The organism is Hyphomicrobium sp. DMF-1 (assembly GCF_027886585.1).
GTDB lineage: Bacteria > Pseudomonadota > Alphaproteobacteria > Rhizobiales > Hyphomicrobiaceae > Hyphomicrobium_C > Hyphomicrobium_C zavarzinii.
Map to the genome: position 1 here is coordinate 2,505,320 of NZ_CP115706.1, position 912,434 is coordinate 3,417,753.

The window sequence follows — 912,434 nt, forward strand, 5'->3', positions numbered from 1 at the left end:
TCGCCTTTCAGGATGTGAACGTCGGTTCCGCAGATCGTGGTGGTGGTGATGCGGATCAGGGCGTCGGTTGGGCCGATGTCCGGCACCGGCTTCTCGTCGAGCACGATGCGTCCCTTTTCGACGAAGATTGCGGCCTTCATCTTCTTGGTCATGTCTCGATACTCCTGTCTGGAACGGGGAACGCCTCCCGGGTGTGGAGCGAGAGCCGCTCGTGGTGCGGTGGTGCTCCGACGCTCCGGTGTTGCGGTCCGCTTATGCGGCCGACCCTTGTTTATTCGCTCGTCGCGCTTGGATCTCTGTTTTGGATCAATGGTCTGGCGTCGCCCTGTCACGGATTTGCGGGTGCGTTCCGGCAAGCCGGGCGGTTTTGTTGTTGCGGTGCGAGGGCCGTGCTAGGCAGGAGAGCGGCTTGGCTGGGGTCTCGGGGGCCCCCTCTTGATCTTCAATGGGCATGTTCACACGCGGCGTGGCGTTTCTCATCGTTTGCTTTCTCGCGTGGGCAGAAGCTGCGGCTGGTGCCGGCGATGCGGGGAAGGGTGCGCCACCCCCGGCGGCTGCTGAAGCGACAGTCGCGACGGACCCCAAGGCTGGCGCGGCTTCAGGGCAGGGCGGCGAGGTGGGCGCAGCGTCCGGCGTTCCTGATGTCTACAAGCTCAACCTTTTGATCCGCACCACGATCATCGCCCTCAACCAGGCGAACGCCACGGGCAACTACTCGGTGCTTCGCGATCTCGCGGCGCCCGGCTTCCAGGAGGCCAACAATCCGGCGCGTCTCGCGGAGATCTTTGCGCAGGTCCGAGGGCGGAACCTGGACCTCTCGCCCATTCTGTTCTTCGAGCCCAAACTCGTGCGCCATCCGGCCATACAGGCGAATGGCCATCTGAGGCTCTCGGGGTATTTCGAAACGCTTCCCGAGCGGGTGAGCTTCGACCTGGCCTTCGAGCGGAGCGAGAAAGACTGGAAGCTCTTCGGGATCGCGATCGAGGTTGCGGCGCCTCCGCCTTCGCAGAGCGCGACCGCAACGGGCGAGACCCCCGGTCAGAAGGTGTCCCCGCTCGCTTCGTCCCCAAAGGACGCGAAGTCGAACGCGGAGCCGAAAGCCCCTTCGTCCAAGGCGGAGTCCCCCAAGGCGCAGAAGAAACAGCCCTGACGCCTCTGCCCTGCACTCAGCGGGGCCCCGCGTTTCCTTTCTCAATCGGTCCAGAGGCTTGGGGTGCGCGCCTGGAGCGCAACCCGCATTTCGTTTCGAAACTTGATCGTGGTTTTCTTGCAACGCGCGGCCCGCAAGATGATCAGCCTCCGTGCTTTTGTGTTGAAAAGAGGCGGGCGAGTAGCTCCTTTATGAATCGTCTGTGGACAACCTGTGTGCAAGCCTTGCTTGTCGTGTCGGGTTGAAGCAGGCGCCGACCGGCGCGTTGCGGGGAATATCCGAAGCGCCGGTGTCCCCCAGAGGGCCCGGCTTGCACGGGTGGGGCTGCGCAGTCCGGAGAGCGTTTTGCTCTCCCAAAAGCGAGACAGGGCGCGGGGGCGCGTTCTGCAAACGCCGTGTTTGTCGGCGTCTCGCAATTCGTTTCCAGACCAAAGCGCGGGGTGCGCGGGTTTTTCGGTATGGCGCAAAAGCCGTAGCCGGCAGCGTGTGGCTGCCCGGACGGAGGCGTGCGCCCTGATCGAAAGCTCTGGTGGGCAACGTAGTGCGTTCGGGGAGTGGCGTTACATGTCGCGTCGCGTACAGGTTTCAGGTTCTCGCGGTCTTGCCGTTTCGATGCGGCCGCTTCTCTCAACCGTCAGTGCAATCGCGCTCGTCGCGGCTGTGAGCGTCGCGACCGCGGATGGAGCGAGAGCCGAGGAGTGCATAACGGATGTCGCAGCGACCACCGGAAACGCGGCAGGGCCCGGCTCCCACAATCACAGCATTTCTTCTGGCACGGACGGCGCGTCCTCGATAGGCGCGGGCTCCTTTGCGTGCGGACCCGGAGCGCAAGCTGTCGGACAAGGTACGACGGCAATAGGCGACAACGCGCAGGCGGGTTTGGATGGAATTATCGTCGACGTCAACAGCCCATTCACGACCGTCGTCGGCAACAACGCGACGGCAATAGGCATTACGAATGGGACCGTCGTCGGTCAGGATGCCAATATCACAGCGGTCGTTGGCAGCGCGAACAATGGAACCGTCATCGGGCAGGGTGCGAACATCAATGCGCTCGGAGGCAACGCCAACAATGGCACGGTGACGGGGCAGGGTGCGAGCATCAACGCCGTCGTGGGGGGCGATGCCAACAATGGCAGCGTGTTCGGTCACGGAGCGAGCATTACGGCCGTAGCTGGCCTTCATGCAAACAACGGCAGCGTTTTCGGCGACTCCGCCAGCATTCTGAGCAGCGGCGACGCCAGCGTGTTCGGTCAGGGCTCGTCAATCACGCTGAGTAACAACGCCAGTCTTTTTGGTCAGGGCTCATCCATCAGCGGAAGCCCGAATGCCAGCCTCTTTGGATCCGATTCCACGATCGCGCTCAGCCCGAACGGTACGGTCGTTGGCAATGGCGCGTCGTTGGTGGGCGGTCCCAACGGCACCGTGATCGGCCAAGGCGCAAGCGCGAACACATCGGGCAATGCAACTGTCGTCGGTCAAGGTGCGAGCGCGAACAACAGCCTCAACTCGAGCGTTTTCGGTCAGGACGCGCATTCGGATACGAGCTTCTTTTCGACTGCAATTGGCGCCGGTGCGGATACGAGCAACAGCACCGGCTCTGTCGCGCTTGGTGCGGGTGCAGACGCAAGCGGAACGCTCGGTTCCATCGCGATCGGCTCGGCCGCGCTTGCCAACGGTGACGGAACGACTGCTATCGGCACGGGCTCTGGTCAGGGATCGAGTGGGGACGGCAACACGTTTACCGGTGCTTTCTCCGGCCTCAACGTTGTCGGCAACTTGAACACGGCCAATGGTTTCGGTTCAGGTGTCAACGTCATCGGCAATAACAACAGCGCAACAGGCGCTCTCTCGGGCATCGGCGTGACTGGTGATTTCAATGCGGCCAGCGGATCAGGCTCAGGCAACGACGTAACCGGAAGCGGTAACAGCGCAACGGGCGCTCTTGCGGGCAATGGCGTGGAGGGAAGCGGGAATACCTCCAACGGTTTCGTTTCCGGCAATGCGGTTACAGGCGATCTCAATACCGCTGGCGGGGCACTCTCGGGCAACTTCGTGGATGGCTTCGGAAACACATCTTACGGCGCGTTGACCGGGAATGCGATCGGCGGCGACCGCAACAATGCGAGCGGCTTTGCGTCCGGCAATTTCATCTCGGGCGACGACAACCAGGCCGCTGGCACGCTCAGCGGCAACGGTGTGAGCGGCGACCGGAACAACGCGTTCGGGTTCTTTGCAGGAAATGGCGTGAGCGGGAGCGACAACTCCGCCAACGGCACCGGAAGTGGCAATCTCGTGAGCGGTGATTTCAATACTGCGCTCGGGGCTTTCACGGGCAATGGCGTGACGGGAGATCGCAACACCGCCGCTGGCTTCCTGAGCGGTAACTTGGTTGGCGGTTCGGACAACAGCGCGACGGGTACTGCGACGGGCAATATCGTCACCGGCTCGCGGAACGTGGCTGCTGGTGTCGGGTCGGGCAATGCGGTGAGCGGCGACGACAACAATACGACCGGCACAGGGACCGGCAACGTCGTGACCGGCTCGCGCAATGCTGCGAACGGCGTGCTCTCGGGTAACGTTGTGACGGGCGACGACAACCAGGGTTCCGGCACGGGCACAGGTAACATCGTCACCGGCTCGCGGAACGTCGCGGCTGGTGTTGGCTCCGGCAATGTGGTGAGCGGCGACGACAACAATACGACCGGCACGGGGACGGGCAATGTTGTCACCGGTTCGCGCAATGCTGCGAACGGCGTGCTCTCGGGTAACGTTGTGACGGGTGACGACAACCAGGGTTCCGGCACGGGCACAGGTAACATCGTGACCGGCTCGCGGAACGTCGCGGCTGGTGTTGGCTCCGGCAATGTGGTGAGCGGCGACGACAACAATACGACCGGCACGGGGACGGGCAATGTTGTCACCGGTTCGCGCAATGCTGCGAACGGCGTGCTCTCGGGTAACGTTGTGACGGGCGACGACAACCAGGGTTCCGGCACGGGGACTGGCAATATCGTCACCGGCTCGCGGAACGTCGCGGCTGGTGTTGGCTCCGGCAATGTGGTCACCGGCTCTGACAACAACACGACTGGGACCGGGACGGGTAACGTCGTGACCGGTTCGCGCAATGCTGCGAACGGCGTGCTGTCGGGCAACGTGGTGACGGGTGACGACAACCAGGGTTCCGGCACGGGCACAGGTAACATCGTGACCGGCTCGCGGAACGTGGCTTCTGGTGTCGGCTCCGGCAATGCGGTGAGCGGGGATGACAACAATACGACGGGGACGGGCACGGGCAATATCGTGACTGGCTCGCGCAATGCTGCGAACGGCGTGCTGTCGGGCAACGTGGTGACGGGCGACGACAACCAGGGTTCCGGCACGGGGACTGGCAATATCGTCACCGGCTCGCGGAACGTGGCAGCGGGTGTCGGGTCGGGCAATGTGGTCACGGGCTCTGACAACAACACGACGGGGACGGGAACGGGCAACGTCGTGACCGGCTCGCGCAATGCTGCGAACGGCGTGCTCTCGGGTAACGTTGTGACGGGCGACGACAACCAGGGTTCCGGCACGGGCACAGGTAACATCGTGACCGGCTCGCGGAACGTGGCTGCTGGTGTTGGCTCCGGCAATGCGGTGAGCGGGGATGACAACAATACGACGGGGACGGGCACGGGCAATATCGTGACTGGCTCGCGCAATGCTGCGAACGGCGTGCTGTCGGGCAACGTGGTGACGGGTGACGACAACCAGGGTTCCGGCACGGGGACTGGCAATATCGTCACCGGCTCGCGGAACGTGGCAGCGGGTGTCGGGTCGGGCAATGTGGTCACGGGCTCTGACAACAACACGACGGGGACCGGGACGGGTAACGCTGTCGGCGGCAGCCGGAACTCGGCGAAGGGCGTGGGCACCGGTAACGTCGTGCTGGGCGATGACAACAACGCCGAAGGCACAGCATCCGGCAACGTCGTGACCGGTGACGGCAACCAAGCGAGCGGCGTGGGCTCGGGCAACGTGGTGAGCGGCGACAACAACGGCGCGGAAGGCCTCGGCGTTGGCAACTTCGTCGGAGGCTTCAGCAACTACGCGCAAGGCGCATTCTCCGGTAATTTCGTCGCGGGCATCGGCAACCAGGCGAGCGGCATCGGCTCCGGCAACCTCGTCGTCGGCGTAGGCAATCAGGCCAGCGGTCTCGGCGTGGGCAACGGCGTGGCCGGTTTCAATAACCAGGCCAGCGGCGCGCTTTCCGGCAACGGCGTCGGCGGCAACAACAATCAGGCCAGCGGCTTCGCGTCGGGCAACCTCGTCGGAGGAAATCGGAACAGCGCTTCCGGCGTTGCAACGGGCAACGTGGTGACGGGCGACGACAACCAGGCTTCGGGCACCGGCACAGGCAACGCCGTCAGCGGCAGCCGCAACGTCGCGTCCGGTGTGGGCTCCGGCAATGGATTGAGCGGCAGCGACAACGTTTCGGTCGGCACAGGCGCTGGGAACGGACATGTTGCCTCTCGCACGATCTCGGTCGGCAACAACGCGCTGGCATCGGAAGACGACGCGATTGCTGTCGGTACGGACGCGGCAGCGTCCGGCGTGGCGGCGATCGCCATCGGCCAGGGTGCTGTTGCGACCGGGTCCGTCGCGATCGGCCGGGTCGCGCGTGCCTCGAACGGCGGTGCGGCGTTCGGCGACAACAGCACGGCCACCGGCGCGAATGCCACGGCGGTCGGTCCGGGCGCGACGGCGACGCATTCCAACTCGTCCGCCTTTGGAACGGGCGCGCAGACGACGACCTTCAACGAGATCGTCATCGGCCGCGGCACGGAGACTTACACGACGCCGGGCATCACGTCGGCGCTCAGCAAGTCGCGCCAGACGGGTCCGCTCGAAGTGGTGACGTCGGACAAGGCCGGGCATCTCGCGACGGACGGCGGCTCCATCTTCGAGCGCCTCGACGAATCCGAATCCGGCATCGCGCTCGCAATCTCCATGGAGAATCCGGATCTGATCGCGGGGGAGAAGTTCGGCATCGCCTTCAACGCGGGCTTCTATGAAGGTGCGCAGGCGCTCAGCTTCAGCGCACAAGGCGTGATGGGCTACAACGTGTTCACCGATGGCGACCGCGTGACGTTCTCGGGCGGCATCGGTGTGGGGCTGGAAAACGGACGGGGCAGCGACGTGGTCGGCGGGCGTGTGGGCGGCCAGATCACCTGGCGGTAAGCGCCGGTTCGAGGCAGACGTGTGCGGGGCTTGTAATCGGCGAGGGCCGGTTGCAGGCCCCGTCTCGTCAGGGCGTGCTGCTGCTCTTCGCCGGGAGCCTTCGGCGCAGGAGGCCGGTTCGGGGGGCTAGCAGGAAAGCGGCGACGAAGGCGGCTGCCTGGATCAGCACGATGCAGGGACCGGTGGCGCCGTCGATGTGGAAGCTCACGAGCGTGCCGATCACGCTCGATCCGATGGCGACGGCGGCGGATATGGCGAGCATGCGCTCGAAGCGGTCGGTGAGCAGGTAGGCCGTGGCGCCCGGCGTTATGAGCATGGCGACGACGAGAATGACGCCGACCGCCTTCAGCGCTGCGACGATGGTGAGCGACAGCAGCACGAGCAGGCCGTAGTGGATGAGCCGGACAGGAAGGCCGATGGCGCGGGCGTGCTGGGGATCGAAGCAATAGAGGAGGAGGTCGCGCCGCTTCGCCAGCACGATGAGCAGGGTCACGCCGGCGATCAGTCCGGTTTCCATGACGTCGCGCCAGGTGACGCCCAGCATGTTGCCGAACAGGATGTGGTTCAGGTGCTGGTCTGTCTCGACCTTGGTCATGAGCACGAGCCCAAAGCCGAACATGCCGGAGAAGACGATGCCCATGACAGTATCTTCTTTCACGCGGCTGTTTTCCTTGAGATAGCCCGTGAGCAGCGCGCAGGAGAGGCCGGCGGCGAAGGCGCCGACAGCCAGGGGAAGGCCGGTGACGAAGGCGAGCACGATGCCCGGAAGAACGGCATGGGAAATGGCGTCGCCCATCAGCGACCATCCGCGCAGGACGAGATAGCACGAGAGAACCGAGCACACCGCCCCGATGAGAACGGCCGCAATGAGCGCGCGCTGCATGAACTCATAGGCGAGGGGCGCGGTGAAGAAGTCGAGGATGGCGGTCATTGCGCGGCTTTTCCCGTGGCGTCGCCGGACGTCGCGGCCTGCCTGCGGGCGGCCAGCATCCCGTGCTTGGGGGCGAGGAAGAACGCGGCAAGGAAGAGCAGGGTTTGCAAGGTGACGATCACGCCGCCTGTCGCGCCGTCGATGAAGAAGCTGAGATAGGCGCCGAGGATGCTCGTGCCCGCGCCGATCGCCACGCTGAGGGCGAGGAGCTTGCCGAAGCGGTCGGTCAACAGATAGGCGGTGGCGCCCGGTGTTACCACCATGGCGATGACCAGACACGCGCCGACGGTTTGCAGCGCGGCCACCGTGCAGGCGCTGAGCAGCGTGAAGAACAGGATCTTGAGCAGCGCCGGGTTGAGACCGACCGAGCGCGCATGGGCCTCGTCGAAAAAGGCGACCATCAGGTCCTTCCACTTGAGCAGAAGGACGGAAAGCGAGATCGCGGAGATGACGACGACCTGGAAGGCGTCTTCGTCAGAGATGCCGAGGATGTTCCCGAGCACGATCGACTGCACGTTGACGGCAGTTGGATTTATGGAGACCAGCAGGAGACCCGCTGCGAAGAAAGCGGTGAACACGATGCCGATGACAGCATCCTCCCGCAGTTTGCTCTGCTGGCGCACGAACCACATGCCGACTGCGGCGAGCAGGCCGGCGAAGAAGGCGCCGGCGGCGAAGGGAATCTGGAGGAGATAGGCCCCGGCGACGCCCGGCACGATGGAGTGAGCGAGCGCGTCGCCCATCAACGACCAGCCTTTGAGCATCAGGTAAGCGGAGAGGAAGGCGCAGGTGGCGCCGACGAGACCGCTCACCCACATGGCCTTGACCATGTAGTTGTATTCGAAGGGGACCAGGAGCTCACCCATGGTCAGGGGCCTTTCTTGGACTCTTCCGTGCCGCGGCGCGGATCGTTGCGGTCGCCGTAGAAGACCACTGGACGTTCGTCGTCGGTGAGCACGGTGACGGCACGGCGGTCGTCGTCCGCATGGAGATCGGAGCCGCCGAGCTTGAAATGACGCAGCACGCCGCCGAACGCCTTCTCCAGGTTGGATTGGGTGAAGGTGGTGGCAGTGGGCCCGGCCGCGAGCAGCTTGCGGTTGATCAGCACCACCTGATCGCAGAAGTCCGGCACGCTGCCGAGGTTGTGCGTCGAGACCAGCATCAGATGGTTGCGCGCGCGGAGATCCCGCAGGAGCTCGATGATGGCGCTTTCGGTCTTGACGTCCACGCCGGTGAAAGGCTCGTCGAGCAGGATGATGGGGCTCTGCTGGGCGAGCGCGCGGGCGAGAAAGACGCGCTTCTTCTGGCCGCCGGACAGCTCGCCGATCTGGCGCTTGCGGAAGCTCGTCATGGAGACGCGTTCGAGGGCTTCGTCCACGCGGCGGCGGTCTTCCTTGGAGGCAATGCGCAGAAAGCCCATGTGGCCGTAGCGGCCCATCATCACCACGTCCTCGACGAGCACGGGGAAGTTCCAGTCCACGTCCTCGCTTTGGGGGACATAGGCGACGAGGTTGGCCTTCAAGGCGGCGTCGACGGGAAGGCCCGCAATGCGGATTTCTCCGCGGGTCGGGCGCACGAAGCCCATGATGGACTTGAAGAGGGTGGATTTGCCGCTGCCGTTCACGCCGACGAGGCCGCAAATGGTGCCCGCAGACAGCGAAAAGGACACGTCGTCGAGGGCGACGTGTCCATTGCTGTAGACGACGGTGACGTTGCGGACGCCGATGGAGGGGGCTCGGCCCGGCGGAACTCCTGTTGCAGGGCTTTTTCGATGCGCGCCGGCCGTTTCGAGGCTTTCGGTCAAGATGTGAAACCTTCGACGATCGTTTCCACGGTGACTTTCAGGAGGTCGATGTAGGTCGGAACGGGGCCGTTCGCGGCGCTCAGGCTGTCCACGTAGAGCACGCCACCGTAGCGGGCGCCTGTCTCCTTGGCCACTTGCTTCGCGGCCTTGTCGGAGATTGTGCTTTCGCTGAATACGACAGGGATCTTGTTGGCACGGACGAGGTCGATCACCTTGCGGACCTGCTTGGGCGTGCCCTGCTCGTCGGCGTTGATGGGCCAGAGAAACGCTTCGCGCATGTCGTAGTCGCGGGCCAGATAGCTGAAGGCGCCTTCGCTCGAGACCAGCCAGCGCTGGGCTTCCGGGATGGCACCGATGCGGGCGCGGAGCGGGGCGTCCAGCTCCTTGATCTTTGCTGCGTAGGCGGCCGCGTTGGCATTGTAGGCTTCGGCATGATCCGGATCATGCTGCACCAGGGCCTTGCGAATGTTCTCGATGTAGACGAGCGCGTTGGAGGGCGACATCCAGGCGTGCGGATTGGGCTTGCCCGTATAGGGGCCGTCGGTGATGCCCATGGGCTCGATGCCGTCACTCACGACGGCGCTGGGCACGTCCTTCACGTTCTCGAAGAACTTCTCGAACCAGCGTTCGAGGTTCATGCCGTTCCACAGCACGAGGTCGGCGGACTGGGCTTTGACGATGTCGAGCGGGGTCGGCTGGTAGTCGTGGATTTCGGCGCCGGGCTTGGTGATGGATTCGACGACGGCCGACGTTCCGGCGACGTTCTGGGCGATGTCCTGGATCACGGTGAAGGTCGTGACGACGCGGAAGGGCTTGGCCTTCTTTTCGTCTGCGGCGCGGGAAGGGGCCAGCAGGGCCGCCAGGGCGAGCAAAATGAAGCCCGCGATCGCTCCCATCAGAATGGAGCGGCGGATTTCTCCCGTTGCGGCAGGCTGCATGCAGGACTCCTGGATTGCATCGCTCCTTTATGCATATGCGAATGATTTGCAACTGTCAATGGGCGCCCTTCGGCGGAGCCTCGCACGGCGCGGCGCTTGCGCGCCGGAATTGCGGGCGCGGGACAGGTTTTCTCCCCATGGTTCCGGCCTTCGCTTGACCGGCCAGCGTTTTTTCGAGACGGTCTCCGCCGTTACGATCGAGACTTCCCACGCTGAAAGTGCTCCCCGCTTGAACCTGCCCTTTTCGATCTCATTTCGAGCGCCGCTTCTGGTCGCGACCTTTGACGCGCCTCAGGCGATGCTGAGCTGGTCGCTCACGAAGCCCGGGTTTCAAGACGCGCAGCGCGTGGCGTGGCTCGAAGTCCGGAACGTGGATCTCCCCGCCTCGGAGGATCCCCTCGTGAGCATCGAGCGGCTGATGCGGGATCATCATATCGAGGACGCCGTCACGCTGATCACCTCGCGCAACGTCGCGCGCCATCATCTCTTTCAGGCGACTGTGGAGGGGGAGACGGCGACGTGCCTCGCGACCGTCGGGCTCTCGAACGGGGAGCGTGTGGGGGAGCGGTGTGCCGAGCCGGTGTGGCTGCCGGGGACGGTCAATACGCTCGTCCATGTCTCCTCGCCGCTGACGCCGGGCGCATTGGTCGAGACGGTCTCGATCGTGGCTCAGGCGCGGACGGCCGCCATCCTCGACACGGACGTGCGCCGGGCGGGCGCGGCCATCACGGGGACCGGTACGGATTGCATTGTCGTGGCGGCGCCCAGGGGGGCGGACGGCGCGCGGTTCGCCGGGCTTCACACGGCGATCGGAGAGGCCGTCGGAAAGGCGGTCTATCGGGCCGTCGCCGAAGGTGCAGAGACGTGGCGGCGCGATTTCACGGCGCTGGTGGGAGATTCGGCCGCAGCCCGCCTGGCGGATGGGGCAGGCCGTCCGGACGCCTGATTCCGGGCATTGCGGGTGGCCTTGCCTTAACGACGGCTGCTTCTGACACTGCCACTCATGACGGGTGGCGTTGCGCTGGGGGCGGCCGGCGTGCCATGAGCAGAAAAGCAGAGGACGATTGAGAGGCAGGCGATGGCCGAGCGTGTGGTGCTTGTAACCGGGTCGCTGGCGGAGCCGCGCGTGAAGCGCGTGGCTGAGCAGGTGGCGAGCGATAAGCTCGATCCCGTCGTCGCCAACGTCGGCGTCAAAGTCGCCGCGTTGATGACCACGGACATCGTGGAGCGGCGCCTGACATTGCCGGAAGGGGCCGACCGGGTGGTGATGCCCGGCCGCTTCCGTGGCGATCTGGACCGCCTCTCGGATCACTTCGGCACGCGTTTCGAGCGCGGGCCGGACGAGGTGGCCGATCTGCCGGAATATCTCGGGCATGCGCGCGAGAAGGTCGATCTCTCCCAGCAGAACGTCACGATCTTTGCGGAGATCGTGGATGCAACTTTGATGACCCCGGCGGAGATCGTCGAGCGTTCAAGGAAGCTGCGGGCGGACGGCGCGGACGTGATCGATCTCGGCTGCCTGCCAGATAGCCCGTTTCCTCATCTCGAGGAGGCGATTGCGGCGCTGCAGGCGGATGGCGTGCGGGTGAGCGTCGATTCCTTCAATGCCGAGGAGCTGTCGCGCGCCACCAAGGCTGGAGCGGACTTCCTGCTCAGCCTTTCCGAGAAGACGATCGGCATCGCGGACGAAGGACCCGCCGTACCGATCCTGGTCTCGGCGGGCGCGGCGGATGCCGCTTCGCTCGATCGCGCCATCGACATGATGATTGCGAAGGGGAAGCCTTTTTATGCGGATCCCATTCTCGATCCTATCCACTACGGGTTCGCGGCTTCGGTGGCGCGCTATGTGGACCTGCGCAAGCGGCGGCCGGACGTGCCGATCCTGATGGGCATCGGTAACGTCACCGAGCTCACAGACGCGGACACGACCGGCATCAATGCGCTGCTGATGGGACTGTGCTCGGAGCTCGACATCACGGCGGTGCTGGCCGTGCAGGTGAGCCCGCATTGCCGCACGGCGATCCGCGAGTTCGATCGCGCGCGGCGCGAATATTTCGCGGCCAAGAAGGCCAACTCGCTGCCGCAGGGTTTCGGCATGGGGCTGATGGCGCTTCGGGATCGGCGCGGCTTTGCCTCCACGCCGGAGGAGATCCGCACGCTTGCGACCCAGATCCGCGACGTGAACTATCGCATCGAGGTCGCGGAGGACGGCATCCACATCTACAACAAGAACGGACATCACGTGTCCGACGATCCGTTCCAGCTCTACCCGCATCTCGAGACGCGATCGGACGCGGGCCACGCCTTCTATCTCGGAGTCGAGACCGCGCGCGCGGAGATCGCCTACCGTCTCGGCAAACGCTATGCGCAGGACGAGCCGTTGCCGTTCGGCGTCGTCGGCGAGACGCGCGGCTCTGCGGAGGATGCGCACCTGATGAAGTTCAAGGAAGCGGGCTCGACCTTCAAGAAGGACGAGAAGTCCGGGAAAGGCTGAGGCTCTGCGCGCCGGTGGCTGTTCGGGCTAGAGGTAGTACAGCCCCACGCGGTGGCCATCGACTTCGTGGATGGCGATGTCTATGCCGAAGATCTCGCGCAGAACGTCGGTTCTCACGATCTCCGCAGGCGAGCCCTGGCGCACGACGACGCCATCTCGCATGGCCACGATGCGGTCCGAATAGATGGATGCGAAATTTATGTCGTGGATGACGATGACGAAGGTCTTTTTCAGGTCATCGGCGATGCGCCGCAACAGCTTCATCATGCCGACCGCGTGCTTCATGTCGAGATTGTTCAAGGGTTCGTCGAGCAGCACGTAGTCGGTGTTCTGGCAGAGAACCATGGCCACGAAGGCCCGCTGGCGCTGGCCGCCGGAGATCTCGTCCAGAAAGCGGTCCGCGATGTCGTCGAGCGCCAAATAGCTGATGGCTTCCGAGACCATCCTCTGGTCCTCGGCGGTCATGCGGCCTTTGGAATGGGGGTAACGCCCGAAGGCCACGAGATCGCGAATGGTGAGGCGGGCGGCGATGTGGTTGTCCTGCCGCAGGATCGAGAGGCGGCGCGCGAGCACGTCCCCGGCGGTAGTTGCAACATCGAGGCCGTCGACCGTGACCGAACCGGCTGTCGGCGTCAGCAGGCGGCTGATGAGCGCGAGCAGCGTTGATTTGCCCGCTCCGTTCGCGCCGATGATGGACGTGATGCCGCCGCGCGGGAGGCTGAGCGAGACGTTGTCGACGACAACGGCGCTGCCGTAGCTCTTCGTCAGGGCCTTTGTCTCGATCATCGTTGTGCACTTCTAAGGGTGAGAATGATGAAGGCGATGCCGCCAGCGAACTCGATAATGATGCTGAGGGCGGTTTCGAAGGCGAACACCCGCTCGAGGACGATCTGGCCTCCGACGAGGGTGAGGATGGCGAGCAGGATGGCCACCGGCAGAACATGGATATGTTTGGATGAGCCGGTGATCTGATAAGCGAGGCTCGCGATGAGCAAGCCAAAGAAGGTAACCGGGCCGACGAGGGCGGTCGAGACCGAGACGAGGACGGACACGATCACGAGGATCAGTGTCACGGTCGCCTTGTAGTCCACGCCGAGGCTGATGGCGGCGTCGCGTCCGAGCGCCAGCACGTCGAAGGTGCGAAGGTGGCGCCATCCGAGCAACGTGGCGGCGACGAGAGCGACGGCTGAGATGAGCAGCACGTCGCTGTGCACGGTGTTGAAGTTGGCGAAGAGGCGGTCCTGCAGCACCACGAACTCGTTCGGCGCCATGATGCGCTGCATAAGGTTCGAGAGGCTGCGAAAGAGAACGCCGAGCACGAGCCCCACCAGAAGAACCAGATGCAGGCTCTGCATGCGGCCCGAGAACAGCGTGCGGTATAGCATCCAGGAGAAGGCGATCATGGCGGCGCATTGGGTGAGAAACAGCGCCTGCGGGCCGAGTGTCGTGACGCGGGAGCTGCCGACCGCGAAGACGAGGGTCGTCTGGATCAGGATGTAGAGGGAGTCCAATCCCATGATCGATGGGGTGAGGATGCGGTTGGCGGTCACCGTCTGGAACAGGACGGTTGAGACGGCGATGGCGTAGGCCACGAGCGCCATGGCCGCGAGCTTGGTGCCGCGGAAGGGAAGCACGAAATCCCATTGACCTTTGGCGCCGACCGTCATGAACGCGACGGCGGCGAGCAGGGTGGCGACGGCGAGCGCCGCGATGACCTGCAGCGGGCGGCGGTGGGCGGGATCAAGCCAGGCGAGCATGTTTGCGCAACAGGAGATGGAGGAAGAGGGCGCTGCCCACGACGCCGAGCATGGTCCCGATGGGGATCTCGTAAGGCGCGTTGATCAGGCGTCCGGCGATGTCGCAGGCGAGCACGAGCCCCGCGCCGAGGAGCGCCACCCATGGCACGGTGCGCCGGACGTTGTCGCCCAGGGTGAGGCTTACGAGGTTCGGCACCACGAGCCCGAGGAAGGGGATCATGCCGACGGTTACGACGACGACGGCCGTCACCACCGAGACGATTATCAAGCCCATCGAGACGACCGAGCGATAGTCGAGCCCGAGATTGACGGTGAAATCCTGCCCCATGCCGGCGACGGTGAAACGATCGGACATGAGATAGGCGATCACGGTCAAGGCGAACGCGAGCCAGAGCAACTCGTAGCGGCCGCTCAGGATCATCGAGAAGTCGCCCGTGCTCCAGGATTCGAGCGACTGGATCAGCTCGAACCGGTAGGCGATGAAGGTTGCGACCGCGTTGATGACGCCGCCGAGAAGGATGCCGATGAGCGGCACGATGAGGGTCGAGTGCAGGGGGAGCCGCTGGAGGATGCGAAGAAAGATCGCGGTTCCGGCGAGGGCGAAGAGGGATGCTACGATCAGCTTTACGAAGATGGGCGCGCCGGGAGCTGCGATGAGCACGGCAAGAAAGCCGAGCTTCGCGGCTTCGACGGTGCCGACGGTCGACGGCTCGGCAAAGCGATTGCGGGCTAGCATCTGCATGAGGGTGCCTGAAACCGCCATCGCGGTACCTGCGAGAATAAGCGCAAGCGTTCGCGGAAGCCGGCTGATGAGAAGGACCTGCATGGGGCCGTCCTGCCATCCGGATTCGAGCAACGTGGAAAGGGTCACGTCGCTTGCGCCGATGAACAGGCTCGTGAGCGCGAGGCTCACGACGATGGCGATGCCCAGGGCGATGGGGAGCATGGCGGTGTTCGCTCGATAGTTTGGCGGACGGGGCGGCGGGTGCTATTTCCGTTCGATCGCCTGGGCGATCTGCTCGACGCAGTTCTGAAGCGACGGCAAGCCGCCGCCCACGAGATACCAGCGCACGGGATCGAGATAGACGACCTGCTTCTTCTGCCAGGCCGTGGTGCGGGCGATGAGGGGATTTTCGAGCAACTGGGCTGCGGGTTGTCCGGTGCGTCCCACGGCGAGGTCTCTGTCGATCACGAACAGCCAGTCGGGGTTCGCTTTGAGGATCAGCTCGAAAGAGATGCCTTGTCCGTGCACCGCCTTATCGAGGCTCTCGACAGCCGGCGCGAAGCCGAAATCGCGATGCACGGCGCCGAAGCGCGAGACGGGGCCGTAGGCGCTCATCTTTCCGCCGGTGGTCAGAACGATGAGGCCTTTGCCGGCGGTTGCAGATTTCGTGCGCAAGGCCGCAATCGAGGCTTCGAGCTTGCCGATCAGGGCCTCGACCTCGGTTTCCTTGCCGAAGATGCGTCCGAGGGTGCGCGCGTTGGCAAGCGCGCTCGCCACATAGTTGGCTTCGTCGACCGTTAGATCGATGGTCGGCGCGATCTTGGCGAGCTCGGGAAGCTTCGGCCCGGAGCGGGCGGCGACGATGATCAGGTCCGGCTTGATGGCGTTAATGGCCTCGTAGTCTGGCTCGAACAGGGTCCCGGCCTTGACGTAGGCTGCGTCCTTGTACTTCGCGAGGTGATCGGGCAGCAGCGTTCCGATCACTCCGGTGACGGGCACGCCGAGCGCGTCGAGCGTCTCCAGTGAGGTGAAGTCGAGCGTGACGACGCGCTGGGGCCTTGCCGGCAGCGTGATCTCGCCTTGCACGTGTTTGACGACGACTGGCTCGGCCCGGGCGGGCGCAGCGAGACCGATCAGGGCGAGGCAGGCTGCCGCGAGGGCGCTCACGCGGATCTTGTGCCAGCGCACGCAGATGAGACCGATCACGAGGTTTCCTTTCGGTTGGATGAGAGGCAGGGCCGCGCTCTGCTAGCGCTTGATCGCCTTGGGCAGGATGCCGAAGGCGCGGCGAAATGCAGTGGTGAAGTTGGCCGGGTTCGAATAACCGGCGAGGAAGGCGGCTTCTCCGATGCTGAGGCCGTCGCGTTCGAGTGCGTCGCGCGCCTTGTCGAGCTTTCGTGCACGCAGGAAATCGACAACCGTGGTTCCGTATGCCGCCTTGAAGCGGCGCTGCAGCGAGGTGGGGCTCACGCCGATCTCGCGCGCGATCTCCGGGAGGCTCAGCACCTTGTCGAGATTGGCCTCGATGTAGTCGCGCGCCGCCCGCGCCTTGCGGGCATCGCGTGTCGCGAGCCCGGTGGTGATCGCGGGCGCGTCCTCGCCGCCGAGGGTCGAGACGGCTTCGGCGATCATCTCGATGCTGCGGCTTTCGATGTACATGTCCCTGAGAACGGTGCAGTGGTCGGGTGGATTGAGGATCTGCTCGGCCAGCGCGAGCAGGCGCGGGGAGGCCCGCCAGGTGGCGTGCGAGAGATGCGACGTCGTGAACTGGCGCAGACGCTGTCCGTTGCTGCCGTCGGCCATCTCCGCGAGCCAGTCTCCATCGACGGAGACGGTGACCTTGCGGGTGCGGTCGCCCTTATGAGCGCGGCGTGTCATGACGGCGTGTTCCGTCAGCATCAGCGCGCTGCAGTCGGCATTCCGCAGGGCGTTGCGGCGGTCCGCAGCGAGAAACTGGCGGTTGTCGACGGAGAAGTCGACGAGGCCATCCAGCACGACGAAGAAGGTGAGGTCTGGCCCGGCGACGAGCTGCGTCGTCATCTCGTGCAGATCCCTGATCTCGGTCGCGTGGAGCACGATGCCGGACTTGAGGCGGCAGAGCAGGAAGCGGCCCTCGATCGCGTTGTCGCTGGGTTCGAGATCCGGCCGGATGAACGTGTGGTCTGTGCCGGCGTGGTGCATCTGGCGCGAGATCTCCGCACAGCTCACCTGCGGGCGCTCGCATCCCCTCGATACGTCTGTGGTGATGGCCATCTACTTTCCCCCGAACGTGTCGGTCCGGCGCTCGTCCGTTCCGCCCCCCGGCTTTGATACCGGCATCCGTGTTCGTTTCTAACGGACGACCGGAAAACCGCTGTTTCGTCAAAAACCTTTGGCGATCGCGCAAAGGCATCGCCGCTGGGCATGCTAGGCCCCAACTTATAAACTTGAAAGTAACAGTCAAGGTTATGCAGAGTGACTGGGGTATTTGGGGGACTGGAATGACTAAAGTTGGATGCGGAGTGCGCTCAGCCGGCCGGGGGGCCGCTGGAGGGTACGGATTATCGCTGGTTGCCTTGATGTTGGCTGCGCCCGGCGCCGCACAGGCTCAGAGCGCGGCTGACAAAAGTCAGCCGCTGCCGCCGATCACGGTCGAAGCTGCCAAGCCTGCCAAGAGCAAGGCAAAGAAGAAAGCGCCCGCTCCCGCGCCTCTCGAAGCTGTGGCCGAGCCGGAATCGTCCGCCGAGCTACCAGTCGATCAGGTGACCGTCAAAGGTCCGCTGGGCAAGGGGGCTGATGTCACGATCACGCAAGGGGAGCTGGCGCGGACGCAGCCGCAGAACATCCAGGATCTCTATTCCCGCGAGACGGCGGTCACGGCGGGCGGTACCACGCAATCGAGCACCAAGGTCTACGTGCATGGCATCGAGGAGACGATGCTCAATGTGCAGATCGACGGCGCGCGGCAGGCGCAGCGCAACGGCTTCCACCACAACGGGAACAACGTCATCGATCCCTCAATGCTGAAGGGCGTTGCCGTCGATGCGGGTGTCTCGAGCGCAGACGCTGGCCCCAACGCGCTGGGCGGCGCCATCCGTTACACGACGAAAGACGTCTCCGACCTTCTGAAAGAGGGCCAAAAGCTCGGCGGCTTTGCCGAGCTCAGCTACGATACCAATGCGAACGTGTTCAAGAAGAGTGGCGCCGCCTACGGAAAGAGCAATGGCTTCGAGATCCTCGGCTATGCGTCGGGATCGGACGGGGATGCTTACGAGGACGGCCGCGGCAACATCGTGGCCGCGACGGATGTCGATCTCGTGAACTACCTTGGCAAGCTGGCCTATGAGTCGGTCGATGGGCATCGCTTCTCGGCGTCAGCGGAACACATCAGCGACGAGGGCCTTCGCCCATTCCGCACCAACCTCAGCGTGCTGCATCCGGGCTTTGGTCCCGCGTTCGCGATCTCCGAGCGCGATACCTACACGTTCCAGTACAGCACGACCCGGCCGACGGCCTGGTACGATCCCGAGGTTTCTTTCTATTACAACGACAGCCAGCTCGAGCGGCGCCGTCCGGCCGGGGTGTGCGGCGTGGCGGCGGCCAGCTTCGGATGCACCGCTTACGGCACTGTCGATATCGAGAGCATCGGCGGAAAGGTGCAGAACACCTTCGTGGTCGGCCCCGGAAAGCTCACGGCGGGCGTGGACTTCTATCGTGACGAGACGACGACCGTGCATCCCTCTAACATGCACGTGAATTTTGCGGGCCGCTTCGGTGAGACGCTCACCAACTTCGGCGCTTATGTGCAGTACCGCTTCGAGCCGATCGAGCATCTGCGCGTCTCGACCGGTCTGCGTGCGGACGCCAACAGGCTCGAAGCCGCGGATGGGAGCGATCTCGACACGAGCGGGGTGAGCCCCAACATCGCGCTCGAGTACGACCTCACGCGTCAGATCACGGCGAAGGCATCCTACGGCTACAGCTTCGGCGGCATTCCGCTCTACGAGGCGATGCTGCTGCGGCCTAACAATCCCTCGGCGTACGCCCCGGGACTAGATCCGCAGAACTCGGAAAGCTACAAGGCCGGTCTGCAGTTCTCGGAGAGCGGCCTCCTGATCGAGGCCAGCTACTTCAACACGCGCATCCAGGATCCGGTCTGCCCCAGCTGCGCGGTGGTCGTGAACGACGACGACATCGAAACCCGCGGCGTGGACGTCTCGGCGCGCTATTCGTGGCGCTCCGGCACGATCGGCGCCAACTACATCCATGCGGTCACCGAGTACGGAGACGGGCCGTTGACGACCACGAGCTGGTACTATGGCACGCCCATCGGCGACCAGCTCAAGATATACGGCCATTACGAGTTCGCGAACACGGGGCTGGCGGTCGGCTTCCTGTCGCAGATCGTGTTCGACTACGACGACCTGGAGTTCGTGCCGGGTCCCGGAGGCCCGTATGGGGTTCTCGAGGGCTATGACGTTCACAACATCTACGCCCAGTGGGTCCCGAACTTCGCTCAGAGCCTGACGCTTCGTGCCGATGTGCTGAACCTGTTCGACACCTACTACATCGACCGGGCGAACGCGTTCGGCGGAACGCTGGTGCCGATCGCCAACCAGGGCCGGACGTTCCTGCTCTCGGGCAAGGTCGAGTTCTGACCGGCATAGGGCTGCCGCCGGGCGAGATCAACGAGCTGCCCAGCCGCTGCACTTAAAGGAACGGCCAGCTCGACCGGCTGGCCGTTTCACCTATTCAGCTAGCACTGCCATGAGCGGGGAGGCTCGGGACATGTACATTGCAGAAGCGCGGGTGACGTCCGAAAAGGCGAGCCGCTATCTTATTCAGCTCTGCAAGCATTTCGCGCACAAGACGCCGGCCGTATACGACGACAAGCAAGGCCGCGTCGATTTCCGCCCGGGTCTGTGCCTGATGACAGCGGCGGGCGACGAGCTGGTGGTGCGCTGCGAGGCGGGCACGGAGCCTGAGCTTACCCGCGTGAAGCTGATCGTAGAGGACCATCTGGTGCGGTTCGGATGGCGGGAGAAGATTGGCGTGAGCTGGGCCGAGCCAGATGCCGCCAACGGTACTGGCTGAGGCTCGGGCGGCCGCTCGCCGAGCCCGCTAGCTCTCTCGCGCGAGACATGCGAGGTTCCGCGAAGGGGCCGCGCAGAGGGGGCAAATCAGATGGATCTAGACGAGGCGCCGGTGCCGGAGCGCTCGCTCGTGCACAAACTCCTGCGGCGTGCCGTGGATGTCGAACGGTCCGAGGTGGTCGCGGCGCTGGGATCGTTCGTGACGTTCGCGCTGGTGCTCGGCGGATACTACCTCATCCGCCCGGTGCGCGAGAACATCAGCGCGGAAGCGACCGCGGATCAGCGCCAGCTCTGGTTCCTGCTGGTGTTTCTCGCGATGCTCGCCGCCGTTCCCGTGTTCGGCTGGGTTGTGGCGCGGGTGCCGCGCAAGGCGGTGCTGCCCGGCGTGTATGCCTTCTTCGTCGGGCTCATGCTGTTCTTCTGGGCGGCGCTACGCGCGGACGGGACCGGCGCGCTCGGTGGCGCCTTCTTCGTGTTCGGCAGCGTCTTCAACCTGTTCGTCGTCTCGCTGTTCTGGATCCTGATGTCGGACATCTACGACAGCGCGCAGGCAAAGCGCCTCTATGGCTTCATCGCGGCGGGTGGCACGACGGGGGCGGTTCTCGGCCCGTTCGCCGCGAACGGCTTGGTCCGGATCGTCGGGCAGGAGAACCTTCTGCTGATTGCGGCTCTGATTTTCGTTGTGGCGGCTGCGCTTTCGGTTTGGCTGCGCGGGGTGGCGATTCGCTCTGCGCCGGAGAGTGCTGCGCTCGACGAGCCGCCCACGCTGCGCACGCTTCTCTCGGGCGCGGAGCGCGTCGTGCGCGACAGCTACCTTCTGCGCATTGCGGGGTATGTGCTGATCGCCAACCTGCTTTCGACCTTCTTCTATCTCGAGCAGTCACGGCTCGCGGGCGAGACGATTGCGGATGCGACGGCCCGTGTCCAGTTCTTTGCCGAGCGGGACCTGATCACAAGCATCCTCACGGTGCTGGTGCAGGTGTTTCTCGCCGGGCGGGTGATGTCTTGGCTTGGCGTCAGCGCGGCGGCCTCGGTGCTGCCCGCGCTGACCGTGCTCGGGCTCGCGATCTACGCCGCATGGCCCGAGCTTCATGTGGTAGCGGCGATTATGGTGGCGGAGCGGGTGGCCGCATTCGCGCTCTCCAATCCTGCAACCAAGGTTCTCTACACGGCCGTCGACGCGGATGAGCGCTACAAGGCGCAGAACTTCATCGACACCGTGGTCTATCGCGGAGGAGATGCGCTGTCGGGGGCGGTGTTCAACGGGCTCACGAAGGCGATGGGGCTGCCGCTCGCGGCCGTCGCGCTCGCTTCGATCCCGGTTGCGGGGCTGTGGCTCTTCATGTCGTCGCGGTTCGACGCGGCGCTCAAGGCGCGTCTGGCAGAGGGCGTGAGATGAAGGGGCGTTGAAGCCGGCGCGCTGATCTCGGTGATGAACTTGCGCCGGAAGGAGCGGCCGAAGTCCTCGTATCCGTCAGCGGGCGAGATGAAGCTTCCCGGCCCGCCGACGACGTGGGCGTTGTACCATGCGTCGAGCGTGGTGCTATCGCGGTCGAGCCCCAGGTCTTCGAATGCGAAGCCAGGCCTGCGGAAGGTTCCCGCGCCCACGACGTCGTTCTCGCCCGCCACGATGATCGGCAATCCGTTGAGCGTTGCGCCGCCTTTCACGAGCGTGTCGCGTGCCGTGTTGGAAGCGGCGGAGACCTCGCAATTGTCGATGCCGTCGCCGGAGACGTCGATGACAACGCGGTCCGCGCGGGCGGGAAGAGCCGGCATCGTTTCGGATTCGACGCTCCGCAGCATGCGGGCGAGGCAGGTGTATTGGCCGGAGTGATGGGGGAGGCTGCGAACGCGCCGTGCCACTTCGAATGCGTCGGACTGATTTCGGATCAACTGCCAGGGCATCGCGAGTTTCGCGTCGTCCGCCCAGGCGACGAGCGAGAGCATGATGGCGCCTTTCGCTCCGCCGGTGATGGCGTCGACCACGGCGGGGTCCTCGATGGCGCGGGCGATGCCTTCCATCTGAAGCCTGTAACGGGCCTCGTCCACAGAGTCTGAAACGTCGACGGCAAGGACCAGAGCCGTATCGATCTCGGCCGGTGCCTGGGCCGTTGCCGACGAGACGGCCCATAGTGCAATCAAGGCCGGGGCGGCGAACGCCAGTGCGTAGCGCACCGAGATGCGTGATCTCGCGGAGAGAGCGGCGGGCGGTGGCATGCTCATGACGGCTGCGGGCGACGGATGGGATGCGCCATGATGGCGTGAAGCTCCTCGAAAAGAAAAGGGGGCAGGACGCCAGAAGCGGCCCGCCCCGGAGGAGAGGAGGAAGAGACGTCGTTATTTGGCTTCGGCCAGCTTCTTAGGAAGCTTGAACGTCCAGAGCATGCCGCCCTGATTCAGGTTGGCGACGGTCTTGGCGACCTCGCCACCCCAAAGAGGCACTGCACCACCCCAGCCCGAGAGAACGGAGACGTACTGCTCGCCGTCCTGCTCCCAGGTGATCGGAGGAGCGACGATCCCCGAGCCGGTGTTGAAGCTCCAAAGCTGCTTGCCGTCCGTGGCATCGAGGGCCTTGAGTTCGCCTTCGGGCGTGCCGAAGAACACAAGGTTCGAGCCGGTCGTCAGCACGCCGCCCCACAGCGGCGCCCTGTTCTTGTAAGTCCACACGATCTTGCCCGTGGCCGGATCGACGGCCTTCAGCGCGCCGATGTGGTCCTCGAATATCGGCTTGATGGTGAAGCCAGCGCCGAGGTAGGCCGCGCCCTTCTTGTAGGTGACGGGCTCGTTGTGGAGATCCATGCCCCACTCGTTGGCGGGCACATAGAAGAGCTTGGTGTCGGGGCTGTAGGCCATCGGCTGCTGATTCTTGCCGCCGAGGAAGCTCGGCACGGCGAAGATCGACGAGCCCTTCTTGCCGTCAGCGGCCTTCTTCGGATCGCCCGGGCGGTTCGCGGGATCGAACACCGGACGGCCGTCCTTGCCGATCTCCTTGGCCCAGGAAATCTGCTCGACGAACGGCGTCGCGGAGATGAATTTTCCGTCCTCGCGGCCGAGCACGTAGAAGAAGCCGTTGCGGTCGGCCGTGGCCACGGCCTTGGTGCCGTTGAGGTCGAAAGAGACCACCTCGTTCACGCCGTCATAGTCCCAGCCGTCGTTCGGCGTGGTCTGATAGCCCCACTTGATGTTGCCGGTCTCGGGATCGATCGCGATGCGCGAGCACGACCACTTGTTGTCGCCCGGGCGCATGTGGCTGTTCCAGGGAGCCGGGTTGCCCGCGCCCACGAAGATCAGGTTGGTCTCGGGATCGTAGGTGCCGCCGAGCCAGGTGGCGCCGCCGCCCGTCTTCCAAAGATCGCCCGGCCAGGTCTCGCCCTGCTTGCCGGTCATCGTCGAGGGCTTGCCGTTGAGCGTGCCGACGTGGCCTTCGATGGTCGGGCGCGACCAGACCAGCTCGCCGTCATCGACCTTTCGCGCTTCGACGCGGCCGACGATGCCGAACTCGCCGCCCGAGACGCCGGTCACCACGATGGGTCCGTGTGCCTTGGAAGGAACGATGAGGGGGGCTGCGGTGTAGGAGTAACCGCCCTTGTAGTCGTCGATCTCCTTGGTCCAGACGACCTTGCCGGTCTTCTGGTTGAGGGCGACGAGCTTGGCATCGAGCGTGCCGAAGATCACCTTGTCGTTGATGAGGGCTGCACCGCGATTGACGACGTCGCAGCACGGCAGAATGCCTTCGGGCAGGCGATGATCGTACTGCCAGAGCTCGCGGCCGGTCTTCACGTCTACGGCCCACATGCGGCTGTAGGAACCGGTAACGTAGAGCACGCCGTCCTTGACGAGAGCCTGCGCCTGCTGGCCGCGCATCTTCTCGCCGCCGAGCGACATGGCCCAGGCGGGCACGAGCTGCGCGACGTTGTCGGCGTTGATGGTCTTCAACGGGCTGTAACGCTGGCCCTGCGTTCCAAGGCCAGAGGTGACCACGTCGTTCGTCGTGGTCGCGTCGTTCACAATGTCTTCGATTGAAACGTCGGCGAGTGCAGGTGCAGCCAAACCTGCGAGCATCGCGCACACACTTGGCGCGATCAAAACTTTCCAGGACTTCATTGGGATCCCCTTCTTGTTGCGTTTCCCACCTGCTTCCGGATTATTTCCCGCTACGAAATGGGAAGAATGCAGGTCGAAGAGGACGTTATTCGAGCTTGAAGTCGGGAATAATTGGCAATTGGTCTATTCGCCTAAAGTCGCAGCTTTGTGAAATGTCAATTGCGTCAGGATTTCTGATCCACGCGCGGAAGTTTTTCGGCTTCGAGCTTCGGATAAAGATGCATCACGCTGCGCTCGTACTCGTAACGAGAAACCGCAATATTCTCGGCCCATTTCGGCAGTGGCAGCGCCATGGCCTCGTTCATGTCGAGGCCGCGGTCGAAGGCATCCCTGATCATGGCTTCGATGCCTTCGAGCCATTCGCGCGTCTGGCGGATTCCGCGATCGCCGGGCTCGGCTGGTCCGTGGCCGGGGATGAGACGATTGTGTGGAATTCCTCCCAGGTTCGCGAGGCTGATGCGCCAGCGCTCAAAATCGGCGTGCGGCGTGGTCGGCGCGCGGTCGAGGAACACGAGGTCGCCTGAGATCAAGACGCCCGAGACCTCGTCGAACAGGACGAGATCGGATGCGGTGTGACCGCGCATCGGCAGAGCCCGGATGCGGCGATCACCGAAATCCTCGACCGGAGCGGAGAGGATGACCTTAGGCAGAACGACCTCGGTACCGCGCATCCAGTCGCCGACAGTTTGATACATGGAATCGGAAAATCCTTCGCCGAGGGCCTTCATGCCGTCGACAACACCCTGCGTGGTGGCGATGAGGGCCGGATCGAAGGCTTGGTTTCCGAAGCAATGATCGGGATGGAAATGCGTGAGGTACACACGCGCCACGCTTTTGCCGGTCAGCTCCTGGGCGAGCTTGAGGAGCGCCTCGCCGTAGCGGAGCGACGGACCGGTATCGACGACGATGGCGCCGGCGGACGAGTCGAGAATGGTGATGTTGGCGATGGCCCCGCCGTTCTTCTGCGTGATGGCCTGCTGTGCACCGGGCACCATCCAGATGCCCTGCTCTAGCTTTTCGGGACGCAGCTCGTAGGTGAGGGGCGCGGCGTGCGCTTTGCTCGGAAGCAGGGGAAGGCTCGCTGCTCCGGCAACGAGTTTCAGCGCGTTGCGGCGGGTCAGCATCGTGCGGGTCCCTGCTCGAGAAGCTGCTTCGTAGGTGCGAGGATGCTCTGCCGCCAGGGAGCCGGAACGGAGGAGCGATAGATGGCGCCGTTGTTGTCGCGTCCCTGCACGTCGAGCGCGGTGTCGCCCGCGGGCAGGCGAACCAGCAGCGTGAGCGTGGGATCCTGGCTCACGGGCTCATACATCTCGAGCAAGGCAAGCGGCTCGCCCTTGTTTCCCTTGAACTCCATGCGCTCGATGTAATAGGCGGGCGTGTTGTCCTTCGCGAGGCCGGTGTCCATCGGATGGCGAATGCGGAAGCGCAGGCGCGAGAAGCCGTCCGCTTCGCGCCAGAGGCGTCCGCTTGCCTGGCCGAGCGTTTCCGACCAGGAGGCTTCGCCGCGCCCGACCGCGGGAGCGGAGCATCCGCCGCCCGCTGCGTTGAGGAAGATGCCGCCCACGTGCCAGACCCCGTCACTCGTCAGCGCGGCCGCGCGGATCGGCGTTGCCTGCTCGATCTTCATGCGGAACGAGATGAAGGGAGCGGCTTGGCCGGGCGTTAGCGTGAGCGCGTGCTGGATCGGGTTGAGATCGGCGAACACGATCATCTTCACGACGTTCGGAAGTGCGCGCGCGTCGGCGGTGACAGGTACCTGAGCCTGATTTTCAACGGTCGACGGCACGCTGATCTTCACGCGCTCGTCGAACTCGATGGCGTGTCCCGAGAGAAGCCGCTCGGCCATATCCTGCCAGTTCGGAGATTGCAGAGGATCCTGCGGCGGTGCCGCCGATGCAATGCCGAAGCTGGTTGCGAGAAAGAGCAGGAAGAAAGCCGTGCGCATCATGTGCGTGTCCTAGGGCGGTGGAGGTGGCGGCACGTAGGTGACGCCGTGGGCTTCGAACATGCGGGATAGTTCGCCGGTTTCGCGCAAGCGCTTCAAGGCGGCCTCGATCGCGTATCCGAGATCGCGGCTGTTCTCCTTCCACGCCATGCCGACGAGCCAGTCGGTTCGAACGATGCCGGGCATCGGCGGTTCCACCAGCGTGGGCTTCATGCCGTCGCGATGAAGGAGGGATTCGATTTTCGAACGAACCCCCATCAATGCGGCCGTATCCTTCGAAATGAACTCGCGTGCTCCCAACTCCGGTTTCACATGATGCGAAACGTTGGAGATGAGCGCTCCATCTTCGTAGGTCATTAGAAAGTAGTCGGCAACCGTCGCGAGCTGCACGCCGATCTTCTTCGTCTTGAAAACATCGAAGTTGGGATTTGTTCCGGTCAGCTCGGGATGAATGGCCACGGCGACGCGTTCCTGAAAATACGCGTTGCCGAGAACCGCTTCGCGATTGCGGAGCGCGAACTCGCGATCGATGGGCACGTGCATCATCACGTCGCCGGTTCCGCCGCCGGTCAGCGGGCCGCGCCAGACGTTGGCGCGCAAGTCGTCATCGGCTTTCTCGCCCTGCATCCTGAGGACAACCTCGGCTTTGACGCCGAGCTCGCGGGCGATGGCGTGCGCGAGATCGACATCTATTCCGCGCGGCACGCCGTTCTCCTCCTCGGAGAACGGAGCGTTGTCGAGGTAGGCGATGACGCGCAAGGTACCCTCGGCGATGACCTCGTCGAGAGGGCGCGCCGTTACGCTGCTCGAGATCAGGACAGCCCCCAGCAGCACCGTAGAGAAGCGATGAAGGAGCGAGTGGGTCACACTCACGGCCCTCCTTGGGTTCGGCGCTTACTGCTCGCTGAATTTCGACTCGACGTAGGCACGGATGGCCCACATGGCCTCCTGGCTGAAGGTGCCCTCGAAGGCCGGCATGATGGTGGTGCCGTCGGTCTTCTTCGCGCCGTGGCGGATGCGCTCCATGAACCATTCGTCGCCGACCGGACCCTTGTCGAGATGACGAAGGTCAGGCGCGAGGCCGCCCGAAATCACTTCGAGGCCGTGGCAACGCGCACAATTCTGCGTGTAGCCGGACTCGCCGATCTCGATGGCCTTTGCGTTGTCCCGGTAGGGATTTTCTTTGCGCCATTCCTCGCCGAGCGGCTCGAGGCCGGCCGTATCGATCGGCTGGGGCGTCACGTCGCCGTGGGCGAGCACGCGCGTGTTGTCAGTCGCAATCAATAGAATTGCCGCGGCGAGGGCCGCCACGAAAGGACGTACAAACATTCAAAAGCGCTCCGGTTTCCTGCCCGCATCGTTTCTTTGTTGGTTCGCGGAGGCGCAATTTATGTCGGTCGCGGAGCGAACCGATATTGCCCATTGGTGCAAATTTCCCGATTGGATCAGAAAAGTCCCTTCTTTGTCGGGCATTGTACCATGGTCGAATATCTCTGGGATTTTGCGTTTGTCATGCTCGTTTCTTAAGCGGGCTGCCAAAACTCGTGTGCGCCGCGCCCTGCATTCCCGTGTTTGCCAAGGGTTCCGATATGCGCCACATCAGCCTTGCCTGCGCCGTTGCCTCGCTGCTCGCTTGTCCCTACGCGGCGGCGCACGAGGTCTACATCTCGAACGAGAAGGACAACACCGTCTCCGTCATCGAGACGAAGTCGCTTCAGGTCGTGCGAACATTCAAGGTGGGCAAGCGTCCGCGCGGGGTCACGTTCGCGCGTGACTTCAAGACATTCTACGTGTGCGCGAGCGACGACAACGCGGTGCAGGTCTATGATGCGGCGGGCGAGACGCTGCTTCACAATCTTCCGTCGGGCGCTGACCCGGAACAGTTCGCGGTCTCGCACGACGGGCGCCGTCTCTACATCGCCAACGAGGACGATGCGGTGACCACCATCGTCGACATTCCATCGCGGAAGGTGGTGGCGCAGGTGGATGTGGGCGTGGAGCCCGAGGGTATGGCAGTGTCGCCGGACGATAGCATCGCGGTCACGACCTCCGAGACCACCAACATGGCGCACATGATCGACACCCGGACCAACGAGGTTGTCGCGAACGTGCTCGTGGACCAGCGTCCCCGTCATGCCGAGTTCTCGCCGGATGGCTCGAAGCTCTGGGTGTCTTCCGAAATCGGCGGCACGGTGAGCATCATCGATATGGCGAAGAGGGAAGTGGAAACGCGGCTCACCTTCGAAATTCCGGGTGTTGCCCGCGATTCCGTGCAGCCGGTCGGCATCCGGATCACGCGTGACGGCGGCACCGCGTTCATTGCGCTCGGGCCGGCGAACCGCGTGGCGATCGTGGATACGCGCACGCTCAAGGTGATCGACTACGTGCTGGTGGGGCAGCGCGTCTGGCATCTCGCTTTGACGCCCGAGGAGAACATGCTCTTCACCACCAACGGGGTGTCGAACGACGTGACGGTGATTGATACCGGCACGCGCAAGCCCATCAAATCCATCAAGGTCGGCCGCTATCCTTGGGGCGCGGCGGTCCGCCCCATGCCGACGCACACGTCCGGAACCCATGAGACCGAGACACGCTGAGCGCGGGACGCGGTTATCGAGCCGGTGCTGGCTGCTGGTTGCCGCCATGCTCGCGGCGCCGGGGCTTGCGCATGCGGCGGACAATTTCGATCCAGCGACCGGCTATCGGATTTCGCGCTATCGCGCGCCTGTGCCGGAGGGCGTTCCGGGCGGCGCGCGCGTCGACTCCGAAGCGGTGAAGCGTCTCGTCTCGGAGAAGAGCGCTCTTCTGATCGATGTCATGCCGTCCAACGGAGCCGGGCTCGACACGGCGTCGGGGCGGTGGCGCATGCTCCGGCAGCATGAGCACATTCCGGGCTCCACGTGGCTTCCGGACGTCGGGGCTGGCGCGCTTACGCCGCTGATGGAGTCCTACTTCAGGGACGAACTCGCCCGGCTGACGCAGGGAGACCGGGCGCGCGCGCTCGTGTTCTATTGCCAGGCGGATTGCTGGATGAGCTGGAACGCGACCAAGCGCGCTTCGGAGTACGGGTATACAACTCTCTATTGGTTCCCCGAGGGGACGGACGGCTGGCGCGACTGGGAAGGGCCGCTGGTGCCTGCAACTCCGGTACCCGTGGCCGGAGCCGCGCTCGATCGCGGCTAATCTTTTTCAGTCTCGCTCGGCCTTCATTTCGATCCATCCTTTTTCACACTCTATATATGCGTGCGCGTCGGGCTCGCATTGTTTGGCCTTTTTCTCCCGGAGATCCGTGTTTCTCTCGATTTTTTCGTATTCCCCCGTGGGCGATGTGAGGGCGGGGCGTTGCCCTAGCCCGTTCCGCCCCGCGCGGTCCGATGAAAGAAAATTTCCGACTGCTATAAGTTTAAGCGTTTTTCCATCAAATGTCTGCAAATGTATGTTTTATCAGCTTCTTCTTGGGTCACTGTCATGCATATGCATTCGCTTCCCGTGAAAATCGCGCTCGTCGCTGCTGCAACGATCGCAACTGTTTTTGGTATCGGAACGTATTTTCTCGCTTCGAATGCGGGGCACGTTCTGGATCAGCAGAACGCCGAAATTCAGACCGGAATCGGTCAAGTGGAGGCTTTGAATACCAGCCGCAAACTGGATGTCGCCGCCCGGGTGGCCCAGAATATCGCGTCCGTTTCCGTTGCCATGAAAATAAAGGGCATTGTGGATCGTGATGGTCTCGACCAGACGCTCAAGCAGCTTCTCGAGACGAACCCTGAGTTGCTCGGTACCTGGACGGGTTGGGAGCCTGACGCTCTCGACGGGAAGGACAAGGAGTTCGCGGGCGCCACCGCCCACGATGCGACCGGCCGTTTCGTCCCCTACTGGAACCGCGCCGACGGCAAGATCGCGCGTGACGTTCTGGTCGATTACACCAAGGAAGGCCCTGGCGATTACTACCAGCAGCCCTACAAGCAGAACCGTGCGGTGGCCATCGAGCCCTACCTTTATCCGATCAACGGCCGTGACGTGCTGATCGCTTCGTTCGGCGTGCCGATCGTGGTCGACGGCAAGACTGTGGGCGTCGGCGGCGTCGATATCAATCTCGAGAGCCTCAACGTCGAGATGCAGAAGATCAAGCCGTTCGGCACGGGCTTCGTGACCGTGGTCTCGTCTGCCGGCCGCGCCGTGACGCATCCGAACACGGCTGCCGTCGGCAAGGCGCTCTCCGAATTCGACGCCCCCTCGGCGAACGCCGCGAAGCAGGCGATCGAGAGCAAGACATCGGTCTCGATGGATGGCATCGGTCCCGATGGCGAAGGCTGGCATTTCCTTGCCGTTCCGGTTTCGGCTGGCGGCACGAGCGATATGTGGGCGGTCGTGGTCGGCGTGCCGGTTGCGACGCTCCAGGCGACGGTTACCACCACGCAGCGTTCGATGTTCGCGCTGTCGGCGGCCTGCATCGTGCTGATCGCCGGTCTCATGTTCTTCGTGCTCCGCAGCTTCGTCGGCAAGCCTCTGGCTGCGCTCTCCACGTCGTTCGACCGCATGGCGGCCGGCGATCTCGATACGCCCATCCCGGGCGCCGAGCGTCTGGACGAGGTCGGGCAGATCGGCAAGGCTGTGATGCGTGTCCGCGACAGCCTGCAGGAGAAGGCCCGTATCGAGGCCGAAGAGAAGGTGGCTCGTGATGCAGCCCTCGCGGCTCAGCGCAAGTCGGAGATGAACCGTCTCGCCGAGGAGTTCCAGCGTGCCGTTGGCGGCATCGTACAGACCGTGTCGTCGACTGCGACCCAGCTCGAAGGCGCTGCGCTGTCTCTCACCAAGACTGCCGAAACCACGCAGACGCTCTCGACCAGCGCGGCTGCGGCCTCCGAGCAGACCTCGGCGAACGTGGAAGGGGTTGCTGCGGCTTCCGAGCAGCTCGCTTCGACGGTGACCGAGATCAGCCGTCAGGTTCAGGAGAGCAGCACTATCGCCGGCCAGGCCGTGAGCCAAGCGGCAAAGACCAACGAGCAGGTGAATGCGCTGTCGCAGTCCGCTGACCGGATCGGTGACATCGTGAGCCTGATCAACACCATCGCAGGTCAGACGAACCTGCTGGCGCTCAACGCCACCATCGAGGCTGCACGTGCCGGCGATGCGGGCAAGGGCTTCGCGGTGGTTGCCCAGGAGGTCAAGGCGCTTGCCGCTCAGACGTCCAAGGCCACCAACGAGATCGCTTCGCAGGTTTCGGGCATGCAGTCCGCGACGCGTGAAGCCGTCGATGCCATCAAGGAGATCACGAACACGATCAACATGATCTCCGAGATCTCGGTTGCCATCGCGGCCGCCGTCGAGGAGCAGGATGCCACGACGAAGGAGATCAGCCGCAACGTGATGGAAGCCGCGCGCGGTACGTCGGAAGTTGCAAGCAGCATCACCGACGTGACCAACGGCGCTTCCCACACCGGCTCGGCCTCCTCGCAGGTGCTCGCCTCCGCGCGGCAGCTTGCAAGCGAGAGCGGCAACCTTCACTCGCAGGTGGAAAACTTCCTTTCCACGGTGCGTGCGGCCTAACGCACGGGCCGCTTCGAAAGCGGCGCGTCACACAGGACACATCACGGACGGCGCGGTCATCCCGCGCCGTCTTTTTTGTTGCGCAGGTGCGATGAGGCTAGGCGCCGTCTCTCGCTTCCGCGAGCCGCTGCTCGAGATAGGGAACGAGCATCTCGATGGCTTCGCGGCGGACGCCCGTGTAGAGCCCGTTTTCCCGATCGCGATTGAAGAAGATCGAGGAGCTTCCTTCCAGCACGGTTCCGAGCACATAGAGGGAATCGCGCAGGCGCCGCGCTTTTTCCGCCTGCACCGAGACGCCGAGCGACTTCATGCAGACCTCGACGGCGTTGTCGTAAAGCTGGGCCAAGCCTGCCGCTACCTGCGGATTGTGCGTGGCCATGGCCCAGAGCTCGAGAAAGACAGGGGCCGTTTCCGGTGATACCGCATCGTCGACGAGCCAGGTGACGAGCGCGCGGATCGGGCTTTCCTGCTGGGCTTCAATGGAGGCCACAAGCTCGTCGAAGCGGGCCCGATAGCGCTCGAGGATGCCGTCGAGCATGGCCTCTACGAGTTTGTCACGGGTGGCATAGTGGTGGGTGACGTTCCCGTAGAACACGCCCGCGCGATCGGCGACGGCCTGCAGCGTGAAGCCGGAGAAGCCCTTCTCGGCCAGCACGGCGATGGCCGCATCGATGATCTTCGTGCGGGTGGCCGCCCCCATGCGGTTCGGCTTGCCCGGCGGTTGGGAGGTCGCAGTCATGACGCGATGTATTCACGAGATTGCCTTGGGCGGCAAGCGATTGCAGGCACTTAAGGGAGCTTGAGGGGCGCCGTAGCCTGTTCGCACGCGAGACTATGAAGTTTGGTGCAACTACCAAACTTCGATTGACTGGTGTCAGGACCAATCTTAGGTGTGTTTAGCAGTCTATGCGTGAGTCGGTCTTTTTGGGGCCTTTATCGGCCCGACTTGTGCGGGGGCATGACCGGCTATCCCGAGCGTAGAAGGGAAGCGAACTCCAACATTCAGTCGACGCAGATCCGCGAACCAGCGTTCGCGGAAGCGGGTGTGGTTTGTCTGCGGTCTGTGCAGCTCGCGCAGTCGCAAGCGATGCCGGGGGGCACATGATCGCGCGGGGATTGAAGATCGCATTGGCGATGATGCTGGCGGCGATGGCCGTGGCGCACGCTCCGCGGCAGGCCTTTGCAGCGCCATCGGCCGATTGTGATGCGATCAACACCATCTACGGCGGCGGCATGACGATCGCGAAGCCCGCCGGCAGCAATATTTTCGACTCCAGAAGCTCTTTCACCCCCGGAGAAGTCATCCGCTACAGCGTGACAAGCGTTTCTGGCACGATGAAGCTGTCGCTGAGCGCTCTCACCGAAAGCATTGCCGCGGTGACAAGTGGCGACTTACTCGTCACTTCGGGCAACTTTCGTGTGCAAACCGTGGGCACCTCCGGCAGCATTTCATTCAGTATCACTTGCGAGACGGGGCCTCCGAATGCCGATCTATCGAACCTCGTCATCTCCAGCGGAATGAGCCCGGCCTTTTCGTCGGCAATCACGAGCTACACGCTGTCGCTTCCTTACTCGGCGTCGACGACAAAGGTGAGGCCGACGGTTTTTCTGCCTAACTCGACGGTGACAGTGAACGGAGTTTCCGTCACCTCCGGAACCCTTTCTGGTGCGATTCCACTGGATGTCGGTCCCAATACGATCAATACAGTCGTGACGGCCGCAGATGGCACGACGACCAAGACCTATTCCGTCGTGGTGACGCGGGCTCCTGATCCGACCAACGCCAATCTCTCGGCGCTTGCGCTGACGTCCGGGACACTCGATCCCGTATTTTCAAGCGGGACGACGAGCTATACGGCGACCGTTTCCAATTCAGTCTCGTCCCTCCAGGTCTCGCCAACCAGCAGTGCAGCGGCTGCGACCATCAAGGTGCAGGGTACGGTGGTTTCCTCCGGAGACACTTCAAGCGCGATCGCGCTCGATGTGGGTTCGAACGTGATCAGCATCGAGGTGACGGCCGCGAACGGCACGACGAAGAAGACCTACTCGGTCACCGTGACCCGTGAGGGTTCGAACAATGCCGATCTCGCGAACCTTTCACTGAGCGCGGGATCACTGTCGCCCGCGTTTTCCAGCGGCCAGGCCTCTTACGTCGCGACGGTCGCTTCGAGCGTTTCGAGCATCGCGCTGACGCCCACAACCGATGACGCCAATGCGACGGTGACGGTGGACAATGTGGCGGTAACGTCCGGCGTGGCCACGGCGCCCATCGCGCTCAACTTTGGCTCCAACACGATCGCGGTGCGCGTCACAGCCGAGGATGGGACGACCAGCAACACGTATACGGTCGAGGTCACCCGGGAGGCTTCCACCGATGCAAATCTTTCCGGCCTGAGCATCAGCAGCGGAACGCTCGATCCGGCGTTCGCGAGCGGGACAACGAGCTATACGGTCGAGGTTCCCAACTCCGCCGCCCTGGTCGCGATCACGCCGACCGTTGCCGATGCGAACTCAACCGTCGAGGTTGGGGGGAACGCGGTTACCTCCGGCACGGCTTCGCCGATGCTCTCGATGTCGGTGGGATCCAATCCGGTGGCCGTCCTGGTCCGGGCGCAAGACGGCACGACGACGAAGACCTATACCGTCGACGTCGTGCGCGCACCTTCGAGCACCGCTGTGCTCAGCGCACTCAGTCTCAGCCAGGGGACGCTCTCTCCTTCCTTCTCCGGCAGTACGTACAGCTATTCCGCCACGGTTCCGAATCCGGTCTCGTCGGTGACGGTCACGGCGGGGATCGGCCACTATGCCGCCTCGGCGACGGTCAACGGGTCGATGGTCACGCACGGCACGCCCTCGACGCCGGTCGCGCTCTCCGTGGGTGCCAATACGATCACCGTCGCGGTCACGGCGGAGGACGGCGCAACGACGCAAAACTACACGATCACGCTGACGCGCGCGGCGCCGGGCGTCATAGCCTTCACGCCCGCGAGTGGCGCGCTGCCGGACGGCATGGCGGGTGAAACCTACGCGGCGGGCATCACCACAAACGCCAACGCAGCGAATACGCCGATATTCTCGATCTCCGCGGGCGCGCTGCCTCCGGGCCTGATCCTCAACGTTTCGACGGGCGAGGTCAGCGGCACCCTCGCTGAAAACGCCCTGGGCGACTACAGCTTCACCATCTCGGCCGAGGACAACGCGTACTTCCAGGGCTCGGCCTCGTACACGCTGAAGGCCGTCGAGAGATCGATCACGGTCTCCGACAAGAGCGTGGATGTGCAGCCGGGCAGCACGCCGCCAAACGTCTATCTCAACAACGGTGCGACTGGCGGGCCGTTCACCTCGGGCGAGGTGGTGACGGTGGAGCCGGCGAACGCGGGCACGGCCCGGATCATTCAGGGCGAGCTGGCGCAGGCGGGACCAACCGGCCCGTTCGGGTTCTACCTGAAGTTCACACCCAACCATGGGTATTCGGGCGCGGCGAAAGTCGGCTTCAAGCTGATCAGCGCGCTGGGCACGTCCAACATGGGCGTCGTGACCTACAACGTTTCCTTCGATCCCACGGCCGTTGCAGCGGAGATCGACGGTCACGTGCACAGTTTCGTTCAGGCGCGGCAGAACCTGGTTGCGTCCAACGTAAAGGTTCCCGGACTCATCGAGCGGCGCCGCATGGGCAAGGCGCGCGATGCGGTGACGACGCTCGCCTCGCCGAATGGCAACGGCATGATGCTCGGCATGTCCACGAGCCTTGCCGAGATGCGCGCAGCCCAGAGTGGTGGCCTGTCCGCTCAGCAAGCGTTCAACGTCTGGGTGGATGGCACGCTGATGGCCCACAAGCGTGACGAGACCGATGGCGATTGGGGCACGTTCGGTATGCTTTCGGTGGGCGCGGACTATCTGCTGTCGCCGCGTGCGCTCGTTGGTGTGTCGCTGCACGTCGACCGGATGACGGATCCGACCGACGAGGATGCCGAGCTCAAGGGTACGGGCTGGCTTGCGGGTCCTTATGCGTCGCTCGAGATCGGCTCAGGTGTGTTCTTCGACACCAGCCTTCTCTATGGCGGCTCCTCGAACGACATCGACACGACGTTCTTCGACGGCTCGTTCGATACAACGCGGTGGATGTGGTCGGCGAAGATCTCAGGAGAGTGGAGCCTCGACGAGGTGACGACGCTCACGCCACGTCTTCGCACCGTCTATCTCAGGGAGGAGGTCGAGGACTACGGAGTGGGCAACGCGACCGGCGACAGGCTGCTGCTGCCTGGTTTCACCATGGAGCAGTTCCGCGTCAGCGTAGGCGCGGATTTCGAGCGGCGCTATCTGCTCGAGGACGGGCTGCTGCTGACGCCGAGGATCGGTGCCACGGCGGGTATTGCCTCGCTGGACAACAGTGGCGTGTTCGGCTCGGTCACGGCGGGGCTTGCCCTGTCCGACGGTTTCAACTGGGATCTCGACGCGTCTGTTCTCTTCGGTTTCGAGAACGACGGAGAACTCGGGATCGGCGGAAAGCTTGGCGGCAGCCTCCGGTTCTGAACCGGAGCGTCAAGCCAGCGCCCGGCCATCCTAGCCGAGGGGTGGCCGGGGGCTTTTTTTGAAACGGCAGCCGGGAAGACCCTCCGCGCTCCTTCGTCTGTCAGGGAGAGGCGCGTGCGCTGGGTGCGATCACAATCGGTTCAGGTCCGCAGCGCGGTGACGGTGTGGCTCCGGAAAAAGGACGGCGACACGCGCTTGTCGGTCGCCTCCCAGGCCACTGCTTTGACGCGGTCCTCGCAGAATGCGAACGAGGATCCGTGCTCGGGATCGCCCCCAGGCGCAGCCCGGGCAATGGAAACCGTCGGGTTGATTGGCCTTGAGCGTGGCGGCTGCGCCTGAGAGAGGGGGGCCGCCCGCTAGGAGTCTCTTTCCACAGCTCTTGAGCGCGTCCCAGGCGCCTCCGGGTTTACCCACCGCCCGCATCCCACGATCCGGAAGATCATTGTGCATCTGCGAACTGGGGTTTTTCCGCAGTTTGGGCTCCGCTTATGGCTGACATGCCCAAACGGCAGATCCAGATCAGGCGAGGGCTCAGCCGTTCCGTTTGTGTTACTTTTGCGTCAACATTTCACTCAATCCCCGTGCTATTCTTGCACTCAAGAGTGCCATGGGTTAACAGCAGCGACCAACTTTTCGGCTGCTTGACCCAAGGACGCCAAATGGCGATCAAACAAGGCGCATTGGCGAACCTGTTCGGCCCTTCGAACAACGAGAGGTTTGCAGCACTTCTCCAAGATCTGTCCGATACCGTCGTCAAATGCTCGCAGCATTTCCTGGAGACGCAGGCGCGCGATCTGCCCGGCATCGTGGACTTCGAGCACAAGGCGGATGCGCTCGTCGAAGAGATTCACGAGCTCCTCGATAACTCGTTCATCCTGCGGTTCGACATTCCGGATTCGATGAGGCTGACCGACGACCTTGACAACGTCATCGACGGAATGCGCAAGGTCGCGATTCATCTCGACATCTACAGGATGCATGTCCTCGAATTGCGGCCGGAAGCCATCGAGCTCATGCAGCTCAGCGATCACATGGTCTCGCGTCTGCATGCGCTCGTCGCCATGCTGGGAGAGCCGAGGTTGAAGCTCGCGAAAGTCCGCGAGATCGCGCGCACCATCGATGAGGCCGAAGCGCAGGCAGACCGGCTGGTCTCGCGGGTCGAGCACATGCTCGTGGCGGAGTACAGCCAACCGGGCGCCAATGCCATCGGCTTCATCGCTTGGCACCAGCTCTTTCACCTTCTCGAAGAAATGACCGACGACGCCAATCATGTCGCCCGACAGATCCTCTCCCTTGCCCGCAAGGAGGCTTGAATGGATGCGTTGACGACGGGCGTCGTCATCGCTCTCCTTGCGGTTCTCGTCGCAGAATTCGTCAATGGATGGACGGATGCGCCGAACGCCATCGCAACGGTGGTCTCCACCGGCGTGATGACGCCGCGCTCCGCTATTCTGATGGCGGTCGTGCTCAACACGCTCGGCGCCATGTCCGGTACGGCCGTCGCCACGACGGTGGGGCAGGGCATCGTCACGCCGTCCGCCATGACGATCCCGGCCATCACCTCGACCATGGTCGCGATCATCGCGTGGGGGACCCTGGCGGCCAAGCTCGGTATTCCCGTCAGCAAGTCGCACGCCCTTCTGGCGGGGCTCGCCGGAGCGGGCTTCGCAGGCGGCGGGTTCGACGCGCTGCAATGGCACGGGTGGCAGAAGGTCGGCATCGGCCTCGTTTGCTCGATCCTCATCGGGTTCATCATTGCGGTCTTGCTCGTTCGCATCATCATCCGGATCGCAGCGAACGCGTCTCCGCACAGGGCCAAGCGCACGTTCGATTACCTGCAGATGGGATCGGCGGCCTTCATGGCCTTCAATCACGGCCTCAACGACGGGCAGAAGTTCATGGGCGTTTTTGCCCTCACGCTGCTCGCGGGCGGGGTGACGGACGAGTTCTCGATCCCCTGGTGGGTGATACTGATCTGCGCCGTGACCATGGGCATCGGCACGAGCGCGGGCGGCTGGCGCATCATCGAGACCATCGGCAACAAGATGGCGCGTCTCACGTCCTGGCAGGGCTTTGCGGCAACGGCCTCCGCGTCGAGCACCATCTTCGTGGCCTCGCTCTACGGTGTTCCTCTCTCGACGACCCACACGATCACGAGCGCGATTGTCGGCGTCGGCGCGGGTAAGCGTGTTTCGGACGTACGCTGGGGCGTGCTGCGCAGGGTCGTCATGGCTTGGGTGCTGACGTTCCCGTCCTGTGCCCTCATCGCCTACGTCGCGGCACTGATCGCGAACCGCCTCTGGGCGTGAGGTCTAGTCCAGGCGCGCGATCACGGCGCCTGGCCGTTGACCCTGGCCAGAAGGGTGGCGACGTTTCGCCGTTCGATCCAGCCGATGAAGTCGTCCGGCGTCTCCAGTGCGACTGATGCATCGAGCAGCCAGAGGTCCCACTCCCGGTCTACGACGTAGACGAGAGCGAGCCCTTGATCGTCCGGGCCGGGCTGCAACTCCGATATCGGGCGCAGAGCAAGAGCGCCGCATTCCATTGATCGTCTCCGTTCGAACCATAGCCACATCAATCCATAGCGCAGATGCTCCGCGCGTGGCGAAGGGACTGCGACGTTAGAGGCTTTTGGGGGATGCGGGTTTTGATCGCGCGCAGGGAGGCAGATGATGTCTAGCAGTCGAGAAAGCCAAATTCTTCCGATGCTCTTGGCATCCCGCGCTCCGCGAGGTGCACCAGGCGTGTTACCCGTCCGCGTTCGATGCCTGCATTGCTGGTGTTCGATGCAGTACCGGCACGCCTTATTGCTTGATCGTCTTGATCACGGCGAACTGCATATTCGGGATCGCCCTGCTTCGCAGATCGCTTCCACATCTGCCTACGTATGCCGGCGGCATGAGCCGAGCCTGATTGCCAAGTGTCGCTATCGTTCGAGCCCAATGCTGCGCTGTTACGCAGGGCTCGATGCCGACGACCACGTGACGTGACGAGTAAGTTACCCGCATAAACGGACTATCGACTCGCAGCATTCCAACCATTGCGGACATTCAGGCCAACGAGAGTTTCTAGCACGACCGACGCGAAAATTTTACCGGTCAAACAAACCTATAGTTTTCTTTTTTGACCTCTCGTGGTAATAGCCAATGATAGTCGTTTATTACGTAGTGCATGTACGGGGGGCTCAATTTTGGAGCCCACATGCGAAAAACATCCGTCCGCGCGACCATCGACTGCTCTGAGCGACACGCTCATTCCGTAGAATGGCGATCCGCAAGCCGAGGCGGCGGTCGGATCATCCAATTGAGCAAGCTTCGGACGAAAGCACGCTCAGCCGAGGTGGGGCTGTGTGCAAACAGGTATGCACAAAATGCCTGCCGCACTCCCGAGAACCCGCGCGGTCCCAAACGCGAGGCGAGCTTCGACCCCTGCCAGTCCCACATCAGGATTCCGCGTGAGGTACTGAAGGGTGTCTCACACCTGCGCGTGCCCAACCATTGCCGGCGTTATCGCCCTGCGGTGTGCCACCGTGAGCCTGTCGACAGGTCCACCGGCCACGTGGGGTTCAGATGCATCGTTCGTGCGGGGAGGGATGCTTGATGGCGAGAGCCGGCGAAGATCGCGAGCACAGTACACTCGCCTTGATCGTGGCTCTCATTGTGTTGGGGTTGGTTCTGCTAGGCATCGTCTGGTACGGCGTGTCGAGTGAGGTTCTACAGCGCCAATGGCAGGATCTGACCGGCCGACCGGGCGGTTCGATGTCTTTTCGATTCATCCTCCAGCCGGCAATGGCGGTGATCGCCGCTGTTCATGACGGCGTCAGGGACGCTCAGCTCGGCCGGTCGCCCTACTTCTGGACCATCGTCAGCGATCCTGCGAAGCGCGCAGGTCGCCTGCGTGAAGGGCTCGTCTCGACCGCCCGCATCATGTTGCTCGGCATCGGCATGGACGTGATCTATCAGCTCAAACAGCTCGGCACACTTTTTCCGGGCGAGGCGGTCATCATCGCGCTCGCCCTTGCCTTTTTGCCCTATCTGCTGCTTCGGGGCCCCGTCCAACGCATCGCCCATTGGTGGCTCAATCGGCCGCCGCAAGGAGAGACCGGATGAGCGACAGCCCACACGTCTCACGTACGTCACCTTCGGATGACATTTCGGTCGAGCTATCGTCGCGGCGCACCGGAATGAGTTTCCAGCGCACGCGCATGAGCGCGGACCGTACATTGATGTCCGTCATCCGCACATCGCTATCGCTGATCGGATTCGGATTCACGATCTTCCAGTTTTTTGAGAAGCTGCGCGAGGCTGGAACGGTCACGCATGCGGGTTCGGCGCGCAACTTCGGCGTGGCCCTGGTCTTGCTCGGCATCTTGATGCTGATTGGCGGCATCATCTATCACGTCCAATTCATGGTGCATCTGCGCGAGCAGCGCACAGCCATGATGGGCGACGGGCTCGTGCACGGCGAAAGCCAGTTCCCTGTTTCGCTGACGCTCGTTACGGCTTGCATCCTGCTGTTGATCGGCATCTTCGCCATCATCAGCATGGTGTTCCACGCGGGCCCATTTGGGTGAGGGAGAGGAGGCAGGCATGTAGACGAGGTGACACTTTGACTTTCACGGTCACGGGGTAACCAACGTCAACGGGGGAGGAGAAGCAAACAGCCGGGAGTAACGCGTAATGGCTAAGGATCCGAAAGGCGCAAGCGGCAAGAAGCCAAATTTCTTGATCTTGTGGGGCGACGACATCGGCCAGTCGAACCTCAGCATTTATACCAGAGGCTTGATGGGCTATCGGACCCCGAATATCGACCGCATTGGCGAAGAGGGCGCACTCTTCACCGACTACTACGGCGAGCAGAGTTGCACGGCTGGCCGCGCCTCCTTCATCACCGGTCAGTGCGGCTTGCGAACCGGACTCACCAAGGTGGGCATGCCGGGCGCTGAACTAGGTATGCGCGCCGAGGATCCGAACATTCCGGAACTCCTGAAGCCGCTGGGATATGTCACGGGGCAGTTCGGCAAAAATCATTTCGGCGACAAAGACGAGCATCTGCCAACCGTGCACGGTTTCGACGAGTTTTTCGGCAATCTTTATCACTTGAACGCCGAGGAAGAGCCAGAGAACCCGGACTATCCTAACGAAAAAGACTTCCCCAACTTCAAGAAGAAGTTCGGCCCGCGCGGAGTGCTGCATTCATGGGCCGACGGCAAGGGCGGACAGAAGATCGAGAACACCGGCCCGCTCACTATAAAGCGGATGGAGTCGGTCGACACAGAATTCCTCGCAGCCGCGAAGGATTTCATCAAGAAGGCCGTCAAGGACGACAAGCCGTTCTTCGTCTGGTTCAACACCACGCACATGCACTTTCGCACACATATCGAGGACCGAATCCGCGGGCAGTCCGGGCGCTGGCAGTCGGAGTATCACGACTGTATGATCGAACATGACAAGCATATCGGACAGATGCTTGATCTGCTCGACGAACTCGGTGTCACAGACAATACCATGGTCATGTACTCGACCGACAACGGTCCGCACATGAACTCGTGGCCAGATGCCGGCATGACGCCGTTCCGGAGCGAAAAGAACTCAAACTGGGAAGGTGCCTACCGTGTGCCGTGCCTCGTGCGCTGGCCCGGCGTCATAAAGCCCGGCACGGTGGTCAACGACATCGTCGCTCACCTCGACTGGCTGCCCACCATTGTCGATGCGGCCGGAGATCCGGACATCAAACAGAAGCTGCTGAAAGGCGGCGTTGAAGCCAACGGCAAGAAGTTCAAGTCTCATCTGGACGGCTTCAGCCTGATGCCATTCTTCACCGGCAAGGCGAAGAAGCCAGAACGCGAGGGTTTCCTGTATTTTACCGATGACGGCGATCTCGCCGGCCTTCGCTTTGACAATTGGAAAGTGGTGTTCGCCGAGCAGCGTGCGCCGGGCACGCTGCGAATTTGGGCGGAACCTTTCGTGCCGCTCCGTGTCCCCAAACTTTTCAATCTGCGGATGGATCCCTACGAACGCGCGGATATCACGTCCAATTCCTATTATGACTGGCTGCTGAGCCGCGCATTCATCTTGGTCCCCGCGCAGGCGGGCGTGGCGGAATTCCTGAAGAGCTTCAAAGAATTTCCGCCTCTACAGAAAGCGGCGAGCTTCAGCATTGACCAAGTGATGGACAAGATGAAGGAAGCCGTCGGGGGTGGGATGCACTAGCCGCCACGCACGGACGGGCGGCTGGAGCGACCCCGCCGCCCGTTTATTCCTGAGGCACGCAATGACGTGCGATCTAGAACCTGCGCAACGACAGCATGTCGAGGGCGTGTGCGATCGACGCGAACGGTTTGCTGCACCGCTCGTGATACTCGCCGCTAAGCCCGTCGAAGCCATACGGATCGGTGTCAAAGTGGAGGCGAACGCTGCGCTCATCCTTCAAGATCGGCGCCTTGCAGTGCGCGCACCAAGGCCCGTGCGGCTCCTCGCCGCCAAAGGCTCCGTCAAGAGGCATAAGATTTTCCCCGATATTCCAGTGTTTCCTATAGGTTGGCATAGCGGTGCGCTTCATCCAAGGTCGATTTGGTCACAGGCACACCGAAAAATTGAGGACGTGAAAATGGAGTGACCAACTGAAGTCACCGCCTTATCCACTTGCACGGATTTACGCCTCCGCTTTTCCGCCACGTCCTTTTACCCCTGATCTGCCGCTGCTTTCTCGCCGTCCGAAGTGTGTCGTCGCAGTGTCCGCAAAAAAGCCAGCCTCCCGGACAGGAGGCTGGCTCGAATTTGCGACGCAGGCGATGCGCGGCTGCCTATTTAAGGGGTGCGGCTTCCGCCCGGTGGTGGCCGAAGAGATCGAACTGGAGGATCGCGCGTGCACCGGCGTCTTCTGAATCACCGCTTCCACTGTAGAATCCGCTTACGCCAAGCATGGCGCTGTCGCCGATGAGCACGTTGAGGCCCGCTTCGACCTTTCCGAATGTCTCATCCTGGAAGACGTTGAATGTCTGGCCTGCGGCGACCGAGTCGATCGTGCCCTTGTAATCCACGAGTTGGTCGATGGAGACCTTCACAAAGGGGTTGTAAACCACGCCATCGCGCGGCAGCAGTGCAAAGAGGCGGAGGCTTGCGCCGAGGCTCCAGTAGCTCTGCTCTTCCTCTCCGTATGCAAAGCCGCCGCTGTCGACGTAGGCGTCTGCGCTGCTGTCGATTCGCGCGATGCGCACTGCCGGGTCGAGGTAGACAGAGCTGGTGGTGACTGTCTGCGGAGTCTTGGATGTGTAGCCTTCTCCGCTCAGCGTGAACACACGGCCGATCTCGGTGGCGGCAAAGAAGCCGTCAGTATCGAAGCTGCCGCTGTCGCCGACGATGTCGGTCAGGCGGGCCTCGCCCCACTTATAGCCGACGACGCCAGTGGCGTGCCAGGCGCCGTTCACGTAGCCGAAGTTCACGCCCAGGCTATTCTCGTCGGTATCCTGGCGCGCGACGACGAACGGCGCGGCGCCGGGGAAGTGGAGGATGTGGTCGGTGTCGGACCACGAGCGCGTGTATTGCACGCCAACTACGAGTTGCTCATTGGCGCTGAGGCCGAAATACTTGCTCACGTCCTGAGCAGCCCAGGTCATGGCTGTAATCGTATCCGTCTCCTGGGCCGCTGGAGCGAAGCCGGCGTTGATATTGGAGCGCCAGGGATCATGCGACGAGGAATGGTAGGTGACCTGCGGATCGAGCAGCAGGAACATCAGCAGCAGCGACTCGAAGGGATCGGCCACGCCGGGCATTCTGAAGAAAGACGGCAAAAATGCCGCCGAGGGCGTCGCCATCAAGGAGAGCGCGCACGCCGCACCCAGAAATGAGGACGCAATTTTCCGCTTCGGCCGGCCCCCTGCGGAGTTCAACACTCCAATCTCGCAATCTGACGTCATCCCAGTATCCCTTGAGCAAGTAAATATTAACGGCTGCAAGAGGGCTACGATTCGGAGTGTGGTGCGAAGGCGTGATAATACTCTGTTCGGTGATTTTCTGTTCAGAGTTACGAGATCACCACAATTTGTTTGTTGACTGACTATGTGGTGGAATGGGCTGAGCGCAGCGAAGGAGGCCAGCGGCTCGGCGCGCGGCAGCCCGGCTGGCGTACCATGCCGGAGGGCGGGCGCTTAGTGCGTGCGCGGGTGCAGCTTCGCCCTCCTGCATCACTCGCCGCGAGTGGCGCTGCGTTTCTTACCCTTCTCCTGCATCCCGCGCGTAACCACACCCTGCACCTCCATCTCCGCAATCGTCGGCGCGGCATCGGGTCCAATTTCTTGGGCTTGGCCACACAACGTTTTGCGGGGTAAATGGGGCTCTGCCAGAGACTTGGCCCGAGGCTCTTTTGAACGACCGATCTCACAGGTTCTGCATCGCTCCGATGATGGATTGGACGGACCGGCATTGCCGGTTTTTCCATCGCATTCTGTCGCGGGAGGCGCGGCTCTATACGGAGATGGTTACGGCGGATGCCGTGATCCATGGCGACCGGGAGCGGCTGCTCGGGTTCGGGGCGGAAGAGCATCCGATCGCGCTGCAGCTCGGGGGCTCCGATCCGGCAAAGCTCGCCGAGGCCGCGGCCATCGGGGAAGCGTTCGGCTACGACGAAATCAATCTCAACGTCGGGTGTCCTTCGAGCCGCGTGCAGGACGGGCGTTTCGGGGCGTGTCTGATGGCGGAGCCGGCGCTCGTTGCCGCGTGCGCTGCCGCGATGCAGGCGCGTGTCTCGATCCCCGTCACGGTCAAGTGCCGGATCGGGATCGACGAGCAGGATGGGGAAGCGGATTTCACGCGCTTCGTCGAGACCGTGTCCGCTGCGGGCGTTCGCATCTTCATCGTGCACGCGCGGAAGGCGTGGCTGCAAGGGCTCTCTCCGAAAGAGAACCGGGAAATTCCGCCGCTCGACTATGGGCGCGTCTATCGGCTCAAAGCGGCGCGGCCGGATCTCACCATCGTCGTCAATGGCGGAATTGAAACGCTCGACGCATCGGCCGGGCATCTCCAGCACGTGGATGGCGTGATGCTCGGGCGCGCGGCTTATCAGACGCCCTATCTGCTGGCGGAGGTGGATCGCGCTCTGTTCGGCTCGCCGGAGCCCGCCGTGTCTCGCGGCGCGGCGCTTGAGCGTCTTCTGCCTTACGTGCAGGCGCATCTTGCGGACGGCGGGCGGCTCAATTCCGTCACGCGGCACATTCTCGGGCTCTATCACGGCCAGCCGCGCGCGCGGCTGTTCCGCCGCCATCTCTCCGAGCACGGCGTCGGCGAGGGGCCGGGGCTCGACGTGCTTGTCGAGGCGATCGCGCTGGCGGAAGGGACGTCTTCCGCGCGCAAACGCGATGCCGTCGCGGCAGAATAGGGGCGCTCTCCCTCATGGACATGGATCTTGCGTTGGCGCACGGCGAACTCGCCTGGCTCGTGGTCGCGCTGCTCGCGGCCGGATTGATCACGGGCTTTCTCGCGGGCCTGCTCGGGATAGGCGGGGGCGGCGTGCTGGTGCCGATCCTCTACGAGACGTTCACGTTCCTGCATGTGCCGGACGACATCCGGATGCACATGGTGCTTGGCACCTCCTTCGCGGTGATCGTGCCGACGGCGATCCAGTCCTTCCGCGCCCATCGCGCCAAGGGGGCCGTGGACGAGGGCGTTCTCAAGCGGCTCGCGCCTTATGTGATCGGCGGTGTGCTCGCCGGGATCGCCCTTGTTTCCAGCGTGAGCGGTGTGGCGCTCAAGTGGGTCTGGATCGTCTGCGCGGGGTTCCTCTCCCTCAAGATGGCGCTGGGGCGCGAGGACTGGCGGCTCGCCAACGATGTGCCGGACAATTGGCTCGTGCGGTTCGCCGCGTTCGCGATCGGACTCGTCTCGACGCTGATGAGCATCGGCGGGGGTATGTTCCTTGTGACGATGTTCACGCTCTGCGGCTGGTCGATCCTGAAGGCAGTCGCTACGTCCAGCGGATTTGGGCCGCTGATCGCCATCCCGGGACTGCTCGGCTATGTGTGGGCGGGCTGGGGCAATCCGGAGCTGCCGCCGGTCTCGCTCGGCTTCGTGAGCGTGCTCGGTGCGGCGATCATCATCCCGATGAGCGTGCTCACCGCACCGCTCGGCGTGCGCGTGGCGCACGGCATCTCGCGGCGCAAGCTCGAACTCGCGTTCGCGGCGTTTCTCTTCACGGTCGCGATGCGGCTTCTGATCTCGGTGGTTGACGCGCAACCCGTGCGCTCGAAGTGCCTGACCGGATTGGCTCGACAGATAGGTCAGGCGCTCTGATCGCGTACGACCGCGGCGTAGTAGAGGACGAAGACGAGCGCTGAGACGAGCGAGGTGGCGATGAGCAGGAAAGGCTGGTCGCGTCCGTTCGCTGCCAGAGCGGTTACGCCGAGGACAAAGGCGCCGATGACATAGGTGAAGGCGAGCGCGGCAATCCGCGGCGCGCGCCAGTTCACGTCTCCGGTGATCCCCCACTGCATGGGCCATGAACCTTCGGCCGGTGTCGCGCCGTACGCCCAAAGACCGCCGCCAGCAATGGCGAAGGCGCACACCGCAGCCGTAATATTAGCGATCAGCATCGTTGCAAAGCTCCGCGGTTGGGCGAGTAATGTCGCCTCACGAACGGGGCCGTGCAAGGGCTCAGATTTTTTGATTGTACTCGCCCACCTCGGGAAACTTCGCGAGGCGCGCTTCGATATCGCGGAAGATGGCGATCTTGTTTTCCTCGGACACCGGGCTCTCGACGACGATCACGAGCTCCGGCTTGTTGGAGGAGGCGCGGACGAGGCCCCAGGTGCCGTCCTCCAGCGTGACGCGCACGCCGTTGACGGTGACGAGGTCGCGGATCTTCTGGCCTGCCACGGTGCCGCCCGCCTTGGCGAGGGCCTCGTAGTCGGCCACGACGCGCTCGACGATGCCGTACTTCTTCTCGTCGTCGCAGTGGGGCGACATGGTGGGGGACTGGTAGGTCTTCGGCAGCGCGCGGCGGAGATCGGCGATGGTCTGGCCCTGGGCGCGATCGAGCATGTCGCAGACGGCGAGGGCGGCGACGAGGCCGTCGTCATAGCCGCGGCCGAGCGGGGGCTGGAAGAAGAAGTGACCGCTCTTCTCGAAGCCGACGAGAGCCTTCTGCTCGAAGGTGTAGCGCTTCATGTAGGAGTGGCCAGTCTTCCAGTAGAGCGTTTTCGCACCGGCGGCCTGGAGCACGGGATCGGTCATGAAGAGACCCGTGGATTTCACGTCGGCCACGAACACCGCGTTCGGATGACGGGCGGAGATGTCGCGCGCCAGCATCACGCCCACCGTGTCGGCGAAGATCTCGTGGCCTTCGTTGTCCACCACGCCGCAGCGGTCGCCGTCACCGTCGAAGCCGAGGCCGACGTCGGCCTTGTGCTTCACCACTGCCTCGGCGATGGCGTGCAGCATCTTCATGTCTTCGGGGTTCGGATTGTAGCGCGGGAAGCTGTGGTCCAGCTCGGCGTCGAGCGGGATCACCTCGCAGCCGATGGCTTCCAGCACCTTGGGCGCGAACGCGCCGGCCGTGCCATTGCCGCAGGCTGCCACCACCTTGAGGCGGTTCTTAAGACGCGGACGATCGGCGAGGGCGGCCATGTAGCGCTCTGCGAGATCGGGCACGAAAATATAGCGGCCGCCATCCTGCGGCTCGAGGTTGCCGGAGAGAACGATCTCCTTCAGGCGGCCCATCTCGTCGGGGCCGAAGGTGAGGGGGCGGGAGAGCCCCATCTTCACGCCCGTCCAGCCGTTGTCGTTGTGGGAGGCCGTCACCATGGCGACGCCTTCCACATCGAGCGCGAACTGGGCGTAGTAGGCCATGGGGGACAACGCGAGGCCGATGTCGTGCACCTCGAAGCCGCCAGCGAGAAGCCCGGTGATCAGCGCCTGCTTGACGGAGGCGGAGTACCAGCGGAAATCATGGCCGACGACGATGCGCTTTTTCACACCGCGCTCCTCGAAGAGCTTCGCCATGCCGAGGCCCACCGCGTTGAGGCCCATCAGGTTGATCTCTTGCGGGAACAGCCAGCGCGCGTCGTACTCGCGGAAGCCGGTTGGCTTCACCAGCGGCAGGCGTTCGAAATCGGCTGTGTTGGGGACGAGATCGGCGCGGGGTTTCGGAAACATCGAGTGACCTTTGTTGGGATCGGCGGAGCTTCGCGGCGGTGAGGCAGGTACAGTGTCTATCGGGGGCATTGCCGGCGTGTGTCTTCATTGCCAGTGCGTGTCTGGCCGGCGAGGGTCTTGGGACCGGAATACGGCGAAAACGCGTGCAGTCTGACAGGCGTCCGTATACGGCGCCGTTTATGCACCACAAGCCCAGGGCATTGCCAGCGCACGGCGCGGCTTCAATGCGTGAAGCTTAAAATCGTTTCCTGACGAGGCGCGGCTATTCGACCAGGACGAGACGGCCCTGGCGGATGTCCACGCGCTCAAGCTCAGACAGAAAGCTCATGCCGAGCAGGGTCTTATTCAGGCGTCCGCGCTCGCAGACGGCGGCGCGCACGTTGCGTACGGTCACCCGGCCGATGCTGACGCGATCGAGCGTCACGGGTGCCACGGCGGCGACCCCGTTGGCGGTGCTGACGCGGTTGGTGAAATCGGAGGGCTTGAGGCGGATGCCGGCGCGTTCGGCGTCCTCGTATGTCAATGCAACCATGGAGGCGCCGGTGTCGACCATGACGTCCAGGGCGCGTCCGTTGATCTCGGCGGTAGCGTAGTAGTGGCCGTCGGGGCCTGCTTTCAGCTCCTCCGTTCCGTTGCGGGCGGGGAGGGGCTCTGCGGACGCCTCCGTTTCCGGGGTGCTCCCGTCGGAGGCCGGGATGCCGAGAGCGCCGTTCATCACGGTGCGCAAGGTATCGTAGTGGGTGACGCCGGCGATCAGGATGAAAGCCGCAGCGCCCCAGCTTGCCAGTTCGCCGAGTAGGGACCGTGTGCCGGACGACAGGGCCATGGATTGCGCTCCGGTGCGAAGCGCCAATCCGGCGCCTCAAGGACCGGCCACGTCAGCCCCGGAGGGTGAGGAAATCGCCGGAAAACTCATAGGATCGCAAACGCTTTAAGAAACTCATACCGAGCAGGTTCTCGGACAGCGCGCCGGGCTGGGCGACGAGGGCCTCGACGTCACGGATCTCGAGGGGGCCGACGGAGACGGCCTTGAGGCGCACGGGGGCGGCGTAGGTGGTCCCGTTCGCGGTGGAGACAGGCGCGGTGAAGGACAGGGACTTGGTGTCCACGCCTGCCCGCTCGGCGTCGGCCGGTCTCAACACCACCGTGGAGGCGCCGGTGTCGACCAGAAGCGAGAGGCTCACGCCGTTGACAGCGCCGCGGGCGACGAAGTGGCCGTTGTCGTGACGGCGCAGGCGCACGGCCTGCTCGCCGGTCGGCGCGTTTTCCACGAGCAGCGAGTGGCCGGGGGGCAGAACCTCGCCCGCCACGCGGTAGGCGACCGTCTTCAGCTCCTCGCGGTAGGTGTAGGCCACGATGAGGCCAAGCGCGATTACGATCCAGGTCGCGGCGTGGCGGACAGCCTCGCGCCGCTTGCCCTGGTAGTCGCCGCTCATCGTCGAGAGATAGAGCGCGGCCAGCGCCAGCCCGGCCACGATGTAGGCAGCATTGTCGCTGGCCGCGGCGGCAAAGGAATCGGTGTCGCCGCTCAAAGCCCAGTAGAGCGCGACGAGGCCCGCAAGGATGGCGATGAGAATGGCGAGCATGTCAGGTTGTTTCCCTGGCTTGGCGGTGCCTGATCCTGCGCCTCATCCGGTGTGCTAACCGTTGACGTTCGCGCGGCGCTGCTTCAGCGCCTGCATGATCGTGCGGCGCTCCGCGTCCGAATAGGACGACCAGCGGGCGATCTCGTGGCGCGACCTCAAGCAGCCGTCGCAGAGGCCGTCCTTCGGGTTGATGACGCAGACCTTGATGCAGGGAGAATCCATGAACGCCTCGTCGGCGGCTCCGTAATTTTTCGGCTTCCGGTCAGCAATTTAAGCAGTCCCGGCGGCGGCCTCAATGGCAGGCGGGCGCGGCAAACGCGCCTTTTTGCGGCCGTGTGCCGGATTTCAGGCGACGCGGGGTGGGCGCGGGGTCGGTGTCGTGGTTTTGGGCGGCATGCGAAGGCGTGGCTGGCGGCTCGACGGCGGCGGGGCCACCTGGCGGTGGCGCTCGGCGCCGAGAGGCTGAAGCGGGGCCACGGTCGCAAGCACGCGCTTCGGCGGCAGCGCCACGCAGACGTCGGTTCCCTTGCGCAGCTCCGAGCGCAGATCGAACGTGCCGTCGTGCAGCTCGATCAGGCTCTTGACGATCGGAAGGCCCAATCCCGTGCCGCCTTCCGCGGTCTCGTGAGCCAGCGAGCCCTGGCCGAATGCCTGGAGCACTTTCGGGATCTCGTCCTCCGGGATGCCGGGGCCGGTGTCGCGCACGGAAAGGAACTGGCCGCCTTCTGGTGTCGGCGCGACGGTGATCGTGACCGTTCCGCCCTTCGGTGTGAACTTGATCGCGTTGGACAAGAGGTTGAGGCAGATCTGGCGCATGGCGCGAACGTCGACCCAGACCTGGGAGAGGTCCGGTGCGATGTTGAGGTTCACTTGCAGGCCCTTGCCGCTTGCCCGGAGCGCGAGAAGGCGCTGGCAATCCTCGGCGATGTCGCCGAGGTGGGCGCGCTCCTCGGCCAGCTCGTAACGCCCGGCCTCGATGCGCGAAAGATCCAGGATCTCATTGATGAGCTGCAGGAGGTGGCGTCCGCTGTCGTAGATGTCGCGCGAGTAGTCGCGGTAGACGGGCGTCGTATGCTCGCCGAACAGCTCGTCCTTCATCACCTCGGAGAATCCCATGATGGCGTTGAGGGGCGTTCTCAGCTCATGGCTCATGGTGGCGAGGAAGCGGGACTTCGCCTTGCTTCCCGCCTCAGCGCGCTTGCGTGCCTCGTCGCTTACGAGCTTCTCCTCGTCGAGCTCCGCGATGAGGATGTCCTTCTGGGCGCGGAAGGCGAGCATCTGAAGGGTGGTCTGCTGGAGACCCTTGGCGAGGAACACGAAGTAGATGTGCACGCCGACGGCCATGGTGGCGAGCGCGTAGTAGAACGGCTCGTCCAGCATGAGGAGGCGGGCGGAGACGGCGAGCGTCATCGGGATGGTGCCCACGTAGAGCAGGCTCATCATCGTCGAGGTGAAGGTCATGCGCACCGCGAGCAGCACGATCAGCGATGCGAAAATGAAGACGTGAGAGGAGAAGACGGCGGATTGCGCGGCGGGCGCTGCGCCCTGTCCCTCCATGCCGACGAGCGCGAAGCCGGCCCACACGAGGCCGCAGAACAGCTCCGCGAGGATGAAACGGCGCCGCCAGACGCGCAGGTCGCTGTCGGGGCGGGCCTGAGCGACGAAGCGGCGGCAGAGCTCGAGCAGGGCCACCTTGGAGGTGATGACCAGGATCAGCCACAGGCAGCCTTGCTTCCAGGGCGCCCAGAACATGGAGGCGAGGGAGAAGATGGCGGCGAGCGCCCAGATGGTGACGGCCGCGCTCAGCTCGTTGCGCGCGAACATGCTCATCAGCTCGAACTCGAACTCGGGCTTGATGTCGGTGCCGCGGGTCAGGCGGTCGCGCGCGGCCTTCACGTCCTCGTCCGTGCGCTTACGGGCGGCGTGGCGCTGTCTCAGCTCAGCAAGAATTTCTGTTCTTGTCTCTTTGTCCATGCTTCCGCCGTGCAGGGTTTCACGACGGCCAAATGCCCGCAATGCCGCCCGAATTTTCGGGACCTTGTCGCGAGACTGCCGAGGGTATAGGTCGTGGGTCTGCCCACCGCTACTGTCCCCAGAATTCGCTAACGATGGGTTTATCCCCGCGGCATTCTAGGCCGCTCCGTCTGTTCCCAAGGGAACAGGCGAGCAGGGCGCGGCGCGGTTAGATGGGAGATTGAACTGCCAATGCGCGTGCTGGAGCGGGCATGAAGCTTACAATCATCGGATCGAGCGACGCCTTCGGATCGGGAGGGCGTCTGCAAACCTGCTTTCACGTGTCGTCTGGCGCCGGGGAGTTCCTGATCGACTGCGGGGCCACCTCGCTGACCGGAATTTTTAGGCAAGATATTGATACGAATAATATTTCTACGATATTTATCACGCATCTGCACGGCGATCATTTCGGTGGTCTGGTCTGGTGGCTGATCCATGCGCTGCATGTTGCGGGGCGAACGCGTCCTTTGACCGTGGCCGGGCCCAAGGGGCTCGAGGAGCGCTTCAAGGTTGCGGCGGAGGCGCTGTTTCCTGGGTGTACGGCCACCCCCCGGCGGTTCGAGCTTACTTTTGTCAGCTATGAGGATTTTACGCCCCTTACGGTCGGCGGGGTGCGGGTCACGCCGTTCGTCGTCAGCCATCCCTCGGGGGCCACCCCCTATGCGCTGAGGTTCGAGGTCGACGGCAAGGTGCTGACGTTCTCCGGCGATACGGAATGGGTGGAGACGCTCATTCCGGCGGCGAACGGGGCCGATCTCTTCATCTGCGAATGCTTCGCTTTCGAGGCTCCCGCCCGCTATCATCTCAACTGGCGGATCATCGAAGCCAATCTGGACCGGCTGGGTGCCAAGTCCGTGATGCTCACTCATCTCGGGCCTGAGGCGCTGGCCAACAGAGAGGCTATCCGCCATCCCAAGGTCAGCATCGCGGAGGATGGTCTCCAGCGCGAGATCTGATCCGGCACAACAGTCTCAAGCAGGAAGGCAATCGCTTGAAGCCAGCGCTCGGCCGGCTGGTGGGTGAAATCCGTCGCTGCCGCCAGTGTATCGAAGCTCCGCTCGGCGCGCCGCTTCCGCACGCGCCGCGCCCGGTGCTGCGTGTCAGCCAGACGGCGCGCTTGGCGGTGGTGGGGCAGGCGCCGGGGACTCGCGTGCACGCTTCTGGCGTTCCTTTCAGTGATCCCTCCGGCCGGCGTCTCCGCGACTGGATGGGTGTCACCGATGCCGAGTTCTATGACGAGGCGCGCATCGCCATCATCCCCATGGGCTTTTGCTTTCCGGGACAGGACGCGGCGGGCGGAGACCTGCCGCCCCGGCGTGAGTGCGCGCCGCTCTGGAGGCCCCGGCTTTTCAAGCTGTTGCCACAACTCGAGCTGGTGCTGCTGATCGGGATCTATGCCCAACGCTGGCATCTGGGTCCGGAGGCCGGGCCCAGCCTCGGCGAGACGGTGCGGGATTACCGCCGTCATCTCGGGCGGCCAGGCCTGCCCCGCTTCCTCCCGCTTCCCCATCCGTCCTGGCGCAACAACGCCTGGCTCAAGCGCAATCCGTGGTTCGAGCAGGACCTGGTGCCGGAGCTCAGGCGGGAGGTCGATGCCTTGATCCATGGGAGTAGTAAAATTACTCGGATTAATTCGCTTGACCATGGCGAGGGAACAAACTGATCTTGCGGAAAGTCTTTATTCGGAAAATCCATTCCAGCCGATTGGTCTCCCCATGCTCGACGACATGGACGTCAAAATTCTTTCGATCCTGCAGGAAGACTGCACGAGGCCGGTTGCGGAGATCGGAAAAGAGGTCGGGCTTTCGACGACACCCTGCTGGCGGCGCATCCAGAAGCTCGAGGAGCTGGGTGTCATCAAGCGGCGGGTTGCGGTGCTCGATCCCGTCAAGGTCAATGCTGGCGTGACGGTGTTCATCTCGATCAAGACGGACAAGCACAGCTTGGCTTGGCTCGAGCGGTTTCACGCGGCGGTTGCGGACTTTCCGGAGGTCGTCGAGTTCTATCGCATGTCCGGCGAGGTGGATTACCTGCTGCGGGTGGCGGTGCCAGATATCGCGGCCTACGACGTGTTTTACAAGAAGCTCATCTCGCACGTAGAGATCGCCAAGGTGTCCTCCGCGTTCGCGATGGAGGAGATCAAGCACACGACCGCGCTGCCGCTGACCTTTGCCCGGCCGCCGATGGAGAAGAAGCGCAGCGGTTGAGGCGCGGCGCTCCTACACAACCAGATTGATGCCGGCCAGCACGAAGCAGGTGAGCGCCGCGAGGCCGATGGTTATCAGCGTCAGCCACATGCCCATGACGCGAAGCTTCAGCACGTGAGGCGTCTGCGAGAGCGCGTAGGCGTGAATGTAGCGCCCCGCCACGAACGCGGCGCCGAGCGCATGGAGCGCGATGGACGGCGCTTTGAGGCTTTCCGCGAAGGCGAGCAGCAAGAGCCCGATGGGCACATACTCGGCGAAGTTCGCATGAACGCGCGCGCGGCGCAGCAGCTCCGGGCTTTCTCCGTGGCCGATCTCGACGCGGGCCTCCCGGCGCTGGGCGATCACCCGCGCGGTGAGGAGAAGGAACAGAAACGCCAGTAGCGAAGCGTAGAAGGCCGTGATCGGCATCGCGTCACCCTATCGGAGGTTGCCCGGGAGCCGTTGCGAACGGCCCGCTCACACCAATCCGGAACTAAGGCGATTTGAGGCCCCAGGAGCGTGCGGCCGGGTTCCCTCGGATCACACGCTCCAGTTTTTTGAGTGGTGTCGTTTTTCAGGTGCCGGGCCGCGTGGAGGGCAGGCGCGCGATAAGGCTCGACGTGTCCCAGCGGCCGCCCCCTTTGTCCTGGACTTCGGCGTAGTAGCGGTCCACCAGCTCCGTGACTGCGAGCGTCGAGCCGTTCCGCTTCGCTTCGGCGAGGCAGATGCCGAGATCCTTGCGCATCCAATCCACGGCGAAGCCGAAATCGAAGCGGCGCTCGTGCATGGTTTTCGAGCGGTTTTCCATCTGCCAGGACTGGGCTGCGCCTTTCGAGATGGTGTCGATCACCGACCCCACGTCGAGGCCGGCGTTCTCGGCGAATGCGATCGCCTCCGAGAGGCCCTGCAGCAGTCCGGCGATGGCGATCTGGTTCACCATCTTGGCGAGCTGGCCGGAGCCTGCCGGTCCCATCAGACGAACCGCCTTCGCGAACGCGCGGATGACGGGATCGGCTGCCCGGAATGCCGCCGCGTCGCCCCCGCACATCACGGTGAGCTGCCCGTTCTCCGCACCGGCCTGTCCTCCAGACACCGGCGCGTCGATGAAGGAAATGCCCTGCTTCTGGGCCGCCTCGTGGAGCTCGCGGGCGACGTCAGCGGACGCCGTGGTGTGATCGACGAAGATGCTGCCGGGGCGCATGGCCCCGAACGCGCCATCGGGGCCAGTTGTGACCGCGCGCAGGTCGTCGTCATTGCCCACGCAGGAGAAGACGAAGTCTGCGCCTTCCGCGGCGGCGGCGGGCGTGGCATGGCGGGTTCCGGCGCCATAGGCCGCGACCCAGGCTTCCGAGCGGGCTCCGTTCCTGTTGTAGACCCGAAGCTCGTGGCCGCCCTTCGTGAGGAGATGCCCTGCCATGGGGTAGCCCATGACGCCCAAGCCGATCCATGCCACTTTGGCCATTCGCTTCGATCCTTGTCTCGTTCCAGGCAGCCGTTGTATCGAATTCCGCACCGGCCTCAAACCCTATCGGGCGGCCGCGTTTCTCAAGGCAAGGACCTCATGGCCGATACCCCGGATACTGAACTTCCCGTCACCCTCGAGGACGTACGGCGGGCGGCCAAGATTATCGATGGCGCCGTCGTGCGCACGCCTTGCGACAGAAGCCGGACGCTGGGTCACGATCTCGGCGCGGATCTATGGCTCAAGTTCGAGAACCTGCAGTTCACCGCATCCTACAAGGAGCGTGGCGCGCTCGTCCGTCTCTCGGCTCTCTCGCCCGAGGAGCGCAAGCGGGGCGTCATCGCCATGTCGGCCGGAAACCACGCGCAGGGCGTTTCCTATCATGCGGGGCGGCTCGGCATTCCCGCGACGATCGTGATGCCGGAAGGCACGCCCGCGGTGAAGGCGGAGAACACCAAGCGCTGGGGCGCCCATGTCATCCTCGAAGGCAAGACGCTGGAAGAGGCCGCGCGTTTCGCCCGCGCCTACGGCGAGGAGCACGGGCTCGTGTTCGTGCATCCCTACAACGATCGCCTCGTCATCTCGGGGCAGGGGACGGTCGCGCTGGAAATGCTCGACGCGGTGCCTGATCTCGAAGTCCTGATCGTGCCGGTCGGTGGCGGCGGGCTCATCTCCGGCATGGCGGTCGCCGCGAAGGCGATCAAGCCCAGCATCGAGGTGATCGGTGTCGAGGCCGCGCTCTACCCGTCGATGTACAACAAGATCAAGGGCACGCACCTTCCGACGCGGGGCGATACGCTGGCCGAGGGCATTGCCGTGGCAGACCCCGGTCTCATTCCTGCGAGCATCATCAGCAAGCTGGTGGACGATATCGTGCTCGTCAGCGAGACCGATCTCGAGCGCGCGACGTTCGCGCTGCTGATGATCGAGAAAACTGTTGTCGAAGGAGCGGGTGCCGCCGGGCTCGCCGCCATGATGGCCGACAAGCAGCGCTGGAAAGGCCGCAAGGTCGGGCTGGTGCTGACAGGGGGCAACATCGACCCGCGTCTGCTCGCAAGCGTGCTGACGCGCGAGCTTGCGCGCGAGGGGCGGCTTTCGCGGCTGACGATCGATATTCCGGACCGGCCCGGCGAGCTGTCACGCGTTGCGGGAGTCGTCGGGCAGGCAGGCGCCAACATCGTCGAGGTCTATCACCAGCGCGTGTTCACGGATCTGCCCGCGCGGGGAACGGAATTGAACCTCGTCATCGAGACGCGGGACCGTTCGAACCTCGAAGGCGTGCTCGCGCGGCTCGAAGCATCGGGCTATCGCGTGGTGGTGAAGAGCAGCCAGGCGACGTCTTAGGAGGTCACCTTTCTCCGGCGCGGAGGCAAGGGTCTTCTCCAGCAGGGCCAAGGCTTCCGAGAGCGGGCGGGCTTGCGGTTTCAACGTTGCGCCAGCACGCAAGTCTACACTCGCTCCGCTCGACGATGCCTCGTGCGATCGCGCTGCGCGGGCTAGCGGCCCTCGCGCCACCAGGCCATAGCCATCAGGGCGAGCAGGGCAGCGAGTGCGAGGAAGCCGGTGAACATCGGCGTCAGCTTCACGCCTTTGGTCACGTAGGCTTCGCGGTCGCGCAGACCCATCCAACCAGAGCCGGCGAGCACGCGTGCACCCGACATCATGGCGACGCGGGGGACGGTGACGTCTGAGCCCGCCGTCGTGCTGTCGGTCCGCGTCCAGTAGATGCCGCCGCCGGTGCCTTCGATCAGCGGCTTCAGCTTGTGGTCGGTGGCGACGACCTCGCTCATCTCGCGCGGGTCCTCGACGCCGGCGTGCGCGACGGCCGTCAGCGTGCCCGACGGGCCTTCGCTCTCGGCTTTGTAGAGGCCGGGCAGCTTCACATCGAGCGTCGATTTCCATACGCCGGGACGCTCGCGCTCGAGCGTGACCTCGGTGCGCTCGCCGCCGGGTGCAGAGAGGGTAACCGGGGCGACCTTGTCCTCCAGCGTGCGCCGCTCGATGGTGAGCTTGAGGCCGCGCGCGGAGGCGATCAGGCGCTCCTCCTCGAGGTCCGGCTCCTTCATCAGCCAGTGCGAGAGGCGGCGCAAGAGATCGGTGTGGGGACCACCGCCTTCATAGCCGCGCGCCCAGAGCCAGGCGTGATCGGACGTGAGGAGCGCGACGCGGCCCTTGCCCTTGCGGTCGAGCACGAGCAGCGGGCGGTCTTCAGCGCCCTCCATGACGACGCGCCCGCGATCGGGGCGAACCTCGGCCTGGCGGAACCAGTGGCCCCAAGTGGCGGGGCGGTCCGGTCCGATGGAGTTCGCGCCGAGAAGGCCCTGGGTGACCGGGTGACGGAATCCCTCCTCGGTAATCTTGGCGCGGAACGGCTCCTCCAGCACGCGCCCCGTGGGGGCAGCCGGCAGGATCGGCGACAGCGGCGTGCGGTAGAGGCTCGTCATGCCGGCATAGTCGTCGCCTGCGGCCACGAGCACGGCGCCGCCGTGGCCTTCCACGTAGCGGGCGATGTTGTCGTAGTAGATGAGCTGCAGGATGCCGCGATGCTCGTAGCGATCGAAGATGATCAGATCGAAATCCTTGATCTTGTCCGAGAACAGCTCCTTCGTCGGGAAGGCGATGAGCGAGAGCTGGTTGATCGGCGTGCCGTCCTGCTTCTCCGGCGGACGCAGAATGGTGAAGTGGACGAGATCGACGGCAGCATCCGACTTGAGAAGGTTGCGCCACGTGCGCTCGCCCGCGTGCGGCTCTCCCGATACGAGGAGCACGCGCAGGTTCTCGCGCACGCCTTCGGCGACAATCACGACGCGATTGTTGGCGGGGGTCAGCTCGCCGGGCGCGGTTTCGAGCTCAACCTCGAGAATGTTGGTGCCCGCGTGCGGGAACGGCATGTCGATGGTGACGGGCTGGTTGATGGCGGCGGTGCGCACCTCGTCGGGGCGTCCTTCGCGGCGCACCTTCAGCGTGACGGGGCCGCCCGCCTGCGGTGATTTTCCGGATTCCCGCACTGCGATCTCGATGTCACGTGACTGGCCGACGAGGCCATAGCGCGGCGCCTTCAGCGTCTCGATACGCCGGTCGAACTCGTTCGGCGTTCCTGTCAGCAGGGCGTGAACCGGCGCATCAAAGCCGAGCGCCGTCGTCTGCTTCGGGACGTCGTGCACCTGTCCATCGGTGATGAAGATCACGCCCGCGATGCGATCCGGCGGGGTGCTCGTGAGGGCCTGGTTCAGGGCCGCGAAAAGCTGCGTGCCCTGGCCGGTGGTTGTGTCCTCCTTGGCGGCGGACACCCATTTCACCTCGAGGTTCTTGATCTTGCCGAGGCGCTGCTCCAGGTCGGTCCGGATGGCGGCGCGCTGCTCGGGGCGTTTGTCGAGAGCCTGACTGGTGCTTTCGTCGACGACGACGAGGGCGATGTTGGCGAGGCTCTCCCGCTCCTCCTCGCGCAGCGTCGGGTTGAGAAGGGCTGCGATCAGGGCCGCGAGCGCGAGGCCGCGCCAGAGGGCGCCGCGGCTCTTGCGGAAGAGCAGGATGGCGACCAGCAGCACGGCTGCGACGGCGGCCGCCCAGATGAGCGGAACCGGCACCAGCGGCGCAAACTCGATCGACCAACTCATGACGTGCTCCTCACGTGCGGCTTGCCTTTCTCTTTGCTCTCGACTGTGTGCGTTGCGAACTCACTGCCCCAGACGCTCGAGCAGAGCGGGGACGTGGACCTGGTCGGCCTTGTAGTTGCCGGTCAGCGCATGCATGACGATGTTGATGCCGGTGCGCAGCGACATCTCGCGCTGGCTCTCGCCGCCGGGAACGACCGGGTAGAGCGGACGCCCGGAGCTGTCGAGCGCCCAGGCAGAGGCGAAATCGTTCGAGGTGATCATGATGGAGGTGACGCCGTCGGCGCGGCGCGCCTTGCGGCTTTCACCGTCGCCCTCATCGCTCGCTTCGACCCAGAGCTGGCCGCCTTCCCAGCGTCCGGGAAACGAGCGCAGCAGGTAGAACGACTTGGTCAGCACGTGATCCTCGGGAACGGGTTCGAGGCGCGGGACGTCGAGGGCGCCAACGAGGCGCTTCAGCGCCATTCCGTTGCGGCCCTCCATCGTCGATCCCGAGGGCATGCCGGTGCCGAAATCGCGTGTGTCGAAAATGATCATGCCGCCTTGCTTCATGTAGGCGTCGATCTTGGCGAGTGTCGGCTGGGGAAGGGGTTTGGCGCCTTCGATGACGGGCCAATAGAGCACGGGGAAAAACGCGATCTCGTCCTTCACGATGTCGACGGCGATTGGCTCGCCGGGCTCAACGGCGGTGCGGACTGCCAGGATGCGTGAGAGACCGGAGAGACCGGCCTTGCTCGTCGCGTCCGCGCCGGGGTCTCCGGTCAGCACGTAGCCGAGGGTGACGTTCTCCGTTGCCTTCTGGGCCGTCGTGCCGCCCGGCATATCGGCGATGTTCTCGGGGCGCGTGGATGGCGAGCCCGCGGGCGTTTGAGCCTTCGCAATGTTAGGCGTGAGGAGCGCGCCCGAAACGAGGGCGACGAGCAGGGCGCCTGCGGCCGTCCGCGCTCGCGGCTTCAGCCAGCTCGCGATCCAGCCGAGCGCGCCGAGAAGGGCGAGCACTGCGATGATGTCCGCGAAAATCAGCGCCAGCGAGCCCGTGAGCAGCGCGGGGGCGAGCGGCGTCGACGGCTGGCTTTCGTAGAGCATGCGCGAGGCTCCGGTCGGGCGGGCAGGAAGCGGAGCGAGCGTCGCCTTGGGACCCAGAACGTTGAGCGCGCGCGGACTTCCTTGTGCCCCATAGTAACCGGGCGGGTGAACAAGACTAGCCTCGACGGTTGCCAGTTTTTCAGCCGGAATGCCTTCGGCGGTGGGCGGCGGCGGGCGCAGGATGCCGAAGCCGTCCAGGGTCTGCACGGGAGCAAAGGCGTCGGGAGAGGCCGCGGCCGTTTCGCTGGTGGCGGCCTTGTCGGCGGCGGTGTCCTCGTTGGCGCCGACCGGAGCCAGGCTGCCGAGGGCTGTGATCCGCCGCAACATGTCGACGAAGAGGCCCGAGATCGGCAGGTTCGACCAGTCGGAATTGGCAGTCACGTGGAAGAGCACGACCTGGCCTGCGCCGAGGGTCGTCGCGGTGACGAGCGGCGTGCCGTCCGCCAGGCGGGCCCAGACCTTGACGGATGGTGTCAACTGAGCCGGGTCGGCGAGCACCTGCCGGCTGACGGTGACGTCCTTCGGAACCGGGATGCCGGTGAACAGGCTCGTGTTGTCGAAGTCGGCGAGGGGCTGCGGGCTCGACCAGGAGAGCGCGCCGCCGAGCGTGCGGCCTCCGACGCGAAGCGCGACCGGCAAGAGATCGTCGCCGCCGCTTTCGAGGCGGGGGCCTGCAAAGCGCACGAGCACGCCGCCTTTCTCGACCCAGGATTTCACACGCTCCTTCACGTCGCCCGACAGCGTTCCGATGTCGGCGAGCATCAGCACGCTCGCCTTCTGTTTCAGCACCGTATCGATGCCCTGGGCGAGGTTGTGATCCTTTGGCCGGATGATCTCGGCGTAGGGCTGCACGGCCTTTTCGAGATAGTAGAGGGGCGCGAGGAGGGGCTGCGACTGCTCCTGGCTTTCGCCCGAGATCATGCCGACGCGCTGCCATTGCGAGCGTCCGTCGAGCAGGCTCACGGCGCCTGCCGAATGCTCGGAGGCGATTTCGAGGCGCGTCACCTGATTGCGCAATTCAAGGGGCAGATCGAACGTCACTTCGGCGGCCGTTGCTCCTGCAGAGAGCGTGAAAGGCGTCTCGCCAAGGCGCTGGCCACGGGCCGAGAACGCATCAATGCGGCCAGCGCGCGAAGATCCGCCGGTCCTCAAAACGGTCGCGATCAGCTTGCCATCCGGTCCGACGCCTGCCGTCAGCCCCAAGGGCTCCTCGCCGCTCGATTCCTCGACCACGGCAAATGTTCCGCCGGAGGCCGCAGTTTCGAGGCCGCTCGCGAAGGCCGCGGCCTCTTCCTTGTGATCGATGCCGTCGGTCAGCCAGAGAATGCTCGGGCCAGCGGCTTTCGTGGTGGCGAGCGTCTCGGTGAGAGCGGCAAGCGTTGCCTTGCGGTCTGGCGCGTAGGGGCGCGGCTGGAGCGCCGCGAGGGTGGCGCGCGCGTCGCTCGGTGCTTCGAGCTTCAGCGTTCTCGACTTCGTCTCGGGGGCTGTCTCGGCCACGATGACGGGCCGGTTCTGGCGCTGGGCGTCGGCGATGACCTGCTCGGCGAGCCCCGTGCGGCGCGTCCAGCCCGAGGCCGCGGCCCAGCCGTTGTCGATGACGAGCACGACGGGGCCGGTGCCGGTCAGGGCGCGGTCGCGCGTGGGGTTCAGCACGGGCTCGGCGAGGGCGAGAATGACAAGGGCGGCTGCGAGGAGGCGGATCAGCAGCAGCCACCAGGGCGTCTTGGCGGGCGTCTTCTCCTCGTTTTCGAGGCCGACGAGAATGCGCGTCGCCGGAAACTCCACCTGCTTCGGGCGGGGCGGAACGGTCTTCAGCAGCCAATAGATCAGCGGCAGCGTGGCGAGGCCCGCCAGCAGCCACGGATTGAGGAATGCCAGGGCGCCGAAGCTCATGGGGCTCCTTCAGTGCCGGGCGCGCCGTGCTCGGCGGCCCCCGGCGTCGGTATCTGCCAGCGGTATCCGGAATCGCGCCCTTCGAGGCGCATGATCAGGGTGAGCAACGGCTCGGTCGCCGGGCGGTCGGTATGATGGACGAGGAACGACCAGCCGAGACGCACGGCAAGCGCCTGCAACTCGTCGCGGTGCGCCTTGAGGCGGGCCTGGTAGCGGGTGCGAAGGCTTTCGGCGCGGTCCGCAATCCAGCTCTCTCCGCCTTCGAGGCCGAGGAACTCGGTGCGTCCTTCGTAAGGCAGGGTCTCCTCGGCGGGATCGAGCACCTGGATCATGTGACCCGTCGCGCCGTTCGCGGCCAGTACCTCGACGCTTTCGCGGATGGTCTCGATTGGATCAAGGAAATCGCTCGCGAGAATGAGCCCCGAGAAGCGGCTCACGCGCGCGTTCGACGGTTTGCCGGAGGCGAGTTGCGGTGCGTCCGAATTCGAGGCGATGGCTTCCGCGATGCGGGTCGCGGCGCGCCGGCTCGAAGTCGGCTGTGTGAGGCCCAGAAGGCCCACGCGTTCGCCACTTCTGACCAGCAGCTCGGCGGCTGCGAGTGTGAGCACGAGGGCGCGATCGCGCTTCGTAACGGATGCGAGATGGCTACGGAAATTCATGGACGGAGACAGGTCCGGCCAGAGCCACAGCGTGTGCGCGGCCTCCCATTCCCGCTCGCGGACATAGAGATGATCGGAGCTGGCGGAGCGGCGCCAGTCGATCAGTTGCGCGGCGTCCTGAGGCTCGTAGGTGCGGAACTGCCAGAAGGTCTCGCCGGGACCGGCGCGGCGGCGGCCGTGGACGCCATGGGCCACGGTCTGCGCGATGCGGTCGGCTTCAAGCAGCAGGTCGGGCAGCCGGTCGGCCACGCCATGGGCGTCGCGCTCCAGGCTGAAAACCTGCGCGTCGTGCTGTTCGGATGACTTTCCGGGGATGCCCCCACGGGGCGCCGCCATCAGCTTTACTCCACCGCCTGGGCCAGGCGTGCGATGAGAGGACCAAGCTCCTCGCCCTCGGCTCGCGCCGCGAACGAGAGCGCCATGCGATGCTTGAGAACCGGCTCGGCCAGCTCGATCACGTCGTCGATCGAGGGGGCCAAGCGTCCGTCGATGAGCGCCTTGGCGCGCACGGCGAGCATCAAGGCCTGGCTGGCGCGGGGGCCGGGTCCCCATGCCACGAAGCGATCCGTGTCGGCATTGGCGCCGGTGCCCGGGCGCGCAGAGCGCACGAGTTTGAGGATCGCCTCCACGACCTTGTCGGGCACGGGGATCTGCCGCACGAGGCGTTGAATGCTCATCAGCTCGCCGGCGTTCAGCACGCTTTCGACGACGCGCTCGTCAGTACCTGTGGTCGCATACAACATACGCCGCTCGGCTGCGAGATCCGGGTAGGTGACGTCGATCTCGAGCAGGAAGCGGTCGAGCTGGGCTTCCGGCAGCGGGTAGGTGCCTTCCTGCTCCAGCGGGTTCTGGGTCGCGAGCACGTGGAACGGCTGGGGCACGTCATGGCGGGTGCCCGCCACCGTTACGTGATGCTCCTGCATGGCCTGTAGAAGGGCCGACTGTGTCTTGGGCGAGGCTCGGTTGATCTCGTCCGCCATCAGAAGCTGGGTGAAGATCGGTCCCTTGATGAAGCGGAACGAGCGGCGCTGGCCAGGGCTCTCCTCCAGCACCTCTGAGCCGATGATGTCGGACGGCATGAGGTCAGGCGTGAACTGGATGCGCTTCGCGTCGAGGCCGAGCACGCGGCCGAGCGTCTCGACGAGAAGGGTCTTGGCGAGACCGGGAACGCCGATGAGAAGCGCGTGTCCGCCAGAGAGGATGGTGATCAGCGTCCGCTCGATCACCACGTCCTGGCCGAAAATCACCGAGCCGGCCGCCTTGTGGGCGCGCTTGATGCGCTCGGCCGCCGCTTCGAGCTTTGGCACAATCGCTTCTTCAGTCTGGATGACGGTGCTCATGGATGGAAAGGGCCCAGCTCTCGTGTTTAAAGGGGCGCCGCCGGGACAAGCCTGACGCGCATCTTAGGGATGTGACCGGCTCGCGGGGCTCCAGGTCAAGTTAATACTCGGTAAGACGCCTCGGGATACTACCTTACCCATTGAAATGCGCGTGAAGCGGATGGCAAACGAAGGGCTGAGGCGGGGTGCGATCGCGGCTTCCCCCATCTTCCTGTTTTGCGGCAGGCGAGCATTTGACTAATGGTCTGACCGAGCCATGATTTTCACGAGTTGAGCGCGAGACGCGGACACGATGGACAGGCTCCAGGATCTTCTCAAGAACGCTGACCAGAACGGCGCCGCGCCGGTCGAGCGCTGGAACCCGCCCTATTGCGGCGACATCGGTCTTGCCATCGCCCGTGACGGGAGCTGGCACTACCAGGGCAGCCGCATTCCCCGCCCGGCGCTGGTGAAGCTCTTTGCACGCGTCCTGCGGCGCGACGAGGATGGGCGCTACTTCCTGGTGACCCCGGTCGAGAAGGTCGACGTGGCGGTGGCAGACGTCCCGTTCATCGCCGTCGAGATGGAGGCCAGCGGGGCGGGGCGCGGGCAGTCTCTGCTGTTCCGCACCAATGTGGATGACGTCGTCAGATGCGGAGCTGACCATCCGCTCCGGTTCGTGGCGGAGGGGCGGGACGGAGGGCTCAAGCCCTATGTCCACGTGCGAGGCCGCCTGGACGCGCTGGTGACGCGGGCGCTGGTGTACGATCTCGTCGATCTCGCGTGCGAAGGTCCCGATGGATCCGGCCTCGGGATCTGGAGCGAGGGGGTCTTCTTTCCGTTGCCGGACGTGTGAGCCTGCTAGGGGGCGGAGGCCGTGGCCCGCTCCTTCGGCGGCGGCGCGGTGGCCGGGTTGGCCTCGTTCGGCGCGTCCTTTTTGGCTTCGGCCTTGGCGGAAGCGGGCGTGGACGCAGCATCGGCTTTCACCGGCGCGGGCTTCTCCGCCTTCGTGGCGGCCTTCGCAGCCTCCGTTTTGGCGGCCGGGGTTTTCACCGCGGGCGCCGCGACCTTGGTCTTGCTGTCCTTCCCATCCTTCTTGTCCGCCGTTTCCGGTTTCGCGTCGGGCCCATAGCGCTTGGCGCACTGGGAGTGCATGAACTTGTTGATCGACTTGATCATCGGGCGGTGGAAGATGCCGATCGAATCCTCGAGCTTGGCGGCGGTCCAGATGGTCGACTTGACGTCGGCCGGGCCGTCGATGCTTTCGAGGTTGATCCAGACCTTGTCGGCCTTTCCACCCTTGAACACCAGCTTCGGCGCGACCTTGGCGGTCAGCGGCTTGACCTGGCCTTCACGCTCGATGACGCAGTTGACCTCGTGGGCGGGGATGAAAACGGTGTGCTTCGGCTTGGTGAGCGCCGCGACGATGTCGGCGCGGCCGAGCTTCAGGTTCACCGAGCAGCGCGCATCGCCGAATCCCCAGGAAACACCCTTGCTTTCGCCGCCCTCTAGGGAGGATTTCGCCCAGGTCTTCTGAACGTCACACTTGAGGTCGTCGCCCTTGGCGCTCTTGTCGAGAATCATCGTGCAGAGACGCTTTTCGCAGGCCTTGAGCGCGGGCATCTCGCCGGGTGGCTCTTCGAGCGCGAAGGCCGGCAGAGCCAGTGCCGCGAGCGCGGCCAGGGCGGCAGCGAGTCGACCAAATCGGGTGTATGTTCCGTCGAAAAACGGTCCGGCGGTCAGACGTTTGGGCATCAGAGGCTCCTGCAGCCCACTCCGTCTTTGGTCGACGTTTGGAGGGGCTTGCCGGTACTGACACCTGATTTGGCCCAGATTTAGGCCCTTCCCGCGGCAGTTCCGGGGTTTGATCTTCCGCACGTAGAACGCGCGGCGGGCTTGATGCGCGGGGTGGCTTGGGTTACCAAGCGAATATAACCAATGCACATCCCGGGAGGTTTTTATGGGGGTCAATACAGCGGGCGGTCATCCGGCAATGGACTACGCTGAGCACAACCGCACGTATGCAAACTTCATCGGCTGGACCAAGTTCGCGATCGTGTTCCTTGTCCTGCTGCTTGCCGGCATGGCGTTCTTCCTCGTCTAATCCAAGACTTCACGAGCGTGTCCGGGTGTCGGATGGCGCGCTGACTGGCGATTTTTCGCACGGCTCGCTGTTGTGGACGCCTGGCACGCTGTGCTTGCCGGGGATGGCCCCGGGGCCGGCATGGCCGGTCTCATCGACGTGTCTACGGATGGTCCGATGGTTACGATTGCTGTGACGGCCGAAGGGCCGGATGAGCCGCGCGTCGCGGTCTCGCCCGAGACGGTGAAAAAGCTCGCGGCGCTTGGCGCAAAGGTTCGCGTCCAGAGCGGCGCGGGGCTTCGCTCCCGTTTCTCCGACGAGGTGCTCAAGGCGCAAGGCGCGGAGATCGCCGGCACGGCTGCGGAGACGCTGGCCGGGGCCGACATCCTGCTCAAGGTGCGCCGTCCCTCGGTGGACGAGGTCAAGCAGCTCAAGCCGGGTGCCATCGTGGCGGCGATCCTGGACCCCTACGACAAGGCCGGTATCGAGCCGCTGGCGGGGACGGGCGCGAGCCTCTTCTCCATGGAGTTCATGCCGCGCATCAGCCGTGCCCAGTCGATGGACGTGCTGTCAAGCCAGGCCAACCTTGCCGGCTACAAGGCGGTGGTGGATGCCGCTTCGCAGTTCGGACAGGCACTGCCGATGATGATGACCGCTGCCGGCACCGTTCCGGCGGCCAAGGCCTTCATCATGGGCGTCGGCGTCGCGGGTCTGCAGGCAATCGCGACGGCGCGACGTCTCGGCGCGGTGGTGTCGGCGACGGACGTGCGCCCAGCCACGAAGGAGCAGGTGCAGTCGCTCGGCGCGAAGTTCATCGCGGTCGAGGATGACGAGTTCAAGCAGGCGCAGACGGCTGCCGGTTACGCCAAGCCGATGTCGCCGGAGTATCAAGCCAAGCAGGCCGAGCTGGTGGCCAGCCACATCAAGACCCAGGACATCGTCATCACGACCGCGCTCATTCCCGGCCGTCCGGCGCCGCGTCTCATCACGCGCGCCATGGTCGAGAGCATGAAGCCCGGCTCGGTGATCGTGGATCTCGCCGCCGAGCGCGGCGGCAACTGCGAGGCGACGGTGCCGGGGCAGACGGTGGAAGTCTCGGGCGTGAAGATCGTCGGGCCCATCAATCTCGCGGGCACGGTGCCGGTCAACGCGTCGAACCTCTACGCGAAGAACCTCTATACGTTCCTCGAGCTCTTCTTCGACAAGAAGGAGAAGGTGCTCAAGGTCAACTGGGACGACGAGATCCTGAAGGGGACGCTGGTCGCCAAGGACGGCAAGATCGTGCATCCCAGCCTCGCTCCGCAACCGGCCGCCTGAGGGTCCTGCTCATGAAAAAGGCATCGCTTTTCCTTTCTCCGCTCGCCGCGGGATTGGGCGCGGCTCTCGCGCTCGCTCTCTCCGGTCAGGCGGCTTTCGCGTCCGGTGACGGCATCGGCGGCGCGGTCGATCCCTCGATCTATCGCCTCATGGTGTTCGTGATGGCGATCTTCGTCGGCTATTACGTGGTGTGGAGCGTCACGCCCGCGCTGCACACGCCGCTGATGAGCGTCACCAATGCGATCAGCTCCGTAATCGTGGTCGGCGCACTGCTCGCGGTCGGCGTCGAGCTCGTCGCTGAAGGCACGACGCTCGCTCGCATCTTCGGGTTCCTCGCCCTGGTGATGGCCTCGATCAACATCTTCGGCGGCTTCCTTGTCACCAGCCGCATGCTCGCGATGTACAAGAAGAAGGACAGCGCCGGCGGCAAGGGTGGACGTCACTGATGCTCCGTCGCCTGGGAGAAACGCTTCGGCTTCCGGCCGTGCCGGCTCGGCGCTTCTTGCGCCGTCCGGGAGCGTTGACACTTGCGTTTCTCCTGCTCGCCGGATCGTACGGCATCGCCGCCGCCCGCAGCCTCAGCGGCGACGAAGTCGGCTCGCTGAAGGCGACGGTTCAACGGTTCGATGCTGCCATGCGCGGGAGCGACTATGGCGTGGTGGTGGACACCATTCCGCCCCGCGTTCTCTCGCACATCGCGGAGCAGGCGGGCCTCGAGAGAGACAAGCTTCGCACGCTCGTTATCGGGATGACGAAGCAGGCGCTCGAGACCGTGAAGCTCGTCTCGTTCGGCATGGATACGTCCAAGCTGGAGGAGAAGCAGCTTGCCGACGGAACGCCGTTTGCGTTGATCCCGACTATCACCGTGATGGATGCCGGAAACGGCAATATCTCGGTGAACTCCCACACGCTGGCGCTGATGGACGGGGGAGCCTGGTATCTGCTCCGGGTCAGCGAAGTGCAGCAGATCGAAATTCTGAGGAAGGTCTATCCCGAGTTCGCCGGAGTGGTGTTTCCCACCGGCTCGGTTGAAGCCATGAAGGACTAATTCGTCATGACCGCCAATGCCGCTGCGTTCCTCTACCTCGTCGCCGGTGTGCTGTTCATCCTGGCGCTACGCGGCCTTTCTCATCCGGAGACGAGCCGCAAAGGCAATCTCTACGGCATGATCGGCATGACGATCGCCGTGCTGACGACGCTCGCGGTGTCGAGCCCGCAGAACGTGCTGACGTGGCTGCTGATCTTCGCTGGCCTCGGCCTCGGCGCGGGGATCGGTGCCGTCATCGCCAAGAAAATCCCGATGACCCAGATGCCGGAGCTGGTGGCCGCGTTCCACTCGCTCGTCGGTCTCGCGGCGGTGTTCGTCGCGGCGGCGGCGCTCTATGCACCCGAGGCTTTCGGCATCGGCCATCCGGGCTCCATCGCGCCCGCAAGCCTCGTTGAAATGGGACTCGGCCTCGCTATCGGCGCCATCACGTTCACGGGTTCGGTGATCGCGTTCGCGAAGCTCTCGGGCCGCATGTCGGGCGCGCCGATCATCCTGCCCATGCGCCATGTGGTGAACCTCGGCCTGTTCCTTGCGCTCGCCGTGCTCATCTACAAGTTCTGCATTTCGGGTGGCGATGCGACGCTGTTCTGGGCGATCACTGCCATCGCGCTGGTGTTCGGCGTGCTGATCATCATCCCGATCGGCGGCGCGGACATGCCGGTCGTGGTGTCGATGCTCAACTCCTACTCGGGCTGGGCGGCTGCCGGTATCGGCTTCACGCTGGGCAACATCGCCCTCATCATCACGGGCGCGCTGGTCGGCTCGTCGGGTGCCATCCTTTCCTACATCATGTGCAAGGGCATGAACCGCAGCTTCATCTCGGTGATCGCGGGCGGTTTCGGCGGCGAGACGGCGGCGGCCGGCGGCGGCGGCGAGCAGAAGCCGGTGAAGCTCGGATCTGCCGAGGACGCGGCCTACATCCTCAAGAACGCCTCCAAGGTCATCATCGTGCCCGGCTACGGCATGGCCGTCGCCCAAGCTCAGCACGCGCTGCGCGAAATGGCCGACAATCTGAAGAAGGCCGGCGTCGAGGTGAAGTACGCGATCCATCCCGTGGCTGGCCGTATGCCGGGACACATGAACGTGCTGCTCGCGGAAGCGAACGTGCCTTATGACGAGGTGTTCGAGCTCGAGGACATCAATTCCGAGTTCTCGCAGGCCGATGCGGTCTACGTCATCGGCGCCAACGACGTCGTGAACCCCGCGGCCGAGGACGACAAGTCCTCGCCAATCTACGGCATGCCCGTGCTGCAGGTGTGGAAGGCTGCGACCGTGTTCTTCAATAAGCGCTCGCTCGCGTCGGGCTATGCCGGCATCGACAATCCCGTATTCTATCGCGACAACACCGTGATGGTGCTCGGCGACGCGAAGAAGATGACGGAAGAGATTGCCAAGGCCCTTGGCCACTAATCCGATGATCGCGGCCGCGCGCTCGTGCGGCCGCCGCTGGTGATCTACGCATGAAGGTCGGCTACCGACAGCTCCTCGACGCGGCGAACGCCGAGATCACGACGCTCGGTGCCGCCGAGGTGCGTGACCTCGCCGATCGGGGCGAGATCCAGCTCGTCGACTTGCGGGACCGCCGCGAGCTCGAGCGCGAGGGGCGTATTCCCGGTGCGTTCCATTGCCCGCGTGGAATGCTGGAATTCTGGATCGATCCCGAGAGCCCGTATCACAAGCCGGTCTTCGCGGAGCCGCGCCGTTTCGTATTCTACTGCGCGAGCGGATGGCGCTCGGCCCTCGCGACCAAGGCCGCGCAGGACATGGGGCTCGATCCCGTGGCGCATCTCGGCGGCGGGTTCACCGCATGGCGCGAGGCCGGGTTTCCGGTCGAGCCGGTTTCGAAATAGCAAGCGCCACGCCGAGAACGGCGACGCGATTCTCAGGGCCTCACACCCCTACAGCCATCGCACACGCGCCATCGCACGGGCCTCCGCCGGCTGATGATCTGGTGCGTTCTTTCGATTTGACCTTGACCGCCAGCGGCTTGAGGTGCGGCTGCGCACAGTGCCCGCCGGTGCGTCAAACTTATCCCCTTGCGGGAGAGATCGGGAAGACTCTAGCCTTCGTTCAACAGTCGAGCACTGTACGCATCCTAGGGGTCGCGGAATGAGGGTATCGGCACTCTTGCTCGTTCTTGCACTGCTGGCCATCGGCGGCCGCCCTGCGGTTGCCGAAGGGCTGGAGGTTCAGCCCATCATCGGCGGCAACCCGATGCGCTGCTATGACTATCGGGGCGCCCTCGTCCGCACGCTGCAGACGACGCAACTGGGCGACGTGGGCCGCGCCTCCATCATCCAGCGTATGCCGATCATCTCGCTCGATACGGAGCGGATGGCGAAGCTGCCTGCCAAATTGCAGATCTTCTTCTTCATGCACGAATGCGCCCATCACGTGCTGGGGCATGTCATCCAGCCGACTTTGCAGAGCGAGCGCGATGCGGATTGCTGGGCCTCCAACTATGGGCGTTGGGCGGGGCTCTTCACGCGCAAGGACGTGGAGGACTTCGCGCCCTTCTTCGCGAAGAGCAACGGTTCGAAGTTCGGCCATCTGGCCGGACCGGAGCGGCAGGCGTACATCCTGATGTGTTTCGATACGCCTGCGAGCGAGCCCGCGATTTACGCCCATAGCCGGTAGCGCCAACCTCAGCGGTAGCGCGTGGGGATCACGAGGCGCTGGCCGATGGCGATGCGTTCGCTGGGCAGCCGGTTGGCGGCCACGAGATCTCCGACCGGTACATTGTAGCGGCGCGAGAGACCGTAAAGCGTATCGCCCTCGCGCACCTCGACGATGTTCGGGCTATGCGTCGGCTGCTGCGGGGGAACCGGAGCCGAGGCTTGGGGTTGAGGTTGCGTCCATTGGGTGCGTGGCGTCTGCTGCCAGCGAAGGCCGGGGTCGCCGGAAGGACCAAGGCTTCCCGTCTGGACGGGGGACGAAGCGTAACCGGGCTGGCCGCCGTAGTAAGGGGCCGCAGCCACCTGACGCGGCGTGGGCTGGCCGGGATCGACGTATTGGCGCGGAGCTTGGGCGTAGGGGCGGCCGTAGGTGCCGTTCGAGTAGGCGCTGCCGTTGCCGTAGTTTGAATAGGAGCCGGGCGACGATCCGTCCGGATAGGAGCGCGGCTGCTCGCGCACCATGCCTTGCTCGGGGCGCTGAGAGAGGCTTGCGGAGGTGAAGGATTCCTGGGTGCCGCCGGAGCTGCAACCGGCGAGAGTGGCCGACAGGCCGGAGAGAACCAGCGCGCTGGCGCCGATTGAGCGGGGACGGGAACGCATGACCAATTACTCCGCAAACGCATACAACCTCAAGAAGCGCAGCTTTTGGTTAATGGAGCCTTAAGGATCGCGGCGCCGGCCGTGATATGGTCGCGTCGAAGGTAAGCGTTGCGGAGATCTGAGATTGAGGGTGATCCTCGGGGCAGCAGCGGGAGTGGTGATGGCGATGGGTTTGTTGGCGGCGATCGTTCCCACGCTTCAGCGCAAGCTCATGTACTTTCCGGATACGACGTACTTCACGCCGGAGCGCGCAGGGCTCAAGGGCGTATCCGAGGAGGTGCTGAAAACGCCGGACGGGGCACGCGTGCTCGCGTGGTACGGACCGGCGAAGCCCGGACAGCCTACGCTTCTCTATTTCCACGGCAACGCTGGCTCACTCGAGACGCGCACCGAACGGATTCGCAAGTACACGGCTCGTGGCGTCGGCATCTTCATGATGACGTACCGCGGTTTCGGCGGCAGCACGGGGCATCCGTCCGAAGCCGCGAACGTGGCGGATGCGATGCTTGCTTATGACCGTCTCGTCGCGAAGGGCGTCGCGGCGCGTGACATCATCGTCTACGGGGAATCGCTTGGCACGAGCGTGGCAGTGCAGGTGGCCGCGGTGAAGCCCGTCGCGGGCATCGTGCTCGATGCGCCCTACACATCGATGGTGGATCTCGCCGCGCTCCATCATCCTTTCATCCCGGGCCGCTGGTTCATGACGGACCGCTACGAGACCTACCGGCACATCGCGAGCGTGACGGCGCCGCTGCTGATCATCCATGGCGAGGCCGACGACATCGTGCCGGTGGAAATGGGCCGCAAGATCTACGCGCTCGCGCCGGGCGAGAAGACGCTCAAGACGTTTCGCGGCGCGGGTCACGCGGACCACTACCTCTTCGGCTCCTACGAGGCCATCCACGCCTGGATCGACGCCTTGCGAAGCAACGAGGCCCTGCGCCGCAGTAAATCGGGGTAGGCCGGAACCGCCGCCGTCACGGTGTGGCGCTGGCGAACGTCACGAGCCCGATCACGGCGAGGATTGCGTAGACCAGCAGCGGCACGATTATCCCCGCGAGGTAGGGGTATGCCTTGAGCCGTCCCGCCGTCGTGTTCAGCTCGCTCAGGATGACGTAACCGCCCATGCTGCGGCGGAACCATCCCGTTGCTTCGCCCTTGGCCCCGATATGCGGCTTCACGCGCTTCCAGCCGGTCCACAGATCGCCGAGCGGCCCCCAGAGCGAGCGGAAATCGACGCTCGTGCGGCCCGTGCGATCGGCGAATATGGTGTCCTCTCCGATCACGGAGCCTGCGTTGGCGCGGCCGATGACCTCTCCTTCGAGACGCACCGGGCGGCCCACGATGGGTGAGGCGGCCACGTCCCCCATCAGCTCGACAACGGTCTGGTTCGCCGGTGCCGAGAATGGATAGGTGATGGGGATGAGCAATGCCCATGCGAGGATGGCGGCGGGAACCGCCAGCACGGCGATCATCGGGATGCCGGTCGCAAGGCCCGCTCCGACGCCGACGACGAGTGTCGCGAGGGGAAGCAGCGGCAGCATCAGCTCGCGCAGGAATTTCCGCCACAAGGCGGGCTTGTCGACATTGGCGCGCCGCGCGGCTCCTTCGATGTCGATCTCCTGGAAACTCTGCTGCTTGGCCTTGGCGATGGCTGCAAGCGCGTTGATGCGCTTTCCCGTGAGCGGGTGCGTGGAGCTCAGCTCGATGAGCTTCGCCCAGGGATTGTAGATGTCGAACAGCATCGCATTGGCCGTGGCCTCGGGATGCAGCTTGGAGGCTTCCACGACGAGGCCCAGATGGCTCGCGCCCTTGAAGTCCACGACGCCCATGTGGCGCGTGGAAGCGAGAAGCTCGCGGGTCTGGTCGGTGTCGGCCGCTTCCGCGATTCCGTATGCGATTTTTACGAGAGCGTTGGCGAGGTGGCGGGCTTCCACGCGATCGGCGGCGAAGCTGTCGGCGAGGTATTCGCGCGTGCGGCTGAGGTAGAGCAGGATGTAGGTGCCGAGCACGTACATCACGTAGGCGGCGAAGCCGACGATGGCGAGATTGTTCTTGCTCTTGGAGCTTCCGGACGACCGGGTCTGGCGCGTGAGGCTCGAGTAGATGACGTAGAGCATCTGCACGAGCGTGCCGGCGACTGTCATGACGAGGAAGTCGCGGTTGACGATGTGGCCCAGCTCGTGGGCGACGACGGCGCGCGTTTCCTCCTCGTTCAGGAACTCGAAGATGCCGTCGGTCAGCACGATGCGCGCGCCGGGCCGGAACAGGCCGTAGGTGAAGGCCGTGGGGTTGCGATCGGGGATGATGCCGACGGACGGCGCTTTGAAGCGGTACTCTCGCGCAACGTCATGAATGATGCCGTGGACGTGCGGGTAGCGCGATTTCAGCGTGGCGTCGTCGATGAACTCGACCTTGTTCACCCACCGCAGCATCCAGTCCGTGATCCAGGGGCTGATGAAGAAGATGACGGCGTTGATGATGAGAACCAGGACAAGGGCAAAGCCCACGTCCAGACTGCCGGCTGCGACGAGGGCGGCGATCACCACGCCTGCCACCATCGCGGTGAGGAGTGAAAGGGTCACGAGGGAAGCGAAATAAAGCTTGGCCATCTGTGCGCGCTCACTCCTGCTGGAATAGCGTTTCAACGAGAAGCGATGCTCGCGCTGTCGCCCTCATCTCGTGCGTAGAACCTGTTCTGACGATAGTCTGGCTCCGTATACGGAGCCAGAGTGATTACCCCGCAAAAGCTCCGGCGCGGATCGGCGATCCACCAAAAAAACAACCGCCGGCAGACCTGCCAGCGGTTGCGAAATTCCAATCGAGTGGGCTCGGAGGCCGCTCGGATCAGCGAGCGCCGAAACCGCCGCCGCCGCCAGCACCAGCGCCGCCGCCAAAGCCGCTGCCGCCACCGGGGCCACGACCGCCGCCGGGGCCACCACGGCCAGCGCCCTTGGCGCCAGGGCCGCCGCGCGTTGCTGCGGGCTTGCCGGGGAGGAGACCTTCGCGCTGCAGCTTCTTACGAGCCAGCTTGCGGGCGCGGCGGACGGCCTCAGCCTTCTCGCGGGCCTTCTTCTCGGAGGGCTTCTCGAAATAGTTCCGGAGCTTCATCTCGCGGAAAATACCCTCGCGCTGCATCTTCTTCTTGAGCGCCTTAAGGGCCTGATCGACATTGTTGTCGCGAACGAGAACCTGCAAAGGTGACCTCTGTGATTGAATCTTCTCAGAAAATAACACAACTCAAAGCCCCGGCGGGCGGCCCCCGGCGCTTCGAGCGGAATTGGTTTGGCTGGCTTCTATCAAACGCCGTAGCGCTTGTCCACGGGCTCTTCTTAACGTTTTCGTCCTTTTTCGCTGATTATGACCGGGGCTTCACCCGGTTAACATGGCCCATTTTGCGGCCTGGACGCGCTTCGGGCTTCCCGTAGAGGTGGAGGGCGGCGCCGGGCTCGGCCGCAAGGGCCTGCCAGGCGTGCACGTCCTCGCCGATCAGATTCGTCATCGTGACGTCCGAATGCCGGCCGGTTGGGCCGAGCGGCCAGCCTGCAACGGCCCGGATGTGGTTCTCGAACTGGCTGACCAGGCAGGCGTCCATGGTCCAGTGCCCGGAATTGTGAACGCGGGGCGCGATCTCGTTGACCACGAGCGGCTCGGCCGCGTCGGGGCCTAGGTAAAACATTTCGACGCCGAGAACGCCCACGTAGCCGAGGGCGGTCGCGATGGCGGCGGCCATCTCTTTGGCGCGGGCGGCGTGGGTCTCGGAGATCGGGGAGGGCACCGTCGAGGTATCGAGGATGCCGTTCTTGTGGGTGTTGAGCGGCAAGTCGTAGAAGCGCACCTCGCCCGAGATGCTGCGGACGACGAGCACCGAGACCTCGTAGGCGAACGGCACGAGCCCTTCGAGCACGCACGGGGCCCGCTTCAGGCTTTCGAAGGCAGGCTTAAGCTCGGACGCGCTCTTGATGCGGACCTGGCCCTTGCCGTCGTAGCCGAGGCGGCAGGTTTTCAGGATGCCGGTCTCGCCGATGGCGTGAATGGCGGCTTCGAGCGACGCGTCGCTGTCGACCGGCGCGAAGGGGGCCACGGGAATGCCGACGCCGCGGATGAAGGTCTTTTCCTCAAGACGATCCTGGGCAACGGCCAGTGCCTTGGGGCCGGGACGAACAGGCGTCACCGCCTCGGCGGCCGCTGCTGCTTCGAGCGGCACGTTCTCGAACTCGTAGGTGACGACATCGACGCTTTCCGCAAAGGCGCGGATTTTCGCGGTGTTCTCGTAGGCGCCGACGGTCGAAGCCGCGGCGACGTCGAACGCGGGGCCCGGCACATCCGAATAGATGTGGCACTTGAGGCCGAGGGGTGCGGCGGCGAGGGACAGCATGCGGCCGAGCTGGCCGCCGCCGAGAATGCCGATGGTGGATCCGGGAGGGAGGGCCGTCGTCATGCGTTCCGTCTTCGTCATTCGTTTTTGGGGTCTTCGGAGACGCTCGCGGTCTGGCGTGCGCGGTATTCGGCGATGCGAGCGGCGAGCTCCTTGTCGGAGAGCGCCAGGATCTGCGCCGCGAGGAGCCCGGCGTTGGTGGCTCCGGCTTCCCCGATGGCGAGCGTGCCGACGGGAATGCCGCCCGGCATCTGAACGATCGAGTAGAGGCTGTCGAGACCGGAGAGCGCCTTGCTCTGGATCGGAACGCCGAGGACGGGAAGGGCGGTCATTGAAGCGGTCATGCCGGGCAGATGGGCGGCACCCCCGGCGCCGGCGATGATGACCTTGAGACCGCGCTCGGCGGCGGATTTGGCGTAGGAGACCAGGCGATCCGGCGTGCGGTGGGCAGAGACGATCTTGGCCTCGTAGGCGACGCCCAGCTCGTCCAGGACGGCGGCGGCCTTCTTCATGGTCGGCCAGTCGGACTGGCTGCCCATGATGATCCCCACATCGGCGCGGTGTTTGGTCATTGGCCCGTCACTTCCGAATCGAGGCACTTCCGAATCGAGGCCCGGCGGCGGATGCCCTTCGGGAAAACGGGCCATTTAGAGGACCCCGCGTCCGGTTGCAAGGCGGAAGCGGCGGTATGGTGGGTAAAACCGGGGCGTCTTGGGTTAACGGCAGTGGGCAAGGGGCGACCCTGACGGAGCGGCGCTTTTCTCGGGCAGGCTCGAATCGCCTACTGTTCCGCCGCCTGCGCTTTCGGCTCAGGCGGCGTGCCGCGTCGGCTTTTGGGCCCTTCCCTCATGACAACGAGCGCACCTTCCTGGACCGCCGGCTATGTGTCCGAGCTGGACTATACGCACGGATACTACCGCGAGATGAGCCCGCTCAATCTCGAGCTGGCCATGCTTTCGCGGCTGCAGGCGCACAGCGTGAAGCGGCCGCTGCGCTATCTGGAGCTGGGCTTCGGGCAGGGGCTTTCGCTCAACATCCACGCGGCCGCCTGCGAGGGCGAGTTCTGGGGCACAGACTTCAACCCTACCCAGGCCGCGAACGCGCGGGAGCTCGCGGCGGCTTCGGGCGCCGATCTCAAGGTATTCGATCTCTCCTTTGCCGAGCTTCGCGACCGCGCGGATCTGCCGGAGTTCGACATCATCGTGCTGCACGGCATCTGGAGCTGGATCTCGGACGAGAACCGGCGGGTGATCGTCGATCTTGCGCGCAACCGGCTCGCGGTCGGCGGGCTATTTTACATGAGCTACAACACGACGCCCGGCTGGTCTCCGGCGATGCCGTTGCGCCATCTCATGTCGCTGCATCTCAATCTGGCGACGGGTGAAGCGACGGGTCTCGGCTCGCGCATCGACGCGGCCGTCGATTTCGCCGAGCAGGTCGTGGATTCGAACGCGCTCTATTTCCGCGCCAATCCGGCCGTTGCGGAACGGCTCAAGGGCATCAAGGGGCATAACCGTAACTATCTCGCGCACGAGTTCTTCAACGCGGATTGGCATCCGATGCCGTTCTCGGAGGCTGCGGACCTGCTCGCGCAGGCCAAGCTCTCGTTCGCGGCCTCGTCCAATCTCGTTTCTCACATCGACACGTTGCATCTCACGCCCCAGCAGCAACAGCTTCTTGCGTCGATCGCGCATCCGGTGCTGCGCGAGTCCGTGCGCGACTATTGCGAGAACCAGCAGTTCCGCCGTGACGTGTTCGTCAAAGGTCCGCGCGGGCTTTCGCCACAGCGTCAGCTCGAGATCCTCCAGAGCCATCGCTTCGTGCTGCAGGTGAGCGAAGGGGACGTCGCGCTCAAGCTGAATGGCCCTGCCGGGGAGGCGCACCTCCAGGCCGAGGTCTACCGGCCCATGCTGGCCGTGCTCGCGGAGCGCGGTCATGCGCCGAAGAGCGCTGCGGAGATGCTCGCTCATCCGCTGATGAAGAAGGTGACGCCCGCTCAGCTCGCCCAGGCCCTGTTCGTGCTCACCGGGCTCGGCAACGTGAGCGCCGCGCAGGACGAGGTTCAGGTGGCAGCCGTGCGCACACGAACGCAGGCGCTGAACCGCCACTTGGTCGACAAGGCTGTATTCTCGAATGAAATCGGCTTCCTGGCGAGCCCGGTGACTGGCGCGGGCGTTCCGGTCGGGCGCATTCAGCAGCTTTTCCTGCGCGCGATCCGGAGGGGGCGGACCACGCCGCAGGAGTGGGCGCTCGATATCTGGCCGCTGATGGAAGCGCAGAACCAGCGGCTGATGCGGGATGGGAAGCCGATCGCGTCGGCGGCGGAGAATATCGCCGAGCTCGCCAGCATGGGTCAGGATTTCGCCCAGAAGCGGTTGCCTATTCTCGATGCGCTTGGCGTCATCGAGAGGGCAGGCTCCGCCTCCACGGTTTCGCCGGATCTGAGCATTGCGGCGGCGTGAGCACACCCGGCGGGTAACCGGCGGCGGCAAAAGCCTCCGGCCGTGACGCCGGGGACGATGACGATCTAGGTTTTGCAGGAACACATCGGAGACGCGTGATGGGCCGCTTGATTCTTTTGGCGATTGCCTCGCTCCTGATGGCCGGGGCCTCGAGTGCGGCGCTGGCCGAGACCGCATCGCCTGCTGCCACAGCGGCCACTTCCGCGCCAGCCGCGCGGGCGCTGTCACCCGAGGCGGACGCCGCCTCTCAAGAGGCGGCCGGCGCAACCGACGAGGGGGGCGCCGCAGCGGCGGATGCGAAACCCGAGACGGCCGCGGCGCCGGAAGCCAAGCCTGCTGCAGCGGAGCCCACGACCCCTGCGGCCGTTGCGCTCAAGGCACGGCTCGACGCCATTCCCGGCGATGGAGCCGACGAGGAGAACAAGGAGCGCGCGGCGCTGATCGCCTTCTACGGCGCGCGCGCCTTTGCGCCGCTGTGGGTGAACGCCCAGGGCTTCAACAGCGACGCCAACGGCGTCATCGAGGCGTTCTCGACGGCCGGGTCATGGGGGCTCGCGCCGGAGGATTTTCCGGCGCCGAAGATCGCGGGCGGTGAACTGTCTCCCGAGGCCCAGGCCGCCGCCGAGGCTGAGCTTTCGCTCACGGTTCTCAAGTATGCGCGCTATGCGCGCGGCGGGCGGATCATGCGTCCTGCCGAGCAGCTCAACTCGAATCTAGACCGCAAGCCGCAGCTTCTCGACCCGGCGAAGGTGCTCGACGGGCTCGCGGCGGCTTCCGACAAGGCGGCTTATCTCGTCGGTACGCATCCGCAGCACGCGCAGTTCCAGCGCTTGCGCGAGAAGTATGTCGAGGCGCTCGCCAAGAACGGGGGCAAGCCGAATGCGGGTGCCAAGAAGATCCTCGCCAACATGGAGATGTGGCGCTGGATGCACGACGATCTCGGCGATCTCTATCTTCTGGCGAACGTGCCGACCTACATGATCAGCGTCGTCAAGGACGGTGCTGTCGTGCACACGGAGCGGATCGTCGTCGGTGAGATCGGCAAGCAGACATCAATCTTCACCCGGCCGTTGAAGAGCGTGACGTTCCGGCCCATGTGGCGCGTGCCGGAGAGCATCAAGGTCAACGAGCTGTGGCCGAGCCTGCTGCGCGGCGGCGGGCTGATGCGCCAGTACGGTCTCGAAGTCGAGACCAAGGACGGACGGCGCCTCGATTATCGCACCATGGATTGGCGCACGCTCGATATTCGCGACTATGAGGTGGTACAGCCCGCGGGGCGCAAGAGCGTGATGGGTGTCATCAAGTTCTCGTTCCCGAGCCAGCACACGATCTTCATGCACGACACGCCCGACAAGTGGATGTTCAATTCGCAACAGCGCACGTTGAGCCACGGCTGCCTCCGGCTGCGCAATCCGCTCTCCGTCGCCGAGATCCTCCTCAAGGAGGACAAGGGCTGGGACGCCGACAAGGTGCAAGACCTCGCCCGGAACGGGCCGATGAACAACGAGGTGGCGATGGACAAGCGTGTCCGTATGCACATTGCCTATTTCACGGCCTGGGTGGACGAGGACGGCAAGCTCAAGACCTATTCGGACATCTACGGCCACGAGAAGCGCGTGACGCAGGCACTCGACGGCAAGTGGCAGCAGATCGCCAAGGGCCGCGATCATCTCGCGCCCGTCGTGCCGGACAAGGCGCATCTGGAGGACAAGCCGCAGAAGCAGGCGGCGAGCGGAGGGAAGTCAGCGAACGACGACTTCCTGGGCTCGTTCTTCGGCGGGTTCTAAGACCGCGCAGAGCGGTGCACGACACCGCTCTGCCGCTTCTCACGTTTCGGCACGCGCCACCCTAGGCGGCGCGAACCGTGCTCAGGAAGCGGGCGACCTCGGCCTTCAGCACGCTGCTCTCGCTCGAGAGCGTCACGGCCGAGGACAGCAAGGCGGCCGACGCCGTTCCGGTCTCGCTGGCGCTGCTGTTGACCTCGACGATGTTGGCGGTCACTTCGGACGTGCCCTTGGCCGCCTCCATGACGTTGTTGCTGATGTCCTGCGTGGCGGTCGCCTGCTCGGCGACGGCGGCGGAGATGGCGTTCGAGATGTCCGAGATCTTGCCGATCGTCTCCACCACGCCGCCGATGGCGTTGACGGCTTCCTGCGTCGCGCCCTGCATGCCCTGGATCTGGACGGCGATATCGTTCGTCGCCTTGGCGGTCTGGGTGGCGAGCGCCTTCACCTCCTGCGCGACGACGGCAAATCCCTTGCCGGCTTCGCCTGCGCGTGCCGCCTCGATGGTGGCGTTCAGCGCGAGCAGGTTCGTCTGCGAGGCGATGGTGCTGATGAGACCCACGACGTCGCCGATGCGATGGGCGGATTGCAGGAGCGCCGTGACGCATGTGTTCGTGGAGTGGGCCTTCTCGACGGCCTGATGGGCGGCGGCGGCGCTTTGCGAGATCTGTCGCTCGATCTCGCCCACTGCGGTGGAAAGCTGCTCGGTGGCCGTTGCGACGCTGCCGACGTTGCCGGACGTGATCTCGGAAGCTGTGCCCACCATGGTCGAGAGCTGGCGGGTGGCATCCGCCGAGCGGGTGAGCGTCTTGGCGGTCCCTTCGAGGGAATTGGCCGCGATGCTGACTTTCTCGATGATGGCGCCGACGGAGCTTTCGAACTCTTGCGCCAGGCGCTGCATGGTGAGCCGGCGGGCTTCCGCGGCGCGCTGCTCTGCCTCCACGCGCTCCTTGCGCATGCGCTCGTTCTCCTCGATGCCGTGTGCAAACACGCCGAGGGTGCGTGCCATGTTGCCGATCTCGTCGGCGCGTTCCGTGCTGGGAATCACGGTGTCGAGCTTCCCATCCGACATGCGGACCATCGCCTGCTCAAGGCCGGCGAGCGGTCGCACGATGCCGCGCATCATGAAGACGAGCGTCATCAGGACGCCGGCGATGGAGAGCACGACGGCGGTGTTGGTGATCCACGATGTCATCTCGGCGAAGGCCGCGGCCTCCGCGCCCAGGGTCTTGGCATCCTGCTCGATCTTTTCACCGACGGCTTCGAGCGACTGCTCCAGCTCCTCGAAACGGGCGTTGAAGGCGGGCATCGCGGCGAGGGCGCGGGGCCGATCGCCGAAGGCTGCGGTCACGGTGGATTTGGCTTCTTCGAGGTACCTGGCGAGCGGGGCATCGACGCGGGACAGCTCGGCCTTGATGGTGCCGGAAAGAGGCAGCGCCTTGTTCGCGTTCACCAGCTCCACGAAATGGGTGCTCATCTCGTCCAGCTCCGCCCGGATCTCCTTTTCGGAGGTTCCGAGCTCTCCCGAGGTGAGGGCGGCCAGCACGATGGCGCGGAGGCCGTCGTGGTACATGTCGAGCGTGGTGTGGTTACGAACTGCGGTAGTCAGGACCACGGAGTTGTCGAGACTCTCGATCAGCCGGTTGCGTACGAGGACGCTGGTTGTGGCTGCGATGAGCGTGGCCACGAGGCAGGCGCCGCATACAACAGTTGCGCGGCCGGACAGTGATTTCGGGATGAAAGGCGGCGACAACATTGCGGCGGTCCTGCGCTGAAATATTCATGCGAATGCGCAGGATCATATGTCTGATGATTTAATTTTGAATTTCAGTTTGTTCATCTAACAGTAGCTATTTGCTAATTTTTCCTAAATCTTCCGGCGTGTCGAGCTGCGGTCAATTGGCGCCGGAAATTTGATCTGTCCGGGGTGTTTCCATGAGGTTGCGGGCGGCTTCGATGGTATCGGCTTCACGGGCAGGCTTGTCCCACCGGATGCGATGAATGCGCGGAAAGCGCATGGCGAGGCCCGATTTGTGACGGGGCGAACGGAAGATCGCGTCGAAGGCGACCTCGAGCACGAGCCTCGGCTCCACGGCGCGAACAGGGCCGAACTGCTCGGTGGTGTGGTTGCGCACGAAACGATCGATCTCGGTGAGCTCCGCGTCGGTGAAGCCCGAGTACGCCTTGCCGACCGGAACGAGCTCGTGCCCCGGATACACGTCTCCACGCGGGCTCGTCTCCGATTGCGGCTCCTCGATGCTGCGCCAGACGCCGAAGGTGTAGTCCGAGTAGTAGGACGAGCGCTTGCCGGACCCGCGCTGGGCATACATCAGAACGCAGTCGAGTGTGAGCGCCGCGCGCTTCCATTTGAACCAGTGACCACGCGGGCGGCCCGAGAGATAGGGGCTCGTCCAGCGCTTGAGCATCAGCCCTTCGATGCCGGTGTCGCGCGCGTCGGCCCACAATGTGTCCAGCTCCTCGCGCGTGGCGAAGGGCACGAGCGGGCTGATGTCGGAGAGGGGAGGGCGCTTCCTTTCGTACCAATCCTCGAGACGCACTCTGCGCTCTCTGAAGCTCAAGGGTCGCAGATCCTCGCTCCCGTCGATGAGAAGATCGTAGAGGCGCACGTGGGCGGGATGATCCTTCAGCATTCGGCCCGTGACGGCCTTGCGGTTGAGGCGCTGCTGCAGATCGTTGAACGGCGCGACGATACCGCGTCTCGCCACCAGCAGCTCGCCGTCGAGTAGCACGTCGAGCCCTTCGAAGGCGGAGACGATCTCCGGAAATGAGCGCGAGATGTCGTCGCCCGTGCGGGAGAACATGCGCGCGTGCCCGCCGTGCGCCGCGATTTGGACGCGGATGCCATCCCACTTCCATTCGGCGGCAAACTCGCCGGGCTCGAACGTCGTCCAATCCTGCTCTTCTATGGCGTGGGCAAGCATGAGGGGGCGGAAGACCGGTTTCCCTCCGGCATCGGGACGCGGGCCTTCGCCTTCGAGCCAGCGGAACAGATCCGTATAGGGCGGGGCGATGGCGTGCCAGATCTCCTCGATGTCGGAGACGTCGTGGTCGCTCATCTCGGCGAGTGCCGTTTTGGCGAGGCGTGCCGAGACGCCGACGCGCGGTGCGCCGCCGATGAGCTTCAGAAGCGCCCAGCGGCCGCGCACATCGAGGCGATCCAGGAAGTCGCCGAGAATGGCGGGCACCTCGTTCGGTTGCGCTTTTGCGAAGGCAGCGACGACCTCTCTCAAGCGGGGCGGCTCGCCGCGGAGCTTCGGCTCGGGCCACATGAGCGCGACCGTTTCGGCCGTGTCGCCCACATAGTCGCGCGAGAGCGCGTAGAGCACCGGATCGACGCGCGTCTCGAGCAGCACTGCGAGGCTGCGCCGGAGGGGAAGGCGCGGAAACAGCCCGTCGGTCAGCGCGGCGAGGGCGAAGCCCCGATCGGGATCGGGGCTCGCGCGAAAGTAATCGACGAGGAGCGACAGCTTGCCTTTTCGCGACGGGGTCGTGGTGAGGGTGTCGAGGAGAAGCGCGAAGGGCTGCATACCGGACTAGTCTCCCTCGTCCTCGAAGCCCACGAGCGCGAGCGCGCGGGCGTTGAGGCCGCGGCGGCCGAGCTCGTAGACGAGGGCGTCCTCGCGGCCGTGCGTCACCCAGACATCCTCGGCCCCGGTTTCGAGCACGGTTTCGATCAGCTCCGGCCAGTCCGCATGATCGGAGATGACGAGCGGAAGCTCCACGCCGCTCTGGCGCACGCGACCCTTGATCCGCATCCATCCCGACGCGAACGCCGTCACGGGATCTGGAAAGCGGCGCGACCAGCGATCGGCGAGAGCGGAGGGCGGGCAGAGCACGAGGGCGCCCGCGAGATCGGCGGGGCGTGTGTCCGCGACCGCACGGATTTCGCCGAGCGGAATGCCGAGCCGCTGGTACAGCTCGGTCGTGCCCATGAGCGCGCCATGAAGATAGATCGGCGCGTCGTAGCCTGCGTCGCGTGCGAGGCGGATCACACGCTGGCACTTGCCGAGGCCGTAGGCGCCGACCAGATGCGTGCGGTCTGGATTGCGGCGGAGAGAGGCGAGCAGGCGGCCGACTTCTGAGATGGCGGGCTCATGGTGAAAGACCGGCAGCGCGAACGTCGCCTCGGTCACGAACACGTCACAGGCAATCGGTTCGAACGGCGGGCAGGTTGGATCGGCGCTGCGCTTGTAGTCGCCCGAGATCACCGCCCGCTGTCCATTCCATTCGAGCACGATCTGCGCGGAGCCCAGGATGTGCCCCGCGGGAACGAACCGAACCGATACGCCCGCGAGCGATTGCGTGGCGCCGAGAGGGGTCGCCTCGAAGCGTCCGGCCGCCTCGGCGCCGAGGCGCACCTTCATGACTTCGATAGTTTCGGCGGTGGCGAGGACTGCTCCGTGTCCGGGACGGGCGTGATCGCTGTGCCCGTGCGTGATGAGTGCGCGGGGCACGGGGCTCGCGGGATCGATGTAGGCGTCGGCGGGCTCGCAATAGAGACCGCGGTCAGTTGGGTAAAGCCATCGGTCTATTCCGGCAGAACGCATGGCACTCACGCCGCAGCTCTCCTCACCTCTGGCCCCGCATATATCTACGACAGGCTCAGGAATGCGGATCGGCCGTCATCGGTTTCCAGGCAGGCCCGTTCTTAGGCTCGCGCAATCCCGGGCGCGCGTCCGCAGCGCTCAGGCGATGATGTCCGGAAGCAGCTGGTCCTCGATCTTGGTGATCTGATCCTTGAGGGCGAGCTTCTTCTTCTTCAGGCGCCGTATGGTCAGCTGATCGGCCGCCCCACCCGTTTCGAGAGCGAGGATCTCGTCGTCCAGCAAGCGGTGCTCGGAGCGGAGCTTAACAAGCTCTTCTCGAAGCTCCCTGTCGTTCTGCCGCTGCATGTCGATGCTCGTTCGAAAGCCGGATCTGCGTGGTGCTCAAAGAAAACGCAGGGCGCAGGTCCGGCGGGACTATCGTCTCATTTGCTGCGTTCTGCAAGCAAGTCGGTATGCGTTTGAGATAAAACACATGGATAAACCGATGCTTAGCGACGCGTTAACGGGCGCGCGCCGTTTAATGTCCTATTTGCGACGACCGCTCTTCCAATAGACAATTCGTGGCATATCTGTAACAATGCTTCGGTCTTCAAACTCTGAAAAGGAGGTCAGGATGGCGCTTTCGGCTCATCTTCAGGAACTCTCAGAGAAGCACCGGCAACTCGAGCGTCGGATTGAAGAGGAGACGGCAAGACCTGCTTCGGACGACGTAACGATCCGCCGGCTTAAGCAGGAGAAACTAAAACTCAAAGACGAGATCGTAAGGCTTGGGGCCGAGACACGCCACTAAGGCGCGCTCGGTGATCCTCCGCGGAGCTGCGGTGGAGCTGGCTCCCAGCTGCTATCGCATCTCCCGGCATCGCCTCGTTTCATAATTTCCCACATTGCTGCGCCTCACAAGCGGCGTCACGGCCAAAGGTCTCGTGTGTCGTCTGCCGGGTCGCGCTTATGTGCGAAACAGGCTCTCGCGATGTGCTCGCGAAAGAGCTTGGCGGTGGCTTTGTGGCTTGGAGCGAAACGGGCTCGGAGCAAGCGCGGGCTGCCGTCAGGCGTCCTTCGCGAGCTCGCGCAGCCTGAACTTCTGCACCTTGCCGGTCGATGTCTTCGGCACGTCGATGAAGACGATACGCCGGGGCGCCTTGAAGTGCGCGAGGCGCTCGCGGCACCACGCGATCAATTCCTCCTCGGTGGCGCTCGTTCCGGGCTTCAATTCCACGAAGGCGCAGGGTGTTTCGCCCCATTTCTCGTCGGGCTTCGCGACCACCGCGCAGACCGCGACGGCGGGGTGCTTGTAGAGAACGTCTTCGACCTCGATCGACGAGATGTTCTCGCCTCCCGAGATGATGATGTCCTTGGAGCGGTCCTTGAGCTGGATGTAGCCGTCCGGATGGAGCACGCCGAGGTCGCCGGAATGAAACCATCCGCCTTCGAAGGCTTCGGCGGTGGCTTCCGGGTTCTTCAGGTAGCCCTTCATCACGATGTTGCCGCGGAACATGACCTCGCCGATGGTTTCGCCGTCGGCGGGAACGCGCGTCATCGTCACCGGATCCATGACGGTGAGGGCTTCGAGGGCAGGATAGCGCACGCCCTGGCGCGAGCGGCGCGCGTCCTTGGCGGGCTTGGGCAGGTCGTCCCAGGCGCTATGCCATTCGTTGAGCGTCGCGGGGCCATAGGTTTCGGTGAGGCCGTAGAGATGCGTCAGCGCGAACCCGGCTTCGTTCATGCGCGCCATCACGCTCTCGGGCGGAGGGGCTGCGGCGTGGTTGAACGCCACGCGATGGGTGATCTCGCGGCGCTCTTCGTCCTTGGCGTTGAGCAGCGTCGCCATGACGATCGGCGCGCCGGAGAGATGCGTGACTTTGTGGTCGACGATGGCGTCGTACATCGCTTTGGCTCGCACCCAGCGCAGGCAGACGTGGGTGCCTGCGACGACGGAGAGCGACCAGGGAAAGCACCAGCCGTTGCAATGGAACATCGGCAGCGTCCACAGATAGACGGGATGCTTGCCCATGCCGGTGGCGATGGTGTTGGCGTAGCACATCAGCGCCGCGCCGCGGTGGCTGTAGACGACGCCTTTGGGATTGCCTGTGGTGCCTGACGTGTAGTTGAGGCTGATGGCGTCCCATTCGTCCGGCGGGGTGCGCCAGGTGAAGGCCGGATCGCCGCTGGCGAGGACGGCCTCGTAATCGAGATCGGAGAGCGCGGGGCCTGCCGCGTCCGGGTATTCGGTGTCGTAGTAGTCGATGATGAGCGGTTTCGCTTTCGCGAGCGCGAGCGACTCTTTCATCAATCCCGAGAACTCGCGGTCGGAGATCAGGATCTTCGAGTTCGCGTGATCGAGCTGAAAGGCGATGATCGGCGCGTCGAGCCGGGTATTGAGGCAATGAAGCACGGCGCCCGTCATCGGCACGGCATAGTGCGCTTCGAGCATGGCCGGCGTATTTGAGAGCATCACGGTGACCGTGTCGCCGGGGCCGATGCCGCGGCTCACCAAGGCGGACGCGAGGCGGCGGGCGCGCGCGTAGAACTCCGAGTAGGACACCCGCTTCGAGCCGTGGATGATGGCGGTGTGCTCCGGATAGACGGCGGCGGCCCGTTCCAGGAGGCCGATCGGAGTCAGCGGCTGATAGTTGGCGGGGTTCTTGTCGAGACCGATGGAGTAGGGGTTTTCGCTCATCAGGGGCCGTCGGTTCTTGGTTTGGTTGTGGTGCGGTCAACGCTAGCGAAGGACACCCGCGGCGGCAATGTCGATCCGCGCACGGGCTTGTCGTTGCCTGACGGCACGCCAGCGTCTGCCGACATATTGGGCAACTTCACTGTGAAGCTTTGCGGTTTGTGCCTTGAAACTCGGGCGCGGGTCTATAGCATCTTCGGGTGTGTCGTCAGTCCCTCTTTGCAAGGGAGGCGGAAATGACGGAGCCCAAGCTAGAAAACGTGGCGTTATGGGTGGTCGCGGTGCTCGTTTTGATGGTGCCGTGGGCGCTTCTGTGAGTCGCGCGGCCTCGGCGGTCTGCCGAGGAGCCGGGCTGGCATAAGCCCGGATCTCAGAAAAGGTTTCGGCGCGGTAAGGTTTCCCCCTTTTCCCGCGCCGTTCCCCCGTTTTGTCCTGTCAACTTCTGAGCAGCCGTCTCGTGCGGCCATGGGGAGATATTGGCACGGCAAATTGGAGATCCGATTAAAGAAACTGCTTAGCAACGCATGAAAATTTGATCCATTCGCCGGTTTTTGCCGGAAAAGGGGCGAATTGGGCGCCGCGCTACTTCAACAGGTGCGAAAAGGTCGCGGCCCTGCAGGCGCTGCCGCAGCCTTGAACCCTTTTGGGGGATGGGGCAGGAAAAGAAGTTGCACTCAATTGTCGATCTAGAGGATCCAGAATGACCGTCCAGCTCGAAACCGCTCCCAAGCAGCTCCTTCACCTCGTTTTCGGCGGTGAGCTGCAGGACCTCGAAGGGATCGAGTTCCGGGACCTCAAGAGCCTGGATATCGTTGGCATTTTTCCGAATTATGCGGAGGCTCTCGTTGCCTGGAGGGCGGCCTCCCAGAAGTCGGTCGACAATGCTGCGATGCGTTACTTCATCGTGCATATGCATCGCCTTCTTGAGCCCCTGGCGAAGGCGGGGCAGGCGCCGGCCTGACGGGACGTTCCGCGCGGCCCCGAAAAGGGCCACATGGGCGCCAAATCATACACTTATTACCAGCTCTCCACCGGAGGTCGGTCGGCTGCGGTGCTGACTTCCGCTAAGCTCGAAGATAAAATCGGGCGTTTTTCGCGTGCCCGAGCCGTGCGTAGCCCAGAGGCGGACTGCCGTCGTTTTCTTTAGGAGCCCTTCACAGTCGATGGCGACCGCACGCACACCACGGCATGGGCAAACCGCGCGCCCGAAGAAGGCTGCCCTCGACGCCCATTCGCGCAAGCTTCTCTCTCGCTTCCTGGCGGACTGGGTGAAGCCGCGCTGGCGCGAGCTGCTCGTCGCGCTTGCGCTGACGGCGGCCCTGGCGGCGGCGACCGGCGCCTATCCGATGGTCATCAAGTTCTCGTTCGACAATCTGCTCGCGGGTGACGTTTCGTGGCTGCCGTGGGTGCTCGCCGCGATCATCTTCATCACGCTCGCGCGAAGCACGTTCCTTTACCTGCAGACGGTTGCTACGCAGCGGATCGTTCTCCGGTTGATGGCGGACATGCAGAGCGTCACGTTCCGCCATTTGATCAACGCGGACTATGCGCGCCTCACCCGCGATACGCCCGGGCGGCTGATGTCCAAACTTACGAACGACGTGCAGTTCATCCAGCAGGCTTCCCTCGCCTCGATGAACTCGATCATGCGGGACACGCTCTCGATCGTCGCGCTCGTGGGATCGATGTTCTATCTGGACTGGCTCATTTCGCTGGTCGTTCTCGGCGTCTATCCGTTCGCGGCCGTGCCAATCGCGAGCATCGCGCGTCGGGTGCGCCACAATTCGACGCGCACGCAGGCCGAGCTCGGCGGCATGACCTCGCTGCTGGTCGAAAAGCTTGGCGCGACGCGGCTCATCAAGACCTATCGTCTCGAGGACTACGCGGCCTCCCGCGTGAACCGGAGCTTCGAGGAGGTCTTCCGGTTGAGGCTCAAAGGCGTCGCTGTGAAGGCGCGGCTGGAAGCGTTGCTGGAAGCGCTCGGCGGCGCGGCCGTGGCTGGCGTCATCTGGGTCGCCTACTGGCGCATTTCGAGCGGAGCCTCGACGGTCGGCGATTTCATGGGATTGACCGCCGCTCTTCTGATGGCGGCACAGCCTCTCAAGGCGGTTGGCGGTTTGATGGCGCGTCTCCAGGAGGGCCTCGCGGCCGTGGAGAGCATCTACGAGATCCTGGACGAGAAGCCGAAGAACAAGGATCTGCCGGGGGCGAAGCCGCTGCACATCACAGAGGGCGCGGTCAGCTTCGATCACGTGTCGTTCCACTACGGCGACGAGTCGATTCCGGCGATCATCGATTTCAATCTCGACGCCAAGGGCGGGCAGACGGTCGCGCTGGTGGGCCGGTCGGGAGCCGGAAAATCCACGATCGTCAATCTCGTGCCCCGGCTCTTCGACGTGACGGGCGGTAGCATCCGCATCGACGGGCAGGACATCCGGGAGGTGACGCTGGCGTCGCTGCGCTCCTCGATCGCCCTCGTCAGCCAGGATGTCACGCTGTTCGACGATACGATCCGCGCGAACATCGCGCTCGGCAGGCTCGGCGCGAGCGACGAGGAGATCGTGGCGGCGGCCAAGGCGGCGGCGGCGCACGAGTTCATCCTCAGCCAGCCGCAGGGCTACGAGACGCTGATCGGCGATCGCGGCGTGCGGCTTTCGGGCGGGCAGCGCCAACGCCTCGCGCTGGCGGCGGCCATTCTCAAGGACGCGCCCCTCCTCCTGCTCGACGAGGCCACGAGCGCGCTCGATACCCAGTCGGAACGGCTCGTCCAGCAGGCGCTGGCCGATTTCACGCGCGGGCGCACGTCGATCGTGATCGCGCACCGCCTCTCGACGGTGCAGAACGCGGATCTCATCTGTGTGATGGACGGCGGGACCATCGTCGAATCCGGCTCGCATAGCGAGTTGATCGCCCGGGGAGGGGCCTATGCCCGCCTCGTGCGCGCGCAACTGCTGTCGGATTCCGATGCGGACAGCCCGCCGCCGGGATTGCCTTTGAACTGAAGCGCGACAGCTCGCCCGGCTGCAGGGCACGGCCTGCGGGCCGTTATTCGCGGCGGAAAATCTTGTCGACGACGCGGTTAGCCCAGCTCTGGGAGTGAAGGCGGGCCTCTACGTCCTTCGGATCGTAGACCGTCTCCACCCATTCGTAGAACGAGATGGGTGTTTTCTCCGCATAGGCGAGATAGGCTTCGAGGAAGTGATCGAGGATGCCGGTGTCGGCCTGGCGGATGTGGCCGTATCTCAGGGATAGCTGGTTGCGCGCATCTGCGATCGGGATCTGGTGGCGCGTATGCAAGTAGAGCGCGCTCATCAGGCCGACGCGGTCCGCACCCGATTTGCAGTGCATGAGAATGGGATATTCGACGGTCTTGAACAGCTCGCGGGCGCCGAGCACCTCGTCACGCGTCGGAGCCGCGCGCGAGCGGACCCGGTAGTCGACCAGATTGATTCCAGCCTCCCGGCATGCCGCCTGCTCGTAGGCGTAGGTGGAGGTATCGAGCTGACCCCGCAGGTTCACCACCGTGCGCACGCCGCGCCGCGCGACGTCTCGGATCTGGTGGGGCAGGGGCTGGGCGGCACGCCAAGCTTGATCGGACAGGCGGTGCCGGTTGGGGAAAAACAGGCGGATGATAAGATGGTCAAGCAGCAGCATGTCGAGATAGCGGGCATACGGCTCCGCACGCCGGCGCCAAGACACCGGCAGCGCCGACGTCACAAGTCTCAGCCCCGCCCAACCCGAGCGGCGTAGAACGCGCCGTGCCCGTTTTGTGAGGGATGCCATGTGCTCTTTGATTTCCCGCGTAAATTGCCGCGTCTGGAGAGGAGCGTTCCACGGCGGCCTCTCAAAGCGGTCCAGTCTATGGGCTCCCTAGCATTATCCTGCCGGATCTGTCGATGATTCAGCGTCCACAGGCGTCGCCACAACATCCACATCGGCTACGTCCTTGTTCTGGCGTGCTTCTTATGTGGGAAACCGCTTCACACTTTTCCGGAAGCGCTCTATAGGGAAATGTCCGGAAAACGGCGTCAGGATTATTGCGGCTCGAGCAGGGAGAGGCGAGAGAGGCCGATCGATGGCACAATCGCCAAAGCCAGAGTCGAGAATTGGCAGATTCGCCGGTCTGCTTGCGGCGCGCTACACGCGCTTCGTCCGAAATACGTCCACCGTCGTCTACGAGCCGTCCGACGCAGTTGCGCGCGCGGGTGAAATACACCCGTTCATCCTGGCAATGTGGCACGGCCAGTTCGTGTTGATGCCGACGCTGCACCAGGGCGCCTTTCCGGTGTCGGCAATCGCGGCCCGCCATTCCGATGCGGCGGTGGTGCGCACCATGCTCGGCGAGTTCGACATCGAGGTCGTGCAGGGAGCAGGCGCGGGCGAGCGCAAGCGGGATCGCGGAGGTGCGACGGCGCTCCGGATCGCGACGCGGCTGCTCAAGGGCGGCAGCACCTTTTCCATGACGGCCGACATTCCGCCGGGGCCTGCGCGCAAGGCCGGCACCGGCATTACCATGCTGGCCCGCTATTCGGGCCGTCCCATCGTTCCGTTCGCGGTCGCCACGTCGCGCTTTCTCGTGCTGCCGACGTGGAGCCGAATGACCATCAACCTGCCGTTCTCGAAGCTGGCCTACGTCATCGGCGATCCGATCTGGGTGCCGCCCGACGCGGGGGAGGATGTGCTCGAAGAACGCCGGCGCGCGGTGGAAGCAGGCCTCAACCGCGTGACGGCGCGTGCCTATGAGATCGTGGGCGGAAATCTGGCGCGCGTGACGCCGCCTGCTCCGCCCGAGGCGTTGACTGCTCCGGCGGCCGAGGGGCTGACGCTCAAGCTCTACCGGGGCGGAACCCGCCTGTTCGGGCTCGTCGCGCCGCTGCTGCTCGCAGTTCGCGGCCGGCAAGGCAAGGAAGATCCCGAGCGACGCGGGGAGCGCTACGGCAAGGCGAGCCTGCCGCGTCCGGACGGTCCGCTCGTGTGGGTGCACGCGGCGAGCGTGGGCGAGACCAATGCGGTGCTGCCAGTGATCGAGCGGCTGCTCGCGGAGCGGGAGGATCTGTCCGTTCTGCTCACGACCGGCACGGTGACGTCGGCGGCGCTTGCCAAACGGCGGCTTGGGCCGCGCGCGTTCCACCAGTTCATCGTGCTCGACGTGCCGGAGTACGTGCGCGCGTTCCTCTCGCACTGGAAGCCGGATCTCGCGGTGTTCGCGGAGAGCGAGATCTGGCCCAACCTCGTGATGGAATCCTCGGCACGCTCCATTCCGATCGCGCTCGTCAATGCGCGCATGTCGGCGCGCAGCTCCAAGCGCTGGAAACGGCTCAAGGGCATCTCGCTGCCGCTGTTCTCGCGTTTCGATCTGGTGCTCGCGCAGAACGATCAGCTCGCGCGCGCCTTCAAGGGATTGGGCGCGCGGCGCGTGCAGGGTATCGGCAATTTGAAGATCGACGCGCCGCCTCCCGTCGTGGACGTGATGGAGCTCGAGCGGCTGCGCCAGGCGCTCGACGGACGGCCTATCCTGGTCGCTGCCAGCACGCACGATCCCGAGGAGGAGATCGTGGGCCGTGCACACGCTCTCATCGCGCGCAAGCTTCCGCGCTTCTGCACGATCATCGCCCCGCGTCATCCGGCGCGCGGCAAGGCGATCGCCGAGATGCTCCGGGGCAAGGGGTTCCGCGTAGCGCTGCGCTCTGAGGGCAAGCTGCCGGATGCGGATACCGACATCTACGTCGCCGACACCATCGGCGAGCTCGGCACGCTCTATTCGCTTACCGACATTGCGTTCGTCGGCGGATCACTGATCCGGCATGGCGGGCAGAACCCGGTGGAGGCCGTCGGCCATGGCGCCGTGGTGCTTACCGGGCCGCACTGGACGAACTTCCGCGATTTCTACACTGCGCTTCTGCGCCGCAAGGGTGCGCGCGAAGTGAGCTCGGCCGAGGAGCTTGCGGCGGCGGTCGAGCAGATCCTCACGCAGGAGGGTGAGCTCGAGCGCATGAGAGGCGGCGCCAAGACGGCGCTGGCTTCGCTCGCCGGCGCGCTCGACCGGACGGTCGAGGCGCTGATCGAGATGCTGCCCGAAGGCTCGCGCGTGCGCCGTGCCTCTTGAGGAGCCCTCGTGGTGGTATGGGGCAGCCGGTGGCTCGCACCTCGCCGAACGCCTGCTCAGTCCAATAAGCGATCTCTACGGCCGTGTGGTCGAGCGCCGCTTCAAGGCCGTGCAGCCCTTCCGGTGCGGCCTGCCGGTGATCTGTGTCGGCAACTTCACGGCAGGCGGCACGGGCAAGACGCCGCTCACACGCTTTCTGGTTTCGATGCTCGCAGGCGATGGCGTCACGCCGGTCTGTCTTACGCGGGGTTACGGCGGCTCGCTTGCCGGTCCCGTCTGGGTCGCGCCCGAGCGTCACAGCGCAGGTGAGGTCGGCGATGAGCCGCTGCTCATTGCGCGGACGGCGCGGGTGATGATCTCGCGCGATCGCAAGGCGGGCCTAGCGGCGATCGCGGCGAGCGAGGGTGTCGAGATCGTCATCATGGACGACGGATTGCAGAATCCGAGCCTCGCGAAAGACCTCTCCATCGCGGTCGTGGATGCGGGCCGCGGATTCGGTAACGGCCGTGTCATTCCCTCGGGTCCGTTGCGGGCACGCCTCGATTTCCAGCTCGGTCTCGTTGACTGCATCGTGGTGATGGGTGCCGATCCACCGGAGGGGCCGTCGCCGATTTTCGAGGAGTTGAAGAAGCGGTTTCCCGGCCCGGTGCTGAGAGGGGCGGTGGCGCCGACGGGGGACTGCGGCTGGATCGCGGGAAAGTCGCTGCTTGCATATGCCGGCATCGCGAACCCGGAGCGCTTCTTCCGTCTGCTGGAAAGCTTCGGGCCGGACAGACTAGTGCGCCGCGCGTTTCCCGATCATCACGCGTTCACGGAGGGCGAAGCCGCGGGGCTGATCGCCGAAGCAAAGGCGCTGGGCGCGGATCTGGTCACGACCGAGAAGGATCTGGCACGTCTCGCGGGGGGCTCGGGTGCGCCTGGAGAGCTTGCGTCGCTCTCGCGCACGCTGCCTATCGAGGTACAGTTCGACGACCGCGATCTTGTGCGGCTGCGCTCTCTGGTGGACGGAGTTCTGAAAGGGGCTGCGCGCGGCTGAGGCGGAGGGCGGTCAGCCGGCTGCCTTGCGATTGCGGACGGATTCGAGATAGCGCTGGAGCGAAATCTCGGAGGAGGCATAGGGCTCCTGCAACTCCACGCTCCAGTAGCGCAGATCCGCCAGATCGATCTTCTGCCCCGTCACGGCGCAGCGCACGAAATCGCCCGGCGAGACCACCTGGAACTCGCCGTCGAGGTAGCGCACCTGGGCTTCGCCCCGAATGCCAAACAGCTTGTCGAAGCGGTTCATGTTACCTCTGTCCTGCAAATACGTGCCGGCCGGAACGCTCGAAATGCGTGCTCGTGAGCCTGTCGCACCGTTCAAATCGCCAATTGGGGGGGCGGCGTCAAGGGACGGACTTCGAATTTTGTTATCAGAAGAGCGAGCCTTGCTCCCCCGGGCCCCGCTTCTGGGCTGTCGTTGCAGGCTTTTCGGGCGCTTTGCGGCCCGGCTCTGCGCGCGGCGAGGGTGTCGCGGGGGGCGTTCCGGGGCTCACGCCCTTGACGTCGGTCTGGACGCGTCCGTCGCCGAACTCGATTTCCAGGCTTTGCCCGACGGTTACGGCCGCGGCCGAGCGGACCATGGCGCCATCGGCGTCGCGGACGAGGGCGAAACCGCGCGCCAGGACGCTGTGATAGCCGAGCGAACCCAGGAGCTTGGCCTGGCCTTCGAGGGTGTGACGGCGCTGCGCGAGGCTGCCCGTGAAGGCGCGATCGAGGCGGCGGGCGAGGGTTTCGAGGCGCTCGCCGCACCGTTCCACGCGATGGCGGATGGGAGCCGGCTGAAGCCGCCCGGAGGAGCGCTCTAGCCGAGCCCGGCGCACGGCGGCTGTGCGCGCAAGGCCGTCGCGCGCGCGGCGTGCGAGACCGTCGAGCCTGTCGGCTGAGCGCTGGAAGCGAATTTCGAGGAGACGGGGATCGAGCCGCGACGTGATGCGCACATGGCGTGTGTGATGGGCTTGCGTGTTGGCGGAGAGGGCGCGCGAGAGGCGCAGCCCCGTCGTATCCATGCGCTGGCGGTGATGGATGACGAGGGTGCGCGGGCTCGGCAGACGTCCGGCCACCTGAGCGAAGCGCGTGTGGCTGCGCTGAACGCGGGTTCTGAGCGCTGCGTCGAGCCGCATGGCGACATTGTCGAGCCGCTGGCGGGGAAGGGCTGCGAGGTCCTCCGCACGCGGCAGTCCACGCTCTGCGGATTTGAGGTCGCGGCGCAACGTCTCCAGAAGACGGCGGATGGCGACGGAGAGGCGAAGCGTGAGCTTGCCGGTCTCCTGCAGGAGATCCGAGTGCTTGGGCACGGCCCATTCCGCCGCCTTGGTGGGGGTGGGTGCGCGGGCATCGGCGACGAGGTCGATCAGCGTCCAGTCGGTCTCGTGGCCGACCGCAGAGATGACGGGGATGGTGCTCGCGGCGACGGCGCGCACGACGGCTTCATCGTTGAAGCCCCAGAGGTCTTCCAGGCTGCCGCCGCCACGCGCGACAATCAGCACGTCGGGACGGGGAATTGCGCCTTCCGGTGAAAGCGCGTTGAAGCCACGGATGGCGGCTGCGACCTCGGCCGCGCTCCCTTCGCCCTGCACGCGCACCGGCCAGACGACGACGCGCGTCGGGAAGCGCTCGCGGAAACCGTGCAGCATGTCGCGGATGACGGCGCCGGTGGGGCTCGTCACGATGCCGACGACCTTGGGCAGGAAGGGAAGGGGCCGCTTGCGCTCCTCGGCGAAAAGGCCCTCGGCGGCGAAGCGGCGCTTCCTCTCCTCGAGTTGCGCCATCAGCGCGCCGAGGCCAGCGGGCTCCAGGCTCTCGATGACGATCTGATATTTGGATGAGCCGGGGAAGGAGGAGATCTTGCCGGTGGCGATGACCTCCATGCCCTCCTCAGGCTTGAAGCGCAGCTTGCTCCAGTTGCCGCGCCAGACGACGGCGTCGATCTTGGCCTTGTCGTCCTTCAACGAGAAGTAGCAATGGCCGGAGGCATGCGGGCCGCGGTAGCCTGAGATCTCGCCGCGCAGGCGCACGTGGCCAAATCCGTCCTCGAGCGCCCGTTTCACCGCGTTCGAGAGCTCGGAAACGGTGAATTCGGCGACGTTGTTGCCCTGGCTTGAGGCTGGGGAGGGAGTGGAAACCACGAATCGGTCCTTGCTTGTTCGGCGAGCCATCCATGATACACGATGGGCAAAACCCCATCCAAGATCGCCAGGATCTTCTTACCTATGAATGTTCTCCTGATCGGCGGCGGCGGGCGCGAGCATGCGCTGGCCTGGGCCCTGAGCGCCAGCCCGCTGCTTACGAAACTCTATGCCGCGCCCGGAAACGCTGGGATCGCGGAGCTTGCCGAGTGCGTCAAGCTCGACGTGGCCGATCACGCGGCGGTGCTGCGCTTCATTGCCGAGACCGGCATCGGCTTCGTCGTGATCGGGCCGGAGGCGCCGCTGGTCGGCGGGCTCGGAGATGCGCTCTCGGCGGCGGGCATCAAGCATTTCGGTCCCTCTCAGGCGGCGAGCCAGCTCGAAGGCTCGAAGGGCTACACCAAGGATCTCTGCCGCGAGGCGGGCATTCCGACCGGCGCTTATGGCCGTTTCAAGGATGCTGCCTCGGCGCACGCCTATCTCGCGCGCCAGCCCGTGCCAATCGTGGTCAAGGCCGACGGGCTCGCGGCCGGCAAGGGCGTCGTCGTCGCGACGACGCGGGCCGAAGCCGAAGCCGCCATCGATGCGTGCTTCTCGGGCGCATTCGGTGCGGCGGGTGCGGAGGTGGTGATCGAGGAGTTCCTCGACGGCGAGGAGGCGAGCTTCTTCGCGCTCTGCGACGGCAAGACGGCGCTCGCGCTCGCGACCGCGCAGGACCACAAGCGCGTGGGTGACGGCGACACCGGGCCAAACACGGGCGGCATGGGTGCCTATTCGCCCGCGCCCGTGATGACGCCGGAGCTGGTCGAGCGGACGATGGCCGAGATCATCCGGCCGACTGTCAAAGCCATGGCGGCCCGCGGCACGCCTTTCAAGGGGGTGCTGTTCGCAGGCCTCATGATCACCAAGGAAGGGCCTAAGCTCATCGAGTACAACGTGCGCTTCGGCGATCCCGAAACGCAGGTGCTGATGATGCGGCTCACCTCCGATTTGCTGACGGCGATGCTGGCGACGGCGGACGGCGTGCTCGATGCCTGCGATCTGCGCTGGCGCGAGGACGTGGCGCTCACGGTGGTGCTCGCGGCCAAGGGCTATCCCGGCACGCCGGAAAAGGGCACAGAGATTCGTGGCCTCGAAATCGCGGGGCAGGTGCCGGGCGTGCAGATCTTCCACGCGGGGACGCGGCGAGACGGGGGGCGCCTTCTCGCGGACGGCGGGCGCGTGCTCAACGTGACCGCGCTCGGCGCCACTGTCGGCGAAGCGCAGGAGCGCGCCTATACGGCGATCGCCAAGATCGATTGGCCGGGCGGCTTCTGCCGGACCGACATCGGGTGGCGCGCAGTCGTGCGGGAGAAGGCGGGAGAGACGTGATGGGGCGGTTCGCAAGCCTCTTGCCGCGCATGGTCTTGGCGTGGACGCTTGCCGTCTCCGCCGCCGTTGCCGCAGATAAGCTTGCAACGGATGACGCTGTTCGCCGCGAAATGAAGGCCATTCGCGACCTGACGCTCAATGTGCACACGCTGGTGACGCACCGGCGTATGCCGCCCGCCGATGCCCGCACCTATCACGCCCGCGTCAAGGCGGCCGTAGAACGTCTCCGGACCGAGACGACGCTGGACGGCGGCGAGCGCGACGAGATCGAAAATCTCACGCAGGATATTCTCGCCGGCGCCGAGGCCATCGGACGCTCACCGTCTTCGACGGAAGCCATCGACGGGATCGTGGCCATCGACGAGGCGCTGGCGCGCTACGCGAAGCAGTTCGATCATCCAGGCTGGCAGCCGCTGCGATAGCAGCCTGGCGCGTGCGAAAATATCAGGCGCGTCTCCGGGAAGGATGTCCCTCACGCAAGGGACGATTTGAAGCTTGCGTACGCTGCGTCTGCGCGCACATGCTCGCGCTCGAGTGTGAGATGCCTGCATGGCACCCGCGGGGATGAGGCACAATGCTGCGCATAGTCACTTTGATCGTTGGCGTCGTGGTCCTGGCAGTTTCCGCCCATGCCGAGGTTTGGATGGTCAAATCCTCGGGCGTCGTCGGATGCCGGGATCGCGAGACGCTCGCCAAGCTCGATCCATCGCAGGCTTCGCACGACGGGGCCGCGCCTGACGGCTGCGTGCTTCTCTATCCGGGCGAGAGATTGCTGGACCAGCCTGAGGTAGGCGTGGGCTTCAACGAGTTCATCCGGGTGCAACGCCACGACAGCAGCACGGTGTTCGTCACGCGATCGGCGATCGTCGCCGATCCGGGGATCGGAAGCGCCACGGACGACCGTCCCGAATGACGACGACTTAGCCGTGCGGACGGGTCACGCGCGGACGGTGGCGGCCCAGTCGAGCCAGAGGCGGACGCGGGCTTCGGGATGGGGTGCCGTCATGAAATCGGTGATGACGGCGATGCTGTCGGCACCGGCCGCACGCACGGGGCCTGCGCGCTCGGGCGTTATGCCGCCGATGGCCACGAGCGGCAACGTGCCGATGCGCTTGCGCCAGATGCCGATGCGCTCCAGACCCTGCGGGGCCCATTTCATGACCTTGAGCTTGGTCTCGTAGATGGGACCGAGCGCGACATAAGCCGGATCAGCCTCTAGTGCGATCTCCAACTCGTGCTCGCTGTGGGTCGAGACGCCGAGCGCGATGCCCGCACGGTGGATGGCCTTGAGATCGGCGCGGGCCAGGTCCTCCTGGCCGAGATGGATCTCGGTGGCGCCGAGGTCGATGGCCTCCTCCCAGTAGTCGTTCACGATCAGGCGGCAGCCCGCGGCCTTCGCGACAGGGATCGACGCGCGGATCTCCTCGCGCACCTCGCCGGGCTCCAGGTCCTTCACGCGGAGCTGCACGGTGCGCACGCCGAGCGGTGCGATGCGCTCGAGCCAAGCGGCGCTGGGAACGATCGGGTAGAAGACATCGGGGGCAGGATGGGCGGTCATGGGAGGCTCATCGGCGGGTGCCGCCGGAGTGTGGCGGCTCGAAATCGAAAAACGGCGTGCCGGCGACCGGGGTCGAGGGCTGCGCGCGGTCGCTGGGCTCGATCAGGCCGGATTCGAACGCCGCGCGGCCGGCGTCTATGGCATTCGCGAAGGCGGCGGCCATGGTGACCGGGTCCTGCGCCTTGGCGACGGCCGTGTTCAAGAGCACGGCGTCGTAGCCCATTTCCATGGCAGCGGCGGCATGGGAGGGCGCGCCGATGCCCGCGTCGATGACGAGGGGCAGGTCTGGGAAGTAGGCGCGCATGGTCTTGAGCGCCAAGGGGTTGGACAGCCCGCGGCCGGTGCCGATGGGCGAGCCCCAGGGCATCAGTACGCGGCATCCGGCGGCCACGAGGCGCTCTGCGGCGGAGAGGTCCTCCGTGGTGTAGGGGAACACCTTGAAGCCGCGCTTCACGAGCTCGGTGGCGGCTTCGACGAGGCCGAACAGATCGGGCTGGAGCGTGTCGTCGTTCGCGATCACCTCGAGCTTGACCCAATCGGTCTCCAGAAGCTCGCGCGCCATCTCGGCGGTGGTGATGGCCTCCTTCGGCGTACGGCAGCCCGCCGTGTTCGGAAGCAGATGCACGGGGAGCGCGCGGATGAGATCCAGGAAGCGCTCGCCGCTGCGCCCGCGTGCCTGCTCGCGGCGCAGCGACACCGTGACGATGCCGGCGCGGGCGGCGCGAACCGCCTCGCTCATGACCTGCGGCGAGGGATAGAGCGCGGTGCCGAGCAGAAGGCGGGAGGACACCTGCACGCCATAGAAGGAAAGGGGCGTTGAGGTGGCGCCCGCCATGGCGCGGCGCAGAGGTTCTGTCTGGTTCATGGCTCAGCCGCCTTGACGGACCGAGAGGATCTCGATGCGATCGCCGTTGCGAAGGGGGGCGCTCTCGCGCAGCCGCGCGGCGACGAAATCTCCGTTTACGGCGGTGGCGACCTTGACGTCGCCGAAGCCCTGCTCCGCCACGAGGTCGGCCAGCGTCTCGGCGGCGGTGGAGAGCGGGCGGCCGTTGAGCGTGACCTCGCGCAGCCGGTCCGCGGCCGCGATAGCTCCTCGATCGTCTGGTTTATGGGCGTTCAAATCTTGTCTTTCAGGTTCGTAAATAACATCCGGGCCGCTAGCATCGGCCCCCGGCGCGGGCCTGTCAATTAACGTGACTTTATCAGTGATTTGACAGGCTTGCGGGGTTTCCCAAGCGTATTTCAGTGACGTCGGCGCCCGAGAGGCCATGCAACTGGTCTTAAACCGTTTTTCAGGTTCGCCATAAAGGGCCGTGGTTTGACCATGATCAGGCCCCTAGTGGATGTTCGGATCGCGGCGTCACGGCCTTGGTGCTCATTCGTTTTCACGTCCCCCGGCTCGACGGCCCACCCGTGACTGATCGAGCCGGACGTGCTCTAGGTTCGGCCTCATTCGTTTCTCGAACGGCCTTTACGGCCGTTTACAGGATCTCTCCCCATGTTCACTGCGCTGATTACAAGCCGCCGCTTCGCACCGCTGTTCTGGTGTCAGTTCCTGTCGGCGCTCAACGACAACTTCGTCAAGAACGCGCTGGTGATCCTGATCCTGTTCCAGCTCGGTTCGCAATCGGGCGGTGCGTTGGTGGCGCTGGCGGGTGCAGTGCTGGTCGCGCCGTTCTTCATTCTGTCAGGGATCGGCGGCGAGCTCGCGGACCGCTATGACAAGGCTGTCGTCGCCGAGAAGCTCAAGCGCGCGGAAATTCCGGTCGCGATCATCGCGGCCGTCGGCTTTGTCACGCACTCGGTTCCTGTGCTGTTCGTCGCACTTGGTCTTTATGGCGTGATCGCTGCGCTGTTCGGTCCCATCAAGTACGGCATTCTTCCGGCTCTGCTCGAGCCCCGCGAATTGCCCGCCGGCAACGCGTTCGTTGAAAGCGCCACCTTCGCCGCCATCCTGATCGGCACCATCGGCGGCGGCCTCGCGGCATCCGATGCCAACGGCGTGTGGGTGCTCGCGGGGCTGGTCGTCGGTCTCGCCGCGCTGTGCTGGTTCTCCGCTTCGCTCATTCCGAAGACAGGAGCCGCCGCACCGGGGCTCGCCATCGATTTCAATCCCTGGACCTCGACCATGACGCTCATCCGCCATCTGCGCGGGGACCGTCGTCTGTGGGTCGGCGGCTTGATCACGGCCTGGTTCTGGCTCGTGGGCACGGTGGTGCTGTCGCTGCTACCGGTGCTGATCAAGGACGCGCTTGGTGGCGGGGAAAGCGTCACTATCCTGGCGCTCGTGATCTTCACAATCGGCATCGCGGTCGGCTCGGGTCTTGCGGCGCGGGCCAGCAAGACACGCCCCAATCTCGCGCTGGTGCCGATCGGCGCCTTGTTGATGGGCGCGTTCTCGCTCGATCTCGCGCTGACGGTCTCGGGGCTCGTGAAATCGCCGGAAGTGCTGACGGTCGGCACGTTGCTCAAGAGCGTGTCCGGCTGGCGCGTTCTCGTCGATCTCGCCGGTCTCGCGGTCGCGGGCGGCCTCTTCATCGTTCCCTCGTTCGCCGCGGTGCAGCTCTGGGCGCCCGTCGCGGAGCGCGCGCGCACCATCGGCGCGTGCAACGTGATGTCGGCGCTGTTCATGACCGCCGGCAGCCTCGGTGTCGCGCTCTTGCAGTGGCAGGGGGCGAGCCTCGGTCTGCTGCTCGTGCTGCTCGGCGCCGGCAATCTCGTGGCCATGGCGCTCATCCTGCGTGCGTGGGGCAAGCAGGGCGTGCAGGACGTAGGCGCGTTCCTGTTCAAGACGTTCATGGGGCTCGAGGTGAAGGGCTATGAAAACCTCCCGCCAGAGGGCACGCGCACCATCATCGCGCCGAACCACGTGAGCCTGCTCGACGCGCCGATCATGCACTCGATCCTGCCTTCGCACGCGGCTTTCGCCATCGATACGGGCATGGCGCAGAAGAGCTGGATCAAGCCGTTCCTCAAGCTCGTCAAGGCGCACGCCATCGATCCCACCAAGCCGCTCGGCACGCGCCATCTCATCCAGGCCGTGAAGGCGGGCGAGACGCTCGTCATTTTTCCCGAAGGGCGCCTGACCGTGACTGGCGGCCTGATGAAGGTCTATGACGGCACGGCGATGATCGCCGACAAAGCGGACGCGGTGATCGTGCCGGTGCGCATCGACGGGCCGGAGCGCTCCTATTTCGGCTATCTCAACCGCTTCCAGGCGCGCAAGTCGCTGTTCCCGAAGACGACGGTCACCATCCTTCCGCCCGTGAAGCTCGCGGTGCCCGAAGGCCTCAAGGGCAAGGCGCGGCGGCAGGCCGCCGGCATGGCGCTGCAGGATCTGATGGTGGATACGGCCGTGCGGACCGCCAATCTCGATCAGACGCTGTTCTCCGCGCTCGTCGAAGCGAAGGCGACGCGCGACACGGGCAAGCCCGCGATCGAGGATCCGCTCGGGACGCAGCTCAGCTATGGCAAGCTTATCCTCGGCGCGCAGGTGCTCGGCGCCAAGCTCGCGCCGCTCGCGCCGGAAGGTGCGGCGGTCGGCGTGATGCTGCCGAACTCGGCAGGCGTCGCCGTCACGTTCTTCGCGCTTCAGACCATCGGCCGCGTTCCCGCCATGCTGAACTTCACGGCGGGCCCGAACAACATCGAGGCGGCGTGCACGGCCGCCAAGGTCGACGTCGTGCTAACGTCGCGCACGTTCGTCGAGAAGGCGCATCTCGAAGCGGTGGTGGCGAAGCTCTCGGAGCAGCGCAAGATCGTCTACCTGGAGGACGTGAAGGCCAGCATCTCGTTCTCAGACAAGATGCGCGGTCTTCTCCTAGGCTCGCGTCCGCAGGTCGTGCGCAAGGCCAACGATCCGGCCGCTATCCTGTTCACGTCCGGCTCGGAAGGACTGCCGAAGGGCGTGGTTCTCTCGCACCGGAACATGCTGGCGAACGCCATGCAAAGCCTCACGCGTGTTGCCGTGAACGGGCAGGACAAGGTGTTCAACGTGCTGCCGGTGTTCCATTCGTTCGGCCTCACGGCCGGGCTCGTGATGCCGCTAGTGGGCGGTGTGCCGGTCTATCTCTATCCGACGCCGCTGCACTATCGCATCGTGCCGGAGCTGGTGTACGGCTCCAACGCCACCATCCTGTTCGGCACGGACACGTTCCTCAACGGGTACGCGCGCTCTGCGCATCCGTACGATTTCGCACGCGTGCGGTTGATCCTTGCTGGTGCGGAAGCCGTGAAGGAGCGCACGCGGCAGATCTACATGGAGAAGTTCGGCGTTCGCATTCTCGAGGGCTATGGCGTGACGGAGACGGCGCCGGTGCTCGCGATCAACACGCCGCTTGCGAACAAGTCCGGCACCGTCGGCCGCCTTTCGCCGCTGATGGAAGCCCGCCTGGAGGCGGTTCCCGGCATCGAAGGCGCGGGGCGCCTCTACGTGCGCGGCCCCAACGTCATGCTCGGCTACATGCGGGCCGAGAACCCGGGCGTGCTGGAGCCGCCGGCGGACGGCTGGCACGACACGGGCGATATCGTCGCTATCGATGAGCACGGCTTCATCTCGATCAAGGGCCGCGCGAAGCGTTTCGCCAAGATCGCGGGCGAGATGGTCTCGCTGTCGGCGGTGGAAGCCTTGGCGACCGAGCTTTGGCCCGCCGTAACGAGCGTGGTGGTTGCGCTGCCGGATGCGCGCAAAGGCGAGCGCCTGGTGTTGATGACCACCGACACTTCAGCCACGCGCGATGCTTTCGGCCGCTACGCGCGCCAGAAAGGCGCCAACGAGCTGATGGTGCCTGCGGACATTCTGGTGGTGCCGGGCATTCCGCTTCTCGGCAGCGGCAAGCCGGACTACGTGGCCGCGCTTCAGCTCGCCAAGGAGAAAATGGCGAGCGCGCCGCGCAGGGCGGAAGCGCTGGTGCCGGAACCACAGCTCGGGCCGGGCGGTCCGATGCCTGCAGTGTAGCCGGCTTTTTCTAGCCGTTACGTATCCGGACACCGACCTTTGGCGGTGTGACGTCTCGGGAGACGGTGTGTTCGCCCAAGTATGACGTCACCCCGACAGTGGTCGGGGTCCAGATGAATGGAAAATCGTGTTCGACTACCGGCGCTCCTTGTCGCGCTGCCAGTAGAGGAAGAAGGTGGTCACCAGCGCGGTGAGGATGATGGTGCCGATGATGTCGCTGCGCTTGATGAAGGCGAGCCAGACGTCGACGCCGGCCAGCGTGCCGCCGCGGCCAACCAGGAAGCCGTTGATCATCATCACGAACAGAACCACGCCTGCGGTGAGAAGCGCAGCCGAGGCCACCTGAAGCGATCTCTTCATAACGCGGGGCATCGCCACCTTATGGCGGCCGACGGCGAACTGAGTACGGTCAGACATGGCGGGCTCCCTGCTGTCAAATCTGCGATCGTGCCGATCGGGCTGCTGCGACATGCGGTCGAAACTCGAAGCGAATCAATCCTGTGACCAAGATAATCCGCGAAGGCCGGGACGCAACGCTCCCGGTGAGCATAAGACGGCCTACTTGCGCAGCCTGACGCCGACGCGAACCTCGTCGGTGTCATAGTCACTGTTCACCTGATTTGAGGCATAGCTGAGGTGCTGATAGCGCGCGAATAGCACCAATTCGGGGCTCGCATAGTATTCGGCGCCCAGGAACGAGGTGAGCGCGCTCTCTTTTATGGGGGAAGCGTCGTAGTCGTAGTGCGTGTAGCTGAGGCCAGCGGACGCGATGAGATAACGGCGCATGGCATGGCGCGCTTCGAGGCCCACGGTTTGTGAGACGACGCCGCCCGAGTCCGGCGTGGTCGTGTCGTAGATATCGCTGCGGGCGGTGAGCAGGAACGAGGTGATCTCCGTGGGACGCCACGCGAGATTGGCGTCGAACAGGAAAGCATCCACCGCGTCAAGGCGGTGGTCGTTCGGCGTCTGCCGTCCATAGCCGACACTCACCTCGCCGCGCAGGATCGCGCCGGTCGAGCCGAAGTCGAGACCGACGCGGGTACGCGTTCCGTCCGAGTCGCGCGGGATGCCGTCGCTCGGCGCGGCTTTCTTGTCGCGCTGGTTCAGCTCCTGCTCCGCAAACACGGAGAATGTGGGCTTGAACTGCCAGCTTCCGCGCACGGCCTGCTGGGTTTCGAGGGTATCGCGGTCCGCGTTGCTCTGGCCGTCGGTCTCGGAGTAGGTCGTGTCTGCGACCGATCCCCTGAGCTGGACCGACAGGCGGTTGAAGCGGTGGTTCAGCGAGAGCTGGGCCTGATCCGTCGTCACGTTGGCGCGGTTGCCGATCTGGTTGGCGTCGATCGCCGAGCGAGACTCCTGGCTCCGGTTGTGAGCGGCCAAAGCCTGGATGTTGGTTCGGCGCGTGATGTCGAGGCGTCCGCGCGCTTCGACGCCCCAGGCGCGATCGTCCTCGCTCGGGAAATCGTCGTGGAAGCTCGTGAGGCTCGTGCCCTTCAGCTCGAGGGCGTGTGTCGACCAGTTCGAGACGAGGCGCGAGGTGCTCTGGATCACGGCTGCGATGTCGGATCGCGCGTCAGGCGAGCTCAGCACGTTGTTGGTCGAGAGCCCTGCGATCTCGGTTTCGGGAAAGAACACGAAGCTCCCGACGCGGATGCCGATCGGATCATAAGGCTCGAAGCGTGCGAGCCGCGCGGGACGGCGGTCCGTCTCGATGGGATCAGTGTCCTCGATCTGGAACAAGAGCGGATCGTGGCCGGCAGGCGGGTTCTCGAAGACCTCGATGTCCTCCGGAGGGCGCGTGTCGCGGGTGGGATCTGCGCCATCCTCGAAGGGCTGCGGCTCGCTGAGATCGACAATGCCATCGGCGGTCGCGGCGCCGTCGGCAGGTATCACGCCGTCCCCGTTGGCAACGCCATCCGAGGGCGCCTGCTCGCCTCCGTCCTGGTCGTTAGACGAATCCACCTCGCGTGCCTCGTCGCTCTGCTCGGAGGCTTCGCCGTCCGCGAAGCTATCGGGCACCGCACCGCGCAAGCGCTTGGGCGGCGTTTCGTAAGCCGTCGCGGGGTCGCTCGCGGCGGGCTTCTGCGTGCGCGTTGCGCCTTGCGCCGCGCCGTCACGTGAGGAGGTGGAAAGGGTGGGGCGTTGTGCGCCCGTCTCAGCCGATTGCGCGCGGGCGCCGGGGGCATGAAAGACCGCAGCCGCGAGCGTTGCCGCCGCGAAGCCGAAAAGCATCAAGCCAAGCCGCCAGACCACTGCCACAGTGGCGCCCTCATGAGGAAAGAACCGCACGCGAACGCACACTGATGACCGGCGGCATCCGAGAAATCGGATGCCGTTCAAATCGACAGTAGGGAGGGGTGGTTAAGGAGCGTTTAAGGATTGCACCGGCTCCCTCCCGAAGCGGGAGGGGAGCGGCAACTCAGGCGGGCTCGACGATGAAGACCGTGCCGTGAGAGCCGGTGATGCGCACGCGCGCACCCTTCTCCGCGTCGGCGCCGGAGGCGGGCCAGAGCGTATCGCCGACGCGGACGCGTCCGCGCCCGCTAGTGATCGCATCCTCCACCACCACAATGCGGCCCACATACTGGGCACCGCGATCGTTGAGATCCTTCTCGTCGCTTTCGACGTTCTGGGCGTTCGCGAAGCGGCGCACCCAGAACACGGTTGCGACGGAAATCACGGCGAACAGCACGAGCTGCCAAGGCAGGCTCAGCGCCTCACCGAGCCCCGATGCCGTGAGCGCGAACACAAGAATGCCGACGACGACGGCTGCGAGGCCGAACCATAGGAAATGCACGCCGGGGACCAGCGTCTCGAGCGCCATCAGCAGAACGCCGGCGATGAACCAGTTCCAGGGACCGAGGCCGGTGACGAGATCGACGATCATGAGCGAAACCCCGAGGTTGCTGCGTGCGGCCGATCTCTTTCAGGCGGCCGCACTCCAATGGCATTGCAATCATGCCACAGAAGCGGAGCCGATTGAATCGGCTCCGCGGTCGTCCTTAGCGGGACGAGGGGACACTGGTTCCGCCGCGAGGCGCAGGGGCCGGAGCGGCGCCGGAGGATGCGCCCTGGCCTCCGAAGGCTTCGCCCGTGATTTGGGCGAGACCCGCCAGCGAGCCGATGACCGACGAGGCTTCGAGCGGCATCAGGATCACCTTCTGGTTCGGTGCCTTGGCGAGGGATTCAAGGGCCTTCACGTAGTTGTTGGCGACGAAGTAGTTGATGGCCTGCACGTTGCCGGATGCGATGGCGCTCGACACGAGCTCCGTCGCCTTGGCTTCGGCTTCGGCGGCGCGCTCGCGGGCCTCGGCGTCCTTGAAGGCGGCTTCGCGGCGGCCTTCGGCTTCGAGCACGACGGCCTGCTTCTCGCCCTCGGCCTTCAGAATGGCGGCGGCGCGGAGGCCCTCGCTTTCGAGAATCTGCGCGCGCTTCTCGCGTTCGGCCTTCATCTGGCGGGCCATGGCATCGATCAGGTCACGCGGGGGCGCGATGTCCTTGATCTCGATGCGCGTGACCTTCACGCCCCAGGCTTCCGTCGCGGCGTCGACCACGTGCAGCAGCTTGGCGTTGATCTGGTCGCGGTTGGAGAGCAGCTCGTCCAGGTCCATGGAGCCCATGACGGTGCGGATGTTCGTCATCGTGAGGTTGACGATGGCGTTCTCGAGGTTGTCCACCTCGTAGGCCGACTTGGCGGCATTCAGCACCTGGAAGAACGCGACGCCATCCACGCGCACCATGGCGTTGTCGCGGGTGATGACGTCCTGGCTCGGAATGTCGATCACCTGCTCCTTGACGTTCACGTGGTGGCCGACACGCTCGACGACGGGCACGAGGAAGTGCAGGCCAGGGTGAAGCGTGCGCGTAAAGCGGCCGAAGCTCTCGACCGTATAGTGGAAGCCCTGCGGCACCACCTTGACGGTCGACCACAGCACTGCCGCCGCCAATACGATGAGAAGGAGGCCAAAGACCTCGAATCCGCCGCCATACATCTCAAGTGTCCTTTCCCGCGATCAATCTGTCTGCTGAGACATACCGCCCTGATATTACCAATCTATGGGCGTTTCAGGGCGGCGTCTGCCGACGGGTAAATTGATCCTTACTGCTCCCGGCTTCTGTCTCGCCGGGAACAGGCGGGCACGGACGATCAGAGCCAGCCGGACAGCTCGCGCCGCACGACGGCCTCGATCACGTCGATGCCTTCCTCGCTGTCGTTGAGGGCGGGGAGATAGGCGAACTTCTCGCCGCCGCCGCCCTCGAAGATGTGGCGGTTCTCGCCATCGAGCTCTTCCAGCGTCTCGAGGCAATCGGCGGAGAAGCCGGGCGCGACGAGGGCCAGACGCTTGATGCCTTCACTTGCGAGGCGCTCGACGGTCTTGTCGGTGTAGGGCTGCAGCCACGGATCGTTGCCGAAGCGCGACTGGAAGGTCGTGAGCCAGCGGTCTTTCGGCCAGCCCAGCGCCTCGCGCAGAAGACGCGACGTCTTCTGGCACTGGCAGTGATAGGGATCGCCCTGGGCGAAGTATTTTTCCGGCATGCCGTGGAAGGTGGCGATGATGCGCTCGGGCTCGAAGTCGAGCTTGGCGAGGCTTGCCTTCATCGAGCGGGCGAGGCTCGCGATGTACACCGGATCGTCGTGATAGGCGGGCGCCAGGCGAACGGCCGGCTGGTTGCGCAGCTTCATCAGCGCGCGAAACGCCTGGTCGGCCGCCGTCGCCGTGGTCGCGGCGGCGTACTGCGGATAGAGGGGCACGAGAAGGATGCGGTCGCAGCCCGCCTCGACGAGAGCGTTGATGCGGCTCTCCGTGGTGGGGTTGGCGTAGCGCATGGCCCAGTCGACGATGACGCGGGGATTGGCGAGGCGCTGGTTGAGCTTCTCGGCCTGGCCGCGCGTGATCGTCTTCAGCGGGCCTTCATCCCGCTCATTGTTCCAGATGGTCGCATAGTCCTTGCCCTTTCGGCCGGGGCGGACCGTGAGGATGATGAGATTGAGGATCGGCCACCACTTCCACCTCGGCTCCTCGATCACGCGCTCGTCGGAGAGGAACTCCTTGAGGTAGCGGCGCATGGACCAGTAGTCCGTGCCGTCCGGCGTGCCGAGGTTGAGGAGAAGAACGCCGATACGGCCGTGCTGGACATTTGGATGGTCCTTGGGCCAGTGGCTGCGGTCGGGCTCGAACGTGCTTTGCGATTGTGGCGGCATCCCCGCGTGGTGCTCCCGCTTCGGTGTCTAACGGGTCTGTTTTACGCGGTTCTCAGGGAATTGGATGCGTCTTTTTGCTCCGGGATGGCACGGCGCCGGCGGCGTCTCGTCAGGCGCGGGCAGACGAGGCCGCGGGCAGGAGCTCGGCGGCCTCGCCTTTGGCGGCGAGGGCGGCATCCTGACGGCTTTTTGCGGTGGCAGCGTCCCATACGGACGTGATCCAGCGCCCATGGGCTTTGGCGCTCGCCGCAAAAATGAGCTGGGTGCGAGGCTTGGCGGCCAGGCGTAGCGCCTGCTGGCGCTCGGCGATGAGGGCTTCGGCCTCGCGTGCATCGTCGTCGGCAAGCGCGTTGCCGGACAAGCTCGCGACCTTGAGCTTCAGGATGGCGAGATCATGGTCGTCTCCCAGGATTTGGGAAAGCTCGCGGGCGGCCGCGATGCGGGCCTCGAAAAGGGCCGGCCACGCGCGGGAGAGAAGCGCCATGTGCCGCCAGTGCGCCTGCACGCATTTGCGCAACTCGTGGAAGGCTTCGTCGCTGCCGTCGGCGTAGGCGGTTTCGAGCCATTTGAGGCCGCGCTTGTAGCTGCGCGTCAGCCCCTTCACCAAGGTCGCGAAGTCGTCGGGCGCGATGCGGAGATTGCGAAAGCGCTTTGCGGCGCGCTCGAGTGCGGCGCTCGCCTCGTTCATGCTCTCGCGGCTTGCGTTCGTGTCCGCTGCAAGGCTGGGATCGAGCACTGCTGCTCTGAGGCGTGCGAGCGCGGGGGCGGCATGTTCCGGTGTTTCGGTTTCGAGCTTCAGGATCGTTTGCAGCACCACGTGCTGGTCGCGGGCGGGTGCCATCAGCGCGGCGATGGACCGGAAGCGTGCGTTCTCCGCGCGGAACGTCCGGTCGCCCAGGCCCTCGCGGCCGAGCCTCAGCAAGGCGCGGATGCGCTTGATGCATTTGCGCGCTTCATGGACCTCCGTCGCCGCGTCGGCGTTCGCGGCCAACTGCGTGCGGGCGCGCTGGATCTGCTCCAGCCCTATGCGGCGAAAATCCTTCTCGATGGGCTCGTCCAGCTTGAAACGGAAGGCCATGTGCGCGCGCAGATTGCTGCCGGGAAAAATTGGCTATTCCCGAATAATAGCCGGTCTTGTTGACAATTTTCTACTGATGGCGCGCAACTCGGTAAGCGCGCTTCAACCACCGATGCGGACGATGGAGATGCAACCGGTGGCGGGCTCCGGTTGCCTGGTGGAGTCCGCGGCCGGGAGGGCCTGCTGCGGGAGATCGGATTCGATCCGGTGGGATGGGCACGCGGATTTCGGCCCAGTATCGGCCGCGGCTGGGCCAATTAACCTTCCTCCGACGAGCGTTGCCTCGCCCGCTCCGCGTTTTGCTTCGCGCCAGGCTTCGAGCTCCTGCCGGGCGGGGCAGGGAGCCGTGGCGTCGGTAGTGCAAGAGGCGGGCAGGGCGACGGAGGCGAGCCACAGCGTGCGCCCGCGATCGACAAGACGAACGGCGGTTGCCGTGGCGGTCTGCTCGCTCGTCCGGGATTGATCGAGGGCCGCTGGATCGTCCAGGCGGAGCGCGTGGGCGCGGGCGGTGACGCGCAGCGTCTGCTTCGCCTTCACCGCGATGGCTGTCGCGGCGGGAAGATCGATGCGCTCGGTCTCGGTCGCTTCTGGGTCGCCGGGCGAGATGATGCTGCGCGAGACGATGAGCCGCCAGGTGCGTGGCGGGAAGAGGCGCCGCAAGGGGGCTGCTGCCTTCACGCCCTGAATGAGGACCGCGTCGCTTTCGGCGAGGGCCGCGAACGGCGTATAGGCGGTCACGGGTTTGACCTCGGGCTCATTCTGCCGCTCGGAGCCGAACGATGTGCGCCAGGCGGCACGCGAGGATTCGGGTGCTTTGACAGGGGCGAGGTCGGAGGCGTCCGCCAGATCGAGGATGGCGATGGTGAGGGGGCCGGGGTTGCCCCGGCGCGAGACCTCGGCCGCGTGGCCCGGCCGGGCGGCAAGCAGCGCGGCGACGATGAGGCTCGCGAGGACGGTACACGCGGCCGCGAAAGCGTGGCCGTGGCGCTTTTTCGAGAGCAGGCGTCTCAATGGCCGTGGCACGCGGCATCCCCTGTCGAAGCCGACCGGTCATCGGTCGAGAGCGGTGCTACATTTCGTCTGATTCTGTAGCTATCCTCCGACGAGTCCTCCAAACAGGCAAGGTTGCTCGAACCCCATGCTCGCCGTTCCCGAGAGAGAGCCGTCCGCAAGCCGTTGGGCAAGCCGCGCTGCGTTGTTCTCGTTCGGCCTGATCGTCACGACCGCTTTTCTCCATCGCGTGTTCGGCATGGCGACGCCCGTGGCCTTCAACCTGGTCATGGTCGCGCTCGGCATTGCCGTGTTCTCGATCGCGTCGGCGTTGGCCGCGGCTTTCATGATCTGGCAGACGGGGCGGCCGGGCACCGCGCGCGTGCTGTTCGCAGTCTGCTTCAGCCTCGCCATTCTGACGGCGCCGCTTCTGTTCGTCGTCTGGGTGCGCGACTATCCGCAGATTTTCGACGTCACCACGGATTTCGATCGTCCGCCGGAATTTACGGCCGTTACGCAACTCAGAACGCCCGGCAGCAACTCCGTCGCCTACGACCGGCGCCATTCGGCCGAAACGCAGGCGCACGCCTATCCCGATATCAAGCCGATGACGATCGGCCGTTCGAGTGAGGAGGTCTATGCGCTCGTGGTCGATGCCGTGAAGCGCCTCAAGATGGAACTCGTGCGCGAGGATGCACCCGACCTCGATGCGGGCACTCCCGGGATGGTGGAAGCGGTGGATCGCACGCTGATCATGGGCTTCTATGACGACGTCGCGATCCGGGTTTCCGGCGACGGCGAGACTTCACGCGTGGACATCCGCTCCGCCTCCCGTTTCGGGTCCGGCGACATGGGCCGCAACGCGGAGCGCGTGCGGGAGCTGATCAAGGAGATCCAGGCGCGCGTGGATGCCACGATGCCCTCCGCGCAGGAAGGGCGCGAACAGGCCAAGCAGCGCAAGGGCGCTAAGCCGGAGAGAGATGGCGGTCCCAAGTCGGAGACCCGTCGCAAGTCACGAGCCCGCGAGCAATGAGGTGCTCCACGTGGGCCTGCACGGAAAGTGCGGCGGCGCGGGTGAGCTTCTGGTCGATGGTGGGGTAGACGACTGGCACGATGCTCTCGATGGTGCCTGCGCCTTCGCGGATCGCTTCCAGGATCGACTCCTCGCGCCAGCGGCGATGCAGCAGGTAGGCTTTGACGACGCGTTGCGGCTCGTCCAGCTTGCCGCCGTGAGCCGGCAGATAGAGGCTTTCCGGACGCTCGAGCAGCCGCTGCAGAGATTTGACGTAGTCGCTCATGGAGCCTTCCGGCGGCGCGACGAGTGTGGTGTTCCAGGCCATCACGTGGTCGCCCGAGAAGATGATGCCGCGGCCGTGAAGCGCGAAGCAGAGGTGATCGGGAGCGTGGCCAGGCGTGTGGATGGCTTCGATCCGCCATTCCTTCTCGTTGATCATGTCGCCGTGGGCGAGCTTCACGTCGGGCGTGAAAACATAGTCGATGAACTCGGCGCCCTGCGGATTGACGGAGGGACCTTCGGCGGCGATCAGATCGCGTCCCAGCCCCATGATCGGCGCGCCGGTCGCGGCCTGCAGGGCGGCCGCGCCGTCCACGTGATCGCGATGGGCGTGCGTAACCAGGATCTGGCGGATGGGACGGCCGGCCGCCGCTTTCAGAATGGCAGCCAGATGAGTGTCGTCGAGCGGACCCGGGTCGATGATCGCGAGCTCGGTCATGCCGACCAGATAGGTGTTCGTGCCCTTGAAGGTTAACGGGCTCGGATTGTTGGCGACGACACGCACGATCCCAGGGCTCACCGGCGCGGGCTCGCCATACGCGAAATTCATGGTCGTCTTGAATGACAGCTCGTGCGACATCGGCGTCCGGAGGTTGCTCAAGCGGCCGACGTTAGTCGATCCCGGGCGTGCCGCAAAGGCGGCGCCCGGTCGCTTGCTTATTTCCGGGCGCCGTTTCGCAGATCAGGGATTGAGCTGGTATGTGTGCGCCAGCCAGCTGTACGCCGTGTTTCCGCGCCGCTCGATGTAGCCGACGGAGGGGAACGGCATATGATAGCCGATGACGGGAATGCGCTCCGTCGCGAGCATGTCGTAGACGCGCTTGCGGGTCTTTGCGGCCTGTTCTTTGTCGCCGTCGAAAACACAGTGCCAGCCGGGCTCGGCCAGTGACGCCACCTGATGGTGGGCGCAATCGCCCCAGAAATAGATGGCCTGTCCTTCGCTCTCGATGTGGAAGTTCAGGTGGCCGGGCGTATGGCCGTAGGCTTCGACGGCGCGGATACCCGACACGACGTCGTCACCGGGCTTCAGGAACGTGAATTTGCCGGCGATCGCCTTGGTGTTCGTGCGGAACACGGCTGCGAATTTTTCGAGATCGCCCGTGTGCTTTCCTTCCGGGGCCCAGAAGTCGTACTCGACCTGGCCGATGACATACCGCGCATTCGGAAAAAGCGGCTTGCCGCCTTCGATGAGGCCGCCAACGTGATCGGGGTGGCCGTGGCTCAACACCACCACGTCGATGTCCTCGGGCTTGAAGCCCGCGGGCGCGAGGCCGGCTGCGAGCCAGCCGCCGTTGGGGCGAGGCACGAAGCCGTTCTCGCCGTTTCCGGTGTCGAACAGCACGACCTCGCGGCCGGTATTGATGAGGGTGGGCGTAAAGCCGGGCTGATAGCGCCCTTCGGGCAGCAGGTTCTCCCGCATCAGCTTGCGGACGTCGGCTTCGTTGGCGTTGGCGCCGATGATGGGATAAGGGCCGTCGATGAAGACCTCGCTGTCCGCGATCACGGTCATCTCGAAACCGCCCACTTTGTAGCGCCAGTGCCTCGGCTGCCACGGACCGAGCTTGCCGGCCTTTGCACCGGCGGGCGAGAGCACGGCGTCGAGCCCCAAGGGCGCGGCGGCGAGGAGAGCCGCGGAGCCCAGCATTTGCCTGCGGCTCGGGCGGAAATCTGCGATGGACATTGAGGTCGTCTCTCCGAATTGCTATGCGCGATCGGGAGAGGCTAGCGATCGGGGACCCCAGGCGCTTGTACGAACGTGCTGTGACAGCTTCCGGTGCTTTCCTTCCGATCTGGCATCTGGATCGGGGCCGCGGGCTGTTCGTGGGACCGCTCACCTACAATGCGCCGCATGCCCATAGCGTGCCGGTCTATCTCGCCGGTCTCTACGAAGCGTTCGGACTGCGGGTCGCTGGCGGCGCATGGATACGCTGCCGGACGGCAGTCGTGCCGGCGGGGGTCTCCTACGAGCTCGATGTGGGCGGCTCGCCCATCGCGGTGCTCTATCTCGAACCGAACGAGGCGGGAGCTCATGCGCTCGCTCCGCTGGTGCGTGGGGCCTGCGACGAGCGGGGCGCGCTGATCGGTGATGATGGCGAGATCGCACTCCTCCGCGATCTCTACGAAACATCGTCGGGGGCGGGAGCCGTCGGCGACGCGCTCGACAGTCTCATCGCGTTCTCGAAGCCGCGCGCCAAGCGCCCGCTCGATGGACGCGTCGCGCGTGCCGTCGTGCTGCTGTCCGAGCGCGCACAGGACGCGATGCCCGCCGCCGACGTGGCGCGCAGCGTCGGGCTCTCGTCCTCCCGGTTCCAGCATCTCTTCGCCGAGGAGGTTGGTGTGCCGTTCCGGCGTTTCCGTGTGTGGCAGAGGCTGCGTGCGGCGATCGGCGAGATCGTGGCTGGCAGCACCTTCACGGAAGCCGCCCATGCGGCGGGTTTCGCGGATCAAGCGCACTTTGCGCGGCAATTCCGCCTGACGTTCGGCGCGCCGGCGTCTCCGAGCTTGCGGAAGGTGCGCCGCGCGTCCTAGCCGCGTGCGGCGCTGGCCTTCTCCAGAACGGCTGCGATGCGCAGGCAATGGTGCTCATGCCACGGCTTGGCGATCACCTGAATGCCGTAGGGAAGCTCATCGCTCTCGCGCACGGGAACGGCTGCCACGGGCAGGCCTACGAACGAGATCGGCTGCGTGTAGATCCCCATGTTGGCGCGCAGCGGCACCTCGCGGCCTCCGAGCACGATGGTCTTCTGGCCGAGCTTCGGCGCGCGGCATGGCGCGGAGGGGGCGAGGATGATGTCGTAGCGTTCGAACAGCTCCGCCATCGTGCTCTCGAAAATGCGGCGGAAGCGCTGGGCCGAGACGTACCAGGAGGCCGGAATCAGAGCGCCCGCGATGAAGCGGTCGCGGGTGTCGGGATCGAAATCCGCGGGACGCTTGCGGAGGCGCTCGAGGTGCAGGGCGCTTCCTTCCGCATTGGTGATGAGGAATGCGGCGGCGCGCGCCTCGGCCACCTGGGGGATGTCGATCTCGTCGACCGCGCCGACGGTTTTCGCCGCCCAATCGAGCGCGGCCAGCGCACCGGGCTCGGCATCGTTACGGAAATAGCCGCCCGCAACGGCGATGCGCAAGCCGTCTCCGCCCTTCGCGATCTCGGGCGACGTCTTCTGCACCGGGCGGCGTGCACACACCGGATCGGACGCATCGTGACCCTGCAGCGCATCGTAGGTGAGTGCGAGATCCTCGACCGATCGCGCGAACGGTCCCAGATGATCGAGGCTGTCGCAGAAAGGGAAGGTTCCGGTGCGCGGCAGGCGGCCGTAGGTGGGTTTCAACCCATAGAGGCCGCAGAAGGCGGCTGGCACGCGGATGGAGCCGTTGGTGTCGGAGCCGAGAGACACGGGCACGAAGCCCGCCGCGACCGCCGCCGCCGAGCCGCCTGACGATCCTCCGGTCATGCGGGTGGGATCGAGCGGATTGCGGGAGGGGCCATAGTGGGCGTTCTCGCCCGTGAAGTCGTAGGCGTACTCGCCCATGTTGAGGGCGCCGAGAAGCACGGCGCCTGCGGCTTTCATGCGCGAAACGAGCAGCGCGTCTGCATGTGCCGGCGGATCGGCGGCGTTGATCTTCGATCCTGCGCGGGTGGCAAGTCCGGTCACGCCGTAGAGGTTCTTGACGGCATAGGGGACGCCGGCGAGCGGTCCCAGCGCCGCGCCCGCAGCGCGAGCGCGGTCCACCGCCTTCGCTTCCTCGAGAGCGCGCTCGGCGGTGATGTCGGTGAAGGCGCCGATCGCTCCATCCTGCTCCGCCACGCGATCGAGCGCGGCGCGGGTGATCTCCTCTGCCGAGGTTTCTCCGCGCAAGACGGCGTTCGCGATCGTGCGGGCTGAGGCAAAGCTGTGCAAAGTGCTCATTCCGATGATCTTGGCGTGAAGACGGGGGCGGCTTCGGCGGCCGTGACCGCGTTCGTGCTCTCGATCATGCGGGCCATGCCGCGTGCAACCTCAAAGAACATTTGCACGTTGGGCTTCCATTCGGGCGCGATGGTGAGCCCCAGATTGGCTGCGGCCTTGTCGATCAAGTCCGCGGTATCGTCGGTTGCCATGGGGTGTCTTGTGATCCTCGGGCAGAAATCCTTATCTTTCATGCACGGTAATGGTGTGTGGATAGTCTGGCAAAGGCGAAGTTGGGTCACGGGACTGTGGGAGAACGCCCCTATGGTCCCAATCGCCGCTTGCCCCTCGGGCGAAGGAGAACGCAATGAGCTGGCAGCCTTGTGACGATCCGAAGCCTGGCGACGCGGCTTCTTGCGATGCGATCGAGCATATCGTGGTGCCGCGGGTGCGCGATCTCGGCGGCTTCGAGGTGCGTCGCGCGCTTCCCGCCGCCGCAAAGCAGATGGTGGGGCCGTTCATCTTCTTCGACCAGATGGGCCCGGCCGAGTTTCTGATCGGGACCGGCATCGACGTTCGTCCGCATCCTCATATCGGTCTCGCCACAGTGACCTATCTGTTCGACGGCGAGATCATGCATCGTGACAGCCTCGGCACGGAGTTGCCGATCCGCCCAGGCGAGCTCAATCTGATGTCGGCGGGGCGCGGCATCGTGCATTCGGAGCGTGCGAGCCCTGAAGAGCGGGCCAAGGGGCCGCGGCTGTTCGGCATCCAGGCGTGGGCCGCGCTGCCGAAATCGCACGAGGAAGGCGAGCCGACGTTCGCGCACTACGACGCGCCGTCCCTGCCGCGCATCTCGGGCGAGGGCAAGACAGTGCGGCTCATCATGGGCTCGCTCTATGGCGCGCAGTCGCCTGCCGAGTTTCCCCAGCCCTGCTTCTACGCGGAAGCGACACTGGCGCCGGGCGCGGTGCTCCCGCTCGATGCCGACTACGACGAGCGTGCGGTCTACGTGGTTTCGGGCGAGATCGACGTGGCGGGGCAGCAGTTCGGGGCGGGACGGCTCCTGGTGTTCCGGCCGGGCGACCGGATCTCGATCCTCGCGACCTCGATGGCGCGCCTGATGCTGGTCGGCGGCGAGCCGATGGATGGGCCGCGCCATATCTGGTGGAATTTCGTCTCCTCCTCCAAAGACCGGATCGATGCGGCAAAAGCAGACTGGAAAGCTCGGCGTTTCGCCCCGGTTCCGACGGACGGACAAGAGTTTATCCCGCTGCCGGAGTAATTTGAGTGCTGGCTTTTCATGCAAGGAGTCACAAGAAGCCAGTATGCGTGAAGCGCGATAGGCGCTACCAATACAGTCACCCCCAAGTTCAGCAATAAAGCCGGAGAAGCTCATGTCACAAAACCCGTTCGAAATCCCTCAACAGATGCGCGATCTGGCTGAGAAGAACGTCGACCAGGCCCGGGCGGCCTATGGTCAGTTCATGGATGCCATGACCCAGGCGATGAGCTTCTGGACGAAATCGCTGCCGGCCAACGACGTTTCCAGTGGTTTCCGCGTCGTGCAGGACCGCGCGACGAAGTTCGCCAAGCAGAACGCCGAAGCCGCTTTCGCGCTCGCGAGCGACCTCGCCAGCGCCAAGGACATTCAGGAGGTGCTCGCGCACCAGAGCCGTTTCGCCCAGGCGCAGATGCAGGCTTACGCACTGCAGGCGCAGGAACTCGGCCGTCTGGTCGGCGAGGCCATGCAGGGTCTGCAGAAGAAGTAGTCGGCTTCCCGCGTTACGTTCGGCCGGGTGGCGTCAGGCCGCCCGGCTTTTTCGTTACGGCTCGTCTGTGAGAAGTGGGTGCCCGTGAAGGGCGCGTCGCCGGATTCGTCCCGTGCGACTAGGGACACTGGTCGGAGCGGGGAGATTCGAACTCCCGACCCCTTGCTCCCGAAGCAAGTGCGCTACCAGGCTGCGCTACGCTCCGCCCGACCGTGTGTCCTAGACCGATGCGCGCCAACCCTGGGGGTTCGCGGTGCGTCTGCCTAAACTCATGAAGTAGAGCGTGTTTCGTGGCTTTGATTGGTGCAATCAAAACCCAACGTGCTCTAGACGTCGCATGAGGGTTGCGCCTCGTCAGCCCGGGTGGGTGGCGAAGCGCGAGGCGGCTTTATAGCGACACGTCCCCCGGAGGGCAAGCTGATCCCGCATGTGATTTTCCACTCTCCGAGGATTGCCGTCGCGCGGCGGTGTCACTATGGTGCGGCGCCCAGCTCCCGGCCTATGATGCCGAAGGCTGCCGGATAATGGGACGTAGCCAAGTGGTAAGGCAGCGGATTTTGATTCCGCCATTCGGAGGTTCGAACCCTCCCGTCCCAGCCATCTCCAAATGCCCAGGTTGAAGCCGATTTCACGCTGTTTTCTGGCGGATTCGGCACGTGGATCGCGTTTCTAAGGATTGTGCTCGGGATAGAGCGGATCGATGAGGCCGATGTTCTCCATGTCGGCCACGATCATCAGGAATCGGCTCCGCGTCAGCGGCCCGAGTTCCGTCCAGGGGCGATAGCGATCGTTGCCGTAGAGGGCACGCATTTCTTCGTAGACCTGCTCAGCGAGTTCCTTGCGCGGCACAGCTTTCATCCGGCTATCGGCCTTGTGTGTCTGCAACTTCGGCGTATGTGCCATTGGAGGCACCTGTTTTGGTGAAACTCCGACCCTATAGCGAGGGGGGCAGACGGGGGCTTTGACCGTGCGCAAAGGTCGCGCTTCACACCCGGCGAGGGCGGCGAAAATGGCGCAATTCCTGATTTGGAAAATCAGATTTATGGAGCCCGCTTACCAGACGCCGCGGGTGAGGCCGGTGGCGAGGTATCCCCAGAGCGTCGGCGGAAACCACTTCTGGCTCGGCAGATCGACCCGCCGGGGGGTGAGGCGCCCGGCAAGGGCATCCTCGATGGCGCGGACGAAAAGGGGCAGGGCGGTCGCGGCCTGGACGTACTGGTAGGTGGCGATGGTATCGCCGGGATCGAAAGTGACCTGCGCCTGATAGAGCACGGCGCCGGTGTCCACCCCTTCGTCGACGAGATGGATGGTCACGCCCGCATTTCCGGCGTCTCCCGTGGCGAGTGCCCAGTAGCCGGGATCCTGGCCGCGGTACTTCGGGGTGATGCCCGCGTGGTAGTTGATGAACGGGGCATCGACGGCCTGGAGTGTCGCCCGCTTCAGCAGGCGGGTTCCGTAGACGGCGACCACGGCGGGGGCGAGTTTCGTCAATAGATCGCGGCACGCGTCGGAGTTGACGGAAGGCACGCTATGCAGCGTCACCGCGGGATTGTCGGGGCTCGCGTCGAGGCGATGGGTCTCGAGAACGTGCTGGTATCGGGCCTTGCGCTTCGGATCGAGGCGAAGGGCGAAGCTCAGGGCGACCTGGCCCGCCGCGCGGACGGGGCCGAGCAGGCGGATGCGTCTGCGGAGGATCTCGCCTTTGCTTTCCGGCTGCTCGGAAATCACGGTCAGGGGGCCGAGGCGGGCTGCGAGTCCGTTGACGACGATCCGGCTCAGCGCGCCTTGGGCGGTGAGCACCACGATGCGAGGCGGCTTGGAATCGGGCTCGGCGTGGCTGACCATGTGTGACGCGGGGTGTTCCCTGTTTCCACTCCGGCTGGGGAGCGCTCGGCACAGCATGGCGGGAGCGGCCTAACTTTCAGTGAACTCAGGGCCTCTTGCAGGGCTGACGGCCATGCTAAGGCAGCGCGAACGCTCGCTCGGAGCGGGGAGGGATGCATGACGACGGTGCTCATTCACGGGGTTCCAGACACGGCGCGGGTGTGGAACCGTCTTTTGCCGCTGCTCCCGGACGAGCACGTCGTTGCCCTCGATCTTCCCGGCTTCGGGTGTGGCTGGCCTGCTGGGTTCGAGCCGACCAAGGAGCGCTATCTTGCCTGGATCATCGACGCGCTCGAGGCAATTCCAGGTCCGCTCGACGTGGTTGCGCACGACTGGGGCTCCATCCTGATGTTGCGTGTGCTGACGCTGCGGCCGGATCTGATCCGAAGCTGGGCCGGGGGCGGGGCGCCCTTTTCCGCGGATTACGCGTGGCATCCGACTGCGCGGCTCTGGCAGACGCCGGGCGCGGGAGAAAAAGCGATGGACCGGCTTACGCCCGATATCGCCGTGGACATGCTGCGCCGGGCGGGCCTTCCGGAAACCGACGCGCGGGTGACGGCGGCCAACATCGACCCGCGCATGAAAGAGTCGATCCTCGGTCTCTACCGGTCGGGCCGGGACGTGTTCGCGACGTGGGGGCCAGAGCTTGCCGGCCTCCGGGATCGCGTGCCAGGTCTCGTACTGTGGGGCGAGACGGATCCCTACGCGGAGCCTCGGTTTGCCGAGCGCATCGGCGAGGCAACGGGCGCGCGTGTCGCGTGCTTTGAGGGGTGCGGGCACTGGTGGCAGGTGGAGCGGCCGGAGGAGACTGCGGCGGCAATCGTTTCGTTCCGGCAGGCGGCCGGATTGTCATAGACGGGGGCGTGGTTAACGGCGCCGTGGCCGCTTGGGCTTCATGATCGCCCGCGTCAGCCGCTCCGGCACCGGCTCATCCAGTATCCCGTTGAACGCCTTCGAAAGAAGGACGCGGGTGACGCGGTAGATCTCGTACTTGTGCCGCACGGCATCGTCCTGCCGGATCGCCTCGCGCACATGCTCCTCGACGGAGGGCTCCAATTCGCCGTCCGCCAAGGCCATGATCAACTCGTCTCTTACCGATACGATCATAACTGCTCCCGTCACCGGAGCACGCCTCCGGCGTGCCGGATGCGCTGCGCCTTCGCGCCGCTCTCCGTATTCCAACGGAGCAAGCCCGGGCGTTCCGTCGCCTTCTTTTCGAGGCGCCAGCAAGCATGAGAGGGGGTGGCTCTCGTTTGATCGCGGAAAACGTGCGAAGCTGAAACTTCGGGCGTTTCATCGAGGTATGAGTTCCATGGCTAAGAAGTCTGGCAAAGGCCGTAAGCTCGGAAAGAACGAGAAGCTCGATCTCATTCTGGCGGAGATCGGGAATCTCAAGGCCGAAATCAGGTCGCTCGGCAAACAGCAGGCCGCACCACAGTCCGGCCGCGCCGGAAAGCCTGCGGCCGCAAAGGCGAGCAGCAAGCCTGCCAAGGGCAAGCCTCCTGCCGCGAAGGCACCGGCCCGCAAGCCGCAGGCCGCACCTAAGCGTCCGGTGCTCGTGGCCGCCGCCGAGACAAACCCGGCCGCCCCTCGCGCAGCCGCGCAATCCTGAGGCGGGTTCGCCGAGGAGATACGATCAGGCCGCGAGGCCAACCGTCTTGCGCCGTTCGCTTCTCGCGATGCGCCGCCACGTCATGAAGGGGCGTATTTCCGTCGGCTGACCGTCTGCGAGCCGCACCAGGGGCCACGTGCCCGGCTCGCACGCGATCACCTGCGCACTGATCCACCGCTCCACCACATCTTCGCCCGCACCGGTGGCACGCCACAGGCGGTATTTGATTTCGAGGACGTCGCCTGTTTCGAGATCTTCGAAGGTGGCTGACATTTTGCCGCTCCCGGTTTGTGATTCCGTCGGTCGGGGCGGAGCATAGTGGCGTATCTTCTCAGTTTTTTGGCGTCTTCGGGACAGCGTCGCAGCGTGCATCAAGCCCGCCGTTGCTGGAGTTCGGGGTTATGCTCCCGGTTCTCGCAAGGCTTTTGTGGTGCTAATAAGCGAGGACGTTGCCGCAATTGTGGGAGTGGGGTCATCATGCGTACCGGCAATTCCGAGACGGAAGCAGGAGCACTTGACGACGTTCCCTCCGAAATCGAATCCGTGGCCGTCGCACGCGTGATCGTCGAGACCAGCGAAGCCGAGCGGATCGAGTTGCTGCACAGGCTGCGCAGGTCGTTCAAGCTTTCGCGCACGGTGCGTGGTCTCAATCGTCTTCTCGATCGTCCCGCACATCGTCCTCTCGGCCGTGAGGCGCTGCGCCGGCTCGGCCTCGAGTTCGCCGGCTGAGCCCGCGCGATCCGCCTTCGCGGAAGGCAAGTCTGCCTGCTGTCATCCGCCCGTCATTCAAGTGACGGACAAGGGCCCTCCATCGCGACTTGGAGGGGACATGGCCACTTATTTTGCCCGCATGCTGGACGGCGAGACGAACGGTGAGGGCTCGTATGCCTTCGAAGGTCCGGACAACCTGATGGGCCAGACGGCCGACGAGATCGTCAGCGTCTTTTTCGAGCATGTCGAGCGCGAGGTGCTCAAGACGCACGCGGATTGGGAAGTCAACGGCGTGATGAAGAACAAGGAGCGGGGCATCGTGACGGCCATCGGCTCCCTCATCCCCGAGAAGGATGACCGGCCGCTGCCGTTCCTTCTCCTGATCAGCGATCACAGCACTGCGCACGCCTGAGGGTTGGGTTCTCTGCGCATCCGGTGAAGCCAGCATTGCTTATCAGCAAATCGGCGCTTGCAGGCTGCGGACTGTCGGCATGCTGAGAGCGCTCTCTATTATTTCGGATATATGACAGGCGTGCGCGGCGAAATGGCGCCGCAGATGAAGGGCATAGATCGTTGACGGCCTCGCGTCCGGCACGGTTAGATCGCTCAGTCCTTTGATTGTCACTCGACGCTCTGGACACACTTCTCCCACGAACTTGAACAAGGGGGCGCTGCTGGCGTCCCCTTTTTTTGCGCGCTCGCACGCGAGCGTGTCGTTGCCCTGTCATCGGCCTGTAACGTGAATCCCCGAAAGCACGCGATGGAATGTCGGCGGTGACGAGGAGCTTGCGGGACCGTGATCGAATGGGCTGCCCTTGTGTTCTGCACGCTGGCGACGCTCGTCCATATCGCTTCGGCGGCGATGTCGCTCTGGCGCGTGAGACAACATGCTGCTCCCGCCCAACCGCCGCGCTCGCTTCCGCCGGTCTCGATCATTCGACCGGTTTGCGGGCTCGATCCTTATGACGAGCTGACGCTGCGCTCGACGTTCGAGCTCGCGCATCCCGATCTCGATCTCGTGTTCTGCTCGGCGCGGGAGCGCGATGCGGCCGTTCCGCTGGTGCGCCAGCTCATGGCCGAATACCCGCACGTCTCGGCCCGTCTGCTCATCGGCGACGACAAGAGCACGCCGAACCCGAAGCTCAACAACATCATCAAGGGCTGGGTCGCGACGCGCCATCGCTGGATCGTCATCGCGGACAGCAACGTGCTGATGCCGGCGGACTATGTGCATCAGCTCATGGCTGGGATGCGCTCAGATACGGGGCTCGTCTGCTCGCCGCCGATCGGCAGCCGTCCGTCCGGGTTCTGGTCTGAGGTCGAATGCGCGTTCCTCAACACGTATCAGGCGCGCTGGCAACTCGCGGCCGACACGGCCGGTTTCGGGTTCGCGCAAGGCAAATCGATGCTGTGGCGGAAGGACCTGCTGGACGCGGCGGGCGGCATCCGCGCGCTCGGCGTCGAGATCGCGGAGGATGCGGCGGCGACGAAAGTGGTGCGAGCGGAAGGACTCAGGGTCCGCCTCGTGGACGCGCCTTTCGAGCAGCCGCTCGGCCCGCGCAGCAAACAGCAGGTGCTCGACCGGCAGATCCGCTGGGCGAGGCTGCGCCGCGCGACGTTTCCGCTCTGCTACATGCCCGAGCTTCTGACAGGGAGCGTGCTGCCGGTGATATCGGCGGCGCTCGCTGCGCCGGTTCTGGAGATCGACAGCATCTCGGCGGCGGCGCTCATGGCCGCCCTTTGGTTCGGTGTGGAAGCACTGCTCGCGCGCGGAGCGGGCTGGCATGTGAGCGCCGTCTCTCCGGTCGCCTGGCTGGTGCGCGATCTCGTGCTGCCGCTGGTGTGGCTCAAGGGCTGGACTGGTGACGGCTTCACCTGGCGCGGCAACGACATGACGGTTGCCGAGCCGGAGCAGACACGCGCTTGAGGCTCGCTTCTCGGCCCCGGCAGAGGCAGGTGCTCAGCCGCGTCCGCGATAGGGCGCGACGCCCTGGTCTGGAAGCCAGACGTCCTTCGGCAGCTCGCCCGTCTGCCAGAACACGTCGATCGGAATGCCGCCGCGCGGATACCAGTATCCGCCGATACGCAAGAAGCGCGGCTCGAGCAGCGCGGCGAGGCGCTTGCCGATGGCGACCGTGCAATCCTCGTGGAAGGCGCCGTGGTTGCGGAACGAGGCGAGGTAGAGCTTGAGCGACTTGCTCTCCACGAGCCAGGCGCCGGGCACGTAGTCGATCACCAGATGGGCGAAGTCCGGCTGGCCGGTCACGGGGCAGAGCGAGGTAAACTCAGGCGCCGTGAAGCGCGCGACGTAGGCGGTGTCGGAATGCGGATTGGCGACACGCTCCAGCAGCGCCTTGTCGGGGCTTTCCGGAATGGCGGACGATCCGCCCAGAAGTGTGATGCCCGTCGTCTCGGCGGTCATGTGCGCGCTCTCTGCGTTTTCTATTCGGCGGCGAGGGCGGCCGGGCGCGAGGCGGGCGTGCCCGTATAGATGCAGCCTTCGTTGCAGCTATCGCGCGAAACGTGAATTTCCGCGAGGCCGGGAACGCGGTTCTGGAGCCTGTTCCAGAGCCAGATCGAAATGCGCTCGAGGGTCGGAAACTCGAGCCCCTCCACCTCGTTCAGCAGACGATGATCGAGCGCATCGTGTGCTTCGGCGATGGCGGCGGCAAGATCGTCGAAATGGAAAACGAGGCCGGTTTCCGGATTGGGCTCGCCGTCGATGACGACGCGCGCGCGGAACGAGTGGCCATGAATCCGGGAGTTCGGATGGCCTAGGGGTGCCGACGGCAGGTAATGCGCTGCCTCGAACAGGAATTCCTTATAGATGCGCATGTCGGTGACATAGGGGATTTTGGCGTTAAACGCCAGCAGGCGCGGCAATCGGTGTCGAGCCCAAAGCGTCGGATGGCGGGTGGCGCATGTTCGGCAATTGGCCGGGAACAGCCCGCTAGGGAATTCCGATCCGCTTGTGGGTCTGGACCGAGAGTCGCCAGGCGGGGTTGGCTTTGACGTAGGTCACGGCAGCGGCCGTGTTCTCCGCGAGGCGAGGGCCGTCCATAGGGCTCAGGAAGCGCCGGGGAAAATCGAGGCCGAGCAGGCTTTCCGGCGCAAGCCCGGGCTGAGGGTAAACGAGCTTCAGCTCGTCGCCGGAGGTCTGGCGGATCTCGGTGCCGGACTTGGGGCTGACGCAGATCCAGTCGATCCCTTCGGGCAGGGGCAGGGAGCCGTTGGTCTCGATGGCGATGGTAAATCCGTGGAGATGCAACGCATTGAGAAGCGGAGCATCGACCTGGAGCGCGGGCTCGCCCCCAGTGAGGACCACGAAACGCTCGGCGGGGCCGCCTTGCCAAGCGGCGAGGATGGCGGCTGCGAGGTGCTGAGCGTCGCGAAACTTGCCGCCGCCTTCGCCGTCCGTGCCCACAAAATCCGTGTCGCAGAAGGTACAGGCGGCCGCCGCGCGGTCCGCTTCCCGTCCCGACCAGAGATTACAGCCGGTGAACCGGCAGAACACAGCGGCGCGGCCGGCGTTCGTCCCCTCGCCCTGCAGCGTGTAGAAGATCTCTTTGACGGAATACATGGGCCTGATCCGTAAAACGTCGCAAGCCGGTGTCAAGCGGCACATCGTAGCCCGGCCGGGCGAAGCGGCGGGCAGGACCCGTATCCCGCTTCAGGCGTTTCCGGTAAATCTGGAGCCTCTTCGGGTCTCATGAAGACGCAGTCGCTCCGGGTTTTTCACCGGGACCGAGGCGCGTCCGGCCTTTGGGCCGCACCTACTCCGGTCTCGCGGAGCGAAGAAAGGACCAGCATGCAGTGCCCTGTCTGCGGAGCGGAAGCGGAGGATCTCTCCTCCGGCGAATTCGATGGTCTCATCGTGGGCTGCAAGAGGTGCGGCCATTTCGCGGTGAGCGATGCAGCGCTGAATGATTTTCTGAGATTGGATTTCGATCAGCGCGTGGCGACGCTCGATAGGGCAAGAAAGGCCACCGAGCCCGGATCACCGCCCCTGGTTACGGTCGCCGCGCTCGACTGAGGGCGCGCGGGGGCGCGCAGTCGGGGGAGGGAGCATGAGCGCTGCGACGCGGCGATCCTATCGCTATTACGATCTGGTGATGGCGGCGTTCGTCACCGTTCTCATCTGCTCGAACCTGATCGGCCCGGCCAAGATCGCGCAGGTCGAGGTGCCCGGAGTGGGTCCTTACGTTTTTGGCGCGGGCGTTCTGTTCTTTCCAGTCTCCTACATCTTCGGCGACGTGCTCACCGAGGTCTACGGCTACGCGCGGGCACGTAAGGCGATCTGGACCGGCTTTGCGGCGCTCGCCTTCGCATCGTTCATGGCGACCGTGGTGGTGGCGTTGCCTCCCGCGCCGTTCTGGCCGCATCAGACTGCCTACGAGATCGCGTTCGGCAATGCGTGGCGCGTGGTGGCGGCCTCGATGGTCGCCTATTTCTGCGGCGAGTTCGTCAACTCGTTCGTGCTCGCGAAGATGAAGGTCGCGCAGGGCGGACGGCATTTGTGGATGCGCACCATCGGCTCGACGATCGCAGGCGAGGCGATCGACAGCGCGCTGTTCTATCCACTCGCGTTCTACGGGACGGGCATCATTCCGAACGAGGCGCTGCCGCTGGTGATGCTCACGCAGTTCGTGACCAAAATGCTGGTGGAGATCGCCTTCACGCCCGTGACCTACAAGGTCGTGGCGTTCCTCAAGGAGGCGGAGCAGGAGGACTATTACGACCGCACGACGGACTTCAATCCGTTCAAGCTGGAGGCTTGAGGAGAGGCAGCAGCCAACTGGCAGCCGACAGCAGCAGATGCGCGAGCTGCCTGCTGCCCCGTTGCCTACCACCTAATCTTCAGTGACCCTCGACCGAAGGGCGGCTCGCTTCGAACAGGAACCAGTGACGGCGCTCGGTCTCGTCGATCCAGACGTCGAGGAGGCTCGAGGTCGCGAAGTCGCGATGCTCGTCGGTCAGCTCGTGGACGGAGCGCATGCGCGCCACGAGATCCTTGTTGTCGTCACGCAGCTCGGCCAGCATGTCGAGCGCGTCCACGTAATCGGCATCGTTGTCCTTCACGTGCTGCAGGCGGGCGATGTGTCCGATGGAGCGAAGGGTCGTGCCTCCCAGCTTGCGCACGCGCTCGGCGATGGGGTCCGTCATAGCGAAGATCTGGTCGCCGTGCTCGTCGAGCAGCAGATGGTAGTCGCGGAAGTGCGGGCCGCTCACGTGCCAGTGAAAATTCTTGGTCTTGAGGTAGAGCGCGAAGACGTCGGCCAGGAGCTCGTTGAGAGCGCCGGTGAGGTCGCGCACGGCGTTGTCGCCGAGGTCGGTCGGGGTGGCGAGCGGGGCTTTACGGCGCTCTGCTGCTTTCTTGAGGTCGGCTTTGGATTCGGCCATGGGGGAGGCTCCGTCGGGTTCATTGGTGGGGGTGCCTCTAAGGTAGGAGCGCATCTGGGGGAAGGGAAGGACCCCCTGCGTACAGGATCATCGCGCCGTTAACCGACCGGTGGCCTTGGCGCGCATGCGGGCGGAGCGGTCTCGGTCAGCGCGAAGGGTGTGCCTTGGCGGCGTTCCAGATTTCCCATCCTCTCGCGCGCAGCTCGCACGCGGGGCAGGTGCCGCAGCCCCAGCCCCAATCGTGACGGTGCGTGCGGTCGCCGAGATAGCACGTGTGGGTTTTTTCACGGACGAGGTCGACCAGGGCCGCGCCGCCGAGCGTCTCGGCCATCGCCCAGGTTCCCGCCTTGTCGACGTACATCAGGGGCGTCTCGATCCGGAATGGCTTGTCGAGGCCGAGCGCGATGGCCTGCTCCTGCGCGCGGATGGTGTCGTTGCGGCAATCGGGATATCCGGAATAGTCGGTCTCGCACATGCCTGCGACGAGGGTCGTGAGGCCGCGCCTGTAGGCGAGGGCTGCCGCGTAAACGAGGAACAGAAGATTGCGGCCGGGAACGAACGTCGACGGCAGGCCGGCCTTCGTCATCTCGATTTCGGTCTCGCGCGTCAGCGCGGTCTCACTGATGCGTCCGAGTTCGGGAAGCGCGATCTCGTGATCGGGGCCCAGGCGCGGAGCCCAGGACGGGAAGCTCTCGCGAAGCGCGTCCCGCACGACATGGCGCTGGGTGAGCTCCACGGCGTGGCGCTGCCCATAGGCGAAGCCGAGCGTTTCGACATGCGGATAGCGGTCGAGCGCCCAGGCCAGGCAGACCGTGCTGTCCTGTCCGCCGGAAAAGAGAACCAGTGCACCGCCAGCGGACATCAGAAGCTCTTTCCGTCGACGCGTTTGATGGTGAGGGTATCGGGATCGATCTCGTCGATGCAGCGCACGTTGAGCGCCACCATCGGCGTGCCGTCCGGCATCACGCCGCGGGCGAAGCTCGTGACGCCGCAGGTGCGGCAGAAGAGATGATGAATCATCTGTCTGTTGAACTGGTAGTCGGCGAGTGCGCTCTCGCCCGTTTCAAGTGTGAAATCGGCCGCCGGGATGAACGCGAGGAGGGTGCCCTTGCGGCGGCACATCGAGCAGTTGCAGCTCATGGCCTGCGTAATGGGGTCGCTTTTGGCCTCGTAGCGCACGGCGCCGCAGTGGCAGGAGCCATGGTAGGTCTGTTGGTCCGGCATCGGTTTTCAGCTCCTATGTCGTCAAAGTATCGCGGGAGCGGGGTAGGTCCGCCTACCCATTGGGGTCTTTCCGCGCCGTGCGAACCCAGCTAAAACCCGCTCCGATCCCGTCATGGTGCCTCACGGCCCATGCAACTCCTAAGATCCTCTCATAAAACGTTTTTTCTATCACCTCCCGAGGAACCTGCCCCATGACCGCCATCGTCGACATTCTCGGCCGCGAAATTCTGGACAGCCGCGGCAACCCGACCGTCGAGGTCGACGTGCTCCTGGAAGACGGCTCCAGGGGCCGGGCCGCCGTGCCTTCGGGAGCTTCCACCGGCGCGCACGAGGCGATCGAGCTTCGTGACGGAGACGCGAAGCGCTATCTCGGCAAAGGTGTGCTGAAGGCCGTGGACGCCGTCAACGGCGAGATTTCCGATGCCCTCATCGGGCTCGATGCCGAGGACCAGCGCGGGCTCGACGCCGCCCTGATCGCCGTCGACGATACGGACAACAAGAGCCGCCTCGGCGCAAACGCCATTCTGGGTGTCTCGCTCGCGGCCGCGAAGGCCGCCGCGGAAGCCTCCTCGCTGCCGCTCTACCGCTATGTGGGCGGAACGTCGGCCCATGTGCTGCCGGTGCCGATGATGAACATCATCAACGGCGGCGCGCATGCCGACAACCCGATCGACATCCAGGAATTCATGATCATGCCGGTCTCGGCCGAGACGGTCGCGGACGCCGTTCGCATCGGCGCCGAGATCTTCCACACGCTGAAGAAGGGTCTCAAGGAGGCCGGCCACAACACGGGCATCGGCGACGAGGGCGGCTTCGCGCCGAACCTCAAGAGCGCCGACGAAGCACTGTCCTTCATCATGAAGTCGATCGAGAAGGCGGGCTACAAGCCTGGCGACGACGTCATGCTGGCACTCGATTGCGCCTCGACCGAGTTCTACAAGGGCGGGAAGTACGAGCTTCATGGCGAGGGCAAGAGCCTCGATAGCGCGGGCATGGTCCGCTACCTGGAAGACCTCGTGAACCGCTTCCCGATCATCTCGATCGAGGACGGCATGGCAGAAGACGACTGGGCCGGCTGGAAGGCGCTGACCGATGCCATCGGCAAGCGCTGCCAGCTCGTGGGCGACGATCTCTTCGTCACCAATACCGAGCGTCTGTCGCGCGGCATCAAGGCCGCAACCGCCAACTCGATCCTGATCAAGGTCAACCAGATCGGCACGCTGACCGAGACGCTGGATGCGGTGTCCATGGCCCAGCGCGCGGGCTACACGGCGGTCATGTCCCACCGCTCGGGCGAGACGGAGGATTCGACCATCGCCGATCTCGCGGTTGCGACCAACTGCGGGCAGATCAAGACGGGATCGCTCTGCCGCTCGGATCGTCTCGCCAAGTACAACCAGCTCATTCGCATCGAGGGCGAGCTGGGCGACGTGGCGCGCTATGCCGGCAAGGGCATCCTGCGCGGCGACCGGGCCGTATAAACGGCCGTCAGGAAGCGGCGCGGGATGGAGCCTGCGAACTCGTCGTCGCCGACGCGCCGCAGGGCTTCGAGAAATTCGTTACGCGCAGGCTCGGGAAGCTGCGCGACGGGAGAGAACGTGGCGCTCAGCGCGAGCATCTGCCCGGTGCTGAACGTCACGTCCCATCGGATGATCTCCACCGCGCGCTCCTCGAAACCTTCCCGTTCCAGCTCCGCGAGCCTCCGTTCCCTATTGAGGGCGTAGGGCTTCTTCTCCCGGTCCGCGAACGTGGGCGGGCGCTCCAGGCTGTCGAACAGGGCGTGCGTTCTCACCTGGAAGTCGTCCGGCGCGTCCGGATCGCCGTAGACGTTCCACCACATGGCCCAGTGCCCACCCGGACGCAGAAGCTGCTTCACCTTTGGAAGCCCGATGGCCGGATCCAGCCAGTGGAACGACGTCGCCGCTACGCCGAGATCGAAGGCGGTGCTGCGCAGGGCGGCCTCCTCGAATGGGGCCTGCATGACCGTGAGACGGCCAGGATGAGCCGGGCCGAGGCTCTCCGACAGATAGGCGGCGAGACGCGCATCCGGCTCGATGGCGCAGACGGTGCAGCCGAGGTCGAGAAGGCGGGCCGTTGCCTGTCCTGTTCCCGGGCCAATCTCGAACGCCGCCGTCTCGGGTCCGGCGCGACAGAGGTCTCTCAAGATCTCGGCAACGCGCGGGGGATAGCCCGGCCGTCCGCGGGCGTAGAGATCCGGGGCGGAGCCGAAGACCGTGCGTCCAAGCTTGCGATCCAGCGTGCTCACGTTTCCCCCGTTTGGCGCCTGCGTCAGCTTGGCCATCCGGTTTCGGCAAAATCAGGACGGCGCTTTACCTCGTTTTAATCGGCTCGGCGGTATGGTTACGTCGTTCCCGGTTCTCATAACGCGTAACGTCGAACATCCGTGCTGCGTCAGCCAATATATGATCGGCGAGCCAAGTCGCGGCAGGCGCTGGTGTTGCTTCTCTGCCTAGGATTGACGGCTTATTTCGCCTATCACACCCTAAAAGGCCGGCATGGCCTCGAGGCGCGAGACCGACTTGCGGAGCGTGAAAGCGCTCTGCAGTTCGAGATCCAGAGCCTCGAGGCTGTGCGCGCCAAACTGGAGCGCGATGTCGCTCTGCTCCGCCCCGATCTCCCCGATCCCGATTTCGTCGAAGAGATTGCCCGCGAGGTGCTTGGGTTCGCCCATCCTCGCGATCGCGTCGTGCTGGAGTCTGCTCCCTCCGGGTGAAGCCTGTGGGGAAGTGGGGGTTTTCCGCGCGGACGGGACTGGCGCGATGGCGCCATAGTTGTCATTCAGGCAGGCGCGTTTACACGACTATCCTGGTGGGCCATTTCGCTGCGGCGCAGCATGAGGGGCGCTGGCCTCGCGACGGGCTCGTCGTGTAAGTTTCGCTGTTCGATGGCACTCTCGGGGCTGGCCCGGGCGGCGTATCTCGGCCTGCGAGATCTTCCAATCGTCAACAAGAGGAGCGGACATGACGGGAAGCCCCCTTGGTCCGGCTGGCGCGGAGGACATCATGTTCTCTCCGGACGAAGAGATCGCGGCTTACCGCAGCATGCTGCTCATTCGCCGTTTCGAGGAGAAGGCCGGACAGCTTTACGCCTTGCAGGCCATTCATGGCGTATGCCCGCTGTGCATCGGGCAGGAGGCTTCGATCGTCGGCACGATGATGGCCGCACGCGCGACCGATCCCGTGATCACGAGCTATCGCACCCATGGCGCGCTTCTGGCGCGCGGCGTAGCCCCCCGTCTCGTGCTGGCCGAGCTTCTGGGCCGCAAGACGGGTCTCGCGCAGGGGAAGGGCGGCACCGTGCGCATGTTCGCTCCGGAGCATCATTTTTTCGGCGGTCATGGCACGGCAGGGCTTGCTGCGCCGCTCGGCGCCGGACTCGCATTTGCCTCGCGCTATCGCGGCGGGGATGATGTGACGCTCTGCTTCTTCGGCGACGGCGCGGCTGCGCGCGGGCGCGTGCTCGAAGCCTACAAGATCGCCGCGCAGTGGGCGCTGCCGATCGTTTTCATCATCGACAACAACACCGCCGCGCCGGGCGCCAGCATCGTGCTGGGCCAGCTTCCCTCGGCGCTTGCCGAAAGCGGGACGCCGGTCGCCATTCCAGGTCATCAGGTGGACGGCATCGACGTGCGGCGCGTGATCGTTGCGGCCCGGCAGTCCATTGCGCGGGCGCGCGACGGGGACGGGCCGACCATTCTCGAAATGCTGACTTATCGCTATCGCGGGCATGGCGGCGTGCCGGCGCGCGCGGGCGCGTCCGAGCGGAGGCTCGAGGAGGCCGATCCGGTCTCGAGGGCCCGCGGGCGCATTCTGGCGTCGGGCATCCTCAATGAGCGCGCGCTCAAGGCGCTTGAGAAGGAGGTGAAGGAGTCCGTGGTTTCTGCAGCACTCGCCGCGCGTGCGGAGCCCGTTCCGGAGGCAGCCGATCTCTTCGCGGCAACTGGGGCTTGAGGAGCGAAATGCGTCGAGAAATCCTCATGCCGATCGTGACGCCCTCCATGACGGACGGCAAGATTTCGCGCTGGCATGTCGCGGAAGGGCAGCAGGTGGCCGCGGGCGACGTTCTGGTGGAAATCGCCACGCCGACCGCCACGCTCGAGATCGAGGCCGAGGACGAAGGCCACGTCGAGCGCATCCTGGTTCCCGCAGGGACAGAGGGCGTGAAGGTCAACACGCCGATCGCGATCGTGCTGGCGGGCGTGCAGCAAAAACCCCTGTCAGCGCGGGGGCTCGCTCAGCCGCTAGGGTTCGCGTCTCTCGATCCGCTGCCGGATCTCGCGCCGGCGCCGCCTCGTTCGGCCGAGACGGCGGGCCGCAGCTATCGCGAGGCTTTGCGCGATGCGCTCGCCGCAGAGATGCGTCGCGATCCCGACGTGTTCCTGATTGGCGTGGACGTTGCGCAGAACCGGGGCGCGCCCAAGGTGGCGCAGGGGCTGCTCGACGAGTTCGGTCCGTCGCGCGTCGTCTCCGTTCCCCCCATCGAGGACGCCTTGTTCGGCGTTGCGGTGGGCGCGGCGATGGCCGGCCTCAAGCCCGTGGTGGAGCTTTCTCATTGGGGGCGCTCGATCGACTCCCTCGGCGCCTATCTCGCAAGCGCCGCGGAGACCTTCTATCTCTCGGGCGGCAAGCTGCCGGTGCCCATCGTGTTCCGCGGGCCGAACGGGTTCGTGCCTGGGATGACGGGGCAGGATGCGCGCTGTGTCGCCGCGCAGCTCGCGCACATTCCGGGGCTCAAGGTCGCGCAACCTGCGACGCCGTCTGCGGCTTATGCGCTGCTCTCCCAGGCGATCCGCGATCCCGGTCCCGTGGCGCTGCTGGAGCACGACCAGCTCTATGCGACGCGCGAGCAAGGCGATGTCGCAGAAGGTGGCGCGCTCGGCGCCGCGCGGATCGCACGCGCCGGTTCGGATCTTACGATCGCCGCCATCGGTCACGCGGTTCTCGGCGCGCTGGAAGCGGCCGGCCGGTTGAGTGCGGAGGGGATCGAGGCCGAGGTCATCGACCTCATGTGCGTGCGCCCGCTCGACCGTGACGCGGTGGCCGCCTCAGTGGCGCGGACCGGGCGCCTCATGACGCTCGAGCAGGGCTGGGGGGATGGCGGCATCGGCGCGGAGCTGGTGGCCTCCATCGCCAGCCGCTCGTTCGCATCTCTCAAGTGCGCGCCCGTTCGCCTTGCCGGCGCGGCAGTTCCGATGCCGTACGCGGGAGAGTTGCAGGCCGCCGCGCTTCCCGGCGCGGAGCAGGTGGTGAAAGCGGCCCTCGAGCTGCTTGGGCGGCCCCGCTAAGGTGGCGCACGTCGCCTCGGGCTTCGACCGGAGCGCGCGCAGGTTCAGCCGTTTTTCGATGCATCCAGGCAGGCCCGGCCCTGGGCTCCATGTGTTCGTAATGTGCTGATTCGCGGATTTCAGTCCGCGAGCCGTTCAATATTTCGGTTTTACTTGCAACGCCTTGCGGAACCTTGTGGCCGGATCGCCACGTGGGCTGTGTTTCCACAGATTCGACCCTGTCAATTTGCTCAATGCACGGGCATTTTATGGGGGGCTTCTTGTGACGGGCTCGGACTCGAACGTAGACCAAGAGCACGTACAGGCAACACATGCCATAGCAGTACGTCACGGGGGACATCATGTTCAAATCGTCAGCAACTCTCGTCTTTGCTGCACTGGGCGCGACACTGCTTGCCGGATGCTCGTCGGATGGCGGCATTCTCGGCACGTCGCTCACCACCCAATCCATCGGCACGAATGCCGGCGCGACTCCGGTAGTTGCTGCCGCGCCGAAGGTCGATCCGGCCTGCTACTCGCTCTCCCAGCGCATCGACATGCTGCGCAAGGAAGGCGTGACCGATCGGCTGGAGAAGGCGTCGGTGGGCAAAACCTCCACGGTTGCCGTCAAGCGCGCTTCGCTGGCCCAGGCGGCCGAACTCGACAAGGCGAACGCCGAATTCCAGGCCAAGTGCTCCGCGTTCGGGCCGAAGCCCGTCGTCCAGACGACGGCGCAGGTGACGCCGGGCATTCCGGCAGCGAACTCCGCCCAGGTGGTCTCTGCCAACACGCCGCGAGCCAACATCGCTCCGCCGGTCGTTCAGCAGCAGCAGTAAGCTGGTACGAATAGCCGTCCGCACGGCCCCGTGCTGGCGGCTTTCCGGGTTTGACCTTCCAGGCTCTGAGCGTATCCGGTCCCCCGTGCCGGATGCGCCTTCTGTGTCGGCTGCAAGCGGGGGAATTCCGGCTTTCGTAGGAAGAGTTTTCGACTTTTGAACCGGGATTGCGGCCACTGCTGCATCCTGGCCACACTTTTGCGCGAAAGCCTTGATTAGAGCGGCCAGGGGTTCAACAGCTCCGTCGAAAATCTTAACGTACCGCGTCGATTAAATGCTTCGAGAGGGCTTCCAATCCATGACTGCGATGATGCGCGGCGGCGCAGTGCGTGTCGTTTTGCTCGGTGCGTTGGGAGCGGCGGTCGCGGTCGGCGGTTGCGCGTCGGGAAGCGGAAACGGTCCCAGCGGCAAGGCGCTGGCGAACGGCGAGAGCTGCGGGTCCATCAAGCAGCAGCTCAATCGCCTCGACGCGAAGGGCGTTCCGTCGTCTGTTCAGGCCGAAGCCTCCGGCAAAAAGCTCAGCGGCCAGCAGAAGGCCGACGCCGATCTCTACAATCGCCTCCTCAACGACTACCTCGGCGCTCGCTGTCACGTTTAGCCACGGGCTCGCTCGCTCTCGTTTGTGGCGGCTTGCCTGAAAGCTCGCGTGGATAACGCGGGGGCGTCTCTACGCGTTCTTTTTCGGCCGGATACGCGCTCGGAATACGGGTTCCCAGCTACCGGCAAGCGCTCTAATCTCGCGCCGCAGCAACCCGGAGATGGACGGGCACAACGACCCGGCACGCGTGGTTCGCTGATGGGGAGCTTTTGATGGATTACGTACAATTCGCAACCGACAACAAGGTCTGGATCATCATGATCCTGAACGGCCTGGTCGCAGGCTGGCTCGCCGGGCTTCTGCTCGGTGGCGGCGGGCTCATCCGCAACCTCCTGGTCGGCCTGATCGGCGCCGTGCTCGGCGGATACCTCGTGTCGGCCGGCCTTCTGACCCTTCCCTACGACTTCGATGCGATCGTGCCCTACGGCAACCAGATCGTCGTTTCGACTGTGGGCGCGCTGATCGTCGTCATCGTGGCGCGCTTCCTCGGCGGGCGCTGATCCGCCGCGTCATGCACGGATGTACTATGGTGGGCGCCGTGAAGCGGGTGCTATCGCTCGCATCGCGGCGCTTTCCGCTTTAAGCTCGCGGAAAACGCGAATCCGGCTCGGACGGGATCGGCATGGTCACTCTCATCGATAAGCGGATGTCTCCAGGCGACGGCTCGCGTCCGCGCCATCCAGAAAAGGCGCACCGGCCCGATCAGCCGATGCTGCCCAAGCCGCCGTGGATTCGCGTCCGCGCCCCATCCTCCGACGGGTTTTTGTCGACGCGCAAGATCGTGCGCGAGCATGGCCTCGCGACGGTGTGCGAGGAGGCGGGCTGCCCTAACATCGGCGAGTGCTGGCAGAAGAAGCACGCCACCATGATGATCATGGGGGAGATCTGCACACGCGCGTGCGCGTTCTGCAACGTGGCGACGGGCCTGCCGCGCCCGCTCGATACTGGCGAGCCGGTGCGCGTCGCGGATGCGGTGTCGGCACTGGGGCTCGAGCACGTGGTGATCACGTCGGTCGATCGTGACGATCTTCCTGACGGCGGGGCCGCGCATTTCCGCGATGTGATCGGAGAGGTGAGGGCTCGCGCACCGCAGACCAGCATCGAGGTTCTGATCCCGGACTTCCTGCGCAAGGACGGCGCTCTCGACGTGGTGGTGCGCGCGCGGCCGGATGTGCTGAACCATAACCTCGAAACCGTGCCGGGGCTCTACGTGCGGATCCGGCCCGGTGCGCGCTACTTCCATTCGCTGCGTCTCCTGCAGCGCGCAAAGGAGATCGATCCGACCCTGTTCACCAAGTCGGGCCTCATGGTCGGCCTTGGAGAGACGCGCGACGAGATCCTGCAGGTGATGGATGACCTGCGCAGCGCCAACGTTGATTTTCTCACCATCGGGCAGTATCTGGCACCATCGGCCAAGCATGCCGAGGTGAAGCGCTACGTGCCGCCCGACGAGTTCGCAGATCTCAAGAGGATCGCGCTCGCCAAGGGCTTCCTGGTCGTGGCGGCGAGCCCCATGACGCGGTCGTCCTATCACGCGGGCGACGACTTCCGCCGCCTCAAGGCTGCGCGCACCGCGTAGCTGCAACTTTTATGCGGGCGATGGCGCCGGCGCGGCCGGGATCATGGTCTCGGGATTTGCGAGGTCTGCCTTTGCCGAGTTTCCGCACCGTCCGGCGCGTTTCCTTTACGCCCGAGCAGATGTTCGACGTGGTCGCCGACGTCGAGCGCTATCCGGAGTTCCTGCCGCTCTGCGAGGGGCTGACCGTGCTTGAGCGCAGCGCGAGCGGCGATGAGCTCACGGCCACCATGACGGTGGGCTACAAATCGATCACCGAACGCTTTACGACGCACGTGACGCTCGATCGGGCGGCGAGCCTCATCCGGGTGCGCCACCTCGACGGGCCGTTCAGCCATCTCCAGAACGAGTGGCGCTTCACCCCGGCGGACGGAGGCGCTGACGTGCACTTCTCGATCGATTACGCGTTTCGCTCGGCGATGCTGTCGCTGATCGTGGGCGCGGCGTTCGACAAAGCCGTGCGCAGCTACACGGACGCGTTCGAGGGGCGGGCGCGCAAGCTCTACGGATCGCCCGCGTCCGCTTGAGTGTAGCTTTCGGATCGCAGGTCAGTTGATGGCTTTTTCGCGGTTCAGCGCCGTGGCCATGCCGGACGCCGTATCGAGACCTTTGACACCGGTGAGCTTGGTGCTGTCGAGATCGGCGTGGCTGAGATTGGCGCCGGTAAGGTCCGCCCCCGTGAGATCGGCGTGGGACAGGTCGGCGTTCTGCAAGATGGCGCCCTTGAGGTTGGCGCCCTTGAGGTTGGCGAAGCGTAGCGAGACATGGGTGAGATCGGCGCCGGAGAGGTCAGTGCCCCCCAGGTCGGCGGACTCGAGCTTCGAGCGCCACAGCATCTCGATGAAACCGGTGTTGTTGAAGGGCGCGAGCGAGACGCCGGTCATCTTGGCGCCTGCGAAATTGCCGCCGCTGAAGATACCGAACATGCGGGCCTTGGTGAGATCGGCGCCGGAGAAGCTCGGGGCCTCGCCTCTGCTGCCTTCGAAAGACGAGGTGGTCGTGGGGCGCAGGAGGCTCGCTCCAGCAAGGTTTGCGCGGTCGAAGCGCGTTCCGATGGCGATGATGCGGTCGAGACGGGCCTTGCTGAGATCCACGTCGGTCAGATCCGCGCCGCTGAGATCGGCGCCGAACAAGTCCGCTTCCGCCATGCGCGCCTTCTTGAAGCCGAGCCCCGCCAAGTCGAGACCCTCGAGATTGCGGCCGCTGAAATCGATGCCGCTGTCGGGAGCGGCTTTGTAGAGCTGCTCCGTCACCTGCCGGGCGGTCAGATCTGCTGCGTTGAGGGGCGCGATGCTGGCCATCACGGCGAGGATTGCCGTCAGAAAAAGGGGTCGGCGGAGGCTTTGCAAGGCGCACCTCAACGTTGCGTCACGGATAGCAGGCCGAGACCAAGCCGCGGCGCGCGGCGTTCGGACTTTCTCACGAGCATATACGAAGTCGGGCGCCTAGCGGTTGCCATCTCGCTACATTTTTCCCGCTTCCCGCCTTCTCCTCAAGCCGCAAGACCACGAGCCAGCATGGCCAGCGCCTCGGTGACTGTCTGCAGCCGGATTTCCGAGCGGCCCAGATTTCCAAAGCGGAATTCGCGGCTTAGGGCAGGCTTGCCGCGAAGCGCGAGTCCGATATGGACGAGGCCGACCGGTTTCTCCGCTGATCCTCCCGCAGGCCCCGCGATCCCCGTCACGGCGACGGCGGCATCGGCGGCGGAGGCGCGCAGGGCGCCGGCCGCCATTTCCCTCGCCACCTCGGCGCTCACTGCGCCGTGGCGATAGAGGGTGTCGAAGTCGACGCCGAGATCGCCGATCTTTGCGGCATTGGAGTAGGTGACGAAGCCGCGCTCGAAAACGTCGGAGCTGCCCGCGATCTCCGTTAAGAGGCCTGCGATCAGCCCGCCGGTGCAGCTTTCCGCAGTCGCCAGTTTCCAGCGGCGCGCTCTCAGCCCGGCGAGCAGACGCTCCGCTTCGGTGACAAGCTCCGGCGTGAACATGGCAGCCTCTTTTCCGTCCGGCATCCGCCAAAGAAAACGAGGCGCTCCTTGTGGGGCGCCTCGTTGAGACTAGTCAAATCGTTGGGATGTCCGCAACGGAACGCGCGGCCTATTCGGCGATCAGCTTTTCGGCGAGACGCAGCAGCTCGTCGAGCTTGGCGCGCGTTTCGACGCCCATGACGGCAACCGAGCGGGCCTGCGCAGCCTGCCAGACGGGATAAGCGTCCTTAAGCACCGCCTGGCCCTTGGGCGTCAGGTGCAATCCGCGGCCGCGGCGGCCTGCGGGCGGATCCATGATGATCATGCTGAGCGCGAGAAGGCGCTTCAGGTTGCGCGAGAGCGTCGACTTCTCGATGTCCAGCTCGTGGCCGATCTCGACGGCCGTGATGCCGTCGCGCGAGGCGAGCTGCGCGAGCAGCGTGTACTGGCTGGCGGTAATGCCCAGCGGGCGCATGGCATCGTCGTAGAGACGCGTGATGATGCGTGAGAGCTGGCGAACGCGGGTCGCCAAGCACGTCGCCGCCGTGGTCTCGGCGATGTCGGAAATATTGGCGCCGCCGGTGTCGCCCGTCGCGGGACGCTCAAGAGTGTGCATCAGGTTCATGGAGTTGGCCCCCCGGGATCGCTTTTGGTCATACAACCACCTGTCCCGGTGATGCCGCGATTCTGGCGGGGGGGTCAACGCGCGCTTGGAATTGGGCTGAGGATAAGGCGGGCTTTATCAAGCCGGAAGCAACACCGTGGCCGAGGCGAGGGCTGCGATGCCCTCCTTGCGGCCCGTAAAGCCGAGCTGCTCTGTGGTCGTTGCTTTTACGGCCACACGTGTCAGCTCGATGCCGAGCATGCCCGCGATGGCGTTGCGGATCGCGTCGCGGTGGGGGCCGATGCGCGGCGCCTCGCAGAGAATCGTGACGTCGACGTTGGTGATGCGTCCGCCGCGCTTGGCAATGCGGGCGGCGGCGTCCTCGACGAATACGCGCGAGCGCGCGCCCTTCCAGGCGGGGTCCGACGGCGGAAAGTGCTGGCCGATGTCGCCGTCTCCGATGGCTCCCAGCAGGGCGTCTGTGAGGGCGTGGAGCGGGGCGTCGGCATCCGAGTGGCCCAGAAGGCCGCGATCGTGGGGGATGCGCACGCCGCCGAGCCAGACGTGATCGCCCTCGCAGAAGGCGTGGACGTCGAAGCCGGTTCCGGTGCGGGGTTCCCAGAGGGGCGCTTCGGGTCGGAGAAGCTGTTCGGCCATGATCAGGTCCTCTTGGGTCGTGAGCTTGAAGTTGCGGCTCGGGCTTTCGACGAGCGTGACGGCGATGCCCGCCCATTCGGCAATGGCGGCGTCGTCTGTGAAGTCGGTGCGCCCTTGGGCGGCTGCGCGGCCGTGAGCGGCGAGAATAGGAGCGTAGCGGAACCCCTGCGGGGTTTGCGCCTTCCAGAGGCCAGCGCGCGGAACGGTCTCGGAGACGGTGCCGTCTCCCCGGTCGCGCTTCAAGGTGTCGGCCAAGGGCTCGGCGGCAAGTGCGCCCTCATGGGTCTCGAGCGCGGCCAGCACGCGGGCAATCGTCTCGGGCGCGACGAAGGGGCGGGCCGCGTCGTGAATCAGCACGTGTCTCGGTGCCTCGCGTTCGAGAGACGCCAGCCCGAGGCGGACGGAGTCCTGGCGGGTGGCGCCGCCGGGCACCGGGGGCTTCAGCTTGCTGGCGCTCTTCGGCGCAGACGCCGCGTAGAGGTCGCGGTCGTCGGGATGAATGACCACCGTGATGCTGGAAATGCCGGGGCAGGCCTCAAAGGCCGCGATGGCGTGCGCAAGAACCGGGCGGCCGGCGAGGGGTGCATATTGCTTAGGCGCCAGCCCGTCCCGGGCCGCTCGGGCGCCGCGGCCGGCGGCTACGATCAAGGCTGCTGCTGTCACGGATCTCACTTCCGGATGGTTTCAAGTCGGAGGGCACTTAGCCCGCGGCGCGGCAATTGGGCAATCTCCCGGCTGCGCTTCGCGCTTGCACAATCGTGGCGGGCAGCATAGTGTGCCTAAATCCAAGGCACCGAGTAGAAGTGATCAAGATATAGGCAAAAGCGGGATACTCGGCTTTGACTTCACTCAAAATCGGCAATCAACCCATTGCAAACAATGTGTTTCTGGCTCCCATGACGGGCGTCAGCGATTTGCCGTTCCGGCAGCTCGCCCACGGGTTCGGCGCCGGACTCGTCGTTTCCGAGATGGTGGCGAGCGCGGAGCTGGTGCAAAGCCGGGCCGATGTGCTCCGTCGTGCCGAGGGTGGTGATCTTACCCCCTTTGTGATGCAACTCGTTGGCTGCGACGCCCGCTGGATGGCGGAAGGGGCGCGGATCGCGGAGGCGAAGGGCGCGCATATCGTCGACATCAACATGGGCTGCCCGGCGCGCGAGGTGACGGGCAAGGCGTCGGGCTCCGCCCTGATGCGCGATCTCGATCACGCGCTGGGCCTCATCGAGGCAGTCGTTGCCGCCGTGAAAGTGCCGGTGACGCTCAAGATGCGGCTCGGCTGGGACGACCGGTCTCGCAATGCGCCCGAGCTTGCGCGCCGCGCCGAGGCGGCGGGCGTTCAGCTCCTCACCGTGCACGGGCGCACGCGTCAGCAATTCTTCAAAGGTAAGGCCGACTGGTCGGCCGTCCGCCCCGTGAAAGAGGCGGTTTCCATTCCGGTCATCGTCAATGGAGACATCGGCACGGTCGAGGATGCGCGCACGGCGCTCTCTCAGTCCGGCGCGGACGGCGTGATGATCGGGCGGGCGGCCTACGGCGCGCCCTGGCTTCTCGGGCGGATCGCGTCCGCGCTCGCCGCCGACACCGAGACGGCCGCTCCCCCGCTCGCGGAGCAGGGGCGGATCGCGCGGGCGCATGTGGAAGCCATGCTCGCCCACTACGGCGAATTCATCGGGCTGCGTAACGCCCGTAAGCACATCGGCTGGTATCTCGAGACGAGCGGCCATCGAGCCAGCTCGCTCAAGGCGTGGCGGCAGCGGCTCTGCACGGAAACGAACTCCGTGCGCGTGCTGGAGCTGCTCGATGCCTTCTACGGAGATGCGCCGGAGGTCGAGGTTTTGGAGAGAGCTGCGTGAGCAAGATCGCTGCCGAGCGTACCATTCCGTTTCCTGGGCCCATCGTGGAGCACGATCTGCTGCTCGCGGCGCTGCCCCATCCGATCCTCGTGATCACGGACGACAACCGGATCGTTTACGGCAACGCGGCGGCTGAATCGTTTCTCTCCACCAGCACCACGATGCTCACGCGCTTCAAGCTCGACGACCTCGTCGCCTTCGGCTGTCCGCTGCTCGCCCTCGTCCAGCAGGTGCGGGAAGGCGGGTCGACGGTCAACGAGTACGGCGTCGAGATGGCGAGCCCGAAGTTCGCGGCGCCCAAGCTGGTCGACGTCTACGCCGGTCCGATGAGCGAGGGCGCTCATCTCATCGTCATCATGCTTCAGCAGCGCTCCATGGCGCAGATGATCGAGCGGCAGCTCACGCACCGGGCGGCGGCGCGGTCGGTCTCGGGCATGGCGGCCGTGCTCGCGCACGAGATCAAGAACCCGCTGTCAGGCATCAAGGGCGCGGCGCAGCTTCTCGAGCAGAACCTCTCGGACGAAGACCGTGTGCTGTCGCAGCTCATCTGCTCGGAGACGGAGCGCATCCGCAATCTCGTGAACCGGATGGAGGTGTTCGGCGACGAGCGGCCGCTCACCAAGGAGCCGGTCAACATTCACGACGTTCTCAATCATGTGCGCAGGCTCGGGGAATCGGGCTTCGCGCGCGGCGTGCGCATCATCGAGGATTACGATCCCTCGCTGCCGCCCATTCCCGGCAATCGCGACAAGCTGGTGCAGGCGTTCCTGAACCTTCTCAAGAATGCTGCGGAAGCGATCGGCGACAACGAGGACGGGCAGGGGCGCATCATCATGCAGACCTCGTTCCGGCCGGGCGTGCGGCTTTCGGTTCCAGGAACGGATGCCCGCATCAGCCTGCCTCTCATGATCCAGATCGAGGACAACGGCTCGGGCGTTCCCGACCACATGAAGCCGCATCTCTTCGATCCTTTCGTCACCACCAAGCATAACGGCACGGGTCTCGGCCTCGCGCTCGTCGCCAAGATCATCGGCGATCACGGCGGCATCATCGAATGCGACAGCGAGGCCAAGCGTACGGTGTTTCGCGTTCTCCTGCCGATGCAAGACCGCACACGAAAAGATGGCGCCGTTCCGCGGCCCGTTCCCGCTAACGACAGGAGAGGTTGACCCCGATGGCCCGTGGCACCGTTCTCATTGCCGACGACGACACCGCGATCCGCACGGTTCTGAACCAGGCGCTCGCGAGAGCCGGGTATGCGCCGCGCGCGACCGGAAACGCCGCAACGCTCTGGCGCTGGGTAAGCCAGGGCGAGGGCGACGTGGTGATCACCGACGTGGTGATGCCCGACGAAAACGCCTTCGATCTCATCCCGCGCATCAAGAAGGCCCGGCCCGAGCTGCCGATCATCGTGATGAGCGCGCAGAACACGCTGATGACGGCGCTGACGGCGGCAGAGAAGGGGGCTTACGAATATCTGCCGAAGCCCTTCGACCTTTCCGAGGTGGTTGCAGTCGTCGGACGTGCGCTCGCGGGACAGGGACGTCGTCCGCGCGCGGCCACGTCACCCGAGATGGAGAGCGAGGAGCTGCCGCTGATCGGCCGCTCGCCCGCCATGCAGGAGATCTACCGCGCGCTCGCGCGCCTCACCCAGACCGACCTCACCGTCACGATCCAGGGCGAGAGCGGCACGGGCAAGGAGCTCGTGGCGCGCGTGCTGCACGATTACGGCAAGCGCCGGCAGGGGCCGTTCGTTGCCATCAACATGGCGGCCATCCCGCGCGAGCTGATCGAGAGCGAGCTTTTCGGGCACGAGAAGGGTGCGTTCACGGGCGCGCAGACGCGTACGCCCGGCCGCTTCGAGCAGGCCGAAGGCGGCACGCTGTTCCTCGACGAGATCGGCGACATGCCGCTCGAAGCCCAGACACGCCTTCTGCGCGTGCTGCAGCAGGGCGAGTATACAACTGTGGGCGGGCGTACGCCGATCAAGACCAACGTGCGGATCATCGCGGCGACGCACCGGGATCTCAGAAGCCAGATCCAGCAGGGGCTCTTCCGTGAGGACCTCTACTATCGCCTGAACGTGGTGCCGCTTCGCCTCCCGCCGCTGCGTGAGCGCGTGGAGGACATCGGCGATCTCGTCCGGCACTTTCTGCGTCAGGCCGCACGCGAAGGCCTCGGCCAGAAATCCATCGAGACGGCGGCGATCGAGCGGCTCAAGGCGCATCCGTGGCCCGGCAACGTGCGCGAGCTCGAAAACTTCGTACGGCGCGTCGGGGCGCTCTATACCCAGGATACGCTGACCCAGCAGATCATCGAGCAGGAGCTGGCGGAGGTTCTGCCCAAGCGTAGCGCGACGTCCGACAGCGAGCCGAAGGACTTCACCGAGCTGGTGGAGCGTTATCTCGCGCAGTACTTCGCGGGCTTTGGCAAGGAGCTGCCGCCGCCGGGGCTCTATGACCGGGTCATCCGGCAGGTGGAGTATCCGCTTCTGTCGGCGGCGCTCACGGCGACGCGGGGCAATCAGATCCGGGCGGCGGAGCTCCTGGGCCTCAACCGCAACACGCTTCGCAGCCGCATCAAGGCGCTCGACATTCGCGTGTTCAGGACGCCGATGCCGTAGGGGGGGCGGGGCCTTCTCCTCTCGTGTCCAGACGCGGGCCTGCGCCTGGACGTGTCCGTCTGCGCTGCGACCCTCCAAAAAGAAGCGCGGGCTAAAGCTTGCATGGGTGCCGGGTCCGTGCGGAGCACGGATTCGCCATGATGCCGGCATGACGTTCAGTTTGTGGGCGATGCCGGAAATGCGACGGTCGCAACAAGGCATGGTCTCGTGCAGGCCCAGGCTCGAGTCCGTGGCTCCATGCCATCGCCTATGCAACGCGTTTCGCAACAGGACGCGTTGCAGGCTTGCACACAAGTCGTTAAGTCGCACCAATTGCGTCGCAGGAATGTCACAGTTACAGTGTCACTTGTGCCCGGCACACGTCAGGGCCGTTGCCGAAATGGCAAGAATGCTGCGTCCGCCGCGAATGTTCGTGGTCGGAGAGTAACACTCGCGCAGAGTTCGTGTGCACAGCAGTAACGGAAGGTAGAATGGGCGGTAGAGGCACCACGAGCGAGGCCGAGTGGACGGACGGTGCTGCGTCTCCGCTTCTGGACCTCACCGACCGCGCGTTCTGGACGGGACTCGTCGTCGTCGTCCTTTCGCTCATCTCGGCGCTTGCGACCTATCTCATCCTGACGGGTCTCACGCCTGTCGCGCCGCGCGACGACATCGTGCTCGGTGCGCTGCTCATCAATCTCATTCTGATCGCCGCAATGATCGCGGTGATCGCGTGGCAGGGCTACGGCATGTGGCGCGCGTGGCGCGCCAAGCTCGCGGGCGCCCGTCTGCACGTGCGCATCGTGCTGCTGTTCTCGATCATCGCGGCGCTGCCCGCGATGCTGCTCGCAGTCGCGGCCACCACCACGTTCTCGCGCTCGCTCGATAGCTGGTTCTCGACGCGAACCCGCGCCATCATCAACAACTCGGTCGAGGTGGCGCAGGCCTACGTCGACGAGCACGGACAGCTTCTGCGCACGGATCTCGCGAACATGGTTCGCGACGTCGATTCCGCGGCCGACCATATTCCGGCGGACTCGCCCGAATTCCGGCAGCACATCATCGCGCAGGCGGGTCTGCGCGACATTCCCGCAGCCTATGTGATCGATGCCAACGGCGATCCCGTCATCGCCGCGCTCGAGGATCAGGCTCAGCCGTTCACGCCGGTGCCTTATCCGTATCTGGCTCAAGCGAAGAACGGGCAAGTGGCGCTGTTCACGCCCTCCGGCACCGCGCAGGTATCGGGCGTCGCGAAGCTCAGCCGCTATCCGGACCGTTTCCTCTATGTCTCGCGGCTTCTGAGCCCGAAGGTCGTAGGGCATTTGCAGCGAACGGCGCAGAGCGTCGACGAGTACAACCGGCTGCGTGCGGCGCGCGGCGGTCTCAAGTTCGCGCACGGCCTCATCTACACGATGATCTCGATGACGGCGCTGCTGGCCGCCATCTGGGTCGGCCTCTGGTTCGCGAGCCGGTTCGTTTCCCCCATTCGCCGCCTGATCGCGGCCGCGCAACAGGTCTCGCGCGGCAACCTGGCCGTGGAACTGCCCGAGCGGCGCGGCGAGGGCGATCTCCGCCGCCTCTCTACAACTTTCAACACGATGACGCGGGAGCTGAAACACCAGCGCGACGCGCTCGTGATGGCCAACGAGCAGCTTCTGGACCGGCGCCGTTTCATGGAGGCGGTGCTGTCGGGTGTGTCGGCTGGCGTGATCGGCCTCGACAGCCAGGATCGCATCACACTCGTCTCGCGCGCGGCCGAGGAGCTTCTTGCCACCACCGAGGCCGCCGTCGTCGGAAAGAAGCTCGTCGAGGCGTTGCCGATGTTCGCGCCCGCGCTCGAACGGCGTGACGAGCAGGGCCTCAAGGTGCGCGGGGCTCAGGAGATTTCCGTCACCATCGGCGACGACGAGCGCACGTTCGCGGTGCGTGTCACGCGCGAGCGGGCAGGGCCGGGCGACGTGGGCTCGGTCATGACGTTCGACGACATCACCGAGCTCGTTTCGGCGCAACGCACGTCGGCCTGGGCGGACGTGGCGCGGCGCATCGCGCACGAGATCAAGAACCCGCTCACGCCGATCATTCTTTCGGCCGAGCGCATCCGGCGCAAGTACGGCAAGGTGATCGTCGACGACCGCGAGACGTTCGACAAGCTCACCGCGACCATCGAACGGCAGGCGGGCGACATCAAGACGATGGTGGACGAGTTCGCCTCGTTCGCGCGCATTCCGAAGCCCGTCATGGAGAACAACGATCTCAAGGACGCGGTGCAGGATTCCGTGATCCTGTTCCGGGAAAGCCACGGCGGCGTGGTCTACGGCCTCAAGCTTCCCGAGCGGCCGCTTCTCGCCTCCTTCGACCGCCGGCTTCTCACGCAGGCGGTGACCAACCTCGTGAAGAACGCAACCGAGGCGGTGGAGACCGCGGCGGATGCGGAGCCCGGACGCCAGGGACGGGTAGACGTGGAAGTGCGCATCGACAACACGATGGTGGCGATCGAGGTGTCGGACAACGGTCCAGGCCTTCCGAAGACCAACCGCTCCCGCCTGCTCGAGCCCTATGTGACCACCAAGGGCCACAAGGGCACGGGCCTTGGGCTCGCCATCGTACAGAAAATTATCGAACAGCACGGCGGGCAGCTCATCCTGGATGACGCCCCCGTGACCCCGACACGCAGCTCCGGCGCGCGCGTGACGCTCTCGCTTCCGCTTTCGATCCTGACACCTCAGGCCGGGTCGCAAGCGGAGGAGATCGAGCCCAAGCGCGCGGCCGGGGGCCGAGAGATTTGACGCGAACAAAGATTGCTTTGAGGAGTTGAGAGATGGCTGCAGACATCCTGATCGTCGATGACGAGGCGGATATCCGAGAACTGGTCGCGGGCATTCTCGAGGACGAGGGACATCGCACGCGGCTCGCCCGTGACAGCGACGAGGCGCTGCGCATCATCGAGGAGCGCCGTCCGCAGCTCGTCATTCTCGATATCTGGCTGCAGGGCAGCAGGCTCGACGGCCTCGAAGTGCTGTCGGTGATCAAGCGCACCTATCCGGACCTGCCGGTCGTCATCATCTCCGGACACGGCAACGTCGAGACGGCCGTCACGGCGATCAAGCGAGGCGCTTACGATTACATCGAGAAGCCGTTCAAGGCGGACCGCCTCGTGCTCGTGACGCTGCGCGCGCTCGAAGCCTCGCAGCTCAAGCGCGAGGTGCGCGAGCTCAAGGAGCGCTCGACGGTCTCGGCGGAAATGATCGGCAAGTCGCCGGCGATCAACCAGCTCAAGAGCGCGATCGATCGTCTTGCACCGACCAACAGCCGCATTCTGATCCGTGGCGCCTCGGGCGCCGGCAAGGAGCTGGCTGCGCGGCTCCTGCACCAGAAATCGCATCGTGCGGACGGGCCGTTCATCGTGCTCAATGCGGCCTCGATGGCGCCGGATCGCGTGGAGGAGGAGCTGTTCGGCACCGAGGATCGCTCGGGCGGGCCGCGCAAGGTCGGCGCGCTCGAGGAAGCGCATGTCGGCACGCTCTACATCGACGAAGTGGCGGACATGCCGCTCGAGACGCAGGGCAAGGTGCTGCGCGTGCTGGTCGAGCAGAAATTCCAGCGCATCGGCGGCGCGCAGAAGGTCTCGGTCGATGTCCGCATCGTCTCCTCGACCAGCCGCGACATCGAGCGCGACATGAGTGAGGGCCGTTTCCGCGAGGACCTCTATCATCGCCTCAACGTGGTGCCGCTTCGGGTGCCGAGCCTCGCGGAGCGGCGCGAGGACATTCCCGACCTCATCCAGTATTTCGTCACTCAGCTTTCGCAGGCGTCCGGGCTTTCGCCGCGCCGCATCGGCGAGGATGCGATCGCGGTTCTGCAGGCGCACGACTGGCCGGGCAACGTGCGCGAGCTTCGCAACAACATCGAGCGCCTGATGATCCTCGCGGGCGGCGATCCCGGCGCGGTGATCACGGCGGACATGCTTCCGGAGGAGATCGGCTCCAACGTGCCGCTGCCGGTGAACGGCGGTGCGGAGCATCTGATGTCGCTGCCGCTGCGCGAGGCGCGCGAGATCTTCGAGCGTGAATACCTGCTGGCGCAGATCAACCGCTTCGGCGGCAACATCTCGCGCACGGCAGAGTTCGTCGGCATGGAGCGCTCGGCGCTGCATCGCAAGCTGCGCGCGCTCGGCGTCTCGTCGGATCAGCGCGGCGCCGAGATGAAGATCGGCTGAGGCGAGCGTTCCGCCTTGCCCGCCTACACATCTATTTTTCTCAAGAGGGATACCTTGGCATAATCTTTGAGACGTGTCTGGGCACCGGCCTTCGCCAGTGTGACGTCGAATTTCGGCGATCGGTCGACCCACTATAAACGTCATCCCGACGGAGGTCGGGATCCGGTCACGCTGCTGCATCAGACATGGACAGAGCTATGCGAATGCATCCTTCGGGAGAGGTGAATAGGCGGCGTTATTTTATCGCCTCTCCCCGCCGGGGAGGGGTCGGAAGCGACTGCAAATCGCTTCCGGGCGAGTGGGGAGCGCGGCGTTCGACATCTCATTCAAGGGGCAGGGCATGACGCGCGTCGTCTACGTCAATGGGCGGTATCTTCCCTATGCCGAGGCCGGCGTTCACGTGGAGGATCGGGGCTTCCAGTTTGCCGATGCGATCTACGAGGTGTGCGAGGTGAACGGCGGACGTCTCGTCGACGAGACGCGCCACATGGACCGCCTCGAGCGCTCGCTCGGTGAACTGCGTATTCCGCTGCCGATGTCCCGCCGGGCCCTGGGGCTTATTCTGCGCGAGGTCATCCGGCGCAATCGCGTGGAGACGGGCCTCGTCTATCTGCAGGTGACGCGCGGGACCGCGCCCCGCGATTTTCCTTTTCCGGCGGCTGGCGCGACGAGCCCGACGGTGGTGTGCCTCGCTCGCCGCGTCGACGGCACCAAGCGGGAAGCCCGGGCGGAAGGCGGCATCGCCGTGAAGACCATGCCGGACATCCGCTGGGGACGTTGCGACATCAAGACGGTCATGCTGCTGCCCGCCGTGCTCGCCAAGGAAGCCGCGGCGGCCGATGGCGCTCAGGAAGCGTGGCTGGTCGATTCCGACGGTTTCATTACGGAGGGGGCTTCCAGCAACGCCTGGATCGTCGACAAGGCCGGCACGCTCATCACGAGACCCACCGGAAATGCAATCCTGCCCGGCGTCACGCGCAGATCACTTCTTGACGTCCTCAGTCGGGAAAATATCCCGCTCGTAGAGCGCCCCTTCTCCGTTGACGAAGCAATTTCGGCGCGAGAGGCGTTCATTACGTCAGCTTCCGGCACCGTAATGCCCGTTGTGAGGATCAATGGAGTGTCCATTGGCAACGGTTATCCTGGAGATCTGACACGTCGTCTGCGCTCAAAGTTTCATCAGGCTGTCGAATTTTCCCGCTGAGTGCGACTGAGATCAATTCTGCGTGTTGTCCGTGCCGGTTCTCGCGCTTATTGTCCTGCAATCAAGATATGTTAGGTGCTCCCGAGTCACGAGTTGCTCGGCGTGCCCATGGCTTGTTGGGTGACGACGGAGCTATCAACCGACGCCCAAGATCAAAGTCCACGAAGAGGCTAAAAAAGAAGAGGCAACAAACTATGGCCGCAGATCGCGCTCAGAACCTTCAGGACACGTTTCTCAATCACGTTCGCAAGAGCAAAACGCCTCTCACCATTTTTCTCGTCAACGGTGTCAAGCTACAGGGCATCGTGACGTGGTTCGATAATTTTTGCGTCCTCTTGCGCCGCGACGGTCACTCGCAGCTCGTTTATAAGCATGCGATATCGACCATCATGCCGGGTGCTCCGGTCCATCTCATGGAAGCGGAGACAGACGGTCAGCAAGGGTGAGCACGTCCCATCGACCGCACGATGAAGCCGGGATCAAATCCGGCAGCGCATAACCCTAAAGAGCAGGGTTCCAAGGATCAGGCTACGACACAGGCGGACGCAATGCGGACGCTGGTGCTCGTTCCTGTGCTCACGCGTTTGCGCACGGCCTCGTTCGAGGGAGGCGGCTCCAGGGCCGAGCGTGCGCCTTCGCTTCATTCGCCCGAGGACCGTCTCGCCGAAGCCAAGGGGCTTGCCGAGGCGATCGATCTCGATGTGATCGACGCCAGGCTCGTCACCATCGCGGAGCCGAAGCCGGGGACGCTGTTCGGATCGGGCAAGGTGGAAGAGATCAAAGAGCTCGTGGCCGAGAAGGCCGTTGGGCTCGTGATCGTCGATCACGCCATCAGCCCGGTGCAGCAGCGTAATCTCGAACGCGCCTGGAATGCGAAGGTGCTGGATCGCACGGGACTCATTCTCGAAATCTTCGGCCGGCGCGCGCGGACGCGGGAAGGCCGCCTGCAGGTGGAGCTGGCGCATCTCACCTATCAGAAGGGCCGTCTCGTCCGTGCCTGGACCCATCTCGAGCGCCAGCGCGGCGGGCGCGGCTTTCTCGGCGGCCCCGGCGAAGCGCAGATCGAGCTCGACCGCCGTATGCTCGACGAGCGGATCATCGCGATCCGCCGTGAGCTCGAAGGCGTGGTGCGCACGCGCGAATTGCATCGCAAGGGACGGCGGAAGGTGCCGTATCCGATCGTTGCCATCGTGGGCTACACGAACGCCGGCAAGTCGACGCTGTTCAACCGCGTGGCCGGCGCGGGTGTGCTGGCGATGGACCAGGTGTTCGCAACGCTCGATCCCACCATGCGTGAGGTGCGGCTGCGCTCCGGCCGCCGGATCATTCTGTCGGATACGGTCGGCTTCATTTCCGACCTGCCGACACAACTCGTGGCCGCGTTCCGCGCTACGCTCGAAGAGGTGATCGAGGCTGATCTCATCCTGCACGTGCGCGACATCGCGCATGCGGAAACGGAAGCTCAAGCGCAGGACGTCGAGCAGGTGCTCAAGGATCTCGGCGTCGACACCGTCGCTGCCGACGGATCTATCCTGGAGGTTTGGAACAAGATCGATCTCCTGTCTCCCGACGCCCGCGACGAAGCGATGGCCGCAGCCCGCTTCCGCACGCCGCAGCCGGTCATGATCTCGGCGGTGACCGGACAAGGCCTCGACCAGCTGCTCGACCGGATCGACTCACGTCTTGGGCAGGGCGACGAGATCATGACCGTGACCGTTCCCGCCAAAGAAGGCCGTCTGATCGCCTGGCTGCACGAGCATGGGGACGTGCTCGAACAGGCGAGCGACGAGGAAGGAACCGTGACCGCGCGCGTGCGGATCGCGTCCGAGAAGAAGCTCAGGCTGATGCACGAGTTGAAGCGCGCCGGGCTCCCGCTGCCGTGAGACCGTCTCGCGCGTAGGGCCCGCCACTCCCCGTCCGCGTTGAAAGGGAGTACACTGCGCAATCCCGGAGGCGGACCGGAGGGGCGCGTCCATGACGACCTTCAAGACCGAGTGCTGCATTGCTGGCGGAGGGCCGGCGGGTCTGATGGCGGGCTATCTTCTCGCGCGTGCCGGCGTGCAGGTGATCGTGCTCGAGAAGCACGGGGATTTTCTGCGCGATTTTCGCGGCGATACCGTGCATCCCTCGACGCTCGACATCATGGACGAGCTGGGGTTGCTCGACCGGTTTCTGAAACTTCCGCACCAGAAGGTGGAGAAGCTTACCGGGCTCGTCGGCGATACGCCCGTCGCGATCGCGGATTTCACCCATTTGCCGGTGCGGGCGAAGTACATCGCGCTCATGCCGCAATGGGATTTTCTCAACTTCCTGGCGGAGGAGGGGAAGCGCTATCCGGGCTTCGACGTTCTGATGAAAACCGAGGCCACCGATGTCATCGAGGCCGACGGATCCGTCGTCGGCGTGCGGGCGAGGGGAGACGACGGCACCTCTCGGGACATTCTCGCCGATGTCGTGATCGCAGCGGACGGGCGCGGCTCGGTGCTCCGTGACAGGGCGGGGCTCACCGTCGAGGATCTCGGCGCGCCAATGGATGCGCTCTGGTTCAAGGTTCCGGCCCATCCGGACGATTCCGATCAGACCATGGGGCGGTTCGGGGCCGGTTACATTCTCGTGCAGCTCTTTCGCGGCGACTATTGGCAGTGCGCCTACGTCATTCCCAAAGGCGCGCTCGGCAACATCCAAGCCAAGGGCATCGAAGCCTTCCGCGACTTGATTTTCGAAGCCGGTCCCTTCGACCGGGAACGCCTGAAGGCGATCCGCTCGTGGGACGACGTGAAGCTGCTGACGGTGCGGGTGGACCGGCTCAAGACCTGGTACCGGCCCGGCTTTCTCGCCATAGGGGACGCGGCCCACGCCATGAGTCCGATCGGCGGCGTGGGCGTGAACCTCGCGGTGCAGGACGCGGTGGCGGCGGCCAACCAGCTCGCGCGTCCGCTGCGGGAGGGAACGGTGAGCGTGTCCGATCTCGAAGCTGTACAGACGCGCCGGATGTTTCCGACGCGTGTCATCCAGGCGATCCAGGTTGCCGCGCAGAACAACATCATAGGGCCGACGCTGCGGTTGAAGGAGAAGCCAACGCCGCCGTTCGCGCTGCGCCTGATGCAGCGTTTTCCGGTGCTACGCCGCATTCCGGCGCGCGTGCTCGGTCTCGGCGTGCGCCGCGAGCACGTCGCCGAATTCATCCGCGACGCGAAGGGATAGAGCGGGCTTCTTCCGATCAGGATGGGTCCGGCGTGCGCTCCAGCGCCTTGGCTTCGTCCCAGAGGGCATCCATCTCGGCGAGCGTCGAGCTTTCCGGCGTCCGGCTCTGCTCGGCCAGGCGTTGCTCGATGTGGCGGAAGCGGCGGGTGAATTTGTCGTTTGCCGCGCGGAGGGCGGCCTCGGGATCGATCTTGAGGTGACGCGCCACGTTCGCCATCACGAAGAGGAGATCGCCCAACTCCTCCTCGATCTTCGCCGTCAGCGCCGGGCTGCGATCGGGTGCAGACGCGCGCGGATCGGCGGGCACGGCCACCTCCTCCAGCTCCGCCATTTCCTCGCGCATCTTGTCGAAGACGGGGGCCAGAGACGGCCAGTCGAATCCGACCTTCGCTGCTTTGTCCTGCAACTTGACGGCGCGCATCAGGGCCGGAAGACCGAGCGAGACATCGGCAAGCAGGCCTTCTCCACGCCGGCCGGTTGGGAGGGCCTCCGCAGAGCGCGGCTCGCGCGAAGCCGGCAAGGCAGCACGCTCTTTCGCTTTCGCGGCGCGCTCCTCGGCCTTGATCCTGGTCCAGAAGCCGGGCGCGGCACCGGCAGCGCGCTCCTCCTCGGTGCCGAATACGTGCGGATGGCGGCGGATCATCTTCGCGGTGATGGCCTCGACGACGTCGCCGAATGCGAACGCGCTCTGCTCCTCGGCCATGCGTGCGTGATAGGCGACCTGCAGGAGAAGATCGCCCAGCTCGTCCTTGAGGTCCGGCAGGTCGCGGCGCGCGATGGCGTCCGCGACCTCGTAAGCCTCCTCAATGGTGTAAGGCGCGATGGTTTCGAACGTCTGCTCGAGATCCCACGGGCATCCCGTCACGGGCGTACGGAGCGCGGCCATGATCTCGAGGAGGCGCGCGATGTCTTTCGAAGGTGTCATTGGAACGTTCTTGTCAGCCTCTGAACTCGGGCCGACCCTAACGGAGCGGGTGCTATGTGGCGAGTGCCGGCTGGCGCATTTTGCGCGGAAGAAGCGGGGCAGGGGCCAACGCAAGAACGAGCGCCAGGGGGATCAGCCATCCAAGCCACGTGGCGCACGCGTACACGGGATCGAACGGCAGGTCCCAGGAAGTGACGGCTGCCGTCGTGAGGCGCACCCAGATGGCGCCGGAGGCGACCGCGGCCATGGCCAGCATCAGCGTGGCGTGGCGGGCATAGTCCTTGGCGCGGATGGCGCGGACACCTTCGGCAATGAGTGCGAGCCAGACGAGCCCTTGTGCGGCAAAACCGATGCGGGCCGGGAGGACGGAGGTGCTTTCGTAAGCGACCGGAAAGGAGGTGAGCGCGCCCGCGATCACGAGCATGGCCGTGAGGCGTCCCAGCGGGCGATGCCAGGAACGGTAGCGGCGCAACGCGATCACGGCCGGCATCAGCACCAGCGCCGCGCCGGAGGCGAGCATGTGGATCTGGAAGATGCCCGGTAGCTTTTCGTTCACCAGATGCAGGTTGAAAGGAAGCGGCAGGGCACCCACGCCTTCGATCACGGCTACGACGCCGGTTGGCACGGCGAGAGCGACCAGAACGGCGCCAGCCAGGAACACGGCGAGCCGCGACACAAATTTGCCCGGGCGGGCTGATTTGATCGGAACCGTGATCAATTTTTCGGAGGCTGCAAGGCGCGTCATGGTGAGTTTGAAAACCCGGGCCGGTCGTATCGTGTCGCGTGGGACTGCTTCAAGCTTTGCCGTACTTTGTGTTCTGGCTGCGGCGGGCGCGGCGCTCGCCGGAGACGCCGCAAGCCCTCCATCCGGCGGCGACGCTGTGATCGATATCTCGGGACGCTGGGAAGGACGAAGCTACGAGCTTGCGCGGACGAAGGACTGCGCGGAGAAGCCATGCACGCTTACCCTCGATGTGGCGCGATGCGCCGCCGGCTGGTGCGGAGTGGAGGTGCTGGACGCCGGTAGAAAGTGCGGCAGCACAGCGCTCAAACTCGACGCGGGCGAGCGGAGCGCCATCAGCGGCAACACGCTTTTCAAGGGCAAGCTCGAGCTGGCTCAAGGCACGGAGCCCTATGTCGTGGAGGTGAGCCTGATCAACTGGTCCGGTGACGAGCCCAAGACGCAGCTTCACATTACTGGCGATACGGGTGGGGAGTTCCGCATGTTCCGCCGCACCTTCCCGTTCAACGCCACGCTCGCGCGCTCGGGCGATGCGCACTGCCGCCCGGAGAGCACAGTCTCGCTTCTCGATTGAGGGCACGGCGCTCGTTCCGTTGTCTTGACGCGCAGCTTCGCGTTACATCTTGCGGTGCTTCCGAGCCTGTACGAGCGGTTTTGGCCGCCTGTCCTTCCGGAGGCGTGTTTCGGAGCGCCGCCTGCCTCTCATGATCGTCATTCGCATCCTCCTCAACGGACTGATCATGGCGGCCGAGATTGGTGCGGTCGCGGCCGTCGCTTGGCTTGGCTACGTACACCCGTTCCTGTTTGCGGCGTTCACCGCGGCGCTGAGCTTCGCCCTGGGCCTCCGGCTCGAGATCAAGCGTCTTTCGTTCGAGCTGCCGTTCTATTTCGAGGGCGCGCGGTCGCCGCGTATCCTCCTCGTCGGGCTGGTCGGCTTTGTGGAAGCGCTGATGAAGGGGGTGCTGGCCGGGCTCGCCGCGCTGTTCACCTTCGCAGGCACCGACAGCACACGGCTGTTCTGGGTGGCCGTCGTCTTCGGCGTTACGACCTATGCGGGGTCGGCAGCGCTCAGGGCGCTCTCGGTGTCGCTCAGGGCTCAGCCCTGGCGCTGGGGCTACTTCAGGCTGGCGCCGCCGCTGGGGCTCGCATTCTCCGCTGGCCTCGCGATGCTGGCGGCGGTCGGTGTGCTGCACGCGACCAGCGTAGGTGAGATCGGGTGGAAGCTCGTCTGGGAGCTTCCACAGAAGCCGTCTGTCAGCCAGGTGAGCGAGCTCTTCTTCCAGCTCAAGCAGGCGTTCGACGATTTCATCGTCACGCTCTTGCGGGCGGTGATGAGCGAGGAGTGGGCGCGGGTGGTCGGCATCGTGGTCAGCGTGAACGTGCTGACCGGTTTCGTCGCCGCCGTTTATGCGGCGGTGATCGCAGCGTGCGTGCGGGCAGCCGAGGAACAGCTGCCGTGAGCGGCTGGGCGGGGTGGAGCTTCGCGCCCGGCTATCGCAGTGGAACTTTCCGGGGGAGCTTTCCGGCTCGTCTTGAGGCCCAAAGCAGCGCCCATCCCATGGCCGCCGCGTCCATCCTCAATTCGCATAATATATATTATGGAAAATAACGAGATGGAGCGACCTTAGAACAGTGTCTTAATGGTTCATTTAGTGGCGCCAGCGAGCCAAGCCCATCGGCCGGCTCGCTGGCTTTTTGCGTTCCGCCCTTACTTCTCGGGCTTCTCGAAGTTGTCGGCGATGAAGCGGTCGAGGAGCTGGACGCCCCAGCCCGATCCCCAGCTCGTGTTGATCTCGTTCTTCGGCGCGTCCATCGCGGTGCCCGCGATATCGAGATGCGCCCAAGGCACGTCCTTCTTGATGAAGCGATTGAGGAACGCGGCCGCTGTGCAGGCGCCGCCCCAGCGGCCACCCATGTTCTTCACATCCGCGTTCTTGCTGTCCATGAGCTTGTCGTAGGACTTGTCGAGCGGCATCCGCCAGACCTTCTCGCCCGTCGTCTTCGAGGCGGCGATGAGCTGGTCGGCCAGCTTGTCGTCGTTGGAGAAGAGGCCGGCGAAATCCTTGCCGAGCGCCACCATGATGGCGCCGGTGAGCGTCGCGAGGTCGATGACGAAGCGCGGCTTGAAGCGCTCCTGCACGTACCAGAGCACATCGGCCAGCACGAGGCGGCCTTCGGCGTCGGTGTTGAGGTTCTCGACCGTCTGACCCGAGAGCGAGACGACGATGTCGCCCGGGCGGATGGCGGAGCCCGAGGGCATGTTCTCGACGATGCCGATGGCGCCGATGGCGTTGACGGGCGCCTTGCGCTCGGCGAGCGCGTACATGAGGCCGACGACAGCGGCGGCGCCGCCCATGTCGCCCTTCATATCCTCCATGCCGGCGGCCGGCTTGATGGAGATGCCGCCGGTGTCGAACACGACGCCCTTGCCGACGAAGGCGAGCGGCTTGGCGCGTTTCGACTTCGCGCCATTCCACTGCATGATGGCGACGCGTGCGGGGCGAACGCTGCCCTGCGCAACGGACAGCAGCGTATTCATGCCGAGCTCTTTCAGCGTCACGTCGTCGAGGATCTCGACCTCGAGGCCGATGCGCTCGAGCTCCTTCACGCGGTCGGCGAACTCGACCGGGCCGAGCACGTTGGCGGGCTCATTGACGAGATCGCGGGCGAAGTGCACGCCCGTGGCGACCGCGCGCTTGGCTTCGAACGCCGCGCGGGCCTTGTCGGGATCGGCGCAGTGAATGGTGAGGTGGACGAGGCCGTCCTTGGCGGGCTTCTGGTCGGCATTTCCGTTGCCGTTGGCAGCCCCCTCCTCGCCTCCGGTCTTCTTGGTCAGGTACTTCTTGAAGGAGTAGTGGCGGAGCAGCGCGCCAAAGGCGAGGTTCGCGGCCACCGCCTCGGGCTTGATGTCGGCACCCGAGACTTCGGCGAAAAGGCTCGCCTCCGCGACTTTGCGCGCCGAGATCTGGCCGAGGGCATAACCGCCGAGGCTTGCCCAATCGCTGTCGCCGTGGTCGCCCGCCTTGCCCGCGCCGATCACGATGAGGCGCTGGATGTCGAGCTTCTGCGGGGCGAGGATCTCGATCGAGGTGTTCTTCTTGCCTTTGAACTCGGCCGCTTCCGCGGCCTTGAGGATCTGCCCGTCGCTCCGCTTGTTGAGGTTCTGAATCGCGGGCGACAGCGCGAGATCCTGGCCGACGAACACGGCCGACGTTGCGGCATGGGCGGCATCGAGACGGGCGAAGGTGATTTCAAGCGGCGTAGTCATCGGTGGGTGGTGCTCCTCGAGGACATGGGGTTCGTGAGAACAGGGGATCGTTGCGGCGGGTCCGGACCTGCCCGCGGAGCGGGTCCGGCGTGTTCGGGGTATCTGCTGGGCCGGAGACGGGTTTCGAGCAGGCTCCGGATGGCCCGGTGCGTGGGCTCGTCTCATGCTCAGCAGACAACGATTAGAGCATCCTATACGCCCAGGATCGGATCAAACTGCTGCGATCAGGGGCCGGCGGCACGATCGGGCTTCAGCCCGCCGCCGGCTTCAAGCCGCGGCCATGCTCGAACAATGGGCAGGCGTTTTCGATCTTCGCTGTGGAAATTAGACGCTTGCGGGGGAAGTGCAAGCCGCGGACGCTCCAAAAGTCAGCCCCACACATTAATCTGCTGATAGGGTTAGGTTTGGCGGGGCTCCGCGGGCGTAGCAGGGGTTGTTTCCGCATTGCATCAATGGGGTTAGAGGCTTGGATTAGAGCCGAAATTCCGCCATTGTCACATGGAACGACGGTGGTTAAGTGCGTACCGCTTCGACGACGGGGGTTCGAGTTTTGCGGGCGGGTGCTCAAGATATCGCCGTGCGCGGCCGTGGCGCCGTCCTCGGCGGCAGTCTTCGCCCTTCGGCTTCGATGGCCGGTTCCTCGACGTCGTCTCACTCGAAGCTCAGCGTGATCACCGTCAGATGACGATTTTCTCACGATATGTTTTTCGGCAGACGCTGAGCGCGCTTTTGCTGGTGCTGCTATCGCTGACCGGCATCGTGTGGATCTCGCTCGCGCTGCGCGAACTCAACGTCGTGACCAGCCTTGGCCAGAGCGCGCTGACGCTCGTCACCATGACGACGCTGGGCCTTCCCAACTTCGTCGCCGTGATTACGCCGTTCGCGCTGCTGATCACGGTGATCCACACGCTCAATCGCCTCAACAGCGACAGCGAGATCATCGTGCTGACGGCGTCGGGCGCCACGGCGTGGACCATCGTCAAGCCGTTGGCGACGCTGGCGCTGATCGTCGTGGCCTTCATCTCCTACGTGAACCACGTGGCCATGCCGTGGAGCCTCAGGCTTCTGCGCGAAATCGTGATGGACGTCCGCACCGATCTCCTGACCCAGGTGATCCAGCCGGGCCGCTTTTCGAGCCCCGAGCGCGGTTTGACGTTTCATATCCGCGAGCGCTCGCTCGATGGGACGCTGCAAGGCCTCGTGATGCACGACGCCCGCAATTCCAAGGAAGTGCAGTCCTATCTCGCCGAAAAAGGCCTCATCCTGAAGGACAAGGGCGAGTCCTATCTGTTCATGACCAACGGGCATATTCTGCGCCGTGAGGGCGGGATCTCCGAGCCGACACAGATCATCGAGTTCGACAAGTACGCGGTCGATCTCGACCGTTTCGAAGCCAAGACGGCAGGACCTGCGGATCTCAAGCCGCGCGAGCGCTACTACGACGAGCTGGTCAATCCCGACCCCAACAGCTCGGCCTACAAAGCCGAGCCCGGCCGCTTCAGGGCCGAGTTGCATGAGCGCTTTTCGAGCGCGCTCTACCCGCTTGCCTTCGTGTTGCTGGCGATCGCGCTCGTCGGCCAGGCGCAAAGCACGCGACAGAACCGTCATGCCCGAATGGGCTTCTGCTTCCTGGCGGGCGTGGGACTGCGGCTATCGGGGCTGGCGGTGAACAACATCGTGGTGCTGCACGCGAGCTTCGTGCCCGTGCTCTACCTCATTCCGCTCACGGCGATTTGCGTTTCGCTGTTCCTGATCGCGCGCGGGACGCGGCCCTCGCGGGGCAACGCGATGCTGGACAAGATTTCCGAGAGCGCGGCGGAGCTTTGGGCGAGCCTTATGCAGCGCTTCTCCCGCCGGCGGGGCGTCGCCGCGCCTGCCGGGTCCAGGAGCTAGCGGCCGATGCCCGGGGTCTCCACGCTCTCCGTCTACATCGGGATGCGCTTCCTGATCGCGATCTTCGCGGTGTTCGGGCTCTGCACGGTCCTGATTTTCATGATCGATTTCGTTGAGCTTTTGCGCCAAGCCGGCAAATACGGCAGCGTGCCGGCCTGGCTTCTCGCCTGGATCACGGCGCTGCGGCTGCCGGCCTACACGGAAATCCTGCTTCCGTTCGCGGTGCTGGTGGGTTCGATCAGTGCACTGCTGATGCTGGCGCGCAAGAGCGAGCTCGCGGTGATGCGCGCGGGCGGCATGTCGGTCTGGCAGTTCCTGCGTCCGGGCGCGGCCGTCGCAATGATGCTCGGGATCCTGAGCTCCACCGTTTTCAACCCTTTGGCGGCTACGGCGAGAGACAGCTCCGAAAAGTTGTATTCAGAGGCGTTCGGGCGTGAATCAAGCCTGCTCGGCAAGGGCGCCTCAGGCACATGGCTGCGCCAGGACGGTCTCGACGGGCAATCGGTACTCACGGCAGGCAGCACCCGGCGGCGGGGAACCGAGCTCACCACGGTTACGGCGTTCGTTTACGATAAAAGCGGGCGCTTCTCGGAGCGAGTCGACGCCAGCCGGGCGAAGCTCGAGGAAGGGTACTGGGTGCTCGAAAGTGCCCTCGTCTCGCGCGTCGGCCGGGAGCCCGAAACCTTCGGAAAATATCTGCTGTCCACCTACCTCACGCCGGAGCGTGTCGTGGACGCCCTCGGAAGCGTCATCTCGGTCTCGTTCTGGGAGCTTCCGGACCTGATTTATGTGACGGAAAAAGCGGGTCTTTCAGCATCAAAATTGCGCATTCAGTATGAGTTGCTGCTGACTCGCCCGCTGCTCTGCGTGGCCATGGTTTTTTTGGCGGCCACTGTGTCGTTGCGGTCATTCCGCTCGGGTGGGATCCAGACTATGGTCGTCACCGGAATGATCGGGGGCTTTGGATTTTTCCTTTTCACGGAGATTTCAAGGCAAATCGGAACGGCGGGCCTCGCCCCAATCTGGGCGGCGGTGTGGGTTCCGGTGGTTCTCGCAATCCTTGTTTCGGTCACGGTGCTCTTGCACCAGGAGGACGGCTGAGTGATGCGTGTTGCGCGCAAAATGCTGGCGACATGCACTGAGTTGGGCAACTCGTGTCCGTGCCGCAAGGCAGTGGGACACGGGCGTTTGCGCGTGCTTTCCGGCGTGGCGGCTACGCTCGCGGCAGCCGCGGCGCTGCTCGCCTCCCATCCGGCCTCCGCACAGAAAAAATCCAACAGCTTCCAGGACGAGGTGACCTCCTCCTCGAAGACCTCGGCTTTCGGCAAGTCGGGCGATGTGTTCGGCAAGCCGCAGAAGATGGACAAGACGCTGCCGCTCTACCTGCAGGGCGACGAGCTGATCTACGACACCAAGGGCAACCGCGTGATCGCGCGCGGCAACGTCGAGATCTACTACAACAAGAACGTTCTTACGGCCGATCAGGTCATCTACGACCAGGGCGCCAACACGCTGACGGCTTCCGGAAACGTCGAGCTCAAGGACGCGAACGGCAACATCATCCGCGCGGACAACTACACGTTGACGGACGACTTCCGTGACGGCTTCGTGCAGTCGCTGTCGGTGGTGACGAGCGACGAATCCCGCATCACCGCGGAGCGGGGCGAGCGGCGCGAGGGCAACGTCACCGAGTTCGCCGAAGCAACCTTCACGGCTTGCAAAAGCGAAGGCAACGTGCCGCCGCTGTGGTGCATCGGCGCCAAGCGCATCGTGCACGACCAGGCCAACGCGACCATTTCGTACCAGGATGCCGAGGTTAAGTTCTACGGCATCACGGTCGGCTATCTGCCTTACTTCGAGCACCCCGATCCGTCGGTGAAGCGCAAGAGCGGCTTCCTCGCGCCGTCGTATGGCAACTCGAACGATCTCGGCGTGTTCGTCGAGATTCCGTACTACTTCGCTCTGTCGCCGAATTACGATTTCACGTTCCATCCCCGCTACATGACCGAGCAGGGCGTGCTGTGGCAGGGTGACTGGCGCCAGAAGCTCTCCAACGGCGAGTACTCGATCAACCTGGCCGCCATCGACCAGGACGCGAGCGATCTCGGACCCGGCAATGAAGATCTGGACGGCTGGCGCGGCAGCGTTGAGACGCGCGGCAAGTTCTCGCTTTCGAGCTGGTGGAGCTACGGCTGGAATGCCATCATCGAAAGCGACGACACGTTCCGCCGGTACTACAAGCTCGACGGCATCCTGCTGACCGACCGCGTCAACGACGTCTGGTTGCAGGGCATGTCGGAGCGTAACTATTTCAGCGCGAAGCTCTATCAGTTCGGCGGGCTGCTGGTGAACGACACCGACGCGTCGGAGTCGCTCGTTCATCCGATCATCGACCACAACTACGTGTTCAAGGATCCGGTACTCGGCGGCGAGCTGCGCTGGAGGTCCAACGCGCTGAGCCTGTCACGTTCTGATGTTCGGCTTGATAATGCGCCTCCGAATTCGGATCTTGTCTCGCAAGACATGAATCGTTTTGTGACGGAAGTGAAATGGCGCCGCCGTTTCACGGACGCGATCGGCATAACCTATACGCCGTTCGGCGAGCTGCGTGGCGACATCTACCAGATCAACTATGAGGACCCGATCGCTGGCGACCTCGATGAGACCTTCTTGCGCGGTCTCGCGACGGGTGGAGCCACGGTGTCCTATCCCTGGGTTGCGAACGTTGGCGCAAGCTCGCACGTGATCGAGCCGATCGGGCAGATCGTGGCTCATAATTCCAGCGTTCGTCAGGATGATCTGCCGGATGAAGACGCCAAGAGCCTGATCTTCGACGATACCAACCTGTTCGAGAGCACCAAGTTCTCGGGCTATGACCGCCTCGAAACGGGCGTTCGAGCCAACGTCGGCGTCCAGTACACGTTCCAGGGTCCGGTGGGCTACGCTCGCGTGCTCGCGGGACAAAGCTTCCATCTCGCTGGCACTAACGCTTACAATGAGCCGGGTAACGACTTTAACTCGGCCAGCGGACTCGAGACTAATAAATCTGACTACGTGCTCGGGTTGTACCTCGCGCCGACAGATGTGTTCCGGGTGATCTCCCAATCTCGTTTTGACGAGGACGACCTCTCCCTGCGACGGCAGGATTTGTCGGCAGCCTTTAACTATGGGCCGATTGTCGCTCAGGTCACATACACTTACGGTGACGTCTACGATTACGACACTGCGACGTACGACCAACAAGAAGACATCCTCGGCTTCGCCTCGCTGCGGATCACCGATCGCTGGACGCTGTCGGGCGCCCTTCGCTACGACCTCGACGCGGGCAGGACGCTCACGGATTCGATCCGTATCGCCTATCTCGACGAATGCTTCATGCTGAGCGCGACCTACAGCGAGACATTCATCAATGATCCGGATCGCGATATCGAGCCGGATCAGACCGTCATGCTGCGCTTCGAGTTCAAGCACCTCGGCGGCTTCAACTACCAGACCAACGTGGTCGACTTCATGGGCGGCGAAGACGCCTCGTCGCTGGGCAGTGCTCTCAACCGCTGATCGGTCAATGCCTTGCCAACGCCATGGTTGGTGTGGATAAGGTCCGCGACCTTTGCATTCTGCTGGTCACCCTTTATTGTCGGGATTCCCGGCGCTTCGAGGAATTGGCCAAGCGTCAGCGCTTTCCGTCGCGCCGTGATCCGTTTTTGCTGGCGAGACAGCATCGATGCCTAATCTGCCCCGTTTCCTCCTTCTGACCTCCGGCGCGCTCCTGCTTGGCGCAGGCCTCGCCCTGCCCGCCTCTGCGGTGGAGCCCAAAACCAAGGCGAAGGGAGGCTCGGTCACGGCCAATGCGGAGCTTGCCAACCCGGCTGCCGGCGGCACGGGCAAGGCGCAGCGCCAGAAAGGCGGCCAGTCGATCGCGGTGCTCGTCAACGACGAGCCGATCACGGCCTACGAGATCGAGCAGCGTGCCTCCTTCATCGCGCTCCAGGGCGGCGGCGGCGGCCAGGATTTCAAGGCGAAGGCCGAGGCACGCTGGAAATCGATCGTGCAGGATCCAAAGACCAACGAGCGCTTCAAGGAGCTGCTCAAGAAGAACAACGTCCAGTCGCAGGAGGAAGCCCGCGCGCTGCAGACGAAGTTCGTCAAAGATCTCCAGGCGAACATGGTTGCCCAGCTCAAGCGGGAGGCACGTTCCGGCGCGGTGGCCGGCTCCCGCAGCAAAGCCCAGGATGAGCTGATCGAGGAGAAGCTGAAGCTGCAGGAAGCCAAGCGGCTCAACGCGGTTACGGACGAGAAAGAGGTCGACCGGATCATCGGCGGCATTGCCGAGCGCAACAAGATGACGATCGACCAGTTCGCCCAGCACATGAAGGGCATGGGTGTCGACATCAACACCATGAAGGCCCGCTTCCGCGCCGAGATCTCCTGGCGCGAGGTGGTCCGCCGCCGTTTCGGCCATCTCGTCGCGATCACGGAGCGCGACGTCGACCAGTTCGTCGCGAATACGTCGTCGCTGGCTCAGAGCGAGGTCGAGTTGCAGGTCCAGCGCATCACGCTGCCACTTCCCTCCTCGCTGGATCAGGCGCAGATCGCCCAGCGCATCGCTGAGGCTGATGCGCTGCACCGGCAGTACAGCGGGTGCGCCTCCATGTCCGCGCTCGCCGCGGCGACAGCGGGTGCCAAGTTCGAGGATCTCGGGATGCGCAAGCCCGCGTCGATTCCCGAGCCGACCCGCAGCCTCCTGCTCAACGCGACCGACGGCGATCTGCTGCCCGCGAGCGTCGGACAGGGCAGTGTCGAGCTTTGGGCGCTCTGCGGACGCAAGGCGCCAGCCGGGCAGGGCTCGGCCCGCGAGAATGCGCAGAACGAGCTTCGCCAGAAGGAGTTCGAGGTTCTCGCCCAGAAGCATCTCAAGGACCTGCGGCAGGACGCGGCCATCGAGATCCGCTGATGGCACGGGGCGCGCATAGCGACCGCTCCGCGACGGCGCGCGTGCCTCTCGTCGCGCTTTCGATGGGAGACCCCGCAGGCATCGGGCTCGACATCACGCTCATGGCCTGGTCGGAGCGGGCGCGTCATGCTTTGACGCCCTTCGTGCTGCTCGGAGATCCGGACGCGCTCGCAGCGCGTGCGCTTGCCCTCGGCCTCGACGCTCCCATCGAGATTGTCAGCGATCTCAGCGACGCGATCGACGCCTTCGAGAGCCGCCTTCCCGTTCATCCCGTGCGCTGCGCGGCTCCCGTGATGGCGGGCCAGGCGGATACACGTAATGCGCCTTCCGTCATTGCCGCTATCGAAACCGCCGTCCTCGCTGTCAAGCGCGGCGAGGCACAGGCGGTGGTCACCAACCCGATCGCAAAGAGCGTGCTCACGGCCCACGGCTTTCCGCATCCCGGCCATACGGAGTTTCTTGGCGCGCTGGCGCGGGAGCATTTCGGAAGTGCGCAGAGCAAGCCGGTGATGCTTCTGGCTTCGGACGAGCTCAAGGTCGTCCCCCTCACCGTGCACATTCCGCTGAAAGATGTGCCTGCCGCGATCTCGACGGACGCTATCATCGAGACGGCGCGCATTCTGAACCGGTCGCTGCGGGACGATTTCGGCTACGTGCGCCCCCGCATTGCGGTGACGGGTCTCAATCCGCACGCAGGCGAGCAAGGCACGATGGGCACCGAGGACGATCGCATCATCGCGCCCGCGATCGCCGCGCTCGCGCGAGAGGGGCTTGCTGTGACAGGGCCGCACCCGGCCGATACGCTCTTTCACGCAGCGGCGCGCAAGACCTACGACGCGGTGCTCGCAATGTATCACGATCAGGCGCTCATCCCGATCAAGACGCTGGCGTTCGACACGGGCGTGAACGTCACCATCGGCTTGCCGTTCGTCAGGACGTCGCCGGATCATGGCACCGCCTTCTCCATCGCGGGCACCGGACAGGCACGCGCGTCGAGCCTCGTCGAAGCCTTGAAGCTCGCCGGCTCCATTGCTGCGCGCCGCGTGGCCTCCCCCGCTCCCGCAGGCGTTTCATGAGCGAGCTTCAGGCCGAGACCAAGAGCGGAGCAAGCCCCGACGGGCTCGATCCCTTACGTGAGGTGATCCGCCGCCACGAGCTCGCGGCGAAGAAGAGCCTGGGGCAGAACTTCATCCTCGATCTCAATCTCACACGGCGGATCGCGCGGGCCGGCGGCTCTGTCGAGGGGCGGACTGTCGTCGAGGTCGGCCCCGGACCTGGCGGCCTCACGCGCGGGTTGCTGCTCGAAGGCGCGGCGCGCGTGATCGCCGTCGAACGCGACTCCCGATGCCTTCCCGCGCTGGCCGAGATCAGCGCACGCTATCCCGGCCAATTGAACGTGCACGAGGGCGATGCCCTCGAGGCGGACTGGCGTGCGCTTCTCGGTGGCAGCGCGCAAAAAGCGGTGATCGCGGCGAACCTTCCCTATGGCGCGGCTACGTCGCTGCTGATCGGATGGCTCGAAACGGAGCCGTGGCCGCCGTGGTGGGATCGCATGGTGCTGATGTTCCAGAAGGAGGTGGCGGAGCGTATCGTCGCCGAGCCGGGCACCAAGGACTACGGACGCCTTTCCGTCATCTCGCAGTGGCGGAGCGAGGCGCACATCGCGCTGACGCTGAAGCCGGAGGCGTTCACGCCGCCGCCCAAGGTCTCGTCTGCCGTGGTCGTGTTCAAGCCGCGGCCGGATCCGCAGCCCGCCTGCTCCGTGAAAACCCTCGGCAAGGTGACGGCGGCGGCTTTCGGTCAGCGCCGCAAGATGCTGCGCGCTTCCCTCAAGACGCTGGTGCCCAATCCGGAAGAGCTGCTGGACGCTGCCGGTATCGCGCCCGACCTCCGGGCCGAGCGGGTGCCCGTGCGCGATTTCGCGAAGCTCGCCCTCGTCTATGAGCGCTCCATCGCGGGGCGCTGACGAAAGCCCTGCGCGTTCTCGTTACTTCACGCCGAGCTTCTTCTGCAGGCTGGACGACGAGGTCGTGTACTGGAAGAGCAGCTTCTTGTTGGGGTGCACGTACTTGTGCGCCTGCTGCGCCATCAGGGCCGCCTCGTGGAAGCCCGAGAGGATGAGCTTCAGCTTGCCCGGATACCAGTTGATATCGCCGATGGCGAAGATGCCCTTCTCGCTGGTCTCGAACTTCTCGGTGTCGACCAGGATGAGGTTTTCATTGAGGTTGAGGCCCCAGGTGGCGACCGGGCCGAGCTTCATGGTGAGGCCGAAGAAGGGCAGCATGGCGTTCGCCGTCACCCGCTGCTCGCCGTCGCCTGTCTTCACCGTGACGGCTTCGAGCGTTCCGTTCTCGCCGTGGAGTTGCGTCATCTGGCCGATGACCAGGCGGACTTTTCCTTCCGCCACGAGGGCACGCATCTGCTCCACCGAATGGGGCGCGCCGCGAAATTCGTCGCGACGGTGCAGCAGCGTGAGCGACTTGGCGATGGGCGCGAGGTTGAGCGTCCAGTCGAGCGCGGAGTCGCCCCCACCCACGATAAGCACGTCCTTGCCGCGCAGCTCCTCCATACGGCGCACCGCGTAGTGCACGGAGGTTCCCTCGTAGGCTTCGATGCCGTCGAGCGGGGGGCGCTTCGGGGTGAACGAGCCGCCGCCCGCGGCGATGACGACGACCTTGGCCAGGATCTCGCGTCCAGCGTCGGTCTTGAGATGGAAGCGGCCGTCTTCCGAGCGTTGCAGCTCGTCGACGCGCTCACCGAACACGAACGAGGCGCCGAAGGGCTTGATCTGCTCCATCAGCCGGTCGGTCAGCTCCTGGCCGGTGACCGTGGGGAGCGCGGGAATGTCGTAGATCGGCTTTTCGGGATAGAGCTCCGAGCACTGGCCGCCGGGCTTACCCAGGATATCGATCACGAGCGATTTGACGTCGACCAGCCCCAGCTCGAACACAGCGAACAGACCCACGGGGCCAGCGCCGATGATCACCGCATCGATCTCCGTCACGCCTGCGTCTGTCGCCTGGCTGGCTTCGTCCAACGCCATGGTCGTCTCCTGTTTCGCGCTCGCCGACGCGTTCTTGCCGCCGAAGAGGCGGCGGGATCTCAGAACTGCTTGGTGGGCACGCGCATGGTGAGCCCGTCGAGGTCGGGCGTGACCTTGATCTGGCAGCTCAGGCGGCTCTCCTTACGCACATCGAAGGCGAAATCGAGCATGTCCTCTTCGATATCGGCGGGCTTGCCGGTTTTTTCCACCCAGGCCGGCTCGATGTAGACGTGGCAGGTCGCGCAGGCACACGCGCCGCCGCACTCCGCCTCGATGCCGGGTACGTCATTCAGCTTTGCCGCCTCCATAACGGTCAGGCCCGGCTCGACCTCGACGGTCTGGCTCGCGCCGTCGGGCTGGATGAAGGTGAGTTTAACCATTACGGCCGGCTCCAATTCCTGATGTTCGCCCGGTTTCCCGGGACGGTCGCGGGCAGGATTAATGGGCTCGTTCGCTTTATTCAAGCTCTGCCACGCCGCGCCCTGTCTGATGCGGGCCGGAGCCGCCGGTTTCAGATTTTCTGATGCGGAAGCGTGCGGTTACGATCCGGGGCGGGCAGGCTCGGAAGGAAAGGCTTCCTCCACATAGCTTTGGACGTGCTCGCATGCCTCTTCCAGGCGGGCGAGCAGCCGCTCGCGCTCCTCCTCGTCGGTCGCGCCCGAGGTCTGTTCGGCTTCGAGGGCGATCTGGCTCACCTGCCAGGCGCCGACGGCGCGGGCGGAGCCCTTGATGGTATGGGCCGCCACATGCCATTCGCGGTCGGTGACTGCGAAGCGAAGCTGCTCGATGCTGAGCGGGAGCTGCGCGAGGAACAGGCCCAGGATTTCCCGCTCCAGGCTCGGGCTGCCGAGCGTATAGCGGGCCAGATGCGCGCGGTCGATCGGGCCCGCGCCCTCCCCCGCCATTACGGGAGACGGCTCACCCAGGCCAAGCGCCAAGCGCTCATGGCGACGGTGGGTCGCGCTCTGTCTTTGGGTCGTCATCTGCCGCGTGGCCTGCGTTGGGACGTATTTATCGGTGGATCAAAAAAGCGCCTTTCGGCCGGTCCCGGCGGCGTCAGGGGCGAGCACCCCGGAAGCGAGGGCTTCCGCAGGTCATGGCCCATCCTGCCCGTAACGCGCTAAATAGTTGTAAACCAATCATCTCTAAGTCGCTTCTTGGGGGAAAGGTTTCTTTAAGGCTACGGGTTCTGGGCGGCGTTGGGGCGAACTTCATTTGGCCCCAAAGACGGCCTACTCGGCATAGAGCCTAGGAGGAGGCTCGAACCCTGAAAAAAGGGCGTTGATGGGGCCTGCTCATGGGAGAAAACCCGTTTGAGCACAAGCCTCGGACTGCGGTATCATGGTTTAGAGCTGGGCGTGGGGCTGCCGGTGGTTACCGGCTCGGACGGGTTGATGGCTCAGGAACAGAAATCTGACTCGGCGGCGGCTGCCAAGGCGCTGCCCGACGTGGCCGCATCTCCGGCCGCGTCGCAGGCGTCGGCCTCCGCACTGATTCCGCCTCCCCTGGCCGGAAACGCAAATTCCGGCGCTAAATCCTCGGGCCCCGATCTCAGCGACGCCCTGTCCCTCGTCTCCACGCCTGCGAGCGCGCCGAACCTCGGCTCCCCGACGGCAACGGTGCACCATAGGTTGCCGCCACCACTTCCCAACATGGCTTCCCGCGCGCAGGCTGCTCCGGCCGTGATGCCGCCTCTCTCCGGCAACGACAAGGGTGACCGCCCCGGCGGAGACAAGCAGCCACCTCAATCGGCCGAGCCCGCGGCGCGGCGCATGGCGCGCCGGCGACCCGCCGGACCTCCCCGCGGAAAGATCGCGGCCAACGACGACGCGCCCTCCATCGGCGGCCTCATCTACGCGCTCGAGCAGAAGCCTTCTTCGGCGCCTTTCAAGTACGCCGCGATCGCGACCGCTGTCTGGACCGTCATCTGCCTCGCGTTTTCTTACGTCATCGTGCGGGCGGAGCTCGAAGCGGGCGCGACCTTCCTCTCGCTGTTCGAGAAGCCTTCGACGTTCCTCACCGCGACCGCGATTATCGTTCCCGTGGCTGTGCTGTGGGCGCTGGCGCTTCTCGCGTGGCGCTCCGACGAGTTGCGCTTACGCTCCTCGACCATGACAGAGGTCGCAATCCGGCTCGCGGAGCCGGACCGTATGGCCGAGCAATCGGTCGCCTCTCTCGGGCAGGCTGTGCGCCGTCAGGTCGGCTTCATGAACGACGCCATCTCGCGCGCGCTCGGACGCGCGGGTGAGCTCGAAGCCCTGGTTCACAACGAGGTCACCGCGCTCGAACGCTCCTACGAGGAGAACGAGCGAAAGATCCGCGGTCTCATCCAGGAGCTCGCGGGTGAGCGCAACTCTCTGCTCTCCACCAGCGAGCGTGTCACAGAGACGCTGAAGACGCTCGGAACCGATATTCCCTCGCTGATCGACAAACTCTCGAACCAGCAGATCAAGCTCGCGCATATCATCCAGGGCGCGGGCGACAACCTCACCGCCCTCGAATCCGCAGTGGGGCAGAGCACCGACCGGCTGGAGCACGCGCTCGGCAGCAAGACCGAGCAACTGCAGGGGATGCTCGAAGGGTATACGTCCGGCCTCGCGATGGCGCTCGGTGCACGCACGGACCAGCTTCAGGACGCGATCGCGAGCTACGTGACAACGCTCGACACCTCGCTCAGCAACAGGACCGAGAAGTTGCAGCTCGTCTTCGAGGAGTATGCGCGGGCCCTCGACACCTCGATCAGCAATCGCGCGCAGGCGCTCGACATTCAGCTCGTGGAGCGCACCAAGGCGCTCGATGCCGCGTTCGGTCAGCGGTTGAAGTCGTTCGACGAATCCATCGTGCGCTCGACCATGACCATCGATACCGCGGTTGCCGAAAAGGCGCGCGCCCTTACCTCCGCACTCGACAATCACGCGCGCACGTTCAGCGAGACGATCTCGCGTCAGGCCGTCAATCTCGATGAGAGCCTGATGCATGGCATCAACTCCGTGCGCCGCACGAGCGAGAACATCACGCGCCAGTCGCTCAAGGCCATCGAGGGACTAGCAGGTCAGTCCGAGATGCTGAAGCGCGTGTCGGAGAACCTGCTCTCGCAGGTCAACGCCGTCACCAATCGTTTCGAGGGCCAGGGTCAGGCGATCATGCGCGCCGCCAACTCGCTCGAGAACGCCAACTTCAAGATCGGATCCACCCTGCAGGGCCGCCACGCCGAGCTTTCCAGCACGATGGACCGGCTCTCCGGAAAGGCGGACGAGTTCGGCCGTTTCGTAGAAGGCTTCTCGTCGTCGATGGAAGGCACGCTGGCCACTGCCGAGCAGCGTGCGCGCGCGACGGCCGAGCAGCTCAGGGCGAGCGCGGAAGCCACCAAGCGCACGGCCCTCGACGATCTGGAGCGGTTCCGCCTCGAAGCCGGCGCGGAGGGCGAGCGCGCGCTCGACGAGCTTCGCTCGCGCTTCTCGTCGATCTCCAACGTGGTCTCGGAGCAGCTCTCCTCGCTCACGAGCCGGATCGACCAGACCTCCGACGAGGTCAGGCAGCGGGCGAGCCGCGCGGCCGCCGATATCGCCGCCGAGCAAGTGCGCCTCAAGGAGCAGATGGAGCGGCTTCCCACCGCCACGCGCGAGAACGCGGAGGCCATGCGGCGCGCGCTTCAGGACCAGCTCCGCGCCATCGAGCAGCTTTCCAACCTCACGACGCGCTCGCTCGCCGGGCGGGATGTGACGCCGCCGCAGCCGCCCATGCCCGGCACACCCGGCGTTCCGTCTCTGACGAGCAGCTATGTTGCAGAGGCACGCGCCGTGTCGGACACCGGGCCGCGCGCGCTCAGCACGCTTTCCACACCGGCGGCGCCCGATCCCGTCTACCGGGCCGCGCCGCCTCCGCCGTCGCCCTATCAGGCACCGCTCTCACGTCCCGCCGTTTCGCAAGCGCCTGCCGCAGAGAACCGTGATGGGTGGTCGCTCGGCGATCTTCTGGCGCGCGCGTCGCGCGATGACGAAGCCCATCATCCCGCGCCTGTCATGCACGCGCCTCCGCAGGCGCCGGTCCCCTTCCACAGCCAGATCGACGTGATCGCGCGTGCACTCGATCCGGCGACGACGGCCGCGCTCTGGCAGCGCATCGCGGCAGGCCAGCGCGGCGTGATGGTGCGCAGCATCTATACGCCGGAAGGCCGCGCCATCTTCGACGATCTCAGCGTGCGTTACCGCACCGATCCGGACCTGCAGCGGACGATCAACCACTACCTCGTCGACTTCGAGAACATCCGGCGCGACGCGGAGCAGCGCGATCCCTCCGGCCGGGCGATCAACGCTCATCTGCTGTCGGACATGGGGCGGGTTTATCTCTTCCTCGCGCACGTCAGCGGGCGTATCACTTAGCTCCCTTCCCGCTGGCGATCGATGCTGCGCGTCGATGATCGCGCGTCTGGGATCGCAAGTCAGGCGCCACGGTTTTCATGTCTCTTCGCTCCCTTTCCATCTCCGTCGACCGCTTCGCGCTCAAGGTGCCGTTCGTGATCGCCCGCGGAGCAAAGACGCATGCGGTGGTGGTCGCGGTGTCGATTTCCGACGGGCGGGTGACCGGTCGGGGGGAATGCACGCCCTATGCGCGCTATGGCGAGACGCCGGAAAGCGTGGTGGCCGCCATTGAGGACGCAAGCCGTGTCCCTGGCCTGCTCGCGAGCCGGGACATTCTTGCCGCCTCGTTGCCTCCGGGCGCGGCGCGCAACGCGCTCGACTGCGCGCTCTGGGATTTCGAAGCGAAAGCGAGCGGGAGGAGCGTGGCGGCAAGCCTGGGATGCGCGCCGCTCGCGGGTGTCGAGACGTGCTTCACCCTAAGCCTAGACACCCCTGCAGCCATGGCGCGCGCTGCGCAGGATGCAACCGCGCACAGGCTTCTGAAGCTCAAGCTTGGCGGCGCTGGCGATATCGATCGTATGGCGGCGGTACGCCAGGCGAGACCGGACGCGCGGCTCGTCGCGGACGCCAACGAGTCCTGGACCGACGACATGGTGGAGCCGTTCCTGGCGGCTGCGGCCGAATCCGATTTCGAGCTCGTCGAGCAGCCGCTTCCGGCTGGCGCGGATGCCATGCTCGAAGGGTTGATGCGCTCCGTGCCTGTGTGCGCCGACGAAAGCGTGCATACGCGCGCCGATCTGGCGGACGTTCTCCATTGCTACGACGCCGTCAACATCAAGCTCGACAAGGCGGGCGGGCTCACCGAAGCGCTCGCCTTGCGGGAGGCGGCAGGGGAGGCTGGGCTCAAGGTGATGGTTGGTTCGATGGTCGCGACCTCGCTCGCGGTCGCGCCCGCGTTTCTGATCGCGCAGGACGCAGATTGGGTGGACCTCGACGGACCTTTGCTGCTCGCGACCGACCGCGATCCGCCCGTGCGCTTCCAGGATGGAAAGTTGCAGCCACCTTCCGCGCAGCTCTGGGGCTGAGCCCCCTCACCTCAAACTTTCGCGGCCTCCGGGCTGGTCCACAGCAGGCCGCCCTGCCATTTTGCACGCACGTAAAGCGCGGCGGCAAATCCTATTGCCGCGAGGAGGGCCATGGCGAGATAGGCGTGGCCGCCGATGCTCGGATAGAGCCTGCCTGCGGTCAGCGTGGCCGCGCCCATCAGGAGGCCGGCCGCGACCGTCGCGTACATGGCCTGAGCCGTTCCCTGCGCGCTTTCGGGAACAGCGCGCGAGATGAAGTGCATGGCACCCAGGTGCGAAGCGCCATAGGTGAGCGTGTGGAGCATCTGGAGCGGGATCAGCGCCGGGAGCGACGGACTGAAGCTCATCAGCGCCCAGCGCAGCACGGCGGCGGCGGTGGCGCTGACCATCAGCGTCACGGGTCCCCAGCGCTGCACGATGTCGCCGGAGTAGGCGAAGAGCATCACCTCGCCGACTATGGCGATGGCCCAGAGGGCGCCGACCCAGGCGGTGGAGATGCCCTGGGCGTGCCACGTGAGCGCGCCGAAGGTGTAGAACATGCCGTGCGCGCCTTGGGCGGCGCCGGCAGCCAGCAGGAACGCCAGGAACACGGGCGTGCGGACGAGACGGAGCGCCTCCTCCGTGCTGCCGCCGCGAATGGCGCCCTGATGGGAGAGCGTTTCGGCAGGCACCTGATCCGGGCCGGGCGCGAGCCGCAGCTTTTCCGGAAGCTGTGAGGCGATGGCCACCGTCGCGATCGCGCCGACGATGATACAATAGACGACGGCATCGGCGCCTGCGTGATCGATCAGCCAGCCGCCGACGAAGCCCGCGGTCACGAACGTGATCGAGCCCCAAAGGCGCATACGCCCGTAGTCGAGCCCTTTCGCGCGCACACCGGCCACGGCAATCGTCTCGGTCAGCGGCATGATGGTCGAGAGCGCGATGGCGAAGGGCACCGCCAGCAGGAAGATGGCCCAGAAGCTCTCCATCCGGCTCAAGGCCAGCACGAGCACGAGCGCGAGCCAGGCGAGCCCGTTGACGATCCTGCGATGAGCGCCGGTGCGATCGGCCAGGATGGCGACGGTGGGCGTTATGAAGACGCGCAGGAAGAAGGGAGCGGCCGTGATGGCGGCGATCTCGCCCGCGGTGAGGCCGCGCGTGTCGAGCCAGACGGGGAGATACGGCAGATGCACGCCGTAGATCAGAAAAAGGGCGCCGTAGAACGCAGCGAGACGCAGGCTGTAGGAGGCGCGCGCCGACATCGCCAGGAGGCTGCTCCCCCGCCCGTCCTTCTCAAGTCCTCCCATGTCGGCAGTCCGATCTCGCGGCTTGGCTCTTATTATGGCGCCTGCGTTTGTCCGGCGGCGCGAGCGTCTTTATCAGGGGCCTGCGGCGGGCGCGAGCGCTTCGGGCAAGAAAAAACCGGCCCGGAAGAACCGGACCGGTTTTTTGCCGAGCTTCGCAGCGTCCCTGATCGCCACTTAGCTCCCCCCAAAGTCGTGTAGTCAGTAGTATGTGCGCTGCTCTATCGCCCCCCGACGACGGCGCTGCACGGGCAGGAGAGTTGCAGAACCCAAAGAGACTGACAAGATGGGCGCGACGCATTGCCGGTCCGGCGATGCTTCGGCGCAACAGTTACTGTCTCCGGATTGCATGGAGATGATCGACAGGGCCGTCACCCGCGCCGACGGACAGCGTTTTTCCGGCCTCGATCGCCTTCCAGACGAAGCTTTTCGCATCTGCCACAGCCGTCTCGAGCGTGGCTTTTTGCGCAAGACGCGCCGCGATGGCGGCTGCCAGCGTGCAGCCCGTGCCGTGGGTGTTGCGCGTGGCGATGCGCGGCGCCGTGAGACGGCTCAGACCGTCCCGGCTCACGAGAATGTCGGTGGCGTCCACCCCCTCCCCGTGCCCGCCCTTCACCAGCACCGCCTTGGGGCCGAGCGCCAGAATGCGGCGGGCCTGCGCCTCCATCTCGCCGAGGGAGGTGGCGACAGGCGCCTCAAGCAGGCGGGCGGCCTCACGCAGGTTCGGCGTCACGATGTCGGCGAGCGGAAACAGGCGCGTTCTCACGGCGTCGATCGCTTCGGGAGCGAGCAGCACGTCGCCGCTGGTCGCCACCATGACGGGATCGATGACGAGCGGCACTCCCGCGAACCGCGCGAGACCTTCGGCGACGGTTTCCACGGTCACGCGATCGGCCAGCATGCCGGTTTTTATTGCGCCCACAGCGAGATCGGAGGCGACCGACGTCATCTGCGCAGCGATGATGCCGGGCGGCAGCGTCAGCACGCCCTGCACGCCGCGTGTGTTCTGCGCGGTGATGGCGGTGATCGCGGACGCGCCGTAGACGCCCAGCACCGTGAACGTCTTGAGATCGGCCTGAATGCCCGCCCCGCCCGAGCTGTCGGACCCGGCGATGGTGAGCGCGATGGGTGTGGCCACGTCCTCAACCTCCGGGCGTTAGCGTGCGGAGATCGTGCTGGAGCTTTTCGGGCGTCATCAGCTCCTCGACGCGGGCTAGGCCCGGGAACGTCTCGATCAGCCATTGTCCGAGCGCCTGGATGCTGAACCACTCGAACACGTTGAGGAAGGCGATGCCGGTCAGCACCAGCAGCAGGCCCATGATCTTCTCCATCAGCCCCAGATGGCGGCGGAAGCGGTGCATGAACGACAGGAACGGGCGGATGGCCACCGCCGCCAGCACGAACGGAACGCCGAGCCCGGCCGAATAGACCGCGAGCAGCCGCACGCCCGCGCCCAGGCTCGCCTCGTTGGCGGCGAGCGCGAGCACCGTCGAGAGGATGGGGCCGATGCAGGGCGTCCAGCCGAAGGCGAAGGCGAGACCCATCACATAGGCACCGGCGAGGCTCGCGCTCGACTGCTCGGCCTGATAGCGCTTCTCGGTGAGCAGGAAGGGGATGCGCAGCACGCCGAGGAAGTGCAGGCCGAACAGGATGATCACGAGGCCGGCGGCGAAGGAGAGCTCGGCGCGCCAGGTCTGGATCACCTGGCCGATCAAGGAGGCGCTGGCGCCGAGCGCGATGAAGACGGTGGAGAAGCCGAGCACGAAGAAGACGGAGGCGAGCACGACGCGGCGCCAGACCGCGCGCTCGAGACCCTTTTCGTCGGAAAGCTGCTCGAAGGTGGTGCCGCCGAGGTAGCTCAGGTAAGGCGGCACCAGCGGCAGAACGCAGGGTGAGAGGAAGCTCACCAGACCCGCCAGCGCGACACCGAGATAAAGATGGGCTTCAGCGAGCATCAGGCAGCCCTCGTTCGATCATCGTGCGAGCGCGGCTACGCCCGGCAGCTCGCGGCCCTCCAGCCATTCGAGGAAGGCACCGCCCGCGCTCGACACGTAGGTGAAATCGTCCGTCACGCCGGCCGCGTTGAGGGCCGCAACGGTGTCACCGCCGCCCGCCACCGAGACCAGCGATCCGGCCTTGGTTCTCTCGGCCGCCGCACGCGCGAGCGCGAACGTCCCCTCGCCGAAGGGGGCGATCTCAAAAGCGCCGAGCGGGCCGTTCCAGAGCAGCGTCTCGCAGCGCGAGAGCACATCGACGTAATGGGCGACGGTCTTGGGACCCACGTCGAGGATCATCTCATCGGCCGGAACCTCGGTGGTGATGACGGTGCGCGAAGGTGCGCCTGCTTCGAAGCGCGCGGCGACCACCACATCCTGCGGCAGCACGATCTCGCAGCTCCGCGCCTTGGCGGCGTGCATGATCTCCTTGGCGGTCGCGACGAGATCGGGCTCGGCCAGCGACTTGCCGATCTCGATGCCGCCCGCGAGCAGGAACGTATTGGCCATGCCACCGCCGATGATCAGCTTGTCGACCTTGGCCGAAAGATTGGTGAGGACCGGGATCTTGGTCGAGACCTTGGCGCCGCCGACGACGGCCGCGACCGGCCGCTTGGGCTGATCGAGCGCGCTGCGCAGAGCCTGGATCTCCTCCATCATGAGGGGACCGGCGTAAGCGGGCAGCAGCTTGGCGAGCCCTTCCGTCGAGGCGTGGGCGCGATGGGCCGCGGAGAACGCGTCGTTCACGAAGATATCGCCGAGTGCGGCCAGCGCTTTCGTGAATTCCGGATCGTTCTTCTCCTCGCCTTTGTGGAAGCGGGTGTTCTCCAGCACGACGATGCCGCCGTTCTTGAGCGCGGACACCGCGTCGGATGCCGCCTGCCCGATGCAATCCGAGGCGTGCGCGACCGGGAGGCCGACGAGCTTGCCGAGCGCGGCGGCGACGGGCGCCAGCGAATTCTCCTTGTCGGGCCCATCCTTCGGACGGCCGAAGTGCGAGAGCACCACCACACGCGCGCCGCGTTTCGCGAGATCCTGGAGGCCCGGAACGATACGCTCGAGGCGCGTTGCGTCGGTCACCACGCCGTTCTTCGCTGGGACGTTGAGATCCGCCCTCACGAGCACTCGCTTGCCAGCGAGATCGAGGCCGTCTGTGGTCTTGAGCTTGTCGAGGTTCATGGCTGCCCGTGTGGAGTTGCGCTTGCGGTTATGTTCACACGTGTCTGACTCCGGCCTTCGCCGGAGTGACGAAATGAAGGGAGCCGGCTGCCTCCGAGACGTCATCCCGGCGGAAGCCGGGATCCAGACATATTTCGGTAGAGCAAAACGCCCCCACGATCTGCACCTCACCCCTTCTTGGCGAGGGCGCGGGCGGCCTCCGCGATCTTGCCGGTGGTGAGGCCAAAATGCTCGAAGAGCTTCGCGGCCGGCGCCGAGGCACCGAAATCGGAAAGCCCGATGAAGCGATCGCCGGGGCGCAGCCACTCGTGCCAACCCTGCGCGACGGCCGCCTCGACGGCGATGCGCGGCGCGGAGCCCAGCACCTCGTTGCGATAGGCTTCGTCCTGGCTGCGGAACAGCTCGAACGACGGCAGCGAGACAACGGCCGCGTTGATGCCGTCCTTAGCGAGGAGCGCCGCCGTTTCGGCCACGAGGCCGACCTCGGAGCCCGTTGCAATCAGCGTCACATCGCGCTTGGCGCCACCGCTCACCACGTAGCCGCCCTTGGCCGTGAGGTTCGTGGTCTCGCCCGGATTGGCGCGGAGTGCCGTCGGCACGGCCTGACGCGAGAGCGCGAGCAACGACGGCGTCTTGGTCTGCGAAAGTGCGATCTCCCAGGCTTCCGCCGTCTCCAGCGCATCGGCCGGGCGCAGCACGACGAGGTTCGGGATCGCGCGCAGCGAGGCCAGATGCTCGACGGGCTGATGGGTGGGACCGTCCTCGCCGAGGCCGATGCTGTCATGCGTCATCACGTAGACGACGCGCTGGTGCATCAGCGCGGAGAGGCGGATCGAAGGACGGCAGTAGTCGGTGAAGACGAGGAACGTCGCGCCATACGGGATGAAGCCGCCGTGCAGCGCGATGCCGTTCATGGCCGCGGCCATGCCGTGCTCGCGCACGCCATAGTGGATGTAGTTGCCGGCGAAGCTTCCGGGCGCAACCGACGTGTGATGCTTGGTGCGCGTGCCGTTCGACGGCGTGAGGTCGGCCGATCCGCCGAGCAGCTCCGGCACGACGGGCACGAGGTTTTCGAGCGTCAACTGCGACCAGACACGGGTCGCGCGCTTGGCGGTGTCGGCGGCGAACTGCGTCTTGGAGGCGGCGATGGCGTCCGCGATCGCCTTGCTGCGCTGGGCGGCTGCAGGGGTCTCGAACGCAGCCTTCGCCTCGGGAGACGCCTTGGCGAGGCGCTTCTTCCAGGCGGCGTTCTCAGCCGCGCCCTTGGCACCCAACGCGCGCCATGCGCCCAGCACGGGAGCCGGGATGACGAAGGGCTCGGCGCTCCAGCCGAGCTTCTCGCGCGCGCCCTTGATCTCGTCCACGCCCAGCGGCTCGCCGTGGGTCGACGACTTTCCAGCCTTGTTGGGCGCGCCGTAGCCGATCACCGTCTTGCAGGCGATCAGCCAGGGCTTGGAGCTGTCGGCGCGGGCCTTTGCGAGAGCGGCCGAGATTGCTTTCGGATCGTGGCCGTCGACGCGGATGGTGTTCCAGCCGGACGCGGCGAAGCGTGCCACCTGATCGTCGGAGACGGAGAGGTTCGTCGGGCCGTCGATCGAAATCGAGTTGTCGTCCCAGAGCACGATGAGCTTGCCGAGCTTCAAGTGGCCTGCGAGCGAGATCGCCTCGTGGCTGATGCCCTCCATCAGGCAGCCGTCGCCGGCGAGGCAATAGGTGTAGTGGCCCACGAGATCGTCGCCCAGGCGGGCATTCTGAAGCCGTTCCGCGAGCGCCATGCCGACCGCGTTGGCGATGCCCTGACCCAGAGGGCCGGTGGTGGTCTCGATGCCGGGGGCGTGGCCGAACTCGGGGTGACCGGCGGTCTTCGAGCCGAGCTGGCGAAAGTTCTCGATCTGGCCGATGTCCATTCCCGGATAGCCGGTGAGGTACAGCAGCGCGTAAAGCAGCATGGAGCCGTGGCCGGCGGAGAGCACGAAGCGGTCGCGGTCGGGCCAGGCGGGGTCTGCGGGATCGAAACGAAGGGCCTCGGAGAAAAGCACCGTCGCCACATCCGCCATGCCCATCGGCATGCCGGGATGGCCGGAATTGGCCTTCTGCACGGCGTCCATTGCGAGCGCGCGGATCGCGTTGGCCATATCCTTGGTGGCGGCGGTCGCCCCCACCTTCGTCTCTTGCGCCTCACCCATTCTCGCCTAGTCCTTCCGAAGTCCGCGGCCGTCCGGCCTTGTCAAGCGGGCACATTTAACGGGGCGAGGCCCAGCCGTCTACCGCGCAAAGGGCGCAGCGGCGGTTCGCCGACAGGACAATTCGCGCTTTGCCGGACAGCGCCACGCTGTGGCGTTTTGCTGCCGAAAAACCCGTTCGAGATCAGATCTTTGTCAGGCGGCGGTCTCGCTCTTGGCAGCAGGCTTCTCCTGCAGCACCGGTTTCGCCAGTTTGGCGGGCTTGGCGTCCCCGATTTCCTTGTCCGCCTCCCGGTCCTCGGCGAAGAGCCGCTCCAAGGTGGCCGCGTCGCTCCGGGCCTTGGCCTGCATCTTCTCCATGTCGCTGTAGTCGGCGTAGTCCTCCATCAGGCGGCGCTGGTCGTGGGCCTTGAAAGTCTTGGTCACACGCTCGCTTTCCCGCTCGCTGTAGCCCAAGCCGACGAGGAGCTGGCGGGTGGTCTCGATGGCCGAAAGGAACGTCTCGCGCTGGATGCTGGTGATGCCGAGATCGAGCAGGCGATGGGCGTGGTTGCGATTGCGGGCGCGGGCAAAAATCGGAACATGAGGATATTGCCGCCTGACCAGCTCGGCCGTGCGGAGGGAAGCCTCCACATCGTCGATCGCGAGCACGAAGGCGCGCGCCTTTCCCGTCTGCGCAGCCTCCAGGATATCCCCCCGGCTCGCATCGCCAAAGAAAGCCTGGGAGCCGAACTTCTTCACAAGATCGACCTGCTCGGCGGAAATGTCGAGGGCGATGAACGGGATCTTCTTGCCGCGCAGAACACGGGCCACGATCTGGCCGAAACGCCCGAAGCCCGCGATCACCACATGCTCGTCGCGCAGGGGCAGGTTGTCGTAGGCGGGCGCGGCGCTCTTTCCGATGCGGGCGCTAAGCCGGTCGAGGGCCAGCAGCAGCGGGGTCGCGGCCATCGAAAGGGTCACGACGGCCACCAGCAGATCGCTCGTATGGCGGGAGAGAACGCCCGCGCCGAGGCCGGCTGCGAACAGCACGAAGCCGAACTCCCCGCCCTGGCTGAGCGAGAGGCCGAGACGGCGCGCTGGCCGGTTGTCCAGCCCCACTGCCCGGCCCAGGCCATAGAGAATGATCGCCTTCACCGCGACCAGCGCGAGAGCGAGACCCAGCACCGTGCCCGGCTCCTTGAGCACGAGGTTCAAGTTCAGCGACATGCCGACGGCGGTGAAGAACAATCCCAGAAGAAGCCCCTGAAAGGGTTGTATGTCAGCTTCGAGCTGGTGGCGGTAGGAGCTTTCCGAGAGCAGTGCGCCCGCGATGAAGGCGCCGAGGGCCGCGGATAGCCCCGCTTTCTGCATCAGGATGGTGACGCCGACGACCGTCAACAGGGCCGCGGCCGTCATGGCCTCCTTCACTTTGGTCCGGGCGACGAGCCTCAGGAGCGAGTCGAGGCCGAAGTAGCCGATCAGCGCCACCGCCGCGATGGTTCCGAGCCCGCGGAGGGCCGCGGTGAGGTCCATGGCATTCCCCACGTCCACGGCTTTGGACGCGAACAACGGGACGAGCGCAATCAGGGGGATGGCCGCCAAATCCTGGAACAGGAGAACGGCGAAGGCGAGACGTCCATGGCGAGCGGCTAGATCGCCCTGCTCTTCCAGCACCTGAAGCGCGAACGCCGTTGAGGATAGCGCCAGGGCAAGCCCCACGAACAGGGCGGTCTGCCAGGCGTGGCCGAGCACCGACGCCGCCGTCGCCAGTACCATCGCCGTCAGAGCCACCTGAGCGCCGCCCAACCGAAAGATGGCGTTTCGCATGGCCCAGAGGCGCTTGGGGCGCAATTCCAGACCGATCAGGAACAGCAGCAGGATGATGCCGAACTCCGACAGCTCCAGGATCTCGTGGGCGTCGTTGCTCGAAAACACGTGGCGGATGCCGTGCGGCCCCAGCGCAATCCCGGCCACCAGATAGCCCAGCACCGTTCCGATCCCGAGCCATCGCGCCACCGGCGGCGCGATCGCCATGGCAGCGAGCAGCAGGGCAATCTCGGTCAACGTGACGTGCGGCATCTTTCACCGGCTTTTCGGGGATGGGACGGTACTTTCACAGGTTCGAAGCTGCTGCGTCCACCCTCAATGCGTCTTGCCATGCGGATTCGGAAATCCAGCCGCCCGACTGCTGCGTAAGGAGCCTGCAAGGGCTGCGTCTGCCGCGCGGTTTTGAGCGTATGGCTGGGCGCGACTGCGAGGTTCCGCTATGCTTCGGGTCCTTGATGGGGGGCGCGTCCTGCGTTCCCTCGCAGTGAATGCACCGAGGACTATGGCTGATCTCTTGCAACGGGTGGCCGCGAACGGCGACGTCGAGGCCTTCAGGGCGCTGTTCCAGTCCTACGCACCGCGCGTCAAATCCTACATGATGCGGCAAGGGGCTGATCCGCGCACTGCCGAGGAGCTTGCGCAGGAAACCTTGCTCACGGTGTGGCGGAAGGCGGCCCTTTACTCCGACGACAAGGGAAGTGCGACAACGTGGATTTTCACGATCGCGCGGAACCTTCGCATCGACCGCCTGCGCAAGGAGGTGGCCTGGCAGCCTCTGCCCGAGAACAACGACGAGGAGCCGTCGCCGGAGCCCACCCCGGACGAGGAGCTTTCCGAGCGGGAGCGGAGCGAAAAGGTGCGCAGTGTGCTCGCCGAGTTGCCGGCCGATCAATCCGAAGTCGTCACCCTCGCGTATGTGGAGGGACTGTCGCACAGCGAGATCGCTCAGCGACTGGGCTTGCCGCTCGGAACCGTGAAATCACGCATGCGCCTCGCCTACCAGAAGATTCGCGATGCGCTCGAGGACTTGAGATAGATGACGATCTCGCATCATCCGGACATCGCAAACCTGATGTGCTGCGCGGCAGGCAGCCAGCCGGAGACGTTCGCCGCCGTGATCGCCTCGCACCTGTCGCTGTGCAAGACCTGCTGCTGTGAAGTGAGGCGGATGCAGCAGATCGGCGTCGCATTGTTCGACAAGCTCGAGCCGGTGGGCATGAGCGGCCCGGCACCCGTGGTCGCCATGCGGGCGGGCGAGGCAGACGCCGACGCAAAAGGCGATCCGTCCTCAGTTTCCGCACCCGCGCCGTGCGGACAGAACGCGGGCGAGGTGCCCCGCCCGCTCGTGCCTCTTATCGGCGCCGACCTCGATCAGGTGGCCTGGCGGTGGGTTGCGCCGGGGATCTGGATTTTTCCGGTTCCGCTCTCCAAGGGATGCTGTGGCGAGCTGCGCCTCATTAAGGTGGCCCCGGGCAAGACCATGCCCGAGCATGGGCATGCGGGCCAGGAGCTCACCCTCATCCTGCGGGGAAGCTATACGGATGCGTTCGGGACTTACCGCGTGGGCGACGTGGCGGATCTGGACGAAGGGGTCGCCCACGGGCCGGTTGCCTGCCCCGAGAAAGGTTGCATCTGCCTGATGGCGACCGAGGGCAAGCTGATCTTCAAGAGCCCCGTCGCCCGCCTGCTGCAGCCTCTACTCGGGCTTTGAACGGCGCTCAGGTCCCGGCGCGCGACTTGGTCAGTGCGTCGAGAGCCATCAGATCCTTCATAAGCGGCTCGAACTCCTTCAGCGGCAGCATGTTGGGGCCGTCCGAGGGGGCGTTGTCAGGGTCCTGATGCGTCTCGATGAAAAGCCCCGCCACGCCAACGGCGACGGCGGCACGCGCCAGCACGGGCACGAAGCGGCGATCGCCGCCCGAGCTGCCGCCCAGGCCGCCCGGCTGCTGGACGGCGTGAGTCGCGTCGAAGATCACCGGCGCGCCGGTTTCGGCCATCTGCGGAAGGCCCCGCATGTCGACCACCAGGGTGTTGTAGCCGAACGAGCTTCCGCGCTCGGTGAGCAGCACGTTCGGATTGCCCGATCCCACCACTTTGGCGACCACGTTTTTCATGTCCCAGGGCGCCAGGAACTGGCCCTTCTTGACCTTCACCACCCGTCCGGTTTCGGCGGCGGCGATGAGGAGGTCCGTCTGCCGGCAGAGAAAGGCCGGGATCTGGAGCACGTCAGCCACAGGAGCCACGAGCTTGCACTGATCTTTCTCGTGCACGTCGGTGACGACGGGCAGCCCCAGTTTCTCGCGGATCTCGGCAAAGACCTCGATGGCCTTGTCGAGGCCGATGCCCCGCTTGCCGCCGAGGGAGGTGCGGTTTGCCTTGTCGAACGACGATTTGTAGACGAGGCCGAGGCCGAGCCGTCCGGCCGCTTCCTTGAGGGCGCCCGCCATTTCGAGGGCGTGGGTGCGGCTTTCCATCTGGCAGGGACCGGCGAACACCACGATGGGGGCCGAATTGGCGACGGTGAGCGAGCCGATGCCGACGCGCGCATTGGGTTTTAAGGGATCGATTTGGGTCATGGCGCCCTTATAGCGGCTTCCGAAGGGCCTTGGGAGTGCCCCCTCCCGCCAACCCACGGATTATGAGCATGCCGGTTTCCGTGTGCTCGATGCGAGCTCTGGGGCCGGTGTCGCAAGCTTGACGCTTGCCCTTTGGATCAAAGTCGCAAGCTTGACGCTTGCTCCGGGGCTTTCTACACCCACATCAGCAACTTCCTGCGTCAGATTGGCCGATCTTGGGCCATTCGGCGCTTCAGCGCCCCCACCGAGGCCCAGCCCCATGCTCGTCCTGATCGATAACTACGACAGCTTCACCTACAATCTCGTGCATTTCCTGGGCGAGCTCGGCACCAAGTCCGAGGTGATCCGCAACGACAAGGTGACGGCGGAAGAAGTGCTGAAGATGAAGCCCAAGGCGATCGTGCTCTCGCCCGGCCCGTGCACACCGAACGAAGCGGGCGTGTGCCTCGATCTCATCGCCAAGGCCGGCTCGAAGATCCCGCTGCTCGGGGTTTGCCTCGGCCATCAGGCCATCGGCCAAGCCTACGGCGGCAAGGTGATCCGCGCGCCGGAGCCCATGCACGGCAAGCTGTCAACCATCCGCCACACCGACAAGGGCGTGTTCAAGGGGCTGCCCGAGCGCATCGAGGTGACGCGCTATCACTCGCTCATCGTCGAGCGGAAAAGCCTGCCCGATTGCCTCGAGGTGAACGCCGAGACCAGCGACGGGCTCATCATGGGCCTCATGCACAAGACGCATCCCGTCCATGGCGTTCAGTTCCATCCCGAGAGCATCGCATCCGAGCAGGGCCATGCCCTCCTCGCCAACTTCCTCGAAATTGCGGGCCTCTCGCCGCGCCGGCGGAACGCGCCGCGTCCGCGCGACGCCGCTTGATCGGGGCTCCGGGGGACGCATGGTCAACGTGACAGGCGTGAAATCCATACTGCAGGCCGTCGCCGCAGGGGAGAAGCTCTCGGCCGCGGAGATGGCGCAGGCCGTGGACGTGCTCACGGCGGAAGCCACGCCCGTGCAGATGGCGGCCTTCCTGATGGGACTGCGCGTGCGAGGCGAGACCGTGGACGAGATCGCGGGCGCGGCGCGCGCAATGCGCGAGAAGATGACCGCCGTCTCCGTTCCAGCGGGCGCGATCGACATCGTCGGCACGGGCGGCGACGGGCACGGCACGTTCAACGTCTCGACGGGTGCCGCGCTGGTTGCGGCGGGCGCGGGCCTCAAGGTGGCCAAGCACGGCAATCGCTCCGTCTCCTCGCTGTCGGGCGCGTCCGACGTGCTCTCTGCGCTGGGCGTAAAGCTCGATTGCGGCCCGGCGCTGATCGAGCGGGCGGTGAATGAAGCGGGTGTCGGTTTCCTGTGGGCGCCTGCCCATCATCCCGCCTTCAAAGCCTGGGGTGCGGCCCGCGCCGAGCTCGGAATTCGCACGCTTTTCAACCTGCTCGGCCCTGTCTGCAATCCCGCGCGCGTCAAGCATCACGTGCTCGGCGTGTTCGACCGCGCCTGGGTGGAGCCGATCGCGGACGTGCTGCGCGCGCTCGGGTCCGAGCGGGCGTGGGTGGTGCACGGACACGATGGCCTCGACGAACTTTCGACGACCGGCCCGACCACCGTCGCCTCGCTCGAGAACGGCAAGATCACGACGTTCGAGGTCACGCCGGAGGACGCAGGCCTCATGCGCGTGAGCCTCGCCGATCTCAAGGGCGGCGACAGCGCGCACAACGCGCAGGCGCTCAAGGACCTGCTCGCGGGTGCCCCCGGAGCCTATCGCGACATCGTGCTGCTCAACACGGCGGCCGCACTGATCGTCGGCGGGCGGGCACGATCCCTTGCCGAAGGCGTTGCTCAGGCGCAGGAGTCGATCGGTTCTGGGCGGGCGGCTGCGGCGCTTCAAAAGCTCGTCTCCATCAGCCAGCAGGCAGGTTGACCTCTTTCCTCGTGCAGGATTCCCTGTCCCGGCGGGCGTGGTAGGGTGGCTAATTGCCGTGCTCGCAGCCGAGAGAGGTTCTCCTCCATGCCCCGCGCTCTCGCCACGACGTTGCTTGTGCTTCTGCTCTCCGCGATCGGAGCCGTTGTTACACCGCTCCAAGCGGGCGAAGCGCAAATGCCCAAGACGCTGATCATCGGCTACGACGAGGAAGGCAAGGTTGACGCCTCGGAGGAGGCTTGCCGCGCCTTCGTGACGTCAGTGGTCGAATGGGAGAAGCCGGAGGTCGATCAGGGCGTGAAGGACGTCTGCGCCATGCGCAAGCGTCACGTGGACGCCTACGCAGCGTTTCAGGCGGCTTATGCGAAGCTCCGCGCCGCGCTGGTGGATCAATCGCGCCTCGACGGAGCGGCTGCCGCCCAGCATCTCGCGCTGATGATCAAGAGTTGCATCGATCACAAATGGGGCCTCACCACAGGCGGGCACAACATCCGCCTCGACATGGTGCCGAACGAAATCGCGGCCGACTGCCTGACCCTCGGCCGCGACCTGATCGTCAAGGAAACGGCCTTTCTCAACGGCAACTAGGCGCCCTGCCGCCTAGCCTCCGTTGGTAAATGGCGCCCGACCCGCCGCGATGCGCCGTATTTCCGGGCCTCATTCGCTCTCCGATCGGCCAATTCGGGCAGGGCGCTTGATCTTTGCTTGATCCTCAGTCTTATCGATGTGGAAACTTCACCTTCCGAGGGGCTTTTCTGGGCCTTCGGACGCATCTGGTACGCGCTTCGACATGGCAGACATTCTCGAGAAGATCACCCAGTACAAGCGCGAAGAGGTTGCGCGTGCGCGCGAGGCCTTGCCGTTGCAGGTTCTTGCCGAGCTGGCGCGCAGTGCGCCCGCCGTGCGCCCGTTCGCTGCCGCGCTCGACGCGCGCCATCGCGCAGGCCAGACGGCGCTGATCGCCGAAATCAAGAAGGCCTCGCCGTCGAAAGGATTGATCCGCGAGGATTTCGATCCGCCGCAGCTCGCCCGCGCCTACGAGGCAGGCGGAGCGGCGTGCCTCTCGATCCTGACCGACGGTCCCTCGTTCCAGGGCGCGCCCGACTATCTCACCTCCGCGCGCGCGGCCGTCTCGCTGCCGGTGCTGCGCAAGGATTTCATGATCGACACCTATCAGGTGGTGGAAGCGCGCGCCTGGGGCGCAGACTGCATCCTGATCATCATGGCGGAGGTGGACGACGCACTCGCGGCGGACCTCGCCTCGGCTGCGCGCGACTGGGGCATGGACGCGATCGTGGAGGTGCACGACGGGGCCGAGCTCGATCGCGCCTTGAAGCTCGATTGCCGCCTCATCGGCATCAACAATCGCAATCTCAAGACGTTCGAGACGACGCTCGCCACCACAGAAGCGCTCGCCCCGCGCGTGCCGAAGGGCCGCATCGTCATCGGCGAGAGCGGCATCTTCACGCCGGCCGACATCAGCCGCCTGAAGTGCGCCGGCGTCGAGACCTTCCTGGTCGGCGAAAGTCTCATGCGCCAGGCCGACGTCACGGCGGCGACGCGCACCTTGCTCACGCCCGAGGCCGCCTGATGACGAAGCTCACCCATCTCGACGAAGCAGGCCGCGCCCGCATGGTGGACGTTGGCGCGAAAGACGTGACGAGCCGCACGGCCGTTGCGGAAGGCTTCATCGCGATGAAACCCGAGACGCTGGCGCTCATCCGCTCGGGTGGCGCGCCCAAGGGTGACGTGCTGGCCGCCGCGCGAATCGCGGGGATCATGGCCGCGAAGAAGACGAGCGAGCTCATTCCGCTGTGCCATCCGCTTGCGCTTACTAAAGCGGCCGTCGATTTCACGCCGTCTGAGACGCCGGCCGGCTTTCATATTCGCGCCGAAGTCAGCGTCACCGGGCAGACGGGCGTGGAGATGGAGGCCCTGACCGCCGTCTCCGTGGCCGGCCTCACGCTGTACGACATGCTGAAAGCGGTCGATCGCGGGATGGAGATCAGCGGCATTCGCCTCGCCTCGAAGACGGGTGGACGCTCCGGCACCTACGAAGCGCCCAAACGCGAAAGCGGATCCTGACGCCATGACACTTCTCTCCGCCGACGCTGCCCTCGCCCGTATCCTGGATGGCGTCGCGCCGCTTCCCGAGGAAACGGTTCCTGTCGAGCAGGCGGACGGGCGGGTGCTCGCACGCGATCTCGCGGCAACCCTCACGCAGCCGCCGTTCGATGCGTCGGCGATGGACGGCTATGCGGTGTACGGCGATGCGGCCGCTAAGCCGGGAGACCGCTGGACGGTGATCGGCGAGTCGGCGGCCGGCCGCGGCTTTGCGGGCTCCGCCGCTCCGGGTCAGGCGGTGCGCATCTTCACAGGCGCGCCCCTGCCCGCGGGCTGCGGCACCGTCGTGATCCAGGAAAACGTCGCGCGCGAGGGCTGCGACATCGTCGCGACGGATGCTACTCCGGCCAAGGGCAACATCCGGCCCGCGGGGGTGGATTTCGCAGCCGGCATCGTCGCGCTCCGGCGTGGGCGCCGCCTCGATCCTCATGCGCTGACACTCGCAGCCGCCATGGGGCACGCCTCGGTGCCGGTGACGCGCCGCCCTGTGGTCGCGATCCTGGCGACGGGAGACGAGCTCGTTCCGCCGGGCACGCAACCCGGTCCCGATCAAATCGTTTCGTCCAATCCAGTAGGTCTTGCGGCGCTGGTCGAGCGCGCGGGCGGCACGGCGCGGCTTCTCGGCATCGCGCCCGACCGCTTAGATGCTCTCGCCGCGCGTATTGCGGAAGCACGCGGAGCGGACGTGCTCGTCACGATCGGCGGCGCGTCGGTCGGCGACCATGATCTCGTGGGACCTGCCCTGCGCAAGGAAGGCATCGATCTCGCGTTCTGGAGGGTTGCGATCCGGCCGGGCAAACCGCTGATGTTCGGCCATCTCGGAAAGACGCGGGTGCTGGGGCTGCCGGGCAATCCGGTTTCCGCGCTCATCACCGCGCGGGTGTTCCTGGTGCCGCTCGTGCAGGTGATGACCGGGTTGCCTGCGGATGCACAGGAGCGCGAGACCGCGATCCTCACGCAGCCTCTCGACGCCAACGGTCCACGCCTTCATCTGATGCGCGCGAAGCTCGGCCGGAGGCACGACGGCCTGCTCACGGTGGCGCCCATGCCGTCACAGGACAGCTCGCTGCTGACGGCGCTCGCGGAGGCCAACTGCCTCATCCACCGGCCCGTGAATGCGCCCGCCGCCAAGCCCGGCGATACGGTGATCATCGAGCGCCTGCGCGACTGACCGGCTGATCCAGAACGTTGCACTTGCAGAACGTGGCGAGAACGATTAGCGTACATTCACGTTTTGTTTAGGTGAGTCTCGCGCAAAACGTTCGTGGTCGTCGTTTAGGGTTGAGGATCGTAACGGTCCCCCGCGAAAGGATAGCTGCGCGTTCGACGTTGAGGGGCCGGTCTTGCGCGACGCAGGAGCCTTGTCCATTCGAAATGGATGGCCCTTCGAAAGGGATGTTGGAGCGCCGCGTTGTTGGCGCCTCGGCGCGTGATCGGAACAGATATTTTATTGTCTTGGCCTCGCAATGAGGTCTCGCACGGGAGGCACGATGCTGACTTTGAAGCAGAAGGAGCTTTTGCTCTTCATTCATGAGCGCATGCAGGCCGATGGCGTGCCGCCTTCGTTCGACGAGATGAAAGACGCGCTCGACCTCAAATCCAAGTCGGGCATTCACCGCTTGATTACGGCCCTGGTGGAGCGGGGCTTCATCCGCCGCCTTCCTCATCGCGCCCGCGCCATCGAGGTGCTGAAGCTTCCGGAAAGCTCGACGGCCGCGTCTGCCGCCACTGTCGCGACGGTTGCAGCGGAACCCAGGCGGATCGGCTTCCAGCCGAGCGTGATCGAGGGCGCGAAAGCCCGCAACATCATGCCCCCGCCCTCTCATATGATCGACAGCCGAACGGTCTCGGTTCCGGTGATGGGCCGGATCGCTGCGGGCGTGCCGATCTCGGCGATCCAGAACCATACGCACGACATCGCCTGCCCGCCGGATCTGCTCACCAATGGCGAGCATTTCGCGCTGGAGGTGAAGGGCGACTCGATGATCGAAGCCGGCATTCACGACGGCGACACGGTGATCATCCGCCGCTGCGATACGGCCGAGAACGGCGACATCGTGGTGGCACTCGTCGAGCATGAGGAAGCGACCCTCAAGCGCCTGCGCAAGAAGGGCTCGACGATCGCGCTCGAGGCTGCAAATCCCGAATTCAAGACGCGCATTTTCGGTCCCGATCAGGTGGACATTCAGGGGCGCCTCGTGGGGCTCATCCGCCGCTACTAGTCGCGCTCGTCGTCCAACGGCATCTCTTCGGTGGGCTGGTCGCTCGATGGTGACCGGCCCATCGTGTTTTCCGGAGGCGTAACAGGGGCAGGGGCGCGGCGGGGCCTCAACGGGCGCTCTGTCCAAGGCCGCTCGCCCCTCCGGCTCGCGACCGTTTCCACCTTCTCGATCGCCGGTTTCTCGCTCCCCTGCGCCGTCGCAAGATAGATGGCGTGGGTGCCGTCGCGTCTCAACGTGGCGCGATCGAGGACGAGGCGCGGGTGTGCGCAACCCCGGGAGCGCTCGGATCCGCCGATCACGATGTCGGCCTTTTTGCAGTCTTCCGCCGCCGCGGACGGGTGGCGCTCGACGGCGAGCGTAAGTCCTCGCACACCGGCAATGCAGCCCACGCCATCGCAACGAAATGCCGTCCCGCGCATCACGTCGCGGGGGGCGCGCGCATCGCCATCGTGCTCGAGCCAGCGTGTCAACTCGAAGCTGCCAGAGCGTGAGCCCATGGCGGCGAGCGTGCCGTCGCTTGAGCGGAGAGCTACGAGCTCACCCCCGCGTCCGGCGAGGACGTCGGGACGCGGGTCATCTCCCGCCACGACGAGGCCCGCTCCGATGGCGGCGAGGCCGAGCATGCGCCACCGCGTCTGCCAGAGCGTGAGCCACAGGCCTCCCGCGATCATGAGGGCAAAGCTCATATCGGAGATCTTGGGAATGTGCATCACGGCGCCGGGCAGGCTCGCGACCCAGTGAGCGCTTGCGGACATGACGTCGATCCCCTTCGCCATGATCGCGAGGGGCAAGGCTTCGAGGCCGAAGGGCATCATCACGAGCGTCAGCAGCGCCGCCGGCATGACGATCAGGTTGCAGATCGGAACCGATATCAAGTTCGCGAGCAGCGCATACTGCTGGCTGCGGTGGAAGTGATAGGCGCCGATGGGCGCGACGGCGAGGCTTGCGATCACGGTGGAGAGCACGATGCCGCCGAGGAAGAACGCGACGGGGCGAAGCCAGCCCGCAAGCTCCCGCTCACTCGATTGCGACCGCGCCGTCTCATAGGCGGCGATGAGCGACACGACGGCCGCAAACGACATCTGGAACCCGGCGTCGAGCAGGCTTTCGGGCATGACGGCGAGAACGACGAACGCCGCGATCGCGACGTTGCGCATGGCAAGGGCCTGCCGGTCCAGCATCACGGCGGCGAACATGATCGCGATCATGAGAAACGCGCGCTGGGTGGCGACGGACTGACCGGAGATGAGAAGATAGCTGGCCGCGCCGGCGAGCGCTGCGGCGGCTGCCCATTTCTTCGTGGGGAAGCGCAGCGCGATGGCCGGAAACGCGGCGAGCAGAATGCGGATGGACGCGAACACCGCGCCCGCCATGATCACCATGTGCAGACCTGAAATGGAGAGAATGTGCACGAGGCCGGAGTCGCGATAGGCGTCGTTGGTGGCCTCCGTGATGGCGCCGCGCTCCCCGGTGATGAGTGATACGGCGATGGCGCCGGTTTCGCCCGGTACGGCGGCGCGTATGCGCTCCCCGATGCCCTGGCGCAGGCGCTCGAGGGCATCGCGCGCGTTCTGGACGAGGCTCTGGTCGCGCGCCTCCGCCTGCGCGATGATTTCGGCTGGGGCGATGGCGTAACCGGTCGCTCCCAGACGTTGGAACCAGGCCGTGCGGGCAAAGTCGTAGCCGCCCGGCAGTGCGGGGACGGAGGGCGGGCGCAGCGTCGCGCGCAGGCGCACGAGGTCTCCGGGCTTCAAGCCCTCGCGCTCGATCATCACGCGGATGCGGACGCGTTCGGGGCGATCCCCGGGGGCGAGCCCCTTGATGTCGGTCACGCGCAGGGTGATGCGCTCGCCGCGGGCCGGTCTCGGCTCGATCAGCTCGACGATCCCTTTCACCTCGGCCCGGCGGATCTCGTGGCCGAGTACGGGTGCGCGGGTCCATTCGGTGCGCAGCTTGGCGAGGGTGAAGCCGAGGGATGCGGTCAGTACGCCCAGCGCCAGGATGGACAAGAGACCCGCCTTGCGGCTCGCGCTCGCGAGACCCAGCGCCATCATGGGGAGCGCCAGCGCTATCCAGAGGCTTGGCTCGTGCGCGCGGGCAAAGTAGATCGCGATGCCGGTGCCGAGGGCGACGGGGGTCCACACGAACCAGCGGGCACGCTCGCGTTCGAGGCTTTCCCGCAGCCCGCCCGCCTGCGCCAGAACAGGCGAGATCCGCCGCCAGGCCGCGGCGAGCGTGCCTTCCCGCCCTGCACTCTCGGGAGAAACGTCCAATCCCGCCCCCTGCCCCGCGCGTACCTGCCTTGCCCTAGGCCTTTGATTCCGATCTCTTCTTCGCTCGCGAGCCCAGGCCGCTCTTTTCGGCAAGCACACTAGTCTCGCCTTGTGCGGCTATGCTACATGGCGAGCCAATTCACACCAACCCGAGCCGATCATCCATGACCGAGTCCAAACGAACGCCGCCCGGCGCTCCCGTCGTGCGTTTCGCCCCTTCGCCCACCGGCTATCTGCATATCGGCGGTGCGCGCACGGCGCTTTTCAATTGGCTCTACGCCAAGCGCACGGGCGGCACGTTCCTGCTCCGGATCGAGGATACGGACCGCGAGCGGAACAATCCCGAGGCCGTGGCCGCGATCCTGGACGGCGTGCGGTGGCTCGGGCTCGAATGGGACGGCGAGCCGGTCTCGCAGTTCTCGCGTGCGGATCGCCATCGCGAGGTGGCGCTGGCCCTGCTCGAACGTGGCGGCGCCTATCGCTGCTATCTGACGGCAGCCGAGATCGACCAGATGCGGAAGGACGCGGAAGCTGAGAAGCGTCCGCTCACCATTCGCTCACCCTGGCGCGATCGCGATCCGTCGGAGGCACCGGCCGGTCAGCCGTACACGATCCGGCTCAAGGCGCCGCGCGAAGGCGAGACGGTGGTCGAGGATCATGTGCAGGGCCGTGTCGTGTTCCAGAACAAGGAACTCGACGACCTGATCATCCTCAGAAGCGACGGTAACCCGACCTACAATCTCGCCGTGGTTGTGGACGATCACGACATGGGCGTGACGCACGTCATTCGCGGCGTGGATCACCTGACCAACGCCGCACGCCAGTCGCAGATCTATCTCGGCATGGGATGGGCGATCCCCGAATGGGCGCACGTGCCGCTGATCCATGGCGCGGACGGCGCCAAGCTTTCGAAGCGGCATGGCGCTCAGGGCGTCGAGGAATACCGCGCCATGGGCTATCTGCCGGTGGCGCTGCGCAACTATCTTGTGCGTCTCGGCTGGAGCCATGGTGACGACGAGATCATTTCGACGGAAGATCTCATCCGCTGGTTCGACATCGACGACATCAACAAGAGCGCAGCACGCTTCGACTTCAAGAAGCTCGACGATCTCAACGGTCATTATTTGCGCACAACGCCCGATTCCGAGCTGCTTGCCGGAATTCAGGGCATCCTGCCTCATCTCGATTTCGCAGCCCTCTCGGCGATCGCCGTCGATCCCAAGGCGCCGATCAGATCCGACATCGCGCTCGCCCGCGAGGTCGCGGCCCAGGTGCCGGGCGTCACCACAGGGCCGGAGCTGGCGCGCCGCTTCGAGGCCAAGGGATGGGAGCGTCTGCTCCAGGCCCTGCCTTCTCTGAAAGAGCGAGCCAAGACGCTTGCGGAGCTTGTCGGTCAAGCGCTTTTCATCGTGGCCGAGCGCCCCCTTAGTCTAGATGACAAGGCCCAGAAGCTGATGGATGCTGAGGCTCGGGCGATTCTGACGGCTCTCGTGCCGCGTTTCGAAGCCTCCGCCGAATGGACCCCGGGTGCGCTCGAGGCTCTTGTTCGCACGTATGCGGAGGAAACAGGCACGAAGCTCGGCAAGGTTGCTCAGCCGCTGCGCTCCGCCCTCACCGGACGCACGGTTTCGCCGCCCGTGTTCGATGTCATGAGCGTTCTCGGGCGTGAGGAAACCCTCGCCCGGCTTGGCGAACAAATTCGCTGAAGCCGCTTCACAAGCTTCGCTACTTCGTCATTTCGTAGAATTGCATTTCCGCTATACTGCGGTGCAGCATTCGAGCGCCTGCCGCTTTCGGCTGGTGAGTTGATCTGATCCCAAGCACGCGGGTGCTTGATCGAAGGAGACGCGGAATGGGCATTCAAGAAAGCTCAACCTCCAAGGCGGGGGCAAAGGGTCAGGCCGACCTCGTTCTGAAAGGGAAAACGGTCTCACTCGATGTCCGCAGCGGAACGATCGGCCCCGATGTGATCGACATCGCGAAGGTCTATCGCGACACCGGCTGCTTCACCTACGATCCGGGATTTACCTCCACGGCCAACTGCTCCTCGCACATCACCTTCATCGATGGCGACAAGGGCGAGTTGCTCTATCGCGGCTATTCCATCGACGAGCTGGCCGAGAACTCGAACTTCCTCGCCACGTGCTATCTGCTTCTGCACGGCGAGCTGCCGACCAACGACGAGTTCAAGCAGTTCCGCAACACCATCACGCGCCACACGATGGTGCACGAGCAGATGACGCGCTTCTTCACCGGCTTCCGCCGTGACGCGCATCCGATGTCTGTGATGGTGGCCGTGGTCGGCGCGCTCTCGTCATTCTATCACGACTCCACCGACATCAACGATCCGCGTCAGCGCGAGACGGCGAGCCATCGCATGATCGCGAAGATGCCGACGATCGCGGCAATGGCCTACAAGTATTCGATCGGCCAGCCCTTCATCTATCCGCGGAACGATCTCGACTACACGTCGAACTTCCTGCAGATGTGCTTCTCGGTTCCCTGCGAGCCCTACATCGTCAATCCGATCGTGGCGCGCGCGCTGGATCGCATCTTCATTCTTCACGCGGACCACGAGCAGAACGCGTCCACCTCCACGGTGCGTCTCGCGGGCTCGTCGGGCGCCAATCCGTTCGCGTGCATCGCGGCCGGCATCGCCTGTCTCTGGGGCCCCGCCCATGGCGGCGCGAACGAAGCCGCGCTCAACATGCTGGAAGAGATCGGCTCGGTGGACCGCATCCCCGAGTTCATCAAGAAGGCCAAGGACAAGACGTCGGGCTTCCGGCTGATGGGCTTCGGCCATCGCGTCTACAAGAACTACGATCCGCGCGCCAAGGTGATGCAGAAGACTTGCCATCAGGTGCTGGACGAGCTCGACAAGCGCAACGATCCGCTGCTCGCGGTGGCGATGGAGCTCGAGCGCATCGCGCTTCAGGACGAGTACTTCATCGAGAAGAAGCTCTATCCGAACATCGATTTCTATTCGGGCATCACGCTGCGCGCGATGGGCTTCCCCGTCTCCATGTTCACGGTGCTGTTCGCGGTGGCGCGCACGGTGGGCTGGATCGCGCAGTGGAAGGAAATGATCGAGGATCCGGAGCAGCGCATTGGCCGTCCGCGCCAGCTCTATGTGGGACCCGCGCGCCGTCCGTTCCCGAAGCCGGGCTCGTGAGCCTGGCCGCTTCTTCCTAGAGCGGAAGACGGCTCACCGGGCCGCAGATCTTCCGTTCAGCGCATAATCCAGAACGATATCGGCGGCAGCCTCGCTGGGGCTGTCGCCTTCGATATGCATGAGGTGGGGAACCCTCGCGAGGGCAGCAAGCTGGGCGCGTCTTTCGGGCGTATCCGACAGCAGCGGCTCCAGCGCGTCCGCGAGGTTCCGGGGCGAGCTTTTCTCCTGGTGGAATTCCGGGAATGCGTTCTCTCCCAGCACGAGGTTCGCGAGCACGGTGGTGGGCGCCTTGATCATGCGGCGAAGAAACGGCGCCGCGACCGGATCGACACGATAAGCGACGACCATCGGCGTGCCAGCGAGCGCAAGCTCGAGCGTGACAGTGCCCGAGGCCGCAAGCGCCGCTTTCGCAAGCTTGAAGGCGCGATACTTGTCGTCCGGGTCCTCGACGATATGAGCCGCAACCGGCCAGCTCGCACGTCCCTTCTCCACCAGCCCGCGCACATGCGCGACACAGGGAACGATCACCTCCGGGGCCTTTCCGCGCTCGCATAGGAGACGCAGCGTATCGCCGAATGGCTCCATCAGGCGGCCCACCTCGGATGTGCGGCTGCCGGGCAGCGCGACGATCACGGGCTTCTCCGGATCCAGACCGAGACGCGCTCTCAACGGCTCGGGATCGAGATCGCGCAGCCAATCGAGCCGCTCGATGAACGAATGTCCCACATAGCTGCAGGGCGGGCCGCCGAGCCGCTTGTGCGCGGCAGGCTCAAACGGGAGAATGCCGAGGATATGATCGACATAGGGGCGCATCTTCGCGGCGCGGCCCGGCCGCCATGCCCACACGCTGGGACTCACGTAGTCCACGATCGGGATGTCAGGGCGGGCCTTGCGGATGCGCTTGGCGATCGGATGGGTGAACTCGGGGCTGTCGATGATGACGACGGCGTCTGGCTCGAAGCGAAGCGCGCTGTCGACGGCGGCATAGACGCGGCGGACGATACGCGGCAGGTGCCGCAGGATGGAGAGCGGGCCCATCACCGCGACGTCTGACATGGGGAAGCCGGAGACGAAGCCTCGTCGCTGCTCCATGGCCTCACCGCCCACGCCGGCCAGAACGAGGCGATCACCCAGACGGGTGCGCAACGCGTCGATCAGCTTGGCGCCGAGTGCATCGCCGGAATGCTCACCTGCAATCAGGAATATCCGGACCTCGCCGGTTGGGCGGGATTCTCCCGTCACGGTCTCCCTCATGTTGCAGCTCCGACAGCCGGCTCGCGGACGAGCAGGAAGATGCCCGCATGGTCAGCTTCGGCGAGAAGCTTCGGAGGGACCGCCGCGGGCTCCGGTGGCCCGGAGGCCAGGGCGATGCCTGCATAGCCTGCGGATGCGACCGCTTTGACGACGGCTGATGTCAGGTCCGTGACATCGCGCAGCGTCGCGACGCCACGGCGCGTTCGGGTGATGCTCGCCCACTGGCGCAGTCCGGCCGCGCGCCGGACGGCCTCCTCCGCGCCTTCGCCGGTCTCTACGGCCAGGACGTGATTGCGCACGACGATCACCGCGCGGCCGATGCCGAAGCCCGTCAGCGCATCGAGCGTGGCGATGCCCTTGATAGCGTCGTGGGTGCCATGCTGCTCCGGGGCTGCGCGTCCCAGCACGCGAAACTTCATCGTGACTTTGCGTGCGTTGAAGCGGCGCGGCGGGTCTCGTTCCTCGCCGTCGCTCACGCCTTCGACGAACACGCCCATGCCGTCCGCGCAACGCACGGTCTCGGCGCGCTCGGCGACCAGCACTCTTCCCGCTTCGACCGCGACCCCGGCAAGACCGGCTTCCTGTACGCCTTTCACCGTGGCGGGTCCGATGGCCGGCATGTCGACGCGCAGGTCCTGTCCGGGCTTCGAGCGCTTGACGAGCACGCCCGCGGGCTTGCCGCTTCCGCGCGCGGTACGGCGCGCCGCGGCGCGGGCGATCATGCGATCGGTGCCCTCGGCTCCTTCGATGACCTCGATCTCTCCGTTTGAGATGATCACGCTCTGTCCGATGTCATAGGCGCCGAGCGCGCGGATCAGATCCAGGCCGCGTGCGATGTCGGCCTGATCGGATGCCGACGATGTCGCGCTGCCGATGGGGCCTTTGCCCACCACGAGGCCGGGCGCCGCGTCTCCCGGTCCGATCACCGTGATGCCGTGGCGCTCAAAGAAGCGCACGACGCGCCTCAGCACGCTGTCGTCGCCGCCCGACGCTACGATCTTCACGATCTGCGGCAGGTAGCGGAAAAAGCCGAGGTCGGGCTTCAGGCCGCCGAGCTCCGGGCGGTGCACACGTCCCACGATGACGAGATCGGTGGCTTTGGCAGCCTTGAGCGTGCGGATCATGGCGCCGATCTGGCCCCAGTTGACGCGCGTCACCGGGTGGCTGCCGAAATCGGCATTCGCCTCCCCGTCTATGGCGACGATGGCAACGAGCTCGCCGCGCGCGGCCGCGCTGTCTGCGATCTCGCGCGGAAGCTCTCCGCCCCCGGCCAGTATTGCGAGCCGCCGTGCGCGCACGTCCATGCTACCCCTCTCGGCGCCTGCTGCCGTATCAGGGCAAGGCTATAGACAGGCAGCGGGCAGCAGGCAACCGGCAGCAGGCCGGACATGGAAAAGCCGGCAGCAAATGTCTCCGCCGCCGGCTGTCCGTATTTGACCTTATCCCGCTTCAGACGTCGAGCGTGTGGTCCCGCTCCCACTGGGTGAAGTGGGAGGCATAGGAGTTCCATTCGCTTGTCTTGAGCTTGATGAACGCGTCCGCGAACTCGGTTCCGAGTGCCTCCTTGAGGCTGGTGTCCTTGTCGAAGTTGCGCAGGGCGTCGAGCAGGTTCAGCGGAAGCTTCGGCGCGTCCTTTACCGTGTGCCCCTCCTTGTACATGTCGATGTCGAGGCGCTTGCCCGGATGGGCGTTTCGCTCGATGCCGTCGAGGCCGGCGGCGATGATGACCGCCTGCAAGAGATAGGGGTTCGCCGCGCCGTCCGGGAGGCGCAGCTCGAAGCGGCCCTTGCCCGGCACGCGAACCATGTGCGTGCGGTTGTTGCCGGTCCATGTGACAGAGTTCGGTGCCCACGTTGCGCCCGAGATCGTGCGCGGGGCGTTGATGCGCTTGTAGGAGTTCACCGTCGGATTGGTGATCGCCGAGAGCGACTCCGCGTGGCGCATGATGCCGCCGAGGAAGTTGTAGCCCTGCTGCGAGAGGCCCATCTCGTCGGAGTTGTCGTAGAACATGTTGGTCTTGCCCGTCGCCGCATCCCAGACCGAGATATGCGCGTGGCAGCCGTTGCCGGTGAGGGTCGGGAACGGCTTCGGCATGAACGTCGCGCGCAGGCCATGCTTCTCGGCGATCGAGCGCACCATGTACTTGAAGAACGAGTGACGGTCGGCGGTGAGCAGCGCGTCATCGAAATTCCAGTTCATCTCGAACTGGCCGTTGGCGTCCTCATGGTCGTTCTGGTACGGACCCCAGCCGAGCTCCAGCATGTAGTCGCAGATCTCGGAGATCACGTCGTAGCGGCGCATGATCGCCTGCTGATCGTAGCAGGGCTTAGAGGCCTGATCCTTGGGATCGGAAATCGTCGTGCCGTCGGCGTTGATCAGGAAGAACTCGCACTCGACACCGGTCTTGATGCGCAGGCCCTTCTCAGCGGCCTTCGCGACCTGCTTCTTCAGCACCACGCGCGGCGACTGGGCGACGTGCTTGTCCTCCATCACGCAATCGGAGGCGACCCAGGCGACCTCGGGCTTCCAGGGAAGCTGGATGAGACCTGCGGGGTCCGGCATGCCGAACATATCGGGGTGCGCGGGCGTCATATCGAGCCACGTCGCGAAGCCCGCAAAGCCTGCGCCGTCTTTCTGGATCTCGGCGATCGCGGCTGCGGGTACGAGCTTGGCGCGCTGGAAGCCGAAGAGATCGGTGAAAGAAATCATGAAGTAGCGGATGCCGCGCTCTTTTGCGACCTGAGCCAGATCCTGTGACATTGGTTTTTCCCCGGACACGGTTACGTTGCTGTTCGACTTGTGTTTCCAGAACCTAGAGAACATGTTCGGCCTCTACTCACGCCTCTGGACGCACTCGCCCGCAGCGATCATTGGCTCTTTTCGTTCGTAGCCGGCCGCGATCGAGTTCCGGGCGGATTTGCCTGAAGCGATAGCGGCCGTTGTGATCCGACCACCGGTTTACGTCGCGGGCCGGCTGGTCCGAGACGATCGGGATCGTTTTTTCGACCCGCAAGCCCTGATTCGGAATGGAGCTCCCGAAGCGCGTGCGGTCACAAGCCACCCTGACCCGGAATCCAGCTCGTTCCCGCGAGCGGCACGCGCGCCATGGCGGCGGCCTCGATGGTGAGCGCGCAGAGGTCTTCCGGCTCGAGATTGTGGACATGGTTGTGGCCTGCCGCGCGCGCGATGGTCTGCAGCTCGAGCGTCATGACCTTGAGATAGTTGGCGAGACGGCGACCGGCGCGCACAGGATCGAGGCGCTTGGCGAGCTCGGGATCCTGCGTGGTGATGCCGGCCGGGTCGCGCCCTTCGTGCCAGTCGTCGTAGGCACCGGCGACGGTGTTGAGCTTCTCGTACTCGCTTTCGAGCGCCGGATCGTTGTCGCCGAGAGCCACGAGCGCGGCGGTGCCGATGGAGACGGCGTCCGCACCTAGGGCGAGTGCCTTGGCGCAGTCGGCGCCGTTGCGGATGCCGCCCGATACGATGAGCTGCACCTTGCGATGCATGCCGAGATCCTGGAGTGCCTGGACGGCGGGGCGGATGCAGGCGAGCGTGGGCTGGCCGACATGCTCGATGAACACTTCCTGCGTAGCCGCGGTGCCGCCCTGCATACCGTCGACGACTACGACGTCGGCACCGGCTTTCACCGCGAGCGCCACGTCATAGTAGGGGCGTGCGCCGCCCACCTTGATGTAGATCGGCTTCTCCCAATCGGTGATCTCGCGCAGCTCGAGGATCTTGATCTCGAGATCGTCAGGCCCGGTCCAGTCGGGATGACGGCAGGCAGAGCGCTGATCGATGCCCTTGGGCAGCGTGCGCATCTCGGCGACGCGATCGGAAATCTTCTGGCCGAGCAGCATGCCGCCGCCGCCGGGCTTGGCGCCCTGCCCCACCACCACCTCGATGGCATCGGCCTTGCGCAGGTCGTCCGGATTCATGCCGTAGCGAGACGGCAGATACTGGTAGACGAGCTTCTCGGACTGTCCGCGCTCCTCGGGCGTCATGCCGCCGTCACCGGTCGTCGTCGACGTTCCGGCTATCGTTGCGCCGCGCCCGAGTGCCTCCTTGGCGTTGGCCGAGAGCGAGCCGAAGCTCATGCCCGCGATGGTGATCGGTATCTTTAGCTCGATCGGCTTCTTGGCAAAGCGTGTGCCGAGCGTGACCGTCGTCGAGCATTTCTCGCGATAGCCCTCGAGCGGATAGCGCGACATGGACGCGCCGAGAAACAGCAGGTCGTCGAAGTGCGGAACCTTCCGCTTCGCGCCTGCGCCGCGAATATCGTAGATGCCCGTCTGGGCCGCGCGCCGGATTTCGGAGAGCGTGTAGTCGTCGAAGGTGGCGGACTTGCGGGGCGTGGTCGGCGGATTTTGATAGCTCATCAGTAGGCATCCGCATTGTCGATGTTGAAGGTGTAGAGCTTGCGCGCGGAGCCGTAGCGTTTGAACTCCGACGTCTTCACATCGGTCACGCCGGCCTTGGCGAGCAGAGCCGCAAGCGCCTCGTGATGCTCGGGCCGCATCTCCTTTTCGATGCAGTCGGCGCCGAGGCTCTTCACGCTTCCGCGCACGTAGAGCCTAGCCTCGTAGATGCTGTCTCCCAGCGCGTCGCCCGCGTTGCCGAGAACGACGAGGCTGCCGGACTGCGCCATGAAGGCCGACATGTGGCCGATGTTGCCCTTGACGACGATGTCGATGCCCTTCATCGAGATGCCGCATCGCGAGGACGCGTTGCCTTCGATGACGAGCAGGCCGCCGCGGCCGGTGGCGCCCGCGTACTGGCTCGCGTCGCCTCTGACGATGACTTTGCCGGACATCATGTTCTCGGCAGCGCCGGGGCCAGCCGATCCCTCGACGATGACGGTCGCGTGCTTGTTCATGCCGGCGACGTAGTACCCGACGGAGCCGCGAACGGTGACCGTGACCGGCGCATCGAGGCCGACGGCGATGGCGTGCTGTCCGCGCGGGTTCAACACCTCCCACTCGGTCTCGTTGGTGCCGTCTTTCTGCTCATGCAGGCTGGCGTTGAGCTCGCGGAGCGGCGTCTTCGTCAGATCGATCGACCGCATCTCAGCGCTCCCAGAAGTAGACGGTTGCGGGCTCGGGCTCCCAGACCTTCGCGTTCTCGATGCCAGGGAGACCGGCCAGAGCGCGGTACTCGGAGCCGAAGGCCACATAGTCGTCCGTCTCGGCGAGCACGGCCGGCTTGCAGGCGATGGGATCGCGCAGAACGCCAAAGCCGTTCTTGGTGCCTACGACAAAGGTGAAGAAGCCGTCGAGATCGTCGAGGCTCTTCTCCAGCGCCTGGCCGAGATTGAGGCCCTGGTTCATGCGCCACGTGAGATAGGCGGCAGCGACCTCGCTGTCGTTCTGCGTTTCGAAGGTCATGCCGTCGTGCTTGAGATCGCGGCGCAGATTGTTGTGGTTCGAGAGCGAGCCGTTGTGAACCAGGCACTGATCGGGGCCGGTCGAGAACGGATGGGCGCCGAGCGTGGTGACGGCGCTCTCGGTGGCCATGCGCGTGTGGCCGATGGCGTGCGTGCCGGACATCTTCGCAAGATCGAAGCGCTTGGCGACGTCGGTCGGATAGCCGACCTCCTTATAGATCTCGATCACGTCGCCGGCGCCCATGATGCGGACGCTGGGGAATTTCTCGCGAACAGCCTTGCGGGCCTCTTCAGCCTTGTCGGCCGGGCAGGTCAGGATGGCGTGGGACGACTTCACGTCGAGCTTCAGATCCGCGCCAATCGCCTTCCCGACGGTCTTGGCGAGATCGGCGAAGTCAGCCTCCGCACTGGGCGACTGAAGGGTGATCTTGACCTTGCCGGAATTGGGAGCGCCGTAGACGGCGAAACCTGCAGAATCCGGCCCGCGCTCGCACATCGTGGCAAGCATTCCCGCCGTCAACTCACCTAGCCGAGGCTCCAATGCTTTGTTCTTGATGAATAGCCCAACTATTCCGCACATCGGATGGCGCACCCCGTATGCCGTTTGCTGTTTCTATACAGACGCTAGCACTTCATGTTTCTCGATTCAACTGCGATGCAACTTTTTTTCATCGCGCGATATTCGAAAGTCCGCGACTCCATCGTTCGTACTGCAGCCGTGCGATGCGATAGGCATCGGGAATCGAGAGCGCCCAGACAAACAGACCAGCGGCCGAGCGGCCGATGAAGGAATGCTCGGGTGTGGTCGTGTGCCAGGACACCAGCGCCATGAGGAGCGCGAAGAAGGCGAAGCCGAAACCTCGCTGCGGTTGTCCGACGGCCACGTGCCCCATCCCGGGCAGCACGATGGCCAATGCAAGAACCGTGTAAGGATTCATGGGTGCGCGTGACGTCGTCATGCGTAGGTGTGCTCCCGTTGCGGATTTTCGATTGCCGTGCGGAGCGTATCGATCTCGGCAAGCACGCTCTGGAACTGATCGGCGGAGACGGCGGCCTCATCGAACACGGCCTGCCTCAGAAGCAGATATTCGCCGCGCCGGCCCTCGCCCGCCTGACGAATGATGCGCAGGCCCTCGCGCGTGACGGCGATCTCCTTGACGCGCGGATCGGCCAGGATCGCGGCCATCGGTTTAGCGAGCTTTTCAAGGAGTTTTTCGGCTCTCGCATTCTCGCCGCGGATGATCACCTCGGGCGGGAACTCCGGCGGGGTTTCGAGGATGTAGGGGAACTGAGGCGTGAGGCTGTAGAACTCGTAGCCGGAGGGTCGGACAAGCACGGCGAGGCCGGTCGACCCCTGCACCTTCTCCAGCACCGTGACCTGAAGCCAGAGCTGCGGAAGCCTCCGGATGGTCATTGTGTCGCTGATCAGGCGGATGTCGACGTTGCGCCGGTCGCACCGTCCGCTGAGCTTTGGAAAGCTGTCGCCGCTGTGCGTCAATGCATAGCCGTTGAACAGGCGTGCACAATCATCGAGCAAACCGGCGCGGCTCGCGCGCAGGGCCTTGTGGTCGCGCAGGGCAAGCCACGTCAGCGGACCGACGATTGCAATAAACGATATAAGGGCCGTCGAAAGCGAAGACACGGGCCACACTCTCCGTTGGGATCCGGGGTGCCACGCCATCGTGGAAAGCTGCAACACCCGGGCTCTTCGATTGATCGTGGTTCGATGACGGCACCGGCACTGCGAACGACCGCGCGCTCCGCATCCGCTGCCTTATCCGAGAAACGCGGCCCGGTGTTTCCGAGCCGCGTTTCTTCTGTTGCGTGTCGTGATCAGTAGCCGACCGGCTTAGGCCAGGGCATCGTGAACTGCGCGCCGCGCCGCACGAACTTGTAACGGTGGAATGCGAACCACAGCGAGGCGACGATGTAGAACACCATCATCGCGATGAGCTGCGTGCCGTATCCGAGGAACACCGCGAAATACGTGACGGAGCAGAGCAGCAGAAGCACGAGAGCCGGTAGCGGATGGAACGGGTGCACGTAGCCCCGCTTGATCACGCCGAGCGGCCATTTCTGCCGGAACATGATGACGTTGATCGCCATGAACGTGTACTCGAGCAGACCCGACAGGATCGAGAAGGTGATCACCTGATCGAGCGGCGCGAAGTACGCGAACACAAGGGCCACCGGCACCAGGAACACGATCGCCCGATAGGGCGTCCGGTACTTGGGATGCACGGCGCCGAAGACCTGCGGCAGATAACGGTCACGTCCCATGGAGAACCAGGCGCGGGATGCGTCGTTGATGCAGCCGTTGGCGGAGGCCAGCGTCGAGAAGATGGTGCCGATGAAGAGAAGCACCATCAGAAGCGTCGAGTCCGTGAGACGGGCCGCATCGAACAGCGGCGTCACGGCCTGGCCCAGATACTCCCACGGCATGATGCCGGCGCAGATGTACCAGGTCATGGTCGCGGCGATGAGCAGCGTGATGATGCCCGTCATGGTGCCGAGGGGAAGTGCGCGCGCGGGCGAGCGAACCTCCTCGGCGGCCTGCGTCGTACCTTCGATGCCGAGGTAGTACCACATGCCGAAGTGGAGCGCGGCGAGAACGCCGAGCCAGCCGTATGGCAGACCGGTGAGCAAGTCGCCGTGCTTCATGTAGACGCTGCTCCAGGGCTGAACGGCGAAGAACAGCACCCAGATGGCGACGAACGCGATGGCCGTGATGACGAGGTTGAACGTCAGGGTCGCGTAGACGCCGCGGTAGTTGAGCCAGGCGAGGAACATGATCGTCAGCACGATGAACGGCTTGTCATGCGTATCCGCGAACCCCGCCATCGATCCTACCGTCTGCACGAGATAGCCGAGCGTGATCGCGTTGGCCGCTTCGAGCATGGTGTAGGCGAAGACGAGGAACAGGCCCACGTTGAAGGCCATCAAAGGCCCGACGATGTGCTTGGCCTGCGCGTACTGACCGCCGGCGGCGGCAACCGTCGAGGTCACCTCCGAGTCGATCATGGCGACGCAGGTGTAGAGAAGACCGGCCACCCAGCAGGCGATCAGAGCGGCGATGGCGCCGCCCTTGCCCACTGCAAAGTTCCAGCCCATGTACTCGCCCACGAGCACGATGCCGACGCCAAGCGCCCACACGTGACCCGGACCAAGCACGCGCAAGAGCGAAATTCGCTCGCCGTGAACTGCTGTTGTCTGAGTCACAGGTGGCCTCCTTGATGAGGCGGATCGATGACGAGCGCGTCTTCGATTTCACCTTCCTTGGAGGAGGTCAGCAGTTCTTCGCTGTAGGTCTTGTCGGTGCGGATCAGGTCGATCAGCATCCACAAGCCAAGCAGCGCGGAGAGGCCCCAGGCCCCGTATTCGAGCAGTTGAAAGTTATTCACGGGAACCCTCCTCTCACTTGTTGTTGAACCGCTCGTCGATCACGTCGCGGTATTCCTTCTTCGACCAGTGAAAGACGATGAAGAAATACCCGATGACGACGAGTGCAGTGATGGCGAGCTCAACAGGCTCGAAGGAGTAGTCGAAGCGCGATGAGATCAGCTCAGCAGCCGATGTCGCGTTCTCCTCCGTCTTCGGGCCTGCGGTGAAGCCGAGCTTCTCCCACTGCGCCTGCATGGTCGCGTTCTGACCCATGCCCGCCCACGTGGTGTCTTTGAGCTCGAGCGTCGTCTTTCCGCCTCCGGCCAGGCCGAGGTAGAGCGGAATGAAGAGCGCAGCCATAACGAGTGCGAGAAGGAAAAGGGTATCGAAGGTCTGGCCGAGCAGAGACTGCGTCGGCGGCTTGTACGGTGTCTTAGCCATGTGCTCGCTCCCTAGCCTTTCGACTTCTTCATTTCGTCGAGGTAGTGGATGTCGAGCCCGTAGATGTGCTCCTTGTCCTCAGCGTAGTGCTTGATCATCGCGATGATCGAGGCCGAGTTGAAAAGCAGGACGAGGCCACCGGCAACTGCAAGAGCCTGAAGAACCCCATCCGCCGGGGCGGTCTGCGTGAGCCGCCAGAAGACGAAGCCATAGAGCGTCCAGAGGACAATAACCGCGCCGAACGCCCACGTGCGATCGCCGGAGAACATCGAGTGGACACGTGGATCTGGTATTTTTTGTTGCATAACTCCCCCTTGGGATACGGTTTTCAGGGTTCCTCCTGGAGTTGCCTGTGAGGCAACGTTTTTTTATGTGCGGAAAAACAGTGCGTCCTCCTGCCGCACTTTGTCAAGGCGTATGATGTTGTGGTGAGCAGATTTGCCACCAGAACGCTTGTCTTTTGGGCGCTTTTAGCTGTGCGTCGGTTTTCTTGAACGCTCCGAATTATTTATTCACTCCGGGAAGAAGCGGTGGATTCACCCCTGCTTCCGGCCAGACCCTTCGATCCAGGATTCCGGCGTCTATGTTTGAAGTCGGACAGAATTTGCTTCGACCTCCGGCATTCCAGAGTTGGCTTCTGAAGGCGCTGCAAACGCCCTTCCATCGCGCGCGCAATGTTCTGTATGCGGTTATATTTTCTCGAACCGGCACTCCCCGGCGAAAAATCCGCGAACTGATCGGGGTCAGATATGGGCCTCGCGCGAGCGTGATCCGCAATCCGGGTTGCGCACCTCTCCGGCTCCGCGTCCGGTGCGCCGACTTGATCCTCGCGAAAATGTGTGCGTTCAAAACTTGCTAACGATCGCGCACCAAAGATCCATCACCGAACACGTCAGTTGCCAAAACGTCAGCTATCGTGGTTCGATGCGACCGGAGGACTCTCCGCTCCTCCACCATTTTCCGGTGCCACGTCGGCCCTGCATCGCTCGACAGGCTGTTGTAGTTTGTTCGCGAAAAGGTGGTGTTTCTCTTCGGCATCGACCACACATGGGGGCTCGCAGCGCATGAACCAGAGATCGGGAAGCTCCTTGAAGAAAGACAGCGCGACAGAGATCCCGAGCACTGAGGGGCGCGGCGAACAGAAGCGCCGCAAAGCGCTTTCTGCCGAAGAGTTCGCCGAGGTCATGCAGACCATCGAAACCAAGGACGAGCAGGATCCGCATGCGCTGCAAGGCGCGCGTGACAGCATGCTCGAGGTGGCGATCGGGCGCGAGGTTCGCGCATTCCGCAACAAGCTCGGCATCACCGCGTCAGATCTCGCGCGCGCCGCGGGTCTCTCGCTCGGTATGCTCTCGAAGATCGAGAACGGCGTCACGAGCGCGTCGCTCACCACGCTGCAGCGGCTCTCCAAGGCGCTGGGCGTTCCCGTCACGGCGCTGTTCCGCCGCTTCGAGGAGCGGCGCAACGCCGTTTTCGTCTCGGCGGGGCAGGGCCTGCTGATCGAACGGCGCGGAACCCGCGCGGGCCATCAGTATCAATTGCTCGGCCACACTGGTGGCCAGTCGGGCGGCGTGGTGGTGGAGCCTTATCTGATCACGCTCACGGAAGAGTCGGACGTGTTTCCGCTGTTCCAGCACGCCGGTCTCGAGCTGATCTACGTTCTCGAAGGCCAGGTGGTCTATCGCCATGCCGACAAGCTCTATCCGATGAAGCCCGGCGACAGCCTGTTCTTCGACGCGGATGCGCCGCATGGGCCGGAGGAGCTGGTGCAGCTTCCGATCCGCTTCCTCTCGGTCATCAGCTACGCGCGTGAGCTGCCCTGACCGGCCGGCTTCGATCTCATTCGAGCGACTGAAACGCGGGCGCGTAGGCGACGGGGTCGTTGGCGTGCGCGAGAGACGTCCCATCGAGCGCAAGCGCCATGAAGTATGGCCCAGCGTAAGGCGTCTCGAATCCTGCCGCCTGCTCGACGCTGAAGCCGAAGCGTGCGTAGAACGCGGGATCTCCGAGCACGAAGACGGCCTGCCATCCTTCCCGTCTCGCTCGCGCGAGCCCCTCGCGGATCAGATCGCTCGCGATGCCTTCGCCGCGGCGGCTGGCCTCCACCGCAACGGGTCCGAGACCGAGCGCCTTCATGGGCGCGGTCATCGCAGAGAAAAGGACGTGGCCCACCACCTCCTCGCCGTCCACCGCAACGAGCGAAATCGCAACGTCGCCGTCGTGGCGCAAACGATCGACCAGATCCGCTTCGGCGGCCGTGGGAAACGCGCCCAGCGCCAAGCGTCGAATGCCGGGGCGATGGGCGGGCTGCTCGGCCTCGATGCGCATTACGCTACTCCAGCGCGGCGTGGAGCCCGCGGACGAACGACGAGAGGCCTGTCATGCGATCGCGGCGCAGACGCTCCGCCGCGAGAATGGCGCGCAGGCCCGCGCTGCTCTCCGCGAGATCCGAATTGACGATGACGTAGTCGTACTCGGCCCAATGGCTGATCTCGTCGGACGCTTTCGCCATGCGCTTGGCTACGACCTCGGGCGGATCCTGGGCGCGCTGCTTCAAGCGCGTCTCCAGCGCCTCTGCGGACGGCGGCAGCACGAACACGCGCACGAGATCTCCCGCCATGCGCTCGGAGAGCTGCTGGGTTCCCTGCCAGTCGATGTCGAACAGCACATCGCGGCCCTCCGCGATCGCCTTCTCGATCGGGGCGCGGGGCGTGCCGTAGTAGTTGCCGAAGACGGTCGCCCATTCGAGGAGCTGATCCGTCTCGATCATGGCCTTGAAGCTCGCTTCGTCGACAAACCAGTAGTCGCGGCCGTCCACCTCTCCGGGACGCGGCTTGCGCGTGGTGACGGAGACCGACAGGGCGATATGAGGATCGGCTTCGAGAAGCGCGCGCGATAGGGACGTCTTGCCGGCGCCGGATGGCGAGGACAGCACCAGCAGCAGGCCGCGCCGCTCGATCCTCGGATTTTCGCTCGTCATCTCCCCGGTCTCCCCGCGCGCTCGCATCCCGCCCAGAAGCGACTGATAGGGGCTGGGCCTTGCCGGGTCCAGAGCGTTTTCAGCGCCCTACTCGATGTTCTGGACCTGCTCGCGCAACTGATCGATCACGACCTTGAGGGCGAGGCCCGCGTGGGCGATCTCCTGGTCGGCGGCCTTGGAGGTCAAGGTGTTGGCTTCGCGATTGAACTCCTGGGCGAGGAAATCCAGCTTGCGGCCGATGGCACCCTCATCCCTGAGAAGCGCGCGCGCAGCTTCCACGTGGGCGGCGAGGCGCTTCAGCTCCTCCTCCACGTCGGCGCGCGTCGCCAGCAGGACAGCCTCCTGATGAAGCCGCGCGGGATCGAGCCCCTGCCCTGTCTCCATGAGGCGGGCGACCTGCTCGGCGAGGCGGCGGCGAATGGCTTCGATGGTGCGGGCGGGGGAGGCCTCGACCGTTTTCGCCAGACGCTCGATCTCGTCGATCTGGCGGGCGAGAACGTCCTTCAGGCGGCGGCCTTCGTCGCGGCGCGCGGCCACGAGGTCGGCGAGCGCCTTGTCGAGGTCATCCAGCACGGCCGCCTGCTGGGCCGCCAGCGTCTCCTCGGTGTCGGCATCCTCGACGACGTCGAGCACGCCCTTCAATCCGAGCAGCGCTTCCACGCGCGGCGTCTCGGCGCCGATGTTGTGGCTCAAGCGGGTGGCGATGGCGAGGATGCGCTCGAGCGCCTCCTGGTTCACGCGGACCTCACCCGCCTGCGTACGGCGCGTGACGCTGAGGCTGGCGTTGACGCTGCCGCGGGAAATGGCTTTCGCGATGCGGTCGCGAACCTTGGACTCGATCTGCTCGTAGCCCTGCGGCAGGCGCAAGCGGAGGTCGAGCCCCCGGTTGTTCACGCTCCGTAGCTCCCAATGCCACGTGGTGCCGTCGAGCGCGCCGTCGCTGCGGGCAAACCCGGTCATACTTTGAAGGGTCATGTTTTTTATCCGGGGAACGTTGTCCGTTCAGGTCTAGGTCGCGCGGCAAGTGGAGCTCGCTCGCCGCGCTGCTGCGAGAGAGACGTACGCGCCGCATCCGCGGGCCGCAAGGGGCGCTTTCGGCGCAAGGCCCGCCGTCCGCACGCGGCTAGCGCTTGGGCTTGCGTATGGGGAGCGGCATCGTGGACGCCGTTGCCGTCGCCGGGACGGCCGCAGGTTTCTCCTCGGCGGCGGCTCCTGCAGCCTTCGCCTCGCCGCCCGCGTCCTCGGCTGGCGGGTTCGGAATTTCGGTGATCGGGTTGCGCGCCACCTCGCCGGGCGCTGCCTCGGCCCCTTCGGAGGCTCCGTCCTTGGCGGCGGCCTGACGCGCCCGCATCTCTTTCTCGAACTTGCGCCAGTTCGAAACCGCCGCGTTGTGATCCTTGAGGGTCGCCGTGAAGATGTGGCCGCCGCTGCCGTCGGCCACGAAGAACAGATCGCCGTGCTGGGCCGGATTGAGTGCGGCTTCGAGCGCAGGGCGCCCCGGATTGCAGATCGGCGTCGGCGGCAGGCCCTTGATCTGGTAAGTGTTGTGGGCGTTCTTGGCGTCCTTCTCCGACTGCATGATGGGTTTGCCCCACTGCACGCCGCCGCCGTAGATGCCGTAGAGAATGGTGGGATCGGATTGAAGCGGCATCCCCTTGTTCAAGCGGTTGACGAAGACGCCCGCGATGCGGTCGCGCTCGTCCGCGCGGCCGGTTTCCTTCTCGATGATGGAGGCCATCACCACGGCCTGCTCGGGGCTCGTGTAGGGAAGTCCCTGCTGGCGGCGCTCCCAGTTGCTTTCGAGGACCTGCTTCTGCTTCAGCGCCATGCGCTCCAGCAGCTCCTGGCGCGTCATGCCCTTCTCGATGCTGTAGGTCTCGGGCAGCAGCGAGCCTTCGGCGGGAATCTGGGCGACGTCGCCGGTCAGGTTCTCCTCGCTCTTCAGGCGCTCGACGATCTGCTGGCTGGTGAGACCTTCGGGGATCGTCACCTTGTACATCACCGATTTGCCTTCGGAGAGGGTCTCGATCACCTCGCGAATGCTGACGTTCGGCTTGAAGAGGTATTCGCCGTGCTTCAGCATCACCTCTTTCGGGCGCATGCGGCTCTGCACCAGATAGTTGATCATGAAGGCCCAGCGGCTGGAAACCACGCCTTCGCGCTCGAGGTCGTCGGCGATGTCGTTGCTGCTCGCGCCTTTCGGGATGACGACGGTCTGGCTCACGGTAAGGGGACCGGGGCGGCTATAGAGGTGGCCGACCAAGAGCGTCATGCCTCCGGTCGCGAGCATGGCGACGAGCAGGATCGTCATCACGCCGCTCACGACGCGGGCAAAGCCAGAGATGACGCGCGATTCCTTGCGCTGGCGAACGCCACGGGGACGCGGCGGCGCGCGTCCCGGCTCCAGAGCCTCGGCCGGGCTCCTCGGGCGGACACCGTCACGCCTCGAGAGCGTGGGCGGCACTTCCCGGCGAACTTTACTCATCGACCAGCTCCCGTCTCGCGTCCCAAGCCGCAGCGACGCTCCCCGCGTGCCGCAACGGCCGGCTCCTGGCGCTTTCCGGCCCGCCTTGGCTCAGGCAGGAAACCACCGTCAAACTCAAGCTTGTACGCACAGCGAGGCGCGCCGGGACCGGCACGCCGTACTCACCCCAAGCCTACGCGCCGACGTGATCTCGCGATTGTGGCAAAAGCCCGGTCAGCGCTGGCGCTCTCCGGGCGATCGCGGACCGATGTCAGGCCACTTTACGCATCACGAGCGACGCGTTGGTGCCGCCAAAGCCGAACGAGTTCGAAAGCACGGTGTTGATCTCACGCTTCCGCGGCGTCTTGGGCACCAGGTCGAGGGCCGTCTCGACCGAAGGGTTTTCGAGGTTCAGGGTCGCGGGCGCCACCTGATCGCGGATGGCGAGCACCGAGAAGATCGCCTCGACGGCGCCGGCAGCTCCCAGGAGGTGGCCGATCGAAGACTTGGTCGAGGACATGGAGGTCTTGGCCTGGGTGTTGCCGAACAGGCGCTCCACCGCGCCGAGCTCGATCTCGTCGCCCATGGGCGTCGAGGTGCCGTGCGCGTTGATGTAGTCGATGTCGCTCGGTGAGACGCCCGCGTTCTTCAGCGCGGCGCGCATGCAGCGGAAGGCGCCGTCGCCGGTCTCCGACGGCGCTGTGATGTGATAGGCGTCGCCCGACATGCCGTAGCCGATGACCTCGGCATAGATCTTGGCGCCGCGCGCCTGGGCGTGCTCCAGGCTTTCGAGCACGACGACACCCGCGCCCTCACCCATGACGAAGCCGTCGCGACCCTTGTCGTAAGGACGCGACGCCTCCGTGGGCCGGTCGTTGAAGCCGGTCGAGAGAGCGCGGCAGGCGACGAAGCCAGCCATGCCGATGCGGCAGATGGGGCTCTCGGTTCCGCCCGCGACCATGACCTCCGCATCGCCGAGCGCCACGAGACGTGCCGCATCGCCGATGGCGTGGGTGCCGGTGGCGCACGCCGTCACGACGGCGTGGTTCGGTCCCTTGAGGTCGTGCTTGATGGAGACGTAGCCGCCCGCGAGATTGATGAGGCGGCCGGGAATGAAGAACGGAGAAACGCGGCGGGCGCCCTTCTCCTTGAGCAGAATCGAGGTGTCGGCGATGCCGGAAAGGCCGCCGATGCCGGAGCCGATCAAAACGCCGGTCGTTTCCTGCTTTTCCTGGGTATCGGCCTTCCAGCCTGCATCGGCGAGGGCCTGATCGGCGGCGGCGACGGCGTAGATGATGAAGTCGTCGACCTTGCGCTGCTCCTTGGGCTCCATCCAATCATCGGGATTGAACTTGCCCTCGTTACCCGCGCCGCGCGGTACGAAATTCGCAATCTGACAAGAGAGATCGGAGGCGTCGAATTCCTCGATCCGGCGTGCTCCGCTCTTGCCTGCGAGCAGATTGCGCCAAGATTCCTCGACCCCGCATCCGATCGGGGTGACAAGACCAAGCCCAGTGATGACGACGCGGCGCATGGCTCTCAAGTCCACTCCATCGGTAAGGGAGAGATGCCCGCCAACGCCCAGCCGTATGCCGCCCTGGGCCTTGCGGGGTTCTCTTGTTGCCGCGAGGCGCGACCCGCCAGCTTCGCCCCGCTTCCTTCAACTCACTCGTGTCACTCAGGCTTGCGAGCCGTGGATGGAGATGCTTACGGCGCATGTGCGCCGATACGCGATTCTCCACTCCACACGCACCGCAGTGCGGGCCGGCTGCGGCTTCATCATTCGAGGCACCGGCGGCGCCTCGAACTCAGCCGCTCCGGACCCGAGCAGCCTTAGGCAGCCGTGGCGTTCTTCTCGAGGAACTTCACAGCGTCGCCAACCGTCAGAATGTGCTCGGCGGCATCGTCGGGGATCTCGCACCCGAACTCTTCCTCGAACGCCATGACCAGCTCGACCGTATCAAGGCTGTCAGCGCCGAGATCATCGATGAAGCTAGCGTTCTCGGTGACCTTGTCGGCCTCGACGCCAAGATGCTCCACTACGATCTTCTTCACGCGCTCTGCGACATCGCTCATCGTCTTCCCTCGTGTCCCTGCTCTGTGATTTGGTTTGCTATCGTCTTCTCGGTCCCGTCGTTCACCGGGGCGCTGAAGTCAGTCGGTCGTAGTCCCTTGCCGGAAAACCGGATCCTACTTTTCCAGAAATACGCTCGACCTCGAAGTCCTATCTCGTCCTGGTGCTGGCGGCGCCATCAGGGGGGTTATCCCAGACGACAGCGCGTGAGCGTTGATCGTTAGGGCGTTTCCCAGAGCTGCGCAGCAAAAAAACGAGGCTCGTTAACATATCTCCTAGGCCTTGGCCAGCGTCGCCCCCCTGTGTTGCGGCTCGCGAAAGCCGACCCGGAGAGCGACACATTGCCCCCGGCGAACGCGGCCTTGCGCATGCCGGAGCGTCTTAACCAAAAACGCCGTCAGATCATGGCCATGCCGCCGTTCACGTGCAGCGTTTGTCCGGTGACGTAGCCAGCCTCGACGCTGGCAAGGTAGACGGCCGCGGCGGCAATGTCATCGGGCGTGCCGAAGCGCTGGGCCGGGATGTGCTGGGAGATCTCGGATTTCTGCTTGTCGTTCAGCACATCCGTCATCGCGGTCTGGATGAATCCAGGCGCAATCGAGTTGGCGGTGATGCCGCGGTTCGCGACTTCGCGGGCGAGCGATTTGGTCATGCCGATCATGCCAGCCTTGGAGGCTGCATAGTTGCCCTGGCCGGGATTGCCGATCACGCCCGAAACGGACGAGATGTTGATGATGCGGCCGTAGCCGGTCTTGGAGCGCAGCATGTGACGGGCGGCGGCGCGCATCAGCATGAAGGTGGAGGTGAGGTTCACCGCGATCACGTCGTCCCACTGCTCGTCCTTCATCACCATGAACAGGTTGTCCTTGGTGAGACCGGCATTGTTGACGAGGATGTCGAGGCGGCCGAGCTTGGCGATGGCGTTGTCGATCAGCTTCGAGACGGCTTCCTTGTCGGCGAGATCGCAAGGCACCACGTGCGCGCGCTCGCCGAGCTCGGCGGCGAGCGCTTCGAGCTTGGCGACCTGACGGCCCGAGAGCACGACCTCGGCTCCGGCTTTGTGGAAAGCGCGCGCGATGCCTTCGCCGATGCCGCCGGTCGCACCGGTGACAAGCGCTTTTTTGCCGGTCAAATCGAACATGTCTTGAATCCTTTTACGAAGAAGAGCGTGGTTTGATTGCGTCAGACGAGCTTGGAAGCGGCCGCCTCGATATCCGCGGGCGTGCCCAGGCTCGCGGCCTCGAGCGACTTCTCGATACGCTTTGCGAGGCCAGCGAGCACCTTTCCTGATCCGATCTCGAACACGTCGGTGACGCCGTTGGCTGCGAGATAGCCGACGCATTCGCGCCAGCGCACGGTGCCCGTCACCTGCTCCACCAGAAGGCGGCGAATCTGCTCGGGGTCGCTCACCCCGCTCGCCACCACGTTGGCGACGACGGGGACGACCGGCGCGTTGATGGTGACCTTGGAAAGCGCATCCGCCATGGCTTCGGCGGCGGGCTTCATCAGGGCGCAATGGAACGGCGCAGACACGGGCAGAGGCACCGCGCGGCGCACGCCATGGGCCTTGCCGATCTCGGCCACGCGATCTATGGCGGCTTTCGAGCCCGACAGCACGACCTGGGTCGGCTCATTGTCGTTGGCGACCTGGCAGACGTCGCCCTGGGCGGCTTCGGCCGCGACCTTCTCGGCCACGTCGAGGCCAACGCCAAGAAGAGCGACCATCGCGCCCTGGCCGACCGGTACGGCCGCCTGCATGGCCTGGCCGCGCAGCTTCAGGAGACGCGCTGTGTCGGACAGTGAGAACGCGCCTGCCGCGGCGAGTGCGGAATACTCGCCGAGCGAATGACCCGCAACATACTTCACCGTGCCGGCAAGCTTGATGCCCTTCTCGCGTTCCAGCACGCGCATCACGGCCATCGAAACCGCCATCAGCGCGGGCTGGGCGTTCTCCGTGAGTGTCAGCGTTTCCTTGGGGCCTTCCCACATAATGGCGGAGAGCTTCTGTCCGAGCGCCTCGTCGACCTCGTCGAACACCTCGCGCGCGACCGCGAACGTCTCTGCCAGCTCGCGACCCATACCGACATCCTGGCTACCCTGTCCGGGAAATACGAATGCGCGTGCCACGCTCGCTCCTTTTGATTGATTTCCACTCGCCGGGCGCGATCGCCGACAGGTGAGTGAAAGTTCACAGTCTGTCGCGCTTTCGACATGTCCGGCTCGGGATTGTCAAGGCCTCGGGGAACAGGGAACGATGGTCTTCCCCGCTGCTCGTGGCTGCACCGCGCGGCCGGCCGAGTTGTATGGCGCGCAGCAAACAGGGGCGTTTTGTGTTTCTCTCCAGAAGGATAAGCCATGGCAACTAAATCGGCGGGACGGCGTCTTCTCCCCTTTCTCCTAGCCCTCGCGCTGGTCGTGGCCTATCTCGCCGCATGGCAATGGGATTTGCTGCCGCGCGAGACGATCGCCACCGGCACGGTGATGGCGAAGGACGGCAAGGTGTTGGAAACGCGGCAGTTTTACCGGACATCCCGCGACAACGCGCACAAATCCGCAGCACCCGGCCCCGCCAAGCGCGAAGCGGCATGGGAGGTCCGGCTGCCGAGCGGGCGGTGGATCGACTGCGACGGCGAGGACTGCCTCGCGGCGTACGAGCGCAGCGTTAACTAGCTTGCCCCTTGCCCGCGCCTGGAAAACCCGTATAAGTCGCGCCGTCACGCGCTTCGGTTGGAGGCTGAACGGGGCCGCGGAGCTATTTCAGCTCGGCGGCAAGGTCTATTGGACTTGTCCCTCTCTTGGGCTTGTCCCATGGTCTGTCCCCCGGTGTCTTCGCTCTTTGGGTGCCTTTGGGCCTTTCTGGGGTCCATGAGGGGCTTTGCGCCGAAGCGGTAGCGTGATCCGCGTGCTTGTCATGCGGCCAACTCGAAACGAAAGGCCAAACATGCCCCTTTACGAGCATGTGTTCCTGGCGCGCCAGGACGTCTCGCAACAGCAGGTCGAGGCGCTTACGAAAGAATACACCGACGTCATCACCGAAGGCGGCGGCAAGGTTACGAAATCCGAGTACTGGGGCCTCAAGGGCCTCGCATTCAAGATCAAGAAGAGCCGCAAGGCGCACTATTCGCTCCTCAACATCGACGCACCCGCCGCAGTGGTGGCAGAGATGGAGCGGCGCATGGGTCTCTCGACCGACGTCATCCGCTTTCTCACGCTGCGCGTCGACGAGCTCGAGACCGAGCCGTCCGTGATGATGCGCAAGCAGGATCGCGACGAGCGCGGCGGTGAGCGCGGCGCCGGTGGTTTCCGCGGCGGTGATCGCGGCGGCTTCCGTGGCGGCGATCGCGGCGGTTTCCGCGGTGGCGACCGTGGCGGCTTCGGCGGCGGTGCCGAGGGCGGCTCCACGTTCCGCGCCCGTCCCCCGCGCGAGGGCGGCGATTCCCGTCCGCCGCGTGACGGCGACCGCGGTCCGCGTCCCCCGCGGCCCCCATTCAGAGACAACAAGCCGGGCTCGGAGGGCTAATCGATGGCTGAGATCCAAGAAATCGCCGCTCGCCGGCCCTTCCATCGCCGCCGCAAGACCTGCCCGTTCTCGGGCGATCAGGCGCCGAAGATCGACTACAAGGACGTGCGCACGCTCGGCCGTTACATCTCCGAGCGCGGCAAGATCGTGCCGAGCCGCATCACGGCCGTTTCGGCCAAGAAGCAGAGAGAGCTGGCCCGCGCCATCAAGCGCGCACGCTTCCTCGGACTCCTGCCCTACGTGCTGAAGTAATCAGCCGCCGGGTTTCTAGATTGGTTGGATGAGCGGGGCCGCTCTCTTCGAGAGATGGCCCCCTCACCCTAACCGCAGCGGATGCGGGACAGCTTACGGATGAGAACGACCTATCTGGCAGGTGCTGGCCTTGGGCTGGTTGCGGCGGTGGTATTCGCCTCCGCGACCACGGGGCCGTTGTTCATCCGCTTCCTCCTCTTCTTCGTCACACCGCTTCCCATCGCACTCGCCGGGCTCGGCTGGGGCTGGCGCTCGGCGCTGCTCGCGGGGCTTGTCGGCAGCGGTATCGTGTTCGCGTTCGCCGGACCGCCGACCGCACTCGCTTTCGCGCTGACGCAAGCCGTGCCGATGGTGCTTCTGACCTATCTCGCGCTGCTCAGCCGCCCCATTGGGGAAACCGGCCTCCAGCACGCCAACGAGAACGGTCCAGCCGTCGAGTGGTATCCGGCCGGAAGGCTCGTCATCTGGTCGGCGGTGATGGCCGGCGTGATGGCGGTCGCCTCGCTCGCCGTCCTCGGCGGAGATCTGGAAGAGCTTCGCAAGGCACTCGGCGAGTTCATCAAGGCGACGATCTCGTCCGGTCTGCCGCAGACGGACGGCCAGCCCGTGCAGATCAGCGAGGCGGAGATCGCGTCGCTCTCCGAAATCGCCATGTCCGTGCTGCCGGCGGCGTCCGCGATGTCGTGGATGGGCAGCCTGCTGTTCAACCTCTGGCTCGCGGGGCGCGTGACCTTCGCATCCGGCCAGCTCGGCCGTCCGTGGCCGGATCTCGCTGCGATTACCTATCCGCAGGGCACGCCACTGGCTTTCGGCGTCATCCTGCTCGGCACGATGGCTTCGGGCTACCTGGGGCTCGCCGCGGCTGCATTCGCGGGCGGCTTCTTCGTCGCCTACCTGCTGCTCGGTCTCGCCATCCTTCACTACACGACGCGCGGCCGGCCCTGGCGCCCGTTCGCTCTGTGGGCCCTCTACGGCACGCTTCTCGTCGTCAACATCTGGATCGGCTTTGTGATCGCCCTGCTCGGGCTCGCAGAGACGGTTCTTCATCTTCGTGCGCGCTCGGCACTTCCGCCGGGCCCGCCGCCTCATCCGAACGCTTGAACATTTTCAAAGGAGATTACGTCCATGCAGGTCATTCTACTTCAGCGCATCGGCCGCCTCGGCCAGATGGGTGATGTCGTCAACGTCAAGGACGGCTATGCCCGCAACTTCCTCCTGCCGCAGAAGAAGGCTCTGCGCGCCACGAAGGAGAACATCGCTCACTTCGAGACCCAGCGCTCGCAGCTCGAAGCCAACAACCTCGAGCAGAAGAAGGAAGCCGAGGCCGTTGCCGCGAAGCTCGACGGCAAGGTGTTCGTCGCCATCCGCTCGGCGGGCGATACGGGCCAGCTCTACGGCTCGGTCTCCACGCGCGATCTCGCCGACGCCGTTACGGCGGGCGGTTTCACCATCGACCGCCGCCAGGTGATCCTCGAGCGTCCGATCAAGACCCTTGGCCTGCACGAGACCAAAGTTGCGCTGCATCCGGAAGTCGTCGTGAAGGTCATTCTCAACGTCGCGCGTTCGGACGAGGAAGCCGAGAAGCAGGCCCGCGGCGAGGACGTCACGGTCATCAAGGACGAGGCGCTCGAACTCGAGACCTTCAACCCGGATTCCGTCTTCGAGGAGGGTGCTGCTCCCGAGGGCGAAGGCGAAGAGCAGCAGGCCTGATCGCCCCGGGCGATCCTTGGCCGACCATCGCCGGGATATTTCAGCGGCAGCCGGAAGCTCAGTCTTCCGGCTGCCGTTTCTCTTTTCGGGGCCTGGGATCGACGCCCATCTCGAAATTGCGGGCGCGGCTTCCTACACTTACGGAAGAAGGGGGACACAACGGCCGGCGCCCTTTCTCCGGGGGTAGGCGCCTCAGAAGGCGGTGCCTCGATGCTGAAGCCCCTCTCCCTCCTCCTCTCCAACGTCGTCCGCGACGGCAACCTGACCTTCATCGACGCTCAAGGTGCTGCGCATGCCTTCGGCAACGGAGAGGGCGCCCCTGTCGTCGTGCGCCTCGCGGACCGGCGGCTCGAATGGCACCTGGCGCTCGACCCCGAGATGGCGGCGGGCGAAGGCTACATGAGCGGCCGGCTCAGGCTCGAAAAGGGAAACGTCTATGACTTCATCGCGCTGATGATGCGCAATCTCGCGGACCATCCGTTTCCCGGGTATTCCCAACGGCTCGCGTTTCTCCGGCGCATCCTGCGGCGCGCCGCCCAGTACAATCCCGCAGGCCGGTCGCGCAGTAATGTCGCTCATCACTACGATATCGATCCCAGGATCTACGATCTCTTCCTGGATCCCGACCGGCAGTATTCCTGCGCCTACTTCGCATCCTCCGGCCTGGGGCTCGCCGATGCGCAACTTGCAAAGAAACGGCACATCGCAGCCAAGCTCGCGCTCGCCCCCGGCCAGCGTGTGCTCGACATCGGATGCGGCTGGGGTGGCCTCGCGCTCTATCTCGCGCACACGACGGGCGCCCAGGTGACGGGCATCACCCTCAGCGAGGAGCAGCTCAAGATCGCGCGTGAGAGGGCGGATGCGTTGGAGACCGGGAGCGGCGCGCCGGCACCGGCTTTCGTTCTCAGCGACTATCGGGCCATCTCGGAGACGTTCGACCGCGTCGTCTCCGTGGGCATGTTCGAGCACGTGGGCCTGCCGCACTACCGCACTTTCTTCGATACGCTCGCAAAGGTGCTCACGCCGGGCGGCACCGCCCTTCTCCACACCATTGGCCGCACCGACGCGCCAGCGGGCACCAATCCGTTCATCGCGCGCTACATCTTTCCCGGCGGCTATATTCCGGCGCTGAGCGAGATCATGGGCGCGGTCGAGCGGTCCGGGCTCGTCGTGGCGGACGTCGAAGTGCTGCGGCTGCATTACGCCGAGACGCTGCGCGCCTGGCGGCATCGCTTTCTCGCGAACCGCCCCGCGGCCGTGGAGATCGCTGGTGAGGACTTCTGCCGGATGTGGGAGTTCTATCTCGCGGGATCGGAGTGCGCGTTCCGATTCCAGAATTTCGTAGTGTTCCAAATCCAGCTCACCCGGCGTGTGGATGCGTTGCCTATCACGCGGGACTACATGGGCGAACGCGAGCAGGATCTCATGAGGAGCGACGGCGAGGTGGCGCAGCGCCCGCTCGGCGTGGCGGCCCGCAGATCGGGATAAGTTGTGCAGCCCACGTGTTTTTTTGCGTTCGATTCGCCTCAGACAAGCGCGAAGTTCGAGGGGTGTGGGTAATGGGGACGGCGCAGCGGGCGGGCGCCTGCGTGCTCGCTGCGACTCGGGGCGCGAGCTAGGGTGCGCCCATGGCAAACGAAGCACTCCTCCAGTCCGAAAAACTGCGCGAAGCCGCCTCCGCGGCCGAGCCGATCCAGTTCCGTGAAGCACCGCACAACATCGAGGCGGAACAAGGTCTTCTCGGCGCGATCCTGATCAACAACGAGGCCATGGACCGGGTCTCGGCGTTCCTTCAGCCCGTGCATTTCTTCGATCCCCTGCATGGGCAGATCTTCGAGACGGCGGGCAAGATGATCCAGGCGGGCAAGCAGGCCACGCCGATCACGCTCAAGACGTTCTTCGATGCTGCCGAGCCCATCGACCAGCACCTCACCGTGCCGCAGTACCTCGGGCGGCTCGCCGCCAACGCGACCTCGATCATCAACGTCGAGGATTACGGACGCACCGTCTACGATCTTGCCGTGCGCCGCTCGCTGATCGTGCTCGGCGAGGACATCGTGAATTCGGCCTACGACGCGCCGATCGATTTCCCGCCCGAGACGCAGATCCAGGAGGCGGAATCGCGTCTCTACGAGCTTGCGGAAGGCGGCAAGTACGGCCAGGGCTTCATGACCTTCGGCACGGCGTTGACGCACGCCATCGACATGGCGAACGCCGCTTACGAGCGAGACGGACACCTCTCCGGCCTTTCGACCGGGCTCAACGACCTCGACAACAAGATGGGCGGCCTGCAATCGTCGGACCTCATCATTCTCGCCGGCCGTCCCTCGATGGGTAAGACGGCGCTCGTGACCAACATCGCCTACAACGTCGCGAAGGCCTATCGCTCTGAGAAGCAGTCGGACGGCACGGACAAGACGCTGGAAGGCGGGCGCGTCGGCTTCTTCTCGCTCGAAATGAGCGCCGAGCAGCTCGCTACCCGTATTCTCTCCGAGCAGGCAGAGATCGCGTCGGAAAAGATCCGCCGCGGCATGATCACGGAGGACGAGTTCCGGAAGCTGGTCGCCGTGTCGCAGGAGATGAGCCGCGCGCCGCTCTTCATCGACCAGACGGGCGGCATCTCCATCGCGCAGCTTGCAGCTCGCGCCAGGAAGCTCAAGCGGCAGAAGGGCTTGGAGCTTCTGATCGTCGACTATTTGCAGCTTCTCTCCGGCTCCTCCAAGCGGGGCGACAACCGCGTGCAGGAAATCACCGAGATCACCACCGGCCTCAAGGCCCTTGCCAAGGAGCTCGCTGTTCCGATCATTGCGCTTTCACAGCTCTCCCGTCAGGTGGAGCAGCGCGAGGACAAGCGGCCGCAGCTCTCGGACCTGCGTGAATCGGGCTCCATCGAGCAGGACGCCGACGTTGTCATGTTCGTGTTCCGCGAGGAATACTACGTCGAGCGGCAGAAACCGCGCGAGGGAACCCCGGAGTTCAACGATTGGCAGACGCAAATGATGGCGGTGTCGGGCAAGGCCGAGGTGATCATCGGCAAGCAGCGTCATGGTCCCGTCGGCGCCGTGCAGCTCGCGTTCGAGAGCCAGTACACGCGCTTCGGCAATCTTGCGCGCGAGTTCCAGCTCCCCGAGCGCTACGAGTGAGAGCCATTGCGGCCCAGGTCCGTCGAGGCGACGTGCGCGCGGCTCGCCCCTGTCGTCGCGCCGGCATTTCTCTCCCGCCAGGGCAGAGGGAAAGAGGCGCGGCATGATCGGGCTTTCGCTTCCGCCCGACGCGACGGGAATCATCACCATCGATCTCGATGCGCTGCAGGAGAACTGGCGCTCGCTCTCGCGACTGGTCGGGCCAGCCGAATGCGCAGCCGTGGTCAAGGCGGACGCCTACGGGCTCGGCGCCTCGGAGGTCATCCCGGCACTCGCGCTCGCGGGGTGCCGCACGTTCTTCGTCGCCACGCCCGAGGAAGCGCGCGCCGCGCGCCAGCTTGCACCTGCCGCGCGCCTGTTCGCGCTCGATGGAGTGTTGCGAGGCTCGGCGGCGCTGTTGAGAGCGGCGGACGTCGCGCCTGTGCTTTCGAGCCTCGAGGACGTGGAGGAATGGGCGGCCGAAGCGTCGCGCCATGGCGGACCGGTTCCCGCCGCGATCCAGATCGATACGGGCCTTCATAGGCTGGGCCTCGGCGAGGAGGAGGTGCGCGCACTCGCGGCGCGGCCGGACCTGCTCGCAGCGATCGACCTGCGTCTCGTGATGAGCCATCTCGCCTGTGCCGACGAACCGGACGATCCGCACAATGAAGCGCAGCGGGTGGCCTTCGAGCGGCGGCGCGCGCTGCTGCCGGCGGCTCCCGCAAGTCTCGCCGCGTCCGACGGGCTGATGCTGGGGCGCGCATATCATTACGATCTCGTGCGGCCGGGCTACGCGCTTTACGGCGGCCAGGCCTTTCGCGGCGGGGCTACTCCGGTGAAGCCGGTCGTCTCGGTGCGGGCGCGCATTCTGCAACTGCGCACGGTCGAGCCAGGCGCGTCCGTAGGCTATTCGGCCACGTGGCGGGCGGAGCGGCGGACGCGGCTCGCGATCGTGGCGGCCGGATACGCGGACGGACTTGCCCGTTTCCAGAGCGCGGCCTCCGGACAGACAGGCGGCAGCGTTCTCGTGCGCAACACGCTCGCGCCGATCGTCGGGCGTGTGTCGATGGACCTCATCACCGTCGATGTCACGGACGTCGAAGGCGAGGTGAAGCGCGGCGATCTTGTTTCTCTGATCGCGCCCGATCTTCCCATCGAGGCCGTCGGCAAGGCGTCCGGCACGATCGGCTACGAGGTTCTCACCCGGCTCGGCCCGCGTTTCGTGCGCTCTCATACCGGCGGAGGGGCGTGAGAGATGGCCAAGGCCGCGAAATCGAGCTTCGTCTGCCAGAGCTGCGGGGCGATCTCCGCGCGCTGGGCGGGCAAATGCGGCTCATGCGGCGACTGGAACACCATCGTCGAGGAGATGGCGTCGCCGCCCCCGCCGGGGACCGGGCTCGCCAAGGCCAGCAAAGGGCGGGTGCTCACGCTCGAAACGCTTACGGGGGCACCTCAAGAAGCCCCTCGCCTGCTCACGGGCATGCCGGAGCTCGACCGCGTCACCGGCGGCGGCATCGTGCCGGGCTCGGTGCTGCTGATCTCGGGCGAGCCGGGCATCGGCAAATCGACGCTGCTGCTTCAGCTTGCGGCCTCGCTCGGGCGCGCGGGGCGGCGCGCGATCTATTTCTCTGGCGAGGAAGCCTCGGCCCAGGTGCGGCTCCGCGCGAGCCGCCTCGGCCTCGCGGATGCACCGGTCGCGCTCGCCGCCGAGACGAGCCTCACCAATATTCTCGCGACGCTTGCAGCCGAGCCCAAGGCCGATCTCGTCGTGATCGATTCCATCCAGACGCTATGGACCGACGCGCTCGAAGCCGCGCCCGGCTCCGTGAGCCAGGTGCGGGCGGCGACGCAGTCGCTCGTCCGCTACGCCAAGTCTGCGGGCTGCGCGCTGCTGCTCGTCGGACACGTCACCAAAGAGGGCCAGATCGCCGGGCCCAAGGCGGTGGAGCACGTCGTCGACACCGTGCTCTCCTTCGAGGGCGACCGGGGGCATACCTACCGTATCCTGCGCTCCACCAAGAACCGCTTCGGCGCCACGGACGAGATCGGCGTGTTCGAGATGGCGGGCGCCGGGCTGCGCGAGGTCGCCAACCCTTCCGAGCTTTTCCTCGGCGAGCGCGACATCAAGGCGCCGGGCACCGCGGTGTTCGCTGGAATGGAAGGCACGCGCCCGATCCTGGTCGAGATCCAGGCGCTCGTCGCGCCTTCCGGCCTCGGCATGCCACGCCGCGCGGTGGTCGGCTGGGAGCAGAGCCGGCTCGCGATGCTGATCGCGGTGCTCGAGGCGCGGTGCGGCGTCTCGTTCGCCCATCACGACGTTTACCTGAACGTGGCGGGCGGGCTTCGCATCATGGAGCCTGCGGCCGACCTCGCGGCCGCTGCCGCTCTTCTCGCCTCGCTCTCGAACCAAGCGCTCGATCCTCAGCAGATCCACTTCGGCGAGATCTCGCTTTCGGGCGCGGTGAGGGCAAGCCCCCACATGGGGCTCCGCCTCAAGGAGGCCGCCAAGCTCGGGTTCACGGAGGCCGTCATCCCGGCCAGCGGCGACCCGAACGCCGACGGGGCGAAGCTCACACTTCGCAGGATTTCCCATCTGAAGGAGCTTGCGGAGGACCTTCTCCCATGCGACTGAACGGCCAGGGACACTCAAAGATATCGCTTATAATGCCGCTTCCCGCTTTTGGAGGAGCCTAGATCATGATCGGGCCGCTCACCTATCTCGACGCCGCCGTGCTCGCGGTCTGCTTCATTTCCGCGCTGCTCGCCATGTACCGCGGGCTCACGCGCGAGCTGATGTCGATCCTGTCGTGGATCGCGGCGGCCGGTGCCACCCTCTATTTCGTGTTGAATCACAAGAAGGTGGCCGAGGACATGGCCGCCCAGCTCAACACGCAGGTCGCGGTGGCGCAGATTGCCATCGGCGCGGTCATCTTTTTGATTGTCCTCATCATTGTTCACTTGATCACGGCCCGCATCTCGGACACGATCCTGGATAGCAGCGTCGGCATGATCGACCGCATCCTGGGCTTCCTGTTCGGACTGGCCCGCGGCTTCCTGCTCGTCGTAATCCCTTACATGTTCTACGCTTCTTTTGTTCCGGACGAGCAGAACCACCTGCCATGGGTGCGCGATGGTCTGTCCACGCCCTATATCAGGGCCACCGGAAACGTGATCCGGGGTGCGCTCGAGACCTATATGCCGACCACTCTGTCGCAGCCTCCGGCCCCCAGTGAGCCCCCTGCGCAATAGGCGGTGACAGATCCGCGACATTCGCAACAAAGCTCTTTAACAGTCCTTCGATTATCATATATTCCGCGCATGCAACGGCGGTGTAAGACCCTCCGGATGTGTGCGACGAGCACCCGTTGCGTGTACTTGCGTAAGAAGTTGCGGCGGATGCTTTAGCGGGAGGCAGCCATGACGCACGATCACGCGCCCAAATCCGGGAGCGAGGAATTTCCTGATTTCGGCCTGTCTCGGATGGGCGACGACAGACTCCGCGAGGAATGCGGAGTCTTCGGTGTTTTTGGACACCCCGAAGCGGCTGCGATCACGGCGCTCGGCCTCCACGCCCTTCAGCATCGCGGCCAGGAAGCAGCCGGCATCGTGACCTACGACGGCAAGCAGTTCCACTCGGAGCGGCGCCTCGGTCTCGTCGGCGACAACTTCAACGAGGCGGGCGTCATCCATCGCCTGAAGGGCAGCATGGCGGTGGGTCATAACCGCTACTCGACCACCGGCGAGCCCGCCCTCAAGAACGTCCAGCCGCTCTATGCGGATATCGATACCGGCGGATTTGCCGTCGCCCACAACGGCAACCTCACCAACGCCCTCACGCTCCGCCAGGAGCTGATCAGCTCCGGCGCCATCTTCCCCTCCACCTCGGACACCGAGGTCATCCTCCACCTTCTCTCGCGCTCCAAGAAGCGGCGCATGGTCGAGCGCTTCGTCGAGGCGACGCGGCAGATCGAAGGCGCCTGGGCGCTCGTCTGCCTCACCAACGACATGATGATCGGCGCTCGCGATCCGGTCGGCATCCGTCCGCTGGTGATCGGCAAGATCGGCGATGCCTACGTGCTCGCCTCGGAAACCTGCGCGCTCGATATCGTGGGCGCCGAGTTCCTGCGCGAGGTCGAGAACGGTGAAGTCGTGGTGATCACGGAAGCGGGGCTCGAGAGCCATCGCCCTTATCCGCGCCGCCCCGCGCGCCCGTGCATCTTCGAGTACATCTACTTCGCCCGCCCCGACAGCATCATCGGCGGTCGGTCGGTCTATGACGTGCGCCAGCAGATGGGCGTGCAGCTCGCCCGCGAGACTCCCGTCCAAGCCGACGTCATCGTGCCCATTCCCGACTCGGGTGTGCCCGCCGCGATCGGCTTTGCGCGCGAATCCGGCATTCCGTTCGAGCTCGGCATCATCCGCAACCACTATGTCGGCCGCACCTTCATCGAGCCGGAGCAGCAGATCCGGGCGCTCGGCGTGAAGCTCAAGCATTCGGCCAACGCGGGCGTCATTCGCGGCAAGCGCATCGTGCTCATCGACGACAGCGTGGTGCGCGGCACCACATCGAAGAAGATCGTGCAGCTGATGTACGAAGCGGGCGCCAAGGAGGTGCACATGCGCATCTCCTCGCCGCCGATCACGCACTCGGACTATTACGGCATCGACACGCCGAGCAAGAAGGCGCTGCTGGCCGCCAACTACGATCTCGAAGGCATGCGCGCCTTCATGGGGGCCGACAGCCTGGCGTTCCTCTCCGTGGACGGCATCTATCGCGCCGTGGGCTACGAGGGCCGCGATGCGCGTGCTCCACAGTTCACCGATCACTGCTTCACCGGCGAGTACCCGACCGAGCTGACGGACCAGAACGGTCTCGCCGGCACGCGCCAGCTCTCGCTTCTCGCGGAAGTGGGCTAGCCCCGGCAGGCGGCCCCCTCCTCTCGTTCCTCCCCGCGCCGAGAGCGTCGGACTGGGCCGCGCCTCGAAGGCTGGCTCGCCCGTTTTTGAGCGCGCGTGGTGCCCGGAGCGATAGCTATCCGGAGAGCTGGTGTAGCGCCGCCCTAGACTTGCATATGACCCTCTAGAACAAATCCGGCCCTGCGGCGTGCTTTCCTCTTGGAAACTAATCCGAGAGGCGGCACTTCTCTGCCGCAAGCTTCCCGGCTTACAGTCTCCTTCTTGGCTCACGATAAAACCAACGCGCTTCCGCCCGGAAGACGCCTGAAAGGCCAGTCATGGCATCGCGCCCCCGCTTCAAGGACCGTCTCGCCCTCGTCACCGGCGCGTCACGAGGGCTCGGCCGTGAAATGGCGCTGGCGCTGGCGCGCGAGGGGGCTCACGTCGTCATCTGCGCTCGCTCGGCGGGTGCTCTCGAAGAGCTCGACGACGAGATCCGCGCGGTGGGCGGGCACGCGACGATCCTGAAGCTCGACCTGCGTGCCGCCGATCGCATCGACCAGCTCGGTCCGGTGATCTACCAGCGCTGGGGCAAGCTCGACGTTCTGGTCGCGGCCGGCGGCATTCTCGGCTCGCTCTCGCCGCTGCCGCATGTGAGCGCCGATGCCTGGAACTCCGTGCTCGACATCAATCTCACGGCCAACTGGCGCCTCATCCGCACGCTCGATCCGCTGCTCAAGCGGTCTGACGCGGGCCGTGCGCTGTTCGTCACGTGCGAAGCGGCTCACGGAAACGACGCGTACTGGGGGCCGTATGCCGTTTCGAAAGCCGGGCTCGAGGCGCTGGCCAAGACCTACGCGCAAGAGCTCGCGAACACCAATGCGCGCGTTGCGCTGCTCGACCCCACGCCCATGCGGACCGGCCTCCGCGCCAAGGCGTTCCCGGGCGAGGACAAGAGCAAGCTCGCAGATCCGGCGCAGGTTGCGGCCTTCGCGCTTCCCCTCCTCCTGCCTGCCTCCGAGCTCAATGGGGACGTGGTGCGCTATCATCCGGACGGCGCGGCCGCGTCGCTCGCAGCCAGCAACGACGCCTGAGCTTAGCAGCGCGAAACTGCCCAATGCGCGTGCTTCGGCATTTGAACCTCGGGCCTGCCTTCGACGTGTCTGGACCCCGATCTTCATCGGGGTGACGTTGAATGTACGCTGTCGGTCCCACACCCCGATGTCATCCCGGCGCAGGTCGGGATCCAGACGGCATTCGTCCACGCGTTGAGGCGTGGTGTTCGAGATGCCTCATCTCGGTCTCGACCGTCACTTGTCGGATTGCTGGCAATCGACGCGTTGGGACATGGGACTCTCAGGCCTGCCTTCGACGTGTCCAGGCTCATGCCTTCGCCGGAGTGACGCCGATGTGGGAGCGGCACGGCCGAAGTTCGCCTGTCAGACTTCGATCACCATGTTGTCGTAGGCGGGTTCGACGTTTGCTGGAAGCTCACGGCGCAGCGCCTCGTAGTCGAGATCGCCGGTCATGTGGGTGAGGATGGCGCGTTTGGCGCGGAGACGCGCAATGTGCTCCAGCGCCTCCTTCACGGAGAAATGGCTGGGATGGGGCGTGTAGCGCAACGCGTCGACGATCCAGAGATCCAGGTCTTCCAGCAACGCCACCGAATCGAGCGGCAACGCCGACACATCAGGCGAATACGCCACGGAGCCGAACCGGAACGCGAGGCTTTCTATATCGCCGTGGAACTGGCGGATGGGCAGCACATCGATCGGACCGCCCGCGCCCTCGACGCTGATCATCTCGCCCGGGGTCAGCGTTTTCGGGACGAGGATCGGCGGGTAGGTGGAGCCGGCCGGCGTCTCGAAGCAATAGGCGAAGCGGGTGACGAGACTTTCGCGCGTTACCGGATCGAAATAGCAGGGCACGCGGCTCTTCATGGCGTAGGCCACCATGCGCAGGTCGTCGATACCGTGCGTGTGATCTGCGTGGTCATGCGTGAAGAGCACCGCATCGAGTGCGTCGGCGCGCACGGAGAGAAGCTGCTCGCGCAGATCCGGCGGGGTGTCGATCAGGATGCTGGTGACGCCGCCCGGGCCGCGCCGCTCGACCAGCATCGCGCAACGGCGGCGGCGGTTCCGGGGGTTTTGCGGATCGCATCTGCCCCACATGGCGCCAATGCGCGGCACGCCGCCGGAGGACCCGCACCCGAGGATCGTGAGACGCAGGCTCATGGGGCGGCCATCTCCGCCGTCTGCGGCCGCCGCGCCTTGGTGTAGAGGCGGAAAAAGTTGTCGGTCGTCGCGCGCGCGATCTCGGCTTCCGAGACGCCACGGATGCGCGCGAGAGCGGACGCGGTATGCACGACGTAGGCGGGCTCGTTGGTCTTGCCGCGATAGGGCACGGGCGCGAGGAACGGCGCGTCGGTTTCGACCAGGATGCGATCGAGCGGCACGTCGCGCGCGATCTCCTGCAACGCTTCCGTCTTCTTGAAGCTGATCACGCCGCTGAAGGACACATAGAGACCGAGATCGACGGCCCGCAGTGCCAGCTCGCGCCCGCCGGTGTAGCAGTGAAGCACGGCGGGGAACGCGCCTTTCTTGTGCTCGTCCTCAAGGATGGCGAGCGTATCGGCGTCGGCTTCGCGCGTGTGGATCTCGAGCGGGAGGCCGGTTTCTCGCGCCGCCGCGATGTGGGCACGGAAGCCTTCGGCCTGAGCCTCGGGGCTGCCGTTCTTGTAATAGTAATCGAGGCCCGCCTCGCCCACCGCCACCACCTTCGGATGCTGCGAGAGCGTCACGATCTCGCTCGACGGGATGCCGCGCTCCTCGTCCGCGTTGTGCGGGTGGGTGCCGACGGAGCACCACACATCGTCGAAGCGCTCCGCGACGGCGAGGATCTGATCGAACTTCCGGATGCGGGTTGAGATGGTGACCATGGTGCCGACGCCGGCCGCTTTCGCGCGCGCGACCACACCCGCGAGATCTGGCGCGAACTCGGGGAAATCCAGGTGGCAGTGGTGGTCAACCAGCATCGGGCACTCCTCCCTCGCCCTCTTAACGGAATGCGGTGGGCAAGGGGTTGATTTAGGTCGTCTCGGGCTTTCCGCCCTTCTTCTGCTTCGGCGGCTTGGGCGCAGGGGCGGGCTTCGCAGCCTCCTCCGGATCCACGTAGCGCGGGAAGACGCCCTGCGGCTCGGGGATCGCGGCGCCGGGCACAAGGCGGCCGGCGGCTCCGAGCTTCGCGAAGGCGCGCGCCTCCGTATCGCCAGGCAGCAGCAGGTCGAGCAGCTTGCCCGCAAGCTCCGGCATAACAGGCTGCGCGAGGATGCCGAACTGGCGCACGATCTCGGCCGTCACATAGAGAATGGTCTCCATGCGCTTGGGGTCCGTCTTCTTCTTCGCCCACGGCTCCTCGGCCGCGAAGTAGCGGTTGGCGTCCGCGATCACTGCCCACACGGCGTCGAGGTAGCGGGTTATCGCCTGCTTATCCATCGCGGCGCGGGCTTCGCCATAGAGGGCGTCCGTTGCCGCGAGGATCGCGCTGTCCTCAGCCGTGAACGCGCCGGGCTCCGGAATCTTGCCGTCGCAGTTCTTGTAGATCATCGACAGCGAGCGCTGCGCGAGGTTGCCGAGGTTGTTCGCGAGGTCGGCGTTGATGCGGTTGGCGATGGCCTCCGGCGAATAGTTGCCGTCCTGGCCGAACATCACCTCGCGCAGGAAGAAGTAGCGCAGCTGATCGCGGCCATAGGCGCGCACGAGATCGAACGGATCGACCACGTTGCCGACCGACTTCGACATCTTCTCGCCCTTGTTCAGCACGAACCCATGCGAAAAGATGCGCTTTGGCAGATCGACACCCGCCGACATCAGAAAGGCCGGCCAGTAGACGGCGTGGAAGCGCACGATGTCCTTGCCAATGACGTGCACGTCCGCCGGCCAGAAGTCCGCGCGCGGCCCGACCGGCTTGTTGAGGAGGCCGGTCGCGGTGACGTAGTTCGTCAATGCGTCCACCCACACGTACATGACGTGGCCCGGCGCATCCGGTACGGGAATGCCCCAGTCGAGCGTCGAACGGGAGATCGAAAGATCCTCGAGCCCGCTCTTCACGAAGCTCACGACCTCGTTCCTGCGCTCCACGGGCAGGATGAAATCGGGATTGGCGTCGTAGTGGGCGAGCAGGCGATCCTGGTAGGCGGAGAGGCGGAAGAAGTACGTCTCCTCCTCGTTCCAGTCGACGGGCGTGCCCGTCGGGATGGCGTAGCGCACGCCTTCGCGGACCTCGGTTTCCGATTCCTTGTAGTAGGTCTCGTCGCGCACCGAATACCAGCCGCCATACTTCTTCTTGAAGATGTCGCCGGCCTTCTCCATGCGCCGCCAGATCTCCTCGCACGTCTCGTAATGACGCGGCTCGGTGGTGCGGATGAAGTCGTCGTTGGAGAGGCCCAGAGTGGCGGCCATCTCGATGAACCGCGCGGCGTTGCGGTCGGCCAGCGCGCGGGGCGTCAGCCCCTCCTTCACCGCCGTTTGCTTCATCTTGAGGCCGTGCTCGTCGGTGCCCGTGAGGAAGAACACGTCCTTGCCATCGAGACGCTCGAAGCGTGCGATGGCGTCGGTGGCGATTGCCTCGTAGGCGTGTCCGATGTGGGGAACGCCGTTGGGATAGGAGATCGCCGTGGTGATGTAGAATTTAGCTCGCCCGCTCATGGGACCTCTTGGAGACTTGGTTGTCGCCGGGTTTCACTGGCCGATCGTTCACGCTGCCGAACGCGCGCGGACAAGCCGTCACATTCGGCCGGGGCGCATCGGCACTGACATGAACCGGGTCATCGTCGAGCGGGCCTTCACTGGTAAAACCGTTCACGTGCGCGCGGCCGCCTCAAGGCGGGTAAATACGTCGAGGATCAGGGCCTTCCGGTCGAGGTTGAGGGCCGCCGTCTCGGCTTTGTCCGCGGCCACTCTTTCCCATAAGCCGGCCCAGGTGGCAAGCCGAGCGGGGCCGATCAACCGCCGCGCAAGGGCAATTTCGGCCGGATCCCCCTCGCCCCGGGCCTCCGCGTTGACGAGACGGGCCACCCAGTCGGTCAAAAGCTCGAAGAAGAGCTCGTAGCGCTGGTCGGCCGCCTGGCTGGACAGTTCGTCCCCCAGCGCGTGGACGGCACCCCAATCCACCGTGGGCAGACCGCTCAAGATAGCGGAGATGCGGTCGTGGAGCGCGAGCCCCTTGGCAGCGTGCAGCGACAGGACACGGCGCACGCTTCCGCCCGAGAGGCGCGCCAGCCGTTCCCATTCCGAGGGGGTGGGGGCGCCGCCCGATACCTCCTCCCCGCTCGCCGCGAAGGCCTGGGTCACGGCGCGGCGCAGAGGCTCCTCCGCCAGCGGGGCCAAATCGAGCGTGCGCACGCGCGAGCGGATCGTGACGAGAAGGCGTCCCGGAGCCGACGAAATGAGAAGGAACACGGTGCGCGGCGGCGGCTCCTCGAGCGACTTCAGGAGCGCGTTGGCGGCCGAGATGTTGAGCTCGTCCGCCCGGTCCACGATCACAACGCGCCAGGCGTCGTCATCTGTGGTGCGGCCGAGGAAGGTCTTGAGGCGGCGCACCTCGTCGACCGGGATGCTCGCCGGGAAGCGCTTGCCCTTCTGATCGTAGGCGCGGCGGATGACGAGCAGGCCCGGATGGGAGAGCGCGAGAACCTGGCGGAAAGCGCGCGTCTCCGGCGCGACGTCGAGGGTCCCGGGCGTTCGCTCGGCGGGATCGGCCAGCACGTAACGGGCGAAGCGATAGGCGAGCGTGGCCTTGCCGATGCCTTCCGCGCCTGCGACCAGCCAGGCGTGATGCATGCGGCCGGATGCGAACGCGGCTTCGAGCATGTGCTCGGCGGCCTCGTGGCCATAGACGCGCTGGGTGGCGCGCGGGTGCGGAAAGCCTTCGAGGCGATCGGCCTCGGGCAGCTCCTCGATCTCCTGGACGGCTGGAGCGCGGGCCATCGCTATGGGGCCTTCACAAGGAAACGCTCCGCGACCGTCCGCCAGATTTCCCCGGCGATGGTGTCGGGATCGCGATCGGCGTCGATCAGGAGGCAGCGCGCGGGCTCGGCGCGGGCGATCTCGCGAAACCCCTCCCGCAAGCGGCGATGGTAATCTGTGCTCTGCGCGTCGAAGCGCGAGAGGGCTCCGCGGGCCTCCGCCCGCTTCAGGCCGACCTCGGCGGGAAGATCCATCACGAAGGTGAGATCCGGGACCGTGGGCGCGACGGAATGGCTCTCGATGGCGCCGATGAGGTCTCGCGGCACGCCGCCGAGAAGACCCTGATAGACCCGCGTCGAATCGATGAAGCGATCGCAGACGACCCACGTTCCATGGTCCAGCGCCGGACGGATGAGCTTGCCGACGTGCTCGGCGCGTGCCGCCGCGAAGAGCAACAGCTCCGTCACGGGCTCCGGCGAAGAATCGAGCACGAGGGCGCGCACGCTCTCGCCCAGCGGCGTGCCGCCGGGCTCCCGCGTCACAACGGTCTCGATACCGCCGTGGCGCAGCCGTTCGGCCAGCCGGGCCACCTGGGTCGACTTGCCGGAGCCTTCGCCGCCCTCGAATGTAATGAACAGTCCACGTGCCATGCGGCGGAGACTAGTGGGTCGCCGCCCGAGATCAAGCAAATCCCCGCAGCTCATGCCTGGCGGTGAAGAAATGGACACCACAAGCACCTCACCCTGGATGACCGGGTCGAGCCCGGCCATGTTATGAGGGGCGATGCGGGGCTATGGCCTGAATGGCGCCCCTACGTTACACGTTTCTGGACCCGATCTTCATCGGGGTGACGGAGAGTTTTGGCAACGCGGTCCTACAAGACGTCGCGTCTCGCGAAACAAGCGTCATCCCGGCGCAGGCCGGGATCCAGAGGCGCTGCGGATGTTCCGCCAATCGTGTGGTCGCGCGAGCCGCGGGTGGCTCACGTCGACCGGTCCCAAGATCAAAAGACGTAGTCGCAGGCCCCGTTCGAGCCATGATGTAGACGTAAAACGCATTCGCCACGCCCCCTCCGCCATGGCTGCCCTCCGAGGCGGCCATCCACCAGCCACCTTCACCCGCGCATCCCGCCGAAAAATCAGAGCTTCACAAGGCGCAAGGCCAGATGGAGGAGTGAGTCCACGCCGCGCCACATGAACCCGGCCTCGTCGACGTCGATTTCCGCGTAAAGCGGCGTCTCGCTCACGGCGATGGGCTCCGGACTGCCGGGAACCGTGCTGGTGACGCGGAACATGGCCACCTGATCGCCCTTCCGGACCGGCGGCTTCAAGGGACCCTGATAGACGATCTCGCCGCGGATCTTCTGGTTCACCGGGAACTTCGGCAGGATGACCTCGAGATCGCCCTCGCCGGTGAGCGGCACATAGAAATCGGTGCCGCCCCAGACGCGCGCATAGCCGATCGCCTCTCCGGCGTTGAACAGCTTGGCGCGGGCGACACTCTTCGCCCCCCACTCCAGCATGCGCCGCGTCTCGTCCCGGCGGTCCTTCTCGTTTTCGAGGCCCATGATCACGCCGATCAGGCGGCGTCCCTCGGTCACAGACGACACGACCATGCCGTAGCCCGCCTGCGAGGTGTGGCCCGTCTTCATGCCGTCGACGCCGATATCGGCAGAGAGAAGCGGATTGCGGTTGTAGAACTTGTGCTTGCGATACTGAAACTCGCGCTGGCCGAAGACTTTGTACTGCTCGGGATACTTCTTGATGATGTAGCGGGCGAGCAGCGCGAGCTCGCGCGCCGTCATCAGGTGCTCGGGGTCGTGGAGCCCGGTCGAATTGCGAAAGGTGGATTTCGGCAAGCCGATGCGCCGCGCCTCGGCCTCCATCATCTTCGCGAACTCCGGCACGGAGCCCGCCATCCCTTCCGCGACGGTGATGCAGGCATCGTTGCCCGACTGCACGACGATGCCCTGGATCAGCTCGCTGATGGGCGTCTTGTTGTGAATCGGAATGAACATCGCCGAGGTGCCCGAGGGCGCGCCGCCGGTGCGCCAGGCGTATTCGCTGGTCTGGAACTCGTCCTCCGGCTTGAGCTTGCCCTCCTTCAGCGCCTTGAACAGCACCGCGAGCGTCATGAGCTTGCTCATGCTGGCGGGAGGAACGAGCTCGTCGGCCGATTTCTGAAAGATGATGGAGCCCGAATCGTAATCCATGAGGATCGCGTTCGGCGCCTTGGTGGTGAAACCGCCCGACTGCTGGGCGTTGGCAACGGACAGTAACGCCGGCAGCAGGCCAAGCAGCACTGCGGCAACCGTCATCATCCGTGTCATGAGCAGGGTCCTCGCCGGAGGGGCAAACCGGCGTTAACTATGGCGCCCCCCGGCCGCGAGTCAATGCGTGGGAGCCCCTAGAACGGTCTCGCGTTTTTCGGAGCGCGCACGGGCACTTGCCTTACTGCGACGTCGCGTTCGTGGAGGTCTGCCAATCCTTGGCGTTCATCGAGATGGTGCCCGACTCGAACGCGCGGGCGTCGTAGAACGGCAGGAGGCGCTCGAAGCTGACGGAAATCGGCTTTGCAGGCGTGGACGTGCCGAACAGAGTGTTCTTGCTCTCGGCCTGTGTCACCGTCAGGGTGAATTCGTAGGGTCCGACCTCGCGAATGATCTGCTCGGGCTTCTCTTCCTCCCCCCGGGTGTAGAACAGCAGCGACTCCGTGCGGCTCGTGCGCCCGGCGAGCGAGATGGGCGCGAAGCCCGTGTAGCTGCGCGTGCGGGTGCGATCCATCGACCAGACGCCGAACTCGGCGGCGTAGAAGTGCTTGGTCTGTTTGGTTCTCGGATCCGTCACGGCGAGATCGAGCTGCAGGACGGTGCCCGTCTCCGCGCCGTCGTTGGTGATCGTCACGGGGATCGAGATCATCTCGAAATTGGTGTTGGTATAGGGCGCGGCGTAATAGATCACGCGCGGCACGAACACCTGAAGGTCGGCACTCTTGAGGGACGTGTCCCACAGGCTGTAGCCCGAAAACAGGACAGCGACCGCCGATAGCACCGTCGCGCCGAGGCCGCCGGAAAACCGTGTCGCATTTTCGACGGCGATATCCGAGCCGTCCTGAACGCCTTTTGCTGCAGTACGAAATACCATGTTCTTCCCCCAAGACGTGCGGATGGCCGCCGGCCATTCTCGATGCCGGTGCAGCGCGTGCGCTGCCTCCGGCCCCCTGACGGTCGCATGGTCAAACCAGCAATCCGGCGAAGGTGTGGCCCGCCGCGATCATGGTGCAGTGCAGCGCATCGTTAATGGGGAAATGGGGGTGGGTAGGTCCCAACACCACCCCTTAGTGTAGGACGATTGGCAGCGTCGCCAGACCATTGCCCGGCGTTTTGCGCGTGCCTATACCACAGCCTCACAAATCGAGCATTCCACCGGCTTTCCAAGCGACCCTGCTTCCTGGAAAGTGCGAAGAGTGGAGGCCTTGGGGGAAACGAACGAGATGCACAGAAACAAGGTCATTTCTGCCGACGAAGCCATCGCCCGCATCAAGGACAACGACGTCATCGCCACGACGGGCTTTGTCCAAAGCTGCATTCCGGAAATGCTGCATGCCGCGCTCGAGAAACGGTATGTCGAGACGAAGGCGCCTCGCGATCTCACCCTCATCATGTGCGCGGGTGCTGGCGACAGCAAAGGGCTGGGCACCGGCCGCCTGCATCACGACGGACTTCTGAAGCGCGTGATCGCCGCCAACTTCGGCCGCATGCCGAAGGTTGCGCAGGCCGCGCAGGACAACAAGATCCAAGGCTACAATCTTCCCCAGGGCGTCATCTCGAAACTCTACCGGAGCTGCGCTTCCGGAAGCCCGGGCCTCTTCACGCGCGTCGGCCTTCACACCTACGTCGACCCGCGTCTCGGCGGCGGCAAGGTCAACACCGTCACCAAGGAAGACCTGGTGAAGCTGGTCGAGGTCGATGGCAAGGAGTGGCTGTTCTACAAGGCGACGCCGATCAACGTCGCGCTCATCCGTGCGACCAGCGCCGATCCGCTCGGCAACCTCAGCATGGAGAAGGAGTGCCTGACGCTCGACGTGCTGGCGCAGGCGATGGCCGCGCACAACAACGGCGGCGTCGTCATCGCGCAGGTCGAGCGGCTCGTCGCCGACGGCTCGATCAAGCCGAAGGACGTGAAGGTGCCGGGCATTCTCGTCGATTGCGTCGTGGTGGCGGATCCGCCCGAGATGCATCGCATGAACTACGGCGTCATGTACGATCCCGCGCTCGCCGGCGAGGTGCGCGTCACCGTCGACAGCCTGCCGAAGATGGAGCTCGACGAGCGTAAGATCATCGCGCGCCGGGCCGCGTTCGAGCTGCCGCCGAACGGCGTCATCAACCTCGGCGTCGGCGCGCCGGACGGCGTCGCGAACGTCGCCAACGAGGAGAAGGTTACGCCGCTGCTCGTCATGACGACGGAAGCGGGCGCGGTGGGCGGCGTGCTCGCGGGCGGATCGAGCTTCGGCTCATCGGCCAACGCGCACTCGATCCTCGATCAGAACCAGATGTTCGACTTCTACCACGGCGGCGGTCTCGATCTCACCTGCCTCGGCATGGCGGAGTGCGACAGCCTCGGCAACGTCAACACCTCCAAGTTCGGCGGCAAGCTGAACGGCTGCGGCGGCTTCATCGACATCTCGCAGAACTCGCGCGCGGTGGTGTTTGCCGGAACGTTCACGGCGGGTGGTCTCGAAGTCGCTGTCGAGGACGGCAAGCTCAAAATCGTCAAGGAAGGCCGCGCACGCAAGTTCGTGAAGCAGGTCGAGCAGGTCACCTTCTCCGGCACCTACGCCGCGCAGAAGGGGCAGCCCGTGATCTATGTGACGGAGCGTTGCGTGTTCCTGCTCACGGATCACGGCCTCGAGCTGATCGAGGTTGCTCCGGGCATCGACATCGATCGCGACATCCTTCCGCACATGGCTTTCAAGCCGCATATCCATCGGCCGATCACGATGAACCCTGCGCTCTTCCGCGACGAGCCGATGGGTCTTTTGGCGGATCTGCTCAATCTCAACCTCAAGGACCGCATCAGCTACGACGCTGCCCGCAACGTTCTCTCGATCAACCTCGAGGCTTGGAGCGTGCGCAAGAAGGCGGATGTCACCGACCTTCAAAAGGCGATCATCGACGCGTGCACGGCCGCGGGCCGCCGCGTCAACGCCATCGTCAACCAGGACGGCTGCCGGATCGCGGAAGACCTTTACGACGAGTACGCCGACATGGTGGCGTATGTGAGCAAGCACCACTATGCGCGCATGGCCCGCTATGCGACGAGCGTGATCACGCGCACGAAGCTGCAGGACGCGCTGCGCCGCCGTGGCCTCGAAACGCGGGTCTACGAGAATGCGGACGAAGCCTACAAGGTGATCGAAGAAGCGGTCGCCTCGTAACGCGCATGCCGGAACCGAGAGAGGGCTCGCCTGATTGGCGGGCCCTTTTTTATTGTCCGCCGCGAGACTTCACACCACGGCCTCGCTGGGCGCGCGTGCATTGAGTGCCTCGGACAGGATTTCGAGCGCCTTGGCGAGTTGCATGCGGTTGCGCGCGGCGCCGAGCGCGATGCGAATGGCGTTGGGGGCGGGACCGTCCACGGCGAACGCTTCGCCTGTCACGACGGCGAGGCCTCTCCCATGGAGATGCGCGGCGAAGCCCGCTGCGGACCAGCGATCGGGAATGGGCAGCCATACGTGATGACCGTTCGGATGCGCAGTGAAGGGGTGGCCTGCGAGTGCGTTTCGCGCCAGCGTCTGGCGCTCTTTCGCTTCAGTGCGGATCGCGGCGATGATCTCGTCCGCCGTGCCGTCCCGCAGCCATCGCGTCACGACCGCAGCCATCAGCGGGGCGGGCATCTGCACGGTGGCGCGCAACGTCGTGCAAAAGCGCGCCGCGATTGCGCTATCCGGCACGACGACAAGCGAGGTGCGGAAGCCCGGCGCGATGCATTTCGAGAGGCTCGCCGCGAGGTACGCGCGCTCCGGAACGAACGTCGCCACCGGTGGAAGGCCCGGGCAGAGAAACGTATAGGGATCGTCCTCGATCAGGGTGAGCCCCCGCTTGCGGACGACCTCGGCAATGCGCGCCCGGCGCTCGGCCGGCATGGTGGTGGTGGTCGGATTGTGGATCGTCGGCATCAGGTAGACGACCTTGGCCGCGTGCTCGCGCGCCGCCCGGTCGAGGGCTGCCGGCTTCAAGCCGTCGGCATCGCTCTCGACGCCGATCAGCGTGATACCTGCCACGGCGGCTGCGGCCTTGAGGCCCGGATAGGTGAGCCGCTCTGTGAGCACGGCACCGCCCGTGGGAACCAGCATCTGAAGCAGGCAGAAGAGTGCCGGTTGCGTGCCCGGTGCGATGACGAGGCGGTCGGAGCCGACGGCGGGGAAAAGACGATGCAGCCATTCCGCCGCCACCTGCCGCTCGGCCGACGTGCCGCCGGGCTGCTGATACGTGAGATAAGCCGCGAGGCTCTGCTCCGCCCGGATCTCGGACAGGGCCTTGGCCAGACGGCCGTCGAGATCAGCCTCTGCCGGTTGCGGCGGCAGATTCATCGACAGGTCGATGCCGGGAGATGCGGGCGCGCGAAGCGTGCCCGGGCGCGACCTGACGAACGTTCCGCGGCCCACGCGCGCTTCCGTCAGGCCCTGGCGCCGTGCTTCCGTGTAGGCGCGCGTCACCGTTGTCAGGTCCACGCCCAGCGCCGTCGCAAGCGCCCGATGCGTGGGGAGCGCCTGTCCTTGATGAAGGCGGCCGGAGGCAATGTCATCCGCCAGCGCATTGACGATGCGCTGGTAGAGCGGACCTTGGCGGTCGGAGATTGTAGGCGTCCAATCCATACAAGTGGGTCATATCGCGCGTTGCGAACCCATACAATCCGCATTAAACATCGAAAATCAATAGTTCAAAAATCGACCAGCGGGAGGTCTCGGGATGACCACGTCAGAACCGTCCATGCAAGTGGCGTTGATGCGCGGGGCAACCTGCAAGTGTCCGCAGTGCGGCGACGGACGCCTGTTCGGCAAATTCCTCAAGGTTGTTCCAAAGTGCGATAGCTGTGGCGAAGAGCTTTATCACCACCGCGCCGACGACATGCCGGCCTACATCGTTATGTCGATCGTCGGTCATATCGTCGTGGGACTGGTGATGTGGGCCGAGTTCACGTATGCGCCGCCTGTGTGGGTTCACTGGGCGCTGTGGCTGCCGCTCACCCTCATCCTGACGCTCGCGCTCCTGCAGCCCGTGAAGGGCTTCATCGTGGCGCTGCAGTGGAAGCTGCGCATGCACGGCTTCGGCACCAGCCGAGCAGCACTCGCGCCCGTGCGCACGCAGGCCTCGTAAGGCGCTCAATCCTGCGCGCGATGGGAGCTAGGTTCAAAAGCCCATCGCGTCGCGTTTCGCGATCCTTCTCGAAAGCCCCCATTCGGTGAGCGCCCAGCCCGACAGCCTGTCCTGGCGCCACGCGCTCCTCGCCCTGGCGGTGACGGCCGTGTGGGGATCGAACTTCGTCGTCATCCACGCCGCGCTCGAGCATCTTCCGCCGCTGCTGTTTGCGGCGTTGCGATTTGCCTTCTCGCTTCTGCCGGCGGCGCTCTTCCTCAAACGTCCCGCGGTTCCCTGGCGCAATCTCGCGGCCTATGGACTGCTCGTCGGCGCTGGCCAGTTCGGCCTTCTCTACATCGCCATGAACGGGCACATCACGCCCGGCCTCGCCTCGCTCGTCGTTCAGACGCAGGTGTTCTTCACCATCGGGCTCGCGACGATGATCAGCGGCGAACGCGTTCGTCCCTTTCAGGTTCTGGCGCTCATCGTGACGCTCGCTGGCGTCGGGATCATTCTTCATCACACCGACAAGACGACGACCGCGCTGGGGCTCGGGCTCGTGCTGGTGGCCGCCGCAGCGTGGGCCGGCAGCAACATCGTGGTGCGGGCGACGCCCAACGCGGACATGCTCGCCTACGTGGTGTGGGCGAGCCTCTTCGCCGTGCCGCCGCTGCTCGCCTTCTCGCTCGCGTTCGAGGGCTGGCCGCAGATCCGCGCCGGCCTTGCTTCGGCGGATGCGGTCACGTGGGGTGCCGTGCTCTGGCAAGCCATCGGCAACACGCTCTTCGGCTATGCCATGTGGGGCTGGCTGCTGTCTCGCTATCCCGTCGCGGCCGTCGCTCCGATGGCTCTGATGGTGCCGGTATTCGGAATGGGGTCGTCGGCGCTGGTGCTGGGCGAACCGCTGCAGAGCTGGAAGCTTCAGGCAGCCGGTCTCGTGATGACGGGTCTTGCGATCAACCTGCTGTGGCCGCGGCTCCGGGCGCGGCTTGCTGCGGTGACGTCTCTTCCTCTGCCGCCTTCGGCACGGTGAACCCGCCTTCCGTCACCATCCGGGCGAACAGCCCTTTCCCCGCCGCCAGCGTCTCGAAGCGTCCGCGCTCGACGATCCGGCCCTGATCCAGAACCAGGATTTCGTCGGCGTTCGCGACGGTCGAGAGGCGGTGCGCGATGATAAAGGTGGTGCGCCCTTTCCGCAGGCGGTCCAGGGCGCGCTTGATGCGCGCTTCGGTCTCCGCGTCGAGCGCGCTCGTCGCCTCGTCGAGCACGAGGATCGGCGCATCCTTCAAGATGGCGCGGGCGATGGCGATGCGCTGACGCTCGCCGCCGGATAGCGCGACGCCCCGCTCGCCGATCACGAACCCATAGCCGCCGGGCTTGCGCGCGATGAAGTCGTGTGCCTCCGCAAGGCGCGCGGCGGCTTCCACCTCTGCGAGCGTCGCGCCCGGGCGGCCGATGGCGATGTTGTCGCCGATAGAGCGATTGAACAGGCCCGCATCCTGAAACACGACGGCGATGGACTGGCGGAGCGAGTGCAGCGTGACATCCGCGATGTCGTGGCCGTCGATGAGGATGCGCCCCCGGTCGGGCGCCCTCAGCCGCATGAGCAGCGAAAGGGTCGTGGATTTGCCGGATCCGGTGGGCCCGACGAGCGCGATGGTCTGGCCCGGCGCGGCCGTGAGCGCTATGCCGCCGACGCCCTGCTCGGTCCCCGGAAAGCGGAAGCTCACATCCTCGTAGCGCACCTCGCCGTTCACTTGCGGCAGCGGCGGGGCGCCCGGCTTCTCCGCGATGCCGTCCGGCTCGTCGATGAGGGCGAAGTAACCCTTGAGGACGGGGGCCTGACGATGGATCGCGGTGATGAAGCCCGAGATCTGATCGAGCTTCGAGATGAGAAGGTTGGCGAAGCCGACGAACGACACGATCTCGCCGACGGACAGCTCTCCGCGTCCCGCGAGCACGGCTCCCATTGCGAACACCGCGACCATCGTGATGGTGGCGGCGGCGCGCTGCAAGACAGTGAGGATGCCCCACCAGGTGAGCACGGGATACTGTGCGGAGAGCAGGTCGCTCATGACGGCGCGCATGGCGTCCGTCTCCGCCTTGAGGCGCGCGAAGCTCTGCACCACCGTCACGTTACCGATCACATCACCGACGCGCCCGTAGACAGCCGAGTTGTATTGCTCGACGTTGGCTTGCCCGGCCTTGGTCTTGCGCATGACGTAGGTGTTCATGACGACATAGGAGACCGCGAGCACAGCCAGGATGGCCGCCATGCGGATGTCCATGCCGATGGCCGTCGGCACCAGCAGGACGATGCCCGCGACTGCGGTCAACTGCTCGCGCATGGCGCCGAGCCACAGCCAGAACAGAGCATCCGTGCCCTGCAGGATAGAGCGTACGACGGCGCCCGAGCCGCGCTCGGCGTGATAGCCCTGCGGCAAGGTCATGGCCCGCTCGAACGCCTCCGCCATGGCCGCGAGGTGGCGGCGATGCGCGAGACGGTCAGCGAACACGGCGACCACGACGCTTGCGAGGATCCCGAACAGGCCCAGCGCCGCCCAAAGCGCGATCGTCGGAAACGCGGCGTCGCCGCGCGAGAGGGTGTCGACGACGCGGCCGAAGAGGATGGGCTCGGCGAGCTGCACGAGGCCTATGGCGACGGACGCGACGGCAAGAACAACGGCGAGCGTCTTCTCGGCTGCGAGCATGCCGAGCGCGCGCTGGTAAAGGCGGATGAGGTCCATCTGGCGTCGAGAAATCCCCTGTGCCGTCCGCTTTGTGCGGCAGCACATCTTAGACGGGGATCACCCAGGGTGGAATTGCGGCATTCGTGCGAGGGGCGCGAGCGCGATCCCCGCGGCTTTGCTCAGGGGACGACGATGGCGTGGCGCAAATCGTCGATGGCGTAAGGCTTGGCCACGATGGCGGCGTTGGCGAAGTGCGGAGGGAACGTGAGCTGGTCGCCGTAGCCCGTCGCGAAGGCGAAAGGGATGGCGAGCTCGCGCAGGCGGTCAGCAACGATAAAGCTTTTCTCGGTTTCGAGATTGACGTCGAGAAGGCAGAACTCCGGCGGCTGCAGCGTGATTGCGTTCAAGGCGTCCAGAACGTTCTTCGCCGTGCGCACGCTGATGACGCCGATCTCGCGCAACATGTCCTCCGTATCGAGGGCGATGATGAAATTGTCCTCGACCAGCAGCACGTCGGCAGGCGTGCGGGTGGTTGGAGTCGGCAGGTCGTTCGGCGTGTTGCCCATTGATGATTGGCTACCTCATATGGAAGGATGCGGACTTGGATCGGGGTCAGCGCATCCTCTTCCGCCGCAGGGCCAGCAGAGGCTGCATCATTGGTGCAACGGAGCTTGCGACCGCCCTCAGGGCGCCTCGCAGCATAGCGCTCGACATATCCGACCGCAGCCACCGGATTGCATTTCAGGCCGCGTGTCATCGGACCGCGCCCACTCAATCAAATCCCACTTGCTCTGTCTGTGCACTTGTGCACACAAGAGGGTGATTGCGAGCAAGGACGAGAGCCCCGTGGCCGCTCACCAAAGCCCATTTCTTCCGGATGACCCGCTTGTCAGCAACCTGCTCGGCGCGCTGCGTCCGGCCGACTACGATCTGCTTTCGCCCCACCTCGAGATGACGGAAAGACGAGCCGGGGAGCTGCTTTACAACCCCGGCGACAACGTCGCGACGGTGTATTTTCCGTATGGTCCGAGCCTCGTTTCATTTCTCGTCGCCAACGCGGACGGCCGCGACGTGGAAACCATACTGGTGGGCCGCGAGGGGGCCGTGGGCGGCATCGTGAGCTCCGGCAACCTGCCCGCCTATTGCCGTATCCTCGTGAAGTTCGGCGGCCCGTTTGCCTCGATCTCCGTGAGCCATCTCGAGGCCGCAAAGAAACAATCACCGAGCCTCAGGGCGCTATTCGCGCGCTATGCCGATTGCATGCTTGCACAGATGTTCCAGGCCACCGCCTGCAACGCGATCCATTCCATCGAGCAGCGCACCGCCAAATGGATCATCTCGGCCATGGATCGCACCGGCGACCATCTCGTGCCGCTGACCCATGACGAGCTGGCTTCCATGCTGGGCGTGGGGCGCAGCTACACGAGCCGCGTCATCCAGGTGTTCAAGGCAGACGGCATTCTCGAAACGCGCCGCGGCGCGCTCATGGTGCGTGATCGCGATGCGCTCTACGCCCGCTCGTGCCTCTGCAATGAGAGCGTCAAGGAGCACTTCGAGGATGTGCTGCGCGGCGTCTATCCAAGTGAGAGCGAACGCGCATAGGCGCTTTGTGCTGTCGCCGCCTTGACGGTGGCTTCATGAGAACATATAGAGAACAACAAAGCTGGAGGCTGCTCCATGGAGTTGTTCGAGAAGCTCGCAATCCTCGCTGACGCTGCGAAATACGATGCGTCCTGCGCCTCGTCCGGCGCGCCGAAGAGAAAAGCCGCCGAGGGCGGGCTGGGCTCGACCACGGGAGCCGGCATCTGCCACGCCTACACGCCGGATGGACGCTGCGTTTCTCTGCTCAAGATCCTGCTCACCAACTACTGCCTGTTCGACTGCGCGTACTGCATCAACCGCCGCTCCTCGAACGTGCGCCGTGCGCGCTTCAGCGTCGACGAGGTGGTGCGGCTTACCGTTGAATTCTACAAACGCAACTACATTGAGGGCCTCTTTCTCTCGTCGGGGATCATCCGCTCGGCGGACTACACGATGGAGCAGCTCATGCTCGTCGCGCGGAAGCTGCGCCGCGAGCATGGCTTCGCCGGTTACATTCACCTCAAGACCATTCCCGAGGCGAGCCCCTGGCTGATCGAGCAGGCGGGGCTTTGGGCCGACCGGATGTCGATCAATCTGGAGCTGCCGACGGCTGCCAGCCTTGCGAAGCTCGCTCCGGAGAAAAGCGGGGCGACCATCGAGAAGGCGATGGACCAGATGCACGCGCGTATCGCCGAGGCGCGCGAGGAAAAGCGCCGCTTCTCGCCCGCGGGACAGAGCACGCAGGTGATCGTCGGTGCCGATGCGACGACGGATACGGAGCTGCTTACCGCCAGCGCGACGCTCTATCAGCGATTCAAACTGTCTCGCGTCTACTATTCGGCTTTCAGCCCCATCGACCACGCAAGCAGCCTGCTGCCGCCCAAGGCGCCGCCTCTGGTGCGGGAGCACCGCCTCTACCAGGCCGACTGGCTGCTCCGGAACTATGCGTTCTCCGTCTCCGAGATCGCGGCGTGCAGCAACGACAACATGCTGGATCTCGAGATCGATCCCAAGCTCGCGTGGGCACTCAAGAACCGCGGATCGTTTCCCGTGGATGTGAACACGGGACCGCGCGAGATGCTGTTGCGGGTGCCGGGCCTCGGCACCCGCGCCGTCGACCGCATTCTGAGCGCGCGCCGTCATAGGCGCCTTCGCTCCGAAGACGTGCGCCGGCTGACGAACTCGTTCCGGCGGGCCGCGCCGTTTCTCATCACGGCCGATCACCGGCCCACGCGACTGACGGACCGGGTGGATCTTCGCGAGCGCGTCGCTGCACCCCGCCAATTGAGCCTGCTCTGATGGCGCCGAGGAGCGTCACCTTGCGCGAGGGCGCAGATCTCGATGGGTTTCGCCTCGCCGCGCGCGGGTTGATCGCGGCGGGCGTCGCGCCCTGCGACGCGGTCTGGCAGACCGCAGCGGCGCCGTCGCTGTTCGACGGGCCGAGCCCGGAAAATGCCGCTCCCATCGTCTTGCCGCGCGAGGTGAGAGATCTCATCCAGAGCGTCGTCTGCCACCGCGATCCGGAACGGTACGGGCTGCTCTACACTTTGATCTGGCGCGTGACGCAAGGTGAGCGGAGTTTACTCGAGATCGCGAGCGATCCGCTCGTTTACCGCCTTATGGCGATGGCGAAGTCGGTTGCGCGAGACCTGCACAAGATGCACGCGTTCGTGCGCTTTCGGCGTGTGGCTGCGGAGGGCAGCGAGCGTTTCGTCGCGTGGTTCGAGCCTGATCATTACATTCTCGAAGCAACGGCAGGGTTCTTCGTCGACCGCTTTCGCGCGCTCGACTGGTCGATCCTCACTCCCATCGGGTCGCTGCATTGGAACCGGGAGGCGCTCACACTCGGCCCGCCGGGAGAGCGGAGCGACGCGCCGGAGAGCGACGATCTCGAGGCCGGCTGGGGTGTCTACTACGCCAGCACCTTCAACCCGGCGCGCGTGAACGTCGCCGAAATGCAGAAGCAGATGCCGAAAAAGTATTGGCGCAACATGGCGGAGACGAAATTGATCCCGGACCTGCTACGCTCGGCCGGTTCGCGCGTTGAGTCCGTCATGACCAAGGCCCCTGCCCCGCCCCGAAAGAAGGACCCGGCGAAAGCCGTCGCCGCCATGCACGATGGAGACGTGCGGACGCTCGCGGATCTGAACGCGATCATCTCGGCCGCCGACCCGTTCGTGCCGGGTGGCAAGCGCGCCGTGCTGGGCGAAGGCCCTCTCTCGCCCTCCTTGGCGTTCGTCGGCGAGCAGCCGGGCGACCAGGAGGATCTCCAAGGGCGGCCGTTCGTGGGGCCAGCCGGACAATTGCTCACCCGCGCGCTCGCCGAAGCCGGAATTGCGCGAGACGCTTGCTATCTCACCAATGCGGTCAAGCATTTCAAATATGAGCAGCGCGGCAAGCGCCGGCTTCACCAAAAGCCCACTGCGGGGGAAGTGCGCCACTATCGCTGGTGGCTAATGAAGGAACTCGAAATCGTCCGGCCTTCCTTGATCGTCGCGCTCGGCGCCACGGCGGTGCTGGCGCTCACGGATAAAGCGCTTCCGATTACAAAAGTGCGCGGGCCTGCCATGTTCGATGCGGGCCCGGGCTTCATCACCGTGCATCCCTCCTATCTCCTTCGGTTACCGGACGAAAGCGCCAAGCAGGACGCGTATCGCGCATTCGTCGCCGATCTCGCCCATGCCCGTTCGCTCGCCGTCCAGTCTCGTGCCGGTGCTGCCTAGCCGCATCGGTCACACCCGCGTGACCCAACCGCTGAGCGCTGGCGCCCGGCGCCCCTGAAACGCTAGCATGCGGGAAAAAGGACCTCGCCACATGCGTTTCAAGCCCGCCTTCGCTGCCAGACTTTCCGCTGCCCTCATGGCCGGCTCCTTGCTGACCGGGTGGGCTTTCACGCTCCCGGCGGCCGCACAGGATCTCTGGCAGTACATCGACCTCAACTCCGACGCGTTCACGAAAGCCGACGTGACGCGCGCCGAAGTGGAGGCTGCCATTGCCGCCGCCGGAAGTGCGGGGAGCGTCGACTTCAGTGGCAAGCAGCTCAACAGGCTCGATCTTTCCGGGCTCGACCTGCACGGCGCCAACCTGCAGGCGTCGCGCCTCAACGGCACGAAGCTCACGGGCGCCAATCTCTCCGGCGCGCGGCTCGATCAGGCGTGGGGGCTCGAAGCGGATCTCACGGGAGCCAATCTCGAAGGAGCGAGCCTCGTCTCCGCTCAGCTCATGCGCGCCAAGCTCGACGGCGCGAACCTTTCGCATGCGCGCCTCGCCGGCGACTTCTCCCAAGCAAGCCTGATCGGGGCGCACCTCGACGGCATCAACATGGCCGATGGAAAGCCCGCGCGGGACAGCCGCCGTCATCCCTTCGTGATGCGCTCGGCGAAGCTCGACAAAGCCACCATCACCAACGCGGGGTTGATCGGCGCGATCCTCGACTTCGCCTCTCTGAAGGACGCCGACCTTTCGGGCAGCATTCTCGCGGGTGCGTCGCTGGCTGGTGCCGATTTCACCGATGCCAACGTGGCGAAAACGGACTTCAACGGCGCCGACGTCGGCTCGGCTCATCTCGAGACGCTCAAGGGACGGGACGCCGCGGTCAACCTCGACAAGGCGCGCAATCTCGAAGGCGCCTACCAGAAGTGACGCACGATCGCGTGGGCGCTACGGCGTCTCAGGCGAGAATTTGGCTCCGCGCGCGAGTTCCTCCAGGGGATCCACGCCGGAGAACGGGCTGCGCCCACCGTCCCGGCAACTGGAGCGCGTCGCAGCGATCAGATAGACCCCGTCGCGGCGCGGCACACAGATGACAATGCCCTTCGGCACGGCATTGCGGCAGCGCGTATCCGCCACGAAGCGCTCGGCCGCGATGCCTGCGATCTCGACTGAGGTCGCGACAGGCTGCTCGTACATTTCGCTCCATAACACCTCGCGGACCTCTGCCTGGCATCCTTCGCCGCGTTCGCTCGGCTTCCACGTCACGCGGACGTCTTCGTGATCCGGTGAACTCTTGTCCACCGGCTTGAAATCGAAGGCGTGCTCGCCAGCTCCCTGCATAGTCCAGCGTGCCGTGTCGTAGGAAAGCTCGAGGCTTCCCAGGCGCAGCACCCAGGGCTCATGCGCCGCCCCTTGCGCCACGCACGCGATAACGGCGAGCCCTGCCAGCAAACAACTCCGTATGCCTGTCCGCATTCGCACGCGCTCAATCCCGGTCTGGTGCGCCGGGCGGAAAATACGGGCGGAACGGGCGGGCCTCATCGACGGCGCGCGCAAACGACGGGCGCGCGAGCAGGCGTGCGCGATACGCCTTGAGCGTCGACAACTCCGCCGGGATCTCGTGCACCCAATCGGCGTAGAACAAGGAGGGCGCGGCGGCGCAATCGGCCAGGCTGAACGTGTCGCCCGCAGCCCATTCCCGGCCGGCGAGCTTGGCGTCGAGCCAGGGGTAAATCGTGTCCAGCATCTCATGGGCCTGCGCGACGCCATAGGGATCGCGGCCCTCCGGCGGGCGCAGATGATCGAGCACGATCTTCTGCATCGGTGTCATGACGTAGTTGTCGAAGATGCGATCCAGGGTGCGCGCTTCCAGCGCCGCATCCGCGCCGGCCGGCACGAGCTTCACGGCTCCCGGGTGATGCAGGTCCAGGTACTCGATGATGGCGGTGGATTCGAGAACGGTTCGCTCGCCGTCGGCCAGCACCGGCATTTTTTTGAGGGGCCACAGCGCGGCCCACTCGGCGCCCGTGGCCGGATCTTCGGGCCCGAGCAGACGATATGTGAAAGCCGTCGCGTTCTCGTAGAGGGCTGTCTCGACCTTCTGACAGTAAGACGAGAACGGGTGGGCATAGAGCGTCAGCATAGAGTGCGGCTCCCTCCTCGCGCTGGGGCATCAGCACAAAGCTACAGCTCTATACGACGTTCTCGTGGCGGCCCGCGAGAAAACCGCTCAGGCCCCTTTCGCGTCCGAGACGCACTTCTTCACGAAGCTGGTTTCGGCGGCGCCATGCAGGTTCTTTGTTTTGGCGTCCGTCTCACACTTCGCCTTGGCGTCGGACGCGCATTTCTTGAGGAAGCTTGTCTCGGCCGCGCCGTGCAGACTCTTGGCGGTAGCCTGGGCCTTGCACGTATCGGCGGATGCAACGCCGGCGAAACTGGCGAGAATGAGAAAGGAAACAGCGAGCCTGATCATGGGATCCTCCTGTGATCCCCCCTGCCTCATCATAGGGAGCATCCCAGGCGATGCCTCATACAAATCCGTAAGCTGCTTTAACGCGACGGACGGCAACGCTTCAGGAGCGCGCCGCGAAATCCTTCGCGAGCAGGTCAATGCCCACGAGCAGCAGGAGCTGGTGGAGCCCCCACAAGACGAACAGCACTCCGAACGTCATCGCCGCCGTCCGCGCATAGTCTTGCGTGATCAGCGGCTTGCGCCCGTTCAGCGACACCGCGAACGCGAGCGACGCGATCGCGGCGATGGCCAGCAGCGACCACGGCCGATCCAACGTTTCGACGGCCAGAAACCCCAGCACATAAGCGATGAAATACGCCGCTACGTGACGCAGGGCCGGCGGATTGCCTTCGCGGTCGCCGCGGAGCCGTGACTTGAGGTCGAGCGCCACCACCGACGCGATGGCCGCTCCGAGCGATATGACGAGGATGAGGGTCCAGTCGCCCGTCATATCGCCCCCCAACTGACCTAGCGCTCGAACCGCTTGTACTTGATGCGGTGCGGCTCGACGGCGGCGTCGCCGAGGCGGCGCTTCTTGTCCTCCTCGTAGGCTTCGAAGTTGCCCTCGAACCACTCGACGTGGCTGTCGCCCTCGAAGGCCAGGATGTGGGTCGCGAGACGATCGAGGAAGAAGCGATCGTGCGAGATCACCACGGCGCAGCCGGGGAAATCCTCGAGAGCGGCTTCGAGCGCACCCAGCGTCTCGGTGTCGAGGTCGTTGGTCGGCTCGTCGAGGAGCAACAGGTTGCCGCCCTCCTTCAGCATCTTGGCGAGATGCACGCGGTTGCGCTCACCTCCCGAGAGAAGGCCGACCTTCTTCTGCTGGTCCGGCCCCTTGAAGTTGAACCAGCCGCAGTAGGCGCGCGAGCTCATCTCCCGCTTGTCGCCAAACTTCATGATGTCGAGGCCGCCGGAGATCTCCTCCCAGACGGTCTTCTTGTCGTCGAGGTGCGCGCGGCTCTGGTCGACGTAGGAGAGCTTCACGGTGGGGCCGAGCTTGATGGTGCCCTTGTCCGGCGTCTCGACACCGGTCAGCATCTTGAACAGCGTGGTCTTGCCCGCGCCGTTCGGGCCGATGACGCCGACGATGCCGCCCGGCGGCAGCTTGAAGGAGAGATCGTCGATCAAAAGGCGATCGCCGAATGCCTTCGAAAGCCCCTCGGCCTCGATCACCATGTCGCCGAGGCGCGGGCCCGTCGCGATCTGGAACGAAGCCTTGCCGACCTCCTCGCGCCCGGCCTGCTCGACGAGCTTGTCGTAAGCGGAGATACGCGCCTTGGACTTGGCTTGGCGGGCCTTGGGCGAGGAGCGGATCCACTCCAACTCGCGGGCCATCTGCTTCTGGCGGCCTTCCTCGGCGGCCTTCTCGCTCTCGGCGCGCTTGGCCTTCTGCTCCAGCCAGCTCGAATAGTTGCCCTTCCACGGCACGCCCTGGCCGCGATCCAGCTCCAGCGTCCATTCGGTGATGTTGTCGAGGAAGTAGCGATCGTGCGTCACGAGGATGACGCAGCCGGTGTACTCCTTGAGGTAGCGCTCGAGCCAGGCGACGCTCTCGGCGTCGAGGTGGTTGGTCGGCTCGTCGAGCAGCAGGATATCCGGCTTCGAGAGCAGGAGGCGGGTCAGCGCCACGCGGCGCTTCTCACCACCGGAGAGCTTCGTCACGTCCGCATCGCCCGGCGGACAACGCAGCGCGTCGAGCGCCTGCTCGACCTGCGTGTCGAGGTCCCAGAGGTTCAGCGCATCAATCTGATCCTGGAGCGCCGTCATCTCGTCGGCGGTCTCCTCGGAGTAGTTGGCGGCGATCTCGTTGTAGCGGTCGAGGATCGCCTTCTTCTCGGCGACGCCCTCCATGGCGTTGCCCAGCACGTCCTTCGAGGGGTCGAGCTCCGGCTCCTGCGGCAGGTAGCCGACCTTGATGCCGTCGGCCGGTCTCGCCTCCCCGAGGAAATCGTCGACCGTGCCGGACATGATCTTGAGCAGCGTCGACTTACCGGCACCGTTCAGGCCCACGACGCCGATCTTGGCGCCGGGCAGGAATGACAGCGAGATGTCCTTCAGGACCTGCTTGCCCCCCGGGTAGGTCTTGGAGAGCTTGTGCATGTGATAGACGTACTGGTGGGCCGCAGCCATTCGGGCGCCTCTCGGGTTGCGCGGTTTCGGGATTTGCGGGGGTTTTAACCGATCGTCGGGTCAATCTCAATCGCCGGGTGGGGGCGAATTACAGATATGTAACTCCCTGATCCTATTGCTGTTGTTCCGGGCCCGCTCCACGTCACGCATTGAACCCCGCCGAGGACTGCGCATGTCGAACCACGCCAACGGGTCCAGAACCGACCGGTGCGCCATCACCGGGCGCGAATGGACACGCCGCCAGCTCGTGAATCTGGAGACGGTTCGTCCCGCCCTCGTCGAGCGGATGCGGCGCGACTATCCCGATCTCGCCCCCGACGCGCTCGTCTCGCGGCAAGAGTTGCAGAGGTTCCGGGGGCTCTATGTGGAGGAGCTTCTGCGGGACGAGAGCGGCGAGATCAGCGACCTCGAGCGGCGCGTCGCGGAGAGCCTCGCCACGCACGACACGCTGAGCGAAAACGTCGAGGCCGAGTTTGAAGAGAAGCGAACGTTCGGCGAGATCGTCTCCGATCACCTTGCCTCGTTCGGCGGAAGTTGGGTGTTCATCATCAGCTTCCTGGTGATGCTCGGGGTTTGGATGGCCTACAACGCGGCGCGTGGAAGCGACACGTTCGACCCTTACCCGTTTATCCTCTTGAACCTCGTGCTCTCGTGTCTTGCCGCATTGCAGGCCCCCATTATCATGATGAGCCAGAAGCGGCAGGAGGCGAAGGATCGCGCGCGCTCGCTCAACGACTATCAGGTGAACCTCAAGGCCGAGCTCGAGATCCGCCACCTGCACGAGAAGCTCGATCACCTGATCAGCAAGCAGTGGCAGCGGCTGGCGGAGATCCAGCAGCTTCAGCTCGAGATCATGCAGGACCGCCGGCGCTAGAGGAAAGCGGAAGTAACCGCTCTCCCCTTGCCGTGTGCCGCGTCAGTGAACCAGTGCGACGGAGGACGGCGAGACCGCCTGCTCGGGAAAGGCAAGCTGCTCTTTCGCGCGCCATTCGCTGGTGACGTAATTGACGACGAGCAGCTTGCGTACACCGTCTATCCTGCGCCGCTCGAAGCCATGATACGTGATCGTGGAGGGCACGAAAATCATGCCGGAGTTGCTGGAATAGGGCGTGCGGCCAACCCAGTTCTTGCCGGCATCGTAGATGTCCGTGCCGAGATCGGCGTGCGCGTTTCCCTTCGACAGGTAGATCAGGAAGGTGAACGCCTTGACGCCGATGTCGGTGTGCGGCTCCAGCCAAAAACCATCCACATCCTGTGCGAACTCGATGCGCAGGTGCGTGCCGTTGAGCCTCGCGTCGAAGGATTTCTCGATCGCCGCCGTCACGCGCTGATCCTGAAACGCGGCTGCGACCGCAGACACGCATGGGAACTTGGTGCGGTTCTCGACGTCGAAGTAGCGCCGGCTCTGATTGTGCAGCTCGCGCTTGCCGGATACGCCATCGAGATCGGCGGCACCGAACGGCAATCCAAGGACTTCGTCGACGATGCGCTCCGGCAGGCAGTCGGCGAGCAGCCAATATCGGTAAGGTGTCTCGCTTTTCTCGGCTCGCTCGAAAGCCGCGACGAGAGACAGTGCAACATCATTCCGCGACGTCGGCATAATTCATGCTCCCCCGCTTCAATGCTGAAGGCAGGAGTCATGGCGCATCGCAGCAAGGCTGGCACCATACAAATTCGTAAGGTTGAAGAAACTTGTGAATGAACGCTTAAATTGAACGTCCGTTCACAATGCGCATCTCTGCAAACCGCCGATCAATTTCGCCGGCGATGGCAGATGCCGAACTCAACGGCTCGTAGTCCCACGTCTCGAGCGCATCGATGCGCTCCGGCATGGCGCGTGTTGCGCCGTACTGCATCAGGGCTTCGTGGAAGCGGGTGAATTTAGGCGAACCGCCATCGGGGTGAAAAACATAGACGGGCCTGCCGGTGACGCACGGCTCGCCTGTCATGTTGATGCTGTCGGCGGGCGCGAGAAACATGTCCGCTTCCGCAACGAAGAATGGGTAGGGATTGTCTCCACTCATGTTCCAGAAGAAATGCGGAAAGGGCTCCACGGCTTGCCGCGCGCATTGAACGATCGCGGGCTCGGTGCGCCGAGACGGCGTGACGAGTAGGCTCGCGCCTTTCTCGCCGAACGCGCGGATCGCGCGGCCCAAGCGCTCGAGCGCAGCCGGCGAATAGACGTAATCGCCGTTCGAGCCGCCGAGCATGATCGCCACGCGCGGACGAGGCAACACGGCGATGTGAGCGGGGATCGCGCTCTTGAGCGCCTCGAGACGCTGCTCCGAGAAGCCGTGCGGGGCAGTAAGCGTTGTGATGACGTTGGGTCCCCGCAGGCGATCGTGCTCGGGAACCCAGAACAGATCGGCGGTCGCCAGCGAAACCTTCGGATCCTGCAGGATCACCGTGAACGTCGCCTCGCGCGCCATCTGCTTCAGCCTACGGATATAGGGTGTGGTGAGGCGTCCGATGGCGATCGCGACATCCGGCCAGGGCGGCGCGAACGCGCTTCCGGGCGCACCGAAACGCTCGCGGCGCGCTACGCCGGTCCAGGGTGACAAATGCTTGTGGAGCCCTTTCGGCGCAATCCGCTTCACGGTCACGTCGAGGCCGAGCGCATTCGCTATGCCGAGCGATTGCACGTCGTTGCCGGCCTTCCCGTCGCTGAAGAGCCAGGCCTTGCGGCCACGCAAATCGTTGCCCAGAGCCGATCCCCTCTTCGCTGATCGCTGCGCGAGACTAATCCCGCGGGGGGAAGCGCGTCACTTTACAAACCGGCAAAGAAGACGCGCCGCCCACAGCTCAGGGATTTTGAACGCCCGTGAAGAAATAGCGGCCGAGACCGATGGTGAAGATCAGCCATCCCCAAAGCGTATGCTCGATGAACACCGCCCAGAACGAGCGCGACATGGCATAGCGCGCGGCCAGGATCATTCCGCCGAGCGCGGTTGCGGCGATGGCGAAGGCCGAATTCATGACGATGTGCGCATAGCCGAACAGCAGGCCGTTCACGATCACGATCAGCCACGCATGGGTGCCGAAGAGCGGCCCGTAGCGATGAAAGAAGAACGAGCGGTAAAGCAGCTCCTGCGCGGCGACGGAGAACACCGGATAGGCCAGCATGATGCGCGTGTAGGTCTCGGGCCGGTTGGTCGGAAACTCCAGGAACCACGACGGATGATAGGTCTTGATCCACCACGTCGCCGCGCCGCCCATGATGAGAAAGATGAGAACGATCGAGAGCGCGTTGCGCCAGCCGAGACCACGGCGGAGCTCATCGCGCAGACGGAACGTGGGATCGGCGAGCAGGAGGAAGGCGGCGATGAACAGGACCGGCAGCAGGGCGATGAAGATCGGGATTTTGGTGCCGGCCGGTATGTACTCGGAGAGCAACGGAACCCGCTCTCCGTGCACGACCCACGACATCACGATGGGCGCAGCGCCAAACAGCAGCGCCATCTCGATCCACCGCCAGAGGCGCGCGAGAAGGGAGACCTCGTGCGCCGAGGTTGTCGATCCGCCGGCCGTGATCATTCTCGTCTCTTTCCGATTGCTCGCTGAGGACAGGCGTCAGGTCAGCCCCGCCAGCAGGCTCTTGCGGCGCTGCCAGCGCTGCTCGACTTCATCAGCGATGACGTCGGCGGCGTAAAGGGGTGTGTAGCTCCAGGTGTCGAGCCCGCCGAAGCGGTCCGGCGCGATGCGCGTCACGCCCTTCGCCCGCAGCGCGGCATGGAAAGCCGTGAATTTGTCGGCGCCGCCTTCCGGCTCGAACACATAGATCGGGCGCCCGGTGGCCGCCGCCTCACCCGCCATGTTGATGCTGTCGGCGGTAACGAGGAAGGCATCCGCATTGGCAAGAAACTCCGGGTAGGGATTGGGTCCCTCCCCTTTCCAGAAAAGCGCGCCCGCCTCGCGCGCCACCTCGTCCAGCGTTGCAACGAGCTCGGGCGGCGTGCGGCGGGACGCGGTGATCATGAGGCCCGCTCCGAGACCGGCAAGCGAGCGCACCGTCTCCGAGAGCTTGTCGATCACGGGCTTCGGATAGCGGTAGCGGTCGTTCGGCCCTCCGACGAGCACCGCCATGCGCGGGCTCTTCAAGGCTGTGATCGCTCCGCTCGGCCGCGCACGCAGATCGGCGAGCCGCTCCGGCGAGAGCGGATGGGGCGCGGTAAGCGTGACCACGACGTTGGGTCCGCGTAGCCTGTCGTGCTCGGGCACCCAGACCAGGTCCGCCGTCCTGGGGCCGGTCTTCGGGTCCATGAGCACGACCGTGAAAGTCTTGAGGCCGGCTTTCTTCTTCAGCGCACGTATGTAGGGGGTGGTGGTGCGCCCGGCGGCGATCGCGATCTGCGGCCAGGGCGGCGCGAACGGGGTGTGAGGCGTTCCGAACTTCTCGCTCGGCGGGACAGGACCCCAAGGCGCGAGCGCTCTCCAAAGTCCCGCGGGCGAAACGCGCTTCACTTCGGCAGCGAGCCCCAAGGCCTCGGCGACGCCGCGGCAGAGCGCTTCATGGCCGGCCTTGCCATCGCTGATGATCCATGCGCTCGCCCCGGCGAAGGGACGCGCATGCCCCGAGCGCATTCGTCCCGTCACCCGTGTCGCATTCTGCATGCCTCACCTTCCCCGGTAGCGCTCGCTCTGTCGAGTCCTGCCGGACTCGGCATGCGAAGCAATAGTGCAATGGTCCACGACAGGTATTCTTTGCATTTGTTGCGCGTCTGCCCTTAGGTCATGCAGCAATTCTTTTCGAGAAAGACCGATGTCCCTCCGTCTCGACGCAACCGACCGGCGCATCCTGCGCGAGCTTATGGCCGATGGGGCGCTCACCAATGTGGCGCTTGCCCAGAGAGTGGGGCTTTCCGCACCTCCCTGCCTGCGGCGCGTGCGCGCGCTGGAGGATGCGGGGGTCATCCAGGGGTATACGGCGCTGGTCGACGAGGCGGCGCTGGGTTTCGAGCTGACCGCGTTCGCCATGGTCGGGTTGCATAGTCAGGCAGAAGGCGATCTTCGTGCGTTCGAGAACCGGGTGCTGGGCTGGCCCATGGTGCGCGAAGCCTACATGCTCTCGGGCGAAAGCGACTACGTGCTCAAGTGCGTGGCGCCGGACCTTCGCTCGTTCCAGGATTTCATCCTGAAGGAGCTGACGGCCGCCCCCAACGTGGCGAGCGTGAAGACCAACCTCGCCATCCGGCGCGCCAAGCGCGTGCCCGGCGTGCCGCTCACGGGGCCGGACGAAGATGCCTGAGACGCGCGCGCGATCAGATCAGGTCAATCGCCGCTTTGCGTAGAGGCCCGGGAACAGGCGGGTCCAGAGCGCGGTGACCACCAGCGTGCCCGCGCCGCCGATCACCACCGCGGGGACAGCGCCGATGAACGCGGCCATGGTGCCGGCCCGGAACTCGCCCAGCTCGTTGGAAGCGCCGATGGCGACGCTGTTCACGGCCGTCACGCGGCCGCGGACGTCATCGGGCGTCGCAAGCTGAATGAGCGTGGCGCGGACGTTGACGCTCAGCATGTCGGAGGCGCCCATCAGGAACAGCGCCGGGATCGAGATCCACAGCGTCGTCGAAAGGCCGAACACGATGATGGACAGTCCGTAGGCGGCCACGCCCGCGAACATCACCCGCCCCGCGTGGTCGCGGATGGGGTGGCGCACCAGCCAGAGCGCGACCACGAGCGCACCGACGCCGGCGGCCGAGCGCAGAAGACCGAGCCCCCAGGGTCCGACCTCCAGGATGTCGCGAGCGAATACCGGTAGAAGCGCCGTCGCGCCGCCGAGCAGCACCGCGAAGAGATCGAGCGAGACGGCGCCCAGCACGACCGGGTTGCTCCAGATGTAACGGACGCCCGCGAGCATGGTCTCGATCGAGCGGGCCTCGGAGATGGTTTTCTGCGCGGGCTTCGGGATCATCGCCACCAGGACGACCGCGATCGCGAACAGCACGAAGGCGACAGCATAGGGAACCATCGACGAGAGGCCGTACAGCAGGCCGCCAATGGCTGGGCCGATGGTGAAGGAGGCCTGCATGGCCGAGGAGTTCCACGTCACGGCGTTCGGGAACACCTCGCGCGGAACGAGATTGGCGGAGAGCGACTGCACTGCAGGCGTGAGGAACGCCCGGGCCACGCCGAACAGGGTCAGAATGATGAAAACCGGCCAGATCGGATGGTGCTCGCTCGCGCGGGCAGCGTGCAGGATCCAGAACCCCGCGAGGGCGGCCACGCAGAGCGCCTCGAGCGCGATGCAGAGCGCCATGACGGCGCGGCGATTGTAGCGGTCGGCGACCGTGCCGGTTGCGAGCACGAAGACGAGCGCGGGCGCGAACTGGACGAGCCCCACGAGGCCCAGCAGAAAGGGATCGCGCGTCTCGTCGTAGATCTGCCAGCCCACGGCGACGGAGACGATCTGGATTGCGAACCCGTTGAGGAAGCGCGCAACCCAATAGAGGGTGAAGGCCCTGTAGGCGAAAGCCGACGGCGGCCGGGCCGCCTCGGCGCTTGCGTCCTGATCCAACAGACCACCTGATACGGCGTTACGAGGCCCGGGCCTGCTGCTCCGGGCCGTCCGGCCGCTTCACTCTACTTCCATTCGACCTTGAGAACTTCGTAGGAGCGCGCCCCCTTGGGCGTCGTCACCTCGGCCGTGTCGCCCTTTGACTTGCCGATGAGGGCGCGGGCAATGGGGCTCGATATCGAGATCTTGCCCTCGCGCACGTTGGCCTCGAGGTCGCCCACGATCTTGTATTTCACCTTCTCCTCGGTGTCCTCGTCGACGAGGGTGACGGTGGCGCCGAACTTGATCGAGGCGCCCGACAGCTTCGAGGTGTCGACCACCTCGGCGCGGCCGATCTTGTCCTCGAGCTCGGCCACCTTGGCCTCGTTCATGCCCTGGGCTTCCTTGGCGGCATGATATTCCGCGTTCTCGGACAGATCGCCGTGCGAGCGTGCCTCCGCGATTGCCTGGATGATGCGGGGACGCTCCTCGGCTTTCAGGCGGTGCAGCTCCGCCTCGAGGAATTTGAAGCCCTCGACCGTCATCGGAACACGTTCCATCGACATCGCTAAAGTCTCCCATTCGGCCTGGCCGGTAGCCAGCACCCTAATTCGCGAGATCCCGATACTCTAATGGGACTTGGCCGTCAGATAATGCCCGGAGCGGCTCTACGTTTCACGAAGCGCGGCCCACATAGGCCTGCAACGGAGCCACCTTGAGGATATCGGCCTTCAAGGCCTTTATCGCGCGGGTCACGGCAACCGCGCCTGCAAAAGTTGTATAATAGGGGACGTGGTGAAGCAAGGCCGTGCGGCGGATGTCCTTGCTGTCAGCCACCGCTTTTGCACCTTCGGTTGTATTGAAGACCAAGGCGACTTCGCCATTCTTAATGGCGTCGACAATGTGAGGCCGGCCCTCCAGGACCTTATTCACAATCTCGGATTGTAGCCCGTGCGCCTCGAGGTGACGGCGGGTGCCGCGGGTGGCGATAATCTTGAAGCCGAGGTCCGCAAGCTCGCGCAGCGGCCCCACGATGCGGTCCTTGTCGCTGTCCTTCACCGAAACGAACACCGTTCCGGAGGTAGGCAGCTTCTGGCCGGCACCGAGCTGGCTCTTGGCGAAGGCCACAGCGAAATCGCGGTCGATGCCCATCACCTCACCGGTGGAGCGCATCTCCGGACCCAGGATTGGATCCACGCCCGGGAAACGGGCGAACGGGAACACGGCTTCCTTGACGGCGACGTGATCGACCTTGGCCGCCTGCAGGCCGAAGCTCGCCAGCGGCTTACCTGCCATGATCTGAGACGCGATCGCCGCGATCGGCTTGCCGATCACCTTGGCGACGAACGGCACGGTGCGCGAGGCGCGCGGATTGACCTCGAGAACGTAGACCTCGTCGTCCTTGATGGCGAACTGGACGTTCATGAGGCCGACGACGCCGAGAGCCAGGGCCAGCTCGCGCGCCTGGCGCTCGAGCTCGGCGATGATCTTCGGCGAGAGAGAATGGGGCGGCAGCGAGCAGGCCGAGTCACCCGAGTGGATGCCGGCTTCCTCAATGTGCTCCATGATGCCGGCGACGAACGTGTCCTTGCCGTCCGAGAGGCAGTCGACGTCCACCTCGATGGCGTCCGCCAGATAGCGGTCGATCAGCAGCGGGCGCTTGGCCGAAACCACGAGCTCCGACGGACGGTCGAGCGTCGCGGAGAGGCGCGCGATGTAGCGGTCCACCTCGGCGCGGTCGTGTACGATTTCCATGGCGCGGCCGCCGAGCACGTAGGACGGACGGATCACGACCGGGAAGCTCACGCGCTCGGCAATGGCGGCAGCCTCCTGCGGGGTCGCGGCGATGCCGCTCTCCGGCTGGCGCAGGCCAAGCTTCTCGATCAGCGCCTTGAAGCGATCGCGATCCTCCGCGAGGTCGATGGCGTCCGGAGACGTGCCCAGGATCGGCACGCCGGCTTCCTCAAGTGCGCTCGCGAGCTTCAGCGGCGTCTGCCCGCCGAACTGAACGATCACGCCTTTGAGGGTGCCGTTCTGCTGCTCGCGGCGGATGATCTCCAGCACGTCCTCGGCAGTCAGCGGCTCGAAATAGAGGCGGTCCGAGGTGTCGTAGTCGGTCGACACGGTCTCGGGGTTGCAGTTGACCATGATGGTCTCGTAGCCCGCGGCGGTGAGCGCGAAGCAGGCGTGGCAGCAGCAGTAGTCGAACTCGATGCCCTGGCCGATGCGGTTCGGGCCGCCGCCGAGGATGATGATCTTCTCGCGGTTCGACGGATCGGCCTCACACACGGGAGGACCGGTGAGACCACGCTCGTAGGTGGAGTACATGTAGGCCGTGGGCGAGGCGAACTCGGCCGCACAGGTGTCGATACGCTTGAAGACCGGATGCACGTCGGCCGCCTGGCGCGCAGCACGCACCTCGGCCTCCGTCTTGCCCGAGAGCTTCGCGAGGCGGGCATCAGAGAAGCCCATGGCCTTGAGCGAGCGGAGATGCTCGGCCGACGTGGGCAGGCCGTGCGCCTTCACGCGCTCCTCGACGTCGAGGATCTCCTTGATGCGCGCGATGAACCACGGATCGATCTTGCAGAAGGCGTGCACCTGCTCGGCATCGAGGCCGAGGCGAAGCGCCTGGGCGACCTTGAGCAGACGGTCGGGCGTGGGGCGGCCGAGGGCCGCGCGGATGACGTTCTTGTCGTCGCCAGCTCCGAGGCCTTCGAGCTCGATGTCGTCGAGGCCCGTGAGCCCCGTCTCCATGGAGCGGAGCGCCTTCTGCAGGCTTTCGCCGAAGGTGCGGCCGATGGCCATCGCTTCGCCCACCGAGCGCATGGCGGTCGTGAGCGTGGTGTCGGCGCCCTGGAATTTCTCGAAGGCGAAACGCGGAATCTTGGTGACGACGTAGTCGATGGTCGGCTCGAAGGACGCGGGTGTCGCGCCGCCGGTGATGTCGTTCTCGAGCTCGTCCAGCGTGTAGCCGACGGCGAGACGGGCCGCGACCTTGGCGATCGGGAAGCCGGTTGCCTTGGACGCGAGCGCGGAGGAGCGCGAGACGCGCGGGTTCATCTCGATGACAACGAGACGGCCGTCCTTCGGGTTCACCGCGAACTGGACGTTCGAGCCGCCGGTCTCGACGCCGATCTCGCGCAGAACGGCGAGCGAGGCGTCGCGCATGATCTGGTATTCTTTGTCGGTGAGCGTGAGGGCCGGCGCGACGGTGATGCTGTCGCCGGTGTGAACGCCCATCGGGTCGAGGTTCTCGATCGAGCAGACGATGATGCAGTTGTCCGCCTTGTCGCGGACGACCTCCATCTCGTACTCCTTCCAGCCGAGCAGGCTCTCGTCGATCAGGATCTGGCCGACGGGCGAGGCATCGATGCCGGAGCGCGCGATCTGCTCGAACTCCTCGCGATTATAAGCGACGCCGCCGCCCGTGCCGCCGAGCGTGAAGGCGGGGCGGATGATTGCGGGCAAGCCGATCTGGTCGAGCGCCTTCATGGCCTCGGCGAAACCAACCGCGGTGTCGTAGCGGACGATGTGGCCCTTCTCGTCGCGAATGGGCGGCGAGGAGGCGATGGACGCGCGCGGGCTTTCGAGGCCGATGCGGTCCATGGCCTCGCGGAACAGCTTGCGGTCCTCGGCCTTGTCGATGGCCTCGGCGCGTGCGCCGATCAGCTCGACCCCATGCTCCTCCAGCACGCCCTGGCGCTCGAGCGCGAGCGCCGTGTTGAGGGCCGTCTGGCCACCCATCGTGGGCAGCAGCACCAGCTTGTCGTTGGGGCGCTGGCGGCGCTCGTCGGCGATGATCCTGGCGACGATCTCGGGGGTGATCGGCTCGATATAGGTTGCATCGGCCAGCTCCGGATCCGTCATGATCGTAGCCGGATTGGAATTGACCAGGATGATCCGATATCCCTCAGCCTTCAGGGCCTTGCAGGCCTGCGTTCCGGAATAATCGAACTCGCACGCCTGGCCGATGACGATCGGGCCGGCGCCGATGATGAGGATGGAGTCGATATCTGTGCGTTTTGGCATGGCGAGGCCGGTTCTATTCGACGGTTTCAGGTTTGGCTATAGCTGAGACGCCGCGATGCACGCCTCTCTCCTGCGTCGTGTTGAACGCATCCGGAGGAGCCTCGACAGCAAACGAGGGTGCCTCTGGACACCCTCGCTCTTCGCACAGTTCTATGCGCTCCCGCTTTACTATTTCACGACATCCTTAGGAGCTTCGATCACGATGTTGTCCGGGTACGTGTAAACTTCCTTGAAGATCGGCTTATCCAGGAAGCCCGCGCGGGCCAGAATGCTGCGGGCGGGCAGCCCCGTCTTGGGATCGAGATAGATCATACGGACGGCTTCGTTCTTGGGCGGCTTCGCGCCTTCCTTGCTGTCCTTCGCCGCTTCGTCAAGGCCACGATAGGCGCGCAGCTCCCGGCCTTCGACGGTCTCCGTCCCGATGCACTCGAACTTGCCGACCTCCTGGTAGACCTGGGCGATGCTCTTAATCATGAACTGAACGAGCTGCTCGGCCTCCTGCGCCGGGGCCTCCTTCCAGCCGTCCCCGCTGTTCGTCCAGGCCTTCTCGCCGACGACGATGCTCTCTACGGGCTTTCCTTCGGTCAGCGGCGTTAGCACCTGGCGCATGCGGTCCGGGGTCTGGTACTCGACCACCATGTTGGCGGGGCCCGCCTCGGTGATCATGCTCGTCTCCTTGCGGAGGAATTTCTGCTTGCCCTGCGAATTGACCGCCAGGGCCACCTCGGTCGAGCAATCCGCGAGCGCAGGCCCGGCCGCGGCTAGGCCGAGGACGCCCGCCAAGGCGATGGCAGCAATGCCGTACTTCGAACGCATCGTGTCGTTTCCTTCCTCAACTCTTTCAGCCCGGCGCCGCGACGCGCGAGGCGGGCCTTCTTGTTCTTCTCTCAGTTGCGCATGGTCCGGCGGCGCAACAATGGCCGTCTAGAGCGGCTTTTCGATCTTGATGTCGGACGGGTAGCTGAAGACCTCCTTCGCCACCGGCTCGCCCGCGAGGTCGGGCGCTGCGACGAGATTCAAGGCGGGCAGCTTGGTATCCGGGTCGACGAGAATCGTGCGGGCCAGCTCCTTGTCCTGAACCTTCTCCGGCGTCGTCTGATAGCCGAGGTAGCTCTTGCCATCATAGGAAACCGTGCCGAGGCATTTGAACTCGGTGGTGATCTTGGGCGGCGCGAATGCGCTCTTCATCTGCGTCACCACCAGATGTCCGATAGCGGCCTTCATCTCCTGCCAGCCCGATCCCTCGTTGCTCCAGGTGAGATTGCCGACGGCGATGGTCTCGATCGACTCATCGCCTGCCGTCACAGTGCGGTGAACACGATCAGGGGGCAGATAGTCGATCGTCTGCTTCTGGACAAGACCGGTGTCGCTCGTGGACTGGGTCTCGGTCCGCCAGGGCTGCTTCTGCTGGCTGGTAAAGATGGCCTCCAGCTCTGCCTTGCCGTCACAGGCGGACACTGAGGGAGCCGCCGCGACAAGGGCGAGCATCGAGTAGGCAATCAGGCTTGGGCGCATTCGGCGTCTCTTTGTTTCTGCTTCTGGTTCCTCGTTCGCCGCGCGCCTCCGTCGTCGGGAGGCGCGACAACCGGCGCGCATCCTATACGCGCAGGCGGGAAAAAGTCGATCATCGGCAGGAAGTTTCGGAGACTATGATGAGTGTCCGTCCGCCCGGTCAGCGCTCCGACTGAGGAGGCATCGAGCGGCGCTCGCGCATCTTGTTCACGAACCGGGTGAACAGGTAGTGGCTGTCCTGAGGGCCGGGCGAAGCTTCGGGGTGATACTGCACCGAGAAGACCGGACGCCCCTCCAGCTCCAGGCCGCAGTTGGTGCCGTCGAACAGCGAGACGTGGGTTTCCACCACGCCTTTGGGAAGCGTGTCGCGGTCCACCGTAAAACCATGATTCATGGACGTAATTTCCACCTTGTTGGTGGTGAAGTCCTTGACCGGGTGGTTCGCGCCGTGGTGGCCCTGGTGCATCTTGCGGGTCTGAGCACCCAGGGCGAGACCGAGCATCTGGTGACCGAGGCAGATGCCGAAGAGCGGCAGGCCCGAGTCGATGAGCTTCTTGATCTCCGGTACGGCGTACTTACCGGTGGCCGCCGGATCGCCGGGGCCGTTCGAAAGGAACACGCCGTCGGGCTTACGCTCCAGGATGTCCTCGGCCTTCGTCGTGGCCGGGACGACCGTCACCTTGCATCCGGCGGACGCGAGGCAGCGGAGAATGTTGCGCTTCAAACCGTAATCGATGGCCACGACATGGAAGTCGGGCTTCTCGTTGCGTCCGTAGCCCTCGTTCCAGACCCAGCGGGTCTCGTCCCACGAATAGCTCTGCCCGCTCGTCACATCCGGCACGAGGTCGAGACCGAGCAGGCCCGACCAAGCCTTTGCCTCGGCGGCGAGCTTGGGGATGTCGAACTTTCCGGACGGTTCGTGGGCGATGACCGCGTTCGGCATGCCCTTCTCGCGAATGCGGGCCGCGAGCGCGCGCGTGTCGATGCCCGAAATGGCGATGATGCCACGTGCCTTCAGCCACTCGTCGAAGTGGGCGAGCGCGCGGTAGTTCGACGGCTCGGTGATCTCGGCGCGCAGGACGCAGCCGCGCACACCCGAGCGGGAGGCAAGGTTCGACGTCTCGGTGTCCTCGGCGTTGGTGCCGATGTTGCCGATGTGGGGGAACGTGAAGGTGATGATCTGGCCGGCGTAGGAGGGATCGGTGAGGATCTCCTGGTAGCCGGTCATGGCCGTGTTGAAGCACACTTCACCGACGGCGGTGCCGACGGCACCGAGGCCGATGCCGGAGATGACGGTTCCATCATCGAGCACCAGGCGGGCCGTTTCGGGCGTGTCGGACCAAGGCGCGGGCGTGGATTTCATCGGGCGACGAGCTCATTCTGGGCTCGAAGGGGCGCTTTCGGCACGCGCAAGGGAGCAGTTCGCGCGCTAAGGAAGTGGCGTCCGCTCGAGGCAGGGTCCATGGATCGCGGCGGAACCTATGCGAGGGCGCCCACCACGTCAAGGAATGGGGCGTCGTTAAACGCTGGCTTGATAAACAAGACTTCTCCGGACGGGCAAGCCTCGCCCTCGGCGCCCGCATCGCCTATATAGCGCCGAACCGAACTCCGATGCTGAAAGAGGGCTTCCCCATGCGCCAGCGCATCACCCAGGACGTGAAAGACGCCATGAAATCCGGCGACAAGGCGCGCCTTTCCACGCTTCGCCTGCTCACGGCCGCTATCAAGGACCGGGAGGTGGGGGTCGGCGGTGCCGCGCCGGTCGAGGTCGGGGACGCGGAGGTGATCGCCATCCTACAGAAGATGGTGAAGCAGCGCCGCGAAAGCGTCGCCACCTATGAGAAAGCAGGGCGGACCGACCTCGCCGATCAGGAAAAAGCCGAGATCACGGTACTCGAAGGCTACCTGCCGAAGCAGATGGACGAGGAAGGCACCAAGGCGGCAGTGGCGGCGCTCGTGGCCGAGCTGGGCGCGGCCGGCCCCAAGGACATGGGCCGCGTGATGGGCGCGCTGAAGGAGCGTTATGCCGGCCAGATGGACTTCGGCAAGGCGAGCGGTGTTTTGAAAGACTTGCTGAAGTAGGCAGCAGCCAACCGGCAGCGGGCAGCGGCAGGTTCGGATTGGGGCCGCCTGGTCCGTGCCGTCCGTTGCCCCCCTGTGGATTGTGCTCACAACGGCGCTGGGAGCGGGAGCCGGTCAGCGAGGGTGAGGCGAATCACGTACAGTCCGGTCACGCAAAGCGGGCAGCTTTAAGCCCTCGCGTTGTATCGGTTTTCTGGCCTTTCCGGACCCAACAATTACCCCATGCGATTTTCGCCGCACCTTCTGGACGAGATCCGCGCCCGGCTCCCGGTGAGCCAGGTCGTGGGCCGCAAGGTTGCGCTCAAGCGCAAGGGACGCGAATACGCCGGCCTCTCACCGTTCAAGATGGAGAAGACGCCGTCGTTTTTCGTGAACGACCAAAAGGGCTTCTATCACTGCTTCGCGTCGGGCGAGCACGGCGACATCTTCAAGTTCGTGATGGCGACCGAGGGGTTGAGCTTTCCGGAGGCGGTCGAGAAGCTGGCCGCCGAAGCCGGGGTGGTGCTGCCCAAGGCCGAGGTCGAGGACAAGGAGCGGGCGGACGAGCGCACGCGGCTGCTCGCGCTCATGGAAGAGGCGGCGAAGTTCTTCGAGGCGGCGCTTTCCGGCGCCAGCGGAAGCGAGGCGCGCCGCTACATCGAGAAGCGGGGGCTCAAGCGGGAGACGCTCGCGGCCTTCCGCATCGGCTATGCGCCCAATTCGCGCTCGGCCTTGAAGGAGCATCTGGCTAAGGCCGGCTATACGCTGGAGGAGATGACCCTTTCGGGCATGCTGATCGCAGGCGACGACATTCCCGTTGCCTACGACCGCTTTCGCCATCGCGTGATGTTTCCGATCGCGGATGCCAGGGGCCGGATCGTCGCGTTCGGCGGCCGTGCGCTCGATCCCGACCAGAACGCCAAGTACCTGAACTCGCCGGAGACGCCCCTCTTCCATAAGGGGCACCTGCTGTTCAACGCCCACCGCGCCCGTCCCGCCGCGCACGACAAGGAACGCGTGCTGGCCGTCGAAGGCTACATGGACGTGATCTCGCTTGCGGAAGCTGGTTTCACGGAAACCGTGGCCCCTCTCGGCACCGCGCTCACCGAGGACCAGCTCAAGCTGCTCTGGCGGATGTCGGCCGAGCCGATCCTCTGCTTCGACGGCGATAGCGCGGGCAAGCGCGCGGCATTCCGGGCGGTCGACACCGCCCTTCCCCATCTGAAGCCCGGCGCGAGCCTGATGTTCGCCTTCCTGCCGGACGGACTCGATCCGGACGATCTGGTACGCCAGCAGGGACCGGCCGCGCTCGACGCCTGCCTCGGGCGGTCGCGTCCGCTGATCGATGTTCTGTTCGAGCGGGAATGGGGCCAGGGTGACTGGTCGACGCCCGAGCGGCGGGCCGGTCTCGAAAAGACCCTCAAGGGCCTGATCGCCCGAATCGAGGATGAAAGCGTGCGCGCCCACTACCGGCACGCCCTGAAGCAGCGCCTCGACGCGGCCTGGGGCACCGGGGAGAGCGGGTGGAAAAACTCGGGCGAAGGGTCGCGGTCCGGCGGAGGCGGCGGGCGCTGGGGCCACGGAGGCGCCACTTGGCCGCGCGGGTCGGGCGGACAGGGCGCCCGTGCGGGCGGAGCCGCTGCAGGCGGGCGCCGGGGCGCACCGGGGCGCAACTTCGCGCCCGGCCTCGGGCAGTCGCCGGAGCACGTTAACCCTAGCTCGAGCCTCAGAAAAAGTGCGCTCGTCTCGGGCGAGAGCAGCCTGCCTCCCCAGCGGGAGGCCCTGCTGATCAAGGTGATGCTGAATCACCCCTGGCTGATCGACGATCAGGCTGAATCCATCGCCGCGCTGCCGTTTACGTCGACTGCGCTTTCCGGGCTACGGGACGCGATCCTTTCTGCCCACGCCCTTGACAATTCACTTGACACGGAGACTCTTCGAACCCACTTGAACAAATCGAGCGTAGGCAAGACCTTGACCCTTGTCGAACGCGCGGTTTCGCACAAGTGCGATCGATTTGCTGAGCCCGACGCCGGGCGCACCGAGGTGGAAGATGGCTGGCGCCACGCCCTCGCGATGCACGAACGGCACGTGGGACTTCAGCGATCGCTCGAGGCGGCTGAGCAGGCTTGGCATGAAGACCGCAGTGAGGTGTCCTTTGCACGCATCTGCGATCTCAAGCGTCAGCTCGAGCTTTTGAGCGGTGCAGATTCATTCGATACAGCGGCCGTGTTCGGCCCAACGCCTTGACGATAGGGGGAGCGCCACGTTCGGAACCGCGACCTGCTCGGCCATTTTGGGTCGGGGGCTTCACCTCAGCGAGGTCGACGCCGCCGGGTTCGGGACGTATGGCGCGGCTTCCTGGTCTTCGATGCTTGGCGCCCGCTGTGCTCTTTCCGACAGAACCGGCACCTTCGACGGCCGGTTCCACCGCAGCCTCTTGGCTGGCGGTGCTTCACTCTAGACAACATGGGCGCCCAGGCTGCGCCCTCCCCTCACTCTTTGGCGACGGTTGAGACACATGGCAAACGCTGCAAAGAACGAAGAGCAGGATACCGCGACGGCGGAGACCACGGAGCGCGACAGTCCGCTCCTGGACCTCTCCGATCAGGCGGTAAAGCGCCTGCTCAAGACGGCGAAGGCACGCGGCTACGTCACGCTCGACGAGCTGAACTCCGTGCTGCCATCCGAGGAGGTCTCTCCGGATCAAATCGAAGACACCATGGCGATGCTCTCCGATATGGGCATCAATGTGGTGGAGACGGAAGAAGGCGAGGAAGGCGCGGATGCAGCCGCGCCCGACGCCGATGAGGAGGACGGCCGCGCCGTCGTCTCCGCGGGCCTGCCCGCGCGCTCCGAGACGCGCGCGGAACCGGCCGAGCGCACGGACGACCCTGTCCGCATGTACCTCCGCGAGATGGGCTCCGTTGAGCTGTTGTCGCGCGAGGGCGAAATCGCCATCGCCAAGCGCATCGAGGCCGGCCGCGAAGCCATGATCGCGGGCCTCTGCGAGAGCCCCCTCACCTTCCAGGCCATCATCATCTGGCGCGACGAGCTCAACGAAGGCAAGATTCTGCTGCGCGACATCATCGATCTCGAAGCCACCTACGAGGGTCCGGAGGCGAAGGCGCCTCCGCAAGTCGCGGGTGACGGCGAGGGCGAAGAGGAAGCCGCCGCCGAGGAAGGCGCGCCGCCTGCCCAGGGCGAAGGCGAGGACGAGGACGAGTTCGAGAACGCGCTCTCGCTCGCCGCGATGGAAGCCGAGCTCAAGCCCAAGGTACTCGAGACGTTCGACAACATCGCCAGCACCTACAAGAAGCTGCGCAAGCAGCAGGACAAGAAGCTGGAGCAGCAGGTGGCGGGCGAATCCGGCTCGCGCCAGCAGCAGAAGGCCTACGAGAAGCTGCGTGACGAGATCATCGCCGACGTGAAGAGCCTCTCGCTCAACAACGCGCGTATCGAAAGCCTCGTCGAGCAGCTCTACTCGATCAACCGCCGTCTCGTCGGCCTCGAGGGCCGCCTGATGCGCCTCGCCGACAGCTACGGCGTGCCGCGCCAGCAGTTCATCGACGAGTACTTCGGCAACGAGTTGGACCAGACTTGGCTCGACCGCATGGCCGAGAACGGCAAGAAGTGGTCGAACCTCATCAAGAACGAGCGGCCCGGCATCGCGCAGATCCGCAAGGACATTCACGAGCTCGCGACGGAAACGGGCCTCGAGATCACCGAGTATCGCCGCATCGTGAAGGCGGTGCAGAAGGGCGAGCGCGAGGCCCGGCAGGCCAAGAAGGAGATGGTGGAAGCCAACCTCCGCCTCGTGATCTCGATCGCGAAGAAATATACCAACCGCGGCCTGCAGTTCCTGGATCTCATCCAGGAGGGCAACATCGGCCTCATGAAGGCGGTCGACAAGTTCGAGTATCGCCGCGGCTACAAGTTCTCGACGTATGCGACGTGGTGGATCCGTCAGGCCATCACCCGCTCGATCGCGGACCAGGCGCGCACCATCCGCATCCCCGTGCACATGATCGAGACGATCAACAAGATCGTGCGCACGAGCCGCCAGATGCTGCACGAGATCGGCCGCGAGCCGACGCCGGAAGAGCTGGCCGAGAAGCTCGCCATGCCGCTCGAGAAGGTGCGCAAGGTGCTCAAGATCGCCAAGGAGCCGATCTCGCTCGAAACGCCGATCGGCGACGAGGAGGACAGCCATCTCGGCGACTTCATCGAGGACCGCAATGCGGTGCTGCCGGATCAGGCGGCGATTGCGGCCAACTTGCGCGAGACGACGACGCGGGTGCTGGCTTCGCTCACGCCGCGCGAGGAGCGCGTGCTGCGCATGCGCTTCGGCATCGGCATGAACACCGACCACACGCTCGAAGAGGTCGGCCAGCAGTTCTCGGTGACGCGCGAACGTATCCGCCAGATCGAAGCCAAGGCGCTGCGCAAGCTCAAGCACCCGAGCCGGAGCCGGAAGCTCCGCAGCTTCCTGGATAACTGACCGAACGAAAAACCCCCGAGGAAACTCGGGGGTTTTTTGCTTCGCCGAGGGAGGGCGGAGCCCAGCTATTTTCGGAGCCCGCGCAGTCTCCAGATCGCGAAGCCGAAGAAGATCGCCCAGACCGTGATCGCACCCGCCGCGAGCGCGATCCTGCGGCCGGTGGCGGAGCCTTCCTCCGGATTGAGAGCGACCCAGCTCGCGACCGCCACCAGCATCGCGACGATGCCGAGGCTCAGAAGGATCTGCAAAGCGCGAACGGCGTAGGGTGCCTCGTCAGTGAGGCTTCCGTCCGGGTTGGCTTTTGCGCCGTAGACGATTCCACCGATGGCACTCAGCGCCATGCTGCTCGCCGCGAGCAGGAACGCGGATCCAGCGGCGATCAAAACCCAGCTCGGCGCATCGCCATCGCTTCTTCCAAAGCGGCCGAGGCCCGTCATGACCACGTACAGGCCGATGGCCGCGATGATGGCGACGAACGCGAGCCCGATGATGTTGCCTTTGGTCTCCGGTGTCATGAACCAAAGACTTGCAGATCGGAGTTTCGATTTCGTTGCCGCCCGCTTCAGGCACGGAGAACGAATTCCCTCGCGCGCGCTTTTCGTTCACATACGGCGCTGGTAGAGTCGTGCTCAATCAAAAAAATGCCGTTCTGCTTCCATGTCCTCACAAAGTCTTGGAGGTTTCGATCGTGCACGCGAGCCGTAAGCGCTACGGCAACTTGGGAAGGAATTCGGGGGTTCGCTTCTACGCGCTCGGGCCTTCGTCCATTCGCGTGTGGTTCAAGGATGGCGACGGCTATGACTACGACTATCGTCATCCGGGCCGCGAGCACGTGGAGACGATGAAGCGTCTCGCTGAAGAAGGCCGAGGGCTGTCCACCTACATCAGCCAGCACGTGCGAAAGAACTACGCGCGCAAACTGTGACCGGCGCATGCGCGCGTTCACCTGATCAAAGCCAAGGCGCTATGCAAGCGCAAGCATCCGAGCCGCAGTCGGAAGCTGCGGAGCTTCCTGGATAACTGATTGCGCTTTGCGTTTTTCCAAGAACACATGCCCCGAGGAAGCTTGGCTTTTTTATTGCGTCTTTCGCCGTCCTTTTTTACGTGGGGCTATTTGGACCGAACCGAATGGCGCCCGAAACGCTCTGGAGCTCGTGGACCATGTTAAAGTATGACGCCTCTGCGTTCTGCCGGATCTCTTCCGTACTGGGACAGGCGTTGGTCATTCTTCGCCATTCGAAAGACCCCGATTGGGGTTCGCTGGCCGCGACTCTGGGCGAATTGCAGCGAGAGGCGGATCGAATGGGGATGGCCAGCGTTGTCAAAGTTTTATTGCGAATTAAAGAGCACATGTTTGAAACGCCTGGGGCGAGCTCCGCCAGTGTCCAGCCGATGTTGTCGGAGCTTTACAATCGTCTCCGCGACGAGCTGGAGGAAATGCTGTTTCTGCAGGTGGAGGCTGCTCAAGCCCCGTTCTATTCACAATCCAACCCACTTTTCGGGGCGGTGGTAGCCGAACAGTTTCCATCTGTCACTTATGAGGTTGAAGAGGCCGGTAGGTGCCTGGCTCTGGAGCGCTCAACAGCTAGCGCTTTTCACTCGATCCGGTGTCTTGAAGCTGGAATTCGAGCCATAGCGCGCAGCCTTGGTATTTCCGATCCTACTCGGGGCGCAGAGCGGAGCTGGGGCAGTACTCTGAAGGCCATTAAGGCTGAAATTGATCGGCGGTGGCCCGCTAATACCGGTCGAATGGGTGGCGACGCCAGATTCTTTGATGAAGTTTACGGTGCACTGGCTGGAATGCAAAACCCTTACCGCAACGCGACTATGCACCTTGATGACAAGTATACCGGCGAGGAGGCGCGTCACCTAATGGAGCTTGTTAGGGGGATCATGGGAATGCTTGCTAACCGGATGAACGAGAGAGGGCAGCCCCAGGCTTAAGAACCAAACTGCTCCCAATCTAATTCGACCAAAGGTTTGAAGTACGAAGACAAGTTCAGGACTTGGCAGATGCTACGTGGCAGGACAATTCCGTACAGGCGGTACTCATGTTTGAAAAATGGACCTGAGAGCGTAAAAGCAAAAGCCCCCGAGAGGACCCGGGGGCTTTGTCGTCCGGCGCGCCGAGCTTCGGACTAGGCGTTGAGCCTGCTGCGGCGGGCGCGGAGGCTGCGGGCGAAGCGCAGCACGGCGACCGCGGCGGTGCGCCCTTCCCGCGTATCCAGCGCCGCATACCGGCGCGCCTGCGCCTTGGCGTGCTCGATGATGCTCTTGTAAGTCTCGTCGCGAACCTGGGCGGCGTTGGTCTGGAACACGCTTGTGGTCTGCATGGATGTCCTCCGAGCTGTTGAGCTACCGGTGGACATGTAGGAATCGGACGTGGCGCCGCAACGGCGTTCCTGTGGCGAGAACATTACAAAAAATTCAAATCATTGCAGATGGTTGTAACAGACCTCACGGGGCCGGACACCGCCTCAGCGCAACTTCACGCGAGCAGCCTCCCAGCGGTCCCAGCGCTCCTGCTCGGCAGGCGAGCACCACGGATTGGCGTAGTAGCCGATGCGCCCATTGATGCGGGTGCAGTCCTTGACCGGGGGCGAGACCAGAGGCTGGCGAACGGCCGTGGTTCGTCCGCGCTCGGCCAGCGCGGCGGGCGGGAGGGCGCTCACCGCCAGGATCACGGCGATTGCGGCACGCAGGCTCAGCGGCATGGCGCTCCTTTCAAGCTGCTGTTCTCTCGTTCACGGCAGTCTCGCAGAGATAGCCCTGCTCTGTCGATGCATCCGTTCGGGCGCCCCGAGGCTGGAGGATAGACGCAGCACATCGTAAGTTGGCGCGTTGCGTTCCCCTTTCACTGCTTCGAGGCCGGGCGGAGACGAGATATGCGCGGGTTGACCCAGTTCGAGAGCCGCACCCAAACCGTGATCCCGCGGCACGCCTTCCTGAACCGGATGGCGCGCGCGATCGGCCTCTGGTCGTTGCTGACGCTCGGCGGGCTCGCGCTCGGAATGGCGGGCTATACGATCACCGAGGGCATGGGGCTCGCGGATGCGTTCGTGAACGCGGCGATGATCCTCTCCGGCATGGGACCGGTCTCGGAATTGCACACCACGGCGGGCAAGATCTTCGCGGGAAGCTACGCCATCCTCTCGGGGCTCATCATTGTCATCGGCGCAGGGTTCGTGCTGGCGCCTATCGCGCATCGCGTGCTGCACCGTTTTCACGTCGAGAGCGGCAAGGAGCGCTAGCGGGTGACGGAGAGCACGAAGGTAAGCGGAGCGCCCAGGGTCTATCTTGCGGGACCCGAGGTTTTCTTTCCGGACGCGCTCGCCCAGGGCGCGGAGAAGAAGCGGCTCTGCACGAAGTTCGGGTTCACGGGCGTCTTCCCCCTCGACAACGCCATCGCGGACGCGGCCTCGCTCTCACCGGAAGCGCTCGCACGCGCCATCAGCCACGGCAACGAAAGCTTGATGCGGAGCTGCGACCTGATGATCGCGAACTGCACGCCCTTTCGCGGCGTGAGCATGGACGCGGGAACTGCGTTCGAGATCGGCTTCATGCGCGCGCTCGGGCGGCCCGTGCTCGGCTACAGCAATGTCGCGGCCGACCATGCGGCGCGCGTGCGGGCGACGCCGGAGGCCGCGCGGGCGTGGTGGGATCAGGAGACGAGGCAGGCCGACATCGAGGATTTCGGTCTCGCCGAGAACCTGATGATCGCGATCGCGGTGCTCGATACGTGCGGGCGCTTCGTCCTGCGCGACGTGGCGCCCGATCGCGTGCTCTCGGATCTGGACGGCTTTCGCGATTGCCTCGCGCTGGCCGCAGACATGTTCAGGGAACGAGAACGAGTGCGCCGGTGAGATCGCCGCGGCGGAGACGATCCAGGGCCATGTTGGCTTCTGCCAAAGGCACTGCGGTCGTGTGCGTGCGCACGGGCACGCGCGGCGCGAGGTCGAGGAACTCCTCGGCATCCTTGCGCGTGAGGTTCGCGACCGAGCGGATCACGCGCTCCTCCCACAGGATGCGATAGGGCATTGGCGGGATTTCGCTCATGTGGATGCCGCCGAGCACGACGGTGCCGCCCTTTCGCACCGCTTTCAGGGCCAAGGGCACCAGGGCGCCGACGGGTGCAAAGATGATCGCCGCATCGAGCGGCTGGGGCGGGGCTGCATCCGACGCACCAGCCCAGACGCAACCGAGCTCGCGGGCGAAGGTTTGCGCCTGGCTGTCTCCGGCCCGCGTGAAGGCATAGCTCTCGATGCCTTCGTGCCGGGCCACCTGAGCGACGATGTGGGCTGCGGCGCCGAACCCGTAGATACCGAGCGTGCGGCACTTCCCCGCCATGCGCAGCGAGCGATAGCCGATCAGCCCGGCGCAGAGCAGAGGTGCGGCCTCCACATCGCCGAGGCCCTGGGGAATTGGAAAGCAGTAGTCCGCATCCGCGACGGTGTACTCGGCATAGCCGCCGTCGATCTGATAGCCGGTGAAGCCCGGGTGATCACACAGGTTTTCATGGCCCTCGCGGCAGTAGGGGCAGGTCCCGCAGGTGTGGCCGAGCCAGGGGATGCCGACGCGCTGCCCCAAGGTGAAGCGCGTGACACCGGCGCCCATTGCGTCCACCCGTCCCACGATCTCGTGGCCGGGGATTATGGGAAGCTTCGGCTCCGTCAGGTCTCCATCGGCCACGTGCAGGTCCGTGCGGCACACCCCGCAAGCCGCGACCTTCACCCTCACCTGGGCCGCGCCGGGCTCCGGGCGCGGCACTTCCGCGAGCCGCAACGGCTTTCCCGGCGCATCGAGCAGCATGGCTTTCATGGTCGGCATACGGCGCTCCTTCATGGAACCGTGCGGAAAGGAGAGGCATTCGATATCATGTCAGGGGAGCCTGCCTTGATCGAGATCTGATCTCGACCCAGCGACGACGGAGGTGCCATGACGCTAACCCTGATCTCCCCGGCCTTCGCCGACGGCGCGGCCATTCCGAGCACCTACACCTGCGAGGGCAAGGACGTCTCTCCGCCGCTGATGTGGGATGGCGCGCCAGCGGGCACGAAGAGCCTTGTCCTGATCGTGGACGATCCGGATGCGCCCGACCCCGCCGCGCCCCAGCGCACCTGGGTACATTGGGTGCTCTACAATCTGCCGCCGGGATCGAAAGGGCTGGCCGAGGGCGTGAGCGCGGCAAGCCTGCCGGAAGGGACCGCGACCGGCCTCAACGACTGGGGCCGGGCCGATTTCGGAGGCCCCTGCCCTCCCATCGGGCGACACCGGTATTTTCATAAGCTCTATGCCCTCGACGCCCGCCTCGAAGGCCTTTCCAGTCCCACCAAGGCGGATGTGGAAACGGCAATGAAGGGCCACGTTCTGGCCCAGGCGACGTTGATGGGCACCTATCTCAAGAGCCATTGACGCACGGGCACGGACGTCTTGGTCAACAAAAGCTTTCCGCAAAGGGCGGCATTTTAGGTCCCGTGTTGTACGCCCCTCAAGGACTCCCGGATACCCTTGGCAGTTGATCAGGGCAAAACGGGGGGATCCGCTATGACTCACGGTCACAGCTCGAATGGCGTTGCACTTGCGCGATGGGTTGGTCTGGCTATCGGCCTGCCGGCGCTCGTGGCTGTGATCCTGCTCGGCAAAGACGCCTTGATGGTCGTCAACAAGATCAACGAGAACGCGCTCAAGCGCGAGACGGCGGCCCTCGAGCGCGGCATCAAGCTGCTGGGCGAGCTGCACGCCTCGGAGCTGCTGTCGCAGACCATGTGGGACACCGCGTTCCGCAATGTCGTGCTGTCGAAGCGGCAGGATTGGATCCGCGAGAACTTCGGCAAGGATGCGATCTCTCCAGAAGGCATCCAGCAGCTCTATATCGTGGACTCCCGCAGCAACGTGATCTTCTCGAGCGAGCTCGAAGGTGCGCCCTCGCCGGAGCGCGGCGCGGCGCTCATCGCAGCGGCCTCGCGCCCGATCGAGCGGGCGCGCATGCTCTACAAATCGGCTCGCGCCGCAGGCGACGGGTTCGGAGAGCGCATGCCGGGCGCCATGACCGACGGCATCTACGTCAACGACCTGATCCGGCTCGACGGGCAGTCGGCGATGGTGACCGTATCGCCGTTCACGCCCGATGTGGAGGACCACGAGACACCGAACGAGCCGACCCTGCTGCTCGGCGTGCAGTTCCTGACCGAACCGCTGCTCGACAAGCTCGAGTCGCTCTCGCATATCGATGGCCTCGAGCACGTGCCGGCGAACCACACCGAGGCCACGGGCGAGCATACGCTCGCGCTCCGCGATGCGAACGGCAACGTTGTGACGCACGTGACGTGGGACTTCTCCTCGCCCGGACATGCAATCCTGCTGGCGGCCCTGCCGGCGATCGCGCTCTCGCTCGGTCTCATCGCGATGATGACGCTGCTCGCCGCATTTACCGTGCGCCGGCTGACGCAGCGCCTCTCCGAAAGCGAGCAGGCCGCCATCCATGCGTCACGCCACGACGCGGCGACGGGACTCGCGAACCGCGGCTGGTTCATGAGCGTGTTCGCAAACCTCCTCACGCGCGCGGGCAAGCAGGACGGCGTATCGGCGGTGATGCTGATCGACTGCGACTACTTCAAAGCGGTGAACGATACCATGGGACACGCAGCGGGCGACGCCGTGCTCTGCGCAATCGCAGGCCGGCTCAAGGCGCTGAACGAGCGCCTCGTGATCGCAGCCCGCCTCGGCGGAGACGAGTTCGCAGCCGTCACCACGCCGATGGCAAGGCGCGAGGATGCGGCGCTCATTGCCGAGATCGTGGAAAAAGCGCTCACGCAGCCGGTCCTGTTCGACGGGCGTCTGCTCAATGTCAGCGTCAGCATCGGCGTGGCGGCATTCGAAACGCCGTCCACGCTCTCGATCGACGCCTGGCTCGCGAAGGCGGATGTGGCGCTCTACCGCGCCAAGCGTGACGGACGCGGCTGCTCGCGCGTTTACGACGAGGCCCTCGACACGGACATCGCGTCGGAGCTTGCCCGCACGCTGCAGCGCGCGATCGGATCGAGCGCGGTGGCGACTCGTCAGCCCGAGGCGGTCTCGAGCCCGTCCGTCGAGGCCGCTTGAGACCAGCCGCGACCCGAACGACGCTCAGCGATCGATGCGGGAGATCTTCGAGCCCTCGAGCGTAAGATTGTACATCAGACCCTTCTGATCGAGAATGAAGCCGATGACGGGCTTCGTGATCTGATTGGTGTCGACCGACCCGCCGACGCCCACGGTGACGAGCGCCACGGAGCCGTCCACGCCGACCTTCCAGCCGTGCTTGCGGCGGAAGCTGCCGAGCGCCTCCTCGGTCATGAAGAGGATGATGACGGTACGCGCTTGCACGCCGAGCTGGAAGCCGACGGACGCGGAGACCGTGTTGTAGTAGGCTTCTGTGCGCCCGTGGCGGCGCAACGCGCCCTCGCCGTACTCGCCGCCGAAGCCCATGCCCGCCTTCACGACGGAGGGAAACACCAGAACGGCGGCCGCATCGCGCACAAGCTCCCGGGACCCGCCGACGGTGCGATAAAAGCGGTGGAGCGCGGCGTCGACATCGGTATCGATCTCGTAGCCGGAGGCGGCGCTGGCATCCCGTGCCGCCCCGACCAAAAGGGCTAAGGCCAGGACGACGTTGAGGGCGAGCATCTTCGGCATAGGTCGTCTCTTCCTGTTCTGGCAGGCGCAAAGCCCGCGAATCAATCCGGTGCCGCTCACCGGTGCGTAAAAGCTACGGATATCCCGTGGAGCCAATGTGGCACGGATTTGCCGGGAACATGCCATCGGGAAGGCAGAAACGGGCTAACCTCAGCAGAACAGGCACGCGCTGCACATGGTTTTGGCTTCCGAGATGTGCCCGTCGATGATGCGCGCATACTCGGTGAGCTTCGACTTCCAGCTCTCGCAGAGCGCCTTCTTCTTCTCGGGCTCTCCGTGGGCCGTTTCCCAGCCTTTGAGATATTCGGATTTCTTGGCGCGGAAGACGGCCGCCACCCTGCGCAGCGAACGAACCTCGACGCAGGGGCTCACCGCCGCCCAGGTGCGTCCCTGAAGGTTGAGCTTCTTGCCGCAGAACTCCTGCAGGGCGTCCACGGTCGCGTATTCGTCGACGCGGCGCCACAGCGTCTCGCGCTCGGTCTTGCTCATGCTGTTGAGGCCGAGCTTCACCTCGACGAGGCGAGCGTCCGCCTGTTCTTGAGCACGTGCCAAGCCGACCGCTGCGGCGAGCGCCGCCGCCATCAGCAACAGCGCCCCGTACCTGATCGTAGACCGTCCCAGAGCCTGCATGCTCACCCCCGGACCGCGTATCTTTCCTTAAGTGCCGACTCTAAATCTTGCGCGGACCCTTCGGCAAGTCTTCCGGCCACCCGGCGGCACGCGCGGGGGAGGCCGTGTGTCCAAAAAATCAGGGCCGGGGCATGCTCGCACGCCTCGGCCCCGATGGGAAAATTCAATGCCCGATCAGAAGTTGGGACGAGCCTTGACCTCGCATTCGGTCTTGCGGCCGCGCTCGATTTCGCACTCGATCTTCTTCTCGGTTGCGGTGCGCCAGCGCGGGGTGTGGCCGGTCTCTTCGCGCACCTCACGCTTCCAGTCGGCGATGGCGGCCGAGATGGCGGCATCGCGTGCCGCAGGGCCGACGCCCATCACCTCTGCCTCGCCGCTCTCCCGGTCCGCGCGGTGGCCTGCGACCGCGGCGGTGGCGGCCGTGACTGCCAAACAAGAAACTGCAAGCGCGGCGATGCCTGCGCGGAGGACGGTGCTCATTCTGAAATCTCCTGGATACTGAGTGATTGCCGGGCCCCGACGGCACCGAGCAAAAGCGTGATAGGCCGCCTCGCTCGTTGATGCTGTTTCCTAAGGAACAGGACCAACTTCGGCTGCCGGCCTTCTTAACCACGCCTTTTCCGGGGTGGCGCTTTTGATGCGGAGCGCGCTAGGCGATGGCGATGATCTCGACCTCGCCCGCTCCAGCGGTGGCCGTGTCGCCCACGGACTTGCCGAGGAGCGCGCGCGCGAGCGGCGACACATAGGAGAGCGTGCCTTTGCCGGGATCCGCCTCGTCCTCTCCGACGATGCGATAGGTCTGGCGCCGGCCGTCGGCGCGCTCGATCGTCACGCGAGCGCCGAAGCGCACCTCGCTGGTGTCGGACTGCGCGGGCACCAACTCGGCGGAGGCGCGGCGCGCGGACCAATACCGCAGATCGCGCGCGGCGGCGTTGAGGGCGGCGCGATCACCCGCGCTCTGCGCTTCCGCATAAGCGCGCGACAGGCGTGCGACCTCGCTCTCGATCTGCGCGAGGCCTTGCTCGGTGACGAGGTTGGGGTTCTCGGACACCAGACGCTCGGGAAGCTCCTCGAACGCATCGAGGCCATCCGGTTCTTTGACGAATGCTCTGCTCATGGGGCTAATATAAGCACGACAAGGGAAAAATCACGAGGAACACGTGCGGATGCGCCAAGCGCAAAAGGAAATCACGGTCGCGACATCCGGTCAGGGTCTGTACGAGATCAGCGCGGCCGCACACGCGTTCACGCGAGAAAGCGGCATCGGCATCGGGCAGCTCACCGCGTTTTGCCGCCACACGTCGGCATCTCTCGTCATCCAGGAAAATGCGGACCCTGACGTTCAGCGTGACCTCGTCGCGTTCTTCCGCAGGCTGGTGCCGGACGGCGATCCGCTGTTCGTGCACACGATGGAGGGACCCGACGACATGCCCGCGCACGTCAAAAGCGCGCTGACGCAGACGTCACTCACGATTCCGATTCATAACGGCAATCTCGTGCTCGGCACCTGGCAGGGACTTTATCTCTTCGAGCATCGCCGACAGCCGCATCAGCGAAAGATCGTGTTGCATGTGTTGGGCGCGTAACCCACACTCACAAGTCTGACAATCGCATTCGCATTTCGACAGGAGATCATCACATGGCGAAGAACAAGGAAGCGGGCGACGATCGCCGCGTGGGCGCGGTGAAGAAGCGCTCGCAGATCAAGAACAAGTTGACCGGCACCTGGACGAAGCGGGACGACAAGACCGGCAAGTTCCTCGACGTCAAAGCGGACAAGAAGCCGTTCAAGGGTGTCCGTAAGAAGGTCAAGGCCGCCGCGAAGCCGACTGCTGCCAAGAAGTCTGCCGCCAAGAAAGCGCCGGCCAAGAAGGTCGTTAAGCGCGTCGTCAAGAAGGCGCCCGCCCGCAAGACGGCCGCCAAGAAGCGGTAGCAAGGGGACCGATCAGCGTTAACGAATCGGCCGACAATCCAGGGGCGGCGGACGGTTGCCGCGCGATGCTCTTTGTCGCGCAGCGATTCTCCGCCGCCCCTTTGAGTAGCAGGCCGCAACCTGCTAAGGAGGCCTCCAATCTCAATTCAAGGGAGGCTCCCATGAGCGACGCCGAAAGCAAGACCCGCATCGAGACGGCCAAGCTGATCCGCAGCTATTACGACGCCTTCAACTCGGGCGACAGCGAGGGCATGCTCGCCCACCTCACCGACGACGTGATCCACGACGTGAACCAGGGTGAGCGCCGCGTCGGCAAGGACAAGTTCCGCGCGTTCAACGCGCGCATGACGCATCACTACAAGGAGCTCCTGACCGAGATCGTGGTGCTCGTCTCGAAGGATGGCACGCGGGCTGCCGCCGAGTTCAACGTGAACGGCACCTACATCAACACCGACAGCGAGCTGCCGCCTGCCAAGGGCCAGACCTACGTTCTGCCGGCCGGCACCTTCTTCGCGATCCGCGACGGCAAGATCTCGCGTGTCACCACCTACTACAACCTCACCGACTGGATCGCTCAGGTTGCCTGATAGTTCAGCCTGATTGGTCTGGCCCGCCTCCCCTTCGAGAAGGAGACGAGATGAGCATCGACGTTCGCGCGCTCACCGGGGACGACATCAAGACGGTTCTTCCCGATCTTGCCCGGCTTCGCATCACCGTGTTCCGCGACTGGCCGTACCTCTACGACGGCACGCTGGAGTACGAGGAGGAGTATCTCGCAAAGTTCGCCAAGGCGAAGGGCGCCGTTTGCGTGGTCGCGCGCGACGGCGATCTCGTGGTCGGCGCCTCCACGGGGGCGCCGATGATCGAGCACGCGGACGAGTTCGGCGAGCCGTTCCGGAAGGCGGGCTACGATCTCTCCAAGATCTTCTATTGTGGCGAGAGCGTTCTGCTCACAAGCCATCGCGGGCATGGGCTCGGACACAAGTTCTTCGAGCTTCGCGAGGCGCAGGCCTACGCCCTGGGCGGCTTCACCCACTCGACCTTCTGCCGCGTGGTGCGCCCTGACGACCATCCCCTGAAGCCCAAGGAGTACATCCCGCTCGATGTGTTCTGGGGCAAGCGCGGCTATGCTCCGGTTCCCGGCCTCACCGCCACCTACGACTGGAAAGACGTGGATCAGGCCGAAGAAACCACGCACGTGATGCAGTTCTGGATGAAAAAGCTCTGATGGCCGCTCCGCAAACTCTCAAGATCGCCGCTGCCCAGTATCCGATCGGCCAGCCCGGCTCGCTTGGCGAGTGGGAAGACAAGATCGCGACGTGGGTGCACGCGGGCGCGGCAACGGGCGCCGAACTTCTCGTCTTTCCGGAATACGCTGCGATCGAGCAAGCCGCCTGCTTTGGCCCCGAGGTCTACAACGATCTCACCACGACGCTCGAACGGGTGGCGGAGCTGGCGCCGGCGCGCGTCGCGCTTCACGCTGCGCTCGCGAAGAAGCACAACGTTCACATCCTCGTGGGCTCTGGTCCCGCCAAGGACGGGCACCGCTTCGTCAACGCAGCCCAGCTCGTCACTCCCGCGGGGTCCGTGGGCGTGCAGGAAAAGCTGATCATGACGCCGTTCGAGCACGACTGGGGCGTGACGGCGGGCGGACCGCTGCGCGTGTTCGAGACGCGGCTCGGCAAGATCGCGGTGCTGATCTGCTACGACAGCGAGTTTCCCCTGCTTGCCCGCGCGGCCGTGGAGGCCGGCACGGATGCGATCCTGGTTCCCTCCTGCACCGAGCGCATATCGGGCTATCATCGCGTGCGCACCGGCTCCAAGGCGCGCGCGCTCGAGAACACCATCGTCACCGTGCAGAGCCCGACTGTGGGAGATGCCGTGTGGTCTCCGGCCGTGGATCACAACGTGGGTGCTGCCGGCATCTACGTGCCGCCCGAGAACGGTGTGAGCGACGACGGCATCCTGGCCCAGGGGACGCTCAACGAGTCGATGTGGGTCTCGGCTGCGGTCGATCTCGCGGCGCTGAGGCGGCTGCGCACGAGCGGCGAGATGCGCAACTTTGGCGACTGGCCATCGCAGCCCGGCGCTGAGCCGCTGAAGCACACGGTCGAGACGGTGACGCTCGCCTAGAGCGCGCAGCAGACGTGGTGCGCGGCGCCGCCGGAAACCGGCGGCACCGCGTTCTCTTTGTTCTTACTTCAGCTTCCAGGTGACGGTGACACGCGCTTCGAGCGTCTCGCTGCCGCTTTCGATCGGCGCTGCGTCCATCTTGGCGGCGCGTGCCATCCCCATCGGGCGCGGTCCGCCGTAGCCGACCTCCTCGGCGATCGAGACGACCTCGCCAACGTCGGCACCGGCGGCCTTGGCCAGAAGCTCGGCGCGCCTACGGGCGTTCGCCACGGCTTCCTTTCGCGCGTCGTCCTTCAGAGTCTCTTCCTTGCTCACGACGAAGTTGAGGCCGTTGATCTGGTTTGCGCCGAGGCTCACGAGCTTGTCGAGAAGCGCGCCGAGCGACTTCGGATCGCGGATCAGGATCTCGACCTGATTGGAGACCACGTAGCCGTCGATGACGGGCGGTGCGCCGTCGCGCGGCGAGGTGTAGCGCGGATTGACGCTGAAGTTGCTCGTCTGAATGTCCTTGGCGTCGATGCCGCTCTCCTTGAGGCCCGCAACGACTGCCTTCATCTTCTCGGTGTTGGCGGAGAGCGCGGCCTCGGCCGTGTTCGCTTCGGCCGTGACACCCGACGAGAGGCGCACCTGATCGGGCTCAGCCGTCACGTAACCGGTTGCGGATACGGTGATCAGACGGTCCATGATCTTGTCCTCGGCGCGGAGCGGGGTCGCAAACATCAGCATGGCAGACGCAGCGGCGAACACCGCTGCGGGCCCCAGTTTCGTCGTCAGTCGCATAAAGTCCTCCTGTTGGGAGCTTTTGCGTAGGACATGTTCGGGGAGGAATGAAGGCCGGGCGCGGCAAGCCTGACGGCTGGCGGCGCGTGCGAACTCTGTTATAGAGGGTCCCCGCCCTCCTGGAGCCGGCCCTCTTCGCGGCATCGGCTCCTTGCCGGTCTGCACCGGCCGGCCCGGACGCGTTCCGACAAGGGGGCCCGTAGCTCAATGGTTAGAGCTGGCGGCTCATAACCGCCTGGTTCCAGGTTCGAGTCCTGGCGGGCCCACCACTTTTGCTTGCGCGCAGCCGCCACACCAACCCTGCGCGCGATGGTTCCGGATCGAGGATCCTCCTCTCACCTCCACCACTTTTGCTTGCGCGCAGCCGCCACACCAACCCTGCGCGCGATGGTTCCGGATCGAGGATCCTCCTCTCACCTCCACCACTTTTGCTTGCGCGCAGCCGCCACACCAAATTTGCGCTGCCGGTCCCGGTTTTCGTTCGATGTCTGTGGATCGTGCGCAGAAGGATGGCCCGTTGGGCTGTGAAATCGGGTTAACCTTGTCTCCGTGGTCCTTTCCGGCGGAGGCTCTCATGCTCGACACGCGCCCGACTGACGACACCACGCTGCGCTGCGAAGCCCTGTTCGACCGGGTGGCGGCGACGCCAATCGGAAAAAACCCGCACGCGCTCAGGGTCGTGCTCGCCGAGTGCGACGCGCTCGAACGTTCCATTCGCAATCCCTCGGCGATCTGCCGTCTGCGGGACATGCGCCACTGGCTGCGCCTTGCCTATGGCGATGCGCTTCATGGCTATCCTGCCGATCAGCTCCGCCGCATCGTGCTCGATGCGATCTCGGGGCTGGAACGCGCTCATCATTGAGCCCTGAGCGCGGCTCTACCGGAACAGCGCGGCGCAGGCTGGCGCTTGCCATTCCTCTTCGTCGATGCGGACCGCCTCGTCAGGCGACCAGGGCTTTCGAGGCTTCCATCACCGTGCGTGCGGAGGCGCTTGCGGCCTCGGTGGCGCCTGCGATCCGGGTCATGTTGTCGGTGATCGCCTGCACGCCGTTGGACGCCGTCAGCATGTTCGCGGAGATCTCCTGAGTCACGGCGCCCTGCTCCTCGATCGCGGCGGCGATGCCGTTGGAGATGTCGTTGATGGAATTGATGACGACCGTGATCTCCTGAATGGCCGTCACCGCATCGCTGGTTCCTGCCTGCACAGTGCCGATCTGCGCGGCGATCTCGGCCGTGGCCTTGGCCGTCTGACTCGCGAGCGTCTTCACCTCGGAGGCAACGACGGCGAACCCCTTGCCTGCCTCGCCCGCGCGCGCGGCCTCGATGGTGGCGTTGAGCGCCAGAAGATTGGTTTGCGAGGCAATGGTGTTGATGAGGCTCACAACCTGGCCGATGCGCTCCGTGGACGTCGCGAGGCCGGACATGATCTGGTTGGTGCGCTTGCCGATAGTGACCGCCTGATTGGTGATCTGCGAGGCCTCGTCGACGCGCCGGCCGATCTCGCGCACCGACGTCACCAGCTCCTCGGCCGCCGATGCCACGGCCTGGACGTTGGTGGCCGTCGCGGCCGACGACATGGCCGCGCTCGAGATCTGGCCGGTGCTGTCGGCGATGGCCTGCGTGACCTTGCCGAGATCGATATCGATGGTCTGTTTCAGCGCCGCCTTCATGCGCACCTGCGCGGTAATGTCGGTGCAGAACTTCACCACCTTGAACGGGCGGCCGGCCGCGTCGAAGATCGGGTTGTAGGTCGCCTGGAGCCACAGCTCCTTGCCGCCCTTGCGCACGCGTTTGAATTCTCCCGCCTGGAACTCGCCGCGCTTCAGCTTCTCCCAGAAGGCGGCGTAGGCCGCGCTGGTGCGGTCCGCCTCGGGCACGAACATGCGGTGGTGGCGGCCTGAGATCTCGTCGAGCGTGTACCCCGTCGCATCGAGGAAGTTCGGATTGGCGGTGATGATGGTACCGTCGAGATGAAAATGAATGACGGCGTTGGATTTGCCGATGGCCGCGATCTGGCCCTCGTAGTCGGCGGCCTGAAGTTTCCTGGCCGTGATGTCGCTGCAGAACTTGACCACCTTGTACGGCTTGCCGGATGCATCGAGCAGCGGGTTGTAAGTCGCCTGTATCCAGATCTCCTTGCCGCCCTTTCCAAGCCGCAGGTATTCGCCGGACTGGAACTCGCCGCGGTTCAGGGCGGCCCAGAAATTCGCGTAGGCGGCACTCGAGCGCTCTGCCGGCGAGACGAAGAGGCCGTGATGCCGTCCCTGAACCTCGGGTAGCGAGTAGCCGACGGCTGCGAGGAAATTCTGATTGGCGGTGATGATGGTGCCGTCGAGATTGAACTCGATGACGGCCTGGGATCTGTCGAGCGCATCAAGCTTGGATTGCAGCTCGCTCGTCTTGGCGCTGAACATGGCGGCATTCCTTCTTGGGGGAGGCGACCGGTTGGACGCGACGCGACGGCGCTCCGGCTGCGCGCATCGTCTGCCATCACTGCATCTATAAGTTGCGTCAATGCTGGCGTATTAAGGATAATAGGGCCTTAATGACAGGGAATATTTTTGCAGATTTTACTATTTTCGTCCCGGGAAATAGATTTACCCATTCGGCACGCCAGCGCTCGATAACCTTTGTCATTCAAAGGATTTTCCGCGGCTTTCCCGGTGGGGCGATGCGCCCGCTATTTTTTCAAATTCACCAATGAGACAAAAAATTCAAATCGTCGGCCCTGCGCGAAATCCGGGCAGCCGTTAATGAATTTTGCGCGGCCAAATCCGCAGCGTTGGTATGCGCCGGAGGGGTAAAAAACGGTACTCCGATTGGTTTATTCCGTGGGCCGAACTTTATTTTTTCTATTCAGATTTCGTTATCCAAACCGCCGTCACGATCCTCTCCACCGAGACATTTGCCCTCATCCTTGTCTCGGCAAACGAGGAGGAGGTCTCGTTCCGTCCCCGCGTACGGGACCTCCTCTTGCCTTCACTTTTCGTTAATTCTGCCGACTCAGATAAGACGTCGCGGTCTTCGGGATGGTGGCGGAAATTCCTCTCCGAAGATTTTTTTACCTTTCCGTGACATTCGGTCTCAACCGAAATCAATTGCCGCCTTGCGGAACTTAATTATCTGAGAGTACGTTCTGCCCGCTTGAGGGCCGTTACTTTCCCGCCACCATCACATAGCCGAGACATCCATTGAAACCTCAAACCAAGCTCGAAGACGCGCCCTGGGATGAGGGGCAATCCGATGGCGTCGTATCGACGTGCTGGTATTCGGCGTCCGACAATCGCCGTGAGGCGCTGGCGCTCCGGCACCGCGGCTATGTGCGCGCGGGGCTGATCGAGCCCTCACCGTTCGGCATCTACACGGATGCCTACGACGATTTCAAAACCACGGTGGTGGCAGCGCTGTTCCGGCGCGGGGCCTGCATCGCGACGCTGCGCCTGAGCTTCTACGTGCCGGGTGCCACGGCTCCTTCGCTTCCCTGCGAGAAGGTCTATCCGGAAGTGCAGCGGGTCAAGGACGGTGCGCAAGGCCTCGTCGTTGAGTTGTCTCGCCTTTCGATCGATCCCGACATCACCAACACCCGCTATCGCGCCCGCCTCTATGCCGCTGCGATCCGCGCAGGCGTGACGGCGTGCATCGCGATGGATGCCAAGCATCTCCTCGTCGCCACCCAGACGAAGTGGCGGAAGTTCTACGAGCATGTGCTCGATTTCAAGGTTATGGGACCGCCCCAGTTCTATCCGCCGGGAGACGTGCCGGTGGTGCTGCTCGAGCGGGCGCTCGATGACGCCCTGAAACGCCGGGTGGCGAAGAACATGTTCTTCAAGATCGACACGGCGGAGTTGCAGGACCTTCGCACGCGTCTTCCCGCGCTTCTCGGCATCGAGCCGGGCAACGGGGCCTAGCCTCCGGACAATTGGATTTCGCAAGTATGCGCCCCTGGGATGAGTCCCGGGGGCGATTTTTTTCGGCTTTTTGTTTCTCGTTCCGCCGGGAACAGCGTGCGGGGCGGTTTTGAGCGAAATTTCTCCCATCAACCCCTGGCGATGGAGAGAGCCATGTCCCCGATCACCATCCTGACGGCCCGCGCAGCCCTCGCAGCCGCTCTCGCACTCGGCAGCCTCGCCGCCTCCGGCCACGCCAATGCCACCAGCCTCGCCGTGAAGATGGCCTGCGCCTCCGACTACTACGCCCACTGCAGCCAGCACGATCCGGACAGCTCCGGCGTCCGCCAGTGCATGCGCGCCGTCGGCAAGAACCTCTCCTCGCGTTGCATCAACGCGCTCGTCGCCGCCGGCGAGGTTTCCAAGTCGGTCGTCGAAAAGAAGGTCGCCTCCAAGTAAGCGTGGCCGCTTTCGAAAAAATCAGCGTCTTTCCCGATCGCACGATCGGATGAGAAAAGGCCGGGGCGTCTCTCCACGCTCCGGCCTTTCCTAATTCGGCTCGATGATGAGGTGCGCGGCCCAATCAGCCGCCGGGGCCGCCTTCGTCGACCGAGGGGCAGAGGGCGGCGTGCATGTGGTGGGGGGCGTGGTGGCCATCGCGATGGGACGTGCCGTTGTGCCAGGCGGCATCGCCAGCTTCGGCCTCGACCACCGAGACCAGCTCGCCGGGATAGACGTTCTTCAACTGGTCGACGTCATCGATGGCGACGGCCCAGACGTTGCATTTGCTGGTAAAGCGGATCTCGCCGCGCTTCGAGATCGGGGTTGCGCCGAATCCGATTGCGATGGCGTCCCCGTCCGGCCAGAACGCGATCTCGCCCTTACTGACGACGACGCGCGCATCCGGCTCGATGTCATGGGAGATGGGCGTGCGGAAGTAGACTTCCTTGCCCCAGGTCTGCACGGCGCCGTTGATAGGCAGTGCGTTCCAGATGCGATCCGCAGTCGGCGTGGCCAGCAGCCGCGCCCGAATCGTCACCTTTCCCGCTCTGATGAGTATGTGCCGCACCACAGCCTCCCGAGACCTTTTTGGACGGCCCGCATGCTTCCAACGCGATCGAGCGACTTCGGTTCGCACGAAAGTGGCAGAAGATGGTTTATGCGGCCGTCAGCGATACTTTCTCACCTGGCGTGACATCCTTCAAGAGGGTCACGTCATCTAGCGCATTTGCCCAAATATTGCAGGGTCTTGGCAAGCGAATTTCGCCTGGCCGGGAAATCGGCGTGGGGCCGAAGGCAATAAGAACACGGTCGTCCTCCACCCAGAAGCAGACGTCGCCGGGCTTGGCGAGCATCCTCGCACCGCGCTCGCGGCCGGTTTCGACCGGTGTCTCGAAGTGGATGGCCTGCCCCCACGTCTCGGCAGTCGAGAAGATCGGGAGGGCGGCCCAGATACGGTCCGCCGTCGGCGTGGCCAGCAGCTCGGCGCGGATGGCGATGCGGCCAGCCTTGATAAGGACACGGCGCGGGGCGCCTTCCGCCCGGCGCCGCTGATCGGGCGCCGGGGCCGGTGTCGGCCGTTTGCGAAGCAGATTCGTCGGCATGGAGCGTCATCAAGACCGAGTTCGGTCTCCCGATCAAGGTCTTGCGCGCTCGGTCGCGGAGAGGCCTATCAGGCCGGCGGCGGGCCGAAGATGAGAACCGCGTTGAGGCCACCGAACGCGAAGGAGTTCGACATCGCGTAGTTAACCTTGAGGTCGCGACCCACGTTCGGCACGTAGTCGAGATCGCACTCGGGGTCGACCTCGTCGAGGCCGATCGTCGGCGGAACCCAGCTCTCCTGCATGGCCTTGATGCAGGCCACGGCCTCGATGCCGCCGCCCGCGCCCAGCGGATGGCCGGTCATGGACTTGGTGGAGGAGATGGCGACCTTCGAGGCGGCGTTCTTGAAGACGTTCTTGATCGCCTTGGTCTCGTTGATGTCGTTGTCCTTGGTCGCGGTGCCGTGCGCGTTCAGGTAATCGATCTCGGAGGCCTCGATCTTGGCGTCGTCGAGCGCCATCTGCATGGCGTAGCTCGGTCCCTCGACCGTCGGCTTAACCATGTCCTGGCTGTCGGAGGCCATGCCGTAGCCGGACAGCTCGGCGAGGATCGTGGCGCCGCGGCGCTTGGCGTGCTCGTACTCCTCGAGCACCAGAATACCTGCGCCTTCGCCCAGAACGGTGCCGTTGCGGCGCTTCGCGAACGGGAAGCAGCCCTGGGGCGAGAGAACGTGAAGCGCCTGCCAGGCCTTCATCGTACCGTAGTTGATGACGCTCTCGGAGGCACCCGCAATGGCGACGTCCACCAGATCGTTCTGGATGTAGTCGCGGGCGATGCCGATGGCGTGCGACGCCGTCGAGCAGGCCGAGCAGGTGGCGAACGTGGGCCCCTTGATGCCATACTCGATGCCGACGTGGGCGGAGGCGGACGAGCCGATGATCCGCAGCAGCGTCAGCGGGTTCGTGGCGCGCTTGTTGTGGATGAAAAGATCGCGGTAGGCGTTCTCGAAGGTGGTGAGACCACCCGCGCCCGAACCGATGATGCAGGCCGCGCGATAGGGGTTCGCGACCGGGAACTCGATCCCCGACTGGGCGACGGCCTCCTCGGCAGCCGCTGCGGCGAACCACGAGTAGCGATCCGCGTGCACGATGATCTTGTCGCGCTTGTAATTCTTGAGGCGGACCTTGGGATCGAAGTCCTTGATCTGGGCAGCGATCAGGATCTTGAGGTCATCCAGCGGGAACCCGCCGAGCTCACTCACTCCCGACTTTCCGGCCTTCATGCTGGCCCAGAAATCGGCCACGTTGAGGCCGATCGGCGTAACCACGCCAAGCCCCGTGACGACCACACGACGTGTGCCGTTGCCCTTTGTCATTTCTCTACTAATCCTAAGATCCACGGCGCAAGGCAAGCCGAGCCCGTCCCCTGGCCGCGCCATACGGGCGACCAGAGGTCAAAGCTCGAAAAACCTTCAATCAAGCCGTTACGCCTTCGCCGCGGCAGGGCCTGCGGCCACCAATCCCTTAACCTTTTCGACCACCGAACCGACGGTCTTGAAGTCGCCGACATCTTCGTTGGCGTTGTAGGGAATCTCGATACCGAAGGTATCTTCGATGTCGAACACAATCATCGCAAGGTCTAGCGACTCAATCTTGAGATCCGTCAGAGCGGTGGAGAGAGAGATATCGTCTCTCGGCTCCTTCATGTGCTTCTTGAGAATATCAATGATTTTGGTTGCGACTTCGTCCATCTCGCTCTCCAAACCCTGCCCAACGCGACTTGCAGGGACCCCGTGTTACTCGACTTAAGTAATCAGACACTTAAGTAGATCAGGGCTGCAATTATCACAAGCTTGGGCGTCACATATCCTTAAACCGACCTGAAGTCCAGCCAGCGGGATGTACCCCCGTCCGGCCACGCGGCACAAGTCCACTCACGTCCACACATGTCAGATCCCGGAACGCTACGAAGTTCCATGGGATACATCTTCACCTGTCGCGTTTTTGGGGCGCAGGCCTAGGCGAAAGGTGGAAAAAAGTGTTGAATGTCCGAAGCAGCGTTCGGCGTCACGCTCAAACTACAGATAATGCTTGCCCGGAGGATAGAGAAAGCCTCGAGACCCCTGCGCGACACGCAGACGCGGGTTTCCGGGCCCGCCACCCTAACCGGGCAGCTCGGGAGGATAATTGATGGCATTCACTGGGATGGCTCAGGGTTCCGACCGTGCAGCCCATGCCTGGATCAAAAGCTATCCTGAAGGCGTCGACTGGCACATGCCGCTCGTGGCCGAGCCGCTGTTCAGCCTGATCGACAAGGCCGCCGGCCAAAGTCCCGACCGCCCCTGCACCTCCTTCCTCGGACGGAGCCTCACCTACGGCGAGATCGGCGAGATGGTGGACCGGGCCGCCAGCGGCCTCCAGCAACTCGGAGTGATCAAAGGGACCAAAGTGGGTCTCTTTCTTCCGAACAGCCCCACGTTCGTCATCTATTACTTCGCCGTGCTCAAGGCAGGCGGCGTGGTCGTCAACTATAATCCTCTCTACTCGCTCGAAGAGCTGACCTTCCAAGTGAAGGACAGCGAGACCGAGCTGATGGTGACGCTCGATCTCAAGGTGCTGTTCGACAAGGTCGAGAAGCTCATCGAGCAGAAGGTGCTCAAGGGCGCGGTGGTCTGCTCGTTCCCCGCGCTGCTGCCCGCGGCCAAGGCCGTGCTGTTCAAGCTGCTGAAGGGCAAGGAGCTTGCCCGCCCGCGCAACTCTACGGTGCGCGACCGGCTGCGGCTCGAAAGCGAGGTGCTCGCCGATCCGCAGGCCTTCGCGCCGGTCGAGATCAACCCGCTCGTGGACATTGCTGTGTTGCAGTACACGGGCGGCACGACCGGGACGCCGAAAGGCGCGATGCTGACGCACGCAAACGTCTATCTCAACGTGACCCAGATCGCGGCGTGGGCGCCCGACCTCGTCTACGGACAAGAGAGGGTTCTCGCGGCGCTTCCCTTCTTCCACGTGTTCGCGATGACGGTCGTCATGAACCTCGGCGTGAAGGTTGCGGCCGAGATGATCCTGATGCCCCGCTTCGTTCTCGGCGAGGCGCTGGAGCTGATCGCCAAGCACCGGCCGACCATCATGCCGGGCGTGCCGACCCTGTTCAATGCGCTCCTCAATCATCCGCGCATCGCCTCTTACGATCTCAAGTGCCTCAAGTTCTGTCTCTCGGGCGGGGCGGCGCTGCCGGTCGAGGTCAAGGACAGCTTCGAGGCGGCGACCGGGTGCTCGCTGGTCGAAGGCTACGGACTTTCCGAGGCGTCCCCGGTGGTCACCTGCAATCCGCTCGAGGGCAAACAGAAGAGCGGCTCGATCGGCTTGCCGCTGCCCGGCACAGTAGTCTCGCTGCGCGATCTCACCGACCCGATGCGTGAGGTGCCCCTTGGCGAGCGCGGCGAGGTCTGCATCTCGGGGCCGCAGGTGATGCGCGGCTACTGGAACAGGCCGGCCGAGACCGCCGCCCAGTTCGCGGGGCCGTTCCTCAGAACGGGCGACGTGGGCGTGATGGACGAGGACGGCTTCTTCTTCATCGTGGACCGCATCAAGGACCTCATCATCTGCTCCGGCTACAACGTCTATCCGCGCCGGATCGAGGAAGCGCTCTACGAGCACGTGTCCGTCGAGGAGGTGGTCGTCATCGGTGTCGCCGACAAATATCGCGGCGAGGCGCCGAAGGCGTTCGTGAAGCTCAAGTCCGGACAGAGCGCGACACGCGCGGAGCTGATGTCCCATCTCGAAGTGAAGCTCTCCAAGCTCGAGCTTCCAGCCGAGATCGAGTTCCGGGAGACGCTGCCGAAGACGATGATCGGCAAGCTCTCCAAGAAGGAGCTCAAGGCCGAGGAGGCGCAGAAATCGCGCGGAGCCTGATCCGGCACCGCGTCTCGCTCTCCGCCCGCCCCTCTCCTCCTCTCAGTCATTCGAGGTTTCACGTTGGATCTTTCAAGCTGGAAGGGTGTGCCGCGTCCCGGCCGGGTGACGCTCGACGGGCGTTCTGCGCGGCTCGAGCCGCTCGATGCTGCGCGGCACGGCGCTAACCTTTTCTCCTCCGCCCGCGAGCCCGGCGCGGAGGAGCGCTTTCGCTACCTCTTCGACGATCCGCCCGCCGACATGGCCACCTTCACGGGCTGGCTGGACAAGGCATCCGGGTCCGCCGATCCGCTGTTCTTTGCGGTGATCGACAAGAGCACCGGGCGGGCGGAAGGCCGGCAGGCGCTGATGCGCATCGACCCCGTTCACGGCGTCATCGAGATCGGCAGCATCCTGTGGGGGCCTGCGATCGCGCGCACCCGCGTGGCCACCGAGGCGCTCTATCTCTTCGCGAGCTACGTGTTCGACACGCTCGGCTACCGGCGCTTCGAATGGAAGTGCCACGACTTGAACGGCCCCTCGAAGCGCGCGGCCGAGCGGTTTGGCTTCACGTTCGAAGGCGTCTTCCGCCAGCACATGGTGGCCAAGGGTCAGAACCGCGACACGGCCTGGTTCGCGATCATCGATCGCGACTGGCCGCGTCTCAAGGCGGGCTACGAAGCCTGGCTGCGGCCGGAGAACTTCGATGCCTCCGGCCTTCAGCGTGAGAAGCTTTCGTTCTGAGAGTACGCTCTAATTTTTGCCCGGAACGATCGAGCCCGCTCCCCGCGCCCGCGAAGGGCCGCCTTCCATGCCAGGCGGCGGACCGCCTGCTCCCGGGAGAGGACGGCTGCCGGGCGGAGGCGGTCCGCCAGGTCCACCGCCGGGAGGCGGACCCGGAGGCCGGCCAAACTCTGCCTTCTCGGGCCCGGCTGCGCGATCCACGCCGATCACAAGGGTCGCCACGTAGGCGTCGGCCTCCTCGCGGATGCTCACGAAGGTGATGTGGTCGCCGTCCGCGCCCGCGATCCAGTCGGTGCTGTTGAGCGTATCGCGCTTGGCTTTACGATCGTTGTAGGGCGCGATGGCGGTGAAGATGTACTCGGAGAGCGCATCCGGGAAATACATCTGGCCCGTCAGCATCGCCTTCTCATCCAGCAACACTTTGAAATGAATGTGCGTGGTGCGGCCGCGATACCAGCCGGGATAGATGGTTCTGAAGGCGACCTCGCCGGTCGAGCCCGTGGTCTGGGTGCCGCGCAGGAACTTCTCGCCCTTGGTTGAGATACCCCGGTCGTCACCTTGCCCGTCGTAGCCGGAATACTGGCCCGTGGCATCGCAATGCCAGACGTCCACGCGGGCGCCGGAGATGGGCTGGCAGGTGGCGCCGTCCGTCACCTGGAGGAGGAGCTTCAGCGGCACGCCGGGCCGGCCCTCGGTGATGTCCTCCCGGACGAGATCGGGATCGAAATAGAATGGGCCTTCGACCATGCGCGGGGTCATACGGCAGACGTTGGCTACCGCTGACTGGGCCTGGGTTGCCTGCGGGCTCGCCGCGGATGCGCTCCTATCATCGCCCGCCAGGAGGGCGGCGGCACCGCCCGCGAGCCCTGCCAATGCACCCCTGCGTGACACTCCTGCGTCGTCCGTCATGCCGTCCCTCATTCCATAGCCATTGGTGCCGGATCCCGGAGGATCCAGCGCCGTCACGACCTCAACGAACGGGGCGCGCAAAATCCGGCGCCGGGGCCAGCAGGTGGATTGGCGCAGGCTGATCAGGCGGCCACGCGTGCCTCGGCGCGCTTAGCGCTTTCGAGGATGGCGGCAACGCCCATGCCGCCCGCCGTGCAGATCGAGATCAGGCCGCGGCCGCCGTTGTCGGCGAGCAGCTTCGAGAGGTTCGCCAGCACCCGGGCGCCCGTCGCGGCGAAGGGATGGCCGAACGCGAGGGACGAGCCTTTCACGTTGAGCTTCGTCCGGTCGAGGGAGCCAAGCGGATGCTCCTTGCCGAGATGCGTCTGGCAATACTCGGGATCCTCCCAGGCCTTGAGCGTCGCCAGCACCTGCGCGGCGAACGCCTCATGGATCTCGTAGAAATCGAAATCCTGAAGCGTCATGTGCGCGCGGTCGAGAATACGGGAGACGGCGATGGTGGGTGCCATCAAGAGCCCCTCCCCCGCCACGAAGTTGTTGGCGGAGCTTTGCGTGTAGGAGAGGAAGGATTCGATTGCGAGGCCGCGCTTGGCAGCCCACTCCTCGCTGGCCAGCAGAACGCAGGCGGCGCCGTCGGTCATCGGCGTGGAATTGGCAGCCGTCAGCGTGCCCTTGTCGGACTTGTCGAATGCGGTCTTGAGGGTCGCGAGCTTGTCGAGGCTGATGTCCTCGCGCAGGTTGTTGTCGCGGTAGACGCCCGCGGTCGGCACGATGAGGTCGTCCATGTAGCCCGAGCGATAGGCCTCGGCGCCTTTGCGATGGCTCTCGAACGCGAAGCGGTCCTGATCCTGACGTGGTATCTTCCATTCGCGCGCCATCAACTCGCAGTGCTGCCCCATGCTGAGCCCCGTGCGCGGCTCGGTGACGATGGGCGGCTGCGGCACCAGCTCGCGCGGGCTGAAGCCCTTGAACACGCGCACGCGATCCATGGCGCTTTTCTGCTGCGGAAGCTGGATCAGCCGCTGCGAGAACTTCTTCGAGAAGACGATGGGCGCGTCGGAGGTGGTGTCGGAGCCGGTTGCGATTCCGCACTCGATCTCGCCGGTGGCGATCTTGGCGCCGATCATCGCGGCGGACTGAAGGCTCGTGCCGCAGGCCTGCTGGAGCGTTATGCCCGGCGTCGAGGGGGCGAGCCTGGTGCCGAGCACGGCTTCGCGCGTCAAGTTGAAGTCCTTGGAATGGGTGACGACGGCGCCGCCCACCACCTCGTCGATGTGGGCGCCCTTCAGCCTGTACTTCTCCACGAGGCCGTTCAGCGCGGCCGTCATCAGGTCCAGGTTGGATAGATCGGCGTACAGGGTATTCGAGCGGCAGAAGGGCGTGCGCACGCCGCCTACGATGCCGACCCGTCGCAATGTCTGAGCCATCTTCAATCTCCCTCTGCTGGCGATCCGCACCTTCCGCGGCCTCGCAGCGCCAAACCCCGAGCGTTACTCCGCGGCTTCCTTCGCGGCCTCTTCGCGCAGCTCGCTCGCCCTGAAATGCAGCGGCCCGCCGCGGAACGGCGCGAAGCCGGTGCCGAAAATCACGCCCGCATCCACCAAGTCCGCATTCTCGACCACGCGCTCTTCCAGAGCGCGCTCGGATTCGCGGATCAGCGGATCGATCAACTCGCGGCCAAGGCGGTCGAGCTCGGCCGGCGCATAGGTCTTCTCGGCCTTGTCAGGCTTGCCGTCCTTCCAGACGTAGAAGCCTTCGCCCGATTTCTTGCCGAGCTTCTTGCTCTCGACGAGACGCTGGAGCATCGAGCCCTCAGGCGAAAGCCCGAGGATCCTGCCGACGTGCGCGCACACGTCGAGGCCGACGGTATCGGCGAGCTCGATCGGGCCCATGGGCATACCGAACGTGCGCGCCGCCTCGTCGATCTTCTCCTTCTCCTCGCCCTTCTCGAGGCGCGCCATGGCGCTCATCATGTAGGGGGCGAGCACGCGGTTGACGAGGAAGCCCGGGACGCTCTTGGCCACGAGCGGGAATTTGCCGATGGCGGTGACGAAGGTGGCGCCCTTCTTCACCTCATCGTCGCGGCTCGATGCGCCGCGCACCACCTCCACCAGCGGCATCTGCGCGACGGGGTTGAAGAAGTGGATGCCGATGAGACGGCCAGGGTCCTTCAGCGGCGCGGCGATGGCCTCGATCTCCAGCGACGAGGTGTTGGTCGCCAGCACCGCGCCGGGCTTGATCTTGCCTTCGAGATCCGCGAACAGCTTCTGCTTGATGTCGAGCCGCTCGACGATCGCCTCGATGATCACGTCGGCGCGGCCGACGCCCGCGCCTGCGGGATCGGCGATGAGGCGCGCCTTCGCGGCGGCCCGCTCAGCCCTGGTCTTGAACTTACGGGAGAACAGCTTGCCCTGGGCCTTGATACCCTTCTCGATCACCTCGGGCGAGAGATCCTGCAGCGTCACCTCCATGCCGGAGGCCACGCACCAGCCTGCGATGTCCGCGCCCATGGTGCCCGCGCCGATCACGTGCACGCGCATGGGTTTCCAGGCCTGGTCCTTCGGCGCCTGGGCTTTCAGAAGCTCGGAGAGCTTGAACACGCGGCGCAGATTGCGCGACTGATCGGAGATAAGGAGCGGGGCGAAATAGCGTGTCTCCGCGGCCTTCAGCGCCTCCAGATCGCCGCCGTGCAGCTCGAACAGGTCGATGAGGCGGAAGGGTGCCGGATAGTGGGCCTCGCGCGCCTTCTTCTTGGTCTCGTCGCGCATCTTCTTGGCGAGGAGTGCGCGGGCGGGCCAGCGCGTGAGCAGCGATTTCGTGAAGCCCGCGGGCTTCGACTTGCGTTTCTTCAGCACCGCCTTGCGTGCGGCCCAGCGCAAGGCGCCGCGGCTCGCGACCAACTCGTCGATGAGGCCGATGGCGCGGGCGCGCGAGGCACCGATCATGCTGCCGGTGAGCATCGCCTGCATGGCGGCGATGGGTCCGGCCTGGCGAATGGAGCGCGCGGTGCCGTGCCAGCCGGGGAAAATGCCGAGCTTGACCTCGGGGAAGCCGACGCGTGTCGCGGGATCGCGCGTGGCGATACGATAGTGGCAGGCGAGGATAAGCTCGAGCCCACCTCCGACGCAGACGCCGTGAATGCCCGCGACGACCGGAATGGAGAGGCGCTCGATGCGGTCGAACAGGGCCAGCACGAGACGCAGGCGATCGATCACCTGGGCTTCTGTCTCGAAGCCGTCGAACTCGTTGATGTCGGCGCCAACGATGAAGCCCTTCTCCTTGCCGGAGAGGATGACGAGGCCGCACATGGTGCGGCGGCGCGCGCCTTCCTCGGCCCAATCGACGATGGCCGACAGCTCCTCCAACGGCCGGCTGCCCAGCGCGTTTGCGCTTGCGCCTTCCCGGTCGAAGATGGCCCAGCCTATGCCTTCCTGATCGACGGAGAACCGCCAATCGCGGAACGCAAGGGTCCCCGCCGGCGGCGCCAGCGGCTCCTCGCCATCACGAGCCACGTTGTCCTGGACCATGGTCGCCTCTCCCATCACGATTGGTTCGCTCCCGCTGTCAGTCCGCGGGAGTTGTGTCCGACATTCGAAGACGGTGCCTTCACATAGTTAGGCTTCAGCTCTTCCGGTGCGAAATGATCGACGGCGATGACGCGCGCGGTCAAGGCCTCGACCTCACGCAGGAGCTGCGCCTCGCTTTCGGTGATCGTGCCAGCCTCGGCGGCGGCCTCGATCCAATCCAGTCCATGGTAGCGGCGCACGATGCCGGCGCGAATGGCGCGCTCGAGCTTCTTCTCCGCGTCCTCTGCCGCGACCACCTTCTTCAAGGTGACCTCCAGGAGTCCCGTCACGTCGTCGGGATCGTTCGAGATGTAGATGTCGCGCGTGAGGCGATCGCGCACCTCGCCGGGCTCGAGCGCGAGGCGGACGATCTTGCTGCCGAGCGCGTCGGGGGCGGGGAAATAGTGGCGACCAAACGGGAAGACGAGCACGCGCAGGAGAACGCGCGCGGCGGGATTGGGGAAGTTCTCCACCGTGCCCCGCAGCGCCTCCTCGAAACGATGGAGACCGTTGGCAGCCGCAAACGCAACGATGGGGCGATCCGCCTCGGGACGGCCGTCGTCCTCGAACCGCTTCAGCACGCACGAGAGCAAATAGATCTCCGAAAGCGCGTCGGCGAGACGGCCGGTGAGCTTCTGCTTCACCTTGAGCCCGCCGCCGAGCATCGCCACCGTGAGATCGGCGACGAGCGCGAAATTGCGCGAGGCGCGCGAGAGCTGGCGGTAGATCGTCTCCAGGCCCTGCGGGCGCTCGGGCACCTCGGCGAAGTATCCGAGCGTGAGGTTGTGGAAGAAGGCGCCCGTGACGTTCGAGATCGAGAACGAGATGTGCCCGAGAAGCGCGTCCTCAAACGCATCGAGGCCCTTCCTGCTGTCGGGGTCCTGCACGGCACGGACTTCTTTGTACAGGTAGGGATGCGAGCGCAGCGCGCCTTGCGCGAATGTGATCAACGTGCGCGTGAGGATATTCGCGCCCTCGACGGTGATGCCGACGGGGACGAGCTGATAGGCGGATTGGAGATAATTCGTCGGACCGTCGCAGATGGCGCGGCCGCCGTGGACGTCGAACGCGTCATTGACGGCGCGGCGCAGACGCTCGGTGGTCTGGTACTTCATCAGCGCCGAGATCACAGACGGCCGCTCGCCGCGCGAGACCATGGCGGCGGTGACGGCACGGGCGGCCTCATTGACGTAGGCCGTCTCGACCAGGCGCGCCAGTGGCTCCTCGACACCTTCCATACGTGCAACAGGCAAGCCGAACTGGCGACGAATGCGCGCGTAGGCGGTGGTGACGCGCAGCATCGCCTTGGCGCCTGCCGTCGCCGACGACGGCAGCGAGATGGCGCGGCCTGCGGCCAGGCATTCCATCAACATGCGCCAGCCCTGGCCGACCATCTTCTCCCCGCCGATCACCCAATCGACGGGGATGAACACGTCCGTGCCCCAGTTGGGTCCGTTCGGGAAGGCGGCGCCGGATGGGAGATGGCGGCGGCCGATGTTGACGCCGGGGTGCGTTGCGGGAATGAGGGCGACGGTGATGCCGATGTCCTCGGCACCGCCCAGGATCTTATCGGGATCGAAGAGGCGGAACGCGAGGCCGACCAGCGTCGCTTCGGGTCCAAGGGTGATGTAGCGCTTGTCCCAGGAGAGGCGGATGCCGACCACCTCACGGCCATCGTGCTGGCCTTTGGTGACGTAGCCGATATCGCGCATGGTGGCCGCGTCGGAGCCGGACGTTGGACCGGTCAGCGAGAAGCAGGGAACCTCGAGGCCCTTGGCAAGACGCGGCAGATAGTGATGCTTCTGCTCGTCGGTGCCGTACTTTTCGATGAGCTCGCCGGGTCCAAGCGAATTCGGCACCATGACGATGGTGACGACGTCGGGCGAGCGGGAGGCGATCTTGCCGAGGATGAGCGACTGGGCCTGAGCGGAGAATCCGAGGCCACCGTGCTCCTTGGAAATCAGCATGCCGAGGAAGCCGTTGGCCTTCACGAACTCCCAGATCCCGGGAGGCATGCGCCGCTCGGCGTGACGGATCTGCCAGTGATCGATCATCCCGCAGAGTTGCTCCGTCGGACCGTCGAGGAACGCGCGCTCCTCGGGCGTCAGCACGATCGGGGGCACGGCGCGCAGCTTGGTCCAGTCGGGCGTGCCCGAGAAGATCTCGGCGTCGAAGCCGACGGTGCCGGCATCAAGCGCCTGCTGCTCCGTATCGGAGACCTTGGGCAGGATCCCACGTACCAGCTTGAAGGCCGGCTGCACCAGGATCTGGCGGCGGACCTTCGGTATGGAGAACGATGCCAGTGCGGCCAGGCCGAGCCAGACGATAAACCCGAGAAGGCCGAACGAGGGCCAGTGGAGTGCGCCATGGAAGACACCGCTCTGCCAAGCGAGCGTGACCGCGCCGAGACCGACGGCCCACTGCCATGCAGATGCGCGCCACATGCCGAGCGCAAGCGCTACGGCAATCAGAGCAATCAGAAGCAGAATCAAAGCCATCGAGGTCTCCGCACTCAGGTCCTGGGGTGTCGTGGCGGTACGGGCCAAACGCCCGGCGCCTGGAGACCGGCCTCAACAGCCGCCCCCGGAGACCCCATTCAACGCGAGGGCTGCCAGCCTCGTTCGTGTTGCCGAGACCGCTCAGCCTTCGAGGCGACCCTTACGCCACTCACTCAAGAGTCCGCCCTCAGCCTCATGGTAAGCGAAGAGTATAAAGTGTTTCTCTCCGCAGGGCGGTTTGAGGGCTATACGCAGCGGAAATTTTCTCTGCTTGGCCCGTCACTTATAGTTGTATCTTCCTGTATGGGCTGATTGAAATCACGCGGCCGCCGCAAAAGGCGCCGTCAGCCCCGCTGGCCGCTCGGCGCGCGCCCGGTGGCGGTTGCCGACTTGGCGAACATGTCGTCGACGAGGGTATCGTACCAGGCGATGCTCTCCTCGTAGGTCTCCTTGCGCAGCGCCGCGCTCTCACCCGTCTGGGAGATGAAGGCGTTCTTTGCGACGAGCGCGTGCTTGCCCTTCACGTCTCCCGGAACGTAGTCGGCACCGATCTTGACGCTGTCATCGGGCGCGAGCATCGACCAGCAGGTGTTGCGATAAGCGGCCTGCGGGCGCTCCGAGCCCGTGAGGTCGGCCAGGATATGGCCGGCCACGCTGCGCGCCTGGTTGGCGGCGGAATAGGCCGACTTCGGCATGTCCGCCGCGATCGTGGCATCGCCGACAACGTAGACGTTCTCCGCCTTGGCGGAGCGGAACGTCTCCGGCTCGATCGGGCACCAGCCACCTTCTGCCAGCCCGGCCTCCAGCGCGATGGCGCCTGCCGTCTGGTCGGGGATGATGTTGGCGACGTCCGCCTTGAAAGTCTCGCCTGATTTGGTCACGACCTCGCCGGTCTTGGGATCGACGCGCACGACGCTCATGTCGTCGATGTCGTTGGTCAGACGCAGATCGATGAGACCCTTGTAGTACTTGGCGAAGGCTTCCTCGAACACGGCCTGCTTCGAGAAGGCCATCTTGGGATCGAGGATCACGAGCTTGCTCTTCGGCTTCTCGCGTTTCAGGTAGTTGGCGATGAGGCAGGCCCGCTCGTAAGGACCCGGCGGGCACCGGTAGGGATTGCGGGGCGTCGCGATGACGACGAGACCGCCGTCCTTCATGTCATCGAGACGCTCGCGCAGAAGGCGCGACTGGCGGCCCCCGGACCAGGCGTGCGGCATGAAATAGCTCGCCTCTTCCGTATAGCCCTCGATGGCTCCGTACTTGAAGCCAATGCCGGGCGCGACGACGAGCCTGTCATAGGGGATTGCGGCGGCGACATGCTCTACCCTCACCTCGCGCGCGCCGAGATCGAGCGCCGAGGCCCGCTCGTGGATCACATTGATGCCGAGCGAGGCAAGCCCGAGATAGGTGTGCGTGATGCGCTTGAAGCTCAGAAGACCGCCGATGAAGTGATTTGAATAGAAGCAGGTCGTGTAGTGGCGTTGCGGCTCGATCAGCGTCACGTCGAGATCCGGCGCGGCGCGCTTCAGCGTCACCGCCACGGTGGCGCCGCCCGGCCCGCCGCCGACGATGACGACGCGCCCTTTGGAGGCCGCGCGCAGCGGCCTCGCCCCAACTGTGGCCGCGAGCGTAAGAGCGCCGAATCCTATCGTGAACTGCCGGCGGTCGATGTCGTACATGGACGCAAGGCCCTCCTTCGATCACGGTCCCGGAAAGAATCCCGCGCCTGCCAAAATCGGGCGCAGCTCCTCGTAGAAGTAGTCCGCGCCCGGATAGCCGGTGATCCGGCCCAATTCCTCGTTGGAACGGACGACCAGGAATGTGGGCGTAAAGACGACAGGCGCGAAGCCTTTGATCTCGGGGGCTCCGCGCATCACGCGCTTCAGCGGAGCGAAACGGCCTTCCTCGGATTTCTTGTAGCCGGAGCCGATCTCGGCATCCCACTTGCGGCAGAAGCGGCAGCCCACCTCTTCCACCATGATCAGGCGAACGCCGCTCGCCGAGCGCACCTCGCCCCCGCCAGTGCCCAAAGCACCGATCAAGACGGCAAGCAGAGCGAACCACATGGCCGCGGACCTCCGGCGCTCAAGCAACATCCCAAGCCGGTTTCGTTGCGGGAGACCCGGCGGCATGATTTGCACCCTCTTTTGGACCTATGGTAGCAGTCCCTTGGTTTGCCGAGAAGCGCTATGGCCAAAGGGGCAGGTCGTTCCTATCTTCTTGGGATGGAGCGACATCCTGGCCTTTGGGCTTCCTCATTGATATGGATGCGAGATCGATCGTGACTTCCCGCAGCCCGGCCGCTGACCGCCTGATCGACAGGCGCACTCTGCTTGCCAGCACCGGCGCGCTGGCGCTTGCCGCAGCCACCTCGCGGCCCGCTTTCGCCGACACGCAGGCGGGACGCGCGGAAGCTGCTGCCGCAGATGCGCCTCCGCTCGTTCCGACGCCGCAATTCGAGCAGGCTTTCGCAAAGGTCGTGGGGAACGGAACGCCGATCGAAGGGCGCGTCGTGCTCGAGCTGCCGGAAGATGCGGAGAACGGCAACATCGTTCCTTACAAGATCAGCATCGAAAGCCCCATGACCGCGGACGATCATATCGCGGAAGTGCATCTGCTTTCGACGCAGAACCCGCAGGCCTCCGTCGCGGTGTTCCAATTCACGCCGCTTTCGGGCAAGGCGGCCGTCTCCGGACGCATGCGGCTCGCCAAGACGCAGGAGGTGGTGGCGGTGGCGCTGACCTCCAGTAACACGCTGCTCATAGGCCGGCACAAGATCACCGTCGGCATCGGCGGCTGCGGAGCGGAGTAGAGCATCATGGCTGCATCCAAACCGCGTCTCAAATTTCCGGAGCAGGCTTCCGCCGGCGAGATCATCGAGATCAAGGCGCTGATCACCCACGTGATGGAGACGGGCAACCGCAAAGACGCGGACGGCAACCGCATTCCCCGCGACATCATCCACACCTTCACGGCGCACTACGACGACCAGTTGATCTTCAAGGCCGAGTTCGGGCCTGGCATCTCGGCCAATCCCTTCATCTCGTTCTTCCTCAAAGTGCCGGGCCCGGGCGAGCTCTGGGTATCTTGGAAGGACGATGCGGGCGGCGAGACGATCGAGCGCTATCCGTTGAACGTGGTCTGAAGACCGCGCGCGGACGCTTTAATTCCGACTTCGCAGCTCGTGTGTCGATTGAGACGACTTGAGACAAGCTGGCTCTTGCCCGCGAGGTGGGAAGCCGGTACGCCGAAGGTCTGGCCCAACCGGGAGAGGGACCATGGCAGAAGACCCGATCATCGCACAAACGAGCCCCTATCAAGTCGATCTCGTCGAGGGGGAGACGTACTGGTATTGCCGCTGCGGCCGCTCCCAGTCTCAACCCTTCTGCGACGGCTCCCACCAGGACACCGGAATCGAACCGCTTGAATTCGTGGCGCCCTCCACTGGCACCTTCAATCTCTGCGGCTGCAAGGCGACCGACGACGAGCCCTGGTGCGACGGCAGCCATAACGTACTCTAGGCAGCGCGCTGAGAGCCGACGGCCGGATGCGGCACGCTGCATCGCAGCGTAAAGATTCGCGGCCCCTCTCGCCGTCGCGCTTTCGCACTTGGCACTTCCCACAAAACGGGTGCCGGACTGCCAAATCCCGCTCAGGAGCTGCCTAAATCCACAGCAGTTGAGCCGGAGTGGCCGCCAGAGCGGCGAATGAAGTGAAAAATCAGTTCCCATCGCGGGCGCGCACGCTCTAAACAGCATGGAGGGTGCGATCGGGTTCGCTCGACTCGCGATCGCGCTCAAGGTCTTGGCGAGACCCATGTTTCGCGCTTCGGAGCAACGGGACCCGAGGCGCGCGTGGTGCAGGGCGAGAGCCGAACTCGGGGGGATGGGGAACCGATGGATTATTTTCTCCAGCAGCTCATCAACGGGCTCACGCTCGGATCGATCTACGGACTGATCGCCATCGGCTACACGATGGTCTACGGCATCATCGGCATGGTCAACTTCGCCCACGGCGACGTGTTCATGCTGGCAGCCTTCATCGCGCTCATCCTGTTCCTCGCACTCACGCAGCTTCTGGGCGTCGGCTCGCTTGGGCTCGCGTTGCTGATCGTGCTGGTGCTCGGCATGGCGCTCACCAGCCTCTGGGGCTGGGTGATCGAGCGGCTGGCGTACCGGCCGCTGCGCGGATCCTTCCGCCTCGCGCCGCTGATCTCGGCGATCGGCATGTCGATCTTCCTTTCCAATTTCGTCCAGCTCGTGCAGGGCCCGCGCAACAAGTCGCTGGAGCCAATCCTTTCCAACGTGCTGGTCATTCCCGTCGGCTCCGGATCCATCACCCTCGCGGAGAAGCAGCTCCTGATCATGGTGGTGACGGCCGTGCTGCTCGCCGTGCTGTGGTACGTGGTGCGCCACACGCCGCTCGGGCGGGCGCAACGCGCCTGCGAGCAGGACCGCAAGATGGCTTCGCTGCTCGGCGTGGACGTCGACCGCACCGTTTCGCTCACCTTCATCATGGGAGCAGCACTTGCCTCCGTCGCCGGACTGCTGTGGATGACCTACTACGGCGTCGTGAGCTTCTCCGACGGCTTCGTACCGGGCGTCAAAGCCTTCACAGCCGCGGTGCTGGGCGGCATCGGCTCGCTACCGGGCGCGGTGCTCGGGGGCCTGCTGATCGGCCTCATCGAGACGTTCTGGTCCGCCTACTTCACGATCGACTACAAGGACGTTGCCGCGTTCTCGATCCTCGCGATCGTGCTCATCTTCCTTCCGTCCGGGCTGCTCGGCCGGCCTGACGTCGAGAAGGTCTGAGCACCATGGGCAAGGCGGGAGACGCGTTCAAGTCGGCGCTTCTCGCGGCCCTCGTTACGTTAGGGCTCGCATTTCCGATCGTCGCGCTGCGCACGGACACCAATCTCTCGAACCAGCTCGTTCTCACGGAGCGTTGGGGCCTCACGTTCATCCTGGCCGCCGTCGTCGGCGCGGGGGTATTTCTGCTCACCCTCGTCCGGCCCGTTCTGGCGGCTCGCGCAACCCCCAAGGTGTCGTCGCGCACGGCCGCCCCCCCTCACCCGTTCCGGCGCTACCTGCCGCGGATCGGCCTCGCGCTGCTCATCGCATTTCCGTTCATTGCCTCGGGCATTGCGGCGGCGGGCGGGCCCGGTGCGCTCAAGCTGCTCGACAACTACGGCATCCAGATCCTGACCTACGTGCTGCTCGGCTGGGGCCTCAACATCGTCGTTGGTCTCGCGGGCCTTCTCGATCTCGGCTACGTGGCGTTTTACGCGGTCGGCGCGTACTCGTCGGCGCTGCTGACCAAGACTTTCGGACTCTCGTTCTGGATGGCGCTGCCGCTAGCGGGCATCCTCGCCGCGTTCTGGGGCCTGCTGATCGGCTTTCCGGTGCTCCGGCTCAGGGGCGACTATCTCGCCATAGTCACCCTCGCCTTCGCCGAGATTGTGCGCCTCGTGCTGATCAACTGGGTGCCGGTGACGGGCGGGTACGCCGGCCTCTCCAGCATTCCGAAGCCGACGCTGTTCGGATATTCGCTAGGCTCGGAGCCCGGCGGCATTCCTTCACTCATCGGGCTGCCGCCATCTCCCGTCTACCGCCTCGCCTTCATGTACTATCTCCTGCTGGCGCTGGCTCTCTTCACCTACTGGGTGACGCAGAAGCTGCGCTCGCTTCCGGTCGGACGCGCCTGGGAGGCCATGCGCGAGGACGAGATCGCCTGCAGGTCGCTCGGCATCAACACGGTCACGACCAAGCTCTCCGCCTTCGCGACTGGCGCGTTTTTCGGCGGCCTCGCCGGCGCATTCTTCTCCGCACACCAGAGCTTCGTTAGCCCCAAGTCGTTCGAGTTCATGGAGAGCGCGGTGATCGTGGCGATCGTCGTTCTCGGCGGGCTCGGCAGCGCGGTCGGCGTCGCGATCGCTGCGGTGGTGATGATAGGCGGCACGGAGCTTCTGCGCGAGCTCGATGCGTTGAAAGCGGTGTTCGGCAACGATTTCGATCCCGCGCAGTACCGCATGCTGCTGTTCGGCCTCGCCATGGTGCTGCTGATGATCTGGCGGCCGAAGGGGCTCATCTCGACTCGCGAGCCAACAGTCCGGCTCAAGCCACAGCCTGCGCGTGGCGCACCGTCTTTCCCCTCGGCGGCAGAGTGAGGCAGACCTGATGCGCTGGCTTGCCCAACCCTTGCTCACGGTCGACCATCTGTCGATGAGGTTCGGCGGACTGGTGGCCGTGAACGATCTCTCCTTCACGGTGGGGCGCGGCGACATCACGGCCCTGATCGGTCCGAACGGCGCGGGCAAGACCACCGTCTTCAACTGCATCACGGGCTTCTACAAACCGACGAGCGGGCGCCTCGCTCTGGCCCACGGCGGCACCGTCGCGCCCAAAGCCGTGGATGCGCTGACGCGCTCGGACCAGCGGCGGACGCATGGGGCAACGCCCGAGCTGTTCCTGCTGGAGCGGATGCCCGACCACGCGATCGCATCGGAAGCGCGGGTAGCACGCACGTTCCAGAACATCCGCCTGTTCGCGGGCATGACGGTGCTCGAGAACCTCATCGTCGCCCAACACAAGACGCTGATGAAGGCCTCGGGCTTCAGCCTCGGCGGGTTGCTCGGTCTCTCCAAATATCGCGCGGCGGAGCGCAAGGCGTTCGAGCTTGCCAAAGCGTGGCTCGAGGTGGTCGGCCTCATCGACCGCGCGGACGATCCGGCGGGCGACCTGCCCTATGGCGCGCAACGCCGCCTCGAGATCGCGCGGGCCATGTGCACCAATCCGGTGCTTCTCTGCCTCGACGAGCCGGCTGCGGGCCTCAACAACAAGGAGAGCGCGGAGCTGACACGCCTTCTGCGCGGCATCCGCGAGCAGACCGGCGTCTCGATCCTTCTGATCGAGCACGACATGTCGGTCGTCATGGACATCTCCGATCATGTCGTCGTGATCGAGTACGGCGTGAAGATCGCCGACGACACGGCGGCCAGCGTGAAGAACGACCCCAAGGTGATCGCGGCCTATCTCGGCGTGGACGACGACGAGGTGGCACTCTCGACAGGAGGCGGACACCCATGAGCACGCCTCTCCTTTCTATCGAAGGCGTGTCCGCCTTCTACGGGAACATCCAGGCGCTCAAGGGCGTGTCGCTCGAGGTCAACCGCGGCGAAATCGTGACCTTGATCGGCGCCAACGGCGCAGGCAAATCCACGCTGATGATGACCGTGTTCGGCAACCCGCGGGCGCGCGAGGGGCGCATCCTGTTCGAGGACAAGCCGATCACCGATCTTTCGACGCACGCCATTGCGCGTCTTCGCATCGCTCAATCACCGGAGGGGCGGCGCATCTTCCAGCGCATGACGGTGCTCGAGAACCTGCAGATGGGGGCTGCCGTGGATGGCAGCGTCAATTTCGACGAGGATCTCGACCGCGTCACGCGCCTGTTTCCACGCCTCAAAGAGCGGCTCTCGCAGCGCGGAGGCACGCTGTCGGGCGGCGAGCAGCAGATGCTCGCCATCGCGCGCGCGCTGATGAGCCGGCCGAAACTCCTGATGCTTGACGAACCGTCGCTCGGTCTCGCGCCGCTCATCGTGAAGCAGATCTTCGCGACGCTCGCGGAGCTCAACGCGCAGGGCATGACGATCTTCCTCGTGGAGCAGAATGCCTTCCACGCCCTCAAGCTCGCGCATCGGGCCTACGTGATGGTCAACGGCGTGATCACCATGAGTGGACCGAGCCGCGACCTGCTTGCGCGCCCCGAGATCCGCCAAGCCTACCTCGAAGGCGGGAGGCATTGATGGAGACCGTGCTCACCGACATCGGCTACGCGCTGCCTCCGAGCAACGGCGTGCTCGCGTTCGTCCTTCTGACACTGCTGGTCGGCGGCGGGGCCGCGTGGAGAACCGGACAGGCCGTTGCGCAGGTGTGGGGCGCGATGTGGCCGGTGGCCGCCTACACCGCGCTCCTCGCAGCGGCCGTGCGCTTCCTGCACTACGCGCTTTTCGGGGGCACCCTGCTCTCGCTGCCAAGCTATCTCGTCGACTATTCGATCCTGCTCGTGGTCGCGCTCATCGCCCACCGGATGCGGCGGACGCGGCACATGACCGAGCAGTACCGATGGATGTTCGAACGCTCGGGCCCGTTCACTTGGCGGGATCGTACCTGAGGTATGCCGATCGGACGTGACTTCGCCGCCATTTCGAGTGAAAAACGTGGGCGGACGGTCCCGGGGGGCGGCGTCGTCGCGCGCGTTTCGCGGCTTCGGCCCGCGCGCTGCGTCTCTTTGAACGGGATCACCCTCAGGTCTTCGGAGAGACCGATGATTACGCTTCGGGGCGAAAAGTCCGGAACGATCATGGTCAGGTTGCTCATTCGTGCTCCGGTCGCCGGCGCACCTTTTGGAGGATGTCGCATATGCGCCTCGTGAAGCTCGCGGGAGCCCTTCTCGCCACCCTGGCACTCGCTTCCTGCGGGGGAGAGCAGAAGCTCAAGATCGGCGTCGCGGGGCCGTTCACCGGCAAGGACGCCGTGTTCGGCGCGCAGCTTCGCAACGGGGCCGAGCAGGCCGTCCAGGACATCAATGCGGCCGGCGGCCTCAACGGACAGCAGGTGGAGCTGGTGTTCGGCGACGACGCCGCGGACCCCAAGCAAGGCCGCTCTGTCGCCAACACCTTTGTCGGCGAAGGGGTGAGCTTCGTCGTCGGTCACTTCAATTCGGGCGTCTCGGAGCCCGCCTCTGACGTCTACGCCGAGAATGGCCTCCTGATGATCACGCCCGGCTCGACGAACCCCAAGATCACGGAGCGCGGCCTCGCCACCGTGTTCCGCACCTGCGGGCGCGACGACCAGCAGGGCAAGGTGGCGGGCGAGTACATCGCCCAGCACTTCAAGGACAAGAAGATCGCGATCACCCACGACAAGACCACCTACGGCAAGGGGCTCGCGGACGAGACGAAGAAGGTGATGAATGCGCTTGGCGTGACCGAGGTCCTCTACGAAGGCATCAACGCTGGCGAGCGCGACTTCAGCGCGCTGGTTTCGAAGATCAAGGCGTCGGGCGCCGACGTCGTCTACTGGGGCGGCGTGCACACGGAAGGCGGCAGCATCCTGCGCCAGATGCGCAGCGCGGGCGTCAACGCGGTCATGATGGGCGGCGACGGCATCGCGACCGACGAGTTCGCGGCGCTCGGCGGCCCGGGCACCGAAGGCACGCTGATGACGTTCGGCCCGGATCCGCAGAAGCGCCCGGAAGCGCAGGCCGTTATCGAGAAGTTCGCGGCGCGCAAGTTCAAGCCGGAGGCCTACACGCTCTACAGCTACGCAGCCGTTCAGGTGATCGCGGAAGCCGCCAAGGCCATCAACTCGGTGGATCCCGTGAAGGTCGCCGCAGAACTGCACACCGGCAAGACGTATAAAACCGTGATCGGCGACCTCTCCTTCGATGCGAAGGGCGACGTCACCCGTATCGACTACGTCATGTACACCTGGAAAGCTCAGCCTGACGGAACGATCACCTACGTCCAGAACTGACCGCGCGGGCGCCAGCCTAGGGCGCGCAGGGCTTTTGCTCGGCGCGGCCGTGTGGCTTGCCGCCGTGTTTCCGGTCGCGGCCTCGGCCGAGATCCGCATCGGACTCGCGGTGCCGCTCAGCGGCCGCATGGCCGGGACGGGGCTTGCCATGAAAGCCGCGCTCGAAGCGGCGGTGGCAGAGGCCAACGCGGCGGGCGGCGTGCTCGGCGAGCGCGTGGCGCTGCTGGTCGAGGATGACGGCTGCGCGGGCGCGAGCGCCGCGGGCGCCGCGAGCGTTCTCATTGCGCAAAAGCCTGCGCTTGTGATCGGCCATCCGTGCTCGGGCGCGGCAACGGCGGTGGCGGCGCTTTACGGACAGGCGGGCGTTCTCCTGATCACGGTCGGCGCGCGCCACCCCGATGTGACGCGCACGCACGGCCCGGTGCCGGTGCTGCGTCTCGCGGGGCGCGACGACCGGCAGGGCCAGGCTGCCGCAGCGTGGCTTCTGGCGCATGCACCGGCGCGGCGCGTCGGGATCATCCACGACCGGACGGGATATGCGCGTGGGATCGCGGACGGGGCCATGGCCGCGCTCAAGGCGTCCGGCGTGGAGCCGGTCGCCAATCTTCCGATCGTCGCGAGCAAGCGGGATTACGAGGAGACGGTCCGGCAGCTTCGCGACAGCGGCGCCGAGTCGGTGCTGTTCGCGGGCTACCCCGACGAGGCGGCCATTGTCGTCGCCGCAATCGGACGGCTGGGTCTCGCGATTCCCCTGATCGGCTCCGATGCGCTGGCCACGGAGGGTTTTGCGCGGATTGCAGAACGGGCGCCGGGCCGAGTCGAGGTTCTGTTGCCGAGAGAGCCTGCCCCGCGTGCGGGGACCAACTCGGCGTCGCGCGGCGCACGTACAAACGGTGGGGATACCGACACGGCGGCGGGGGCACGAGCCCGGGGTGCTTTCGAAGCGTGGACCGTAATTGCCGGCAAGACCGGCTCGACGGAGGGGGCGACGCTGGCCCCGGCGCTCAGGGGCGCACGGATCGATACGCCGTCGCTCGGCGAAATCGTCTTCGATGCGAACGGAGACCTGGATGCGGCCGCCTTTGCAGCCGCATCAGCACGATCCGGTCAGTGGATCGGAGAAAACTGAAGTATTGGCAGCCGCCGATACTGACGGGCGGCTGGCTTTCCGCGTGATCGAGAGGCGATCAGCGCCCCTGCGATTCCAGCCTGCATTCCGCTGCGAGGCGGCGTTCCATCAGCGCAAGCGCTTCGGGAACCTGCTGTCCGTGTGCACGGCAAGAGCGAATTCGCTCAAGAACGAGAGCATAAGATCGGCGCGGATCGTCGATTTCATCGAGTCGAAGATTGAGTTCCGCAATCTCCGCCTGCATTTGTTCAGTCATCACTTACCCCTGGCTTCGTCGCGTCATCGTCGGGATTTCGTGGGTTTTTTTAATTGTAGGCGCACGGCGAACGGCGTCTTTGACCTCTCTCAAATCCCTGCATTTCGTCCAACTCGATGACAGCGCTACAAGACTATCGAGAGTTGGAAGACTTTGCTCTGACAATTCGGCAACAGTTTCATCATCACGTCTACTTGCGTCCTCGGCGTCGGAGCCTGATCAACCATCGAATTATGGCTCGATCTGGGCTTGCGGCGCTCACGAATTGTTGCGTTGCAAAAATGTTACTTAGGCAGCGCACCACGGAGCAATTTATTGATGGAATTTATTTTTCCATTCTTTCCGATGCGTAAATGAAAAGAAATTGTCGCATTGCACATATTTCAACCGTGAACGGGCTGGCTGCGAGAATGGCGGATAATCAAGGCTATTCCGGCTCGCCGGGTTGTGGCGGCCACGACATAATGTCGCAATCGAGTATCCACATGCGCGGCCCTGCAGCCCCCAGTGCGCGCCGCGGCGTAATTGAAGCTTTGAGCGCCCTCTGGTACGGCGTGTAGCCATCTCAGGCTCGAAGCCTGCCCTTCCGCCGCCAGGCGCCCGACCAAAGAGATTTCGATGATTCCCCGCTACTCACGCCCCGAGATGGCGTCCATCTGGACGCCCGAGACACGCTTCCGGATCTGGTTCGAGATCGAGGCGCACGCGGCCCAAGCGATGGCGGAGATCGGCGTCATTCCCAAGGAGGCCGCACAGGTCATTTGGGACAAGGGGTCGAAGGCGACCTTCGATACCGCGCGCATCGACGAGATCGAGGCGGTGACCAAGCATGACGTCATCGCGTTTCTCACCCATCTCGCGGAGCACGTGGGGCCGGAAGCGCGCTTCGTGCACCAGGGCATGACGTCGTCGGACGTGCTCGACACCTGCCTCAACGTGCAGCTCGTGCGCGCGGCGGACATCCTGATCGCGGATGTCGACCGTCTGCTCGCCGCCCTCAAGGTGCGCGCTTACGAGCACAAGTCGACCGTCACCATCGGCCGCAGCCATGGCATCCACGCGGAGCCGACGACGTTCGGCGTCAAGCTGGCGTTCGCCTATGCTGAGTTCGCGCGCTGTCGCGAGCGGCTGGTTGCCGCGCGCCGTGAGGTCGCCACCTGCGCGATCTCGGGCGCCGTCGGCACCTTCGCCAACATCGATCCGTTCGTGGAAACCTATGTAGCGGAGAAGCTGGGGCTCGTTCCCGAGCCGGTCTCGACGCAGGTGATCCCGCGCGACCGGCACGCCATGTATTTCGCGACGCTCGGCGTCGTCGCGTCGTCGATCGAGCGGCTGGCGACGGAGGTCCGTCACCTCCAGCGCACCGAGGTTCTGGAAGCCGAGGAGTTCTTCTCGGCGGGCCAGAAGGGCTCGTCGGCCATGCCGCACAAGCGCAACCCCGTTCTCTCGGAGAACCTGACGGGGCTCGCGCGCATGGTGCGCGCCTACGCTCTCCCCGCCATGGAAAACGTGGCGCTCTGGCACGAGCGCGACATCTCGCATTCCTCGGTCGAGCGCATGATCGGTCCGGACGCGACGGTGACGCTCGATTTCGCGCTCGCTCGCCTCGCGGGCGTCATCGAAAAGCTCGTCGTCTATCCCGAGAACATGCAGAAAAACCTCGACAAGCTCGGCGGTCTTCACAATTCCCAGCGCGTGCTGCTCGCTCTCACGCAGGCGGGCGCCTCGCGCGAGGAAGCCTATGCGCTGGTGCAGCGCAACGCCATGAAGACGTGGGAGAAGGGCCTCGACTTCCTGACCGAGCTCAAGGCGGACAAGGACGTGACGGCGAAGCTCGCCGCCAAGGACCTCGATGCGATGTTCGACCTCGGCTATCACCTGAAGCAGGTCGATACCATCTTCAAACGGGTGTTCGGAGAGCCCTAGATCGTTCTGCGATCCGGCGGTGCCGGACCCGAGCGCTCCAGGTTTTTGATTGGTCGCATTCTCTTACGGCGAGCGGGTTTAGCCTCGTCGGAAAATGCTCTAGCCGGCTGCACCTCCCATGGGATCGTCCGTCAGTCGCGCCTTCGGCTACACGTGCGCCGCACTCGGCGCCGCGTTCTTCTCGACCAAGGCGATCTTCATCAAGCTCGCCTTCCAGGAGCAGGTCGACGCGTCGCTGATGCTCGCCTATCGCATGATCTTCGCTACCCCGGTGTTCGTGGCGATCGGCTTGTGGGCCTATGCGAAGCGCCGCGCGAAAGGTGATCCGCCGCCCGACCGCGCCAGCGTCGCCTGGGCCGTGCTGGTCGGCTTCCTCGGCTACTACATGGCCTCTGCCTTCGATTTCGCCGGGCTCCAGTACATCACCGCCGCGCTCGAGCGGCTGGTGCTGTTCACCTACCCTCTGTTCGTGATGCTCATCGGAGCGGCGTTCTATGGCCAGCCCCTCACACGCTTCGGCATTGCCGCCGCTGTCGTCACCTACATCGGGCTAGCCATCGTGTTCGCGGTAGATCTGCCCGCAGGCGGCCGCAACACGGCGATCGGCACCGCGCTCGTGCTCGGCGCGGCCATCTCGTTCGCCTGGCATCAGATCCTCGCCAAGCGCTGTATCGCGCCGCTTGGCAGCGCGCTGTTCACGAGCATCGCGCTCACGGCAGCGGGCGTCTTCTGCGTGCTTCACCACGTGGTCTTCGGCAGCGGGAGCTTTGCGGCGTCGCCACGCTTCCTGTGGCTTTCGTTCGGCTGCGCCATGGTGGCGACGGTGCTGCCTTCGTTCCTCGTCAACGCCGGGCTCGCGCGCGTCTCGCCCCAGGTCGTCTCCATGATCGCAACCGTGTCGCCGATCGTGACCATCGGGCTCGCCATCCAGATCCTCGGCGAGCCGTTCACACTCGCGGACGCCATCGGCTCGAGCCTCGTGCTCCTGGGCGTGGGGCTGTTCACCTGGGGGGACAGCCGCAGGAAGCCCGCCCCGGCGCCGCAGCCTGCCGCCCAGCCCGCGCCAGCCGCAGCGCAAGCGTCCGAGCCTTAACGCCGGGTCGTGGCTTACTGGCGCTCACCATGCATGTGCCGCGCGGAACATGCTTCGATGCCGAGCGCGATTAAATCTTGGATCGCTCTCATCAGCTCCGGCGTTCGCCAGCCCCATTCGGGTCTCACCAAAGCAACGATCAATGACGCTCACCATCACGCTTGCAGAAGGCTCCCTGTCGCGCCGCATCGCGGTCACGCTCGCCGCGCTTGCCGCGTATCGTCTGGGTGCCTGCATCCCGCTGCCGGGCCTCAACGTTCCCGCTTCGCTCCTCGAAGCCGGTGGTTCGGCGCCTCCGGTCGAGCGGATCTCTCTGATGGCGCTCGGCGTCATTCCTCTGCTGTCCGCGGTCATGCTGGCCGAAGTTGCGATGATGGCCTGGCCAAAACTCAGAGGATGGTCGCGTGTCCCCGCTAACGGCGCGCGCCTCTGGAGCTGGCTCATACTGTGCGCGCTCCTCATCGCCGCCTTTCAAGCGAACGGGATCGCCGTGGCGCTGGAGCAGATCACGTCAGGGCTCGTCGCAGAGCCCGGTCTCGCGTTCCGCGCCGGGGTGGTAGCCTCTCTCGTCGCGGCCACGGCCTTCTTGATCTGGCTAGCTTCCGTCATCACGCGCCATGGCATCGGGGTCGGCATGTGGATCCTGGTGGCCGCTCCTCACGCGCTGAGTTTCATGAAGATGCTGATGGCGCAAGCGCAGATGACCGGAGTGGCGGGCTCGCCCGCGGTGCTGCTTTCCGCAGGCTACATCGCGCTCACGATCTCCGTGCTGGCCGCGCTTACACGCTGCCGTCCTCAGCTTGCCGACACGGAGGAGGCGGCCTGGGCGCCTCTGCTCGGCTTCACGGTGGCGCACTGGGCGCTCATGGGTGCGCTTCTGATCCCGTGGCTTCTCTTTTCCGTGCCGCCCGACCTGCCGTCCAGCGACCTGGGCATCACGCTCCTGATGCTCGCCTCTCTCGCCTTCGTCGTGCTACTCAGGCGGCGCAGCCTCGCGCGTCCGGGCGAGCCGTTCGCGCCAGCCTCCGCCGTTCCGCTCGTACTCGCGCTCGGCGGCCTCTTTCTGATCGGGGTTGTGGTCCCGGAGATGGCAGCGCTGCGGCTGTTCCCAAGCCCGTCGACGGCGCTTATTCTGGCGGCCGTGGGGCTGATGATCGTCGAGGGCCTTGCGACACAGCGGACGGCGCCGGCTCCATAACGGGACTCGTAATTTCCGCCGTGCGTCCCCATCTGATGGCGCAGCATGGAGGGCGCGCTCCATGCAAACCCTCATCACAATCCCCTTAGACCGGCGCTTTCTCTCGGAGCGAAAACCATGCGCACGTCCGAAGTCGACATCCTGATCGTTCCCGGCTGGTCCAGCTCGGGACCCGACCACTGGCAGTCACGATGGGAGCGTACGCTCAAGACCGCGCGGCGCGTGGAGCAGGACAACTGGGTGACGCCCGACCGCGAGGCCTGGGTGGGCCGGATCATCGAGAGCACCGTGCAGAGCACGCGGCCTGTCGTGCTTGTCGCGCACAGCCTCGGCGTGGCTGCCGTCGCGCATCTTGCCGGGCGCATTCCGAAGGGGTTCCTGTCGGGTGCGTTCCTGGTGGCACCGGCCGACGTGGATACCGCGTCTGACTGGCCCGAGAGCGACGGCTTCCGGCTCGACGCAGCCGCGAGCGGGTTTGCGCCGCTGCCGCTCGATCCGCTGCCGTTCCCATCGGTGATGGTGGCGTCGTCGAACGATCCCTACTGCAGGATCGATCGGGCAACCGTGCTCGCGAATGCGTGGGGCTCGACGCTGGTGGAAGCGGGCGACCTCGGCCACATCAACGGCGAGTCCGGACACGGGCCGTGGCCGGAGGGCGTGCTGCGCTTCGGCTCGTTCCTCTCCTCCCTCTCGGAGTGAGGACGCGCGAGGCACACGAAAAAGGGCGGCGCTTCCCAACCGGGAGCGCCGCCCTTCCTCTTCAATCCGGGAGTGAGCTTGCGAGCTACTTGCTGGCAGACTCGATGTCCTTGACGGCCTTGGCGAGGAACTCGCCGAGTTGCTTGCGGATCTCCGCCTCGTCGATGGCGATACCCTTGTCGGCGAAGTCCTGCTTCACCTTGCGCAGCACATCCTCGTCGCCCTTCTCGGCGAGATCGGCCTTGCGCACCGCCTTCACGTACTCCTCGAGTGCGGGACCGGTGATGCCGAGCTTCTCTGCGGCCCACTCGGCCAGCATCTTGTTGCGCCTGCTCTCGGCCTTGAAGCGCAAGTCCTGGTCGTGGGCAAACTTCTTTTCGAACGCCTTCTCACGCTCATCGAACGTCGTCATGACCGTCTCCAACAGGTGCTGTTCCGAACCGGATAGTTCCGGGTTTGTTCTGGGTGAAAAATGTGTTGTATGGGCCGAACGGTTACCCTCTCACCCCGGAGCCGTAACCTGACGTGGCAGACAAATCAACGGCTTGTCCGCCGCATGGCCGGAAGGGCCTTCCGACCCCTCGTTTAGATTGTTTCTGCCCCCTGCTTCAGCTAGTGTCCAGAACATGATTTTTGTGCGTTCGGCCGCCCCCCAACCAAGACGAGAACTCCAAAAATCTCGCTGAAAGATCAAGGGGTCGGCTCCGCGGGACAGGCCGTCCTTCCTCAGAGACAAGATTGAACATGAGCGTGATCGTCAAGGGACCAGGATCGATGAACAAGCGGCGTCGTATCTACGAGGGAAAAGCTAAGGTTCTCTACGAAGGACCGGAGCCCGGCACTCTCATTCAGCACTTCAAAGACGACGCGACGGCTTTCAACGCGAAGAAGCATGCGCTCATCGAAGGCAAGGGCGTGCTCAACAATCGCATCTCCGAGTACATCTTCCAGCGGCTCGGCGAGATCGGCGTGCCGACGCACTTCCTCAAGCGTCTCAACATGCGCGAGCAGCTCATCCGCGAGGTCGAGATTATTCCGCTCGAGGTGGTGGTGCGCAACGTGGCCGCCGGCTCGCTCTCGACGCGTCTCGGGCTCGAGGAAGGCATGCAGCTGCCGCGCTCGATCATCGAGTTCTACTACAAGGCCGACAACCTGAACGACCCGATGGTCTCGGAAGAGCACATCACCGCGTTCGGCTGGGCGACGCCGCAGGAGATCGACGAGATCATGCAGCTCGCGCTGCGGGTGAACGACTTCCTCGTCGGCCTGTTCCTCGGCATCGGCATCCGCCTCGTCGACTTCAAGGTCGAGTTCGGCCGCCTGTGGGACAACGAGCAGATGCGCATCGTGCTGGCGGACGAGATCAGCCCCGATTGCTGCCGCCTGTGGGACATCACCTCCGGCGACAAGCTCGACAAGGATCGCTTCCGCCGCGACCTCGGTGGCGTGCTCGAAGCGTATCAGGAAGTTGCGCGCCGTCTCGGCGTGTTGACCGAGAACCGCCCGCCCAAGGGCGTGGGGCCGGTTCTGGTCGCCTCGAATCCGGCAGGAAAGCCGAACTGATCGATGAGGCAACAGGCAGCATGGCAGCAGGCAGCGATCCGCTTCATATCCTGCTGTCAGTTGCCTGCTGACCGCTGCCTATAGGACCTCAATGAAAGCCCGCATCAAAATCACCCTCAAATCCGGCGTGCTCGATCCGCAGGGCAAGGCCATCCAGCAGGCGCTCGGCGCGCTCGGCTTCGAGGGCGTCAACGACGTCCGTCAGGGCAAGTACATCGAAGTCGATGTCGCCGGCATGAGCGAGGAGAAGGCGCGCGCCGAGGTCGACCGCATGTGCCGCGACCTGCTCGCCAACACCGTCATCGAGAACTACAGCTACGAGCTCGCGCCCTGACATGCTGCGTGTCCGCAAGGCTCTTTGGCTCGGCGGCCTCGTTCTTCTTCATGTGAGCGGCGCGGCCGCGCAGGATACCCGCCCTCCGACGCTCGACTGCACCCTCGGCTTCGAGGGACTGCGCGCCATGGCCTACGCGCTACCCGGCGCCCAGCACGGGCAAGAGGGCGGCTTCGAGGCGGTGACGCTTTCGGCGCCCGATACGTGGAGCGTGCACATCGCCTTCTCCGCACCCGGACATCCCGCACATCCCGCCGCGACCTTGCGCACCTTCCGCAAGCAGGTTACGGGGGTCTGGACTGCGGACAGCAAAGGGTGCGGCTACGGCGACAGCAGCGCGTTCAGCGCTCTCATGGCAGACATGAAAGCTGGCGACACGCAGCTGACCAACGCGTCCCGGGCTGACGCCGAGCGCAGAAAGCAGGAGCAATCGCCTCTCGGGCCGGCGCCCTGAGGTCACGCGAACAAGAGGTTTGGAGCCAACTATGCTGCGCGCTTCCGTCATCGTCTTTCCGGGCTCGAACTGCGACCGCGACGTCAAGACCGCGCTCGAGCGCATCACCGGGTTTCCGGTAAAGATGGTCTGGCACGGCGATGCGTCTGTGCCCGCTTCCGACCTGATCGTGCTGCCGGGCGGCTTTTCCTACGGCGACTACCTGCGCTGCGGGGCGATGGCGGCGCATTCTCCGATCATGCGCGACGTGATCGCGAAGGCGAAAGCCGGCACGCCCGTGCTTGGCATCTGCAACGGCTTTCAAATTCTGTGCGAGTCGGGGCTTCTGCCCGGCGTGCTGATGCGCAACGCCTCGCTGCGCTTCATCTGCCGTGACGTCTACCTCAAGGTGGAAACCGACAAGACGTTCTTCACCAACACCTATCGGGCGGGCGAGGTCATTCGCGTGCCGATCGCGCACGCCGAGGGCAACTATTTCGCAGACGCCGAGACGCTGGATCGCCTGGAGGGCGAGGGACAGGTCGTGTTTCGCTATTGCGACAAGGACGGCTCCGTCTCGGCGGAGACCAGCCCGAACGGCGCGCAACGCAACATCGCGGGAATCGCGGACCCCACGGGGCGCATTCTCGGAATGATGCCGCATCCGGAGCGCCTCTACGAAGACCCGCTCGGCGGCACCGACGGACGGCGAATTTTCGAGAGCGCGCTCGTCAGCGCGGTGGCGGCCATGGCGTAGGGCAGCGCTGGAACACACTGAGGTTCGGAAAAGCGAAAGGGGCAGATCTTGCGATCTGCCCCTTGTTTATCCTCCGGCTTTGCCGGAGTGAGTATCGGTACCCGGCATCTCACCGGGCGGGCCGAACTCAGCGCCGCTTGGAACCCCGGCCCGAGACGGTCTCGGCGGACAGGGTCTGAAGAAGCGCGAGCAACACGGCTTTCATTGGAAAGTCTCTCTTGGTTAGTGCTTGCGTTGGAATCCTTATAGCCTGCTTCGCTGCCCAAAAGAACTGCGGCACTTGCTCGCCAGCAATGCATTTGGCGCCGCGGCCGTATGTCGCCTCTTAATATAATTACATAAAAAGCGGGCAGACCCTGGGGGCCTGCCCGCTATTCAAGCACTCAACTTAGAAATACTTCTTACGACTTGTAGGGCGCACGATCGAATACGCGCGCAGTCATACGGGCTGCTCCCGGACCGCAGAAGAATTCTGCAGACTGACCGGCGCTGGCATCCACCTGGACGCCCTTGCCGGGGTTTACGGGAACAACGAAGCGGGTGCCCGGGCTATCCAGCCCCGTCTCACCGCCGGAAACGTCGGCCACGACGACAGTCAGGTGGCAGGCGTTGTCCTTTGTCTCGAAGTAGCCAATGGCGTGTTTGCCGCCGATATCCAGGCTCAAACCGTGCCCGGGGCTCATGATCTCGTGCGAACTGCCCAGGTCGACCTTCGGCGTCGATCCGGCATACACCGCACCAGCCGCCAGAACACCCATCACACCCACTGCAGCGAGACGCTTCATCGTCTTCGACATGGCTGTGCTCCTCTCTTATCTTCAGGTTGCTCATCGATCGCCGCGGCGGGACACTCAACGCAGTCCAGCAATCCGGCTTGGGCATTTTCTAACACTATGACTTGGCAGACAAAATCCACAATGCTGCATAGCAGTATGCAGTTTTGTGCAGCGCGGGAATGCCGCATCACTCCGATGTCGCACCACCTCTCGCCGCCATAAAGGAGTCGTGGAGGAGAGGCTCCCCGCCCCTCCCCTTGGGCTGATGCGGTGTCGCGGGGATGGGAGAAGCGTCCTCACGCGAGCGACAAGTGCCGCACCACTCGCTATAAGCTCGGCTTTAGCGATCAAACTCCGCTTGAATCTCTTTAAAGCAGAGCTGACACACTCCGCCGAGACCGAAGGCCATATTCTTGATGCAGGACACCGTGACCGACACGCAGACCGCCAAAATCACGCCCGAGATCGTCGCTGCGCATGGGCTAAAGCCGGACGAATACCAGCGTCTGCTCAAGATCCTCGGCCGCGAGCCGCGCCTCACGGAGCTCGGCATCTTCTCTGTGATGTGGAGCGAGCACTGCTCCTACAAATCCTCGCGCGTGTGGTTGAAGACGCTCCCCACCAGCGGCGCCATGGTCATCCAGGGGCCCGGCGAGAACGCGGGCGTGGTGGACCTGGGAGACGGGGACGCCGCCATCTTCAAGATGGAGAGCCACAACCACCCCTCCTACATCGAGCCCTATCAGGGCGCCGCCACGGGCGTGGGCGGCATCATGCGCGACGTTTTCACGATGGGCGCGCGGCCGATCGCAAACCTCAACGCGCTGCGCTTCGGCGATCCCTCTCATCCCAAGACGCGCCACCTAGTGTCGGGCGTCGTGTCCGGCATCGGCGGCTACGGCAACTGCGTGGGGGTGCCGACGATCGGCGGCGAGGTGAACTTCGACGCCGGCTACAACGGCAACATCCTGGTCAACGCGATGTGCGTGGGCCTCGCCAAGACGGACAAGATCTTCTACTCGGCCGCCAAGGGCGTCGGGCTCCCGGTGGTCTACGTCGGCTCCAAGACCGGCCGCGACGGCATCCACGGCGCGACGATGGCTTCTGCCGAGTTCGACGACAAGAGCGAGGAGAAGCGCCCCACGGTGCAGGTGGGCGATCCCTTCACCGAGAAGCTCCTGATCGAGGCGTGCCTCGAAATGATGGCCTCGGACGCCATCATCGCCATCCAGGACATGGGTGCTGCGGGCCTCACCTCCTCCACCTCGGAGATGGCGGACAAAGGCGGCGTGGGCATCACGCTCGATCTCGACCACGTGCCCCAGCGCGAGGAAGGCATGACGGCCTACGAGATGATGCTCTCGGAGAGCCAGGAGCGCATGCTCATGATCCTGAAGCCGGGGCGCGAGCCCGAGGCGGAGGCGATCTTCAAGAAGTGGGGCCTCGATTTCGCGGTCATCGGCATCACCACCGACACGGGCCGCATGATCGTGATGCACAAGGGCGAGGTAGAGGCCGACCTGCCGGTTCCGGTGCTCGCCAACTCTGCCCCGATGTACGAGCGTCCGTGGTTCGCGCACGTTCCGCCGCAGCCGGTGCTGCCGCAGTGGGTGAAGGCGCCCAACGGCAACCTCGATGCCTTGAAGACGATGTTTGCCTCGCCCGCGCTCTGCTCGCGCCGCTGGGTGTGGGAGCAGTACGATCACATGGTGATGGGCGATACCATCGGCCGGCCAGGCGGCGATGCGGGCGTCGTGCGCATTCACGGCACCAAGAAGGGCCTCGCGGTGACGTGCGATGTCACGCCCCGCTACGTGGCCGCCGACCCGGAGATGGGCACCAAGCAGGCGGTTGTCGAGACGTGGCGCAACCTCACTGCCGTCGGCGCGGATCCGATCGCGATCACCGACAACATGAACTTCGGCAATCCCGAGCGGCCCGAGATCATGGGGCAGTTCGTGGGCTCCGTGCGCGGCATGGCGGAAGCCTGCCGCGTGCTCGACTATCCGGTCGTCTCCGGCAACGTGTCGCTCTACAACGAGACCAACGGCGTCGGCATTCCGCCGACCCCCGCGATCGGCGGGGTGGGCCTCATCCCCGACGTCGCGCACATGGCCGACATCCGCCTCAAGCGCGAGGGCGATCTGCTCGTCGTGCTCGGCCGCGAGCAGGGCTGGCTCGGCCAGTCGCTCTATCAGCAGATCATCTGCGAGAAGCTCGAAGGCGCGCCGCCGCCGGTGGATCTCGCCGACGAGATCAAGGCCGGACGCCTCGTGCGCGCACTGATCCGCGAAGGAAAGGTTTCGGCCGTGCACGACATCTCGGACGGCGGCCTCCTGGTTGCGATCGCGGAGATGTCCCTTGCCTCCGGCGAGAAGGGCAGCGGGCTCGGCGTGGAGCTGTTCGCCTACGAGGGCAAGCTTCCCGTGCACGCCATCTGGTTCGGCGAGGATCAGGGCCGCTACGTCGTGTCGGTCGACCCGGCGCGCGCGGAGGAAGTCATCGAGCGGGCGCGCCTGCTCGCGCTGCCCGCGCGCATCGTCGGGCGTACGGGCGGCAACGCCATCGTGCTCAAGGGCGAGCCGGAGCTGCCGCTTCCCGAGCTTGCCGAGATCAACGAGAGCTGGCTGCCGAAGTACATGGCGGGCGAGCTGTAAGGGCGGCTGTCAGGCCGGGCGCCTGCGCGTCCGGTCTCGAACGACAGAGAAGTGATTGAAGGTCGGGCTCTCTAGCGTCGTGGGGCGCAGCCCGACCGCTCTCCGAGGCAAGACTGTGCACACTCGCGAGCACGTGAGCCCGGGCTCGCGCCAGGATGGCGTGTGCAGATCCCTCTCAAGGGACGAAGCGTCCCTTGAACAGACCGAAGCCCGTCCGACGTTGCGCTATCTATTCGCGCCAGGCGTCGAGGTCTTCTCTACAGGCACAACCAAGCGCCCAAGCAGGTCTTGGGTTCCGACACTTTGCAAGCCATCTGCGAGGCGCGGCACGTCGTTGTCGCCGCTCCGTCTTCGCACTTGAGGTGGACCGGACCCCTGCCCTCGCGGCCCTGCCCATAGATTATGTTCTTAAGGCCGTTCTTAGCGAAGAGCTCCGCGATCGCATGGGTCGGAGCTTCTCCAACCGTTCCGACTTTGACGCAGTCGGCTTGAGCCGCCGCTGAAAGCGCGAAGATGATCCCCGTAGCCGCCAAGCCGAGTTTCAACGAACGCATGATCCCTCCGAAGAATGATCGATCCCTGCTTGAGAACTAGTTGAGCGCACGGCGCCCGACAATAGACTCAGCCTGTTGAGAACTGCGTTTACCCGCGAGCGTCCGAAAAGCGTGCCGCAATTGCCACGCATCCGGCGCTCGGCGCGCCGCAGGGAAGACACCTCTCTGGGCTTGAGCATTTCCCCCCGGGTGCAGTCGCGGGCGCTGGCGCTCAGGGCGAGACCTGGAATTGCGTGACTGTGGTAGTCTTTCGAAATGACTCCACCCATTGATTTCATCATTCTGCGCCCGGCAGATGTTCCCCTGATGCGAGAAATGCTCGGGACATTCGCAAGGGCTTTCGAGGACCCCGAGACCTATCTCGGCAATCAAGCAACTGACGCTTACCTCAGCGACCTTCTTGGAAAGGCTCACTTCATCGCCATCTGCGCCAAGACCGGCCCGGCTGTCGCCGGAGGCTTGGTCGCGTATCAACTCGACAAATTCGAGCAAGACCGGCGCGAGATCTACATCTACGACCTCGCTGTCGATGCTGAGTTCCGGCGTCGAGGCATCGCCACTGCAATGATAAATCTCCTGCAGGACGAGGCTTTTCGCAGGGATGCCTATGTGATTTTCGTGCAAGCCGATCTGGTGGATGCTCCCGCCATCGCGCTTTACGAGAAGCTCGGCATCAAGGAGACCGCGCATCATTTCGATATTGCGCCCGCCAGGAAAACGGCACCCGCGTGATGTGCTGTTTGACGGTGTCGTTTTCGGCCAGAAGCAGACATTAACTGAGCCCGAGAACTCTCTGGACGGTTGCCTACTTTGAGGACATTCTCAGTCGGCGGATCTCTGTCCGTAAAGACATTCGGTCTACGGGGCACTGCACTAGAGGGTTGCTTGATCGCAAACCGGGAGCGGTTCCATGGCAAAATCCGATAAGCCAAATGTCCTCTTCATCATGAGCGACGATATCGGCTGGTTCAATCTCAGTTGTTACAATCACGGTATAATGCGCTACCGAACTCCCAACCTCGACCGCATCGCGAGGGAAGGGGCGATGTTCACTGACTTCTATGGACAGCAGAGCTGCACGGCGGGCCGCGCCGCATTCATTACGGGTCAATCGCCCATTCGAACAGGCCTGACCAAGGTTGGCCTCCCTGGCGCCAAGCTCGGCCTCAGCTTCGACGATCCAAGCGTCGCCGAGTTCATGAAGCATTTCGGATATGCCACGGGTCAATTCGGCAAGAATCACCTCGGCGACCGGAACGAACACCTGCCGACCGTGCACGGCTTCGACGAGTTCTTCGGCAACCTCTATCATCTCAATGCCGAGGAGGAGCCGGAAACCCCTGACTATCCGAAGGGACAGGAATTTCGAAAAAAATATGGTCCACGTGGGATCCTTAAATGCTGGGCCACGGATAAGGATGACAAGACCGTCGATCCTCAATTCGGAATGGTCGGCAAACAGAAAATTGAGAACACCGGACCATGTGGAAAGAAGCGCATGGAGACGATTGACGAGGAATTTGTCGCTTCGGCTCTCGACTTCATGGAACGGAAGACCAAGGAAGGTGCACCGTGGTTCTGCTACATGAACACCACCCGCATGCATGTGTGGACGCATCTCAAACCAGCGTCGGAAGGCAAAACAGGCTTAGGTCTCTATCCGGACGGCATGGTCGAGCTTGACGGCTATGTCGGCCAGCTTTTGAAGAAGCTCGATGACCTCGGGGTCGCGGACAATACCATTGTCGTTTTCACGACCGACAACGGCGCCGAGAAGAACACCTGGCCTGATGGCGGCCAGACTCCCTTCCGCGGCGAGAAAGACACCAACTGGGAAGGTGGCTGGCGCATTCCGTGTGTCATGCGCTGGCCTGGAGTGATCAAACCAAGCACCGTTATCAACGACATCTGCTCGCTCCAGGACTTCATCCCAACCTTCGCCGCCGCCAACGGCGAGCCCGCGCTCGTAGAGAAGGTGAGGAAGGGCTACGAGATGAACGGCAAGACCTACAAGGTTCACCTCGACGGCGTGAACCTGCTGCCGTTCCTCAAAGGTGACGTCGACGAGTGTCCGCGCGAAGGCTTCCTGTACTGGAGTGATGACGGCGATCTCATCGCTCTGCGCGGGAACGACTGGAAGATGGTCTTTTCAGAGCAACGTCAAACGGCGGGTTTTGCAATCTGGCGAGAGCCGTTCTCCAAAATGAGAGTGCCAAAGTTGTTCAACCTTCGGGCTGATCCGTTCGAGTCGGCCGACGGCTCGATGTACTATGACCGGTGGTTCGCGGACCACAACTGGGTGCTGGTGCTTGCGCAGAAGATCGTCGGAGAGTGGCTCACCAGCTTTAAAGAGTTTCCGCCACGCGCTAAGGCCGCAAGCTTCAGCGTCGATCAGGTGGTCGAGGCATTGATGCCAAAAAGCTAGGGCAAGCTGCCATCGCGCTTCTGCTTGGGGTCAAAAGCTGACATTCCACAGAGGGCGTGGAGATTGGACCATGACCGCGCTTGAGGCGGTCAGTGCCACCGATCCGCGCATCGCGCGCCGGATCGGCGTCTGTGCATTCGCTTTTTTGAATTGTCAGGAACGCGCGCGCCCGATATTGGCAGGGTGCGCGGCGGCACTGTTCGTCTCGCGAAACCTGGAGACTGGATGTCTGAGATTGTGTGATCAGGCTCTCTGAACCTCAGAGAGCCTCGTGAAATTCATCGCCGCCGCGTGCACGCGCACGCGGGGTGTTTTTTCGCGCCATCACACGAGACCTCCATGAACATCTCACGACATGAGCAACGTGCGCTGCACGTTCTGGCCCTTGGCGGCTGCATCCAGCACGAACGCGGCGACGGTCCCAAGGTCACGGCCGTCACATGCGTCACGCGCGAGGGTATGATCCTCGCGGACTTCGATCTCACTATCTTCAACCGATTGCGGCGAAAGCGGCTGATCGAATCCCGGTCGGGCAGCCCCTATCGGATTTCGAAGCGCGGCCGAACCTTTGTCCGCGCGCAACTCGACAATCAGGGGGCATGACATGCTGATCCGCAACGAAACTCCTCGTGACATCCCTACGATCAGCCGGCTTGTCACGGAAGCTCTCCTGCTGCTTCCGCAATCTACGGGAACGGAGGCGAGCATCGTCGAGAAGCTGCGCGCGGACGGCGCACTTCTCCTCTCGCTCGTGGCTGAGGATGAGGGCGAGGCGGTCGGTTATCTGGCCGCTTCCGCGGCGCGGATCGGGACGCAGGGCGGCTGGGGCTTGATCGGCCCGCTCGTCGTTTCGCCGTCGAGGCATCGCCAAGGCATCGGCAGCGCGCTGATGGAAGAAGCCCTGCGCCGTTTGCGGGCCACGGGCCGGGGCGCAGCCCTGGTGGGCGATCCCGCCTATTATGGCCGGTTCGGCTTCCGGGCGTTCCCCGGCCTGGGCGTGGCCGGCTGTCCGCCGGAGGTGGTGCAGGCCTTGCCGTTCGACGGCAGCGAGCCGCGCGGGGAGCTCATTCACCACCGCGCGTTCGGTCTCGACCAGCAGGAGTGACAGAAGAAGGCCGGGCTGTGCTTCATCGGCGGCGCAGCCCGGCCGCTCTTGCGCCGGGGATGGCGTACAGGGGCGTTCAGCAGATGGGTGCGCGGCTATCGGCTTGGCGTGCCTTTGTTTGCGGACGCAGCCGGTCCGCAACATGGCGGCGTGTCGACGGCGGCCGCAAGGTTGACCCGCTTCGAAAGCTCCTCCGCGCTCTCCTTCCGCTCGCTGTAGCGGTCGACGAGGTAGGGAGCGCGGTCACGAAGCAGCAGGGTCATCTTGACCATCTCTTCCATGACGTCGACCACACGATCATAGAAGGCGGACGGCTTCATGCGGCCGGCTTCATCGAATTCGTTGAAGGCCTTGGCGACGGAAGACTGGTTCGGGATCGTGAACATCCGCATCCACCGCCCGAGCACGCGCATCTGGTTCACGGCGTTGAAAGACTGAGAGCCGCCGCACACCTGCATCAGGGCGAGCGTTTTTCCCTGCGTCGGGCGCACGGCGCCCACCGCAAGCGGGATCCAATCGATCTGTGCCTTCAGGATGGCGCTCATGGCCCCGTGTCGCTCGGGCGAGCACCACACCATTCCCTCTGACCATGCCGCGAGCTCGCGCAGCTCCTTCACCTTGGGCTGGTCTTCCGGCGCGCCGTCAGGAAGAGGAAGTCCGTCCGGATGAAAGAGGCGCGTCTCGGCGCCAAAGGCCTCGAGCAGCCGCTGCGCTTCGCATGCCAGCAGCCGGCTGTACGAGCGCTTCCGGACCGAGCCGTAAAGCAGGAGGATGCGGGGCGGATGCCGTGACGGGGTCTTCACATCGAGCAATTGCGCGCCGGGTATCTCGAAGCAGGCCGGGTCGATGTTGGGAAGCGTCGGATATGCGCTGGCGGGGCCGTCTGCTGTCATGCGCGCGCCGCCTTCCGCGCCGGGATGATCTCGCCGTCCTCTTTTACGAAAGGGCCGATATCCGGATTCGGCAGGATGTCGATAACGGCTTCCGAAGGCCGGCAAAGCCGCGTGCCGAGAGGCGTCACCACGATCGGGCGATTGATGAGGATCGGATGCGCCATCATGAAATCGATCAGCTCGTCGTCGGTCCATTTGGGATCATCGAGCCCGAGCGCGTCGTACGGCGTGCCCTTCCGCCGCAACAGATCCCGCACGGGGATGCCCATGGCTCGGATGAGCGCCGCCAGCTCCTCGCGCGACGGAGGCGTGACCAGGTACTCGACCACGCGCGGCTCTTCGCCACTTTGGCGGATCATGGCCAGCGTGTTGCGCGAGGTGCCGCACGCAGGGTTGTGGTAGATGGTGATGCTCATGCTCACTCCGCAGGCGACGTTACACCGGGGCGCTCGCTCGGCTGTCCAGCCCCGGTCAGCATAAATACGAACGCGAGAGCCGAAAGCGCTCCAGCGACTTGAACGACGACGAACACCGGCACATCCATCAACCTTATGCCTGTGAACGTGTCCGAAAAAGCGCGTGCCAGCGTCACCGCAGGGTTGGCGAACGACGTGGACGCGGTGAACCAGTAGGCGGCCGTGATGTAGAGCCCGACGCTCGTGGCAACGGCCTCGGGTCTGCTCCGCAACGTCAAAAGGATCGTCGCGACCAAACCGAAAGCGGCGACCCATTCGGACAGGGCTTGACCCCACCCGCTTCTGACTTTCTGGGAAAGCTGAAGGATCGGCAAATCGAACATGGCATGGGCCAAGAGCACGCCGGCAATCGCGCCCGCCGTCTGCGCCAGGATGTAGGCCGCCGCTGCCGGAAGCTCGATATCGCGCCGGACGGCGAAGACGGTGGTGACAGCCGGGTTGAAATGAGCGCCCGAGACCGGCCCCAGCATGGTGATCAAAACCACCAGGATCGCCCCGGTCGCCAGCGTGTTGGCTAAGAGCGCCACGGCGACGTTGCCGCCGGAAAGCGCCTCACCCATGACACCGGAGCCGATCACGGTAGCAAGCAGCAGAGCGGTGCCCGCGAACTCCGCGAGCAGGCGCTGCGAGAGAGACGGCCCCATCAGGCGTCCTCCGGTGCAGCCACGGCCGCGCGTCCGATCTCGTCCAGACGCTTTTGAAGCGACAGCTTGTCGAGCGAGGCGAGCGGCAGGTTCGTGAAGATGCTGATCCGCTGGTAGAGCATCCGATGCGTATCGGCGAAGGCAAAGCGCCGCTCGCTCTCATTGCCCTCGGCCATGCCCGGATCGGGCAAGCCCCAATGGGCGCTGATGGGCTGGCCCGGCCAAACGGGGCAGACTTCATTGGCTGCGTTGTCGCAGACCGTGAACACGAAATCGAGGCCTGGCGCGCCCGGCCCCGTGAATTCCTCCCAGGACTTCGAGCGCAACGAAGACGTATCGTAGTTGAGCTTCTCCAAGAGCTCGCGGGCATACGGATGCACCCTGCCGCTCGGCTGGCTGCCGGCGCTGCAGGCCTTGAAGCGTCCGGCACCTAGACGGTTGAGGATCGCCTCCGCGATGACGGAGCGCGCGGAATTGTGAGTGCAGAGGAACAGCACGTTGAGCGGCTTCTCTGTTGTCATCGTTGGCCTCCCTTACTTACAGACGCTACGGACCTTCTTGACGCTTGCGCCACAGAGCTGCGGTTTGCCCTGGCAGCAATCCTCGGTGAGGTAAGTCAAAAGCTGGCGCATGCCTTCGACGTGAACCGCGTAACGGATGAACCGGCCGTCTCGCGTGCCGCGGATCAGACCGGCCCGATCCAGCTCCTTCAGATGAAAGGAGGCGCCTGTCGGCGTTGCCCCCACAGCTTCGGCAATCTCCGATGCCGGCAGGCCATTGGGGCCTTCGACCACCAGCAAACGGAAGATCGCAAGGCGCTGCTGATGCGCGAGCGCGGCAAGGGCGGTTACTGCCTGGTTCTCATCCATACACCTACACTACAATAATTATTGTAGTGTACAATAGGAAGAGCAGATGCGATCGCGTTTTCTTTCGAACACGCCTTATCAGGGGAAGGCGTCACAGGCTCGGTCACTTCGCTTCCGATGTGGTATGAACGCGAAGGCCGTCTCCGATTACGCGCTCAGGTGATCGACCTCATGCAGCAGATCGCGCTGATTGCCATTCTTGGCATCGTCATCGTGGACATCGCCTTTCAAAAGGCGACGGGCGCGGTCCCGCAGTCGAGCGTTGCGGGCACGATACTTCTCACGCTGGCTTTTCTCGCCGCGGCAATCGCTGTCGGAACCCATGAGGCGATAGTCAATGCGCGTGGTGCGGGAGGTTATGTCGTGAGCATAGCGCTGGCGGTGCTCGGCGCTTTCGTCGCCGCCAGTCTCAGCAGTATCGTTTTGGAGCCGATACTCCGTCTTATGTCCCTGGAAGGCTCAATCGATCCGCGCCCCTGGAGCTTCGTGGCGTCCGCCGGAATGATGCTGTTCGTGCTGATCGGAGCGCGTTTTGGTCTCTCTAAGGGCAAGCGCTGGCGATGAATTGGCCACGCGTCGGTGACGACACGGTGCGCTTGCTGGGTGGTTATCGCTTGGGGGCAGGAGCGGACGAAGCCGCCTGCATGAGGAAGGGAAGTCGGCCCGTCCTCATCGCCGAGATCGTCGGCGCGCGAAACATCGCGCAGAGGCAGCGCGTGCTCGACGGCAAGACCTACAAGCGTATCGTGTAGCCTGACGCATGTTTTTTCCATCACGTTGACGCGTTTTTGCAAGCGGCCTCGCCTCCTCCCCAGCTCTCGCGTATCCTTTCGGCATGAAGAACGCCGACCTCAAAGCCTTGGACCTGCGCGCCGCGCTCAAGCCCCTCGAGCCCGTCTTCCGGAACATCTCGACCAACGGCCGTACAATCCCGCTCGAACACGGCCGCGAGATCAAGGTTTTCGGCGACTTAAAACCGCGCGAACTGGCCGTGAACTGGCTGCTCGCGGCCGTTGCCGATCATCTTTTCCCAGACATGCACTTCACCGTCGCCACTAATCCCGAGGGCGGCGACGGCCAGATCTACGATCTTATTTCTCGCACGGGACTTCCGACCGAACACGTGATCGTACGTGGCGGCGACGCGCCGGTCGACGACCTCATCCTCAACGCCATCCAAAAGAAGGTCGAGAAGGGCGGCAAGGCCTACGCCGGTGGCAAGACCCTCGTCGTTTTCAGATACAGCGGCGGGGACAAGCAGCAATGGTTCCCCAACAAGCTCGCCCGCCGCCTGCCGAACCCGTTGCATTTCGAAGCCGTGTGGGTGGTGGGCTTCGAGGGGTATTCCTCCGACGGAATGGTCTACGCCGTGACGCGCTTGGAAAGAGAAAGTTCACCAGTGTGGTGGGTGACCATCGCCCCTGACTTCCTAACCTGGGCGATCACCGAGCAAAGGCCTGCGTTCGATCCCACGCACGACCCGGAGGTTGCCTCTTAGACGCGAGGCCTTGGACGCGCTACCCCAGAATCACGTTTCAACCTTCTTAGGTCACGCACCCCATGACAAGCATCGACAAGCAGACCGCTTCACGTCGCCTGATTGCCAGCGCCGTGAAGGACACTTTCTGGGAAGAGGACATTCTCGGCATCCACGTCCGCACCATGGCCGCCTACGACCTTCTGCGCGAATACGCCGATGCGAAGAAGCTGGCGCTTTCCTGGGACCTGCGGGACTTCATCAAGGAGGAGCACTTCAAGGAAGCCATCAAGGACTATTTCAAAAAGCCGTACAATTTCCTGAAGCATGCCAAGGACGATGCCGATGCCACGTTGGATGTCTCGAAGCTGGAAGACATCAACGACATCTTCCTCCTCTGGGTCGCCCGGATGCACCACGACTGCTTCAAGGAATGGAGCAAGCACCAGTCGCTCTTCGTCAACTACATGGCCTTCTCGCGTCCCAACATCATCAAGGATGGGACGTTCAAGGAGACCATCAACGAAAACCTTAAGACCTTGAAGGCCGACACCCGCGGCGCGTGGCTGAAGCTATTTCGGGGGGTCTATGTGGATTCCAATCTTTTCGAACACGAGGAAAAGTAGCGGGTTGCGGTGAGTGGCCGCTCCGGGTCAAAAGCAGTCATCTCACATAACGCGTGAAGGTCCCGGCTTTTGCCGGGATTGGTTGTGGGGCGTTCGGCCTTGGAGGGTGGTTCGGCGTCGCTTCTTAGAGAGCGCTTAGATAGTCCCGGCCCCGTTCACCCGCGCCGGGCGGCTTCGATGGCGGCGATGTCGATCTTGCCCATGGTCATCATCGCTTCGAAGGCACGTTTTGCTTCCGCCCCGCCGGCGGCAAGGGCCTCCGTCAGCACGCGCGGCGTGATCTGCCAGGAGATGCCCCACTTGTCCTTGCACCAGCCGCACGCGCTCTCCTGGCCGCCGTTGCCGACAATGGCGTTCCAGTAGCGGTCTGTCTCCTCCTGATCGTCGGTCGCGATCTGGAACGAGAAGGCTTCGGTGTGCTTGAAGGCCGGGCCGCCGTTGAGGCCGAGGCACGGAACGCCCGCCACCGTGAACTCCACGGTGAGAACATCGCCCGCCTTTCCGGACGGATAGTCGCTCGGCGCGCGGTGAACAGCCGTGACGGTGCTGTCGGGGAAGGTCGCCGCGTAGAACCGCGCGGCAGCCTCGGCATCCTTGTCGTACCAGACGCAGATCGTGTTCTTGGCCATGGCGTCTCCTCTCGTCCCGGGAAGGGTTGATGCCTCAAGGACGACGGCGATCCTGCCTATCCGACATCGCGCCGCAACTTTTTCCGCCGTGGCTGCCAGATGAAAGCCGGTCCGGCACTCGACGGCTTAGCCCTCAGCGTTGCCGGACCATGCAGACGCGCCTCTCCTGGCGCTACTCGCCCCAGCCGCCGATGGCCTTGACCTCGAGGTATTCCTCCAGACCGAAGCGGCCCCATTCGCGGCCGTTGCCCGATTGCTTGAAGCCGCCGAACGGCGCACGGCGGTCGTTCATGACGCCGTTGAGGTTGACGTTGCCGGCCCGGATGCGCCGCGCGACGGCGCGAGCGTGTGCGATGTCGCCGGACGAGACGTATCCCGCGAGGCCGTAGGGCGTGTCGTTGGCGATGCGCACAGCCTCCTCCTCGTCCTTGTAGGCGAGGATAGAGAGCACGGGCCCGAAGATCTCCTCGCGCGCGATCGTCATCTCGGGCGTCACGCCGGCGAACACGGTCGGGCGCACGTAGAAGCCTTTGTTCAAGCCCTCGGGGCGGCCGGGGCCACCCGCCGCGAGCGTTGCGCCTTCTGCCACGCCACTTTCGATCAGACGCTGGATTTTCTCCCACTGCGTGCGATTGACGACGGGGCCGAGATCGATGCCCGCCGTGCGCGGGTTACCGACGCGGAGACTGTTGGCGACGCCCGCCGCGATCTCCGCGGCCTCCTTCATGCGCTCGGCCGGCACCAGCATGCGCGTCGGCGCGTTGCAGGACTGGCCGGAATTGTTGAAGCAGTGGCGCGTGCCGCCCGCCACGGCCTTCTCGAAGTCTGCGTCGGGCAGAATGATGTTCGGCGACTTTCCGCCGAGCTCCTGAGTCACGCGCTTCACGGTGGGGGCGGCGCGGATCGCCACATCGATCCCGGCGCGGGTCGAACCCGTGAAGGAGATCATGTCGATGCCGGGATGGGCACTGAGCGCAGCGCCAACCTCCGGGCCCAATCCGTTGATCATGTTGAACACGCCCGGCGGCACGCCGGCTTCGTGCAGCACCTCGGCCAGGATGAGCGCCGCGGTCGGCGTGTATTCGGACGGCTTCAGAACCATGGTGCAGCCTGCGGCCAGCGCGGGGGCGACCTTGCAGGCGATCTGGTTCAGCGGCCAGTTCCACGGCGTCACCATGCCGGCGACGCCGACCGGCTCGCGCACCACGAGCGCGTGGCCCAGGCGCTCCTCGAACTCGTAGGTCTTCAAGGCTTCGAGCGTCGTCATAAAATGGCTGAGGCCGGAGCCCGCGTGAGCCCGCTCGGCCAGCGTGAGCGGCGCACCCATCTCATCCGACACCGCGGCGCCGATCTCCCTCATGCGCCGCGAGTAGATCTCCATGATGCGCGTGAGCAGCGCCACGCGCTCCTCGCGCGTGGTTGCGGCGAAGGCGGGCCAGGCCTCGCGTGCAGCGGCGACGGCGCTGTCCACATCGGCGGGGCTGCCGAGTGCGATCTCGTAGAGCGGCTCCTCGGTCGCAGGATTGACGACCGGAAGCGTCCGCAGCTCCTTCGGCTCGACCCACGCTCCACCGATGTAAAATTTCGTCCGCTCCGTCATGTCGATCGTGTTGCCTCCCTGAACAGACCCAGGGGTCTCTCTTCGCACGCAAAACCCTGCGGGGCCAGCCCTAGGGCCGCGACTCCTTGTATCTGCGCCCGCCTATTCGGAAATGAAAAAATAACCAGTTTCTTCCTTTTATTTTCTTGGAAATTTCGCGATTTCTATCCGGAAAATTTCTCGAATAGATAAAAGTTTAAGTTTGCGGGCGGATACTGGCTCTCACGTTTCAAGGGGAGTTTCAGTAATGCGTACCGCGACCTTCACCCTCGCCGGGCTCTTGACTGCGGCCCTCGTTCCTCTTTCGCTGGATCATCATCCTCAAAGCACGCCCGCGCCCCGGATTTCGCAGTCCATCATGGGACCGAGCATCCAGGCTTCGGTGCTCACCGCGCTCGCGACAGCCAAGCGCAACAGCGAAATTGAAAGATCGCTCATCGTTTCGAAATTGGCTCGCGGCAAGGAATTCGCCGTGGCGCGCAATCGTGAAATCGACGCCTCTATAATCGCGAGCGCTGCCGCGAGGCCGGCGCTCTTCGCCGCCGCGCGCATGCAGGAACTCGACGCCTGGCGCGTGCGCGCCGAGAAGTTCCAGACCGCCGTTTTCGTGGCCGCTCGCAACGCCGAGATCCATCAGTCGCTCGCGCGCCATCAGATCGCCCGCCCGGCACTTTTCCAAGAAGCGCGTAATCAGGAGATTGCCCGCTCGATGGAGATGGTGGAAAGCGTCCGCACGGCAGCCTTCGCGGCCGAGCGGAATGCGGAGATCGCCGCATCGACGTCCGCCTACGAGGCCCAGCGCACCCAGATGTTCGCGGAGGCCCGCAATCGTGAGATCGAGACGAGCCACGCGCTCGTCGAGCGCCAGCGCGAGATCGCATTCGTCGCCGCCCGCAACGCCGAGATCGAGCTCTCGATGGCGCGCGTGGCGGGGGACTCGAACTTCGTGGCGCTGGCCCGCATCGCGCCCTACATCGCCCAGACGGGCCACCTCCATACCCGCAATCTCGATGCCGGCCGGATCGAGACCGGCAGCATCAAGACCCTTGAGCCCGCTCGCTGAACGCGAGAGGAGGCACAACCGCCGCGCGTCTTTCCCTTCGTTTTCTCTCCCTGTAGACTTGGCAAGGCCGCCCGCCCAGGCGGCCTTGACCGTTTCAGGAGACCCTACGCCCCATGCCCATGGACCCGACCGAGATCGAGCGGCTGATCAAGACCAAGTTTCCGGATGCCACCGTGGACATCCAAGATCTCGCAGGAGATGGCGATCATTATGCTGCCCGCGTGGTAAGCCGTGAATTCAAAGGCAAATCCAGGGTGCAACAGCATCAGATGGTCTATGACGCCCTCGGCGGGCGCATGGGCGGCGTGCTGCACGCCCTGGCGCTGACCACCGCCGCGCCGCCGGAGTAAGACGAGGCCGCCGTGCGCGCGCCCTGCCCGGGCGTGCCCAAGCGCGCATTGACAACTGCCCAATCGACGCCACATCTACCGGCACGATTTCAGACCGGCGCGCTTGCCGCCGGGCCCAGACCAGGAAGGCTCCGACTATGACCGATGCGGCCGTGAACGATGCGATCAAGAAGACCATCGACAGCAACGACGTGGTTCTTTTCATGAAGGGGACGGCCAAGTTCCCCCAGTGCGGGTTCTCCGCGCAGGTGGCGCAGATCCTCAACCACCTCGGCGTGCCCTACAAGGACGTCAACGTGCTGGAAGATCAGGCGCTTCGTGAAGGCATCAAGGCCTACACCAACTGGCCGACCATTCCCCAGCTCTACGTGAAGGGCGAGTTCATCGGCGGCTGCGACATCGTCCGGGAGATGTTCCAGGCTGGTGAGTTGCATGCGCTCATTCACGAGAAGGGCATTGCCCATACCAACCACGGCTAAGACCGCGGACCGCTTCGTGGCTTCTGCTCCGAGAGGGGCTGGATGCGGCTGTCGCCCCGGTCGAGCACGGCTTCTCCCCTAACGCGACGCATGGCTGCGATGTGTCTGGATCCCGGCCTCCGCCGGGATGACGGGATAGAGGGGGAGCACGTCGCTCTAGCGCGACGTCCATCTGGCGCCGCACTTTTCGGCGGCGGCTCATATCCTCCACGGCAACGGCCGGGGGTGGGCGATTTCCGCCTTGAAACGGACGTCGAGGTTTAAGCTATCCGCGGCCAGGCGAGCACTTCGGCCGAGCCAGCGGGCGCAACCCTACATACCCGGTCAAAGTTTTGACGCCGAGGCCGCCTCTAGTTCATTCTGAGCGGCGTGACTGGGTGCAGGGCTTGGATCGGGCGATGAGGCTGGGCGGACGGCGATTTCTGTTGAGCCTCGCCATCATCGGGGCGGCGGTGTGCCTCGCTCTCGGCATCTCGCTGCCGATCATCCGGCTCACCAAGTACGTATTCTGGACAACCGAGCATTCGCTGCTCTCGACAGTTCAGGTGCTGATCGAGGACGGGCAGACGTTTCTCGGCGGCACCGTTCTCATCTTCTCGATCGTGCTGCCGGTCCTGAAGCTGCTTTATCTCCTGCTCGTCTCCACCCTCCCCGCCGTCGAGATCACGCGCCAGCAGCGCAGGCTCAAGGCGCTCGAGTGGCTCGGCAAATGGTCGATGCACGACGTGCTCGTGCTCTCCCTCACCATCTTCTTCATCAAGGCACAGGGCTTCTACGACGCGGCGAGCCTGTCGGGCGTTTACTTCTTCACGGCCGCGGTCGTGCTGATGATCCTCTCCTATGCCTGGCTGCGCACGGAAGGTCTGGCGGCGATGCGCGAGCCCATGACGCAGACGGCGATGACGCGCCCGCTCTCGCCGTTCCGCAACTTCGTGCTCTCGTTCCTGATCATCCTGGCGACGGTGTTCTTCGCGCTCGGCATCATCCTGCCGGTGATCCGCTTCACCACCATCTACGTGTGGACCAACGAGCACTCGATCGCGACCATCATCTGGGCGCTGTTCGAGAACGAGGAGTACTTCCTGACGGTGGTGCTGTTCCTGTTCTCGATCTTTTTCCCGTTCCTGAAGCTGTTCTATCTGCTCACGCTCGTCACCTCTCCCGACATCCCGCCCGAGTTCCGCAAGAAATCGATCTCGACCATGGAATGGCTCGGCCGGTACTCGATGACGGATGTGATGGTTCTGGCGCTCATGATCTTCTACGTGAACTCGTCGGGCTACACGGAAGCGACCGTGCTGCCGGGCGTCTATTTCTTCGCCGCCTCCGCCATCATCACGATGCTCGCCTATGGGTGGGCGAACTCGGTCCCAGCCGCCCGTCGCGCGCAAACTGCCCCTGTCGCCGAGCCTCCGCCGCCCTCGCCGCCTGCGCCCAAAGCCACGCAAGAGGACGACACCTCGCATATCGTCTCCTTGCCCACGAACCCGGGGCGGCGTCACCGTCCGGCTTAGGCCGCCCGTATCAGCCGTGGTGCGAGGCGCCGGGGAGCTGCACGGTGCGGCTCGCTTGTCTCTCCCTCTTTTCCTTTGCTGGATTTCTGAACGATAGCAGCCCGCTTCATGGCTTCTGTGGGTGCGTCCACGCGCGCGGATTGACAGCGCAAAGACCTCGGCGCAAAATATGTATCAATAATACATCTTTAAAAAAGGTCGTCTCATGGTCCTGCTCGATTGGGTTGTGCGCCTGTTTCTCGCGCCGGGAGATCTCGTCCGCCGGCGCCTCGGCATCACCGTCGAGGAGGATGGCGGCATCATCCGCTCGTTCGTAAACATGTGCGTGTGGGGCCTCGTCACTGTCATTGCGGTCGTTTATCTGCATTGACCCGAGCGGCGCCGGCATGCGCCGCGCCGCACCCCATTTCCTTGCGCCCACCAACTCCACGGCCGGGCGTGGGCCGGCCGATCCAGGGCCGTTGCAGCAAGCTGCCCTGGATGACCGCCTGTCGATGCGAAGCATCGCTCCGCGACGAGGGCGGTCATGCTGTTTATGGGAAGCGTCGTCGCACCGTGGCGGATGGCGAGGCCGCGTCGAGTTGAAAGCTATCGGTGGATCGCGCGACCAGTCACCGACGGCTGCATTCTGGAGCGTGTCTGGATCCCGGCCTGCGCCGGGATGACGAATGCGGTGGAGGCGTCACCCGAACACACCGCCGGGGCGGTCGGCCTGGATGCCATCAGGACGGAGGCTGCTCGCCTCCGCATTCGGCCGGCCAGTGACGGGATGACGGGAGATGCAGCGCGCCACTCAGCGGCTTCATGCGGTCACGACGCACCGTTTCGGTGGCTCGATCAGGCTCTAAAAGAAAAAGAAGCGCAGGCCTTTGCGGCTCGTGCATACGGCCGAAACGAGGTCGAAGCGCGATCGCTCAAACAAACGGCGCCTGCACGGGGCTGTCCCACACAGGCGCGAATTCGGAGGTTCAGGTGCGCGTGAGATCTCTCTTGGCGTACTGTTTCCGGATGTATTGTTTTTTCGCGTAGCGCTTTTTGACTACGTTCTGCTTGTCGTAGCTCTTGGCTACGTCGTCCTTCTTTGCGTAGGCCTTCCGTTTCGCAGCGGCCTTGTAGGCGTACTGCTTCTTGGTGTCGGCCTTGGCTGCGTAGTGCTTCTTGGTGGCCGGCTTCTGAGCGTAGGTCTTCTTCTTCTGAAGCGAAGCGACCTTTGCCTTCTTGATCTCTCCCGCATCCGCGAGAGCACCAATACACCGTGAGGAAAGCCGGGGTCCGACATCCCTCATGCACTGTCGGAGGCCGGGGCTTCCGACAGCATGCATGCTGCAATGAGCGAAGTAGTCATCGCGGCATGCCAGTTTCACCGCCAGACTGACGGCGTGGACATTACTCACTGAGAACGCGAGCGCTACGACTGCAAGGATCGTGGCTTTCATGGGGTGTCCTCCGTGGCACCCCAGTAATTCACCAGATTCTCGTTATTTTGGCTAAGTCTTTAGCTCCATTTCGCCGCTGACTTTCTGACGAAGATACTGACGTCACGTAGATTACGCTCGCTGCACATGCTCAGCGGCGCGTGCCCGTCGGCTGCAGGCGCAGCAGCAGATACCAGCACATGAGCACCCAGCTGCCGCCGATAGCCCACCCGGCGAGCACGTCCGTCGGCCAGTGCACTCCAAGATAGATGCGGCTCAGGCCGACCATCAGCGCGATGGCGACACACACCGACAGGATGAAGATCTTCACGCGGCTGCTCGCCTCCACGCGCGCCAGCATCATGCCGAGCATCAGGTAGACGATCGTCGAGTTGGCGGAGTGGCCCGAGGGAAAACTCTCGGTCGTGACATAGGCGCCGTGCGCCACGATGTCCGGGCGGGGGCGCGCAAAGCCGAGCTTCAGCAGACGATTGACCCCGGCCCCCGCGGCGACGGCAAAGATGAGGAAGGCCGCCTTCTCCGGCGACCGGGTCATGAAGAGGTATCCGGCGACGACGATCACGGCGAGCGTCAGCACAACCGTGCTGCCGAGCGCCGTGACATCGCGCACCATCTCCTCGAACCAGAGGGGACCTATGGGATCGGCCGGGTTGCCAGGCTCGCGCAGCGCCAGCAGCACCCATTCGTCGAAGCGGCGCGTATGGCCTTCCATCACTGCATCTGCGAATTGGGCGAAGCCGAACCCAGCCGCGCCCACGGCGGCCACGGCCAGAAGGGGCTTGAGCTCGAACCAGCGGGCCGGCGACGACAGCCCCACTCCTGTCTTCTGCTCGGGCACGGCTTTGTGCGGTTCCTCGGTCATTCTCCCCCCTTCGGGTGCGGCATCCCCGGCAGATCCCATTCTTGATTCACGATTTTTCGCCCCCAAATCTAGCGCGCAACCAAATCCCGCCGCAGTGCATTTTCGGAGCGTACACTCGAAACGGAGCGTTCAACTTGGCTTTCGACGTATTCGTTCCCGCAGGACCGGATGAGCCCCCGCAAAACCGCAACCGCGGGCTCGCGTGCCGGGCTCTCGTCAACCTCCGCGCCGGAACCGCGCTCGGATTATCGCCTGACGTCATGCGCGAAACGATCCGCAACGCGTTTGCGGCGCAGGGCTACGATATCACGGTGGAGTGTCTGCCCCCGGACGCGATCGAGCCCGCCATCGTGCAGGCTGTGAAGGAGAAAATCGACATTTTGATCATCGGCGGCGGGGACGGCACGGTGCGCACCGCCGCGCGCCATCTCGCCGGCAGCGACATCGCCCTCGGCATCCTGCCCCTCGGCACGATGAACCGGCTCGCCAAAGACCTCGAGATCCCGCTCGATCTCACGCGGGCGGCCCAATTTCTCGCTCGCGCGAAGCCGATGAAGATGGACGTCGCCAAGGTCAACGGCAGCCTCTTCCTCTGCAATTCGCTGATGGGAGCAACGCTCCGCTATTCGGTGGGGCGGGCGCGTCTGCGCGGACGGCCGGCCACTGAACGGCTACCGAGGTATTTCGCCCTCATCCGGGAAATTCTCGCAAGCCGCCGCAAGATCTCGATCGCAGTCGACAACGGCAAGGAGCTCATTCGCATCCGCGCGCTGTCCGTAGCCGTGACCAACAACGGCTACGACGAGGATACGGTGTGGCTGCGCCGGTCCAAGCTCGATCGCGGCAAGCTCACGATGTACGTCTCGAAGCATCGGAGCGGCTGGGGCTTGGCGAAAGCGCTGCTGCGCGCGCTGCTCGGCCGATGGGACGATCCCGAGATGACCAAGATAACGGGAACGGGGTTCGTGATTCACTCGCCGCTCAAGCGCAAGCGCCTCGCGAACGACGGGGAGATCAGCAAGTTCGACACGCCGCTGCGGTACGAGATCGTGCCGCGCGCTCTGACGGTGCTGGCGAAGGGTTAGATGGCCATTCGGAACGGCCGCACGTCAGGACTTCGAAAAGCGCGTGGGGAATAGCGCCGCCGCGCCGTCCATCGTTCCGGTGTCGCGATAGGCCAGAGGTATCGCGGTCTTGTCCCGCAGCTCGCCGCCTGTCACCCGCCCGACCACCAGCACGTGATCGCCGGCCCGACGCTCGTCCTCGACTGCGCACTCGAACCAGGCAATGGCATCGTGCAGCAGCGGCATCCCGGTGCTGCCCTTCGTCCAGCTTACCGACGCCAGCTTGTCGACACTGGCCGGCCGGCCGAAGTGAGCGGCGAGCGCCAACTGCTCCTTCGAGAGCACGTTGACACTGAAAGCGCGCCCGCGCTGCAGCAGAGCATACGAAGCATGGCGGGGATTCACGCTCAACGCCAGGAGCAATGGGTCGAACGAAACTTGTATGACCCAGGCGGCCGTGAAAGCGTTCTGCTCTGCTGCATCACCGACGCCGATCACGTAGACGCCCTGCGTGAGGCGTTGAAACAGTGCTGCGATGTCACTCATTGCTCCGTCTTCTCCGTCTCCGGATCTCGCACCCGCGCGCTTTACGAAGCGACCATGCTCGGCCTCGGTTCCAAAGTAAAAAAGGCCGGCGTCTGGGACGCCGGCCTTTTCCGAATTCGATGGCTGGGTATTGCCCAGCGAGTAGGACGCTCAGATAGCGCGAGTAGAACGCTCGTTTAGCGCGAGTAGAACTCGACCACGAGGTTCGGCTCCATCGTGACCGGATAGGGCACGTCGGAGAGAGCCGGAACGCGGGTGAGCTTCGCCGTCAGCTTGTTCTGGTCGACGTCGATGTAATCCGGGATGTCGCGCTCGGCGCTCTTCAGCGCTTCGAGAACGAGCGGAAGCTGGCGCGACTTCTCCTTCACCTCGACCACGTCGCCGATGCGAACGCGGAAGCTCGGGATGGTGACGCGGCGACCGTTCACGGTGATGTGGCCGTGCGAGACGAACTGGCGGGCCGCGAAGACGGTCGGCACGAACTTGGAGCGGTAGACGACGGCGTCGAGGCGGCGCTCGAGCAGGCCGATCAAGTGCTCGGACGTCGAGCCCTTGAGACGGGTGGCCTCGACGTAGAGACGCGAGAACTGGCGCTCGGAGAGGTTGGCGTAGTAGCCCTTGAGCTTCTGCTTGGCGCGGAGCTGCTGACCGAAGTCGGACAGCTTGGACACGCGGCGCTCGCCATGCTGGCCGGGACGGCTCTGGCGCTTATTGAGCGGGCTCTTCGGACGGCCCCAGATGTTCTCGCTGAGGCGGCGGTCGATCTTGTGCTTGGCGCGAATGCGCTTCGTCATGGTAACGGCACTCCAAGAGTTGCTGTTGGTTTGTAGCCTGGAGCGCCCCCTCCTCTGCCCGTCCTGTCCCTCGCGGGTGTAACGGGCCGACAGGTCAAACCCAAAAAGGGGTCTGCCGCGGGTGCGCGAAATAGAACGCGGGCCAAAGCGGCCCGCGTCGTGAGAGCTTCCTTAGTCGAGAGCAGAGGCGGCGTCAATGGGCGCCGTTAATCATAAGCCCCGCCAGACGCCCGAATTTCTGGGCCGATGCCCCAATCAGCGGCGGTTTGCAGGGGCCTTACTTCTTCTTTTCGGCCGCCGGGGCTGCCGCTGCACCCGTGGTCTCGGGCGAAGCCGCCTTCTCGTTCGATGCGAGTGCCGGGCCGGCCTTTACGTAGGCGGCGACCAGATCCTTCACCTTCTGACGCTGCTCCTCGGTGCAGGTCTGGGGCGGGGTCTGCTTCTCGTCCACCACGACTTCCTTGTCGCCGTCCTTCTCGACCAGCTTGATCTTGCCGGAGAGCAGCATGACGGTCGTGAGGTGGAGCTGGTTGATGTACAGCGTTTGCTGGTCGCTCCACTTTTTCTTGTCGACCTCACGCTTCATCAGAGAGCGATGGTTGAGCGTCTGCTCCTCGGGGAGGTTGCAGACCTGCGCGTGGGCGGAAATACGGCCGACGCGGACGACCTCACGGGCCACATCGAGCGGCACCATGGCCTGCTCGCGCTTCGTCTTGTCGACGACGATAACGGTGCCGTCCTTCTTGCTGAACTGCTGGGGCGTGAGCGACCAGGCGTAATCCATGATCACCTGCACGGACTTATCGCTGAGTTCACCCTCGCCGGCCGAAGCGACCGTCGGAGCCAGCGCCATCGCGCCCGCTGCTGCTACGGCCATACCGAGCCATGCTCTTTTCGCCATGATCATCGTCCGCATCATTTGCCCCTGCTGCGATCTGTTTATTGTCCCGCCACGAGCCCAGGCCCGGTTCGCCTCCGGGTGCTGGTTGAGCCGTGTTTGCGGGCATCGCTCTGCCCAAAAACTGGCAAGATCATGGCGGTCTACGAAGACGGCTTGCGGCTGTGGCCTTTGCCTCTTGAAAGAGTGGCAACAATACCACGAAGAGAGCGCACTTCCTGCTCCGTGAGCGCCATCCGCGTGAACATTGTCCTCAAGTTTTGGACGACAGAAGGGCGTTTCTCGACCGGATTGAAGAATCCGAGCCTATCCAGCTCGGATTCGAGGTGGCCCAGAAGGCCGAAAAGCTCCTCTTTTTCCGCCAAGCGGTCAGATCCGAGGTTCAGGCCTGTGGATATCGGGGCTTCGTAGGTGGTGACGCGGCCGAGGGAGCCCTTTCCGCACTCTCTTATCCAGCAATAGCCCAGGAGAAGAACGGCTTGGGCCAAATTGAGCGACGCAAACCGGGAGTTCACGGGAATCATCACGAGCGCGTCGGCGTTGGCGATCTCGCTGGTCTCGAGGCCGTTTCTCTCGCGCCCGAACAGAATTCCGCAGCGCTCACCCCGGCTGATCCTCTGCTGGAGCGCTTCAATCGCTTCCTCGGGGGTGAGGACCGGCTTCTTCAAGGGCCGCTGGCGGGCGGTGGTGGCCACCACATAGGTCAGGTCGCCCATGGAGGCTTCGAGCGTCGGATAAGACCGCGCGTCGTCGATCACGTAATTCGCGCCGGACGCCGCGATGCGGGCCTTCTCGTTGGGCCAGCCATCGCGCGGGGCCACGAGGCGCAGATCGTCCAAACCGAAGTTGGCCATGGCGCGGGCGACCATGCCGATGTTGTCGGCAAGCTGAGGCTCGACCAGGATTACGGCCGGCGTTTCGCCGGGGCCAGCCACGGGCTCGCCGGTGATGTGAGCGCGGCGGATGCCGTGGCGCAGCTTGCGCAGCACGCGGCGCGACCAGAACCAGTAATTCTCGCCGGACCAGGTTTTCTCGAGCGCGGCGATGGCGGGTGTCGTCAGCGTTTCCGTGCCTTTGCCGACGAGGCGCACGGAGCCGTCTCCGACTATGATCTCCTTGTGGGCCGCAATGAAGTCGTCGAGCGTATCGAGACCGCGCGCCTCCGTCCGCCGCTTGCAGCCGGGGCAGGTCGCCCGGTCGCTCTCGCAGCGGAGCTCCGCGCAATACGTCAGGATACGGTCGAGGGCGCCCCGGTCGAAATCAGCCATGCCGAGGGCGGCGAGCCCGTCGTCGATGGTCTTCTCGTGGCAGGCATGGACGAGAGCGGCAACGGGAAGCGCACGGGCGGACACCATCGGCACCCGATCTCCCGATTCGGATGCGATCTCGATGTCGCCGGCGGTGGTGGACAAGACTTGCATGGGCTCGCAATAGCATCACCCGCCCGGAAAAGTCCCGCCTTACGTGGCAGGCGGCCGGGGGAGACCGTTCTATACTTATCGCCTCCTTGTTGCAGCGCACCCCTGAGGCTAAGGTCAGGCAAAATCCACCCACCCCATCCGAAGGCCTTTCCATGCAGAAGATCAAGGTGACCGGCACAGTCGTCGAGCTCGACGGCGATGAGATGACACGCATCATCTGGAAGCTGATCAAGGACAAGCTCATCCATCCCTATCTGGATGTGAACCTCGAATACTACGATCTCGGCATCGAAAGCCGCGACAAGACCTCGGACCAGGTTACGGTCGACGCAGCCAACGCCATCAAGAAGCACGGCGTCGGCGTCAAGTGCGCGACGATCACGCCGGACGAGGCGCGCGTCAAAGAATTCAATCTCAAGGACATGTGGAAGAGCCCCAACGGCACCATCCGCAACATCCTGGGCGGCGTGATCTTCCGCGAGCCCATCATCGCCAAGAACGTGCCCCGGCTCGTGCCGGGCTGGACGCAGCCCATCGTGATCGGCCGCCACGCCTTCGGCGACCAGTACAAAGCCACCGACTTCAAGTTCCCCGGTAAGGGCAAGCTCACCATCAAGTTCGAAGGTGAGGACGGCAGGGTCATCGAGAAGGAAGTGTTCAAGGCGCCGGGCGCGGGCGTGGCTCTCGCCATGTACAATCTCGACGAAAGCATCCGCGAGTTCGCGCGCGCCTCCTTCAACTACGGCCTCAACCGCAACTTCCCGGTCTATCTCTCGACCAAGAACACCATCCTCAAGGCCTACGACGGGCGCTTCAAGGATCTGTTCCAGGAGGTGTTCGACGCGGAGTTCAAGGACGAGTTCGCCAAGCGCAAGATCGTCTACGAGCACCGCCTGATCGACGACATGGTGGCCTCCGCGCTCAAGTGGAGCGGCGGGTATGTGTGGGCCTGCAAGAACTACGACGGCGACGTGCAGTCCGATACGGTGGCGCAGGGCTTCGGCTCACTCGGTCTCATGACGTCCGTGCTGATGACGCCCGACGGCGCGACTGTCGAGGCGGAAGCCGCGCACGGCACCGTCACGCGTCACTATCGCGAGCACCAGAAGGGCAAGGAGACCTCGACCAACTCGATCGCCTCCATCTTCGCCTGGACGCGGGGCCTCACGCATCGCGCGAAGCTCGACAACAACGAGGCGCTCGCGAAATTCTCGGCCACGCTGGAAAAGGTCTGCGTCGACACCGTGGAAGCTGGCTTCATGACCAAGGACCTCGCGCTCCTCGTCGGCCCCGATCAGAAGTGGCTGTCGACTTCGGGCTTCCTCGACAAGATCGACGAAAACCTCAAGGCCGCGATGGCGAAGTCCTGAGCCTCTACGCGGTTACCCAAAATAGACCCGCTTCGGCAGACGCCGGGGCGGGTTTTCCTTTGCGTGAGAGAATAGGGTGTGGCCGCAGCCGGCGCGGCGGAAGATATGCGCCTGAAGCTTTCCGCCTCGGCGCCAGCCTCGATCCGGCGCTCGCTGCCGGAAGGCAGCCGCTCTCGCGCGCCTTCAGACGATCAGTTCAGGCGGGCGCCCGGACGCGGCCCTGCAAGAGGAACGCGACGGCGCTGATAACGGGCGCATGCCCAGTTCTTACCGAAGATCAGACGGAGAAACCCTTGCCGCAAAGCGGCAACGAGGCTCTCAAAGCGCGCATAGGCGCGCAGACGTGTGCGCATGTGTCCTGTTCGCTCATGAAATTCCCCCGAGACCGGCGATTTTAGCCGAGTCGACCGATCAGCGGAGCGGGCAGGGAAAAAGTTCCCGGCCCGTGTTGGGGGCGCCAGATATAGATCAGCGCGTAGCCGGTCAATGGACGACTTGCCGCGAGGGGAAGCCCTTATATCGCGTTAAGGGACATAGGCGCCGAAGCTAGACCGGAGGTTGCGGGCATGGCCGAGACCCGCGTTGGTGATCTCGTACATCCCTGTGCTGTTGGCCGGCTGGCGGATCAGCTCGAGCTTCTTCAGCCGGTGGAGCTGGGAGACGACGGCCGAGGGCGTATCCTGGAACCCCCGCTGCGTGAGGGCACCCATGAGTTGCTGCAGCGAGTAGGCTTTAGCTTCGCGAGAGAGCGCCTCAAGCAGCACCAGCTCCCGCACCCGGCTGCGCTGGTTACGCCCAATCTCGTCGAGAGCCGAGCCCTCGGCATCGGCCTCGGCAGCCGTCAGATCGGAGGGCGAAGTCTCAGAAATCGGCGCGTGGAAGCCGGGCATGGGATAGGTTGCAGCGTCCGCCGTCGCGATCACCTGCTCCACGACATCAAGGCGGCGGCGGATCTCGTCCAGCAACCGGCGCCGCTCGGCGGTGGAGACACCACTAAGCGCCACCATGGGGTTGAACACCTCACGGGCGAACGTCGCGAAAATGTGTGTGACCTGATCGTGGCCAGGTCCGCCCGCGGTGCCATCGGCGGCCATCGCCTCTACTCCATACGAATGGAATTGAATGGCTTTGCATTCGCGCGCTGCCGATGCGAATGCGTATGGTTCCTTCTATTGCATTTGATCCGATGCGTCGCAAGCCAGATGGCGTTGCATTCATTTCATTCGTTACATTTCACTCTAATCCGGTTCGTCAACGAACTGATTTTGCTTATTTTTTATCGTCTTCTTGTCATCGCAATTCGAAGGAATGCGCCGGCTTCGAGTTGTGTCCGCATGCATTAAATCAAATTCTTCGCCGTGCTCTTCAAGGTATTCCGTCAACTCACGCTTTTCATGTTCGCACTTGTCCATCTTAAGGATGTTTTCAGCTTCCTCCCGACGGCGATTGAGGGAGGGGTGCGATGGCGGCGTCTTCACAGGTTTCCGAGCTTCTCTACGACCTGGTGCTCGATCCGACGCTTTTGGATCTGGTGCTGGCGATGCCCGATCTCACCTGGCGCGAGATCGCGACGACGGCGGCGACGCTGATGATCTGGGACATTCTCTCGAAGCCGCTGATCGCACTCTGCTGGCGGCATTCGCGGCGCGGCCTCTCGTGGGGGCTGTTCAAGCTGGCGATGGCGTGCAGACCGTGAGTGAGGCAGTGGGCAGTGGGCAGTGGGCAGTGGGCAGTGGGCAGTGGGCAGTGGATGGTGCCTGCGTGCTTCTCCGGCGCAAGCGGCCATGCGAGCAAATGTGCGGGAGCGCGCGATCCGATACCGTTGGATCGCACGCTCCCGCATGTTCTTTGTCGCGTTGTCTTGAGCGAACCGGCTTTAAGCGCCGGCGCCGAGACGGGCTTCGATGGCGGCGAGCGCGTCCGGAGCCTTGGCGCCGTCAGGGCCTCCGGCCTGGGCCATGTCCGGCCGGCCACCGCCGCCCTTGCCGCCAAGGGCCTCCGCGCCGACCTTCACGAGATCGACAGCGCTCCAGACCTTGATCAGGTCCTCGGTCACGCCGACCGCAAGGCCGGCCTTGCCATCCTCGGTGACGCCGACAATGGCGACGACGCCCGAACCGACCTGCTTCTTTCCGTCGTCGACGAGGCCGCGCAGGTCCTTCGGGTTGAGCCCCTGCACGGAGCGGGCGAGCAGCTTCACGTCGCCCACCGTGCGCACGGCGCTGGCGGGCGCCGAGGCGCCGTTCTGAGCCGGCCCGGCTACGCCGAGCGCAATCTGCTTCTTGGCCTCGGCGAGCTGGCGCTCGAGCGTCTTGCGCTCCTCGACGAGGATCTTCAGCCGCTCGACGAGATCCTCGGGCCGCGTCTTCAGCACGGCTGCCGCCTCCTTGAGACGCGCATCGGCTTCGGCGAGGTAGGCGCGTGCGCCATCGCCGGTCAGCGCCTCGATACGGCGCACACCGGCCGAGCTTGCACTTTCGGCTACGACCTTCACGAGACCGATATCGCCCGTGCGCCGCGCGTGCGTGCCGCCGCACAGCTCGACGGACCAAGCCTTGTTCGCGCCGGGGGCAGCGTCGCCCATGGAGACCACGCGCACCTCGTCGCCGTACTTCTCACCGAACAACGCCATGGCCCCCGACGCCTTCGCATCCTCGAGCGCCATCAGGCGCGTCTCGACCGGACTGTTCTGCAGCACGATCTCGTTGGCGAGCTTCTCGACCTCGGCAATCTCATCCGCCGTCATGGGCTTCTGGTGCACGAAGTCGAAGCGCAGGCGCTCCGGCGAGACGAGAGAGCCCTTCTGGGCCACATGGAGGCCGAGCACTTGGCGAAGGGCCTCGTGCAAGAGGTGGGTTGCCGAATGGTTCGCACGTGTCGCCGTGCGCCGCTCGTGATCGACCTCGAGTTCGACGGCCTCGCCGGACTTGAAGCTGCCCTTCTCCACCTTGCCGAAATGCACGAACAGGTCGCCGAGTTTCTTCTGCGTATCCGTCACGCGGAATAGCGCACCCTTGGCGCCCCGGATGACGCCCTCGTCTCCGACCTGGCCGCCGCTCTCGCCGTAGAAGGGCGTCTGGTTGAGAATAAGTGCGCCTTCCTCGCCGACCTTCAGCGCCTTCACCGGCTTTCCGCCGGCGACGATCGCGCGGATCTCGCCTTCAGCCACCTCGGTGTCGTAGCCGAGGAACTCGGTGGCGCCAGTCTCCTCCTTGATTTCGAACCAGATCTCCTCGGTTGCGGCCTCGCCCGATCCCTTCCAGGCGCGGCGCGCCTCCTCCTTCTGCTTCGCCATGGCGCTGTCGAATCCCTTGGTATCGACGGCGATGTCGCGGGCGCGCAGCGCATCCTCGGTGAGATCAAGGGGGAAGCCGTAGGTATCGTAGAGCTTGAAGGCGACATCGCCCGGGAAGACGTCACCCTTCTTCAGGCTTGCCGAAGCTTCGCCCAGCAGCTTCAAGCCGTTACCGAGCGTCTTCTTGAACTTGGTCTCCTCGAGCTTCAGCGTCTCGGTGATGAGCGCTTCGGCGCGGCCGAGCTCCGGATAAGCCGCGCCCATCTCGCGGACCAGCGAGGGCACGAGGCGGTACATCAGCGGATCGTTGCAGCCCAACTGGTGAGCGTAGCGCATGGCGCGGCGCATAATGCGGCGGAGCACGTAGCCGCGGCCTTCGTTCGAGGGCAGCACGCCGTCGGCGATCAGGAAGCTCGTGGCGCGCAGGTGATCGGCAATGACGCGGCGGGCGGGCTTCACGTCAACGCCTTCGGGGTGATCGGACGCGCCGAGCTTGCGGCACTCGTCGCGGATCGTAGCGATCAGGTTCCTGAAAAGATCGATCTCGTAGTTGTCGTGCGTGCCCTGGAGCACGGCTGCGATGCGCTCAAGCCCCATGCCGGTATCGACGGACGCCTTCGGCAGATTGATGCGCTCGCCCGAGGGGAGCTGCTCGAACTGCATGAACACGAGGTTCCAGATCTCGATAAAGCGATCGCCGTCGGCATCCGGCGAGCCGGGCGGGCCGCCGGGGATCTTGGGCCCGTGATCATAGAAGATCTCGGTGCAGGGGCCGCACGGGCCCGTGTCGCCCATCTGCCAGAAGTTGTCCTTGGTGGCGATGCGGATCAGCTTGTCGTCGCCAAAGCCGGTGAGCTTCTTCCAGATGGCGTGTGCCTCGTCGTCCTCGTGATAGACGGTGACGGAGAGGCGTTTCGCGTCGAGGCCGAACTCCTTCGTGATGAGGTTCCAGGCCAGCTCGATCGCGCGCTCCTTGAAGTAGTCGCCGAACGAGAAGTTGCCGAGCATCTCGAAGAAGGTGTGGTGGCGGGCGGTGTAGCCGACGTTGTCGAGGTCGTTGTGCTTGCCGCCGGCGCGGACGCACTTCTGCGAGGAGGCGGCGCGCACGTAGGGTCGCGTCTCCTGGCCGGTGAAGACGTTCTTGAACTGCACCATGCCGGCGTTGGTGAACATCAGCGAGGGGTCGTTGCGCGGCACGAGCGGCGACGACGGCACCACCTCGTGGCCCGCCGCCTTGAAGTACTCGAGAAACGCCCGTCTGATCTCGTTGACGCCAGTCATCTCATAATCCGTGGTTTGGCCACCGACCGACAGAGACCGACCAACTCAGCTTTCGTCATCCCGGTGCCCTGACGGAGCCGGGCTCCATCTCATGACGGAGCCATGCTTCGCACGGACAACGGCCGGGATCCACGACGCCTCGAAGTCGAGGTACGGAGACTTGCGTGGACGGCCGCCTTCGCAGCCAAGACGGGGTAGAAGCGGTCGGTGCCGGTCGCGCTCGGAAGGCGCTATTGGCTATTGGGCTGCTTTTAGCCGTCTGGCCCTGGCCTTGTCCAGAAACGCAAAAGGCGCAGCGCCGGGCTTCCCCAGGCTGCGCCCAATGATTTTCCTCGTATTTTCCGGATCAGCGCTTGGCGCCGCGTCCTGCCCCCTTCTTGGCGGCGGCGTCGGACGCCTCCGGGAGCACGCCGTCCTCGTCTGGCATCTCGGTGTCGGCCGAGGAGCCTTCGTCGTCCGGATCGGTCAGCATCTTGTCGACGATGAGCCCTGCACTGGCCCGGATCGCCTTCTCGATCTGATTGGCAATCTTGGGATTTTCCTTGAGGAACAGCTTGGCGTTCTCGCGGCCCTGGCCGATGCGCTCGCCCTCGTAGGAGAGCCACGCGCCCGACTTCTCGACGATGCCGGCCTTGACGCCGAGGTCGATCAACTCGCCCGTCTTGGAGATGCCCTCGCCGTACATGATGTCGAACTCGACCTGCTTGAAGGGCGGAGCGACCTTGTTCTTGACGACCTTGACGCGGGTCTGGTTGCCGATCGTCTCCTCGCGCTCCTTGATCTGGCCGATGCGGCGGATGTCGAGGCGGACGGAGGAGTAGAACTTCAAGGCGTTGCCGCCGGTCGTGGTCTCGGGGTTGCCGAACATCACGCCGATCTTCATGCGGATCTGGTTGATGAAGATCACCATGCACTTCGATTTCGAAATCGAGGCGGTGAGCTTGCGGAGCGCCTGGCTCATGAGGCGCGCCTGGAGACCGGGGAGCGAGTCGCCCATCTCGCCGTCGAGCTCGGCCTTGGGCGTCAACGCGGCCACGCTATCCACGACCACAACGTCGATCGCACCCGAGCTTACGAGCGTATTGGTGATTTCGAGCGCCTGCTCGCCAGCGTCTGGCTGGGAGACCAGAAGATCCTCGATCTTCACGCCGAGCTTCTTGGCGTAAGCGGGATCGAGCGCATGCTCGGCGTCCACGAACGCGCAGACGCCGCCCTTCTTCTGGGCTTCCGCGATAACCTGAAGCGTAAGCGTGGTCTTGCCCGAGGATTCCGGGCCGTAGATCTCGATGACGCGGCCCTTGGGCAGACCGCCGATGCCGAGGGCGATGTCGAGGCCCAGCGAGCCCGTCGAGACGGCCTCGATGTCCATGGAGCGCTCGTTGGCGCCCAACCGCATGATCGACCCTTTTCCGAAGTTCTTGTCGATCAGCTCCAGCGCCTGCGCGAGTGCCTGCGCCTTGTTCTTGTCCATCATACTTCCCCCTTCGACGACACGCAGGTCCGGCTTGTTCATGTGGCACCTTATGGCATGTTAACGGTTGTGGTTACAGGTTCGGGGCGACTCGACGCGTTGGATAAGTTGTACTTGTTTTGTTCTCATCTGTCTACGTGTGATTGCGTGGCTGCGGAAAGTTCTTAACGGGCTTTTAGGGGCTGGCGGTCAGGGTGGAGGTGTCTGGGCTCCCGGAACCGGCCTCCATGTTCGCTCCCCTCACCATCGCCTCCAACGGCCTCGCGGTCCAAGCGCAGCGGGCTGGGGAGATTGCGTCGAGCATCGCGGCGACGGGTGCGACGGCGCCGTCCCCCTCGTCTCCCGCGAGCGGCACGCCGGGGGTTCGTGTGGGCGCGCTTCCTGTCGGAGACCCGATCGAAAACCTCGTCTCGCTCAAAGAGGTCGAGCTTGCCTACCGCATGAATGCGGCCGTGCTCTCGACAGCAAGTGAAATGCTCGAGACGCTGCTCGACGCCGTCTCGACCCAGAAGCGCTGATCCTCCGCTGAACCTAAGTCGGCTCTTCTCGTTGGGAGAGAGCTATGATGCCTGCCACGCCTGCGCCGCCCCGCACAGGGCCGCGCTTAACCCGCTGTGTGCCCGGAGTGTGCGCGCCCAAACGAGAACGAGATGGAGACACGTCATGGAAAACGAGCACTTCAATCTGTCGCTACGCCGCTTCCTCAAGGAAGTGGGCATCTCCTCGCAGCAGGAGATCGAGCGGATCGTGCGCGAGCGGGCACTCGCCGGCAAAGGCACGCTGAAAGTGAAGATGGTGCTGACGGCGGAAGGGACCGATCTTCGCCATGAGGTGGACGGGCGCATCGACCTCGGCTGACCGGCCTCAAGTGATCAGCCGCGCGGCGGGCGGCGGCGTTCGTTGAACCAGGCGCGGTACTCCGTCATCTTCCCGCGTTGCGCTTCGGGCGCGCGGCGCTTGCAGGTCTTCGCCTCGTCGCTGCCGTCTGCCGCGCCCCAGCGCAGCTCCACACAGTCGTTGACGTTGTAGGCCATCTCCAGCGCGCCGATCCGGCCGACGACGTCCTTGAGAGTTAGCGTCCACGCCGAGCCATCGCTGCGCGTATAGGTGAACTTTCGGGCCTCCAGGTCGGACGACAGCGAGCGTTCCAGCGCGTCCTTTACATCGGCCGCGCTCTTGCCGGGCGGCATCGCATAGCGCTCGGGACGGCGGGCCACGCGGTCGGGGAAATGGCGCACGACGTCGATGGCGATCAGCAGCCGCAGGTCGCGGGAGGGCGTCGCGAAGTCCTCCCACGCGCCGGTGGTCTCGAAAATCGACGCGCCGTCCGGCATCGCCACCTCGGCGCCGCCGCCATCCTGATACTTGCGGCCGTTCTCGACTGACGTGACGCGGGCCTTCACCTGCTCCTCGAGCGCGACGACGGCCTCCCTCATGGCGCGATCGGGGTCCAGCGGATTGGGGGAGATCACGTCGTCCATGCGATCGTAGAAGTCCTCGATCGCGAGTGCTGCCTGATCGCGCGAGAAATCGCCGTAGCCCGGGTTTTTCTCGATCTCGGCATTCGCAAGCCTGCGCAAACCGCCTTTGCCGCGCATGATGGGACGAAAGCGCTTGAAGCCGGGCCCGCCCAGCGCCGGGTCCTGGGCGAACAGGAAGTTGCCGCGCCAGAACCGCTTGCGCGCGATGGTCCCATCGGGCTGCCCATCGACGGCGAGCAACACGCCGGCCGCATCGCTCGTCTGCGACACGCGCTTTACCAGCACCAGAAGGTGCCCGTAAGGGTCCGCGTAGATGGTGCCCGGGCGCAGCGTCTCCTGCTTGAGCGACACAGGGTAATAGTCGCTGTTGTCGTCATCGGCCATCGTGCGCCCGTTGCCGGAATGGACGCTGTTGGCGACCGTCGTGCGGATGTAATACCCGAAGCCGGGCACGAGGCCCGGCGGTCTCTGGGGCACCTTGGTGGCGGGCGGCGTTTGAGCCGCTGCCCCGAACAGTCCGAAGAGCTGACCGCCCGAGGCGGCGGGCGCGGGCTGTTGCGGCGCCGGCGGTGGCTCCTCGTTCTCGATGTTCCACCACTGTGCGCAGCGCGGCGGCTTGCCCTTGTCTCCGCGCGTGCACTTCGCATATCCAAACGGCAATCCCATCTTGAAGGCGAAATAGGCGCGCAGCGTATAGGGGAGATCCGCGCAGTCGGGCTTCACGATCTGCCCCTTCTCGTCCTCACCGAGCCCCAGGTGATTGAAGAGCACGTTGCGCGAGCGGTCGCGCAACACCTCGTGCAGCGCGGGCCAGGACAGCGTCTGATCGGGCGGGGCATCGAAGAGAAGCTCGATCCAGGCGGAATAGAGGTTCTCGTTGGCGCGGCTCCAGGCATCGCGCACGGGCCAGACATTCTTGGACGACGCGCGCAATCCCGGCGGGCGCTTGCGCTGAACGGCGACCTCCTGGAGGATCGTGCCGCACTCGCCCGCCGCGCCGTCGCGCACGAGCTTCGCTTGCCATTTTCCCGCTCCCGGCGCGGCGACCTCGGCATACCAGAAATAGGGCGGCCCGCCGTGGCGATCGCTCGACTTCGCGGCGACGCTTCCATCAGGCGCCACGAGCGACAGCTCACCCGTGAGCGCCTGCTCGGCCGTCACGACCACGCGGAGCGGCGCGCCGGACCAGGGCGTCAGCGGGGCGGCGAGAATGGAGATGCCGAGGCTTTCCTCGCACTTGGCAGCGGCCTTGGGAGCGGCGCTCTTGGACTGGGCTCCGGCTACGACAGGAAGAAGCGACACCCCGGCGATCAGCAAAACGGCTGTCGCAACAGCGGCATACCGGTGGGGAGCCCTCACACGCGCCTCCCGAGGCTTCCTCGATCCGTTGGACAGTATTGTGAAGGCTTTGGCTGAAACGTGGCAAAGCCGTGCCGGCGTATGCTTAAGCGCCGATTTCAGGCCAGAGCGAGCGCGGCCCTCGATTCCTCGAAACAGTGCTTTTCTGAAAACACGCGCGGGAACGCTTCTCGTCCGGAGAAGCGCGCCCGCGTCGTGGTTTCGCAATTTGGCGGCTCAGCGCGCGAGCTGCTCTTTCACCTTGGCGGCGAGCTGGGGCAGAGAGAACGGTTTCGGCAGGAAGGCGAACTGCTCGTTCTTGTCGAGGCTGGTCTCGAAGGCCTCGTGCGGATAGCCCGACACGAAGATGATCTTGAGGTGCGGGTTCTTCTTGCGAAGCTCCTTCAGCAGCGTCGGCCCGTCCATCTCGGGCATCACCACGTCGGACACGACGAGATCGATCTGGTCCTCGTGCTGCTCCATAAGCTCCAGAGCCTCGACGCCGGTGGAGGCTTCCAGCACCTCGTAGCCCTGCCGCTTCAGCGCGCGAACCGCGAACGAGCGCACGACGTCCTCGTCCTCGACGAGCAGCACGCGGCCCGAGCCCGTGAGATCCTGGGGACGCTCTTTCTTGGCCGTCTTCTGGGCCACGATCTCGTCCTCGTTGTCGGGCAGGTAGCGCGGCAGGTACACGCGGAACGTGGTTCCGTGTCCGGGCGTGCTCTCGGGATAGATGAAGCCGCCGGTCTGCTTGACGATGCCGTAGACGGTCGAGAGGCCGAGGCCGGTGCCCTTGCCGACGCCCTTGGTGGTGAAGAACGGCTCGAAGATCTTGGCCATGACCTCGGGGGGCATGCCGGAGCCGGTGTCGGAAACCTCGATGAGTACGTATTCGCCGACAGCCATGCCGTGGTGGGCGAGGCGCTGGCTGTCACGCTCGGTGACGTTGCGGGTCGTGATCGAGAGCGTGCCGCCCTCGGGCATCGCATCGCGCGCATTGACCGCGAGGTTGATGACGACCTGCTCGAACTGCGTGCGGTCTGTCTTCACGTACCAGAGATCGCGGCCGGACGGCATCTTGAGGTCGATGGTCTCGCCGATCGAGCGCTTGAGGAGCGGGGCAAGATCGCCCAGCACCTCGCCGAGCTGCAACGGCTCGGTCTGCAGTGTCTGGCGGCGGGAGAAGGCGAGCAGCTTGGCCACCAGACCCGCGGCGCGCGTGGCGCTCGAGCGGATGTTCATGATGTCCTTGTGCGCGGGGTCGGTCGGCCGATGCGTCTGCAACAGCAGGTCGGAGAAGCCGATGATCGCGGTGAGCACGTTGTTGAAGTCGTGCGCGATGCCGCCTGCGAGCTTGCCCACGGCCTCCATCTTCGAGGACTGGGCGAATTTCGCTTCGAGCGCCTTCTGCTCGGTGGCGTCGATCAGGTAGAGGATCGCGGCTTCACGCGCATCCTTGGCCTGGGTGAGCGGGGCGAGGTAGAGGCGGCGCGAGAATTCGTTCTGCGAGCCGACGGTGATCTCAATCGGCGTGGGGCTGACGGTTCCGGCGATCGCCTGCTTGATGGCAGTCTCCACGGACGCCGTCATCTCCGTATCGCCGAACTTGCAGAGCGCGGCCACGGCAGGTGCACCGATGGCGGCCGATCCGTCCGGGATCATGCGGGCGAAGGCGGCGTTGGTGCTCATGAGGCGTCCATCGGCGCCAACGGTGGCGATGCCGAACGGCGCAGACTGGAAGAAGCGCGCGAAGCGGATCTCGGCGGCACCGGGATCGCCGTCAGCAGCGCTCGCCTCACGGCGGAAGGCTGCGATCAGAAGGCCGCCCTGGTTATCGCGGCGGGCGAAGAAGCGGAGCGGAACGGACGCGCCCTTGTCCAGCTTGACGTCGAGGTCGACGCCCTGGCCGTGCGTGTAGAACGCGGCGGCGGCGTTGGCGATCAGCTCGGCGCCTTCGGGCGCGACGATGTCGGTGATCTTCAGGCCGCGGTCCGAAAGGCTCTGCGGCTCGATGCCGAGCCAGCGCAGCAGCGTGGCATTGAGACGGCGGACGACGCCGCGGCTGTCGACCTCCATGAGGCCGGCGGGGACGCTGTCCATCCGCTCGAGGGTCGCTTCCAGCGTCTCGACCGCGCTGGCCTGGCGGGCGCGCTCGGCGGTTACGTCCGAGATGGTCCACAGCACCATCTGGCCGAGTTCCCGGTCGTGCCCCGGCACATAGCAGGGGCGCTGGCTGACGCGGAGCAAGCGGGCCGGACGGCCTGCCGCGGCGGCGATCTCGATCTCCTCGCGCCACGGCTCGCGGCGGGAGGCGGCGCGCTCCAGGCGGAAGTAGGCGGCAGCGGCTTTCGGATCGCCCGCGAACAGGGTCTCCAGCGCGTTCACCTCGCCCGCGGCCGTGACGCCGACGAGATCGGCAAGCGTCTTGTTGGCGTAGAGCGGGCGGCCGTCGCGGCGGGTGACGATCAGGCCGTCGTCGAGGCTGTTGGCGAAGGCGCGGATCAGGTCGTCGTCGCGCACGCGTTCGCCGATGCGGATGTGCCCCGCGACGTAGCCGAACACGGCGAACAGGCCGAGCATGGCGAGCACGGCCATGAGCGTGAGGAGCAGAGGCTCGCCCGCGGGCGAAGCAACGAGCGCGAGCACGAGCGCGCCGGCGGCGAGGGCCGCGGCGACAATGGGGACGATTCCGGGCTCTTGGGCGCCGCCGTTTACGGCTTGGGCTTGGGCGCGGGCCATGCCGGGTTGAGGTGGGCGGATATCGCTATCGCTCATGAAGGCGAAAGCTATCTGATTCTCGGCCGCAGCCGCCTCGGAAGCCTGCATGGAAACTCTGGAACTCATACGCTTACGCTACGCCCGTGTCGTGCCCTTGAGGGCGAGGCAAGGATCCTCACGCCGGCCGTATCGACCGTCCGTGGCACCCATCCCCGCGCCCTTCTGTCCATCCACAGTTCGATCATTAGGGTTAAAATGGCATGAATTCCGCGCTATACGGGCTCCAGACATCGGGCTCGGGGAGGACGCGCGAGGTAACTCGCGGCGGTAAGCACATGTGGGATATCGTTTATTACCTCTCCATCGTGCTGTTCCTCGCGGTCGCGATGATCGGAGGCGCATTTGCCGTGCGTGCCTACATGGGCGGTACCGGGCCGATGCAGGCGGTCGGCGCCCTGTTCGGACCGAAGCCCGAGCGGCGCCTTTCAATCACCGAGCAGTACAACATCGACAACCGCCGGCGGCTCGTGCTGATCCGGCGAGACGACGTCGAGCATCTGATCATGACCGGGGGTCCGGTCGACCTGGTGATCGAGACGGGAATCGGCGCTCCGCATGACCCGCGGGCCGACAGCGCGGCCTCCGGCGCAACAGTCTCCTCCCGTGCGCCGGGTCGTGGCTAAGCTTCGCGGGGACGGGCACGAGGTTGCCCCGCGCAGGGGCGGATGCGAACCTCCCCATGCCCCGAGAGGGGCGCCCTCGTTCCGTCCGGCAGCTTCGGGCCGTCCGGCAGTTTCGGGGATCTCGATGCGTGTCCCCTCACGAGGATCGTTCATGGTTTCGCACCGCTTTTCGGCCCGGCTCGCCGCCAATCTTCTGGCGCTGACGGCTCTGCTCCTGGCGAGTATCGGCGGTGGCGCATTCGCCCAGCAGGCTCAGACGGGAGTACAACAGGCCGCACCCGGCGCGGCTCAGGCTCAGCCTCCCGCAGCTCCTGCCCATAACGGGGCCGCTCCGGCCGCCGCGCCCGACGCGCAGGCAGCCCCCACGGCGGCGGCTCCCCCGGCAGAGCCGGCCCCCGCGCCCGCACCTCCGCCCGCCCCTGTCCTCTCTCCTGCCGACATGCAGGCGATGGAGGAGGTCCGTCTGCCCGCGCTCAATCTCAAGACGGCTATCGAGACTCTCGAAAAGTCGGTCGAGCGCAATGCGGAGAACGACGAGGAGCTGGAGCGGCTGCGCGTGGAGCTTACCGGCCTCATGGCCGGCGCGCAGCAGACGCACGATAGCTTGAAGCCCAAGTCCGACGCGCTGCGTCAGCAGATCGAGAAGCTGGGCCCGCCGCCCGCGAAGGATGCAGCGCCCGAGGCCGAGCAAGTGGCCAACGAGCGCGCGCGCCTCAATGCCATGGCGGCGGAGGTGGACGGCGCCCTCAAGACCAGTGAACTCGTGCAGGTGCGTGCCCGCCAGCTCAACGCGACCGTGCAATCGACCCGCCAGAGCCTGTTCGCAAAGCAGATCCTGAAGCGGACGCCCTCTCCACTCGCGCCGGTCACCTGGCAGCACCTGACCGACGATGTTCCCGGCACGTGGCGGCAAGTCACGGATTCGCTCTCGATCTGGATCGACTCCGCATCGCGCAAGGGGATCGAGCTTGCGGGCCTTCTCGCGGGCGTGCTGGTGCTGTTCATCGCATTGACGGCGCTGGTGCGGCGCTTCCTCTCCTACCGCCTCGACCGGCCGCGCGAGGCGCCGCCCGGGTTCTTCGAGCAAGTGTCCGCCATAGGTTGGGTCGCGCCGCTCCTGGCACTGCCTTCGCTCGCCGGCATCGCACTTGCCGCCGTGGGACTCGACAACCTCAATTTGCTCACGCTGGAAGTGGGGCAGATCGCAAAGGCGGCGTTTCCGGCGCTCGTCATCTTCGTCGCCGTCTCCGCGCTGACGCGCGCCATTCTCTCGCCCCGGCGTCCTCTCTGGCGCGTGGTCAATCTCTCGACGCCTGCGGCCCGCACGCTCACGCGCATCATCACGCTGATTGCGGCCGTCTTCTCCGCCGACCTCATCCTGCAAGAGGCGATCAAGCGGCTCTATCTGCCGCTCTCCATCTCCATCATGGAGACGGCACTCACCAGCATCTTGATCGCTGCCTTGCTGCTGCTGCTCGTCCGCACTCCGTTCGAGCCGAAAACATCCGTGTCCGGCGCGCTGCCGCATGGCGACGGCGTGACCGCCGCGACGCCCGTCTCGCGCTACAGGCCATATCTCATCAAGCTGCCGCTGCTCGCCATCGCAACGGCCATCCTCGCGCTGTCTCTCGTCGGCTATGTCGGCCTCGGCCGTTTCATGACCACCCAGGTGGTGGTGACGGGCAGCGCAATCGCGCTCGTGCTCGTGTTCCACCTTGCAATCCGGGCCATGCTGGAGGAGCCGGGCACGGGAACCAAGCCGCTTTCGACCGTGCTCGAGGAACGGGTCGGTCTCGACTCCGACCAGAGCACGGCGCTCACGCGCACGCTGTCGCTCCTGCTCAACGGCGCGCTCGCACTGTTCGCGCTGCCGCTCATCCTGATGACGTGGGGCTACTCTCCCGCGGAAGCCCTCGCGTGGCTCAAGGCGGCCGTGTTCGGATTTGAGGTCGGCGATTTCCGCATCTCGCTGGCCCGCATCCTGCTCGCGGTTTGCCTGTTCCTCGGGCTCATCTTCCTCACGCGGCTCGTCCAGCGCTGGCTCGACACGGGGATACTCAAGTCACGGCGCATCGACCAGGGCATCGCGAACTCAATCCACACGGCCATCGGGTATGGCGGCTTCATCGTGGCGGCGCTCGCGGCCGTGTCCTACGGCGGGCTCGACATCACGAATTTCGCCATCGTCGCCGGTGCGCTTTCGGTCGGTATCGGTTTTGGCCTGCAGTCGATCGTCAACAATTTCGTCTCGGGGCTCATCCTGCTCGTGGAACGGCCGATCAAGGTCGGCGACCGCGTGGCCGTGAAAGGCCAGGAAGGCTACGTGCGGCGCATCTCGGTCCGCTCGACCGAGATCGAGACGGCGGACAAGGCGAGCCTCATCGTTCCGAACTCTGATCTCATCACCTCGGCGGTGACGAACTGGACGCACCGCAATGCGCTCGGGCAGGTGGTCGTGCGGGTGGCGGTGAGCTACCGGTCCGATCCCGACCGCGTGCGCGAGATCCTGCAAAAGGTGGGCGCGGAATGCTCGCTGGTGCTCCAGCATCCGCCGCCGGGGGTGACCCTCGACAACTTCGGACCGAACGGGCTCGAATTCTCGCTCGCCGCGGTCATTCCCGACGTCAACAAGGCGGGCGCGACACAGACGGATCTGCGGCTCGGCATTCTCAAGGCGTTCCGCGCGGCGGGCATCGAGATCGCCTACGCGCAGCACGACATTCACCTGCGCGATCTCGACGGGGTGAAGATGCTGCTGATGCGGTTGGCCGAGGAGCGCGCGCGGCAGGCGAGCATGACCGTCACGGAGCCGAAACCCAAAGGCGGCGGGACGGCATAGGGGCCGGAGCAGCCTTCTCCCCGCAACGGCAGGGAGAAGGCGCAATCTCAGTCTTCGCGGTAGACGCGCTCGCGGCGCTCATGGCGCTCCTGCGCCTCGAGCGACAGCGTGGCGATAGGGCGGGCGTCGAGACGCTTCAAGCCGATCGGCTCGCCGGTCTCCTCGCAATATCCGTAGGTTCCGTCCTCGATGCGTGCGAGGGCGGCGTCGATCTTGGCGATCAGCTTGCGCTGGCGGTCGCGCGCTCTGAGCTCGAGCGCACGATCGGTCTCGGAGGTGGCGCGGTCCGCCAGATCGGCGTGCTGCGTCGAATCCTCGTGCAAGCCGACCAGCGTTTCCTTGGTCTGGCGGATGATCTCTTCCTTCCAGTTGGTGAGCTTCTGGCGGAAGTAGACCCGATGCCGCTCGTTCATGAACGGCTCGTCCTCGGACGGACGGTAGTCCGGCGGAAGAACGATGGTTGAAGTGCCGGCTTTCGCCGTCAGCTTCTTGTCCTGTGCCTTTTCGATGGCGCGCGTCCTCGCTTTGGGCTTGCTCTCTACGACGGCTTTGGGAGGAGCCTTGGCCTTTGCGGCTGCGGCGGGCTTCGCGGCACTGCGCGGGGAGCTCGACTTCGCGGACGCGGCTTTCGCAGATGGCTTCGCTGCTGCCTTACCCTTAACAGCAGCCTTCGGTGCGGCCTTCCCTTTGACCGGCTTCGACGTGGCTCGCTTGCTCATATGGGGCCTCCAATGATGGGCCTGCCTGAGGCACTTGTGCCGCCGCCGTTACGACTCATGACTGAACTTCAGCAGCTGAGAGTTTGGCGTGGCTCTATTGGCGGGCGCGGCCGCTTATGTCAAGAAAATCCGCCGTTTAACTGTTAAAAGCTGGCCGCCTGCCGAATACACAAGTGGCGGAAATTGTAAGCAATTCCGGCCCCTGTCCGTTCCACATGACCGGATTGTCATCCGCAGCGAACAGGCCCTTCAATTTTTAGTTGCATATGGCCCATGCTTCGCGCCACCGTGTCTCGCATTAACTAGCCCTCCCCGTCCTTTAGTGCGACCTCACACCCGGGCTCTCTCGGTTGCAGGGCCGGGGCGTGGCGCCTATGAGGGGAAATCGACTCTCACGGAGATGATCCGGCGCATGACAGCCCCCGCCACGCCCCGCTTCGAAGGCACCACCAACTATGTAGCCACGCGCGACCTGACCGTTGCCGTGAATGCGGCCATCACGTTGCAGCGGCCTCTCCTGATCAAGGGTGAGCCTGGAACGGGCAAATCGGTACTGGCGCTCGAGGTGGCCCGCGCGCTTGGCGCGCCGCTGATCGAGTGGCATGTCAAATCGACCACCAAGGCGCAGCAGGGCCTCTACGAGTACGACGCCGTCTCGCGGCTCCGCGACGGCCAGCTCGGCGATGAGCGCGTGAAGGACATCCGCAACTACATCAAGCGCGGAAAGCTGTGGGATGCCTTCGTGGCCGACGCGCGGCCGGTGCTGCTGATCGACGAGATCGACAAGGCGGACATCGAGTTTCCGAACGATCTCCTGCAGGAGCTCGACCGGATGGAGTTCTTCGTCTACGAGACGGGCGAGACGGTGCGCGCATCAGTGCGCCCGATCGTGATCATCACCTCCAACAACGAGAAGGAGCTGCCGGACGCGTTCCTGCGCCGCTGCTTCTTCCACTACATCAAATTTCCCGATCCTGAGACGATGGCGCAGATCGTCGAGGTGCATTTCCCGAACCTCAAGGGCCGTCTCGTCTCCGAAGCCTTGCGCGTGTTCTACGAGCTGCGCGACATGCCGGGGCTCAAGAAGAAGCCCTCGACCTCGGAGCTTCTGGACTGGCTGAAGCTGCTGCTCAACGAGGACATCGATCCCGCCGTGCTGCGCGAGACCGACAGCCGCAAGGTCATCCCGCCCCTCGCCGGAGCGCTACTCAAGAACGAGCAGGACGTCCACCTGTTCGAGCGGCTCGCGTTCATGAGCCGGCGGAAGGGCGATTAACCTCCCGGCAACCCTGCTCTCAAGTCAGTGCTGCGATTTCACCTCTACCGCCCCTTTTTAAGGGAAGCGAGAGGGCCGTCATGGCAGTCTGATGCCAACCAAACAAGCGTCAGACAGAAAAGCCCAGGACCAGCCATGACCCGGAACACCGCGCGGAACCTGCTCGTTTTCGCCCTGGCACCGTTAGTGCTGATGGGATCGCTGCGCTCCTCCCCAGCCGACAGCGTGCGCAACTCGGACGACGTGCGGCTCGAGCTTGCCGCCCTCAAGGGCGAGGCACGCAGCCTGGTCGTGCATATCGACGGGCCGTAAGCGCGGGCAGCGGGCAGCGGGCAGCGGGCAGCGGGCAGCGGGCAGCGGGCAGCGGGCAGCGGGCAGCGGGCAGCGGGCAGCGAGAGAATTGAAAAGGCGGGAGCGTGCAAGCGCTCCCGCCTTTCTTGTTTCCAAGACTGCCGCGGAGATCAGGCGGCGGCGACGCCGGAGAGGAAGCTCTCGATACGCGCGCTCAATGCCTTCGTACGCGCGCTGACCTGGGCGCTGGTTTCGAGCAACTGGCGCGCGGACTTGAAGGTCGAGGTGGCGGCCTCAGTCACGCCCGCGATCGTCTCGCTGACATGGCGCGTGTCGCCGGCTGCGTGATGCACACTGGCGTTGATCTCTGATGTCGCGGCGCCCTGCTCCGTCACGGCGGCGGCGATCTGCGTCGTGATGCCGTTGACGTGCCCCATGCGCTCGGCGATCTCGCCAATGGCGAGAACGGCGTGATCGGTCGCGGCCTGAATCGAGCTCACCTGCTCCGAAATGCTTTCGGTAGCTTGCGCCGTGCGGGTCGCGAGCGTCTTGACTTCGGTGGCAACGACGGCGAAGCCGCGTCCCGCCTCGCCCGCACGCGCGGCCTCGATGGTGGCGTTGAGCGCGAGCAGGTTTGTCTGCCCCGCGATCTCGCGGATGAGCGTGACGACCTCGCCGATCTGCTGGGCGGACGCCAACAACTCCGACATGCGGTCATTGGTGGTCGCGGCCATCGTGCTGGTGCTGCCGACGTTGTTCAACGCTTCCGAGATCTGGTTGCCGATCTCGGCGATCGATGCCGTCAGCTCTTCGGCGGCTGCGGCGACGGTGCCGACGTTGGCGGATGCCTGATCGGACGCGGTGGCCACGAGTTGGGCCTTGTCGTTGGTTCCGGAGGCGATGCCCTGCAGCGACGCGGCGGTGCGCTCCAGATCCTCGGCCATGGCTGCAACGGCAGCGATGCTCTGCTCGGCATCGGATTTGAAACTCTCGATCAGCGCTTCGAGCGCTTTCTGGCGTGCCTCACGCCGCGAGGATCTGCGCGCACGCTCGGCTTCGAGCCTCGTTCTTTCGATGGTGTTGTTTCGGAACACGGCGACGGCGCGGGCCATCTCGCCGATCTCGTTGGTGAACTCGGTGTAGGGGATGGTCTCTTCGGAATTGTTGCGGGCGAGATGCCCCATAACGGCGGCGAGAACCGGGATCGGGCGCGTCAGCAGACGCGACAGCATGAAGCCGACGATGGCCATGACGACGAGCAGCGCGACGGACGCGAACAGGATCTTGCGCTCGAGCGCGGCAGCAAGCTCGAACACGGCAGCTTGCTTGGTGCCTGCAAACAAAATTCCGATCACTTTCGACGAGTGATCGACGATGGGAAAATAGACGGTGAAATAGGGCGTTCCGAGAATGTCGGCTGCTCCGTTGTAGGGCTGTCCTTTTTTCACCGCGCCATAAGCTGCACTACCGTGACCGAGCCAGGTGCCAACGGCGCGGTTTCCATCCGCCGTCGTTACGGTTGTCGAAACACGGACGAAATCATCGGCCGCGGCATCGTAGGAAAATAGCGTGATCGGCGCGCCGGTCATGCGCGTCATGGAATCCACGATCGCGTGGTCCTTGTCCTGAGGAAGCTCGGAGACCGCAATCTTCTCGACCACGCCGGATTGGGACCACGTGATCTTCGTGCCAGGCAGAACTTTGCCGAGCAGCTCCGCGCCGATGCGCAGCGAGAGTTGCTGGCTTTCGATCGCCTTTCCTTCGGCGTCCGCCTTGAGTTGCAGATGAACGATCAACATCAGGCATACCGTCGAAACGACGACCGCGGCGATCGTAAGCAGCGAAATCAGCGTTTCGAGCCGGATTCGCCCAAAAACCGTGTTGAATAGTTTCATCTGCGACCTTTTTCTTGCAAAGGGTCCTGCAATTGTCGTGCGTCAGAATATGTTTTGCCAATGAATGAATGGTTTCACGAGTTTTGCTTATTTCGTTTTTGCTTGTTGTTTATGATACTCCTTTCGAGGCGATAACTTTTTCGCCGGTCGAGACATAATCGTCTTTGCTCATGCGTTTTGACGTAAGCATCGCCGCCCCGGGCTATGCTTTTTCTTTTTTCGACACGCCCATGTCCCTATTTCAAAAACTCGTGATTGCGCTCGGATTGCTGGACGCACACGAAACCTTCCGCAGTCCGCGCTCGCCCGATGCGTCAGGGCAGTCGCTTACGCGCAGCAACGCTTTTCAGGAAGGTTTCGTCGTTTCGGAGGGGATGCCGGTGCCGCGCGCCTGCACGCTGCGGGATATGACGCCGCTCGGGCGCTGGATCCCGTTGCGCGAACCGCGCCGCAGCTACGGCTGACAACGACGCCATAGTTGCGGACACATTCTTCTGCCTCCCGCTTCTTACCGGAAAACCGCTTCCCACTTTTCACGCGGCGCTCTAGGGCTAGGGCCGCGGGGTGTGGAGCGACAGGCAGGGTACGGATTTCATGTCAGGCATTCACGAGCGGCCGGCGGACGGAACGGATCTGAATGTGGCGGAGGTCGGCGGACGCGGCGGACGGATCGCCTCGCTGCTCTCGGCCTTGGCTCTCGGCTTCTCCGGGCTCTCCTTCTACGAGAGCGTGCTCAAGACGGCGGCGCTCGAGGTGTATGTTCCGCCCGTCATCCACTATGCCCGCGATCAGGGCGGCGATGTTGAGCTGTTCGCCATTCCCATCACGATCGTGAACTCGGGCGCGCGCACGGGGACGGCGCTCACGATGGAGCTTACAGTCGAGAACCTTCGCACCGACGCCGCCGTCAAAACAAAGCGGTACTACAGCGCCTACATCGGCGAGCATTCGCCCAAGGATGACGCGGCCAACCGGGCGTTCGCGCCGCTCAGCCTCGCCGGACGGGAGACCTTCTCGGATACGGTGCGCTTCTATCCGGAGGGCAATCCGCTGCCTGCGCTGGTAGACGATGCGGGCGACTACCGGTTCACACTGAAGCTCACGACCGCCGTTCCCGCCTACCCCGGCATCCTCGACGGCCTGCTGCGCCGGGACATTCAGCCGATCGCCTTCGAGCGCACGCTGCCGTGGTTCTCCGAGCAGCAGCTCGGCATGAGGCGCATTACGATCCCGATGCACGACAAGGACTGGAAGCCGACAACCACGCCCGCCAAAGGCTGAACGCCCGGCATCCCCCCTTTCCTCCCCGGCACATGAACGGTTGCTGACAGGCCGCTTCAGTCGCCGTTCATTGGCGGGGCCGTAATCATTTTCGCGTACCCTGCGGGCGCGTGTCCCGAGCGGGGCTAGCGGAGAAAGTGATGTCCGAGTTTCTCAGAAGCGCGACCATCGTCCTCATGGGGCTGACTGTGATCGGCGCCGGCGTGGTCGTGGTGTTCTACGGCTAAGGCCGCCTCAGGCCGTTCCCGACGAATTTTGAGCCGCTCGCCCGGCCCTCGACGGACTTGCGGCGCTCGCGCGCGCTGCCTACTTAGGGAAACCGGTCATGAGGTTTCCCTTGCGCGCCCCAGATCTCTCTACTTCCCTTACCGATACCTGGGCCAAGGCCGGACATCGGATCTCGGACCTTCTCACGCCATCGCTGCGCCTCGGCGTGACGGGACTCGCGCGCTCCGGCAAGACGGTGTTCATCACCGCGCTGATCCGAAACCTGACGCAGGGCGGGCGCCTTCCCTTTTTCGGCCCCTACGCCGAAGGACGGCTGATTTCCGCCAACCTCGAGCCGCAGCCCGACGACAACGTGCCCCGCTTCGACTACGAGGGACACGTGCGGGCGCTCGAGGCCGATCCGCCCGTCTGGCCGGAGAGCACGCGCCGCGTCTCGGAGCTGCGCGTGGCAATCTCGTTCGCTCCGGAGCACGCCATCAGGCGCGCGCTCGGCATTCGCCGCTTGAACCTCGACATCGTGGACTATCCGGGCGAGTGGCTGCTCGACCTCGCGATGTTGGGCGAGAGCTACGCGTCATGGTCGCGGGATGCGCTTGAGCGGGCCAGGCTCGGGGCACATGCGGCGGCCGGCGCCGAGTGGCTCTCCTTCGTCTCAGCGCTCGATCCCACCACGGCGGAGGACGAGCAGCTCGCACTCGACGGCGCGCGCCGTTTCACCGCCTACCTCCACGCAGCGCGCGCGCAATCGGCCGTAGCGACGCTCGGCCCCGGCCGCTTCCTGATGCCCGGCGATCTCGAAGGCTCGCCGCTGCTCACCTTCTTCCCGCTTCCGCTCGATCAGGACAGCGTGCCTGAGCGCGGCAGCCTCGCCGCGATGATGGCGCGGCGCTACGACAGCTATGTCGCGCATGTGGTGCGCCCGTTCTTTCGCGAGCATTTCAGCAGGCTCGACCGACAGATCGTTCTGGTGGACGTGCTCGGCGCGCTGAACGGCGGAGCGGACGCGATTGCCGAACTCGAACGCGCACTCGCCTCCGTGCTCCGCGCGTTTCGCCCCGGTGTCGCAAGCTGGCTCGCGAGCCTCGTCGGCGCGCGGCGCATCGACCGGCTGCTGTTTGCGGCCACGAAGGCGGACCACATTCATCACACGAGCCACGACCGGCTGGAGGCGATCCTGAAGCTCCTGACGGAGAGAGCTGCAGTCCGTGCGGGTGAAGCAGGCGCGGAAGCCCGCGTGATGGCGCTGGCCGCTCTCCGCGCCACGCGCGAAGCGGAGGTGCGCGACGGCAAGGCGATGCTGCCCTGTATCGTCGGCGTTCCGCTGCCGGGCGAGACCGTGTCGGGACAACGCTTCGACGGCAAGCGGGAGGTGGCTCTGTTTCCGGGCGATCTGCCGGACGATCCGGCGGGCGTGCTTTCGGGCGCGGCCTCGTTCAGCGCCACGTTTCCACGCTTTCGCCCGCCGCGCCTGTTGCCCGCGCAGAAGTCCGGCGAGACGCCCGCGCCGCCGCACATCCGCCTCGACCGCGCCCTCGACTTCCTGATCGGAGATTGGCTCGCATGACCGAGACTGAGACGCCAGGGGGCCGGGGACCGCGCGTGTTCGCGCCCGACGATCCCAACATCGTGAGCGACATCGCGCATCCGACCGACGAGGAGCTTTCGGCCATCGGCGAGCCCTCTCCAGCCGCGAAGGCGCGCGGCGCGAGCGTCGGCGGGCTGTTCGTTTCGGCCGTCACGGCGCTCGTCGGTCTTTCGCTCGCGGTGAGTTTCGCGAGCTTCGTTTCGGCAGCGCTCGCGCGCGAGGACTGGATCGGCTGGACAGCGACGAGCCTCGTGATCGTGGCGGCGGGCTCCGGCCTCGTCATCGTGGGCCGCGAGCTGATCGGCCTTCTCAGGCTTCGCCGTCTCGCGCGTCTCAAGCGCGACGCGGACGCCGCGCTCCGCACCAAGGATACCGCGCTCGAGCGCAAGACCGTGGCGGCGCTTTCCGCAACGTTCCGGGGCCGGCGCGATCTCGCGTGGAACCTCGCGCGGCTGCGCGACCATGCGGGCGACGTGCGCGATCCGGGCGATCTTTTGCGTCTTGCGGACCGGGAGGTGCTGGCGCCGCTCGATGCGTCCGCGCGCCGGCTGGTGCTCAAATCCGCGAAGCGGGTTTCTGTGGTGACCGCCATGAGCCCGATGGTGTGGGTGGCGATGGGCTACGTGATGGTGGAGAACCTGCGCCTCCTGCGCGGGCTCGCCACGCTCTACGGCGGGCGGCCGGGCGGCCTCGGCGCCTTACGGCTCGCGCGCATGGTTCTGACGCATCTGGTTGCCACGGGGGGCGTCGCCATGACCGACGATCTGCTCGGCCAGTTTCTCGGGCAGGATCTGCTGCGGCGGCTGTCCAGGCGGCTCGGCGAAGGGGTGTTCAACGGCGCGTTGACGGCGCGGATCGGAACGGCCGCCATCGAAGTGACGCGGCCGATCCCGTTTCTCGATACAGAGCCTATCCGGGTGCGCGATCTGCTTCCGGAGCTGCTGCGGCGCGGCGCGGCGAAGGATTGATCGGCGGCCCGGGCCTCAGGCCGCCGTCGCAAGCTCCTTGCGGGGCTCGTCCGCTGCGGAAGCCAGACGATCACGCCAGATCTGGGTGTGGCGGAGCGTGCGCAGCTCGATCGAGGACGGCGAGCGGTCGACGGGAGTGGAGAGAACGACCGTCATGGCGGGGCCGGCCGTCTGCGAGGTCAGCCAGTTGAGCGGACCCGAGAGGACGAGACCGAGCACCACCGGCGCCATCCAGACGAGGAGGCCGGGCGAGGTCTCCCAGCAAACGATGGTGACGACGACGCCCACCAGCATGTGGCGCCAGTGGAAGCGGATGGCCTCACCCAGCTCCATGGTGGCGCCGTCGCGGCGCTGAACCTTCCAGCCTGCGTCGCGTCCGAAGAAGATCTGAAGGACCGAGGCGGTCTGCGTCATCATCATGATAGGCGCGAGCAGCATGGAGAACACGGTCTCGGTCGCGACGCCTGCGATGGCACGCGGCATACCGAACAGCTCGCGGGCGCGTTGGGCACGCTTCAGCTCGAGCACGAGGCCGAGCGCCTTCGGCAGCAGCACCACGGCCATGGTGGCGAGGAACAGCCGCATGGCGGCGCCCGGATCGATCATCGGCCAGATCGGAAACAGCGTCTTGCTGTCGGTGAAATAGCTCGGCAGCAACTGCTGGCCTTGCAGGGCGAGCACGAGACCGACGGCAAGCGAGGCGGCCCAGATGGCCGAGACGATGTAAGCGAGCGCGCCCATGGCCAGGTGCAGGCGGCCCATGACCGGCACCCCGCGGCGGAACAGGAGCGCCAGGTGCTGGATGTTGCCCTGGGACCAGCGGCGGTCACGCACGATGAGATCGGTGAGCGCGGGCGGCATGCTTTCGAACGATCCCTCGATCGAGGGAGCCATGTGCACGCCCCAGCCCGTGCGCTGAAGCAGCATGGCTTCCACGAAGTCGTGGCTCATGATGTGGCCGCCGAACGGCGGCGGTCCCGGCAGATGCGGCAGCCCCGCCGAGCCGGCGAAGGCGCGCGTGCGAATGATGGCGTTGTGGCCCCAGTAGTTGCCTTGGTCGCGGCTCCAGAAAGCGAGGCCTGCGGACATGGCCGGGCCATAGATATTGGCCGCAAACTGCATCAGCCGCTGGAGAAGCGTCGTCCCGCCGATGAGCTTCGGCACTGTCTGGATGAGGCCAGCCGAGGGATCGGCCTCCATGGCGCGCGCCAGGCGGACGAGCGCCACGCCCGACATGATGCTGTCGCCATCGAAGATGACGAAGCTCTCGTAGGCGCCGCCGAAGCGTTCCACCCAATCCTTGATGTTGCCGGCCTTACGCGCGGTGTTTTCGATGCGGCGGCGGTAATAGACCCGGGTCTCGCCGGAGAGCGCGCGGGCCAGCTCCGCGTATACGGCCTCCTCCCGCATTCCCTCGTCAGCGCCGCGCGTGTCCGAAAGGATGAATATGTCGAAGTGGGCAGCCTTTCCGAGCGACCCCAGTTCCTCCACCACCGCGGAGATGGTGCCCGAGATGCGGGCAGGATCCTCGTGGTAGACGGGGAACAGCAGCGCGTTGCGCTTCGAGATGGGGCCGTCCGCGCCCGGTACGTCAATGGTGTCCGCCTTCTCGCCCGCGAACAGCGGCAGGAAGCCCAGCGCGGCGGAGAGCGTGCCGATCGAGATCCACGCGAAGGTGAGCGTCGACAGGACCAGAAACAGGAACTGGATCGGCGTCATCTGAACGAACGAGAGCACGCCGTAGAGCTCGTGTGCGAAGGCTGCCGTCATCAGCGCCGCGCCGAGGAACACCGCCGTGCGCGGAATGCTGGGACCTCTACGCTTCGGCCACTCACGCGGCGGAGTTGCAGAAAAATCCTGCTCCGGCATGTCGAGCGGCGAGGGCTCGGGAAGGAGAGCCGGATCGCTCGCATCGAGATGCGGGCGGGGCGGGCGCGCCGTTTGAGGCGAGGCGCCCGCGGTAGCAATCGCGAGGTCGTCGGCGATCATGCTCTCGTCCATCGATAGAGCCAGTTCTCAGATATCAACTGGCCAGCCAGCTTGAGGCTTAAACGCAGCTCTATAAGCTCAGTTCCCGCGGTATTGAGCTCGAACTTCACGCGCAGCCCCGAAATTTCGGGATGACGCTGTACACTGAGGTTCGCGGTGGTGCCGGCGCTAACCAAAAGATCGGCGACCGGCAGCTCCCTCGCATCCCTGGCGGCGGGGCCCGCAAAATCGACAACGAACAAGATGGTGTCCGCATTCCGCGTCGCACCAACATGAGTCTGGTGCGTCCATGCGCCGGACCAGACGGCCGGCACGGCGCTGTCCCAGTACATGCGGTAGCCGTACTTGTAGGCCTTACCCGGCTCGAGGGGCTTGGCGGGCTTCCAGTAGGCCACGATGTTGTCGTGGATCTCCTCGGCAATGGGAATCTCGATCAACTCCACATAGCCGTCGCCCCAGCTTCCGTCGGGCTCAACCCAGGCAGAGGGGCGGCGGTCGTAGCGCGCCTCGAGATCCTCGTAGCCCGCGAAAGAGCGGTCGCGCTGCACGAGGCCGAAACCCTTGAGGTCTTTGTCCACGAAGGCGCTCGTCTGCAGCATCTTCGGGTTGGCAAGCGGCCGCCACAGGCGCTCGCCATGCCCGTTGATCACAGCGAGGCCCTCGCTGTTGTGCACGGCGGGGCGGTAGTCGTTGTCAATGCGACGCTGGGCGGGTCCGTGGAAATACATGCTGGTCAGCGGTGCGAGCCCCACATGCGTGAGGGAGCGGCGCGGATAGAGGATGCCTTCCACGTCGATCACGGTGGCAGACCCGGGCCGGATGACGAAGCGGTAGGCGCCAGCGACGCTCTCGCTGTCGAGCAAAGCGTGGATCAGGATCTCGCTCGCGCCCGGCGCCGGCTTCTCGATCCAGAATGCGCGGAAAACCGGGAACTCTTCCCCGCCGGGGCGTGCCGTGTTGATCGCAAGGCCGCGTGCGGACAAGCCGTACTGCTGGCCGCGGCCGACGGCCTTGAAATAGCTTGCGCCTTGAAACGCGACGAACTCGTCGAGCGCATCGGCCCTGTTCAGGGTGCCGGAGACGCGGAAACCGGAGAAACCGAACGGCGCCGCATCGGGCGCCTTCTCGATGGAAGGGCCGATCGCGAAGCTCGCGCTGTCGGCCTTGAGGCTGCGCGCTTTGCCGCCTTCGACGATCCACACCTCGACCGGCGTCTCATAAAGCCAGCCAAGCGCGAGAAGCTGCACCTCGTAGTCGAGGTTCTCGCCGCGCCATACGGAGGCTTCGGAGCGGAAGCGGATATCGCGGTACTGCTCGGCGGTGAGCGCGTTGAACGGCTCGGGCAGCTCGAGGCGCGGCTTCACGAACTCACGCGCGGAAAGCTCCTCGGCGAGCTTTCTCACATGATCCGCGGCGAAAGACTCGTTCGTCTGGTCGGCGGCGGCACCGGCGAAAGCCGGCGACAACCCGAGCACATGCTCGGCCAGCGCGGCCACCACAGCGGTCGCGCCTGCACCGATCAGAACCCGACGACGATTTGGGCCTGAGCCCATGCCAGGATCATCACTCATCTATGATACGTTCCGGAGAAGTCTTGCTCCGACCTGCCGCGTCGCCCAACTCAAGCCGGATCTGCGCCACTTCCGCGCCAACCCGGTCCTTCAATCGGATGCTCCCCACGGGGCAAGCCGGCTTCTGAAAGCGTGGGAAAGACACCCACGCTGCTTGATGCTGATAAACGCCGATTGTGGCAATATTTGCCGGCTGGCCACTTCTCCCCTCCCCTTTAAGGGATGGCGTCCGGCCGGATTTTTGCGCTGCAACAATAATATCCGAGCGTGAGACTCGTCGCAAGATGGCCGCCTTTGTATTTTTTCAATGTACAGCGCACTTAGCAGGGTATCGAAGACCTCCCCAGAGGGAGCGGACATGTCGACGGGCCAAGAGCCGCGCGGACGTCTGAACACGACTTAAAGTCATCCCGACCAAAAGGGACATTCTTCCCAATCCAGTCACTCGGGGGTGGGTGTGGACAGTGGAACGTTTGGCGGTAAGCCTGTGGACACGCACTGCGGGAAAGCCGGAATGGCGCCTGCAATTCATCCATTATATCAACACGTTACCGCCGCCACACGCCTCGTTGCAATCACGCCACATACCCCCCGAATTCCACTGGAAAGCGCATGTTCTCCATTCCCTGGGCGAGAGAGATCTGCGTAGTATCTCGGCCTGAGCGGTGATTCGATCTGTGCCGCTGGTCGAGTTGTTGAGCGCGTGGCGTTAATTAGAAAGTGCGTCAAGCGCCCGTTTCGAAGTTAGTAGACGGGAGAAGGTAAATGAAAAAGCAAAGCCTAAGCGCCCTGGCGGCGGCCGGCCTCCTTGCAGGTGGTCTGTCCGTTACCAGTGCGTCCGCAGCCGATCTCGGGGGGAACTGCTGCGCCGACCTCGAAGAGCGTATCGCCGAACTTGAGGCCACGACTGCTCGCAAGGGCAACCGCAAGGTCTCTCTCACGATCTCCGGCTGGGTTGCCGAGCAGGTCATGTGGTGGGACGATGACTTCGAGTCGAACACCTATGTTACGGGCCTCGGCTCGACGCTCGCAACGAACGTCAAGTTCACTGGTCAGGCCACCATCGTTCCCGGCTGGACCGCTGGTTACGTGCTCCACATCGAAGCCGACGGCAGCGATGCCCTCCTCGGCATCGATCAGGTGACCCCCAACGGCACCAACGTTGCTTACGGCAACGGCAACCAGTCCAACGTCGTTCAGGCGATCCAGTCTTACTGGTTCATCAAGAGCGAGAGCCTCGGCAAGCTCTCCGTCGGTCTGCAGTCGCAGGCCTCGGATAACGTTGCCATCCTCGTCGACGGTTCGGGCTCGCTGGTTCCGGCAAACTTCGTTCCGTTCGATTACGGCGGGTTCCGTCTGCGCGACGCTAACGGCGCTTTCGTTCCCGGCAGCGTGCTGCCCGGCAAGGCGTTCGCCACCATCGGCGACGTGATGGGCTTCACCGACTCCAACGGCGTGACGACCAACTCGGTTCGTTACGACACCCCGACCTTCGCCGGTTTCTCGGCTTCGGCTTCTTGGGGTGAGGACGACTTCTGGGATGTCGCCCTCCGTTACGCCGGCGAGTTCAGCGGCTTCAAGCTTGCTGTTGCAGGCGCCTACATCGAAGCAACCGACAGCCCTGGCAAGACGCAGCCGCTGCTCTCCATCATCGGCGACGCTCAGAGCTGGCAGGTCGGCGCTTACCTGCAGCACGTTCCGACCGGCCTCTTCGCTTACGGCGCTTACACTGGCGTCGACTTCGAAGATGCAGCCCTCGACAGCGAGACCTGGTACGTCAAGGCCGGTCTGCGTCAGCGCTGGACCCCGCTCGGCCACACCGTTCTTTACGGTGAGTACGAAGATGCCGTCATCGACTTCAAGGCTGGTGGCAACTTCAGCGACACTCAGCTCTGGGGCGTGGGCCTCGTGCAGGAGATCGACAACGCCGCTATGTCGCTCTGGCTCAGCTACCGCAACGTGGAAGTCGAAGCTCCCGGTCTTGCTGGCGGCGGAGGCGTCGCAGGCACCCCGGGTCTGGACATCCAGTACTTCAAGGCCGGCGCTCTCATCAACTTCTAATCGAAGCTGAGATTGCCAACCGAAACAGGAAGCCGCCCCTCGGGGCGGCTTCTTTGTTTTTGGACGCGGCACCTCGATGAGGCCTGGTCTGCACGCCGTATAAGAGGTGCCTCACAGGCGGCTGGCCGACTCGCCACGCGCCCCGCATATCGAGACGCGGGAGCGTATCCAGGCGCCTATATAAGAATAGAGTGCGCGCCTCTTCGCGAGGACGCCGCTGCCTGCCAATTCGGCCGGTTCGCGGGAAAACTCGTTTGCCATCCAGCTCAGGCCGCAGCCGTGTCGCCCGATGATCCGTGACCGCGAGGGCAATGGTGGGCGCCGATCAAGAACGGGCTATTCGCGATTTCACACAGCTTCCTGCAGAAAATCGCCGCCTGTCATATGCGCAGCTCGAATCGCTTCTAGTCAGGGAACCGGCCGCTGCGAGTCGCTTGAAAAGGATCGCGGACCGCGACACCGGACCAATATCCCCACATGATCCACCGCTTCCCACATCCGCAATTCTTACCGACACCCTAAGAAACAGCCCATAACTCCGGGCCTTGCGGATCCATTCGTGGCTCATGCGCCACAGTTGCCGAGCAGTCAGGGCCAAAACGACATTGCTCGATTGTTGCGCAGGGGAGAATCGCAGACTCTCCGGGCCAGCGGCGGTTCCGAAGGAATCTTCAGCGCCGTCAACATCGCAGAGTGCGGCCTAGTTTGCGTATTTTTCCGAGTAAGGGCGTCCGCCATCTCGATTACCAACGCAGATTGGGAGAAGGTCTATGAACAAATATAGCCTAAGCGCCCTGGCGGCGGCCGGCCTGCTCGCAGGTGGTCTCGCTACGAGCGCAAATGCAGCTGACCTTGGGGGCAATTGCTGCGCCGACCTCGAAGAGCGGGTCGCTGAGCTCGAAGCCACTACGGCTCGTAAGGGCAATCGCAAGGTCTCGCTGACGGTTTCTGGCTGGGTTGCCGAGCAGGTGACCTACTGGGATGACGGCGCCGAGAGCAACACCTACGTTACCGGCCTCGGTTCGACCCTCGGCTCGAACGTGAAGTTCACCGGTCAGGCAACCATCGTCCCGGGCTGGACGGCTGGTTACGTGCTGCACATCGAAATCGATGGCTCTGACGCTCTGACGACGAACCAGAACACGCCGAACGGCCCTGGCCTCTTCGCTGGAACGGCCAACTACGTTCAGGCGATGCAGTCGTACTGGTTCATCAAGAGCGACCACTACGGTAAGGTCGGCGTCGGCCTTCAGTCGATGGCTTCGGACAACGCAGCAATCCTCGTTGACGGCTCTGGTTCGCTGGTTCCCGCCAACTGGGTGGCCTTCGACGTCCTCAGCTTCGGCATCCGCACCAAGGGTGGCGGCTTTGTTGATGCAGCGACGCGCGCTGGTCAGGCAACTCTCAACCCGGTTGGCGCTCCGTCGCTGACGTGGGGTGGTGCAGGCGCTTGCATCCCCGGCGACTGCTACGGCGTTCCTGTGAACTCGGTTCGTTACGACTCGCCGGTGTTCGCTGGTTTCAGCGCCTCGGCTTCGTGGGGTGATGACGACGCCTGGGATATCGGCCTGCGCTACGCAGGTGAGCTCCACGGCTTCAAGGTTGCCGCTACGGTTGTCTACGCTGAGAGCACCGGCCGCGTCAGCTCGACCTTCGGCGACAGCGAGTACACGCAGGCTGGCCTCTACATCCAGCACATCGGTACCGGTCTGTTCGGCTTGGTCAACTACGGCAATCTGGACAACGAGATTGCCAACACCGACGGTGATACCTGGTACTTCAAGGGTGGTCTCCGCCGCAACTGGAACCACCTCGGCGCCACGGTGCTCTACGGCGAGTACATGGACAGCCAGGCTGATGACGCTGCTGACAGCGAATTCAAGTGGTGGGGTCTGGGCGTTGTCCAGGAAGTCGACGCTGCTGCTATGTCGCTCTGGCTCAAGTATCGCAACTATGAGTTCGACGACAACACCGCGAACGCTTACGAAGACATGAGCGAAGTCACCTTCGGCGCTCTCATCAACTTCTAATCGAAGCTGATAAGCGTAGTCTTACGGGAAGCCGCCCTTTGGGGCGGCTTCTTCGTTTTTGGTTGCCCCTTTGCGGGTCGATCCGTCATGATCCCCGCTCTGGAGGACGGATGTTCGCGACCTTTTTCAAAGAGCTCCGGGACGCAAAGATCCCGGTCACGCTCAAAGAATACCTGACGCTGCTCGAAGCGCTGGATGCCGACGTAGCCCAGCAGCGCGTTGAAGATTTCTATTATCTATCGCGCTCGCTGCTCGTGAAGGACGAGCGTTATCTCGATCGCTTCGATGGCGTGTTCGGCCATGTGTTCAAGGGCCTCGATCTCATGAGCGAGACCGCGACTGCGGAGATTCCCGACGAGTGGCTGCGCGCCATGTCGGCCCTCTATCTCACCGACGAGGAGAAGGCCAAGATCGAGGAGCTCGGCGGCTGGGAAAAGATCATGGAGACGCTGCGGCAGCGCCTCGCCGAGCAGAAGGAGCGTCACCAGGGCGGTAACAAGTGGATCGGAACGGGCGGTACCTCACCGTTCGGGGCCTACGGTTACAATCCTGCCGGCATCCGCATCGGGCAGAAGGAAAGCCGCCACCGGCGCGCGATCAAGGTCTGGGACAAGCGTGAATTCAAGGATCTCGCGGGCGACGTCGAGCTTGGCGTGAGAAACATCAAGATGGCGCTGCGCCGCTTGCGCCGCTTCGCGCGGGAGGGCGCAGCCGAAGAGCTGGATTTAGACCAGACCGTCCGCGGCACGGCGCGCAAAGGCTATCTCGATCTCGCGCTCCGCCCAACGCGGCGGAATGCGGTGAAGGTGCTGATGTTCTTCGATGTCGGCGGATCTATGGACTGGCACATCCAGACGGCGGAGGAGCTGTTCTCCGCGGCGCGCAGCGAGTTCAAGCATCTCGAGTACTACTACTTCCACAACTGTCTCTATGAGAGCGTCTGGCGCAACAACGCGCGGCGCTGGAGCGACACGACGCCGACGTGGCAGGTGCTCAACACGTATCCGGCCGACTACAAAGTGATCTTCATCGGCGACGCCTCGATGAGCCCCTACGAGATCACGCACGTGGGCGGCGCTGTCGAGCACATGAACGAGGAAGCGGGCGCGACGTGGCTGCAGCGCGTGACGGGCATTTACACGCACGCCGTCTGGCTCAACCCGGTCCCGGAGACTCACTGGGGGTATACGCCCTCCATTGGGCTAGTGAATCGCCTGATGGAGGGGCGCATGTATCCCATGACCCTTTCCGGGCTCGATTCCGCCATCCGCGAGCTGATGCGCTGAGGCCGACTTCTCGAGCGACAGCGCCCGGCTGCGATATTTTTCATCTTCCAAGTGCAAAAGCCTCTGTTTTTGCTCAGAGTTGCAGCGGCGGCACGTTGACCTCACCGCAAAAACGTCGCAAATCTGCGTTGTTTTTGGGCGGCTTGGAGGGATCCCATGCACCGCGCTGCACTTTCCGGTCCGATGGTGGCCATTTCGATGCTGGCCGCAGCCCTTTCGGGCTGCTCGTCGGGTAGTGGCCTATCGACGGCGTCGATCCTCGGAAACGCTCCGACACCGCCAGCGGCAGGTGCCACGCCCGTGGCCGGGCAGCCTGGCGCCGCGCCAGCCGTTGCGCCAGTTCCCTCCACCGATCCCACGTCTCGCGCGTTCCAGGTGGGCAGCGTCTCCGCGCGCGCGGTGAAGTGTGGCTATAATTTCGACGTGGCCAAGCTCAAGGCCAACTACATGGCCTACGAGATGAGCCTTGGCGCGGCGCCCGACGCGGTCGCCCGCATCGAGAAGGTCTACGATGTCGCCTACAACGGCGTGAGCAAGGCCGCTGCCGGTGAGGCCGACTACTGCTCCGAGCGAAAGACGCAAGTCATCAAGACCGACCTCGCCCGCCTTCTCGGCGGCGACTATGAGCCCAAGCGCGAGATTGCGCAGAAGAAGAACGAGGACGGCTTTTTCAGCGGCTGGTTCGACGGCGCCTCGAGCTCGGCGGACGACAATTTCGGCTCGGGCGACTGGTGGGAGAAGCAGGCCTCGAAAGCCGGCAAGTAGGCCCTTCCCGGCCGTGTTTCCCTTGTTGAGGGTTTGAAGCCCAGCGACGTGCGCGGCCAACCTTCCCCTGTGCTTCGTATGGGTCTCCTGTGCACCAGCTTCTCTGGCTCGAAACACTTCTCAAGCTCGCCGGCGGAACAGCGCTGGTGCTGTTTCCCCTCACGTCGATCAAAGTCCTTGGGCTCCCCGCCGCGGCCAGCAGCTTCTGGCCGCGTCTGCTCGGCGCGGTCCTGATCGGACTTGCGGGGGCGACGTTCATCGAGGGCGCTTGGGAAGGATCGCGAGGGCTCGGTCTTGCGGGGCTGATCGTCATCAACGTGGTCAGCGCGGGCGTGATTGCCCTTGCCGCTCTCTTCGGGGGAGGCGCGCAGACGCGGCGGGGCGCCTTTGCGCTTGGAGCGCTGGTCGTTCTGCTGTTCGTTCTCGCCCTCGTCGAGATCGCGCACGCCTAGTTTTACGGTGAAACGATCAGGGACTGTCAGGCGCCCGGCCGCGGCGCTTCTAACCAAAGCATTATTCTTTTTGTGCAATCCTTTCTGCCGATCCAGCGACGTACCCATTTCGGGACGGCGCTTTGTGTTGCGTAAAGGATTTGTTGTCCATGCCAGCCGCTGCGCCCCTCTCCGCGCGCCAAAGCCATGACCTGCCGGGAGAAGCCCCGAGCATTCCCCTTTCGCCCCCTCGCTCCGTCGTCACCGTGCAATCCAGCGCGAACCAGGCAAAGCTCGAGCTCATCACGACCCGCGCAGGCTTCGACGCGCTGGAGCTTCCCTGGAATGCGCTGTTCCACCGCGCAGGGCGCGACACCCATCTCTTTCAGACTTTCAACTGGCTTTGGCACTGGGCCAATCATTTCCTGCCGAAGTCCGGGGAACGCGGGCTCAAGCTCGCGATCGTCACCGCTCATATAGACGGCCACCTCGTGATGGTTTGGCCGCTCGTGTACGAGAGGATCGGACCGATCACGCGGCTCTCGTGGATGGGCGAGCCAGTCAGCCAGTACGGCGATGTGCTGATCGACGATCTTCCGGACAAGGCCGCGCTGCTCAAGGCTGCTTGGGCTTTCGTTGTGCGCGAAACCCGCGCGAGCGTGTTTCAATTGCGCAAAGTGCGCCAGGATTCGACGATCGCGCCGCTGCTCGAGGAAATCGGCGCCACGATCGTCACCGAGCTTCGAGCGCCGTTTCTCGATCTCAAGAGCGCACCGTCATTTGCCGAATACGAGAAGCGCTATTCGAGCGGCGCGCGGCGCAACCGCAAGCGCCAGCGGCGGAGGCTCGAAGAGCGCGGCGCGACGGAGCTGCAATGGTACACATCGGGCACGGAAGCTGAGGCGCTGACGGCCGAAGCGTTCCGCCTGAAGCAACTCTGGCTCAGCCAGCGCGGGCTCGTTTCACCGGCCCTCGCAGACCCCAGGACCGCCCGCTTCTTCGCAGACGCCGCGCGGGCCGACGTGCGCCCGGCGGGCTGCCATGTGCTCACGCTCAACTCCGGCGGGCATCCGGTCGCGTTCGAGATCGGCGTGCGGTGCAAGGGCCGCTCCGCCATTCACATCATCGCCTACGACCTCGAATTCGAGAAGACGGCTGCGGGCTCGCTGTTGATGGAAGACAGCATCCGGCGGGCTTTGGAGGATGGGCTCGCCGTGTTCGATCTTCTGGCACCGGGCGACGGCTACAAGCTCGAATGGGCCGATGACAGCGTCGTCGTGCGCGACTGGGCAGTTCCGCTCTCGCTGACGGGACGGGCCTATTCGGCTCTCTACCTCGGGCTGTTCCGGACCGCGCTCAAGCGCGCCCTCGATGCGTTGCCTGTCGGCGCGCGGCGTAAGCTGACCGATACGCTCAATGCGATCGTATCGCGCGGCAAGGCCACGTCGTAAGGCTTTTCCTTTCAGTCCGTCTCCCTTCAGTCCGTCAGGCGCGAGAGCCGCAAGCTCGCGAGGCCGAAGGTGATCTCCTGGCCTGTGTCGCGTAGCGTCACCGTGCGCTTGCCGATGCTTTCCCCATCGAGCCGCGTTCCGTTCATCGATCCCATGTCGCGCAGCATGAGCGCTTCGCCGGGATTGTACATGAGCTGGGCGTGCAGCGACGAAACGCTGCTGTCGTCGATCACGAAATTGGCACGGCTCGGATCGCGTCCGAAGGTCCAGGTGGCGGGGAGATCGCGGCCGGAGCTGCGGTCCTTAGCGGGCCGCAATTCGAACTGAAGCGCCCGTCCGGACGGTTCGAACCCCGACAGCATCCAGCCTGCTCCTCCGTCTCCGGAAACTTGGGCAGCAGGCTCTGCAATCTTCTCGAGCACCACTGCGTAGTCCTCGGTTCCGAAGCGCACGACCGCCCCCGCGGATGCTTCCGCTTCCCTGATGCGGGCGCCATCGAGAAGTGTCCCGTTCGAGGAGTTGAGATCGGTGATGCGCACGCGTTGCGCCTTGCGGTCGTAAGCGAGGCGCGCGTGAACCTTCGAGACCGTGTCGCTCGCAACCGTCACATCGACGCCAGGACCACGGCCGATGGTGACGGCACGGCCCGTTTCGTCGAGGCGGATGGTCTGCCCGCCTTGCTTGGGTTGCAGCACGAGCAGTCCCGACGCCTCGCCGCGGCCGGGGAGGAGCCGCACGCCGCGCTTTTTCTGGCCGCCGCCGATGATCGCCGGAAACGGCAGACGCGCGAGCGCTTTTTGAACTCCGCCGAACGCTGCGGGCGTCCCGCGCTTGTAGACGGCAAAGGCGAGCGCGGCGGCTGCGAGCGCAGACGTGAGGCCGACCGCGATCGACAGCAGGTTTCCGCCGATGCCGGTGACGCATGGACGGCTGGTGGAGGCGTAGGAGATTTGCCCTTCGCTCAGGAACCGTCCCACCTCGGCTGCGTGGATCGAGAAGAAGAGGCCTTGCGAGTTCAAGCCCTGGAGCGTGTTCACGCCCACGACGAGGCCGCATGCGTCGAACAGCGGACCGCCGCTGTTGCCGGGGTTGATTGCTGAGTTGTGCTGAACCGTGCGGGCGCTCAGGATCTGCGTGTCGCTGACCTTGAGGTTGGTGAAGGTCATGCGCGAGACAACGCCCGTCGTGACGGTCGAGTCCAGATCCGTCAAAGGCACGCCGCGCGCATCCGGTCCCGGCACCAGCTCCTTGTTGAGGTTGGCAGCGCCCGGAAAGCCGATGGCGATGACCTCGGCCAGTTTCTCCGGCTCGTACTCACCGAGTTTCAACGGTTCGCCGGGCAGATCCTCGCGCGCTTCGAGCAAAGCGAGATCCACATTGGGGCGGCTGTCTGCACGCTTCGCCTCGACGAGCTTGGCTTCGCGCCCATCGCGGAAGGCGATGTAGAAACGGGCGCCGCCCTCCACGACATGGAAATTGGTCACCACGTAGCGCCGGCCGGATATCAGAAAGCCGGAGCCGGAGGAAATGCTGAACTGGTTATTCTTCTCGGGAATGAAGGTGTAAATCTTGTAGACGCTGGGCTCAACGCGGCTCGTATCGAAGGCGCGCGATGCGGGCGGCGCGATGACGGCCGCAACGAGGATGCCGGCCAAAAGAACGATGGGGCGTAGGAAAAGCCCACAGACCGTCCTTCGGTTCTGAAACGGCATGACCTGCTCGGCGGATAATGACCCTCGGGCGTAAGTCCTACCGCAACCGCAGCATGGCATCCAGTCGTTATTGGCCGCACGGCCGGAGGTTGGCGCTACAGCGGAAAGCCGAGCAGCCTTCGTTTTGCGCATTAAACTCTTCGGCAAATTCCCACTCCCGGAATAGGCGCTGTTCGGATAATCTTGCGCCAGATCCACGGCCGCGGCGGCCATCCATTTTTTACCCCGACGGACGCCTCGAGCCTTTTGTTTGTCGCATTTTCGACGGCTGGCTGGTGCTAGCTTGGCCGGAATTGCCTGAGAGCGGTGTTTTCGTTTTTCCCTTTTGGAAATTTCCAAACACCGGGGTTTCATTCGACCGTGCTTCGAGACCGGCAAGCGGTGCCATGCTTTCCGAAGCACACCAGGGAGACGAGACATGCTCGCCCGCGTATTTTGTGCCTTTCTTGCGGCCACCATGGTGATTACCAGCCTGCCGCCTCCTGCCTCCGCTCAATTCGGCATTCGCAGGGTGTTCAAGAAAGTCGTGCGCGCACCCGCCCGCATTCTTCCGGTTCCCGGCGTAGTGGTGCCTCTCGTGGTGTTCGGCGGCCCGTTCCGCTCGGCATTCGGCGTGGTGGCGGCCGTCGCAGTCGGCGCCGTGATCTTCAACCACCTCACCAAGCCTGAGCGGCGCGAGGTCGCGAGGCGCGCGAAGGTGGTCGTCGCCAAGGATCCCGAACAGCGCGTTTCCGATACCTATACGTCCAAGGATGGCAAGCGTCAGGTGACGATCGTCGCGGAGCCCATGCAGAAGGCCTCCGACCTCAAGAACGATCCCGCGATCCTGGTGGTGGCCGACAAGGTCGTCACGCCCGACGGCAAGGGCGCACCGGCGCAAGCCGGCCTCGCCTCCGACGGCTCGAAGACGGTTTCTGATGCCGGCCCGCAGACCGCGCCGCCGCCTGCGGACGGCAAGGCAGCGCCGGTTGATGCCAAGGCTCCCGCCGCCAAGCCGGTCGTCGACGAGGAGGTGGTGCGGATCAGCGAGATCCCGCCGGATACCCAGTGCCGCAAAGTCACCACCGAGCTCGAGCTGCGCAAGAAGAAGGGCCAGGAAAAGCCGGACGAGAAGAACGCCAACACGGCGATCTTCTGCCAGACGGCGCCCGGCGAGTGGAAGCCCGCTTCCGCTTGACAGGAACCACCCACGCGGCTTCCGATCGCCTCTCCATGGCTCATGTTGCCCCGCAGAATGGCCAGTTGTAGACATAAGGCGATATGATTTTTGCGGGGCTTGCGATGAGTGGACGTTGCATCCGGGGGCTGGCGGGAGCCGTCTGGCTGCTCTCATCGACGGGGCTTCCTGCGTCAGCCGCTCCGGCGCTCGACGCCCGCGCACCCGGCACGTCGACGACACGCGGCTTCATCCGCGTCGCCGATGACGACCGCGACATCATCCGGCTGCTGCCTCCCGGAGCAGGCGGCTCCGCCGTTCAGCAGCCCCCCTCACAGCCTGATCTTCCTGTCCCACCGAGCGGCGGCGGCGCTGTTCCCGGTGACAACCTCCGTCTCAACGGACAGTCGCTCCAGTTGCCGATCGCGTTCCAGCCCGCGCCGGGCAATGCGTCCGCATCCTACGTCGGAGTGCGCCTCGACGGCGTCAGCGATCCCGCGACCTCGGCGGCGCTCGGGCTCTCGCAAGAGCGCGGCGTGTTCGTCGTCGACACCACACCCGGGGCGCCAGCCGCAGAGGCGGGCCTTCGCTTCGGCGACTTCGTGACGGCACTCGACGGCACGCCCGTCACCGACACGACCGCGTTCGTGGAAGCGATCAAGACCCGGAAACCGGGCTCACAGGGGACGCTCACGGTCTGGCGCGTGGGCGACGACGGCACCGACTACCTGCAAGCGCTGCGGCAGCTCGCGGATCGTGGCAGCACGCCGGCTATGATGTTTCTGGCGCGCCTCTACACCAACGGCACCGGCGTGACGCGCGACGGCGCGGAGGCGGTTTCCTGGTACAAAAAGGCGGCGCTCGCGGGCAGCACGAACGGCATGCTGCTCTATGGCGATGCGCTGGCTTCGGGCCAGGGCACGGCGAAAGACCTGAACGAAGCGCAGCGCTGGATCCGCAAATCGGCCGATGCCGGCAACGTGGCTGCCGTCTTCCGCCTGGGGCGGATGTTCCGGGACGGCGAAGGCGTGACGCGCGATCCCTTGGAAGCGGTGAACCTGTTCAAGAAGGCGGCCGAAAGCAACTACGCACCTGCGATGGTGGCCGTGGGGCTGATGTTCGAAGGCGGCGGCGGGCTCGAGGCGGACAACTTCCAGGCCGTGCAGTGGTACAAGAAAGCCGCCGATGCCGGCGATGCGGAGGGCATGGCGGCGCTCGGCACCATGTACTCGACGGGGCGCGGGGTCGAGAAGAACTATGCGACGGCAGCGGCCTGGTACACCGAGGGCGCGAAGCGCGGGCAGCTTCTCGCCGTGCACAACCTGGCGGTGCTCTACGACAAGGGCCTCGGCGTGCCGCGCGATCCGCAGATGGCGGCCTCTTATGTCTACCACGCGCTCGAAATGCGTTACCAGTTCACCTACCAGCAGATGATGCAGAACAGCCGGGCGTGGACCCGGGACTTCCGCAAGGCGCTGCAGCAACGGCTGGCGCAAGGCGGCTACTACACCGGCTCTTTCGACGGCGCGTTCGGGCGCACGACCTACGACGCACTCAACGCGATGGTGCAGCCGAAATAGGGGGAAGCGGCCCCCGCCCCTGCCCGCGTCACGCTCGGGCTGGCCTTTCGGCCCCCGCACCCTGTATAGACGCCGCAGCGTCTCACAGTTCCGGACCCACATGGCCGCTCCCCTCATCCAGCTTACCGATATCGCCCTGACCTTCGGCGGCAACAGCCTGCTCAACGGCGTGGATCTCGCCGTGGGCGCGGGTGAGCGCATCTGCCTCGTGGGCCGCAACGGCTCCGGCAAATCGACCCTGCTCAAGATCGCGGCCGGGATCATCGATCCGGACCGCGGAACACGCTTCGTGCAGCCCGGCGCCCTCGTTCGTTACCTCCCGCAGGAACCCGATCTTTCGGCTTATCCGACGACGCTCGCCTATGTGGAAGCGGGCTTGTCCGCGAGCGACGATCCGCACCAGGCCCGCTATCTGCTGGAGCAGCTCGGGCTCACCGGCAACGAAGATCCCGCGCACCTCTCCGGGGGAGAAGCACGGCGCGCCGCGCTTGCGCATGTCCTGGCCCCCGATCCGCAGATCCTGCTGCTCGACGAGCCCACAAATCACCTGGATCTGCCCGCGATCGAATGGCTCGAAACGCGGCTGCAACAATCGCGCGCGGCCCTCGTGATCATCAGCCACGACCGGCGCTTCCTGGAAAAGCTGTCGCGGACGACGGTGTGGCTCGACCGTGGACAGGCGCGTCGCGTGGAGCTGCCGTTCAGCGGCTTCGAGACCTGGCGAGACCAGGAGCTCGCCGACGAGGAGACGCGCCAGCATAAGCTCGACCGCAAGATCGTTGCGGAAGAGCACTGGGTGCACGGGGGCGTTACCGGGCGGCGCAAGCGCAACGTGCGGCGCATGGCGGAGCTGCGGAAGCTGAGACAGGCCCGGCGTGACTATCGCGCCGTGCAAGGCAAGGCGACGCTCTCCGTTGCAGAGGCAGACGCCTCGAGCACGCTCGTGATCGAGGCCAAGGGCATCTCGAAATCGTTCGGCGATCAGGTGATCGTGCGCGATCTCTCGTTGCGGCTGATGCGCGGCGACAGGCTCGGCATCGTCGGCCCCAATGGATCAGGCAAGACGACGCTGGTCTCGCTGCTCACGGGGCTCCTGCCGCCGGACGCGGGCGAGATCCGTCTCGGCGCGAGCCTCGAAATGGCGAGCCTCGACCAGGGACGCGAAAGCCTCGATCCCAACTGGACGCTTTCGGAAGCCCTCACGCGCGGGCGGGGCGATACGGTCTCGATCGGCGGGGAGAAGAAGCACGTCATCGCCTACATGAAGGACTTCCTGTTTGCGCCCGAGCAGCGGCGGACGCCGATCAGCGCGCTTTCGGGCGGCGAGCGCGGGCGGCTGATGCTGGCCCGCGCGCTGGCCACGCCCTCGAACCTGCTCGTGCTGGACGAGCCGACCAACGATCTCGACCTCGAAACGCTCGACGTGCTGGAGGACGTGCTCGCCGACTATAAGGGCACGGTTATCCTCATCAGCCACGACCGCGACTTTCTCGATCGCGTCGTGACGAGCGTGATCGTTCCGGAGGGCGATGGACGCTGGACGGAATACGCGGGCGGCTATCAGGACATGCTGGCCCAGCGCGGCCAGGATCTCAAGAAACGCGAGGCGCGCGCAAAGCCTGCCGTTTCAGCGGCACCAGCAGAGCCGCAGAAAACGACGGACAGCGCACCTCAAGCGGCCAAGAAACGCCTCTCCTTCAAGGACAAGCACGCACTCGAAACGTTGCCCGGCGAGATCGCCGCGCTCGAAGCCAAGCAGGTGGATCTCACGCGCAAGCTCGAGGCGCCCGATCTGTACACGCGCGACCGCAAGACTTTCACCGAGCTTTCGGATGCGCTCGCCCAGGTGCAGGAGAAGCTCGCGGCCGCGGAGGAGCGCTGGCTCGAGCTTGAAATCCTGCGCGGGGAGATCGAAGGGGCGTGAGACGAGCCGGGGACGGCGCCTATTCGCGTCAGCCGTCGCGGCTTTCCTGGTGCGCCAAATGCGCGAGCGCGCCTTCGGCGGCGGCGCGGCCAGTTGCAAAGCATGCCTGCAGAAGATAGCCGCCGGTGGGAGCTTCCCAATCGAGCATCTCGCCGGCGACGAACGTTCCGGGGCGTGCCTTCAGCATGAAGGTGTCATCGACTTCATCGAACGCGATACCGCCCGCCGTGGAGATGGCCCGCTCGATGCCCGCCATTCCCATCACGACGAGCGGCACGGCCTTGACGAGGCGGGCGAGAGCGTCGGGCGGCAGCGTGCCGAGCGGCGTGCCTGCAGCGTGGGCGGTTTCCTGGAGCAAGCCGATGGCGGCGGGATCGAGGCTCAGCGCCTTGCGCAGCCAGGTTGCGAGCGATTGCTTTCCGCGCGGCCTCGCAAGACGCTTCGCAAGCTCCTCCTGCGTCTCGTCCGGTCGTAGATCGAGCGACAGCGTGGCTTTGCCATGGGCGTGGATCGCGTCGCGGATCGGCGCCGAAAGCGCGTAGACGGCGCCACCTTCGAGGCCCTCGGCCGCGATGATGGCTTCGCCGCGCACGCTCTCCGTCCCCAGCGTCAAGCCGATGCGCTTCAAGGGGCTTCCCGCAAAGCGCGCTCGCATGAGCTCCGACCAGGCGATGCGCACGCCGCAATTGGTGGGTTGTAGCGGCGCCACAGAGATGCCGGCCGCCGTGACGGGGGCGACCCAGCTTGCATCGGAACCGAGGCGCGGCCAGCTCGCCCCGCCGAGCGCGAGCACCGTGCAAGCAGCGTCGACGGCCTTTGTGCCTTCCGGCGTTTCGAACAGCAAACGCCCTGCCTCATCCCAGCCAGTCCAGCGATGCGAGAGCGCGATCTCCACGCCTTGCTCGGCGAGACGTCTGAGCCAGGCGCGCAACAACGGCGAAGTTTTCATCGAGCGCGGAAAAACGCGGCCGCTCGTGCCGACGAATGTTTCCTGTCCCAGCCCCTCACACCAGGCGCGCAAAGCGGGCGGCGGAAACGCGGCGATGGCGGCGGCGAGGCGCGGGGCGGCCTCACGATAGCGCGCGAGGAAACTCTCGACCGGCTCGCTGTGGGTGAGGTTCAAACCGCCGCGTCCCGCCAGCAGCAGCTTGCGCGCCACGCGCGGCATACGCTCGTAGAGCGTAACCGGCACGCCTGCGTTTGCCAGCGTCTCGGCGGCCATGAGGCCGGCGGGACCAGCCCCGACGACGACGGCGCGATGTCTGATTTGCGTCACGGCTGAACTGTGGGCTGACGAATTTCTGTTGCGGATGCGAAGGCGATTAGCAGCTTATGCGCCGCGTCACAATGAGTGTGCACGATGACGGATGTTGCCACGAATCTCGGGTAAGTGCCGAGGTGGGTTTCGCGGCGGGGAACCAGGGACCCATAACGTTTGGTGCTGACTACTCAATGGAGACGATAAATGAAAAAATCCCTGGCAATTCTCGCCGGTGCTGCCTGCTTCGGGCTGCTCGCCTCGGCTGCTTCCGCCGCCTCTCTCGGCGCCGCGGGTAGCGCGAGCTCCGCCGCCGCTCCCGCTTCCGATGTGATCCAGGTGCACGGCATCCATTCCTCCTGCAAGGTGGACGGACGCGGCTGGCACCGCTCCTACCTGTGGGGCCGTCAGCGCTGCGCGCCGCCGAAGCACCATCATCACGGCCCTAAGCACGGCCCCAAGCATCACCACGGCAAGAAGAAGCACCACTAAGGCTGTCTTCGGCAAGATCATCCCAGGCCCGGGCTCCAGACATGGAGGCCGGGCTTTTTTCGCGCCTGCGCAGATTGCGGTATCGAGCGATAAGAAACCTCATTCCGCAAACTGCGGATTCGCTCCCTCACCGCCCTGGTTCGTCTCCCGCTCATCGGATAAATTTCGGGGACTTCAACCGGAGACGTCCCATGCGCATGCCTGCCCTCCTGCTCTTGCCTCTTCTCTTCCCGCTCTCCTGCGTTGCGGCCGCCTCTGAGGAAAAGATCGACTGCAACGACGCCAGCAGCACCGTGGAGATGAACTTCTGCGCGCAGAAGGATTTCGACGCAGCCGACGCTCAGCTCAACGCGGTCTACCAGAAGGTGCTGGCGCACATCGGCGAGAGCGACCTCGAGAAGCCCTACGACCGGGCGAGTTGGGAAGAAGCGATGCGCGCGAGTCAGCGGGCGTGGGTGGCGTTTCGCGACGCGGACTGCAAAGGGGCCGTGCCGATGGAATGGTCGGGCGGGACGGGCACCACGGTGGCCGTCGTCGGCTGCATGACGACGCTCACGGAAGCGCGGACGAAGGACCTCGCTTCGCGCTACGACGTGGCATTGCCCGCATCCTCCCCGCGGCCGCAGCCGTGAGGAGGACACCGGGAAAGGAGATTAGTACTTGCAGGCGTAGTACTTCTTCAGAAAGAACTTCTTGCCGGTCGCGTGATAGCGCTTCAACCAATGCCTGCAGCCATAGTCCGGCGTACCGATCACGATGACGGGGCCGCCGTAGTAGCGGTGGTGGTGATGGAAGCCCCAGTGCTTTTTGCCGTGAGCGTTCGCCGCCGTCATCGTGGAGGTGAGTGCGGACGCAACAACGAGGGCCGCGACGGCGGCGTTCTTAGTGAACGACATGCAGGAAGTCTCCTTTTGGTGAGAAGGCCTCGCCGGTCTTGGGCCGGGCAGAGGCAGGTGGGGCGTGATGGCTCTGAACATCGCTCGAAACAGTGGGTGAAGCTGTTTCGCAGGATACAGGGGGCGCGACATTCGCTAGACTCCCGGCATTCGTCAGATGGGTCTCGCGTTCCGGCGTGTGCAACAAGCGCGCGAGCGTCAATGGTGCTCGCGAACACCTCCGGTCCCTGCCGGAACAGCACTACGACCTGAATTTCTCCACGGTCTTCCCATATCCCGGGAGGCGACCATGAAAGAGCTGAAGCTCATCCTCATCCTTCTCACGGCGCCGATTGCGATCGTCTTCGCGCTGTCGGTGCTGCGCGCTGACTATGCGCTCTACACTCAGGTCCGTGATTTCGGCGAGACGGGCGCCGCCGTCGTTGATCGCATTGCCGACACCTCGTTCGCCGGGATTCCCGGGCGGGGGCAAACGCTCACTTACACGCTAGAGCTTCCCGGCCATGCCGAGATCGTTGGCGCCGCGCACATGTCGCGGACGGTGGCCCAGCGCTACAGCGCGGGACAGGAAATCCAGATCGTGTACGCGGCGAGCGATCCCCGGCTCACGGCTCTCTCCGTCGAGCATGCCTGGCGCGCCTTCGTTTCCGATGTCGCCATCTTCGCGGCCTACGCCGCCGTTCTTGCGCTCACCATCGCGCTCATCCGGACGGGACCGCGCAAGCGCGACTGGCTTGCCCGCGCGGTGGCGCGCTAGCGTCAGAGGAAGCGATGGGCGTGGCGAGCGTCTGGCCGCAGGCACACCTCGCGGGCGCCGAACCAGCCGATGCGATTGCGCTGCACCCAATCATAGATGCGGTTTCCGATCGCGTCCGGCACGATGCGCCCGGCGACGCCGAGCCATTTCCACGGCGCGGGCATGGTGCGAGCAGCGGCGAGCGTGCCGGCCCAGCGCGTGTAGGGCATGCCCTCGGCCAGCACCATGAAGGTGTCGAAGCGCTCGGCGTCGAGGCCGTAGTGCCGATAGAGGGCCTGGGGAATGGGATCCTGGATGGCGGCGAAGCGCGTGGTGCCGCCCGGGTCTCGCCTCAGCATTCATTGGACGCCGGTGGAGCAGAGTACGCAGTGGCCGTCGAAGATGATCAGCGGCGCGCTGTCATGGAAGGGCGGGACGGCGGGATCGCTGCGATAGGTGTAAGCCATTTCAAGACTGCGGCCCGAACGGCCGCCCCTCTCCTCGCCCGCGTGACGAGAAGAGGGACTTTAGCGGTGTCACGGGAAGTGCGACAGAGCCCTTACCACTTGCAGCCGTAGTAGCGGTCGAGGAAGTAGGGATTGCCGGTGCGCTCGTAGCGATACTTCCACTTCTTGCAGTCTTGCTTCGCGGCCGAGAGAACGACCGCGGTGGCCGCCGCGCCGACGAGAAGGTTGCGCGCATCGCGCTTTTTGACGTGGGCGTTGGCGGCGGAGAAGCTGGAGCCGAGCGCCATCACGGCGACGAGGGTTGCAACGGCAGCGGACTTTGTAAGCGACATACGGACGTCTCCTGTCATTCAAGCTCGGCTCTATTGGGGTCAAGCCGCGGGCCGGTTCTGGCCTCTTTCAGCACCATGGCAGACGCGGCTTAAGGCCAACGTTACGGGGCCGGGACAATTTGAGGCGAATGCGGCCGGTCGCGGGGGCCGCGAAAATTGTCCGGATACGGTGTATTTGGTAGGAATGGCAGAAGGAGCGCGCAACCCGTGCGCGGTACCATCGCCTCGATCTTGCTGATCGCGTCCATGGGGATCAGTATCGTGATGCCGCCGGAGGTCACCGGCTCAAGGCCCCAAAGGCACTGAATAAGAAGAAAGGGGCATCGCTTCCCCAGTCCGAGAAGAATAAAGGGCAAGCGAACCATCATCAAGACTTGTCAGCACGACATGCCAATATGATCGGCCATCCCGACGCATAGTTTGATTAAGCTTGGGTAGAAATGAATCGATCACAGATACCGGTAATGCGAACGCGTCGTTACGGTCCATGCATCCAAGAACGAAATACCCACTCGTTGCTCCACTAAGGAATTCGCTCCATGCAGTATGATAAGCATACCAATATGGCTGGTAGCCACGCTCGTAACGCTTTGAGACGGCAACGCAAGCGCGAGCTTCACCGTCAGCACTTTCAAAGAACACACGACGACGTTGAACGAGAGGCGTCCCAAGCCAATTGCTTACGGCGGACATGATGCGAACCCGCATTCTCTCCAAATCATCTGAGGGTGTCTTGCTCGGAAAATCGGTTGAAGCCGAATGATCTGCATCCTCGGCGACTTCTTCTTCCTTCGCCAGCTCCACGTCGGTTGCAGCATCGAACATGACGTCCACAATGCGATCAACACGCGTATATTCAAATGGTCGCAACAATTCCCTTATTTGACGGATAGTTGAGCGCTCGTTCGACTTAACGGCGATTTGCATCAGCTTAACAAGGCTCTCCACGCCGACTACCCGCGTATCCCAAGCATAGCGAGAGCCTCTAATCTGAGCTTCCAGCGCCCCTGTGTCTTTGCGGCCGACTACGAATAAAGTCGACGCGGCCGAAGTTACCAATCCCGAAATTCTAAGCTTCTCACGATATTCCGCTACGGCATCAAGGCGTACGTTATAAGTATCGGTCGTCTTCACTTCTACAATGAGAGCAATGTCCGGTTCTGCACGCCAAATGCCATCGTACCCGATACCACCCTGTCTTCCCTGATAGCGACCGTTCTCAACTTCGAAGCCGAGGCGTCGCCCTATCTCATTGACGACGTCTTGCAAGACGTAACCGCTATCGTCAAAGCCATCGTTCAAACACTCCGAAGCGTAGACCGAAAGCTTGTCGGGTGACACCTCCCTTAGGTACGTTCGAAGTTCAGCAGCACACGGCGAGTCGTCGCGCAATCGACCATCACCTGAAATGGCGACGATCTGACGGATCATGTATGCTGAAATACTGTCAGGGTTTGATCGCCAAAGATCCATTAGACCCATGATCAGCCTCCCCGGCTGCGACAGAAATTACCGCAGATCGGGCGGGGTCGCTTCCGTTGCGAGAGACGCAATAGCGTCGTCCAAGCTCATCACCGTCTGATCCTGTGAGCCCAGGCGGCGGATGGAGACTTTCTTCTCCTCCGCCTCGCGCTTGCCGACGACGAGGATCACCGGGACCTTGGCGAGCGAGTGCTCGCGGACCTTGTAGTTGATCTTCTCGTTCCTGAGATCGCTCTCGACGCGCAGGCCCGCGGCCTTCAGCTTCTCGACCACCTCCAGCGCATAGTCGTTCGCATCCGAGACGATCGGCGCGACTACGATCTGAAGGGGGGCGAGCCACAGCGGGAAGTGCCCGGCGAAGTTCTCGATCAGGATGCCCGTGAAGCGCTCCAGCGAGCCGAACATCGCGCGGTGGATCATCACCGGCGTCTTCTTCTCGGAATGCTCGTCGATGTAGAACGCGCCGAGACGGCCCGCGAGGTTGAAGTCCACCTGCGTCGTGCCGCACTGCCAGTCGCGGCCGATGGCGTCCTTCAGCACGTATTCGAGCTTCGGTCCGTAGAAGGCGCCCTCGCCCGGCTGCAGCGCCGTCTTCACGCGTCCGTTCGAGCGCTTCGTCACCTCGTCGAGCACATCCTGCAGCGCCTTCTCGGCCTTGTCCCACAGCTCATCCGCGCCGACACGCTTTTCAGGCCGCGTCGAGAGCTTGATGAAGATGTCCTCGAAGCCGAAGTCGTTATAAATCGAGAGCATCAGATCGTTGATCTTGAGGCACTCCTCCATGATCTGATCTTCGGTGATGAAGATATGCGCGTCGTCCTGCGTGAAGTGGCGCACGCGCAGCATGCCGTGCAGCGCGCCCGACGGCTCGTAGCGGTGCACCTTGCCGAACTCGGCGATCTTCAGGGGCAGGTCGCGGTAGCTCTTGAGCCCGTGCTTGTAGATCTGCACGTGGCCCGGGCAGTTCATGGGCTTGCAGCAGAACACGCGCTCGTCCGGCAGCACCGTCGTGAACATGTTCTCGCCGTAGTTCTCCCAGTGGCCCGAAAGCTCCCAGAAGTGCTTCTCCATCATGTCGGGAGAGTTCACTTCCTGATAGCCTTCGCGATCGAGGCGGCGGCGCATGTATCCGATCAGCGTCTGGAACAGCGTCCAGCCCTTCGGGTGCCAGAAGACGGAGCCCGGCGCCTCTTCCTGGAAATGGAAGAGATCCATCTCGCGGCCAAGCTTTCTGTGATCGCGCTTCTCGGCTTCCTCGAGGCGATGCAGATAGTCCTTGAGCTCGTCCTCCGTCGCGAAGGCCGTGCCGTAGATGCGCTGAAGCTGCGGGTTGTTGCTGTCGCCGCGCCAATAGGCGCCCGCGAACTTCATGAGCTTGAAGGCCTTGCCGATCTGGCCCGTGGACGTCATGTGCGGGCCACGGCAGAGATCGAGCCATTCGCCCTGCTTGTAGATCTTGAGATCCTCGCCGGCCGGAATGGCGTCCACCAGCTCGATCTTGAACACCTCGCCCTTGTCGCGGAAGAACTGCTTGGCCTTCTCGCGGCTCCAGAACTCCTTCGTGAAGGGCGCGTTCTTCGCGATGATCTCCGCCATCTTCTTTTCGATCTTCGGAATGTCTTCCGGCTCGAAAGGCTGCTGCTTGGCGAAATCGTAGAAGAAGCCGTTCTCGATGACGGGGCCGATCGTCACCTGCGTGCCGGGCCACAGCGCCTGGACCGCTTCGGCCATCACGTGCGCGGTGTCGTGCCGGATCAGCTCCAGGGCTTCCGGGTCCGTGCGCGAGACGAACTTGATCGTCGCGTCCGATTTGATGGGATCGGCAAGATCCGAGAGCACTCCGTCGAGGCTCATCGCGACCGTGCGCTTTGCGAGAGAGGGCGAGATCGACTTGGCGACCTCGAGCCCCGTGATGCCGGCGGCGACCTTGCGGGACGCGCCATCGGGAAACGTCAGCGTAATCTCAGGCTTAGAGTCTTGCATCGATCAGCTCCTCTCACTCGCGGCATACCGATCCGCGTAAGATTATGGAGCCGCTTCAATCGTCGGAAACGGGCGGGAAGTCAAGATGGGCAGTAGGCAGTAGGCAGTAGGCAGTAGGCAGTAGGCAGTAGGCAGTAGGCAGTAGGCAGTAGGGGTAAGCGGGTTGCGCTGCCTCAGAAATCGAAAAAGCTGAAGATCGCTGCGAAAAACGCGGCGATGGCGGCGAAAATCCCGAGCACAATGTTCGCAATCGTCTCGAAGATGGCTTCGAACGTGTCGGAGACGGAGGCGCCGGCCAGGATGATCAGGGTGCCGCCCGTGCCGACCAGGGCGGCCGTCACGGCGCTGAAGACGGTGTACCAGAGGATGCCCGTCAATAGCAGGCCGATGAGGATTGTTGCGGCGACGCGGCGGAGGAGACCGCTGCTTTTGGCGGGCGGCTCGGCGGATGCCGGTGCGGGATCGGGCGCGGGGCCAGAGTTGGGCGCGATCATTCGAGATCTCCATCATCCGTGCCGACGGACGGACTTTTGACGCTCGCATTCTACGGGCCTTGCGCGGCGCGCGCTGTTCCGGATGGGACAGTGCCCGCGCGAGAGCCGTCAGTTCACGCCTAGCTTGGCGAGGCCAGCCTTGCTTTCGGCGTTACCGGGATCGATGGCGAGGGCGGCGCGGAAGTCGCTAATCGCGGCCTCGCGGTTGCCGAGAGCGGCGTGAATATGGGCGCGCGTGTCCCACACGTAGGCCTGCTTGGAGAGCAGGCGCACGGCGGCATCGGCATCGGAGAGCGCCTTGTCGGAGCGCCCTGTGCGATAGTAGGTCCAGGCGCGGTTGTTGAAGGCTTCGCCGTTCGAAGTGTCGAGGCGAATGGCTTCCGAGTAGTCGGAGATCGCCTTGTCCCAATTGCCTTTGTCGTAGTGGACAGTTCCGCGCAGGCTGTAGGCGGCGGGCGTCGGTTTCAGCGTAATCGCCGCGGACAACGCTTCGAGCGCCTTGTCGAGCTCCCGGCGCTCGCGGAGCGCCTTGCCGTTGAAGACGTGGAGCTCGGCGAGCTCCTCGCCTTTCGCGAGGCCGCTGTCGATCACGGTCTTGCAGGCCACGACGGCGGCGTCGGCGCTTCCTTCGCGGCAGGCTTTCCACGCCTGCGGCAGCATCCGCTTCGCGGTCAACACATCGGCGGGGTCCGGTGCGTGCGCGGGCAGTAGCTCGAGGCTCCCGCCCGAGGGCTTTTGCGGCTTCGCCTCCGGCTGTGTCGCGGCGCCTGCGGGTGGCGCGGGCGTGAGCACCGTGACCTCTTGCGTGCCCTTCGGCTTCGGCGCACCCGTGTTTCCACCCAGGAGCGTCAGCCCCGTCACGACACCCAGCGCGACAAGGAGCGCACCACCCGCGAGCACCATGGGCTTGCGGGCTTTCGCTGCCTTGCCCACCGGCGGGCGGGCGGGCAGCTCCGGCCGCTCGCTGGCGACGCGATAGGTGGACGGCGTCTCCGCCTCGATCGCCTCGCCCTCGACACTGATGTCCTGAAACTTGAGCTTGAGCTTGCTCGCCACCGCCTCGCGCACCGAGCGGGAGATGCAGACGCCGCCCGGAATGGCGAGCGAGACGAGATGGGCTGCACCCGACAGCGTCTCGGGCGAGACTTCCGGCGTGCCGTCCACGCGGCCACTCACCTCGCCGATGGTAATCGCGATGCGATACTCCAGACGTTCGGCGAGCGAGAGGGCTTTGTTACGGGCGCGTAGCGTCTCCTGAGCCTCTACGGCTGCGCGCACGGCTTCAACTGCGCTCTGAAACTCGACGAGGAGCGCTTCGCCGACCGCGGGAAGCACTTGCCCGCCGCCACGCGTCGCGATCTCCTCGATCACGGCGCGGTGGTCTTCGAGGCGCTTCAACGCAACCCCTTCGTCCGCAGCAAGAGCGCGGCTCATGCCGGCCACGTCGGCCATCAGGACGGCTGCGATCTTGCGCTTCACCGCTTATCTGCTCCCTGGCGGGCCATTTGGCGGCCCGCGCGAAATCCATGGCTCCGGTCCTACCACAGGGGGACGCGGCGTCCGAACCCCGGGTTTTCATTACAGCTAAGATTTCGGAGTTAAATTTTGACCGCAGCAGGTGCGGCTCCAGCGTCCGTAGCGCCAGGGGGCAAAGGGGTGGGACACGGCGCGGATATCAGGCGGAGGATCATAGCCGGCGCTGCCCCAGGGGTGGCAGCGCGACAGACGCGAGAGGGTCAGCCAGACGCCGCGCCACGGGCCGTTCGTCTCGATGGCATCAAGCGCGTATTCGGAGCAGGTGGGCAGGTGGCGGCACTCGAGGCCCATCAGCGGCTTCAGCGTCCAGCGGTAGACGTGAACCGGCGCCTTCAGGATGGCCTTACCCCAACTCATCGGACCTCAGCCCCGCCCTGCCGGCGCCTCCGGAGCGGCGGCCTCCAAACTCACGTCACCGCGCCCGGCCTTGGCCTGGTCGAGCGCGCGCTCGACCGCCTCGAACACGAGCAGGGTGGACGCGTGCCGATGGGGGTAGTCTTTTACCGGGGCCAGCAGCCCCAGGTCTGCCCAGCGCCCATCGGGGCGGGGGCCGCCCTCCTTCAGCATCCGGCGCATGGTGGCGGCGACGGCGCGAAACTCGTCGGCCGGCGTGCCTACAATCTCGCGGCCGACAATGGCGGCGGAAGCCTGTCCCAGCAGACACGCCTTCACAGTCTGGCCGAAATCCGTGATCCGGTCTCCGTCGAGCTTCAGCTCGACCTCGATGGTTGAGCCGCACAACTTGGAATGGGCACGCGCCGAGGCATCGGGGCTGGCGATATGCTCGGTGCGCGGGATCTCCGCAGCCAGCTCGAATATCCTCTGGTTGTAGATGTCGTCGAGATCCGCCATGGGTGCGTTCTGCTTCTCCAAGTGGTGGCTGGGCGTGAGCTTGGCGGCAGATGCTCCGCTTCCGCTTTCGACCAGGCGCAATCGCTTCTATATAGGGCCTCTGGCACGGGCATTCGAGTTGCATCGGCGCGACACCCCGTCCCCGAGCTTTGGGCGTTTCATGACCGATACCTCATCTCCCTCCTTTGCCGCACGCGGATCCACGGCGGATATCGAGCAAGGCTCGGTTTTCCAGCCGAAGTTCGACAAGGACGGCCTGATCGCGGCCATCGTGACGGACGCAGCCTCGGGCGCGGTGCTGATGTTCGCGTGGATGAACGCGGAAGCTCTCAAGCGTTCGCTCGAGACCGGGATTGCCCATTTCTGGAGCCGCTCTCGCCAGCGCCTGTGGCGGAAGGGCGAGGAAAGCGGGAATACGCTCGCCATACAGGAAGCCCGGGTCGATTGCGACCAGGATGCCGTCTGGCTCAAGGTCTCGGTCGGCGGAGAGGGCGTGACCTGCCACACGGGGGCCCGCTCCTGCTTCTACCGCACGCTTTCGGCTACCCCCGGGGCGCCGGCCAAGCTCACACGGTCGAACGTCTAGCCCCTTCCCTCTCCGGCCCCAATTCCGCCCGTTCCTGAACGGGTGCGAAACCAATTTGCGCGCTCCCGCGTTGAATTCGAGCTGCACCGCAGCAACGAATTCTCAAATCGGATCACATCGTTGGTAGGGGGGCTTTAATCGGAATCTGCTAGCCTCCAATTAAGGGTTGAGGGGATCCGGCTTCGCTACGCGACGGGTCTCATGGGACGTCGCACCGGCCACAATCTCAAGAACCGAGAGGGCCGGAGGAGTGGAGACCGCCATGGCAACCGCCGGCGCAGGCAAACTCAAGATCGGTCTTGCTCTCGGAGGAGGCGCGGCGAGAGGTTGGGCGCATATCGGGGTTCTCCGGGCGCTGCGCAAAGCCGGTATCGTTCCCGACATCATAGCAGGCACGTCCATCGGAGCCGTCGTCGGCGCGTGTGACGTGACCGGCCATCTCGACGAACTCGAAAATTTCGCGCGCGAACTGACGACGCGCAGGCGCGTTCTCGGCTATCTCGATTTCAATCTTTCCGGCACTGGCCTCATCACGGGCCATCGGCTTGGCGAGCGCCTTCACAAGCATCTCGGCGACATCAAAATCGAGGATCTTCCGCGCCGCTTCACAGCCGTCGCGACAGAGATCGGCACTGGCCACGAGGTCTGGCTTTCCCGCGGCACTCTGGTCGATGCCGTGCGAGCTTCCTACGCGCTTCCCGGCGTGTTCCGCCCGGTGAAGGTGGACGGGCGCTGGCTGTTCGACGGCGCGCTCGTCAATCCCATTCCGGTCTCGGTGTGCCGTGCGCTCGGCGCGCGCTATGTGATCGCGGTGAACCTCAACATCGACATCTCGAACCGGGGCACCATCTCGAACGTCAATCAAATGCCTGGCACGGATCTCGAAATGGAAGAGACGCCACCCGTGACCGGCAGCAACGGCATCGCAGTGCGCCGCCTTCTGCAACGGCAGATCCTCGGCAAGGGCGATGACGTCCCCGGCATCTCGACTGTCATGGTCGATGCCTTCAACATCGTGCAGGATCGCATCGCGCGCTCGCGTCTTGCCGGCGATCCGCCGGACGCCATGATCAGCCCGCGGCTGCACGGCATCGGCCTGTTCGATTTCCATCGCGCGGACGAGCTCATCGCACGCGGCGAAGCGGCTGCCAAGCGCGAGGTCGACGATCTTTCGCGCGAGCTCGACACGCGCCACATCCCGCATGGGCAAGCTCAATTGCCGATGTCGTAGACTTTCCGAGGCGCTCCGAAGGCGCGCAGGAACTCGAGATCAAAAAAAAGAAAACGGCGCGCCATCCAAAGCGCGCCGTTTCTTTTTTGCCGAGCGGCTTCGAAAGCCGCCGACGTCTCGTTCAACCCGTCGCGAGATAGTTGCGCATGGCCGAAACTTCCATTTCGACTTCCGCAACATGGAATTTCACGACATCGCCGATCGAGACGATGCCAACGAGGGCTTCATCCTCGATCACGGGGAGATGGCGGAAACGGCCCTTGGTCATGATCTCCATGAGCTCGTCGAGCTCACTGGTCTCCTGACAGCAGATCACGTTGCGCGTCATGACCTCCGAAACCATCAGGCTCAGGGCCGGCGCGCCGCGCTCGGAAATGGCACGGATGATATCGCGTTCGGAAATGATGCCGGCGACGTGTCCATTCTCGCCGACAACAACAATTGCGCCGATCTTTTTCGGACCGAGCTTCTTCGCGACGTCGAGCAGCGTCGCGTTCGGCCTTACGGTCGAGACCGCTCTTCCTTTCAACTTCAGTATCGATGCGACGTTCATGAACGTATCCTCCCGCTCGCCGTCGAATGATGCCGCGCTCTTACGAAAGCTCCTCCGCCTCCGCACCCGCCCGTAACCAGCTCGATCCTTAGCGAGCGTCTTTTATCCTCGGGTCTATTGGCCGAGTCTGGAAACAAACCCGGCAATCAAGAGTGATCCAAACTCTCTCAGCACGCAAGAGTTTCAATCATCATTTGGTTGCCGTTGATCTTCGGCCCGGGAGACATCGTCGAAAAGACCATAAGTAAAAAGCCCTAGTAGGTAGCCGCCGAGATGGGCTTCCCAAGCAATTCCCGCCGAATTTTGTGCGCCGCCGAAGCCGATTATCGTGAGCACGTTTATGAGCACCAGAATTGCGCTGGTGACCAGGATGCGCCGATCACGCAAAGCTTCGGCGAGCGACATGAGAGGGATTGAGCGCGGTGCCTCACGCAAACGGCGAAAGCCTCCGGAATCAATGGCAGGAAAGAGAAACCTCAAAGTGCCGCCCATGAGGCCGGATATGGCGCCGGACGCGCCGATCATCGGCTGAACGAGCTCGCTGTTGGCGAGATAGAACGCAAACGCGCCCGCGAGACCACACACCGTAAAGAACAGCAGAAAGCGCACCGTACCGGTACGTTCGGCTATTGCACCGCCGAAGGCCAGCAGCCACGCGGAATTGAGCGCGAGGTGAACCCAGTCGCCGTGCATTAACATGTGCGTAAACGGCGAGGTGAATACGGCCAGCTCGCCGCCGGGCAGCTCGGGCGCGAGCGGACCGTAGCGTGCGGGAATGAAAGCGGCCGCGAGCACGACCCACAAATCGTCATCGGCCGACAAGAAGCTGCGCCCCACGTGCACCAGCACGAGTACGGCCAGAACGGCGACCACGACCTTCGGAACATTGAAGACCGGCTCTTGCTGGGACGGCACCGTTGGGATCACGCGAGGCTCCTCGGTTGGGCGGGCGGCGATATTCGAACATCTTTCATTTTAACGATACGCCGATCTCCAATCCTCAGCCGAACCAGAACGCCGCACGTCCTTCCGTGCATATGGCACGAAAGCTGCTCTTGTCGACTGCAAGGCTCGTTTCGACACCCTTCCCTTCACTCCGAGCCCCACCCCCCTCTCGAGAGCAACCGCTCTTGAAACCGGCGCAGCAGAGCCCTGCCGCGCCGCAGGAGAATTGCGTGCTGAGCAGTATCGATATGAAACATCCGGCCACCCAAGCCCTCTATGCCTACTGGAACGAGGTGAGACGCGATCGCCGGGCTCCCCGGCGGCTGGAAATCCAGCCGGCGCGGATCGGGGATTTCCTGCTCGATACCTTCATCCTGGAACGGGCCGAGCGGAACGTCTTCCGTTTCCGGCTGGCTGGAACACGGGTGGCGTCCCGCTTCGGCATGGATGTCAGATCCCGCGATTTCCTGTCCTGCTGGACCGAGGGCGATCGCTCGCTGCTCGAGCACCACCTCTCCGAGATTACGGACCTCGGCCGCGTCGGGCTGTTCACCGGTGAGCTCGGCGCTCCGTCCGGCCAGGATTTCCGGGCGGCGGAAGCACCGATGTTCGAGTTGCTCGTGCTTCCGCTGGTCCATACGGGCCAGTCGATCGATCGGCTGCTGTGCATGCTCGTTCCCTTGGAGGAGCCGGCGGCGTCCTTCCGGTCCTCCCCACTCAGCATGCGGCTGCTGGCCGGGGAGAGCATCTGGCCGTCCGCCGAGCACAGGGACGCATTCGCTTACGCCGACCGTCAGCTTCCTCTGCACCCCCACGTCCGCACGGCGCGCATCGTGCGCCAAGGCCGCCGGCAATTCCGGGTCTACGAAGGCGGGCGCGACGAGGCGGCCGACGCAATGGCAAAGCGCCCCTAAAAGGCCGGCGGATCAGGGATCGCCTGGGCCGTCCGGAACGCGCCCTTCGTGCCGCCCAGGCCGTGTGACATCCAAAATTCTCAAATCTGAAACTTTGGCGCGCCCACCCGCGTTCACATCGGGCGTTCCTGTTGTGCCTACCCGTGGCACTCCCCGCCGTGCGGGTTTGGATCATCAGTTAGTCGTTCATTAAGTGTGTTGTTCCAATATGGGACTCCATTGGCCGCAAGCGGTTGTAATGCCCGCTTCGGGGTCGCGGAGGTCGTTTCTCTCGTTTCTGCTTGGAACTCGTCCATGTCGCCCAGTTCAGCCAGCACAGTCAGAGCCTCGATCCGGTTCGATACGCGGATCGTTCCCGATCGCCGCCGCCACAAGCGCTATGCGCTCGCGCTGCTCGGGCGTTTCATGCGGGCGAACAAGCAGGAGTTTCCTTGCAGGCTCAACGATATCTCGGTGGGTGGCGCCGCCATCATGGCGCCCGTCGAGGTTGAGATCGGCGAACGCATCGTCGTCTACTTCGACGAAATCGGCGGTCTGGAAGGCGTTGTTGTGCGCACTTTCGAAGGCGGTTTTGCAATCGCCCTCAAAGCCACCCAGCACAAACGCGAAAAGCTCGCAGCGCAGATCACCTGGCTCGTCAACAAGGACGAGCTCGGCGGAACCTTCGGCCGCCGGCACAAACGCTTCGAAGTGGTCAACAAAACGTCAACGCTCCGACTGTCGGACGGCCAGTCGGTGGACTGCCGCGTGCTCGACGTTTCGCTGTCCGGCGCCTCGATCCAGACGGACGCGCGTCCGCCGATCGGCGACGAAGTCATCTTCGGAAAATTGCGCTGCAGGGTGATGCGCTATCACGACCGCGGGATCGGCGTGCAGTTCCTCGACATCCCAGATCCCGAGGCTTTGCGGCGATATTTCGGCTGAGCGAGGGCCCGAACGGTGTCCCCCGCGGAACTACACTTTAGCTCAAATTTTGCTCGATTTCTGACGGCGTACTTCAGAGGACCACGACCTTTCTCGATTACTGTGGTCGGCGTGAGAGGGATAGTAGGGGTAGTGAGTATGAAGCGTTTGGTTGTTTGCATAGCAGGTGCCCTCACGGGGATCTTGGGATCGGCGAGCGCCATGGCGGAGCACTCGATCTCCCGGACCGTCAGCACGGCCTCTCCCTTCATGAGGGTGTACGGGCCTTCCCAGCCTCCTTATGGATTTGTCCGCTTCTGCGACAGCAATCCTCAAGCTTGCGCTCCGCAGCGCATCGAGGATGTGCGCTTCCAACCGACGCCCGAGCGCTTGAGCGAGCTCGACGAGGTGAACCGCTGGGCGAACCACGTCATCGCGCCGGCGACGGATCAGGAGATCTACGGCGTCAGCGAATTCTGGACCTACCCGACCGATCGCGGCGATTGCGAGGACTATGCGCTGCTCAAGCAGAAGATCCTGCTCGATCGCGGCTGGCCCAAGAGCTCTCTTCTGCTCACCGTCGTGCGCGACGAGAAGGGCGAGGGTCATGCCGTTCTCACCGCGCGCACCGCGCAGGGTGACTTCGTGCTCGACAACAAGGTCGACGACGTCCGCCTGTGGAACGCGTCAGGCTACTACTTCATCATGCGCCAGTCGTATCTCGATCCGCGCGTATGGGTGTCGCTCGATGCGAACGACCGCGCCGCTCCCGAGGCAATCGCCGGTGTGCGTGAAGGCAACTAGCCGAGCGCACACTCGACCACCACGTTTCACTACCCCACTGCCTGTTTGACTTCCGAGCCCGGGTATCCCTGCCCTGCCCCCAACCGGGCTCACCTTGAGCCGGACGCGATCCCCCCTCGTGTCCGGCTCGAATTTTTTTGAAGGGGCTCTCGCTCTCCCGCTCGGCCGGAAAGCGCATCGCTACATCGGGCGGAAACCGGCGGCGTAGCGCTTCCAGTTCTTGACGTAACGCCCCGCCGCCCCGCCGAAGCGGGCGACATCCTCGTCCGTCAACTGGCGCACGATCTTTCCAGGAGAGCCCAGCACCATGGAGCGGGGCGGGATCACCTTGCCCTCGGCAATCAGCGTATTGGCGCCGATCAGGCACTCCTCGCCGATCTTGGCGCCGTTGAGAATGATCGAGCCGATGCCGATCAGGCTTCCGCGACCGATGGTGCAGCCGTGCAGCATCACCATGTGGCCGATGGTGCAGTCCTCTCCGATCTCCAGCGGATAGCCGGGGTCGGTGTGCAGCACGCATCCGTCCTGCACGTTGGAGCGTGCGCCCACGCGGATCAGCTCGTTGTCGCCGCGCAGGACCGCGCCGAACCAGACGCTTGCGTCCGTCTCGATCGCGACCTTTCCTAGAACGATGGCGTTGGGGGCCACCCAATAGCTGCCGTCGGCGGGCGTCGTGACACGCGCGCCATCGAGCTCATAAAGGGCCATGTCTCAAGCTTCCTCGAGATCCATCTCGAGGATGGCCATCTGGAACTGGTAGGAGACCTCACCGTCCTCCTCCTCGCGGAACAGCACGGCGATGAAGTCGTCGCCGACGTAGACCTCGGCGGAATCGTCCTTCTTGGGACGCGCGCGCACCGTGAGATTCTTGGTGCCGAACGTCTTCTTCAGATAGGCCTCGAGGCGGCCCAGCTCATCCTTCTTCACTTCCTGCTCCTTTGTTCGTCAAAGCATGGCGTAGTCGTCTGGCCCCATCAGCGAATCCACGGGGACGAAAGTCTGATCCATCGTGCGGCCAGGCTCGGCGGTGCCTGCGGGGCCGACGACCCGCGCGGGCACGCCCGCGACGGTGACGTGCGGGGGCACATCCGCCAGCACCACGCTGCCGGCCGCAATGCGCGAGCAGTTGCCCACGTGAATGTTGCCCAGCACCTTGGCGCCCGCGCCGATCAGCACGCACGAGCCAATCTTGGGATGGCGATCTCCGGTCTGCTTTCCGCTGCCGCCGAGCGTCACGGCGTGGAGCAGCGAGCAGTCGTCGCCCACGGTCGCCGTCTCGCCGATCACGACGCCGGTCGCATGATCGAACATCAGTCCCTTGCCGAGACGGGCAGCGGGGTGAATGTCGACCGCGAACATGCGGGACGACTGGCTTTGCATGTAGAGCGCGAAATCGCGCCGGCCCTGGCGCCACAGCTCATGAGCGAAGCGGTAGGTCACGAGCGCATGGAAGCCTTTGAAATAGAGGAAGGGCTCAAGATAGCGTGTGCAAGCGGGGTCGCGATCGAAGACGGCGGCAAGGTCGGCGCGAAAGGCCTGACCGAGCGCTGGCTGTGAGGCGAGCACGTCGCGGAAGATCTGAACGATGAGGGGCGCGTCCACGTCGGCATGGCCGAGGCGCTGCGCAATCCGATGGCAGATCGCCTCCTCCAGGTTGTCGTGGCTGGCGACGGTCGCATAGATGAAGCCGGTGAGAGCGGGCTCTGCAGCCATGGCCGCCTCGGCCTCGCTGCGCAGTGAGGCCCAGATCGGGTCTTCGGCCGCGCGGTTGGGGGCCGTGCGCCGTTCGGTCTTGCCGGCAAGGGAAGAGTGCTTGGCGCCGCTCATGTCCGTTGTTCCTCAGCCCGCGGGCCTACGATGAGAGTTACGGATCCCGCCTCGAAGAGATCGCCAACCGGCTGATCCGTATCGCAGAGTACGCCTCGCACCTCATTATAGATCGGCGAGGTGGATCCGTAAGATAGATCGTGTCTGCTCGAAATCCTGGCTAGGGCGTATCGGCGCCGGCCCGGCCCGTCAATCTAAACCTCGGGCCAACGCGGCCTCCGGCCGCACCGCCCGCAGAGCGTGCCCGGGCCGCCCAGGTTGCAGGAGCCCGCGATGCCAGAGTTCCAGGCAGGCAGGGCGGCACGCCGCGTTGCGCTGGCCCGCCGCACGATCGCAAGATAGAAAGCGGCGCTCGGCTTTCCGCGGGCACCGAAGAGGACCTAACGCATGACAGAGACGTCCGCCTCCCCGCCCGACCTCACGCTCGAGATCGACGGACCGATCGCCTGGATCGTGGCGAACAACCCGGACCGGATGAACGCCTACACGGCCGACATGTGGGCGAAAATTCCCGTCCACGTGAGGGCGGCTGAGGCATCCCCGGATGTGCGCGTCATCATCCTGCGGGGCAGCGGCACGCGCGCGTTCTGCGCGGGAGCAGACATCTCGGAGTTCGAAAGCGCGCGGACCGGCGATCGTGCGGCCGAGTACGATCGGCTGAACCACGAGGCGTTCTCGGCGCTGCTCTCGGCGCACAAGCCCATCATCGCGATGATCCATGGCTTCTGCCTCGGCGGCGGGCTCGGCATCGCGGCGTGCGCCGATCTGAGGCTTGCCGATCACAAGGCGCAGTTCGCCATCCCCGCCGCCAAGCTTGGGCTCGGCTACAATCCCCGCTGGGTACCGCCCCTGCTCGCGCTGGCGCCCGCGGCGTTCATCAAGGAAATGCTGTTCACGGGACGGCGGTTTTCGGCGGCGGAAGCCGAGCGCATCGGCCTCGTCAACCGGCTGGTCGAGACCGACACGCTCGAAATTTCCGTGCGCTCCCTCGCGAGCGAGATCGCGAGCAACGCGCCGCTCACGGTGCGCGCGGCCAAGCTCACGATCGACGAACTGGTGCGCCATCCCGAGAACCCCGACACCCGCGAGCTCGACGCCGCCGTGCAAGCGTGCTTCGAAAGTGCGGACTATGTGGAGGGCCGGCGCGCATTCCTGGAGAAGCGCAAACCCGCATTCGCCGGCCGCTGATCTCTCGCGCGCCCTATTCCCGCGCTCGTAAAAAACTTTCTTCCGCGCTGCCGCTCGCAACGCAGCACGGCGGAACGCGCCCGTAACAAGGGCAAAATATTCGCGCGGCGCACAGGCGCCGCTCGTTTCCATGATGCATTGCACGATTGTTTTTACTTGGCAGGGAACGATTTTGCCCAATACTCCATTTGTCTCGACGGGATCCCTGCCCCGGCGGGATGCCCTATCAGGGCTAATGATGCTCCTGTTGTTTGTAATGCGTATGCACGAAAGCACCCCCAGCCGGTCTCGTGCCGGCAGAGCTAGAACGGCCGGCGCGGCCCGCTCTTCGAGAGCAAGCCAAGCCGGGAGGAGGCAACGATGAACATTGCGATGCGACTGAACGTGCTCGCTGCACTGATGTCTTTCGGCTTCATCGCTGCAATCGTGGTCGGAATGGTCTGAGCGCTCTCCGGCCGCCTGATCGCGATTCAGCTCCCCGCCGTCCTTCAAAGGCGGACACCTTAAAAAAAGGCGCGAGACCCGAAGCGACAATCGCCCGGGTCTCGCGCCTTCAATCTTTCTAAGGGCTACTTCTTGAGGTGATAGCCCAGGATAGCGGCGGCGAGCACGGCGTATTCCGCCTTCACGCGTCCCCACGGAACCTCAGAGAGCAGCGGAAGCTGCGGACCCCACGTCCACAGCACGGCCGCGATGAGGCCGAGGCCCAGCGCCCAAGACAGCGTGTGGCTCGACGGCGCGCCGACATCCTTCAGGATTTGAGCCGCAATGACGCCGATAAGGAACACGACGATGGCGGCGACGACAGCGAAGATGAAGAGACGGAACTCTCCGAACTTGATGAAGCCCATGAGAGCGGTGCTGCCAAACCAGCCGATCACGATCTGGAGCAGCAGAAGCACGAGACGTCCAAGCATGTGAGTTCTCCCCCAGTTAGCTGCCGGCCGAATTCCCCCTCGGGCCGCACATCCGGCCCACGCGCCACACGCGACACCGATAGAAACCGGGTGATCGCGGCTTTGCCGACACGGCACATGCCCAAGCATTTAGAGCATGATTCCTACGTCGGATTCGCAGCATCCGACGCCGTCTGCTCTACCATGAAGATCCGCATTGGGAAACAAAGCATTGGAAACGCCGGCTCACGCGGCGTGACGGGCAGTCGTGAAGAAATATCCCGCGATCGCCGCGGCAACCGGAGCGAACGTAAAGAGATGACCGGCCAGCTCCGACTGACCGGCTGACGGCGCGACGAACATGATCGCAGCCGCCGCCGCGATAATCGCGAACGATACGGAGGCGATGAGCGAGAGAACGGACGGCGGCGCGATGGTCTTAGTGATGCGCGAGCCGATGAACGCGCCGATCAGCACGATGACCGCGCCGACGGCAGCGACGATGTAATAGTAGGCCGGACCGTATGTGACGAAGAAACCAACCAGGTTAGGCGCGGCAATCCATGCCGCTGCAGCCTGAGCCACGGCCAGATTCACGAACGGCATCGCCTTTTCCCCCTCGCCTCGAAACGCGGCGGGCTAGAGGCCCGCCGTGCCGATCATGCCACGTTTTTCCGCTCCGAGACAGCATCGTAGTTGAGCACCGGCGCGAGCCAGCGCTCGGCCTCCGACACCGCCCAGCCCTTGCGGCGCGCGTAATCCTCGACCTGATCGCGCTCCACCTTGCCCACGCCGAAATAGTGGCTTTGGGGATGAGAGAAGTAGATGCCGGAGACGGCGGCACCCGGCCACATGGCGTAGCTCTCGGTAAGCTCGATGCCGGTCTCGGCTTCGACGTTCATGAGGTCCCACAGCGTCCGCTTCTCGGTGTGATCCGGCTGGGCCGGATAGCCGGGCGCGGGACGGATGCCCTTGTATTTCTCCAGGATCAGCTCGTCGTTCGAGAGCTTCTCGTCGCGAGCGTAGCCCCACAGCTCGCGCCGCACCTTGGCGTGCATGGCTTCTGCGAAGGCTTCGGCGAGGCGGTCCGCAAGCGCCTTGGCGATGATGCGGCTGTAATCGTCGGTTGCCTTGATATGGGTCCGGATCGCCTCTTCCTCGCCGATGCCCGCCGTGACTGCGAAACCGCCGACGTAATCGGCAAGCCCCGTCTCTTTGGGGGCAACGAAGTCGGCAAGCGCGGTGTGGGCGCGATCGCGCGAGGGATCACGCGCAATCTGCTGACGCAGCGTGAACAGTTTCGTGCGCTCTGTGCGGCGTGTCTCGTCGGTATAGAGCGCGATGTCGTCACCGACGCTGTTGGCGGGCCAGAAGCCGACAACGGCGTTGGCGGTGAACCACTTCTCCGCCACGATGCGATCGAGCAGAGCGCGCGCGTCCGCGAAGAGCTTCCGCGCCTCGGTCCCGACCTTGTTGTCATCGAGGATCGCAGGGTAGCGGCCCGTCAACTCCCACGCCTGGAAGAAGGGCGTCCAATCGATGTAGGGGGCGAGGCTTCCGAGATCGAAATTCTTGAACGTGCGCGTGCCGAGGAAAGAGGGCTTCGGCGGCGTGTAGCTCGCCCAATCGATGGCGTACTTGTTGGCGCGGGCCGCGGCAATGGTGATGCGCTGCTTCTTGGCCTCGTTGGCGAGATGGGCTTCGCGCACCTTGACGTACTCGGCCTTGATGCCATCGACGTAGGGCTTGCTTTCGGTCTCCGAAAGCAAGTTCGAAACCACGCCCACGGCGCGGCTCGCATCGAGCACATAGATCGCCTGCCCCTTGTTGTAGTTGGGGCTGATCTTTACGGCCGTGTGCACGCGGCTCGTGGTGGCGCCGCCGATGAGCAGAGGCACCGAGAAGCCCTCCCGCTCCATCTCCGCCGCGACGAAGCACATCTCGTCGAGCGACGGCGTGATGAGGCCCGAGAGGCCGATGATGTCCGCCTTCTCCTTCTTGGCGGTCTCCAGGATCTTGGCGGCCGGCACCATCACGCCGAGGTCGATCACCTCGTAGTTGTTGCACTGGAGCACGACGCCGACGATGTTCTTGCCGATGTCGTGGACGTCGCCCTTCACCGTCGCCATCACGACCTTACCGGCAGACGGCAACTGATCCGTACCGGAGAGGCGCTTCTCCTCTTCCAGGTACGGCTGCAGATAGGCTACCGCCTGCTTCATCACGCGCGCACTCTTGACGACTTGCGGCAGGAACATCTTGCCCGCGCCGAACAGGTCGCCCACGACGTTCATGCCGGCCATCAGCGGGCCCTCGATCACGTGGAGCGGCTTGTCGGCCTGCTGGCGGGCCTCCTCCGTGTCGGCCTCGATGAAATCGGTGATGCCGTGCACGAGCGAGTGCGTGAGACGCTCCTGCACCGTGCCGTTGCGCCAGGTGAGATCCTTCTCCTTGCCTTTCGCGCCGCCGCCTTCTCCCTTGAAACGGGGAGCGGCCTCGAGCAGGCGGTCCGTGGCGTCGGGGCGGCGGTTGAGGATCACGTCCTCGGACAGCTCGCGCAGCTCGGCCGGGATGTCGTCATAGAGGGCGAGCTGGCCCGCGTTGACGATGCCCATGTCCATGCCCGCCTTGATGGCGTGGTACAGGAAGACCGCGTGCATGGCCTCGCGCACGGGCTCGTTGCCGCGGAAGGCGAACGACAGGTTGGAGACACCGCCCGAGATGTGCGTCAGCGGCATCTTCTCCTTGATCTGGCGCGCGGCCTCGATGAAGGCGATGCCGTATCCGTTGTGCTCCTCAATGCCGGTCGCCACCGCGAAGATATTGGGATCGAAGATGATGTCTTCCGGCAAGAAGCCAACCTTCTCCGTGAGCAGCTTGTAAGCCCGCTCGCAGATCGAAACCTTGCGCTCGATGGTGTCCGCCTGCCCCTGCTCGTCGAACGCCATCACGACGACGGCCGCGCCGTAACGCTGCACCTTGCGGGCCTGATCGAGGAACTGCGCTTCGCCCTCCTTGAGGGAGATCGAGTTGACGATCGCCTTGCCCTGCACGCACTTGAGGCCCGCCTCGATGACGCTCCACTTGGAGCTGTCGATCATGATCGGCACGCGGGCGATGTCCGGCTCGGAGGCGATGAGGTTGAGGAACGTGCTCATCGCCTTCTCGGAATCGAGCAGGCCCTCATCCATGTTGACGTCGAGGATCATGGCGCCAGCCTCGACCTGCTGGCGCGCGACCGCGAGCGCGGCCGGGTAGTCGTTCGCCTCGATCAGCTTGCGAAACTTCGCCGAGCCGGTGACGTTTGTTCTCTCGCCGACGTTGATGAAGGACTGCGCTGCGCTTGCGGTGGTCATTCTTTTCTTTCTCGCTTCTCCGCGCTCCCCCGCCAAAGAAGGAAAGCGGCATTTTTTATTCAGTGCGTTTCATCTCGCGCCGGGGAACGCGGGACCTTACCCATGCACGAAGGGCTCGAGGCCGGAGAGGCGCATCTTGGGCGCGATCTCGGGAATCTTACGCGGCGGAAACTTCGCGACGTGCTCGGCGATGTGGCTGATGTGATCGGGCGTCGATCCGCAGCACCCGCCGATGATGTTGATGAGCCCGTCCTCGGCCCACGGCTCAGTTGCACAGGCCATGTCCTCGGGCGTCTCGTCGTAACCGCCCATCGCATTCGGCAATCCTGCGTTGGGATAGGCCGAGATGCGCACGTCAGCCACGTGCGAAAGCTCCGCGAGATAGGGGCGCATCAGCTCCGCGCCCAGTGCGCAGTTGAGGCCGATCGAGAACGGCTTCAGGTGGCGCATGGAATACCAGAAGGCTTCGGCCGTCTGTCCTGAAAGCGTGCGGCCCGAGCGGTCTGTGATGGTGCCCGAGATCATGATCGGAAGCGTCACGCCCATCTCGTCGAAGGCTTCGAGAGTGGCAAGGCCCGCAGCCTTCGCGTTCAGCGTGTCGAAGATCGTTTCGATCAGAATGATGTCGCTTCCGCCTTCGATCAGCGCGCGCACCTGCTCCTTGTAGGCGTCGCGCAGCTCGTCGAACGTGACGTTGCGGAAACCCGGATTGTTCACATCGGGTGAGATCGACGCGGTTCTGTTGGTCGGGCCGACGGCACCTGCGACGAAGCGAGGCTTGTCCGGCGTGAGCTTCGTGTATTTGTCGGCAGCCGCGCGGGCAAGCTTGGCCGCCGCGACGTTGATCTCATAAGAGAGGTGCTCCATGCCATAGTCCGCCATGGAGATGCGCTGCGCGTTGAACGTATTGGTCTCGATGATGTCGGCGCCGGCCGCGAGATACTGCTCGTGGATGTCCTGGATGATCTTCGGCTGCGTGAGCACCAGAAGGTCGTTGTTGCCTTTGACGTCGCGCTCCCAGTCCTTGAAACGCTCGCCGCGGTAGCCGGCCTCGTCCAGCTTGTGGCGCTGGATCATGGTGCCCATGGCTCCGTCGATGATCAGGATGCGCTCTGAGGCGGCCTTTTCGAGGGCTTTGGCGCTTTCGATTGTCTTCATGGTCTCAACTCGAGTTCGTGTTCGATTGACGAAAGGCGGATCGGATCAGGCTTGCGCCTTGCGCTGCTCCAATGGCGCCACCTTGAGCGGCCTGAGGCCGAGCAAATGGCAGATGGCGTAGACGAGATCGGCACGGTTCAGCGTGTAGAAGTGGAAGGTCTTGATGCCCTGATCCACGAGGTCCATCACCTGCTCGGTTGCGACGGCAGCCGCGACGAGGTGGGTGGTCGCCGGATCCTCGTCCAAGCCTTCGAAGCGGCGCGCGAGCCAAGCCGGCACGCTGGCGCCTGTCCTGATCGCAAAACCCGCGACCTGGCGGAAGTTGTGGATCGGAACGATGCCGGGCGTGATCGGAACCCAGATGCCTGCGGCCCGGGCGCGCTCGAGAAAGCGCAGGTAATGCGTATTGTCGAACCCGAACTGCGTGATGATGCGATCGGCGCCCGCGTCTACCTTGGCCTTCAGGTTGTCGATGTCGGCCTGGAGCGAGGGGCTTTCGGGGTGCTTCTCGGGATAGCCACCCACGGAAATCTCGAAGTTGGCGATCTTCTTGAGACCGGCGACGAGATCGGCCGCATTCACGTAGCCGCCCGGGGTCGGCGTGTAGCGCTGGCCGACGCCGCCAGCCGGATCGCCGCGCAAAGCCACGATATGGCGGACACCCGCATCCCAATAGGCGCGGGCGACGGCATCCACCTCCTCGCGCGTAGCATCGACGCAGGTGAGATGGGCGGCCGGACGCAGCGCCGTCTCCTTGATGATGCGCGCGACGGTGGCGTGCGTGCGCTCGCGCGTCGAGCCGCCCGCGCCGTAGGTGACCGATACGAACTCCGGACACAGCGGCGCCAGACGGTTGATGGCGGCCCACAGGGTCTCTTCCATCTTCTCCGTCTTGGGCGGGAAGAACTCGAACGAGACTTCGATCTCGCCAGCGCCGAGCAGACGGCTTTTTCTTTCGTTGGCTGGGGGCGTCATGAGCCGATCCGTTCCAGTTTTTGAGGTTTAGATTCCGCTGCGACCGCTTCGGGCCTGCGCGCGAGCCAAAGCGAGACGGTGAGCTGCTGGCGATCGTCGCCTTGCTCGGGCTCGAGGTTGCGCACCTCGATGCCGGCGAGGCCCTGCTCGGCAAGCCAAGCAGTGACCTGCTCCTGCTCGAAGCCGAGACGCTCGTGGGCGTGCTCCTCGCGCAGGCTTTCGATGCCGTGCGGGGCGAAGTCCACGATCAGAAGGCGCCCGCCGGGCGCCAGAATGCGGGCCGCCTCGCGAATGGCGTGCGCGGGCTCCGACAGGTAGTGCAGCACCTGATGGATGACGACGCCGTCCGCCACGCCGTCGGGCAAAGAGAGGTCGTAGATATCGCCGTGGCGGACTTCCGCACGCGAGAGGCCCGACGTGTTGAGCTTGCTGCTCGCGTAGGCGAGCATGGACTTGTTGACGTCGAGGCCGATCCCGCGCTCGTAGCGATCCGCGAACACCTCGAGCATACGGCCCGTTCCGGTTCCGAGATCGACGAAGAGCTTGAACGGCGGGCCAGCGAGCGCCGACGTAATGGCCGCTTCCACGGCTGCATCCGACACATAGAGGGCGCGGATACGGTCCCAGTCGGCCGCGTGCTCCTGGAAGTAGGTTTGGGCAGCAGCCTCACGCTCGCGCTTCAGGGAGTCGGCGCGCTCGCTGTCGCGGCGGAGGACGGGATCGCGCGTATCGACGGTGTCGAGGATGCGCCGGACGAGGCGGCCGCCCTCGGAGCGCTCGGAGACGTGGAAGTAGACCCAGCTTCCCTCGCGGAAGCGTTCGATCAGCCCGGCCTCCGCCAGAAGCTTCAAATGCCGGCTGATCCGGGGCTGGCTCTGCCCCAGGATCTGCGTCAGGTCCTTGACGTTGAGCTCGCCCGCGGCCAGCAGCAGCAGGATGCGCAGACGCGTCGCCTCGGCTGCCGCCTTGAGCGCGGTGACCAACTCTTGCGTATCGAGCGTCCCTGACATCGCTTCCGCCATCTGTTTCGCGGAAACATATAAAGATATGTTTATATGTCAAGGTCGATTTCGGCGCCTGGGAGCTGGATCTTGCTCCAAAACTGCACACAGAGAGGGGCCTATCAAGATTTCAGTAACCATGTCGTAAGGGGTTCGCCCTATGGTTGCGCTCTCGACGACTTTTGGAATCCTGGGGGGCGGGACTTCATGCACGGCGCGGCATCCGACACATCCATTTCTTCTGTTTCCCAATCCTCTCCGCCCGCTCCTCTCCTTCCTCTCACATTCGAGCAGTCCGCCGAGGGGTCTGGACGGTTCGTGCTGATGGCGGTCTTGTGCCCCATTCTGATCGCGCTGCTCACGCCGTTCTGGCTCGTGCTCGCAAAGCTCGCATCCGATCCTGCGGCGCGCGCGGTGCTTGTTGCGCGGCCCATGCTGGCGCTTCACCTCGGCCTCGCCCTCGTCGCGCTCGGCTGGATTTTCGGCTGGCCCCTGCTGTTCCTTGCGAGAGGCTCATTCCGGCGGCGCCTGATCAGCATCGAGAACGGCTTCGTAACGGCCTCCGAGCGCGGGCTTTTTGGCATTCGCTCCTGGATCGAGCCGGTCTCGGCGTATGCCGGCGTCACAAATCGGGTGCGCTCGTCGCTGTCGGGTGTCCGCCACGAGTTGGTCCTCGTGCACGCAAGCCCTTCGAAATCCGTGATTTTGTACGCCTCGCCCCGGATTTCGCAGGAGGCGGTCGATTCCGTGTCCGGGCAGCTCAAACTTGCCGAAATTCCGTCGCGGGAGGCCGCTAGCTTCGCGCCATTGCACGGGTTCTTCCATCTCTCAGAGCCTCGGCCTCAACTTGCAGCGGCCCAAATCTAGGGTTGCCAAGGCTTTGACTAGATCGCGTGCACGTGCTGAATGAGGGGAAAGTGGTCGGTCGAGCCCCACGGAGGGTATTTCGGCCATGCCCGATATAGCGGGAGCTAGGTTTCGATGACGACGGTTCGCCAGCGCTTGCCCCTGGGGCAGAGCGCATTCAACCTCCGGGCAGCAGCTCTCTCGGTTGCGTTGCTGATAGCAGGCACGCTCACGGCCGCAGCGGAATCGCCGGCGGCTTACATGCAGCGCGTAGCCAACCAGCTCGTCGCGGCCTCGCGTACCGGTTCCGAAGCCGACTTCGCCACCACCATACGCAGCCACGCTGACGTGCCCACCATCGGCCTCACCGCGCTCGGCTCCTACGCCCAGACGCTGCCCAAGGCCGATCGCCCGGCCTACTACAACGGCATGATCAGCTTCATCGCCCGCTATGCCGCCAAGGAGGCGCCGAAGTATCCGGTGGCCAAGGCGATCATGGTCGGACAGACCAAGGAGACCGCGGCCGGGATCTACGTCGACAGCCGCGTGACGCTGAAGAGCGGAGAGACCTATGACGTACGCTGGCGCCTCGTGCGCCGTGGCGGCGTGTTCAAGGTCCGCGACGCCGAGATCATCGGCTTCGAGATGACGTCGTTCCTGAACACCCTGTTCCAGAACTTCATCTCGGAGAACGGCGGCAACCCCAAGACGCTGGTGATTGCGCTCAACCGGTGAGGAGACGCGCGCGCGTTCGTCTCTCGGCATCGTTCTTCGGCTTGGCATCACTCTTCAACTTGGCATCCCAGGGCAAAGTCGGGCTAAGCTCCAACGCTAGGCGATGATTCCGGCGTTGCGGCCCCTGGTCCGCGTTCCGCCGGCCTTTGCTGTCCCGGAGATGCCATGAAGATCGACACCCCTCGCCCCCGCCGTCTCAAGGACTATCGTCCGCCGGCCTATCTCGTCGATCACGTGGATCTCGACTTCGCGCTCGACCCCGAGCGGACCGAGGTGAAGGCGCGCCTCCAGATCCGGCGCAACCCTGCGGCCGATACACCCGCGGGCAAGCCGCTGGTGCTCGACGGGGAGCAGCTCGAGCTCGGGACGATCGCCATCGACGGCAAGCCGCTTTCACCCGCCGAGTACGCGCTCGACGAGACCTCGCTCACCATTCCCAAGGTGCCGAGCCGTCCGTTCTCTCTCGAGCTGCAAACCTTCATCAACCCGGAGGCAAACAAGGCGCTGCAGGGCCTCTATCGCTCGCGCGGCGTGTTCTGCACCCAGTGCGAGGCCGAGGGCTTCCGGCGCATCACCTTCTTCCCCGACCGGCCGGACGTGCTCTCCACCTACACCTGCCGCATCGAGGCCGATACGGAGCTTGCACCGATCCTTCTCGCGAACGGCAATCCTGTCGATCGCGGCAAGCTCGCGCGCGGGGCGCGCCATTTCGCGGTGTGGCAGGATCCACACCCCAAGCCCTCTTACCTGTTCGCCCTGGTCGGCGGTGACCTCGGGCACATCGCCTCGACCTTCAAGACGCAGTCGGGCCGTAAGGTCGATCTCAAGATCTACGTCGAGCACGGGAAGGAAGCGCGCGCGGAATGGGCGATGGATTCGCTCAAGCGCTCCATGCGGTGGGACGAGACGCGCTTCGGGCGCGAGTACGATCTCGACGTGTTCAACATCGTCGCCGTGTCGGACTTCAACATGGGCGCGATGGAGAACAAGGGGCTCAACATCTTCAACGACCGGCTGATCCTCGCTTCGCCCGAGACCGCAACGGACGCAAACTTCGAATCCATCGAGAGCGTCGTCGCCCACGAGTACTTCCACAACTGGACCGGCAACCGCATCACCTGCCGCGACTGGTTCCAGCTCTGCCTCAAGGAAGGGCTCACGGTCTACCGCGACCAGGAGTTCTCGGCCGACGAGCGCTCGGCCACGGTGCAGCGCATCCTCGACGTGCGGCTTCTGCGTGCCGCGCAGTTCACCGAGGATGCGGGCCCGCTCGCGCATCCGGTGCGGCCCGAGTCCTACATCGAGATCAACAACTTCTACACGGCCACCGTCTACGAGAAGGGCGCCGAGCTGGTGCGGATGATCGAGACCATTCTGGGGCGCGAGGATTTCCGCCGCGGCATGGATCTCTACTTCGAGCGCCACGACGGCGAAGCCGCCACCATCGAGGATTTTCTCTCCTCGTTCGAGGACGCGTCAGGGCGCGACCTTTCCCACTTCAAGCTCTGGTACTCCCAGGCCGGCACACCGGAGCTCGTGTGCTCGCTCTCTTACGACAAGGCGAAGCGCAAGGCCGATCTCAAGATCGAGCAGGTGCTGCCTCCGACACCGGGCGAGAGCAAGAAAAAGCCGCTGCACATCCCGGTTCGCATCGGGCTCATCGGCGCCAACGGCGACGAGATCCCGCTCAAGCTCGATACGGGCGAGACCATCGACGACGGCGTGCTTCACCTCACGCGGCGCGCGCAGACGTTCCGGTTCGACGAGGTGCCCTCCGCGCCGGTGCCTTCGATCCTGCGTGGCTTCTCGGCGCCGGTGAACGTCACGATGAACCTGTCCGATCGTGATCTCGAATTCCTGATGGCGCACGATCGCGACCTGTTCAACAGGTGGCAGGCTGCAAACACCTACGCGACGCGAACGCTCATCGACATGGTGAAGTCGCTGCGCAAAGGCGAGAAGCCTGCGGCCCGCGCGACCGGATTCGTCAAGGCGCTCGGCATCGCTGTGGGCCTCTCGGATCATGAGCCCGCCTATCGCGCCGAGCTGCTCAAGCTGCCGAGCCAAGCGGACATCGCGCGCGTCATCGGGCGCAACGTGGATCCGGGCCTGATCTTCCGCGCGCATCGCCAGCTCGCCAAGCTCACCGGCTCGACGATCGGCTCGCTGCTCGAAGACATCTACAAGGAGATGAAGCCCGAGAAGACGTTCTCGCCCAGTGCGCAGAGCGCAGGGCGGCGCGCGTTGCGCAATGCGGCGCTCACGTTGCTCACGGCGCGCGGTACGGCCGACGACGAGGGCCGGCTCGCGGATCATTTCTTCAAGGCCGGCAACATGACCGACGAGCAGCACGCGCTCATGCTGCTGGCTTCGGGCTCTCATCCGCTGCGTGAGAAAGCGCTCGCACGCTTCTACGACCGCTGGAAGGGCGACCATCTGGTGATCGACACATGGTTCGCCGCCCAGGCGCAGCACACGCTCCGTCCGGCGATCAGCCACGTGAAGGCGCTGACCCGTCATCCCCTCTTCAGTCTGACGGCGCCCAACAAGGTGCGCGCCCTGATCGGCACCTTCGCGATGCAGAACCAAGTGCAGTTCCATAGGCCCGATGGCGCAGGCTACGACTTCGTGGCGAAACAGGTGCTCGCGATCGACCGCTTCAACCCCTCGATCGCTGCGCGGATGCTGGCGGCTTTCCGCACTTGGCACGCCCTCGAAACCGGCCGCCGGGGCCTTGCGCGCCAAGCTCTTCAAGGGGTTGCGCGTACTCCCAATCTCTCCCGGGACGTGTTCGAGATCGTGTCCAAGATGCTCGATCAGTAACACCTCTGAAAACTCTGATTGCGCTCATTTAATCTCCCTCGACAGGGGACTCGCGAATCGGTGAACTAGGCTGGTGATTCGCCGGCGTACCGGCAGATTCCCCGATTGCGCAAAGCACGAAAATTCGCACTGGAGACTAGGATGGCTGGGACCTTGTCCGCCTGTCCACGAGACGAGTCTGTCCTTCGGGATGCCGCCCTTTCCGAGGGGCACGCAGCCCCCGTAATGGCGGCTTTGATTCGTAGCGTGACCGGACCAGGTCTCGTGCGTCTGCTTCAGGCGATGGCCCTTCTTCAGGCCGGTGCGCTTGCCATGGCTGTTGTGCATCCCATTCCAGTATCCACGCTCACGATCCTGCTTACCGGTCTAGCCGTTACACTTGCCGTTCTTTCACTGCCCCGCCTGGCGGCCGCGCCCACGGCCGATGCCGGCGGTACACAGCACGTCTCCCAATCAGCCGATCTCTCTCCCTCGGTTCTGGGCAGCGGGGCCTCGCCCTCCCCGCTGCCCTTCATGGGGGAGCGCATCGCGCTCGATCCGAATTCCTTCGAACTCTCGGGCCTTGCCCGCGCAGCCGCGCGGCTCAGCCAGATGTCTGCGGCACGCGGTCATCCCTGGGGTGATCTGATCGCCCGCGTCAGCCACGAGTTGCGCACGCCCCTCAACGCCGTCATCGGCTTTTCCGACGTGATGCAGTCCGAGTTGCTTGGACCCGTCGGCCATCCGCGCTACCGCGAATATGCGCGCCACATCCGCGACTGCGGCCGCGACCTCCTGAAATCCGCCGAGGACACCCTCGCCATCACCTGCCTGCTCGATCACGATCCGAGTGCCGGGCTCGACACCGGCGTCGACCTTCGTGCCATGGTGCAGGATGCCTGGGCCTTCCACTCCGATCTCAGCAACGGTCTCGTGCTCGAAGCCGAGATTCCTGATGGCCTGGAAGTTCTGGTGGACAGCCGGCCGATGCGCCAAATCCTGATCAATCTCTTTGCAGAGGCGGTTCGCCGCTCCGATGCACGTGGGGTGGTGGGCCTCGTCGCGACGGTGGACGGCGATCTCGCCCAGATCGAGATTTTCCTGCGTGGCCGCCCGGATGAGGTGAGCGTCCAGCAGGCGTCGCTGCCGATCTGCCTCGCCCGCGCGCTCCTCGAGCTGCATGGCGCTGCTCTCGTCGAGGTCGACGATCCGTTCTCGACGTGGCGTGCGCTCACGGTTCTGCGCTGCGCGGCCCAGAACGATTTCTTCCGTCTGCCAGGCCTTCAGCCCGTAGAGCAGGCCGCCGCACATCTCTGCTGACGGCAGCGAGCGCTGCCGAAAGCGCGCCGGACTTTCAAGCTCTCGTACGGAAAGTTCCTCCGCGAGCGCCGAGCTTCGATTGCGCGGCGCTACTCAGGCGGAGGCGGCGCTTCTTTCTCGTCCTTTTTGGCATCCTTGCCGCGGCGGAAGGGCTCGCTCTTCTTACGCCACCAGTCGGCCAGCATACGGCGTTCCTCGGTGGTCAGTGTGCCGGCATGTCCGAGGAACACCTGCACGGCGGCCTGACGCAGCGCGCGCTCCTTCTCGGCGACCGTAGCGATGGCCGTTTCCAGGGCCGCGCGATCGAACGGCTCGGCGGCGAGCTTATCGGCCGCGTCGCGGCGTGCGACGCCGATGTCGTCCATCAGCGGGCGCAGCGTAACGCGATCTTCCTTGAGCTGCTTGCGGATCTCCTTGCGCCGCTCGGGAGGAAGAACGCGCGTAAGCCCCATCAGGCCGAAGTCCTCTCCGCGTCCCTGTCCATGGCGCGGCGGATGGTTCTTGAACCCATACATGGTGCCGCCCACGATGCCGAGGATCAGCAGGTTGAGCGCCAGCGAGGCGATCAACGCGATCTTCAAGCGCCGCGATCCCGTGCCCGCAGACCCCGCTCCCGACTGAGAGACGTCGCTCACAATGTATCCTCCTCAAACAGGCTGATCGCGTCGCTGTCGAGCGCAATCTGGCCGGGGTCGATCTCGTAAGACGTGCTGGCCACCAGCGGCTCCACCGCGGTGTCGAAGGTGCCGGAAAGCCCGAAGAAACCGCCGAGCACGAGCGAAGCCGCGAGCAATGCGGCTGCCGGCCATTGCGCTTCGTGCGTTGGGGCGGGACGGCGTTCGAACACCGACCACCGCGAGCGGGCAGGCGCGCGCGCGGCCGCCGGCGTCTCGGCCTCGGCTGCGGCGAGAATGCGATCCGCAAGAGCGCGCGTATCGAACGCAGGCTCGGGCGCGAGATCGAGCAGCCGGTCCAGCGCTTCGGCCTGGCGCAGGCGCTCCCGCGCCTCAGGGCTCTCGGCGAGCAGTCCGGCAAAATTCCTGCGCACCGGCGCGGGCCAGCGCGTGCGGTCGCTCCCAAAGCGCTCGAGGACGTCCTCGAAAGCGTCGAGGCTCGCTCCTCCTGTCGTGATCTTCTCGGTCATAGCCGTTGTCCCAGGCTCGAAACTTCAACTCTCGCTTTGCAGCAAACTTTTCCAATCTTTCTCCAGGCTGGCGCGCAGCGCGCGGCGCGCACGCGCCAGGAGCGACTCCACCGCCTCGTCTGAAACGCCGAGCACCTCTCCCACCTCGGACTGGCTCAAGCCTTCGTGGTGGAACAGCGTCAGCGCGCGCCGTTGCCGTTCGGGGAGCGCATTCATGGCCTCGCCGACACGCTTGGCGAGATCCTGCTCCTCAAGGCCCACCTGCTGGCTCGGCTCCTCGGCCACTTCCGGCACCTCGTCTGTCACCACGGTCCGCCTCGACGACCGGATGCGGTCGAGGCACAGGTTCGACGTTACGCGCCTCAGCCAGGGGCGGAGCCCATGGGGACCGAGCTCGAGGGTTTCTCCAGCACGCCAGAGCCTCAATAGGGCTTCCTGGGCGATGTCGTCCGCCTCCGCCTCGTCCTTCAACATGCGCCGGGCGAGCGTCACGATCGAAGCGAGGTGGCGATCCACGAGAATACGGAAAGCCTGACGGTCCTGGCGAGCCACGCGCGTCAGCAGCACGCGGTCCTCGGGCGCATCCGGCCACGGCCCCGTCCGTACATTCGCTCCCGGTGTCGTCCCCATCGGTCCTTGTGGCCCCGACCTCAATTTCACACCGTCGCGTCTCGTATGTCCGCTGGGTCGTAGCACCGACACCCGCTCCGCAGATGGTTTCATCAGCGAAAACGGGGGGAACCGGCGGATTCCGTCGCGACTTATGCAATCAGCTCGGAAAACTGTACCTCAACCCCGGCCAATGTCTCTCGCAACTGGCGCTCGAGTGCCGTGAGATCGGGCGCGTCACCGGCCCGCGCCAGCAGCGCCTTGAGGCCGACAGGTGCGGTTCCGGGGTCGAAAGCTTCCTCAATACAAAGCCTTAGCACTTGGGTGAGGTTGTGAATGAGGCGCGTGGCTGCAATGAGGCTGTCGGCCTTGGCGGCCGGGATGAGGTTCGCCGCCGCGAGCTTCTGGTAGGCGGCCAGCGTGTTCTGATCCAGCACCTCGGGGTGGTCCGCCCCGTGGATGAGTTGCAGATGCTGAGCGATGAACTCGAGGTCCACAAGCCCGCCCCTCACCTGCTTCAGGTCCCAGATGTTGTCGGTTCCCTTCTCCGCGGCGATGCGCGCGCGCATGTCGATCACGTCCTTCGCGATCACGGCCCGGTCGCGCCGCCGCATGAGGGTGTCGCGGATGGCCGCCTCCACCTTCCGGCGTAGCTCGGGGGGGCCCGTGATGACCCGGGCCCGGGTGAGCGCCAGGTGCTCCCAGGTCCACGCCTCGGTCGCCTGATATTCGCGGAACGTCGAGAACTGGGCGGCGACCGGCCCCTTCTGCCCGGACGGCCGGAGGCGCATGTCCACCTCGTAGAGCGTGCCTTCCGCCGTGGGCGCGGAGAGATGCGAGATGAGGCGCTGCGTGTAGCGGGAATAGTATTGGCTCGGCGCCAAGGGCTTGGCGCCGTCGGACTGGATGGCCGAGGGGTCGAAGTCATAGATCACAATGAGATCGAGATCGGAGGAGGCCGTCATCTCGCGTCCGCCGAGCTTGCCCATCGCGACGACCACGGCACCGCCGCCGGGAACGTGTCCGTGCGCCCGCTCCAGCTCCTTCTCCACGTCCTCCGCCAGCGCCGCGATCAGCCGCTCGGCCAGAAGTGCGTAAGCGTTGCCCGCCTCGCTCGCGTTGATGGAGCCCGAGAGCACCTTTACGCCGATGAGAAAAGCCTGCTCGCTGCCCACCACGCGGGCGCGGTCGAGCACATCCTGGGCGTCGCGCGCGGTGGCGAGCTCCGCGGCGATCAGCCGGTCGAGCTCATCCGCATCGGGAAGCTTGGCGAACGTCCTGGGATCGATCACTGCGTCGAGCAGACGGCGGCGGCGGGACAGGATGCGTGAGAGGCGCGGCGCGGTGCCCATGATGTCGGCCACCAGCCGCATCAGCGCAGGATTGGCCTTGAGCAGCGAGAAGAGCTGCACGCCACCCGGCAGCTCGGCCAGGAACCTGTCGAACGCAGCGATCGCGCGATCGGGATCGGCGGTCGCAGCAAAGGCTTTGACGAGTACCGGCTGCACCTCCGTCAGAAGCTCGCGCGCACGCGGCGAGCGGACTGCCGGATAGCGCCCGTGATGCCAGCCGCGAATTGCGGCGAGCACGTCTCCCGGCCGCGCATACCCCATCTTCGAGAGGGCCGCGACCGTACCCGGATCGTCGGTCTCGCCGGCGAACACGAGGTTCTCGCCGCCCGAGCTCAGCTCCGGCATCCCCTCGAACAGGCGCGCGTAGTGGCCCTGCACCCGCTCCAACACGGACAGCAGCTCGTTCGAGAACTCCGCAAGGCTCGCATAGCCCGCAAACCGCGCGAAGCTTTCGAGACGCGCGTCGTCCTTCGGCACCTCTTGCGTCTGCTCGTCTGCAACCATCTGCAAGCGGTGCTCGATCCAGCGAAGATAGAGGTAGGCCTCCGTCAGCTCATCGGCGATCGCCTTCTCTATCCACCCGTTGTCGACGAGCACGCGTAACGCTTCGAGCGTGCGGCGCGTGCGCAGATTGCGCTGGCGCCCACCCGCGATGAGCTGCTGGGTCTGCACGAAGAACTCGATCTCGCGAATACCGCCGGGACCGAGCTTGATGTTATGGCCCGCAACGCCGATGCCGCCGAAGCCGCGAAACGCATGGATCTGCCGCTTCATCGCGTGGATGTCGGCAATGGCCGCGAAGTCCAGATTACGACGCCAGATGAAGGGGGCTAGTTCCGCCAGGAAGCCCTCTCCTGCTTCGATGTCTCCGGCGACGGCTCGCGCCTTGATCAGCGCGGCACGCTCCCAGTTCTGCCCGAAGCTCTCGTAGTAGAGAGCGGCCGCATCGGTCGAGAGCGCGATCTGCGTCGCGCCCGCATCGGGCCTCAGCCTCAGGTCGGTCCGGAACACGTAGCCAGCCGCCGTGCGCTCGTCGATCAGCCGCACGAGGTCGCGCGTCAGACGCACGAAGAACGTCGACGGCTCCACGCCTTCCTTCAAGCGCGCCCGCTGGCGCTCGTAGAAGACGATGAGATCGATGTCGCTCGAATAGTTGAGCTCGTGGGCGCCGTATTTGCCTACTCCGAGCACCATGTAGCCCGACGTCACATCCGGGGTCTGCTTGTCGTCGGAGATCCAGTCGCCCTTGGCGACAGCCTGGCGGAAGAGAAAGCGCACAGCGCCCTGCAATGCAGCGTCGGCGGTTTCGGAGAGAACGCAAGTCACCTCCATCACGCTCCACACGCCTGCGAGATCGCAGAGGGCGGTGAGCAGCGCCACCTCGGACTTGTAGGTCCGCAATGCGGTCATAGCCTCCGACATCGCATCGAGCGTCAGAAGCCGCTCGGCAAGTCCGGCTGACAAGGAGGCGAAATGCTGCTCCGGATTGGAGCGGAGGATTCTCTCCAAACGCTCGGGACTGCGCGCGATCTCCGTGCGGAGGTAGGACGAGCCCGCGACGATCCCGGCCATCCACGGACGGACCGGCTCGCTTTCGAGCAAGGCGACAAGGTTTGCGAGCGCTTCGTCCCGCCGCCAGTCTTGCAGCAGAGGATCGAGGCTGGCGCCGCCCGCGGGGTCCTGGGGGCGCCGTTTCGACGTACCGAGGCGCTCCAGCAAAGTGCCTTTGGCTGCGCTGTCGCCTGCCATGCCTTCTCCCCCGCTTCTTCCCGCGAACTCGGGGATCAGACCGCCCCCTGCTCGCTTTTTATCAGTTTGTCCCTCTCCTGGGACACCACCGGCAGGGTTACCACGACCCGCAGGCCCGGATCATTATCTTCGAGACGGACAGCACCGTTATGCAGGCGCGCGACGGCCGCCACCAGGCTCAGACCAAGGCCGGTCCCCGGCTGCGTCCGGCTTTTTTCCAGCCGCACGAAGCGCCTGAGCGCCCGGTCGCGGTCCTTGGCCTCGATACCGGGTCCCCGGTCGGCGACGGAGATCTCGGCCAGTCCGCCGCTTTTACCCGCCTTGACCTCGACAATGGCGGGCACCAGACCCTGAGCGGCGCGGGCGGAATACTTGATTGCGTTGTCGGCGAGATTGGCGACAGCCTGACCCACGAGCTGGCGGTTGGCGCGGATCATGATGCCGTCCTCCGCTTGGATCGTGAGGGCGAGGCCCGCCTCCTCGGCCACCGGCTCGTAAAGCTCGGCCACGTCGCGCACGAGGCGCCCCAGGTCGAACACCTCCGCACTCTCCTCGACCACGCCTGCCTCCAGCCGGGCGATGAGCAGCAGAGCGTTGAAGGTCTTGATCAGATCGTCGGCCTTCTCGATCGTGGATTCGAGGCCTTCGCGGTAAGCCTCTCCGCCGCGCCCATCGCGAAGGGCAGCTTCCGCGCTGTTGCGCAGGCGGTTGAGCGGCGTCTTGAGATCGTGAGCAATGTTGTCGGACACCTCACGCAGGCCGTTCATGAGCTGCTCGATGCGGTCGAGCATGCCGTTCAGGCTCTGGGAAAGCTCGTCCAACTCGTCGCTGTTGCCGGCAACGGGAATGCGTCGCGACAGATCGCCGGCCATGATGGAGCGCGTCGTCGCGTTGATCACCTCGATCCTGCGCAGCACGGACCGCCCGACAGCAAGCCCCGCGACGATCGCGGCGAGAGCAAGCGCTCCGAAGCCCCAGAGGAACGTGCGTTTGATGCGCGCCGCAAGCGCGAGCTGATCGCCGATGTCGCGGCCGACGAAGAGGCGCAAGCCGGAACCGGCCGCCACGGGAATGACGACTCCCAAGCGCTCGACGCCTGGCGCATCCCCGTCGCGCGCATAGTTCACGACGCCGCCGCTGGGGCGCTCGGGGATCGGCGGCAGGCTGCGGAGATTTCCCGCGAGCTTGGCGCCGGATGCGTCCGACAGGAAATAGAGGCTGGTGCTTTCGGGGAAGCTGCGAAGCCGGATGCGCTCGGCGAGCGCGTGGGGATCGTTGGCGGCAGCTTCGCGCGCAAGCTCGGCCGCCTCGCTGCGCAGCTCCTCGACGACATGCTCCGTCAGAAGCGTGTTGGTCTGCCAGAACAGTGTGCCGACGATGAGCGCGGAGACGACCATGAAAGCAGCCGCGCTCGCCGCCGCAAGCCGGAACGCCTGCGTCGACATCGTTCTGACGACGATGTCAGAGAGCGCCGTCACGGACCATGTATCCCGCGCCGCGGACGGTGTGCAGCAATGGCCTGTCGAAGCCCTTGTCGATCTTGGATCTCAGCCGGGAGACGTGAACGTCGATGACGTTGGTTTGCGGGTCGAAGTGATAGTCCCACACGTTCTCGAGCAGCATGGTGCGCGTCACCACCTGGCCGGCATTCTTCATGAGGTATTCGAGCAAGCGATATTCGCGCGGCTGTAGCTGGATCGGCTCACCCGCGCGCGTCACGCGGTGGGACAGGCGATCGAGCACGAGGTCGCCGACGGCGTAGCGCGTCTCCTGCTCCTCGGGTACGGCGCGCCGGCCCAGGGCCTCGATGCGCGCGAGCAGCTCGGTGTAGGCATACGGCTTCGTGAGATAGTCGTCGCCACCGGCGCGGAGGCCCTTCACGCGATCGTCCACATCGCCCAGCGCGGAGAGAATCAGGACCGGCGTACGGCAACCTTCCGTGCGCAGCGTCTTCACCACCGTGAGGCCATCGAGGCGCGGCAGCATTCGGTCGACGATCAGGATGTCGTAGGTTCCGCCCTGCGCCATCTCGAGGCCGGCCTCGCCGTCGCCCGCGACATCGGCCGAATGCCCGCTCTCCTTCAGCGACTTCTGCAGGAAATGCGCCGTTTCGCGGTCATCCTCAATCACCAGCACGCGCATTGGCCGCCTCGCTTCCCTTGGCGCGCGCCGTCCCGCGCCCGCATTCTCTCTTGTCAGATACATCGAGGCGGCCCGGTTCCTCAAGAGCCGGGCCGCCTCACTTTGCGTTAGCCTTGATCGGCGGTTCAGCCTTTCTTGAGCTGGATCGGCACGATGCGCCGCTGATCCGCCGACTTGATGTAGAGCATCACCGCCTTGCGGCCGAGTTCCTTGGCCTTCTTCACGCCGTCGGCCACATCCGACGGACCGGACACGGTCGAGCCGCCGACCTCGAGGATGATGTCACCCGCCTTGATGCCCTTCTCGGCGGCGTCCGACTCAGGATCGACCTCGGTGACGGCCACACCCTCGGTGCCGCTGCGCGGGGGAGCGAGCGTCAGGCCGAGCTGGTCGAGCTCGGTGCCCGACAGATCGTCCGCAGACTTACCCTGCTCGAGCTTGGCGATCTCGTCTGCCGAGCCCGGGAACTTGCCGAGGCGCACCTTGACGGTCTCCTCCTTGTTGGAGCGCCAGACCTTCACGTCGACGGTGGTGTCGGGTGCGTAGTCGGCGATCTTGCGGGCAAGATCACGGCTATCGGAGATCTTGTCGCTGTTGACCTGGAGGATCGCATCCTGGACCTTGAGGCCGGACGAGGAAGCGGGACCGTTGGGCGTCACCTCGCTCACGAGCGCACCCTTGGCTTCCGTGAGGCCAATGGCGGCTGCGGTGTCTTCATCGACGTTCTGGATCTTCACGCCGAGCCAGCCGCGGCTCACCGTGCCGCTCTTCTTGAGCTGAGCGATCACGTCCAGAGCGGTGCGAGCAGGCACAGCGAAAGCGATGCCGACGTTGCCGCCCGAGGGGCTGAAGATCGCGGTGTTCACACCGATAACCTCGCCGTTGAGGTTGAAGGTCGGGCCACCGGAGTTGCCCTTGTTCACCGCGGCGTCGATCTGGATGAAGTCATAGGGACCCGAGCCGATGTCGCGGCCGAGTGCCGACACGATGCCGGCCGTCACGGTGCCGCCGAGGCCAAACGGGTTACCGACGGCAAGCGCCCAGTCGCCGACGCGGCCCGGCTTGTCCGTGAACTTGACGAACGGGAACGTCTTCGTCGACTTGAGCTTGAGGAGCGCGATATCGGTGCGCGGATCGGTGCCGACGAGCTCGGCGTCCATCTTCTCCTGATCGTCGAAGCTCACCTGGATCTTGGTCGCGCCGTCGACGACATGGTTATTGGTCACCACGTAGCCATCAGCCGAGATGACGAAGCCCGAGCCCTGCGCCTGCGTGGGGCGCTGCTGCTGGGGCATGTTACGGAACTCCTTCGGCAGGTTCTTGAAGAACTCGTAGAAGGGGCTGTCCTCGGGAATGTCGGGGAAGCCTTCGGGCATACCCTTGCCGCCCTTGGCAACCTTGGTGCCGCCAGCCACGACCGAGATCGAGACCACCGACGGCTTCACCTTCTCGATGATGTCGGCGAAGCTCAGCGGCGCGCGGCCGAAGGGCGTCTCGACGCTGGGTGCGTCGGGCGCGAGCTGCGCCAAGGCGGGCGTCGTCGCCAGGCTGCCCAACAGGATAGCCGTAGACGCCAACGCGCCGACGGTTGCGTGCGCAAACCGGCGTCCGGTGCCATAAGACTTTGGCCCGCTCTTTGCTCCGGACATCATGTCACCGGAAATAACCATTCAAGTCCTCCGCTTGGAAAGCGCTGAAGTTAGTGTCCATGGCAGAGGTAGTCCCTTCGGCCTTACGGCTGCCTTTCGGGTACGTTAAGAGTTGGTAATGAGGCAAATTTCCCCGCTTTTCGCCGTGAGCACTGCCCACCCGACGCGCCCGAGCAGCGCGCTCTCGGGGGGGCGTATGGGGCTCTTCCTCGCGGGGATCGCATACGGCTTCGCAGGTGCGTCAACCGCTTCAGCCGGGCCGCTTTTTCGTTTCGAGACACCGCGGGCGAGCGCCCTCCATCGGGTGGCAGTTTTTGGGACGGACGATCGTGTTGCTCTTCCCGCCGCACGGTCGGGGCTCAGATCATCGATCGGGCTGCTCTACGAAGGCCGCTCCCACTCCGTGTGCACCGCATTCTGCGTGGGCGAGGATGTCGTCGCGACGGCCGGGCACTGCCTGTTCCGCACCGCGGACGAACGTCCGCTTCGTCTCCAGGGCTTCGAGTTCCGCCTGCAGCCGCTCAACGGCCCCGGCGCAAGCTCGCGCATCGCGGGATCGGAGCGCGGCGCCGAAGCCCAGCACGTCGCGGCCGGCTCGCTCAAACTTCGGGTCAATCCGCCGATCGATGCGGCGAGCGACTGGGCGCTGCTGCGCATGCGGGAGCCGATCTGCAAGGGCCACGCCCTCCCCATCAGCCGGCAGCCCGAGAGCGAGCTGGTGAAGCTGTCCGCGGCCCAGCGCGTCTACCAGGTGAGCTATCATCGCGATTTCGGAAACTGGGAGCTGGCCTACGGCGCACCGTGCGCCATTCGCCGCTCGTTCAACGGGGCGGACTGGACCGCAATCTCGAAGGACTTCGTGGATGCGGGTCACGTCATCCTGCATACGTGCGACACCGGCGGCGCGTCGTCGGGCTCGCCGCTCCTCATCGACGGACCAGCAGGTCCCGAGGTGGTCGGCATCAATGTGGGCACCTACCTGCAGGCCAAGGTTCTGACGCAGCGTGGCGAGGTCGTACATCGGTACAAGTCGGAAATGGTGGCTAATACTGCCGTCGCCGCGTCCGCGTTCCGCGGAACACTGGAAGCGCTGGTGCGCGCCGAGATCCTAGCCGAAAAGCGAGACCTCAAGGAGCTGCAGCGGCTGCTCGCCCAGGAAGGCTACGACAGCGGCACACGCGACGGGGTCTACGGGGGGAAGCTCAACGCGGCCATTCGCGCGTTCGAGCGCGCCGAGGGGCGTGGTGAGACGGGGCTTGCGACGGCCGCGCTTCTCAAGCGTCTTGCCGCGCTCGATGCGCAACGGCGCGGGCGCGGACCGGTTGGGCTGCCGCCTTCCGATGTCGAGACGGGCAGCGTGGGATCGCACAACGTGACGGGCGGCACGGCGCGGCTGCCGCGCTAGGACGTCTTCGGCTCGTCGCTCTTCAGCAGCGCATCGAGCGCCGCCTGCTCCTCCGGAGTGAGCTTCGCCACCGGCTCTCTGCCCGACGTGGCCGCCGCCGCTTCCCGCGGGACGCGGAACGAATTGCGCAGGATGACGACTGCGCCCAGAAGCACGAGGAGAGGCATGAGCCAGAGCAGCACCGTCTCGGCCGAGAAGGGCGGCTTCAACAGCACGAACTCGCCGTAGCGCGCGACGACGAAATCGCGGACCTGAGCGTCCGTGTCGCCGGCCTGAAGGCGCTCCCGCACGAGGACGCGAAGATCGTGGGCGAGCGGGGCGTCGGAATCGTCGATCGACTGGTTCTGACAGACGAGGCACCTGAGGCCCGTCGAAATATCGCGGGCGCGCGCTTCGAGCGCCTTGTCCGGCAGCATCTCCTGCGGTGTCACCGCGCGAGCCGGAGCAACCGGCGTTGCGACCGCTCCTGCCAGGAGAAGACATCCGAGCAGAGCAACAAGCGCCGAGCGTTTCGATCTCGCAGTCATGGCCATCCTCACTCGGCGGGCACGCCGACAGGCGCGCGGCTGGAGCGCCGCTGGGGCGCTCCCACGCGCAGGCGCCGGTCCGACAGGGACACCGCGCCACCGAAGAACATAATCAGCGCGCCGATCCAGATGAAGCGCACGAGCGGGTGGAAGTAGAGCCGGACCGCGAACGCGCCATCGGGCTGCTGGTCACCGATCACCGCGTAGAGGTCACCGCGCCACGAAGGATGGATACCCGCTTCGGACGTGGGCTGAGGCGGGGCGTCGTAGAGGCGCTTCGAAGGCTCGAGGCGCGTGACGGGGCTGCCGCCGCGCGTGACGTCGAATACGCCGAGCGTCTCCGTGTAGTTCGGTCCCTTGGACGGTGCGGCGCCGCGGAACGCAAGCTCGTAGCCCGCGATCTCGGTGCGATCGCCCGGACGCATCAGCAGGATGGCTTCGCTCTTGTAGGCGCTGGTTCCGACGATCCCGCATACCATCAGGCCGACGCCGAAGTGCGCGAGCATCGTGCCGACGGCGGCGCGCGGAAGATTGACGAGGCGGCGGAAGGATTCCGAGAGCGGCGCCTTGCCGAGCTTGATGCGGAAGGCCGTCTCCGAAAGTGCGCCAGCCATCACCCATACGCCGATCGCAAACCCGAACGGCGCAAGCCAAGGCCCGCGCTCGGTCGCGGCGAACGAGACTACGATCACGATGAGAGCGAGCACGCCGGCGACGATCAGGCGTTCCATGGCGGCCGCGAGGTCCGCGCGCTTCCAGGCGAGCAGCGGGCCGAGGGGAAGCGCGAGCAGCAGCGGGAACATCAGCGGCACGAACGTCATGTTGAAGTAAGGCGGGCCGACCGAAATCTTGGCACCCGTGAGCGACTCGAGCGCGAGCGGATAGAGCGTGCCGACGAACACCGTCGCGCATGCCGTCGTCAGCAGCACGTTGTTGAGCACAAGGCTGCCTTCGCGCGAGATCGGAGAAAAGATTCCGCCCTGCGAGAGATCACGCGCACGATAAGCAAACAGTGTCAGTCCGCCGCCTGTGAACAGCAGCATGATGGAGAGAACGAACACGCCGCGCCCAGGATCCACCGCGAAGGCGTGCACCGACGAGAGCACGCCCGAGCGGACGAGGAAGGTGCCCATCAGCGAGAGCGAGAAGGTGAGAATGGCGAGCAGGATGGTCCACACCTTGAGCGCCTCGCGCTTCTCCATCACGAGGGCGGAGTGCAGCAGCGCGGTGCCCGCGAGCCAGGGCATGAAAGAAGCGTTCTCGACCGGATCCCAGAACCACCAGCCGCCCCAGCCCAGCTCATAGTAGGCCCACCACGATCCCATCGCGATGCCGATGGTGAGACACATCCAGGCGAGCAGAGTCCACGGACGCACCCAGCGCGCCCACGCGGCATCCGTGCGGCCCTCGATCAGGGCCGCGATCGCAAACGAGAAGGCGAGCGAGAAGCCAACGTAGCCCATGTAGAGGAAGGGCGGATGGAACGCGAGGGCCGGGTCCTGGAGGATCGGGTTCAGGCCGCGCCCATCCAACGGCGCAGGATCAAGCCGTTCGAACGGATTGGAGGTGATGAGGATGAACAAGAGAAACGCCAAAGCGATGGAGCTCTGCACGGAGAGCACATTCGCCCTCAAAGTCGCCGGCAGGTTGTTTCCGAACAGCGCGACCGCAGCGCCGAACACCGCGAGGATCAGAACCCACAGCAGCATGGAGCCTTCGTGGTTCCCCCACACTCCGGAGATGCGATAGATCAGCGGCTTCGACGAGTGGGAGTTCGCCGCCACGTTGGCGACGGAGAAGTCCGACGTCACGTAAGCGTGCGTAAGGGCCAGAAAAGCGATCAGGATGAGGCCGACCTGGCTCAATGCGGCGGGCTCGCCGAAAGCCATCAGCCGCGCGTCACGCTTGGCTGCGCCCCAGGCCGGAATGAAAGTCTGGGCTGCCGCCACCAGCAGCGCCAGGATCAACGCGAAGTGTCCAATCTCGATGATCACGTGATCCTCGCTCCCATGTCCTGCGCTCTGGGTCTACTGGGTTCCCGTCTCACCGCCGGGATGTGTTGCACCCTTGCCGAGTTGTACGCCCTTCTCCTGAAGCGCCTTGGCGACCTCCGGAGGCATGTACGTCTCGTCGTGCTTGGCGAGCACGGTGTCGGCCACGAAATGCCCATCGGCGCCCAGCACGCCTTCGGCCACGACGCCCTGCCCTTCGCGGAACAGGTCCGGCAGGATTCCCTCGTAGGTCACCGGAACGCTCTGGAAGGTGTCCGTCACGTCGAAGCCGACGCGCGTACCCGTGCCGCGCTCGACGGAGCCGTCTTTGACCAGGCCGCCGAGACGGAAGCGTACCCCCGGCGCTATCTTATGCTCAGCCACGTCGCTCGGCGTGTGAAAGAACACGATCGACTGGCGGAATGCGAAGAGCATCAAGATGGCGGCGATCGAAAGGATGCCGACGCCAAGCCCGATCAATACTCCTCGCCGTTGTTTGCGTGTCATTGCGGACTTTCCGGCTTTTTGCCCTGGAGCCCGAGGTTCTGCTCGGACTTGTCGATCTCGTCGAGAGAGGCGCGGTCGCCGGCGAAATTCTCGCGGGCGCTCGCGAGCGCGGCAAGCGCGTCACTCTCGCGCCCTAGCACCTTATAGGCCCGCGCGAGCCTGATCCATCCTTCGAGATCCTTACCATTGTCCTTGAGGCGGTCAGCCAGCCGGTTGACCATGCTCAAGACGAATGCATCCCGGTCAGCGGGAGACATGGCCGAGACGTCGGGCATTTCACCGCTGGCCGCGGGGGGCGGCGCCGAGGGCGCAGCCTGCGCTGCAGGTGCTTCTTCGGGGATCTTCTCCCCTTTTAGCTTCCTGTTCACGAGATCGAGCCGTTCGGAAACCGCAGAGCGCCATGTGGCGTCGGCCGGTGCCTTGTCGAGGATGTCGCGATACTCCGCCGCTGCACCAGCGAGATCGCCGTCCTGCTCCTTGGCGAGCGTGAGCCACACGCGGACCTCGATGCGGGCGGGATCGAGCTCGAGCACGCGCAACGCCGCCTTGCGTACCGGCTCGGTGACGATGCCGTTCTCAGCGAGGAGCGTCGCCTCCGCGAACCCGAGAAGACGGCGCACGGTCTCGCCTTCCAGGCGATTGGCTTCCGCGAAGGCATGAGCCGCGTCGGCATAGCGGCCGAGACGCAGATAGATCGGTGCGATCACATCCCAGCCCCTGCCATCCTCGGGATGGTCGCGGAGACGCTGCTCGACTTGGGCGATGAGATTGACGATGGAGCTTGCGCCGTCTCCGCCCGTCCCGGCGGCGGTCTGCCTCTCGGAGAAGGGATGATCGGGAAGATGCGGGGAGCCGCTCAAAAGATAGAGGCCGATCCCCACGACCGGGAGCAAAGCCGTGATCGCGACGTAGATGCGGCGCGCCCGGTTGACGCTCGCGGTATCGTCGGCACTTTCGGCGGTCTCGCTCGCCTCGCCACTTGCGCGCTTGATGAGGCGCCGCGCCACCTCGGCGCGTGCGCTTTCGATCTCGCTGTCGACGACGAGGCCGCGATCACGCTCCGCATCCAGCTCGCGCAATTGATCGCGATAGACGGCAAGGTCCGCTGCCGCCGGCTCGACCACCGCGACTTGCGTCTGACGCAGCGGTCTCAGCAGCAGAGCGACCACTGACGCCGTCAATATCGCGAAGCAAACCCAAAGAAGCATCGAAAACCTTAGAAGCCTTCTAGTCCTAAGTCCCCCGGTTCAATAGGGGTGAGGAGTCAGGCTGACAAGAGGCCGACAGCGTATTGGGGTTATTTAAAGGTCGCAGGTCGTTGTTCAGGAGCAATCCCAGGCGCCGGACGGCCCTTCTGCTGCGCTGCGGAAGGCGGAAACAAGGGGGCGGGCACTCAGTTCAGCACCCTGCGCCCCAACTCCCTCGGGACTCACGCCTCAGGAACCGCGGACAGGTCACCGGCCTTAGCCCACGTTGCTCCAGGTGCCATCCGGATTGCGGCAAGCCGTTCCGCGCATGGACTGCGGGCGTCCGTCGATGAAGATCTTATGGGTGTAGTCGCGGCAATCCACCGCGCCACGCTTGTAGGGACGGCTGGGGACGACCTCGCCATAACGGCCGTTGTCCGGATTGCGCCACTGGCGCGAAACGCCCGACTGGCCACGCTCGAGCGCTTCATACTCTGCGTCCTGCGCGAGGCGGCGGTCCTGGGCGTCCATCGAGCGGCCGATCTCGCTGCCGACGATGCCGCCGACCACGGCGCCAATGGCCGTAGCTGCGATATTGCCGGTGCCCTTTCCGACCTGATTTCCGAGGATGCCGCCTGCAACGGCGCCAACAACCATGCCGGTATCGGCTTTGCTCGGACCTTCAGGTCCGCAGCCGGCGAGCCCGATCGACACCATCAGAAGCGCAGAAGCGCAAAGTGTGCGCATGAAGATCCCCGTATTGCCCGAGAGCACATCTCGTCCAAGAGCATTTGCTGGCCCACCCACTTGCCCAAGCAATGCCCAGAATGTGACTCGTCTTCAAGCACATCCAACGTACCGTTTCCACCGGGATTCAGGCGAAAATTCGGCGTTAGCCACTGGAAATTGGAGCGCCAGGTCAGGCAGACGGGAGATCCACCTCCACGCGCAGCCCGCCCAGGGGCGAGCGCGCCAAAGTCAGGCTTCCCCGGTAGGATTGCACGAGATCCGTGACAATCGAGAGACCAAGTCCCGATCCCGGCTTCGTTTCATCCAGCCGGACCCCGCGCTTGCCGATGCGGGCGCGCTGCTCGTCCGAAAGGCCCGGGCCGTCGTCGTCGATGCGGATGGCCAAACGGCCGGGGGATTTACGCCCGCCGGTTGCACTCACGGCGACGTTCACCCTGCTCTTTGCCCACTTGCACGCATTGTCGCAGACGTTGCCCAGAATCTCCTCCAGATCCTGCCGCTCGCCCGCGAAGCGCGCGTCCGGCGCGCACTCCACGTGGATGGCGATGCTGCGCTCGCGATGGATGCGCTCCAAGGCACGTTGCAGCGGCTCCAGCACATCCTGAACGGGCGTCGCGCGCCCGATCACGCCAACGCGCGCCGCCACCCGTGCGCGGTCCAGATAGTGATTGACCTGATCGCGCATGATCTCCGCCTGCTCGGCGATCTTTGCGCCCAGTGCCCCTTTGTCCTCGCGCGCCTCGTTTGTAATCACGGCGAGCGGTGTCTTAAGCGCATGAGCGAGATTGCCGACCTGCGTGCGGGCACGGTCGATGATCTCCTGATTGGAGGCGATCAGCGCGTTGAGCTCGTCCTGCAGAGGCTCGATCTCGGCCGGCAGCTCTCCCTCGAGCTTTTCGGCACTGCCGGAGCGAACCTCCGCGAGGCCCTGCTCGATACGGCGCAAGGGCAGCAGGCCGAAGCGAACCTGAAACAGCGTCACGGTCACGAGGCCGACGCCCGTCAGGAACAGCGCGATGGTGAGGCGGGTGAGAAAATTCGCGACACGGCTTTCGAGCCAGTCGACGGGGCCGGCCACGATGATGGAATAGCGGGGCGTCTGCTCCCGCGAGTCGGGACTGTCGATCACCTCGACCATGCGAAGCCGCTCGCCCGCCGGACCAGTGGATCCCATCCAGCGCGCGCCGTTGGCGTCCGGCTTGATATCACGGGTGATCGGCAGCTCGAGCTTGGCGTCGCCGAGGGAAGCAGAGGCGAGGCTCGGCGCGATGCCGTCCTCCACCGGCTTGATCTGCCAGTACCAGCCCGAGTGAAAATCCTCGAACAACGGCTCGTAGCGATTGGCGGGCGCGATCGGCGCCTTTTCGCCACCCATGCTGTCAACGGCGATGGAGTTCACGAGCTTTTCGAGACGGGCATCGAACGAGGCCTGCACGTCGTCGCGATAGAGCCGGTAGATTATGACGCCCGCGATCGGCAGGACGAGAAGGGTCCACGCCGCCGACGTTGCAAACAGGCGGAAGGCGAGCGACTTAAGTTTCATCGGCGGCGCCGCGGCTCATGCGATAGCCGAGGCCGCGTACCGTCTCGATCACGTCGGCCGGGATCTTCTTGCGCAGCCGCCCGATGAACACCTCGATGGTGTTCGAGTCCCTGTCGAAGTCCTGCTCGTAGAGATGCTCGACGAGCTCGGTGCGGGAGACCACACGGCCGCTGTGGTGCATCAGGTACGCAAGGAGGCGGTACTCGTGGGAGGTGAGCTTCACCTGCTGGCCATCGCAGGTGACGCGCGCCGTCTTGGTGTCGAGGCGAACGGGTCCGCACTCGATCTCGCTCTTGGCGTGACCCGAGGCGCGGCGCACCTGCGCGCGAACACGCGCCAGCAACTCCTCCATATGGAAAGGCTTGGCCAGATAATCGTCGGCCCCGGCGTCCATGCCGGAGACCTTGTCGCTCCAGCGATCGCGCGCCGTCAGGATAATGACAGGCATATTGCGGTTCGCGCGGCGCCACTGCTCGAGGATGGAGATGCCGTCCATCTTCGGCAGACCGAGATCGAGGATCACGACATCGTAAGGCTCGGTGTCGCCGAGGAAGTATCCCTCCTCGCCATCGAAGGCGGCATCCACGGCATAGCCCGCGCCGGTAAGCGCGGTGTTGAGCTGCCGGTTGAGATCTTTGTCGTCCTCTACGACGAGTATGCGCACGGGGGCTCTCAGTGTTGGTTAAGGTCGGACAGTGCGGGCGACTATAGTCGCCCGCGCCTGCCGAGCCTAGAGCACCGAGCGGAACGGCAAAAGTGTGATCGCGGCCGCCCTTCTCAGCCCTTGGCCTTGAAAAGCGCCTTGCCAATCGGCTGGGTTGCCCGTACCCGGCCAAAAATAGTCATGATCGTTCCGACCAAGGTGCCGACTGCTTGGATGGCGCCGACCACCTGCTGCCCGGCGTTCTGGACGAGATCTCCCGAGATGTCGATGCCTGTGACCGGAGCCAGCGCAGGCACGACTGTCGAAAGGATGGTCACGATGGTGCCCCAGATGGTGATGGAATGGCCCCACCATTTTCCGTTGGCCTGGGTCGAGGACGTGGCTGTCATGTCTGGATCTCCTTCGCTGTTGGGGGATGGGATGGTGTCGATCTCGGATCCGAGCGTTCGCGCGAGCTTCAGAGTTGCATCGACGCGCCGCAGCCACCCACGGCCGAAGCGCCAGAAGTGCGGCAGTGCGCGGTAGCGGCGCTCGCGGATGGCGGCGTAGGACGCGAGCGCTTCTGCGACGGAGGCCGCGGCAGCGGCGGCTCTCGTCTCCGGTCCGATCTCGCCGTCGACGCTCGCGCCCACGGCTTCCTGCAAAACGCGGATGGCCGCGCCCACACCGTGGTTCACGGCAGCGTCGAAATGCATGAGCGCGAGCGGCCCGGGCAGCTCGGCGCAGTGGGCGAGATCCCAATAGCGGCGACGGTAGATTTCGCTCACGGTCTCGCGGTCGATGGCCTTGAGATCGCGGATGAGGGCCGCACGATTGGCCGTCGTGATGGCCACCTTGCGCCACGCCGCGAAGACGCCGAGCGTGATACCGTGGTTCGTAGGCCCGCCAGGGTCGTGAGGATCGTCTGTAAATCCGCCCTCCATTGCGAGGACATGGATCAGTGCGCGATCGAAGACGGGCGCCTGCCCTTCGCGCTCTGCGGACCTGACGCTGCTTTCCGCGTCTTTCTGCGGCGCGTCTTTCTGCACTGCGGGCCAGCGTACTGCGAGCAACCGGCTCTTGGGATAGCGGGTGACGGATACGGCGTTGCCCTGATTTCCACCGAGCAATACGACCGCGTCCTCGGTCTCACCGAGCCAGAAGCCGACGTGTCCCTCGGACGCATTCGATCCACGCGAGAAGACTGCAATGGCGCCCGTGCGGGGCTTTTCGAGCGCCGCACCCCACTTCAAATAGGAGCGGGCGAGCAACGACCGCGTCGATCGGATCCCCACGCGTTCGAGGCATGCGCCGCAGAACGCCGCGCACCATGCGATCTCGTCGCGCGCGATATCCGGGTGCCCCGCGTCGCGAAAGAACGCGAGAATGCGCGCGTTCTCCTTCGTGCCCGCGCGCTCGGATTGGCCGAACTCGCGCCAGGCTTCCTCGAGCCAGCGTGCTTCTTCCATCATGTCCTCGATGCTTTGGGGGTCAGACGACCGCGGCTTTCGGCGTCCCGCGTCCGCGCGTCGCGCTCATCTGGTAGACGGCGACGGAGAGCGCACTCTGCGCTGCTCCGAAATCCGCCACCTGCTCGGCTGTGGAATAGACACAGCTCTGCGCTGTCGCCGTGATCGTGCGCTTCACGGTCGACCCGCTCAGCACGTCGATCTCATAGCGCTCGCTCTCCTCGGCGAGCGGAACCTCGGCGGCATCCCAGCTGTCGCCCCCGACGCGGGTGCGACGCTTCCACAAGATCGTGATGTCTCCGCCGCCCGTGCGTGCGCCCCGTACGTGCGCGGGCGAGAGCGGCATCAGGCCCCGTCCCGTGAACCTGTGGATCTCGGTGGCGTAGGACCGATCCGCGATGTCGCGATTGGCGGGGCCGAACCTCCAATAGAGCGGCGCACCAATCTCACCGGCCGTCAGATCTACGCGCGCGATCTCGCCGCCCAGCAGCACGAATGTCGCCCCGGCAGGCAGTGCGTTCCGCATCTCGCGCTCGGTGCCGCCCTGCCCTCGCAGCAGGTTCGAAAGCTCGTAGGTCGCCTCTCCCACCAGCGTGGCCGTCTCGAACTGCAAGACCTCCCAGCCTCCGGCTTCGTTGCGGATGGCAGCTGCGTTGCGGCCCGCGAGCATCTGCAGCCGGGTGACGGACGCCAGCTCGCCGCTCGACAGGCGCACGCTGAGGCGCGCCCCGCGATCGACGACAGCGATCGGACCGGAGGGCAGCGGGTGCAGTGTCTCACCCATGATCGCCGGCGCGCTTGCGAGCGCGCGAAGAGCGTATCCGGCGTCCTCGGGAGAAGAAAAGAGCGCTACGCCGCCCGGCCACGGGCTCTGAAAAGCTGCCGCATATCCCGCTTCCGCCGGCTCATCGCCGCGCAAAAGCGGCAGATCCAGAAACTCGACGTGCGGCACACCGTCGAAAACCGTTTCGCCTCCGCCGATATCACGGGGACGCGCGGCGGCGCCCGCATAGATCTCCGGGTCGATGCTGCGCCCCTCGATCTCACGAACGCCCCGCTCGCCGATCTCGGTGACGCGTACCAGCATCGTGGTTCCGTCCTTCACGACGGACACTATGTCTCCGGGTTCGATATCGATGGCGCTCGGCGGGAGCTTGAAGAGCGCTCGCTCGCGCGAGGCCCAGGTCTCGAACAGCCAGGCGTCCGCGATCTGCGACGCGCTTTCGTGCTCGAGCACAATCGGCAGCTCGGCCCGCGCGACTCGACCACTCGCGCCCGTCAGCCGCCGCGCCTCGGAGACCGCCTGGCGATAGTCGCCGGTCGCCGCAATGTGGCTCACCTTCGCGGAAGCGGGAAGGTCGGTCTCCTGCGAGCGCGTGAGCGTCAACAGTGCATCCCCCGCCCGCTCCTCCACCAGCTCGCTCTCCGTCACGGAGAGAACCGGCGGCTCGGCGCCGCGATGGCGGAACAGGATGCGCCCCTCGCTCTCCAGGCTGTCGAAGAAGTACGCGAGCTCCAGCGGCTGCAGCGCATCACGCGGCGACATCAACCGGTCGATGACATAGCCGGGAACCACGCCCGCGAGACGGCTCGCATCATGACCCGTGATGCCGTAATCCGCGAGGATCGCGTCGACCAGCTCCGGCAGCGGCGCCACCGAGAAGCGGCCGTTCAGCCAATGGCCGAAGCGCCAGTTATCGCCGTCTCCCCACACGTCCGTGTTGTAGGGGAATGCCGGAAACGGGCGCGCATCCCAGCAGTACACGTGGATACGCGAGAGATCGACCATGCGCTGGCCGGTCACGGCCGAGACCGGGTTCTGCCCGCTCACATAGCCTTCGCTCGCAGGATCGAACGTATCGATGAGCGCTTTCAGGAAGCGGCGCTGTATAAGGTCATCCCGCGCGCCACGCGAGAAATATGGAAACGCGGATTCCGCGCTCTTCGGATCGACGAACACGTTGGGCTGGTTTGCCCCCTTATCGACGGCGGGACAGCCGATCTCCATGAACCAGAAGGGCTTTGATTGCGGCACCCAGGCCGTCGGGGATCCGCTCGGCACACCTCCCGGGCGATTGAAATGCTGGTTCTGCCACCACGACTTGATATCCTTGTAACGGAATACCCAGGGCGCACCGTGGCCGTCGGTCAAGGGCGAGCGGATCTGAGCCTCGCGATCGGCGTCGCTCGCATAGTACCAGTCGAACCCTTCACCGCCTTGCACATTGGCGCGCAGGTAGTCCTCGTCGTAGATCGAGCGCGTGCCTGCAACGTAGTCGAGGTGGCTCGTTCCATCGCGCCAATCGGACAAGGGCCAATAGAGATCGATGCCGATGGCGTCGATCGCGGAAGAGGCCCACAAGGGATCGAGGTGAAAGTAGACGTCACCCGATCCATCGCCCGGCTGGTGGCCGAAATATTCTGACCAATCGGCGGCGTAGAGCACCTTCGTCCCGGATCCCAGGACGCTCTTCACATCGGCCGCCAAAGCCACGAGGGCAGCGACGAATGGATAGGTGGAGGCCGCGCTCCGCACCTGCGTAAGCCCGCGCAGCTCCGTGCCGATCACAAACGCATCGACCCCGCCCGCGGCCTTGGCGAGGAAGGCGTGGTGCAGAACCATCCGGCGGAAGGACCATTCGGCGGGTCCGGAATAGACGACACTCCCGCCGGAGATGGAGAAGTGGGCTATCGACGCCGTTCCAACGAATGAGGCGATCTGGCTCGCGGCCGTCGCGGTTTTGTCGGGCGTGCCCGGCCGCCCCGGCGCCGGGCTGCACGTGATGCGTCCGCGCCAGGGATAGGACGGCTGTGACGCGGCGGCGCTGTGGGGATCGGGTAAGGCGTTGCCGTCCGGCACGTCCATGAGAATGAAGGGCGTCAGCACCACGCTCATGCCGCGCGCCTTGAGATCCTGAATGGCGCCGATCACCGACGCGTCGGATGGCGTTCCTCCATAGGCCGGGCGGCCATCCTTGGTGCTCACGAGGTACGCGGCGTTTCGCGCGAGTCCAGCCACGCTCCATGTCATCGGCGTCGTGGCCTTGGCGGCCGTCTCGACGCCCGGCTTGATCTCGCAGTGTCCAGCGCGGAGATCGGTTCCGAACCAGCTCACGACCAGCGAAACGGAGGTCGCGTTCGGCAGCGTCGCCTGGAGCTGGTCGACGGCCACGGACCAATCCGTCCCGCCCTGCCTGGTGTGGACGTTTTCGGCCTCCGACACGCCGCGGCCGAGCTGCTTGCTCACCGTGTTGGGGGCGTACACGAACTCGCCCGAGCCCGGAATGAGGACAATCCCCTTGATCTCCTCTCCGAAGGGCTCGACCGCGCGGTGCACCTCGAAGGAGAGCTGGGGAATGCGGTTGCCGTAGTCCGCCAGCGCCATATCCTCGAACACGATGTAGGCAATACCCCGATAGGCCGGCGCGAGACCCGCGCCCTCGATGGCGACGATGGTCGGGTCGGGGAGCTGTGCTTCCGTTCCCAGGTAAACGCGATGGCGGACCTGCGCGAGGTCTAGCTCAGCGCCATCCACCCAGACGCGCCCGATGCCATTGATGGGCCCCTCGGCGAGCGCGACGGCGAAGCTCGCGGAGTAGCGGTATTCCACCGTCTGCGTGACGGGCGTGCTGGGGGCGGCCCCTTTCGAACTCCCTCCGGAGCGCGAGGTGATGACGCGCTCGCGAATTTCATCCGCCCAGATGATCTGTCCGCCGAGGCGCGCGCGGCCATAGAGGCGCGGAATGGGTGCGCCTTCGGTGGACGCGGTGATGTGCAGGTCGGAAAGGCGGGGTCCCTCGACCGTGCGGCGCTGCCCGGAGCTTCCGAACAGCGCATTGTCGATATAGGAGCCCGCGAACGCGCCGATCTGGCTGCCGATAGCGGCGCCGGACAGCGTGAGTCCGAGCATGGAGATGCCGGTCGGCAAAAGCGCGCTACCTGCAGCGGCTCCTGCGACGGCGAGGGCAAGCGTGGCCATCAGCGAAAGGTCCCTGGAAACGAGAAGACGGCGGCGAGACGGCGGCGCCACCAGCCGCCGAACGGAATCTCGGCAACAAGCCGGTCCTCGGTCGCGTGGATCATGGTTTGAGGCGTCGCCAGCAGGGCTGCATGCTTGGCGACGGCGCCCGGTCTCATTCGAAAAATGAGAATGTCGCCCGGTTTTGGATGCGCTGTGTCACCCAGCACGAGATGGCGGGTCGCCGCGCCGATCAGCGTTTCCTCCCCGCTCACCTCGCCCCAATCGCGCGAGTATCCAGGCGGCTCTTCCGCATCGCGCCCGTAAAGGTCCCGCCACACGCCGCGGACGAGCCCCAGACAATCGGCGCCCACGCCTTTCAAACTTGCCTGATGGTGATAGGGCGTGCCGATCCACGCGCGTGCTGCGGCCACCACCGCCTCCGCGCTGTGACGGGCGGATACCTGTTCCTGCGTCATGCCCGCACCTCAGCGCGATTTGGAGCCGGGGCGGCTTACCGACGTCAGGAAATCGTTCCCCGGCATATGCGGAAAGCCGCGAAAGTTGGCGACGTTGGAAAATTTGCTGCGGCAGGTGGCGACGCGCTTGTCGCATCCTGCGGTGATCGTGAAAGTCTGTCCGGGGATCAAAGGAAGCCGCGCGGCGCTCCACAACTCGATCGTCACAACCTCTCCCGCCTTTACGTGCTGCTTCACTTCCACGGATTGGCCCGAAGCGGCGCCGGACGTGAAGGTGACGAGGCCGTGCGTGAACCAGGACGAGGCGAACGCAGTAAGACCGCTCGCCGTAAAGCGCCTCGGGCTCGCGATGCCCGAGAGCGCGCCGTTGCCGCGAAAGGCGGGATCGGCGAGCGCGATCTTGCAACGCGCATCGCCCAGATCGGCATCGCAGGCGTATTGAAACAGGCGCCCTTTTGTCTCCTGAAGCGCGTGCGCCAAACCCCGCACTTCCGCCGCGAACGCGATCCCGCTGCGCTTCACCTCGCCGAGATTTCCGCTGCGCATCAGCACTCGCTGATCCGGATCCATCCAATTCACGCGAAAGATCTCGACGGCCGCGTTGTCATAGATCCCCGCTGCCAGATCGGCTTCCGAAAGCCGATCCGACGTCATGGCGCTCGTCACCTCGAGATTGTCGACGCTGAGGCCAACGCTGTCGCGGATCTCGCTCGCGGTCATTCCGGCCGCTGCTTCGAACACGGTACCGTCGAACGCGAGGTCGTGGTCGTGATCGGTGAAGCCCAGGCGCGTACCATCGCGGCGTGTCAGTCGCCAGCACCAGCACAGCGTCGTCGCGCCCGAGGCCACATGAGCGGCGAGCGTACTCGAAAGCTGCTTCATAGGCGGATCTCGACGATCGGGATATTGGGGATGGCGCCGCTTCGAAAGCCCGACAGATTGATCTCGAGCTTGTCGGTATCGAAGCGGACCGGGACATCGAACTCGAAGCCCGCGCTGACGACCGCGCCCGGTGCGGGTGGCGTGGCGAGCGTCACGAACCCGGTCGTCGTATCGACGGTGAAGTCCTCGCCGGGTGTTCTCGCCGCGCCATCGACGGCAACCAGAACGCTTCCTGCCACGGGCTTCCTGATCTCGCGCGTCAAGGGCGCGTAGCCGCCGCCATAGGTCTTGCTCAACTGGAAGCTCGTGGCCGTTCCGTCTCCGAGCCCGATGGCCTGATCGACGGCGGCCGGCGCGCTGCCCGGGGCGCCGGATTTCCAGTCCGCGTGATCGCGCCAGCGGAACCCGTGAAAGCGTCCGCGCCGTTCCTCGAAGAACGCGATAACCTCGTAGAGCGCGTCGATGGATTGCACGCCGTAGCCTGCGTTGTAGCTCCGGCGCGAGGCGGCCCATCGGCTGTTGCGCTCCTCGTAGCCGGAGCCCAGCACGACGACATCCGTGCGCCGCTCGGGACCGCCTTGCGCGCCGCGTGAGATGGCGGTCGGGAAGCGGATTTCATGGAAGGACATGGGAACTCCCGTGGACTAGGCAGCGGGCAGCGGGCAGCAGCACTGAGGCTCGAAATCACGGCTGCCTCTTGCCCGCTGCCTGCTGCCTCAGAGATTGCGTTGGCCGAGAGAGACCGCGCGCGCCAGCATGGCCGCGATCTGCGTCTCCGAACGCCGGAAGCTCTCGGCATCCTGCGCGGTGACGTTGAACGTCACGCTGGTTCCCGCCCCGCCGCGCGCCGCGATGCCGAGACGCCCATCCGGTCCGCGCGAGAGCGGCATGATCGCCTCGGCTCCTCTCTCGCCTGCGATGCCCAGGCGGCCGCCAGCGAGCGGAAACGAGATCGGGCTCTGGATCACCCCTCCGGAGGCGAACGGCACAGGTATGCCCTGCCGAACGACCCCGCCTTTCGCGAACCCTATTCCGCCCGACATCAACCCCGACACGAGATTGCCGAAGCCCTGCTCGAGCGGCTTCAACGCGGCCTTGAGCACGATATCCGAAAGACGCAACGCCAAGGTGCGCAGCACGTCACCGACATTCCGCCCTTTGATGGCGATGCTGTCGAAGGCGCCGACGAGCGCATTCGAGAACTGGCGTCCGAGGCTCGCGGCGTTGCGCAACTCCGCCGAAAGCGCCGACGTGTCAGCATTGACAGCGACGGTCCAGGTCTCGACGGGCGACGTGAAATCCACCATGGCGACAGCTCCTTTATTTATCGGGATAGCGTTGGGCCAGCTCCGCGAGATCCCTGCGCGATAACGGACGCTCGGAGTGGGCGGAGCCGAAACGACCACGCACGGCGGCGTCCAGCTCGGCGAGCGTCAGGCTCCAGAACGCGCGGGGCTCGAGGCCGAGCAGGCCAAAGCCGATCGCCATCACCTCGTCCCAGGGAAAGGGCCGGGTGCTCCCGCGTCTCCCTCCCCATCGCTCCCGCCGCCCTTTGCGGCGAACGTTGCGGAGAGAAGCCGCGCCACGATATCGACGTAGCCGGCGGCACCTCCTTCGGCACGCATGGCGGCGACGGCCTGGTCGCTGACGTCGAACCCGGCGCCTCTGAGGCCCGCCCCGATGATGCGCTGGCAATCGCGCGCGGAGATGCGGCCCTTCTCGAAGCGCGTCGCGAGCGCCAACATGTCCTCGTCGCCGAAGGCCGCCTCCAGATTGGCGAGCGCGCCGAGCGTGAGGCAGAGCCGATAGGGCTTTCCGTCGAGGACTGCATCGATCTCGCCTCGGTGTCTGTTGGCCATCTCGTTGCCTCCTCTTTACTCAGCAGTGAACGTCAGAGCGCCTGCGGACTCGAGTGCCAGCTCGAACGACACCTCGCCGTCGTGGCGCCCCGTCAGCTCGAACGACGTGATCTGGAAAGCTCCCTCGACGATGCCGAAATCAGGCACCACCACCTGCCAGTCGCGGATCGTGCCGTCGAAGACATAGCTGCGGATGAGCTCGTCGGACGCTGAATCCTTGAAGATGCCCGAGCCGGAAAGTCGCGCGTGGCGCACCCCCGCGCCCGCCAGCAGCTCCCGCCATTGCCCGGCACTCTCCTGATGCGTGATGTCCACCGTCTCGGCGTTGAACGCGACCGCGCGGGAGCGCAGCCCCGCAACCGTGGTGAAGCTTCCTGCTCCGGTGCTGTCCACCTTGAGGAGAAGGTCCTTGCCTTTCTGTGCAGCCATAGCTTTGCTCTCATTATCTAACCCGCGCGAATGCGGACGTGGAGTTGCTCGGGAAATGCTCTCTACGGAATGGGCTCGACCACGGCGCGAAAGCGCGCCGTTCCGCGATGTGTTTCTCCATCGGCTTCCCGGGCGGTATCCGAGGTCTCGTGCCGCAAATTCACCAGCCGGAAGCCGTCGAGCGACAAAGAGGCGTCATGGAGCGCCGCGCGGATTGCTTCGAGAATGCGATGCACCTCGCGCTCGCCGCCGTGCTTGGACCAGACGCGCAGCGTGAACACGTGCTCGCTCGCGGTTTCGGTCCCCGCGCTCCAGTCCCGGACCGCGCTCGGACCGAAGGTGACGTAGGGGAACGCGGCGCCGCGCGGCGCCTCGTCGTAAACCCACGCACCTCCGAGCAGCGCAGCGAGGCCGGTGTCCGCGACGAGTGCGCCGTAGACTGCTTTCTGAAGCTCCCAGGCTGGGCTTGCCATCTCTTACCTCCGGCGGTTCGTCTTAGACGGCTCCGTCCCGCTTTCCTCTGCCGTCGGCTGCGCATCACGCGTCCCGGCGGCGATGCGCACCGCAAGACGCTCGATCGCGCGACGGCGGATCTCGTTCACGAGCGTGTCGGCACGTGCGAACGCGGCCCCGATCAGGCGGACCGAGACCTTCACGGCACATGCTCCTCGACGAGGCACCTCATAAATCTGTGCCGCTCGCCAACGTCGATGACCGCGCGGATCTCGAAGATGCGCGTGCCGAGCGCGAAACGCATTTCCGGCACGACGCCCGCACGATGGCGGATCCAGATCTCGTGGCTCACGCGTGCGCTCATGCGATCTGCCTCGAAGCTCTCTGTGCCCGAAGCCGGCTTCAGTGCGCCCCACACCTCCGCCACCAGAGACCAGACACGCGTCGCGCCTCCGCCGCCGTCGGCCGTTGCCACGGGTGCCTGCAGCGACAGCCTGTGGCGCATTTCGCCGATCGACGCGCTCACAGCCGCACCTCGCGATAGGGCCTCAGCAGCTCGGAGACGGCGGGCGGAATGGCGGCAGCAGCCGATCCGATCTCGAGCGGATCGCGATGCTCGTACCAATGGGCGACGAGCAGAAGGATGGCGTGGCGGATCGGCCGGGGCACATCCTCCGCCACGTCGCCGAGACCTGCGCCGAATACGATCTCGATGCCGTTGACCGGAAGACCCGGTATCGTCCGCCGCCCTTCGCGCACGATGAGACGCGGGCGCAGCGCGTGGCCGTCGAGAAGGTAATCCTCGGGCGCAATCGTCGTAGGCGTCCCATCGCCCGCCCGCACCGTGATCGACGTGATCGCCGATATGGGGCGAAGGGGAAAGCGGAGCTCGCCGCTTTCCGGCCAGCGATCCAAAGTCATGCGCCAGCTTTGCGCGATCAATGCCAGGCCCAGCGCTGCTTCGACATGCAGACGCGAGGTGACGATCAGGCTCGCCACCAGAAGATCCTCGGCGTTACCGTCGAGACGCAGGTGGGCCTTCGCCTCGGAGACCGAAATCGGCTCCAACGCGGGCCCGCTCATCAGAGCGAGGGTCATTGCTGTGATCTTTCGTTGTTTGTGCCCCAACGAGCGAAGCCGCCGGTGGGGGGACCCGGCGGCTTCGCTCTCGACCGGCGGGCAGGGAGGAGAACCCGCCGGACTCTCATTGCGCTGGCGCGAGGCCGTCGCTCACTCCACATTTGGAGACGTATGTGGGCACCGGCCTTCGCCGGTGCGACGTCGAGTGTAGATAGTCCGCTCCCGCGCAACGAACGTCATCCCGGCGGAGGCCGGGACCCAGACAGGCTTCGGCGCATACGCCAGCGGGCAGCGGCGCGCCTTACTCCTCGAATTTGAGGAGCTTGATGGCATTGAAGTCCTGCACGCCGCCGCCGACACGCTTGGTCGTGTAGAAGAGCACGTAGGGCTTCGACGAGTAGGGATCTCGCAGCACGCGGATGCCGACGCGATCCACGATCAGGTAGCCGCGGCGGAAATCGCCGAACGCCACGGAGAAGCTGTCGGTCGCTATCGCCGGCATGTCCTCGCTCTCGACGACCGGATAGCCCATCAGCAGGGAGGGCTCTCCCGCAGCGGATGCCGGCTGCCAGACGTAGTTGCCGTCCTCGTCCTTCATCTTGCGGATCGCGGCCTGCGTGCCGCGATTGAAGACGAAGGTGCCGCCTGCGCGATAGCCGGACTTCAGCGTGTAGATGAGATCGATCAGCTTGTCGGCCGGGTTGGTCGCGGGGAAGCCACCGTCAACGCCGGTCTTGATGAAACCGATGTTGCCCCAGCTCCACGAGCCGTCGGCGACCTTCGTATAGTCGAGGAAGCCTTTCGGCTTGTTGGTGCCGTCGCCTGAAACGAAAGCCGTGCCTTCCTGCTGGGCGAAGGTGTCGCGCACCTCTTCGGCGATCCACTCGTCGATGTTGACCGCATTGTCGTCGAGCAGCGTCGCCGTCGCCGCCGGCATGGCGTAGAGCTCCATGGTCGGGAAGGCGAGCTCGGCCAGCGCCGGCGTATTGGTCTGGGTGCGCGCTGCAGTCTCGGCCACCCAGCCGGTGGCGAAGCCCGAAGTTGCGAACGGCTTCTTGAAGACCGATCCGGAGACCTGCCGCACGCTCGCGATGGAGCGGATCGGCGAGATGTCCTTCAGCGCGGAGATCACGGCCCGCTCTGTCTCGGGCGGCACCAGATAACCGCCATCGGCGCCGCTGTTGGTCGTGACCGCCAGCGCCTTGGCTTCGAGCCGCGACAGGTTTGCGGTCTCGCCCTTGCGTACGTAGTCGTCGAAGGCACGGCGATGCTCGCGCACGGCCGCGGTCTCGATCTCCCCGCCAACCAGATGCGGCCGCTGCGCCTTCACCGCCAGCCGGTCGGCGACGCGCTTGGTCTCGTCGAGCGCGCGGTCGAGGCGAGCGAGCTTGTCGTCGATCAGGGGGTCCGACGACGATCGGCGCTCCAGCTCGGAAAGCCGCTCGTCGTTGGTGTCCTTGTAGGCCTCGAAGGCGCGCATGAACTCCTCGAATGCCGCGCCGACGCTGCCGCCGGACTTGGTTTCGAGACGCTGCGTCTCGACGTTGGTGTTGTCTGTCATCTCTGTGGGATCCTTTGCTCTCGAACTCAGTGCTTGAAGAGCGTCGCGGCCGCCCGGCGCATCAGCGCGGCCAGCCTCGTCTCCTCGCTTGCGCCTTCTTTTGTGCCTTGGCCCGCATCCCGCAGGGCCTTGAGGCCAGATAGACCCGAGCGCATCAACGCGCGGGCCTCGCTTCGCGTCAGCCCAGCATCCCGCGTGAGCCAGCGTTCAAATTCGCGCTCCGTCGGCGGGGCCGACGCGAACGGCCTGGTCTTGGTCGACGTGATGCGCGCTTCAGGGAGGAGCGGAAAGGTCACGATCGAAATCTCCCAGAGGTCGATCTTCTCCAGGTGGCGCACGCCGCTCGCGCGGTCACGGCGCGCCTTCACTGTCTTGAATCCGATCGAGAGCCCGTCGAGCGCGCCCTCGCGCATCAGCGCCATGACCTCACGGGCCTTGGCGACATCACGCATCAGGCGGCCTTGCGCATAGAGGCCCCGGCTGTCCTCCTCCAGCGTGGTCCAGACTCCGATCGGCTGATTGGCATCGTGCTGAAACAGGAGCTTGATGCCGCGTGCTCCACGTGCCGCCAGGCTTTCGCGGAAGGCGCCCGGCAGCACGACGTCTCGCCCCAGGTCCTCGCGATTGAACAAGCTCGCGTAACCCTCGAAGCTGCCGTCGGCGTCGGCCTGCTTGAAATCGAGGGAGATGAACTTCACCTCGGGAACTGGCAGCATTTGCGTCGGCGGCGGCGCAAAGCCGCTCCGTTCCCATGTGCGAAAGGCCATGAGGCGTACTCTCCAGGTTGTTATGTGGTGTCGGCTGGCGCAGCGGAAATGAAAAAGCCCGAGCGGGGCTCGGGCTGGATTGAGGTCAGTTCATCTGGCCTGCCAACGGCGGCTCGTTTCCAGAACCCGACGCGTCACGAACCACAGGTAGCCCCATTCAGGATTACCACCACAAGCTTCAAGCCATTCGGCCACAATCGCGTCGGCATTCTCTTCTCTCGTCATTCCGTATTGGGTTTGCTCAACCCACTCAAGCTCACCAATTTCCCGGTGTTGGCTTCTTCGTAAGAAAGTCGGGAAGCTTTTCCGGAATTTTCGGTTTGACTGCAAACAGACGACGCGCCAATTCCTGGAGAAGCTTAGCCCTATTGGCGACCTGAGTTCTCGGTTCGGTCGGCTCTTTTTTTCGTGGCGCACCCACACCGCTCGCGACGCTCGTTCCGAGACGGCTGCCGCTCCCGCCGCCCTCGTCCACCCACTCGCCGCCATCGGAGGTGCCGGCGGGTGCGCGGGCCTGGTCGGGACGGTACTTCTGTGAAACGACGGGTGCGTTACTTTCCGTCGCGGGCTCGGGCGGCGGCTCGTCGAGCGGGGCATACCGCACCGCCCTTTTGCTTGCCCGCCTTCGGCAGGACGCGCTTCTCGTTCAGGGTCAGGAAGCTCACCTTCTCGTCATCGCGGAGCGATGCTTCGCATCGACGCGCGCCCACAGCGCTTCGCGCTCCGGTGTCAGCGCCTCGCTTAGAGATTATTCCCTTACCTGAAAGTAAGGATGGGAGCCGATGACCTCACGCACCGCCCTAAGCACTTTCATCGTATCTTCCGGATCATGAAAATAGATATCGGCCGGTGTCGCGTGCCAAATTTCCTGCACCTCTTCAAGCGAGTACGAACCACTCAGAAGATCATCCAGAACTTGGCCGAGCGCAAACGCATCGGCGGGCGCTACCCCGGCAAGCCCTCGAAGGGCAAGCTCCTCGACGCTCTTAACATCCAGGAAGGAATCCTGATCGAAGCCATCACCAAGATTTCTGAGTACAGGAGGGATCGTGGTCTTCGTTATTTTATTTGCCATGCCACCTAATCCCGATTCAATGGAAACGCTGAATGTACATAGCATCCTTTTTCCGTTTTATCGGTTCTGCGCAGGCGAACCCGAACCCAATAGGTCTCACGTATCTCGGGCTTATGCCCGCCGGGGCCGTAAGCTTCTTTTCCCGTCGGCCGCTTGAATTGCTTGTAAATATTTAACTCAGGCAAGCTGTATAAAAAATCTCCACGGGCAAACGATTCGATAGACTCCCGATTAGCGGGATCGGAAAGTGTCGCGTTGACTAGCTTGTTAGCAGCATCGAGAGACGAAAACGATCCAGCTCTCTTCTCTCCCACCTCCCAGCCAAGAAACGGGATGTTGACCCTATTTCCGAGAATTCTGGCAACAAGGTACTCGTCGTTCTTACCTACGTGCCTTTTGAACGTATGGCCTCCATACTCTCGATCCTCCTCGGTAACGTCTATCCCATAGTTGCCGCCCGCCTGCGCGACACGAACATTCTCATCCCTTGCTCCCTCGTTGCGGGCCGGCGCACCGACGCCGGCCGCCCTCGCTCCGCTAAGTGGTTCCCTCGTCGTCCTCGTAGTACCACCACCGGTACCCGCGCTCGCCGAGGACCTCTTTACCTGCGAGCCTCCCGGCGTCGGTCAAGACGGCATAGGTGTAGACGAAAGGATCAAGTGTCCAATGCAGATCGTCGGAGCCGAAATAGAGCGAACCCAGGATCTCGGAAAGCATCGCCCGTGATTGTGCGGCATCAACCTCAACCGTCTGTTGCCCGGGCTCGTTCTCGGGGGCCATTAGCACCAGACCTTTGTCTATCAACTGCTCCATCGCCTCGCGAAATAGCGCCACTTCCTCAGGACGACCCTGCGTTTCGTCAATCACCGTGTTCAGGAGCGCCACAAGCTCCTGCTCGGCGGCGCATTCTTCCACCTCCGCCAGAACGCGCGCTTGTATTTCGTCTCTTGAGATCATGGTTCGCTCTTTCCCTTTTTGTCAGGGATCGCCATGTGTGCACCTTCACCCTTACCCGACCCCCGGCGATATCTGTAATAATAGCTATTCGCACGTTTCTCGGATGGATCCGTGCGCCACGGTGTTGCTTCTGGCCGTTGCATAATCCTCACTTCCTCACCGGTCGCCGGATTTTTGTATATCAACCCTGGGTCTCTCGCGGGCTTTTCAAGTCCGTAGCCCCGCGCTTGGAGTTCTTTCACTAGTCTGTTCACACCCCAATCCGGATTGGTGTCAGGGATCGTGCTCAGCTCCTTGATCCGGGCCTGGGCCGCTTCATTCCACGCATGAAGATGCCTGATCCGCCCGTCGAGGTTGTCGGGATCGACGACGCTGACCGGACCTTTCCATTGCGGGTCCAGCTTTCGCAGATCCTTCCGCAGCGGCGTGGCTGTTGCCGCCAAGTCATTGAACTGTTTTTCCTTCGCGATCCCTGACTGAATCTGCTCGTCGGTCTCGTCCCTCAGCCGGCGACCTTCTTCCTGGGTCGTCGGCGGCCGCCCTCTGCCGCCGGCGCGGCCGCCGCGGCCACCTATAAGATGGACCAGCCCTCCGCCGCTTCCTCCACCACCGCCCTCGTCCACCCACTCGCCGCCATCGGAGGTGCCGGCGGGTGCGCGGGCCTGGTCAGGGCGATACTTTCTCAGAACGGACGATTGCTCGACTTCCGTCGCTCGCTCCGGCGGCGGTTCGTCGAGGGGCGCATATCCCACCGCCCTTTTGCTTGCCCGCCTTCGGCAGGACGCGCTTCTCGTTCAGGGTCAGGAAGCTCACTTTCTCGTCATCGCGGAGCGATGCTTCGCATCGACGCGCGCCCACACCTTTGGTTGCTCGCCTTCGGCAGGATCGCGCTCAGACTAGGATGCTGGCCACGTCACTTGCCACCTTTCTCACCACCGTTTTGCCGCCACCACTGATAGCCACGCTCGTCAAGAATCTCGAACGCAAGCTCTCGCCCCTTCTCCGTTGCGACGATCTCAACCATAGGCAACTTTTCATTCCATTTCCATAAACGCTCTTCGGGCGCAAAACTGACGCTTGACTCCAATTCCGATAGCATTTCAAACGATACATCAGGCGATTTCTCTGACTTGTACTCAACACGCAAGACCGCAAGCCCGGATTGAATCAGCTCCTTCAAAGCATTTACACTGTCATCAATCTCAGCTTTCTCGCCTAGTGGGTCCATGACGGTATTGACAGTGGACGAAAAATTTTCTGCTCCTGCCTCTTCCAGCTCAGATAAGATCCTTGCTGCAAGCTCACTCAAACGTTTAATCTCATTCATATCTAGTCTTCCGATTGTACCTTGTTAGGCAACGGTATAGGCTGGCCCCAACGATCGCTCTTATTTTTTCGATAGCGGTAGTAATATTCGAATTCATGCTTCTGCTGTGGATCTGTTCGAAATCTTTTTGTTGGCCTTACCATAATTCGAACTTGAGCACCTGAATCGCTCTCAAAGAAGGATCCAGGAGCGTCGGTTGGCCTCGTGAATCTATAGCCTTGTACGCCAAGCTCTTTACGCAGTCGATTTGCACCCCATAATGGGTTAGTGCTCGGCACGGCATCTCGCGTGAGCTCGGCCCATCGCGCTTGTGCTTCGGCCAATTCTCCTTCAGCTCGACGAATTGCACCTTCTGCCGTGCCCGCCGATACGCTCGGGCGGGGATTCCAACTCGGATCGCGGCGTTCGCGACCGTGGCAGCACGCGTGATCACCGTCGCGGGGTCGGCCATGATGGTCTTCAGCAGCGGCAGCGGACGCGGCGTGGTGGTGACGGCGATGGCGGGATTTTCGCCGAGGCGCATTCCGAACTGCAGCATGTCCCACGTCTCCTCGGGCCGGCGCCACTTCGCCAGCTCGTCGCACCAGGCGGTATCGAATTGCGGTCCGCGCAAACTGTCCGGATCCTCGGCGGAGAACATCTGCGCGATGGCTCCGTTGGGCCAGACGAGTTGCGACTTCGAAACCTCGAGCTCGGGGCGCTCGTCCTCGCCGTGGATCGCGAGCAGACCCGAGACGCCGTCGATCATCACGCGGCGCACGTCGGCCAAGGTCTCCCCGACGAGGGCGATGCGGCGCGCCGGCTCTTCGCCCAGCGGGGGAATGCCGAGCGCTTTCGCCCGCACCCATTCCGCCCCTGCCCGCGTCTTGCCCGCGCCCCGTCCGCCGAGGATCAGCCACACGCGCCAGTCCGCGCCGCCTGGCGTCGTCGCGGCTGGAAGCTGATCGTCGCGCGCCCACACCTGCCAGTCGGACAGGATGAAGTGCAGCGTCTCAGGGTCGAGGCTTGCGAGATCCGCGCTCAAGCGTCCCGCCTGCGCCGAGGCGTTCAAGGCGCTCCGCAATCTCGCGGCGCATGCGCTCCGCATCGGCGCGGCTGCGGACGGCGGCGCGTCCGGCGTCTCGTGTCTGGTCGAATTCAGCGACGGCCTCCGTGATCTTCTCGAAATTGTTGATCAGGGTGGCGAGGGCGCGGCTTTCGCGTTCCTCGTCCTGGGCCGAACGGATCTCCCCGCTCGCCATTCTCTTCTCCATGTGCTCGAGCTTCAGACTGATGGCGCGGTAGAGGCGCCCGACGATCGATTTTCGCGCCCCACGCGTCGGCAGGCGGCTCCCGGTCTTCGGTGCGCGCCCGGCAGCGGCGTCACCGTCCGGCGGTGTCTCCCCGGTGGCGGGCCGGACGACGGCAGGCCCTGCCCCCCTTCCACCGCGCCGTTTCCTGACCGGCTCTCGCGGCGGCCAGCCTTCCTTTCGTGCCCTCGCCGCGATGCGTTGGTGCGTGAGCCCGAAGCGGGCCGCGATTTCGGTGAGCGGCACGGACGCGTCGGCATAGGCCGACCTCACAGAGGCCCACGTCTCCTCGTCGACCTGCATGCGCCGCCACGCCGTTCCGGCTCGAATGTGTTCAGGAAGTCAGAAAAGCCGAAAGCGCCCGGACCGGACATATCCAGCCAGGCCCGCGCTCACGTTACTTCCTGATGTTTGGGTGTTTCGCGCCGAGAGCGTCATCGACACTTTCCCGACCATACAAAAACACTATCACTCTACCGTCGCGCTGTCAACGATCTACCGTATAGATTTCTATGTTTATTTTATATTAGATGGGTAAACTTTAATTGTACTTATTGAATACAAAACACACCACAGTAATCGCGCGAGGGCACCCGGGGATAAGTTTTATGATCGCCATCCCCCGCGATGGCTCCAGCCTATCCCCAGCCGCCGCGCACAAGGCTCTCGCTCGGCGTCGTGCCAGCGTATAAATAACCATAATGGCGTGGTGATTTGAGTCCGCGACAGGCGGGACGGGAGAGGCTCGCCTTCCCGCCTTTTCGTTGTTCGCGTCCGCCGGAAAACGGGACTCTACTGACAGGATTGGCACGTTGAGCGACTGGTTCTTCAAGCGCGGACGGCGTGAAGGCATCGACTGGATGAGCCTCGACTCGCGGCTCGACTCGTCGGCCTCCGAGTTCTGGTCGCGCTGCAAGGATCTCTGGGACGCCGGGTCGAGCTTCTTCGCACGCTTCAAGCTCTCCGGCTGGCGGCGCCTCTTGAACGAAGCCGCGTCCGAGGGCTTCACGCTCGCGTTGGGCGGCCTCTTCGTTCTCTATGCGCTCGCGCTGCCTGCCTTCCTCGAATTCGACGAAGGGCGCTTCCTCACCGGCAAGTATAGCGTCAAGTTCCTCGACGCGGACGGCAACGAGATCGGCCAGCGCGGCATCCTGCACAACGACGCGGTACCGCTCGAGGAAATCCCGGACGCCGTGATCAGGGCGACGCTGGCCACGGAAGACCGGCGCTTCTTCGAGCACTTCGGTGTAGATTTCCTCGGCACTGCACGCGCGCTCGTCGAGAACCTGCGCGCGAACGACGTGGTGCAGGGCGGCTCGTCGCTCACGCAGCAGCTCGCCAAGAACCTGTTCCTTTCCTCCGAGCGCTCGATCGATCGCAAGATCAAGGAGGTGTTCCTCGCCTTCCTGCTCGAGACACGCTTCACCAAACGCGAGATCCTGAAGCTCTATCTCGACCGCGCCTATCTCGGCGGCGGCGCGTTCGGCGTGGAAGCCGCCTCTCAATTCTACTTCGGTAAGTCCGTGCGCGAGGTCAATCTGGCTGAAGCCGCGTTGCTGGCCGGCCTCTACAAAGCGCCCACCAAGTACGCACCGCACGTGAACATGCCGGCCTCGCGCGCGCGCACGAACGAGGTGCTGCAGAACCTCGTCGAAGCCGGTTTCTATACGCCCGCGCAGGTTCATGAGGCACGCCTGCACCCCGCGCAGATCGTGGAGACGCGCGCCACCACGAGCCCCGACTGGTTCCTGGATTGGGCATTCGAGGAGGTGCAGCGGCTCGCCGAAGGCAAGAACCAATACGTGCTCACGGCCCGCACTACGGTCGACCTCACCATGCAGAAGCAGGCGGAGGAAGCGCTCGTCACGTTCCTCAAGCAGCGGGGGCGCAGCTTGCGCATCAACTCCGGCGCTCTCGTCGCGCAGGAGACGGACGGCGCCGTGCGCGCGATCGTCGGCGGACCGGACTACGGCGAGAGCCAATTCAATCGCGCCACGCACGCCCGCCGCCAGCCGGGCTCGTCGTTCAAGATCTACGTCTATGCCGCAGCCCTCGAGAACGGCTACTCGCCCGATACGATCGTGCGCGACTCCTCGCGTGCCTGCGGCCGCTGGCATCCGCAGAACTATGGCGGCAGCCATGGCAGCGGCTCGCGTATGCCGCTCTGGATGGCACTGGCAAAATCGTTGAACACGGTCGCCGCCGAGTTGTCGTTCGCAGTCGGCCGCGAAAAGGTCATCGAGATGACCCAGCGGCTCGGCATCACCGGCGTCCGCAAGACGTGCTCGATGGCGCTCGGCGATTACGGCATCGTGCCGATCGAGCACGTGGGCGCCGCGGCCACATTCGCCAACGGCGGCAAGAGCGCGAAGCCCTACGCCATCCTGGATCTGGTCAACTCGCGCGGCGAGGTGATCTACAGCCGCGAGCGCGACGAGCCCGAGCCCGCCCAGCTCGTTTCGCGGAAGGTGGCCGAGGGCATGAACCAGATGATGAACAAGGTGGTGACCGACGGCACCGCGCAGAAAGCGGCACTCGACTTCACCCACGTAGCCGGCAAGACCGGCACGAGCAGCGGACCGGTGGACGTCTGGTTCGTCGGCTACACCGGCAAATACGTGGCCGGCATCTGGCTCGGCAACGACGACAACCGTCCGATGGCTGGCGGCAACACGGGCGGCCAGCTCGCAGCTCCGCTCTGGCATTCCTTCATGTCGGTTGCCCATCGTGACATGAACATCCCAACGCTTCCCGGCCTGCAGCCCCACCCTGTGCAAGTCGCAGAGATGCAGCGCATCGCCGAGCTGAAGCGCGCCAATCCTGCGGCAGCCGCAGCGGAGCTCGGCAGCGCGAAGGCGTCCTCGCCGATGATGTCCTCCTCGGCGCGCGATGCGCTGAAACGCATCACCAGCGCCTTGCGCAAGGCCGCGGGCGTTGCCGAGCCGCCGTCCACAACACCCGGCGCGCCGTCCGGGCCAACGCCCATCGATGGCCAACCGCACGAGCCCGCAACGCCGGGACCGCGCAACAACAGAGCCGACGCGGAACCGTTCGGCTCAATTCTGAGATCCGAGCGCTCTGCATCGCCACCGGGCGGAACTCTCGCCCAGCGCGTGGGCGGCGATCGCAATTCTGCCTCTCCCGCCGTGCCCTGATCCATGACCGTCGCAAACGCGCTCCGCTCCCTCACGTCCCTGAACTTCATGAGCTTCACGCTTCACAAGCTGAAGAAGCGGCTCATCGTGTTCATGACCTACACAACGGACTGGGCTCTGTTCATTGGCGTCGTGCTGATCCTCGGGCTCGGATCGAGCTGGTACATGATCGAGCGCGGCTCCTCGCTCACGACGCTGACCGTCGGGCCCTGGGTTTCGTGGACCGCCGCGGGACGCACCGATGCGGATCCCTACACGCGTGCGCATGAGGCGCGCCTCGGCATCCTCCCGCTCAGCACGGAGGTGGCGCAGACCTTCATCGCCCGTGTCGACAGCGAAGGGCGGACGCTTCACTCCTCTTGCGACTACGTGATCGAGGGCGTGGAGGATTCCGCGTTCTGGTGGAGCCTCACGGTGTTCGACGCCAACGGCCGGCTCATCCCCAACGTGCTCGGCCGCTACGGCTTCACCAGCGACACGATGGCCATCAATCCCAACGGCACCTACGCCGCGAGGCTTTCACGCGACGCGCATCCCGGTAACTGGCTGCCGATCGGCGGCGCAGGGCGCCTCGCCATCGCCTTCACGGTTCTCGATCTCGACACCCGCACCATCGCGCAGGACGGCGAGGTCGAGCGGCTGATCCCCACCATCACGCGCAAGGGGTGCTGAGACATGCTCAAACGCCTCTGGGCCCGCATCACGTCGATCAATGTGCCGCTGGTGGCGGCCGCGCTGTTCGCGAGCGCCATCCTGCACATCCTCGCCACGCTCGCGACCCCGCTTCTCACGCCGACCTCGGGATACGGGCGGCTAGCAGGCGAGTTGCCGGAGAACGCGATGCAGATCGTCCCGCCGGTGACGCCCGATGCGCAGCCCTTGCCGTTCATGTCTCCGGATGCCCGCTATGCGATCTGCAGGTTCGACACCACGAACGGGGCTGTGAGCCTTTCGGCGGTGCTGCCCGAGCCGGGCTGGGCGCTCTCGCTCTTCTCGCCGTCCGGCGACAACTTCTTCAACTCGGTTGCGGGCCCTGGCCGCAGACCCGAGGTTTCCATTCTGCTTGTGCCGGGAGAAGATGCGTGGCGCACGGGCGGGCAATCGTCACCCACAACGGCCATCACGCGGGATGCAACGCTCACGATCTCGGCCAACGAAGGGATCGCGGTCGTGCGCGCACCGGAAAAAGGCGAAGCCTATCGCGCGCGCGCGATGGCGGATTTGAAGCGGGCGCGCTGTCAGGTTCAGCGCACGCGCGCCTCCTAATCCGCGAGACGGTCAATCTTCGAGATCGAGCCGGTCGCGCCTGCGCGAGCGGCGGCTGCGCGGCTTGCTCGCGGCCTCCTCCTCGCTCCAGCGCTCATAGCGAACGCCCGGGAAGAGAACGATATCAGCCGAGCTGTTCGCTCCGCGCTGATCGGTCAGAGGTCGATAGCGGAACGGCGACCGTCTGAATTCCAGAATGCTGGCCATCGCGTGTCCTCACGCCGTCGGTCCTGGTGGTGTTTCCTCGCTCGTCTGTTCTTTTCCGGGGCTCTTTGCTGTCCCGCTCGTGGCGAGACGCGGCGCCCGGTTATGCTCGCGACCAATACCGTCGTATTGGGCTGCTGCTTTGGTTAATGAAATGTTAACAGCGCGGCTGTTGCGCTTTGCGATCCGGGCGAGCGTGGCCGGGAAGACTCAGAGGTCCGCGAGCCAGCCGTCTAGGCCGTGCGCTCCGTCGCGCGCTTCCACCTCGACAATCCAGAGGTCGGGATCGGTGCGCACCTCGCGCTCGAGATAGAGATCGACGTCGGCGTCGGGGCGCGCTTCGCCCTTGAAGCACCCGAGCCAGCGCCTGTCCGTTTCGAGCCCAGCAAGAGTTGCGGGCGCGGGTCCGAACAACGACGATGTCCCGTCGAGGCGATTGATGCGGATGTAGATCGCGCCCGCGTCGTCGTCGCCGTGGCGCACGACGTAGGCTTGCCTGCCGCCGGACGCGCAGCGGCGCACATAGGCTTTCACCCAGATTTCGGATTTGAGCCGCATTGCTTCGATCTGGTTTCCGTGCGGGAATCCGGCGCAGCGCCGGTGCGCGCGTCCGCTCGCGTTTCAAGGATAAGGGCTATTACTGGGTCGCGCGCAATGCGTCACCGGCGAGCGTCGCCAGCTTGGCCAGCAGCTCTCCGGAAATCCGGCCCGTCTCGCTCATCTTTCGGTCGACTTCGAACTTCCGGATCGCACGTCTCGTCTGATCGTTCAAGCGTCCATCCGGCAGTGTCGAGATATAGCCGAGCTGGCGGAAGGCGCGCTGCACCGCGCGGATCACGGCCTCCGCCTCGGGGCCTGGAGGCGACTTGCCCGTATCGGCGGCCTGAAGCTCCGCCGAGCCGAGCACGATATGCTGAAGAAGAGCTTGGCGCGGCTCACCGGTCAGCGGCAGGCCCGCATCGCTCTCGTACGCCATGATGGCGCCGCGGGTCACGAGCCCGATGACACCGTCCACGGCTCCGGCCTCGTAGCCTTTTGCCTTGAGCTCGCGCTGGATGGCACGGGTGAGATCCGAGCGATCGACTGTTTCCGGAATGGGCTTCACGGCACCCGTCTCGATCGGCGGCACCGTCGCGCCACGTTCGCCCGCCGCTGCGTCGGGCCTCGATAGTCCGGAAATGGCGGGCGGCTGGCTCGACCAGCCATCGCCGACTGACGTTCCCTGGCGCGCGGCATCGATCCCGGCGATCTGGCGGCCCGGCGGCTGAAACACGAAGATGTTGGTGGCCATCGCTCCCGAGAGGACCGCGAAGGTCAGGAGCGTCAACCGCACTGCAAACGGCGTCATCCTCAGGTCCGGCCTGCGTTCATTGTCCCGCCAAGAACGGAGTATCGTGGGGCGGCTGTTAAGATGGCGTTAACCTGCCCCGGGGCGGTGCGCCGGAATTCTGGCGTTGCGTGCGTGTAGGCGCGTCAGATCGATAAAATTTGCCGATGTTTTTCGGATAACTCTCTTAAATGACGTCTTAAATTGTCATGCTCGCGGCCGGGCTTCCTCAAAATTTTTGCCGTAGCGTCCGTGTATCGGGACCTTCTGGGGTCATTGTGTCCGAGACCGGAGTTGCACGAGCCATGTCCTTGTTCAGGATTGCAGTCGTTCTTTCGCTTGGCGTCGCGCTGATGCCATCCGACAGGGAACAGCAAGAGGCGCTCTACGAGCGCGCGGCCACAGCTGCCCACTGGACGATGACCTACTGCGACCGCAACGGCCAGCAATGCGTGATGGCCGGCGAGCTTTGGGAGGCGTTCCTGCGCAAGGCCGAGTTCGCCGGAAAGCTCGCCTACGACGTCGCGATCCGGAGCTCCGTGGACCAGGTTCTCCCGGACGGGCCGCCAGCGCCGATTTCCGCCAAGGCCCGCGGCACGCTGAGCCCGGATGACCTCCGGCCAAACTGGCGGGGCGACAAGGTGGAGGAAGGCGGCGCCTGAGGCGCCTCTCCGAGGCGCCGCGTCGAGATCAACTCTTGCGCTGGCCCCAATGCGGCGCCTATGTCCTATTTGTCGGCACCTCGAGCCGGCCGACAGAGGACACTTGCTTATGAATCTTGTCAGCCTTCAGTCCGACTTCGAGCTTCTGGACGACTGGGAAGACCGCTACCGCTACATCATCGAGCTGGGGCGGTCGCTCGAGCCGCTGCCTGAAGAACTCAAGACCGAAGAGACGAAGGTGAGAGGCTGCGTGAGCCAGGTGTGGCTCACGAGCGAGACGACGCCCGGCCAGAACGGCGACGGTCCCGTGTTGCATTTCCGAGGCGACAGCGACGCTCACATCGTGCGCGGCCTCATCGCCGTGGTGTTCGCGCTCTACAACGGGAAGCCTGCCCGCAAGATCCTGGAAATCGAACCCGGCACGGTGTTCGAAGCGCTCGGTCTCAAGGATCACCTGACGCCCCAGCGCTCGAACGGGCTCGCCTCGATGGTGGAGCGCATCCGCTCCGATGCGCGCGCCGCGCTCGCCACCTAGATCGGCAGCCCCCTCCCCTACGCGCCCTCGCCTGCGCCTTCCGGATCTCTTCCGCCGTCGATGGCGGGACGAAAATCGCTCGCGCCCCAATGGCGCACGACCGCGTTGCGCGGCGGCAAAGTGGCGGGCGCTGCAAATCCATAGTGGCGCGCGAGCGCATCCAGCGCCACTCACAGCACGACCTTACCCGATCGCTGCGGCCAGCCGGCCCGCTTCTCCACCTGCTCGAGGCCCTTCAGATGGCAGCAGACATCGATCAGAACGCCTGACAGCTCGGGGCCTACCGCTGCCAGGGCACGGCGTACGCGCTCGCCCGCTGCAATCACGTTGTCTGCCAGATCCACTCCGGCGCCCGGCGCACCGCGCCTTCCACCTCCTGCCGTCGCGGCCAGGTTCCAGCTTTGCGTGACGCTCGGCGACATCTGCGCGAACCAGAAGTCCGCGCGCAGCCGCTCGCCTGCGTTGTACTGGGCTTCGCTGATCAGCGGGTTGCCATCGCCGTCTTTGCGATTGAACAGCCACGCTATAGGACTTTCCGCCGGGTTCCGCCCGGGGCGTGCGCGATCCGCGCGGGACGCAGACTTGCGTGCGCGCGGCGAGGCGTTCGGCGAGGGGGATCGCGCGTTCCGTGTCATGGCTTTCTCCAGGACGTGTCAGATGGTGGCGTGCGTGTGGAGCAGGCCGTTGCCTACGAGGGATGGGACGATCCACTCCATCAACTCTAGGGCGCGATCGAACACCGGATCGTCGCGGCGATCCTCAATCACGGCGCAAGCATGGGCGACCGTCGTGCGGTCGCGTGCGAAGATGTGGCCGACGTCCGTAAGGCTCAATCCGCACGACACGTGGGCGATATACATTGCCGCCTGCCGGGCGAGCGCGACGGAGGCTTTTCCTCGCGAGGGTTTGGAGAGATCCGCACGCTTTACTCCGAACACGTCTCCGATGGCCTGCTCGATCAGGTGGCGCAAGCGGGCAGCCTCGCGATCCGAAAGCGCACGCACCGGCTTCGCCGCCGCCTCTTCACGCGCGCCATGTCCGTGGTCGTGCGGGGAACCGAGGAACCAGGCGGCAATACCTTGCGGATCGGCGTTCGGCACAGCGGCGGGATCGGTCGCGGGTCTAAGGCTCATCGAGGCACCGTTCAGCATGGTCTCTGTTTCGTGCGAGGAGCGTTTGTCGTGCCGGATCATACGCGGCGATCGCGGCCGGCCCAGACCGAAACTACCGGAGCAGTGAACGGCGAGGATAAGTGCTAAGCGAGGCCTCTCGTGTTGCGTCGCGGCATACAATCCCCGCAGCGCGCACTCATGGGAGAGTGGGATCTTCACCAGAGGAGTCCCCCTCTTGCCCGATTGCCCCGCTTCCCGCGAGCCGCGCGCCGATGACGAACGCGCGCGGGAGCTAGCCCGGCTCATCCCGCTCTGGCCCTCGGAGATCGCGGACACTTCCCGCGAAGGACGTACACGTCTCATCGCCAAGCTCGAATGTGCCCTCAAGGCAGAGCGGAGGCGCGGACGCAGCGGACACTGGACCTATGACCTCGCGCGCCATGCGGCCCTGGTCCGCATCTGGCGGCGCGAGCGCGTCGCGCTCGCGGCGCTCTCGAAACAGGCATCCTCGCAAAAAGAAAGCGCGCGGACCGCTGGTGCCGCGCGCTTGTCTGTTGTTCGCCGATCGAACTTTCAGCCGAGCTGAAGGCGCTCGCTTGCGCCTCTCTGCCGAATGCTTCGCTCTACTTCTCGCGGCGGGTGCCGAGGCCCATCTTCTTGGCGAGATCGGAGCGCGCACGCGCGTAGTTGGGCGCAACCATCGGATAATCATGCGCCAAGCCCCACTTCTCGCGGTATTCCTCCGGCGAGAGGTTGTAGTGCGTGCGCAAATGGCGCTTCAGGGATTTGAACTTCTTGCCGTCCTCGAGGCAGACAATGTGATCGGGCATCACCGACTTCTTAACCGGAACCTTCGGCTTCAGCTCCTCGCGCTCGGGCTGAACCGTATTGCCGGTGGCGCGGCTCAGCGCGGCGTGCGTGTCATTGATGAGCTGCGGCAGGTTCTCCGCCCCGATCGTGTTGTTGCTCACGAATGCCGACACGATCCTCGCAGTCAGCTCGACCAATTCCGGCTGGGCCCCGTCTTCCATCGATCCATTCCTTCCAAGCAAACCCACAGCGATCCGCGACTGCCGAAATCTTCACCGGGGGAAGTCAATCGCAAGGCTATTATAGTCTATGCGTAACAGCCTCAAGCTGAATTCAACATGATCTTACTGTCGCGCCCCGGCTGTGTTGTAGCGTGGACGCCGAGGTCTTTGGACATCATTCCCAACTTGATGTCAACTTGAGGTCTCCGGAACTTGCCCAAATCCCTAACCGCGTCAATGCGCTCCAGGGATTACCCGAGACCGGAGGTTGCTATCGACTAAATTTGCGCGGGTGGTGATTTCAAGCTTTACCGGCGTGATTTCGCGCCTATTCCAAATAAATCTGACGCGCACCTGCCTTGCTTGCATCACCAATTGTTCGTTAAGATTGACATCCGGCTGACGAAGGAGCGGTGCTTTTTTGGCCGTTGCCGCCCCGCATTTCTGGCAACTCAACATGTTGCAGAGCAACACGCCGGTTCGGCTCGGCTGTGACGCGCCGTTACCTCGCTCGCTGCGGGAAACCGCCATTTGACTTTGGCCGCGCACTTTGCCGAAACATGACATCCTGACGTAGAGGCGCCGCCTGGCGTTGGCCCCGGTCACCACTTTTCCACCCTCACAGAAGGCTGCCCCATGCACGCCCCCGTCTCCCGCATCGAACTTCCTGCCCCGCCCGTCGCGCAGCGCAAGCCCGTCGTCTCCACCCATCACGGCGTGACGCTGACGGATGACTATGCGTGGCTGCGCGCGGACAACTGGCAGGACGTCATGCGCGAGCCGGCGCTGCTCGACGCGGACATCCGCGCCTACCTCGAAGCGGAGAACGCCTACACGCAGGCCGCGCTCGGCTCCACGGCCGCGCTCCAGGCGGAGCTGTTCCAGGAGATGAAAGGCCGCCTGAAACCCGACGACAGCACGGTGCCGGCGCCCGACGGGCCGTTCGAGTATTTCGCGAACTACGTGGCCGGCGGGCAGTATCCGCGGCTCTGCCGGCGCGCGCGCAACAGCGAGGGTGAGCACGTCCTGCTCGACGGGAACGCTGAAGCCGAAGGGAAACCCTATTGGGATCTCGGCGGAAAGGCTCACAGCCCGGATCACCGCCTGCTGGCCTATTCGGTCGACGACAAGGGATCGGAGCTCTACACGATCCGCATTCGCGATCTCGAAACGGGCCGGGATCACACCGACGAGATCCCCGACACGCGCGGCGAGATCGTGTGGGCGAACGACAGCCAGACGCTGCTCTACATCCGTCTCGACGCCAATCACCGGCCGCTTTTCGTCTACCGCCATCGCATCGGCACGCCAGTCTCGGAGGACGTGCTCGTCTACGAGGAGAAGGACATCGGTTTCTATGTGGGTCTCGACAAGACGCTGTCAGGCAAGTTCCTGATCGTCGATGCCCACGATCACCAGTCGAACGAGGTCTACCTCATCGATGCGGACAAACCGGACAGTCCGCTGGTGCTCGTCGAAAAGCGCGTGCACGGGCACGAGTATCAGGTCGATCATCATGGCGACCGGCTGATCATCACCACCAACTCGGGCGGCGCGGAAGATTTCCGGATCTGCGAGACGCCGGCCGACAAGCCTGGCCAAGCCAACTGGCGTGAGATTCTCGCGCACAAGCCCGGGCGGCTTATCATCGACGTCGCCGTGTTCAAGGATCATCTCGTGCGGCTCGAGCGCGAGGACAGCCTGCCGCGCATCATCGTGCGCGCGCTCTCGGATGGTGCGGAGCATGCCATCGCCTTCGGCGAGGAAGCCTATGCGCTCGGCATGTCGGAGGGCTACGAGTTCGACACGACGACGCTGCGCTTCACCTACTCGTCGATGACGACGCCGGCCGAGACCTACGACTACGACATGGCCAAGCGCACCCGCGTGCTGCGCAAGCGCCAGGAAATTCCTTCAGGCCACAATCCGGCAGACTACGTGACGCGCCGCCTGTTCGCGCCCGCCGCCGACGGCGAGACGGTTCCGGTCTCCATTCTCTATCGCAAGGGCACGCCGCTCGACGGATCGGCGCCGCTGTTCCTCTACGGCTATGGCTCCTACGGCATCTCGATCCCGGCATCGTTCTCCACGACACGCCTCTCGCTGGTGGATCGCGGCTTCATCTTCGCCATCGCGCATATTCGCGGCGGGAAGGACAAGGGCTATCACTGGTACACGGACGGCAAGCTCGACAAGAAGCTCAACACCTTCACCGACTTCATCGCGTCGGGCGAGCATCTCGTGGCGCAGGGGCTGACAAAGCGCGGCCGTATCGTGGCCAACGGCGGCTCTGCGGGCGGTATGCTGATGGGCGTCGTCGCCAACATGGCGCCCGATCTGTTCCTCGGCATCATCGCCGACGTGCCGTTCGTCGACGTTCTGAACACGATGCTGGACAAGGATCTGCCGCTCACGCCGCCGGAGTGGCCGGAGTGGGGCAACCCCATCGAGAGCGCGCGCGAGTTCGAGATCATCCGCTCCTACAGCCCTTACGACAACGTGGAGGCGAAAGCCTATCCGCACATCTTCGCCTACGGGGGCCTCACCGATCCGCGCGTGACCTACTGGGAGCCCGCCAAGTGGATCGCAAAGCTGCGCAGGCTCAACACCAGCGACAACCTGGTGCTGCTCAAGACGAACATGGAAGCGGGTCATGGCGGCGCGTCAGGGCGCTTCGAGCAACTGCGTGAGATGGCGCTCGACTATGCGTTCGCGCTCAAGATCACCGGACTGGCGGCGGTTTGAGCGTGCTCGCCTCACACCCCTTTAATTCCGTGAGTCTGGATCTGCCCTCTGCGCTGCTCATGGCGCCGCCACGATGCTGGCGGTGACGATCGGGAGAACTCCGCCGCGATCTGGACCCCGACCTCCGTCGGGGTGACGAGACACGTTTCCGCAGCGCACCTTTGTGTATCCCTCCGCGAGAGGGCGGTCATGGTGTGTGGGGAATATCGCCGCGCAGCAGACGGTCGACGTAAGCGGGAACCACCTGCGTTGCGGGGCCATAGATCGCCTCCGCGAACAGGGAGCGGCCTTCCGAAGGCTCCAGGTTGAGCTCGACCGTGTGGGCGCCGCAGCTCCGCGCCTCCGCGACAAAGCCTGCCGCCGGGTAGACATTGCCGCTGGTGCCGATGGACAGGAACAGATCGGCGTCCTCGATCAGCGTGCGAATGCGCTCCATGTGGTAGGGCATCTCGCCGAACCAGACCACGTCCGGGCGCATGCCGCCCGCCTTGCCGCACGCGGCGCACTCCGTTTCGAGCGAGAGGTCGCCGGTCCAGCGGCGGCGATCTCCGCAGGCCGCGCACAGCGCCTGGAAGATCTCGCCGTGCATGTGGATGAGGTTGCGGCTGCCCGCTTCCTCATGCAGCGCGTCGACGTTCTGCGTCACGATCCAGACCTCTCCCTCGTGCTCACGCTCGAGGCGGGCCAGCGCATGATGAGCCGCATTGGCGCGGACCCCGCCATGCGCGCGGCGGCGCATGTTGTAGAACTCGTGCACACGCACGGGATTGCGTGCGAAGCCCTCGGGCGTCGCGACCTCGCGGTAGTCGTACTTCGCCCAAATGCCGTCCCTGTCGCGGAACGTCGAAATGCCGGACTCGGCGGAAAGCCCGGCGCCGGTGAGGATGACGATGCGCTCCTGGCCCATCGCTCGGCTCCATCCATAGAAAAAGCGGCCGCCCGCGAGGACGACCGCCGATCGCTTCGATCTCGCGAAACGGTTCTACTTCTTCTTCACCGTGACGACGAAGGAAATCTCGGCCTTCTTCGGCTCGCTTCCAGCGCGGCTGATGGTCTGGCCGGTCTTGTAAGTCTTCGAGAAGCCCTCGATACGGCCGGTGTTGGTATCGACCGTGAAGTCGAGATCGCGCTTCTTCGCGATCTTGTTGATGTCGATCGGATCATCGACGCTGACGTCCTTGTCGATCAGCTCAAGCTTGACGTTATGGACGCCCGGCGAAACGGCCTTGGAGAGCTTCCAGTCCGGCTTCACCTCTTTCTTGTCGCTGATCTGCGAGGTGGTCTGGGCCGCACCGTCAATGGTGACGCGCGCGAAGAAATCGCCGCTCGAGAGCTCGTCGGCCTTGTCCAGCGCCTTGAACTTGACGATCGAGACGGTGATCTCGTGATTGTCCTGAGCGACCGCCTCTACGGACACTGCGAGCGAAAAGCCCAATCCAACTGCCATCAGTCCGGCGCCCAACGCGATCGCGTGCCTCGCCGTTGCCCTGCCAATAACTCCAAACATCTGTCACTCCCCAAGAAAATGCCGTAGCAGCTCCGGCATTCCTTGGCGCCCCCTCCTGCCGAGGGCGCGCGCAGAAGGTCCGGCCGCCTGGATTCAGGCTAGCAGCAAAAGGACGCCCGTGTCGCCCGGCGGGCCGGGCCCGGGGATTGATCCTTGGGGTGCCGTTGCCGATCTGCGACAATTACCGAGGGGGACGCCTTCCCTCCTGGGGGCGTCCCACCTCATACCTTTGATCTGTTAGCTTATTTTCTTCGATGCTTACGACAATTTCCGCGTGCTCTCACTGGCTGCGACGCGAAAAGGAGATCGCGTAGGCCGGAGAACGGATCTGGAAAATGCCGTCGTTCTTTGGGCCTTCAATTCCGTCCACAACATTCGTGGGGTCGAACATCCCGGCGTCGCAGGTGGCGTCCTTCTCCAGGGCCGTGATCGTCAGCGTGCCAAGGTTCACGGCCTTCCGGTCCTCAGGCCAGAGCGCCGTCGGATCGTCGAGGGCGTCTCCCTCCTGCCCGAGGATCGCGGCCAGCTCGAACTCCGCGGGTCCCTTTGCCAGCCGCTCGGTCAGCTCCGGCTTGTAGAAGTCCGGTGCCTTGGCCTTGGCATCGTCGTCCGAAAGTCCGACCTCCCCACCCTTGGGCACGAGCTTCCACTTGATGATCTGGCTCTTTCCGGCTGCGTTGGTGAGCGTGAACGTGTGCACGCCGAAGTAGCTCGCAGTGGCATAGCTGGCAGGAACCGGGCGCGCGGTGAGCCACGTCTTCTGATTGGTCGATTCCGGATTTGCCTTGAAGAAGGCGTCGATCTTGTCCTTGTCCTTGGTCGCGACCGTCTGCAGGAGCTCCAGGAACTTATCGGGCGACTTGGCGACGAACACAGGCGCGGAGATCATCACGAGATCGGTGGTATTGCCGTTGCCGATGTCGAAATGGAGGGCGAGACCGCGCGCGTTGTCCTTCTGGTTGTTGGGCGCGTCCGGATTGCCGCCGCCCATGGAGAAGCGGCCGACGACGGGCCATGGCCCCTTACCCGAGAGGTGGGGCGCCTTGGAATAGTCCGCCGCCGCGGCCGTCGGCGCGAACGATCCCTTGACACAAAAACCGTTGGTGTGGGCCGTGCGCTTGCCGTCGTGTCGGCCGAACACGCTATTCAGCGCGTTCACAAGGGCTTCCGGATCGGTATCGGCGGTGGCAATCGTAGGGAATGTCGCGGCGAGAAGACAACAAAAGAAAGCAGAACCGGTAAAGCGTCCGTGTTTCATGGCAATGTCCTTCCGAGGATCACGACCCCGTTCGTACGACATTTTCCCGACGTGAAAAAGACACGGGTCCTTGAGCCCACCTCGCGCTCCGGCTGTGGCGTGCGGGCTTCATGCCGTGGGCGGAGCAAACGGGCGCACCATACGCCTCAAGGTCGCGTCGCGGTCGACGAGATGATGCTTCAGGGCAGCGCCGATGTGCAGCGCCAGGGCCACGAGCAGCGCGTAGGCCAAGGTGGCGTGCAGCCATGAGACGATCTCATTGAAGACCACGCTCTTCTCCTCGAGCAGCTTCGGCACGACAAGGACGCCGAAGACGTGCACGGGCCGCGCATAGGACACCGACTTCAACATGCCGGTGAGCGGGATGGCGATCGTCATGACCAGAAGGGCGAGGTGCATCCGGTGAGCCGCGCGCGCTTCCCATGCAGGAAGCCCCGGGACCGGGGCGGGAAAGCCCTCGCGCACGCGCCAGACGAGCCGCAAGAGAGCGAGCGTGCCAACCAGAACTCCGAACGACTTGTGGACCTGGATCATCGCCGTTTTGTCGGGCCCGCTTTCCATCGCGCCGACAAAGAGCCCAAAGCCGAGCATCCCGACAATCCCGAGGGCCACGAGCCAATGGAGCACGATGGCGGTCTTGCTAAATGCTGCGGCTCGCGGCGTCATTCGGACTCCTCCGCCTTCGGCCGTAACAGCTCCAGGCTGTCGAAGCTCTTCGGCTGCGTCTCGATCGTGCAGTCGCGGTCGTCGTGCGGGTCCTTGCAGGTCACGAAGATCCCGTGCGGATAGGCGTTCACATCACGGCATGCCGCCTTGAAACGCTGCCAGCCCTTCTGAGGCGGCGGGAGCTGCTCCAGGTGCTGCACGCCGCAGGACGTTCCGAGATAGAGCAGCCGCAGGATCATGTAATCGGGAATCTCTGCGGCGGCGGGCGCGGCAAGTGCTGCGAACCACGCCCAAGCGAGCGCGGTCCGCCGGGCGCAGGCCGCTCTATTGTGGCTGCGCATCGATATAGGTGCGGATCGCCCAGATGGCTTCCTGATTGAGGAGACCTTCGAACGGCGGCATCTTCTGGCGGCCGCTCACGACGGCGCCCTGCAACACGCGCGAGATGAACCACGCATCCTCGCTTTCGGTCTCACCGAGCTCGCGGAGATCCGGCGCCATGCCGCCGGACTTCGCTTCGAGACCGTGGCAGCGCGCGCAATTCGAATTGTATCCGCGTGAGCCGATCTCGACGGCGATGTCGTGCTGCTTCTTGTCGTTGCGATAAGGATTGGTCGCGCGCCATTCGTCGCCAAGCGGCTCGAGGCCGGTGGTGTCGACCGGCTGGGGAGCGCCGTCACCGTGCGCGAGGGCCGCCGTGGCCGGAAAAGTGATTGCGAAGAAAATGGCCAACGCGGCCTGTCTCAGTATCATCGTGCTGCCTCGTCGTTAATTCGTGGTCGATTGGTCCTGCGGCTCGAGCCAGATCCGCCAGCTCTCGCTTCCGCTGACATCCAGAAAATAGGTCCCGGGCTTCTCGATCAGGTAGCTGTCCTCGCCCCCGCCGCCGATGTGCAGGTTCTGGACAACCTCGTTGGTGTCGGACTTCAGATAGAGAACGAAGATCGCTCCGTCGCTCTGGTAGCGAAGGCGTGTGGGCCGTTCGATCAGGAAGCGGTCCGTCACCTTGTTGAGACGTCCGGAGAACTGCGGCTCGATGAGTTTGCGCACCTCGCGGTCGTAACAGACGAGCCTCTCTTCGTTGTCCGCGATTGCGAGACACGCGCGCGGCCCTTCCGGACGATCGCCGGCCAGAGCCTGCGGCGCGCCGAGCACGGCAAAGCCGAGCGCGAGAACGGCGATCCCCCGAGCCCGGCCGAGCGTGCTCATTGTCCGGGTGCGGCTGGCTCCCATTTGTCCTTGTCGTTTTCCCAAACCCTGTCGCCTGTCTGCCAATGGATCGGACAGCCGGTGCATCCTTCCATGAAGGCATCCTGGAAGATGGCGAACCTGATCTTCACGCCTTCGAAGACTGCGTTCGAGAGATCGGCCTCGTAGAACTTGGTCTCCTGGACATCGGTGTTGATGAACTTCGTACCGATGAACTTGACACCCTTGGCCATGGCCTTCTCGAGCGTCGCGGCCGTGAGATCGGCGTTGGTGAAGTCAGCCTTCGCCATGCGGACGAAAGAGAGATCCGCGCCCTTCAGCGTGGCGCCCGGCAGCTTGGCGCCGCCCATGAAGGCGATGGTAAGACGCGCACCATCGAGGTTTGCGCCCGACAGGTTCGCGCCCTGGAGGTTTGCGTGGCGAAGATCGGCGCGAGCGAGGATCGCGCCCTTCAGGTTCGCACCTTCGAGGTTCGCGTTCCTGAGATCGGCGTGGCGGAGATCAGCCCCTTCACAGGAGGTCTTCGGTGCAATGGTGCAGCCGTTGATGATCCAGGGATCGGGACGCTCCTCGGTATTGACGATGACGGGATAGCCTTGCGCGTCAGCTCGCACGGGGACGGAATCGGCGATGAGGATCGCCGACAACGCCAGCAAGAGCGGCCGCACGCCCAGACGGAGGGGACGTGACATCATGGTGATGCCTCATGTTCCGAGTCATGCAGGAGAGGGCAGCCGGCCCCGCGTGGCCAAAGCCGGCTGCCAGTAGCTCAAGCGGGCCGAGAGGAAGGGTCCGCCCGCTCGAGTGGTTTATTCGGCGGATGCCGTGGTACGCGGCACCTCGAATACCCAGAACGAGCCGCCCTGGCTCACCTGCTTGGTCTGGTCGGCCATGTCGCCGCCCCACAGCGGAACAGCACCGCCGTAACCCGACGCGAGACCGATGTACTGCTTCCCGTCGCGTTCCCAGGTGACAGGCTGCGATACGACGCCCGAGCCAGTCTGGAACTTCCACAGCTCCTTGCCGGTCTTCGCATCGAAGGCCTTCACGAAGCCGTCGCTCGTGCCCGTCATCACCCAACCGCCCTTGGTCGTGAGCGTGCCGCCCCACAGCGGCATCTCTTCCTTGTGCTCCCAAACGATCTTGCCGTTCGTCGGATCGAGGGCGCGGAGGACGCCGACGTGCGTGTCGAACTGGCGCTTGATGCGGAAGCCCTGGCCGAGGTAGGCGGCACCCTTCTTATAGGTGACGTTCTCGGTCCAGTAGTCCTCAGACCAATCGTTGGACGGGATGTAGAAGAGCTTGGTCTCCTGGTTGTAGGACATGGGCATCCAGTTCGTACCGCCGAGGAAGTTCGGGGTGACCTTGATGACCTTGCCCTTCGTCTCGCCCTCGGCCGGCGCCGGAGGACGCTGACCCTCGACCTCGTTCGGCCGGCCGGTTGCGAGATCCCAGCTCGTCGCCCAAGAGATGTTGGGAACGAACGGATAGATGCCGAGCGCGGAGCCGGCCTGCTTCGAGATCTTGCCGTCTCGTGCGGTCAGCTTGTCGAGGTCGGTGATGAACAGGTAACCGTTGCGGTCGGCGTGGGCGCCGGCGCGAATGGTCTTTCCATCCTTCTCCATCTCGAACAGCGTGATCGGGTTGTTGCCCGAGTAGTCCCACGCATCGTTCGGCGTGTGCTGGAAGAAGCCAACGGGCTCGCCCGTCGACGGCTCGATGTAGACCTGGCCCGACGTGTAGAGGCTGTCGTAGGGCTTCCAGTCGCCGTTCGGACCCGAGCGGTAGTGGAAGTTCCAGGGTGCCGGGTTGCCGGTGCCGATGACGATCGTGTTGGTCTTCTCGTCATACGTTGCCGTCTGCCAGGGGGCGCCGCCACCGTGGTTCCAGGCCTCGACCTTCTTGCCTTCCTTGTTGTTCGGCCACGACGGCGCCTTGGGATCGCCGGTCGGGGTCGACTCCTTGCCGTTCAAGCGGCCAACGTGGCCCTCGACGAGCGGGCGCATCCAGATCTCTTCGCCGGTGTCGGGATCGCGCGCATAGAGGCGGCCGACAACGCCGAACTCGTCACCCGACGAGCCGTGAATGAGGAGAACCTTGCCGGTCTTCTGGTCTTTGACGATGCTCGGCGCGCCGGTCATCGTGTAGCCAGCGGTGTGGTCCTCGAACTTCTTGCTCCACACGACCTTGCCGGTCTTGCGGTCGAGCGCGACGATGCCTGCATCGAGCGTGCCCATGTAGAACTTGTCGCCGTAGAGCGCGCCGCCGCGGTTGACGACGTCGCAGCAGGGACGGATGTCGTCCGGCAGGCGGTGAGCATACGTCCAGAGACGCTTGCCGGTCTTGGCGTCGAGCGCAAATGCGCGCGAGTACGAGGCGGTCACGTAGATGACGCCGTCATGGACCAGCGCCTGGGTCTCCTGACCGCGCTGCTTCTCATCGCCGAACGAGAACGACCAAGCGGGCTTCATATTGGCGATGTTGTCGACCGTGATCTGGTCGAGGGTGCTGTAGCGATGGTTGCGAACGCCCATGCCCCAGCTCACGACGTCATCCGTCGTCTTCTCGTCGTTGAGAATGTCTTCCCACGAAACAGGCTTGCTGCCAGGTGCTTCGGCGTTGGCCACAAAACTACCGGCAAAAGCGGCGAGCGCGAAAGTCGATGCAGCAGCGAAAAGCGTCGCGTTGACGCCCCGGAGGGGGTGTCTACGTTGCATGGCGTTTCTCCCATTTTAATTTTATCAGAGGCGATATATTTCGCCGCCTCATCTGCACAAATCAAAAAATTGGAACAGATGTCCATTCGCCTTTTGGCGAAACTCTGATGTATTTACTGGTATCCCTAGACCATCGTCTAAGGCCTAACTTCCTGTTTTTCCCACCTCAGTTCGAGACTACTTCCCTACTTTGGCTGGGATTTACTTGCGTGTTATCGGAATTACTTCCCGACGCCTGTTTTCCGGTCCATTTCGCCGAAACTTTACCGGGCTGGAAAAAACAAAAAAGCCGCCCCGATTCCGGGACGGCTTCCAGAAATGCGAAAGGGCCCCGTTTCGGGGCCCTTTCTAAATCCGTTGCCTATTTCTAGGCAGCTTCTGCGCGGTAGGCCGGCAGCTTCTTATCCTCCTCGAGTTCGAGATCGGATTTCAGTGCGATGCCAACGTATCTGACACCATCCTTCTTTTTGACTTTCTGTATTCCGAACTCGGCAATCTCGCGACCAAAGGTCGGCAGTGCTAGAGGCTCCTTCTGTCGTTCTTCACACCATACGCAGTAGGCTTCGTAGAGTGATGTCGCTGAGACGGTGTGTCCGTCCTGACTGTCGACGCTCTCCTTGTAGAAGCGCTGGACGTCCGTTTCGGGGACCAGCAGCTTATTCGGCGGCAACGAGCGATTGTCGTTGGCTCCGAAACGCGGCTTTCTGATTGCCACAGCCGCCTGCTGAGGGGCTGCCACCGCTGCCGCAGCGGTGCTCTGTACCGTCGCCATCTTGGGCGCGGCAGGGGCTTCACGGTCGTAGAGGCGCCACTGGCTGAAGGCAATGTACATGCCGAAGCCAGAGCCGATCTCAAGGAGCAGAGCGATAAAAATAGTCATCGCCATCTGAACCTGATCGACGCTGAGGCCGGAGAGCTTCGCAAGCACGGTTGCCTGCGGATCCGCCTCGCCCATGACCGTCATTGCATCGGTCTTGCCGAGCTTACCCTGGATCTCTGCGATCCGGGCTTCGAGGGTCTGCGCCTGCTGGCCAGAGGCCATCTCGGCGGTCAGACCGTGGTACTTCTGACAGAAGTCGCGACCGACCTTGCCAGTGACATCCGTGCAGGCCTTGGTGAACGTCCAGGCGCGCTGGTTCTTGAGACCATCGATCTCACCTTGCACGGTGGCTGCCGGACGGTGCTGCGGGATCCAGGACAGCTGGTCCTGTGCCCGCTTCAGGTCGCCACGCAGGTCCTTGTAGACCTGGGCTTCGACGGCGCGGTGACCGGTCGTATCGAACCGGTTCAGCGCGGCATGGCCGAGCGCAGAGGTCAGCGAGTAAGCCGTGACCACGAGGCCGACGATGGCAGAGGCCGCTGCTTGCGACCACATCTTGTTTCGAATTGCGGCGAAGAAGAAGAATGGGATCAGCGCCTTGAGACAGTCTGCTGCGACGCTGGCCGCACCATAGATCTGTCCGTCGAACTCAGTTCGACCGAGGCTGAAACCAAAACGCCAATTCATAGCTGCTGACACGGCGAGTAGTACGCCGGCAGCTAGAATTCCGAACACGCCTAGAGCATGTCGTATTTTCATTGCCCTCTCCATTGTCGACTCGCGCGCACTGCCCGATTGGCAGGCGAAACGAGCCTCGTGCAGTCTGCTGATCTGGAGGGTAAGCAGACCGGCCAGCTCCGACCCCGTACTGGCGCCCGACCAAGCAGCGTACCGTTCTTGCCCGTTGAGCTAGAACTGCCCCCCAAGGCAGTCCATCAGGCCGACCGGCACTCCCCCTGCGGCGAGCGCACATGAGCTGAACCCGCTCACCGTGACTTCTGGCTTGTGCACAGGGGACACCGCCGCTCGATGCCAATGTGCAAAACAGAAGCTCACGTGAGCCTCGATTACGCAGAACACATCCCTCGACGGGGAGGCTACTGCGATTCGAGTGAAAGCCGTCTACCTTTTATTAAGAGAATCAGTTTGCTAGATGATCTGCGCGCAGAGGCAATGCCGAAGTGCATCACATGTGGCTCATTTGCACGCTGATTCTCATCCACAAGATGCGGCGCCCTTATGCACCGGTTGTCCGCAGATTTGCATTGAAAATCCACAGACTACCCCCAGCCTTCACCGCAGGCTGAAAGCGGCTGACATCCGACAGGCCGCCGTCTCGTTCCGGACACGCGCCAGCAGAAAATTCAGGCGCCCTATCGAGGGCCGCGCCGGGAGACGGCCCAGAAACCGACATCGAGATTTTGCGTGGGCGATGCATCGTTCAGCATGGCCGCGCGGGCCTCGATTTGTTAGACTTCCAAAATCGGCGCGAGGATGGGTGCCGGCATGAATGGTGCGTTGACGGCGTATCCAGCCGGCCGGCGTCCGCTGACGAGGGTGGTTCCCTGGTCGGCACCGTGCGTCCCGGATGTTGTCTCGTGGCGTCCGTGTTCGGGAGTGTCGTTTCATGCGGTGGTACATCAGCTATGCAATTCTAGCCGCTGGCCTTGTATTCGGCGCCCACACCTTCTTCCCTGGGGAGGCCAGTCTCTCCCGTTCCTTTGCAGATCCCGGCGCGGTCAGCGTCGTCGCGCCCCCGCCGGTAGCCACCGTGGTGCTGGCATCCGAGCACGAGCGGGCGCCGCAATCCCGGCTGGCCGCCTTCTCACCGGGCGAGCGGCTGCTGTTGGCGGAACGGCCGAGGGCTGCGGTGCTCGACTATCTGGCGCATAAGCTGGCCCCGCTCGACGTTGTTCCTGCCGCCCCGGTGCCCGCGCCGCAGCCGGTCACCGCCTCCACATGGAAGAGCGCAGTGATCCGAGAAGGGCGCGCTCCCTCACAAGACAAGGCCACGGCCGGCGACACGCCGCGGGTGGCGCTCGCCCGCGACATCCAGCGCGAGCTCAAACGCGTGGGCTGCTATCTGGGTGACGTCGACGGGCGGTGGGGCGGTGGCTCCAAGCGCGCAATCCTCACGTTCATGGACCGCGTGAACGCCTCGCTGCCGACGCGGGAGCCCGACGTCTTCATGCTGTCGCTGCTGCGCGCGCAGAACGAGCCGGTCTGCGGCCCGTCGTGCCCGCTGGGCCAGAGCTTCACGGAAAGCGGCCGCTGCCAGCCGACGACGCTCGTCGCGCAGGGCGGAAAGGCCGTGAACGACGGGGCACAGCGGCTCGCGATCGCGGAGGAGGAAGCCGACGCAACGTGGGAGCCCGTGGTCGCCGACGCCTCCACGACCCGCAAACCGCCGCTCTATGGCCGCATGAGCATCGGCGGCCCGAAGCCGGACGACGCGGACACGCTCGGAGGCGCTTGGCCCGGCGGCACGGGCGTCTCGGCCGTGACATCCGGGCACCTGGAGCGGACCGCCGCGCTCGAAGCGCTGCCGGGTCCCGGCGGGCTCGGCGAGGACACCGCGGCACTGACTGCGAAGGTCGCGAAGACCTCGTTCGATTCCTTCGACGCTCCCCCGGCACGGCGCAACAAGGCGGCCAGCAGCGGACGCTCGAAGTCCGCACGCGCGGCGCCTGCGCGAATGAGCAACTACCGCCACGTCCAGCGCCTGTTCGAGCATCCGCTCGGGCGGATGTAGCCCGCGCAGGCTTCTGATCGGTCCAGCTTTCAATCCCCCGGATTACCAGGGGATTGCGTCTGGGTCTGAGAGAGTATCCATGCCAGGAAGTCGGGAGAGCCGTCCTCCACCGGCAGCACCATCAACGCCGGGTTCTCATAAGGATGGCGGCGGCGGGCTTCCTCGATCACGCGGGCGGACAGCGAGCGCCGCGTCTTGATGATCATCACCACCTCCGCGTCCCGGTGGCGGGCGCCCTTCCAGGTGTAGAGGGACACCATGCCCGGCAGGATGTTGACGCAGGCCGCGAGCCCGGCATCCACGAGGGCACCCCCGCATTCCTCCGCGGTTTCAAGCGAGGGAAATGTCGAATATACGAGAACGGCCTTGTCGTTTTCCTGCAAGTAGGCGAGCCTCCCTGTCCGGGCGATCCAGGTTTTCGAGTGTAGCGCCTGCCCCGGCGATCCCCAACCGCTGCTTCAAGCCGAAAGGCGGCGAGCCGCCAACGGACCCCACCTCCGCAGCGACGCGTTTCAAATCATCATGGCCAAATCGAAAAGCAAGTTCGAGAAGATCGCATTCGTCGCAAGCGAAGTGGCCGAGGCGCAGGACGCGCTGGCGCGGCTCTCGGCGCGTTATGGCTCGGCGGAGCCGCGCGAGGCGGACGCCATCGTCGCGCTCGGCGGCGACGGCCTCATGTTGCAGACGCTGCACCGCTTCATGAACGACAGGATCCCGATCTACGGCATGAACCGCGGGTCGGTCGGGTTCCTGATGAACGAGTACCGCGAGGACGGGCTTCTCGAGCGTCTCGCCGAGGCCGAGATCAGCCGCGTTCATCCTCTGTCGATGGTTGCCTACGATGCGCAAGGCAAGGCCAGCAAGGCGCTCGCCATCAACGAGGTGTCTCTCTTCCGCGAGACGTTCCAGGCGGCGAAGCTCAAGATCTCGATCGACGGCACGGTCCGGATGGAGGAACTGATCTGCGACGGCGTGCTGGTGGCGACGCCCGCAGGCTCGACCGCCTACAATCTTTCCGCCTACGGGCCGATCGTGCCGATCAACGCGCAGCTTCTGGCGCTCACACCGATCAGCCCCTTCCGGCCGCGGCGCTGGCGCGGGGCGCTGCTGCCGAACAAGGCCCGCATCAGCGTCACCGCGCTCGAATCCGACAAGCGGCCCGTGAGCGCGGTGGCCGACGCCATCGAAATGCGCAACGTCGTGAAGGTCGAGATCGAGCAGGCCCGCACCATCGACCTCTTCATGATGTTCGACCCCGGCCACAGCCTGGACGAACGGATCCTGGCGGAGCAGTTCCGCTACTGATCCGCCGCCGTGCCTGCGCGCACGGCCGCGGGCGTCTCAGGACGCCGGCTTCCAGTGGCTGACGATGTCGTCGAGGTTCGGGCGCTCGCGCTCCTCGGGCTTCTCCTTCGGGGTTCCGATGTGCACGAAGGCCGCGATGCGCTCGTTCTCGCCAAGGCCCAGGCCCTTCTTCACCGTGGGGCTGTAGGCCACCCATTCCGTGAGCCATGAGGTTCCGTAGCCCAGCGCGTTGGCGGCAAGGCAGAGGCTGAAGGCGGCGGCGCCTGCCGAGAGCGTCTGCTCCCATTCTGGCGCGCCGGGGCGCGGCACGATGCGGGACACGACGGCGACCACGAGGGGCGCTCTCATGAAGCGATTGCGCTCCGTCTCCAGGCGAATGCGGGACGGCTCCTTCTCCTCGGCCTCGCAAGCCGCCGCGAACAGCTCGCCCGCCGCCTGGCGCGCCTCTCCTTCGAACACGATGAAGCGCCAGGGCACCAGCTTCTTGTGATCGGGCACGCGGGCAGCGATGGTCAGGATACGGCGCAGCTCGTCGCCCGACGGCGCCGGGGCCTCGAGCCGGTCGGGCTTCACGGAGCGCCGGGTTGCCAGGGTTTCGAAAAGGGCTTCGTTCATTGCAGATGCTTCCCTGAGACTTAAATTCGAAGGGTGGGGCTTGCCGGCCTCGCTATCGCAGTTGCGCGTCTGATACAATCTCCCCATCGCGATTGAGCAAAACGGATTCGTTCCCCGATGCTGGTCCTGCGCCGCCTGGCCCCTTCTCTCCTGCCGTTTTTCGGGTTGCTGCTGCTTTTTGTCCCTGGCGCCCGCGCCCAGACGGCTCCCGAAGGCCCGGCCATCGTCATCCTCGACGGGTCCGGCTCCATGTGGGGCAACATCGGAACGGAGCGCGCCTCCAAGTTCGATCTCGCCCGCGGGGCACTCCGTCAATCCCTGTCCGACATCTCCCCGCGCGTTCGCCTCGGATTGATGTCGTTCGGGCAGCGGCGGCGCGCCGATTGCAGCGACGTGGAGGTGCTGGCCGCTCCGGAAGCCGGGCCGCCTGAGCGCATTCTCTCGATCGCCGACAAGCTCAATCCCAAAGGCAAGGGGCCGCTGGCCCTGGCGCTGCGCGAAGCCGCCAAGCAGATCCAGCCCGGCGAAGCCGGCTCCATCATCGCGATCCACGACGGAATGGACAATTGCGCGCAAGACCCGTGCGCGGTTGCAGCCGACATCGCCAAGGCCAACGCCAAGACGCGCGTGTTCCTGATCAGCTTCGGCCTCGAAAAGCCGGACGTTCAGCGGCTCGCCTGCGTCGCCAAATCGACCAACGGCAAGGTGATCGAGGCGCGCGATTCGACAAGCCTCGCAGCCGGCCTCTCCGAAGCGCTGACGCTCGCCAATCTCGAGCGGATCGATCCCGCAACGGGCGCGGCCGTGCCGCTTCCCAAGGCCGCCCCGCCACCAAACCCCGAGGGCGCGCCGGGCCTTCGCCTCTCCGCTTCGCTCGCCTCCGGCTCGCCCGCTCTCGCCGCTCCGGTGCACTGGACCGTCGCCAAGGCCGACAAGCCGGACGCAGTGCTGAAGTCGGTCAAGAACCGCGAGCTTTCGGTGGACCTCGACCCCGGCTCCTATGTTGTCGAGGCGCGCTTCGGGCAGGCCTCCGCGCGGCAGACGCTCGAGGTCGCGTCCGACAAGCCGACGGCCGCGCGGCTCTCGCTCGCAGCCGGACTGCTGAAGATCAAGGCGCATGCCGACAAGGCGGGCGCACCGCTCACCAATCCCCTGGTGACGATCTCGGTCAAGACCGCCGATGGCAGCCAGCGTCCGTTCTGGGTCGGACGCGCCGCCGATACCGAGATGGTGGTTCCGGCTGGGCAATACATCGTGCGGGTGCAGGATGGCCTGGCTGAGCAGACGACGGAAGTAACGCTCACCGAAGGGGCGGGCGCGGATGTGACGCCGGTGCTCGGCACGGGGCGCCTCGAGCTTTCCGCCGTTGCGGCCGCCAACGGACAGCCGCTGACCGACGTGATCTACCTGATCGAGGAGGACGATCCCGACGCGCGGAAAGGACGGCGCGAGGTGGCACGCTCGGCGGATCCCGCGGCGGCCTTTACGCTACCGGCCGGAACCTACTACGTCGTCGCCCGCCAGGGCGTCGCCGAAACGCGCGACCGCATCGCGCTCGGAACCGGCGACGTCGTCAAGCACGTGGCGACCTTCAGCCTCGTGCAATTGACGGTGACGGCCAACGCCGGCGGCGGAGCAGACCAGCCCGTTCTGATCCGCATCCTGAGCGAGGACCAGACGCATCGCGAGATCGCACGCGCCAACGGGATGACCGGAACGTTCCTGCTGCCGCCCGCGCGTTACCGGGTGGAGGCGACCGTGAGCGGCCTCAATATCAAGGCGCTCGGCACCGTCGACATTTCCAACGGCCGGGGCGGCGGCGTTCAGCTCACGCTGGAATCGGGCGAGGTCGCCGTCGGCGCGAGCGCGGCACAGGGGCGCCATTGGCGCATCAAGGACGCCAGCGGACGCACGGTCCTGCATTCCGGCCCAGGCGAGGCCACGTCCGCGCGGCTGGCGCCGGGGCGCTACGTGCTGCTGACAGACGGGGGCGAGCGAAGGACCGAGCAGGCCTTCGATCTCAAAACCGGGGAGCGGCGCGAGCTTTCGCTCGGTTCGCCGTGATGCGTCGGGGGACTGTGCCATACTTCAACCAAGGTCTCGCGGCGTGATCCGGCGATCGCAACTCCCAAACCCGAGCAAGTCTGTCCCGATGCGCATGGCCATCATGAGGGAACACCGTTCACGCGTCCGCCCGCTCACCGCGGCGGCGTTGGGTCTGCTCAGCCTCGCGTGGGTCCTCTCGCCCGGCGTCGCGCAAGCCCAATCGCCCGCTGACTGGCTGACGGGACTGCAGGAGCACGTCGCACCTCCCGGACAAGGCACTCCTTCTCGGCAACCGGGCCGCGAGAGCTCCGGGCCCGAGCAGAGCGAGGAAACAGCCTATGTGCGGATGGTGGCCCGGCTTACGGCCGATGGCGAGGAGATCGAAGAGGGCCTCACCTGGCGTGTCTACGGCCATGCGGCCGGTGAAGGCAAGACTTCGCTGATCGCAACCAAGCAGGACGCGCGGCCCTCGTTCAAGCTCAAGGTGGGCGACTACATCGTCAACGCCGCGTTCGGGCGGGCCCACATCACGCGGCGCATTTCCGTAAAGCCGGGAGGACCGGCAGACGGGACGATGGAAGAGTTCGTGCTCAACGCGGGCGGCCTGCGCGTCAAGGCGCTGGTGTCCGGCGCGGACGCTCCGCACAACACGGTGAGCTACGCGATCTATTCGGATCGCGACCAGACCGACAATCGCAAGCTCGTGCTGTCAGCCGCCAAGCCGAACCTCATCATTCGCCTCAATGCGGGCATCTATCACATCGTCTCGACCTACGGCGACTGCAACGCCGTCGTGCGCAGCGACGTCACTGTGGAAGCGGGCAAGCTCACGGAAGCGACCGTTACGCATTCTGCGGCGAAGGCCACGCTCAAGCTCGTGCACCGGGCTGGCGGCGAAGCGCTGCCCGACACGCAGTGGACGATCCAGACCCCGCAGGGCGATGAGGTGAAGGAGAGCGTCGGCGCACTCCCGACGCATATCCTCGCGCCCGGCAACTACACGGTGATCGCGAAATCACAGGGCCGCGTGTTCCAGCGGGATATCGCGCTCTCGAATGGCGAGACCACGCAGGTCGAGCTGATCATGAAGTGACGGGGCAGTAGGCAGTGGGTAGTAGGGATTCCTGAGTCCGGCTGCTCTCAGAAGTCGTTCAGCACCCAATCGGTGGGGCAGCCGTGCTTGCGCATCAGGTTCTCGGTCTCGCCGAGCTCCGCCTTCTGCTTGAGGTCGTGAAAGAGCGCGCGGGCGATCTGCCAGTGCTCACACGCGGTCGTCAGGTCTCCCGCCGCGCGCGCAAGCTCGGCAAGCTCGAGGCGCGCCTCGGCCTGGATGGCGGCGAAGCGGCTCTTTGCGGCCGAGCGGACGCTGGACCTTAGATGATCGGCTGCCTGATCGACGCGTCCTGCCGCGATCTCGTCGCGCGCAAACGACAGATAGAGGCTCGCAAGTGCGGCTTGGTTGTTCTCCGCCTCGGCGGCCCGGATGAGCTCTGGCCAATCCGCGCTCTCCGCCGCCATGGGCTCGGCCTCGAGCGCGCGCTCCTCCGCGAAGGCCGCGGACGCGTCCTCGCGGGGCGCGGCTTCGCCCGGGGGCGTATCGGAGGATGGAATTGCGCGCAGCACTGCGGTTGCCTTTTCGGATCTCGGCTCTGGCGGCCGGCGCGTTCTGAGGATGACGATCAAGAGCAGGACGATGGGAACTAGAAGGGCAAGTGTTCCGGCGAGGCCGGTGATCTCGATGACGGCGACCACGAGGCCCGCCATTGCGACGCTCACGCTCACGCGCGGTTCTCCCTCATCACAGTCTCATATCTGCAAACAGCCTCTCCTCAGCGCAGCGGCGCCGCGGACAGAAGCCCCCCCCTCGTCCAAAGATTGTTGAGGCCGCGCTCAAGCGCAAGCGCGGATCTCGATCCGACGTTGCGATCGAACAGCTCTCCGTAGTTCCCGCCCTGCTTCACGAGCTGATAGCTCCAGTCGCGTGAGAGACCCATGGGCTGACCGAGATCCGCCTCGAGCCCCAGGAAGCGGCGTACATCCAGATTGTTCGAGCTGCGCAGGCCTTCGATGCCCTGGCTGGTGATGCCGAGCTCTTCGGCCGCGATCAGCGCCTCCACGGTCCAGCGGACGATGGAGAACCATTGCTCGTCGCCCTGGCGGATGACGGGGCCGAGCATCTCCTTGGTGATCAGCTCGGGCAGAATCACATGCTCGGCCGGATTGACGAGGCGGCTGCGCTCGGCCGCGAGGGTGGTGATGTCTCCGGTCAACAACGTGCAGGCGCCATCGGCGTAGGCCTTCGCTGCGTCGACCCACTTCTCGGATGCGACGAGCTGGTATCGCATCTTGCGGGTCTGAAAGTAGGTCTCGAGGCCGCGCTCGGCGCTGGTGCCGGTCATGACGCAGACGGAGGCGCCGGACAGCTCGAGCACGCTCGCCACCGCATGGCCGCGCCTCACCAGGAAGCCTTGGCCGTCGTGGAACAGGGTTCCGACGAACCGCACGCCGTATTCGGTGTCGCGCGAAAGCGTTCTGGCGCTGGCGCGAGGCAAGAGGTCCACCTCGCCGGAGGTCAGAACCTGGAACCGGTTTGCCGAGGACACGACCCGGTACTTCACCGCATCCTTGCGGCCCAGGACGGCTGCGGCCACGGCGCCGCAGAAATCGATGTCGAAGCCGGCCCAGGTGCCGTCGGCGGCGACGGCGGCAAAGCCGGGCATCCCCTCGGTCACGCCGCAAACCAGATGCCCCCGGGTGCGCACCTCGTCGAGCGTCGACGCGTTGCCTGCCGTGGAGGCCGCGGGCAGGCCCATCAGAGCGGCAGCCATGACCAGGACCAGCCCGCGCGCTCCCTGAGACCTAGGGTGCGCGAGATCGGTCGTCTGGCGATCAGGCGTCACGGGTGGGGGCCTCCGGATCAGTGGAACGTCGGCGGCAAACCCAGCGCTCTGGCGGGCCCGCCGGCATTTCGTGTACCGTCGCGTGGGTCGCGAAGGGCGGCCGCGCCGTACGCATCCCGCCCGTCACACATCCCGCGTTGCGCCCGGATGGTCAAGCCCTTGACCACAGTGGAAACTTGCGTCAAAGGGCGCTCGGCTCACCCCTCCCGTGCAGGTGGCGCCGGATCGATCTCCGCACGGCCCGATTTATGATTTTCTGCTGCTTTTCAAGGCGGCTCGGACGGCACGTCCTGCCGATCCGCCCGAGGGATCCGAACCTATGACGAAACCGAAAGATGGCTCCGGCAAATCCCGGCGTCCGGAAACCGAGATCCTGCACAGCGGGCGCGACCCCGCCCGCCAGCACGGCTTCGTCAATCCGCCGGTCTATCGCGGCTCGACCGTGATTTTTCCCACGCTGGATGCCATCGAGGCTTACGATGAGCAGCCGTTCAAGTACGGGCGGCACGGAACGCCCACGACCGCCGCGCTGGAAGAGGCGATCTGCAGCCTCGAAGGCGGCGCGCGCACCCTGCTCACCTCCTCGGGGTATCAGGCCGTCATAACCGCCATCCTCGCATTCGTGAAAGCGGGCGATCACGTGCTGATGGTGGACAGCGTCTACCAGCCTACGCGGCGCTTCTGCGATACGCTGCTCGCGCGCCTCGGCGTGGCGACGACCTATTACGACCCGCTCGCGGGGGGTGGCATCGCGGAGCTCATTCAGCCGAACACTCGCGTCATCTTCACGGAAAGTCCGGGCTCGCTGACGTTCGAAATGCAGGATATCGGCGCCATCGTGCAGGCGGCGCGCGCACGGGACGTCACCGTGCTGATGGACAACACGTGGGCGACGCCGCTCTATTTCCGTCCCCTCGACCACGGCGTGGACGTGTCGATCAACGCCGCCACGAAATACATCGTGGGTCATGCGGATGCCATGCTGGGTGCGATCACGGCGAACGCGCGCACTGCAAAGCTCGTCGAGGATGCGCGTGCCACGCTCGGCGGCTGCCCCGGCACGGAAGAGACCTATCTCGGGCTACGCGGGCTCAGGACGCTCGCCGTTCGCCTCGAGCGCCACCATCGCTCGGGCCTCGCGGTCGCCGAATGGCTCGAGGCACGGCCCGAGGTGGAGCGCGTGCTTCACCCCGCCCTGCCCTCCGATCCCGGTTATACGCTGTGGAAAACGCAATACTCCGGTGCGTCGGGCCTCTTCTCCATCATCCTGAAGCCCGCGCCGCGCAAGGCTCTGGCTGCCATGCTCGACGGAATCGAGCTTTTTGGCATGGGCTATTCGTGGGGCGGCTTCGAAAGCCTCATCGTTCCGTTCAACCCGAAACGCTACCGCACTGCAACGCAGTGGACGGCGGAAGGACCGGCGCTGAGGTTGCATGTGGGTCTCGATGACGTGGGCGATCTCATCGCGGACCTGGACGCAGGCTTCGCCCGCCTCAACGCTGCGCGTTAGCGTTTCTGAAAACCGGCGAGTTCAGGAACGAGCTTCTCCGGCATGGCGCATCCAGACCTAGCCGGTGAAAAGTGGTTGCCTGATCCGGCGTGGTTCCAAGCACGCTCCGAAGCGTCCGCGAAGTTGAACGATGAATTGCTTGAGGCGAAATCGTCTGCTTTCAGGCTCCCGGCCTCGCGCGCCGTAAGTGAGATTACAGTTAGCACATGCACAAAACTGCATGGCAACTGACGATCATTCGCGACTTATTCTTTTCACAATCGAAGAGCCTAAGAAACTCAGGCTGGAGCTTGATCGCAATCACCACGATCTAGACCTTCGTGGTATAGACGGAGCGTGACGGCCTCACTAATTAAGCTGCATATTAGCCAGAATAACAAAGAACCAGGCCTGCCTCGGCACACCTGGATTACGCACCCTCGAGGAGGAGCCCCCCATGATCCAACAAGCCCTGAACGAGCTTTCCCAGCAGATCCGGATTCGTCCGCGCTATGACAACTTTATCGGCGGTCAGTGGGTGGCCCCGGTCAAAGGCCAGTATTTCACCAACCTGACGCCCGTCACCGGCAAGCCGCTCTGCGAAGTCGCGCGCTCGTCGGCAGAGGACATCGAACTCGCGCTGGACGCCGCCCACAAGGCCCGCGCCGCATGGGGCAACGCCTCTCCGGCCACGCGCTCCGGAGTGCTGCTCAAGATCGCCGATCGCATGGAGGCCAACCTCAAGCTGATCGCCATGGTCGAGACGCTCGACAACGGCAAGCCGATCCGTGAGACCATGGCGGCCGACATTCCGCTCGCCATCGACCACTTCCGTTACTTCGCTGGCTGCCTGCGCGCCCAGGAAGGCTCGATCGCCGAGATCGATCACGACACCGTCGCCTATCACTTCCATGAGCCGCTGGGCGTCGTCGGCCAGATCATTCCGTGGAACTTCCCGCTGCTGATGGCCTGCTGGAAGCTCGCACCCGCACTCGCCGCCGGCAACTGCATCGTGCTCAAGCCCGCCGAGCAGACGCCCATGAGCATCATGGTGCTGATGGATCTCATCGGCGACCTGCTGCCCCCGGGCGTCATCAACGTCGTCAACGGCTTCGGCATCGAGGCCGGCAAGCCGCTCGCTCAGAACAAGCGCATCGCCAAGATCGCGTTCACGGGCGAGACGACGACCGGCCGCCTCATCATGCAGTATGCCTCGGAGAACATCATTCCGTGCACGCTGGAACTCGGCGGCAAGTCTCCGAACATCTTCTTCGCCGACGTCGCCGATCAAGACGACGACTTCTTCGACAAGGCGCTCGAAGGCTTCGCCATGTTCGCGCTGAACCAGGGCGAGGTGTGCACCTGCCCCAGCCGCGCGCTCGTGCACGAGAGCATCTACGACCGCTTCATGGAGCGCGCCGTCAAGCGCGTCGAGGCCATCAAGCAGGGCCATCCGCTCGATGCTTCGACCATGATCGGCGCCCAGGCGTCGAACGACCAGATGGAGAAGATCCTCTCCTACATCAAGATCGGCCAGGACGAAGGCGCCAAGGTGCTGACGGGCGGCGAGCGTAACATTCTCTCGGGCGAAGCGTCCGAGGGCTACTACGTGAAGCCGACCATTCTGGCTGGCCACAACAAGATGCGCGTGTTCCAGGAAGAGATCTTCGGACCGGTCGTGTCGGTCACGAAGTTCAAGGACGATGACGAGGCGCTCGCCATTGCCAACGACACGCTGTACGGCCTCGGCTCGGGCGTGTGGACCCGCAACGGCACCCGCGCTTATCGCTTCGGCCGCGCCATCCAGGCTGGCCGCGTGTGGACCAACTGCTACCACCTCTACCCGGCTCACGCCGCATTCGGTGGCTACAAGCAGTCGGGCATCGGCCGCGAGACGCACAAGATGATGCTCGATCACTACCAGCAGACCAAGAACATGCTGGTCTCCTACAGCCCGAAAGCTCTGGGCTTCTTCTAGGGTCTGGCCGGCCCTTCCGAAGTCGGTTCCTTCCATCACAGCGCGGCCGAAAGGCCGCGCTGTTTTTGTTTGGAACAGGCACCGGAAGCCCGCGCCTTTCGAAAGCTCATGCCCGGCATGACGACGCTTACCGCGACCAAGGCCGCACGAGAGCTGATCGCAGAGCTCACAGGCGAGCATGGCTCCCTCACCATTCACGTGTCGGGGAGCTATGGGGTCACGGTCATCTGCCTCAAGACGGACGAGCTCAACCTTGGCGCCCGCGACGTGCTGATGGGAACGATCGACGAGGTTCCTCTTTTCCTGATGACGAGCGAGATCGAGTACTGGCGTGGCAGCACGCTCATTCTCGATGTCGCGCACGGAGTGGGACCGGGCTTTTCGCTCGAAGGGCCTCGCGGCGTTCACTTCACGTTGCGCAAACGGGCCAATCCCAGCAAACGTGTCTGGGACGCGAACGCAATCCTGGCGGCGGGCGCGCCGCCTTCACTTCCATTCAAGGACACCAACCGATGACTGATACACGCCCTACCCTCCGCTCGCTCCTCGCTCTGCCGGATACGCCCGCGCCGCTCTCGCAATCGGCGCTCGTGCTGATCGACTGCCAGAACACCTACCGTGAGGGCATCATGCAGCTCGAAGGCGTGGAGCCCGCGCTCGCGCAGTGCGCCAAGCTTCTGAAGCGCGCGCGCGATTCCGGTGCGCCCGTCATTCACATTCAGCATGATGCAGGACCGGGCAGCCCCTACGACGTGCGCGCGCACATCGGCTCTATCGCCGACGTGGTGGCGCCGGCCGCCGGCGAGAAGGTCATCACCAAGGCGTTTCCCAGTTCGTTCGAGCAGACCGATCTCGACGCCGAATTGAAGCGCCTCGGCGTTACGGACCTGGTGCTCGCGGGCTTCATGACCCATGTATGTGTGAACTCGACGGCGCGGGCAGCCTTCAATCACGGCTACCGCACGACGGTGGTGGGCAATGCCACGGCCACGCGCTCGCTCAAGAACCCCGTGGGCGGCGATCTGTCGGCCGAAGAGCTGCACAACGGCGCGCTGACGGCGTTGAGCGACATCTTCGCGATTGTGGTACCGTCCGAGGACAAGGTGCCGGCTTAACAAGGCGCCTCGGTCGGGAGGCATGAAGGAGGTCACAATGGTCGAACGAGTTTCGGCAACGCCGGAAGCGCTCGCGATGATCGAGAAGATCAAGGGCATGCACGGTCCGCTGCTGTTCCATCAGTCGGGCGGATGCTGCGACGGCAGCGCTCCCATGTGCTACCCGCGCAAGGAATTCCGCGTCGGCGCGCAGGATGTCTATCTGGGGGAGATCGGCGGGCAGCCGTTCTACATGGGCGCGGCGCAGTTCGACTATTGGCAGCACACGCATCTCATAATCGACGTGGTGCCCGGCCGCGGATCGGGCTTCTCGCTGGAAGCCCCCGAGGGCGTCCGCTTCCTGACGCGCTCGCGCGTGTTCACGGAGGCCGAATACGACGAGCTGGACAAGATCGGCCGTCCGCCAACCGGCGCCGAGCGCGAGCCAGTCCTGTCGTAACAAAGATTTGCCGGCCGCGGTGGTGCTGCCTGTGCAGCGCCGCGGCCGGCGATATGTTCGAAGCCCCGTAACTCTGTGCGGGACGTTCTGCGCGAGACGGGGTTTTAGCGGCGCGCGCTTTTGCGCCCGGCGCCCGCGGCCTTCGCTTGCGCCTCAGCCTCGATCGCGGCCTTTGCCTCGGCCGCCGTGGGCTTGCCACGCATATCGAACTTGAGCTTCTCGAGCGCCTTCAGCGCCAGCGGATCGAGCCCGGCGCCGCCTTCGTCCAGGTGCTCGAAGATCTGCTTCTTCATGCGCGGCTCCCAGAACTTCTGGATGTGATCGGCGATGCCGACCACCGCGCGCTCCTCGCCCTGAGAGCGGAAGAACTTGCCGATGTCGTTGGCCATACGGACGAGCGCGTCAGAGGGGGAGTGCATGCGTTTGGGTCTCCTGGCGAATGCCGTCGCCAGGCTGCGCGGCAAGTGCGATACGATGAGGGTGGGTGAAAATCTCGAATGCGTCGGGACGCGCGACAGCGACAAGGGTGATCCCGGCCGTCTCGGCGACGCGCAGAGCCAGCGCGGTGGGCGCAGACACGGCGACGAGGATCTCGACGCCGAGCGCTGCCGCCTTCTGAACCATCTCGACGGACACGCGGCTCGTGAGAACCACGAAGCCCTTCGCAGGATCCAGGCCAGCGCTCATCACAGCGCCGACGAGCTTGTCGAGCGCGTTGTGGCGTCCGACGTCCTCGCGGAGAAGCGCGATCGTGCCCTTTGCCGAATCCCAGAACGCCGCCGCATGCACGGCCCGCGTTGCGATGTTGAGCGTCTGCTGGGGCTGCATAGCGGCGAGGGCCTTCTGCACCTCGTCCGCAGTCGCCGAAGCTGACTTGCCGACGCGCCGAGGTTCCGGCACGGCGGCATCCAGGCTCTCGACGCCGCAGAGACCACAGGCCGTCGGCCCGGCAATACGGCGGCGGCGGGCGGCATGGTTGCGCCCGCTCTGCGGCGCGAGCCACATCCGCGCCTCGATGCCCTTCTCCTGCTCCACGATCTCGATCTCCCGGATCTCGGAGCGGCCTGCGATGATCCCTTCGGTCACCGAGAAGCCCACTGCGAAATCCTCGAGGTCGGCCGGCGTCGCCATCATGACGGCATGTGTCGAGCCGTCATAGACGAGCGCCACCGGCACCTCTTCCGGGATGAGCCGCTGTGTGTCCTCGACGCGGGCTTTAGACACCCGGCGCGAGGGCACGCGCGCAGACGTCTCCGCCATCGAAGCTACTCCGCCGCTTCGGCCGGCACGATGCGCCGGGTGAGATCGGAGAACTCCTCGTACTCCTGCTGGTACGTGGTCGGGCCATTCGAGCGCGAGACCTCGACCGCCGTCACCTTGTACTCGGGGCAGTTGGTCGCCCAGTCCGAGAAGTCCGTGGTGATGACGTTGGCCTGGCACAGCGGATGGTGGAACGTCGTGTAGACGACGCCCGGCGCCACGCGATCGGTGATCAGCGCATGGAGCGCCGTCTCGCCCGCGCGGCTCTTGATGGCGACCCAGTCGCCGTTCTTGATGCCGCGAGCCTCCGCGTCGTGCGGATGGATCTCCAGCACGTCCTCGGGATGCCAGACGACATTGTCGGTACGCCGCGTCTGCGCGCCGACGTTGTACTGCGACAGGATGCGGCCGGTGGTGAGGATCAGCGGATACCGCGGTCCGGTGCGCTCATCGGTCGGCACGTACTCCGTCATCAGGAAGCGGCCCTTGCCACGCACGAACTCTTCGATGTGCATGATCGGGGTGCCCTCGGGGGCCTCGTCGTTGCACGGCCACTGGACCGAGCCGCCGAGCTCCTCGATGCGCTTGAACGAGATGTTGGTGAAGGTCGGCGTCAGACGCGCGATCTCGTCCATGATCTCGCTCGGGTGCTTGTAGTTCCAATCGAGGCCGAGCTCCTTGGCGATGAGCTGGGTGACCTCCCAATCGCCGTAGCCATTCTTCGGCTTCATCACGCGACGCACGAGTTGCACGCGGCGCTCGGCGTTGGTGAAGGTGCCGTCCTTCTCGAGGAAGGTGCAGCCCGGCAGGAACACGTGGGCATAGCGCGCGGTCTCGTTCAGGAAGAGGTCCTGCACGACGACGCACTCCATGGCCTCGAGGCCAGCGGCGACGTGATGCGTGTTGGGATCGGACTGGAGAATGTCCTCGCCCTGGATGTAGATCGCCTTGAACGAGCCCTCGACGGCCGCATCCAGCATGTTGGTGATGCGCAGACCCGGCTCCGGATCGAGCTTGCAGTTCCACTCCTTCTCGAAGAGCGTCCGCGTCGCGGTATCCGAGACGTGGCGATAGCCCGTTAGCTCGTGCGGGAACGAGGCCATGTCGCAGGAGCCCTGCACGTTGTTCTGGCCGCGCAGCGGGTTCACGCCGACGCCGGGCCGGCCGAAGTTGCCTGTGGCCATGGCGAGGTTCGCGATGCCGATGACGGTGGTGGAGCCCTGCGAGTGCTCCGTGACGCCGAGGCCGTAGTAGATCGCGCCGTTGCCGCCGGTGGCGTAAAGGCGCGCGGCTCCGCGGATGTCAGCCGCCGGAACACCGGTGTACTGCTCCATCGCCTCCGGAGAGTTGCGCTCCTCGGAAACGAAAGCCTTCCACTCCTCGAACGCGTCGATCTCGCAGCGCTCGCGGATGAACTTCTCGTTGAGGAGGCCCTCGGTCACGATGACATGAGCCATGGCCGTGACGACGGCGACGTTGGTGCCCGGCTGGAGTGCCAGATGGTAGTCGGCCTTGATGTGGGGCGACTTGACGAGATCGGTGCGGCGCGGATCGACGACGATCAGCTTCGCGCCTTCACGCAGGCGCTTCTTCATGCGGCTGCCGAACACGGGATGGGCGTCCGTGGGGTTGGCGCCGATGACCATGATGACGTCGGACTCTTCGACCGAGTCGAAGTCCTGCGTACCGGCCGACTCGCCCAGAGTCGTCTTGAGACCGTAGCCCGTCGGCGAATGGCAGACGCGGGCGCAGGTGTCGACGTTGTTCACGCCGAAGCCGGCGCGGATGAGCTTCTGCACGAGGTAGGCCTCCTCGTTCGTGCAGCGCGAGGAGGTGATGCCGCCGACAGCGGTGCGGCCGTACTTGTCCTGGATGCGCTTGAACTCGGATGCGACGCGGCCGATCGCCTCTTCCCAGGTGGTCTCACGCCAGGGATCGGTGACCTTGTCGCGCACCATCGGCTTCATGATGCGATCGGGATGGGTGGCGTAGCCGTAAGCGAAGCGGCCCTTGACGCAGGAGTGGCCGCGGTTGGCCTTGCCGTCCTTCCACGGAACCATGCGCACGACTTCCTCGCCGCGCATCTCAGCCTTGAAGGAGCAGCCGACGCCGCAGTAGGCGCAGGTGGTGATGGCGGAATGCTCGGGCTGGCCGATCTCGATGACGGGCTTCTCGATCAGCGTGGCAGTGGGGCAAGCCTGCACGCAGGCGCCACACGACACGCACTCGCTGTCGAGGAAGGCTTCGTTCATGCCGGGCGACACGCGGCTGTCGAAGCCACGGCCGGAGATGGTGAGCGCGAAGGTGCCCTGGACCTCCTCGCAAGCGCGCACGCAGCGATTGCAGACGATGCACTTGGAGGGATCGTAGGTGAAGTACGGGTTGCTCTCGTCCTTTGCCAGCCACTGGTCGTTGGCCGCGCCGTCGACGCGGCTCTTTGCGAAGACGTGGTTCGCACCATCGTAGCCGTAACGCACGTCACGCAGGCCGACAGCGCCGGCCATATCCTGCAGCTCGCAATCGCCGTTGGCCGCGCAGGTGAGGCAGTCGAGCGGATGGTCCGAAATGTAGAGCTCCATCACGCCCTTGCGGATGGCTGCAAGACGCGGGGTCTGCGTCTTGACGGAGATGCCCGGTGCGACCGGCGTGGTGCAGGATGCGGGCGTGCCGTTGCGGCCCTCGATCTCCACGAGACAGAGGCGGCAGGAGCCGAAGCTCTCCAGCATGTCGGTGGCGCAGAGCTTGGGGATGGTGGTGCCCATGTCCATAGCGGCGCGCATGATGGACGTGCCTTCGGGCACCGTCACCTCGACGCCGTCGATGGTCAGCGTCACGAGCTTCTCGGACTTGGACGCCGGGGTGCCGAAGTCGGTTTCTTTGATCAGGCTCATGGGTTACTCCGCTGCCTCGGCCAGCTTCTTGCCAGGCCGGCCGAAATCTTCAGGGAAATGTGTCAACGCGCTCATAACGGGATATGGGGTGAACCCACCCAAAGCGCAAAGCGATCCGAATTTCATCGTGTTGCACAGATCTTCGATGACGGCCAAGTTGGCGGCCGTATCGACGCCCGCCATCACCTTGTCCATCGTCTCGCGACCACGGGTCGAACCGATGCGGCACGGCGTGCATTTTCCGCAGCTCTCGACAGAGCAGAACTCGAAGGCGAAACGGGCCATCTTGGCCATGTTCGCAGTCTCGTCGAAAACCACGATGCCAGCGTGACCGATGAGGCCATCGCGCGCGGCGAAGGCCTCGTAGTCGAACGGCGTGTCGAACAGGCCGCGCGGGAAATAGGCGCCGAGCGGGCCACCGACCTGAACGGCCTTTACAGGACGCCCCGACAGGGTGCCGCCGCCGATGTCGTCCACCAGCTCTCCCAGCGTGATACCGAACGCCGTCTCGAACAGGCCGCCGAACTTCAGGTTGCCGGCGAGCTGAATGGGCATCGTGCCGCGCGAGCGGCCCATGCCGTAGTCTGCGTAGGCCTTCGCGCCTTCCGCGAGCACGAACGGCACCGCGCAGAGCGAGAGCACGTTGTTGATCACGGTCGGCTGGCCGAAGAGACCCTTGTGGGCCGGAAGCGGGGGCTTGGCGCGAACGAGGCCGCGACGGCCTTCGAGGCTCTCGAGAAGCGACGTTTCCTCGCCGCAGACGTAGGCGCCAGCGCCGATGCGCACCTCAAGCTCGAACGCGTGCTGGGAGCCAGCGACGCTGGGCCCGAGGTATCCGGCCGCCTTCGCCGCGTCGATGGCGGCGTTGAGCGCGATCGCCGCGTGCGGATACTCCGAGCGCAGGTAGATGTAGCCGCGCGTGGCGCCCACCGCGATGCCGGCGATGGTCATGCCTTCGACCAGCAGGAAGGGATCGCCTTCCATGATCATGCGGTCGGCGAAGGTGCCGCTGTCGCCCTCGTCCGCGTTGCAGACGATGTACTTCTGCTGACCCATCGGCGTGTCGTGGACCGTCTTCCACTTGATGCCGGTCGGGAAGCCGGCGCCGCCGCGGCCGCGCAGGCCCGACTTCGCCACCTCGTCCACGATCTCGATGGGCTTCATCGCGAGTGCGCGCTCGAGGCCCTTGTAGCCGTCGTGGGCGCGGTAGTCCTCGAGCGAGACGGGATCGGTGATGCCGCAGCGCGCGAACGTCAGGCGCGTCTGGCGCTTGAGATAGGGATGGTCGTCGACGACGCCGATCGAGAGCGGATGCTTGATCTGGTCTACGGGCTTGCCCTGCAGAATGCCGGCCTTGACCAGGCTCTCGACATCAGAGGGCGCGACCGGGCCGAAGCCGTAGCGCACGCCTTCACGCTCGATTTCGACCAGCGGCTCCAGCCAGAGCATGCCGCGCGAGCCGTTGCGGACGATCTGAACCTGCACGCCGGCCTTTTTGGCGGCTGCGCCGAGCGCGGTTGCAACCTCGTCTGCGCCGCATGCGACTGCCGCGGCGTCGCGCGGAACAAAAATGCGAAGCGTCATGACTGGGCCTCCTTCAGGAGCTGGTCCAGACGGTTCGCGTCGACACGGCCGACGATGCGGCCATCGATCATCGCGGAGGGGGCGGTGGCGCACAGGCCGAGGCAGTAGACGGCCTCGAAGGTCACCCGGCCGTCAGGAGTTGTATTGCCGCATTCGACGCCGAGGCGAGACTCGGCGCGCTCGACCAGCTTCTCGCATCCCATCGACTGGCACGCTTCAGCTCGGCACAACTTCAAGATGTGCTTGCCGGGCAGTTGATGGCGGAAGTCATGATAGAAGGTGATGACGCCGTGCACCTCGGCACGCGAGAGGTTAAGTTCCCGCGCGAGCACGGGAGTTGCCTCTTCCGGAACGTGGCCGAACGCTTCTTGAAGAGCATGGAGAATGGGCATCAACGGCCCCTCCAGCCCTTTGTGATCAGCGACGATCTCGACCGTGCGCTCTTCGCTCCACGGTTCGAAACGGCTCATGGCGGCCCTCCAATGTATTTATAGTTATTTCAATGTAGATCAGGTTAGCGACCCCAAAGATCAATAGACGTGTTTCGTGCCACGATAGATTGTTTCTATCGGGTGACGCGGATTCTTTCCCCTAATCGTCAAGTTTCTTTGCGGGAAGTTGTTGCTTTCGTTAGGTTTCCTATGCGCTTTGCTAGCGCAATGAAGGCCGCGACCACAGGCGAGTGGGGTTCGCGCTTGGTGACGATCAGCCCGATCTTGTGCGTAACAGTCGGATTGACCAGGGAGATCGACCGCAAACGACTCGGTCGATCGAGCGTTTCGGCGAGCCGCGACGGCAAGATGCTGGCCCATTCCCCCGACATCACGTGGGCATAGAGGATGAGCATCGAGTTGCTCTCAAGCGTCGGCTTCTGATGCACGCCCGCCTCCGCCAGATGATGATCGATCAGGCGGCGGTTCTGCATGTCCGGGGTGAGCAGGCACAGCGGAAGCTGCCCGGCCTCTGCCCAAGTCACCTGCTCGCGCTTGGCCAGCGGACTTTCAGGCGCAACCAGCAGCACGTAGTGCTCATCGTAGAACTGGATGGTCTCGAAGCGCGGCGGGGGCTCCGCGTCAACGTAGGAAATCCCGATGTCCACCTCCAGATTTTCGAGCCGGGTCAGGATCGAATCCGAGGTCATGGAGAGGATGGTGAGATTGACGTCGGGGTACCGGCGGCGCATGGGCACCGTCAGCTCGGCCAGAAACGGCAGGGACGTGGGGATGACCGCAAGCCTGAGATGGCCCGACAAGCCCTTCTTGAGGGCATCGATCTCCTGGCGCATGGCGCGGGCGTCGCCCACGATCCGGCGCGCCCAATCGAGAACACGCTCCCCCTCCGGGGTGAAGCATCGAAACCGCGAGCCACGCTCGACGATCAACACACCGAATTGATCTTCAAGGCTTTTCAGTGCCGAAGAGAGTGTTGGCTGGGTGACCCCAGACGCGTCTGCCGCTCGGCCGAAGTGACGTTCACGTGCGAGGGCCAGGAGCAGTTCAAGCTTATCGATCATGACCTAACTGGGAGCCGCTGGGCTTAGACTATAGACCACGGGGCTCGCCAGCGCACGGCACAGTTGTCGGGCACTGCCCGCTTTTTTCTCATCGAAGCCGATTTGGCGCCGGCATTATCGACAATAACGCGAATGTTAACGGAATTGTCGTCCGGACGAGGCCACGCGCCGTCCTGGATCCCGCTGCCCGGCGTCTTCCCCCGACGGCGATCGCTCAAATTGCAGGCAAAGCGTTTCCTGGCGATTCACCACATCGGGAGGATTACATCCTGCCGAGGACCAGAGGACTGCGGAATTTACGAGTTCTAAGACGTTGCCGGATGAACGTTAGCGGACCTCATTCCGGAGACCGCTCCATGTTTGCGTTCATCGCGTCTCAAATGGCCTCGTTGCTCGGCAACCCCACCGCCGACGACCGGCGCCGCCGCAACCGTGCCTCGTCCAGGATCGCGAACCGCGCGCAGGAGTTCGCGGGCGACCAGAACGGTAGCATCGCCATCATTTTCGCGTTGTCGCTGGTCGCGTTCTGCCTGTTCGTGGGCGCGGGCGTCGATTTTGGCCGCTGGCAAGCGGCGCGTCAGCAGACCATCGCCGCCATGGACGCGGCCGTGCTGGCGGGTGGACGCATTCTCCAGCTCAACGACAAAGACGTCACCGGCGCCCGCGAGGCCGCGCTCAAGTATTACCAGGAGAACACCAAGAACCGCCCCGAAGTGATCGACGATACGATTGCCTTCGACGCCGTCGACAACAACACCGCCTTTGCCGCGACCGGAAACGCCTACATCAAGACCGCGTTCCTGGGCTTTGCGAACATTCCGAGGCTCGCGCTGCTCGACGTCTCCGAAAGCCAGTACTCGAAGGCCCTGCTGAAGGCCGGCGGCAAGGAGAACACGCCCGTCGAGATCTCGATGATGCTCGACGTCACGGGCTCGATGGGCGGCACCAAGATCAGAGATCTGAAGACCGCGGCCACCGACCTCGTCAACATCGTGATCTCGGACAGCGCCAACGCAAATCCGGTGCGCGTCGCGATCGTGCCGTTCGCGGAAGGCGTGCGCCTCCCCTCGAGCGCCAACACCAAGGCCCGCGGCACCCCGGCATCCTCTGTGACCTACCCCTACTCGACGCGAAACGGAACTTCATCGATCTCCTACTACCCGACGGAGTGCGTGGTCGAGCGCACGGGTGCCAACAAGTATACCGACGTGGCGCCCGGTAGCGGCAACTACGTCATGACCCTTTTCAACAGGGCAGGCGGCAACTACGGCATTTGCGGCCTGCCCGCCGCCGACGAACTGGTTCCGCTCACGAACAATAAGACGACGCTGACGAACAAGATCGCCAACCTCGTGCTGTCGAATACGACGGCGGGCCAAATCGGCACGGCGTGGACCTGGTATACGCTGTCACCGAACTGGAACTCGCTGTGGTCCGCATCGAGCGCCGCCGCCGCCTATGGCAGCGACACGCGCAAGATCGCGATCCTGATGACGGACGGCGAGTACAATCTTCAGTACGACGCCAAGGGTGTTCAGACGAGCTCGACCGGAGCCGGCAGCGCGGCCAACGGAGATTCCGCGACACAAGCTCGCGCTGTCTGCACCGCCATGAAAGCGAAAGGCATCACCGTCTACACGGTGGGTTTTGCTCTCGGCGGCAACGCGACCGCGATCCAGACGCTCGACCATTGCGCCACGGACCCGTCCAAGGCGTACACGCCGAACACGGGCAGCGAGTTGCAGCAGGCCTTCCGCGACATCGCGCTCAAGATCAACCAGCTCTATCTGACGCACTGACCGGCCTCTCCCCCGCCATCAGTCCGCCACCGACGCGCCGGATGCTGAAAAGCCCGGCGCGTTTTCTTTTTCGTTGGCCAGGCGACTTCTCCACAGGATGGCCGATGGGATGCGTGCCTGACGCGGCGCGGCGTGCCAGACTGGCATTCGACCGACGAGCTTGAAGGGCCCCTTCATTTGACCACCAGACCCGTGTTTGCCGCCGCAGGGCTCGTCCTCGCGCTTCTGCTCATGGCCGGATGCTCGTCCGGCCCCTCCAACACCGCGCCGCCTCCGGCACCGGACGCGGCGGGAGGCGACGGCGTGAGGCGTAGTCCCGTCGTTGCGGGCCGGCGCGCGCGCGTGTTCGTCATGGCGGGCTTCGGGGCCAAGTGCGAGAGCCTGCCCGCGCCCGCCATCGCCATCACGGCGGCGCCGAGCAAAGGCACGGTCACCTTCGAGCCCGGTCAGGAAACGACGATCAATACGAGCGCCTCCGGGACCTGCATCGGTCAGCGGGTGCTCGGCACCGGCATCTACTACACCGCCCGGGAGGGCGAGACCGGCGCCGACACGTTCTCCATCCAGGCCGAGCTTGGCGGGGACGTCACACAGCGGACGTTTTCCGTGGAGATCGTTCAGTAAGCGCAACAGGCTTTGGGCGCCCGGCCTGCATTGGGCGCGTTTGTCTCGTCCAAAAGTCGCAGGAATGACCGGTTGTCCCCTCCCCCTCGCGACCGTAGGCTAGACGCCCGCTGTTCGTTCCCGGAAGAGAAGCCCCCTATCGCGTCCTTCTTATTCGGGACACCGGATCAGAGTAACGACAATCTGTTGCTCTGAGCTTCCTTCGAGTGCCTGACCGTCGTTTCCGATGTAGGCCGCACGCTTGCATCCCGGCCGATCAAGCCCTCGCACCAAGATCTGTCGTGCTTCTGTTCCGGAAACCCGGATCATTCCTTCTTCCGGAAGCACGCTGCCCGTCCGCCAGGCCTCGCTTCGCCCCGGCCTCGTCCTTTGTCCATTCGCTCGATATTCATGGCCAACAAATCCCAGCGCACGCGCATCACCGCCCAAGAAGCGTTGCAGTTCCACGCTCAAGGCAAGCCCGGCAAGCTCGAAATCACGCCGACGAAGCCGCTCGTCACCCAGCGGGATCTGGCGCTGGCCTATTCGCCGGGCGTCGCGGTTCCGGTGGAGGCCATCGCCGAGAACCCCTCGCTCGCCTACGACTACACCAACAAGGGCAACCTGGTTGCGGTCGTCTCCAACGGCACGGCGATCCTCGGTCTCGGCAATCTCGGCGCGCTCGCGTCCAAGCCGGTGATGGAGGGCAAGGGCGCGCTGTTCAAGCGCTTCGCCGACATCGACGCGCTCGACCTTCTGGTGGACACCGAGGACGTCGAGGCCTTCATCAACTCGGTGCGCTACCTCGGACCGAGCTTCGGAGGCATCAACCTCGAGGACATCAAGGCGCCGGACTGCTTCATCATCGAGGAGCGTCTCAAGGAGCTGCTCGACATTCCCGTGTTCCATGACGATCAACATGGAACCGCCATCATCGCGGCTGCGGGTCTCATCAACGCGCTCGAACTCACGGGACGCGACATCGAGAACTTCACGCTGGTGGTGAACGGCGCGGGTGCGGCGGGCATCGCCTGCATCGAGCTTCTCTGCGCGCTCGGCATGCCGAAGAAAAACGTCATTCTCTGCGACACCAAGGGCGTCATCTACCAGGGCCGCAAGGACGGCATGAACCAGTGGAAGTCGGCGTATGCGTCGAAGACAAAGGCACGGACGCTGGCGGAAGCGCTTGCAGGCGCCGATGCCTTCTTCGGGCTCTCCGCAAAGGGTGCCGTAACGCAGGACATGGTGGTCTCGATGGCCGCGAAGCCGATCATCTTCGCCATGGCCAATCCCGATCCCGAGATCACGCCCGAGGAAGTGCAGGCCGTGCGCGACGACGCCATCGTGGCGACGGGACGGTCTGACTATCCGAACCAGGTCAACAACGTCCTCGGCTTCCCCTTCATCTTCCGCGGCGCGCTGGACGTGCAGGCGCGCACCATCAACGACGACATGAAAATCGCGGCCGCACGCGCACTCGCGGCCCTCGCGCGCGAGGACGTCCCGGACGTGGTGATGGCGGCGTTTCTCGGCCGCCGCCCGACGTTCGGGCCGGAGTACATCATTCCTGCGCCGTTCGATCCGCGCCTCATCAGCCACGTGTCGCCCGCGGTTGCGCAGGCGGCGATGGATTCCGGCGTCGCGCGCCGCCCCATCGTCGACATGGACGCCTATATCTCCCGCCTCAAGGGGCGGCTTGATCCGGTGTCGAGCTGGCTGCAATCGGTGTTCGAGCAGGTGCGGGCTGCTCCCAAGCGCATCGTGTTCGCCGAAGGCGAGGATCCGGCCGCGATTCGCGCCGCCAACAGCTTCTATTCGCAAGGTCTCGGCGTTCCCGTGCTGGTGGGGCGCGAGGATGTGATGCGGGAGCGCTTCCGCGAGCTCGGCATAAAGTTGCGCAACGAGTTCGAGATCATCGATCTCAGGAACTCGCCGTTCAAGGACGAGTTTGCCGATGCGCTCTATGCGCGCCTTCAGCGCCGCGGCTTTCTCAAGCGCGACTGCGTGCGCCTCGTCACCAACGAGCGCAACGTCTTCGCGGCGCTGCTCGTCGCCAGCGGACATGCCGACGGCATGGTGGCGGGCGTCACCCGCAACTGGACCAGCGTGTTCCAGGACGTGCTGAGGGTCATCGACCCCAAGCCGAACCGGCACGTGATCGGCGTGAACCTCGCACTATGCCGCGGCCGGGGCGTGCTGGTGGCGGACACCAATGTCAACGACGTGCCCACGGCCGAGCAGCTTGCGGACATCGCAACCGAAGCCGCAAATGCCGCGCGCAAGTTCGGCATCGATCCGCGCGTCGCCCTCCTCAGCTACTCGACCTTCGGCCAGCCGCCGAGCGAGCGTTCCGAACAGGTGCGCGAAGCCGTGCGCATCCTCGCCGAGCGGGATGTGAACTTCGAGTTCGACGGCGACATGGCCGCGGACGTGGCGCTCTCGCAGGATCTGCTCAGCCTCTATCCGTTCTGCCGCCTGACGGGGCCTGCGAACGTGCTGGTGATGCCGACGGTGCATGCCGCCTCGATCTCCATCAAGATGCTGAAGGAGCTTGGTGGAGCGACCATCATCGGACCGCTGCTGGTGGGCCTCGAGAAGAGCGTGCAAATCTCCACGCTCGGCGCGAAGGATTCCGATATCGTGAACCTGGCCGCGCTGGCGGCCTACGACTTCGGCGGCTGAGCGGATCGTCTGGTCCCTATTGCGTCTGGCGGTCGTCTGAACATTCGGCGCGCAACGGGGTTTTGCCCAGATGCACACGCACTCACATCCGCATTCCCGCGGCGGCGGTCATGACCAGGACCACCGGCACGACCATGACCACAGCCCTGCTCACAGCCATGCGCACGTGGGCGCGGGGGTGAGCGAGCGGCGCGTGGGGCTCGCGGCGCTGCTCACTGGCGTGTTCATGCTGGCCGAGTTCGCGGGCGGCCTGATCTCGGGCTCGCTCGCACTCATCGCGGATGCCGGCCACATGCTGACCGACTCCGCCGGTCTCGCGCTCGCCTGGCTCGGCTTCCGGCTGGCGCGCAGGCCGGCCGACTGGAAGCGATCCTACGGGTATGACCGCTTCGGCGTTCTGGTTGCATTTGCCAACGGACTCCTGCTGTTCGCCATCGCGGGGTGGATCGTGATCGAGGCCGTGCACCGCATCCGCGATCCGCAGCCTGTCATCGGCGGCGTCATGCTCGCCATCGCGCTCGCAGGACTTCTCGTCAACGTGCTTGCCTTCTGGCTGCTTCAGGGCGGCGATCATGACAACCTCAACGTCCGCGCTGCGGTGCTGCACGTGATCGGCGATCTCCTAGGGTCGGTCGCGGCGCTCGTGGCGGCGTTGATCATTCTCGTCACCGGCTGGACGCCGATCGACCCGATCCTCTCCGTTCTCGTTGCCGTGCTCATTCTCGGCTCCGCCTGGCGGATCGTCCGCGACAGCGCGCACATCCTGCTCGAAGGCACCCCGAGCGGGCTCGATCCGCGACAGATCGGTGACAGCCTCAAGGCCGCGATCCCCTCGGTCCATGACGTGCATCACGTTCATGTATGGTCGATCAGCCAGGAGAGGCCCATAATCACGCTGCACGCCCGCGTGAGCGACACCAGCGCGCCCGAGACGATCTCGGCCGCGATCAAGGAGCACCTGCGCGCGGAATACGGCTTCGATCACGCGACGGTCGAGCTCGAATTCGAGCGCTGCGCGGGCGGTCACGCCGATCATGCCGACCACGCCCCTTCGCCCGCCGCGCCGAGGCCCTGACCACTACGCGGGGATACCTATTGCGCTCGCGGGGAGGCCCCGCAATACTTGTTCCCCTAGAGACGAAAAGGGGGGAAGGAATGGCGTCTGGCGGGGAGGTGACACGAAGGAACGCCTTGAAACTCGGCCTTGCCGGCGCGGCGAGCGCGGCTGGCCTCAAAGCGGCGGAAGCAGAGACGGCGGCGCCTGCGGCTCAGGGAGGGGCCCGGAAGCCGAACATTCTCTTCCTGCTCGTCGACGAGCAGCGGTATCCGACCGTTTACGAGAGTGCCGCACTCAAGCAATTTCGTGCGTCATATCTTCCCGCTCAGGGCAGGCTGGCCCAGCAAGGCGTCTCGTTCGAACGCCACTATGTGGCCTCCGTCGCCTGCGTGCCGAGCCGCACCTCTCTCTACACGGGTCACTATCCTTCGCTGCACGGCGTCGCGAATACCGACGGGGCGGCCAAGGCAGCCAACGACCCCGACATGCACTGGCTGTTGCCCGGCTCTGTGCCGACGCTCGGGCATTACCTGCGGCACGCCGGATACCGGACGTTCTGGAAAGGCAAGTGGCACGCCACCGAGGCCGATCTCAAGGTGCCGGGCACCGAGCAGGTGATCACCAGCTACGACGCCAAGGGCGTCGCCGATCCCGCCAAGGAGGAGGTCTACCTCAAGGCCGACACGCTGGACCCGTTCGGGTTCTCGGGCTGGGTCGGCCCCGAGCCGCACGGCTCAGATCCGTTGCGCTCAGGCTCGTCCGCGGCTCCGGGCAACCAGGGCCGCGATCCCGCCATCGCCGCTCAGGTGGTGCGCACGCTGAAGGAGCTCGATGCCTCCAAGGACGAGAGCCCCTGGTTCCTGATGGCGTCGTTCACCAACCCGCACGACATCGCGCTCTGGGGCTTCTTCACGCGCCTCGCCGCAAAGTTCCAGGAGCAGTACGATTTCAGCGTGCCGGAGACGGTTCCTGAGGAGGTGTTCGACCGCGCTCTGTTCGCCCGCACGCGCCTCGAGAAGCTCGACGACAAACCCTCGTGCCAGAAATCCTACCGCGACGCCTACAGCCAGTTCATGCAGGCGAGCGCCGCCACGCGCGAATACTACCGTCTCTACTATCGCCTGCACGCGGACGTGGACCGTCACCTGGGCGAAGTGCTGGCGGCGCTCGAGACGACGCGGTTCCTCGATAACACCATCATCGTATTCACCTCCGATCACGGTGATCTTCTCGGCGCTCACGGCGGCCTGTTCCAGAAGTGGTACATGGCCTACGAGGAGGCGCTGCGCGTGCCGCTCGTGGTGGTGATGCCGGGGAAAGAGGCCGCGCCTCGCACAATCCCGATGCCGACCAGCCACATCGACATCGCCCCTACGCTCCTGGGGCTCGCGGGCGTCGACCCCAAGGCCGCGCTGGAAGCGATCTCGCCCGGCTTCACCGACGCGCTGCCGCTCGTCGGGCGCGACCTCTCTCCGCTGCTGCGCGGCGAGGTGGGGCCAGAGAAGCTCGCCGAGCCCATCTACTTCATGTCGGACGACGATCCGAGCCGCGGGCTCGACCAGAAGAACTTCATCGGCCTCTCCTACGATTCCGTGACGCAGCCGAACCACGTCGAGACCGTGATCGCGGACATCGGCGGCGAGATCTGGAAATACTCGCGCTATTTCGATCACCCCCGCTACTGGAGCGCGCCCGGCACCCCCGGAACGGAGGGCGTGCGGGACGTGGTCAACAAGCTCAAAGGCCGGGAGGGCGACGAGGAAGGCAAGTCCCGGCGCATCTACGAGGAGAAGGTCAAGACGGTGCCTCTGCCGAGCGAGTACGAGATGTACAACGTCTCGGCGGACCCGATGGAGCTAGAGAACCTTGCCGGGAAGCCCGAGTGGAAGGAGCGGGAGAGCTCGCTGCGCGATCTCCTCGTCGAGCAGTGCGCCCGCAAGCGGCTCACCCCGCAAAGCGGCGCCGTGCCGGGAGAGATCGGGTGCCGCCAGGCCTGATGCCACCGGTGTCGCTTGCCAGGACCGCCGGCACTGGATAAGTCAGTGGTGCATCGGCTGGCGACGGCACGGAGCCGAGGCCGTGTGACCGGTCCCATGAAAATCTTCGTGATTACAACACGATCCCATAGCTCAGTCGGATAGAGCACCTGCCTTCTAAGCAGGGGGTCGCAGGTTCGAATCCTGCTGGGATCGCCAAAATTATGTATTTTCAATGAGTTAGGGTCGAGTGGGAAGTGGGGGTCTGCCACCCTGTTATTGGGGATTCCGGCGAAATGTTTCCCACCGCCTCCGCCGGATCAGCGCCCGCGCCTCCGTTCTCCGGCCATGCCGCCCTCACCCCGCACCCCTCGTCCGTCGACCACGCTCGCGATGCTCGTCGCGATCGCGCTGCCGACCGCTGTCGCGCTGTGGCAGCCGCTGCGGGTGGTCGACGGCGACACGGTCGACTACGGCTACTGGCGCTGGCGGCTGGCAGGATTCGACGCGCCCGAGATCCGTCAGGCGCACTGCCCGGAGGAGCGCGCCCTCCGCCAGCGCGCCGCGGAGCGCCTGGGAGCGCTGCTGGCGGCCGGCGGCGACGAGTTACACCCACACAACCGCGGCCGGGACCGCTACGGGCGCAGGATCGCGTCCCTGATGGCCCACGACGCGGATTTGGCGCAGGCCCTCATCGCCGAGGGGCTGGCACGCGCCTACGACGGCCACGGCCCGCGCGGTGGGTGGTGCGCTGCCCACAGCGGAATCCGCGCACTCCCGGACAAAATCTGGACCGGTCCGCAATTCCGGCAGTAACAAATTTGGCGACCGGGCGGTGACACGCGGATCGCCTCCGGTCTTGCCGATCTCTCACTTTTCGAGTGCAAGTCCGCCAGAGTTAGCAAAATGACTGTCTGTATTGCCACTATCTGCTATCAAAACGGCGAGCCACGGATCATCCTCTGCTCCGACATGAAGGTTAGCAGCTCCCTAGGAAGCGCAGAGACGATGCTGAAGAATCGTCTCATCTACACTGGGACTACTACGCCTTGGCACGCGCTGACAGCTGGCACTGACACAGACATAGCGGCCCTGCTGAGCGCGACGCGTGCCGCCTTCAAAACTGCCGGACGTATTGACGAGACAAATATCATCCCAACGGTCTCTAGCGCGCTCCATCGAGTGAAGCGGCAGCGTGTAGAGCAGATCGTCCAAAGCAAGTTCGCAATGGGTTACGACGAGTTTCTCAAAACGGGCAAGCAGTCCCTTCCAGACGACGCATTCAGGATGGCAATTACTGAGATCGACATGGCGTCACCTGACGTAGAATTCATTGTAGCTGGGTTTGAGTCAGATCGGTTCCCGATACTAATAAAAACTCATGTGCGCGACGGCGCTAAGATAAAAGAAGAATTCGCGTGCATCGGAGAGGGCGCGTACCTAGCCCAGGCTTCGCTGTTGAATAGGGGCTATTCTGATATGATGCCGTTTAATACCGCGCTTTATGCCGTCTATGAAGCGAAGCGTTTTGCCGAAGGCGCTCCAAGCGTGGGATCCGCAACATCCATGGCGATCGCCTCTATGGACGGAAATCTTAAGTTGGTAAATCTCACTGGCATTAGGGCCTTGCGCGCCCTTTACGATTCCCTGGGTAGAAAACCTCTAGCTACAATCGCGTTCGATGAAGAGTCTTCACTCGAAGCTACAGGATCAAAGACAGAGTGAGCGGAGTGGGCAACGGCAAGAGCTATCCGAATACGATGCCGACGCCGAAAGATCAGTTCGAGCTAGATTTCGACCAGCCCTAAACGCAAAAACGCTCCTGCCGCCGATTCCGGGGGTGTCAGAGCCGTTTGGGAGGGGCGCACGCGGTGTGCGCCGCGATCGAGCCCGCCTTTCGGGGGGGGAGTGCGCTGGCTGGCTAACGGTCGTGTGTCCGGCCCTCGCTGGCTGGCGTTTTCACTCGCGCTCCTTACGCGGAAGGAGCCTGAGGCTTGCCGGCCACAACCGGGAGGTGGGCCTCGACCAGGGCCTGAACGCGTGCGAATGCGGCTTCGGCACCGGCGACGACGCGGCTTTCTTCCGCATCGGTCAGTGAGACGGCATCGAGCGCCGCCGTGAACGTGCGCCAATGCAGGCCACGGCCTTCCGGAGCGCCCGCGAGATGGCGCGCACCGAAGGTTTCGCCAAGGCCGAGCTTGATCGCCTCCTTCAACAGGAATGCGGCGCCGAGGTTGGAGCCTTCGGCCACATAGAGCCAGCCGAGGGCGGTGGGAACATCGGCGATCATTCCGGCCTTGAAAGCGGGCGCGGCGTCGTAGCTCGGCAGCGCAGTGCCGAGATCGTTGAGGTCCTCCGCGATCTGGGGCAACCGACGGCGGCCGGCGAGATCCGGCAACAGACGATCGAGCACCGCGTTATCGTAGAGCGCGTCGATATCGCGGTGGAACGCGTGCTGCACGACGGCAAACTGCGCATATCGTTCCTTCGAGCCGAAGGGGTCTGCCGCCATGACGCGGCTGTCGAGCCGCTCGTGCGCGGCGTGCGTCCGCGCCTTGAGGCGCTTGGCGCGGCTCGTTTCCGATGGAGCTTCAAGTTCCGTTGTCGTCATAAATGTCCTTTCGTCAGGTGGTGGCGCAAGACGCTGCCGCGCAGCGGTCGTATACCGGCATTCCCGCGATGCCTATTCAAAGCGACATTGCCCGCCGTGCAAGTCTCGCCTGTGAGGCGTCGTGGCCGATGGGCCACATTATACATAAGACGGTGCCCACGGCGCGCCCTTCGCGCAACTTCGTCAGCCTCAAGCGTTTTTCGTTGCCGGACACGGAGCATGTCCGAACGCGGTGCAGCCCGCTTCGTATGCTCGATACGTCGTAGATGCGTGATATATTGGCATCCAACTGGAAGCGTGGATGGGTGGCGAACTGATGTGGTCGCAGGTTTATGACCCATTCGGCAGCGTGGTCCTCTCGACTGCCGTAGCGGCCATTCCCGTCGTCGTGCTGCTGGGTGCGATCGGTCTTTTCGAGGTCCGCGCTCACATCGCAGCCATGCTGGGCCTTGCCGCGGCTCTTGCCGTCGCGGTGCTGGCCTATGGGATGCCCGCGCATATGGCGGGGCTCGCCGCGGCCTACGGCGCCGCTTTCGGGCTGCTTCCCATCGGATGGATCATCCTCAACGTCATCTTTCTCTATCAGCTCACGAGCGAGAAGGGCGAGTTTGCGATCCTGCAACGCTCGATCAGCGCCATCAGCGACGACCGGCGGCTGCAGCTCCTGTTCATCGCCTTCAGTCTCGGCGCATTTTTCGAGGGTGCTGCGGGCTTCGGCACGCCGGTCGCGGTCACGGCGGCGATGCTGATCGGCCTCGGCTTCTCTCCCCTCGCCGCCTCGGGCCTTTCCCTGATCGCCAATACGGCGCCCGTCGCATTCGGCGCGCTCGGCACGCCGGTAATCGCGCTCGCGGCGGTGACGGGGCTCGATCTCCACGAGCTTTCCGGCATGGTGGGACGGCAGTTGCCGTTCTTCTCCGTGATCGTGCCGTTCTGGCTGGTGTGGGCCTTCGTCGGCTTTCGCAAGACCTTCGAGATCTGGCCGCCGATCCTGGTGGCTGGGGTTTCGTTCGCCGTGCCGCAGTATCTCGTCTCGAATTTTCATGGCCCCTGGCTGGTGGACATCGTGGCGGCCCTCGTGTCGATGGTCGCGCTCGCGGCGTTCCTGCGCGTCTGGCAACCGTCCGAGCCGATGCGCGCGATGCCGCGCACACCGTCCGAAAGTCCGTCGTTCACGGAGCCCGAAGACATTCGTCCTCTGAGCAATCCGGCCATCCGCAGGGCGTGGACGCCATGGATCGTGCTCAGCGTGTTCGTGTTCCTGTGGGGCACACCGCAGGTGCGCGCGGCGCTCGACGGCCTATGGGTGGCGAAGATCCCGGTCACGGGACTCAACGAACTCGTGCAGAAGATGCCGCCGGTGGTCGCGGCCCCGCACGTGGAAAGCGCCGTCTACACGCTCAATCTCATGTCGGCGACGGGCAGTGGAATCCTGCTGGCTGCCATCGTCTCGGGTCTCTTTCTCGGTTACAGCCCCGGCGGGCTTCTGCGTATGTACGGGCGGACGATCCATCTCGTGCGCTACTCGCTCCTCACCATCGCCTGCATGCTGGCGATCGGCTTCGTGACGCGCTACTCTGGCACCGACGCCACGCTCGGCCTCGCTTTGGCCAACACCGGGTGGCTCTATCCGTTGTTCGGCACCCTCATCGGTTGGCTCGGCGTGGCGCTGACCGGCTCCGACACCGCTTCCAACGTGCTTTTTGGCGGCTTGCAGCGGGTTACCGCGGAGCAACTCGGCATCAATCCAGTCCTCATGGCGGCGGCCAACAGCTCCGGCGGCGTCATGGGCAAGATGATCGATGCGCAATCCATCGTCGTCGCCTCAACGGCCACGCGCTGGTACGGGCACGAAGGCTCGATCCTGCGCTTCGTGTTCTTCCATTCGGTGGCGCTTGCGACGCTGGTCGGACTTTTGGTCATGGGACAGGCTTACGTCTGGCCGATGACGTTACTTGCTCCGCAACCTTAGGGACTTCGGAAGAGTCCCGCGACGGGAGACCTGAACACACCATCACGACGCAGTTGGCGGCTTCCAGCCGCCGGAAAATCGGGAGACGACAATCATGGCGACCATCACCGTGAATGGCGAAAGCCGCACCGTGGACAGCGATCCGGGCACGCCGCTGCTCTGGTATTTGAGGGATGAGGCGGGGCTGACGGGAACAAAGTACGGATGCGGCGCGGGGGTATGCGGCGCCTGCACCATTCATCTCGACGGCGTGGCCGTGCGCTCGTGCATGACGACCATCGAGATGGCAGACGGAAAATCCATCACGACGATCGAGGGCCTCAGCGCCGACGGCGAGCATGCCGTGCAGAAGGCATGGCGGGAACTCAGCGTGCCGCAGTGCGGCTTCTGCCAGGCGGGGCAGATCATGCAGGCCGCCTCGCTGCTCGCCAAGAACAATGCGCCCTCGGACGACGAGATCGTCGAGGAGATGGGCGGCAACATCTGCCGGTGCGGATGCTACCAGCGCATCCACGCGGCCGTGCGCCTTGCAGCCGGAGGAGTGTGACCCATGCTGCATTACATCGAAGAGCATACGAAGACATCGAGCCAGCCCGTGGGGCAGAGCGCCATCATCGAGAATGTGAGCCGGCGCACGATCCTCGGCGGCGCGCTGGTGGCGTCCGGCCTCGTGCTCGCGGTCAAGATCCTGCCGGCCTATGCGCGCGAACCGATGACGCCTTACCCGACCGGCGCCGAGGGCATGTCCGACAAGACGGTCAACGATCCGCATGTCTTCATCGCCATCGACAAGAGCGGCGACGTGAAGATCGTCACCCATCGCTCGGAGATGGGCACGGGCATCCGCACGAGCCTGCCGATGGTGGTGGCTGACGAGATGGAGGCCGACTGGTCGCGCGTCTCGCTGGTGCAGGCGCCCGGCGACGAGCCGAAGTACGGCAACCAGGACACCGACGGCTCGCGCAGCATGCGCCACTTCATCCAGCCGATGCGCCAGTGCGGCGCAGCCATGCGGCAGATGCTGGAAGCCGCAGCGGCGGCCAAGTGGGGCATCGACGCCAAGCTCTGCCGGGCGAAGGCACACAAGGTGATCCGGCTCGACGCCTCCGGCAAGGAGACGGGTGAGACGATCGGCTTCGGCGATCTCGCGGAAGCGGCCATGGCCTTGCCGACGCCCAAGGTCGAGGATCTGCTGTTCAAGACGCCCGACGAGTTCACCCTGATGCGGAAGGGCGAGACGAAGATCGCGGACCTGCGCAATATCACCACGGGCAAGGCGATCTACGGCGCGGACGTGCGCCTGCCGGGCATGAAGTTCGCCGTGATGGCGCGCCCGGACGTGCTCGGCGCGAAGATCGTGAAATACGATGCCTCCGAGACGCTGAAGACGCCCGGCGTGGAGAAGGTCGTGGAGATCGAGGGCTTCTACGACGTGCCCCGCAAGTTCCATCAGCTCGGCGGCATCGCCGTGGTGGCGAAGTCGACCTATGCGGCGCTTCTCGGCCGCGACGCGCTCCAGATCGAGTGGAACAACGGCGAGAACGCCAGCTACAATTCCGCAGCCTACAGCAAGGAGATGGAAGCGACCGCGGCGAAGCCCGGCAAGGTGATCCGCAACGAAGGCGACGTGGACGCCGCATTCGCCGCGGCCAAGCAGGTGTTCACCGCCGACTACCACGGCCAGCATCTCGTGCAGGCACCGATGGAACCATTGGTAGCCGTGGCGCGTGTTGCCGACGGCAAAGCGGAGATATGGGCGCCCGTTCAAAGCCCCTACGGCGCACGCAAGGACATTGCGGAAGCGCTCAAGCTGCCGCTCGAGAACGTGACGGTGCACGTCACGCTGCTGGGCGGCGGCTTCGGCCGCAAGTCGAAGTGGGACTTCATGATCGAGGCCGCGCTGCTCTCGCAGAAGCTCGGCGAGCCCGTGCTGCTGCAGTGGAGCCGGGAGGACGATACGCGCCACTCGTTCTACCACACCACATCGGTCGAGCGGATCGAGATGGCGATCGACGACAAGGGCAAGGTGACCGGCTGGCGGCACCGGACCGTGTCGCCGTCCATCCTTTCGACGTTCGCGCCCGACAGCGGCTACCAGTTCCCGATCGAGTACGGCATGGGCTTCGTCGACGTTCCGTTCGACGTGCCAAATTTCCGTTGCGAGAACGGGCCTGCCAAGGCGCACACGCGCATCGGCTGGTATCGCTCGGTGTCCAACATCCAGCGCGCGTTCGCTGTGCAGTCGGCCGTGTGCGAGGTAGCCCATAAGCTCGGGCGCGATCCCAAGGACTTCCTGCTCGAAATGATCGGGCCGGACCGCAAGATCGACCTCAAGGCGTCCGGCTTCCCGGACGACTTCTGGAACTACGGCGAGCCCTACGAGTCGTTCCCGATCGATACGGAGCGGCTCAAGAACGTCATCCGCGTCGCGGCGGAGAAGGCCGGCTGGGGCAAGACGCTGCCGGAGCGGCAGGGGCTCGGCATCGCCGCGCACCGTGCGTTTGCGAGCTACGTGGCGAGCGTGGTGCACGTCGTCATCGACGACGACGGCACGATCCGCGTTCCGGAAGTGACGACGGCCGTCGACTGCGGCTTCTACGTCAATCCGGAGCGCATCCGCTCGCAGATCGAAGGGGCCGCGGTGATGGGCATGTCGAATGCCGTCTACAGCGGTATCACCTTCAAGGATGGCGCGGTGGAGCAGTCCAACTATTCGGACTTCAACGTCGCGACGATGCACAACTACCCGAAGAAGGTGAACACGATCATCATCGAGCCCAAGAGCGCCTCATGGCACACGGGCGGCATCGGTGAGCCTGGCGTGCCGCCGTTCGCGCCCGCGCTTGCGAACGCTATCTTCGCGGCGACGGGCAAGCGGCTGCGCAGCCTGCCCATGGGTGAAAAGGTCACCTGACGTCCTTCGGGCGAAGGCAAAAAAATCGCGCCGGTTTCGCAGAGACCGGCGCGGTTCTGTTGTTAGGGCGCGGTGCCGGGCGGCTCAGTGCGTCCAGGCGCCGATGCGGCCAAACTTGAAGTTGTCAGCGTAAGCCTTGCGGATGAGGGCGCGCGGCTTCGGCTCGTCCAGACGATAGGGGATGCCGTTGCGCTCGGCGTAAGCGATCGCCTCTTCCTTGGTGTCGAACTCGAGCCGGACCTGGGTGCGCGTATCGGCAGAGCCGGTCCAGCCCATCAGCGGATCGATCTGACGGGGAACATTGGATTCGTGCTCCAGCACCCACTCTTTCGTGCGGGCAAAGCCCGACTGCATGGCGGTTTTGGCTGGCTTGAAAATGCGTGCCGACACGGAGGGCCTCGCTGATTCCTGTACCTCGTCTGTCCTTAGCGCCGCGGGCGGCTTCCGGCAAGCCGGTGTGGCATTCGCTGCGTGGGACGCCCTCGTATCACGGCGCGAAAAGGGCCGATTTGATGTGGATCATCCGGGCGGGCAGGCAAGATCAGCGCTTCAGGATCAGCTCGTCGCCCGGCGCGCGGTCCTGCCATCCGGCACGCTCCAGTTCCGGGTCGAGGTGTTCCTCCACCGGCCAGCCGATGCAGAGGTAGGCGACAAGCGTCCAGCCTTCGGGAACGCCCAGCGCCTTCGTCACGATGTCCGGCTCGATGATCGAGATCCAGCCCATGCCGACCCCCTCCGCCCGCAGAGCAAGCCACAGCGTGTGGATGGCGCCGACGACCGAGTAGCGCAACGCCTCCGGCATGGTCTGGCGGCCGAGGCCCGCGCCGCGCTCCGTGGTTTCGTCGGCGAACACGGCGAGCTGGACGGGAGCGGCGTCGAGGCCTTCGAGCTTGAGGCGCGCGTAGAGCGCGCGGGCTTCGCCGTCGTAGCCTTCGAGGGCGGACTGGTTCGCCCGCCGGAAGGAGGCGCGGACGACGTCGCGGCGTTCCTCCGAGGTGACGTGCACGAAGCGCCAGGGCTGACAGTTCCCGACGGATGGCGCGTGGCAGGCCAACGCCACCAGCTCGTCGATGAGACCGTCCGGCAGGGGATCGGTGCGGAAGCGGCGGACGTCGCGCCGCCACAGGATGAGATCGCGGAAAGCCGCAGCAAAGCCCGAGCCGAAGGCCGGCGCATCGCTCATGGTTTCGCCATCCCGGGTCCAAGCAAGGCGCGCAGGCTCGCGGTCGCGCCGACGACGATGACGGCCGGAGCCTCGATGCCGTGCGTGCGCACGTCCGCAACGAGATCGCCGAGCCGGGTTTCGAGAACACGCTCGCTCTCGCTCGTGGCATGGGAAATGACGGCAACGGGCGTCGCGGAGCTCAAGCCACCACGCTCGAAGGCTGCCGTAATCTGGGGAAGCTGGGCCAGCGCCATGTAAAGGATGATCGGCTGGCCGGTGGCGGCAAGCAACTCCCATTCGCGCGCCGCGCGGTCTTCGTCCGCACGATGACCGGCCGCCAGGATGACGGCGTGGTTCGTGTCCCGCGTGGTGGCCGGGATACCGGCGAGGGCGGGCGCGGTAAGGCCGGAGGTGAGCCCCGGCACGATGCGGAACGGAATGCCTTCGCGCACAAGGGCCGCGGCTTCCTCCCCTCCCCGTCCGAACACGAAGGGATCGCCGCCCTTGAGGCGCAGCACGCGGCGCTGCTTCTTGGCCTCGGCGATGATCAGCTCGTTGATGTCACGCTGATGCGGCGAGGGACGTCCGCCGCGCTTGCCCGCGAAATGGATTTCGGCGCCGCCGTGCGCCAGGCGCAGGATACGCGGATCGACCAGCGCGTCGTGAATGATGGTGTCGGCCGAGCGGAGCGCATGAATGGCCATGACCGTCAGAAGGCGCGGGTCGCCCGGACCGGCGCCCACGAGCCAGACTTCGCCCGGGCGCATATCCGGGAAGGGCGGAAAGATGTCCGGCGGAAAGTTCATGGCGGGGAGACGGGCTCGGGTTCCTGGAACGGGTTCAGACGACGGCTCGGTGGGGCGGGAGACAGGACACTACACCTCCGGGCGGCGCGCGTCCGGTCCCTGTCCTCGCGACGTTCGAACGCAGCGCGGGACTTGGCCGCCCGGAACACCCCGGGTTGCAGAGCCAGCTCGGCCCGCTCGCAGCGCCCCGATGCGGTGATCCGCCGGCCGATTGGAGGTAGCCATCGACGCGCTGGCCTGTCAAACAGGGCTTCCTCCTTCCACTTGGGACCTCCTTGGCCATGGCCGCCGCATCGCTCCCTCGCCTCACCCTCGTTCTCGGCGGCGCCCGCTCGGGAAAGAGCCGGTTCGCGGAGGATCTGGTGACCTCGCTACCCGCCCCCTGGACCTACGTGGCGACGGCGGAGGCTTGGGACAGCGAGATGAAGGAGCGCATCGCGCACCACATCGCGCGGCGGGGGGACGGCTGGGTGACGCGTGAGGCGCCGCTTGGACTTAGCGACGTTCTCCTCACCCAGGCCGGAAATCCGAGCCCGGTGCTGATCGACTGCCTGACGCTGTGGCTCACCAACGTGATGCTGGCCGAGCGCGATGTCGCGGCCGAGCGGGAGCGCCTGCTCGACGCACTCGCGGCGCCCGGGGGCCCGGTGGTGGTGGTCTCGAACGAGGTGGGCCTCGGAATTGTGCCCGACAACGCGTTGGCGCGTGTCTTCCGCGACGAGCAAGGCCGGCTCAACGCCGCCGTGGCCCAGCGCGCCGACCGGGTAGTGCTGATGGCCGCCGGGCTTCCGCTCACGCTGAAGCAGCCGTCGTAGTCTAGAAAAGCAGGAGCGCGATGAGCGCGAGCAGGCCGATGGTGACGGCCTGGAGCACGTAGGCGATGCGGAACAGCCGCAGCGCGCGGTGGATGTCGGCAGCGGTGGCCTCACGGCGGCCCGAGCCCATCCAGGCGTCGTCGATGCGCTTGCCGCCGTAGCTGCGGGGGCCTGCAAGCGCCAATCCCAGCGCGCCCGCCATCGCGGCCTCCGGCCAGCCCGCGTTGGGCGAGCGGTGACGCGGTGCATCGCTCAATGCGGCCGTGGCGGAGGCACGCCAGTCGGCCCCTGGCATCAGACGCGCCGCCGCGACGATCCAGAGTGCGGAGAGACGCGAGGCGGGCAGGTTCACGAGATCGTCCAGCTTGGCTGCCGCCCAGCCGAACGCGAGATAGCGTTCCGACTTGTGGCCGATCATGCTGTCGGCCGTGTTGATGGCCTTGTAGAGCGCGCATCCCGGAAGGCCGCCCACGACCAGCCAGAACACCGGTGCCACGACACCGTCGGAGAAGTTCTCGGACAGACTTTCGATGGCGGCGCGCGATACGCCAGCTTCGTCCAGGGTTTCGGGGTCGCGTCCGACGATGCGGCTGACGGCCGCGCGCCCGCCACGCAATCCGCGCTGCTCCAGCTCCTCGGCCACGTGGGAGACATGCTCGTCCAAGCTGCGGCCCGCGAGAAGCGAGCTCGCCAGCACCGCCTTGACCGCGAGCGCGGCGAAAACCGGCAGCACGAGATCGAGGCCGACATCGATCAGCATGACGGCAGAGAGCGTGACCAGGAGCACCGTGGCGAGAGCGAGGATGCCGCGCAGGCGCCGCCGCGGAAACGTCAACTGCGCCTCGTTCCAGGCGGTATCGGCGCTGGTGATCAGCGCGCCCATCCACGTCACGGGATGGCCGATGCGGGCGACCAGCTTCTGCGAGTAGCCCGCGAGGGCCTCGATGAAGAGGGCGAGAAAAGCCAGCGCGAATGTCATCAGCTCACCGTCGGGCGATCAGAGCAGGCGTGCTATCATAGGTGACAGTGCGGCGAAACAAGCTCGTTACGCGAGAAGCAGGGCAAAGAGCAACGCGCTCTCCGTAATTTCGATGCTGGCACCGTGGCAATCGCCGGTGATGCCACCAAGGCGAACCCGCCAATAGAGAGCGAGGGCGAGTGTCACGGGCAAGGCAGTGAGCAGAACCGGCACGAGAAAGGCGGTGACGAGGGCAAGGGCCGCCCCTTCGAGCACGACGACGCGTGTCGAGATCCCTGCCGCAAGGCGGCTTGCCATGCCTTCCGTGAGCGGTGGAACGGCGCGGCCGAGCGCCAGCGTTCCCCAGCGCGCCCAGACGGCGATCAGCAGAATGCCGATCGCGGCGGCTTTCACGCCCAGCGCCTCGATCACCGCCGCGAGAAGGACCAGCTTGGCGGCGATCTGAAGCGCGATGGCGATCGTGCCGAAGCTGCCGGTGTGGGGATCGCGTGCCACCTCGACGAAACGCTGCGGATTGCCGTGCGCGGCGCCGAGGCCGTCCGCCACGTCGCCGAGGCCATCGAGATGCAGCCCGCCGCTCACGGCCACCCAAGCCAGGAGAGCCAGCAGAGCGCCGACCCAGGGACCGAGGCTCGCGCCGAGCGCGGCGAACACCGCCACCAGGAGGCCGACCATGGCGCCCGCCGCGGGCAGCCAAGGGGCCGCCAGTGCAAGGCTGCCTGCTTTCTCAGGCGCGAGCGGCGGCACCGGCAGGCGCGTCAGGAACGAGAGAGCGACGAAAAATCCGCTCATGCGCCCTCGCCTTCCTCGGGCTGCGCGATCTCGACGATCTCGCCCCACAGACCATGCTCGGGATGCGTCCCCATCTCGACACGCACGCGGGTGGCGCAGGCGATGCGCACTGCCCATAGGCGCTCGAGCGGCAGGCCGACAAGAATGGACAGGGCCATGCGGATGGTGCCGCCGTGCGCGACGACGAGCACGGGGTCGTCCCGGCGCGCCGCGAGGCGGCGCAGCGCGGCATCCACACGCGCCCTCACCGCGCTCGCGTTCTCGCCGTTCGGGGGCGGATTTGCCTCGGGGTCCGCGTAGAAGGCCGCGAAGCGATCGTCGGCCGCGAGGTCTGCGCGCGACCGGCCTTCCCAATCGCCGAAATCCATCTCCCGCCAGTCCGGATCAACCTCGACGTCCTGTGCGCTCCAGTGGGTGGCGATCTCCGCGGTCTCTCTCGCACGCGCAAGCGGTGACGCGACGACGGCCGCCCAGGTGCGCCCGGCGAGTTGCCGCGTCACGGCCTTGCGCCCGGCGCCCGACAATGGCGGGTCCGACCGGCCCAGCAGGTCGTTTGCGAACGCGGTCTCTCCGTGGCGAAGGAAATCGACTGAGGTCATGGCTCGGCGCGGCCGGAGACGGCAGCCTCCTCGAACGTCGCCATGCCGTTGTGTAGCGCACAGGCAAGCCGCAGCACGGCGAGCGCGGTCGCTGCGCCGGATCCTTCGCCGAGCCGCAAGTTGAGATCGAGCACCGGGCGGGCCTCCAGGGCATCGAGAACGATGCCGTGACCCTGCTCGGCCGAGCGATGGGAGAAAATGAGCCAAGGCCGGCAGCCCGGATTGATCCGCGTCGCCGTCAGCGCGGCGACGGTGACGATGAAGCCGTCAACGAGCACGGGAACCCGTGCCTGGGCCGCTGCGACCATGGCGCCCGTGAGCGCCGCGATCTCGAAGCCGCCGACCGACTGCAGAACACGTACGGCGTCGCTCACCGGTCCCGCGAGGCCGTGGCGTTCGAGGCCGGTCTCGATCACGTGGACCTTGTGCGCTATCCCCGCGCTGTCGAGCCCGGTGCCCGCGCCCGCGATAGTGCCCGGCGCCTTGCCGAGCAGCGCGGATGCGATGGCTGCCGCCGACGTCGTGTTGCCGATGCCCATCTCGCCGAACAGCACGAGATCCGGCTGCCTCAAAGCCTCGATCGCTCTCCGGCCGGCTCCGAGCGCCGCGTCGCATTCCTCGGCCGTCATCGCCGGCTCGACGCTGAAATCGCGCGTGCCGCGGCGCGTCTTATCGGTGACGACTCCGGGTAGCGGGTCCGCCGCCAGCGTACCCGCGTCGATCACGGAAAGCGGTACGCCGAGTTCGCGCGCAAGCACCGAGACGGCTGCACCGCCTGCCGCGAAGTTCTTCAGCATCTCGACGGTCACGGCTGCGGGAAAGGCGGAGATGTTCTGCGCGGTGACGCCATGGTCTCCGGCGAACAGGATGATCGGCGCTCTTGCTGCGCGCGGGCGCTCCGTTGCCTGAAGGGCCGCCAGCGCGATGGCGAGCGTCTCCAGCACGCCGAGAGAGCCTGCGGGCTTTGTCAGGATTGCCTGCCGCGACCGTGCAGCCTTTTCGTAGTCCGAGGACGGAGCAGGGCACGGGTCATATATCCAGGTGCTGGGCATGGGGCTCGCCGAGTTTTGGGCCGCGTCCGCTGCATGGCATGCCCTGCGGCCCCCGGCAACTGCGATGGCGGCGGCGCGCGGACATGCCGATTGATCTCGATCCAATACTGTGGGAGCGGATGGGCCGTTCCGCCCGCTCCGGGCGCCTTCCGACGTTAACCTCAAGGACCGCCCATGAAGCTCAGGCGCATTCTGGAAGGTGAGACGCCTGTCGTCCAAATCGCCGCGAACACGGGGTGGGTGCGCGTGTCCCGGGCGCTGGCCGCGCTCGCGCCCTCTCATTCTGAGGCCGAGACCGCGCTTTGGTCGCGGGACACCATCGCGCTTCTGGGTGCGCCCGAGGAAGTTCGTTCCGGGCTGAACGATGCAGCACTCGGCCTCGCGCCGGACGACGCCATCGCGGGCCGCCCGCTGCTGCCTTTCGAGCCCAGGTCGTTTCGCGACTTCATGCTCTACGAGCGCCATGCGATCGATGCGGCGCGCGGGTTCGTGCGCCGGTTCACGCCGCGCGCCTGGCCGGTCGTGAAAGCCTATGAGGCCGTATTCCGCCGGCCGTTTCCGGCACTCAGGCCCGATGCGCTCTGGAACCGGCAGCCGATCTATTACATGGGCAATCACCTGGCCTTCGCGCTCGACGGCGAGCCGCTCACAATTCCTTCGTACACGCGCGCCCTCGACTATGAGCTCGAGCTCGGCTTCGTGCTGGCACGCCCGCTTTACAATGCCACGCCGGAGGAAGCGGAAGCGGCCATCGGCGGGCTCGTGGTGGTGAACGACTTCAGCGCGCGCGACGTGCAGCGTGCGGAAATGCGCTCGGGCTTCGGCCCGCAGAAGTCCAAGCACTTCCGAAACGGGATTTCGCGCGTCGTCGTCGGCGCCGACGAAATATTGCCGCGCTGGCGCGAGCTTTCCGGATTCGTGCGCCTCAACGGGCGCCTCGTGGCCGAGCCCAGGAGTGCGGGGCCGCGCTGGTCTCTCGGCGAGGCGCTGGCGCATGCATCGCGCTCGGAGCGGCTCTATCCTGGCGAGTTGTTCGCCACGGGTACCCTGCCCGGAGGAAGCGGCGTCGAGACGGGCCAGCTCCTCTCCGACGGAGATACCCTGGAAATCGGCATCGAGGAGATCGGGAGCATCACGACCCCGATCGTCGCAGAGGAGACACGAAGATGAAGGTCATCGATCTCTCGAAGCCGGTGCAGTTCAATCGAGACGATCCGTTCTTCATGCGGGTCAAAGTGAAGCACAAGCCGCACCGGATCGCGAAGCTGCTGGTGCGGCTGCTCGGGCTTCCTTTCCGCCTGTTCCCGCGTGACTTCGCTGGCTGGGCCGACGACACTGTGACGATGGGCGTGCACGCGACGACGCACATCGATGCGCCCTGGCACTACGGTCCGCTTTCGGGTGGCGCGCGGGCGGAGACCATCGACGAGATGCCGCTCGACCGCTGCATCGGTCCAGGGGTCGTACTCGATCTCTCGCACAAAGCTGACGACGATCCGATCACGGTCGCCGACATGGAGGACGCGCTCGCCAAATCCGGCGCGACGCTCACGGATCGCACCATCGTGCTGATCCGCACCGGGCGCGACCGCCTGATGGGCACCAAGGACTTCTGGCAGACCGGCACCGGCATGAGCGCGGCGGCGACGGAGTGGCTGCTCGATCGCGGCGTCACCGTGATGGGGATCGACCAGTGGGGCTGGGATCTGCCGTTCCGGGCGCAGATCGCCAAATCGAAAGCCACGGGCGATGCCTCATTGTTCTGGGAGGCGCACCGGGTGGGGCAGCGACGGCCTTACTGGCACATGGAGCAGCTTACGAATCTCTCCGCACTGCCTCCGTACGGCTTCGAGGTGGCGGTGTTTCCCTTGAAAATCGTCGGGGCCTCGGCCGCGCCCGCCCGCGTGGTTGCCATACTGCGCTGAGCCTCACGCTTCAGAGCGCGGGCTTTTCTTTTGTTTTCATTCTGTTTTACGCGCTTCGGCGCGCGTTGCCGGATGCGCACGCGCGTAATTTTCTTCCCCACGGCACTGTTGGATCGGGAATTTTTCCCTGTATAACGGGATAACATTTCTACGCCGTCCGCAGGCCCATAATGAAAAAACCGACGCCGGAACCGCCCCTTACTCAACTCGACCCGAACCATCCCAACTACGATGCCATCCTCCTCAAGAGGGCGCGGCTCGAAGCGCATCGGCGCAGGCGCCGGGAAAACCGCGGGGAACTGGACGTGCCGGACCGGAAACAACCGCCTGCGAAGCCCGGCAAGAAGCCCTCCCGGCGGCGGGAGGACTGACGAGCGGACGCGATCTCCGGCCTTTTCTCCCGTTTGCGTGCTTGATCCCTCCCGTGCGGGCCCCATCTTTGGTGCGTCGGCGATGCATTCCAAGATGAGGGACCCCGAGATGACCGATCGCACCTCCCACGATCCGGATGACGCCAACCTCACGGCGGATCGCAGAAGCCTCGTTCCCTCGTTCGAGATGTCGCGCCGTCAAGCGGTGTTGACGACGCTCGCCACCGGGTTCGCACTCGCGACGCAGCCGGTCTCCGCCGAAACGACGATCACGACCGATACGAGCGGCCTCGTCGCGGGTGAAGTTCAGATCCCCGCGAGCGATCGCGAGATCCCCGCCTATCGCGCGATGCCGGCTACGGGCGGACCGTTTCCTGTCGTGCTCGTGGTGCAGGAGATCTTCGGGGTTCACGAGCACATCAAGGATATCTGCCGCCGCCTCGCCAAGGAGGGCTATTTCGCGCTCGCGCCGGAGATGTTCGTCCGCCAGGGCGACGTCTCACAACTCAAGACGATCGACGAGATCCGCCCCATCGTGGCCAAGGTTCCGGATGCGCAGGTGATGAGCGATCTCGATGCGGCCGTGACCTTCGCGGCGGCTTCCGGCAAAGCCAACGCCGACAAGCTCGCCATCACCGGCTTCTGCTGGGGCGGGCGCATCACCTGGCTCTACGCCGCGCACAATCCGAAGCTCAAGGCGGGGATCGCCTGGTACGGGCGCCTCGCGGGAGAGCCGTCGCAAACCACGCCCAAGCATCCCGTCGACGTGGCGGCAGATCTCAAGGCACCGGTGCTCGGCCTCTATGGCGGCGCGGACCAGGGCATCCCGCTCGACACCGTCGAGGCCATGCGGGCTGCCTGCGCGAAGGCGGGAAAGACATGCGAGATCGTCGTGTTCGAAGGAGCGCCGCACGCGTTCCACGCGGACTACCGGCCGAGCTACCGGGCCGAGCCCGCCAAGCAAGGCTGGGCGCGGCTGCTCGCCTGGCTCAAACAGCATGGCGTCAGTTGAGCCGGCTGCACGTGCTCAGTCGGGCGTGCCTTCATCCGCTCCCGACTTCGGGCGGAACCAGTCGCGTATGCTCTCCCAGAATGCGGCGAAGGCGACGAGCAAGGTCACCAGCAGCACGGAGATGACGAGTTGAACGACGCCGAAGTTCGCGGCGTCCTCCGCCACGAACCATCCCGCGATGATGGCGGCTACGAACATGATGGGTCGGATGAGCCAGTTCAGCATGGTCGTCAGGCCTGTTTCAGATACGAATTGCGCCTATCCTGTCCAAAGTCAGCGCCCGGCCGTTTGACACGGAACAAACGTGCGCCTGTACGCCCCCTCCTTCGGGAGCGTCAGGCGCCCGGAGCCGGATCCTCTGCCTCCTTGGCTTGCCGCGAGCGGCCTTCCACGAGGCGCTGGAATACGACGTACAGCATCGGGATCAGGAAGATGCCGAAAATGGCCGCCGCGAGCATACCGGCGAGCACCGGCACGCCGACCGCGATCATGCTGTCGGCGCCGGGGCCGTTGGCGATCACCAGGGGCACGAGTCCCATGATGAAGGCGAAGCTCGTCATCATCACCGGACGGAAGCGCAGCCGTGCGCCGTCTATGGCGGATTCGAGCAGCGTGTCGCCCGCCGCGCGCCTCTCGATGGAGAAGGCGACGATCAGGATCGCGTTCTTCGCAGCAAGCGCGATGAGCACGACGAGGCCAATCTGCGCATAGAGCGTGAAGCTCATGCCCAGAACCCACAGCGCTCCCATCGCACCCAGGATGGACACGATGACCGATAACAGCACGGGCACCGGCACCATCCAGCTCTCGTACAGCGCGACGAGGAAGAGATAGGCAAAGACCAGCGCGAGACCGAGCACGATGGTGGTCTGCCCGGCGGACTCGATCTGCTCACGCGCCTGCCCCGTCCACTCGTAGGCGTAGCCCGCGGGCAGCGTGGTCTTCGATACGTCCTGCATCGCGTCGATGGCTTCGCCAGGTCCACGTCCGGGGCCGGGGCTGCCGTTGATCGAGATGGCGCGATAGTTGTTGTAGCGGGTGAGCGTGCGCGGTCCGACGTCGAGTTGCACATCCGCGATGCTCGACATTGGCGTCATCTCGCCCGCGGCGTTCTTCACGTAGATCGCGGAGATGTCGGTGATCGAGCTGCGGTATTTGGTTTCCGCCAGCATCCGCACCGTCCACGTGCGGCCGTAGAGGTTGAAGTCGTTGACGTAGTAGCCGCCAAGCGTCGCCTGGAGCGCGGCGAACACGTCGGAGAGCGTGATGTTCAACGTGCGCGTCTTGTCGCGATCGATGTCGAGGCGGATCTGAGGTGTCTCGGCTTCGAAGGTCGAGAACACGGCCGCCAGCTCGGGCCGCTGATTGGCCGCCACCGTCAGGGCGCGCATGACGGCGGCCATGTCGGCGGGGCTCTGGCCCTGCAGCGCCTCGAGCACGTACTCGAAGCCGCCCACCTGCCCGAGACCGGAGATCGAGGGTGGGTTGAGGGCGATCAGATTGCCGTCCGGAATGCCGGCGAGGGCACCCGTGAGCCTGCGCGCGACGACGGTCGAGTGCATGTCGCGGGCCGTTCGCTGCTCATAGGGCTTCAAGCGGATGAACATCACGCCACCGTTCGAGGCCGAGCCGCCGCCGAGGAAGTCGAGGCCGAGAATGGTCGTCACGGCGTCGACGGCGGGTTCCTTCTCGATGATGGCGGCCGCCTTGGCAGCCGCATCCGACGTGCGGTTGAGGGACGCGCCCGCCGGAAGGTTCAGAACGGCGATGACAAAGCCCTTGTCCTCGTCCGGCAGGAAGCCCGACGGGGTCTTGGAGAAGATGAAGTAGGTGGCGCCTGCGATGAGGCCCAGCGCGATGATGCTTGCCGAGGCCACAGCAACGAGCCGGCGCACCACGCTGGCGTATCCGTCGGCCACGGAATCTATGGCGGCCGTGACGCGCTTCATGAGGCCGACGGGATGCCCCGGCCGCAGCAGCAAGGTGCAGAGTGCCGGAGACAATGTGAGCGCGTTGATGGCGGAGATCACCATCGCGGCGGAAATGGTGATGGCGAACTGACGGAACAACACGCCGGAGGAGCCGGGCAGGAACGCCACGGGCACGAACACCGAGAGGAGCACGAGCGTGATCGCGATCACAGGCCCCGCGATTTCCGACATGGCCTTTCGGGTGGCGTCCGCGGGTGAAAGATGCGGCTCCTCGTGCATCACGCGCTCGACGTTCTCGACCACGATGATGGCGTCGTCCACGACGATGCCGATGGCGAGCACGAGGGCCAGCAGCGAGATGGTGTTGGCGGAATAGCCCATCGCATAGAGCACCGCCAGGGCACCGATGATGGCTACTGGCACGGCGATGAGCGGGATCAAGGTGGGGCGCAATCGGCCGAGGAACACGAAGACGACGATGGCCACCAGCAAGAAGGCTTCGATCAGCGTGTGGATGACCTTCTCGATCATCGCGGAGACGAAGTCGGCCGTGTTGTAGACGTAAGCGAACTCGACGCCGGGCGGGAACCTGTCCCGCAGCTCATCGAGACGCTTCGATACCGCGGTCGCCACGTTGACGGCGTTCGCGCCGGGAGAAAGATAGATGCCGACTGGCGCGGCAGGCTTGCCCTGATACTTCGCCTCGCTGTCGAACGTCGCGCCTTCGATGTCGACGCGGGCCACATCGCGCACGCGCACGAACGAGCCGTCGCCCGTCGCGCGCACGATGATGTCGCCGAACTCTTCAGGCGTGGACAAACGGCCCTTGGTGGTGACGGTGAGCTGGAGGCGCTGGTCCGGAGACAATGGCGCTGCGCCGATGCGCCCGGCTGCTGCCTGGACGTTCTGCGATTGCACGGCGGCGATCACGTCCTGGGTCGAGAGCCCGAAGTTCGCGAGCTTGCCGGGATCGATCCAGATGCGCATCGAGTAATCGCGCGCACCGAAGATCGACGCGTCGCCGACGCCCGGCACGCGCTTCAGCTCATCGAGAATGTTGAGCGTGACGAAGTTCGAGAGAAACAGTCCGTCCTTGTCGCCTTCGGGCGAGTAGAACAGGAAAACCTGCAAAAGATCGGTCGAGACCTTCGAGATCGTGAGGCCCGTTCGCCTCACCTCCTCCGGTAGCTTGGCGGTGGCGAGGTTGGCCCGGTTCTGCACGTTGACCGTATCGATATCGGGGTCCGTGCCGAGCAGGAAGGAGACGGTGAGCGAGTAGGATCCGTCATTGGCGGAGGTGGACTTCATGTAGCGCATGCCAGTGACGCCATTGATGGCGTTCTCCAGAGGCTGCGCGATGCTCTCCTCCACCGTCTTCGCATCAGCACCCGCGTAGGAGGCGCTGACGCGGACGGTCGGCGGAGCGATCTCGGGATACTGGGCGACCGGGATGACGCCCATGGCGATCACGCCCGCAAGGGTCAGCACGATGGAAATGACCATCGCAAGACGCGGGCGGCGGATGAAGACATCGAAGATCATGGCGCCGCCTAGTTTCCGGGCTGTTCGAGGCCACCGGCCTGGAATTCGCTGGGTTCCACTACGATACCGGGACGAACCTTCTGATGGCCGCTGATGATGACGCGATCACCTTCGGCAAGGCCCTTCGTCACGATGATGCGCGGGCCGCGCTGCTCTCCGACCTCGATGCGGCGGATCTCGACCTTGTTCTCCGGAGTGACCGCCAGAACATAGGCCCCCTGCTGATCGAGCATGATCGCGGACTGGGAGACCATCAGCTTGTGGTCGGGGTTCTTGGAGACCACGTTCACGCCGACGATCTGCTGATCCACCAGAAGGCGGTCCGGATTGGGGAACTCCGCCCGCACCGTCACCGTATCCGTGCCCGCGTTGCTCTCGACCTCGGAGAACTTGATCACGCCGTCGTGGTCGTAAGCCGTGCCGTCCGGCATCTTGAGGCGTACGACAACATCCGCAGCGGTGAGCTTTTCCTTCCGCACGATCAGCAGTACGCGCTGCGGCACGGGAAACGCCACGTACATGGGATCCTGGCGCACGACCGTGACGAGCGGATTGCTGCTCGGCCCCACGTACTCTCCGACCGAGTAGGTCGCCCGGCCGGTGCGGCCGTCCATGGGCGCGCGGATCTCGGTGTAGCTGAGATCGAGCTGGGCCTTGGTCAGCGCCGCCTCCTGGGCCTGCACGTTGGCGCGGGCCTGGGATAGCTTCGAGGTCGCTTCGTCGAGCGTGGACAGTGAGGACGTGCCACGATCGGCCAGCTCCTTGGTGCGTGCGAAGGTGGCCTGCGCCAATTCGAGACCGGCCTGCGCACTCGCGAGGTTGGCCTTCGCTGCGTCGAGAGCGGCTTCATAGGGTGCGCGTTCAAGTGTGAAGAGCGTCTGGTCGCGCTTGACCTCCTTGCCCTCCTCGAAGCCCCGCTTGTCGAGGAAGCCATCGACGCGCGCACGGATCGCCACCTTATCGATGGCCTGCACGCGTCCGATGTAGGTGCTCTGGTCCGCCACGTCGTAATTTCGCACCGTCTCGACCACGACGCTCGGCGCAGGCTGGGCGCCGCCGGGCGGGGCCTGGGCGAAAGAGGCGCCTGCACTCAAAGCGGCAGCGGCGGCGACACCCCACCCTAACAGCGTGCGCCCGATCGGGCGGAGGAGGCCGGCAACATCATGAGCCATCATTCGCAAAGCCTATCGTTTCAAACAATGACACTGGTCTGACAAAACGCCCGGGAAGGCAGGGATGACAGTATCCTAGAAAGCGCACGCACTGAGACGGATTGCGAAGCCCCACCATATCCGCTATGTTTTTAGAAACGGAAACGTTTCCTAATGTCAAGCCTTTTGAACCGAGCCCCGGACACACACGCCTCCACGCCCAAGCGGCGGGGACGGCCTCCCGCGCTGTCGCTCGACGCGCGCCGCCGCCTGATCCTCGAAGCGGCCGAGGAGGTTTTCTTTGCCTCGGGCTACGGCGCGGCGAGCATGGAGGAGATCGCGCGTGTCGCGGGCATGTCGAAGAAGACGGTCTATGGGCTCTACCCGGACAAGCGGCAGATGTTCGGAGCTCTGATCACGGACGGCAGCGCGTTTCTCGAGAGCGATGCGGTCACGACGGACGAGCCCGATGAGATCGTGGCCGAGTTGCGCCGGCGCCTGCTCAAGCTCGCCGAATATGCCCTGCTACCGCGCCAGATCGAGATCACGCGCCTCGTGATCTCGGAAGCGCGTCATTGGCCGGAGCTGGCCGACGAGTTTCACGCGCGCGGCATGACCCGCGGCTTGAGCTACATCTCCGAATGCCTCGCGCGTCTGAAAGTTGCGAAGCCGGATGCCGCGATCGCCAACGTCACTCAGACGGCAACCGCGCTCTGCGGAGCCGTCATCGGCGACTTTCACCTCAGGGCCTTGTTCGAGAAAAAGCGGCCCCTTCGCCGCGGCAAGCTCATGGCGCAGGTGGATCTCGCGATCAGGATCGTGCTGCCGCGGGTCGCGGATGCAGCGCCCGGCGGCGGGCGGCACAAGCGCCCAGCCTGAGCCCCTCCTCTCGCGTCTCCTCCTTGGCCGCACATCTCACTCGGCGGCCGGTCACTTGGCGGCCGGAGCGGCCCGCGCCGTCGGCGTGACGATCTCCACCTGATCCCCCGCGCGGAGCAGCGCATTGGGGCTCACGATCACCCGGTCCTCGACCGTGAGGCCCGACGCGATGACGACGCGCTCGCCAAGATCGCGCGAGACGGCAACAGGCTTCAGCCGGACGCGATCCTCGGCGTCCACGATGGCGACCATCTGGCGGCCCTCCCGCGTGACAAGCGTGTTGGTGGGGACCGTGACGGCGCCTTCGGCGGCGCCGAGATCGATGGAGACCTGGCCGCTCAACCCTGCGGGAATGCGATTGCCGGGGTTCGGCATCAGAAGCTCGGCGCGCATGGTGCTCGACGTCTGATCGATGAGGCCGGATGCGCGCACGACGCGCGCGCTGAATGTCTGATCCGGTAATTCCGCGAACGATACCCTCGCCTGCGCGCCGGGCTCGACCTTCAGCGCGTAAGACTGCGGCACGTCGATCTCGATGCGAAGCTCGTTCAGGCGGCCGATGCGGAGCAGATAGCTGCCCTCGCCCGCCGCCGCCGACGTGACCTTGTCTCCGCGCTCGACCTGCCGCGCCACAACCGTCCCGGCAAAGGGAGCGCGGATGGTCTGGAAGCTCTGCACCTCTTCGAGCCGCTTCACCTCGGCGAGGGCGGCGGCGAGATCCGCGTCGGCGGACATCTTGGTCGCGCGGCGCTCGTCCACGGTCTGCTCGGAGACATGCCCTTTTCCGACAAGGCTTTCGGCACGGTCGAGGGTGGCGCGTGCGAGCTCGAGCCGGGCCTTCATCTGATCGGCGGAGGCGCGCGCCCGCAGCAGCTCCTGCTCAACCTCGGGCGCCTCGATGACGACGAGCACGTCTCCTTCCTTCACGTGGTCGCCGATGTCCACGTGCCGCTCGGCGACGACGCCGGTTGCGCGCGACGAGATGAGCGCCTGCTCGGCCGGCGCAGTGCGGCCCGCGAGCGTCAGCGTCGAGCCTCCCTTGGCTGCCTCCGGTCGCACGACGCGGACCGACCGCAGCGTCACCTTCTTTTCCTTTTCGGGAGCGGCTTCCGCCACGGCCTTCTCCGTCCGCAGGCCGAGTGTCTTCAGGCCCTGGCTGAAAAGTGCGCCGCTATCCTTCTGCGTGGCGAGCCAGACGCCTCCGCCTACGATCGTCCCGATGGCGAGGTTCGACACAAGGATGGTTCTGAGGCTCATTCACGGTGCTCCGTCGTTCACTCGGCCGGGGCGTGAGCGCCCGCGGGGGCGGCTTGCACGGCGGGTTCGGGTTTCGCTTTGCGCCGGCCTAACCCGGCCAGCGTCGAGAGAAGGAACGGCACGAACGTCAGCGTCGCGCAGGTGCCGAAAACGAGACCGCCGACGACAGCGCGTCCCAGCGGCGCGTTCTGCTCGCCGCCTTCGCCATGCCCCAGCGCCATCGGCAGGATGCCGACGATCATCGCCGTGGCGGTCATCAGAACCGGGCGCAATCGCGTGCCCGCCGCGTCGACGGCGGCTTCGGCGGGTGTTGCGCCTTCGAGCAGACGGTCGCGCGCGAAACTCGTGACCAGCACGCTGTTGGCGGTCGAGACGCCGATCACCATGATGAGGCCGGTGAGAGCGGGAACCGACAGCGGCGTTCCGGTGACGAAGAGCGCGAACATGGCGCCCGAGATTGCGACCGGCAGACCGCCCATGGCGATGAACGGCATCATCCACGACTGGAAATTGACGACCATGACGAGATAGACGAAAACCGCAGCCATCATCAGGCCGCCGAGCATCTCGGAATAGGCCTGGTCCATGGACTGAGCCTGGCCGGCGACCTCGATGCGGTTGGCGGGCTTCAGGCGGGGGCGAAGCTGGTCGATCGCCGCCGTCACGTCCGCATACACGCCGCCGAGATCGCGCCCCTGAACGTTGGCGAGAATGGTCGTCGTCGGTTGCAGCGTGGTGCGGTCGATGTTAGCCGGAATGTTTCGAAGCTGAAGCGAGGCGAACGAGCGTAGCGTCACCGGCTGGCCGCCTGCCGCCGGGCGCACGGGGGTGTTCAGCAACTGTTCGAGCGACGTGAGGTTCGAGGGCGGGGCTACCACCTGCACCGTGTACGACGTTCCCTGCGAGGGATCGACCCAGAAGCTCGGCGACACGGTTCCGGACGCCCCCAACGCGGCGAGCAGCGCGGTTGCGGCGTCCTGTGGTGTGACGCCGATCTGGAGCGCGCGCACGCGGTCGATCTCGAGGTAGTAGGACGGCAGATCCCTCACCTGGCGCATGGCAATGTCCACCGCCCCGGGGATCTCGCGCATTCGGGCCATCAGATCGCGCGCGATCTCGGCGTTGCCGAGGACGTCGCGACCGATGAGCCGCACTTCAATCGCCGTCTGCGCGGCGCCCGCGAGGGTTTGCGAGGTCGCGTCGGCAGGCCGGAAGTAGACGGTGAGCGCGGGAAACTTCTCACGCAGCATATCGCGGATCTTCACGATGTAGAGCGCGGTCGGCGCGTGCTTGTCGGCCAATTGCACGAGGATCTCGCCGTCGAACGATCCGATGACGCCGCTCTCGATCCAGGCGAGGTTGATGGGCTCGGGGCTTCCGATGTTCTCGGCGATGAAGCCCACCTCGTCGGGCGGGATGACGTTGCGGATCTCGCGCTGCACGTCGGCGAAGGTGCTCGCGGTTTCCTCGAGCCTCAATCCGGTCTGCGCGCGCACGTAGATGCGGATCATGCCGGCGTCCGTCTCGGGGAAGAACTCGCGCCCGAGCTTGGTCGCGGACACCGCACCGAGACCCAGCGCGAACACCAGTCCGGCGATGGGAATGATCTTCCACTCGAGTTGTAGCTTCGCGAGACCGGCGACGAGCCTTTCGAGAAAGCCGAGCAAACGGTCGACGCCTGCCGCAAAGCGGCCGAACAGCCCCTTGCCGTGGCTTCCATGCCCCGACGACGAGGAGAGCATCAGCGTCGCCAGCGTCGGCACGAGCGTGCGGGAGAGGATGTAGGAGGCGACCATCGCGAACACGACGGAGAGCGCCAGCGGAACGAAGACGAACGCGGCCGTCCCGGTGAGCAGAAACAACGGCGAAAACACGATGCAGATCGCAAGCGTCGAGACGAACTCGGGAAAGGCGACCTCGCTCGCGCTTTTCAGGACCGCCTCGTTCAACGGATGGCCGAGATCGAGATTGCGGTTGATGTTCTCGATCTCGACGAGCGCGTTGTCGACCAGGATGCCGATCGCGAGCATCAGCCCGCCGAGCGTCATCAGGTTGAATGTGTTTCCGGTGGCGGCGAGACCTGCGATCGACGCCAGAAGGGCAAGCGGAATCGAGGTCAGCACGATCAACGACGAGCGCCAGCTTCCGAGGAAGACGAGCACGACGAAGGCGACGAGCAGTCCCACGATGATGGCCTCGACCATCACGTTATTGATGGCGCTGGTGACGAACACCGACTGGTCGAACACCGGGGCGATGGTGATCCCCTCGGGCGCGGCCGCCTGCAGCTCGGGCATGCGCGCCTTGATCTGATTGATGATGTCGAGGGTCGAGGCGTTGCCGAGCTTCAGGATCGAGACAATCACCGCGTTCTGGCCGTTCAGGCGCGCGATGTTGCTCTGGACGGCCTGCCCGTCGCGGACGCTCGCCACTTCCGACACACGGATCACGCGCCCGTCCACCGAGCGCAGCGGCAGGTCGGCGAAGGCCGCGACCGTCTCGGGGCTCGCGTTGGTCGTGATGGCGATCTCGCGCGTGCCGACGCGCAAGGCGCCGGACGGCAGCGTGAGGTTCTGCGTGGCGGTTGCGCGCGCGATGTCGCTCGCGGAGATGCCGTAGGCCTGGAGCGCTTCGGGCTTGAGGTCGATCATGACCTGGCGGGACGCGCCGCCATAAGGGAGAGAGAGGCGGATGCCGCGGATCGACTGAATCTGTGCGCGGAGCTGAAGCCGGGCATAGTCATAGAGGGCGCCGTCCGTCAGCGTATCGGAGGCCAGCACGAGCTGAATGATCGGCACGCTCGACGGCACGTAGGGAACGATCAGCGGCGGGTTGGTGCCGGCGGGCATGCGCCGCAAGATCGTCTGGCTCACGGACGTCACCTGGGAGAAGGCTCCCGTCACGTCGGTGCCGGGCTGGAAGGCGACCCGGACTATGCCAACGCCGTTGATGGTCTCGGAGCGCACCTCACGCAGATTGTCGACGTTGTTCATGATGGCAAGCTCGCTGAACGAGGTGAGCTTGCTCGCCATTTCCTGCGGGTTGAGGCCCTGATAGGTCCAGATGACGTTGATGGCGGGAATGTTCACCGGGGGCAGAATGTCGGTGGACATGCCACGGCCGGACAGCGTGCCGATCAGCAGAAGCAGGATCGCCAGCACGCCGATGCTGTGGCGATGACCGACGGCATACCTGACGATCCACATGCTTGGTTCCCAATCCCCGTGAGCGGGCGTTCGCCCTTCGGCTCGTCAAACTTTCGATCGGAGCGACTGCCCTCTCTGCGGGCGTGCTCCAGCGTGAATTCGAGATCGCTTCCCACGGCCACAATCCCAGCGCCGGAGATCTAACATCTCAGATTAAGGCAAGCTTAAAGGCTCTCGCGTCCCCGGAACGCGAGGCGTTTTGTCAGACCGGCTCGATAGCCGCGCCTGCGATCTGCTCGAAATTGCGCTTCTCCTCCTGGTGCAACGTCACACGTGACACGTCGATGACAATCTCAGCACGCAGGCCCGGCGCCGGGGCTCTGTTCTGCAAGCGCAGGGCAAGGCCGTCCTTCTGCAAGGCTGTATCCGCGATCGAAAGGCCGAGCCCGCTTCCCAGCGCGCTCTTGTGGCGGCCCCTGAAGAACCTCTTCGTCACCATGCCGATCTCGTCCGCCGGGATGCCGGGGCCATCGTCCTCGATGGTGAGCAGCACCGCGCCTGCCTGCTGGGCGAGCGACCAGCACACCGGCTCGGGACCCCTGCTGTACTGGATGGCGTTCTCCGTGAGATTGCGCACGGCGGCATGGAAGGCATCCGGATTGACCCGAATGCGGCACCCAAAAAGGCGGTCATCGATGGAGGCGGGTGACGGGTTCTCTTTCGTTCGCAGATCGTCGCAGACGGCGCGAATGCGCGTGCCTGCGTCGATCCATTCCTGCGGCGACTGCGTGCCCGCCGCATCGATCTGCGCGAGCGCGAGAAGCTGGCGGGCCATCCGCGTCGTGCGGTCGGCCGAGACGAGCGCATTCTTGAGCGCGGTCTCCCTCACCGCCGGGTCCTGCGCCGCGAGCGCGACCTGAACCTGCGTGCGAAGCCCTGCGAGCGGCGTTCTCAGCTCATGGGCGGCGAAGGCGGTGACGCTGCGCTCATGCTCGCGGGCGATCACGACCTTCTCGAACAGCCCGTTCAAGGCATCGACCACGGGGCTGATCTCGCGCGGGGTATCGCCGATGTCGATGGGGTCCAGCGCGTCCGCGTTGCGCCTGGAGACGGCCTGCGTGAGACGCCGCAACGGGGCGAGGCCCTGGCGGATGGCTGCCCAGATCAGGCCACTCAACACGATGAGAACGACGACGCCGGGACCGGCGAGGCCCCACATCAACTCTCGCACGAGGCGCTCGCGATGGCTGACACTGTCGCCGACGAGCACGCGGATTCCCCGCTCGCGGTCCTCACGCGCGAAGACGCGCCAGCGCGCGCCGTTGATCTCCTGGTTCGAATAGCCGCTGCTCACGTGCGTGAGCTGCGTCATGGGCGCGGCGCTGGACTTGCCGACGAGGCGGCCGTCGATCGACCACACCTGGCAGGCGAGCTGGAAGTCCGAGATGGCGGGGTGAGCCGTCGACTGCTGATTGGGCAAGCGGAGGCCGGACACCTCCGTCGTCACCCGCACGTCGGCATTGTCGATGAGCGAACTCACCATGCGGGTCGCTTCCTCGAGGCGGGCGTCCAGCACCCGCTCGAGCTCTTTCCGGCTCCCCGAATAAATCCAAGCCATGCCAAGAGCCCACACGAGACTCGTCGCGATGAGAAGGAGCGCAAACAGGCGTGCATTCAACGAGTTCATGAGGAGACCCACATCGTGGACATACCACGCCCATTCATAGCCGATCGGAGGCCCGCAAGCTTAAGGCAGGCTTAAGAAAGTGAGCCCCTGGATTTCCTCAAGAAAACCTCCATAACTGACCCAAGACGCAGGTAAGAGGATCGATATGCGGGTTCTGGTCGTAGAGGATGACCCGGTTCTTCAGAACGGCCTGACGGTCGGCCTCGGCATCCACGGGATCACCGCGGAGGGGGTCGGCACGTGCGCGGATGCGCTGGCCGCACTCGGCACGACGACGTTCGACGGCGTGGTGCTGGACGTCATGCTGCCGGACGGATCCGGCTTCGACGTGCTGCGGGAGCTGCGCCAGCGCAACGATGCGGTGCCGGTTCTGCTGCTCACCGCGCTCGACGCCGTGGCCGACAGGATCCGGGGGCTCGACAACGGGGCGGACGACTATCTCGGCAAGCCGTTTGACCTCGACGAGGTGGCCGCGCGTCTGCGTGCGTTGCGCCGCCGGGCCGTGGGCCGCGCAACGCCGACCATCCTTTGGCAGGACATCGTGCTCGACACGGAGCGGCGGACGGCCTCCACCAACGGCGAGCCGATCAATCTCTCACGCCGCGAGTTCGCGCTGCTGCTGGCGCTCGTGGAACGGCCGGGCGTGATCCACTCCAAGGCCGATCTGGAGGCGATGCTGTACGGCTGGCAGGAGGAGATCGAGAGCAACGCGGTGGAGGTGCACATTCATCACCTGCGCGCGAAGATCGGGCGCGACCGCATCGAGACGGTTCGCGGTCTCGGCTATCGCGCCAAGGCCTGACGCCCCGGCGTAGCGCGCAAGTCTTCGTAGCTTCCTCTTACATATCAGACTTTCTGCTTTTCATTTTCGATCTTCGTATTTGCCTAGCGCTTGTGCACGCGCGACTAGTCTGCCCATCCGGACAGACAACGCTCAGCGCAAGGATCTGCTATGGCGCGACTTCCACTCCGCACCCCCGAGGACGCACCGGAGGCGGCACGCGCCGCGCTGGAGACAGCGCAAAAGAACAATGGCTATCTGCCGAACCTGCTGCGCGTTCTCGCCAACGCTCCGGTCGCGCTCGAAACCTATCTCACGGTCTCCGGCATCAATGCGCGTGCCTCGCTGTCCCTTCCCGAGCGGGAGGTGGTGCAGATCACGGCGGCGGCCACGCATGGCTGCGGGTTCTGCGTTGCCGGGCATACGGCAATCGCAACCAAGAAAGCCGGGCTCGACGCGGCGACGGTCTCGGCGCTGCGCAGCCTCTCGCCTCTCGAAGATCCGCGGCTCGAGGCCATCGCCATCTTCACCCGCGCGGTGATCGCGGGACGCGGCGCCGTTTCGGACGACGCGCTTCGAGCCTTCCGCGAGGCCGGCTTTGACGAGGCCGCGGCGCTCGAGGTGGTGCTGGGTGTCAGCCTCGCCACGCTGTGCAATTTCGCCAATAACCTCGGCCAGCCCCCCCTCAATCGCGAACTCGAGCCCTATCGCTGGGACGGCCCCGTGGCGTCCGGCACACCGGCAGCGGCCGCCGAATGAGCACACTCGAACATCTCGCGCGCCCGCCGCGTCTCGCATCCGACGTCAGCGGCTGGCTGGACCAAGCGGCGGACGGGCTCGACACCGGCCGCGAGCCAGCGGCGGGGGTGCTTCCGGCGCTGAGCCGGGCAGGCCTCGCAGCGATCGGCGTGCCGAGGGAGCTGGGAGGCGCCGGGGGGCACCTCACTGACGCGGTGGCGGCAATCGCGGACGTCTCCGAGCGCTCACTCTCCGCCGGGTTCGTGCTGTGGGGACACCGCACCTACATCGAGTACCTTCTGCAGAGCCCGAATGCGGCCCTTCGCAATCGCCTTCTTCCGGGCCTGCTCGCGGGAACGGTCGCAGGCGCAACCGGTCTTTCGAATGCGATGAAACATCTCGAAGGGTTGGAGGAGCTTTCGTTCGAAGCGCGCTCCGAAGCCGGACGGCGCCTCGTGAGCGGGAAGCTGCCGTGGGTGACGAACCTGCGCGGGGATGATTTCCACGTCGCGGTTGCCGTGGCGCAGGGGGATGCGCCGCCTTTCATTGGCTCGCTGTGGTCGCAGACGCCCGGCGTCGCTCGTTCGGCCGATCTCGATCTCATCGCGCTCCGCTCCACCAACACGGCGGCGATCACGGTCTCGAACACCGAGCTCACGCCGCAGGATGTGATCCATCCGGATGCGCGCGCCTGGCTGCCTCAAGTGCGGCCAGCGTTTCTCGGTCTCCAATGCGGCATGTCGATCGGTCTCGCGCGGCGGGCTCTCGCCGAAGCGCGGACAGCCTCGGGCGCGGGACGAAGCGTTCTCGCGGAGCCGATCTCGGACCTCTCCAACGCGCTTCTCCACCAGGAGCGCGCGCTGCTCGACGGGTTGCAGCTCGGCGTCTTCGAGACGAATGCCGCCGCGCTCTTCCGCATTCGCATCGCGCTCGCCGACCTGGTGTCCGAAGCCGTGGGGCTGGAGCTGCAGGCGAGCGGCGGACGCGCGTATCTCAGCGCGCCGGGCCAGCACTTCGCGCGCCGCTGGCGAGAATCCGCGTTCATTCCGGTCATCACGCCGAGCATCGTCCAGCTGAAGACGGCTCTTGCCCGGCATCCGGCGGTCCAGGCATGACTCAAGCGGGGCCCTCACCTCTACTCGCGGCCCGCGCGCTGTCCCTCGCCTATCCCGGGGTATCGCGGCCGGTTCTTGCCAGCTTCGACCTTTCGCTGCTGCCGGGCGAAGTGGTCACAGTTCTCGGCCCCAGCGGCGTCGGAAAATCGAGCCTGCTGCGCGTGCTGGCCGGGCTTCAGCAGCCGACGTCTGGGGTCGTTCAGATCGATGGAGCGCCTGTTCGCGATGTCCATCCCCGCGTCGCCATTGCGTTTCAGAACCCCGGACTTCTGCCCTGGCTGTCGCTCGAACGCAACGTGGCGTTCGGGCTCGATTTCAAGCACCAGCCGCATCTTTCCGCCAAAGAACGCGCGGCTCGTGTAGAGCGCGCCGTGGCAGAGGTCGGCCTCGCTCATGCACGAACGCTGCATCCTTCCGCTCTCTCCGGCGGCATGGCGCAGCGCGCTTCCCTGGCCCGCTGCCTCGCACGGCAGCCGAAGGTTCTTCTGCTCGACGAACCGTTCGGCGCGCTCGACGAGATCACGCGCGCGGAGATGCAGCAGCTCCTGCTCAAGGTGGTGCGCGACTTCGGAACGGCGGTGGTGCTCATCACCCACGACATCGACGAGGCGCTGCTCGTTTCGGATCGCATCGTGCTCATCGGCGGCTCGCCGGGGCGGGAAGCCGGACAATGGCGGATCGATCTTCCGCATCCCCGAGGTGAGCAGGTCGCGGAGCTTGGCCGGATCCGCGTCGAGATCGTGACGCGGCTGCGGCAGGCGACATCGCGGCTCAACTGACTGGATCTGACTGGAGGGACCACACATGAACGAAGACTTCTTCTCGCGCCGCGACATCGTCAAACTGTCAGCGCTGCTCACCGCCGGCGGCGCGCTGCCGTTCCTCGATGCGTTCAAAGCCCGCGCGCAGGCTCCGGACGAGCCGGTGAAAATCGGCTACCTGCCCATTACCGACGCGACCCCGCTGCTCGTCGCCCATGCCAACGGCCTGTTCGAGGCGGAAGGGATCAAGGCGGAAAAGCCCGTTCTGCTGCGGAGCTGGGCGCAGCTCGTCGAGGCCTTCATCTCGGGACAGGTCAACGTCGTTCACGTGCTGTCGCCGATCGCCGTTTGGGCGCGTTACGGCAGCAAAGTGCCCGCCAAGGTCGTCGCCTGGAACCATACGTCGGGCTCGGCGCTCACGGTCGGCAAGGACATCGGCTCGGTGAAGGATCTCGGCGGCAAGACCGTCGCCATTCCGTTCTGGTACTCGATCCACAACATCGTGCTGCAGGAGCTTCTGCGGGCGAACGGGCTCACGCCGGTCACGAAGAAGACGGACGTCGCGCCCAATGAGGTCAACCTCGTCATCCTTGCGCCACCGGACATGGTGCCGGCGCTTTCGGCCAAGCAGATCGCAGGCTACATCGTGGCCGAGCCGTTCAACGCCGCCGGCGAGACGCTCGGCGTCGGCAAGGTTCTGCGCTTCACGGGCGACGTGTGGAAGGATCATGCGTGCTGCGTCGTTCTCCTGCACGAGCGTGATCTCAAGGAGCGTGCCGCGTGGTCGCAGAAGGTGGTCAACGCGATCGTCAAGGCGCAGGTCTGGACGCGCGAGAACCGGGTCGAGACGGCCAAGCTTCTCTCCAAGGACGGCAGCAACAAATATACGCCGCACACCGTCGAGGTTCTGACGAAGGTGCTCGCGCCGGCAAAGACCGACATCACCGGCTACCTCGCCTCCGGCGCCATCCTTCATAAGGACTGGAACGAGCAGCGGATCGATTTTCAGCCCTATCCCTATCCGAGCTACACGGAGGAGCTGGTGCGCCTGCTCAAGAAGACGCTCATCGAAGGCGACAGGGGCTTCCTCGATGCGCTCGATCCGGCGTTCGCGGCGAAGGACCTCGTCGACGACAGCTTCGTCAAGACGGCGATCACGGCCAACGGCGGCCTCACAGCGTTCGGGCTTCCGGAGGGCTTCGAGCGCAAAGAGGTGATCGTCACGTGAGCGACATCGCAGGCGAGCTGAGAGAGAGTGAGGTCGAGACAGCCGTCTCCGCACCGCGTGCGGTGCCGGGACGCCAGGACGCGGGTCTCCTGCTTGGCCTGACGGGGCTCGGCAGCATCCTTCTGCTCTGGTGGGCGCTGATCCACTTTCTCGCGGCGCCGGGCGGATTGGGCGAGCGGTTCAGTCCGCTCGCCGCCTTCGCGAGCCTCTGCGATCTCGTCACCGGCTCCGATCTCTTTCTGCACGTGGCCGTGAGCCTGAAGCGCATTCTGGTGGCGCTCGGCTTCGCGCTGCTCATCGGCGTGCCGGTGGGGCTTCTCGTGGGGCTCAACCGAACCTTCGAAGCCGCAACCTCACCGGCATTTCAGTTCCTGCGGATGATCTCGCCGCTGTCGTGGATGCCGATCGCCGTCATGGTGCTCGGCGTCGGCGACACTCCGATCTATTTCCTGCTGACGTTCGCGGCGGTCTGGCCGATCCTGCTCAATACGGCGGCGGGCGTGCGCAACCTCGACCCCGCGTGGCTTCAGCTTTCCCGCAGCCTCGCGGCAACCCGCTGGGAGACGCTTCTCCACATCGTCATCCCCGGCGTGCTCGGCCATGTGCTCACCGGCGTGCGGCTTGCGATCGGAATCCTTTGGATCGTGCTCGTGCCGTGCGAGATGCTCGGGGTCTCTGCGGGGCTCGGCTACTTCATTCTCGATACCCGCGACCGGCTCGCTTACTCCGAGCTGATGGCGATGGTGCTCGTCATCGGCGCGCTCGGTTTCCTGCTCGATTGGACAACGCGCATGCTGCACCGGCATTGGGGACATGCGGGCTGAGTGGCGGGTCTACTCGAACACCACCGGCATCACCGTGCGGCGTGCCAGCCAATCCGGAACCGGCAAGCCCTTGGAGGCGAGGAAGGCGGGGTTCAGCAGCTTCGACTGATAGCGTGTGCCATGATCGCAGAGCATGGTGACGATGATGTGCCCCGGCCCCAGCTCGCGGGCAAGCGCGATGGCACCGGCGATGTTGACGCCGCTCGACCCGCCCACGCACAGGCCCTCCTCCGTGATGAGGCTGTGCAAAATAGGGATCGACTGAGCGTCAGGAACCTCGAATGAGAAATCGGGCGTGAAGCCTTCGAGGTTCTTGGTGATGCGGCCTTGGCCGATGCCCTCCGTCACGGACGCTCCGTGAGAAGCGAGCACGCCCTTGGTGTAATAGGAGAACAGGCTGGCGCCCGGCGGATCCGCGAGCGCGATCTTGACCGATTTGCTGCGCGCCCGCAGGCCGAGCGCGACGCCCGCCAGCGTTCCCCCCGTGCCGACGGCAGAGACGAAGCCCGCAACTTTGCCATCGGTCTGCGTCCAGATCTCCTCGGCGGTGCTGCGTACATGCCCGTCGCGATTGGCGACGTTGTCGAACTGATTGGCCCAGACGGCACCGCCCGCCTCCGTCTTCGCGAGCGCTTCCGCCAGACGGCGCGAGTAGTGCACGTAGTTGTTGGGATTGGCGTAAGGGACCGCCGGGACCTCGACCAGCTCCGCTCCGAGCGCGCGCACGGCATCCTTCTTCTCGATGGACTGCGTGTCGGGCATGACGATCACGGCGCGGAGGCCGAAGGCGCGGCTCAGGGCTGCAATGCCAATTCCGGTATTGCCGGCCGTGCCTTCCACGATGACGCCGCCGGTCTTCACGGCACCACGCTTCAGCGCATCCTCGATCAGGAACAGCGCGGCGCGATCCTTCACAGATTGCGCGGGGTTCATGAACTCGGCCTTGCCCAGGATCGTGCATCCCGTCAGCTCGGACGCGCGCCGCAACTTGATCAGCGGCGTGTTGCCGACAGCGTGCACGATACTTTCGGCAAAGGTCACGAGCGCATCCCCCTCATCTGCTTTCCGGCAATCCACCGGCCCCGATCCGTAGCGCGTATCGAGGTGACGGCGGCCTCACAACGCGACACGACGAAGCGCTGCGCGCCCGGTCGAGGCTGATTGAGGCCCCGACCTTCGCCCGCGTGATTTGCATAGTCCCGATCGTGCTATCGCTCAGGCGCGACGACGCGCGGGCCACGATCGGCTTTCGCGACGGTAGCCCCCTTTCCACGCATTATGAATTGAATTTGGGAGGATCGTGCGAGGTTTCGCCGGGCATCGGGGCACGGACTGCATCCGGCGTCATCCCTGCGCCCTGAACAAAATCGTCCGCTTTCCCGCGCACGGGCTGCACCCTCCTTGAGGATCGCTCCCTCCGGAATTTTTCTTTGCCTCGCCCGCGGAACACTTCGCGCCAAGTCACGTTGTTGGGCTGGCGCGTCGCATCGCGGCGCAGACCGTTAAGGGCACCGGACCTGGCACGCGCCGTCCGGTGCCCTATTGGCATGGACGGTTTCCAGGATCTTTCGCGAAGCCGAGGCTCAGGCGCGGAGCACGTCCGCCAGCTCCAAGATGCTGTCGATGACGACGTCCGCGTGCGGCTCGAGGTCTTCGCGGAGCGACGGCCCGGTGAGCACGCCGACACGCAGGCCGAAGCCAGCGCGCGTGCCCATCTCGAGATCGTGGATGGAATCTCCGATGATCGCACAAGAAGAGGGGTGCAGCCCCGTGGCGGCCGCGAACGCGAGCCCCATGCCCGGCTCCGGTTTGGCACCGTGGCCGCTGTCGCAGCCCACCATAAATTCGAAGTGCCTGACGAGATCGCCGCACCGGCCCATCGAGGCGTGCAATCCTGCCACCGTATCGTTCGTCGCAAGCCCAAGCCGGTAGCCCAGCGCACCGAAGCGCGCGATCTCGCCGGAGGCGCCCTCGATCAAGGTCGCGTATTTCCCGCCGCCATCGCGAAAGTTCCGCGACACGATCTCGACCAGATCCGGAGGCGCCCGCTCGCCAAGGGCGTCTGCGAAGCACTTCGCGATTCCAATCACGCCCGCCGCCGAGAGGACGGCTCCGGGGGCGACGATGTTGGTATCGGGATCGTGTCCGCCCGCACGCAGGAGCTCCGCGGCAAGGATCGCGTCCCCGCCCGCCGCGTCGATAGCCATGTCGCGGTTGATGGGGATCCAGGTCTTGTAGAAGTCCAGGATGGTCCCGTCCTTGTCGAAGAGAAGACCTGTGATGCGGCTCATTGAGGGCTCAACCGTCGCTTATGTGTTGGATTTTCAACCGAGGCCGCGGGCGACCTGGCAGATGCGTCACGCATACCTTCTGACCGGGCGTGGCACCACCAAACCTTAGCACGCTTAAATGTTGCAACAATCACATTTTTTGTTGCGGACCACTCATGGGTAGATTGGTGCAAATTGGGGACCAACCGGCGCACGCGCCGTACTTAAAGCGCGAAAATCGAGTCGCGAGGCCGGGCGCGGGCTATTCGCTATCGGCGACGACGATCTCGACGTCCGCGTCGCGAAGCGCTTCGAGCAACTCGCCCTGGGGCGCCACATCCGTGATGAGCATGTCGACCTCGTCCAGCTTGCACACGAGCTCGAGGCTCGTATTGCCAAACTTGGCGTGGTCGACCATGAGCACATTGCGCGCCGACTGCGCGACGATGGCCCGCTCGCTCCAGGCAATACCCGACACGACCTCGGTGCCGCCATCCGGCGTCAGTCCACTGACGCTCAGCAAGCAGGTATCGAAGCGGAACTTGTTGATGAAGGCCGTCGCTTCGGGCCCCCACGTGCAGCCTTCGGCCGGATCGAACTCACCCGGCACGATGACGAGACGGGTGCGTGAATCCGGTGGAAAACAAAAGCTTGCCGCGAGATTGTTCGTGAAAATGGTGAGGCGGCGGTTCTCGGACGCGAGGTGCTTGGCAAACGTATAGGCCGTGGCACCAGGCCCCAGCATCAGCACATCCTTGTCGGCGAACAGCTTGATGGCCTGACGCGCGATCGCGGCCTTGCCTTCCGCGAAGGCAGCGAGGCGCTCCGACCATGGCGGCTCCGAGCCGACGGACTTCGCGACTGCGCCGCCGTAGTGGCGCTGAACCAAGTCGCGCTCATGCAGAAAATCCAGATCCCGCCGGATCGTCTCGGTGGAAACGTTGAGCGTGCGCGCAAGCTCAGTGATGCGCAACGACGCGTTGGCGTTAATCGCCTTCAAGACCCGCTCACGCCGATCTTCTGGCCTCAGCTTGGTCATCGTCCGTAATCCCTCGGTTGCCATGGAGAGCGCCTCTTGTTGGCCCCGTTTGCGTGGACTTGCCAAGAGATAATCACAAAATATGGCACTTCCAACAAAAGATGTTGAAGTGACACATGCGACATGTTAGAACCGCCACATAAAGTTCTGACGTTGGCTCTCCAACCGAGGGGGTTTCCAAGATGATGGATGCGGCGACGCCCGACGTTGATGTCAGGAGCCACATCGCGGCCCTGCCCTTCTGGCGCACCCCCGTCTCGATCGAGCCCCTCGTCGGCGGCCTCTGCAATAAGAACTTCATCGCCGAGGCTTCGTCTCAGAAGTACGTCGTGCGCGTGGGGCGGGACATCCCGGTCCACGGCATCTCCCAGGCTCTCGTGCAGAACGCGATGCGGGCTGCGGCGGAGGTCGGCGTTTCGCCCGCCCTTCGTTTTGCCAGCGGCCCCGTCACGGTGAGCGACTTCATCGACGGGCGCCACCTCAGGCCCGACGACATGCAGGATGACGCAATCCTTGCCGGGCTCGTGCGCCGCATCCGCGAGCTGCACGCAGGCGGGGCTGCGATCGATGGGCTGCTTCCCTACTTCTGGCCCTTCCAGGTCGTGCGCATCTACGCGCGCTACTTGAAGGAGAACAAGTCACGCATCGTGGCCGACGTCGACGCATTGGCCAATCACGCCAACGCGCTCGAACGTCTCGTCTCTCCGTTCCATCCGGTCTTTACGCACAACGATCTCGTTCCGCAGAACGTCATGATCGACAAGGCCGGCACACTGTTCCTGATCGACTGGGACTATGGCGCCTACGGTCATCCGCTGTTCGACGTCGCGGCCATCACCGCCAACATCGACGACGACAGCGAGGCGATCGACGCGAAAATCCTCACGCACTATTTCGGCGGCTTGAACGACGAGATCTGGAAGCAGTTCCGCATTTTCAAGCTGGTCGTGAATTTGCGGGAGACGCTGTGGGGCGCCGTCCAGGAGCTCGCATCGAAGCTCGATCGCGAGATCGTGGAAGCGGGCATGTCGTCCCTCTATCCCGATCAAGAGCAGGGCTATGCCGGCTACACCGAAATGAACCGCAAACGGTTCCTCCGAAACCTCGAACACTTCAAACGCCAGCACGGCTGAGGATCATTTCCTCAGCCATTTTCTTGGCCGCCTCGCCACCAGAACAGAAACGCCTACAGGGTGCACATGAGCAATAAAATTCCCGCGCAAGCACGTATTGTCATTATCGGCGGCGGTATCGTCGGATGCTCGGTCGCCTACCATCTGGCGAAGATGGGCCAGAAGGACGTGGTTCTTCTCGAGCGCCACAAGCTGACCTCCGGCTCGACGTGGCATGCGGCCGGTGCCGTCGGACAGCTCCGCTCCAGCGCGAACATCACGCGCCTGCTCGGCTACTCGGTCGATCTCTACGAGAGCCTCGAAAAGGAAACGGGCCAGGCGACCGGATGGGTGCGCTGCGGCTCCTTGCGCCTTGCCCGCACCAAGGACCGCCGCGCCGAGTTCGAGCGCGCTTCAACGACGGCTCGCTCGTTCGGGCTCGAGTTCGACATCATCACGCCGGCCGACGTGAAGAAGATCGTGCCGCAGCTCAATGTGGAGGGCCTCGATTGCGCGGCCTTCGTGCCGAGCGACGGCGTCGCCAATCCGAGCGATATCACCATGGCGCTCGCCAAGGGTGCGCGCATGGGCGGCGTCAAGATCCTCGAAGACGTCGTCGTCACCGGCATCGAGACCGAGGCGGGCGTTATCAAGGCGGTCAACACCAAGGACGGCCGGATCGCTTGCGAGATCGTCGTGAACTGCGGCGGCATCTGGGCTCCCGAGATCGGGCGGATGGCAGGCGTCAACGTGCCGCTTCAGCCCTCGTATCATCAGTACTTCGTCACGGAGAAGATCGAAGGTCTTGCCCGGCACATCCCGACCGTCCGCGACACGGACTACCAGACCTACTTCAAGGAGGACGTCGGCGGCCTGCAGGTGGGCGGATACGAGTTCAATCCCATTCCGTTCGACGTGCCCCGGATTCCGGAAGGCCATGAGTTCAAGCTCATGGAGCCGGATGTCGATCACTTCGAGCCGCTGCTCAAGAACGCGATGGAGCTGGTGCCGGATCTGGCGAACGTCGGCGTGAAGACCTGGTTCAACGGCATCGAGTCCTTCACCGAGGACGGCATGTTCATCCTCGGCGAGGCGCCGGAGGTGAAGAACTTCTTCGTTGGCGCCGGCTTCAATGCTTTCGGCATCGCGGCAGGCGGCGGCGCGGGACGGGCGCTCGCGGAATGGATCATCGAGGGCGAGCCTGCCTACGACATGTGGGCCGTCGACATCCGCCGCTTCGGCAATCATCACCGCTCGCGGCGCACGGTCATGGCCCGCTCGCTCGAAGGACAGGCGCAGCACTACGCGATGGGTTGGCCGCACCTCGAGTCGCAAGCCGCGCGACCGCTGCGCAGAAGCCCGATCTACGATCGCCTCAAGGCGCAGGGCTGCTCGTTCGGCGCCAAGTTCGGATGGGAGCGCCCCAACTGGTTCGCACCCACCGGCGTCGAGCCGCGCGACATCTACAGCTTCGATCACCAGAACTGGGTGAGCCATGTCGCGGCCGAGCACAAGGCGGCGCGGACACGCGCGGCGGTGTTCGACCAGAGCTCGTTCGGCAAATTCCTCATCGAGGGTCCTGCGGCAGAAGCCGAGTTGCAGCGGCTTTGCGCAAACGACATTTCGAAGCCGGTGGGCAGCATCATCTACACGCAGATGCTGAACCGCCGCGGGGGCATCGAAGCCGACGTCACCATCAGCAGGCTCGACGAGCAGCGTTTCTATCTCGTCACCGGCACGGGGTTCGGCACCCACGATGGCGCCCATCTTCGCCGCAACATCTCGCGCGCGGCTCCCGTATCGGTGCATGAGGTCACCTCCGCCTACGCATGCTTCTCGGTCATGGGGCCAGCCGCGCGCGAGATCCTTCAACCTCTCGCGGAAGCGGATCTCAGCAACAGCGCCTTCCCGTTCGCGACGTGCCAGCAGATCTTCATCGCGGGCGCTCCCGTGATCGCGGCACGCGTCACGTTCGTGGGTGAGCTCGGCTGGGAGCTGCACATTCCGACCGAGTACGCACTCACGGTCTACGAGGCCATCATGGCCTCGGGCGCGGCGCATGGCATCCAGAACGCGGGCTACCGCGCCATCGATTCCCTGCGGCTCGAGAAGGCCTATCGCGTGTGGTCGGTAGACATCGGCTCCGACTATACGCCCTACGAAGCGGGCCTCGGCTTCGCTGTGCGCCTCAACAAACCTGCGGACTTCATCGGCCGCGAGGCGTTGCTCAAGGCCAAGCAGGCCCCGCTCACCAAACGCCTTGTCACGTTCAGCGTGGACCCGAGCGTCGTGCTGCTCGGCCGCGAGACCATTTACCGGGACGGCAAGCGCATCGGCTGGCTGACGTCGGGCGGGTCCGGTCACACGGTCGGCCGCAGCATCGGCCTCGGCTACCTCAGATCCGACGGCGACCTCGACGATGCGTCGCTGCGGGCCGCCAACAACTACGAGCTGGAAGTGAGAACGCGCCGCGTTCCCGCAACGCTCCATCTCGAGCCGCTCTACGACGCCGCAGGAGCGAGGGTCCGCGCCTGATGCGTCTTCCGCCGGGCGATCCGGCTCCCAGCAAGTATCGACAGCCGTGTAGAAAAGGGGACTAAAAATGGGAAAGTGTAGTTGGCCTCAAGCACTGTGCGTCACCGCCGTCGCGATGTCCGCGGCATTCGGGAGCGCCGCTCATGCAGCGGAGTCCTCAGAGCCGATCAAGTTCGTCCTGAATGACTGGACCGGCCAGCTTCTCAGCAGCCGGATCATGGGCGAGGCGCTGAAGCGCAACGGCTACAAGATCGAATACACCACGGCTGACACGATGGCGCAGTTCCAGGGCCTCGAGACCGGCGATCTCCACGTTCAGATGGAAGTGTGGACAACCACGACGAAGGACGTATTCGACGCCGCGATCAAGACCGGCGGTGTCGAGAATCTCGGCGAATCCGGCATGAACGCCCGCGAGGAGTGGTGGTATCCCGAGTACATGAAGGAGAAATGCCCCGGACTTCCGAACTGGGAAGCGCTCAAGAGCCCCGAGTGCGTCAAAGCTTTCTCCACGCCTGACACCGAGCCCAAGGGGCGCTATCTCGGCGGGCCGGTGACGTGGGCCGGCTTCGACGATGAGCGCGTGGCCGCGCTCGGACTCAATTTCGAGGTCGTCCACGCAGGCACCGATGCGGCGCTGTTCGCCGAGCTCGAGTCCGCCTACGCCAGAAAGGCGCCGATCATCCTCTGGATCTACTCGCCGCATTGGGCGCCCGCCATCTACAAGGGCGAATGGGTCGAGTTCCCGCCCTACACGCCCGCCTGCTACGAGGAAAAGCGCTACGACTGCGGCAAGCCCAAGGGGCCGATTTTGAAAGCCGCCTGGGCAGGCCTGAAGAAGAAGTGGCCGAAGGCCCATGCCGCCATCTCGAAGTTCAAAGTCGATACCGACGAAATGAACGCGCTCATCCTCAAGGTCGACCGGGACAAGAGCTCGGTCGAGGATGTGGCCGATGGCTGGCTCAACGCCAACGAGGCGCGCTGGCGCGCTTGGCTGGAGTAGGCATCTCCGTCTTGGGCGGACGGATGCCGTTCGCCCAAGACCGGTCTCGTTTCTGCCGCTCCTTGGATTCTCGCCTCTCTCCGGAACGATGCGTCAATGAAATATGCCCCGCATATCCTAGCCGAACGGGCTGTCAAACTGAGCTGCCGCGACCTTTGGAAGGTCTACGGCGCCCACACGGACACCTTCACTGACGCAGCCGAGCTCAAAGCGAGCTCCGAGAAGGCCGGCACGCTTGCCGCCCTGCGCGATGTCCATCTCGATATCCGGCACGGAGAGATCTTCGTGATCATGGGACTGTCGGGATCCGGCAAGTCTACGCTTCTGCGCTGCCTCACCCGCCTCGTGGAGCCGAGCTTCGGCAAGATCATGCTGGACGGCGTCGACCTGATGACGCTCTCCCCCAAGGATCTCATGGAGGTGCGCCGGCACAAGATGGCGATGGTGTTCCAGCACTTCGCTCTGCTTCCTCATCTCTCAGTCGCCGACAATATCGCACTCCCGCTGCGCATTCGCGGCGACGAGACGTCCCAGATCACGAAAGTCGTATCCGAGCTGACGGCCCTGGTGGGCCTCGCCGGAATGTCGGAACGCCTGCCGCATCAGCTATCGGGCGGCCAGCAGCAGCGTGTGGGCCTTGCGCGCGCACTGGCGGGAAATCCCGAGCTGCTGTTTCTCGACGAGCCGTTCTCCGCGCTCGATCCGCTCATCCGCCGCGAGCTTCAGGATGAGCTGATGCGGCTCCAGGCGCGGCTTCACAAGACAATGGTTTTCGTCACACACGACTTCAACGAAGCCGTTCGTCTGGGAGACAGGATCGCCATCATGAAGGATGGCAAAGCCGTGCAGACGGGAACGCCGGAGGAGATCGTTGCCGAGCCGACCGACAGCTACGTCGCTTCTTTCGTCGCCGGCGTCGATCAGACCCGCGTGATCAGTTGCGGGCGCATTGCGGCACCCGCGCGGCCCTTCCCTTATGACGTCACCGTGGACGGCAGAAAGAAGATCATCGAGATCGCATCGCTCGTCGCCGGTGCCCACGGGCCTGTCGGCGTCAAGGACGCGAGCGGACAGGTGACGGGCGAGATCGACGCCGCCACCATCCTGCGCATGATGTCCGTCACCGCTGCGGAAAGGTCGGCGTCATGAGCGGAGCCGCGACCCTGACAGTTCTGCGCGACAAACGGCTCTGGGCGGCTGCGGCGATGCTTGCCGCACTGAGCGCCGTCTCGTCGCTGGTCCCGTGGACACGGCGAGCTATCCCGCCGCGTGGAAGCTGCCGATCGACGACGTGATCACCACGTGGCTCAAATACATCGTGTCCCACATCTCGCCGGTGACGCGCGCGCTGGCCTCGGTGGTGCAGCTGCCGCTCGACCTCGTGACTGCGCTCCTCGTCAAGGGCTTCGCGTTCAACATCGGAGAGACCCACATCGAGCTGCCCGCGCTGTCCTGGCTCGGTCTCTCGGGACTCCTGGTGTGGGCCGGATACTGGGCCAGCGGCTTTCGCCTCGCAGCGCTGCAAGCGGCCGGATGCGCCTACCTGCTTCTGTTCGGGCAATGGGACGGCGCGATGCTGACGCTGGCATCGGTTCTGGTTTGCGTGCCCATCGCCGTCATCACCGGTCTCCTCGTGGGCGTGCTCGCGCATGCGCGGCCGAGCGTAAACACGTGGCTGCTGACGCCCGGCCTCGACATCATGCAGACGGTGCCCGCCTTCGCCTACCTCATTCCGACGCTCCTTCTGTTTGGCTTCGGCCCCGTTGCCGCGATGATCGCGACCGTCATTTTCGCGATGCCGCCAATGGCACGCGTCACCGCGCTGGTGCTCGATCAGGCTCCGCAGGAGATCCGCGAGCTTGCCACGATGATCGGCTGCTCCAAGCGTCAGGCGATCTGGCGCATTCTCCTGCCGTCGGCGCGGCCGATGCTGCTGGTCGGCCTGAACCAGACCGTGATGATGACGCTCAACATGGTGATCATCGCCTCGATGATCGGCGCGGGCGGGCTCGGCTTCGACGTGCTGCGCGCCCTGCGCCAGCTCGACATCGATCGCGGCTTCGTCTCGGGAACGGCCATCGTCGTGATCGCCATCATGCTCGACCGCCTCGGCGCGGCGGTCGCCAATCGTGCGCGCCCCGATGTGGAGCAGGCGCCGGGCTGGGGGCAATCGTTGATTCTCCCCCTCGGCTGGCTTTTGGCTGCGACCCTGGCCGGCGTGTGGATCGAATGGCTCGCCAAATTCCCCGATGCGCTGCGTCTTTCCACGGGCGGCGTTCTGAATGCGACCGTGAGCTGGATCAACGTCAATTTCTTCGACGCGATGGAGGCTCTCCGCATCTTCACGCTGAAGAACCTCATGAACCCGATCAAGTTTTTTCTGGCGGACATGCCGTGGCTGGTGCTCGCCGGTCTCGTCACGCTCGCAGCCTATTTCATCGCAGGGCTCCGCCTGGCGCTTCTCAGCGCGCTGGTGCTCGGCTTCTGCCTCGTCACCGGCCTCTGGGACAAGGTGATGATCACGCTCTATCTCTGCCTGTCGGCGACGGTGGTTTCGGCGCTGATCGGCATTCCGCTGGCGGTTGCGGCCGCGCGCTACGATGCGCTCTACCGCGCGGCCAACGTGGCGGTCGAGCTTCTGCAAACGTTGCCGAGCTTCGTCTACCTCATTCCCGTTGTGATGCTGTTCCGCGTCGGCGATTTCGCAGCGCTTCTCGCCATCGTCGCGTTCGCCATCACGCCCATCGTGAAGTTCACGATGACCGCGCTCAGGACCGTGCCTTCCGATCTCGTCGAAGCCGGACAGTCCATGGGATGCTCCAGATTCCAACTCGACCGGCTCATCCGGCTTCCGGTTGCGCTTCCCACCATTCTTCTCGGCATCAACCAGGCGATCCTGTTCGCACTGGCGATGGTGGTGATCACAGCGCTCGTCGGCACGCGCGATCTCGGCCAGGAGGTCTACATCGCGCTCACCACCGCAAATCCGGGACGGGGGCTCGTGGCCGGACTGTGCCTCGCCTTCCTCGGAATCTTGATCGATCGCATGTTCCGCGCCGGCGCGAGCCGCCTGCAACACACCACGACGGCGGGAGCCGCGTAGGCGATCCGGATCGTCCACATCATCTAACGAAGCACGCAAAGAGGATTGCTCAGAATGACAGTTGATGCCGCAGAAATCGTGATCATCGGAGGCGGGGTGATCGGCTGCAGCATTGCCTACCACCTCGCGAAGGCAGGCAAGACCGACATCGTCGTGCTGGAACAGTTTCAGTTGACGCACGGCGCGACATGGCACGCAGCCGGCGTGGTGGGACAGCTCCGCCCTTCGCGCAACGTCACGCGCATGCTGCAGAAGAGCATCGCGCTCTATGATGTGCTCGAGAAGGAAACCGGCCAGCCCATCGACTGGAAGAAAGTCGGCAGCCTGCGCATCGCGTCCTCCAAGGACCGCATGAAGGAGTTCCGCCGCTCCGCCACGACCGCCAAGTCGTTCGGCCTCGATATGCAGCTCCTGACGCCGAAGGAGGCGCAGGACCTGTTTCCGATCATGACGCTGGACGGCGTGGAAGGCGCGACGTTCATCGACTCGGACGGCTACGTCGATCCGGCAAGCCTCTGCCAGGCGCTGGCCGCGGGCGCACGCCAGCGTGGCGTCAAGTTCATCCAGAACCGCGAGGTGACGGGGTTCAAGGCGGAGGGACGCCGCATCGTCGAGGTGCAGACCAGCAAGGGTCCCATTCGGGCTGAAACGGTGGTGAACACTGCCGGCATGTGGGGGCACGAGCTCGGCAAGCTGATGGGATGCCGCGTGCCGGCCTTCGCGGTCGAGCATCAGTATCTGATCACGGACCCCATCCCCGATCTGCCGAAGGGCATGCCAACGGTGCGCGATCCAGATCTTCTGCTCTACTGGAAGCCGGAGGTGCGCGGCATCGTGGTGGGCGGCTACGAGCCCAACACCCCGGCCTTCGCCCGCGACGGCATTCCCAGGGGCTGGGACCAGCAGCTCCTGCAGGAGAATTACGAGCGCTTCGAGCAACTGGCGCTCAATGCGGCGAAGCGGACTCCCGTCGTCGGAACCGTGGGCGTGCGCGCGATGATCAACGGCGCCATCCCCATTTCGGCAGATGGCGACTTCGTCATGGGCGGCGTCTCCGAATTCGATAACGTGTTCGTGTCGTGCGGGTTCATCTACGGCATCGCCGCAGCCGGCGGCGCGGGCTCGGTGATGGCGGAGTGGATTATGGAAGGGCGGCCGGCCAACAACCTGTGGCCTCTCGATGTGCGGCGCTTCAACTTCCACCACAACACCAAGTACTTCATGTACGACCGTGCCATCGAGATCTACGCCAAGCACTACGCGATGAAGTGGCCGGTCGAGGAACACGAGTCCGTCCGCAACATCCGCTGCTCGCCGCTCTACTACCCGCTGAAGGAGCAGCGCGCGGTGTTCGGATCGCGCGCCGGATGGGAGCGCGCGAACTGGTTTGCGCCAGCTGGCGTCGAGCCTGTCGACAAGCCCTCGTTCGACTGGCCCAACTGGTTCGAGCACGTGGCCAACGAGCACAAGCAGGTGCGCGAGGGCGTGGCGATGATCGACCTCTCCTCGTTCGCCAAGATGGAGCTTTTCGGCCGGAACACGCTCTCTTCGCTGCAGCAGCTCGCGGTTGCGGACATGGACCAGCCGGTGGGCAGCCTCATTCATACCCAGCTCCTCAACGAGCGGGGGGGCATCGAAGCGGACATGACCTTCTGCCGCCTGGAGGAGGACCGCTTCTACGCCGTGACCGGCACCGCCTATGGCGAGCACGATTTCGGCTGGATTCGCCGCCATCTGCCGGACGACGGCTCGGTGCGCACCGTCGACGTCACCTCCGGCTATGCGGTGATCAACCTTTGCGGCCCGAAATCGCGCGCCGTTCTGGCGAAGGTGGCGGAAGAGGATGTCGGTGCCGCAGCCTTCCCTTATGGGCAGATGAAGGCGCTCACCGTGGGCGCGGCCCCCGTGCGGGCTATGCGCGTCTCGTTCACGGGTGAGCTCGGATACGAGCTGCACATTCCGACCGAGTATGCGCTGCACGTCTATCACGTGCTGCGGGAAGCGGGCGCGGAGTTCGGCCTCTCCAACTTCGGCTACCGCGCGCTCAACAGCCTGCGCATGGAAAAAGGCTATCTGCTCTGGGCGAGCGATATCTCTCCCGACTACTCGCCCTATCACTGCGGAATGGACTGGCTCATTCCCAAGACCAAGGGCGACTTCAAGGGGCACGCAGCCCTGAAGAAGATTGCCGCGTCCGGACCCGATCGCAAACTCTGCATCCTGGCGCTCGACGGCAAGGCTCCTGTCAACGGCGGCGAGGCGATCCTGCGCAACGGCAAGGTGCTCGGCGTCACCACGAGCGCGGACTACGGACATACGGTCGGCGCGCCTATCGTCTACGGTTACGTGGCAGCCGAGGAGGCCGAGCACGACACCTACGAGGTCGAGGTGTACGGCGAAGTCTATGGCGCCAAGCGCGCGGCAAAGCCGCTCTACGATCCCGAAGGACTTAAGATCAACGCCTGAGACGTGAGGAAACAGGGATGGATACGCAGGAAATCGACAGACAGAAACGTGCGCGCGAGATTGCGGCCTCGGTGATCTCGGGCGGCAGCGTGCGCCCCGGGGATGTCGCCATCGAGCTGCTCGGCGGCATGACGAACCGGAACTACCGGGTGACGGTCTCGGATGTGAACTACGTGGTGCGCATTCCGGGCGAGGGCACTGAAGAATACGTGGACCGGAAGGCAGACGAGCAGGCGAGCCGCATCACGTCGGATCTCGGTGTGAACGCCCCGCTCGTCTACTACGACTCGGCAACCGGCGTGATGATCACCAAGCTCATCGAGAACGGCGTGACGATGAATGCCACGGTGTTCAAAGATCCCGATGCGGTTCGCCGCGCCGCCCTCGCGTTCCACAAGCTTCACACGAGCGGCGCGAAATTCCGCAACAGGTTCGACGAGAAGGTCATCGCCCAGAGCTATCTCGATCTTTTGCGCGGCAAGAATTCGCCACTTCCCGAAGGCTATGACCGCGTGCAGCGGGAAGCCGACACGATCCGCGAAGCGCTTGCCAAGGCCTGCACCGAGCACGTGGCCTGCCACAATGATCCCGCGCCCGAGAACCTGATCGACACCGGAAAGCGCGTGCACATTCTCGACTGGGAGTTCGCCGGTAACAACGACGCGTTCTGGGATCTCGCCGATCTCGCCGTCGAAACGAATTTCTCCGAGGAGCAGGACCGCATTCTGCTGACGGCCTACCTCGGCCGGGAGCCCACGCTTTCCGAATACGGGCGCATCGTGCTGCACAAATCCATGGTGTTCCTGCTGTGGACGCTGTGGGGCGTTCTGCAAGAGGCGAACAAGAACCCGCGTCCCGCCTATCACTTCAAGAGCTACTGGGACTACGCGATGGATCGCTTCGTGCGCTGCCAGGAAATCATGAACGCAGACAATTTCGGCAAGCTTCTGGAGGCCGTGCGCAAGGGGAGCTGACGCTCCCCTGCGCGCCTACGAGCAGCTCTACACTTGAGGACCTTCGACTATGAAAATTCTGGTGCCCGTGAAACGGGTGGTCGACTTCAACGTGAGGATCCGCGTGAACCCGGACGGTTCGGGCGTGGATCTCTCCAACGTCAAGATGTCGATGAACCCGTTCGACGAGATCTCCATGGAGGAGGCGCTGAAGCTGAAGGAGGCCGGGAAGGCCGCGGAGGTGATCGCGGTCTCCATCGGACCTGCCAAGGCCGAGGAGACGCTCCGCTCCGCCCTCGCGATGGGTGCCGACCGCGCGATCCTGGTCGAGACGGACGATAGCGTCGAGCCGCTGGCGGTGGCGAAGATCCTCAAGGGTGTCGTGGACGCCGAAGGCCCCGGCCTCGTCATCGTCGGGAAGCAGGCCATCGACGACGACTCGAACCAGACGGGCCAGATGCTGGCTGCGCTGATGGGGCGGGCGCAAGCGACATTCGCCTCGAAAGTGGAGCTCGAGGGCGGGAAGGCTGCGGTCACGCGCGAGGTCGACGGCGGGTTGCAGACGATCGAGATCGAGTTGCCCGCGGTCGTCACCGTGGACCTGCGCCTCAACGAGCCGCGCTACGCCTCGCTCCCGAGCATCATGAAGGCGAAGAAGAAGCCGCTCGAGAAGAAGACCCCAGCTGACTACGGCGTCTCGACGGCGGCCCGCCTCAAGGTGCTGCGTACGGAAGAGCCGAGCACGCGCAAGGTCGGCATCAAGGTGAAGTCCGTGGCCGAGCTGATCGACAAGCTCCGTGCCGAGCCCGGCGTCCTCTAGCTCAAGAAAGGGAATGCGAAGCCATGGCCATCCTCCTGCTGGCTGATCACGACAATACCGCTCTTTCGGAGCAGACCGCCAAGGCGCTGACCGCCGCCCTCCAGATCGGGCGCGACGTGCACGTGCTGGTCGCGGGCAAGAACGCCAAGGCGGCGGCCGAAGCTGCCGCGAAGCTTTCCGGCGTCACAAAAGTTCTCTTGGCCGAGAGCGACACGCTCGCAAACAACCTTGCAGAGCCCCTCGCCGCTCTCATCGTTTCGCTTTCGGGCGGATACGACACGCTGATCTCGGCCGCGACGTCCGTCGGCAAGAACGTGATGCCGCGCGTGGCGGCGCTACTCGACGTGGCCCAGGTCTCCGAGATCATCGAGGTCCAGTCGGCGGATACCTTCAAGCGGCCCGTCTATGCGGGCAACGCCATCCAGACCGTGCAGACGACGGATGCGAAGAAGGTGATCACGGTGCGGTCCGCTGCGTTCGCGTCCGCGCCGGAGGGCGGGTCCGCTCCCGTCGAAACCATCACAGCCGCGCCAGATCCGGGTCTCTCGAAGTTCGTCCGCGATGCGATTGCGACGTCCGACCGGCCGGAGCTGACCTCGGCCAAAATCGTCATCTCGGGAGGCCGTGCGCTCGGCTCGGCCGAAAAGTTCAAGGAAGTCATCCTGCCCGTGGCCGACAAGCTCGGCGCCGCGGTCGGCGCCTCGCGCGCGGCCGTCGATGCCGGATATGCGCCGAATGACTGGCAGGTGGGCCAGACCGGCAAAGTGGTGGCGCCCCACCTCTACATCGCGTGCGGCATCTCGGGCGCGATCCAGCATCTCGCGGGCATGAAGGATTCGAAGATCATCGTCGCAATCAACAAGGACGCGGAGGCGCCGATCTTCCAGGTGGCAGACTACGGCCTCGTGGCAGATTTGTTCGAGGTTCTGCCGCAGTTCAAAGAGGCGCTGTGACCGAGCGAGATTCCCGATGGAACGAACTCGAACCACGCTCCGCGCCATCCGCCGGATCGGCTTTCTCGCCCTGAACGATTTCACCATGGTCGCCCTCTCGTGCGCGATCGAGGTGCTGCGGATGGCGAACCAGATCTCGCAGAAGGAGGACTACGCGTGGTCCGTCATCACGCCTTCGGGGCGCACCGCCTACGCGGGTGACGGACTGACCCAAGCGCGCGCCGTGAGCTATCCGGACGCCGGGAAGCTCGATGTCGTTCTGGTCTGCGGCGGCGCCAAGCGCCCGGCTCGTTTCGACGACGCCGTGCTCGCGCTCCTGCGCCAGATCGAGCGCGACGGCGTGGTGCTCGGCGGGTTGAGCGGGGGCACCTATGCTCTTGCGGAGGCCGGTCTGCTCGACGGCTACAAGTGCGCAATCGATCGGGACGACGCGGAACTCGTGCGTCAGACCTATCCGCATATCACGATCCAGGACTCTCCCTTTGTGATCGATCGCAACCGCATCACGTGCACGGGCGGCATCGCGCCCATCCACCTGATGCTGTCCCTCGTCGCCAGCGGCTTCGGCTACGAGCGCGCTGTCGAAATCTCCGATCGCCTCGCCGCCGAGAAGGCGCGGGATCGGGATCCCCACGACAAGATCGCGACGGCGCGGCGGTTCGGGCTGGAGCACATGGCGCTGATTGAGATCGTGTCGCTCATGGAAACGAACCTCGAGGAAGTCCTGCCGCTCACGGAGCTCGCGCGGCTGGCCGGCATTTCGCTTCGCCAGGCGCAGCGGATCTTCCAGGACTCGCTCGGAACGACCCCGACGAAGCACTATCTCAGCTTGCGTCTCAAGCGCGCGCGGGAATTGATCTTCCAGACTCCCCTCTCCATCACGCAAATCTCCGTGGCCTGCGGCTTCGAATCTCCAGGGCACTTCAGCAGATCGTACAAGGCGTTCTATGGCGTCACGCCGAGCGGCGAAAGAAAGCAGAAGCTAGACGGGGAGCGGGGCGCAAAAGGATCTTCGTCGACGACGGCCGTTGAACCCTATCGGGTCGCGCAAAACCGGCGATACGCACCTTAGATACCCCCGAATTCGACGCCAAAATTCGCCAAACCAGAACGGCCGCGACATTCCCTCGTTCGCGCCTTGCATTTTCACGACTTCATTCCGCCTCAAATACAAAATGTTTCACAAATGCAACAGTCGTCTATTTTTCATTCCATGTCGCTCAAAGCCAACAATACGTCGCTCTGAGATTATCAGCTCGCGCCGTGTTGAGGCATGTTTCTCCCAGAAACGAGAAGCGCGAATGCCCTCCTCGTTTTTGATGGCTCATCTTCCGTGCGCTTCACCGGCCGCACGCCAGACCAGAACTGGGGGGACTACAATGAAGGCTTCCGATCTTCGCCATTCTTCGTCCATGAAAGCCTTGCGGCGCGCTTTGAAAGCGAGCGGCGCGGCTTTGCTCGTCACGGCGGGTGGACTCTATGCGGCGCCGATCGCTTCGGCGGTCGAAATCTACAAGGCGCACGGCACGATCGTCGAATTCACGGCTGAGATCGGCTTTGGCGGCTTCAACGTCTCACAGGACTACAACCTGTTCGGCCTCGCAAATCGCAAACCTCTCGACGATGTGGCGTGGGCCGAGGGCTACGCCATCATGGGCTTCAAGTTCGAGCGTGCCTTGAACGCGAACTGGTCGGTCTTCGGCACGCTGACAGGCGTGGTCAACGGTGTGCGCGGCGACGGCGACGCGATTGCGTCCACGATCGGCGAGGAGGACGGCGCGCAACTCCAGGACGCTTCGGGCGGCGTGAAATGGACGGATGGCCGCGAGGGCGGCGCGAGTATCACTCTTTCAGGCGGCCGGCAGAAGTGGGTGCTGGGAGACGGCTTCCTGATCGCGGGCGATCAGCCGAGCTCGGGCATCGGCTACGGCGCACAGTACAACGAGGGCGGCGCCTACTACCTCAACCCGCGCCGCGTGTTCGGCCAAACCGCGATCGCCAACATAGAGACCGGCACGCCTTTGCGCTTCGATGCGTTCTACATCGAATCCGAGAAGGGCTGGAACGGCAAGCGCGCGATCGCAGGCGGCAATGTCGATTACGTCGACAAAACTTACGGAACACTGGGTTTTACTTACATTCGCGGCCTCGACGTGCAGGATCCCCAGAATACCGTGCTGCCGTTCACGCCGGCTTCGGACGGCATGAACCTCTACAGCATTCACGGCAACTCGAGCCTAGGCGTGAAGGACTTCAACCTGTCCTTCAATTACGTGAGCGAGAAGAGCGGCGCGGTCGATGTCTGCGCCACTCCGGTTCAATGCCAGGGGCTTGACGCTTGGGCCTGGTACATCAAGCCGAGCTATACGTTCTCCGATGCGACCTGGACGCCGAGCGTCTACTACCGGTTCGCCAGCTACTCCGGCGACGATCCGACAACCGCGAAGAATGAAGGCTACGATACGCTCTTCTACGGAGCGACTGGCTACAACGGCTGGTTCATCGGCGAGATCGCAGCCAACTATTCCGGCCCTTTCAGCCAGAACGCGGACGTTCACTCGATCGGCCTTTCGACGGTTCCCAACATCGACATCGGCATCGGAAAATGGACGGGGCTCAGCGGCTATATCAACCACTACTCAGTCCGTGAGACAGCGCCCGGCACCGACAGCAATTGGGGTACCGAGCTTGCCGCCTATGCGGAGTTCCAGCTTTTCGAGAAACTCTACCTCGCGCCACTCTACAGCGTGCTGCTCCCCGAAAAGGGCTACGAGGCTGCCTACGGCACACACGACACCGTGCACAACTTCCAGATTATCGGAATCTTGACCTACTGATCCGCGGGCAACACCGCATTCTTCTCACCTTTGAGCGGCCGATCTCCCACGGCCGCTCAACGCGCGGGGTCCATCCCCAGACGAACGAGCGGGGGGCAATGTTACCATGCCCCCCGCTCAAAACCCGACCTATACTTTTTTATCTTTGAGCGAGCCGAGGCTCGCACCTTATGCACGCTCACTTTTCGGGTGTGCTCGACAAATCCCGCACCACAGCGCGATTCCATGCTTCACTATTATGCAGATCATTTATGCTTCAGCGCATAAATGAAGCATTTCTCATTTGCTAAATGCGAAAATTTCTTTGAGCCATCGAATTTCAGAACAAATACGATCGATGCCGTCTTGCAATGGCGTTTTGATTGTGATGGTATAGACCAGAATCTGGTATACACCAGACATTCCGGAGCCAAGCAATGACAGCGTTTCCTTCCCAAGCGGACATCGTCGTGATCGGCGGCGGCGTTCTCGGCACATCGATCGCCTATCATCTGGCGAAGGCAGGCGCGAAGGACGTCGTCCTGCTCGAAAAGAACGAGCTGACACACGGCTCCACCTGGCACGCGGCGGGCATGGTCGGACAATTGCGCGCCTCCCGCAATCTGAGCCGCATGCTGCAATCGAGTGTGGAGATCTACGAGACACTCGAAGCTGAGACCGGGCTCGCGTCGGGCTGGCGGCGAACCGGCAGCTTGAGGCTGGTCTCGAACGCCGAGCGCCTGCTCGAGGCGAAGCGTTCCAACACCATCGCCAAGAGCGTCGGCCTCGAAGCCGATATCATCAGCCCCGAGGAAGTCCGCAACTTGTTTCCCATCGCGGAAACGAGGGATATTCTCGGCGCGCTCTATGTTCCTGGAGACGGCGTCGCGGATCCCACGAGCCTCACGCTGTCCTTCGCGGCCGGCGCCCGCAAGCACGGCGCCAGGATCATCCAGCACGCCGCCGTGACCGGGTTCGAACGGAAAGACCGGCGCCTCACGCAGGTGCGCACGACACAGGGCGATCTCACGTGCCGCATCGTCGTGAACGCGGCGGGTGTGTGGGCGCGCGAGATCGGCAAGCTGATGCAGGTGAACCTCGCCTGCTGCGGGCTGGTTCACCAGTATCTTATCACGGAGCCGATCGAGGGCATCAACTCCAGCATGCCTTCAGTGCGCGATCCAGACCTCTCGATCTACTACAAGCCGGAAACCAACGGCTTGGTGTTCGGCTGCTGGGAGCCCAACACAGCCACCTTCGACGCTGAGCCCATTCCCAGCGCTTTCGGGCAGGAGCTGCTGCCGCCCGCCATGGATCGCTTCGAGCCGTTCATCGAAGCTGCGATGAAGCGAACGCCCGTTCTCGGCAAGATCGGCATCCGCGACTTCGTCACCGGGCCGATCCCGTTCTCGGCCGATGGCGACTTCGTGATGGGACCGATCCCGGGGCTCGACAACGCGTTCGTCGCCTCGGGTTGTGTCGTCGGCATCGCCGCGGGAGGCGGCATCGGCAAGGTGATGGCCGAATGGATTCTGGAGGGACAACCTTCGCTGGATCTCTGGCCGGTAGATGCGCGGCGGTTCGGCGCCCATCACGGCACCAAGTCCTATATCTACCCCCGTGCCATCGAAGTGTACGGGGCGCATTATCGCCTGCAGCCTCCGGGCTACGAGCACACATCCGCCCGCGGGCTGCGCAAAAGCCCGCTCTATCCGCTGCTCAAGCAACGCGGAGCCATCTATGGCGCGAAGTTCGGCTGGGAACGGCCGAACTGGTTTGCGACCCGCGGCGAGACCGAGGACCGGCCGAGCTTCGACCGTCCAAACTGGTTTTCGACGGTCGCGGAGGAGCACCACGCCGTCCGCAACAACGCGGGCATCCTGGATCTCACCTCGTTCGCGAAATACGAGATCCACGGGCCCGGCGCTCTCGGCGCGCTGCAATACCTCTCGGTTCGCAACCTCGACAAGCCCGCCGGGACCGTGAGCTACACGCAGCTTTGCAGTAAGCGGGGCGGCATCGAGGCCGACGTCTCGATCACGCGGCTTTCGGACGATCGCTTCTACTACGTGACCGGCACCGGCAACGGCACGCGCGACATCGAATGGATCCGCGCCAACGCCCCGGCCAACGCGCGCTTCACGATCGAGGATGTGACGTCCGCCTGGTCCGTGCTGCTGGTGACAGGCCCCAAGGCGCCCGACATCGTGACTGCCGCCATCGACACCTACGAAAGCGCGCTCAACGGGCGTGATCTCAGCCATATCGTGATCGGCGCGGCCTCCGTTCGCGCGCTGCCCATCAGCTTCGCTGGCGAGGCGGGATGGGAGTTGCACATCCCGGCCGAGTTTGCCTGCGATGTTTACGAGCGCCTGATGGAAGCCGGGAAGCCGTTTGGCCTGCGCAACGTCGGCTATCGCGCGCTCGACTCCCTCAGGATCGAGAAGGGCTACCGGTATTGGGGCAGTGACATCACGCCCGACTGCAACCCTTACGAAGCCGGTCTCGGCTTCTGTGTCGATCTCGATCGGGATCCCTTCCTCTCGCAGGCCGCGCTCCGCAAGATAAAAGCCGAAGGACCGTCGCGGCGGCTCTCAACGTTCATCGCAGGGAGCCTCGGCAACGCGTTCGGCGGCGAGGCCGTCTACGCCAACGGCGAGATCATCGGGGCCACGACGAGCGCGGCTTTTGCCCATTCCATCGGCAAGACGGCGGTGAACGCCTACGTGCCCGCCGCGCTGGTTTCGTCAGGCACTTTCGAAATCGAGAGCTTCGGCGAGCTGAGCCCGCTGCTACGCACCACGAAACGCGACCTTCTAAAAGAAATCTAGAGAAACGGGGAAATGACATGGAGACTTCAGAGACCACACGTCTGCAAGCGACGTTGGCGCGCGTGCCGCAACTGCGCACGTTTCGGCCCGAGGACATCCAGATCCTGAAGGTCGGCGGCCTCACTAATCGCAACTACAAAGTGACTGCGGGAGGCAATTCCTATGTGCTGCGCGTTCCGGGCGAAGGCACGGAGCAGTACGTCGACCGGCGCGCGGACGAGCAGGCCGGCCGGCTGACCTCCGAGCTTGGCGTCAATGCGGAGCTCGTATTCTACGAGGCTGGCACAGGCGTCCAGCTCACCCGCTACATCGAAGGCGCCACCATGATGACGCCCGCCTTGTTCAAGGACCTGACGATCTGCGCGCGAGCCGGCGCGGTGTTCGGCACGCTTCATCGCTCCGGCGCTACCTTCCACCAGGAGTTCAACGACGTCGAGAAAGCCAAGGAGTATCTCGACGTTCTGAAGCAGATGGGCGGCCGCTTTCCAGACGGCTACGACGTCATGCAGAAGGAAGCGCTCGTGGTTCGCGATGCGCTCAAGAAGGGTGCGCTGCCGCTGGTTCCGAGCCACAACGATCCGGTTCCGGAGAACTTCATCAACACGCCGAGCAAGCTCTATCTGCTGGATTGGGAGTTCGCGGGCAGCAACGATCCCATGTGGGATCTCGGGGACCTCTCCGTCGAAGCCTACTTCGACGAGGCGCAGGATCGGGCCATGCTCACCGCCTACAACAAGGGCGAATTCTCCGACAAGCTCTACAGCCGCATGATCCTGCAGAAGGCCATGGTGTTTCTGCTGTGGACCCTTTGGGGCGCGCTGCAGGTGGCCAACAAGAACCCGCTCAAGCCCTCCGACATCCACTATCCCTTCGACGACTTCTGGCAGTACACGATGGACCGCTTCAACCGGTGCAAGGAAATCATGGAAAGTCCTGATTTCGGCAAGCACATCGACCGCGTTCGCGGGTAGGCGCTCGGGGGCGCTCCGCCGGTCGGCCGGGACATATCTGCGATCGTCCCGGCCGACTGCCTCTTTCCGCTCGCGGCCACAACAGATCGTCAGCTCAGCGCGACGATGACCTGGGCAGCGCGCCCCGAGTAGTATATCTCCCGTCGAGAAGCGACACACACGGGAGCTCGAGTTTGACCAGTGAGGTCCAATCCGTTCCGATCATCAAGGTGATCTGCGACGACATCGCAGGCCAGATCAGATCCGGTGCGCTTGCGCCCGGCACGCGGTTGCCTTCGGAGCGCGAGCTCGGCGATGTGCGCAACATCAGCCGCATGACCGCGCGGCGCATCTACGAGCGGCTCGAAAGCGAAGGGCTCGTCTCGCGCTCGCACCGGCGCGGCTGGTTCGTCTCGGAAGCGCGCCTGCAATTCGCGCTCATGAAATCGGTGAGCTTCATCAACAGCGCGGCCGTGCGCGGCAAAGAGGCCGGCTCTGTGCTGCTGCACGCCGAGAAGGTCATTCCGCCGGAGTTCGCCCGCGAGCCCTTGAAGCTCAGGAGAAACGAGGACGCCTATTTCGTGCGCCGCCTGCTGCAGCTTGGCGGCAAGCCTGCGGCCATCGAAACGATGTATCTCGGATGCGCGCGCTTTCCGGACTTTCTCGCGCACACGCTCACCGGTTCGATCCTGTCGCTGTGGGAGGACACCTACGGCATCTCCGTGGGCCACGCCGATGCCACGCTGCGGGGCGCGTTTCTCTCCGACGAGGATGCGAGCGTGCTCGGTGTCGCCAAGGGCTCGCCGAACATCGCGCTCACGCAGACGATGTTCGACGCGGACGGCGAGCCCTTCGCCTACGACAGGCAGGACTGGCGCTTCGAACTGGCCGAGTTTCTCATCTCGGCCGACTTCGCGTGAGCCAGCCTGCCTTCGCGCGCTAGCCTCGGAATTTTTCGTTTTCCGGATCGTAGGCGGCGCCGATCACGAGCGTCGCGGGAATGCGCTCGCCCGCCACCTCGAGCTCGTACTTGCCGCTCCGCAGATCGTCGTCGGTGACACCCGCAGCATTGCGAACGTAGCCGAGGCCGAGCGGCTTGCCGATGGCATGGCCGTAACCTCCGCTCGTGAGCCAGCCCACCGGCCGGCCGTCCCGGTAGATCGTTTCGCGGCCAAGCAGAATTGCGCCCGGTGCCTCGGCGATCAAAGTCGCGAGCCGTTTCGTCGGAGCAGTGCCGCGTTGAGCAATGAGCGCGTCGCGTCCCCTGAAGGGCATGGGCTTGTCGAAGGCCACGGCGAAACCGAGCCCCGCTTCGAGCGGCGTGTTGTCGGGGCCGACCTCGGCACCCCAGACACACAGTCCTTTTTCCAGGCGCAAGGAGTCGATCGCGCGATAGCCCGCGTCGCGGAGGCCGAATTTCTCACCGGCCTTCTTGAGCGCGTCGTAAACCGTGAGCATGTACTCGGTCGGAATGTGCAGCTCCCAGCCCAACTCACCTACGAACGTCATGCGCAGGGCCCGCACGGGTGCGCCCGCGACGATGATGTCGCGACAGTGCCCGAACGGGAATGCCTCGGAGGAGAGGTCGGCTTCTGCGATCTCCGCCAGGATCGCGCGTGAATTCGGCCCCATCAGCCCCAGCACGCCGAAGGCAGACGTGACGTCCACGCAATAGGCGTTCTCGCCCTGTCCGATGTGCCTCTCGATGTAACTTCGGTCGTGCTCACCCACCGCTGTTCCGGTGACGACGTAGTAGCTGTCTCGAGACAAGCGGGTCACGGTGAGATCGCATTCGATGCCGCCGCGATCGTTCAGCATCTGTGCATAGATGATCCGGCCCGGCTCCTGGCTCATATCGGCTGCCGCGATGCGCTGCAAAACGCGCTCGGCATCCCGGCCGATCAGCATGAACTTCGAGAACGAGGACTGGTCGAATACGACCGCCTGCTCGCGGCAGGCGCGATGCTCCGCGCCCACGTGCTCGAACCAGTTCGGCCGGCCGAAGGTGTAGACATCCTTGGCTTCGACACCTGGAGGCGCGAACCAGTTCGGCCGCTCCCATCCGGCCTTGCTACCGAAGCACGCCCGTTGCTGACCGAGGCGATCGTAGAGTGCGCTGCGCCTCAGCGGACGGCCCGCCTCGAACTCGTAGTGGGGCCAATGCATCGCATAGTGATGGCCCTGCCCTTCGAGCGAGCGCACAAGCACGCCGCGGTCGGAAGCGTGGAAAGCCGAGAAGCGGCGGATGTCGACGGGCCAGAGATCGAACGGCGGCTCGCCGTGGACGACCCAGTGCGCAAGCGCCATGCCCGCCCCGCCGCCGGCCGCGATCCCCATGGCGTTGAAGCCGCAGGCGACGAAGAAGCCTTTCAGCTCAGGCGCCTCGCCGATGACGAAGTTCGTATCCTCGGTGAAGGACTCGAGGCCGTTGTACCACTTCTTGATGCCGACGCCCGAGAGCGCTGGAAAGCGCTTCATCATGGCGGGCAGGAACTGCTCGAAGTGATCCATGAACTCGGGGAAGAGCTTGAACTGCTCATCGTCGAGCCCAGGCCTCGGCGCATAGCCGATGGGATTGGCTTCATATCCGCCGGCGATGAGACCGCCGACCTCCTCCTTGAAATAGGTCTTGTTGTCGGGGTCTCTGATGGACGGCATGTCGCGCCGCAGGCCGTCCATGGTCTCGGTGACGAAGTACTGATGATGCGCCGGCTGGATCGGCAGGCGCACGCCGACGCTGCGCGCCAGCTCTCTCGACCAGATGCCGCCGCAGACCGCGACCGCCTCGCACGCGATCCGCCCGGCCGCGGTGATGACGGCGTTGACCTCGCCGTCGCGAACCTCGATGCCGGTGACGGGCGTGTCCTCGAAGATCCGCACACCCTTCATCCTGGCCCCCTTGGCGAGGGACTGAACGAGATCAGAGGGGTTGGCGACGCCGTCCGAGGCCACGAAGAGACCGCTATCCACATCCGATGTCACGATGCCCGGACAGAGCGCCTCGATCTCGCGCGGTGTCAGCAGGTGCATCTCCAGGCCGAAGGAGCGCGCCGTGGTGAGCTGGCGCAGGAACTCGATGCGCCGCTCCTTCGTGCAGCAGAGCCTTAGCGAGCCGTTGGCCTTCCATCCCGTGGCCAGTCCCGTCTCCTGCTCGAGGCTGCCATAGAGCTTGACCGAGTAGCGCAAGAGCTCGGTGATGTTCGAGCTAGATCGAAGCTGCCCCACCATTCCCGCCGCGTGCCAGGTGGAACCCGACGTCAGCTTTCCCCGCTCCAGAACCACCACATCGGTCCACCCTAATTGGGCGAGGTGATAGGCCGTGGAACAGCCCGCGATCCCTCCCCCGATAATCACGACACGCGCTGTTTGCGGAACCGCACCCATAACTGAAGCCCCCGGATTCTGATAGCTTTATTGGTATATACCAAATGGTATATACCAGATTCCAGATGGCGTAAAGGTGCCCGCGAGCAAAGCCATGCGGGACCGCGGTCGCGGGGCGATGCGAGGCCGTTTCGAGCGAGGGCGAGGGGGCGGGGATTGTCGCCGCGGGTTTTGGTCGGCCATCCAAACGATGGCGGCAGCGGGCGTTGGCTCGCCCAGCGCGGGCGGGGGCCGGGAACGAACCCGGCGCTTGCCTTTGAGTTGGTCTGGATGGGCGGCGAGATCCACGCGAGATGCAGCACGGGCAGCGCGGCCTGTGCCACGCTGCCCGTCGAACGCGATACCGTCGCCTTACCAGCCGAACGAGAGCTTTCCGTAATAGAGGGACGGGCTCGGCTCCGTGCTCACCGTCGTGCTGTCGACGGCCCCGCTCGCATCGCGGATGACGAGGGTGCGCACGTCGTCGGGACGCAACAGGTTGCTCGCGGAGAGCGTCAGCACGACCTCTTTGTCGAGCGAGATTCTCACCGAGGCGTCGAGGCGATCGAGGTCCGAGAAGCTGGTCTGCTGTCTTGTTCCGTCCACCATCAGGATGTCCTGGTCGTAGGCGTAGGTGCGGTTGTAACCAAGCCCGAACGTCGTGGCCAAGGCCGGGACGTAGTAGTCGAACCCGATGTTGGTGACGAATTCCGGCTGCTCGTCGAACGGCCTCGTCTGGCCGGTCAGCCGATCGGTCAGCTCGGATTTCATCGCCGTGGCGTTGCCCCACAGCGTGAGATCGGGAAGCCCGATGAAAACGAAGGGAACGCGCGCTTCGAGCTCCACGCCGTAAAGCTCGCCGTCACCTGCGTTGCGCAAGGTGTCGACCCAATCGCCGCCTTCCAGCGACAAGGAACCCTCGATTTTATCCTGGAACGAGCGTGCGAAAAAATTCGCCGACAGAAGGCCAGTGCGATTGAACAGGAAGTAGTCGCCACCGACGTCGAGCCCCCAGATCTTCTCGGGCGTGAGGTTGGGGTTGCCACGCGTATGGGGCGCAGAGAGCGTGCCGTCCTCCTCGACCAGCGTCGGCGTCAGGTCGCCGAGATCAGGGCGTCGCAGCGTCCGCGCCACGCCGAAGCGGAAATCGAGGTCGGACGTCGCGGAGAGCCGGTAGTTGATGGTGGGATTGAGGTCCGTGCTGTCCTGCTCCGTGCCTGTTTTGGTCACGTCGACAGTCTCGGTCATGCTGTGCTCGAGGCGCAGGCCGATCGTCAGGAGATCGTTGCCGATGAGCGATACGCTATCGCTGATGTAGGCGTGGTAGATGTCCTCGGTCACCTCGTACGTCCGCTCGGGCACGGGCCGTGGCGTGAAGCCGATGATGGCGTTCTCCTCATGGCCCCTCTGTGCCCAGCCGAAGCCGGTTTCAAGGGTGTGGCGGCCGAGGCGGGCCTTGAGGTCGGCGCCGGTGGCGATCCGGTCCAGATCGATCGGGACATAGCGGGGCTCCTGAACTGTCGGGCCGCTCGTGATGACGCCGGACGAATTGTAGCTCGTGCGGGTCGTGGCGCGCGTCGTGTCCTCCCTGCCCTGCTGGTAGTCGAAGAAGACGCGGGAGGCGATCTGGTTCCCGAAGTCATGCTGCCATTCGACATTCGCGCCGTACGTCTCGCGGATGCGCTCGCGAACTTCATGCGTGTCCCGGTTCACGTAAGTCTGAGCACCGTTGAGGCGCAGCGAGTGCTGATCGCGATCCTCTGTCGTCTTGAGGTAGCTCGGCGAGAACACGATCGTGTTCGCCGGATCGATGGCGAGCTCGAAACGCGACAGGAACGTGTACTCGTCGAATTCCCGTTGCTGCGGAACACGCTGGCCGCCGTCTGGTCCGCCCGCTCCATCGAAGACGTACTCGGTCTTGCTTTCCTGCACGAGGCGCCGCTGGTACCCGCCGCCCAGGAAATACCGCAGCGGCCCCGCCTCTCCGCCTTGCCACCCGGACAGCTCGCCCGGGGTGCCGTTTCCTTCGAGGTGTCCGCCACCGACCGTGACCTGACCTCCGGAGGGTCCGAATGCGCGGCGCGTGATGATGTTGACCGTTCCGGCCGCGCCCTGCGACTCCATGCTTGCGAGCGGCGTGCGCGTGATCTCGATGCGCTCGACGAGCGAGGCGGGAATGCGATCCACCTCCATGTTGCGGCTCGTGTCGCCATCAAGGAGAGGGCGGCCGTCCAGCAGAACCTGGGTATACTCCTTGCCGATACCGCGGAGCTTGATGTCACGCGAGCGGTTCACGCCGGGGAACGTCACGCCCGGCAACCGGCGGACCACATCGCCGATGCTCAAATTGTTGTACTGCTGGAGCTGCGCACCCTCCATGACGACCGTTGCGTTGGGCGCGCTCGAGCGAACCTGCAGCGCGCTCACTCCCGATGCGCCGATGGCATTTCCGCCATCTTTCGACGCCGTGCCCTGAGGCGGTGCCTCGGGTTCGAAACTCGGCGCAGGAGGCGCAGCGGCCGGCACCCGCTCGGGAGACTGCTTCTTGACGGCCGCCTTCTTGGCGGGCTTGGCCTTCGGAGTTGTCGTGACGTTTACGGGAGGCAGCGGCGTGGCGGCTTGCTGTTCTTGAGCTTTCGCGAGCGATCCAAGCCCAACCAATACGAGAACTGAGCATGCCGTGCGTGCGCTTGTCTTAACCGCCATCCGTCTCCCCTTTCAAGACTACGGAGGGTACTCTATCGAGGGATGTTACACTCGCAAGATTGTATACTTTTTTTTGAAGCATTATGCGCGTTGAAGCGGCACAATTGCCACACGGCAGCCTGCGCGCCGCAAAGTATCGCTGCGCACGGACACCGCACCTCAACTATTATCTGTTGACTGAAAACTGTTGCGCGGCATGCTTTCGCCTTCGCAACCTTCTGCCGCTCCAAATCGCGATTCCGGTTCCGAGCAGCAGCATCTGCACACATACGATCGCTGCGTTGCCGACAGCAGACCAGACGCCCGCCCAATTGCCTTCATGAAGCAGCTTCGGCCAGTTGCGCGGCTTCTCGACGAGACCGGCAGCCGTCACCTCATAGGAGCGATGCTCGCCGTCCACGAGGAGCCGTGCCTCCGCTCTCCCCTTGCGCTGCCGGAGAGACAGAAGGCTCCCCACGTCTTTCTCGCGCGCAACGATGCCTAGCGCCTCGGCGAGCGATTGCACCGGCGCCTCGGGCGTGCGCGTGGGCTCAACCGAAACGAACGTCACTTTATAGAGCATGAGCAGCCCGGTGACCGGCGGCATGATGATCAGCGGCAAGGCCATCCACGCAGCGCCCGTGTGCCACCCGCTCAAGGAGTTGCGGAACGGCCTCGGCCCCATCGCCAGGCCGAGTGCGACGAGCAGCAAGAGTACACCGGTGGACGCCGTGACGAAGACCTGCCCCTCGTCTACGAGCAGCGTCTCGTGAATCCGCCGCGTCTCCGCGAAGAGCGCGAGGAGGACGCTTGCCGAAGGGCGCGGCTCGCCCGTAGCGAGATCGATCTCGGTTCCGCCGCGTCTACCGAGCACGACCGTATCGATGTGGGAATGCAGGAACAGCCGCTCGAGTTTGCCGTCGGGGTCTTGCCTGGACAAAATTGCCTCGAGCTTCGACAGCTCTAAAGGCGTGCGCTCCCGGGGTGCTGCCTGCAGGAACGGCTCGAACGCGAGAATAAGCCCGGTCGCAAAAAGGGCGAGGAGCGGAAGCGCAAAAACCAGCGCCGCCCACCTGTGCAGACGTTGGATCCAGAATTTGTACATCGCAATCCATCACAGCTGCGCACGGCCCGCCCTGCGAGCGCGACACCGAGGCCCGGCGGCTCGCGGCCTCACGCAAGCGAGGGCGTGGGTATTGGAACAAACCCGGGCGAGAATTCAGAACGGCGGCGAAGCCGAAATTCAGAACGGCGCCACGAAAGGCGGCTAAATACATCGATACAAGTGGTCGGGGCAGCGGGATTCGAACTCGCGACTTCTTGCTCCCAAAGCAAGCGCTCTACCAGGCTGAGCTATGCCCCGACGAATTTTGTTGCCCGTTTCTACGGGCATTTGCGCGTTGCGGTCAACGCCCGCTCAAGCGGTGCGACATTCGCAAGGGGCCCCGGCGCTCGCAGCCTGCAGCTTCAGCGCGCCGCCGCCGATCCGAAATAAGGATGGCGGACCTTGTCGCCGGGCTTCAACCCCATGCGCTCGGCGGCGCCGCCTGCGATCTCGAGCACTGCCGTCACCGGGCCTTCCGACGATATGATCCGCTCCGACAGCGGCTCCGTGCGCGCCTCGATGCGATGCACGGTGCCATCGGCGCGGATGAAAACCATATCGAGGGGAATGTAAGTGTTGCGCATCCACATCGTCAGCTCGCGCGGAGAGCTGTGCTGGAACAGCATGCCTTTCGTGTCGGGCAGGCTGGTGCGGTACATGAGGCCGAGCGCCTGCTTCTCTGGCGTCGCGGCGATCTCGACGTCGAGCGCGTGAACCCCGCTCTGGGTAACGAGCTCCAAGCGTTCCTCTTTGGCAGCAGCGGACTGGCCAGGGGCTTCTTTCGAGCCCCCTGGATCGGCCCGGAGGGCAGCCCCCATGCTCGTGCCAACAAGAACGAGAAGGGCCGCCCCGAAGGCAGCCCCTCTTCCATACCGTATCTCAATCATCGATGCATCCGTCCCCGAGGAGCTGACGAACCTGCAGTCACCCAAAAGGCTGACCTCAAACTCCGCCCGCGCGCGGTAGACTAGCATCCGGCGATCCGGAAGGGCAGCGCCGAAGCGCTGCTCCCGGACCGAATGCCGGTCAGTGGGACGACGTGATGCCCGTGGTGGAGCCGTCGGGCTTCAGTTCGGCTGCCATGCAACCCTTGGAACCCATGCCCCAGCGGACCTGGACGGTCTGGCCAGGACGCAGCTCGGTGAAGCCGAAGCGGCGCAGCGTCTCCATATGGACGAAAATGTCCGGCGTGCCCTCGCCCTTGGTCAGGAAGCCGAAGCCCCGGACCCGGTTGAACCACTTTACGATCACGCGCTCCCAGTCGCTCTCTGGTTGTACGTGAACGTGAGTCCGCTGCGGAAGCAACGACGGATGAATGGCCGTCGACTCGTCCATCGAAAGAATGCGGAAAGCCTGCATGCCCTTCGGGCGGCGCAGAACCTGGCAATGGATCCGCGCACCTTCGTAGGCGGTCTGGTACCCGCCAGCCCGGAGGCATGTGACATGCAAAAGCACGTCCGTCAGCCCGTTGTCGGGAACGATGAAGCCATATCCCTTCGCTACGTCGAACCACTTAATGGTTCCAGCGATCTCGAATACTTCAAGACCACCCTCTTCCAGGCGCTCAAGATCGCCCTCAGCCAATACTCCGCCGCCCGGAAACTCCGGAGGTAGCTTGGAATCCCCCATAATTTTACCCCGCCTAACTTGGCCTACGTTGAACATTTATGCATCCCGGCCGCGGGAATACAGTCTTTGCCCTCAACATCGACTGCTCACGCGACTGGAACGAGCGAAGAATATCACCTGGGCTGTTCGAGGCTAGCCCCCCGTCCCATTGCGACACATCTGGAGGAGAGCCACTCACGGGGTGTCCACATGAGATCCTATCTGTAAACAACTGAGTTGATTAACCCTTTTTTAGTATTCCAATGCTGCAGAAAAAATCTTTCCGGGCTTTGACGGCTGCCATCCCGCAGCACTGCGGACGTGGAATAATCGCTCCAAAGCGGCGCCGACCGGCGTGAGTGATTCGCGTCAGGAGGCCCGCCGATGGGGCATTGAACCCGCCCCCTGGGATGATTTGATGATGGGCTGGAAGGTCGCCGCGGCCTGGGGATAAATTGCCCGAAACCAGGTCAGTCTCGAAATTCGAATGATCCTTATGACTTGCCGTGCTCAGCTCCGAACGTTCACCGGGTGTTCCCGTGGCCGTTACGCAACACAGGGAGATCGTCATGCGCTATCTTCATACGATGATCCGCGTCCGCAACCTGGACGAGAGCCTGGCGTTCTATTGCGGATTGCTCGGTCTGGTTGAAGTCCGCCGCATCGAGAACCGGGCCGGACGCTTCACACTGGTGTTTCTCGCCGCGCCCGCCGACCAGCCGAAGGCGGGTGCCGAGCGGGCGCCTCTCATCGAGCTCACATATAACTGGGACCCCGAGGATTACGGCTCGGCTCGGAACTTCGGGCATCTCGCCTTCGAGGTGGACGACATCTATGCCGCCTGCGCCAAGCTCGCAGCCGGCGGCGTCACCATCAACCGCCCACCGCGCGACGGTCGCATGGCGTTCGTGCGCTCGCCCGACCTCGTTTCCATCGAGCTTCTGCAGAAGGGCGCGGCGCTTCCGTCCGCCGAGCCCTGGGCCTCCATGGCCAACTCCGGCACCTGGTAACTCCCATCTTGGGAGGGCGAAAAGCGTATCGCGGTTCGCTCCCATGCTGCTCCGCAAGAAACCGTTCCCACGATGGCGCCCTGGAGAACAATTTTTCTGCATCTCATGCATACTGGAATGATATCCTATTTTTATTTCTCCATACCCCTTTATTTAAGAAACTCATTTTATTAGCTTCCGGCCATCGGAGGACTTCCATGTCTCAGTCACAAGTTCGGGCGCGCGCCGGTGGCATCGCCGGGGCGACGAAAGATCTTTCTGCCTTCAAAGACGAGGGCGAAGGGCGCGCGGCAGCCCTCAACGAGACGCTTGCGGCGATCGACAGCCTCGAAGGCCGTCTTCATGCCATCGCGGACGCTATCCCCGGACGGGTCACCTTCTCGACCAGCCTCGGCCTCGAGGACCAGGCGGTACTGCACGCAATCGCCGCCACGGGACGCCCCTTCGACGTTTTCACGCTCGATACCGGCCGCCATTTCCCCGAAACGCTCGAAACGCTCGACGCGAGCGAGCTGCGCTATGGCCTCAAGATCCGCGTCGTGTTTCCGGAAGCGAGCGATGTGGAGATGCTGGTGGCCCGCGACGGCATCATGGGGTTCCGCCAGTCCATCGAAGCTCGCAAGGCCTGCTGCGACGTGCGCAAGGTGAGACCGCTCAACAAGGCGCTGGCTGGCGCGGACGGCTGGCTGACCGGCCTCAGGCGCGATCAGTCGGCGGGCCGCGCGCTTGTGCCGTTCGCGGTCTGGGACGCCGAGCACAGCCTCGTGAAGCTCAACCCGATCGCCGACTGGAGCCTCGAGACGCTCGAAGCCTACATCGCCGAGAACGGGGTTCCGGTGAACCCGCTGCATGCGCGCGGATTTCCGTCCATCGGCTGTCAGCCGTGCACGCGCGCCATCCGCCCCGGCGAGGATATCCGCGCCGGCCGCTGGTGGTGGGAGAACGAGGACGGCAAGGAATGCGGGCTGCACAATCGCCCGAAATCGAAAGAGACGCAGGCATGACGCAGCCCATTTCCCATCTCGACCTGCTCGAGGCCGAGAGCATCCATATTTTCCGCGAAGCAGCGGCGCAGTTCCGCAAGCCGGTGCTTCTCTATTCCATCGGCAAGGACTCGACGGTTCTCCTGCATCTCGCGCGGAAGGCGTTCTGGCCGGGCAAGCTGCCCTTCCCGACGCTGCACATCGATACCGGCTGGAAGTTCCGGGACATGATCGCGTTCCGCGACAAGACAGCTCGTGACTTCGACCTCGATCTCATCGTGCACACCAACGAGGACGGCGCGGCCAAGGGCATCAATCCGATCGACTACGCGCCGTCCGTCTACACGGATGTGATGAAGACGGTGCCGCTCAAGCAGGCGCTCGACAAGTACGGCTTCGACGCCGCTTTCGGCGGGGCGCGCCGCGACGAGGAGGCGAGCCGCGCCAAGGAGCGCGTGTTCTCGTTCCGCGCGGAAGGTCATCGCTGGGATCCGCGCCGCCAGCGGCCGGAGATGTGGCGGCTGCTCAACGGCCGCCTCGGCGCAGGCGAGACGGTGCGCGTGTTTCCGCTCTCCAATTGGACCGAGCGCGACGTGTGGCGCTACATCCTGCGCGAGAAGCTCGACGTGGTGCCGCTCTATTTCGCCAAGGAGCGCCCGACCATCATCCGTAACGGCCAGCTCCTGATGCGCGACGACGATCGTCTCGCGGTGAAGCCCGGTGAGGCCATCGTAAACCGGCGCGTTCGCTTCCGCACGCTCGGCTGCTATCCGCTCACGGCAGCCGTCGAATCCGATGCCGACACCATCGAAAGCGTCGTCGCCGAAACGCTCGGCGCGCGCACGTCCGAACGGCAGGGCCGCCTCATCGACCACGATCAGGCCGGCGCCATGGAGAAGAAGAAGCAGGAAGGGTACTTTTGATGTCGGCACATCCCAACGCCCTTCAGGACGCGAAGGTCAAGAAATCGAAGACGCTCAAGGTCGTTTCCGACCAAGCCGTTCCCTCGTCTCCCCCTGCCGACCTGTCGCGCATCGCGCCCGAGCTTTCGGGCATGCTGCGCATCCTGACGTGCGGGTCCGTCGATGACGGCAAGTCGACGCTGATCGGCCGCCTGTTGTGGGACGCAACCGACCTCTACGACGACCAGCGCGAGACGCTCGCGCGCGGCAAGAAGGTGGATGGCGGCAATCCCGATTTCAGCCTGCTCATGGACGGCCTCGTGGCCGAGCGCGAGCAGGGCATCACCATCGATATCGCCTGGCGCTATTTCGACACCGCGCATCGCCGGTTCGTCGTGATCGACAGCCCGGGCCACGAGCAGTACACGCGCAACATGGCGTCGGGTGCCTCGCACGCCGATGTCGCCATTCTGCTGATCGACGCGCGCCACGGCATCAAGAAGCAGACGCGCCGTCACGCGGCTATCCTCGATCTCGTCGGCGTGAAGCGCGTGATCCTCGCCGTCAACAAGATGGATCTCGTCGGCTGGTCCGAGGACTCCTTCCGCAAGATCGAGGCCGACTTCCAGACGCTCTCCTGGCGCTTCGGCTTCTGGGAGGCGATCGCCATTCCGGCGGCCGCCGTTTCCGGCGACAACGTCGCGCGGGCTTCCGAGAACATGCCCTGGTACAAGGGGCCGACCCTTCTGCAGCATCTCGAGGAGCTGCCGAGCCGCGGCACCGAGCCCAAGGGCCCCTTCCGCTTTCCCGTGCAGACCGTGCTGCGCGACAGCCGCAACGATTTCCGTGGTCTTGCCGGCACCGTGAGCGCGGGCAGCGTGCGCGTGGGCGAGACGGTGGTCGACGCGCTCTCGAAGCGCAGCGCCAAGATCCTGCGCATCGCCACCATGGACGGCGATTTCGAGCAGGCCTCGCAAGGCCAAGCTGTCGCGATCCAGCTCGACACCGATATCGACGTGGCGCGCGGCGCCGTCCTCTCCAAAGCCGATGCGCGGCCCGTCGTGGCGCGCAGCCTCGAAACGCGCATGGTGTGGCTCAGCGAAACGCCGTATGATCCGCGCGGCTCCTATCTCTTGCGCACCGCAACAGATCTCACGCCGGTCTCCAACCTCAAGATCCGCGCGCTTCTCGATCTCGAGACACTCGCAACCACGCCTTCGGCGGAGTGCGGTGCAAACGACATCGCGATCGCCGACATCGCGCTCGGGCGGCCGGCGGCCATCGACACATTCGGCGAAGCGCCGGAAACCGGCAGCTTCATGCTGGTCGATGCCATCACTGGCGCTTCCATCGCAGGGGGCGTCGTCACCGAAGCGAAAGCGCAGGCGGCCGAAGCGGACGAGAACACCTTCGTGCTCACGCGCGCCATGCTGGAGCGCGGCCTCAACGCCGATCTCGGCGATCGTCCGGAGACGGAAGCCGAGTTCCGCAGACGCGCAAACGAGGTCGCACTAATCCTCAGAGCGGCCGGCATAAATGTCGAGATCGAGAGTGCTCCCGACTATTCGATCTGATCTAAATTTGCTATCAGTTGGCGGCAATAACGGAGACGCCGCCCATCATCATGGATGACATCCTTCTTTACGTCGCCATCGGCTTTGTCGCCCAGATGATCGACGGCGCAATCGGCATGGCTTACGGCGTAACGACGAGCTCTGTTCTGCTCGGCATGGGCGTTCCGCCAGCCACTGCGAGCGCGTGCGTGCATGCCGCCGAGACGTTCACCACGGGCGCCTCGGGCCTTGCGCACTGGAAGCTCGGAAACGTCGACCGGCGGCTGCTGTGGCGCCTCGCGGTGCCCGGAATGATCGGCGGCGCGATCGGTGCCTACGCGCTCTCCGAGTTTCCGGGCGACACGTTGAAGCCCTTCATCAGTGCCTACCTCCTGCTGCTCGGTCTCGTCATCATCTGGAAAGCTCTCGCGAGGAAACCTCTCGCCGCACCCGCTCCGCGCTCCGTCGCGCCGCTCGGCTTCTTCGGCGGCCTTCTTGATGCGATCGGCGGCGGCGGATGGGGACCGATCGTAACGTCGAGCCTGCTCGGACAGGGCGCGACGCCGCGCTACGCGATCGGCTCCGTCAATCTCGCGGAGTTCTTCGTCACCTTGACGATCTCGACGACTTTCTTCCTCACGGTGGGGCTCAGCCTCTGGCCTATCATTGCGGGGCTGATCGTCGGCGGCGTGATCGCGGCTCCGTTCGCCGCGCTCGCGGCTAAGCACGTGCCCGCCAAAGTGCTGATGCTGGTGGTCGGCTGCGTGGTCGTGCTGCTCTCCGTCCGAACGATCTACCTCACCCTCCAGTAGCTTACGAGCGACGTGACCCGATGTTCGATCCCTCCATCCTCGCTCAATGGCCGCATATCATCGCGGGCGGTTTCGGCGTGGGCTTCCTCGTCGGCATGACGGGGGTCGGCGCGGGCTCGCTCATGACGCCGTTTCTCATCACGCACGTCGGGGTGCAGCCCGCGCTCGCAGTCGGCACCGATCTTCTGTTCGCATCGATCACCAAGGCGTCGGCCGCCGCACCTCACCACAATTTCGGAAACGTGAACTGGCGCATCGTCCGCTGGCTCGCCGCGGGCAGCGTTCCCGGCGCGCTTGCGATGCTCGCGCTGATCGAATGGCTCGAGCCCAACCTCGAGGTGATGGCGCACGTCATCAAGAGCGCGCTGGTTACGGCACTCCTCATCAGCTCCATCGCCATCCTGATCTATCCGTTCATCACCCGCGGCAAGTGGAAGGAAGGCGCGGAGCTCAACCATCCGATCCGTCCGCTTCCGACGTTGCTGCTGGGCCTGCTGCTCGGCTCGATCGTGACGCTGACCTCGGTCGGCGCGGGCGCCATCGGCGTCGTGGTGCTGACGCTGCTCTATCCCGCGCTCAAGACCCGGCACCTCATCGGAACCGATATCGTGCACGCGGTTCCGCTCACGCTCGTCTCCGGGCTCGGCCACCTCGGCATGGGGAACACAAATTTCACCCTGCTCGGCCTGCTGCTGCTCGGCTCACTGCCCGGCATCGCGATCGGATCGCGCCTCACCGGCAAGCTGCCGGAGTGGTTCCTGCGCGCGTCCCTCGCAGCGATCCTCGTGTTCGCGGCCTCCCAACTCTACGCGAAGCTCTGAGCGCTGCTCCCCGCCCCCAAATTGGCACGTGTCTGGATCCCGGTCTCCGCCCGGGATGACGTCCAGGTGTGGAAACGCGTGCACGGCCCGCTCCAACGGCTGACGGGCGCCTCTCCCGCACGGGAGAGGACGCTTCGTTGCTGGCCGCTAGTGAATAGTGCCGCTCAGACGAGCGTCACATCGCTGTGGAAGGTGTTGCCGCCGAGAGTGGCTTTCACGACACCGGCGCGGATCACGAAGTCGCCGAAGCGTTCGCCTTCCTGGCGCTCCTTTGCGTAGCGCAGAAACAACGGCTCCAGGAGCTCCACGATGCGGGCCTTGCCGACATCCTGCGCATAGAGCTTGTTGAGGCGTGTGCCTTCGTGCGCCGCGCCGAGGTAAAGGTTGTAAAGACCGGGCGCGCGGCCGACAAAGCCGATCTCCGCCATGTAGGGCCGGCCGCAGCCGTTCGGGCAACCGGTCATGCGGATGACGATATCGTCCTCGCGCAGGCCCGCCTTGTCGAGGCTGTCCTCGAGCGTCGTGATCAGCTCCGGCAGAAAGCGCTCGCTCTCGGCAAGCGCAAGCGCGCACGTCGGAAGCGCCACGCACGAGATCGAATTGCGGCGCAGGCCCGATGACGTCTTGATGTCGATGCCGTGCGCCTTGAGCGTAGCCTCGATCTTCGCCTTCTGCTTCGCACCGACGTTGCAGATAATGATGTTCTGGTTTCCGGTCAGCGAGAAGGTGATCCCGCCTGCCTGGGCGATTTCGCGGAGTGCCGTGCGCAGGTGCCGGTCTGGCGTATCCTTGATGCGGCCATTCTCGATGAAGAGACCCAGGTGCCACTTCTTGTCGGGACCCTGGTGCCAGCCGATGGGATCGCCCATGGATGTGAACTTGAATGGCCGCGCGTCACCGAGCTTGTAGCCGAGGCGCTTCTCGACCTCGGCGCGGTAGGCATCGGCTCCGAAGCGTTCGACCGTGTACTTCAAGCGGGCGTTCGCGCGGTTCTCGCGGTTGCCCCAATCGCGCTGCACGAGCATCACCTTCTCGGCCACGTCGATTGCCTGATCCGGCGTGCAGAAACCTATGACGTCGCCCGTGCGGGGGAAGGTTGCGGTATCGCCATGCGTCATGCCCATGCCGCCGCCTATGGAGACGTTCCAGCCCGCGAGCGCGCCCTTGGCATCGGTGATGGCGATGAAGCCCAGATCGTGCGCGAACACGTCCCCATCGTTGTGCGGAGGCACGGCGATGACGATCTTGAACTTGCGCGGCAGGTAGTGGACGCCATAAAGCGGCTCGGTGTCGGGCACGGCGGGGCGCGACATGTCCGAGACCTTCTCACCTTCGAGCCAGATCTCGTGATACGCGCTGGTCTTCGGGAGCAGGTGATCGCTCACCTTGCGCGCGAAATCGCCAGCCGCTGCGTGCACGGGCGACATGAACGGATTGGCGACGCACATCACGTTGCGGTTCACGTCTCCGCACGCCGCGATGGTGTCGAGGCAGGCGTCGTTGATGGCCTGCATGGTGCGGCGCAGGTTCGACTTGATCACGCCGTGATACTGGAAGGTCGCGCGCGTGGTGAGGCGCAGCGTGCCGTTGGCGTAGTTCCCGGCGATATCGTCGAGCTTCAGCCACTGCTCGGGCGAGACCAGGCCGCCCGGCAGACGCAGGCGGATCATGAAGCTGTACGCCTTTTCGAGCTTCTTCTTCGCCCGCTCGCCGCGCACGTCCCGGTGGTCCTGCATGTAGGATCCGTGGAACTTAATGAGCTGCGTGTCGTCCTCGGCGATAGCGCCAGTCTCCACGTGCGAAAGACCATCGGCGATGGTTCCGCGGAGATAGTGGCTCTCTTCCTTGAGGAACTCGTTCTTCGAGCGTTTGTCGGTCATGGGGGTCCTGGGCAGTGAGACGGCAAGCGATGCGGCAGCAGGGAAGGAAAAAACGAAACCGCTAGTTCCATCCGCCTGCTGCGCGCTGCCTTAATATACGTCGCGTTGATAGCGGCCGGCCTTGGCGAGATCCTTGAGCTTGGCGCGCCCTGCTTCCTCGTCGCCATTGGCCGTTTCGGCAAGAATGCGCGCAAGCGTGACGTCGACATCCTTGGCCATGCCCTTCTCGTCGCCGCACACGTAAATGTGGGCGCCTTCGTCGAGCCATTTCTGAAGCTCCGCGCGGCGCTCCCACAGGCGCGTCTGGACGTAGATCTTCTCCGGCTGATCACGGGAGAAGGCCACATCGATGCGCGAAAGCGTACCGGAGGCGAGGTGGTCCTGCCATTCGAGCTGGTAGAGGAAATCGTTCGAGAAGTTGCGCTCACCGAAGAACAGCCAACTCTTGCCCTTGGCGCCGGTCTCGGCACGCTCCTCGATGAAGCCGCGGTAGGGCGCGACGCCGGTGCCGGCGCCGATCATGATGATCGGGCGGTCTCCGTCGGCGGGCAGGCCGAAGTGGCGGTTCGGCTTGACGTAGATGCGGGCCTTGCCGCCGACCTTGCAGCGGTCGGCGAGATAGGTGGAGGTCACGCCCTTGCGCGCCCTGCCGTGAGACGACCAGCGCACCGCGCCGACCAGAAGATGCGCCTCGCCGGGATGAGCCTTGAGGCTCGACGCCACGGAATAGAGACGGCCCGGGAGCGGACGCAGCAGCTTCAGGAATTGATCGCCTGCGAGCTTCTCGGGGAAGCTCTCGAACAAGTCGATCAACTGGCGGTCGGCGGCGAAGCGCGCCAGTTCACCCTCTTCCAGCAGCTTGGCGACGCCCTTGCTGCCGGTGAGCTTGGCATAGGCGTCCACCAGCGGACGCGAGAGCGTGGTGATGTCGTAGCTCTCGACCAGCTTCTTCTTGAGAGCCGCGTCGCCTGCGAGGCCGACGGCCTTGAGCAGGTCTTCGGCCAGCTCCGGATCGTTCTCCGGGAAGAGGCCGATGGCATCGCCCGGCTTGTAGATGAAGCCCGGGTCCTCGACCGCAAACTCGGCGTGCCACGTCTCACGGGTGGAGCCGGTGCCGTTCAGGTTGATCAGCTCCGAGATCTCGGCCTCGGCGGGGTTCTCCGCGGTGAAGCGCGGCTCGTCGTCCTCGTCGGCGGCAACAGGCGCCTTGAAGTCAACATGCACGACCGTAGCCGATCCGGCGGGCTCGGCAGGCGCGATGGTCTCGAGCGCCTTGTCGGTCCAGGCAGCGGCGGCCTTCTGGAAGTCGAGGTCGAGGTCCACCCGGTCGGCCGCGCGGATGCCGCCCAGCGCTTCGAGCCGTTTGTCGACCTCGCGGCCGGTCTGGCAGAAGTTGACGTAGGCGGTGTCGCCGAGGGCGAGCACGGCAAAGCGCACCCCATCGAAGCGGGGTGCGTCCTCCGACAGGATCGCTTTATAGAAATCGGCCGCGCGCTGCGGCGGGTCGCCCTCGCCCCAGGTCGAGATATAGACGATGAGATTCTTGGCCTTCGCGAGCGTGGCGAGGTCGGCGTCGGCCATATCGACCACGCGCACGTCGAAATTCTGCTTTGCGGCCAGCTTCTTAGCCTTCAGCGCCAGGGTTTCCGCGTTGCCGGACTCGCTGCCATAGAGAATGGTGAGCGGCTGGCGCGGGCGGGGCGCCTGGGCAGCAGGGGCCACGGCGCCGACTGACTGTCCGTGGGCGGCATCCAGACCTGCGAGGAAACCCGAAAGCCAGCTCCGCTGCAGCGGCGTCGAGCGCTGCACGAGTTGGTTCAGCACGTTGATATCCTCGGCCGCGAACGGCGCGTTCTTCGGCAAAAATGGAACCGCGGTCACCCGCTCCTCCTCCATCACCCCTGGGAAACCGGCGCTTCGAATTGGCCTCGCGCTGCCGGTCTGATCATCCTAGCGGCCATTCGTAAAATTCGATCTACGGAGCCGCCGGCATTGATTGCCGGAGATACACCAACGTAGAAATTTTTTCCATGGCTTTAAGGTCGCGATGCCGTAATCGCAATGTCATTCCCCGTGATGCTTCTGTCTTAGACAATCATTGCGGACATATATCCGAAATCGTATCGCTTTTATGCCCCGGCCGCGGTTCGGGGCACAGGCTCACGAAGAGACCCGCCGACGCGCTCCTCATCCTTTGGTACGGCCAGGCCCCAGGGCCTCCTGCACGCCGTTAAGACCTCGCCCCGTCACACGAACTCGTGACGCACTGTTACTTTGCTCCGCAGGCGGCCTGTGGTTACTTACGGGCAAGGGGATCGTGCTTGACAAGCAAGGCTCGATCCGCAGACTGAGGCGGTCATAAAACGAAGACTGACGACCTCAGTGGGGGGCTCTTGGCGGAGCGCTCTTTCTGTAAAGCAGCTTGTCGCATTTTAAGGAGGAACCATCATGAAGACCTGGACCAAGCCCGCAGTTCGTGAGCAGGAAGTCGGCCTCGAAGTCACCAGCTACCTGCCGGCTGAGATCGACATCATCTAAATCGATCCGCTCGCAACGCGTTTGAGCAGTTCTGGCGCGGCGGTCGAACCCATCGGCCGCCGTAGTCATTTGGGGGCTTAGTCCGTTGAGGATCTAGTCTTTTCAAGGACTTTGGCCCTCCCCACTCTCACTCGCGTCCTACGGCCGATGCTCTTCATTTGCGGCGCCGCTTTCGGCGAGGCACGCCGCCCAAAAAGCGAATAAGTCATGATCATCAGGATCCTGGGGGCGGCTGCTGGCGGCGGCTTTCCTCAGTGGAACTGTAACGGTCGCAACAGCGCTGCTGTCCGAGCTGGCAAACCGGGCTTCCGCCCGCGGACCCAGTGCTCGCTCGCGCTGTCTGCGAACGGCTCGGATTGGGTGTTGCTCAACGCCTCGCCCGATCTCCGCCAGCAGATCAACGAGACCCCAGCCCTCGGCGCCCGGGCGGACGGACCTTTGCGCAACAGCCCCATCACCGCCGTGGTTCTCACCGGCGCCGATGTGGACTTCATTGCAGGCCTCCTGAATCTCCGGGAACTGCAGCCGTTTTCGATCTACGGATCGTCCCGCGTTCTCGATACGCTGGCCTCCAACTCGATCTTCAACGTGCTCGACGCGTCGGTGGTCAAACGCAACGTGCTCTCTTTCGGCGAGCCGACGCCCATCACGGGCGCGGGCCGCGACACGGGGATCGTGGTCGAAGCCTTTCCGGTGCCCGGCAAGATCGCGCTCTATCTCGAGGCGGGAAGCTCAACAAACAACTACGGCAGCCGCGAAGGCGATGCGATCGGGCTCAAGATCACGGAAGCGAGCACGGGCAAGAACTTCTTCTTCGTGCCTGGATGCGCGATCGTGGACGAGGAGCTCGCCGGGCGGCTCAAAGGCGCGCCGCTCGTGTTCTTCGACGGCACGCTCTACACGGACGACGAGATGATCCGGCAGGGCCTGATGCAGAAGACAGGCGCGCGGATGGGGCACATGAGCATCTCGGGCTCCGAGGGCTCGATTGCCGCGTTCGAGCCGTTGAACGTCGCGCGCAAGATTTACGTCCATATCAACAATTCCAACCCGGTGCTCGACGACAACTCGCCCGAGCGCCGCGCAACGGAAGCGGCCGGCTGGGAGGTCGGCTATGACGGAATGGAGATCCACCTATGAGCGAGCGTCGCGCGGGCCCTGATACGCAAGCGCTGTGGAGCCCCGAGGAATTCGAAGCGGCCATTCAAGCCGTGGGCGCGGAGCGCTATCACGACAAGCATCCGTTCCATAAGCTTCTGCACGGCGGCAAGCTCAACAAGGGCCAGGTGGCGGCCTGGGCGCTCAATCGCTACTGCTACCAGTCGGCCGTGCCGCGCAAGGATGCGGCCCTCGTGAGCCGCGTTCTCGACCGGCAGCTCCGCCGCGACTGGATCCATCGCGTGCTCGAGCACGACGGTCACGGCGAGGATCCCGGCGGCATCGAGCGCTGGCTGGTTTTGACGGACGGGCTCGGCCTCGACCGCGACTACGTGCAGAGCATGGCCGGCGCGCTTCCCGCGACCCGGTTCGCCGTCGAAGCCTATGTGCGCTTCGTCTACGAGCAGCCGCTCACGGTTGCGGTCGCCTCCTCGCTCACCGAGCTTTTCGCGCCCAAGATCCACAAGGAGCGCATCGCGGGCATGCTCGAAAACTATGACTTCATCGACGACAAGGTGATGGCATACTTCAAGAAGCGGCTCGTGCAGGCGCCGTTCGATGCGGACTTCGCGCTCAATTACATCAAGACGCACGCGAAGACCCGCGAAGAGCAGGAAGCCTGCGTAGATGCCGTGCGCTTCAAATGCAACGTGCTTTGGGCGCAGCTCGATGCACTGCACCATGCTTACGTGACCCCGGGCTGGATTCCGCCCGGCGCTTTCAGGCCGGAGACGCTGAATGTCTGAGACGTCCGAGCCCCGCAGCATGCCGACCCGCCTGATCGTGGCGGGCGACACGAAACTCGTGCTGCCACGGCATATCAAGCTCCGGCACGATCCCGGCCGCGGCCGATGGATCATCCTGGCGCCGGAGCGCGTGTTCAACCCCGACGATACGGCCGTCGAAGTGCTCAAGCGCCTCGACGGACAACGTTCCGTGAGCGAGATCGCGGAAGCCTTGTCTCAAGAGTATCAGGCCCCACTTGAGGTGGTGACTGAAGACATTCTGGCCATGCTCCAAGACCTTACCGACAAGGGTGTGCTGGCCAAAGCCTAGTGCGTGGCCGGCTGAGAGAGGATAGCGACGCATGAACGAGATCGCACCGACCCACGTGACCGAGACGGCGATGCCCGTCTGCGCCCGCAACGCCGACGGGGCGCCGGTTGCCGATCCAGGTCCGGACCCTGCGCTTTGCGCCCGCGCGCCGATCGGCATGCTGTGCGAGCTGACGCATCGCTGCCCGCTCCAGTGCCCCTACTGCTCGAACCCGGTCGAGCTCGAGCGCGTGAACGCAGAGCTGACAACGGAGGAGTGGCAGGATGTGATGCGCCAGGCCGCATCGCTCGGCGTGCTTCAGATCCATCTCTCCGGCGGTGAGCCGACGGCGCGGAAGGATCTCGAGGACATCGTGAAGGTGGCGGCCGAGGTGGGTCTCTATACCAACCTGATCACCGCCGGCGTGACGCTAACGCGCGACCGCCTCGCGAAGCTCGCGGAGGTGGGGCTCGATCACGTTCAGCTGTCCGTGCAGGACGTCGATCCGGACAACGCCGACCGCATCGCCGCCTACAAAGGCGGCATGGCGAAGAAGATCCAGGTGGCGGGATGGGTGCGCGAGCTCGGCCTGCCGCTGACGATCAACTGCCCGATCCATCGCCAGAACATCCACAACGTTCCGCGCATGATCGATTTTGCCGTCGAGATGGGCGCCGGGCGCGTGGAGATCGCGCACGTGCAGTATTATGCCTGGGCGCTCGTGAACCGCGCCGCCCTGATGCCCACGCGCGAAGCGTTCATGACGGCTGCCCGCCAGGTGGAAGAGGCGCGCGCCAAGTACAAGGGCATCATCGTCATCGATGCCATCGTGCCAGACTATTACGCCAAGTTCCCGAAGCCCTGCATGGGCGGCTGGGCGCGCGGCATCGTCAATATCACTCCCTCGGGACGAGTCCTTCCGTGTCACGCAGCCGAGTCGATCAAGGGGCTCGAGTTCGACAACATCAAGACGCGGCCGCTTGCCGACATCTGGCTCAATGGCGAGGCGTTCCAGAAGTACAGGGGCACCTCCTGGATGAAGGAGCCGTGCCGGAGCTGCCCGCGCAAGGAGATCGACTACGGCGGGTGCCGTTGCCAAGCGTTCGCCCTCACCGGCGATGCGGCCAATACCGATCCGGCCTGCTCTCTTTCTCCACTGCACGCACAGTGGCAAGCCGTTGCAGAGGTGGAGAGCCACAGCCCCAACGCTCCGGAGTTCATCTACCGTCGCGTGGGCGGTGCAGCAAAGAAACCGGAAACGCACAACGCATCTTGAGCCGCTGACTAGGGTCAAGTACAGCTAGTGGATGAGCCTGGGTGCGGCAACTTGTTCACTCCAGGTTCAGGCAAACTTTGCGAGTATGGGCCGCTTGCCAGGTAGTGCGGGAGGCCGCCCGGCAGGACGGTTAGAAGAAGGTTTCGGAGGATTCGGAAGATGCTCAAGTGGGTTATTGCGGCCGCCGCGCTCGTGGCTGCACCTGTCGCTGCGTCGGCGCAAGATGCAGAGGCGGGTGCCGCTGTATTCAAGAAGTGCGCTGCCTGCCATCAGATCGGCCCTGATGCGAAGAATGGCCTTGGCCCGGCACTCACCTGCGTTGCAGGTAAGGCTGCTGGCCATCATGAAGGTTTCAACTATTCCGACGCGGTGAAGAACTCGGGCATCACCTGGACGGACGAGAACCTGCTTGCATGGTTCGAGAAGGACGACGCCGTCGTCAAGGGCAACAAGATGATCTTCCCGGCCGGTATCAAGAACGAGGACGATCGCAAGAACCTGCTCGCCTACATCAAGTCGCAGTGCAAAGAGTAATCTGCACGCGCGCGAGCTGATCTAAGAAGACGCCGCGGATCTTGCATCCGCGGCGTTTTTCTTTTCAGAGGGGGGTGACGTCGCTCGCGTCGAGGTGCGTGAGCCAATGGGCGAGCGGATGGCCGGCGACAACGGCTTCGGGCGCGATCTCGGCCAAGGGCACCAGCACGAACGCGCGCTCCGTGATGCGCGGATGAGGCAAAACGAGATCGCTCTCGGCCAGCACCGCATCCCGGTAGATCAGCACGTCGACGTCGATGACGCGCGGTCCCCAGCGCCGCTCGCGGACACGCTTCATCTCCTCCTCGATGCCGAGGCAGCGGCGCAGCAGATCCTGCGGAGAAAGGTCCGTCTTGACCGCGACGCAGGCGTTGACGAACCAATCCTGATCGAGCACGCCCCACGGAGCCGTGCGGTAGAGGCGCGAAGCCCGCACGAGTGCGATATCGCCCTTCGCGGTCAGAAGGGCGATCGCCTGATGGATGTTCGCTTCCTTGTCGCCGACGTTGGATCCGAGCCCGATCAGGGCATCGAACGCGGGTGTTGCGTCAGAGGATGACGTTGTGGCGGGCGGCGTCATGGGCGGGCAGGACACTGCTTGCCGGCGCGTCTGGACACAGGCCGTCGCCCGCGCGACGAAGAGGCCGGGCTGCCGGTCCGAATCCCAGAGGCGTCATCCCGGCCAATGCCGGGATACGCCAGCCGCATCACGCGATCAGTCATACTTGATGTAAGAGAAGCGCATGTCGCCGGCCGGCGTGCCTTCGAGAACGCCCTCCTTGCCCGGCTGCCAATGGACGACCTCCTCGATCTTCTTGGCGAGGGCCAGGTCTTTCTCGGTGATGCCCTTGGCGGAATGCGTCACCAGCCGGACCTCGACCCAGGCGTAAGAAGCGGTGATGTCGGGATGGTGCCAGGCCGCCTCGGCGAGGTGGCCGACGGTGTTGATGACCATCAACGTGCCCTTCCAGCTCGACGTCTTGTATGTGCGGCGGATCCATCCGTCCTCGAGGCGCCATTCCGGTAGATTCTCGGCCAGCCACTTCGTGACCTCGCCATCAGAAAGTGCCTTGTCCCGGGGGCTGCTCATATTGCTCTCTCCTCGCCTTTCGTGGACTATTGCGCCTGCCCTGCGCGCGGGCCTGCTCGGGCGCCTTGGCTTTGGATACCGCTTGCCGCATTTTCCGCGACGAACCGGTTTCCACTTCGCGGCAAAATGCTCTAGAGCACGTCTGCCCTCAAGGGAATCCTGCCCTCGGGCGCAATCGGGCTCCCTCGTTCTTAATTTTGAGATTTACTCATGCTCTCGATGCGCGATGCCGCGCGCCTCGCTGAGACCAGGCTCCAACCCTCGCAGAGGCGAGATCCGGCGGCAAACGTCCCCCACCAAGGAAGCGCTTTCAGATGCACGACACACACCCGGTCAGAGGCTGCAGCGTCTCGGCACCCGCTCGGCTTCATCTGGGGTTTCTAGATCTGAACGGGGGGCTGGGGCGCCGCTACGGCTCGATCGGGCTTGCCCTCGACGCACCCAGCACGGACATCCGCGTGGAGCGGGCCGAGACCATGTCGGCCTCGGGCCCGGAGCGCGAGCGTGTCCTCACGGTGCTCGCCCGCTGTTCGGAGGCCTTGAAGCTCAAAGGGGCCTACCGCGTGGAGGTCGCCCGTGCGATTCCCGCCCATGCGGGGCTCGGCTCGGGCACGCAACTCGCGCTTGCCATCGGCCTTGCGCTCATGCGGCTCGAAGGGCTTTCGCTCTCGCCGCAGCAGATCGGTGACCTCGCCGGACGCGGCGCGCGCTCGGCCATCGGCATGGCGGCCTTCGAGGCCGGCGGCTTCATCGTGGATGGGGGACGCGGCGCCATCGACCAGCCGCCGCCGGTGCTGATCCAGAGCCCTTTTCCCGAGGACTGGCGGGTGCTGCTGGTGCTCGACCCCAAGGCGCAGGGGGCGCATGGAGACCGCGAGACCAAAGCCTTCGCAGCCTTGCCTCCGTTCCCTGCCGAGCTTGCGGACCGGCTTTGCCGGCTCGTTCTCATGCAGCTTGCCCCCGGCCTGAAGGAAGCCGACATCGGCGCGTTCGGCGCGGCGTTAACCGAGATTCAGCGGATCGTGGGCGGCCATTTTGCGGCGGCACAGGGGGGCAGCCCCTGGACCTCGCCTCCTGTCGGAGCGCTGCTCAAAAAAGCGTCAGAGCTCGGTGCAACAGGTATCGGCCAGACCTCGTGGGGGCCGACCGGATTCGGGTTCGTACCCTCTCCGGATGTGGCAGACCGCCTCTATCATTCTTTAGTCGAAGACGCTAAAGCGATGGGCCTTGAAATCGCGGTGGTGCGAGGGCGCAATGCCGGAGCGACGATCGCGGCCGATTGAGACGAGCACGCCGACACTCAAGACAATGAGCGGCCAAGCCTTTTGTGAACGGGAGACGATTTTATGAGTGAAGCCACGCCGATTCTGCACATGCTCTCGCCGCAGAAGCACATGAGCCCGTTCGACGTGAACATGGCGGCCGACGCCGGTTACAAGGTGATCGTTCCCTACATCAACGTGACCCAGGAAGAGGTCACGGGTCTCGTTCAGGACGCGATCTTCTCGCGTCCGCCGGATTACGGCGTCCGCACCGGCTTCTTCGTCGGCGGCAAGGATGCGATCCTCGCTCTCGACTTCCTCGAAGCCGCGCGCAAGGCGCTGGTTCCCCCGTTCCAGCTTTCCGTGCTAGCCGATCCCGCCGGGTCGTTCACGACGGCGGCCGCGATGGTGGCTTGCGTCGAGCGCGTGCTGAAGCTCAAGTTCGGCCGCGGCTGGAAGGGCACCAAGGTCGCCGTGTTCGGCGCTACCGGCGTCGTCGGCTTCGCCTCCTCGATCATCGTCGCGCTCGAAGGCGCAGAGGTTAAGCTCGTCGCTCACCGCGGCGTCGATCGCGTCATCAAGTCGGCGCAAGTCTCGAAGGAGCGCTTCGGCGTCGACCTCGAGGCGGTGTCCGGTGAAACGGAAGATCAGAAGCGCGAGATCATCTCCAACGCCGAGGTCATCTTCGCGGCCGCAGCCGCCGGCGTGCAGGTGATCTCGAAGGAGCAGAAGGCCTACGCCGACAAGCTGCTCGTCGTCGCCGACGTCAACGCCGTGCCGCCCGCAGGCGTAGAAGGCATGGAACTGTTCATGGACGGCGCCCCGCTTCCGGGCTGCAATGCCCTCGGCGTCGGCCCGCTCGCGATCGGCGACATCAAGTACAAGACGGAGTCCGGCCTCTTCAAGCAGATGATCAACTCGCAGGAGGCCCTTTCTCTCGACTTCCGTCACGCCTTCGCGCTGGCCCGCCAGCTCGTGGCTTGACCGGCGAGACCGTCCTCATTGCCGCCTTTTCCGCGCGGGCGCTTGCGGCGTCCGCGCGGAGGGCTGGCTACGAGCCATTGGTCGTCGACTGCTTCGGCGACGAGGATACGGTGGCTCTCGCTGCCGCCTCGCGCTGCCTTCCTGCCCGCGTCCAGGTCGGCTTCACGGCGCGCCCCCTGATCGCAGGCCTCGAAAGCCTCGTGGCGGAGGCCTCATCCCCGCCGATCGGGCTCGTGCTCGGCTCGGGCTTCGAATGCAATCCGCGCCTCGTCTCTAAAATCGCCGCACTATTTCCTCTCATCGGCAACGATGCCGAGACCATCCAGCGCACGAAAGATCCTGCGCACTTCTTCAGAATTCTCGACGAGCTCGGCGTTCCCCATCCCGAGACGCGGCTCGATGCTCCGTCCGACACCGACGGCTGGCTGATGAAGCGGATTGGCGGCAGCGGCGGCCTGCACATCCACATCTGTCCCTCCGAGCCCCGTCCCGACGCGCGCCGCTATTTCCAGCGCCGCATCGCAGGCGAGGAGATCTCGCTCATGGGGCTCGTCTCCGAGAAAAGCGCCGCATTCGCGGCTAGCCGCCAGTGGACCAGCCCGCTTCCACGCCGCCCGTTCCGCTACGGCGGGGCCACCGGCTCGCTCCCGCTCGAGGAAGATCTCGAAGCGCGCCTCATCGAAATGTCTCTTGCGGTCTCCGAAGCGCTCTCGCTTCGCGGTATCGTCTCGTTCGACTATCTCGTATGCGACGGCGAGCCGTTCCTGCTCGAGGTCAATCCGCGCCCCGGCGCGACACTCGACGTGTTCGACGACGCTGCGGGCACGCTTTTCAAGGCTCATGTGGAAGCCTGCCGCGGCGGCGATCCCGCGGCTCTTCTCGCCTCCGGCTGGCATCCGCCCGTCGCGCGCGCCGCCGCCTTTCTCTATGCGGACAAGGGCCCTCTCTCCGTTTCCTCCATCGACTGGCCGGACTGGGCCTCTGACCGGCCACGCCCCGGCAGCGTGATCGGCGCGGGCCAGCCGCTTGCGACGGTGATCGCCGAAGGACTTTCGGTTGACGAGGTGCAGGCCGCGTGCGTTCAACGCTTGGGCGCCCTCGAAACTTTGCTGTATGACCATTCAAACAAAAAGGGAGCTCAACAATGAGCAGCACTCAGGGCTTCGCGCCGAGCGTCAACGCACGGGCGGGCATTCTGGTCGACGATCTGGCCGCGAACGCCCAGGCCTTGCGCGTGTCCGTCACCACCGGCGCGGCGGGTGAGCGGTGCATCGACCTGGGCTCAAACGTTCCGGGCGGCCTCGAAGCGGGCCGGCGGCTCGGAGAGATCTGCATGGGCGGCCTCGGAACGGTGACGCTCACCTCGTCCTCGGGTCTCGAGCGCTGGCCGCTCGGCGTCGTCGTGCACTCGTCCAACCCCGTCGTCGCGTGCCTCGGCAGCCAGTACGCAGGCTGGACCATCACGGACGACAGCGGCTTCTTCGCGCTCGGCTCGGGTCCGGCGCGCGCACTCTCGCGCGTCGAGGAGCTCTACAAGGAGCTCGGCTACATCGATCATCACAACAAGGGCGCGCTCGTGATCGAGGGCGACAAGGCGCCGCCGCCGGGCGTCGCCACCAAGGTTGCAGAGGCTTGCGGCATCAAGACCAGCGATCTCACGGTTCTCTACGCGCCGACGGGCAGCCTCGCGGGCACGGTGCAGATTGCCGCGCGCGTGCTCGAGGTGGCGCTTCACAAGGCGCACGCGCTCCATTTCGATCTCGGCAACATCGTCGACGGCTACGGCGTGGCGCCGATCGCCCCGCCGATCCCGGATTTCGTCAAGGCGATGGGCCGCACCAACGACGCCATCATCTACGGCGGGCGCATCCATCTCTTCGTGCGCGGCACCGACGAAGCCGCCAAGAAGCTCGCAGATGCGCTGCCCTCCAACACCTGCTCCATCTACGGCAAGCCGTTCGCGGAGATCTTCGCCAGCGTCAACGGCGACTTCTACAAGATCGACGCCTCGCTGTTCAGCCCCGCGGTCGTCACCGTGTCGAACCTCGACACGGGCTCCTCCTTCCACGCCGGCAAGCTCGCGCCCGACATCGTCGACGCGAGCTTCCGCTAAACTTCGGCCCTCTCCCGGCCAAGGGAGCGGGAAAGGCTCATGAACAAGCTCGTCACAGCTTCCGACCTCGACGACGCGGCCCCTCGCGGGCCGCGCATCGTGCTGTTCGTCGAGGACGGCTCCGGTGACTGGCACGCGCGCCGCCTCAAGCGCGCGATGGAGGCGCGCGGCGCGCAGGTAGTGACCACCACGCTGAGCGCCTGCGCCTTCGATACGTCTTGCCCGAGCGGCATCGAGATTCCGGGCTTCGACGGGCTGCTGCCGGACGGCGCTTTCGTCCGCTCGGTTTCAACCGGCACGCTCGAGCAGATCACCTTCCGGCTCGGCATTCTTCATGCGCTGCGCGAAAGCGGCATCCGCGTCTGGAACGACGCCCGTGCGATCGAGCGCTGCGTCGACAAATCGACCGCGACGTTCCTGTTCCAGAAGGCAGGCCTCGCCACACCGCCGACGCGCGTGGTGGAGACCCGCGCGCGCGCGCTCGCGCACGCGATGCGGGATCCGCGTCCGCTGGTGGTGAAGCCCTTGTTCGGAAGCCAGGGTAACGGCGTGCGCCGCGCGCAAGGTCCCGAGGAGCTGCCGCCGCCGGAGGACGTGGGCGACGTCTATTACATGCAGCACTATCTGAGACGGCCCGAAGCCACTCAGTTCGAGGATTGGCGCGTGTTCGTCTCGCAGGGGCGCATTCTCTCGGCCATGGTCCGGCGCGGCAAAAGCTGGATCACGAACGTGCATCAAGGCGCTGAGCCGGTGGCGCACGAGCCTTGCGACGAGATGCGCCAGCTCGCACTCGGTGCCGTCTCGACCATCGGCGCCGACTACGCCGGCGTGGATCTGATCCGCGACCAGGGCGGGCGCCTCATGGTGCTCGAAATCAATTCGAACCCGGCCTGGAAAGGCCTCCAGAGCGTGACATCGGTCGATATCGCCGACACCATCGCGGCGGATTTTCTATCGGCGGTGACGAAGGCCAAGGCGTGATGGCGTTCCCGCTCTCCCGCGACACGATCGAGGCCGCCTTTCTTTCGGCATGCCGTGCCGAGCTCACTGCGCTGAAGCCCGGCAACGTCCATATCCATGCGGCAGGGCATGGCATGGAGACGCTGCATTTCGAGCGCGCCGCGCTGGCAGCGGCTCCCTTCCTCGGCGATCCCGCACGCGGCGTCGGCGCGCGTATTCTAGGTGCCGTCGGCGCCAGCGTCGCGGCGGCGGGGTGCAACACCAATCTCGGGATCGTGCTGCTCTGCGCGCCTCTGGCGGTCGCTTCGGGCGGACGCGAGGAGCCTTCCGACCTTCGAGACCGTCTCGGCCGCGTGCTCGATGGACTCGACCGGGCTGACGCGGATCAGGCGTTTCAGGCGATCGTCATCGCCAATCCTGCGGGACTTGGCCGCGCGGATGCAGGCGACGTTAACGGCCCTCCGAGCATGACGCTCAAGGACGCGATGGCCCTCGCCGCCGATCGGGACCGGATCGCGCGGGCCTACGTCACACGCTTCGATGACATCTTCTCCCACGCGCTGCCCGAACTTTATGCAGCCCGCCGCAGTGCCGAAAGCGAAAGCATGGCCATTACTGCACTGCACATGAGCCTGCTTGCGTCGTTCCCGGATAGTCATATTGCGCGCAAATATGGTGACGATGCCGCAGAGGCCGTGCGCAGGGAGGCGGCCGACTGCGCAGCCCTCTGGCGTCCCGCACCGCGGCAGGAGACCTGGCAGGCGCTGCTCGATCTCGACAGCAGCCTCAAATCGCGCGGGCTAAACCCCGGAACGACCGCGGACTTCGTCGTCGCGACGCTTTTCGCAGATGCGCTCATCGCCGCAGGCCGAGAAACCATGTCCCCTTAGGTTGTGTCTCCCTTCGGGAGAAGCCGGCGGCGCTTTTCTTCTTTCCTTGTATTGCTGGGCGTCAGCGCCTCGGGGGCTTGTCCGTCCCCCTTCGAGGCGGGCTTTTTCCGATTGCACTCTAGCCCCTTGTCGAAGTCGCAATCCTAGGGCTATTAAGGGGCGGCTCGCGAAGCGTGCCGCTATCTGGCCAACCGGACCGGTGACCCACATCACCGTTCGCTGCAACTGGGATAGCTTCGGACTGCAGCCCTCGCACCCTGGGCAGGACGCTCCAAGCGAACGTCTCAGAATGGACGCTCGGGGCGCGTTGTTTTTCGTTCAATTGAAGGAAGGGAACCCCCTAATGGCCAAGATCAATCGCGTTATGGTCGGCGAGTCGCTCGTCGGCGACGGCAACGAAGTCGCACACATCGACCTCGTCATCGGACCGCGCGGCAGCGCTGCTGAGACGGCGTTCGTGAACGCGCTCTCCAACAACAAGGATGGCTTCACCACGCTCCTCGCCGTGATCGCGCCGAACCTGCCCTGCAAGCCGAACACGATCATGTTCAACAAGGTCACCATCAAGGACGCCCGCCAGGCCGTCCAGATGTTCGGACCGGCTCAGTACGGCGTTGCCAAGGCCGTTCAGGACTCGGTTGCCGAGGGCGTGATCCCCGCCAACGAAGCTGACGACCTCTATGTCCTCGTCGGCGTGTTCATCCACTGGGAAGCGGCCGACGACGCCAAGATCCAGGACTACAACTACCGCGCCACCAAGGAGGCTCTCGCCCGCGCCGTTGCTGGCAAGCCGACCGCTGCTGAAGCTACCGCTCAGCGCAACTCGGTCTCGCATCCGTTCGGTGCGAAGACTTGAAGCGGAAACCGTCCACAGCAGGATAATGCCCCTCCATTGAAGGGGGGTCTGCTGCAGCGATTGGGAAGACTACTCTCTGGCCGTTGGAACGGCTGATCTACACGGGTGGACCTTCACTATCCACTCGCAAAGTGGACTGAAACTTTAGAGCCTGGTTGCGATTTGAGCTTCGCAATCAGGCTCTAATTTTTTTGGCCGGCGGTTCAGGCGATCGCTTCGATGTCGCGGCTCGTGATCGCGCCGCCATGGAGCGCTGTGGCTACGAGCGCGCCCGCGACGCCGATGTCTCGCAGGGACGCGAGATCAGCGACGCTCCGCACACCGCCCGCCGCATAAACCGCGCGATGTGCCGCGCGCGAGACGACCGCATCGAGGCGCGGAAGATCCGGCCCCTCGCCGCTGCCCACGCGGGCGAGCGTCATGACGATCACGCGGTCCGGCCAGAGCGCGGCATCTTCGAGCAGGCCGGGCGGGCCAATGAAGTCATCGCCACGGAAATCGAGCGACAGCGGCGCCGCCGGACCTGCTGCCTTTCGCGCGCGCTCGTAGTCATCGATCGAGCTGAGCGACTCCGATCCGAGCACGTGACTTTTGATGATGGCGGCTGGCGGGCCATTGTCGCCGAGCGGGGCTTGCGTGCCTGCTCCCCCGTCGTCGATCCAGAGCTCGGTGCCGGGCCAGGATGCGGCGAGCCGCTGCTGCATCCGGTAATCAGCTCCGCGCGCTTCGATCCCTTCGAGATCGGCGACATAGAGCTTCCGGAACGGAAACAGGCGCGAAAGCCCCAGCGCGACCGCGACCGGATCGGCGCTCCCGGCAAGCGGCGTCACGAGCGGGCGATAGTTCGCGCGGTCTCCGCGACTGGCTGCAACGGCGAGACCGCCACGCACGTCGATGACCGGGATGATCTCCATCAGCTCACTGCTCGCAGTTGGGGTCCAGACAGGATGGGCGAGGCATACTCTCCATGGCCCGGCGGGTGATGTACCACAGGCGGCGGCTGTGTGCCGCGCCACGCGAGCCCCTGCGCAGCCCATCTTCGCCGTGATAGGGAGGAGCGGGCAACGCGTAGTGTACGCCGAAGCGAGGAGCAGGTTTGGCATGGGCATGACGGCGGGTCTGGATGTGGGCGGCGCGCACCTCAAGGTGGCGCTGGTCGAGGCTGCGCGCACCGTTGCCGTGCGTCAGATCGCCTGCCCGCTCTGGCAAGGCCTCGACAAGCTCGACACCGCGCTGGCGGAGGCCCATGCCCTGATTTCCAGCGCACGCTCGGTTGCGATCACCATGACGGGTGAGCTGTCCGATCTCTTTGCCGACCGGGAGACCGGCGTCGCAACCCTCGTCGCGCGCCTGTCGCGGGAGTTTGGAGACAAGGCGCGATTCTGGATGGGGCCGCGCGGCTTCGGCCGTGCCGAAGAGGCATGCCATCATCCGGGCGACGTGGGCTCGACCAATTTTCTTGCGACGGCGGCCTTCATCGGCAGCAGCATGGCGGACGCGTTGCTGATCGATTTCGGATCGACGACGGCCGACATCATTCCGATCTCGTCCGGCTCACCGGCCCCGCGCGGCTTTACCGACGCCGAACGGCAGATCTCCGGAGAGCTTGTCTATACGGGCTTCACGCGGACGGCTGTAATGGGGGTTACGACCGAGGCACCGTTCCGCGGCGAGCGCGTTGGATTTGCGCGCGAGTATCTCGCGACCATGGCCGACGTGCGCCGCATCCTCGGTTACGACCTCACGGAGATCGACCAGCACGCGACGGCGGACGGAAAGGGCAAATCGCTCGAGGAGAGCACTGCGCGGCTCGGGCGCATGCTGGGGCGGGATGCGCGAGACGGCACGGCCGAGGACTGGCGCCAGACGGCGGCGTTCGTGCGCGAGTGTCAGCTCCGTTCGATTCATGACGGCGCGGCACGCGTTCTTTCCGCGGCACCTCTGCTTGCAACGGCTCCGATCGTAGCTGCAGGCATCGGCGCTGGAGAGATCGAGGAGATCGCCCGGCGGTTGGGACGGCCCGTCGTGCGCTTCGGCACGCTCGCCAATGCCGATCAATCGTGCGAGGCGTGGGCGACGGGATGCGCGCCTGCGGTGGCCGTGGCGCGGCTGCTCGGCGCCGCAACGCAATAAGACATCGTTGAACATAACTGCGGTGCATGCGCGCTTCGTGACTGCGTGCCTGCGTGACTGCGGCTGCGCTGCAACTCCTTACAAAGGTCTTAAAAGTTTTCCTCTGATACATGCGGCCATCTGAAGCGGCCTCTAATGCGTTGCTGCTAGACTCAACCCATAATGAACAACAAGCCTCAATCGGGGAGAGGCCATGAAAACGGCGCTCACAATTCTTGCAGCTATCGTCATGCCGGGGGGCCTCATCGTTCTGGCCGTTGGCATCACGACGTTCCTGGTCGCACGTCACCGCGCACGCGCAAAAGCGGCGCAACTGGCTCCGGCTGTCTAAGCGCGGAAGGTTTTCTTTACTTTTTGCTCGCGGCTTCCGCATTGCCGCTGCGATAGGCGCGAATACGCTCCATCAGCCACTCCCAAGCCTCCATCTCGCGCGGGCCTGCGGTCTTCGAGATCGCGATCTCGAGATACTTCAGTTCGGCATCGATCTTTTCCGGCGGCAGCATGGACAGCCGGGTCGACAGCACCGCAAGCTCCAGAACGGCGGCTTCGGCCCTGTTGTAGCCGCTCCAAACGGAATGGCTCGCCGCGTGCACGATGCGGCAATGAAACCGGGGCCGCACATCATCCTCGCTGATGCGCTCGACGGCCAGCTCCCAGTGGGAGACCGCATCCTTCAGACGTACGCCTTTGACCACGTCGGCCGGCACGGTGGGCCAATCCCTGCGGCCGGTGATGCAGCCCGCGAAAACCCGTACATCGCCCGTGTGGCTCGCCACCGCCGCCGGATTGGCCATGAGATTGTCGAGCGTGCGCGACGGCTTGAAGGGCGCGATGATCCAGCCCGCGCCATCCTCGATGAGGCCCAGAGGGGCGATGTGGGGCACCCCCGCGGCATTTGTCGTCGTGACGATGGCCTCGACGATGCGTGGCATTCGCGCCTCCCCTCGGCTTGGTGTCGTGCGGATTACTTCGGCCTGCCCGCTGCGGCCCTAGCACGGATGCCGCGCGCCGTCGATCTCAGCGCGCGGCGGCTGGGAGAAGGCGTGCGCGGCGCTCTCTGAGGAGCGACGTCGAGGAGGGCCGAGAGCGCGGCGTCCTCTCCCGGGCCGAGCACCCGCCAGGCCAGATCGGCCCGTTCCACGATGACGGGAAACACGGGATCGACGATGCCTTGGCGAGCGAGCGTTTTCGCGGCCATCGTGCGGCGCACCGTCCGCGATTTGACGAGGGCCACCTCGACGTTCCCCAAGCGCTCGGCGAGGCGCGCGGCCAAACCATCGGAGGTAATGCTCCAGTCGCGCGGAATGCGCCGATCGCCCGCGCAGAGCTTCGCAGGCAGCCAGACCGGGATGCGCCTGCAGCGCCAGGCGCGCTCCATGCCAATCAGCGTGTCGGCCGCGACGAGGCGCGGCTCGATGGCGATCATCGCCTCCGCCATCTGGTGCATGGCGAGAAGCGCCATGTCGTGAGCCGCTTCGTCGGAGAACCGGAGAAGGGCCTGCGTCTCGCGTACGGCATCCGCGAACGGGCCGCCGCCCGGCACCACGACAACAGAGCGGCGCGCACGGCGCACCAGGCCCAAGAGCGCACGAAGCCGCCCGCTTTCCGCGAGGCTGCCTCCGATCTTGAGCACGAGCGCGGTCACGGCCCGGTCTACCTCGTTCGATAGATCTCGACGCCGCGCACAGGGCCGCGCTCCAGCTTCTCGATGCGGACGCGCATGGCCTCGATGCGGCGATCCTGGAGGCCGCGCTCGGCGATCTGCTCGGCGAATGTCTCGAGGAGATTGATGTGTCCGGCGCTCGTGATGTCGTTCACCGCATCGATGATGTCGGTGTAGGACGGCACCGTGTCCATGTCGTCCTCGGACGCGCGGACGGCGGGCGCAAGATAAGCATCGACAGTCAGGCGCACCTTCTGCGTGACGCCCTTCTCCTCGGCATAGACGCCGATGTTGCAGTCGATCACCCAATCCTTGAGGAAGATGCAGTCCCGCCCCAGCGCCTCGGACGCTTTTTGCGTGGGCGATGCCGTTGCGGCGCGTGCCGTCTCGATCGTAGTCACGGTGTGGTTTCCAACTCTAGGCCAGCCGATGGGCCGGCTGGATTCTTTGGTTGCGGGATGGCGCGGCGCACGGCGGCGAGCGCGGTGGCATCGAGGGCTGCACGACGGTCGGCCGCGCGGCAGAGCGCGCCCCGGAACCCGAGCACGTCTGGTCCGAGCGTCAACAGGACGGGAACCTGCGCGAGGCGAAGCGATCCGGCGAGACCAGCCATGAGCCCCGCGGCGCGGGCTTCCGCGATGAAGGTGGACAGCTCGGCGGGCGTGCGATGATCGAGCAGCGTGCGGCCGTCTTTCGTCGCGGTGTCGAGCATAACGCCCGCAAAGCCCGCCTCACCCAACGCCGACACGAGCCCCAGATCGAGCGGTGCATCCGCAAGGAGAACGGCCACGAGCGGTGTCGACGGCGCGAGATCGCGGCCAAGCGCGTCGATGGTCGCGCGCGCGTCGCCGCCCGGGAAGATGCCGATCTTGACGATGTCGCACCCCGTCGCGGCCATGGCGAGCGCGGCCTCCACCACGGGCGAAGGCTCCGGCGCGAGATCGCCGATGGTTGCGCTGACCGGCACATGGGCGGGCAGCGCCTTGCGGACCGCCGCCACAACCTCATGAGGAAGGGCGCCTAGCGCTCCAGCGGCCGGATCTTTGCAGTCGACGATGTCGGCGCCATGGGCGGCGGCGACCCGCGCCTCTGCCTCGGACGTCACGCTTGCAAGGAGGCGGACGAGCCGATGCTTCGTCGTCGTCATTTGGATGGGCTCACGTCTCGCGAAAAATGCGTCTTTGCTCGGCCAGCACCTTGTCCCGATCGGTCCGCTCGGACGGGGAGAGGCGCACGGTCTCGTCTTGGACAATAGTCGCATTTGTACCGGACATGCGCAAGATACGGGTGCCCAGCATCACGGATTCGGCGCGGTCGTGGGTGACAAAGATCACCGTGGTCGGGCGCCGGTTCCAGAGGCCGATCAGAAGCTCGCGCAGCCCCTGGGCCGTGGGATCGTCGAGGGAGACGAACGGCTCGTCCATCAGCAGCACGTCCGGCTCGGTAATAAAGCCTCTGGCGAGCGCGGCGCGCCTTTGCATACCGAGCGAAAGGCGTTCCGGATACTGGGAGGAGAAGCCTTCGAGACCGACCTGGCGCAGCATGTCCTCGATGCGGCCGTGACGGGCGTCACCATCCGGAAGCGCGAGCGCGATGTTTTCGTAAACGGTGCGCCAGGGCAGAAGCCGGGGCGACTGGAAGATGTAGCCGAGCCTGGTGTCGGGGCCGCCCAGCGCCACCTCGCCCTCGTACTCGCTGTCGAGCCCGGCAATGATGTTGAGGAGGGTCGACTTTCCGCAGCCCGAAGGTCCTGTGAGCACCACGAACGAGCGCGGCTCTATGTCGATTGCGATGTCCTTCAGCACCGGCTGCTCTGCGCGCACGCCGGAGGCGGGATAGATCTTGCGTTTCACGCGGATTTTCAGCGCGCCTGCCGGCGTGTCGTTCAGCGGCGCCATCTGTTCACCCGTGCGGCGATCGGCTGAAGAATGCCGAACTCGATGAGCTGGACGAGAATGATGAAGGCCAAGGCGTAGGCCAGGATCATCGAGACGTCGAACATCTGAAAGTAGGTGCCGAGCTGAAAGCCCACACCGTTGGAGCGCCCGAGCAGCTCGACGACGAGCACGATCTTCCAGACGAGAGAAAGACCGGTGCGGGCGGAGGCGAGGAAGAACGGCGCCAGCTGCGGAAGCGTGACGTGGCGCAGCGTCTTCCAGCGGCCGAAGCGATACATGTGCGCCATCTCTGCGAGATCGCGCGACAGACTGCGCGCGCCTTCTCGCACCGTGACGGCGACGTTCGGAATCTTATTCACGGCGACTGCGGTGATAGCGGCCACTTCCGTGCGGCCGAACCAGACGTAACAGAGAATGATGATGACGAGCGCCGGCAGGTTCAGAAACAGAATGAGCCAGCTATCGAAGAAGCGGTCGGCCCGCGCGTTGCGCCCGAGAAAAATACCGATGCTGGAGCCGATCAACATCGCCACCGCGAAGGCGATGACCACACGATAGAGCGTGACGCCGATATGATAGAGCAGCTCGCCGCTCGCAAGCTCGCGCATCATTGCGGAGAACACCACCGTGGGCGTCGGCAAATGGCGATGCTGGATGATCAGCGCCATCACCTCCCAGAACAGGAGGAAGCCCGCAATGGAGCCGAGCCCCCATGCGACCCGCACGAGGAGAGACTGATCGGATCGTGCGCGGGAGGCTGTGTTAAGTCGCTGCATGGTGGAAAAGCTTGGGATCGAATTCAGTACCGCGGCCCATCAGCTCGGCATCGCCGGCCTCGACCAGAACCTGCATGAGCCTCTCGGCCGCCTTCAGCTCCTCCAGGCCCCAGGGCTTCGGAATTCCTGCACGATAGGACGCGATGATGGAGCGGAACTCGCCTTCGGATGCGGGCTTCACCAGCGGACGCAACGGCTCCCAGGCCGCATCGTCGGTCGCGAGCACGTCGTTGGCCTGCTGCACCGCCGAAAGAAGCTTCGTGATCTCGGCGCCGTGCGTCGCCTCGTAATCCTCCTTCCAGATAAAGCCAACGAGCGAGGGTACGGGATCGATGCCGAGATCCTTCATGATGTCGCTCACCGTGAGAAGCTGCTTGAAGCCGCTTCCGGTGAGACGCGCCGCGTAAGTCCAGAAATTCAGCACGGCGTCGATGCGGCCGGAGCGGATCTCCTCGGCCAGAAGAGGCGCGGCGCCGAACGACGGGTGCGCGTATTCTGCCATGTCGCGCCCGAGGCGCTTCTTCGAATAGGCCCTGAGAAGGAGCCAGCTCTTGTCGATGGCGGAGCCTGCAACGCCGAGCGCTTTGCCTTCGAGCCCCGAGATCCCGGAGATGTCGCTCTTCTCAGGGACGACGAGAGAGCCGAGAGCCGAGGAATAGGGAGAGAACTTGAGCTTCTCGCCGAGCGAGCGCTGGCGCATGGCCCAGGTCCAGTCGGAGACGATCACGTCGGCGCCGTCACCTAGAAGCGCGATGGGGCCGGCCTGGTTGGACGCGACGTCCACCACCTCGAACGACAGCCCCGCCTTCTTGTCCAACTCCAGAAGCTGGATCGTCTTGATGACCCAGGACAGCGATCCGTACTTGACGGAGGCGAGGCGCAAGGGATTGCCCGCAGCGAAGAGCGGCCACGGCGACACGGCGGCAACAAGGGCAACCCCCGTGCTGGCCAGAAGCCGGCGGCGATCGATCATCTGGGCTTTTCCTCTGCCAACAGTCGATTTTTCGTCAGCCACCGAACACCGTGCATCCACGCTTCGTCCGTATTGCCCTGAATGAGCACACTTGAATTGCTCACCAGCTTGCTTTTGGCAATGTCTACGATCGCGACAGTAAGGCTCAAGTGCGTTTCCGAGATCTTGTCGATGACGCCGGTCATGACGAGGTCCGCCTTGGACTTCGCCGCGATGTCGACCTCGCATCCGTTGCAGTTGTAGATCGGCTGCGCGGCGGTGATCTCGCTCGAGAGCGGCGCGATGTCTACGATCTCATAGCGCCCGCTCGCAGCCAGCAATTTCTGAAGCTCCGCGTGGGCTTGGTCCAGGCGCCGCTGCTCGTCAGGGCTGGGGCCGCGGGTTCCCAGGAAAAAATCGTCCTCGCTTCGCGGAAACGACATATCGATCGGGAAAATTGCCAACTTCTGGCCGGCCGCCGCGGCGCCGGAAAGCGCCACGCTCGTCACCATTGCCACCGCCAGCCAAGCCGCCACTCGACTTCGTGTCATCTCACCTTACCGTTCTCAACAAGCACGGAGTGCTTACACTATAACGTGCGTTTGATGACGACGGATTTGCAAGTGCTATGTCCCCGAGGCTGCCTTCACGGCGTGTAACAAAAGCGCGAGGGCCAAAGCCGGTGAGCTTGACAATTGGCAATACGATGCGATCTTCCCAGGGAACATGTTACAATATACCCGGCAATTCCGCATTGCCGGAGGGTCCGCCGGGAGGACAACCATGAACGTTTCAACTGGGCCGCGGCCACGGCCCGCCCGGTCTGTTTTCTGCCGCCCGCACCGCCCCTTCCTTAGGGGTTTACCCTTCCTTGCCGCTGCGGCGGTCGCCTTGCTGATCTCGCCGCTCGCCGGCTATGCCCAAGAGGGCGCGCCTGCGGCCTCACCTGCAGAGGCGCCCGCGCAATCGCCCGCGGCTGCGCCGGCCGAGGTACCCAAGGCGGATGCCGCCGCCGATCCCTCGGTGCTGAAGATCCGCATCCTGATGGCACGCGAGATCCGGGAGGACCGGCTTCCGCCGCTGTCGCTGCTCGACATCCCGCCCCCCGATGACGGAGTGGCCGGCGCGAAGCTCGCGATTGCCGACAACAACACGACCGGCCGCTTCCTCAAGCAGGAGTTCGCGCTCGATATCGTGCAATCGGCCTCGCCGGACGAGTTGGTCGCCGAGGTGAAGAAGCGCGTCGACGAGGGCATCGCCTACGTCGTGGCAGACGCTTCGGCGGAGACGCTGCTCGCGCTCGCCGACGCTCTCAAAGACAAGGATGCCGTCATTTTCAACGCATCCGAGCCGGACGAGCCGCTTCGCGAGGAGCAGTGCCGCATCAACATCAAGCACACGGCTCCATCGCGCTCGATGCTCGCGGACGCGCTCGGCCAATACATGGCGTGGAAACAGTGGCGCAAATGGCTGCTGGTCGTCGGCCCTACTCCCGAGGACAAGGCCTACGCGGAGGCAATCCGGCGGACCGCCAAGCGCTTCGGGCACAAGATCGTCGAGGAGCGGGAGTTCAAGTACGATCCCGGCAGCCGACGCTCCGACGGCGGGTTCGAACAAATTCAGCAGCAGATTCCTGGCTTTATGCAGGGCGCCCCCGAGCATGACGTTGTCGTCGTGGCGGACGAGGGCGAGCTGTTTGGCGACTATTTCCCCTATCGCACATGGCAGGCGCGTCCGGTGATCGGAACCGCCGGCCTGTTCGCCACCACGTGGCATCCGGCTGTCGAGCTCTGGGGCGGAACGCAGTTCCAGAACCGCTTCAAACGGCTCGCCGGACGGCAGATGCGGCCGCTCGACTACAACGTCTGGATGGCCGTGCGGTCGGTGGGCGAAGCGGCGACGCGACGGAAGACGGCAGACCCCAAGGACCTCATCGCCTACATGCGCTCGCCCGAATTCGAGCTTGCGGCCTTCAAGGGCCAGAAGCTCACCTACCGGGCTTGGAACGGGCAGCTTCGCCAGCCGATCCTGATCGCAACGGCCAAGATCCACGTAACAGTCTCGCCACAACCGGGCTTCCTGCATCAATTCACGGAGCTCGACACGCTGGGTGTCGATCAGCCGGAAACCAAGTGCACGGCCTTCAAGAAATAATGCGAGCGAACCACCAAGGAGCTTCGACGTGACAAGACAACGGAAAGGCCTCGTATTCGCGCTCGCCGCCTCGGCGCTGGCGTTCACGACCTCGAATGCGCTGGCCTACAAGGTGTTCGTCTCGAACGAGAAGGAAAACACCATCTCGGTGATCGACAGCGAGACGCTGCAGGTGGTGCACACGATCAAGACGGGCAACCGGCCGCGCGGCATCATTCTCGCCAACGAGGGCAAGTGGGTGATCGTGTGCGCGAGCGACGATCATAAGATGCAGGTGTTCGACACGAAGACCTTCGAATACGTCAAGGATCTTCCTTCGGGACCCGATCCCGAGCTGCCGATCCTTCACACCTCTGGAAACCCGCTCTACGTCTCCAACGAGGACGACAATCTCGTCACCGTCGTCGACGTGTTCAAAGGCACCATCATCACCGACGTGCCGGTGGGCGTGGAGCCGGAAGGCATGGGCATGAGCCCGGACGGAAAGGTGCTCGTCAACACCTCGGAAACCACCAACATGGCGCATTTCATCGATGCGCATACCTACAAGAACATCGACAACGTGCTGGTGGACAACCGTCCGCGCGTCGCCGAGTTCTCCTCCGACGGCAAGCAGGTGTGGGTCAGCGCCGAAATCGGCGGCACCGTGACCGTGATCGACGCGGAAACGCGAAAGGTCATCGGAAAGGTGAATTTCGAGATCCAGGGCATCACCAAGGATGCGATCCAGCCCGTCGGCGTGCGCATCACCAAGGACGGCAAGAAGGCCTTCGTGGCGCTCGGGCCGGCCAACCGCGTGGCCGTGGTGGATACGGCGACCCTCAAAGTCGAGAAGTATCTGCTCGTGGGACAGCGCGTCTGGAACCTCGGCTTCACGCCTGACGAGAAGCTGCTGTTCACGACCAACGGCACCTCGAACGACGTCTCGGTGATCGATGTCGAATCCCTCAAGGTGACTAAGTCAATCAAGGTCGGCCGCTATCCGTGGGGTGTCGTCGTCGCCCCGTAATGACGCGGCTCTTGCAAGGACCAGGGTTCGGCGCTCCCTCGTCCCTCCACCAACCGTCGCGGGCCAACTCGTGCCCGTCGACACGATGTGATCGTGCTTTCCCGCATCTCCGGAAGCACCTCAGATGGAGCGATCCGACATGGCGCGAAGACTTGCTTTTACGTTTGCCGCTCTTGCCGCAATTCCGCTTGCGACACACTCCGCCTCCGCCGAAGGCTACCTTGCAGGCAAGGCGGAGGCCCTTCCCGATCTCGAAATCGGCCTCGGAGATTCGGGGCTCGAGAAAAAGGGCGGGGACTATTCAATCGTGACGGGGAAAGGTTACTCGCTCAAGATCAAGTCGACTGGCAAGCACGAGTGCGCGATAGTCGCCCCGCAGTTTTTCGCAAACATTTACATCCGCAAGGTCGAGATCAACAAGGTCGAGGTCAAGCTCTCGGGACTGCACGAGATCGAGATGGAGGAAGAAGGCGAGGCCGAGCTATACTTCGTCGCCATCCGCCCCGGTGAATATACCTGGGCCTGCCGCGGCCTCGAAGCCAAGAACCTGACCGGGAAGTTCAGCATCAAGTGACGAGCAGCCAGACAGATCAGAACATGCCGGCAGCGTCCGGCGCGTCCGCTCCGGACGCGCTCGTCGTAAACGGCGTGAGCCATGCCTTCGGCGACAAAGTCGTCCTCGACAATGTCTCGCTCACGGTCCCGCGTGGCACGTTCGCCGTGCTCCTGGGCCTCAACGGCGCAGGCAAGTCGACGCTGTTCTCGCTGATCACGCGCCTCTACGACAACGTGTCTGGCGAGATCCGCATTCTCGGCCACGACGTTCGCAGGAAGCCGGGCGCCGCGCTGCAACGGCTTGGCGTCGTGTTCCAGTCGAAGACGCTCGACGCCGATCTCTCGCTGCAGCAGAACCTGCTCTATCACGCCGCGCTCCACGGCATCGGGCGATCGGAAGCCAAGCGCCGGGCCGTCGAGTCGCTGGAGACGGTCGGGCTTGCCGACCGGGCTCACGAGAAGGTGCGCAATCTTTCCGGCGGCCAGGCGCGGCGCGTAGAGATTGCCCGCTCGCTGATGCACCGCCCGGGATGCCTGCTGCTCGACGAGCCGACCGTCGGCCTCGATATCGGCTCGCGCGAGAGCGTGATCGGCATCGTGCGCGGCCTCGTGCAGAAGCAGGGGCTTGGCGTGCTCTGGGCCACGCACCTCATCGACGAGATCTCCGATACAGACCTCATTGTCGTGCTGCACAAAGGCAAAGTGCTGTTCACCGGGCGCCTGCCCGCATTTCTGGCCACAACGGGAGCCAATTCGGCCCGTGATGCGTTTCGCATTGTCACGGGCACCTCATCGACGGCGGAGGCCGCATGAACGTGAACATCGTGCGATCCGACGCCCCGCCGCAGGCGCAGGCTGTTCCTGATGTCGAGGCGCCGCGCCTCGGCCCCCTCGCCTATCTCGCCTGCTTCCGCGGAATCGTGTGGCGCGAGGTGCTGCGGTTCCTGCACCAGCGCGAGCGCTTCTTCTCCGCGCTTGTGCGGCCGCTCGTGTGGCTCTTCATCTTCGCGGCCGGGTTCCGGCAGGTGCTCGGCGTCTCGATCATTCCGCCTTACGAGTCCTACGTGCTCTACGAGACGTTCGTGACGCCCGGGCTCGTCGGCATGATCCTTCTGTTCAACGCCATGCAGTCGTCGCTCTCTATGGTGTACGACCGCGAGACGGGCGCCATGCGCACGCTTCTCGTCAGCCCGTTTCCGCGCTCGTTCCTGCTGCTCTCAAAACTCATCGGCGGCGTCGCGGTGGCGCTGCTGCAGGCCTATGCGTTCCTGGCGATCGCCTACTACTGGGAGATCGAGCCTCCCCTCATCGGCTATCTGACGGTGGCTCCGGCCCTCATCCTCGCGGGCCTGATGCTCGGCTCGCTGTCGCTCTTCATCTCATCCGTCATCAAGCAGCTCGAGAATTTCGCGGGCGTGATGAACTTCGTGATCTTTCCGATGTTCTTTGCGTCATCCGCGCTTTATCCGCTGTGGCGCATTCGCGAGAGCAGCCCCCTGCTCTACGAGATCTGCCGGGTCAATCCGTTCACCTACGCGGTGGAGCTGATCCGCTTTGCGCTTTACGGACAGATCGGCCCGCGCCTGGAGGACGGCTCGCTGGACCTTACGAATTTGTATGTCGTGATCGGCTACACCGTGTTCTTCCTTGGTGCGGCGGTCTATGCCTATAACCCATCGAAAGGGCTCATTGCCCGGCGTGGCGGTCCCGGCGGCGGGGGCTGAGACGCGACGAGATTTCGGCGAACCTGGTGACACACGAGAGACAATAAAAAATGACCAGACCCGCTTACTGCATGCGCGTGCCGTTCCTGATCGGAGCGCTCGCGCTCACCTCTTCCGCTTTCGCGGGCGCGCCCGAGACGACGATCCAGGGTGAGGCGGAGGCGGCGCCTCCCCCCATCAACATGAACGTCGACTGGCCCTGCGTTCAGCGCAAGATCGAGAGCCTCACCGCATCACAGATGTGGGACGGGCCTTCGGTCGATGGCGTGAAGGGGTGGTACAAAGACAAGGCCATCTCAGACCTGATCGAGCTTTTGTCGAGCCGTCGCGTTCCCGTCGAGGAGGGCGAGGCTGCCATTCAGAAATTCGCCGAGGCGCAGCCCGAGGACAAGCGCGACGCGCAGCTCACACTGCTGTTCGCCGGTCTGTTCGACAAGATCAACAGCCAGCGGCGCGGCGTTCTCTCCGGCATCGAGAAGTATCAGAAATCGCAGAAGGAGCGCGCGAAGGAGCTCGAGCGGCAAAGCACCGAGATCGCGCGCCTCGAAGGCGAGGCCGGCTCGAACGAGAGTGTCGCGCTCGATCAGGCACGCGAGCATTACAATTGGGCGCAGCGCATTTTCCAGGAGCGCCAGTCGAGCATCCCTCTCGCTTGCGAGCTTCCGGTGCTGATGGAGGAGCGGCTGTACGCGTTCACCCGCTCGATCCGCGGCTTGATGAAGAGCTGACGGCGGGGCCGGTTTCGCGGGATTTTCCCTAAGGAACCGGCGTTGCCTTCACGAGGTCGAAGCCTGCCTGCTGCCAGGCGTCGGTGCCTTCCGGAAACCAGATGACATTGGTGTAGCCGAGGCTCAGCGCGCGCTTGCCGGCGTTCCACGACATCCAGCAATCCTTGAGGCAGAAGAACACGACGGGCCGCGTCTGATCGTTGCCCGTCAGCTCTGCCAAGCGCGACTTGAAATAGACCTCGAAATCCGCCGAGAGAACGCCGTAGCCGACGTTGGGGAGCCAGTGCGCGCCGTCGATGGTCATGTGCGTAGGATCGCGCCAGACGGTGCCCTCAGGCAAATTCGGCGGCTTCGGCGCACGCGGAAAGACATCGACGAAGACGGTCTTGCCGTCCTTGATCAGGACCTCGGCCTCATCGGCGCCGATGACCCGCGCGCCTTTCAACGTCTTCGGCACCGGCGAGCGATACTCGTCGATGCGGTACGCTTCGGGCTCCGCAACCTCGCCTTCCCCGCCGTAGGAGGCTGCCGTCCCGAGCACCAGACAAAGAGAAAGCGCGGCGCCGGGAAGCATCCCGTAACATACCGCGCTCCAAAACTTCGATGTCGTGAAATCCGATAGCCGCACGCCGTGCTTCCGTTGCTTGCCCTCGCCGGAGCATGATCCTAGCAAACCGAGGCGGATCAAGCTCCGGAATTTTCGGCGTCAGTTGGTGCCTTTCTCGGGCTTACGCGGCTCGGTGATGAGCTTGTTGTCCTCGTCGATGATCGGCACGCCGTAATCGAGGAGGATCTTGTCGATGTCGCCCTGGCGCTTGGCGATCACGTTGTTGATCTCGTGCTTCCAGGCCGTTTCGCCCGAGCGCACACCCATCGTGATGCGGTATTCGAGCCGGGGGAGGCCCGGCTGCTTTTCCTCGAGCATGGGAGACACGTGCAGCTTCTCGCCGCCGTGGGCCGCGTACCAGCCCGCGTGGGGTCCCCACAAGACGCCGACATCGATCTCGCCGGACCGCACGTCGTTGGCCATGTCCTGCATGGGGTTCTGGTAGCGCGTATCAACGATGAAGAGATACGACTTGGCGTTCGGCATCAAGCCAGCCTTGGCCACGTAATCGCCTGCGGGAGCGCCGGCCTGAATGCCGACCTTCTTGCCCTTGAGCCTCGGGTCGAGGATGGACGTGATGCCTTCGAGTCCGGACCCGGGCTTCGTGATGAGCGCGTATGTGGTGCGATAATAGTGGTTCGTATTGAGCGTGAACTCGTCGGCCTGCACCGTACCCATGATGAGGTCGCAACGCTTCTCGGACAGCGTCTTGCGGACGAAGCCCAGACCTTGCGGGAACCACGTGTATTCGACCGAGGGACGCTTCAGCTCATCGGCGACGAGCTGGGCAATCTTGTTTTCAAAGCCCTCGCCCTTCTCGTCGGAATACGGAAGGTTGGCGGGCGTGGCGCAGACGCGGAGCACCTTTCGGTTCACCGCGTCCGCAAGATGGCCTTCGGCAGCCCCGGCGCCGCCAGGGGCGGCGAGGAGACTTCCGAGGATAAGAGCAAGTACGGCGCGCGTTCTCATGTCTTTTTCTCTCTCTTAGCAAGAGCAGCCGCCGAACTGCCGGCTGTCATCAGCCTCCGGTGCAGCTCTTCTCGTACTCCTGAGCCTCTTTCGGCTTCTCAGCACGCTGGTCGGCGCTCAAGCGGCCGCCCTGCAGCGCATCGGTCGAGCGAGCGCGGAGATACGTGTAAAGATCGTCGATGTAGCACATGACGTTCGGGTTATCGCCGAGCGCGGGCATGATGTATTTGGTGCCGGCGACGTCACGCTCCTGGCCGCTCGAGACGACCTGCAGGAACTTCTCGTAGGTCATGGTTTTGAGCGAGTCTTTCAAGGCCGGAGCGAAGGTCGAGCCTTCTGCGTTCGGGCCGTGGCAGACGTGGCACTCGGCGTGATAGCGGCGCCAGCCGGAGTAGGTGTACCAGTCGACCTGGATCACGTGGTCGGTGTTGGCAGGATCGCGCTTGACGTCATAGGTCGGCGTACCGTCGGGGAGAACCCACTTGCCGTCTACAAGCTTCTTGCCTTCCTGAAACTGTTTCTCGAAAGCCGGATCCGGGACGGGAGCCTTATCGTCGTTTGCAACCGCTGGGCTTACCGAGAGAGCCGCAAGGCTCAAGCCTGCGGCAACAACCAAACCAAAACCAATCCTGTCCACGCGCGTCCCCTTGTTCGTTGAAGTTCTGCCATATCCTCCGACCCGGGAAAAAACAACTCTCAAACCGGGAATATGGACCTCACAAAATGGTGCTTCATCCTAGCTCAATCTTCAAAATTTGGTGACGTTCCCCAGTCACGCAAGCTTTTTCGAAGATTACTTTCCAGCAACAAACCGGCGCGGGTTTCCCCGCGCCGGTCCGGTTTTCCTAACGACCCTGATTAGGGAAGCGAGTAGACCGTCAGCGTACCGCCGAGATCGGTGTACGACTTCAGGCCAGCGTAGTTACCGACTGCACCGAGGCCGTCCGTCGGCTTGTCGAGGCCAGCGGCGAGACCGATGCCGGCCCAGCCACCAACGCCCGAGTAGAGGCCGATGTACTGCTTGCCCTTGTGAGCGTAGGTGAAGACGTTACCGATCGAGCCGGAGGGCAGACGGTGCTTGAACAGCTCCGCGCCATCCTTCTGATCGCGGCACTTCACGTAACCCTCGAGGGTACCGTGGCAGGCAATGCCGCCAGCGGTCGTGAGCACGCCCGACCAAACCGAGAAGGGCTCGTCGATAGCCTTCACGATCTTGCCTTCGGATGCATCCCAGATGGTGAACTTGCCGGTGTTCGTCTGACCCTCAGGCGGGAACATCGACAGCGTCGCGCCAACGTACGGCTGGCCAGGCGTGTACGAAACCTTGAAGGGCTCGTAGTCCATGCAGACGTTGTTGGTCGGGATGTAGAAGTGGCCCGTCAGAGGCGAGTAGGCGGCCGGCTGCTGGTCCTTGAAGCCAAGCGCTGCAGGGCAGACGTTCTTGGTGTTCACGTCGGGACCGTTGAGGAACGTCGACTTCGAAGCGACGACGGTCGGACGACCGTAGTTGGGCTTCGACTTGTCGAGCTCAACGCCCGTCGACCAGTTGAGGGCCGTGTTGTAGGGCTCAGCAACGAGCGGCTCACCCGTCAGACGGTCAACCGTGTAGCCGAAGCCGTTACGGTCGAAGTGGACGAGAACCTTGCGGTCCGCACCCTTGACCTTCAGATCGGCGAGGATCGACTCGTTGACGCCGTCGTAGTCCCACTCATCGAACGGGGTCATCTGGTAAGCCCAGGCGGCCACGCCGGTGTCGGGGTTACGGGCGAACAGAGTCATCGACCACTTCTGGTCGATCTGCTTGCCGTCCGGTCCAGCGCGCTGAGCCGGGTTCCAGGTCGAGGGGTTGCCCGTGCCGTAGTAGAAGAGGTTGGCTTCCGTGTCATACGACGCGTAGCCCCACGTGGAGCCGCCACCGATCTTCCACTGGTCGCCGGTCCAGGTCTTCAGAGAGGAGTCCTTGCCGACCGGCTTGCCGAGCGACATGGTCTTCTCCGGGTCGACGAGGATGTCGGCGTCCGGACCCATGGAGTAAGCGCGCCATGCACGCTTGCCGTCCTTGAGGTTGTAGGCGGTGACGTGGCAGCGAACGCCGAACTCGGCGCCCGAAGTGCCCATGATCACCTTGTCATTGACGATCAGGAGGAAGCCCGTGTGGGTCTCGCCCTTCTTGGGATCGCCGTTGACAGCCTTCCACTTCTCCTTACCGGTCGCGGTGTCGAGCGCGACGAGCGTGGTGTCGGCCTGGCCGAGGATCAGCGTGTCGCCTGCCACCTGAACGCCACGGTTAACCGTGTCGCAGCACATGACGGGGATGACCGACGGATCCTGCTTCGGAGAGTACTTCCAGAGGATCTTGTTGTCGTTGTCGAGGTCGAGAGCGAATACGTTGTTCGGGAATGCCGAATGGACGTACATGCGGTTGCCGATCACGATCGGCGAGCCCTCGTGACCGCGAAGAACGCCGGTCGAGAACTGCCAGGCAACCTTGAGATCCTTGACGTTCGACGTGTTGACCTGGTCGAGCTCAGAGTAACGCCATCCGGCGTAGTTACCCTGCTGCAGCGCCCAGTTATTCGGATCTGCCGACGCCTTCTTGACGTCCTCGTTCGCCAGACCCGGCGAACTCAGAGCGACAGTGGCGAGCAGCCCGCATGCGAGTGCACTTCTGCGCATCGCGCTTCCTCCTTAAAGTTCTTGCCACGCTTGCAAGCGGCAGCGAACGACAGCGTGTCACAGCCCAGTTTACGGTTTATCGGGATTTTTTCCCTTGTTGTTCCGCTGGCTTACGAATGTTGGCTCCCGCACTGAGGAGCCCTCTGAAGCCATCGCTACCGTGGCATCGTTTTAGACACTTTCTCGTGAGGTCCGCAAGACAATCCGTGAGACCATTTTTCTTGCAACACCGATAGGACAAGCATTCTGACCCATTTTTTGGGCCGTTTTATCGATGTTTTTTGCGCTGCGGCAGAAAATGGTGCGTCGCACGCCTAGATTTTCCCCGCGCAAGATGGCCCGTTGACCTATTGACTTAAGATATTTTATGTGAATAATTTTTGCCCTCAATTTCATGAAAAATGCCATTTTCTCCCTTGTAAAGCGTTGAGTTTTGGGTATTTTTTCCTGAGCTAACTGAGACAAATGCCCGCGCGTCTGGTGCGCCCGCGGCAACCCGTCCAGCCGCTCTCTGGACCCCACGGCAAGCCATTTTCTTCAATGGGTTGAGCTCTGATGCCCCCGTCCCCTTCGGCTGATTTCGACCGCCGCACCCTGCTTCGGGCAGTCCCGGGCCTCTTGACGCTTTTTGCATCCTCTGTCAGCGCCGCTTGGCGTCCGGCGTTTGCGGACACGCGATCGGAGGTCTCTCCGGGGTCATTCGTCGCCGAAATCGCGCCCGGGGCTTATGCTCACAGAGGTCAGATTGCGCTCTACGCGCCTGCCAACGAGGGCGACATCTCGAACGCCGGCTTCATCGTCGGGCGGGAGGCCGTGGCGGTGATCGACACCGGCGGCAGCGCCCGTATCGGGGCCCGTCTTCACCAGGCCATCCGCTCGATCACGCCGCTGCCGATCCGCTACGTCATCAACACGCACATGCATCCGGACCACGTGTTCGGAAACGCGGCTTTCGAAGCCGATCAGCCGGCCTTCGTCGGCCATCACAAGCTTGCTCGCGGCCTCAGCGCACGGGCGGATCGGTACCTCTCGATCAACAAGGAAGCGCTTGGCGAGGAGGCTTTCGCCGGCACCAAGATCGTGCTTCCCACGCTCGCGATCAGCACGCCGACCGTGCTCGATCTCGGAGGGCGCGAGATCCTGCTCGAGCCGCAGAAGACCGCACATACGGACAACGATCTCATCGTGCGCGACCGCCAGACCGGCACGGTTTTTCTCGGCGATCTCCTGTTTTCAGAGCACGCGCCGACGCTCGATGGCTCGATTTTGGGCTGGATGGCGGTACTCGACACGCTCACCAAGGAGCCGATCCAGCGCGTCGTTCCGGGGCACGGAGGCCCGTCGATGCCGTGGCCGGATGCGGCGGCGCCGCTTCGTCACTATCTACAGGTCATCGCCGACGAGATCCGCGCGATGATCAAGGCCAATCGCACCCTCTCGGAGGCAACCGAAAGCGTCGGACTTTCCGAGAAGAGTGCGTGGAGCCTGTTCGAAGACTATCATGTCCGCAACGTCTCTGCGGCTTTCGCCGAACTCGAGTGGGAGTAGTCCCGCTCAACAAGAAGCAAGGCGCACCAAGCGCCAAAACGGAGGACGTACAATGGTTCACCGCGCTTTCACGACACGTCTCAGCAGTCTCAAGGTGCTCGTTGCCGCGGCACTCGTCGTTGCGGGCGGCTGGACCGGCGCCCTCGCCGCAGACGAGGAAGACATCTGGCCGGCACTTCAGAAGGACCTCTTCGGCGCGCGCGAAGCGGTGGAAGACACCAGCGCCGTCACGCTCGAGGCGCCTTACCGGGCGGAGGATGCCGCTCTCGTTCCGCTTACGGTTCGCCTCCCCGCGGCAACGGCCGCGACGGCCAAGAAACTGATGCTCGTGATCGACAAGAACCCGGCTCCGCTGGTCGCCGATTTCACGTTCGGGCCTGCTGCGGGTGCGGGCGAGCGCGTGCTCGAAACGCGTGTGCGCATCGACATGTATTCGAACGTTCGAGCCATCGTCGAAACCAACGACGGCAAGCTTCTGATGGCAACGAAGTTCGTGAAGGCCGCGGGCGGATGCTCCGCGCCAGCTCTCAAGGACACCGACGCAGTGCTCGCGGAAGCCGGCAAAATGCAGATCAAGGTGCTCGCCAACACCGCAGACGGGCAGCGTGAAGGGCAGCTCAAAATCCGCCATCCGCAGTACTCGGGCCTGCAGCTCAACCAGGCGACCGGATACTACATTCCCGCGAAATTCCTGCGTGTGATCGAGGTGCAGCGCGGCGGCGAGCGCGTGTTCCGCATGGAAGGCGGCATCTCGCTTTCAGAGGATCCGAACATCCGCTTCACGTACGCTCCGGGCGGCGACGAAACACTGGTTGTTACGGCCGAGGACACCGACGGGCGCACCTTCAAGGGACAGGCGGGGCCGAAAGGCTCCTGATTGCGCGCATAGGCTCTGCGATCAAAAAAAGGGCGCCTCGAAGGGCGCCCTTTTTCATTCCGGTACGCGAGACCCGATCAGAAGCAGCGGATCTCACCCTCGACCTGCGCACGCTTCAGGTTCTTGATCTTCTCGAGCATGGCGGGCGCGTACATATAGGCCACGCTCTCGCCGCCGCGCTGGCGCACCGACATGATGGTCTCGGCCTCCTCGTATTCCTTGTAAGGAAGCGCGGAGGCAATCACGTCGATGGAGCAGGCGCACTTCTCGAGGATGTCGCGGCCCTGCCCGTTGACCATCATGCAGCCGTAGACGTAGTCGGCGCGGGCGAATGTCGGATAGTCGTTGACGAGGCTGCTGCTCGTCGTCTTCTCTGCGCATTCCTCGCCGATAGCGACGGCACCCGCCGCCACGATGCCGACGGTCGCAGCCGCGAGCGCAAGAGCGAACTTTCTCATCGTCATTTCTGCTCTCCCATTCCGACGACCTTGATCTGCTCGTCAAGCTTGGGGCCGGCCGCCTCGGTGCTGATGTAGCTCGCCTGGAGGTCGACAAAATAGCCGGGCACCTGCTCGCTGACGATCACGGTGAACCGCGAGTTCTCGAAGCCTTGCATCTTCTTGGCGTTGGCGTCGTCGGCGTAGGGTGCGATGGTGATCTTGTAGGCATCGACGGACTTTCCGTCGAAGTCATACTTGATCTCCTCGACCTTGGCCTTGTCGCGGAACGCTTCGCGGAACCTCGCCTTCAAGTACATCTGGTTGCCGCCCGCCAGCGTGTTGAAGGTGGCGACGGCGCGGTCGAGATACCAGATGAAGAGCGGGTTGATGGTGAGCTCAGGCCAGTTCTGCGGATCGCGGGCGTTCTCGCCCGTGAAAACGCGGAACACGACATCCCGGCTGCCCTTGTCATCCACCTTCGCGACGCCAAGACGAATGTCGTCCGCGTAGTTCTTGCCGACCAGGCGCTCGTCGGAGCCGCTCCTTTCGAAGCGGTAGGTGACCTCGCGGCCCTTTTCGATGAGATCGAGCTGGCGGGTCTCGAAGAGAATGTCCACTGCCTTGTGCTCTCCGGCAGCGAGCGTGACGGACGGCAGCAACGTCAGGCAGAGAAGCGCCGACACGCGAACGAAATTCAACATGGTCCCGTTTTCCTCCTTTTGGGCGCCATTCTGGCAGCATTCTTGGGAGTTCTTCTAACGCCGGCAGCCACATCCCGGCAATCTTCCCGAACATGAAATCTCGGAAAGGCTGTCTTTTCGGGCGGCCTGGAGGCGCCTGCCCGAGGTTCGGGCAGCCCGTCCAAACGGGGCTATCTCAGGAACAAGCCGAAGGCGCGGGGACCGTCCCCGACCGGAATCCGGGCCGTTACCTCCAGAGTTGCCGTATCAATCCGTTCGAGCGTGTTGGACTCCCAACAAGCGACGTAGACCGCCGCACCGCTCGGGTCGGCCTCGATGCCTTCCGGGTAGTCTCCGACCTCGATGGTCTTGAGGACGGCCAGCGTCTCGAGATCGAATACGGTGACCGTGGAGCCGTACTGGTCGGTCACGAACCCGCGTCCCCCGGCCAGGGCGACCGCGTAGGGGCGGCGGCCGACCTTGACCGTGCCGACGACCTTGCCGGCCACGAGATCCACCACGCTGACGTTGTCACTTCCCACATTTGCGGTGTAGGCCCGCTTGCCCTCGCGATCCACGGTGACGCCGAAGGGGCGCTCGCCGACGGTCACGTGTCCTGTCCGGGTGAAGGTCTCCGCGTCGATCAGGGATATCTCGTTGCTGTCGCGATCGGCCGTCACGATGCGCGCGCCATCCGCGGTGACGGCGACGCCCGATGGCGACTGCCCCACCTCGACGCTCGCCTTGATCTTTCCGGCCGCGGGATCGACGGCGTAAAGCTTGTGCTCGTACCAGTCTGCGACGAACACGCGATCGCCCGCGGGATGGACGGCGATGCCGAGAGGCCCCTGCCCGACGGGCACGCGCCGCACGAGCGTGCGCGCATCGGCATCGACGACGACGAGTTCCTTGCTGTCTGGAGAGGTGAGGTAGGCGAAACGCCCATCGGGCGACATGGCAACGCCCGCCGGCTTACCTCCGATATGAATTGCCGGGGCCGCCTTCTCGGCCGCGAGGTCGACCACCGAGAGCAGATCGCCCGTCTGGTTGGTGACGAAAGCCTCTCGGGCCTTGACCGGGTCAGCGGCCGCGCCGGCCGCTTGGGTGATCTGCATCAGCGCCGTTACGAGAGCGGCGATAACCAGACGCCGGGCAGGACCCGGCGTCTGGCTCGTTTCGTCGCTTGCTCCGCTCCGGCTGGCCGGCATCAGCCGCCTTCCAGCTTCTTCTTGAGCCCGGCAAGGCCGCCCTGGAACACGCCGGTGATGGCCTTAACAGCGGCCTCGTCGTTGAGCTCCGGCGGCGGGTCGTTGTTCACGTAACCGCGGTAGAATGCGCTCTTCCACTCCACCTTCGACTTGTCGCCATCGGGCGTGACGGTGAGATGCGCGGCGTAGTTCGAAACCGGCAGAACCTTCGTGTCGACCTCGGTGATCTCGTAAGAGAGCGTCTTGCCTTCGGCGCTGTATTTTGTGAGCTTCTCGAAGATCTGCCCGCCACCATCGAGCGTCAGGGTCCGAGTCGCGCCGACATCGTTGCCGCCCTTGCCCTCGGTCTTTTTGACAGCCGGATGCCAGCTCATGTCCTGAAAGTTGCCGACGACGGCCCAGACCTTGTCCGCGGGCGCGTTGATCTCGATCTGCTCGACGACTTTCTGTCGCGAGGGTCCGTGCGCCATTGCAGCTAGCGGCATGAGGCTTACAAGTGCCAGGAATGAAGCAAACAATCTAACCATCAGCAGTCCTCCGGGATTCCGTCTTGGGCTGGCGATCGCGCGCCGGCGCCGGACAATAGGGAAGAGAATGATCCTACGCAATCGATGCGCGCATTCGCCACCCCGCAACGCAGCATTTTCCGATGTTGTTTTGAGCGGCCGTCCATGCTTTTGTTCCGCGCCAAATCAAATCACGAGACCTCAACAATGACGAATTGGACCCAAGCCAAGGGCCCGGGCGACAGCCCGAAGTCCAACGCGATTACGGACGTCGCTTGCCCCTTCTGTGGTCTCGTCTGTGACGATCTCGAGATGGTACGCGACGAGACCGGCTTAAAGGTGGCGAAGAACGGCTGCGAAAAGGCCGTCGCCGGCTTCGAGCGCAAAGTCGACGGTGCACGTCCCCAGGTCGACGGTCGGGATGTCGATATCGAGACCGCGATCCGGGCGGCAACCGACCTGATCCGCAAATCCTCGCTGCCGCTATACGGCGGTCTCGGAACCGACGTGGATGGCATCCGCGCGGTGATGGCGCTGGCCGACAAGTCCGGCGGCGTCGTCGATCACGCCCTCTCCGAGGGCCAGTACCGGAACTTCCGGGTGCTCCAGACGACCGGCTGGATCATGACGACGCTCACCGAGACGCGGAACCGCGCCGACGTCATCATCGTCGTGGGAAGCGACATCCAGAAGCTTCACCCGCGCTTCTTCGAGCGCATCGTCAACGTGGAGCAGTCGCTGCTCACGGAAACGCCGGCCAAGCGCACGGTCTACTTCATCGGCAAGGGGCTCGATCAGTCGGGCGTGAAGGGTCCGCGCATCGGCGAGGTCATCACGCTTCCCTGCGAGCTCGAGCGCATCGACGAGGTCGTATCCGCACTCGCTGCCGAGATCAAAGGCACCCCAGTCGGCGCCGACAGCGTCGCAGGTGTGCCGACTGCGGATATCCGCGCGCTCTCCGAGCGCTGCAAGGCTTCCGCTTATCCCGTGTTCGTCTGGGCTCCGCCGAGCCTCGCGTTCCCCAACGCCGACCTCGTCGTCAACACCGTCTCGGACCTCGTCAAGGATCTCAACGTCAAGGGCCGTGCGGCGGGCCTCGCGCTCGGCGGCAACGAGGGCGCGATCTCGGCCGGCGCCGTCTGCTCGTGGCAGAGCGGCTATCCGCTTCGCGTGAGCTTCTCGAGCGGCAAGCCCGACTACGATTTCACGCGCTATGCGATCCCGAAGATGCTGGCCGGCGGCGAAGGCGATCTTCTGGTGTGGCTCGCCTCGTTCACGCCGGATCTCGGCCCCCCGCCCGCGAGCATCCCGACCATCGTGCTCGGCACACCCGGCATCAAGCTCAACGGCACACCGGCCGTGTACATTCCCATCGGCACGCCCGGCGTGGACCATGGCGGGCGCATCATCCGCGTGGACAACGTCGTTTCGCTGCCGCTGCGCGACCTCGGCCGTTCGAGCCTGCCCAAGGCTGCGGACGTTCTCGCAGCCATCGAACTCGCCCTTTAGACATCCCGCCTCGAGGACCTAAAAAGATGCTTATCAAGTTCACCGGCGGAACCGTGTACGACCCCGCGAACGGGGTCAACGGCGAGGTCCGGGACATCTACGCCCGCGACGGACGCATCGTCGCCGCTCCGCCGCCCGGCACCAAGATCGACCAGGAGTATTCGCTCCAGGGCCGCACGGTGATGGCTGGCGCCATCGATCCGCACAGCCATATCGGCGGCGGCAAGGTCACCATCGGGCGCATGCTGCTCCCCGAGGATCATCAGGGCCACGAAGTCGCGCGCACGGATCTCACGCGCTCCGGCTGCGGCCATGCGGTTCCCTCGACGATGACCACGGGCTACCGCTACGCGGAAATGGGGTACACGGCGGCGTTCGAGCCCGCGATGCTGCCCGCCAACGCGCGCCAGGCGCACCTCGAGATGGGCGACACGCCCATGATCGACAAAGGCGCGTTCGTGATGCTCGGCAACGACGACTTCTTCCTGCGCTCGCTCGCGCAGAAGAAGGACTTCTCGTTCATCAAGGACTATATCGCTTTCACGATGCACGCGGCGCAGGCGCTGGCAGTCAAGATCGTGAACCCGGGCGGCATCAGCGCCTTCAAGTTCAACCAGCGCCAGCTCGACCTCGACGAGCGTCACCAGTTCTACGGCCTCACCCCGCGCGACATCATCCTCACGCTGGCGCGCGGCATGAAGGAGCTCGGCGTTCCCCATCCCATTCACATCCACGGCTGCAACCTCGGTGTTCCGGGCAGCATGCACTCCACGCTGGCGACGATCCGGGCCGCGGAAGGTCTGCCGCTCCACCTCACGCATATCCAGTTCCACAGCTACGGCACGGAAGGGGATATGAAGTTCTCGTCGGGCGCGCCGCAGATCGCGGAGCTTCTGAACCAGCACAGCAACGTCTCCATCGACATCGGCCAGATCATGTTCGGCCAGACGTGCACCGCATCCGGCGACAGCATGCGCCAGTACGGCAACACGAAGTCTGCCGACCCCAAGAAGTGGGTGGTGATGGACATCGAGTGCGACAATGGCTGCGGCGTCGTGCCGATGACCTATCGCGACAAGAGCTACGTCAACGCGCTGCAGTGGGCGATCGGCCTCGAGCTGTTCCTCCTCGTCAACGACCCGTGGCGCATCTTCCTCACGACGGACCATCCGAACGGCGCGCCGTTCTACTACTATCCGCACCTCATCCGGCTTTTGATGGACCGCACCTTCCGCAACGAGATGCTGGAGAAGCTGCATCCGGGCGCACAGGCGGCGACCATCCTCAAGTCGCTCGACCGCGAATACTCGCTCTACGAGATCGCGATCATGACGCGCGCGGGTCCGGCGCGGAGCCTCGGCTTGCGGGACCGCGGACACCTGGGCGCCGGCGCCACCGCCGACATCACGGTGTACGAGGACCTCGCCGACCGCGAGGCCATGTTCAAGACGCCGCTGTTCGTGTTCAAGAACGGTGAGCTGATCGTGCGCAACGGACAGGTTGTAAAGGTCGTGGCGGGCGCCACCCACGTGGCGCGGCCCGAGTACGACCGCGCCATCGAGAAGCCGCTGCGTGAGTATTTCGAACGCTATCATACCGTGAAGCTCGACAACTTCCGTCTTTCCGACCAGGAGATCGTCGACAGCAACTGCGGCCATACCGGTGGGGAATGCGGCTGCGTCATCGTTCAGCCGTGCGGACCGAGGACCTCCTGACAATGAGCGCCATGACAAGAAACGGCGTCACGATCGACGACACCTTCGCCGAAGCTTTCGGCATGAGCGGACTCGGACTCGTGATCACGGCAGATACGCCGAAGTGGGCGATGATCTCCGCCCAGGTAATGACCGGGTTCGGCACCTCGGTCATCGGTTGCGGCGCGGAATGCGGCATCGACCGCGAGCTGTCGCCCTCGGAGACGCCTGACGGGCGGCCCGGCGTGCGGGTGCTGATGTTCGGCTTCTCGCCGGACGCGCTCGTCCCGCAGCTTCTGAACCGCGTCGGCCAGTGCGTGCTGACCAGCCCCGGCTCGGCCTGCTACAACGGTCTCGAAAGCAAGACCAAGATGGGCCTCGCCTCCGGTCCGCGCTTCTTCGGCGACGGCTGGCAGACGGCGAAGAAGCTCGGCAAGCGGCGCTTCTGGCGCGTTCCCGTCATGGACGGCGAGTTCGTGATCGAGGACAAGTGCGGCGTGACGACGGAAGCCGTCGGCGGCGGCAATCTGCTGATCCTCGGCCGCGACCGGGCCGGACTTCTCGAGGCGACAGAGGCGGCCGTTGCCGCGATTGCCAAGGTGGACGATGTGATCACGCCGTTCCCCGGCGGCATCGTGCGCTCGGGCTCCAAGGTGGGGTCGAAGTACAAGGGCGCCATCGCTTCCACCAACGACGCCTTCTGCCCCACGCTCAAGGGCGCGGTGAAGACGGAGTGCAGCCCCGATACCATCGCGGTGCTCGAGATCGTCATCGATGGCCTCACCTCGAAGTCTGTCGCCGACGCGATGCGCGCCGGTCTCAAGACCATCATCGAAATCGGCGCCGCCAAGGGCGTCACGCGGGTCTCCGCCGGCAACTACGGCGGCAAGCTCGGACAGCATCACTATCACCTGAAGGATCTGCTGCCATGAGCACGCTGAGCTTCACCCTGCGCTCCGCACCGAAGCAGGCGGTCAACCTGTCCGCGCTCATTCCGAGCAAGCTCGCGGGGCTTTCGAACGGCGCTATCGAGCAGATCGTGCTCGGCGACGGCGCGCACGCACCGCGTGTCGGCGATCTCTTCACCGTTTCCGGCACGCCGGGCGACGAGATTGCGATCTCGGGCGCCTCGCCTCTGCTCGACTATGTGGGCGCGGGCCTCGACGCCGGAACGATCACGGTCGAAGGCAACGTCGGCAATCATGCCGGACGCGGCATGAAGGGCGGCAAGATCGTCATCGCGGGCGATGCGGGCAGCTACCTCGCGTCCACGGCCACGGGCGGTCTCGTCCACGTGAAGGGCTCCGCCGGAGACTTCCTCGGCGGCACGCGCCCGGGCGATCGTTTCGGCCTCCTCGGGGGTACGGTCGTGGTCGAGGGCAACATCGGCCAGCGCGCCGGTGAGCGGATGCGGCGCGGCATGGTGGTGACGCGCGGGAAGTTCGGCCCGGCTGCCGGCTCGCGCATGGTGGGCGGCACGCTCTGGACGGAGGCAGGCTTCGGTCCCCGTCCCGGCCCGCTGCTGCGGCGTGGCACGCTGATCGGCCCTTCGGTCGACGAACTGCTTCCGACGTTCGCCGACTGCGGGCGCATCGACCCCGTGATCCTGCGCATTCTCTCGCGCTATGTGGCGGAGACGCTGGGCGCGCTCGCTCCCAAGGCTCTGCCGCCGATGGTGCGCAAGCTCGCCGGCGACCGCGCGACGATCGGCAAGGGCGAGATCCTGCTCACGGCCTAGGCCGCGCTCAACATTCTGTTTCCAGGTTCGGGCGGGCGCCTTTTCGGTCCCCGCCCGAAATATTTGTGCGCCATCCGATCCGTGGCGGCGGGCGGCGCGTATTCTCCGAGAGCGGATCGGACCCGCCGGGCTCAACCGGCGGCCTCTTTCAACCGGCCCGTCCCAGAGGAAATCAAAGCATGATCAGCATCATACTCTCTGCCTGCCTCGTGGCCGATCCGGGCCAGTGCCGGGACTTCAAGATCCCGCTCGACGTGGACATGGACACGCTTCAGTGCGCGATGGCCGCTCCGCCGTATTTCGCGCAGTGGATGGAGGAGCACCCGCAGTGGCAGGTGCGGCGCTGGAAATGCCAGCCCGCTGGTTTGAACGACACCTGATCAAGGCACAGCGCCCGGAGAGCACTTGCAAGCTCCCCGGCGCGTCAGTGCGCGAGATGCGCTTCCTTGCGGGGGAACTGGCCGCTTATCTCGATCATGAACTTCTGGCGGATGGCGCGGCCGAAATCGCCGAACCCGTTGGCCGGCAGAATGAACGAGCCCGGGCCTCCCATGACGTTCTCGCGATACCAGCCTTCGAGCGTGGCCCCTTCGTCGCCTTCCAGAATTGGCAGGCCATTGATGGTCACGCCGGAGGCGGCCAGCTCATCCCGCACGCTCGCAGGCGGCTCGTCCGGGTTGCAGTTCTCGCGGCCGTCTCCCGAGACGTCGACGACGATGCGCAGGGCCTTGGCGGGAATTTGCGGAACGACCTTGTCGGAGATCGTGCGCAGCATGCCCGAAAGACATGTGAACTCACCTGTCTGACGAGGGAGCGCCCGCACCTTGGCCGCGACGGCGGCCGCATCGGCAGCATTCGAGATGCGCTGCCAGGGGAGCGCGAGGCGGGGCTTGTCGGCCCAGGTGACCATCGAGACGAGAATGCCGCCCTGAGGGCCGTTTAGTATGGCCTTCAGCACCTCGGGATCCTCGAGCGCCTTGGCGATGCCTTCCATCTGCAGCTTGTAGCGATGCTCATCCACCGAATTGGAGACGTCGACCGACACGATGAGCGCGGTGTCGACCTCTGCCGGCATGTCGGCGAGTTGTGCATGTGCGAGAGACATGCCCGCGAGCGCAGCAGCGGCAAATCCCAGCCAAAGCCGGGCCGATCTCCATGACGTCATCGCATTCTTCTCATCTTGCTCAGATCATCTTTCTTTCATCATAGCCTTGCTCTGCACCAGCCCGCCAGTCTCCCTGGTGCCGACATGGCGCCGACACGGGGCCGCTTCCCTGTGGCTTTGGAAACACGCGTAGTTGGTACGTGCGTAATTCGGTCGCTTGCCAAGGTAGGGCTTGGCCCTTACCGTGACCCGGCTCGCCCTAGGGCTCACTTCCGACGGCGAGATGGAAAGGCTTCGCTACGTGCTTACTCGCGCGCCGATAACCGTGTTTCTGCTGTTGGTGGTGGCTCTGCGCAGCCTGCTGCCGATGGGCTTCATGGTGCAGGCCGCAAGCGCCGATGGCTCGCTCGAGATCGTGATTTGCACGAGCGCGGGCCAGAAGCTCCTGAGCGTGGATCACGACGAGCCTTCATCTCCGCAGAAGCCGCAGCACGTTGAGAACGGGATTTGCCCGTTCGCCTCCACAGGCGCCGCAGCGCTCGCTGAAGCCGCATCGCAAAGCCTTGCGAGCGAGGCCGAGTATGCCGCGATCACCTACACGCTCGCGGTCGCGCTTTTCTCCGAAACGCCGAAACCTGGCGCGACATCCGCGCGTGGTCCTCCCTCCGTCTTGATCTGATCCCGCTCGCTAGAGCGTCCGACAGTGGTTCGCGTTGCGTCCGTTTCCGGTGCACGACGACCTCTCCTCGCAGATTCAATTCGGACTTAGTGTCATGACATCGCCGTTCCGCCCGCTGGCTTCGTCCCGGCTTTTCGTTTCCGTTCCCACGGCCTGCTCTCTCGCGGCGCTTTCGGCTGCTGCGTTCTGCACGCCAGCCGTGGCTCAGCAAGCCGCCAAGCCTGTCACCGAACTTCCTGCCGTGACAGTGACGACCTCTCAGGGCAGCGCCAAGAAGGCGGCGAAGGCCAAGCCGCAGCAGGCACCTGCCCCCATCCAGCAGACCTCCGCCAGCGCGCCGCCGACGGATTCGGCCTCACTCCCGGCACCCGGCACCCGCTCGGGCAGTCTCAGCTCGCCCACGACCGCGGAAGCCACCGCCGACATTCAGCTCACGCCGGGCGCGGTCGAGGTTGTGCCCGACACCGCATTCAAGACGTCCACTCCAGCCGTCACGATCAAAGACGCGCTCGACTATGTTCCCGGCGTGTGGGTGCAGCCCAAGTGGGGCGAGGACAGCCGCATCTCGATCCGTGGCTCGAGCCTTTCGCGCAACTTCCATCTGCGCGGCATCCAGCTCTTCATGGACGGCATTCCGATCAACACGGCGGATGGCTACGGCGATTTCCAGGAGATCGATCCCACGGCCTATCGCTACATCGAGGTGTTCAAGGGCGCCAATGCGATGCGCTTCGGCGCCAACTCGCTCGGCGGCGCCATCAACTTCGTGATGCCGACTGGCTATGATTCCGATCTGTTCGGCGCGCGCATCGACGTCGGCAGTTTCGGCTTCCACAAGCTCTCCGTGAGCTCCGGCGGGGTGTACGGCGCAGCGGACTACTTCATCACCGGCACGTGGCAGGAGCAGGATGGCTTCCGCGACCACAGCGACGGAGAGAGCGTGCGCGGGGCCATGAACGTGGGCTACCGCCTGTCGCAAAACGTGGAGACCCGCTTCTACGTCAACGCCACCAGCGTGGACCAGCGCATTCCGGGCAGCGTGACGAGAGAGGAAGCTCTCACCAATCCCAAGGGGGCATTCGTCAGGCCGGGCTTAGGGTGGGACGGCAACGGCAATGACAACGTCGATCGCGACTATCAGCGCAACATCGACACCGTGCGCATCGCAAACAAGACAGCCATCCGGCTCGCGCCCGGCACCCTTCTCGAACTCGGCGCTTTCAACGTCGACCGCCACCTGATGCATCCCATCTTCCAGTGGCTCGACTATCGCTATGACGACTACGGCGGGTTTGCCCGGCTGACCGACGAGAGCACCATCGGCGGTTACAAGAACCGGCTCATCGCGGGCGTCAACCTGCACAACGGAACGATCGATACCAAGCAGTACGTGAACGTGCTGGGCCGGAAAGGCGCCCTCGCTGTCGACGCCGACGACACGGCGCGCAACTTCAGTGCCTACCTCGAGAACCACTTCTACGTGCAGCCTAACGTTGCGCTCATCGCAGGAACCCAGTTCCTGCATGCCGAACGGGATCGCGATGCGCATCTCGGCGCGGTCAGCGGATCGACGGAGTTCAATCTCTGGAGCCCCAAGGGTGGCATCGTGTGGGATGTCACGCGTCAATGGCAGGTGTTCGGCAATATCTCGCGCAGTGCGGAGGTCCCGAGCTTCGGCGAGAGCGTGAACGTCGGACCGACGGTCATTCCGTTCTATGACATCCGGGCGCAGCGGGCCACGACCTATGAAATCGGCACGCGCGGCGCGACAGAGGACTATAGCTGGGATGTCGCGCTCTACCGGGCCAACATCGACAACGAGCTCATGTGCTTCTACAGCGCATTCGGAAATTGCAACGTGAGCAACGCCGACAAAACCGTTCATCAGGGCATCGAGCTCGGCCTGGGCCTCGCCGTGATGAAGTCGCTCTTCGTTGACGGCAGCAATCCGGACAAGCTGTGGCTGAACACGGCTTATACGTTCAACGATTTCTTCTTCGACAACGATGCAACGTTCGGCGACAACGAGCTGCCGGGCGCGCCGCGCCACTACCTGCGCGCGGAGCTGCTCTACAAGCATCCCTCGGGCGTCTACTTCGGGCCCAACGTGGAATGGGTGCCCGAGGCGTACTACGTCGACAGCGCCAACACGCTCGAAACGGAGGCTTACGCCATCTGGGGCGCCAAGCTCGGCTTCGACAACGGCGGACCGATCACGGCTTACATCGAAGGCCGTAACCTGTCGGACGAAGCCTACATCGCCAGCGCGAGCATCATCGATCAGGCGAACGCAGCGTCAACGCTGTTCGAGCCCGGAACGGGACGCGCGATTTACGGCGGCGTGCAGGTCAAGTGGTGAGAGATATGCGCTTTCAGCGTCACGACCTCTCCTCCCGATCGTTCGCGGCGCTGATTGTGCGTACGTGGATGGCGCTGATTCTCCCGGTTCTCGGCGCCATCCACAGCCCCTTGCCGGCTCTCGCGCACGACGATGCGCACGAGATCCGTTCTCTTATCGGATCAACCTGGGATAAACCCGACAGCAAAGTGGTTACCGATCCCATCGCCATTTCCGGCGATCATGCGGTGGCGAGCTGGACACAAGGCGAGCGCGGCGGACGCGCCCTGCTCCGGCGCGAAGCCAAAAGGTGGACTGTCGTTCTCTGCAGCGGTGATCCGCTGAAGGCGGCATCCACGCTCGAGGAAGCGGGTGTTCCTCACATGGACGCCCAGCGCATCGCGGACGATCTGGCGGAGGCCGAAGCGCGCGTGCCAGCGGCAAGGCGCGCTCAATTTTCCCTGTTCGAGGGCCTAGCCACGATCAATGACATGGGTGAAGGCAAAGACCATCATGGGCCGACATCACCCGGTCACGAGATGCACAAGCACCATACCCCCTAGAAAGTCGGAAGGTCACCATGTCATTGAAAACGTCTCTTTTCTCCACGGCCGCGACGGCCCTGCTCGCGGTTCCGCTCGTCAGCGGCGCGGCCAATGCGCATGTGAGCCTCGAGCGGAGCGAGGCGGCTCGCGGCACTTCGTACAAAGCCGTGCTCAAGATCCCGCATGGCTGCGACGGCGCGTCCACCCATACCGTTCGGGTCGAGATCCCCGAGGGATTCATCAGCGTCAAGCCGATGCCGAAGCCGGGCTGGAAGATCGACACCGTGAGCGGCCCTTACGCGAAGACGTATGCCTTCTATCATGGAAAGTCGCTGAAGGAGGGCGTGAAGGAAATCCAGTGGTCGGGCGGCGACCTGCCTGACGCCTACTACGACGAGTTCGTCGCCTCGGGATTCGTCGCCAAGGAGCTCGATCCCGGTTCCTCGCTCTATTTCAAGGTCACTCAGCTCTGCGCCAAGGGCGAGCTCAAGTGGGTCGAGGTTCCGGGCCCCGGCGTCGATGCGCATGACCTCGAAGCCCCCGCCGCGGTGCTGAAGATCGCGGGCGACGCCAAGAGCGCGGCGACGGGCGGCGCCGACACGGGCTCGGCAACCGCCGGCTCGCTGGCCGTCGAGGACGGCTGGTCACGGGCAACCGCAGACGGTGCGAAGGTCGCGGCCGGCTATCTGACGATCCAGAACAGCGGGAGCGCTGCCGATACGCTCGTCTCCGTCGAGACGCCCGTGTCCGACAAGGGCGAGATTCACGACATGACCATGACGGACGGCGTCATGCGTATGCGGCGGCTCGCCGAGGGACTCGAGATTCCGGCTGGCGGCAGCGCGGAGCTGAAGCCGGGCGGGATGCACCTCATGTTCATCGATCTCAAGAAACAGCTCGTGGCGGGCGAGACGGTACCGGTGAAGCTGACGTTCAAGAGCGGTGCGGTGATAGAGCTCAAGCTGCCGATCCGCGCGCTCGGTAGCAGCAGCGGCAGCTCCACTGGACACAGCCATCACTGATCGATTGAGGCGCCACGATCCTCCGATGCGCGCTTCGGCGCGCATCGGATTTGTGTTGCACACGGCAGAATGTGAAATCAGAAAGCGCGATCAGAGCGAGACGTCGCGCATCATTGTTTCCTTGAGGCCCGTATCGTTGCCTCTCCAGCGCGCCACGGCTCTGCGGCGAAGCTCAAGCTCTTCTGTCCAAGGATAGCGGATCGGAGTCAGCTCGACCGGGTTCTGGGACCGATCGCGTTTCGGCAGGTACGTGACGGTTGCGACTGCCTTGGAAAGAGCGGCTGAGTTTTTCATGAGGCGATTACTCCGTTACGCTTCATTTGCTCAGTTGCCCGGCCGGAACGTTCAAGCTCAATGCCGGCCCCCTCGTCTTCGTTTCCCCTTTTCCTGCTTCTCTGTGTCTGCCCCACGCCGGTTGAGTTAATACCCGGTGCGACGCAAGGCAAAGTGAAAATAACTGCTATAGTGTTCACATCCCTGTCATGGCGCAGAGCACCATAATCGCGACGTGCCTGCTCACGGGATTCGAAGCAAATCGAACACTGTTCGGTGGTTCGCTCATTGCTCGTCGAGATCTGCCCGCGCCGGCCTGGAGACCAGAAAAAATGACTGAGTTTGTGCGCCTCTCCGCGCTCGGATCAGGCGAACTCGAGGACTGGGGGCCGATGCCCAGCGCAGATCTGATCTCGGGAACAGGGCAACAATACGGCTACCTCTGGCTCGATGATGCGGCCACGGGATTGATGATCGGTGTTTGGCAATGCTCGCCGATGACGGGCCGCATGGGACCGTGGTCCACCAACGAAGTGATGATCCTGCTCGAAGGCGCAGTGAGCATCGATCACGCCGACGGCAGCACGCTCGATGTGGCGGCCGGAGAGGCGTTCTTCATTCCGAAGGGAACTGTCTGCTCCTGGCGTCAGGAGGGCGACCTTAAGAAGTTCTTTGCCATCCACAACGACAGCTCGGGATTGACGAGCGCGGCCCCTTCTTCACTCCGCGCGCGCAAGATCGAGCGAACAACACCGTTCACTCCCGCCGACGGCCCGGACCCCGCGCTTCTCGCCGGACCGGCGCCCTCCTGCAAGGAAGCGCTCGCCTTCACCGATCTCACCGGACAGCTCACGGCCGGGCTCTGGTCCGCGACGCCCTATCGGCGCAAAGCCGTTCCTTTCGCGCGTCACGAGCTGATGCACATCATCGAAGGAAGCGTGACGCTCGATGACGGGAGGGGGCGCAAGGAAACCTTCGTTGCGGGTGACACCTGTTTCGTGCCGCTCGGCGCGAGCGCGGGATGGGAGAGCCAGGAGCCCGTGACCAAGCTCTTCTGCAGCCTCACCCCCAGCGGATGAGCGCACGCTCGTCAGGGCTTCCCAAAAACAAAGCGGCGGCCGCTTCCGCGACCGCCGCACGTTCAATGCAGGGCGTATTCGACGCCGTGAGCTTAGATCAGGTCGATCTCAGCCGGCAGATACGAGGTGACCTCGAGGCCAACTTCCTGCTCGCGAACCGAGGGCTTCATCCAGGTCTTCATGTTGTGATCTCCTTGGGTTGGGGGCGGGTTCCTCTGCCGCCGGTCTTCTGAGCTTGAAGGTAGCGAAGCGCCCCGGTTCCGGCCAATCGTATTTTCCGTGAGGCCCAATAAGTGGCCCTGATGCTATGGTGTAACAGTTCTCTCGTCGAAATCAGGCTCAATACGGATGGTTCAAGACGCGGTCGCGCCAGCCCTGCGCGGCACCACGAGACGCGCCGTCATGATCTGCACGACCTCGTCTCGCTGATTGAGCGTCTCGGTCCTCACCGTCACCATTCCCCGCTCCGGGCGCGAGGCGGATGCCTTCGCAGCGACCACCTCGCAGACGGCTCTCAGCTCATCTCCCGGCTTGGTGGCCCGGGGCCACTGCACCTCGCCGCCCGCGCCGATCACACCGCCTGCGATGGGCAGCCCGCTCGTCACCAGAAGCCGCATGGTGAGCGCGGCAGTGTGCCAGCCGCTGGCGACAAGACCACCGAAGAAGCTCTTCTTGGCGGCTTCCTCATCGAGGTGAAACGGCTGCGGATCGAAGCTCGCCGCGAACGCCTTGATGGCCTCGACGTCGAGACGCACGCTCGCGGTGATGAAGCGCCGCCCGACGGGGAGGTCCTCGAAATAGAGCGGAGGACCGGGAGACTCGCTGCTCATGCCGGATTTGTCTTTCTTCGATAGTCAGTTCTGATAGCCCGGCGGAGCCTTTTGCCAGGAGTAGCCGGCGGCGCCCTTGCGATAACCGAACTCGAACAGGGTGTTCATGTAGGTTTTGTCGAACGGCCCCACATAAGGAACTCCGAACTCGTCGTCCAGATAGGCGAGATTGAACTCCACCCCATCGCGCTGTGTCGTGAGATAGATGCGATAGAGATCGTTGACGCCGTTCGAGGCAGTCATGGTGGCGATGGCCTGCCCCGCGATGGCCAGCGTCTGTCGCTTGACCTGCTCCTCTGGCCGGAACAGGCGCCCGTTGCGGATCACGTAAGCGATGTCTTTGTGCTTCGCCGTGCCGACCACCCGCTCGACGGACTTGAGCCTCAGCGAGGGCGGATAGAGGAACGCCTGCGTCATGGCACCGCCGTCGACGTGCATCTCCTCGTAGCGCTTGCCGTTCACCGTCACGTCCAGCATGACCGGCGGGAAAGCGCCCGGGATGGACGCGGACGCACGCAGCACCTCGATGATGAGATCGCGCGCGCGCGGGTCCGGACTTTTTGCGATGGCTCCGATGTTCCAGATCACCGAGCGGGCCTGATCCAGATTGGTCGTGGCGACCAGGAGCAGACGCCCTTTGTCATACTCCTCGGCAATGCGCCGGATCATCTGCTGGTCGACGTGCCTGGCGATGAGCTGCCTCAGAGGCGTGGAGTCGGTCACCGCATCGCCCGAGAGGATGCTCAGGATGGGCTCCTTGTTGAAGATGTCGGCCGAGCTGGTCTCGGTGTAGACGCTCTTCAACTTGTCGTCGTACTCGGGGCCCAGGAAGGCGAACGGAGCCGACAGCGCGCCGGTGCTGATGCCGGTGACGACGCTGAACTGCGGACGGTCTCCCCGGGCGGTCCATCCCACGAGCAGGCCAGCGCCGAATGCGCCGTCGTCGCCGCCGCCCGATATGGCGAGAAACGTGGTGGTGGTCGAAGCGTCCGGCTTCTGTCCGGCGGCGGCGCGGGCCGCACGCGCCTTCGACACTACCTCGAACGCGAGAGCACGGAACTGCGCGGGATCGCCGTCGGCGTAGAAACGCGCATAGGGAATGTCGAGGGGTCGTATCTCGGACGCGAGCGCGAGCGGAACGGCAGGCAGGCGCTCGAGCGTCGCGCACGCGGAGAGCAGCGCGGCAACGACGAGCCCCGCGAGCGCGAGGCAGACGTGCTTGCACCGGCTCCCGCTTCGCGCGCGGCTACCCGCCGCGCGGACTGAGCCGCCCGGGCGCGCTCCCTTCTGATCCTCACGCTGCAACATCGAGGGCTGATCTCATTTGGTCCACCCGGCGAACACATAGCGGACCTTATGTCATTGTAATGACTTGCGGGAGCCTAAGTGGCCGTCCGCAGGCGGGTCATTGCGCCGCTCAGGTTGCATCACCCATTGGTCCGCCCCAGTTACCCAAGCGGCACATTTGGCCGTCTTTTCACGGGCCTGCCGATCCGCTATCTCGCCCTGCATTGCCTCCAGCCTCCTGATGAATGGATCGGAATCCGGCATGTGGCGTCACGATGAGACACGGGTATTCACCGTGGAGCGTGTCTCGCTCCAGGTGTCGGAGGGACCGTGGGCCTTCGCGGAGAGCCATGCCGCGGACATCAATGCCCACTGGCAGCGCCGGCTTCACGAAAGCCCGAACTTCTTCAACGGCACCGTCCATATCCTGGCCGACTACACCCTCTCCGGCCGCGCCCTTCTGGCCGGCCGGTTCCTACGGACCGATTTCAAGAGCTTCCTCTACTGGCGCGAGACCGGCTGGCAGGATCGCAGCGTGATGGACGCTTTCGGATCCGCGCTGATCCTCTCGGCCGAGGGGGATGTGCTGCTTGGGCGGCAACGCGCGGGCAATCTCAACGCGGGGCTCTGCTATCCGCCGGGCGGCTTCATCGATCCCCGCGACGTGGGGCCGGACGGGGTGATCGACATCGAGGGCAGCGTTCTGAGAGAGATCACCGAGGAAACGGGGCTCGATGCTCGCGTGCTCCGCCGCAGCGGCGGCTATGTTGTTACACTCGCGGGTCCCTCTATCTCGATCGCGGTGCCGTGGCAGTCCCACCTGTCCGGACCCGCCCTTCTCGATGAGGTAAGCCGCTTCATCGCGGCGGATCCCGACGGGGAGCTTTCGAGCGTCGTGCTCACCGCGCCTGGCGAGGCTTCTGCCGCACTCGCCATGCCGGACTATGCGCGGGCGTTGCTTCGGGACCTTCCGGACTTGAAAACTTCCGCCTAGGTGCTCTCGCCGCTTGGAGCGGAGCATTGGATGAGGCAGAGTGCGCGCGCTCTCACGTGCCCAGTGCCCTCCCAAGGCGGCGCCGGGTTTCCGCGGCTCTCAGGAAGGCTCCATGGCGCTCAAGTTCTATACGCTCGATGTGTTCACCGACCGCCGTTTCGGTGGCAATCCGCTGGCGGTCGTGCTCGACGCGGATGGGCTTTCCGGCGAGCAGATGCAGGCCATCGCGGGCGAGTTCAACCTGTCCGAGACGGTGTTCGTGCAGGCCTCCGAGCGGCCGGCCCATTCCGCCAAGATCCGCATCTTCACCCCGCGCAGCGAGGTGCCCTTCGCGGGGCATCCCACCATCGGTACGGCGACGCTGCTGGCCGAGCTCAAGGCGCCGATCCACAACGGCGAGCAGGACGCGCTCATCGTGCTGGAACAGGGTATCGGCACGGTGCGCGTGGGCGCGCGGGTGCGCGCGGGGTCACCGGCCTTCGCCGAGTTCGATGCGCCGAAGCTGCCCGCCGAGGCCGGCGTGCTGCCGCCCGACGATGTGCTGGCGGCCGGCCTTGGCCTCATCCCGAGCGAGATCGGCTTCGAAAATCACAGGCCGCTCTGCTTCGCGGCGGGCAACACGTTCGCCTTCGTCCCCGTGGCTTCCATCGAGGCGATACGGCGCGCGCGCGTAAACGGCGCGCACTGGGAGCGCGGGTTCGAGCAGCAGGGGATCGTGGGCGTCTACCTCTACACGCGCCAATGCGAGCACACGGCGAGCGCCTTCCACTCCCGCATGTTCGCCCCGCAGGTCGGAATTCCTGAGGATCCCGCTACCGGGTCTGCGGCCGTTGGGCTCGCGGGCATCGTCCATCATTTCGACCGCCTGCCGGACGGTACGCACAGGCGGATCGTGGAGCAGGGCTACGAGATGGGCCGGCCGAGCCAGATCGTGCTGACGCTGGTGGTGGACGGCGGCAAGCTCACCACCGTCCGTATCGGAGGCTCCTCCGTGCGCGTGTCGGAGGGGACGATCGAAATCTAAGCATTACCATCACGGTTCTGGCCGATTTCAAGCTAGATCGGGACGCCTGCTGGACGACGACGGAACAAGCGCGCTCTAGTGCGCAAATTCCGTTCTCGCCGGTTCCTTTTATGGTCGAACTCGTACCCACCCGAACTCACGCCACTACAGATGTATCCGGCCGCCGCCCGGCGCGCATCGAATCCGTTCAACTCCTACGAGCGATCGCGGCGGTTATGGTGGTGGCATTCCATATCTGGGCCACGGCCGCCGAGCAGGGATACGAAACCCTCTACTCGATTTTCCGGCACGGCGAAGCGGGCGTCGATCTGTTCTTCGTCATCAGCGGGTTCATCATCTATTACACGTCGGCAACGCGGAAAAACCTCACGGCCCGCACTTTTGCCGTCTCGCGCTTCTTGCGCATTTTCCCAACCTACTGGGCCGTGCTCGGACTCTATCTCGGGATCTGGCTCCTAAATGCCCTCGGCAAGCTCTCGGTCCCGGTCTCGTTCGAGGTCACCCCGCTCAGTGCGCTCTCGTCGATCGCACTCTTCCCCTTTCCCAACCAGATCATTCCAGTTGCCTGGACGCTCACGATCGAAGTGCTGTTCTACGCGGTCTTCTGCGCGACGTTCTTCCGGTTCGGCGCGCGTGGGTTTTTTCTGGCAATGATTGCGTGGGCGGCGGCGGCACAGCTCTACGCCCTGACGGGCGCGGCCCATAGCCCGTGGCTTTCATTCACTCTCTACGGCGGTGTCGTAGAATTCCTTTTTGGTGCCATCATCGCCCGCCTGTTCTTGCGCGGCCAACATGCGTTCCATGTACCCTTGCTTGCGGCTGGTCTGGGATTGATGTTCTTGTGGCTCGCGGGTGCGCAGGAGCTGTCCGGCAGCGCAATCAACAGGAATGGGGCGCAGGGGTAGCCAGCGCCCTCATTCTGTACGGCTTGCTCGGCTTCGCGATCTCGCTGCCGGCGCCGCTTCTCCTGCTCGCGGAGGCCAGCTACGTTATCTATCTCACGCACCTCCTGCTGATTTCGGTGGTGTTGCGCGTGTTTGGGAAAATGACGGGAGCCTCGCCGTTCGGCTCCTTCTGGATGACCAGCGTCGTGTTCGTGGCCGTCGTGGCGGCCGGGTGCCTCATCCATCTCTGGCTGGAGCGCCCGTTCCAGCGACAGCAAAAGAAGTGGCTCGCGACCTGACACCCGGCAGCAATGCGTCAGGCGCTCGGCCGCAGCGGGAGCATCCGCGCGAGCGTGTTGTCGCGGACGACGTAGTGGTGAAAGAGAGCGGCGGCCGCGTGTACGCCGATGAGCCCATAGCCGATCCGTGCGATGGTCTCGTGCGCCTCCTCGAAGCCTTCGGCGAGCGACTTGTCCACGCCGATGAGGGCAGGAAGCTCGAGCCCGAAGTAGGAGACGGGCACGCCTTCGGCGCTCAAGATCAGCCATCCGAGCAGCGGGAGCACGATCATCAGGGCGAAGAGCGCGAGGTGCACGGTGCGCGAGGTTACCTTCTGCCACGCCGGCAAGGGGGGCGTGATCGGCGGCGTCCGGACCATGAAGCGGGCCGCGATGCGAACGGCGACGAGCGCCAGGATCGTGATCCCTATCACGTAGTGCGTGCTTTTCATCAGATCGCGCGGGACGCTGCCGCGCGGGAAGATGTCACGAAACTCCATCGTGACATACGCGGCTGCCATCAACAGAAGCGTCATCCAGTGCAGCGCGATTATCGTAAACGGGTATTTTTCCGAGTGTGCCGATCCAGTCATGGGGTACCCCTTCGCAAGTTGCCGACCCCGCCACAGAGCGGCCGCCGTCACGCGGCGGCTGGCCCAGCGCAGCCGGAAGGCCATAAAGGGCCTTTCCGAAGAGAACTTACGCGCCTCGCGCTGACAGCGGCCTTACAGGGGGTGCCTTGCCCTTGCGGCACTGCCGCGCTTGCATTTTTGTCGCGATTTGGCTTATTCGTGAGATCGGACAAATTTTGTGGATGTCGCGAAGGCTCATGCGCCCATTCGCTGCGAGCATTGATCTGATGGCTGCCGGCACCGGAAACGGGTGCGGGCGCATCGTGATGCGCGCGTCCTCTCTCCTGACCCTCCTCCTTATCAGCCCCTGAGAACCGGGGGCCCGGCGCGCTGCCGGGCAGGTGCTCAGGGGATCGCCGACCGCACGCTGATAGGATTCCGCCAGCGACCGGACCACCGGCCTGGCCCCGAGGAAGGACCGATTTTCTCATGACCACCACACCGCAAGACGTATCCGGCGACCGCGTCGTCATCTTCGACACCACCTTGCGCGACGGCGAGCAGTGCCCCGGCGCCACCATGACCTTCGAGGAGAAGCTCGAGGTCGCGGACTGCCTCGACACCATGGGCGTCGACATCATCGAGGCCGGCTTCCCCATCGCCTCCGAAGGCGACTTCGAGGCCGTGACCGCAATCGCAAAGCGGGTAAAGCGGGCGACGGTCGCCGGGCTCGCGCGCGCCATCAACGCCGACATCGACCGCGCGGGCGAAGCCGTGCGCCACGCCAAGCGCGGGCGCATCCACACCTTCGTTTCGACCTCCCCCATCCACCTCGCGCATCAGATGCGGAAGTCGGAAGCGGAGGTGCTGGAGATCATCACGGCTACGGTGTCGCGCGCCCGCAACCTCGTCGAGGACGTGGAGTGGAGCGCGATGGACGCGACGCGCACCGGCATCGACTATCTCTGCCAGTGCGTGGACGCCGCAATCAAGGCAGGCGCCACCACCATCAACCTGCCCGACACCGTCGGCTACGCCACGCCCGAGGAATACTACGAGATGTTCCGGGCGGTGCGCGAGCGCGTGGCGAACGCCGACAAGGCGGTGTTCTCGACCCACTGTCACAACGATCTCGGCCTCGCGGTCGCGAACTCGCTCGCGGCGCTGAAGGCGGGTGCGCGGCAGATCGAGTGCACCATCAACGGCATCGGCGAGCGCGCGGGCAATGCGGCGCTCGAAGAGATCGTGATGGCCATCAAGACGCGCGGCGACGCACTGCCTTATCGCTCCGGCATCGAAAGCACGATGCTGGCGCGCGCTTCCAAGCTCGTCTCTGCGGTCACCAACTTCCCGGTGCAGTACAACAAGGCCATCGTCGGCCGGAACGCGTTCGCGCACGAGAGCGGCATCCATCAGGACGGCATCCTCAAGCACCAGCAGACCTACGAGATCATGACGCCGGAATCGGTGGGCGTCGGCAAGACGTCGCTGGTGATGGGCAAGCATTCGGGTCGCAACGCGTTCCGCACCAAGCTGAAAGAGCTCGGCTACGAGCTCGGCGAGAATGCGTTCGAGGATGCGTTCAACCGCTTCAAGGCGCTCGCCGACCGCAAGAAGCACGTCTACGACGAGGACATTGAGGCGCTGGTGGACGAGGAGATCGCGCACGCGCACGACCGGATGCGGGTCGTGGCGCTGCAGGTGATCGCCGGCACGAGCGGCCCGCAGTCCGCGACGCTGACGCTCGACGTCGACGGCAACCAGCAGACGGTACACGCGAACGGCAACGGCCCGGTGGACGCGATCTTCGCCGCCATCCACATGCTGGTGCCGCATACCGCCAAGCTCGAACTCTACCAGGTGCACGCCGTGACCGAGGGCACCGACGCCCAGGCTGAGGTTTCGGTGCGCCTCGCCGAGGATGGGCGCGTGGTGACCGGCCGCGGAGCCGATACCGACACCATGGTTGCATCGGCGCGTGCCTATGTGGCGGCCCTCAACAAGCTCATGCTCAAGCGGCAGAAAACCGCCAAAGCCGAGCAGGTTGGCTGATCAGACGCGGCCCTGCCGTGTTTGCGGCAAGAAAAGCTGTCTCTGCCCGGACATCAGGCCAGAGCTTCCGATCCGGTCCAATCGGACCAGAAGCTCTAGCCTTTTGTTTTGGCGCATTTTCTAACGACGAACCCGGCATCCACTTAGTCCGAAAATGCTCTGGACAGGGGGTGCGGCTGGTGATAGATGAACCGGCATTGGGGCCCTTCCTCTGTGTAGGCCAATGATTTACGCGTCAGACCGACAGGATCTGACACGATCATGGCCCGGCACAATCGTTCAGGGTCCCTTTGCCGTCCTATATGAGGCTTCCGGGCTCCAAGACGGCGCCGCGTCGACACCAAACGACGTTCGGTCTCAAGAAGATGGGTGATTAGCTCAGTTGGTAGAGCAGCTGACTCTTAATCAGCGGGTCCACAGTTCGAGCCTGTGATCACCCACCATTCTTCTCCTTAAAGCCCTTCCCTCATCTCTGCGCTGCGCAATCTGCTGCGGAACGCGCGGTTGGCTTGTGCGTTGGCTTTCTCGGACATCGGCTCGTGCCCACTGCATTCGGGGCCAGCCGCACAGCACCGGAGATCGCGCTATGGCCGACAGGAAATCCAAAAAGCACGTGGGTTATGGGGAAGGGCCGCGCGCGGATTACGGAGAAGGTTACGGGTACCGCAAGGAAGACCGCTCGAAAGGAGCGGATATCGTGAACGACTTGGGCGGCTTTGCCGGAGGAAAGCGGCCCAAGAAGCCACTCCCCGATCCTCACGAACCCGAAGGGGATTAAACGCATACTCAGTTGAACGTGCGACGATGAGGCAAGCCCCGGATCCAGTTGGGCCAAGGGCTTGCTGAGGGCTATTTCGAGCGTGATCCGCTCACCGAGCGCGAGCCGGATTCGCCGCTCGATGTGCCGGAGCTGGCCGAGCGGTCGGCATCCTGCCAATGTGCGGGACCCTGAACCACAGGCTTGCCTTGGAAGGTGCCGTCAGGGTTCTGCATCCTGTTCGCGTTCTCCAGGCTTGATTGGCTCTGGCTCTTCATCGGCTTTGATGTGTCCTTGGCCATTGCGACGGGTGCAGCACCAAGCAGAGCTGCGAGCGCAATGCCCATCATCACGGTCTTCATGAGCATTCTCCTCTGTCGCTCCGCCACCCTCTACCGATGTAAAGAGAACAGCCGCTCGGCGGCGCGGTTCCTCTCATGACAAAACCGTAAGCGCGACACCGGCGTGTGCTGCAAGGCAGCCATGATGGATCGGCATCTGCCTGCCGCGGCAGTCCCTTCCCTCGGCCTCACGCGCGGCGTTTGGAGAGCGCTCTCGCATCTCCGCCGATCCCGCTCTAGCCTTTGGCGATGGATGATTCGGATCTGAAGATCGGCACGGCCACGACGTCACACGGCGCGCTGTATTTCCTCATGGATCGCGATCCTAGGACGTTCACGCGGCCGATTGTGATCATCCTGCACGGCGCCTTGCGCAACTCCGACAACCTGCGCGGCTGGTATCCGGTGCTGTCGAAGCACTTCGACCTGCTGTTCGTCGATCTTCCGGGTCACGGGCGAACACCGGCGGACGGCGAACCGACGATCCGCGCCTTCACGGACCGTGTGCGTGAGATGATCCTGCGGCATTTCTCGGATCGCGAGATCGTCGCCGTGGGGGAATCCGTGGGCGGGCTCGTCGCGCTCGGCCTTGCGAACGGGCGCACGCCGGGCCTCAAGGCCGTGATCGCCGCCGATCCGCCGCTCTCGACCGCGAAGCAGTGGCCCATCTACGGCAACTTCACGCGCCGCGCGCGGGAGAACCCGATCGGCGACTATCTCATGACCTTCATGTTCAACACCTTCGGCTATACGCCCCAGGGCATCGACGGAGACCGCGTCTACTACTCGATGGTTTCGGCCGTCAAAATCCCGGCCTGCATCCTGACCGGCGACAGCCCTCTGTTTCCGGTGCGCTCGCAGCCCGTCATTCCCTGCCTGATGGACGAGGTCGACCGCTTCCTCATCCGCTCGCTCAAGAACCCCCATGTGTCGATGGACATCATCCCGGGCAAAGGGCACCTGTGCCTCGATGCGGATCACGAGCCGGCCCGCCGCGCGGTGTCCACCTTCTGCGCCGAGCACCTTCTGACGCAGACTGCAGGTGCCGAGAGCTGAAGCGCCGTCAGGACGCAGCCGCGCTGAGGCGCTCGTTCTCCGCCTCTAATTCCGCAATGCGCGCTTCGAGAGCGCTCACGTGCTCCTCGACATCCTCGGCCGCCAACAGGCGGGGGATGTGCTGCTTGCAATTGCGATCCCAGGCCTCGACCCGAAACAGAATGCACCGCTCGGGCGGCGCGCTGGTGATACGGCTCACCTGCCGCAGCAGCGCATCGTCATTCTCGACGACGCGTGCCGTACCCCACAACTTGATGCGGAGGCGGCTTGCATAGTCCATCAGGAAGATGAACGCCTGCGGGTTCTCGGCAAGGTTGCCGATGGTGATGTACTGCCTGTTGCCGCGATAGTCGGCAAAGCCAAGCGTCTTCTCATCCAGCACGCAGAGAAAGCCGGGCAGCCCTCCGCGATGCTGGATGTAGGGCTGGCCGGAAGCGCTCGCCGTTCCGAGGTAGAACGAGCGTACCGTTCCGATGAAGGCCGCGAGATCGGGTGTGATCCGGTCCGGCCAGCCATGCCCCTCCTCGACGCGGCGATACTGCTCGCGCGAGCCGAGCCGCTCCTGCTCGGCCTTGACGGCCGGGCTGAACGCAAAGTCTGACGGAAGACGGGTCATGGAGAAACCTCGCGGCGCTTCGAGCCGGCGCAGCGTTCACGCCGGAAACGGAACAAAACCCGGGATGGATTTGATGCGATCGAGCCAGGCGGAAACGGCCGGATAGGGCTCGAGCGAAATGCCGCCTTCGTAGCTCATGGCCACATAAGGCGCGCAGGCGATGTCCGCGATGGTGGGGCGCCCCAGCGCGAGCCACTGCGTCTTGGAGAGATGCGTATTCATCAGGCCCAGGATACGCGCCGCCTTCTCCCGCGCGGCCGCGACGTCGAGCTTGTAGCCAAACTTGTCATGCAGGCGTGCATCGTTGGGGCCGCGCGCGATCTCGTTCTCGGCCACCATCAGCCATTCGACGACCTCGGCCATCTTGGCCGGCTCGCTCGGCAGCCAGCTTTCGCCGCCCCACTTGCGCGCGAGGTAGACCAGGATCGCCTGGCTGTCGCGCAGCACCACGTCGCCATCGACGAAAATCGGGATCTCGCCGAAGGGGTTCATGTCAATCAGGGGGCTTTTCTTGTGCGCGCCCGCCATGAAATCCACGGGCACGATGTCGAGCGGCACGCCGAGAACGGCACACATCAGACGCACCTTGTAGCAATTGCCCGAAGGCTCGAGGTCGTAAAGTTTCGGCACGGGGGCGGCTCCTCTCCAGATCGCGTTGCATTGGCTCTATGGAAGCATGTCTGGACAGCTCTGCGACAGACGGTAAAATCGGAAATCATCCTACCGTTTTTCAGGATAATGATTTGGACCGCCTTCACGCCATGCGGGTCTTCATAACGGTCGCCGAAACCGGGAGCCTATCTGCGGCGGCGCGCCACCTCGGCTTGCCGCTGACGACGGTGAGCCGGCAACTGGCGAGCCTCGAAGCGCATGTGGGCGCAAACCTGATCGCGCGGACGACGCGGCGCCTTTCCGTGACGGAGGAAGGCCGCACGTACCTCGAAATCTGCCGCCGCGTGCTCGACGAGCTCGATGGAGCGGAACGCCGTCTCGCGCGGCGCGACGACACGCTGGATGGCGAGATCGTCGTGACGGCACCGGTGGTGTTCGGACGCCTCTACGTGCTGCCGCTCATTACGCGCTTCCTCGTGCTTCATCCGGGCCTCAATGCGCGGCTTCACCTCGCAGACCGGGTTGTCGATCTCACAGAGGAAGGCCTCGACGTCGCGCTCAGGATCGGGGCGTTGCCGGCCTCATCGCTGATGGCCACGAAAGTCGGCGCGCTGCGTCTCCTCACCTGCGCGTCGCCCGCCTATATCCGAAAGCACGGCGAGCCGAAGACGCCCGACGGCCTCGTCAATCACGATTGCATCGTGTTCTCCGGCCTTCCTCGGGAGGGACGCTGGAGTTTCAGGAGCGCAGCCCATGGGCGGTATGCCGTCCGCATCCGGGCGCGGCTTGCGGTGAATACGGCGGAGGCGGCCGTCGACGCGGCCGTCGCGGGGCTCGGCCTTACGCGCATTCTCTCCTATCAGGCGGAGGCGTCGCTTGCCCGCAAACGTCTCAAGACCGTGCTCGCGGCTTTCGACGATACGGAAGTGCCGGTGCATCTGGTGCGCCGGCCCGTGCGCATGCCCAAGCCGCAGGTGCGCCAGTTCGTCGAGTTCGCGGCGCGCGAGCTTCGCGGCCGGCTCGGTACAGCGGGTAACCCGCGAGGCTGAGCGTTCGGATCTCGAAAGGGCGGGCTGGGGCTTACTCGGCGTTGGCCCCGAAGCTGGTGTAGATCATTTCCATGCGCGGATCGCGGGCGATGCTCGCCGGCGTCACCAGCGTCTGCTCCATGATGAGGCCATAGCACGCCTTGAAGCTTCCGGCGGATTTGGCCTTGCAGAGGGGGTGGGCTTTCCAGCGCTGCTTGATGAGGCCTTGTGCAGCGGCGGTGTCGATCTTGAGGTCGCGGACCTTTTGCTGCTCGCCGACCGAGATCTTCGGCCCTTCCTTGAAGGCGAGGTGAATGAGCTCGCTGCAATAAATCTGATCGTGGGATTCGTAGAAGAAATGATCGTAGGGGCGGCCGAGATAGTAGCGGGCGCGCTGTGTCGCCTGCTTGGCGGCCTTTTCATCCAAGCCCTTGAGGCGCTTCACTGTTACGCGCTTGTCCCTACCGTTCGCAATCCACTGATCGAGGGGAACGACGCGCACCGGCCCCACCGCCTCGATCACGTGGGGCTTGCCCGCCTTGTCGAGCTCGACGATGCCGACGTGGGTATATTGCGTACCGGACGCGAGCATGATGGCGTCGCTGGCGCTGGTTTCCGTCTTCTGGAACACGATGTCGCCGGTCTTGAGCGGCGGCAGATCGGAGGCGTGCGCGGGCGCGGCGAGCAAGGCAAGGGCGAGGAGCGCCGCAAGTTTTTCAATCATGTGTCTCATCATGGGCTGAAGATCTGGTGCTGGAAGACGGCGGCATCGTGGCAAGTTGCGCCGATTGGCGGCCCTTCGCGCGAGGTTCTTGTGCGTCGCGTATCCCGCCGTTCGCGCTATTCTGGGTGCGGCGACTCATACCATGGAGTCCGGCCCTTTGGGACCAAGCCATTGGGCGGCCGGGCCCTGTGCCGAACCGATCCTTTTTTGTCCGCATTCGTAGTAGGGTTCGGCGCAGATACGGGATTCAGGGAGCACCTTTCGGATGCTTGACGGCGTCTATGATCTAGCGATCGTCGGAGGCGGCATCAACGGTGCAGGCGTCGCGGCTGATGCGTCGGGACGTGGCCTCAAGGTCGTTCTGTTCGAAAAGGCGGATCTGGCGAGCGGGACCTCCTCGGCCAGCTCGAAGCTCATCCATGGCGGCTTGCGTTATCTCGAGCACTGGGAGTTCCGCCTGGTGCGGGAGGCGCTGGCGGAGCGGGAGGTGCTGCTCGAACGGGCGCCCCATCTGATACGGCCGTTGCGTTTCGTCATCCCGGATGCGCCTGGCATGCGCCCGCGCGTCCTCATGCGCCTCGGGCTGTTTCTCTACGACCACCTCGCGAAACGGCGCCGGATCCCGGGCTCCGGCTCGGTCGACCTCACGCGCGATCCGATGGGGCGCCCCTTGAAGCCCGAGTTCCGGGCGGGCTTTTCCTACTACGATTGCTGGGTGGACGATGCGCGTCTCGTCGTACTCGCGGCTCTCGATGCGGCCGAGCGCGGCGCCACCATCCTGACGCGCACGCCCGTCACGCACCTCGCGCGGCGCGGCGGCCTGTGGGAGGTGACGGCCCAGACGGCATCCGGGATGCGCACCATCGCCGCGAGGGCGCTCGTCAATGCGGCCGGGCCCTGGTGCAGCGAGGTCGCGCGGCTCGCGAGCCCTGCCGGACAGGCACCGGCTCTGCGGCTGGTGCGCGGCTCGCACATCGTGGTGCCGCGTCTTTCCGGCGCGGACGACGCCTACCTGTTGCAGAACACGGATGGGCGCGTCGTCTTTGCGCTGCCGTTCGAGCAGAGCTTTACGCTCATCGGCACGACAGAGGTGACAGCCCCTTCGCCTGAGGACGGCGCGAAACCCAGTGCAGAGGAGGAGGCGTACCTGCTCGCTGCCGCGGGACGGTTCTTCTCGCGCGCCCTCACGCGCGAGGACATCGCGTGGCGTTTCGCCGGCGTGCGCCCTCTGGTGGAGGATGGGGCCGCGAACGCGTCCGCTGTTTCGCGGGATTATCGCTTCGATCTCATTCACGGCGACGGGGAAGCTCCGCTCCTCAATGTCGTCGGCGGCAAGATCACGACGTATCGCTGTCTCGCGGAAGCGGCGATGGAACGCCTCGCGCCGTTCTTTCCCGGCCTTCCGCCGCCCTGGACCGCGACGCAGCCCCTGCCCGGCGGGAATTTCAGTGCGAACGGCTTTTCAGCCTATCGCCAAAGTCTCGAACGCCGCCATCCCGGCCTTGCACCGGCCACGCTCTCGCGCCTCGCTTCGCTCTACGGAACACGCGCCGAACTCGTGCTCGGCGGCGCGTTGCATGAGAACGATCTCGGCGCCGCCCTCGGCGGCGGCCTTACCGAACGGGAGGTTATCTACCTGCGCGATCACGAATGGGCGCGAACGGCCGAGGATGTGCTCTGGCGTCGCACGAAGGCGGGGCTTCACATGGCGGATGCGGACCGGGCTCGCGCAGAAGCCGCGATCGCGAGCCTGTTCGCGACGGCACCGTCCGAGGCGTAACCGCCCTCTCGCCCTAACCGGCACGGTCCGTATCGAGCGCGGCGATCTCCAGGATGCGCTGCTTCTTGCGGAGGCGGCTCGCATCGAGCAGCATCTGCCCGGCCCAGCGGTAGACGTTGCGGGTGCTGACGTAGGCCCTCATGAGCCTCATGCGCTCGTGCTGCTCCGTCTCCGGCATGACGAGCGCGCTATGGAGCACCTCTCCCGTCGCGTGGGCATCGTAGGGATTGATGATGAGCGCTTCGGCCAACTCGCGCGAGGCGCCCGCGAAGTGCGATAGCATCAGAACGCCACGCTCGTCGTCGCGCGCTGCGATGAACTCCTTGGCGACGAGGTTCATGCCGTCGTGCAGGCTCGAGACGATGCAAACGTCGGCTGCGCGGAACAGCTCGAACACCTCACTCGGCTCATGATGGCGGATGATCAGCCTGATGGGTTGCGGCGACACATCGGCATACTTCGCATTGACCTCCTCGGCGAGCGCCATCGCCTCGTCCTGCAGCCCCTTGTAAGTCTGCAGCTTGCTGCGGGTGGGCGCGGCCGCCTGCACCAGAACGAAGCGCCCACGCCATTCGGGGTGCGTTTCGAGAAGCGTATCCACGGCGCGAATGCGATCGAGCACGCCCTTCGTATAGTCGAAACGCTCGATGCCGACCGCGATCTTCGTCTCGGGCGGCAGATCGAGCCGCTTGCGCACTGCGTCCCGGCAGTCCTGGATGCTCTTCTGGTTCGCAAGCGCAGCCGGGGGCCAGTCGATGGAGATGGGATAGGGACGTATGAAGGTCTCGTGCCCCTTGAGCGTCACCGACTCCTGCTCGCGATCGATGCGGCTCTCGACGAAGCGATCCACCGTCTCCAGGAAGTTGTTGCAGTGGAATTGCGTGTGGAAGCCAATGATCGAGCTTCCCAGCAGGCCGTGGATGATCTCCTCCTTCCACGGGAAGATGCCGAAGGTCTCCGCGTTCGGCCAGGGTATGTGCCAGAAGGTGATGATGGTGGCGTCGGGGATGCGCTCGCGTACCATCTGCGGCAACAGGGCGAAGTGATAGTCCTGGATCAGAACGATGGGCGAGGATGTCTTGGCTTCGGCGGCAACCGCATCGGCGAAGCGCTCGTTCACGGCGCGGTAGGTCCGCCAATCGGATTCGCGAAAGACGGGTCGCGTGAAGGCGATGTGGCAAAGGGGCCAAAGCCCCTCGTTGGCGAGACCGTAGTAGTAGCCGTCCTGCTCCTCCTCCGAAATCCAGATTCGGCGCAGCGTGTACTCGGGGCTTCTCGGCGGTACGCCGATGCAGTCGTTGGCGTCGACCGTCTCGCGGTCGGCCGTTCCGCTTCCGTGGGCGATCCATGTGCCGCCGCATGCGCGCATGACCGGCTCCACAGCCGACACGAGTCCGCTCGCCGGGGTCTGCAGCTCGATGCCACCGGGGCCATGATTGTGGATGTAGGGCTCGCGATTGGCTACGACGAGCACTTCCACGCCCGGTAGCTCGGCCAGCATGATGTCGCGCAGGGTTTCCTTGCTCCAGTTCGCCTGGTCGCGATCAATGGCGGACTGGCTCATCTCGAGCTGGCGAAGGACTTGGCGCACCTCCTTATCCAAGGGGCCGTAGCTGGCAGCTGCATTCCTCACGCCTGGCGATGTCGCGCTCGTCACCGCCTGCTTGAACGTGCGCAGCCAGTTGCGGATCAGGTAGAGCACGAGGCCGATGGCCAACGCCCCGCTTGCGAGGATGATGCCGCCCAGCATGAGCGTGAGATAGTTGCGCGCTTCCTGCCCGCGATGCTCCGCGAAGCTGAGGTCGTGCACGATGATGAAGTGTCCCTCTATCTCGCGCGAGGGATCTGTCCGCGAAACGATGGGGTAGGCGCCGATGAGCATACGCCGCCCGTTGACGATGACGGAGGAGAAGCTCTCGGTATCCGATCGCGCGATCTTCTCGCAGGAAATGGATGAGGGCATCAGTTTCGTGGCGTGTGCGGGCTCCTTCCCGTCTCTACAGACAGCGACGGCAACGATGCGGGAGTCCGTCGCGACGCGCTCGAACAGCTCGTTGATATGATCGGTCTGCCCGTTCTCAAGCATTGCGGACAGCGGGCCGCTCACAGAATTGAATACGAGAGTTGCGCGCAACTCGACATCTCGGCGCGACCAGTCATCGACGAGGGAGGTGACGAGCGGACCCAGGAGCGTCAGCGCGAAGAGCGCGACGGCGCACGCGATCATGCCGTAGCGCGCCGCGAGCTTCGCGGAATGACCCGTAGCAGATTTCAGAAACGGCCGGCGTAGCCATGGGCGCGATAGAAAATTGGCTTGAAGCGATATCTCGCTAACCTCCTCTTGCCTCCGGCCAGAGCAAAAGGGCCGGATTTACGATCAAAGCGCGCACCTCAACGCGCGCGCATGCTGCGCGCTGTGTCCCATGAGGTCAACCCTCGGCGGGCTACGCAGCCAACCGAGCTTGACATGGCGTCTCAAATCTAAATCCCCACAAACCGGCAAAAAATCAGGGCTGCCTGTTCGCAGCCCTGAGGAGTTCGAAAACGCTTCTTGTTTTCTTATTCTCTTAGTCTCAACGCTGCTGGTCGCGGCGCTGATCCTGAGCCTGACGCTGGTCGCCGCTCCGGTCATCCTGATCGCCCGGCTGCGGGTCGCGGCTGCGCTGCTGATCCTGCCCGGGCTTCGCGGGGTTGCCGGGATTGTTGCGCTGGTTCTGGCGCTCTTTGTCGCGATCCTGCTGTGCTTGCTGCTGATCGCGCTGAGACTGCCCGCCCTGCTGGCCGGGATTCCGATTCTCGTTAGACATTGGGACGCCTCCACTCTGGAGATGGATTTTTCAGGGATGGTGTCCGTTTGAAACGCGCGTGGCGGCCATAGGGTTCCGGCGCGACCATGCTCATGCCCGGCGTTCAGCAGCTCTCGCGTTCAATTGCGAGGTGCGCTCGTGCCTGCATCATCGCCACGATGATCCGCAGGATGCTGCCTCGTCGCGCGGTTGATGAACACCGTGACAAGCCAGAGCGCAACGCCGATGAGCAGAAGAGCGCCCGCAATTTTATATTGAACCGGATCGCGGCCCGTCCACGGTCCGGCGAGGAACATGCAGCTCACCGCGCCAGCCATCGGTATGACCGTCGGTGTTCGAAAGTGATCGTGCTCGACGGCGTCCTTTCGCAAAACGAGCACGGCGACGTTGACGATGGCGAAGACACAGATGAGCAGAAGCGCTGTCGTGCCGCCAAGCGCCGGCACCTCGCCCACGAACGTGATCAGTGCAATCGCGATCGCCGTCGTAAACGCGATGGCGACGTAAGGCGTGCGCCTCCTCGGATGAACCTTCCCGAGGATCGGCGGCAGGACATGCTCGCGGCTCATGCCGTAGACGAGACGGCTAGCCATCAGCATATTGATCAGCGCGCTGTTGGCGACCGCGAACATGGTGATGAAGCCGAACAGCTCGATTGGAAAATTCGGCGCACCCGCCTCGACCACCTTGAGAAGCGGCGTTTCCCCCTCGCCGAGCTCGGCAGGCGGCACGAGCGTGATGGCGGATATGGACACGAGCAGATAGATCACGCCGGTGATCGCGATGCCGAGCAGAAGCACCTTGGGGAAGGTGCGGACAGGATCCTTGGTCTCCTCCGCCATGTTCACGCTGTCCTCGAAGCCCACCATGGCGAAGAAAGCGAGCGTGGTCGCGGCCACGGCAGACCACAGCATGCTTCCGCTGTCCTCCGTCTTGAACTCCAGCACGCGGGAGACGTCGCCTTGTCCGGCACCGATGGCCCAGAACCCGATGACGATGATGATGAGGAGGCCACTGAGTTCGACGCAGGTCAGCAGCACATTGAGCTTCACGCTTTCGCCGACGCCCCGCAGGTTCACGATAGCGACGGCGGCCATGAACAGAAGCGCCACGACGGTGATGCCGATCCCGCCCGCAAGCCCCAGCCCGAATGCGTCGGAGAAGTTGGCGGCGAAGGCGCGCGATGCGGTGGACGCCGAGGTGATGCCGGACGACATCACGGCGAAGGCGACCAGGAAGGTCACGAAATGAATGCCAAACGCTTTATGCGTGTAGAGGGCGGCTCCGGCGGCGCGCGGGTATTTCGTCACGAGCTCCAGATAGCTGAACGCCGTGAGAAGCGCGACGACGAAGGCGAGCAGGAACGGGAGCCAGACGGCGCCGCCGACCAGGTTCGCGACCTTTCCCGTCAGCGCGTAGATGCCTGTTCCCAGAATGTCGCCGACGATGAAGAGCAGCAGGAGCCAGGGTCCCATCACCCTGTGTAGGCTCGTTTCACCTGGGGGCGGGCCTGAGGACGGGGATGCAGCCTCCGCCGGCTTGCCTGCCTCAGTCATACTGATCCCCCTTAACCATTTCCCGCCTGCTGAAGACCGTCGCAAGGGTCTGGATCGAGGTCAACAGCCGAAGCAGCGCGTAAGAAACCTTTCACCGCCTCTTGCGTTCGGCGCAAAGTGGAACGAAGCTTCTCCGTGCGCATTGTTTGTGCATAGAGCGTGAGAGTGTTGCGTCATGCCCAAGTCTGCACGTGCCTATTGGAAGGGATTCCTCAGGCTCTCCCTGGTCACCATTGGCGTTGAAATCTACAACGCGGTGGAATCGAAAGCCGACATCACGTTCCGCCAGATCCACAAGCCCTCCGGCAGGCGCGTGAGCTATGAAAAGACGGTCGCCGGCGTCGGCAAGATCCAAAGCTCCGACATCGTGAAGGGCTACGAGGTAGACAAGGACACCTACGTCACCCTCGATCCCGAGGAGATCGACGCAGTCAAGCTCGAGAGCAAGAAAACGATCGACCTCGTTCAGTTCGTCGACGCCAAGGACATCGACTACCGCTACTTCGAGCGTCCCTATTTCATCACGCCGACGGATTCTCTTTCGGGCGAGGGGTACGTCGTGATCCGCGACGCATTGCGGAAGACTGGCAAGGTAGGCCTCGCGCAGATCACCATCTCGGGGCGCGAGTGGCTTGTCGCCATCGCTCCCTTGGACGATGGGCTGGTGATGGAAATGCTCCGCTACGAGGAGGAGCTGCGTAAGCCCGTCGATTTCTTCGACGAGGTTCCGACCGCGAAGCCGGACAAGGAAATGGTGGATCTCGCCGTGCAGCTCATCGGAAAGAAGACCGCCGCCTTCCGCCCCGAGAAGTTCGAAGACCACTACGCCACGGCGCTCAAGGCCCTCATTCAGGACAAGCTCAAAGGGCGCAAGATTGTGGCGCACGAGGAGGACCGACCCAAGGGCGGCAACATCGTCGACCTCATGGAAGCACTCAAGAAGAGCGTTGCTTCACCCTCCGGGGGCAAGCCCAAGACGCCGCGTGCAACCAAAAAACGCGCTTGAGATGTGACGGGGCGCGAGGTCTTCGATGGCGAAGGGAAAGAAGCAACTCTCACAGTATCGCGCGAAACGTGACTTTACGAAAACCGAGGAACCCCAGGGTCAGCAGACGATCCGCGCGGCAGACTACCCGCGCTTCGTAATCCAGAAGCACGACGCGACGCGGCTGCACTACGATCTGCGGCTCGAGGTCGACGGGGTTTTCAAATCGTGGGCCGTCACGCGCGGTCCCTCGCTCGACCCGGCGGACAAGCGGCTCGCCGTCGAGGTGGAAGACCATCCGCTCGACTATGGCGATTTCGAAGGCACAATTCCGGAAGGCGAATATGGGGGCGGCACCGTGATGGTGTGGGACCGCGGCTTCTGGATGCCCGAGGGCGACAAGCCCGCGAGAGAAGCCCTGCGAAACGGGGAGCTCAAATTCCTGCTGGCCGGCACGAAGCTCAAGGGAAGCTGGGTGCTGGTGCGCATGAAGCGGGACAGGTCTGGCGGGAGCCGGACGAACTGGCTTCTCATCAAGCATCGTGACGCCTATGCCCGCCCAGGGGACAAGGACGCGCTGCTGAAGAAGGACCGGTCCGTCGCTTCCGGGCGAAGCATGAGCGCGATCGCCTCGGGACGCGGAAACGACCCGAGCACGTTCATGCTGGATACGCCCAGCGCACACGGATCCGACGCGGTGTGGCATTCCTCCGCAGCGGGCGGAAATACCGTGCTCGGCGTCGCGATTTCGAGCCCTGACAAAGCGCTGTGGCCTGCGCACGACGGAGAAGCGGCTCTCACGAAGATGGATCTCGCGCGCTATCTCGAGGCTGTGGGGGAGCGGATGCTCGCCCATATCGCGGGACGCCCCTGCTCCGTCGTGCGCGGGCCCGACGGCATCGAGGGCGAGACGTTCTTCCAGCGCCACGCCATGCGCGGCACCTCCGATCTCGTCACGATGGTGCGCGTCAGCGGGGACCGCCAGCCCTACATTCAGATCGATAGCATGGAGGGACTGATCGCGATGGCGCAGGTCGCCGCGCTCGAATTCCATCCGTGGAACTCGATGCCGAACGAGCCTGCGATTCCGGGACGGCTGGTGTTCGATCTCGATCCGGCGCCGGATCTCGCCTTCGACGACGTCGTCGCCGCCGCCAACGAGTTGCGCAGGCGGCTCGAAGCGCTCGGCCTCGTGCCCTTCTGCAAGACGACGGGAGGCAAGGGTTTGCATGTGGTGACGCCGCTCAAAGCCGGGCGCGGGAACGACCTCGGCTGGAAGGAAGCCAAGATGTTCGCGGAGGCGGTGTGCCAGGAGATGGCTCACGACAGCCCAGGCCTCTACCTGACCACCATGACCAAGAAGCTTCGCCGGGGCCGCATCTTCCTCGACTATCTCCGCAACGACCGGATGGCGACCGCCGTGGCACCGCTCTCGCCGCGGGCACGGCCGGGCGCTCCGGTCTCCATGCCGCTCACCTGGGCGCAGGTGCGCAAGGGGCTCGACCCCATGCGCTTCACGATGCGCACCGTGCCGGCACTGCTCGCGACCACGAAAGCCTGGGCTGACTACGACAGCGCAGGCCAGCCGCTCAAGCAGGCGATCCGGCGGCTGGTCGCGGCTGCGCGCTGAGAGGCATCAACGGCCGCGCCACAGCCAGATCGTGAGCGCGGCTCCGATTATGGCGGTCACATAGAGAAGAACCGACGGAAGAAGACCAAGGATCACGCCGATATGAAAGCCCATGAAGGATCCGGCGATGCCGACGAGACTGTAGGTGACGTCGCCTGCGCCGGTCGCGTCCGCCACCTGACGGCCAAGCCAGCTCCGGCCACGCCGATTGAAGAGCAGTCCGACGACGATGCCGATGAGGATCAGCAGTATGAACGTCATGATGGCGGTGGTGATGATCGGCATTGGGCTCTCCTCGTTGGCGCAGAACGCGCCGTGCGTGCGGCGCTGACCGGCCGCTCGTACAGGGCGAATGCAGAGCGATGAGCAAGAGTTCCGTACAAACGCCGGAAAGGAAAGGCGCGCGCAGGGGAAAGACGACGCGTACCCGGGGCGGCGATGCCCTCCCCGCTTTCGTCGCCCCGTGTCTCGCAACCCTCACGGACGCACCGCCCGCCGGTGAGTTGTGGCTGCACGAGATCAAGCTCGACGGATACCGCCTGCAGGCACGCATCACGGGCGGAAAAACCCAACTGCTCACACGCAGCGGCCTCGATTGGACGGCGCGCTTCTCCTCCCTCGCAAAGTCCCTTTCCGAGCTTCCTGTCCAATCCGCTCTCGTCGAGGGCGAAGCCGTCGTTCTGACGGAGAAGGGCGTCTCGAGCTTTTCCGCGCTGGTTCAGGCGCTCGAGCAGGGCCGGTCCGGCGATATGACGTTCGTCGCTTTCGACCTGCTCTATCTCGACGGCGTCGATATGCGCCGCGCGCCTCTCATCGAGCGGAAGGATCTCCTCAAGGCGGTGATCGAGCGGGCAGCCGATCCGGAACGGCTGCGCTTCAGCGCCCATATTTCCGGCAGCGGGGTGGCCGTCCTCAAAAACGCGTGCAAGCTCGGGCTGGAAGGTATCGTCTCGAAGCGCGCGGATCTTCCGTACCGCTCGGGACGGAATGGAGACTGGCTCAAGTCCAAGTGCATCCAGACGGACGAGTTCGTGATCGGCGGCTACGTGGTGTCGAGCGTCGATGCAACGGCGATCGGCGCGCTCGTGCTCGGTACGTTCGAGGCCGGGCGCTTCGTCTATGCGGGCCGTGTCGGCACGGGTTTCTCGCACGAGACCGCGCGCGCACTCTGGAGAAAGCTGCAGCCACTCAAGCGCAAGACGTCTGCGTTCGGGGACTCGCTTACGGCGGCGCAACGGCGCGGCGTCGTCTGGGCAGGGCCAAAGCTCGTGGCGCAGATCGATTATCGCGCCTGGACCCGCGACGGCTTGCTGCGTCACGCGTCCTTCAAAGGACTGCGCGAGGACAAACCGGCCGCCGAGGTGGCAAGGCCGGCCGTCAAACATTGAGCGCGTCCCCTCCCTGCGTTGCAGGGAGGGGAGCCCGCTCTACTCCGCGGCGCCGCGGATGTCTCCCAACTGACGCTCGAACAGATGACGATAGCGTCCGTCGGGGCGGCGCATCAGCTCGGCATGTGTGCCGTCCTCGGCGATGCGGCCGCGATCGAACACGAGGATCCGATCGAGGCTTCTCACCGTCGAGAGGCGGTGCGCGATCACGATCGCCGTTCGTCCCCGCAGCAGGCGCTCGACCGCCGCCTGGATGAGCTGCTCCGATTCCGAGTCGAGGCTCGATGTGGCCTCGTCCAGGATCAGGATCGGTGCATCCGCCAGGAACGCGCGCGCAAGCGCGATGCGCTGGCGCTCGCCGCCCGAGAGCTTCACGCCGCGCTCACCCACGAGCGTCTGATAGCCCTTCGGCAGGCGGGCGATGAACTCATGCGCATTGGCGAGGCGTGCCGCACGCTCGATCTCCGCCTGCGAGGCGCCCGGCCGGCCGTAGCCGATGTTCTCGGCGAGCGTCCGGTGGAACAGGATCGGCTCCTGCGGAACGATGGCGATCTGCGAGCGCAGCGACTGCTGCGTCACGCGCTTCACATCCTGGCCGTCGATCAGGATCTGCCCGCCCGTGACGTCGTAAAGGCGCTGGATCAGCTTGACGAACGTCGTCTTGCCCGAACCAGAGTGCCCCACGAGGCCAACGCGCTGGCCGCCTCGGATCGTGACCGAGAGGTCGCGATAGAGCGGCGTCTCGTGCGCGCCGTAGTGGAACGCCACGTTGTCGAAGCGCACCTCGCCCGCCGTGATCCGCATGGGAACGGCACCCTTCCGATCCTCGATTCCGATCGGCGCGTCATGAAGCTCGACCAGCTCCTCCATCTCGTTCACCGAGCGCTGGAGATTGTGCACGTGCATGCCCACGTCGCGCAGATAGCCGTGCACGACGAAGTACGTCGTGAGCATGTACGTCACGTCGCCGGGCGTCGCCTTGTCGTTCCACCACAGCCACAGACCAACGCCAGCCAGCGTCGAGCGAATGGTGAGGAGTACGACGTGCTGGCTCGTGCCGGCCAGCGTGTGGCGCGACCAGGTGCGCGCGCTGCGCTTGCGCCATCTGCCGACGACGTTGATCAGCCGCGCGTCCTCGCGGTGCTCAGCGCCATAGGCCTTCACGACGGCATTGCATCCGAGCGCATCGGCCAGCGTGCCACCGATGCGCGTATCCCACGCGTTCGAGAGCTTGGCGGCGGGCGCGATGTAGTACATCGCGAGCGACACCGTCATCGCAACGTAGGCCACTGCGCCCAGCGCCACGACGAGACCCATCAGCGGCCACTGCACCGCGAGCAGGATCGTGGTGCTCGCGAGCACGAATGCCGACGGCAACAACGCCAGCAGCAGCGTGTCGTTCAACTGGTCGACGGCCCACATGCCGCGCGTGACCTTGCGCATCACCGAGCCCGAGAAGCTGTTGGCGTGCCAATCGGTGGAGAAGCGCTGCACGCGCGCGAACGTCTCCTCTGCAATGTCCGACATCATGCCGAGCGACAGCGGGATGACGCGCATCCATCCAAAGTGACGGAGGGCGACCATTCCGGCGCCGAGCGCGACCATGACGGCGAACGCTTCGAGGGCGCGAGACAGCGCGACGTCGCGCGTCTCGCCGGCCAGCAGAAGCGCATCGACCAGCCGGCCCGAGAACAAGGGTATCAATACGTCGGCGAACGTTGCGAGCAGGATCGCGCCCGCGATCTGAGCCAACAGGAGCCTGCGTCGCCGCCAATGGCGCGCGGTGTAGGCGAACACGGCTTTCATGGCCGCTCGCCCGCTATTGCGGTGCTGCGTTGTCATTTCCATTCCGGCGCAGGACCGCGCCGTCTCCATGCATTATCGACCGCGACGACTGCCTTTTTGCGCGAGGAAAAACGCGCGCAGATCGGGCGTCAGTGGCCAGAACCAGATTTTGGGAATTGCCTCGAACGATCGAGGAAGCCGCACATGCGGCCAGCGGATTGCCGACTCAAACGTGCCGGACGATCCAAACCGGGCGAAGAAGCGAGCGTGTGGTTGTCATGCAGCCCTCCCCGGCTGAGTTGAACATAGGCGCCGTATAACAGCTCGCCCTGCACATGGCAAGCCGTGCGGCGGCCCAGTGCGCTTTGGCCGCTGCACGCTCGCATCGTTTAAGCCAATAAAACCGGGCTTCAGAACACGGTGCGGACGAGGCCGCCTTCGGCGCGGATGCACGAGCCGTTTATGGCGGAGGCGCGATCAGAGCAGACAAAAGCAACCGTATCGCCAATCTCCTTCGGATCGATCAGGCGTCCAATCAACGAGGTCGGACGATTGTCGGCGATGAACTTGCGCTCCGCGTCGGCTTGGCTCAATCCCGGATAGATGCCGCCGATGAACTCCTCGACGCCCGGGGTGCGCGTGGGGCCGGGCAGCACGGAATTGACGGTGACGTTGGTGTTTTTCGTCAGCTCCGCAAGCGAGCGCGAGATGCTGAGCTGCGTGGTCTTGGTGGCGCTGTAGTGGGCCATCTCAGGCGCGGGGCTCACGCCGGATTCGCTCGAGATAAAGACGACGCGGCCTTTGCCGCGATCGAGCATCCCGCGCAGGTAATGCCGCGTGAGGCGGACGCCGCTCATCACGTTCACCTCGAACAAGCGCTGCCAGTCCGCATCCGTCTCTTCGAAGAAGCCGACTGCTTCGTAGATGCCGAGGTTGTTGACCAGAATATCGACGGAAGGAATTGCCGCGATGGTCGCGGCGCATCCTTCCGCAGTGCCGTTGTCAGTGGCAAGGGGCACCAGGTCGGCCTTGGGCAGCCCGGCACGGATGTCGGCTATCGCCTTGTCGACGCTCGCCTGGGTGCGCCCGTTGATCACGACGCGCGCGCCCTCAGCGGCGAGAGAGCGGGCAATCTCGAGCCCGATGCCGCCGGACGACGCGGTGACCAGGGCTACCTTATTCGCGAGATCGAAGTTCATGTGTCGCTCCTCAATTCAGCCGATCCGAGGCTATGTCAGGTGTTTGCAGGTGCCTTGCGCCGGGCCCGGAGCGGTGTGTCCCTGCCCCGCAGATCGAACTCCTCGCGCAGGACGGACGCCAGCTCCGTCGCCATGTCGTTCTGGGTGTTGCGTGGCAGGTAGAGATTGACATGGCACAGCGGCAATTTGGGGAGGCCGGCCGCTGCACTCAAGATCACGAGCCCCTTGGGCACGGCGCAGGTGAGCATCGGCGCCACAGCAAGATCAGCTTCGAGGGTGGCGACCATGGGCTCGAGACTGTTCGACTCGCTGACAGGCCGCCAGCCGCGATGCCACTTGGCCAAGGCCGCCAGCGCATAAGGGCGAAAGGCGCACGTCTCGGCGCCGAGCGAAACCGGAAGCGGGTCCCTGAGCCAGGCGTCTCCACCGGCCGCTCCGACCCAGACCAGCCGGTCGACGAGCAGGCTTTCCGCCCGTGCCGGGCGCGAGGCTTCTGTCGCGAGCGCGAGGTCGAGCTCGCCCCGGCCCAAGGCATCCAGCAACAGGCGCGACGTGCTGGTTATCAGCGACACGCGGACATTGGGAAAGCGTTTATCGAAGCGGCGAAGCACTTTCGGCAGGAAGCGCGCCACCAGATCGTAGGGCACGCCAAGGCGCACCTCTCCGTCGAACGCGGGTGCCGCCATCGCCCGCCACGTCTCGTCGTTGAGAGCAATCAGCTTCTGGGCGAGGGGAAGAAGCTGATCGCCTTCGGGCGTGAGCACCAGCCTGCGCTGCTTGCGCGCAAACAAAGGCTTATCGAACAAGTCCTCGAGACGCTTGATCTGCTGGCTGACGGCGGCTTGCGTGAGACTCAACGCGGCGGCCGCCTTGGTGACGGAGCCGGTTTCCACAACGGTGGTGAAGGCTCTCAGCAGCCCCGTGTCGATGTTGCGAACCACAGCACCCACCCATCATAACGATACGTTATAATTCTCATGAAATACATTTTCTTCTCTAATGCCATCTCCTGCCCTAGAAAACGCTCCCATTCAAGCCCGGGAGCGATCTCATGGCCCAATCCTCGCACATCTTGCACTCCCTTGCTCCGAGAGCGAGCTACAAACAGCGTGCGCTGCTGGCCTTTCTCGTCATCGAGCGCGTATTCCGAACGCTTCGAGAGCGGAGAGCCTTGATGCAGCTCGACGAGCGCGCGCTCAAGGACATCGGCCTCAGCAGGGCCGATGCGCACGGCGAATGGAGCCGCTCGTTCTGGGATCTTCCGCGCGAAAGATGATGGTGCTCATGAAAAACTGGAACGCTGGTCCTTGATGGACGCGGCGCATATGTGGGCCATAGGCTATAGTGCGCAGATAACCGACCTCGGGGTTTGCATGTCGTCCGATCTTCTGATCGCGCTCATCGGGTTCGCGATCGTATCGTCCATTTCGCCCGGTCCGAACAATCTGCTCGTGATGACGTCAGGGCTCAACTACGGCGTGCCGCGCTCGCTGCCTCTGGTTACCGGCATCACGCTGGGATTCGTCGTCATGCTGATTGCGATCGGGATCGGCCTTGGACCCATGATCCAGTCGAGCTCATGGGTCCATACCGGCGTGAAAATCCTCGGGCTCGCCTACATGCTCTGGCTCGCGTGGAAAGTAGCCGTCAGCGATGCGACACCGGCCGCCCTCGATAACGATGCGTGCGGGCGCCCGCTTTCGGCGCTCGACGGGGCAGCCTTCCAGTGGGTGAACCCGAAAGCCTGGGCGGTGGCGCTTTCCGCAACGGCGGTTTTCACCGTTCCGGACACGGCGACGGGAAGCCTTGCGCTGATCTCGCTCGTGTTCACCGCGGTGGCGTTCGTCTGCCTCTCTGCGTGGGCCGCGTTCGGCACGTTCATGCGCCGCCTCGTCGACACGCCGTCAAAGACACGTGTTTTCAACGTGGCGATGGCGTTGCTGCTGGTCGCAAGCGCCGCGCCCGTCGCCTATGACCTGATCCAAGCCGTTTGAACGTTCGCAGGACGCAGCCTCCGCCATGAGCCTCCCCCAACTCGATTTCTGGTTCGACTTCGGATCGACGTATTCCTATCCGGCCTCGCAACGCATTCAGGCGCTCGCCGCGGAACAGCACGTTTACGTGCGGTTTCGCCCGTTCATGCTTGGGGCGATCTTCAAAGCGCAGGGCTGGAACACGTCGCCTTTCAATCTCTATCCGGCCAAGGGCGCCTATATGTGGCGCGACCTTCAGCGTGTTTGCGACGAGCTCGGGCTCGCCCTGGTGCGGCCGGATCCTTTTCCGCAAAACAGTCTCATCGCCGCGCGCGTGGCGGTTGCGGTCTCAGAGGAAAGCTGGGCCGGCGACTATTGTGCGCAGGTGTTCCGCGAGGAGTTCGCCCACGGGCGCCAGATTTCCGATCCCGCCGTGATCCGCTCTGTTCTGGATCATTTCTCCAGCGATGCGGACGGGATCCTCGAGCGCGCGCAAAGCCCCGAAATCAAAGAACAACTGCGGAGCGAGACCGAAATGGCGGCGAAGCTCGGACTGTTCGGAGCGCCGAGTTTTGTAACAGAAGATTTCGAAGTCTTTTGGGGGAACGACCGTCTGGAGAGCGCGCTCGCGTGGACACATCGGGCAGAAAAAATTCGCACGCGCTGATCGCACGACGTCGGATCAGCGCGATCAAAAGCACGAATTTCCCTGCGAGAACCGAGCCCTGGCTCTATACAGCTACGCGTTTGCCGCCGTGTCCGGCGCACATCTCCCTCCTCTCGGCTTTTTCATCTCGGCTCGCCTAGACAGAAGTGCCGTACTAAACTTGCATTCCTCGGCGTTTCTTCCTAGGCCAAGCAGAATCGCTTAGGCTGGCGTCGTTCATATCTCCTCCGACGGATTTATCCGGACGGAGGCGTTCCTATTAAGCGGCTCTTTGATGCGGGATTCGGCACCCGCAGCGGTGAGCAGTGTCACACTGCAATGCCAATAGATCCTCCGTGCCTATACGGATCGGCGATCTGAATCTGCGTGTTTTCGGCCGTAAGCTCGACTTATGGTCTACTTTATCACATGTTCGGATGACGCCATAAGTTGTAGGTGTGGGGCGTAATTGCGCATCACTTTCCGTATCGCTCGACAAAGTGTCTCCTCATGATTTCATTCCGAGACTTGTCCTCGACCCAGCGCGGTTTGTTGGCCGCTGGGGGAGTGATTTTTGGCGCGATTCTCGTGGCTCTCCTGGCTGCGTCGGATCTTGATCTCTCGCCTCTTCGCACCCTGCGTGCCGAGCGCATGGGCGGAGGCGCTGTCCTCGAAACGCAATACAATCCGCTCGGCATCCTCGGCATATCCGCCATCGGCTTCGCGGTCATCGCCGGCTTCGGTCTGCTCGTGTCGTGGCTCGGGCCGAAGCTCGCCGCTGGTTTCTCGGGCGGCAAGTCCGGCGTTTCTGCCGAGAAGATCGCAAAGGCGAGCCAGACGCTCGACCGCGAGTTGTCAAAAGTTCTCGGCCTGATCCGCGCGCACATCACGACCAACGACAGCTATGCCAAGTCGCTTGCAAACGCGCAGGCGCGCTTGTCCGGTCTGACGGAAGCCGAGCAGGTTCGCGTCATCGTGAGCCTGCTCGTCGCTGAGAACGAGCGCATGCGCCAGGACAGCACCGAGCTCAAATCCAAGCTCGAGGATCTGCGCAAACAGATCGAGGCGCTTCGGTCCAGCCTGAGCGAAGCGGAGGAAGTGGTTCTCAAGGATCCGCTGACGGGCGTCGGGAACCGGCGCTGCTTCGACGTGACGATGGAAAAGGCGATCCTCGACTGCAAGCAGAAGAAGTCGTCGCTTTCGCTCGTCATGTGCGACATCGATCACTTCAAGCGCGTCAACGATGCATTCGGACATCAAGTCGGCGACGAGATCATCCGCATGTTCTCGCGCGTCATCGAGGCCGGCGTCCGCGAGGGCGATACAGTCATCCGCTACGGCGGCGAGGAGTTCGCCATCATCCTGCCGATGGCAGAGCTGGATGCGGCGAAGTCGATCGCGGAGCGCATCCGCCGACAGTTCGAAAGCAAGAAGCTCACGATCCGTGAAACCAATCAAAAGATCGGCCAATTGACCGCGTCATTCGGCGTAGCGCAGTTCAGGCAGGGCGACGACGCGGAGATGCTCGTGCAGAGGGCGGACTCCAAGCTCTACGACGCCAAATCAGCCGGACGCAATCGCGTGGCCGCGTTTGGGAGCAACGACTGAGAGCATATCACCGCCACGGCGCGGCGGTGCAACCACGACGGCCGGACGCTCCGGCTCCTGGGGTGGAGTGGCCTGCGAGGCCTCTTCCTCGACACCCGTGATGTCGGAGTAGGCTCCAATCGGCAACGGCTTGCCGATCAGATATCCTTGCACCTCGTTGCAACCCTGGACCTGCAGAAGATCCAGCTGATCGCGCGTTTCCACGCCTTCGGCGACAACAGGGCGGCCCAAGGCGCGCCCCAGCCCCATGATGGAGTTGACGATCGCCGCGGCGTCCGCGTTCGTCACCATGTCGAAAATGAAGCTGCGATCGATCTTGATGCGATCGAACGGGAACGCGCGCAACGTGCTCAACGACGAATAGCCCGTGCCGAAATCGTCCATGGCCACGCTTACGCCGAGTGCCTTGACCCGTTGCAGCGTGTTGAGGGCCGCGCCTGCGTCGTAGATGAATAGGCTCTCGGTGACCTCGATCTCGAGACGCCCGGGATCGACGCCGGTCTCCGCCAGCAGGCCTTCGACATGCTTGGCGAAGTCCGCACGGATGATCTGGGCGGGCGAGACGTTCACGGCCACGCGCAGGTTCTTCCGCCACTTCGCGGCTTGCAGCAGGGCCTCGCGCAGGACGAACGTGCCGATGTCCTCGATGGCGCCGCAGGCTTCGGCGGCGGGAATGAACTTGGCCGGCGAGACGAAGCCGTGGATCGGATGGTTCCAGCGCAGCAGTGCCTCGAAACCGCGCACGGCGCACGAGTGCGCATCGGCCTGCGGCTGGAAGACGAGAGAAAGCTGACCTGCCTTGACTGCGGCGGAGACGTCGCGCTCGAATGCGCGGCGCGCCCGCTTCTCCGCGTCCATGCGAGCCGTGTAGAACGCGTGTCCAGCCCGGCCGCCACTCTTCACGCGCGAGAGCGCCGTATCGGCATGCCCCATCAGGGCATCGAGATCCTCGCCGTCATCGGGGAAGCACGCCACGCCGACGGACGCGGCGGCCCTCACCTCGAGGCCAGCCTCCAGCACATAGCGATCACGCAGCGCGTCGGTCAGCTCGACAGCCATGGCCTCGAACTCGGCGCGGCTCTCGCGCGCTGTACGCACGATCAGAAACTCATCGGCGCCCAGCCTCGCGATGAGATCGGCGTCGGCTGCCACATTGCGGATGCGGCGTGAGATGTTAGTCAGAAGCTGGTCGCCGATCTTGTGGCCCTGCTGGGCGTTGATGGTGCGGAAGCCATCGATGTCGACGTAGAAGACCGCGACCTCCTTGCCCCGGCTCCTGGCGCGCTCGAGAATTGTCGGAAACTTCTCGACCAGAAGCGCGCGGTTTCCGAGCCCGGTCAGCGGATCACGGAAAGCGAGGCGGCGAATTCTGTTCTGTGCAGCCCAATGCTGGATGGCGAGCGTGCAGAGATGCGCGCACCGCTCGACGATGCGCTTTTCGAGCTTGCTGGCGCGACGGGTGGTGCGGAAATAGAAAGCGAACGTTCCGATGACGCGATCGTCGTGAGACTTGATCGGGCTCGACCAGCAGGCCTTGAGGCCGAGGGCAAGCGCCGGCTCTCTGTAGACGGCCCAGCGCGGGTCCGTCTTGATGCTGGTAACCTCGACCGGCTCACCATAATAGGCGGCGCTGCCGCACGAGCCCACCATCGGGCCGATCTCCACGCCTTCGATGCCCTGGGAATAGGCGTCGGGCAGCGAGGGCGCCGCAAGCGGGCGCAGGCGGCCGCTGGAATCCACGCGCAGGATGGAGCAAATCGCGTTGGGAGCAATCTTTTCGGCGCGCTTGCACAGAAGCGCCATGACCTCCGGCAGCGGCTTTCCGGATGCAACGGCAATCAGGATCTCGTGCTGAATGTCTTTCAGCCGGTCTTCGACCGTCCGGCTCCGCGATACTTTCCTGACACCCACCGCTTCCTCCTTTGCCCCCTCAGCCAATCGCCTGGGCTTTCTCTTTCCCGAGAGCGAATTTCCCAGACCCTGCCTTTTGGTCTCAGAGGACATCGTTTGGGATTTTTATCCCATATGAACAGTTGCTGAATTTATAACTTCACTGACCAAACAAAGTGCAAGCTCCGCCTGGCACTTCCTTTTGGGCGGTGCACATGTCCTCAAATTTGATCAGTCAACTTCATCAGACTGCCTACAAATTCAGCAACCCATTGGCCTAATGATCTTTTCTATTTATGCTGCGGATGCCACTCCTGTTTCAGAGGGCCATTAACCCGCCATTCACATTGAGAATGCGATGACGGAATGCCGGCGTTTTGCAGCGCAAAACTCCGGACGGTCGTCCTCTTTTTCTATGCGTAACGGGGGTTGCGATGCCGCTTTTTCTACGCCTTGCCTACTACGGACAAGCCGTCGGATCGCGGCTCCTCGCTGGACGACGCAGGCCGGGCCCGGACGGGCCGCCGGCGGGGCGTGGCGAGCGCTCACGCGCGCATGTGGCGGACCAAACGGCCACGAGCGCGCTTTCGCTGCGCCGTGACCGCAGGCAGAGCGTTCAGCTCGACCGTCTGGAGCTCTAGAGGCAGCCCAGTCCGGGATAGCCGCAGACGTAAAGGTTCAAGGACTTGTTCACGCAGCAAGCCTGATCCTGGCCGCAGCGCCATGTCTTTGTCTTTCCGGTCGAAAGTTTCGATTTGCAGGTCTTATAGCCCTTCGCCGCAATTGCCGCGCCCTGCTCCGGACCTCTCATGGCATCGAAAGCAATGGTGCCGGCCAAAGCAACGATCGCTGCAAACCCCACAGTCAGGATAGTCCGCTTCATTGTTCTGCGCTCCCTGTTACTTGCATGCGCAATCGCACGATGCGCCTGATCGGGGCGCCTTTCCAGAGTTGACGCTGCAAACGCAGCAGCCCGCCTTCCGGGCGCGGCATTCGCGCAACAAAAGGCGGGCTGCTGACAGGTCGGCGGTTAAGCCAAGGGCGCGCTTAGTTGCGGCCCTTGTCGACCAGCTTGTTCTTCGAGATCCAGGGCATCATGGCGCGCAGCTTGGCGCCCACTTCCTCGATCTGGTGGCTGTCGTTCAGGCGGCGCGTGGCCTTGAAGCTCGGCTGGCCAGCTTTGCACTCGAGCATCCAGTCGCGCGTGAAGCGGCCGGTCTGGATGTCGGTGAGCACGCGCTTCATCTCTGCCTTCGTCTCGGGCGTGATCACGCGCGGGCCGGTGACATACTCTCCGTATTCGGCCGTGTTGGAGATCGAGTAGTTCATGTTGGCGATACCGCCTTCGTAGATGAGATCCACGATCAGCTTCACCTCGTGCAGGCACTCAAAGTAGGCCATCTCGGGCGCGTAGCCTGCTTCGACCAGCGTTTCGAAGCCGGCGCGGATCAGCTCGACCAGACCGCCGCAAAGCACGGCCTGCTCACCGAAGAGGTCGGTCTCGCATTCCTCCTTGAAGGTCGTCTCGATGACGCCCGAGCGGCCGCCGCCGATGGCCGACGCATAGGAGAGGAACAGGTCGTGGGCGTTGCCGCTCTTGTCCTGGTGCACGGCGATCAGGCACGGAACGCCGCCGCCCTTCTGATACTCGCCGCGAACGGTATGGCCGGGGCCCTTGGGAGCGACCATGCCGACGTCGAGATCGGCGCGCGGCTCGATCAGGTTGAAATGCACGTTGAGGCCGTGGGCGAACAGAAGAGCTGCGCCCTGCTTCATGTTGGGGCCGAGGTGCTCCTTGTAGATGTCGCCCTGGAGCTCGTCGGGGGTGAGCATCATGATGACGTCGGCCCACTTCGCCGCTTCCGCGACCTCGAGAACCTTCAGCCCTTCCTTCTCGGCCTTCTGAGCGGAGGCGGAGCCCTTGCGGAGCGCAATCGCCACGTCCTTGACGCCGGAGTCGCGCAGGTTGAGCGCGTGCGCGTGGCCCTGGCTGCCGTAGCCGACAACGGCAACCTTCTTCGACTTGATCAGATTGATGTCGGCATCTCGATCGTAATAAACGCGCATCGTTCTCTCTTGCGGTTTGTGATTATCGGAGGGTGAAGGAGACGGGACGAACGCCCCGGAAGGAGTGGAAACCGGGCATCCCCGAAAGGTCGCCGGACGTTACACCGCCGCTCGGCGCCGTTTCAACGGCCAAGACGGAGATGGGCGGATTTGCGCCGCGGGAGGCCGAAAACGGCTGCCGCGACGTGATTAACAGATCCGAAAGAGGTGGGACAGCAGAATGGCCTGTCGTCTTCTGGCCGGAAGCTGCAAACCCATGCGTACCCTTGTATTTGCCCGCGTCATCGCCCTTTTCGGTTTCGCCGCCCTGCTCGGCGGCTGCGGCAACGCCAACACCACCTCTGCCGACGCGCCCCAGTCTCCCGCCATGCGCGGCGTGATCGCGAGCGCCTCCGACTGCGTGTCGTTCGGACAGGAGGCTGTTACGGCCTGCGCGGCGGCGATCGAGCGCGCGGTGACGCGCCATGAAGCCTCGTCCCAGACCTATTCCAACATCGAAGCCTGCGAGAAGGCGGTCGGCGCCAACAAGTGCGAACGCGCGGCCTCCGGCAAATACCGGCAGAAGCTCTCGGCCTTCATGGTGTCGCTCGGCTCCTCGCCGCGCGCCGAGCCGCTCTATCCCGCAAAGGATGGCGCCGTCGGCTTCCAATCGTCCGACAAGAGCACCTATCTCGCTAGCGATCAGAGCGTGACCTTCTCGCGGCTCGCGCTTTCGGTCGCGGAGATGCAAGCGTCGCCCAAGAAGGGCGGACGGCGTCCGAGCCTCTAAGGCGCCCCGCTCTCCGCGGCACTCTTTCGCTTCGGCTCTCATCGTCACATCGCAGCCGCGCCGCGCCCGATGGCGGCGATGCCGGTGCGCGAAACCTCGACGAGCCCGAGCTCGGTCATGAGGCCGATGAAGGTGTCGATCTTGCCGGGCTTTCCGGTGATCTCGAAAACGAAGTGCTCGAGCGAGGTGTCTACGACCTGCGCGCGGAAGATCTCGGCGATACGCATGGCCTCGATGCGCTTCTCGCCCTTGCCAGCGACCTTGACCAACGCCAGCTCGCGTTCGAGGGAGATGCCTTCGAAGGTGAGATCGCGCACGCGATGGACGGGCACCAGACGCTCGAGCTGATGCTTGATCTGCTCCAGAACGGCGGGCGTCCCGCGGGTGATGACGGTGATGCGCGAGAGATGCTTCTCGTGCTCCGTCTCAGTCACGGTGAGGCTATCGATGTTGTAGCCGCGGCCTGAGAACAACCCGATGACGCGTGCGAGAACGCCCGGCTCGTTGTCGACCAGCACGGACAGCGTGCGCGTTTCGACCTCCTGGCGAAGGGCCGGGCCTGCGTAGTGAGTCTGAGGATTGGTGTTGATCATCGCCGCTTACTTCTTCTCTTTAGCTTTCTTATCCTCGATCGCTTTCACCGCTTCGGGAAAGACGATCGCGAAGAACACCGGAGCGCCATGCGTATCGACGAGCCGTCTTACCTCGTCCGCATAGGCCTGGGATTTCTTGTACCGCTGGAACGCCGCCGAGATCCGCTGGCCCATGCTATCGGCAAGCTCCTGCGGCGAGGGAACGCCGAGCTTGTGAAGGGCTTCCGGCGGCATGCGCGAGTAGACCTGGATCAGCGTTCGCGTCTCCAGATAGTCCTGGGCGATGCAGGCTTCGAACCCTTCGCCGTAGGTGGAGGCGAGGCTGTGGGTCTTGTAGCAGTTGTCGATCAGCTCGTAGGCCGCCTTGGCGCCGCGCGCCCGGTGCAGACGGCCGAGCCTCTCGGCGGCACCGCGGATGCTCGCCACCTGATCCCAGGTCGCGGCCTCCGATGCCGCCTGATTTGCGGTCCCGTCCGGCTTCTCCGGCTCCGTGCCCGTGGCATGGGCCATCGGCGCTCCGGCTGCGCATAGAAGCACAGCCGCCGCGACCGAGAGAGCAGCGAAGCGAAGACCGCCGGTGAGCGTCACACGAGCACCTTTCCTTCCTTGCCGATCGCCTTCGAGACCTCCTCGTCGGAAACGTTCTCGCCGAGGAGCATCTCGTTGTGGGCCTTGCCCGAGGGTATCATGGGGAAGCAGTTAGCCAGCTTTGCGACGCGGCAATCGAAGATCACCGGACCCTTAGTGTTGATCATCTCGCGAATCGCGTCATCGAGATCGGCCGGATGATCGCAGCGCATGCCGGTCCAGCCGTAAGCCTCGGCGAGCTTCACGAAATCGGGCAGCGCCTCGGTGTAGCTCTCCGACAGGCGGTTGCCGTGCAGGAGCTGCTGCCACTGGCGCACCATGCCCATGTACTCATTGTTCAGAATGAACACCTTCACGGGCAGGCGGTACTGCACCGCCGTCGAGCACTCCTGGATGTTCATGAGGATCGAGGCGTCGCCCGCCACGTCGATGACCAGCGACTTGGGGTGGGCCAACTGCACGCCGATGGCGGCGGGAAGGCCGTAGCCCATGGTGCCGAGGCCGCCGGAGGTCATCCAGCGGTTCGGCTCCTCGAAATTGATGAACTGCGCGGCCCACATCTGGTGCTGACCGACCTCGGTCGTGATGTAAGTGTCGCGATCCTTGGTCAGCTCGTAGAGACGCTGGCAGGCGTACTGCGGCATGATGTATTCGGTCGAGTTGGTGTAGGCGAGCGACTTCCTGGCCCGCCAGCTGTCGATCTCCTTCCACCACGACTTCAGCGCGATCTTGTCGATCTGCGGAGCCTTGGCCTTCCAGACGCGCAGCATCTCCTCGAGCACATAGGCGCAATCGCCGATGATCGGAATGTCGGCGCGGATGTTCTTGTTGATCGAGGAGGGATCAATGTCGACGTGGATCTTCTTCGAGCCCGGCGAGAAGGCATCGATGCGGCCGGTGATGCGGTCGTCGAAGCGCGCGCCGATGTTGATCATGACGTCGCAGTCATGCATCGCGAGGTTGGCTTCGTAGGTGCCGTGCATGCCGAGCATGCCGAGCCACTGCCTGTCGGATGCGGGATAAGCGCCGAGACCCATCAGCGTGGACGTGATCGGGAAGCCCGTGAGACGCACGAACTCGCGCAGGAGCTGGCTCGCTTTCGGGCCCGAGTTGACCACGCCGCCGCCGGTGTAGAACACGGGGCGCTTGGCGGACGCGATGAGGTCCACCGCGTCGCGGACGGCGGTCGGCTCAGGCTTCACGCGCGGCTTGTAGGTCTTGTGCGCGATGTTCGAGGGACCGACGTAGTTGCCGGTTGCGAACTGCACGTCCTTCGGAATGTCGATGACAACCGGACCGGGCCGGCCTGCCTTGGCGATGTAGAACGCCTCGTGAATGATGCGCGCGAGGTCGTTGACGTTCTTCACGAGCCAATTGTGCTTCGTGCACGGGCGCGTGATGCCAACCGTATCGCATTCCTGGAACGCGTCGTTGCCGATCAGGTGGGTGGGCACCTGGCCGGTGATGCAGACGAGCGGGATCGAATCCATCAGCGCGTCGGTGAGGCCGGTGACTGCGTTGGTGGCGCCGGGTCCCGAGGTAACGAGCGCAACGCCGACCTTGCCGGTCGAGCGCGCATAGCCTTCCGCAGCGTGCAGCGCGCCGCCTTCCTGGCGCACCAGGATGTGCTTCACCTTCTCCTGCTGGAACAGCTCATCGTAGATCGGGAGAACGGCGCCGCCCGGATAGCCGAAAATATGCTCGACGCCCTGATCCTGGAGCGCCTTCATCACGATTTCGGCGCCCGTCATCGTCCGTGCCATTCAAACCTCCGCGTGCCCCTTTGCGCCTCGCCCGGCCGCGCTTCCTTTCGGAAGCCGGGTTCCCACTCTTCCGCAGCACTCAAAGGGGGCCTTACCCCGGGTCGATCCCCGGGGATGTCATCACAAGTGTCGTGGGTTCCGGCGGCACCCTAAGGGCCACACCCTGCAGGGTCAAGCTTTAGAATTAATAAAATCTCTGATTTCTGTCGCAAAACTTTTCATTTCTTGCGCTAATATCCATTTCCACGTAATCATATTGCGACGAAGCCACGTAACCTGCCTTTTTGCATACTGGCGGGTCTCGGCTTTGGCGGCCTCGGCGGCCTCCTCCTTCGCCATCCGCCCGGCAAGAAGCTCGGCCAGCGGCTTCACGCCGAGCGCGCGCATGGCCGGCAGATCCGGATCGAGACCCAGGCCGACGAGCGCGCGAACCTCATCGAGCGCGCCTTCCGCCAGCATGGCATCGAAGCGGGCGTCTATGCGGCGCCTCATCTCCTCTCGCGATGGCGCCACGACGAACGCGCGCCCTTCCCCGATCGTGATCGCCGGCTCGCCGGGGATCTCCTGCCAGCGCGCCAGCGAACGGCCGGTCGCCTCCAGCACCTCGAGCGCCCGGACGATGCGCTGCGGGTCCGTGGGACGCAGGCGCGCAGCCATCTCAGGATCGCGTTCGGCAAGAACGGCGTGCAGGGCGGCAGCCCCCTCCTCTCCGGCCGCTTGGCGCCAGCGTGCCCGGATCTCGTCCGGAATCTGAGGAATTGGCGACAGGCCCTCAGTCAGCGCCTTGAAGTAGAGCCCCGTGCCACCGACGATGATCGGCACGCGGCCGGTCTCGATAACCTCGTCGATGGCGCGGCGAGCTTCGCTGGCGTAACGCGCGGCCGAATAGGCATCGGCCGCCGCGACGTGCCCGTAGAGCAGATGCGGCGCGCGGCGCGTATCGGCGTCGGACGGGCGCGCGGTGAGCACGCGCAGCTCGCGATAGACCTGCATGGCATCGGCATTGATGATCGTGCCGCCGACCTTTTCCGCGAGCGCAAGCGCGAACGCGGACTTGCCCGAGGCAGTCGGCCCAGCGATCAGTATGGGGGCGGGGATCGTCATCCTTCCTTCCAAGCCGTTGGCGCCTTGTCCCCGGCACCTTGCCTCATCCGAACGTGCTCTCATCCAAACGTACAATGCCACGAAGGCCGCAGCGGGCGGATCTCTGCTTCCATGTACCGGTGTGCACTCCTACCCTGGCCGGCGCACGCAGCACCAGCGCTCATTCCTCATCGCGCATCTCGCTCCGGGCTTGCCGTCCCGCGCGATCCAGGCGATGTGGGGCGGCTCGACCTCGCATTTTACGGACAGACCGGCTCATGACCGCAGCTCACATCGCGACGCTCACTCTGACGGCGAAGCCGGGATCGGGTGCACTCACGGATGCAGTGACGCAATCGGCCACCGAAGCGCTTTCCGGTGTCTCTGCGACGGGGCATTGGCTTTCACGCGGAGATGCCTGGGAGACGCGTTTCGAGCTTGCGGATCCGGGGCGGATCTCCGGCCTCCGCACTCTCCTCTCTGACGCGGTGGCCGCCGCCTCGGTCGATATCAACCTCCTCACAGAGGCTTCGGGGCCGCGCCGGAAACGCCTTCTCTGTGCGGACATGGAGAGCACGATCATAGAGCAGGAGCTGATCGACGAGATCGCAAAGCTCGCGGGGCGGCATGACGAGATCGCCGCCATCACGACCGCCGCGATGCAGGGCAAGCTCGACTTCGCGTCCTCTCTCGTGCGTCGCGTCGCATTGTTCGAGGGCCTCGCCGTCGAGCGGCTGGACGCCATCCTCGAACGCGCCACCTTGATGCCCGGCGCCGAAACGCTCGTACACACGATGCGCACCAATGGCGCCAGGACAGCGCTGATCTCCGGCGGCTTCACGCTGTTTGCGGAGCGCATCGGCGCGCGTCTCGGCTTCGACCACGTCGTCGCCAACGTGCTCGAAATCGAGAACGGACGCCTCACAGGGCGTGTGCGCGAGCCGATCCTCGGGCCGCAGGGCAAAGCAGATGCCCTCGCGCGGCTTGCGCGCGAGCATGGCCTTGCTCTCTCAGAGACGATCGCGGTGGGAGACGGCGCGAACGATCTCACCATGCTGGCCTCAGCAGGGCTCGGCGTTGCCTTCCGTGCCAAGCCGATCCTGCGGGATGCCGCGCAGGCTTCGCCGACGGGGGCCGTGGTCACGCATGGCGACCTCACGGCGCTGCTTTATCTCCAAGGCTATGCCGATGCGGATGTGCGGCGTGCGCTCGGCCAGCGAGCCGCGCTTTCGCCACCTGCTTAAGATCGTCTTCCGAGGTCATGTCCGCCCGAGGGCGCGCCTGAAGGCGAGACGCACACGCTCGACCAGCGGCTCGATGCGCGGCCTCAGCCGTTGCCACGCCTGCTTCACTTCCAAACGCACGCGGTTCTTGAGCATCCGTCCATAGCGCCAGGCCCACGAGGCACGGATCTTGGCGAACAGCGCCTCCTTCCACGGCATGATCCAGTCGTGGAGCACGGCGAACCAGCCGATGCGCATCAGGGCGGGCTTGGTCAGCAGAAAGAGGCGCGCGATGAGCGCAGTGGACGCGATCTTCGCGCCGACGAACAGCAGGCCCGCGGCGAAGAACTGCCCGTTGCTCAAGAGATAGATGGAGAGCAGCTTCAGCGGAAAGAGAATGGACGTGGGAAGCGCCAATGCCGCGAGGGCCGCATAAGGAGGCAACCCGGCGATGAACAGCTCGAGGCGCGCCCACACCTTGAAGCGCGAGAGCCACTCCAGCGCCGCGACGAGCGGGCGCCAGCCCCACTCCTCGAACAGCAGGATGAGCGCCAGAACGACTTGAAGCGCAAAGCCGAGCGGCGGGCTCACAGCGGACCACAGGGCACGCAGCGCGAGGCGAACGCGCACGGCAGCGCGGCGGAGACGCGGCCGCATCTCCTCCCACAAGGCCCTGATCTCGTCCGGGAGTTGCCCCGACATCGCGTTCCTGGTCCCGATCCTGCTCCGGGACCGAGATTACCGGCATCCGCTTAACGCGTCATTCCCGCGACCCCGCCTCGTGACTGGGATGACATCTTCCGTATGCGCGACATTTTGGCCAAGCATGGCGGCGGAGGGCCATGTTTGACAGCCGCGAATATATTCTATACTAAATTCTTCAAGAATTGAAGAAACCTCAAAAGGTAGGGAACATGACATCACGTTTCGCTCTGATTGCTGCTGCCTCGCTGCTGCTCGGCTCGGTCACAGGCTCCGCCTCCGCCGAGGAGCACGTGGTCAAGATGCTCAACAACAACGGCAAGGGGAAGTTCATGCTCTTCGAGCCGGACTTCGTGAAAGCTTCGGTCGGCGACACCGTGAAGTTCGTGCCCACCAACAAGGGGCACAACGCGGAGACCATTCCCAACATCTGGCCCGAAGGCGCCACGGAGTTCAAAGGCGACCTCAACCAGGAAGTCGTGCTCACGATCGAGAAGCCGGGCGTCTACGGCGTCAAGTGCCTGCCCCACTATCCGATGGGTATGATCGCGCTGATCGTGGCGGGCGAGCCGACCAACAAAGCCCAGCTCGACAGCTACAAGCCTGCGGGCACGGCGCAGAAGCGCTTTGACGAACTCAAGGCGCAAATGCCCTGAGATTACGTCAGGCCGCGCCGAAGGGCGTGGGCTCATCCAACGGGGGTGCGATTGCCCGGGACGCGGTCTCGGGCAATTTCTTTTCGCCGGGCAACGGGGACGCGCTCGCGCCGCCTGCTTCGAGCGCGGCGGCCAGTTCCTCTCTTGCCCGCTCCGCCTGACGCTGGCGGTTCCACAGGCTGGCGTAGAGCCCGCCCTTGGCGATCAACTCGGCATGGGTGCCCTGCTCGACGAGACGGCCCTTCTCGAGCACGATGATGTTGTCCGCATGCACGATGGTCGAGAGGCGGTGAGCGATCACCAGTGTCGTGCGGTTGCGCGACACGCGATCCAGAGCGTCCTGGATCTCCTTCTCGGTGTGGCTGTCGAGCGCGCTCGTCGCCTCGTCCAGCATCAGGATGGGCGGCCCCTTGAGCAGCGTCCGCGCAATGGCGACGCGCTGCTTCTCACCGCCCGAAAGCTTGAGCCCGCGCTCCCCCACCATGGTTGCATAGCCCTGAGGAAGGGTCGCGATGAAGCCGTCGATCTGCGCGAGGCGCGCGGCCTCGTGTACCTCCGCGTCCGTGGCGTCGGGCCGGCCATAGCGGATGTTGTAGAGGATGGTGTCGTTGAACAGCACCGTATCCTGCGGCACCACGCCGATGGCCCGGCGCAGAGACTGCTGGGTGACATCGCGAATGTCCTGTCCGTCGATGGTCACGCGTCCGGAGTTGATGTCGTAGAAGCGGAATAGAATGCGGGAGATCGTCGATTTGCCTGCACCCGACGGGCCGACGATCGCTACCATCTTTCCGGCCGGAACCTCGAACGAGATGTCGTGCAGGATCTCGCGATCCTTGTCATAGGAGAACGAGACGTTCTCGAAGCGGACGGTACCTTCACGCACATCGAGCGGTTTGGCGTCCGGCTTGTCGAGTACCTCGGGCTTCTCGCCGAGAAGCGCGAACATGGTTTCGAGGTCGACGAGACCCTGCTTGATCTCGCGATACACCATGCCCATGAAGTTCAGCGGAATGTAGAGCTGGATCATCACCGCGTTGATCAGCACGAAGTCGCCTACCGTGTGGGTGCCCGCGATCACGCCGCGCGCGGCAAGCCACATGACCAGCGTCATGCCGACGGTGTAGATGAGGGCCTGGCCGGAGTTCAGCACGCCGAGCGAGTAATAGGTCTTCACCGCGGCCTTCTCGTAGCGCGCCATGGAGGCATCGTAGCGGCGCGCCTCGGCGTCCTCGTTGCCGAAGTACTTCACGGTCTCGTAGTTCAGGAGGCTGTCGATGGCCTTGGTATTGGCCTCGGTGTCGCTCTCGTTCATCTCACGGCGAATGGCGATGCGCCGCTCGGAGGCCGAGAACGTGAACCACATGTAGATCACGATGGTCCCAAGCAGGATCAGTACGTAGATCCAGCTGAAATAGTAGACGAGAAGGCCTGCGACGAGCACCAGCTCGATGATCGTGGGGGCAAGCTGCATCACGCCCATGCGCACGATGAGATCGATGCCGCGCGTGCCGCGCTCTATCACACGCGACAAGCCGCCGGTCCGCCTTTCGAGGTGGAAGCGCAGGGAGAGCCTGTGCAGGTGACGGAATGTGCGGTTGTTGAGCTCGCGGATGGCGTGCTGGCCAACGCGCGTGAACAGCACGTCGCGTACCTGGTTCAGCACCATCATGAGAACGCGCCCGGTGCCGTAGGCGACGATCAGCATCGCGACGCCGAGCGCGAGGCTCTTTGTAGCGGCCACGGCGGGATTCGCGAGATCCGACGCCAGCCAGTCGGTCGCGGCCTTGAATGCCACAGGGACGGCGACAGTCACGATCTTGGCGATGACGAGAACCGCGAACGCGCCTACCACCTCGACGCGCAAGTCTCTCCGGCCCGCCGGCCAAATGAACGGCAGCAGGCTTTTCAGCACTATCCAATGGCTGGTGTCGGCTGAAAGGCCCAACAAATCCGGCCGCTCGCTGCGGCTCGCCGAGGAAGTCGCGATGTTTCTTGGTCTCATGTCTCTTTCAGACATACGAAAGCGAGAGCGTTTCCGATCACTCGCCCGCAGGTGCGGGGTGGATCGAGGCAGGCGGGACACTTACCCGGTTTATGCGCGGGTGGCCAGCCGCCCGCCCCTCGCCGGCCATCAGGTGCGCGGAAGGCGCAGCTTCTGGCAGGGATAGACGCGATGAGGGTGGCGTATACGCTTGCCGTTCGCGCCCACGATCGAGGCGTATCGCGAGCCCTTCTTCAGGGCGCGACGCGAGATGCTCCAGAGCGTCTCGCCGCGCTTGACGACGTAGAGCCGCTTCTTTCGCGATCGCGCCGAATTCTTGCCTTTACACTTGTGAGTTACCGCGTAGCGGCGCGACTGGCGGACGCCTGCCCGCTCGCTTTTGCGCGCCGGGCGGACATTCGTTTTGTGCGAAGCGGCCTTACGGCGCGGCAAGACATCGGCAACGCGGGCTTCGGCAAATTTCGAACGGGTGGAAGGCTCTGACGTTGTTGGGGCCGAGCGGCCCGTCTCACTCCTCGTGTGCTGCTCCGCTGCGATCCTGGCGTCGGCGATGCGCTTTTCCTCCGCAGCCTTCGCCTCCGCTGCTTTGCGTTCTGCTTCTTTGCGTGCGTCCTCGGCTTGCTGCGCTTCCTCGGCCTTGCGGGACTCTTCCGCCTTTCTCGCCTGCTCGGCGGCGGCGGCCTCGGCGAGACGCTTCTCCTCGGCAGCTTTCCGCTCGGCTTCCGCCTTGCGCACTTCCTCGGCCTTGCGGGCCTCTTCCGCCTTTCTCGCCTGCTCGGCGGCGGCGGCGGCCTCGGCGAGACGCTTCTCCTCGGCAGCCTTCCGCTCGGCTTCCGCCTTGCGCGCTTCCTCGGCCTTGCGGGCCTCTTCCGCCTTTCTCGCCTGCTCGGCGGCGGCGGCTTCGGCGAGACGTTTCTCCTCGGCAGCTTTCCGCTCGGCTTCCGCCTTACGCGCTTCCTCGGCCTTGCGGGCCTCTTCCGCGCGCGCCTGCTCGGCGGCGGCCTCGGCGAGACGTTTCTCCTCGGCAGCCTTCCGCTCGGCTTCCGCCTTACGCGCTTCCTCGGCCTTGCGGGCCTCTTCCGCGCGCGCCTGCTCCGCCTCGGCGGTCTTCAGGGCGTCCTCGGCGTTCCGGGCAGCTTCCTGGGCCAGCCTTTCCTGTTCCCTCTGAGCCTTCTGGGCCTCCTCGGCCTTGCGCGCGGTCTCGGCTTTCTCAAACGCCTCCAATTTGGCGAGGCCGTCAGAGATCCGCTGATCGAGATCACGCTTGATCTGCTCGAGCTCCTTCTTGCGGGCTTCTGCGCGTTTGCGCTCGGCTTCGGCGGGGCTATCGCCCATCGCTCCTGGCGCTGCCGCCGCCTCACGCGCCGCCGCCGCGGCTGCTGCGTCAGCCCGTGCAACCGCGTCCTTCCACTCCGCCTCGGCCCGGCGGCGTGCCTCGACGAATTCCTTGGCGTCGCGGGCAGACTGATCACCAGCGAGGCGATTTGTGAGATCGGGCGGCGGGAGACCCGCGACCTGATAGGCGCGCTCGATCCAATAAGACACGTAGCCCAGCGCGGCCGCGATTCCGGTGCGCAGGACATCGTAGGCCTTGGCGGAGTAGCTTTGCGGGGGCTGTCCGGACGACACTGCCCCAGTTTCACGCGGCACCGACAGCTTGTCTGCGACATCGGCCTGATAGGCATGCGCCGCGCGCTCCAGCCATTCGGTCAGCGCTTCGGGCAGAACGCTTTTGGGCTCAGGCGCGCTACGCGTCTCGGCGCCCTTGGTCTCTGCGGTGTCTGAGTTATCTGACGGCTTTGCCGACCCGGCTGCGGCGATGCCTGGCGCCATGCATCCAAGCAAAGCAGCGGCCGAGATCGCGGCCAGCCTTCCGGGTTGCCTATCCAGCATCGACGCACTCACTCCGGCACTCCACTCATGCCCACGGGCTCCCGTCCGCGGGCTTACCCCCAGGTTAGGCCATTCCAGGGGGGCGGGGTCAACGAACTTCCGGTCTTTGCTTAAGCCCGACCGCAAGTTAACGCCGCATCCTCAGTCCCGGTCGCCGGCCCCTATTGGCAGACAGTCACCGGAACGCCATCTAAATGGAACAGACCATGTTCTAGGTCCGTATCTTATCCGTATTAAGGAAACGACTTGAAAAGCCCTTCAGAAACAAACATTACCCCACTCAAACCTGTCGACATCCAGCGCGTGAGAAAGGACGAGCAGACGACGAATGGCGCCGCTGTTTCGTCCTCCAGGGCGCTGCGGAACGTCTGCGTCTACTGCGGGTCCGGCGTGGGTGAGAACCCGATCTATGCCGAGGCCGCGCACACGCTGGGGCGGGCCCTGGGAGAAAACGGCATCGGCCTCGTCTATGGCGGCGGCGGTCTCGGCCTCATGGGCGAGGTTGCGCGCGCGGCGCTGGCGGCGGGCGGCAGCGTGACCGGCATCATTCCCGAGTTCCTCACCGTTCGCGAGCACATGCTGCGCGAGGTAACCGATCTCATCGTCACGCGGGACATGCACGAGCGCAAACGGCAGATGTACGAAAGGTCCGATGCGTTCGTGGCGCTGCCCGGCGGCATCGGCACGCTCGAGGAGCTGGTGGAGCAGCTCACCTGGTCGCAGCTCGGCCAGCACAGCAAGCCCATCGTCGTGGCCAACATCGCGGACTTCTGGACGCCGTTCCTGAACCTCCTCGCACATATGCGCAAGGAAGCCTTCATCCGTCCGGGGCTCGAGGTCCGCTTCGGCGTCGTCACCCAGGCGAGCGAGATCGTGCCGCGCGTTCAGAGCCTGTTTGCCGAAAGCGTGGGCGAGCACAAGCCCTCGACGCTCATCAAATTCTGAGGGCTTAGCCCCTCTTTCAGCCCCTATTTTACGGGCTTTCTCGGCGTGCCTCGCACGGCTGCGACAGGGTGCGACCCCGGTCCCCCTTCCCCACCTTCCGATGGCCCCATTTGGGGTTCATCCATGACGACGGTAGATTTCGTCTGGAGGTGCCGATGCGTACTTTCGCTCTCCTCTCCGCCCTTCTGCTTCTCGCCGGACCGCTCGGGGGCACACAATCGTTTGCCATTCCCTCGGCCCCCGACAATCCAGCGCTGGCATTCGACGACGAATATGGCGGGGGCGCCTACGACGACGATGGCGGATCGGCCGATCTCGATGATCCGGACGGTGACGGCGACGACGAGGATGCCCGCGGCCCTCGCGACGACGAGTGGGACGCCGAGGATACGGACCAAGGCATCCGAACCTAATCGGCGGCTGGCGCGTTTATGCATGACAGTCGACATTCACCCTGGAGGTGATGCGGTGCCGTATTCATTCATGCTCGCCGCTCTGATGACCGTCAGCGTCTTGTTTATGGTGTCGCACGACGCTCATGCCGGGCGAAAAGATCAGGCTCAGGCCGTTTCTGCCTACGGCGAGACCTATGACCTGCACGGACGCGTGAGCCGCTCCTATGAGCCGAGGCGCGCCCACCGGAAGCACCATGCCCACAAGCGGGTCAAGCGCGATCGCTCCTACGCCTATCCGAATAGCCCGTGGGGTCCGTTCCCGGGGCCGCCCGGATTATTCTAACGGCGCCAGGCCGGGCCAACCTGTCCGCGCCAGCTTCGCCCACAAAAAAGCGCGCCCGAGCACTGCTCCGGGCGCGCTTCTCGTTTCACCGACGATCGTTCCGATCAGTCCTTTGCGCGCTCAACGTAAGAGCCGTCAGCCGTCATGACGACGACGCGCGTGCCGCTGCCGATGTGCGGGGGCACCATGATACGCGCGCCGTTGGAGAGCTTGGCGGGCTTGTAGGAGGAGGACGCGGTCTGGCCCTTCACGACGGGATCCGCCTCGACGATCTCGAGGACGACGCGGGCGGGCAGCTCGATGGCGATCGGATTGCCTTCGAACATCGAAATCGTGCAGGTCATGCCTTCCTGGAGCCAGATGGCCTGATCACCCAGCACCTCCTTCGAGACCGGGATCTGGTCGAAGGTTTCGGGCTGCATGAAGTTGAAACCCATCTCGTCCTCGTAGAGGTAGTTGTAGTCCTTCTCCTCGAGGTAGGCGCGCTCGACCTGGTCGGTGGTGCGGTAGCGCTCGGTCACCTTCACGCCATCGGCGATGCGACGCATTTCGAGATGCGTGACGGGCGTGCCCTTACCCGGATGGATATTCTCCGCCGAGATGACGACGGCGAGCTTGCCGTCGAGATCGAGAACATTGCCCTTACGAATCGAGCTGGCGATCACTTTAACCACGGTCTTCTCCCATGAATTCAGATCGTGCCCGGCGGAAACCACGAAAGCTGCCTCGCGGCAGCTCGCCATACGTCCGTGCAGGGCAGGAAATATGGGCGCTCTCATACTCTGTATCGGGTGAGAGGCCAAGGGCCGATGCGTTAAGACGGCAATCGGCCCCCGATCCGGGGAGCTGGACCCGCGTCAGCCGAAAAGGCTCGCTATCCCGTGCCACAGGCGGCGCGCGCCATAGCCGATGAGCACGCTGACGCTCAGAATAGCCACCTGCAGGCCAACCTGTCGCACCGGGCCGATGGCGTTGAACTGGTCCTGAACCGCCTGCGCGGGACCGGCGGCCTGTTGAAGAAGAATGAAAAAATCGAGCCCGAACAACAGGGCGACCACTGCCATGAAAATGAGCAGCGTGGTCACGAAGCCGGAATGGAGGATGCCCTTCCAGATCCAGCCCGCGCTGATGCCGAGGGCGATCATGATGGGCGCGACGACCACGCTGCCGAACACGCCGATGCCGAGCGCAAGGCACTTTCCGAAATCACCGCCCTCGGGCGAATGGCCGAGCATCACGCACGTGCTGCCCATGCCGAAGCCCGTGAGCCAGCTGATCAGCTCGATGATCACGAACAGCACGAGAGCCGTCACAAAGGCCGTGCCGAGCAGGTTTGCGCTGCCGGAGGGCGGCGCGGTGGCGGCGGCCTGCACCTTCCTGCGCGAGAAGGCGCGGCGGGACAGATCGAACAGGGGGACCGTCAGCACATAGATGAGGTTCTTGAGGGCATCGAGCGCACCTCCGAGATTGCCCTCCTGCGGAAGCGCGCTCAGCCCCACGCCCGCCGCCACGGCGAACACGAGGGTGAAGGCTGCGGCCCACAAGGTCGGCGCGTCGAGCGTCGCGGTCAGTGTCGCGGTGTCGGATTGGGTAGCGGTCATGCGATCCCCCTTCGGTTGCGGCCCGCCCTGCCGGCGAAGGTTAATCAGGGCTTCACCACAGCCGCAAGGTGGCCGGAACCCAACAAACACACCTTTCCGGAAATCGGCTTGAGGGGACCCTTCCCGCCTCGATATGGTGCCGGCGCGTCATCCTGCGATGCGCCCCATTTCGAGGATTGCCAGACCATGTCCGCCCCCTCCCCCTGGTGGGATCACGATCGCCACCGGGACCGCCGGCCATGGCTCATTTTGCGCAATCGCATCAAGGCCGCGATCCGGGCTTGGTTCGAGGCGCAAGGCTTCGTGGAGGTCGATCCGCTGGCGCTCGCCGTGTCGCCCGGCAACGAGACGCATCTGCACGCCTTCGCCACGGAGCAGATCGGCACCGCACTCGACCGGCGGCGCCTCTACCTGCACACCTCGCCCGAATTCGCCATGAAGAAGCTTCTGGCGGCAGGCGAGGACAAGATCTTCACCTTCGCCTCCGTTTACCGGAACCGCGAGCGCGGGGCGCTTCACAGCCCCGAGTTCACGATGCTCGAATGGTACAGGGCGGGCGCGCCGTACACGGCCTTGTGGGACGATTGCGCGACTATCCTCTCGCTTGCCGCGGAAATCTCTCAGAATGCCGCCTGGACGTTCCGCGGACGCGATGCCGAGATTGGTGCGGGCCTCGACCGCATCACGCTCGACGAAGCGTTTCAGCGCTATGCGGGTTTCGCCCTGCTCGACACCTGCCGCGGCGGCAAACCCGATCGCGATGCTCTGGCAGCGCGCGCGCAGGCCGCCGGCATCCGCATCGCGCCGGACGACACCTGGCCGGACATCTTCTCACGCGTGCTCGTCGAGAAGATCGAGCCGGTGCTGGGTTCTCCGCGCCCGACGATCCTTGCCGAGTATCCCGCGCCGGAAGCCGCCCTCGCGCGCACCGTTCCGGATCGTCCGGAAGTGGCGGAGCGGTTTGAGCTCTACGTCTCGGGTGTGGAGCTCGCGAACGGCTTTGGAGAGCTCGGCGACGCGAGCGAGCAGCGCCGCCGCCTCGCGCACGAGATGGACGAGAAGGCGCGGATCTACGGCGAGCGCTATCCGTTGGATGAGGATTTCCTGGCGGCGCTTCCGCACATGCCGCCCGCGTCCGGCTGCGCGCTCGGCTTCGAGCGTCTCGTCATGCTGGCGGCCGGAGCGACGCAGGTGGATCAGGTGATCTGGACACCGCTCGCCGATGAGAGCAAGTAGGGTTTCCCGGCTCCATCAGGCGCGGGGTAGCCACGGAGAGACCCATGAGCGAGGCCCATAGCGGCGGGTGCCAGTGCGGCGCGGTGCGCTACCGCATCGACGGACCGCTCGGCCGCGCGGGCATCTGTCATTGCCGCATGTGCCAGAAGGCGTTCGGCTCCTGGGGCGCCGCGCTTGTGTCAGTGGAGATCGCTGCGCTCTCGTGGACACGCGGCCGGCCCGCCGAGTTCCGCTCCTCGCCGCGTGTCGCGCGCGGCTTCTGCAAGGAGTGCGGCACCCCGCTCTACATGCAGGAGGACGGCTGGCAGAGTTATGACATCGCGATCGGCTCGCTGGACAATCCGGAGGAGGCGCCGCCCTCGGAGCAGGTGGGCATCGAGAGCAAGCTCTCGTGGTTCGACGGACTGCCTTCACTGCCCGCCCACTCGACCGCGGAAGATCGAACGCCGGAAGATCTCGCCAAGCTCACCACGCGCCAGCATCCCGATCACGACACGGCAAGCTGGCCGCCGCTGACATGGCCGCCCGCATGACCCGGTTGCGTCACACTCTCCGGACGGCAACGGACCTCGTGGAGGCCGGGCTAGCGCCCGCCGAGGCGGAGGCCGATCTCGCCCGCGTCGGCGCGCGCTATGCCATCGCCCTCACGCCCGCTGTCGCCGAGCTGATCGACGCCAAGGCGCCTCTGGATCCGATCGCGCTGCAGTTCGTGCCCGATGTTCGCGAGCTGGATACGCGGCCGGAGGAGCGTGCCGATCCCATCGGCGATCACGCAAAGAGCCCGGTGAAGGGGATCGTGCATCGCTACCCCGATCGCGTGCTGCTCAAGATCGTCGGCGTGTGCCCGGTCTATTGCCGTTTCTGCTTCCGCCGCGAGATGGTGGGCCCGGCAGCCGAGGCCAATCTCTCCCAGGAGGAAATCGACGACGCACTCGCCTACATCCGCGCGCATCCCGAAATCTGGGAGGTGATCCTCACCGGCGGCGATCCGTTCGTGATGAGCCCGCGGCGCATCGAGGCGATCACGCTGGCGCTCTCCGCGATCGATCACGTGAAGATCGTGCGCTGGCACACGCGCGTGCCGGTGGTGGCGCCGGAGCGGGTGACTGCGGAGCTGGTCGCCGCGCTTCGCGCACCGAGAAAAACGGTCTACGTCGCGCTGCACGCCAATCATCCGCGCGAGCTGACCGGCGCGGCGCGCGACGCCATCGCGCGGCTCGTCGATGCGGGCATTCCACTCGTCAGCCAGTCGGTGCTGCTGCGCGGCGTCAACGATACCGTCGAGACGCTCGAAGCGCTCATGCGCGCCTTCGTGGAAGCCCGCGTGAAGCCCTACTATCTGCATCACGGCGACCTGGCGCCCGGGACGTCGCATTTCCGGACGAGCGTGGCCGAGGGACAAGCGCTGATGCGCGGTTTGCGCCAGCGCCTATCGGGGCTCGCGATGCCCACCTATGTGCTCGATATCCCGGGCGGCTTCGGGAAGGTGCCGGTGGGCCCTGCCTATCTCGACGGCGACGTGGTGGCGGATCCGAGCGGGAGCCTCCATCTTACCGACGGCTCGTGCGCGCCCTAGGGCGTTTTGCGATCGGATGGAGCCGGATCGCGCGCTCTATATTTTTGATTTGCCGCATTTTCTTGAGACGAACTGGCATCCACTTGGTCGGAAAATGCGCTAGCGCGCCACTCCCCGATCGCGGAGCGGCGATATGCGGTCACGCGGCTGGACTCCAGCCTTCGCCGGAGTGACGGAGGCTTTGGGAAAACCGGCTCAGCGCACACGCGGCGTCATCCCGGCAGAGGCGGGATCCAGGCGCGTCGAAGCGAAGGCAGTTGCGCTTCGGCCGGTTTGCGCGCCGTAGACTGATCTCTCCGCGGTGCGTCACGGCTGCCCTTGGAGGCGGCCATCCAGGGGCCAATTGCAGAGAGGTGCACACGGCAAACCTGGGCTCTAAGCCTCATGTGCGGCGGCGCCAAGCGCCCGTGAGGTATTCGGGCGGCAGGGTCTCGTCCGTGTAGCCCTTGGCCTCCGTCTCCTCGAACCAGCGATCACGCTGACTTTCCGGCAGGCGCACCCCGCACCACGGGCAGCAAGCGATCAGCACGTAGGACGCGCCGCCGTCATGCACGACGAGACCGAACTCGTCGAACGTCTCGTTATAGACGATGAGACTGTCCGCGCAGTCGAACGGATCTGCATGCTGCGCGCAGGTGAACGCGAGTGCCGCCGACATTGCAGCGCAGCACAAGACGGCCGCCTCTGTGGGCGGCGTCCACGGCACATGCAACGGCATCCAGAGAACACGTCTCCCGGGAAAGAGCTCAGACGACATCCGCTATATCTTTAGAGTCATTACGAGATGATGATCGCGGCATTTCTCATTGAATACGCAGACTTTTTTATCTTTTTCACATCCTAAACAAGATGGTTGATGGTTTCCGCGCCCGATGTCAGAGTGTCGCACCACAAGAACAGAGACCGGCGCCCTCCGGAAGAGGGGTTCGAACGACCGGATCCAAAAAAAATTGCGACGGAGGACGCAGAATGAACGAGCAATTGAAGCCCGAAGTGTTTCACGGAGCCTGCCCCCACGATTGTCCCGATACCTGCTCGATGGATTACCTCGTGCAAGACGGCAAGCTGGTAGAGGTTCGCGGCAAGAAATCCCATCCGATGACGCGCGGCGGGCTCTGCGTCAAACTCAAGGACTTCCACGATCATCATGTCAACCCGGACCGGCTGCTCTATCCGCTGCGCCGCTCGGGACCCAAGGGCTCGAAGCAGTTCGAACGCATCACCTGGGACGAGGCCATCGCGGAGATCGGCAAACGCTGGCGCGAAATCATCGCCACCTACGGCAGCCAGGCCATCATGCCCTATAGCTATCTCGGCAACATGGGCCTCGTGCAAGGCATCAACTCGGGCGATCCATTCTTCAACAAGCTCGGCTCTACCGTGAACGAGAAGACGTTCTGCGCATCGGGCTCATCGACGGCGTGGCTGCTCACCGTGGGGCCGACCGGCGCGGTCGATCCGGAGAGCTTCGTGCACTCCCGCTACATCGTCATCTGGGCGTGCAACTCGATCTCCACCAATCTCCATCACTGGCCGTTCGTGCTCGAGGCGCAGAAGCGCGGCGCGAAAGTCGTGGTCATCGATTCCTACAAGTCACGCACCGCGAAAGCCGGCGACTGGCACATCTGCCCGAAGCCCGGGACGGACGGCGCACTCGCCATGGGTTTCATCAACTCCATCATCCAGCAGGGACTCGTCGATCAGGACTACGTCGACAAATACACGCACGGCTATCCGGAGCTGCGCGAGCGGGCGGCAGAGTTCACGCCCGAATACGTGGAGAAGATCACGGGTGTTAAGGCGGCGGATATCGCGCGCTTCGCCCACGAGTTCGCAACGGCACAACCTTCCGTGATCCGTCTCGGGGTCGCGCTCGAGCGCAGCGCGGGCGGCGGCCAGGCGATCCGTGCCGCCTGCTGCCTCCCTGCGCTCGTGGGCTCCTGGCGCCACGTGGGCGGCGGCCTTCTGCAGATGCCGCTGTGGGACTTCCCCGTCGATTGGGTGAAGGCTGCGCGCCCCGATTGGATCAAGCCGGGCACGCGCGTCGTCAACAACCTGCGCCTCGGCGCGGCGCTCACTGGCGAGATGCAGCTCGATCCGCCGATCAAGAGCCTGTTCGTGTTCTGCACGAATCCCGTGAGCCAGGCGCCGGAAACCAACAAGATCGTCGAGGGCCTCAAGCGCGAGGACCTGTTCACGGTGGTCTCCGAGCACTTCCTCACCGACACGGCGAAGTATGCCGACATCGTGCTGCCTGCCGCGATGGCGGGCGAAGCCGAGGACATGATGTGGTCGTGGGGGCACTTCTACTTTACGTACAATCAGAAGGCGATCGATCCGCCGGGCGAGTGCAAGCCGACCAGCGACATGTGGAGACTGCTCGCGAAGGAGATGGGCTTCGACGATCCCGTCTTCAAAATGACGGATAGCGAGCTCTGCGCCGAGTACATCCAATGGGCCGATCCCAAGATGGGCGGCATCGACATGGAGTACTTCAAGACGCACGGGTACTACAAAGTGGACGTGGGATCGGCGGATACGCGCACGCCCCACGCAGAAGGCAAATTCCCGACGCCGTCAGGCAAGTGCGAATTCCTGCTGCACGACGCAAAGAACTTCGTCGCGGGCCCGTTCCGCGCGATGTACGACGGCGAGCAGTCGGGCGAGCCGGTCGATCCGCTGCCGGGCTATGTGCCGGCACGCGAACGGCCCGAGACGAACCCCGAGCGCGCCAAGCTCTACTCGCTCAACATCATCTCACCCAAGAGCCACGGGTTCCTCAACTCGTGCTACGCCAACGAGAAGCACAAGATCAAAGGACAGGGCGAACAGTTCGTGATGGTGAGCCCGGGCGATGCCGCCAAGCGCGACATCCGCGAAGGCGATCCCGTCCGCGTCTACAACGACCGCGGCGACTTCGAGGGCGTCGCGCGCGTGACTGACGACGTGCCGGACGGCGTGGTGGTCGCGACGCTCGGATACTGGCGCTCGCTCAACCGTTCGGACGGGTCCGTCAATTGCATCTCGTCGCAGGAATGGTGCGGCCTCGGGCGTGCGCCGACCTTCTCGGACAACCTCGTCGAGGTCTGCCGCGTCAACTGACGCGGTCGACGCTTCTGTTGCAGAGGGCCGCGGAGACGCGGCCCTTTTTGCTGCGCCGCATCGTTCAGATCTGTGACAGTGCGGACACTGACCTCCGTAATTTTCCCATCTTGCGGATGGCGTTTCCGACTCGTGATAGAGCCCGCGTCCGTGACACTGAACCCTCTCACGGAGCAAATCTAATGATCCGCCCGTTCGCACGTTCGGCGCTCGCTCTTGGCCTCGCCGGAGCATTCGCCGCATTCTGCCCGGCCTTCGCGGCAGACAAGAGCTGGGAGTTCGAGGTTGTAAACAAGGGCAACTCACCCGTGATCGAGTTCCGCACGCAGGAGGAAGGCGAGTGGAGCGAGAACTGGGTTTCCAGCCGCATCGAGCCTGGTGACAAGGTCACGCTGGACTTCGAAACGGACGAAGGCAAGTGCACGGTGCGCACGCAGATCCGTTTCATCGATGGCACCTACTTCGATGCCGACGTGGACTACTGCAAGGCCAACCTCCTGGAAATCTTCCCGGATACGCTGGTCTGGAAGGCCGCCGAGTAAGGCTCGTGGCGCAGGCAGCACACCGGATCACAAATCCGTTCGCTGCCGATTGCTCATCTTCCACGGGGGCGACTAACATCGCCCCCGTTTTGTTGTGTTGCGGGGGTGATGTCATGCGTGGTGCGCGATGGGGCGCTTGCGCTCTTTTGTTGTGTTTTTCGCTCGCCACGGGTGCGCGCGCCGACGCGATCTCAGAAAATCTCAATGTCTACCGGATGAGCCCTCCGCTGGCGTCCTACACGCCGGGCACCATCGCGCGCGGACATTTCGACAAGCGCACGTTCCAGCGCACGGGTGAAAAGCTCTTGAAGCTCAACGTGGTGCGCTGCCGTCCGCCGTTCGACAAGGATGGGTTCGAGGAGAACATCGACGGGGCGCTCTTCTCGACCCACGATCAGAAGACGTTCGGCCTCTCCGCGGGCTGGGCCAACATCCTGAACGCCTCGTTCAAGGGTGCCTACGTCTCGGATGTGTCGCTGACCTTCACCGGCACGATCTACGAGTACCCCGAGGACAAGCTCAAGCAGCTTCGCCGCTCGTGCCTCGGCTCCTCCAACCCGCGCAGCGACGAGAACCGCTTTCAGTTCCAGATCGTGCGCCTCGCGGTGGGGCGGTTCGAATACAAGATCAATTACACCGCGAATGCCGACGCAGGCCTCAAGGCCAATATCGCCAATAAGTTCGCGGGTGAATTGGGCGTGAGCGGGGGGCGTGATGCGAGCGGCATCGTCACCATCCCGCGCGGGGCGATGGCCTACCCGCTGTGGCGCGAGGACTGGTGAGGCTTGCGCCTCCTCAGTAAGTGAGCACGCGGGCGTCCGTCTCCATCACCGCCTCGATCAGCGCGGCTCCGCCGACCACGCGATCACACTCGGGGATCAGATCCTCGTGGTGGATCGCGAACATGTCGAGCGCGGGCGAGCAGCAGCAGAAACGCACGCCTGCCTCATGTGCCTCGCGGATGAAGTCATAGATGCTCTTGTTCATGCCGGGCTTGAGGTGCAGTCCTTCGGCCACGCCTCGCTTCATGAGCTTGCCTGCGGTGCCTGTGCACAGCACCTCGACGTCATAGCCCATGGCGGCGGCGAGGGCGGCCTGGAAAATCGGCGCACCAAGCTCCTCGCCGTTGCGAGGATCGCTGTTGGCCATGACGATGACGAGCTTCTTCGAAGGCTTGGGCATGACGGCCTCCTCTAATCGCATAGAGGCATGGCGACCACGCCTCGTCGCTGGAACGCGATAGCTGCGCATTCGATCCCATCATTAGAACAGGATTCCAGTCGCGCCGGGAGAGGCAATCGGGATTTTACGCAAGTGCGTGGATTTATGGATTCCGGGGGAAGTAGCGGCGGAACAGGGAGACGGTCGCCGGCAGGATGACGAGCTGACCGACGAGGGACGCGAAAAGGCAAGCGGAGGCCAACTGGCCGAACAGGCGCAGCGACGGCAGGTCCGACAGCATGGTGACGCCGAGACCGAGCGTGAGCACGATGGTTGTCAGCATGACGGCGGGACCTATGTGATGGGCCGTCTGCGTCAGGGCCGCGCGCGCGCCCGCGTCGCCGGGCGGCTGACGATCCTCCTCGAGCCGGAAGCGGTTGAGGAAGTGAATGGTGGAGTCGATGGCGAGCGAGAACGCGACGGTGATGGCCACGATGGAGGCGAACTGGAGACCCTGGCCCGAATAGTAGAGCAGCGCGCCGGTGGTGAAGATCGGGAACAGCGACGGCAAGATGCTCGACACGCCGACCAGCAGGGAGCGCAGCGCCAATCCCAGGAAGATGAAGACGAGGAAGATGTCGCCGACCAGGCCCCAGGTCAGCTCGCTGATGAGGGTTGCCGAATTGCGCGCGGCGATGGCGGGAAGTCCCGTCACCGAGATCTCGAAGCCTGGATGCTGCTGGCGAACCGGCTCGAGCGCCCTGTCGATCTTCTCCACCACGGGAAGGATCTCACTCGAGTCGATGTCGGGAAGGCGCGCGGTGACGAGCACGGCGTTCTCGTCGGCGGCGATGAAGCGGCGCACGAGATGCTCCGGCAGGAGCTTCACATAGCGCTGGATGTTCTCGATGCTGGCGTCTCCGGCATCCTGGAGCCAGCGCCGCAGGCTCTCCAGCGACCACACATTGCCGAGTCCCGCCTCCTTCTCCAGCACGTCGTGCGCCTGAGCGATTACGGCAAGCGTGCCGACGTCGTACAGGGCGATGGGCGGGGGAGCACCGGGGGCTGCGCCTTCGGGACCGGCGCCTTTCCATTCGATCATCACGTGCACGGGATTGGCACCCGTCAGCTTCTGGTCGAGGCTGCCGGTCGCGGCCAGCGCCTGCTCCTTGTCCGGAACCTGATCGGCGAGGCGGTACATGGGCTTCAGGCTCATGAACGCGTGTCCGGTTCCGAGCACCGCGATCAGGCCCAGCGCCACGAACACCCGCGGACGATCGCCCACGTAACCCATCACGCCTTCGCTGAGACGCTGCAGCAGACCGACGCCCCCCTCCTCCCGCTCGTGCGGATCGACGGCGGCGGGGGCCTCTCGGCGCACGAAGATGGCGGCGAGCGTCGGCACGACGACCGCGACGGCGGTATAGGAGATTCCGACCGCCAGCAGCGCCGCGAAGCCGAACGTGCGGATCAAGGCGGACTCGGCAAAGGCGAACGAGACGATGGAAATGGCCTGGTTCATGGCCGTGAGCAGGCAAGCGGGCGCGACCTCACGCACGGCGTTGCGTGCCGCCTCGATACGATCGACGCCAGCCAGAATGTCCCGGCGGATCGCGAACACGAGATGCATGGAATCCGAGAACCCTGACACCAGGATCAGAGGCGTGATGACATTGATGAAGAGGTTCAAGCGGAAATCGAGGCCACCCAGCACGCCGAGGGTCCAGAGGATGGCGACCGTTGGGCCAAGCACCGCGATGAGCGTGAGCGAGAGGCGCCGGAAGAACAGATAGGCCACGGCAAAGCCGACCGCGAAACCGAGACCGTTGTAGACGAGCCGGTCACGCTCGACCGCGTTGCGGATCTCGAGTTGCATGACCGGCGCGCCGGTGAGCTTTGCCGCCAGCCCGGAGCCTTCGAGCTCTTTGTCGACGACCTCCTTGATGCCGGTGATCACGGTGCGCGCGGTGCGCTCCTCCACCATCTTTCGGTCTAGCGCGATGACGATCAGTGCAAGCTCGCCGTCGTCCGACAGGAACTTGCCTTTGACGATGTCGTTCTCGGCCAGCGCCCGCATCACGGCTGCGTACTCGGCCTCGTCCTGCGGCAGCTCGTCGGGCACCACGGGCGGGGCATATCCTGTGGCATCGGGAATATTGCGGGCGGACAGCATCGACACCAGGCCGCCGACGCCGTCCGTCAACTGCAGCTCCACGACGGCGTTGCGAAACTTCTCGATCTTCTCGCGCGAAAGGAGCTCCTTGCCTTCCACGACGACCAGCACGTCGTACTCGCTCGACGGGAAGCGGTGGTCGATCTCCTCGTATTTGCGGAACTCCGCCGTATCAGTCCGGAACAGCTCCGAGAGGCTGTCGTCCACCCGCAGCTTCGAGATCCCGAGGACCGCGAGCGCGCTCAGAATAGCGATGAGGAAGGCGGCAAAATAGGGGGCCTCGAGGGCGAACAATCCGAGACGATCGAGGCCGAACGAGAACAGGAACGAGCGACGCGGTGTGTCGTTGTTGGCCATGCGTTTGCCGGCCTCGGCCGGACTTCCCCCATCCGTTGCGGCGACGGCCTTCGCAAGGGCCGATTTTGCCCGCCGATCGGTCTCTTATTCCATGATTCATGCGCCGGTTTGATAGGATCTCCGGGGCACCCACAGCGTTGCAGCAATGCCTTGAATGACCTATTTTTCCGGCCGTGGACTCAGAAGGACCGCTCTGCCATGCCTCTCAGTCCGGCCGCTACATCCCTCGACGTGACTGGTCTCACCTGCCCGCTCCCCATCCTCAAGGCGCGCAAGGCGCTCTCCACGCTTCCCGCGGGGGCGCTGCTCGAGGTTCTGGCGACCGATCCCGGCTCCATCGAGGATTTCGCGGTCTTCTGCCGGGCGACGGGGCATCTCCTGATCGAGCAGACGACCTCCGGGCCCGTGCACCGTTTCCTGATCCGGAAGGCCGCCACAGACGGCGGCTGAGCCCCTGACTGCGGCGCATGCGCAGCCCCACCTTGACATGATGGGCGCACACCCCGCATAAGGGCGCCTTCCTGCGCCGGGCGCTAGGATCGTTGTTTTCGTGCTTCTTTTCGGAAATTGGCTTTACAGGCCTGCGGAAGCACTCTAGAGCCCGCGCGACGTCCGGCATGACGTCGCTTCCTGGTCCCCGTGACCGGAAAGTCGTTGCCGAGATGGGCGGTTAGCTCAGCGGGAGAGCACACGCTTCACACGCGTGGGGTCACTGGTTCAATCCCAGTACCGCCCACCATGCCCTTCGCTCAATTACATTTTTTCGGCTTGATCCTGCGCCTTATCGATCCGCCAGCGGATCGGCGCTAACGCACACCTCCTTTATGGGAGATTTTTTGGACCTACTGGCGCCCATCACCAAAGCCCCGGGGGCGCCGCGTGTCGTACCGTCAAAAGGCGCCCCGAACTTTCTGCTTCGCACGGGGTAGCCCATTCTAGAGATCCGGCCGTTCGATGGTCCAATCCACCGTTGGGATATTGGGCATCTCGCGGCCGTCGTCGGTGCCGATCTCGGCCTTGATGACACCTTCGAGCTTGCCGTTGAGCGCTGAGATCAGTTCCCCCTGCGCATCCCTCTTGTTGGCGATGTTGACCACTTCGCCGGGATCCGTCTCGAGATCGAAAATCTCGACGTCATTCCACTTGAAGAGCTCGTCGATGCTTTTGGGAGAGTTTCTTTCGAGCGGGGAGAAATAGCGGGAGAACTTGTAACGGCCGTCGAACATGGTCCGCACGCTGCCACGCTTTTTCATGTCAGGCATGTAGCCTTCCCTGATCAGCTGCACGATCGGCTTCTTTCCGGCTACTTTCGCTTCGGTGTTGATGCGGAAGATCTCGCTGTCGTTGGTGACGAGACCGCTATAGGTGAATAACACCGCGTCTCGCGTTTCGTTGACGCCTGCGCGCGCGGTGTTCGTGAATACCGGTGAGAAATCTTTGCCCGGAAGTTCGCGGCCGGCAGCCTCGCTCGCACGCTCGGAACTCGCTCCTGCCATGGAAAGCAGAGTTGGAACGAAGTCGATGTGGCTCGTGAGCGACTTGCAATCCTGCCCGCCTTTGACGTCGGGATGCACGATGTACATTGGCAGGTGCATGGTCTCCTGGTAGGCAAACGGCCCCTTGCCATGAAGGCCGTGAGAGCCCCCCGCCTCTCCGTGATCCGACGTGAACACAATGATGGTGTTGTCGGCCATACTGAGCGCTTCGAGCTCTGCGAACATGTTCGCAAGCTGCATGTCCACGGCGCGTATGCAGTTGATGTAGTAGTCGTTGAACCGCCGCCACCTCTCCTCTTCGAGGGGAATGTGGCCGAGGACATGGTCCCACATTTTGAGAAACTCGCCGTGAGCTTGCGGCCGCCCCGGCGTGTTCATCGGCTCGCGCAGACTTTTCGGCAGCGGCTCATCCCACGTCGCGCGATAGAGCGGATGGTCGGGCGCTCGCGCCGCGTGCTTCATGAGGTAGCCGGAATCCTGCACGTTCTCGCCGGGCGCATCCGTGTTGAAGTACATGACGTCATGCGGATTGACCAAGCTGACAAACAGCGCCCAGGGCTTCTGCTCGTCGTGGAGGGGGCGGCCCTTGCGACGCATCCAGGAGATGGCGCTGCCCGCAACCAGATGATCGAATTGATAGCCGCCCAGGGTATGGCCAATGATGTCACCCGGGCCAAAATAATCCGAAAAGCCATACTGCTGCATTTCGGTGGTGAGCAGCTTTTCCTCGTTGTTGTCGAAGTCCCGGTTAAGGTGCCACTTACCTTTGTAAGCCGTGTAGTACCCGAGCTTACCGAGGAGATGGCCGATCGTCGGGATCTTCGGTGAAAGATCGCCGACATACTTCATGTCGCAATTCTCGAACATGCCGTTGTCGGGCGTCGTCAGCCCCGTCATCATCACTGCGCGAGAGGACGTGCACATCGTGGCTGGACAGTAGTGATTGTGGAAAGTCACGCCCTTGTTCTGCAGCCACTCGTGACCCGGCAGGCTCAGCTTGGCCGGCCACTTCGCGCGGTATCTTTCCTGATCCGTGAAAACAAACAGGATGTTGGGCTTGGTCGATCGCTTCGCGTGAGGCGTCTTTTGAGACGCCGGCTTGGCATCGCCATTTTGCGCGATGGCCGTCCGCGGGTATCCCGAAGCCGCGAGCGCAGCGCTCAAAACTCCGGCGCCGCCTATCATGAGCTTTCGGCGGTCTACGCCGCTTTTCTTGTCGTTTGCCACGGCCTCACCTCCATTGTGCATTGCAGCGCGGAACGACCTGCAACGCCAGTTTGCAATTTACTAGGAGGACTGACAATCGACCGCTACGGTGACATCGATCAAAAATGTAACTTGGTGAGGTCTGGAGCATGCACCTCTCCGCGCATGCTACGCACTCGTTCAGCGATACAGAGGATCTGTCGAACGCTCTGAAGCATGCCAATGTCGCGGCAATGCACGTGAGCAAAGGCGGTTTCTCCGCGACGCCGAAACAGAGGAACTTCTGCGACCTGGTTTGACTGCAAAATTAGAAACTTACCGACGCCCGTTTCGCGCCGCTGCTCGCGACGGACGGGAAAGTCCGCGCTGTCGCCGCGCGAGAAGATCGAGGCGCGGTACGTAGGGCATACTGCCCCTTCGCCGCTTCAGGTTGAGTAAGCCACGCGACCGAGCACCTTGCCCGCCATCCAGTCGCCGGCCAAGACGACCACGAGAGACGCACCTGCGAGGGGAAACAAGAGCCCCAGCGCCAGCACGATCAGCGCGACCGCCCTCATGGATGTCGGCGAAACGGCCTTCGGCGCACCGAACGCGCCCTTCGGCCGCCTCTGCCACCACATATACGGCCCTGTGATCGCGAGAACGACAATCCCGATGCAAGGCACAAGCATGACGATCTGGTTGAGCCGTCCGAAATAGTTGCCCATGTGGATCTGCACGCCGAGCTCGGCCGCTTTTGCGGCAATCCCATAGTCCCGGAAGGCCACATCGCCGATCACCTTCCCGGTATATTGATCGAGGTAAAGCGTGCGCTGCCCCTCCGGCTGATCCGGATAGGTGAAGGCGGAATAGACACCGGTGGCATCCTTAGGAAAGCTGAGGCGGTATGGATCGCGCATCTCTTGCGCGGCGATGATGCGCTCGACCTCGTCGAGGCCGATGGCGGCATGACCGATCGCTTCCGATTTCGGTCCCCCCGCATGATGACCGGCGTGCGGATCGGATTGCGGCGCAGGCATTCCCTCGACCGTCCAGGGTGCCATCGCTTTACCGACGACGTCGCCCACGGTCTGCGACGTGCTGACCGGGGCGCCGTGCGCGCGAACGCTATCGGGGTATCCGATACCCGCCGCCTTCGTGGCCTGGCGGAACAAGTCACCCCAAATGGTGGCCCAGGGCAGTCCCGAAAAAATCAGAAATAGAATGAGGAACGCGGACCAAAATCCCATCGACGCATGGAGCGATTTCCAGAAGCTCCGGCCCTGGCGGCCGAACTGGGGAAACAAGACGCGGTGAAGCCGGACCTGACCGCGCGGCCACCAGAGATAGAGGCCGGTGACGGTGAGAATGATACCCCAACAGGCGGCGAGCTCGACAATTCCATCGCCGAAATCTCCCATGAGCAACGAGCCGTGCAGAAGATCCGCGATGCCTATGAGCGTCTTCGGATACACATAGGAGCCGAGCGCGTGTCCGTTCGCGGGATCGACAAACACGCGGACCGGCTCGCCCTCCGAGGGGGTCACGAACACCTGATAGGTGCGGCCGGGCGCTGTCGGCGTGTCGATGCGCGTGACCGTGCCGGCCGGGAACGCTGCGAGGGCCCCTTGCGCCACCCGGCTCAGTGGAACGGGTGCACCTTCCGCCACGGCAAAGCGCTTGTCGGCGTGGAGCGCGTCGTTGATCTCGTCGTTGAACAGATAGATCGCGCCGGTTACGGCAAGGATCAGCATGAACGGCGCGACGAAGATCCCCGCGTAGAAATGCCAACGCCACACCGAGCGATAGAGGGCCATATGGGATGATGACATCGGGCTCGCCTTCGATTGAAATCGGCGGCCCGTCACAAGGGCGGACCGCCGGGATTGCTCACCATTTGACGCTGTAAGTCACATCGAAGCTGCGCGGAGGAGCAACGTAGAGCGAGGTCTCGTTGTAATCCGCCCATTCGGCGTAGAACTCGTTCGTGAGGTTTCTGCCGCGCACCGCGAGCGTGCCGCTCCCGACATCGAACGCGATCCAGGCATCCAGCACCGTCCGCTCCTTTGCCTCATAGAGGTTCGCGTTGCTGGTGTAGAACGGTCCTACTCCGGAGAGCTGCGCGCCCACCGTCGCCGGCAGTCCCTCGAGCCGGTAGGTGGTCAGCGCCGACCAAGCCCAGGGCACGGAGTTGAGCGGGCGATTGCCGGTGAGGTCGGCGCTCGCAGTCCGCAGCTCCGTGAACTCGGCATCGATCAGCGTTCCCGACAGGGCGAGGTTCCACCTGCTTGTGAGGTCGATTGCCGCCTCCGCTTCGATGCCGCGGCTGCGCTGGCTGCCTCCCTGCACGGGAACGGCCGGGTTCGCGGGATTGCGCGTGATGATGTCGTCCTGGGTGATTTCGTACACGGAGGCGGTTGTGGTGACCCGACCGTCGAACAGCTTGGACTTGATGCCGATTTCCGCCGACGTTCCAGTCGAAAGCTCGAACTGGGAGTTGGTGAAGCTCGAGAGCATCAGCGCTGTGATGGGGACGACTGCCTCGGCATACTGTGCGAAGAGAGAGGTTCCTTCGACAATCTCATAGGTCGTTCCGATGCGCCACGTCGTGCTCTCGAAATCGTTGCCGAACTGCTGCGTCGCGCGCGTCGCCTCATTGAAGATTGTTCGATCGAGATCGATCGTCTCATAGCGGATACCGGCCGAGACCAGCCACTCACGAGTGAGGTTGATCGCGTTCTCCGCGAACACGGCTTTGGTCACGTGCTCGGTCGCCTGCTGCGTCCCGAGCGTGCCCGCCGGATAGGTGCCCCGATCCGGATCGAAGATGTCGACGCCTGGCGTGCTTCCGAAGCGGCGTGTCGATCCGAACGTGGTCTCCATGTACTCGGCGCCAGCGGCGAACCGATTGCGGAAGCCGCCCACATAGCCATCGAAGCTGAGCAGCATCCGGTCGGACCAGAACTCGTGATCGTGCGAGATGTAGCTGGTGCCGCGCGTGATCAGGCCGGCCGAATAGGTGTAGAAGTCGGCATCCTTCCACAGGCGGTCGGCGTGGTAGTAGTTGAGCTCGTTTCTGAAGGTCCAGTTGCTGGAGAGCTTGTAGTCGGCGGCGCCACGCAGCCACAGGCTCTCGGACTCCATCACGCTGTCTTCGAAATCGTAGTTCTTGTAACGAATGCTCCGGTCGAGGACGAGACCGTTGGGGCTCGAGACCGCATCGGTCGGCCTGCGCGCGACGCTGCGGTCGATGAGCGGCGTTCCGTAGTAGGCCGATATGTCATCCTTGAAGTAGTCGGCCGACGCGGTGATCTTCAGATCGTCGGTGGGCTTCAGCAGGATGTTGTTCGTGAAGCCGTACTTCTCGCTTCCTGTGTCATCGACGTAGCCGTTCGCGCCCGAAAACGTGAAGGTGGAGCGGATCGCGGCGTCGGGGCTCAGCACGATGTTGGTGCCGATGCCGGTTTGCACGGTGTCGAAGCTTCCATAGCTCACCATGGCTTCGGAGAAGCTCCGCTCGGTGGTCGCCTGCTTGGTGACGATGTTGAACGAGCCCGCCAGTCCGCTGGTGCCGGAGACGACCGAGGCCGGTCCCTTCAGCACTTCGACCCTTTCGAAGTGGAAGGAGCTGTAATCGCGAGGCAGGAAAACAGGGTCGGCGGTGCGCGAGCCGTCCACCGAGAAGCCCGTCGCCTTGTAGAAGCCGCGCGTGACCGTCGTTCCCACCTCACCCGGGTTGTTGCCGACGACGACGCCCGGAACGGTACGGAACGTCTCGACCAGCCCGCGTGCGCCCTTCTCCTCGATGTCGCGCCGGCTCACGATGTTGACGGTAGCCGGTGTCTCCTCAGGCGTCAGGCCCAGCGCGCTGCCGGTCGTGTTCTGGATCTGAAGCTTTGCGGCGGCGGCCTGTGCCGTGCCGACCTTCGGATCGTTGGCAATGTCGGAGGGAGACCGCTGCGGCTCAGTAGGCGGCTGCTCCGGCTGCGATACGGCCGTTGCGGGCGCATTTTTGCTGGCGGCAGCCTTCTTCGACTTGGCCGCCTTGTTCGTCTCGACGACGAGGGGCGGGAGATCGACAGGCTTACCGCCGGTTTCCTGCGCGGTCGCCGAGCAGAGCGGAAATGCCGAGAACACGATGGACAAGGATGGCAGGCTGACCGCGAGGGCCTTGCTTGCGCGGCTCGGATGAAGCTTGGTCATGATGCAACTCGAGATGTTTATCAGCCGCCGCTTGCGCAGACGCGCACTGTGCGGACGCAGCCGAAAGGGTCAGGACGATGTGAGGAAAAGCGGGTCCGCTTAAGCGGCTAGGAGCGCAGCAGGGGGGCCGCGCGCGGAGACGGCGCCAGGCTTCGGTGTAGCCCAATAAAGATCCCGGGTGATCCGGTATACAACGGCGGAAAATTCCGCTTCGGACGCTGGCCGGAACGGCGCATCAGAGAGCAGAGCCAGAGCGCCCATCGTCGCGAAATCGCAAGATTTGACGTCGCGCTTCTGCTTTTGAAGAGGAGCCTGGCTGTCTCCGAGATCGTCCGCCACGATTTGCGGCCCATAGCCCGTGCAGATCACGAGCGTCGTAGAGCCCGTATCGGCAGAGGTGCCAACCATGAACCCCGCCGGCACGACAGCGTGGGCGGCAAACACCGCCAGGAAGAGCAGATGGATGACACGCCTTACGATCACGGCTTCGCTGGGTCCTGAGGATCGAGCTTTTGTGACAGATGCAGTGCTAGATCAGCGATAGCAACTTCGGTTTCCCGCGCCTTGGCGAAAGTCAAGGCAGTGTGGCAGTCAGAGCACGACGACGTGCATACATTTCCCGAATGAATTGGTGCCGCGCTCTCACGTGAATAATTGGATCGCCTGCCGTAGGCGGACGAATTCTGAAGTGTCCAATTCGCAACATGCCAGACAAGATTATTCCCCGAGTGGCTCGCATTGGGTTGCTCGCGGTCCTACCCGAACCTACCGTCGGCTCTCTCGCATTCGGGGGGCGCGATTGGCGGTCAGATGGCACAACGCCTGATCACACTGCTGTGCACGATCGCGGTAGCAGTGAACGCCCTGCTCCCGTCCGGCTTCATGCTGGTTCGTGCACAGAGCGCCGACGCCGTGACCGTCGTTATCTGTACGGGGTATGGCCCCGAGACGCTCACCCTCGACTCCGAGGGACACCAGCTTCCCCCTGAGCCGCAGAAAGAAAAGCGCTGCGACTACGCAACGTTCGGTGCCGTGGCGCTTGCAAGCGAACCAGCGCGCCTCGAGACGCAGGCTCTCTACGCGTCGATTTCCTATCGCATCACGCGGGCGATATTCCGCGAGACGCCTAAGCCGGGTGCCACGTCCGCACGCGGCCCGCCCATCGAGCTGATCTAGCGACGTTCTCCGAAGCAGAAGCGTGCGTTCCGAGCCGGCCTTTTTGTCCGAGCGGCGCGCGCCTCGCTGACCCGTCAGATCATCTCGAAAGCAAAATCCATGGCTGCCTTGCCTCACGCGGCGCGTCTCGACCGCTTGTATCGAAATTTCGTATCGATCCTATTTGCCCTCGTGCTCTCGCTGCTGGCGCTTGCCGCGCTGGCGGCGAAAGTCCTCGCTCAAGCGCCAGACAAGCCGGCCGAGCTCCCGCCTGTGGAAGTCACGACGTCTCCAAGCGCAAAAGCGACAAGCTCGAGCAAGAAGAGCAGCGCGCAGTCTTCCGCCATGACTGCGCCCGCGCCTTCGGCCCCGATGGCCGCCGAGGCGAGCGATCCCGCAACCGCGCTCGGCAGCTACAATCCGGCGCTCGACTTTCCCGACATGGAGCTTCCGCCCGGCACGACGTTGACCACGGCAGGCCCGGTGTACGGCTACCAGGCGCTCTCGGCCATGTCGTCGACCAAGACCGCGACGCCGATCGAGCAAATCCCCCACGCGATCCAGGTCATTCCGAAAGCCGTGCTCGACGATCAGCGCCCGACGTCCATCGGTGAGGCGCTTCAGAACGTTTCGAACACGCAGGGCCCGCATCCCAGCGCCATCGGCAACGCGGAGATGTCGCCCTTCAAGATCAGAGGCTTCAGCGCCGACCTGTGGATCGATGGGATGCCCGTTCTGTTCGGCAATACTCATCGCGATGCCTACTCGAATATCGAGCGTGTCGAAGTGCTCAAGGGACCGAGCGCGATCCTCTACGGCGGCGGCGCGGGCGCTCCCGTTTCTGGCGCAGTGAACTTGATTTCGAAGCTGCCGACTGATGTCGCGGGCGGCGAATTCGGGATCGCCGTAGGGAGTCACGACTATCTCCGTACGTTCTTCGACATCAATCAGCCGATTACATCGAATGGCACTGTTCTGTTCCGGCTGACCGGCGAGTACAGCGGCGCCGACAGCTACATCGATGTCCTCGAGTCCGACCGCTATGCCATCGATCCTACTCTTACGATCACGAACAAGACGGACACGACGCTGACTATTCAAGGCTCGTTCGCGAAGTCAAAGCAGCAGGCGTATCCCGGCTTGCCGGCAGTCGGCACCGTGGCTGGAGATTTCCGGATCGATCCGAGCTTGTACACGGGCGATCCGAACATCCCTCGCACCGACGTCGAGCGACAGGGAGTTACCGTCAGCTTGGATCACAGGTTCGATCCTGTGTGGTCCTTCAACGTGAAGACGCGCTACAGCAAGACGGATGCGGTGCAACCTTCGCAAGGGCCAACGACAGCCGCGCCCGATGTCGGGCCGACGACGTGGACTTTGCTGAATGTCTTGATGGGTCAACAGCAAGAAGAGTTCACGATCAATCCGAACCTGCAGGCCAGATTTGCTCTCGGCGAAACCAAGAACACCGCGCTCATCGGTGCCGACTACAGCCATGTCACGGACAAGGGTTACATGTTTGTCGATACCCTTGGCCTGATGGGCTACCTTGGATGCCTGGGCGGCGCGCCTCCTTTCCCTGCCTGTGTGCCGCCGTCTCCATTTCCAGCCATCGACCTGAAGAACCCTTCCTTCCAGGTTCCATACAAGGATCCTGCCCCCGGAACGGGTGAGTTCTTCCCTGCCTTCGACGCCGACAACACCTACGTCACCAAGGGCGCTTACGTTCAGCTCCAGTCGACGATCTACGATCGCGTCCACCTCCTTGCCGGAGCGCGGCTCGCCAACATCGACATCGAGTACAATGAGCAGGCCATCTTCGACCCGATGACGGGCTTGCCCACACCGACGACTTTCAGGACCGACGAAACAAAGGTTCTGCCGAGGGCCGGAGCGGTGGTCGATCTGACAAGAGACCTGTCCGTCTATGCCAGCTACAGCGAGGGCATGCGTTGGGTGGGCTATTCGCAGGCGGTTCTCGAACCGAAGCCCGAAGAATCGGAGCAGCGCGAGGTCGGCATCAAGTTCAATTTCGGAAATCAGCTCAGCGGCACCGCCGCCTATTTTGAAATCGACCGCAGCAACGTGCCAGCTACCGGCCCGCTGGGTGTTGCCAGCCTCACGAACCAGTCGTCGCGTGGCTACGAGTTCGATTTGCTATGGCAGCCCAACCGGAATTGGTCCGTGCTGGCAAACTACGGCTACACGGACATCGAGTTCAGTGACGACTTTTTCGACGCGACGTCATTCAGCGTCGTACCGGCCGGCACCACGCCTCCCGGCGTGCCAGAGCATTCCGGCAGGCTGTGGGTCAATTATGAATTCGACGGCGCGCTCAAGGGCTTCAGTGCGGGTGCCGGCATCTACGCGGCATCCGGCTCATACGTGGACACCGCCAACATCTACAAAACCGGCTCCTACTACACGATCGACGCAAAAATCGGCTACGAGAACGAGACCTTCGCTGCGAGCCTCAACGTGAAGAACCTCACGGACGAAGACTACTTCGTTCCGTACATCTGGTTCGACGGACAGGTGGCTCCCGGTGCCGACCGGCAGTTCTTTGGCACGTTGGTCTACAAATATTGAGGTCCACATGCCGCTCTCCAAACGAGACGTTCTGATGATGCTGGCCGGCGGCGTGGGAAGCACTTTGTTTCCCGCGACCGCCGGTGCGGCCGAGCAAGCCGGCGGCGCCCAATCGGCCCACGGCGACATGCACGAGATGCCCGCCTCCTGGTACGGCAAGGAGCAGATCGCGTTTTTGATCTACCCGAAGTTTACCGCGCTCGACATGGTTGGTCCGCATTACATGCTGGCCAGCCTGATGGGCTCCACGGTGCATATCGTGGCGAAAACGAAAGAGCCGGTCGTGAGCGATCAACAGCTCGTCTTCATGCCTTCGGTCACGTTCGACGAGTGTCCGGCAGATCTCGACATCATCTGCGTTCCAGGCGGAAGCGACGGGACCCTTGCTGCCATCGAAGACGAGGCGACCATCGCTTTCCTCAAGGATCGAGGCTCGCGTGCGAAATACGTGACGAGCGTCTGCACGGGGTCTCTGGTTTTGGGCGCTGCGGGACTTCTCAAGGGGTACAAGGCGACCTCGCATTGGGCCACGCGCGAAATTCTGCGCGAATTCGGCGCCGAGCCCATAGATGCCCGCGTGGTGGAAGACCGCAATCGCATCACGGGCGGCGGCGTCACCGCCGGCATCGATTTCGGGCTCACCCTCGTCGGCAAGCTGCGAGACCGCCAATACGCCGAAGGCGTCCAGCTCATGGGCGAGTACGATCCCGCGCCTCCCTTCGACTCCGGCTCACCGGCCAAGGCGTCCAGGGTTAACCTCGACATGATGACGGCGATGTTCGCGCCGTTCCTCGTGAAGGCGGCAGAGGCCGCCCGGCGTGCGGCGGCGAAAAACGGTTGAATGCAGATGATCCTTTATCCTCGCGACGATTAATCGCCTTGACCAGTGTCTCAACCTTGCAGATCGTGCGCCCATGCGACGCTTGCGCAGAAACATGATCGCCCGACACTTCCTGCTGGCATTCTACGTGCTGGCGGCGGTGACGGTCGGCTTTGCGCATCGCCCGCTCGCATTGGCGTCCGGGGCCGATCTCGCGGCCTATGCGTTGCCAGACGGCACGCTTCCGGTCATTTGCGGAACAGGAAGCACGGAGCCGGGCTCGCTGCCCGCCAAGCGCCATGCCGGAGCCGTCTGCGACGCGTGTCTTCTGACCTCTGCGCCCGGCCTCCTGCCAGGAGAGAGCGACAGCCTCACCTATGATGCTGCGCCGCCTGCCGCCGTTCTGCCGACGCGCCTGCGCGCGCCGGGCGACCAGAACAAGCCGCTCAATATCCGCTCGCGCGCACCTCCGTCTCTTCCTGCCTGATCGCACATTTGCGCGTGCTGGCACGCCATGCCTGCGCGCAATCCCGATTTGGATTGGATAGATCGTGAGGCCACCATGCCATCACCGGATGCGCTTGCGTCTTCGCAAGCCGGTACCGCGCGCGCGAGCGCTCCGGCTTCGTTCATCATCACGCCGCACCAGAGTCTGAGCGACAACGCCGCTCTCGTCCTTTACGCCGCGCTTCTTATGCTCGGCATCGCTATTCAGCTTCCGGCGCTCACCCACGGGTGGTGGCCGGTTTCGATGTTCGTCTCCCTCGATGTCGCGGGGGCCATTCTCGTGCTTCATGTTTTCAGGCTGTGCCAGCGACACCGCCGCGAGGAGATCGAGGTTGCGGATGGCACCATTTCGATCCGACGGTTCGCATTTCGCAGCGCGATGACCGAGCAACATCTGCCGTGCTACGGCCTCAGCGTCTTGCGCTGCGACGATCCGGATTTTGGGTGCCGGCGGCTGATCCTCAAGCTGCGGAAACAGAGCGTGGAGATCGCGCGCGACCTCTCCCCGTTCGAGCGGGAAGCCTTTTCGACGGCCTTCGTCGACGCTCTGCGCCCCTATTCGGTGCCGCTACGCATCGAGACCGGGCCGGGATGGGCCCTGCTCACCAAAGGGCCGTACGCACCGTGAGGAACCCGCGCGCCATCGGCGCGACGGGGACGATCAACAGCGAGGATGTAACGATCATGTTTCGGCGATTTGCTTCGCTCGGCCGCCGAGGCCGCGCGGCCGCCGCTCATGCCGGGCAAGGAGCCGGGCGGGCGACGTCGGCTGCTTTCTGGGCGTGGATCGCATACCAGACCATCAAGGGCTTGATCACGACCACGCTCGTCTGGGCGCCCCTCGCCTACTACTATTTCTTCGCATGATCGCGGAGCGGACAGCCATGACGGACGCGTCATGAGACGAGCCGGCTGGGTCAAACCTGCGCGCTGTCTGGTGCTGGTGCTCTATGCACTGGCCAGCCTGTCGATCGGCTTTGCGCATAGACCAGCGCAGCCATCGGCCGCGGATCTGGCCGAGTTCGCCATGCCGGACGGCACGCTACCCGTCCTCTGTCTGACCAAAGGAGACACCTCGGGCCGTGCCGGTGCCTCTAAGAGCAGTTGCAAAGCGTGCCGCCTGATCGCCGCGCCGGGCCTTCCGCCGTCACGGTCCGGCTCCGCGTGGCTTTCCCTTCGGTGCGCTGCCGTCAATCGGCACTTCCCGCGCATCGCATCCATCGGCGTCAATCCGGCATTGCCGGTGCTGGGGCCGCGCGGACCACCCCGAGCCTGAGCGCGTTTCTCCCTCTCCTTCCCGTTCGTCCGGCTCAAGGCCGGCGCGCACTGGCACGCACGCGCGTGCGCAGGAGAGGTCCTATTGCCTGAAAACAAAGGAAACAGCTCATGGACATGCTCGGCATGTACCCGACCTTCTACGTGCCCTACATCGGCACGGCCTGGGTCATGGGTATCATCGGCGTCATCCACGTTGTGGCTTCACACACGTCGGTCGGCGCGGCCTTTCTCTTCGCTCTACTCGAAACCAAAGCCTACAGGGACAACCAGCCTCAGTTGATGACCTTCATCAAACGGTATGGCGTTTTCCTGCTGGTTTTCTCCTACATCATCGGCTCCATCACGGGTCCCGGCATCTGGTATGCCATCACGGTTGCGAGCCCGCGCGGCGTCGGCGGCCTGATCCATAACTTCGTGTGGGTGTGGGCGGCCGAGTGGGTTTACTTCACCGTCGAGGTGATCGGCGTCTACGCGCTCGTCTACCTCATCGGAAAGATCGATCCGCTTTCCCATCTCAAGCTCACGTGGTCCTTCGCACTCGCCTCGTGGGCGACAATGTTGCTGATCGTCGGCATCCTCTCGTTCATGATGTGGCCGGGTTCGGAGTCCTGGTACATGACCGGCTCCACGAACGACGCCTTCTACAATCTCAACTTCTTTGCCCACCTCGGGGTTAGGACAGGCTCGATGCTCGTCATGGCTGCCGTCGTCGGTTTCATGGTCGCGGCCGGCATGAAGGACAGAGAGCTGAAGCACGGCGTCATCCGCATGCTGGCGCCGGTCGGCCTGGTCGGCGGTCTCTTCTCCGTGATGATGTTCTTCTACTATCTGCAGACGTTGCCTGAAAACGCACGCGTGATGCTGAAGGCGCACCTTCTGCCGTCCTACGCGGCCGGCATGATGGCCGTCGTCGCGGTGGCGTCGCTCTATCTGATCGCCGCATGGGCAAGACCGCAGATCGTTCGGCTCTGGATCGCGGTACCGGTGTTCACCTTCATCGCCGTCGTCGGCGTTTGGCCGGAAGAACGCATGCGCGAGAGCATGCGCAAGCCCTATGTGGCCGGGCAGTATATCTACGGCAATCAGGTGATCGCCCGCGACGTTCCGGGCAAGGAGATCGTGGCAGAGGTCGAGACGATCGCGGAGAAGGGACTGCTCAAGCTCCATCCCTTCGTGCCCGATCGGCTGAGGACGGTGACGGACGAGAACCGGTACGAGGTGGGCGAGCTTCTCGCGAAGATCGCCTGCTCGAACTGTCATTCGCTCGATCCGGGAGCGCCTCTGCGGAGCATTCCCGACAAGTTCCGGCGTTCGACGGACGAAGACCTGATCGCCGCGTTTCTGCGAGGACCGCTGAAGCACGGCGCCATTCCCTACATGCCGCGCATCGATCTGCCAGAGCCGGAGATCGGTGCGATTGCCCATTACATCGCGACCGTGAATGCAGCGGCGCAGGCGGGGACCGAGAGCGATACGCCGGTTGCGCACATCGCGCCCGCCTCCGGGCCAAGCAAGGAGTGACATCATGGATATCGGCACAATCATGAATACGATGCGCGATCCGGCAGGAGTGCCGGCCGTGCCCCAGCTCTTCCAGGTTCTCGCGGTGGGGACCTGGGTCTTCCACATCGCCTTCGTCCACCTCACGCTCGGGGCGGCGGGTCTTGCGATCTACGCGTTCTACAAGCGCGAGGCCGGACCCTACTGGGAGCAGATGTCGATCGCGATGACGAAAGTCGCCAAGGTCGGCGTCTCGCTTCTCATCGTGCTCGGCGTGGCGCCGCTGCTGTTCACGCAGGTGATCTACGATCCGCAGTGGTACACCTCCAACGTGCTATCGGCGGGGTGGGCGATCGGCTTCATCTTCACGCTGATCGCGGGCTATTGCCTGTGGTTCGCGTTCTATTGGGGCAACCACGAGGGCGCGAAGCGCTACATCGGCGTCTATGCGGTGCTGAGCCTAGCTCTCTTCATTCTGGACGGTCTGATCATGCACGCGCTCGCCTATCAGGCGATCCTGCCTGACAGGTGGATGGAGTGGTATGCGCCGGGCGGGGTCGTCGATACGAGCGGCTCGAAGCTGCATGCGATCGAATGGCCGCGCTACTTGTTCATCATGAGCCTGTCGGCGCCGGCCGTCGGTCTCTATCTGATCGCGTATGCGGACTATTTCGCCACGCGTTCCGACAAGACGCCGGAGTATCGCGCATTCGGCCGCCTGCTCGGCCGCACCATCGCCGTCCCGGGACTGGCCGTTTCCGCGCTTCTCGCGTCGTGGTGGCAGCTCGACCATCCCGCCGCTACAGGGCTCTCGGAGCAACCGCTGGGCTGGCTCTTGCCGGGCTTCCTTCTCGTCCTGGCAGGCCTCACGGCAGCGGGATACCAGCGCCTTCATGGCTATGCGTTTCTCGGGATCGGCCTCGGCGTTCTGGCGCTGCTCGCCTTCTGGCGAGAGGTTGTTCGCATCACCTACCTCACGCCCTTCGGCTACATCGCATCGGACTACAAGGTCCATGCGGATTGGCCGTCCCTTGTCCTGTTCTTCTCCACGCTGGCCGGCGTGGGCGGGCTGGTTGGCGGCTACTACCTGGCGCTCCTCTACCGCGCTGGCCGTGTGCAGGGCACCTATACCGCCGAGCCCCCGATCGCGCGTCTCGGCACGGCTGCAGTCGCCGTGCTCGTGGTGTGGATCGGCGTGTTCTTCGTCTACGGCGTCGCGATCTGGATCCGCAACGCGCTACTCGCATAGGAATTGGAGGAACCCATGTTTTCTATAAAGATCAAGATCGCGTTTGCTTTCGCACTCATCGGACAAACCGCTCTCGCACATGGCGCGAACGCGCAATCTGCGGATATCGCCGCAGGTCAGAAGCGTGCGGAGGTGTGCATGGCCTGCCACGGCGAGAAAGGCCGAAGCCAAGTGCCGGGCATCCCGCACCTTGCGGGCCAGGATCGCGACTATCTCATGGCCGCACTCAACGCCTATCGCGCGGGGAACGTGCGGACGGATCCGACCATGGTGGAGATGGCGAAACCACTGACCGACAAGGACATTGAGAACCTTGCGGCCTTCTGGAGCTCGCTCGGCTCCGTCGTCGCGGTGCAGGAGTAGAAAAAAGGGCCGGGGTCCCGTTTGCGGGGTCCCGGCCCGATCCTTTGCCGGTCACATCCTTTTCCCGTCGCACTTCTTTGTCTTCATGTCGCAGCTCGTTTCCCACGTGTCGCAGTATGCGGCCGCGCGCAGGCCCTCTATACAGCCTGACCGCGATCGCAGACCTTCACACGGCAAAGCCGCGTCCTACCCCTCAGGATCCGACATGATGACCGGCATCACGCTCTATGACGTTGTGGCCTTCACCACGTTTCTCGTGTGCTGGCCGGGCTACCACTGGGCCGCGCGGCATGTGGATGCGCGCCGCCCGAGCCTGATGTCTCTCGTCAAAAAATTCCGCCATCAGTGGATCGAGCGGATCGGCCAGCGCGAAAGCCACGTCGCGGATGCGACGCTTCTCGGAAACTTGCTGCGTGGGGCGCTGTTCTTTGCCTCCACCACCGTGCTCATCCTCGGCGGCCTGCTGGCACTGCTCGGCACGGCGAGCAAAGTGGCGGAGCTCACCTCGCACCTGCCGTTCGTGCGGTCTTCCGATCCCGCGCTCGCGGAGCTGAAGGCGCTCATCCTGATCCTGGTTTTCGTCTACGCCTTCTTCAAGTTCACGTGGTCCGCCTGGCAGTACAACGTGCTGTCGATCCTCGTGGGCGCCATGCCGGATCGCGATCACGACGGCCCGCAACGCAAGACCTACATCGCGGCGGCCGGGGACGTGGCCGCGCTCGCCGGAGAGGCCTACAACAATGGCGTGCGGGCCTACTATTTTTCGATCCCGCTGATGGCCTGGCTGGTCGATCCGCTGCTGTTCCTCGGCGCCACGCTGCTCGTCACCCTCGTGCTCTACCGCCGCGAGTTCTCGTCGCCCGTGATGGACGCGCTAAAGAGCGTTCAGAGGCAAGCCGCCTCCGAATGAGGCATACGCGTAATCAGCGCACGCCGTGCTAGGCTCGCGGAATGAGTCGGCAGGCCGCGAGGTGGCTGATGAACGAGCGCGTCAAGGCAATCCTGATAACCGCTCTCAAGCTCTCTCCTGAAGAGCGGGCCGAACTCGCCCAGACGTTGCTCGATAACATCGAGGCGGATTCTGCACGCGTGGATCAGCTCATGGCCGAGGATTCTTCAGGCCGCGCGGCCGAGGAAACGCTGCCGCAGCCCACTTCCGACGTTCTCGCCAAATATCTCGACATCTGAGAGCGCTTCCGGCTTTGCCCGCGCGGCCGGCATGTCGAGGGCATTCTCCGCGATGGCCTTGCGAAGCTGCTCCATCTCGTACTCGAGCGAAGCGATGGTCTCCTCCGTCTGCGCGGTTTCAGCGCGAACCTTACCGATCTCGGTGTTGAAGTCGTCGAGCGCGCGCTGGATGACCGCGAAGGCCGCATCTGCGTCCATGATGGAGTTATCCCCCTAATCCACAGGACCGAGGTAGTGCGATTCCGAGCCGTCGCGCGCACGGCGTTCAGAGTTTTGCTCAGTTTTATGGGTTGCACAGACTGTCTTTAGGCGGGCCTCCCTCCGGCTTTAGACGGAGAGAGGCAGCCAGGCGATCAGCCCAGAAGAGCGGCGGCCGCGTCGGCCTCGCCGTACATGGTCATCATCGGCTCGTCGTCGAGGATCGCTTCCTCGTACTTGCCGTAGCCGTTGAAGTCACCGGCAATGGCGCGGCCGTAGGCCCCCACGTTGCCGATCTCCAGATAGTCGCCTTCCTTGATGCAGGCCGGCAGCACGAACGGACCCTTCATGTGGTCGATGGAATCGCAGGTAGGTCCCCACAGCTCGTAGGAGATGGGCGCCTCGCCGCCTGCGGGCTCGCGGTTGATCAGGCGAGCCGGATAGATCCAGCCGAGATGGGCCGCATCGAACAGCACGCCGTAGCCGCCATCGTTGATGAAGAGGTCGTTGCCGCGACGGGCTTCCACCCGCACGATCAGGCTTTCGGCCTCGGCGACGAGCGCACGGCCGGGCTCGCACATCAGGCGCACATTCTCGCGCACCGGAAGCTTGTCGATGCTCTCACGGATGGCCTGGAGGAAGCGCGCAAGCGGGGCAGGCTTCATGCCGGGATAGATCGACGGGAAGCCGCCGCCGACATCCAGCCGGTCCACGACGACGCCCGCCTTGCCGATGAGGCGCTGCACCTCGGCAAGGGCGTTGACGTAGGCGTCCGGCGTCATGGTCTGCGAGCCGACGTGGAAGGTGATGCCGAGCTCTGCTGCGACCTGGCGTGCCTTGACCAGGAGGCGGGCGGCCTTCTGGCCGCCGGTGCCGAACTTCCGCTCGAGAGGAATGCGGCTGTTTATGGCGGGCACGGACACGCGCACGAACAGCGCGAGATCACGCGCGGTGCCATCTTCGCCCGCGGTTTCCTCGACGATCTTCTTCAGCTCGTCCTCGGTGTCGAGCGAGAAGCTCCGGACGCCGTGCTGGTGATAGGCGCGACGGATCGCTTCGCGCGACTTCACGGGATGCATGAAATGCAGCTCGGCGCCGGGAATGGTGGCCGCATCCTCGATCTCGGGCAGCGACGCCACGTCGAAATGGCGGATGCCGGCGCCGTACAGGGCACCGATCAGAAAGACCGAGCTATTCGCTTTGTAAGCATACGCCACGTCTCCGTCGAAATTTTCGACGAACCAGCGCGCCGCGCGGGCGGCGGCGTGGGGACGGGCACAGAGAACGGGACGCTCCGGCTTACGTGCGGCGACAAGATCAGCCGCTGAGGCAAAACGCTCCATATCAACGGACCTCCACCAACAATCGGGTTGGAAAAGAAGCGCCGTGCGAAGCGAGATCGCCGCCGTGCGTAAAGTGGATTTAGGGCCTATGGGCCGCGATGTAAAGACCCTTGCTGCAGAAAGGATTATGCGACGTTTTCATGACGTTATTCGGCTGACCCGAGACAGGGCGCCAATCATGAAGACGTCGCCCTGCGATTGCCGCTATTTCCTCTCCTGAGCCCGGCGCAAGGCGGCAGCGAGGGCGCTCTCGCCTGCGGGCTCCGCGCTTTTGCGCGGGGGCGGGGAAAAGTTCCGGGATCCACCCTGCGGGGAGGACGCTCCCGAGGGGCGCTGCGCGCCGGCGCCCGCCGCGGCGCTGCGGTCGATTGTGCCCGAGCGCATGGTCAACGCGATGCGCTTGCGCTCGGCGTCCACCTCCTTCACGCGGACGCTCACGACGTCGCCCACCTTCACCACCTCGCGCGGGTCCTTCACGAACCGATCGGCCAGCTCCGAGATGTGCACGAGGCCATCCTGATGCACGCCGATATCGACGAACGCACCGAAAGCGGCGACGTTCGTCACCGTGCCCTCGAGTTGCATGCCGATCTTGAGATCCGAGATCTTCTCGACGCCGTCGGCAAAGGTCGCGGTCTTGAACTCGGGACGCGGGTCGCGGCCGGGTTTCTCGAGTTCCGCGATGATGTCGGTCACCGTCGGAATGCCGAAGCTGTCGTCGGCGAACTCTGCGGGACGCAGCGACTTCAGGAACGCGCGGTCGCCGATCATGGCCTTGAGCGGGCGCTTCGTCTTCTCGGCGATACGCTCCACCACCTCGTAGGCTTCGGGGTGAACGGCGGAGGCATCCAGCGGGTTCGTGCCGTTCATGATGCGCAGGAAGCCCGCCGCCTGCTCGAACGCCTTCGGCCCCAGGCGCGGCACCTTCTTCAATGCGGCGCGTGTCTTGAACGCGCCGTGCTCGTCACGGAAGGCGACGATGTTGGCGGCGAGCGTCTGGTTAAGGCCGGACACGCGCGTGAGCAGCGGAACGGAGGCCGTGTTCACGTCGACGCCGACGGAGTTCACGCAATCCTCGACGACCGCGTCGAGCGAGCGCGCAAGGCCGGTCTGATCGACGTCGTGCTGATACTGGCCGACGCCGATGGCCTTCGGCTCGATCTTGACCAGCTCGGCCAGCGGATCCTGGAGGCGGCGCGCGATCGAAACGGCGCCGCGCAAGCTGACGTCGAGACCGGGAAACTCCTTGGCGGCGAGCTCGGAGGCCGAATAGACCGAGGCGCCAGCCTCGGACACCATGACCTTGGTGAGCTTGAGCTGAGGCATCTTGCTCATCAGCTCGGCGACGAGCTTGTCGGTCTCGCGGCTGCCGGTGCCGTTGCCGACGCTCACGAGATCGACCTTATGCTTGGCGCAGAGCGCCGCGAGCGCGGCCAGCGAGCCCTGCCAATCGCGCTTGGGCTCGTGCGGATAAATTGTCGTGGTGTCGACGAGCTTGCCGGTCTGATCGACGACGGCGACCTTCACCCCCGTGCGCAAGCCGGGATCGAGGCCCATGGTGACGCGGGGGCCCGCGGGTGCGGCCAGCAGCAGATCCTTGAGGTTCGACGAGAACACGGTGATGGCCTCGGAGTCCGCGCGCTCCTTGAGACGGGTCAGCAGATCCGACGTGATGGTGGTGGCTAGGCGCGCTTTCCAGGCGAGCCGCACCGTCTCGCCTAGCCAGGCGTCCGCAGGACGGCCTTTGTCGGCGATGCCGAACGCCGCGCGGATCTTTGCCTCCGCGGGATGCGCCTTGGTCTCGTCGTGCGCGACGTCGAGATCGATGTCGAGGACACCCTCGTTCACGCCGCGAAGCAGGGCGAGCGCACGGTGGCTCGGCATCTCCTTGATGGCCTGGCCGAAGTCGAAATAGTCCGAGAACTTCGCGCCTTCCGTCTCCTTGGCCTTCTTCACCTTGGAGGTGAGCGTGCCTTCGCCCCATTCCCATTCGCGCAGACCGCCAACGATGTCTGGGCGTTCGGAGATGCGCTCGATCAGGATGTGGCGGGCGCCGTCGAGGGCTGCCTTCTGGTCGGCCACGCCCTTGTCGGCCGCCACGAATTTCTCGGCCTCTGCAACGGGGTCGAGCGCGGGATTGGCCAGCAGCGCTTCCGCCAGCGGCTCGAGACCCGCTTCTCGCGCGATCTGCGCCTTGGTGCGCCGCTTCGGCTTGTAGGGAGCGTAGAGATCCTCCAGCTCGACCTTGGTGCCGGCCGCGTTGAGCGAGCGGGCGAGCTCCGGAGTGAGCTTGCCCTGCTCCTCCACGCTTTTCAAAATCGAAGCGCGGCGATCCTCGAGCTCGCGCAGGTAGACAAGGCGCTCGGACAGGGTGCGGAGCTGCGTATCGTCGAGCCCGCCCGTCTTCTCCTTACGGTAGCGGGCGATGAAGGGAACCGTCGCGCCTTCATCGAGAAGGGTCACGGCGGCGGCAACCTGCCCGGCCGCAACGCGCAATTCGTCGGCAATACGCTGATTGATCTTGTCCATGGCCTACCTACAGAACGAAAAATCCCTTCCTCCTCGGAGAAAGGTCAGTCAGTCGGCATCCCTCTGAACCTTCAAAGGGACACTTGGCTCAATCGGAGACGTATCTGGATCCGGACACCCATCGACGAGGCTTAGATCCAGATAAGTCAGGTAAATTTTGTCCGGACTCGTGCTTCGCAACACCTATGCAAGAGGACGGGATTCCGGCAATGCGATGGCTTCATTGATCTAGGATGCGCGCTGCGTCAACTGTGCGGCGGACGAGGTGGCGGCTTCTCCTTCGAGAGCTTTGTCCTCGAGGTCGAGCGAAACCAAGCGCTCGCCCCGGCCGCTGATGCGGGACGCGGAGGCGGAGACCTTCTCGAGCGCCTTGCCCGACAAGGAGAAATGGCGCTCGAGTTCCGACACGCGCTCGACCAGGCGCGACACGTCGGCCAGCAGCAGACCCACCTCGCGCTGGATGAGCCCGGCCTGATCCCGCATCTTGGCGTCTTTGATAACTGCTTGCACGGTTTGCACCGCAAGCATGAGAATGTTGGGCGCGACGATCACCACACGCGCCCGGTGCGCGCGCTGGACGAGGTCGGCGAAATGCTCGTGCAGATCGCCGTAGACCGATTCCGAGGGCACGAACATCAGCGCCGTGTCCTGGGTTTCGCCCGGGATCAGATATTTCTCCGCGATGTCGTCGATATGGCGGCCGACGGCTTCACGGATGGCATCGCGGGCGGCCTTCACCTCGTCGGGAGCGCGGGCCACGCGCAGGGCTTCGAAGCCTTCGAGGGGAAACTTGGAATCGATGACCAGGGCAGCAGGCGTGTTCGGCAGGCGGATCACGCAATCCGGCCGCTTTCCGTTGGAAAGCGTGGCCTGGAACTCGTAGACGCCGGCAGGCAGCGCATCGCGGATGATGGTCTCCATGCGAAGCTGCCCGAAAGCGCCGCGCGCCTGCTTGTTGGCGAGGACGCCGGAGAGCGAGCCCACCTCGGACGAGAGATCGGCGAGGCTCTGCTTGGCTTCCGCAATGACGGCGAGGCGTTCGTTCAGCGTCGAGAGGGTTTCGGTGGTGCGCCGTCCCGCCTCCGCCAGATTGTCGCCGAGCCGAGCCGAAACCGTATCGAGGCTCTGCGCCATGTGCCGGGACAGAGTATCGACCCGCTCAGACAGGCGGGCCACGGTGTCGCCGTTCTGGCGCTGCGTCTCGGCAAGGCTGTCCGACAGACGGCGGCTCACGCCATCGAGCGCGCTGCCGAGGCGGGCTGCCACCTGCTCCACACGCTCGTCGAGCGCACGCGCTTCTTCCGACTGGCGGCGCACCGTCATCTCGCTCATGGCGGTGAGGCGCCCCTTGATCTCCGCGAACTCGGCTGCGGCGAGCGCCTCACGCTTGTGGGCCTCGGAAGCGCGTCTCAACCCCAGCGCGATCCATAGCAGCACCACCGCCAGCACGACGGCGGCGCCGGCCACCAACGCGGGGTCGAGGCCGCTCGCAGCCGCGGTGAGAACCTCACGAAGCGCGGCAAGCCAGTCAGCCAGGGAAGAAGGGCTCGGTTCCACCATAGCCTTTGCGATTATCCGATTCGGCTGTTGAAAATTCGGCGCGGAGCGAAGCGCTCAACGGTTGGCCATTCCGGCGGGCGCAATGGGCACATAAATGGCCGCGCGACCTTCGATGGCGGGGCCCTCCGGATCGACGGCGGCCGCCTCGGGCGGCGCGACAGGCGCCGACCGGCCCCTGCGCCTCGTGCGGCGCGCATTCTCCGCGGCCTCGCGGGCGCGAACCTCCCGCTCACGCTCGGGGGCGGTGCGAAGGAAGGTGCGCCAGTCTCCCAGCACGGCGAACCGCTGCTTTTCGTAGTCGTAGGCGATGCCCAACGGATCGCGCCGTTTGCGCTGACAGATGGCGACGATCTCCTCCTCGCCGCTTTCGTCGAAGCGGAGCTGATAGCCCGCGTCGTGGCCGGGAACCTGGATCGTGACGGAGGGCGCCACCAGATTTTCCGGCTCCAGCTCGTTGGGAAACAGCACGATCGCCTTGCCCGCCTTGTCCACGTTGATGAGCGTGAGATGACACGCCGTGCTGACCGAGGCGTTGAGGGTGACGAGGTCGCGCGGCCTGTAGGCCGGCTTGTCGGTCCAGAGCACGACGTCGATCTCGTCCGCCGCCGGTGCGGTTGCCGCCTCGTCTGTCGGACGCCGGCCGTCGAGAGCGGCCGCGAGGCGATTCCAGGCCGCACGCGTCAGTACGCCATGCAGAAGGCGCCGGGCCGGAAGGAGAAGATCGCCTTCCATCTTGGAGAGCGTGTTCGCGAGATCGGCCGGAGGGAGGCCACGCTCGGCGGCGGCGCGCAAGAGATCCACGTCGCCGTTCCACGAGCGGGCGAGCTCTTCTGCCGCGCTGAGCGCGGCGCCATCAAAACTCTTCACCATTCTTTCGAGCGCGCCACCCGGGCGCGCGTTGCCGAGAAACTGGGCTGCGAACCAATCGATCGGGATTGCATCCCCGCTCACGACCGTGGGCGGAGGATCGATCAGCACGTCCTCCTCGTCCGCCGGCCGGTGGAACTCGCTCAGCCGGAAGGTCAGGATGGCGCTTTCCTCGCCGACCGTCTCGATATCCATGGCTCCGTTCCGGCGCGCCAGCGCCTGGAGGAACGTTGTGGCGGCCTCGCGGAACTCCTTCATGCGGGCGGGAGAGGTGCAGGCGTTCCAGAGATGGGCCAGCGCAACGAAGCGCGTATCGGCGGCTTTTGCCTCACCCGCCGCTTTCATCCAGCGGTCGATCTGCGCTTCCATGTCGGCTTTTCCGATCACCGCCCGGTCGCGGCATCCTTCGTCGCGCGCAGGCAGGCTCTCGATCCAATCGCGGACGGTCTCGATCTCGTCGGGCGTCGCGTGGGCGGGACTAGGCGGGGCCGTCTCCTCCGTATCCGGCGCCTTGTCCTTGCCACCCGCCTCCGCCTTCTTGCCGTTCCCCTCCCGTTGGGCGGGCTCCTTGGCTTGGCCCAAGGTCAGCGATTGCTGCGCGAGGAGTTGCTGATAGATGCGTGAGGCGTCCGGCCGCTTCGGCGTCACGAGACGCGGATTTGTTGCGATTGTGTCGAGATCGAGCGGCGCTCCCTGAACCCCAGATGCGTCGCGGCAGGCCGGACAATGGGCTTCGAGCACGGCGCGCGCGCGTTCGGGCAGCGGCTTCGTCGGCTCGGGCGGCGACGCGGCGGATGAAGGCGCGTCCTGGGCCGTGTCCGGCTTGGCGGCGGCCGGCACAGCCGCACCCGCGCCCAGCGCAATCGCCACGGCGAGCAGACCGCCCGTCCTCGCGAGCGCTTGCGCAAGCGTTCTCATCGACCCCGCCATCACCTCTCCTGTTCCAGAGCAGAATACCGGCTGGATGCGGGAGGCGGCTAGCGTCGCTTTGGCCACAGCGCAGTGTGGATAATTTGCGCGCCTGTTTACCGTCGGTATTTACCTAACGAGCCCACGCGCGGCCCGCTCGCCGAGCTGCGCCGCCTCAAGAGGTAGCCCCGGCGGCTCGTGTGTCCTATGTGTGAAGGTAAACCTCGAACAAACGGACCGCGGAACTTCATGGCGCACGGTGGAAAGATCCTGATCGATCAGCTCGCGGCCCATGGTGTCTCCCGCATCTTCGAGGTTCCGGGCGAGAGCTTCCTGGCGGCGCTGGACGGCCTCTACGATATGCCCGCGATGCAAACCATCATCTGCCGTCACGAGGGCGGCGCGGCGCTTATGGCGGAAGCGACCGGCAAGCTCACCGGCCGGCCTGGGATCGCATTTGCGACGCGCGGGCCCGGCGTCGTCAACGCCGTGGCCGGGGTCTACGTCGCGCAACAGGATGCGACCCCGATGATCCTGTTCGTCGGACTGCCGACGACGCCGCTCGAAGAACGGGCTCCGTTCCAGGAGATCGACATCGAGGCTCTGTTCGCGGGTATCGCCAAGTGGACGGCGGTGATACGCTCGGCGGACCGGATCTCCGAATATGTGGGGCGCGCCTTCCGCGTAGCGCAGTCGGGCCGTCCGGGACCTGTGGTGATCGGGCTGCCGGAGAACGTGCTGTCGTCCCCCAGCACGGCGCCGCTCGTTCCGCCCACGTCGCTTGCTGGCGGCGCCCCCACCTCCCGTGACATGAGCGAGCTCGCCCAGCGCCTCGAAGCAGCCGAACGGCCGCTTCTGGTCGTCGGCGGGCCTGGCTGGAGTGCGGACGTGGGCCGCGCGATCGGGACTTTCGCGGCGGCCTTCGACCTCCCTATCGCATCCTCGTTCCGCTGCCAGGACTACGTGGACAACCGCCATCCCTGCTACGTGGGGCATCTCGGTTTCACGACCGACCGGAAGCTCAAGGACGGGCTGCGCGCGGCCGACCTCGTGATCGCGATCGGCGCGGAACTGGGCGACATCGCGACCGGCGGCTATTCGCTGCTCGGCGGGCCGGGGCAGACGTTCGTGCAGGTGCATCCGGAGCCCAGCGCCATTCTCGGCTATCGCGATGCCTCGCTCGTCATCGCCGCAACGTCGGAAGCCTTCGCGGAAGCGCTGCCCGGCTTCGCGCCCAATCTGCGCGGCCCCGCAGGCGGCACGCCTCCCGAGCGGCGCTGGAGCCGGTTCAGATCCGATCTCAGGGCCGCTTACGAAGCGAGCCTCGCGCCACGCGCCACGCCGGGAGCGGTGCGAATGGAGGACGTCGTCACCACGGTTTCGCGCGTGTTGCCGGAAAGCGGGCTCGTGACCAACGGCGCGGGCAACTACTCGCAATGGGTGCACCGCTATTTCGAGTTCAAGCGCTTCCGCAGCGGGCTCGCGCCCACGTCGGGGACAATGGGCTACGGCCTTCCGGCAGCGATCGCGGCCAAGCTCGAGCATCCGGAGGCACCCGTCGTCTGCTTCGCCGGAGACGGCTGCTTCGCAATGACCTCCAACGAGCTCGGCACGGCGGTCCAGTATGGATTGCCGATGGTGATCCTGATCGCCAACAACGGCATGTATGGCACCATCCGCATGCATCAGGAGCGCGCGTATCCGGGGCGCCCCAATGGCACCAGCATCGTCAATCCCGATTTTGCCGCGCTTGCCAGGAGCCACGGCGCGCACGGCGAAACGGTGACGCGTGGCGCGGATTTCGAGGGTGTCTTCCGCGCTGCACTCCACGCGGACAGGCCGTTCGTCATCGACCTCAAGCTCGATCCCGAGGCCATCAACCCGATGGAGACGCTTTCGGGCGTGCGTGAAGGCGCGGCGGGGGAGAAGTCGCGCTAGCGAGCTGCGCAATCCGTTTCGCTTCCCGTTACGAGGCAGGCGATCTCGGGAGGCGGCGTCTCGCCTCGCGCCCGCATGGCGTTGGCCCACGCGGCGAGCTGCTCGCGTGGCACGAGGCGCTGGAGCACCGTGAAGTTCATTCTGCCGAAATCCCAGGCCGGGATGATCACGGGAGCTTCATCCTTCACGCTGACCACGATCTCATCCAGCGGCTTGGGCGACTTCCCTCCACTCTGCCCAACGCGGTGCACGATCCCGGCAACGCCAGCTTTTTCCACCACGCGCGTCCCCGCACTCGCGCCCGTGCACGTGTCCACCACCATACGGCCGTCCGATACCTCGATGCTTTGGAGCTGGTGCAGCGTGGTGAGGAACACCCACACCACAGCGATCAGCAAGACCGGCGACAGCACCAGGAACAGGATGTTGAGCACGCGAAGCTGGTTCACGTCCCTGCGCGTGAAGAGACGCAGGATTGCGTAGAGACCCGCCATGATCAGCGGCACCAGGACAACCGCCCACCCGGCGGCGCCCCACGCGAGCTCTCCGCACGTCTGATCTGCCCATGGCGATCTGTAGAGCGTCTCCATCACCCTTCTCCAAGCCTTACATCACGCACCAAGCCACGCTTGCGGGCTCAAAGCTATAGCCGCGTCGTTGTCGTAGGAAAAATCCCAAGGCCGCAGGCATGGTGTCGAGGCGTCACGCTCGGCAGATGCGCGTGACGCTCGGCAAAGTGGGGCTGGCTTTGATATCATCGGCCGCGGCCGCAGCAGGCCGACTGGAGATCCGTCATGCGCCAGCTCAAGCTGAGCCGGGCTTTCACCCTCATCGAGCCGGGCCCCGTGGTCCTCGTGACGACCCGCGACGGAGACACCAACAATGTGATGACCATCTCCTGGACCATGGTGATGGACTTCACGCCGGTATTCGCCCTCACCACCGGTCCGTGGAACCATTCCTTCGCGGCGTTGAAGCGAACCCGGGAGTGCGTGATCGCCGTTCCGGCTGTGGACCTGCTGGATCGGGTCGTCGGGATCGGGACATGCTCCGGCACGGACACCGACAAGTTCGCCAAGTTCAAGCTGACCGCCGTACCGGGCAAGCTGGTCAAGGCGCCTTTGATCAAGGAGTGCGTCGCCAACATCGAGTGCAAGGTCGTCGACCTGGTCGACAAGCACAACATCGTCGTTCTGGAAGGTGTCGCAGCCTACGTCGATCCCACGCACAAGGAGAAGCGCATGATCCACGCGGTCGGCGACGGCACCTTTGTCGCGGATGGCCGCCGGTTCGATCGCCGCAAGATGATGGCGTCGAAACTTCCCGAGGGGCTTTGAGGCGCTGGTCCTATTCCGCCGCCAGACGGGCGTAGGTGCCGTTCGGCACGGGGCAAGCGGCCCAGAGCTGTTCGAGCGCATGGACGAGACACGCCATCTGCTCGTCGGTGTGCACGGGTGACGGCGTGAGGCGCATACGCTCGGTACCCTTCGGCACCGTGGGATAGTTGATCGGCTGCACATAGATCCCGTGACGGTGGAGGAGCGCATCCGTCACGGCCTTGCAGTGAACGGGGCAGCCGACCACCACGGGCACGATGTGGCTCGGGTTGTCCATGACAGGCAGGCGCCTGGCGTGAAGCGCGCTCTTCAGCGTCCGCACCCGCTCCTGATGGCGGGCCCGCTCAATCGTGCTGCTCTTCAAATGGCGGATGGAGGCGAGCGCGCCTGCCGCGATCGCGGGCGGAAGCGAGGTCGTGAAGATGAACCCGGGGGCGAATGAGCGGATGGCATCGCAGAGCGTGCGAGAGCCTGCGATGTAGCCGCCCATCACGCCGAATCCCTTGGCCAGTGTGCCGTTGATGACGTCGATGCGGTGCATCACGCCGTCGCGCTCGGCAATGCCGCCGCCACGCGGGCCATAGAGACCGACGGCGTGCACCTCGTCCAGATAGGTCATCGCCCCGTATTTCTCGGCGAGATCGCAGACCTCCGCGAGTGGCGCGATATGCCCATCCATGGAGTAGACGCTCTCGAAGGCAATGATCTTCGGCGTGCCCTTGGGAAATTTTTTGAGCTTCGCTTCGAGATCGGCCACGTCGTTGTGGCGGAATATCTGCTTCTCACCCCGCCCGCGGCGGATGCCCTCGATCATCGAGGCATGATTTTTCTCATCGGAGAAGACGACTGTACCGGGGACGAGCGCGACGAGGGTCGAGAGCGTCGCGTCGTTGGCGACGTAGGCCGATGTGAAAAGAAGGGCCGCTTCCTTGCCGTGGAGGTCGGCGAGCTCGCTCTCGAGCTCCACGTGATAGCGTGTCGTACCGGAGATATTGCGCGTGCCGCCGGAGCCGGCTCCAGCAACGTCGATCGCCTCGTGCATGGCCGCCAACACCGCCGGGTGCTGGGCCATGCTGAGATAATCGTTGGAGCACCAAACCGTGACCTCACGCGGCCCTTCCGTCGCGAAATAGTCTGCAACCGGAAAGCACCCGCGGCGGCGTTTCAAGTCCGCAAAGACGCGATAGCGGCCTTCCCGGTGAAGGGCCTCTAGGCGTCGCTTGACCATGTCTTCGAAATTCATATCCACCTCCGTCTTTTCGACAGGAGCGCGCACGCTCATTCGGTCTTCAAGCCAAGCTCAGCCGCCGCGGCCATGATCTGGCCGGATGCGGTCGCGTCGTCCTTGAAGACTTCGAGCGCCTTGCGGAACGCCGCCGTGGCGGCCTCCCTCTCGCCCAGCACGACGCGAGAGCGCATCAAGCGTGTCCAGCCCTCGATGTCGCGCGGAGCGCTTTCCAGTCGCTCCGCCAGGCCATCGACCATGGACCGGATGGCGGCGCCCTGCTCGCCCGACGGCCTTGCTTCGGGCGCGTGCTCCTTCCCGGCGTCCGGTGTGCCGCTGCCCGTGCCTTCGGGCGCCGTTTGCGAAGACGCTCTCATCTCCGCTCCGTTGCTTTCGGACGCTTTCGTTTTCGCCTGGTCCAGCGCCCGCTTCAGCTCCTCCGAACTCGGATCAAGCTCTACCGCCCGCGCATAGGCGCCTGCCGCCTCGGCATAACGCCCGGTGTTGAAGTAGGACCAGCCGAGCATGCGCCAGCCCTGGACGTCGCCCGGCGCGGCCTCGAGCCGAGCCGCTAGCTGCTCGATCATGGTGCTCACATCTGGAAGCATCTTGTCCGACGTCGACGCCGAGGTGTCTGCCGAGGCCGTCGGCACAGGCCCGATGGAGCGGGTGTAGTCGTCGAGGCGCGCGAGGATTGCGCCATCGCTCTCCTCCGCGGGAGAGGGCTCAGGCCCCTTCGCCACGTAGGATGTGGCTGTGCCGATGCCAGCCACGGCAAGGAATGCCGCTGCCGCCGCGACGAGGCTTCCGGAGGTCGCAGTGTTCAGCTTCCGCAGCTTGAGCCGCGCGTGAATATCCTGCGGAAGCGCGCTCCAGGCGAGATCCAGCCGCTCTTTCCGCGAGCCTTTTGTAAGCAGCGAGACCATCAACGGCGCCGACACGGCGACGGACGAGACGATCAGAAGCCATCCGATGAGCGTCAACGACATCCGCAAGCCCTCCTCTGGCGCCACGACGCGGCGCGGTGATAGCCCGCCTTGGCGACACACTTCCGGCTCCGTTCGGTGCAGCCGCCTCCGGATCTCGGGATGTAGTAGACATAGCCGCCGATGTGCTTCGGATAGTGGCCGCGGGCGTAGTAGTAGGGATAGTCGTAGTAGATGTATGCCGGCCCCACGGGCAACCAGATGCGCGGGGCACGAGCGCGCCTGTGAGCGTATCTCCTGCTTTCAAGAACGTAGCTCCTGCTCTCCCGCGCCTTCGCGCCGGATTGACCGGCCGACGCGGGCGAGATCACCGGCGGCGTTCCGAGGAGACACGCAAGCAGCAGACACGCCATCACGCCCCTCGCGAACAAACTCGTGTACGTCATGGCCTGGCCTCCCCCTGTCAGAACTTTCTCCTGACCTCGGCGCGGATGCCGAAGTTGTCTTCATCCTCGCCTTCGAGGATCTGATAGGTTGCGTCGGCGCGGAACAGCCAGGCCCGATCGATCGGGATCTGATAGCGAACGCCGAAGCCATACTGCGTGTCCTTGGCGCCGACACCGTCGTTATCGAACGGCTCCACCATTGCCACCTCGAAGACGAGTTGCTGGTCGAGGTTGAACAGATACTGCAAGCCGAGCGCGCCACCGAAGGCGTTGGAGCCGGTGTCGTCGAGTTTCGGGTATCCGGTGAGGGCATCGGTCTCGAAGTTGATACCGACGTTCTTCAGGATGCCGGCGCCGTTGCCGTCTACCAGAGGCTGCGGATTGCCGAAGCCGACAAAGAAGTTTGCGTAGGGCAGAAGCGTGCTCGGCAGGCCCGTGACCAGGCTGTTTTCCGAAATGACGGCGACGCCATCGCTCTCTCCGTTGGGAGCATCACCGAAGTTCGCGAACACGCGGGTCGAATTCGAAACCGTGTTGTAGTAGCGGTGCGTATAGGCGGCCGTGAAGAAGTGCGTGAGAAGATCCTCCTGCTCGTCACGCCCCTGGATCAGGCCGTAGCCCGTTTCGACGTAACCGTCGAAGGCGTCGATGAAGGCGGTCACGCCATAGAGGTTGGCGAGGTGGTTGTCGCCCTTCGCGTTTCCGATGAGGCCCGCGTTGTCGACGTTGTCGAAGGCCGCGAAGAAGGTCACGTCGAAGTTGGAGAGGCCGAGCGCCGCCGAGTTCTTTGCGGGGAGGCTCACGGCGCCGCCGAGGATTGCGTCGTTGGCCCAGATGCCGTTCTGCAGGAACAGCGGGAAGAGACCCACGGTGAACGGCAGATCGAAACTCGCTTCCGTGCCGGAGAGGCCGGAGTAGATCGAGCCGAAGTCTCCCTCGAAGAACAGCGTCTGCGGATTGAGGTCGAGCTCGTCGTTGAACTTTCCGTTTCCGTCGGCGCCGCCGAACTCGAAGCGCGTGAACTCCTTGTTTGCCTTCTGAAGCGGCGTGAAGAACGCGTGAATGCGCTCGGTGCCGGTGATCTTGAAGTCCACGTCGAGGTTCAGACGCGTCGCGATCTGCGCGATGTCCTTGCCGTTATTGTTGTTGTAGGCGACCGCCGTGCGCCAATCGCCGTAAACCGCAAGGCCGGGAAGAAGCGGGTTCTTCGCGCCAAAGAGCGTGCTGCTCTCGTCATAAATGCCGGAGGTGTACTGCTGACGCCCGATCTCCACCGGCGGGCGCGGGGGCTCGACGGCACTCTTCGCGCCATAGATGTCGACCTGTCCTTGCGGATTGTAGCCGCCTTCGTATTGCGGATCGGGGCGGAACAAATCTTCCTTGGCCTTGGTTTTTGCTGCGGTCTTGGTCTTGGCTTTGCCGGGGGCCTTGTCGGAGGTCTTCTTCTCCGCAGTTTCCTCCTCTGGCGCAGCGCCCAGGTGCTGGGGAGCGGCGCGGCCTTCTCCGGCATCGACCCAGGAGGTCCGCGGCAACACTTCGGTCGACCATCCCTGCGCTTGGGCGCCGCCTGCGCTTTCACCGGCCGTCGCACCGGATATGGCGAGATAAGCGCCCACCGACAGGACGACACCGGCAATCGTTGTGCTCGCACGGTACGCAATACACATCATGTGGAACTCCACGCCGTGGCACTAACCAGCGGAGCAAGGCTGGATACGCGCGTCTTTGAACTCACCCAATTCGAAACGCCCGGCCCTCGGGGCTAGCCCTTCACGTCGAACTCCACGGCGTAGGCGTGAAAGTTCATGATGCGCTCGTTCATGCTCTGCTCCATTTCCTTGGTGGAGCCGACGAAACGCATGAAGTAGATCGGCTCGGCGCGGCTGCGCATGCGGAACGCCAGGCGGTATTTGCCGGGCTTGGTGATGAGGTTGCCCGGCACCTTGTAGCGCGCCGCCTTCTCGGCCAACGGCGGCAACGAGCGGTTCTCCATGCGCACGAGCGGAGGATGGTTGAGCACGGTGGTCGGCACACCCGGCGGACGCAGATGCGGCAGCGGATCGATGTCGAAATTTACCGGGAGGTACATCTCACGCTCCGTGCCCTTCACGTTGGTGGTCAGGAACTTGGTCTGGAAGTGCACCAACTGCTGATCCGTCTTGATGCGCCCTGCCGCGACGTCCAGGCTGTGCAGGTCGGCAATGTCGCCGTTGCTGTCGACATAGCCCGACTCCCAGATGTTCTGGCCATCGGGATCGAGGAGCGCGACGTTCACCCAGAGCTGAGGCTGCGCACCCAGCGATCCAGACGGCAGGTTATGGCCGGAGTTGGTGTTCTTGATCTTGTAGGAGAACGCCAAATCCTTGCCGACCGCTGGCGTGCCCTCGATGTTCGGGCCGTCGACGTGGCTGCCGTTTTCAAGCACCTGCTGGCGGATCTCGTCGCGCTCGTCGAGTCGCTTCAGATTCTCGTCGATGATCTGGCGCGCGTCCTCGCGCTCGGCCGCGTCCGCCCACCGCTTCGGGAACGCGGTCTTGACCTTGCCGTCGGCGACCTTGTCCTCGAACTCCGAGGTGCCCCATCCGGCACGCCAGTCGAACTCCAGCCAATCCTTGATGCTGATCGCTTGCGCCTTAGTGTTGTGCGGGAAGACGCCGGGGTGAGCGATGGAGTAGCCCGGACCGATGAAACGATGGTTGGCGTGCTTGCGCCCCGGGTTGACCTCCTTGCCGCCGACGATGGCGGAGGGCGCCGTCGCATAGCCTTCGGGCTTTCCTGGCACCTTGCCCATGTGGCAATCCTGGCAGGTGACGCCGGCTTTGCGCGCCGGGCTGTCGCGATACTGGTCCCAGACGATCTCGAGCTTGATCCCGAGATTGACCGCCACCTGATGGCAGCTCACGCAGAACTCCGACTTGGTGATCTGATCGTTGGTGATCATGCCTTTGTGAATGTCGTTGCCGCGCCCCTTCGGGCTGGTCTTGACGGCGAAGGTCTCCTTGTTTGCCAGCACGTCTTTGATGACGCTCTTCTCACCGCTGCCATAGACCGGCTCGTAGATCTTGCCCGGCTCGACGCGGCGCTCCCCGTTGACCTTGCCGTATTGCTCCTTCACGCGGTGGCAAGTGATGCAGCTCACGCCTTCCCGCGATATCTGGCTGCGCGCCCAGAGCGGGGTTTCACGGTTCTCGCCAAGCTGGGTGCCGACCTGCTGATGGCAGCGCACGCAGAAGGTGCCGACCGTGCCCTGGGTCAAGTCCTGGAACTTCTGCTCGAACTTGTGGAACATCGGCGAGATCGACGCGTAGGCGTGCTGTGACGACGCCCACTCCTCGTAAATCTGCTTGTGGCATTCACCGCATTGCGCGGCGGTGGGATAGAGCGTCTCGTCGTTGAGGAGGCTGTCGTGCCCCTCGGGCTTCGCCTTATCAAGATCGGCCTTCTTGACGGATTTCTCCTCCGCCTTGAGCTTACTCTTCTGATCCCCCTTGCTGGCCGCCTGGGGTGGCGTGCGCACATCGGCCGCGTTGGCTTCTGCCTTGTCGCTTCGCGCGAGCGGTGCTCCACGCTGCGTCTCCGCGGTCTTCACCGGCCCGGCTCCGGCTGATCCGGCCATAGCATGGCCGAGGATCTCCGGGGCAAGGACTGCTGGGCTCAGCAGCATCGCGCTCGCGAGAACGCACGAAACAATCGAAGCATCGGGCAATCTTTTCATCGCCTTACCATCTCGATAAATTTCAGGGCAGCATCCCATTCAACTCGCCTGCGCGAAAACGGCGCCCGACCGCCGCATGGAATTTCTGATCCAAAATTAGTACGTGAAAATTGTCGGCGATAAGGCTGCGAATAAAATAGAAATTACGCGAAAAATGCAAAAACTGAGACGATCATCCACCCACCGTCGCGCAACGTTCAATCCGAGCATCCAAAACGGAAGAACGCATACAAAACAATTCGCTGAGCAGATGCCACGCGATCGCCTGACTCCAAGAAGCTTTTTGTTCGCTTCGTCTTTGAGCCAGAATGAACACAACACTGTTCATCCATGATAAAACCTATCGCATGCCGGAGCATCAAAAACACGGTTCACTCTGGGCATCGCAAACGCCCGCGCGGACGCTCAAAATCCTGCATGGAATAAAAGCGCCGCTCAATTCGTTATTGCGAATCTGCTTATTCATATGGCACCGATATTTCGCCACAATTGACACATGAACAGCCATTGCTGTTTCTTTTTATTTGTTATTCTTGAAATCTTCATTTCCGCAAATAGACGTATATCGCCAACAAAATGTCATTCTCCGACCACGATGGGTCTTTAGGTAAATCCCTATAATCATTGCGCCTGACACATTTCTCGGAGCGCGCTCCTCAATCCTGCCGGGGCTGCACAATGACGCGACGTCATCAAATCACGATCAACGGACAATGCTTCCTCGCGCACCACGGCGAGCTTCTCCTGGATGCGGCGCTCAGCAATGGCGTCAACCTGCCTCACGACTGCCGAGCTGGCCATTGCGGCACATGCTGCGTCAGGCTGGTCGCGGGCGAGGTGAGCGGTGGCGCGGGCTCCGAGGCTGGCATTGTTCATGCCTGCCAGTGCCGCATCGTCGACGACGTGGTGATCGAGAAAAAGCAACCTTCGGGTGCTCGCACGGTCGAGGGTGTGCTGAGCTCGTTGCGCCCCCTCTCGCCGGAGGTGATCGAGGTCGGCATACGGACCCAGCGCGCGCTTCCCTATCACGCGGGACAGTACGTGCAGATGCGCTTCAACGGATATCCGAGCCGTCCATTCAGCATCACCCACCCCTTGCACGGCGATGCAAGCGGCGCGTCGATCTGGTTTCACGTCCGGCGCATGAGCAACGGCTTGGTGACCTCGTCGCTCGGCAAGCGCATCAAGCCCGGTCATCGGGTGACGCTTTCCGGACCTTACGGCTCGGCGCACTTCCGGCCCAATCTGAATGGCCGGCTGCTGCTCGTCGCAACCAACACCGGCTTTGCGCCGATCTGGTCGATTGCCGTCGCCGCGCTTCGCGAGAACCCAGCGCGCATGATGATGATCATCGCCGGAGGACGCGCCCTGGGATCGCTCTACATGGCTCCCGCTCTCGTGCGGCTCGCGAGCTTCCCAAATGTCCATGTGGTGCCTGTGTGCAGCACGCTCGAGGCGCCGATCTCAGCGGTTCAGCCAGGCCGGCCGACGGACTATCTGCCGCGCCTGCTGCCGAGCGACGTGATCTACGCCTGCGGCGGGCCGGAGATGGTGGGCTCCGTCAAAGGCATCGCCGCTGCGGCCGGTGTGACCTGCCATGCGGATCCTTTCCTGCCGACCACAGACGGCGCGTCCGCGCAAAGCGCGCTGAGCCGCACATTCGGGTGGCTCGCTCTCAATCGCTTCCGCACTCCGCGAGAGCTGCCTATGGAGGCTGCAAGTTTGGCCGACGCAAGGGTGAGAAGTCATTATCGTCCTCAGAGCGCATAGCCTTCGGTCGATCCGGCTCGGCGCTGGCTCGCCTGTCCGGTCTTCCGTTCTTCTCGTCTGCGGCTTGCTGATGCTTCTCGGCTTCGCCGCGGCGGGCGCAACTGCGTCCGACCCAGCGAAGACAGTCGGGCCTAATGCCTGCGCGGAATGCCACAAGGAAGAAGCCGAAGCCTGGAAAGGCACGCATCATTTCAAAACATTCCGCGAGTTGCCGCGCAACACGAAAGCCAACGAGATTGCCGATAAAATGGGCGTGCGGCGCATCAAGTCGGACAACTTGTGCAAGAGCTGCCACTTCACGACGCAGCAGAAGACCAACAGGGAGGAGCCGATCGCAGGCATCTCCTGCGAATCCTGCCACAGCGCCGGGCAGGATTGGATCAAGGTCCACAGCGGGTTCAGCGGCAAGACCGTTCTGTTCGAAAGCAAGGCCGAGGAGAAGGAGCGCTGGAAGCTCTCCGATTCAAAGGGAATGATCCGGCCGCGCTCGTTCTACCTGCTGGCGAAGAACTGCTACGGCTGCCACGTGGTGCCGCAAGAGGATCTCGTCAACAAAGGCGGGCACAAGTCCGGGAGCGACTTCGAGCTGGTGTCCTGGTCGCAGGGCGAGGTCCGGCACAACACCTGGTATTCGAAGGGCAGAGAGAACGTGGCGGCCAGCGCGGCCCGCAGGCGGATGCTCTATCTCGTTGGCCTCGGCGTGGAGCTCGAGACCGCGCTACGCGGGATCGGCCGGGCGAAAGTCAGATGGCTCTACGCCTTCGAGATGGCCAAGCGTGCCGACCGCGCGCGCAAGCAACTCACCGCGGCAGCGCAGGCCGAGCCGGGCGTGCCGGAGATCGCGGAGATCATCAAGTTTTCCAAGTCGGCCGGGCTGAGGCTGAACAATGAGCGGCGCCTGACCGCCGCAGCCGACGGCGTCTCGCAGCAACTCGTCCTCATTACCGAGAAGTACGACGGCAGCACGATGACGGGGCTCGATAGCCTCATCCCCGGGCCGGACAAATACAAGGGCACAGCGAGAAAGCCGCCGAATTGATCCCTTTGGGAGCAGAGCCACGCGTTTGAGTAAGTCCTGAGGTGCTGCCGTGACACCTGACGCCATCGGGCGCCGCCCGGCGAAATATCCCGCAAGCCAGATCGTTCAGGTGGCTCTGATCGCGGCCCTCTCGGGCGCGCTGTTCTGGCTCGTGTGGATCTATGGCAACGGGCTGCGCGATCCGCGCTATCTCGACGGCTGGATTCTGGCGGGCGGGATGGGGCTGCAGCTCTCTTTCCACGTCGCCATCAAACGGGGCGCGTTCCCGCCGAAATCCGCCACGCGCTGGCGGAAGATCCATGTCTTCGCCGGATATCTGCTAATCGCCGCCTTCATCTCGCATTCGGATTTTTCTCTGCCGGATACCGGCTTCGAATGGGCGCTGTGGGCGGGCTTCGTGCTGGTGACGCTGAGCGGCATATTCGGCACCTATCTCGCTTGGTCGTTGAAGGCGAAGGGCCATATCGACGAGGGCGTGAGCTACGATCGCATCCCGGCCCTTCGCGCCGAGATCGCGCAGAAGGTTTATGCCATCGTCGCGACACCCGATCCGGCAGCGACCGCAATCGCCTTGCCGGGACTGCCGCATGATGCGTGGATCGCGGATCTTTACTCCACCCATCTCAGCGCCTTCTTCCAGGGCCCGCGCAACATGCTCGCCCATCTCGTCGGCTCGCAGCGTCCGCTCAGGCGGATGACCGACGAGATCGACGCCCTCTCGCGCTATGTAGGCCAGCAGGGCCAGGAGAAACTGGGTGCCATCAGGCGTCTGGTCGTCGAGAAGGACCGGCTCGATTTCGCCCGTGTCTATCTCTCGCTCACCAAAGGCTGGCTGTTCCTCCATGTGCCCGTCACTTATGGGCTGACGGTTCTCGGGGTGCTGCACGTCCTCGTCGCGTACGCGTTTTCATCGGGAGCCTGGTGATGTGGCGCCCCGACTGGATCAGCTCGGTTTGGCCGCTGAAGTCAGAGGCACAGGCGGCGCCCGGCGCTTCCCGCGATCGCATTGCCAAAGCGCTCGCGCTCGCGACTGTCGTCTGCGTGGGCGCGGCGTTGCTGCTCTCCAAGGGGACGCAGCTTTTCATGCCGGGGCCGCTTGCGAGCGCTCACGGCGGCATCGAGAAATGCAGCGCCTGCCACACCAAGAACGGCGACAGCAAATTAAGCTGGGTCCATGGTCTCGTCGCCGGCGATCCGCTTGCCGACAGCAAGGCGTGCCTCACCTGCCACAAAATGCCGGACACGGCCTTCAATGCGCATGGAGCTTCGGCCGGCGTGCTGGAGCAGAGCACGAGACGCCTGACCAAAATCGCAGCGCAAACCCCTCAGCCGCACGCGGCGCGCGCGCAGGCCGCCGCCTTTCCCACCCATGACGTGGTCGAACGGGGGCTCTTTTGCGCGACCTGTCATCAGGAGCATCGGGGCGCCACTTTCGATCTCGCCAAGATCTCCAATGAGCAGTGCCGCTCCTGCCACGTGGTGAAGTTCGACAGCTTCGACGGCCGCCACCCGGAGTTCGAGAGCTACCCATTCAAGCGGCGCTCACGCATCATCTACGATCATGCCGGACATTTCGGTAAGCATTTCCCGGAAGTGGCGAAGAAGACCCCGGCACGGCGCATCCCCGACACCTGCTCGGCCTGCCACAACAGCCGGGAGGACAAGCGCGTGATGGCGGTCGCGCCCTTCGAGCAGACCTGCATCGGCTGTCATCTCGACCAGATCGTCGGCAAGGAGCGGGCCAGCGGACCGAAAGGCATCGCGTTCCTCAGCGTGCCCGGCCTCGACCTCGTGACGCTCAAAAAGAAGAAAGCCTCGGTCGGCGAATGGCCCGATGCGTCCGAAGCCGATCTCACGCCGTTCATGAAAATGATGATCAGCCGGAACGAGGACGGCCGCGCGTTGATCAAGGCGGTGGACAGCCTCAACCTGCAGGACCTGACGGCCGCCACCGATGAGCAGATCCGGGCCGTGACCACGCTCGCGTGGGAGATCAAGGGGCTGTTCCACGCTCTCATCTCGGGAAAAGCCTCGGACGTGCTCGGCACATTCAACATCGGCGGCGGTGCGACGCTCTCCCCCGGTCTCGTCACCGACCTCACCGCAAGCATTCCACGCGATGTGATCGTCAGCGCGCAACAGCAGTGGCTTCCCAACCTCGCGACGGAGATGGCGAACCGGCCGCAGGCGCGCGATCAGAAGCAAAGCGGCTGGAGCGCAACGATCGAGGACGCGAGCCCGGGCGGGGCAACGTCCGAACGCGAGGCGCGGGCCTCGGAGGATGCGGCCCCGGCCGCTAAGAATCCCAGCCAGCAGGATTCCGGGAGTAAACCAGCCCAGCCCCAAGGCGTGGAGGTGAAGACCTACACCACGAACGCCGGGCCGGAAGACAGCAGCGATGGGGCATCCGGAGAGGACACCGGCGGTCCCATCAAAGGGCGCTCGCTCTTGCCGAGCGGAACACCTCGCGCGATCGAGGCTCGCAGAAAGGACGCGGAGCAGGCGGGCGACGCCGAACCGCCGAGCGGAAAGACCGAAAAGGAAGATCGCAACGATGACGTGCGTCGCGCGGGCGACCCGGATCGCGCAGACAAACCAAGCTTAAAGGAAGGTGGCGTCGGAAACGCCGACGCCGCGCCGAAGCCCGATGCCACCAAGGAGGCACAACCTCCGGCCGAAGAGCCTCCAGGAAAAGCTACCGAGCAAACCGACGATCTGCTGTTCCCGACGGAGGATGAGCTTCGCGCGATCAAAGCGGGCACAAAGAGCCCCGCGGTGGCAGCGGCGCAGTCCGAACGCGCAGACGGAAAGGCCGAGGCCAGAGACGCCAAGCCGGATCGCGCGGCATCCAAGGAGGCCGCCATCGAGGCACGTGCCGACGCTGAAGCCGGAAGCCCGGCCTCCGGGTCAGGGGCGTCTCCAAAGGGCGCGGCGCCCGTCATCAGCATCGCAAGCGATGTCGATCCGGAGAGCTGGGCCGACTATGGCGGCTGGTACCGACAGGATTACGCGATCTACTACCGCCCCACGGGCCACAAGGACAAATTCGTCTATTCGTGGCTCGTTCTGACAGGGCCTCACGCGTCGAAGGGCAATGCGAGCCCCGCGACGGCAGTCTTCGATGCTCTCACGGGCAAGGACGCCCAGGGATCTTGCACGAAGTGCCACAGCATCGACGACGTCCAAGGCAAGGGGCGGCTCGTCAATTTTTCTCCGGCGTCGGCGGCGGGCAAGCAGGGACGCTTCACGTCCTTCATCCATGAGCCGCATTTCGGCAGCGTCGAGTCACGCGGCTGCCTCACGTGCCACAACCTCGAGAAGGAGCGCCCCTATCTCAAGAGCTACGAGCAGGGCAATCCGCACACCTTCTCATCCAACTTCGGTGCGGTGAAGAAGGACCTCTGCCAGAGCTGCCACACCAGTGGCATGGCGCGTCAGGATTGCCTGTTGTGCCACAGCTATCACGTGAACGGCGTGACCACACCGATCATGAATACGAAGCTGCCAACCCAGTAGGCCGGCGCGCCCTGCTCCAAGATCCGCACGCTCGGGGTCCCTCGCCCCCTCCGACGTGGAACCAGACCGCCCTTCCCAAAGCCTCTTCCCCGACCTGGCGGCCCCCAAAAAAGCAAGGCCGGGCCGTCATTGAAGCTTGCACCCTACCAAAGGGTGAGATCTAATGTCGCAGGGGCACCTATCTGCAGCAGCAGGGCACTGAGAATGAACAAGCCCGGGAGGAATGGCCCGCATATTCGACACGCGGACGTTGTGCGTGCGACAGTGGAGCTATCGTCGTGTGCCACCCAATCTGCCGTGGCGGCGTCCTGGCGCCGGTCGCTGCTCTACCATCAGCTCAATCCCGAAGCGTCCTCTCCGCCGGAAAGGATCGAGGAAGCCGGGCTGCGCGAAGCTCGCGAGCGGCTCGGCATACTGGTAGGCGCCGCCGGCCCGGTCATCGATCGGATGCTGGAAACCCTCGGCCAATCGGGCTTCTGCGTCCTCCTCACCGACACCGACGGGGTGATCGTCGATCGGCGCGGCCTGCCGTCCGACGATGACATCTTCTCGGGTTGGGGCCTTTGGACGGGAGCAATCTGGAGCGAGGCGAAGGAAGGAACCAACGGCATCGGAACATGTCTGGCCGAGCAGCGTCCCGTCGCCATTCTCCGCAATCACCACTTCCGCGCGCGCAACACGGAAATGAGCTGTATGAGCAGCCCCGTTTTCGACCATACGGGGCGGCTGGCGGCTGTGCTCGACGTCTCCTGCTGCCGCGATGACGTGATCGCGAGCCTGGCCCCTCTCGTCAGCGCGCTCATTGCCGACGCGGCGCATCGCATCGAATGCGCGGCTTTTCGCGCCGCATTTCCGAACTGCCGCATCCTCATGATCCCCTCGCAAAGCCAATACCCATCGGCTTTGCTGGCCGTCGACCGCTACGACCTGGTGGTGGGCGCAACGCGCATGGCCCGCCAGGCCCTGGGCTTGACCACGGATTGGCTGGAAAGACCCGCCGCAGACCTGATCGGCGACGGCAGCCAGGCGTCGAGCCTGCGCATCGCCGAGCAGGCGGAGCTCCGCCGCGCGCTGGCGCGCACAAAAGGCAATGTTTCCGCGGCCGCGCGGGAGCTCGGCATCGGCCGCGCCACGCTTTACCGCCGCATGCGCCGCGCGGGATTGTCCGAATACTCCGAGATCCCAGACATCCCCCTCGGGATCGCTCCGGCCCACGGGGAGGGGCCTTTCTGTCTCAGGACTGAGACACATCCCGCCAGCCACACGCAGCGGGACTGGTGACACGAACCTCCGGTGCGCACACACCATTGCGCCAAGCCAGTTCGGCTTAGCTTCGGGATGCTCCGGGGCCATGACTGCGCCGATGACGCGGCGCGTCGGGACCTCTCCGCGATCTCCCAGGAGGAAACCTTGATCCAGAACGCGCCCAACGCAGCACTCGAGACCGGCGAGCCGCTCCGGGAGGCTTTTTCCGTCGAGGTTCTTGCGCCGCAATGACGACGAAGCTTCTGATCGTGGAAGATCATCCGATCTACGCCGAGGCGCTCCAACTCGCCGTCACCAGCTCCATGGACAATACGTCGGTCACGTGTGCGTACACGATCGCCGAGGCCTTGCGCGTGCTGGCCGGATCCCAGCGGTTCGACCTTGCTCTTCTGGATCTCTGGCTCCCCGACAGCCAGAGCCTCACCGGCCTGCTCGAACTGCGCGTGTGCTTTCCCAACCTCCCGGTCATCGTCGTATCGGCTTCCGACCACGACTCCCTCGTGCACGCGTCCCTGCTCTGCGGGGCAGCCGGCTTCGTCTCAAAGGCTGAGAGCAAGAAGGTTCTCGTCGAGGCCATTCATTCCGTTCTCGCCGGGGACCAGGTCATACCAGGGGGCTCTCCGGGGCTACAAACCGAGCTGAGCCCCAACCTCGACGGCGCAATCAGAAAGGTGATGTCGCTATCGAGGCAGGAGCTGCGCGTTTTGAAGCTGATCCATCAGGGCTATTTGAACAAGCAAATCGCCCATGAACTCGAAATCACAGAATCGACCGCGAAGGCTCACTCGAGCCAAGTCCTGAAGAAACTCGACGTCATCAACCGCACGGCAGCGGCGATCGAAATCGCAAAGCTCGATCTGAGATCGATCGTCGGCCTTCTGGAGACCGGTATTTATCAAACCGATCCTAGCGCTATCGGGTTTTCAGAGGATCCCGCGTAGCGTCCCTTTCCAATTCGAGTCTCTCGAAGCAGGCAGCCTCTCCTGCCTGCCGATCGAACGCTTCCAGACGGACACTTGCTCCCCGGCGGCTGGATTTTGCACTATTTTTTTGCACTGCGTCACGAGATCTAACTATCTATTTTCACTATCTAATCTAGATGCATGCTCGTTTGTTGATCCAAAGCTTGATTGCTACTGCGTCAATCTCATGCTGCGATAGCACATTGCATGGCGACACGACCTCAGCTCGTGCACATCTGGCGGGATAGATGCCAAATGACCTTGCGGCGAACGATAAAACAAAGCTCCCAGCACCACGCTCCGGTTTCCGACCGGAACATCATCAACACGGCCCGATTTATCGTGGCCCAATTTCCCGACATCTCCGACGAGGCTGCTTTCTCGCTATTGAAAGCCGCTGCACATCCCGCAGACTCGCGCGCTGCGCCGCGATCGCATAGACGACCGCCCCTTCATCCCAGAAAGCCGAACTGAACTCGCGTCGCGCTGCGGGCGACTTCCGCGCGCTCGCCATACTCCGCGATCGCTCCGGGGCAGCTATTTCCAGATCCTGTCGTACAGCCCGAGCACGACCTCGAGCAGGATGAGCGCGATGATGTACCATTCGAGGCGATGGCTGGTGCGCGTGCTCACGAGATCGGTGAGTGTCGCCGAGGTTTCCTGAATGGCTTCGAGCTTGCGCGCGATCGCGCGGCTTCTCACAGTGAGATCGTACTCGTCGACCAGGCGAGTCCAGAGCCGTTCCAGCTCCGGATGATCCCAGAGAACGTCGGGTTTCTCATCGAGATCGACACGGCCGGCGAGGCGCTGCTGGATCAGGAGCGCATCGCCAATCTGGCGCAGAAGCTCGGCCTGCGGCTGCTCCGGCAAGCGCCCGCCCTTCAAACGCTCGGCGAGGGGCGCGATGCGCTCGAAAGCCTGGGCGATGCGCCGTTCGTCGTAGGCCATTGCCACGCTCGTCGCCAGCGCCTGCGCAATCAGCACCAGACGGTTCGCGTCCAGGCTTCGGATGTGAAGCGTGCCAGCGGGGCCTGCGAGGTCGTCGGCGTCCGGTTTGACGACGAGGTGCGCAGTTTCGCTTTCGCGCTCGCTCTCCTCAATGGGCTCGGCGATCCGTCCCGCCAGACTGTCGATCAGCGCGTCCTCGGCGACCGGGGTGAGACCCACGAAGACAGCGGTGCCGCTCTTGAACAGGACGACGGCGCCCCCCTCGGGCGTGCGGAACGCCAACGGGCTGGTCGAGAACGTGTCCTCACGCTCGAGGCCCCTGAGATCGATCCGCTCCCCGAGTTGTAGGGCGCGCACGGTGACGGGCTTGTCCATCTCGATCCTGCGGGTTGCTGCTTCGCTTCAGCGGGCGGCGTCTTGCTTGGGTCTGCTGGTCAGCCGCAGCGCGGTGAGCACTGCGAGCACGATGCCCAGCCCGAGGCCTACGGCGGGGCCGATGATGAGGCCGTAGGCCATGGCGCCCCCGCCGTCCTGGTCATGGACGCCGAACCACTCGGTTTGCGCAATGTAGACGCACATGGAGAGGACCCACCCGGCAACCGCGCCGACCACAAAGGCGAGCACCACAAAGGCCAGGATACGCATTCAGGCTCCCCCCATCACGTCAGTCAGCAAGCTTACGATGGGCGCTTCTCTCGGGAAAGGCTTGCCAATTCAAGTCAAGCACAGTAGAAGCCGCCCCATCTCACACGCGTACTTCCATGCGCCTTGCGGATTGAAAGCCCCGCAGGGTCGCTCCGGTGGAAACTTCAACTCGTTGATCGAGCTTGATTTTTCTTCTCAGGGTACGCGGAGGATCAACCGGAAAAGGATACGTCGCACATGTCCGTGCCGCAATTCAACATGCGCCAGCTTCTGGAAGCCGGCGTGCACTTCGGTCACCAGGCTCACCGCTGGAACCCCAAGATGGCGCCCTTCATCTACGGCGCCCGCAACAACATCCACATTCTCGACCTCACCCAGACCGTGCCGATGCTGCATCAGGCACTGAACAAGGTCTCGGATACGGTCGCATCGGGCGGCCGCGTGCTGTTCGTCGCCACCAAGCGCCAGGCTTCGGATTCGATCGCTGAAGCCGCCAAGAAGTCGGCTCAGTACTTCATCAACCATCGTTGGCTCGGCGGCACGCTGACCAACTGGAAGACGATCTCCACCTCGATCCGCCGTCTCCGTCAGCTCGACGAGATCCTGGCCGATCCGCAGGGCCGCACCAAGAAGGAAATCCTGAACATCCAGCGCGAGCGGGACAAGCTCAACCAGGCGCTCGGCGGCATCAAGGACATGGGCGGCGTGCCGGATCTCCTGTTCGTCATCGACACGAACAAGGAAGGCATCGCGATCAAGGAAGCCCGCAAGCTCGGCATTCCGATCGTCGCCATCGTCGACACCAACTGCGATCCCGACGGCATCGACTTCCCGGTTCCGGGCAATGACGACGCCGGCCGCGCTATCACGCTCTACTGCGATCTGATCGCACGCGCTGCTCTCGACGGCCTCGAGCGGGGCCAGGGCTCTTCCGGCATCGACATCGGCGCTTCGGCAGAGCCGCCCTCAGAGGATCTGGTAGCCGTCACCGTGTTCCGCGGCATCGACGGGCCGCGCGGCGAGGCCGACGACCTCAAGCGCATCACCGGCATCACGGTCAAGATCGAGCAGAAGCTCAATGACGCTGGCGTCTTCCACTTCTGGCAGATCGCCGACCTCGACGCCGACAACCTCTCGGCGCTCGACCGCAAGCTGAAGCTCAAGGGCCAGATCGAGCAGGAAGGCTGGGTCGGCCAGGCCAAGAAGCTCGTCGAAGCTTCGGCCGCCTGAGACGGCAGGTAAGTCAGCGCGAGGCGGGGTTCCCGCCTCGTGCATCGATTTCTCCCGCGCGGGCCGATCCTCGGCCCGCCGGTTGCCATTTTACCGGGTCGTTTCCCGCGCTTCGCCGAAGCACGCCAAAGGCCCGAACACTCGAGTGAACGTGCTTCGCACCGAAAAGCCGTTTCACGCTTTTCCGAAGCACCCCCAGAGACACCGCACCCTGCGAGCCCGGTGCAAAAAGGAGCAGTCATGAGCACGATTTCCGCCGCCACCGTCAAAGAGCTGCGCGACAAGACCGGCGCGGGCATGATGGATTGCAAGCAGGCGCTGACCGAAACCAACGGCGACATGGAAGCCGCGATCGATCTCCTGCGCAAGAAGGGCCTTTCGAAGGCTGCCAAGAAGTCCGACCGCGTTGCGGCTCAGGGCCTCATCGGCGTTCTCTCGAAGGTCAAGTCCGGCGCAGTCGTCGAGGTCAACTCCGAGACCGACTTCGTCGCGCGCAATGCCCAGTTCCAGGAGATGGTGCAGAACATCGCGTCGCTGGCGCTGGCCGCCAACGGCGATGTCAGCAAGCTGCTTACCGCCACCTATCCCGGCACGTCGGCCACCGTCGACCAGCAGATCAAGGACGCCATCGCCACGATCGGCGAGAACATGGCTCTGCGCCGCACGGCCGCGCTCTCCGTCAAGGAAGGCGTTGTCGCCGACTACGTGCACAGCAAGGCCGCCGACGGCCTGGGCAAGATCGGCGTGCTCGTCGCGCTCGAGAGCGCCGGTGACACCGATAGCCTGATGGCGCTCGGACGCCAGCTCGCCATGCACATCGCCGCCTCTAATCCGATGGTCGTCAACGTCGAGGACCTGCCGAAGGAAGCCATCGAGCGTGAGCGCGCGATCTACGTCGAGCAGGCCAAGGCCGAGCCCAAGAACGCCGGCAAGTCGGACGAGATCCTCGCCAAGGCAAGCGAAGGGCGCCTGCAGAAGGAGTTCATCAACCAGTCCGTTCTGCTGAAGCAGGTGTTCGTCATCGACGGCAAGGCGACCGTCGCCGAGATCCTGAAGTCGGCGGAGAAGGACGTCGGCGCTCCCGTCAAGGTCGCGGGCTTCGTGCGCTATGCCCTCGGCGAGGGCATCGAGAAAAAGGCCGAGGATTTCGCCGCGGAAGTGGCGAAGACGGTCGGCGCAGCCAAAGCGGGCTGACCGCAGCAAGATCAAAAGCCGGCGAGAGCGCCGGCTTTTTTTTGCGAGTGCGCGCGTTTGGCTGTCGAGCTTTCGGCCGGAACGCGCTAACTCGCTCGCACGTCGACACGACGAAGGTTCGAGATTGCGGAGGCCCGCATGGCTACGGATGGTGGATCGCTGAAATATAAGCGCTTGCTGGTCAAGCTATCCGGCGAAGCCCTGATGGGGCGTAACGGATACGGTCTCGATACGGCTGTCGTGGACCGCCTGGCCGCCGACCTGTCGCAGGCGCTGGCGGCGGGATGCGAGCTCTCGGTCGTGGTCGGCGGCGGCAATATCTTCCGGGGCTTGCAGGGCGCCGCCAAGGGCATGGACCGCGCGACGGCGGACTACATGGGCATGCTCGCCACGGTCATGAACGCGCTCGCGCTTCAGAGCGCGCTGGAAGCGGCCAACGCGCCGGCGCGGGTTCTTTCGGCCATCACGATGCCGACGGTCTGCGAGCCGTATGTGCGCCACCGGGCGCTCTACCACCTCGAACGAAAGAGAATTGTCATTTTCGCTGCCGGAACGGGCAATCCGTTCTTCACGACCGATACGGCCGCCACGCTGCGGGCGATCGAGATGGGCTGCGATGCGGTCGCCAAGGCTACTCAGGTGGATGGCGTCTACTCCGCGGACCCCAAGAAGGACCCCAACGCCCAGCGCTTCGAGCGGCTCACCTATTCCGACGTTCTCGCCCGCGACCTAAGGGTCATGGACGGCGCGGCAATCGCCCTTGCCCGGGACAATCATCTTCCGGTAATTGTCTTTTCCATCGAGGAGCCGGGCAATCTGAACAAGCTGCTCACGGGATCCGCACGGGCGACGGTCATTCACGACTGAGCCGCAAGGACCTCGGTTTCAAACGGCCGGGCGCGCCCGTCTCCGGGATCGAGCATCTCAGACGCGCCCCCGCGCCACATCCGATCGAGAGACCCCCGCGGCGCGGACCGGTCTCGAGAGTCCCGATCCAGGCTCGCGCGCGTTTGCGCCGGCCGGCGAAGACAAGAAGGAGAACACCCCGGTGTCGATCACGACTTTCGATCCCAAGGATATCGAGGCGCGGATGCGCGCTTCTCTCGAAGCTCTCAAGCGCGAGCTGGCAGGCCTGCGCACCGGCCGCGCAAGCGCCCATCTGCTCGATCCCGTGCAGGTCAACGTGTACGGCGCGCGCATGCCGATCAATCAGGTGGCGACCGTTACGGTGCCGGAGCCGCGCATGATCTCCGTGCAGGTCTGGGACAAGAGTAACCTTCAGGCCGTCGACAAGGCGATCCGTGAGGCCAACCTCGGCGTGAACCCCGTCGTGGACGGCACGATCATCCGCCTGCCGATCCCCGCCCCCACCGCCGAGCGGCGCCAGGAGCTCGCCAAGCAGGCTCACAAATATGCCGAGGCCCACCGCGTGGCGGTGCGTAACGTGCGGCGCGAGGGCATGGACCTTCTCAAGAAGCTCGAGAAGGACGGCAAGATCAGCGAGGACGAGCACCACAAGAACTCCGCAAAGGTGCAGGAGCTTACCGACAAGCTCATCAAGGAGATCGACCAGACGCTGCAGACCAAGGAAGCCGAGATCCACAAGGTCTGAGTGGCGGTTTGCTTCCGTCCCATCAATAAAGATGTGACTTACTCTCCAAATTCCATACGAAGACTGGAGCTCCCGTGCCAGAGTGATGAAACTGGCACGGTAGCGCCCGCAAGCACAGTTTCCCGGGTCTCGATGTGCCGTCCGGTACTGACGTGGGCCGTCGAAGCGGCCTATGATCCGGCCTCGGAGCGCGCTGGATAGCACCCGGAAGACTCCGGTGCTTCCCCTACGCGCCCCCAGGAAACAGGCCTTTGGGACGTTTTCCGGTCAGACCGCTTCCCGGCCGGATCGGACAGCGCCCCGATGGTTTGTTTTTTGCTGCATTTTTCTACGATGAACGTGTGTCCACTTCGCTCGAAAATGCTCTAGTGTCCCTGTTCCGAACGTACGGCCCGCGCCCTCGGCGCAGGGCTGGCCGCAACGATCCGACCACCTGAAGCCGCAACAAAGCTCGAATGCCCGTGGCAGACAGATCGATATCCTCCGAGGCGACGCCCAGCGCAGCAATCATGCCTCGGCACGTCGCTATCATCATGGACGGCAACGGTCGGTGGGCGGCGGAGCGCGGATTGCCCCGCGCACTCGGACATCGCTCAGGCGTGGAGGCGGTGCGGCGCACGGTGAAGGCGGCGATCGATCTCTCTATCCCCTATCTCACCCTCTACAGCTTCTCCTCGGAAAACTGGTCGCGCCCGCAGGCCGAGATCGACGACCTGATGGGGCTGATGAAGCGCTTCATCCGCTGCGATCTCGCGGAGCTGCATCAGAACAACGTGCGCGTCCGCGTGATCGGCGAGCGGGAGAACATCGATCCCGAGATGCAGGCCCTCATCGACGAGGCGTGCGAACTAACGCGCGAGAATACGCGCCTGACCTTGATCATCGCCTTCAACTACGGCGCGCGCAGCGAGATCACGCGGGCCGCGCGCCGGCTGGCGGAGGACGTGGCCGCGGGACGCCTCACGCCTGCGGACATCACGCCGGAGCGGATCACAGCCGCGCTCGACACCGGCGACGTTCCGGACCCAGACGTTCTCGTCCGCACGAGCGGCGAATGCCGTCTTTCCAACTTCCTGCTTTGGCAGTGCGCCTACACCGAGTTCGTCTTCCTTGATGCCTACTGGCCCGACTTCGGCCGCGAGCTGCTTCTGGAAGCCGTCTCTCAGTACAAGGCGCGCGAGCGCCGGTTTGGCGGCCTGCCCTGCCGGTCGACGGCTTAGAGGCCGGCCCGCATGGAAGAAGATGGAACTCTTGCAGAACCGCGGATCATCGCGCCACCACCCAAGTCTTCCGACCTCTGGTCGAGAGCCGCCTCGGCCATCGCGCTCGCTGTCGTCGCCTTCGGCCTCGCCTGGGCCGGCGTGCTCCCGTTCGCGGGGCTCGTGCTCGTCGTGGCGCTGGTGATGAGCTGGGAATGGTGCCGTGTCGTGCGTGGCGAGGGCATCGACATCTGCCTGATCGTGCAGGGCCTCTCCATCATCGCGGCCGTCGCGCTCGCGAGCTTCGGGTTCGCCGCGCTCGGCGTCGCCGTGCTTCTGATCGGCACCATCATCGTGCTCGCGCTCGAATTCGGCGGGCACCCGATTTTGTCCGCAGCGGGCGTTGGCTATGCCGGGCTCCCGGCGGTGGCGCTGCTCTGGCTTCGCGGCGACGAACCGAATGGGTTCCATGCCGTGCTGTTCATCGTGCTCGTGGTCGCTGCGACGGATACGGCCGCCTACGCCTTCGGGCGCCTGATCGGCGGTCCGCGTCTCGCCGCCCGGATCTCGCCCAACAAGACGTGGAGCGGGCTCATCGGAGGCATCACGACGGCGGGCCTCGCGGCTGGCACCTTCGGGTATGTGATCGGAAGCCCGGTTTTGGGCCTCGCAGCGGCAGGCGTTCTCATGGGGCTCATCGCGCAGGCGGGAGACCTTGCGGAATCGGCGCTGAAGAGGGCCTTCAACGTCAAGGACGCGAGCCAACTGCTCCCCGGGCACGGCGGCTTCATGGATCGTATGGACGGTCTCGTGACTGTGGCCGTCGCTGTCGCGCTGGCGGCGCTGTTTCTCGACCCACAGGCGCCTGCGAGCGCGCTCTTGGCAGGGCTGCCGATCGGCGGCGAATGAGGCGGCAGGCGCCGGCCTGTGCTGGTAGAATGACCCGATGTGACGCATAACGCGTCCGCGCAACGGATGGAGACTGGCGTAGCATGGCCGAGGCGGTCAGCGTATCGAACGGCGCGGCTGACCGTAAGGACCGGCCTGGCGATCTTGCGCGGGCGGCGCTCAGCGCATCCGGCGGGCCAGTGCGGATCTCGATCCTCGGCGCCACCGGCTCCATCGGCAAGAGCACGCTCGACCTCGTCGGACACCATCCCGAGAAGTTCGACGTCGTGGCCCTGACCGCGCAGTGCAATGCGCGCCGTCTCGCCGAGCTTGCGATCACGCATCGGGCGAAGATCGCGGTCATCGGCGAGGAAGCTCATTACGACGAACTCAAGTCTCTGCTTTCCGGGACGGGTATTCGCGCCGCGGCCGGCGCCGCCGCCATCGAAGCCGCCGCGCTCGAGCCCGCCGACTGCGTGATGGCCGCCATCGTCGGTGCGGCAGGGCTCAGGCCCACGTTCGCCGCCGCGCGGCAGGGTTCGCGCGTGGCACTCGCCAACAAGGAATGCCTCGTTTGCGCAGGCGACATCTTTTTGCGCGAGGTGGAACAGCACGGCGCGGAACTGCTGCCGGTGGACAGCGAGCACTCGGCCGCTTTTCAATCGATCGGGCAGACGCCGGGCCGCTCCATCGAGAAGATCATCCTCACGGCCTCTGGCGGGCCGTTCCGTACTTTCGACAAGGAACGGCTTTCGCGCGTGACGCCGGAGGAGGCGCTCAAGCATCCCAACTGGTCGATGGGCGCGAAGGTGACCATCGATTCCGCGACGCTCATGAACAAGGGGCTGGAGCTGATCGAGGCGTTCCACCTTTTTCCAGTCGGCGCGCACCAGCTCGAGGCGATCGTGCATCCGCAATCCGTGGTGCACTGCCTCGTGATGCTCGAGGACGGCTCGGTCATGGCGCAGCTCTCGCAACCGGACATGCGCACGCCGATCGCGCTGGCGCTCGCCTGGCCCGAGCGGCTTGCGACGCCGGTCTCCCGCCTCGATCTCGTGACGCTCGGCAGCCTCTCGTTCGAGGCGCCGGATCTCGACCGCTTCCCCGCACTCGGTACCGCGATCGAGGCGCTTCGCCGCGGCGGCGCCGCGCCCGCTGTTCTGAACGCTGCCAACGAGATAGCCGTCACCGCATTCCTCGAACGGCGGATCGGTTTCCTGGAAATCGCCAGCACCGTGGCCTCTTGTCTTGAAAAGGCCGAAGCTCGGGGTCTCTTTAATGGTGTCGATACACTGGACGACGTGCTCGCCGTCGACGGCGAAGCGCGAAACATGGCACGGATGATGCTTCCGGGATAAATTGCGCAAAGCGGCCGGAAAAGGTCCCCGCCGGGAGCGGGGTGCGCACGACTTAAGCAACGGGAATTAAGCAGAATGATGGAAGGCTTACTCAGCCAGGTTCTCACGTGGATCCTTCAGGGGCTCGGCTTCCTGTTCGTGCTCAGCGTGGTCGTATTCTTCCATGAGCTGGGCCATTTTCTCGTGGCCCGCTGGTGCGGGGTCACCGTCACGACCTTCTCGATCGGCTTCGGGCGTGAGCTTTTCGGATTTTACGACCGCCACGGAACGCGGTGGCGGATCGCGGCTATTCCGCTCGGCGGCTACGTCAAGTTCCTGGATGACGCCAACGCGGCGAGCCAGCCCGGCACCGCCGTCGAACTCTCCCCCGAGCAGCAGGCCGGCTCGTTCCACGGCAAGCCGGTGTGGAAGCGCGCGCTGGTCGTCGCCGCCGGTCCGGCTGCGAACTTCCTGATCGCGGCCCTCATCTACACCGGCGTCAATGCAGCCTATGGCGTCTCCATGGTCAGCGCGCGCGTCGACGAGGTGGTCGCGGGCATGCCGGCCGAGAAGGCGGGCCTCAAGGCCGGCGACCTCATCACCGAAATCGACGGCTGGTCGATCGAGAATTTCGACGATGTCGTTCGCATCGTCACCACGAGCAGTGGGCGGACGCTCTCCGTCACCGTCGATCGCGACGGCAAGAGCCTGACGTTCCCCGTGCACCCCGCCATGCGCGAACACAAGGACGACCTCGGCGTCACGGTCAGCCTCGGCGACATCGGTGTCCGGCGCAACATTCCGGCCCGGATCGGCGCCGTCATCCCGGATTCGCCAGCCGCGAAGGCCGGGTTTGCTGCAGGCGACGTGATCGTCGCCATCGACGGGACGCGCGTCAACTCGTTCGAGGACGTGATCTCAGCGGTGAGCCCCGCGGCCGGACGTTCCCTCGCCTTCACCATCGACCGTAAGGGTACGCCCCAGACGGTCGACGTGATTCCCGAGACCACCCAGACCAAGCAGCCTGACGGGACAACCGTAGATCGCGGACGGATCGGCGTCGCACCCGATCGCCCGGAACCGGTCGCCGTCTCCTTCCCGGAGGCCGTTCGCCTGGGAATCCGCGAAACCTATGCAAACATCGTTCAGACGATCACCGGCATCGCGGACATCGTCACCCGGCGCCAGTCGGCCGATCAGGTTGGCGGCCCAATCCTGATGGCCGAGGTCACGGCCCGTGTCGTCGAGCTCGGCTGGGAGCCGCTGCTGCGCTGGACCGCCCTCATCTCCGCGAACATCGGCCTTTTGAATTTGCTGCCGATTCCCGTCCTGGACGGCGGTCATCTCGTGTTCTACGCGATCGAGGCCATCCGGCGCCGCCCGCTGAGCCAGCGCGTGCAGGAGATCGGCTTCCAGATCGGCATCGCGGTGGTCTTGATGCTGGTCGTGTTCGTCAACCTCAATGACCTGATGCGCCTTGGGAAAAGGTGGCTATTTGGTGGCGGCTAGAATCTGAATTGAGTGACGTAAACTTGCCACTTCCCAGCCTCTTACCCAGTTGTTAAGAATGGCCTAAGTGAACGGCTTAGGCGGCGCGATTCGAGGCTGGGGGCTTCGATATTTGTTGCGCCGATTTGGGTCGCTTATTCGGGGGATCAACCTCGGACAAGATCACGACGGGACTACGGCGCTGAACCATTGCCGACGGGTTCAGGAGCCGAGGGGGATCGGCACAAGAAAGGCGAGGCAGATCCGCACATGGTGCAGTTACGGATCATGTCATTGGGGGGAATGCGCCTCCTCTTTTGGCTGGCAGCAGTAACCCCTGCAGCTTTTGTCACGCAGTTCGTGACTATGGCGAGCCCTGCGCAGGCGCAGGGTGTCGTGCGAGAAATTCGCGTGGAAGGAAACCGGCGCGTCGAGCCGGAGACCGTGCGCTCCTATCTCCAATTCTCCGTCGGCGAGGCTTATGACGCCGGCAAGGTCGACCGCTCGCTGCAGGCTCTCTTCGCTACGGGCCTTTTCGCAGACGTCTCGATCGATCAGGACGGCCAGGCTGTCGTTATCTACGTCGTCGAAAATCCGGTCATCAATCAGGTGGCCTTCGAAGGCAACAGCGAAGTCGACACCGACACGCTGCGCGCCGAAGTTCAGCTCAAGCCGCGCTCCGTCTACACCCGCGCCCGCGTACAGGGCGACGTGCAGCGCATTCTCGACGTCTACCGCCGGCAGGGCCGCTTCGCCGCGTCCGTCGAGCCCAAGATCATCGAGCTCGAGCAGAGCCGCGTGAACCTAGTCTTCGAGATCAACGAAGGCGGCGCCACCAAGGTTCAGGGCGTCAACTTCGTCGGCAACCACGCCTTCTCCGACGCACAGCTCCGCGACATCGTCTCGACCACTCAGAGCGGCTGGTTCGACTTCCTCAAGGGCACGAGCATCTACGACCCCGATCGTATGAACCTAGACCGCGAGCTTCTGCGCCAGTTCTACCTCAAGAACGGCTACGCGGATGTGCGGGTCGTGGCAGCCAACGCAGAGCTGGATCGTGAGGGCTCGGGCTTCTACGTGAACTTCGCGATCGACGAAGGCGAACTCTATACTTTCGGCAACGTCACGATCGAAAGCTCGCTTCCTGGTGCCGATCCGCAGAGCCTGATCGGCGAGGTGCTCACCCATCAGGGCGAAACCTATAACGGCGCCGACATCGACAAGAGCGCAGAGAAGCTCACGCTTCTCACCGCCGAGCAGGGCTTTGCCTTCGCCCGCGTGCGTCCGCGCGCGGTGCCGGACCCCGCAACGCGCACGATCGCGCTCACCTACATCGTCGATGAAGGTCCGCGCATCTACATCGAGCGCATCAACATCAGCGGCAACCTGCGCACCAAGGATCACGTGATCCGCCGCGAGTTCCGCCTCGCTGAGGGCGATGCTTACAACCCGCTGCTCGTCGACCGCGCCAAGAAGCGCCTCAACGGTCTCGGCTTCTTCAAGTCCGTCGATATCAAGCGCCGTCCCGGCTCTGCACAGGATCGCGTCGTGCTCGACGTGGATCTCGTCGAGCAGTCGACCGGCGAACTCTCGTTCGGCGCCGGCTACTCGACCTCCGAAGGCGTGATCGGCGACGTCAGCATCAGCGAGCGCAACCTGCTCGGCAATGGCCAGTTCCTGCGCCTCAAGCTGGCGGGCTCTCTGGAGCGTATGCAGGTGGACCTCTCGTTCACCGAACCGCGCTTCCTCGACCGCAACCTCTCGGCCGGCTTCGATCTCTTCCATAAGGAAGTCGATCAGACGGACGAGTCGGGCTTCTCGTCGACGCGCACCGGCGGCACCGTTCGCCTTGGCTTCCCGCTCTCCGAGAACCTCTGGATGCAGACGGGCTACACGCTCGACTACAGCACCATCGACGTGGAGGCGAAGTACCTCAACCGCGTGTCCAACCTCGTGATCGAGGAAATCAACACCCGCGGCGAAGATCTGCTCACTTCCTCGTTCGGCACCTCGCTCACCTACGACAAGCGTAACCACCCGAAGAACCCGACCAGCGGCTACTATCTGCAGGTCTCGGGCGACATGGCTGGTCTCGGCGGCGACGTTCAGTACGTCCGCGTCAACGGTGAAGGCCGCGCTTACTATCCGATCTCCGAGAAGATAACCTTCGTCGGCCGCCTCATCGGTGGTCATATCGAAGGCTGGGGCGGCGACGACATCCGTCTGACGGACCTCTACTATCGCGGTGGTGAGACGATCCGCGGCTTCGATCGGGGCGGCTTCGGCCCGCGCGACCTGCTGACGAACGACGCGATCGGCGGCACGACCTACTGGGCATCGACTGCGGAAATTCGCTTCCCGCTGCCCTTCATTCCGGACGACCTTGGCCTTTCGGGCGCGGTGTTCGCGGATGCTGGCTCCCTGTTCAACGCAAACGATCTCGCTAAGAGCCTGAACGGCAAGCCGGTAGCAGACAACGGCATCGTTCTCGCGGACGACTCCTCGATCCGCTCGTCGGTCGGCGCCAGCATCATGTGGAACTCGCCGGTTGGCCCGATCCGCATGGACTTCGCGAAGGCGCTCACCAAAGAGAAGTACGACGAGGAACAGTTCTTCCGCTTCGGTGCTTCGACCAAGTTCTAAGAGACATACCCATCTTGAAGGCGACGCCGCGCTCTGCGCGGCGTTTCCTTTGGGCCCCCCCCGCCTCAGCCCCTCCTCTTCGTTGCATAGGTCTCGCCCTTGGCGGCCTGTTTACGGGGTGTATGCCGTGGGCTTTGAGATTTGGGCCGCCGGCCGCCTCCGTCGGGTTTTCCGCTGAATTGGCGCGCTTCTCCCGGCCCTGGCGCTTGTTAAAGCGCGCTTTTTGTCGGAAAACCGGGGCCCAACTTCGAGTATCCGGCGCGCACCGGACGTCCCGTGCCGCCGCGTCATCCCTGCCGGGCCACTCGCGAGAGCGCCCTCAAGTCACGCTCCGGGCCAGCGGCATCCGAAGCGATCGAGATCTAGGTTATCGAGGTCCACACGCCATGAACCACCCCGGTTTCTTCCATAACGCCGGGCCCTTCACGCTGGCTGAGATCGCTGCGGCGGTTCAGGCTGAAGTGCGGGGCGACGATGCGGCCAAGACGCGTAAGGTCGACAGCGTGCAGCCGCTCTCCGAGGCCTCACCACGTCACCTCTCGTTCTTCGAGAACCGCAAGTATCTGCCCCAGCTTCTCGCGACGCAGGCGGGGGCGTGCCTGGTCTCCGCGCAGTTCGCCGATCGCGTGCCAGCGCATACCATCCCGCTCATCGTCAAGTCTCCCTACCGCTCGTTCGCAATGGCGCTCGGGCTCTTCTATCCGGAAGCTATCCGCAGCAAGGCGGCCGGGGCGGGCGAGGAGCAGCGCATCTCTCCCTCGGCGCAGATCGAGGATGGGGCCGAGATCGAGCCGGGCGCCATCATCGGCCCCGAGGCCAGGATCGGGCGGGGAAGCCGCATTGCCGCCGGTGCCGTGGTCGGCTACCGGGTCTCGATCGGCCGTGACTGCTACATCGGCCCGCTTACATCCGTGATGCATGCCCTGATCGGAGACCGGGTCATTCTGCACGCGGGCGTGAGGATCGGACAGGACGGCTTCGGCTTCGCGATGGGCGCCCAGGGGCACCTCAAAGTGCCGCAGGTCGGGCGGGTCATTATCCAGGACAACGTCGAGATTGGAGCAAATTCAACCGTCGATCGCGGGGCGCTTAAGGATACCATCATTGGTGAGGGGACGAAAATTGATAATCTCGTCCAGATCGGGCACAACGTAGTCATCGGGCGCCATTGCGTGATTGTCGGGCAGGTCGGTATTTCGGGATCGACCGAACTCGGTGACTACGTCGTCATGGGCGGTCAGTCCGGCGCTGTCGGACACATCAAGATCGGCAACGGAGCGCAAATCGCAGGCGGCTCTCATCCGAAGGACGATGTTCCGCCGGGAGCTGTGCTGGCGGGTACTCCCGCGCGACCTTTCAAGCAATGGGCGCGTGAAGTGGCCGCCGTAACGCGGCTCGCAAAGCGCGGCGGGGATCGCCCCGACGACGACGCGAGCAGCACCTGAAATTTTTGGATCGAATGCCCTCGCCAGAGTCGAGACCGGTTGGGCAAAAAGGAGTGTAATGGGGATGGACGACGCGACGAAGAAATCTTCAGCGACGACAGCGGATATCAGCAAGATCCTGAAGCTGCTGCCGCATCGCTACCCCTTCCTTCTTCTCGATCGCATCTACGACATCAACGGCGATGAGACGTGCGTGGGAATAAAGAACGTCACGATCAACGAGCCGTTCTTCCAGGGGCACTTTCCCCAGTACCCGGTCATGCCGGGCGTGCTGATCATCGAAGGCCTCGCGCAGACGGCGGGCGCGCTCTGCGTGCACAGCCTGGGCGAGGACTACAAGACCGAGCTCGTGTATTTCATGGCCATCGACAAGGCCAAGTTCCGCAAGCCGGTGCTGCCGGGCGATCAGCTGCACTACCACGTGAGAAAGATCCGGAACCGCGGCCGCGTCTGGCGCTTCTACGGCGAGGCGAAGGTGGACGGTCACACGGTGGCAGAGGCGGAGATCAGCGCCATGCTCGCCGACACCGCAGAGGCTCGGGCGTTCGCGGCGAGCAAGAATGGCTGAGACCAGGATACACCCCAGCGCGATCGTCGAGGACGGGGCCCGGATCGCGGACGGCGTGACGATCGGGCCGTTCTCGGTGGTCGGCGCGAACGTCACGCTCGGAGAAGGCGTCGAGCTTCAGAGCCATGTGGTGGTGACCGGGCGCACGACGATCGGCGCACGGACCCGCATCTTCCCGTTCGCGTCCATCGGGCACCAGCCGCAGGATCTCAAATACAAGGGCGAGGCCTCGACCCTCGAGGTCGGCACCGATTGCCTGATCCGTGAAGGGGTGACGATGAACCCCGGCACGGAAGGCGGCGGGCTCAAGACAGTGGTCGGCAACTCGTGCGCGTTCCTCGCGAACTCTCACGTGGGCCATGACTGCACCGTGGGCAACAACGTCATCCTCTCGAACAACGTGATGCTTGCCGGGCACGTCGAGGTCGGCGACTTCGTCATCATCGGCGGGGGGGCGGCCGTGATCCAGTTCGCCCGCGTGGGCCAGCATGCCTTCCTCGGCGGCATGAGCGGCCTCGAGCAGGATCTCATCCCCTACGGCATGGCGCTCGGCAATCGCGCCTATCTCTCCGGCCTCAACATCGTGGGGCTACAGCGGCGCGGCTTCTCGCGCAGCGAGATCCACGACCTGCGGCGCGCCTACCGTCTTCTGTTCGCGCAGGAAGGCACGCTTCTCGAGCGCGTGGCCGACGTGGCCGACGAGTTCAAGGACCATGCGACGGTGATGGAAATCGTGGCCTTCATCAAGGCTGGCGGCAAGCGCTCGATGTGCACGCCAAGAAACGGCGCGGACGCCTAGGGCGTCCTTCTCTTCAGGTCTTACTGACCCTCTCCGGCGCCGCCTTCGCCGCTGCGGCCGTCGGAGAACTTCGTCTTCGCCGTGGCGTGCTTCTGAATGGTATCGAAGTACGCGCTATCGTCGCCGATCGTGAGCGTCGGCGAGCAGTTCGGCGTGCAGCTATAGGACTGGCGCAATCCGCCCTTGGTCAGATTCACCGTGCGGACCTCGTCGCGCTGAACGACGATGCGCTGATCCTGGATGATGTTACGCTCCGCATCGAGCGCGATGATGTTCGTCACACCGAAGGTCTTGCCCGTCACCACGAGCAAGTTGCCGCCCTGGATCGCAACGTCGGCGATCGATGGGTTGCCGATGATGACGCTGGCCACCGGCCGCGGCAGACGCAGAAGCTGCGACTGGTCGTAGGCGACGACCAGATCCGAAGCTCTCGCCTTTGCCGACACGAGAAGAGCGGCAAGCACGATGAGCGCGCCCGTTGCCAGCATTGCCCGGCGAACGGGGGCATCTGTGCGCACGGCAATGGCTGCAGTCGGCACCATGGCCCACTCCTCCTGTTCCAGATTGCCACCAATCTGCGGCCGATTAGGTAAACGAAGATCTAACGCGCGCTTCGAAACGGGCGCGGCATGCTGCACATGAGGGAACGCTTTCGCACCGCGAGCGTTTTTTCACGAGCAAGTGGATTTCTCACAGGAGTTTTCATGTCGCGCACTACGCTTCTCATTCTCGTGGCGGCCGTCGTGCTGATGGGAGGTGCTCTCGCAATTGCACAGAGAGATGCATCCGGCCCTGCTGTTTCGAGTGGCGAAGGAACGCGCGTCGACGCGCCAGGCACTACCGTCGAGTCCGACAACGAGAAGACTCGCATTCAAGCGCCGGGAGTCGACATCACCGTTCCGAAGAGAAATGACGAAGACTGATAGTTTGAATTTATCATTTCTCTGAAGAGCGACTTGGCTTATCCTCCTGCCCGTTTCACGTCCTCCGGAGGAACTCAGCCGTGACTGCTCTCGAGCTTCTCTATCCCTCGGGGTCTCTCGCTTATGTGGAGGTCGTGTTTCGTCTCGTGCTCGCAGCGGCGCTTGCGGCGCTGCTCGGCTGGGATCGGGAAGAGCGAGATCGTCCGGCCGGCATCCGCACCTACATGCTGGTTGCGCTCGCGGCTTCAGTCTTCACAGTGCTGACATTCGAAATCTACGAGACGGTACGCCTCAGCCATTCCGAGGGCGCGTCCGATCCGATCCGTATCATCGAAGCCGTCACCGCGGGCGTCGCGTTTCTCGCGGCGGGCACCATCATCCAGGGACGCAATAGCGTGCGAGGGCTCACCACGGGTGCTGGCATGTGGATGGCCGGTGCACTCGGCGTCGCGTCAGGCGCAGGCCATTACATGCTCGCGATCGTGGCCGCGCTTCTGTCGTTCGTGATTTTGAGGTTCATCCAATCGCCGCGGTCCAGCCCGGACAGCTCGCGGGAGTCCGCTCTTATCATCGAAGAGGATGAAGAAGGCGAAGACACCGACTTGCGGCGCTGAACTCGGCGAAGCGGGCGGCGGCTTGCGCTTCGGCCTCGGCGTCATAGCCCCACTGCTCGCGCTGCCACGTCTCGTCCACGGTTGCCGCGGCCCATGCCTCGTCGAGAGACAGACGTCCCCGGGAATGAGCGAGCGCCAACAGGGCCGAGCCGCCGATGGTGGTCAGCACGTGAAGCGCTGCGAGGCTCAGCGCATCCAAGCTGCCCAGCGCGCGACCGATGGCTTGCAGAGCCTCGGGCGGCTGCTCGATCGGCATCAAGCCCTTCTGAAGCTTGAACTCCGCCTCCAGCTCCTCGCGCGCCCATGCGAGCACAGGATCCCATGCCGAGGCCTGCCGGCGCACCAGCGCCTCCGGAGATTCGGCGCGGTAGCACAGAAGATCGCTGCCCGAGAACGCCACCACATCGCCCACGACCTCCGCCATGCGGGCGGACACGGCATCGATGGCGGAGTTCGCGATGCGGGTGAGCGGCATTGTGGCCGGGTCGATGCGTTCGCCCTGCTCTGCCCATTCGGCGGCGATGGCGTCCGCCAGCGCCTCGGCCGGAACGACGAGCGCGCGCTTGCCGGGGGTCTTGATGGCGCGTCCATCGAGCAGGATCGCGAAGCCTTCCGGCTGCTGCTCGACGGAAACGGACTTGTAGAAGCGCTTCGGAAGCGGAGCGCGCAGCGAATCCTTGATCTCGGGCCCCGGCGCGCCATTGGCCTTGCCGTTGGACCTCGTCTCGTCACCCGTCATCAAGCTCGCTCCCGATGGAATACGATGCGATCGAGCGCCTGCTCGAGCTCGGCGCAATCGGCCGAGACGTGGTGCGCGCCGGCCGCCCGGAGCGCATCCTCCGGGTGGTAGCCCCAGCTTACGCCGATCGCGGAGGTGCCGGCCTCTCGTGCCATCTCGATGTCGAAGGTGGTGTCACCGATCATCACGGTGTCCGGCGTTTCGGCGGCCGTCTCATCCATGGCGGCGTAGATCATGGACGGATGTGGCTTCGAGGGGTGCGTGTCGGCCGTCTGGATGGTGGCAAACAGATCCCCCCACCCCTCGCGCTCGAGCACGGCGTCCACGCCACGGCGCGATTTACCGGTGGCGAGGCCCAGAAGAACGCCGTCCCGTGCCGCGAGCTTCGCCAGCGTCTCGCGGACGCCAGCGAACAAGGGTTCCACGTGATCGGGCCGACGGCGCAATTCGCCGAAGGCGGCCTTGTAGGCTTCCGCCAGCCGGTCGACGCGCTCGAAGTCCGTCCCCTCCGGCACGAGGCGCGCGACCGCAATGTCGAGCGACAGGCCAACGACGCCGACGATGCGGTCACGCGGGGGTGCGATCAGCCCTTCCGATGCGAACGCGCCCTGCATAGCGCCCACGATGACGTGCTGGCTGTCCACCAGCGTTCCATCGCAATCGAAGATGACGAGCTTCACGGCCGTCATGCCTCAGCCATCGTCCTTGTCGAAACGGCGCGGATCGAGACCCAGCAAATCCCAGGTGACGAGCATGTGGGGCGGCAGGGGTGCGGAAACGTCGATCTTCGCCTTCCCGGCCGGGTGCGGAATGATGAGCCTGCGCGCGTGAAGGTGCAGCTTCGGCTCGATGTTCTCCGCCACCAGATCCATGCCGCCGTCATATTTGTTGTCGCCGACGATCGGGTGCCCGATCATTTCCATGTGCGCGCGGAGCTGGTGCTGACGCCCGGTGACCGGCTTGAGCGAGACCCACGACGCCTTATGCGCAACCCGGTCGATCACCGAGTAGTGCGTGGTGGCGTGCATGGCTTCCTTCTGCTCGCCGGGCCGCGCCTTGCGAATGCGATCTCCATCGGGACCGGACGCCTTGACGAGTGCGGCCTCGATCTTGCCCTGCGGCGGCTTGGGCACGCCCTTGACGAGAGCCCAGTAGGTCTTGGCGGCGGAGCGTGTCTGGAAAATGCGGCCGAGCTTCGCCGCCGCGGCGCGATGCTTCGCGACCAGCAGGACGCCCGTGGTGTCACGGTCGAGCCGATGGACAAGACGGGGGCGGTCCCCGAAGCGGTCGACCATACCGGCGAGAATGCCGTCGATATGGCGGCGCGTCCCCGTGCCGCCCTGCACCGCGATGCCGAACGGCTTGTTGAGGACGAGCACGTCGTCGTCCTCGAACAGGATCATGCTCTCGATCAGCTCGCGATCGGCCTTCGATGCAGACGGAACGGAAGCCTGCGCGGCGGCGGGGCTTCCTTCGCGCGGCGTGCGCGCGGCCTTCGGCACGCGGATCTTGGAACCGGCTTCGAGGCGCTCCTTGGCCTCGACGCGCTTCGCGTCCACCCTCACCTGCCCGGACCGCAGCAGCTTCTGCAGGTAGCCGTGGGTGATTTCGGGGAAGTGCACGCGGAACCAGCGATCCAGGCGCATGCCCGCCTCGCGCTCCGTCACCTCGATCGTCTCAACGCGCTCCTGCGCGCGGTCAGTCATGGGAATGGGGTCTTTCAGCTTCGTGCGGACAAGCTTCGATGGGCCGCAAACTCCATCCTCGGCCGCTTCATGCCTGTCGCAGCCGTTTCCGTTCGCCGGAGGACTTCCGATAGCACCCTTGCCGGGCGCGCGCGAGGGCTCAGTCGGGGCGCGATCCGCCGCGGAGCGGGCCGCCGATCACCCAGCCGATGGTCCAGCCCACGATGAGGCCGGCGAGGTTCACGACCATATAAGCGAGCTGGTTGATGTTCTCGGCCTCGTCCGAGCTCTCGTACTTGAACTGGAGGGCGGCCCAATCCGCCACGGGGCCGCTCAAAAACTTCATGGCGAGGGCGGCGCCCACGATGGCGAAAATGATTGCAACGAGATAGCGCATGAACCCCTCCGGTCGTCCTCGGGTGTCTCCGCTTGCGCTCCCCACCCCTCTTGGTCGTCTTCTTTCGCGCTCACTTAACTTCCCAGAACCAGATCTCTCCGGCGCCGGCATAGTTCGAATAGTAACCAAGCCAGGAGAACCACTCCATCAGCCATTTCGCGGAGGAGCGGTAGCCGTTCCACACGTCGATGTGGTCGCCGGTAGGGCGCCCCGTATCGGAGGAGCGGCGCCAATAGTCCTGGATGTAGATGATGCCCGTGCGGCCGAAGATCTTCGGGTAGAACTCGGCGGCGTCCGCGCCGATGAACTTCTCCGTCGGGCCGATGCCGTCGATCTTCGCCCGCGCGATGCCCTGGGCGAGCTGGCTGGCGTTGATGAAGTGCATCTCATCGCGCGGATGGACGGAGCAGTGCGAGATGCCCGAGAGCTGCGACGGCTGAACGCCCGCCCTGCGGAGCGCGACGCCCATGCGGATGGCGCACTGGTTCGAGAAAACCGGAAAACCCGCGAGGATCGTCTTGCCTTCAAGATTGGTGAGATTGTGGGGAGCGATACACGGGGTCGACACGCTTTCGTTGATCGGATGCCCGCGCCAAAGATCGTTGAATTCAATCATGAAACGCTTCCCTACCTCGATCCGCCCCGTCGAGCGGCCAGAGCGCTCAGTCCCTCCCCGGCCGTCGCGCCACGGACTATAGGGGGCGGCCGCGAGGTTGGCCAGATCGCCCAGGCCACGGTTTTCCGGTTATCTGAGCTGCATGAGCCTATTGGCTGTCCTGCCGCTTTCTGCGCAGGCCGTCCCAGTAGGAGAGGCGTTTACCAAGCTCCCGCTCGAAGCCCCGCTCGGGGGGATCGTAGAACTTGGGACGGGTGCGCATCTCGTCGGGAAAGTAGTTCTGCCCCGAGAAGGCGTCCGGCTGGTCGTGGTCGTAGAGATAGCCGTCGCCATAGCCCTCCTCCTCCATCAGCTTGGTGGGGGCGTTGAGGATGATCTTGGGCGGGCTCAGCGAGCCGTGCTCCTTGGCGGCACGCATGGCCGCCTTGTAGGCCACGTAGTTGGCGTTCGATTTGGGGGCGGTGGCCAGGTAGATGGTCGCCTCCGCAAGCGCCAGCTCCCCCTCGGGGCTGCCCAGAAAATCGAACGTCTCCTTGGCCGCGTTGGCGATCACGAGCGCCTGGGGATCGGCAAGGCCGATGTCCTCGATGGCCATGCGCACGAGACGGCGGGCGATGAACAGGCGATCCTCTCCCCCGTCAAGCATCCGGCACAGCCAGTAGAGGGAGGCATCGGGATCCGATCCGCGCACGGCCTTATGGAGTGCAGAGATCAGGTTGTAGTGACCATCGCGACCCTTGTCGTAGAGCGGCGCGCGGCGCTGCACGAGCTTGACGAGAGCCGCCCGGTCCAGAGGCTTGCCGCCGGGCTTCACCGCCAGCAACACCTCCTCGGCAAGATTGATGACGGCCCGGCCATCGCCGTCGGCCATCGACTTCAGGGCATCGCGGGCGTCCGCGTCCAGCGGGAGGGGCCGACGCTCCTCGGCTTCGGCACGCTTCACGAGATCCTCCAGCGCATCCTCGTCGAGACGGTTCAGCGTCAGAACAGTCGCGCGGGAGAGCACGGCGGCGTTGATCTCGAACGACGGGTTCTCCGTTGTCGCGCCGACGAGCGTGATGGTGCCGTCCTCCATGTAAGGCAGGAAGCTGTCCTGCTGGGAGCGGTTGAAACGATGGATCTCGTCGATGAAGAGCAGCGTGCCGCGACCCTGCTCACGGCGGGCCTTGGCCCGGTCGAAGGCTTTGCGCAGCTCCGCAACGCCGGAAAAAATCGCCGAGAGCTGCTCCAGCTCGAGCTTGGTCTCATGGGCGAGAAGGCGCGCGATGGTGGTTTTTCCGCAGCCGGGCGGTCCCCACAGGATGAGGCTCGGCAGACGGCCGCTTGCGAGCAGGCGCGTCAGCGTGCCTTCGGGCCCGACGATGTGCGCCTGCCCTGCCACCTCCGACAGCTTCTGCGGCCGAAGACGATCGGCCAGCGGGCGGGGCGCGCTTTTTTCGAGCCCGGCGGCTTCAAAGAGATTGCTCATGGATCCGATGTTAGCCTGGAGGGGACGCTTCGCCTATCCCGGCACCTGGAGATTGAACACCTTGTCGCCGCGGCGCACGGCCACGAGCCACATGCGCTGACGAACGGCAAGCTGCTTCTCCAGGTCGCTCACGGTCGAGACCTGCACCTGGCCCACCTGCACGATGATGTCGCCCGGCTGGAAGCCAAGGCGCGCGGCGGTGGAAGAGCGGCGGACGGAGAGAACGACGACGCCTTCGCCTTCATCGATGCCGAGCTCGTCGGCGACCGCGGGCAGAATGTTGGAAACCCGGGCGCCATCGAGCGGATGCTGCCCGGCGAGGTTACGCACGTCGTCGCGGCCGGGCTGCGGCGCGGCCACGAGGGTCAGCTCGAGCGTCTGCGGCTGTCCTTTGCGGATGACACCCACTTTGACCTGGCTGCCGATGCCGCGCGTCGTCAGGCGATAGTGGACCGCGCGCGCGTCTCCCACCTCGAAGCCATCGACGTTGACGATGACATCTCCCGCGATCAGTCCAGCGCCTGCGGCCGGCCCCTTATCGGACACGCGCGCCACGACGGCGCCTGCGACACGATCGAGACCCAGCGCCTCGGCCATGTCGCGCGTGACCGTCTCCAGGCGCGCACCGAGCCACGGCCGCTCGACCTTGCGGCCCTCCACGGCACCCTGCACGTAAAGGCGCACGAGGTTCGACGGGATCGCGAAGCCGATGCCCTGCGAGCCGCCGGATTGGGAAAAAATCATCGTGTTGATGCCGACGAGCTTGCCCGACATGTCGACGAGCGCGCCGCCCGAGTTGCCGGGGTTGATCGCCGCGTCGGTCTGAATGAACACCTGGGAATCCGAGTTTCCGATCTCACTCCTGGCGAGCGCGGACACGATGCCGCTCGTCACCGTCTGGCCAACGCCGAACGGATTGCCGATGGCGAGCACCATGTCGCCCACTTCGAGCGTATCGGAATCCTCCAACTCGAGCGTCGGGAAGCGATGATCGCCGTTCTCGATCTTGAGGATCGCGATGTCCGTCTTGTCGTCCTGGGTCAGAACCTTCGCGTCGAACTCGCGCTTGTCGGCGAGCGCGATGCGGATCTCGGTCTCGCCGCGCCCCCGGATGACGTGCGTGTTGGTGACGACGATGCCTTCCGGGCTCACGATCACGCCGGAGCCGAGCGAGCTTTGAATACGCTCGGAGGGCTGGCCGAATGCATCGCCGAAGAACTGACGGAAGAAGGGATCGTTGGCGAAGGGCGAGGAGAAGGTCTGCACGCGGCGCTGAACGTAGACGTTGACGACCGCCGGCGCGGCGCGGCGCACGATCGGCGAGAACGAGTACTGCGCAACCTCGCGCGACGGCGGCACCTCACGCGCGACGCCGATCTCCGCCCTTTGCGCGGTCGCCTCCCGATCGAACATCGAGGCGCCCGCGACGCCGAGCAAGCCAGCCGCAACGAGAGCGGCGAATTCCTTGAAATAGCGAGACATAAATCCTGCCCCTGTCCCTTGCTCCGGTCGCATCTTCTACGCCGAACCGGGGTGCGGTTCGCGTTACAAATGTTCCAGATTCCGCCCGTGGATATAGGACAGGGATGGGACGTGCGGAAGATGGCACAGGCGCCCTTGCAAACGCCTGTTCCTTCAGTCTTTTTCTTGAGGTACCCAGAACTCGCCGCCGTTGCCCGTGAGACTTAGCGGGCGACCAGCCCCGCGCGATAGGACGAAGGCGACCAGCCGCTATCCTGCTGTGGCTCGGCCGCCGCGTAGCTGCGGGGTGCATAGCTTGGGTTTGCCGCGTTCCGGTTGAACGCGCCGTCGGCGTAGGCAACCGGCGGCACCCCCACGGGCGGCTGGGCTTCCTGTGCCACGCCCTGCGGTCCGAATGCCTTGCGTCGGTACTGCTCCCACTCCCGCGCGGACTGATCCCGCTCGTAGGCGGCGATGTCGGTTCCGCCATTCCCCGAGCGGCTGGCGAGATACTGGCGCTCGCGGGCATCGTTACCGTCGAGGGGGGCCGGTCCGGCGTAGCGGACGCGAACCCGCCCGGTGCCGCCGGACATGAGGCCCAGCTCACGCGCCGAGGCTCTGGAAAGGTCGATCATGCGCTCGCCCACGTAAGGGCCGCGATCGTTGACGCGCACCAGAATGGTGCGGTCGTTGGCGAGGTTTGTCACGTAGACGTAGCTCGGCATCGGCAGCGTCGGATGGGCGGCCGTCAGCGCATTCATGTCGAAGACTTCGCCGTTGGCCGTATGGCGGCCGTGGAAGTCACTGCCGTACCACGAGGCCACGCCGATGCGATCGTAGTCGGGCTGCTCGCGCGGATTGTACCAGCGTCCGCCAACCTGATAGGGCTCACCCACCTTGTAGCGGCCGCCACCCTTGGGAATGCGCTCGTTCTCGCCTGCGACACGACGGCTGGCGGAGACGCCCCATTTGGATTCGGGGAACATGGGCTGCTTGGACGACGAGGCGAGCGGTGAGAAGGCGCTCGACACCGCGCTCTGCGTGCTGGAGCAGCCGCCCAGGGCGCTCGCAACCAGCGCAGCGGCCAGGGCGACGAACGGCGCCGGACCTAGTTTGCGCGCGGGGATCTCTCGAGAAATCGGTTTCAAAAACCGAGGCGCGGACGCACCTTGGCTGTACACACTCAACATGACGCCACCCCACGGGCTCCGAACGCGAGCCCTCCTGCCTAGCCGCTTCCGGGTGCCGCTGTTTGCGCGGTCTTCACCGATAAGCCCTCGCAGCATCGCAGAAAGCGATTGCCATCCCGTTAAGTGGGGCGGCCGGGGGCCTTCATGCCGCGTTAACCTGTCCTTGAGGGCCAAGGCCGGAGTGTGTATAGGGTCCCACGCCGCTCGGCGACCGGCGCGCCGGCAGATGTGCCAGCTCGTTTTGAAACTGGGCCGAAGCTTCGCAGCTCGCCATTCGGCGGGAGGCTTCGACAGCTTCGGACGTTCGCGGCCAGAACAGCCCTGGCTTCGGCGCGCGCCGAGACGGACCCTGCGGAGGGATGGTCGAGTGGTTTAAGGCACCGGTCTTGAAAACCGGCGTGGGTGCAAGCCCACCGTGGGTTCGAATCCCACTCCCTCCGCCATAGCGTCCAATCCTACATCGTTGAAATTGTTAAGCGCACTCCTTCCGGCAGCGGCGTATGTCGTAGCTACGAGGGGTTCCTACACACACAATGACTAGCCAAATCCCGTGTGATTGATGGGAGGCCGGTCCATTTTCAACGGATGCCCCATGTCTAGGAAACGCGAACCGGCTCGGCCCCGCAACGTCAACGGATACTGGTGCCTCGTCCGCCGCGTGCCGAAGGAATTTCAACGCCTCGAAGCACGCCGGTGTGGTGATGCTATCGACCAACATCCGTATCTCCGATGACCCGCGCGGGATCAGAGCCCAACACGCCGTCGATATTATCGATGCCGAGCTGCTCCTGTCCTGGCGCGATGCCGCGATGGGCAATGTTGGTCAATCCCGAAACCGGCTTCAGAAGGCGCAGGACACCGCCCGCAGCTTCGGCTGCGATTACATCGAAGCGCCATCCCTCAAGCCCCAGCTCAGCGAACTCCTGGGCCGAATGATGCTGCTAACCCAACTTGGGCAGAACGAATTGCCAAGAGCAGCTCCAGCGCTCCGTCGGCAACATCCTGCTCTCGCCATCACCGTTTGTGCTTTTCAAGCCAGACCTTCACATCGGCCAAATCATAGAGAACCTTTGCCTTGCCGCCCTCTCCAAGACGGACATACCTAGGCCCACGCCCGGTACACCGCATCTTTTCCAGCCCGCGGGTCGACATCTTCAACAACTCGGCCAGTTCAGCAGTGCTGAGATAGACCGGTGGCGTCCTGTTGCTGTCACTCATTCCTGTAAAATGGGAGACCGCATCGCCGGGATGGCGCGTTCGGGGCGTTGACGGCTGCTGGCGAGATCGGGTTTTGAGGTGAGCCTCTACCCGAGTATCTGCAGCAGGTTTTGAGAGCCGCTATTCGAAATTTCAAGCGTTTGAATCGCTAGCTGCTCCTGCGTTTGCAGGGCCTTCATTTTGGCAGCCTCCTCGCTCAGGTCTGCGTCGACGAGCTGGCCGATGCCGCGGGTGTTGGAGTCGATGAGATTTTTTACGAAGGCGTTGTTGCCCTCAATCCGCGCCTTCGTGGCGCCGACGACTGACGCGGACAGAGTGAGCTCGGAGAGCGCGTCATCGACCGCCTTGATGTAGCGGTTCAAAATCTCCTTATCGAGATCCGTGTCCGTCAGGCGCGAAATGTCGATATTCGATACCGCGACTTCAGACGCGGCGGACCTGTCCGAACTCGCGATCTCGCGGGTGCGTGTGAAAGTCGGGGAACTTACACTCGTGATCATTGCGGCCTCCATACGTAGGGGCCAGTCTAGCGCGCGCTTGCTGACATTTAATTTTCACGATGTGGATGAATTGATTCAAATTGAGGAGACGTCAGTTTCTGGCCCGTGGCTAACCAAACCCATGGAGCAGGTTCGTCCCATTAGGCGAAATCGCCAGCATCCATGGTCGTGCCGAGACGGCTCTACAGACCCGCGTCCGCTTGCAGGCCAAGATCGGGCATACTTCCGCGTCAGCTTACATCAGTACTGAGCGCCTTGGCTTCCGAAGTCAGAGGCAATAGTTGAGAGCACCTGGTCGGCGGCCTCGTTGAGTTGGTTGGGAACGAAGGCGTTCGATGCGTCAGATGCGATTTTACCAGAATGTCACTTGCTTCCTGGCCCGCCTTGATAAGGCTGTCGCACACCGGGAGAATGGCCGTCCCGCAAGGGACGGCCAAGAGTTCACATCAAACCGGCCCGAACACGCAGCTTATGCAGCTGCGATGTTGGCAACGGCGGTCTTGCCCGACCGGCGATCTTCCTGCGTGTCGAACGAGACCTTTTGGCCTTCGTTCAAACCATGCAGTCCTGCGCGCTCAAGCGCGGTGGCGTGGACGAAGACGTCCTTGCTGCCATCGTCCGGCTGAATGAAACCGAAGCCCTTTTGGGTATTGTAGAATTTCACGGTACCATTTTGCATTTTAGTTCCTCATTTTGCCAAGCAAAAGCCAATGCTCACGCTCAAAAGCGTGGCACATCCGGTAAACGATTTTTTGAGATGTTCTAAGCGTACGCCCAACAGCGTGGGCAGACGGCCCGATTGTCTGGCCAAAACCGATAATGCTATTGATGCTATTTACATCCGAATAGCAAGATAATTCACTCCGAGAAGACACATCATCATCTGAGCGTCAGGAGCGGCTGCCTGCCAAACGCAGTCCGCACGGACTGCGGACGGCACGCGAGATTTCCGCTTATGACCCGTTGGTCTGGTTCGGCAGCTGGTGGGCGACATCGCTGTCGGGAGGCCTTCGTTGAGTTCTATCGATCCAGCTATGAATGCGGGAGCGTCGGCGGTAAATTAGGAATGACCCGTCCTGGAACGAAGATATGTCGCGCCTGCATATCCATCCCGAGTCCCATCTCGTCTCCCGCATCGGCTGGCTACGGGCAGCAGTTCTCGGCGCCAACGACGGTATCGTCTCGACTGCCAGTCTGATCGTTGGTGTGGCGTCGGCTGGGTCAGGACGGGCGGAGGTATTGATCGCAGGGCTTGCGGGGCTTGTCGCCGGGGCGATGTCGATGGCTGCCGGTGAGTACGTCTCGGTCAGCTCGCAATCGGACACCGAGCAGGCGGATCTTGCCCGCGAGCGAGCCGAACTCGCAACCCAGCCTGAGTTCGAGCGCGAGGAATTGGCGCAGATCTACATCGGCCGGGGAGTGTCGCCCGATCTGGCGCATCAAGTGGCGGACCAGCTCATGGCGAAGGACGCGCTCGGGGCACATGCCCGCGACGAGCTGGGAATATCGGAAGTGACGACAGCTCGCCCGATCCAGGCGGCGCTGACCTCAGCTGCGACCTTTGCCGTAGGTGCGGCCCTTCCGCTTCTTATGGCGCTGCTCCTGCCGGCCGCGATGCTTGTGACGGGTGTCTCCGTGGCATCGCTCCTGTTCCTGGCGATTCTCGGCGCGATCGGTGCCCAGGCGGGTGGAGCAAATGTACTCAAAGCCACCCTTCGCGTGACCTTCTGGGGCGCGCTTGCCATGGCTCTGACGGCAGGGATCGGGGCGGTCTTCGGGGTCGCGGCTTGATAGCGCAGCGATTTCGCAAATTGAATCCGGCCGGCGAGGGATGCAGATGCAGAATTACTAAATGAGTGTGGCATCTGTCATCAGGTGCTCATCCGAGTGACCTCCGCTCCGGGACGCATAGGAGGAACGCAAAATGACCAACTCAATTCGACGGACGATCGCGGCAGCAGCTGTCCTGGCTACGGCAGCGGGTTCGGTGGCGTTTGCGCAGGACCAAGGTGGCCACTCGGCGCCCATGATGGGACCCGGCATGATGGGTCGAGGCATGGGACCAGGAATGATGGGCTGGGGCATGCGGGGCATGATGGGGCCCGGAATGCAGGAGATGATGGGCCCCGGCATGATGATGGGAAACGGCCCAATGATGGAGGGGCGGCTTGCGTATCTCAAAGCCGAGCTCGGCATCTCCGAGGCCCAGACAGAAGCCTGGAACGGGTACGTGAACGCCGTCAAAGCCCGTGCTTCCACTATGCAGAGCACATACGCAGCGATGATGCAGACCATGCAGTCAGGCAGTGCCGTCGAGCGTTTGCAGGCGCACATTCGAGCGATGGAGAGCATGGTCGAGACTCTGAAGGCCCTCTCCCCGGCTACCGAGGCGCTCTACAAGGTGTTGAGCGATGAGCAAAAGAAGAAGGCCGACCTGCTGCTGGGTGCAGGCTGCTGCATGATGTGACGGTGTTAGGCGCGTGCCGGCGACGATTGGCATATGTGGGAGGCAGGCACTGGAAATCCGGGGCATTGCTCATTCAGGTCGCTTGCGTCCGGTGAACATACCCTTGGCCAGATTCTCTCCGTGCTCCATGCTGGGGATGATGACGCCCGTGACATCGTCAAACTCGATATGGAGATCATTCGCGGCATCGACTCCGATTCCAGAAAGCAAGTCATTGTGCGGTTGACCCTGCAGATGCTGGCTGACCTTGGCATCATTCCGATCTGTGAAGGGGTTGAGACCCGCCGGGAACTCGAGACGCTACGGGACACGGGTGTCGATCTTATCCAGGGCTATGTCCTAGCCAGGCGCTGGCGCTCCGGGCCGGCTCGGTGCAAGTGCTGGAAGGCTCCTCCGCGAAGCCGGGCGACGAAGATTGACAATCGCGACGCATTCCGCTCGCCCGTCACGTCAGTCCCGAGGGCGGCGAGAAGTTCTCTTATGAGTTACCGGCCTACATTCGACGTTATCGGTTCAAACACTATTTGTGCTGTTCACACGCCAAGCGGTGATACAACGTCTGCATCGTAATCGGCTGCGGTCGAAGTGAGGTAAAGCGTCAAAGTCGAGAAGGGTTAAACACGGCTAGCTATGGCATGATTATTGATCCATCCCACTTTAGACATCGGAGCATGATCATCCGTATACACCGACGCTGGCTTGACCAACGCCAGCTTGCGAATGAAGCGCGGTGAAGACTAAGGCACCGCAGGGCGCTCGCTCGCGAATCATTATTGTCTTGAGAGATTAAGCGCGAATGGCGGAGGCGTATCTCAGCTTCTGGGGGAAGGCTGGCGGAGCGCGGGACGGCCAACCGGGCTGGCACCCCTTGCCGTATCATTGCCTCGATGTCGCTGCGGTCGCCGATGCGCTGTTGACGTCAAATCCGCGCAAGCTGAGGGCCATCGCGCGCCTCATGGAGGCAACGCCCGATCAGGCGCGCAACATCCTGGTCGCGCTGATCTCGCTTCACGATATTGGCAAGTTTGCCGAGACGTTTCAGGCGAAGTGCGAGAGCGCATGGCCGCGTGACGCTCTCGGAGACTATCGGCGCCCACGCGGTACGGGTCGGCATGACGCGCTCGCCTCCGAGATCCGAGATATTCTCGGTCTCAGGTCTGTGTTCGGTCCAGCATTCCGCTACTGGAGCGCGTCTGACTTTGACCATTTGTGGCATGCGGTCAGCGGCCATCACGGTTCTCCTCAATATGAAGATCCGAGCAAAATTTGTGGGGAACTTCCCGCGCGCTGTGAGCAGGCAGCGGCCGCGTTCTGCCGGGAGATCGCCACCTTGTTTGCGGCCGACATCGCGCTGCCGCGCCCGCCGGTTCGGAGCATCGCAATGCTCTCCTGGCTGGTCGCTGGCCTCACCGTGATCTCGGATTGGATCGGCTCCAATCGCGTGTGGTTTCCTTACGTGCCGCCCGCTCTCTCGTTGGCGGACTACTGGGCGCACGCGCGCATCGCTGCACAGAGAGCCATCTTGCGAGCTGGCATTCTTCCTGTTTCTCCTCACGAGGTGGTCTCGCCCGGGAGATTTCTACCGGCGCATGTGGCCGATGCTCTTAGTCCCCTGCAGCAAGCGGCGTGGGACCATCCGTTTTCGGAAGGACCTGTTCTCGCCATCGTAGAGGACGTGACGGGCAGCGGAAAAACAGAGGCGGCAGTTCTGATGGCTGCTCGCCTCATCTCCGAAAGGCGGGCGGACGGGCTCTTCTTTGCCTTGCCGACCATGGCAACGGCGAATGCCATGTACGATCGTCTATATCAAACCTATGGCAAGCTTTTTGCGGATGGCACATGCCCTTCGCTCGTCTTGGCTCATGGCAAGCGCAAGCTGCATCAAGGTTTCTCGTGCTCGATCCTGGAGGACGAGGACGCGAAGGATGATCCGGATCGCAGCTATGAGGAAAGCGCGCAAGCCGTGTGCGCAGCCTGGATCGGTGACGACAGGCGCAAGGCATTTCTCGCTCATATTGGCGTCGGCACGATCGACCAGGCAGTGTTGGGTGTGCTGCCCTCGCGCTATCAGGCCCTCAGGCTGTGGGGGCTGGCCGACCGTGTGCTCATCATCGACGAAGCACATGCCTATGACCCTTATTTGAACCGCGAGATCGAGGCGTTGCTGGAATTTCATTCGGCGCTCGGCGGCTCGGCGATCATTCTGTCGGCGACTCTGCCAGCGAAACAGCGGGCGGGGCTCATTTCGGCTTTCGCAAAAGGTCGAGGCCAGCGCGTGAAGATCGATACGGCGGGTGGGGCCTATCCTCTTCTGACCGTTGCTTCCGAGGAGGGCGTATCAGCCCAGCCGCTGCCGTCCCGGGCAGATCGCACGCGCGCACTTCCTGTGCGGCGCATCGCGAGCACTGCCGAAGCCCTAGACTACGTCGTCGCCATGGCGGCCAAGGGGGCCGCGGTCGCCTGGATCCGCAACTCCGTCGACGATGCGCTCGATGCAGCTGATCTGCTAAAAGCGCAAGGGATCACGCCGTGCGTTCTGCACGCACGCTTTGCCATGGGCGACCGCCTGGCTATCGAGGCGCGCGTTGCAACGACCCTCGGCCGCCAGGGAGAGGACACTGCCCGGCGCGGGTTCGTCGTAGTCGGAACGCAGATCCTCGAGCAGAGCCTGGACTACGACGTGGACGTCATGATCACGGATCTCGCTCCGATTGATCTTCTGATCCAGCGCGCCGGGCGATTGTGGCGACACGCGCGCGGAACCCGCCCGGTCGTCTCGCCTGAGCTCGTCGTCCTTTCACCGGATCCTGCGACTGTGCAGGACAAGGACTGGTATCACGCACTCTTGCCTCGCGCCGCCACGGTCTATGATCATCATGGGATAGTGTGGCGTAGTGCCAAGGTACTCTTCGAGACGGGATGTATTGCGACGCCGAACGGCGTACGCGATCTGATCGAACGCGTCTATGCTCCCGAGGAGCTCGAAGATATTCCTGCGCCCCTCCTTGCCAAATCGCAAGATGCGATCGGGCGCAGCCACGCTGCGACCGGGACCGCGCGCTCAAATGTACTGAAAGTCGAAAAAGGCTATGCGGGCGAACCGCTACTCTGGACGAGCGACACGATCACGCCAACCCGGCTCGGCGAGCCCGTCACGGTGTTCCGATTGGGCAAGATCGAGAACGGCCGCCTCGTTCCTTGGTGCAGAGCGGATGATGACGACCCAGCGCGCTCATGGGCGCTTTCGGAGATCAGTGTGCGGAAAGCGCTGGCCGATGGTGTGCCATCCGGTGTGCACACGGATGTCATCGCAGCCGCCAAGGCACACTGGCCGGAGTGGGAGCGCGACAAGACTCCCTTACTCGTACTCGAACCTGAGAATGAGTGCTGGAGCGGCAAGATCGACAAGGGCAATGAGCACAGGAGCGTGCGATACGATCCCTATGCCGGTTTGCGGTTTTCATAAGCGTTTCCGCAGGTGCCGACTGGATATCGACTTTCGGTTGAAAAGCGCGACGGCGTATTGGCCTGCTGATTGACGCGGGCGCACAGTGAAGCATCATCTGGGGGGTGGGACAAACCCGGAACGCCGGTGCGCTCTTTGACATTTGTATTTTGATTGCCAGATCAAAGCGTTATCAACAAGAGTGTTCCCCGCACACGCGGGGATGAACCGTACGCCAACCCCCCTGAAGCCGGCCTGCCCTCGTGTTCCCCGCACACGCGGGGATGAACCGGCCGTTGCAAATCCAGGCGTGAGCCGCAGTTGGTGTTCCCCGCACACGCGGGGATGAACCGGCAGCGCCTGAATTCGGCTTCTTGAGGGTCATGTGTTCCCCGCACACGCGGGGATGAACCGGTACGCATTCTCTCCCAGATTCAAGATGCGACGTGTTCCCCGCACACGCGGGGATGAACCGCATCTCCCGCTGAAGGTGAGCCTCACCCTCTCGTGTTCCCCGCACACGCGGGGATGAACCGAAACATGACGACGATGCGGTGAGGGGGAGAGACCCGGAGGCCGCTTCTGAAATTCTCGCCCTTATGCGTCGAGGTTCCGCGCTCGCAAAGGATCTCTCTACTGAAAAACTTAGGGCTGCGCTCGAGCGCGGTCAAGTTGGTCTCGCCGAGCTCGCCATTGCCGAGGGCCGCCGTGTGTGCGCTTACACGGCGACGGGGCGCGTCGCCGGGTAAGCGTGGTGCCGCCATGCACGCGAAGAGATTACGAACGCCCGTAATGTGCTATACACACTGCTATCACGGACATTCAGTTGTTCCCCGCACACGCGGGGATGAACCGATCAGCCAGTTAAAACCCGAGCAACGGGCTGCGTGTTCCCCGCACACGCGGGGATGAACCGGCCGGGTCATGCGCCGGCCTCCTGCAGGGCCGGTGTTCCCCGCACACGCGGGGATGAACCGAAGACGGCTCTCAGATATTTTTCTTCTGAGAGGTGTCCCCGCACACGCGGGGATGAACCGCTTGAACCCTTTCGCATAAAGCAGGGCCGGTAGTGTTCCCCGCACACGCGGGGATGAACCGGTTCCCATTGCCGCGATCGTCGATAACCTAGCGTGTTCCCCGCACACGCGGGGATGAACCGTTGAGCAGCCCGCCGGCGCAGATCGCGAACAGGTGTTCCCCGCACACGCGGGGATGAACCGAACGCCTGTAGCTCTTCCGGCGTGACCATGTGGTGTTCCCCGCACACGCGGGGATGAACCGGCAATTCGCCTGATGGACACGGACGGCGCCGAGTGTTCCCCGCACACGCGGGGATGAACCGGCTCTCGTCAAGCGGGCCGACAACGCCGCGCAGTGTTCCCCGCACACGCGGGGATGAACCGCGCAATGGGTGCGGTGCTCGCGGGCACGGCTGGTGTTCCCCGCACACGCGGGGATGAACCGACGCCAAGGCTGGTGTTCTCCGGGAATGCGAAGTGTTCCCCGCACACGCGGGGATGAACCGTCGTCGCGCCGGTTCTCGATCGCGGTCAGTGCGTGTTCCCCGCACACGCGGGGATGAACCGGTTTCCGAAACAGAAGTGTTGATCGATACCACGTGTTCCCCGCACACGCGGGGATGAACCGTCCGGAGTGGCGTATGCGGCTTCGAGAATGTCGTGTTCCCCGCACACGCGGGGATGAACCGACCGCCTGACCCAGATCGGGCAGGCGGAGGCCGTGTTCCCCGCACACGCGGGGATGAACCGCATCTCCCGCTGAAGGTGAGCCTCACCCTCTCGTGTTCCCCGCACACGCGGGGATGAACCGAAACATGACGACGATGCGGTGAGGGGGAGAGACCCGGAGGCCGCTTCTGAAATTCTCGCCCTTATGCGTCGAGGTTCCGCGCTCGCAAAGGATCTCTCTACTGAAAAACTTAGGGCTGCGCTCGAGCGCGGTCAAGTTGGTCTCGCCGAGCTCGCCATTGCCGAGGGCCGCCGTGTGTGCGCTTACACGGCGACGGGGCGCGTCGCCGGGTAAGCGTGGTGCCGCCATGCACGCGAAGAGATTACGAACGCCCGTAATGTGCTATACACACTGCTATCACGGACATTCAGTTGTTCCCCGCACACGCGGGGATGAACCGCGCAATGGGTGCGGTGCTCGCGGGCACGGCTGGTGTTCCCCGCACACGCGGGGATGAACCACACTCCATCACGATCACGTGTACTGAACCTCTTTGTTCGTTTCATTCGTGCTTTTCCTGATCGACGCCAGTGAACAAGTCGCTCCTTCTGTGGAGAACGCGCTGCGATGCGTTGCGTCTTCCGCAGTTCGGTCCTCAACTGGGAACAACTTGAGGTTTCATCATGCCTGAGCACTTCTCGCTCGCGCGGCAGAGATGGATTCCTGTCGCCCTCGAAGATGGGCAGCGGGCGTTCGTGCGGCCGTGCGAAATTTCCGAGCCCTATGAGGGTAAGGCGATCCTGCGCATCGCAACCGGGCGGCCGGATTGCGATGTCAGCCTCACCGAGGTGCTGATCGGCCTGCTTGCCGCCAGCGTCGGGCCTTCGGGCGAACGAGAGTGGGCGGATCTCTATCTAAAACCGCCTTCGAAGGCGGAGCTGGAGGCGGCATTGCTGCGCTTCGAGCCCGCGCTCAGGCTCGACGGCGACGGCTGCCGCTTCTTTCAGGACAGCGAGACGCTGGAAGGCGCAACGACCCCTGTCGAAGCGCTTTTCATGGATGCGCCTGCGGAGCATTTCGTCAAACCGGGACGCATCAGCGTGCTCTCCCGGACAGGCGCCGCCATCGCCCTTCTGACGCTGCAAACGAGTGCTCCGGCCGGTGGGGCCGGCCACCGGACGTCTCTCCGCGGCGGGGGACCACTCTCGACCCTTGCCGTTCCAGGTACCGCCAATGACCGGGAGCCGACGCTCTGGCAGCGCCTATGGGCCAATGTGCCGGACGATATGAAGACCGAGGACGGCCGCACGCTGTCGCGCGTCTTTCCGTGGCTCGGAAATACACGTACCTCCGATCTCAAGAACGGCGGTGTCAGCACGGCTCCGGAGGATGTTGACCCGGCGCAGTGTTTTTTCGGCATGCCGCGTCGCATCCGGCTGGTCTTCGAGCCCAACACGAACGGACGCGCCTGCGATCTCACCGGACAAGTCGACGACACAGTCGTGACCGGATACATCACGCGGCCGTGGGGCACCAACTACGTCTCCTGGAGTCGCGGCCATCCGCTCTCGCCCTATTACAAGCCGAAGCCCACAGATACCGAATATCTCCCGCTTCACCTGCAGTCCTCGCACGTCGGCTATCGCGACTGGCTGGGCATGGTGGTCGCGAACCATAGAACGGTTCCGGCTGCGTGCATCGAAACGTTCCGCCGGCGCGCGCGAGAGATCGCGGAGGACGAGCCCAACGCGGGGCGGCGTTCCCGGCTGCTCGTCGCCGGCTATGCGATGGACAATATGAAGCCGCTCGATTTCGGCGAGGCGATGCTGCCGCTTCTCGTCGCCCGTACAGATAAAGCGGACGATGCAATCAAGGATTTGACCAGGGCCTGGGTTCAGGCGGCCGATGGCGTGTCAAGCCAGCTCGTCACCGCTGTGCGCGTCGCGCTCTACGGACCGAAAGGCAAGGCGGATCGGGACAGTGCGACTTTGGGGCCGGTGAGGGCTCGCTTCTGGACAGAAACCGAGCCGGAGTTCTTTCAGCACCTGCGTGCAGCGGCGGACGGAATCGAAGCGAAGGCGGACGAGCTGAGCGATCACCTCCTCGACGTTCAATCGGCAGCCGGAGGCCGCTGGCTGAGAACGCTCACACGGCATGCGCTCGGCATTTTCGACGAGACCGTTCCTCTCGACGATGCGGAAAGCGATCGCATCAGGGATGTGATCGACGGGCGCAAGCTGCTGGTCTTAATGCTCAAGGGGTATGGCGCGGCCGGCAAGGCGCTTTTCCACCAGTTGCACCAGACAGTGCCCGAGACAAAAGGCAAGAATGGGGGGAAGGGGAAATGAGCACGAGGCCCTTCGATGACGAGGCGGGGGCTGCGATCTCGTGGTGGAGGTCTCTGCAGCCACGAGTGACTGAGCGCGGCAATATTCCCGGCGATCGCGCCACGGTCGCCCGTCTCAAGCGCTGCGCAACGGCATTGGAGGCGGCCGCGGAGCCTGCGGTCGCTGATCTTCTGGATCGCATGTTTCCCGACGCGGATAGGCTCCGGAAAATTGACATGCTGCCACGGGTGGCCGTGCTGGCGGCGGTGCTTGCACATGTTCGGGACGAGCCCAAAAAAACGAACGGATCGGGGTTCGCAACCCTTCTCGGCACGCCGCGAGCAGGGACAGGGTCGACCGCCCTGCTGTCGCCCGTGCGTTTCGTACGTCTCCAAGCTGCGCGCACGCACGACGAGACGCTGACCGCATTCCGGCGCGCCGTGCTTCTGCTCGATCGAACGGCAGACATCAAGGACCTCGCACGTCTTCTTCTCGCCTGGAACGACGAGGAGGCCGGCGACAGAACCCGCACGATCTTCGCCTTCGATTATCACGGCGCAGGCATCGCCGCGCCGAACGCCACTCCTTCCGCATCGAACGATACCGACGAGGACTGATCCATGGCCCGTTTCATACAGCTTCATGCGCTGACCATTTACGCTCCCTCCAATCTCAACCGCGACGATACGGGGCGGCCGAAAACGGCGAAGTTTGGCGGCGTGACGCGGCTGCGTATCTCGTCCCAGGCGCTCAAACGCGCAATCCGGACAAGCGAGGCATTCAAGGAACATCTGAAGCATCACAGGGGTGAGCGCACTCAGCGGCTCGGCGAAGAAATACGCGATTATCTCGTCAGCAAGAACGTGGCGGCGGACTTAGCCTTGGAGGCCGCTCGAGGCGCTGCCGCCATCTTTGGAAAACTGAAGGACAAAAAGGACAAGAACCCGGCCTACATCGAGCAGCTCGCCTTCATCTCCCCCGAAGAACGCAAAGCTGCGCTCGCTCTTGCCGACAAGTTCGCCGCCGGAGAGCCGATCCCGGAAAAGCCGGATGATCTGATCGACACCATCCTTCGCAAGACCGATACCGCCGCCGATATCGCCATGTTCGGCCGCATGATCGCCTCGGCCCCAGATTTCAACCGCGAGGCTGCGGTGCAGGTGGCGCATGCGATCACCACGCATCGTGTCGAGATCGAGGATGACTTCTACACCGCAGTCGATGATCTCAAGAGGCCGGCCGAGGACGCGGGCGCGGGCTTCATCGGCGAACTGGGCTTCGGGTCCGGCGTTTTTTATCTCTATGCCTGCATCGATCGCGACCTGCTCGAAGCCAACCTCGGCGGCGATAAGGGGCTCGCCTCGACGGCCATCGCCGCGTTCGTCGAGGGACTTGCCACAGCTTCTCCAACCGGAAAGCAGGCGAGCTTCGCGAGCCGGTCACGCGCGAGCTATCTGCGTGCCGAAAAAGGAAACCAGCAGCCGCGCAGTCTCGCTGCCGCCTTCTTCAATCCACCGAAGAGCGACGATCTGCTCGCGCAATCGATCGACAGGATCGAAGACCTCGCCGCCTCGATGAACGACGCCTACGGCGCGTGCTACGACAGCGACACTGCGATGAGCCTTCCGCAGCGTAAGGGTTCGCTCGCGGAGGTCATCGCATTCGCATCGGGGGGATAAAATCCGTGACCCGATATCTCCTTTTCACCCACTCCGCTCCATTGGCGTCGTTCGGCACGGTAGCGGTCGGCGAAAGACGTCCGACCTGGGATCGTCCGAGCAAATCGCAAATCACGGGCCTGGTCGCGGCGTGCCTCGGTATCGAGCGCAGCAACGAAACCGACCAGCAAGCGCTCGCGCTTGGGTTGGGCTTCGCCGTGCGTATCGATGACCCAGGGACTGTCGCGTCCGACTATCACACCGCGGAGTCGCCGCGGGATAGCAAGATCAACAAGGATTGGACGAAGCGCCACGGACCGATCCGGACGCGTGCCGACGAGCTTGCACGTCCCGACCGCAAGACCATCCTGTCCCAACGTGAGTTTCGTGTCGGCGGCCGCTACACGATCTGTCTGTGGTGTGCGTCGGAAGGCACCTCGATCTCGCTGGAGGAAATTCAGAAGAGCCTCGCGTCACCGAAGTTCACGCCCTATGCCGGCCGCAAGGCCCACGCCCTCATGCTGCCGATGGCGCCCCGTCTCGTCGAGGCGGATCGTGTCGAAGCGGCTTTCTCATTGTTCGACGATGGGATGGATCCCAAAGTGAGATCCATCCTGGACGGGTTGCAGGATCTTCGGACCGCGCGGGCAGCATCGAGCCCGCTGTTCGCTGACGCCGACGCAGTACCGGCGGCAGAGCACGCGGCACGCGTGGTGCAGGTTGTGGAGCGGCGGGATAATCCCGAAAGCCGAGACAAGTGGCGTTTCGGTCTGCGTTCCGAATTGCTGTTGCGTAACGATCCTACCGACGGAGGCACAAGGTGACGGGATCATCGGCTTTTCTCTCCCGGGTCCGTCTTTGCGCAGGACGGGGCGAAGCGCTTTCTGCCGTGGCCCCGTTGCTTATTCCGGACGACAGGAAAGCTCGTCCGGGCCATGCCCACCGTATTCTCTGGCTTCTGTTTCAGAGCGACGCGGAGTCTATTCGAGATTTTCTTTGGCGCGACGAAGGGGCGGGCCGGTTCATGATCTTGTCGCGCCGGAAGCCTGCGGATCCGCATCGGCTTTTCGAGATCGAGACAAAGGAGTTCTCTCCGGCTCTGTCCCCAGGGGATCGCCTCAAATTCGTGTTGCGCGCAAATCCGGTCGTGACGACCAAAAGCCCAGAAGCCGGTTACATCAAATCCGAAAAGGCGCGCGGTAAACGCGTCGACATCGTCATGCATGCGCTGTGGAGCATCCCTCGGGCCGATCGAAAGCTCGAGCGCGAGCGCATTGCGCGAGAGGCAGGAGCGGCTTGGCTTTCGACGCAGGGCGAAAAGGCCGGCTTTAGGCTGGTGGAGGGGGACGGAAGCCACCTCGTGGTCGACGGGTACGCGCAGGTCCCCGTGGAGCGGCGCAGGGATAGGCGCCGTCCCGCAAGCTATTCGGTGCTCGATCTCAAAGGGGAGATCGAAGTCGTCGATCCGGAAAGGTTTCTGCGTAAGGCGTTCCTTGGCGGACACGACGAAGCAGGACGTGAGATTGCTCCGGGATTTGGAGCTGCCAAAGCATTCGGTAACGGGCTGATGCTCATCAGGCGCGCCTAGAATGGCGGCCTCGGATCCGGCCTACGTTCCTCTACGTCCGATCCCAATCAAGGATCGCGCCGGCATCATATTTCTGGAATACGGAGAACTCGATGTTCTCGATGGCGCATTTGTCCTCGTCGATAAAATCGGCGTTCGCACGCAGATCCCCGTCGGGGGCTTGGCGTGTATCATGCTGGAGCCGGGGACGCGCGTAAGCCATGCCGCGGTCGTGTTGGCGGCGCGCGCAGGCTGCTTGCTGGTTTGGGTGGGAGAGGCCGGAGTTCGCCTATATGCTTCCGGCCAACCAGGCGGCGCGCGTGCCGATAAGCTTCTCTATCAGGCGAGGCTCGCGCTCGATGAGGATGCTCGTTTAAAAGTCGTGCGCGAGATGTATCGTCGCCGTTTCGACGAAGAGGCGCCAAGCCGCCGCTCTGTCGAACAGTTGCGTGGCATCGAGGGAGCGCGAGTTCGCGAGCTCTACAAGCTTATGGCGCGCAAGTACGGCGTCGAGTGGTCGTCTCGAAACTACGATCGGAAATCATGGGATGCGGCAGACATCCCGAACAGGTGCCTGTCCTCGGCGACCGCCTGCTTGTACGGCCTGAGTGAAGCCGCAATTCTGGCCGCCGGTTACGCACCGGCAATCGGGTTTCTGCATCGGGGGAAAGCCCAGAGCTTCGTTTACGATGTCGCGGATGTGTTCAAGTTCGACACCGTCGTACCTGCTGCATTTGAGACGGCAGCAAAGATCAACAAAGGCAAGGGCGATGGCAGCTCACCGGAGCGGCAGGTTCGGATCGGATGCCGCGACCTTTTTCGCCGGACCGGACTACTCGACAAGATCATCCCCTCTATTGAGGAGATGCTGAACGCTGGCGGCCTCGCCCCGCCCGAAGACGCACCGGAGGCATCAGCGCCGGCAATTCCACGCGAGGAGGTCTCGGGGGATGATGGTCATCGTGGTTGAGAATGCGCCGCCGCGCCTACGCGGACGCCTGTCACTCTGGCTCGCCGAGGTGCGGGCGGGCGTATATGTGGGCGTCTACGGACGGCGCGTGCGCGAACGGATTTGGGAAGAAACGAAGATCATGATCGAGAGCGGAAATGCCGTGATGGCGTGGAGCGCTCCCACCGACAGCGGCTTCGCGTTCGAGTGCATTGGCGAAAACAGGCGAGAGGCCGCCGATTTCGACGGTTTGACGCTGGTGCGCTTTAAACCTCCCCCGCCAGTCTCCTGACATCGACGCTGCCAAGTGCTAGCTCCCTGACACCATAAAGACAAAACAAGAACGTCGGTGCGCTCTTTGACATTTTAATTTGATCGTTAGATCAATGCGTTGCCAACAAGAGTGTTCCCCGCACACGCGGGGATGAACCGTTCCACGCCCGATTTATGGCCGACTACCGGAAGTGTTCCCCGCACACGCGGGGATGAACCGTCCTGGTCCCAGATGTCGTCTATAGGGTTCACGTGTTCCCCGCACACGCGGGGATGAACCGGCGTGCAACGCTCGCTTGCGTGATGGTCACCGGTGTTCCCCGCACACGCGGGGATGAACCGCTGCTTTAGGTGATAACACGCGTGTTCAAATTGTGTTCCCCGCACACGCGGGGATGAACCGGGTGTAGTTCCCCCGCTGCACCCTTCACCTCCGTGTTCCCCGCACACGCGGGGATGAACCGTCTGGCTTCGAGGCAGAGTTTCGTGGCGATTTGTGTTCCCCGCACACGCGGGGATGAACCGTCCGCCACCTCCTGCGCATCGCGGGAGGCGTGGTGTTCCCCGCACACGCGGGGATGAACCATGTCCGGACCACGGCTCTCGCGGGGCGACGTCGTGTTCCCCGCACACGCGGGGATGAACCGACTGCGTGACGACGGCGGCGCTCTGGATTTCAGTGTTCCCCGCACACGCGGGGATGAACCGACCACGCTTCTCGCAGCGCTGCGCGAGCGCGGGTGTTCCCCGCACACGCGGGGATGAACCGTTCGACACAGCCAGGTCGCATCCCCCACACCTGTGTTCCCCGCACACGCGGGGATGAACCGTTCTGAGGCGCGAGCTGATCGATCGCGACAAAGTGTTCCCCGCACACGCGGGGATGAACCGATCCGGCGCACCATGCCCCTTCCGGCCGGCGCGTGTTCCCCGCACACGCGGGGATGAACCGCCCCTGGGTACAGTCTCCATTCTGAAAGCCATGTGTTCCCCGCACACGCGGGGATGAACCGGCGGTTGACCTGATCGAGGCCGCAAAGCGCTAGTGTTCCCCGCACACGCGGGGATGAACCGCTGGTCTAGATGTTACGGAAGGGGAGTGCCTTGTGTTCCCCGCACACGCGGGGATGAACCGATGTGCGCGCGGAGAAGAATGCCGAGGTTAGAGTGTTCCCCGCACACGCGGGGATGAACCGCGCGCAGACAGCAGATTGATGCCTCGACCCATGTGTTCCCCGCACACGCGGGGATGAACCGCCCGAAATCGTCTCGGTAGACCGCTTGGCGTCGTGTTCCCCGCACACGCGGGGATGAACCGTCGGCACGGTGGCGGGCGCACCGCTGAGCAAGGTGTTCCCCGCACACGCGGGGATGAACCGCACGCTGTGCGGCGTGCCGATCAGGGTTGCACGTGTTCCCCGCACACGCGGGGATGAACCGCGAGAGCTCGAGCCCGTGGTTCATGGGCAAGTGTGTTCCCCGCACACGCGGGGATGAACCGGCTCAGCGGCCGCTCCCTTGGATCTCACCGACGTGTTCCCCGCACACGCGGGGATGAACCGTGCCCACGATGCGGAGGGGCGGGCTCGATGCTGTGTTCCCCGCACACGCGGGGATGAACCGCCGGAGGACATCGTTCGGCACGAAGCTGCGTTGTGTTCCCCGCACACGCGGGGATGAACCGAATTACCAGCTCGCCGCGCAGCTTCATGAGCAGTGTTCCCCGCACACGCGGGGATGAACCGACCACATGCCCTATATGAAGATCGTCAATCCGGTGTTCCCCGCACACGCGGGGATGAACCGTTCGTGCCCCTCCGCAGCCCCTCCGTACTGCGGTGTTCCCCGCACACGCGGGGATGAACCGGGCATCAACGGGAATGGTGCGGGAGTGCCCTTAGTGTTCCCCGCACACGCGGGGATGAACCGCCGCTGGGTGACGTGTGGGACACGATGGTGATGTGTTCCCCGCACACGCGGGGATGAACCGTCTGCCACCTGGCGGCGCCGCTCATCCGGCTTGTGTTCCCCGCACACGCGGGGATGAACCGTGGGCGAAGGCTCGGGCTCAGCTTCAGGTCGAGTGTTCCCCGCACACGCGCGGATGAACCGCAGTACGACCTGGAGAGCGGGAGACGAGACATGTGTTCCCCGCACACGCGGGGATGAACGGGGGGTGCCGCTACGACATGGATCAAATGGGACAGACTGCGCCCCAAGCGATCTAGCCTCCAAGGCACCAGCACGTCACCTGGCCGAAGTTGACCCAAAGCTCGGTCCAGGGCAGGGCGGCTTCCCCCGGGCGCCAGAAACTCCTTCGTCAAGAAGGACATGTTCGCAGCGGGCTTTGACAAGCGCATCAATCACGCGCCCATGGGCACTCCGCGAGGGCGGGCTAGGCTTTGCGCCCCAGTCGTGCACATTTGTGACGTCAACGCGCTGTGCCAAGGGCTCAGCCGTGCTTGTGCTCTGACGTGCTGGCTGACGACGGTGCTTTCTGCTCGAAGACCGGATCCGCCGAAACGGCAGGTGCCGGCTCCGGGCATTCAGCACGATACACGAGCGCCAGCGGGCGCTCCGTCCGTTGCGGCTCCGCCTTCTCCAAAAGGTTTTCAACCAACAAGCCCTTCATCATCGCGTAGTAGACAGCGCCGAGTGCGAGGCCAAGAAGGACGAACGCGGCTGGAACGTTCAGAGAATTGGAGCCGAGTGAACCGGTCGCCTGCAGAAAGAACCCGACAACGACAAGCGCGCCACCTACGCGGGAATCGAGCCACTGCTCGTAGAGCTTGCGTCTGGCGAAGGCATCTCCCGGTGCGCCGGCTCTCTCGGGAGCGGGTGTAAGAAACAACGAATTGCAGAGCAGGCATGCTCCAGCGAGAGCGTAAACCATCCCAGCGATGGCCCAAAGGTTGGCGTTCGTCGATAGTATCATGTCCGATCTCCGATCCCCAATCTGCACCCCGCCGGTTGACCTCAGACTTTCCCCTTTTAGGGGGCCCGTCAATGCCCGCAGCGCACGTCAATTCTCGATGTCGGCGTCTCTTCTCGGGGCTGCGTTTTGATCTTCCTTGACTTCAGGTCTCGCACTGCGTTGCCGGTCGAGCCGCCTGCAGACCAGCTCGAGGATGGCCCAGGCGACGGCGAACGCGGCAACGACGGCCAGTTCGATGAACGCAAGTGGCGAAAATGCGGTCATGGCTGCCGCCGCCCGTCATCGCCCTCGTCCTTGTCTTTGCGTTGGCGACCAAGGCTCTTGCGCACCGCATAAAGCTCCCACACAGCCACCGCCAGCACGACACCGAAGACAAACGCCAGTTCGATCAGGCCATAACCCACCATCCACGTCCGCTCTCAGAGCTGGCTAAGGGCGGCGCCCCCGGTCAGCACATCGTTGCCGATCATCGCAAGAACGACCCCGACAATACCTGCCGCGTCCAGCCCTGCCGCCGCGTACATGGCGTCCGGCGCTCCGTGCTCCATGAACACGTCAGGGAGGACCAGAGAGCGGATGCGCAGCTTGCCGTCGAGCAGGCCTTCTCCGCTGAGGGAGTGGAGAACCTGGCTGCCAAAGCCGCCGATCGAGCCTTCTTCAACGGTGACGAGCAATTCGTGATGGCGCGCCAGCTGGCGCACGAGCGCGTGATCTATCGGCTTTGCGAACCGCGCGTCCGCTACTGTTGTCGATAGTCCGAGCGCAGATAGCTTATCGGCTGCGGCGAGACATTCCTTCAGGCGCCCGCCCAGAGAGAGCAGCGCAACTTTCGTACCTTCGCGAACCACGCGCCCAACGCCAATCGGCAGTGGGGCGCCCTCTCGCGGAAGTGGAACTCCCGTTCCTTCGCCTCGCGGGTAGCGAATTGCCGAGGGCCCATCGTCGAGGGCCGCTGCAGTGGCCACCATGTGGACCAGATCGGCCTCGTCAGCCGGTGCCATGATCGTGAAGTGAGGCAGGCAACCGAGATACGCCAAATCGAACGACCCGGCGTGGGTCGCCCCGTCCGCACCGACGAGCCCGGCGCGGTCGATCGCGAAGCGCACCGGGAGCCGCTGGATCGCCACGTCGTGCACGACCTGATCGTAAGCACGCTGCAGGAATGTCGAATAGATGGCTGCAAACGGCTTGAGGCCCTCGGCCGCAAGACCAGCCGCGAACGTTACGGCGTGCTGCTCGGCTATGCCAACGTCAAACGCGCGATCCGGGAACTCCTTAGCAAACACGTCAATGCCGGTCCCATCGGGCATCGCCGCCGTTATGCCGACGATGCGACTGTCCTTGCGAGCTTCCGCCACGAGGCTGTCGGCGAACACGCGCGTGTAAGATGGTGCCTTCGGCTTCGGCTTCGCTTGTGCACCGGTCAGCACGTTGAAACTGACCACTCCGTGGTATTTGTCGGGCGATGCCTCGGCCGGGGCATAGCCCTTTCCCTTCTGCGTCACGACGTGCACCAGGATCGGCCCGCGATCGGCGTCGCGGACGTTCTGCAGCACGGGCAAAAGTTGAGACAGATCGTGTCCGTCGATGGGGCCGACGTAATAAAAGCCCATCTCCTCGAAGAATGCGCCTCCGGACCAGTAGGTCCGCGACAGTTCCTCGATCCGCGCGGCGCGCCGCTCCCATTGCTTCGGCAGTCTCTTGGCAAGCTGCTTCGCGAGATCGCGGACGTGCAAATACACGCCACCCGAGGTGACGCGCGTGAGATAGCGAGACAGCGCCCCCGTGGGCGGCGCGATAGACATATCGTTGTCGTTCAAAACGACGATAAGACGCGCATCCGCCGCTCCCGCGTTGTTCATGGCCTCATACGCCATGCCTGCGCTCATGGCGCCATCCCCGATCACGCAAATGACATTGTTCGTCTCGCCTTTGAGATCGCGAGCGACGGACATGCCGAGACCGGCGGAGATCGACGTCGAGGAATGCGCCGCGCCGAACGGATCGTACGTGCTTTCGGAACGGCGCGTGAAGCCCGAGAGCCCGCCGGGCTGGCGCAGCGTGTGAATCCGTTCTCGCCGGCCCGTGAGAATCTTGTGCGGATAAGCCTGGTGCCCGACATCCCAGATCAGCCGATCTCTGGGCGTGTCGAAAATGCGGTGCAAGGCGACGGTGAGCTCGACGACACCGAGGCCGGCGCCGAGATGCCCCCCGGTGACCGACACAGCGTCGATCGTCGCCTGCCGGAGCTCATCAGCCAGTTGAACGAGGTCGCTCTCCGGCAAAGCGCGGAGGTCGGCCGGAATTGAGACGCGATCCAAAACCGGCGTGCTGCGTTTCTTGGGCGTGCCTTCCATCGACGTCATGTGTTGCACCCATTCCCGGCCCTGCCCGGACCGAACGAACTACTTCTCTTCATAGTGCCGCGCGCTCGCGCCTCTCGAGCCGCTCCCAGATTTCAATCAGCCGGACGGCTTGCCCATTCAGATTCCACCATGCAGGCAGCGTATCTGCGGGCTCGAGGTGAGACGCGGCGTCGATCAGAAACTTCGCCGCCGGCGCGGGCGGAAGATCGCGCGCGAGCGGCGCCTCGTTTGGCGGGACAAGCGCTTGGGCGATCAGCGCAAGCTTACGTTCCTTGGACACGACGGCGCGACGCGAGACGGAATCGTGCCTGTTGCGTGTGACCTCTTTACCGATCTCGGCGTAAATCAGGCGGGCGGCATTGACGCCTGGACGGCAGAGCGCCGGCAGGGCCGCGATGCCCGAGTCGGCCCGCCGATAGAATTCGTCTGCCGTAAGAAGCAGTCTCCCGACCACCCGGGCTAGTGCTGAGGATGGCCTCGGCGCAGCAAGCCAAGCGCCCGGATCAAGCCCGCTCTCGCGCATCCATCTCAACGGAAGATAGATGCGGCCCGCAGCAGCGTCCTCGCCCACGTCTCGCGCGATATTTGTAAGTTGCATCGCAATGCCGAGGTCGCAGGCACGCGCCAGAAGCTGAGGGGATCGAACGTTCATTGCGAGCGCAAACATGATGCCCACCGTCCCTGCGACGCGCACCGCATAGGCAATGAGATCATCGATGGTCTCGTAGCGCCGCCCGGCGGCATCCCACGCAAGGCCCTCGATCAGCGCTCTAGGTACTTCTTGCGGAATGCGATGCTGCAGCGCTACCCGCGCGAAAGCCCTGTCAGATGCGATCGCCCAAGGCTCGCCGATGTAGGCCTGATGCAGGCGTTGATGAAGCATCTCTATCGCGCCCGGATGGCGCGCCGCAACGTCGATGGCGTCGTCCGCCACTCTGCAAAAGGCGTAGAGCGCCGTCGCGGGCTCCCGTACAGAGCGGGGAAGAAGGAACGAAGCAGAGTAGAAGGATTTCGATCCGTCGCGGAGCAGAGCGCGGCAGGCCATGAGATCTGAATGCGCGCCGTGCGCGAGTTCAAGCGAGTGCGGCTGCATGAGGTACCACCGTGTCGAGAATCCGAGCCGACGAGAGAACGCCCGGGACTCCTGCTCCCGGATGGGTGCCCGCTCCTACGAGATAGAGGCGGTCGATATCTTCGCTGACATTGTGTGGGCGAAACCAAGCGCTTTGGGTGAGGATCGGCTCGAAGCTGAAGCCGGCTCCCTTGAACGACAACAACTGGCTTTCGAAATGCAGCGGCGTCGCCACGCGAGAGGTCGCGAGATTTTTTTCGACCCCGGGCAGCACTGTCGACTCCAGGACGTTCGCCACCGCGCGGCGATACCGCTCTGCCTCGCTGTTCCAATCTATGGATGCGCAGAGGTTTGGAACGGGCGACAGGACATAAAATGCGTCGCAGCCGGGCGGAGCCATGGAGGAATCCGTCGCCGTGGGCCGGTGAAGGTATAGGCTCATGTCTTCTGCGAGCGTCTTCTTTCGGAAGATGTCGCGCAGAAGCTCCCGGTACCTGGGGCCGAGCAGGATAGTGTGGTGCGGGACATCCGCATAGCGCCGCGTCGTCCCGAAGTACCAAACGAAGAGGCCCATGGAGTAGCGGGCCCGCTCGAGCTTCCGGTCCGTCCAGCGACGACGCGCGTGGGATGGAACGAGCTTGTGGTAGGTCCACGCAGCGTCGGCATTAGAGACGACGATGTCGGATCGCATGATGGCGCCCGTTGCGAGCTTCACGCCAATCGCCCTGCGACCATCGAGGAGCACCTCTGCGACTTCGGCGCCGTAGACGATGCGGCCGCCTTGCCCCGCGATCAGACGCACAAGTCCCTCGACCAGCGATCCCATTCCACCCATCGGAAAGTGCACGCCCCATCGACGTTCCAGGAATGAAATGAGGCCGTAGATCGACGTGACGTCGAACGGGTTGCCGCCCACGAACAGCGAATGGAAGCTCAGAAGGATGCGGACCTGTGGGTTGCGTACATACTGCGACACCACCCCATAAACGCTACGAAAGCTCTTCAGGCGGAGGAGAGACGGCAGAACGCGCGCCATGTCGGTCCACGAAGAGAACGGAACATGCCCAAGCTTCTCGAAGCCGGTGGTATAGATCTCCTCGGAGAAGCGCATGAAGCGGTCGTAACCGGCGACGTCTTCGGGAGCGATCCGGCGAATTTCCTCCCGCATCGCGGCCGGATCGCTGTTGCAGTCTACTGTCCGTCCGTCGTGGAAGCGGATCCGGTAGAAGGGATCGAGCGGCCTCAGATCGATGTCGTCCGACATGCGCCGTCCGCAGAGCCCCCAAAGCTCTTCAAACAGGAACGGCGCTGTGACGATTGTCGGGCCAGCATCGAACGTGAAGCCGTCCTGGCGGAAGACGGCAGCGCGACCGCCGGGCTTCAGCTGCTTTTCCAGGACGGTCACGCGGTAGCCCCGTGCACCGAGCCGGATGGCTGCAGCCAGCCCGCCAAAGCCGCTGCCGATCACGATCGCATGTGGGCGGCCATCAGAAGACGCGGCATTGCGGGAACGTGACGGAAGTGTCAACATAGTTGGACATTAAATACTGTAATTACATTCTTCGCAACCATCTTGGCGGGAAATCACGCATTTCGCGCCGGAGGGCTCAGAAGCGACAACCGCATTGCCGTTTCGACTACGATTTCCGCGATCTCTTCGGGCTTCTCCTCGTGCGCGAGGTGTCCGGCGCCTGCGACTCTCACGATGCGAGCCGACGGCGCGAGAGACGCGGCTCTTTCCGCATCCGCAGGAGAAATCGCGCGATCATCCTCTCCAACGACGAGCACGAGCTCCGGGCCGAGGCGGTGCATGTCGCTGACCAGGCTGTCGAGATCCCAGCTCGCCATCATGCCGAGTGCCGACTGGACGTGTCCCGGATTGCCAAACAGACGACTATAGAACGCCACGTCCTCACGTGACGGCTTCGAGCCTGTTCCGCGTAGCACGCGCTCCACCGCGGACGGGCTTTGAGCGCGCCACGCCATGATGTGTCGCACGACGGGCGACAGCGCCATCATCCGGGCAATCGGTGAAAAGAGCCGCCCGACCGGTGTCCTGAACGGGAGCAACGCGCCGTTGATGCTCACGATGCTCGCGGGCTTGATCTCTCCGTCCAGAGCCGCGCGGATCAGGATCGCCGCCCCCGCCGAATGACCCGCCGCTAGAACGGGCTCTGCGCCCAGCTTGCGCATCAACTTGCCAATGCCCCCTGCCATCGCGGGGAGGCTCAGTCCAGTTGCATCGGCTGGCACAGCCGTAAACCCGTGACCGGGCAAATCAGGGGCGATTACCGTGAACTGTCGGGCCAGCAACGTCATGATCTTGCGCAGCGAATGTGTGGACGCGCCTGTGCCATGGATCAAAAGCAGCGTCGGGCCGGCCCCCATCATTTGCACATGCCAGACGAGCCCTCCCGCCGAGACGAAACTGCTGGCATCGCGGTTAGGCCAGTCACGGCCGTCGCGCTGCCAATCGAGGGGGGCTGTCACAGTCCGCTCCGGCGGGCGTGATGGCGTACGGCCTGCGAAAGCGTCTCGGCATCTCCGTGCGGCAGCGGCAGATATCGCGCGCCCAGAGCTTCGGCAACCCGCTGAGCCGGCTCGCTTGCACGACGGTTCGACGTGTCGATCAGAATGCCGGGCACGTTACCGGACTTGATCGCCGCCGCGGCTGCCAGGGCATCCGACATAGCGCGCGGCCGGTCCGCGGTTCCATCGATCGCCAGATTTGCGCGCCCGTCGGTCAGCAAAATCAGCAACGGGGACTGCCCTCTGCGACGAACCTGTGCAGCAAGCTTTCCAGCTGCGCAGATGCCCGACGCCAGCGGCGTTCCGCCTCCGCCAGGCAGATCCGACAAATCCCGCCGGGCCTTTGTCAGCGATCTCGTTGGAGGCAGCAGAAGATCGGTGCCGCGCCCCCCGAAGGCGATCAAGGCCACCTGGTCTCGACGGACGTAGCAATGCGCCAGCAGGAGTTCAATCGCACCCTTCGCCTCGGCCAGACGGGCGATGGCCGTCGATCCAGAGGCGTCGACCACAAAAATAACAGCGGTTTCGGATTTGTGTTTCAGCCTTGTGACGCGAAAGTCGTCCGGCCTGACAAGAATGCGACGGGACCCTGGAGAGGTTTTTCGCCTGATCTTCTGCCATGGCGCGGCGGCGCGTAACGTCTCGAATATGTTGAGACGCGCGTTACGGTCCCAGCGCCCGGCGCGTATGCCGGCAGGACGACCCCGGCGCGTTGCTTTTATCGGCTGTCCTGCGCGGCCGGATCGCAGGGACCGCTTGCTCGAAGTGCCATTGTCCAGGCTGCTTAGAAGACCGGGAGGAAGAGCGGACTTCGCTGCCGCAACGATCATATCCCGTGCGGAGGAACTGCTTGAGGGATCGGTGTCGTCGGGCCGTGGCTGGTCGCCAGCACTTTCCTGCTCCGGCCGGTCTGGCGTCCCTTCGACCGGCAGTACGATTGCACGCGGACCAATGACGAGGCGCGCAGCCGCAGCGACGTCGTCTTCACAAACCTGCGTGCGGCCCGCGAGCGCCGCGCTACACCGGGCGACGCGGACCGCCGATGAAAAAACGTGAAGCGACCTCACGCCAAACTGGGTCGCGACCTCGTCCAACGTGCGCAGCCATTCGTCTCCGATGTGCACAACCTCAAGGCGCGACCTCGCTTGCGCCACATCGTCGATCGTCCAGCTCGCTGCGGTTAGCGGCGCGCGATCATCGTGACTGCAAATCATCGCCAGTCTATCGGACAAGGTTGCAGGCACCCCCTCATCGTCGTCCAAACTTTCATCGAAGGCGACAACCGCGAACGATGCAGAATGTCTCTCCGTAAAACCATCGCGTTCGACGACGAACTCACGGCGATCGAGAGCAGACGAGAGCAGCGACGCTGCGTGGCGGTCGAGACGCTCCGCGGACCCGATCAGAAGGGTCCCGCCGTCGGCTGCGGCAAGCAGGCCGCGCTCGAAAAGAGGCCGCCCGGCTGCAAGCGTCGCCGCCAGGTCGAGTCCTCCAAGAAGCCGGGCCGACGTCGCGTGAACCGGCAGTCGTGTGACGCGCGATCGATCAGACTGGAGCGAGCCGAAATGCGCCAACCAGTGCTCTCTCTTGGGACCGGGCGGTCCCAAGAGGACGAGACCGCGAAGGCCCACTGGATCGACAGCGAGAAGAGCCGCGGCGAACGCAGCATCGTAATCCGCGTTGACTGCCTCGCCCGCCATGGCCTCACGCTCTGAAGTTTTCCTCGATCGCACGGCCGATGCGCACCGTCGAAGCGCTTTCGTCGAGCGGGTCGCGACGCAGCCGATGCCGCAATGCTGCTGGCGCGACCTCGCGGACGTGCTCCACGACCACGGCATGATTACCTTGCAGCGCCGCCAGCGCCCGCGCAGCGCGCACGATCGTCAACTCTCCGCGCAACCCGTCCGCGCCGACTCGCACGCAGAGCTGGGATGCCTGCCGCAGGATCGCGTCGCCGACGTAAACCTCATGCAGTCTCTCGCGAGCAGCCACGATCCCGCGCCGCAGCTCATCCGTTTGAGACTGCCAAGCCGCGAGGAACGTGGATCCATCGCGTTCGAAGGCATCGCGCCTGCGGACGATCTCGACACGCGTCTCCACGTCCTCCGGCGTCACCGCCTCCACGCAAAGACCAAAGCGATCGAGCAATTGGGGCCGCAACTCTCCTTCCTCGGGATTGCCGCTGCCGACCAGCACGAACCGTGCCGGATGGCGAATGCTCAGGCCCTCGCGCTCGACGACATTCTCTCCGGACGCCGCGGCGTCGAGCAGGAGGTCGACAATGTGATCTTCAAGCAGATTGACTTCATCGATGTAGAGAAATCCCCGGTTCGCCCGCGCGAGCAGTCCCGGCTCAAAAGACTTGACGCCCTGCGTCAGTGCCCGTTCGAGATCGAGCGCTCCGACGATCCGATCTTCCGTCGCGCCGAGCGGAAGGTCGACGACGGGAACGGATATGATCTCCCTCTCGAGCGGCCCACCGTGTCCGCGCCCCTGACATTCGGCACACCCTGATCCGTTGGCGTCAGGATCGCAATGGTAACGACAGCCAGCGGTGGCGCGCATCGGCGGCAGCAGCTCGGCCAGCGCACGAACAGCCGTCGATTTGCCCGTTCCGCGATCGCCGAAAATCAAGACTCCCCCGATTGCGGGATCGACGGCCGCTATCATGAGCGCGCGTTTCATTTCCTCCTGACCGAGGATCGCAGAGAACGGATAGGTCTTCGCCATGCCTGTCACCTTCCGATGCCGCTCGCCGCCCGCACGGCTCCATCCAAGAACCTGTCCGGCAGGCGAAATCGTACGGTCTCTTTCCGGCCGTCCATTTCCTCAACACTCACGGATCTCAGCTCGCTCATTCGTACGACGAGATCCTGCACCAGCCGCTCCGGCGCCGATGCTCCTGCGGTCACGCCGACAGTACGGACGCCCTTGAGCCAGTCCGGATCGAACGCGAGCGCGTCCTCAATCATGTAGGTGGGCACACCCCGCGCCTCGCCGATTTCTCGCAGCCGATTGGCGTTCGAGCTGTTCTTCGAACCTAAGACGAGAAGCAGGTTGATGCGGTCGACGATGCTGGCGATGGCCGCCTGGCGGTTCTGCGTCGCAAAGCAGATGTCGCGGGTGTCCGGCCCGACGATGGAAGGAAAGCGCCCCTTCAAGGCTTCGACGGTTTGCCTCACGTCAGTCAGACTGAGCGTCGTCTGCGTGACGTAAGCTACTCGCGTGGCGTCCGCGACGTCTATCGCGGCGACATCCGCCGGCGTTTCCACGAGGTGAATTTTCCCCATAACGCCAATTTGGCCCATCGTGCCCTCGACCTCGGCGTGGCCGCGGTGGCCGATCATCACGACGTCATAGCCCTGTTGGACATAGCGACGTCCCTCACTATGGACCTTGCGGACGAGAGGGCACGTTGCATCGACGACGTCGAGAAAACGCTGCTTGGCCTCCTCCTCCACGGATGGCGAAACGCCGTGCGCGCTGAAAACTGTCGTCGCGCCTTCGGGGATATCAGCGATCCGATCGACGAAAATCGCGCCTCGGGCGCGCAGGTCCTCGACGACACTCTTGTTGTGGACGATCTCGTGGCGAACGTAGACCGGCGGTCCGCTGAGCTCGAGCGCACGCTCTACGATCTCAATCGCGCGAACCACGCCCGCACAAAACCCTCGGGGTCTAGATAGTATGACAGTTATATGTGTCAACTTCTCTGACATGCGCTTTTATAGCATCGGCGCGCGCCGTTCGTCACCTGCCAAAAAAAATGCTCGCCCAGTTCGGGCGCGCGCGCCCGAACACAAACTCATTGTCACCGGAATCCAGGGGGACCCAAGTGTTGCGAAGGCAATCGTCAGAAGAGTTGTCAGTGAAGCGTTTCGTCGGAGGCTTTGGGCGGATTGACCTGCACCAACAGATCCTGAAGGCAGGTTAATGCGCGTTCGAACTCGCTGAACGCGCACATTTCAGCCTTCCAGAGATCTCCGATCAGTCGCGCCGCCGGTGCGACGTGCGACTTGAATAGCATCTCCAGCGTTACGCTGGGAGTTTGCAAGCGCTCGACCAGCGCCGTCGCGGCGGCCGTGTCCTGGGAGAGCGCAAGCCGCGCAAGCTCCGCAATCTCGTCCGATAGAGCCGCTGCCGCGTTTTCGGAGGACGAATGGCCGTGCGCCAAAAGCAGCCTCGGAATGATCTCGGCCTCGATGGCACGGATCAGCTGCGAGCGATCCAGAACCGGGAGGTGGCCGGGCGTGCGCGAGTCGGCTTTGCTGCTGGAGGTGGCCGACGTGCGCGACGCCTTCTCAAGCCAATAGCTCGCCAATGGCCCGATCTTGCGCTCCCAATCGTCCAGCTCGAACGGCTTCACGACATAGGCATCGGCGCCGGCATGCTGACAGAACTCGATGTCTCGGGGGTGGGACGACGTCGAGAGCACGATGACCGGCACCTGCCGCTTGGGATCGTGATCGCGCACGGCCTTCAAAACCTGGCGGCCGTCGATACCAGGCAGATTGAGATCCAGCAGGATCAGCGTCGATTTTCGCTGGAGCGGGCAACTCGCGCCGAATTGGCTGATGGCGGTGCCGCCGGTCGTGAAGCGTTCGAGTTCAGCGTCGATTTTTGAGGATTTCAGCGCGAATCTCAGGGCCATGAAATCCGTGTCACTGTCCTCAATGGAAATGATCTTGCCCTTGCCAGCTGTCATCTGGATGCCTCCGGGCCGAGAGTGAAGAAGAACGTCGAGCCTTCGCCGACCGACGACTCCACCCACAGCCTCCCACCGTGACGCTCAATCGTGCGGCGGGCAATCGTGAGCCCCGCCCCTGTGCCGCCGCCGAACTCGTCTTGCCCATGCATGCGGTGAAAGATCTCGAATATCTGTTCCTTGGCCGCGTCGGTAATACCGATGCCGTTGTCTCTCACAAAATACCGTTTCCGTGGCGCTTCCTCTACGACAATCTCCTCTACGCCGATTTCGACGATCCGGTTTGGTTTGTCGTTGTACTTGATTGCATTAATGATGAGATTGGCGAAAACCTCCTTCAGCCTTACCGCATCGCACAACGCAGTTCCGAGCTGTTCCGCACGCCGAATTTCCGTCGCGGTATCAGTGATCAACCGCCGGCACGCCAGAAGGGTTTCATCGAGCAGCACATCCAGGTCGGCATTCTGAAGCGACAGCTCGGTGCGCCCGGTTCGCGAATATTGAAGAAGCGATTCAATAAGATCGTCCATCCGGCGGGTTAGCCGCAGGATCGCATCCAGTTGCTGACGGCCCTCCTCCGTGAGTTGGTCCTGCTCGCCCCGCTTCAGGAAACTCGCCAAGTGATGCACACCCCGGAGGGGCTCCTTGAGATCGTGCGATGCCGCATAGGCGAAGCTATCCAGCTCGACGTTCGCATCAGCCAATTGCCGATTGAGGCGTTCGATCTCCTCGGCGCGGGACGCTATTGAGCTCATCAGCGCCTGCCGGAGGTGCTCGACAACATCCTTCTCGTCTTTGCGCCATGGCTCGCTCCGGCCGGTGACGCTCTGCTTCCACAGCGCAAACGAAGCGCGAGGTTGCAATCTAACCTCTCCATCCGTTTCGCAGATCTGCATCGGCTTTTTCGGGTCACCAGCCCAATTCACGATTTCGATATGCTCGGGCCTGAACCAAAGGAGCATTTCTGTGGTGTGCGCGGCCAGGCGGGTTGCAAGGACGCCACTCGCCACGGACTTGTAAGCCGCCGCTGCGGGATAGATTTCCGACAACCTGTCAGTGGCAATGACCGGAAGGTTCTGGTCGGCAACCCATCGCACCAATTCAGCGGTCTGCTCGGATGTCGGCGTCAGTCCGATCAAGGACAACTTCCCGCGCGAGCTTACAGCCGCTCCTTGCGCCGGAAGCAGGCTCAAAAGGTTCAAATTGCGGTCCTGAGATCCGAGCGAGCTGTGAAGGTCGGGGTCCTGCCGCGCCTCCTCGACCAATTGGTCCGCGACGGCGCTCATGCGGAAGCGGGTTTCGTAGAATTCAGAATCCTCTTTGCCCGCCATGAGCAGCGAAACCATGTGGGAGAGAAACTCGGCCGCCATGCGGACCTCGTAGGGCACGTGGCGAGGACCGCTGTGATGCATGGCCGATATCAATCCCCACAGCACCCCTTCCTTCATGAGCGGCATGACCATCGTCGAGTGCACGCCCATATTTTTCAGGTATCCGGCGTACATGACGGAAACGCTGCGCAGGATCGAAAAGCTCATGTCGATCGGGCGCCCCGTGACGGGGTGAACATCGGGAATGAGGGGGACGGCGGTGTAGTTGACGTCAGGCAAATGCCGAAGCCAGCTCAGCCCGAAAAGACGCCGGGCAGGCGCGGGAATGTCGGTCGCCGGGTAATGCAGGCCAAGATAGGGCTCGAGATCCTCTCGCTTCGCCTCCGCGACGACGTGGCCGCTGCCGTCTTCCGCGAACTTGTATGCCATGACGCGGTCGTATCCCGTGAAGGCTCGAATACGGTCTACGGCAAGGTCGTGAAATTGCTGAATCCCCCGGGCTTTTTCCAACTTCGCGATGCTCTCCCGAACGTCGGAATAGAGCTGTGTGCTGGCCGGCTCCGTGGCGCTCGTAATCGCCTCGAGCTCGAGAATAAGCACACCGTCGCAACGGTGGGCGAAGATGTTCACGCCACTGGTCGAGCCGGCGAAGCTTTCGCGCACGACATGAACGGGGCCATACTCCAGCGCCATACGGTGCATGCGCTCGAGCATTTCCGGCGCGCGTTGGCCGAACACATCGGCGATCGACTTGCCAAGAAGGTCCTTTGCATCAACGCCTATGATTTCCCTGCAGTTGAGGCTCGCCTGCTGGATGCGAAAGTCCGGCTCGTCCACGATGAGCATAGCGCCGTGACCTTGCACAGCACCGGGATATTGAATTAACTCACGGTCGCAGTTAGAGAAATCGACATTGCGAGCCGTGACGAGATCGCTGCTCGACGGTGATTTTGCGCGGGACATGGCAGCCTCAAGCCTGCAAGCGCAGGCCGGCGTCGGCACGTGCGACCGCGTCGGGCCAAATTCGGCGCAAGTTCGTCTCCTCCGAGGGGGCTCTTTTGGAGAGCCCGTGACGTATCGTCATCGTCATTTGCCCGGCTGTCAAGCCAACGAGACGTCAGGAAAGCCGACCCGCTGGCGGGCCGGGGCAGCGCTCAGCGGGGGCGGCTTTTGAACCTCGGCATTCTGAACGGCAACATCAACCGCACCACCGGATTGCTGACACGATCCAGCGAAAGGGATTCGTGGATCCACGACAAGCGCTCGCCTTCCATGGTGCTTTGAATCAGGCTCCTGGCATAGAACGGCGTATCCTCGAGTGTCTTGACGATACGGGGCGGAGCATCCCGGCAGGAGCGCATCGCGCGCGGCATGCGCCAGACGATCGACGGCGGCAGCTCTGCCTCCGATGGAGGCTCGAAATCCTTATGCTCACCCGTCTCGCTCAATTGCCGGGCGATTGAAAGCCGCGCACCGTCCCTGCGCTCCGCGTCGTAGATCACGTGCGTGCGGCGCCCCGCGTGAGCGCGCGCCCACGTCCAGCGCCTGAATGCGCGCTCAAGGGGTTCGCTACCCCAGTTGCGATCGAAATACGCGTTGCCGGTCCAGCTCAAGAGCGGCTGCTCGAAGGCGACGTGAATTCGGGCGTGAGGCGCTACGGGCCGCCAAAGATGGGCTCCCCGACCGTCCAGCGCAACGGACGCGCAGCCGGGTGTGAAGTCTGTGACCGTGACAGTGCCTTTGATGATCCGGGGCAGCGGCACGGTGCGCTCGTCAATCGAGATGGTGAGCCTGCCTTCCTCCCACTGGAGACCGCTGGGTCCGATAGCGAGACTGGCGGGCGATCGCATCAGATCGGCGCGAGGCCGTTCCGTCATGCACCAGCGTTTTCCGTGGTTTCCGTACAGGGCCAAGTTGACGGCGCAATGCTGCGCGGGATCGCCGCTGCCGAAGCGTCGGTTGAAGGCATAGTAAGGGGAGAACACGCTGCCGATGAAGGCAATCAGCGTCAATGCGTTACGGCCGTCGTCGCTCAACGCATCGATGTACCACCAGGCGTAACCGCCGTGCGGAACTTCGACGTCGAAACCAGGTCCGAAATCACCTGCGCCGCGGCCAGCCGACCCGAAATGGCTGCCATCGGCACCCCCGGCCCCGGATGCGTCCCTCCCCCCGCAAGATAGAGCCTCGGAATGGGCGTCCTGGCCGTTGGCCGCGTGAAGGACGCCGTCCAGCCGTGAGACGCCTGGCCGTAGAGAGCCCCGCCCGTGGCCGGAAACATCCGCTCGAAGTCCCATGGTGTCGTCACCTCCGTCCGGCCGGCGCGGGCCTGGATCGAAAGTCCGCACCGCTCCAGCACCGCGAAAGCCTTCGTTCGGCATTGCTCGATCTCCGATTTTTCGAACTTGCGGGTGTCCCCGATAGCCGGAGCGTTGACGAGGACAAGCAGACGTTCCTCACCCTCAGACGAGGTGCCGCCGCGATCGTCTCTGTCCTGAGCGCAAACATAGACCGTAGGCTCGGCGATGAGTTGCTCGCGACGGAAGACGTCGGCGAACTCGCGCTCGTAGTCGCGCGAGAAAAAGACGTTGTGGCGCGAGAGCGGAAAGCCGCTCGTCTCAGCGACCATCGACCAAGTGACGGCAGAAAGTGAACGGCTCGACCGCGGCACGTACGCGGCCGGCGCGACACTGTCACCGAACCGGCCGTCGTGGACAGCAGCCGGATCGCCGTTCAGAACGATGCCGTCGAAACTCATAAGTTCGCCGGTCGACAACTCGACCGCGGCGGCCTGGCCCCGGCTCATATGGATCTGACCAGCTTCGGTTCGGTAGCGGAAAGAGACGCCCCACTGCTGGCAAAGCCGTGCGAGCGCTGTCGCCAGCCTGTACATGCCGCCGCGAACCAGCCAAACGCCGGATTGCTCGACGTGCGCGACAAGCATCAGCGTTGCGGGCGATTCGAACGGAGACGAGCCGCAGTAAGTGGCATAGCGTCCGAAGAGCTGCCGGAGGCGAGGATCGTGAAAGTGATCCCCGAGTGCTCGCCATAGCGTCTCGAACGGAGAGGTTCGCCAGAGATCACCGATCCCCTTGAGTCCTCCACTCATCGCGAGCGATACCGGACTCGGCTTCGGGGACAGGATGAACGGCTTTTCGAGCGCATCGTAAGTCAACCTCGCCCGTTCGCAGAACTCCAGATATCGCTTGGCCTCGGCGGGGCCTGCAAACTCCCCAATCGCTTCCGCATTCCGTTCGACATCAGCGACGAGATCGAGGCGATCCGTCTCATTCCAGGCGTGCCGCGCAAGGATTTCAGCCCTTACAAGATCGAGCTCGTCGCCGAGGACGGCTCCAGCATCCTCGAAAATCGCCTCGAACACCCACTTCATGGTGAAGACTGTGGGACCCGAGTCGATCGCGCGCCCGTCGATCAGGATCTCCCGCATCTTCCCGCCGGGCGACGCCGCGCGTTCGACTACGAGAACCTCGCACCCCTGCCGCGCGAGATCGAGCGCAGCGACAAGCCCGCCGATCCCTGCGCCTACGACGATGATCTTCGGGGCCTGAGCCACGCTCCACACCAGAAAGAAAAAAGCATTTGCCAATGCGCTCAACGATTGTCAATATTATTGGACATATATTGATGACTTGCAATATGGACAGCCATAGGTGACAGACATGTTTCCGATCGACCGGATCGAAGCTGCACTTGAGAATTCTCTGCTTGGCCCGTGCTCTGCTCCTTGCCCTCCCCGGCTTTCCGCGGCCCTGAGATACGCGGTTTTTCCCGGTGGCGCGCGCGTCCGTCCGCGTCTCTGCCTCGCCGTTGCATCAGCATGTGGCGATGACAAGCCTGCGCTTGCCGATGCCGCCGCGGCCTCGATCGAGCTCATTCATTGTGCATCGCTCGCTCACGACGACCTTCCATGCTTCGACAATGCCGCTATGCGTCGCGGAAAACCTTCTGTGCAGAGCGCCTACGGAGAGCCGCTCGCGCTGCTCGTCGGCGATGCATTGATCGTCGCAGCATTTGAAACGCTCGGCAGGAGCGCCGCAACGGAATGCGCACGCGCCGCCGGCCTGATCGGCATCCTGGCCAAGGCTTCCGGCGGGCCCGGAGGCATCGTAGCGGGGCAGGCATGGGAGTGCGAGGACGAGGTTTCGCTGGCGCACTATCACAGCTCGAAGACTGGCTCCCTGTTCGCGGCGGCGACCCGTGCCGGCGCCATGGCGGCGGGACATGATGCCGAGGCCTGGAGCAGGCTCGGCGAACTGCTCGGAGAATCCTATCAAGTCGCAGACGATATCTGCGATCTGGTTGCAAGCGCAGAACAGCTCGGGAAGCCGGTTCACCAGGATAGCCTGCTCGGCCGACCGAACGCCGTGGCGGAACTCGGGATCGATGGCGCGGTTGCGCGCCTCAAGCGGCTGCTTTCTAACGCCATGGACTCGGTGCCCCCCTGCCCCGGACAGGCCGAGCTCAAATCCCACATCCTCGATTCCGCGCGCCCTTACCTGCCGAAGGAGCTCGCGCGCGCGGCAGCCTGAGAGGCCAAGTGTGGCCCGAAACTCCAAGCTCGGACATGCCGTGCAAGAGAGCGCTCCGAGATCCGGCCTTATGGATCGCCTGCTGCGGGCGCGCGACCGCCTTCTCGCAAGCGAGAAATTCCAGTCCGCTGCTGCCGCGTTTCCCCTGTCGCGGCCTATCGCGCGCGCCAGAGCCAGCGCCTTGTTCGACCTTTGCGCCGGCTTCGTCTATTCGCAAATCCTTTCCGCCTGCGTCCAGCTCAGGCTTTTCGATCTGCTGCTCGAGGGGCCGCTCACGATCCCGGAGATCGCATCGCGGAGCGGCCTTCGTCCCGAGGCGTGCGACCGGCTTGCAACCGCCGCAACGGCCTTGCGGCTTCTCGAAAAGCGACATGGCGAACGCTATGGACTAGGCGCGCTCGGCGCCGCCCTCGCCAACAATCCGGCCCTGACACAAATGATAGAGCATCATTCGGTGCTCTATCGGGATCTCTCCGATCCTTTGGCGCTCTTGCGAAACGAGGCGCGGAACACGGGGCTATCCAGCTACTGGGCCTACGCAGGCAGCGCACAACCCGTCGCCCTGGCGCCGGAAGAGGTGCAGGCCTACAGCATTCTGATGACGCGGTCCCAGCCGCTGGTTGCTGCCGAAGTTCTGGACGCCTATCCCGTGGCCCGGCATCGCGTGCTGATGGATGTCGGCGGTGGAGAAGGCGCATTCATTGCCGCGGCGGCCGAGCGCGCGCCTGGCCTGCATTTCAAGCTTTTCGATCTGCCGGCAGTCGCGCAGCGTGCAATCGCCTACCTTCGAGAACGCGGGATCGATGAAAGGTGCCAGGTCCACGAAGGCGATTTTTTCCGCGAAACACTTCCGGGTGGGGCCGACCTCATAACCCTCGTGAGGGTAGCGCTCGATCATGAGGACGAGAAAGTTTTGCGCCTTTTACGCAATGCCCGCGCCGCGTTGACGCCGGGCGGCACCCTTCTCATTGCAGAGGCGATGTCAGACCCGGATGCAGGCGAGCGCATGGGTGCGGCCTATTTCGGATTCTATCTTATGGCGATGGGGCGTGGCCGTGCCCGCACACGAGGCGAATTAGAGAGCCTTTGCAAGGATGCAGGCTTTCGTGACGTGACACACATGCGCGGACGCGGCGTGCTTGGCACCGGAATAATAGCGGCGAAGACCGGATTGACTGTATAGTTTGCTTGACACTTTGTGTTGTCCGTCCCAACATACACCAACTGAGCTTGGGTGACAGAACACTGTCGGCACCCAAAACGTCGCGGAACATGGCAATGGACAGCATCGCGATCGTTCTCGAGAAACCAAGGCAGCTGGCGCTGAGCCACCTGCGCTTGCGTGCTCCTAGCGACGAGGACGTGGTGGTGGATGTCGAATGGAGCGGCATCAGCACCGGCACCGAACGCCTGCTGTGGTCCGGCCGGATGCCGCCATTCCCCGGCATGGGATATCCACTCGTTCCAGGCTATGAAACCGTCGGTCGCGTCGCGGCTGCCGGATCGGCGTCCGGCCACGAGACCGGCGTGCGCGTGTTCGTTCCGGGTGCGCGCTGCTTCAGCGACGTGAATGCGCTTTTCGGCGGCGCCGCATCGCGGCTCGTGGTGCCTGGCAACCGTGTCGTCGAGATCGGAGACGAGATCGGCGAGCAGGGGATCCTGCTTGCGCTCGCAGCTACCGCCTACCATGCAATCAAGGGCGGAAGCCTGCCTGACCTCATCGTCGGTCATGGCGTTCTGGGCCGGTTGCTCGCGCGCCTCACCCTTGCCCTCGGCGGCAACCCGATCGTCTGGGAGACAAATCCAGATCGCAGAACCGGCTCGTCTGGCTATCAGGTCGAGGACCCTTCGTCCGAACCGGCGCGGCGTTATAGTTCCGTATACGACGTCAGCGGAAGCTGCAGCATCATAGATAAGCTCATCGAGCGGCTCGCTCCGCGCGGCGAGATCGTTCTCGCCGGCTTCTACGCCGATCCGATCTCGTTCGCATTCCCCGGCGCCTTCATGAAAGAGGCTCGGCTTCGAGTCGCAGCGGAGTGGCAACCCGACGACCTCGTCGCGGTGAAGGGGCTCGTCGAGACCGGGCGGCTTTCGCTCGCCAGCCTGATCACCCATCGCCATCAGCCGGAGCACGCGCAGGCTGCCTACCTGACGGCTTTCGAAGACCCGGCTTGCCTCAAGATGATCCTGGATTGGAGAACCTGCCAATGAGCGGCTGCGGAAACATATCGTTCACGCCGGGGAAGCTTGCCGTGCAGGATTTCCTGCGAGCCGAGGCGGCCATCGAGCCCGACCCCGTGTCGACGTCGCCGCCCACCAAGGAGACACAGATCATCGCCATCTACGGCAAAGGCGGTATCGGCAAAAGCTTCACTCTCGCGAACCTCTCCTACATGATGGCGCAGCAAGGCAAGCGCACGCTCCTGATCGGCTGCGATCCGAAGAGCGATACGACATCGCTTCTGTTCGGCGGACGCGCCTGTCCAACCATCATCGAGACCTCTTCGAAGAAGAAGCTTGCCGGCGAGGACGTGAAGATCGGCGACGTCTGCTTCAAGCGCGACGGCGTGTTCGCCATGGAGCTCGGAGGCCCGGAAGTCGGGCGAGGCTGTGGCGGGCGCGGCATCATTCATGGGTTCGAGCTGCTCGAGAAGCTAGGCTTCCACGAGTGGGGCTTCGACTACGTCTTGCTCGATTTTCTCGGCGACGTCGTCTGCGGCGGGTTTGGCCTGCCGATCGCCCGCGACATGTGCCAGAAGGTCATTGTTGTCGGCTCCAACGATCTGCAATCGCTCTATGTGGCCAACAACGTCTGCTCGGCGGTCGAATACTTCCGCAAGCTCGGCGGCAACGTGGGCGTGGCGGGAATGGTCATCAACAAGGATGACGGCACCGGCGAAGCCGAGGCGTTCTGCAAATCGGTCGGCATACCGATCCTCGCAGCCATTCCTGCACACGACGACATCCGCAAGAAGAGCGCGAACTACGAAATCATCGGGCGGCCCGAGTCTCACTGGGCTCCGCTGTTCGAAGGCCTGGCGCTGAACGTCGCCGAAGCACCGCCCGTGAGGCCGCATCCCCTTTCGCAAGACCAGCTTCTCGGACTGTTCAAGGGCGATGCGGTGGGCCGCGGCGTCGTGCTCGAACCCGCGTCGCAGGAAGACATGCGCGGCGGAATAGCGATCACGAAGCCTTCACTCGAAGTTTTTTACGACACCGTTTGAACCAGGGAACCGGTCACACCCATGACTGACCGCCTGCCAGATCAATCGTCGACGCCACATGAGAGCGGCGAGGTCATCTATGATCGCGCCGGCGAAGCCGCCTTAAGCAACGATGCCGATCTCGCGGCGCCGAGAGAAGATGCGCCGCCGATAAATCTCGCGGCGACCCAAGGTGATGGCGTCGGCTGTCATGCCGGCAAGCAAGAGATGCGGCGTGCGGCCGAGAAGGCTGGAAACAGCGAACTGCTTGAACGCTACGCCGCAGACTATCCGGCCGGTCCGCACGACCAGCCGCAGAGCATGTGCCCGGCTTTCGGATCGCTCCGGGTCGGCCTGCGGATGCGTCGCACGGCTACGGTGCTGTCCGGGTCCGCATGTTGCGTTTATGGCCTCACTTTCACATCGCATTTCTATGGAGCCAAGCGCTCCGTGGGATATGTGCCGTTCAACTCCGAGACGCTCGTCACAGGGAAGCTGTTCGAGGATATCCGGGAGGCGGTCTACAAGCTTGCAGATCCGGCGCTCTACGATGCCGTCGTCATCATCAATCTTTGCGTGCCCACCGCGTCCGGCGTGCCGCTGAAGCTGCTGCCGGACAACATCGACGGCGTGCGCATCATCGGGATCGACGTGCCGGGCTTCGGCGTTCCAACCCACGCGGAAGCGAAGGACGTGCTGGCAGGGGCGATGCTGAAGTATGCGCGCACCGAAGCCGAACAGGGCCCGGTGCAGGCTCCGCGCGGCGGCAGAAGCGCCCGTCCCACCGTGGCGATGCTGGGTGAGATGTTCCCGGCCGATCCGATCGGCATCGGCATGCTGCTCGAACCGCTCGGTCTTGCCGCTGGGCCGGTGGTGCCTACGCGAGAGTGGCGCGAGCTCTATGGTGCCCTGGATTGCGCGGCGGTCGCGGCGATCCATCCGTTCTACACCGCCTCGATCCGCGAATTCGAGCACGCCGGGCGACCGGTCGTTGGATCGGCTCCGGTGGGCGCCGACGGAACCGCCGATTGGCTCGATGCCATTGGCGCCGCCTGCGAGATTCCGGCCGAACGGATCGCGGCAGCCAAAAACCGGATTCTGCCCGCGATCCACGGGGCTCTATCGAACAAGCCGATCAAAGGACGCATCACGCTCTCCGGCTACGAGGGTTCTGAGCTTCTCGTGGCGCGACTGCTCGTCGAAAGCGGCGCGGATCTTCGCTACGTCGGCACCGCGTGTCCGGCAACGAAATGGTCCGAAGCCGATCGCGATTGGCTTTCGAGCAAAGGCGTGCGGGTCGCATGCAGGGCTTCGCTCGAGCAAGATCTGGCTGCGCTCGAGGAGTTCGAGCCCGACCTTGCCATTGGGACGACGCCGGTCGTTCAGATGGCCAAGCAGAAAGCCATCCCCGGGCTCTACTTCACCAACCTCATTTCCGCGCGGCCGCTGATGGGCATCGCCGGGGCCGGATCGCTTGCGCAAGTCGTCAACGCCGCCATCGCGGGCAAGGCGCGCTTCGACACCATGAAAGCCTTCTTCGAGGGCGTGGGCGAAGGCTTCACTGCCGGAGTTTGGCAGGAGGTTCCCAAGGAGCGCCCGCAGTTCCGGGCCGAGTATCGCCGCCGCCTCGAGAAAGAGGCAAAGAAACGCAAGGCCGAGGAGATGATCTGATGCTCATCCTCGACCACGATCGCGCAGGCGGATACTGGGGATCGGTCTATGCCTTCACGGCCATAAAGGGCCTTCAGGTCATTATCGACGGACCTGTCGGCTGCGAGAACCTGCCCGTCACCTCGGTTCTGCATTACACCGATGCATTGCCGCCGCACGAGCTGCCCATCGTCGTGACCGGATTGGGCGAAGAGGAGCTCGGCCAGACCGGCACGGAAGACGCGATGCGCCGCGCGCACAAGACGCTCGATCACGATCTGCCGGCCGTCGTCGTGACAGGGTCGATTGCCGAGATGATTGGCGGCGGTGTGACGCCCGAAGGAACCAGCATACAACGCTTCCTGCCTCGCACGATCGACGAGGATCAGTGGCAGAGCGCCAATCGCGCCATCTATTGGCTGTGGACGCAGTATGGGCGCAAAAAAATCCCCGAGCGCAAGCCGCGCAAGGAGGGCGAAAAGCCCCGTGTCAACATCATCGGCCCGATCTACGGTACGTTCAATACCGCCTCCGATCTCGCTGAGATCCGGCGTCTGATCGAAGGAATCGGCGCCGAGATCAACATGGTTTTTCCCCTCGGAAGCCATCTCGAGGATGTCGGCAAGCTGGTCGACGCGGACGTCAACGTGTGCATGTACCGTGAATACGGACGCATGCTTTGCGAGGCGCTCGAGCGGCCTTACCTGCAGGCCCCGATCGGTCTTCATTCGACAACGAAGTTCCTGCAGACACTCGGCGCTTTGACCGGCCTCGATCCCGAACCCTTCATCGAGCGCGAGAAGCATACGACGATCAAGCCGCTTTGGGATCTTTGGCGGTCCGTGACGCAGGATTTCTTCGGCACAGCGACCTTCGCGATCGTCGCAAACGAGACCTATGCGCGCGGCGTGCGCAATTTTCTCGAAACCGAGCTCGGATTGCCCTGCACCTTTGCCTTCGCCCGGTCGGCTGGAAGCAAAACCGACAACGACTCGGTGCGAAGAGCCGTGCGAGAGAAGCCCCCGCTGGTCCTTTTCGGCAGCTTCAACGAGCGCATGTACTTAGCCGAAGCCGGCGCTAAGGCGATCTTCGTTCCAGCGTCGTTCCCCGGCGCCATCGTGCGCCGGCACACGGGCACACCTTTCATGGGATACGCCGGGGCGACCTACCTCCTGCAGGAGGTCTGCAACGCGCTGTTCGATGCTCTCTTCAACATCCTTCCGCTGGGAACCGATCTCGACAAGGTCGAAGCGACTCCGGCGCGCCTTGCTCCCGAAATTCCATGGGACGAGGAGGCGAAGACCGCTCTCGACGACATTCTCGAAGCTCACCCGGTGCTGGTGCGCATCTCTGCAGCCAAGCGTCTTCGCGACGCCGCCGAGAGAGGTGTGCGTCAAGCCGGTGAGGGGCGTGTGACCGCAGCCAGAGTTGGCCAGGCTCATGCTGCGCTCATGGAGGGCCACTCCCTATGAAGTCTCCCCGGCTCTCACCGCCCACTCCTTCAACGGCGCGGCCTTCTCCATCCAAGGCACAGGCGCCGAAGCATCCGTGTTCCGTCGGCTCACATGGTTCTACTGGGAGGTCGCAATGGCAGACACGTTGTTGAGAGAAGCCACGACTCACGCGCGCCACGTTTCTCGCGAGAGCCTTGAGTACCGCCTCATATTCGGCGTTTGTTTCATCGTCTTCCTGCTGGCCGGATTCATAGAACGTCTTTTGCCGCCGAGTTGGCGAACGTCAACGCGCGACATGAGACCCCCGCTCACGCTCCTGCAACAAGCCTGGGGAGCAGCGGGAACCTGCACGGCCTACGCCTTCAAGGGCTAGGCGAGCATTTCATCCGGAGACGTTCTCCGGACGAAAGGGCCGCCTGAAACTCAGGCGGTCACTCCAGCCGCGCGGACGTGCGCGGTAACGACTAGGAGGAACTCGAAGGGAGAACTGAGAATGGCAGTAGATGACAGGCGGGCCGGATCTTTATCCGGTTTGACTGAACAGGAAGCGAAGGAATTCCACTCGATATTCATGACGAGCTTCATCCTGTTCACGATCGTCGCGATCATTGCTCACATCCTCGTCTGGATGTGGCGCCCTTGGCTGCCCGGACCCGGAGGCTACTCGTCTCTGACGGACGGCCTGACGAACGTGGCTACTCTGATCACCACGCTAGCCACATAGGAGGAAATGGACATGTGGCGACTTTGGCTTCTGTTCGATCCGCGGCGTACGCTGGTCGCACTCTTCACGTTTCTGTTCGCGCTGGCATTGATCATTCACTTCATCTTGCTCAGCACGAACAGGTTCAACTGGCTCGATGGCCCCGGCGCGGCACCCGCACCGAAGGCCGCAATCGAGCTTCCGGTGAAGCCGGTTTAACGCCGGCTAGCGCCACGGACGCGGCCCTTCCGGTGGCCTTGACCCATCGTGCGGGGCCCGTCCGTAACTCAACCGGCTTGGAAGATTGGCATAGCGCCTAACGCAATCGGGGAGGACCACCGATGGCAATGTTAAGCTTTGAGAGAAAATACCGCGTCCGTGGTGGCACTCTCATCGGCGGAGATCTGTTCGATTTCTGGGTGGGACCGTTCTACGTCGGCTTTTTCGGGGTTACGACAATACTGTTCACGATGGTCGGCGTGGCCATGATCCTCTTCGAGGCATCGCTTGGACCGACGTGGAGCATCTGGCGCATCAGCGTCAATCCACCGCCGCCAGAGTTCGGCTTGTCTTTCGCCCCGCTCAAGCAGGGTGGAATCTGGCAGATCGTCACCGTGTGCGCGATCGGCGCATTCGTTTCGTGGGCGTTGAGAGAGGTTGAGATCTGCAGGAAGCTCGGCATCGGGTATCACGTCCCGATCGCTTTCTCGTTCGCCATATTGGCCTACGTGACGCTCGTGGTATTCCGCCCGGTTCTCATGGGATCGTGGTCTCATGGTTTCCCGTACGGCATCATCAGTCATCTCGATTGGGTGTCTAACACGGGCTACACCTACGGAAACTTCCACTACAATCCCGCGCACATGATCGCCATCACGTTCTTCTTCACGACGTGCCTGGCGCTGGCGCTGCACGGAAGCGTCATCCTGTCGGCCGTCAATCCCGGCCGCCACGGAATTGAAAACGAGCCCGTGAAGACGCCCGACCATGAAAACACGTTCTTCCGGGATACCATCGGCTATTCCATCGGCACTGTCGGCATCCATCGGCTTGGGCTCTTCCTTGCACTGTCCGCAGTGTTCTTCAGCGCCGTGTGCATCATCATTAGCGGCCCGCTCTGGGCTGAAGGCGATGCCTGGGTCAACTGGTGGGACTGGTGGCTCAAAATTCCGATCTGGTCTTGATGCGAGGAACGACAAATGACCCAATATCAGAACATCTTCCATCAGGTACAGGTCAGAGGTCCCGTGGAGTTCGGCGTGCCCGCACGCATGGGACTCTGGCCACGCCAAGGCCAGCCCTTCTTTTCCTATTGGCTGGGTAAGATCGGCGATGCGCAGGTCGGCCCCATTCACCTCGGCACGACCGGCTTCCTGTCGATCGTGTGCGGCGTGATTGCGATCGAAATCATCGGCCTCAACATGCTGGCGTCCGTGAACTGGAGCCCGATCGAGTTCATGCGCAGGCTTTTCTGGCTGTCGCTCGAACCGCCACTTGCCAAGCACGGCCTTACGATCCTGCCGCCGCTGAAGGAAGGCGGCTGGTGGCTCATGGCGGGCTTCTTCCTCACAACATCGATCCTGCTGTGGTGGGTGCGGATGTACAAACGAGCGCGCGACCTCAAGATGGGCACTCACGTCGCCTGGGCTTTCGCGGCGGCCATCTGGCTTTATCTCGTGCTCGGTTTCATTCGCCCGATCCTGATGGGAAGCTGGCATCATGCAGTTCCGTTCGGAATTTTCCGGCACCTGGATTGGACGAACCAGCTCTCACTCGACTACGGCAACCTCTTCTACAATCCGTTCCACATGCTCTCGATCGCCTTCCTTTACGGGTCGGCACTTCTGTTTGCGATGCATGGTGCAACCGTGCTCGCCATAAGCAGGTACGGCGGCGATCGCGAGCTCGAGCAGATCACGGATCGTGGCACTGCCTTCGAGCGCGGCGCGCTGTTCTGGAGGTGGACGATGGGCTTCAACGCGACGGCGGAGTCGATCCATCGCTGGGCCTGGTGGTTCGCGGTGCTCTGCCCGCTCACCGGCGGCATCGGCATCCTGCTCACCGGAACCGTGGTCGACAACTGGTACGACTGGGGCCTGAAGCACGGCCTCGGACCCACGACCTATACGCCTTAAGCCCAGGTGCGGAGGCATCTACGGCTCACACCCGCAACCGGAGCGATCAGCTCTTCATCGCTCCGGTAGCAACTCGGTGAGACGCCCGGCCACAGACTCCGGCGGTTCATCGAAATTCCCCTGAACGTGCATCCAACTCGGCGGCGCCCGCATTCCGGTCGCCGCCGTTTTTATGACTGTATGAGGGATGTGCATGAGGGACGCTGAGCGAGATCGGTGTTCTCGTGGCCGGCGCTCTTGGCGCTTGACGGCAGTGCAAGCGGGGCGCGCGAATGCGTGACTGCGCCCCCAATACCCGCTTGAGTAAACAATGGTGCTGCAGGCCGTTCCTTATTCGGCGGCGAGACGGACGTACGTGCCATTGGCCACCGGGCACGCCATCCAGAGCGTCTCGAGCGCGTCAACGAGCTGATCCATCTGCACGTTGCTGTGAACGGGCGACGGCGTGAAGCGCATCCGCTCAGTTCCCCGGGGGACTGTGGGATAATTGATCGGCTGGACGTAGACGCCGTACTCCCGCAGCAGGACGTCCGTCACGGCCTTGCAGTGAGTTGGGTCGCCGACCATAACCGGGACGATGTGGCTCGGGTTGTCGATAACAGGCAAGCGCCGCGCCTTGAGCATAGATTTGAGGCGCCGGGCCCGCTCCTGATGAGACGTTCTCTCGACCGTGCTCGACTTCAGATGGCGAATGCTGGCCAGGGCACCGGCGGCAATTGCCGGAGCGAGCGACGTCGTGAAGATGAATCCGGAAGAGAACGAGCGAATTGCATCGCAGCAGGCGGCGCTTGCGGCGATGTAGCCGCCCATCACGCCGAAGCCTTTGGCAAGCGTGCCGTTGACGATATCGATGCGGTCCATGACGCCATCGCGCTCCGCAATGCCGCCGCCGCGTGGGCCGTACATGCCGACGGCATGCACCTCGTCGAGATAGGTCATTGCGCCGTACTTCTCGGCCAAGTCTGCAATGGATCCGAGGGGCGCGATGTGGCCGTCCATAGAATAGACGCTCTCGAAGGCGATGATCTTCGGGGTGCCCTTGGGGTACTTGCGAAGCTTTGCTTCGAGGTCTGCGAGATCGTTGTGGCGGAAGATGACCTTCTCGCCGCCACCATGCTGAATGCCGGCGATCATTGACGCGTGATTCTTCTCGTCGGAGAAAATGACCGTGCCAGGAATGAGCTTGACGAGCGTGGAGAGCGTCGCGTCATTGGCAACGTAGGCCGACGTGAACAGGAGCGCTGCCTCCTTGCCATGCAGATCGGCAATTTCCTGCTCGAGCTCGACGTGATAGTGGGTCGTGCCCGAGATATTGCGGGTGCCGCCTGATCCGGCGCCGACCGTGTCGATCGCCTCGTGCATTGCCGCTACGACCTTTGGGTGCTGGCCCATGCCCAAGTAGTCGTTTGAGCACCACACGGTAATCTCGCGACGTCCCGACTGGGAATAATGATCGGCAACGGGAAAGCTGCCCTGACGCCTCTTCAGGTCGGCGAACACGCGGTAGCGCCCTTCCTGATGGAGCTGATCCAGATGCCGCTCGAAGATATTATTGTAGGTCATCTTTCCCTCCCGACGTCATGACGTCTTGATTCCGAGTTTCTGCCGCAAAGCGGGTGCGCGACGCGCGATCGGGGCAGGTTCTGCAAATTTCGTTGCTACTGCCGGCGACCCATCGTCTTCGCTTCGCGACGCCAGGCCCCAGCTCCACATTGCCGCCGGCGACATCGGCAGCACGAGAAACCAGTGCTCGACGACGACCAGCGCCATCAGCGCGGCCAGCATCGTGAATGCGGCGACTTGAAACGGGTCTGCGCCGGGCTCGAACGCCATCAGCGCCAGGACCGCCGTCGTCGCGGTCGCGACCGTGATCGAGACCGGGATCAGGAAGTTCATTGAGCGCTTGCGGAAATAGCTCGGCAGATACCGCAGATGCGGCGGCAGAAACTCTTCTGTCAGGTTCGCGACGCCGAGATAGACGTTCAGCTTTGCGCTGAGGCGGGCGATCCACAAAATCAACAGCGTGTACAGCCCGACCTGGTTGGGCATGCCGGAGGTCAAGAGCCAGGCGACCAGCACAGACGCGGCGATGGCAAGCTCATGGTAGATGACGGTCTGGGCAGCCGCCGAGAACCGCGCCCATCCTTTCGCGCCAACCGGGCATTCGCTTGTCCGCGGACCGGTCACGAGGCCCGTGAGAAAGCTCAACTCGTTCCAGGCCCAAATCACCAGCCCGCAGAGGAATCCGCCATACGCGGCGGCCGGCGTCTGCATGTCTCCGATCGCCCACAGGCCAAAAAACGCCATCGCTAGCGCAAGCGTGATCGCGCCCATCGTCAGCGGGTAAGTCAGGCGCGGCATTCCCACGAGATAGAGAACCGCGCCCGTGCTGATCCACCAGGCGAACACGACGAGAGCGATGGCGGCGGCGAAATCCAACGCGAACTCCTACCAGATCGGTGACAGGTGACTGGAAGCCGGCAGCGTGTTGTCGAGCGGGCGCAGCAGGAAGAGCCGGCCAAACACGGCCGCGGCTCGCGCCGAGAGCCACGCGCGTTTCACCCTGCTTTTTACGTCCGTCGCATCCGCAATTTCCGCTATGCTGGCGTTGATCCGGTGGAGCCGGTCCAAGCCTTGGCGGAATGTCGGATTGTCGATGTCGATAACGACCGGGAAGCACTGCCGCGAGATCTCGTTCGTGATCGAGAAAACGCGGTAGTCGTAGTCCGTCGGGTCGATACCGATCGCCTTGTGGAACTCGGGGCGCGCGTGATCACGGACGTACATCGTCGCGTAGACCGCGAGCAGAAAGAAGCGGACCCAGAGCTTGTTGATCCCGGACAAGAACTGCGGGTTCGCGCGCATGAGCAGCGCGAAGGCTTCGCCGTGCCGGAACTCGTCGTTGCACCACTTCTCGAACCACTTGAAAATTGGGTGGAAGCGGCGGTCCGGATTCCGCTCCAGGTGCCGGAAGATCGTGATGTAGCGCGCGTAGCCGATCTTCTCGGATAGGTACGTCGCATAGAAGATGAACTTGGGGCGGAAGAACGTGTACTTCTTGGTCTTGGTGAGGAAACCGAGGTCTATCCCGATGCCGAAATCGCGCAAGGCATCGTTGATGAAACCGGCGTGACGCGCTTCGTCCCGGCTCATGAACTTGAACAGTTCGACGATGTCCGGGTTCTTGCCGCGCTTTTTCATCTCCGCATAGAGCACGCACCCGGAGAATTCTGCCGTCAGCGAGCTTACGAGGAAGTCGAGGAATTCCTTCTGCAAGCCCAATGGCAGACTTTCGAGGTCGATCTTGTCCCAGTCAGCGTTGCGGCGGAAATGGCCCTTGTTGGGATCGGCTCGCATCTCTGCCAGCAGCAAATCCCATTCGCCGCGAACACTGTCGACCTGCATGGCATCCAGCTCATCGAAGTCGGTTGTATAGAAGCGCGGACTTAGAATGGTATTTTTCTGCGCCTCGAGGGTGGTGTCATTCGGGCGGCCGATGGTTTCAATGGTCATAGCTTCCTCCCAGACGAGAAGCTCACTTCATAAAGCTCGGTAAACTCGAGACGCGCGAGCAGGCGCGTCCAGGCCTTATCGAGCCAGTTGGCGCGCGTGACGGTTGCGAGGCGGCGAAGCACGAGCTTCTCGCCGTACGGCACCGTTACCTCGTCGCCATGCACAAGAACCTCGTCACCGACCTCGATCGCGATCTTGCCATCGAGATCCACGTGAGCGTGGAGGCTCTCAAAAGTGTTCTCGATTTCGACCGTGCACAGCACGTCGAACCGTTCTCGTGGTGCAATCAGTTCTGCAATCATTTCGCCTCACTCCCAGCCAGAAGCAGTTTTGCGAATGCATTGACGTTGTCCTTCCCGAACCCGGTCAGCATGATCTTACGGCCTGTCGTGGGGTCGGAAATCGTGAGGCGGCCATCCGACCACCTTGTCAGCATGAAGGGCAGTTCTTCGCCGAAGCCTTTGGACTGCCGTTCTCGCGCCAGTCCGCGCATGACGATCCGAATGAAGCCGTTGGATCCCGGCTCCATCAGCGCGATCAGCTCGCCATTTCCGGCGGCGTGGACGGCAACGGCGCCGTCGGCGCGGTCCATGAAGCGAAGCTCTCGCTGCTCGAGCGGCGTATCCTCGCTCAGCCGCGTTGTGCCGACATCGAAGAATTGCGCGAAGGCCACGGCACAGAGTGCTACGAAGATCAAGGCGCCTGCTCCGGTGAGCGGGAGCGTCGGGAAGCGATTTGCGACATGATCTGTCATGGTGACCTCACGCTGCCGCTTGTCCGTGCGCCACGGGCGCGCCACCCGGCGCGGGCGTCTCGACGCGGACAGGAACGGCGAATGCGTCCGGGAACTCCACGCGGAGCGCCGCAGCCAGAATCTCGGCGACACGAGACGCGTCGGGAATACATCTCAGCATCGGTTGGGGATCACGGGCCCGCCACGGCCGTACGTGGGGCCACAGGACAACCATCGACTGGCGCTTTGGCGCGCTGACGACGAGCGGAATGTCGCCGGTGCCGTCGGAATACACTCTGAGATCGGCGGACTTGATTTGCTTGAAGGGAATGTTGAGCACGATCGGGAGCGCGATGCCGAACCGCATGACGACACGGCGGGTGGTGATCGTGTAGAGCGCCGATCGGGTCGTGAGGGCTGCAAGAGCGGCGAGAAGCGCGAGCGCCACCAACGCGCCCGGAACAACACCGGCGGCAGCTTGCACGGCATCGCGGGTGGTGCCGCTGGCCGACAGCTCGTGCCACGCAAGCACGACCGCCAGAACAACGAAGTAGATCGCGACACCGCTCACATGGAAAGCGCGCCGCGCCAGTGCGACCCATTCCGGCCGCCCCTGCCAGAGGATACGCTCTCCCTCCGGCAGGTGCTCGGGTAATCCAGGAACGGGCTCGCTATCGAATTCTCTCACAGCAAGGACTCCCGACGCTGCAGCGTTGCGTAAAGCGTGCCCGCACCGTAGTAGGCGCAGATCTGCTCCTCCTCGAGGAAGGTGACCTGGTTCGCGGTCTTGATCTTCGGGACCTGTGCGAACTGCGAGGCGAGGATCGCATCGACGTTCACCCGGCGGCGGCGGCCATCGATCGAAGAGAACGTCATCGGCAGAAGGACCGTCGTATTGGTTCCTGTGAGCGCGACTTCGAGATAGCGGATCAGAACTTCCGAAACGTCGATCCATACGTCCTGAACGGTGCCAGCCGCCCGGCCATCCGCGCCTATCACAGTCATTCCGCGCGGATCGGGGTCTCTCGGGCTCAAGGTATAATGCTTGTAATGTCCGGAGTTCGGCGGCTCGGGCGCGGTTTCGGTGCCCTGCGTCGCGTGGGTCACGAGTTTCTCGCCCGATGCGATACGGAGCGGAACGATCTTCGGCAGACCCTCGAGCGTCAGATCCGGGGTGTCGGCGCGCAGCGCATAGGCGCCGGGCCCCGCCCCGGAAAGCATCGCATCTCCGACGGGTTCGAGCGGCGCCCCGATGAAGGGGGCCACAGGCTCCGCGCGGTAGTCTATCTGCGGGTCGGATGCGCGTGGCGCCTCGACCGATCCACCATGCGCGAGGAAGAACGTCTTCGGTGACGGGATGGCGGGGAAGTTCAGATACGGCGCGGTGTCGATCCGCTCGTATGCAAGGGGATACCCCTCACGCTTGTCCTCTCGGCGCAGGTACCAGATCAGCCCCAAGAAAAATGCCCAGAAGAAGTAGAGCACGACCTGGGCGACGTCGATGTATTGCGTGATGGCACCCTTTTCCATTTTCTCCACCTAGCGATTGGGTTTACCCGGGAAACTCAGATAGTCCGAAACTCGTAGAATGGCCGCGCTGCTCGCTGCGAGGCCGCACGAGCGGGCCGACCGCGGCCAACGTGACGAGCAGCAGCATGATTTCGATGTAGTAGACGAAGCCGTAGCCGACGGCGGGGCCGACCAGGGCGGGGCCCAGCTTGCCGCTGACCGCAAGTCCCGACATCACGTCCCGGATGCCGCCACCCAAGGCGATCGCGACGCCGGAAGCGGTAGCCTGCACCGCTCCCCATGCGCCGAGCGCGAGGCCGCTATGGCCTTCCTCAGCCAGAGTCATGGCAGCGGTGAGCGTGCCGACGGCGAAGAGGCCGCCGCCAAAACCGATCAGCACGGTGCCGATCCGGAACAGCGCAGCGGAATCGAAGGGCGCAGCGAAGATAACTGCGGAGAAGGCGATGATGCCGACGAGCGCTCCGTATCCCGCCAGCCGATAGGGATCCATGCCGGACTCTAGGGACTTTGCAGCGATTGCGAAGGCGGCCAGCGTTCCGGCGGCAAGCAGAGCTGTAAGCGCAGTCGTGGCACCTACGCCCAGCATCAGGACCTCGCCTCCGTACGGCTCCAGCAGAATGTCCTGCATACTGAAGCCGGCGCTGCCTAGACCCACTGCCACCAACACGCGAGCGGACCGGCCGCCGGTGCGGAACGCGTGCCAAGATTCCCTGAAGACAGGCCGCTCTGCGGCACTCGCCGTCCGCGACGGATCACGCATTTCCTGCTTCCAGAGGGCGGTCACGTTGAGAGCCATCGTGAGGACCGCCACACCCTGAATGAGCTGGATCAGCTTTACCTGAGAGAAATTGCTGAGGATCGCGCCGAACGTCATCGAGCTTGCGACCATTCCGAACAGCAGCATTACATAGAGAAACGCCACGACGCGCGGGCGGGCACGCTCAGGTGCGAGGTCGGCGGCCAACGCAAGCCCTGCAGTCTGAGCGGTATGCAGTCCAGCACCTACGAGGAGGAACGCCAGCGCCGATGCGGCATAACCGATCCAAACCGGTCCATTCGCGTCTCCCGACAAGACAATCAATGCGAACGGCATGATAGCGAGGCCGCCGAACTGGAGCAGGCTTCCAAACCAGATGTACGGCGCGCGCCGCCAACCGAGAACGGATCTGTGGTGGTCGGATCTAAAGCCGATCAACGCGCGGAAGGGGGCAAATACCAACGGGAGCGCGATCATGAAGGCCACGAGTGCGCTCGGCATTCCAAGCTCGATGATCATCACGCGATTGAGCGTGCCGTTGAGCAGAACCAGAACCGCGCCCACGGCTACCTGGAACAGCGAGAGGCGAAGAAGCCGGCCTAGCGGCAACTCCTCCGTCGCGGCGTCCGCGAACGGCAGGAAGCGTGGGTCCAGAAGTGCCCAGCCTCGCGCCAATCTCGCATTCAGACGCTTCATACCCTGGCCAACTCCAATGCCTGCGAGATGTAGAACATGTTCTGAACCCGGCGCGTGCGCCGCGCCTCGACGAACGAAAGCCGCGGCTCCTTCTCGATCAGCGCTTCAATCTTCCCAGACGAAACCGGCTCGATCGCAGGCGCGCGGTCGCTGCGGGGAAACGCGCGGCCGATCGCGTGCTTGACGGCCAGCATCGGCGTACGTGGCGCGTAGGTGAAGACGAGGCTGCGGTCGGCCCGTGCGGCTAGGCGCGTCAAGGATTCGACCATGTCGTTCGATGCATAATGGATCAGCGAATCCATGCACACGACATGGTCGAAACGGCCGAAGCCGGGGTGAAGCATGTCGCCAACCTCGAACGTCACGCGGCCGGGCGACGCTTCTAGCGATCTTTCGCGTGCGAGTTCGATGAGACTCAAGGAGAGGTCTACGGCAACGACATCCGCGCCCCGTTTCGCCATTTCGATCGCAAGCGCGCCTGTGCCGCAGCCGGCATCGAGAATCCGCAACCCGCTGAGATCCTCTGGTAGCCATGAGAGGATCGCGGCCCGCATCTCGTCGCGTCCCGCGCGCACCAGCTTACGGATGCGACCGAGCGGAGCGTCGGACGTCAGCTTCTTCCAGGCATCGACGGCAGTGCGGTCGAAATACGTCTCAAGCTCACCGCGCCGTTCGAGATATGAGAGCGTAGGCATCAGTCGAACCCCAGGAAATCGAAGATCTCGCGATCTTTCATCGGTTGCGCAGACAAAGCGGGCGCTCCGGCCCACAGCGTTTCGGCGAGCCGGAGGTATTCGGCCTGAACAGCACGAAGCTCCGGGCTGTCCTCCATTTCGAACAGTGTCGACTTTTTGAGACGGCTGCGGCGGATCACGTCGAGGCTCGGAATGAGAGCGAGGCGGCGTAGGCCGATCGCGTCACTGAAGCGGTCTATTTGGTCGGTCGCGTCCGACCTGTTGGCGATGCAGCCGGCGAGGCGAACCTGGTAGTTCCGCGACTTCGCCTGGATTGCGGCCACGATGCGGTTCATCGCAAAAATGGAGTCGAAATCGTTCGCCGTTACGATCAGCGCCCGGTCGGCGTGCTGAAGCGGTGAGGCGAAACCACCACACACAACGTCGCCCAGCACGTCGAAGATCACCACGTCGGTATCCTCAAGGAGATGATGCTCCTTGAGAAGCTTCACCGTCTGCCCAACGACGTAGCCGCCACATCCGGTTCCGGCCGGCGGCCCGCCAGCCTCGACGCACATTACGCCGTTGTAGCCTTCGTAGACGAAGTCCTCGACGCGCAACTCCTCGCTGTGGAAGTTGACCGACTCGAGGACGTCTATCACGGTCGGGACCAGCCGCTTCGTGAGCGTGAACGTCGAGTCGTGCTTCGGGTCGCAGCCGATCTGCAGCACCCGCTTGCCGATCTTGGAGAACGCGGCCGACAGGTTCGACGAGACGGTGCTCTTGCCAATTCCGCCTTTACCGTAGATCGAAAACACCCGCGCGTTGCCGATCGCGACGTTCGGATCGAGCGCGACCTGAACGCTGCCCTCGCCGTCGGGGCGGTTCGGGAGGTTCGCTGCTCTGTAGAGAGTCTGTACACCCGCCGTCATGCCGCAACCTCCATGCCGCCGACACGCTCGACGCGATCCTCAAGTTCTTCTCCGGCCTTGCGAAGGGCTGCCAGCGTTTCGGCATCCGGCGTCCAGTAGTTGCGCTCGTGGGCTTCGAGCAGCCGGTTCGCAAACTTTGCAGAGGCGACCGGATTGAGCTCTGCCAGCCGCCGGCGCATCGCATCGTCGATGACGAAAGTCTGCGTGAGGCTCTGGTAGACCCACGGCGCCACTTGACCAGTGGTCGCCGACCACCCGACTGTGTTCGTTACGTGGGCTTCGATCTGACGCACCCCTTCGTATCCGTGGCGAAGCATGCTCTCGTACCATTTGGGATTGAGAACGCGCGTCCGGGTTTCGATGGCTACCTGCTCGGCCAGCGTGCGCACCTTGCCTTCGCCGCGCGTCTGATCGCCGATGTAGACCGGGATGTCGGTGCCGCGGGCACGACGTATGGATCGGCTAATGCCGCCGAGCGTGTCGAAGTAGTGATCGACCGTCGTGACGCCGAGCTCAACCGATTCCAGGTTCTGATAGGCAAGATCGACGTTCGACAGCATTGCGTTGAGCAACGTCGAGTTCTGGCGCGATTTCCCGTCGCGCCCGTATGCGAAGCACTTGCGACGTGTGTAAACTTCGGCGAGCTCGTCTTCCTCGGTCCAGCGGGCGCCGTCGATAACCTGGTTGACGTTCGAGCCGTAGGCACCCTCTGCATTCGAGAACACACGCAGCGCTGCCGTTTCCAGGTCGCCGCCGTGCTCTTCGAGAAACGCCAACGCGTGCTTTCTCACGTAATTCATTTCCAGGGGCTCTTCTGCCTCGGCAGCAAGCAGGGCCGCTTCGGCGAGAAGCTTGCACTGCAGCGGGAGGAGATCCCGGAATATCCCCGAGAGCGTCATGACGACGTCGATGCGCGGACGGCCCAGCTTAGCCAACGGAACAAGAGCGGCACCGGTCAATCGTCCGTAGCAATCAAAGCGCGGTTGTGCGCCCAAGAGATGCAGCGCCTGCGCGATCGGACCGCCTTCGCTTTTTATGTTGTCCGTTCCCCAAAGCACGATCGCCACCGATTCCGGCAGCTTGCCAGTCTCATCCAGGTGTCGCGCGAGGAGCTTTCCGCTTTGGCGCTGGCCGTCCTCCATGGCGAATGCGCTTGGCATGCGGAATGGATCGAACCCATGAATGTTGCGTCCGGTGGGCAGAATGGCCGGTGTTCTGAGAAGATCACCCGCGGGCGTCGGCCGGACGAAACGACCGTCGAGCGCTGTCACGAGCGCGGCGACTTCGTGGTCTTCGGCGAGCAGCAGCGCCGTGTTCGCGAGTGAACCCAGGGACTGCACGGTCTCGCTCGTTTTGGCCAACCCGGACAAAGCAAGGACGCGCTTCGCCGGTTCGCCGTTGATCAAAGCTTCGAGCGCGTGATCGTTGAGCCGCGCTCCGAGCTCGGTCTCAGAGAGCAGCCCAAGAAGCTCCAAGCGCTCTGCGACGCTAGGGGGCTCTCCGACAATGTGGAGGCCCTGCGGAATGAGCTCGTATTCAAGTTCCAGAACAGCGGCCTGCAAGGCAGCGACGTGGGCTTCGGATTCGCCATCGCTCCAAATCGGCTCTGCCGGGGCGAGGTTGAGCTCTGCTGCCTGGGCCTGGATTGCGGAAACCAGTGCGGAGCGATCGGACGCCTCGTGCGGGGCAAGCCCGCGCCAGCGCTCCATCGTAGACTTGAGCTCGAGGAGACCCTTGTAGAGCCCGGCGTGCCCGACGGGCGGCGTCAGATAGCTGATGAGCGTGGCTGCGGCGCGCCGCTTGGCGATGGTTCCTTCGGAGGGGTTGTTCGCCGCATAAAGGTAGAAGTTGGGCTGATCGCCAATCAGCCTGTCCGGCCAGCATGCCGCTGACATTCCCGACTGTTTGCCGGGCATGAATTCGAGCGCACCGTGCGTGCCGAAGTGCAGCACGGCGTGCGCGGCGAAATCTTCCCGCAGCCAGCGATAGAACGCCGAGAAGGCGTGCGTCGGCGCAAAGCCCTTCTCGAACAGCAGGCGCATGGGATCGCCTTCGTAGCCGAAACCCGGCTGTATGCCGACGAAGACGTTACCAAATTGAGCGCCGAGCACGAAGATCGACCGCCCATCGGCTTGAACCTTGCCGGGTGCCGGTCCCCACTGGGCCTCGATTTCGTCAAGCCAGCGCTCTCGCCTGACATGATCGTCCACGGCTATGCGCGCGGCGACGTTGGCCGCTGCACCGTATCGCGATGAATTGCCGTCGAGAATGCGGTTGCGCAGAGCCTCAACGCTGTCCGGCAGGTCTACCGTGTAGCCGCCCTGCTTGAGCGCCGTGAGCGTATTGAACAGAGACTCGTAGACGGACAGGAAGGCCGCCGTGCCTGTCGCTCCCGCGTTCGGCGGGAAATTGAAGAGCACGATCGCGATCCGGCGGTCGGCCCGCGAGCTCGCCCGCAGCGCGACCAGTTTCTCCACGCGCGCCGCGAGCATGGCAGCGCGCTCGCCGTGGGCGTGCATGTCGCGCGCGTTCTTGGCGATTTCCGAACGCCCTCCGAACACAATCGGACCTGTCGCTCCGTCGATCTCGGGAATGGCGACCATCATCGTCGTTTCGACGGGCATCAGTCCGCGCTCGCATGCCTGCCATTGCTCGATGGATTCAAATTCCAGCGCGTGCGCGGCGACATAGGGCACGTCTAGGCGCGCGAGAATTTCTTCGGCACCTTTCGCGTCGTTGTATGCAGGACCGCCGACGAGCGAGAACCCGGTCAGAGAAACGACGGCATCCACAGTCGACCGGCCGTCCTTCAGGAAGTACTGCTCGATGGCGGGGCGCGCATCGAGACCGGTCGCGAATGCCGGGATGCACCGCAAGCCGCGCGCTTCGAGCGCCGCGATCACACCATCGTAATGAGCGCTGTTTTTGGCCACGACGTAGGAGCGCATGATGAGAACGCCCACCGTGCCCATCACTCGGCCTTCAGGCAACGGAAGGACATCCGCCCGTGTATCGACGCGGCGCTCCAATCGGGGATGATAGACGCCGACGTCGGGATACTCGACCGGCTGGGGCACTTCCAGCTTACCGCGGAGGACGCGGCGAGGACCTTCGGCGTAACGGTCGATCAGGAATCTGACGAGAGCGTCGATGTTTTCTTCAGAGCCCGACAGCAAATATTGCAGCGCGATAAAATAAGCGCGTACGTCCTGCGCAGTGCCGGGGATAAAGCGCAGGATCTTCGGGATACGGCGCAAAACGGCCATCTGCTGGGCGCCCGAGGTCGCGCCCTTCTTGGATCCGCGTAGCCGCTTAAGAAGCGACAGGACGCCCTTGTCGGACCCTGTCATGGTGAAGCCGCCGAGACGCGTAAGGCGGATGACCTCGCCGGCGCTCATGCCGCACAGGATCGCATCACAAGAGTCACGCCTCGCCGCAAGGTCGGCGAGCACGGGATTGATGTGGTCCTCCATGAACAGCATGGTGGTGATGATGAAATCGGCACGTGCGATGTCGGCGCGACACTGGGCGAGCGCTTCGGCGTCGCGTGCCCAATCCGTTGCCGCATGAAGCGTTATCTCGAAGCCTGGAATGTCGCGCTCGAGCGCCGGGCGCGCCCGCTCGATCGCGCCTGCCAAGTGACTATCCAGCGTGATGATGGCGACGCGGACCGGCACGCGCTCAGCGGCTGAAATGTGCTTTTGCATCGTACAGCGTCTCGAGGGTTATGGTTGCGACGCCGCTCTCGGCGGCAAATCGTTCGGTGTTCCGGCGCGCCTTTCCGCGCACGAAGAACGGAATTTTTCCAAGCTCCTTTTCGGCTTCTGGTGCCCACCCGATCGAAATCGGAGCAGGCGCAGGCGGCGGCGCTTCGGCGGGCCCCGCATCGTGGTGACCCAGGTGGGACGGCGCGGCGCCGTCGTGAAACTCGAAATCTTCGCGGAACATGCCGAGAAGATGCTCTTCGAGGCCCATCATCAGCGGATGGACCCAGCTATCGAAGATGACGTTCGCACCCTCAAACCCCATCTGCGGGGAGTAGCGGGCCGGGAAATCCTGCACGTGGACCGGGGCAGAGATGACAGCGCTCGGGATGCCGAGCCGCTTGGCGATGTGACGCTCCATCTGCGTGCCGAGCACGATTTCCGGCTGCAGCGCCGTGACCTGCGCCTCAACCTCGAGATAGTCGTCGGTGATAAGCGCCTCGAGCCCATAGCCCGCCGCAGCTTCCCGAACCTCGCGCGCGAATTCGCGACTGTAGGTTCCGAGACCCACGATGCTGAAGCCTAGCTCCTCGGAGGCAATGCGCGCGGCCGCAAGCGCGTGCGAGGCATCGCCGAATATGAAGGCGCGCTTGCCGGTCAGGTAGGTCGAATCGACTGACCGCGAATACCACGGCAGCCGGGAGTCCGTTTCGGCGATCGGCTGGCTAACTCCGCTCACCTTCGCCACCTCGGCAATGAAAGCGCGTGTCGCCGTCACGCCGATCGGTATGGTTTTGACGTAAGGTTGATTGAATGTCCGCTCGAGCCATTTCGCTGCCGGCAAAGCGATTTCCGGGTATAGGACGACGTTGAAATCCGCGTCCCCAAGCCTCGCCAGATCCGCAGGCGATGCGCCCAACGGGGCTGTCACATGCACATCTATGCCGAGCTCATCGAGCAGCTTTGTCACCTCGACGACATCGTCGCGATGCCGGAAGCCGAGCGCTGTTGGTCCTAACAGATTGCAGCGGGGCCTGAGACCATCGGCACGACGGGGGCGTTGCACCGCGGGCGATTGCGCGTGCGGCGCGGCGCATGCCCTTACGACGCGATAGAATGTTTCTGCCGCGCCCCAGTTCTCCTTCTTCTGATAGGCCGGCAGCTCGAGCGGGATGACCGGAATTGGCAGGCCCAGCGCGCGCGCGAGTCCGCCCGGATCATCCTGCAGCAGTTCGGCCGTGCACGAGGCGCCGACCAGCATCGCATCAGGGCGGAAGCGCTCATAGGCCTCCCGCGCCGCCGTCTTGAACAGTTCGGCCGTGTCACTCCCGAGATCGCGCGCCTGAAACGTCGTGTAGGTCACGGGCGGGCGACGATCACGGCGTTCGATCATCGTGAAAAGAAGATCCGCGTAGGTATCGCCCTGCGGAGCGTGGAGAACGTAATGCACGCCCTTCATAGCGGTCGCGATACGCATGGCCCCGACGTGTGGCGGTCCCTCGTATGTCCAGACGGTGAGCTGCATCCGCTAGACCTCCAGCCTTTCGCGCCGTGACAGCGGGCGGGTAAAGAGCTCTGCGGCGTCACCTGCCTGGTCGTAACCCTGGATGGGCGTGAACAGCAGCTCTATGGACCATTTGGTGGTGATGCCTTCCGCTTCGAGCGGATTGGCAAGCCCGAGCCCGCACACGACGAGATCGGGATCGTCCTGACGGCATCGGTCGAGCTGCCGCTCGACGTCCTGGCCTTCGCTGATGCGGGCGGACGCCGGAAGTAGTGCCAGCTCTCTTTCAAGATGATCCTTGTGAAGATACGGCGTTCCGATCTCGGTCGCCCTCATGCCAAGCTCGCGGCAAAGAAAACGGGCAAGCGGCACTTCAAGCTGAGAGTCGGGGAAGAAGAAGATGCGCTTACCCTCGAGCTTCGCCCGATGCCGCGCGAGCGCCGCGGCGGCCCGCGCCCGGCCAGGGGCCGTAACGGCCTCAAGGCGATCATGCCGTATTCCCCAGCAGTCGGCCGCGGCCTTCAGCCATTCCGTCGTGCCTTCGGAGCCGATCGGAAATAGCGCGGGAATGATCTTCGCGCCGCGGGCTTCGAGCGCGCGCGCGGTATCGCAAAGGAACGGCTGTGCCAGGAGGCAATGCGTCCCCGGCCCGACAGGTGGAAGGTCTGCGGCGCGGCGCGGCGGCAGGAAGTGCACCGGTGATATGCCAAGGTCTTCGAACAAACGCCGAAACTGATCCTCGACGATGTCGGACAGCGCACCGACAACGAGAAGCGATCGCTCTTGGGTTCCTGCTTCCGGAAGCTCCGGCACAAGCGAGGCCAAACAGGCATCTTCGCCTTGCGTAAAGGTCGTCTCGATGCCGCTGCCTGAATAGTTGAGGATGCGCACGGCGGGAGAGTAGCTGCGCGTCAGACGGTGGGCCGCCCGCGCGAGGTCGAGCTTGATCACTTCCGACGGGCAAGAGCCCACCAGAAACAGAAGCTTGATGTCCTGGCGGCGTTCGAGCAAGCGCGCCACGACCCGGTCGAGCTCGTCGTTTGCATCCGCCAACCCTGCAAGATCCCGATCGTCCAGGATCGCCGTTGCGAAGCGGGGCTCGGCAAAGATCATGACACCCGCTGCCGACTGGATCAGGTGTGCGCAGGTGCGCGATCCGACGACCAGGAAGAAGGCGTCCTGAATCTTGCGATGCAGCCAGACAATGCCAGTCAGGCCGCAGAAGACTTCACGCTGGCCCCGCTCACGAAGAATTGTGCGGTCGCATCCGGGCTTGGACAGAGTCGGCACGCCTGATTCCTGCTGACCGAAGGAGGAGCTCATCGAACACCTCCGGTCATCGGCTGCGTGTATGGGATGCCCGCATCCAGCCGGGCCAACCGCAATTTCCAAAGGAACTGAGCCGCATTGACCGCGTAGGTCGCGTAAGCGGCGAGCGCGAGGAGCATCTGCCCCCTTGCATCGAGGAAATGGGTGAATACAGCGAACAAATACGCGGTGTGGAGGGCCAGCACGAGCATGCTGACGACGTCTTCCCAGAAGAAGGCAGGAGCGAACAGGTACTGACCGAAGACATCCCGCTCCCAGATCGACCCCGTGATCATGATCGCGTAGAGCACAAGGGTCTTCGTGACGATGGAGACCGTCGCTGCCAAGTAGCCGTCACCGGTCGCGAGATAGCGGAGCACCAGTGACAAGCTGACAAGGAAAACAGCGAACTGCACGATAGCCAGGACACCCTGAACTTTCGTCCACGGGGACGAATCTCTCCGCTCGCGCTCCGCTACGCTGTAAAGCGGTGTTCTCCGAGGCTTCGGCGATTTTGGCATCGCTCGTTTCCCTCCCGCGCGAGCTCCCGAAAAGGGTGCACACAGTCGAGACAGAGTACGGCCGGGACACAAAGAGTGTCAACTATTTTGGACGTAATTTTATCTTTACAAAAATTATGGACGGGGCAACTCTGTGTCCAATTGAAGTTGCGCATGAAGTGTCAAGTGTGATTAACTGACGCAGCGTGCGGCGAGCCTGCTGCCTGCATGACCCAGAGCGGTAACGCGACGTGGCGCTACCTCTGAGCCAAAGCCAAAGCGTTATTTCGTATTCGGCTATGGGGGAGGGATAAATGTCCAGCACACGGCATCTCGTCGAGTTCGAGCGGTGGCCGATCGCGCATAGTGAAAGTGGCTGGAAGAGCCCAGTGCCCATTCTATCCCGTGCCCGCAAATCACCTTGGACCGAAAGCCGCCGGCGCGTGCTCAAGGACACGGTCGAACGAGAGATCGTTCCGCGGCTCATGCTGGGCCACTATTCTTCTTCAGACATATTGCCGATATCTTCCGAGACATTAGCGGGAGATCTGCCTCGACCCAGCGCTTTGGAAATCGCCGAAATGGTGCGGCTGGTCTCGAGCGAGAGCGTGAGCCTGTCTCTTGCGCACGTCCGCCGAATAAGAGCGCGAGGCGTATCGATCGCCGAGATTTTCTTGAATCTGCTGACACCAGCGGCCCGTCTTCTCGGGGAACGGTGGGTGGACGACACGGCGGATTTCGCCACAGTTACAATCGCCACTTCGCGCCTGCAGCAAATCCTGCGCGAGCTGGCGCCCGATTTTCAAGCCGACACACGCGTCAGCCGTCGAAGCCCACAGGCTCTGCTGGCTGCGATGCCGGGAGACCAGCATACGTTTGGCGTGTCGATGTTGCAGGAGTTTTTCCGCCGCGACGGATGGGCTGTCTGCGGCGACATTCCCAATTGCAGACAAGACCTTGTCGATATCGCGGGCAGCGCGCCTTTCCGTTTGATCGGGATCTCGGCTTCCTGCGATACCGCCCCAGACGATTTGAAGTCGTTCATCAAGAACCTGCGCCGCGCCACCGCCGATCCCAGATGCCAGATCGTCGTCGGCGGACGCTTGTTCCTGGCGCAACCCGATCTCGCGAGGGTCGTGGGTGCGGACGGCATGGCAACGGATGCACAGACGGCGACGCGTCAACTATCAAGTCTCCTTGACACAAAAGCTGTCTGAAGTTGATAACCCACCAAGTACGATGATGTCTTTGGTGTGGGGATTGGCCCTGTGTTTGCTCGAGATCCAGGAGTCGTGTTCCGGACCCCCAAAAGAACTCTGGGAGATCTGGACGCCGAAATAGCCGCTAAGCTTATAGCGGCAGCGGCGGATATTGCGCTCGTGGTCGATCCCAAGGGCGTCATTCGCGATGTCGCGTGCGGCAACGACGAACTCGCCAAGGAAGGATTCGAAAAATGGGTCGGTCGGCCATGGGTCGATACGGTAACGACGGAAAGCCGTCAAAAGATTGAAGAATTGCTGGCGGATAACGCAGCAAACGAAGTGCCGCGCTGGCGCCAAGTCAACCATCCCACCAAGCGCGGCGATATCCCGATCCGCTATACTGCAGTTCGTATCGGACCTGGCGCGCGCCTCGTCGCGGTGGGCCGCGATTTGCGACCTGTCGCTGCGTTGCAGCAGCGCCTCGTCGAGGCGCAACAATCGATGGAGCGCGAATACGCGCGCCTGAGGCATGCCGAAACTCGCTACCGGCTGTTGTTCCAGATCGCCTCCGAGCCGGTGCTGATCGTGGATTCGACTAGTCTCAAAATCGTAGAAGCCAACCCGGCATCAGCACAGCTCCTCAACAAGACGGCGAAGCGCCTGACGGGCAGGAATTTCCTCGAACTTTTCGACGCCGAAGGGAGCAAACGGGTCCAGGCACACCTGTCCGCCGTGCGCACGGCCGGCAGCGGGGACGAGGTGAGCGTCAAGCTCAATGGTGAAAAGACGGATTGCCTCGTCTCTGCGTCGCTGTTCCGCCAGGACACCAGCGCCCACTTCCTCGTTCGCTTGTCCCGAGCGGACGGCGCGACCGCGCCGAAAGGCGTCTCGAAGCTGTTCTCGGTGGTCGAGAATTTGCCAGACGGCTTCGTCGTCACCGATCTCGACCGCCGGGTTCTGAAGGTGAACGCCGCGTTCCTCGACATGGTCCAGCTCGCCACTGAAGAACAGGCGAAGGGCGAGCTTTTCGATCGCTGGGTGGGCCGTTCGGGTGTCGACGTCAACGCGCTCACGACCGCGGTGCGCGAGCATGGCGCCGTCCAGAACTTCGCAACGGTCCTTCGCGGCCAATTCGGCTCCTATGAGGATGTCGAGATATCGGCTGTGTCGGTGCTGACCGGCGAGCACCCCTGCTATGGGTTCACCATTCGCCGGGTCAATCGACAAGAATTCCCGAGGGCAAAGGGTAAGAAAGAGCTTCCGCGCTCAGTGGAGCAGCTCACCGGTCTTGTCGGCCGCGTCTCGCTCAAGGAGCTCGTGCGCGAAACGACAGATGTCATCGAGAAGCTCTGTATCGAAGCAGCATTGGAGCTGACAGGCGACAATCGCGCTTCGGCGGCGGAGGTTCTGGGGCTGTCGCGCCAAAGCCTCTATTCGAAGCTGAGACGTCACGGTATCGATTTCACCGACGACGAGCAGGACTGAGCGCCACCACGCTCGACTCCCATTTTCATGAATTCAGCCGACGCGCGCCTGCACGAAAGTGTGCGCGCTGTTCGACACTTTTCGCTTTCGTCACGCCGAGTGTCATCATAGATTGACACTATGAAGCGTGCATTCCACACAACCACCTCGCCGATACCGTCCGCTTCGGCCGTGCTCGAGCTGCTCAAGCCCATCACCTGGTTTCCGCCGATGTGGGCGTTCGGATGTGGTGTCACGAGTTCCGGCGTAGCGCTCGACGGCCGATGGTCGTTGATCGCGGTGGGCATTCTTCTTACAGGTCCACTCGTGTGTGGCACGAGCCAGGCTGTGAACGACTGGTACGATCGGCACGTCGATGCGATCAATGAACCAGGCAGACCCATCCCATCTGGTCGCGTGCCCGGCGATTGGGGCTTCTATATCTCTCTCGTCTGGACGACACTTTCGCTTGCTGTTGCGGCATTGCTGGGAACTGAGGTTCTCATCGCTGCGGCGATCGGGCTTGCACTCGCGTGGGCCTACAGCGCGCCGCCGTTTCGCCTGAAGCGGAACGGATGGTGGGGAAATGCGGCGGTGGGCGCCTGCTACGAAGGCTTGCCGTGGATCACCGGCGCGGCTGTCATGGCCGGGGCTCTTCCCAACTGGCGCGTCTTTGCCGTTGCGGCACTCTACAGCATCGGCGCACACGGCATCATGACCCTGAACGACTTCAAGTCGATCGAAGGGGACAAGAGGTGCGGCGTCCGCTCGCTGCCCGTTCAACTCGGCGCCGATCGCGCCGCTCGCTTCGCGTGCATCGTGATGGCCGTGCCGCAGGCCATCGTCGTCGGCCTGCTGGTGGCATGGGATCGTCCCGTCCATGCCGCGATCGTCCTGGCTTCGCTCGCCTTCCAAGTGTTCCTGATGAGGAAACTGCTCAAAGATCCTCGCGCTCTGGCCCCTTGGTACAACGCGACTGGCGTTAGCCTTTACGTCACAGGCATGCTCGTCACAGCGTTTGCGCTCCGCGCGTTCCCGGGAGGTTCGCCATGAGCCATCAAAAGCTCGGCTGGTTCGGCATCGCGCGATTGGGTCTTGTTCAGGCCGCACTGGGATCGATCGTGGTTCTGACCACGTCGACGATGAACCGCGTGATGGTGGTCGAACTCGCCTTGCCAGCCATACTACCGGGAGCGCTGGTCGGATTGCATTATGCGACCCAGCTTCTGAGGCCCGCGTTCGGGCATGGCTCCGATCGAGGCGCGCGCCGCACCCCCTGGCTCATCGCCGGTATGCTGGTGCTGGCAATCGGCGCAATCGCAGCGGCCGGGGCGACCGCTCTCATGGGGGTGTCTCTGACCGCCGGTGTACTCGCCGCGGTTCTGGCGTTCCTGCTCATCGGCGCAGGTGTCGGAGCCGCCGGGACAACGCTCCTTGCGCTGCTCGCGACGGCAACCGATCCCGCGAAACGGGCCGGTGCGGCCATGGTCACCTGGATGATGATGATCGCCGGGATCGTGTTCACGACGATCTGTGCCGGAAATCTGCTCGATCCCTACTCGCCACCTCGCCTCATCGCTGTCACGGCGGGCGTAGCGATGATCGCAATTTCCGTAACTTTGATTGCGCTCTGGCGGCTCGAGCCTGCCGATGGCCACGTTGTCGAGGCGAGACCGGCGGCTCCAAACGCTACCGTTTCTTCCTTCAAGCGCGCTCTGGCAGATGTGTGGGCCGACCACCAAGCCCGCGCGTTCACGATTTTTGTGTTCGTTTCTATGCTGGCCTATAGCGCCCAGGATCTCATCCTCGAACCGTTCGCCGGGCATGTCTTCGGCTACACGCCGGGGGAATCGACCAAGCTTTCCGGTGTGCAGCATGCAGGAGTTCTCGTCGGCATGCTTCTGACGGGCACGCTCGGCACGTATGCGGCCCGCCGCGGCGTGGGGAGCTTACGCTCCTGGTGCATCGGGGGCTGCATCGCTTCGGCTTTCGCGCTGGCCGGTTTGTCGTTCGGCGCCAGCGCGGGCGATTCCTGGCCGCTCTCCGCCAATGTGTTCGCGCTCGGCGCGGCTAATGGCGCGTTCGCCGTTGCTGCCATCGGCTCGATGATGGAGCTAGCGTCCTCCGGCGGAGAGCGCAAGGAAGGCATCCGCGTGGGGCTTTGGGGCGCCGCACAAGGTATTGCGTTTGGCCTCGGCGGATTGGCTGGCACAGCTTCCGTCGACGTGGCGCGCCTTTTGATTTCCGAGCCTGCAAGCGCCTACGCGCTCGTGTTCGCAGCGGAGGCTCTGCTGTTCATCGTGTCGGCCGTTTTGGCGGCGCGGCTTGCTCGCAGGGAGGAACGCGCTCAGGGCAAACCACCGATCAAGGCAAGCGTCGCGTTTCAATCTGGACGGGGGTGAAGCCATGGCCAGCATTCATGAGGCATTCGATGTCGTCGTCGTGGGAGGTGGACCGTCCGGCGCGACGGCCGCAACCGACCTCGCACGCGCGGGCTATTCGGTGCTGCTCCTGGATCGCGCCGGACGGATCAAGCCCTGCGGCGGCGCCGTGCCGCCCAAGCTCATCGCCGAATTCGAGATTCCCGATCATCTGATCGTTGCGAAGGTCGGAGGTGCGCGGATTTTCGCTCCCAGCGCGCGCAAGGTCGAGATGCCGATCGATGCCAACGGGTACGTCGGGATGGTGGATCGCGACGTGTTCGACGAGTGGCTGCGGGAACGCGCGCGGACGGCCGGCGCAGAGCGCCGCAACGGAACATTCCTGGCCTTCTCGCGCAGCGAGGACGGCGCGCCTCTCATCACCTATCGAAGCCGCCACGAGGAGGGTCACGAAGAAACAACAACCGTCCGCGCGCGATGCGTCGTTGGCGCAGACGGTGCCTTGTCGGCGGTCGCGCGGCAGACCGTGCCCGGAGCAGACCGCATTCGCTATGTCTTCGCCTACCACGAGATCGTCAAGGTTCCGGATGGACTGCGCGCGGTCCACGGTTCGAACTACGACGGCGCGCGTTGCGACATCTACTATCAGAGCGCCTACTCGCCGGATTTCTATGCGTGGGTCTTCCCGCACGGCACCACCGCCAGCATCGGAACGGGCAGTGCCAACAAAGGCTTCTCATTGCGGAGCGCGGTCGGAACGCTGCGCGAAAGAACCGGCCTGGCGGCGACCGAAACCATCCGAAAAGAAGGGGCTCCCATTCCGCTTCGCCCGCTCCGACGCTGGGACAACGGTCGCGACGTCGTCTTGGCAGGAGACGCCGCGGGCGTCGTCGCACCGGCTTCGGGGGAAGGCATCTACTATGCAATGACGGGCGGGCGTCTGGCCGCCGATGCCGCCGCCATGTTCCTCGCTACGGGCGACGCGAGAGCGCTCCGAAGCGCGCGCCGGCGCTTCATGGGCGTGCACGGCCGCGTGTTCTGGATCCTCGGCATCATGCAGAAGTATTGGTACGGGAACGAGAAGCGGCGCGAGCGCTTTGTTACCATGTGTCAGGACCGCGATGTCCAGCGGCTAACCTGGGAGGCCTACATGAACAAGCGGCTCGTTCGTCGCGAACCCCTCGCCCACGTGCGGATATTCTTCAAGGATCTTGCGCACCTTTTCGGGGTGGTGTCGCCGTGACACGATCCAGTCTCTGGCTTCCTGTCCTCGCGGCCGGGTCGGCCGCGCTCGTCATCGCATTCCTCGGCGGCAGCATGACGGATACCGGTCCCTGGTACCAGGGATTGACGAAACCGGCCTGGCAGCCGCCCGGATGGGCTTTCGCACCCGCGTGGACGATCATATTCGCGCTTGCTGCACTCTCCGCAGCCATTGCCTGGCGCGATGCGCCGACTGACGCCGATCGAGAGTGGGTGATCGCAATGTTTGCGGCCAACGGTGTCCTCAACGTGCTTTGGAGCGGTCTGTTCTTCACCGCGCAACGGCCGGATTGGGCGCTCTTCGAGGTCGCGATCCTCTGGATTTCGATCCTAGTGCCGATTGTCGTTATCGGACGCTATTCCCGCCTGGCAAGCCTGCTCCTACTACCCTATCTCGCGTGGGTGGCTTTCGCCGCATTCCTCAATTACAGGGTCGTGCAATTGAACGGTCCGTTTGGGTGAAACGATGCAGGATCTTTTCGACAGCGGCCGGATCGTCGACCTGATCCTTCTCTTCATGGCCGTGGAAGGCGTGCTGCTGGTTCTCGCGAAGTCGCGAACCGGTGTCGGATTGTCTCTGCGCGGCGCAGTGAGCGTGCTAATGCCGGGGCTGGGGCTCCTGCTTGCTCTTCGCGCGGCACTGGCCGGACAAGACTGGACGATCGTCGCTCTCTTTCTTTTTGCTTCTCTCGTGGCACACATCGCGGATTTGCGGCTGCGCATGAGCACAAGCTCCGATCCGCAAAGAGAGCCCTGATCAAGTTTGCCGGCTGCGAGCCGTTCTGGCGTGCCGGCTGGCGCGGGGAATGAGCACCGAAACGTCGGGCAGGAAATCCCTGGCGTTGCTCACCAGGAATTTCCAAAGCGCAGTGCCTGCCGGAAGAAGCTTCTTTGCCTTCGGACGAAGAAGGTACCACTTCCTGACGACCGGCAGCCCCCGGACGTCCAATACGACAAGACGTCCCTCCGCAATTTCAGCAGCGACGGTGTGGGCCGAAATGAACGCCACGCCGAGCCCGGCCATCACCGCCTGCTTGATGGTCTCGTTGCTGCCGAACTCCATCGCAAGCCGCGGCGCTACATCGGCCTTTGCGAAGATGTGATCGTTAAGAATGCGCGTGCCGGACTCGGGCTCACGCAAAAGAAACGTCTCGTCAGCGAGCGCCCTTAGGGGAATTCCCTTCGCGGATACGAAGCGATGAGCTGGCGCGGCGACAATGACGTGCGGGTGGTCACCAATTTCCTGCTTCTCAAGCGCCACGGTTTCCGGCGGCCGGCCCATGATCGCCATGTCGACCTTGAAGCATTCAAGCGCTGCAATCGTCTCTTGCCGGTTCCCGACAAGCAATTCGAGTTGGACGTTTGGGTTGTCGCGGGCGAATGCAGCCAAGGCGATGGGCGCAAAATACTTGGTTGTGCTCACGACACCGAGTGAGGCCTTGCCGCTCTCAAGCCCCTTCAAGGCGCGCACCATGTCATCGCATTCTTCCAGCGCAGCCTCGATCCGGGCATGTAACTGCAGAGCGCATTTCCCAGCGTCGGTTGGTCGCATGCCTGCTTGAGCGCGATCAAAGAGGGGCAATCCGACGCTCTGCTCGAGCATCTTGAGCTGAAGGGCGACGGCCGGAGCCGTCACTCCTAACTGATTGGCTGCGCCCGTGATTTTTCCGCCATTCGCAACTGCAGCAAGAACGCGCAGTTGTTTCAAGGTGGCATTTCGCTGAAACGGCCCTCTAAGTTTTTCTTTCATCGCTACAAAGCAATTTGAAATTCACGAGCCCGCCCAGTCGCACCAACTTGACAGGTGTGAGCGTACCCCTGTCCGTCCATGTTGTCAGCCAAATTGGACGTCCAAATCGCGCACTGCGATCGCTCTCCAGCTTTCTCGTCTCGAATGGCATCAGCGCTTCGCCAATTGAGGCAACCGAACGGGAAAAGGGCCGCACATGACGCTCGGGACAATAATCTTCGCCCTTGATGGAGTTATCGCGGAGACGCATGAAGCGCGGCGCGAAGCATTCAACGACGTGTTTTCCGAAGCGGGCGTCGGGTGGCATTGGGACCGAGCCTGCTACGCTCAGCTCCTCAGAGATTCCCGCGGCCAGGAGCTGGCCGCCAGTGCCCTCATCGAGGCGTTCCTCAGAGAACGCGTCGTGCGCCCGCGACATCTCGGCGATTTGTCCAACATGATTGCCGCCATGGAACGGCGGCACGCGTCTCTATTGCGCGACCGCTTTGCGCATCGGCGCGTGCAACTTCGCGCCGGCATCGCACCGTTTCTACATGCGGCCGCAAGAGAGGGGATTACCCTCGCGATCATGGCGCGCGACGATAGCGAGAACTGCCGCACGCTTCTTGAAACGCGGCTGCCAGCCGAGTTGAGCGGAGCGATAGAGATTATCGCGCTCAAGCCGCATTGCGACATGAAAAATGGGCCCAGCACATATTCGAATATTGCCACCGCGCTCGATATGGACATGCGTCGCTGTCTCGTCGTGGAAAGCTCGGCTCCGAGCCTCGCGGAGGCGCGCGCGGCCGGGATCGCGGGGCTCATGACCTGGGGTCTCTACCCTCGGATGGACGACATCACGTCGCCGCGCAACCTAGGCCTCACAACATCCATCGCGGACGCATTCATCTTCCTTCTCAACCGTTGGGACTGTGCGCCTCCCCGTGACCTGCTTTCCTACATCCGCGACGTGCACAGCATGCAATGCCGGCTTCTCTACCCCTCGGATATTTTTTCTCCTGCGAGCGCATTCCTGCAAAATGAGGTGAACCATGTTGGTCTCCGACATCTTGAAGCATAAGGGCGGCGAGGTAAAAACCGCGCGATCCGACGAAACAGCAATGTGTGTCGCCAAGCGGCTCAAGAGTGAGCGGGTCGGCGCTCTGGTCGTCAGCGACGACGGCTGGTCCCTCGACGGGATCATTTCCGAGCGCGACATTGCGTTTGGCCTCGCCGCTCATGGCGCAGGCCTCTACGCCATCCCGGTTGCCGATCTCATGACCCGTTCCGTCATTACGTGCGGACCGCGTGACAGCATCGCACAGGTCATGAGCGTGATGACGCAGCGGCGCATCCGCCATCTTCCGGTCCGCGATGGCAATCGTTTGATTGGCGTGATCAGCATCGGTGACGTCTTGAAGCACAGGCTTGGCGAACTCGAGCTGGAGGCAAACGTATTACGCGATTACGCCATCGCTCGCGGCTGAGGACCTCAGTCATGAGCCCAGTCAGCACCAATCACATAAAACGCAAGGGAGAAGGCCCGATGAAGCGACGCATTTCCAAGGTTTCCGATATCATTTCCAAAAAGCCGGTACACACCATCAAGAGCGACGAAACGATCGGATCTCTTTCAAGGAAGCTGCAGAAAGAGCGGGTCGGCGCAATGGTCGTCAGCGACGATGGCACTTCCATCGCCGGAATTATCTCCGAGCGCGACATCGCCTATGCGCTCTCGCTGCATCGAAGCAATCTTCACGAGATGACCGTGGGCGCGCTCATGACAAGGAAGGTCATAACCTGCTCACTGAATGATCGCGTTTACGACGTGGTGCGCCAGATGGGCGAATGCCATATTCGGCACGTTCCCGTCGTCGACAGCGGAAAGGTGGTCGGCATGGTCGGCATGCGCGACGTCCTCGAGCAGCGTCTCGAGGAACTGGAGGGCAATCTGCATCTCATGAAAAAGCTTGTCGTAGCAAGCTAACGGGGCAATCAATGCGAAGCGCGGCGGACACCGCCGCCTTATTCGCATGCGATGACGAGCCCTGCTCCCGCCGGTCGCCGGCCCTGGCGCCTCCAGGGTTGGCATGCAAAGCGCGCAGCCCCAGCAGGATCGTCATCTGCGCGCGGCGAGCGGCAACAGGTCTGCCTTCCACGAGCCTCTCCGGAAATTGGCAATGGGAAGATGCCGGTGGAAGCGCGACTCATGCGCCGTCTACGGCGGCATCGGGGTTCGTTACCTGGAACACTTTGCGCAGCGGCAGGCTCCTGCGAGATGTATCTCGAAATACTCCTCTCCGTAGTCGTAAGATAGCTCTTCGCCAAGCTCGATCGCGCGGAGCGCGAAGACATAAATGCGACGTTTGCTGAGAACGATCTCGCAATTCGGTGCGCACGAGTGATTGATGAAGCGAGCCGTATTTGCCGGTATATTGCCGTCGATCATGCTCTCGTTGCTTGTCCAGAAGAGATATTTCCCGCGGTTCTCCTTGATCTGTTTGGCCGTGGCGGGCCGCCCGAAGTATTCGATGACGCATGATCCCTTGGGTATGCGTTCTTGGGCGAAAAGACCCCGGCCACTGTGCGACCGAAGTACTTTGAGCTGGAAGGCCCCCGGTACGAAGCGTCGCTTCATGGGGACAGCATGCCTTGCTTCATTTTCTCTCCATCTCGCATGCCACATGGGGAGCGCATGCCTAGCATAAAGCCGAAATTTCGCGAGTCCCGTAGAGACGCGATTGTCGGAAGGTCACACCCCTCGCGTCGTTCGGCGGCATCACGGGCTCCGCCATCAGACGAGTGGGTCGAACATGATCTCCCGGACCTCCTGCGCGCAGCGGCAAGCGACAGCGAACTTGGCAGCCCACTCCAGCGCGGCAGCGTGTGACGGCACATCGAGAATGACGAACCCGCCTATAACGGCTTTTGTCTCCGGGAACGGGCCGTCAGAAACCGTTCCATCGGTGGCCACAATGCTCGCCCTCTGCCTTTGCACCCCGCCGCCAAAGATCCATACTCCTGCCTCCTGCGCGGCGTGGACGACCGCGTGAGCTGCCTCACCCACGGCTTCCAACTCCTCCTCGGGGATCTTCATCGTGCCATCGTCGAACGAGATCAGGTACCGCGTCATCTGAAGACTCCCTTGGCAGAGGTCACTGTTGATCCGGCGTTAACTTATGGCTCCTCGCGACGGACTAAAGGCTTTAAACAAAGCAAGCAATACCTCCCGCTTGTGCGACGGGGCTGGGCACGAACAATTCTGGGTTCCGCTGGCGTTTGACTGGAGACGAGGCATGTACGCGTTTGCGATCGCGGCGGGGGCAATGGCCCTCTACTTTGTGGTGGCGGCGGTGCAGCGGCCGCGGCCTGCCGGAATCCTAGCCGCGGTCTTGTGGGGGGCCTACTCCGTCTACGAGTACTATGTGGCCAACGGCACCCTGTGCGATACAGATTGCAACATCCGCGTCGATCTCGTGCTCTTTCTCCCGCTGCTGGGGAGCGCGGCCTATCTCGCCTTCCGGAAAGAGCCGCGTAGAGGCGCCGTCGCAATTCTCTACGTGATCTGCCTAGGCATTGTCGCGTGGGTGGCAGCGGCCTTCGGCTACATTGCGGTGGCTGTTGTCGCCGGCGTGGCCGCGCTCATCGCCGCCGCCTACGGCCTCAAACCGAGCATCTCTGGCAGCCAAGCGTGACGAAGGCCGTGATCGACTTCGCAATTGTCTGCTAGGCTGGGATACGTCGAACAGCAAGGTGTTTGCTTCGCGACTGGAGTCGTAAGGGACTGTGATCTGAGGAGGCACGGGTGCAGAAGTTTCTTTCGGTCGCGATGGCCGCTTTCGCGCTGCTGATCGGTGGAGCATCGAACGCCTCCGCTGGGCCAGAACCATCGATCCTGACCATCACGGGCGAGATTTCGCATCCAAATCGCGGGGCGCTCGACCCGTTCCGCGACGCGTTCCTGATGCATAAGGAAAAGACGTTTGCGAAGGCTTTTGCCTTCACGCTCTCCGCTCTCGCTGCCCTGCCGCAAACCAAAATTTCAACCAACGTCGAAGGCTGGCCGGGGAAGATCGAACTCGAAGGACCGCGGTTGCGCGACGCGTTGGCTGCAGCCGGCGTCGCCCCGGATGCCACGATCGCGGCGACCGCGCTCGACGGCTACAACGTCGAGCTGACGCCGGAGGAGATGGCCTCACACGACTGGATCCTGGCGGTCAGCGCCGACGGGGTGCCTTTGTCGATCGGCGGGCGCGGCCCGGTCTGGCTGATCCACGGCACAGACGGAAAAGCGGTCTCGCAGGAGGTGGAAGCGACGTGGGTCTGGGCGCTCTATCTTCTCGAAGTCAAATAGCCTGCAAGCGTTGCCGCGCGGATGAGACAAGCGGCATCGTAGCAAAAGCCCCTCACCTCACCATGCCTCACTGCCCAAACGGACGATCACTCGGGCGAGCTGCTTTCAGTCGTTTTCACTATCTTCGTCGGCGGCGACCTGATTGTTGAATTCGACGGGGAAGAGAGGCGAAGTCTTGTCGCTGCTCCACCGTTCCATTGTTTGGCCAGCCACAAGTGTTTGCGGCGTCATCGAACTCAGGCTCGGACCTGACGGGGGCTTGGGATCGATGACGAGCATGCCGGGCATGTAGCCGATCGTATAGTTGCCCGATGACAGGCCGGAGACCGTGATGTCGTAGCTCCCGGTCTTGTGAGAACCCTGGGCGCTTCCGCCGTAAAGGAGCGTGCCCCCCAGGACCGACGGCGTGTCCCAAACGGCGAGGCCGGCGTAGCTCACGCCGTTGCCACCGTAGAATGCGACGCCATCGTTGACGCGCGTGACATTCAACGCCGTGACAGTGAGCGAGCGCGGCGTGATGGCGAATGTCGTGCCCGGCGTGAAGGTGAGGTTGTAATTCCCGCCAAGATCCAGCGAGCCCTGCTCGATAGCATAGCTGCCGACATTCTCGCCTGCCGATCGCGACAGGTCGCCCGAGAACGCATCGCTCCCCACCAGCGAGCCGGAGCTGATCGCATACGCGAGAACAGGGTCGGCGTTGCCGTAGATCTTGGTTTGACCCGCGTTTGCAGCAACCGTCACGGGCCGCGGTGTGATCGCGAATGAGGTGCCCGGAACGAAGCTCAGCGTGTAGTTGGCGCTCAGCGCCAAGGAGCCTGCGCCGATGCCATACGTCCCGACGTTCTCGCCAGAAACGCGATCCAGTACTCCTGAGAACGCCTCGCTTCCCACGAGCGTGCCCGAGCTGATGTGATAGGTGAACACCGGATCGGCGTTGCCGTAGACCTTGGACTGGCCTGTGTCGGCAGTCACGGTGATGGGCCGCGGCGTGACCGCGAATGTGGTTCCGGGCGTGAAGGTGAGCGCGTAGTTGGAGGACGCTGCTATCGTGCCCTGGCCGATGGCGTAGCTTCCGACGTCCTCTCCAGTTGCGCGGGTCAGCGCGCCCGAAAGCGCATCGCTGAACGCCATCCCCATGCCGCCGATGGTGTAAGCGAACGCCGGGTCAGTGTTGCCGTACACCTTGGACTGGCCTGCGTCGGCAGTCACGGTGATGGGCCGCGGCGTGACCGCGAATGTGGTTCCGGGCGTGAAGGTGAGCGTGTAATTGGAGGACGCCGCTATGGTTCCCTGACCGATGGCGTAGCTTCCGACGTTCTCTCCGGCTGCGCGGGTCAGCGCGCCCGAAAGCGTATCGCTAAACGCCAAGCCCAGGCCTCCGATGGCGTAAGCGAACACCGGGTCGGCGTTGCCGTAGACCTTCGACTGACCGGCGTTTGCCGTCACGGTGATCGGTCGCTGCGTGACCGCGAATGTGGTGCCCGGCGTGAAGGTGAGGCTGTAATTCCCGCCAAGATCCAGCGAGCCCTGCTCGATAGCATAGCTGCCGACATTCTCGCCTGCCGATCGCGACAGGTCGCCCGAGAACGCATCGCTCCCCACCAGCGAGCCGGAGCTGATTGCGTAAGCGAACACCGGGTCGGCGTTGCCGTAGACCTTCGACTGACCTCCGTTTGCCGCCACGGTGATCGGCCGCTGCGTCACGGCGAAGGTCGTGCCCGGCGTAACCGTCAGGGTATAGTTTGGACCGAGCGTGAGCGAACCCAGCGCAATGGAATACGTTCCGACGTTCTCGCCTGTCGCTCTGTCGAGGGTGCCGGAGAACGCGTCGCTTCCCACGAGCGTGCCCGAGCTGATCGCGTAAGCGAACACCGGGTCAGCGTTGCCGTACACCTTGGCCTGGCCTGTGTCCGCCGTGACCGCAATCGCTCGCGGCGTGACCGCGAATGTGCTTCCGGGCGTGAAGGTGAGCGCGTAGTTGGAGGACGCCGCTATGGTGCCCTGGCCGATGGCGTAGCTTCCGACGTTCTCTCCGGCTGCGCGGGTCAGCGCGCCCGAAAGCGTATCGCTAAACGCCAAGCCCAAGCCGCCGATGGTGTAAGCGAACGCCGGGTCGGCGTGGCCGTAGATCTTCGACTGACCGGAATCCGCCGTCACGGTGATAGGCCGCTGCGTGACGGCGAAGGTCGTGCCCGCCGTGAAGGTGAGCGTGTAATTGGACGACGCCGCTATGGTCCCCTGGCCGATGGCGTAGCTTCCGACGTTCTCGCCTGCTGCACGGGCAAGAGCGCCCGAAAGCGTATCGCTGAACGCCAAGCCCAGGCCGCCGATGGTGTAAGTGAACGCCGGGTCGGCGTTCCCGTAGACCTTCGACTGACCGGCGTTTGCCGCCACGGTGATCGGCCGCTGTGTGACCGCGAATGTGGTGCCCGGCGTGAAGGTGAGGTTGTAGTTCCCGCCAAGATCCAGCGAGCCCTGGCCGATGGCATAGCTGCCCACATTCTCGCCTGCGGCTCGCGACAGGACACCCGAGAACGCATCGCTCCCCACCAGCGAGCCGGAGCTGATTGCGTAAGCGAACGCCGGGTCAGCGTTGCCGTAGATCTTGGACTGGCCTGCGTTTGCCGCCACGGTGATCGGCCGCTGCGTCACGGCAAAGGTCGTGCCGGGCGTGAAGGTGAGGTTGTAGTTCCCGCCAAGATCCAGCGAGCCCTGGCCGATGGCATAGCTGCCGACATTCTCGCCTGCCGCTCGCGACAGAACGCCCGAGAACGCATCGCTCCCGACCAGAGAGCCGGAGCTGATCGCATACGCGAGCACGGGATCGGCGTTGCCGTAGACCTTGGACTGACCTGCGTTTGCCGCCACGGTGATCGGCCGCTGCGTCACGGTAAAGGTCGTACCCGGCGTGAAGGTGAGGCTGTAATTGGACGACGCCGCTATGGTCCCCTGGCCGATGGCGTAGCTTCCGACGTTCTCTCCGGCTGCACGGGCAAGAGCGCCCGAAAGCGTATCGCTGAACGCCAAGCCCAGGCCGCCGATGGTGTAAGTGAACGTCGGGTCGGCGTTCCCGTAGACCTTCGACTGACCGGCGTTTGCCGTGACGGTGATCGGCCGCTGCGTGACGGCGAAGGTCGTGCCCGGCGTGAAGGTAAGGCTGTAATTCCCGCCAAGATCCAGCGAACCCTGGCCGATGGCATAGCTGCCGACATTCTCGCCTGCGGCTCGCGACAGGACACCCGAGAACGTATCGCTCCCGACCAGAGAACCGGAGCTGATTGCGTAAGCGAACGCCGGGTCAGCGTTGCCGTAGATCTTGGACTGGCCTGCGTTTGCCGCCACGGTGATCGGCCGCTGCGTCACGGCAAAGGTCGTGCCGGGCGTGAAGGTGAGGTTGTAGTTCCCGCCAAGATCCAGCGAGCCCTGGCCGATGGCATAGCTGCCCACATTCTCGCCTGCGGCTCGCGACAGGACACCCGAGAACGTATCGCTCCCCACCAGAGAACCGGAGCTGATCGCATACGCGAGCACGGGATCTGTGGTGCCGTAGACCTTGGACTGACCTGCGTTTGCCGCCACAGTGATCGGCCGCTGCGTGACCGCGAAGGTCGTACCCGGCGTGAAGGTGAGGCTGTAATTGGACGAAGCCGCTATGGTCCCCTGGCCGATGGCGTAGCTTCCGACGTTCTCTCCGGCTGCACGGGCAAGGGCGCCCGAAAGCGTATCGCTGAACGCCAAGCCCAGGCCGCCGATGGTGTAAGTGAACGCCGGGTCGGCGTTCCCGTAGACCTTGGACTGACCTGCGTTTGCCGTCACGGTGATCGGTCGCTGCGTCACGGCGAAGGTCGTGCCCGGCGTGAAGGTGAGGCTGTAATTCCCGCCAAGATCCAGCGAGCCCTGGCCGATGGCATAGCTGCCCACATTCTCGCCTGCGGCTCGCGACAGGACACCCGAGAACGTATCGCTCCCCACCAGAGAACCGGAGCTGATCGCATACGCGAGCACGGGATCTGTGGTGCCGTAGACCTTGGACTGACCTGCGTTTGCCGCCACAGTGATCGGCCGCTGCGTGACGGCGAAGGTCGTGCCCGGCGTGAAGGTGAGGTTGTAGTTCCCGCCAAGATCCAGCGAGCCCTGGCCGATAGCATAGCTGCCCACATTCTCGCCTGCGGCTCGCGACAGGACACCCGAGAACGTATCGCTCCCCACCAGCGAGCCGGAGCTGATTGCGTAAGCGAACACCGGGTCGGCGTTGCCGTAGACCTTCGACTGACCTCCGTTTGCCGCCACGGTGATCGGCCGCTGCGTCACGGCAAAGGTCGTGCCGGGCGTGAAGGTGAGGCTGTAATTCCCGCCAAGATCCAGCGAGCCCTGGCCGATGGCATAGCTGCCGACATTCTCGCCTGCGGCTCGCGACAGAACACCCGAGAACGCATCGCTCCCGACCAGAGAGCCGGAGCTGATCGCATACGCGAGAACGGGATCGGTGGTGCCGTAGACCTTCGACTGACCGGCATCGGCCGTGACCGTTACGTGCCGCACTGTGATGTCGGCCGACGATGTCGCCGTTGCGTTGACGCTATAGTTTGCAGCGTCTGCTCCAGAGAGAGTGATCCCCGAAGTGGTTGTTGCAATTCCAGTCCCGACATTCACGTCGGCAAACACGGTTTCTGTGCTGTCGACAGTCAACACATCGCCGGAGAGGCGGTCGTCCGCGAAGGTCACGCTGCCGGCCGCCGTCGCGTCATAGACTTTGTTGTTTGCCGTCGCGGTCGCCGTCAGCGCCTTTCTATCGACGGTCAGAGTTCCGGGCACGACGATCAAACGATAGGTTTCCGTGCCTGCCGGCGATGCAGCCGAGATACCGGGGCTCGCCACGGCGTTGGCGGTGATGGCGTAGCTTCCGGCGTTATCGTGCCCGGTCGAGCTCTTCGAGCTCGCATTTGGATCGGCCAACGAGAACGCGCCCGGAATGTCACTCGGCGTTATCGTTTCCGGTCCCGCCAACACATACGCGGTCACCCCTGTGACGGCATCGTATCCGCCATACCGCCCATATGTGAAGGATGGTCTCGCGTCGCCGTACGTCACAGACGCGTCATCTGCCTTCACGGCAATCGCACGCGCCATGGCATAGAGTTCGGGATAGTGGGCAGTCGTATCGCCGCCTTGGCCCGCTTGGTTTGGCGGAACCCAAATGCCGCTGAAATCCCAACCGACAAAGTTGGTGGCGAAATTTGAGATGTCCTGCATCTGCGCTGTGGTGCGGCCGGTCACCCCGTAGGAGACGCCGCTGCCACCGGTCGCGCGTCCGGATGATTGCGTGTCCCAATAGTTCGCGGACAAGCTCGAACCGTTGTTCAAGCCGATGAAGCCGCCCACATTGGTGGTCCCCAGCGCCGTCCCCGTCGAGTAATTGGACTCGAGGTAAGAGCCGTGGCTCACTCCGACGAGACCGCCGATCAGATTGCTGCTGCCGCCAGTTCCGGTCGCGTTGCCTCTCGCGTAGCTCGAATAAACCGAGCCTTGGTAAAGATATCCTACGAGGCCGCCGATCGACTCCGGACCGCTGGCGTCGCCGGTGGCGTAGCTTTGCATCACGGTGCTTCCGGACAGAGATCCGACCAATCCGCCGACCCGGCTGCTTCCAGTCACCGCGCCCGTGGCATACGAATTCAGGGTCGTGCTGGCCTGCTGCAACACTCCGACCAATCCACCAACACTGGTCGTGCCGGATACAGTCCCAGTCGCGTAGCTGTACGAAATTTTCGTGTATTGCCAGCTCTCGCCGATGAGCCCGCCTACGTTCGTCAGGCCGGATACATTTCCGGTCGCGTAACTCTTGGCCACTGTGGTGTAGTAGTTGCTGTACCCGACGAGCCCGCCGACTTTCGACCCGGTCGCCGTGACGTTTCCGGTCGCGTAGCTCTCGGTCACGGAGGTCAATGGAGAATGGTTGGTTTCCCGTAGATAACCCACGAGGCCGCCGACCTGCGTCGTGCCTGAGACGGCACCCGTCGCGTAGCTCTTGGAGAGCGTGGACCCATACGCCAGCGATCCGATCAAGCCGCCAACGCTCTCTGCGCCCTGCACGGTCCCACTCGCATAGCTGGACAAGACGGTCGTCTGTGTTCCGCCACCGAGCAGACCTCCAACCGAGTTGCCGGTGGAGGTGACATTTCCCGTCGCGTAGCTGCCGCTGATCGTAGCGCTTGAGGCACCTCCGGCGAGCCCTCCCATCGACCCGTCACCCGTCACGGTGCCAGTCGCGTAGCTGTCGCGGATCGTACCGGTAACGCTTCCGACTAGACCTCCCGAAGACGCTTGTCCCGTGACCGCGCCAGTCGCATGGCTTCCTTCCACCGTCGCCGCGCTTATTATTCCAATAAGACCACCCGTAGCCGTAGTGCCAGCGACCGTGCTCGACGCATAGCTATTCGAGACGGTGGCATTTACCTCAAGTTGACCGACGAGCGAGCCTGTGTTCGTCCCGCCCCTGATGGAGCCGCCGACAAGGCCAACATTGGAAATTCGTGCAGAGCTGCCTCGTACCCGCCCAAAGAGACCTACGTCCGTTTGCGACGCGCGATTGATCGTCAAGCCGGAGATTTCAAATCCTGCCCCATCGAACGAGCCGGTAAAATTCTGTGACGATGTGCCGACGGGACTGAAGCCGCTCGTGCCCCATACGGATGAGGCGACCCCTGTTGCCCTTGCATCGATGTCCTGTGTCAGGACGTATCGTCCGCCGAGTTTCAACCCCATGAGCTGGAGCTGGTTGGTGTTCCAGATCCCTTGCGAATACTCATGGCGCAACATCGGCCGCGCTCCGTCGAAGCTGACCCATGTGTTGGTAAAATCAAAGCTGGTGTAGCTGGCTTGCGACGTTGCTTGAGCCGTTGTCAGGCCGGTCGCGGAGAACGTGCCGCTCGCATAGCTATAGCCCCATGAAATCCCGGTGGTTTGGATGTCCCAGTAGCTCTGCGTGACGTGAGAACTGTTGGCGCTAGCTCCAACGAGCCCGCCGACACTGCTCTGGCCTGCTACAGAACCGGTCGCATAGCTTCCTAAAACCGCAGCCCTGTTCATGTAGCCGACCAGCCCGCCGACCGAGTCGCCGCCTGTTACAGACCCGGTTGAATAGCTGTAATCAATTCTGCCATCGGTATTGTCTCCGACTAGACCTCCAGCCATCATGCTGGCCGCATGCACAACGCCGGTTGCATAGCTAAACTGTACGGTTCCGTAGTTCGATCCCACGAGACCGCCGGCGATATAGTTCGTTGCGGTTATCGTGCCTGTCGCGTGACTTCGCGTTATCGTTCCCTGATTGAAACCAACAAGACCGCCAACAACACCCGTTCCAGTGACGTCGGCAGACGAAAAACTGTCGGCGATCACGCCCCCGTTCCAAGCGTAACCGACGATACCGCCGACACTGCTCTCCCAGCCATTTGCCGAGATGCTGCCGGTTACATAGCTCGATGAGATGGTGGAGGCCCCATAGCTCGTCCCCACCAGCCCGCCAACTTTGCTTTGTCCAGTAATGGAGACTCCGGCGAGGGCAACGTTGGAAATAAACGCCCCACCGTCAGTTACAGAAAAGAGACCGACCCGGTCTTCGCCCGGCCGATTGATCGTCAAGTTTACGATCGGGTTTCCGAGGCCCTGGAGACTGCCGGTGAAGAACGGATAATCCTTTCCGATGGGCTTAAAACCGGCACCGCCATTCCATGTCGCCGTATCAGCCGCGTCGATGGCAACCGCAATTGCATACTTTCCAGCCAGACCGTTTTGTATGGCTTGGAGATCCGCTACGGAGCGGATCATGGTGTAGCTTTCGCCGTTGGCGGAGAACGTTGAGCTGGCGCCCGGCAGCGACACAAAGGCGCCCGGCGAGACTTTGAACTGGCCCCCGTGGTTCACGGCAAACCCCGCCGACGTGCCCGTTGCAACGATAGGCGCGTGAACAAAAATGCTCCCCGCCGCCGAGAGCGTCAGCACCGTATCTGCAGTCCAGCTCAGCGGAGCCAGAAGCGTGATGTTACCGTTTTGCGAGCCGGAGGCCCCTGTCGTCAGCGTGACGTTCGCCAGCTCGATCTGATCCCGCAGCGTGGACACATTGATCAGGCTGTCGTTTGCGGATGGCGTGAGACCGCTCACACGCGCAGAAGCGCCCGACCATATTGTGATGTCATACGGGTCGAGCAGCAGCGTGCCGAAACGGCCCTTGTAAGACGTCAGGTCCGCAAGTCCGCGATAGTCGAGCACTTGCTTGCCGGACACTTCTACGAAACCGCCGTCCCCCCCGAGCGCGCCTCCTCGCGCCGAAATGCGCCCTTCAAACGAGGTCAGACTGTCGGACCAGACAATGATCGTGCCGCCGTTTCCGTCGACCGCCGCATCGGCACGGATTTCGGCATCGGCTCCAATCACGACATCATGCGCACGCGTGAGGGTGCCGCCGCCCTGCAGGTCGCCGCCAATCCGAACATGCCCGCCGCCGGTTGCGCCGGATGCATCGATTTTGGCCTTGCCGAGCGTAATCTTGTCGTTCGCGGTTATGGTGACGGCGCCGCCTTTTGCCGCTTCGGACCTCGTCGAAATTCTCGCATCGCCGTCGATCCTGACGGAGCGGCCGCTGACGTCGACGGCGCCGCCCTTCGTTGCACCACCGGCATCGAGCGTGCCGGTTACGTTGACGTTGCCGCCCTCGCCGCCGCCAAGAACGATGGCGCCATCGACACCCGAAACCGATTTCGCGGCAATCGTACCCGACACATTTACGGCGTCGCGGATTGCGCGGCGAACGGTTGCAGCCTTGAGCTCCACGCGTCCGCCGGGCGCCTTGATCCGTCCACTCGAGTCGATGAGGGCGCGCGCGCTCACCGTCCCGGGCGGGATGGCGACTTGCAGAAAGCCGTCGCCGGTTAGATCGAGCGCTGCCCGCTCGCCTGCACCGAGGCCGACGCGTCCGAGCGGCACCGAGATGGTGCCGGCATTCGAGATGTTGCCGCCCAACAGGCCGACGAAGCCACCTGAGCCCGCCTGGATGGAGCCCTGATTGACGACCCCTGCCGACGAGCCTGTACCGAAAAAGTCCAGCACGCCGCCGAGGAAATCCTGATCGCGAATGTCGAGCGTCGATCCCACGAAGCCGCCGCCGACGTTGATGTTGCCCGTCGGCGTGATCGCGATACCGTTCGGGTTTACGAGAAACACCTGTCCATTGGCGCTGACCTTGCCTGCGATCGTCGATGTGGTCCCGCCAGTCACGCGATTGAGTATCGCGGACGATGATCCCGGCTGCTGGAACGTGACCGAGTTCGGCTGGCCGACCGAGAAGCTATTCCAGTTGACGATCGCGCGCGGCGTGGACTGCGTGACGGTCAGGCCGCCGCCGCTCGGCGCCCCCACAGTCACGCCGCCCGAAACGACGCTCGGGCCTTGCGGCAATGCGTGCTGCTGCGCCTCGCCTGTGACGGGCGCCAGGTGCACTCCGAGCACGGCCAGCAAAGCGATGTAGGAGATGCGGCGGAAACGTCTCGCTGACATGGTGTCAAAATCCAGTTCTAGAATTTCACGCCAGCATTGAACATCACGCGATACCCTTCCTCGGCCCTCGGGTCGTCCGTGAACCGCCGAGCGAGCTCGAGGCTCATCGAGCCCAAGGGCAATCCGTCCGGCCCCTCCACGAAGGCACGCGTACCGACGCCCACGGATGCAACGTCGATCCTTCCAGGTTCAACGATTGTCGGCTCGACAAGCCAGCCGCGCCCCGCCGCACCGAACACGTACGGCGTTACCACCGTTGCCCATGCCACGGTGGGGAGCGAAAACGATCTCGATATTTCGGAGCGCGCGAGGAGACCTTCATCGACGCTGAACGTGCCACTCTCGAAGCCAGAGATCGATTGCGGGCCATCCAGAGAAAACTGCTCCGACGCGAACAGCGGTGTGCCAAAGGATGTCTGACCGCGCACGAGCAGGCTTACCCGCAGGTCTTCCGGAAGCGGATGGATGTAGTGCATCTCCGCGACCAGCTTCTGGAAGTCCGGATCGCTGCCCATGCGCGAGAGCGGCACGCCGGACGCAATGGCGTCGCTTTCGTCCCGGCCGCCCAGCCCCTGGGAGACTGTCGCCGACAGGAAAACGGGCGCCCCGCGCGACGTATAGGACGTATGATCGAGACCGAGACGAACGACGCTGTAGCGGTCATGGTCGAGGTCGAGCCCGAAGTCGATGGCCTCGGAGATGGCTTCGTTGTGCTCGTAGAGCGCCTCGACATCGAGCCTGCGCGCTCTCGTCAGGACAACAGGGTAGGAGACGCGAAGCGCAAAGCGCTCGAACACGTCCTGCGTCGCAAAAAGCTGATCTATCGGGCGCGATCTCGAATGCGTGTATTCGGGGTTCAGCGTCAGACCATCGGTGCTGATCGGGATGACAGCGCCGACGCCGGCGATGCGAAGCGGCGCCGTGCCGTCCAGCGTGGCGCCAAGCTCGTCGGAACCGATGTAGGTACCGTAGACCTGCTCGCCGAACCCGAATGCGCTGTTCACCTCCGCTGACGACGCGTATTGCCAGCGCCCGTAGCTCTCGTTCATGTGGTTGTTCACGCCGAGCGTGCCGCCAACCATGCTATGCTCGCCATTGAGGATCAGCCGCGTGCCGCCCTGCTCGCGCCCACGCGCGAGCGTGCTGCGCAGCCGTAGGCCCGGCACGTGAGACGCGAGAAGCAGCCGGCGTTCGATTTCATCCAGCTTGATGCGGCGCTGGCCGATGAGCGGCGCCATGCGAGACACGACGACATCGCGCACGCGCGGCGATAAGGCTTGAACGTCGACATCCTCGACATAACCGTCGACGACAAGAAGCCTGAGTTCTCCTCCATCGAGAAGCGTCTGCGGCGGGAGCACCACGCGCGCCAGCACATACCCCGCGGCGGCGTAGGCTTGCTCTACCACGCCCGCGAACGCGTAGAGCTCCGCGGCAGTCGTGCGCCGCCCCACGATCTGACGCGACAGTTCAGCAGTGACAGCGGCAAGCTCCGGGAAACCACCTTCGATGCGTACGTTCGCAATCGTCACCGTGAGCCGTTCTGCGCCTGCGGGCACATCGAGAGGCGCGGCACCCGACATCACGATGCCTCCGCCGCCAAAGTCCTCCGGGGGACGTAGCGTCTCCGGCGTGACCTGGCTTGCAGGTGGCGCCTGGGCACCTGCGTTCAACGGCGCGAGCGCCAACAGCGTGACGAGTATTCCAGCCCGTTTCCGATATCGGCCCCGCTCACAGCTCATCGCCACCTCGTCCGCTGGGAGACGAGATGGAAAGCGCGCGGCGGACAGGTGTCTTGTTGCTTCACATCCTGCATATCGTCATTCTTTGCTCAGCGCATCGTAGGCGGGCGCCAGCCCGCGGAAGGAGAATGGCACCGCGACGCTGCGGCCCAAGCCATCCTTGAAATCAAGGCGACCGCGCTCGGATTGCGCACGCCATTTCGCGAGAACGTCGTCTTTCAGCGCGACCTCCGCAAAGCATCCGCCAGGCAAGCATCTCGCCCAGATGAGATTCTGGGCGATCGGATCGCTTTCATCGATTGCCACTTTCGGCCCTTCGGTGAGCAATACGTTGGTCGGCAAAACAATCGTCAGGACATTGGCAGCAGGGCTTTTGGTTTTTGAAATCGCGAGCCGCGCGATAGGGCCAGACTGGCCCTGAACCTGAACGGATTGCGAGACCTCGCAGAGCCGGCTTGCCGTTCCCGCCTCATCCGCAACCTTCTGGCAGACCAAAACCCAATCCCCGTACGTCGCGGACGTCGCGTGAGGATCGGACGAAACCGGCGCGGGCACCGTTGCGGCGCGGGTTGCAGGTGTCGGCTCCGCGTAAGCGGCCGACTGCGCCAGAGCTATCATCAGTGGTCCGCACATGAGAGCCAAGCAGGCCGAAATGATCTTTGGCATATAAATAACTCAGCTATCTGATTGTATCTGTCCGTACATTTTCTTGTGGGTTATTCTGGTGTGATTCGTCGGAAAACATAGCGCGTAATGACCCGGATCAGGCGTGCGGGCACTCGAGCGTTCTCCGCCGATGCAGCTCGCGCCCGCTGCTGAAGGCGCCGCCGAGCTTCGAGGCGTTCCCGAATTGCGCTGGATGACTGGTGCGCTGCGCGGATCTGCTGCGATTTCACACGCTGAGGGAAAATCCTAGGCAGAAGCCCATTATCAGCACCGCCGATCAACCAGCGTTGCTGGCGCGGTTCCGCACATTTGCGTAATTCGGGGGCTTCTTCGTCAGGTGGGAGGTTCGGGGCGCGCGAACTCAATCTCCGTGGTCGCGAAAGCGCGCATCACAATGCCTTGATGAGCGGGCCGCGCTTCGTGTTCCGGCTAGGCGCCTTGAAGAGCCTGTGCCGGCTCCGGCGCAACCACACGCTGGAAAAGGTGCCACGTCGCATGACCGAGAACCGGCAATGCGACCAGCAGTCCCAAAAATCCCGTCAAAGCCGAGAGAACCAGCAATGCGACGATCACCACCGCAAACAGCAGCATGGGCAGCGGATTCATTGCGACCGCGCGCACACTCGTGATCATGGCGGTCACGCAGTCCACATCGCGATCGAGGACGAGCGGAAAGGACACCACCGAGAGCGAGAACAGGATGGTTGCCAGCACCGCGCCGATGACATTACCCACCAGCAGGAACAAAAGACCGTTCGTGGTCGTCAGCACGATATTGACAAAGTCGTGAAGGGACGCGCCCATCCCGCTGTAACCAAGGAACAGGGCCATGAGCAGGCGCACCTGATACATCCACATGATGAGCACGAAGACCGTCATGAAGCCCATCCAGCGGACCTCGCTGCGGCTTTTCACCTTGCGCCAGATCTCGCCTGCCGAGAGCGGCTCTCCCGTCTGCAAACGGCGGCTCACCTCGTAGAGCCCGGCCGCGACAAACGGACAGACGAGAGCAAAGCCCGCCCCGATCGGGTAGGCAAGGTAAGGCATCCCGAGAATCTGCAAGGTCGCAACGATCGCGATCCCCGTGATGGCGCTGAGACCGCCTAGCAGGATGCCGTACCAGGGCGCGGCTTGGAAATCCCGCACGCCTTGCGCCAAGGCCTCTATGACGTCGCTGGTGGAGATCTCGCGAACGACGGGATCAATTTTGCCCGATAGCGATGCCGTCCCCATGCTTCCCCTCCGCCGCGCCGCCTCGCCAAAGCCGCCTCTCGGGCGGTTCGCTGACATCGATGACGTCCCGCCCGATCCGTGACATTTGTCAAGAATAGCGCATGCCTGCTGCGCCCGCGACACTCTTCGTTTTCGCGTGTGCAGCAAGAGCGGAGGCAACGGCACGCCATTGGCCGGGTACGGCCCGTCCGATCCTCCACCAGGATTACAAGGGGGGCCAGCCTGGGGGCACCCGACGGCTGGACAGCCCCAGCGCAAAACGACGTTGCGCCAGTGGACGCTCGCCGGGCGGTACGCGTCCTCGCAAGGCCAACAGCATGCCGATCGCAAACCAGAGGGGAAGCCAGACGAAAAATCTCGCTGTCAGAGCGACGAGCAGGACCACGATCAGAAATGCTACGGCCGGGATGTCGTCGGCACCCAAGGTGCGCCATGCGACCTTAGCCCGGCTCAAAAGGAAACCGATCAGGAGCATGGAGCCTATAAGGCCGGTGTGCGATTGGACCGAAATCAACGAGTGAATATAGCCGCCGGGGCGAAAGGTTTTCACCTCGGCGCCGAGGTCGCCGAACATTGGATCGAGCGCAAGCTGATCAACCGCGTCCTCGTAAATGATCTTCCAGCGCGAGGATACGCTGCTGCCGGCAACAATGGTCAGCGGCGGGATATCGTCGGAACTGTCCGACGCAAGGTCTAGAGCGGCAACGCGAAGGAACGGCTCATAGTTGAACATCCTGAGCGGCGGAACGCTGATGGCAATGCTCACCGCCAGAGCGGCACCGAGCACTCCCGTTCCGGCAAGCACTGCACCAACCGCCCACTTTGACCGGCGCTCAATGCTGCGCACTCCGACGAACAAATCGCACCCGAACATCAAGACGGCAAGAAGAGCGATCCCGATTGCAGCTCCATTGGAGCCGACAACTTGCGCGATGAAGACAGTCCACACCGCGAGGCCCAGGTAAACGCTCGCCCGCGCCGCAAGCGCGGGCAGCGTGTTGCGAGCGGCGAACAATCGACGGGCGGACGCGACGACGCAGAAGTACCAAAGGAAGAGATAGTCACCGAATGCCTGATAGATGACGGGCGCGCCGGCCCTGTACTGAACAAGAAAGATATCCGAGCGGCAGATAAGGAGCAGCCGCGCGGTGATCCACACCAACGACGCGAGCGCAAGGCCCAGCGCCGACAATTCCCAACGGAAATTTGTGTCGCCGGCACTGCTCTTAGATGTCCGAGTTGCGTAGAGCAGCACAAATCCGAGTGCCAGCCCTGCACAAAGGCGGCTGAACCATATTTTCTGATATTCCGCCGAAATACGAGCGCTCGGGTAAATGCTCGCCAGGACAATGAAATACAGGAGAAACATCACCAGCAGGATCGCTCCCCAGTCCTTGATGTAGGAGCTGAAAAATCCGCGCCGGAAATCGCGACTGGCGAGCACCAGCATTAGCGCTCCAGCCATCCCAATGTGGCAGAGCCTCAAAAGCGGGATCGGTTCCGCTTCAATGAGTTGGGTGCAGGCGACCAAACATCCAGAAAGGTAGAGGAGGACAGCGTGGGGCGCTAAAAGCGGCCATGTGATCCCGCGCTCGTCATAACTCGCGGGACTTGCGGTCTCGAAGACCGCGATGCTCGATATGCTTCGCAACGCTCACCCCCCATGGCAAATCGCGCGACTGAAATTCGTACTGAGCCCCTTCACGCCGCCGTCAGCGCGCAAGTTTCCGCGCTCAGCAACGAGCCTCTTCAATTTATTTTCGCTGTTCAGAATTTCCCGCAGAAAACCCGACACATATAGTAATTAATTACCCCGCCATTTGGTTGAAACATACCATTTCTATTACGCTCGCCAAGGGCATTTGCGGTAATAAACAGAATAAATAAATGTCGAATAGAGCGCCCGCCATTAACCATTCCTTATCGCGCAATTAAAAAGAACATGGATCATCACTCGCGATCGGCGATAGCACCCATTTGATGAAGCTTGGGAAATTGAGCGAATCGCACGGCACGCCCAAAAGGGACCGACTTCTTTGGGACACGCCTCAAATTGAATAATGCCGTTCAGATGACGCGCCATGTGCTAGCCGCTTATCCGAGGCCGAGCGCAATAATTCCGTGCGAAGGCGGCAGAGCGAAGCCGCTGCGGCGCTCTGCCGGCCACGTCCAACATTCTGGATGAGGATTCGGTTGCGGCCACGCTTGCCGGGCAACTCTCGCGGGCCTTATCCCGCTGCGGGCACGCGGTTCGAGGATCGTTCGAGTGATGCCGGGAACGCCTTCGGCGTTTATCCCCAGAGTATTTGTAACTGCCGTGTTTCTGCGCGGCCCGTCAGTTTGACACAAGCTCGATTCCGTTAGAGGGTTCAAGGGGCTGGCAGCAGAGACACTCACTCGCCTGCGGCGCCCACGGGGTCTGGCGCGCGGGGGAGTTCGACGTGAGGAAAAGTGTCCTAGTCACGGGAGGTGCCGGCTTCATCGGATCGCACCTCATCGACAGGCTGATAGGCGCGGGCAACGACGTCATCTGCGTCGACAATTTCTTCACCGGCTCAAAGACGAACATCGAGCACCTGATCGGCAATCCGCGCTTCGAGCTCATGCGGCACGACGTGACCTTCCCGCTCTATCTGGAGGTCGACGAGATCTACAATCTCGCGTGTCCCGCCTCCCCCATCCATTACCAGCGCGATCCGGTCCAGACGACGAAGACCAACGTCCACGGCGCCATCAACATGCTCGGCATGGCCAAGCGGCTGCGCTGCCGGATCTTTCAGGCGTCCACGTCCGAGGTATACGGAGATCCCGCAGTCCATCCGCAGACCGAGGACTATTGGGGCAACGTGAACCCGATCGGGCCGCGCTCCTGCTACGACGAGGGCAAGCGCTGCGCTGAAACGCTGTTCTTCGACTACCACCGGCAGCACGGCCTCGAGATCAAAGTCGCTCGGATCTTCAACACCTACGGACCGCGGATGCAGGTCGGCGACGGCCGGGTGGTGTCCAACCTCATCGTACAAGCGCTCAAGGACGAGCCGATCACGATCTATGGGGACGGCAGCCAGACCCGCTCGTTCTGCTTCGTCGAGGACATGGTGGAAGGCATCCTGCGCTTCATGGCCAGCGACAGCGCGCTGACCGGGCCTATCAACCTTGGGAATCCGGCAGAAATCTCGATTCGAGAGCTCGCCGAGCGCGTGATCGATGTCACGGGCTCGGGCTCCAAGCTGACGTTCCTCAAGAAGCCCATAGACGATCCTGAGCGGCGCCGCCCCGACATCGGGCTTGCAAAGGCAACGCTCGGCTGGAAACCCACGGTCGATCTCCAGGAGGGATTGCGCCGGACGATCGCCTATTTCGACAGCGTGCTGGCGAGAGCAGGCGGACTCACCGTAGAGGCTTGATGGAGAGGAGCGAATCCGCCGCCATGGCGCCCGGATGCCGTCGAGAGGGAACGAGGCCAAATCGATGATGCAGATCCGTGGAACCCGCGACGGTAGCCAGCGATGACGTCGATCTTTTCCGGTCTCACCGCATCGTTGATCGCGAAGCTGTCGCAAACGACGATGCGCAGCCTCGACACGACCGACATGGAAGCCTTGACGACGACGCAGGCCGCCGCGTTGAAGGCTACCCAGCTCAACAGTCTCAGCACGACCAATATCGAAGCCCTCACCTCCACCGCGGTATCGGCGTTGGCACCGGTCAACCTGAACAAGCTCAGCCTCGCCTTGTTCGAGGTGCTCGTCGGCGATGATCTCGCGGCTTTCACGTCAACGCAGATGGCGGCGCTTTCCGCCTCGCAGCTCAACAGCCTGACCGCGACGGAAATCGCGCAGCTCACCCCCGAGCAGCTCGGCGGCATCACCTCGACCCAGATTGCCGGTCTCACCGTCACGACGCTCGAGAAGTTCAGCGCGACCCAGATCGCGTCTTTCACCTCCACCCAGGTGAGCGGCCTCACGGCATCGCATCTCACGTCTCTTACGCCCGAAAAGATGCAGGCGCTCGATGTCTCCGGGCTCACGCCGCTCCAGGTCTCGCGCCTCTCCGCGACCGCATTCGACAACCTGTCCGCGGCGCAGATCTCGGCGTTCACCCCGGCGCAGGTCGCCGCGCTTTCGGCGACGTCGCTTTCGCTTCTGTCGACGAGCGAGATCCAGGGCTTCACCACCAGCCAGATCGGCGGGCTGACCGCGCGCCAGATCTCGAACCTCCCCACCACTACGATCACCAAGTTCACGCCAAGCCAGCTCGCGTCGCTGACGACCCAGCAGATGGCGGCGCTGATATCGACGCAGCTCACTGCACTCTCGCCGTCAGCAATTCAGGCCTTGCCCGCCGAGCGCTTCACGCAGACGCAGATCGCGACGCTCTCCACGACTGCGTTCGACAACCTCACGTCCTCGCAGCTGGCGGCTCTCAGCGCAACGCAGATCTCCGCGCTCTCTACGACCTCGCTCAACCGGATGTCGCCCACGGCACTCCAATCGCTCACCGCCACACAGGTTTCGGGGCTCACGGCCCGGCAGTTGGCGGGAGCTACCGCCACGACGCTCGCAAATTTCTCTCCATCGCAGCTCGGCCTCCTGACGACCGCACAGATGAGCGGGCTTAAGCCGGCGCAGCTCAGCGAGATGGCGCATTCGTCCCTTCAGGCGCTGACTGCGGCAAACTTCTCCGTCTCGCAGTTGAACGGTCTCAGCACGACCGCGTTCGACAATCTGTCGCCAACGCAGATCCTGGAACTCAAGCCGGCCCAGCTGGCTGCACTCTCGACGACGAATTTCAACCGGCTCACTGACGGCGAAATCGGCGCGCTGACCGCCACGCAGATACGCGGGCTCAAGCCCGCCCATATCGCCGCTCTCACAACGTCACTGCTGACTGCGCTCGATCCGTCGCAACTCCAGGCCTTGACCGCGACGCAGGTGAAGGCGCTCACCTCGTCGCAGATCAACGCGTTGTCGAGCTCGGGACTGCAGGCGCTCCCGGTTTCGAGCCTTTCCACAACGCAGGTCGCCCGTTTCACCACGACGAATTTCCGCGGGCTGACGCCGGCACAAATCGCATCGTTCACGCCGGGCCAGGTCGCCTCGCTCAGCTCCACGCTGATCAACAGCCTGTCGCCGGCCGAGATCCAGTCGTTCACGACGACGCAGATCAGCGGATTGACTTCCGCCAAGATCGCGACGTTCGGAACGGAGCAGGTGGCCGCGCTTACGACCGATCAGATCCGCGCGCTCTCGCCGTCGGCGCTGTCGGGCCTGCGTGACACGCAGATCGCCGTGCTCTCGTCGTCCCAGCTCAGCGCACTCTCGGAAGTCCAGATGGCGAGCCTGACGGCTGCCGCCGTCGGCGGGCTCGATACGACCGGCGTCACGAACCTCACCACGACGCAGATCGCCGCCATGAAGGCCACGCAGGTGCGCGGCCTCACCCAGGACCAGATTGCGGCGCTTACGACATCGCAGATCGCGGCGCTCTCGACGACTGCGATGGCGAGCCTCAGCGCGACTCAGGTGTCGGCTCTGTCGGTCGCCCAGCTCAACGCTCTCAGGCCCAGCCAGATCTCGGCCCTTTCAACACTTGGCATCTCGGGGCTCACGACCACGTCCGTCGGCGCCCTGAGCGCGGACCAGATCGGGGCGCTCGCGGCTTCCCAGGTCAGGGCTTTTTCGGAGGCTCAGGTCGAGGCACTGAGGCCGCAGCAGATCGGCCTGCTCGCCGAGACGCAGATTGCGGCTTTCTCCACCTCGGCAATCAAGGGCCTTTCGGCGGACGACATCGCGGCCCTCACGACAACCCAGGTTGGCGCGCTGGTCGCGACGCAGGCCTCCGCGCTGGTCGATACGCAGATCGAGGCCTTTTCGGACACGCAGATCGCTAACCTCACGACCACGGCGATCTCCGGTTTCAAGAACACGCAGATCGCGAGCTTCACTCCAACGCAGCTCGCTGCGATGTCGTCTGAACAGATCGGCGCCTTGTCGGCGGACGGCATCACGGGGCTCGCGGCCGAGGACATCACGTCTCTCTCCCTGAGCTTCTTCACAGGGCTCTCGCAGACGCAGATCCGCGCGCTTTCGGAATATCAGATCGTCTCGCTCAGCCCCGCACAGCTCGCCGCGCTTTCGTCCGAGCAGATCTCGGCCCTCTCCAAGGCGGCCATCAGCGGGCTCTCGACGACGGCGCTGCAATCGCTTTCCGCCACGCAGCTCAGCAAGCTCACGGCCGCGCAGATCTCGGCTTTCGACGCGAACCAGATCGCCTCGCTTTCCGTCGAGCAGATGTCCCGCTGGGTCACCACCCAGATGGTCGGCATCTCTCCGGACGCCATCAAGGCGCTCAGCGAGACGCAGCTCGGGGCTCTCTCCACCAGCCAGGTGCGGGCGCTTACCGCAACGCAGATCGGCGCGCTCGACACCACGCAAGTCGCCGCTCTCTCGACCTCGCAGATCGGTGCGCTGACCACCGCGCAGATGCGCGGGTTCAAGTCGACGCAAATCGCGAACCTCACCAGCACTCATTTCTCTGCCCTCGACTCGACGCAGATCGGCGCGCTTACGCCCGAGGCAATTTCCGGGCTGACCGGCGAGCAGATCGAGCTTCTCTCCATTCGTCAGGCCGACGGCCTGACCGCGACGCAGATGGGAGCGCTCAACGAGACGCAGCTCGGTGGCCTTACGACGACGCAGCTCGCGAGCTTGACCTCGACGCAATTGGGCGGTCTCTCCACGTCCGCGATCGCGGCCTTGACGGCGGAGAGCATCGGCGCGCTCGACGCCAAGCACATCCGCGGCCTGACCGCGGCGCAGCTCGGCGCGCTCACGACCACGCAGATCAGCTATCTCAGCACGTCGCAACTCGCGGTGCTCTCTCCCGAGCAGATCGCGGGGCTCAGCGCGGCCCAGGCGTCCAGCCTGAGCCCGGAGCAGCTTGGCACGCTTACGTCGCGCCAGGTCAGCGGCCTCTCCACCGCCGCGATCTCGGGGCTGTCGACGACGGCTCTTGGCTCCCTGAGCACGGTGCAGGTCAAAGGCCTGACGCAATCGCAAATCGCCAGCCTCTCCGAAACGCAGATCGTCGCTCTGAGCACCGGCCAGCTCGACGCCTTGTCCTCGACGCAGATCTCGGGCCTCTCGACGGCCGCGATCTCCAGCCTGACGGTCGAGCAGCTTTCGGGATTGACGACGACACAGCTTCGCGGGCTCACCTCGGCTCAGGTCTCGGCGTTGACGACCACACAGCTCGCGAGCCAATCGGCCGCGCGCATCGCGGCCTTGACGACGGCAGCTCTCGGCGGTCTCAAGGAAACGCAGAGCCCGACGTTGAGCGACGAGCAGATCGCGGCGCTCGCCACGTCGCAGATCGCCGCGCTTTCCACGAGCGCGATCTCGGGGCTCACCAGCACGCAGATCGCCGGCCTCACCAGCACCCAGTTCGCCGCGCTCACCTCTACGCAGATCCAGGCCCTCACGGGCGAGCAGATCGCGGGCCTAAGCACCACCCAGCTCTCGCGCCTCAGCGCAACGCAGGCGGCGGGCCTCAGCTCCAGCCAGTTGGCCGAGCTCAGCAGCACGCAGATCGGGGCGCTGACGACCACCCACATCCGGGCGCTCTCGCCGACCGCCATCAGCGGGCTCACTGGCTCTCAGATCGCGAGCCTCTCGACGACACAGCTCATGAGCCTCACGACGGCGCAGATGGGCGCGCTGTCATCCACGGCGATCTCGGGCCTCACGACGACGGAGCTCGCGGCCCTCACGACAACCCAGTTCGCCGCCCTCTCGACCACCGGAATCGCAGCGCTGTCGGTCACACAGCTCGCCAGCCTCACCTCGGACCAGGTGCGGGTCCTGAGCACCACGGCAATCGCCGGACTGACATCGACGCAGGCGGCGAGCCTCACGCCCTCGCAGCTCGGCGCGCTCACCACGAGCCAGATCAAGGCGCTCGCCGCGACGGGATTGGCCGGTCTCACCGCGACGCAGCTCGAATCCCTCAGCGCCTCGCAATTCTCGGCGCTGGCCGCCGCTCAGATCGGCGGGCTCTCGACAACCGCGATCAACGGACTTTCGACCACACGCCTCTCGAGCCTGACGACGACACAGCTTTCCGGATTGACGTCCCGGCAGATCTCAGCCCTCAGCGCCAGCCAGATCAGCACGCTTTCGACACGCCAGCTCCAGGCGCTTTCGCCTGACGAAATCAGCGGCCTGACGCAAACCGGCATCGCGGCCTTGAGCACGGCGCAACTGCGTGCGCTCACCACCGCGCAGATCGGCGCGATCTCAACCAGTGCCATAGCCGGCCTGACCAACGGGCAGATCTCCTCGCTGACGAGCGAGCAGATGGGCAGCATCCGCGCCACCCAGATCGCGAGCCTTTCGACGACGGCCATAGCGGGGCTGACCACTACGCAGCTCGACGCGCTCACCAGCACGCAGTTCGCGAGCCTCTCGGCGACCGGAATCGCGGCTCTGACGCCGGATCAGCTCTCGAGCCTCAAGACCACGCAGATCGGCCTGCTCTCGCGCACGTCCATCGGCGGCCTTACGGCTGCCCAGCTTTCGAGCCTGACCTCGACGCAGTTCGACGTGCTGACCTCCACTCAGATCAGCGCCATCTCGACGACGGCCATCCTGGGGCTGACGGAAACCCAAATCGGCTCGCTCGAGGCAACGCAGTTCGCCGGCCTCCGCGCGACACAGATCGCGGCAATGGATACGACGCAGATCCGGGCCATGACGACGACGGACATCGCCTCGCTGTCCGCCGCGCAGATCGAGGGCCTGCTGCGCGTCCAGATCCGTGCCTTGACGACGCCGCAGATCGCGGCGCTTACGGAGACGCAGATCGCCTCGCTCGACACCTCGCAGGTCGTCAACCTGACCACCACGATGCTGGCGCTACTCTCCTCGTCTCAGCTTGGCGCTTTGACGTCGACACAGATCGGCGGCCTCTCCTCGCAGCAGCTCAACAGCTTGAGCCCGAGCGTGATGGGTTCCTTCACCGCCAACCAGATCGCGGGCCTGACGACGACACAGATCTCCTCCTTGTCGACAACCGCTATCAGCGGCCTGACAACCACGGGCATCGAGGCCCTCAACGGCAACCAGATCGCGGCCTTTACGCAGACGCAGCTCGACAGCATGACGCCCGAGCAGCTCGCAGCGCTTCAATCGGCAATCTCGTAGTCTCTGCGGGGCATCCGCCGAGGCTGATCCAGGACGTTCCGGCTTTGTGAGAGTGGACGACGAGCATGAGTTACATCGAACATCCCAACCAGGATCCCGTCATCGTCGCGGATGCCAACGCCGAGGCTGCCATCGGCGCGGATATCGGCACGCTGTTCGGCCTTGCGGAGACGCGCGAAGCGCAGGGCGACATTCAGGGCGCCGTCGCGCTTTACCGCAATTGGGTGGCGCGGAACCCGGCCCATCCGCTACTGCATGCGGCCTACTTCAACTACGGCGTCGCCCTCAACAAATCCGGCGACCGCTATGGCGCGATGAACGCCCTTCGTGCGGCGCTCTCGCTCAAGCCGGATTTCATGCCCTCGCATATCAATCTCGGCCGCCTTCTGGAGGATGACGGACAGTTCGATGCGGCCGTCACGCAATGGCTCACGCTCGTCTCGCAGACCGGGCTGATCGACGGCAGCTCAGTGAAGCACAAGCTGGTCGCGCTCCAGCAGATCGGGCGCGTGCTCGAGACGTTCCAGCAGGACGAGCCGGCGGAGGATGCGCTGCGCCAGTCGCTCGATATCAACGAGAACCAGCCGGAAGTGGCGCAGCATTGGATCGCGCTGCGGCAGCGCCAGTGCAAATGGCCCGCCGTCACTCCCTCTGAGCATGTCAGCCTCAAGGCGCTATTCACGCACATCTCGCCGCTATCGCTTGCGGTTCACAGCGACGACCCGATGTTCCAACTGGCGCGGGCTTTCAAATACAGCAAGGAGCTGACGGGGCCGCCACGCCGGCCGTTGTGTCATGCGACGGCCGCGAAGGAGCGGGCCTCTCTCAGGCAGAAGCTCAGGATCGGCTACGTTTCCTCGGACCTGCGCGAGCACGCCGTTGGCTTCGCGATGGCCGATGTGCTGGAGACGCACGACCGGCAGGCGTTCGAGATCACGGCCTACTATTGTGGCATCGACCGGCCGGATGGAACGAAGGATCGCTCGCAAAAGAGCGTCGATCATTGGGTCGACATCACACGCCTTTCGGACGAACAGGCGGCCCAGCGCATCCGCGAGGACGGCATCGACATCCTGATCGACCTCAATGGTTATACCAAGGATGCGCGGTCGCGGATCTTCTCCTACCGCCCGGCTCCGGTGACCGTGAACTGGTTCGGTTTTCCCGGCACGATGGGAAGCGCCCATCATCATTACATCATCGCCGATCCGATCGTCGTTCCGGAAGAGGACGAGATCTTCTACTCAGAGAAGGTCCTGCGGCTCGCGTGCTATCAGCCCAACGACCGCAAGCGCGTGGTTGCCAGCGAGCCCCTGTCGCGAGAGGGCGCCGGGCTTCCCGCCGATGGCTTCGTCTATTGCTGTCTAAATGGCTGCCAGAAGCTCACGCCCGAGGTGTTCGCAAGCTGGCTCACGATCCTTCGCCAGGTTCCCGACAGCGTGCTCTGGCTGCTCAGCGGCGGCGCGGATACCGACAAGCGCCTCCGCCAATTGGCGGCGAACGGGGGTATTGCGGCGGAACGGCTGATCTTCGCGGAGAAGATGCCCAACCCGCAGCATCTGGCCCGCTACCAGCTCGCGGACCTGTTCCTCGACAATTCACCCTATGGCGCCCACACGACGGCATCGGACGCGATGTGGATGGGCGTTCCGGTTCTCACCTATCCGGGTAAGACGTTTGCCTCGCGCGTCTGCGCCAGCCTGGTTCACGCGGCGGGGCTCGGCGATCTCGTCTGCGACAGCGAGAACAGCTACGTGGCGCGCGCCATCGCGCTCGGAAAGGATCGTGCACAGATCGAGACCCTGAAGGCCCGCCTTCTGTCGAGCCGCTCCTCCTCGCGCCTGTTCGACACGCCCGCCCTGGTCCGGGACCTCGAAGAGCTCTTTCGTCATATGTGGACCGAGGCGGTGGAAGGACGTTTGCCAAAACCCGACCATACGAACCTCAACGACTACTTCGACATCGGCCTCGACATCGCCGTGAACGGAAAGGTTCCCGCTGCACGAGACGAGCTCTGCAAGCTCTACCGCGACCGGCTGGAGGCGTGGAACTCCGCGATCCGGCTGCCGCGCGACAGCCGGTTGTGGCCGTAACCCGCGAGTGAGACGGCCGCCGCCTGGAGCCGCTCCGTGCTGGAGCGTTTCGAGACGGACGGCCCGGCATACCTCAGCGATCGCCCAGCGGGCGGATGTTCCACCACTGCCACTGCTCGGGGTACTCGCGTATCCAGGCTTCGAACTGCTCGAAGATCCTTCTCGTGGCGAGATGGGAATCGGCACGCTTGTCGTCGCCCGAAGGAAGCTCGATCTCCTTGATGTCGATCCGGAAGCGGCTCTTCTTGCCGTCTCGGATGGCGCGCGCGATCCAGACCCGAGCGCTGGTGTGGCGGGCAATTAGCGACGGCACATGCGTGACCCTGGTGGATTGGCCGAGGAAATCGACCTCAATGCCGCGCCTGTCGACGTGATCGCACACGAAGCCGAGCCATCCCCCGCCGCGCACGAAATCGATCAGCACCTTCGCGGCTTTCGGTCCCTCCTCCTTGCCCTTGGCGAACAGGCCGCCGCTGAAGAGGCTCTCTCTGCGGCTTCGGATCATGCGGTCGATATGCGGATTGGCGAGGGGACGATAAACGCCGCCCGGCGCGCCGCCGAACTTCCGCACCGGCCAGATCACCAGCTCCCAGTTGCCGGAATGGAGGGTCACGCCGATCTGCGGGGCTCGCTTCTCGACTGCCTCCTCCAACGCGGGCGTCTCCGCGATGGCGATGCGGGAGGGGTCCGCGATCATCCTGTCGACCAGAATGAGCTCGGCCGCGACACGTCCCATGTTGTCCCACATCTCGAGCGCGATGGTGTTCAGCTCTTCCGGACTGCGCTCTGGGAATGCGATGGCGAGGTTGCGGAGACTTCGCTGATGCCTGCGCGTGCGCGGGCCTATGGTGCGGCTGATCCACGCGAATACGCTGGCTGACGTATCGATGCCGGCCAGCCCCATCGCGCCGATGGCGATGGCTGCCGCCCCGTACTCGATACGGTGTTTTATTGCCTTCAATAGCACAAACGATTCCTTCCGCGCCTTCGGCGGGCGCGTTGAAAATTGATCGACATACTCCTGGCCAACACGACTTGCCCGCAGACCCAGCATGGGACCTCCGACACAGCTCGTTGCTCTGAAGCAAAATTGGATTTGGAACGGCTACGTTCTGAAAAGGAACGGTGGCGCGCGCGGGGCGCACGCATACAAGAAAAGTATGTGAGTCAGAAACTGCTGATGATGCGGAAGCATTGGCCCGGCAGCCGATGCTTCATTCCGTAATTCCGTCGTGACGAGCGGCGGGATTGCGGCGCTGCTGTCCCAATAGCGGGCAGAAAAACAATGCTGCCGGCGGACGTCCGGCGTGTCCTGGCCCTGATGATGAGCAGGCTGCGCCTTGAGCTTGACCGCGATCTGGTTGCCGGGCTCCGCCGCAACCGAGCGCGCATCACTCGAAATCCCCGAAGCGAGGATTAAGATGACGAATATTGAAGCGAGCAATGCCCGCATCATCGGCCCTACCCCACCGTAGCGGTGATCCTTGGGCTGATCCTAACAGACAGGGCGTCGACTGCAACGCACGCACAGTCAAGAGTTGTGCATTCCTCAAATCCCTCCCGGCAGCGCAGGATATCGCGCCAATCGCGAATGGAATTCCGGAACGGGCGTTCAGGTTCGATGCTTCGGAAATCGTACCGGAAATCGCCGGAAGGCAGATGAGCGTCAGGCGTTCACGACGAACGCGGCGAGGCCTTGCATCTTGGGACTGCGCAGCCTCGCCGTACGCGTGTCACGCCACATTTCAGGCGTCTGCCGAGGCCCCGTTCTCGGCGTACGCGGTGATCACGGCGTTGAGCCGATCGCTTACGTCGGTGCCGGTTTGCATGGCTTCGAAGAGGCTCTTCAGGCTGTCGAGGAATGCGATCTGAGAGCTTCCTTCGCTCCTCTCATTGGACGCCGCGCCGACGAGATCGGTCAGCGTCGCGAGCACGCTTTCGAGACTCGACTCGGCGGTCGTCTTGCTAGTGGTGCTGCCGCTGTCGGTCACGCCTGATGGCGGCGGGCCACCATTGGGCGGAGGCGGTCCCATCGGAGGCCGGCCCTGCGCGGCGCGGCTCAGCCCGTCGCTCAAGGTCTGCGACGCGCCGGCTACGGAAGCGCTGTCCCCTGATTTGACCGCATCGAGAAGCGACTGCACGTCGGTGAGGAAGCCCGATCGGCCTTCGCTCGCGCCGGTCTCGCTCGTTTCGCCGGATGCGGCTTTGAGATCGTCCAGGACCTTCTGCAGGGCCGTGGCCGCATCGCTCGTCGCTTCGGTGTCTCCGGATTCGAGAGCCGAAAGGAGATCGCCCAAACCATCCATGACGGACTGAGACTCCTCGCTGCCCGCGGGAGGCGGCGGAGGCGGCCCCATCGGCGCGCCCGCGCCCATGGCGCGGTTCATGCCTTCGGCGAGATTGCCCGCGGCCGTGGTGATCGCCTGCTCGTCGCCCGAGTCCACGGCGTCAAGGAGAGACTGGACGTCCGAGATGAAGCCAGACGCACCGGCCGTACCGCTCGCCTGCTCACCTTGCGTCTTGCCGGTGCCTGACAGGCCATCGATGAGGGACTGCAAGGCATCGGCGGCATTGGAAGCCGCCTCCGTGTCGCCCGAGCTCAACGCGGACAGCAGCGAGCCGAGATTGTCCATGAACTCGCTGGCGGACTCGCCTCCCGGCGGGGGCGGCGGCGGCCCGGACGCGGCGCTGGAGCCGAGAAGAGCGGAGAGCCCGCTTCTGCTCGAGCCCGCGACCTCTATCGCGGGGATCGGGGTGCTGCCGTCCGACGACGAGGTTTGCGACGCGTTCGCGAGTTGCTGAAGCTGCGCGGCGAGCAGAGCCTGCTGCTCAGTCGCTTCGGTCTTGCGGCTTTTCTGTTGCGAGCTGGCGCCCTGTGTGTTCGCCCAGCTCAATGTCGATATCGTCATGCTTCAAGCCCTATTCTGCCGGATGCGGCGAGGACGTTTGCGGTGGCGAGAGGCGCACGGCTCCACATAACCGAACCCGCCTTTACGCATACCGACACGCAAGGGAACTGCCACAGACCGGGGCGCCCCATCCGCACCCAGCGGATGGGAACAAGAAGCGGTCTCACTGTTTGACGCTGTCGCCTCGGCGGCGCCTCTTTCCGTCTCGCCATGCATCGGACGGAAATTTCGAACGCGCGGGCGCCGTTCTAGCTCGCACTATAATGCGCGCCGGCCCCATCGTGATGTCGGGCGGGTTTCACACTGTTACGAAGCGTTTCATCTAGACTGCTGAGCCGATGGCAGCCTGACCGTCGCGGCCAATCCGCCTTCCTCGCGTGTTGCCAGAGCAATGCTGCCCCCGTGCGCGCGAACGATATCGCGGGCGATGGTGAGCCCAAGTCCAACGCCGCCCGTCTCGCGATTGCGCGACTGCTCGAGGCGGCGGAACGGCTTGAACGCCAGCTCCACCTGATCGGGCGCGATTCCGGGGCCGCGATCCGCGATGGTGATGACGAGCAAATCGGCTTCCCGCGTGAGGTTCACCTCAGCCTCCTTGCCGTACTTGATCGCGTTGTCGATGAGATTGGTGAAGGCCCGGCGGATGGCGGTCGGCTGGCAGATGGCCTGCGCATGATCGGGCCCTTCGTAGCTGGCCACGGCGCCGACGTCGGTGAAGTTGTCGCAAATCGTGATGAGGAGGGCTGCCACGTCGAGCGGCTCGGAGCGCTCGCCCTTGAGATCGTCTCCGGCGAACGTCAGCGTCGCCGAGATCATCCCTTCCATTTCGGTGACGCCGAGGATCAGCCGTTGCTTGGCTTCGCCCTCAGGCAACTGCTCCGACTCGAGGCGAAGCCGGGTCAACGCAGTCCGCAGATCGTGGGAGACCGCAGCCAGGATCTGCGTGCGCTCATCCACGAAATCCTTGATGCGCACCTGCATCTCGTTCATTGCCTCGCCGATGGCCGCATACTCGCGCAGATGCGCGGTTTCGATGGGCGTCGGCTCACGCTCGGAGCCGAGGCGGCGCGCAGCCGCGACCATCTCGTCGAGCGGGCGCAGGGAGCGCGTGGCGATCCATGCGGAGAGGAAGGCGACCAGCAGAATTGCGCTCGCGGCACTGATCACCATCGGATTGAGAAACTGCCCGAATGGCCACGGGGGCCGCGTCGAGATCTCGAAGTGCCGGCCATCGGATGTCTGGAACGAGATGGCGAACTGGCTCCAGATTGGGATGTCCGGCTCGCCATCCGTCAACGGCCCTTTCGGAAACGAGAACTCGAACTCCGGCGGCACCGTCACGGGCGCGGCATCGGGCGGCGGCCCGTGCGGCTTCAGGAAGCTCTGCACCTCGATGCCGCTCACCTTGCCGGCAAGGGCCGCTTGCAACGTGTCGGTCACGCGCTGAAGGGCCGGAAACTCCTTACGCTTGTGCTCCTCGGACTTCTCCGGCTTCTGGCGAAGGGTGAGGCCGGTGCGTTCCTGGAAGCGCTTGGCGACGTCCTGGTAAGACTCTTGCGGCGAAGCGGTGAGGTCTCCCACAACCTTCTGCGTTTCCGCCACAATCCAGCGGGCGCTGTAGATCTTGGGCGTGGGGCGCGGCAGGAGAAAGAAGATCGCCGAATTCAACGCCTGAATAGCGAGCATCGCGCCGAGCATGGTGAGCGCGATGCGTGTTCCCAGCCGAACCGAGCCAAGACGCGCGAGATTGTTCGGCTTCATCGCTCGGCTCCCGGCGCGCTCGTCGTCACCTTCGCGGAGAAAATGTAGCCTCCGCTGCGCACGGTCTTTATGAAAGCGGGCTGCTGCGGGTCCGCCTCGATCTTGCGCCTCAGCCGGCTGATCTGCACGTCGATGCTGCGGTCGAAGGCTGATGTCGCCCGCCCACGCGCGAGGTCGAGGAGCTGGTCGCGGCTCAGCACATATTGCGGCCGCTCGACGAAGACGACGAGAAGATCGAACTCTCCCGAGGTGAGATCGACAAGGGCGTTCTCCGGATTGCGGAGCACGCGACGGACCGTGTCGAGCATCCAGCCTTCGAAGAAGTAGGTGGACGACTGTGAGCCGGGGCTCCGCGCGGGACGCTCGCCGGTGCGGCGAAGGATGGCACGGATGCGGGCCAGCAGCTCGCGCGGGTTGAAGGGCTTGCAGATATAGTCGTCTGCCCCGAGCTCGAGGCCGATGATGCGATCCGTCTCTCCCGACATGGCGGTGAGCAGCACGATGGGAATCTCGCGCGTCTCGCGCAGGCGGCGGCACAGCGTCAGGCCGTCTTCGCCCGGCATCATGATGTCGAGCACGATCAGGTCGAACTTGCCCGCATCGAGGGCGCTCCACATGGCCTCGCCGCCCGGCGCCTGCGTGACGCGCAGGCCGTTCGTGGTCAGGAACCGGCTCAGGCTGGAGCGGATCTGCTGATCATCGTCGACGATGAGAATGTGAGGCGTGGCGTTCAAGTGTTGTCCGTTACCCGGCGGATCGCGACCGGAGGGGGACGATAAGGCGGAGTCGCGTGGCCCGCCAAGCCGCGATCTTGTAACAGTCCATTACATCCAGAGATTGCCGTTTATTGGCCGACGGTTGCGAGCAGCGCTTGCACTGTCGCACCCAGGCCGGCCACGCCCGCGGTGATCATCGCCGCCGAAGGCCGATAGGTGAGCGCGAGCACTGCCAGAAGCGCCCCCACGGACAGTGGGCCTGCCCAGACCGTGCTTCCGATCGGGCACCATAGGCGTTCACGAGCACCCAATAAGCCAACGCGAGCACCCCGAGCGCGCCTGCGCGCAAAAGGCTACGCGGCGGCGCACGACGTGTTGCGCCGATGCACCGGAGCTTCCGGCAGCCTCTAAGTATTTTCAGCGACGAGCCGATACCCGATACCTGGCTCCGTCACGATCAGGTCAGCAGCCTGCGCGCCTTCGAGCTTCTGGCGCAGCTGACCAATGAAAACGCGGAGATATTGCAGATCCTCGGTATGAGCGGGACCCCAGACCGCCGTCAGGATCTGGCGGTGGGTGACGATGCGGCCTGCGTTGCGCACGAGGATCGCCAGCAGCTCGAACTCCTTCGGCGTGAGCTTGACGGGCACGCGGTCAATCGCAACCTGATGGGCCGCGATATCGACGGTGAGCGCCCCCGACGAGAAGCGCGTCTCCTGGCCCTTGCTCTGGGCGGCGTGGCGAATGGCCGTGCGCAGACGCGCTGTCAATTCGCCGATGCCGAAGGGCTTGTTGATGTAATCGTCGGCGCCGATGTCGAGGGCCGCGATCTTCTCCGCCTCCCGGTCGCGGGCAGACAGAACGATGACAGGCGTCTTGGACCACGTGCGCAACTCGCGGATCACGTCCTTGCCGTCCATGTCCGGCAAACCGAGGTCGAGCAGAATGAGATCCGGCGAGGCGTTCGCTGCGAGTTTCAGCGCGTCCCGCCCCGCCTCCGCCGTGATGACCTCATAGCCGGCTGCTGTCAGGCTCGGCTTCAGGAAGCGCAAGATCTGTGGCTCGTCATCGACGACGAGGACGCGTGTGCCGCTCATCCTTCTTTTCTCCGAGGCTCGTCGGCAGGGATCGGGAGATGTACCACGATGCGCGTGCCCCTGTCGTTCGCAACCGGGCTTTCTGCGCGGATCGTGCCCCCCATGCCTTTCACGAGGCCGGCACAAATGGAGAGCCCGAGGCCCGTGCCCGGCGCACGCCCGTCGCTTCCCGCCACGCGATAGAACTTGTCGAACACCTTCGTCAGCGCATCCTGGGGAATGCCGATCCCCTCGTCCGTGACCCTGATCTCGACATGGCCGGGTGCGAAGTCGGCGGAGACGCGCGTGATCGATTGCGGCTCGCTGTATTTATTGGCGTTGTCGATCAGGTTGTAGAGAACCTGCTCCAGAAGCACAGCATCGCCGCGAATGAGCGGCAGGTTCTTCACGACCGTGACAGAGACCTTGCGGGCGGGCACCGCCTTGGCCGCACGGGCTACGGCGCCGTGGATGGCATCGCCGACATCGACCCAGTCGCGGCGAATGTCGAGCGCTCCGGCTTCGAGCTTCGTCATGTCGAGCAGGTTGCCGACGAACGCGGACAAGCGCGCGGCCTCCTCCTCGATGGTCGCCAGCAGATCCGCGCGATCGCGCTTCGGCATCTGATCGCCGAGCTGGCGCAGGCTCGTCACCGAGCCGACGATGGAGGCCAGGGGGGTGCGCAGATCGTGGGAGATCGACGACAGCAGCGCCGCCCGGAGGCGTTCGGACTCCGCCGCCGTCTCCGCCTTTGCAGCCTGCTCGACCAGGATCGTGCGCTCGATAGCGAGCGCCGACTGATCTATGAACGATTGCAGCACGTGCTCCGTCATGGAGGGCAGCGCCTCCTCCTCGCCGCCAGGGTCGATGCCGATAACGCCGACCGCACCTTTGCTCGACATGAGTGGGCGGAACTGGAACTGCGCGGACGGTAGCGTTCCGGTCATCTTGCCGGCCGGCTCGCCACGCTCGTGGCTCCAGCGGGCCGCCGTCCAGTCGGAGGTCGAAAGCTGGTCCTCGGGCGGCCAGCCGCCGCGTATCTCGAGGCCCTGCTCTCCCTCGAGCAGGATGATGGAGCGCCCTTTGATCACGGCCGAGGATTGCGCCGCGAGCAGCCACAGGATGTCATCGAGGCGTGCCGTGCCGGAGAGTTTTCTCGAAAAGTCGTAGAGCGCTTGGGTCGATTCCGCGCGCTCGCGGATCGAGGTCGCATATTCCCGAAGGCGACCCGCGAGCCCGCCGGTGACGCCCGCCACGATCAGGAAGATGAGGAGCGAGAACAGCTCATAAGGTTCCGAGATCGTGAACGTGTGACGCGGCTCGATGAAAAAGAAGTTGTAGGCCAGAAACGACAGTCCCGCCGCGCCCACGGCCGGCAGCACGCCGAGGCGCAGGGCGCAGAGCAGAACGGCGAACAGAAACACCATCGACAGGTTCGGCAGCGTCGTGATCTTTTCGAGGCCGAGCCCGATCGCAGTCGCAATAGAGACCGCCGCCACGACGGAAGCAGTTGTAGACAGCGCGACGTGAGGCTTCGGCCATTTGATCCACGGCTCCCTCGGGGCTTCGCTCTCCTGGGCAAGCACGGTGATCGAAAGATCGCGCGCCCGGGAGACGAGCTGATCGGAGAGCGATCGCCCGAGCCATTCCCCGACCTGCCCGGCGCGCGAGCGGCCGATGACGATCTGCGTGATGTTGTTGCGGCGCGCGTACCCGAGGATCTCGTCGGCGACGTCCTTCGCGTTGAGACGCGCCGTGGTGGCGCCCAGCCGCTCGGCGAGGCGGAGCGCCTTCTCGACCCTGCGCTCCTCGCTTCTGGTGACCGAAGCGCGATCGAGGCGCTTCAGATTTACGGCAACCCAATCGGACTTGAGGGCGGCGGCCATGCGCGCGGCAGCCCGCACCACGGCTTCGGACCGCTCGTCACCGCCCACGCAGACCAGCAGGCGCTCCGCCGTCGGCCACGGGCCTTCGATGCCCTGGCGGCGAAGCTGCTTGATCATCTGCTCGTCGACGCGATCCGCGGTGCGGCGGAGCGCAAGCTCGCGGAGGGCCGTCAGATTGCTTGCTTTGAAGAACTGGTCCACCGCGCGGCGTGCGTTGTCCGGCAGATAGACCTTCCCCTCCTTCAACCGCTTGATCAGCTCCTCGGGCGGCAGATCGACGACGACGATCTCGTCGGCCTTTTCGAGCACCTTGTCGGGAACCGTCTCGCGCACTGCGACGCCCGTGATCCGCTCGACGACGTCGGTCAAGCTTTCGAGATGCTGGATGTTGAGCGTGGTCCAGACGTCGATGCCCGCCTGCAGGATCTCCTCCACGTCCTGATAGCGCTTGGTGTGAAGAAGCCCGGGGGCATTGGTGTGGGCGAACTCGTCGACCAGAAGAAGATCGGGACGGCGGGCAAGCGCCGCGTCGACGTCGAACTCCATCAGCGTGCGCTTGCGATACTGCACCACGCGCCGCGCCAGAACCTCTAGCCCTTCGAGCTGGGCGGCGGTTTCCGCGCGGCCGTGGGTTTCCACGACGCCGACCACCACATCAACCCCTTCACCCTTGAGCGCGCGGCCGGCCGCGAGCATGGCGTAGGTCTTGCCCACGCCGGGCGCCATGCCGAGAAACACCTTGAGCTTGCCGCGGGATTCACTCCGGGCAAGCTCGAGAAGCTCTTTCGGCGACGGGCGGCGTTCGCCGGTTGCGCGCGTGTCGTTGCTCATGCCCTATCCGGTTCCCGACGCCAGCGCGGCGTCAAGCGCAATATTCAGGAGAAGCACATTAACGCGCGGCTCGCCGACCACTCCGGCGAGGGGCTCCTCCGCGGCACCGGCCAGGATCTCCCGGATACGGGCGGGCGGCACGCCGCGGGCCTTGGCGACCCGCTCAACCTGGAGCGCCGCGTAGTCCGGGGAAATGTGGGGATCGAGGCCGCTCGCGGAGGCCGTGACGGCATCCGCCGGTACGCTTGCCCCGTTAGGGACGGCGAGAGCCGGAATTGCCGCCTCCACGCGCGCAACGAGCTTTGCCGACGTGGGGCCCAAGTTCGAGCCCGACGAAGCGCTGGCGTCGTATCCGTCGCTTCCAGCAGCCGAGGGGCGCCCATGGAAATAGCCGTCGCCCGTGAAGAGCTGGCCGACCAGCGACGAGCCGACCACGGCGCCGTCGCGGGTGAGCAGGCTGCCGTTCGCTTGCGCGGGAAGGAGAACCTGAGACAGGCCAGTGATGGCCAGCGGGTAGACGACGCCGGTCAGGACAGTCAAAGCCGCAACCATGACCAGGGCGGGGCGCAGGTGTGTAAACATGTGACGTCTCCTCAAGCCAAGCCCAGCGCCGAGACGCCGAGATCGACGATCTTGATACCGATGAAGGGCGCGACGAGACCGCCGAGGCCGTAGATCAGAAGGTTGCGGCGGAGCAGTGCGGCGGCGCCCACCGCCCGATAGGGCACGCCTTTGAGGGCGAGCGGTATCAGGGCGACGATGATGAGCGCGTTGAAAATTACGGCCGACAGGATGGCGCTCTCGGGCGTCGCGAGTCCCATGACATTGAGGGTCCCGAGCTCGGGATAGGTCGCGACGAACAGCGCGGGAATGATCGCAAAATACTTCGCGACATCGTTGGCGATCGAGAAGGTGGTGAGTGATCCTCGCGTCATCAACAGCTGCTTGCCGATCTCGGTGATCTCGATGAGCTTGGTGGGGTTGCTGTCCAGGTCCACCATGTTCCCGGCTTCACGTGCGGCCTGGGTTCCGCTCTGCATGGCCACGCCGACATCGGCCTGCGCGAGCGCGGGTGCATCGTTGGTGCCGTCACCGCACATGGCAATCAGACGGCCTTTCCCCTGCTCCGTGCGGATGTAGGCCAGCTTGTCCTGCGGTGTCGCTTCGGCCAGGAAATCGTCGACACCCGCCTCGGATGCAATGGCGGCGGCCGTCACGGGGTTGTCGCCCGTCACCATAACCGTCTTGATGCCCATGGCGCGCATGGCGGCAAAGCGCTCCTTGATGTCGGGCTTCACCACATCTTTGAGGTGGATGACGCCGAGTAAGCGATGCCCCTCGGAGACGGCGAGCGGCGTGCCGCCCGACTGAGCGATCTCATCCACCGCCTTGCGGAATGCGGGAGACGCGGATTCGATCAGCACGCCTGCGAAGGCGAGGATCGCATCCACCGCGCCCTTGCGGATCGAGCGTCCGCCGCAATCGATGCCCGAGATCCGCGTCTGGGCCGAGAACGGAATAGCTTTTGCGGAGGCTTCCTCATGGCTCGGCTCGGGCGCACTGTAATGCCCCCTGGCGAGTGCGACGATGGAGCGGCCTTCCGGTGTCTCGTCGGCCAAGGAGGCGAGGAATGCGGCCTCCGCCAGCTCGCGCTCCGAAACGCCGGGCACGGGGATGAACGCCGTCGCCAAGCGATTGCCGAAGGTGATGGTGCCGGTCTTGTCGATCAGCAAGGTGTCGACATCGCCCGCGGCCTCGACCGCGCGGCCGGATGTTGCGACCACGTTGAAGCGGATCAGCCGATCCATGCCCGCGATGCCGATCGCGGACAGCAAGCCGCCGATCGTCGTCGGGATTAGCGTGACGAGAAGCGCCACCAGCACGGTCAGCGACAGCACGGTTCCGGAATATCCCGCAAGCCCCCACAGCGTGGCGACCGTGACAAGGAAGATCAGCGTCATGCCGGAGAGCAGGATGGAAAGAGCCAGCTCGTTGGGAGTCTTCTGACGCTCGGCGCCTTCGACAAGCGCGATCATGCGATCAAGGAAGGACGATCCGGACGTCGCGGTGACGCGTACCTTGATCCAATCCGAGAGAACGACCGTGCCGCCGGTCACGGCCGAGCGATCGCCGCCCGACTCGCGGATCACGGGGGCGGACTCACCGGTAATTGCGGATCTGTTCACCGACGCGATGCCTTCGATCACCTCGCCATCGGCGGGGATCGTGTCTCCCGCCTCGACCAGCACGACATCGCCCACCTCCACGTCGAGCGCGGGTTTCGGCTCCCACAGCTCGTCCTCCGGATCGTCCGGATGGAGGAGAACCTTCGCCGTCGTATCGCTGCGCGAGCGGCGGAGCGCATCGGCCTGCGCCTTGCCGCGCCCCTCCGCAACGGCCTCTGCGAAGTTCGCGAACAGGACGGTGAACCACAGCCACGCGGCGATCTGGCCGGTGAAGGCGACGCCGCCCTCTCCGGTTGCGAGGTCACGCACGAAGATCGTGGTCGCGAGGGCTGCCACCACGCCGGTCACGAACATCACAGGGTTCCGAACCAGCTTCTGCGGTGCGAGCTTCTTGACCGCGCCGAAGGCGGCCTCCTCGAGGATAGCCCGATCAAACAGGGCAATTGACGATGTCTTGCTCATGAGACGCCCTCCTTCAGAACGTCTTGCCGGATTGCATCAGGAAATGCTCGACGACTGGCCCCAGCGCGAGCGAGGGGAAATACTGCAATCCGCCGAGGATCAGGATTACGCCCACCAGAAGACCGACGAAGAGGCCGCCGTGGGTCGGGAACGTGCCGGCGGACGGCGCGATCTTGCGCTTGGCGGCCAGAGATCCCGCAATCGCCATCACCGGGACGACGTAGGCGAAGCGTCCGAGCAGCATGGCGAGGCCAAGCGTGGTGTTGTACCAGGGCGTATTGGCGTTGAGGCCTGCGAAGGCCGAGCCGTTGTTGCCCGCGGCCGAGCTGTAGGCATAGAGAATCTCCGACAGGCCATGCGGGCCCGCGTTCGCGAGGCTCTCGAGGGCGCTCGGCATCACGGCGGAGGCCGCCGCAAAGCCGAGGATCGCGAACGGCAGGATCAGCAGTGCCAGGATCGCGAGCTTCATCTCGCGTGCCTCGATCTTCTTGCCGAGATATTCCGGCGTGCGGCCGACCATGAGGCCCGCGACAAAAACGGCGAGGATCGCCATTACGATCATGCCGTAGAGGCCGGAGCCAACGCCGCCTGGCAGGATCTCGCCAAGCTGCATCAAGAACATCGGGGCGAGGCCGCCCAGCGGCGTCAACGAGTCGTGCATGGCGTTGACGGCGCCGCAGGACAGGCCGGTGGTGGCTGCGATGTAAAGGGCGGTGAGGGCCTGGCCGAAGCGTATTTCCTTGCCTTCCAGATTGCCGGCGGACGCATCGATCCCGAGCTTGGCGAGGATGGGGTTGCCTGCGGCCTCCGCCCCGTAGACCAAGGCTACGGCTGCGACCAGCAGAATACCCATCGCGGCGAGCAGCGCGTGCCCCTGGCGCGCATCCCCAACCATGCGGCCGAAGGCGAACGTCATGGCGGCCGAGACGACGAGCATGCTCCAGATCGAGAGCATGTTCGACCAAGCGTTGGGGTTCTCGAAGGGATGAGCCGCGTTGGCGTTGAAGAAGCCGCCGCCATTGGTGCCGAGCTGCTTGATGGCCTCCTGGCTGGCGACCGGCCCCAATGAAAGTGTCTGCTTGGCGCCTTCCAGTGTCGTCACGCCGGTGCTCGCGAGAAGCGTCTGCGGCACGCCGGACATCACATAGGCGAGCGCCACGACGATCGAGAGCGGCAGCAGGACATAGAGCGTCGCGCGCGTCATATCGACCCAGAAGTTGCCGATGGTCGCGCTTCCGCTGCGGGCAAAGGCGCGGGTCACGGCCGCGGCGAGCGCGATGCCGGTCGCCGCGGAGACGAAGTTCTGTACGGTGAGACCGGCCATCTGCACGATGTGCGCCATGGTCGTCTCGCCAGCGTAGGACTGCCAGTTGGTGTTGGTGACGAAGCTCAAGGCGGTGTTGAAGGCGAGGTCGGGGGGGACGCCTGCGAAGCCTTGTGGATTGAGAGGCAGGCTCGCCTGCAAGCGCATCAACACATAGAGGACCAGGAAGCCGGCCGCGCTGAAGGCCAGCATGGCCAGCGTATAGGCCAGCCAGCCCTGCTCCTTCCCGGCATCGATGCCAGCTGCAGAATAGAGCCGCCGTTCGAGCGGGCGGAGCACGGGCGCCAGCAGGGTTCTCTCACCCTGAAGAACCCGGGCCATGTAGAGGCCGAGCGGCCGTGCCGCGATGAGAACAGCGCCGAGCACCAGCGCTATCTCGAGCCAACCATCGAGTGTCATGTCATCATTCTCCCGAGCCTAGAACTTCTCGGGGCGGAGAAGCGTGTAGACGAGATAGGCGGCAAGGCCGATGGCGACGGCCAGTCCGATAAGTGGATCGCTCATGGCAGCCTCACAGGCGGTCGCAGAGGACGGCATACGCGCCGATCAGCGCGAAGCCGCCCAGGCCGAGGGCAAGAAACAGAAGATCGAGCATGGGGCTCCTCCGGAGTTGTTCAGAAGGAACATCGGGGGCTCTGCATCAATTCTCGATCCGGAATTTTGGTTGCGCGTATAAAGACGATGTAAAGACGGTCCTGCCGCGCAGCTCCGGAAGGAAAATTCGTGGTAGAACAGGCACTTGCACCACAACGGCGGGCCTGCTGACTTTTGGAGCCAAACGCATTTTTTCGATGTTCGAGCCCTTTCTCTCCCGTTGGGCGCTCACGCCCGATGGCGATCCGATCGTCACGCGCGGCGCCCGCCTTCTGCCGGTACGTCATCTGGGCGAGGCCGCCATGCTCAAGATCGCCCTCGATCACGACGAGGAGGTGGGCGGCCTCGTGATGGCGTGGTGGGATGGCCAGGGCGCTGCCCGCGTGCTCGCGCTCGAGGGCAATGCCATCCTGCTCGAACGGGCCGAGGGGACCCGCTCGCTCTCCGACTACGCGCGCGACGGGCGCGACGATGAGGCAACGCGCATTCTCTGCGATGCCATCGGACGGCTCCACGCGCCGCGTGCCGCGCCACCGCCCGGTCTCGTTCCGTTGCCCGTCTGGTTCAATGCGCTTGAGCCCGCATCACAGGCGCACGGAGGCATCCTGAAGCAGTCTGCCGAGGTCGCGTGCCTGCTGCTTGCCGATCCCCGGGACGGCGTGGTGCTGCACGGCGACATCCACCACGACAATGTGCTGGACTTCGGGAAGCGCGGATGGCTTGCCATCGATCCCAAACGGATCCACGGCGAGCGCGGCTTCGACTACGCCAACCTTTTCTGCAACCCGGATGTGGAAAGCCCGGCGCATCGGGTGGCTGTTCTGCCGGATCGCTTCGCAAGCCGTCTTGCAATCGTGTGCCAGCAGGCGGGGCTGGATCGGCGCCGGCTCCTGCAGTGGATCGTGGCGTGGGCGGGCCTCTCGGCCGCCTGGTACATCGAGGACGGCGAGACCCCAGCGGTCGATTTCGAGATCGCGCGCCTTGCGCTCGCAGAGCTGGATCTCGGATGAGCTTCCCGTGAACACGACATCGCCCCCGGAGGCTTCCGCGTCCGAGGGCGATCTTGCCTTGATGAGCCGCAAAATCAGGCGGCGCGGACAGTAGCCAGGAAGCGGCCGACCTCTGCGCGCAGCTTCTCGGACTGCTGCGAAAGATCCGTCGCGGCCAGCAGCACCTGTCCGGACGCAACGCTCGAGCTCTCGGCTGCCTGGTTCACGCCCGTGATGTTGCTGGTGACCTCGGTCGTTCCTTTCGCGGCCTCGTGCACGTTGCGTGCGATCTCCTCCGTGGCAGCCCCCTGCTCCGTGACGGCTGCGGCGATGGCGGATGCGATGCCGTTCATTTCCTCCACCGTCTTGCTGATGACGAGGATGCTGCCGGCCGCGTGCTCCGTCGAAGCCTGAACGGTGCTGATCTGGGACGCGATTTCGGCGGTGGCCTTCGTGGTCTGGTCCGCGAGGGCCTTGACCTCCTGGGCAACGACGGAAAAGCCCTTCCCGGCCTCTCCAGCGCGCGCCGCCTCGATCGTGGCGTTGAGAGCGAGCAGATTGGTCTGACGCGCGATGTTGTTGATCATCTCGACGATTGTGCCGATCTTGCGCGCGCCTTCCGAAAGCTCCAGGACCTGGGCGTTAGTCTGGCGCGCTTCCTGTGCGGCCTTCTCGGCAATTCTCGTCGACTGATCGACCTGGCGGCTGATCTCGCGGACTGATCCCGACAGCTCTTCCGCCGCGCTCGCGACCCCGTGCACGTTGGATGCGGCCTGCTCAGACGCGGCTGCGACGACCGTCGACTGCGTCGACGTCTGGGCAGAGGACGCGGAGAGCGACTGTGCCGCTGCCTGCAACTCGGTTGCCGCGTCGGACACCGCATTCACAACAGTGCCCACAGCGCTCTCGAAGTTGTCGGCAAGCTCCAGCACGGCGCGGCGGCGCTCGGCCTCGGCCTTCGCCTTCTGCTCCACGGCCTCGGCTTCGAGCTCGCGGGTGCGGATCATGTTGTCCTTGAAGACCTGCACGGCGGCAGCCATTCCGCCGATTTCGTCTCCGCGCGACCTGCCCGGGATCTCGACCGAGGTATCACCTTGGGCAAGAACACCCATGGTGCTCGTCATCTTGCGGATCGGGGGAACGATGGAGGCGCTGGTGAAGTAGGCGACGAGGCCCGCGCCGCCAAGCCCGAGCGCCAGGAGCGCCCACTGAAGCGTGCTGAGGAACGACATGCCGCTCGTGGCAGCCTCGGTATCCTCCGCAAGGAGCTTCTGCTGGTTGCCCTTGAGGCCGCCGCGGCGAACGCCGTCTTCCTGCCTCGTGCCGACCAGGATATCCAGGATCTTACCGGCTCTCGGCGCGGCCTCGGCGGCAAGAATGTGCACCGGGCGGTTCCATTCGGGAGATTCACGAACGGCAATAATGCGGGCCGGCAGCGGCGCGAAGCTGGCATAGGCCGCGACGAACGCCTCGTAGGACGCTTTCTGTGTCTCCGAGAGCATGTGCTTCTGGGGCGCAAAGGCTTCCAAAGCCCGGTTGAAGACGCCGAAGAAGCGTTGGAACTCCGCCTTCGCGGAGGCGTCACCGGAGAGAAGGAACGTGCGGAGCTGCGCGGCGGAGGCCGCCAGATTGCCGCGCACATCGGCCATGCTCTTCAGCAGGCGCTTGCGCTCGGGGGTGGCTTCGAGGTTCTCCTCCTCATCGATCATTTTCGTTATTTCGGCGAGCATCGCGCTCATGCGGGGAGCTGCTTCCTCGACGAGAAGCTTCGTCGCGGGAAACGCGTCGCTGGTGAAAGCTACATTTTCGGCGCTCTCCTGGGCCGTTCTAAACTCCTCCAAAAGCGCCTTCACCTCGGCCCATTTTGCCTTGTTTTCCGCATTCGTGAAACGCTCGGCATAGGTATCGAAATTGCTCGATGCTTTTCCAAGCGCTTTCCACGCAGTCGCGCGCTCCGCCTTCATCTTCTCGTCGCCGGTCAGCAGGTATCCGCGCAGGGTCGCAAGTGTGGCGCTTACGTCGCTTTCGAGCTCCGTGCTGATCAAGGCCACCGGCACGCGAAGCCCCGTCATACGGTCGAAGGATGTCGAAAGGCCGGAAACCGTCCAGATTGTCGCCCCCACGGCGACAGCCATAACACCGGCCACGAGCGAGAACCCGGCTGTAAGCCGGCTACCGATCGAGACTTTCTGAAAAAGTTGGATTGCGTGCATGACAGGCGTTCCCCTCTTGTGAAGTTCGAATGCCTAAAATTTGCGCACGCCGCTCAATTTTGATTTAATTCCAATCCTTATTTGACGCGCATACGTTTTGCGTCGAAAGCGTTTTGAAATTTTCTAATCAACCTAATTTTGCTTTTCTATTGTGCAACGCAAAAGCGTTGCCTTTGCAATTTCAAAAACCTGTTTTCTAAAGTCAGTACTCACCTCATCGTCCACGCGGCGATCCGCCATCGAACGTGCGCCCGCAGAGCATCGGAGATTGGGGCTGGATGAGCTCATGCGCAGGCGCGCCGAATTCGCTATTCTCCAATCGCCGCCACCTGCTCGATCCGCCTCAAGGAGCCGCCCATGACACCGCGCCCACCACTTCCTCCCTTCACGGCCGAAACAGCTGCCCAGAAGGCGCGTATGGCAGAGGACGCCTGGAACACGCGTGATCCCAATCGCGTCGCTGGCGCCTACACACCGGATAGCCAATGGCGCAATCGCGCCGAGTTTCCGCAGGGCCGCGACGAGATCATCGCCTTTCTCACGCGGAAGTGGGCCCGCGAGCTGGACTACCGGCTGATCAAGGAGGTGTGGACCTTCGGCGGCAACCGCATTGCCGTGCGGTTCGCCTACGAATGGCACGACGACAGCGGCCAGTGGTTCCGCTCCTACGGCAACGAGAACTGGGAGTTCGACGAAGCCGGCCTGATGCGCCGCCGCTTTGCCAGCATCAACGACAAGCCGATCATGGAGAGCGAGCGCAAATATCATTGGCCGCTGGGTCCGCGGCCTGCCGACCATCCGGGGCTTTCGGATCTCGGGCTCTAGACGGAGAGCGCGGACGCGCGCTCAGCTCGCGATGTCGAGCGGCGCCTTGATGCGCGGTGCCGGCCCCCTGTCGAAGTCGAAGTTTTCGAGCGCCTGGGGGCGGCCCAGAAGGTAGCCTTGCAGGTGATCGCATCCGGCGAGAGCGGCGATAATGCGCTGCTGCTCGGTCTCGATGCCCTCGGCCGTCGTCTTGATGCCAAGCGATTTTGCGAGCGACACCACTGCGACGAAGATCGAGCGGGCCCTGAGGTCGGTTGCGAGGTCGTTCACGAACGAGCGGTCTATCTTGATGCGGCCGATCGGCAAGCTCCTGAGGCAGCTCAAGGCAGACTGGCCGACGCCGAAATCGTCGATCGCAACCGAGACGCCAAGCTCGCGCAGCTCTTCCAGGACGCGGCAGGCGTTGGTCTCGTTGTCGAGGATCGCCGTCTCGGTGACCTCGAGCTCGAGGCGCCCCGGCGGAAGCGCTGTGCGTTCAAGGATCTGCGCCACCCGCGCCACGAAATCACGATCCGAAACCTGCACTCGTGAAAGATTGACGGAGATCTTGATACCAGCCGGCAGGCTGGCGGCATCCCGGCAGGCCTTTTCCAGCACCCAATCACCGATCTCGACGATGAGACCGTTGTGCTCGGCGAGCGGAATGAATTCCGCGGGCGAGATGACGCCAAGCTCGGGATGGTGCCAGCGGACAAGCGCCTCGAGGGCGGCGATGTCACCCGACGAGCCTGCTGTGATCGGCTGGTAGACGATGTGGAATTCCTGCTCGTCGATGGCGCGGCGCAGCTCGCTTTCCAGGCGGCGTGCCGAGCAGGCGCCCGCATCGGCTGCCGCATCGAAGAAGGCGAATTTTCCGCGTCCGCTGCGTTTGGCCTTGTAGAGCGCGACATCGGCCGCTTTCAGGATCTCGTCGGTCGTCGTGCCGTCCTCGGGCGGCCGCGCGATGCCGATGCTCATGCCGACACGGGTCAGCTTGCCTTCCAGCACGACCGGCTGCCTCACGACGTCGAGAATGCGCCGGGCGACGGCCGATGCATCGCACGGCTGATCGCCGTCTCGCAGAAGCAGGGCAAATTCATCGCCGCCCAGACGAGCGATCGTATCATCCTCGCGGACGCAGGAGCGAAGCCGGTCTGCAACCACTCGCAACAGGCCATCTCCGGCTGCGTGCCCGAGGTTGTCGTTGACGGACTTGAAGTAGTCGATGTCGAGCAGCATGACGACGGCCTGCTTGCCGGTTCTGGCGCTCTCAAGCGCTTCGTCGATGCGCTCGACCAGCAGGCGGCGGTTCGGCAAGCCGGTCAAAACGTCGTGCAGGGTGCGGTGGAGCAGCTCGGTCTCCGCCTGCTTTTCGGCGGTGAAATCCGTATACGTGCAGATGACGCCCCCGTCGGGCAGGACGCGCTGGTTGATGCGCACGAAGCGCCCGCCAACGAGGTGCTGTTCGGTGTCGCTGTCGATGTCCAGCTCGATGGTCGATCCCTCTTCGGGAACCGCTCCGGCACTCCGGCAGATGTCGAGCAGATCGATCAGCGACGTACCGGGCGGCGCCTGGTATTTGGTCAGGCCGTAGATCTCCAGGAATTGACTGTTGCGCACGACGACACGGGCGTCGCGGTCGAACAGGCATACGCCCTGGGACATGGCATCGAGGGCCGTATCCAATTGCTCGCGCCGCTCCGAGGCCAGCCTGGACACTCTCTCCAGCTCCCCCTTGAGCCGATCCCGCTCGGCAATTTCCGCCGCGACGAGGAGAGACGTCAGCACGCTCACGAAACTGAAGAGCTGCACCACCCAAATGCCGGTGCTCGTGCTCTGCTCATTCATCAAGGAAACCGGTCCCCAACCCTGGTAGGTGCACGTCAGGGACACGACCGTGAGCCATAGCGTCGCCATGGCCGCATAGCGGGAGCCCAGGCGAAACGCGATCAGAACGGAAATAGGAACGAGCGTGAAAAGGAGCGGCACCGACGACTGGAGAAACACGGTGAGCGAAGCGACCGTGAGTAGAAGAAAGTGGCGAAGCACGCTCTCGGAAGAGGGAACGACGCTGTACGGATTTGGCTTCGCGTTCAGAAGCACGATGGTCGGGGTGACGATCAGAAGACCCAGACTGTCCGAGAGGTACCAAGTAGTCCAGGCCTCGGCGAACGGAGCGCCGAATATCAGCATCGCAGCCGCCGCACCGAAAGCGGCAGGCAGGATCGGCGCGGCCAGGCAAACGGCCACGAACTTGATCACGCTCCAGACCTCGGTCAGCTCGACATGCCGCCCGCAAGCGCGGTGCACAAGGTAGAAGGCAAGGACGCATTCAGTGGGGCCGACGCTGGCGAAGGTCAGCACCGTGGCCAACTGGTCTCCGTTGAGCGTCAGGGCTGTGGCGTTCGCCAAAAAGCAGGCCGCCACGAGGATGTAGCGCGAAACCGGTCTCGGACAGGTGAGAAGCGCTGCCAGCAAAATGCCGTTGGCCGGCCAGATGGCCGCGACGTAGGTCGAGTTGCGCGTCAGACTGATGGCCAAATAGACAGCGACACCATACGCAACCGCTGTCCCTACGATGAGAGGGGCATCGCGATGCGTTCTGGCTCGTTCAATGCTGTCTGTCAGCGCCGTAAAATAACGGGCTTGTTCCATGGCATGTCGTCCGAGGCATTAGCGCGAACGAGCATAATCAGCAAAACTCTAATAAAATCTTCTATTTGCCGTCTTTTTGTGCGTATCCGTATCATGCACGAGAATTTTGCGCCGCAAAAGGCGCGACACACACCAGAAGGGGACGGCGGACCTTACTCGGCGGCCGCCGCGCTCAGAGCCGCGGCAATGTCCTCCCTCGGGCGGCCAACGCTGATGTAGCGGAAACCGTGCCGCGCGATCTGCTCGCGCCGGTAGACATTTCGGAGATCGACAAGGAGGGGCTCGCGCATCACGCCCTTCAAGCGGGGAAAATCGAGCGCGCGGAACGCATCCCACTCCGTCACGAGAACGAGGGCGTCGGCGCCCTCGGCAATGGAATAGGGGTCAGAGCCGAACGTCACGCCGGATAGGTAATCCTTCGCGGCCTCCATACCTTCGGGATCGAACGCACGAATGATCGCGCCGTTGTCCTGCAGCCCCTGAATAATGGAGATCGCGGGGCTCTCGCGCATGTCGTCGGTGTTGGGCTTGAACGTCAATCCCAGGATCGCGATGGTTTTGCCGCGCATGTCGGTGCCGATGGCGCGCGCGACCTTGCGGGACATGGCGCGCTTGCGCTGATCGTTGATTGCGACCGTCGTCTCGATCAGGCGCAGCGGGCTTCCGTAGTCCTGCGCGGTCTTGACGAGCGCGAGCGTATCCTTGGGGAAGCACGAGCCGCCGTAGCCGGGGCCTGCGTGCAAGAACTTCGAGCCGATGCGCTTGTCGAGACCGATGCCGTGAGCGACGTCCTGAACGTTGCTGCCGACGGCCTCGCAGAGATCCGCCATCTCGTTGATGAAGGTGATCTTCATGGCGAGGTACGCGTTCGCCGCGTACTTGATCAGCTCCGAGGTGCGGCGCGCCGTGAACATGAGCGGCGCCTGATTGAGATAGAGCGGGCGATAGACTTCCGTCATCACCGCGCGGGCGCGCTCGTCCTCGATACCGACCACAATGCGATCGGGGCGCTTGAAGTCCTCGATCGCGGCGCCTTCGCGCAGGAATTCGGGGTTGGAGACCACGGCCACATCGGCCTCGGGATTGGCCTCGCGGATGATGCGCTCCACCTCGTCGCCGGTGCCCACGGGAACGGTCGACTTGGTGATGACGACGGTGAAGCCCTGGACGTTGGCGGCGATCTCGCGCGCGACCGCATAGACGTAGGAGAGATCGGCATGGCCGTCACCGCGACGCGAGGGGGTGCCGACGGCGATGAACACCGCGTCGGCCTTCTTCACCGGCTCCTTGAGGTCGGTGGTGAAGACCAGCCGCTTGGCCTGGCAGTTCCGGGCGACGATCTGGTCGAGGCCGGGCTCATAGATCGGCATGATGCCGTCTTGCAGCGCCTTGACCTTGTCGTCGTTGCTGTCGATGCAGGTGACCTCGTGGCCGAAATCGGCGAGGCAGGCGCCGGAGACAAGTCCCACATATCCCGAGCCAACGACGGCTATGCGCATTTTCGAGCCCTTCTGATTGAGACGCCGCCGCGCAATTCGGGCTGGTCCGTCTCCAAGGTGTCATGCTCCGTTTCTTGCATTTTCCGGCGCGGAACGGTCCTGGATTCGTCGAAAAATGCTTAAGAGTCACAGGTGTTCCGAGGATGGTAACACCTGTGCCGGCCGAGGGACGCTATCCGCCCAGCATGACGCTTTTCTGAAAGCGGGCGCAACGCTCCCAAAAACAAAAAAGGAGCGCTTCGAGGCGCTCCTTTGAATTGCATAACCCGCTCAAGCAGCTAGAAATTGTGCTTCACGGAGCCACGGATCGTCAGATCCTCTGCCGGCTGCTCCGGCTCGTTCTGCGGCTTGCTGTCGTTAGCGCCGTACAGCAGCTCGAGGCCAAAATCCATCTTCGGGAGAACGCCGAGCTTACCGAGGCCCGGAATGCGGACTTCCGTACCTGCGCTTTCGCCCTCGACCTTGGGAACGGAGAAGTTAAGATCCTTGCCGGCCGGCGCAGTCGCCTGGGGCTCGGACGGGGCAGGTGTAACCGGAGCGCCACCCTGCTCCTGGAAGGCAAGGGTCGAGCTGCTGACGAGCGCCAGCGCCAATCCCGTTGCGATATACCCAACCAACTTCATCGAATTCCCCGCAGTGCCGCTCTCTTCTGACTCGTGAAGATGAGGCTTCAGACCGCCCGTGACAAGAATGTTCGAGCGTAGTTAAGCGGCGATGAACGTTTCCCGATCCAGGTGTGGTTGCTCTGCAATGTGGCGCTGCGGTCACAGCGTCTTAGGATCGCCGAGCGTCTTTTGATTACCCTTGCAAGGGCTTGAGTTCGCCACATTTTCCCCTGCCCCCGGCGAAGCGGACGCTATTTCGCGGCTGCACATTCGGGCGTCACAGGTTTTCCACACTTGTCCACCGGCAACGGGTTCAAGCCGGGTGTTCGCCCCATGAAAAAGGGCCGCCCTCAGGGCAGCCCTTCCCATGTTTTCACGCGCCGAGCGACTTAGAACTGGATGCGCGCGCCCGTCATCAGCACATCGAAATCCTCGAGCTCGGTCTTGGCCGCGCCCTTGGTCAGATGCACGTCGCCTTCGGCCTGCCGGTAGATCACGTAGAGATCCATGGCGGCGTTATCGATGCTCTGGATGACGCCCGCGGCCCAGAAGTTGAGGTCGGAGCTGGAAGCCTTGGCGGAGATGCCGACGTCGTCGTGACGGTACTCGCCGAAGAATGTGGTCTTGCCGATCGCAACGAGCTTGCTCTCGATACCACCCTGCACGAACCAAGTGTTGCTCTCGTCATCCTCACCCGCCTGCGAGGCCTTGAGGTCAATCGAGTCGGCGCCGTAGCCTGCGTAGACGTAGATGCCGGTGGGCGCATGCTGGATGGTGCCCGCCACGCCCCACCACTGGCAATCACCCGTGCCGACCGCGCAACGGCCCTTGTTGGTGACCGGGTCCGTGCTCTCACCGTAACCGGCCTTGGCGGTGAGCTTGAAGTCGCCGACCTCACCCTTGTAGGTCAGCGCCATGTCCCACATGTCGTCCTCGCCCCAGGCGGCCGTCAGAACGAAGCCGGCGATGGTGGGCGAGTCGTAGCGAACGACGTTGCGGCGGCCGCTCTGGCCGGGGGTCGCACCGTTGAAGCCACCCATCATATCAGTCCACTTGTTGCCCGTGTTGACCTCCTTGAAGGAAGCCAGGGCAACGGCGGCGGCCTCGGCGTCGGCGTAGTTGCGCGTGACCGTCGTATTCGCGTCGTCCAGCAAGTGATAGGTGGCCGTGCCGTCGAGGCCGACGGTGAACTTGCCGAGATCCTTGCTCTTGATGAACCAGTTGCTCTTACGGACCAGGAGGCCGTTGGTGACGCCGTTGTCCTTGCCGTCGTCGGTGCTCGCGTCAACACCCTTGTAAGCCGAGCCCCAGACGCCGATCTCGATCACATAGCCGGCCGACCAGCCGTCGGTGATCTTGGCTTCGCCCGCGAACTTGAAGCGAGACTGCTCGAGCGAGTTCGTCGCGACGTAGACATTGCTCTCGCGCCCGTCGTCCCAGAAGAACACGGCCTCGTTGACCCAGCCCGAGATGGTCAGGCTGACCTTGCGGTTGCCCTTGCGTGCCGTGGTGGCCTCAAGCTCGGCAATCCGCTCTTCCAGATCCGCGCAGCAGTTGCCGCCAAGATCGGCGGCCTGGACCGCGGATGCCCCCCAAACGAGACAGCTCGCGGCGACCGCCGCCAAGCTGCCCGTTACCTTCGTCGTCTTCGTCATAACGAATTCCCCAACCTAAGTACTGCCCAAAACGAAAATACCTAGGTAGCTCTACGGGAGCAGTATGAGACTTTTGTAACAACAGGCCCTTCCGGCTGTCACAAACGAGCTTATACCCCTCGGTAGTTGCCCCTACGCAACAAACGGCCGTGCAAGGCCCCGGAAAACGCAAGAAGGGGCCACCTCGCGGTGACCCCTTCAGTTATCCCTGCCTCGGCTTGCGCGAGACTAGAACTTGATGATGCCGCCAGCGGTGACGACGTCCAGATCTTCCAGGTTGAGATCGGTGACAGCGCCGCCGTTACCCGAGGAGCCGGCCTTGGTGGTGACGTCGGCCTCGTAGTGACGGTAGTACAGGTAGAGCTGCATGGCTGCCGCATCGAGACCCTGCACCACGCCCAGGGTGTAGGACGTGAGTTCGGTGCCGAGGATGCGCGAGGTGCCGACGCCGTCCACCAGAACCTGGCGGCGAGCGTTCGAGCCACCCTCGTTCTCGTAGTACTGACCGAAGATGGTGGTCTTGCCGAGATCGAAGAACTTCTTCTCGATGCCGGCCTCGAGCGACCAGAAGGTGCTCTCGTCATCGGCGCCGGTGACGCCCACGAAGCGGTTCGAACGCAGAATGAGCTCGTCGGTGGCGGTGCCGCCAGCGGCGTTCAGGAAGAGGCCGGTCGGCTCATGCACGATGCTGATAGAGCCGCCGAACTGGTTGCACTCGGCATCCTTGCCGGTTCTTCCAACGACCTGCGAGGTCTGAGCCGAGCATTCGAAGCCAACGGCACCGGCGCTGGACTTCTGCTCGCTGTTCTCGCCGTAGGCGATGCCTGCAGCGACCTTCAGGTTGGCGAACTCGCCCTTATAGCGCAGGCCGATTTCCCAAGTGTCGTCCTCGCCCCAGCTCGCAGTACCGTGGAAGCCCGAGATTTCCGGGGTGTCGTACTTGACGAGGTTGTGGCGGCGGCCTTCACCCGGCTGATCGCCGTAGTCGCGGATCAGGCGGCGCCACGTGAAGAACGGGTTGCCCGTGCCGGCGTCGAGAAGGATGTTGCCGTTAGCCTGGCGCAGACCGAGGCCGAGACCGGTATCCTCCTGATCCGAGAATTTGGCGATCGACGAGGTCTGCGTCTGGTTGATTTCCGTGATGCTCTCGCTGGCGCCGCCAGTCTGGCCGACCGAGACCTTACCGTAGGTCTTGCTGCCGATGTGCCAGTAGCTGTGACGGAGATCGAGGCCAGCGTCGACATCATCCTCGTCCTGCGTGAAGCGCTTGGAGCTCGCCGAGCGGATGCCGATCTCGATGACGTAACCGGCCTTCCAGTCGCCCGTGATCTTCGCGTCGCCCTTGAAGCCGATGCGCGTGCGCGAGTTGTCGTTGGTGACCTGGTAGGCGTTGCTCTCGAAGCCGTCGTCCCAGTACATCACCGCCTCGTTCACCTGACCGTACATGGTCAGCGAAACCTTGCGGTTGCCCTTACGCGCGGTGGTTGCTTCCAGCTCGGCAATGCGCTCCTCGAGATCCGCGCAGCAATTGCCCCCGAGATCGGCAGCTTGGGCGGACGCACCCCCCAGCAGCAGATAGCCTGCCGCTGCGAGCAGCGACAGCCGTCCTGCCGACACCATGAAACCCCCAGTCATGCCCAACTCCTCATAAATTTCGCCGCGCCTCATCTCTCAGGCACGAACTTCCGATCTTTGACCCTCCCCACGAAGCGGACCTGGGCGAGCAATCTCCACTTGCCCAACCGCTGTGGATGGGCGGAGATAAACTCAAACTTTCCAATGGCGTAAGCGCAAAAGCCTTTGTGACAGTTTCACTACGAAGGCCCAGTGCCGGGCTCGCACCCGCCGGGTTTTTTACCTCGGTATTTTCGTGACACTTTTATTGCGGCATAAGGTTTTGCGCGGACACGGGATTGATTGTCATCATCGACATCGCGCCCAAAATGTAAGGTCGATGGTCGGTATTCTCGGGCTAGGAGAGGTCGGATGAGGCGGCGTGTTACAGCGGCAGTCGTTGGCGGCGGACCGGCCGGAATCGCCACCGCGCTTTCGCTCGGAAGAGCCGGTGCCGACGTGGTGCTCGCGGCGCCTCCCCACCGCACGGAGGGCCAGGCGCCGGACAATCGCACCGCGGCACTGTTCGCGGGCTCCATCGAGCTTCTGAAGAACGTCGGCGCCTGGGAGACCATCGCACCCCAGAGCGCGCCAATCACCGGCATCCGCATCATCGACGACACGGGCGCGCTGCTACGGGCCCCCGAGGTTGTGTTCACGGCATCCGAGGTGGGGCTCGATGTCTTCGGGTGGAATGTCCCGAACGGAGCGCTCGTCTCGGGTCTGCTGGCGGCTGCGGCGCAGCCCGGCAGCCGGGTCGCCCTCCATGCCACCCAAGGCGTGGCGACGGTGACGCCGGGCGCCGAGACCATCTCCCTCACGACGCGGGAGGGCGATGAATTCGACGCCGCGCTGGTCGCGGGCGCCGACGGACGCAACTCGCTCTGCCGGACAGCCGCTGGCATCGAGACGCGAACGTGGCGCTATGAGCAGGCCGCAATCGCCACCTCGTTTCATCACACGCGGCCTCACCGCAGTATCTCGACGGAGTTCCACCGGCCGGCCGGTCCGTTCACGACGGTGCCGCTCCCCGGTTTGCGGTCGAGCCTCGTCTGGGTCGAGCGGCCGGACGAAGCCCAGCGCCTCGCTGCGCTCTCGGAAGCGGACTTCCGCGCAATCCTGGAGGAGCGCCTGCAGGGCCTCCTCGGAACCGTGGGCGAGATTGGACCTCGCGCCGTCTTCCCGCTCTCCGGCCTCACCGCGAAACGCTTCGGCCTCAACCGCGTGGCGCTGGTCGGGGAAGCGGGGCATGTCATCCCGCCGATTGGCGCGCAGGGGCTCAACCTCGGCTTCCGCGATGCCGCGACGCTCGCCGATTGCGTAGCGGATGCGCTCGCCCAGGGGCGCGATCCCGGCGGTGCCGCCACGCTGGACGCCTATAGCGCCCGGCGAAAACCGGATGTGTCGTCTCGCATCACCACGATCGACGTGCTGAACCGTTCGCTGATCTCGGATCTGGTGCCGGTTCATCTCGCGCGCGGACTTGGCATCGTCGCGCTGAAGGCGCTCGGCCCGCTCCGCCGCTTCGCCATCCGCGAAGGGCTCCAGCCCTCACGCGAGCTTCCGGCTTTGCTGTTGCCGGATGGCGCGAGGCTGCTCGCCCAACGCGCATCACCTTCCCATCATTCCGCCGCTTGACGCGCTCCGCGCCAATTGGCACCCAGTCTGGGATACGCCCAGCGCGCTCCTTGGAGCCAAGCTTTTCAGGACCTTGATGTCTTCCAACCGCATCAGCTTCGGCCGCGATCTTCAGTTTCGCCTCGAATACGCCCTCCTCCGTCTCATCGTGGGACTGGTGAGGCTGTTGCCGCTCGAGACCGCGACCGCCCTCTCGGCCAAGGCGTGGCGGGTGCTGGCGCCCCGCATCAATCCCAAGCGCCACAAGCGGGCGCTTGCGAACCTCGCCATTGCGTTTCCCGACATGCCGGAAGCGGAGCGCCAGCGAATTTGCATGGCGCATTGGGAAAACCTAGGCCGCGTGATGGCGGAGACGATGCAGATCGACCGTATCATCCAGGATCCCGCGCGCATCCGCATCGCTTCGGAACGCCTCTTCAGCCGCTACAAGAACAAGCTCGGGCCCGCCATCGGCGTGTCGCTGCACATGGGCAACTGGGAGCTTTCGATCTGGCCGTTCGTGGAAGCGCGCGCCAATCCGGCCGCGGTCTATCGCTCGGTCAACAATCCCTACATCGACCGCTACCTCCGCTGGCAGCGCCGCAATCTCTATCCCGGCGGATTGTTCGGGCGCGGCAAGGTCGAGGGCGAGCACGGCGACGACCAGAAGACCGCACGCATCCTCACCGACTTCGTCCGCAATGGCGGGCGCCTCGGCCTCGTGTGCGATCTCTACGACAGGACGGGGCTTCCGGTCCCCTTCTTCGGCCATGACGCGAAAACACAGGCGATCGGCGCCATGATCGCGCGGCGTGTGGGCAGCCGCGTGTGGATGTCGTGCTGCAAGCGCATCGGCACCTCATCCAGGTTCGAGATCGAGATCAAGGAGCTGCGCGTCCCGCGCACCAAGAACATCGGCGAGGATGTCCGCTGGATCATGGTGGAGATGCAAAAGCAGTTCGAGATCTGGGTGCGCGAAGCCCCCGAGCAGTGGATGTGGTCCAACCGCCGCTGGAGCTGAGGCCGCGGGCTGCCGCCGCCCCAGGGCATCACGGGATCATTGGCAACCCTCACCGGAATACTCGGCACTCCACCTCGCGCTTCATCACAAGGCCGTGTCGCCGCGGCAAAGCCGATTGCCCCCTCGCCCCGCCCAGCCTCTAATGGCCGCCCTGTATCGTACACCAGCGGGCTCGGCAGACAGCGACAGTGCGGCGGCATCTTCAAACGATCACGGCGATCGCGCTTCTCTGCGGATCGCCTCAGGCCCTTGCGGCCGACGACAAAAAGCCGTCGTGCGTGGACGACGCCATGCTGGTGTTCGACGCATCGGGATCGATGGCCGCCACGGACTTCCCCGACGGCGCGCCCTCGCGCATGGATCGCGTGCGCCAGGCGCTCGTCAAAGTCCTGCCCGCCGCCTCGCGCGCGCGGAGGCTCGGCCTCGTGGTCTACGGGCCGGGGCGGAATTTCGACACCTGCAAGAACGTGGATCTGCGGCTTGCGCCTTCGCCGAACGCGGGCGAGCGCATCATGAAGGAGATCGACAAACTGCGTCCGCAGGGGCGCACCGCGTTGACGACATCGGTGCGGCAGGCCGCGGCCCTGCTCCAGCACAGCAACAAGCCCGCAGTGATCGTCGCGCTCACAGACGGCGAAGACACTTGCGGGGGTGACGCGTGCGCGCTGGCGCGCGAACTCAAATCGCAGCATCCCTCGATTACCGTGCACGTTATCGGATGGAGGCTCAAGCCGATGACAGGCCCGGCACCGGCGTTCATCGAGCGTTGCCTCGCAGACGAGACCGGGGGCATCTATGCGACGGCCGACACGACCGACCAGCTCGCCTCCGCTCTTTCGGAGACGCTCGGATGCCCGGCGACGGCCTCCGTCGCGCCAGCTTCACGCCTGCGCTAAGACGTCCACTAGGTCGTTAACCTTTCGTAAACCGTTTCCGGCAAGAGTTCCTTAATCTTGCTGCTTCGGTCTCGTGCGATGTCCGATCTCAACAGCCTTCCGCCGACACTCACATCCTCGCTCAACGATGCGCGCAACGATACCGGGCGCGTGGCGTTCTGCGGGCCTTATGTGCTGTCTGCGATCACGGGCTATCCGATCAGCAAGGTCGAGATGGCTGTGAATGCCTATCGAAAGCTTCCGGCGGATCTGCAGTATCGCGTCAAGGGCACCTATGCCGACGAAGTGGAAGGCGCGCTCGCCGTCTACGGCTTTCAGATGGTGCTCAAAGAAACCTACATGCATCTGGAGCGCAAGAAGCGCCCCACCGTGTGGACGTGGATGCAGAAGCCGCGCAACGCCTGGGCGCACTACATCCTGGCGATCCACAAAGGCAAGGAAGGCCACTGGATCCTGATCAAGGGCGTGAAGATGTGCGACACCTTCACTGAAGGGCGCTGGACTTTCGTGGTGGATGGCCCGCACAGGGGCGCTCGCATCATGGAAGTGTTCGAGGTGCGAAAGTCTCTCGAGCTGTAACGCCGGGGACAGCCGGCTCTCTGCCGTTCCTGCTCCTACTCGGGGTCGAGGGATCGCATGAATGGGCTGGCAGCATGACGCCGGAACTGAGGCACATCGTCGATGACGCGTACCGCGTGTTCAGCGGCTACGAGCTGCAGCGGACGCTCACCGTGTGCCACTGCAATTGCTGCATGACGGAGGAGACGGAGCGCGAGCTGATCCGCACGCCCTTGCGCAAGATCTCGTCTCATCTTCTGGCCGAATACACCAACTCCGCCCACGACTGGGACGACGGTCCGGTGGCGTGCCAGATGCGCTATTTTCTTCCCCGCTACCTCGAGCTTCTCGCTGAGGACGACCCTCCTGACAGCATGGGCGTGGACATCTGCCTGCGCCGTATGGGGAACGCTGGGTGGCGTGCGAAATGGCCGAGCGAAGAAGTGGATCTCATCGACGCCTTCTTCGATGCCCTGATGGTCGCGAGCCTTTCGCGCCTCGATCTTTCGCTCTGGCCGGCCGGCTGGCGGCTCTCTTTCGATCTCACCGACGTGCTCACGCTGGTCGTAACGGCCGCCGGAGATCTCGGCCGTGAGCTTGCCGTATGGGACAAAGCGGAAAGTCCGGGCGCCGCGGTCCATATGGCGGCATTGCGCGACCGCCTGCTGGTATCCGGCGGGCGGACCTATCTGCATTCCGCCTATCTCGAGAGAAGCCACGACCGGGAGGCCGACATGATCGGCGCCTTCCTCACGCGACCCGAAGTGAACCAGCGGATCGAGGTTGCGTTTTTCGAAATCGAAGACCCACGCCTGCAGAAGATCCTCTCCGACGGTATGCTAAGCTGACACCCCTCCGGCCATGGAGCGATACGCGATGACCCTTTCCCTGCGACACCATCTGATCGGCCTTGCATCCCTTGTCCTCTGTGCCGTCGTCACCACGAGCGCGGCCCTGGCTGGCGGAAGCGATCCGCAGGTGGTCCTGGACGAGATCTACGGGCAGGTCGCGGAAATGTGTGGCGGAGACGGACAAGGCGCGGCTTACGATTTCGAGGCCATCGCGAACACCTACTTCACACCAGGACTTGCGAAGAAGGTCTCGAAGGCCGCCGAAAACGGTGATCTCGACTTCGACGTGCTGGTGGACGGGCAGGACTGCAAGGTCAGCGACCTGCAGCTTGCGATCGTCGACGGGGCAGCAAATAGCGCGACCGGGCGGGCGACGTTCAAGAACTTCGACGAGCCGAGAACGGTCGATCTGAAAATGGTGAAATCCGGAAGCTCTTGGCAGGTCGCCGACATCGTCTATGGACATCGTGCCTTCTCGCTGAAGGCGGCGTTCTAGCCTGCTCTGGCCGGCTAGTCACGCGGCGCCTGCGGCCGTCTCCCTGTAGACGCTCGGCGCGACGCCTGCCCATCGGCGGAATGCGCGCGTGAAGTGCGCCGCATCCGCATAGCCCAATCGGAATGCGATCTCCGTGACCGGCAGGATATCCTCGGCAAGCAGTGTCCTCGCATGCCGGAACAACGTCTCCTCGACAACGCCGTTGAAGGTCTTGCCGTGGGCATTCAAGTGGCGCTGCAGGGTGCGGCGCGTCGTGCCGAGCTTTGCGGCGACCCAATCGATACGCGGATAGCCTTCGTGCAGTGCAAGCTCCGTTACGGCCGCGAGCGCGGCAAGCGTATCGCCGTTCTCCGGCACCGGCGGCTCGTGGGCCGCATTTTCCGGCGTGGATCCGGGCACGGGACGGAATGCTCCCCGGTCGAGCAACGCCGCGTCGAACACGATCGACGACATGGCGTGGCCATTCGAGACGTTGGTGCCGAAAATGCGCTCGAGCTCTCCGCGCGGCTCGCCCGACGGCAGCGCCGTCATCACGACGTCCGGGCGCCATTTGCTGCCGGCATACACGCGGACTAGGTCCATCATGTATCCGACGCCAAGCAGCTCGTTGTGATGGCGCCCGTCAGTCTCGGGCTCGACGAACTCGATCGACCAGCGGATGGCGCCTGCCTCACGCGCCACATGAAGGTTCGTCGAGGTCTGCAGCATAGTCGCGAGCCCCGCCTCCGCGCGCTTCATGGCGTTGCGCAACGTATCCGCGGAACAGACCCAGGCACCGTAAGCGCTGAGCCCGGGACTACTCACGGCTTGGCCCAGGCGCGCGCCGAAATAGGCGTCGCCCGTTTCGCGCGCGGATCGCTCGAGCAGCCGGAACTGCTCCCGCAGCGGCACGATGATCTCGGGTTGCTCCAGAAGCGCGAACGGCAGGTCGACATCCCGGAGCACGCGGGCGATGGATCCGCCGTGCCGTTCCATGAACTCTGAGATCGGCCCCAGGGAGCTGGCCCGGGTGACACCGGAAATTCGGGCGGCCATGGCTCTCGCGATGCTCTGGCGTTACGTGACTGTGGCACAAAATGGCAAGCGGCCTACCACGGAACAAGTCACGTTGGCGTTATGGAGATCACTCCTCTGCGGAGCGGGTAGACGCCCGGCCGCAGCCAATAATGGATACATTTTAGAGGAACCCGATGAGCACGCTTCCCTTCGACACCCGCAACATCCGCTGGAACACCATCGACGGCTTCGACCACGTTGCCTTTCATGTCTGCGCTGTCGACGAGGACAAGCGGATCGTCGACATCCTGTTCAAGTTCGACGCGCACGCGAAAATCGTGCGGCACCGGCATCGCGCGGACTACATCACGCTCGTGCTCCAGGGGGAGCTGCGCATCTATCGCGCCAACGGCGAGCTAAAAGAGGTTCGGCCGGTCGGCAGCTACGTGACCGGAAAGGCGGATGGCGAGCCGCATACGGAGGGCGGCGGAGACCAGGACGTCATCGTGTTCTTCAGCAACCGGAACGTCGACAACGTCGTTTATGAAATCCTGGACGAGAACCTCAACATCGTCACCACATTCGGCGTGGAGGAATTCAAGGCGCTTTTCGATCAGCAGACGCCTCAGCCGTCGACGCTGGTCGCCTAGCGCACTTGGTTCTTTGCGGAGGCAGCGGTGCGGGATGCGGCGGCATGTCCGGATCCCGGCCATCACAGGGATGACGTGAATGTGTGGAGACCGAAGGCCTGCAAACTGACGTTACTCCGGCGAAGGCCCGCGCCAGATACGTCACCGCTTCGGAGCCGTCCCTGCCACGCGCTGTTCGTCGTGGCCTCTCGCTTCTTCGTCAGCGCAAAAGAAACGGCCCCGCGCATTGCACGGGGCCGTTCGAATTTCTTGGTTACAGGCGCCGGCTTACGCGTTTGCTTCTTCGGCCTTCTGGGCCTCGTGGCGGGCCTTGTCCTCGGCGCCCTTCACCGACTCGTCGCGATCGACCAGCTCGATGACGGCGCGCGGCGCGCTATCGCCGTAGCGGAAGCCGGCCTTCAGAACGCGCGAGTATCCGCCGGCACGATCCTTGTAGCGCGGGCCGAGCACGTCGAAGAGCTTCTTCACCTGATCCTCGTCGCGCAGGCGGGCTGCGGCGAGACGGCGGGAGTTGAGGTCTCCGCGCTTGGCGAGCGTGATGTACTTGTCGATCACGCGCTTCAGGTCCTTGGCCTTCGGCAGCGTGGTGACGATCTGCTCGTGCTTGATGAGCGCGGCCGCCATGTTCGAGAACATGGCCTGGCGGTGCGCGCTCTGACGGCCGAAACGGCGGCCCAGCTTCTTGTGTCGCATCGTCTATCTCTCTTTTCGCTATGGTTGTTACGGGGAGGTTCTTTGGCCTCACCTCGTTCGTGGGCTTAAGGCAGCGGATTTTGGTTCCGCTGCCCTTCACCAAATCAGTACTGATCCTCGAAGCGCTTGGCGAGCTCTTCGATGTTGTCCGGCGGCCAGTTCGGCACTTCCATGCCGAGGTGCAGGCCCATGCCGGCCAGGACTTCCTTGATCTCGTTGAGCGACTTGCGGCCGAAGTTCGGCGTGCGCAGCATCTCGGCTTCCGTCTTCTGGATGAGGTCGCCGATGTAGACGATGTTGTCGTTCTTGAGGCAGTTCGCCGAGCGAACCGAAAGCTCGAGCTCGTCCACCTTCTTGAGGAGAGCGGCGTTGAAGGCGAGCTCCGGATGGCGGCTCTCCTCGACGGCCTTCTTCGGCTCCTCGAAGTTAATGAAGACAGCGAGCTGGTCCTGCAGGATGCGGGCGGCGAGTGCCACGGCATCCTCGGCCTTGACCGAGCCATCGGTCTCGATGGTCATCGTCAGCTTGTCATAATCGAGGATCTGGCCCTCGCGGGTGTTCTCGACCTTGTAGGAGACCTTCGTCACCGGCGTGTAGAGGCTGTCGACCGGGATCAGACCGATCGGTGCGTCGTCCGGGCGATTACGCTCGGCCGGCACGTAGCCCTTGCCCATGTCGGCGGTGAACTCCATGCGGATCTGCGCGCCCTGGTCGAGATGGCAGATCACGTGCTCGGGGTTCAGGATGTCGACGTCAGAGCCGGTCTCGATGTCACCAGCCTTCACGGGGCCGGGACCTTCCTTCTTCAACACCATGCGCTTCACGCCTTCCGAATGGATGCGGAGCGCAATTTCCTTGATGTTGAGGATGATGTTAGTCACGTCCTCGCGCACGCCGGGGATCGACGAGAACTCGTGCAGCACGCCGTCGATCTGCACGGTCTTGATGGCCGCGCCCTGGAGCGAGGAGAGCAGCACGCGACGGAGCGCGTTGCCGAGCGTCATGCCGAATCCGCGCTCGAGCGGCTCGGCGACGATGGTCGCGGTGCGGGTGCGATCGCGGCCCGGAGTGATCTCGAGCTTCGACGGCTTGATCAGGTCTTGCCAGTTCTTTTGCAGTACGTTCGTCACGGGGGGTCCTCGTAGCGGTTCTGGGCGCCGCCTCGCCGGAGGGCGGCACGCTTCCAACAGAGGATGAGTCCGGGGCCGGGGACGGGAGCGTGGCGCCGCTATTCCACCCGTCGAAGTGTCCCGGACTCGCTTGCCTTACTTAAACGCGGCGACGCTTACGCGGCCGGCATCCGTTGTGCGGGATCGGCGTCACGTCGCGAATAGAGGTGATCTGGAAACCAACAGACTGGAGAGCGCGGAGCGCCGACTCACGGCCGGAGCCAGGACCGCAAACCTCGACCTCGAGCACCTTCATGCCGTGCTCCATGGCCTTCTTGCCGGCGTCCTCGGCGGCCATCTGAGCGGCGAAGGGGGTCGACTTGCGCGAGCCCTTGAAGCCCATGGTGCCCGACGACGACCAGGCCAGCGTGTTGCCCTGGGCATCGGTGATGGTGATCATGGTGTTGTTGAACGAAGCGTTCACGTGGGCGACGCCGGACGTGATGTTCTTCTTCTCGCGGCGGCGGACTTTCGTACGCCCCTGTGCCTCTTTCGCCATGTGATCGAACTCCTCATGCCCGGCGGCCGGGCCAAATCAAAAGCTGTCCGCGACAGCCGGAACGTGGGACGGCCGGCTGAGCCGGCCGCAGAAACGGATAAGACGCTTAGGCCTTCTTCTTACCGGCGATCGGCTTGGCCGGGCCCTTGCGGGTGCGCGCATTGGTGTGCGTGCGCTGGCCGCGAACGGGGAGGCCCTTGCGGTGACGCAGGCCGCGGTAGCAGCCCAGGTCCATCAAGCGCTTGATATTCATCGCAACTTCACGACGGAGGTCACCCTCTACGACGTAATCGCGGTCGATGGTCTCGCGAATCTGGAGAACCTCAGCGTCGGTGAGCTGGTTCACCCGGCGATCGGCAGGGATGCCGACGCGCTTGCAGATTTCGTCTGCGAACTTGGGCCCGATCCCATGGATGTACTGAAGCGCAATCAGAACGCGCTTCTGCGTCGGGATATTCACACCAGCTATACGAGCCACGTCCGTCTCCTGGAGGCTTCTTCATCGACCGCAAAGAGCGGCGATATCCATCTGTTATTCAACGAAAAAACACGGACCGAACTGACCCGGGCGAAGATCGCCACACGGACCAATCCTTCCGTTTCATCGTCCTGAAAGCGCGGTGTTGTAGCTTGGTCATAATACTTCGTCAACCTGCGCCTTGATCTTGTGACATCTTTTCCCGGCCGCCACCGCGCTTTCGTGAAGCGCGCCGGCCTCCGGGCCGTTACTCAACCGTTAACTCAAGCTCCGCCCGTGAGCTCGTCGATCTTCCGCGCGACCTCCGGAATGGGGGCCATGCCGTCGATGGTCTTCAACTTGCCTTGGGCGAAATAGTAACCAATCAAGGGGGACGTCTCCCGGTAGTAAGCCATGAGACGGGTCTTGAGGGCTTCTGCGTTGTCGTCGGCACGAACAGTGCCGCCGGCTGCAACCGTTTCACGCGCGCGGTTCTCGATACGGGCGAGCAGCGCGTTGTCGTCAACCTTGAGCTCGATCACCGCGTCCAGGATGGTGCCCTTGGAATCGAGGAGCTCGTCGAGGGCTGCCGCCTGCTTCAAGGTGCGCGGAAAGCCGTCGAGGATAAAACCGTTTGCGCAGTCGGGCTGCTCGATACGCTCGGCGATGATACCGATCACGATCTCGTCCGACACCAGGCCGCCACTCTTCATGATGGCCTCGGCCTTACGGCCGATCTCGGTGCCGGCTTTCACCGCCGCGCGCAGCATGTCTCCCGTGGAGAGCTGCACAAGACCTCGCCGCTTGGCGAGGGATTCGGCCTGCGTGCCTTTTCCTGCGCCCGGTGGTCCCAGAAGTATCAGCTTCATCTCCGCCCCCGCCCCGTCGCGCCCCTGAGCTTCGCCTTCTTGATCAGGCCTTCATACTGGTGAGCCAGCAGATGGCTTTGAATCTGGGCCACGGTATCCATGGTCACGCTGACTGCGATCAGAAGCGAGGTGCCGCCGAAGTAGAAGGGCACGGCCGCGTAGGAGGTGAGGATCTCAGGCATGACGCACACGGCCGCCAGATAGATCGCACCGACCACCGTGATACGGGTCAGAACGTAGTCGATATACTCGGCCGTCTTCTCGCCGGGGCGGATGCCGGGCAGGAACCCGCCATGCTTGCGCAGGTTGTCGGCCGTATCCTTCGGATTGAAGACGACGGCGGTGTAGAAGAAGGCGAAGAAGATGATCAGCGAGACATAGACCGCCAGATAGAGCGGCTGGCCATGGCCGAGAGAGGCCACGATTCCCTGCAGCCACTCGGGTCCACCGCCCTGCGTCGACGAGAACTGCGCGACCGTGATGGGCAGCAGCAGCAGCGACGAGGCAAAGATCGGCGGAATGACGCCCGCGGAGTTGAGCTTCAGCGGCAGATGCGAGGCATCGCCCTGGAACATGCGGTTACCGACTTGCCGTTTCGGATACTGGATCAGCAGGCGGCGCTGCGCGCGCTCGATGAACACGATGGCGGCGACGACGGCCAGCATGAGAACGAGGAGCGCGAGAAGCAGGAACGTCGAGAGAGCGCCGGTGCGGGCCATCTCGAAGAGACCCACGAGGGCAGAGGGAAGACCGGCGACGATACCGGCGAAGATGATGAGCGAGATGCCGTTGCCGACGCCGCGCTGCGTGATCTGCTCGCCGAGCCACATCAGGAACATGGTGCCGCCGACCAGCGTGATCACGGTCGTCAGACGGAAGAACCAGCCGGGATCGCCCACGACGGCGCCGGCTTCGGAACGCGAGCCCTCGAGGCCGATGGCGATGCCATATGCCTGGAAGGCTGCGAGCACGAGCGTGAGATAGCGGGTGTACTGGTTGATCTGCTTGCGGCCCGACTCGCCTTCCTTCTTCAGCGCCTCAAGCTTCGGAGACAGCGAGGTCATGAGCTGAATGATGATCGAGGCGGAGATGTAGGGCATGATGTTCAAGGCGAAGATCGCCATACGCTCGACGGCGCCGCCAGCGAACACGTTGAACATGCCGAGAATACCGGACGACTGCGATTTGAACGCGGCCGCGAATGCACCGGCATCGACGCCGGGAATCGGAATGAAGGTGCCGAGACGATAGATGATCAGCGCGCCCAGCGTGAACCAGATGCGGTTCTTCAAATCCTGGGCCTTGGCGAAGGCGCCCAGGTTGAGGTTCGAGGCAAGCTGCTCGGCAGCGGATACCATTGTCGTTCTCTCCCGGCTGCGTAAGCCTTAGAGTCTGGCTCTCGTCCGCGACGCGTACGCGTCCGCCTCACGAACGATCAGGGTCTCGAGCGTACCGCCTTCAAAAAGCGGGGCGATAACATCCCCCTGCTTCCCGGCCTGCCGTGCTTCCTGTCGGAAAACCGCTCTAACACTTTTCCGGAAGCACTCTAGCGGCGATCGCGCTCTCGATCAAAGGTCGTGAACCGTGATCAGCGCGACCTCAAGTGGCCTCATCCGATCATGGCTTCGGCCGCTCCTCCCCTGGAACGGCCTTTACTTGGTGTCACGGACGCGACTTGACGAGCCCCCTCGGGATCGGCACGCGGCAAAGAGGCCTTCCGGCCGGCTCGCGTCATCCGCGCGCCGGTGAAGGCCTCTCCGAAGCAGCCTATTCCTCGGACTTCTCGCCAGCGGGCTTCTTGGCGGAGCCCGCCTTCTTCGCCGCCGACTTCTTGCGCTTGTCCTCGTCGGCCGCCAGCACCTTCTTCTCGATCAGGCTGACGGAGCCGCCGGCCTTCTCGATGGCGGCCTTGGCCGTTGCGGACGCGTGGTTGACCGTCAGCGCGAGCTTGGCCTTGATCTCACCCGTGCCGAGCAGGCGCAGACCGTCCTTGGGACGGCGGAGAATGCCGGCGTCGACGAGCGCGGTAACGTCCACCGACTGGCCAGCCTTGAGCTTGCCCTCGTCGACGGCCTTCTGCAGCGTGCCGACGTTGATCTCGTTCCACGACTTGCGGTCGAACTTGTTGAAGCCGCGCTTGGGCAGGCGGCGATGGAGCGGCATCTGGCCGCCTTCGAAGCCACCGATCGCGACGCCGGTACGAGCCGTCTGGCCCTTGCCACCGCGACCACCGGTCTTGCCAACGCCCGAGCCAATGCCGCGGCCGATACGCACGCGGAATTTACGTGCGCCGGGATTATCCTTGATGTCGTTGAGCCGCATGGGACCCCGAGCTCCTTATTCGTCTTTGACTGGAGACTTCATCGCCGGGCCTCGAGCGGCACCGGCAGTTTCGTCTCAGGCCTGGCCCTTCTCGTCGACGATGCGGACGAGATGGGGGATAGAGTTGACCATACCGCGAACAGCCGGCGTGTCCTCGAGAACGCGGCGGCGATGCAGCTTGTTGAGACCGAGACCGATCAGGGTCTTGGTCTGGACTTCGGGCCGACGGTTCGGGCTCGCAATCTGCTCGACCGTGATCGTCTTCTTGGCTGCCATTTCTCGTTACCTTCTCGAATTATGTCCGGCGGACCAGCGAGCGGCGTGCTGCGATCGGATGGCCGGTTGCCTTCCGATCCGCACGTCATCCGTCACTTAGGCCTCGGCGGCGACGTCGGCAGCCGAGCCATCGCGGCGACGCGCGACGATCTCAGACACCTTCTTGTTGCGGCGTGCGGCGACGGAGCGGGGGTTCTCCTGCTCCTTCAGCGCATCGAACGTGGCGCGCACGACGTTGTAGGGGTTCGTGGAGCCCAGCGACTTGGCGACGACGTCATGGACGCCGAGCATCTCGAACACGGCGCGCATTGCGCCGCCTGCGATGATGCCGGTACCTGCCGGAGCCGAACGGAGCACCACCTTGCCCGAGCCGTGGCGGCCTTCGCTGTCGTGGTGCAGCGTACGGGCGTCGCGCAGCGGAACGCGAACCAGGTTGCGGCGTGCGCTCTCGGTTGCCTTGCGGATCGCCTCCGGCACCTCGCGAGCCTTGCCGTGGCCGAAGCCAACGCGGCCCTTGAGGTCGCCGACGACGACGAGCGCTGCGAAGCCGAAGCGCTTACCGCCCTTAACGACCTTGGCGACGCGGTTGATGTGGACCAGCTTGTCCGAGAACTCGCTCTCGCGCTCCTCGCGCTCACGCTCCCGGCCGCGGTCTCTCGATGATGGACGTGCCACTGTCAAATTCCTTTCATCAGAAGCTGAGACCGCCCTCGCGGGCAGCATCTGCGAGCGCCTTGACACGCCCGTGATAAATGTAGCCGCCGCGATCGAACACGACGTCCTTCACGCCGGCCTTGACCGCGCGCTCGGCGACGAGCTTGCCGATCGCTGCTGCCGCAGCCTTGTCGGCGCCGGTCTTGAGAGACGTGCGCAGATCCTTCTCGAGGCTCGAGGCGGAGGCAATCGTCTTGCCGGCCGCGTCGTCGATGATCTGGGCGTAGATGTGCTTCGAAGAGCGGTGAATGGAGAGACGCGGACGACCCGAAGCGCGGGCCTTCAACGTCCGGCGCACGCGCGCGCGGCGCTTTTCGAACTGCTGGTTTGCATTGGCCATGACGTTGGTCCTACTTCTTCTTGCCTTCCTTGCGGAAGACGTGCTCGCCCTTGAAGCGCACGCCCTTGCCCTGGTAGGGCTCCGGCTTGCGCGAGGCGCGGATTTCTGCGGCGACCTGGCCGACGAGCTGCTTGTCGATGCCGGAGACCGTCACGACCTCCTGCTTCGCGCCGCCCACCTTGACCTCGACGCCGGCGGGGATCGTGTGAACGACGTCGTGGCTGAAGCCAACCGACAGCGTCAACTGATCCTTGCCCTTGAGAGCCGCCTTGAAGCCCACGCCGTGGATCTCGAGCGTGTGCGTGTAGCCCTCGGTGACGCCGACGATGAGGTTCTGCACCATCGAACGCGACATGCCCCACATGGAGCGTGCCTTCTTGGTGTCCTCGACGAGGCTGAGCTCGATGCCGTCTTCGGTCTTCTCGACCTTGAGCTCCTCAGGCAGCGTGAACGAAAGCTCGCCCTTGGCGCCCTTCATCTTGACGGTCTGGCCGGACACCGTCGCCGTCACTGCGGCAGGAACGGGAACCGGCTTTTTTCCGATGCGTGACATGGTCGCTTTCCTCAAGCTCCCGGCCGGAGCCGGGACCTTTCGTTAGAATACGTTGCAGATGATCTCGCCGCCGACGTTCTCTTCCTTGGCGCGCGCGTCCGACATCACGCCCTTGGGCGTGGACAGGATGGCGACGCCGAGACCGTTGGCAACGCTCTTCAGATCGCGAACCGGCGAGTACACGCGCCGGCCGGGGGTCGATACGCGGCTGATCTCCTTGATCGCCGGCTGACCGTTGAAATACTTCAGCTCGATCTCGAACTCGGGCAGGCTGCCCTTCTGCTCGACGCGCGTGTAGCCGCGGATGTAGCCTTCCTCGACGAGAACGTCGAGCACGCGGGCGCGCATGTTCGAAGCGGGCGTCGAGACCTTCGGACGGCGACGAAGCTGCGCATTGCGGATGCGTGTCAGCATATCGCCGATGGGATCATTCACTGCCATTGCCTATGCCCTCCTTACCAGCTCGACTTGACCATGCCGGGGATGAGGCCCTGCGAGGCCAGTTCCCGGAGCTGGTTGCGGCACATCTTCAGCTTGCGATAGTAGCCACGGGCGCGGCCCGTGATCTCGCAGCGGTTGCGGATGCGCACGGTGGAGCCGTTGCGGGGCATTTCCGCGAGCTTCAGGCGGGCGGCAAAGCGCTCCTCGGCCGGGCGCTTGAGATCGTCGGCAATCGCCTTGAGGCGCTTGCGCTTAGCAGCGTGCTGCGCAGCAAGCTTCCGGCGGCGGTTGTTCTTTTCTACTGAGCTCGTCTTAGCCATTCATTGTCCTCCAAAGGCCTTTCGGGTCCCGATCTGGGTGGCCGAGGTCCTCTAGCTACGGAAAGGGAAGTTGAAAGCGCGAAGCAGCTCGCGCGCCTCGTCGTCGGTGTTGGCAGAGGTCACGACGATCACGTCGAGACCCCAAACCTGATCGACCTTGTCGTAGTCGATCTCGGGGAACACGATGTGCTCCTTGAGACCGCAGGCAAAGTTGCCACGGCCGTCGAAGCTCTTCGGGTTCAGGCCGCGGAAGTCCTTCACGCGCGGAAGCGCGATCGTGACGAAGCGGTCCAGGAACTCGTACATGCGGTCGCCGCGGAGCGTCACCTTGGCGCCGAGCGTCATGCCCTCGCGAACCTTGAAGGTCGCGATGGACTTCGTCGACTTGGTGAGCAGCGGCTTCTGGCCGGCGATGAGCGCGAGATCGCCAGCGGCACTGTCGACCTTCTTGCGGTCAACCGTAGCCTCACCAACGCCCATATTCAGCACGATCTTCTCGATGCGCGGAATCTGCATCGGGTTCGCGTAGGCGAACTTGTCCTTGAGCTGGCCGCGGACGACCTTCTCGTAGTGCGTCTTGAGGCGCGGCTTGTAGTCAGCCGGACGCGGCTTCCACTCACGCGGCGCGGCATCGGCCTTCGACGCCTTCGCGCCCTTGGCTTCCTTACCCGGCTTGCCGGCGGGGGGACCGCCCGCCTTTGCCGCCTTCACGGGTTTCTCTTTCTCAGCCATGGCTTAGTTCTTCTCCGGAATGATCTCGCCCGAGCGCTTGGCGAAGCGGACCTTCTTGCCGTCCTCGAGGGTGCGGAATCCGACGCGGGTCGGCTTGCCATCCTTCGGGTCCTCGAGGGCGAGGTTGGAAATCTGGATCGCCGCCTCTTTCGAGATGATGCCGCCCTCCTGGGAAGCAGTCTGGCGCTGGTGGCGGCGCACGACGTTGATGCCACGGACGAGCGCGCGGTTCTCCTTCGGACGAACCTCGATCACTTCGCCGCGCTTGCCTTTGTCGCGACCGGTCAAGACGACTACGCTGTCGCCCTTCTTGATCTTAAGAGACGCCATTAGAGGACCTCCGGAGCGAGCGAGACGATCTTCATGTGGTTCTTGGCGCGAAGCTCGCGCGTCACGGGTCCGAAAATACGCGTGCCGACGGGCTCGCCCTGGTTGTTGATCAACACGGCGGCGTTGCGGTCAAAGCGGATCAGCGAGCCATCCGGGCGGCGAACGCCCTTGGCCACACGCACGATCACGGCCTTCATGACCTGACCCTTCTTGACGCGGCCCTTCGGGATCGCCTCCTTGACGGACACGACGATGGTGTCGCCGATGGTGGCGTACTTGCGCTTGGATCCGCCCAGCACCTTGATGCACTGGACGCGACGCGCTCCCGAATTGTCAGCGACGTCGAGATTTGTCTCCATCTGGATCATCGCATCGTCTCTCTTCCTGCCGCCTCGCGCGGCTTCAAATCGTGTTTCGTCCCGGTGCCGGTTCCGCCGTGCGGCCTAGCACCACTCAAAATTCAAGCCTTCTCGAGCACGACCCAACGCTTCAGCTTCGAGATCGGCGCGGACTCCTGGATTTCCACCCGGTCGCCCGTCTTGAAGACGTTCTTCTCGTCGTGAGCGTGGTACTTCTTCGTGCGGCGCACCGTCTTCTTCAGAAGCGGATGCGTGTAACGACGCTCCACCTCGACGACAATGGTCTTGTCGTTCTTGTTCGAGACAACCACACCCTGCAGGACGCGCTTCGGCATCGCTCTATCTCCTTACGCGCCAGTCTTCGATTTGGTGGACGCCTTCGCGGAGGAACCACCCCGCTTCTGGCCGGCGAGCGTCAGCACCCGCGCGATATCCCGGCGAACCTGGCGCACGCGCGAGGTGTTCTCAAGCTGGCCGGACGCCTTCTGGAAGCGCAGGTTGAACTGCTCCTTCTTGAGCTTGGCCAACTGATCGTCGAGCTGATCGAGCGACATGCTCCTCAAATCACCCGCTTTCATCGTCGTAATCCTTATCCTCTGCGCAGCCTGGCTTAGCCGATGCGCGTCACAATGCGTGTCTTGATGCCGAGCTTGGCCGCGCCGAGCAGAAGTGCCTCGCGCGCGATCTGATCGGGAACGCCGTCCAGCTCGAACATGATGCGGCCCGGCTTGACGCGCGAGACCCACAGCTCGATGCCGCCCTTGCCCGAGCCCATGCGGACTTCGGCGGGCTTCTTCGTCACCGGCACATCCGGGAAGATGCGGATCCACACACGGCCAGCGCGCTTCATGTGGCGCGTGATGGCACGGCGTGCTGCCTCGATCTGGCGCGCGGTGACGCGCTCGGGCTCGACGGCCTTGAGGCCATGCGATCCGAAGTTCAGTGTCGTGCCGCCCTTCGCAGTGCCGTGGATACGACCCTTGAACTGCTTGCGGAACTTGGTCTTCTTAGGTTGCAGCATGGTCCTGCTCCATCAGCCCTGATCAGGCCGTCTCCTGTCCTTCTTTGCCTGCGTCGGCACCGCCACGCGGGCCGCGCGGGCCGCGACGCTCGCGGCGCTCGCCATCGTCGCGGCGGGGGCGGGCGTTCTGGCCGTCGCCAGCACCTTCCGTTGCACGGCGCTCGGAGGCCATCGGGTCGTGCTCCATGAGCTCGCCCTTGAAGATCCAGACCTTGATGCCGATCACGCCATAAGCGGTCTGAGCGACGCCGTAGCCAAAATCGATGTCGGCGCGCAGCGTGTGCAGCGGCACGCGGCCTTCGCGATACCACTCCGTGCGCGCGATCTCGGCGCCGCCGAGACGGCCGGCGACGTTGATACGGATGCCGACCGCACCTGCGCGGAGCGCGGTCTGCACTGCGCGCTTCATGGCGCGGCGGAACGCGACGCGGCGCTCGAGCTGCTGGGCGATGTTCTCGGCGACCAGGGTCGCGTCGATGTCGGGCTTACGCACCTCGAGGAGGTTCAGGTGAACCTCGGAGGAGGTGAAGCGCGACAGCTCGGTGCGCAGCTTCTCGATGTCGGCGCCCTTCTTGCCGATGAGAACGCCGGGACGCGCCGTGTGAACGGTCACGCGGCACTTCTTGTGCGGGCGCTCGATGACGACCTTGGAGATGCCGGCCGTGCGCTGCTGCTTCATGATGTGGGCGCGGATGGCGCGGTCCTCATGAAGGAGCTTGCCGTACTCGCCACGACGGGCGAACCAGCGGCTGTCCCAGGTCCGATTGATGCCGACGCGCAGGCCGACGGGATTGACTTTGTGACCCATTACTCGGCCTCCTTCTGAGCCGCAGCAGCCTTGGACTTACCGCCGGTCTTGGCTGCCTTCGCCTTGGTGGCGCCGGCCTTGGACTTGGCGTCCTTGGACTTCTTCTTGGGTGCCTCGGCCTCGGCTTCCGTCTCGCGAACCACGACGGTGATCTGCGAGAAGGGCTTCATGATCGAGAAGCCGCGTCCACGGCCGCGGGCCGCAAAACGCTTCATGACCAGGTTCTTGCCGACGTAAGCCTCGGCCACCACCAGCGAGTTGACGTCGAGCTGATGGTTGTTCTCGGCGTTCGCAACGGCGCTCATCACGCACTTGCGCACGTCCTGGGCAATCCGCTTCCTCGAGAACTCGAGGTCGGCCAGCGCCTTGTCGACCTTCTTGCCACGGATCAGGCCCGCGACGAGGTTCAGCTTCTGCGGCGAGACGCGAAGGTTCTTCGCGATCGCGCGTGCCTCTTTATCGGAGAGGCTTCTTTCCCGGCTCGGCTTGCCCATTATTTCTTACCCACCGCTGCTTTCTTGTCGCCGCCATGGCCATGGAAAGAGCGCGTCGGCGAGAACTCGCCGAGCTTGTGCCCAATCATGTCCTCGGTGACGTTCACCGGAACGTGCTTCTGACCGTTGTAGACACCGAACGTGAGACCAACGAACTGGGGCAGGATCGTCGAGCGACGGCTCCAGGTCTTGATGACCTCATTGCGGCCCGACGAACGCACCTTCTCAGCCTTCTTGAGAATGTAGCCGTCGATGAACGGGCCTTTCCAAACTGCGCGTGTCACTCTCGTATCTCCTCGATCGTCCTGCTCGATGCTTAAGTAATTCCTGGTCGTGCTTCTTTCCGGAAAACCGCTTCACACTTTTCCGGAAGCACCCCGGTTACTTGCTCTTCGAGCGGCTTCTGACGATGAACTTGTCGGTCTGCTTGTTCTTGCGGGTCTTGAAGCCCTTGGTCGGCTTGCCCCACGGCGTCGCCCAGTGCTTACCGCCCTTGGTACGGCCACCGTTGGGATGGTCAATCGGGTTCATGGCGATCGAGCGAACGGTCGGACGGTTGCCCTTCCAGCGCGTGCGGCCAGCCTTGCCGGTCACCTCGTTGGTGTGGTCGGGGTTCGACACGGCGCCAACCGAAGCCATGCACTCGGCGCGGACCTTGCGGGTCTCGCCGGAGTTGAGCTTCAGAACGGCCCAGCCGGAGTCACGGCCGACGAGCTGCACGAAAGCGCCTGCGGAGCGCGCGAGCTGGCCACCGCCGCCGGGCTTCAGCTCGACGTTGTGCACGATGGTGCCGATCGGCATGCCGGCCAGCGGCATGGCGTTGCCGGGCTTCACGTCGACCTTGGCGCCGGAGACAACCTGATCGCCCACGGCCAGACGCTGCGGCGCCAGGATGTAGGACAGGTGGCCGTCCGCATACTTGATCAGCGCGATGAAGGCGGTGCGGTTCGGATCGTACTCGAGCCGCTCGACCGTCGCGACGACGTCGTGCTTGCGACGACGGAAGTCGATCAGACGATACGACTGCTTGTGACCGCCGCCGATGTGGCGCGTGGTGATGCGGCCATCGCTGTTGCGACCGCCGGTCTTGCGCTTGCCCTCGGTCAGCATCTTGACCGGACCACCCTTCCAGAGGTGGTTGCGATCAACGTGCACGAGGTGCCGCAGACCCGGGGATGTCGGACGGTATGTCTTCAGTGCCATGGGTTCGGCGCTCCCTTAAAGGCCCGTCGTGACGTCGATCGAGTGGCCTTCCTCGAGCGTCACGATAGCCTTCTTTACATCGCTGAGCTGGGCGCGGATGCCGCGGAACGTCCGCCGCTTGCCCTTGCGCACCAGAGTATTCACGGCCTTGACCTTCACATTGAAGAGGCTTTCGACAGCCCCCTTGATGTCGGTCTTGGAAGCGCCCGAGGCGACCTTGAAGATCACCTGGTTCGACTCCGATACAAGCGTCGCCTTCTCGGTGATCACCGGAGAGAGGATGACGTCATATGCCTTGAGCTTGTTCATCACTTCGCCTCCGCGGCTTTGGCCTTCACGTCGGCGAAGCGCACGTCCAGCGCCTCGACCGCGGCCTTCGTCAGCACGAGCTTCTCGCGACGGAGAATGTCGTAGACGTTGATACCGGCGATCGGCAGCACGTCGATGTGCGGGATGTTGCGCGCCGCGCGGGCGAACGCATCATCGAGCGCCGCGCCATCGATGATGAGCGCGCTCTTCCAGCCCAGCGTCGCGAACTGCTTCTTCAGCGCGCCCGTCTTGCCGTCCTTCGACGCCGCCTCGTCGATCACGACGATCTCGCCGGCCTTGGCCTTGGCGGACAGTGCGTGACGGAGCGCGAGCGCCCGGAACTTCTTGGTCAGGTCGATGGCATGGCTACGGGGCTTCGGACCGAACGCCTTGCCGCCGCCGCGCCACTGCGGGACCGACTTGTCGCCGTGACGGGCGCCGCCGGTTCCCTTCTGCTTGTACATCTTCTTGCCGGTGACCGACACTTCCGAACGGTCCTGGGCATGATGCGTACCAGCCATGCGCTTGAGCTGCTGGTAGCGAACGATGCGATGCAGAATGTCGCTCCGCGGCTCGAGCCCGTAAATGGCGTCAGCGAGCTCGATCTCGCCGGCCTTCTTCGCCTCGAGCGTGGTGACGTTGGCTTTCATCACGCCTTCTCCTTGTTAGCCGGCTTGAAGGCGCCGGGCTTGGGCACATCGGCGTGAGCCTTCTTCTTCACGGCATCGCGCACGACAACCCAGCCACCCTTGGAGCCGGGAACGGCGCCGCGGATCATGAGCAGACCGCGCTCGACATCGATCTTCGCAACGACGAGGTTCTGCGTCGTGACGCGCTCGTCGCCGAGATGACCGGCCATCTTCTTGCCCTTGAACACCTTGCCGGGGTCCTGACGCTGACCGGTCGAGCCGTGCGAGCGGTGGACAACCGACACGCCGTGCGTTGCGCGCAGACCGCCGAAGTTCCAGCGCTTCATGGCGCCCTGGAAACCCTTGCCCTGGCTCGTGCCGGTGACGTCCACGAACTGGCCGGGGACGAAATGATCAGCGGTGATCTCGGCACCGACCTCGATCAGGTTGTCCGGGCTCACGCGGAACTCGGCAAGCTTGCGCTTGGGCTCGACGTTCGCCACGGCGAAATCGCCGCGCTCGGACTTGGTGAGCCGCGAGGGCTTCCTCGTACCGGCACCAACCTGAATGGCCGTGTAGCCATGCTTGTCGGCCGTGCGCTGAGAGAGGACCTGCAGCTTCTCCAGCTTCAGGACCGTCACAGGCACATGCTCACCCGCATCCGTGAAGATGCGGGTCATGCCGACTTTCTGTGCAATCACTCCGGAACGCATTTGTTCGCATTCCTTCCTTTATATTCGCGGCCAACCCGGGGGAGACCCGGTCAGCGCGGCATCCTCTAGAGCTTGATTTCCACGTCCACGCCAGCGGCCAGGTCGAGCTTCATCAGCGCATCGACCGTCTGCGGAGTCGGATCGACGATGTCCAACATGCGCTTGTGCGTGCGCATCTCGAACTGCTCGCGACTCTTCTTGTCGATGTGCGGAGAGCGGTTGACCGTGAAGCGCTCAATACGGGTCGGCAAGGGGATCGGGCCCCGTACCTCCGCACCGGTCCGCTTCGCCGTGTTCACGATCTCGCGCGTCGACGCATCGAGAATTCGATGGTCGAACGCTTTCAATCGGATGCGGATGTTTTGGCCGTTCATTGTTCGAACCCGCTAAATGAGAGAAGCGCTCCAGCCCGGCGATACCGCCGCCCTCTCGAGCGCCTCTCGTCTTCTGCTACTCTACGATCTTGGTGACGACGCCGGCGCCGACGGTGCGGCCGCCTTCGCGGATAGCGAAGCGAACCTTCTCTTCCATCGCGATCGGCGAGACGAGCTCGACATCCACAGCGATGTTATCGCCCGGCATGACCATCTCGGTTCCTTCCGGCAGCGTCACGACGCCGGTGACGTCGGTCGTGCGGAAGTAGAACTGGGGACGGTAGTTGGAGAAGAACGGCGTGTGACGGCCACCCTCTTCCTTCGTGAGAATGTAGGCCTCGGCCTTGAACTTCTTGTGCGGCTTAACGGAGCCCGGCTTGGCCAGAACCTGACCACGCTCGACGGCGTCCTTGTCGATGCCGCGCAGGAGGCAGCCTACGTTGTCGCCAGCCTCGCCCTGATCGAGCAGCTTGCGGAACATCTCGACGCCGGTGACGATCGACTTCTTGGTGTCGGTGAGACCGACGATCTCGATTTCCTCGCCGACCTTGATGAGGCCGCGCTCGATACGGCCGGTGACGACGGTGCCGCGGCCCGAGATCGAGAACACGTCTTCGATCGGCATCAGGAAGGGCTGATCCTTCGGACGCTCGGGGAGCGGGATGTAGTTGTCGAGAGCGTCGAAGAGCTTGAGGATGGCTTCGTCAGCCAGCTCGCCCTTCTCGCCGAGGAGAGCCTTGATCGCAGCGCCGCGGATGACGGGAACGTCGTCGCCCGGGAACTGGTACTTCGAGAGAAGCTCGCGAACTTCCATCTCAACGAGGTCGAGGAGCTCGGGGTCATCGACGATGTCGCACTTGTTGAGGAAGACGACGATGTAGGGAACGCCGACCTGACGGGCGAGAAGGATGTGCTCGCGGGTCTGCGGCATCGGGCCGTCGACAGCGGACACGACCAGGATCGCGCCGTCCATCTGCGCGGCGCCGGTGATCATGTTCTTCACGAAGTCGGCGTGGCCGGGGCAGTCGACGTGTGCGTAGTGGCGGTTCTCGGTGGCGTACTCGACGTGCGAGGTCGCGATCGTGATGATCTTCGAAGCGTCGCGGCGGCCCTGTGCGGCCGATGCCTTGGCGACGTCGTCGTACGACACAAACGAGTTCGACCAGCCCTTGTCGGTCGAAACCTTGGTCAGCGCTGCCGTGAGCGTCGTCTTGCCGTGGTCGACGTGACCGATGGTGCCGACGTTGACGTGCGGCTTGTTACGCTCGAATTTAGCTTTGGCCATCGTAGGCTCTCCTTAAGCTCGTTCTCATCTTGCCCGGGTCAAACCGGATCTCTCTGCCTTCGTCAGGGCTCCATCAGGAGCCGCCGCCTCAGGCGTATTTCGCCTTGACTTCGTCAGCCACGTTCCGCGGAACGTCCGAGTAGTGCGCGAACTGCATCGTGTAGGACGCGCGCCCCGTGGACATGGACCGAAGCTGGCTGACGTAGCCGAACATGTTCGCAAGCGGCACGTAGGCACGAATGACCGTTGCGTTGCCGCGCATCTCCTGCGTGCGGATCTGACCGCGGCGAGAGTTGATGTCGCCGATGATCGAGCCGACGAAATCGCCCGGCGTCACCACCTCGACGTCCATGATCGGCTCGAGAATCTTGACGCCACCCTTCTCGCAACCTTCCTTCATGGCCGCGCGGGTCGCGATTTCGAACGCGATCGCAGAAGAGTCCACCTCGTGGAAGGCGCCGTCGTACAGCGTGACCTTCATATCCACGAGCGGGAAGCCGATCAGCACGCCGTTGTCCCAGACGGACTTCACGCCCTTCTCGACGCCCGGAATATATTCGCGGGGCACCGAGCCGCCGACGATAGAGCTCTCGAAGACGTTGCCCTTGCCGGTCTCGTTGGGCTCCAGCTTGAGCTTGACGCGAGCGAACTGACCCGTGCCGCCCGTCTGCTTCTTGTGCGTGTAGTCGATGTCGGCGGGACGAGCCAGCGTCTCGCGATAGGCAACCTGCGGCTGGCCGACGTTGGCCTCGACGTTATAGGTGCGCTTCAGGATGTCGACCTTGATGTCGAGATGAAGCTCGCCCATGCCCTTCAAGATGGTCTCGCCGCTCTCCTGATCGACGGAGACGCGGAAGGACGGATCCTCGACAGCCATGGTGTTGAGAGCGATCGCCATCTTCTCCTGGTCGGCCTTGGTCTTCGGCTCGATCTTGAGATTGATGACGGGCTCCGGGAACTCCATCTTCTCGAGGATGACGGGCTTGTTCGGATCGCAGAGCGTCTCGCCCGTGCGCGTGTCCTTGAGGCCCTGCAGAGCGACGATGTCACCCGCGTAGGCTTCCTTGATTTCCTCGCGGTCAGCGGCGTGCATGAGATACATGCGGCCCGCGCGCTCTTTCTTGTCGCGCGAGGTGTTCGCAAGCGCCATGCCCTGCTCGAGCTTGCCCGAGTAGATGCGGCAGAACGTGATCGAGCCTACGTGCTCGAAGCTCATGATCTTGAAAGCGATCATGGCGAGCGGCTCGCTGTCGGACGGCCTGCGCGGGCTCTCCTCGCCGGTCTTCGGGTCGATACCCTTGTAAGCCTCGCGATCGAGCGGGCTCGGCAGGAAGTCGACGACGGCGTCGAGAAGGGTCTGGACGCCCTTGTTCTTGAACGCCGAGCCGCACAGCATCGGATAGAAAGCGCGCGTGACGGTGGCCTTGCGGATGAGCTTGCGCAGCGTAGCCTCGTCCGGCTCCTTACCCTCGAGGTAGGCTTCCATGGCCGCATCGTCCATCTCGACGGCGGCTTCGATCATGGCGGCGCGGAACTCAGCGGCCTTGTCGGCGAGGTCGGCAGGGATCTCACCCTCGACCATCTTGGCGTCCTTGCCGTCACCTTCCCAGATGACGGACTTCATCTTGATGAGGTCGACGACGCCCTTGAAGTCGGCTTCGGACCCAATCGGAATCTGCAGGGGAACCGCGCGGGCGCCCAGCTTGTCCTTGATGTCGGCGAGACACATGAAGAAGTCCGCGCCGGTCTTGTCCATCTTGTTGGAGAAGATGATGCGCGGAACGTTGTACTTGTCGCCCTGGCGCCAGACGGTCTCAGTCTGAGGCTCGACGCCCTGGTTCGAGTCGAGCACGCAGACGGCGCCGTCGAGCACGCGCAGCGAGCGCTCGACCTCGATGGTGAAGTCGACGTGGCCAGGCGTGTCGATGATGTTCAGGCGGCGCTTCTTGCCGTCACGGCCGGTCCAGAAGCAGGTCGTAGCGGCGGACGTAATGGTGATGCCGCGCTCAGCCTCCTGATCCATGAAGTCCATCGTCGCGGCGCCATCATGCACCTCGCCGATCTTGTAGGACTTGCCGGTGAAGTAGAGGATCCGCTCGGTCGTCGTCGTCTTTCCAGCATCGATGTGGGCCATGATGCCGAAATTGCGGTAGTCCTCAATGGCGTATTGCCGGGCCATCTGTCATTCCCTTCGCGCTTCGGCTGCACATTCTGCAACCGCGCATTGTTTCCTTTGCGCAACCGCGCTCGTTTACCAGCGGTAGTGGGAGAACGCCCGGTTGGCGTCCGCCATCTTGTGAGTGTCTTCACGCTTCTTCACGGCCGTGCCGCGGTTAGAGGCGGCATCGAGCAATTCGCCCGACAGACGCTCGACCATCGTGTTCTCGTTGCGGCCACGCGCAGCCGTGATGATCCAGCGGATCGCGAGTGCCTGACGGCGCTCGGAGCGAACCTCGACCGGAACCTGGTAGGTGGCGCCGCCGACGCGACGCGAGCGGACCTCGACGGCCGGCATCACGTTGTCGAGAGCCTGGTGGAACATGGCGATCGGATCAGACTTCGCCTTTTGCTCCATGCGCTCCAGAGCACCGTAAACGATGCGCTCGGCGACCGACTTCTTGCCGTGAGACATCACCGCATTCATGAACTTGGTGATCACCAAGTCAGAATACTTGGGGTCCGGATTAACTTCGCGCTTCTCTGCACTGTGGCGACGGGACATGACGTCTTCCTGTCTCTTAATCTCTTCCGGCTCACACCCGGGCGAGCCACCTAGAACTCCGAGATCCCGTCTCACCGCGTCCTAGGCGGCTCGTCCGGGATACTCTGCAAAGCGTCCGCTTACTTCGGACGCTTCGCACCGTACTTCGAACGGCGCTGCTTGCGGTTCGCGACGCCCTGCGTATCGAGCACGCCGCGGAGAATGTGATAGCGAACACCCGGCAAGTCCTTGACGCGGCCGCCGCGGATCAGGACCACAGAGTGCTCCTGAAGGTTATGACCCTCACCCGGGATGTAACCGATGACCTCGAAGCCATTGGTGAGGCGGATCTTGGCGACCTTACGAAGCGCCGAGTTCGGCTTCTTCGGCGTCGTGGTGTAGACGCGGGTGCAGACGCCACGCTTCTGAGGGCACGCCTCCATGTGGCGCGACTTCTCGCGGTAGACCTTCGGGTTCCGGGGTTTCCGGATCAGCTGTTGTATCGTCGGCATAAAACGCCCCGCTTCTCGTTCGGCTCCAACCGCGTGTGGCAACCGAATGCTGCCTCTTCGTCTCGCTCGTGCTGCGCGTCCATGACAACGCATGCGCCAAACGAAAACTGCCGAGCCCCGGAGCCCCGGAAGCCTGGCACGGAAAAAACCAGAGGATCCTCCAGCTTACCTTTCGGCTTGCCGGCGATCGTGGTCCGAAAATGTCCTCTGCTTTGGGACGGTAGCGTTTAGGCGCGAAGCGCAAACAATGCGCGGAGATGGCCTACCACCTAACCGTGAGAGTGGCGTTCCTATATACAAACGCGGATTCCGGGTCAACACCTTGTGGCGATGCGATTGCAAGAAGTGATGATCGGTTTCGCACAGACGCGTGCGTGATGTGCATTTTTGCGGAAAACATTGCCCCCGGCCCGTGGCGTTTATCATAGGAATGACGTTTTTTCCGCGCCAAATCCGCCCGCGCGGGTGGGCTGTGGGGACAGCCAAATCGGTGTTTCGCCCGCGGCGCTTAACGAATCCTGCGGGGCTCGCCTCGTGAACGCAGCAAAATTGCGGGTTCTGCCCGTAGAACTGGAAAATTGCGGGCCTTGCCCGCCGGGGGTGCGCGCCCCGCCATTTCCGATAGGGTCTTATCGGCACGGAGGGCGCTCATGCCTCCTTTCTTCGACGCATCGGCCTTGGCCGGGCAGACGCGGCCCAATCTCTGGCAGGCGGGACTGCTCATTCTGGGCTTTATCGTTCTCGTAACCATTCCGACGGTGCTGCTTTGTGGCACAGCGGGCGCTTTAGCCGCAGGCTTACTCGTCGCCCTCATCTGCCCTTTGGCGACGCGGATGCCTCCCGAAGCGGTGATGCGCCTCTATCAGGCGACTCGCGTGCCGCGTGACGAGAGCCAGCTTTCGAGTCTCGTGGACGTGCTGGCGTTTCGGGCCGGCCTGCCGCGCCGCCCAGAGTTGTACGTCATTCCGAGTATGACGCTGAACGCGTTCGCGGCCGGATCCCGCGATCATTCGGCGATCGCTGTCACCGAAGGGCTTCTCAGACGCCTTTCGCTTCCCGAAACGGCGGGCGTGCTAGCCCATGAGATGGCCCACATCCGCAACAACGACCTCCTGGTGATGGGGCTCGCCGACGTCATCACGCGCGTTCTGCAGCTCCTGAGCTACGTCGCGCTCGGCCTCGCGCTGTTCAATGTGTTTGCCTACCTGCGCGGCGAGGACATGATCTCGTGGTGGGCCGTGCTGCTTCTCTATCTGGCGCCCGCCCTTTCCAGCCTCTTGCAGCTTGGCCTTTCCCGCGCCCGCGAATTCGAGGCCGATGCGCAGGCGGCCAAGCTGACCGGCGATCCGGCCTCGCTCGCGTCGGCGCTGAAGCGGCTCGAGACCTATACGGGGCATTTCTGGGAGGATCTGATGTTCCCGGTTCCGGCCCGGCGGGTGCCGCATCCCTCGCTCCTGCGTTCGCATCCCGAAACGGAGGACCGGATTCGGCGGCTTCTGGCCCTGGAGGGCGCGCCCCAGCCCGCGTCCGGAGGGCATGCGCCGCTCGTGATCGTCGAGCAGCCGATGTTCTCGCTGGTGGGCTACGGTCCGGGCGATATGCGCCCCCGCTACCGGTGGCCCGGGCTGTGGTTCTGACTTTCCGCCTATGACCCTCCGCAGCGCGCGTCCTGCTCCCCGCCGGCAATGGGCGGGCGAACCGGGGATGTGACGGCCGTGGCCATTGCGGGCGCGCACTTTTGTGCGTATCAGCGGCCACATGGACAGTCAGAACAACGCCGCCCCGCCGCCGCCCCGCTCGACGCTGAAGCTCGAAGCGATTCCCGATCTCGTTCAGCGCCTGCGCGCCGGCGAACGCCGGGCCATTGCGGCCGCAGTGACGGAGCTCGAAAAACTGTCGGCTAGCGCGCCGCCGCTGCTCGAGGCGCTGCAGCCCTACCTCGGCAAGGCGCTGGTTGTCGGTTTCACGGGGCCGCCCGGCGCGGGCAAGTCCACTCTGGTCAACGCCGTGATCGCGCACGTGCGCTCGCTCGGCGGCACTGTCGGCGTTATCGCGGTCGATCCGTCGAGTCCGATCTCGGGCGGCGCGATTCTCGGTGACCGTATTCGCATGACGGCCGCGCTCGACGACGACGGCGTGTTCGTGCGGTCGCTCGCGAGCCGCGGCTACCTCGGCGGTCTTTCTCCTGCAGCGGTTCGCGTGATCGATGCGCTCGATGCGGCGGGCTTCGATCTCGTGCTGCTCGAGACGGTCGGCACCGGCCAGAGCGAGATGGACGTTGCGGAAGTGGCCGACGTTCGGGTCGTCATCTCTGCGCCGGGTCTCGGCGACGACATCCAGGCCATGAAGTCCGGCCTTCTCGAGATCGCGGACATCCTCGTCGTCAACAAGGGCGACCGCGAGGGCGCGGAGCTCACGCTGCAGCAGCTTCTCGGTGCGCTTTCGATTCGTTCGATGAGATCTCACATCCCGGTGCTCAAGACGACCGCGACGACCGGAGACGGCGTACCGGAGCTGGTGAAGACCATGAAGGAGGTCGGCTCGCGCGGCGGCGCGGCTGGCCCCATGGCGCGGCGCCGCCGGCGTGCGCGCTACCTGATCGCGCGGGCGGCTGCGGATATCGTGGCGCGGCGCGTGAAGGAGGACGTTGGCCGCGAGATAGACGGCCTCGCCGACGACGTGCTGTCGGGGCGCGTGAGCCCGGACGTCGCCGCGAGCAAGCTGCTGTCACGCTAGGCTTGCAACTGTCTTCTGACCGCGCAGTGTCTGGATGCCGGCCTGCGCCGGGATGACGGCTTTTCCTACGAAGGAACCGCAGTCCACACCCCGATGTCCACCCCTATGGAAATCGGGGTTCGGACACGCCGCAGTCACAGAGGTAAGAGCTTCCATCCAAAAGGGGCAAAGGGGCGATCCGTCACCCCAGCGCGGCGCGGAGCATCCAGCCGATCAGGAACATGAGCCCCATGCCGACGCCGAGAATCAGGCTGCGGTAGCGGCGGAAGAACGAGTGGACGGCCGGTGGCTGGACGATGCGCTGCGTCGTTGCAATGTCGTCCTCGACCGGAAGCCTGACGGTCGCCTGCGCATGCTCCGGCTTCAGGATGCGGGTCGGTGCCTCGTCGGCTGCGACGGCCGTGGGATCCGCGACGACCTTCACCACGAGGACGGTGGTGTTGTCCTGATCCGGTATCTTCTTCGCCGATACGGCCGCGATGAGGTGCTCGGCCATGACCTCGGGCGAGGCCTCGCGGTTGGCGTAGACGATATCGCCGATCTCATCGCCTTCGAGCGTGGCAATGCCGTCGCTCGCGAGAATCAGCCAATCGCCCTCTGCGAGGGGATAGGGCTCGGCCTGCAGATCCACGATCTCGATCGGCTTGCCGGTGAGCGCCGAGCGCAAGGCGTTGCGATAGGGATTTTTATGCGCCTCGGCGGGTGAGATCTTGTTGCGGCGTGCCTGCTCGTCGAGGAAGGCGCCCAGCGAATGATCGGCATTGAGGCGAAGCACCTCGGGCGCTCTAAAGAGCAGCAGCAGCGAATCTCCGACGCTCGTCCAATGCAGGCCCGCGCGATCGACCCATGCGGCGACGAGCGTGCATCCCATGCCGCGCAGATTGCCGTTCCGGGCGACGCAGGCGGCGATGGCGGCATTCCCCGCCTCCAGCGCGGCCCGGAGACGCTCTCCGGTTTCGCCATCGGCGCCGGTGAAGGTCTCGACGAACGTGCGCGCGGCCAGCTCACCCGCGATCTCGCCGCCGGCGTGCCCCCCCATTCCATCGGCGACCACTGCGAGCAGGCCGTCGCCGCGTCGGGTGGCGGCTTGGGCTCCGGATGGCCAGATCTCGAAGGCGTCTTCTTGATTGGCACGGCTTCCGGTCGTGGCTCGGGCTGCGCCTGCCACGAGCCATGTCATGCGTCGTGAACCTCGCTCGACCAATCGAAGTCCGGCCCGCAGCACGCGACGAAGCGGAATGTCGTGTTGCCGATGCGGAAGAGATCGTTCGGAATGAGAACCGTGGGAGCGAGCACCGGCTTGCCGCCCAGCCGCACGAGGTTCGATTTACCGCCGTGCTGGAGATAGAAGGTCCGCGTCTCGTCGTCGTAAGTGATGAACGCGTGCTCCTCGCGCGAGATGCTCTCGTCGCCGAAATCGAGGCAGATGCGCTGGCTCGGCGCGCGGCCCACAGAGTTCATGCCGACGA

856 protein-coding genes, 8 tRNA genes, 5 pseudogenes and 3 CRISPR repeat arrays (2 of these 872 running past the window's edge) are annotated in these 912,434 nt (G+C 64.4%); of the genes and pseudogenes, 411 read left to right on the plus strand and 458 right to left on the minus strand.

Annotated features, from left to right (window positions below):
* On the minus strand, positions 1-152 hold the 5' portion of the coding sequence (locus PE058_RS11385) for an NAD(P)-dependent alcohol dehydrogenase (RefSeq protein ID WP_271028431.1). It extends 925 nt beyond the left edge of the window; 152 of the gene's 1,077 nt are visible here — the first part of the coding sequence; it begins with the start codon at positions 150-152; the stop codon falls past the left edge of the window.
* A gap of 293 nt (positions 153-445) precedes the next feature.
* On the opposite strand from PE058_RS11385, the gene PE058_RS11390 reads away from it, so the two are divergent.
* Positions 446-1,150 carry a hypothetical protein gene (locus tag PE058_RS11390; RefSeq protein WP_271028432.1) on the plus strand — a complete coding sequence of 235 codons (705 nt, stop codon included), beginning with the start codon at positions 446-448 and terminating at the stop codon, positions 1,148-1,150.
* A 564-nt stretch (positions 1,151-1,714) separates the two neighbouring features.
* A complete protein-coding gene (locus tag PE058_RS11395) occupies positions 1,715-6,373 on the plus strand; it encodes a beta strand repeat-containing protein (RefSeq protein ID WP_271028433.1) in 4,659 nt (1,552 codons plus the stop codon).
* Positions 6,374-6,440: 67 nt separating this feature from the next.
* Here the strand turns inward: PE058_RS11395 and PE058_RS11400 are convergent, their stop codons facing one another.
* From PE058_RS11400 to PE058_RS11415, 4 genes are read right to left on the minus strand one after another with little or no spacing between them, the layout of a single operon-like run.
* Positions 6,441-7,304 carry a metal ABC transporter permease gene (locus PE058_RS11400; RefSeq protein WP_271028434.1) on the minus strand — a complete coding sequence of 288 codons (864 nt, stop codon included), beginning with the start codon at positions 7,302-7,304 and terminating at the stop codon, positions 6,441-6,443.
* Positions 7,301-8,170 carry a metal ABC transporter permease gene (locus PE058_RS11405; RefSeq protein WP_271028435.1) on the minus strand — a complete coding sequence of 290 codons (870 nt, stop codon included), beginning with the start codon at positions 8,168-8,170 and terminating at the stop codon, positions 7,301-7,303. Before PE058_RS11405 ends, PE058_RS11400 begins: the two co-directional genes overlap by 4 nt.
* A gap of 2 nt (positions 8,171-8,172) precedes the next feature.
* Positions 8,173-9,108 (minus strand): manganese/iron ABC transporter ATP-binding protein, encoded by a 936-nt coding sequence (locus tag PE058_RS11410; protein ID WP_020087834.1) that lies wholly within the window; start codon positions 9,106-9,108, stop codon positions 8,173-8,175.
* Positions 9,105-10,046, minus strand: coding sequence for a metal ABC transporter solute-binding protein, Zn/Mn family (locus tag PE058_RS11415; protein ID WP_026868314.1), 942 nt, complete (start codon positions 10,044-10,046; stop codon positions 9,105-9,107). Before PE058_RS11415 ends, PE058_RS11410 begins: the two co-directional genes overlap by 4 nt.
* Positions 10,047-10,275: 229 nt before the next feature.
* On the opposite strand from PE058_RS11415, the gene PE058_RS11420 reads away from it, so the two are divergent.
* On the plus strand, positions 10,276-10,992 hold the full coding sequence (locus PE058_RS11420) for an adenosylcobinamide amidohydrolase (protein WP_271028436.1): 717 nt from the start codon (positions 10,276-10,278) through the stop codon (positions 10,990-10,992).
* Between the two features lie 132 nt (positions 10,993-11,124).
* Positions 11,125-12,540, plus strand: coding sequence for a DUF6513 domain-containing protein (locus PE058_RS11425; protein ID WP_020087831.1), 1,416 nt, complete (start codon positions 11,125-11,127; stop codon positions 12,538-12,540).
* A gap of 27 nt (positions 12,541-12,567) precedes the next feature.
* On the opposite strand, the gene PE058_RS11430 is transcribed toward PE058_RS11425, so the two are convergent.
* Genes PE058_RS11430 through PE058_RS11450 form a run of 5 tightly spaced genes read right to left on the minus strand, consistent with a single transcriptional unit; the run spans position 12,568 to position 17,274 of the window.
* Complete coding sequence (locus PE058_RS11430) at positions 12,568-13,326, minus strand: iron ABC transporter ATP-binding protein (RefSeq protein WP_271028437.1); 759 nt, start codon at positions 13,324-13,326, stop codon at positions 12,568-12,570.
* On the minus strand, positions 13,323-14,297 hold the full coding sequence (locus PE058_RS11435; RefSeq protein WP_271028438.1) for an iron chelate uptake ABC transporter family permease subunit: 975 nt from the start codon (positions 14,295-14,297) through the stop codon (positions 13,323-13,325). Before PE058_RS11435 ends, PE058_RS11430 begins: the two co-directional genes overlap by 4 nt.
* The gene (locus PE058_RS11440) at positions 14,281-15,243 is read right to left on the minus strand and encodes an ABC transporter permease (RefSeq protein ID WP_271028439.1); all 963 of its coding nucleotides are present in this window, start codon (positions 15,241-15,243) and stop codon (positions 14,281-14,283) included. Before PE058_RS11440 ends, PE058_RS11435 begins: the two co-directional genes overlap by 17 nt.
* 42 nt (positions 15,244-15,285) lie before the next feature.
* Positions 15,286-16,227 (minus strand): siderophore ABC transporter substrate-binding protein, encoded by a 942-nt coding sequence (locus PE058_RS11445; RefSeq protein ID WP_271028440.1) that lies wholly within the window; start codon positions 16,225-16,227, stop codon positions 15,286-15,288.
* Positions 16,228-16,269: 42 nt separating this feature from the next.
* Entirely contained in the window at positions 16,270-17,274 is a 1,005-nt protein-coding gene (locus PE058_RS11450) for a helix-turn-helix transcriptional regulator (protein ID WP_271028441.1), read from the minus strand.
* A 305-nt stretch (positions 17,275-17,579) separates the two neighbouring features.
* Here PE058_RS11450 and PE058_RS11455 point away from each other — a divergent pair, with 305 nt between their 5' ends.
* The 3 genes from PE058_RS11455 to PE058_RS22010 all read left to right on the plus strand — a co-directional run bounded on the left by PE058_RS11455 (position 17,580) and on the right by PE058_RS22010 (position 21,492).
* Entirely contained in the window at positions 17,580-19,658 is a 2,079-nt protein-coding gene (locus PE058_RS11455) for a TonB-dependent receptor domain-containing protein (RefSeq protein ID WP_271028442.1), read from the plus strand.
* Between the two features lie 130 nt (positions 19,659-19,788).
* Entirely contained in the window at positions 19,789-20,094 is a 306-nt protein-coding gene (locus PE058_RS11460) for a DUF2218 domain-containing protein (RefSeq protein ID WP_271028443.1), read from the plus strand.
* 90 nt (positions 20,095-20,184) lie between these two features.
* The gene (locus PE058_RS22010; RefSeq protein WP_333780390.1) at positions 20,185-21,492 is read left to right on the plus strand and encodes an NTP/NDP exchange transporter; all 1,308 of its coding nucleotides are present in this window, start codon (positions 20,185-20,187) and stop codon (positions 21,490-21,492) included.
* Positions 21,493-21,521: 29 nt separating this feature from the next.
* On the opposite strand, the pseudogene PE058_RS11465 reads toward PE058_RS22010, so the two are convergent.
* From PE058_RS11465 to pedF (PE058_RS11490), 6 genes and pseudogenes are all read right to left on the minus strand, one after another.
* A pseudogene (locus tag PE058_RS11465) lies at positions 21,522-22,316 on the minus strand (DUF1194 domain-containing protein); the annotation flags it as partial.
* A gap of 114 nt (positions 22,317-22,430) precedes the next feature.
* On the minus strand, positions 22,431-24,197 hold the full coding sequence (locus PE058_RS11470) for a PQQ-dependent methanol/ethanol family dehydrogenase (protein ID WP_198011245.1): 1,767 nt from the start codon (positions 24,195-24,197) through the stop codon (positions 22,431-22,433).
* A 164-nt stretch (positions 24,198-24,361) separates the two neighbouring features.
* Complete coding sequence (locus tag PE058_RS11475) at positions 24,362-25,321, minus strand: quinoprotein relay system zinc metallohydrolase 1 (RefSeq protein ID WP_271028445.1); 960 nt, start codon at positions 25,319-25,321, stop codon at positions 24,362-24,364.
* Positions 25,315-26,145, minus strand: a complete 831-nt coding sequence (locus tag PE058_RS11480) for a quinoprotein dehydrogenase-associated SoxYZ-like carrier (protein ID WP_020087818.1) — start codon at positions 26,143-26,145, stop codon at positions 25,315-25,317. The genes PE058_RS11475 and PE058_RS11480 overlap by 7 nt, the downstream gene beginning before the upstream one ends.
* A 9-nt stretch (positions 26,146-26,154) precedes the next feature.
* On the minus strand, positions 26,155-27,009 hold the full coding sequence (locus PE058_RS11485; RefSeq protein ID WP_271028446.1) for a substrate-binding periplasmic protein: 855 nt from the start codon (positions 27,007-27,009) through the stop codon (positions 26,155-26,157).
* A gap of 27 nt (positions 27,010-27,036) precedes the next feature.
* Entirely contained in the window at positions 27,037-27,471 is a 435-nt protein-coding gene (pedF, locus tag PE058_RS11490) for a cytochrome c-550 PedF (RefSeq protein ID WP_020087816.1), read from the minus strand.
* 260 nt (positions 27,472-27,731) lie between these two features.
* On the opposite strand from pedF (PE058_RS11490), the gene PE058_RS11495 reads away from it, so the two are divergent.
* The 3 genes from PE058_RS11495 to PE058_RS11505 all read left to right on the plus strand — a co-directional run bounded on the left by PE058_RS11495 (position 27,732) and on the right by PE058_RS11505 (position 31,692).
* Positions 27,732-28,739, plus strand: coding sequence for a YVTN family beta-propeller repeat protein (locus tag PE058_RS11495; RefSeq protein ID WP_271028447.1), 1,008 nt, complete (start codon positions 27,732-27,734; stop codon positions 28,737-28,739).
* Complete coding sequence (locus tag PE058_RS11500) at positions 28,720-29,325, plus strand: rhodanese-like domain-containing protein (RefSeq protein WP_271028448.1); 606 nt, start codon at positions 28,720-28,722, stop codon at positions 29,323-29,325. Before PE058_RS11495 ends, PE058_RS11500 begins: the two co-directional genes overlap by 20 nt.
* A gap of 285 nt (positions 29,326-29,610) precedes the next feature.
* Complete coding sequence (locus PE058_RS11505) at positions 29,611-31,692, plus strand: methyl-accepting chemotaxis protein (RefSeq protein WP_271028449.1); 2,082 nt, start codon at positions 29,611-29,613, stop codon at positions 31,690-31,692.
* A 97-nt stretch (positions 31,693-31,789) separates the two neighbouring features.
* On the opposite strand, the gene PE058_RS11510 is transcribed toward PE058_RS11505, so the two are convergent.
* A complete protein-coding gene (locus PE058_RS11510; protein WP_083929281.1) occupies positions 31,790-32,431 on the minus strand; it encodes a TetR/AcrR family transcriptional regulator in 642 nt (213 codons plus the stop codon).
* Between the two features lie 362 nt (positions 32,432-32,793).
* On the opposite strand from PE058_RS11510, the gene PE058_RS11515 reads away from it, so the two are divergent.
* Positions 32,794-36,225 carry a cadherin-like beta sandwich domain-containing protein gene (locus PE058_RS11515; RefSeq protein WP_271028450.1) on the plus strand — a complete coding sequence of 1,144 codons (3,432 nt, stop codon included), beginning with the start codon at positions 32,794-32,796 and terminating at the stop codon, positions 36,223-36,225.
* A gap of 146 nt (positions 36,226-36,371) precedes the next feature.
* On the opposite strand, the pseudogene PE058_RS11520 reads toward PE058_RS11515, so the two are convergent.
* Positions 36,372-36,675, minus strand: a pseudogene (locus tag PE058_RS11520) (CbbBc protein); the annotation flags it as partial.
* Positions 36,676-36,884: 209 nt separating this feature from the next.
* On the opposite strand from PE058_RS11520, the gene PE058_RS11525 reads away from it, so the two are divergent.
* Positions 36,885-37,538 (plus strand): DUF47 domain-containing protein, encoded by a 654-nt coding sequence (locus tag PE058_RS11525; protein ID WP_020087810.1) that lies wholly within the window; start codon positions 36,885-36,887, stop codon positions 37,536-37,538.
* A complete protein-coding gene (locus PE058_RS11530) occupies positions 37,539-38,534 on the plus strand; it encodes an inorganic phosphate transporter (RefSeq protein WP_020087809.1) in 996 nt (331 codons plus the stop codon).
* Positions 38,535-38,554: 20 nt separating this feature from the next.
* Here the strand turns inward: PE058_RS11530 and PE058_RS11535 are convergent, their stop codons facing one another.
* Positions 38,555-38,770, minus strand: a complete 216-nt coding sequence (locus PE058_RS11535) for a hypothetical protein (RefSeq protein WP_271028451.1) — start codon at positions 38,768-38,770, stop codon at positions 38,555-38,557.
* 818 nt (positions 38,771-39,588) lie between these two features.
* Between PE058_RS11535 and PE058_RS11540 the strand changes: the two are divergent.
* The 4 genes and pseudogenes from PE058_RS11540 to PE058_RS11555 all read left to right on the plus strand — a co-directional run.
* Positions 39,589-39,825, plus strand: a pseudogene (locus PE058_RS11540) (formylglycine-generating enzyme family protein); the annotation flags it as partial.
* Positions 39,826-39,872: 47 nt separating this feature from the next.
* A complete protein-coding gene (locus tag PE058_RS11545; protein WP_245257730.1) occupies positions 39,873-40,334 on the plus strand; it encodes a hypothetical protein in 462 nt (153 codons plus the stop codon).
* Positions 40,331-40,798, plus strand: a complete 468-nt coding sequence (locus PE058_RS11550; RefSeq protein ID WP_026868307.1) for a YidH family protein — start codon at positions 40,331-40,333, stop codon at positions 40,796-40,798. Before PE058_RS11545 ends, PE058_RS11550 begins: the two co-directional genes overlap by 4 nt.
* A gap of 106 nt (positions 40,799-40,904) precedes the next feature.
* The gene (locus PE058_RS11555) at positions 40,905-42,437 is read left to right on the plus strand and encodes an arylsulfatase (protein ID WP_020087804.1); all 1,533 of its coding nucleotides are present in this window, start codon (positions 40,905-40,907) and stop codon (positions 42,435-42,437) included.
* A gap of 73 nt (positions 42,438-42,510) precedes the next feature.
* Here PE058_RS11555 and PE058_RS11560 read toward each other — a convergent pair whose 3' ends face one another.
* Positions 42,511-42,729 (minus strand): hypothetical protein, encoded by a 219-nt coding sequence (locus PE058_RS11560; protein ID WP_020087803.1) that lies wholly within the window; start codon positions 42,727-42,729, stop codon positions 42,511-42,513.
* A 301-nt stretch (positions 42,730-43,030) separates the two neighbouring features.
* Positions 43,031-43,990 (minus strand): autotransporter outer membrane beta-barrel domain-containing protein, encoded by a 960-nt coding sequence (locus PE058_RS11565; RefSeq protein ID WP_156827573.1) that lies wholly within the window; start codon positions 43,988-43,990, stop codon positions 43,031-43,033.
* 599 nt (positions 43,991-44,589) lie between these two features.
* On the opposite strand from PE058_RS11565, the gene dusA reads away from it, so the two are divergent.
* The gene (dusA, locus tag PE058_RS11570; protein ID WP_271028452.1) at positions 44,590-45,600 is read left to right on the plus strand and encodes a tRNA dihydrouridine(20/20a) synthase DusA; all 1,011 of its coding nucleotides are present in this window, start codon (positions 44,590-44,592) and stop codon (positions 45,598-45,600) included.
* A gap of 14 nt (positions 45,601-45,614) precedes the next feature.
* On the plus strand, positions 45,615-46,511 hold the full coding sequence (locus tag PE058_RS11575) for a sulfite exporter TauE/SafE family protein (protein ID WP_271028453.1): 897 nt from the start codon (positions 45,615-45,617) through the stop codon (positions 46,509-46,511).
* On the opposite strand, the gene PE058_RS11580 is transcribed toward PE058_RS11575, so the two are convergent.
* The 6 genes from PE058_RS11580 to PE058_RS11605 form a co-directional block, all read right to left on the minus strand.
* On the minus strand, positions 46,499-46,810 hold the full coding sequence (locus tag PE058_RS11580; protein ID WP_271028454.1) for a hypothetical protein: 312 nt from the start codon (positions 46,808-46,810) through the stop codon (positions 46,499-46,501). The two genes, PE058_RS11575 and PE058_RS11580, sit on opposite strands and share 13 nt — an antisense overlap.
* Positions 46,811-46,871: 61 nt before the next feature.
* The gene (locus tag PE058_RS11585; RefSeq protein WP_020087798.1) at positions 46,872-48,371 is read right to left on the minus strand and encodes a phosphomannomutase/phosphoglucomutase; all 1,500 of its coding nucleotides are present in this window, start codon (positions 48,369-48,371) and stop codon (positions 46,872-46,874) included.
* A 262-nt stretch (positions 48,372-48,633) separates the two neighbouring features.
* Complete coding sequence (locus tag PE058_RS11590) at positions 48,634-49,197, minus strand: retropepsin-like aspartic protease family protein (RefSeq protein ID WP_020665395.1); 564 nt, start codon at positions 49,195-49,197, stop codon at positions 48,634-48,636.
* 52 nt (positions 49,198-49,249) lie between these two features.
* Positions 49,250-49,957, minus strand: coding sequence for a retropepsin-like aspartic protease family protein (locus tag PE058_RS11595; RefSeq protein WP_020087796.1), 708 nt, complete (start codon positions 49,955-49,957; stop codon positions 49,250-49,252).
* Between the two features lie 54 nt (positions 49,958-50,011).
* Complete coding sequence (locus PE058_RS11600; protein ID WP_020087795.1) at positions 50,012-50,179, minus strand: DUF1289 domain-containing protein; 168 nt, start codon at positions 50,177-50,179, stop codon at positions 50,012-50,014.
* Between the two features lie 123 nt (positions 50,180-50,302).
* Positions 50,303-51,931, minus strand: coding sequence for a sensor histidine kinase (locus tag PE058_RS11605; protein WP_020087794.1), 1,629 nt, complete (start codon positions 51,929-51,931; stop codon positions 50,303-50,305).
* 251 nt (positions 51,932-52,182) lie between these two features.
* Between PE058_RS11605 and PE058_RS11610 the strand changes: the two genes are divergently transcribed.
* Genes PE058_RS11610 through PE058_RS11620 form a run of 3 tightly spaced genes read left to right on the plus strand, consistent with a single transcriptional unit; the run spans position 52,183 to position 54,177 of the window.
* The gene (locus tag PE058_RS11610; RefSeq protein ID WP_020087793.1) at positions 52,183-52,926 is read left to right on the plus strand and encodes an MBL fold metallo-hydrolase; all 744 of its coding nucleotides are present in this window, start codon (positions 52,183-52,185) and stop codon (positions 52,924-52,926) included.
* 35 nt (positions 52,927-52,961) lie between these two features.
* On the plus strand, positions 52,962-53,633 hold the full coding sequence (locus tag PE058_RS11615; RefSeq protein ID WP_271028455.1) for a uracil-DNA glycosylase family protein: 672 nt from the start codon (positions 52,962-52,964) through the stop codon (positions 53,631-53,633).
* Between the two features lie 52 nt (positions 53,634-53,685).
* Positions 53,686-54,177 (plus strand): Lrp/AsnC family transcriptional regulator, encoded by a 492-nt coding sequence (locus tag PE058_RS11620; protein ID WP_020087791.1) that lies wholly within the window; start codon positions 53,686-53,688, stop codon positions 54,175-54,177.
* Between the two features lie 12 nt (positions 54,178-54,189).
* Here the strand turns inward: PE058_RS11620 and PE058_RS11625 are convergent, their stop codons facing one another.
* Together PE058_RS11625 and PE058_RS11630 are read right to left on the minus strand one after the other, a co-directional pair.
* Positions 54,190-54,585: an MAPEG family protein gene (locus PE058_RS11625; protein ID WP_020087790.1), complete on the minus strand. Its 396-nt coding sequence runs from the start codon at positions 54,583-54,585 to the stop codon at positions 54,190-54,192.
* Positions 54,586-54,730: 145 nt separating this feature from the next.
* Positions 54,731-55,618 carry an NAD(P)-dependent oxidoreductase gene (locus PE058_RS11630; protein WP_271028456.1) on the minus strand — a complete coding sequence of 296 codons (888 nt, stop codon included), beginning with the start codon at positions 55,616-55,618 and terminating at the stop codon, positions 54,731-54,733.
* Between the two features lie 99 nt (positions 55,619-55,717).
* Between PE058_RS11630 and PE058_RS11635 the strand changes: the two genes are divergently transcribed.
* Entirely contained in the window at positions 55,718-56,962 is a 1,245-nt protein-coding gene (locus PE058_RS11635) for a threonine ammonia-lyase (protein ID WP_020087788.1), read from the plus strand.
* Positions 56,963-57,114: 152 nt separating this feature from the next.
* Here the strand turns inward: PE058_RS11635 and PE058_RS11640 are convergent, their stop codons facing one another.
* Genes PE058_RS11640 through PE058_RS11655 form a run of 4 tightly spaced genes read right to left on the minus strand, consistent with a single transcriptional unit; the run spans position 57,115 to position 64,210 of the window.
* A complete protein-coding gene (locus PE058_RS11640) occupies positions 57,115-59,235 on the minus strand; it encodes a hypothetical protein (protein WP_020087787.1) in 2,121 nt (706 codons plus the stop codon).
* Between the two features lie 60 nt (positions 59,236-59,295).
* Positions 59,296-62,211 (minus strand): DUF4159 domain-containing protein, encoded by a 2,916-nt coding sequence (locus tag PE058_RS11645; protein ID WP_271028457.1) that lies wholly within the window; start codon positions 62,209-62,211, stop codon positions 59,296-59,298.
* Entirely contained in the window at positions 62,208-63,206 is a 999-nt protein-coding gene (locus tag PE058_RS11650; RefSeq protein ID WP_271028458.1) for a DUF58 domain-containing protein, read from the minus strand. Before PE058_RS11650 ends, PE058_RS11645 begins: the two co-directional genes overlap by 4 nt.
* Positions 63,207-63,211: 5 nt before the next feature.
* Positions 63,212-64,210 (minus strand): AAA family ATPase, encoded by a 999-nt coding sequence (locus tag PE058_RS11655; RefSeq protein ID WP_020087784.1) that lies wholly within the window; start codon positions 64,208-64,210, stop codon positions 63,212-63,214.
* Between the two features lie 292 nt (positions 64,211-64,502).
* On the opposite strand from PE058_RS11655, the gene PE058_RS11660 reads away from it, so the two are divergent.
* The gene (locus PE058_RS11660; RefSeq protein ID WP_271028459.1) at positions 64,503-65,045 is read left to right on the plus strand and encodes a DUF1285 domain-containing protein; all 543 of its coding nucleotides are present in this window, start codon (positions 64,503-64,505) and stop codon (positions 65,043-65,045) included.
* 5 nt (positions 65,046-65,050) lie between these two features.
* Here the strand turns inward: PE058_RS11660 and PE058_RS11665 are convergent, their stop codons facing one another.
* A complete protein-coding gene (locus PE058_RS11665; protein ID WP_271028460.1) occupies positions 65,051-65,944 on the minus strand; it encodes a hypothetical protein in 894 nt (297 codons plus the stop codon).
* Positions 65,945-66,149: 205 nt separating this feature from the next.
* Between PE058_RS11665 and PE058_RS11670 the strand changes: the two genes are divergently transcribed.
* From PE058_RS11670 to PE058_RS11700, 7 genes are all read left to right on the plus strand, one after another.
* On the plus strand, positions 66,150-66,293 hold the full coding sequence (locus PE058_RS11670) for an aa3-type cytochrome c oxidase subunit IV (protein ID WP_020087781.1): 144 nt from the start codon (positions 66,150-66,152) through the stop codon (positions 66,291-66,293).
* Between the two features lie 156 nt (positions 66,294-66,449).
* Positions 66,450-67,589, plus strand: coding sequence for a Re/Si-specific NAD(P)(+) transhydrogenase subunit alpha (locus tag PE058_RS11675; protein WP_026868305.1), 1,140 nt, complete (start codon positions 66,450-66,452; stop codon positions 67,587-67,589).
* An 11-nt stretch (positions 67,590-67,600) separates the two neighbouring features.
* Positions 67,601-68,035, plus strand: coding sequence for a proton-translocating transhydrogenase family protein (locus tag PE058_RS11680; RefSeq protein WP_020087779.1), 435 nt, complete (start codon positions 67,601-67,603; stop codon positions 68,033-68,035).
* Complete coding sequence (locus PE058_RS11685) at positions 68,035-68,637, plus strand: hypothetical protein (protein ID WP_020087778.1); 603 nt, start codon at positions 68,035-68,037, stop codon at positions 68,635-68,637. Before PE058_RS11680 ends, PE058_RS11685 begins: the two co-directional genes overlap by 1 nt.
* Before the next feature lie 6 nt (positions 68,638-68,643).
* The gene (locus tag PE058_RS11690; RefSeq protein ID WP_020087777.1) at positions 68,644-70,047 is read left to right on the plus strand and encodes an NAD(P)(+) transhydrogenase (Re/Si-specific) subunit beta; all 1,404 of its coding nucleotides are present in this window, start codon (positions 68,644-68,646) and stop codon (positions 70,045-70,047) included.
* Between the two features lie 50 nt (positions 70,048-70,097).
* The gene (locus PE058_RS11695) at positions 70,098-70,487 is read left to right on the plus strand and encodes a rhodanese-like domain-containing protein (RefSeq protein WP_271028461.1); all 390 of its coding nucleotides are present in this window, start codon (positions 70,098-70,100) and stop codon (positions 70,485-70,487) included.
* 259 nt (positions 70,488-70,746) lie between these two features.
* Positions 70,747-71,274 (plus strand): hypothetical protein, encoded by a 528-nt coding sequence (locus PE058_RS11700; RefSeq protein WP_271028462.1) that lies wholly within the window; start codon positions 70,747-70,749, stop codon positions 71,272-71,274.
* 8 nt (positions 71,275-71,282) lie between these two features.
* Here PE058_RS11700 and PE058_RS11705 read toward each other — a convergent pair whose 3' ends face one another.
* Positions 71,283-71,912 (minus strand): LysM peptidoglycan-binding domain-containing protein, encoded by a 630-nt coding sequence (locus PE058_RS11705; protein WP_020087774.1) that lies wholly within the window; start codon positions 71,910-71,912, stop codon positions 71,283-71,285.
* Between the two features lie 130 nt (positions 71,913-72,042).
* On the opposite strand from PE058_RS11705, the gene PE058_RS11710 reads away from it, so the two are divergent.
* Positions 72,043-72,873, plus strand: coding sequence for an alpha/beta hydrolase (locus PE058_RS11710; protein WP_245257728.1), 831 nt, complete (start codon positions 72,043-72,045; stop codon positions 72,871-72,873).
* Positions 72,874-72,889: 16 nt separating this feature from the next.
* Here PE058_RS11710 and PE058_RS11715 read toward each other — a convergent pair whose 3' ends face one another.
* The 4 genes from PE058_RS11715 to purE form a co-directional block, all read right to left on the minus strand.
* Positions 72,890-74,524 carry a zinc metalloprotease HtpX gene (locus tag PE058_RS11715; RefSeq protein WP_020087772.1) on the minus strand — a complete coding sequence of 545 codons (1,635 nt, stop codon included), beginning with the start codon at positions 74,522-74,524 and terminating at the stop codon, positions 72,890-72,892.
* A 235-nt stretch (positions 74,525-74,759) separates the two neighbouring features.
* Entirely contained in the window at positions 74,760-75,110 is a 351-nt protein-coding gene (rpsU, locus tag PE058_RS11720; RefSeq protein WP_020087771.1) for a 30S ribosomal protein S21, read from the minus strand.
* A 160-nt stretch (positions 75,111-75,270) separates the two neighbouring features.
* Positions 75,271-76,353, minus strand: a complete 1,083-nt coding sequence (locus PE058_RS11725; RefSeq protein ID WP_271028463.1) for a 5-(carboxyamino)imidazole ribonucleotide synthase — start codon at positions 76,351-76,353, stop codon at positions 75,271-75,273.
* Positions 76,354-76,367: 14 nt separating this feature from the next.
* Positions 76,368-76,862 (minus strand): 5-(carboxyamino)imidazole ribonucleotide mutase, encoded by a 495-nt coding sequence (purE, locus tag PE058_RS11730; RefSeq protein WP_020087769.1) that lies wholly within the window; start codon positions 76,860-76,862, stop codon positions 76,368-76,370.
* 276 nt (positions 76,863-77,138) lie between these two features.
* Here purE and PE058_RS11735 point away from each other — a divergent pair, with 276 nt between their 5' ends.
* Together PE058_RS11735 and PE058_RS11740 are read left to right on the plus strand one after the other, a co-directional pair.
* Entirely contained in the window at positions 77,139-78,752 is a 1,614-nt protein-coding gene (locus PE058_RS11735) for a class I SAM-dependent methyltransferase (RefSeq protein WP_271028464.1), read from the plus strand.
* Positions 78,753-78,850: 98 nt separating this feature from the next.
* Positions 78,851-80,539: a L,D-transpeptidase family protein gene (locus tag PE058_RS11740; protein WP_271028465.1), complete on the plus strand. Its 1,689-nt coding sequence runs from the start codon at positions 78,851-78,853 to the stop codon at positions 80,537-80,539.
* Between the two features lie 61 nt (positions 80,540-80,600).
* On the opposite strand, the gene PE058_RS11745 is transcribed toward PE058_RS11740, so the two are convergent.
* The 4 genes from PE058_RS11745 to PE058_RS11760 form a co-directional block, all read right to left on the minus strand.
* A complete protein-coding gene (locus PE058_RS11745) occupies positions 80,601-82,292 on the minus strand; it encodes a methyl-accepting chemotaxis protein (protein WP_271028466.1) in 1,692 nt (563 codons plus the stop codon).
* A gap of 139 nt (positions 82,293-82,431) precedes the next feature.
* Positions 82,432-84,084: a cisplatin damage response ATP-dependent DNA ligase gene (locus PE058_RS11750; protein WP_271028467.1), complete on the minus strand. Its 1,653-nt coding sequence runs from the start codon at positions 84,082-84,084 to the stop codon at positions 82,432-82,434.
* 6 nt (positions 84,085-84,090) lie between these two features.
* Entirely contained in the window at positions 84,091-85,104 is a 1,014-nt protein-coding gene (locus PE058_RS11755) for a ligase-associated DNA damage response exonuclease (RefSeq protein WP_271030613.1), read from the minus strand.
* Between the two features lie 138 nt (positions 85,105-85,242).
* Positions 85,243-85,449, minus strand: coding sequence for a YdcH family protein (locus tag PE058_RS11760; protein ID WP_020087763.1), 207 nt, complete (start codon positions 85,447-85,449; stop codon positions 85,243-85,245).
* Positions 85,450-85,717: 268 nt separating this feature from the next.
* Here PE058_RS11760 and PE058_RS11765 point away from each other — a divergent pair, with 268 nt between their 5' ends.
* Positions 85,718-85,894 (plus strand): YdcH family protein, encoded by a 177-nt coding sequence (locus PE058_RS11765; RefSeq protein WP_020087762.1) that lies wholly within the window; start codon positions 85,718-85,720, stop codon positions 85,892-85,894.
* 255 nt (positions 85,895-86,149) lie between these two features.
* Here the strand turns inward: PE058_RS11765 and PE058_RS11770 are convergent, their stop codons facing one another.
* Positions 86,150-87,781 carry an acyl-CoA synthetase gene (locus PE058_RS11770; protein ID WP_271028468.1) on the minus strand — a complete coding sequence of 544 codons (1,632 nt, stop codon included), beginning with the start codon at positions 87,779-87,781 and terminating at the stop codon, positions 86,150-86,152.
* Positions 87,782-88,478: 697 nt separating this feature from the next.
* Between PE058_RS11770 and PE058_RS11775 the strand changes: the two genes are divergently transcribed.
* Together PE058_RS11775 and PE058_RS11780 are read left to right on the plus strand one after the other, a co-directional pair.
* Positions 88,479-88,739 (plus strand): DUF4170 domain-containing protein, encoded by a 261-nt coding sequence (locus tag PE058_RS11775; protein ID WP_020087760.1) that lies wholly within the window; start codon positions 88,479-88,481, stop codon positions 88,737-88,739.
* A 202-nt stretch (positions 88,740-88,941) separates the two neighbouring features.
* Positions 88,942-90,780 carry an ABC transporter ATP-binding protein gene (locus PE058_RS11780; RefSeq protein ID WP_271028469.1) on the plus strand — a complete coding sequence of 613 codons (1,839 nt, stop codon included), beginning with the start codon at positions 88,942-88,944 and terminating at the stop codon, positions 90,778-90,780.
* Positions 90,781-90,823: 43 nt separating this feature from the next.
* Here PE058_RS11780 and PE058_RS11785 read toward each other — a convergent pair whose 3' ends face one another.
* Positions 90,824-91,561 carry a fused DSP-PTPase phosphatase/NAD kinase-like protein gene (locus PE058_RS11785; protein WP_026868302.1) on the minus strand — a complete coding sequence of 246 codons (738 nt, stop codon included), beginning with the start codon at positions 91,559-91,561 and terminating at the stop codon, positions 90,824-90,826.
* 292 nt (positions 91,562-91,853) lie between these two features.
* Between PE058_RS11785 and PE058_RS11790 the strand changes: the two genes are divergently transcribed.
* A complete protein-coding gene (locus PE058_RS11790; protein ID WP_271028470.1) occupies positions 91,854-93,884 on the plus strand; it encodes a glycosyltransferase N-terminal domain-containing protein in 2,031 nt (676 codons plus the stop codon).
* On the plus strand, positions 93,874-94,920 hold the full coding sequence (lpxK, locus tag PE058_RS11795) for a tetraacyldisaccharide 4'-kinase (RefSeq protein WP_271028471.1): 1,047 nt from the start codon (positions 93,874-93,876) through the stop codon (positions 94,918-94,920). Before PE058_RS11790 ends, lpxK begins: the two co-directional genes overlap by 11 nt.
* 12 nt (positions 94,921-94,932) lie before the next feature.
* Here lpxK and PE058_RS11800 read toward each other — a convergent pair whose 3' ends face one another.
* Positions 94,933-95,169 carry a DUF2093 domain-containing protein gene (locus PE058_RS11800; RefSeq protein ID WP_020087755.1) on the minus strand — a complete coding sequence of 79 codons (237 nt, stop codon included), beginning with the start codon at positions 95,167-95,169 and terminating at the stop codon, positions 94,933-94,935.
* A 124-nt stretch (positions 95,170-95,293) separates the two neighbouring features.
* Entirely contained in the window at positions 95,294-97,048 is a 1,755-nt protein-coding gene (xseA, locus tag PE058_RS11805; protein WP_271028472.1) for an exodeoxyribonuclease VII large subunit, read from the minus strand.
* Positions 97,049-97,132: 84 nt separating this feature from the next.
* Between xseA and purD the strand changes: the two genes are divergently transcribed.
* From purD to PE058_RS11820, 3 genes are all read left to right on the plus strand, one after another.
* Positions 97,133-98,419, plus strand: coding sequence for a phosphoribosylamine--glycine ligase (gene purD / locus PE058_RS11810; RefSeq protein ID WP_271028473.1), 1,287 nt, complete (start codon positions 97,133-97,135; stop codon positions 98,417-98,419).
* On the plus strand, positions 98,419-98,841 hold the full coding sequence (locus PE058_RS11815) for a hypothetical protein (RefSeq protein WP_271028474.1): 423 nt from the start codon (positions 98,419-98,421) through the stop codon (positions 98,839-98,841). Before purD ends, PE058_RS11815 begins: the two co-directional genes overlap by 1 nt.
* Before the next feature lie 152 nt (positions 98,842-98,993).
* Entirely contained in the window at positions 98,994-99,332 is a 339-nt protein-coding gene (locus PE058_RS11820; protein WP_271028475.1) for a hypothetical protein, read from the plus strand.
* A 24-nt stretch (positions 99,333-99,356) separates the two neighbouring features.
* Here PE058_RS11820 and PE058_RS11825 read toward each other — a convergent pair whose 3' ends face one another.
* The 3 genes from PE058_RS11825 to thiS are packed head-to-tail and all read right to left on the minus strand — an operon-like array spanning position 99,357 to position 101,097.
* Positions 99,357-99,977, minus strand: a complete 621-nt coding sequence (locus PE058_RS11825; RefSeq protein ID WP_271028476.1) for a thiamine phosphate synthase — start codon at positions 99,975-99,977, stop codon at positions 99,357-99,359.
* A 7-nt stretch (positions 99,978-99,984) separates the two neighbouring features.
* Entirely contained in the window at positions 99,985-100,842 is an 858-nt protein-coding gene (locus tag PE058_RS11830) for a thiazole synthase (protein WP_020087749.1), read from the minus strand.
* 3 nt (positions 100,843-100,845) lie between these two features.
* Positions 100,846-101,097 (minus strand): sulfur carrier protein ThiS, encoded by a 252-nt coding sequence (gene thiS, locus PE058_RS11835; RefSeq protein ID WP_271028477.1) that lies wholly within the window; start codon positions 101,095-101,097, stop codon positions 100,846-100,848.
* Between the two features lie 378 nt (positions 101,098-101,475).
* Here thiS and PE058_RS11840 point away from each other — a divergent pair, with 378 nt between their 5' ends.
* On the plus strand, positions 101,476-104,934 hold the full coding sequence (locus PE058_RS11840; protein WP_271028478.1) for an acyl-[ACP]--phospholipid O-acyltransferase: 3,459 nt from the start codon (positions 101,476-101,478) through the stop codon (positions 104,932-104,934).
* Positions 104,935-105,069: 135 nt separating this feature from the next.
* On the opposite strand, the gene PE058_RS11845 is transcribed toward PE058_RS11840, so the two are convergent.
* From PE058_RS11845 to PE058_RS11875, 7 genes are all read right to left on the minus strand, one after another.
* The gene (locus tag PE058_RS11845) at positions 105,070-105,351 is read right to left on the minus strand and encodes a hypothetical protein (RefSeq protein ID WP_020087746.1); all 282 of its coding nucleotides are present in this window, start codon (positions 105,349-105,351) and stop codon (positions 105,070-105,072) included.
* A 141-nt stretch (positions 105,352-105,492) separates the two neighbouring features.
* The gene (locus PE058_RS11850) at positions 105,493-107,166 is read right to left on the minus strand and encodes an outer membrane beta-barrel protein (protein WP_271028479.1); all 1,674 of its coding nucleotides are present in this window, start codon (positions 107,164-107,166) and stop codon (positions 105,493-105,495) included.
* Positions 107,167-107,353: 187 nt separating this feature from the next.
* Positions 107,354-107,821 carry an NfeD family protein gene (locus PE058_RS11855; RefSeq protein ID WP_020087744.1) on the minus strand — a complete coding sequence of 156 codons (468 nt, stop codon included), beginning with the start codon at positions 107,819-107,821 and terminating at the stop codon, positions 107,354-107,356.
* A 115-nt stretch (positions 107,822-107,936) separates the two neighbouring features.
* Positions 107,937-108,926, minus strand: a complete 990-nt coding sequence (locus PE058_RS11860; protein WP_020087743.1) for an SPFH domain-containing protein — start codon at positions 108,924-108,926, stop codon at positions 107,937-107,939.
* 155 nt (positions 108,927-109,081) lie between these two features.
* Positions 109,082-110,137, minus strand: coding sequence for a ferrochelatase (hemH, locus tag PE058_RS11865; RefSeq protein ID WP_020087742.1), 1,056 nt, complete (start codon positions 110,135-110,137; stop codon positions 109,082-109,084).
* 109 nt (positions 110,138-110,246) lie between these two features.
* Positions 110,247-111,215, minus strand: a complete 969-nt coding sequence (locus PE058_RS11870) for a CHAD domain-containing protein (protein WP_020087741.1) — start codon at positions 111,213-111,215, stop codon at positions 110,247-110,249.
* A 102-nt stretch (positions 111,216-111,317) separates the two neighbouring features.
* On the minus strand, positions 111,318-112,238 hold the full coding sequence (locus PE058_RS11875) for a hypothetical protein (RefSeq protein ID WP_271028480.1): 921 nt from the start codon (positions 112,236-112,238) through the stop codon (positions 111,318-111,320).
* A gap of 115 nt (positions 112,239-112,353) precedes the next feature.
* Between PE058_RS11875 and PE058_RS11880 the strand changes: the two genes are divergently transcribed.
* Positions 112,354-113,238 (plus strand): DUF1499 domain-containing protein, encoded by an 885-nt coding sequence (locus PE058_RS11880; protein ID WP_020087739.1) that lies wholly within the window; start codon positions 112,354-112,356, stop codon positions 113,236-113,238.
* Here the strand turns inward: PE058_RS11880 and PE058_RS11885 are convergent.
* Both PE058_RS11885 and PE058_RS11890 read right to left on the minus strand, forming a co-directional pair.
* A complete protein-coding gene (locus PE058_RS11885) occupies positions 113,171-114,049 on the minus strand; it encodes an MBL fold metallo-hydrolase (protein ID WP_271028481.1) in 879 nt (292 codons plus the stop codon). The genes PE058_RS11880 and PE058_RS11885 overlap by 68 nt on opposite strands.
* Positions 114,050-114,181: 132 nt before the next feature.
* Positions 114,182-115,180: an MBL fold metallo-hydrolase gene (locus tag PE058_RS11890; RefSeq protein ID WP_271028482.1), complete on the minus strand. Its 999-nt coding sequence runs from the start codon at positions 115,178-115,180 to the stop codon at positions 114,182-114,184.
* A gap of 80 nt (positions 115,181-115,260) precedes the next feature.
* Here PE058_RS11890 and PE058_RS11895 point away from each other — a divergent pair, with 80 nt between their 5' ends.
* Positions 115,261-116,028 (plus strand): helix-turn-helix domain-containing protein, encoded by a 768-nt coding sequence (locus PE058_RS11895; RefSeq protein WP_333780392.1) that lies wholly within the window; start codon positions 115,261-115,263, stop codon positions 116,026-116,028.
* On the opposite strand, the gene PE058_RS11900 is transcribed toward PE058_RS11895, so the two are convergent.
* On the minus strand, positions 116,025-117,407 hold the full coding sequence (locus PE058_RS11900) for an AtzE family amidohydrolase (RefSeq protein ID WP_271028484.1): 1,383 nt from the start codon (positions 117,405-117,407) through the stop codon (positions 116,025-116,027). The genes PE058_RS11895 and PE058_RS11900 overlap by 4 nt on opposite strands.
* Positions 117,404-117,598, minus strand: a complete 195-nt coding sequence (locus tag PE058_RS11905) for a DUF4089 domain-containing protein (protein WP_020087734.1) — start codon at positions 117,596-117,598, stop codon at positions 117,404-117,406. Before PE058_RS11905 ends, PE058_RS11900 begins: the two co-directional genes overlap by 4 nt.
* Before the next feature lie 155 nt (positions 117,599-117,753).
* Here PE058_RS11905 and PE058_RS11910 point away from each other — a divergent pair, with 155 nt between their 5' ends.
* Both PE058_RS11910 and PE058_RS11915 read left to right on the plus strand, forming a co-directional pair.
* Entirely contained in the window at positions 117,754-118,671 is a 918-nt protein-coding gene (locus tag PE058_RS11910; protein ID WP_020087733.1) for a pirin family protein, read from the plus strand.
* A gap of 112 nt (positions 118,672-118,783) precedes the next feature.
* Entirely contained in the window at positions 118,784-119,158 is a 375-nt protein-coding gene (locus tag PE058_RS11915; protein ID WP_083929276.1) for a phasin family protein, read from the plus strand.
* Positions 119,159-119,286: 128 nt separating this feature from the next.
* Here PE058_RS11915 and PE058_RS11920 read toward each other — a convergent pair.
* Positions 119,287-119,363: transfer RNA gene (locus tag PE058_RS11920), tRNA-Pro, on the minus strand.
* A 320-nt stretch (positions 119,364-119,683) separates the two neighbouring features.
* Here PE058_RS11920 and PE058_RS11925 point away from each other — a divergent pair.
* A tRNA-Gln gene (locus tag PE058_RS11925) sits at positions 119,684-119,758 on the plus strand.
* Between the two features lie 69 nt (positions 119,759-119,827).
* On the opposite strand, the gene PE058_RS11930 is transcribed toward PE058_RS11925, so the two are convergent.
* Positions 119,828-120,061 (minus strand): hypothetical protein, encoded by a 234-nt coding sequence (locus PE058_RS11930; protein ID WP_020087731.1) that lies wholly within the window; start codon positions 120,059-120,061, stop codon positions 119,828-119,830.
* A gap of 150 nt (positions 120,062-120,211) precedes the next feature.
* Entirely contained in the window at positions 120,212-121,003 is a 792-nt protein-coding gene (locus PE058_RS11935; RefSeq protein ID WP_271028485.1) for a formyl transferase, read from the minus strand.
* Between the two features lie 156 nt (positions 121,004-121,159).
* Between PE058_RS11935 and PE058_RS11940 the strand changes: the two genes are divergently transcribed.
* The gene (locus tag PE058_RS11940) at positions 121,160-121,897 is read left to right on the plus strand and encodes an alpha/beta fold hydrolase (RefSeq protein WP_271028486.1); all 738 of its coding nucleotides are present in this window, start codon (positions 121,160-121,162) and stop codon (positions 121,895-121,897) included.
* 12 nt (positions 121,898-121,909) lie between these two features.
* On the opposite strand, the gene PE058_RS11945 is transcribed toward PE058_RS11940, so the two are convergent.
* Positions 121,910-122,164 carry an anti-sigma factor family protein gene (locus tag PE058_RS11945; protein ID WP_271028487.1) on the minus strand — a complete coding sequence of 85 codons (255 nt, stop codon included), beginning with the start codon at positions 122,162-122,164 and terminating at the stop codon, positions 121,910-121,912.
* Positions 122,165-122,354: 190 nt separating this feature from the next.
* On the opposite strand from PE058_RS11945, the gene PE058_RS11950 reads away from it, so the two are divergent.
* Positions 122,355-122,654, plus strand: coding sequence for a hypothetical protein (locus PE058_RS11950; protein ID WP_271028488.1), 300 nt, complete (start codon positions 122,355-122,357; stop codon positions 122,652-122,654).
* A gap of 24 nt (positions 122,655-122,678) precedes the next feature.
* Here PE058_RS11950 and PE058_RS11955 read toward each other — a convergent pair whose 3' ends face one another.
* Positions 122,679-122,927: a hypothetical protein gene (locus PE058_RS11955; protein WP_020087726.1), complete on the minus strand. Its 249-nt coding sequence runs from the start codon at positions 122,925-122,927 to the stop codon at positions 122,679-122,681.
* Positions 122,928-123,131: 204 nt separating this feature from the next.
* Between PE058_RS11955 and PE058_RS11960 the strand changes: the two genes are divergently transcribed.
* The 3 genes from PE058_RS11960 to PE058_RS11970 all read left to right on the plus strand — a co-directional run bounded on the left by PE058_RS11960 (position 123,132) and on the right by PE058_RS11970 (position 125,292).
* The gene (locus PE058_RS11960; protein WP_271028489.1) at positions 123,132-123,383 is read left to right on the plus strand and encodes a hypothetical protein; all 252 of its coding nucleotides are present in this window, start codon (positions 123,132-123,134) and stop codon (positions 123,381-123,383) included.
* Between the two features lie 100 nt (positions 123,384-123,483).
* A complete protein-coding gene (locus PE058_RS11965; RefSeq protein WP_020087724.1) occupies positions 123,484-123,777 on the plus strand; it encodes a hypothetical protein in 294 nt (97 codons plus the stop codon).
* A 384-nt stretch (positions 123,778-124,161) separates the two neighbouring features.
* Positions 124,162-125,292, plus strand: coding sequence for a ceramide glucosyltransferase (locus tag PE058_RS11970; RefSeq protein WP_271028490.1), 1,131 nt, complete (start codon positions 124,162-124,164; stop codon positions 125,290-125,292).
* A 33-nt stretch (positions 125,293-125,325) separates the two neighbouring features.
* On the opposite strand, the gene queF is transcribed toward PE058_RS11970, so the two are convergent.
* The 3 genes from queF to queE form a co-directional block, all read right to left on the minus strand.
* Entirely contained in the window at positions 125,326-125,787 is a 462-nt protein-coding gene (queF, locus tag PE058_RS11975) for a preQ(1) synthase (RefSeq protein ID WP_020087722.1), read from the minus strand.
* Between the two features lie 20 nt (positions 125,788-125,807).
* Positions 125,808-126,200 carry a 6-pyruvoyl trahydropterin synthase family protein gene (locus tag PE058_RS11980; protein WP_271028491.1) on the minus strand — a complete coding sequence of 131 codons (393 nt, stop codon included), beginning with the start codon at positions 126,198-126,200 and terminating at the stop codon, positions 125,808-125,810.
* Positions 126,201-126,315: 115 nt separating this feature from the next.
* Positions 126,316-126,945: a 7-carboxy-7-deazaguanine synthase gene (gene queE / locus PE058_RS11985; RefSeq protein ID WP_271028492.1), complete on the minus strand. Its 630-nt coding sequence runs from the start codon at positions 126,943-126,945 to the stop codon at positions 126,316-126,318.
* Positions 126,946-127,173: 228 nt separating this feature from the next.
* On the opposite strand from queE, the gene PE058_RS11990 reads away from it, so the two are divergent.
* Together PE058_RS11990 and PE058_RS11995 are read left to right on the plus strand one after the other, a co-directional pair.
* A complete protein-coding gene (locus PE058_RS11990; RefSeq protein WP_271028493.1) occupies positions 127,174-127,398 on the plus strand; it encodes a hypothetical protein in 225 nt (74 codons plus the stop codon).
* Between the two features lie 34 nt (positions 127,399-127,432).
* On the plus strand, positions 127,433-128,143 hold the full coding sequence (locus tag PE058_RS11995; RefSeq protein ID WP_271028494.1) for a queuosine precursor transporter: 711 nt from the start codon (positions 127,433-127,435) through the stop codon (positions 128,141-128,143).
* 79 nt (positions 128,144-128,222) lie between these two features.
* Here the strand turns inward: PE058_RS11995 and PE058_RS12000 are convergent, their stop codons facing one another.
* The 3 genes from PE058_RS12000 to PE058_RS12010 form a co-directional block, all read right to left on the minus strand.
* Entirely contained in the window at positions 128,223-128,765 is a 543-nt protein-coding gene (locus tag PE058_RS12000) for a Dps family protein (protein WP_020087717.1), read from the minus strand.
* Between the two features lie 145 nt (positions 128,766-128,910).
* The gene (gene queC, locus PE058_RS12005) at positions 128,911-129,627 is read right to left on the minus strand and encodes a 7-cyano-7-deazaguanine synthase QueC (RefSeq protein WP_020087716.1); all 717 of its coding nucleotides are present in this window, start codon (positions 129,625-129,627) and stop codon (positions 128,911-128,913) included.
* On the minus strand, positions 129,627-129,989 hold the full coding sequence (locus tag PE058_RS12010) for a GFA family protein (protein ID WP_020087715.1): 363 nt from the start codon (positions 129,987-129,989) through the stop codon (positions 129,627-129,629). Before PE058_RS12010 ends, queC begins: the two co-directional genes overlap by 1 nt.
* Positions 129,990-130,180: 191 nt before the next feature.
* On the opposite strand from PE058_RS12010, the gene eno reads away from it, so the two are divergent.
* The gene (eno, locus tag PE058_RS12015) at positions 130,181-131,470 is read left to right on the plus strand and encodes a phosphopyruvate hydratase (protein WP_271028495.1); all 1,290 of its coding nucleotides are present in this window, start codon (positions 130,181-130,183) and stop codon (positions 131,468-131,470) included.
* Here eno and PE058_RS12020 read toward each other — a convergent pair.
* The gene (locus PE058_RS12020; RefSeq protein ID WP_271028496.1) at positions 131,428-132,291 is read right to left on the minus strand and encodes a class I SAM-dependent methyltransferase; all 864 of its coding nucleotides are present in this window, start codon (positions 132,289-132,291) and stop codon (positions 131,428-131,430) included. The genes eno and PE058_RS12020 overlap by 43 nt on opposite strands.
* Before the next feature lie 153 nt (positions 132,292-132,444).
* Here PE058_RS12020 and PE058_RS12025 point away from each other — a divergent pair, with 153 nt between their 5' ends.
* From PE058_RS12025 to PE058_RS12060, 8 genes are all read left to right on the plus strand, one after another.
* The gene (locus tag PE058_RS12025) at positions 132,445-132,723 is read left to right on the plus strand and encodes an FtsB family cell division protein (protein ID WP_245257725.1); all 279 of its coding nucleotides are present in this window, start codon (positions 132,445-132,447) and stop codon (positions 132,721-132,723) included.
* A gap of 247 nt (positions 132,724-132,970) precedes the next feature.
* Positions 132,971-133,960 (plus strand): thiamine pyrophosphate-dependent enzyme, encoded by a 990-nt coding sequence (locus tag PE058_RS12030; protein ID WP_271028497.1) that lies wholly within the window; start codon positions 132,971-132,973, stop codon positions 133,958-133,960.
* A gap of 8 nt (positions 133,961-133,968) precedes the next feature.
* Positions 133,969-135,294, plus strand: a complete 1,326-nt coding sequence (locus PE058_RS12035) for a transketolase C-terminal domain-containing protein (protein WP_271028498.1) — start codon at positions 133,969-133,971, stop codon at positions 135,292-135,294.
* Between the two features lie 341 nt (positions 135,295-135,635).
* Positions 135,636-136,109 carry a hypothetical protein gene (locus PE058_RS12040; RefSeq protein WP_020087709.1) on the plus strand — a complete coding sequence of 158 codons (474 nt, stop codon included), beginning with the start codon at positions 135,636-135,638 and terminating at the stop codon, positions 136,107-136,109.
* Between the two features lie 298 nt (positions 136,110-136,407).
* Positions 136,408-136,707, plus strand: coding sequence for a hypothetical protein (locus PE058_RS12045; RefSeq protein WP_245257724.1), 300 nt, complete (start codon positions 136,408-136,410; stop codon positions 136,705-136,707).
* 212 nt (positions 136,708-136,919) lie between these two features.
* On the plus strand, positions 136,920-137,207 hold the full coding sequence (locus PE058_RS12050) for a hypothetical protein (RefSeq protein WP_020087707.1): 288 nt from the start codon (positions 136,920-136,922) through the stop codon (positions 137,205-137,207).
* Between the two features lie 122 nt (positions 137,208-137,329).
* On the plus strand, positions 137,330-138,286 hold the full coding sequence (gene lipA / locus PE058_RS12055) for a lipoyl synthase (RefSeq protein ID WP_271028499.1): 957 nt from the start codon (positions 137,330-137,332) through the stop codon (positions 138,284-138,286).
* Between the two features lie 71 nt (positions 138,287-138,357).
* The gene (locus PE058_RS12060) at positions 138,358-138,810 is read left to right on the plus strand and encodes a type II toxin-antitoxin system RatA family toxin (protein ID WP_026868294.1); all 453 of its coding nucleotides are present in this window, start codon (positions 138,358-138,360) and stop codon (positions 138,808-138,810) included.
* 21 nt (positions 138,811-138,831) lie between these two features.
* Here PE058_RS12060 and PE058_RS12065 read toward each other — a convergent pair whose 3' ends face one another.
* From PE058_RS12065 to PE058_RS12080, 4 genes are all read right to left on the minus strand, one after another.
* Complete coding sequence (locus PE058_RS12065) at positions 138,832-139,584, minus strand: pentapeptide repeat-containing protein (RefSeq protein WP_020665394.1); 753 nt, start codon at positions 139,582-139,584, stop codon at positions 138,832-138,834.
* A 191-nt stretch (positions 139,585-139,775) separates the two neighbouring features.
* Positions 139,776-140,270, minus strand: coding sequence for a CinA family protein (locus PE058_RS12070; RefSeq protein WP_271028500.1), 495 nt, complete (start codon positions 140,268-140,270; stop codon positions 139,776-139,778).
* A 109-nt stretch (positions 140,271-140,379) separates the two neighbouring features.
* Entirely contained in the window at positions 140,380-140,874 is a 495-nt protein-coding gene (locus tag PE058_RS12075; RefSeq protein ID WP_020087702.1) for a MarR family winged helix-turn-helix transcriptional regulator, read from the minus strand.
* Between the two features lie 117 nt (positions 140,875-140,991).
* Entirely contained in the window at positions 140,992-142,173 is a 1,182-nt protein-coding gene (locus PE058_RS12080; RefSeq protein ID WP_271028501.1) for a bifunctional 2-C-methyl-D-erythritol 4-phosphate cytidylyltransferase/2-C-methyl-D-erythritol 2,4-cyclodiphosphate synthase, read from the minus strand.
* Between the two features lie 176 nt (positions 142,174-142,349).
* Here PE058_RS12080 and dusB point away from each other — a divergent pair, with 176 nt between their 5' ends.
* The 9 genes from dusB (at position 142,350) to PE058_RS12125 (ending at position 154,586) form a co-directional block, all read left to right on the plus strand.
* A complete protein-coding gene (dusB, locus tag PE058_RS12085; RefSeq protein ID WP_271028502.1) occupies positions 142,350-143,360 on the plus strand; it encodes a tRNA dihydrouridine synthase DusB in 1,011 nt (336 codons plus the stop codon).
* Entirely contained in the window at positions 143,357-144,529 is a 1,173-nt protein-coding gene (locus PE058_RS12090) for an ATP-binding protein (RefSeq protein WP_020087699.1), read from the plus strand. The genes dusB and PE058_RS12090 overlap by 4 nt, the downstream gene beginning before the upstream one ends.
* Before the next feature lie 5 nt (positions 144,530-144,534).
* Entirely contained in the window at positions 144,535-145,983 is a 1,449-nt protein-coding gene (ntrC, locus tag PE058_RS12095) for a nitrogen regulation protein NR(I) (RefSeq protein ID WP_020087698.1), read from the plus strand.
* A 470-nt stretch (positions 145,984-146,453) separates the two neighbouring features.
* Complete coding sequence (locus tag PE058_RS12100; RefSeq protein ID WP_020087697.1) at positions 146,454-148,748, plus strand: sensor histidine kinase NtrY-like; 2,295 nt, start codon at positions 146,454-146,456, stop codon at positions 148,746-148,748.
* A 32-nt stretch (positions 148,749-148,780) separates the two neighbouring features.
* Complete coding sequence (gene ntrX, locus PE058_RS12105; RefSeq protein WP_271028503.1) at positions 148,781-150,178, plus strand: nitrogen assimilation response regulator NtrX; 1,398 nt, start codon at positions 148,781-148,783, stop codon at positions 150,176-150,178.
* Positions 150,179-150,518: 340 nt separating this feature from the next.
* Positions 150,519-151,382: a D-amino-acid transaminase gene (locus PE058_RS12110; RefSeq protein ID WP_026868291.1), complete on the plus strand. Its 864-nt coding sequence runs from the start codon at positions 150,519-150,521 to the stop codon at positions 151,380-151,382.
* Positions 151,383-151,576: 194 nt separating this feature from the next.
* Positions 151,577-151,828 (plus strand): RNA chaperone Hfq, encoded by a 252-nt coding sequence (gene hfq, locus PE058_RS12115; RefSeq protein WP_020087694.1) that lies wholly within the window; start codon positions 151,577-151,579, stop codon positions 151,826-151,828.
* A gap of 102 nt (positions 151,829-151,930) precedes the next feature.
* Positions 151,931-153,265 (plus strand): GTPase HflX, encoded by a 1,335-nt coding sequence (gene hflX / locus PE058_RS12120; protein ID WP_271030614.1) that lies wholly within the window; start codon positions 151,931-151,933, stop codon positions 153,263-153,265.
* A gap of 91 nt (positions 153,266-153,356) precedes the next feature.
* Positions 153,357-154,586, plus strand: coding sequence for an FAD-dependent oxidoreductase (locus tag PE058_RS12125; protein ID WP_271028504.1), 1,230 nt, complete (start codon positions 153,357-153,359; stop codon positions 154,584-154,586).
* A gap of 16 nt (positions 154,587-154,602) precedes the next feature.
* Here PE058_RS12125 and mazG read toward each other — a convergent pair whose 3' ends face one another.
* Complete coding sequence (gene mazG, locus PE058_RS12130; RefSeq protein WP_271028505.1) at positions 154,603-155,511, minus strand: nucleoside triphosphate pyrophosphohydrolase; 909 nt, start codon at positions 155,509-155,511, stop codon at positions 154,603-154,605.
* 52 nt (positions 155,512-155,563) lie between these two features.
* Positions 155,564-156,256, minus strand: a complete 693-nt coding sequence (locus PE058_RS12135) for a DUF2306 domain-containing protein (protein ID WP_271028506.1) — start codon at positions 156,254-156,256, stop codon at positions 155,564-155,566.
* Between PE058_RS12135 and PE058_RS12140 the strand changes: the two genes are divergently transcribed.
* Positions 156,255-156,827: a hypothetical protein gene (locus tag PE058_RS12140; RefSeq protein WP_271028507.1), complete on the plus strand. Its 573-nt coding sequence runs from the start codon at positions 156,255-156,257 to the stop codon at positions 156,825-156,827. The genes PE058_RS12135 and PE058_RS12140 overlap by 2 nt on opposite strands.
* Before the next feature lie 130 nt (positions 156,828-156,957).
* Positions 156,958-157,713 (plus strand): hypothetical protein, encoded by a 756-nt coding sequence (locus PE058_RS12145; RefSeq protein WP_271028508.1) that lies wholly within the window; start codon positions 156,958-156,960, stop codon positions 157,711-157,713.
* 248 nt (positions 157,714-157,961) lie between these two features.
* On the opposite strand, the gene PE058_RS12150 is transcribed toward PE058_RS12145, so the two are convergent.
* Positions 157,962-159,521, minus strand: coding sequence for a leucyl aminopeptidase (locus tag PE058_RS12150; protein WP_020087687.1), 1,560 nt, complete (start codon positions 159,519-159,521; stop codon positions 157,962-157,964).
* A gap of 681 nt (positions 159,522-160,202) precedes the next feature.
* Here PE058_RS12150 and lptF point away from each other — a divergent pair.
* The 6 genes from lptF to rsmA all read left to right on the plus strand — a co-directional run bounded on the left by lptF (position 160,203) and on the right by rsmA (position 168,334).
* On the plus strand, positions 160,203-161,414 hold the full coding sequence (gene lptF, locus PE058_RS12155) for an LPS export ABC transporter permease LptF (RefSeq protein ID WP_020087686.1): 1,212 nt from the start codon (positions 160,203-160,205) through the stop codon (positions 161,412-161,414).
* A 6-nt stretch (positions 161,415-161,420) separates the two neighbouring features.
* A complete protein-coding gene (gene lptG / locus PE058_RS12160; protein ID WP_020087685.1) occupies positions 161,421-162,515 on the plus strand; it encodes an LPS export ABC transporter permease LptG in 1,095 nt (364 codons plus the stop codon).
* A gap of 93 nt (positions 162,516-162,608) precedes the next feature.
* The gene (locus tag PE058_RS12165; protein ID WP_271030615.1) at positions 162,609-164,972 is read left to right on the plus strand and encodes an LPS-assembly protein LptD; all 2,364 of its coding nucleotides are present in this window, start codon (positions 162,609-162,611) and stop codon (positions 164,970-164,972) included.
* A 166-nt stretch (positions 164,973-165,138) separates the two neighbouring features.
* On the plus strand, positions 165,139-166,368 hold the full coding sequence (locus PE058_RS12170; RefSeq protein ID WP_020087683.1) for a hypothetical protein: 1,230 nt from the start codon (positions 165,139-165,141) through the stop codon (positions 166,366-166,368).
* Entirely contained in the window at positions 166,368-167,444 is a 1,077-nt protein-coding gene (gene pdxA / locus PE058_RS12175; RefSeq protein WP_271028509.1) for a 4-hydroxythreonine-4-phosphate dehydrogenase PdxA, read from the plus strand. Before PE058_RS12170 ends, pdxA begins: the two co-directional genes overlap by 1 nt.
* Positions 167,441-168,334, plus strand: coding sequence for a 16S rRNA (adenine(1518)-N(6)/adenine(1519)-N(6))-dimethyltransferase RsmA (rsmA, locus tag PE058_RS12180; protein ID WP_271028510.1), 894 nt, complete (start codon positions 167,441-167,443; stop codon positions 168,332-168,334). The genes pdxA and rsmA overlap by 4 nt, the downstream gene beginning before the upstream one ends.
* Before the next feature lie 21 nt (positions 168,335-168,355).
* Here the strand turns inward: rsmA and PE058_RS12185 are convergent, their stop codons facing one another.
* The 3 genes from PE058_RS12185 to PE058_RS12195 form a co-directional block, all read right to left on the minus strand.
* Positions 168,356-169,411, minus strand: a complete 1,056-nt coding sequence (locus PE058_RS12185) for an NAD(P)/FAD-dependent oxidoreductase (RefSeq protein ID WP_020087680.1) — start codon at positions 169,409-169,411, stop codon at positions 168,356-168,358.
* Positions 169,412-169,470: 59 nt separating this feature from the next.
* Positions 169,471-169,791, minus strand: a complete 321-nt coding sequence (locus PE058_RS12190) for a 2Fe-2S iron-sulfur cluster-binding protein (RefSeq protein WP_020087679.1) — start codon at positions 169,789-169,791, stop codon at positions 169,471-169,473.
* A 159-nt stretch (positions 169,792-169,950) separates the two neighbouring features.
* Positions 169,951-170,394, minus strand: coding sequence for an Hpt domain-containing protein (locus PE058_RS12195; RefSeq protein ID WP_156827566.1), 444 nt, complete (start codon positions 170,392-170,394; stop codon positions 169,951-169,953).
* A gap of 411 nt (positions 170,395-170,805) precedes the next feature.
* Here PE058_RS12195 and PE058_RS12200 point away from each other — a divergent pair, with 411 nt between their 5' ends.
* The gene (locus tag PE058_RS12200; RefSeq protein WP_271028511.1) at positions 170,806-173,793 is read left to right on the plus strand and encodes an apolipoprotein A1/A4/E domain-containing protein; all 2,988 of its coding nucleotides are present in this window, start codon (positions 170,806-170,808) and stop codon (positions 173,791-173,793) included.
* Between the two features lie 77 nt (positions 173,794-173,870).
* Entirely contained in the window at positions 173,871-174,857 is a 987-nt protein-coding gene (gene dgcA, locus PE058_RS12205; RefSeq protein WP_271028512.1) for an N-acetyl-D-Glu racemase DgcA, read from the plus strand.
* Positions 174,858-174,868: 11 nt separating this feature from the next.
* Here dgcA and PE058_RS12210 read toward each other — a convergent pair whose 3' ends face one another.
* The 6 genes from PE058_RS12210 to PE058_RS12235 form a co-directional block, all read right to left on the minus strand.
* Complete coding sequence (locus PE058_RS12210) at positions 174,869-176,146, minus strand: MFS transporter (protein WP_271028513.1); 1,278 nt, start codon at positions 176,144-176,146, stop codon at positions 174,869-174,871.
* A gap of 328 nt (positions 176,147-176,474) precedes the next feature.
* Positions 176,475-177,281 (minus strand): bifunctional hydroxymethylpyrimidine kinase/phosphomethylpyrimidine kinase, encoded by an 807-nt coding sequence (gene thiD / locus PE058_RS12215; RefSeq protein WP_271028514.1) that lies wholly within the window; start codon positions 177,279-177,281, stop codon positions 176,475-176,477.
* A gap of 4 nt (positions 177,282-177,285) precedes the next feature.
* Complete coding sequence (locus PE058_RS12220) at positions 177,286-178,098, minus strand: cytochrome c biogenesis CcdA family protein (protein ID WP_271028515.1); 813 nt, start codon at positions 178,096-178,098, stop codon at positions 177,286-177,288.
* An 18-nt stretch (positions 178,099-178,116) separates the two neighbouring features.
* Positions 178,117-179,316: a phosphoglycerate kinase gene (locus tag PE058_RS12225; RefSeq protein WP_271028516.1), complete on the minus strand. Its 1,200-nt coding sequence runs from the start codon at positions 179,314-179,316 to the stop codon at positions 178,117-178,119.
* Between the two features lie 167 nt (positions 179,317-179,483).
* A complete protein-coding gene (gene tkt, locus PE058_RS12230; RefSeq protein ID WP_271028517.1) occupies positions 179,484-181,502 on the minus strand; it encodes a transketolase in 2,019 nt (672 codons plus the stop codon).
* 192 nt (positions 181,503-181,694) lie between these two features.
* Complete coding sequence (locus tag PE058_RS12235) at positions 181,695-183,560, minus strand: cation:proton antiporter domain-containing protein (protein ID WP_020086664.1); 1,866 nt, start codon at positions 183,558-183,560, stop codon at positions 181,695-181,697.
* Positions 183,561-183,810: 250 nt separating this feature from the next.
* On the opposite strand from PE058_RS12235, the gene PE058_RS12240 reads away from it, so the two are divergent.
* Both PE058_RS12240 and PE058_RS12245 read left to right on the plus strand, forming a co-directional pair.
* Positions 183,811-184,344, plus strand: coding sequence for a sigma-70 family RNA polymerase sigma factor (locus PE058_RS12240; RefSeq protein ID WP_020086663.1), 534 nt, complete (start codon positions 183,811-183,813; stop codon positions 184,342-184,344).
* Positions 184,345-185,019 (plus strand): ChrR family anti-sigma-E factor, encoded by a 675-nt coding sequence (locus tag PE058_RS12245; RefSeq protein WP_271028518.1) that lies wholly within the window; start codon positions 184,345-184,347, stop codon positions 185,017-185,019.
* Between the two features lie 7 nt (positions 185,020-185,026).
* Here PE058_RS12245 and kdsA read toward each other — a convergent pair whose 3' ends face one another.
* Positions 185,027-185,884, minus strand: coding sequence for a 3-deoxy-8-phosphooctulonate synthase (kdsA, locus tag PE058_RS12250; protein WP_020086661.1), 858 nt, complete (start codon positions 185,882-185,884; stop codon positions 185,027-185,029).
* 259 nt (positions 185,885-186,143) lie between these two features.
* On the opposite strand from kdsA, the gene PE058_RS12255 reads away from it, so the two are divergent.
* The 7 genes from PE058_RS12255 (at position 186,144) to lexA (ending at position 192,149) form a co-directional block, all read left to right on the plus strand.
* Positions 186,144-186,758, plus strand: coding sequence for an anthranilate synthase component II (locus PE058_RS12255; protein WP_020086660.1), 615 nt, complete (start codon positions 186,144-186,146; stop codon positions 186,756-186,758).
* 28 nt (positions 186,759-186,786) lie between these two features.
* The gene (gene trpD / locus PE058_RS12260) at positions 186,787-187,803 is read left to right on the plus strand and encodes an anthranilate phosphoribosyltransferase (protein WP_198011205.1); all 1,017 of its coding nucleotides are present in this window, start codon (positions 186,787-186,789) and stop codon (positions 187,801-187,803) included.
* A gap of 87 nt (positions 187,804-187,890) precedes the next feature.
* The gene (locus PE058_RS12265; RefSeq protein WP_271028519.1) at positions 187,891-188,391 is read left to right on the plus strand and encodes a hypothetical protein; all 501 of its coding nucleotides are present in this window, start codon (positions 187,891-187,893) and stop codon (positions 188,389-188,391) included.
* A gap of 202 nt (positions 188,392-188,593) precedes the next feature.
* Positions 188,594-189,394, plus strand: a complete 801-nt coding sequence (gene trpC, locus PE058_RS12270; protein ID WP_271028520.1) for an indole-3-glycerol phosphate synthase TrpC — start codon at positions 188,594-188,596, stop codon at positions 189,392-189,394.
* On the plus strand, positions 189,394-189,888 hold the full coding sequence (gene moaC / locus PE058_RS12275) for a cyclic pyranopterin monophosphate synthase MoaC (RefSeq protein WP_020086656.1): 495 nt from the start codon (positions 189,394-189,396) through the stop codon (positions 189,886-189,888). The genes trpC and moaC overlap by 1 nt, the downstream gene beginning before the upstream one ends.
* 4 nt (positions 189,889-189,892) lie before the next feature.
* Complete coding sequence (locus PE058_RS12280) at positions 189,893-191,098, plus strand: molybdopterin molybdotransferase MoeA (RefSeq protein ID WP_271028521.1); 1,206 nt, start codon at positions 189,893-189,895, stop codon at positions 191,096-191,098.
* A gap of 319 nt (positions 191,099-191,417) precedes the next feature.
* Positions 191,418-192,149 (plus strand): transcriptional repressor LexA, encoded by a 732-nt coding sequence (gene lexA / locus PE058_RS12285; protein ID WP_020086654.1) that lies wholly within the window; start codon positions 191,418-191,420, stop codon positions 192,147-192,149.
* On the opposite strand, the gene PE058_RS12290 is transcribed toward lexA, so the two are convergent.
* The gene (locus PE058_RS12290; RefSeq protein WP_271028522.1) at positions 192,146-194,422 is read right to left on the minus strand and encodes a ComEC/Rec2 family competence protein; all 2,277 of its coding nucleotides are present in this window, start codon (positions 194,420-194,422) and stop codon (positions 192,146-192,148) included. The genes lexA and PE058_RS12290 overlap by 4 nt on opposite strands.
* Positions 194,423-194,586: 164 nt before the next feature.
* Here PE058_RS12290 and gltX point away from each other — a divergent pair, with 164 nt between their 5' ends.
* On the plus strand, positions 194,587-196,128 hold the full coding sequence (gltX, locus tag PE058_RS12295; protein WP_271028523.1) for a glutamate--tRNA ligase: 1,542 nt from the start codon (positions 194,587-194,589) through the stop codon (positions 196,126-196,128).
* Positions 196,129-196,274: 146 nt separating this feature from the next.
* Positions 196,275-197,594, plus strand: coding sequence for a citrate synthase (gene gltA, locus PE058_RS12300; RefSeq protein ID WP_020086651.1), 1,320 nt, complete (start codon positions 196,275-196,277; stop codon positions 197,592-197,594).
* A gap of 33 nt (positions 197,595-197,627) precedes the next feature.
* On the opposite strand, the gene lpxB is transcribed toward gltA, so the two are convergent.
* The 12 genes from lpxB to PE058_RS12360 all read right to left on the minus strand — a co-directional run bounded on the left by lpxB (position 197,628) and on the right by PE058_RS12360 (position 208,322).
* Complete coding sequence (gene lpxB / locus PE058_RS12305; protein ID WP_271028524.1) at positions 197,628-198,848, minus strand: lipid-A-disaccharide synthase; 1,221 nt, start codon at positions 198,846-198,848, stop codon at positions 197,628-197,630.
* Positions 198,845-200,152 (minus strand): LpxI family protein, encoded by a 1,308-nt coding sequence (locus PE058_RS12310; protein ID WP_020086649.1) that lies wholly within the window; start codon positions 200,150-200,152, stop codon positions 198,845-198,847. The genes lpxB and PE058_RS12310 overlap by 4 nt, the downstream gene beginning before the upstream one ends.
* A gap of 145 nt (positions 200,153-200,297) precedes the next feature.
* Positions 200,298-201,608 (minus strand): type III glutamate--ammonia ligase, encoded by a 1,311-nt coding sequence (gene glnT / locus PE058_RS12315; RefSeq protein WP_020086648.1) that lies wholly within the window; start codon positions 201,606-201,608, stop codon positions 200,298-200,300.
* Positions 201,609-201,898: 290 nt separating this feature from the next.
* Positions 201,899-203,227: an FMN-binding glutamate synthase family protein gene (locus PE058_RS12320; RefSeq protein ID WP_020086647.1), complete on the minus strand. Its 1,329-nt coding sequence runs from the start codon at positions 203,225-203,227 to the stop codon at positions 201,899-201,901.
* A complete protein-coding gene (locus tag PE058_RS12325) occupies positions 203,227-203,913 on the minus strand; it encodes a GXGXG domain-containing protein (RefSeq protein WP_020086646.1) in 687 nt (228 codons plus the stop codon). The genes PE058_RS12320 and PE058_RS12325 overlap by 1 nt, the downstream gene beginning before the upstream one ends.
* Position 203,914: 1 nt before the next feature.
* Positions 203,915-204,811 carry a class II glutamine amidotransferase gene (locus tag PE058_RS12330; RefSeq protein WP_026868130.1) on the minus strand — a complete coding sequence of 299 codons (897 nt, stop codon included), beginning with the start codon at positions 204,809-204,811 and terminating at the stop codon, positions 203,915-203,917.
* A gap of 88 nt (positions 204,812-204,899) precedes the next feature.
* Positions 204,900-205,190 carry a hypothetical protein gene (locus PE058_RS12335; RefSeq protein WP_020086644.1) on the minus strand — a complete coding sequence of 97 codons (291 nt, stop codon included), beginning with the start codon at positions 205,188-205,190 and terminating at the stop codon, positions 204,900-204,902.
* Positions 205,187-205,873 (minus strand): hypothetical protein, encoded by a 687-nt coding sequence (locus PE058_RS12340; RefSeq protein WP_020086643.1) that lies wholly within the window; start codon positions 205,871-205,873, stop codon positions 205,187-205,189. The genes PE058_RS12335 and PE058_RS12340 overlap by 4 nt, the downstream gene beginning before the upstream one ends.
* A 191-nt stretch (positions 205,874-206,064) precedes the next feature.
* Positions 206,065-207,450, minus strand: a complete 1,386-nt coding sequence (locus PE058_RS12345; RefSeq protein ID WP_026868129.1) for an APC family permease — start codon at positions 207,448-207,450, stop codon at positions 206,065-206,067.
* The gene (locus tag PE058_RS12350; RefSeq protein WP_020086641.1) at positions 207,447-207,632 is read right to left on the minus strand and encodes a hypothetical protein; all 186 of its coding nucleotides are present in this window, start codon (positions 207,630-207,632) and stop codon (positions 207,447-207,449) included. Before PE058_RS12350 ends, PE058_RS12345 begins: the two co-directional genes overlap by 4 nt.
* A gap of 13 nt (positions 207,633-207,645) precedes the next feature.
* Entirely contained in the window at positions 207,646-208,053 is a 408-nt protein-coding gene (locus tag PE058_RS12355; RefSeq protein ID WP_020086640.1) for a hypothetical protein, read from the minus strand.
* Positions 208,054-208,064: 11 nt separating this feature from the next.
* A complete protein-coding gene (locus PE058_RS12360) occupies positions 208,065-208,322 on the minus strand; it encodes a hypothetical protein (protein WP_020086639.1) in 258 nt (85 codons plus the stop codon).
* Positions 208,323-209,237: 915 nt separating this feature from the next.
* On the opposite strand from PE058_RS12360, the gene PE058_RS12365 reads away from it, so the two are divergent.
* Complete coding sequence (locus tag PE058_RS12365) at positions 209,238-209,876, plus strand: helix-turn-helix domain-containing protein (protein ID WP_271030616.1); 639 nt, start codon at positions 209,238-209,240, stop codon at positions 209,874-209,876.
* A gap of 16 nt (positions 209,877-209,892) precedes the next feature.
* Here PE058_RS12365 and PE058_RS12370 read toward each other — a convergent pair whose 3' ends face one another.
* The 8 genes from PE058_RS12370 to fabD all read right to left on the minus strand — a co-directional run bounded on the left by PE058_RS12370 (position 209,893) and on the right by fabD (position 217,698).
* On the minus strand, positions 209,893-210,381 hold the full coding sequence (locus PE058_RS12370) for a GNAT family N-acetyltransferase (RefSeq protein ID WP_271028525.1): 489 nt from the start codon (positions 210,379-210,381) through the stop codon (positions 209,893-209,895).
* Between the two features lie 4 nt (positions 210,382-210,385).
* A complete protein-coding gene (gmk, locus tag PE058_RS12375) occupies positions 210,386-211,033 on the minus strand; it encodes a guanylate kinase (RefSeq protein ID WP_020086636.1) in 648 nt (215 codons plus the stop codon).
* Between the two features lie 87 nt (positions 211,034-211,120).
* On the minus strand, positions 211,121-212,008 hold the full coding sequence (locus PE058_RS12380) for a YicC/YloC family endoribonuclease (protein ID WP_026868127.1): 888 nt from the start codon (positions 212,006-212,008) through the stop codon (positions 211,121-211,123).
* A gap of 148 nt (positions 212,009-212,156) precedes the next feature.
* Positions 212,157-213,518 carry an endolytic transglycosylase MltG gene (gene mltG, locus PE058_RS12385; RefSeq protein ID WP_026868126.1) on the minus strand — a complete coding sequence of 454 codons (1,362 nt, stop codon included), beginning with the start codon at positions 213,516-213,518 and terminating at the stop codon, positions 212,157-212,159.
* A 250-nt stretch (positions 213,519-213,768) separates the two neighbouring features.
* A complete protein-coding gene (gene fabF, locus PE058_RS12390; protein ID WP_020086633.1) occupies positions 213,769-215,031 on the minus strand; it encodes a beta-ketoacyl-ACP synthase II in 1,263 nt (420 codons plus the stop codon).
* 299 nt (positions 215,032-215,330) lie between these two features.
* Positions 215,331-215,573 carry an acyl carrier protein gene (locus PE058_RS12395; protein WP_020086632.1) on the minus strand — a complete coding sequence of 81 codons (243 nt, stop codon included), beginning with the start codon at positions 215,571-215,573 and terminating at the stop codon, positions 215,331-215,333.
* A gap of 395 nt (positions 215,574-215,968) precedes the next feature.
* A complete protein-coding gene (fabG, locus tag PE058_RS12400) occupies positions 215,969-216,712 on the minus strand; it encodes a 3-oxoacyl-[acyl-carrier-protein] reductase (RefSeq protein WP_020086631.1) in 744 nt (247 codons plus the stop codon).
* Positions 216,713-216,753: 41 nt separating this feature from the next.
* Entirely contained in the window at positions 216,754-217,698 is a 945-nt protein-coding gene (gene fabD, locus PE058_RS12405; protein WP_271028526.1) for an ACP S-malonyltransferase, read from the minus strand.
* Between the two features lie 228 nt (positions 217,699-217,926).
* Between fabD and PE058_RS12410 the strand changes: the two genes are divergently transcribed.
* The 12 genes from PE058_RS12410 to PE058_RS12465 all read left to right on the plus strand — a co-directional run bounded on the left by PE058_RS12410 (position 217,927) and on the right by PE058_RS12465 (position 230,165).
* Entirely contained in the window at positions 217,927-218,241 is a 315-nt protein-coding gene (locus PE058_RS12410; protein ID WP_020086629.1) for a hypothetical protein, read from the plus strand.
* 271 nt (positions 218,242-218,512) lie between these two features.
* Positions 218,513-219,091 (plus strand): 30S ribosomal protein S6, encoded by a 579-nt coding sequence (gene rpsF / locus PE058_RS12415; RefSeq protein WP_020086628.1) that lies wholly within the window; start codon positions 218,513-218,515, stop codon positions 219,089-219,091.
* A 3-nt stretch (positions 219,092-219,094) separates the two neighbouring features.
* Positions 219,095-219,343 carry a 30S ribosomal protein S18 gene (gene rpsR / locus PE058_RS12420; protein WP_020086627.1) on the plus strand — a complete coding sequence of 83 codons (249 nt, stop codon included), beginning with the start codon at positions 219,095-219,097 and terminating at the stop codon, positions 219,341-219,343.
* A 99-nt stretch (positions 219,344-219,442) separates the two neighbouring features.
* Positions 219,443-220,444: a DUF2232 domain-containing protein gene (locus tag PE058_RS12425; protein ID WP_271028527.1), complete on the plus strand. Its 1,002-nt coding sequence runs from the start codon at positions 219,443-219,445 to the stop codon at positions 220,442-220,444.
* Positions 220,445-220,468: 24 nt separating this feature from the next.
* On the plus strand, positions 220,469-221,053 hold the full coding sequence (gene rplI / locus PE058_RS12430; RefSeq protein WP_020086625.1) for a 50S ribosomal protein L9: 585 nt from the start codon (positions 220,469-220,471) through the stop codon (positions 221,051-221,053).
* Positions 221,054-221,263: 210 nt separating this feature from the next.
* Positions 221,264-222,541 (plus strand): SAM-dependent methyltransferase, encoded by a 1,278-nt coding sequence (locus PE058_RS12435; RefSeq protein ID WP_271028528.1) that lies wholly within the window; start codon positions 221,264-221,266, stop codon positions 222,539-222,541.
* A gap of 140 nt (positions 222,542-222,681) precedes the next feature.
* Positions 222,682-224,196 carry a replicative DNA helicase gene (locus PE058_RS12440; RefSeq protein WP_020086623.1) on the plus strand — a complete coding sequence of 505 codons (1,515 nt, stop codon included), beginning with the start codon at positions 222,682-222,684 and terminating at the stop codon, positions 224,194-224,196.
* Between the two features lie 103 nt (positions 224,197-224,299).
* On the plus strand, positions 224,300-225,427 hold the full coding sequence (gene alr / locus PE058_RS12445) for an alanine racemase (protein WP_020086622.1): 1,128 nt from the start codon (positions 224,300-224,302) through the stop codon (positions 225,425-225,427).
* A gap of 3 nt (positions 225,428-225,430) precedes the next feature.
* Positions 225,431-226,807 carry a DNA repair protein RadA gene (radA, locus tag PE058_RS12450; protein WP_271028529.1) on the plus strand — a complete coding sequence of 459 codons (1,377 nt, stop codon included), beginning with the start codon at positions 225,431-225,433 and terminating at the stop codon, positions 226,805-226,807.
* A 65-nt stretch (positions 226,808-226,872) separates the two neighbouring features.
* A complete protein-coding gene (locus PE058_RS12455; RefSeq protein ID WP_271028530.1) occupies positions 226,873-227,424 on the plus strand; it encodes a CvpA family protein in 552 nt (183 codons plus the stop codon).
* A gap of 168 nt (positions 227,425-227,592) precedes the next feature.
* Entirely contained in the window at positions 227,593-229,092 is a 1,500-nt protein-coding gene (gene purF / locus PE058_RS12460) for an amidophosphoribosyltransferase (RefSeq protein ID WP_020086619.1), read from the plus strand.
* Between the two features lie 317 nt (positions 229,093-229,409).
* Positions 229,410-230,165 (plus strand): SDR family NAD(P)-dependent oxidoreductase, encoded by a 756-nt coding sequence (locus tag PE058_RS12465; RefSeq protein ID WP_271028531.1) that lies wholly within the window; start codon positions 229,410-229,412, stop codon positions 230,163-230,165.
* Positions 230,166-230,510: 345 nt separating this feature from the next.
* Here PE058_RS12465 and PE058_RS12470 read toward each other — a convergent pair whose 3' ends face one another.
* The 7 genes from PE058_RS12470 to PE058_RS12500 form a co-directional block, all read right to left on the minus strand.
* On the minus strand, positions 230,511-231,305 hold the full coding sequence (locus PE058_RS12470; RefSeq protein WP_020086617.1) for an MBL fold metallo-hydrolase: 795 nt from the start codon (positions 231,303-231,305) through the stop codon (positions 230,511-230,513).
* The gene (locus tag PE058_RS12475; protein ID WP_020086616.1) at positions 231,302-232,105 is read right to left on the minus strand and encodes a TatD family hydrolase; all 804 of its coding nucleotides are present in this window, start codon (positions 232,103-232,105) and stop codon (positions 231,302-231,304) included. The genes PE058_RS12470 and PE058_RS12475 overlap by 4 nt, the downstream gene beginning before the upstream one ends.
* Before the next feature lie 52 nt (positions 232,106-232,157).
* On the minus strand, positions 232,158-233,777 hold the full coding sequence (gene metG / locus PE058_RS12480) for a methionine--tRNA ligase (RefSeq protein WP_271028532.1): 1,620 nt from the start codon (positions 233,775-233,777) through the stop codon (positions 232,158-232,160).
* A 153-nt stretch (positions 233,778-233,930) separates the two neighbouring features.
* Positions 233,931-235,058 carry a DNA polymerase III subunit delta' gene (locus PE058_RS12485; RefSeq protein WP_020086614.1) on the minus strand — a complete coding sequence of 376 codons (1,128 nt, stop codon included), beginning with the start codon at positions 235,056-235,058 and terminating at the stop codon, positions 233,931-233,933.
* A 2-nt stretch (positions 235,059-235,060) separates the two neighbouring features.
* Entirely contained in the window at positions 235,061-235,687 is a 627-nt protein-coding gene (gene tmk / locus PE058_RS12490) for a dTMP kinase (RefSeq protein ID WP_020086613.1), read from the minus strand.
* A gap of 488 nt (positions 235,688-236,175) precedes the next feature.
* Positions 236,176-237,366: a D-alanyl-D-alanine carboxypeptidase family protein gene (locus tag PE058_RS12495; protein WP_271028533.1), complete on the minus strand. Its 1,191-nt coding sequence runs from the start codon at positions 237,364-237,366 to the stop codon at positions 236,176-236,178.
* A 121-nt stretch (positions 237,367-237,487) separates the two neighbouring features.
* Positions 237,488-238,180, minus strand: coding sequence for a hypothetical protein (locus tag PE058_RS12500; RefSeq protein WP_020086611.1), 693 nt, complete (start codon positions 238,178-238,180; stop codon positions 237,488-237,490).
* Positions 238,181-238,529: 349 nt separating this feature from the next.
* On the opposite strand from PE058_RS12500, the gene PE058_RS12505 reads away from it, so the two are divergent.
* Positions 238,530-240,473 (plus strand): acyl CoA:acetate/3-ketoacid CoA transferase, encoded by a 1,944-nt coding sequence (locus PE058_RS12505; RefSeq protein ID WP_271028534.1) that lies wholly within the window; start codon positions 238,530-238,532, stop codon positions 240,471-240,473.
* A gap of 69 nt (positions 240,474-240,542) precedes the next feature.
* Here PE058_RS12505 and PE058_RS12510 read toward each other — a convergent pair whose 3' ends face one another.
* Positions 240,543-241,913, minus strand: a complete 1,371-nt coding sequence (locus PE058_RS12510) for an aminotransferase-like domain-containing protein (protein WP_271028535.1) — start codon at positions 241,911-241,913, stop codon at positions 240,543-240,545.
* A gap of 94 nt (positions 241,914-242,007) precedes the next feature.
* On the opposite strand from PE058_RS12510, the gene PE058_RS12515 reads away from it, so the two are divergent.
* Both PE058_RS12515 and PE058_RS12520 read left to right on the plus strand, forming a co-directional pair.
* Positions 242,008-242,415 carry a DUF983 domain-containing protein gene (locus tag PE058_RS12515; RefSeq protein WP_020086608.1) on the plus strand — a complete coding sequence of 136 codons (408 nt, stop codon included), beginning with the start codon at positions 242,008-242,010 and terminating at the stop codon, positions 242,413-242,415.
* Between the two features lie 85 nt (positions 242,416-242,500).
* Positions 242,501-243,430 (plus strand): EamA family transporter, encoded by a 930-nt coding sequence (locus PE058_RS12520; RefSeq protein ID WP_271028536.1) that lies wholly within the window; start codon positions 242,501-242,503, stop codon positions 243,428-243,430.
* On the opposite strand, the gene PE058_RS12525 is transcribed toward PE058_RS12520, so the two are convergent.
* Positions 243,354-245,144 carry a glucan ABC transporter ATP-binding protein/ permease gene (locus tag PE058_RS12525; protein ID WP_271028537.1) on the minus strand — a complete coding sequence of 597 codons (1,791 nt, stop codon included), beginning with the start codon at positions 245,142-245,144 and terminating at the stop codon, positions 243,354-243,356. The two genes, PE058_RS12520 and PE058_RS12525, sit on opposite strands and share 77 nt — an antisense overlap.
* Before the next feature lie 122 nt (positions 245,145-245,266).
* Positions 245,267-245,653 carry a response regulator gene (locus tag PE058_RS12530; protein WP_020086605.1) on the minus strand — a complete coding sequence of 129 codons (387 nt, stop codon included), beginning with the start codon at positions 245,651-245,653 and terminating at the stop codon, positions 245,267-245,269.
* A gap of 280 nt (positions 245,654-245,933) precedes the next feature.
* Between PE058_RS12530 and PE058_RS12535 the strand changes: the two genes are divergently transcribed.
* From PE058_RS12535 to PE058_RS12550, 4 genes are all read left to right on the plus strand, one after another.
* The gene (locus tag PE058_RS12535) at positions 245,934-246,689 is read left to right on the plus strand and encodes a Crp/Fnr family transcriptional regulator (protein ID WP_040498487.1); all 756 of its coding nucleotides are present in this window, start codon (positions 245,934-245,936) and stop codon (positions 246,687-246,689) included.
* Positions 246,690-246,764: 75 nt separating this feature from the next.
* Complete coding sequence (locus PE058_RS12540; RefSeq protein ID WP_271028538.1) at positions 246,765-247,967, plus strand: putative DNA modification/repair radical SAM protein; 1,203 nt, start codon at positions 246,765-246,767, stop codon at positions 247,965-247,967.
* Complete coding sequence (locus PE058_RS12545; protein ID WP_020086602.1) at positions 247,967-249,391, plus strand: UdgX family uracil-DNA binding protein; 1,425 nt, start codon at positions 247,967-247,969, stop codon at positions 249,389-249,391. Before PE058_RS12540 ends, PE058_RS12545 begins: the two co-directional genes overlap by 1 nt.
* Positions 249,392-249,482: 91 nt before the next feature.
* Complete coding sequence (locus PE058_RS12550) at positions 249,483-250,310, plus strand: pentapeptide repeat-containing protein (RefSeq protein WP_271028539.1); 828 nt, start codon at positions 249,483-249,485, stop codon at positions 250,308-250,310.
* An 18-nt stretch (positions 250,311-250,328) separates the two neighbouring features.
* Here PE058_RS12550 and PE058_RS12555 read toward each other — a convergent pair whose 3' ends face one another.
* The 5 genes from PE058_RS12555 to ettA form a co-directional block, all read right to left on the minus strand.
* A complete protein-coding gene (locus PE058_RS12555) occupies positions 250,329-250,856 on the minus strand; it encodes a hypothetical protein (protein ID WP_198011199.1) in 528 nt (175 codons plus the stop codon).
* A 10-nt stretch (positions 250,857-250,866) separates the two neighbouring features.
* Positions 250,867-251,523: a glutathione S-transferase family protein gene (locus PE058_RS12560; protein WP_020086599.1), complete on the minus strand. Its 657-nt coding sequence runs from the start codon at positions 251,521-251,523 to the stop codon at positions 250,867-250,869.
* Positions 251,524-251,610: 87 nt separating this feature from the next.
* The gene (locus PE058_RS12565) at positions 251,611-251,853 is read right to left on the minus strand and encodes a hypothetical protein (RefSeq protein ID WP_020086598.1); all 243 of its coding nucleotides are present in this window, start codon (positions 251,851-251,853) and stop codon (positions 251,611-251,613) included.
* 100 nt (positions 251,854-251,953) lie between these two features.
* Positions 251,954-252,343 (minus strand): hypothetical protein, encoded by a 390-nt coding sequence (locus PE058_RS12570; protein ID WP_020086597.1) that lies wholly within the window; start codon positions 252,341-252,343, stop codon positions 251,954-251,956.
* A gap of 17 nt (positions 252,344-252,360) precedes the next feature.
* Positions 252,361-254,022 (minus strand): energy-dependent translational throttle protein EttA, encoded by a 1,662-nt coding sequence (ettA, locus tag PE058_RS12575; RefSeq protein WP_020086596.1) that lies wholly within the window; start codon positions 254,020-254,022, stop codon positions 252,361-252,363.
* Positions 254,023-254,194: 172 nt separating this feature from the next.
* Between ettA and PE058_RS12580 the strand changes: the two genes are divergently transcribed.
* Positions 254,195-254,896, plus strand: a complete 702-nt coding sequence (locus tag PE058_RS12580) for a DUF1003 domain-containing protein (RefSeq protein WP_020086595.1) — start codon at positions 254,195-254,197, stop codon at positions 254,894-254,896.
* 42 nt (positions 254,897-254,938) lie between these two features.
* Here the strand turns inward: PE058_RS12580 and PE058_RS12585 are convergent, their stop codons facing one another.
* The 4 genes from PE058_RS12585 to PE058_RS12600 form a co-directional block, all read right to left on the minus strand.
* A complete protein-coding gene (locus PE058_RS12585; protein ID WP_271028540.1) occupies positions 254,939-255,622 on the minus strand; it encodes a 2OG-Fe(II) oxygenase in 684 nt (227 codons plus the stop codon).
* Positions 255,623-255,728: 106 nt separating this feature from the next.
* On the minus strand, positions 255,729-256,715 hold the full coding sequence (locus tag PE058_RS12590) for a mitochondrial fission ELM1 family protein (RefSeq protein ID WP_271028541.1): 987 nt from the start codon (positions 256,713-256,715) through the stop codon (positions 255,729-255,731).
* A 109-nt stretch (positions 256,716-256,824) separates the two neighbouring features.
* Positions 256,825-257,556: a CPBP family intramembrane glutamic endopeptidase gene (locus PE058_RS12595; RefSeq protein ID WP_271028542.1), complete on the minus strand. Its 732-nt coding sequence runs from the start codon at positions 257,554-257,556 to the stop codon at positions 256,825-256,827.
* 36 nt (positions 257,557-257,592) lie between these two features.
* A complete protein-coding gene (locus tag PE058_RS12600) occupies positions 257,593-258,633 on the minus strand; it encodes a mitochondrial fission ELM1 family protein (protein WP_271028543.1) in 1,041 nt (346 codons plus the stop codon).
* A 148-nt stretch (positions 258,634-258,781) separates the two neighbouring features.
* Here PE058_RS12600 and PE058_RS12605 point away from each other — a divergent pair, with 148 nt between their 5' ends.
* The gene (locus PE058_RS12605) at positions 258,782-259,267 is read left to right on the plus strand and encodes an Lrp/AsnC family transcriptional regulator (protein WP_271028544.1); all 486 of its coding nucleotides are present in this window, start codon (positions 258,782-258,784) and stop codon (positions 259,265-259,267) included.
* 18 nt (positions 259,268-259,285) lie between these two features.
* Here the strand turns inward: PE058_RS12605 and PE058_RS12610 are convergent, their stop codons facing one another.
* From PE058_RS12610 to carA, 6 genes are all read right to left on the minus strand, one after another.
* Entirely contained in the window at positions 259,286-260,536 is a 1,251-nt protein-coding gene (locus PE058_RS12610; RefSeq protein WP_271028545.1) for an MFS transporter, read from the minus strand.
* Between the two features lie 65 nt (positions 260,537-260,601).
* Positions 260,602-261,075 carry a transcription elongation factor GreA gene (greA, locus tag PE058_RS12615; protein ID WP_026868122.1) on the minus strand — a complete coding sequence of 158 codons (474 nt, stop codon included), beginning with the start codon at positions 261,073-261,075 and terminating at the stop codon, positions 260,602-260,604.
* A 115-nt stretch (positions 261,076-261,190) separates the two neighbouring features.
* Positions 261,191-264,544, minus strand: coding sequence for a carbamoyl-phosphate synthase large subunit (gene carB / locus PE058_RS12620; protein WP_020086587.1), 3,354 nt, complete (start codon positions 264,542-264,544; stop codon positions 261,191-261,193).
* A 168-nt stretch (positions 264,545-264,712) separates the two neighbouring features.
* Positions 264,713-265,360, minus strand: coding sequence for a hypothetical protein (locus PE058_RS12625; RefSeq protein ID WP_020086586.1), 648 nt, complete (start codon positions 265,358-265,360; stop codon positions 264,713-264,715).
* A 108-nt stretch (positions 265,361-265,468) separates the two neighbouring features.
* On the minus strand, positions 265,469-266,059 hold the full coding sequence (locus PE058_RS12630; protein WP_020086585.1) for a hypothetical protein: 591 nt from the start codon (positions 266,057-266,059) through the stop codon (positions 265,469-265,471).
* A 157-nt stretch (positions 266,060-266,216) separates the two neighbouring features.
* A complete protein-coding gene (gene carA, locus PE058_RS12635; protein ID WP_020086584.1) occupies positions 266,217-267,419 on the minus strand; it encodes a glutamine-hydrolyzing carbamoyl-phosphate synthase small subunit in 1,203 nt (400 codons plus the stop codon).
* A gap of 248 nt (positions 267,420-267,667) precedes the next feature.
* On the opposite strand from carA, the gene PE058_RS12640 reads away from it, so the two are divergent.
* From PE058_RS12640 to rpoD, 3 genes are all read left to right on the plus strand, one after another.
* Positions 267,668-268,138: a GatB/YqeY domain-containing protein gene (locus tag PE058_RS12640; RefSeq protein WP_271028546.1), complete on the plus strand. Its 471-nt coding sequence runs from the start codon at positions 267,668-267,670 to the stop codon at positions 268,136-268,138.
* 222 nt (positions 268,139-268,360) lie between these two features.
* Positions 268,361-270,367 (plus strand): DNA primase, encoded by a 2,007-nt coding sequence (gene dnaG, locus PE058_RS12645; protein ID WP_271028547.1) that lies wholly within the window; start codon positions 268,361-268,363, stop codon positions 270,365-270,367.
* 271 nt (positions 270,368-270,638) lie between these two features.
* Entirely contained in the window at positions 270,639-272,618 is a 1,980-nt protein-coding gene (gene rpoD, locus PE058_RS12650; protein ID WP_020086581.1) for an RNA polymerase sigma factor RpoD, read from the plus strand.
* Between the two features lie 65 nt (positions 272,619-272,683).
* Here rpoD and PE058_RS12655 read toward each other — a convergent pair whose 3' ends face one another.
* A complete protein-coding gene (locus PE058_RS12655) occupies positions 272,684-273,133 on the minus strand; it encodes a hypothetical protein (RefSeq protein WP_271028548.1) in 450 nt (149 codons plus the stop codon).
* A gap of 173 nt (positions 273,134-273,306) precedes the next feature.
* Here PE058_RS12655 and PE058_RS12660 point away from each other — a divergent pair, with 173 nt between their 5' ends.
* Entirely contained in the window at positions 273,307-273,543 is a 237-nt protein-coding gene (locus PE058_RS12660; protein WP_271028549.1) for a hypothetical protein, read from the plus strand.
* A 236-nt stretch (positions 273,544-273,779) separates the two neighbouring features.
* Entirely contained in the window at positions 273,780-274,562 is a 783-nt protein-coding gene (locus tag PE058_RS12665; protein ID WP_271028550.1) for a hypothetical protein, read from the plus strand.
* A 194-nt stretch (positions 274,563-274,756) separates the two neighbouring features.
* On the opposite strand, the gene PE058_RS12670 is transcribed toward PE058_RS12665, so the two are convergent.
* Positions 274,757-274,951: a hypothetical protein gene (locus PE058_RS12670; protein WP_020086577.1), complete on the minus strand. Its 195-nt coding sequence runs from the start codon at positions 274,949-274,951 to the stop codon at positions 274,757-274,759.
* Between the two features lie 144 nt (positions 274,952-275,095).
* A complete protein-coding gene (locus PE058_RS12675) occupies positions 275,096-275,332 on the minus strand; it encodes a hypothetical protein (protein WP_020086576.1) in 237 nt (78 codons plus the stop codon).
* Between the two features lie 171 nt (positions 275,333-275,503).
* Between PE058_RS12675 and PE058_RS12680 the strand changes: the two genes are divergently transcribed.
* Together PE058_RS12680 and PE058_RS12685 are read left to right on the plus strand one after the other, a co-directional pair.
* Positions 275,504-275,869 (plus strand): hypothetical protein, encoded by a 366-nt coding sequence (locus PE058_RS12680; RefSeq protein ID WP_020086575.1) that lies wholly within the window; start codon positions 275,504-275,506, stop codon positions 275,867-275,869.
* 3 nt (positions 275,870-275,872) lie between these two features.
* The gene (locus PE058_RS12685; RefSeq protein ID WP_271028551.1) at positions 275,873-276,481 is read left to right on the plus strand and encodes a nucleoside 2-deoxyribosyltransferase; all 609 of its coding nucleotides are present in this window, start codon (positions 275,873-275,875) and stop codon (positions 276,479-276,481) included.
* Here PE058_RS12685 and PE058_RS12690 read toward each other — a convergent pair.
* Positions 276,453-277,436 (minus strand): zinc-dependent alcohol dehydrogenase family protein, encoded by a 984-nt coding sequence (locus PE058_RS12690; RefSeq protein WP_271030617.1) that lies wholly within the window; start codon positions 277,434-277,436, stop codon positions 276,453-276,455. The two genes, PE058_RS12685 and PE058_RS12690, sit on opposite strands and share 29 nt — an antisense overlap.
* A 117-nt stretch (positions 277,437-277,553) precedes the next feature.
* On the opposite strand from PE058_RS12690, the gene PE058_RS12695 reads away from it, so the two are divergent.
* Together PE058_RS12695 and PE058_RS12700 are read left to right on the plus strand one after the other, a co-directional pair.
* The gene (locus tag PE058_RS12695) at positions 277,554-278,030 is read left to right on the plus strand and encodes a YbhB/YbcL family Raf kinase inhibitor-like protein (protein ID WP_271028552.1); all 477 of its coding nucleotides are present in this window, start codon (positions 277,554-277,556) and stop codon (positions 278,028-278,030) included.
* A gap of 132 nt (positions 278,031-278,162) precedes the next feature.
* Positions 278,163-279,719, plus strand: coding sequence for a diguanylate cyclase (locus PE058_RS12700; RefSeq protein WP_271028553.1), 1,557 nt, complete (start codon positions 278,163-278,165; stop codon positions 279,717-279,719).
* A gap of 24 nt (positions 279,720-279,743) precedes the next feature.
* Here the strand turns inward: PE058_RS12700 and PE058_RS12705 are convergent, their stop codons facing one another.
* From PE058_RS12705 to greA (PE058_RS12720), 4 genes are all read right to left on the minus strand, one after another.
* Positions 279,744-280,292, minus strand: a complete 549-nt coding sequence (locus PE058_RS12705; RefSeq protein ID WP_020086570.1) for a BPSL1445 family SYLF domain-containing lipoprotein — start codon at positions 280,290-280,292, stop codon at positions 279,744-279,746.
* A gap of 150 nt (positions 280,293-280,442) precedes the next feature.
* Positions 280,443-280,922 (minus strand): hypothetical protein, encoded by a 480-nt coding sequence (locus tag PE058_RS12710; protein ID WP_020086569.1) that lies wholly within the window; start codon positions 280,920-280,922, stop codon positions 280,443-280,445.
* Between the two features lie 174 nt (positions 280,923-281,096).
* The gene (locus PE058_RS12715) at positions 281,097-281,402 is read right to left on the minus strand and encodes a hypothetical protein (RefSeq protein WP_020086568.1); all 306 of its coding nucleotides are present in this window, start codon (positions 281,400-281,402) and stop codon (positions 281,097-281,099) included.
* Positions 281,403-281,571: 169 nt separating this feature from the next.
* Positions 281,572-282,039 carry a transcription elongation factor GreA gene (greA, locus tag PE058_RS12720; protein ID WP_020086567.1) on the minus strand — a complete coding sequence of 156 codons (468 nt, stop codon included), beginning with the start codon at positions 282,037-282,039 and terminating at the stop codon, positions 281,572-281,574.
* Positions 282,040-282,088: 49 nt separating this feature from the next.
* On the opposite strand from greA (PE058_RS12720), the gene PE058_RS12725 reads away from it, so the two are divergent.
* The 5 genes from PE058_RS12725 to PE058_RS12745 all read left to right on the plus strand — a co-directional run bounded on the left by PE058_RS12725 (position 282,089) and on the right by PE058_RS12745 (position 284,988).
* A complete protein-coding gene (locus PE058_RS12725; RefSeq protein WP_271028554.1) occupies positions 282,089-282,508 on the plus strand; it encodes a secondary thiamine-phosphate synthase enzyme YjbQ in 420 nt (139 codons plus the stop codon).
* 53 nt (positions 282,509-282,561) lie between these two features.
* Complete coding sequence (locus tag PE058_RS12730) at positions 282,562-282,855, plus strand: hypothetical protein (protein WP_020086565.1); 294 nt, start codon at positions 282,562-282,564, stop codon at positions 282,853-282,855.
* A 161-nt stretch (positions 282,856-283,016) separates the two neighbouring features.
* Entirely contained in the window at positions 283,017-283,442 is a 426-nt protein-coding gene (locus PE058_RS12735) for a ketosteroid isomerase-related protein (RefSeq protein ID WP_020086564.1), read from the plus strand.
* 50 nt (positions 283,443-283,492) lie between these two features.
* Positions 283,493-284,083: a GNAT family N-acetyltransferase gene (locus PE058_RS12740; protein ID WP_271028555.1), complete on the plus strand. Its 591-nt coding sequence runs from the start codon at positions 283,493-283,495 to the stop codon at positions 284,081-284,083.
* On the plus strand, positions 284,083-284,988 hold the full coding sequence (locus PE058_RS12745) for a carbon-nitrogen hydrolase family protein (RefSeq protein ID WP_020086562.1): 906 nt from the start codon (positions 284,083-284,085) through the stop codon (positions 284,986-284,988). The genes PE058_RS12740 and PE058_RS12745 overlap by 1 nt, the downstream gene beginning before the upstream one ends.
* A 63-nt stretch (positions 284,989-285,051) precedes the next feature.
* Here the strand turns inward: PE058_RS12745 and PE058_RS12750 are convergent, their stop codons facing one another.
* Positions 285,052-285,768 carry an SIMPL domain-containing protein gene (locus PE058_RS12750; RefSeq protein WP_271028556.1) on the minus strand — a complete coding sequence of 239 codons (717 nt, stop codon included), beginning with the start codon at positions 285,766-285,768 and terminating at the stop codon, positions 285,052-285,054.
* A gap of 193 nt (positions 285,769-285,961) precedes the next feature.
* On the opposite strand from PE058_RS12750, the gene PE058_RS12755 reads away from it, so the two are divergent.
* Together PE058_RS12755 and PE058_RS12760 are read left to right on the plus strand one after the other, a co-directional pair.
* A tRNA-Ile gene (locus tag PE058_RS12755) sits at positions 285,962-286,037 on the plus strand.
* Between the two features lie 305 nt (positions 286,038-286,342).
* Positions 286,343-286,630 (plus strand): hypothetical protein, encoded by a 288-nt coding sequence (locus PE058_RS12760; RefSeq protein WP_271028557.1) that lies wholly within the window; start codon positions 286,343-286,345, stop codon positions 286,628-286,630.
* 79 nt (positions 286,631-286,709) lie between these two features.
* On the opposite strand, the gene PE058_RS12765 is transcribed toward PE058_RS12760, so the two are convergent.
* Positions 286,710-288,182, minus strand: coding sequence for a methyl-accepting chemotaxis protein (locus PE058_RS12765; RefSeq protein WP_271028558.1), 1,473 nt, complete (start codon positions 288,180-288,182; stop codon positions 286,710-286,712).
* Positions 288,183-288,959: 777 nt separating this feature from the next.
* On the opposite strand from PE058_RS12765, the gene PE058_RS12770 reads away from it, so the two are divergent.
* Positions 288,960-289,676 carry an N-acyl amino acid synthase FeeM domain-containing protein gene (locus PE058_RS12770; protein ID WP_020086555.1) on the plus strand — a complete coding sequence of 239 codons (717 nt, stop codon included), beginning with the start codon at positions 288,960-288,962 and terminating at the stop codon, positions 289,674-289,676.
* A 153-nt stretch (positions 289,677-289,829) separates the two neighbouring features.
* Positions 289,830-290,114 carry a hypothetical protein gene (locus tag PE058_RS12775; protein ID WP_271028559.1) on the plus strand — a complete coding sequence of 95 codons (285 nt, stop codon included), beginning with the start codon at positions 289,830-289,832 and terminating at the stop codon, positions 290,112-290,114.
* Positions 290,115-290,238: 124 nt separating this feature from the next.
* Here PE058_RS12775 and PE058_RS12780 read toward each other — a convergent pair whose 3' ends face one another.
* The 4 genes from PE058_RS12780 to PE058_RS12795 all read right to left on the minus strand — a co-directional run bounded on the left by PE058_RS12780 (position 290,239) and on the right by PE058_RS12795 (position 292,947).
* A complete protein-coding gene (locus PE058_RS12780; protein WP_020086553.1) occupies positions 290,239-290,727 on the minus strand; it encodes a cyclophilin-like fold protein in 489 nt (162 codons plus the stop codon).
* A gap of 85 nt (positions 290,728-290,812) precedes the next feature.
* The gene (locus tag PE058_RS12785; RefSeq protein ID WP_271028560.1) at positions 290,813-291,259 is read right to left on the minus strand and encodes a cyclophilin-like family protein; all 447 of its coding nucleotides are present in this window, start codon (positions 291,257-291,259) and stop codon (positions 290,813-290,815) included.
* Between the two features lie 68 nt (positions 291,260-291,327).
* A complete protein-coding gene (locus PE058_RS12790) occupies positions 291,328-292,572 on the minus strand; it encodes a beta-ketoacyl-[acyl-carrier-protein] synthase family protein (RefSeq protein WP_020086551.1) in 1,245 nt (414 codons plus the stop codon).
* Between the two features lie 108 nt (positions 292,573-292,680).
* Entirely contained in the window at positions 292,681-292,947 is a 267-nt protein-coding gene (locus tag PE058_RS12795) for an acyl carrier protein (RefSeq protein WP_020086550.1), read from the minus strand.
* A 439-nt stretch (positions 292,948-293,386) separates the two neighbouring features.
* Here PE058_RS12795 and PE058_RS12800 point away from each other — a divergent pair, with 439 nt between their 5' ends.
* Complete coding sequence (locus PE058_RS12800) at positions 293,387-295,108, plus strand: long-chain-fatty-acid--CoA ligase (RefSeq protein WP_271028561.1); 1,722 nt, start codon at positions 293,387-293,389, stop codon at positions 295,106-295,108.
* A gap of 63 nt (positions 295,109-295,171) precedes the next feature.
* Positions 295,172-295,831, plus strand: coding sequence for a GNAT family N-acetyltransferase (locus tag PE058_RS12805; protein ID WP_271028562.1), 660 nt, complete (start codon positions 295,172-295,174; stop codon positions 295,829-295,831).
* A 9-nt stretch (positions 295,832-295,840) separates the two neighbouring features.
* Here the strand turns inward: PE058_RS12805 and PE058_RS12810 are convergent, their stop codons facing one another.
* The 6 genes from PE058_RS12810 to PE058_RS12835 all read right to left on the minus strand — a co-directional run bounded on the left by PE058_RS12810 (position 295,841) and on the right by PE058_RS12835 (position 304,870).
* Positions 295,841-296,740 (minus strand): intradiol ring-cleavage dioxygenase, encoded by a 900-nt coding sequence (locus tag PE058_RS12810; RefSeq protein WP_271028563.1) that lies wholly within the window; start codon positions 296,738-296,740, stop codon positions 295,841-295,843.
* Positions 296,741-296,862: 122 nt separating this feature from the next.
* Positions 296,863-298,167 carry an acetyl-CoA C-acetyltransferase gene (locus PE058_RS12815; protein ID WP_271028564.1) on the minus strand — a complete coding sequence of 435 codons (1,305 nt, stop codon included), beginning with the start codon at positions 298,165-298,167 and terminating at the stop codon, positions 296,863-296,865.
* 63 nt (positions 298,168-298,230) lie between these two features.
* Positions 298,231-300,267, minus strand: a complete 2,037-nt coding sequence (locus PE058_RS12820; protein WP_156827412.1) for a 3-hydroxyacyl-CoA dehydrogenase NAD-binding domain-containing protein — start codon at positions 300,265-300,267, stop codon at positions 298,231-298,233.
* Between the two features lie 14 nt (positions 300,268-300,281).
* Positions 300,282-302,804 (minus strand): acyl-CoA dehydrogenase, encoded by a 2,523-nt coding sequence (locus PE058_RS12825; RefSeq protein WP_271028565.1) that lies wholly within the window; start codon positions 302,802-302,804, stop codon positions 300,282-300,284.
* 344 nt (positions 302,805-303,148) lie between these two features.
* The gene (locus tag PE058_RS12830) at positions 303,149-304,483 is read right to left on the minus strand and encodes an NAD(P)/FAD-dependent oxidoreductase (RefSeq protein ID WP_020086543.1); all 1,335 of its coding nucleotides are present in this window, start codon (positions 304,481-304,483) and stop codon (positions 303,149-303,151) included.
* Positions 304,484-304,504: 21 nt separating this feature from the next.
* Positions 304,505-304,870 carry a hypothetical protein gene (locus PE058_RS12835; RefSeq protein WP_198011198.1) on the minus strand — a complete coding sequence of 122 codons (366 nt, stop codon included), beginning with the start codon at positions 304,868-304,870 and terminating at the stop codon, positions 304,505-304,507.
* Positions 304,871-305,085: 215 nt separating this feature from the next.
* Between PE058_RS12835 and PE058_RS12840 the strand changes: the two genes are divergently transcribed.
* From PE058_RS12840 to PE058_RS12885, 10 genes are all read left to right on the plus strand, one after another.
* A complete protein-coding gene (locus PE058_RS12840; protein ID WP_198011197.1) occupies positions 305,086-305,616 on the plus strand; it encodes a thiosulfate oxidation carrier protein SoxY in 531 nt (176 codons plus the stop codon).
* 6 nt (positions 305,617-305,622) lie between these two features.
* Entirely contained in the window at positions 305,623-305,949 is a 327-nt protein-coding gene (gene soxZ, locus PE058_RS12845) for a thiosulfate oxidation carrier complex protein SoxZ (RefSeq protein WP_020086540.1), read from the plus strand.
* Between the two features lie 133 nt (positions 305,950-306,082).
* Complete coding sequence (locus PE058_RS12850) at positions 306,083-306,325, plus strand: CDGSH iron-sulfur domain-containing protein (protein ID WP_020086539.1); 243 nt, start codon at positions 306,083-306,085, stop codon at positions 306,323-306,325.
* 375 nt (positions 306,326-306,700) lie between these two features.
* Positions 306,701-307,615: a branched-chain amino acid ABC transporter permease gene (locus PE058_RS12855; protein WP_020086538.1), complete on the plus strand. Its 915-nt coding sequence runs from the start codon at positions 306,701-306,703 to the stop codon at positions 307,613-307,615.
* A 5-nt stretch (positions 307,616-307,620) separates the two neighbouring features.
* A complete protein-coding gene (livM, locus tag PE058_RS12860; RefSeq protein ID WP_271028566.1) occupies positions 307,621-308,970 on the plus strand; it encodes a high-affinity branched-chain amino acid ABC transporter permease LivM in 1,350 nt (449 codons plus the stop codon).
* A 10-nt stretch (positions 308,971-308,980) separates the two neighbouring features.
* Positions 308,981-309,889: an ABC transporter ATP-binding protein gene (locus tag PE058_RS12865; protein ID WP_271028567.1), complete on the plus strand. Its 909-nt coding sequence runs from the start codon at positions 308,981-308,983 to the stop codon at positions 309,887-309,889.
* Positions 309,886-310,608, plus strand: coding sequence for an ABC transporter ATP-binding protein (locus PE058_RS12870; protein ID WP_020086535.1), 723 nt, complete (start codon positions 309,886-309,888; stop codon positions 310,606-310,608). The genes PE058_RS12865 and PE058_RS12870 overlap by 4 nt, the downstream gene beginning before the upstream one ends.
* A complete protein-coding gene (locus PE058_RS12875; protein WP_020086534.1) occupies positions 310,608-310,976 on the plus strand; it encodes a DUF6867 family protein in 369 nt (122 codons plus the stop codon). Before PE058_RS12870 ends, PE058_RS12875 begins: the two co-directional genes overlap by 1 nt.
* Positions 310,977-311,224: 248 nt before the next feature.
* Positions 311,225-312,340 (plus strand): branched-chain amino acid ABC transporter substrate-binding protein, encoded by a 1,116-nt coding sequence (locus tag PE058_RS12880; RefSeq protein WP_271028568.1) that lies wholly within the window; start codon positions 311,225-311,227, stop codon positions 312,338-312,340.
* Between the two features lie 49 nt (positions 312,341-312,389).
* On the plus strand, positions 312,390-313,469 hold the full coding sequence (locus tag PE058_RS12885; protein WP_198011196.1) for a branched-chain amino acid ABC transporter substrate-binding protein: 1,080 nt from the start codon (positions 312,390-312,392) through the stop codon (positions 313,467-313,469).
* Positions 313,470-313,527: 58 nt separating this feature from the next.
* On the opposite strand, the gene PE058_RS12890 is transcribed toward PE058_RS12885, so the two are convergent.
* Positions 313,528-313,725: a hypothetical protein gene (locus tag PE058_RS12890; protein WP_156827411.1), complete on the minus strand. Its 198-nt coding sequence runs from the start codon at positions 313,723-313,725 to the stop codon at positions 313,528-313,530.
* Positions 313,726-314,343: 618 nt separating this feature from the next.
* Between PE058_RS12890 and purB the strand changes: the two genes are divergently transcribed.
* The 4 genes from purB (at position 314,344) to PE058_RS12910 (ending at position 318,641) form a co-directional block, all read left to right on the plus strand.
* Positions 314,344-315,651, plus strand: a complete 1,308-nt coding sequence (gene purB, locus PE058_RS12895) for an adenylosuccinate lyase (protein WP_271028569.1) — start codon at positions 314,344-314,346, stop codon at positions 315,649-315,651.
* A 118-nt stretch (positions 315,652-315,769) separates the two neighbouring features.
* Positions 315,770-316,744, plus strand: coding sequence for a DMT family transporter (locus PE058_RS12900; protein ID WP_020086529.1), 975 nt, complete (start codon positions 315,770-315,772; stop codon positions 316,742-316,744).
* A 142-nt stretch (positions 316,745-316,886) separates the two neighbouring features.
* Positions 316,887-317,942, plus strand: coding sequence for a hypothetical protein (locus PE058_RS12905; protein WP_271028570.1), 1,056 nt, complete (start codon positions 316,887-316,889; stop codon positions 317,940-317,942).
* A 117-nt stretch (positions 317,943-318,059) separates the two neighbouring features.
* Complete coding sequence (locus PE058_RS12910) at positions 318,060-318,641, plus strand: RBBP9/YdeN family alpha/beta hydrolase (protein WP_020086527.1); 582 nt, start codon at positions 318,060-318,062, stop codon at positions 318,639-318,641.
* Between the two features lie 85 nt (positions 318,642-318,726).
* Here PE058_RS12910 and PE058_RS12915 read toward each other — a convergent pair whose 3' ends face one another.
* Positions 318,727-319,053, minus strand: coding sequence for a DUF1476 domain-containing protein (locus tag PE058_RS12915; protein ID WP_020086526.1), 327 nt, complete (start codon positions 319,051-319,053; stop codon positions 318,727-318,729).
* Between the two features lie 362 nt (positions 319,054-319,415).
* Here PE058_RS12915 and purC point away from each other — a divergent pair, with 362 nt between their 5' ends.
* The 4 genes from purC (at position 319,416) to purQ (ending at position 321,728) form a co-directional block, all read left to right on the plus strand.
* Positions 319,416-320,204, plus strand: coding sequence for a phosphoribosylaminoimidazolesuccinocarboxamide synthase (gene purC, locus PE058_RS12920; protein ID WP_026868114.1), 789 nt, complete (start codon positions 319,416-319,418; stop codon positions 320,202-320,204).
* A gap of 91 nt (positions 320,205-320,295) precedes the next feature.
* Entirely contained in the window at positions 320,296-320,538 is a 243-nt protein-coding gene (gene purS, locus PE058_RS12925) for a phosphoribosylformylglycinamidine synthase subunit PurS (RefSeq protein ID WP_020086524.1), read from the plus strand.
* Position 320,539: 1 nt separating this feature from the next.
* Positions 320,540-320,992, plus strand: a complete 453-nt coding sequence (locus PE058_RS12930) for a hypothetical protein (RefSeq protein WP_271028571.1) — start codon at positions 320,540-320,542, stop codon at positions 320,990-320,992.
* A gap of 31 nt (positions 320,993-321,023) precedes the next feature.
* Positions 321,024-321,728, plus strand: coding sequence for a phosphoribosylformylglycinamidine synthase subunit PurQ (gene purQ, locus PE058_RS12935; RefSeq protein WP_020086522.1), 705 nt, complete (start codon positions 321,024-321,026; stop codon positions 321,726-321,728).
* 401 nt (positions 321,729-322,129) lie between these two features.
* Here purQ and PE058_RS12940 read toward each other — a convergent pair whose 3' ends face one another.
* Positions 322,130-322,525 carry a hypothetical protein gene (locus PE058_RS12940; RefSeq protein WP_020086521.1) on the minus strand — a complete coding sequence of 132 codons (396 nt, stop codon included), beginning with the start codon at positions 322,523-322,525 and terminating at the stop codon, positions 322,130-322,132.
* A 395-nt stretch (positions 322,526-322,920) separates the two neighbouring features.
* Here PE058_RS12940 and purL point away from each other — a divergent pair, with 395 nt between their 5' ends.
* From purL to PE058_RS12970, 6 genes and pseudogenes are all read left to right on the plus strand, one after another.
* Complete coding sequence (gene purL / locus PE058_RS12945) at positions 322,921-325,161, plus strand: phosphoribosylformylglycinamidine synthase subunit PurL (protein WP_271028572.1); 2,241 nt, start codon at positions 322,921-322,923, stop codon at positions 325,159-325,161.
* Between the two features lie 809 nt (positions 325,162-325,970).
* Positions 325,971-326,447: a GNAT family N-acetyltransferase gene (locus PE058_RS12950; protein WP_271028573.1), complete on the plus strand. Its 477-nt coding sequence runs from the start codon at positions 325,971-325,973 to the stop codon at positions 326,445-326,447.
* A gap of 157 nt (positions 326,448-326,604) precedes the next feature.
* Positions 326,605-328,140 (plus strand): annotated as a pseudogene (locus PE058_RS12955) (arylsulfatase); the annotation flags it as partial.
* Positions 328,141-328,210: 70 nt separating this feature from the next.
* A complete protein-coding gene (locus PE058_RS12960) occupies positions 328,211-328,396 on the plus strand; it encodes a hypothetical protein (RefSeq protein ID WP_271028575.1) in 186 nt (61 codons plus the stop codon).
* Between the two features lie 83 nt (positions 328,397-328,479).
* Positions 328,480-328,743, plus strand: a complete 264-nt coding sequence (locus PE058_RS12965; protein WP_020086516.1) for a YjhX family toxin — start codon at positions 328,480-328,482, stop codon at positions 328,741-328,743.
* Position 328,744: 1 nt separating this feature from the next.
* Positions 328,745-329,245 (plus strand): GNAT family N-acetyltransferase, encoded by a 501-nt coding sequence (locus PE058_RS12970; protein WP_271028576.1) that lies wholly within the window; start codon positions 328,745-328,747, stop codon positions 329,243-329,245.
* A gap of 95 nt (positions 329,246-329,340) precedes the next feature.
* Here PE058_RS12970 and arsH read toward each other — a convergent pair whose 3' ends face one another.
* From arsH to PE058_RS12995, 5 genes are read right to left on the minus strand one after another with little or no spacing between them, the layout of a single operon-like run.
* Positions 329,341-330,138 carry an arsenical resistance protein ArsH gene (gene arsH / locus PE058_RS12975; RefSeq protein WP_271028577.1) on the minus strand — a complete coding sequence of 266 codons (798 nt, stop codon included), beginning with the start codon at positions 330,136-330,138 and terminating at the stop codon, positions 329,341-329,343.
* Positions 330,135-330,554, minus strand: coding sequence for an arsenate reductase (glutaredoxin) (gene arsC / locus PE058_RS12980; protein WP_271028578.1), 420 nt, complete (start codon positions 330,552-330,554; stop codon positions 330,135-330,137). The genes arsH and arsC overlap by 4 nt, the downstream gene beginning before the upstream one ends.
* A 2-nt stretch (positions 330,555-330,556) precedes the next feature.
* Positions 330,557-331,258 (minus strand): aquaporin, encoded by a 702-nt coding sequence (locus PE058_RS12985; RefSeq protein ID WP_271028579.1) that lies wholly within the window; start codon positions 331,256-331,258, stop codon positions 330,557-330,559.
* Positions 331,258-331,779, minus strand: a complete 522-nt coding sequence (locus tag PE058_RS12990; RefSeq protein WP_271028580.1) for an arsenate reductase ArsC — start codon at positions 331,777-331,779, stop codon at positions 331,258-331,260. Before PE058_RS12990 ends, PE058_RS12985 begins: the two co-directional genes overlap by 1 nt.
* A 12-nt stretch (positions 331,780-331,791) precedes the next feature.
* Entirely contained in the window at positions 331,792-332,127 is a 336-nt protein-coding gene (locus PE058_RS12995) for an ArsR/SmtB family transcription factor (protein ID WP_020086510.1), read from the minus strand.
* 171 nt (positions 332,128-332,298) lie between these two features.
* On the opposite strand from PE058_RS12995, the gene PE058_RS13000 reads away from it, so the two are divergent.
* The 3 genes from PE058_RS13000 (at position 332,299) to PE058_RS13010 (ending at position 334,230) form a co-directional block, all read left to right on the plus strand.
* Complete coding sequence (locus PE058_RS13000; protein WP_271028581.1) at positions 332,299-332,691, plus strand: hypothetical protein; 393 nt, start codon at positions 332,299-332,301, stop codon at positions 332,689-332,691.
* 271 nt (positions 332,692-332,962) lie between these two features.
* Complete coding sequence (locus PE058_RS13005; RefSeq protein WP_271028582.1) at positions 332,963-333,625, plus strand: hypothetical protein; 663 nt, start codon at positions 332,963-332,965, stop codon at positions 333,623-333,625.
* 62 nt (positions 333,626-333,687) lie between these two features.
* The gene (locus PE058_RS13010) at positions 333,688-334,230 is read left to right on the plus strand and encodes a hypothetical protein (RefSeq protein ID WP_271028583.1); all 543 of its coding nucleotides are present in this window, start codon (positions 333,688-333,690) and stop codon (positions 334,228-334,230) included.
* A gap of 155 nt (positions 334,231-334,385) precedes the next feature.
* On the opposite strand, the gene PE058_RS13015 is transcribed toward PE058_RS13010, so the two are convergent.
* Both PE058_RS13015 and PE058_RS13020 read right to left on the minus strand, forming a co-directional pair.
* Positions 334,386-334,859: a VOC family protein gene (locus PE058_RS13015; RefSeq protein ID WP_020086507.1), complete on the minus strand. Its 474-nt coding sequence runs from the start codon at positions 334,857-334,859 to the stop codon at positions 334,386-334,388.
* A gap of 172 nt (positions 334,860-335,031) precedes the next feature.
* Entirely contained in the window at positions 335,032-336,459 is a 1,428-nt protein-coding gene (locus tag PE058_RS13020) for an aldehyde dehydrogenase family protein (protein ID WP_020086506.1), read from the minus strand.
* A gap of 247 nt (positions 336,460-336,706) precedes the next feature.
* Here PE058_RS13020 and PE058_RS13025 point away from each other — a divergent pair, with 247 nt between their 5' ends.
* From PE058_RS13025 to PE058_RS13045, 5 genes are all read left to right on the plus strand, one after another.
* Complete coding sequence (locus PE058_RS13025; RefSeq protein WP_271028584.1) at positions 336,707-337,522, plus strand: hypothetical protein; 816 nt, start codon at positions 336,707-336,709, stop codon at positions 337,520-337,522.
* Between the two features lie 113 nt (positions 337,523-337,635).
* Positions 337,636-337,872 carry a BolA family protein gene (locus PE058_RS13030; RefSeq protein ID WP_020086504.1) on the plus strand — a complete coding sequence of 79 codons (237 nt, stop codon included), beginning with the start codon at positions 337,636-337,638 and terminating at the stop codon, positions 337,870-337,872.
* Between the two features lie 137 nt (positions 337,873-338,009).
* On the plus strand, positions 338,010-338,351 hold the full coding sequence (gene grxD, locus PE058_RS13035; RefSeq protein ID WP_020086503.1) for a Grx4 family monothiol glutaredoxin: 342 nt from the start codon (positions 338,010-338,012) through the stop codon (positions 338,349-338,351).
* A gap of 398 nt (positions 338,352-338,749) precedes the next feature.
* The gene (locus tag PE058_RS13040) at positions 338,750-339,865 is read left to right on the plus strand and encodes a paraquat-inducible protein A (protein WP_271028585.1); all 1,116 of its coding nucleotides are present in this window, start codon (positions 338,750-338,752) and stop codon (positions 339,863-339,865) included.
* Positions 339,866-340,070: 205 nt separating this feature from the next.
* The gene (locus PE058_RS13045) at positions 340,071-340,235 is read left to right on the plus strand and encodes a hypothetical protein (RefSeq protein ID WP_020086501.1); all 165 of its coding nucleotides are present in this window, start codon (positions 340,071-340,073) and stop codon (positions 340,233-340,235) included.
* A gap of 598 nt (positions 340,236-340,833) precedes the next feature.
* On the opposite strand, the gene PE058_RS13050 is transcribed toward PE058_RS13045, so the two are convergent.
* Together PE058_RS13050 and PE058_RS13055 are read right to left on the minus strand one after the other, a co-directional pair.
* Positions 340,834-341,301 (minus strand): hypothetical protein, encoded by a 468-nt coding sequence (locus PE058_RS13050; protein WP_020086500.1) that lies wholly within the window; start codon positions 341,299-341,301, stop codon positions 340,834-340,836.
* Positions 341,302-341,431: 130 nt separating this feature from the next.
* Positions 341,432-342,163: a phosphatase PAP2 family protein gene (locus PE058_RS13055; RefSeq protein ID WP_020086499.1), complete on the minus strand. Its 732-nt coding sequence runs from the start codon at positions 342,161-342,163 to the stop codon at positions 341,432-341,434.
* Between the two features lie 134 nt (positions 342,164-342,297).
* Here PE058_RS13055 and PE058_RS13060 point away from each other — a divergent pair, with 134 nt between their 5' ends.
* Positions 342,298-343,248: a diacylglycerol/lipid kinase family protein gene (locus PE058_RS13060; protein WP_271028586.1), complete on the plus strand. Its 951-nt coding sequence runs from the start codon at positions 342,298-342,300 to the stop codon at positions 343,246-343,248.
* A gap of 24 nt (positions 343,249-343,272) precedes the next feature.
* On the opposite strand, the gene PE058_RS13065 is transcribed toward PE058_RS13060, so the two are convergent.
* From PE058_RS13065 to PE058_RS13080, 4 genes are all read right to left on the minus strand, one after another.
* On the minus strand, positions 343,273-343,773 hold the full coding sequence (locus PE058_RS13065) for a flavin reductase family protein (RefSeq protein WP_271028587.1): 501 nt from the start codon (positions 343,771-343,773) through the stop codon (positions 343,273-343,275).
* A 176-nt stretch (positions 343,774-343,949) separates the two neighbouring features.
* Complete coding sequence (gene rpsD, locus PE058_RS13070) at positions 343,950-344,567, minus strand: 30S ribosomal protein S4 (RefSeq protein WP_020086496.1); 618 nt, start codon at positions 344,565-344,567, stop codon at positions 343,950-343,952.
* A gap of 277 nt (positions 344,568-344,844) precedes the next feature.
* A complete protein-coding gene (locus tag PE058_RS13075; protein ID WP_245257677.1) occupies positions 344,845-345,468 on the minus strand; it encodes a hypothetical protein in 624 nt (207 codons plus the stop codon).
* Between the two features lie 140 nt (positions 345,469-345,608).
* Entirely contained in the window at positions 345,609-346,886 is a 1,278-nt protein-coding gene (locus PE058_RS13080) for an RNA methyltransferase (RefSeq protein ID WP_020086494.1), read from the minus strand.
* 152 nt (positions 346,887-347,038) lie between these two features.
* Between PE058_RS13080 and PE058_RS13085 the strand changes: the two genes are divergently transcribed.
* Positions 347,039-348,256, plus strand: a complete 1,218-nt coding sequence (locus PE058_RS13085; RefSeq protein WP_271028588.1) for an NADP-dependent isocitrate dehydrogenase — start codon at positions 347,039-347,041, stop codon at positions 348,254-348,256.
* 524 nt (positions 348,257-348,780) lie between these two features.
* Here PE058_RS13085 and PE058_RS13090 read toward each other — a convergent pair.
* Entirely contained in the window at positions 348,781-349,350 is a 570-nt protein-coding gene (locus tag PE058_RS13090) for a hypothetical protein (protein WP_020086491.1), read from the minus strand.
* A gap of 368 nt (positions 349,351-349,718) precedes the next feature.
* On the opposite strand from PE058_RS13090, the gene PE058_RS13095 reads away from it, so the two are divergent.
* Positions 349,719-349,952: a hypothetical protein gene (locus PE058_RS13095; protein ID WP_020086490.1), complete on the plus strand. Its 234-nt coding sequence runs from the start codon at positions 349,719-349,721 to the stop codon at positions 349,950-349,952.
* A 180-nt stretch (positions 349,953-350,132) separates the two neighbouring features.
* Here the strand turns inward: PE058_RS13095 and alaS are convergent, their stop codons facing one another.
* Together alaS and recA are read right to left on the minus strand one after the other, a co-directional pair.
* Complete coding sequence (alaS, locus tag PE058_RS13100) at positions 350,133-352,832, minus strand: alanine--tRNA ligase (protein ID WP_271028589.1); 2,700 nt, start codon at positions 352,830-352,832, stop codon at positions 350,133-350,135.
* Positions 352,833-353,178: 346 nt separating this feature from the next.
* Positions 353,179-354,345, minus strand: coding sequence for a recombinase RecA (gene recA / locus PE058_RS13105; protein ID WP_051113819.1), 1,167 nt, complete (start codon positions 354,343-354,345; stop codon positions 353,179-353,181).
* Between the two features lie 185 nt (positions 354,346-354,530).
* Between recA and PE058_RS13110 the strand changes: the two genes are divergently transcribed.
* Together PE058_RS13110 and PE058_RS13115 are read left to right on the plus strand one after the other, a co-directional pair.
* On the plus strand, positions 354,531-354,821 hold the full coding sequence (locus PE058_RS13110) for a flagellar basal body rod C-terminal domain-containing protein (RefSeq protein WP_271028590.1): 291 nt from the start codon (positions 354,531-354,533) through the stop codon (positions 354,819-354,821).
* A gap of 145 nt (positions 354,822-354,966) precedes the next feature.
* On the plus strand, positions 354,967-355,161 hold the full coding sequence (locus tag PE058_RS13115; RefSeq protein ID WP_020086486.1) for a DUF6494 family protein: 195 nt from the start codon (positions 354,967-354,969) through the stop codon (positions 355,159-355,161).
* 14 nt (positions 355,162-355,175) lie between these two features.
* Here PE058_RS13115 and PE058_RS13120 read toward each other — a convergent pair whose 3' ends face one another.
* Together PE058_RS13120 and PE058_RS13125 are read right to left on the minus strand one after the other, a co-directional pair.
* Positions 355,176-357,143 (minus strand): hypothetical protein, encoded by a 1,968-nt coding sequence (locus tag PE058_RS13120; RefSeq protein WP_271028591.1) that lies wholly within the window; start codon positions 357,141-357,143, stop codon positions 355,176-355,178.
* Positions 357,144-357,359: 216 nt separating this feature from the next.
* On the minus strand, positions 357,360-359,948 hold the full coding sequence (locus PE058_RS13125; RefSeq protein WP_020086484.1) for a hybrid sensor histidine kinase/response regulator: 2,589 nt from the start codon (positions 359,946-359,948) through the stop codon (positions 357,360-357,362).
* A 227-nt stretch (positions 359,949-360,175) separates the two neighbouring features.
* On the opposite strand from PE058_RS13125, the gene PE058_RS13130 reads away from it, so the two are divergent.
* Together PE058_RS13130 and PE058_RS13135 are read left to right on the plus strand one after the other, a co-directional pair.
* On the plus strand, positions 360,176-360,523 hold the full coding sequence (locus tag PE058_RS13130) for a flagellar biosynthetic protein FliO (RefSeq protein ID WP_020086483.1): 348 nt from the start codon (positions 360,176-360,178) through the stop codon (positions 360,521-360,523).
* Between the two features lie 151 nt (positions 360,524-360,674).
* The gene (locus tag PE058_RS13135; RefSeq protein WP_271028592.1) at positions 360,675-363,362 is read left to right on the plus strand and encodes a DUF3772 domain-containing protein; all 2,688 of its coding nucleotides are present in this window, start codon (positions 360,675-360,677) and stop codon (positions 363,360-363,362) included.
* Positions 363,363-363,409: 47 nt separating this feature from the next.
* Here the strand turns inward: PE058_RS13135 and dksA are convergent, their stop codons facing one another.
* Positions 363,410-363,775: an RNA polymerase-binding protein DksA gene (gene dksA, locus PE058_RS13140; RefSeq protein ID WP_051113836.1), complete on the minus strand. Its 366-nt coding sequence runs from the start codon at positions 363,773-363,775 to the stop codon at positions 363,410-363,412.
* 718 nt (positions 363,776-364,493) lie between these two features.
* Here dksA and PE058_RS13145 point away from each other — a divergent pair.
* Complete coding sequence (locus tag PE058_RS13145) at positions 364,494-365,357, plus strand: AAA family ATPase (RefSeq protein ID WP_026868109.1); 864 nt, start codon at positions 364,494-364,496, stop codon at positions 365,355-365,357.
* A gap of 135 nt (positions 365,358-365,492) precedes the next feature.
* Entirely contained in the window at positions 365,493-365,669 is a 177-nt protein-coding gene (locus PE058_RS13150) for a hypothetical protein (protein ID WP_020086479.1), read from the plus strand.
* A gap of 149 nt (positions 365,670-365,818) precedes the next feature.
* On the opposite strand, the gene PE058_RS13155 is transcribed toward PE058_RS13150, so the two are convergent.
* On the minus strand, positions 365,819-367,543 hold the full coding sequence (locus PE058_RS13155) for a methyl-accepting chemotaxis protein (RefSeq protein ID WP_271028593.1): 1,725 nt from the start codon (positions 367,541-367,543) through the stop codon (positions 365,819-365,821).
* Positions 367,544-367,713: 170 nt separating this feature from the next.
* On the opposite strand from PE058_RS13155, the gene PE058_RS13160 reads away from it, so the two are divergent.
* From PE058_RS13160 to PE058_RS13175, 4 genes are all read left to right on the plus strand, one after another.
* On the plus strand, positions 367,714-368,007 hold the full coding sequence (locus tag PE058_RS13160; protein WP_271028594.1) for a hypothetical protein: 294 nt from the start codon (positions 367,714-367,716) through the stop codon (positions 368,005-368,007).
* Between the two features lie 130 nt (positions 368,008-368,137).
* Entirely contained in the window at positions 368,138-368,824 is a 687-nt protein-coding gene (locus PE058_RS13165) for a hypothetical protein (RefSeq protein WP_271028595.1), read from the plus strand.
* Positions 368,825-369,149: 325 nt separating this feature from the next.
* Positions 369,150-370,616, plus strand: coding sequence for a YcjX family protein (locus PE058_RS13170; protein WP_271028596.1), 1,467 nt, complete (start codon positions 369,150-369,152; stop codon positions 370,614-370,616).
* The gene (locus tag PE058_RS13175; protein ID WP_020086474.1) at positions 370,613-371,605 is read left to right on the plus strand and encodes a YcjF family protein; all 993 of its coding nucleotides are present in this window, start codon (positions 370,613-370,615) and stop codon (positions 371,603-371,605) included. The genes PE058_RS13170 and PE058_RS13175 overlap by 4 nt, the downstream gene beginning before the upstream one ends.
* A 15-nt stretch (positions 371,606-371,620) precedes the next feature.
* On the opposite strand, the gene mdoH is transcribed toward PE058_RS13175, so the two are convergent.
* A complete protein-coding gene (mdoH, locus tag PE058_RS13180; protein WP_156827407.1) occupies positions 371,621-373,594 on the minus strand; it encodes a glucans biosynthesis glucosyltransferase MdoH in 1,974 nt (657 codons plus the stop codon).
* Positions 373,591-375,165, minus strand: coding sequence for a glucan biosynthesis protein (locus tag PE058_RS13185; RefSeq protein WP_271028597.1), 1,575 nt, complete (start codon positions 375,163-375,165; stop codon positions 373,591-373,593). Before PE058_RS13185 ends, mdoH begins: the two co-directional genes overlap by 4 nt.
* A 765-nt stretch (positions 375,166-375,930) precedes the next feature.
* Here PE058_RS13185 and PE058_RS13190 point away from each other — a divergent pair.
* The 6 genes from PE058_RS13190 to PE058_RS13215 all read left to right on the plus strand — a co-directional run bounded on the left by PE058_RS13190 (position 375,931) and on the right by PE058_RS13215 (position 383,189).
* A complete protein-coding gene (locus PE058_RS13190) occupies positions 375,931-377,226 on the plus strand; it encodes a porin (protein WP_271028598.1) in 1,296 nt (431 codons plus the stop codon).
* Between the two features lie 770 nt (positions 377,227-377,996).
* Positions 377,997-379,256: a porin gene (locus PE058_RS13195; protein ID WP_271028599.1), complete on the plus strand. Its 1,260-nt coding sequence runs from the start codon at positions 377,997-377,999 to the stop codon at positions 379,254-379,256.
* A gap of 110 nt (positions 379,257-379,366) precedes the next feature.
* A complete protein-coding gene (locus PE058_RS13200) occupies positions 379,367-380,542 on the plus strand; it encodes a vWA domain-containing protein (RefSeq protein WP_271028600.1) in 1,176 nt (391 codons plus the stop codon).
* A 156-nt stretch (positions 380,543-380,698) separates the two neighbouring features.
* The gene (locus PE058_RS13205; protein ID WP_271028601.1) at positions 380,699-381,307 is read left to right on the plus strand and encodes a hypothetical protein; all 609 of its coding nucleotides are present in this window, start codon (positions 380,699-380,701) and stop codon (positions 381,305-381,307) included.
* 89 nt (positions 381,308-381,396) lie between these two features.
* Complete coding sequence (locus PE058_RS13210; RefSeq protein WP_020086467.1) at positions 381,397-381,759, plus strand: hypothetical protein; 363 nt, start codon at positions 381,397-381,399, stop codon at positions 381,757-381,759.
* A gap of 149 nt (positions 381,760-381,908) precedes the next feature.
* Complete coding sequence (locus tag PE058_RS13215; RefSeq protein ID WP_271028602.1) at positions 381,909-383,189, plus strand: GNAT family N-acetyltransferase; 1,281 nt, start codon at positions 381,909-381,911, stop codon at positions 383,187-383,189.
* 26 nt (positions 383,190-383,215) lie between these two features.
* On the opposite strand, the gene PE058_RS13220 is transcribed toward PE058_RS13215, so the two are convergent.
* Positions 383,216-384,901, minus strand: coding sequence for an FHA domain-containing protein (locus tag PE058_RS13220; RefSeq protein WP_271028603.1), 1,686 nt, complete (start codon positions 384,899-384,901; stop codon positions 383,216-383,218).
* 418 nt (positions 384,902-385,319) lie between these two features.
* On the opposite strand from PE058_RS13220, the gene PE058_RS13225 reads away from it, so the two are divergent.
* The 3 genes from PE058_RS13225 to PE058_RS13235 all read left to right on the plus strand — a co-directional run bounded on the left by PE058_RS13225 (position 385,320) and on the right by PE058_RS13235 (position 389,561).
* A complete protein-coding gene (locus PE058_RS13225) occupies positions 385,320-386,078 on the plus strand; it encodes a hypothetical protein (protein ID WP_271028604.1) in 759 nt (252 codons plus the stop codon).
* Positions 386,079-386,182: 104 nt separating this feature from the next.
* Positions 386,183-387,637 (plus strand): PDZ domain-containing protein, encoded by a 1,455-nt coding sequence (locus tag PE058_RS13230; RefSeq protein ID WP_271028605.1) that lies wholly within the window; start codon positions 386,183-386,185, stop codon positions 387,635-387,637.
* Positions 387,638-387,737: 100 nt separating this feature from the next.
* The gene (locus PE058_RS13235; protein WP_271028606.1) at positions 387,738-389,561 is read left to right on the plus strand and encodes an ABC-F family ATP-binding cassette domain-containing protein; all 1,824 of its coding nucleotides are present in this window, start codon (positions 387,738-387,740) and stop codon (positions 389,559-389,561) included.
* A 28-nt stretch (positions 389,562-389,589) separates the two neighbouring features.
* On the opposite strand, the gene PE058_RS13240 is transcribed toward PE058_RS13235, so the two are convergent.
* Positions 389,590-390,837 carry a TIGR03862 family flavoprotein gene (locus PE058_RS13240; RefSeq protein ID WP_271028607.1) on the minus strand — a complete coding sequence of 416 codons (1,248 nt, stop codon included), beginning with the start codon at positions 390,835-390,837 and terminating at the stop codon, positions 389,590-389,592.
* A gap of 189 nt (positions 390,838-391,026) precedes the next feature.
* Between PE058_RS13240 and PE058_RS13245 the strand changes: the two genes are divergently transcribed.
* Both PE058_RS13245 and PE058_RS13250 read left to right on the plus strand, forming a co-directional pair.
* Positions 391,027-391,311: a hypothetical protein gene (locus tag PE058_RS13245; protein WP_020086460.1), complete on the plus strand. Its 285-nt coding sequence runs from the start codon at positions 391,027-391,029 to the stop codon at positions 391,309-391,311.
* A 191-nt stretch (positions 391,312-391,502) separates the two neighbouring features.
* Entirely contained in the window at positions 391,503-391,943 is a 441-nt protein-coding gene (locus tag PE058_RS13250) for a lysozyme inhibitor LprI family protein (RefSeq protein ID WP_271028608.1), read from the plus strand.
* 21 nt (positions 391,944-391,964) lie between these two features.
* Here the strand turns inward: PE058_RS13250 and PE058_RS13255 are convergent, their stop codons facing one another.
* The gene (locus tag PE058_RS13255; protein ID WP_271028609.1) at positions 391,965-392,207 is read right to left on the minus strand and encodes a hypothetical protein; all 243 of its coding nucleotides are present in this window, start codon (positions 392,205-392,207) and stop codon (positions 391,965-391,967) included.
* Positions 392,208-392,496: 289 nt separating this feature from the next.
* On the opposite strand from PE058_RS13255, the gene PE058_RS13260 reads away from it, so the two are divergent.
* The gene (locus PE058_RS13260; protein ID WP_271028610.1) at positions 392,497-392,964 is read left to right on the plus strand and encodes a hypothetical protein; all 468 of its coding nucleotides are present in this window, start codon (positions 392,497-392,499) and stop codon (positions 392,962-392,964) included.
* A 2-nt stretch (positions 392,965-392,966) separates the two neighbouring features.
* Here the strand turns inward: PE058_RS13260 and PE058_RS13265 are convergent, their stop codons facing one another.
* From PE058_RS13265 to PE058_RS13300, 8 genes are all read right to left on the minus strand, one after another.
* On the minus strand, positions 392,967-393,302 hold the full coding sequence (locus tag PE058_RS13265; RefSeq protein WP_271028611.1) for a thiol-disulfide oxidoreductase DCC family protein: 336 nt from the start codon (positions 393,300-393,302) through the stop codon (positions 392,967-392,969).
* A 200-nt stretch (positions 393,303-393,502) separates the two neighbouring features.
* Complete coding sequence (locus PE058_RS13270; RefSeq protein ID WP_271028612.1) at positions 393,503-393,742, minus strand: hypothetical protein; 240 nt, start codon at positions 393,740-393,742, stop codon at positions 393,503-393,505.
* A gap of 285 nt (positions 393,743-394,027) precedes the next feature.
* Positions 394,028-395,224 (minus strand): hypothetical protein, encoded by a 1,197-nt coding sequence (locus PE058_RS13275; protein ID WP_271028613.1) that lies wholly within the window; start codon positions 395,222-395,224, stop codon positions 394,028-394,030.
* A 27-nt stretch (positions 395,225-395,251) separates the two neighbouring features.
* Positions 395,252-397,207 (minus strand): threonine--tRNA ligase, encoded by a 1,956-nt coding sequence (gene thrS, locus PE058_RS13280; RefSeq protein ID WP_271028614.1) that lies wholly within the window; start codon positions 397,205-397,207, stop codon positions 395,252-395,254.
* 173 nt (positions 397,208-397,380) lie between these two features.
* Positions 397,381-397,701 (minus strand): hypothetical protein, encoded by a 321-nt coding sequence (locus PE058_RS13285; protein WP_020086451.1) that lies wholly within the window; start codon positions 397,699-397,701, stop codon positions 397,381-397,383.
* Between the two features lie 108 nt (positions 397,702-397,809).
* A complete protein-coding gene (locus PE058_RS13290) occupies positions 397,810-399,180 on the minus strand; it encodes a tetratricopeptide repeat protein (RefSeq protein ID WP_271028615.1) in 1,371 nt (456 codons plus the stop codon).
* Positions 399,181-399,285: 105 nt separating this feature from the next.
* The gene (gene yidD / locus PE058_RS13295) at positions 399,286-399,594 is read right to left on the minus strand and encodes a membrane protein insertion efficiency factor YidD (RefSeq protein WP_271028616.1); all 309 of its coding nucleotides are present in this window, start codon (positions 399,592-399,594) and stop codon (positions 399,286-399,288) included.
* Between the two features lie 6 nt (positions 399,595-399,600).
* Positions 399,601-400,089, minus strand: coding sequence for an iron-sulfur cluster assembly scaffold protein (locus PE058_RS13300; protein WP_271028617.1), 489 nt, complete (start codon positions 400,087-400,089; stop codon positions 399,601-399,603).
* 160 nt (positions 400,090-400,249) lie between these two features.
* Between PE058_RS13300 and hisI the strand changes: the two genes are divergently transcribed.
* Both hisI and PE058_RS13310 read left to right on the plus strand, forming a co-directional pair.
* Positions 400,250-400,675 (plus strand): phosphoribosyl-AMP cyclohydrolase, encoded by a 426-nt coding sequence (hisI, locus tag PE058_RS13305; RefSeq protein ID WP_271028618.1) that lies wholly within the window; start codon positions 400,250-400,252, stop codon positions 400,673-400,675.
* A gap of 262 nt (positions 400,676-400,937) precedes the next feature.
* The gene (locus PE058_RS13310; protein ID WP_020086446.1) at positions 400,938-401,906 is read left to right on the plus strand and encodes a patatin-like phospholipase family protein; all 969 of its coding nucleotides are present in this window, start codon (positions 400,938-400,940) and stop codon (positions 401,904-401,906) included.
* Positions 401,907-402,027: 121 nt separating this feature from the next.
* Here PE058_RS13310 and PE058_RS13315 read toward each other — a convergent pair whose 3' ends face one another.
* Positions 402,028-402,459: a CBS domain-containing protein gene (locus PE058_RS13315; RefSeq protein WP_020086445.1), complete on the minus strand. Its 432-nt coding sequence runs from the start codon at positions 402,457-402,459 to the stop codon at positions 402,028-402,030.
* A gap of 183 nt (positions 402,460-402,642) precedes the next feature.
* Complete coding sequence (locus tag PE058_RS13320; protein ID WP_271028619.1) at positions 402,643-403,386, minus strand: rhomboid family intramembrane serine protease; 744 nt, start codon at positions 403,384-403,386, stop codon at positions 402,643-402,645.
* Between the two features lie 248 nt (positions 403,387-403,634).
* Between PE058_RS13320 and PE058_RS13325 the strand changes: the two genes are divergently transcribed.
* The 3 genes from PE058_RS13325 to PE058_RS13335 all read left to right on the plus strand — a co-directional run bounded on the left by PE058_RS13325 (position 403,635) and on the right by PE058_RS13335 (position 406,025).
* Positions 403,635-404,318 carry a PAS domain-containing protein gene (locus PE058_RS13325; RefSeq protein WP_198011194.1) on the plus strand — a complete coding sequence of 228 codons (684 nt, stop codon included), beginning with the start codon at positions 403,635-403,637 and terminating at the stop codon, positions 404,316-404,318.
* A gap of 294 nt (positions 404,319-404,612) precedes the next feature.
* Positions 404,613-405,242 carry a PilZ domain-containing protein gene (locus PE058_RS13330; RefSeq protein ID WP_020086442.1) on the plus strand — a complete coding sequence of 210 codons (630 nt, stop codon included), beginning with the start codon at positions 404,613-404,615 and terminating at the stop codon, positions 405,240-405,242.
* Positions 405,243-405,380: 138 nt separating this feature from the next.
* Entirely contained in the window at positions 405,381-406,025 is a 645-nt protein-coding gene (locus PE058_RS13335; RefSeq protein ID WP_156827404.1) for a transglutaminase-like cysteine peptidase, read from the plus strand.
* 180 nt (positions 406,026-406,205) lie between these two features.
* Here the strand turns inward: PE058_RS13335 and PE058_RS13340 are convergent, their stop codons facing one another.
* From PE058_RS13340 to cysE, 3 genes are read right to left on the minus strand one after another with little or no spacing between them, the layout of a single operon-like run.
* Entirely contained in the window at positions 406,206-406,733 is a 528-nt protein-coding gene (locus PE058_RS13340) for a gamma carbonic anhydrase family protein (RefSeq protein WP_020086440.1), read from the minus strand.
* 3 nt (positions 406,734-406,736) lie between these two features.
* Positions 406,737-406,952: a DUF3126 family protein gene (locus PE058_RS13345; RefSeq protein ID WP_020086439.1), complete on the minus strand. Its 216-nt coding sequence runs from the start codon at positions 406,950-406,952 to the stop codon at positions 406,737-406,739.
* 18 nt (positions 406,953-406,970) lie between these two features.
* Entirely contained in the window at positions 406,971-407,852 is an 882-nt protein-coding gene (gene cysE / locus PE058_RS13350) for a serine O-acetyltransferase (protein WP_020086438.1), read from the minus strand.
* 387 nt (positions 407,853-408,239) lie between these two features.
* Between cysE and PE058_RS13355 the strand changes: the two genes are divergently transcribed.
* Positions 408,240-409,040 (plus strand): enoyl-CoA hydratase, encoded by an 801-nt coding sequence (locus PE058_RS13355; protein WP_271028620.1) that lies wholly within the window; start codon positions 408,240-408,242, stop codon positions 409,038-409,040.
* A gap of 569 nt (positions 409,041-409,609) precedes the next feature.
* Here PE058_RS13355 and PE058_RS13360 read toward each other — a convergent pair.
* The 6 genes from PE058_RS13360 to PE058_RS13385 form a co-directional block, all read right to left on the minus strand.
* On the minus strand, positions 409,610-409,957 hold the full coding sequence (locus tag PE058_RS13360) for a hypothetical protein (RefSeq protein ID WP_020086436.1): 348 nt from the start codon (positions 409,955-409,957) through the stop codon (positions 409,610-409,612).
* 225 nt (positions 409,958-410,182) lie between these two features.
* Entirely contained in the window at positions 410,183-410,542 is a 360-nt protein-coding gene (locus PE058_RS13365) for a hypothetical protein (RefSeq protein ID WP_271028621.1), read from the minus strand.
* A gap of 53 nt (positions 410,543-410,595) precedes the next feature.
* Positions 410,596-413,292, minus strand: a complete 2,697-nt coding sequence (gene metH, locus PE058_RS13370; RefSeq protein ID WP_442908660.1) for a methionine synthase — start codon at positions 413,290-413,292, stop codon at positions 410,596-410,598.
* A gap of 96 nt (positions 413,293-413,388) precedes the next feature.
* Positions 413,389-414,450, minus strand: a complete 1,062-nt coding sequence (locus PE058_RS13375) for a homocysteine S-methyltransferase family protein (RefSeq protein ID WP_020086433.1) — start codon at positions 414,448-414,450, stop codon at positions 413,389-413,391.
* Between the two features lie 45 nt (positions 414,451-414,495).
* Positions 414,496-415,425 (minus strand): methylenetetrahydrofolate reductase [NAD(P)H], encoded by a 930-nt coding sequence (metF, locus tag PE058_RS13380; RefSeq protein WP_020086432.1) that lies wholly within the window; start codon positions 415,423-415,425, stop codon positions 414,496-414,498.
* Positions 415,422-416,435: an ArsR/SmtB family transcription factor gene (locus tag PE058_RS13385; protein ID WP_271028622.1), complete on the minus strand. Its 1,014-nt coding sequence runs from the start codon at positions 416,433-416,435 to the stop codon at positions 415,422-415,424. The genes metF and PE058_RS13385 overlap by 4 nt, the downstream gene beginning before the upstream one ends.
* Positions 416,436-416,750: 315 nt before the next feature.
* Between PE058_RS13385 and PE058_RS13390 the strand changes: the two genes are divergently transcribed.
* The 4 genes from PE058_RS13390 to PE058_RS13405 all read left to right on the plus strand — a co-directional run bounded on the left by PE058_RS13390 (position 416,751) and on the right by PE058_RS13405 (position 422,129).
* Positions 416,751-417,293, plus strand: a complete 543-nt coding sequence (locus PE058_RS13390) for a hypothetical protein (RefSeq protein ID WP_020086430.1) — start codon at positions 416,751-416,753, stop codon at positions 417,291-417,293.
* A gap of 114 nt (positions 417,294-417,407) precedes the next feature.
* The gene (locus PE058_RS13395; protein ID WP_020086429.1) at positions 417,408-418,007 is read left to right on the plus strand and encodes an ABC transporter substrate-binding protein; all 600 of its coding nucleotides are present in this window, start codon (positions 417,408-417,410) and stop codon (positions 418,005-418,007) included.
* A 165-nt stretch (positions 418,008-418,172) separates the two neighbouring features.
* Positions 418,173-420,830 (plus strand): aminopeptidase N, encoded by a 2,658-nt coding sequence (gene pepN, locus PE058_RS13400; protein ID WP_020086428.1) that lies wholly within the window; start codon positions 418,173-418,175, stop codon positions 420,828-420,830.
* A gap of 225 nt (positions 420,831-421,055) precedes the next feature.
* Entirely contained in the window at positions 421,056-422,129 is a 1,074-nt protein-coding gene (locus tag PE058_RS13405) for a sensor histidine kinase (protein ID WP_020086427.1), read from the plus strand.
* A gap of 89 nt (positions 422,130-422,218) precedes the next feature.
* Here the strand turns inward: PE058_RS13405 and PE058_RS13410 are convergent, their stop codons facing one another.
* The 7 genes from PE058_RS13410 to PE058_RS13440 form a co-directional block, all read right to left on the minus strand.
* The gene (locus PE058_RS13410; RefSeq protein ID WP_020086426.1) at positions 422,219-422,764 is read right to left on the minus strand and encodes a periplasmic heavy metal sensor; all 546 of its coding nucleotides are present in this window, start codon (positions 422,762-422,764) and stop codon (positions 422,219-422,221) included.
* Positions 422,761-423,273, minus strand: a complete 513-nt coding sequence (locus tag PE058_RS13415) for a hypothetical protein (protein WP_020086425.1) — start codon at positions 423,271-423,273, stop codon at positions 422,761-422,763. The genes PE058_RS13410 and PE058_RS13415 overlap by 4 nt, the downstream gene beginning before the upstream one ends.
* A gap of 24 nt (positions 423,274-423,297) precedes the next feature.
* The gene (locus PE058_RS13420) at positions 423,298-423,903 is read right to left on the minus strand and encodes a sigma-70 family RNA polymerase sigma factor (protein WP_020086424.1); all 606 of its coding nucleotides are present in this window, start codon (positions 423,901-423,903) and stop codon (positions 423,298-423,300) included.
* A gap of 131 nt (positions 423,904-424,034) precedes the next feature.
* Entirely contained in the window at positions 424,035-426,983 is a 2,949-nt protein-coding gene (locus PE058_RS13425) for a bifunctional [glutamine synthetase] adenylyltransferase/[glutamine synthetase]-adenylyl-L-tyrosine phosphorylase (protein WP_271028623.1), read from the minus strand.
* A gap of 35 nt (positions 426,984-427,018) precedes the next feature.
* Positions 427,019-428,461, minus strand: coding sequence for a sensor histidine kinase (locus tag PE058_RS13430; protein ID WP_020086422.1), 1,443 nt, complete (start codon positions 428,459-428,461; stop codon positions 427,019-427,021).
* Positions 428,445-429,125, minus strand: a complete 681-nt coding sequence (locus PE058_RS13435) for a response regulator transcription factor (protein WP_020086421.1) — start codon at positions 429,123-429,125, stop codon at positions 428,445-428,447. Before PE058_RS13435 ends, PE058_RS13430 begins: the two co-directional genes overlap by 17 nt.
* 125 nt (positions 429,126-429,250) lie before the next feature.
* The gene (locus PE058_RS13440) at positions 429,251-430,777 is read right to left on the minus strand and encodes a Do family serine endopeptidase (protein ID WP_020086420.1); all 1,527 of its coding nucleotides are present in this window, start codon (positions 430,775-430,777) and stop codon (positions 429,251-429,253) included.
* A 301-nt stretch (positions 430,778-431,078) separates the two neighbouring features.
* Between PE058_RS13440 and PE058_RS13445 the strand changes: the two genes are divergently transcribed.
* Positions 431,079-432,179 carry a peptidoglycan-binding protein gene (locus tag PE058_RS13445; RefSeq protein WP_198011193.1) on the plus strand — a complete coding sequence of 367 codons (1,101 nt, stop codon included), beginning with the start codon at positions 431,079-431,081 and terminating at the stop codon, positions 432,177-432,179.
* Here the strand turns inward: PE058_RS13445 and PE058_RS13450 are convergent.
* The 22 genes from PE058_RS13450 to PE058_RS13555 all read right to left on the minus strand — a co-directional run bounded on the left by PE058_RS13450 (position 432,176) and on the right by PE058_RS13555 (position 452,213).
* Positions 432,176-432,706 (minus strand): cytochrome c-type biogenesis protein, encoded by a 531-nt coding sequence (locus PE058_RS13450; protein ID WP_020086418.1) that lies wholly within the window; start codon positions 432,704-432,706, stop codon positions 432,176-432,178. The two genes, PE058_RS13445 and PE058_RS13450, sit on opposite strands and share 4 nt — an antisense overlap.
* A gap of 8 nt (positions 432,707-432,714) precedes the next feature.
* Positions 432,715-434,700, minus strand: a complete 1,986-nt coding sequence (locus PE058_RS13455; RefSeq protein ID WP_020086417.1) for a heme lyase CcmF/NrfE family subunit — start codon at positions 434,698-434,700, stop codon at positions 432,715-432,717.
* A 33-nt stretch (positions 434,701-434,733) separates the two neighbouring features.
* Entirely contained in the window at positions 434,734-435,204 is a 471-nt protein-coding gene (gene ccmE, locus PE058_RS13460) for a cytochrome c maturation protein CcmE (protein ID WP_026868107.1), read from the minus strand.
* Entirely contained in the window at positions 435,201-436,412 is a 1,212-nt protein-coding gene (gene ccmI / locus PE058_RS13465) for a c-type cytochrome biogenesis protein CcmI (RefSeq protein WP_271028624.1), read from the minus strand. The genes ccmE and ccmI overlap by 4 nt, the downstream gene beginning before the upstream one ends.
* A gap of 255 nt (positions 436,413-436,667) precedes the next feature.
* Entirely contained in the window at positions 436,668-437,138 is a 471-nt protein-coding gene (locus PE058_RS13470) for an RT0821/Lpp0805 family surface protein (protein WP_026868106.1), read from the minus strand.
* A gap of 172 nt (positions 437,139-437,310) precedes the next feature.
* The gene (locus tag PE058_RS13475; RefSeq protein ID WP_271028625.1) at positions 437,311-438,684 is read right to left on the minus strand and encodes an ATP-binding protein; all 1,374 of its coding nucleotides are present in this window, start codon (positions 438,682-438,684) and stop codon (positions 437,311-437,313) included.
* The gene (locus tag PE058_RS13480; protein ID WP_020086412.1) at positions 438,674-439,348 is read right to left on the minus strand and encodes a response regulator transcription factor; all 675 of its coding nucleotides are present in this window, start codon (positions 439,346-439,348) and stop codon (positions 438,674-438,676) included. The genes PE058_RS13475 and PE058_RS13480 overlap by 11 nt, the downstream gene beginning before the upstream one ends.
* A gap of 113 nt (positions 439,349-439,461) precedes the next feature.
* Positions 439,462-440,799: a TIGR02594 family protein gene (locus PE058_RS13485; protein ID WP_271028626.1), complete on the minus strand. Its 1,338-nt coding sequence runs from the start codon at positions 440,797-440,799 to the stop codon at positions 439,462-439,464.
* A 19-nt stretch (positions 440,800-440,818) separates the two neighbouring features.
* Positions 440,819-444,775, minus strand: coding sequence for a baseplate multidomain protein megatron (locus PE058_RS13490; protein ID WP_271028627.1), 3,957 nt, complete (start codon positions 444,773-444,775; stop codon positions 440,819-440,821).
* Positions 444,775-445,233 (minus strand): NlpC/P60 family protein, encoded by a 459-nt coding sequence (locus PE058_RS13495; RefSeq protein WP_020086409.1) that lies wholly within the window; start codon positions 445,231-445,233, stop codon positions 444,775-444,777. The genes PE058_RS13490 and PE058_RS13495 overlap by 1 nt, the downstream gene beginning before the upstream one ends.
* A 9-nt stretch (positions 445,234-445,242) precedes the next feature.
* Positions 445,243-446,115: a DUF2163 domain-containing protein gene (locus PE058_RS13500; RefSeq protein WP_271028628.1), complete on the minus strand. Its 873-nt coding sequence runs from the start codon at positions 446,113-446,115 to the stop codon at positions 445,243-445,245.
* Complete coding sequence (locus PE058_RS13505; RefSeq protein WP_271028629.1) at positions 446,112-446,744, minus strand: DUF2460 domain-containing protein; 633 nt, start codon at positions 446,742-446,744, stop codon at positions 446,112-446,114. The genes PE058_RS13500 and PE058_RS13505 overlap by 4 nt, the downstream gene beginning before the upstream one ends.
* 87 nt (positions 446,745-446,831) lie before the next feature.
* Positions 446,832-447,422: a phage tail tape measure protein gene (locus tag PE058_RS13510; protein ID WP_271028630.1), complete on the minus strand. Its 591-nt coding sequence runs from the start codon at positions 447,420-447,422 to the stop codon at positions 446,832-446,834.
* 13 nt (positions 447,423-447,435) lie between these two features.
* Positions 447,436-447,603 carry a phage tail assembly chaperone gene (locus tag PE058_RS13515; RefSeq protein ID WP_020086405.1) on the minus strand — a complete coding sequence of 56 codons (168 nt, stop codon included), beginning with the start codon at positions 447,601-447,603 and terminating at the stop codon, positions 447,436-447,438.
* Positions 447,603-447,974, minus strand: a complete 372-nt coding sequence (locus tag PE058_RS13520; protein ID WP_020086404.1) for a gene transfer agent family protein — start codon at positions 447,972-447,974, stop codon at positions 447,603-447,605. The genes PE058_RS13515 and PE058_RS13520 overlap by 1 nt, the downstream gene beginning before the upstream one ends.
* Positions 447,975-447,989: 15 nt before the next feature.
* Positions 447,990-448,403 (minus strand): phage major tail protein, TP901-1 family, encoded by a 414-nt coding sequence (locus PE058_RS13525; RefSeq protein ID WP_020086403.1) that lies wholly within the window; start codon positions 448,401-448,403, stop codon positions 447,990-447,992.
* A gap of 62 nt (positions 448,404-448,465) precedes the next feature.
* Positions 448,466-448,876, minus strand: a complete 411-nt coding sequence (locus PE058_RS13530) for a DUF3168 domain-containing protein (RefSeq protein ID WP_271028631.1) — start codon at positions 448,874-448,876, stop codon at positions 448,466-448,468.
* Between the two features lie 3 nt (positions 448,877-448,879).
* Positions 448,880-449,059 carry a hypothetical protein gene (locus PE058_RS13535; RefSeq protein ID WP_020086401.1) on the minus strand — a complete coding sequence of 60 codons (180 nt, stop codon included), beginning with the start codon at positions 449,057-449,059 and terminating at the stop codon, positions 448,880-448,882.
* A complete protein-coding gene (locus PE058_RS13540; protein ID WP_271028632.1) occupies positions 449,056-449,382 on the minus strand; it encodes a phage head closure protein in 327 nt (108 codons plus the stop codon). Before PE058_RS13540 ends, PE058_RS13535 begins: the two co-directional genes overlap by 4 nt.
* Positions 449,379-449,954 (minus strand): head-tail connector protein, encoded by a 576-nt coding sequence (locus PE058_RS13545; protein WP_020086399.1) that lies wholly within the window; start codon positions 449,952-449,954, stop codon positions 449,379-449,381. Before PE058_RS13545 ends, PE058_RS13540 begins: the two co-directional genes overlap by 4 nt.
* A 283-nt stretch (positions 449,955-450,237) precedes the next feature.
* On the minus strand, positions 450,238-451,497 hold the full coding sequence (locus PE058_RS13550) for a phage major capsid protein (protein ID WP_271028633.1): 1,260 nt from the start codon (positions 451,495-451,497) through the stop codon (positions 450,238-450,240).
* A 26-nt stretch (positions 451,498-451,523) separates the two neighbouring features.
* Positions 451,524-452,213 carry an HK97 family phage prohead protease gene (locus PE058_RS13555; protein WP_026868105.1) on the minus strand — a complete coding sequence of 230 codons (690 nt, stop codon included), beginning with the start codon at positions 452,211-452,213 and terminating at the stop codon, positions 451,524-451,526.
* A gap of 99 nt (positions 452,214-452,312) precedes the next feature.
* Between PE058_RS13555 and PE058_RS13560 the strand changes: the two genes are divergently transcribed.
* Complete coding sequence (locus tag PE058_RS13560; RefSeq protein ID WP_156827403.1) at positions 452,313-452,552, plus strand: hypothetical protein; 240 nt, start codon at positions 452,313-452,315, stop codon at positions 452,550-452,552.
* Positions 452,553-453,012: 460 nt separating this feature from the next.
* On the opposite strand, the gene PE058_RS13565 is transcribed toward PE058_RS13560, so the two are convergent.
* The 7 genes from PE058_RS13565 to PE058_RS13590 all read right to left on the minus strand — a co-directional run bounded on the left by PE058_RS13565 (position 453,013) and on the right by PE058_RS13590 (position 457,215).
* Positions 453,013-453,339 (minus strand): hypothetical protein, encoded by a 327-nt coding sequence (locus PE058_RS13565; RefSeq protein WP_271028634.1) that lies wholly within the window; start codon positions 453,337-453,339, stop codon positions 453,013-453,015.
* Between the two features lie 5 nt (positions 453,340-453,344).
* Positions 453,345-453,782, minus strand: a complete 438-nt coding sequence (locus tag PE058_RS22075; RefSeq protein WP_442908682.1) for an RNase A-like domain-containing protein — start codon at positions 453,780-453,782, stop codon at positions 453,345-453,347.
* A 94-nt stretch (positions 453,783-453,876) separates the two neighbouring features.
* The gene (locus tag PE058_RS13570) at positions 453,877-454,296 is read right to left on the minus strand and encodes a hypothetical protein (protein WP_020086391.1); all 420 of its coding nucleotides are present in this window, start codon (positions 454,294-454,296) and stop codon (positions 453,877-453,879) included.
* Positions 454,293-455,048: a hypothetical protein gene (locus tag PE058_RS13575; RefSeq protein WP_020086390.1), complete on the minus strand. Its 756-nt coding sequence runs from the start codon at positions 455,046-455,048 to the stop codon at positions 454,293-454,295. The genes PE058_RS13570 and PE058_RS13575 overlap by 4 nt, the downstream gene beginning before the upstream one ends.
* A gap of 161 nt (positions 455,049-455,209) precedes the next feature.
* A complete protein-coding gene (locus tag PE058_RS13580; protein ID WP_020086389.1) occupies positions 455,210-455,623 on the minus strand; it encodes a hypothetical protein in 414 nt (137 codons plus the stop codon).
* Positions 455,624-455,759: 136 nt separating this feature from the next.
* Positions 455,760-456,647, minus strand: a complete 888-nt coding sequence (locus PE058_RS13585) for a terminase large subunit domain-containing protein (protein WP_333780397.1) — start codon at positions 456,645-456,647, stop codon at positions 455,760-455,762.
* On the minus strand, positions 456,616-457,215 hold the full coding sequence (locus PE058_RS13590) for a hypothetical protein (protein ID WP_271028636.1): 600 nt from the start codon (positions 457,213-457,215) through the stop codon (positions 456,616-456,618). Before PE058_RS13590 ends, PE058_RS13585 begins: the two co-directional genes overlap by 32 nt.
* 509 nt (positions 457,216-457,724) lie before the next feature.
* Here PE058_RS13590 and PE058_RS13595 point away from each other — a divergent pair.
* Genes PE058_RS13595 through PE058_RS13605 form a run of 3 tightly spaced genes read left to right on the plus strand, consistent with a single transcriptional unit; the run spans position 457,725 to position 461,333 of the window.
* Positions 457,725-460,067: a transglycosylase domain-containing protein gene (locus PE058_RS13595; RefSeq protein WP_271028637.1), complete on the plus strand. Its 2,343-nt coding sequence runs from the start codon at positions 457,725-457,727 to the stop codon at positions 460,065-460,067.
* A 3-nt stretch (positions 460,068-460,070) separates the two neighbouring features.
* The gene (locus tag PE058_RS13600) at positions 460,071-460,739 is read left to right on the plus strand and encodes a DUF1214 domain-containing protein (protein ID WP_020086384.1); all 669 of its coding nucleotides are present in this window, start codon (positions 460,071-460,073) and stop codon (positions 460,737-460,739) included.
* A gap of 3 nt (positions 460,740-460,742) precedes the next feature.
* Positions 460,743-461,333 (plus strand): DUF1254 domain-containing protein, encoded by a 591-nt coding sequence (locus tag PE058_RS13605; RefSeq protein ID WP_271028638.1) that lies wholly within the window; start codon positions 460,743-460,745, stop codon positions 461,331-461,333.
* Positions 461,334-461,345: 12 nt separating this feature from the next.
* Here the strand turns inward: PE058_RS13605 and PE058_RS13610 are convergent, their stop codons facing one another.
* From PE058_RS13610 to PE058_RS13620, 3 genes are all read right to left on the minus strand, one after another.
* The gene (locus PE058_RS13610) at positions 461,346-461,540 is read right to left on the minus strand and encodes a hypothetical protein (protein WP_020086382.1); all 195 of its coding nucleotides are present in this window, start codon (positions 461,538-461,540) and stop codon (positions 461,346-461,348) included.
* A gap of 207 nt (positions 461,541-461,747) precedes the next feature.
* On the minus strand, positions 461,748-462,095 hold the full coding sequence (locus tag PE058_RS13615; protein WP_020086381.1) for a DUF1491 family protein: 348 nt from the start codon (positions 462,093-462,095) through the stop codon (positions 461,748-461,750).
* A 79-nt stretch (positions 462,096-462,174) separates the two neighbouring features.
* Positions 462,175-462,885 carry a peptidoglycan-binding domain-containing protein gene (locus PE058_RS13620; RefSeq protein ID WP_020086380.1) on the minus strand — a complete coding sequence of 237 codons (711 nt, stop codon included), beginning with the start codon at positions 462,883-462,885 and terminating at the stop codon, positions 462,175-462,177.
* 284 nt (positions 462,886-463,169) lie between these two features.
* Between PE058_RS13620 and PE058_RS13625 the strand changes: the two genes are divergently transcribed.
* Positions 463,170-463,526 carry a hypothetical protein gene (locus tag PE058_RS13625; protein WP_020086379.1) on the plus strand — a complete coding sequence of 119 codons (357 nt, stop codon included), beginning with the start codon at positions 463,170-463,172 and terminating at the stop codon, positions 463,524-463,526.
* Positions 463,527-463,635: 109 nt separating this feature from the next.
* A complete protein-coding gene (locus PE058_RS13630) occupies positions 463,636-464,061 on the plus strand; it encodes a SufE family protein (protein ID WP_020086378.1) in 426 nt (141 codons plus the stop codon).
* A gap of 17 nt (positions 464,062-464,078) precedes the next feature.
* Here the strand turns inward: PE058_RS13630 and PE058_RS13635 are convergent, their stop codons facing one another.
* The 3 genes from PE058_RS13635 to PE058_RS13645 are packed head-to-tail and all read right to left on the minus strand — an operon-like array spanning position 464,079 to position 465,212.
* On the minus strand, positions 464,079-464,231 hold the full coding sequence (locus PE058_RS13635) for a hypothetical protein (RefSeq protein ID WP_271028639.1): 153 nt from the start codon (positions 464,229-464,231) through the stop codon (positions 464,079-464,081).
* Entirely contained in the window at positions 464,232-464,696 is a 465-nt protein-coding gene (locus PE058_RS13640) for a DUF6456 domain-containing protein (protein WP_271028640.1), read from the minus strand. It lies immediately after the preceding gene.
* An 18-nt stretch (positions 464,697-464,714) separates the two neighbouring features.
* Positions 464,715-465,212: a helix-turn-helix domain-containing protein gene (locus tag PE058_RS13645; RefSeq protein WP_020086376.1), complete on the minus strand. Its 498-nt coding sequence runs from the start codon at positions 465,210-465,212 to the stop codon at positions 464,715-464,717.
* A gap of 196 nt (positions 465,213-465,408) precedes the next feature.
* Between PE058_RS13645 and PE058_RS13650 the strand changes: the two genes are divergently transcribed.
* Positions 465,409-465,759, plus strand: coding sequence for a hypothetical protein (locus tag PE058_RS13650; RefSeq protein WP_271028641.1), 351 nt, complete (start codon positions 465,409-465,411; stop codon positions 465,757-465,759).
* A 37-nt stretch (positions 465,760-465,796) separates the two neighbouring features.
* Here the strand turns inward: PE058_RS13650 and PE058_RS13655 are convergent, their stop codons facing one another.
* Positions 465,797-466,204: a MucR family transcriptional regulator gene (locus PE058_RS13655; RefSeq protein ID WP_020086374.1), complete on the minus strand. Its 408-nt coding sequence runs from the start codon at positions 466,202-466,204 to the stop codon at positions 465,797-465,799.
* Between the two features lie 636 nt (positions 466,205-466,840).
* Between PE058_RS13655 and PE058_RS13660 the strand changes: the two genes are divergently transcribed.
* Complete coding sequence (locus PE058_RS13660; RefSeq protein WP_271028642.1) at positions 466,841-468,949, plus strand: S9 family peptidase; 2,109 nt, start codon at positions 466,841-466,843, stop codon at positions 468,947-468,949.
* 187 nt (positions 468,950-469,136) lie between these two features.
* Here the strand turns inward: PE058_RS13660 and PE058_RS13665 are convergent, their stop codons facing one another.
* The 10 genes from PE058_RS13665 to PE058_RS13710 form a co-directional block, all read right to left on the minus strand.
* The gene (locus PE058_RS13665) at positions 469,137-469,856 is read right to left on the minus strand and encodes an NAD-dependent deacylase (RefSeq protein ID WP_271028643.1); all 720 of its coding nucleotides are present in this window, start codon (positions 469,854-469,856) and stop codon (positions 469,137-469,139) included.
* Between the two features lie 75 nt (positions 469,857-469,931).
* Positions 469,932-470,396, minus strand: a complete 465-nt coding sequence (locus PE058_RS13670) for a hypothetical protein (RefSeq protein ID WP_271028644.1) — start codon at positions 470,394-470,396, stop codon at positions 469,932-469,934.
* 340 nt (positions 470,397-470,736) lie between these two features.
* Complete coding sequence (locus PE058_RS13675) at positions 470,737-471,714, minus strand: catalase family peroxidase (RefSeq protein WP_271028645.1); 978 nt, start codon at positions 471,712-471,714, stop codon at positions 470,737-470,739.
* 108 nt (positions 471,715-471,822) lie between these two features.
* On the minus strand, positions 471,823-472,380 hold the full coding sequence (locus tag PE058_RS13680) for a cytochrome b (RefSeq protein WP_271028646.1): 558 nt from the start codon (positions 472,378-472,380) through the stop codon (positions 471,823-471,825).
* Positions 472,377-472,721 (minus strand): hypothetical protein, encoded by a 345-nt coding sequence (locus PE058_RS13685; protein ID WP_271028647.1) that lies wholly within the window; start codon positions 472,719-472,721, stop codon positions 472,377-472,379. The genes PE058_RS13680 and PE058_RS13685 overlap by 4 nt, the downstream gene beginning before the upstream one ends.
* On the minus strand, positions 472,705-473,133 hold the full coding sequence (gene pedF / locus PE058_RS13690; RefSeq protein ID WP_051113818.1) for a cytochrome c-550 PedF: 429 nt from the start codon (positions 473,131-473,133) through the stop codon (positions 472,705-472,707). Before pedF (PE058_RS13690) ends, PE058_RS13685 begins: the two co-directional genes overlap by 17 nt.
* A gap of 15 nt (positions 473,134-473,148) precedes the next feature.
* Positions 473,149-473,589, minus strand: coding sequence for a hypothetical protein (locus PE058_RS13695; protein ID WP_020086366.1), 441 nt, complete (start codon positions 473,587-473,589; stop codon positions 473,149-473,151).
* Positions 473,586-474,284, minus strand: a complete 699-nt coding sequence (locus PE058_RS13700; protein ID WP_020086365.1) for a pentapeptide repeat-containing protein — start codon at positions 474,282-474,284, stop codon at positions 473,586-473,588. Before PE058_RS13700 ends, PE058_RS13695 begins: the two co-directional genes overlap by 4 nt.
* Before the next feature lie 114 nt (positions 474,285-474,398).
* On the minus strand, positions 474,399-476,306 hold the full coding sequence (locus tag PE058_RS13705) for a methanol/ethanol family PQQ-dependent dehydrogenase (RefSeq protein WP_020086364.1): 1,908 nt from the start codon (positions 476,304-476,306) through the stop codon (positions 474,399-474,401).
* A 367-nt stretch (positions 476,307-476,673) separates the two neighbouring features.
* Positions 476,674-477,885 (minus strand): primase-like DNA-binding domain-containing protein, encoded by a 1,212-nt coding sequence (locus tag PE058_RS13710; RefSeq protein ID WP_245257675.1) that lies wholly within the window; start codon positions 477,883-477,885, stop codon positions 476,674-476,676.
* Between the two features lie 868 nt (positions 477,886-478,753).
* Here PE058_RS13710 and PE058_RS13715 point away from each other — a divergent pair.
* Entirely contained in the window at positions 478,754-479,878 is a 1,125-nt protein-coding gene (locus PE058_RS13715) for a peptidoglycan-binding domain-containing protein (protein WP_271028648.1), read from the plus strand.
* A 29-nt stretch (positions 479,879-479,907) separates the two neighbouring features.
* On the opposite strand, the gene cutA is transcribed toward PE058_RS13715, so the two are convergent.
* Positions 479,908-480,261 (minus strand): divalent-cation tolerance protein CutA, encoded by a 354-nt coding sequence (gene cutA / locus PE058_RS13720; protein WP_020086361.1) that lies wholly within the window; start codon positions 480,259-480,261, stop codon positions 479,908-479,910.
* Positions 480,262-480,400: 139 nt separating this feature from the next.
* Between cutA and PE058_RS13725 the strand changes: the two genes are divergently transcribed.
* A complete protein-coding gene (locus PE058_RS13725; protein WP_020086360.1) occupies positions 480,401-481,183 on the plus strand; it encodes an NAD kinase in 783 nt (260 codons plus the stop codon).
* 36 nt (positions 481,184-481,219) lie between these two features.
* Here PE058_RS13725 and PE058_RS13730 read toward each other — a convergent pair whose 3' ends face one another.
* On the minus strand, positions 481,220-481,798 hold the full coding sequence (locus PE058_RS13730) for a nitroreductase family protein (protein ID WP_020086359.1): 579 nt from the start codon (positions 481,796-481,798) through the stop codon (positions 481,220-481,222).
* A 117-nt stretch (positions 481,799-481,915) separates the two neighbouring features.
* Here PE058_RS13730 and PE058_RS13735 point away from each other — a divergent pair, with 117 nt between their 5' ends.
* Together PE058_RS13735 and PE058_RS13740 are read left to right on the plus strand one after the other, a co-directional pair.
* Entirely contained in the window at positions 481,916-483,862 is a 1,947-nt protein-coding gene (locus PE058_RS13735) for a vWA domain-containing protein (protein WP_271028649.1), read from the plus strand.
* A gap of 103 nt (positions 483,863-483,965) precedes the next feature.
* Positions 483,966-484,937, plus strand: coding sequence for a hypothetical protein (locus PE058_RS13740; RefSeq protein WP_271028650.1), 972 nt, complete (start codon positions 483,966-483,968; stop codon positions 484,935-484,937).
* A gap of 47 nt (positions 484,938-484,984) precedes the next feature.
* Here PE058_RS13740 and PE058_RS13745 read toward each other — a convergent pair whose 3' ends face one another.
* Both PE058_RS13745 and PE058_RS13750 read right to left on the minus strand, forming a co-directional pair.
* Positions 484,985-485,626, minus strand: a complete 642-nt coding sequence (locus PE058_RS13745) for a hypothetical protein (protein ID WP_271028651.1) — start codon at positions 485,624-485,626, stop codon at positions 484,985-484,987.
* A gap of 47 nt (positions 485,627-485,673) precedes the next feature.
* Positions 485,674-486,744 carry an amino acid ABC transporter substrate-binding protein gene (locus PE058_RS13750; protein ID WP_245257674.1) on the minus strand — a complete coding sequence of 357 codons (1,071 nt, stop codon included), beginning with the start codon at positions 486,742-486,744 and terminating at the stop codon, positions 485,674-485,676.
* Between the two features lie 319 nt (positions 486,745-487,063).
* Between PE058_RS13750 and metC the strand changes: the two genes are divergently transcribed.
* From metC to PE058_RS13775, 5 genes are all read left to right on the plus strand, one after another.
* Positions 487,064-488,254, plus strand: a complete 1,191-nt coding sequence (metC, locus tag PE058_RS13755) for a cystathionine beta-lyase (RefSeq protein WP_271028652.1) — start codon at positions 487,064-487,066, stop codon at positions 488,252-488,254.
* A 436-nt stretch (positions 488,255-488,690) separates the two neighbouring features.
* Positions 488,691-490,211 carry an aldehyde dehydrogenase gene (adh, locus tag PE058_RS13760; protein ID WP_020086353.1) on the plus strand — a complete coding sequence of 507 codons (1,521 nt, stop codon included), beginning with the start codon at positions 488,691-488,693 and terminating at the stop codon, positions 490,209-490,211.
* Between the two features lie 117 nt (positions 490,212-490,328).
* Positions 490,329-490,727, plus strand: a complete 399-nt coding sequence (locus PE058_RS13765; RefSeq protein ID WP_271028653.1) for a DUF779 domain-containing protein — start codon at positions 490,329-490,331, stop codon at positions 490,725-490,727.
* A complete protein-coding gene (locus PE058_RS13770; protein WP_020086351.1) occupies positions 490,724-491,326 on the plus strand; it encodes a cysteine hydrolase family protein in 603 nt (200 codons plus the stop codon). The genes PE058_RS13765 and PE058_RS13770 overlap by 4 nt, the downstream gene beginning before the upstream one ends.
* A gap of 37 nt (positions 491,327-491,363) precedes the next feature.
* The gene (locus PE058_RS13775; protein WP_026868098.1) at positions 491,364-491,765 is read left to right on the plus strand and encodes a DUF779 domain-containing protein; all 402 of its coding nucleotides are present in this window, start codon (positions 491,364-491,366) and stop codon (positions 491,763-491,765) included.
* A gap of 104 nt (positions 491,766-491,869) precedes the next feature.
* Here PE058_RS13775 and PE058_RS13780 read toward each other — a convergent pair whose 3' ends face one another.
* The 6 genes from PE058_RS13780 to PE058_RS13805 form a co-directional block, all read right to left on the minus strand.
* Positions 491,870-492,184, minus strand: a complete 315-nt coding sequence (locus PE058_RS13780) for a formate dehydrogenase subunit delta (RefSeq protein ID WP_020086349.1) — start codon at positions 492,182-492,184, stop codon at positions 491,870-491,872.
* Positions 492,168-493,025 carry a formate dehydrogenase accessory sulfurtransferase FdhD gene (gene fdhD, locus PE058_RS13785; protein ID WP_020086348.1) on the minus strand — a complete coding sequence of 286 codons (858 nt, stop codon included), beginning with the start codon at positions 493,023-493,025 and terminating at the stop codon, positions 492,168-492,170. The genes PE058_RS13780 and fdhD overlap by 17 nt, the downstream gene beginning before the upstream one ends.
* Before the next feature lie 5 nt (positions 493,026-493,030).
* Positions 493,031-495,916 (minus strand): formate dehydrogenase subunit alpha, encoded by a 2,886-nt coding sequence (gene fdhF, locus PE058_RS13790; RefSeq protein ID WP_020086347.1) that lies wholly within the window; start codon positions 495,914-495,916, stop codon positions 493,031-493,033.
* 3 nt (positions 495,917-495,919) lie between these two features.
* A complete protein-coding gene (locus PE058_RS13795) occupies positions 495,920-497,500 on the minus strand; it encodes a formate dehydrogenase beta subunit (RefSeq protein ID WP_271028654.1) in 1,581 nt (526 codons plus the stop codon).
* Positions 497,497-497,970 (minus strand): formate dehydrogenase subunit gamma, encoded by a 474-nt coding sequence (locus tag PE058_RS13800; protein ID WP_020086345.1) that lies wholly within the window; start codon positions 497,968-497,970, stop codon positions 497,497-497,499. Before PE058_RS13800 ends, PE058_RS13795 begins: the two co-directional genes overlap by 4 nt.
* Positions 497,971-498,098: 128 nt before the next feature.
* The gene (locus tag PE058_RS13805) at positions 498,099-499,013 is read right to left on the minus strand and encodes a LysR family transcriptional regulator (RefSeq protein WP_051113817.1); all 915 of its coding nucleotides are present in this window, start codon (positions 499,011-499,013) and stop codon (positions 498,099-498,101) included.
* A gap of 356 nt (positions 499,014-499,369) precedes the next feature.
* Here PE058_RS13805 and PE058_RS13810 point away from each other — a divergent pair, with 356 nt between their 5' ends.
* The 8 genes from PE058_RS13810 (at position 499,370) to PE058_RS13845 (ending at position 508,855) form a co-directional block, all read left to right on the plus strand.
* The gene (locus PE058_RS13810; protein WP_271028655.1) at positions 499,370-500,812 is read left to right on the plus strand and encodes a TadE/TadG family type IV pilus assembly protein; all 1,443 of its coding nucleotides are present in this window, start codon (positions 499,370-499,372) and stop codon (positions 500,810-500,812) included.
* Positions 500,813-500,989: 177 nt separating this feature from the next.
* Complete coding sequence (locus PE058_RS13815) at positions 500,990-501,436, plus strand: hypothetical protein (protein WP_156827399.1); 447 nt, start codon at positions 500,990-500,992, stop codon at positions 501,434-501,436.
* 390 nt (positions 501,437-501,826) lie between these two features.
* Positions 501,827-504,097: an NADP-dependent malic enzyme gene (locus PE058_RS13820; RefSeq protein ID WP_020086341.1), complete on the plus strand. Its 2,271-nt coding sequence runs from the start codon at positions 501,827-501,829 to the stop codon at positions 504,095-504,097.
* A gap of 70 nt (positions 504,098-504,167) precedes the next feature.
* Positions 504,168-505,172: a cation diffusion facilitator family transporter gene (locus PE058_RS13825; protein ID WP_271028656.1), complete on the plus strand. Its 1,005-nt coding sequence runs from the start codon at positions 504,168-504,170 to the stop codon at positions 505,170-505,172.
* 116 nt (positions 505,173-505,288) lie between these two features.
* The gene (locus tag PE058_RS13830) at positions 505,289-507,151 is read left to right on the plus strand and encodes a sulfatase-like hydrolase/transferase (protein ID WP_271028657.1); all 1,863 of its coding nucleotides are present in this window, start codon (positions 505,289-505,291) and stop codon (positions 507,149-507,151) included.
* Positions 507,152-507,272: 121 nt separating this feature from the next.
* A tRNA-Arg gene (locus PE058_RS13835) sits at positions 507,273-507,349 on the plus strand.
* Positions 507,350-507,523: 174 nt separating this feature from the next.
* Complete coding sequence (locus PE058_RS13840; RefSeq protein ID WP_271028658.1) at positions 507,524-507,946, plus strand: thermonuclease family protein; 423 nt, start codon at positions 507,524-507,526, stop codon at positions 507,944-507,946.
* 90 nt (positions 507,947-508,036) lie between these two features.
* Complete coding sequence (locus PE058_RS13845; RefSeq protein WP_271028659.1) at positions 508,037-508,855, plus strand: hypothetical protein; 819 nt, start codon at positions 508,037-508,039, stop codon at positions 508,853-508,855.
* Between the two features lie 247 nt (positions 508,856-509,102).
* Here the strand turns inward: PE058_RS13845 and PE058_RS13850 are convergent, their stop codons facing one another.
* Entirely contained in the window at positions 509,103-509,741 is a 639-nt protein-coding gene (locus tag PE058_RS13850) for a biliverdin-producing heme oxygenase (protein ID WP_271028660.1), read from the minus strand.
* 313 nt (positions 509,742-510,054) lie between these two features.
* On the opposite strand from PE058_RS13850, the gene PE058_RS13855 reads away from it, so the two are divergent.
* From PE058_RS13855 to PE058_RS13865, 3 genes are all read left to right on the plus strand, one after another.
* Positions 510,055-511,713 (plus strand): L-lactate permease, encoded by a 1,659-nt coding sequence (locus tag PE058_RS13855; RefSeq protein WP_271030618.1) that lies wholly within the window; start codon positions 510,055-510,057, stop codon positions 511,711-511,713.
* A 94-nt stretch (positions 511,714-511,807) separates the two neighbouring features.
* A complete protein-coding gene (locus PE058_RS13860; protein WP_020086336.1) occupies positions 511,808-512,260 on the plus strand; it encodes a (2Fe-2S)-binding protein in 453 nt (150 codons plus the stop codon).
* 3 nt (positions 512,261-512,263) lie between these two features.
* On the plus strand, positions 512,264-514,627 hold the full coding sequence (locus tag PE058_RS13865; protein ID WP_271028661.1) for a xanthine dehydrogenase family protein molybdopterin-binding subunit: 2,364 nt from the start codon (positions 512,264-512,266) through the stop codon (positions 514,625-514,627).
* A gap of 84 nt (positions 514,628-514,711) precedes the next feature.
* Here the strand turns inward: PE058_RS13865 and PE058_RS13870 are convergent, their stop codons facing one another.
* The 3 genes from PE058_RS13870 to cobA form a co-directional block, all read right to left on the minus strand.
* Positions 514,712-515,017 (minus strand): ETC complex I subunit, encoded by a 306-nt coding sequence (locus PE058_RS13870; protein WP_020086334.1) that lies wholly within the window; start codon positions 515,015-515,017, stop codon positions 514,712-514,714.
* A 151-nt stretch (positions 515,018-515,168) separates the two neighbouring features.
* Positions 515,169-515,810 carry a 5,6-dimethylbenzimidazole synthase gene (gene bluB, locus PE058_RS13875; protein WP_271028662.1) on the minus strand — a complete coding sequence of 214 codons (642 nt, stop codon included), beginning with the start codon at positions 515,808-515,810 and terminating at the stop codon, positions 515,169-515,171.
* Positions 515,807-516,598, minus strand: a complete 792-nt coding sequence (gene cobA, locus PE058_RS13880; RefSeq protein WP_020086332.1) for a uroporphyrinogen-III C-methyltransferase — start codon at positions 516,596-516,598, stop codon at positions 515,807-515,809. Before cobA ends, bluB begins: the two co-directional genes overlap by 4 nt.
* Before the next feature lie 281 nt (positions 516,599-516,879).
* On the opposite strand from cobA, the gene cobU reads away from it, so the two are divergent.
* Positions 516,880-517,413 carry a bifunctional adenosylcobinamide kinase/adenosylcobinamide-phosphate guanylyltransferase gene (cobU, locus tag PE058_RS13885; RefSeq protein ID WP_271028663.1) on the plus strand — a complete coding sequence of 178 codons (534 nt, stop codon included), beginning with the start codon at positions 516,880-516,882 and terminating at the stop codon, positions 517,411-517,413.
* A gap of 1 nt (position 517,414) precedes the next feature.
* Here cobU and cbiB read toward each other — a convergent pair whose 3' ends face one another.
* From cbiB to cobT, 4 genes are all read right to left on the minus strand, one after another.
* Positions 517,415-518,392: an adenosylcobinamide-phosphate synthase CbiB gene (gene cbiB, locus PE058_RS13890; protein ID WP_271028664.1), complete on the minus strand. Its 978-nt coding sequence runs from the start codon at positions 518,390-518,392 to the stop codon at positions 517,415-517,417.
* Between the two features lie 66 nt (positions 518,393-518,458).
* Positions 518,459-519,184, minus strand: coding sequence for an adenosylcobinamide-GDP ribazoletransferase (gene cobS, locus PE058_RS13895; protein ID WP_271028665.1), 726 nt, complete (start codon positions 519,182-519,184; stop codon positions 518,459-518,461).
* Positions 519,181-519,783, minus strand: coding sequence for a histidine phosphatase family protein (locus PE058_RS13900; protein WP_020086328.1), 603 nt, complete (start codon positions 519,781-519,783; stop codon positions 519,181-519,183). Before PE058_RS13900 ends, cobS begins: the two co-directional genes overlap by 4 nt.
* A complete protein-coding gene (cobT, locus tag PE058_RS13905) occupies positions 519,780-520,835 on the minus strand; it encodes a nicotinate-nucleotide--dimethylbenzimidazole phosphoribosyltransferase (protein WP_271028666.1) in 1,056 nt (351 codons plus the stop codon). The genes PE058_RS13900 and cobT overlap by 4 nt, the downstream gene beginning before the upstream one ends.
* Before the next feature lie 174 nt (positions 520,836-521,009).
* Here cobT and PE058_RS13910 point away from each other — a divergent pair, with 174 nt between their 5' ends.
* From PE058_RS13910 to PE058_RS13925, 4 genes are all read left to right on the plus strand, one after another.
* Positions 521,010-522,005, plus strand: a complete 996-nt coding sequence (locus PE058_RS13910; RefSeq protein ID WP_271028667.1) for a fumarylacetoacetate hydrolase family protein — start codon at positions 521,010-521,012, stop codon at positions 522,003-522,005.
* Positions 522,002-522,760 carry a cyclase family protein gene (locus tag PE058_RS13915; protein ID WP_271028668.1) on the plus strand — a complete coding sequence of 253 codons (759 nt, stop codon included), beginning with the start codon at positions 522,002-522,004 and terminating at the stop codon, positions 522,758-522,760. Before PE058_RS13910 ends, PE058_RS13915 begins: the two co-directional genes overlap by 4 nt.
* A 170-nt stretch (positions 522,761-522,930) precedes the next feature.
* Positions 522,931-523,131, plus strand: coding sequence for a hypothetical protein (locus PE058_RS13920; RefSeq protein ID WP_156827398.1), 201 nt, complete (start codon positions 522,931-522,933; stop codon positions 523,129-523,131).
* A gap of 109 nt (positions 523,132-523,240) precedes the next feature.
* A complete protein-coding gene (locus PE058_RS13925; protein ID WP_442908661.1) occupies positions 523,241-524,143 on the plus strand; it encodes a dienelactone hydrolase family protein in 903 nt (300 codons plus the stop codon).
* Between the two features lie 15 nt (positions 524,144-524,158).
* Here PE058_RS13925 and PE058_RS13930 read toward each other — a convergent pair whose 3' ends face one another.
* The 3 genes from PE058_RS13930 to PE058_RS13940 form a co-directional block, all read right to left on the minus strand.
* Complete coding sequence (locus PE058_RS13930; RefSeq protein WP_020086323.1) at positions 524,159-524,368, minus strand: hypothetical protein; 210 nt, start codon at positions 524,366-524,368, stop codon at positions 524,159-524,161.
* Positions 524,369-524,478: 110 nt separating this feature from the next.
* Complete coding sequence (locus PE058_RS13935) at positions 524,479-527,616, minus strand: efflux RND transporter permease subunit (protein ID WP_271028669.1); 3,138 nt, start codon at positions 527,614-527,616, stop codon at positions 524,479-524,481.
* Between the two features lie 8 nt (positions 527,617-527,624).
* Positions 527,625-528,791 carry an efflux RND transporter periplasmic adaptor subunit gene (locus PE058_RS13940; protein ID WP_020086321.1) on the minus strand — a complete coding sequence of 389 codons (1,167 nt, stop codon included), beginning with the start codon at positions 528,789-528,791 and terminating at the stop codon, positions 527,625-527,627.
* A 150-nt stretch (positions 528,792-528,941) separates the two neighbouring features.
* On the opposite strand from PE058_RS13940, the gene PE058_RS13945 reads away from it, so the two are divergent.
* Positions 528,942-529,646 carry a TetR/AcrR family transcriptional regulator gene (locus PE058_RS13945; RefSeq protein WP_271028670.1) on the plus strand — a complete coding sequence of 235 codons (705 nt, stop codon included), beginning with the start codon at positions 528,942-528,944 and terminating at the stop codon, positions 529,644-529,646.
* A gap of 51 nt (positions 529,647-529,697) precedes the next feature.
* On the opposite strand, the gene PE058_RS13950 is transcribed toward PE058_RS13945, so the two are convergent.
* The 3 genes from PE058_RS13950 to PE058_RS13960 all read right to left on the minus strand — a co-directional run bounded on the left by PE058_RS13950 (position 529,698) and on the right by PE058_RS13960 (position 535,736).
* Positions 529,698-530,903, minus strand: coding sequence for an efflux RND transporter periplasmic adaptor subunit (locus PE058_RS13950; protein ID WP_271028671.1), 1,206 nt, complete (start codon positions 530,901-530,903; stop codon positions 529,698-529,700).
* 17 nt (positions 530,904-530,920) lie between these two features.
* Positions 530,921-534,109: an efflux RND transporter permease subunit gene (locus PE058_RS13955; protein ID WP_271028672.1), complete on the minus strand. Its 3,189-nt coding sequence runs from the start codon at positions 534,107-534,109 to the stop codon at positions 530,921-530,923.
* Positions 534,110-534,311: 202 nt separating this feature from the next.
* Positions 534,312-535,736 (minus strand): ATP-binding protein, encoded by a 1,425-nt coding sequence (locus tag PE058_RS13960; RefSeq protein WP_271028673.1) that lies wholly within the window; start codon positions 535,734-535,736, stop codon positions 534,312-534,314.
* A gap of 145 nt (positions 535,737-535,881) precedes the next feature.
* Here PE058_RS13960 and PE058_RS13965 point away from each other — a divergent pair, with 145 nt between their 5' ends.
* From PE058_RS13965 to PE058_RS13990, 6 genes are all read left to right on the plus strand, one after another.
* A complete protein-coding gene (locus PE058_RS13965; protein WP_271028674.1) occupies positions 535,882-536,538 on the plus strand; it encodes a response regulator transcription factor in 657 nt (218 codons plus the stop codon).
* 150 nt (positions 536,539-536,688) lie between these two features.
* A complete protein-coding gene (locus tag PE058_RS13970) occupies positions 536,689-537,276 on the plus strand; it encodes a carboxymuconolactone decarboxylase family protein (protein ID WP_020086315.1) in 588 nt (195 codons plus the stop codon).
* On the plus strand, positions 537,273-538,370 hold the full coding sequence (locus PE058_RS13975) for an acyl-CoA dehydrogenase family protein (protein WP_271028675.1): 1,098 nt from the start codon (positions 537,273-537,275) through the stop codon (positions 538,368-538,370). The genes PE058_RS13970 and PE058_RS13975 overlap by 4 nt, the downstream gene beginning before the upstream one ends.
* On the plus strand, positions 538,367-539,149 hold the full coding sequence (locus PE058_RS13980) for an ABC transporter ATP-binding protein (protein ID WP_271028676.1): 783 nt from the start codon (positions 538,367-538,369) through the stop codon (positions 539,147-539,149). The genes PE058_RS13975 and PE058_RS13980 overlap by 4 nt, the downstream gene beginning before the upstream one ends.
* 25 nt (positions 539,150-539,174) lie before the next feature.
* Positions 539,175-540,359: an ABC transporter substrate-binding protein gene (locus tag PE058_RS13985; protein ID WP_271028677.1), complete on the plus strand. Its 1,185-nt coding sequence runs from the start codon at positions 539,175-539,177 to the stop codon at positions 540,357-540,359.
* Positions 540,356-541,183 carry an ABC transporter permease gene (locus PE058_RS13990; protein WP_271028678.1) on the plus strand — a complete coding sequence of 276 codons (828 nt, stop codon included), beginning with the start codon at positions 540,356-540,358 and terminating at the stop codon, positions 541,181-541,183. Before PE058_RS13985 ends, PE058_RS13990 begins: the two co-directional genes overlap by 4 nt.
* A 9-nt stretch (positions 541,184-541,192) precedes the next feature.
* Here PE058_RS13990 and PE058_RS13995 read toward each other — a convergent pair whose 3' ends face one another.
* From PE058_RS13995 to PE058_RS14005, 3 genes are all read right to left on the minus strand, one after another.
* Positions 541,193-542,224 carry a cysteine synthase A gene (locus PE058_RS13995; protein ID WP_271028679.1) on the minus strand — a complete coding sequence of 344 codons (1,032 nt, stop codon included), beginning with the start codon at positions 542,222-542,224 and terminating at the stop codon, positions 541,193-541,195.
* 542 nt (positions 542,225-542,766) lie between these two features.
* A complete protein-coding gene (locus PE058_RS14000) occupies positions 542,767-543,474 on the minus strand; it encodes an HAD family hydrolase (protein ID WP_271028680.1) in 708 nt (235 codons plus the stop codon).
* 241 nt (positions 543,475-543,715) lie between these two features.
* On the minus strand, positions 543,716-544,492 hold the full coding sequence (locus PE058_RS14005; protein ID WP_020086308.1) for a DeoR/GlpR family DNA-binding transcription regulator: 777 nt from the start codon (positions 544,490-544,492) through the stop codon (positions 543,716-543,718).
* 182 nt (positions 544,493-544,674) lie between these two features.
* Between PE058_RS14005 and PE058_RS14010 the strand changes: the two genes are divergently transcribed.
* From PE058_RS14010 to PE058_RS14075, 14 genes are all read left to right on the plus strand, one after another.
* On the plus strand, positions 544,675-545,625 hold the full coding sequence (locus PE058_RS14010) for a choline/ethanolamine kinase family protein (protein ID WP_271028681.1): 951 nt from the start codon (positions 544,675-544,677) through the stop codon (positions 545,623-545,625).
* A gap of 66 nt (positions 545,626-545,691) precedes the next feature.
* Complete coding sequence (locus PE058_RS14015) at positions 545,692-548,139, plus strand: GcvT family protein (RefSeq protein ID WP_271028682.1); 2,448 nt, start codon at positions 545,692-545,694, stop codon at positions 548,137-548,139.
* 67 nt (positions 548,140-548,206) lie between these two features.
* Positions 548,207-549,142, plus strand: coding sequence for an ABC transporter substrate-binding protein (locus tag PE058_RS14020; protein ID WP_198011191.1), 936 nt, complete (start codon positions 548,207-548,209; stop codon positions 549,140-549,142).
* Positions 549,143-549,238: 96 nt separating this feature from the next.
* Entirely contained in the window at positions 549,239-550,291 is a 1,053-nt protein-coding gene (locus PE058_RS14025; RefSeq protein ID WP_020086304.1) for a betaine/proline/choline family ABC transporter ATP-binding protein, read from the plus strand.
* A 94-nt stretch (positions 550,292-550,385) separates the two neighbouring features.
* On the plus strand, positions 550,386-552,245 hold the full coding sequence (locus PE058_RS14030; protein ID WP_271028683.1) for an ABC transporter permease: 1,860 nt from the start codon (positions 550,386-550,388) through the stop codon (positions 552,243-552,245).
* A gap of 54 nt (positions 552,246-552,299) precedes the next feature.
* Positions 552,300-554,711, plus strand: a complete 2,412-nt coding sequence (locus PE058_RS14035) for a GcvT family protein (RefSeq protein ID WP_271028684.1) — start codon at positions 552,300-552,302, stop codon at positions 554,709-554,711.
* 17 nt (positions 554,712-554,728) lie between these two features.
* Positions 554,729-555,685, plus strand: a complete 957-nt coding sequence (locus tag PE058_RS14040) for a choline kinase family protein (protein ID WP_020086301.1) — start codon at positions 554,729-554,731, stop codon at positions 555,683-555,685.
* A 49-nt stretch (positions 555,686-555,734) separates the two neighbouring features.
* A complete protein-coding gene (locus PE058_RS14045; RefSeq protein ID WP_020086300.1) occupies positions 555,735-556,484 on the plus strand; it encodes an electron transfer flavoprotein subunit beta/FixA family protein in 750 nt (249 codons plus the stop codon).
* Positions 556,485-556,507: 23 nt separating this feature from the next.
* Positions 556,508-557,437, plus strand: coding sequence for an electron transfer flavoprotein subunit alpha/FixB family protein (locus PE058_RS14050; RefSeq protein WP_020086299.1), 930 nt, complete (start codon positions 556,508-556,510; stop codon positions 557,435-557,437).
* A 16-nt stretch (positions 557,438-557,453) separates the two neighbouring features.
* Positions 557,454-558,509 (plus strand): GlxA family transcriptional regulator, encoded by a 1,056-nt coding sequence (locus PE058_RS14055; protein WP_271028685.1) that lies wholly within the window; start codon positions 557,454-557,456, stop codon positions 558,507-558,509.
* Positions 558,510-558,816: 307 nt separating this feature from the next.
* Positions 558,817-560,274, plus strand: coding sequence for a hypothetical protein (locus PE058_RS14060; protein ID WP_271028686.1), 1,458 nt, complete (start codon positions 558,817-558,819; stop codon positions 560,272-560,274).
* Positions 560,275-560,690: 416 nt separating this feature from the next.
* Positions 560,691-563,084, plus strand: a complete 2,394-nt coding sequence (locus PE058_RS14065; RefSeq protein WP_271028687.1) for a GcvT family protein — start codon at positions 560,691-560,693, stop codon at positions 563,082-563,084.
* Between the two features lie 17 nt (positions 563,085-563,101).
* Entirely contained in the window at positions 563,102-564,055 is a 954-nt protein-coding gene (locus tag PE058_RS14070) for a choline kinase family protein (protein ID WP_020086295.1), read from the plus strand.
* Between the two features lie 173 nt (positions 564,056-564,228).
* Complete coding sequence (locus PE058_RS14075; RefSeq protein WP_271028688.1) at positions 564,229-564,954, plus strand: GntR family transcriptional regulator; 726 nt, start codon at positions 564,229-564,231, stop codon at positions 564,952-564,954.
* Positions 564,955-564,973: 19 nt separating this feature from the next.
* On the opposite strand, the gene PE058_RS14080 is transcribed toward PE058_RS14075, so the two are convergent.
* The 6 genes from PE058_RS14080 to PE058_RS14105 form a co-directional block, all read right to left on the minus strand.
* Positions 564,974-567,418 carry a GcvT family protein gene (locus PE058_RS14080; RefSeq protein ID WP_271028689.1) on the minus strand — a complete coding sequence of 815 codons (2,445 nt, stop codon included), beginning with the start codon at positions 567,416-567,418 and terminating at the stop codon, positions 564,974-564,976.
* A 351-nt stretch (positions 567,419-567,769) separates the two neighbouring features.
* Positions 567,770-570,103, minus strand: a complete 2,334-nt coding sequence (locus PE058_RS14085; RefSeq protein WP_271028690.1) for a TonB-dependent receptor plug domain-containing protein — start codon at positions 570,101-570,103, stop codon at positions 567,770-567,772.
* A 166-nt stretch (positions 570,104-570,269) separates the two neighbouring features.
* A complete protein-coding gene (locus PE058_RS14090) occupies positions 570,270-571,187 on the minus strand; it encodes a PepSY-associated TM helix domain-containing protein (RefSeq protein ID WP_271028691.1) in 918 nt (305 codons plus the stop codon).
* A gap of 181 nt (positions 571,188-571,368) precedes the next feature.
* Positions 571,369-571,445 (minus strand) — tRNA-Pro (locus PE058_RS14095).
* A gap of 104 nt (positions 571,446-571,549) precedes the next feature.
* Positions 571,550-571,927, minus strand: a complete 378-nt coding sequence (locus tag PE058_RS14100; RefSeq protein ID WP_020086290.1) for a DUF192 domain-containing protein — start codon at positions 571,925-571,927, stop codon at positions 571,550-571,552.
* A gap of 286 nt (positions 571,928-572,213) precedes the next feature.
* Positions 572,214-572,816, minus strand: a complete 603-nt coding sequence (locus tag PE058_RS14105) for a cold-shock protein (RefSeq protein WP_026868089.1) — start codon at positions 572,814-572,816, stop codon at positions 572,214-572,216.
* Positions 572,817-573,364: 548 nt separating this feature from the next.
* On the opposite strand from PE058_RS14105, the gene PE058_RS14110 reads away from it, so the two are divergent.
* From PE058_RS14110 to PE058_RS14135, 6 genes are all read left to right on the plus strand, one after another.
* The gene (locus PE058_RS14110) at positions 573,365-573,805 is read left to right on the plus strand and encodes a VOC family protein (RefSeq protein WP_020086288.1); all 441 of its coding nucleotides are present in this window, start codon (positions 573,365-573,367) and stop codon (positions 573,803-573,805) included.
* Positions 573,806-574,002: 197 nt separating this feature from the next.
* Positions 574,003-574,809: a phosphoadenylyl-sulfate reductase gene (locus PE058_RS14115; protein ID WP_020086287.1), complete on the plus strand. Its 807-nt coding sequence runs from the start codon at positions 574,003-574,005 to the stop codon at positions 574,807-574,809.
* Positions 574,806-575,711 (plus strand): sulfate adenylyltransferase subunit CysD, encoded by a 906-nt coding sequence (gene cysD / locus PE058_RS14120; protein WP_020086286.1) that lies wholly within the window; start codon positions 574,806-574,808, stop codon positions 575,709-575,711. The genes PE058_RS14115 and cysD overlap by 4 nt, the downstream gene beginning before the upstream one ends.
* Positions 575,711-577,264 carry a sulfate adenylyltransferase subunit 1 gene (locus PE058_RS14125; protein ID WP_271028692.1) on the plus strand — a complete coding sequence of 518 codons (1,554 nt, stop codon included), beginning with the start codon at positions 575,711-575,713 and terminating at the stop codon, positions 577,262-577,264. Before cysD ends, PE058_RS14125 begins: the two co-directional genes overlap by 1 nt.
* Before the next feature lie 50 nt (positions 577,265-577,314).
* Positions 577,315-578,055 carry a sulfite exporter TauE/SafE family protein gene (locus tag PE058_RS14130; protein WP_020086284.1) on the plus strand — a complete coding sequence of 247 codons (741 nt, stop codon included), beginning with the start codon at positions 577,315-577,317 and terminating at the stop codon, positions 578,053-578,055.
* 20 nt (positions 578,056-578,075) lie between these two features.
* Positions 578,076-578,876, plus strand: a complete 801-nt coding sequence (locus PE058_RS14135; protein WP_020086283.1) for a sulfite exporter TauE/SafE family protein — start codon at positions 578,076-578,078, stop codon at positions 578,874-578,876.
* 164 nt (positions 578,877-579,040) lie between these two features.
* Here PE058_RS14135 and PE058_RS14140 read toward each other — a convergent pair whose 3' ends face one another.
* Entirely contained in the window at positions 579,041-580,756 is a 1,716-nt protein-coding gene (locus PE058_RS14140) for an NADPH-dependent assimilatory sulfite reductase hemoprotein subunit (RefSeq protein ID WP_020086282.1), read from the minus strand.
* A 90-nt stretch (positions 580,757-580,846) separates the two neighbouring features.
* Positions 580,847-582,637: a diflavin oxidoreductase gene (locus PE058_RS14145; protein ID WP_271028693.1), complete on the minus strand. Its 1,791-nt coding sequence runs from the start codon at positions 582,635-582,637 to the stop codon at positions 580,847-580,849.
* 567 nt (positions 582,638-583,204) lie between these two features.
* Here PE058_RS14145 and pqqA (PE058_RS14150) point away from each other — a divergent pair.
* The 6 genes from pqqA (PE058_RS14150) (at position 583,205) to PE058_RS14175 (ending at position 587,297) form a co-directional block, all read left to right on the plus strand.
* Entirely contained in the window at positions 583,205-583,294 is a 90-nt protein-coding gene (pqqA, locus tag PE058_RS14150) for a pyrroloquinoline quinone precursor peptide PqqA (RefSeq protein ID WP_020086280.1), read from the plus strand.
* A gap of 207 nt (positions 583,295-583,501) precedes the next feature.
* Positions 583,502-584,434 carry a pyrroloquinoline quinone biosynthesis protein PqqB gene (pqqB, locus tag PE058_RS14155; protein ID WP_020086279.1) on the plus strand — a complete coding sequence of 311 codons (933 nt, stop codon included), beginning with the start codon at positions 583,502-583,504 and terminating at the stop codon, positions 584,432-584,434.
* Positions 584,431-585,198: a pyrroloquinoline-quinone synthase PqqC gene (gene pqqC / locus PE058_RS14160; RefSeq protein ID WP_020086278.1), complete on the plus strand. Its 768-nt coding sequence runs from the start codon at positions 584,431-584,433 to the stop codon at positions 585,196-585,198. The genes pqqB and pqqC overlap by 4 nt, the downstream gene beginning before the upstream one ends.
* Complete coding sequence (gene pqqD / locus PE058_RS14165; protein ID WP_020086277.1) at positions 585,191-585,508, plus strand: pyrroloquinoline quinone biosynthesis peptide chaperone PqqD; 318 nt, start codon at positions 585,191-585,193, stop codon at positions 585,506-585,508. The genes pqqC and pqqD overlap by 8 nt, the downstream gene beginning before the upstream one ends.
* A 31-nt stretch (positions 585,509-585,539) precedes the next feature.
* Positions 585,540-586,763 (plus strand): pyrroloquinoline quinone biosynthesis protein PqqE, encoded by a 1,224-nt coding sequence (gene pqqE / locus PE058_RS14170; protein WP_020086276.1) that lies wholly within the window; start codon positions 585,540-585,542, stop codon positions 586,761-586,763.
* Between the two features lie 159 nt (positions 586,764-586,922).
* The gene (locus tag PE058_RS14175) at positions 586,923-587,297 is read left to right on the plus strand and encodes a c-type cytochrome (protein ID WP_020086275.1); all 375 of its coding nucleotides are present in this window, start codon (positions 586,923-586,925) and stop codon (positions 587,295-587,297) included.
* Positions 587,298-587,361: 64 nt separating this feature from the next.
* Here PE058_RS14175 and folK read toward each other — a convergent pair whose 3' ends face one another.
* Positions 587,362-587,877: a 2-amino-4-hydroxy-6-hydroxymethyldihydropteridine diphosphokinase gene (gene folK, locus PE058_RS14180; RefSeq protein ID WP_271028694.1), complete on the minus strand. Its 516-nt coding sequence runs from the start codon at positions 587,875-587,877 to the stop codon at positions 587,362-587,364.
* A 135-nt stretch (positions 587,878-588,012) separates the two neighbouring features.
* Positions 588,013-588,387: a 4a-hydroxytetrahydrobiopterin dehydratase gene (locus tag PE058_RS14185; protein WP_020086273.1), complete on the minus strand. Its 375-nt coding sequence runs from the start codon at positions 588,385-588,387 to the stop codon at positions 588,013-588,015.
* Between the two features lie 314 nt (positions 588,388-588,701).
* Here PE058_RS14185 and PE058_RS14190 point away from each other — a divergent pair, with 314 nt between their 5' ends.
* The 7 genes from PE058_RS14190 (at position 588,702) to fae (ending at position 595,452) form a co-directional block, all read left to right on the plus strand.
* Positions 588,702-589,670: a beta-ribofuranosylaminobenzene 5'-phosphate synthase family protein gene (locus PE058_RS14190; protein WP_020086272.1), complete on the plus strand. Its 969-nt coding sequence runs from the start codon at positions 588,702-588,704 to the stop codon at positions 589,668-589,670.
* A 63-nt stretch (positions 589,671-589,733) separates the two neighbouring features.
* The gene (locus tag PE058_RS14195; protein ID WP_020086271.1) at positions 589,734-590,633 is read left to right on the plus strand and encodes an NAD(P)-dependent methylenetetrahydromethanopterin dehydrogenase; all 900 of its coding nucleotides are present in this window, start codon (positions 589,734-589,736) and stop codon (positions 590,631-590,633) included.
* Entirely contained in the window at positions 590,630-591,781 is a 1,152-nt protein-coding gene (locus PE058_RS14200) for an ATP-grasp domain-containing protein (RefSeq protein ID WP_271028695.1), read from the plus strand. Before PE058_RS14195 ends, PE058_RS14200 begins: the two co-directional genes overlap by 4 nt.
* Entirely contained in the window at positions 591,778-592,746 is a 969-nt protein-coding gene (gene mch, locus PE058_RS14205) for a methenyltetrahydromethanopterin cyclohydrolase (RefSeq protein ID WP_020086269.1), read from the plus strand. The genes PE058_RS14200 and mch overlap by 4 nt, the downstream gene beginning before the upstream one ends.
* Positions 592,747-592,785: 39 nt before the next feature.
* Positions 592,786-593,727 carry an ATP-grasp domain-containing protein gene (locus PE058_RS14210; protein WP_020086268.1) on the plus strand — a complete coding sequence of 314 codons (942 nt, stop codon included), beginning with the start codon at positions 592,786-592,788 and terminating at the stop codon, positions 593,725-593,727.
* Complete coding sequence (locus PE058_RS14215; RefSeq protein WP_020086267.1) at positions 593,727-594,596, plus strand: triphosphoribosyl-dephospho-CoA synthase; 870 nt, start codon at positions 593,727-593,729, stop codon at positions 594,594-594,596. Before PE058_RS14210 ends, PE058_RS14215 begins: the two co-directional genes overlap by 1 nt.
* A 343-nt stretch (positions 594,597-594,939) precedes the next feature.
* Positions 594,940-595,452: a formaldehyde-activating enzyme gene (gene fae, locus PE058_RS14220; RefSeq protein WP_020086266.1), complete on the plus strand. Its 513-nt coding sequence runs from the start codon at positions 594,940-594,942 to the stop codon at positions 595,450-595,452.
* Between the two features lie 203 nt (positions 595,453-595,655).
* Here the strand turns inward: fae and PE058_RS14225 are convergent, their stop codons facing one another.
* Entirely contained in the window at positions 595,656-596,366 is a 711-nt protein-coding gene (locus tag PE058_RS14225) for a HisA/HisF-related TIM barrel protein (protein ID WP_020086265.1), read from the minus strand.
* Between the two features lie 187 nt (positions 596,367-596,553).
* Between PE058_RS14225 and PE058_RS14230 the strand changes: the two genes are divergently transcribed.
* Positions 596,554-597,585, plus strand: a complete 1,032-nt coding sequence (locus tag PE058_RS14230) for a hydantoinase/oxoprolinase family protein (RefSeq protein WP_271028696.1) — start codon at positions 596,554-596,556, stop codon at positions 597,583-597,585.
* A 193-nt stretch (positions 597,586-597,778) separates the two neighbouring features.
* Positions 597,779-597,916 (plus strand): hypothetical protein, encoded by a 138-nt coding sequence (locus PE058_RS14235; protein ID WP_271028697.1) that lies wholly within the window; start codon positions 597,779-597,781, stop codon positions 597,914-597,916.
* A gap of 16 nt (positions 597,917-597,932) precedes the next feature.
* Here PE058_RS14235 and PE058_RS14240 read toward each other — a convergent pair whose 3' ends face one another.
* From PE058_RS14240 to PE058_RS14275, 8 genes are read right to left on the minus strand one after another with little or no spacing between them, the layout of a single operon-like run.
* Positions 597,933-598,517: a DUF447 domain-containing protein gene (locus PE058_RS14240; protein WP_020086262.1), complete on the minus strand. Its 585-nt coding sequence runs from the start codon at positions 598,515-598,517 to the stop codon at positions 597,933-597,935.
* Positions 598,518-598,549: 32 nt separating this feature from the next.
* A complete protein-coding gene (locus PE058_RS14245; RefSeq protein ID WP_020086261.1) occupies positions 598,550-599,230 on the minus strand; it encodes an amino acid kinase family protein in 681 nt (226 codons plus the stop codon).
* A gap of 8 nt (positions 599,231-599,238) precedes the next feature.
* The gene (locus PE058_RS14250; protein ID WP_020086260.1) at positions 599,239-599,649 is read right to left on the minus strand and encodes a dihydroneopterin aldolase; all 411 of its coding nucleotides are present in this window, start codon (positions 599,647-599,649) and stop codon (positions 599,239-599,241) included.
* A complete protein-coding gene (locus tag PE058_RS14255) occupies positions 599,646-600,395 on the minus strand; it encodes a (5-formylfuran-3-yl)methyl phosphate synthase (protein WP_271028698.1) in 750 nt (249 codons plus the stop codon). The genes PE058_RS14250 and PE058_RS14255 overlap by 4 nt, the downstream gene beginning before the upstream one ends.
* Before the next feature lie 10 nt (positions 600,396-600,405).
* Positions 600,406-601,146 (minus strand): ABC transporter ATP-binding protein, encoded by a 741-nt coding sequence (locus PE058_RS14260; RefSeq protein ID WP_020086258.1) that lies wholly within the window; start codon positions 601,144-601,146, stop codon positions 600,406-600,408.
* On the minus strand, positions 601,134-601,922 hold the full coding sequence (locus tag PE058_RS14265) for an ABC transporter permease (protein WP_083929177.1): 789 nt from the start codon (positions 601,920-601,922) through the stop codon (positions 601,134-601,136). The genes PE058_RS14260 and PE058_RS14265 overlap by 13 nt, the downstream gene beginning before the upstream one ends.
* Complete coding sequence (locus PE058_RS14270) at positions 601,909-602,895, minus strand: ABC transporter substrate-binding protein (protein WP_271028699.1); 987 nt, start codon at positions 602,893-602,895, stop codon at positions 601,909-601,911. The genes PE058_RS14265 and PE058_RS14270 overlap by 14 nt, the downstream gene beginning before the upstream one ends.
* Positions 602,892-603,425 (minus strand): DUF3280 domain-containing protein, encoded by a 534-nt coding sequence (locus PE058_RS14275; protein WP_083929176.1) that lies wholly within the window; start codon positions 603,423-603,425, stop codon positions 602,892-602,894. Before PE058_RS14275 ends, PE058_RS14270 begins: the two co-directional genes overlap by 4 nt.
* A gap of 340 nt (positions 603,426-603,765) precedes the next feature.
* Here PE058_RS14275 and PE058_RS14280 point away from each other — a divergent pair, with 340 nt between their 5' ends.
* From PE058_RS14280 to PE058_RS14305, 6 genes are all read left to right on the plus strand, one after another.
* Positions 603,766-605,028: an ABC transporter substrate-binding protein gene (locus PE058_RS14280; protein ID WP_020086254.1), complete on the plus strand. Its 1,263-nt coding sequence runs from the start codon at positions 603,766-603,768 to the stop codon at positions 605,026-605,028.
* A 28-nt stretch (positions 605,029-605,056) separates the two neighbouring features.
* Positions 605,057-606,037, plus strand: a complete 981-nt coding sequence (locus PE058_RS14285) for a PQQ-dependent catabolism-associated beta-propeller protein (RefSeq protein ID WP_020086253.1) — start codon at positions 605,057-605,059, stop codon at positions 606,035-606,037.
* A 139-nt stretch (positions 606,038-606,176) separates the two neighbouring features.
* Complete coding sequence (locus PE058_RS14290) at positions 606,177-606,611, plus strand: hypothetical protein (protein WP_026868084.1); 435 nt, start codon at positions 606,177-606,179, stop codon at positions 606,609-606,611.
* Between the two features lie 23 nt (positions 606,612-606,634).
* Positions 606,635-607,405, plus strand: a complete 771-nt coding sequence (locus tag PE058_RS14295) for an ABC transporter ATP-binding protein (protein WP_040498368.1) — start codon at positions 606,635-606,637, stop codon at positions 607,403-607,405.
* A complete protein-coding gene (locus PE058_RS14300) occupies positions 607,402-608,316 on the plus strand; it encodes an ABC transporter permease (RefSeq protein WP_020086250.1) in 915 nt (304 codons plus the stop codon). The genes PE058_RS14295 and PE058_RS14300 overlap by 4 nt, the downstream gene beginning before the upstream one ends.
* Positions 608,317-608,366: 50 nt before the next feature.
* A complete protein-coding gene (locus PE058_RS14305) occupies positions 608,367-609,044 on the plus strand; it encodes a hypothetical protein (protein ID WP_271028700.1) in 678 nt (225 codons plus the stop codon).
* Between the two features lie 28 nt (positions 609,045-609,072).
* Here the strand turns inward: PE058_RS14305 and PE058_RS14310 are convergent, their stop codons facing one another.
* The 4 genes from PE058_RS14310 to PE058_RS14325 form a co-directional block, all read right to left on the minus strand.
* On the minus strand, positions 609,073-609,618 hold the full coding sequence (locus tag PE058_RS14310) for a PQQ-dependent catabolism-associated CXXCW motif protein (RefSeq protein ID WP_271028701.1): 546 nt from the start codon (positions 609,616-609,618) through the stop codon (positions 609,073-609,075).
* Between the two features lie 132 nt (positions 609,619-609,750).
* Complete coding sequence (locus tag PE058_RS14315; protein WP_020086247.1) at positions 609,751-610,620, minus strand: substrate-binding domain-containing protein; 870 nt, start codon at positions 610,618-610,620, stop codon at positions 609,751-609,753.
* Between the two features lie 49 nt (positions 610,621-610,669).
* Positions 610,670-611,257 (minus strand): c-type cytochrome, methanol metabolism-related, encoded by a 588-nt coding sequence (locus tag PE058_RS14320; protein WP_040498255.1) that lies wholly within the window; start codon positions 611,255-611,257, stop codon positions 610,670-610,672.
* Positions 611,258-611,478: 221 nt separating this feature from the next.
* Positions 611,479-613,296 (minus strand): PQQ-dependent dehydrogenase, methanol/ethanol family, encoded by a 1,818-nt coding sequence (locus tag PE058_RS14325; RefSeq protein WP_271028702.1) that lies wholly within the window; start codon positions 613,294-613,296, stop codon positions 611,479-611,481.
* A 618-nt stretch (positions 613,297-613,914) separates the two neighbouring features.
* Here PE058_RS14325 and PE058_RS14330 point away from each other — a divergent pair.
* Together PE058_RS14330 and PE058_RS14335 are read left to right on the plus strand one after the other, a co-directional pair.
* On the plus strand, positions 613,915-614,844 hold the full coding sequence (locus PE058_RS14330) for a quinoprotein relay system zinc metallohydrolase 2 (protein WP_271028703.1): 930 nt from the start codon (positions 613,915-613,917) through the stop codon (positions 614,842-614,844).
* Positions 614,845-614,896: 52 nt separating this feature from the next.
* Positions 614,897-615,721 carry a quinoprotein dehydrogenase-associated SoxYZ-like carrier gene (locus tag PE058_RS14335; RefSeq protein WP_271028704.1) on the plus strand — a complete coding sequence of 275 codons (825 nt, stop codon included), beginning with the start codon at positions 614,897-614,899 and terminating at the stop codon, positions 615,719-615,721.
* Positions 615,722-615,798: 77 nt separating this feature from the next.
* Here PE058_RS14335 and PE058_RS14340 read toward each other — a convergent pair whose 3' ends face one another.
* The 4 genes from PE058_RS14340 to PE058_RS14355 all read right to left on the minus strand — a co-directional run bounded on the left by PE058_RS14340 (position 615,799) and on the right by PE058_RS14355 (position 618,579).
* Positions 615,799-616,185 carry a hypothetical protein gene (locus tag PE058_RS14340; protein ID WP_020086242.1) on the minus strand — a complete coding sequence of 129 codons (387 nt, stop codon included), beginning with the start codon at positions 616,183-616,185 and terminating at the stop codon, positions 615,799-615,801.
* Entirely contained in the window at positions 616,182-616,862 is a 681-nt protein-coding gene (locus tag PE058_RS14345) for a hypothetical protein (protein ID WP_020086241.1), read from the minus strand. The genes PE058_RS14340 and PE058_RS14345 overlap by 4 nt, the downstream gene beginning before the upstream one ends.
* Positions 616,863-617,032: 170 nt before the next feature.
* The gene (locus PE058_RS14350; RefSeq protein ID WP_271028705.1) at positions 617,033-618,049 is read right to left on the minus strand and encodes a YncE family protein; all 1,017 of its coding nucleotides are present in this window, start codon (positions 618,047-618,049) and stop codon (positions 617,033-617,035) included.
* A complete protein-coding gene (locus PE058_RS14355; RefSeq protein WP_026868079.1) occupies positions 618,049-618,579 on the minus strand; it encodes an SRPBCC family protein in 531 nt (176 codons plus the stop codon). The genes PE058_RS14350 and PE058_RS14355 overlap by 1 nt, the downstream gene beginning before the upstream one ends.
* Positions 618,580-618,762: 183 nt before the next feature.
* On the opposite strand from PE058_RS14355, the gene PE058_RS14360 reads away from it, so the two are divergent.
* The 5 genes from PE058_RS14360 to PE058_RS14380 all read left to right on the plus strand — a co-directional run bounded on the left by PE058_RS14360 (position 618,763) and on the right by PE058_RS14380 (position 623,876).
* Positions 618,763-620,064, plus strand: a complete 1,302-nt coding sequence (locus PE058_RS14360; protein ID WP_020086238.1) for a hypothetical protein — start codon at positions 618,763-618,765, stop codon at positions 620,062-620,064.
* Between the two features lie 26 nt (positions 620,065-620,090).
* A complete protein-coding gene (locus PE058_RS14365) occupies positions 620,091-621,779 on the plus strand; it encodes a formylmethanofuran dehydrogenase subunit A (protein WP_020086237.1) in 1,689 nt (562 codons plus the stop codon).
* 2 nt (positions 621,780-621,781) lie between these two features.
* Positions 621,782-622,690 (plus strand): formylmethanofuran--tetrahydromethanopterin N-formyltransferase, encoded by a 909-nt coding sequence (gene fhcD, locus PE058_RS14370; protein ID WP_020086236.1) that lies wholly within the window; start codon positions 621,782-621,784, stop codon positions 622,688-622,690.
* Positions 622,687-623,496: a formylmethanofuran dehydrogenase subunit C gene (locus PE058_RS14375; RefSeq protein WP_271028706.1), complete on the plus strand. Its 810-nt coding sequence runs from the start codon at positions 622,687-622,689 to the stop codon at positions 623,494-623,496. The genes fhcD and PE058_RS14375 overlap by 4 nt, the downstream gene beginning before the upstream one ends.
* Positions 623,497-623,675: 179 nt before the next feature.
* Positions 623,676-623,876: a hypothetical protein gene (locus tag PE058_RS14380; protein ID WP_020086234.1), complete on the plus strand. Its 201-nt coding sequence runs from the start codon at positions 623,676-623,678 to the stop codon at positions 623,874-623,876.
* A gap of 44 nt (positions 623,877-623,920) precedes the next feature.
* On the opposite strand, the gene PE058_RS14385 is transcribed toward PE058_RS14380, so the two are convergent.
* Positions 623,921-624,661 (minus strand): DUF1194 domain-containing protein, encoded by a 741-nt coding sequence (locus tag PE058_RS14385; RefSeq protein ID WP_020086233.1) that lies wholly within the window; start codon positions 624,659-624,661, stop codon positions 623,921-623,923.
* 184 nt (positions 624,662-624,845) lie between these two features.
* On the opposite strand from PE058_RS14385, the gene PE058_RS14390 reads away from it, so the two are divergent.
* The 4 genes from PE058_RS14390 (at position 624,846) to PE058_RS14405 (ending at position 629,185) form a co-directional block, all read left to right on the plus strand.
* Positions 624,846-625,280 carry a DUF2946 family protein gene (locus PE058_RS14390; protein ID WP_271028707.1) on the plus strand — a complete coding sequence of 145 codons (435 nt, stop codon included), beginning with the start codon at positions 624,846-624,848 and terminating at the stop codon, positions 625,278-625,280.
* A gap of 94 nt (positions 625,281-625,374) precedes the next feature.
* A complete protein-coding gene (locus tag PE058_RS14395) occupies positions 625,375-627,639 on the plus strand; it encodes a TonB-dependent receptor family protein (RefSeq protein ID WP_271028708.1) in 2,265 nt (754 codons plus the stop codon).
* Between the two features lie 5 nt (positions 627,640-627,644).
* Positions 627,645-628,181 carry a copper uptake system-associated protein gene (locus PE058_RS14400; RefSeq protein WP_271028709.1) on the plus strand — a complete coding sequence of 179 codons (537 nt, stop codon included), beginning with the start codon at positions 627,645-627,647 and terminating at the stop codon, positions 628,179-628,181.
* A 17-nt stretch (positions 628,182-628,198) separates the two neighbouring features.
* Complete coding sequence (locus PE058_RS14405; protein WP_271028710.1) at positions 628,199-629,185, plus strand: DUF1775 domain-containing protein; 987 nt, start codon at positions 628,199-628,201, stop codon at positions 629,183-629,185.
* Between the two features lie 90 nt (positions 629,186-629,275).
* Here the strand turns inward: PE058_RS14405 and PE058_RS14410 are convergent, their stop codons facing one another.
* Positions 629,276-629,479: a hypothetical protein gene (locus tag PE058_RS14410; RefSeq protein WP_020086229.1), complete on the minus strand. Its 204-nt coding sequence runs from the start codon at positions 629,477-629,479 to the stop codon at positions 629,276-629,278.
* Between the two features lie 311 nt (positions 629,480-629,790).
* Here PE058_RS14410 and PE058_RS14415 point away from each other — a divergent pair, with 311 nt between their 5' ends.
* Positions 629,791-630,537, plus strand: a complete 747-nt coding sequence (locus PE058_RS14415; protein WP_271028711.1) for a cupin domain-containing protein — start codon at positions 629,791-629,793, stop codon at positions 630,535-630,537.
* 92 nt (positions 630,538-630,629) lie between these two features.
* On the opposite strand, the gene pqqA (PE058_RS14420) is transcribed toward PE058_RS14415, so the two are convergent.
* The 3 genes from pqqA (PE058_RS14420) to PE058_RS14430 form a co-directional block, all read right to left on the minus strand.
* Entirely contained in the window at positions 630,630-630,719 is a 90-nt protein-coding gene (gene pqqA, locus PE058_RS14420; protein WP_020086227.1) for a pyrroloquinoline quinone precursor peptide PqqA, read from the minus strand.
* Positions 630,720-630,890: 171 nt separating this feature from the next.
* Positions 630,891-631,367, minus strand: coding sequence for a MaoC family dehydratase (locus tag PE058_RS14425; protein ID WP_271028712.1), 477 nt, complete (start codon positions 631,365-631,367; stop codon positions 630,891-630,893).
* A 24-nt stretch (positions 631,368-631,391) separates the two neighbouring features.
* A complete protein-coding gene (locus PE058_RS14430) occupies positions 631,392-632,675 on the minus strand; it encodes a patatin-like phospholipase family protein (RefSeq protein ID WP_271028713.1) in 1,284 nt (427 codons plus the stop codon).
* Between the two features lie 241 nt (positions 632,676-632,916).
* Here PE058_RS14430 and PE058_RS14435 point away from each other — a divergent pair, with 241 nt between their 5' ends.
* The 4 genes from PE058_RS14435 (at position 632,917) to PE058_RS14450 (ending at position 635,855) form a co-directional block, all read left to right on the plus strand.
* Positions 632,917-633,648 (plus strand): NUDIX hydrolase, encoded by a 732-nt coding sequence (locus tag PE058_RS14435; protein WP_271028714.1) that lies wholly within the window; start codon positions 632,917-632,919, stop codon positions 633,646-633,648.
* A 112-nt stretch (positions 633,649-633,760) separates the two neighbouring features.
* Positions 633,761-634,672, plus strand: a complete 912-nt coding sequence (locus PE058_RS14440) for a PhzF family phenazine biosynthesis protein (RefSeq protein ID WP_020086223.1) — start codon at positions 633,761-633,763, stop codon at positions 634,670-634,672.
* Positions 634,673-634,782: 110 nt separating this feature from the next.
* The gene (locus PE058_RS14445; protein ID WP_271028715.1) at positions 634,783-635,577 is read left to right on the plus strand and encodes an acyltransferase family protein; all 795 of its coding nucleotides are present in this window, start codon (positions 634,783-634,785) and stop codon (positions 635,575-635,577) included.
* A 23-nt stretch (positions 635,578-635,600) separates the two neighbouring features.
* Entirely contained in the window at positions 635,601-635,855 is a 255-nt protein-coding gene (locus tag PE058_RS14450; RefSeq protein ID WP_271028716.1) for a hypothetical protein, read from the plus strand.
* A gap of 17 nt (positions 635,856-635,872) precedes the next feature.
* On the opposite strand, the gene PE058_RS14455 is transcribed toward PE058_RS14450, so the two are convergent.
* Complete coding sequence (locus PE058_RS14455; protein ID WP_271028717.1) at positions 635,873-636,427, minus strand: cytochrome b; 555 nt, start codon at positions 636,425-636,427, stop codon at positions 635,873-635,875.
* 468 nt (positions 636,428-636,895) lie between these two features.
* On the opposite strand from PE058_RS14455, the gene PE058_RS14460 reads away from it, so the two are divergent.
* The 3 genes from PE058_RS14460 to PE058_RS14470 all read left to right on the plus strand — a co-directional run bounded on the left by PE058_RS14460 (position 636,896) and on the right by PE058_RS14470 (position 639,236).
* Positions 636,896-638,458 carry a 2-isopropylmalate synthase gene (locus tag PE058_RS14460; RefSeq protein ID WP_271028718.1) on the plus strand — a complete coding sequence of 521 codons (1,563 nt, stop codon included), beginning with the start codon at positions 636,896-636,898 and terminating at the stop codon, positions 638,456-638,458.
* Between the two features lie 367 nt (positions 638,459-638,825).
* Positions 638,826-638,901: transfer RNA gene (locus tag PE058_RS14465), tRNA-Lys, on the plus strand.
* A 143-nt stretch (positions 638,902-639,044) separates the two neighbouring features.
* Positions 639,045-639,236 (plus strand): hypothetical protein, encoded by a 192-nt coding sequence (locus tag PE058_RS14470; protein WP_020086218.1) that lies wholly within the window; start codon positions 639,045-639,047, stop codon positions 639,234-639,236.
* Positions 639,237-639,307: 71 nt separating this feature from the next.
* On the opposite strand, the gene PE058_RS14475 is transcribed toward PE058_RS14470, so the two are convergent.
* Positions 639,308-639,577: a hypothetical protein gene (locus PE058_RS14475; RefSeq protein ID WP_020086217.1), complete on the minus strand. Its 270-nt coding sequence runs from the start codon at positions 639,575-639,577 to the stop codon at positions 639,308-639,310.
* 228 nt (positions 639,578-639,805) lie between these two features.
* Between PE058_RS14475 and PE058_RS14480 the strand changes: the two genes are divergently transcribed.
* Entirely contained in the window at positions 639,806-640,612 is an 807-nt protein-coding gene (locus tag PE058_RS14480; protein WP_271028719.1) for an alpha/beta fold hydrolase, read from the plus strand.
* 7 nt (positions 640,613-640,619) lie between these two features.
* Here the strand turns inward: PE058_RS14480 and PE058_RS14485 are convergent, their stop codons facing one another.
* Both PE058_RS14485 and PE058_RS14490 read right to left on the minus strand, forming a co-directional pair.
* Positions 640,620-641,228, minus strand: coding sequence for a pyridoxamine 5'-phosphate oxidase family protein (locus PE058_RS14485; protein WP_020086215.1), 609 nt, complete (start codon positions 641,226-641,228; stop codon positions 640,620-640,622).
* 36 nt (positions 641,229-641,264) lie between these two features.
* Positions 641,265-641,858, minus strand: coding sequence for a glutathione S-transferase family protein (locus PE058_RS14490; protein ID WP_271028720.1), 594 nt, complete (start codon positions 641,856-641,858; stop codon positions 641,265-641,267).
* A 113-nt stretch (positions 641,859-641,971) separates the two neighbouring features.
* Here PE058_RS14490 and PE058_RS14495 point away from each other — a divergent pair, with 113 nt between their 5' ends.
* Positions 641,972-642,889 (plus strand): LysR family transcriptional regulator, encoded by a 918-nt coding sequence (locus PE058_RS14495; protein WP_271028721.1) that lies wholly within the window; start codon positions 641,972-641,974, stop codon positions 642,887-642,889.
* 31 nt (positions 642,890-642,920) lie between these two features.
* On the opposite strand, the gene PE058_RS14500 is transcribed toward PE058_RS14495, so the two are convergent.
* Positions 642,921-643,592 carry a YiiX/YebB-like N1pC/P60 family cysteine hydrolase gene (locus PE058_RS14500; RefSeq protein WP_020086212.1) on the minus strand — a complete coding sequence of 224 codons (672 nt, stop codon included), beginning with the start codon at positions 643,590-643,592 and terminating at the stop codon, positions 642,921-642,923.
* A 265-nt stretch (positions 643,593-643,857) separates the two neighbouring features.
* Here PE058_RS14500 and PE058_RS14505 point away from each other — a divergent pair, with 265 nt between their 5' ends.
* Positions 643,858-645,372 carry a glycerol-3-phosphate dehydrogenase gene (locus tag PE058_RS14505; RefSeq protein ID WP_271028722.1) on the plus strand — a complete coding sequence of 505 codons (1,515 nt, stop codon included), beginning with the start codon at positions 643,858-643,860 and terminating at the stop codon, positions 645,370-645,372.
* A 13-nt stretch (positions 645,373-645,385) separates the two neighbouring features.
* Here the strand turns inward: PE058_RS14505 and PE058_RS14510 are convergent, their stop codons facing one another.
* Positions 645,386-647,599, minus strand: a complete 2,214-nt coding sequence (locus PE058_RS14510; RefSeq protein ID WP_271028723.1) for an alpha,alpha-trehalose-phosphate synthase (UDP-forming) — start codon at positions 647,597-647,599, stop codon at positions 645,386-645,388.
* A 196-nt stretch (positions 647,600-647,795) separates the two neighbouring features.
* Between PE058_RS14510 and PE058_RS14515 the strand changes: the two genes are divergently transcribed.
* The gene (locus PE058_RS14515) at positions 647,796-648,230 is read left to right on the plus strand and encodes a hypothetical protein (protein WP_156827394.1); all 435 of its coding nucleotides are present in this window, start codon (positions 647,796-647,798) and stop codon (positions 648,228-648,230) included.
* A 68-nt stretch (positions 648,231-648,298) separates the two neighbouring features.
* Here PE058_RS14515 and PE058_RS14520 read toward each other — a convergent pair whose 3' ends face one another.
* Entirely contained in the window at positions 648,299-649,654 is a 1,356-nt protein-coding gene (locus PE058_RS14520) for an APC family permease (protein WP_271028724.1), read from the minus strand.
* A gap of 256 nt (positions 649,655-649,910) precedes the next feature.
* On the opposite strand from PE058_RS14520, the gene ku reads away from it, so the two are divergent.
* Together ku and ligD (PE058_RS14530) are read left to right on the plus strand one after the other, a co-directional pair.
* On the plus strand, positions 649,911-650,741 hold the full coding sequence (gene ku, locus PE058_RS14525; protein WP_020086207.1) for a non-homologous end joining protein Ku: 831 nt from the start codon (positions 649,911-649,913) through the stop codon (positions 650,739-650,741).
* Positions 650,742-650,766: 25 nt separating this feature from the next.
* Positions 650,767-652,350 (plus strand): non-homologous end-joining DNA ligase, encoded by a 1,584-nt coding sequence (gene ligD / locus PE058_RS14530; RefSeq protein ID WP_271028725.1) that lies wholly within the window; start codon positions 650,767-650,769, stop codon positions 652,348-652,350.
* A 6-nt stretch (positions 652,351-652,356) separates the two neighbouring features.
* Here ligD (PE058_RS14530) and PE058_RS14535 read toward each other — a convergent pair whose 3' ends face one another.
* Positions 652,357-652,635, minus strand: coding sequence for a hypothetical protein (locus PE058_RS14535; RefSeq protein WP_020086205.1), 279 nt, complete (start codon positions 652,633-652,635; stop codon positions 652,357-652,359).
* Between the two features lie 77 nt (positions 652,636-652,712).
* On the opposite strand from PE058_RS14535, the gene ligD (PE058_RS14540) reads away from it, so the two are divergent.
* A complete protein-coding gene (gene ligD / locus PE058_RS14540) occupies positions 652,713-653,738 on the plus strand; it encodes a non-homologous end-joining DNA ligase (RefSeq protein ID WP_271028726.1) in 1,026 nt (341 codons plus the stop codon).
* Positions 653,739-653,777: 39 nt separating this feature from the next.
* Here the strand turns inward: ligD (PE058_RS14540) and PE058_RS14545 are convergent, their stop codons facing one another.
* The 3 genes from PE058_RS14545 to PE058_RS14555 form a co-directional block, all read right to left on the minus strand.
* Entirely contained in the window at positions 653,778-655,544 is a 1,767-nt protein-coding gene (locus tag PE058_RS14545) for an ABC transporter ATP-binding protein (protein ID WP_271028727.1), read from the minus strand.
* 389 nt (positions 655,545-655,933) lie between these two features.
* Positions 655,934-656,722, minus strand: a complete 789-nt coding sequence (locus PE058_RS14550; RefSeq protein WP_271028728.1) for an SDR family NAD(P)-dependent oxidoreductase — start codon at positions 656,720-656,722, stop codon at positions 655,934-655,936.
* 35 nt (positions 656,723-656,757) lie between these two features.
* Positions 656,758-657,663 carry a LysR family transcriptional regulator gene (locus PE058_RS14555; RefSeq protein WP_271028729.1) on the minus strand — a complete coding sequence of 302 codons (906 nt, stop codon included), beginning with the start codon at positions 657,661-657,663 and terminating at the stop codon, positions 656,758-656,760.
* Between the two features lie 110 nt (positions 657,664-657,773).
* Here PE058_RS14555 and PE058_RS14560 point away from each other — a divergent pair, with 110 nt between their 5' ends.
* The 4 genes from PE058_RS14560 to PE058_RS14575 all read left to right on the plus strand — a co-directional run bounded on the left by PE058_RS14560 (position 657,774) and on the right by PE058_RS14575 (position 660,949).
* Entirely contained in the window at positions 657,774-657,998 is a 225-nt protein-coding gene (locus tag PE058_RS14560; RefSeq protein ID WP_020086200.1) for a DUF1127 domain-containing protein, read from the plus strand.
* 97 nt (positions 657,999-658,095) lie between these two features.
* A complete protein-coding gene (locus PE058_RS14565; protein WP_026868072.1) occupies positions 658,096-658,716 on the plus strand; it encodes a LysE family translocator in 621 nt (206 codons plus the stop codon).
* Between the two features lie 25 nt (positions 658,717-658,741).
* Complete coding sequence (locus PE058_RS14570; RefSeq protein WP_271028730.1) at positions 658,742-659,362, plus strand: 2-hydroxychromene-2-carboxylate isomerase; 621 nt, start codon at positions 658,742-658,744, stop codon at positions 659,360-659,362.
* A gap of 567 nt (positions 659,363-659,929) precedes the next feature.
* Entirely contained in the window at positions 659,930-660,949 is a 1,020-nt protein-coding gene (locus PE058_RS14575) for a GGDEF domain-containing protein (RefSeq protein WP_271028731.1), read from the plus strand.
* Here PE058_RS14575 and PE058_RS14580 read toward each other — a convergent pair.
* Positions 660,905-662,860 carry a putative bifunctional diguanylate cyclase/phosphodiesterase gene (locus PE058_RS14580; protein ID WP_245257673.1) on the minus strand — a complete coding sequence of 652 codons (1,956 nt, stop codon included), beginning with the start codon at positions 662,858-662,860 and terminating at the stop codon, positions 660,905-660,907. The two genes, PE058_RS14575 and PE058_RS14580, sit on opposite strands and share 45 nt — an antisense overlap.
* A 413-nt stretch (positions 662,861-663,273) precedes the next feature.
* On the opposite strand from PE058_RS14580, the gene PE058_RS14585 reads away from it, so the two are divergent.
* A complete protein-coding gene (locus PE058_RS14585; RefSeq protein WP_156827392.1) occupies positions 663,274-663,480 on the plus strand; it encodes a hypothetical protein in 207 nt (68 codons plus the stop codon).
* On the opposite strand, the gene PE058_RS14590 is transcribed toward PE058_RS14585, so the two are convergent.
* Both PE058_RS14590 and ilvC read right to left on the minus strand, forming a co-directional pair.
* On the minus strand, positions 663,477-663,722 hold the full coding sequence (locus PE058_RS14590; RefSeq protein WP_020086195.1) for a hypothetical protein: 246 nt from the start codon (positions 663,720-663,722) through the stop codon (positions 663,477-663,479). The two genes, PE058_RS14585 and PE058_RS14590, sit on opposite strands and share 4 nt — an antisense overlap.
* Before the next feature lie 164 nt (positions 663,723-663,886).
* Positions 663,887-664,906, minus strand: a complete 1,020-nt coding sequence (gene ilvC / locus PE058_RS14595) for a ketol-acid reductoisomerase (RefSeq protein WP_020086194.1) — start codon at positions 664,904-664,906, stop codon at positions 663,887-663,889.
* Positions 664,907-665,162: 256 nt separating this feature from the next.
* Between ilvC and PE058_RS14600 the strand changes: the two genes are divergently transcribed.
* Positions 665,163-665,675 carry a DUF1190 domain-containing protein gene (locus PE058_RS14600; protein WP_020086193.1) on the plus strand — a complete coding sequence of 171 codons (513 nt, stop codon included), beginning with the start codon at positions 665,163-665,165 and terminating at the stop codon, positions 665,673-665,675.
* A gap of 44 nt (positions 665,676-665,719) precedes the next feature.
* Here PE058_RS14600 and ilvN read toward each other — a convergent pair whose 3' ends face one another.
* The 4 genes from ilvN to miaA form a co-directional block, all read right to left on the minus strand.
* Positions 665,720-666,268 (minus strand): acetolactate synthase small subunit, encoded by a 549-nt coding sequence (gene ilvN, locus PE058_RS14605; RefSeq protein WP_020086192.1) that lies wholly within the window; start codon positions 666,266-666,268, stop codon positions 665,720-665,722.
* A 6-nt stretch (positions 666,269-666,274) separates the two neighbouring features.
* Entirely contained in the window at positions 666,275-666,778 is a 504-nt protein-coding gene (locus PE058_RS14610; protein ID WP_156827391.1) for a hypothetical protein, read from the minus strand.
* A gap of 74 nt (positions 666,779-666,852) precedes the next feature.
* Positions 666,853-668,619: an acetolactate synthase 3 large subunit gene (locus PE058_RS14615; protein ID WP_020086190.1), complete on the minus strand. Its 1,767-nt coding sequence runs from the start codon at positions 668,617-668,619 to the stop codon at positions 666,853-666,855.
* 171 nt (positions 668,620-668,790) lie between these two features.
* A complete protein-coding gene (miaA, locus tag PE058_RS14620; protein WP_271028732.1) occupies positions 668,791-669,723 on the minus strand; it encodes a tRNA (adenosine(37)-N6)-dimethylallyltransferase MiaA in 933 nt (310 codons plus the stop codon).
* A gap of 257 nt (positions 669,724-669,980) precedes the next feature.
* On the opposite strand from miaA, the gene serB reads away from it, so the two are divergent.
* Positions 669,981-670,946, plus strand: coding sequence for a phosphoserine phosphatase SerB (serB, locus tag PE058_RS14625; RefSeq protein WP_271028733.1), 966 nt, complete (start codon positions 669,981-669,983; stop codon positions 670,944-670,946).
* 15 nt (positions 670,947-670,961) lie between these two features.
* On the opposite strand, the gene PE058_RS14630 is transcribed toward serB, so the two are convergent.
* Positions 670,962-671,627: a hypothetical protein gene (locus tag PE058_RS14630; RefSeq protein WP_271028734.1), complete on the minus strand. Its 666-nt coding sequence runs from the start codon at positions 671,625-671,627 to the stop codon at positions 670,962-670,964.
* A 212-nt stretch (positions 671,628-671,839) separates the two neighbouring features.
* Between PE058_RS14630 and PE058_RS14635 the strand changes: the two genes are divergently transcribed.
* Positions 671,840-672,283: a pseudoazurin gene (locus PE058_RS14635; protein ID WP_020086186.1), complete on the plus strand. Its 444-nt coding sequence runs from the start codon at positions 671,840-671,842 to the stop codon at positions 672,281-672,283.
* Positions 672,284-672,290: 7 nt separating this feature from the next.
* Here PE058_RS14635 and PE058_RS14640 read toward each other — a convergent pair whose 3' ends face one another.
* Both PE058_RS14640 and PE058_RS14645 read right to left on the minus strand, forming a co-directional pair.
* Complete coding sequence (locus PE058_RS14640; RefSeq protein ID WP_020086185.1) at positions 672,291-674,288, minus strand: ABCB family ABC transporter ATP-binding protein/permease; 1,998 nt, start codon at positions 674,286-674,288, stop codon at positions 672,291-672,293.
* Between the two features lie 129 nt (positions 674,289-674,417).
* Positions 674,418-676,181: a LysM peptidoglycan-binding domain-containing protein gene (locus tag PE058_RS14645; RefSeq protein WP_271028735.1), complete on the minus strand. Its 1,764-nt coding sequence runs from the start codon at positions 676,179-676,181 to the stop codon at positions 674,418-674,420.
* A 303-nt stretch (positions 676,182-676,484) separates the two neighbouring features.
* On the opposite strand from PE058_RS14645, the gene PE058_RS14650 reads away from it, so the two are divergent.
* From PE058_RS14650 to PE058_RS14660, 3 genes are all read left to right on the plus strand, one after another.
* A complete protein-coding gene (locus tag PE058_RS14650) occupies positions 676,485-677,126 on the plus strand; it encodes a TIGR00730 family Rossman fold protein (protein ID WP_051113825.1) in 642 nt (213 codons plus the stop codon).
* Positions 677,127-677,281: 155 nt separating this feature from the next.
* Positions 677,282-677,539 carry a hypothetical protein gene (locus PE058_RS14655; RefSeq protein WP_020086181.1) on the plus strand — a complete coding sequence of 86 codons (258 nt, stop codon included), beginning with the start codon at positions 677,282-677,284 and terminating at the stop codon, positions 677,537-677,539.
* A 55-nt stretch (positions 677,540-677,594) separates the two neighbouring features.
* Complete coding sequence (locus PE058_RS14660) at positions 677,595-677,864, plus strand: hypothetical protein (RefSeq protein ID WP_271028736.1); 270 nt, start codon at positions 677,595-677,597, stop codon at positions 677,862-677,864.
* A gap of 104 nt (positions 677,865-677,968) precedes the next feature.
* On the opposite strand, the gene efp is transcribed toward PE058_RS14660, so the two are convergent.
* Together efp and PE058_RS14670 are read right to left on the minus strand one after the other, a co-directional pair.
* Positions 677,969-678,538, minus strand: coding sequence for an elongation factor P (gene efp / locus PE058_RS14665; RefSeq protein WP_026868070.1), 570 nt, complete (start codon positions 678,536-678,538; stop codon positions 677,969-677,971).
* Between the two features lie 183 nt (positions 678,539-678,721).
* Positions 678,722-679,465 carry a hypothetical protein gene (locus tag PE058_RS14670; RefSeq protein ID WP_271028737.1) on the minus strand — a complete coding sequence of 248 codons (744 nt, stop codon included), beginning with the start codon at positions 679,463-679,465 and terminating at the stop codon, positions 678,722-678,724.
* Between the two features lie 186 nt (positions 679,466-679,651).
* Between PE058_RS14670 and epmA the strand changes: the two genes are divergently transcribed.
* The 3 genes from epmA to PE058_RS14685 are packed head-to-tail and all read left to right on the plus strand — an operon-like array spanning position 679,652 to position 682,277.
* The gene (gene epmA, locus PE058_RS14675) at positions 679,652-680,701 is read left to right on the plus strand and encodes an EF-P lysine aminoacylase EpmA (protein WP_271028738.1); all 1,050 of its coding nucleotides are present in this window, start codon (positions 679,652-679,654) and stop codon (positions 680,699-680,701) included.
* Positions 680,702-680,745: 44 nt separating this feature from the next.
* Positions 680,746-681,234, plus strand: coding sequence for a GFA family protein (locus PE058_RS14680; RefSeq protein WP_271028739.1), 489 nt, complete (start codon positions 680,746-680,748; stop codon positions 681,232-681,234).
* A complete protein-coding gene (locus PE058_RS14685; protein ID WP_040498313.1) occupies positions 681,231-682,277 on the plus strand; it encodes a lysine-2,3-aminomutase-like protein in 1,047 nt (348 codons plus the stop codon). Before PE058_RS14680 ends, PE058_RS14685 begins: the two co-directional genes overlap by 4 nt.
* A 382-nt stretch (positions 682,278-682,659) precedes the next feature.
* Here PE058_RS14685 and PE058_RS14690 read toward each other — a convergent pair whose 3' ends face one another.
* Positions 682,660-683,034, minus strand: coding sequence for a DUF6980 family protein (locus tag PE058_RS14690; RefSeq protein WP_026868069.1), 375 nt, complete (start codon positions 683,032-683,034; stop codon positions 682,660-682,662).
* A gap of 212 nt (positions 683,035-683,246) precedes the next feature.
* Here PE058_RS14690 and PE058_RS14695 point away from each other — a divergent pair, with 212 nt between their 5' ends.
* The 3 genes from PE058_RS14695 (at position 683,247) to PE058_RS14705 (ending at position 686,703) form a co-directional block, all read left to right on the plus strand.
* A complete protein-coding gene (locus tag PE058_RS14695) occupies positions 683,247-685,379 on the plus strand; it encodes a molybdopterin-containing oxidoreductase family protein (protein ID WP_020086173.1) in 2,133 nt (710 codons plus the stop codon).
* Between the two features lie 182 nt (positions 685,380-685,561).
* Positions 685,562-685,921, plus strand: coding sequence for a hypothetical protein (locus tag PE058_RS14700; RefSeq protein ID WP_020086172.1), 360 nt, complete (start codon positions 685,562-685,564; stop codon positions 685,919-685,921).
* A 113-nt stretch (positions 685,922-686,034) separates the two neighbouring features.
* Positions 686,035-686,703, plus strand: coding sequence for a hypothetical protein (locus PE058_RS14705; RefSeq protein WP_271028740.1), 669 nt, complete (start codon positions 686,035-686,037; stop codon positions 686,701-686,703).
* 13 nt (positions 686,704-686,716) lie between these two features.
* Here the strand turns inward: PE058_RS14705 and PE058_RS14710 are convergent, their stop codons facing one another.
* Together PE058_RS14710 and PE058_RS14715 are read right to left on the minus strand one after the other, a co-directional pair.
* On the minus strand, positions 686,717-687,103 hold the full coding sequence (locus PE058_RS14710) for a DsrE/DsrF/DrsH-like family protein (protein ID WP_020086170.1): 387 nt from the start codon (positions 687,101-687,103) through the stop codon (positions 686,717-686,719).
* A 142-nt stretch (positions 687,104-687,245) separates the two neighbouring features.
* Positions 687,246-689,612, minus strand: a complete 2,367-nt coding sequence (locus PE058_RS14715; RefSeq protein ID WP_271028741.1) for an efflux RND transporter permease subunit — start codon at positions 689,610-689,612, stop codon at positions 687,246-687,248.
* 198 nt (positions 689,613-689,810) lie between these two features.
* Here PE058_RS14715 and PE058_RS14720 point away from each other — a divergent pair, with 198 nt between their 5' ends.
* Both PE058_RS14720 and PE058_RS14725 read left to right on the plus strand, forming a co-directional pair.
* Positions 689,811-690,062 (plus strand): sulfurtransferase TusA family protein, encoded by a 252-nt coding sequence (locus tag PE058_RS14720; protein ID WP_020086168.1) that lies wholly within the window; start codon positions 689,811-689,813, stop codon positions 690,060-690,062.
* Between the two features lie 214 nt (positions 690,063-690,276).
* Positions 690,277-690,351, plus strand: a tRNA-Val gene (locus PE058_RS14725).
* 196 nt (positions 690,352-690,547) lie between these two features.
* On the opposite strand, the gene PE058_RS14730 is transcribed toward PE058_RS14725, so the two are convergent.
* The 4 genes from PE058_RS14730 to PE058_RS14745 form a co-directional block, all read right to left on the minus strand.
* The gene (locus PE058_RS14730) at positions 690,548-692,335 is read right to left on the minus strand and encodes a sulfatase-like hydrolase/transferase (RefSeq protein WP_271028742.1); all 1,788 of its coding nucleotides are present in this window, start codon (positions 692,333-692,335) and stop codon (positions 690,548-690,550) included.
* A gap of 404 nt (positions 692,336-692,739) precedes the next feature.
* Positions 692,740-694,125, minus strand: coding sequence for a PepSY-associated TM helix domain-containing protein (locus PE058_RS14735; protein ID WP_271028743.1), 1,386 nt, complete (start codon positions 694,123-694,125; stop codon positions 692,740-692,742).
* Between the two features lie 58 nt (positions 694,126-694,183).
* A complete protein-coding gene (locus PE058_RS14740) occupies positions 694,184-696,496 on the minus strand; it encodes a TonB-dependent receptor (RefSeq protein WP_271028744.1) in 2,313 nt (770 codons plus the stop codon).
* Between the two features lie 99 nt (positions 696,497-696,595).
* Positions 696,596-696,979, minus strand: a complete 384-nt coding sequence (locus tag PE058_RS14745; protein WP_020086163.1) for a hypothetical protein — start codon at positions 696,977-696,979, stop codon at positions 696,596-696,598.
* Between the two features lie 327 nt (positions 696,980-697,306).
* Between PE058_RS14745 and PE058_RS14750 the strand changes: the two genes are divergently transcribed.
* The 11 genes from PE058_RS14750 to PE058_RS14800 all read left to right on the plus strand — a co-directional run bounded on the left by PE058_RS14750 (position 697,307) and on the right by PE058_RS14800 (position 706,867).
* Positions 697,307-697,672, plus strand: coding sequence for a DUF2946 family protein (locus PE058_RS14750; RefSeq protein ID WP_271028745.1), 366 nt, complete (start codon positions 697,307-697,309; stop codon positions 697,670-697,672).
* A gap of 99 nt (positions 697,673-697,771) precedes the next feature.
* Positions 697,772-700,240, plus strand: a complete 2,469-nt coding sequence (locus tag PE058_RS14755; RefSeq protein ID WP_271028746.1) for a TonB-dependent siderophore receptor — start codon at positions 697,772-697,774, stop codon at positions 700,238-700,240.
* Between the two features lie 7 nt (positions 700,241-700,247).
* Positions 700,248-701,081: a DJ-1/PfpI family protein gene (locus PE058_RS14760; protein ID WP_271028747.1), complete on the plus strand. Its 834-nt coding sequence runs from the start codon at positions 700,248-700,250 to the stop codon at positions 701,079-701,081.
* A gap of 94 nt (positions 701,082-701,175) precedes the next feature.
* Positions 701,176-701,547 (plus strand): hypothetical protein, encoded by a 372-nt coding sequence (locus tag PE058_RS14765; RefSeq protein WP_271028748.1) that lies wholly within the window; start codon positions 701,176-701,178, stop codon positions 701,545-701,547.
* A 75-nt stretch (positions 701,548-701,622) separates the two neighbouring features.
* Complete coding sequence (locus PE058_RS14770; protein WP_020086158.1) at positions 701,623-702,195, plus strand: DUF2244 domain-containing protein; 573 nt, start codon at positions 701,623-701,625, stop codon at positions 702,193-702,195.
* Positions 702,196-702,251: 56 nt separating this feature from the next.
* The gene (locus PE058_RS14775) at positions 702,252-702,434 is read left to right on the plus strand and encodes a hypothetical protein (RefSeq protein ID WP_156827388.1); all 183 of its coding nucleotides are present in this window, start codon (positions 702,252-702,254) and stop codon (positions 702,432-702,434) included.
* A gap of 31 nt (positions 702,435-702,465) precedes the next feature.
* The gene (locus PE058_RS14780) at positions 702,466-702,843 is read left to right on the plus strand and encodes a hypothetical protein (protein WP_271028749.1); all 378 of its coding nucleotides are present in this window, start codon (positions 702,466-702,468) and stop codon (positions 702,841-702,843) included.
* A gap of 110 nt (positions 702,844-702,953) precedes the next feature.
* On the plus strand, positions 702,954-704,366 hold the full coding sequence (locus PE058_RS14785) for a c-type cytochrome (protein ID WP_271028750.1): 1,413 nt from the start codon (positions 702,954-702,956) through the stop codon (positions 704,364-704,366).
* Between the two features lie 4 nt (positions 704,367-704,370).
* Positions 704,371-705,594 carry a hypothetical protein gene (locus PE058_RS14790; RefSeq protein ID WP_271028751.1) on the plus strand — a complete coding sequence of 408 codons (1,224 nt, stop codon included), beginning with the start codon at positions 704,371-704,373 and terminating at the stop codon, positions 705,592-705,594.
* Positions 705,595-705,609: 15 nt separating this feature from the next.
* Positions 705,610-705,957 carry a c-type cytochrome gene (locus tag PE058_RS14795; RefSeq protein ID WP_271028752.1) on the plus strand — a complete coding sequence of 116 codons (348 nt, stop codon included), beginning with the start codon at positions 705,610-705,612 and terminating at the stop codon, positions 705,955-705,957.
* A gap of 205 nt (positions 705,958-706,162) precedes the next feature.
* Positions 706,163-706,867 carry a DUF599 domain-containing protein gene (locus PE058_RS14800; protein ID WP_020086152.1) on the plus strand — a complete coding sequence of 235 codons (705 nt, stop codon included), beginning with the start codon at positions 706,163-706,165 and terminating at the stop codon, positions 706,865-706,867.
* A gap of 206 nt (positions 706,868-707,073) precedes the next feature.
* Here PE058_RS14800 and PE058_RS14805 read toward each other — a convergent pair whose 3' ends face one another.
* The 5 genes from PE058_RS14805 to PE058_RS14825 all read right to left on the minus strand — a co-directional run bounded on the left by PE058_RS14805 (position 707,074) and on the right by PE058_RS14825 (position 714,572).
* Positions 707,074-707,343, minus strand: a complete 270-nt coding sequence (locus PE058_RS14805; RefSeq protein WP_271028753.1) for a hypothetical protein — start codon at positions 707,341-707,343, stop codon at positions 707,074-707,076.
* A gap of 155 nt (positions 707,344-707,498) precedes the next feature.
* The gene (locus PE058_RS14810) at positions 707,499-708,686 is read right to left on the minus strand and encodes a hypothetical protein (RefSeq protein ID WP_020086150.1); all 1,188 of its coding nucleotides are present in this window, start codon (positions 708,684-708,686) and stop codon (positions 707,499-707,501) included.
* 204 nt (positions 708,687-708,890) lie between these two features.
* Complete coding sequence (locus tag PE058_RS14815) at positions 708,891-711,215, minus strand: Tex family protein (RefSeq protein WP_020086149.1); 2,325 nt, start codon at positions 711,213-711,215, stop codon at positions 708,891-708,893.
* 228 nt (positions 711,216-711,443) lie between these two features.
* Complete coding sequence (locus PE058_RS14820; RefSeq protein WP_271028754.1) at positions 711,444-712,775, minus strand: DNA recombination protein RmuC; 1,332 nt, start codon at positions 712,773-712,775, stop codon at positions 711,444-711,446.
* Positions 712,776-712,829: 54 nt separating this feature from the next.
* The gene (locus tag PE058_RS14825; protein ID WP_271028755.1) at positions 712,830-714,572 is read right to left on the minus strand and encodes a DUF4384 domain-containing protein; all 1,743 of its coding nucleotides are present in this window, start codon (positions 714,570-714,572) and stop codon (positions 712,830-712,832) included.
* A gap of 228 nt (positions 714,573-714,800) precedes the next feature.
* Between PE058_RS14825 and PE058_RS14830 the strand changes: the two genes are divergently transcribed.
* Positions 714,801-716,489: a thiamine pyrophosphate-dependent enzyme gene (locus PE058_RS14830; protein ID WP_271028756.1), complete on the plus strand. Its 1,689-nt coding sequence runs from the start codon at positions 714,801-714,803 to the stop codon at positions 716,487-716,489.
* Here PE058_RS14830 and PE058_RS14835 read toward each other — a convergent pair.
* Positions 716,486-717,079 (minus strand): hypothetical protein, encoded by a 594-nt coding sequence (locus PE058_RS14835; protein ID WP_271028757.1) that lies wholly within the window; start codon positions 717,077-717,079, stop codon positions 716,486-716,488. The two genes, PE058_RS14830 and PE058_RS14835, sit on opposite strands and share 4 nt — an antisense overlap.
* A 204-nt stretch (positions 717,080-717,283) precedes the next feature.
* On the opposite strand from PE058_RS14835, the gene PE058_RS14840 reads away from it, so the two are divergent.
* Positions 717,284-717,826 (plus strand): flavin reductase family protein, encoded by a 543-nt coding sequence (locus tag PE058_RS14840; RefSeq protein WP_271028758.1) that lies wholly within the window; start codon positions 717,284-717,286, stop codon positions 717,824-717,826.
* 10 nt (positions 717,827-717,836) lie between these two features.
* Here PE058_RS14840 and hemA (PE058_RS14845) read toward each other — a convergent pair whose 3' ends face one another.
* The 5 genes from hemA (PE058_RS14845) to PE058_RS14865 form a co-directional block, all read right to left on the minus strand.
* On the minus strand, positions 717,837-719,069 hold the full coding sequence (hemA, locus tag PE058_RS14845) for a 5-aminolevulinate synthase (protein WP_271028759.1): 1,233 nt from the start codon (positions 719,067-719,069) through the stop codon (positions 717,837-717,839).
* A 35-nt stretch (positions 719,070-719,104) separates the two neighbouring features.
* Positions 719,105-720,040, minus strand: a complete 936-nt coding sequence (locus PE058_RS14850) for a tetratricopeptide repeat protein (protein WP_271028760.1) — start codon at positions 720,038-720,040, stop codon at positions 719,105-719,107.
* Positions 720,031-720,423, minus strand: a complete 393-nt coding sequence (locus PE058_RS14855; RefSeq protein WP_020086141.1) for a hypothetical protein — start codon at positions 720,421-720,423, stop codon at positions 720,031-720,033. Before PE058_RS14855 ends, PE058_RS14850 begins: the two co-directional genes overlap by 10 nt.
* 17 nt (positions 720,424-720,440) lie before the next feature.
* Positions 720,441-722,093: a hypothetical protein gene (locus PE058_RS14860; RefSeq protein ID WP_198011186.1), complete on the minus strand. Its 1,653-nt coding sequence runs from the start codon at positions 722,091-722,093 to the stop codon at positions 720,441-720,443.
* Between the two features lie 92 nt (positions 722,094-722,185).
* The gene (locus PE058_RS14865; protein WP_271028761.1) at positions 722,186-724,039 is read right to left on the minus strand and encodes a multiheme c-type cytochrome; all 1,854 of its coding nucleotides are present in this window, start codon (positions 724,037-724,039) and stop codon (positions 722,186-722,188) included.
* 777 nt (positions 724,040-724,816) lie between these two features.
* On the opposite strand from PE058_RS14865, the gene PE058_RS14870 reads away from it, so the two are divergent.
* From PE058_RS14870 to PE058_RS14895, 6 genes are all read left to right on the plus strand, one after another.
* Entirely contained in the window at positions 724,817-725,908 is a 1,092-nt protein-coding gene (locus tag PE058_RS14870) for a 2Fe-2S iron-sulfur cluster-binding protein (protein WP_271028762.1), read from the plus strand.
* Between the two features lie 70 nt (positions 725,909-725,978).
* Positions 725,979-726,947, plus strand: coding sequence for a cytochrome c family protein (locus tag PE058_RS14875; RefSeq protein WP_271028763.1), 969 nt, complete (start codon positions 725,979-725,981; stop codon positions 726,945-726,947).
* 49 nt (positions 726,948-726,996) lie between these two features.
* Entirely contained in the window at positions 726,997-727,872 is an 876-nt protein-coding gene (locus tag PE058_RS14880; RefSeq protein ID WP_271028764.1) for a hypothetical protein, read from the plus strand.
* Positions 727,872-730,463, plus strand: coding sequence for a hypothetical protein (locus PE058_RS14885; protein WP_271028765.1), 2,592 nt, complete (start codon positions 727,872-727,874; stop codon positions 730,461-730,463). Before PE058_RS14880 ends, PE058_RS14885 begins: the two co-directional genes overlap by 1 nt.
* A gap of 204 nt (positions 730,464-730,667) precedes the next feature.
* The gene (locus tag PE058_RS14890; protein ID WP_271028766.1) at positions 730,668-731,744 is read left to right on the plus strand and encodes a helix-turn-helix domain-containing protein; all 1,077 of its coding nucleotides are present in this window, start codon (positions 730,668-730,670) and stop codon (positions 731,742-731,744) included.
* Positions 731,745-731,956: 212 nt separating this feature from the next.
* Positions 731,957-732,670, plus strand: coding sequence for a response regulator (locus PE058_RS14895; protein WP_020086134.1), 714 nt, complete (start codon positions 731,957-731,959; stop codon positions 732,668-732,670).
* Positions 732,671-733,228: 558 nt separating this feature from the next.
* Here the strand turns inward: PE058_RS14895 and PE058_RS14900 are convergent.
* Together PE058_RS14900 and PE058_RS14905 are read right to left on the minus strand one after the other, a co-directional pair.
* A complete protein-coding gene (locus PE058_RS14900) occupies positions 733,229-734,014 on the minus strand; it encodes an RMD1 family protein (protein WP_020086133.1) in 786 nt (261 codons plus the stop codon).
* 27 nt (positions 734,015-734,041) lie between these two features.
* Positions 734,042-734,284 carry a hypothetical protein gene (locus PE058_RS14905; protein ID WP_020086132.1) on the minus strand — a complete coding sequence of 81 codons (243 nt, stop codon included), beginning with the start codon at positions 734,282-734,284 and terminating at the stop codon, positions 734,042-734,044.
* A 237-nt stretch (positions 734,285-734,521) separates the two neighbouring features.
* Here PE058_RS14905 and PE058_RS14910 point away from each other — a divergent pair, with 237 nt between their 5' ends.
* The 12 genes from PE058_RS14910 (at position 734,522) to lpxA (ending at position 748,687) form a co-directional block, all read left to right on the plus strand.
* A complete protein-coding gene (locus PE058_RS14910; protein WP_020086131.1) occupies positions 734,522-735,514 on the plus strand; it encodes a 30S ribosomal protein S2 in 993 nt (330 codons plus the stop codon).
* 240 nt (positions 735,515-735,754) lie between these two features.
* Positions 735,755-736,708, plus strand: a complete 954-nt coding sequence (gene tsf, locus PE058_RS14915) for a translation elongation factor Ts (protein WP_020086130.1) — start codon at positions 735,755-735,757, stop codon at positions 736,706-736,708.
* A gap of 138 nt (positions 736,709-736,846) precedes the next feature.
* Entirely contained in the window at positions 736,847-737,575 is a 729-nt protein-coding gene (gene pyrH, locus PE058_RS14920) for a UMP kinase (protein WP_020086129.1), read from the plus strand.
* A gap of 181 nt (positions 737,576-737,756) precedes the next feature.
* The gene (gene frr / locus PE058_RS14925) at positions 737,757-738,320 is read left to right on the plus strand and encodes a ribosome recycling factor (RefSeq protein ID WP_020086128.1); all 564 of its coding nucleotides are present in this window, start codon (positions 737,757-737,759) and stop codon (positions 738,318-738,320) included.
* Positions 738,321-738,775: 455 nt separating this feature from the next.
* Positions 738,776-739,540, plus strand: coding sequence for an isoprenyl transferase (locus PE058_RS14930; RefSeq protein ID WP_020086127.1), 765 nt, complete (start codon positions 738,776-738,778; stop codon positions 739,538-739,540).
* 12 nt (positions 739,541-739,552) lie between these two features.
* Entirely contained in the window at positions 739,553-740,428 is an 876-nt protein-coding gene (locus tag PE058_RS14935; RefSeq protein ID WP_020086126.1) for a phosphatidate cytidylyltransferase, read from the plus strand.
* An 83-nt stretch (positions 740,429-740,511) separates the two neighbouring features.
* On the plus strand, positions 740,512-741,765 hold the full coding sequence (locus PE058_RS14940) for a 1-deoxy-D-xylulose-5-phosphate reductoisomerase (RefSeq protein ID WP_020086125.1): 1,254 nt from the start codon (positions 740,512-740,514) through the stop codon (positions 741,763-741,765).
* A 75-nt stretch (positions 741,766-741,840) separates the two neighbouring features.
* Positions 741,841-743,253 carry an RIP metalloprotease RseP gene (rseP, locus tag PE058_RS14945; RefSeq protein WP_083929168.1) on the plus strand — a complete coding sequence of 471 codons (1,413 nt, stop codon included), beginning with the start codon at positions 741,841-741,843 and terminating at the stop codon, positions 743,251-743,253.
* 345 nt (positions 743,254-743,598) lie between these two features.
* On the plus strand, positions 743,599-745,875 hold the full coding sequence (gene bamA / locus PE058_RS14950) for an outer membrane protein assembly factor BamA (protein WP_271028767.1): 2,277 nt from the start codon (positions 743,599-743,601) through the stop codon (positions 745,873-745,875).
* A 386-nt stretch (positions 745,876-746,261) separates the two neighbouring features.
* Entirely contained in the window at positions 746,262-747,320 is a 1,059-nt protein-coding gene (gene lpxD / locus PE058_RS14955; RefSeq protein ID WP_271028768.1) for a UDP-3-O-(3-hydroxymyristoyl)glucosamine N-acyltransferase, read from the plus strand.
* A gap of 64 nt (positions 747,321-747,384) precedes the next feature.
* Positions 747,385-747,888, plus strand: coding sequence for a 3-hydroxyacyl-ACP dehydratase FabZ (gene fabZ / locus PE058_RS14960; RefSeq protein ID WP_020086121.1), 504 nt, complete (start codon positions 747,385-747,387; stop codon positions 747,886-747,888).
* Positions 747,881-748,687, plus strand: coding sequence for an acyl-ACP--UDP-N-acetylglucosamine O-acyltransferase (lpxA, locus tag PE058_RS14965; protein ID WP_020086120.1), 807 nt, complete (start codon positions 747,881-747,883; stop codon positions 748,685-748,687). Before fabZ ends, lpxA begins: the two co-directional genes overlap by 8 nt.
* A gap of 20 nt (positions 748,688-748,707) precedes the next feature.
* Here lpxA and PE058_RS14970 read toward each other — a convergent pair whose 3' ends face one another.
* Positions 748,708-749,229, minus strand: a complete 522-nt coding sequence (locus PE058_RS14970; RefSeq protein ID WP_020086119.1) for a pilus assembly protein N-terminal domain-containing protein — start codon at positions 749,227-749,229, stop codon at positions 748,708-748,710.
* 162 nt (positions 749,230-749,391) lie between these two features.
* On the opposite strand from PE058_RS14970, the gene PE058_RS14975 reads away from it, so the two are divergent.
* Together PE058_RS14975 and PE058_RS14980 are read left to right on the plus strand one after the other, a co-directional pair.
* The gene (locus PE058_RS14975) at positions 749,392-749,610 is read left to right on the plus strand and encodes a hypothetical protein (RefSeq protein WP_020086118.1); all 219 of its coding nucleotides are present in this window, start codon (positions 749,392-749,394) and stop codon (positions 749,608-749,610) included.
* An 80-nt stretch (positions 749,611-749,690) separates the two neighbouring features.
* Entirely contained in the window at positions 749,691-750,224 is a 534-nt protein-coding gene (locus PE058_RS14980; RefSeq protein WP_020086117.1) for an MgtC/SapB family protein, read from the plus strand.
* On the opposite strand, the gene PE058_RS14985 is transcribed toward PE058_RS14980, so the two are convergent.
* The 8 genes from PE058_RS14985 to PE058_RS22015 form a co-directional block, all read right to left on the minus strand.
* Complete coding sequence (locus PE058_RS14985) at positions 750,178-750,963, minus strand: ATP12 family chaperone protein (protein ID WP_271028769.1); 786 nt, start codon at positions 750,961-750,963, stop codon at positions 750,178-750,180. The two genes, PE058_RS14980 and PE058_RS14985, sit on opposite strands and share 47 nt — an antisense overlap.
* On the minus strand, positions 750,963-751,652 hold the full coding sequence (locus tag PE058_RS14990; protein WP_271028770.1) for an HAD-IA family hydrolase: 690 nt from the start codon (positions 751,650-751,652) through the stop codon (positions 750,963-750,965). Before PE058_RS14990 ends, PE058_RS14985 begins: the two co-directional genes overlap by 1 nt.
* 3 nt (positions 751,653-751,655) lie before the next feature.
* Positions 751,656-752,669 carry an RluA family pseudouridine synthase gene (locus PE058_RS14995; protein WP_020086114.1) on the minus strand — a complete coding sequence of 338 codons (1,014 nt, stop codon included), beginning with the start codon at positions 752,667-752,669 and terminating at the stop codon, positions 751,656-751,658.
* A gap of 139 nt (positions 752,670-752,808) precedes the next feature.
* Entirely contained in the window at positions 752,809-753,045 is a 237-nt protein-coding gene (locus tag PE058_RS15000; RefSeq protein WP_271028771.1) for a hypothetical protein, read from the minus strand.
* Positions 753,046-753,115: 70 nt separating this feature from the next.
* Entirely contained in the window at positions 753,116-753,661 is a 546-nt protein-coding gene (locus tag PE058_RS15005) for a type VI secretion system amidase effector protein Tae4 (RefSeq protein ID WP_020086112.1), read from the minus strand.
* 148 nt (positions 753,662-753,809) lie between these two features.
* The gene (locus PE058_RS15010) at positions 753,810-755,129 is read right to left on the minus strand and encodes a replication-associated recombination protein A (RefSeq protein WP_020086111.1); all 1,320 of its coding nucleotides are present in this window, start codon (positions 755,127-755,129) and stop codon (positions 753,810-753,812) included.
* Between the two features lie 33 nt (positions 755,130-755,162).
* Positions 755,163-756,611 (minus strand): Do family serine endopeptidase, encoded by a 1,449-nt coding sequence (locus tag PE058_RS15015; RefSeq protein WP_020086110.1) that lies wholly within the window; start codon positions 756,609-756,611, stop codon positions 755,163-755,165.
* Positions 756,612-756,814: 203 nt separating this feature from the next.
* A complete protein-coding gene (locus PE058_RS22015) occupies positions 756,815-757,738 on the minus strand; it encodes a septal ring lytic transglycosylase RlpA family protein (RefSeq protein WP_333780399.1) in 924 nt (307 codons plus the stop codon).
* Between the two features lie 395 nt (positions 757,739-758,133).
* Between PE058_RS22015 and PE058_RS15025 the strand changes: the two genes are divergently transcribed.
* A tRNA-Ser gene (locus tag PE058_RS15025) sits at positions 758,134-758,223 on the plus strand.
* A 571-nt stretch (positions 758,224-758,794) separates the two neighbouring features.
* Here the strand turns inward: PE058_RS15025 and PE058_RS15030 are convergent.
* The 3 genes from PE058_RS15030 to PE058_RS15040 form a co-directional block, all read right to left on the minus strand.
* Positions 758,795-758,998, minus strand: a complete 204-nt coding sequence (locus tag PE058_RS15030; RefSeq protein WP_020086108.1) for a helix-turn-helix transcriptional regulator — start codon at positions 758,996-758,998, stop codon at positions 758,795-758,797.
* Between the two features lie 86 nt (positions 758,999-759,084).
* Complete coding sequence (locus PE058_RS15035) at positions 759,085-759,498, minus strand: flagellin (RefSeq protein ID WP_020086107.1); 414 nt, start codon at positions 759,496-759,498, stop codon at positions 759,085-759,087.
* A 469-nt stretch (positions 759,499-759,967) separates the two neighbouring features.
* Positions 759,968-760,177, minus strand: coding sequence for a cold-shock protein (locus tag PE058_RS15040; RefSeq protein WP_020086106.1), 210 nt, complete (start codon positions 760,175-760,177; stop codon positions 759,968-759,970).
* A gap of 410 nt (positions 760,178-760,587) precedes the next feature.
* On the opposite strand from PE058_RS15040, the gene PE058_RS15045 reads away from it, so the two are divergent.
* From PE058_RS15045 to cas2e, 11 genes are all read left to right on the plus strand, one after another.
* Positions 760,588-761,289 (plus strand): VIT1/CCC1 transporter family protein, encoded by a 702-nt coding sequence (locus PE058_RS15045; protein WP_020086105.1) that lies wholly within the window; start codon positions 760,588-760,590, stop codon positions 761,287-761,289.
* A 133-nt stretch (positions 761,290-761,422) separates the two neighbouring features.
* Positions 761,423-761,965: a Spy/CpxP family protein refolding chaperone gene (locus tag PE058_RS15050; protein WP_271028772.1), complete on the plus strand. Its 543-nt coding sequence runs from the start codon at positions 761,423-761,425 to the stop codon at positions 761,963-761,965.
* Positions 761,966-761,998: 33 nt separating this feature from the next.
* Positions 761,999-762,535, plus strand: coding sequence for an EAL domain-containing protein (locus PE058_RS15055; RefSeq protein ID WP_271028773.1), 537 nt, complete (start codon positions 761,999-762,001; stop codon positions 762,533-762,535).
* 226 nt (positions 762,536-762,761) lie between these two features.
* The gene (cas3, locus tag PE058_RS15060) at positions 762,762-765,431 is read left to right on the plus strand and encodes a CRISPR-associated helicase Cas3' (protein ID WP_271028774.1); all 2,670 of its coding nucleotides are present in this window, start codon (positions 762,762-762,764) and stop codon (positions 765,429-765,431) included.
* Between the two features lie 181 nt (positions 765,432-765,612).
* A CRISPR array of direct repeats spans positions 765,613-765,947; the repeat unit is 29 nt; unit sequence GTGTTCCCCGCACACGCGGGGATGAACCG.
* 289 nt (positions 765,948-766,236) lie between these two features.
* Positions 766,237-767,241: direct repeats of the CRISPR family, unit length 29 nt; unit sequence GTGTTCCCCGCACACGCGGGGATGAACCG.
* Positions 767,242-767,782: 541 nt separating this feature from the next.
* Complete coding sequence (casA, locus tag PE058_RS15065; protein WP_271028775.1) at positions 767,783-769,447, plus strand: type I-E CRISPR-associated protein Cse1/CasA; 1,665 nt, start codon at positions 767,783-767,785, stop codon at positions 769,445-769,447.
* On the plus strand, positions 769,444-770,043 hold the full coding sequence (casB, locus tag PE058_RS15070; RefSeq protein WP_271028776.1) for a type I-E CRISPR-associated protein Cse2/CasB: 600 nt from the start codon (positions 769,444-769,446) through the stop codon (positions 770,041-770,043). The genes casA and casB overlap by 4 nt, the downstream gene beginning before the upstream one ends.
* A 3-nt stretch (positions 770,044-770,046) precedes the next feature.
* Positions 770,047-771,105 carry a type I-E CRISPR-associated protein Cas7/Cse4/CasC gene (gene cas7e / locus PE058_RS15075; protein WP_271028777.1) on the plus strand — a complete coding sequence of 353 codons (1,059 nt, stop codon included), beginning with the start codon at positions 770,047-770,049 and terminating at the stop codon, positions 771,103-771,105.
* Between the two features lie 5 nt (positions 771,106-771,110).
* On the plus strand, positions 771,111-771,908 hold the full coding sequence (cas5e, locus tag PE058_RS15080) for a type I-E CRISPR-associated protein Cas5/CasD (protein WP_271028778.1): 798 nt from the start codon (positions 771,111-771,113) through the stop codon (positions 771,906-771,908).
* A 65-nt stretch (positions 771,909-771,973) separates the two neighbouring features.
* Positions 771,974-772,672 (plus strand): type I-E CRISPR-associated protein Cas6/Cse3/CasE, encoded by a 699-nt coding sequence (gene cas6e / locus PE058_RS15085; RefSeq protein WP_442908662.1) that lies wholly within the window; start codon positions 771,974-771,976, stop codon positions 772,670-772,672.
* Position 772,673: 1 nt separating this feature from the next.
* Entirely contained in the window at positions 772,674-773,621 is a 948-nt protein-coding gene (cas1e, locus tag PE058_RS15090; protein ID WP_271028780.1) for a type I-E CRISPR-associated endonuclease Cas1e, read from the plus strand.
* On the plus strand, positions 773,602-773,892 hold the full coding sequence (cas2e, locus tag PE058_RS15095) for a type I-E CRISPR-associated endoribonuclease Cas2e (protein WP_271028781.1): 291 nt from the start codon (positions 773,602-773,604) through the stop codon (positions 773,890-773,892). Before cas1e ends, cas2e begins: the two co-directional genes overlap by 20 nt.
* A gap of 111 nt (positions 773,893-774,003) precedes the next feature.
* Positions 774,004-776,046: direct repeats of the CRISPR family, unit length 29 nt; unit sequence GTGTTCCCCGCACACGCGGGGATGAACCG.
* A gap of 22 nt (positions 776,047-776,068) precedes the next feature.
* Here the strand turns inward: cas2e and PE058_RS22080 are convergent.
* The 15 genes and pseudogenes from PE058_RS22080 to crtD all read right to left on the minus strand — a co-directional run.
* Positions 776,069-776,233: pseudogene (locus PE058_RS22080) on the minus strand (recombinase family protein); the annotation flags it as partial.
* A 92-nt stretch (positions 776,234-776,325) separates the two neighbouring features.
* Complete coding sequence (locus tag PE058_RS15100; protein WP_271028782.1) at positions 776,326-776,808, minus strand: hypothetical protein; 483 nt, start codon at positions 776,806-776,808, stop codon at positions 776,326-776,328.
* Positions 776,809-776,895: 87 nt separating this feature from the next.
* A complete protein-coding gene (locus PE058_RS15105; RefSeq protein WP_271028783.1) occupies positions 776,896-777,072 on the minus strand; it encodes a hypothetical protein in 177 nt (58 codons plus the stop codon).
* On the minus strand, positions 777,069-777,215 hold the full coding sequence (locus tag PE058_RS15110) for a hypothetical protein (protein WP_020086100.1): 147 nt from the start codon (positions 777,213-777,215) through the stop codon (positions 777,069-777,071). The genes PE058_RS15105 and PE058_RS15110 overlap by 4 nt, the downstream gene beginning before the upstream one ends.
* Before the next feature lie 12 nt (positions 777,216-777,227).
* The gene (dxs, locus tag PE058_RS15115; RefSeq protein ID WP_271028784.1) at positions 777,228-779,174 is read right to left on the minus strand and encodes a 1-deoxy-D-xylulose-5-phosphate synthase; all 1,947 of its coding nucleotides are present in this window, start codon (positions 779,172-779,174) and stop codon (positions 777,228-777,230) included.
* A 49-nt stretch (positions 779,175-779,223) separates the two neighbouring features.
* Positions 779,224-780,267: a phytoene/squalene synthase family protein gene (locus PE058_RS15120; protein WP_271028785.1), complete on the minus strand. Its 1,044-nt coding sequence runs from the start codon at positions 780,265-780,267 to the stop codon at positions 779,224-779,226.
* Positions 780,248-781,777 carry a phytoene desaturase gene (locus tag PE058_RS15125; protein ID WP_271028786.1) on the minus strand — a complete coding sequence of 510 codons (1,530 nt, stop codon included), beginning with the start codon at positions 781,775-781,777 and terminating at the stop codon, positions 780,248-780,250. Before PE058_RS15125 ends, PE058_RS15120 begins: the two co-directional genes overlap by 20 nt.
* A 53-nt stretch (positions 781,778-781,830) precedes the next feature.
* Positions 781,831-782,736 carry an alpha/beta fold hydrolase BchO gene (bchO, locus tag PE058_RS15130; protein ID WP_271028787.1) on the minus strand — a complete coding sequence of 302 codons (906 nt, stop codon included), beginning with the start codon at positions 782,734-782,736 and terminating at the stop codon, positions 781,831-781,833.
* Positions 782,733-784,475 (minus strand): magnesium chelatase subunit D, encoded by a 1,743-nt coding sequence (locus tag PE058_RS15135; RefSeq protein ID WP_271028788.1) that lies wholly within the window; start codon positions 784,473-784,475, stop codon positions 782,733-782,735. Before PE058_RS15135 ends, bchO begins: the two co-directional genes overlap by 4 nt.
* Positions 784,476-784,479: 4 nt before the next feature.
* The gene (gene bchI / locus PE058_RS15140) at positions 784,480-785,505 is read right to left on the minus strand and encodes a magnesium chelatase ATPase subunit I (RefSeq protein ID WP_271028789.1); all 1,026 of its coding nucleotides are present in this window, start codon (positions 785,503-785,505) and stop codon (positions 784,480-784,482) included.
* A gap of 5 nt (positions 785,506-785,510) precedes the next feature.
* The gene (gene ispH / locus PE058_RS15145) at positions 785,511-786,494 is read right to left on the minus strand and encodes a 4-hydroxy-3-methylbut-2-enyl diphosphate reductase (RefSeq protein WP_271028790.1); all 984 of its coding nucleotides are present in this window, start codon (positions 786,492-786,494) and stop codon (positions 785,511-785,513) included.
* A gap of 146 nt (positions 786,495-786,640) precedes the next feature.
* Positions 786,641-787,480 (minus strand): response regulator, encoded by an 840-nt coding sequence (locus PE058_RS15150; RefSeq protein ID WP_020086092.1) that lies wholly within the window; start codon positions 787,478-787,480, stop codon positions 786,641-786,643.
* Positions 787,477-789,774 (minus strand): ATP-binding protein, encoded by a 2,298-nt coding sequence (locus PE058_RS15155; RefSeq protein WP_026868055.1) that lies wholly within the window; start codon positions 789,772-789,774, stop codon positions 787,477-787,479. The genes PE058_RS15150 and PE058_RS15155 overlap by 4 nt, the downstream gene beginning before the upstream one ends.
* 191 nt (positions 789,775-789,965) lie before the next feature.
* Positions 789,966-790,847 carry a hypothetical protein gene (locus PE058_RS15160; protein WP_271028791.1) on the minus strand — a complete coding sequence of 294 codons (882 nt, stop codon included), beginning with the start codon at positions 790,845-790,847 and terminating at the stop codon, positions 789,966-789,968.
* Positions 790,844-792,385 (minus strand): 1-hydroxycarotenoid 3,4-desaturase CrtD, encoded by a 1,542-nt coding sequence (gene crtD, locus PE058_RS15165; RefSeq protein WP_271028792.1) that lies wholly within the window; start codon positions 792,383-792,385, stop codon positions 790,844-790,846. Before crtD ends, PE058_RS15160 begins: the two co-directional genes overlap by 4 nt.
* A gap of 106 nt (positions 792,386-792,491) precedes the next feature.
* On the opposite strand from crtD, the gene PE058_RS15170 reads away from it, so the two are divergent.
* The 10 genes from PE058_RS15170 (at position 792,492) to pufM (ending at position 802,506) form a co-directional block, all read left to right on the plus strand.
* Positions 792,492-793,361: a polyprenyl synthetase family protein gene (locus PE058_RS15170; RefSeq protein ID WP_020086088.1), complete on the plus strand. Its 870-nt coding sequence runs from the start codon at positions 792,492-792,494 to the stop codon at positions 793,359-793,361.
* A gap of 10 nt (positions 793,362-793,371) precedes the next feature.
* The gene (locus tag PE058_RS15175; RefSeq protein WP_271028793.1) at positions 793,372-794,544 is read left to right on the plus strand and encodes a methyltransferase; all 1,173 of its coding nucleotides are present in this window, start codon (positions 793,372-793,374) and stop codon (positions 794,542-794,544) included.
* Positions 794,545-794,639: 95 nt separating this feature from the next.
* Positions 794,640-795,572: a chlorophyll synthesis pathway protein BchC gene (gene bchC / locus PE058_RS15180; protein ID WP_271028794.1), complete on the plus strand. Its 933-nt coding sequence runs from the start codon at positions 794,640-794,642 to the stop codon at positions 795,570-795,572.
* Positions 795,569-796,585, plus strand: coding sequence for a chlorophyllide a reductase iron protein subunit X (locus PE058_RS15185; RefSeq protein WP_271028795.1), 1,017 nt, complete (start codon positions 795,569-795,571; stop codon positions 796,583-796,585). The genes bchC and PE058_RS15185 overlap by 4 nt, the downstream gene beginning before the upstream one ends.
* Positions 796,586-796,606: 21 nt before the next feature.
* Positions 796,607-798,235 (plus strand): chlorophyllide a reductase subunit Y, encoded by a 1,629-nt coding sequence (gene bchY, locus PE058_RS15190; protein ID WP_020086084.1) that lies wholly within the window; start codon positions 796,607-796,609, stop codon positions 798,233-798,235.
* Complete coding sequence (bchZ, locus tag PE058_RS15195) at positions 798,235-799,686, plus strand: chlorophyllide a reductase subunit Z (protein WP_271028796.1); 1,452 nt, start codon at positions 798,235-798,237, stop codon at positions 799,684-799,686. The genes bchY and bchZ overlap by 1 nt, the downstream gene beginning before the upstream one ends.
* A gap of 475 nt (positions 799,687-800,161) precedes the next feature.
* Entirely contained in the window at positions 800,162-800,392 is a 231-nt protein-coding gene (pufB, locus tag PE058_RS15200) for a light-harvesting antenna LH1, beta subunit (RefSeq protein ID WP_020086081.1), read from the plus strand.
* Positions 800,393-800,404: 12 nt separating this feature from the next.
* Complete coding sequence (pufA, locus tag PE058_RS15205) at positions 800,405-800,590, plus strand: light-harvesting antenna LH1, alpha subunit (protein WP_026868052.1); 186 nt, start codon at positions 800,405-800,407, stop codon at positions 800,588-800,590.
* 122 nt (positions 800,591-800,712) lie between these two features.
* Entirely contained in the window at positions 800,713-801,555 is an 843-nt protein-coding gene (gene pufL, locus PE058_RS15210; protein ID WP_020086079.1) for a photosynthetic reaction center subunit L, read from the plus strand.
* 15 nt (positions 801,556-801,570) lie between these two features.
* Complete coding sequence (gene pufM / locus PE058_RS15215; protein ID WP_271028797.1) at positions 801,571-802,506, plus strand: photosynthetic reaction center subunit M; 936 nt, start codon at positions 801,571-801,573, stop codon at positions 802,504-802,506.
* Positions 802,507-802,836: 330 nt separating this feature from the next.
* On the opposite strand, the gene hemA (PE058_RS15220) is transcribed toward pufM, so the two are convergent.
* The 14 genes from hemA (PE058_RS15220) to bchF are packed head-to-tail and all read right to left on the minus strand — an operon-like array spanning position 802,837 to position 818,378.
* Positions 802,837-804,069 carry a 5-aminolevulinate synthase gene (gene hemA / locus PE058_RS15220; RefSeq protein WP_271028798.1) on the minus strand — a complete coding sequence of 411 codons (1,233 nt, stop codon included), beginning with the start codon at positions 804,067-804,069 and terminating at the stop codon, positions 802,837-802,839.
* Positions 804,070-804,084: 15 nt separating this feature from the next.
* Complete coding sequence (gene puhE, locus PE058_RS15225) at positions 804,085-804,945, minus strand: putative photosynthetic complex assembly protein PuhE (protein ID WP_020086076.1); 861 nt, start codon at positions 804,943-804,945, stop codon at positions 804,085-804,087.
* Between the two features lie 9 nt (positions 804,946-804,954).
* Positions 804,955-806,019 (minus strand): magnesium-protoporphyrin IX monomethyl ester (oxidative) cyclase, encoded by a 1,065-nt coding sequence (acsF, locus tag PE058_RS15230; RefSeq protein ID WP_020086075.1) that lies wholly within the window; start codon positions 806,017-806,019, stop codon positions 804,955-804,957.
* The gene (locus PE058_RS15235; RefSeq protein ID WP_051113812.1) at positions 806,016-806,321 is read right to left on the minus strand and encodes a hypothetical protein; all 306 of its coding nucleotides are present in this window, start codon (positions 806,319-806,321) and stop codon (positions 806,016-806,018) included. The genes acsF and PE058_RS15235 overlap by 4 nt, the downstream gene beginning before the upstream one ends.
* Positions 806,318-806,773 (minus strand): photosynthetic complex assembly protein PuhC, encoded by a 456-nt coding sequence (gene puhC, locus PE058_RS15240; protein WP_026868050.1) that lies wholly within the window; start codon positions 806,771-806,773, stop codon positions 806,318-806,320. The genes PE058_RS15235 and puhC overlap by 4 nt, the downstream gene beginning before the upstream one ends.
* Before the next feature lie 7 nt (positions 806,774-806,780).
* The gene (gene puhB, locus PE058_RS15245) at positions 806,781-807,440 is read right to left on the minus strand and encodes a photosynthetic complex putative assembly protein PuhB (protein WP_020086072.1); all 660 of its coding nucleotides are present in this window, start codon (positions 807,438-807,440) and stop codon (positions 806,781-806,783) included.
* Complete coding sequence (locus PE058_RS15250; RefSeq protein ID WP_271028799.1) at positions 807,437-808,282, minus strand: PRC-barrel domain-containing protein; 846 nt, start codon at positions 808,280-808,282, stop codon at positions 807,437-807,439. The genes puhB and PE058_RS15250 overlap by 4 nt, the downstream gene beginning before the upstream one ends.
* A 22-nt stretch (positions 808,283-808,304) precedes the next feature.
* Positions 808,305-809,735, minus strand: coding sequence for an MFS transporter (locus PE058_RS15255; protein WP_020086070.1), 1,431 nt, complete (start codon positions 809,733-809,735; stop codon positions 808,305-808,307).
* Positions 809,732-810,430 (minus strand): magnesium protoporphyrin IX methyltransferase, encoded by a 699-nt coding sequence (bchM, locus tag PE058_RS15260; protein WP_271028800.1) that lies wholly within the window; start codon positions 810,428-810,430, stop codon positions 809,732-809,734. Before bchM ends, PE058_RS15255 begins: the two co-directional genes overlap by 4 nt.
* Positions 810,430-811,341, minus strand: a complete 912-nt coding sequence (bchL, locus tag PE058_RS15265) for a ferredoxin:protochlorophyllide reductase (ATP-dependent) iron-sulfur ATP-binding protein (RefSeq protein WP_020086068.1) — start codon at positions 811,339-811,341, stop codon at positions 810,430-810,432. Before bchL ends, bchM begins: the two co-directional genes overlap by 1 nt.
* Positions 811,338-815,048: a magnesium chelatase subunit H gene (locus tag PE058_RS15270; RefSeq protein WP_271028801.1), complete on the minus strand. Its 3,711-nt coding sequence runs from the start codon at positions 815,046-815,048 to the stop codon at positions 811,338-811,340. The genes bchL and PE058_RS15270 overlap by 4 nt, the downstream gene beginning before the upstream one ends.
* Positions 815,023-816,570 (minus strand): ferredoxin:protochlorophyllide reductase (ATP-dependent) subunit B, encoded by a 1,548-nt coding sequence (gene bchB / locus PE058_RS15275; RefSeq protein ID WP_271028802.1) that lies wholly within the window; start codon positions 816,568-816,570, stop codon positions 815,023-815,025. The genes PE058_RS15270 and bchB overlap by 26 nt, the downstream gene beginning before the upstream one ends.
* Positions 816,571-816,573: 3 nt before the next feature.
* Positions 816,574-817,872 carry a ferredoxin:protochlorophyllide reductase (ATP-dependent) subunit N gene (locus PE058_RS15280; protein WP_271028803.1) on the minus strand — a complete coding sequence of 433 codons (1,299 nt, stop codon included), beginning with the start codon at positions 817,870-817,872 and terminating at the stop codon, positions 816,574-816,576.
* Positions 817,869-818,378, minus strand: a complete 510-nt coding sequence (bchF, locus tag PE058_RS15285; protein ID WP_271028804.1) for a 2-vinyl bacteriochlorophyllide hydratase — start codon at positions 818,376-818,378, stop codon at positions 817,869-817,871. The genes PE058_RS15280 and bchF overlap by 4 nt, the downstream gene beginning before the upstream one ends.
* Positions 818,379-818,671: 293 nt before the next feature.
* On the opposite strand from bchF, the gene PE058_RS15290 reads away from it, so the two are divergent.
* The 7 genes from PE058_RS15290 to PE058_RS15320 all read left to right on the plus strand — a co-directional run bounded on the left by PE058_RS15290 (position 818,672) and on the right by PE058_RS15320 (position 825,424).
* Entirely contained in the window at positions 818,672-819,574 is a 903-nt protein-coding gene (locus tag PE058_RS15290; RefSeq protein ID WP_271028805.1) for a cobalamin B12-binding domain-containing protein, read from the plus strand.
* A 108-nt stretch (positions 819,575-819,682) separates the two neighbouring features.
* Positions 819,683-821,044: a transcriptional regulator PpsR gene (ppsR, locus tag PE058_RS15295; RefSeq protein WP_271030620.1), complete on the plus strand. Its 1,362-nt coding sequence runs from the start codon at positions 819,683-819,685 to the stop codon at positions 821,042-821,044.
* A 120-nt stretch (positions 821,045-821,164) separates the two neighbouring features.
* The gene (gene chlG / locus PE058_RS15300) at positions 821,165-822,076 is read left to right on the plus strand and encodes a chlorophyll synthase ChlG (protein ID WP_020086061.1); all 912 of its coding nucleotides are present in this window, start codon (positions 821,165-821,167) and stop codon (positions 822,074-822,076) included.
* Entirely contained in the window at positions 822,073-823,425 is a 1,353-nt protein-coding gene (locus PE058_RS15305) for a BCD family MFS transporter (protein ID WP_020086060.1), read from the plus strand. The genes chlG and PE058_RS15305 overlap by 4 nt, the downstream gene beginning before the upstream one ends.
* A gap of 4 nt (positions 823,426-823,429) precedes the next feature.
* A complete protein-coding gene (locus PE058_RS15310) occupies positions 823,430-824,647 on the plus strand; it encodes a geranylgeranyl diphosphate reductase (RefSeq protein WP_271028806.1) in 1,218 nt (405 codons plus the stop codon).
* Entirely contained in the window at positions 824,644-825,129 is a 486-nt protein-coding gene (locus PE058_RS15315; protein ID WP_020086058.1) for a TspO/MBR family protein, read from the plus strand. The genes PE058_RS15310 and PE058_RS15315 overlap by 4 nt, the downstream gene beginning before the upstream one ends.
* Positions 825,130-825,133: 4 nt before the next feature.
* The gene (locus PE058_RS15320; protein ID WP_020086057.1) at positions 825,134-825,424 is read left to right on the plus strand and encodes a hypothetical protein; all 291 of its coding nucleotides are present in this window, start codon (positions 825,134-825,136) and stop codon (positions 825,422-825,424) included.
* Here the strand turns inward: PE058_RS15320 and PE058_RS15325 are convergent, their stop codons facing one another.
* Positions 825,425-826,375 (minus strand): LysR family transcriptional regulator, encoded by a 951-nt coding sequence (locus PE058_RS15325; protein WP_198011183.1) that lies wholly within the window; start codon positions 826,373-826,375, stop codon positions 825,425-825,427.
* 238 nt (positions 826,376-826,613) lie between these two features.
* On the opposite strand from PE058_RS15325, the gene PE058_RS15330 reads away from it, so the two are divergent.
* From PE058_RS15330 to PE058_RS15340, 3 genes are read left to right on the plus strand one after another with little or no spacing between them, the layout of a single operon-like run.
* Positions 826,614-827,477, plus strand: coding sequence for an HAD hydrolase-like protein (locus tag PE058_RS15330; RefSeq protein WP_271028807.1), 864 nt, complete (start codon positions 826,614-826,616; stop codon positions 827,475-827,477).
* The gene (locus PE058_RS15335) at positions 827,449-827,883 is read left to right on the plus strand and encodes a CBS domain-containing protein (RefSeq protein ID WP_026868046.1); all 435 of its coding nucleotides are present in this window, start codon (positions 827,449-827,451) and stop codon (positions 827,881-827,883) included. The genes PE058_RS15330 and PE058_RS15335 overlap by 29 nt, the downstream gene beginning before the upstream one ends.
* Before the next feature lie 59 nt (positions 827,884-827,942).
* Positions 827,943-828,383 (plus strand): CBS domain-containing protein, encoded by a 441-nt coding sequence (locus tag PE058_RS15340; RefSeq protein ID WP_020086053.1) that lies wholly within the window; start codon positions 827,943-827,945, stop codon positions 828,381-828,383.
* 252 nt (positions 828,384-828,635) lie between these two features.
* Here PE058_RS15340 and PE058_RS15345 read toward each other — a convergent pair whose 3' ends face one another.
* Together PE058_RS15345 and PE058_RS15350 are read right to left on the minus strand one after the other, a co-directional pair.
* Positions 828,636-829,034: an SET domain-containing protein gene (locus PE058_RS15345; protein ID WP_020086052.1), complete on the minus strand. Its 399-nt coding sequence runs from the start codon at positions 829,032-829,034 to the stop codon at positions 828,636-828,638.
* 156 nt (positions 829,035-829,190) lie between these two features.
* Positions 829,191-829,529: a YciI family protein gene (locus tag PE058_RS15350; protein ID WP_020086051.1), complete on the minus strand. Its 339-nt coding sequence runs from the start codon at positions 829,527-829,529 to the stop codon at positions 829,191-829,193.
* A 163-nt stretch (positions 829,530-829,692) separates the two neighbouring features.
* On the opposite strand from PE058_RS15350, the gene PE058_RS15355 reads away from it, so the two are divergent.
* On the plus strand, positions 829,693-830,091 hold the full coding sequence (locus tag PE058_RS15355) for a hypothetical protein (RefSeq protein ID WP_271028808.1): 399 nt from the start codon (positions 829,693-829,695) through the stop codon (positions 830,089-830,091).
* Between the two features lie 110 nt (positions 830,092-830,201).
* Complete coding sequence (locus PE058_RS15360; protein ID WP_020086049.1) at positions 830,202-830,750, plus strand: hypothetical protein; 549 nt, start codon at positions 830,202-830,204, stop codon at positions 830,748-830,750.
* A 105-nt stretch (positions 830,751-830,855) separates the two neighbouring features.
* Here the strand turns inward: PE058_RS15360 and PE058_RS15365 are convergent, their stop codons facing one another.
* The 5 genes from PE058_RS15365 to PE058_RS15385 form a co-directional block, all read right to left on the minus strand.
* Positions 830,856-840,305 carry an MBG domain-containing protein gene (locus PE058_RS15365; protein WP_271028809.1) on the minus strand — a complete coding sequence of 3,150 codons (9,450 nt, stop codon included), beginning with the start codon at positions 840,303-840,305 and terminating at the stop codon, positions 830,856-830,858.
* A 17-nt stretch (positions 840,306-840,322) separates the two neighbouring features.
* Positions 840,323-842,047: a ShlB/FhaC/HecB family hemolysin secretion/activation protein gene (locus PE058_RS15370; RefSeq protein WP_271028810.1), complete on the minus strand. Its 1,725-nt coding sequence runs from the start codon at positions 842,045-842,047 to the stop codon at positions 840,323-840,325.
* Between the two features lie 78 nt (positions 842,048-842,125).
* Positions 842,126-842,665, minus strand: a complete 540-nt coding sequence (locus tag PE058_RS15375; protein ID WP_020087312.1) for an invasion associated locus B family protein — start codon at positions 842,663-842,665, stop codon at positions 842,126-842,128.
* A gap of 477 nt (positions 842,666-843,142) precedes the next feature.
* Positions 843,143-843,946, minus strand: coding sequence for a DUF2189 domain-containing protein (locus tag PE058_RS15380; RefSeq protein ID WP_020087313.1), 804 nt, complete (start codon positions 843,944-843,946; stop codon positions 843,143-843,145).
* 205 nt (positions 843,947-844,151) lie between these two features.
* Positions 844,152-845,396 (minus strand): hypothetical protein, encoded by a 1,245-nt coding sequence (locus PE058_RS15385; RefSeq protein WP_271028811.1) that lies wholly within the window; start codon positions 845,394-845,396, stop codon positions 844,152-844,154.
* A gap of 991 nt (positions 845,397-846,387) precedes the next feature.
* Between PE058_RS15385 and PE058_RS15390 the strand changes: the two genes are divergently transcribed.
* The 3 genes from PE058_RS15390 to PE058_RS15400 all read left to right on the plus strand — a co-directional run bounded on the left by PE058_RS15390 (position 846,388) and on the right by PE058_RS15400 (position 855,242).
* The gene (locus PE058_RS15390; RefSeq protein ID WP_271028812.1) at positions 846,388-847,353 is read left to right on the plus strand and encodes a UDP-glucuronic acid decarboxylase family protein; all 966 of its coding nucleotides are present in this window, start codon (positions 846,388-846,390) and stop codon (positions 847,351-847,353) included.
* A 102-nt stretch (positions 847,354-847,455) separates the two neighbouring features.
* Entirely contained in the window at positions 847,456-853,149 is a 5,694-nt protein-coding gene (locus PE058_RS15395; protein WP_271028813.1) for a beta strand repeat-containing protein, read from the plus strand.
* 65 nt (positions 853,150-853,214) lie between these two features.
* Complete coding sequence (locus PE058_RS15400) at positions 853,215-855,242, plus strand: O-linked N-acetylglucosamine transferase, SPINDLY family protein (RefSeq protein WP_271028814.1); 2,028 nt, start codon at positions 853,215-853,217, stop codon at positions 855,240-855,242.
* 73 nt (positions 855,243-855,315) lie between these two features.
* Here PE058_RS15400 and PE058_RS15405 read toward each other — a convergent pair whose 3' ends face one another.
* The 11 genes from PE058_RS15405 to kdpF all read right to left on the minus strand — a co-directional run bounded on the left by PE058_RS15405 (position 855,316) and on the right by kdpF (position 868,930).
* Positions 855,316-856,209: a lysophospholipid acyltransferase family protein gene (locus PE058_RS15405; protein ID WP_026868235.1), complete on the minus strand. Its 894-nt coding sequence runs from the start codon at positions 856,207-856,209 to the stop codon at positions 855,316-855,318.
* 138 nt (positions 856,210-856,347) lie between these two features.
* Positions 856,348-856,698, minus strand: a complete 351-nt coding sequence (locus PE058_RS15410) for a hypothetical protein (protein WP_271028815.1) — start codon at positions 856,696-856,698, stop codon at positions 856,348-856,350.
* Between the two features lie 289 nt (positions 856,699-856,987).
* Positions 856,988-858,151, minus strand: a complete 1,164-nt coding sequence (locus tag PE058_RS15415) for a hypothetical protein (RefSeq protein WP_271028816.1) — start codon at positions 858,149-858,151, stop codon at positions 856,988-856,990.
* A gap of 318 nt (positions 858,152-858,469) precedes the next feature.
* Entirely contained in the window at positions 858,470-859,912 is a 1,443-nt protein-coding gene (locus PE058_RS15420; protein ID WP_271028817.1) for an ATP-binding protein, read from the minus strand.
* Entirely contained in the window at positions 859,909-860,646 is a 738-nt protein-coding gene (locus tag PE058_RS15425; protein ID WP_020087322.1) for a response regulator, read from the minus strand. The genes PE058_RS15420 and PE058_RS15425 overlap by 4 nt, the downstream gene beginning before the upstream one ends.
* 389 nt (positions 860,647-861,035) lie before the next feature.
* Positions 861,036-861,725: a response regulator gene (locus PE058_RS15435; protein WP_020087324.1), complete on the minus strand. Its 690-nt coding sequence runs from the start codon at positions 861,723-861,725 to the stop codon at positions 861,036-861,038.
* Positions 861,722-864,421 carry a sensor histidine kinase gene (locus tag PE058_RS15440; protein WP_271028819.1) on the minus strand — a complete coding sequence of 900 codons (2,700 nt, stop codon included), beginning with the start codon at positions 864,419-864,421 and terminating at the stop codon, positions 861,722-861,724. The genes PE058_RS15435 and PE058_RS15440 overlap by 4 nt, the downstream gene beginning before the upstream one ends.
* A 3-nt stretch (positions 864,422-864,424) precedes the next feature.
* A complete protein-coding gene (gene kdpC / locus PE058_RS15445; protein ID WP_020087326.1) occupies positions 864,425-865,003 on the minus strand; it encodes a potassium-transporting ATPase subunit KdpC in 579 nt (192 codons plus the stop codon).
* Positions 865,004-865,014: 11 nt separating this feature from the next.
* Complete coding sequence (gene kdpB / locus PE058_RS15450) at positions 865,015-867,069, minus strand: potassium-transporting ATPase subunit KdpB (RefSeq protein ID WP_271028820.1); 2,055 nt, start codon at positions 867,067-867,069, stop codon at positions 865,015-865,017.
* Positions 867,070-867,082: 13 nt separating this feature from the next.
* Positions 867,083-868,792 (minus strand): potassium-transporting ATPase subunit KdpA, encoded by a 1,710-nt coding sequence (gene kdpA, locus PE058_RS15455; RefSeq protein WP_020087328.1) that lies wholly within the window; start codon positions 868,790-868,792, stop codon positions 867,083-867,085.
* Between the two features lie 18 nt (positions 868,793-868,810).
* Entirely contained in the window at positions 868,811-868,930 is a 120-nt protein-coding gene (gene kdpF / locus PE058_RS15460; protein ID WP_083929244.1) for a K(+)-transporting ATPase subunit F, read from the minus strand.
* 254 nt (positions 868,931-869,184) lie between these two features.
* Here kdpF and PE058_RS15465 point away from each other — a divergent pair, with 254 nt between their 5' ends.
* Complete coding sequence (locus tag PE058_RS15465; protein WP_271028821.1) at positions 869,185-869,997, plus strand: aminoglycoside phosphotransferase family protein; 813 nt, start codon at positions 869,185-869,187, stop codon at positions 869,995-869,997.
* 74 nt (positions 869,998-870,071) lie between these two features.
* On the opposite strand, the gene PE058_RS15470 is transcribed toward PE058_RS15465, so the two are convergent.
* Positions 870,072-872,189: a HAMP domain-containing methyl-accepting chemotaxis protein gene (locus tag PE058_RS15470; protein ID WP_020087330.1), complete on the minus strand. Its 2,118-nt coding sequence runs from the start codon at positions 872,187-872,189 to the stop codon at positions 870,072-870,074.
* 357 nt (positions 872,190-872,546) lie between these two features.
* On the opposite strand from PE058_RS15470, the gene PE058_RS15475 reads away from it, so the two are divergent.
* Complete coding sequence (locus PE058_RS15475; protein WP_026868237.1) at positions 872,547-873,014, plus strand: nuclear transport factor 2 family protein; 468 nt, start codon at positions 872,547-872,549, stop codon at positions 873,012-873,014.
* Positions 873,015-873,035: 21 nt separating this feature from the next.
* Here PE058_RS15475 and PE058_RS15480 read toward each other — a convergent pair whose 3' ends face one another.
* The 5 genes from PE058_RS15480 to PE058_RS15500 all read right to left on the minus strand — a co-directional run bounded on the left by PE058_RS15480 (position 873,036) and on the right by PE058_RS15500 (position 881,042).
* The gene (locus tag PE058_RS15480; RefSeq protein ID WP_271028822.1) at positions 873,036-875,648 is read right to left on the minus strand and encodes a bifunctional diguanylate cyclase/phosphodiesterase; all 2,613 of its coding nucleotides are present in this window, start codon (positions 875,646-875,648) and stop codon (positions 873,036-873,038) included.
* A 152-nt stretch (positions 875,649-875,800) separates the two neighbouring features.
* Complete coding sequence (locus PE058_RS15485; RefSeq protein ID WP_333780425.1) at positions 875,801-877,183, minus strand: UDP-glucose dehydrogenase family protein; 1,383 nt, start codon at positions 877,181-877,183, stop codon at positions 875,801-875,803.
* Between the two features lie 242 nt (positions 877,184-877,425).
* The gene (locus tag PE058_RS15490; RefSeq protein ID WP_020087333.1) at positions 877,426-877,770 is read right to left on the minus strand and encodes a hypothetical protein; all 345 of its coding nucleotides are present in this window, start codon (positions 877,768-877,770) and stop codon (positions 877,426-877,428) included.
* 371 nt (positions 877,771-878,141) lie between these two features.
* Positions 878,142-879,407, minus strand: a complete 1,266-nt coding sequence (locus PE058_RS15495) for a porin (protein WP_020087334.1) — start codon at positions 879,405-879,407, stop codon at positions 878,142-878,144.
* A 228-nt stretch (positions 879,408-879,635) separates the two neighbouring features.
* Positions 879,636-881,042, minus strand: a complete 1,407-nt coding sequence (locus PE058_RS15500) for a porin (protein ID WP_271028823.1) — start codon at positions 881,040-881,042, stop codon at positions 879,636-879,638.
* 351 nt (positions 881,043-881,393) lie between these two features.
* Between PE058_RS15500 and PE058_RS15505 the strand changes: the two genes are divergently transcribed.
* From PE058_RS15505 to PE058_RS15530, 6 genes are all read left to right on the plus strand, one after another.
* Positions 881,394-882,659 carry a UbiH/UbiF family hydroxylase gene (locus PE058_RS15505; RefSeq protein ID WP_271028824.1) on the plus strand — a complete coding sequence of 422 codons (1,266 nt, stop codon included), beginning with the start codon at positions 881,394-881,396 and terminating at the stop codon, positions 882,657-882,659.
* Between the two features lie 76 nt (positions 882,660-882,735).
* Positions 882,736-883,659 carry a lysophospholipid acyltransferase family protein gene (locus PE058_RS15510; protein ID WP_271028825.1) on the plus strand — a complete coding sequence of 308 codons (924 nt, stop codon included), beginning with the start codon at positions 882,736-882,738 and terminating at the stop codon, positions 883,657-883,659.
* A gap of 188 nt (positions 883,660-883,847) precedes the next feature.
* Positions 883,848-884,555: a vWA domain-containing protein gene (locus tag PE058_RS15515; protein ID WP_271028826.1), complete on the plus strand. Its 708-nt coding sequence runs from the start codon at positions 883,848-883,850 to the stop codon at positions 884,553-884,555.
* 78 nt (positions 884,556-884,633) lie between these two features.
* The gene (locus tag PE058_RS15520; RefSeq protein ID WP_020087339.1) at positions 884,634-885,134 is read left to right on the plus strand and encodes a hypothetical protein; all 501 of its coding nucleotides are present in this window, start codon (positions 884,634-884,636) and stop codon (positions 885,132-885,134) included.
* 74 nt (positions 885,135-885,208) lie between these two features.
* Positions 885,209-885,961, plus strand: coding sequence for a hypothetical protein (locus PE058_RS15525; RefSeq protein WP_271028827.1), 753 nt, complete (start codon positions 885,209-885,211; stop codon positions 885,959-885,961).
* A gap of 28 nt (positions 885,962-885,989) precedes the next feature.
* On the plus strand, positions 885,990-886,460 hold the full coding sequence (locus PE058_RS15530) for a hypothetical protein (protein WP_020087341.1): 471 nt from the start codon (positions 885,990-885,992) through the stop codon (positions 886,458-886,460).
* Between the two features lie 18 nt (positions 886,461-886,478).
* Here the strand turns inward: PE058_RS15530 and PE058_RS15535 are convergent, their stop codons facing one another.
* A complete protein-coding gene (locus tag PE058_RS15535) occupies positions 886,479-887,495 on the minus strand; it encodes an AraC family transcriptional regulator (RefSeq protein WP_271028828.1) in 1,017 nt (338 codons plus the stop codon).
* Between the two features lie 155 nt (positions 887,496-887,650).
* Here PE058_RS15535 and PE058_RS15540 point away from each other — a divergent pair, with 155 nt between their 5' ends.
* Entirely contained in the window at positions 887,651-888,106 is a 456-nt protein-coding gene (locus tag PE058_RS15540; RefSeq protein ID WP_271028829.1) for a regulator, read from the plus strand.
* A 267-nt stretch (positions 888,107-888,373) separates the two neighbouring features.
* Here PE058_RS15540 and rplQ read toward each other — a convergent pair whose 3' ends face one another.
* The 31 genes from rplQ to rpsL form a co-directional block, all read right to left on the minus strand.
* Positions 888,374-888,799: a 50S ribosomal protein L17 gene (gene rplQ / locus PE058_RS15545; protein ID WP_020087344.1), complete on the minus strand. Its 426-nt coding sequence runs from the start codon at positions 888,797-888,799 to the stop codon at positions 888,374-888,376.
* A gap of 104 nt (positions 888,800-888,903) precedes the next feature.
* Complete coding sequence (locus PE058_RS15550; RefSeq protein ID WP_020087345.1) at positions 888,904-889,929, minus strand: DNA-directed RNA polymerase subunit alpha; 1,026 nt, start codon at positions 889,927-889,929, stop codon at positions 888,904-888,906.
* A 139-nt stretch (positions 889,930-890,068) separates the two neighbouring features.
* Entirely contained in the window at positions 890,069-890,467 is a 399-nt protein-coding gene (gene rpsK / locus PE058_RS15555; protein WP_020087346.1) for a 30S ribosomal protein S11, read from the minus strand.
* Between the two features lie 106 nt (positions 890,468-890,573).
* Positions 890,574-890,945 (minus strand): 30S ribosomal protein S13, encoded by a 372-nt coding sequence (gene rpsM, locus PE058_RS15560; protein WP_026868240.1) that lies wholly within the window; start codon positions 890,943-890,945, stop codon positions 890,574-890,576.
* A 263-nt stretch (positions 890,946-891,208) separates the two neighbouring features.
* A complete protein-coding gene (locus PE058_RS15565; protein WP_020087348.1) occupies positions 891,209-891,793 on the minus strand; it encodes an adenylate kinase in 585 nt (194 codons plus the stop codon).
* The gene (gene secY / locus PE058_RS15570) at positions 891,790-893,151 is read right to left on the minus strand and encodes a preprotein translocase subunit SecY (protein ID WP_271028830.1); all 1,362 of its coding nucleotides are present in this window, start codon (positions 893,149-893,151) and stop codon (positions 891,790-891,792) included. The genes PE058_RS15565 and secY overlap by 4 nt, the downstream gene beginning before the upstream one ends.
* A gap of 409 nt (positions 893,152-893,560) precedes the next feature.
* Entirely contained in the window at positions 893,561-894,115 is a 555-nt protein-coding gene (gene rplO / locus PE058_RS15575) for a 50S ribosomal protein L15 (RefSeq protein WP_020087350.1), read from the minus strand.
* Between the two features lie 75 nt (positions 894,116-894,190).
* A complete protein-coding gene (gene rpmD, locus PE058_RS15580) occupies positions 894,191-894,391 on the minus strand; it encodes a 50S ribosomal protein L30 (protein ID WP_020087351.1) in 201 nt (66 codons plus the stop codon).
* A 96-nt stretch (positions 894,392-894,487) separates the two neighbouring features.
* Complete coding sequence (gene rpsE / locus PE058_RS15585) at positions 894,488-895,066, minus strand: 30S ribosomal protein S5 (RefSeq protein ID WP_020087352.1); 579 nt, start codon at positions 895,064-895,066, stop codon at positions 894,488-894,490.
* A 16-nt stretch (positions 895,067-895,082) separates the two neighbouring features.
* Positions 895,083-895,445 carry a 50S ribosomal protein L18 gene (gene rplR, locus PE058_RS15590; protein WP_020087353.1) on the minus strand — a complete coding sequence of 121 codons (363 nt, stop codon included), beginning with the start codon at positions 895,443-895,445 and terminating at the stop codon, positions 895,083-895,085.
* 10 nt (positions 895,446-895,455) lie between these two features.
* On the minus strand, positions 895,456-895,998 hold the full coding sequence (gene rplF / locus PE058_RS15595) for a 50S ribosomal protein L6 (RefSeq protein ID WP_020087354.1): 543 nt from the start codon (positions 895,996-895,998) through the stop codon (positions 895,456-895,458).
* A 42-nt stretch (positions 895,999-896,040) separates the two neighbouring features.
* Positions 896,041-896,439: a 30S ribosomal protein S8 gene (gene rpsH, locus PE058_RS15600; protein WP_020087355.1), complete on the minus strand. Its 399-nt coding sequence runs from the start codon at positions 896,437-896,439 to the stop codon at positions 896,041-896,043.
* Positions 896,440-896,453: 14 nt separating this feature from the next.
* Positions 896,454-896,759, minus strand: coding sequence for a 30S ribosomal protein S14 (gene rpsN, locus PE058_RS15605; RefSeq protein ID WP_020087356.1), 306 nt, complete (start codon positions 896,757-896,759; stop codon positions 896,454-896,456).
* Positions 896,760-896,810: 51 nt separating this feature from the next.
* Positions 896,811-897,491 carry a 50S ribosomal protein L5 gene (gene rplE, locus PE058_RS15610; protein WP_020087357.1) on the minus strand — a complete coding sequence of 227 codons (681 nt, stop codon included), beginning with the start codon at positions 897,489-897,491 and terminating at the stop codon, positions 896,811-896,813.
* A gap of 3 nt (positions 897,492-897,494) precedes the next feature.
* A complete protein-coding gene (gene rplX / locus PE058_RS15615; protein ID WP_020087358.1) occupies positions 897,495-897,821 on the minus strand; it encodes a 50S ribosomal protein L24 in 327 nt (108 codons plus the stop codon).
* The gene (gene rplN, locus PE058_RS15620; protein WP_020087359.1) at positions 897,821-898,189 is read right to left on the minus strand and encodes a 50S ribosomal protein L14; all 369 of its coding nucleotides are present in this window, start codon (positions 898,187-898,189) and stop codon (positions 897,821-897,823) included. The genes rplX and rplN overlap by 1 nt, the downstream gene beginning before the upstream one ends.
* Positions 898,190-898,281: 92 nt before the next feature.
* Positions 898,282-898,515 carry a 30S ribosomal protein S17 gene (gene rpsQ, locus PE058_RS15625; RefSeq protein ID WP_020087360.1) on the minus strand — a complete coding sequence of 78 codons (234 nt, stop codon included), beginning with the start codon at positions 898,513-898,515 and terminating at the stop codon, positions 898,282-898,284.
* 12 nt (positions 898,516-898,527) lie between these two features.
* Positions 898,528-898,758: a 50S ribosomal protein L29 gene (gene rpmC / locus PE058_RS15630; RefSeq protein WP_026868241.1), complete on the minus strand. Its 231-nt coding sequence runs from the start codon at positions 898,756-898,758 to the stop codon at positions 898,528-898,530.
* A 32-nt stretch (positions 898,759-898,790) separates the two neighbouring features.
* Positions 898,791-899,201 (minus strand): 50S ribosomal protein L16, encoded by a 411-nt coding sequence (rplP, locus tag PE058_RS15635; protein WP_020087362.1) that lies wholly within the window; start codon positions 899,199-899,201, stop codon positions 898,791-898,793.
* Positions 899,202-899,223: 22 nt separating this feature from the next.
* Positions 899,224-900,009 (minus strand): 30S ribosomal protein S3, encoded by a 786-nt coding sequence (rpsC, locus tag PE058_RS15640; RefSeq protein ID WP_020087363.1) that lies wholly within the window; start codon positions 900,007-900,009, stop codon positions 899,224-899,226.
* On the minus strand, positions 900,009-900,503 hold the full coding sequence (gene rplV / locus PE058_RS15645) for a 50S ribosomal protein L22 (RefSeq protein WP_020087364.1): 495 nt from the start codon (positions 900,501-900,503) through the stop codon (positions 900,009-900,011). Before rplV ends, rpsC begins: the two co-directional genes overlap by 1 nt.
* Entirely contained in the window at positions 900,503-900,787 is a 285-nt protein-coding gene (gene rpsS, locus PE058_RS15650; protein WP_020087365.1) for a 30S ribosomal protein S19, read from the minus strand. Before rpsS ends, rplV begins: the two co-directional genes overlap by 1 nt.
* A 97-nt stretch (positions 900,788-900,884) precedes the next feature.
* Positions 900,885-901,706, minus strand: a complete 822-nt coding sequence (gene rplB, locus PE058_RS15655) for a 50S ribosomal protein L2 (protein WP_020087366.1) — start codon at positions 901,704-901,706, stop codon at positions 900,885-900,887.
* 15 nt (positions 901,707-901,721) lie between these two features.
* A complete protein-coding gene (locus PE058_RS15660) occupies positions 901,722-902,015 on the minus strand; it encodes a 50S ribosomal protein L23 (RefSeq protein ID WP_020087367.1) in 294 nt (97 codons plus the stop codon).
* Positions 902,015-902,665 carry a 50S ribosomal protein L4 gene (gene rplD, locus PE058_RS15665; RefSeq protein WP_020087368.1) on the minus strand — a complete coding sequence of 217 codons (651 nt, stop codon included), beginning with the start codon at positions 902,663-902,665 and terminating at the stop codon, positions 902,015-902,017. The genes PE058_RS15660 and rplD overlap by 1 nt, the downstream gene beginning before the upstream one ends.
* The gene (gene rplC, locus PE058_RS15670; RefSeq protein WP_020087369.1) at positions 902,665-903,357 is read right to left on the minus strand and encodes a 50S ribosomal protein L3; all 693 of its coding nucleotides are present in this window, start codon (positions 903,355-903,357) and stop codon (positions 902,665-902,667) included. The genes rplD and rplC overlap by 1 nt, the downstream gene beginning before the upstream one ends.
* A 65-nt stretch (positions 903,358-903,422) precedes the next feature.
* Positions 903,423-903,731, minus strand: a complete 309-nt coding sequence (rpsJ, locus tag PE058_RS15675; protein WP_020087370.1) for a 30S ribosomal protein S10 — start codon at positions 903,729-903,731, stop codon at positions 903,423-903,425.
* Positions 903,732-903,807: 76 nt separating this feature from the next.
* Positions 903,808-905,016, minus strand: a complete 1,209-nt coding sequence (gene tuf, locus PE058_RS15680; RefSeq protein ID WP_020087371.1) for an elongation factor Tu — start codon at positions 905,014-905,016, stop codon at positions 903,808-903,810.
* A gap of 88 nt (positions 905,017-905,104) precedes the next feature.
* Positions 905,105-907,195, minus strand: a complete 2,091-nt coding sequence (fusA, locus tag PE058_RS15685; protein ID WP_020087372.1) for an elongation factor G — start codon at positions 907,193-907,195, stop codon at positions 905,105-905,107.
* A gap of 72 nt (positions 907,196-907,267) precedes the next feature.
* Entirely contained in the window at positions 907,268-907,738 is a 471-nt protein-coding gene (gene rpsG, locus PE058_RS15690; protein ID WP_026868242.1) for a 30S ribosomal protein S7, read from the minus strand.
* A 119-nt stretch (positions 907,739-907,857) separates the two neighbouring features.
* Entirely contained in the window at positions 907,858-908,229 is a 372-nt protein-coding gene (rpsL, locus tag PE058_RS15695; RefSeq protein WP_020087374.1) for a 30S ribosomal protein S12, read from the minus strand.
* Between the two features lie 650 nt (positions 908,230-908,879).
* On the opposite strand from rpsL, the gene PE058_RS15700 reads away from it, so the two are divergent.
* Both PE058_RS15700 and meaB read left to right on the plus strand, forming a co-directional pair.
* Positions 908,880-909,866, plus strand: coding sequence for a zinc metalloprotease HtpX (locus PE058_RS15700; protein ID WP_271028831.1), 987 nt, complete (start codon positions 908,880-908,882; stop codon positions 909,864-909,866).
* 121 nt (positions 909,867-909,987) lie between these two features.
* The gene (meaB, locus tag PE058_RS15705; protein ID WP_271028832.1) at positions 909,988-910,965 is read left to right on the plus strand and encodes a methylmalonyl Co-A mutase-associated GTPase MeaB; all 978 of its coding nucleotides are present in this window, start codon (positions 909,988-909,990) and stop codon (positions 910,963-910,965) included.
* A 181-nt stretch (positions 910,966-911,146) separates the two neighbouring features.
* Here the strand turns inward: meaB and PE058_RS15710 are convergent, their stop codons facing one another.
* The gene (locus tag PE058_RS15710; RefSeq protein WP_271028833.1) at positions 911,147-912,145 is read right to left on the minus strand and encodes a PP2C family protein-serine/threonine phosphatase; all 999 of its coding nucleotides are present in this window, start codon (positions 912,143-912,145) and stop codon (positions 911,147-911,149) included.
* Positions 912,142-912,434: the 3' portion of an FHA domain-containing protein gene (locus tag PE058_RS15715; RefSeq protein WP_020087378.1), read on the minus strand. Its footprint extends 325 nt past the window's final position; 293 of the gene's 618 nt are visible here — the last part of the coding sequence; its start codon lies beyond the right edge, outside the window; it ends in the stop codon at positions 912,142-912,144. The genes PE058_RS15710 and PE058_RS15715 overlap by 4 nt, the downstream gene beginning before the upstream one ends.

Bases quoted from the DNA above. Each gene is read 5' to 3' on its own strand.
- PE058_RS12195 (WP_156827566.1), bottom strand. From the start codon at position 170,394: ATGACGACCCAAAGACAGAGCGCGACCCACCGTCGCCATGAGCGCTTG.
- PE058_RS15045 (WP_020086105.1), top strand. From the start codon at position 760,588: ATGTCGCGCCTGCATATCCATCCCGAGTCCCATCTCGTCTCCCGCATC.
- PE058_RS14900 (WP_020086133.1), bottom strand. From the start codon at position 734,014: ATGGACAAGCCCGTCACCGTGCGCGCCCTACAACTCGGGGAGCGGATC.
- PE058_RS14670 (WP_271028737.1), bottom strand. From the start codon at position 679,465: ATGACCGCTACCCAATCCGACACCGCGACACTGACCGCGACGCTCGAC.
- PE058_RS14905 (WP_020086132.1), bottom strand. From the start codon at position 734,284: ATGCGTATCCTGGCCTTTGTGGTGCTCGCCTTTGTGGTCGGCGCGGTT.
- PE058_RS15040 (WP_020086106.1), bottom strand. From the start codon at position 760,177: ATGCAAAATGGTACCGTGAAATTCTACAATACCCAAAAGGGCTTCGGT.
- PE058_RS13000 (WP_271028581.1), top strand. From the start codon at position 332,299: ATGCAGCAGATCGCGCTGATTGCCATTCTTGGCATCGTCATCGTGGAC.
- PE058_RS14770 (WP_020086158.1), top strand. From the start codon at position 701,623: ATGCCATCACCGGATGCGCTTGCGTCTTCGCAAGCCGGTACCGCGCGC.
- tkt (WP_271028517.1), bottom strand. From the start codon at position 181,502: ATGGGTGAGGCGCAAGAGACGAAGGTGGGGGCGACCGCCGCCACCAAG.
- PE058_RS13780 (WP_020086349.1), bottom strand. From the start codon at position 492,184: ATGCACTCCCCCTCTGACGCGCTCGTCCGTATGGCCAACGACATCGGC.
- PE058_RS14720 (WP_020086168.1), top strand. From the start codon at position 689,811: ATGCCTCTCAGTCCGGCCGCTACATCCCTCGACGTGACTGGTCTCACC.
- cobA (WP_020086332.1), bottom strand. From the start codon at position 516,598: ATGAACTTTCCGCCGGACATCTTTCCGCCCTTCCCGGATATGCGCCCG.
- PE058_RS11475 (WP_271028445.1), bottom strand. From the start codon at position 25,321: ATGCTGACCCGCCGCAACGCGCTGAAACTCGTTGCCGGAGCAGCGAGC.
- pqqB (WP_020086279.1), top strand. From the start codon at position 583,502: ATGATCATCAGGATCCTGGGGGCGGCTGCTGGCGGCGGCTTTCCTCAG.
- PE058_RS13645 (WP_020086376.1), bottom strand. From the start codon at position 465,212: ATGCTGAACGGTGCCTCGATGAGCCTTAGACCCGCGACCGATCCCGCC.
- arsC (WP_271028578.1), bottom strand. From the start codon at position 330,554: ATGAGCATCACCATCTACCACAACCCTGCGTGCGGCACCTCGCGCAAC.
- pufM (WP_271028797.1), top strand. From the start codon at position 801,571: ATGACCCAATATCAGAACATCTTCCATCAGGTACAGGTCAGAGGTCCC.
- PE058_RS13740 (WP_271028650.1), top strand. From the start codon at position 483,966: ATGAGGGAACACCGTTCACGCGTCCGCCCGCTCACCGCGGCGGCGTTG.
- PE058_RS14230 (WP_271028696.1), top strand. From the start codon at position 596,554: ATGGGCATGACGGCGGGTCTGGATGTGGGCGGCGCGCACCTCAAGGTG.
- PE058_RS13725 (WP_020086360.1), top strand. From the start codon at position 480,401: ATGGCCAAATCGAAAAGCAAGTTCGAGAAGATCGCATTCGTCGCAAGC.
- thrS (WP_271028614.1), bottom strand. From the start codon at position 397,207: ATGCAAGACTCTAAGCCTGAGATTACGCTGACGTTTCCCGATGGCGCG.
- PE058_RS15120 (WP_271028785.1), bottom strand. From the start codon at position 780,267: ATGCAGCCGCACTCGCTTGAACTCGCGCACGGCGCGCATTCAGATCTC.
- PE058_RS11765 (WP_020087762.1), top strand. From the start codon at position 85,718: ATGGCGCTTTCGGCTCATCTTCAGGAACTCTCAGAGAAGCACCGGCAA.
- carA (WP_020086584.1), bottom strand. From the start codon at position 267,419: ATGAAATCCACGCCCGCGCCTTGGTCCGACACGCCCGAAACGGCCCGC.
- PE058_RS13235 (WP_271028606.1), top strand. From the start codon at position 387,738: ATGGCCGCTCCCCTCATCCAGCTTACCGATATCGCCCTGACCTTCGGC.
- adh (WP_020086353.1), top strand. From the start codon at position 488,691: ATGATCCAACAAGCCCTGAACGAGCTTTCCCAGCAGATCCGGATTCGT.
- PE058_RS15340 (WP_020086053.1), top strand. From the start codon at position 827,943: ATGAAGCGACGCATTTCCAAGGTTTCCGATATCATTTCCAAAAAGCCG.
- PE058_RS14700 (WP_020086172.1), top strand. From the start codon at position 685,562: ATGATCCGCCCGTTCGCACGTTCGGCGCTCGCTCTTGGCCTCGCCGGA.
- PE058_RS13590 (WP_271028636.1), bottom strand. From the start codon at position 457,215: ATGCAGGTCGACGAGGAGACGTGGGCCTCTGTGAGGTCGGCCTATGCC.
- metH (WP_442908660.1), bottom strand. From the start codon at position 413,292: ATGACCACCGCAAGCGCAGCGCAGTCCTTCATCAACGTCGGCGAGAGA.
- PE058_RS11550 (WP_026868307.1), top strand. From the start codon at position 40,331: ATGAGCGACAGCCCACACGTCTCACGTACGTCACCTTCGGATGACATT.
- PE058_RS14985 (WP_271028769.1), bottom strand. From the start codon at position 750,963: ATGACGGGTGACGAGACGAGGTCCAACGGCAAGGCCAATGGCGCGCCG.
- PE058_RS14380 (WP_020086234.1), top strand. From the start codon at position 623,676: ATGATCAGCATCATACTCTCTGCCTGCCTCGTGGCCGATCCGGGCCAG.
- PE058_RS13920 (WP_156827398.1), top strand. From the start codon at position 522,931: ATGAAAAAACCGACGCCGGAACCGCCCCTTACTCAACTCGACCCGAAC.
- PE058_RS14890 (WP_271028766.1), top strand. From the start codon at position 730,668: ATGAACAAGCCCGGGAGGAATGGCCCGCATATTCGACACGCGGACGTT.
- cas2e (WP_271028781.1), top strand. From the start codon at position 773,602: ATGATGGTCATCGTGGTTGAGAATGCGCCGCCGCGCCTACGCGGACGC.
- PE058_RS14340 (WP_020086242.1), bottom strand. From the start codon at position 616,185: ATGACGATGAGAAAGTTCGCTCTTGCGCTCGCGGCTGCGACCGTCGGC.
- PE058_RS13010 (WP_271028583.1), top strand. From the start codon at position 333,688: ATGACAAGCATCGACAAGCAGACCGCTTCACGTCGCCTGATTGCCAGC.
- pufB (WP_020086081.1), top strand. From the start codon at position 800,162: ATGGCAGTAGATGACAGGCGGGCCGGATCTTTATCCGGTTTGACTGAA.
- lpxB (WP_271028524.1), bottom strand. From the start codon at position 198,848: ATGAGGGAGACCGTGACGGGAGAATCCCGCCCAACCGGCGAGGTCCGG.
- dxs (WP_271028784.1), bottom strand. From the start codon at position 779,174: ATGACGTCGATGGAAGGCACGCCCAAGAAACGCAGCACGCCGGTTTTG.
- PE058_RS13250 (WP_271028608.1), top strand. From the start codon at position 391,503: ATGCGCATGCCTGCCCTCCTGCTCTTGCCTCTTCTCTTCCCGCTCTCC.
- PE058_RS12665 (WP_271028550.1), top strand. From the start codon at position 273,780: ATGTTAAAGTATGACGCCTCTGCGTTCTGCCGGATCTCTTCCGTACTG.
- PE058_RS13160 (WP_271028594.1), top strand. From the start codon at position 367,714: ATGCGTTTTGACGTAAGCATCGCCGCCCCGGGCTATGCTTTTTCTTTT.
- folK (WP_271028694.1), bottom strand. From the start codon at position 587,877: ATGACGCCGCCCGCCACAACGTCATCCTCTGACGCAACACCCGCGTTC.
- PE058_RS12670 (WP_020086577.1), bottom strand. From the start codon at position 274,951: ATGCAGACCACAAGCGTGTTCCAGACCAACGCCGCCCAGGTTCGCGAC.
- PE058_RS13300 (WP_271028617.1), bottom strand. From the start codon at position 400,089: ATGGCGGATCTCGACGACATCTACAACCAGAGGATATTCGAGCTGGCT.
- PE058_RS13330 (WP_020086442.1), top strand. From the start codon at position 404,613: ATGTCGCCCAGTTCAGCCAGCACAGTCAGAGCCTCGATCCGGTTCGAT.
- PE058_RS13220 (WP_271028603.1), bottom strand. From the start codon at position 384,901: ATGCCGTTTCAGAACCGAAGGACGGTCTGTGGGCTTTTCCTACGCCCC.
- PE058_RS13620 (WP_020086380.1), bottom strand. From the start codon at position 462,885: ATGACGCCGTTTGCAGTGCGGTTGACGCTCCTGACCTTCGCGGTCCTC.
- PE058_RS13420 (WP_020086424.1), bottom strand. From the start codon at position 423,903: ATGGGGACGACACCGGGAGCGAATGTACGGACGGGGCCGTGGCCGGAT.
- PE058_RS13735 (WP_271028649.1), top strand. From the start codon at position 481,916: ATGCTGGTCCTGCGCCGCCTGGCCCCTTCTCTCCTGCCGTTTTTCGGG.
- PE058_RS14445 (WP_271028715.1), top strand. From the start codon at position 634,783: ATGGTCGAACTCGTACCCACCCGAACTCACGCCACTACAGATGTATCC.
- PE058_RS12245 (WP_271028518.1), top strand. From the start codon at position 184,345: ATGACGATCTCGCATCATCCGGACATCGCAAACCTGATGTGCTGCGCG.
- PE058_RS15525 (WP_271028827.1), top strand. From the start codon at position 885,209: ATGACGCCGGAACTGAGGCACATCGTCGATGACGCGTACCGCGTGTTC.
- PE058_RS15345 (WP_020086052.1), bottom strand. From the start codon at position 829,034: ATGAAGCGACGCTTCGTACCGGGGGCCTTCCAGCTCAAAGTACTTCGG.
- PE058_RS14615 (WP_020086190.1), bottom strand. From the start codon at position 668,619: ATGGCACGGACGATGACGGGCGCCGAAATCGTGATGAAGGCGCTCCAG.
- bchB (WP_271028802.1), bottom strand. From the start codon at position 816,570: ATGCAGCTCACCGTCTGGACATACGAGGGACCGCCACACGTCGGGGCC.
- PE058_RS14360 (WP_020086238.1), top strand. From the start codon at position 618,763: ATGACGAATTGGACCCAAGCCAAGGGCCCGGGCGACAGCCCGAAGTCC.
- ligD (WP_271028726.1), top strand. From the start codon at position 652,713: ATGAGCAAGAGTTCCGTACAAACGCCGGAAAGGAAAGGCGCGCGCAGG.
- PE058_RS14785 (WP_271028750.1), top strand. From the start codon at position 702,954: ATGGACATGCTCGGCATGTACCCGACCTTCTACGTGCCCTACATCGGC.
- PE058_RS12875 (WP_020086534.1), top strand. From the start codon at position 310,608: ATGGAGACCGTGCTCACCGACATCGGCTACGCGCTGCCTCCGAGCAAC.
- PE058_RS11955 (WP_020087726.1), bottom strand. From the start codon at position 122,927: ATGTCAGCCACCTTCGAAGATCTCGAAACAGGCGACGTCCTCGAAATC.
- PE058_RS13840 (WP_271028658.1), top strand. From the start codon at position 507,524: ATGCTCGTCGCGATCGCGCTGCCGACCGCTGTCGCGCTGTGGCAGCCG.
- PE058_RS11480 (WP_020087818.1), bottom strand. From the start codon at position 26,145: ATGATGCGCACGGCTTTCTTCCTGCTCTTTCTCGCAACCAGCTTCGGC.
- PE058_RS14345 (WP_020086241.1), bottom strand. From the start codon at position 616,862: ATGTTGAATTTCGTTCGCGTGTCGGCGCTTCTCTGCCTGACGTTGCTG.
- PE058_RS14610 (WP_156827391.1), bottom strand. From the start codon at position 666,778: ATGGCCCATGCCACGGGCACGGAGCCGGAGAAGCCGGACGGGACCGCA.
- PE058_RS12030 (WP_271028497.1), top strand. From the start codon at position 132,971: ATGACGGGAAGCCCCCTTGGTCCGGCTGGCGCGGAGGACATCATGTTC.
- PE058_RS14140 (WP_020086282.1), bottom strand. From the start codon at position 580,756: ATGACCGACAAACGCTCGAAGAACGAGTTCCTCAAGGAAGAGAGCCAC.
- PE058_RS15280 (WP_271028803.1), bottom strand. From the start codon at position 817,872: ATGAGCTCCTCCTTCGGTCAGCAGGAATCAGGCGTGCCGACTCTGTCC.
- dnaG (WP_271028547.1), top strand. From the start codon at position 268,361: ATGCGATTTTCGCCGCACCTTCTGGACGAGATCCGCGCCCGGCTCCCG.
- PE058_RS15505 (WP_271028824.1), top strand. From the start codon at position 881,394: ATGAGGCGGCGTGTTACAGCGGCAGTCGTTGGCGGCGGACCGGCCGGA.
- rpsF (WP_020086628.1), top strand. From the start codon at position 218,513: ATGCCCCTTTACGAGCATGTGTTCCTGGCGCGCCAGGACGTCTCGCAA.
- PE058_RS11665 (WP_271028460.1), bottom strand. From the start codon at position 65,944: ATGCCCAAACGTCTGACCGCCGGACCGTTTTTCGACGGAACATACACC.
- PE058_RS12990 (WP_271028580.1), bottom strand. From the start codon at position 331,779: ATGACAACAGAGAAGCCGCTCAACGTGCTGTTCCTCTGCACTCACAAT.
- PE058_RS13150 (WP_020086479.1), top strand. From the start codon at position 365,493: ATGACCCGGAACACCGCGCGGAACCTGCTCGTTTTCGCCCTGGCACCG.
- PE058_RS12825 (WP_271028565.1), bottom strand. From the start codon at position 302,804: ATGGCTTTGATTCTGCTTCTGATTGCTCTGATTGCCGTAGCGCTTGCG.
- PE058_RS14870 (WP_271028762.1), top strand. From the start codon at position 724,817: ATGACGCGACGTCATCAAATCACGATCAACGGACAATGCTTCCTCGCG.
- PE058_RS13940 (WP_020086321.1), bottom strand. From the start codon at position 528,791: ATGATGGCTCATGATGTTGCCGGCCTCCTCCGCCCGATCGGGCGCACG.
- PE058_RS11680 (WP_020087779.1), top strand. From the start codon at position 67,601: ATGAAAAAGGCATCGCTTTTCCTTTCTCCGCTCGCCGCGGGATTGGGC.
- PE058_RS15410 (WP_271028815.1), bottom strand. From the start codon at position 856,698: ATGATGCGGGCATTGCTCGCTTCAATATTCGTCATCTTAATCCTCGCT.
- secY (WP_271028830.1), bottom strand. From the start codon at position 893,151: ATGGTATCCGCTGCCGAGCAGCTTGCCTCGAACCTCAACCTGGGCGCC.
- PE058_RS13425 (WP_271028623.1), bottom strand. From the start codon at position 426,983: ATGGCAGGCGACAGCGCAGCCAAAGGCACTTTGCTGGAGCGCCTCGGT.
- PE058_RS14750 (WP_271028745.1), top strand. From the start codon at position 697,307: ATGGCACAACGCCTGATCACACTGCTGTGCACGATCGCGGTAGCAGTG.
- PE058_RS13655 (WP_020086374.1), bottom strand. From the start codon at position 466,204: ATGGAAGACGGGGCCCAGCCGGAATTGGTCGAGCTGACTGCGAGGATC.
- PE058_RS11400 (WP_271028434.1), bottom strand. From the start codon at position 7,304: ATGACCGCCATCCTCGACTTCTTCACCGCGCCCCTCGCCTATGAGTTC.
- PE058_RS14000 (WP_271028680.1), bottom strand. From the start codon at position 543,474: ATGAGCCGCATCACAGGTCTTCTCTTCGACAAGGACGGGACCATCCTG.
- PE058_RS12360 (WP_020086639.1), bottom strand. From the start codon at position 208,322: ATGTTCTCCGGCGATCGCACGTGGGCGTTCGGCGCGGTTATTGTCCTC.
- PE058_RS12910 (WP_020086527.1), top strand. From the start codon at position 318,060: ATGCGCACGTCCGAAGTCGACATCCTGATCGTTCCCGGCTGGTCCAGC.
- PE058_RS12900 (WP_020086529.1), top strand. From the start codon at position 315,770: ATGGGATCGTCCGTCAGTCGCGCCTTCGGCTACACGTGCGCCGCACTC.
- queC (WP_020087716.1), bottom strand. From the start codon at position 129,627: ATGTCCGCTGGCGGTGCACTGGTTCTCTTTTCCGGCGGACAGGACAGC.
- PE058_RS13795 (WP_271028654.1), bottom strand. From the start codon at position 497,500: ATGACGCTTCGCATTTTTGTTCCGCGCGACGCCGCGGCAGTCGCATGC.
- rpsH (WP_020087355.1), bottom strand. From the start codon at position 896,439: ATGGCAGTGAATGATCCCATCGGCGATATGCTGACACGCATCCGCAAT.
- rpsD (WP_020086496.1), bottom strand. From the start codon at position 344,567: ATGACGAAGCGCATTCGCGCCAAGCACAAGATCGACCGCCGCCTCAGC.
- PE058_RS12410 (WP_020086629.1), top strand. From the start codon at position 217,927: ATGGCAACTAAATCGGCGGGACGGCGTCTTCTCCCCTTTCTCCTAGCC.
- PE058_RS12655 (WP_271028548.1), bottom strand. From the start codon at position 273,133: ATGACACCGGAGACCAAAGGCAACATCATCGGGCTCGCGTTCGTCGCC.
- cobS (WP_271028665.1), bottom strand. From the start codon at position 519,184: ATGAGCGGATTTTTCGTCGCTCTCTCGTTCCTGACGCGCCTGCCGGTG.
- PE058_RS11695 (WP_271028461.1), top strand. From the start codon at position 70,098: ATGAAGGTCGGCTACCGACAGCTCCTCGACGCGGCGAACGCCGAGATC.
- rseP (WP_083929168.1), top strand. From the start codon at position 741,841: ATGATGGAAGGCTTACTCAGCCAGGTTCTCACGTGGATCCTTCAGGGG.
- PE058_RS12310 (WP_020086649.1), bottom strand. From the start codon at position 200,152: ATGGACGTGCGCGCACGGCGGCTCGCAATACTGGCCGGGGGCGGAGAG.
- arsH (WP_271028577.1), bottom strand. From the start codon at position 330,138: ATGACAGCAGACGGCCCCGCCAGCGCATATCCGACGCTTCCCAACATC.
- tuf (WP_020087371.1), bottom strand. From the start codon at position 905,016: ATGGCCAAAGCTAAATTCGAGCGTAACAAGCCGCACGTCAACGTCGGC.
- PE058_RS11435 (WP_271028438.1), bottom strand. From the start codon at position 14,297: ATGCTCGCCTGGCTTGATCCCGCCCACCGCCGCCCGCTGCAGGTCATC.
- PE058_RS13385 (WP_271028622.1), bottom strand. From the start codon at position 416,435: ATGTCAGGGACGCTCGATACGCAAGAGTTGGTCACCGCGCTCAAGGCG.
- PE058_RS13195 (WP_271028599.1), top strand. From the start codon at position 377,997: ATGAACAAATATAGCCTAAGCGCCCTGGCGGCGGCCGGCCTGCTCGCA.
- PE058_RS13860 (WP_020086336.1), top strand. From the start codon at position 511,808: ATGGCGACCATCACCGTGAATGGCGAAAGCCGCACCGTGGACAGCGAT.
- PE058_RS11510 (WP_083929281.1), bottom strand. From the start codon at position 32,431: ATGACTGCGACCTCCCAACCGCCGGGCAAGCCGAACCGCATGGGGGCG.
- PE058_RS15320 (WP_020086057.1), top strand. From the start codon at position 825,134: ATGCAGGATCTTTTCGACAGCGGCCGGATCGTCGACCTGATCCTTCTC.
- PE058_RS13335 (WP_156827404.1), top strand. From the start codon at position 405,381: ATGAAGCGTTTGGTTGTTTGCATAGCAGGTGCCCTCACGGGGATCTTG.
- PE058_RS14830 (WP_271028756.1), top strand. From the start codon at position 714,801: ATGGCGCACGGTGGAAAGATCCTGATCGATCAGCTCGCGGCCCATGGT.
- PE058_RS13485 (WP_271028626.1), bottom strand. From the start codon at position 440,799: ATGATGGAAGAAGCACGCTGGCTCGAGGAAGCCTGGCGCGAGTTCGGC.
- gltX (WP_271028523.1), top strand. From the start codon at position 194,587: ATGACCGAGTCCAAACGAACGCCGCCCGGCGCTCCCGTCGTGCGTTTC.
- PE058_RS15700 (WP_271028831.1), top strand. From the start codon at position 908,880: ATGCCTCCTTTCTTCGACGCATCGGCCTTGGCCGGGCAGACGCGGCCC.
- PE058_RS13965 (WP_271028674.1), top strand. From the start codon at position 535,882: ATGCGGGTTCTGGTCGTAGAGGATGACCCGGTTCTTCAGAACGGCCTG.
- PE058_RS14645 (WP_271028735.1), bottom strand. From the start codon at position 676,181: ATGCTGGATAGGCAACCCGGAAGGCTGGCCGCGATCTCGGCCGCTGCT.
- PE058_RS13170 (WP_271028596.1), top strand. From the start codon at position 369,150: ATGAGGTTTCCCTTGCGCGCCCCAGATCTCTCTACTTCCCTTACCGAT.
- PE058_RS12765 (WP_271028558.1), bottom strand. From the start codon at position 288,182: ATGTTCAGCGCCAAGACGAGCGAGCTGCAATCCAAGCTTGATGCGCTC.
- mazG (WP_271028505.1), bottom strand. From the start codon at position 155,511: ATGACACCTTCGAAAGACATCGCGCGCCTCCTCGAGATCATGGCCGCG.
- PE058_RS12280 (WP_271028521.1), top strand. From the start codon at position 189,893: ATGACACTTCTCTCCGCCGACGCTGCCCTCGCCCGTATCCTGGATGGC.
- PE058_RS12970 (WP_271028576.1), top strand. From the start codon at position 328,745: ATGCTGATCCGCAACGAAACTCCTCGTGACATCCCTACGATCAGCCGG.
- PE058_RS13580 (WP_020086389.1), bottom strand. From the start codon at position 455,623: ATGAATGAGATTAAACGTTTGAGTGAGCTTGCAGCAAGGATCTTATCT.
- ettA (WP_020086596.1), bottom strand. From the start codon at position 254,022: ATGGCTGCGGCCCACCAGTACGTCTATCACATGCACAAGCTCTCCAAG.
- fhcD (WP_020086236.1), top strand. From the start codon at position 621,782: ATGAGCGCCATGACAAGAAACGGCGTCACGATCGACGACACCTTCGCC.
- PE058_RS12960 (WP_271028575.1), top strand. From the start codon at position 328,211: ATGACCGCGCTTGAGGCGGTCAGTGCCACCGATCCGCGCATCGCGCGC.
- PE058_RS12525 (WP_271028537.1), bottom strand. From the start codon at position 245,144: ATGGACCTCATCCGCCTTTACCAGCGCGCGCTCGGCATGCTCGCAGCC.
- PE058_RS13125 (WP_020086484.1), bottom strand. From the start codon at position 359,948: ATGCAGGCTTCCGAGGCGGCTGCGGCCGAGAATCAGATAGCTTTCGCC.
- PE058_RS12850 (WP_020086539.1), top strand. From the start codon at position 306,083: ATGGCAGAAGACCCGATCATCGCACAAACGAGCCCCTATCAAGTCGAT.
- PE058_RS15170 (WP_020086088.1), top strand. From the start codon at position 792,492: ATGTTTCCGATCGACCGGATCGAAGCTGCACTTGAGAATTCTCTGCTT.
- PE058_RS14080 (WP_271028689.1), bottom strand. From the start codon at position 567,418: ATGGGTGCGGTTCCGCAAACAGCGCGTGTCGTGATTATCGGGGGAGGG.
- PE058_RS15030 (WP_020086108.1), bottom strand. From the start codon at position 758,998: ATGAGTGACAGCAACAGGACGCCACCGGTCTATCTCAGCACTGCTGAA.
- PE058_RS13500 (WP_271028628.1), bottom strand. From the start codon at position 446,115: ATGAAGCAGCTTTCGAGTACGCTCGCCGCTCATGTGGCCTCGGGCGCG.
- lptF (WP_020087686.1), top strand. From the start codon at position 160,203: ATGACGATTTTCTCACGATATGTTTTTCGGCAGACGCTGAGCGCGCTT.
- PE058_RS12775 (WP_271028559.1), top strand. From the start codon at position 289,830: ATGTCCCCGATCACCATCCTGACGGCCCGCGCAGCCCTCGCAGCCGCT.
- PE058_RS12790 (WP_020086551.1), bottom strand. From the start codon at position 292,572: ATGACAAAGGGCAACGGCACACGTCGTGTGGTCGTCACGGGGCTTGGC.
- pqqD (WP_020086277.1), top strand. From the start codon at position 585,191: ATGTCTGAGACGTCCGAGCCCCGCAGCATGCCGACCCGCCTGATCGTG.
- PE058_RS14110 (WP_020086288.1), top strand. From the start codon at position 573,365: ATGCGCTATCTTCATACGATGATCCGCGTCCGCAACCTGGACGAGAGC.
- PE058_RS12425 (WP_271028527.1), top strand. From the start codon at position 219,443: ATGAGAACGACCTATCTGGCAGGTGCTGGCCTTGGGCTGGTTGCGGCG.
- PE058_RS13135 (WP_271028592.1), top strand. From the start codon at position 360,675: ATGGTTTCGCACCGCTTTTCGGCCCGGCTCGCCGCCAATCTTCTGGCG.
- PE058_RS11780 (WP_271028469.1), top strand. From the start codon at position 88,942: ATGGCGACCGCACGCACACCACGGCATGGGCAAACCGCGCGCCCGAAG.
- PE058_RS11890 (WP_271028482.1), bottom strand. From the start codon at position 115,180: ATGTCCATCGCAGATTTCCGCCCGAGCCGCAGGCAAATGCTGGGCTCC.
- PE058_RS14055 (WP_271028685.1), top strand. From the start codon at position 557,454: ATGGAACGAACTCGAACCACGCTCCGCGCCATCCGCCGGATCGGCTTT.
- PE058_RS14930 (WP_020086127.1), top strand. From the start codon at position 738,776: ATGCCCGTGGCAGACAGATCGATATCCTCCGAGGCGACGCCCAGCGCA.
- PE058_RS11630 (WP_271028456.1), bottom strand. From the start codon at position 55,618: ATGGCCAAAGTGGCATGGATCGGCTTGGGCGTCATGGGCTACCCCATG.
- PE058_RS13775 (WP_026868098.1), top strand. From the start codon at position 491,364: ATGGTCGAACGAGTTTCGGCAACGCCGGAAGCGCTCGCGATGATCGAG.
- fabZ (WP_020086121.1), top strand. From the start codon at position 747,385: ATGGACGACGCGACGAAGAAATCTTCAGCGACGACAGCGGATATCAGC.
- PE058_RS11425 (WP_020087831.1), top strand. From the start codon at position 11,125: ATGGCCGAGCGTGTGGTGCTTGTAACCGGGTCGCTGGCGGAGCCGCGC.
- PE058_RS13155 (WP_271028593.1), bottom strand. From the start codon at position 367,543: ATGAAACTATTCAACACGGTTTTTGGGCGAATCCGGCTCGAAACGCTG.
- PE058_RS13165 (WP_271028595.1), top strand. From the start codon at position 368,138: ATGTCAGGCATTCACGAGCGGCCGGCGGACGGAACGGATCTGAATGTG.
- PE058_RS12625 (WP_020086586.1), bottom strand. From the start codon at position 265,360: ATGCGTTCGAAGTACGGCATTGCTGCCATCGCCTTGGCGGGCGTCCTC.
- PE058_RS14705 (WP_271028740.1), top strand. From the start codon at position 686,035: ATGCGTGGTGCGCGATGGGGCGCTTGCGCTCTTTTGTTGTGTTTTTCG.
- livM (WP_271028566.1), top strand. From the start codon at position 307,621: ATGGGCAAGGCGGGAGACGCGTTCAAGTCGGCGCTTCTCGCGGCCCTC.
- tmk (WP_020086613.1), bottom strand. From the start codon at position 235,687: ATGGCACGTGGACTGTTCATTACATTCGAGGGCGGCGAAGGCTCCGGC.
- PE058_RS12890 (WP_156827411.1), bottom strand. From the start codon at position 313,725: ATGACTGAACAAATGCAGGCGGAGATTGCGGAACTCAATCTTCGACTC.
- PE058_RS12710 (WP_020086569.1), bottom strand. From the start codon at position 280,922: ATGCAGGCTCTGGGACGGTCTACGATCAGGTACGGGGCGCTGTTGCTG.
- ntrX (WP_271028503.1), top strand. From the start codon at position 148,781: ATGGCTGCAGACATCCTGATCGTCGATGACGAGGCGGATATCCGAGAA.
- PE058_RS13230 (WP_271028605.1), top strand. From the start codon at position 386,183: ATGAGTGGACGTTGCATCCGGGGGCTGGCGGGAGCCGTCTGGCTGCTC.
- rplP (WP_020087362.1), bottom strand. From the start codon at position 899,201: ATGCTGCAACCTAAGAAGACCAAGTTCCGCAAGCAGTTCAAGGGTCGT.
- rplV (WP_020087364.1), bottom strand. From the start codon at position 900,503: ATGGGCAAGCCGAGCCGGGAAAGAAGCCTCTCCGATAAAGAGGCACGC.
- eno (WP_271028495.1), top strand. From the start codon at position 130,181: ATGACCGCCATCGTCGACATTCTCGGCCGCGAAATTCTGGACAGCCGC.
- PE058_RS13705 (WP_020086364.1), bottom strand. From the start codon at position 476,306: ATGCAACGTAGACACCCCCTCCGGGGCGTCAACGCGACGCTTTTCGCT.
- PE058_RS12740 (WP_271028555.1), top strand. From the start codon at position 283,493: ATGAGCATCGACGTTCGCGCGCTCACCGGGGACGACATCAAGACGGTT.
- meaB (WP_271028832.1), top strand. From the start codon at position 909,988: ATGGACAGTCAGAACAACGCCGCCCCGCCGCCGCCCCGCTCGACGCTG.
- PE058_RS11725 (WP_271028463.1), bottom strand. From the start codon at position 76,353: ATGACGACGGCCCTCCCTCCCGGATCCACCATCGGCATTCTCGGCGGC.
- PE058_RS15355 (WP_271028808.1), top strand. From the start codon at position 829,693: ATGTACGCGTTTGCGATCGCGGCGGGGGCAATGGCCCTCTACTTTGTG.
- purS (WP_020086524.1), top strand. From the start codon at position 320,296: ATGAAAGCCCGCATCAAAATCACCCTCAAATCCGGCGTGCTCGATCCG.
- PE058_RS14475 (WP_020086217.1), bottom strand. From the start codon at position 639,577: ATGAAGACCGTGATGATGGGCATTGCGCTCGCAGCTCTGCTTGGTGCT.
- PE058_RS13570 (WP_020086391.1), bottom strand. From the start codon at position 454,296: ATGATCTCAAGAGACGAAATACAAGCGCGCGTTCTGGCGGAGGTGGAA.
- PE058_RS12500 (WP_020086611.1), bottom strand. From the start codon at position 238,180: ATGGTATTTCGTACTGCAGCAAAAGGCGTTCAGGACGGCTCGGATATC.
- PE058_RS11790 (WP_271028470.1), top strand. From the start codon at position 91,854: ATGGCACAATCGCCAAAGCCAGAGTCGAGAATTGGCAGATTCGCCGGT.
- PE058_RS11595 (WP_020087796.1), bottom strand. From the start codon at position 49,957: ATGCTCGCCATTCTCATCGCCATCCTTGCGGGCCTCGTCGCGCTCTAC.
- PE058_RS12355 (WP_020086640.1), bottom strand. From the start codon at position 208,053: ATGGCTAAGACACCGTACAAGCCGCCGACGCAGTCTCTGCTCGGCCAG.
- hfq (WP_020087694.1), top strand. From the start codon at position 151,577: ATGGCCGCAGATCGCGCTCAGAACCTTCAGGACACGTTTCTCAATCAC.
- grxD (WP_020086503.1), top strand. From the start codon at position 338,010: ATGACCGATGCGGCCGTGAACGATGCGATCAAGAAGACCATCGACAGC.
- PE058_RS12170 (WP_020087683.1), top strand. From the start codon at position 165,139: ATGCCTAATCTGCCCCGTTTCCTCCTTCTGACCTCCGGCGCGCTCCTG.
- pqqC (WP_020086278.1), top strand. From the start codon at position 584,431: ATGAGCGAGCGTCGCGCGGGCCCTGATACGCAAGCGCTGTGGAGCCCC.
- PE058_RS13265 (WP_271028611.1), bottom strand. From the start codon at position 393,302: ATGCTGAGGCGAGACCCGGGCGGCACCACGCGCTTCGCCGCCATCCAG.
- bchC (WP_271028794.1), top strand. From the start codon at position 794,640: ATGGACAGCATCGCGATCGTTCTCGAGAAACCAAGGCAGCTGGCGCTG.
- PE058_RS13215 (WP_271028602.1), top strand. From the start codon at position 381,909: ATGCCAGCCGCTGCGCCCCTCTCCGCGCGCCAAAGCCATGACCTGCCG.
- PE058_RS15495 (WP_020087334.1), bottom strand. From the start codon at position 879,407: ATGACGAAGACGACGAAGGTAACGGGCAGCTTGGCGGCGGTCGCCGCG.
- ligD (WP_271028725.1), top strand. From the start codon at position 650,767: ATGGCGAAGGGAAAGAAGCAACTCTCACAGTATCGCGCGAAACGTGAC.
- ispH (WP_271028790.1), bottom strand. From the start codon at position 786,494: ATGTCAGAGAAGTTGACACATATAACTGTCATACTATCTAGACCCCGA.
- PE058_RS13600 (WP_020086384.1), top strand. From the start codon at position 460,071: ATGACCGTCGCAAACGCGCTCCGCTCCCTCACGTCCCTGAACTTCATG.
- PE058_RS13560 (WP_156827403.1), top strand. From the start codon at position 452,313: ATGAAAAAGCCCGAGCGGGGCTCGGGCTGGATTGAGGTCAGTTCATCT.
- kdpA (WP_020087328.1), bottom strand. From the start codon at position 868,792: ATGACACTCGATGGTTGGCTCGAGATAGCGCTGGTGCTCGGCGCTGTT.
- PE058_RS14765 (WP_271028748.1), top strand. From the start codon at position 701,176: ATGATCGCCCGACACTTCCTGCTGGCATTCTACGTGCTGGCGGCGGTG.
- PE058_RS14125 (WP_271028692.1), top strand. From the start codon at position 575,711: ATGTCGGCACATCCCAACGCCCTTCAGGACGCGAAGGTCAAGAAATCG.
- PE058_RS13130 (WP_020086483.1), top strand. From the start codon at position 360,176: ATGTGGGATATCGTTTATTACCTCTCCATCGTGCTGTTCCTCGCGGTC.
- PE058_RS14640 (WP_020086185.1), bottom strand. From the start codon at position 674,288: ATGAGACCAAGAAACATCGCGACTTCCTCGGCGAGCCGCAGCGAGCGG.
- PE058_RS11850 (WP_271028479.1), bottom strand. From the start codon at position 107,166: ATGCTTTTCGGCTTCGCGGCGGCAACGCTCGCGGCTGCGGTCTTTCAT.
- PE058_RS13675 (WP_271028645.1), bottom strand. From the start codon at position 471,714: ATGAAACACGGACGCTTTACCGGTTCTGCTTTCTTTTGTTGTCTTCTC.
- PE058_RS13075 (WP_245257677.1), bottom strand. From the start codon at position 345,468: ATGGCGAAAAGAGCATGGCTCGGTATGGCCGTAGCAGCAGCGGGCGCG.
- PE058_RS12700 (WP_271028553.1), top strand. From the start codon at position 278,163: ATGACTCACGGTCACAGCTCGAATGGCGTTGCACTTGCGCGATGGGTT.
- PE058_RS11880 (WP_020087739.1), top strand. From the start codon at position 112,354: ATGCTCGCCGTTCCCGAGAGAGAGCCGTCCGCAAGCCGTTGGGCAAGC.
- PE058_RS13355 (WP_271028620.1), top strand. From the start codon at position 408,240: ATGACAGAGACGTCCGCCTCCCCGCCCGACCTCACGCTCGAGATCGAC.
- PE058_RS14740 (WP_271028744.1), bottom strand. From the start codon at position 696,496: ATGACCAAGCTTCATCCGAGCCGCGCAAGCAAGGCCCTCGCGGTCAGC.
- PE058_RS14455 (WP_271028717.1), bottom strand. From the start codon at position 636,427: ATGACTGGATCGGCACACTCGGAAAAATACCCGTTTACGATAATCGCG.
- pedF (WP_051113818.1), bottom strand. From the start codon at position 473,133: ATGATACTGAGACAGGCCGCGTTGGCCATTTTCTTCGCAATCACTTTT.
- PE058_RS12395 (WP_020086632.1), bottom strand. From the start codon at position 215,573: ATGAGCGATGTCGCAGAGCGCGTGAAGAAGATCGTAGTGGAGCATCTT.
- rplE (WP_020087357.1), bottom strand. From the start codon at position 897,491: ATGGCTGAGAAAGAGAAACCCGTGAAGGCGGCAAAGGCGGGCGGTCCC.
- PE058_RS11965 (WP_020087724.1), top strand. From the start codon at position 123,484: ATGGCCACTTATTTTGCCCGCATGCTGGACGGCGAGACGAACGGTGAG.
- PE058_RS13800 (WP_020086345.1), bottom strand. From the start codon at position 497,970: ATGAGCCGTTTCGAACCGTGGAGCGAAGAGCGCACGGTCGAGATCGTC.
- PE058_RS12810 (WP_271028563.1), bottom strand. From the start codon at position 296,740: ATGACGGACGACGCAGGAGTGTCACGCAGGGGTGCATTGGCAGGGCTC.
- hemA (WP_271028759.1), bottom strand. From the start codon at position 719,069: ATGAATTTCGAAGACATGGTCAAGCGACGCCTAGAGGCCCTTCACCGG.
- PE058_RS15335 (WP_026868046.1), top strand. From the start codon at position 827,449: ATGTTGGTCTCCGACATCTTGAAGCATAAGGGCGGCGAGGTAAAAACC.
- PE058_RS11935 (WP_271028485.1), bottom strand. From the start codon at position 121,003: ATGGTCAGCCACGCCGAGCCCGATTCCAAGCCGCCTCGCATCGTGGTG.
- PE058_RS11685 (WP_020087778.1), top strand. From the start codon at position 68,035: ATGCTCCGTCGCCTGGGAGAAACGCTTCGGCTTCCGGCCGTGCCGGCT.
- PE058_RS13065 (WP_271028587.1), bottom strand. From the start codon at position 343,773: ATGAGTGACATCGCAGCACTGTTTCAACGCCTCACGCAGGGCGTCTAC.
- PE058_RS12110 (WP_026868291.1), top strand. From the start codon at position 150,519: ATGACGCGCGTCGTCTACGTCAATGGGCGGTATCTTCCCTATGCCGAG.
- PE058_RS11560 (WP_020087803.1), bottom strand. From the start codon at position 42,729: ATGCCTCTTGACGGAGCCTTTGGCGGCGAGGAGCCGCACGGGCCTTGG.
- PE058_RS12240 (WP_020086663.1), top strand. From the start codon at position 183,811: ATGGCTGATCTCTTGCAACGGGTGGCCGCGAACGGCGACGTCGAGGCC.
- greA (WP_020086567.1), bottom strand. From the start codon at position 282,039: ATGAGCAGAGCATTCGTCAAAGAACCGGATGGCCTCGATGCGTTCGAG.
- PE058_RS11515 (WP_271028450.1), top strand. From the start codon at position 32,794: ATGATCGCGCGGGGATTGAAGATCGCATTGGCGATGATGCTGGCGGCG.
- PE058_RS11915 (WP_083929276.1), top strand. From the start codon at position 118,784: ATGTCACAAAACCCGTTCGAAATCCCTCAACAGATGCGCGATCTGGCT.
- PE058_RS12705 (WP_020086570.1), bottom strand. From the start codon at position 280,292: ATGCCGAAGATGCTCGCCCTCAACGTCGTCCTGGCCTTAGCCCTTTTG.
- PE058_RS12550 (WP_271028539.1), top strand. From the start codon at position 249,483: ATGCGTTTCAAGCCCGCCTTCGCTGCCAGACTTTCCGCTGCCCTCATG.
- acsF (WP_020086075.1), bottom strand. From the start codon at position 806,019: ATGACCATTGAAACCATCGGCCGCCCGAATGACACCACCCTCGAGGCG.
- PE058_RS15500 (WP_271028823.1), bottom strand. From the start codon at position 881,042: ATGACTGGGGGTTTCATGGTGTCGGCAGGACGGCTGTCGCTGCTCGCA.
- PE058_RS13985 (WP_271028677.1), top strand. From the start codon at position 539,175: ATGAACGAAGACTTCTTCTCGCGCCGCGACATCGTCAAACTGTCAGCG.
- PE058_RS13945 (WP_271028670.1), top strand. From the start codon at position 528,942: ATGTCAAGCCTTTTGAACCGAGCCCCGGACACACACGCCTCCACGCCC.
- pqqE (WP_020086276.1), top strand. From the start codon at position 585,540: ATGAACGAGATCGCACCGACCCACGTGACCGAGACGGCGATGCCCGTC.
- PE058_RS12595 (WP_271028542.1), bottom strand. From the start codon at position 257,556: ATGATCACGGCCGGCGGATCGACAACCTCGGCGCACGAGGTCTCCCTT.
- PE058_RS11760 (WP_020087763.1), bottom strand. From the start codon at position 85,449: ATGCAGCGGCAGAACGACAGGGAGCTTCGAGAAGAGCTTGTTAAGCTC.
- PE058_RS14800 (WP_020086152.1), top strand. From the start codon at position 706,163: ATGATGACCGGCATCACGCTCTATGACGTTGTGGCCTTCACCACGTTT.
- PE058_RS14710 (WP_020086170.1), bottom strand. From the start codon at position 687,103: ATGCCCAAGCCTTCGAAGAAGCTCGTCATCGTCATGGCCAACAGCGAT.
- PE058_RS12830 (WP_020086543.1), bottom strand. From the start codon at position 304,483: ATGTACGACATCGACCGCCGGCAGTTCACGATAGGATTCGGCGCTCTT.
- PE058_RS11980 (WP_271028491.1), bottom strand. From the start codon at position 126,200: ATGCGCATCTATAAGGAATTCCTGTTCGAGGCAGCGCATTACCTGCCG.
- PE058_RS13545 (WP_020086399.1), bottom strand. From the start codon at position 449,954: ATGACCCTCGCTCTGATGAGCGGGCCCGCGTTGGAGCCGATTTCGGTC.
- PE058_RS11600 (WP_020087795.1), bottom strand. From the start codon at position 50,179: ATGGATTCTCCCTGCATCAAGGTCTGCGTCATCAACCCGAAGGACGGC.
- PE058_RS14795 (WP_271028752.1), top strand. From the start codon at position 705,610: ATGTTTTCTATAAAGATCAAGATCGCGTTTGCTTTCGCACTCATCGGA.
- PE058_RS14050 (WP_020086299.1), top strand. From the start codon at position 556,508: ATGGCCATCCTCCTGCTGGCTGATCACGACAATACCGCTCTTTCGGAG.
- metF (WP_020086432.1), bottom strand. From the start codon at position 415,425: ATGACGCCCCCAGCCAACGAAAGAAAAAGCCGTCTGCTCGGCGCTGGC.
- PE058_RS14015 (WP_271028682.1), top strand. From the start codon at position 545,692: ATGAGCAATAAAATTCCCGCGCAAGCACGTATTGTCATTATCGGCGGC.
- PE058_RS11525 (WP_020087810.1), top strand. From the start codon at position 36,885: ATGGCGATCAAACAAGGCGCATTGGCGAACCTGTTCGGCCCTTCGAAC.
- PE058_RS15510 (WP_271028825.1), top strand. From the start codon at position 882,736: ATGTCTTCCAACCGCATCAGCTTCGGCCGCGATCTTCAGTTTCGCCTC.
- PE058_RS13845 (WP_271028659.1), top strand. From the start codon at position 508,037: ATGACTGTCTGTATTGCCACTATCTGCTATCAAAACGGCGAGCCACGG.
- lexA (WP_020086654.1), top strand. From the start codon at position 191,418: ATGCTGACTTTGAAGCAGAAGGAGCTTTTGCTCTTCATTCATGAGCGC.
- PE058_RS12540 (WP_271028538.1), top strand. From the start codon at position 246,765: ATGGAGTTGTTCGAGAAGCTCGCAATCCTCGCTGACGCTGCGAAATAC.
- PE058_RS13700 (WP_020086365.1), bottom strand. From the start codon at position 474,284: ATGATGTCACGTCCCCTCCGTCTGGGCGTGCGGCCGCTCTTGCTGGCG.
- PE058_RS14190 (WP_020086272.1), top strand. From the start codon at position 588,702: ATGCACGACACACACCCGGTCAGAGGCTGCAGCGTCTCGGCACCCGCT.
- cas1e (WP_271028780.1), top strand. From the start codon at position 772,674: ATGGCGGCCTCGGATCCGGCCTACGTTCCTCTACGTCCGATCCCAATC.
- PE058_RS12905 (WP_271028570.1), top strand. From the start codon at position 316,887: ATGACGCTCACCATCACGCTTGCAGAAGGCTCCCTGTCGCGCCGCATC.
- PE058_RS12135 (WP_271028506.1), bottom strand. From the start codon at position 156,256: ATGACGCGCCTTGCAGCCTCCGAAAAATTGATCACGGTTCCGATCAAA.
- PE058_RS14410 (WP_020086229.1), bottom strand. From the start codon at position 629,479: ATGAAAAACTCAGCCGCTCTTTCCAAGGCAGTCGCAACCGTCACGTAC.
- PE058_RS13680 (WP_271028646.1), bottom strand. From the start codon at position 472,380: ATGACGCCGCGAGCCGCAGCATTTAGCAAGACCGCCATCGTGCTCCAT.
- PE058_RS15270 (WP_271028801.1), bottom strand. From the start codon at position 815,048: ATGCAAAAGCACATTTCAGCCGCTGAGCGCGTGCCGGTCCGCGTCGCC.
- lpxD (WP_271028768.1), top strand. From the start codon at position 746,262: ATGAACCACCCCGGTTTCTTCCATAACGCCGGGCCCTTCACGCTGGCT.
- alaS (WP_271028589.1), bottom strand. From the start codon at position 352,832: ATGACTGGCGTCAACGAGATCAGACGGGCGTTTCTCGAGTACTTCAAG.
- PE058_RS14240 (WP_020086262.1), bottom strand. From the start codon at position 598,517: ATGCCACGCATCGTCGAGGCCATCGTCACGACGACAAATGCCGCGGGG.
- rpsQ (WP_020087360.1), bottom strand. From the start codon at position 898,515: ATGCCGAAGCGCGTCCTGCAGGGTGTGGTTGTCTCGAACAAGAACGAC.
- lpxA (WP_020086120.1), top strand. From the start codon at position 747,881: ATGGCTGAGACCAGGATACACCCCAGCGCGATCGTCGAGGACGGGGCC.
- PE058_RS14365 (WP_020086237.1), top strand. From the start codon at position 620,091: ATGCTTATCAAGTTCACCGGCGGAACCGTGTACGACCCCGCGAACGGG.
- hisI (WP_271028618.1), top strand. From the start codon at position 400,250: ATGACCGATACCTCATCTCCCTCCTTTGCCGCACGCGGATCCACGGCG.
- PE058_RS11640 (WP_020087787.1), bottom strand. From the start codon at position 59,235: ATGAGTTGGTCGATCGAGTTTGCGCCGCTGGTGCCGGTTCCGCTCATC.
- PE058_RS14590 (WP_020086195.1), bottom strand. From the start codon at position 663,722: ATGAAGCGGACTATCCTGACTGTGGGGTTTGCAGCGATCGTTGCTTTG.
- PE058_RS14385 (WP_020086233.1), bottom strand. From the start codon at position 624,661: ATGACGTCATGGAGATCGGCCCGGCTTTGGCTGGGATTTGCCGCTGCT.
- trpC (WP_271028520.1), top strand. From the start codon at position 188,594: ATGGCAGACATTCTCGAGAAGATCACCCAGTACAAGCGCGAAGAGGTT.
- PE058_RS12335 (WP_020086644.1), bottom strand. From the start codon at position 205,190: ATGACGACGTCACGCGCACCCATGAATCCTTACACGGTTCTTGCATTG.
- PE058_RS12630 (WP_020086585.1), bottom strand. From the start codon at position 266,059: ATGCGCCCAAGCCTGATTGCCTACTCGATGCTCGCCCTTGTCGCGGCG.
- PE058_RS11395 (WP_271028433.1), top strand. From the start codon at position 1,715: ATGTCGCGTCGCGTACAGGTTTCAGGTTCTCGCGGTCTTGCCGTTTCG.
- PE058_RS11590 (WP_020665395.1), bottom strand. From the start codon at position 49,197: ATGGCCCTGTCGTCCGGCACACGGTCCCTACTCGGCGAACTGGCAAGC.
- PE058_RS11840 (WP_271028478.1), top strand. From the start codon at position 101,476: ATGTTCACTGCGCTGATTACAAGCCGCCGCTTCGCACCGCTGTTCTGG.
- PE058_RS12495 (WP_271028533.1), bottom strand. From the start codon at position 237,366: ATGACACGGATGATGACGGTTGCCGCAGTGCTGCTTGGCCTGCTGCCG.
- PE058_RS13975 (WP_271028675.1), top strand. From the start codon at position 537,273: ATGAGCACACTCGAACATCTCGCGCGCCCGCCGCGTCTCGCATCCGAC.
- PE058_RS13090 (WP_020086491.1), bottom strand. From the start codon at position 349,350: ATGGCCGCCGATGGCACCGCGGGCGGACCTGGCCACGATCAGGTCACA.
- PE058_RS12325 (WP_020086646.1), bottom strand. From the start codon at position 203,913: ATGCGGTCGATCGATCTGACGAAGACGCCGCTCCGCGAGCTCAACGCC.
- PE058_RS14630 (WP_271028734.1), bottom strand. From the start codon at position 671,627: ATGTCGGGGCAACTCCCGGACGAGATCAGGGCCTTGTGGGAGGAGATG.
- PE058_RS14105 (WP_026868089.1), bottom strand. From the start codon at position 572,816: ATGGGGGATTCCAAGCTACCTCCGGAGTTTCCGGGCGGCGGAGTATTG.
- purQ (WP_020086522.1), top strand. From the start codon at position 321,024: ATGCTGCGCGCTTCCGTCATCGTCTTTCCGGGCTCGAACTGCGACCGC.
- PE058_RS14690 (WP_026868069.1), bottom strand. From the start codon at position 683,034: ATGTCGTCTGAGCTCTTTCCCGGGAGACGTGTTCTCTGGATGCCGTTG.
- PE058_RS14215 (WP_020086267.1), top strand. From the start codon at position 593,727: ATGGCGTTCCCGCTCTCCCGCGACACGATCGAGGCCGCCTTTCTTTCG.
- PE058_RS13205 (WP_271028601.1), top strand. From the start codon at position 380,699: ATGCACCGCGCTGCACTTTCCGGTCCGATGGTGGCCATTTCGATGCTG.
- PE058_RS14295 (WP_040498368.1), top strand. From the start codon at position 606,635: ATGCCGGCAGCGTCCGGCGCGTCCGCTCCGGACGCGCTCGTCGTAAAC.
- PE058_RS11575 (WP_271028453.1), top strand. From the start codon at position 45,615: ATGGACATGGATCTTGCGTTGGCGCACGGCGAACTCGCCTGGCTCGTG.
- PE058_RS14225 (WP_020086265.1), bottom strand. From the start codon at position 596,366: ATGGAGATCATCCCGGTCATCGACGTGCGTGGCGGTCTCGCCGTTGCA.
- PE058_RS14570 (WP_271028730.1), top strand. From the start codon at position 658,742: ATGAGCCTCCCCCAACTCGATTTCTGGTTCGACTTCGGATCGACGTAT.
- PE058_RS14970 (WP_020086119.1), bottom strand. From the start codon at position 749,229: ATGGTGCCGACTGCAGCCATTGCCGTGCGCACAGATGCCCCCGTTCGC.
- PE058_RS15000 (WP_271028771.1), bottom strand. From the start codon at position 753,045: ATGCGCTATCTCGTTGCAATCATTTTCGCCATCGTGGGCGCCGCCCTC.
- PE058_RS11870 (WP_020087741.1), bottom strand. From the start codon at position 111,215: ATGGCCTTCCGTTTCAAGCTGGACGAGCCCATCGAGAAGGATTTTCGC.
- hflX (WP_271030614.1), top strand. From the start codon at position 151,931: ATGCGGACGCTGGTGCTCGTTCCTGTGCTCACGCGTTTGCGCACGGCC.
- PE058_RS15110 (WP_020086100.1), bottom strand. From the start codon at position 777,215: ATGGTGGGTTATGGCCTGATCGAACTGGCGTTTGTCTTCGGTGTCGTG.
- pedF (WP_020087816.1), bottom strand. From the start codon at position 27,471: ATGTTTGTACGTCCTTTCGTGGCGGCCCTCGCCGCGGCAATTCTATTG.
- PE058_RS13030 (WP_020086504.1), top strand. From the start codon at position 337,636: ATGCCCATGGACCCGACCGAGATCGAGCGGCTGATCAAGACCAAGTTT.
- PE058_RS12835 (WP_198011198.1), bottom strand. From the start codon at position 304,870: ATGTGGTTCGCTCTGCTTGCCGTCTTGATCGGTGCTTTGGGCACTGGC.
- chlG (WP_020086061.1), top strand. From the start codon at position 821,165: ATGAAGCGTGCATTCCACACAACCACCTCGCCGATACCGTCCGCTTCG.
- PE058_RS11620 (WP_020087791.1), top strand. From the start codon at position 53,686: ATGCTCGACGACATGGACGTCAAAATTCTTTCGATCCTGCAGGAAGAC.
- PE058_RS11705 (WP_020087774.1), bottom strand. From the start codon at position 71,912: ATGCGTTCCCGTCCCCGCTCAATCGGCGCCAGCGCGCTGGTTCTCTCC.
- PE058_RS13175 (WP_020086474.1), top strand. From the start codon at position 370,613: ATGACCGAGACTGAGACGCCAGGGGGCCGGGGACCGCGCGTGTTCGCG.
- PE058_RS14040 (WP_020086301.1), top strand. From the start codon at position 554,729: ATGGATACGCAGGAAATCGACAGACAGAAACGTGCGCGCGAGATTGCG.
- fabG (WP_020086631.1), bottom strand. From the start codon at position 216,712: ATGTTCGATTTGACCGGCAAAAAAGCGCTTGTCACCGGTGCGACCGGC.
- PE058_RS12330 (WP_026868130.1), bottom strand. From the start codon at position 204,811: ATGTGCGGAATAGTTGGGCTATTCATCAAGAACAAAGCATTGGAGCCT.
- PE058_RS13820 (WP_020086341.1), top strand. From the start codon at position 501,827: ATGGCCAACAAATCCCAGCGCACGCGCATCACCGCCCAAGAAGCGTTG.
- PE058_RS14585 (WP_156827392.1), top strand. From the start codon at position 663,274: ATGCCGCTTTTTCTACGCCTTGCCTACTACGGACAAGCCGTCGGATCG.
- PE058_RS13980 (WP_271028676.1), top strand. From the start codon at position 538,367: ATGACTCAAGCGGGGCCCTCACCTCTACTCGCGGCCCGCGCGCTGTCC.
- PE058_RS12000 (WP_020087717.1), bottom strand. From the start codon at position 128,765: ATGGCCGAATCCAAAGCCGACCTCAAGAAAGCAGCAGAGCGCCGTAAA.
- alr (WP_020086622.1), top strand. From the start codon at position 224,300: ATGATCGGGCTTTCGCTTCCGCCCGACGCGACGGGAATCATCACCATC.
- PE058_RS15480 (WP_271028822.1), bottom strand. From the start codon at position 875,648: ATGGAACAAGCCCGTTATTTTACGGCGCTGACAGACAGCATTGAACGA.
- PE058_RS11830 (WP_020087749.1), bottom strand. From the start codon at position 100,842: ATGAACCAGACAGAACCTCTGCGCCGCGCCATGGCGGGCGCCACCTCA.
- PE058_RS14060 (WP_271028686.1), top strand. From the start codon at position 558,817: ATGAAGGCTTCCGATCTTCGCCATTCTTCGTCCATGAAAGCCTTGCGG.
- PE058_RS14035 (WP_271028684.1), top strand. From the start codon at position 552,300: ATGACAGTTGATGCCGCAGAAATCGTGATCATCGGAGGCGGGGTGATC.
- PE058_RS13115 (WP_020086486.1), top strand. From the start codon at position 354,967: ATGGAAAACGAGCACTTCAATCTGTCGCTACGCCGCTTCCTCAAGGAA.
- radA (WP_271028529.1), top strand. From the start codon at position 225,431: ATGGCCAAGGCCGCGAAATCGAGCTTCGTCTGCCAGAGCTGCGGGGCG.
- rsmA (WP_271028510.1), top strand. From the start codon at position 167,441: ATGAGCGAGCTTCAGGCCGAGACCAAGAGCGGAGCAAGCCCCGACGGG.
- PE058_RS14975 (WP_020086118.1), top strand. From the start codon at position 749,392: ATGTCGCGCACTACGCTTCTCATTCTCGTGGCGGCCGTCGTGCTGATG.
- PE058_RS14310 (WP_271028701.1), bottom strand. From the start codon at position 609,618: ATGCTTCCCGGCGCCGCGCTTTCTCTTTGTCTGGTGCTCGGGACGGCA.
- PE058_RS14185 (WP_020086273.1), bottom strand. From the start codon at position 588,387: ATGAGCAGCCCCCGGGACAAGGCACTTTCTGATGGCGAGGTCACGAAG.
- PE058_RS13440 (WP_020086420.1), bottom strand. From the start codon at position 430,777: ATGATGTCCGGAGCAAAGAGCGGGCCAAAGTCTTATGGCACCGGACGC.
- PE058_RS13285 (WP_020086451.1), bottom strand. From the start codon at position 397,701: ATGATCGCGCCCAACTCTGGCCCCGCGCCCGATCCCGCACCGGCATCC.
- PE058_RS13080 (WP_020086494.1), bottom strand. From the start codon at position 346,886: ATGCAAGTCTTGTCCACCACCGCCGGCGACATCGAGATCGCATCCGAA.
- PE058_RS11845 (WP_020087746.1), bottom strand. From the start codon at position 105,351: ATGTCTGACCGTACTCAGTTCGCCGTCGGCCGCCATAAGGTGGCGATG.
- PE058_RS15420 (WP_271028817.1), bottom strand. From the start codon at position 859,912: ATGAAGCCGAACAATCTCGCGCGTCTTGGCTCGGTTCGGCTGGGAACA.
- PE058_RS13660 (WP_271028642.1), top strand. From the start codon at position 466,841: ATGCACGCCCCCGTCTCCCGCATCGAACTTCCTGCCCCGCCCGTCGCG.
- PE058_RS12915 (WP_020086526.1), bottom strand. From the start codon at position 319,053: ATGACGACGTTCGATGAGCGTGAGAAGGCGTTCGAAAAGAAGTTTGCC.
- PE058_RS13315 (WP_020086445.1), bottom strand. From the start codon at position 402,459: ATGAACGTCGCATCGATACTGAAGTTGAAAGGAAGAGCGGTCTCGACC.
- bchF (WP_271028804.1), bottom strand. From the start codon at position 818,378: ATGCCAAAATCGCCGAAGCCTCGGAGAACACCGCTTTACAGCGTAGCG.
- ilvN (WP_020086192.1), bottom strand. From the start codon at position 666,268: ATGATCAACACCAATCCTCAGACTCACTACGCAGGCCCGGCCCTTCGC.
- PE058_RS11800 (WP_020087755.1), bottom strand. From the start codon at position 95,169: ATGAACCGCTTCGACAAGCTGTTTGGCATTCGGGGCGAAGCCCAGGTG.
- PE058_RS11635 (WP_020087788.1), top strand. From the start codon at position 55,718: ATGGCCGATACCCCGGATACTGAACTTCCCGTCACCCTCGAGGACGTA.
- carB (WP_020086587.1), bottom strand. From the start codon at position 264,544: ATGCCAAAACGCACAGATATCGACTCCATCCTCATCATCGGCGCCGGC.
- PE058_RS12600 (WP_271028543.1), bottom strand. From the start codon at position 258,633: ATGCAGAATGCGACACGGGTGACGGGACGAATGCGCTCGGGGCATGCG.
- PE058_RS12675 (WP_020086576.1), bottom strand. From the start codon at position 275,332: ATGCCGCTGAGCCTGCGTGCCGCAATCGCCGTGATCCTGGCGGTGAGC.
- PE058_RS13190 (WP_271028598.1), top strand. From the start codon at position 375,931: ATGAAAAAGCAAAGCCTAAGCGCCCTGGCGGCGGCCGGCCTCCTTGCA.
- PE058_RS14090 (WP_271028691.1), bottom strand. From the start codon at position 571,187: ATGTACAAATTCTGGATCCAACGTCTGCACAGGTGGGCGGCGCTGGTT.
- PE058_RS13365 (WP_271028621.1), bottom strand. From the start codon at position 410,542: ATGCCGTTCGTGAATCTGGCCGTGGCTCAGGCTGCAGCGGCATGGATT.
- PE058_RS11770 (WP_271028468.1), bottom strand. From the start codon at position 87,781: ATGAGCGAAAACCCCTACTCCATCGGTCTCGACAAGAACCCCGCCAAC.
- PE058_RS12585 (WP_271028540.1), bottom strand. From the start codon at position 255,622: ATGCCGACGTCGCGGAATGATGTTGCACTGTCTCTCGTCGCGGCTTTC.
- rpmC (WP_026868241.1), bottom strand. From the start codon at position 898,758: ATGAAAGCGGGTGATTTGAGGAGCATGTCGCTCGATCAGCTCGACGAT.
- PE058_RS15400 (WP_271028814.1), top strand. From the start codon at position 853,215: ATGAGTTACATCGAACATCCCAACCAGGATCCCGTCATCGTCGCGGAT.
- PE058_RS12725 (WP_271028554.1), top strand. From the start codon at position 282,089: ATGCGCCAAGCGCAAAAGGAAATCACGGTCGCGACATCCGGTCAGGGT.
- rplB (WP_020087366.1), bottom strand. From the start codon at position 901,706: ATGGCACTGAAGACATACCGTCCGACATCCCCGGGTCTGCGGCACCTC.
- PE058_RS11535 (WP_271028451.1), bottom strand. From the start codon at position 38,770: ATGGAATGCGGCGCTCTTGCTCTGCGCCCGATATCGGAGTTGCAGCCC.
- PE058_RS15535 (WP_271028828.1), bottom strand. From the start codon at position 887,495: ATGGCCGCCCGAATTTCCGGTGTCACCCGGGCCAGCTCCCTGGGGCCG.
- PE058_RS13805 (WP_051113817.1), bottom strand. From the start codon at position 499,013: ATGATCGATAAGCTTGAACTGCTCCTGGCCCTCGCACGTGAACGTCAC.
- PE058_RS13395 (WP_020086429.1), top strand. From the start codon at position 417,408: ATGACGACGGTTCGCCAGCGCTTGCCCCTGGGGCAGAGCGCATTCAAC.
- PE058_RS11660 (WP_271028459.1), top strand. From the start codon at position 64,503: ATGGACAGGCTCCAGGATCTTCTCAAGAACGCTGACCAGAACGGCGCC.
- PE058_RS15540 (WP_271028829.1), top strand. From the start codon at position 887,651: ATGAGCACGCTTCCCTTCGACACCCGCAACATCCGCTGGAACACCATC.
- PE058_RS11745 (WP_271028466.1), bottom strand. From the start codon at position 82,292: ATGTTGTCGCCGCCTTTCATCCCGAAATCACTGTCCGGCCGCGCAACT.
- PE058_RS15520 (WP_020087339.1), top strand. From the start codon at position 884,634: ATGTCCGATCTCAACAGCCTTCCGCCGACACTCACATCCTCGCTCAAC.
- PE058_RS11860 (WP_020087743.1), bottom strand. From the start codon at position 108,926: ATGTATGGCGGCGGATTCGAGGTCTTTGGCCTCCTTCTCATCGTATTG.
- epmA (WP_271028738.1), top strand. From the start codon at position 679,652: ATGTCCGCCCCCTCCCCCTGGTGGGATCACGATCGCCACCGGGACCGC.
- PE058_RS14635 (WP_020086186.1), top strand. From the start codon at position 671,840: ATGACATCACGTTTCGCTCTGATTGCTGCTGCCTCGCTGCTGCTCGGC.
- PE058_RS12035 (WP_271028498.1), top strand. From the start codon at position 133,969: ATGCGTCGAGAAATCCTCATGCCGATCGTGACGCCCTCCATGACGGAC.
- PE058_RS12380 (WP_026868127.1), bottom strand. From the start codon at position 212,008: ATGACCCTTCAAAGTATGACCGGGTTTGCCCGCAGCGACGGCGCGCTC.
- PE058_RS14065 (WP_271028687.1), top strand. From the start codon at position 560,691: ATGACAGCGTTTCCTTCCCAAGCGGACATCGTCGTGATCGGCGGCGGC.
- PE058_RS11885 (WP_271028481.1), bottom strand. From the start codon at position 114,049: ATGAATTTCGCGTATGGCGAGCCCGCGCCGGTGAGCCCTGGGATCGTG.
- PE058_RS14415 (WP_271028711.1), top strand. From the start codon at position 629,791: ATGACTGAGTTTGTGCGCCTCTCCGCGCTCGGATCAGGCGAACTCGAG.
- metC (WP_271028652.1), top strand. From the start codon at position 487,064: ATGACGAAACCGAAAGATGGCTCCGGCAAATCCCGGCGTCCGGAAACC.
- PE058_RS12750 (WP_271028556.1), bottom strand. From the start codon at position 285,768: ATGCGACTGACGACGAAACTGGGGCCCGCAGCGGTGTTCGCCGCTGCG.
- PE058_RS15385 (WP_271028811.1), bottom strand. From the start codon at position 845,396: ATGCTGGTGCTCGCCAGTCGCGATTTCCGGCGCGGATTTTTCAGCTCC.
- PE058_RS12320 (WP_020086647.1), bottom strand. From the start codon at position 203,227: ATGAGCTATCAAAATCCGCCGACCACGCCCCGCAAGTCCGCCACCTTC.
- PE058_RS12440 (WP_020086623.1), top strand. From the start codon at position 222,682: ATGGCAAACGAAGCACTCCTCCAGTCCGAAAAACTGCGCGAAGCCGCC.
- PE058_RS13685 (WP_271028647.1), bottom strand. From the start codon at position 472,721: ATGCGCAGCCACAATAGAGCGGCCTGCGCCCGGCGGACCGCGCTCGCT.
- PE058_RS13565 (WP_271028634.1), bottom strand. From the start codon at position 453,339: ATGGCAAATAAAATAACGAAGACCACGATCCCTCCTGTACTCAGAAAT.
- PE058_RS13935 (WP_271028669.1), bottom strand. From the start codon at position 527,616: ATGATCTTCGATGTCTTCATCCGCCGCCCGCGTCTTGCGATGGTCATT.
- PE058_RS13255 (WP_271028609.1), bottom strand. From the start codon at position 392,207: ATGTCGTTCACTAAGAACGCCGCCGTCGCGGCCCTCGTTGTTGCGTCC.
- purE (WP_020087769.1), bottom strand. From the start codon at position 76,862: ATGACCAAACACCGCGCCGATGTGGGGATCATCATGGGCAGCCAGTCC.
- PE058_RS12185 (WP_020087680.1), bottom strand. From the start codon at position 169,411: ATGGCGTTGGACGAAGCCAGCCAGGCGACAGACGCAGGCGTGACGGAG.
- PE058_RS13260 (WP_271028610.1), top strand. From the start codon at position 392,497: ATGAAAGAGCTGAAGCTCATCCTCATCCTTCTCACGGCGCCGATTGCG.
- rplD (WP_020087368.1), bottom strand. From the start codon at position 902,665: ATGAAAGCCAACGTCACCACGCTCGAGGCGAAGAAGGCCGGCGAGATC.
- PE058_RS14115 (WP_020086287.1), top strand. From the start codon at position 574,003: ATGTCTCAGTCACAAGTTCGGGCGCGCGCCGGTGGCATCGCCGGGGCG.
- ccmE (WP_026868107.1), bottom strand. From the start codon at position 435,204: ATGACACGCAAACAACGGCGAGGAGTATTGATCGGGCTTGGCGTCGGC.
- PE058_RS14780 (WP_271028749.1), top strand. From the start codon at position 702,466: ATGAGACGAGCCGGCTGGGTCAAACCTGCGCGCTGTCTGGTGCTGGTG.
- PE058_RS13375 (WP_020086433.1), bottom strand. From the start codon at position 414,450: ATGAAGACAATCGAAAGCGCCAAAGCCCTCGAAAAGGCCGCCTCAGAG.
- PE058_RS11855 (WP_020087744.1), bottom strand. From the start codon at position 107,821: ATGATCGTCGATCTCGTCACCGGCCTCGGTCCCTGGAACTGGTTCATC.
- PE058_RS15435 (WP_020087324.1), bottom strand. From the start codon at position 861,725: ATGAGCGGCACACGCGTCCTCGTCGTCGATGACGAGCCACAGATCTTG.
- PE058_RS15565 (WP_020087348.1), bottom strand. From the start codon at position 891,793: ATGAAGCTGATACTTCTGGGACCACCGGGCGCAGGAAAAGGCACGCAG.
- recA (WP_051113819.1), bottom strand. From the start codon at position 354,345: ATGAACAAGCCGGACCTGCGTGTCGTCGAAGGGGGAAGTATGATGGAC.
- PE058_RS12455 (WP_271028530.1), top strand. From the start codon at position 226,873: ATGATCGGGCCGCTCACCTATCTCGACGCCGCCGTGCTCGCGGTCTGC.
- ntrC (WP_020087698.1), top strand. From the start codon at position 144,535: ATGGCCCGTGGCACCGTTCTCATTGCCGACGACGACACCGCGATCCGC.
- PE058_RS12730 (WP_020086565.1), top strand. From the start codon at position 282,562: ATGGCGAAGAACAAGGAAGCGGGCGACGATCGCCGCGTGGGCGCGGTG.
- PE058_RS13970 (WP_020086315.1), top strand. From the start codon at position 536,689: ATGGCGCGACTTCCACTCCGCACCCCCGAGGACGCACCGGAGGCGGCA.
- PE058_RS15155 (WP_026868055.1), bottom strand. From the start codon at position 789,774: ATGTCCCGCGCAAAATCACCGTCGAGCAGCGATCTCGTCACGGCTCGC.
- PE058_RS13435 (WP_020086421.1), bottom strand. From the start codon at position 429,125: ATGCGCGTGCTGGTGATTGAGGATGACCGCGAAACGGCGCATTTCCTG.
- PE058_RS11455 (WP_271028442.1), top strand. From the start codon at position 17,580: ATGTTGGCTGCGCCCGGCGCCGCACAGGCTCAGAGCGCGGCTGACAAA.
- PE058_RS11655 (WP_020087784.1), bottom strand. From the start codon at position 64,210: ATGAGCACCGTCATCCAGACTGAAGAAGCGATTGTGCCAAAGCTCGAA.
- PE058_RS12965 (WP_020086516.1), top strand. From the start codon at position 328,480: ATGAACATCTCACGACATGAGCAACGTGCGCTGCACGTTCTGGCCCTT.
- PE058_RS14935 (WP_020086126.1), top strand. From the start codon at position 739,553: ATGGAAGAAGATGGAACTCTTGCAGAACCGCGGATCATCGCGCCACCA.
- PE058_RS14655 (WP_020086181.1), top strand. From the start codon at position 677,282: ATGCGTACTTTCGCTCTCCTCTCCGCCCTTCTGCTTCTCGCCGGACCG.
- PE058_RS14460 (WP_271028718.1), top strand. From the start codon at position 636,896: ATGACCACCACACCGCAAGACGTATCCGGCGACCGCGTCGTCATCTTC.
- hemH (WP_020087742.1), bottom strand. From the start codon at position 110,137: ATGCCGCCACAATCGCAAAGCACGTTCGAGCCCGACCGCAGCCACTGG.
- PE058_RS14195 (WP_020086271.1), top strand. From the start codon at position 589,734: ATGAGTGAAGCCACGCCGATTCTGCACATGCTCTCGCCGCAGAAGCAC.
- PE058_RS13605 (WP_271028638.1), top strand. From the start codon at position 460,743: ATGCTCAAACGCCTCTGGGCCCGCATCACGTCGATCAATGTGCCGCTG.
- PE058_RS15105 (WP_271028783.1), bottom strand. From the start codon at position 777,072: ATGACCGCATTTTCGCCACTTGCGTTCATCGAACTGGCCGTCGTTGCC.
- casA (WP_271028775.1), top strand. From the start codon at position 767,783: ATGCCTGAGCACTTCTCGCTCGCGCGGCAGAGATGGATTCCTGTCGCC.
- cas7e (WP_271028777.1), top strand. From the start codon at position 770,047: ATGGCCCGTTTCATACAGCTTCATGCGCTGACCATTTACGCTCCCTCC.
- PE058_RS13085 (WP_271028588.1), top strand. From the start codon at position 347,039: ATGCAGAAGATCAAGGTGACCGGCACAGTCGTCGAGCTCGACGGCGAT.
- PE058_RS12545 (WP_020086602.1), top strand. From the start codon at position 247,967: ATGGCGCCGAGGAGCGTCACCTTGCGCGAGGGCGCAGATCTCGATGGG.
- PE058_RS14500 (WP_020086212.1), bottom strand. From the start codon at position 643,592: ATGATTGAAAAACTTGCGGCGCTCCTCGCCCTTGCCTTGCTCGCCGCG.
- PE058_RS13810 (WP_271028655.1), top strand. From the start codon at position 499,370: ATGTTTGCGTTCATCGCGTCTCAAATGGCCTCGTTGCTCGGCAACCCC.
- PE058_RS11390 (WP_271028432.1), top strand. From the start codon at position 446: ATGGGCATGTTCACACGCGGCGTGGCGTTTCTCATCGTTTGCTTTCTC.
- PE058_RS14755 (WP_271028746.1), top strand. From the start codon at position 697,772: ATGGCTGCCTTGCCTCACGCGGCGCGTCTCGACCGCTTGTATCGAAAT.
- PE058_RS14835 (WP_271028757.1), bottom strand. From the start codon at position 717,079: ATGGAGACGCTCTACAGATCGCCATGGGCAGATCAGACGTGCGGAGAG.
- PE058_RS13630 (WP_020086378.1), top strand. From the start codon at position 463,636: ATGAATCTTGTCAGCCTTCAGTCCGACTTCGAGCTTCTGGACGACTGG.
- PE058_RS14805 (WP_271028753.1), bottom strand. From the start codon at position 707,343: ATGGACGCAGATGCGGCCTTCGCGGTCATCCAGCGCGCGCTCGACGAC.
- cobU (WP_271028663.1), top strand. From the start codon at position 516,880: ATGGCCGCCGCATCGCTCCCTCGCCTCACCCTCGTTCTCGGCGGCGCC.
- PE058_RS14400 (WP_271028709.1), top strand. From the start codon at position 627,645: ATGCGCTTTCAGCGTCACGACCTCTCCTCCCGATCGTTCGCGGCGCTG.
- PE058_RS12570 (WP_020086597.1), bottom strand. From the start codon at position 252,343: ATGACGGGCGACTGGACCCTCATCCTCGTCATATCGCTCGGAGCGGCC.
- PE058_RS14810 (WP_020086150.1), bottom strand. From the start codon at position 708,686: ATGGAGCGTTTTGCCTCAGCGGCTGATCTTGTCGCCGCACGTAAGCCG.
- PE058_RS12150 (WP_020087687.1), bottom strand. From the start codon at position 159,521: ATGACTACGCCGCTTGAAATCACCTTCGCCCGTCTCGATGCCGCCCAT.
- PE058_RS11785 (WP_026868302.1), bottom strand. From the start codon at position 91,561: ATGGCATCCCTCACAAAACGGGCACGGCGCGTTCTACGCCGCTCGGGT.
- PE058_RS11820 (WP_271028475.1), top strand. From the start codon at position 98,994: ATGCTGCGCATAGTCACTTTGATCGTTGGCGTCGTGGTCCTGGCAGTT.
- PE058_RS15150 (WP_020086092.1), bottom strand. From the start codon at position 787,480: ATGACAGCTGGCAAGGGCAAGATCATTTCCATTGAGGACAGTGACACG.
- PE058_RS14840 (WP_271028758.1), top strand. From the start codon at position 717,284: ATGCGCCAGCTCAAGCTGAGCCGGGCTTTCACCCTCATCGAGCCGGGC.
- PE058_RS12050 (WP_020087707.1), top strand. From the start codon at position 136,920: ATGGATTACGTACAATTCGCAACCGACAACAAGGTCTGGATCATCATG.
- PE058_RS14210 (WP_020086268.1), top strand. From the start codon at position 592,786: ATGAACAAGCTCGTCACAGCTTCCGACCTCGACGACGCGGCCCCTCGC.
- PE058_RS14875 (WP_271028763.1), top strand. From the start codon at position 725,979: ATGCTTCTCGGCTTCGCCGCGGCGGGCGCAACTGCGTCCGACCCAGCG.
- PE058_RS14300 (WP_020086250.1), top strand. From the start codon at position 607,402: ATGAACGTGAACATCGTGCGATCCGACGCCCCGCCGCAGGCGCAGGCT.
- PE058_RS12865 (WP_271028567.1), top strand. From the start codon at position 308,981: ATGCGCTGGCTTGCCCAACCCTTGCTCACGGTCGACCATCTGTCGATG.
- PE058_RS13640 (WP_271028640.1), bottom strand. From the start codon at position 464,696: ATGACACGGAACGCGCGATCCCCCTCGCCGAACGCCTCGCCGCGCGCA.
- PE058_RS15035 (WP_020086107.1), bottom strand. From the start codon at position 759,498: ATGATCACGAGTGTAAGTTCCCCGACTTTCACACGCACCCGCGAGATC.
- PE058_RS15530 (WP_020087341.1), top strand. From the start codon at position 885,990: ATGACCCTTTCCCTGCGACACCATCTGATCGGCCTTGCATCCCTTGTC.
- PE058_RS13710 (WP_245257675.1), bottom strand. From the start codon at position 477,885: ATGAAAATACGACATGCTCTAGGCGTGTTCGGAATTCTAGCTGCCGGC.
- PE058_RS11415 (WP_026868314.1), bottom strand. From the start codon at position 10,046: ATGCAGCCTGCCGCAACGGGAGAAATCCGCCGCTCCATTCTGATGGGA.
- PE058_RS14005 (WP_020086308.1), bottom strand. From the start codon at position 544,492: ATGACCAAGCTGAGGCCAGAAGATCGGCGTGAGCGGGTCTTGAAGGCG.
- PE058_RS14560 (WP_020086200.1), top strand. From the start codon at position 657,774: ATGGCCCAATCCTCGCACATCTTGCACTCCCTTGCTCCGAGAGCGAGC.
- PE058_RS13145 (WP_026868109.1), top strand. From the start codon at position 364,494: ATGACAGCCCCCGCCACGCCCCGCTTCGAAGGCACCACCAACTATGTA.
- PE058_RS12640 (WP_271028546.1), top strand. From the start codon at position 267,668: ATGCTGAAAGAGGGCTTCCCCATGCGCCAGCGCATCACCCAGGACGTG.
- PE058_RS12365 (WP_271030616.1), top strand. From the start codon at position 209,238: ATGCAGACCATCGAAACCAAGGACGAGCAGGATCCGCATGCGCTGCAA.
- PE058_RS12815 (WP_271028564.1), bottom strand. From the start codon at position 298,167: ATGGCTCAGACATTGCGACGGGTCGGCATCGTAGGCGGCGTGCGCACG.
- PE058_RS14425 (WP_271028712.1), bottom strand. From the start codon at position 631,367: ATGAGCAGCGAGTCTCCCGGTCCTCCGCTCTATTTCGAGGACCTCCCC.
- PE058_RS12695 (WP_271028552.1), top strand. From the start codon at position 277,554: ATGACGCTAACCCTGATCTCCCCGGCCTTCGCCGACGGCGCGGCCATT.
- rpmD (WP_020087351.1), bottom strand. From the start codon at position 894,391: ATGGCAGCCAAGAAGACGATCACGGTCGAGCAGATTGCGAGCCCGAAC.
- PE058_RS11960 (WP_271028489.1), top strand. From the start codon at position 123,132: ATGCGTACCGGCAATTCCGAGACGGAAGCAGGAGCACTTGACGACGTT.
- miaA (WP_271028732.1), bottom strand. From the start codon at position 669,723: ATGACGATCCCCGCCCCCATACTGATCGCTGGGCCGACTGCCTCGGGC.
- soxZ (WP_020086540.1), top strand. From the start codon at position 305,623: ATGGCTGCATCCAAACCGCGTCTCAAATTTCCGGAGCAGGCTTCCGCC.
- PE058_RS15290 (WP_271028805.1), top strand. From the start codon at position 818,672: ATGTCCAGCACACGGCATCTCGTCGAGTTCGAGCGGTGGCCGATCGCG.
- PE058_RS11555 (WP_020087804.1), top strand. From the start codon at position 40,905: ATGGCTAAGGATCCGAAAGGCGCAAGCGGCAAGAAGCCAAATTTCTTG.
- metG (WP_271028532.1), bottom strand. From the start codon at position 233,777: ATGAGCGGGCGAGCTAAATTCTACATCACCACGGCGATCTCCTATCCC.
- purB (WP_271028569.1), top strand. From the start codon at position 314,344: ATGATTCCCCGCTACTCACGCCCCGAGATGGCGTCCATCTGGACGCCC.
- PE058_RS13470 (WP_026868106.1), bottom strand. From the start codon at position 437,138: ATGCGCACACTTTGCGCTTCTGCGCTTCTGATGGTGTCGATCGGGCTC.
- PE058_RS12265 (WP_271028519.1), top strand. From the start codon at position 187,891: ATGCCCCGCGCTCTCGCCACGACGTTGCTTGTGCTTCTGCTCTCCGCG.
- PE058_RS12475 (WP_020086616.1), bottom strand. From the start codon at position 232,105: ATGCTGGTTGACCACCACTGCCACCTGGATTTCCCCGAGTTCGCGCCA.
- PE058_RS15710 (WP_271028833.1), bottom strand. From the start codon at position 912,145: ATGACATGGCTCGTGGCAGGCGCAGCCCGAGCCACGACCGGAAGCCGT.
- rplQ (WP_020087344.1), bottom strand. From the start codon at position 888,799: ATGCGACACAAGAAGCTGGGCCGCCGTTTCGGCCGTCAGAGCGCGCAC.
- PE058_RS12800 (WP_271028561.1), top strand. From the start codon at position 293,387: ATGGCATTCACTGGGATGGCTCAGGGTTCCGACCGTGCAGCCCATGCC.
- PE058_RS14910 (WP_020086131.1), top strand. From the start codon at position 734,522: ATGTCCGTGCCGCAATTCAACATGCGCCAGCTTCTGGAAGCCGGCGTG.
- PE058_RS12370 (WP_271028525.1), bottom strand. From the start codon at position 210,381: ATGCGCATCGAGGCCGAGCAGCCCGCCCATCGCCCCGGCATTCGACGC.
- PE058_RS12485 (WP_020086614.1), bottom strand. From the start codon at position 235,058: ATGGCCCGCGCTCCAGCCGTCCAGGAGATCGAGGAGCTGCCCGAGGCC.
- PE058_RS14680 (WP_271028739.1), top strand. From the start codon at position 680,746: ATGAGCGAGGCCCATAGCGGCGGGTGCCAGTGCGGCGCGGTGCGCTAC.
- PE058_RS11495 (WP_271028447.1), top strand. From the start codon at position 27,732: ATGCGCCACATCAGCCTTGCCTGCGCCGTTGCCTCGCTGCTCGCTTGT.
- PE058_RS11815 (WP_271028474.1), top strand. From the start codon at position 98,419: ATGGGGCGGTTCGCAAGCCTCTTGCCGCGCATGGTCTTGGCGTGGACG.
- PE058_RS13040 (WP_271028585.1), top strand. From the start codon at position 338,750: ATGAGGCTGGGCGGACGGCGATTTCTGTTGAGCCTCGCCATCATCGGG.
- PE058_RS12125 (WP_271028504.1), top strand. From the start codon at position 153,357: ATGACGACCTTCAAGACCGAGTGCTGCATTGCTGGCGGAGGGCCGGCG.
- PE058_RS11610 (WP_020087793.1), top strand. From the start codon at position 52,183: ATGAAGCTTACAATCATCGGATCGAGCGACGCCTTCGGATCGGGAGGG.
- PE058_RS15465 (WP_271028821.1), top strand. From the start codon at position 869,185: ATGTTCGAGCCCTTTCTCTCCCGTTGGGCGCTCACGCCCGATGGCGAT.
- PE058_RS11405 (WP_271028435.1), bottom strand. From the start codon at position 8,170: ATGGGTGAGCTCCTGGTCCCCTTCGAATACAACTACATGGTCAAGGCC.
- PE058_RS11645 (WP_271028457.1), bottom strand. From the start codon at position 62,211: ATGAGCTTCGGCGCCCTGGCATTCCTCAATCCGTGGCTGCTGGCGGGC.
- PE058_RS13050 (WP_020086500.1), bottom strand. From the start codon at position 341,301: ATGAAAGCCACGATCCTTGCAGTCGTAGCGCTCGCGTTCTCAGTGAGT.
- PE058_RS11450 (WP_271028441.1), bottom strand. From the start codon at position 17,274: ATGGCCATCACCACAGACGTATCGAGGGGATGCGAGCGCCCGCAGGTG.
- PE058_RS13730 (WP_020086359.1), bottom strand. From the start codon at position 481,798: ATGAACGAAGCCCTTTTCGAAACCCTGGCAACCCGGCGCTCCGTGAAG.
- PE058_RS14990 (WP_271028770.1), bottom strand. From the start codon at position 751,652: ATGACGGCCGTGAAGCTCGTCATCTTCGATTGCGATGGAACGCTGGTG.
- PE058_RS11990 (WP_271028493.1), top strand. From the start codon at position 127,174: ATGCAGTGCCCTGTCTGCGGAGCGGAAGCGGAGGATCTCTCCTCCGGC.
- PE058_RS11700 (WP_271028462.1), top strand. From the start codon at position 70,747: ATGAGGGTATCGGCACTCTTGCTCGTTCTTGCACTGCTGGCCATCGGC.
- PE058_RS12950 (WP_271028573.1), top strand. From the start codon at position 325,971: ATGACTCCACCCATTGATTTCATCATTCTGCGCCCGGCAGATGTTCCC.
- PE058_RS13405 (WP_020086427.1), top strand. From the start codon at position 421,056: ATGGCGGCTTTGATTCGTAGCGTGACCGGACCAGGTCTCGTGCGTCTG.
- PE058_RS13765 (WP_271028653.1), top strand. From the start codon at position 490,329: ATGACGACGCTTACCGCGACCAAGGCCGCACGAGAGCTGATCGCAGAG.
- PE058_RS13510 (WP_271028630.1), bottom strand. From the start codon at position 447,422: ATGGTGGATTTCACGTCGCCCGTCGAGACCTGGACCGTCGCTGTCAAT.
- PE058_RS13270 (WP_271028612.1), bottom strand. From the start codon at position 393,742: ATGTCGCTTACAAAGTCCGCTGCCGTTGCAACCCTCGTCGCCGTGATG.
- gltA (WP_020086651.1), top strand. From the start codon at position 196,275: ATGGGCATTCAAGAAAGCTCAACCTCCAAGGCGGGGGCAAAGGGTCAG.
- PE058_RS11825 (WP_271028476.1), bottom strand. From the start codon at position 99,977: ATGACCGCCCATCCTGCCCCCGATGTCTTCTACCCGATCGTTCCCAGC.
- fdhD (WP_020086348.1), bottom strand. From the start codon at position 493,025: ATGGCGGAGACGTCTGCGCGCGTGCCCTCGCGCCGGGTGTCTAAAGCC.
- cbiB (WP_271028664.1), bottom strand. From the start codon at position 518,392: ATGACATTCGCGCTGGCTTTTCTCGCCCTCTTCATCGAGGCCCTCGCG.
- PE058_RS15370 (WP_271028810.1), bottom strand. From the start codon at position 842,047: ATGAGCTGTGAGCGGGGCCGATATCGGAAACGGGCTGGAATACTCGTC.
- PE058_RS12745 (WP_020086562.1), top strand. From the start codon at position 284,083: ATGGCCGCTCCGCAAACTCTCAAGATCGCCGCTGCCCAGTATCCGATC.
- serB (WP_271028733.1), top strand. From the start codon at position 669,981: ATGACCGCAGCTCACATCGCGACGCTCACTCTGACGGCGAAGCCGGGA.
- PE058_RS14895 (WP_020086134.1), top strand. From the start codon at position 731,957: ATGACGACGAAGCTTCTGATCGTGGAAGATCATCCGATCTACGCCGAG.
- PE058_RS13415 (WP_020086425.1), bottom strand. From the start codon at position 423,273: ATGACCGAGAAGATCACGACAGGAGGAGCGAGCCTCGACGCTTTCGAG.
- PE058_RS14760 (WP_271028747.1), top strand. From the start codon at position 700,248: ATGCCGCTCTCCAAACGAGACGTTCTGATGATGCTGGCCGGCGGCGTG.
- PE058_RS13930 (WP_020086323.1), bottom strand. From the start codon at position 524,368: ATGCTGAACTGGCTCATCCGACCCATCATGTTCGTAGCCGCCATCATC.
- tsf (WP_020086130.1), top strand. From the start codon at position 735,755: ATGAGCACGATTTCCGCCGCCACCGTCAAAGAGCTGCGCGACAAGACC.
- PE058_RS11605 (WP_020087794.1), bottom strand. From the start codon at position 51,931: ATGGACAAAGAGACAAGAACAGAAATTCTTGCTGAGCTGAGACAGCGC.
- PE058_RS14235 (WP_271028697.1), top strand. From the start codon at position 597,779: ATGAAAACGGCGCTCACAATTCTTGCAGCTATCGTCATGCCGGGGGGC.
- PE058_RS13925 (WP_442908661.1), top strand. From the start codon at position 523,241: ATGACCGATCGCACCTCCCACGATCCGGATGACGCCAACCTCACGGCG.
- PE058_RS15125 (WP_271028786.1), bottom strand. From the start codon at position 781,777: ATGTTGACACTTCCGTCACGTTCCCGCAATGCCGCGTCTTCTGATGGC.
- PE058_RS15490 (WP_020087333.1), bottom strand. From the start codon at position 877,770: ATGAAGTTGGTTGGGTATATCGCAACGGGATTGGCGCTGGCGCTCGTC.
- PE058_RS12040 (WP_020087709.1), top strand. From the start codon at position 135,636: ATGTTCAAATCGTCAGCAACTCTCGTCTTTGCTGCACTGGGCGCGACA.
- PE058_RS12235 (WP_020086664.1), bottom strand. From the start codon at position 183,560: ATGCCGCACGTCACGTTGACCGAGATTGCCCTGCTGCTCGCTGCCATG.
- PE058_RS15415 (WP_271028816.1), bottom strand. From the start codon at position 858,151: ATGACGATATCGACATTGAGCTGGGCGAACACACAGGGCGCCAGCTCG.
- PE058_RS13340 (WP_020086440.1), bottom strand. From the start codon at position 406,733: ATGGCCCTTTATGAGCTCGATGGCGCGCGTGTCACGACGCCCGCCGAC.
- bluB (WP_271028662.1), bottom strand. From the start codon at position 515,810: ATGAGCGATGCGCCGGCCTTCGGCTCGGGCTTTGCTGCGGCTTTCCGC.
- PE058_RS14535 (WP_020086205.1), bottom strand. From the start codon at position 652,635: ATGCCGATCATCACCACCGCCATCATGACGTTCATACTGCTGATCCTC.
- rpsK (WP_020087346.1), bottom strand. From the start codon at position 890,467: ATGGCGAAAGAGGCACAGGGGCGTACGAAAGTCCGCCGCCGCGAGAAG.
- PE058_RS14025 (WP_020086304.1), top strand. From the start codon at position 549,239: ATGAAATATGCCCCGCATATCCTAGCCGAACGGGCTGTCAAACTGAGC.
- PE058_RS14020 (WP_198011191.1), top strand. From the start codon at position 548,207: ATGGGAAAGTGTAGTTGGCCTCAAGCACTGTGCGTCACCGCCGTCGCG.
- PE058_RS11625 (WP_020087790.1), bottom strand. From the start codon at position 54,585: ATGCCGATCACGGCCTTCTACGCTTCGCTACTGGCGTTTCTGTTCCTT.
- PE058_RS11440 (WP_271028439.1), bottom strand. From the start codon at position 15,243: ATGCTCCCCATCGCCCTGGGCATCGCCATCGTCGTGAGCCTCGCGCTC.
- PE058_RS12555 (WP_198011199.1), bottom strand. From the start codon at position 250,856: ATGCGGACAGGCATACGGAGTTGTTTGCTGGCAGGGCTCGCCGTTATC.
- PE058_RS14010 (WP_271028681.1), top strand. From the start codon at position 544,675: ATGATGGATGCGGCGACGCCCGACGTTGATGTCAGGAGCCACATCGCG.
- pyrH (WP_020086129.1), top strand. From the start codon at position 736,847: ATGGCTACGGATGGTGGATCGCTGAAATATAAGCGCTTGCTGGTCAAG.
- PE058_RS14325 (WP_271028702.1), bottom strand. From the start codon at position 613,296: ATGCGCAGAAGTGCACTCGCATGCGGGCTGCTCGCCACTGTCGCTCTG.
- PE058_RS14825 (WP_271028755.1), bottom strand. From the start codon at position 714,572: ATGGCGGGGTCGATGAGAACGCTTGCGCAAGCGCTCGCGAGGACGGGC.
- PE058_RS12140 (WP_271028507.1), top strand. From the start codon at position 156,255: ATGGTGAGTTTGAAAACCCGGGCCGGTCGTATCGTGTCGCGTGGGACT.
- PE058_RS15375 (WP_020087312.1), bottom strand. From the start codon at position 842,665: ATGATAGCTCTGGCGCAGTCGGCCGCTTACGCGGAGCCGACACCTGCA.
- PE058_RS15250 (WP_271028799.1), bottom strand. From the start codon at position 808,282: ATGGAAAAGGGTGCCATCACGCAATACATCGACGTCGCCCAGGTCGTG.
- PE058_RS11470 (WP_198011245.1), bottom strand. From the start codon at position 24,197: ATGAAGTCCTGGAAAGTTTTGATCGCGCCAAGTGTGTGCGCGATGCTC.
- PE058_RS13825 (WP_271028656.1), top strand. From the start codon at position 504,168: ATGCACACGCACTCACATCCGCATTCCCGCGGCGGCGGTCATGACCAG.
- kdpB (WP_271028820.1), bottom strand. From the start codon at position 867,069: ATGAGCAAGACATCGTCAATTGCCCTGTTTGATCGGGCTATCCTCGAG.
- PE058_RS13910 (WP_271028667.1), top strand. From the start codon at position 521,010: ATGAAGCTCAGGCGCATTCTGGAAGGTGAGACGCCTGTCGTCCAAATC.
- PE058_RS15185 (WP_271028795.1), top strand. From the start codon at position 795,569: ATGAGCGGCTGCGGAAACATATCGTTCACGCCGGGGAAGCTTGCCGTG.
- PE058_RS14695 (WP_020086173.1), top strand. From the start codon at position 683,247: ATGAACGAGCAATTGAAGCCCGAAGTGTTTCACGGAGCCTGCCCCCAC.
- PE058_RS12515 (WP_020086608.1), top strand. From the start codon at position 242,008: ATGACCACGTCAGAACCGTCCATGCAAGTGGCGTTGATGCGCGGGGCA.
- queF (WP_020087722.1), bottom strand. From the start codon at position 125,787: ATGACCGCCGAGACGACGGGCATCACACTTCTGGGCGGATCGTCCGCC.
- PE058_RS11755 (WP_271030613.1), bottom strand. From the start codon at position 85,104: ATGCGTTCTGCCGGAATAGACCGATGGCTTTACCCAACTGACCGCGGT.
- pufA (WP_026868052.1), top strand. From the start codon at position 800,405: ATGTGGCGACTTTGGCTTCTGTTCGATCCGCGGCGTACGCTGGTCGCA.
- PE058_RS13360 (WP_020086436.1), bottom strand. From the start codon at position 409,957: ATGCTTGGACGTCTCGTGCTTCTGCTGCTCCAGATCGTGATCGGCTGG.
- PE058_RS13185 (WP_271028597.1), bottom strand. From the start codon at position 375,165: ATGAGTGATGATCCTGGCATGGGCTCAGGCCCAAATCGTCGTCGGGTT.
- PE058_RS12985 (WP_271028579.1), bottom strand. From the start codon at position 331,258: ATGGGGCCGTCTCTCTCGCAGCGCCTGCTCGCGGAGTTCGCGGGCACC.
- PE058_RS13025 (WP_271028584.1), top strand. From the start codon at position 336,707: ATGCGTACCGCGACCTTCACCCTCGCCGGGCTCTTGACTGCGGCCCTC.
- rplC (WP_020087369.1), bottom strand. From the start codon at position 903,357: ATGCGTTCCGGAGTGATTGCACAGAAAGTCGGCATGACCCGCATCTTC.
- bchL (WP_020086068.1), bottom strand. From the start codon at position 811,341: ATGACGGCGGGTGTACAGACTCTCTACAGAGCAGCGAACCTCCCGAAC.
- PE058_RS12465 (WP_271028531.1), top strand. From the start codon at position 229,410: ATGGCATCGCGCCCCCGCTTCAAGGACCGTCTCGCCCTCGTCACCGGC.
- PE058_RS12190 (WP_020087679.1), bottom strand. From the start codon at position 169,791: ATGGTTAAACTCACCTTCATCCAGCCCGACGGCGCGAGCCAGACCGTC.
- PE058_RS13490 (WP_271028627.1), bottom strand. From the start codon at position 444,775: ATGGCCACGCTTGCCCTCGCCGTCGCAGGAGCCGCTGCAGGTAGCGCG.
- PE058_RS15310 (WP_271028806.1), top strand. From the start codon at position 823,430: ATGGCCAGCATTCATGAGGCATTCGATGTCGTCGTCGTGGGAGGTGGA.
- rpoD (WP_020086581.1), top strand. From the start codon at position 270,639: ATGGCAAACGCTGCAAAGAACGAAGAGCAGGATACCGCGACGGCGGAG.
- PE058_RS13095 (WP_020086490.1), top strand. From the start codon at position 349,719: ATGGCGGCGTCTTCACAGGTTTCCGAGCTTCTCTACGACCTGGTGCTC.
- casB (WP_271028776.1), top strand. From the start codon at position 769,444: ATGAGCACGAGGCCCTTCGATGACGAGGCGGGGGCTGCGATCTCGTGG.
- rplR (WP_020087353.1), bottom strand. From the start codon at position 895,445: ATGGCCAATGCAAACCAGCAGTTCGAAAAGCGCCGCGCGCGCGTGCGC.
- PE058_RS15235 (WP_051113812.1), bottom strand. From the start codon at position 806,321: ATGATTGCAGAACTGATTGCACCACGAGAACGGTTCGACGTGCTGTGC.
- PE058_RS14865 (WP_271028761.1), bottom strand. From the start codon at position 724,039: ATGGCCGGATCAGCCGGAGCCGGGCCGGTGAAGACCGCGGAGACGCAG.
- PE058_RS14600 (WP_020086193.1), top strand. From the start codon at position 665,163: ATGCGTACCCTTGTATTTGCCCGCGTCATCGCCCTTTTCGGTTTCGCC.
- PE058_RS14715 (WP_271028741.1), bottom strand. From the start codon at position 689,612: ATGGCCAACAACGACACACCGCGTCGCTCGTTCCTGTTCTCGTTCGGC.
- rpsL (WP_020087374.1), bottom strand. From the start codon at position 908,229: ATGCCGACGATACAACAGCTGATCCGGAAACCCCGGAACCCGAAGGTC.
- PE058_RS11650 (WP_271028458.1), bottom strand. From the start codon at position 63,206: ATGGCGGCGCCCCGTGGGGGCATCCCCGGAAAGTCATCCGAACAGCAC.
- PE058_RS14405 (WP_271028710.1), top strand. From the start codon at position 628,199: ATGTCATTGAAAACGTCTCTTTTCTCCACGGCCGCGACGGCCCTGCTC.
- PE058_RS11675 (WP_026868305.1), top strand. From the start codon at position 66,450: ATGGTTACGATTGCTGTGACGGCCGAAGGGCCGGATGAGCCGCGCGTC.
- glnT (WP_020086648.1), bottom strand. From the start codon at position 201,608: ATGTCACAGGATCTGGCTCAGGTCGCAAAAGAGCGCGGCATCCGCTAC.
- PE058_RS14130 (WP_020086284.1), top strand. From the start codon at position 577,315: ATGGATGACATCCTTCTTTACGTCGCCATCGGCTTTGTCGCCCAGATG.
- PE058_RS11580 (WP_271028454.1), bottom strand. From the start codon at position 46,810: ATGCTGATCGCTAATATTACGGCTGCGGTGTGCGCCTTCGCCATTGCT.
- PE058_RS14520 (WP_271028724.1), bottom strand. From the start codon at position 649,654: ATGGGACCCTGGCTCCTGCTGCTCTTCATCGTCGGCGACATTCTGGGA.
- dksA (WP_051113836.1), bottom strand. From the start codon at position 363,775: ATGAACGAGCGGCATCGGGTCTACTTCCGCCAGAAGCTCACCAACTGG.
- PE058_RS13530 (WP_271028631.1), bottom strand. From the start codon at position 448,876: ATGGCAAGCCCAGCCTGGGAGCTTCAGAAAGCAGTCTACGGCGCACTC.
- rpsN (WP_020087356.1), bottom strand. From the start codon at position 896,759: ATGGCTAAGACGAGCTCAGTAGAAAAGAACAACCGCCGCCGGAAGCTT.
- fdhF (WP_020086347.1), bottom strand. From the start codon at position 495,916: ATGAGCCTGATCAAAGAAACCGACTTCGGCACCCCGGCGTCCAAGTCC.
- PE058_RS15365 (WP_271028809.1), bottom strand. From the start codon at position 840,305: ATGTCAGCGAGACGTTTCCGCCGCATCTCCTACATCGCTTTGCTGGCC.
- PE058_RS14860 (WP_198011186.1), bottom strand. From the start codon at position 722,093: ATGATGTGTATTGCGTACCGTGCGAGCACAACGATTGCCGGTGTCGTC.
- PE058_RS14485 (WP_020086215.1), bottom strand. From the start codon at position 641,228: ATGACCCGTCTTCCGTCAGACTTTGCGTTCAGCCCGGCCGTCAAGGCC.
- PE058_RS13110 (WP_271028590.1), top strand. From the start codon at position 354,531: ATGTTCGCTCCCCTCACCATCGCCTCCAACGGCCTCGCGGTCCAAGCG.
- mch (WP_020086269.1), top strand. From the start codon at position 591,778: ATGAGCAGCACTCAGGGCTTCGCGCCGAGCGTCAACGCACGGGCGGGC.
- rpsR (WP_020086627.1), top strand. From the start codon at position 219,095: ATGGCTGAGATCCAAGAAATCGCCGCTCGCCGGCCCTTCCATCGCCGC.
- PE058_RS13715 (WP_271028648.1), top strand. From the start codon at position 478,754: ATGCGGTGGTACATCAGCTATGCAATTCTAGCCGCTGGCCTTGTATTC.
- rplI (WP_020086625.1), top strand. From the start codon at position 220,469: ATGCAGGTCATTCTACTTCAGCGCATCGGCCGCCTCGGCCAGATGGGT.
- PE058_RS14375 (WP_271028706.1), top strand. From the start codon at position 622,687: ATGAGCACGCTGAGCTTCACCCTGCGCTCCGCACCGAAGCAGGCGGTC.
- PE058_RS13475 (WP_271028625.1), bottom strand. From the start codon at position 438,684: ATGAAACTTAAGTCGCTCGCCTTCCGCCTGTTTGCAACGTCGGCGGCG.
- PE058_RS14545 (WP_271028727.1), bottom strand. From the start codon at position 655,544: ATGAAAGCCGTGTTCGCCTACACCGCGCGCCATTGGCGGCGACGCAGG.
- PE058_RS12930 (WP_271028571.1), top strand. From the start codon at position 320,540: ATGCTGCGTGTCCGCAAGGCTCTTTGGCTCGGCGGCCTCGTTCTTCTT.
- PE058_RS11905 (WP_020087734.1), bottom strand. From the start codon at position 117,598: ATGGCAACCGACGATACCGCGGACTTGATCGACAAGGCCGCAGCCAAT.
- PE058_RS13955 (WP_271028672.1), bottom strand. From the start codon at position 534,109: ATGTGGATCGTCAGGTATGCCGTCGGTCATCGCCACAGCATCGGCGTG.
- PE058_RS13625 (WP_020086379.1), top strand. From the start codon at position 463,170: ATGTCCTTGTTCAGGATTGCAGTCGTTCTTTCGCTTGGCGTCGCGCTG.
- PE058_RS11910 (WP_020087733.1), top strand. From the start codon at position 117,754: ATGAGCTGGCAGCCTTGTGACGATCCGAAGCCTGGCGACGCGGCTTCT.
- PE058_RS12225 (WP_271028516.1), bottom strand. From the start codon at position 179,316: ATGAACCTCGACAAGCTCAAGACCACAGACGGCCTCGATCTCGCTGGC.
- PE058_RS11500 (WP_271028448.1), top strand. From the start codon at position 28,720: ATGAGACCGAGACACGCTGAGCGCGGGACGCGGTTATCGAGCCGGTGC.
- dgcA (WP_271028512.1), top strand. From the start codon at position 173,871: ATGTCTCTTCGCTCCCTTTCCATCTCCGTCGACCGCTTCGCGCTCAAG.
- PE058_RS13950 (WP_271028671.1), bottom strand. From the start codon at position 530,903: ATGAGCCTCAGAACCATCCTTGTGTCGAACCTCGCCATCGGGACGATC.
- PE058_RS15100 (WP_271028782.1), bottom strand. From the start codon at position 776,808: ATGATACTATCGACGAACGCCAACCTTTGGGCCATCGCTGGGATGGTT.
- PE058_RS14855 (WP_020086141.1), bottom strand. From the start codon at position 720,423: ATGACGTACACGAGTTTGTTCGCGAGGGGCGTGATGGCGTGTCTGCTG.
- PE058_RS12690 (WP_271030617.1), bottom strand. From the start codon at position 277,436: ATGAAAGCCATGCTGCTCGATGCGCCGGGAAAGCCGTTGCGGCTCGCG.
- PE058_RS13850 (WP_271028660.1), bottom strand. From the start codon at position 509,741: ATGACGACAACGGAACTTGAAGCTCCATCGGAAACGAGCCGCGCCAAG.
- PE058_RS14070 (WP_020086295.1), top strand. From the start codon at position 563,102: ATGGAGACTTCAGAGACCACACGTCTGCAAGCGACGTTGGCGCGCGTG.
- PE058_RS14260 (WP_020086258.1), bottom strand. From the start codon at position 601,146: ATGGCGCCGCTGAACGACACGCCGGCAGGCGCGCTGAAAATCCGCGTG.
- fusA (WP_020087372.1), bottom strand. From the start codon at position 907,195: ATGGCCCGGCAATACGCCATTGAGGACTACCGCAATTTCGGCATCATG.
- PE058_RS15055 (WP_271028773.1), top strand. From the start codon at position 761,999: ATGTGGGAGGCAGGCACTGGAAATCCGGGGCATTGCTCATTCAGGTCG.
- PE058_RS14515 (WP_156827394.1), top strand. From the start codon at position 647,796: ATGAGGTCAACCCTCGGCGGGCTACGCAGCCAACCGAGCTTGACATGG.
- PE058_RS12820 (WP_156827412.1), bottom strand. From the start codon at position 300,267: ATGGTCCAGGACAACGTGGCTCGTGATGGCGAGGAGCCGCTGGCGCCG.
- PE058_RS12605 (WP_271028544.1), top strand. From the start codon at position 258,782: ATGTCCCTCCGTCTCGACGCAACCGACCGGCGCATCCTGCGCGAGCTT.
- PE058_RS13005 (WP_271028582.1), top strand. From the start codon at position 332,963: ATGAAGAACGCCGACCTCAAAGCCTTGGACCTGCGCGCCGCGCTCAAG.
- purL (WP_271028572.1), top strand. From the start codon at position 322,921: ATGCAGGACACCGTGACCGACACGCAGACCGCCAAAATCACGCCCGAG.
- PE058_RS13310 (WP_020086446.1), top strand. From the start codon at position 400,938: ATGGCAACCGCCGGCGCAGGCAAACTCAAGATCGGTCTTGCTCTCGGA.
- PE058_RS14940 (WP_020086125.1), top strand. From the start codon at position 740,512: ATGGCCGAGGCGGTCAGCGTATCGAACGGCGCGGCTGACCGTAAGGAC.
- cas3 (WP_271028774.1), top strand. From the start codon at position 762,762: ATGGCGGAGGCGTATCTCAGCTTCTGGGGGAAGGCTGGCGGAGCGCGG.
- purC (WP_026868114.1), top strand. From the start codon at position 319,416: ATGAACAAGCGGCGTCGTATCTACGAGGGAAAAGCTAAGGTTCTCTAC.
- PE058_RS12870 (WP_020086535.1), top strand. From the start codon at position 309,886: ATGAGCACGCCTCTCCTTTCTATCGAAGGCGTGTCCGCCTTCTACGGG.
- PE058_RS12995 (WP_020086510.1), bottom strand. From the start codon at position 332,127: ATGGATGAGAACCAGGCAGTAACCGCCCTTGCCGCGCTCGCGCATCAG.
- kdsA (WP_020086661.1), bottom strand. From the start codon at position 185,884: ATGACCCAAATCGATCCCTTAAAACCCAATGCGCGCGTCGGCATCGGC.
- rpsC (WP_020087363.1), bottom strand. From the start codon at position 900,009: ATGGGTCACAAAGTCAATCCCGTCGGCCTGCGCGTCGGCATCAATCGG.
- PE058_RS13245 (WP_020086460.1), top strand. From the start codon at position 391,027: ATGAAAAAATCCCTGGCAATTCTCGCCGGTGCTGCCTGCTTCGGGCTG.
- rplN (WP_020087359.1), bottom strand. From the start codon at position 898,189: ATGATCCAGATGGAGACAAATCTCGACGTCGCTGACAATTCGGGAGCG.
- fae (WP_020086266.1), top strand. From the start codon at position 594,940: ATGGCCAAGATCAATCGCGTTATGGTCGGCGAGTCGCTCGTCGGCGAC.
- bchY (WP_020086084.1), top strand. From the start codon at position 796,607: ATGACTGACCGCCTGCCAGATCAATCGTCGACGCCACATGAGAGCGGC.
- PE058_RS11505 (WP_271028449.1), top strand. From the start codon at position 29,611: ATGCATATGCATTCGCTTCCCGTGAAAATCGCGCTCGTCGCTGCTGCA.
- PE058_RS13015 (WP_020086507.1), bottom strand. From the start codon at position 334,859: ATGGCCAAGAACACGATCTGCGTCTGGTACGACAAGGATGCCGAGGCT.
- kdpF (WP_083929244.1), bottom strand. From the start codon at position 868,930: ATGCCGTCCTCTGCGACCGCCTGTGAGGCTGCCATGAGCGATCCACTT.
- pqqA (WP_020086227.1), bottom strand. From the start codon at position 630,719: ATGAAGACCTGGATGAAGCCCTCGGTTCGCGAGCAGGAAGTTGGCCTC.
- PE058_RS13900 (WP_020086328.1), bottom strand. From the start codon at position 519,783: ATGACCTCAGTCGATTTCCTTCGCCACGGAGAGACCGCGTTCGCAAAC.
- rplX (WP_020087358.1), bottom strand. From the start codon at position 897,821: ATGGCGTCTCTTAAGATCAAGAAGGGCGACAGCGTAGTCGTCTTGACC.
- PE058_RS14435 (WP_271028714.1), top strand. From the start codon at position 632,917: ATGTGGCGTCACGATGAGACACGGGTATTCACCGTGGAGCGTGTCTCG.
- PE058_RS14335 (WP_271028704.1), top strand. From the start codon at position 614,897: ATGGTTCACCGCGCTTTCACGACACGTCTCAGCAGTCTCAAGGTGCTC.
- PE058_RS14480 (WP_271028719.1), top strand. From the start codon at position 639,806: ATGGATGATTCGGATCTGAAGATCGGCACGGCCACGACGTCACACGGC.
- PE058_RS14790 (WP_271028751.1), top strand. From the start codon at position 704,371: ATGGATATCGGCACAATCATGAATACGATGCGCGATCCGGCAGGAGTG.
- PE058_RS11995 (WP_271028494.1), top strand. From the start codon at position 127,433: ATGAGCGCTGCGACGCGGCGATCCTATCGCTATTACGATCTGGTGATG.
- PE058_RS14275 (WP_083929176.1), bottom strand. From the start codon at position 603,425: ATGACACGAAGTCGAGTGGCGGCTTGGCTGGCGGTGGCAATGGTGACG.
- PE058_RS15010 (WP_020086111.1), bottom strand. From the start codon at position 755,129: ATGAGCAATCTCTTTGAAGCCGCCGGGCTCGAAAAAAGCGCGCCCCGC.
- PE058_RS14085 (WP_271028690.1), bottom strand. From the start codon at position 570,103: ATGGCGGTTAAGACAAGCGCACGCACGGCATGCTCAGTTCTCGTATTG.
- fabF (WP_020086633.1), bottom strand. From the start codon at position 215,031: ATGCGCCGCGTCGTCATCACTGGGCTTGGTCTTGTCACCCCGATCGGA.
- PE058_RS14850 (WP_271028760.1), bottom strand. From the start codon at position 720,040: ATGTCGTTGACGCTCATCGGATGGCTTCTGATCGTCTCGTCCGTCGCC.
- ccmI (WP_271028624.1), bottom strand. From the start codon at position 436,412: ATGCTTCTTTGGGTTTGCTTCGCGATATTGACGGCGTCAGTGGTCGCT.
- mdoH (WP_156827407.1), bottom strand. From the start codon at position 373,594: ATGATCGCCGACGACCTCGCGATTGCTACCGCGGGCGCCTCGCCTCAA.
- greA (WP_026868122.1), bottom strand. From the start codon at position 261,075: ATGGAACGTGTTCCGATGACGGTCGAGGGCTTCAAATTCCTCGAGGCG.
- PE058_RS14685 (WP_040498313.1), top strand. From the start codon at position 681,231: ATGACCCGGTTGCGTCACACTCTCCGGACGGCAACGGACCTCGTGGAG.
- PE058_RS12065 (WP_020665394.1), bottom strand. From the start codon at position 139,584: ATGGCCAGCATCGCGCCCCTCAACGCAGCAGATCTGACCGCCCGGCAG.
- cysE (WP_020086438.1), bottom strand. From the start codon at position 407,852: ATGAGCGGCGCCAAGCACTCTTCCCTTGCCGGCAAGACCGAACGGCGC.
- lipA (WP_271028499.1), top strand. From the start codon at position 137,330: ATGGTCACTCTCATCGATAAGCGGATGTCTCCAGGCGACGGCTCGCGT.
- PE058_RS14775 (WP_156827388.1), top strand. From the start codon at position 702,252: ATGTTTCGGCGATTTGCTTCGCTCGGCCGCCGAGGCCGCGCGGCCGCC.
- PE058_RS13525 (WP_020086403.1), bottom strand. From the start codon at position 448,403: ATGGCTGCACAGAAAGGCAAGGACCTTCTCCTCAAGGTGGACAGCACC.
- PE058_RS15330 (WP_271028807.1), top strand. From the start codon at position 826,614: ATGACGCTCGGGACAATAATCTTCGCCCTTGATGGAGTTATCGCGGAG.
- PE058_RS13505 (WP_271028629.1), bottom strand. From the start codon at position 446,744: ATGTCCTTCCATGAAATCCGCTTCCCGACCGCCATCTCACGCGGCGCG.
- PE058_RS12880 (WP_271028568.1), top strand. From the start codon at position 311,225: ATGCGCCTCGTGAAGCTCGCGGGAGCCCTTCTCGCCACCCTGGCACTC.
- PE058_RS11715 (WP_020087772.1), bottom strand. From the start codon at position 74,524: ATGGCCAAGCTTTATTTCGCTTCCCTCGTGACCCTTTCACTCCTCACC.
- PE058_RS13055 (WP_020086499.1), bottom strand. From the start codon at position 342,163: ATGACCGAGGAACCGCACAAAGCCGTGCCCGAGCAGAAGACAGGAGTG.
- PE058_RS14505 (WP_271028722.1), top strand. From the start codon at position 643,858: ATGCTTGACGGCGTCTATGATCTAGCGATCGTCGGAGGCGGCATCAAC.
- bchM (WP_271028800.1), bottom strand. From the start codon at position 810,430: ATGCCTACGCTCTCATATCTCGAACGGCGCGGTGAGCTTGAGACGTAT.
- cobT (WP_271028666.1), bottom strand. From the start codon at position 520,835: ATGCCCAGCACCTGGATATATGACCCGTGCCCTGCTCCGTCCTCGGAC.
- rplF (WP_020087354.1), bottom strand. From the start codon at position 895,998: ATGTCACGCATCGGAAAAAAGCCGGTTCCCGTTCCTGCCGCAGTGACG.
- PE058_RS14395 (WP_271028708.1), top strand. From the start codon at position 625,375: ATGACATCGCCGTTCCGCCCGCTGGCTTCGTCCCGGCTTTTCGTTTCC.
- PE058_RS13550 (WP_271028633.1), bottom strand. From the start codon at position 451,497: ATGACAGACAACACCAACGTCGAGACGCAGCGTCTCGAAACCAAGTCC.
- PE058_RS14175 (WP_020086275.1), top strand. From the start codon at position 586,923: ATGCTCAAGTGGGTTATTGCGGCCGCCGCGCTCGTGGCTGCACCTGTC.
- puhC (WP_026868050.1), bottom strand. From the start codon at position 806,773: ATGACAGATCATGTCGCAAATCGCTTCCCGACGCTCCCGCTCACCGGA.
- PE058_RS15350 (WP_020086051.1), bottom strand. From the start codon at position 829,529: ATGACGCGGTACCTGATCTCGTTCGACGATGGCACGATGAAGATCCCC.
- PE058_RS11585 (WP_020087798.1), bottom strand. From the start codon at position 48,371: ATGTTTCCGAAACCCCGCGCCGATCTCGTCCCCAACACAGCCGATTTC.
- PE058_RS13615 (WP_020086381.1), bottom strand. From the start codon at position 462,095: ATGCGGCTCAAATCCGAAATCTGGGTGAAAGCCTATGTGCGCCGCTGC.
- rplO (WP_020087350.1), bottom strand. From the start codon at position 894,115: ATGCGGCTCAACGACATCAAGGATAATCCCGGCGCACGTAAATTCCGC.
- PE058_RS12045 (WP_245257724.1), top strand. From the start codon at position 136,408: ATGACTGCGATGATGCGCGGCGGCGCAGTGCGTGTCGTTTTGCTCGGT.
- yidD (WP_271028616.1), bottom strand. From the start codon at position 399,594: ATGAGTTGGGGTAAGGCCATCCTGAAGGCGCCGGTTCACGTCTACCGC.
- PE058_RS13770 (WP_020086351.1), top strand. From the start codon at position 490,724: ATGACTGATACACGCCCTACCCTCCGCTCGCTCCTCGCTCTGCCGGAT.
- PE058_RS12735 (WP_020086564.1), top strand. From the start codon at position 283,017: ATGAGCGACGCCGAAAGCAAGACCCGCATCGAGACGGCCAAGCTGATC.
- PE058_RS11940 (WP_271028486.1), top strand. From the start codon at position 121,160: ATGACGACGGTGCTCATTCACGGGGTTCCAGACACGGCGCGGGTGTGG.
- PE058_RS12565 (WP_020086598.1), bottom strand. From the start codon at position 251,853: ATGATCAGGCTCGCTGTTTCCTTTCTCATTCTCGCCAGTTTCGCCGGC.
- PE058_RS13390 (WP_020086430.1), top strand. From the start codon at position 416,751: ATGGCGGTCTTGTGCCCCATTCTGATCGCGCTGCTCACGCCGTTCTGG.
- PE058_RS12530 (WP_020086605.1), bottom strand. From the start codon at position 245,653: ATGGGCAACACGCCGAACGACCTGCCGACTCCAACCACCCGCACGCCT.
- PE058_RS11950 (WP_271028488.1), top strand. From the start codon at position 122,355: ATGGCTAAGAAGTCTGGCAAAGGCCGTAAGCTCGGAAAGAACGAGAAG.
- queE (WP_271028492.1), bottom strand. From the start codon at position 126,945: ATGTATTCCGTCAAAGAGATCTTCTACACGCTGCAGGGCGAGGGGACG.
- PE058_RS13225 (WP_271028604.1), top strand. From the start codon at position 385,320: ATGCTCGCCCGCGTATTTTGTGCCTTTCTTGCGGCCACCATGGTGATT.
- PE058_RS15305 (WP_020086060.1), top strand. From the start codon at position 822,073: ATGAGCCATCAAAAGCTCGGCTGGTTCGGCATCGCGCGATTGGGTCTT.
- PE058_RS14440 (WP_020086223.1), top strand. From the start codon at position 633,761: ATGGCGCTCAAGTTCTATACGCTCGATGTGTTCACCGACCGCCGTTTC.
- PE058_RS12100 (WP_020087697.1), top strand. From the start codon at position 146,454: ATGGGCGGTAGAGGCACCACGAGCGAGGCCGAGTGGACGGACGGTGCT.
- kdpC (WP_020087326.1), bottom strand. From the start codon at position 865,003: ATGTTTACACACCTGCGCCCCGCCCTGGTCATGGTTGCGGCTTTGACT.
- PE058_RS12070 (WP_271028500.1), bottom strand. From the start codon at position 140,270: ATGTTCACGCCGGAGCTTGTCACCGAAGCGGAGCGTCTGCTCGCCGGG.
- purF (WP_020086619.1), top strand. From the start codon at position 227,593: ATGACGCACGATCACGCGCCCAAATCCGGGAGCGAGGAATTTCCTGAT.
- PE058_RS13515 (WP_020086405.1), bottom strand. From the start codon at position 447,603: ATGGCGATCGGCTTTGGCCTGCTCGGCCTCGAGCCCCGCGCGTTCTGG.
- bchI (WP_271028789.1), bottom strand. From the start codon at position 785,505: ATGGCGAAGACCTATCCGTTCTCTGCGATCCTCGGTCAGGAGGAAATG.
- PE058_RS12470 (WP_020086617.1), bottom strand. From the start codon at position 231,305: ATGAGCCTGCGTCTCACGATCCTCGGGTGCGGGTCCTCCGGCGGCGTG.
- PE058_RS11430 (WP_271028437.1), bottom strand. From the start codon at position 13,326: ATGATCGAGACAAAGGCCCTGACGAAGAGCTACGGCAGCGCCGTTGTC.
- PE058_RS14305 (WP_271028700.1), top strand. From the start codon at position 608,367: ATGACCAGACCCGCTTACTGCATGCGCGTGCCGTTCCTGATCGGAGCG.
- rpsJ (WP_020087370.1), bottom strand. From the start codon at position 903,731: ATGAACGGCCAAAACATCCGCATCCGATTGAAAGCGTTCGACCATCGA.
- PE058_RS13665 (WP_271028643.1), bottom strand. From the start codon at position 469,856: ATGGGCCAGGAGCGCATCGTCATCCTCACCGGCGCCGGGCTTTCCGCC.
- cysD (WP_020086286.1), top strand. From the start codon at position 574,806: ATGACGCAGCCCATTTCCCATCTCGACCTGCTCGAGGCCGAGAGCATC.
- PE058_RS15255 (WP_020086070.1), bottom strand. From the start codon at position 809,735: ATGAAGCGTCTGAATGCGAGATTGGCGCGAGGCTGGGCACTTCTGGAC.
- moaC (WP_020086656.1), top strand. From the start codon at position 189,394: ATGACGAAGCTCACCCATCTCGACGAAGCAGGCCGCGCCCGCATGGTG.
- PE058_RS11740 (WP_271028465.1), top strand. From the start codon at position 78,851: ATGGGCCGCTTGATTCTTTTGGCGATTGCCTCGCTCCTGATGGCCGGG.
- PE058_RS15050 (WP_271028772.1), top strand. From the start codon at position 761,423: ATGACCAACTCAATTCGACGGACGATCGCGGCAGCAGCTGTCCTGGCT.
- PE058_RS11900 (WP_271028484.1), bottom strand. From the start codon at position 117,407: ATGAGCACTTTGCACAGCTTTGCCTCAGCCCGCACGATCGCGAACGCC.
- pufL (WP_020086079.1), top strand. From the start codon at position 800,713: ATGGCAATGTTAAGCTTTGAGAGAAAATACCGCGTCCGTGGTGGCACT.
- PE058_RS15475 (WP_026868237.1), top strand. From the start codon at position 872,547: ATGACACCGCGCCCACCACTTCCTCCCTTCACGGCCGAAACAGCTGCC.
- PE058_RS15380 (WP_020087313.1), bottom strand. From the start codon at position 843,946: ATGGGGACGGCATCGCTATCGGGCAAAATTGATCCCGTCGTTCGCGAG.
- PE058_RS11750 (WP_271028467.1), bottom strand. From the start codon at position 84,084: ATGCAGCCCTTCGCGCTTCTCCTCGACACCCTCACCACGACCCCGTCG.
- PE058_RS14315 (WP_020086247.1), bottom strand. From the start codon at position 610,620: ATGAGAACGCGCGCCGTACTTGCTCTTATCCTCGGAAGTCTCCTCGCC.
- PE058_RS13865 (WP_271028661.1), top strand. From the start codon at position 512,264: ATGCTGCATTACATCGAAGAGCATACGAAGACATCGAGCCAGCCCGTG.
- PE058_RS12560 (WP_020086599.1), bottom strand. From the start codon at position 251,523: ATGCTGACGCTCTATGCCCACCCGTTCTCGTCTTACTGTCAGAAGGTC.
- PE058_RS12435 (WP_271028528.1), top strand. From the start codon at position 221,264: ATGCTGAAGCCCCTCTCCCTCCTCCTCTCCAACGTCGTCCGCGACGGC.
- PE058_RS12210 (WP_271028513.1), bottom strand. From the start codon at position 176,146: ATGGGAGGACTTGAGAAGGACGGGCGGGGGAGCAGCCTCCTGGCGATG.
- PE058_RS14565 (WP_026868072.1), top strand. From the start codon at position 658,096: ATGTCGTCCGATCTTCTGATCGCGCTCATCGGGTTCGCGATCGTATCG.
- PE058_RS14270 (WP_271028699.1), bottom strand. From the start codon at position 602,895: ATGATCGATCGCCGCCGGCTTCTGGCCAGCACGGGGGTTGCCCTTGTT.
- pepN (WP_020086428.1), top strand. From the start codon at position 418,173: ATGAAGATCGACACCCCTCGCCCCCGCCGTCTCAAGGACTATCGTCCG.
- pdxA (WP_271028509.1), top strand. From the start codon at position 166,368: ATGGCACGGGGCGCGCATAGCGACCGCTCCGCGACGGCGCGCGTGCCT.
- PE058_RS12580 (WP_020086595.1), top strand. From the start codon at position 254,195: ATGTCGAACCACGCCAACGGGTCCAGAACCGACCGGTGCGCCATCACC.
- gmk (WP_020086636.1), bottom strand. From the start codon at position 211,033: ATGACGAGCGAAAATCCGAGGATCGAGCGGCGCGGCCTGCTGCTGGTG.
- lptG (WP_020087685.1), top strand. From the start codon at position 161,421: ATGCCCGGGGTCTCCACGCTCTCCGTCTACATCGGGATGCGCTTCCTG.
- PE058_RS15135 (WP_271028788.1), bottom strand. From the start codon at position 784,475: ATGGCGGGCGAGGCAGTCAACGCGGATTACGATGCTGCGTTCGCCGCG.
- PE058_RS11735 (WP_271028464.1), top strand. From the start codon at position 77,139: ATGACAACGAGCGCACCTTCCTGGACCGCCGGCTATGTGTCCGAGCTG.
- PE058_RS11670 (WP_020087781.1), top strand. From the start codon at position 66,150: ATGGGGGTCAATACAGCGGGCGGTCATCCGGCAATGGACTACGCTGAG.
- PE058_RS12010 (WP_020087715.1), bottom strand. From the start codon at position 129,989: ATGCCGGACCAACAGACCTACCATGGCTCCTGCCACTGCGGCGCCGTG.
- PE058_RS12680 (WP_020086575.1), top strand. From the start codon at position 275,504: ATGCGCGGGTTGACCCAGTTCGAGAGCCGCACCCAAACCGTGATCCCG.
- PE058_RS12075 (WP_020087702.1), bottom strand. From the start codon at position 140,874: ATGAACCTGATGCACACTCTTGAGCGTCCCGCGACGGGCGACACCGGC.
- PE058_RS14255 (WP_271028698.1), bottom strand. From the start codon at position 600,395: ATGACGACGACGAAGCATCGGCTCGTCCGCCTCCTTGCAAGCGTGACG.
- ilvC (WP_020086194.1), bottom strand. From the start codon at position 664,906: ATGCGCGTTTATTACGATCGAGATGCCGACATCAATCTGATCAAGTCG.
- PE058_RS13020 (WP_020086506.1), bottom strand. From the start codon at position 336,459: ATGACGGAGCGGACGAAATTTTACATCGGTGGAGCGTGGGTCGAGCCG.
- PE058_RS14350 (WP_271028705.1), bottom strand. From the start codon at position 618,049: ATGCCGGCCAGCCGGAGCGGAGCAAGCGACGAAACGAGCCAGACGCCG.
- purD (WP_271028473.1), top strand. From the start codon at position 97,133: ATGAATGTTCTCCTGATCGGCGGCGGCGGGCGCGAGCATGCGCTGGCC.
- PE058_RS13610 (WP_020086382.1), bottom strand. From the start codon at position 461,540: ATGGCCAGCATTCTGGAATTCAGACGGTCGCCGTTCCGCTATCGACCT.
- PE058_RS12510 (WP_271028535.1), bottom strand. From the start codon at position 241,913: ATGGATTGGACGCCTACAATCTCCGACCGCCAAGGTCCGCTCTACCAG.
- PE058_RS14430 (WP_271028713.1), bottom strand. From the start codon at position 632,675: ATGTTGCAGCGTGAGGATCAGAAGGGAGCGCGCCCGGGCGGCTCAGTC.
- PE058_RS13275 (WP_271028613.1), bottom strand. From the start codon at position 395,224: ATGGGTCTAATGGATCTTTGGCGATCAAACCCTGACAGTATTTCAGCA.
- PE058_RS13670 (WP_271028644.1), bottom strand. From the start codon at position 470,396: ATGGCAGTTGGATTGGGCTTTTCGCTCGCAGTGTCCGTAGAGGCGGTC.
- PE058_RS11690 (WP_020087777.1), top strand. From the start codon at position 68,644: ATGACCGCCAATGCCGCTGCGTTCCTCTACCTCGTCGCCGGTGTGCTG.
- PE058_RS12255 (WP_020086660.1), top strand. From the start codon at position 186,144: ATGCTCGTCCTGATCGATAACTACGACAGCTTCACCTACAATCTCGTG.
- PE058_RS15440 (WP_271028819.1), bottom strand. From the start codon at position 864,421: ATGAGCAACGACACGCGCGCAACCGGCGAACGCCGCCCGTCGCCGAAA.
- PE058_RS12715 (WP_020086568.1), bottom strand. From the start codon at position 281,402: ATGAGCACCGTCCTCCGCGCAGGCATCGCCGCGCTTGCAGTTTCTTGT.
- PE058_RS12940 (WP_020086521.1), bottom strand. From the start codon at position 322,525: ATGTCGAAGACGATGAAGCGTCTCGCTGCAGTGGGTGTGATGGGTGTT.
- PE058_RS11460 (WP_271028443.1), top strand. From the start codon at position 19,789: ATGTACATTGCAGAAGCGCGGGTGACGTCCGAAAAGGCGAGCCGCTAT.
- PE058_RS22010 (WP_333780390.1), top strand. From the start codon at position 20,185: ATGGATCTAGACGAGGCGCCGGTGCCGGAGCGCTCGCTCGTGCACAAA.
- PE058_RS14290 (WP_026868084.1), top strand. From the start codon at position 606,177: ATGGCGCGAAGACTTGCTTTTACGTTTGCCGCTCTTGCCGCAATTCCG.
- PE058_RS13495 (WP_020086409.1), bottom strand. From the start codon at position 445,233: ATGACGCAGGAACAGGTATCCGCCCGTCACAGCGCGGAGGCGGTGGTG.
- mltG (WP_026868126.1), bottom strand. From the start codon at position 213,518: ATGAGTAAAGTTCGCCGGGAAGTGCCGCCCACGCTCTCGAGGCGTGAC.
- PE058_RS13045 (WP_020086501.1), top strand. From the start codon at position 340,071: ATGGTCCTGCTCGATTGGGTTGTGCGCCTGTTTCTCGCGCCGGGAGAT.
- PE058_RS14550 (WP_271028728.1), bottom strand. From the start codon at position 656,722: ATGAACTTCGATCTCGCGAATAAGGTAGCCCTGGTCACCGCGTCGTCC.
- PE058_RS12220 (WP_271028515.1), bottom strand. From the start codon at position 178,098: ATGCTCGCTGAAGCCCATCTTTATCTCGGTGTCGCGCTGGCGGGTCTG.
- PE058_RS11530 (WP_020087809.1), top strand. From the start codon at position 37,539: ATGGATGCGTTGACGACGGGCGTCGTCATCGCTCTCCTTGCGGTTCTC.
- bamA (WP_271028767.1), top strand. From the start codon at position 743,599: ATGGCGAGCCCTGCGCAGGCGCAGGGTGTCGTGCGAGAAATTCGCGTG.
- PE058_RS14510 (WP_271028723.1), bottom strand. From the start codon at position 647,599: ATGATCGCGTGCGCCGTCGCGCTCTTCGCGCTGACGCTCCTGGGTCCG.
- PE058_RS13960 (WP_271028673.1), bottom strand. From the start codon at position 535,736: ATGAACTCGTTGAATGCACGCCTGTTTGCGCTCCTTCTCATCGCGACG.
- PE058_RS15395 (WP_271028813.1), top strand. From the start codon at position 847,456: ATGACGTCGATCTTTTCCGGTCTCACCGCATCGTTGATCGCGAAGCTG.
- PE058_RS14885 (WP_271028765.1), top strand. From the start codon at position 727,872: ATGTGGCGCCCCGACTGGATCAGCTCGGTTTGGCCGCTGAAGTCAGAG.
- PE058_RS12760 (WP_271028557.1), top strand. From the start codon at position 286,343: ATGCTCGACACGCGCCCGACTGACGACACCACGCTGCGCTGCGAAGCC.
- PE058_RS13520 (WP_020086404.1), bottom strand. From the start codon at position 447,974: ATGGCCAACAGACACCGAGGCGAGATCGATGCAGTCCTCGACGGAAAG.
- rpsG (WP_026868242.1), bottom strand. From the start codon at position 907,738: ATGTCCCGTCGCCACAGTGCAGAGAAGCGCGAAGTTAATCCGGACCCC.
- PE058_RS13915 (WP_271028668.1), top strand. From the start codon at position 522,002: ATGAAGGTCATCGATCTCTCGAAGCCGGTGCAGTTCAATCGAGACGAT.
- PE058_RS15470 (WP_020087330.1), bottom strand. From the start codon at position 872,189: ATGCACGCAATCCAACTTTTTCAGAAAGTCTCGATCGGTAGCCGGCTT.
- PE058_RS14815 (WP_020086149.1), bottom strand. From the start codon at position 711,215: ATGGACAAGATCAATCAGCGTATTGCCGACGAATTGCGCGTTGCGGCC.
- PE058_RS12020 (WP_271028496.1), bottom strand. From the start codon at position 132,291: ATGGCCAAGCTGACGCAGGCGCCAAACGGGGGAAACGTGAGCACGCTG.
- PE058_RS11775 (WP_020087760.1), top strand. From the start codon at position 88,479: ATGACCGTCCAGCTCGAAACCGCTCCCAAGCAGCTCCTTCACCTCGTT.
- PE058_RS13200 (WP_271028600.1), top strand. From the start codon at position 379,367: ATGTTCGCGACCTTTTTCAAAGAGCTCCGGGACGCAAAGATCCCGGTC.
- PE058_RS14995 (WP_020086114.1), bottom strand. From the start codon at position 752,669: ATGACTGACCGCGCGCAGGAGCGCGTTGAGACGATCGAGGTGACGGAG.
- PE058_RS14470 (WP_020086218.1), top strand. From the start codon at position 639,045: ATGGCCGACAGGAAATCCAAAAAGCACGTGGGTTATGGGGAAGGGCCG.
- PE058_RS12145 (WP_271028508.1), top strand. From the start codon at position 156,958: ATGATCGTCATTCGCATCCTCCTCAACGGACTGATCATGGCGGCCGAG.
- PE058_RS12200 (WP_271028511.1), top strand. From the start codon at position 170,806: ATGGCTCAGGAACAGAAATCTGACTCGGCGGCGGCTGCCAAGGCGCTG.
- PE058_RS15660 (WP_020087367.1), bottom strand. From the start codon at position 902,015: ATGAACAAGCTCAAGGCATATGACGTCATCCTCTCTCCGGTGATCACC.
- PE058_RS15015 (WP_020086110.1), bottom strand. From the start codon at position 756,611: ATGTCTCGCTATTTCAAGGAATTCGCCGCTCTCGTTGCGGCTGGCTTG.
- PE058_RS13695 (WP_020086366.1), bottom strand. From the start codon at position 473,589: ATGAGCACGCTCGGCCGGGCTCGGGGGATCGCCGTTCTCGCGCTCGGC.
- PE058_RS14265 (WP_083929177.1), bottom strand. From the start codon at position 601,922: ATGCAGCGACTTAACACAGCCTCCCGCGCACGATCCGATCAGTCTCTC.
- pqqA (WP_020086280.1), top strand. From the start codon at position 583,205: ATGAAGACCTGGACCAAGCCCGCAGTTCGTGAGCAGGAAGTCGGCCTC.
- ku (WP_020086207.1), top strand. From the start codon at position 649,911: ATGCCCAAGTCTGCACGTGCCTATTGGAAGGGATTCCTCAGGCTCTCC.
- bchZ (WP_271028796.1), top strand. From the start codon at position 798,235: ATGCTCATCCTCGACCACGATCGCGCAGGCGGATACTGGGGATCGGTC.
- PE058_RS14135 (WP_020086283.1), top strand. From the start codon at position 578,076: ATGTTCGATCCCTCCATCCTCGCTCAATGGCCGCATATCATCGCGGGC.
- PE058_RS14045 (WP_020086300.1), top strand. From the start codon at position 555,735: ATGAAAATTCTGGTGCCCGTGAAACGGGTGGTCGACTTCAACGTGAGG.
- PE058_RS12795 (WP_020086550.1), bottom strand. From the start codon at position 292,947: ATGGACGAAGTCGCAACCAAAATCATTGATATTCTCAAGAAGCACATG.
- PE058_RS14735 (WP_271028743.1), bottom strand. From the start codon at position 694,125: ATGTCATCATCCCATATGGCCCTCTATCGCTCGGTGTGGCGTTGGCAT.
- PE058_RS13450 (WP_020086418.1), bottom strand. From the start codon at position 432,706: ATGACTGCGAGATCGAAACGCTCGGCGCTTGTTGCTCTGCTCGGATGT.
- PE058_RS12855 (WP_020086538.1), top strand. From the start codon at position 306,701: ATGGATTATTTTCTCCAGCAGCTCATCAACGGGCTCACGCTCGGATCG.
- PE058_RS11930 (WP_020087731.1), bottom strand. From the start codon at position 120,061: ATGGCACATACGCCGAAGTTGCAGACACACAAGGCCGATAGCCGGATG.
- PE058_RS12505 (WP_271028534.1), top strand. From the start codon at position 238,530: ATGCACAGAAACAAGGTCATTTCTGCCGACGAAGCCATCGCCCGCATC.
- PE058_RS15005 (WP_020086112.1), bottom strand. From the start codon at position 753,661: ATGATTGAATTCAACGATCTTTGGCGCGGGCATCCGATCAACGAAAGC.
- PE058_RS12785 (WP_271028560.1), bottom strand. From the start codon at position 291,259: ATGCCGACGAATCTGCTTCGCAAACGGCCGACACCGGCCCCGGCGCCC.
- PE058_RS14820 (WP_271028754.1), bottom strand. From the start codon at position 712,775: ATGGTGGAACCGAGCCCTTCTTCCCTGGCTGACTGGCTTGCCGCGCTT.
- PE058_RS13555 (WP_026868105.1), bottom strand. From the start codon at position 452,213: ATGCTGCCAGTTCCCGAGGTGAAGTTCATCTCCCTCGATTTCAAGCAG.
- hemA (WP_271028798.1), bottom strand. From the start codon at position 804,069: ATGACCTACAATAATATCTTCGAGCGGCATCTGGATCAGCTCCATCAG.